Raw genomic sequence first — 915,365 nt, 5'->3', positions numbered from 1 at the left:
ACGACTCAATACATCGCTGGGGGTCTTCCGCGCCTTCAGCTACGGGTCCCTCTACCCCTGCCTCAAGACGCTGGTCGCAAGCGGCTGGTTGATCGAGGAATCGGGGAGTACACCCGAGGACGCCCTCGCCGCACCACTCGCAGGGCGTCGCGCCAAGATCGTCTACCGGTTGACGGCGGAAGGTAAGGAGCACTTCGAGGAGCTGCTCTCGCAGACCGGCCCCGACGCTTACGAGGACGAGCATTTCGCCGCGCGGTTCGCCTTCTTCGGGCAGACCTCGCGTGACGTACGTATGCGCGTGCTCGAAGGCCGTCGCAGCCGGCTCGAGGAGCGCCTCGAAAAGATGCGCATCTCCTTCGCCCGCACCCGGGAACGCCTTGACGACTACACCCTTGAGCTCCAGCGGCACGGAATGGAATCCGTGGAGCGCGAAGTGCGCTGGCTGAACGAGCTCATCGAGAGCGAGCGGGCGGGGCGGGATCAGCGGCGATCCGACCCCTCCGACGCAGCTCAGCAGGACACATCTGGAGAGACGGGCGGCCTGCCCCGGCACCGGGACAGCACCCGGCCGGATCCGTCCGACGACACCGCCACGTGAGGCCCATTCGGGGTTTCACCGATACACACAGGGAGCAACCGGAATGGGTTCGGTTCGCGTAGCCATCGTCGGCGTGGGCAACTGCGCCGCCTCGCTGGTCCAGGGCGTCGAGTACTACAAGGACGCCGACCCGGACGCCAAGGTCCCGGGCCTGATGCACGTCCAGTTCGGCGAGTACCACGTCGGTGACGTCGAGTTCGTCGCCGCCTTCGACGTCGACGCGAAGAAGGTCGGCCTCGACCTCTCCGACGCCATCGGTGCCAGCGAGAACAACACCATCAAGATCTGCGACGTGCCCAACACGGGCGTGACCGTCCAGCGCGGCCACACCCACGACGGCCTGGGCAAGTACTACCGCCAGACCATCGAGGAGTCCTCCGAGGCCCCGGTCGACGTCGTCCAGGTCCTGAAGGACAAGCAGGTCGACGTTCTGATCTGCTACCTGCCCGTCGGTTCCGAGGACGCCGCGAAGTTCTACGCGCAGTGCGCCATCGACGCCAAGGTCGCGTTCGTCAACGCCCTTCCGGTCTTCATCGCCGGCACCAAGGAGTGGGCGGACAAGTTCACCGAGGCGGGCGTGCCGATCGTCGGTGACGACATCAAGTCCCAGGTCGGCGCCACCATCACGCACCGCGTCATGGCGAAGCTGTTCGAGGACCGTGGTGTCCGTCTCGAGCGCACCATGCAGCTGAACGTCGGCGGCAACATGGACTTCAAGAACATGCTCGAGCGCGAGCGCCTGGAGTCCAAGAAGATCTCGAAGACGCAGGCCGTCACCTCGCAGATCCCCGACCGCGAGCTGGGCGAGAAGAACGTCCACATCGGCCCGTCGGACTACGTCCAGTGGCTCGACGACCGCAAGTGGGCCTACGTCCGCCTCGAGGGCCGCGCCTTCGGTGACGTTCCGCTGAACCTGGAGTACAAGCTCGAGGTCTGGGACTCCCCGAACTCCGCGGGTGTCATCATCGACGCCCTGCGCGCCGCGAAGATCGCCAAGGACCGCGGCATCGGCGGCCCGATCCTCTCCGCGTCCTCGTACTTCATGAAGTCCCCGCCGGTTCAGTACTTCGACGACGAGGCCTACGCGAACGTCGAGAAGTTCATCAAGGGCGAGGTCGAGCGCTAACCACACACAGTGCGGCGCGTATCAGCAGTAACGCGCCTCTCCTTGTGGGCTGTTGAGGTCCCCGGATGCACATGGCGTGCGCCCGGGGACCTTTCCCGTATGTGAGGCTGGGCCCCATGGCTGTCGTCCGGGACCTGCGCGTACTCCTGCGCTTGAGGGACTTCCGGCGCCTGTTGGCACTGCGGCTGCTCTCCCAGGGCGCGGACGGCGTCTACCAGGTCGCGCTGGCCACCTACGTGGTGTTCTCACCGGAGAAACAGGCTTCGGCCGGCGCCATCGCCTCGGCCATGGCCGTACTCCTTCTCCCGTACTCGGTCGTCGGCCCGTTCGCGGGCGTCCTCCTCGACCGCTGGCGCCGCCGCCAGGTCTTCCTCTACGGCAACCTCCTGCGGACCGTCCTGGCATCCCTGACGGCCGTCCTGATACTCAGCGGTGCGCCGGACTGGCTCTTCTACGCCTCCGCCCTGTGCGTCACCGCCGTCAACCGCTTCATCCTCGCCGGGCTCTCCGCCGCCATGCCGCGCCTGGTCGATGCCGAGCGCCTGGTGATGGCGAACTCCGTCTCGCCGACCGCGGGCACCCTCGCCGCCACGCTGGGCGGCGGACTCGCGTTCGCCGTGCGACTGCTCATCTCGGACTCCGACGCCCTCGTCGTGCTCGTCGGGGCAGCCCTCTACCTGTGCGCCGCGCTCGCGTCCCTGCCCCTGTCCGCGGAACTGCTCGGTCCGGACGCGGAGTTGGTGCGTCCGGGCCTGCGGACGGCGCTCACCGGCACGGCACAGGGGCTCGCCTCGGGCGTACGCCATCTGGCCGCGCGCCCCGCGGCCGCCCGCGCCCTGGCCGCCATGACGCTGATGCGGTTCTGCTACGGAGCTCTGACCGTCATGGTCCTCATGCTCTGCCGCTACTCCTGGTCGTCCGAGGAGTCCGACGGACTTGCCTTGCTGGGCCTCGCCGTGGCGCTCTCGGGGGCCGGGTTCTTCGCCGCCGCCGTCGTCACGCCCTGGGCCGCGGGGCGGCTGGCACCCGCCGGGTGGATCGCCGTCTGCGCGGGGGCGGCAGCCGTCCTCGAACCCGCCCTCGGTCTTCCGTTCGCACCCGCCCCCATGATGGCCGCCGCCTTCGTCCTGGGCCTGACGACGCAGGGCGCGAAGATCGCCACCGACACGATCGTGCAGTCCTCGGTGAACGACGGCTTCCGTGGCCGGATCTTCTCCGTTTACGACGTGCTGTTCAACGTCGCGTTCGTCGGCGCGGCCGCAGTGGCCGCGCTGATGCTGCCTCCTGACGGACAGTCGGTCCCGCTGGTGGTCACCGTGGCCCTGATCTACGCGGCAATTGCTGGGGCTATGACCCGATTCGACACCCAGTAAGTGTCACATCAATGACACAGAGCCCCTCCCGACTTCAGAGTTGTCAGTCGGTACGGATAACTTACGGGCGTCTTATCCGCGCCATCGCGCCTAAGTTCGAGGGGGACCCCCAAAGTGACCACTCCGCCGCCGCAGGGCCAGAATCCGTTCGCCCAGGGCCAGCAGCCCTCTGGCCCGCCGCAGGGCGGTCCGTACGCTCCGGCCGCCGGCCAGCCCGGGGTTCCTCAGCAGCCGTACCCGCCGCACGCCCAGGGTGCGCCCATCCCGCCCGCCCAGCCGTCGGGTGGTGGCAAGAAGAAGGCCCTGCGCATCGTCGCGCTGATCGTGGTCGCCATCGCGCTCTACGGAGTGAAGTGGTACCTCGGCCAGAGCGACGCCGAGACGACCGCGGTCGGCAGCTGCCTGCACAACAACGGCACGACGTCCGCTCCAGACCTGAAGGACGTCGACTGCTCCTCGAGCGACTCCGAGTACAAGGTCATCGAGAAGTTCGACGGCACCAGCGACGTCGACAAGTGCAACTCGGTCAAGGGCACCGAGGTCTCCTACTACCAGAGCGGTGGCAGCCACGACGTGGTGCTCTGCCTGAAGGAAACCAAGTAAGACCACGCATCACCATGGCGAAGGGCGCTGTTTCACGTGAAACAGCGCCCTTCGCCATGTCCGCACCGGGTCGGTGTTTCACGTGAAACATCGACCCGGGTCACTCACTCGGCGTTCTGCTGCGCCGCCCACCATTCCTTGAGCGCCGCCACAGCCACGTCATGCTCCATCGGCCCGTTCTCGAGCCGCAGTTCCAGCAGGAACTTGTACGCCTGCCCGATCGCCGGCCCCGGCCTGATGCCCAGGATCTCCTGAATCTGATTGCCGTCGAGGTCGGGACGGATCGAGTCCAGCTCCTCCTGCTCCTTGAGCCGCGCGATGCGCTCTTCCAGTCCGTCGTACGCACGCCCCAGCGCATTGGCCTTCCGCTTGTTGCGCGTCGTGCAGTCGGAGCGGGTCAGCTTGTGCAGGCGGTCCAGCAGCGGACCCGCGTCCCGGACGTAACGACGGACCGCGGAGTCGGTCCACTCGCCAGTGCCGTAGCCGTGGAAGCGCAGGTGCAGCTCGACCAGTCGCGAGACGTCCTTCACGAGCTCGTTCGAGTACTTCAGCGCCGTCATGCGCTTCTTCGTCATCTTGGCGCCCACCACCTCGTGGTGGTGGAAGGAGACCCGGCCGTCGTCCTCGAAGCGCCGCGTCCTCGGCTTGCCGATGTCGTGCAGCAGGGCCGAGAGACGGAGCACGAGATCCGGGCCGTCCGACTCCAGAGCCATCGCCTGTTCGAGGACGATCAGCGTGTGGTCGTAGACGTCCTTGTGCCGGTGGTGCTCGTCCCGCTCAAGGCGCAGCTCGGGCAGCTCGGGCAGGACATGGCCGGCGAGGCCCGTGTCCACGAGGAGGGTGAGGCCTTCGCGGGGGTGTGCGGAGAGGATCAGCTTGTTCAGCTCGTCCCGCACCCGCTCCGCGGAGACGATGTCGATGCGGTCGGCCATGTTCTTCATGGCCTTGACGACCTCGGGGGCCACCTCGAAGTCCAGCTGCGCCGCGAACCGTGCGGCCCGCATCATCCGCAGCGGATCGTCGGAGAAGGACTCCTCGGGGGTTCCGGGCGTACGCAGCACGCGCTCGGCAAGGTCGTCGAGCCCGCCGTGCGGGTCGATGAACTCCTTCTCCGGCAGGGCCACGGCCATCGCGTTCACCGTGAAGTCGCGACGCACGAGGTCTTCCTCGATGGAGTCGCCGTACGAGACCTCCGGCTTGCGCGAGGTCCTGTCGTACGCCTCGGAGCGGTACGTGGTGACCTCGACCTGGTAGCCGTCCTTCTGGCAGCCGACCGTTCCGAAGGCGATCCCGACCTCCCACACGGCATCCGCCCAAGGCCTGACGATCTTGAGCACATCTTCGGGACGTGCGTCCGTGGTGAAGTCCAGATCGTTGCCGAGCCTGCCGAGGAGCGCATCCCTGACCGAGCCACCGACCAGGGCGAGAGAGAACCCGGCCTCCTGGAATCGACGGGCGAGGTCGTCGGCGACAGGGGCCACCCGCAGCAGCTCGCTCACCGCGCGGCGCTGCACCTGGCTCAGGGCACTGGGATTGTCTTCATTGGCGTTCGGCACAACAGAAAAGGGTACGTGGCCCGAGCCCAGGGTTCCGCCTCGTTTTCCGTGGGTGTGCGCGAGCCCTGCCGGATGCCCCCTACCCTGTCTTCCGATCATGTGGAGCAGTCCGCGGCACTTCACCACAGCGCACCTCGTTACCATGCATGGACTATCCGACGACCACTGACGACGACGAGGGACGGGCGAGCGCGTGGCCGAGGCGGCAGACTTCCAAGGGATGACTCCCTCACCTGCCCGTCGAAGGCGGCGGCGCACGGGGGCGTTGCTCGCCGGAGCGCCTCTGCTGGCCGCCCTGACCCTCTTCGGCGGCTCCCCCGGATACGCCTCCCAGCAAGCGCCTGCGGCCGACGCGATCGGCACGAACACCGTCGATGTCGCCGTGAACTCGCTCACTCCGAGCGCACCGTCCGACGGCGACACGGTCACCGTCACCGGCACGCTCACGAACGACAGCAAGCAGGCCGTCACGAACGCCCACGTGGCGCTCCGCGTCGGTTCTGCCCTCGGTGGGCGGTCCTCGATCGACAACGTCTCCCGGCATGCGGCGGGGGGAGCGCCGGACGGCAGGGAGATCGGCGGCAAGTACGCCAAGAAGATCTCCAAGCTGGCTCCCGGCGCGACGCAGGGCTTCAGCCTCTCCGTCCCCGTCAAGGAGCTGGATCTCGGCGCCGACGGCGTCTACCAGCTCGGTGTCGCCCTGACCGGCCAGACAGCGTCTCAGGCCTACCAGCAGACGCTCGGCATCCAGCGCACCTTCCTCCCGTGGCAGCCCGAGGCCGCGGAGACGAAGACGAAGACGACGTACCTGTGGCCGCTCATCTCCCAGACCCACCTCACGGCGGAGACGGGATCCGACGAGCAGCAGACGCGCGTCTTCCATGACGACAGCCTCGCCAAGGAGATCGCTCCGGGCGGCCGTCTCCAGCAGATGCTGTCCCTCGGCACCGCCCTCGATGTGACCTGGGTGGTCGATCCCGACCTCCTCGCCTCGGTCGACGCCATGACGAGGCCGTACAAGATCAAGAAGCCGGACGGCACCGAGATCAACGGCAGGAATCAGGCGGTCGCCAAGCAGTGGCTGAACGACCTGAAGAACGCCGTCGACGACCAGAAGGTCGTCGCCCTCCCCTTCGCCGACCCGGATCTCGCGTCGCTGGCCCACAACGGCACGAAGGTGACCGGTTCCCTCGGGCACCTCAAGGACGCCACCGACGCGGCCTCCACCACCGTGGAGACGGTCCTGCACGTCAAGCCGGACACGAGCTACGCCTGGCCCGCCGACGGCGCGATCGACCCCAGCATCGTCAATGTCGCGACGTCCGCCGGCGCCGACACGGTGATCGCCCGCAGCGACAGCCTCCAGGAGCGGAACAACCTGCCGTACACGCCGTCGGCAGCCCGCCCCATCGGCAGCGGCACGACCGCCGTGGTGACCGACGCGCGGCTGTCCGAAGCCTTCCAGGGCGACATGACGAAGGCCGAGAACTCGACGCTCGCCGTGCAGCAGTTCCTCGCGCAGAGCCTGACGATCAACCTTCAGGAGCCCGACCACGAGCGCAACATCGTGGTCGCGCCGCAGCGCATGCCGTCCGCGAGCCAGGCGCAGTCCATGGCTCAGGCGATCAAGGCCGACCAGGACAGCAGCTGGTCGGAGTCCGAGGACCTGGCCGCGGCCACGAAGGCGAAGCCTGACCCCGAAGCGACGACCCGGGTCCCCTCCTCACGGTTCTACCCGTCGTACCTGCGCAAGCAGCAGCTGCCTCAGTCGGCCTTCCAGGCGATCCAGGACACCCAGAACAAGCTGACCAACTTCCAGGTGATCCTCTCCGACCCGTCCCGCGTGGCGACGCCGTTCGGGCGGGCCATGGACCGGCAGATGTCCACGTCCTGGCGGGGCCGCCCCGCCGAGGCCGAGGCGTACCGCGACGGCGTCGCCGACTACCTGACGGCGCTCACCAAGCAGGTCAGGCTCATCGAGAAGTCCGAGGCGAAGCTCTCCGGGCGCAGCGCGACGATCCCGGTGACGGTCCAGAACAACCTGGTGCAGGGCGTCGAGCACCTCGTCCTGCGCCTCACGTCGACGAACGGCACCCGCCTCAAGATCGGCGACGGACCGTACGACGAGCAGCAGGTGAAGGTCGCCGGCGGGCACAGCCAGTCGGTGAAGTTCACCACCACCTCGAACGCCAACGGCAGGGTCCCGGTCTTCGCCCAGCTGTACACGGAGGACGGTCAGCCCTACGGCGCCGCGGTCCGGTTCGACGTGAACGTCACCGAGATCACCCCGACCGTGATGCTCGTCATGGCGGGCGGCGTCCTGCTCCTCGTCCTCGCCGGGTTCCGCATGTACACCCAGCGCAAGCGCGCCGCCGCGCAACCCGCCGAGGAGGGACCTGACGACGGTCAGAACGGGGAATCGGGCTCCGAGCCCGGGGAAGGCGACCCCGAGCAGCCGAGTGACCCGACACCGGACACCGCTCCGGAAAGCACGGACCCGTCCGGCACGGGTGAGAGAGTGGACCGTTGAGCGATGTCGTGGCCGTGGGCCCGGGGACGATGAGGTGGGGTAACCATGAACGCGCCGTACGACGGTGACCGTGGCCAGGGCCCGGGTGGCTCAGCCTCGGCCGGGGGCCCGCCTCCCGGTCATCAGGGAGCGCCCGGCCAGGTCCCGCCGCCCCACCCGGCCCCGGACGCGTATCCGCAGGACGCGTACCTCCAGGACGCCTATGACCAGGATCCTTACCGGGCCCAGGACCTCACGGCCCAGGATCCGGTGTCGGAGGCGCTCTACGACCGTGCCGCGCACCCTCCGCCGCCTCCGGGCACCTATGAGGCCCCTCAGCCGCTCTACGACCCGCCTCCCGCAGCTCAGTACCCCCCGGACCCCCGCGTGTGGGCCCAGACGCCCGCTCCCGAGCCGGAGGGCCCGTCGCAGCTCCTTCCCTACGGTGACGATGCCAGGACCACACAGTTCCTGGGTGTCGACGATCTGATGACGCAGGCGAGCGAGGAGCAGCACGAGCCCGACGCCTTCGCGCATCTCTTCCGTGACCAGCAGAGCAACGGCGGCGGCCGTCCGCCGACCGACGCTTCCGGCGTTCCGGTGCCCACCACCGGACCGGCTCAGCCTCCCGTCCAGAGCGGCCCGCCCGCACCCGTCCCTGCCCCGGCCAAGGGAGGCCGCGCGTCGGGCCTCCTGAAGTCGAGTGCCGTCATGGCGGCGGGCACCCTGGTCTCACGCCTCACCGGTTTCGTACGCACCGTGGTCATCACCGCAGCTCTCGGTTCCGCGCTGCTCGGTGACGCGTGGACCGTGGCGTACACCCTGCCGACCATGATCTACATCCTGACCGTCGGCGGAGGCCTCAACTCCGTGTTCGTGCCGCAGCTCGTGCGGTCCATGAAGGAGGACGAGGACGGCGGCGAGGCCTACGCGAACCGCCTGCTGACGCTCGTCATGGTCGCGCTCGGCGTGATCGTCGCCGCGGCCGTCTTCGCGTCGCCGCTCCTGATCCGACTGATGTCAGCGCCGATCGCCAACGATCCGAACGCGAACAACGTCGCCGTCACCTTCGCCCGCTACTGCCTGCCCACGATCTTCTTCATGGGCGTGCACGTGGTCATGGGCCAGATCCTGAACGCCCGCGGAAAGTTCGGCGCGATGATGTGGACTCCGGTCCTGAACAACATCGTCATGATCTTCACGTTCGGCATGTTCATCTACGTCTACGGCACCGCGGCAGATTCTCAGCTGCACGTCGACACGATCCCCGCGGACGGTGTCCGGCTGCTCGGCATCGGCACCCTGCTCGGTCTGACGGTGCAGGCGCTGGCGATGATCCCGTACCTGCGTGAGACCGGCTTCCGGTTCCGGCTGCGCTTCGACTGGAAGGGCCACGGCCTCGGCAAGGCGGTCAAGCTCGCCAAGTGGACCGTGCTGTTCGTCCTCGCCAACCAGGCGGGCGTCCTCGTCGTCACCCAGCTCGCCACCGCCGCCGGGAAGGCGTCCGGCACGTCCGGCGCGGGCATCATGGGTTACTCCAACGCCCAGCTGATCTGGGGCATGCCACAGGCCATCATCACCGTCTCCGTCATGGCGGCGATGCTGCCGCGGATCTCACGCGCCGCCCACGACGGCGACCCCGGAGCGGTCCGCGACGACATCTCGCAGGGCCTGCGCACCTCCGCGGTCGCGATCGTCCCGGTCGCCTTCATGTTCGTCGCCCTCGGCGTCCCCATGTGCACCCTGCTCTTCGGGTCCAGCGGCGCCGAGGGCGCCCGCTCCATGGGCTACATCCTCATGGCGTTCGGCCTCGGCCTGATCCCGTACTCCGTGCAGTACGTCGTGCTGCGCGGCTTCTACGCGTACGAGGACACCCGGACGCCCTTCTACAACACGGTCATCGTGGCCGCCGTCAACGCGGCAGCCTCGGGGATCGCCTACCTCCTGCTGCCCGCGCAGTGGGCCGTGGTCGGCATGGCCGCCTCGTACGGTCTCGCGTACGCGATCGGTGTGGGCGTCGCCTGGCAGCGCCTGCGCAAGCGTCTCGGCGGCGATCTGGACGGCGCACAGGTCGTCCGTACGTACGCCCGCCTCTGCATGGCCTCGATCCCGGGGGCCGTCGCCGGTGGCGCGGCCGGTTTCCTGATCATGGGGGCGCTCGGCAGCGGCGCGGCGGGTTCGATCGCAGCGCTGGTCGTGGGCGGTGCCGTGCTGCTGGGTGTCTTCTATGTCGCCGCCCGGCGCATGCGGATCGAAGAGCTCAACTCGATGGTCGGAATGGTCCGCGGGCGCCTCGGCCGCTAACGGGCGCGGCCGGCCGCACAACCATCGCGGGCTACCGCGTGTCGTGCTTATCGCCGGACTGTGGGCACAATTGGCTTTGGCGTCGCAGAGCGCGCAACGGATGGGGAGGCAGGAACGACGGTGGCGGAACGGAGTACGGCTGCCGTCGACGTGGCAGACAACAGTGGTGACGAGCCACTGACCGCGAAGGCGGAGCAGACCACGGCCGACGGGGTGGCCCAGACCCGGGAGCGGGACACGGCAGCGAACGAGGACGCGGAGGACACCGACGTTTCGACGAGCCCCGGCTCGTCCACTCCCCCCGAGCTGCACAGCGGTCACAAACTCGCGAGACGCTATCGCCTTGAGGAGTGCGTCACCCGGCTGGACGGATTCAGCAGCTGGCGCGCGGTGGACGAGAAGCTCCGCCGGGCCGTCGGGGTGCACCTGCTCCCCGCGGACCACCCGCGGGCACGGTCCGTCCTCGCGGCGGCACGCTCGTCGGCGCTGCTCGGCGACCCTCGCTTCGTCCAGGTCCTGGACGCGGTCGAGGAAAACGACCTCGTGTACGTGGTGCACGAATGGCTTCCCGATGCCACGGAGTTGACCGCACTGCTCGCCTCGGGCCCCCTCGAGGTGCACGAGGCCTACCAGCTCGTGAACCAGATCTCTCAGGCGATGGCCGCCGCTCACCGCGAGGGCCTCGCCCATCTGCGGCTCACCCCGAGCGCGGTGCTGCGCACCTCGACCGGTCAGTGGCGTATCCGCGGCCTCGCCGTCAACGCCGCCCTGCGCGGCATCACGTCCGAGACACCGCAGCGCACGGACACCGAGGCGATCGGTGCCCTCCTGTACGCCGCCCTGACGCAGCGCTGGCCCTACGAGGACGACGCGTACGGTCTGTCCGGGCTGCCCAAGGACATCGGCCTGATCGCGCCCGACCAGGTGCGGGCCGGCGTGCATCGCGGGCTGTCCGAACTGGCCATGCGTGCCCTCGTCAACGAGGGAGCGACGGCGTCGCGGCAGGATCCTCCGTGCACCACGACCGAGGACCTGGTGAAGGCCGTCGGCGAGATGCCCCGCATCCGTCCCCCGGAGCCCGTGTTCACGGCGCCCGCGGAGTACCAGCGGACGACCTACCAGCAGGGCACGTACGGCCGTCAGGCTCCGCGTCCCGGGGTGGCCCAGCCCATGCCGGCGGTGCCCCCGCCGCCGCTGCAGAGCCGGACGGGCAAGGCGCTCAAGTGGGCCGTGTCGGCGCTGCTCATCGTGGCCCTCGGCCTCGGCAGCTGGCAGCTCGCGGAAGCCCTGATGGACCGCGGCACGTCGGGCGACTCCAACACGTCGCACAACACCGACGACAACGACAAGGGCGGCGACGAGCACAAGCCGACCAAGCCGATGGCCATCGAGGACGCCAGGGAATACGTGGCCGAGGGCGGGGCACAGGCCCCGGGTGAAGTGGCGAAGACCTACGACGGCGACAGCAAGACGTTCTGGCGTACCAAGACCTACAACGACGGCCCGAAGCTGGCGCCCTACAAGCCCGGCGTCGGTATCGTCTACGACCTCGGCTCGGCCAAGGACGTATCGGCCGCGTCGATAGCTCTTCAGTACGGCGGCGACCACACGACGGTCTCCCTGTACGCGGCCGATTCGCTGTCGCCCACGGCATCGATCGACTCCATGAAGAGCATCGGTACGGACACCACGACGGGCACCACCGCGAAGATCGAGGCCGACAAGCCGGTGAAGACGCGGTACGTGCTGCTGTGGATGACGGCCGTGCCGAAGTCCGGATCCGACGGTTACTACGGAGCGGGTTACAAGCAGGCTCTCACCGACGTGAAGTTCACCGGCTGAGGGCCCACCTGGGGGAGGGGGTTCGAAAGTGGATGACGCCGCCTATGGCGAAGCAAGCGATCAGGACCTCCTCACCCGCCACGTCGCGGGTGACAAGGACGCTTTCGGCGAGCTCGTGCGCCGCCATCGTGACCGCCTTTGGGCCGTCGCGCTGCGCACCCTGGGAGACCGGGAGGAAGCCGCCGACGCCGTCCAGGACGCCCTGGTCTCCGCCTACCGGGCGGCGCACACGTTCCGCGGGCAGTCCGCCGTCACGACGTGGCTGCACCGCATCACCGTGAACGCCTGCCTCGACCGGGCCCGCAAGGCCGCCTCGCGGAAGACTTCTCCGGTCGAGGACACGGAGCGCCTGGAACAGCTCCTCGAACCCCACGAGTCCGCGGCCGCCCCCGCCGAACGCAACGACCTGCACCGTGAACTCTTCGAAGCGCTGGGCACCCTTCCCGTCGACCAGCGGGCCGCGCTCGTCCTGGTCGACATGCAGGGCTACCCGGTGGCCGAGGCGGCCCGCGTTCTCGGCGTTCCCACCGGCACAGTCAAGAGCCGCTGCGCGCGCGGCAGAGCCAGACTCCTGCCGTTGGTCACCCATCTGCGGACCGACAACGGCGAGAACGCGCGTGGCAAGAACCCGCCCCCGGAAGCGCCCGAAAGGAACCGGACGCAGGGGACATCCGTCCCACCGGCAGCAGGGCCTCGGGACGGGGCAGGACCAAGTGATTCAGCTGCCGTGAAGGGCGGAGGTGGGCGAGCGTGACATCCACGACCGACACGGCCGAGCACCCCGAGATCGACGAGATCTCCGACCTCACCGAGGGGCTGCTCTCCCCTTCCCGCACCGAGGAGGTACGGGAGCACCTGAACGGCTGCGAGCTGTGCGCTGACGTCCATGCCTCCCTGGACGAGATCCGCGGCACGCTCGGCACGCTCCCCGGCCCGGTCCATATGCCTGCCGATATCGCGGGCCGCATCGACGCCGCGCTCGCCGCGGAGGCACTGCTCGACACGAAGGCGCCTGCCGAAGCCGAGGACAAGGACGAAGCCGAGGCCCAGTCCGCGTCGCCTGTTTCACGTGAAACAACGTCGGCCGACTCGCCGACCACCCCCGCGGACCGCCCTTCCGGTCATCCCCGTGCCGCAACAGGTCCGGGGCGCGGCGGCCGGGCGCGCACCCGGCGCCGTCGGGGCGCCGCCCTCGGAGCGGTCTTCACCGCGGCCGCGATCGGCCTGGGAGTCCTTCTCCTGCAGAACGGGGGCGGCACACCTACCGGCGCTCCCGAGAGCGGCACGCCCCGTCAGGCAAGCTCCGCACTTTCCTTCTCCGAGAACAAGCTCGAGAGCCAGGTGCAGAACCTTCTGACGGAGGAATCCTCCGCGCCCTCCGACTCGTCGACATCCAAGCCGTCCGTCGACATCCAGCAGTCGGGGCCGAAGACCCCCCGGGAGAACTCCCCGATGCGGGGGAAGACCGTCGTGGTGCCGGACTGCATACAGCGGGGCACCGGCCGTCAGACCCCGGCCCTCGCCATCGAGCGGGGAGACTACAAGGGCACCACCGCCTACCTCGTCGTACTGCCCCACGCGTCGGATCCTGCCCAGGTCTCGGCCTACGTCATCGACGCGACCTGCGTGAAGCAGCCGTCCTCGGCTCCCGGGAAACTGCTGCTGACCCACTCCTACACGCGGCGGTGACTCCACGCCGGGACACACTTCGCGTGTGCTCCCGGACACGGTGGGAATGCGCGCCCCGTAGGATCCGTTGGGTGGGGTGAGAGTCCGGAGACGGACTCCCCCGGCAGTACGCAGCAGTCCCGCAGAGACGAGGAATCAAGCCGTGAGCGACGTCCGTAACGTGATCATCATCGGCTCCGGGCCCGCCGGCTACACGGCGGCCCTGTACACCGCGCGCGCGTCGCTGAAGCCGCTGGTGTTCGAGGGCGCTGTCACAGCGGGCGGTGCCCTGATGAACACCACCGAGGTGGAGAACTTCCCCGGCTTCCAGGACGGCATCATGGGCCCCGAGCTCATGGACAACATGCGCGCCCAGGCCGAGCGCTTCGGCGCCGAGCTGGTCCCGGACGACGTCATCTCCGTCGACCTGACGGGTGAGATCAAGACCGTCACCGACACGGCGGGCACCGTGCACCGTGCGAAGGCCGTCATCGTCACGACCGGCTCCCAGCACCGCAAGCTAGGCCTGCCGAACGAGGACGCGCTCTCCGGTCGTGGCGTCTCCTGGTGCGCGACGTGCGACGGCTTCTTCTTCAAGGACCAGGACATCGCCGTGATCGGCGGCGGTGACACCGCGATGGAGGAGGCGACCTTCCTCTCCCGGTTCGCCAAGTCCGTGACGATCGTGCACCGCCGTGACTCCCTGCGTGCCTCCAAGGCCATGCAGGACCGCGCCTTCGCCGACCCGAAGATCAAGTTCGCCTGGGACAGCGAGATCGCCGAGGTCCACGGCGAGCAGAAGCTCTCGCACCTGACGCTGCGCAACGTCAAGACGGGTGAGACCTCCGAGCTCCCGGTCACCGGCCTGTTCATCGCGATCGGCCACGACCCGCGCACCGAGCTCTTCAAGGGCCAGCTCGAGCTGGACGACGAGGGCTACCTGAAGGTCGAAGCCCCCTCGACCCGGACGAACGTGACCGGTGTCTTCGGTGCTGGTGACGTCGTCGACCACACCTACCGCCAGGCGATCACCGCGGCCGGCACCGGCTGCTCCGCCGCCCTGGACGCCGAGCGCTTCCTCGCCGCTCTCACCGACAGCGAGTCCGCCGCGGCCGCCACCGTCTGAGAACTCACACCCGCCCCACCGCATCACCAAAGTAGCTAAGGAGCCCGCCGTGGCCGGCAACCTCAAGAACGTGACCGACGCTTCCTTCGACGAGGACGTCCTCAAGAGCGACAAGCCCGTACTGGTGGACTTCTGGGCCGCCTGGTGCGGACCGTGCCGCCAGATCGCGCCGTCCCTCGAGGCGATCGCCGCCGAGTACGGCGACAAGATCGAGGTCGTCAAGCTCAACATCGACGAGAACCCGGCCATCGCCGCGAAGTACGGCGTCATGTCGATCCCGACCCTGAACGTCTACCAGGGCGGCGAGGTCGCCAAGACCATTGTCGGCGCCAAGCCGAAGGCCGCCATCGTGCGCGACCTCGAGGACTTCATCGCCAACTGACCGGCGATGCGCTCCACGCCGGAGCGGCGATGTTTCACGTGAAACACGAACGGGCCAACCCAATCGGGTTGGCCCGTTTGCGTGACAGCCGCAACGGAAGGATCGAGACTCACAGGGGACGGAGCGCCGGTTCCTTCTGCACCGCTCCGAGGAGCCGGTCCAGGGCGAGCTCGACGTCCTCCTTCCACGAGAGTGTCGTACGCAGCTCAAGGCGGAGGCGCGGATAGGACGGGTGAGGCCGCACGGTCTTGAAGCCAACGGCCAGCAGATGGTCAGCGGGGAGCATGCAGGCCGGTTCCTTCCACTGCGCATCGCCGAACGCCTCGATCGCCTTGAACCCCCGCCGCAGCAGATCCTTGGCGACGGTCTGCACCATCACCCGGCCGAGCCCCTGGCCCTGATAGCCGGGCATGATCCACGCCGTCATCAGCTGCACGGCATCGGGGGAGACCGGACTCGTGGGAAAGGCAGTGGAGCGGGGAACGTACGCCGGCGGCGCGTAGAGCACGAAGCCGACCGGGACATCGTCCACGTAGACGACCCGGCCGCAGGAGCCCCATTCCAGGAGGACAGCCGAAATCCAGGCCTCCTTCTCCAGCTCCTGAGTGCCTGTCTTTACCGCGGCTTGGCCGCTGACCGGATCCAGCTCCCAGAAGACACACGACCGGCAACGCTTGGGAAGGTCCGGAAGGTTGTCCAGTGTGAGCGGTACGAGCCGACGCCCCATGAAGGCAGTTCCTCACTTCCTTCGCCCGCCGCGTCACGGGCGGCTGTCAGAGCGCTCCGTTCCCTGAGCAGGCTGCCGACGAACCCGCCGACCGCGCCCAGCCCGAGACCCGCGGTCATCAGCCCGGCACGACTCACCGATTGCATGACCCGCCTCCCGCGTGAGGTGACTTTGAGGGGTGCGCTCTTCCCCGTCGCATCGTATCCACGAAGCGATTCCATCGATACCGACAGAAAGCAAAGAGCAGGTCGTGTTCCGGTACACACCGGACACGACCTGCTCTCCTGAGACTTGCGTAGAACGGGACCAACCCCCGTTCTCCTAGCCCTCGTTCTCCTGGTCTTCGTCCTCCGTCGCTCCGTGCTGGAGGACGGGTCCCTCACCCGGAGCGAGCTGACCGAGGATGCGCTCCAGATCGTCCATCGAGGCGAACTCGACGACGATCTTGCCCTTCTTCTGCCCGAGATCGACCTTCACGCGCGTCTCGAACCGGTCGGACAGGCGCGTAGCAAGCTCGCTGAGCGCCGGCGACAGACGAGTCCCGGCCCGCGGACCCTTGGCGCGCGCCGTGCTCGTCGGACGTGAGCCCATCAGGGTCACGATCTCCTCGACGGCCCGGACCGAGAGCCCTTCGGCGACGATCCGGTGAGCGAGACGGTCCTGCTCCTCCGAGTCCTCCACAGAAAGCAGGGCACGCGCATGGCCGGCCGACAGCACGCCCGCGGCCACCCGGCGCTGAACGGCCGGAGAGAGCTTCAGGAGCCGCAGCGTGTTGGAGACCTGCGGGCGCGAGCGCCCGATCCGGTCGGCCAGCTGGTCGTGCGTGCAGTTGAAGTCCTTCAGCAACTGGTCGTAGGCGGCAGCCTCTTCCAGCGGGTTCAGCTGAGCGCGGTGCAGGTTCTCCAGGAGCGCGTCGAGGAGGAGTTTCTCGTCGTCCGTCGCCCGGACGATCGCCGGAATGCGCTCCAGACCAGCCTCGCGACAGGCGCGCCAGCGGCGCTCACCCATGATGAGCTCGAAGCGCGACGAACTCAGCTGCCGTACGACGACGGGCTGGAGGAGCCCGACTTCCTTGATCGAGGTGATGAGCTCGGCGAGGGCGTCCTCGTCGAACACCTCGCGCGGCTGACGCGGGTTGGGCGTGATGGCGTCAATCGGAAGCTCGGCGAAGTACGCTCCCGCCGGCGCTTCCGGAGCGTCCACCGGCCCGCCGAACAAATCCTCTGTTTCATGTGAAACCTGGGGCTGCGGAAGCGAGGCAACCTTCGCGGCCGCCACTCCGCGCTCCGCCGTCAGGACGGGCCCGGCGGAAGACGTGCCGGGACCACCTCCCATCGGGCTGCCCGGTGCCGTCTTATCGGGGGTGGGGGCTGCTGGGATCAGTGCGCCGAGGCCACGGCCCAGTCCCCTCCGTCGCTCGCTCACTGGATACCCTCCACCGTGCTGTGCTGGTCAAGTTGAGTGCCCGCATGGGCGTGCTGAGCGTCGTAGCGGATACCGACCCCGCGCAACGCCATCTCCCGCGCCGCCTCGAGGTAGGAGAGCGCTCCGCTCGAACCCGGATCGTAGGTGAGCACCGTCTGCCCATAGCTCGGGGCCTCGGAGATGCGTACGGAGCGCGGGATGCTCGTCCGCAGGACCTCTTCGCCGAAGTGGCTCCGGACTTCGTCGGCGACCTGCGACGCCAGCCGGGTGCGGCCGTCGTACATGGTGAGCAGGATCGTCGACACATGCAGATCCGGGTTCAGATGCCCGCGCACCAGATCCACGTTGCGCAGGAGCTGCCCCAGGCCCTCCAGCGCGTAGTACTCGCACTGGATCGGGATCAGCACCTCGGCGCCGGCGACCAGAGCGTTGACCGTCAGCAGGCCGAGCGACGGAGGACAGTCGATGAGGATGTAGTCCAAGGGCTGCTCATACGCCTGGATCGCGCGCTGCAGTCTGCTCTCGCGTGCCACCAGCGAGACCAGCTCGATCTCCGCACCGGCGAGATCGATGGTGGCGGGGGCGCAGAAGAGGCCCTCCACATCGACCACGGGCTGTACGACTTCGGAGAGCGGCTTGCTCTCGACCAACACGTCGTAGATCGAAGGGACTTCGGCGTGGTGGTCGATGCCCAGAGCCGTGGAGGCGTTGCCCTGCGGATCCAGGTCGATCACCAGCACGCGGGCACCATGCAGTGCCAGCGAGGCGGCAAGGTTGACCGTTGTAGTGGTCTTGCCGACCCCGCCCTTCTGGTTGGCAACCACCATGACGCGGGTCTGCTCAGGTCGCGGCAGGCCCTCGCCTGCGCGGCCAAGGGCTTCTACCGCCAGCTGGGCAGCACGACCGATAGGGGTGTCGTCCATCGGAGGCGGTGTTTCACGTGAAACATCCTCCCCCACCGACTCGGTACGGGGACCGGGGACCGGATCGGTCATCGGTCCCGCGATGTTGGCGTCGGACCGCAAGGATTCACTCTCCTCGACTTCAGGCTCGCAATGAACAGAGCCTCCCATGCTTTCGGGGTCGTGAACCAGCGAGGCCCTGTCTTCTGTGGAGGAAACGGCCTCTGTGGACAACTCCGTGCCCGATTCGAGGGATCCGAGAGGCCTACGGTCGCGGGGTGCAGCCGCAGCGCGACCGCGACTGATGATGCCATGCAGCAGTGAGCGACGTTTCACGTGAAACACGATGCACCGCAGCCCGGTCGGCACCCGTGCGACACCCCGACATACATACGTTTGGCAGGTTTCACGGGGTGCGGGTCGCCGTCAGGACGGATCACCGGCGCCACACCGACGCCCCTCGAGGCCGTCCAGTGCGTGAGCTGCCGACACCCAGAAACAGGAGACCTACGAGACAAGCGTCACCTAAAAATCGACGGCAGCTCAGCCAAAAGCAATGGCCGCTCAGGTCCCTAGGACCCGAGCGGCCATCACCGCGAGAAAAAGACTGTCGCCTAGAACACAGCAGCCGCCTCGACGAGGAGCAACATCAGCGTCGACGCCGAACCCGTCCGACGCGAGCCGCCTTCGCGCGCTTCGCCGCGAAGCGCACACCACCGGGGCTCTCCCCGACCTCGACACGCACCACGGTCGAGAGCGGATCCACCACGCCCTCGCCGACGTGAAGTACCGAGGTGGCCACCGCGCCCAGCTTGCTCAGGGCAGCCCCCGCGCTCTTGACCTCTTCCTCGGCGGTGTCGCCCTTGAGGGCCAGCATCTCGCCGTACGGCCGCAGCAACGGGACGCCCCATGCCGCGAGACGGTCCAGCGGGGCGACAGCGCGCGCCGTCACCACATGGACGGGAGTCAGCTTGCCGAGGACCTCTTCTGCACGACCGCGGACCACGGTCACATGGTCGAGGCCGAGGAGCTCGACGACCTCGGTGAGGAAAGTCGTGCGCCGCAGCAGCGGCTCCAGGAGCGTGATCTTCAGGTCGGGCCGGACCAGGGCCAGCGGGATACCGGGCAGGCCGGCGCCGGAGCCCACGTCGCACACGGTGACGCCCTCCGGCACGACCTCGGACAGCACGGCGCAGTTCAGGATGTGCCGCTCCCACAGCCGGGGCACTTCCCGGGGACCGATGAGACCACGCTGCACCCCCGCGTCGGCCAGCAGCTCCGCGTACCGGACCGCGTCCGTGTAGCGCTCGCCGAATACCGCTCGGGCCTGTTCAGGAGCCGGGGGAAGCTCTGCTGCCTCCGTCACGTGGACCGTCCTTCCGTACCGCGCTACCGCGTTGGGGGGCTGACTATCAGGCTGACAAAGATCGGCCCCGCCTGCGAACAGACGGGGCCGTAGAGCGACGTACCGCTCAGGCGGGGAGCACGACGACGAAGCGCTGCGGCTCCTCGCCCTCGGACTCACTGCGCAGGCCGGCGGCCTTGACCGCGTCGTGGACGACCTTGCGCTCGAAGGGCGTCATCGGGTCGAGCTTGACCGGCTCGCCGTTGCTCTTCACCTCGGCCGCGGCCTTCGCGCCCAGCTCGGAGAGCTCCGCACGCTTCTTCGCACGGTAACCGGCGATGTCCAGCATGAGGCGGCTGCGGTCCCCGGTCTCCCGGTGGACCGCCAGACGGGTCAGCTCCTGGAGGGCCTCGAGGACCTCACCGTCGCGGCCGACCAGCTTCTGCAGGTCACGGGTGGACGCGTCGCTGACGATCGAGACGGCGGCGCGGTCGGCCTCGACGTCCATGTCGATGTCGCCGTCGAGGTCGGCGATGTCCAGCAGACCCTCGAGGTAGTCCGCCGCGATCTCGCCTTCCTGCTCGAGGCGAGTCAGGGTGTCGCTGCCCTCAGGAGCGGCGGAGGTGGTGCCTTCCGTCACGGGATGGACTCCTTCTTACTTCTTGGACGGGGACTTGGGCCGCTGCGGGCCCTTGCGCTGTCCGGACTTGGCTTTGCTGCGGGCAGGGGTGCCGGAAGCGGGCTTGCCACCGGCCGGCTTGGCCTCGGGCTTGGCGTCTTCCGCCTCGTCCTTCTTCTCGAGGGACGTGGGCTGCGGCGCATCGGACTCATCCTTGGCCGCGCCCTGGGCGGTGCCGTGCTGGCGCTGCGACTTGGACTGACGCTTGGGCTGCTGCCGCTTCGGCGTACCGCCCGTCGTCTGGCCCCCGTCCTCGTCCTCGGTCAGGGTGCCGGCCGTGCTCTTGATGACCGTTCCGTCGGCCTGGGCGGCGAGGTTCACCTTGGTCAGGCCGTTGATGAACTTGCGCTCGAACTCGTTGCGCTCGCGGCCCTTGGAGACGATCGCCTTGACGACGGCGCGCTCGCGGCGGTTGCGCGTCTTCTCGGCGTGCGAGACGTGCTTGAGCAGACGCTCCAGGAACGCGGCCTGCGCCTTGCTGCCCGGGGTCGGGTTCTGGCGGATGACGTACATCTGCTGGCCCATGGTCCACACGTTGGTGGTCAGCCAGTAGACGAGAACACCGACGGGGAAGTTGATGCCGAAGACGGCGAACATGACCGGGAAGACGTACATCAGCATCTTCTGCTGCTGCATGAACGGCGTCTTGACCGTCATGTCGACGTTCTTCGTCATCAGCTGGCGCTGCGTGTAGAACTGCGACGCCGACATCAGGACGATCATGATCGCGGTGACGACACGGACGTCGGTGAGCGAGGCGCCCAGCGAGGCGACCTTGTCGGCGCTGTCGGTGAACTTCGCCGCGAGCGGGGCGCCGAAGATGTGCGCCTTACGCGCGCTCGCCAGCAGATCGTCGTTGATGACGCCGATCGTGGTGCCCGTCGCGATGCCGTTGAGCACGTGGTACAGGGCGAAGAAGAACGGCGACTGCGCCAGGATGGGAAGGCACGAGGAGAGCGGGTTGGTACCCGTCTCCTTGTACAGCTTCATCATCTCTTCGGACTGGCGCTGCTTGTCGTTCTTGTAGCGCTCCTGGATCTTCTTCATCTCGGGCTGCAGCGTCTGCATCGCCCGAGTGGCCTTGATCTGCTTCACAAAGAGCGGGATCAGGCAGATACGGATCAGGATCACCAGGGACACGATGGACAGGCCCCAGGCCCAGCCCGTGTCAGGGCCGAAGATCGCCCCGTACAACGAGTGGAACTGGACGATGACCCAAGAAACTGGTGTCGTGATGAAGCTGAAAAAACCGGCAATCGTGTCCACTAATCAGGCTCCTTGAGCATGGGACGGGGTCTCGGCGGCGGGGCTCGAGGGGCTGGTGTGGCCACACTCTGAAGGCGCGCCGGCGGCGGAAGGCCCGCCCTTGCGTTCGCGCCAGGCGTTACGCAGCATTTCGTGCCACCGCGGACGCTTGCGCGGCGGAACGTGGTCGACACCGCCGAGCGACCACGGGTTGCACCGGAGGATGCGCCAGGCGGTGAGAGCTGTTCCCTTGATCGCACCATGACGGTCGATCGCTGTGAAGCCGTAGTGGGAACACGACGGGTAGTACTTGCACACAGGGCCCAGCAGAGGGCTGATGGTCCACTGGTAGAGCTTGATCAAAGCAAGCAGCGGATATTTCATCGCGCGCCCCCTCCCAGCAGCCGCTGAAGGGCGGCATCCAGGTCTCGGGCCAGCTGTGCATGGTCAGCGTCACCCGCGCCGGGCAACGCACGTACGACTACCAGGCTACCGGGGGACAACAGTGCGAGTCGGTCGCGCATGAGGTGGCGAAGCCTGCGCTTCACCGCGTTACGTACGACAGCTCCACCGACTGCCTTGCTCACGACGAAACCCGCACGCGTCGGGGGAACGCTCTCCCCAGGCGCGTGCGGGTCCGTTGCACCGCTACGTAGATGGACGACGAGGAGCGGGCGACCAGCCCGGCGTCCTCGGCGTACCGCGGTTGCGAAGTCTTCGCGCCGCCTCAGCCGATTCTCGGTAGGCAGCACGTCATGACCTGTCCGCGATCAGGCGGACAGGCTCGCGCGACCCTTGCCACGGCGGTTCGCGAGAATCGCGCGGCCGGCACGGGTGCGCATCCGCAGGCGGAAGCCGTGGGTCTTGGCGCGACGACGGTTGTTCGGCTGGAAGGTGCGCTTGCTCACTCGGGGGCTCCAGAAATGATCGTGTGGTGGCGGGACATCGCCTGGCTGTCACCGTGCGCCCACGAGAAGCTCGCGTATACGCACCGAGTGCACCGCTTCACAATCACAGATCGTGATCTTTGCCCATCGGAGGCAGGCGGCAGCAGCCATCGACAACTCGACCTGGTCACGGTACGCGCGGCTACGCCATCCGGTCAAACCGGCATGGGGTGAGGGACACTGTGCACAGCCTGTGGACAACAACTTGAACCGCACGGGTTGCCCTGACTACCGTGGCTGAACTCCGATTCGTTCCCTTCTCACCGCCCCACCCCGATTTTCTTCCGACCCGTCCCAGAACCACACCTTCGTGGGACCTGCGAGAGAGCGTGCCCTGTGGCTGACGTACCTGCCGATCTTGCCGCAGTGTGGCCACGAGTTCTGGAGCAGCTCCTCGGGGAGGGCCGTGGGCAGGGCGTCGAGACGAAGGACGAACACTGGATCCGGCGCTGCCAGCCTCTCGCGCTGGTCGCCGACACCGCGCTGCTCGCCGTGCCGAACGAGTTCGCGAAGGGCGTACTCGAGGGACGGCTCGCGCCGGTCGTGGCCGAGACGCTGAGCCGCGAGTGCGGCCGCCCGATCCGGATCGCGATCACGGTCGACGACTCCGTCGGTGAACAGCCCGCCCCGTCCGCACCCCCCGTACAGCAGCACCGCTACGAAGAGCCCGAGCCGCCCTCGGCCCAGAGCCAGGGCCAGAACCAGCCCCATGAGCCGTACGACCCGTACGGCCGCCGCGCGGACGACCATGCGCAGGGCCCCCGCGGTGATCAGCCCCAGGGCTCCCGCCCCGACCAGCTCCCGACCGCCCGCCCCGCGTACCCGGACTACCAGCGTCCGGAACCGGGCGCCTGGCCGCGGTCGCAGGACGAGTACAGCTGGCAGCAGCCGCGGCTCGGCTTCCCCGAGCGCGACCCGTACGCGAACCCGCCCCAGCAGCCGCAGCACGACTACCGGCAGCAGGAACGCTCTGCGTACGAACAGCAGAACGAGCGCTCCCCCTACGACCAGCAGCAGGAACGCTCTCCTTATGAGCAGCAGGAGCGGTCGCCCTACGAGCAGCAGCCGGACCGGACGGGATACGACCAGCAGTCGGACCGCAACGGTTACGACCAGCAGGTCGAACGCTCCGGATACGAGCAGCAGTCCGAGCGGTCGTCTTACGAGCAGCAGATGTCCGACCGTCAGGGGCGGCACGGCCGGCACGAGCGCCGTGATCTCAACGACGGTCCCATGGGCGGCCGTCCCGGGCAGGACGGCGGACGCGGCGGTCGTGGCGTCCCCAGTGGTGCCCCCGGACCGCTCGCCGCGCAGCCCGCGCCCGCGACGGGTCCCGGCGAGCCGACCGCGCGACTGAACCCGAAGTACCTCTTCGACACCTTCGTCATCGGTGCCTCGAACCGTTTCGCCCACGCGGCCGCGGTCGCCGTCGCCGAGGCGCCGGCGAAGGCGTACAACCCCCTCTTCATCTATGGGGAGTCGGGGCTCGGCAAGACCCACCTGCTGCACGCGATCGGGCACTACGCGCGCAGCCTGTATCCGGGCACGCGTGTGCGTTACGTGAGCTCGGAGGAGTTCACGAACGAGTTCATCAACTCGATCCGTGACGGCAAGGGCGACAGCTTCCGCAAGCGGTACCGCGAGATGGACATCCTTCTTGTCGACGACATCCAGTTCCTCGCGGACAAGGAGTCGACGCAGGAGGAGTTCTTCCACACCTTCAACACGCTCCACAACGCGAACAAGCAGATCGTGCTCTCCAGCGACCGGCCGCCCAAGCAGCTGGTGACCCTGGAGGACCGGCTGCGCAACCGCTTCGAGTGGGGTCTGATCACCGACGTCCAGCCGCCCGAGCTGGAGACCCGTATCGCCATCCTTCGTAAGAAGGCGGTGCAGGAGCAGCTGAACGCTCCGCCGGAGGTCCTCGAGTTCATCGCGTCCCGCATCTCGCGCAACATCCGCGAGCTGGAGGGGGCGCTGATCCGGGTCACGGCGTTCGCGTCGCTGAACCGGCAGCCGGTGGACCTCGGTCTGACGGAGATCGTCCTCAAGGACCTGATCCCCGGCGGCGAGGACTCGGCCCCCGAGATCACGGCGACGGCGATCATGGCGGCGACGGCCGACTACTTCGGCCTGACGGTGGAGGACCTGTGCGGATCGTCGCGCAGCCGCGTCCTGGTGACGGCACGCCAGATCGCGATGTACCTGTGCCGTGAGCTCACCGACCTGTCCCTGCCGAAGATCGGGGCACAGTTCGGCGGCCGCGACCACACGACCGTCATGCACGCGGACCGCAAGATCCGCGCGCTGATGGCCGAGCGGCGGTCCATCTACAACCAGGTCACCGAGCTCACCAACCGCATCAAGAACGGCTGACAGCAGCCTTCAGACCCCTCTGTACGCCGTCGAAGGGCGCCCCGGGACAACTCCCGGGGCGCCCTTCTTCGTGGCCGCGGACGGTTTGGCCGGACGCGGTGTTCGATTCCGGACCCTGGTTACGGGTGTTCTCCACAGATGTGCGGACTTTCTTGCGTCCACACCCTGGGGACTGCCAAGTTGTCCAGACTGTGTCCACAGGGCCTCGCGCTGAATGACCATCAGACCAGGTCAGACGGCTGTGGATTCGTGGACAAAAGATCTCCACAGGCTGTGGACAAGATCTCCCTCCACAGGGTGTGGGTTTCGTTGTCCACCGTCGACCCACAGCTCAGAGACCCTTGTGCACAGCTGCGGACGGCTTCTCCACACGGCTGTCCACTGTTCGGCAACGCAACGTGCAAAATCACCGTGCCGAGTGAAAGGCGTCACATCAAGGGGTGTGGTTGGGCTGTGGGGAACCGGGGGAAAGCTGGGGACAGCCCTGGGGAGAAGTGGCCCCGGCCTGTGTATCGGGTGTGCAGAACTTTTCCCCGTCCACAGAGAACCCCGGTTGTCCACCGCTCGCGCCCACAGGCCCGGTGGACAAAAAACCGACTCTGACCTGCGAAAAGGCAGTTATCCACGGTTTCCACAGCCCCTACTACTACTCCCAACTAGAGAGAGCTGGGAATCAGGATTGAAGTGGGGGCTGTGCACAACTCGGGATCCGGTGCCCGACAGCGGGTCGGCACGACTTGACCCCGAGCGGCAACGACTGTCAGCGCCGTACGTCAGACTGTTCCCCGGTGTCCTTCCCATGTGGCGGCTGAGCGACACCGAGTCACACGACGAAGACCGAAGACCAACGCAGGGCGAGAGCAGCCAGCAACAGCAGGAGGCGGCTTACGGTGAAGATCCGGGTGGAACGCGACGTACTCGCGGAGGCAGTGGCCTGGGCGGCGCGCAGCCTCCCGGCCCGACCGCCTGCGCCGGTCCTCGCGGGCCTTCTCCTGAAGGCCGAGGAGGGCGCACTGAGCCTGTCGAGCTTCGACTACGAGGTCTCGGCGCGGGTCTCGGTCGACGCGGAGATCGACGAGGAGGGCACCGTCCTCGTTTCGGGCCGGCTCCTGGCGGACATCTGCCGTGCCCTGCCGAACCGTCCGGTGGAGATTTCCACAGACGGTGTACGAGCGACCGTGGTCTGCGGCTCCTCGCGATTCACACTCCACACCCTGCCTGTGGAGGAGTACCCGTCACTGCCGCAGATGCCGACCGCGACGGGCACCGTCCCCGGTGAGGTCTTCGCCTCCGCCGCGGCCCAGGTGGCCATCGCCGCCGGCCGTGACGACACCCTGCCGGTGCTCACGGGTGTACGCATCGAGATCGAGGGCGACACGGTCACCCTCGCGTCCACCGACCGCTACCGCTTCGCGGTCCGCGAGTTCCTGTGGAAGCCGGAGGATCCCGAGGCGTCCGCGGTCGCCCTGGTGCCCGCCAAGACGCTCCTGGACACCGCCAAGGCGCTCACGAGTGGTGACACGGTCACCCTGGCCCTGTCGGGCTCCGGCGCCGGTGAGGGTCTCATCGGCTTCGAGGGCGCGGGCCGCCGTACGACGACGCGTCTCCTCGAGGGCGACCTGCCGAAGTACCGCACCCTGTTCCCGACGGAGTTCAACTCCGTGGCCGTGATCGAGACCGCCCCCTTCGTGGAGGCCGTCAAGCGTGTGGCCCTCGTCGCCGAGCGGAACACCCCGGTGCGGCTCAGCTTCGAGCAGGGCGTTCTGATCCTGGAGGCCGGCTCCAGCGACGACGCACAGGCTGTGGAAAGGGTCGACGCCCAGCTCGACGGCGACGACATCTCGATCGCCTTCAACCCGACGTTCCTCCTGGACGGTCTGAGCGCGATCGACTCCCCGGTCGCCCAGCTCTCCTTCACGACCTCGACGAAGCCGGCGCTGCTCAGCGGCAGGCCCGCCGTGGACGCCGAGGCGGACGACGCGTACAAGTACCTGATCATGCCGGTGCGGCTGTCGGGCTGACGCTCCACAGGGCATGGCCGCCGGGCGTTCGCCTGAGCGGCTATGCCCACAGGTGGGCGTGAGCTCCCCCTCTGCCCGAAAGGCGTGGGTGGTACCCCCAGGTTTAGGCTCGGAACACAGGTGCGGGAGTGCCTCACGCACCACCTCACGCCCCGTCGCAACTTAAGGAACCACCTGATGGAGCTCGGTCTCGTCGGTCTCGGCAAGATGGGCGGCAACATGCGCGAGCGCATCCGCCGCGCAGGCCACACCGTCATCGGATACGACCGCAATCCGGACCTCGCGGACGTCCACAGCCTCGGAGAGCTTGTGGGCAAGCTCAAGGGCCCGCGCGTGGTGTGGGTGATGGTCCCCGCCGGCGGGGCGACCCAGGCCACCGTCGACGAGCTCGCCGAACTCCTCGAGCCGGGCGACGTCGTCGTGGACGGCGGCAACTCCCGCTGGAGCGACGACGAGAAGCACGCCGTCGAGCTGGGCATCAAGGGCATCGGCTTCGTCGACTGTGGCGTCTCCGGCGGCGTCTGGGGCCTGGAGAACGGCTACGCGCTGATGTACGGCGGCTCCAAGGAGCACGTCGCCAAGGTCCAGCCGATCTTCGACGCCCTCAAGCCGGAGGGCGAATTCGGCGCCGTACACGCGGGCAAGGTCGGCGCGGGCCACTTCGCGAAGATGGTCCACAACGGCATCGAGTACGCGATGATGCAGGCCTACGCCGAGGGCTGGGAGCTCCTGGAGAAGGTCGACTCCGTCACCGATGTGCGTGAGGTCTTCCGCTCCTGGCAGGAGGGCACGGTCATCCGTTCCTGGCTGCTCGACCTGGCGGTCAACGCGCTGGACGACGACGAGCACCTGGAGAAGCTGCGTGGCTTCGCCGCCGACTCCGGAGAGGGCCGCTGGACGGTCGAGGCGGCCATCGACAACGCGGTTCCGCTGCCGGCGATCACCGCGTCCCTCTTCGCGCGCTTCGCCTCGCGCCAGGACGACTCGCCGCAGATGAAGATGATCGCCGCCCTGCGCAATCAGTTCGGCGGCCACGCCGTCGAGAAGAAGTAGCCCGGAAAGCGAACGCACAGAGCGAACGCACCACGCATCCACGAAGCTCCAGACGAAGTAGTCCACACCAGCTCCACACCTTGGGGGAGGTCGGCGAACGACCATGCACGTGACGCATCTGTCGCTGGCCGACTTCCGCTCGTACGCCCGGGTCGAGGTCCCTCTCGATCCGGGCGTCACCGCGTTCGTGGGCCCGAACGGGCAGGGCAAGACCAACCTCGTCGAGGCCGTCGGCTATCTCGCCACCCTCGGCAGCCACCGGGTCTCCTCGGACGCGCCGCTGGTCCGCATGGGCGCCGAGCGCGCCGTCATCCGGGCCGCGGTCCGGCAGGGCGAGCGACAGCAGCTCATCGAGCTCGAACTCAACCCGGGCAAGGCGAACCGCGCCAGGATCAACCGGTCCTCGCAGGTCAGACCCCGTGATGTGCTCGGCATCGTGCGCACGGTCCTGTTCGCGCCGGAGGACCTCGCGCTCGTCAAGGGCGACCCCGGCGAGCGCCGCCGCTTTCTCGACGAGCTGATCACGGCCCGCTCCCCGCGCATGGCCGGTGTCCGGTCCGACTACGACCGCGTGCTCAAGCAGCGCAACACGCTCCTCAAGTCGGCCGCGCTCGCCCGCAGGCACGGCGGCCGGTCCATGGACCTGTCGACCCTCGACGTGTGGGACCAGCACCTCGCGCGCGTGGGCGCCGAGCTGCTCGCGCAGCGGTTCGACCTGATAGCCACGCTCCAGCCGCTCGCCGACAAGGCGTACGAACAGCTGGCGCCCGGCGGCGGCCCGCTCGCTCTGGAATACAAGCCGTCCTCGCCCGAAATCGACGGCCACGCGCGCGAAGAGCTCTACGAGCAGCTGATGGCCGCCCTCGAAGCGGCCCGCAAACAGGAGATCGAGCGGGGCGTGACCCTCGTCGGACCGCACCGCGACGACCTGGTCCTCAAGCTCGGCCAGCTGCCGGCGAAGGGGTACGCCAGCCATGGCGAGTCCTGGTCGTACGCGCTGGCGCTGCGCCTGGCCTCCTACGACCTGCTGCGGGCCGAGGGGAACGAGCCGGTGCTCGTGCTCGACGATGTCTTCGCGGAGCTCGACGCGCGGCGCAGGGAGCGTCTCGCCGAGCTGGTCGCCCCCGGCGAGCAGGTCCTGGTGACGGCCGCGGTGGACGACGACGTGCCGGGTGTCCTGGCGGGCGCACGGTACACGGTGTCCGACGGCACGGTGGAGCGGATATGAGCGAGAACACATCCGGCGACGTCCCTCCGAAGGCCCCCGAGCCGTCCGGCGTCGACCTCGCGCGCGTGGCCCTGCGCGCCGCGAAGGAACAGGCACGCGCGCGTGGAGTGGCCGACCAGCAGAAGAAGCAGGCCCGGCGCGGTGGCGGACTGAGGTCCGGGGCGCGTGCCGACGGCCGTGATCCGGTCGCGTTCGGCGCGGCGATCAACCGGCTGATCACCGAGCGCGGCTGGGAGGCGCCGGCCGCCGTCGGCGGTGTCATGGGCCGCTGGCCGGAGATCGTGGGCGAGGACCTCGCCAAGCACTCCGAGCCCCTGAAGTACGACGAGGACGAGCGCGTCCTGACCGTCCAGTGCGATTCGACGGCCTGGGCGATGCAGCTGCGGTACCTGGCTCCGACGCTGGTGGCGCGGCTCAACGAGGACCTCGGGCACGGCACCGTACGACTCCTGAAGATCCTTGGGCCCAACGGCCCCGCCCGCCGCTTCGGCCCCCTGCGCGCCCCCGGAAGCAAGGGCCCCGGCGACACCTACGGGTGAGTCCCGAGAGCCGTCGGCCGGGCGCTGACACCCGGTTGACGCCCGGAAGCGCTGAGTGCCGCTGTGAGCCTCTTGGAGCCCCGGGACGCATATGGGGAGTCGGCAGAGGCCGGTTCAGGGCGGCACATGCGGACTCAGGTACCGGCAAACCCCCATCACTGTCAGCGCTACCGGTAGACTGAGAGTTAATCCCGCCCCACTTGTGGGACACACCGAGCAACGCTGACTATCGCTGAACGACGCAGCCGCTCCGGCCACCGCCGGGCTTGGCTTGTGCTGTGCCAGAAAGGGCGCTTCGTGGCCGATTCCGGCAACCCCAACGAGAACATCCCGTCCACTGCCGCCGACGCCGTCGGCCAGGCCCCCGCGGAGGCGAATCAGTCCTCCGGCGAGGTGACCTCGGCGTACGACGCCAGCGCCATCACAGTCCTCGAGGGTCTGGACGCGGTCCGCAAGCGGCCCGGCATGTACATCGGCTCGACCGGTGAGCGCGGCCTTCACCACCTCGTCTACGAGGTCGTCGACAACTCCGTCGACGAGGCGCTGGCCGGGCACGCGGACACCATCGACGTGACGATTCTTCCTGACGGTGGCGTACGCGTCGTCGACAACGGCCGCGGTATCCCCGTGGACATCGTCCCGTCCGAGAAGAAGCCGGCTGTCGAGGTCGTGCTGACCGTGCTGCACGCCGGCGGCAAGTTCGGCGGCGGCGGATACGCCGTCTCCGGTGGTCTGCACGGCGTCGGTGTGTCCGTGGTCAACGCGCTGTCGCAGCGGGTCTCCGTCGAGGTCAAGCGCGACGGCTACCGCTGGACGCAGGACTACAAGCTGGGTGTGCCGACGGCGCCCCTGGCCCGTAACGAGGCCACGGAGGAGTCCGGCACGACGGTCACCTTCTGGGCCGACGGTGACATCTTCGAGACGACGGAGTACTCCTTCGAGACGCTGTCGCGGCGTTTCCAGGAGATGGCGTTCCTCAACAAGGGTTTGACCATCAAACTCACTGATGAGCGCGAGTCGGCGAAGGCCACGGCCGGTGCGGACACCGCCGAGGGCGCGGACGAGGCCGAGGCCGTCCGCACGGTGACGTACCACTACGAAGGCGGCATCGTCGACTTCGTGAAGTACCTCAACTCCCGCAAGGGCGAGGTCATCCACCCGACCGTCATCGACATCGAGGCCGAGGACAAGGAGAAGCTCCTTTCCGTCGAGGTCGCGATGCAGTGGAACAACGGCTACAGCGAGGGCGTGTACTCCTTCGCCAACACCATCCACACGCACGAGGGCGGCACGCACGAAGAGGGCTTCCGGGCCGCGCTCACCGGTCTCATCAACCGATACGCGCGCGACAAGAAGCTGCTGCGCGAGAAGGACGACAACCTCACGGGTGACGACATCCGCGAGGGTCTGACGGCGATCATCTCGGTCAAGCTCGGCGAGCCCCAGTTCGAGGGCCAGACCAAGACCAAGCTGGGCAACACCGAGGCGAAGACCTTCGTCCAGAAGGTCGTGCACGAGCACCTCACGGACTGGCTCGACCGCAATCCGGTGGAGGCCGCGGACATCATCCGCAAGTCCATCCAGGCGGCCACCGCGCGCGTGGCGGCCCGCAAGGCCCGTGACCTGACGCGCCGCAAGGGCCTCCTGGAGACGGCGTCGCTGCCGGGCAAGCTCTCCGACTGCCAGTCGAACGATCCCACCAAGTGCGAGATCTTCATCGTCGAGGGCGACTCCGCCGGCGGCTCGGCCAAGTCCGGCCGCAACCCGCAGTACCAGGCCATCCTGCCCATCCGGGGCAAGATCCTGAACGTCGAGAAGGCGCGGATCGACAAGATCCTGCAGAACCAGGAGATCCAGGCGCTGATCTCCGCCTTCGGCACCGGAGTCCACGAGGACTTCGACATCGAGAAGCTCCGCTATCACAAGATCATCCTGATGGCGGACGCCGACGTCGACGGCCAGCACATCAACACCCTGCTGCTGACCTTCCTGTTCCGCTTCATGCGCCCCCTCGTCGAGGCCGGCTACGTGTTCCTCTCGCGCCCGCCGCTCTACAAGATCAAGTGGGGTCGTGAGGACTTCGAGTACGCGTACTCGGACCGCGAGCGCGACGCCCTGATCGAGCTCGGCCGCCAGCAGGGCAAGCGGATCCGCGAGGACTCGATCCAGCGCTTCAAGGGTCTCGGCGAGATGAACGCCGAGGAGCTGCGCATCACCACGATGGACGTCGAGCACCGCGTGCTCGGCCAGGTCACCCTCGACGACGCCGCTCAGGCGGACGACCTGTTCTCCGTCCTGATGGGCGAGGACGTCGAGGCACGCCGCTCGTTCATCCAGCGCAACGCCAAGGACGTCCGCTTCCTCGACATCTGAGTCGGTCTCAGCTGACCGCGTCAGAAAGGATCTTCACCAGCAATGACCGACGAGAACACTCCCCCCACGCCTGAAGAGGGCGCCGAGATCAGCGTCACGGTTGAGACGGTGCCCGCAGAGGGTGTCCAGCGCATCGAGCCCGTCGGGCTCGAGACCGAGATGCAGCGCTCGTACCTCGACTACGCGATGTCCGTCATCGTGTCGCGTGCCCTGCCCGACGTACGGGACGGCCTCAAGCCCGTCCACCGCCGCGTCCTCTACGCGATGTACGACGGCGGCTACCGGCCCGAGAAGGGCTTCTACAAGTGCGCCCGCGTCGTCGGCGACGTCATGGGTAACTACCACCCGCACGGTGACTCCTCGATCTACGACGCCCTGGTCCGCCTGGCGCAGCCGTGGTCGATGCGTATGCCGCTGGTGGACTCGAACGGAAACTTCGGCTCCCCGGGCAACGACCCCGCGGCCGCCATGCGCTACACCGAGTGCAAGATGGCGCCGCTGTCCATGGAGATGGTCCGTGACATCGACGAGGAGACCGTCGACTTCACGGACAACTACGACGGCCGCTCCCAGGAGCCGACCGTCCTGCCGGCTCGCTTCCCGAACCTGCTGATCAACGGCTCGGCGGGCATCGCGGTCGGCATGGCCACCAACATCCCGCCGCACAACCTGCGCGAGGTCGCCTCCGGCGCCCAGTGGTACCTGGAGAACCCGGAGGCCTCCCACGAGGAGCTTCTGGACGCGCTCATCGAGCGCATCAAGGGCCCGGACTTCCCGACCGGCGCCCTGGTCGTGGGCCGCAAGGGCATCGAGGAGGCCTACCGCACGGGCCGTGGCTCCATCACGATGCGCGCGGTCGTCGAGGTCGAGGAGATCCAGAACCGCCAGTGCCTGGTGGTCACCGAACTCCCGTACCAGGTCAACCCGGACAACCTCGCGCAGAAGATCGCCGACCTGGTGAAGGACGGCCGCGTCGGCGGCATCGCCGACGTCCGCGACGAGACCTCGTCGCGCACCGGCCAGCGCCTCGTCATCGTGCTGAAGCGCGACGCCGTAGCCAAGGTCGTCCTGAACAACCTCTACAAGCACACCGACCTCCAGACGAACTTCGGCGCCAACATGCTGGCGCTCGTCGACGGCGTGCCGCGCACCCTCTCCCTGGACGCCTTCATCCGCCACTGGGTGAGCCACCAGGTCGAGGTCATCGTCCGCCGTACGAAGTTCCGCCTGCGCAAGGCCGAGGAGCGCGCCCACATCCTGCGCGGCCTCCTGAAGGCCCTGGACGCCATCGACGAGGTCATCGCGCTCATCCGGCGCAGTGACACCGTCGAGATCGCCCGCGAAGGCCTGATGGGCCTCCTGGAGATCGACGAGATCCAGGCCAACGCGATCCTCGAGATGCAGTTGCGCCGACTGGCCGCCCTGGAGCGCCAGAAGATCGTCGCCGAGCACGACGAACTGCAGATCAAGATCAACGAGTACAACGCGATCCTGGCCTCGCCGGAGCGCCAGCGCCAGATCATCAGTCAGGAACTCGGTGCGATCGTCGAGAAGTTCGGCGACGACCGGCGCTCCAAGCTGGTGCCCTTCGACGGCGACATGTCCATCGAGGACCTGATCGCCGAAGAGGACATCGTCGTCACCATCTCGCGCGGCGGCTACGTCAAGCGCACCAAGACGGTCGACTACCGCTCGCAGAAGCGCGGCGGCAAGGGCGTACGCGGCACGAAGCTCAAGGAAGACGACATCGTCGACCACTTCTTCGTGTCGACGACGCACCACTGGCTGCTGTTCTTCACGAACAAGGGCCGCGTCTACCGCGCGAAGGCGTACGAGCTCCCGGACGCCGGCCGTGACGCCCGCGGCCAGCACGTGGCCAACCTGCTGGCTTTCCAGCCGGACGAGTCGATCGCCGAGATCCTCGCGATCCGTGACTACGAAGCGGCCCCCTACCTGGTCCTCGCAACCAAGGGCGGCCTCGTGAAGAAGACCCCCCTCAAGGACTACGACTCGCCCCGTTCGGGCGGCGTCATCGCCATCAACCTCCGCGAGACGGAGGACGGCTCCGACGACGAGCTGATCGGCGCCGAGCTGGTCTCCGCCGAGGACGACCTGCTGCTCATCAGCAAGAAGGCGCAGTCCATCCGCTTCACCGCCACGGACGACGCGCTGCGCCCGATGGGCCGTGCCACGTCCGGTGTGAAGGGCATGAGTTTCCGCGAGGGCGACCAGCTGCTCTCGATGAATGTCGTCAGGCCGGGTACGTTCGTGTTCACCGCCACCGACGGCGGGTACGCGAAGCGGACCGCCGTCGACGAGTACCGCGTCCAGGGCCGCGGTGGCCTCGGTATCAAGGCCGCCAAGATCGTGGAGGACCGCGGCTCGCTCGTCGGCGCGCTGGTGACCGAGGAGACGGACGAGATCCTCGCCATCACGCTGTCGGGCGGTGTGATTCGTACGCGAGTCAACGAGGTCAGGGAGACGGGCCGTGACACCATGGGCGTCCAACTGATCAACCTAGGCAAGCGCGATGCCGTGGTCGGTATCGCTCGTAACGCCGAGGCCGGTCGCGAGGCGGAGGAGGTCGACGGTGACGTCATCGTCGACGAGTCCGCCGAGATCGAGGCTGTCGAAACGGACGAGGGCACGGAGTCCACGGCCGAGTAGCGCGAGGAGTGAGTCATCGTGAGCGAAGCCACGGGCGCCGGATCGACCGGTACGGAATCGGACGGCGGCCGTGGCCCCGCCACTGACTCGAACGAATCGCACGAGTCTCATGGATCCCAGGGGGGAACTGTGACGGACACCCGAGGTCCGCAGACGCAGCAGTACGCGGCCGACACGGACGGGGCGCTGCCCGGGGAGAGGCAGCAGCCTCCGCAGCCCTCGCAGCCGTACCACCCGCCGCAGGCCTACCAGGCGGCTCCGCCGGCCGGAGCGGTCCGCAGGCCGCGCACGGGGGCCCGCACGATGCCCCGTACGCGCAAGGCGCGCCTGAGGGTCGCCAAGGCCGATCCGTGGTCGGTGATGAAGGTCAGCTTCCTGCTCTCCATCGCGCTCGGCATCTGCACGATCGTCGCGGCCGCGGTGCTGTGGATGGTCATGGACGCCATGGGCGTCTTCTCGACCGTGGGCGGCACGATCTCCGAGGCCACCGGCTCGAACGAGTCCAACGGCTTCGACCTCCAGTCGTTCCTGTCGCTGCCGCGCGTCCTGATCTTCACGTCGATCATCGCGGTCATCGACGTCGTCCTGGCGACGGCGCTGGCCACGCTCGGCGCGTTCATCTACAACCTCTCCGCGGGCTTCGTGGGCGGCGTCGAGTTGACCCTCGCCGAGGACGAGTAGCAGCCGGGCGGTAGCCGATCAGCAGCCCGCTTCGGTCGCTGCGACACCTGTGGAGCGCATCCCCCGACGGGGGATGCGCTCCACAGGCGTTTTGGCCGGTGGAGCGGGGTCTCAGGTATCGATTTTGGGACTGGCCGGGTCGTGCGCTAATCTTCAGAGGTCAGCGCGCGGGACACACACCGCAAAGCGCGGCGGGGCTATAGCTCAGTTGGTTAGAGCGCATCCCTGATAAGGATGAGGCCACAGGTTCAAATCCTGTTAGCCCCACAAGACAGAAACCCTCAACCCATCGTGGTTGGGGGTTTTTGGCGTCTCTGGGGGCGGCGGGGCCGGGCCCTTGCCCGTGGGCGCACGCCAAGAAGACCCTCAGCCTGTGGTGGCCGGGGTCGTGAAAGGTCGAGGGCGCGGGGAGCGCGGTCCGTCAGGGGTGCTGCTGTCGCTCTGTCGCGGTCCGGCGGTGGGGCGCTTTCCCTGCGGTTGGTGCCGTCTGGATCTGGAGTGCGACCGGCAGGTTCGGGGCGTGGCTGCGCTGATGAAGCGCTGCCTGGTGCCGCCGCCGTGGCTCTGCGGTGCCGCGCTGCTGTGGTGCGGGTGGTGCGGGTGGTGCAGGTGGTGCTGCGGTGCAGGTGGTGCTGCGGTGCGAGTGGTGCGTCGGTCCGTGGTGCTCGTGCTCGTACTGGCTGCTGAGCGGCGCTGTCGGCCTGGGCCGATGAACCGTGCTGCCGGACGTTCTCTGCGGTGGCGCCTGCCGGTGGTACCTGTCGGTCTTCCTCACCGGCTGTTCTGCGGTGGAGCCATTGCTGCGGAGGGTCTGCCGCGGTTCTCAAAGGGCCGGCCTTCTTGCCGTCGCCGCTTTTGTCGCCGCTGCTTTCACTGCTGGGTCACTGCTGGTGGAGCTTCGTCTTTACGTACTGCTGTTGCTACGACTGCGAGTGGAGCGCGTTGATTCCTGCCGCGGTCTCTTCGAACTCGTTCCCGGACTCCGTGTCGGCCGGCGGGCGGTGGCGGCAGCTGGGGGAGGAACCGTGAGCCTCGGCGCGGATGCGCTGCTTCATGGTGGGAGGCAGGGACCGTTTGATGGCCCAAGGAGCCCGGACGGCGGTAGCGGCGGGGATGCTCACCGTCGTGTTGCGGGTGCCCTCCGCCTGCTGTACGGGCGTGGCCGCGGTGGCCGGGGACGTGAGACCCATCGCGGTCAGCACCGCGAAGAAGGCGGTGATGAGGACGGTCCACAGCTTGATGACCTTGTTGGTGGCCATGATCCCTCACTTTCGGGTTGGGCGATTTGCGTACTTTCCTCATGATGTGTATGTGGGCTCCGTAGTGGGGGACCGACGCCCGTGGCGCGTCGATGTTCAGATGAACACCACCCGGATGGACGTAATCGCCCCTTAAGTCCGTCAATCACGCTGAATGCCACATTCTGCGAAGAGTGATCGGAGCTCCGTGATCGGGTTCGACTGGTCACCGGGGTGCGGGAGTTGGGCCCGGGTGCAGGTCACCGATCGGTATCGGTCGGTGTGTATAGTCGGGCGCCAGAGGTCCCCTACGTCAAAGAAAGACGAGGTCGCGCGGTGAAGAAGCTTCTCCTGGTCGCACTGGCCGCCATCGGCGGGCTCCTCGTGTACCGCCAGATCCAGGCGGATCGCGCCGAGCAGGATCTGTGGACGGAGGCGACTGACTCCGTGCCCACGGGTTCGTGAGTATCGACGACAGTCTCTTCAAGGCCCCGATCGCATGAGCGGTCGGGGCTTTGTGCTGTCCGGGGAGGGGTTGGGCGTGAGGCAGGCCTGGGTCGTTTATTCGCTTGAGTAAATTATTTGCTTGCTTTGGTGAATGCCCGTGGGGTGCATGGGGCCCTGGCGGCAGGATGGGCGTCCGGCGATGAGGCGATGGCGGGGGCGACGAAGGGGCGCGTGATGAGTCGGCGCGTAGGGCGGAGCCTGGTGGGGCGCGTGGTGGGGCGCGGGCGTGGACGGGCGGTGTCGGCGCTCGGGGTGGCGATGTGTGCGGTGGCCGTGCCGGTCGTGGTGGTGGCGCTGCCCGGGGTCGCGGCAGCGCAGGACTCGGCTTCGTACGTCTTCGCGCAGGGGGCAAAGACGGTCCAGGGTGCGGTGACCAGTACGGATGCTGCGGAGCTCAAGGCCGGGAAGACGTACCGGAGCTCCATCGAGGCGGGGGTGAAGGGCACCGGGCTCGGCAGCGGGTCGGGCGCGAAGGGGGCGGCCGGCACGCGCTATTACCGCGTCGCCCTGGACGGTTCCTCCGATACGTATGTCTCGGCGGTGGCGGTGCCGAAGGCCGGGGCGGACGTGAAGGTGGCGTTCAACGACAGCATTTCCGTGACCCTGCAGGATCGGCAGGGCAATCGCTGTGACTCCGAGGTGGCGGCGTTCCGCTCCGCCGAGTACCCGAGGCCGATAGCCGCCACCGCGGAGCGGGTCGTGCGGGAGGGCGGCGGGCGCTGTCAGGATGCGGGCACGTATGACGTGGTCGTCGCGCGCAAGACTGCGCCGGATTCCACGCGGGAGCGCTGGGACCTGGAGTTGAGCGTCTCCTCGGAGCCCGCGCTCAAGTCGCCGCCTGCCACCACAGGGCCCGGGGCCTGGTCGTCGGCTGCGCCGCGTCCGCCCGCCGGAATCCCTTCCGAGCGCCGGGGAGGCACGGGCTTCAACGACGCGCGGAGCCTGCGGCAAGGTGTGTGGAAGGACCGGATCCGCCCGGGGCAGACGCTCTTCTACCGTGTGCCGCTGGACTGGGGACAGCAACTCTTCACCGAGGCGGAGCTGGGCTCTTCGGCGGGGGACGCGCAGCGTAAGGGCTTTGTGCCGAGCGCACTGAATGTGACGCTGTACAACCCGGCGCGGACGTCTGTCACTTCGAAGGACGCCTCGTACGGCGGGGAGCCCTCCGTGGCGGCCCTGGACTCCCTGCCTCCGGTCGCCTACGAGAACCGTTATCTGTCGCGCGCGGACGAAGCGGGCGTGCGGTTCGCCGGCTGGTACTACCTGAGGGTCTCCCTCACGCCGGAGATGAAGGGGACCTTCGGGAACAAGGAGTCCGGGCTGACGCTTCGTCTGACGGTCCATGGGGACGCGGCGTCCGCGCCCACGTATGTGCGGGATCCGGGTGCGTTCCAGGTCACGGACGCGGACCGGGCTGCCGCTGAGAGCGGGTTCGCGCAGGGCGGTGGCTCGTCGTTGGCCTCGGAGGGAAGCCGGAGCGGCGGTCAGGGCGGCGGTCAGGCGGAGCCGGGCGGGTCCGGTCGGACGAACCGCATGACGGTCGTCGGGATCGCCGGGATCGGCACGGGGTCCGTGCTGGTGCTGGGGCTCGGCGTATGGACGTACGTCGCCCGTCGGCGGGCACCCGCTGGCTGGTAGGCGGGGCGTCAGGCCTTCTCAGGCCTGGGCTAGCGCCCAGATGCCCACCACGAAACTGACCAAGGCAACGAACAGCACCGGGATCGCCACCTTCGCGGGCGGTCCCGGCCGCCGTTTCCGCAGCCGTCGATGAGGGGTCGGGCTCGGGGCCGTGCCGCCGGGATTCGGGTGGCTGACGAGTGGAACCTGAACGCTCTGGGCGGTGTACGTAGAGATAGGGGCCGGCTGAGCGGGCGCCGGCGCAGGGCTTTGGGCTGGAGCAGGGCCTTGGGCCGGAGCGGCGTAGGAGCGCTGCGTGGCGGGGGTCGTGGCCGGGGTGTGAGGGGAGGCGTGGGGGTGCGGGCGAGTCGGTGGGGTTGGTGGTGGTGCTTGTGGTGCTGTGAGGTGAGTGCGTGCATGGGCGGTGTAGCCGGGAACCTCGGGAGCGGTGGTGGGGGTGATCGGCCGTGGCTCGGGTGGGGTGGGCGCGAGTGGCTGCGCGGGGGGCTGCGCGGGCGGGGGCGGCGGCAGGTGGAAGCTGCCCGTCTCGGACATGCTGGTGCCGGACAATCCGGCATTCGACGGGGCGGTCCCGGGGGTGACGGCCTCCGACGGGGCGGTTCTGGACGGGGTGGTCCCGGGGGTGATGCTGCTCCCGTGCATGGCGGTCTGCGACGTGGTGGATGCCGGTCCCGGAGGCGCGGGGGTGGTGGGCCTTGGGACGGAGCGTTCTGCCGGTGGGGCGTCCGGCACCGCCGGTGCATACAGCGGGGGCGGTGGTGGCGCCGGTGTCGGTGGCTCCGCGGGGAGCGCCGGCAGGGCCTCTCCTGGCGCGGGCGGCGGCTTCAGGGTCGTGGACCGGCCGGTCGTCGAGCCGTGGTCCCGGTTCCGGTCGTGTACGAGGCCCGGGGCGACCGCCCGGGAGGTCGTGGTAGGGCCGTTCGGGGCGAAGCCCGGCGGGAGCGAGCCGAGTTGGTCGAAGACCTCGACCAGTTCGTCGTCGGGTCCGGGCTCGGGAAGCAGTTCGGAGGCCGCCAGGAGGGCCTTGCGCGCCCCTGTCGCGGTACGGAAGCGCGCTTCGGGATCAGGCTGCAGCAGACCGGCCACGACGGTCCACAGCGGGCCGGGAATGCCTTGGGGTGCGCCGGGGGTGCCGTGGTCGGTGAAGTGCTCGATCAGCGCCCTGGAGTCCGGCCGGGCGCCCTGGAGCAGATACAGGGCGACGAGACCGACGGCGAACAAGTCTGCCGGGAAGTCCGGCTCACCGCCCATCGCCTGTTCGGGGGCGAAGTAGCCGGGCGTTCCCACCACATAGTCGGTCTCGGTGAGCCGGGGCTCGCCCTTGCGCATCGCTATGCCGAAGTCCGAGAGGCGCAGATGAGGCCGGGCGGTGCCGGTCGCCTCCAGAAGGATGTTGGCGGGCTTGATGTCGCGGTGCACGACCCCCTCCGCGTGCACCGCGGTGAGGCCGGCCAGGAGCTGATCCAGGAGGAGGCACACGAAGGACGGTGGCAGGGGCCCGTAGTCACCGATCAGATGCGCCAGCGAGCCGCCCGCGACGAGGTCCATGGTGAACAGGACCTTGTCGTCGTCGGCGGCCCAGCTGGCCGGGGCGAGGACGTGGGGGTGGTCGATGCGCAGTGCCTGTTCGCGCACGAAGCGGAGCAGGGTGTGGGCGTCGCTCTGCAGCAGGACCTTGGCGGCCACATACCTGCGGCGCCGGTGGTCCCAGGCGCGCCATACGGCGCCTGTCCCCCCGCGGCCGATCGGGTCGGCCAGTTCGTAGCGTCCGGCGAAGACCTCACCCATCGTGGTGCGTCGCTCCCCCCTCGGCCGTCACGACGCGTCCGGCCTCTCGGATGGTCCCGCGGCCCAGGACCGGCCGCGGGACTCGCGGCCGGCCCGATGTCGCTACCGTTCGGCCGGGATCAGCTCTGGTGCGCCTGATAGTGGGTTACGGCGTCGGAGGTGCGCCCGGCGCCGTAGACCCGGAGGAACTCTGCCAGTTCCGGGTGGCTCGGGGCGAGGGTGTCCGCCGCATCGATGATGTCCCCGGCCGCGGAGACGGAGCGCAGCAGCGACTGGATCTCGCGGACCACACGCTTGACCGTGGGCGCGCCCGAACTGGTGGTTGTCTGCGCGGTGTTGGTGAGCACCGAGCCCCCCTGTGACTTCTTGATCTCGTCCATACGCTCGGTGGCTTCGGCGGCGCTGACGCTTCCGTCGGCGACCTGACCGGCCAGATCCTGGAGCAGCTGGACACGCTGGACGACCGCCGGGTTGCCTATCTTCGCGCGCTGACCGCTCATGAGCTGGGACAGCATGGGCGCGGACAGACCGAGAACCCCCGCGAGCCTCGCCTGATTGAGGCCCAGATCATCGATCAGGCGACGGAAGAGCGCCCCCAGCGGCTCTCCGTACCAGTTTCGCTGGAGCTCCCGGGCTCTTGCGGTAGCTTCCTGCTGTGCGGCGTCCATTGCGTCTCCCCATCGCTTCCCCAAATACGGCGGTTCGCTGCCGCGAACCACGTGGGGCATCTTACGGAGAGTGGTCGTGGACCGGGACCCCCAATCCTTTTGCGAAATCCGGGGGGTGACCCGGTACTCTGGTCTGCGATGCGCACCGGATCGCACTTCCTCCGGGCCGACGTATCGTTTTCGGGGCCTTAGCTCAGTTGGTAGAGCGCTGCCTTTGCAAGGCAGATGTCAGGAGTTCGAATCTCCTAGGCTCCACAGGTTCCACGTGAAACACGTGAACGCCGGAGGGCGGGAGACCACTGGTCTCCCGCCCTCCGGCGTTACTGCTCGTTGGAGGCTCAGCCGCGGTCGTCGCGGTCGGCGTCGTCCGCCTCCGCTTCGGCCTGCTTGGCCTGGACCTCGGGGTCGAGGGCATTCTGACCGCTGCCGTCCACCGACGACAGGGGCGTGGTGTCCGGGACCTCGGTCGCGGCCGGCGGTTCGACCAGCCAGTCCGGGTTGGCCTGCTTGTCCCACCACTTCCAGGCGGCGCAGGCGCCCCCGGCGAGGATGCCGACGATGAGCAAGCCCTTGGCGACACGTCCGGCCCGGGCCCGCCGCTCGTGCTTGCGGGCGAGCTTCTTGATTTCCTTCGGCGTCACCTGTCCGCGCAGGGCGGCGAGCGCCGCGATACTGCGGGCGGTCGCCTCCTCGCGGACGGGCTGGGCGGCGGCGACCGCCTGCTCGATCCGCGGCTTGGCGTAGACGGCGGCCTTGCGGGCCGCCTTCCGGGTGCGGACGGCTGCTTCCTGCGCGGCCTGATCGACCTTCGTCGGCACGTGGCTGCGGGCCTGTTCAAGATGCGGCGCGAGGTATGTGTCGTACTGGTCGCGGGTTTGTTGCGCAGCCTGCGACATCACGGGTGCGAGCCGTACGCGCGCTTCTTGCGCATACAGTGCGGCCCGGTCCTTGGCCGTCTCGGCGTAGGGCGCCACCACTTCCGCGGCGTGCAGCACGCTGTCCTTCGCCGAGCCGGTCGCGGCGCGCACGCTGTCGATGCGGGTCACGGGATCCTCCTCCTCGGTGGCGTACAGGTTTTCACCTTTCCACCCTTTTTCAGATCATGCCTGCCGGACGGCGGCAGTGGGGGCATGCGAGGGCGAGCATTCGGGGCATAAGACGCCTTTGGGTGTACCGAGGTACTCCAGGCGAATAACTGATCAATACAGTGCAAGGGGGGCTTGCGCACGACAATGCCACGGATCGCCGTACGACGCGCCTCCTCGGTGGCGACGCGGCCGGAAATTCTGCGGCTGCCGCCGGGCGACGGGTCTGCGGGGGCGTGCGAGGATCGGATCGTCACAGAAGGCAACGGAAGGCAGATCGTGGCTGAGCAGCTCTACGCCACCCTGAAGACCAACCAAGGCGACATCGAGATCCGGCTGCTGCCGAACCACGCGCCCAAGACGGTCAAGAACTTCGTCGAGCTCGCTCGGGGCGAGCGGGAGTGGACCAACCCGGAGACGGGCGAGAAGTCCACGGACAAGCTCTACGACGGCACGGTCTTCCACCGGGTGATCAGCGGTTTCATGATCCAGGGCGGTGACCCGCTGGGGAACGGCACCGGCGGCCCGGGCTACCAGTTCGGGGACGAGTTCCACCCCGACCTGGCCTTCGACAAGCCGTACCTGCTGGCCATGGCGAACGCAGGCCCGGGCACCAACGGTTCCCAGTTCTTCATCACGGTGTCGCCGACGGCCTGGCTGACCCGTAAGCACACGATTTTCGGCGAGGTCGTCGACGAGGCAAGCCAGAAGGTCGTGGACACCATCGCGACCGCGCAGACCAACCCGCGCACGGACCGTCCGGTCAACGACGTGGTCATCGAGTCGGTCGTCGTCGAGACCCGCTGACGCGAACCGGGCTCACGCGAACCGGGCCGACGCGTCCGGCCGACGGGAACCAATCCGCCCCGCTCATCCGTAAGGATGGGCGGGGCCATGTGTTGATCGCGCGCGTTTCGTACGAGGGGATTTCCGATGGATCAGGTGCCGGGCAGTCCGCAGGGCCCTCAGGACGCGCAGGGTCCGCCCCGCTGCTACCGGCACCCCGACCGCGAGACCGGGATCCGCTGCGCCCGCTGTGACAAGCCCATCTGCCCGGACTGCATGGTCAGCGCCTCGGTGGGCTTCCAGTGCCCGGACTGTGTGCGGGGCGGATCCGGTACGGGGCATGGTCCGGCGGCCAGCCGGCCGAGGACGATCACGGGCGGCACGATCGCGGCCGACCCGCGCCTGGTCACGAAGATTCTGATCGGGATCAACGTGGCGGTGTTCATCGCGGTCCATGTGTGGGACCGGCTGCTCTCCGACTTCGTTCTGATCGGGGCGTGGCCTCCCGCGCCCTACGTCCCGAACCAGGGCGTGGCCGGCGGCGAGTGGTATCGCCTGGTGACGTCGATGTTCACGCACCAGGAGGTGTGGCACATCGCGTTCAACATGCTGGGTCTGTGGTGGCTCGGCGGCCCGCTGGAGGCGGCGCTCGGCAGGGCCCGCTACATCGCGCTGTACATGGTCTCGGGGCTGGCCGGCAGTGCGCTCACCTACGCGATCGCGGGGCCGAGCGAGCAGTCCCTCGGTGCGTCCGGGGCCGTCTTCGGACTCTTGGGCGCGACCGCGGTGCTGGTACGGCGCCTCAACTACGACATGCGCCCGGTCATCGGCCTGCTCGCGCTGAACCTGCTCTTCACGTTCACCTGGGGAAACATCGCCTGGCAGGCCCACGTCGGCGGTCTCGTCGCCGGTGTGGTCGTCGGGTACGCGATGGTCCACGCCCCCAGGGAGCGCCGCTCGCTGGTCCAGTACGGGACCTGTGCGCTCGTCCTCGCCGTGGTGGTCGTCACTGTGCTTGTGAGGACGTCCCAGCTCACTTGAGCTCGGTCTGCGGCCCACGTTGTCCACAGACGGTGCCGGATCCTGTGCACTCGGTGGGGAACAGGTGTGCCCCTCGTCGCTGACCTGGGTTTCCCCAGCCAGGACAAGGGGCGAACATGTGGGCGAGCTGCGATGCGTCAGTCACACCGGCGTCAACACCCAGTGGGTTATCCACAGATCTTCCGACCTTTTCCCCACTGTGGAAACAGCTGTGGATAACTCAGTGGATAGCTAGGGGTAGAGCTACTTCCACTGCGTGGAAACGCCGAACCCGGCGGCGATGAAGCCGAAGCCCACCACGATGTTCCAGTTGCCGAGCGCGTCCAGCGGCAGGGTGCCGTTGGTCACGTAGAAGACGACGATCCACGCGAGCCCGATCAGGAACATCGCGAGCATCACCGGGGCTACCCAGCCTCGGTTGGTCAGCTTGATATTCGCCGCCTGCTTCGACGCCGGCGGCGGCGTGTAGTCCGCCTTCTTGCGGATACGTGACTTCGGCACGAGGGTCTCTCCTGTCGATGCGCTGCGTGGCCGCGCAGGGAACGTGGGCTGGCTCCGGGCAGCGTACAAGGGGAATCTGGGCGCTCCCCCGGGCGTCCGTTAGCGTAGTGCTTCCGCGGCGCTGAAGGAGATAAGGGTACGTTGAGCAATTCTGCCGACTCCCAGGGTGAGCCCCCGGGCGGGGGCCGTCCCCGTGCGCGCCTGCGACCTGTGCGGATTCTGACGTTGGCCGTGTTCGCGCTGGCCGGGCTGATCTTCTTCACCAGCTTCAACACCGCCAAGGGCACCAACATCCGCACGGACGCCTCGCTGCTGAAGCTCTCCGATCTCATCCAGGAGCGCAGCCACAAGAACGGACAGCTCGAGGAGTCCAACGGCGCGATCCGTGACGACGTCGACGCCCTCACCGAGCACGGCGGCGCCGGCACCAAGGCCGAGGACGCCAAGCTGTCCGCCCTGGAGAAGGCGTCCGGTACCAAGAAACTGCGCGGGCAGGCCGTCTCGGTCACGCTCGCGGACGCCCCGCCGAACGCCACCGCCAAGCTCCCCGGCTACCCCGAACCCCAGCCGAACGACCTGGTCATCCACCAGCAGGACCTCCAGGCCGTCGTGAACGCCCTGTGGAACGGCGGCGCGCAAGGTATCAAGGTCATGGACCAGCGGCTCATCGCCACCAGTGCCGTGCGCTGCGTCGGCAACACCCTGATCCTCCAGGGCCGCGTCTACTCGCCCCCGTACAAGATCACCGCGGTCGGGGACCCGGAGAAGCTGAAGCAGGCTCTCGCCGCCTCGCCCCAGATCCAGAACTACATGCTCTACGTCAATGCCTACGGGCTCGGCTGGAAAGTCGAGGACGACGGGGCGGTGACTCTTCCCGGTTACTCGGGCACAGTGGATCTCCACTACGCGAAGCCCGTGGAGTAGCCGCCGCCTGGGGGAGCATGTGTCGGTCCGAGTGGTCGTCAGGACGTTCAGCGAACTGTGCATCACGGTCGGCGCCCTGATCGTTCTGTTCGTCGTCTACGTGCTGTTCTGGACCGGCGTGAAGGCCGACAGCGCCATGGACCACCAGATCGACACCCTGCAGAACCAGTGGTCCAAGGGATCGGTGGCGGTCGAACAGCCCCGCCCGAGCCCGTCGCCGAGCCAGAGCCAGGGTCAGAGCGACAACCAGAGCCCCGCTCAGGACCAGGAGCAGGGCCAGCCTCAGACCCCGGCCCCCTATAAGGACGGCAAGCCGTTCGCCGTCATGTACATCCCCCGGCTCGGTTTCACGTGGAACAAACCGGTGCTCCAGGGAACGGGCGTGGACATCCTCAAGAAGGGCCTCGGCCACTACGCGGGCACGGCGCAGCTCGGGCAGAAGGGGAACTTCTCCGTCGCCGGACACCGCCGCACCTACGGCGACCCGTTCAAGGACTTCCCGAAGCTGCGCCCCGGTGACGCGGTCGTCCTCACCGACGGCACCACCTGGTTCACGTACCGCATCGACACCAAGCCCTACAAGACGCTGCCCAGCGATGTCGCCGTCATCGACCCGGTGCCGCGCAAGTCCGGATACAAGGAGCCGGGGCGCTATCTGACGCTGACGACGTGCGAGCCCGAGTGGGGTCACAGCCACCGGCTGATCGTCTGGGCGCACCTTGATGCCACCCAGCCCGCGGAGGCCGGGAAACCGGAGGCCCTGCGCCGTTAGTCTGTTGCCGTACGGCGACGGAAGGGACGGCATGTACGGCTGGATCTGGCGGCATCTGCCGGGAAACACGTGGATCAGAGCACTGATCTCGCTACTGCTCGTCCTCGTGGTGGTCTACGTACTCTTCCAGTACGTCTTCCCGTGGGCCGAGCCCCTGCTGCCCTTCAATGATGTGACGGTGAACAACTAGTGGACGAGCGCAGCCGCACCCGCATTCTCGTGGTCGACAACTACGACAGCTTCGTCTTCAACCTCGTCCAGTACCTGTACCAGCTGGGCGCAGAGTGCGAAGTGCTGCGCAACGACGAGGTCGAGACGCGGCACGCGCAGGACGGCTTCGACGGCGTACTGCTGTCCCCGGGCCCGGGGACCCCCGAACAGGCCGGTGTCTGCGTCGAGATGGTGCGCCACTGCGCGGCGACCGGGGTGCCCGTCTTCGGCGTCTGCCTCGGCATGCAGTCCATGCAGGTCGCCTACGGCGGCGTCGTGGACCGTGCCCCCGAGCTGCTGCACGGCAAGACGTCCCTCGTGCGGCACGAGGGCATGGGCGTCTTCGCGGGACTGCCGAACCCGTTCACGGCGACCCGCTACCACTCCCTCGCCGCCGAACCGGACACGGTCCCCGACGAGCTCGAGGTCACCGCGCGCACCGAGGACGGCATCATCATGGGCCTGCGCCACCGTGAACTGCCCGTCGAGGGCGTGCAGTTCCACCCCGAGTCCGTCCTCACGGAACACGGCCACCTGATGCTGGCCAACTGGCTGGCCGCCTGCGGCGACAAGACCGCAGTGGCACGATCGGCCGGGCTCGCCCCGGTCGTGGGCAGGGCCTCGGCGTGACCGCCCTGCGCCCCGAGCGCGAGGGAGCCTCGTACGAGCAGGAACCGTACGAGGCTGCCGGTGCGTTCGAGGCGGCCGTTCAGAGTCTCGACGACCCGCTGAACGATCCACTGCCCGGGCAGCACCCCTCGCCCTGGTTCCGCGCCCCGGACGCGTCCGAGGAGCAGCCTCAGCCGTATCCTCAGCCCCAGCCGCACGCTCAACAGCCGCTCCAGGCCCAGCCGTCGCCCCAGCCGGAGCAGGAGTGGTACGACCCGCGGGGTTACGCGCAGGACTGGTACGGCGGCGAACAACAGGCCCCGCAGACACCGCAGCCGCACGTCCAGCAGGCGCCGCAGCCCGTGTATGTGCCGCCCGCCCGCGAGTACGAGGCGAGACCGCCGCGGCCCGTCCCGGACGACGAGACGGTAGCCCTGCGCACCGCGGACACCCGGCGAACAGTCGAACCCGGCTCAGACGCAGACGCGTATACAGACGTAGACGCGCATAAAGACGTAGACACCGACACCGCCTCCGAGTCCGACTCCGGCACGCCCGGGCGCTCCGCCGGGCCCGTGGTGACCGGTGGCCGGGCCGCGCGCAGGAAGGCCGCCAAGCACGGCGGCAGGCGCTCGGCGGCGGCCGCGCCGACCTCGGAGCCCGCCTCCCCACCGCGCAGCCGCCTGGAGGCGCGCAGGGCCGCGAGGGCGAGCAAGCCCAGCACCGGCGAGGTCGCCAGCCGGGCGATAGGCGAAACGTTCATCACCATCGGCGTGCTGATGCTGCTCTTCGTCACCTACCAGCTGTGGTGGTCGAACATCCGGGCTCACCAGCAGGCGGGCAGCGCGGCGCACCACCTTCAGGACGACTGGGCGAACGGCAAGCGGGAGCCGGACAAGTTCGCGCCCGGTCAGGGCTTCGCGATCATGCACATCCCGAAGCTGGACGTCGTCGTGCCGATCGCCGAGGGCATCAGCAAGACGAAGGTCCTGGACCGCGGCATGGTCGGCCACTACGGCAAGGACAGCATCGAGACGGCGATGCCGGATGCCAAGACTGGCAACTTCGCGGTCGCGGGGCACCGCAACACGCACGGAGAGCCGTTCCGCTACATCAACCGCCTTCAGCCGGGCGATCCGATCGTCGTCGAGACGCAGGACACGTACTACGTGTACAAGATGACGAGCATCCTTCCGCAGACCCCGCCGAGCAACACCACCGTCCTCAATCCGGTCCCGCAGGGATCCGGGTTCACGGCTCCGGGCCGGTACATCACGCTGACCACGTGCACGCCGGAATTCACCAGCACGTATCGAATGATCGTCTGGGGCAAGATGGTCGAGGAACGGCCGCGCAGCAAGGGGAAGCCGGACGCGCTCGTGCAGTAGCGGGGCACGCGGCAAGCGGCAATCAGCAGGTAACCAGGCACAGCACAGGCACAGGCACAGGTTCAGGGACAGGGACGGGGCACAAGCAGTGGCAGCGACGACCGACCACGACGAGCGGGCCGGCGAGGCGCCGCCCGCGCCACGACGCGGCCGTGGCCGCATCGCCGGCGCCGTCAGTCTCTTCGGTGAACTCCTCATCACGGCGGGCCTGGTCCTCGGCCTGTTCGTCGCCTACTCGTTGTGGTGGACGAATGTGGTCGCGGACCGCGCCGCGCACAAGCAGGGCGACAAGGTGCGCGACCAGTGGGCCGACCTCGGCCCCGGCGCGCTCGACACCAAGAACGGCATCGGCTTCCTGCACGTGCCGTCGATGAAGAACGGCGAGGTGCTCGTCGAGAAGGGCACCTCGTCGAAGATCCTCAACGACGGTGTCGCCGGCTATTACACCGACCCGGTCAAGTCCGCACTGCCGACGGCCGCCAAGGGCAACTTCACGCTCGCCGCGCACCGGGACGGGCACGGGGCGAAGTTCCACAACATCGACAAGATCAAGAAGGGCGACCCGATCGTCTTCGAGTCGAAGGACAAGTGGTACGTCTACAAGGTGTACGACATCCTTCCTCAGACGTCGAAGTACGACGTGAAGGTCCTCGCCCCGGTCCCCAAGGCGTCGGGCGTGAAGAAGTCCGGCCGGTACATCACGCTGACGACGTGCACGCCCGTCTACACGTCCACGTACCGCTATGTGGTGTGGGGCGAGCTGGAGCGGATCGACAAGGTCGACAGCGAGCGGACTCCGCCGCCGGAGCTGCGCTGACGGCGCCACCGGCACAGGTGAGGGACCCGCACATGAGCTCCCTCGCACCTGAGCCACCCGTACGTGGGAACCTCCGCACCGCACGTGAGCACCCCCGAGTCACCACCCGAAGAGCGCGCACGTAGAACCTCCGAGTCACCACCCGAAGAGCGCGCACGAAAGAACCCCGGCACCGCGTCTGCGATGCCGGGGTTCTTTCATGACGGGCGGGCGCCTAGTCGCCGGTGGCGCCTCCGAAGATCCCGCCGCCGCCGTTGTCCCCGCCGCCGTTCTGGCCGGGCGGGGTGGTGAGCAGGGTGATCGTGTCGCCCTTGTTCACCGGCGAGTTGGGGCCGGGCTGGCTGGTCACGACCGTGGCGTTCGGGTCGTTGGACGAGCCGGGCGCCAGAGCCGGGACGAGACCGAGGTCCGTCAGCTGCTTCTGTACTTCCTTCAGCTTCTTGCCGGCGATGTCACCGGGCACCGTGATCTGCTCGGCGGCCTTGGCAACCTTCAGGTAGACCGTGGAGCCCGGCTCTGCCGTGCCGCCCGCCACGGGGCTCTGCGAGAAGACCTTGCCGGCCTCGGCTGCGTTCTCCTCCTCGGTGCAGGTGCCCTTGAGGTTGTTGTCGGCCAGCTGCGCCTTCGCCTCGTCGCACGTCTTGTTGGAGACGTCCGGCACGGTGGAGAGCTTCTTCTCCTTGGCGACAGTCAGGGTGATGGTGCTCCCCTTCTGCTTCTCGGTGCCGCCCGACGGGTCCTGGCTGATGACGACGTCGGGAGTCTGGCTCGACTCCTTGGTCTCCTTCACCACCTCGAAGCCCTTGTCGTTGAGCTGCGACTCGGCCTCGGTGAAGTCCAGGCCCCTGACGTCGGGCACCGCGACCTTCGGCGCACCGGTCGACACCGTCACCGTGATGGTGTCGCCCTTCTTGACGTCGGTCCCCGCGACCGGGCTCTGCGAGCAGATCTGGCCCTTGGGGAACTTGTCGCAGGGCTCCTTCTTCGTGGCGTCCAGCTTGAGGTGCGTGTTGTCGGCGGCGAGCCTGGCATCGGGGACCGTCTTGCCGACGAACTTGGGTGCCGCGAACGGAGCGTTGTTTCCGCTCCCGTCGGTGAACCACTTGCCGATCAGGATCGCGCCGACCAGGACGAGGATGCCCGCGAGGACGAGCAGGATCGTCGACGTACGGCTCTTGCTCTGGCTCTGGCGGCGCCGGTCGGGGCGGTCGTCGTAGCCGTAGCCGCCGTCGTCCGGATTGACCGGCGGCAGCATCGACGTCTGACCGCCGCCGTTCTGCGGGTGCAGCATCGCGGTCTGCTGGTCGTCCGGGTGGCCGCCGTAGCCGACGGCGCCCATCGCCGCGGTCGCCCCGACCGGCTGCCCGTCGAGGCACGCCTCGATGTCGGCGCGCATCTCGTCCGCGGACTGGTAGCGGTAGTCCGGGTCCTTGGTGAGGGCCTTGAGGACGATCGCGTCCATCTCGGGCGTGATCTCGGAGTCGAAGACGCTCGGCGGCTGCGGCTCCTCGCGCACATGCTGGTACGCGACCGCTACCGGGGAGTCGCCCACGAAGGGCGGCCGCACGGTCAGCAGCTCGTAGAGGAGACAGCCCGTCGAATAAAGGTCGGACCGCGCGTCGACCTGCTCGCCCTTGGCCTGCTCCGGGGAGAGGTACTGGGCGGTGCCGATCACGGCCGACGTCTGCGTCATCGTCATGCCGGAGTCGCCCATGGCGCGGGCGATGCCGAAGTCCATCACCTTGACCTGGCCGGTCCGCGTCAGCATGACGTTGGCCGGCTTGATGTCACGGTGGACGATGCCCGCGCGGTGCGAGTACTCGAGTGCCTGGAGGATGCCGATCGTCATCTCCATGGCACGCTCGGGCAGCAGCTTGCGCCCGGAGTGCAGCAGCTCACGCAGCGTGGATCCGTCGACGTACTCCATCACGATGTACGGGATGGAGGTCCCGTCGATGTAGTCCTCACCGGTGTCGTACACGGCGACGATCGCGGGATGGTTGAGCGAGGCGGCCGACTGGGCCTCCCGGCGGAACCGGGCCTGGAACGACGGGTCGCGCGCGAGATCGGCGCGAAGCGTCTTCACCGCCACGGTGCGACCGAGCCGGGTGTCATGGGCGAGATAGACCTCCGCCATGCCACCACGGCCGAGCACCTGGCCCAGCTCGTACCGGCCGCCGAGGCGACGCGGCTCTTCCATGGTTACCTACCAGCCCTCTCCGTCGGTCCCGACCGTCACCCGTGCGGGGTCGGGCGGTGTGCTGTCCGGGCATACCGTACCCGGCCTGTCGTGCCTGACCTGCCCGAGACCGTCACCCGATACAGGACCGGTATCGCAACGTGCACCGATGTGAAGAACACGTGACCGGGCTCACTTCTTGCTGTTGAGTACCGCTTCCATCACGCTCTTGGCGATCGGCGCGGCCAGACCGCCACCGGAGATGTCGTCACGGTTGGCGCTGCCGTCCTCGACGACCACGGCCACGGCGACCGGCGAGCTGCCGTCCTTGGCCTTCGCATAAGAGAGGAACCAGGCGTAAGGCTTCTCACTGTTGTTGAGGCCGTGCTGGGCGGTACCCGTCTTTCCGCCGACGGTGTAGCCGGGGATCTGCGCGTTCGTGCCGGTGCCCTCGCTGACGACCGTCTCCATCATCGACTGAAGGATCTGGGCGTTCTTCTGCGACAGCGGCCGGCTCATCTCCTTCGGCGTGTGCTGCTCGATGGTGTCGAGGCTCGGCGCCTGGAGGTCGCTGACCATGTACGGCTCCATGAGCTTGCCGTCATTGGCGACGGCGGAGGCCACCATCGCCATCTGCAGGGGCGTCGCGGCGGTGTTGTACTGGCCGATCGAGGAGAGCGCCGTCTGCGACGTGTTCATGTCGTTGGAGAACACGGACGCGTTCGAACGGACCGGCGTGAACTGCTCCTTGTTGAAGCCGAACTTCTCCGCGGTCTCCAGCATCTTGTCGTTGCCGAGGTCGGCGCCGATCTTGCCGAACACGGTGTTGCAGGAGTAGCGCAGGGCCACCCGCAGCGTCGCGTTCTTGCAGGGGATGTTCCCCTCGTTCTTCAGCTCGGTCGTCGTGCCGGGCATCGTCCACGGCAGCGGCGTCTTCGTGTCCTCGTCGGGGTTCGTGTAGAGGTTGTGCTCCAGCGCGGCCGCCGCTGTCACGATCTTGAACGTGGAACCCGGCGGGTACGTCTCGCGCAGGGCGCGGTTCGTGAGCGGCTTGTCCTTGTTCTTGTCGAGCTTGCCGAACGTGTCGCCGTCCTTCTGCAGGATCCCGGCGAACGACGACGGGTCGTACGACGGCGTCGACGCCATCGCGAGGATCGCACCGGTCTTCGGGTCGATCGCGACGGCGGCACCCTTGCCCCGGTTCTTCAGACCGTCGTACGCGGCCTTCTGCGCGGCGGCGTTGAGGGTGGTGACGACGTTGCCACCCTCCTTCTTCTTACCGGTGATCATGTCCATGGTGCGGCGGAAGAACAGCCGGTCGTCGTTGCCGGTGAGGATGCCGTCCTCGATGGACTCGATCTGGCTCGCGCCGACCAGCTGCGAGGCGTACCCGGTGACGGGCGCCCACATGGGCCCGTCCTTCCAGGTCCGCTTGTACTTGAGGTCGGTACCGTCCGTCGCCACGGAACCCGTGATCGACTTGCCGTCGACGATGATGTCGCCGCGCGGCTGCGCGTACCGCTCGATGGCGACGCGCGGGTTCTGCTTGTCGGACTGCAGCTTGTCGGCCTGGGCGTACTGGAGCCAGTTGTCGCGGATCAGCAGGGCGAGGACGAGGAGCCCGCAGAAGATCGCGATCCGGCGCAGGGGTTTGTTCACGGTCGGACCACCTGGGTCATCTCGGCGTCGGGGCTGGGGGCGGGGGCCGGCGCCGGGCGGCGCGCGGTATCGCTGATACGGATCAGGATGCCGATCAGCGCCCAGTTCGCGATCACGGAGGAACCGCCGTACGCGAGGAACGGCATGGTCATACCGGTCAGCGGGATGAGACCCATGACACCGCCGGCGACGACGAACACCTGGATCGCGAACGCGCCGGACAGACCGGCCGCGAGCAGCTTGCCGAACGGGTCACGGGCCGCGAGCGCCGTACGCAGACCGCGCTCGGCGATCAGCCCGTACATCAGCAGGATCGCCATGATGCCCGCGAGGCCGAGCTCCTCGCCGAACGTGGCGAGGACGAAGTCGGAGTTCGCGGCGAACTTGATCAGGTCGGAGTGGCCCTGGCCGAGGCCCGTGCCGAGCACGCCACCGGAGCCGAACGCCCACAGGGCCTGCATCGCCTGCTCGGAGTGACCGGCGACGCCCTGCCTGCTCAGCATGTACTCGTGCATCGGGTCGAGCCACGCCTGGACACGGCTCTGCACGTGCGGCTCGAACGAGGCGACACCGACCGCGCCGACCGCCGACATCAGCAGACCGAACACGATCCAGCTGGTGCGCTCCGTGGCGACGTACAGCATCACGACGAACATGCCGAAGAACAGCAGCGACGTACCGAGGTCCGTCTCGAAGACCAGGATCAGGATCGACATCACCCAGACGACGATGATCGGTCCGAGGTCACGGCCACGCGGCAGGTACAGGCCCATGAAACGGCGGCTGGCCAGCGCCAGCGCGTCCCGCTTCACCATTAGGTAGCCCGCGAAGAACACTGCGATGACGATCTTCGCGAACTCACCGGGCTGGATGGAGAACCCGCCGATGCTGATCCAGATCTTCGCGCCGAACACGTTCATGCCGAGACCCGGCACGAGCGGCAGCAGCAGCAGGATCAGCGCGCCCACCATCGAGATGTAGGTGTAGCGCTGCAGGATGCGGTGGTCCTTGAGCAGCATGAGCACGCCCACGAACAGGGCGATGCCGATCGCGGAGTACATCAGCTGGTTCGGCGCGTCCGGGCTGAACGACCCGTACTGCGACTTGGCGAGCTGCTGCAGGCGCTCCGACTGGTCCAGGCGCCAGATGATGACCAGACCCATGCCGTTGAGCAGGGTCGCGATCGGCAGGAGCAGCGGATCGGCGTACGGAGCGAACCGGCGTACGACGATGTGCGCGACGCCCGCGAGCAGGCCGAGGCCCAGGCCGTAGCCCAGGAGCCCGGCGGGCAGCGAGCCGTCGATCGCCAGACCCACGTTCGCGTACGCGAAAACGGGGATGACGACGGCGAACGCGAGGAGCGCGAGCTCGGTGTTGCGCCGGCTCGGCGCACCGATCGCGCCGATGGTCGACGTGTGTGTAGTGCTACTGCTCATGGCGTGCAAAGGCCCCCAACGGCTGCTTACTGCTTACCGCACAGCGGGACCAGCTTCTGCTCATCCTCCGAGAGGCTGGGGCCAGGTGTGGGCGTCGGTGCGGTCTTGGACTTGGCCGTTCCGGACGGCGTGGGTGTCGGACTCGGCGCTGTCTTCGCCGAGGCGCGTGACGTGGTGAAAGACGTCTTGGTGGCGCCTGTGGTGCCACCCGCCTCGCCCTCGCCGGTCTTCGCGTTCTGATCGTTCTCCGCCTGGCGGCGCTCGGCGTCCTTCTTGCAGGCCGAGGCCTGCACCGACAGCTCGCCGATCTTGTCCTTGGCGTCACCGAAGCTGCCCTCGGTGATCGTCGCCTCGACCTGCTTGCGCTGGTACGGCGGCAGGTACTTGAGTTCGATCTCGGGGTGGTCCGTCTCGACCTTCGACAGATTCACCCACGCCAGGTCCTGGCTGATGCCGCGGTACAGCGCGACATGCGACTCGTTCGAACCGACGTAGTACTGCGTCTGCGTCCAGCGGTAGCCGCCGTACAGGCCACCGCCCACGACGGCCAGCGCCAGGACGATGAAGAAGGATCTCTTGAGCCACTTGCGGCCGCGCCGCGGCTTGACGAAGTCGTCGTCCCCGTACGAGCCGAAGCTTCCCTCTGGAGCGTAACCGGCCGGGTCGCCGCTGCCGGGCGGGCCGAACTCGCCACCGCCGCCCTGCCCGGGAACCTGCCTGCCCGACCCGCGGCCGAGCTCCGACGCACGGCCCGCGGGGGTCTGCATCGCGCCGCCGTCGTGCAGCTGATGCTGCTGGTTCTCGGCGACCGCGCCCACGATGACCGGAGCGTCGGACAGCTGACCGGCGAGCGTGTCACCGCTGTCGATGTCCAGGACGTCCGCCACGATCACCGTGATGTTGTCCGGGCCACCGCCGCGCAGCGCCAGCTGGATCAGGTCCTGCACGGTCTCCTGCGGGCCCTGGTAGCTGGCGAGGGTCTCCTCCATCGTCTGGTGGGAGACCACGCCGGACAGGCCGTCGGAGCAGATCAGGTACCGGTCGCCGGCCCGCACTTCGCGGATGGAGAGGTCGGGCTCGACGTGATCGCCACTGCCCAGCGCGCGCATGAGGAGGGACCTCTGCGGGTGGGTGGTGGCTTCCTCTTCCGTGATGCGGCCCTCGTCGACGAGGCGCTGCACCCAGGTGTGGTCCTGTGTGATCTGCGTCAGCACACCGTCGCGCAGCAGATACGCGCGCGAGTCGCCGACGTGCACGAGACCGAGGCGCTGACCCGTCCACAGCAGAGCGGTCAGGGTCGTCCCCATGCCTTCCAGCTGGGGATCCTCCTCGACCATCATCCGCAGCTGGTCGTTGGCCCGCTGCACGGCCGTGCCGAGCGACGTGAGGATGTCGGAGCCGGGAACGTCGTCGTCGAGCGCGACGATCGTCGAGATCACCTCCGACGAGGCGACCTCACCGGCGGCCTGACCCCCCATGCCGTCGGCGATCGCGAGGAGACGCGGACCGGCGTAGCCCGAGTCCTCGTTCCCCTCGCGGATCATGCCTTTGTGCGATCCGGCGGCGAAGCGCAACGACAGACTCATGCGCACCTCGCCCGTCGGCTCCGGGTACATCCGCACGGTGCCCACCCTCCGGTCGGGAGCGCGCTGAGGTCTTGGGTGACCGCGTCGGCTCGCTCGCTCCGCTCGCTCATTGTCGTACTACTTCCGCAGCTCGATGACGGTCTTGCCGATGCGGATCGGCGCGCCCAGCGGAATCGGTTGCGGGGTGGTCAGCCGGGCCCGGTCGAGATAGGTGCCGTTGGTGGACCCGAGGTCCTCCACGATCCACTGTCCGTCCCGGTCCGGGTAGATCCTGGCATGCTTGCTCGACGCGTAGTCGTCGTCGAGGACGATCGTCGAATCGTGCGCACGGCCCAGCGTGATGGTCTGGCCCTGCAGCGCCACCGTGGTGCCCGTGAGGGTGCCCTCGGAGACGACGAGTTTTGTGGGGGCGCCGCGGCGCTGCCGCCCGCCACCCCCGCCGCTGTTCTGCTGCTGGGCGCGCTGCTGCGGCGGCGCGGACTGGCGGGCCGCCGCCTGCTGCTGGCGCCCGCTGTCACGACGCGACCCGCGCTGGGTGACGCGCGTACCGAACAGGTCGCTGCGGATGACCTGGACGGCCACGATCACGAACAGCCACAGAACGGCCAGGAAACCCAACCGCATGACCGTCAGGGTCAGCTCTGACATTGCCCCCGCTTCACCCTTCGGCTTGCCGGTAAATGATGGTGGTACTGCCCACGACGATCCGCGAGCCGTCGCGGAGCGTAGCGCGGGTGGTGTGCTGCCCGTCCACCACGATGCCGTTGGTGGACCCGAGATCCTGGATCGTCGAGGGCGTTCCGGTCCGAATCTCACAGTGCCGGCGAGAGACGCCGGGGTCGTCGATCCGCACATCGGCTTCGGTGCTGCGGCCGAGGACCAGCGTGGGGCGCGAGATCTGATGGCGTGTGCCATTGATCTCGATCCAGTGACGCACCTGAGCGCCGGGCAGCGGTCCTGCCTGGTTACGCGGCCGGGCTCCCGCCGGTGCCTGCCCGGGACGGCCCGGAGGCGGCCCCGCGGGCATCGGCGGCGCGCTCGCCGGCGGATAGCCGTACCCGCCGCCAGCGTTCGCCGCCGGCGGATAGCCGTAGCCTCCGCCCGCCGCCGGGGGCGCCGAAGCGGGGCCCCGGCCGGGCTGCGGCGGCTGCTGGGAGGGCTGGGACTGCTGCTGGCTGGAGCTCGACGCGAGCGTGCGGCTGCGTACCCGGTACAGACCCGTGTCCAGGTCGTCCGCCTTCTCCAGGTGGACCTTGATCGGTCCCATGAAGGTGTAGCGCTGCTGCTTCGCGTAGTCGCGCACCATGCCGGACAGCTCGTCGCCGAGCTGCCCCGAGTAGGGGCTGAGACGCTCGAAGTCCGGCGCGCTCAGCTCCACGATGAAGTCGTTGGGGACGACGGTCCGCTCGCGGTTCCAGATCGTCGCGTTGTTGTCGCACTCGCGCTGGAGGGCGCCGGCGATCTCGACGGGCTGGACCTCGGACTTGAACACCTTGGCGAAGGTGCCGTTGACCAGACCCTCGAGACGCTGCTCGAACTTCTTCAGGACTCCCATGGGGCACCTCCTCCTTCGTTTTCGTCCTGGTACTGCTTACTGATCGTATCCACGCGCCGGGAAATCGGCTGGTTCCCCCTGTCAGCCCGGTCGATGAGTGTCGACCCTCACAGCTGGATCGTAGAGGGGGTACCTGGACAGTGTCCCGCACGTGGAGGGGGAGCCGGGAGGGGACGGGGAAGGTGGGGTTGCGGGGCTTGGGGTTGGCGGTGGGATCGAAGGTGCTGACGGGGTCGGCGGTCGGGTTGCGGAGCGGGGGCGCTGGGACGTGGCGTGGATCCCCTTCAGAGGCTTCGGACGGCCGGCGGAGCACCGGCGGAGCACCGGTGGACTGTCGGCGGAGTGCTCCGGACTGCCGGCGGACCGCATCGGATGCGAGGTCAGCGGGGGTGGGTCTGCCCAGCAGGTGCCCGCGAAAACGGATGTGAATCCACCCTCTGCAGCGTGCTAATCTTCTGGATGTCGGAAGGCGCTCACCCCGAAAGGGCGAGGGACTGGAAGGCACACCCAATGCGCGGGTGGCGGAATAGGCAGACGCGCTGGATTCAGGTTCCAGTGCCCGAAAGGGCGTGGGGGTTCAACTCCCCCCTCGCGCACAAGGAAGAACCGACGAAACGGGTCTTCACCGGTGACGAAAGTCCTGGTGGGGGCCCGTTTCTCGTTGATCGGGCCGCTCGCTGCGGCTCGGTAGCCAGCACCAACTTGCAAGAGTGGCATTGAACACATCAGAGCCCTCGCCTGTGACCTGTCGGTCGGGGCGAGGGCTCTGATGTTGTCCGGCAGGTCCTTCGGATGAGCGCCGGATGCCTACGGTGTCGGTGATAGATGGCCTGTCGGGGTCCAGGCTCCGAGCGGCTTGGTCGTCCGGCGGTGGTGGGTGCACCTGCGCCTGCGCTGTCCGCTCAGCGCCAGGGTCTCGCCCCAGTTTTTGATCTTCCGTTGGTTGGCATGAGCCAGTTGGAAGACGAGCAGCACGGTCTGAGCGGCGATGCCGCGGATCCGTCGCCCACCAGCGGCCTCGATGGCTTCGGCGAGAGGGCTTTTTGCGTAACCGTTGTATCCCTCGACGCTGTTGCGCAGCCGGAAGTAGACCTTCTGCCATTGCTCGCCCCCATACTCGAGGGCCTGCCAGTGCTTGGATCCGTCGGCGGGGGCCAGGGTGATGCTGCGCTGGCGGCAGACCTTGAGCGGCCCCGCGGGGCTCGGCCTCCGGGTCGACGAGCGGCAGCTGGATGCCTCTGCCCATGGACCGGCTCTTGATGGGGCACTGGACCTTGCCGGCTTCTGCGGGACACATCACACGCTGATGGCCCCTCGCTGTTCTCGTGCTCCTTGGACACCAGGTGGTGAGCTGTGCGGGCCTCGATGAGCCGGATCCAGGTCTCGCGGTCGATGCGGCCTGCGTACAGGTCCCGGGTCGCGTCGATCAGCGGTTGCGGCATGGAGGGGCAGTACCAGGTCCCCTCCACCAAGATCGCGCCCTGAGTCTCCGCTGCTTACCGAGCTGGTCGTGTTGTCGTCCACGAGCACATCGTCATAGGGGGCGTCGCGGGTGACCGCGAAGGCCGCGTCGTACCCGAGGAGGTACTTGGCCCTTTTCTTCAGGGAGGGCTTCCTCGACTCCCTTGCCGTGGGCTGCCCCGACCCTGCCTTCTGGGGAGGACGGATGACGTCCGCGGCGGAGGCCGTGTCGGGGTCGCGATGATCTCCCTCGCGGACGTACCAGCCTGCGTCCGAGTCGGTCGAGAGTTCGGAGCCACGGGGTTCGCGGCCGCGGGCAGAAGTGTGGACAGTAATGGCATCAACGGCCAGGGAGCTGTCAGACAACTCAGCGAGCAAGTCCCTGAGGGGACATACGGATGCGTCGAGGGCGAACTCGGTGAACAAAGCGAGCCGGTGTTCGCGCGCGGCCAGAACATTTGGATCGGCCGCAGTAATGAGGCGATCTGCCTCTTCGCGGGACAGGCTTTTGTTGGCCGGCAGGGGTGAGGGGACCATCGCCCGGCGCGGGAAGAGGCGGTGGACGACGGCGAACCCGCTTCGAAACCTTGATCGTTGTCGGGGTAGTCGGGCACTCAGAGGTGTTCTCGGGACTGGGCGCTGATCCCGAAGAAGAGGATGTCGGTGTCTCTCCAGAATGATTCTTCGGGTGTTGATCTAGGTGCACCGATGGAGGCCGAAGAGCAGGGCGAGCAGAAGGAGCCTGGGCGGGCGCCCGCGGCCCAGGTGCACGAACCCCCGAAGCAGTGGCATCAGGCCGCTGTTGTCGACTTCGTCGCTGGCGGCCGCGATGTCCGGGTCCGGGAGCAGCCCGCACTCCGCGCGCATTGCCAGCAGTCGCTCGTGCCGGTCTGTGGAGAAGCCGCTGACGGCGCTGCCGTCCATCAGTCGCCCCGCAAGAGCGCGGCTGCTTCGTCGGCGGGGATGCCTTCAGGGCGGGGAAGTACGCCGGAGAGGCCGTGTGCAGAGTGTCGACGGCCGCCGCAGCAACGATCACGGTGATGGGAAGGGGCGCGTTGGTGCTGGGGTCTTTCTCTTCATGCCCAAACAGCACCCCGACGCCGCATGATCTGCTCCGCCGAGGCCAAACGCACCCAGTGACCGCTCAAGAAGCACGTACCTGGATTGATTGGCAGGCAGTTTGGTACGCGGATCGAAGAAACGAATCAGCTGGTCAGCGCACCATCCATTGATCACTCAAGTCGGTGAACCATCCCATCAACCAGAAACATGATCGCGGCGTAGGAGTTCTTTTCGATCGGAGAGACTCTCCGACGAAAGGTGATTGTTCATGGTCGTGCATTATCGATCCCGGCTCTTCATGGCCGTTGCCGCCGCTTGCGCTCTCGCGCTGACGAGTTCCTCGGCGGCGCAGGCCGGCGCTGTCGGATCGACTCCTGTCCGAACCTTCGAGTACAGCGTTGGCGGCATGACGATGAAAGTTCCGACCGGATGCGCGTTCACACACATCATCCGAGGCGGCGGGAAGAAGATCACCTATCAGAACGCCGGCGTCGACTGTGCTTTTGTCGCCGCGCTCGGCACTGGTTTCTGCAACTGGCGCATCGACTTCACGTACGCGAACACCAACAACAGGACGTACAGGACCTCCCGGGGGCGAACGCACCCCGAGTGCAAGATCGATCCCATGCGGAACAACTCTCCCCAGACGCTGCCTCGTTATGGAAAGGCGTGTGCGCATCTCTACGTCAACGGGGTGCGCCGAGTGAGCCAGTGTCACCACATCACGAAGTGAGCCGTTCATGATTGATCGACAGCAGGGGCGGGACCAGGGATGGGAGGCGCGGCGACGGCCCGCTGGGATCGCCGCGTTCGTGGCGGGTCTCGTCGTGACACTCGTCTTCTTCGCCTTCTTCCCGAGGCTTCCACACGTCATCGATTGGGGGGCGATCGTCGCTGCCGTTCTGGTAGGAGCACTCACCCGATGGGTCTGCCTGGCGTGGGTGGGGAAGAGGGGCAGAGACAGCAAGTGAGTTCGGGCGTAGCGACGAGGGCTGGCAGCGGGACCCCTGCTGCTATTGGGCGCGGAGCGCGGACTGTGGGTGCTGGACGCTCAAGGCCTTGACGCCCCTGCCTGCGCCGTGGGAAATCTGTGCCAACAGTCCGGGAAACGATCTATGCGTCGGACTCATGGGGCCTGATCTTTGCCTTTCGTTGGTGCCCCACAAGTCAGAAGCCCCGCAGATCTCAGATCTGCGGGGCTTCTGCGTTTTCCGGACGCGAGCGGTCCTGTGCGGGCGCGGCGGCGCAGGTCCTGGCTCGGGCGGGTGCGGGCCCTGAGCACCGGTCCGTCTCGGCTCCGGCGAGTTCGGCCGTGAGGACAATCACAATGATCGGTGAAGGGTCCCCCGGCGTCGTACGGGACGGGGGGGACCCTCGGACCGCGGTGCTTTCGTGCGCGTCGGTGACGGCGCGGAGCGTCAGGCGGCGTCGGCGGAGAAGCGTGCGGCGAGCTCCTTGGCCCGGGCGTCCGCGTCCTCCAGGGCCTTGGTGCGAGACGCCTCGGCGAGCGGGATGAGCTCGCTCATCGCCGGAGTCGAGTGCGCCAGCGTCAGCTCGGGAACGATGAAGTCCACGTCCAGGCCCAGCATCGTGCCGAGAAGGTCACGCAGGTAGTTCTGCACGTACTCGAAGGGCTCGCGCGGGGTGCCCGGCGCGTACGAGCCGCCACGGCTGGCGACGACCGTGACCGGAGTCCCCTTCGCGGACGGCGTCTCGCCGGCGGTGCGACCCATGAGGATCACCTGGTCCAGCCAGGCCTTCAGGGTCGACGGGATCGAGAAGTTGTACATAGGGGCGCCGATCAGCACCGCGTCCGCCTGCTCCAGTTCCTCGATGAGCCTCAGACGCTCGGCGAAGGCCGCGGCCTGCTCGGGGCTGTGGGTGGCGGGATCGGCGAAACCGGCGGAGGCGCCGACCGCGTCCAGGTGCGGGACCGGATTCACGGCCAGATCGCGGTAGATCACGGTGCCGTCGGGGTGCTGCTCCTCCCAGGTCTTGCGGAAGGCGTCGGCGACGGTGCGGGAAGCGGAGGCCGAGCCGGGCCAGACGGACGAGTCGACGTGCAGAAGCGTGGGCATTGGGGGTCTCCAAGGTGCGGGCGGTCAGCCGCGTAGGTAGGTGCAGTTCCGTTCGGAGCTACCGTATGAACAGTAACTTACTTTTATTTAGTCCCCTACGAGAGGGCAGTACCCTGAAGGAATGGCGGGCAACGGGGAACACGAGAGCGACGTCGCATGCGAGGCGGGGACCCACAGCCCCGAAGCGTGCAAGCGGGTCGACAGCGGCATCACGCGCGTCTTCGGACTGCTCGGCAAGCGCTGGACGGGACTCGTCGTCTCCGTCCTCCTCCAGCACCCCGTCCACTTCGCCGACCTGCGCCGAGCCATCCCCGGCATCAGCGAGCGCATGCTCTCGGACCGCCTCACCGAACTCGGCGCCGCCGGCCTCGTCGTACGCGAGGTCGACGAAGGACCCCCGCTCCGCGTCGCCTACCGCCTGACAGAAGCAGGCGCCGCCCTCGAACCGGCACTGAAGGAACTCGGGCTCTGGGCCGAGGCGTATCTGCCTGAGGGGTAGAGGCGTATCCGCCTGAGGGGTAGGGGGCTGTGCGAGGGGGCCCGTCCCTCCCCGACGCCGCTCGTACGTTCTGGCGCCGCCCGTACGTTTTGGTGCCGTCCGCGTGCCGCGCCGCCGTGGCGGGGGGGGGCGAGGGCTCGGGTTCGGCAGTCGGGCTCGGCCCGCAGGTTCGGGCGTGCGGTTCCGCGTTCGGGCTCGGTGCTCCTGTTTTCCGCACTCCGGTTTCGCGCTCGGGTTTCCACAATCGCGGGGTTATCCACAGGCTCTGACGGCTTCCGGCCGACGGCGGTACGGTCGTCGCCAGTTGATGTTCAGAGACGGGGGAGGCGGTCCGTGTGACCGAGCTCGACACGGCGGTGCCGGCACAGCGTGAGGAACCGGCAGCCCGACGGCTGCGGGCCGTCGAGGGGTTCGCGACGCGACCCTCCTCCGGATCACCCAAGCAGGAGGGCAAAGCCCTGCGCGACCGCGTACCGCGCTCCGCCCACGCGGCCCTCACCCTGCACCCCGCCCGCCCCGACGCCGTCGCCGCGGTCGAGGAGTCCAACCTCGGCCGGATCGAGGAGCTCACACCCATACGCGTCGGCAGGATGGCGGCGACCCCGTTCGCGTTTCTGCGCGGATCCGCCGGCCTCATGGCCCACGACCTCGCGCAGACCCCCGTCACCGGCATCGGCACCCAGATCTGCGGAGACGCTCACGCGGCGAACTTCGGCCTCTACGCCGACGCCCGCGGCGGCCTCGTCATCGACCTCAACGACTTCGACGAAACCGTGCACGGCCCCTGGGAATGGGACGTGAAGCGACTCGCCACCTCGCTCGTCCTCGCGGGCCGCGAAGCCGGAGCCGACGAGGACACCTGCCGGGAAGCCGCGCACTACGCGGTGGGCGCGTACCGCCGCACGATGCGCCTGCTGGCCAGACTGCCCGCCCTCGACGCGTGGAACGCCATCGCCGACGAGGAACTCGTCTCCCACACCGACGCCCACGACCTCGTCGGCACGCTGGAACGCGTATCCGAGAAGGCCCGCAACAACACCAGCGGCAGATTCGCCGCCAGATCCACCGAACTGGCCGAGGACGGCACCCGACGCTTCGTCGACGCACCACCCGTGCTGCGCCGCGTACCCGACGGGGAGGCGTCCGAGGTCGCGGCATCCCTCGGCGACTACCTGCAGACGCTCTCCGAAGACCGCCTCCCCTTGCTCGGCCGCTACGCGATCCAGGACGTCGCCTTCCGCGTCGTCGGCACCGGGAGCGTGGGCACGAGGTCGTACGTCGTGCTGCTCCTCGACCACCGGGGAGAGGCACTCGTGCTCCAGGTGAAGGAAGCCCGCCCCTCCGCGCTGCTGCCCCACCTGCCCGCAGTCGGCTTCGAGACACCGGCGCCCGTCCATGAGGGGCGGCGCGTGGTCCTCGGACAGAAGCGGATGCAGGTCGTCAGCGACATCCTGCTCGGCTGGACGACCGTGGCCGGACGACCCTTCCAGGTAAGGCAGTTCAGAAACCGCAAGGGAAGTGTCGACCCCTCGGCTCTCGCCGCCGACCAGATGGACGACTACGGCCGCATGACGGGCGCGCTCCTCGCCCGCGCCCACGCCCACAGCGCCGACCCCCGACTGATCGCCGGCTACTGCGGCAAGAACGAGGAACTGGACGAGGCCGTCGCCCAGTTCGCGGTCGCCTACGCGGACCGCACGGAACAGGACCACGCATCCCTCGTCAGGGCTGTGCGGGAGGGGCGGGTGGAGGCTGAGGTGGGGGTTTGAGGGGGTGCGGGGGGCGGGGGGTGAGGCGGTGGAGGCTCGGGTTTGGGGTCGCCGGTCGCCGGATCGCCCGTCTCTGGTCGCGGGGGTGCGGGTCGGGCTGGGCTGGGCTGGAGGGTGCAGGTTGAGCTGGGCTGGCGGGCCCGAGGTGCGGGGTGGAGGGCTGAGTTGAGTTGAGCTGATCTGGGGTGGGGTGGGAGGGGGCGGGGGGAGGGGAGCCCCCCCCAGAACCCCTGAAATCAGGCGTCGAGCAGGGCATCCCGGCCGTGCCCTAGGCTGGACGGGTGACGACCCCGGAAGCCGAGTCGACCCCGTCCGAGGCCCCTGCCGCTGAGCCGCAGGGGCAGCCTGTTGCTGAGGGGCGGCCCGAGGCGCGGCTTGAGCGGGCTGTGCTCGCCGCCGAGCAGGCTCTGATCGAGTACGAGATCGCGGTGGAGACGTTCCGGGTCGAGGTGGAGAACTTCTCTCGGCTGCACCACCAGAAACTCGGCCCCATGTATACGCGCCTGGACGAGCTCGAGGCGCAGATCGCCGAGGCGGTCGCCGCGCGGAGCGGGGATCCGGAGGACCGGCGTAAGGCGGACGAGGCCAGGGCGCGCGTGATGCCGATGCCCGCGGTCGAGGAGCTGTTCGACCAGTGGATGGACGGCGACGGTCTCTCGCCGGAGGCGTCCGCCATGCTCACCGATCAGCCCGTTCGGCCGCCCCAGCGTGTACGGCCGAGCGACGAGGCCCGCAAGCTCTACCGGGAACTCGTCCGCAAGGCGCACCCGGATCTGGCGCAGGAAGAGAAGGACCGGGCGCGGCGCGAAGAGTTCATCGTGCGGGTCAACGCGGCCTACGGCCGGGGCGACGAGGCGCTGCTGAAGGAGCTGTCCGACGAGTGGGCCGCGGGGCCTGTACCCGAGGCACGCAAGCCCAGCCCGAGCGAGGAGCTGTACGAACGGCTCGAGTGGCTGGCGCAGCGCAAGGAGATGCTGACGGCCGTCGCTCAGGAGCTGGAGGAGAGCGCGATCGGCGCGATGCTGCGGATGGCGCCGGACGACCCCGACCGGCTGCTCGAGGAGATCGCGGAGCAGCTGCTTGCGCAGGTCGCCGAGCGGGAGGCTGAGCTGGAGCGGCTGATGCGCGAGCAGGCTGCCGGTAGCTGAGCGGGTAGTCGAGCAGGCTGCCGGTAGCTGAGCCGGTGGTCGAGCAGGGTGTTGGTGGTAGAGCTTTTTGGCGAGCATGCTGCTTGAGCTGGGGCAGCTGGGCGCCGGGCGCTGGGCGCCGTGCCGGCCGGGGGCTGAGCCGAGACTCCAGCGCGAGCGCCGCTCCTCGCTCTTCCCTCGGCGTCGCTGATGGTCGTTCGCGCGGTTGACCGTCCTAGTGCCTGGCGGGTCAGGGCCCCGGATGGGGTCGGGTAGCGTCGGGGGTATGCATTTCGGATCTGGTGTGCCCACGGTTGAGGTCGGCGAGCTCGTGGACGGGGACTTTCTCCTCGATGTCCGTGAGGACGATGAGTGGCAGGCGGGTCACGCCGAGGGCGCGTTGCACATTCCGATCAGTGAGTTCGTGGCGCGTTACGGCGAGCTGACCGAGGCGGCTCCCCAGGACGGTCGGGTCAACGTGATCTGCCGCTCCGGCGGTCGTTCCGCGCAGGTGACGATGTATCTCGTGCAGCAGGGCATCGACGCGGTGAACGTGGACGGTGGCATGCAGGTGTGGGCAGCCGCCGGGCGACCTGTCGTGGACGACAAGGGGCAGTCGGGCTTCGTGCTCTGACCCCTGGGCCCTGGACTCAGCCGAGGGGATGGGCTGCCAGTAGGTCGCCGAGTGTTTCCTCGTGGGCGGCTGCCGGGCCGAGCGACAGTTCCAGCTGCTTGGCCCAGGCGTGGTAGCGGTGGAGCGGGTAGTCGGTGTCGGCGCCGAATCCTCCGTGCAGATGCTGTGCGGTCTGGACGACGCGTCGTACGCCTTCCGATGCCCAGATCTTGGCGACCGCGATGTCGCCTGCCGCGGGGAGCGCTCCGCCTGCCTGGGTGCTGATGCGCCAGGCGGCCTGCCAGAGGGTGGCCTCCATGGCGCGCAGGTCGATGTAGCGGTCCGCGGCCTGGACCGCGACCGCTTGGAATGTCGCCACCGGGTAGCCGAACTGTTCGCGCTTGCTCGTGTAGTCGCCGGTCATCTGGAGGACGCGTTCGCCCAGGCCCAGTGCCAGGGCGCAGGTTCCGGTGGTGAGGAGCTGGTGCAGCCGGTCCCAGGCCTCGTCGGTCTCGATGATCTGGTGGGCGTCGAGGCGCACGGAGTCGAGGTGGAGTTCGCCGAGGCGTTCGCCGGTCGTGGAGATCTGTTCGGCGAGGGTGAGTCCTTCGTGCGGGTGTGGCAGTACGGCGATGACGGTGCGGCCCTGTGGAGTGTGGGCGGGTACCGCGATGTGGTCGGCGTTGTGTGCCCAGGGCACGCCGGTCTGGGTGCCGTCGAGGATCCAGGTGTCGCTGTCGCTGTCGCTGTCGCTGTCGGTGTCGCGGCGTGCGCTGACGGCGAGTTGGGCCGGGTCGTGGCCGGTGCGGCCTGCGGAGGCGGCAGTGAGGACGAGTTCGCCGCGGGCTGCCCGGGGGAAAATCTGCTCCTTCAATTCGTCGCTGCCGTAGGTCTGTACGGCGACGGCGGTTGCGGTGTGCTCCAGGATCGGGACGCGGGCGAGTGCCTTGGCGGATTCCCGGAGGACCAGGCAGAGCGCGATGGTGTCCAGGCCCGCGCCGCCGTGTTCGGGGGCGAGCAGGAGGCTGAGCAGGTCGGCGTCGGCAAGTTTGGACCACAGAGTCCGGTCGAAGTCGTCGGCGATGGCGCCGGAGGTGAGGGCCGGGCTCGGCACGCTGTCGGGCGCGACCGGGCCGAGCACGGCCTTGGCCGCCTCGACGGCCGCCTGCTGTTCTTCGGTGAAGGTGAAGTCCACTGCCCTGTCCCTCCGTGCACCGGTTCGTCGTGGCGACCCGCCAGGATCTGACGGTGCGTCAAGGTAGAACAAGTTCTACGAGAAGGGAATACGCGGAGGGAATGCGAGGGCAGTGGGGCAGGCTGAGCCGTGAGCCGTGAGCCGTGAGCCGTGAGCCGTGAGCCGTGAGCCGTGAGCCGTGAGCCGTGAGCCGTGAGCCGTCAGCGGTCGAAGTCCAGCTCCACCGTCTCCGTGGCCGGGTGGGACTGGCAGGCGAGTACGTAGCCGGCGTCGGTCTCCTCGGGTTCGAGTGCGAAGTTCCGGTCCATGCGCACCTCGCCCGAGACGAGGAACGCGCGGCAGGTTCCGCAGACGCCGCCCTTGCACGCGTATGGCGCGTCGGGGCGGTTGCGCAGCACGGTCTCCAGGAGTGATTCGCCGTCGTCGACGGGCCAGGTGCCGGAGCGGCCGTCGAGCTGGGCGGTGACCGTGGAGTGCGCGAGGGCCGGTGCGGGGCGGGCGGGTGCCGCCCCGTCGTCGACGTGGAAGATCTCCTCGTGGATGCGGGCTCTTCGTACGCCGAGGGCGCGCAGCGTGCGCTCCGCTTCTTGTACGAGTCCGAAGGGCCCGCACAGGTACCAGCCGGCTACCTCGTCCACGGAGAGCAGCGCGGGCAGGAGGGTTGTCAGGCGTTGCTGGTCGAGGCGGCCGGAGTCGAGGCCGGCCTGCTGTTCCTCCCGGGACAGGACGGTGACCAGCTGGAACCGGTCGAGGTAGCGGTCCTTCAGGTCGGCCACCTCGTCCAGGAACATGGTCGACGCGGCGGTGCGGTCGCTGCGGATGAGGCAGAAGCGGGCGTGCGGTTCGCGGGCGAGCAGGGTGGCCGCGATCGACAGGACCGGGGTGATGCCGCTGCCGCCGACCACTGCGGCGTAGAGCCCGTGGGTGGGCTCGAGGATGAAGCGGCCGGCGGGGGTCATGACCTCGAGGGCGTCGCCGACGGCGATCTCCTTGAGGGCGTACGTCGAGAAGGAGCCGCCTTCGACGAGGCGGACGCCGACGCGGAGGGTCCGGGGGCCTTCGGGGCCCGGGGCGGGTGAGCAGATCGAGTACGTGCGCCGGATCTCGCTGTCGTCGGCCGGGCGGCGCAGCGCGAGGTGCTGGCCCGGCGCGTGGCGGAATTCCTCGCGAAGGGATTCGGGGACCTCGAAGGTGAGGGCCACGGAGTCGTCGGTGAGCCGGTCGACCGCGGCTACGCGGAGCTGGTGGAAGCGGGCCATCACAACTCCTTGAAGTGGTCGAAGGGTTCGCGGCAGTCGAGGCAGCGCCGTAGTGCCTTGCAGGCGGTGGAGGAGAAGCGGCTCAGCAGTTCGGTGTCCGTGGATCCGCAGTGCGGGCAGCGCAGCGGGGCGTCGCCTGCCTCGGGGGCGCCGAGGAGTGTGGCGGCGGCCGCGTCGGCAGCTGTGCGTGTGGGGCCCAGAGCGACGGTCACCGGTCCCTGGTCCTCCCGGACGGCGCGGGGTGGAGCTATGCCGAATTCCCGGAGCTTGCGACGGCCCTCGTCCGTGATGTCGTCCGTGGTCCAGGCCGGTGCGAGCACCCGCCGGACGGTGACGTCCGGTATTCCGCGCTCGTGCAGGACGCGCTCGATGTCCGTGGACATGGCCTCGACGGCCGGGCAGCCCGTGTAGGTGGGGGTCAGCTCCACCTCGACGCTGCCGGGGTTGAGGCAGTGGACGGCGCGGAGCACTCCCAGCTCTTCCAGGGTGAGTACGGGCAGTTCGGGGTCGGGCACGGAGCCGGCGAGGCGGCGCAGCTCAGCTTCGAGCGGCGTCTCCCGTCGGTCGGCGGTGTCCTGGGGGGAGGCCTCGGGGGCTTTGGTCACCATGACGCCCCCGGGTGGCTGCGGTGGAGGTGCTGCATCTCGGCGAGCATCCGTCCGAAGGGTTCCGTGTGCAGGCCCTGGCGTCCGGCGCCGGCGCTCCAGGCCCCGGTCCGCGGTCCCTCCGGGACGGTCAGGGTCGCCCGCTCCAGGACGGCGCTGACCGACGAGGTCCAACTGGCCTCCATCTCCGGCCAGTCGATGTCGATGCCGTCGACCGGCTGGAACATCTCTCCGGTGTGGCGCCAGAGTGCGTCGCAGGCCCGCTGCATCCGGTCGTGGCTTTCGGCGGTGCCGTCCCCGAGGCGTACGGTCCACTGCTCGGCGTGGTCCTGGTGGTACGCGACCTCCTTGACCGCCTTGGCGGCGAGACCGGCGAGCGGTCCGTCGGTCCCGGCGAGGCGGCCGTACAGGAGGCGCTGGTACGTGGAGAAGTACAGCTGGCGGGCGATGGTGTGGGCGAAGTCGCCGTTGGGCTGTTCGACCAACTGGACGTTGCGGAAGGCGCGTTCTTCGCGCAGGTAGGCCAGCTCGTCCTCATCGCCGACGAGGGAGAGCAGGACCCGGGCCTGGCCGAGGAGGTCGAGCGCGATGTTGGCCAGGGCGACTTCTTCTTCGAGGACCGGGGCGTGTCCGGCCCACTCCCCCAGCCGGTGCGACAGCACGAGCGCGTCGTCGCCCAGGGCCAGCGCCGCGGCAGCGGTGACGGCGCCGGCGGAAGAGGCGGGGTTCAGGGACGTGGTCACAGGTGCTTCACCCCTTCCGGGATCTCGTAGAACGTCGGGTGCCGGTAGGGCTTGTCGGCGGCGGGTTCGAAGAAGGGGTCCTTCTCGTCGGGCGAGGAGGCGGTGATCGAGGTGGACGGGACGACCCAGATCGAGATGCCTTCGCCGCGGCGGGTGTACAGATCGCGTGCGTTACGCAGGGCGAGCTCGGCGTCCGGCGCGTGCAGGCTTCCGGCGTGGGTGTGCGACAGTCCACGCCGGGAGCGTACGAATACCTCCCACAGCGGCCAGTCCTTCGCGTCGCTCATGCCGTCGCCTTCCCGTTCGCCCCGGAGTCTTGGCCCCCGGAGTGCTTCGCCTCGGAGTGTTTCGCCGCGTGGGCCGCGGCCGCTTCCCTGACCCAGGCGCCCTCGTCGTGCGCCTGCCTGCGCTGGGTGATCCGCTGTTCGTTGCACGGTCCGTTGCCCTTGAGGACCTCCCAGAACTCCGTCCAGTCGATGGCTCCGAAGTCGTGCTGCCCGCGCTCCTCGTTCCACACGAGGTCCGGGTCGGGGAGGGTGAGCCCGAGGGACTCGGCCTGCGGGACGCAGATGTCGACGAAGCGCTGGCGCAGCTCGTCGTTCGAATGGCGCTTGATCTTCCACTCCATCGACTGCGCGGAGTGCGACGACTCGTCGTCGGGAGGGCCGAACATCATCAAGGACGGCCACCACCAGCGGTCGACGGCGTCCTGCGCCATGGCGTGCTGGGCCTCGGTGCCGCGGCTCAGGGCGAGGAGCAGCTCGTAGCCCTGGCGCTGATGGAAGGACTCCTCCTTGCAGATCCGCACCATGGCGCGCGCGTACGGCCCGTACGAGCAGCGGCACAGGGGGACCTGGTTCGTGATCGCCGCGCCGTCCACGAGCCAGCCGATGGCGCCGACGTCCGCCCAGGTCAGCGTCGGGTAGTTGAAGATCGACGAGTACTTCTGGCGGCCGCTGTGCAGCTTGTCGAGAAGCTCGTCGCGGCCCGTGCCGAGCGTTTCGGCGGCGCTGTACAGGTACAGGCCGTGGCCGGCCTCGTCCTGGACCTTGGCCATCAGGATCGCCTTGCGTCGCAGTGAGGGGGCGCGCGTGATCCAGTTGGCCTCCGGCTGCATGCCGATGATCTCGGAGTGGGCGTGCTGCGCGATCTGCCGCACGAGCGTCGCGCGATAGGCGTCCGGCATCCAGTCGCGGGGCTCGATGCGCTCCTCCGCCGCGACGGCGGTGTCGAACGCTGTCTGATACGCGGCGGTGCCCGGCTCTTGGCCCGAGGCGGTGCCGGTGGCGTCGGACGTGGCGTGGTCCGCCTGTGTCCGCGCCGCTTGGTGCGCAGCTGCTGTCGCCATCCCGGTCTCCCTCGACCTTGAGCGAATCTCCCGACCGATCGTTCGGTTCGTTGGATTCAATGGTGGGACGTGGCGCCGTAGGGTGTCAACCCTGCGAGGTCCGGCCTGTGGATAAGTCCCATGCCTCTGTGCCTCGCGTGCGCGGCTGAGTACCGTGCCGGTGCGGCGGCTGGGAGCGGGCCGCGGGGTGAGGAATCGGTTCGGCAAAAGCGCGGACCGGAGGCGTCGGGAGACTCGGGGAAACGGGGCGGCATGGACGCGTACGACAAGGGCTCGACCGCCCGGCGTTCCGACCCGGAGCCGCGGCCGGATCCTTTGCTGAGCTCTGCGCCGGACGAGGTACCTGAGGCAGGCCAGGTGCCTGACGTCGGCCAGGAACCTGAGTCCGGCCCAGTGCCTGAGCTGGATCTCCCGCCCCCATCCTTCGCCTCCCCACCCCTCGCATCTCCCCCCTCGCCCCCGTCTGCCATACCCCGCATAGGCCTGTCGGCCCTCTCCCTGCGCTACCAGATCGCCGCCGCCTGCGCGCTCGTCGTGGTCGCTCTCGTGGCGTGTGTGCACGTCGCGATGGTGTTCTTGCACGTCGCTCCGTCCAACACCGTCTACAAGCAGTACGGCCGGGCCGTCGACGGATGGATCTATCCGGAGTTCGAGCAGAACTGGAAACTGTTCGCGCCGAACCCGCTCCAGCAGAACATCGCCGTGCAGGCCCGCGCGGAGGTCCGTACGGCCGACGGCGGTACGCGTACGACCGGCTGGTACGACCTGTCGGCGCGGGACGGCGCCGACATCGACGGGAATCCGCTGCCCAGTCACACGCAGCAGAACGAGTTGCGCCGGGCCTGGGACTTCTATGTGTCCGCGCACGACAGTGAGAACCGCCCCAGCGGTCTGCGCGGCCAGCTCTCCGAGCGCTACATCCGCCGCATCGTGGTGCTGCGGCTGTCCCACGAGGACGGGCTGACGGCCGACGGCAAGACGGCCGCCGGCAAGCGGCCCACCCTCGCCCGCGTCCAGGTCCGCTCGCGGACCACCAACGTGGCGCCGCCCCCGTGGAGCGACGAGAAAGTGGATCCCAAGCCCCTCTACCGGGAGGTTCCCTGGTGGACGGTGACGGTCGCGGACAGGGCACTCGACAGCAACAGCAACACCAACAGCCAGGGCCAAAACGGCAGCAGCACGCGCGTGCGTGCTGCTGCCACTGACGGGACGGATGCCCGGTGAACCGCATCGACCGCGTCACCGGGTTCGCCCTCGGCCCCTACCAGAGCGCAGTGATCCGAATCGGTTTCTCCGCGACCTGGCTGCTGTTCCTGTTGCGAGAGTTCCCCAATCGTCATGAGCTGTACGGTCCCGACGGGCCGTGGAGCTGGGACATGGCACAGCAGCTCATCGCCGGTAACGGCGCCTTCACCGCTCTGATGTGGTCGGACGGCCGCGTCTGGTTCGAGATCGTCTACGCCGCCGCGGTCGTGAGCAGCGCGCTTCTGATGCTGGGCTGGCGCACCCGGACCATGTCTGTCCTGTTCATGATCGGCGTGCTCTCGCTGCAGAACCGCAGCATCTTCATGGGCGACGGCGGCGACAACGTCATCCATCTGATGTCGATCTACCTGGTGTTCACACGGTGCGGGCAGGTCTGGTCGCTGGACGCGCGGCGAGCGGCACGCGCGCGTGAGCACTTTGCGCGTGAGGGCGACTTCGGGCCGCCCGACGTGGTGGGGCCGGTGCTGTGGTGGCTCGCGGGGCTCGGACTCTCCGTGATCACGTTCATGGGGGTCGTGAGCGGGGGCTGGCTGGTCGTGTTCTGGGGGCTGTGGGCCGTGCAGGGCCTGTGGTGGGCGGTGAACCGGAGGGACCCGTACAGCGAGCCCCGGCAGCTGCTCGACGTGATCGCGAACCTCGCGCACAACGCCGCGCTCCTCGTGATCATGGCGGAGGCGTGTCTGATCTACGCGACCGCCGGTTGGTACAAGATCCAGGGCAGTCGCTGGCAGGACGGGACGGCGGTCTACTACCCGCTCCACCTGGACTACTTCTCGCCCTGGCCGGCCCTCGGGGATCTGCTCGCCTCGCACGGGCTGATGGTGATGCTCGTGTCGTACGGGACGGTCGTCGTGCAGGTCGCCTTCCCGTTCACGCTGTTCAACCGGCGCGTCAAGAACGTCCTGCTGGTCGCCATGATGTGCGAGCACGCGGCGATCGCCGTGCTGCTCGGGCTGCCGTTCTTCTCGCTCGCGATGATCGCCGCCGACGCGGTGTTCCTGCCGACGCCGTTCCTGAAGCGACTGGGTGGATGGGTGGCACGCGCGCGTGGAGGCGTGTTCTCCCGTACGGCCGGTGCCCCTACGGTTCCGGGGCCTCGCGCCGCGGAGAGCCCCGACCAGGCCCACGTAGGCTTCACGCCATGAGCGGGGCGAACGGCGTACACAGGCACACAGCGTGAACAGGCAAGCGGCATGAGCAGGCACACAGCATGAGCAGAGCGCACGGCATGAACGGGCGAGCAGCATGAGCGGGGCGGATGGTGCCGGCGTCGACGTATGGCGCGCCCGCGCCGGGACGTCCGTCCTCCTCGACGGGTTCCACGCGCTCAAGCACGCCCTGCGTTTCGGTGCGCGCGTGCCCGTGGCCCTGGCGGCCGATCGTGCCGCCGCGCTCGCCCTGGCCGAGGAGCTCGCCCCGGACGTGCGGGACGCCCTTGACGGGCTTTTGGTGGAGGTTCCGCAGGAGACGCTGCGTGCCCTCGTGCCGCGTCTGCATCCCACAGGGGTGGCCGCGCTGGCGGTGCGGCCCGACCGGGCGGCGAACCTGGCCGCCGTGGCGCACCTGCCGAGGACCGCGCCCGTCGTCGTCCTCGACAACCCCCGCAACCTCGGCAACGCGGGCGCCGTCATCCGCCTCGCCGCGGGCTTCGGGGCGACGGGCGTCGTCATGACCGGCAGCCTCGACCCCTGGCATCCGACTGTCGTACGCGGTGGTGCGGGCCTGCACTTCGCGACGGCGGTCGAGCGCCTGGCGGTGGAGGAACTGCCGCCGGGGCCCGTGTACGCGCTCGATCCGGAGGGCGAGGACATCCGGGGGACAGTGCTGCCGGACGACGCGCTGCTCGCCTTCGGCTCGGAGCGCAGCGGCCTGTCGCCCGAACTGCGCGCCCGAGCCGACCACTTGGTGTCGCTGCCGATGCGGGCGCAGGTCTCCAGCTACAACCTGGCGACGAGCGTCGGCATGACGCTCTTCCACTGGAGCACCTGTGGCACGCCGGGCGGTCCCGCGGGCCGCCCGGCTGCCTGAGCTGACAGCGGTCGGAGGCCTCAGGCCTCCTTGCGCACCTCCACCACCCGGAAGCGGTTCGACACGAACGCTCCGTCGCACAGCGCCGCGTTGGCCGCGGGGTTGCCGCCGGAACCGTGGAAGTCCGAGAACGCCGCCGTCTGGTTCACGTACACCCCGCCCGTGAGGTTGACGGACAGCTGGGCGCACTCTTCGAGGCAGACCTCTTCGACGGCTTCGGTGACCTCGTCGGAGGTCGTGTACGCGCCGACCGTCATCGCGCCCTTGTCGCGCACCGTGCGCCGCAGCAGGTCCAGCGCGTCCGTCGTGGAGTCGACGGCGACGGCGAAGGAGACCGGGCCGAAGCACTCGCTGAGGTAGGCGGACTCGGAGTCGGCGCCGTCCCAGAACTTCCGCGCACCGTCCTGCTTGACGATCATCGGCGTACGGACGACGGCCCCCGGGAACTCCGGGTTGCTGATCTCCCGTGAGGCGAGGGCGACTTCGCCGAGGCCGGAGGCGGCCTCCAGGCGGGACTTCACGTCCGGGTTCACCAGGGCGCCGAGCAGCGCGTTCGCCCGGGCGTCGTCGCCGAGGAGGCCGTCGACCGCGGCCGCGATGTCGGTGACCACCTCGTCGTACGTCTTGGGGCCCTCGTCCGTGCCGATGCCGTCGCGGGGGATGAGCAGGTTCTGCGGGGTGGTGCACATCTGGCCGCTGTACAGGGACAGGGAGAACGCGAGGTTCGCCAGCATTCCCTTGTACCGGTCGGTCGAGTCGATGACGACCGTGTTGACGCCGGCCTTCTCCGTGTAGACCTGCGCCTGCCGGGCGTGCGTCTCCAGCCAGTCGCCGAACGCCGTCGAGCCCGTGTAGTCGATGATCTTGATCTCGGGGCGCAGGGCGATCGTCTTGGCGATGCCTTCGCCTGGCTTCTCGGCGGCCAGCGCCACCAGATTCGGGTCGAAGCCGGCCTCGGCGAGGACCTCGCGGGAGACCTGGACGGTGAGGGCGAGGGGCAGCACCGCGCGCGGGTGGGGCTTCACCAGGACGGGATTGCCGGTGGCGAGGGAGGCGAAGAGGCCCGGATATCCGTTCCACGTGGGGAACGTGTTGCAGCCGATGAGGAGCGCGATGCCGCGGCCGACCGGCGTGAACTGCTTGCCGAGGACGAGGGGGTCGCGCTTGCCCTGCGGCTTGGTCCACTCCGCCGCGTCCGGTGTGCGTACCTGCTCGACGTACGCGTACGCCACCGCTTCGAGCCCGCGGTCCTGCGCGTGCGGGCCGCCCGCCTGGAACGCCATCATGAAGGCCTGGCCGCTGGTGTGCATCACGGCGTGCGCGAACTCGTGCGTACGCGCGCTGATCCGGGCCAGGATCTCCAGACATACGGCGGCGCGGGCCTCGGCGCCCGCCTCGCGCCACGCGCGCATGCCCGCGCGCATCGCGGGGAGCAGGACGTCGAGGTCGGGGTGCGGGTAGGTCACGCCCAACTCGACGCCGTACGGCGAGATCTCGCCGCCCACCCAGTCGTCCGTGCCGGGCTGGCCGAGGTCGATCCGGGTGCCGGAGAGCGCGTCGAAGGCGGCCTTGCCCTCGGGCATGCTCAGGCTTCCGTGCTCTCCGTAGGCCTTGGGGTGCTCGGGGTGCGGCGACCAGTACGCGCGCGTGCGGATCGCTTCCAGCGCTTGGTCAAGGGCGGGTCGGTGCTTGGCGATCAGGTCGTGCGCGGTGACTTCGGCGGCCATGGCGGACCAACTCCTCGTCGAGACGGCTCTTCGTCGAGCCGGCGAGCTGGGCAGGAACAGCTGGGCAGGAACAGGCAGACACGGCTAGAGTAACCGAACGATCGGTCGGGACAAGGGGGTCCGTCGAACCTGTGGAAAACTTCGCGCCCGCCGCTGTGCCCCGACCCCCGGGCCTCCGGCAGTCGTTCCGTGCGGGAGGATCGCGACCATGACAGCACTCGAGCCCGGCAGCCCCGAACGCCTTGTGGGCGTGGTGGGTACCGGCACCATGGGCCAGGGCATCGCCCAGGTCGCCCTGACCGCCGGCCACCCCGTCCGGCTCTACGACGCCGTGCCGGGGCGCGCCCGGGAGGCTGCGGACGCCATCGCCGCACGCCTGGACCGTCTGGTCGACAAGGGCAGGCTCGACGCGGCCGAGCGCGACGCCGCCCGCGCGCGCCTGAGCCCCGCCGAGTCCCTCGAGGAGTTCGCGGGGGCGGCGCTCGTCGTCGAGGCCGTACTGGAGCGGCTCGACGTGAAACAGCAGCTGTTCACGGACCTGGAGGAGATCGTCGGGGACGACTGTCTGCTCGCGACCAACACCTCGTCCCTGTCCGTCACGGCCGTCGGCGGCGCGCTGCGCCTGCCGGGCCGCCTCGTCGGCCTGCACTTCTTCAACCCGGCGCCCCTGATGCCCTTGGTCGAGGTGGTCTCCGGCGCGGCGACCGACGTCACGGCGGCCACGCGCGCGTACGAGACGGCGCGTGCCTGGGGCAAGACGCCTGTCGTGTGCGCCGACACCCCCGGATTCATCGTCAACCGCATCGCGCGCCCCTTCTACGCCGAGGCGTTCGCGGTCTACGAGGAGCAGGGCGCCCAGCCCGCCACCATCGACGCCGTCCTGCGCGAGTGCGGCGGCTTCAAGATGGGCGCCTTCGAACTGACGGACCTCATCGGGCAGGACGTCAACGAAGCGGTCACCCGCTCCGTGTGGGAGGCCTTCTTCCAGGACGTGAAGTTCCGGCCGTCCCTCGCCCAGCGGCGCCTGGTCGAGGCCGGCATGCACGGCCGCAAGACAGGCCGCGGCTGGTACGCGTACGCGGACGGCGAGGAGCGCCCGGAGCCGCACACCGCGCAGCCCGCCCAGGCGCCCGCCTACGTCGTCGCCGAGGGCGACCTGGGGCCTGCCGCCGAGCTCCTCACCCTTATCCGCGAGGCCGGCATCCCGGTGCGTGAGGAGGACGAGGACAACGGCACGCGCCTGGTTCTTCCCAGCGGTGGCCAGCTCGCCCTCGCGGACGGCCAGACGTCCGTCGAGTACCGGGACGTCATCTACTTCGATCTCGCGTTCGACTACCGGGCCGCCACCCGCCTCGCTCTCGCGACCTCTCAGGAAGCGTCCCCGCAGACCCTGCGTGAGGCCACCGGGCTCTTCCAGGCCATCGGCAAGGACGTCAGTGTCATCGGGGACGTACCCGGCATGATCGTCGCCCGCACGGTCGCGCGGCTCATCGACCTGGCGCACGACGCCGTGGCCAAGGGAGTGGCCACTCCGGAGGACATCGACACGGCGATGCGCCTGGGCGTCAACTACCCGCTGGGGCCTGTCGAGTGGAGCAGGAAGCTCGGCAAGAACTGGGCGTACTCCCTCCTCGACGATCTGCACCTGCGCGACCCGTCGGGCCGTTACGCGCCCTCGCTCGCGCTCTACCGCCACTCGTACGCCTCCGACAAGCGGGAGGGCTCCGCATGACCACCGCAAGGCGCGACACCTACACGCCCGAGACCCTCCTGTCGGTCGCCGTGCAGGTCTTCAACGAGCGTGGCTACGACGGCACGTCGATGGAGCATCTGTCCAAGGCGGCCGGTATCTCCAAGTCGTCGATCTACCACCACGTCGCCGGGAAGGAGGAGCTGCTGCGCCGTGCCGTCAGCCGTGCGCTCGACGGCCTCTTCGGGATCCTGGGCGAGGAGCACGCGCGCGTGGGCCGCGCCGTCGAGCGGCTGGAGTACGTCACCCGGCGCATGGTCCAGGTCCTGATATCCGAGCTGCCGTACGTGACCCTGCTGCTGCGCGTGCGCGGGAACACCGACACGGAGCGCTGGGCGATGGAGCGGCGCAGGGAGTTCGACCACCAGGTGGCCGAGCTCCTGAAGGCGGCCGCGGCCGACGGTGACGTGCGGGGCGACATCGAGGTGCGGCTCGCGACCCGCCTCGTGTTCGGCATGATCAATTCGATCGCGGAGTGGTACCGGCCGGGTGGCCGGGGCATGGACGACCGTGAAGTCGCCGACGCCGTCGCGCAGTTGATCTTCGGAGGGCTGCGCAAGGAGGGCTGACGGGCCCCGAGCGGGGGCGCGTCAGGCGTCCGGTTCCAGGTCCTCCTCCTCGAACACCAGCAGTGTCCGCGTGCTCAGCACCTCCGGCATGGCCTGGAGCTTGGTGAGCACCAGTTCCCGCAGCGACCTGTTGTCCTGCGTGTGCACCATCAGCAGCACATCGAAATCACCGCTGACCAGCGCGATGTGCGAAGCCTCCGGAAGCCGGCGCAGCTGCTCGCGCACGGTGCGCCAGGAGTTCTGGACGATCTTGAGCGTGATGTACGCGGAGGCGCCCTGCCCGGCCCGCTCGTGGTTGACGCGGGCGCCGAAGCCGCGGATGACGCCGTCGTCGATGAGCCGGTTGATGCGCGCGTAGGCGTTGGCCCGTGACACATGGACGCGCTCGGCGACGGAGCGTATCGAGGCGCGGCCGTCCATCTGGAGCATCTGCAGGATGTCGCGGTCGATCGCGTCCAGCGGGCGCGGCTGGTACTCGGGCCGGCCGCCCGGCGGCCGGGGCGGGGAGCCCGGACGGCCGTCGGGGCCGCTGTCGGGCGCTCGGGGCGAGGTCTCGGGGCGGTCGCCTCCCGGGCCGTCGGCCATTCGTTCAGATGCCATGTCCCCCCGCCTCCCTACCATGGACGTACTGCGTCCATCCCAGGCTGTGGAGAACCGTTTGTCCACAGCCTGGAGGTGCCTGTAGCCAAAATGTGCCGACGACCGAACAATCGGTAGGTGAGGCGCATCACACCGTCGCGTCTCTCAGCCGCTTCCAACCGAGGAGGTGCCGTCATGACGGTCATGGAGCAGCGGGACGCCTACCGGCCCACCCCGCCGCCCGCCTGGCAGCCGCGCACGGATCCCGCGCCGCTGCTGCCCGACGCCGAGCCGTTCCGGGTTCTCGGCACCGACGCCGCGGCCAAGGCCGACGCCCGACTTCTGCACCAGCTGTACGCGGAGGTGGTGCGCGGGCGCAGGTACAACGCGCAGGCGACCGCCCTGACGAAGCAGGGCCGGCTCGCGGTCTACCCCTCCAGCACCGGACAGGAGGCCTGCGAGGTAGCGGCCGCCCTCGTCCTGGAGGAGCGCGACTGGCTCTTCCCCAGCTACCGGGACACTCTCGCCGCCGTCGCCCGGGGCCTCGACCCCGTACAGGCCCTGACCCTGCTGCGGGGCGACTGGCACACCGGGTACGACCCGCGCGAGCACCGTGTGGCCCCCCTGTGCACGCCGCTCGCGACCCAGCTCCCGCACGCCGTGGGACTCGCGCACGCCGCCCGCCTCAAGGGTGACGACGTGGTCGCGCTCGCCATGGTCGGCGACGGAGGCACCAGCGAGGGCGACTTCCACGAGGCGCTGAACTTCGCCGCCGTGTGGCAGGCCCCGGTCGTCTTCCTCGTCCAGAACAACGGCTTCGCGATCTCCGTACCGCTCGACAAGCAGACCGCCGCCCCGTCCCTGGCCCACAAGGCCGTCGGATACGGGATGCCCGGTCGCCTGGTGGACGGCAACGACGCGGCGGCCGTGCACGAGGTCCTCGCCGATGCCGTGCGCCACGCGCGCGAAGGGGGCGGCCCGACCCTCGTCGAGGCGATCACCTACCGCATGGAGGCGCACACGAACGCGGACGACGCCACGCGCTACCGCGTCGACGCCGAGGTCGACGCCTGGCGCGACCACGACCCGGTCCTGCTCCTGGAGCGGGAGCTGACGGAGCGCGGACTCCTCGACGAGGAAGGCATACGGGCCGTGCGTGACGACGCCGAGAAGATGGCCGCCGACCTGCGCGAGCGCATGAACCAGGATCCGGTGCTCGACCCCATGGACCTCTTCCGTGATGTCTACGCCGAGCAGACGACACAACTGCGCGAGCAGGCCGCCCAGTTGCGTGCCGAGCTCGACGCCGAGGCGGACGGGGCCGACCGATGACGACTGTCGCCGCCAAGCCGGCCACCATGGCGCAGGCCTTCGGTCGCGCCCTGCGCGACGCCATGGCCGCCGACCCCTCCGTGCACGTCCTCGGTGAGGACGTCGGCACACTGGGCGGCGTCTTCAGGGTCACCGACGGACTCGCCAAGGAGTTCGGTGACGCCCGCTGCACGGACACGCCGCTCGCCGAGGCGGGCATCCTCGGCACCGCGGTCGGCATGGCCATGTACGGCCTGCGGCCCGTCGTCGAGATGCAGTTCGACGCGTTCGCCTACCCGGGCTTCGAGCAGCTGATCTCGCACGTCGCGAAGATGCGCAACCGCACCAGGGGCGCGATGCCGATGCCCCTCACCGTGCGCGTCCCCTACGGCGGCGGAATCGGCGGCGTGGAGCACCACAGCGACTCCTCCGAGGCCTACTACATGGCCACCCCGGGCCTTCACGTCGTGACGCCCGCGACCGTCGCCGACGCCTACGGCCTGATGCGCGCCGCCATCGCCTCCGACGACCCCGTCGTCGTCCTCGAGCCCAAGCGGCTGTACTGGTCGAAGGACACCTGGAACCCCGAGCACCCGACGGACGTGGAACCCATCGGGCGGGCCGTGGTCCGGCGGCCCGGCAGCAGCGCGACCCTCATCACGTACGGGCCGTCGGTGCCGGTCTGCATGGAGGCGGCCGAGGCCGCGCGCGCCGAGGGCTGGGATCTGGAAGTCATCGATCTGCGCTCCCTGGTGCCGTTCGACGACGAGACGGTCGGCGCGTCCGTGCGCCGCACCGGGCGAGCCGTCGTCGTGCACGAGTCGGGCGGTTTCGGCGGGCCCGGCGGTGAGATCGCCGCGCGCGTCACCGAGCGCTGCTTCCACCACCTGGAGGCGCCGGTCCTGCGGGTGGCCGGGTTCGACATCCCATATCCGCCGCCGATGCTGGAGCGGCATCATCTGCCGGGGGTCGACCGGATCCTGGACGCGGTCGCCCGGCTTCAGTGGGAGGCGGGCAGCTGATGGCACAGGTCCTCGAGTTCAAGCTGCCCGACCTCGGCGAAGGCCTCACCGAGGCGTCGATCGTCACCTGGCTCGTCCAGGTCGGCGACGTCGTGGCGGTGGACCAGCCGGTCGTCGAGGTGGAGACCGCGAAGGCGATGGTCGAGGTGCCGTGTCCCTACGGGGGCGTGGTGACAGCCCGCTTCGGCGAGGAGGGCAGCGAACTCCCCGTCGGCTCGCCCCTCCTGACGGTCGCGGTGGGCACAGCGGCCGAGGGGGAGGGCGACGACGAGGGATCCGGGAACGTCCTGGTGGGATACGGCACCACGGCCGCGCCGGCGCGTCGGCGCCGGGTCCGCCGGCAGGACGACGTCCCCGCGGCGCCCACGCGGACTGCCCCTGCCGCCTCCCCCGCACCGGCTCCGGACGCGACACCGCGGAGCGGACCCGTGCCGGTCATCTCCCCCCTCGTGCGCAAGCTCGCCCGTGAACACGGCCTCGACCTGCGCGAGTTGCCCGGGTCCGGGCCCGACGGCCTCATCCTGCGGGCCGACGTCGAGAGCGCCATGCGGGAGACGGTGCAGGTACGGGCCCACGTGACCGAAGCGGAAGCCGTGACCCCGGCCGCGGCCCCGACCCAGGCCCCCGCCCAGGCTCCGGCCTCGTCGGACACGAGCGCGGACGGCATCCGTGTCCCCCTGCGCGGCATACGAGGCGCCGTAGCCGACAAGCTCAGCCGCAGCCGCCGCGAGATCCCCGACGCGACCTGCTGGGTGGACGCCGACGCCACGGAGTTCATGCACGCGCGCGTGGCCATGAACGCGGCCGGCGGGGAGAAGATCTCCGTACTCGCCCTGCTCGCCCGCATCTGCACCGCCGCCCTGGCCCGCTACCCGGAGCTCAACTCCCGGGTCGACCTGGCGGCCCGCGAGGTCGTGCAGCTCGACGGCGTGCACCTCGGGTTCGCCGCCCAGACCGAGCGCGGACTCGTCGTCCCCGTCGTGAAGGACGCGCACGTGCGCGACGCCGAGTCCCTCAGCGCCGAGTTCGCCCGCCTCACGGAGGCGGCGCGGGCCGGGCGGCTCACGCCCGGGGAACTCACGGGCGGCACGTTCACGTTGAACAACTACGGCGTCTTCGGCGTCGACGGCTCGACGCCGATCATCAACCACCCCGAGGCCGCCATGCTCGGTGTGGGCCGGATCATCCCCAAGCCCTGGGTCCACCAGGGGGAGTTGGCGGTGCGGCAGGTCGTCCAGCTGTCGCTCACCTTCGACCACCGGGTGTGCGACGGCGGCACGGCGGGCGGCTTCCTGCGCTACGTGGCGGACTGCGTCGAACAGCCGGCGGTGCTCCTGCGCACCCTGTGAGGACGAACGGCCCGCCCCCGCCCACCCCGATGTGACGTAAATCCTCGCGGGTGCGGGCCGTTGCCGGGGGTCTCAATGATCCTTCGTGCGCCCATACTCGAAGGATGAACGCTGCTCCCGCGCCGAGCCGCCCCGCCCACGACGCCGTCGTGCTCGCCGGCGGCGCCGCCAGACGGCTCGGCGGCACGGACAAGCCCGCGGTCCGGGTCGGCGGCAGACCGCTGCTCGACCGGGTCCTGGCCGCCTGCGCCACGGCCGGCACCACGGTCGTCGTCGCCGAACCCAGACCCACCGCGCACCCCGTGCGCTGGACCCGCGAGGACCCGCCGGGCGGCGGACCGGTGGCCGCGCTCGACGCCGGCCTGCGCGCCACCACGGCCGACCAGGTCCTCGTCCTCTCCGCCGACCTGCCCTTCCTGAGCGAGCAGACCGTGCGGCGCCTCCTCGACGCCTTGAACGCGGGCACGGCGGACGGTGTCCTGCTCACCGACGCCGGCGGCCGGGACCAGCCGCTCGTCGCGGCCTACCGCAGCGCACCCCTGCGCCACCACCTCGCCGAACTCGCCGCCGCTCACGACGACGGCCTCTCCGGACTGCCCTTGCGGCTGCTCGTCGGCCGGCTCGAACTCACCCGCATCACCGACCCCGTCGCGTCCTTCGACTGCGACACCTGGGACGACATCGCCGCCGCCCGGTCACGCATCAGGGAGCATGGGCACGTGTTGGATGAATGGATCTCCGCAGCCAAGGACGAACTGGGCATCGAGCTCGACGTCGACACCGGCGTCCTGCTCGACCTAGCCCGCGACGCCGCGCACGGTGTGGCCAGGCCGGCCGCTCCCCTGACGACGTTCCTCGTCGGATACGCGGCCGCGACCGCCGGGGGAGGCCGCGAGGCCGTCGCCGAGGCCTGCGCGAAGGCCACCGCGCTCGCTGACCGCTGGGCGAAGGAAGCCGCGGACGACGAAGCGTCGGCGAGCGGCACGACGGGCGCCGCGTCTGACGGTGCCTCCTCTGACGGCGCCTCACCCGGTGGCTCTGCGGGCGCGCGGCCGGACGCGGGATGAGCGGTCAGAGCGCCGAGTCGCCGGCCGCGCAGGCGCGCGCGGCCGAGGACGGCGCCGTCGACGAGGCGCTCGCCCTGGTCAACGAGGCCCGGGCGGCGGACGGCCGCGGCGCAGGCGGCGCGGGGGTTCCCGGCGCGGCGGGCTCCGGTGGCGGACGCGCCGGCAGGGCAGGCTCCGGCACGGGGCGCCCCGGCTCGGAACGCGGTTCGGCCGAGCGCTCCCGGCACGCCGACCCCGCCACCGCCACCAGCGGCACGGATCACCCGGGCCATCCGGCCCCCACGCACCATAGCGACCCTTCGGACCACCGAACCGGCTCCCGGCACCAGGCCGTCCCCTGGTCCACCGCGCGAGCCGTCGCCGGGCGGGCCGGGCGCGGGGCCGCCGCACGCCGGGGAGGTACGGCGGAGCGCCGGGTGCCGCTCGACCGGGCGCTCGGTCTGACGCTGGCCGAGCCCCTCGCCGCGCTCTCCGACCTCCCCTCCTTCGACACGTCCGCCATGGACGGCTGGGTCGTCGCCGGGCCGGGCCCCTGGGACGTACGGGCCGAGGGGATACTGGCCGGGCAGGACCGGCCCGAGCCGCTGTCCGACGGTGAGGCCGTCCGGATCGCCACCGGCGCCCGGATCCCGCGGGACGCGACCGCCGTCATCCGCAGTGAGCACGGCCGCACCGACGACAAGGGCCGGCTGTTCGCCCTCGGGGACGTCGGCCACGGCCAGGACATCCGCCCCCGAGGCCAGGAGTGCCGATCCGGCGACCAACTCCTGCCCACCGGAGCCCTGGTGACGCCGGCGGTGCTCGGGCTCGCCGCGGCCGCCGGATACGACGAGCTGCTGACGGTGGCGCGCCCGAGGGTCGAGGTGTTCATCCTGGGCGACGAGTTGCTGACCGAGGGCCTCCCCCGTGAGGGCCTCATCCGTGACGCGCTCGGCCCGATGCTGCCGGCCTGGCTGAGGGCGCTCGGCGCGGAGGTCACCTCCGTACGGCGTCTGGGCGACGATCCCAAGGCGCTGCTCAAGGCCGTACGGGCGTCGGACGCCGACCTCGTCGTGACGACCGGCGGCACCGCGTCGGGCCCGGTCGACCATGTGCACCCGACGTTGAGCCGCGTCGACGCCGAGCTGCTCGTCGACGGAGTCGCGGTGCGGCCGGGGCACCCGATGCTGCTCGCCCGCATCAAGGAGGGGCAGCACCTCGTCGGCCTGCCGGGCAACCCTCTCGCGGCTGTTTCCGGGCTCCTCACACTTGCCGAGCCGCTGCTGCGGACGCTCGCGGGACGGCCGGAGCAGGAGCCGTACACCGTGCCGCTCCAGGCGGCTGTGCACGGGCATCCGCACGACACGCGGCTCGTCCCCGTCGTGGTCCGGGGGGAGAACGCCGTGCCGCTGCGCTACAACGGTCCGGCCATGCTGCGCGGGATCGCCGCCGCCGACGGGCTCGCCGTCGTCGCGCCCGGCGGAGTGAAGGCCGGACAGGAAGTGGAGATCCTCGACCTGCTGTGGTCGTGGAACCCGGCGGGTGACGACGGAGGCGCCGCCTCCGCCGAGAGGTGTTTCACGTGAAACTTCCCGGCCATGACGCGATGGCCCGCCAGGACGACGAGAAGGTCGTCGCCCGTCAGGTGACGCTGCCCAAACGGGTCGTCGAGCGGCCGCTGCGGCAGGTCGCCAAGCGGCTGCTGATGGCGCTCACCGTGCTGGTCGCGACGGCGATCATCGTCTGGGTCGACCGCTCCGGCTACAGCGACAACTCCGACGGCAGCGTCGACCTGCTGGACGCGTTCTACTACGCGACCGTCACCCTCTCCACGACCGGGTACGGCGACATCACGCCCGTCAGTGACGGCGCCCGGATCGTCAACATCCTCGTCATCACGCCACTGCGTGTGCTGTTCCTGATCATCCTGGTCGGCACCACCCTCGAAGTGCTCACCGAGCGCACGCGGGATGAGTGGCGACTGAACCGCTGGAGGTCCAACTTGCGTGACCACACCGTGGTCGTCGGATTCGGCACGAAGGGCCGGTCGGCGATCCAGACCGTCTGCGCGACGGGGCTGAAGACGGATCAGGTGGTGGTCGTCGACCCCAGCAGCAAGGTCATCGAGGCGGCCACGACGCTCGGGTTCGCCGGAGTCGTCGGCGATGCCACGCGCAGTGATGTGCTGCTGCGGGCCGAGGTGCAGCGGGCGCGGCAGATCATCGTCGCGACCCAGCGCGACGACACCGCGGTCCTGGTCACCCTCACCGCCCGCCAGCTCAACCGCGCGGCGAAGATCGTGGCGGCCGTCCGTGAGGAGGAGAACGCCCCCTTGCTGCGGCAGTCGGGCGCCGACGCCGTCATCACCAGCGCCAGCGCGGCGGGCCGACTGCTCGGACTCTCCGTGCTGAGCCCGAGCGCGGGCATGGTCATGGAGGACCTCATCCAGCAGGGCAGCGGCCTCGACCTCGTCGAACGCCCGGTCATAAAGGCCGAGGTGGGGCTGAAGGTCCGGGAGACCGAGGACCTGGTCGTGAGCGTGGTGCGCGGGCACCGGGTGCTGGGTTACGACGACCGGGCCATCGGCACGCTGCAGTTGACGGACCGTCTGATCACGATCGTCCGGGCCACCCCCGGCACTCAGTCCGTTCCGGACACCCGACGGCTGCCGCAGGACTGACGGTTGAGGGCACCTCACGACTGACAGCCGAGGGCACCACAGGACCAACAGTTGACGGTTGGGGTGTGCCCGGACGGTGGGTCGGGGCGCAGCGCGAACTGGCGTCGGGGCACGTGCCGTCCCGCCGTCCGGATCGCCGCGAGGAGTAGCCTCGCCGGCATGTATGCGATCACGATTCCGGAACCCGGTGGACCTGAGGCGCTCGTCTGGGCGGAGGTTCCCGATCCCGTACCCGGTGACGGTGAAGTGCTGGTCGAGGTGGCGGCCGGGGCCGTCAACCGCGCCGATCTGCTCCAGCGTCAGGGTCTCTACAACCCCCCGCCCGGCGCGACCGCCATCCCCGGCCTCGAGTGCGCGGGACGCATCGTCGCCCTCGGCGCCGGAGTGTCCGGCTGGTCCGTCGGCGACGAGGTGTGCGCGCTGCTCTCGGGCGGCGGTTACGCCGAGAAGGTCGCCGTACCGGCCGGCCAGCTCCTGCCCGTACCCGAGAACACCGATCTCGTCACGGCGGCCGCGCTGCCCGAGGTGACCGCGACCGTCTGGTCGAACGTCTTCATGATCGCCCACCTGCGCCCCGGCGAGACCTTCCTCGTCCACGGCGGCTCCAGCGGCATCGGCACGATGGCCATCCAGCTGGCCAAGGCGATCGGCGCCACGGTGGCGGTGACGGCGGGCAGCAAGGAGAAGCTCGACTACTGCGCCGAGCTCGGTGCCGACATCCTGATCAACTACCGCGAGCAGGACTTCGTGGAGGAGATCAAGCGGGCCACGGACGGAGCGGGCGCCGACGTCATCCTCGACAACATGGGCGCCAAGTACCTGGACCGCAACATCCAGGCACTGGCCACCAACGGCCGCCTCGCGATCATCGGCATGCAGGGCGGCATCCAGGGCGAGCTGAACATCGCCATGCTCCTCAACAAGCGCGGCGCCATCACCGCGACCTCCCTGCGCGCGCGCCCGCTGGCCGAGAAGGCAGCGATCGTCGCGGCGGTACGGGAGCACATCTGGCCGCTGATCGACACGGGCCGCGTCCGGCCGATCGTCGACCGGAAGCTGCCGATGAGCGACGCGGCGCAGGCGCACCGCGTCCTGGAGGAGAGCGGACACATCGGGAAGGTGCTGCTCACCGTGGAGTAGGCCGAGCAGCGGGCGGCGGCGTGGCCCGAGTGAGCGGAGAGGCACCAAGGTGCCGGAATTGTTGCGTCATGTGACGCTGATTCCGGGATTCCTCCGATCTTGGTGACTCGATTCCGGGAGGGGCGCGCGGAATGACTCCTCGCCTCCGCACCACCACCAGCCGCCCGCTGCCGCTGTCGCTGCCGCTGCCGCTGCCGCCGATGCTGTGGCCACTGCTGTTCCTGGCCCTCCTCTCCGGACCGGCCACCACCGGCAGCTACGCGTACGCCGCCGAACCCTCGCCCACGCGCGCCCCCGCCTCTGCCGACGACGAGGCGCAGGCCGGCAGCCTCCCTGGCGAGGGCCGTACGCCGCCGGGGCGGGCCGGGTCGAAGTCGCCGGACCGCGACCGTCCCGAAGAGTCCCCGCCCACGCACCGGCCGAGCCACGAGCCCTCCGCGACGGAACCGTCCGCGCTCGCCACCAAGAAGCCCTCGGCCTCGGCCAGTGCCTCCCCCAAAAGGCCCAGCGCCTCCCGCGCCCACCCGAAGGCCGCCTCCGCGGACCCCTCACGCAAGGGTCAGTCCGTCCGGAAAAGCCACTCCACCTCCACCTTCACCTCCACCTCCGTCTCTGCGTCCGCGTCCGAGGACGCGCCGAAGCGGTCCCACGCTCCCTCGGCGGATCCGTCGCGCACCCGCTCGGCCGACGCCGCGATACCCGTGCCCCCGGAAGATCCGCAGTCGTGGGAGGAAGACCCCGACGAGCAGCAGGTCCAGCCGTCGGTCCGGCCCACAGGCATCCCCGCGGACAACGCCGACCGCACCCCGCGGCAGACCGCTGCCGAACCCGTGATCCCTGGCGTGGGCATCCTGCCGCTGGGCTCCGGCCTCGTCCTGGTCGGCCTCGGCGTCGGATTCCTGGCCCTGCGCCTGCGCCGCACATGAATCGCTGCCGCCCATGGGATACGCGCCGCCCATGAAATCCGCGCCGCCCATGCCGCCCATGACGTATGTGCCGGCGATGAAATCCGCCCGTACGTGCTGCCCATGAAATCCGCCCCGAATCCGGAATCGCTGCTGCCCATGACATACGCGCCGCCCATGACATACGCCGCCTCGACACACGACCCCAAGACCCACGACCCCAAGACCCACGACCCCAAGACCCACGACCCCAAGACCCACGACCCCAAGACCCACGACCCCAAGACCCACGCCCTCCGCTCCTCCCAAGCCCGAGGCCGTCCGTCACGGCCGGCCCGTGGCCCGCGTTCGTCGCCCCGCCCGCCCCGCAAACCGCCGCCGCCCTCGCTCAGGCCCGTACCCGCCGGGAACTCCGTCGCTCACGGTGGGAGTACGCCCGAACACGGTGGATCACCCTCGTATGGGGGCACTACCCAGGTGTGATGGTGCGGTACGAGAGAATGGCGGCATGGAGATGCCGAGGAACGAAAGGTCGCCGGAGAGCCCCCAGGTCCTGGTCGTGGGCCAGGACGGAATGGCGCTCGGTGGCGGTGGAGACGACGACTCCCGCGAGGTCCCGGTGACGGAGATGGTGGAACAGCCCGCCAAGGTGATGCGCATCGGCAGCATGATCAAGCAACTGCTCGAGGAGGTGCGGGCGGCTCCTCTGGACGAGGCGAGCCGGGTGCGGCTCAAGGAGATCCATGCCAGCTCCGTGAAGGAGCTCGAGGACGGTCTCGCGCCGGAGCTCGTCGAGGAGCTGGAGCGTCTCTCGCTGCCGTTCACCGACGAGGTGATCCCGAGCGACGCCGAACTGCGGATCGCGCAGGCCCAGTTGGTGGGCTGGCTCGAGGGACTCTTCCACGGGATCCAGACGACACTGTTCGCGCAGCAGATGGCCGCGCGGGCCCAGTTGGAGCAGATGCGCCGCGCGCTGCCGCCCGGCGTGGGCGGAGAGGACGGCGACGACCCGCGGGTGGCCGGCCGCTCCGGAGGCCCGTACCTGTAGGGCGCGGGACACCTGGAGGTCCGGGCATCCCACCCCGGACCCGGGGATCACACACGGCTCAGCAACAGAACTGGAAACGGCGGCGCCCGGCCGGTCACGATGACCGCCGGGCGCCGCCGTTTGCTGTCTGTCGAGCGGGTCGGCTCAGAGGCCGTCAGGCCCCTCCACCGTGCCGGGGTTGTCGGACGGCGTCTCCACCGGCGGGGAGGCCGGGTCCGAGGACGGCGGCTTCTGCGAAGTGGGCTGGCTCTTGGACGGCGTCGGCTCGGACGGTTCGTCGCTCGGCTCGGGCGCGCTGTCGGAGGGCGTGACGTCACCCGTGCTGGGTTCTTCCGACGGCGAGTAGTCGGTGTCCCCGCCGGTCCCGGCGCCCGGGTCCGTCGTGTCGCCCTCGGTGGCCGTGTCGTCGGAGCCCTGGCTGGGCTCCTTCTCCTTCTGGGAGTGCGACTGCGTGGGCGACTGGGTGGTGCCGGTGCCGCCGCCGTGATCGCCGCCGCGAGTCATCGCCCAGGCCGCGCCGCCCGCGATGGCGATCACGGCGAGGACCGCGAGGATCCACATCTTGCCGCGGCCGTTGCCGCCGCCTGAGCGGTGCCCGCCGTCGAAGCCGCCGTCGTCGCTGCCCGGGGGCCGCAGCATCGGCTGGGCCGCCGTGCCGCCGTCCGTCGGGTGCGGCAGCGCCGTGGTGCCCGCGACGCCCATGGCCGGGGTGTTGCCGCCGCTGTGCATGTCGGCGGCGACCGGACCGGTGTTCCAGGTGTTGGTGTGGCCGCCCTGGTCGTACAGCATCTGCAGCCCGTACTGGACGAGGCCGCGCATCTCCTCGGCGGTCTGGAACCGGTCGTCCGGGTCCTTGGCCAGCGAGCGCATGACGAGTCCGTCGAGCTCCGGCGGCGCCACGTCCGAGACCTCGGAGGGCGGCACCGGGGTGTCCTGGACGTGCTGGTAGACGACGGACAGCGGGGTCTCGCCGGTGAACGGGGGCCGCAGCGCGAGGAGTTCGTAGAGCAGGCAGCCGGTCGCGTACAGGTCGGAGCGGTGGTCGACGGCCTTGCCGAGGGCCTGCTCGGGCGACAGGTACTGGGGCGTGCCCATGACCATGCCGGTCTGCGTCATGGTCGACTGCGCGCCGTGCAGGGCGCGCGCGATGCCGAAGTCCATCACCTTCACCGCACCGGTGTTGGTGATGATCACGTTCGCCGGCTTGATGTCGCGGTGCACGATGCCGTGCTGGTGCGAGTAGGCGAGGGCCTCCAGGACACCGGAGACGATGATCAGGGCCTGCTCGGGTCCGGGCGCCTCGGCGTTCAGGAGGAGGTCGCGGATCGTGCGGCCCTCGACGATCTCCATCACGATGTAGGGGACGACCGAGTGGCCGACGGCGTCCTCGCCGGAGTCGTACACGGCGACGACGGCGTGGTGGTTGAGGCCTGCGACCGACTGGGCCTCACGCGTGAAGCGGGCCTTGGAGACCGGGTCCTCGGCAAGGTCGGAGCGCAGGAGCTTGACCGCGACGGTGCGTCCGAGCCGGACGTCCTCCGCCGCGAAGACTTCCGCCATGCCGCCCCGGCCGAGTCTGTGGGTCAGCCGGTACCTGCCGTCGCCGACCAGCCCGCCGTTTCCCCACAACTCCGGCGCATCTGACATACCGCCGCCAGCCGCCTCGGGGTCGGACGGGCCCTGAGCGCGCTGCGTCTGTGCCATCAGTCCTCGCCGTCGTTTCTGTCCGCGTTCGTGTCCGCACTGTCGGATGTACGCGCGGTGGTCGTCACGGTCTCCGTCGGGCCACGCTACAGGCTTCGCCCGGCGCCCCGTTCCGAGATGGACCGGCCATCAAACCTTCTGCGGGCAATGCGATGCAAATCGTCTGGGCGGTTCCTGTAACGCTTCCGCGACGCTTCTTGCCCGTACGGTCACGGAACGGGCACCGAGCTTGACGTGTCAGTGCCACGGGGCAGACTTGGCCGGGAATAGTGGCAATCGATCACCGGCCGCGCCGATGGGGGACGTAGAAACATGAGCCAGGACGGCGCACAAGGCCGGTACGCAGGGCGTGCCGTCGCCGGCGGTCGCTACCAGCTGCGTGATCTGCTCGGCGAGGGCGGCATGGCCTCGGTCCACCTCGCGTACGACACGGTGCTCGACCGCCAGGTGGCGATCAAGACGCTGCACACCGAACTCGGGCGCGAGCAGGCGTTCCGTGAGCGCTTCCGCCGTGAGGCCCAGTCCGTGGCGAAGCTCACGCACACGAACATCGTCTCGGTCTTCGACACCGGCGAGGACGACCTCGACGGGATGACCACTCCGTACATCGTCATGGAGTACGTCGAGGGCCAGCCCCTCGGCTCCGTGCTCGACGCGGACGTCGCGCACTACGGCGCGATGCCGACCGACAAGGCCCTGAAGATCACGGCCGATGTGCTCGCGGCGCTCGAGATCAGCCACGAGATGGGTCTGGTCCACCGCGACATCAAGCCGGGCAACGTCATGATGACGAAGCGGAACGTCGTCAAGGTCATGGACTTCGGTATCGCCCGCGCCATGCAGTCCGGTGTCACGTCGATGACGCAGACCGGCATGGTCGTCGGTACCCCTCAGTACCTTTCGCCCGAGCAGGCCCTGGGCCGTGGCGTGGACGCCCGCTCCGACCTGTACTCGGTCGGCATCATGCTGTTCCAACTGGTCACCGGGCGGCTGCCGTTCGAGGCGGACTCGCCGCTGGCCATAGCGTATGCGCACGTCCAGGAGGAGCCGGTGGCTCCTTCCTCGATCAACCGGTCGGTGCCCCCGGCCGTGGACGCGCTGGTCGCCCGCGCGCTGAAGAAGAACCCGAACGAGCGCTTCCCGAGCGCCGAGGCGATGCGCGACGAGTGCCTGCGGGTCGCCCAGTCGCTGCAGGTCGCGGCGCCCAGCATCGTGCCGGGCGCGCAGACGTCCAGCGGCGCGGGGGTCGGTTCCGCGGTGTTCCCGCCGGTCGACCAGTCGACGGCCGCGCCGACCGGCCCGGTGCAGACGCCGTACCAGCCGGGCCCCTACGGGACGCCGGCGCCGGCCACTCCGGGCTACGGATATCCGCAGCAGGGCTACCAGACCCCGCCGCCCACCTCTCCGTACGCGCCTCAGCAGCACCAGCACCAGCAGCACCAGCCGATGCACCAGCAGACGCCTCCGCCGTACACCATCTCGCCCCAGACGACGCCGAGTTCGGCGGTCTCCGGTGGCGGTGGCGGCAAGCGGAACACCGGGGTGATCGTCGGGTCGGTCGTCGTCGCGCTGATCGCGGTCGGCGGTCTGATCACGGCCCTGACGATGAACGGCAATGACGAGAAGGACGGCGGCGACGCGAAGAAGTCGCCGTCGGTCGTCGCCGGTCACAAGGGTCCCGATCTGACGAAGACGATCGAAGAAGACGAGTGCAAGGAGCCTGACACGGGTTACAACGACCCGGACAAGGTCATGCTCCCGGACTTCACGTACAAGAACATCAAGTCGGTCAAGGCCTGTCTGCAGGCCGCCGGTTGGAAGTTCGACATCAGGGACGTCGACGAGAACACCTTCGGTGAGGGCACGGTCATCGTGCAGTACCCCAAGGCGCGCACGGAGATCGACCCGAAGAACCCCGAGTCGATCCAGCTCCAGGTCTCCACGGGCGACCCGGCGACGGGCTGACCCGACCGATCCGGCTGATCCGACCGATCTGGCAGACCTGACCGATCCGCCTGCCTCGACCGATCCGCCGCCCCGGCTCACGGGCGGCCGGTCACTCCGCGAACGCGTCGCGCACCGCCCCGTACTCCTTCGTCCACCACACGGCGAGCGCCGACGCCGCGGGGAACTGGGGGTCGGCGCGGTGGTCGCCGCGTTCGTAGCGCCAGCGCAGCATCCAGAAGTCGTTGAGCCGCTCCCACCACACGCGGTGGACGGCGGCCGCGAGTTCGTCCGCCCCGGCGCCGGAGGCGCGGCGGTACGCGCGCGCGTAGGCCCGCACCTTCGGCAGGTCGAGGGTGCCGACGGGGCGCACGAAGAAGATCACGGCGGCGCGTACGGCCTCCTCGGCGCGCGGCTGCACCCCGAGCCGGTCCCAGTCGACGATCGCGGCCGGTACGCCTCCGCGGTAGAGCAGGTTGAACGGGTGGAAGTCCCCGTGCACCCAGCCGGTCGCCGAGGCCTGCGGAGGGCGGCGCCCCGCACAGGACTCCAGGAGTCCGCGGCGTTCCACGAGGCGGTGCCGCGCCAGTTCGTCGAACGCGTCGTGCGGCCGATGGCGGCGCACCCGCGCCAGCAGCGTGTCGATGAGCTCAAGAGTGTCCGCGGGATCGGCGCTGGCCCGCCCGCGCGCGGGAGCGGCCCCCATGACCTGCTCCAGACAGGCGTGTACGAGTCCCAGGAGCGCCCCGAGCGTGCGGCACTGGGCCGCCGTGAGCTGGGCGCCGCTGCGGTGGCGGCCCTCGACCCAGGGGTGCAGGGCGTAGCTGGCGCCTCTGACGACGGTGACGGTGCGGCCGTCGGCGGCGGGCAGGGGCGGGGCGACGGGGACGCCGAGTGCGGCCAGGCGTTCGGTGGCGCGGTGCTGGCGGGCGATGGCGGCCGGGGCTGCGGTCTCCGGGTCGAAGTGGTGCTTGAGGAAGTAGCTGCCGCGCGTGGTGGCGAGCCGGTAGCCGCGGTTGAGCAGGCCCTGGTCGACGGGTTCGCAGGCCAGCGGTGAGCCGGCGTCGTACTGCCGCAGCAGGGCGTGGAGCGGTGGGGCTGAGTGAGCAGATGAGCGCGGCACGCGCCAGATGTTAGGGCACCCTGGGTAGTCGGCGGCTACAGAACGTGGTGAAAGGGCCGCTTCGGATGACGGGCGCCGGCCGTCAGCTCGTGCAACGGTGACGAACTGGGGCTCGATCCGCAGATGGACGGGGTCGCAGGGCTCCCCGTCGGCGAAGCGGGGGGCGGGGCCGAAGAGGTCGGCTCGACGGCGCGCTTTTCCCCGGCGCGGTCTCCTGGAATTCGAAGGTCATGCTTCCACGGTGCGCCTCGGGAAGTGCCCCGTGAAAGAGACCCCGGCCCTGGTGAAAGGGGCATAGGTCCCGAATTCAGTGGCGCTTCTCGGCCTGCAGTCGTGCCACATATGCGGCGGCCTGCGAGCGGCGTTTCATGCCCAGTTTCGACAGCAGGCTGGACACGTAATTCTTGATCGTTTTCTCGGCGAGGTGAAGGCGCTCGCCGATGACCCGGTTGGTCAGGCCCTCGCCGATCAGGTCGAGGATCTTGCGCTCCTGGTCGGTCAGGTTCGCGAGCCGGTCGTCCTCCTTGCCGCGGCCGCCGTCGCGGAGCCTTTCGAGGACGCGGGCGGTGGCGACGGGATCGAGCAGGGACTTCCCGGCGGCGACGTCACGGACCGCGCTCAGGAGTTCGTTCCCCCTGATGGCCTTCAGTACGTAGCCGGAGGCGCCCGCCATGATCGCGTCGAAGAGTGCCTCGTCGTCGGCGAACGAGGTCAGCATCAGGCACTTGACCGACTCGTCCTGGGAGCGGATCTCGCGGCACACCTCGACGCCGCTGCCGTCGGGGAGCCGCACATCGAGGACGGCGACATCGGGACGCGTGGCGGGGATGCGGACCATGGCGTCGGCGGCCGTGCCGGCCTCTCCGACGACTTCGATGTCCTCCTCCGTGGAGAGCAACTCGTGCACACCACGGCGTACGACTTCGTGGTCATCGAGTAGAAATACGCGTATTTTTCCGTCTTCGGGCACGCGGCCAGTCTCACATACTGGCTCTTCCCGTGCCCGAGGTGACCGGGATAACGTGCCCGTGTTCCGGCCGCCTGCCAGGCTTGTGACCAGTGCTCCGAACGGTGCTTCGACCGCGTCTGACCAGCGACTGTTCCGCAGTTGCTCGATTTACTTGGATATCCAAGCAAAATCGCAGGTCAGATGGGGTTTCGCAGATATGTGGGGCACTGGGTAACGTGCATGGTGCAGGGCGCTCGCCGGGACACCTGTCACGCCTTTACCCGGCCGAGTCGCACCCACCCCGTGCGCAGGACGGATCAGGCGAGCCTCCCCCAGGCCCTCAAGGCCGGGGGGAGACCCCCAGGCTTTCCCGGCGAACCCGGGGGCCGGACCGACGGAGGAGCACACGTGACCGTGGACAGCACTGCCGCCGCGCGTACGCCGCGCAAGCGCACCGCTGCGAAAAAGTCTGCGAAGAAGTCCCCGGGGGCGGGAGCGCCCGACCTCGTTCAGCTGTTGAGCCCCGAGGGCCGGCGCGTGGAGGACCCCGCGCACGCCGAGTACGCCGCGTTCGTCGAGGACATCACGGCCGACGAGCTGCGCGGTCTGTACCGCGACATGGTCCTCACCCGCCGCTTCGACGCGGAGGCCACGTCGCTGCAGCGACAGGGCGAGCTGGGCCTGTGGGCCTCGCTGCTCGGCCAGGAGGCCGCGCAGATCGGCTCGGGCCGCGCCACGCGCGACGACGACTACGTCTTCCCCACCTACCGCGAGCACGGCGTCGCCTGGTGCAGGGGCGTCGACCCGACGAACCTGCTCGGCATGTTCCGTGGCGTGAACAACGGCGGCTGGGACCCGAACAGCAACAACTTCCACCTGTACACGATCGTCATCGGCTCGCAGACGCTGCACGCCACGGGCTACGCCATGGGCGTCGCCAAGGACGGCGCGGACAGCGCGGTGATCGCGTACTTCGGTGACGGCGCCTCCAGCCAGGGCGACGTCGCCGAGTCGTTCACGTTCTCCGCGGTCTACAACGCGCCCGTCGTGTTCTTCTGCCAGAACAACCAGTGGGCGATCTCGGAGCCGACCGAGAAGCAGACCCGGGTGCCGCTCTACCAGCGCGCGCAGGGCTACGGCTTCCCCGGCGTCCGCGTCGACGGCAACGACGTGCTGGCCTGCCTGGCCGTCACCAAGTGGGCCCTGGAGCGGGCCCGCAGGGGCGAGGGGCCGACGCTGGTCGAGGCGTTCACGTACCGCATGGGCGCGCACACCACCTCCGACGACCCGTCGAAGTACCGGGCCGACGAGGAGCGCGAGGCGTGGGAGGCGAAGGACCCGATCCTGCGCCTGCGCTCGTATCTCGAGTCCGAAACTGACACGGACGAGGGATTCTTCGCGGAACTCGAGGCCGAGAGCGAAGCGTTGGGTCTTCGAGTACGCGAGGTCGTGCGGGCCATGCCGGACCCGGACCGGATGGCCATCTTCGAGAACGCGTACGCGGACGGGCACTCGCTCGTCGACGAGGAGCGTGCCCAGTTCGCCGCCTACCAGGCGTCGTTCGCCACGGAATCCGACAGCGACGTCGTCGCGGGCTCAGGAGGCAACTGATCATGGCGGTACAGAAGCTTCCGCTTGCCAAGGCGATCAACGAGTCGCTGCGCACGGCCCTCGACACCGACCCCAAGGTCCTCATCATGGGCGAGGACGTCGGCAAGCTCGGCGGCGTCTTCCGTGTCACGGACGGGCTGCAGAAGGACTTCGGCGAGGACCGGGTCATCGACACCCCGCTCGCCGAGTCCGGCATCGTGGGCACGGCCATCGGCCTCGCGCTGCGCGGGTACCGGCCGGTCGTGGAGATCCAGTTCGACGGTTTCGTCTTCCCCGCGTACGACCAGATCGTCACGCAGCTCGCGAAGATGCACGCCCGCGCGCTCGGCAAGATCAAGCTGCCGGTCGTCGTGCGGATCCCGTACGGCGGCGGCATCGGCGCGGTCGAGCACCACTCGGAGTCGCCGGAGGCGCTGTTCGCGCACGTGGCGGGCCTGAAGGTGGTCTCCCCGTCGAACTCGTCGGACGCGTACTGGATGATGCAGCAGGCCATCCAGAGCGACGACCCGGTGATCTTCTTCGAGCCGAAGCGGCGTTACTGGGACAAGGGCGAGGTCGACACCGAGGCGATCCCCGGGCCCCTGCACGGCGCCCGCACGGTGCGCGAGGGCACGGATCTGACGCTCGTCGCCTACGGGCCGATGGTGAAGGTCTGCCTGGAGGTGGCCGCGGCCGCCCAGGAGGAGGGCAAGTCCCTGGAGGTCCTCGACCTGCGCTCCATGTCGCCGATCGACTTCGACGCGGTGCAGAAGTCCGTCGAGAAGACCCGCCGGCTCGTCGTGGTGCACGAGGCCCCGGTCTTCCTCGGTACGGGCGCGGAGATCGCCGCGCGGATCACCGAGCGCTGCTTCTACCATCTGGAGGCGCCCGTGCTGCGGGTCGGCGGCTATCACGTGCCGTACCCGCCGGCGCGCCTCGAGGATGAGTACCTTCCGGGCCTCGACCGGGTGCTCGATGCCGTCGACCGCTCGCTGGCGTACTGAGGAGAGGGCCGTGACGACGATGACAGACGCTGCGCTGGCCGAGTTCAAGATGCCCGACGTGGGCGAGGGGCTCACCGAGGCCGAGATCCTCAAGTGGTACGTCCAGCCCGGTGACGCGGTCACCGACGGGCAGGTCGTGTGCGAGGTGGAGACGGCGAAGGCGGCCGTCGAGCTGCCGATCCCGTTCAACGGTGTGGTGCGCGAGCTGCGCTTCCCCGAGGGGACGACGGTGGATGTGGGGCAGGTGATCATCGCGGTGGACGTCGCGGGCGGATCCGGCTCCGCGGCCGCCGCTCCCGCGGCCGTTTCGGTCCCGGAGCCCGCGGCGCCCGAGCCCGAGCCCGAGCCTCAGGGGCGGCAGCCGGTGCTCGTGGGGTACGGGGTTTCCGAGGCGTCGACGAAGCGCCGCCCGCGCAAGGGCGACGTGGTGGCGGCTCCCGTGAAGGTCACGCCGCCCGCGCTCGTCCCCGAGCCGGAAGCCCCGGTGAAGGGCAACGGGCGCCCGCTCGCCAAGCCCCCCGTGCGCAAGCTGGCCAAGGATCTGGGTGTCGACCTCGCCTCGCTCACGCCCTCCGGTCCTGGCGGCGTCATCACCCGCGAGGACGTGCACGCGGCCGTCGCTCCGGCTCCCGAGCCGGTCGTGACGCAGGCGCAGGTACAGGTACAGGCGCAGTTGCAGGAGCCGGCCACCGTCGTGCCGGCCGTCGTCCAGGACGGCGTCCGCGAGACCCGCATCCCCGTCAAGGGCGTACGCAAGGCGACCGCGGCCGCGATGGTGGGCTCCGCCTTCACCGCGCCGCACGTCACGGAGTTCGTGACGATCGACGTGACGCGGACGATGAAGCTCGTCGAGGAGCTCAAGGCCGACAAGGAGATGCAGGGGCTGCGGGTCAACCCGCTGCTGCTCATCGCCAAGGCCCTGCTCGTCGCGATCAAGCGCAACCCCGAGATCAGTGCCTCCTGGGACGAGTCCTCCCAGGAGATCGTCCGGAAGCACTACGTGAATCTGGGCATCGCCGCCGCCACTCCGCGCGGTCTGATCGTGCCGAACATCAAGGACGCGCACGCCAAGACCCTGCCCGAACTGGCGACGGCGCTGGGTGAGTTGGTGTCGACGGCCCGCGAGGGCAAGACGTCGCCGGCCGCCATGCAGGGCGGCACGGTGACGATCACGAACGTCGGAGTCTTCGGCGTCGACACCGGTACCCCGATCCTGAACCCGGGCGAGTCCGCGATCCTCGCCGTAGGCGCGATCAAGCTCCAGCCCTGGGTCCACAAGGGCAAGGTGAAGCCCCGTCAGGTCACCACCCTGGCCCTCTCCTTCGATCACCGCCTGGTGGACGGAGAGCTGGGCTCGAAGGTACTGGCGGATGTGGCAGCGATCCTGGAACAGCCCAAGCGGCTGATCACCTGGGCGTGAGCGAACGGCACGGGGCCGTCCCTGAGGGGGACGGCCCCGTGTGGCGTTCTCGGGCCGCGACGGAAAGACCCGGAGACCTCGTCGCGACGGGACGCCTCCGGCTGCGCCGCGGGTGACTGTCGCAATGCTCTGTGGCTCCCGCTCTCCTGCCGGCCTCCCGCGCCGGCGACGGCGGCACCCCGGAGAACGGGCGACCGGCTCCCGCAGCGCGCGCACCTCGGATGGCGGTGGCCGCAGGAGGCGCACCGCTCAGGTTCGGACCGCCGTCGACGCCACAGCGGCGGACGACGACACCGGCGCCGACGCGTTCCACGACCGGGTCCGGCGCGACGAAGGGCCCGCCGCGGCATGCGGCGGGCCCTTCGGTCATGCGCTTTTGGGGGTTACTTCTTGAAGCCGTAGTCCATGAGCTTCTTCGCGTCCGCCGTGCGGTTCGTGACGGAGGAGGAGGCGAGGACGGTGCCGATGACCGTCTTGCCGTTGCGGGTGGCGGCGAAGACCAGGCAGTACTTGGCCTCGGGGCCCGAGCCGGTCTTCACGCCGATGGTGCCGGAGTAGCTGCCGAGCAGGTTGTTCGTGTTGGACCACGACATGTAGCGGTAGCCGCCGCTCTTCGTGGTGACCTTCTGCTTCGTCGACTTCGTCTTGACGACCGAGCGGAACGTGGAGTTCTTCATCGCGGAGGACGCGATCTTCGTCAGGTCGCGCGGCGTCGAGTAGTTCGAGCCGCTGCCGATGCCGTCGAACGAGTCGAAGTGCGTGTTCTTCAGGTTCATGTCGGTGGCGGCCTTGTTCATCTTGCCGATGAAGGACTTCACGCGGGCGGCGCGCGTGCTGCCGGAGCCGAACTTGTCGGCCAGGGCGTACGCGGCGTCGCAGCCGGACGGGAGCATGAGCCCGTACAGGAGCTGGCGGACGGTGACCTTGTCACCGACGATCAGGCGGGCCGACGACGCGTTCTTCGCGACGATGTAGTCGCTGTACGCCTTCTGGATCGTGACCTTGGAGTCCAGGTTCAGGTTCGACTGCGCCAGGACGACCTTCGCGGTCATGATCTTGGTGGTGGAGCCGGTGGAGCGGCGGGTGTCGGCGGCCTTGGTGAACAGGCTCGTACCGGTCCCGTTGTTCATCACGTAGCCGCCCTTGGCGACGATCGTGGGGGTGGGCAGCGTGGCCGCCTGCGCGGAGGTGGCGAAGACCCCGCTCGCCAGGACCGCACCGGCGGTCACGGTGGCGGCGGCGGATACGCGGCGAATGCCCTTAATGCGGGTTTTCAAGTTGAACGCTCCAAATGCCCCTGGAATGCGGCCACATGAGGGTGCCGCTCGCTGAAGAGACTCATGGGCGCGCCGGATGGATGTGCCGGGATGCAGAGTATTTGTGGCGAGAGTGCGGCGCCCGCCGTTTCGGGGTGTCGCGTCCGCATCCTGGACGGCCTCCGGCGATGCGTACGTGTTGTATCTATGATGTGCGCATGCCTCCCGTGCCCCCGTCCCCCACCGCCGTCAAGCGACCACCAGCGGCCGACCGCGTCTACGACCACGTCAAGCGCAGTGTCCTCGAACGCCGCTACGAGGGCGGGACGTTGCTCACCGAGGGCGAGCTCGCCGAGGCCGTAGGGGTGTCCCGCACCCCGGTGCGCGAGGCGCTGCTCAAGCTGGAGGTCGAGGGGCTGATCAAGCTCTACCCGAAGAAGGGCGCCCTGGTCCTGGCCGTCTCCGCGCAGGAGATCGCGGACGTCGTCGAGACCCGCCTCCTCGTCGAGGAGCACTCCGTGCGCAAGGCGGTCCCCGCGCCCGCGAGCCTGATCGCCCGCCTGGAGGAGCTGCTCTCGCTCCAGCAGACCCAGGCCGCCGCGGGCGAGTTCGCGGACGCGGCCGGCACCGACCGCTGCTTCCACGCCGAGATCGTGCGCAGCGGAGGCAACGCGATCCTCTCCCGCCTCTACGACCAGCTGCGTGACCGCCAGCTGAGAATGGGTGTCGCCGTGATGCACTCGCACCCGGACCGGATCGCCAAGACGCTCACCGAGCACGAGGAGATCCTCGACGCGCTGCGCGCGGGCGACGCCGAGGCGGCCGTCGCCGTCGTCCGCCGCCACGTCGGCTGGTTCTCGAACCTGGCGCGGGGCGAGGTCCGATGAGCAGCTCCGCCGGCACCGCGTCACTGCCCGGGGATCCGCCCGGCGGCCGCAGGGCCATGGGCGTCTGGTCCATCGGCGTCGCCGTCTACTTCGTCGCCGTCATCTTCCGCACCTCGCTGGGCGTCGCGGGCCTCGACGCCGTCGAGCGTTTCCACATCAACGCCTCGGCGCTGTCCACGTTCTCGATCCTCCAGCTGCTCGTGTACGCGGGCATGCAGATACCCGTCGGCCTGATGGTCGACCGGCTCGGCACCAAGCGCGTCCTGACGATCGGCGTCGTCCTCTTCACCATCGGCCAGCTCGGCTTCGCGTTCTCGCCCTCGTACGGGACGGCCCTCGTCTCGCGCGCACTGCTCGGCTGCGGCGACGCGATGACGTTCATCAGCGTGCTGCGGCTCGGCACGCGCTGGTTCCCCGCCCGGCGGGGGCCGCTGGTCGCGCAGCTCGCGGGCCTCGTCGGCATGGCCGGCAACCTCGTGTCGACCCTGGTGATCGCGCGGCTGCTGCACGGCGTCGGCTGGGAAGCCGCGTTCGCCGGCAGCGCGCTCGCCGGAGTCCTCGTACTCGTCCTGATGCTGCTCTTCCTCAAGGACCATCCGGAAGGCTTCGAGCCGGAGCCCGTGCGGCACACCGGCGGGGCCTTCGTGCGCGGACAGATCCTCGCGTCCTGGCGCGAGCCGGGCACACGGCTCGGCCTGTGGGTCCACTTCACGACGCAGTTCCCGGCGATGGTGTTCCTGCTGCTGTGGGGCCTGCCGTTCCTGGTCGAGGCGCAGGGCCTCTCGCGCGGGACCGCCGGTGAACTGCTCACCCTCGTCGTGCTGTCCAACATGCTGATCGGCCTCGTCTACGGGCAGATCGTGGCCCGGCACCACACGGCCCGGCTGCCGCTCGCGCTCGGCACGGTGGCCGGAACGGCGCTGATGTGGGCCGTGACGATCGCCTGCCCGGGGGACCACGCGCCGATGTGGCTGCTCGTCATGCTGTGCGTCGTGCTCGGGGCGTGCGGGCCCGCGTCCATGATCGGGTTCGACTTCGCGCGTCCGGCGAACCCGCCGGAGCGGCAGGGGACCGCGTCCGGGATCGTCAACATGGGCGGGTTCGTCGCGTCGATGACGACGCTGTTCGCGGTCGGGGTTCTGCTGGATGCGACCGGCGACAACTACCGCATCGCGTTCTCCGCGGTGTTCGTCCTCGAGGCGCTCGGGGTGAGCCAGATCCTGCGGCTGCGCCGGCGCGCGGACCGCAGGGAGCGGGAGCGCCTGGTGGCGAGCCGGGTGGAGACGGTGCACGTGCCCGCGTAAGCGGTTCCTGCATGAGGCTTCTCCGCGTAGACGTGACCGGCCTGAGGCGTACCCGTCCTGAGCCGTGCTCCGCCTGAGCCCTACCCGCGTACGGCGTAGCTGCGTGAGCCGTACTTGCGCGAGGCGGACCCGCGTGAGACGTACCCACGTAAGCGACGGGCCCCGGTCGCCGTCTCCGGCACCGGGGCCTTGCCCGTCCGCTCCGCCGCCCCGGCCCCCGTAGGGGCTACGGCGTGGTGGACAGCGAGTTCAGGATCGCCTGGGCGAGGTCGAGGTCGCCCTCCGTCTTGACCCGGTCGGACACCGCGTCGGGCGTCACACGGCCGCAGGCCAGCTTGACGTAGGTCTCCCAGTCGAGGGAGAGCGTCGCGGCCGGGCCCAGCGACGGGGCGCCGTCGATCGTGCCGCGCCCGTCCGCGTCGACACGCACCGTGCGCAGGAACTCGACCGGCCCGTGCACATCGAAGACCACCGCCGAGTTTGCGGGCGCGGACGCGTCCTTCGCGACGACCTTCGGCAGAACGGCGAGCAGCATGTCGCGCGTGACGTACGCGCCCGGCGAGTCGAGGTTGCCCGGCCGGCCGACGGCCACGCGCAGGTCCTGCTCGTGCACCCACACGTCGAACGCCCGCTTGCGCATGGCGAATTCGAGGGTCTCCTCCGTGCCGAGCGGCCCGCGCACCATCGCGCCCGGCTCACGCGACTCGTTGCGCAGCTGCCGGGAGCGCCGGATGATCGTGTACTCCAGCTCGGACGTCATCTCGGGCGCCGTGTGGTGGCGCCGCACGTCGACCTGCATCTCCATGTACCGCTGGTGCTCGTTCTGTACGTGGTACAGGTCGCGCGGCAGCGTGTGGATGGGCCGCGGGTCGCCGAGCATCTCGCAGTCGAGGCCGATGACATGGGACACGATGTCCCGCACCGACCAGCCGGGGCATGGCGTGGCCCGGTTCCATTCGCCCTCCACCAGGGGCGTCACCAGCTCGGATATCGCTTCGATGGAATGGGTCCAGGCATCGGCGTAGGACTGAAGACTGGGGTGGAGACTCACGGAACGGGACCCCTCGGGCGGTTGTGGCGCGGGCAGTGGGTGTCTTGGAACGCGTCTGCGGGGGTCCGGGGGGAACCCCCGGAGATGCACAGTACGCTGCTGGCAGGCACCCCTGCAGTGCTTTCGTGTGACGATCGTAGGCCTGTGTAGACGGCTCGAATGCCAGGACGGTGGTACTGTGCGCGCCTCGCTCATCCAGATCCACGTAGATGATGACGAATCGCCCAATTCCCGTCGGCTGCGCGCCGCTTCGATGGTGCGGGATCAAGCCGGGTCCGCCGACCTCGTCGTCCTCCCGGAGCTGTGGACCACCGGCGCCTTCGCCTACGAGGCCTTCGCGGCCGAGGCGGAGCCCCTGGAGGGCCCGACGTACGAGGCGATGGCGAAGGCCGCGAGCGACGCCGGAGTCTGGCTGCACGCGGGCACGATCCCCGAACGCGACCCGGACGGGCCGCTCTACAACACCGCGCTCGTCTTCTCCCCGGACGGCGAACTCGCCGCCGCCTACCGCAAGATCCACCGCTTCGGCTTCGACAAGGGCGAGGCCGTGCTGATGGGCGCGGGCGAAGAGCTCGTCACCGTACGCCTGCCGGAAACCGTCCTCGGCGTCACCACCTGCTACGACCTGCGCTTCCCCGAGCTGTACCGGGGCCTCGTCGACCGGGGCGCCGAGACGCTCCTCGTGTCCGCCGGCTGGCCCGAGCGGCGCCGCGCGCACTGGACGCTGCTCGCCCAGGCGCGCGCCGTCGAGAACCAGGCGTACGTACTGGCCTGCGGCACCGCCGGAACGCACGCGGGTGTGCCGCAGGCCGGACACAGCGTCGTCGTCGACCCGTGGGGCCAGATCGTCGCGGAGGCGGGCGCCGGCGAGGAGGTCCTCACCGTCGAGTTCGACGCGGCGGGCGTCGCCGCGACCCGCGAGCGGTTCCCGGCGCTCAAGGACCGGCGACTGGGGCTGGAGCCGCCTCGGCGGTGAGGGTCCGCCGGCCGTCAGCCGTCCCCCCGCTCCTTCTCCGCCAGGTGGATCACGCACACCGCGATGGCGATGAGCAGCGCCGGGTCCGCGTCCTCACGGATGACGTCGACCCCGTACGTGTCGCGGACCCGGAGCCAGCGGCGTGAGATGTGGGCGAGCATCTCGCCGTCGTACTCGACGACGAACTCGCGGTCCAGGATCTTTCCGCTGACGTCGAGCTCGGTGCCGTCGACCAGTTCGACCCGGTAGTGGTTGCGCAGCAGCGAAAGGCGCTTGCGCTTGATCTTGGCGAGGGCCTCGTCGCCGCGCTCGATGACCATCGTGTCGCGCAGGGCGAACATCTTCTCGTGGATGTCGATGAGCACCCGCCCGTCGGGCCCTTTCAGCTCGAAGGTGTCCCGCAGGCGCATCGCCTTGCCGTCGACGAGGAAGGCCTTGTGGCCCTGCTCGTCCTCGATCCAGTAGTCCTCGCCCACCGCGAAGAGCCGCTCTCGAACTTCGTATCTCATACGTCGAAGGGTGCCCAGCCCGCGCGGGAGGACTCTCCCCCGTCACTCGGGCGGCGGCGTTCCGAGGCGGCGGACGAGGAGCGGCTCATGGGCGAGGACGTACCCCGTCGCGATCCCCACGCACACGACCGTGAACAGCACGATGAGCCACGACAGCAGCGTGAACACCAGACCGAGGGGACCGAATTCGGCCACGGAGCGGTTCAGCGTCACCGGCATGTAGAAGCGCGACGCCCAGGCGAGGACGACCACGCCCATGCCGGTCAGGAGGGCGCCCGGCAGCAGCGGCAGCCACGGCACGCGGCCACCGAGCAGCATGTGCTGCGTCCACCACCACAGCAGGGTGCTCGACGCGAACGACAGCGGCAGGCCGAGCCAGAGGCCCAGGCCGAACCCGTCGCTCAACAGCCCCTGGACCATCAGCGCGCACAGCCACACCAGCAGCCACACCAGCCACCGCCACGCGATGAGGCGCAGGCCTGCGGGCGATACGTGCCAGGAGCGCTCGCACACACGTTGCAGCGCGCGGCTGCATGAGGTCGCCGACAGCAGCGTGATGACGATGCCGACGGCCCCGGTGCTCTCGCGCGTGGTGTCGTCGGGCGCCCCGAACACCTGCCGGACCTGGTCGAGGGCGGGTCCGGACAGGCCGACCGCATACGTGGCCGACTCGATGAGCCGGTCGCGTACAGAGGCCGGGGCGAACGCGGCGACGATGAAGAGCACGGGGAACGCCGTCAGAAAAGCCTGCGCGGCCAGCCGTGTCGAGGAGTCGAGCAGGCTCACGTCCACCATCTGCCGCGTCAGGTGCGTGACGAACGGCAGCCGCTCCCGCAGCTCACCGGCCCGCGCGGTGCCCCACCGCGTGACCTTGGCCAGAGTCCCGGTGAGACCGCCGCGCGCGCTGTCGTCCCTCATAGCTGCCAAGCGTCGGCCACGCGCACGCCGCTCGGCGGGCAGACGCGCCGCCGGGGCCCGCGACGGCTGCCGGGATGCGGGCCCGGGGGTAGGCCGCCCACGCGGCCTCGACGGTGCCCCCGGCCGGACCTACGGCAGCGCCGCCTCCGCCGGGCCCCGGCCGAACCTTCTCCGGTACGCCGACGGGCTCAGGCCCGTTTCCCGGCGGAGCCGGGCGCGCAGGTTCGCGGCGGTGCCCAGACCGCTGCGGGCGGCCACCACGTCGAGGCGTTCCTCGCCACGTTCGATGAGGAGGCAGGCCAGGGCGACCCGTTCGCCGGTGAGCCAGGCCAGCGGGGTCGTGCCGAGTTCGGCGCGGAAGCGTCGGTGCAGGGTGGCGGGGCTGACCGCGGCGTGCGCGGCGAGGCCGGCCACGCTCAGCGGCTCACCGATCCGCTCCTGCGCCCACGCGAGCAGCGGCGCGAGGGACTCGTCCGGCACCGCGGGCACGGGCCGCTCGACGAACTGCCGCTGGCCGCCGTCCCGGTGGGCGGCGAACACGAGCCGCCGGGACACCGCGTTGGCGATCTCGGCGCCGTGGTCACGGCGTACGACGTGCAGTCCGAGATCGAGCGCGGACGCGCTGCCGGACGCGGTGAGGATGTCCCCGTCGTCCACGAACAGCACGTCGGGCTCGAGGCGCACCTCGGGGAAGCGGGAGCGGAAGGAGTCCGCCCACATCCAGTGGCAGGCGGCCCGCCGCCCGTCGAGGAGCCCGGCCTCGGCGATGGTGAACGCGCCTGAGCAGAACCCGATGAGCCGGGCGCCCCGCGCGTGCGCCCGGCGCACGGCATCGAGGACGGCGGGCCGCCTCGGCACGTCGATGTCGGGCCGGTTGGGCACGATCAGCGTGTCCGCGGACTCGGCCGCGTCCAGATCGGCCACGTCGGTCAGCGTGAAGAACCCGTCCCGCATCACCGTCCGCGTCCGCGGCGAGCAGAGCTGGAAGTCGTACAGCTCACGGCCGAGTTCGGGCCGGCGCAGGCCGAAGACCTCGATGGCGCAGGACAGCTCGAAGGGGTTGGAGTTCTCGTCGACGATCACCACGACGCGGTGCGGCGGGCGCTGCGACAGGTCCCGCGAGGGGCGCTGCGAGGATTCTTTCGCCATATGCGATTTCTAGCACTCGCCGCGGACCGGTGCCGGGCGCAGGATCGGCGTATGACCACACGCGAGAACACGCCGATCGCCCTCGACGAGGCCCTGGCCTCCTTCGACGCCCTGTGGAGCCCCCGCATCGTCACCCGCGTCAACGACTACGACGTCCGTGTCGCGAAAGTCGAGGGGGATCACGTCTGGCACGTGCACGACGACACGGACGAGTTCTTCCTGGTCGTCGACGGCGAGCTGACCATCGCCCTGCGCGAGCCGGCGGGCGAGCGCGATGTCGTCCTGCCCCGGGGCTCGGTCTTCACGGTTTTGCGCGGGACGTGGCACAAGCCGCGCTCCCCGAAGGGCGCCTCGATCCTCCTCCTGGAGCCCACCGGCACCCCCACGGTCGGGGACCACCACGACGACGTCCCCGACCACGTGGATGCCACTACGGGCCATGCGCTCGCTTAGTGGCACCCTTGACCCATGAACGATGTCGACCCCGCACCCCGTCGCGCCCGTGTCCGTGCTCCCGAGCTCATCGGCAAGGGCGGCTGGCTCAACACGGGCGGTAAGCAATACACCCTGGCTGACCTGCGGGGACGCATCGTCATTCTGGACTTCTGGACATTTTGTTGTGTGAATTGTCTGCATGTCCTCGACGAGCTGCGTGAGCTCGAGGAGAAGCACCGGGACACCGTCGTGATCGTCGGGGTGCACTCGCCGAAGTTCGTGCACGAGGCCGAGCACGCCGCCGTGGTCGACGCCGTCGAGCGGTACAACGTCGAACACCCCGTCCTCGACGACCCCGAGCTGGCGACCTGGAAGCAGTACGCCGTGCGGGCCTGGCCCACGCTCGCGGTGATCGACCCCGAGGGGTACGTCGTCGCGCAGCACGCCGGCGAGGGGCACGCCCACGCAATCGAGAAGCTGGTCGAGCAGCTGGAGGCCGAGCACGGCGCCAAGGGGACGCTGCGTCGCGGCGACGGGCCGTATGTCGCCCCCGAGCCGGTCGCGACGGATCTGCGCTTCCCCGGCAAGGCGCTCGTGCTGCCGTCCGGGAACTTCCTGGTCTCCGACACGACCCGGCACCAGCTCGTCGAGCTGGCCGAGGACGGCGAGAGCGTCGTACGGCGGATCGGCTCGCCCGGCGACTTCAACGAGCCGCAGGGCCTCGCGCTCCTCGACGACGCGACCGTCGTCGTGGCCGACACGGTGCACCACTCGCTGAAGGCCGTGGACCTCGCGAGCGGGGACGTCACGACGCTCGCGGGGACCGGCCGGCAGTGGTGGCAGGGCGCGCCGACCAGCGGTCCCGCCCTCGACGTGTCGCTGTCCTCGCCGTGGGACGTCGCCCTCTTCGGCGGCAAGGTGTGGATCGCCATGGCGGGCGTGCACCAGCTGTGGACGTACGACCCGGAGACGAAGAGTGTCGCCGTCGCGGCGGGCACGACGAACGAGGGTCTCGTCGACGGGCCGGGGGCCGAAGCGTGGTTCGCGCAGCCGTCCGGGCTCGCGGCGACCGGCGAGCGGCTGTGGGTGGCCGACTCGGAGACGTCCGCGCTGCGGTACGTCGACCTGGACGGCGCCGTGCACACGGCGGTCGGTACGGGACTCTTCGACTTCGGGCACCGGGACGGCGCCGCCGAACAGGCGTTGTTCCAGCACCCGTTGGGCGTGACGGCTCTGCCGGACGGCTCGGTCGCGGTCTCGGACACGTACAACCACTCCCTGCGCCGCTACGACCCGGCGACCGGTGAGGTCACCACGCTGGCGACGGATCTGCGGGAGCCCAGTGACGCGGTGCTCGTGGGTGGGGACTCCGCGGACATCGTCGTGGTGGAGTCGGCGCGGCACCGGCTGACGCGGCTGCGGCTTCCGGAGGAGGCCGTGCGGGTCGAGTCGGTCGCGCACCGGACGCAGCGCGCTGCGACCGAGGTCGCCGCGGGCGAGCTGAGCCTCGACGTGATCTTCCAGGCCCCGGCGGGCCAGAAGCTCGACACCCGGTACGGGCCCTCGACGCGCCTGCTGGTCTCGTCGACCCCGCCGGAGCTGCTGCTGGCCGGCGAGGGCGCGGACACCGACCTGGCCCGCACCCTCACCCTCAACCCCGAGGTCCCGGAGGGCGTCCTGCACGTCTCGGCCATGGCCGCGTCCTGCGACGACGACCCCGCCAACGAGTACCCCGCGTGCCATGTCCACCAGCAGGACTGGGGTGTCCCGGTCCGTCTCGTCGAGGGCGCCGCCCAGCGCCTGCCGCTGGTGCTGGCGGGGATGGACGAGGGGTAGCGCCCCAGGGCACGTGACGTGGCCCTTCCGAGGGGTCACGTCACGTCGACGTAGTCCTCGCGGCCCGCGCTCGCCAGGTGGGTGCTGTCCGGGTAGAGCAGCTCCGCGACCCATGTGCCGTCCCTCTGGGCGGTGTAGCCCCGGCTGAAGGTGCCGTCGGAGCGGGTCGTGGTGTTGCCCATGTCGTACCAGGTGGTCGACCCCTTGGGCCGGAAGAGGATCTTCACCGTCTGGCTGCCGTAGGCGTGCCAGGCGGACGACGTGTACTTCTGGAGCTTGCCCTTTACGGTGATGGTGCGCCCCTTGGCGACCGGCTCCGGTGAGGCGTTGCCGTCAATGATGCGGGTCTTGGTGCGCTTGACGTAGAGGACGGGGCTGTAGGAGGGCTGCCATTCTGCGCTGCCCTTGAAGTAGGCCCGGTAGTAGCCCTTGTAGGGCGCGTCGAAGGTGCCCTTGAAGGGGGCGCCCGCCTCGGGGTCGCCGGATCCGGGTGTGACGGTCTTCAGGGTGGTCCAGCCGGTCGTGCCGTCGGCCGAGTACTGGAGCTGGACCCGGTTGTCCGCGTCGCCCGGGGTGCTGCTGCCCGTGTGGAGGCGGCCCTTGGCTGTGAGCTGGGAGTACTTGTTCAGCGATGCGGAGAAGTCGCTGATCGACGTCTTTCGGGCGACGTGCACCTTGACCTGCGCGGTCGGGCTGGCCTTGAGGTAGGTGCCCCTCGCGCTCTGTACCTCGACCGTTCCCGTGCGCGGCATCAGGATCTTGCCGGAGAAGTGGCCCTGGGCGTCGGTCACCGGCCGAGCGGCGGCGCTGCCGTTGTCGCTCTGCCACACCGCGTCGACCCTGGCGCCGGTGAGCGGTTGCCAGCTGCCCTGCGTGTATACCTCGGCGCGGCCGGAAATCGTCGCCGACTGGCCTTCTTTGACGCCCAGTTCGGTGCTGTCGAGGGTCATCCGGGTGTCCGCGGTGGCGGGCGTGACGTACGCGTTGTCGCCGTCGTCGGTGACCTGGTAGGCGTTGTCCACCCCCTGGAGCCAGGTGCTGACGAGGCCGCCGTACTCCTGGGTGAGCGTGAACGAACCGGCGAACTTCCCCTCGGAGTCTGTGGCCACCGTGAGTTCGGAGGCCTCGGGAGTGTGGATCACCACGGGCTTGTCCACGGCGGCCGTCGTCTCGCCGGTGCGCGGGTCGAGGACCGTGTAGCGGCCGCTGACCGAGACGTTCTGGTGGCTGTAGTCGGGCTGCATGGGCGAGACCTGGTAGTCCTGCAGGTCGATCGTGCGTACGTACCAGAACTGGTTGCGGCTCTCCGTGTGCGAGGTGTCGCCGTCGGCGTCGGTCAGGTCGACCACGATGCGATACGTGCCGAGGTCGGCGAGGTGCACGGCTTCGGAGGCGAGCCAGACGCCCTGGTGGTCGGTGCCGGAGTCCTGCCGGAAGGAGTCGATGGTGGCGACCTCCGGGGCGTCGGCGGGCGCGTCGGCGGCGTACAGATGTGCCGTGATCGAGGTGATGGCGCTGTCCGACTGTGCGGACACGGCGACGATCCCGCTGGACGGGCCGTGGTCGGTCGCGTAGACGAGCTCGGGCGCGACACCCGTGTCGGCGTGGGCCGCCGGCACAGGTCCGAGTGCCACCCCGACGATGACGGAGGCGCAGGCCAGCACCTCCAGCCGCGCTCTCTTTCCGGGCAGGCGCGAGCGGTTGCTGAGACTGTTCAAGGAGTCCCCCCACAGGACTGAAGGCACGGCTCAGGCGCTGCTGCGCCTGAAGAGGCGTGCGTGCAGCGGTGATCGTACGCCGGACAGGTACTCCATGGACAGGTTCAAAAGCTGGTCCCGAGGGGCCCGCTCGGCCCTTCAGGGGGCCGCTCAGCCCTCCAGGAACGCCACCAGCGCGTTGGCGAGGAGGAACGGGTCGTCGGCGGCGCACAGTTCACGGACGCTGTGCATGGAGAGGATCGCGACGCCGATGTCGACGGTCTTGATGCCGTGGCGGGCCGCCGTGATCGGGCCGATCGTGGTGCCGCAGGGCATGGCGTTGTTGGAGACGAACGACTGGAAGGGCACGCCGGCCTTCTCGCACGCAGCGGCGAACACGGCGCGGCCCGAACCGTCGGTGGCGTACCGGTTGTTGACGTTGACCTTGAGGATGGGGCCGCCGCCGGCGCGCGGGTGGTGGGTGGGGTCGTGGCGCTCGGCGTAGTTGGGGTGCACGGCGTGCCCGGTGTCGGACGACAGGCACACCGTCCCGGCGAAGGCGCGGGCCTTGTCCTCGTACGAGCCTCCGCGCGCGAACACCGAACGCTCCAGGACGCCGCCGAGCAGAGGTCCGTCGGCGCCGGTGTCGGACTGCGACCCGTTCTCCTCGTGGTCGAAGGCGGCGAGGACCGGGATGTAGGGGAGGTCGTCCGAGGCGGACACGGCGGCGAGGGCGGCCGTTCCCGCGTGCACGGACAGGAGGTTGTCCATGCGGGGGCCGGCGACGAGTTCCTTGTCGCGGCCGAGGTAGGAGGGCGCCTCGACAGGGTGCGTCATCAGGTCCCACCCGGTGACGTCGCCCTCGGCGAGGCCGTGCTCCTCCTCCAGGAAGCGGATGAGGCCGCCCTCGTGGACGTCGTCGCCGAGGCCCCAGATGGGCTGCATGTGCTTCTGCTTGTCGAGCTTGAGGCCGTCGGTGTGGACGGAGCGGTCCATGTGGATGGCGAGCTGAGGCACGCGCAGCAGTGCCCGGTCGATGTTCACGAGGCGAGTCGAGCCGTCCCGCAGGGTGAGCCGGCCCGCGAGTCCGAGGTCCCGGTCGAGCCAGGAGTTGAGGAGCGGGCCGCCGTAGATCTCGACGGCGACCTGCCGCCAGCCCTGCGAGCCCATGTCGGGCAGCGGCTTGACGCGCAGGTTCGGCGAGTCGGTGTGCGCGCCGACGATGCGGAAGGGGGTGTGCGGCGCGGCGCCCTCGGGGACGTACCACGCCACGATCGCGCCGCCGCGCGTCACGTACTTGCCGCCCGTCGTCCCGTCCCACGCGTCGGTCTCGGCGACCTGGCGGAATCCGGCCTTCTCCAGGCGCGCGGCGGCGTTCGCCACGGCGTGGTACGGCGAGGGGCTGGCCGCGAGGAAGGACATGAGGTCGTCGGTGTGACCGCGGTCGAAGCGGGAGGGGTTGCTCATGCGGGCCAGCCTAACGAGCCTTCGGCCCGGCGCGCGGGGGGTCCGCGCGGGTGCGGCCGGGGGCGGCCGATCCCGGTACGACGGCGCCGCCACCCGGATGTGTCCGGGTGGCGGCGCCGGTGGCCACGGGCGGGCCGGGGACTAGAACGCGGCCTCGTCCAGCTCCATCAGGTCGAGGTCGACCTTCTCGGAGAGGCGGCGCTCCAGGCCGACGCCCGGCAGGACGTTCGCGGCGAAGAACTTCGCGGCGGCGATCTTGCCCTGGTAGAACGCCTGGTCCTTGGCGGAGGCGGTCTCCAGCTTCTCGGCGGCGACGGCGGCGCCGCGCAGCAGCAGGAAGCCGACGACCACGTCGCCGGAGGCGAGCAGCAGGCGGGTGGTGTTGAGGCCCACCTTGTAGATGTTCTTGGTGTCCTGCTCGGTGGCCGCGAGGTCGGTCAGCATGACCCCGACGATGGCCTCCAGCTCGACGGCCGCCTTGGCGAGCGACTCGCGGGCCGGGGCGAGCTCCTCGCCGCCCGTGCCGACCGCGAGGAACTTCTTGATCTCCTCGGCGAGGCCGTTGAGCGCGGCGCCCTGGTTGCGGACGATCTTCCGGAAGAAGAAGTCCTGGCCCTGGATCGCGGTGGTGCCCTCGTAGAGGGTGTCGATCTTGGCGTCGCGGATGTACTGCTCGATCGGGTACTCCTGGAGGTAACCCGAGCCGCCGAACGTCTGGAGCGACTGCGCCAGCTGCTCGTAGGCCTTCTCCGAGCCGTAGCCCTTCACGATCGGCAGGAGGAGGTCGTTGAGGGCGTGGAGCTGCGACGCGTCCTCGCCCGCGGCCTCCTTGACCGCGATGTCGTCCTGGACGGCGGCGGTGTGCAGCACGAGCGCGCGCATGCCCTCCGCGTACGCCTTCTGCGTCATGAGCGAGCGGCGCACGTCCGGGTGGTGCGTGATGGTGACCTTGGGGGCGGTCTTGTCCATGAACTGGGCCAGGTCGGGGCCCTGGACACGCTCCTTGGCGTACTCCAGCGCGTTCAGGTAGCCCGTCGACAGCGTGGAGATCGCCTTCGTGCCGACCATCATGCGGGCGAACTCGATGATGCGGAACATCTGGCGGATGCCGTCGTGCTTGTCGCCGATGAGCCAGCCCTTGGCGGGGTGCTGGTCGCCGAACGTCATCTCGCAGGTGTTGGACGCCTTGAGGCCCATCTTGTGCTCGACGTTCGTGGCGTAGACGCCGTTGCGCTCGCCCAGCTCGCCGGTCTCCCAGTCGAAGTGGAACTTCGGGACCAGGAAGAGGGAGAGGCCCTTGGTGCCGGGGCCGTGGCCCTCGGGGCGCGCGAGCACGTAGTGGAGGATGTTCTCCGACATGTCGTGCTCACCGGACGTGATGAAGCGCTTCACGCCCTCGATGTGCCAGGAGCCGTCCTCCTGCTGGACGGCCTTGGTGCGGCCGGCGCCCACGTCCGAGCCGGCGTCCGGCTCGGTCAGGACCATCGTCGAGCCCCACTGCTTCTCGACGGCGATCTCGGCGACCTTCTTCTGCGCCTCGTTGCCCTCCTCGAAGAGGATGCCGGCGAAGGCCGGGCCGGAGCAGTACATCCAGATCGCCGGGTTCGAGCCGAGCAGCAGCTCCGCGTAGGCCCAGATCAGGGAGCGCGGGGAGGTGGTGCCGCCGATCTCCTCGGGCAGGCCCAGGCGCCAGTACTCGGAGTCCATGAAGGCCTGGTACGACTTCTTGAAACTGGCCGGTACCGGAGCGGTGTTGGTCTCCGGGTCGAAGACCGGCGGGTTGCGGTCGGCGTCCGTGAAGGACTCGGCCAGCTCGTTCTCGGCGAGGCGGGCGACCTCGTCGAGGATGCTCTTGGCGGTGTCGACGTCCATCTCCGCGAACGGGCCGCTGCCGTACAGCTTGTCGCGCCCGAGCACCTCGAAGAGGTTGAACTCGATGTCGCGGAGATTCGACTTGTAGTGCCCCATGGCGACGGCTCCGTTTGGCTGGAAGCGGGATCTTCGTAAACACGTACTACTCACAAGTAGCAAGTGCCTACGATGATGCTACCCGTCGGTAATAACGCGCAACCCCTGATCCGCCGATGTGAGCAGCGTCTAACGGCGCCCGCGCTCGGGCCCCCGCTCGGTAGTCTGGCCCTCATGTACGGCTACGACCAGACCGCGGGACCCGGGCAGCAGTACGCGCCGCCGCAGCAGGGTATGCAGGGCGGGTACGGCCAGCAGGCGCCGCCGCTGTATCCGGAGCCGTCACCTCCGTCGCTGGCGGACGCGGTCCGCGCCTTCACCACGGGCTCGATGTCCGCCGAGGACTTCCAGCAGATCTTCGCCACGTCGAAGGTCTACTGCCCGCGCGGCGACAACCCCGGATTCCTCGCGCTGCACAACACTCAGCAGCCGGTCATCCCGATGTTCACCTCGCTCAAGGAGCTGCGCAGGTACGCGGGCAAGGAGTCCAAGTACTTCGTGATCACCGGCGCCGAGGTGATCGACCTGCTTCCGACCGGGTACGGCTTCGTCCTCGACATGGAGGGCGAGCACCGGATGGTCTTCGACGCCAAGGCGGTCGAGCAGATGGTCGACTTCGCGATGCGCCGTATGTACGGCTAGCGGTCACCGCACACGCAGGCACCCGCGACGCCCGGAGGGAATTCCCTCCGGGCGTTCCGCGTTCCAGGTGGCAGAAAGTTCTACGTTCAACTAAACTCGGAGCACAAGGAGGTCCCGACATGCCTGCAGTGACCGTCGAAAACCCGCTGACCCTGCCCCGTGTGGCCGCGTCCGCCGACGCCGTGGCCCGCCCCGTGCTGGCCGTGACGACCGCGCCCAGCGGATTCGAGGGCGAGGGCTTCCCGGTGCGCCGAGCGTTCGCCGGGATCAACTACAAGTACCTCGACCCGTTCATCATGATGGACCAGATGGGTGAGGTGGAGTACGCGCCCGGAGAGCCCAAGGGCACGCCCTGGCACCCGCACCGCGGCTTCGAGACCGTCACCTACATCATCGACGGCACCTTCGTTCACCAGGACTCCAACGGCGGTGGCGGCACCATCACCAACGGCGACACCCAGTGGATGACAGCCGGCTCGGGCCTCCTGCACATCGAGGCCCCGCCGGAGGCGCTCGTCATGTCCGGCGGGCTCTTCCACGGCCTCCAGCTGTGGGTGAACCTCCCGGCCGCCGACAAGATGAAGGACCCCCGCTACCAGGACATCCGCGGTGGCCAGGTCAAGCTCCTCACCACCGCCGACGGCGGCGCCCTGCTGCGCGTCATCGCGGGTGAGCTCGACGGCCACGACGGCCCCGGCATCACGCACACGCCGATCACGATGGTCCACGCGACCGTCCGCCCCGGCGCCGAGCTGACGCTGCCGTGGCGCGAGGAGTTCAACGGCCTCGCGTACGTCCTCGCCGGCCGCGGCACCGTCGGCACCGACCGCAGGCCGGTCCACATGGGCCAGACCGCCGTCTTCGGCGCGGGCTCCTCGCTGACCGTCCGCGCGGACGAGACGCAGGACTCCAACACCCCGGACCTCGAGGTCGTCCTCCTGGGCGGCCGTCCGATCCGGGAGCCGATGGCGCACTACGGTCCGTTCGTCATGAACACCCGCGACGAACTCCAGCAGGCGTTCGAGGACTTCCAGGCCGGTCGGCTCGGGGTCATCCCGGGAGAGCGGATCCCGCACACGTAAGCGGTATCTGATTGTCCGTCACTCGCGTGGCCCCGTCCGGAAGGTCGGGGCCACGCGTGCGTGATGCCCTGTGGGGGTGCACACAGGTACAGGTAAGCCGCTTCTTCCCGAACCAGCCCGCCGCACCGCCGCCTGGTGCGCCCTGGCGCTGCTCGTCACCGGGGTGGCTGCCGTCGGTGTCTGGCTGTGCATCGTCTTCAAGACGGCCGTCACGCCCCTGCTGCTCGCCCTGCTCGGTACGGCCCTGCTCGGGCCGGTGCACGGCTGGCTGATCCGCAGGAGGGTCAACCGGGCGCTCGCCGCCGCCCTTACGTGTGTCGCCCTCGTCGCCGTCGTCGGCGGCGCCGGCTACATCGTCGTCAGGACCCTCATCGACACCGGTGACCAGATCGTCGACTCGGTGCGGGAGGCCGGCAGCTGGATCAAGAGCCACTTCGGGATCACCGTGGCCGACGACCTCGGATCCGCCGCCGGCAGCCTCCAGAAACTGCTGTCCAAGTGGGGAGCCAGCGCCGCGAGCGGAGTGATCGCCGGGCTCTCCGTCCTCGGCTCGCTCCTCACGACCAGCGTTCTCGCCCTCCTGCTCACGTTCTTCTTCCTCAAGGACTCCGACCGCGCCGCGGGCCTCGCGCACAGCCTCGCGCCCGGCCGTGCCGGGGAAACCCTGGAGGCCATGGGGCGGCGTGCCTTCCAGGCCGTCGAGGGCTTCATGCGCGGGACCACACTGATCGCGCTCATCGACTCGGTCTGCATCACTGTCGGCCTGCTCATCCTGCGGGTGCCCGGCGCGGTCGGACTCGGTTCCCTGGTCTTCGTCACCGCGTACATCCCCTACCTCGGCGCGACGATCTCCGGCGCGGTGGCCGTCCTGGTGGCCCTCGCCGACCGGGGCTGGGTGACCGCCCTGTGGGCGCTCGGCGTCATCCTGGCCGTGCAGCAGCTGGAGGGCCACATCCTTCAGCCGATGATCCAGTCCCGCACCGTGCAGATGCATCCCGCGATGGTGATGCTGGCGATCACGGCGGGCGCCTCCGTCGCGGGCATCCTCGGCATGCTGCTCGCGGTGCCGCTGACGGCGGCAGCCTTCGGGGTGATCGGGGAGATGCGCAAGCGCTACTCCGCGGGCGAGGGGCCGTCGGCGCCGTCGGGAGTTTCACGTGAAACGCCGGCCGAGGACTCGTAGAGCTCGAACCAGATGCTTTTGCCCTCGCCCCTCGGGTCCACGCCCCAGCGGTCGGCGAGCAGCTCCATCAGGACGAGGCCGCGCCCGGATGACGCGAGCTCGCCCGGGTGGCGCTTGTGCGGCAGGTCGTCACTGGCGTCGGCGACCTCGGCGCGCAGTCGCCGCGCGGGCCCGTCGGCGACCTCGGCGACCAGGAGCGCGTCACCGTCCGTGTGGACGAGGACGTTCGTGATCATCTCCGAGACCATCAGGACCGCCGAGTCGACCTGCTCCGCGTCGGTCCAGTCGTGCAGCAGCTCGCGCACTTGCTGACGGGCGGCGGCGACCCGCTCCGGCTCGGCCTGGGCGACGGTCATCGCGGTCCGGCGCGGTACCGGCGCCTCGGGCAGGCCCGTCCTGGCGAGGAGCAGCACCGCTATGTCGTCCTCACGCCGGTCGACGAGCGGGCCCGTCGTGTAGTGCGAGAAGGGGCCGTGCACGGCCCGCACGAGCGCGTCGGCCAGGTCTTCCAGACGGTCGGCGTCGGTGGGGTGCTCCCCGTGCCCGCCGTGCTCCTCGAGGATGCCGCGGATGCGGGCCCAGCCGGTGTCGAGGTCGTGGCCGCCCGTCTCGATGAGGCCGTCGGTGCAGATCAGCAGGGTGTCGCCGGGTTCGAGGGCGAACCGCGTCATGGGGTAGTCGGTGTCGGGGTCGACGCCGAGGGGCAGCCCACCCGCGGTGGGCCGTACCAGGACCGTTCCGTCGGTCATGCGTATCGCGGGGTCGGGATGGCCGGCTCGGGCGATCTCCAGGACGCCCGTCTTCGGGTCGGCCTCCACGTACAGACAGGTCGCGAAGCGCGGGTCGCCCGGCTCCGAGCCCTTATCGACGCCCTTGCCGGGGCCGCCCGTGGAGCCGTACGTGATGGAGTCGGTGACCCCGTACAGGAAGCGGGAGGCGCGGGAGAGGACGGCGTCAGGGCGGTGTCCCTCGGCCGCGTACGCGCGCAGCGCGATCCGCAGCTGTCCCATCAGGCCGGCGGCCCGCACGTCGTGCCCCTGCACATCGCCGATGACGAGCGCGATGCGCCCGGTGGGCAGCGGGATCATGTCGTACCAGTCGCCGCCGACCTGGAGGCCGCCGCCGGTCGGCACATAGCGGGCGGCGACGCTCATCCCCGGGATCTCGGGGCCGAGCGTGGGCAGCATCGAGCGCTGGAGTCCGTCCGTCAGCTCCCGTTCCGACTCGGTGATCCCGGCGCGCGACAGGGCCTGCGCCAGCATGCGCGCCACCGTCGTCAGGACGGAGCGCTCGTCGGGCGTGAAGGACACCGGGTAGGCGAACCCGGCCATCCAGGTGCCGATGGTGCGGCCGGCCACGATGAGCGGCAGGAACGCCCAGGACTGCCGCTGGAAGCGCTGGGCCAGTGGCCAGGCGGCCGGGTAGCGCAGGCGGTACTGCTCGGGCGACGACAGATAGACGGCGCGGCCGGTGCGCACCACCTCGGCGGCCGGATAGTCGGTGTCCAGGGGCATGTCCGTGAAGGGCCCCTCCTCGCCCGGCTCGTGCCCGTGGTGTCCGATGACCGTGAGCCGGTCGCCGCCGACACCGAAGACGGCGAGGCCGTCCGGCGAGAACCCCGGCATGGAGAGCCCGGCCGCGACCCGCAGGACCTCCTCGGTGGACCCCGCCTCGGCGAGCGCCCGCCCGGCGTCCAGCAGGAACGCCTCGCGGGAGCGCCGCCAGTCCCCGGTCACGGGGGTGCGCGCCGCGGACCCGGGCGTGGGTTCGCTGACCTCCTGGAGCGTGCCGATCAGCTCGTACGCGTGCGAGTCGCCGTGCACGAGCGGCTTGGAGCGGCTGCGTACGGTCCTGATGACCACGCCCTGATCGTCCATGATCCGCAGCCGGGCCTCGGCGAGGGTGCCCTCGGCGACGGCGAGCTGCACCACGCCGAAGATCTCGTTCCAGTCGACGGGGTGGAAACGGGAGCGTACGGCGGCCTCCGTCAGCGTCACCCGGGACGCGGGCAGGCCGAGCAGCCGGGCAGCCTCCGCGTCGAAGGTGACCAGCCCGGCCCGGTTGTCCCACCGCCACACACCGGTGTCGAGGGCGGCGAGAACGTCCCCCACGGGCGGCAGGGGGTCACCAGTGCGCATGGCCCCACTCTAAGAAGAGGTGATCGTGGACGGCCACCGAGACTATTCGCAGAGCGATCTTGAGGCGGCCGGTACCCTTGGGGTTTCGGGCATGCCCGCTCAATCCCCAATCGCAAAGACTGGATGAACGACGATGCATCGGTACAGGTCCCACACCTGCGGCGAGCTCCGCGCCTCTGACGTCGGATCCGACGTCCGGCTGAGCGGCTGGCTGCACAATCGGCGCGACCTGGGCGGCATCCTCTTCATCGATCTGCGGGACCACTACGGGATCACGCAGCTCGTCGCCCGCCCCGGCACCGCGGCCGCCGAGGTCCTCGACAGGCTGACCAAGGAGACGGTCGTCCGCGTCGACGGCAAGGTCGTCTCGCGCGGCGCCGACAACGTCAACTCCGAGCTGCCCACGGGCGAGATCGAGATCGAGGCCGCCGAGGTCGAGGTGCTCGGCGCGGCCCAGCAGATCCCGTTCACGATCAACGCGGACGACGGGGTGAACGAGGAGCGGCGCCTGGAGTACCGCTTCCTCGACCTGCGCCGCGAGCGCATGCACCGCAACATCATGCTGCGCTCGTCCGTCATCGCCTCCATCCGCTCCAAGATGGTGGCCCTCGGGTTCAACGAGATGGCGACCCCCATCCTCAGCGCCACTTCTCCGGAGGGCGCCCGCGACTTCGTCGTCCCCTCGCGCCTCAACCCGGGCAAGTTCTACGCGCTGCCGCAGGCCCCGCAGCAGTTCAAGCAGCTGCTGATGATCTCGGGCTTCGACCGCTACTTCCAGATCGCGCCCTGCTTCCGTGACGAGGACGCCCGCGCGGACCGCTCGCCGGGCGAGTTCTACCAGCTCGACGTGGAGATGTCCTTCGTCGAGCAGGAGGACGTCTTCCAGCCGATCGAGAAGCTGATGACCGAGCTCTTCGAGGAGTTCGGCGGCGGCCGTCACGTCACGTCCCCGTTCCCGCGGATCCCGTTCCGCGAGTCGATGCTCAAGTACGGCTCGGACAAGCCGGACCTGCGCGCCCAGCTCGAACTGGTCGACATCTCGGACGTGTTCGAGGGCTCCGAGTTCAAGGCGTTCGCAGGGAAGCACGTGCGCGCGCTGCCCGTCCCGGACACCGCGTCGCAGTCCCGCAAGTTCTTCGACGGCCTGGGTGACTACGCGGTCGAGCAGGGTGCGAAGGGCCTCGCCTGGGTCCGCGTCGCCGAGGACGGGTCCCTCACGGGCCCGATCGCGAAGTTCCTCACGGACGAGAACGTCAAGGTCCTCACCGAGCGCCTCGGCCTGAAGGCCGGCCACGCCGTGTTCTTCGGCGCGGGCGAGTTCGACGAGGTCTCCAAGATCATGGGCGCCGTCCGTGTCGAGGCCGCCAAGCGCGCCGGGCACTTCGAGGAGGGCGTCTTCCGCTTCTGCTGGATCGTCGACTTCCCGATGTACGAGAAGGACGAGGACACCGGGAAGATCGACTTCTCGCACAACCCGTTCTCCATGCCGCAGGGCGGCCTCGAGGCCCTGGAGACCAAGGACCCGCTGGACATCCTGGGCTGGCAGTACGACATCGTCTGCAACGGCGTGGAGCTGTCCTCCGGCGCGATCCGGAACCACGAGCCCGAGATCATGCTCAAGGCCTTCGAGATCGCGGGCTACGACCGTGACACCGTCGAGGAGCAGTTCGCGGGCATGCTCCGCGCGTTCCGCTTCGGCGCCCCGCCGCACGGCGGGATCGCCCCCGGCGTCGACCGCATCGTCATGCTCCTCGCCGACGAGCCGAACATCCGCGAGACCATCGCGTTCCCGCTCAACGGCAACGCGCAGGACCTGATGATGGGCGCGCCCACGGAGCTCGACGAGACGCGCCTGCGCGAGCTGAACATCCAGCTGCGCAAGCCGGTGGGCGAGAAGAAGTAGCACCCGCCAGTCGTCCGAAGGGGCCGGAACCGTTGATCGGTTCCGGCCCCTTCGCTGTGCGGACTCACAGCGCATCCTCATGGCCCTGACAGGTGGCGGTCCTAGCTTCGCTTCCCATGACAGAGACTCAGGGACCAGCGCACAAACGTGACATGACCCGCCGGAAGGTCATCCTCGCGGGCGGAGCCGCCGTGGCGGCCGTCGGCGTCGGGGGCTCCATCGCCGCCAACGCGTTCGCCGGGGAGACGGACACCGCCGACAGGAAGTCCGAGGCGGAGTCCTGCTACCGGCTCACCTCGGAGACCACCGAGGGCCCGTACTACATCGACGCGGACAAGCTCCGCCGTGACATCACGGAGGACAAGGAGGGCATCCCGATGGTCCTCCGCCTCAAGGTGATCGACGCCGAGACCTGCAAGCCCCTGCGGAACGCGGCGGTCGACATCTGGCACTGCGACGCGCTCGGGATCTACTCCGGGTACGAGTCCCTCTCCACCGGTGGCGGTGGCACGCCCCCGAGCGGCGCCCCGAGCGGAGTCCCGACCGACCAGCCGTCCGGCACCCCGACGGGCGCCCCGCCCGGGGGTGGCGGTGGCGGCGGGCACGAGGAGCCCACCGACGACGAGCGCTATCTGCGGGGCACCTGGAAGACGGACAGGCACGGCGGCGTCGAGTTCAAAACGATCTTCCCCGGCTGGTACCGGGGCCGTGCCGTGCACATCCACACCAAGGTCCATGTGGACGGCAAGTGGACCGACGCCGGCTACGAGGGCGGCCACACCTGTCACACCGGTCAGTTCTTCTTCGAGGAGGCCGCGGTCATCGCCTCGGGGAAGGTCGCGCCGTACTCGACGAGCACGACCGAGCGCACGACGCTGACCGAGGACACCATCTACGACCAGAGCGGGACGACGGGCGGCCTGCTGAAGCTGACGTACGGCAAGGGGCGCATCGCGAAGGGCGTCATCGGGTCGATCACGATGGCGGTGGCACCCGACGAGACGCACGACAGCACGGATACGCAGCCGGGCGCTTCCGCCTCGACGGCTTCCTGACGGGCGCCGCCGCGGGCTGCGCTCAGGTGTCGTACCGGCCGTCCCACGGGGCGCCGAAGCCGAGGCGGTCCGGGTAGAGCTCGGCCCAGCCGCCCTCGTCGTCGTCCTCGGCGATCAGGCCGAAGAGCACGCGGTCCACGGCGAGCCGGAACGGGCGGACGGCGATGTCGCCGTAGGCGCGACCGGGCAGGGCTGCCAGGAGTTTGTCCAAGTGGGCGTGGGCCTGGGCGAGTTCGGCACCCTCGGCCCAGGTCCCCGCGCACCAGATCTCCGAGTCGCGGTACCTGCCCGAGGCGTCGAAGGTGTGGAGCACCGCGTAGAGACGCTTGTGCTCCTCCCAGCCGTCGTCGGGGCGGTAGCCCTCCGGGAAGGCGTACGTCACCGAGGCCAGGAACTGGCCGTCCGCGTACCGGCCGATGGTGGCGGTGCGGTGGTCCGGCTCGTGGGCGATCGGGATGGTTGCGGGAACTGGCATGGCGAAACCCTAATCGCGGTCGTGGACATGCCAGTAGCGGGGTACGGGAAAGGGGTGCGGGGACAGATCCCCGCACCCCTTTCCCCCGGAATGTGTTATTCCGGAGCGCCGCCGAAGCGCTCGCGGTAGGACTCCAGGTCCTCCTCGGTGATCTTCGCGAAGAGCACCGGCGGGACCGTGAAGGCCGTGCCCGCGGGGACGGTGTCCAGCGCCTTGGCCTGCTCCGCGGTGACCCACGTGGCCGTGTCGTCGGCCAGCGCGAACGCGCCGCGCATCGCCTTCGACGAGGCCGGGATGAAGGGCTCGGACACGACCGCGTACAGGTGGATGAGATTCATCGCCGTACGCAGCGTGAGGGCCGCGGCCTCCGGGTCGGTCTTGATCTCCAGCCAGGGGGCCTTCTCCTCCAGGTAGGAGTTGCCCGCCGACCACAGGGCGCGCAGCGCGGACGCGGCCTTGCGGAACTGGAGGGCCTCCATCTGGGCCTCGTACTCGGCGAGCAGCGCGGCGATCTCCGTTCCCAGCTTCGTCTCCGCCTCGCCGGCCTCCTTGCCCGCGGGCACGTCGTCACCGAAGCGCTTGCGGGAGAAGGACAGGACGCGGTTCACGAAGTTGCCGAGGGTGTCGGCGAGGTCCTTGTTCACCGTGGCCGAGAAGTGCTCCCACGTGAAGGAGGAGTCGTCGGACTCCGGCGCGTTGGCGATGAGGAAGTAGCGCCAGTAGTCGGCCGGGAGGATCTCCAGGGCAGCGTCCGTGAAGATGCCGCGCTTCTGCGACGTGGAGAACTTGCCGCCGTAGTACGTCAGCCAGTTGAAGGACTTGAGGTAGTCGACCTTCTTCCACGGCTCGCGCACGCCCATCTCCGTGGCGGGGAACATGACGCTGTGGAACGGGACGTTGTCCTTGGCCATGAACTGCGTGTACCGGACGTCGTCGGCCTCGTACCACCACGACTTCCAGTCGCGGTCCGCCGGGCTCTGGTCCGACCACTCCTTCGTCGAGCCGATGTACTCGATCGGGGCGTCGAACCAGACGTAGAAGACCTTGCCCTCGGCGGCCAGCTCCGGCCACGTGTCGGCCGGGACGGGGACGCCCCAGTCCAGGTCACGGGTGATCGCGCGGTCGTGCAGGCCCTCGGTCAGCCACTTGCGGGCGATGGAGGAGGCCAGCTGCGGCCACTCGCCCGCGGTCCGCGCGATCCACTCCTCGACCTCGACCTGCAGCTTCGACTGCAGCAGGAAGAGGTGCTTCGTCTCGCGGACCTCCAGGTCCGTGGAGCCGGAGATCGCCGAGCGCGGGTTGATCAGGTCCGTCGGGTCCAGGACGCGCGTGCAGTTCTCGCACTGGTCGCCGCGCGCCTTGTCGTAGCCGCAGTGCGGGCAGGTGCCCTCGACGTAGCGGTCCGGCAGGAAGCGGCCGTCGGCAGGCGAGTACACCTGACGGATCGCGCGCTCCTCGATGAAGCCGTTCTCGTTCAGCCGGCGCGCGAAGTGCTGCGTGAGCTCCGCGTTCTGCGCGGACGAGCTGCGGCCGAAGTGGTCGAAGGCCAGGCCGAAGCCGTCGTACACGGCCTTCTGTACGTCGTGCGCCTGCCCGCAGAACTCGGCCACCGGCAGGCCCTGCTCCTTCGCGGCCAGCTCGGCGGGCGTGCCGTGCTCGTCGGTGGCGCAGATGTACAGGACGTCGTGGCCGCGCTGGCGGAGGTACCGGGAGTACACGTCCGCCGGGAGCATGGACCCCACCATGTTGCCCAGGTGCTTGATTCCGTTGATGTACGGAAGGGCGCTGGTGATGAGGTGTCGAGCCATCGGGGGCTGCTCCCAAGTCGCTGCGTGCGGTGACGGTGTACGTCAGTCGAATCAAAGAATCGTATCCGACACGGCGGGGCCGCCCCTCCCGGTATTTACGGGGTGGACGGCCCCGGCGGTGCGGTGCGGGTGCGGTGCCTAGCGGAAGTCGAAGACCAGCCGGGCCGTGACCCGGCCCGCCAGGATGTCCTCGATCGCCTCGTTGACCTCCTTGAGCCTGCGCTGCTCGCGGATGACGCGGGTACGGCCGAGGCGGTGCAGCTGGAAGACCTCGGCGAGGTCCTGCCGGGTGCCGACGATCGAACCGATCACGCTCTTGCCTTCGAGCACGTGCTCGAAGACGGGCAGTTCCAGCTTGCCTCCGGCGGGCAGCGCGACCAGGACGAGCGTTCCGTGCCTGCGCAGGGAGCCGTACGCCGCCCGGAGCGACGCGTTCGACACGGCGAGCCCGATCGCGACGTCGGCGCCGCCCAGCCCGCGCACCGCCTCGGCGACGTCCTGGGTGCGGGCGTCGATGACATGGTCGGCGCCCAGCTCGTGCGCGAGGCGCAGCTTGTCGTCGGTGACGTCCACGGCGACGGTCTCGGCACCCGCGATCCGCGCGTACTGGAGCGCGAGATGGCCGAGGCCGCCGATCCCGGAGATCAGGACGCGCTTGCCGGGGCCGGCGCCCGACACCTTCACGGCCTTGTACGTCGTCACTCCCGCGCAGGTCAGCGGGGCGGCGTCCAGGGGGTCGAGGCCCTCGGGGACCTTCACGACGTAGTCGCCGTGCGCGACGGCGTACTCGGAGAAGGAGCCGTCGAGCGAGTAGCCGCTGTTCCGCTGCTTCAGGCAGAGCGTCTCCCAGCCGGACACGCAGTGGTCGCAGTGGCCGCACGCCTCGCCCAGCCAGGCGATGGCGACGCGGTCGCCGACGTTGATGTGGCCGACCCGCTCGCCCAGGTCCTCGACGATCCCGATGCCCTCGTGGCCCGGGACGAACGGCGGGACCGGCTTGACGGGCCAGTCACCGGCGGCGGCGTGGATGTCCGTGTGGCACAGCCCGCTCGCCTCCATGCGGACGAGGACCTGCTGCGCGGCCGGCCGTGGGATCACGCGGTGCTGGATCTCCAGGGGCCGGGTGAAGTCGGTGACTACGGCGGCCTTCATGGTGCGCGGTCCTTCCCTCGGTGCCGGAATTCATCCAGCTTCTCCCGATTCAGGGGGAACGGCGCGGGGGAAACGGCGGCGCCCCCTGTCCCGCCGGGGCGGGGACAGGGGGCGCGGACGGTGCGGGGGTCAGGCCTGCTGCGAGTCCAGCCACTGCGGCAGGTCCGCGAGCAGCCCCTCGTACAGCTCGGTGTCCGTGAGCTCGCGGGGGGTGGGGCCCGCGTGGAAGAACGCGGCGTTGGGCGCCTTCAGCTTGCGCAGGTAGTCGAAGCCCTTGGCCTCGTGCTCGCCGAACGCGACGAACCGGAAGAACAGCGGGTGCCGGGCCGCGTCCGCGAGCGCCTGGTTGGCCGGGCCCTTCGCGTCCGGGGCGCCGTCCGTCTGGAAGACGACCAGGGCGGGCGTCTGCGACTGCGACTTCTCGTGGTGCGCCACGACCTCTTCGATCGCGCGGTGGTAGCTGGTACGTCCCATGTGGCCGAGCGATGCGTGCAGCTCGTCCACGCGGCCCTCGTGCCCGTCGAGGGTGAGCTCGCCGGTGCCGTCGATGTCGGTGGAGAAGAAGACGACGTGCACGGTCGCCTCGGGGTCGGTGTGCGCGGCCAGGGCGAGCACCTGTTCACCGAGCGCCTGCGCGGATCCGTCCTTGTAATACGGACGCATCGAACCCGACCGGTCGAGTACGAGGTAGACGGTGGCACGGACCCCGGTGAGGTCGTTCTTCTTGAGGACGCTCCCGGCGGCCTTGTAGGCAGCGGCGAGCCCGGGGGCGCGCGACTTGACCCGGGCGAGGGGGAGGGCGGGGGCGGAGGCCTTGGTGCCGGCCTCGGCATCGGTCTCGGGTGCCACCTCGACGACGGGCTCGGCCACGTCGGCCTGCGGCGCGGGCTCGACGACGGCCTCGGGCTCGGCGACGACGGCGACGGGCTCCGGCTCGGCGACGACTTCGGGCTCCGACGCGGCAGCGGCGACGGGCTCGACGACGGCCTCGGGCTCGGTCTCGGCGACCGGCTCGACGGCGGCCTGTGGCTCGGTCTCGGCGGCGGGCTTGGCGACGGCCTTCGGCTCGGGCTCGACGACGGCCTTCGCCTCGGTCTCGGCGACCGGCTCGGCGACGGCCTTCGGCTCGGGCTTGGCGACGGTCTGCGGCTCGGTCTCGGCGACCGGCTCGGCGACGGTCTGCGGCTCGGGCTTGGCGGCGGGCTTGGCGACGGCCTTCGGCTCGGGCTCGACGACGGCCTTCGGCTCGGTCTCGGCGACCGGCTCGGCGACGGCCTTCGGCTCGGGCTCGGCGGCGGGCGCGGGCGTGACCACGGCCTCGGGCTGCTCGGCGGCCGGCTCGGTCTCGGCCTCCGGCTCCGTCTCGGCGACGGCCTCGGGCGATGCCTCGGCCTCCGTCTTCACCTTCGGCTCGGCGACGGCCTCCGCCTCCGCTTCCGCCGCGGGCTCTGCGGCGGGCTCAGGGCTCTCGCCTGCCGGTTCCGCTTCTGCCTTGACGGCGGGCTCCGTCTCGGCGACGGGCTCGACGGCGGCCTCGGGGGACACCTCCGCCTCCGTCTCCGTCACCGGCTCGGCGACAGGCTCTGCGACAGCCTCCGCCTCCGGCTTCACGTCCGGCTCGGCGACCGCCTCCGTCACCTGCTCGGGCTCCGCGGCCTCCGCCTCCGGCTCGGCCTCCACGGCCTCCGTGGTCGGTTCCGCTTCCGTGTCGGCGGCAGCCCTCTCGTCCACCGGCGCGGACGGCTTCGGGACCTTGACGTTGTCGAACGCCGCGGCCACCAGGTCGTCCGCCTCGCGCGTCGATGGCGCGGGCACCTTCGCCTTCGCCTCGGCGGGCGCGGCCTCGGGCGCCTTTGCCGACTCGGCGGGCGCGGCCTTCGGCAGGGTCGCCTCCCCGGCCGGTGCCGGGACCGTCGCCTCGGGTGCGGCGGTCGCCGCCTCGTCACCCCGCGAGGACTTCCGCGGCCTTCCGAACGCGTTCCGCAGGAGATTCCGAATGCCCATGTGCGCAACCCTTCGCATGAGTTGGTTTCCGTAACCCCTGGCCAGGGCGGACACGTAAGGTTAGCCGCCACGTTTCGTGATCTTGGGCAGGGTCGCCCACCCGGGCGAAGGGCATTCAACTGCCGCACGACCGGCACAGGTTCACCGCTCGTTCACCCGCCGTCCCCCTCCGCGCTCGGCCACGCCCCTAGCGTCACGCCCGAGTGACCGTAAAGGGGAGGAAAAGAGTGCGCAAAACGCTGCCGCTTATCGGCTCGCACAACGGGGGCCGTGCCGCGCTGACCTGCCGGTTCCGTTGTGGGGACGCCTGTTTTCAGGAGGTGCCCAACACCAGTTCCAACGAGTACGTCGGTGACGTCATCTCCGGTGCGCTCAGCCGTCGCTCGATGCTGCGCACGGCCGCGGTCGTGACCGTCGCCGCCGCGACGGCCGGCACGGTCGTGGGCTCGGGGGCTTCGCGGGCCGTCGCCGCCACGCCGTCGGGGGCGGCAACGGGCGTAGCGCACAAGGGCGACAAGGGGGCGCGCGGACTGCGGTTCACGCCCGTCGCGCCGAACACGGCGGACCGGGTCACCGTCCCGGAGGGCCACGCCCAGAACGTCGTCATCAGCTGGGGCCAGCCCATCCTGCGCGGAGCGCCCGCCTTCGACCCGGACAGGCAGTCCGCGAAGGCCCAGGCAGGACAGTTCGGTTACAACAACGACTTCCTGAGCCTCCTCCCCCTGCGCGGTGAGCGCGGCCGCCAGGTCCTCGTCGCCAACCACGAGTACACGGACGAGATCCTGATGTTCAAGGGGTACGACCCCGAGAACCCGACGCGCGAGCAGGTGGAGACCGCCTGGGCGGCGCACGGCCTGTCGGTCGTCGTCGTGGAGGAGTCGCGGCGCAGCGGCCGGCTGTCGGCCGTCACGCGTCACCAGCTCAACCGCCGCCTCACCGCCACCAGCGAGTTCCGCCTCTCGGGCCCGGTCGCGGGCAGCGCGCTCGTGCGGACGAAGGCGGACCCGAGCGGCCGTACCGTCCTCGGCACGCTCAACAACTGCTCGGGCGGCACCACTCCGTGGGGCACGACGCTGCACGGCGAGGAGAACTTCAACCAGTACTTCGCGAATGCCGCGAAGGTGACCGACCCGGCCACGGCCGCCCGCCTCAAGCGCTACGGCGTGACCGGCGAGGCCTCCGAGCGCAAGTGGGAGCGGTTCGACGACCGCTTCGACCTGGCCAAGGAGCCGAACGAGGCGAACCGCTTCGGCTGGGTCGTCGAACTCGACCCGTACGATCCGGAGTCGACCCCGCGCAAGCGCACCGCGCTCGGCCGCTTCAAGCACGAGGCCGCGCAGCCGCGCCTGACCGACGACGGCCGCCCGGTCGTCTACATGGGGGACGACGAGAAGTTCGACTACTTCTACAAGTTCGTGAGCAGCAAGCGCGTCGCCGAGGGCCGCTCGCGCGCCGCGCACGAGCACAACCTGACGCTTCTCGACGAGGGCACCCTCTACGTCGCCCGGCTGACCGGCGACTCCCCGGCCGCCGAGATCGACGGCACGGGCAAGCTGCCCGCGGACGGCGAGTTCGACGGCGGCGGCGAGTGGCTGCCGCTCGCCACGGCGGGCCCGCACGGCGCGGTGTCGCACGTCGACGGCATGACGGCGGAGGAGGTCTACCTCTTCACGCGGTTCGCCGGTGACAAGGTGGGCGCCACGAAGATGGACCGGCCCGAGGACATCGAGCCGTCCCCGCACTCCGGCAAGGTCTACGTCGCGCTGACGAACAACTCGGACCGCGGCAAGGCCGGCAAGGCGCCCGTCGACGAGGCGAACCCGCGCAACCTCAACAAGCACGGGCAGATCCTGGAGCTGGCCGAGCACCGGGGCCGCGCCGAGGCCACCACGTTCGGCTGGTCGCTCTTCCTTGTCGCGGGCGACCCGGAGGACCCGGCGACGTACTTCGCGGGCTTCCCGAAGGACCGGGTCAGCCCGATCTCCTGCCCGGACAACGTGGCGTTCGACCCGCACGGCAACCTGTGGATCTCCACGGACGGCAACGCGCTGGGCACGCACGACGGGCTGTTCGGTGTCGCGACGCGGGGCGAGCGGCGCGGTGAGCTCAAGCAGTTCCTGACGATGCCGAACGGCGCCGAGACCTGCGGTCCGCTGGTCCAGGACCGCCGGGTCCTCGTCTCGGTGCAGCACCCGGGCGAGGTCGACGGCGCGTCGGTCGAGAAGCCGGCGAGCGCGTGGCCCGACGGGCCGGGGAAAATCGTCCGTCCGTCGGTGGTCTCCGTGTGGCGCGAGGACGGCTGCGACATCGGCGTCTGATCCGACCCGGGTCGTCCCGGCTCGCTTCAGGGCGCTTCAGGTCGCCTCAGGCCGATGCCGCGTCCGGCAGGCGCTCGCGATACGCGGGTGCCTGCCGGGCCGCTTCCCAGTAGGCGTCCTCCAAGTCCCCGTAGACCGCGTCCAGTTCGGCCTCCGTGCGGGCGGCGAGGACGAGGCGTACGCCGATGGGGTCGCCGTCGAGGGGTCTTATGGCCATGTCGGGGCGGCCCCGTGAGGTCGGCTGGCACAGGGCGACGACCTCGCCCGTGGCGACCAGGGACGCCGCCGTGAGGTAGTCGCCGTGCAGGATCCGGGGGTTGAGCCCGGCGGCCCTCAGGACCCGCAGGAGTCCGTGCCACTCGCCGTCCACGGTGGGGTCGACCATCCACCGGTCGTCGGCGAGGTCGGCGAGGCGCACGACGCGGCGCCGGGCGGCCGGATGGTCGGCGGCCAGGGACACGTACTGCGGTTCGCGTTCGACCAGGACGCGGCAGCGCAGACCCGGCGGGACGCGCAGCGGGCTGCCCTCGACCTCGTGCACGAACGCCACGTCGAGCTGTCCCTCGCCGACGAGCCGCAGAAGCGCGTTCGCGGAGACGTCCATACGGAGCGCCGGCTCGCCGCCGGGCGGGTGCTCGCGCTGCCGCAGCCGTCGCAGCCAGCCCGGTATGGCCCGGCTCGCCGTGGAACCGATCCGCAGATGGGGGCCGCCCGCGGCGAGTGCGCCGGCCGCCCTGGTCTCCGTGACGAGGGCGCGCATGCCGTCCACGAGCGGGCGGGCGCGGTTGAGGACGACGCGGCCCAGGGGGGTCGCGCGGCACCCGGTGCGCTCCCGGGCGAAGAGCGCGCCGCCGAGCGTCTCCTCGATACGCCTGAGCTGGGTGGACAGGGACGGCTGGGTCATGCCGAGCAGGCGGGCCGCCTTGTGCAGGCTCCCGGTGTCGTCGATGGCGCACAGCGCGCGCAGGTGTCTCACCTCGAGCTCCATGGGCATCGAGCGTAAGGCGGTCGCGGAGGTCGCACCAGACGTCCAAATGCGAACCGAAACGGGCGAGTTGGGCGGGTGATAGCTCCGCCCTATCGCCAATTGCCATCATCCCCAGGGGTCCCGGGCACCTCCACACTCTCCCTCGTACCGAACCGTTCACGTAACCCCCACTCACGGAACGAGGAGGAGCCCCCCACATGAAGCTCTCCCTGCGCTGCGCCTCGGTCGCGGTCGGCATCGGCATGGCCGCCGGCGCGCTCGCCACCGCGGCCCCCGCGTCCGCCGCCCCGGCCCCGGTCGTCGCCGGCTACACCCACTACGCGGGTTCGGCCGAGGAGGCCGCCGCCAACAAGGCGTTCTTCCAGGCCGTCCTGAAGTCGGTCGCGCAGAAGCGCGCCGCGCACCCGCACGCCGCGTCGGTCACCGTCACGTACGACGCGTCGGGCGCCCCGTCCTTCGCGCAGCAGATAGCCAACAGCACGTCGATATGGAACTCCTCCGTGTCGAACGTGAAGCTCCAGGCGTCCTCGGGCGGCGGCGACTTCGCCTACTACGAGGGCAACGACTCGCGCGGCTCGTACGCGTCCACGGACGGGCACGGCAGCGGATACATCTTCCTGGACTACGCGCAGAACCAGCAGTACGACTCCACCCGTGTGACCGCGCACGAGACCGGTCACGTCCTCGGGCTCCCCGACCACTACGAGGGGCCGTGCAGCGAGCTGATGTCGGGCGGCGGCCCGGGCCCGTCCTGCACGAACCCGTACCCGGACGCGAACGAGAAGTCCCGCGTCAACCAGCTGTGGGCCAACGGCTTCGCGAAGGCCGTGAAGTCGCTGGAGAAGTCCGCCACGACCGGCTGACCCTCACCGGCCGACCATCATCGTCCGGCGTACCGGAGCCACCCCCCACACCGATGCGGGCCGTCCCCTCCCCGGGGCGGCCCGCATCCGCGTCCCGTGGCGGCTGCCGGCCTCAGTGCGGTGAGGCGATGGAGCGGGCGGCCGCGACCTCCTGGCGTACGGGTTCCAGCACCCCGTCGCGGTCCGCCTCGCTGAAGTCGGCGCGCACCCCCTTCAGGACGTCGGCAGCGCGCAGCCCCTGTGCCAGCTCCCGCAGCTGCCCCGCGGCCTGCGCCACCTCGGCGGGCCCCGGCGGCGGCGCCCCCTGCTTGACCCGGACCCGCGCCGCGGTCGTCGCGTCCACGATGCGTTCCACGGCGACGACGAGCGGCCACCAGGCGGCGGCGAGGCGCCCCGTGGGCGGCGGTTCGGTCAGGGCGCGCTGGAACTCCGAGCGGATGACGGACAGGTCGCGGTAGAGCCGGCGGCGCATCCGCGCGCGGGCGGCCGGGACGTCCGGGTCAGCGGACGCCCCGAACGCGCGCTCCACGTACGTCGCGGTGTCCGCGACGGCGTCGGCGAGCCGGTCCCCGATGCGGGTGTGCCAGCTCTCGGGCCACAGCAGATATCCGGCGACCAGCGCGATGGCGCAGCCCATGAGGCTGTCCAGGAGCCGTGGCAGGACGAGCCCGATGCCCTGGTGGTTGAGGGTGTCGGACAGCAGCAGGATGGCCGGCGTGATGGCGGCGGTCTGATAGCCGTAGCCGCGCGGGGTGAGCGCCGGGATGAGCGCGGCGAGGGCCATCAGCACGGGCACGTCCCACCACCCGCGGGGCACCTCGGCGAGGACCACCGTGGCGAGTACGAGCCCGACCGCCGTGCCGAGCGCGCGCAGGACGGCCCGCGAGAACACCGAGCCGAAGTCGGGCTTGAGGACGAACGTGATGGTCAGCGCCACCCAGTAGGAGCGCGGGACCGGCACCGTCGAGACGAGGACCTGGGCGATGCCGATGCACACGGCCAGCCGCAGCCCGTAGCGCCAGGAGGAGCCGGACAGCACGACGCTGCGCGCGGCGCGGAGGGCGCGCACGCGCAGGACGGCGGGCCGGCCGAGACGGTCGGCGTCGAGGCCGCGGTGGGGGTCCGTGTTCTTGCTGGTGACGAGGTCGGCGGCGTGCCGCACCGCGTGGTCGACGGCGCGGGCGGCGGGTCCTTCGGGTGCGGGCAGGTCGAGGGGCCCCGCGTCGGTGCTGCCGGTGGCGACGGCGTCGGCCAGGCGGCGTACGGCGTCGGGGACGGCGGCGGGGAGCGGCACCCCGTGCTGGTGGGCGGCGGGCGCGGCCTCGGCGATCGGGGTGAGCGCGTTCAACAGGGCGAGCAGGCGCACCAGTTCGGGGTTGCGGCCGTGGGCGAGGGCGCGCCGGGCGAGGACGAGGTCGTAGGCCTGGTTGAAGGACTGGGTGACGGCGAAGCGGGTCTCGGCGTAGTTCTCGGGGTCGGCCGCCGACGCGAGCAGATTCGCGACGGAGCGGTACGTGGCGGCGACGGCCGCGCGTTCCGGCACCCCGGACCGCAACGGCCAGGCGAGCAGCGCGAGCGCGAGGACGAGGAGTCCGCCACCCGTCATCAGGAGCGGCGCGAGCCACCACGGACCCGGCAGGGGCAGCCCGGCGCCGATCACGCAGTTGAGCAGGAGCAGCAGCCCGGACACCGAGGCGACCGCGCCGATCGTCGAGATCATCCCGGAGAGGAGCGCCACGCCCGTGACCGTGGCGACGGCGGCCCAGCCGTGCCCGAACACGGACGCCCCGACCGTCACGCCGACCGCGCCGAAGAGCTGCGGCACCGCGATGTTGAGGATCCGCATCCGGTAGGCGTCGGCGGTGTCGCCGATGACTCCGGACAGGGCGCCCATGGAGGCGAGCGCCCCGTACGCGGGCTGCCCGGCGGCGAGCCCGATCGCGAGCGGCAGCGACAGCGCGAGTGCGGCGCGCGCGACGGCCGCCCAGGGGATCGGCGCGGGGTGCGGACGCAGACTCCTGACCAGCCAGTCGGGCGGTGCGAGATGGCGGGCCGGGGACTCTGGGCGCATGCCGTCCATTGAACGCTACGGTGCCCCGGCGCTCAGGGCGTCGCCGGTCGGTGCATCGTCAGGTCGACGAGGAGGGCCCGGTGGTCGGTGTCGGCCAGTTCGACGAAGCGGGCGGTGTGCGGGGAGAACTCCTCGCTCACGAGCACGTGGTCGATCTGGGTGCCGAGCGGCGGGCGGACGCGCGAGGGCCAGCTCGGGGCGCGGGACTTCCGGGTGAGGCGGGCGCTGTCGTGCAGGCCCGCGTCGAGGATGCGGCGGAACGCGGCGTGGTCCTGCGTGGCGTTGAAGTCCCCGGCCAGGATGGTCGGCCGCGAGCGGCCCGCGGCGGCGAAGTCGCGCAGCCCGCCCAGCTCGGAGCGCCACAGGCCGACCTGGCGGGGCAGCGGAGGCATCGGGTGCGCGAGCTGGACCCGCACGTCGTGGCCCTTCACATCGGCGACGGCGCCTGGCATGCCCATGGTCCCGGGGACGCCCGCGGCGGCCTTGAGGGGATACCGGCTCAGAATCACCGACCCCTTCGATCCGCTCGCCTCCACGGCCTGCCGGTACGGGAAGTCGGCGCGCGGCAGCTCACGGCGCAGGGTGTCCTGGCACCCGTGATCGCACTCCTCGACGAACACCAGGCCGGGCCGCTCGCGGCGCACCGCGCCCACCAGCGACTCGGTGCCGCGCCCGAACTGGACGTTCGAGGAGAGGACCCGCACCTCCGCGACGGGCGGCCCGCTCGCCTCGACGTCCTTGCCGTACGGCTCGATGTACCAGGCGAGGGCGCCCAGGACCGCGACGCCCCACACCATGCCGAGCCGCCGGCGCGCGAGCGCCGAGAGCAGCAGCGCGACGCCCGTGGGGGCGAGGAGCCAGGGCAGGAACGCCAGGAGCTGGGGGACGGGGGTGACCCCGTCCACGTCCGCGATCCGGCAGCCCACGACCGCGCTGACTCCGGCGAGGAGCAGGCCGGCCGCCCAGGCGGCCAGGGTGCGGCCCGGCCTGCGGTCCCGGTCGTCGTAGGAGAGGACCGGCGGTGGGCCGGGCGCTTGCGTCACATGCTCCAAGGCCCGGGCCCGCCTTCCGCTCGCTCCGGCACCCTCCGGCGCCGGATGCCGGAATCCTCCCTCAAAGACGGGCCGGCGCGGGGAACGGTTGCCCGGTCTCAGGCCCGGGCGGCGTTGTCCGAACCGTCGCTGACCAGCGCCCAGATGACGAAGACGCCGATGGCGATCGCGATGACCGACCAGATGGGCTCGTAGGGCAGGAACATGAAGTACGCGATGATGTACAGCGCGGCGATGGCGACGCCGACGCCGCGCGCCCAGCCGTGGCCCTTGAGGACGCCGAAGCCGGTGACCGCGACGATGACGCCGATGATCAGGTGGATCCAGCCCCACGTGGTGAGGTTGAAGGCGTACGTGTAGGTGCCGATGCGGGCGTACACGTCGTCCTTGGCGATGCCCGCGATGCCGTTCAGGATGCCCAGGATGCCGCCGACCATCATCAGGACGCCGGCGAAGACCGTGCCGCCGGACGCCCAGCCGCTGCCCGCGCCGTAGCCCCGGGTGGGGTCGGGCGCGGCGGAGCGGTGCTTGTCCGACCAGACGCCGTGGCCGGCGTCGGGACCGGGGCCGGGCGGTGTCGGGGTGGTGGGGGTCTCGCTCATTCAGTCCTCCTCGGTGTCACTGGCATGCTCACCCCGGAAGCGGCGGGCCGCATTTCGGGAGGAGCCGGAGGGTGTGGTGAGGGCCTGTGGCGCAGGCGCCCCGGCAGCCAGGTGCAGAGGGCCACGGTGAGGGCCGTGCCGGCCGTCCACAGGGACGCGGTGCGCACCGACGAGCTGAGGGCGTCGTAGGCCGCGCCCGCCGCGGAGCGGCCCACGTCCGAGGGCAGGTTGTCGAGAGTGAGGGAGCGGCACATCGCGAGCGCGACGAGGAGCGCCGCCGCGGCCAGGGCCACGCCGAGCGCCGTCGCGGTGAGGGCCCGGCGCCGGCGCCGGGCGAGCGCGAGCCCGGTGGCGGCGGAGATGAACGCGGCGAACGGCAGCCACAGGCCCGCCCGTTGGAGCAGGAGCAGCGACTCACGCAGCCGTTCGAGGTCGCGCGAGTTCATCACGATGATCGTGGTGTGCGTGACGGGGATGCGGTTGGCGAAGGGTACGCCGTCGTCGCTGAGCTGCTGCCTGACCTGCCCGGTGACGGGCGCGAGGTCGAGGGTGACCGGGCCGTCGGTGCCGTCGTCGACGGCCTGCTGCACGGCGTCGTGCGCGGCCCGGTTCGCCGTGTTCCACGCCGTCTGGAAGGCCTCGGTGCCGGTGAACGACTTCACCGCGTCGTGCACGAACGCGTCGACCGCCGACTGGAGCGGCCCCGCGTCGAGTTGCGCCACGATGCCGTTCGTGACGGCGTCGGCGACCGCGCCCCGCACGGCCGGTTCCGCGGCGAGCGGAGCCATCGTCGCGACGTACCGGTCACTGTCCCCGACCTCGTACCTCGCCCATACGGAGAGCGTGCCGAGCGGCACGAGCAGGCAGGCCAGGGCCAGCAGGACGACGGACAGGGCTCTTCGCATCACCCTCCCAGGCAACGGGCACGCGGCAGGGGGCGCCAGCGGGGGCAGGGCAGATGGCGGGGTCCGCGGTGGAGGGCTCGGCCGAACGGGTGCTACGCCGTGAGGGGAGCCACGAGGCGATCATGGGCACCCCTGCGTGCCTGTGGACCTTCGCGGCCGCCCTGCTCGCGGGTGGCGCCCTCGCCGTCGCCACAGCCGGCCCGGCGAGCGCGAGCGGCGGCGCCTTCCGAGGCGCCGCCGCTTTCGCGCCGATCTGAGGTCACTTGCCGAGTGGCCCTGATGGTCTGTCACTCATGTGTGTAGTAGCGGTAGAACATCGCCGCGAACACACCGACGGCGACCGTCAGAGCCATGATCGTGGACCGCAGGACCGTGGCGTCGGTCAGGCTGTAGAGATAGCCGAACGCGATACCGGCCCACGCGGCCCAGGTGACGGCGCGCAGTTCGCGCGGCAGCCGGGACGACGCCCGGTGGATCCCGAAGGTGACCACGGCGACGATGATGCCCGTGAGGAAGCCGAACAGAACGTTGCCCGTCGTGATCGGGCCGGCATCGCGCCGGATGCCCGAGGCCCAGAAGCCGTAGACGATGCCGAGCAGGAGAGGGAGCGCCATCGAGAGCCTGGAGCCGGCCGCCATGGAGCGCAGGCCGGAGGTTCCTGAGGCGGGTGCCGCGTGAGCCATGACGGCTCCTTTCTGCCTTTCCCCCCGCCTTCCATTGACCTCCGTCGTCCTGCGATCCGCAACACTGCGGCCCGTTTCTATGCCGCGGGGATGCGGGCGAACCGCCCGGCGACGTGCAGATCGGCCTCGATGCGCGAGGCCGTGGCGAGCAGCGCGGGAAGGACCTCGTCCGTGACGCGGGCCAGGTCGCGGCGGCTGCTGTGCGTGGCCACGTTCACCGCGGCGACGACCTGCCCGGCGAGGTCGCGCACCGGCACGGCGACGGAGCGCAGCCCCTCCTCCAGCTCCCCGTCCACGACCGCGTGGCCCCGGTGCCGTACGTCGTCCAGGAGCGCGCCGAGCCGGTCGGCGCCGGTGACGGTGCGCGGGGTGAGCGGGGCCAGGTCGGCCCGGGCGAGGAACGCGGCGCGCTCGGCCGGGGCGAGACCCGCTAGCAGGACCCGCCCCATGGACGTGGCGAAGGCGGGGAAGCGGGTCCCGACCGAGATGTTCACGCTCATCACACGGCTCGTCGCGATCCGTGCCGTGTACCGGATGTCGTCGCCGTCGAGCACGGTCAGGGACACCGAGTCGTGCAGCTCGGCCGAGAGAGCCCGCATGTGGGGCGTGGCGATCTCGGGCAGCGTGAGGTGGGACAGGGGCGGGAAGCCGAGGGCGAGGACTCGGGGCGTCAGCCAGAAGCCCCGGCCGCGCGAGGCGACGTATCCGAGGTGCTCCAGGGTGATCAGGGCGCGGCGCGCGGTGGCCCGCGCCAGGCCCGTCGCCGCGGCGATGTCGGTGAGGTTCAGCTCGGCCCGCCCGGGCCCGAAGACGGTCAGCACGGCGAGGCCGCGCGCCAGCGACTCGACGAAGTCCCGGCCGAGCCGCTGCTTGGCCTCGGCGGCCCACGCGGCGTCCGGTCCGGTCGCATCCGGTCCCGTCGGCGCGGGGCTGTCCGGAACCGGCCCGCGCAGCGCCTCCTCCATCTCCGTGACGGCGTCCCGCAGCCGCCCCAGCATCGCCTCGCGCAGTGATGCGGCGGTGTGCCGGCTGGTGTGGCTGACGACGCTGACCACGCACGCGACGTCACCCCCGGGGCCGCGCACGGGCACGGCGAGCGCGACGAGGCCGGGCTCGATGAGCTGGTCGTCGAGGGCCCAGCCGGCGGCCCCGGCGCGCGCCGCGCGCTCCTCGAACGGCTCCGTCTCCGCCTCCTGACGGGGCGGTACCGCGGGGAACGCGCGGTCCTCGGGATCCGCGGCCCGGCGCGCCCGCCACCGGTCCCACCGGTCCTCGTCCCACGCACCCGCGAACAGCGGTCCCGGCGCGGTGCGTTCGGCGGGCAGCAGGTCGCCGATGCGGAAGCTCAGCGACATGGCGCGGCGGCGGGTCGCCTGGTGGATGAAGCGGATCCCGTCCCCGTCGGGGACCGCGAGAGAGACCGATTCGTCGAGCTCGTCCGCGAGCCGCTCGGCGCGCGGGCCGAGCAGCGCGGGCAGCCGCAGGGCGCCGAGATAGGCGTTGCCCACGGCCATCAGCGGTGGCGCGAGCGTGGCGTCACGCCCGTCGAGGCGCAGGCACCCCATGTGCGCGAGGGTCGCGCAGATCCGGTCGACCGTGGACCGGGCGAGGCCGGTGGCCCGCGCGAGCTCGCTGAGGCTGAGCGTGCCGCCGGCGTCGGTGAGCCCGCGCAGCACGTCGATGCCGCGCATCAGCGGCGCGACGGCCTCCGCGGGCGCCGCGACGCCGGGGTCGAGGGTGGGAACCGGTCCAGTGGACATGTGCGATGACTGCTCTCCGTGGCGCATTCTCAGGCAACGGTAGAGGAATCCCCCCGCCATCCGGCGCCCGGCCGCCCGCGGGTGTGCTCAGCGGCCGAGGAGTTCCAGGATCCGGTCGAGGGCCGCGGGGGCGAGATGGCGTCGGAGGGACTCGACGACCTCTTCCGGGGTGCCCCGGCTGTCGATTTTGATTACGCCGTAATCACGCCGGGCCTTCGGCACGGTCGGCGGGGGTGTGCCGGTGTCGCCGGGGAGCGCCTGCTCCTCCTGGGGGAGGCGGGCGATGCGGCGGGCGTCCTCGACCGAGACGCGGCCGTCGGCCAGTGCCTCCTGGAGGTCCTCGCGCAGCTTCATCAGGGACAGGCGCTGCGAGACGAAGCCCTGCGTCTTGCCGATCCGGGCGGCGACCTGGCGCTGCGAGTAGCCGTAGCTCTTGATCAGGCCCTGGATGGCCTGGGCCTGCTCCAGCTCGGTGAGGTCGTCGCGCTGGACGTTCTCGATCAGGGCGTCCTCGTCGGTGCGGGACGCGTCCTCGCGCACCAGGACGGGCACCTCGTCCAGGCCCGCCATCCGGGCCGCGGCGAGCCGCCGGTGGCCGTGCAGGACGACGTACGGGGCCCGGCCCACGGCCTCCTCGTGGTGCGGGTGCGCCGCGAGGAACACGGCGCGGGGGACCACCCCGAGCGCCTGGAGCACCCCGCGCTCGCGCACCGTCTCGGCGAGCCCGTCCAGGTCGCGCAGCTCGTGGCGCGGGTTGTCGGGGTTCTCGGCGAGGTCGGCGAGCGCGACGGTGACGGGGTGCGCGGCGTCGCGGGAGACGGGGTGCGCGGCGTCGCGGGAGACGGGCTGGGTGCCTTCGCCCGCTGTTTCCGCGGCCGGGGCCGCGGCGCCGGAGGACAGCAGGGAGGACAGATCGGTACGGCGACCCATCAGACGTTCACCTTCTTGGCGTTCCTGGAGCTCTTGGCCTTGGCGCTCTTGGCCGAAGCGGCCTGCGCGTCCTGCTTCTGCGCGTTCTTCCCCACAGGCGTACGGGTGCTGCTCGCGGAGCGTTTGGCGGGGGCCGGGATCGCGGCGAGGCCCACTTCCAGGGCGAGGCGGAAGAAGTCCTCGCGGGCCTGGAGCGCGACGCGGTTCGCGCCGTACTGAGTGACGACGAGGCCGTCCGCGGAGGCGCGTGTGTGCAGCTTGTAGTGCCGTACGACCGTGCGGGCCAGCGGCCAGTCCTGGGCCTCGACGAAGGCGCGCGTCTGCTCCAGGTCGGCCTTGCCGTCGCGCGGGTCCCAGTTGTTGATGACCACGCGGTAGGGCAGGCCGCGCGGTTTCACGACGCGCTCGATGGTGCGCTGCGTGGGCTGGAACCCGAGCGGCTCGGGCTCGATCGGCACGATCACGTCGTGGGCGTTGGACAGGACGGCGCGCAGCGCGTCCGCGGCGGCGCCCTTGCCGAGCGGGTCCTCGCCGGCGGACTCGGCGAGGTCGAGCCAGCCCGGGGTGTCGACGAAGACGTGCTGGGCGGAGGGGATGCGGGAGAGCGCGGCGAGCCCGGCCAGGTCGTCGTGGGCCTGCACGAAGTCGAAGGGGAGGCCGCCGCCGACGCGCTCCGACCACCACACGGCGGAGCCCTGCGGGTCGATGGAGACGGCGACGACGGGCGGGCGGCCGCCCTCGGTCCCCGCGCCGAGCACGTCCGCCGTCACGGCGGCGAGGTTGACGGCGAGCGTGGACTTACCCACGCCGCCCTTCTGATTGAGGATCACGTGCACGTGGGCCATGCTCACCACACTCCCTGGGAGACCGGCGTAACGCACTAAAATTATGAAACGCGCGAAACGGGTGATTCTGTACCTGGTCACTGTGGCAGTGCGGGCGGGGGCGAGCGGAGCGAACACGCCGTGGACAGCGGGTGGTTACGCCCAGACATCCACCTGCTCGTATCCCACGGCCCGCCCCTCGGCGTCCAGGAGCCGCCCCGTCAGCTTCACCGCGCGGAGATGCTCGGGCGGTACGGACGGGGGGAGTTCTCCGGCGACGGGGACGGGGGAGCCGCGGCTCGTTCCTCGTGCCGACGCCGACCACGGCGAACACCGACCACGGCGAACACCGACCCCCGACCCGCTGAAGGCCACGAGCTGGGCGTACGCGAAGAAGAAGCACTGGGAGACGGTCGCGCGCCGGCACATCCCGCACGCCATCGAGCGCGGCGTGCGCGTCGCCATGGGCACGGACTGCGGCATCGCGGCGCACGGCACGAACCTGCGCGAGCCGGCGTATCTCGTCGAGTCCGGGATGACGCCGATGGGCGCGATCCTGGCGGGGACGTCCGAGGCGGCGGAGCTGCTGGGCCCGGCCCACGAGATCGGCACGCCGGAGCCCGGCAAGCGCGCCGACCTCGTCATCGCGCGCGGCAACTCGCCCACCGGCATCGCGCCGCCTCGGCAAGCCCGAGAACGTCCTGCTCGTGGCGAAGGACGGCGTGCCTTACAAGGACACGGACGGCCTCGCAGCCTGACCGTCATCTGTCACACGAATGGACGCGGCCCAGGGGCCTCGTCCATTCGTGCGCTGATATCCACAAGGGAGCACATCACCGCATCTGTGGGGGGACGACCGCCCGGCGCGACAGCGCGTACGGGCCCCAGCGAGTGGAGGACCACTCATGCGCCACCTCACCGACACCACCCCACTCGCCGTGGACTTCACACAGGGACTCAACAACGCCTGGTCGAAGATCGCCGAGTTCGTGCCGAAGCTCGTGGGCTTCGTGATCGTCCTGGCCATCGGCTGGATCCTCTCGAAGCTGATAGCGGGGGTGCTCGACAGAGTCCTGCGCAAGGTCGGCTCGGAGAGACTCGCCGAGCGTGCCGGCGCGGCCCGCATGCTCGAGGGCTCCAAGTACGACATGACGGCGATCGTCTGCAAGGTCGTGTACTACGCGCTGCTGCTGATCACCCTGCAGATCGCACTCGGCGTCTTCGGCCCGAACCCCGTCAGCAACATGATCAACGGCATCGTGGCCTGGCTGCCGCGCGCCATCGTCGCGATCGTCCTGGTCGTCATCGCCATGGCCATCGCCAACGTCGTGCGCGACATCGTCACCAACGCCCTGTCGGCGGTCTCGTACGGCAGGACCATCGGCACCGTCGTCTGGGCCTGCATCGTCGCACTCGGCGTGATCGCGGCGCTCGGCCAGGCGGGCATCGCCACGTCGGTCACCCAGCCGGTGCTGATCGCGGCGCTCGCCGCCGCCGTAGGCATCGTCGTCGTCGGGGTGGGCGGCGGTCTCATCGTCCCGATGCGGCAGCGCTGGGAGCGCATGCTGAACAGCGCCGAGCGGGAGACGGCCAAGGCCCGCGGCATCTCCGCCTACCAGACGGGCCGCGACGACGCGCTGACGAACCAGCCCGTCCAGGAGCGCGAGCGCACCGACGACATGTGACCTGTCTCAGGCGAGATCGTGCCGTCTCACCAGCCAGCTGATGGCGGTGAGGCGGCACACCGCGTAGTCGTGCCCGACGGGCTCGCGCCAGCCGTTCTCGGCGAGCGCGTCGAGGAAGCCGAGCGCGTAGTCCGAGAGGACCTCACGGTCGGGGGCCTGCGGCTGCAGCGCGCCCCCGCCCGCCTCCAGCTTGTCCCGCAGCTCCGCGACATGCTGGTCGACGGCGGCCGTGAAGCCGGGCTCGAACGCGAACTCCGCGAAGCGCGGGGTGTACGAGGTGCTGATGCGGGCCAGGGGAGACATGCGCTCCACCGTAAACGGGGCATAGCGCCCGGAACAGGCCTTTTGTCATGCCGTTGGTCACAGGAGCGGTCACCGGTGCGGTCGGGCGTCCGGCGACGGCCCGCGAGCGGTCAGAAGCCGGGCAGCGAGGCCTGGACGGCGGCGGAGCCGTCCGCGCCGTAGCGGGAGCCGTTCGCCGCCCCGCCGACGAGACCGAGCACCAGGAACGCTCCGACCAGCACCTTCGCCCCTGGCCCCAGGAACAGCGGCCGCGTCGCGGACGGGCCCGCGACGGTGCCGACGACGGCGTCCGGCGCCGACTGGTCGCCGAGGAGCCGCTTCGGGTACGCGGGGGTCAGCAGCAGCACGTACGCGCCGAGCCGCATCCGGTAGCGCAGAACCGCCGCCGTCGCCTCGAACAGCGGCAGCGGCATCCGGCCGAGGAACAGCACGACGAGCCACGACAGCGCGGAGACGGCCCACCAGCCGGCGCTCGCGACCACCGCGACGAGCGCCGCGGGGATCACCAGAAGCAGCCGGAACAGCACGGCCGGCCGGTTGAGGTGCACGGACTGCTGCACGCGCACCCGCGCCGGGTAACCCATCGGTTCGCCGAACTCGAAGGACGGAAAGCGGCCGGTCAGGAGCATCGCACAGGCGTTCACACGGGTGTCGTAGCCGAGGAACCCCGCCAGATACCGCTCGACGGGACCCGGCAGCCGCCCGAGCAGCAGCGCCGCGAACCAGCCGGCGACCACCGCGAAGAACGTCACCACCGACAGCACGGCCAGCACGACGAAGTGCGGCAGGAGCAGCAGGAGCCGCACCAGCACGGAGAGCCGGTTCTGCCGCCCCGGCAGCGGGATGTCCAACTCGGGCAGGGCCTCGGCGCCCGGAATCAGCGGGACCGTGCCGTAGTGGGGTTCCATGCCGGTAACTCTGCCGACGGGAGGGGGTACGGGCACCCCGGGTCGTCCGCCCGAGTGGTCGGCGGGGGTCGGCACGCACGCTCGCGGCGTTGCCGGTATGCCCTCGTAGCGGAGCTACGAGGGCATACCGGCGCCTTGCGATCGCACGCACCGGCCCCCGCCGGTGCGTATGACGGGAATGTACGAGGGGCCTGGGCCGACCGCCGGGGTGCGGCTCAGCTCACCCCCCGGTCCCGGCCCTCCCAATACGGCGCCCGCAGCTTGTACTTCTGGAGTTTGCCCGTGGCCGTGCGGGCCAGTGCGTCGCGGAACTCCACCGACGTGGGCGCCTTGAAGCCGGCCAGGCGGTCCTTGCAGTGGCGGATCAGTTCGTCCTCCGTGACCCCCGAGTCGGGGGACCGGACCACGAGCGCCTTGATCGTCTCGCCCCACTTCTCGTCCGGGACACCGATGACGGCGACCTCGGCGACACCGGCGTGACCGAAGAGGGCGTCCTCCACCTCGATGGACGACACGTTCTCGCCGCCGGTGATGATCACGTCCTTCTTGCGGTCGCTGATCGTCAGATAGCCGTCCTCGTCGACCGTGCCCCCGTCGCCCGTGTGGAACCAGCCGCCCGCGAGGGCCTTCGCGCTCTCCTCGGGCTGCTCCCAGTAGCCCTCCAGGATCACGTTCGACCGGGCGAGCACCTCGCCCTCCTCGTCGGTGCGCAGCGTCACGCCGAGCGCGGGCGCCCCGGCCCGTACCAGCTTCTCCGCGCGTGCCGACGTGTCCAGCTCGTCCCACTCGGCGCGGCCCCGGTTCACCGTGAGCAGCGGCGACGTCTCCGTGAGGCCGTAGATCTGAATGAACTCCCAGCCGAGTTCGGACTCGACGCGGGCCACCGTGCGGGTGGGCGGCGGCGCCCCGGCGACGATGATGCGGACCCGGTCGCGCCCCGGGATCGCGCCCTTCCAGGAACGGGCGGCGTCCAGTACGGCGTTGACGACGGCGGGCGCGGCGCACATCACGGTCACGCCGTGCTCCTCGACGCGGCGCAGGATCTCGGCGCCGTCGACCTTGCGCAGCGCGATCTGGCGCACCCCGAGCGCGGACATGGCGAACGGCATGCCCCAGCCGTTGGCGTGGAACATCGGCAGCGTGTGCAGGTAGACGTCCCGGTCGGTGACGCCCGCGTGCAGGGCGAAGGTGACGGCGTTGACCCAGATGTTGCGGTGGGTGATCTGGACGCCCTTGGGCCGGGCGGTCGTGCCGCTCGTGTAATTGATGGTGGCGGTGGCGTTCTCGTCGGGCGTCCAGGGGCTCGGGTCCGTGCCGAACCGGTAGAGCTCGGAGTCGGCGGCAGCCCCGATGGTGAAACGGTGCTCGGCGGGGACGCCGGCGAGGCGGTCCGTCAGTTCGGGGTCCACGAGGAGGACGTCGGCGCCCGAGTGGGAGACGACGTAGCTCACCTCCTCCGCGGTGAGACGGAAGTTGACCGGTACGAGGACGCGGCCGTAGCCGCTCACCCCGAAGAACGACGTCAGCAGCCGCGCGCTGTTCGGCGACACGACCGCGACGCGCGCGCCGAGCGGCACCCCGAGCGCGTCGAGCCCGGCGGCCTGGGCGCGCGCCAGCTCGGCCACGCGGCGGTAGGTGAGGTCCTCCCAGGGTTCGGCCGGCTGGACCGGCTCGTCGACGACGCCGATCCGGTCCCCGTAGACGGTGGCGGCACGTTCCAGAAAATCAAGGGCTCCGAACGGGACGAACATCATGGCCTCCCGAGCACAGACGATGAACAACAGATCAGGTTCTGTCCGACCACAGCATGGGTGAACCGGGCCTCCGCGGCATTACCTCCGGCGTAATCGACCCGCGTCCGTCCGCCCGGCAGGCTGAAGGCATCCGGAACCCGGGCGGCGCACTCCTCCCGGGCTCCGGACCCGCATCCGACCTGGCTGGAGGCCGATTCGTATGTCCGTCATCACCGTCCACGAAACCGCCGTCGCCCGCTACTTCGAGGCCTGGAACGCCGAGGACGCGGACGCCCGCGCCGAGGCCGTCGCCGCCGCGTGGAGCGAGGACGGCAGTTACACCGACCCCTTGGCCGACGTGGCCGGGCACGAGGGCATCACCGCCGTGATCGCCGCGGCCCGCGAGCAGTTTCCCGGGTTCGCGTTCCGGCAGACCGGCACGGTCGACGGGCACCACGACATCGCCCGGTTCACCTGGGAGCTGGTGTCCACCGCGGACGGCTCCGCGCCCGTCGCGGGGTCCGACGTGATCTCGCTGGCCGAGGACGGCCGGATCCGTACGGTGCAGGGGTTTTTGGACCGGATCCCGGCAGCGTGACGACTCCCGCTAGCGCAGCGTCACCGTGAGGCTCTGCCCGTACGTGTGGCGGGTGTCCACGTCCAGGCGGGTGCCGCCGTGGACGCGGGTCACCCGCACCTGCGGGTCCGCGGTGACCTTGCTCAGGGGGCGCCCGTGGAGCAGGACGGTCACGGTGTCTCGCTGCGTCGTGGGGTCCGCGACCGCGACGGTGACCGGGTCGCCGTGGCGCCGCCCGCGCCGCACGAGCACCGACGCGGGGCCCTCGACGCGCAGGCCCGCGGTCTCGTGGCGGCCGGGCGTGAAGGTGTTCGCGGCGGTCAGGCCGAGGCCCTCGTGGGTGACGGCCTGGAGGCGCGGTGTGTTCGCGTGGACCGTCAGCGGGCCGTCGTGGCGGGTGTACGAGCGCAGGGCGGCATCCGCCGCGTTCGGCACCAACGCGTAGGCCAGACAGGCCGGTTCGGCTCCCTCCGCATGGTCGACCGTCACGCCGAGGACCGTGCGGGTCACCGCGGTGTCCGGGTTCGCGGTGCGCACCACGCGGCGGCTGCGGGTGACCTCGTCGAGGGTGACCCGCACGCGCGGGGTGTCGAGGAAGACGTAGCCGAGCGACGTGCCGCGGGTCGCGTTGGCGTAGCGCAGCCAGTGCAGGTCGCCGGTGCCCGGGCCGCTCCACGGACGGCCGTCGCGGAGCGCTCCCGTGACCGTGGTCAGGTCGTTCGGCGCCGCCGTGCGGGAGTCGACGGTCGTCGTCACGGCCCGCCCGGCCGCGTCGCCGACATCCGCCGCGAGGACCACGATCTCGTCGTCGAACAGGAACCACGACTTCGTCGACGTCGCGTTGCGGTAGACCACGAAGTCGTCGGGCAGGATGCCCTTCTGCTTGTCCCGGTAGGGGACGTCGTCCGACTGCACCATGGCGGCCGCGCCGTACGCGCCGAGCACGGCGCCGCCCGAGTGCGGGCCGGTGCCGCACGGGAAGTAGACGTACGTGTTCTGCGACTCGGACGACGACGTGAAGTTCAGCGGGTGGCCCGGGTTGTCGTAGTACGGCTTTCCGTAGAGCTCGGGGACGGTGCGGCGCTGCTCGACCGGCGCGGTGACGCCGGACAGGGCGTACGGCGGGACCGTCGTGAAGTAGTCGACGCCGTACGCCTGCGTCTGGTCCTGGCCGGACAGGTACAGGTAGTACGCGCCGTCGCCCTGGAACCACGGCATGAGGTTCTCGCCGCTCATGTACTCGTACTTGCTGATGCGGCTCGAACTCCGGGCGAGCGCGAAGGCGTAACCCGGCCTGCGGTGCACGGTCCGGTCCATGGCGTTGAACGCGACCGTGCGCGACGCGGGGTTGAGGTCCTCGGCGGGGACGGACGCGTCGCCCGTGATGTCGGCGTAGCGCGTGATGCTCACGGGGGAGACGAACGAGGACGGGTCGAGGGCGGCGCGGGAGGTGGCCCGGATGTGTTTGACGTAGCTCTTGAGGGCAGTGGCGTCGGCGCCGGCGGTGTCCTCGGCGAGTGACGCCAGATCCACGACCGCCTCGACGACGATCGCGACGTCGGTGTAGCCGGTGTCCGGGCGGGACACCGCCCGGCCCTTGACGATCTCCATCATCCAGCCCTCGAAGATGAGCGGCGCGAAGCCGTTCCGCACCCAGCCCACGACGGTCGGCACCAGTTCCCCGCCGTGCGCGAAGCCCGTGCCGTCGAGGATCTTGAGGGTCTGCACGACCCGCGTGAGCAGGCCTTTCCCGTACGAGCCGGTGTAGGCGACGGACGCGTGCTGGATGAAGGAGCCGTCGGCGTAGTAGCCGTCCGTGACCCCGTGGTCGAGTGCGTACGGGTCGATCGTCGCGAAGACGGTGAGCTGGTCGGTGAGGGCCTTGCGGACGCGGGCCTCGCCGTCGGGGGCGCCGCCGCCGTCCCCGACGAGGAGCGCGCCCTGGAGGATGCGGTTCGTGGTGATGTCGGCGAGGTTGGCGCCGGTGTGGAAGCGGGAGTCGAGGTTCACGTCGCCGTCGGTGCCGTTGCGCAGGTACGCGTCCATGGAGGCGACGTAGGTGCGCAGGAGGTCCGGGCGGTAGGCCTTCACCGCGCCGGCGAGGAGGACGAGGGTCTTGCTGATGAACTGGGAGAGGCCGATCTCCCAGTAGAACCAGTTGCCGTAGTAGCCCTTGGACTGGTCGCCGTAGTAGCGCTCGTGCAGCCACGCGAGGCCGTCGATGACGCGGCGTTGCACCGTCTCGTCGCCGTACAGGTCGGGGGCCGCGCCCGGCGCGCGGGTCGCGAGGGCGATCTCGTACAACTGCTTGTACGCCGTGTTGAGTCTGGCCTCGTCGGTGCCGAGGACGAGCCCGGCGAAGAGTTCGCCGGGGCCGGCCGCGTCCATGGACCTCAGGTTCGCGCGGGCGGCCTTGTCGATCGCGGCGCGCTTGGCGGCCGTCTCCGTACGGGAGTTGGAGGCCTCGGTCCCCGCGAAGACGCCCACGGTGTTGGCGAGGAGCCGAGCGCTGTCCGCGGCCGCGTCGGCGGCGTTCGCCCGTCCGGTGGGGATCACCGTCAGGAGACCGGCGGCTGACAGGGCGGACAGCAGGCGTCTGCGGGTGATCTCCATGGCTTCCTCCGCCGGTGGGTTGGCGTGCTGGCGGGCGGAGTCAAGCAGATGGGCCCGAGGGCGACAAGAGGTCCACGGGCACGGCGGGGAAAGCGCGTACTGGCATGTCCTGCAGGGGGCCCGGCAGGGCGGTCAGACGGGAAGCCAGTCGGCGCCCTCCCCCGCCCCGTCGGGGACGACCTGTCCGAAGACGACGTCCGCGAAGTGGATGCCGAAGCCGAGGGTGTCCGGCTGCTGGAGTTCGCTGATCAGCCTGCGCCGGTGGCGTTCCGACTGGGCCGGGTCGCCCTCCGACACTGTGAACCACTCGGGGTGGCGCACCTGGAGCGGCGAGTGCAGCGCGTCCCCGAACGCGAGCAGGCGACGGCCCCGCGAGGTGATCGTGAAGCCGGTGTGGCCCGCGGTGTGACCGGGCAGCGCCAGTGTCTGCACGCCCGGGAAGATCTCCTCGCCGGGGACGACGAGCCGCAGCCGGCGCTCCAGCGCGGCGAGCGCCCCGGCGGTCAGCCCCGGCACCTGATGACGGTTCTCCCACTCGCTCTTCGGCACGGCGAACGCGGCCGCCGTGAACACCGGGGGATCCGTGCACGCCCATCCGATGTGGTCCCGGTGCAGATGGGTGAAGGCCACGACCTCTATCTCGTCGGGCCGCGCCCCGAGCCGCGCCAGGTTGTCGGGCAGCGAACCGCCGTGCACCGAGCCGATGTACGGGTGGTCGGGGTCCTCCGGTACCGAGTGCGGGCCGAACCCCGCGTCGATGAGCAGCGCCCGCCCGTCGGACTGGACGAGCAGGCCGCCGGTGTTGGCGACCAGATGGGCGGTGTCGTTGAGATAGGCGGCGCCGAGGCCGGCCCGCGGCGGCTCCGGCGGCTTGAACAGCATGGCGCCGTCGGGCACGTAACTGACCTTCAGATCACCTACCTGCACGGAACACACGGCAGATGGCCTGCGCAGTCGCCTGTCGTTCACGGATCGGTCTCCTTGGTGATGTTCCGAAGGGGCGCGGGTCCGGCCCGTGGTCCGTGGTCCGTGGTCCGTGGCCCGTAGAACAACGACGACGCCGGCACCCCGGACAAGGGGCGCGGGGAACCGCGCAGACGGCACGCATGTTCCCCGCGACCAGATTCCTGCACCCCGCGTCGGGGCTAGGCGCGCTTGCGCAGCACGGTCGCCGCAAGACCCGCACCCACCAGGGCGACGACACCCGCGGTGACCATGCCGGCGTGCAGCCCCCCGAGCGTGGCGGCCGCGTCAGGACCCGCCCCGCCCGAGAGGGCGTTCGTGCGGGCGGCCGCGATCGCGCTGAGACCGGCGACGCCGATCGCGGCGACGTACTGCGGGAGCTGCGACAGGCCGCCGACGACGCCCTGGTCCTCCTCGCTGACGCCCGTCGTCATCACGGTGATGAAGGAGACGACGCTGAAGACGTGGCCGAGGCCCATGACCGAGGACGTGATGATGAGCGGCGCGATGCTGCCGCTCTGCGGCAGGGTGAACATGGCGACGGTGCCGGCGCCCTGGATCAGCAGGCCGGCCGCGAGGACCCGCTCGCCGCCGAACCGGCCGAGCAGCTTGGAGACGTACATGCCGCCGAGCATCGCGGCCGCGCCCTCACCGAGGTAGCTCAGACCGGCCTGGAGCGGGGTGAAGCCGAGGACGTCCTGCATGTAGAGGCTGAGCAGCACGGTCGTGCCGGCGCACATGCCGAAGGTGACGACACCGAACAGGCCGGACCACTTGACGGTGGGGCGGCCCAGGACGCTGAGCGGGATCAGCGGCTCGGGGTGGCGCCGCTCGACCAGGAGGAACACGCCGAGCAGGACGAGGCCGGCGACGATGGAGCCGAGCGAGTCCGCGCGGACCCAGCCCTTGTCGCCGCCGGTGGAGATGCCGAAGACGAGACCGAACAGGCCGAGCGTGGCGAGGACCGCGCCGGGGATGTCCATGCGCTTGGCGGACGCGGACTCCCGCATCACGGGCAGCGCGAGCGCGCCGGCCAGGGCGACGGCGCCCATGACGCACAGCACGACCATCGTCCAGCGCCAGCTGAAGCCGCTGGTGATGACGCCGCCGCCGAGTGCGCCGAGCACGAAGCCGAGCGACATGACGGCGCCGTTGAGGCCCAGGGCGCGGGCGCGCTGCGGGCCCTCGGGGAAGTAGCCCGTCATCAGGGCGATGGCGGCGGGGGCGATCATCGCGGCGGCCGTGCCCTGGCCGACGCGGGTGGCGATCAGGACGCCGGGGCTGTTGGCGAGTGCGGCGCCCAGCGAGAACAGGGTGAACAGGGCCACGCCGAACGTGAAGAGCTTCTTGCGCCCCACGAGGTCGGCGACGCGGGCGAACAGCGGCAGCAGGCTCGCGGAGGGCAGCAGGCTCGCGGTGGCGACCCACTGGAGCGTGCCGGGCGAGGAGAAGCCGAGGCTGCTGCCGATGTCGGGCAGGGCGACGGTGACGATGGAGAAGTCCAGGCCGCACATGAACGTCGCGCAGCACAGGGTGATCAGGACGAGCCAGCCCCGCGTGCTGAACGAGCTGTCGGCGGGGCCCACGTCGGCGACCGGAGGTGGCGGGGCGAGGACACCGGTCTCGATGAGGGGACCGGTGGGGGGAGAGGACTCGGTGACAGCCATCAGGGGTGTCCTTTCGTATGTGATCGGGCCTGACCAGCATCGAATCGGCGCACCTGCGCAACAAGAACGATCTGTGCAACGATCGATTCGCCGGGCTCATCGTTCGAGGTGAGCGGGTTGGTGAGGGGTACGAGGCCGAGGACGGGGAGGACATGGAACGCCAGGAGATCGAGATCTTTCTGACGCTGGCGGAGGAACTGCACTTCGGCCGGACCGCCGAACGCGTGGGTGTCTCGCAGAGCCGTGTCAGCCAGACCATCGCGCGCGTCGAGCGCCGCATCGGCGCGAAGCTGTTCGAGCGCAGCAGCCGCCGCGTGACGATGACGGCCATCGGGGAGCAGCTGAGGGACGGGATCGGCCCTGCTCAGCGCCGTATCGAGGAGGAGATCGCCAAAGCCACGGCGGCCGGCCGGGGGATCACCGGCACGCTGCGGATCGGCTTCTCGGGGGCGTTCACCGGTCATCTGCTGCACAGCGTCGCCGCGGTGTTCGCGCGCCGTCACCCGGGCGTGGACGTGCAGATCCGCCAGGTGCAGATATCCGACCCGTACGGGCCGCTGCGCGCCGGGGACATCGATCTTCAGGTCACCGAACTCCCGGTGGCGGAGGCCGATTTGACGACGGGTCCGGTGCTGCTGTCGCAGCCGCGGGTGCTCCTGATGCCGTCCACGCACCCGTTCGCGCGGCGCGAGACGCTGAGCGTGGAGGATCTGGCGGAGGCGACGCTGCTGACGGTGACGAGGCCGGTGCCGGCCCACTGGCTGGACCATCACTTCCCGCGGCAGACGCCGTCGGGGCGGCCCATTCCGCACGGCCAGGCGATCACGCACTGGGAGGACGCGCTGTCGCTGGTCCTCGCGGGCAAGGGGGTGACGCCGGTCGCGGCCGCGGGTGTGCGGTACTACGCGCGCCCCGGCCTGGTGTTCCGGCCGTTCAGTGATGCCCCCCGCATCGAGTACGCGTTCATCTGGCCCACCGACCACGAGACGGGCCGGCTGCGGGCGTTCGTGGGTGCCGCGCTGGAGCATGTGCGCTCGCTGGGCGGGCCCACCAGGGCGCTGGAGACCCTGTGGGAGTCCGAGGGCGGCGCCTGAGGGACGTCAGGGCCGCGGACGGTGGTGCGGGGCAGGGTCAGCGGACGGCTCCCGCGGCGGACAGATAGCGCTGGTCGGGGCGGTCCTGGAGCATCGCGTGGTGCAGGGTCCTGGTGGTGGGCGACGGCGTGATGCCGAGGTCGTCGCTCATGCGGCGGCGCAGCGACTGGTAGACCTCGAGCGCGGCGGCCCGGCGGCCGGACGCGTACAGGGCGCGCATCAGCTGGGCGTGCACGTTCTCGTGGTACGGGTGCTCCTCGACGAGGGCGACGGCGTCACCCACGGCCTCCTGGAACCGCCCGGCCGACAGCAGCGCGTCGACCCGCACCTCGCAGGCCGCGAGATGAGCCTCGTTCAACACCCTTGACTGGGTGGTGAGTTGGCTGCCCGCCTTGACGTTGCAGAACGGTGCGCCGCGCCACATGGCGAGGGCCTCGCCGAGTACCTCGGTGGCGCGCTGTGCCTCGCGCTCCTCCATCAGGCCGCGCGCCTGGAGGACCAGCCGCTCGAAGCGGGGCCGGTCCCATTCGGTGTCGGCGAGCTTCAGGACGTAGCCGTTCCCGTCGGTGACGAGGCGGTGTTCGGCGATGTGGCGCGCGGTGGTGCCGGTCGCGGTGGCGAACGTCTTGCGCAGGGACCCTATGTAGGTCTGCAGCGCGGTGGTGGCGGTGCGGGGCGGCTCGTAGCCCCACACCTCGTTGAGCAGGGTCGGTACGGACACCCGGCGGTTGGCTCTGGCCAGGAGCAGGGCGAGCACCTGCCGTTGTTTGGGTGCGGTGGGCGTGATGTCGCGCCCCTGCTCGGATACGTCGATCGGACCAAGGAGACGGAACTCCACAGCCCCTCCCTCGTGATGGACGCGCAGTCCGTGTCGGCGGACGGCGAGTGGGTGGACAGACAGGTCGTGGTCCCTACGGTGCGGTGCTGCGGTGCGTGGCGTGCGGACACCCGCCGTGGCCGAGCCTGCGCTGCGCGGACGCGGCGGAGACCAGCGTCGCGTGGCGGTGCCAGCCGGCGTAGGAGCGGCCGGCGAAGTCGTGCAGTCCGAGCTCGGTCTCGGCTGCTCCGGCCCGTGCGGCGGCGCGCTCCGCGATGAGCGCGCCCGCCTGGAAGTGGCGGTCGGGGTGCAGGTTGGTCAGCCAGGTCCGGTCGGGCCGGACGGACGACGATGTCCATTCCCCGACGAGCAGGCAGGGCCGGTCGCCGCCGGGCAGCGGCACCAGCGTGGACAGCGCGCCGAGGCGCGGACTGCCGCACTCCGTCCGGGCGGCGGTACGCGGTGACGCGTGCCGGCGGACCAGGGTGCGTACGGTCTCGAGCGGCGGCCGGGGGGCGGTGCTCTGGTCGGGCGCGAGGGCGAGGCGGAGGGCGTCGGGCACGGCGACGATCCAGTCGTGGCCGCGTGCCTCCAGGCCCCCGACGAGTGCTTCGGCATCCAGGTGGCCTTCGGGGTCGATGACGACGGGCGCCCGGCGGGTGGTGGTCCGCGCGAGCCGGTCGAGCAGCGCGAGGCAGAGCCCGGCGGCGTCGGTGTAGCCGGTGGAGCCGGGGATGCGGGCCTGCTCGCGCAGCCGGCTGTCCGCGGTCCATTCGCGCGGCAGGTAGAGCTGCCAGTCCACGGAGACGTCGCCGAGCCCGGAGGTCAGGAACGCGCCCAGTGCCAGCTGGCAGTTGACGGTGCGTCCGAGGCCGGGCACGAAGCGCCGGTGGACCCCGGCGGCGAGGCTGCCGCGCTTGGGTATCACCACGGGGGCCACGGTCCAGGCGCGCACCGGTGTGTGTCCGGCGACCCAGCGGGTGAGCTCGGCGCGGACCGGACGCCATTCCCAGGGGCTGACGTTGACGAACTGCTGGAGCGACTGCGATGCCGTCGGGGACGGGGTGACGGAGGCCGCCATCCGCCGCAGCGACTTCTTGCCCGGGGTGGCGAGCAGCCCCTTCACATAGACCTCGGCCCACCGGCGCTGGTCGGCGCGCGGCAGGTGGGCGAAGAGGCGGTGCACGGGCGGCGCGGGGGCCGCGCCGGTGGTGGGTGCGCTGTCGTCGAACGTCCGGTCCATGGGTGGGCTCCTCTCCCTCGACGTGGCCGCCCAGGAAATATAGCGAACGTTCTCTATTTTTCTAGCCCAGTTCTCGGGAAGGGCAGGGGAAAGCCCGGCGGGAGCGTGCGCCGCGGTCCGGCGGCAGGGGTTCTGAGCTGGGGAGAGAGCGCGCTCAGGGGTACGTGGAGGGGAACTTGAATATTTGGGTGCGGGGGTCGTCCGGCCCGTCGCCGGGTGTGGCCACGCGTACGATCCGTGCCCGGAACGGTGCATTCAGTTGATGCGCGAGCGCCCGAGGAGCCTTGTTCCGTACGTGAGTCGAGGGCGGGACCGGCGAACGCCGGTCCCGTCAGAGGGGCTTGGCTGCCGGGGACGCGAGCGTGCTCAGCGCCTCGAGCGCCCGCGCCAGCTCGTCCTGGGGGTCGGCGCCGTACGCGTCCCGCAGGGCGCCCCGGGCCGACGCGGTGGCCTCGACGCCGGCCATGACGTACGTGAGCAGCGCGGCGGCGGAGACCGGGGTCAGGCCGGAGGCGGGGCGCTCGCCGGGCCAGCCGCGCTCCAGGCTCTCGCGCAGGTGCGGGACCCAGGCCGCGTACCAGTTGGACTCGGCGTCGCGGCCCTCGCGGGTGAAGCGCGCGGCGGCCCTGATGCTCGGAGTGGTCTCCAGGGCCTCGGCGAGCGCCAAGGTGTCGACGAGCGCGCCCCGCGGTCCCGGGCCTGCCTCGTCGTCGTGCAGCACCGCGCGCGTGGCGGCGGCCCCGGCTTCCTGGACGGCGTCCGCCAGGGCGGACTTCGACGAGAAGTGGAAGGTCAGGGCACCCATGGTGACCCCGGCCGACTTCACGATCCCGAGCAGGGAGGTGCCGGCGTACCCGTGCGCGGCGAACTCGGCGGCAGCGGCCTCGATGAGCCGGCGCCGGGTCAGTTCTGCTCTCTCCTGGCGTGCCATGGATCTACCGTAGGTCAAGACTTTCCCAAGAACACCCCATGGGCGGCAGCCCGGAACGTTCTTGGCAGGTCGGCCGCGCCGGATGGCTGAGATGCCCTCTCCCGGCGTTCAGGATCACCTGCTTGACTGCCCGTCATGATCAAGGACGTACGCGACATGGACGGCCGGGTAGTGATGATCACGGGGGCTTCGTCGGGCATCGGCGCGGCGGCGGCGCGCCTGTTCGCCGGAAGGAACGCCCCTGTGGTGCTCATGGCCCGCAGGCAGCAGCAACTCGACGCGCTCGTGGGGGAGATAACGGCGGACGGGGGAAAGGCGGTGGCCGTCGTCGGTGACGTGCGCCGCGGCGAGGACGTGGAACGGGCCGTCGCCACCGCGGTGGAACGCTTCGGAAGGCTGGACGCCGCCTTCAACAACGCCGGTCACGCGACGCTCGGCAAGGACCTGCACGAGACGCCGGACGACGACTTCGACGCCGTGATGGACATCAACGTGCGGGGCGTGTGGAACTGCCTGCGCCACCAGATCGCCGCCATGCTCCCCACCGGCGGCGGCTCCATCGTGAACACGGCGAGCACGGCGGGCCTCATCGCCACCGGCGTCGGCGCCCCTTATGTCGCCGCCAAGCACGCGGTGATCGGCCTGACGAAGGCGGCCGCCGCCGAGTACGGCACGCGCGGCATACGCGTCAACGCGCTCGCCGTGGGCAGCACGCTGACCGAGATGATGGAGTCCGTCATCGACCAGGCGCCCGGCATCGAGAAGACGTTCTTCGCGCGGGCCGTCCAGCAGCGCTTCGCCGCGCCGTCCGAGGTCGCCGAGGCGGCGATGTGGCTGTGCAGCGACGCGTCGTCCTTCGTCACCGGCGCGACCGTGCCCGTGGACGGCGGGGTCCTGGCCGTCTGATCCCTGAACGCCCGTGCTCCGGCCGCTCCCTGGGCCGGCCGGAGCACGCGCATCAGGCGAACCGACCGCTCAGACCCCCGCACCCGCAAGGCCCCTGTACACGTCACCCGCGTCACCCGTGTCCGCGCCGCCGCCCCGCCACACCGTGCCGGCCGCCGCCTCCGAGTCCAGCGTGCGCAGCAGGGTGTCGTCGATCTCGTGCAGGGAGCCGACGAGGTGACGTACCCCGGTCTCCCGCATGAGCTGCGCCTGATGGCTGTGCTCGAAGGTGCTGGGGTGGCCGATGAACGGCGCGTCCAGCGCCCTGGCCGCCTCGGCGACCCGCGCCACGTCGTCGATGAACAGCACCTCGCCGTGGTCGAGGCCGAAGTGCGCGGTGATCTCCTCGAGCCCGGGCCGCACCTCGTTCGTGCAGAGGTACTGCGGCTCGGCGAACAGGTGGGCGTACGCGCCCAGATGCTCGTCGAAATGCGCCTTGTCGAGCCCGCCGTAGCAGACGAAGGGCAGGCCCGCGGCGCGCAGCCGGTCGAGGAGGCCGAGCGCGCCGTCCATGATCTCCACGGGGTGGTCGGTGAGATAGGCGGCGCGCTCCTCGAAGTACGCCTCCAGAGCCTGCGGGCCCGTCATGTCCTGCGGCACCGACTCCGCCATGGCCTGCCCCGCGACGGCCTGGCGCTGGGAGAAGATACGGCGCTCGACGTCGGCCGAGTAGACACCCCCGCGGCCGGTGACGAACCGGTGGATCAGCGGACTGAACGTGTCGTTGAGCAGCACGCCGTCGATGTTGACGGCGGCGAGCCGCAGCCGGCGAGGCAGGTCAGTCATCTTCGCTCCCCTTGTCGTGCGCGCCCAGGGTCGTCCACAAGGACTTCGCGCGCTCCTGGCTGTTCTCGATCGTGCCGAGGGTCCGGTCGGTGGCGATGCCGGGCAGCAGCAGCTTCCACATGTTCACCGTGCGCCGCGGCAGGTCGGCCCGCTTGGAGACGACCTGCGCGTACTCCTGCATGCCGGTGCACGCGCCGACGACGAACTCGGCGAGCTCGCCGAGTTCCACGTGGTCGCGCAACTCGCCGCTCTCGCGGGCCACTTCGAGGCACTCCTCGAAGCTGCGCGCCCAGACCGCGTACGGGGACGCGTCCTGGAGGCCGAAGCTGGCCTGTTCGCCCGTGAGGCGCACGCCCGCCCGCAGCAGCGGGTCGGCCTGGAGCGAGTGCGACCAGATGAGGGTGATGTCCACCAGGCGCTGGAGCCCGGTGGACGGCACATGCGGCTCGATGGTGGTGCGCTGGGCGTGCATGACTTCCAGCGCGAGGTCCTGCTTGTTCTTGAAGTGGAAGTAAAGAGCCCCCGCCGTCACGCCCGCGCGCTGGAGAATCTTGTTGATCCCCGCGCCGGCGTAGCCGTACTCGTCGAAGACCTCGGCCGCGGCCCTCAGGAGCTGCTCCCGGGTCTGAACTGCGCGTTCCTGCTTCGGTGCTGCCATGCCACGTCCCGGTCTCGACAAAAAAAAGAACGCCCTCTATGTTACTGGCTGTGGCGCGGATCCGCTACCGCGTCGGGGGCAGCGCATGACAGCGCACACTCACAGGGGGATCACTGATGAACGACATGGCTTCGACGATCACTTCGATACCTGCTCGCGTCACCAAGGAACTTGTCCACAAGCACGACGCCTCCCAGGTTCTCCTCACGGACCTCAAGCGCATCGGCGACGACGAGTTCCTGATCACCGCGGACTGGACGGACACCAGCCGCCTGATGAGCACCCAGGACAGCCGCCGCGACGACGCGGTGCTGCTCACCGAGACGATCCGGCAGACCTTCCCGCTGCTCGCCCACGCGGGTTATGAGGTCCCGTTCGGCCACCACCTGCTGTGGGACGAGTACCGCTACGCGCTCGGCCTCGAGGCGCTCGGCCGCGGCGGCGCCGGCGGCAGGCCCCAGCTGCACATCAAGTGCTACGACATCGTGCGCCGCCGGGGCGTCGTCTCCGCGCTCTCCCTCGACATCACGGTCCTGCGCGACGGCGAGCAACTCGCCACCGCCCACACCCGGTTCGACATCCAGCCCGCCGCGATCTACCGGCGCCTGCGCGGCACCCGCGGCGACGCCCTGGAGATGCTGGAGCTGGCCCGCAGCCGCCCGCTGCCGCCCCCGGTCTCCGGGGCGAGCGAGGAGTTCCGCGACGCCGTCCTGTCGCCCACCGACGAGCGCGACCGCTGGCAGCTGCGGATCGACACGCACCACCCGATGTACTTCGACCACCCCAGCGACCACGCGCCGGGCATCCTGCTCCTGGAGGCGGCCAAGCAGGCGGCCCGCGCCGTGCGGCACCCGAGGGCGGGGATCACCGAGGCGATGGAGACCGTCTTCCACCGCTACGTCGAGCTGGACAGCCCGTGCCGGGTGGACGCGCAGCCCCTGCCGGACGACCAGCAGGGCCGCGCCCGCATCCTGGTGACGATGCACCAGGAGGACAAGCTCTGCTTCACCGCGCTGGTGTCGGTCGCGAAGGCCCCGTCCGGCCGGTAGTCCGGTCGTCCCCGGCGGCCGCACCCGGCCCGGTCCCGGGCAGCGTGCGGCCCCCCGCCTCCGTGACATGGGCCCCGAGCACCAGGTCGTCGCCGACCGCCACCGGGTGCCCCACGGAGCGCAGCAGATCCAGGTCGGAGGCATGGTCGCCGTAGGCGGCGGCGCGCGGTGCGGTCACCGCGCGCCGCGCCATCAGTTCCCGCGCCAGGCGGCCCTTCTCCGGGCCGATCACCGGGCGTTCCAGATGGCCGGTGAAGCAGCCGCCGACGATCTCCGGCTCGCTGCACAGGATCTCGTCGGCGCCCAGGAGCCGCGCGACGGGTTCCAGACACGGCCTGAACGAGCCGGAGACCAGGGCGATCGTCGTGCCCTCGCCGCGGTGCCGGCGCAGGGCCTCGACCGCGGGCGGGTGCAGGAGCGTGCCGCCCGCGAGCTCCGCGTCGAACCAGGCCCGGCCGTGCGCGAACACCTCCTCGGCCGCCCGGCCGGCGAACAGCCGGTAGTACTCGCGGTTCGTGTCCCTGCGGGACACCCCCGCGGCGGACTTGGCCCGCAGGTCGCCGGCCGCTTCGGCGTAAGCCGACGGCGGCAGCCCGCGCTCGCGGAAGTGGAACTCCAGGAATCGGAACATGCTCTTGACGGTGATCAGGGTCTCGTCGACGTCGAAGAACGCGATGTCGACGGCTGAACCGCCGTTGCTGTCGGGGGAGATGTGGGCGTCCGGCATGTGAGCCGCCTTCCGTAGGGGGCTGGGACGGGGCGTGTGGGGCGGCCGGGTCAGGCCGCGACCGCGGCGGGAACGGGGGTCGCGGCGCGCGCCGTCAGATACGCGCGGACTCCCTTGCCGGCTGTCTTGCGGCCCAAGTGCCGTGCGGTGACGAGCTGTTCGAGCAGCGCGGCGGGCGCCGGTGTCCACAGCGACGGTTCCGCGTGGAGACGCCGCTGCACCTCCAGAGCCACGTCGGCACCCACGGTGTCGAGCAGCCGTACGGGACCGAGCGGCTGGCCGCCCACCGACTTCAGCGCCAGGTCGAGCGTCGCCGTCGTGGCCTCACCGGCGTCTAGGAGACCCAGGGCCTCGTTCAGATACGGGAAGAGCAGGGCGTTGACGATGAACCCGGCCCGGTCGCCGCACTCCACGGTCTGCTTGCCGAGCCGCTCGGCCACGGCGCGGGCCCGCGCGAGGGTGTGCGCGCTGGTGCGCTCGCCGGGGACCAGCTCCACCAGCGGCATCAGCGGCGCCGGGTTGAAGAAGTGCAGGCCGAGGATGTGCGCGGGGCGGCCCGCGGTCTCCGTGCAGGCGCCCACCGGCAGGCTCGACGTCGACGTGGCGAGCAGCGTGTTCGGCGGGCACACCTTGCCCAGCTCGGCGAACAGCAGCCTCTTGACCTCCAGGTCCTCCACGACGGCCTCGACCACGATGTCCGCCGAGGCGAGCACGGAACGGTCGCTCGTCGCGCTCCAGGAGGCGGGCCCGGTCTCGTCGGAACTGCCGTCCGCGGAGGCGGAGTTGCGCTGGAGAGCGAAGTCGATGCGTTCGGCGGCGGCCGCGGCCTTCTCCTCGGACCGGGCGAGCAGTGTCGTGCGGAACCCGCCGCGCGCACACGCCTCGGCGATCCCGGTGGCCATCGTGCCCGAGCCGACGACGACGACGTTGCGTCCGGGCGGGGCCGTGGGACGGACGGTCCGCCGCTGGGCGGCCCCTTCCCCGTGACGGTGGAAGCCACGGCCCGACTTGGCGCCGAGCGCGCCCTGCGCGACCAGCTCGTCGAGGATCGGGGCCGGGGCGCGCAGGCCGCCGCCGAGGTCGCCGAGGCGGGCGAGGACATCGCGCGCCGTGTCCAGGCCGATCGCGTCGAGCGTGGCCAGCGGCCCGTCGCTCCAGCCGCAGCCGAGCCGCACCGCCGTGTCGATGTCCTCGGCGCTCGCGTACCCGTCGTGGACCATCCACGCGGCTTCGTTGAGGAGGCCGAGGAGCAGCCCCGGCGCCAGGGAGCCGGGCCGGTCACCGACCTGATGGGCCTTGATCCCGGCCGCCGCCAGAACCTCCACGACCCTGGCGGCCGCGGCGTCCCCGGCGCGCGGGGCGCGGGCCAGTTCCACGGCGTCGAGCGCGTCGGAGCGCAGGAAGCGCAGCGCGAACAGGTCGGGTCCCGCGGCGTCCTCGAGATCCCCGAGCGGGGTGGTGAGCGCGGTGGTGAGGACGGGCGTCCCGGGCCGGCGCTGCTCGCGCAAGGAGGCGAGCACCGCCCGTTTCAGGGCCGCGGGTTCCGGTACGGCCTCGATGACCAGGTCGGCCGAGGCGACGCCGGCCGGGAAGCGGGTCAGGGTGCGCGGGCGCTCCCCGGGGCTCAGACGCAGGGCCCTGACCAGGGCCGCGGGGTCGTCGTCGATGCCAGTGACGCGAAGCCCCGCGCGGGTCAGGCGGCGCGCGAGGGCGAGCCCGGTGCCGCCCAGGCCGACAACGGCCACGGTGAAGGGCGGCGGCGTGCCCTCGGCGGAGCGAACGGAGTCGGTGGTGGGAAGGGAGTCGGTGGTGGGAGTGGTGCGGGTGTGGTCGGCCATGGTGCTGCTCCTGCCTTCGCGGGTGGGGGCATCAGTAGCGGCTGCCGGTGGCGGCGGGCGCGGCGTCCAGGTCGCGCAGGTCCTGGAAGGTGAGGCGCAGGCCGGCCGCGGCCAGGTTCGCCGTCAGATAGCGCAGCTGCTTGGTGCCGGGGATGGGGACGACGTGGTCGCCCTGGGCGAGCGTCCAGGCGAGCGCGACCTGGGCGGCGGTGGCGCCGTGCCGGGCGGCGACCTCTTCGACCGCCTTCACGATGCGCAGGTTCGCGGTGAACGCCTCGCTCTGGAAGCGCGGGTTGGTGGCGCGGAAGTCGCCGTCCTCGAAATCGTCGGGCCGCGTGTAGCGGCCGGTGAGGAAGCCCCTGCCCAGGGGTGCGAAGGGCACGAACGCGGCGCCGTTGGCGGCGCACCACGTGGCGATCCCGGTGTGCGGGTCGAGCGGTTCGCGGGTCCACAGGGACAGTTCGGACTGGACGGCCGCGACGGGATGCGCCGCGTGGGCGGCGGCCGCCTCCGCCGGGGTGACCTCGGAGAGGCCGAGATGGCGGACCTTGCCCTGTCGCACCAGGTCGGCCAGGGCGCCCCAGGACTCGGCGAGCGGGACTTCGGGGTCGACGCGGTGCAGGTAGTACAGGTCGATGACGTCGACGCCGAGGCGGCGCAGCGACGCGTCGGCCGAGCGCCTGATGTGCTCGGGGGAGCCGTTGCGGCTCAGGGTGCGGGTGGCGAGTTCGTCCACGACGATGCCGGTCTTGGTGGCCACGACGGCGTCGTCGCGGCGCCCGGCGAGGGCCCGCCCGACGAGGGTCTCGTTGTGGCCCGCCCCGTAGGCGTCGGCGGTGTCGACGAGGAGGGGGCCGGCGTCGAGGGCGCGCCGGATCACGTCCACCGAGGCCGCGTCGTCGCGCAGCGACTCGGCGTAGCCCCAGCTCATTCCCATACAGCCGAGGCCTACGGGGGTGACCTCGAGGCCGGTCGTGCCGAGCTGACGCGTCTCCACGCGAACTCCCTTGTCAGTAGCGGTATGTGGGGTGGTGCCGGGCCGGGGCGCCGGTGCCCCGGCCCGTTCAGGCGGCGGTGAGGACGAGGGCGGCGTTGTGCCCCCCGAATCCCAGCGACGTACTCGCGGCGACCTGGATCCTCTTCTGCCGTGCCCGGCCCGTCACCACGTCGATGTCGACGTCGATCGAGGGGTCGAGCGAGTCCACGTTGGCGGTGGGCGGCAGGGCGCCGTGGTGCAGCGCCAGCGCCGTGTACGCGGCCTCGACCGCGCCGGCCGCGGCCAGCGTGTGCCCGGTGACCCCCTTGGTGGAGGTCACCGCCGCCCGGTCGCCGAGCACCGAGTGCAGGGCGCGGGCCTCGGTCAGGTCGTTCATCGGGGTCGACGTGCCGTGCGCGTTCACGTGCTCCACCTCGTCGGGGAACACCCCCGCGTCGCTCAGGGCATCCCGCAGGGCCCGGGCCAGGCCCGCGCCCTGCGGGTGGGGCGCGGTCGCGTGGTGCGCGTCCGACGTCGCGGAGAACCCGGCGATGTCGGCGTAGCGCCGCGCGTTGCGGGCGGTGGCGTCCTCGCACCGTTCGAGTACGAGGATGGCCGCGCCCTCACCGGCCACGAAGCCGTCCCGGTCGTGCGCGAAGGGACGGGACGCCGCGGCCGGGTCGTCCGTGCGGGCCGACAGGGCACCCATGCGGGACAGGCCGTTGAGAGTGCCCGGGCTGATCGCCGACTCGGTGCCGCCGGCGAGGACCACGTCGCACAGGCCGGACAGCAGCCACTCGCGGGCGGTGCCGATGGCGGACGCCCCGGAGGCGCAGGCCGTCGCCGTGACGAGGCTCGGGCCGTGGATCTTCTGGTCCATGGCCACGTACCCGGCGACCATGTTGACCATCCCCATCGGGATCATCAGCGCGGACACGTCGTCGGGCGTGCCCTCGAAGTACGTCCGCAGCTGCTTCTCCAGGGTGGCGACGCCGCCCAGCGAGTTCCCGATGACGACGCCGACGCGGGTGCCGTCCCAGGATCCGCAGTCGAGCCCCGCGTCCGTGACGGCCTGCCGCGCGCTGACGATGGCGAGCTGCGCGAACCGGTCGAGCTTCCAGGCGTTGCGCCGGCCCAGTTCGGCCGTGGCGTCGAAGCCGGGGACGCGGCAGGAGATGTCGACCCGTTCGCCCTTGAGCTCCGGGTCGGTGGTGGCGGCGGACACGCCCGACAGGACGCGCCGCCAGTTCTCGTCGACGCCGATACCGGCGGGGGTGACGAGGCCTATACCGGTGACCGCGACTCCGCGGCCCCGGGCCACCCCGCTCATGCCTGGTCCGCCTTCGCGGCGATCACGGCGACGGCCTCGTCGAGGGTGAAGGACGACTTGAGCTCGCCCTCGACCAGGACGATGCCCATCTCCTTGCGCAGGATCAGGCTGAGCTCGACGAGTATCAGCGAGTCGATGTCGAGCTCGTCGAACGTGGCGCCCGACAGCAGCTCCGCCTCGTCGAGGCCGAACTTGTCGCTGATGAGGCCGGAGACCTGGTGCTTGAGGGAGGACTCGACGGAAAGAGCGGTCATGACTGACTCCTGAATTGTGTGAAATGGATGGTGTGTGAGGTGAGTTGAGGCTCTGGGTGCACGGGCTACGGCTGTGTGACCGGTTCGATGTCCGGCCAGACCAGCGCGGCCGAGCCCCAGGTGAGGCCGCCGCCGAAGCCCGTGAGGACCACGCGGTGGCCCGGTTCGAGGTCGCCCGCGGCGGCCGCGTCCGACAGGGCGAGCGGGATCGAGGCGGCGACGGTGTTGCCGACCCGGTCCAGGTTCACCACGATCTGCTTCTCCTCCAGGCCCAGCTGCTCGCCGACGGCGTGCAGGATGCGGACGTTGGCCTGGTGCGCCACGACCTTGTCCAGGTCGCCGGCCGTCCAGCCGACGCGGTCGAGGAGGCGCTGCGAGGACTCGCTCATGTTGATCACGGCCTCGGTGAAGACAGGCCGTCCCTGCATGGCGAAGTACTGGTCGCCCTCGGCGGGCGGTTCACCCGTCGAGCGCTGGCGGGAGCCGCCGGCGCGCACCGTGATGAGGTCGGCGCCGCCGCCGTCGCTGCCCAGGTCGAAGCCGAGGAGCGCCCCGGGTTCGCCGGACTCGCCGGCCCGCAGGACCACGGCTCCGGCGCCGTCGCCGAAGATGGCGCGGGTGGTGCGGTCGACGGGGTCGAGGATCGTCGAGAAGGTGTCCGCGCCGATCACCAGGGCCCGCCGGGCCACGCCCGCCGTGATCATGGAGGCGGCGGTGGCCAGGGCATACACGAACCCGGTGCAGACCGCCGCGACGTCGAACGCGGGGACCGTGCCGAGCCCGAGCCGGTGGGCGACCCCCGGCGCGGTGCCGGGGCAGGGCCGGTCGGGCGTGCTGGTGGCGAGGACCACCAGGTCCACGTCGGCCTCGGTGTCGTTGTCAGTGCCCTTTCTGCGGGCCGACTCCAGGGCGCGCTCCCCGGCCGCGACGGCCAGGTCCGAGGTGGACTCGCCCGGTGCGACGACATAGCGCAGGCCGATGCCCGTACGCGTACGGATCCACTGGTCGGACGTGTCCAGCTGGGTGGCGAGTTCCTCGTTGGTGACGGCGGTCGCGGGCAGCGCGCCGCCCAGACCGCAGACCACGGCGGCGCGGCTCATGAGGCCAGCTCCTCGACCTCGTGGGCGGCCGGCGCGGGCACGGTCCGTACGGGACGCGCCACGGCCTTGAAGGAGCTGCCCGCGCGGCGCAGCGCCGAGCGCACCTCGGCCGGTTCGGGCGCGGTCAGTGCCGCGATGTGTCCGTCGGGCCGTACGAGTACGGCCTTGGGGTCCTTGCCGAGGAGGGGGGCGAAGCCCGGCCAGGCGGAGATGTCCCGCACGCACACGTCCTCGGGTGCGGCGGCCGTCAGCGCTTCCCGGTCCGCCACCCAGCCGGAGTCCTGGCGCTCGCCCGCCCACAGCAGCAGCGAGAGCCGCGCCGGGTCGATCGAGGGCCAGCGTTCGGCGCCCTTCTGAGGGGTGCCGTGCGCGGCGAACACGGGGAGGCGGTCACCGGCGCGGACCTTGCGGGTGAGGCCGGGCAGCGTGTCGCGCAGGGACTCGGCGGGCCGGTAGCTGACGTCGTGCTGCGCCATCAGCGGGCCGCCGAAGCGCTGGAGGAGACCGGTACGCGAGGCCAGGCGCAGGGCGCCGTCGCGGGCCGCGATCTCGTGGCGCCGCTTGAACAGGCCCCAGCTGGTCTGCTTGGCGGTGGTCAGGACGATGCGTTCGGCGGCCAGGTGCCGGTCGGAGTCGTACGTGTCGAGGATGCCCGGCTCGAACAGGCCGCCCACGACACCGGCGAGCTTCCAGGCGAGGTTGACCGCGTCCTGGATGCCGGTGTTCATGCCCTGCGCGCCGGCCGCGCTGAACACATGGGCGGCGTCGCCCGCGAGGAACACGCGTCCCGCGCGCATCGTCTCGGCGACCCTGCGCCGGGCCCGGAAGATCGTCGACCAGTCCAGCCTGCCGACCAGGCCGGGGCGCGGCGAGCGCTCGTCGAGGAAGTGCTGGAACAGCTCGCGCGGCGGGCCCTGCTCCTTGTCCCAGTCCGGCACGCTGATCGCGAGCCGGAACTGCCCGTTGCCGAACGGCGCGATGCCGAGGGCGCCGGTGCGTGAGTAGCAGTAGACGAGCGAGTGGGGGTCCATGTCGCCGTCGACCGGACCGTCACCGATGGCGAAGAGCACGTCGTTGCCGGTGCCGAGGAGCTCGATGCCGGCGAACTCGCGGACCGCGCTGCGGGCGCCGTCCGCGCCGATCACCCAGTCCGCCTCGATCTGCTCGACGCGCCCCTCGGCGCCCTCCACCTCGGCGACCGGGCGCGGCCCGGACGTGTCGAGGCCGGTGAGCGTCCCGAACTCGATCTCGCCCCCGTACGCGGCGAGCCGGGTGCGGATGACCTCCTCGGTGGTGTCCTGGGGGATGACCACGCCGAACGGGTACGGGGTGTCGGTCAGCCGGCTCATCTCGATGGTGCCGATGGCCCGCTTGTCGGAGTAGTACTGCACGGAGTCGAGGCGGTTGCCCGCGTCGACGACGCCCTGGGCGGCGCCGATCCGGCCGAGGAGCTCCAGGCTGCGCGGCCAGACCACGCTGGCCCGGGAGTGCTGGACGGGCCCGGCGGCCGAGTTGTCGATCAGTCTCACCGGGACGCCCTGGCTGAGCAGTTCGGTGGCGAGCACCAGGCCCACGGGGCCCGCGCCCACGACGAGGACGGGACGTCGTCCGCCGGGGCCCTCGCGCAGAGGGATCGTCATGACAGGTGTGCCTTTCGTCGAGTCGGTGGCTACGGCGGTCAGGGGCGGTGCACCACGACGGCGCTCCAGGTGAATCCCGCGCCGGCGCTCAGCACGGCGGCGTACTCGCCGCGTTCGAGGCGGTACGGGCTCGCGCCCGCGGACAGTGCGGTCAGGTTGGACAGGAGGTCACCCGCGCCGAGGTGCCCGGTGCGGTCTCCGAGGTCGGCGACCGGCGCGTCCGTGACCTCGGCGACGGCCGGCCCGTACACGTCGCGGGCGGTGGCCCGGCCGAGCCTCGGGAGCAGTACGGTGCGCAGCTCCCGGCCGCCCCGGCCGATGCCCGCGTCGCGCAGGGCGTCGGCGAGGACCTCGCTGGTCTCGCGCCGCAGCCGGCCGAGGAACTCCGGTTTGCCCTGCGTGGCGAGGAAGGCCTTCTTGGTGCGGCGCACGTCCACGGCGGTGCTGCTCGTGTGCGGCGCCGGGTGGAACGCACCGGTGTCGCGGTGGGCGGTCTCCAGCGCGGGGACCGCCCGGGTCCGCAGGGCGCGCAGGGTGAGCGCGCCCTCCGGTACGTCGTCGGCGGTGGCGGCCCGAGCGACGACGGCCGCGGTGGCGCCGTCGCCGTACCAGACGCCGTAGTCGCCGGCCCAGCGGTCGAAGCCCGGCCGGGCGAAGCGGTCCGCCGTGGTCACGAGGACCGGCGCGCTGCCCCCGTCGGCCGTGATGCGGTCCACCGCGGTGCTCAGGGCCGCCGCCGCTCCGTTGCACATCTGCTGGATGCCGGTGGGGACCGCTCCGTGAGCGCCGGTTCCGGCCGCCACGTAGTGGGCGGGCGACCAGAAGTCGTGGCCCTGGTAGTAGGTCCAGGCGTGCAGGGTGGCCGACAGGTCCCCGGCCTTCGCGCCGACCCGCGACAGCGCGCGGTGCGCGGCCCGTACGGCCATCTGCGGCGCCGACTCCCCGGCGGACACGGGCAGTTGCTCGTATCCCATGGCGTCGGCCTCGGAGGCCGTCACCCGGCCGTCGGCGAGCGCGTCGACCGTCTTCTCGGCGGTGGGCGGCAGCCACTGGGCGGCCGACAGCCACACATGGCCGGGGATCACAGGCACTCCTCCCCCTCGGGCAGCGCGGTGACCGCCGCGGACGTCGTGGTATGCATCCGGCCGGAGGCGATGACGTCGCCGTCCTGCACGAAGTCGATGTAGAAGGTCCGCAGGTCCGGCAGCATCAGGCTGAGGTTGTCCTCGTGCGCGTACGGCTCGGTCTTGCGGATGTGGACCGTGGTGGGCGCGTCCAGTTCGGCGTAGCGCATGAAGTCGAAGTCGAAGCCGGCGACCGTGGTGCGGCTGACGGAGGCGCCCCACAGGTCGGAGACGCCGAGCAGGCACAGCTGGCGGGCGGCCTCCATGAGGACCATGCCGGGCACATGGTCCTGGCCGTGGTCGAACATGCTGCGGTTGTCGAGGGGGATCCGCACCGTGGCGTGCGCGTTGTCGGTGTTGACGGTGGCGGAGGCGAGCACCACGTTCGACGGGGAGCTGCGGCCCACGAGGTGCGGGGCCACATAGGCGTTCTCGCGCGGGATGTCCTTGAAGGGGACGAGTGGCTTGCCGCGGCCCTGGACGCGCACGGCGTCGTAGACCTCGGCCGGTATGTAGCCCACGTCCATCTTGACGAAGCCGAGGCAGCGCTTGGCCAGCTTCATGTCGATGCCGAAGGTCAGCCGGCGCACATCGCCCGGCGTGCCGCGGCGGTTGCTGGTGCGCACCGAGATCCGCAGCTCGCCGGGCGTCTCCTCCTCGGGCAGGGTGAGCAGACCCGGCAGCTCCATGGACCAGGAACGCAGCAGGAACTTGCTCTTGCGCGACACCCCGGCGAACTCGTGCCCGCCGTACGTCTCGGCCTGCCGGCAGCACTCCAGGAGCAGCATCGGGTCGGGGGCGCCGAGCCGTGAGGTGTGCTCGGTGTAGTAGGCGTGGGACGGGGGGAGCTGGGCCGCGGCGAGGTAGTCGTCCTCGCCGGTCTGCCGGCTGTCCGTCAGAAAGACCTCGGAGAGCGCCCAGCGGTGGAGAAGGGAACGGTCCACGGTGCGCATGAATTCGAGGTTCGCGGCGCCCGGCAGGCAGGTCTTGACTGCGGGGGATTCGGCGGTCTCGGCGTTCATATTCGTCCTCCTGATGCGGCGCGAGGCGAGCGGGGAATTCTCCCGAACTCCGGGATTTCCTTTTCTCTTTCCTCGCTTGATTCCATTGTCGAGGGGGGTGGCAAAGCGTTCACTAAAGGCGGCCTCAAGAGGCCGGGGGGCCTGGTTCAGGCCGCCCAGGCGAGCGGGCTGCGGTAGCCGTCGGCGGGCCGGTCCCACTGCGCGCGGACGGGCACCACGGGGGCGTCCTCGCCGGCGTCGGCGCGGGAGCGCAGCGTCGCGGTCAACACCGCGACCAGCGCGGCCAGTTCATCGGGGGTCGGGTTGCCGCGCACCACACGGAACGCGGCCTCCCGCAGCACGTCGGAGCCGCTCGCGGCGCTCACAGCGGGGTGATCCCGTGCTTGCGCTGCGGCAGCGCGCGGTGCTTGGTGCGCAGCATGGCCAGCGACCTGGCGAGCACGGCCCGGGTCTCGCCCGGCTCGATGACGTCGTCCACGAGGCCGCGTTCGGCCGCGTAGTACGGGTGCATCAGCTCGGCCTTGTACTCCTTGACCATCTGCTCGCGCATCGCGGCGGGGTCGTCGGCGGCGGCGATCTGCCGCCGGAAGATGACGTTGGCGGCGCCCTCGGCGCCCATCACCGCCACCTCGTTCGTGGGCCAGGCGAAGGAGAGGTCCGCGCCCACGGAGCGCGAGTCCATCACGATGTACGCGCCGCCGTACGCCTTGCGCAGGATCAGCTGGATGCGCGGGACGGTGGCGTTGCAGTACGCGTACAGCAGCTTCGCGCCGTGCCGGATGATGCCGTTGTGCTCCTGGTCGACCCCCGGCAGGAAGCCGGGCACGTCGAGCATCGTGACCAGCGGGATGTTGAAGGCGTCGCACAGCGACACGAACCGCGCGGCCTTCTCGCTGGCCTTGATGTCGAGCACGCCGGCGCTGGACATCGGCTGGTTCGCGACGACGCCGACGACGTGCCCGTCGATCCTGGTCAGCGCGCACACCACGTTGTTCGCCCAGTCGGGCTGGATCTCGAAGTACTCGCCGTCGTCGACGATCTCCTCGATCACGGCCTTCACGTCGTAGCCGCGGGCCGGGTCGGCGGGCACCAGGTCGGCGAGCGCGTCGGTGCGCCGGTCCGGCGGATCGTCGGTGGACACCGGGGGCGGCGCCTGCCGGTTGTTCGACGGCAGGAAGGAGAGCAGATAGCGCACGTCCTCCAGGCAGGACACCTCGTCGTCGTACGCGAACGCGGACACACCCGAGACCGACGCGTGCACGTCCGCCCCGCCCAGCTCGTCCATGCTCACGCGCTCCCCGGTGACCGCCTGCACGACGTCCGGGCCGGTGATGAACATCTGCGCCACGCCCCGCACCATGAACGTGAAGTCGGTCAGCGCCGGCGAATACGCGGCGCCTCCCGCACACGGCCCGAGGATCACGCTGATCTGCGGGATCACCCCCGAGGACAGGGCGTTGCGGCTGAAGATCCCGCCGTATCCGGCGAGCGCCGTGACGCCCTCCTGGATACGGGCGCCGGCGCCGTCGCAGAGGCTGACCAGAGGGGCGCCGGACGCCTCGGCGAGGTCCATCAGCTTGTGGATCTTCGCCGCGTGGGACTCGCCGAGAGCGCCGCCGAAGATACGGAAGTCATGCGCGTAGACGAAGACCTGACGGCCCTCGACCGTGCCCCAGCCCGTGATCACACCGTCGGTGTGCGGCCTGCGCTTCTCCAGGCCGAAGCCGGTCGCGCGATGCCTGCGCAGCGGCTCCAGCTCCGTGAACGAACCCTCGTCGAGGAGGAGTTCGATGCGTTCGCGGGCCGTGAGCTTGCCCCGGTCGTGCTGCGCCCGGGTCGCCCGCACCCCGGGTCCCGCGTGCACCTCGGCGCGCAGCCGGCGCAGCTCCTCGACGCGCACATGCACGCTGTCGGGCCGCTCCGGCTCACTCTCCCCGGGGATGTCCGGGCTTTGTGCGACGGGTTTCTCGACCACAGTGGTCATGCCATGTCCTCCCATCCGACCGGCACCCGAATGGCGCCACCCGGGGAAAAGGATTCGGGGCGGGCGGCAATGCGCGACTCAAGGCCGGGAAAAACAGCATTCCTTTTCCACGCCTTGAGCGGGCGGGCCGCACGATGCATACCGACCGCCACCGGAAGGGAAGATCATGACCACGCACCTCCACGAGTCGTCCGACTCCTCGCCGCGCTACGCCGTCCTCTTTCCCGGACAGGGAGTTCAGCGGCCCGGGATGGGCGAGCCCTGGCGCGCCACCGAGTCCTGGGAACTCGTCGAGTCCGTCTCGCGCGCCTCCGGCTTCGACGTCGCCGAGCTGCTGCTCACGGCCGACCAGGAGACGCTGTCGCGCACCGACCACGCGCAGATATCGGTGTTCACGGCCTCCCTGCTCGCGTGGTCGGAGCTGCGCAGGCGCGAGTCGGAAGCCCGGGTCGTGGCGGTCGCGGGCCACAGCCTCGGCGAGTACACGGCACTGGTCGCGGCCGGTGTCCTCTCCGTCGCCGACGGCGCCTGGCTGGTGGGTGAGCGCGGCCGTGCCATGGCCGAGGTCGCCCGGCGCCGGCCGGGAGCGATGGCCGCCGTCATGGGCGGCGACGTCGACGAGGTCGCCGCCCTCGTCGACACCTTCCGGCAGGAGGGCGCGGACCTGTGGGTGGCCAACCACAACAGCCCTCAGCAGACGGTGATCGCGGGCAGCCGTACGGCGATCGACGCGGCGGCGTCCCGCGCGGCGGACGCCGGCCTGCGCTACAGCGTCCTGCCGGTGACGGCCGCCTGCCACAGCCCCTACATGGAGCCCGCGAGCGCGGCCCTGCGCCGGGCCCTGGAGCTGACCCACTTCGCGGCGGGCGTGCTGCCGGTCGTCGCGAACGTGGACGCCCGCGCGCACTACGGCGGCAGCCAGTGGCAGGAACTCAGCACCCGCCAACTCGTCAGCAGGGTGCGCTGGGTCGAGTCCCTGAACACGCTCCACGAGGAACTCGACTGCACCGCGTTCCTGGACATCGGCCCCGGCGGCACGCTCGCTGGCCTGGCCCGCAGGGTGCTGCCGGGCGTACCGGCCCACAAGTTCACGACGCCCGCGCCACTGGCGGTGGCGGCGTAGCGGTCACCTGCGCCGGTACGTGCGTCGGTACGCGCAGAGGCCCGGCCCGGGGGTCAGAACCCCGGGCCGGGCCTCGGTCGTTGCGGCGGAACTCAGCTGATGCAGAGAAGGCCGAGCACACAGATGGGCTCGGGTGACGCCGTGCTGGGAGCGGGTGCGGGCGTGGTCGCCTGGGTCCCGCCGGACGACCCCGAACCCGAACCCGTACTCGTACCCGAGCCGGCACCCGTACCGCTGCCGGACTGGCCGGCCGACGCGGGCGAAGAGGTCTGCGGGGCAGGGGCGGCGGGGGTGGCCGTGTGTGCGGCGGCGGCCGGCGCGGCGGTGGTGTGCGGCGCGGCGCTGCGGGCCGGGGCGGCGTGGCGCGGGGCGCCGGTCGGCGCGGTGGGCGCCGCCGGGGTGGGCGCGTCGGCCGGGCGGGCGTGCCGCGGGCCGGTGGACTTGTGCGAACGGTCGCTGCCGCTCCGCGAGGCCCGGTCGTCCGGCGTGTCCGTAGCGACGTCCGTGTTGGCCAGGGCCGGCGAGGTGGTCACCGGGTCCGGGGCCGCGGAGGCGTGGGTGCGGTCGGGGGAGGCGTCGTTCGGCAGCGCGGCGATGGTGAGCCCGCCACCGACGATCGCGACGGCGGTCGCGGCGACGGCCCGGCGCTTGTTCTTCTTCCACTGCGCCAGCTTCCGCCGCCGTGCGGCGCGGCCGCCCTGCGAAGCGGCCACGGTCGCCGAGACGTCCACGGAACCGGCGGCGGTCTCGCCGCCCGCGTCGGCCGTGTCGAAGGCCTTGGCCGCGGAGAAGGGGTCGAAGTCGTCGAACGGGTCGGCGGAGCCGGCGGCGGCGTACGCCCCGGAGGCGCCCGCGGAGCCACCACCGTGGTCACGGTCGGCGGCGGGGGAACCCCCGAAGAACGACGGGGAGGCCGGGGCCGGCGCATGCGCCGAGGGGGCCGAGGACGAGGGGAAAGACGAGAACGACGTCGTCGCCGGCGGGGCTATGTCCGGGGCGTACGCGCCGCAACCCGGGCACACCAGAGCCCCGTTGAGGGTCCGACGGCAGGAGGAGCAGTAGTCCATTTCGGTCTTTCTGTGGCTGACTGCGCCGCCGGGACGCCGGGCATTTGGTCACGTTCGCACGCGAGATCGAGCGGCCAGCAACGCTATCGACGCTTTCCGAAGGCGATGCGCACACGGTGTGATGCTCCTGCGAAGATGTGTGACCGCTGTGACAGAAGGGGCCCGGACCGCAGCAGCGATCCGGGCCCGTCACCTCACAAGCTCGCTCCTCCTACCCCTCAGACCAGCGCGTTCTTGTAAAAGATGCTGGAACGCCGGTCGCCCTCTTCACCGGAGGCGAAGCCGAGGAAGAGACGGGACTCACCCGCGTCGGTGCGGTAGATCGCGAGGCCCTCGGGCTCCCGGTAGACCAGCGTGGAGCCGGCCTTGGTCAGGGTGGGGCCCTGGGCGATGGCACCGGTGTTGATGTTGATGCTGGTGATGTACGTGTTGCCCGGGTCGGGGTTGGACGCCGAGTAGCCGTCACCGGTGATGAAGTACATGTACGAGCCGTAGAGCGTGTATCCCTGCGGCGTGCCGGAGATGGCCGGCGGGGTGAACATGGCGACGGGCGAGCTGAAGTCGCCGTTGTCGGTGTCCGCGAGGTCGTAGACGGCGATGTGCTTGGCACCGTCCTTGTGGTAGCGGACGATCATGCGGTTGTAGACCGGGTCTATGGAGCAGGTGTACTCGGTCGCGCCGGAGATCGGCTGGAACTTCCCGAACCCCTGCGACGCGGCGTCGACGGTGGTCCCGGGGTTGTACCCGATGAAGGCGAGCTTGGTGCCGTAACCGTTGCCGTTCGCGTCGGTCTCGATCCACAGATTGCTGGTGCTGCCGACGGGCCGCACGCCGAAGGCGACGCCGTGCCCGAAGCCGTTGAGGTGCATGTACGACACGTAGTTGCCGGCGAAGTCGAGCTGGCTGATGCACAGGTCACCGGCCGACTCCGGGCTGTCCAGCCGCTTGGCCGCGACGAACAGGCGCTTGTTGACCGAGTCGAACGCGAAGCTCTGCTGGACGCGGTTGCTGTGCAGGTTCTTGTCGCGGAACAGGTCGTACGACGGCTGCGACAGATCGAACCGTGAGGTCGTGCCCACCGAGGCGGCAGCACTCGCGGCCCCGTACCCGACCCCGAACGCGGCGAGCCCCGCCCCGGTGGCGGTGCGCAGCAACCCTCGACGGGTCAGTGACGTACGGGAGTTGTGCTCCATGAGGGAACTCCTGAGGAAGAGTGGAATCCGAGTCCCCAGACTTTACGCAAGGGGGATCCCGTGCTCTTCGCCCGTACGCCTACCGTCTGCCGGTCGCGCTGAGGCACCGTCACGCGGTCCGGCGGTCCCGCGTGGTCCGGCGGATCCGGTCAGGACTGGAGAAGCCTGCGCTTCTGCTCCTCGAACTCGCTGTCGGTGAGCACGCCCTGGTCCCTGAGATCACCGAGCTGCTTGAGCTGTTCGATTTTGTTCGTCATATCGGTGGTCATGGGAGCGGTAGGGGGCGCGGCGGGGGGAGCCGGAGTTTCGTATTCCTGCTGGGCGGCCCAGCGCCCCTGCTGACGGCGGCTCACACGGTTCGACACGGCGGTCGCCGTTCCGGCGACCACGGCCGTGCGCGCGACCCCACGGAGTAGACCTGGCATGGCGGTTTCCCTTCTGCTCGTCGGCGGCTGTCGGCAGCCGCTCAGTGAGCGGCTTCCGTGCTGTCGAGCGCGGCCAGGATGGCAGGCACCGGGATCCGCCCGGAGGCGACCATCCTGGCGCCGCCGCGGCGGAGAGCTGCGGCGAAGGGCGCGGCCCAGCGGTTCTCGTAGATCAGGACGCCGGCGGAACTGCCGGGCTCCAGGGCGCTTGCGGCCTCCTCGATGTCGTCCTGGCCCAGGAGGCCGGACGACGCGCCTTCGAAGACGGCCAGGTCGAGCTCGCCGTCGCCGGTGAGGTCGGCGATCTCCAGGCCGCTCACGGAGCCGTCCTCCTCCTTCCTGACGAATGTCAGGTCGAGGATGCGAATGAGGCCGCGGTCCACGAGATCGACCAGGAGGGGCAGGCCCTCTCCCGTCATGCGGTTGCCGGGGAACTCCACGACCAGATAGTCGATCGGCCCCAGTTCTTCGACTTCGTCGTTCACGGCGCAACCCCTGTGTTCGTCAGCCCTGGTGTGCGTGGCCCCCGGTGTGCGTAAAAGGTGGTTCGTAACCCTCGGTGTCCGGGGCTCCCGGTAGACCCATTGCATCACCGGTCCAGTGCCCCCGCACGTCGGTGCACGCTCATCCGGCCGCCCCCCGGCGTCAGGAGCTACCCCGGTTCCCGCGCTGGTCGCGCGGGTCGGGGACTTGCTTCCAGCCGTCGACGGACCGGGTGATGAAGAGCACCCGGTAGATGTCACGGGTCCAGACGGTGGCACCCTCCCCGTGCTCGGCGAGTTCCGCGAACGCCTCTTCCTCCGAGTCGTACTGGAACTTCCGCCCCTTCGCGTTCCGGATCATCCACTCTCTGCCGGGTATCCCCGCGAGTCCCATGGCCACGACGATCGTCCCCTCCCCTTGGTGCGGGCGAGAGCGTAGCTCGTGACGTTCCGGACCGGTGTCCGCTCAGCTCGGTCGCACTGCTGAACGCATGTGAATGTTCCTGAACCGGCTTAATCCCACGCCCAATTGGCTGGTCGGCCCGAACTCTCCAAATGTGACAGAGCGTCATGGTGCTTTATGCGGACCGAATTCACGGAATCGCCGGTACGTCCACCCCTCTCACGCTGCTGGATCTCCAGTGCAGTTGCGAAGCCCATGTGGGCGATTAAAGTGGATTTGGCTCTATGTGAGAAACTGGCCCAAGGGGATAGTTATGCTCGCAATGAAAAGAAAGCGGGTCGTCCTGAGCTCGGTCTTCGTCGCCGCGACCATGGGGCTTGCGCCCCTCGGCTGGACGCAGGCCTCCGCGGCCACACCGAGCGAGACCCACGTCAGCGCAAGTACGACCGCCAAGGTTCCCAAGTCGCACCAGGACTACCGGCGCGGCTACAAGGACGGCGTCAGGTCCGGATTCCGCCAGGGGTCGCACCACTGCAAGCGGCACGGTCACGGGTACGGGGACGGGAAGGGCCGACAAGCCACCACCGTCGCGCACAGGAACGCGCAGCAGGACTACCGGCGCGGCTTCAAGGACGGCTTCAAGTCCGGGCTCCGCCAGGGACAGAGGTCGTGCCACCGCTGACCCGTCGTAGTTCCTCGGAACCCGAGGCACAGGCCGGCAGGTCAGGCTCACATCCACCGTCGCATCGGAAGCACACAGCAAGAGGCCCAGGTCGCTGACCTGGGCCTCTTGCATGGAGCCATCTGTGATGGAGCGGGTGACGAGAATCGAACTCGCCTTCTCGGCTCGGCAAGCAGGGGTGACAGGACGCCGGGCCACGGCTGTGCGGCCAAGTCGCGGATGCCCCCTGTCGGCCGTCGGACGGAACCGGCTGGACCGTCCGGGTGGACAGCCCCCTCCAGCCCGTAACTGCCACGCGACGACATGGGCAACATCAACTCCGCTCCCCCGAGATACGGCGCCGCCGACTTCGGTGCGGGGAGCACCCCGCGGATCCGGGACTTCCGAAGGAGCCACCTGCCCATGTTCACTCGTAAGCCGTCGGTACTCGCCGCGCAGGCACTGTGTGTCGCAGCCCTCGCGACGGTCGTCGCCACGGCCACTCCCGCATCTGCGCAGACGGTCGTCCCGTGCAACGAGACTGCCCTGTCTTCCGCCATCACCAACGCCAACACCGCAGGGAGTGGAACCCTGGTGCTGGCACGGGGCTGTACCTATTCGCTCGTCACGGCGCTGCCGTCCATCCAGGCGACGATCACCATCGTCGGCCGGAACACCACCATCACCCGCGACGCCACGGCAGGCGCGTTCGGCATTCTCTCCGTCGCCCTCGGTGGAAACCTCACGCTCACGAACACCACCATCACCGGCGGTAAGGCGCCCGACTTCGGCGGCGGCATCGCGAACCGCGGCAGGCTGACCGTGACCGGCAGCAGCATCCACGACAACGAGGCCAACTTCTCGGGTGGAATCGGCGGCGGTTCGGGGACCGTCACCCGGATCGTGAACACCTCCGTCTTCGACAACACCGCCAACGTGAACGGCGGCGGCCTCGCCAACGACGGAGACATGACCATCATCAACAGCCGCATCACCGACAACACCGCCACCGGCGGTGTCGGAGGTGGCCTGGCCAACGACGGCACGCTGCGCATCGTCAGCAGTGACGTGAATGAGAACCACGCTCCCGGGAACCGGGCCGGAGGTATCGCCAACGTCGGCGGCGGCACCACGAACATCACGTCCAGCAACGTCAACAACAACACGTCCGCCCTCGCCCCCGGCGGCATCCTCAACAGCGGCGGCACCGTTTCTCTGGTCGCCTCCCGAGTCAGGGGGAATGCGCCCACCAACTGCGCCGGCAGCGACATTCCCGTCCCGAACTGCGCCGGCTGACACGCCAGAGACCTGGCCCAGCGACGGGAAGTCGACGGCCCCGGATCTTTCCGGGGCCGTCGGCAGTCGGTGGTGCGCGACAACTGAACAGGTCCGGACAACGAACGAGGCCCAGGTCGCTGACCTGGGCCTCACATAGGGAGCGGGTGACGAGAATCGAACTCGCACTCTCAGCTTGGGAAGCTGATGTTCTACCACTAAACTACACCCGCGTAAGACGCCGGTTGATCCGGAGTCGTAACGTCGCTCACTGTACCTCATGCCAGGCCCCCGGTGTTTTCACCGCGGGGCCCGGCTGCGTTGTGCGTGCTGGATGTGACTGCGGGTGAAGGGAGTTGAGGCGTACGGTGGGGCCGGCTTCGAGGGTCCTTCCGTGTCCGGAGTGCCGCCTGGAGCGGCGTCCCTTTCATCCCGTAATGTGACCCCTCGTTGTCGGCCAGAAATGGTTGAGTGGCTCGTGGGGAAGGGACTCTGGGACTCGATGGAGCGCACATTCGTCCGTTGTGCCGAGGGGCACGTGTTCAGCACCGCTTCGTTCCCGATGCAGCGGGCCGACCGGCTCGGACCCGGCCGGCTGATCCGATGTCCGCGGTGTGCGCGGCTGAGGAACGCGGTTCCTGTGGAGTTCGAGAAGCGGTAGTCGGCGCGTAGCCGAAGGACAGGCGCGCGGGTGCGCCACAGTCGCGGTGCAATGGCCGGATTGTGGCGGGCCCGCGCGCTCTGCGTATCCTCGCTACGTGCTTCTCTCAGACAAGGACATCCGGGCCGAGATCGACGCCGGGCGGGTCCGCATCGATCCGTACGACGAATCCATGGTGCAGCCCTCGAGCATCGACGTGCGGCTCGACCGCTACTTCCGGGTGTTCGAGAACCACCGCTACCCGCACATCGACCCCGCGGTGGAGCAGGCCGACCTGACGCGCCTCGTGGAGCCGGAGGGCGACGAGCCCTTCATCCTCCACCCCGGCGAGTTCGTGCTCGCCTCCACGTACGAGGTCATCTCGCTGCCGGACGATCTCGCCTCTCGCCTCGAGGGCAAGAGCTCCCTCGGGCGGCTCGGGCTCGTCACGCACTCCACCGCCGGCTTCATCGACCCCGGGTTCTCCGGGCACGTCACGCTGGAGCTGTCGAATCTCGCGACGCTGCCGATCAAGCTGTGGCCGGGCATGAAGATCGGCCAGCTGTGCATGTTCCGGCTGAGCTCGCCCGCCGAGTTCCCCTACGGCAACGAGCGCTACGGGTCCCGCTACCAGGGCCAGCGCGGGCCCACGGCCTCCCGTTCCTTCCTCAACTTCCATCGAACACAGGTGTGAGCAGCAGCATGAGTGACGTACGCGAGAACCTTACGTACGAGAAGTTCGGCACCGCCGTGCGCGAGCTGGCGCAGACGATCGCCGACGACGGGTACGAGCCGGACATAGTGCTGTCCATCGCGCGCGGCGGCGTCTTCGTGGCCGGCGGACTCGCGTACGCCCTCGACTGCAAGAACATCCACCTCGTGAACGTCGAGTTCTACACGGGTGTGGGGACGACGCTCGAGATGCCCGTCATGCTGGCGCCCGTGCCCAACGCGATCGACTTCTCGGACAAGAAGGTGCTCATCACCGATGACGTCGCCGACACCGGGAAGACGCTGAAGCTGGTCCACGACTTCTGCCTCGACACCGTGGCCGAGGTGCGCTCCGCCGTGATCTACGAGAAGTCGCACTCGCTCGTGAAGTGCGAGTACGTGTGGAAGCGCACGGACGACTGGATCAATTTCCCGTGGAGTGTCTTGCCTCCCGTACATAAGTCTGGCGAGGCGCCCAAGGAGAACAAAGAAGCTCTCTGACGTGTGACGATTCGCACGCCACGTTTGAGCCCCCCGGTGATCACCGAGGGGCCTCAAGCATGAGCACCCCGCTGCTGTTCCGTGATCAGTAGCATCGTTCCCCGATCGACAGGACATCGGAGCTTACGGGGGCCTGGTGCTGGAGAGTCTGGTGACGACGGTCGCTGGTGCCCTGCTCGCCACCGTGGGTGTGCTGGTTGGCGGGGTCGTCACGCGCCGTGCCCAGGATCAGCAGTGGATACGCGATCAGCAACTCGCTGCTTATCAGGGAATGTCACCGCAGATCCCAACGCGGCGCCCATGAATGCACGTCGTATCCGCTGATGCTGGTCGGCAGCCATGCGACCCTGCCTCTCGTGTCTCGCACATGCCCGGTTGCGACGCCTCAAGGAAGCGGCGAACATCATATTGAACGTGTTCAATTCCTGGCGTCAATGGGGCCGGGGCGCTACGCTTCGCGATTACCATCGGTCCGTGCGCCTGGCAGCGAAGGTCGGCATGGAGAGACTTTGGGCGGGAGCTGCCACGTGCGAGGACGTGCACCTTCGCTGACCTGGGTCGGAGCCTTGCTGTGGCTCCCCGTGGTTCCCTCGGCTTCCCGACGGATCGGGCACGCGAGGAGCACGCACCCCAGTCACAGCCTGCCCCCGCTGTCATCCCGTCTGCCGTCGACCCACACGCATGTGGAGCGGGCGCGGGTCCTGGCGTCCAGGTGGAGCGCGCCACTGTACGAACGACTGTGAGGATTGATCACGGCACTGTTCGGACGGCCGCGATCATGGCGAAGGGCCAGTTCGAGAGGATCAAGCCTCCGAACTGGCCCTTCTGTCTGTACCCCCGGCAGGATTCGAACCTGCGACACCCGCTTCAGGAGCGAGGTGGGGTGACCCTGCAGCTGATCTGCGGAAGAAGCGCTTCGGCGGACGCGGGATTCAGGCTCTGCTCGCGACTGTCGTTCCCCGTGGCTCCCCGCTGGATCTGGCACGGTTGTGGCACGGGGAAAAGGCCTTGCCAAGGAACTCATCGCACGGCTTCGATCCCAGCCATGACTAACGGCTCAACCGTCAGCCTTGCCGACGACCAGATCCTCGGCAACCAGATCATTCGCGGCCTCAAGATCCTTCGTGACCATCTGGGCTGCTCGCTCCACGAGGCTCTGGACGCCTTCGTCGCTCGGTACGACGTCTTGAGGGAAGAGCGGCCAGAGGACTTCACGTGCGGTCATGACGAGTACTGGGCCGGCTTCTACTCGTGAAGCTCCCTGGCCAGAGGGTTCGTGCTGTGGGGTGATCGCCCCGGCTGGCCTCTGTTAGTTGGCCAAGTGCTTAGAAGGCGCCTTGGTGCAGGCGATTCTGTACGCACATGACTTGGGGTAATGCCGTTGCTGTCGAGGCTAGTTGGACGTGTTTCGACACGTATTCGACAGAGTCGAAGTCTGGCGTAGCACCTGGTTCCCGAAGGCTGTCTGCCCCGCGCACGTCACTCGTCGTCGCTGCGTTCCAGGACCAAGCCGACGGACCCGTCCTCAAGGCCGTTGCTGTCCTCCATGTGCAGATCGCTCCCGTCCGGAACACCGTCCTGGGCGAGTGTGAGTAGATGGCCGGCCAGCGTTCTGAGCCCTGCGGCGTTCGCCTCAATGACGACCTCGCTGCCGAGGTCGCGTACTTCTATACGTGCGTCCTCGTCCCAGGTGAAGATCTGCGCGACACCATCAGTCGTGGTCGTGACCTGGGTGCTGGCAGTAGGCGCGCTACCGCGTTCGGGGACCATGCTGCTGATGATGCCGGTCCGCTCGACGCTGCTTGCCCCCCCCAGAGGGGGCGAGACCACTGCTTTTTTGTATGTTCAATCCGCTTCGGCCTTGGCTGGGCCCAACTGTGCTTCCGGTAGCCATCTGCATACGCCCAAGGCTGCACCAGCGTTGGATGTCAGCGGAACAGCTCCGGCACAGGGCAGATCTCCAACGGCTCGTCCGGCCGATCCACCCAACCCCACCAGACGTGCCGACGGGCTCGGCCAATTGCGTGCATGACTGACAGGGATCCGCTCGTGCCGGCACTCACCGGCCCGGACTGCGCGGACCAACGGTGTCGTCCCTCATTGCCCAAACGCCCGTGATCCCATCGGCCATGGCCTTCCGGGCTTCGCGTTCAGGCGTAGCGGTTCGCCGTGCGGTGGTGTGCCGCTGCGGGTCGTCAGGCGAGGACGTTGACGGCTCGGGCGACGACGAGTCCGAGGATGAGCAGGGAGATGACGGACTGGACAGCCATGACGATCTTGGCCCAAGGGGCCAGTGGCATGACGTCGGTGGGGCTGAAGGCGGTGGCGTTGGTGAATCCGAGGTACAGGTAGTCGATGTAGCGGGGGCGCCAGTGCGCGGCGTTCAGTTCGGGGCTGAGGTGTTGGGGAAAGGCGAGAGCGGGGGTGGGCGCCATGGAGTGGGCCCGGGCGGCGGCTCCGCCGCTGTCGAGTTCGAAGTACAGCAGGGAGAACGCGAGGACGGTGGAGGCCCACACGCTGCCGCCGACCCGCAGGAGGGCATCGGCGGAGTTGGTCTCGCGACCACCGTGCATGAGGTCGTCGACCAGCTGGAGGGTCGACCAGATGGCGCCGCACGCCAGCACGCTGACCAGGGCGATCGATACCGCACGCATGGCAGCCGAGCGGCGGCTGATTCGAACCGGGTCGCCCGCGATCAGCGCCATCAGGAGCAGTCCTTCGACAAGGGGGAGCACCCAGCGGGGCCCCAGGCGCAGGTCGTCGGGCAGCAGCAGAGTCAGCACCGCGGCGGCGATGACGGCTCCGGCCATCGGCCAGCGGGCCTCGCCGTATACCGCCTGCTGCGGCTCGTGCAGATTGCTCGCATTGGAGGGGTGCTGTCCGGTCATGTTCGGCTGCCGCTCGGGTTCGGGTCGGCGAGGCTGGCGCAGTCCGGACCGGCCACAATCGTGTCCTTTCGAGCGCCGTGGCCTCATTGTGCGGACGCGCTACCGTATCGGCGTCCTGTGACACGCGGAGCACAGCACCAGGAATTCGGGCAGGCGGGGTTGATGCTCGGAGCGCATGAGTGTGGGCTGTGGCGCACGCTGCCCGTCGGCGCAGTGCGCAAGCAGTGCTGTGGGCGTGAGCGTCGCTCCGCTCCATCACAGTGAATCCGCGTGGTCCGAGTTCGCGGCCCTGCGTTGGGCGACGCACCCCAGTAGAGCGATACTTTCGCAGGTCAGCGTCTCAGCGCGCTTCCCCGTGGCTCCCCGCTGGATCTGGCACGGGAAACCCCTGAAGTTCCTCAACTTGCACAGCGGAACTTCTGCCGGCGGCTGCGTAGATGATCAGCGGCGTGACCTGCTTTTCGGCTGTGGGCAGTTGCCATCGTTGGTCACCGCCGAGCGTCTTCCCACGGCCCGGAGACGGCCCCGCGAACGGCCTGATCTTGGTTCACGCTGAGTAGGAGTGCTCATGTGGAACGGAGACGGGCGGAGGACGCTGAACGCATGAGCGAGCCTTCTGCCCTTCGGCAAATCGCGGTCGCCGTGGTTCTTCTCATCGCCGATCTGGCGGTGATCGCTTGGTTCCTCTGGAGCTGTTCATGGACCGGATGGAGGGATAACTGGAACCCGCAAGATGTGCCGGAGGCCCCAAGGATTGCGTGGCGTGCGGTGTGGATCTTGGCAGGGGCAGCGGCGGTGACAGGTGTTGGCCTTGTCGCCCTACGGTGGCGCATCTCGGGAGTCGTCCAGTTGTCCGTCTTGGGCGTCGGCGTGGTGATCTTCGCCTGCTTGGCGGTTCGTAAGTAGGAGCGGGACGGTGCCCTCGTGATCACGGACCTGGGGCCATGGCCTCATCCTTATCAGGTCAATCGTGGGCCATCATCGCCAGTGGCCGCGCCCTGATCTCCCACGGCCGGCCAACCGCTGCCGTTCGCCGCTGCCCGCCGCGGCTCGGGTTTATTGGTGTCAGCCATTGATGTCAGGAGTCGGGCCGCCCTTGGTGTTGGGCCGCCGAGGAACTGAAGCATCGCGCCGCTCACGATGAGAATCATGGCCACGCCGGCGAGGCCCGAGCCCACTCCGAAGGACCACCCGGCCAGCCTCGGCACTCCGTCCAAGGCGAAACCGGCACCGAACAAGATGAAACCCCAACCAGCCTTCTGGGGATGCCTGTACCGCGCTCCATGCCGACCGCTCAAAGTCAGCACCCCCAAGGACGCCAACAAGCACCCACAGGCCAACATGATCCACGAAGTCATAGCACCCCTCCGCGGGGAGATTAACCCGCGTGCGTTGAAGTCTTCACGAGGGGGCAAGAGCGTGAACTATCTTGAAAACCGTCGTGGCGCGAGTCACCGTGGGTTCAAATCGGCCTCCATCACGGCGGCGAACACCCCGGCAGCGCGCCACTGCGCGAATCGGTCGTAGACCCTGGACCAGGAGCCGTATGCCTCAGGGACGTCCCGCCACGGGCTGCCTGTGCGGAACCGCCAGATGAGCCCTTCCAGCTGGTCACGCAGGTGCTCCGGATAGGGGCCGTACTGCCCGATCGGCAGGTGAGGGCGGACCAACTCCCCGTCTTCATCGTTCAGTTCGCGTCGCGGCACGTGAGAGATCTACCAGTTCGATCGTGGCTGCCGGAAGCGATCACCGAACCGAGATCACGGCTCTCAGCAGACGTGGCCCTGCCGACTATGTCGGGAAGGCCCTCAGGGCCGACACCATCTCGCTGCTGTAGTTGTCACAGCTGTTCAGCAGCTCACGCCCTGCCTCAGAGGTGAGCAGGCCGCCACCAGCAGAAGCGGCCAGGATGGCTTCATGGCACCGCCCTTCGACTTCAAGGTTTCTGGTGGCGAAATACCCCAGGCTGTAAGCGCGGAGCCGGCTTGCGGCATTCGCGAGATAGCGCTCGCGCAGTCCTTCGTCTGCCACCACCGTCAGCGTGCTGTCAATGCACTGGTCGAGGTATACGGCCTGTTCCCGGGCGAGAATGACGATTCTGTCAGTCTGGACCTCACTCATCTCGCCCAAGGCTTCCCCCACCAAGATCCACCCACCGATCGCCTCCAATTGGAAGCTTTCGGCGAGTTCTGGATCGACCTCAGACTCGAACAGCGGTGCACGGCTCAGCCCAGTGATGGCCTGCTGGAACGCGTCGTCGGGCTCGCCGTCCAGCTGCGCCGCACCACAGCGGAGCAGGGAATCGACTGCTGCTGGGTCGACTCCCCAGTCCCTGGGCATCTCAATGTCCAGCAGAGGCGCCTGCAACTTCCGCAGCGCGAGAAACACGGCCTGATGCCGCTGCGCCCGGTCCATCCGCTGGATCTGCGCCGTCAACGCCTCGTCGTAACGCCAGTCCACTTGGCTCCCCTTCGCGCTCACACCGATATCCCGTGATCGCCAGGAAATTCGCCATCCGGTACGGCAAGACGCCGGGCACCTACCTGGCGGGGCTTCAGCTGCCGGGTTCAACCACCTGGATCCTCAGGCTCCCCCCAATATGATCACGACTCCAGACAGCCCTAGTGCCGCATCAGGCAACGTTCGCCCTGGTGAGGAACCAAGCCAACACAGCCACGCCGATGGGCAACGCAACAAGGTGGCCGACGAGGCTACCGACGCCCGGATCAGCCAGCGCAGGAAAGGCCCAGTTCACTGCTGCAGCCACGAGCAGTCTCACCGTTGCCAGCGCAAGGAGAGCGGCGACAACAGCAAGCCGACGCGGCGGGCCCGCCCCGCGGTACAACTCAGCCGCAGGCCCGATCGCGATCAGGCCCGTCACGAGGAGGACGAAACCAGTGTCGGGCAGGTTCTGGACGCCTGAGCAGTCGTATGCGTGAGTGGGGCCCGGCACACACAGTGCCGGGCCCCACTCACGTGTACGGGCGGCTGGCTAGGGCGTTGCGGAGCGCGGCTGGGTCGTCGGGATCCGTGGGGTGAAGAACAGGGCGAGCAGCGCCGTCAGGGCGAGGACGGCGAGTGCGGCGCGCAGGCCGTCGAGCCGTGCTGCGCTGTTCGCGTCGAGCGCCGCCTGTGAGACCTCCGTGCTCGTGCCGGATTCGTCGAGCGCGGTCTTGAGCTGGGCGTCCGAGAGGAAGGGGGCGCCGCTCTGGAGCTCGACGGAGGCCTGACTCCTGACGTCGGCCGGGACCGCCGGGTTCTGCTCGATGCTGGTCACGAACGAGGTCGTGAGCGCGGCGATGAGGATCGACCCGGCGAGTGCCGTACCGAGCGAGGCGCCCAGGTTGGTGACGGCGTTCTGGACCCCGCCGACTTCCGCGCTCTGCGCCTCCGGCACCGCGGACACGGTCACCGACCCCAGCTGGGACGCCAGCGCGCCCATGCCGAGCCCGATCAGCAGGAGGGGGACGGTGACGATTTCCGCACCGGCTCCCGCGTCGAGCGCGGCCATCAGGACCACCGCGCCCGCGAGCAGCGCGAGGATCCCGAGCCGCACCACCCGGCGCGGCGAGACGTCCGGGAAGAAGCGCGGGATCAGGATCGCGGCCGCCAGCAGTGTCAGCGAGAGCGGCAGGAGGCGGGCACCGGTCTTGAGCGCGGACAGGCCCAGGGCGACCGACAGATACAGCGGGACGACGAAGAACACGCCCATCTGCAGGAGGTACTGGAAGAAGAACATCGTCAGGCCGCCGGTGAGCTGCTTGTTCTGCAGCAGGGCCGGGTCGATGAGCGGCTCCTTGCGCCGCTTCACCAGGCGGGCCTCCCAGCGGAGGAAGAGCCAGATCAGCAGCAGACCGGCCAGCGCCAGCCACACGACCAGCGAGATCCCGAGCCACGAAGGCGCGCCGGGTTTGGGCTGGAACCAGCCCCATTCGTCCGAGCGGAGGACTCCGTAGACGGAGATCCCGAGGCCGAGGGCGGAGAGCACGCAGCCGAGGAGGTCGATGCGGGTGCGTTCGCCGACCGGCGCGTCGGCGATGGGGCGGGCGAGCACCAGGATGGCCAGCACGACCACCACCTCACCGGCGAACACCCAGCGCCAGGAGAAGTACGTCGTCGCGAGCCCTCCGACGAGCGGCCCCACCGCGATCGCCACGGCCGCCGCGGCCGCGACGAGTCCGTACGCGGTGGGACGGCGTTCGGTGGTGAAGTTGCCCGCCACGAGCGCCACGATCGCGGGCAGGATGAGGGAGGCCCCGAGCCCTTCGAGCAACGCCCAGCCGAGCAGCAGTACGGGGAGGTTCGGTGCGAGCGACGTGGTCAGGGAGCCGCAGCCGTAGACGCAGCAGCCGATCATGAACGCGCGTTTGCGTCCGATCAGCGCACCGACCTTGCCGCCCGGGATCATGAACATCGCCATCACGAGGGTGTACGCCGTGATGGCGCCCTGGATCCCCGTCACGGTCGTGCCCACGTCCTCGGCCACCGTGGCGATCGAGACGTTCATGACCGAGCTGTCGAGAGCCATCAGGAACTGACCTGCCGCGAGGGTCAGCAGGACGAGTCGCGCCCTCGCCGGACTCTCGGCGGTGTCTGCCGCAGGTGCCATGGGCGAATCGTGGCAGTCTGCCCGGGGAGGCAGGTGCTTTGACCCGCCACCGGCAGCAATCTGTCGGCGGCGACGGGGTGACGGCGATCGAACGTGAGTGGGGCCCGGCACTGTGTGTACCGGGCCCCACTCACATTCACCAGGTCTCTAGAACGTGCCCAGCTTGATGATCGACAGGAGCGCGATCAGCTGGATCGCGCAGGCGGCCAGCGCCTTCGGCCACGGTAGGTCGTGCGACCTGCCGACCATGAGCGTCAGCAGGAAACCGGCCAGGGCCCACGTCGCCCAGCCGAGGATCTGCACGAACGGGGCGTCGCCGCCGAGGAACATCGCGACGAGCAGGCGCGGGGCGTCCGTGATCGCGGTGATCAGCATCGCCAGTCCGACCGTGGGCTGCCATGCTCCGTCACCGCCGAGCTGGCGGGCCAGCGTGTGCGTGACCACGCCCAGGACGAAGAGGCTGATCGTGATCGCGACGCCGGTCGTGAGGACGTACGGGACCGCCGACGAGATCGTGGCATTGATCACGTCCTCGCGGGCCGAGTCGAAACCGAAGATCGCGAGCAGCCCGTAGAGGAACGTCACGATGAGGGCGGGGCCCCACATCGCGTAGTCCCGCATCTGGAGGTACGTCTGACCGGGCCGCAGGACGACTCCGGACAGGAGCTGCTTCCAGTGCAGCCGCGGCCCGACGGGCGCGGCCGGGGCCGAACCCGCCCGGTACGTGTCGCCCTGGCTGTACGGGTCCTCACCCACGGAGAACGCCTGGGTGTGCCCCGGGTTGTTCGCCGCGTACGGGTCGTAGCCCTGGCCCTGCCGGCCGTGCCCCTGTGGGCCGTTCGGGTCACCGAAGTACTCCGGCTCCCCGTGGCCTCCGGACTGGGGCCACTGCTGCTGACCGTACGGCTGCTGCGGTTGCTGCCCGCCTCCGTACTGGTGCTGCTGCGGTTGCCCGTTCGGGGGCGCGGGAGGGTAGCCGTACGGGGCCTGCCCCTGGGGGGCTCGCTGTCCGTACGGTCGCGATTGCGGGGCGCGGTTGTCCCGGCCGCGTCCGATCCTGAATCCAGCCACGTCATCGAACGTACCTGGTCCCGGAGAGGGAGGTGCCGGGCCCGGTGGATCGGGCCCGGCTTTGCTGCCGAGCTGTGACATCCCCTAGGGGTGCGGGAGGGGCGTCTACGGGGTGGTCGGGAACACGGATCCGTACTGCAGGGGATTGACGGACGACGGCAGTCGGAGCGTGCTCGGGGAGAACGCGTCGGCCTGGGCGTCCTCGGCGCCGCGCAGCTGCCAGGCCGCGCCGAGCGAGCCGTTCTCGCCGGGGGAGCCGACCGTGACGTCGGGCAGGCCGTCGCCGTCGTAGTCGTCGGCCGTGAGGGAGGCTCCGAAGAGGTCGCCGGCCTCGGCGACGCCGGGGATGCCGGGGGTGTCCTGCTGGATACCCACGCCGACGGCTTTGCCTTCGGTGTTCACGATGCCGTCCTTGCCGCCGCGCAGCACGGTGATGGCGCCCGCCTTCGCCCTGCTGCCGATGGCCTCGCCGGGGGCGCCGACGATCAGGTCGTCGTAGCCGTCGCCGTCGAGGTCGGCGACGGTGAGGGCGTTGCCGAAGTTGTCGCCGGTCTCGGCGGTGCCGGGGACGTCGGGTGTGTCCTGGTTGAACGTCTCCTGGCGGTCCCAGAACTGGCCCGTGCCGTCGCCGTACTGGATATGGATGCCGCCGCCCTTGGTGTACTGCTCGGGGCCGCACGGGTCGTCGATGTTCTCGTCGGCGTTCTCGCGGCAGTTGCCCATGGCGAGGTCGGTGTAGCCGTCGCCGTCGAAGTCGCCGACGGCGAACGCGCTCGCGGTGCCGTTGCTGCTGTTCCAGTAGTTGAGGAGTCGCTGCTCGCTCTCGCTCCAGGCCGACAGACGGATCTGGGACTGCGTGTACGGCTGGCTGTTCGTGTAGTACGTGACGGCCACGTCGGGGGTGCCGTCGTGGTTGAAGTCGCCGGCGGCGAGGACGGGGGCGCGGCCGCCCATGTGGTCCCCCATGAAGACCGTGGTGGTGGCGCCCGTTTGGAGCAGGACCTTGTCGGTCGCGCCGATCACAATGTCCTGTTTGCCGTCACCGGTGAAGTCGGCCGCGACCAGGGACTTTCCGTACGCGGCGGAGGCTGCGGGGCCGTCGGCGGCGGTGCTGCCCGTGGCGAAGCCGGTGGCCGAGCCGTGGATGACGGCGACGGTGCCGGCGTCGGTGCCCTTGCCGGTCACGTCCTCGCCGGGGGCGCCGACCACGAGGTCCGTGTGGCCGTCGCCGTCCATGTCGGCGGTGGTGACGGAGGCGCCGAACCGGTCGCCGGACTCCGGGGTGCCGGGGACGCCGGCGGTGGCCTGGCTGATCCGGGTGCTGCCGTGGGCACCGAGGCCGGACTCGCTGCCCCAGACGACGTTCACGTAACCCGCTTTGGAGACACCGGAGACGGAGGCGTTCGGGAGTCCCACGGCGAGGTCGGCGTAGCCGTCGTGGTTGAAGTCGGTTCGTACGGACGGGAGTTCGGCGGTGGTCGCGGCGCCTGCGACCGAGGCCGTGAGGCCGGTGGCGGCCAGGGCGGTGGCTGCCGCCAGGGCGAGGGTGCGTATGCGCACGGGGTGCTCCAACTCTGGCTGTCCGTGAGGGGAACGGAAGGTGTGCCTCATGTGACACGTGAGGTGGGGCGGGGGTTGTGTGCGGGGGCGTGTTTCCTGCCGCGAACGCTACGAGCCCGCCCGGATCATCTCCACCACCCGGGACGGGCTCGTCGCGTTCATCCGGCACGTACGCGTCAGCCAGTGATCCGTTCGCCGAACTGAGGCGTTCCCGTGAGGGACAGGCCCGCGGTCTCGGCGCCGAAGCTCACCGAACCCGTCGTGGACAGGCCGGACAGATCGCCGTACCCGTCACCGTTGACGTCGCCGATGGTGGCGTTGCTTCCGTCGGTCGGAAGAGGCTCGGTGTACGAGTTGTACGGCCGGTTGACGTACACGACGCCCTGCGGGTGGTCGCTCAGGGGGACCGAGATCTCGACCTCGTCTGAGGAGTTGCTGCCGGTGAGCCGGCCGGTCACGAGCTTCGCGGCAGAGGGCCCCATGATGCGCTGGGACTTGCTGTAGGCCTTGCCGGAGCGAGTGATGGGGCCCTGGAGGACCCACACGGAGCAGCCACCGGCGATGTGGACCGACGGGCGCGGGGCGGGCGATGCGGGGACGGCGGCGAGGTCGACGCCGTACGCGCAGCCGGAGGGGTCTCCGCCGCCGTAGGTGAGAGGCAGGACGGTGCCGGAGCCCAGGCCCTGTGCGCTGCCCCAGACGACGGTGACGGAGCCCTTGTTGAACGCGCCGTCCGTGTCCTCGTCCGGCGTTCCGACCACCAGGTCGGCGTAACCGTCGAGGTCGAGGTCGAGGTCGGCGGAGGCCACGGATCCGCCGAACTGGTCGGCGGTCTCGGGTGAACCGGGGATCCCGGTGCTCGCCTGGGTGATCAGCTTCCGCTTCGCGGCGGAGGGCCCGAGGCGGTTCCGTACAGCACGACGACAGCTCCGGCCGCTTCGTGGCCGGACACGGTGGCCTGCGGGGCGGCGACCGCGAGGTCGCGGTACCCGTCTCCGTTGAAGTCGTCGGCGTACTTGGCGGACGCCGCCGTGGCGGGGGTCGGCAGGGCGAAGGGGGTGAGACCGGCCGCGAGCAGGGTGGCCGCGGCCGTGACGACGCGTATGCGCATCGGGGGAGTCTCCAAGGTCGTATCAGTGGGTCAGTGGGCGATGACCGAGCCGAGGCCTTCGTATCCGCCTGTGAAGCCCAGCTTGTCCGCGCAGATGTAGAAGGAGCCGGTGACGGACGTGCCGCGGGTGTTCCAGGTGCAGCCCGTGGTGTTCTCGGACGCGATGCCCACCGTGAGGTCGGCCTTGCCGTCGGCGTTGTGGTCGGACAGGTCCACCGCGTATCCGAAGGAGTCCCCGGCTTCGGCCGCCCCGGAGACTCCGGTGGTGTCCTCGTGGACGGCGCGGGACCCCGTACCGGACAGACCCTGCGCCGAGCCGAGAAGCACGGTCACGGAGCCCGCGTTGCCCTTGCCGTTGACGTCTTCGGCCGGCGCGCCCACGACGACGTCGCTGTAACCGTCCCTGTTGGTGTCGGCGGCGGCGATCGAGTAGCCGAACTCGTCGCCGGACTCGCCCGTTCCCGGCACGCCCGTCGTGTCCTGGTTGATCAGGGTCGGCGTCTGGCCCGGATCGATGCCGGACGGACCGCCGTACCAGACGGAGATCTCGCCACCGCGGTGACCGCCCGGCTTGTCGGTGTCCGGATCGTCGTAGTCGCCGAGTACGAGGTCGCCGTAGCCGTCGCCGTTGGTGTCGCCGATGGCTCCGACCGTGCCGTCGGCGTGGGTCTGTTCTGTACGCGTGAACGGGGCGTAGTTGTCGACGTACACGCGGCCGCCCGGGTCGGCGTCGTACCGGCCCGGCAGCATGACGCGTTCTGCGGAGTTGTCGCCGTCCACGTTCCCGACGACAGCGCCGTGGACGGTGCCGAGGAGGTGGTCGTGTTCCTTGCCCGCAGGAGCGCCCGTCCGGGTGAACGGGCCGAACAAGTACTGGGCCGCACAACGGGATCCGACGACGATGTCAGGGGCGCCGTTGCCGTCGGTGTCACCGGTGGCGAGGCCTTCGGCGAAGGTGCAGCCGTCGTCCGGGACGGTCTCCGGCTGGATGGTGGTGCCGGACCCGAGGCCGGATGCGCCACCCCAGACCACGGTGAGGCTGCCGGCGTCGCGGTCGGTGCCGATCGCCTCGCTCGGGTCGCCGATGAGCAGGTCGGCGTAGCCGTCGAGGTCCAGGTCCGCCGTCGCGAGCGCTTCACCGAACGCGTCGCCCCATTCGGGAGTACCGGGGATCCCGGACGTGGCCTGCGTGATGACTTTGCGGCGGTCGGCGCTGATGCCGTTCGCGGAGCCGTAGAAGACGACAACAGCTCCGGCGAGGTCCTTGCCCGAGACGGCGGCGCTGGGGTCGGCGACGGCGAGGTCCTGATACCCGTCGCCGTTGAAGTCTCCCTGCAGCCCGGAGGGCGCGGCGGAGGCGGAGGTCATGGGGAGGGTGAGCAGGCCAGTGGTGAGGGCCGTCGCCAGGAGGAGGGCGCGCTTGCGCAAGGGAGCTCCAGGGGGTGCTCGGTCGGGAAGGGGCCCGCACCGAAGTGGTGCGGGCCCCACGAAACGAACGCGGGCGCTAGTTGGCCGCGTTGCCGCCCAGCTCCGGGTAAGCGTCCGTCGAGATGGCGAGGGACGTCGCCGAGAAGGAGCGCGCGCCCGTCGTGGTGATCTTCGTGCCGTTCGACGGGAGGTAGGTCAGCGCGCCGTTGCCGCTGTTCTCGCCGTACGCGCCGATCGTCAGGTCGGCCTTGCCGTCGCCGGTGACGTCGGTGAGCTTGACCTCGTTGCCGAAGTAGTCCTTCGTCTCGTCCGAGCCGGGGACACCGGCCGTGGACTGGGCGAGGAACTGGCCGCCGGACTGCGTGTCGATGCCGTTCGCCGAGCCGTAGAGGACCGTCACGGAACCGGTGTCGGTGACGCCGCCCAGGTTTTCGCCGGCGGCGCCGACGACCAGGTCCTGGTAGTTGTCGCCGTTGATGTCGCCGAGGGACAGCTCGCCGCCGAAGTCGTCGCCGCGCTCGGATCCGCCGGGCACGTTGCCGGTGTCCTGGCTGATGGCGGTGGTGGTGGCGGGGCCGCTCGCCGAGCCGTACGTGATGTTGACCTTGCCGCCGTCGGTCGATTCCGTCGGGTCCGGGGACCCGTCCGTGGGCTCGTCCCACTGTTGACCGGTCACGATGTCGCCGAAGCCGTCGCCGTTCACGTCGCCGATGTCGGTGATGACGCCGGGCTTCAGCGTCTGCGCGGACGAGACGACGAGGCCGGACGCGCTGCCGGGGATGTAGTAGTTGGTGTTCCAGCCGTCGCCGGTGTTCGTCTCGAAGCCGTCGACCACGAGGTCGGTGGCACCGTCGCCGTTCACGTCACCCGCGGTGAGCGTGAGCGGGCCGGTGCCGTCGCCGGACTGGATCGGGGGCTTGAGCGTGTAACGGCCGCCCGCCGTACCGGTCTTGGCGATGCCGCCCTTGTAGACGTAGACCGTGGCGGCCGAGGAGCCGACCGCGAGGTCGTCCTTGCCGTCGCCGTCGAAGTCGCCGGCGGCGAGCGTCTTGCCCCACTGGTCGTGGGAGGAGACGGCGGGGTCCGCGATCGTCGTGCCGCCGGTGAGGCCCGACGGGGAGCCCCACATGATCATGACGGTGCCGCCGTCGGTGTCGCCGTCCACGTCCTCGTAGCGCGCGGACGTGGCCAGGTCGTCGTAGCCATCGGCGTTGAAGTCGCCGTACGCGCTGACCCAGCCGAAGCCGTCGTTGGTCTCGGCGGTGCCGGGGACGCCCGTCGTGTTCTGGCTGACGGTCTTGCGGGCGGCGGCGTTCAGGCCGTTCGCCGAGCCGTACAGGGCGACGAACTGGCCGGCGCCCTTCTTGCCGCCGACCGTCGCCCACCCGGCGGAGAACGCGACGTCCCCGATGTGGTCGCCGTTGAAGTCGGCCTCGTGGTGGTGGACGGAGTCGGCGGCGAGCGCCGAGCCCGTGGAGAGGGAGAGCAGCCCACCCGTCAGCGCGACCGCCGCGGCCGTCGCGAGAGCAGTACGTATGTGCTTGTGCATGCGGGATTCTCCTGCAGCATGCGGGGATGCCTGGCGGGCATCCGCAGTCAATGGGGTGCGTTCCGCGGGTGTTTGCCGGGAGTTGTCCCAGGCGTGGCCCTGCGGTTGGCGAACAGGAGACTCCTAGTGGGGCGGGAGGGTTGTATGTGGTTCACAACTATTTCCGGCCGCCCGGGTTCTCGGCGTTTCCGGGGCCGCGTTCGTTCAGCGCAGGACCGTCCCGAAGGCGCGCCCCGCTCCGCTCGTCGCCGTCCCGAAGTCCGCGCCGTTGAAGGACGTGGCGTACGACGTGGTGACGTACGGGACCGCGCCGCGCAGGACCCAGACGGCGCCCGCGTCGGCCGAGGTGTCGATGTCCTCGCCGTTCGCGCCGATCGCGAGGTCGGCCCGGCTGTTCTTGTTGATGTCCTTGAAGCGCAGGGACGAGCCGAAGTGGTCGCCCGCCTCCGGGACGCCGGGCACCCCGGCCGTGTCCTGGTGGTAGGCGCGGCCCGCGCCGAGCCCGCCGGTGCCGCCCTTGAGGACGGTGACGCTGCCCGTTCCGGTGACCGTGCCGACGCTCTCACCGGGCGCGCCCACGGCGACGTCCGCGTAGCCGTCGTGGTCGAGGTCGCCGGCGCTCACGGCGGCGCCGAAGCGGTCCTCCGGCTCGTCGGCGCCGGGCACGCCCGCGGAGTCCTGCGTGTACGTCTTCGTGGCGCCGAAGGAGCCCTGCCCGCCGTAGCGCACGGTCACCGAGTTCGCGGCGGCGTTGCCGGTGACGAGGTCGGTGTAGCCGTCGCCGTTCACATCGGCGGCCGCGGCCGCCTCCCGGGTGGCGTGCGGGTCGTCGCCCTCGGCGAGTACGCCCGAGTAGTAGCCGATGTCGCCGACGCCGCCCTTCATGTACACGGTGTAGGGCTTGCCGTCGGCGCGCTCCCCGTAGAGGACGTACGTGTAGCCGTCCTTGGAGAGGAACGTGGCCGCCTCCATGCCCTCCAGACGGACGCCCTCGGGCAGGAAGTCGACCTCGGGCGCGATGGCGCGGGTCGGGTCCGCGCTCTCCGCGTAGTACCACCAGCCGTCGGAGCTGATCACGGCGAGGTTGGCGGAACCGTCGTCGTCGATGTCGACGAAGGAGGCGGCCTCGCCGAAGCGTTCGGTGTCGGTGGTGGGGGAGTTGAGGACCTTGGCGCCCCGGGTGAAGGCCTTGGGGCCGCCCCAGACGATGGTGACGGAGCCCGTGGTGTTGCCGGTGACCCGCTCGCCGGGCGCGCCGACGATCAGGTCGGCGTAGCCGTCGTCGTCGACGTCGCCCGAGGTGACGTTCTCGCCGAACTCGTCCTCCGGCTCGCTGACTCCGGGAACCCCGGCCGTGCTCTGGGTGACGGTCACGGAGTGGGACGGGCTCACGCCGCTCGCGGAGCCGAACGTGACCGTGACGGTGTTCGCGCCCGGGGTGCCGACGGCCAGGTCGCGGTAGCCGTCGCCGTTGAAGTCGTCCTTGAGCGTGGTGGCGGCGGAGGCGGTTCCGGCGAGCGACAGGGTGAGTCCGGCCGCCGCGACGACGGCGGCACCTGCGGCGATGACGAGCTTGCGTAGACGCACGAGAAGCACTCCCGGGAAATGGGGGGAAGGGGTTCCGGGGGGTGTGACTCGTGGGGTGAGGGGATGGTTGTGTCCGGATGGCCGTGCGGTGAACGGCGGATACGAGAGGGCGGGGCGGACAGCCGCTCTCAGAACTCCGCTGTGGAGAAGGTGACTTGGGGCTTCCCGGCCAGGAGCGAGCCGCCCTTGACCCCGGGGTACACGGCGATGGCGTCCGTGCTCTCGCCGCGGTACGTGCGGACCACGAGGTCGGCGCGTCCGTCGCCGTCGAGGTCGGTCGCTTCGAGGACCTGGGTGGTGCCGGCGGTCTCGGGAGTGACGGTCACGGCCGCCTTGCCGTTCGCCGGCAGGACCTTCGGGGCCTTCGACGCGCCGCCGGACACGACGAGTTCGGCCACGCCGTCCCCGTCGAAGTCACCCGTGGTGATGGCCGTTCCGGTGGCCTTGAGGCCGGGGGCGCCCGGCCGGGAGAGGGTGACCCCGGAGACCGTGAGCAGCGCCGTGTCCGCGCCGGCGCCCTTGGTGAAACGGCCGACGGCGAGGCCGAGGCCGGGCGGCAGCGCGGCGCCGGAACGGGCCGGTCCCTGCGGGCCGCCCAGCACGATCCGCGACGGCGACGAGCCGCCGGACGTACGGCGCACGAGCAGGTCGTCGTACCCGTCGCGGTCGACGTCGAAGGCGGGGCCCACGGGTACGTTGCCGGGCGCGGTCAGTGGTTTCCCGGCCGCGCGCGGGGCGCCCTTGCGGGTGAAGGGGCCGCGCAGGAAGCTCAGCCGCCCGCCGCTCGCGTGCACCGTGAGGTCGACCGAGCCGTCCCCGTCGAAGTCGCCGCACACCGGCTGGTCCGGCCAGTCGTTGCCGAACCGGGCCTGCGCGGGCACGACCAGTTTCACGCCCCGGTGGGTGAGCCCGCCCGGGCCGCCGAAGAGGATCTGCAGCGGCACCGGCGGCTGCCCCTGCCCGTCGAAGGGCGGATCCGTCGACACGACCAGATCGGTGAAGCCGTCCTTGTCCAGGTCGCAGCTCGCCTCGGAGTCGAACGCGGCGGGCGTCTCGCCCTCGGTCGGCGCCGCGTACTTCGTGGGACGCAGCAACTGCCGTGCCCCGGGCACGAGTCCGTGCCCCTTCTTCCCGTACACGACCCCGATCCCGGCGTCGTCCCCGAGCCCGTCGTGCACGAGGTCGTCGAGTACGAGGTCGGGGGCGCCGTCGCCGTTGAAGTCGTCCGGCACCTTGCTGCCGCGGCCGCGCGGGACGGGGAGCGCGGCGCCGGACGTGCCGGACATGGCCACGGGGTGGTGCTCCTTGGACGGGGCGGCCTTGTCGTGGTCGCCGCAGCCGGTGAGCAGCAGCAGGGGGAGGGGCAGCGCGAGCGCCGCGAGCCTGCGGTACGGGGGGAAGGAGATCACGCTGTCTCCGGGGAGTAGAAGGCCTGCTGTTCGTTGCGGTCCCCGGAGATCCACCAGCGGGTTCTCGCGGTGTCCGGGCCGGACCGGCTGATGATGGACGGCGGTTGCGCTCCCGGCTGGGGAGACGACGCGTGGGTCATGTGTCGTCCAGGCCGAGTTCGTGCTGCCCCAGCCGCACCGCGCGCCGCGGTTCGAGACCGTCGTCCCCGCCGGGGATCCACCAGTACGCGGACGGCCGCCCGTTCACGGTGGCGAGGACGTCGTCGTGTCCGTCGCCGTCGTAGTCGCGCAGGTCGTCGGCGGGGGAGAGGCGCTGGCGGGAGTGGTCGGTCAGCTCCTTCGCGGGGATACCGAGGTCCTGGCAGATCACAGTCCGGACGTTCGCGAGCTTTGGTTCGGCGGCCTTCCGGATCAGGAAGATCGCGCCCTGTGCGTCGCGGACGTCCCGCGAGCCGAGGACGGCGTCGGGCCGGCCGTCGCCGTCCACGTCACCGAGTGAACGGCCTGTGCTGCCGCCGGCGATCGGCGACTCGGCCGGAATCCTCGGCACCGGGTACAGGAAGGCACCGTTCCGCTCGTTGCTGCCGACCGAGAGGCCGGGCCGCAGCTTCTCCCAGTCCGGGGTGTCGTCCCCTTCGGGGGCGGTGCCCTCGGGGAAGCCGCGGGTCCAGGCCGCGTTCCAGATCTCGTCGGTGCCGTCACCGTCGAAGTCGCCCACCCGGTCGGGGTCGGGGGCCTTTTGGGGGTCGTCGTACGTGCGGGCCGGGGTGAGGCCGTGCGGCCCGCCCCGGTAGGCCTGGACACCCTTCGGCGTGAGGTCGCGGTCGCCCTCGCTCTCCGGGTCCGTCCACAGGAACCAGGCGTACACGTCGGTGTAGCCGTCGCCGTCGAAGTCCCCGGCCTCGGCGCGGTACCCGGTGGAGTCCTCGCCACCCGGCCGCCGCGTCCCGAAGTTCTTCGAGTCGTGCGGTTCTCCGTCCCGGAACGGCCCGTTGTGGACGGTGGCCGCCGGCCCGGTGTCGCCGCCCAGCTCGAACACGTCGATGTCGCCGTCGCGGTCGAAGTCGCCGAGCGCGGCGGGCTGGACAGAGGGGGCGCCGACCGAGGAGGCAGGGGGGACGTCGGGGAGCCGGAGCCCGGTGGGGGAGGTCTCAAGGCCGCGGGGGCCGCCCCGGTAGTAGGTGGCGGAACGATTCGCGTAGGAGGCGAGCAGATCGGTGTAGCCGTCGTCGTCCAGGTCGCCGCGGAGGAGCTCCGGCGGGATGTCGCCGTCGGCGAGCCGGGCCGTGGAACGGACCCGGGGATCCAGCCCCTTCGGCCCGCCGTAGACGACGCCGAGGCGTTCGTGGGTCACGGTGGCGAAGTCGGCGTAGCCGTCGCCGTTGAAGTCGTCGGGCGAAGGGGTTTCGGAGGGGGCGCCCTTCGTGGGCGGACGGATGGCGGACGCGTTGTTGTCGCCGTCACCGTTGCCGTCGGTGCCGTGCCCGCCGCCGTCCGAGCAGCCGGTGGGCAGCACGGCCAGGAGGGCGGCGCACCCCGCGGTGGCCACAGCCGTGCGTATGCGCGTGTTCACGTCGTATCTCTCCCGCCCCACCGGTCAATGCCGATCACATCATGCTCGTGCATGGACATCGCGGGAAGGCTGCGGGAAAACAACAGGCCGGCCCCGCCTTCACGGCAGGACCGGCCCGTTGCCCGCGTACGGACCGCTACTTCACCGGCTCCGGCTCCGGTGCGTCCTCGGTCTCCTCCGAGCCGGCCGGGTCGACCGGTGTTTTCACGGAGTCGAGGAGCAGCTGGGCCACGTCGACGACCGTGACGGACTCCTTGGCCTGGCCTTCGTTCTTCTTGCCGTTGACGGAGTCGGTCAGCATGACGAGGCAGAACGGGCAGGCGGTGGAGACGATGTCGGGGTTCAGCGACAGTGCCTCGTCGACACGCTCGTTGTTGATGCGCTTGCCGATCCGCTCCTCCATCCACATCCGCGCGCCGCCGGCGCCGCAGCAGAAGCCGCGTTCCTTGTGGCGGTGCATCTCCTGCTGGCGCAGGCCCGGGACGGCGTCCATGATCTGCCGCGGGGGCGTGTAGACCTTGTTGTGACGGCCCAGGTAGCACGGGTCGTGGTAGGTGATCAGACCCTCGACCGGGGTGACCGGGACGAGCTTGCCCTCGTCGATGAGGTGCTGGAGCAGCTGGGTGTGGTGGATGACCTCGTAGTCGCCGCCGAGCTGCGGGTACTCGTTGCCGATGGTGTTGAGGCAGTGCGGGCAGGTCGCGACGATCTTCTTCGCGGACTTCGGCTTCGCGGACTCGGGCACGACCTTGCCGTCGTCGTCGAGTTCCTCGCCGAACGCCATGTTCAGCGCCATGACGTTCTCCTGGCCGAGCTGCTGGAACAGCGGCTCGTTGCCCAGGCGGCGGGCGGAGTCACCGGTGCACTTCTCGTCGCCGCCCATGATCGCGAACTTGACGCCCGCCATGTGGAGCAGCTCCGCGAAGGCCTTGGTGGTCTTCTTCGCGCGGTCCTCGAGCGAGCCGGCGCAGCCGACCCAGTACAGGTACTCGACCTCGGTGAGGTCCTCGATGTCCTTGCCGACGACCGGGACCTCGAAGTCGAGTTCCTTGAGCCATTCCAGGCGCTGCTTCTTGGCCAGGCCCCAGGGGTTGCCCTTCCTCTCCAGGTTCTTGAGCATCGTGCCCGCCTCGGACGGGAACGCGGACTCGATCATCACCTGGTAGCGGCGCATGTCGACGATGTGGTCGATGTGCTCGATGTCGACCGGGCACTGCTCGACGCAGGCGCCGCAGGTGGTGCAGGACCACAGGACGTCCGGGTCGATGACGCCGTTCTCTTCGAGGGTGCCGATCAGCGGCCGCTCGGCCTCCGCGAGAGCCGCGGCCGGGACGTCCCCCAGCTGCTCCTCGGTCGCCTTCTCCTCGCCCTCCATCGACTTGCCGCCACCGGCGAGCAGGTAGGGGGCCTTGGCGTGCGCGTGGTCGCGCAGCGACATGATCAGGAGCTTCGGCGACAGGGGCTTGCCGGTGTTCCACGCGGGGCACTGCGACTGGCAGCGGCCGCACTCGGTGCAGGTGGAGAAGTCCAGCAGACCCTTCCAGGAGAACTGCTCGACCTGGCTGACACCGAAGACGTCGTCCTCGCCCGGGTCCTCGAAGTCGATCTCCTTGCCGCCGCTGGTCATCGGCTGCAGCGCGCCCAGCGCCGTGCCGCCGTCGGCCTCACGCTTGAACCAGATGTTCGGGAACGCGAGGAACCGGTGCCAGGCGACGCCCATGTCGGTCTTCAGGGCGACCGTGATCATCCAGATGAAGGAGGTCGCGATCTTCAGCCCGGCGAAGAAGTACGTGAGGTTCTGCAGCGTGGAGACGTCCATGCCGCGGAACCAGGAGACGACCGGGTACGAGACGAAGAACGAGGCCTCGTAGCTGTCCACATGGTGCTGGGCGCCCTCCAGGGCGTGCAGCGTGAAGATGCAGATGCCGACGATGAGGATGACGGCCTCGACGAAGTACGCCTGGCCGGTGTTGGACCCGGCGAAGCGGGACTTGCGGCCCGGCCGGTCCGGCCGGTTCAGCTGCCGGATGACGATCAGCGTCAGGATCCCGAGGGCCGTCATCGTGCCGAGGAACTCGACGAAGACGTTGTACGGGGCCCATTCACCGATGATGGGGAGCAGCCAGTCGGCCTGGAAGAGCTGGCCGATGGCGTTCACGATCGTCAGCAGCAGCGAGAAGAAGCCCACCGCCACGAACCAGTGCGCCACACCTACGATGCCCCAGCGGTTCATCCGGGTGTGGCCGAGGAACTCCTTGGCCACCGTCACGGTGCGCTGTACGGGTTCGTCGGTGCGGGTGCCGGCGGGGACGTTCTGGCCGAGCCGCATGAAGCGGTAGATCTGCGCGATGGCTCGGACGAACAGTGCGACGCCGACCACGATCAGGACCAGCGACACGATGATCGCGGCGAGTTGCATTCGGGGGCTCCTCGGGCCTGCGAGGGTGGATATTCAGCGATTACTAAGCGGTAACTTATTTCAGTCCATGCTGAGACTACCCACTTGTGTGGCCGCACTGTAGCCAGCCGGGCGGTGATCTGCGTCGCTGAGGCAACCCTCGGTCGACAGCGAAAGCAAATCGTGTTATTCACCCCATATTGCGACATAAGCGACTAGCTTATGAAGGTCTCCGGCCGGGCGTGCCCCTCCGGTGTCACCCCGATACCGCAAACCGAGCTGACGGGACGTCCGCCGTGTCCTACGGGATCGCCGCCGCCGCGACCGCCCTGCTGGCGGCCTCCGCCCTCACCGTCCTGCTGCGTCGCGTCGCCCTGCGCACCGGATTCACCGTCCGGCGGATCGGCCGCGCGGGGCGGCGGACGCCGCGCCTGGGAGGCCTCGCCGTCGCCGTGGTGACGGCCGCCGTCACCACGGTCGGAGCCTCGACCGGAGTCGCCCCGCTCGACTCCGGCGCGCTCACGCTGCTGATCGCGGCCGGGGCCGTCGCCGCGCTCGGGTTCCTCGACGATGTGCGCCCGGTGGGGGCGCGGGCCCGCGTCGTCGTCGAGGCGGGGGCGGCGTCCTTCGTCGTGCACGCCGCTCAACTCGGGTTCCTCGTAGGCGCGTTGGCCGTCCTGTGGATCGTCTTCGTCGCCAACGCCTGCCGGCTCATCGACACCTCGGACGGGGCGCTCGGCACCGTCGCCGTCGTGACCGCGCTCGGCCTGAGCGCCTGCGCCGCCGCCGGAGGGCTCGGCCCGCTCGCCGCGCTCCTCGGGGTGCTCGCGGCGGCGCTCACCGGGTTCCTCATGCACAACTGGCACCCCGCGCGGATGCACCTGGGGGGCTGCGGGGCCCTGTTCACGGGCTTCTTCCTCGCGTGCGCGGCGGTCCTGGTCAACGCGGGCCACGAGGCGCTCCCCGGTGCGGGCTCGCTCTTCGCCATGACGGTCGTGGTGACCGCGGACGCGGCCCTGGTGGCGGTGTCGCGGCGGCGCGCGGGGCGGACTCTGTTCCAGGGCGGCGCGGACCACATCGCCCACCGGCTCCGCCGGCTCGGCCTCACCCAGACGGGCGTGGCGGTGGTGCTCGGTGTCGCCTCGCTCGCCGGTGCGGTGACCGCGCTCCTGCTGCACGACGGGACGCTGGGCCCGTCGGCCGCGCTGTGGCTGGTCTGCGCGGTGGCCGGGTCGGTCGCCGGGCTGCTGCGGGTGCCGGTCTACGGGGTGCGGCGGCGCGGCCACCGGCCCGTACGGACCGCTGTGGTGGACGTCGCACGGTAGTGACGAGGCCTCGGCGTAGTGGCTGACCTGCACGGATAGCCTGACTGCCCATAAGGGCCACATAAAAGTTGAGTCGGCTCGACTCAGCTCTGTTGACCGAACAGCGGTCGTCATGCATCCTTGAGCCAGATCCACTCAAGTAGTCATGCTGGAGGAATTGAAATGGCACGTGCGGTCGGCATCGACCTGGGCACGACTAACTCCGTCGTCAGCGTTCTCGAAGGCGGCGAGCCCACCGTCATCACCAACGCCGAGGGCGCCAGGACCACGCCGTCCGTCGTCGCCTTCGCCAAGAACGGTGAGGTGCTCGTCGGAGAGGTCGCGAAGCGCCAGGCGGTCACCAACGTCGACAGGACGATCCGTTCGGTCAAGCGCCACATGGGCACTGACTGGAAGATCGAGATCGACGGCAAGAGCTTCAACCCGCAGCAGATGAGCGCCTTCATCCTGCAGAAGCTGAAGCGCGACGCCGAGGCGTACCTGGGCGAGAAGGTCGCGGACGCGGTCATCACCGTCCCGGCGTACTTCAACGACTCCGAGCGCCAGGCGACGAAGGAGGCCGGCGAGATCGCCGGTCTGAACGTCCTGCGCATCGTCAACGAGCCGACGGCCGCCGCCCTGGCCTACGGTCTCGACAAGGACGACCAGACCATCCTCGTCTTCGACCTCGGTGGCGGCACCTTCGACGTGTCGCTCCTCGAGATCGGCGACGGCGTCGTCGAGGTGAAGGCCACGAACGGCGACAACCACCTCGGTGGTGACGACTGGGACCAGCGCGTCGTCGACTACCTGGTCAAGCAGTTCAACAACGGCCACGGCGTGGACCTGTCCAAGGACAAGATGGCGCTCCAGCGCCTGCGCGAGGCCGCCGAGAAGGCGAAGATCGAGCTCTCGTCCTCGACCGAGACCACGATCAACCTGCCCTACATCACGGCGTCCGCCGAGGGCCCGCTGCACCTGGACGAGAAGCTCACGCGCGCCCAGTTCCAGCAGCTCACGTCCGACCTGCTGGAGCGCTGCAAGACGCCGTTCCACAACGTCATCAAGGACGCGGGCATCCAGCTCTCCGAGATCGACCACGTCGTTCTCGTCGGTGGCTCGACCCGTATGCCCGCCGTCGCGGAGCTCGTCAAGGAGCTGACCGGCGGCCAGGACGCCAACAAGGGTGTCAACCCGGACGAGGTCGTCGCCATCGGCGCCGCCCTGCAGGCCGGTGTCCTCAAGGGTGAGGTCAAGGACGTCCTGCTCCTCGACGTGACCCCGCTGTCCCTCGGTATCGAGACCAAGGGAGGGATCATGACGAAGCTCATCGAGCGCAACACCACGATCCCGACCAAGCGTTCCGAGATCTTCACGACGGCCGAGGACAACCAGCCGTCCGTGCAGATCCAGGTCTACCAGGGCGAGCGCGAGATCGCGGCGTACAACAAGAAGCTCGGGATGTTCGAGCTCACCGGTCTGCCGCCGGCCCCGCGTGGTGTCCCGCAGATCGAGGTCGCCTTCGACATCGACGCCAACGGCATCATGCACGTGACCGCGAAGGACCTGGGCACGGGCAAGGAGCAGAAGATGACCGTCACCGGCGGCTCCTCGCTGCCGAAGGACGAGGTCGACCGGATGCGCCAGGAGGCCGAGCAGTACGCGGACGAGGACCACCGTCGCCGCGAGGCCGCCGAGACGCGCAACCAGGGCGAGCAGCTCGTCTACCAGACGGAGAAGTTCCTCAAGGACAACGAGGACAAGGTCCCCGGCGAGGTCAAGACCGAGGTCGAGGAGTCGCTCACCGAGCTGAAGGAGAAGCTCAAGGGCGAGGACACGGCCGAGATCCGCACCGCCACCGAGAAGGTCGCCGCCGTCTCGCAGAAGCTGGGCCAGGCCATGTACGCCGACGCCCAGGGCGCGCAGGCCGCCGGCGGTCCCGAGGCCGGCGCCCCGGGCGACGGGCAGAAGGCCGCTGACGACGACGTCGTCGACGCCGAGATCGTCGACGAGGACCGCAAGGACGGTGCCGCGTGACGGAGGAGACCCCGGGCTTCAGCGAGAGCGACGAGCCTGACGTCCCTTCCGGCGCCACCCCCGACGACGCCGAGCCGAAGGCCGCTCCCTCGCCCGACAAGGGTGAGGGGGCGGCCCCGGCCGGGGACGCAGCAGCATCGGCAGGAGCCGCTTCGGCGGTTCAGAACGTAGGCCTGACGGCCCAGCTGGACCAGGTACGCATGGCGCTCGGCGAGCGCACCGCGGACCTCCAGCGGCTCCAGGCCGAGTACCAGAACTACCGTCGCCGGGTGGAGCGGGACCGGGTCACGGTCAAGGAGATCGCGGTCGCGGGCCTCCTGACCGAGCTCCTCCCCGTACTCGACGACATCGGCCGTGCCCGTGAGCACGGAGAGCTGGTCGGCGGCTTCAAGTCGGTCGCCGAGTCGCTCGAGATGGTTGCCGCCAAGATGGGGCTCCAGCAGTTCGGCAAGGAGGGCGAGCCCTTCGACCCGACGATCCACGAGGCCCTGATGCACTCGTACGCGCCGGACGTCACCGAGACGACCTGCGTCGCGATCCTGCAGCCGGGCTACCGGATCGGCGAGCGCACCATCCGCCCCGCGCGGGTGGCGGTGGCCGAGCCGCAGCCCGGGGCCCAGCCGGCCAAGGGCGAGTCCTCCAAGGGCGGGGAATCGGCTGCCGCCGACGACAAGGAGAGCGGTGGCCCGGACGAGGGCTGACGTCAGTAAGCAGCGAGAGGAGGGACGTCGAGGATGAGCACGAAGGACTTCATCGAGAAGGACTACTACAAGGTCCTCGGCGTCCCCAAGGACGCCACCGACGCCGAGATCAAGAAGGCGTACCGCAAGCTCGCCCGTGAGAACCACCCCGACGCCAACAAGGGCAACCTCAAGGCGGAGGAGCGCTTCAAGGAGATCTCCGAGGCGAACGACGTCCTCGGCGACCCCAAGAAGCGCAAGGAGTACGACGAGGCGCGCGCCCTGTTCGGCAACGGCGGATTCCGTCCGGGGCCGGGCGGGGCCGGCGGCGGCACCTTCAACTTCGACCTGGGCGACCTCTTCGGAGGCGGCCCCCAGGGCGGTACGGCTGGGGGTGCCGGCGGGTTCGGCGGCGGGCTCGGGGACGTCTTCGGCGGCCTGTTCAACCGGGGCGGCGCGGGCACCGGCACGCGCACGCAGCCGCGCCGCGGCCAGGACATCGAGTCCGAGGTCACTCTCAGTTTCACCGAGGCGGTCGACGGGGCGACGGTGCCGCTGCGCATGTCGTCGCAGGCGCCCTGCAAGGCCTGTTCCGGTACCGGCGACAAGAACGGCACACCGCGCGTGTGCCCGACCTGCGTCGGCACGGGCCAGGTCTCGCGCGGTGGCGGCGGCGGTTTCTCGCTGACCGACCCGTGTGTGGACTGCAAGGGCCGCGGCCTGATCGCGGAGACACCCTGTGAGGTCTGCAAGGGCTCGGGCCGTGCGAAGTCCTCCCGGACGATGCAGGTCCGCATCCCGGCCGGCGTCTCGGACAACCAGCGCATCCGGCTGCGCGGCAAGGGAGCCCCCGGCGAGCGCGGCGGTCCCGCGGGCGACCTGTACGTGGTCGTGCACGTGGACTCCCACCCGGTCTTCGGCCGCAAGGGCGACAACCTCACGGTCACGGTGCCGGTCAGCTTCCCGGAGGCCGCGCTCGGGGGCGAGGTCAAGGTCCCCACGCTCGGCGGGCCCCCGGTCACGCTCAAACTGCCCCCGGGGACGCCCAACGGGCGGACGATGCGGGCCCGTGGCAAGGGCGCTGTCCGCAAGGACGGCACCCGTGGCGATCTGCTCGTCACGGTGGAGGTCTCGGTCCCCACGGATCTGACCGACATCGCGAAGGACGCTCTCGAGGCGTACCGGAAGGCGACTGCGGACAGCGATCCGCGGGCAGAACTGTTCCAGGCCGCGAAGGGAGCATGAGCGTATGGACGGCCGTCGACGACAGAGTTCCTTTGTTGGCAGGGCCTACGAGCTGACCGACGAGACTCCGGTCTATGTCATCTCGGTGGCCGCCCAGCTCAGCGGGCTGCATCCGCAGACCCTGCGCCAGTACGACCGTCTCGGCCTGGTCTCCCCGGACCGCACGGCGGGCCGCGGCCGGCGCTACTCGGCCCGCGACATCGAACTGCTCCGCCAGGTGCAGCAGCTGTCGCAGGACGAGGGCATCAACCTCGCGGGCATCAAGCGCATCATCGAACTGGAGAATCAGGTCGCGGCGCTTCAGCAGCGGGTCGCGGAACTCTCGACGGCGGTCGAGGGCGCCGCGGCGGCGATGCAGCAGCGCGAGGCGGCCGTCCACGCCTCCTACCGGCGGGACCTGGTCCCGTACCAGGAGGTCCAGCAGACGAGCGCGCTGGTCGTCTGGCGGCCCAAGCGGTCGTCCGAATAGCCCGGGCGAGCGGGTTGTGAAGCCGGTGTGAAAGGGGCCGGGAGGTGAGAACCTCCCGGCCCCTTTCGTATGCGCCTTCCTGTGCGCCTTCCCGTGCGTTTTCGGGTGGGCTTCGGGTGCGCACAGGCTGGTCAGAGCTGGTGAAGACGGCACGGAGGTCATGTGTTCGAACAGTGAGTTTGCTCACTGGGCGGACCGGCGCGGGAGGGCTGCGGGGGCCGGGACTGGTGCGGCTACTGGGGTTACCCCGAGTATGGGCGGGTTCACCTCCGGAACGCACGGACCCGATTACGAGTCGTTACGGATTCACCTCTTGACGCTGCGATTCAGGCCGAGTTGGCTTCCAGCCACCTCGGCCGCAACGACGCGGTCACTTCAGGGAGGTATGGAAAGTGAATCCGCGTACGAAGCGCGCCGCCTTTGTCGGCGTGGCGTCCGCCATGGCCGTGGCCCTCACCGGGTGCGGGAGCAGCTGGCTCGAGCCGGAGAGCGACTCCGCGGGCAGGGCGTCCGCCCGGCAGAACCAGGACCTGAAGATCGGCGTCCTCCTGCCGGAGAAGGAGACCGCGCGCTACGAGAAGTTCGACTATCCGCACATCAAGAAGGAGGTCGAGGACCTCACCAGCGGCAAGGGCAGGGTCCTCTACGCCAACGCGGAACAGAACGCGAAGCGCCAGGAGAGACAGGTCGACCAGATGATCGCCGACCGGGTCGACGTACTGATCCTCGACGCGGTCGACTCCAAGTCCATCGCGGGATCGGTCAAGAAGGCCAAGGACGCGAACATCCCGGTCATCGCCTACGACCGTCTGGCCGAGGGCCCCGTCGACGGCTATGTGTCGTTCGACAGCGACCAGGTCGGCCATGTGCAGGGCATGGCGCTCCTCAAGGCCCTGGGCAGCAAGGCGTCCAAGAACAGCCGGATCGTCATGATGAACGGCTCGGTCACCGACCCGAACGCCGCGCTCTACAAGGACGGCGCCCTGGCCGAGCTCAAGGACCAGGTGACGATCTCGAAGTCGTACGACACCAAGGACTGGAAGCCGGAGAACGCGCGGGCCAACATGGCAGCCGCCATCCAGGCCGTCGGCGCGCAGAACATCGCCGGTGTCTACTCCGCGAACGACGGCATGGCCGGCGGCATCATCGCCGCGCTCAAGGCCGCCGGTGTCACCGACCTCCCGCCGGTGACCGGCCAGGACGCCGAGCTCGCCGCCGTCCAGCGCATCGTGTCGGGCGACCAGTACATGACGGTCTACAAGCCGTATCCCGAAGAGGCCTCCACCGCCGCGCAGATGGCGGTCCTCTTCGCGCAGCAGCGCGACATCGAGTTCAACGCGCTCGCGAAGGACCGCGTCGACAGCCCCACCACCCCGAACGTGCCGTCGCTCCTGGTCCAGGTCGTCCCGATGACGCAGAGCAACATCAAGTCGACGGTGGTCAGGGACGGGATCTACAAGGTCGGGGACATCTGCACGGCGAAGTACACGGCGGACTGCGCGCGGGTCGGGCTGAAGTAGGCCGGCGGACGGCACGGCGCCCCTCGGTCCGGAGCGCCGTGCCGGATCAGCTGCCGGAGACCGTGAACTCGGCCGTGTTGTTGGCCGGCCGGAGGTCGAAGGGTTGTGCGGAGATCCGCTGTGCCCGTTCGGGGGCCGGAGGATCCTTCCGCGGAGGTCAGCGGTCCTGTTCCAGCATCCCGGACTGGCCGATGAGATAGCCCAGTTGGGCCCGGCTGTCGCTGCCGAGCGTGCTGGCGAGCTTGGCGATGTGGACGCGGACGGTGCGGATGTTCATGCCGAGGCGTTCGGCGATGACGGCGTCCGTGTGGCCCTCGATGAGCAGGGCGGCGATGGTCAGCTGGCGGGAGGTCACGCCGTCCCTGGCCGGGGGCTGCTGCGCGGCCACGGGGAACATGGGCGTGGCCAGCCGCCACAGCCGCTCGAACGTCGTCACGAGGTACGAGATGAGGGCGGGGTGGCGTATCTCCAGGGCCACGGTGCGGTCCGTGTTGGCCGGGATGAACGCGACGGTCCGGTCGAGCAGGACGAGGCGCTCGGTGACCTCGTCGAGGGTGCGGACCGCCACGTCGCCGCGCAGCTGTTCGTAGTGGGCCAGCACGGCGGGGGAATGCCGCGAGGTGTGCTGGTAGAGGGTGCGCATCCGGCATCCCCGGGCGAGGAGTTCCTGCTCGATCGGGCGGGCCGCGGCAAGGCCGGCGGGAGGGCGCCCGCCCCCGGGCTGGATGGTGAGGAGCTCCTGGGTGGCGACCGCGCTGGCTTCGCCGATGGCGTCGTTGATCCGCTGGAACCCCAGCAGCACATGGATCATCGGTGAGTTCTGAAAGGACGCCCGCTCGGCGTCGAGCGCCATGAGCGGTGCGAACGCCTTGGCCAGTTTCGCCTCCCGGTGCCGCTGGTGCGCGATCTCGTCCTCGATGCCCCCCAGCAGGCCCGGCAGGGCCACGGAGGGCGGCACGGGGCGCTGCCACCGGGAGTCGTCCGGATCCGCGCGCAGCAGCCCGAAGTCGAGGAGGCACGGCACGGCCGCGGCCTCTTCGTCCTTCACGCGGCCCTCGCGCAGGGCCCGGGAGTAGAGCTCCGTACCGGCGGCGCACAACTCCTCGGCTCCGTGAGTGTGGGCCTCGGCGGTCACGTGTGGCTCTCCTCGGTCGACATTCAGTGATCCTGGTCGAGGATGCCGGACTGCGCTATGAGAAAGCCGAGTTGTGCGCGGCTTCCGCTGCCCAGCGCGGCCGCGAGCTTGGCGATGTGGGCTCTGCAGGTGCGTACGTTCATGCCCAGGCGGCGGGCGATGGCCTCGTCCACGTGGCCTTCGATCAGCAGCTTGGCGATCGACCGCTGGACCCCGGTGATGCCGTCGGTCGGGGGCGCGTAGGGGGTCTCCTCCAGGAGGGGGACCGCGCGGCGCCACAGTTGCTCGAAGACCTTGGCCAGGTATTCGACGAGGCCCGGATGGCGGAGTTCCAGGGCGACCGGATGCTCTCCGGGGACCGGTATGAACGCGACGGTCCGGTCGAAGACCATCAGCCGCTCTATGAGTTCCTCGAGGGTGCGTATCTCCACGTTGCCCTTGGCCATGTGCTCGGCGTACACGAGGGTTCCCTGACTGTGCCGGGCCGTGTGCTGGTAGAGCGTGCGCATGGTGATGCCGCGCGCGATGACCGCCTGGCCCCGCTCGAGTGCCTCCGTCAGGGAGTGCTCGCTGCGCCCGCCGCCGGGCTGGACCGTGAGGATCTCGGACTGGCACTCGGCGATGGCGAGTTCGATGGCCGAATTGATCCTGTTGATACCTTCGAGCACGGTGACGGCGTGCGTCGTGGGCAGATCCTGCGCACTGATGGCCATGAATGGCTCGAAGTAATCGGTCAGTTCGACCGCCAGGCTTCGTCGCTCCTGGATTTCCCGTTCGATGGGGTGGAGGCGCTGTGCCAGGGCGGCGGCGGGAGGAACCGGGCGGAGCCAGCCGGCGTCATCCGGGTCTGGGTGGAGAAGGGCGAAATCCATCAGGCAGGGAGCGGCCGTCACTTCGCTTCGGGCGATGCGTCCGGAACGCAGAGCACTGGCGTACAACCGCCTGCCCTCGTCGCACAGTTCAGTCGTGGCATGAGGATGTGTCCGATGTGCGTCATTCGTGGTCATAGATCCACCCCCCAGGGTCCTGAACGTGCAGGAACATGATGCATCGATGCTGTGGTGTTTGGATGGCCGAATGAGCCATCGTCTAGTGAGTCGGGGGAGAGAAGCCATGGAAGTGAGGACGAAGCCCACTATGTGCAAGAGAATGCTTCGCTCGGTGATGGCTGTTGCCTTCTCCGCCGGTTTGGCTTTCGGTGTGCTCAGCACCCAGGACCTCTCCTGGAGTGGCACACCCGCCACTCACGTGTCCGCCGCCAAGAACATCGCGCCTCCGGATCTTTCCTGGAGTGTCGCTCCCGTGGACGCGGCCGCATGACCACTCCGCCCGACGACAGAACATTTCGCCGTGAGATGGCGACGGCCTACCGGTCCGGGTGGCATTTCATCGACCTCGCCACGGCGATTCCCCATCGCGGCGATTCGTTGATGGTCACCCTGTTCGGCGAGCCGATCGTCGTCGTGCGGGACGAGTTCGACGACGACGAGATCCGGGCCTACCGGTGTCTTCGCCGCCCTCGGGGTGCCCCACAGCCCGTGCGGTGCGCCGTCAGATACGGAATGGTCTTCGTCAACCTCGACCAGCGTGACCACCAGCTGGTCCGGGAGGCGGGACCGGAAGTTCCGCGTACCACCTCAGCCACCCCCCGCAGTGCCTGACGCGATTCCCCCGTCGTTGTAGATCGCGCAGGTGCTTCCCCCCGCAGCGGCGCCACCGTGGACCTGAACACGGTGGCGCCGCTGCAGCTTTGTGCGGCTGTCACGACGGGGTCCCGTTGCCTGTCGCCCGCGTCAGTGTGATCTCGATGGCGACCCGGTCCGGATTCGGCGCGGGCACGCGCTCGTAGCGCTCCGCGTACCGGCGTACCGCCTCCGCGACGCGGTCCGGCTCCGTACGGACCACCGCGAGCCCTTCGAGGGTCGCCCAGCGCCGGCCGTCGACCTGGCAGACCGCGACCCGGGCCCCGCCCTCCTGTGCCGCGGACCCCGCGAGCACGTGCGACACCTTCGCGCTCGCCTTGTTCGCGATCACCCGCGCCAGACCCGCCTCGGGGTCGTACGTGACGCCGACCGGCACCACGTGCGGGGTGCCGTCGGGGCGCAGGGTCGTCAGCGTGCACAGGTGCCGTTCCCTCCAGAAGCCGAGGAAGGTCGGGTCGGGGTTCAGGGGGTCGTTCCGCTTGGCCATGCTCCGGAAGATATCCCCGTTCCAGGACATATCCCGCCCCGGGATACCCGACGCGCACCCTTGAGTGGAATCGACTCAACTTTGTGTATGCTGGCAGGGTCAGTGTGCTGGAGAGGCAGACGTACAGGAGGAGAGTGCGCACGTGGACGCCGAGCTGACGAACCGGAGCCGGGACGCGATCAACGCGGCCACCAGTCGGGCCGTGTCCGCGGGGCACGCGGATCTGACCCCCGCGCATCTGCTCCTGGCGCTTCTCGAGGGCCAGGAGAACGAGAACATCACGGACCTGCTGACGGCCGTCGAAGCCGATCAGGCCGCCGTGCGGTCCGGGGCCGAGCGGGTCCTCGGCGCGCTGCCCAGCGTGACCGGCTCGACCGTCGCGCCGCCCGGGCCCAACCGGGACCTGCTGGCGGTCATCGCCGACGCGGAGCAGCGCGCGAAGGAGCTCGGGGACGAGTACCTCTCCACCGAGCATCTGCTCATCGGCATCGCCGCGAAGGGCGGCACTGTCGCCGACGTACTGACGGAACAGGGGGCGAGCGCCAAGAAGCTGCTCGCCGCCTTCGAGAAGAGCAGGGGAGGGCGCCGGGTGACCACACCCGACCCCGAGGGCCAGTACAAGGCCCTGGAGAAGTTCGGCACCGATCTCACCGCCGCCGCGCGCGAGGGCAGGCTCGACCCTGTCATCGGGCGCGATCAGGAGATCCGGCGTGTGGTGCAGGTGCTGTCCCGCCGTACGAAGAACAACCCCGTCCTGATCGGTGAGCCCGGTGTCGGCAAGACCGCCGTCGTCGAGGGCCTCGCCCAGCGCATCGTGAAGGGGGACGTGCCGGAGTCGCTCAAGGACAAGCGGCTCGTCTCGCTGGACCTGGGCGCGATGGTCGCCGGCGCGAAGTACCGCGGTGAGTTCGAGGAGCGCCTCAAGACCGTCCTCTCCGAGATCAAGGCGAGCGAGGGGCAGGTCATCACGTTCATCGACGAGCTGCACACGGTCGTCGGGGCCGGCGCGGGCGGCGACTCCTCCATGGACGCGGGCAACATGCTGAAGCCGATGCTCGCGCGCGGCGAGCTGCGCATGGTCGGCGCGACCACGCTCGACGAGTACCGCGAGCGGATCGAGAAGGACCCGGCCCTGGAGCGCCGCTTCCAGCAGGTGCTGGTCGCCGAGCCGACGGTCGAGGACTCGATCGCGATCCTGCGCGGGCTCAAGGGCCGGTACGAGGCCCACCACAAGGTCCAGATCGCCGACAGCGCGCTCGTCGCCGCCGCGTCGCTCTCCGACCGGTACATCACCTCCCGCTTCCTGCCGGACAAGGCCATCGACCTCGTGGACGAGGCGGCGTCCCGGCTGCGCATGGAGATCGACTCGTCGCCCGTCGAGATCGACGAACTCCAGCGCGCCGTCGACCGGCTGAGGATGGAGGAGCTGGCCCTGTCCAAGGAGACGGATCCGGCCAGCAAGCAGCGCCTGGAGAAGCTGCGGCGCGACCTCGCCGACAAGGAGGAGGAGCTGCGCGGCCTCACCGCCCGCTGGGAGAAGGAGAAGCAGTCCCTCAACCGCGTCGGTGAGCTGAAGGAGAAGCTCGACGAGCTGCGCGGCCAGGCCGAGCGCGCCCAGCGCGACGGCGACTTCGACACCGCGTCCAAGCTCCTCTACGGCGAGATCCCCACCCTGGAAAGGGACTTGGAGGCCGCCACGGAGGAAGAGGAGGAGGCGTCCAAGGCCGACACGATGGTCAAGGACGAGGTCGGCCCGGACGACATCGCGGACGTGGTGGCGGCCTGGACCGGCATTCCGGCCGGGCGGCTCCTGGAGGGCGAGACGCAGAAGCTGCTGCGCATGGAGGACGAGCTCGGCAAGCGCCTGATCGGCCAGACCGAGGCCGTACGGGCGGTGTCCGACGCCGTGCGCCGCACCCGCGCCGGGATCGCCGACCCCGACCGGCCGACCGGATCCTTCCTGTTCCTCGGCCCGACCGGCGTCGGCAAGACCGAACTGGCCAAGGCACTCGCCGACTTCCTGTTCGACGACGAGCGGGCCATGATCCGCATCGACATGAGCGAGTACGGAGAGAAGCACTCCGTGGCGCGTCTTGTCGGCGCCCCTCCCGGCTACGTCGGGTACGAGGAGGGCGGTCAGCTCACCGAGGCGGTGCGCAGGCGTCCGTACAGCGTCGTCCTGCTCGACGAGGTCGAGAAGGCGCACCCGGAGGTCTTCGACGTCCTGCTCCAGGTGCTCGACGACGGCCGTCTCACGGACGGTCAGGGCCGCACGGTCGACTTCCGCAACACGATTCTCGTGCTCACCTCGAACCTCGGCAGTCAGTTCCTGAGCGGACACAGCCTGGTGGAGCCGACGACGAGTGAGGAGCAGAAGAAGCAGCAGGTCCTGGAGGTCGTACGGGCGTCGTTCAAGCCCGAGTTCATCAACCGGCTCGACGACCTCGTCGTCTTCTCCGCGCTGAACAGGCAGGAGCTGGAGCGGATCGCGAAGCTGCAGATCGGCAGGCTCGCGAAGCGGCTCGCCGAGCGTCGGCTCACCCTGGACGTCTCCGACGCGGCCCTGGCCTGGCTCGCCGACGAGGGCAACGACCCCGCGTACGGCGCGCGCCCGCTGCGCCGGCTCGTGCAGACCGCGATCGGTGACCGGCTCGCGAAGGAGATCCTCTCCGGCGAGGTGACCGACGGCGACACGGTCCGCGTGGACTTCTTCGGCGACGGCCTGATCGTGGGCCCGGCCACCGGAAAGACGCTGTAGCGCGAGGCGAACGCCGATGCCGGACCGGCTCGGTGCCCTGCCGCTCGGGAGGACGGGCGGCGGGGCCGCTGCTCCGCGGGGGTGATCCGGTCACGCCGGTGCCGGAACTCGGTCCGATCCAACCGGTCGGGGGTTGTCACTTCCCACCCGCCATGGGGGAGGATGGCGGAATCCGTACGAAGGGACCAAGCACGTGAGCATCGACCCGTCCTCGATTCCGAATTTCGGGGGACAGCCCCAGCAGCCGCAGGGCTCAGGACCGGCGGGCCCCGTCGTCCCCGATCAGGACCTCGTCAAGCAGCTCCTCGAGCAGATGGAGCTCAAGTACGTCCTCGACGAAGAGGGTGACCTCGCGGCTCCGTGGGAGGAGTTCCGCACGTACTTCATGTTCCGCGGCGAGGACGACCAGCAGGTCTTCTCGGTGCGGACGTTCTACGACCGCCCGCACGACCTCGAGACCAAGCCGGCGCTCCTCGAGACCATCGACGACTGGAACCGCCGCACCCTGTGGCCCAAGGTCTACAGCCACACCCACGACGACGGCACGGTCCGCCTCATCGGTGAGGCGCAGATGCTCATCGGCACGGGCGTCAGCCTGGAGCACTTCGTGTCCTCGACGGTCAGCTGGGTGCGCGCCGCCATCGAGTTCGACCGCTGGCTGGTCGAGCAGCTCGGCCTGGAGCAGGCCGTGGACTCCGCCGACGACGAGAAGCCGTCCGACGACGAGTAGGCACGTCAGCAGCCGATCACAGGGGCCTGTGCGCGTACGCGACCAGATACGTCCCGTACGCAAGTGAGAGCCCGGCCAGGGCGCCCATCACCAGAAGGGCGCTGCGCGGCCGGGCTTTCGCCGTTCGTGCCAGTGCCAGGGCCAGCGGCAGCAGCAGGGGGAACGCGGGCAGCAGGAAGCGCGGCTTGGACGGGAAGAAGCCGGCGCCGCCGAGCGCGACGAGCAGGAGTACGCCGCTGTAGACGATGAGCGGCAGCGGGGCCGCCCGCTCGGCGATGAGCAGCGCGAACAGCAGCACCGCGGAGGCGACGATCAGGAGCGTCACGGGGAAGACGAAGCGGTCGCCCTGGAGCAGCAGATGCCGTACGACGCGCAGCGCGCCGACGCCGAAGTCGAAGCGCGAGCCCCAGTCCCGCTGCACGGCGAAGTAGCCGCCGAGCGGATCGCCTCTTTGGACGCCGACCCACAGGACGTAGCCGGTCCAGCCGAGCGGGGCGATCGCGGCGCCTGTCCACAGCCTGTGGGAAACGTTTCTGCCGCGGTTGTGGATCACCTCGTACGCCGCCGCGACGAGGACCGCGGCGGCGACCGCGAAGCCGTTGGGACGGGACACCCCGGCCAGCGAGGCGAGCGTGCCCGCCCAGATCCACCGGCCGGTCAGGACCGCGTACAGGGACCAGGCGGCGAAGGCGGTGAGCAGCGGCTCGGTGTACGCCATCGTGAGGATCACGGAGTGCGGCAGCAGCCCCCACAGCAGGACCATGAAGACGGCGACGGGCCGCGAGTGCAGGCGCACCCCGATCAGGTAGATCCCGGCCGCCGCGGCCAGGGACGCGGTCCAGGCGATGAGCATCCCCGTGGCGCCGCCGCTGAGCGGGAGCACGGTCCCCACCGCGCGGACCAGGCCGGGGTAGAGCGGGAAGAACGCGAGGTCGTTGAAGATGATGCCCGGCTTGTAGTGGACGGAGCGGCCGTAGCCGTTCGCGGCGATCCTGAGGTACCAGAGCGAGTCCCAGGACCGGCCGAGCAGGGTGCCGGAACGCTTTCCGGTCAGCGAGGCGGCGACCGTCATCGCGACGACACCGGTGAGCCGGACCGCGGCGAACAGGCCGAGTGCGGTGAGCAGGGGGGCGGCGGCCCGGAGCCGGGCCGAGCGGGAACGTGGTTCGGCGCCGGGCTCCGCGACGGGGACAGTGGCGGAGGCCGGGCCGAGTTGCTGCTGGGTCACACCTCCGCACCCTGCGGGCACCTCACGGGGCGCGCGAGCCGGGAGGGTCCGCACGGGTGCGAGTGGGGGACGGTCGGCGCGGCTGCGTGACAAGAGGCGCCGGGAAGTCCATGTCGGACCGTCAGGAACCGTGTTCCGGGGGCGAGAGGAACCGTGTCTGTGGCCGAGTCGGGGACACGTAACGTCAGAACGCATCAATTGCCCCACGGGACACGCCAGTTGAGTACCCGGTCAACGGTGTGTCGCGGCACCGAATGCCGCCTCCCCCGGCCATGAATCGAACAATTCAAGCCTTGATGGCCACCGGAGCCCCTTTCGGCGCGGCTGACCACGGGCCACTATGGGAAGGAGGTGGGTCTGCGCCGCGGGGCCGCGAGCGGGAGCCGACAGGGGGAAGTTTGACGTGAGGACTTCTACGACTGACATCGAGACCGGACTTGTCGATCTCAGCCGTTGGGGCCTCCAGGAGGCCATGGCACTGAGGGACCCGCTGGTGGCGGAGGCGCAGAACGCGCTGCTCGAACATCTGACGGAGGACGCCGTCGGGCAGGTCGTGGGCAGCGGGGACGGGAGTCCGTACTTCAGCCCGCGACAGCACGGCGGCACGGCTCCCCAGGAGCCCCGGCACGAGCACGGGCCGCCCGAACCGGTATCCCCGTGCGACCTGCCTGACGAGCCCGACCGGCCTGTCCTGCCGTGCTGACGCGGCACCACGTGTCGGTCGCCGACCTTGAGGCCATCGCGACCGGGCGCATCACCGCACCCACCGGGACCCGTATCGCGGCGGCGGAGCGCAGCCGCCGCATGCTCATGCTGCGGGCCCTGGCCGCCGCGGAACGCGAGACGGAAGAAAGCGCAGGACCGCTGCCCCCGCTGGCGCACGCCTTCGAGCTGCTGGCCCGCGCGGAGGCCCTCGATCCGCATGCCGTGGCGAGCGTGCTCCGGCACCCGCCGGTTGGCGTCTGGGCGGTCCGCCTACTCGGGCGACTGCAGGGCGGCGTCGCCGGTCCCCGGCCCGGCGAGCCCCCCTTGTGGCGGGAGGCGGGCTACGCGCACGCGCTCGCCGCGGCGGCCGCGCTGCGGGCCGGACTTCCCGCGCGCGTCCGCTTACCCGCGTGGGCGGGCAAGGTGATCCTGCCGACCGTCGGGCACGCCGTACTCGACGACGCCCCCGGTGACCACGACGTCGCCACGCTGGAGACGGACGGGCGCGGCCCCGCCCGCGTCACGCTCGGCCCGCACACCCTCGAACTGCCCGCCGATCCGCACCTGCGCGCCCCCGGCTGGCACCCCGCACGCCTGCTGAGCTGGACCCCGCGCGAGCCGGGCCCCGCCGTTCTGCTGGACGATGCCGACCCCTACCGCGACTTCCGGTCCCCCTGGCCGCCCCCTGCCCCGCTCACGGACGGAGAGTCGGACACCTGGCAGCGGCATCTGCACGACGCGGCGCGCCTGCTCGGGGCCCGTCACCCGGACGCGGCCCGCACGGTGCCGCTCGTCCTGAACTCGCTCGTGCCCCTGCCGGGCATGCCCCGCTTCCGCACCTCCAGCGCCTCGTACGCCGAGGCGTTCGGCAGCGCACTGGTCTCCCTGCCGCGCGACGCCGTCGACTTCGCGGTCACCCTCGTCCACGAGTCACGGCACTCCGTGCTCAACGGTCTGAGCCACCAGATCCAGCTCGTCGACAGGGCGGCGCGCGGGCCGCGCCAGGACACGCTGCTCTACGCGCCCTGGCGTACCGACCCGCGCCCGCCGTGGGGCCTGCTCCACGGCACGTACGCGTTCACCGGCGTCGCCGACTTCTGGCGCACCGAACGGCACGCCCTGGCCGGCCCCCGTGCCGTCCTCGCGCACTTCGAGTTCGCCGTGTGGCGCGACGCGGTGGCGATCGCCCTGCGCACGCTGGCCGGCCAGCCCGGGCTCACCCCGTGGGGCCGCAGCTTCGTCACGGAGATGGCGCGCCAGACCGTCCCGTGGGCCGACGACGACGTACCGGCCGAGGCATTCGCCCCGGCGCGGGCCGAACTGGCCGATCTGCGGTCCACATGGTGCAGCCACAACCTCGCGCCCGACCCGGCCGCGACCCGGCTGCTCGCCGACCACCGGCTCGGCGGCGGCCCGGGCGAAGAGGTGACCGTGCCGCCGTCCCGGCCGCGCGCGGACCCGCCGCAGCGTCAGCCCGAACTCCGCTGTGAACTACGGAGGCTGCACATCGCTGATGCAGGAACGTTCACCCCGGACACCCTTGCGCGGCTCTCCGGCGTGGAACGGTCCCCGGACCTCCTCGAAGCGGACATGTGCCTCCTGCGCGGCGGGCCGGCGAACGCGGCGCGCGCGGTGGACCGCTACCGCGCCGTCCTGACCGGCGCCCCCGCCACCCGCCCGGCGTGGGTCGGCCTCGGTCTCGCCCTGGAGGCGTCCGGCGAGGGCGAGACCGCCACGTCCCTGCTGCACCGCCCTGAGCTGGTGCGGGCGCTCGCCCTGGAGGAGCGGGCCCGCGGCGCGCGGACGCCCGACCCGCTGGAACTGGCCCGCTGGACGGCGCGGATCCCCGGGCTCATCACACAGCCCGCGACGGGCGTGCCACAGCTCTGACCTCGCCCGGATGTGTCCAGGGCGGGGTCATGTCGATACTGCCGACGTCACCTCGGCGGCGTCACATCAGCAGCGGGTCGATGTCGCAGTTCGCCGGCCTGCCGTCCGCGGCCGCCGTCGTCGCCGGGTGGTCCTCGCCGAGGGTGCGCCCGTAGCGCTCGGCCGTGTCGGCGTACAGCTCGTCCGCCTCGTCGTCACGCCGCAGCTGCCGCAGCCCGAGCGACAGGTTGAGGGCTGTGGCGAGGGTGATGGGGTGGTCCACGCCGAGCTTGGTGCGGCACAGGTCGAGCGCACCCGTGGCGAGCTCCACCGACGCTTGCATCTCGCCGAGCTCGAACAGATCGGCGGCGAGATTCGCGGTGCAGGAGAGTGTGTTGGGGTGGTCCACGCCGATCAGCTCGATCAGCTTCTCCCGCGAGTCCACGTTGCTCGCGCGGGCCTCCTCGGTCCGCCCGGCCAGGCGCAGACAGATCGCGTGGTTGACGCGTCCCGCGACGGAGTGCGGATGCTGCGGGCCGAGCAGTGCCTCGTACCCCTCGTACCCCTCCTGCCCGAGTTCGAGTGCCCGGGTGAGGTCGCCGCTGTGCCGTACGTCGATGGCGTGTGAGGCCAGCGCGTTCACCGTCTGCGGGTACAGGTCGCCGTATCGGGTGCGGAACATGGCGAGAGACCGGCCGGACAGCTCCAGGGCAAGGGCGTGCTGGCCGGCGCGCCGCTCGGCCACCGACAGGATCCTGGTTGCGGAGATCGTGTCCGGATGGGTGTCGCCGACGGTGTTGCGGAAGCGCTCCTCGACGTCGCGCGCCTGGTCGCGGGCAGCCAGGTACTCGCCGCCTTCCTGGAGGTCGAACGTCACCGAGGCCATGGTCGACAGCGTCGACACCGCGTTCTCGCCGAGCTCCGCGACCTTGCGGCTGTGTGTCATGCGGTCGAGCGCGAGCGCAGCCCGGAAGTGCCCGATGAACCGTAGGTTCAGCGCGTGCCGGTGGGCGCTGAGGAGGGTCGACGGGTCGTTGGGCCCGAAGAGGCGCTCGCAGGTCTCGAAGGCGTGCTTGTCGAGTTCGAGCGCCGCCTGGAAGTCGCCGCGCAGCCGCAGGTCCCAGGCGAGCATGCTGGTGATGTCGATCGTCGACTCGTGCTCGGGGCCGAGGACCTCGGTCATCCCTGCCAGTGTCCGCTGATCGAGTTCGTACGCCTCCGAGTAGCGTCCCAGGATGCGCAGGGAGTTCGTGTAGATACGGGCCGCGTTGAGTACGTGCTCGGCGGTGTCCCCGTCGGCCTCGCGCCAGGTGTTGTACGTCTCCTTGGCCAGGTCCAAGGAGCCCTGGTGGTCGCCCCAGTAGTACATGTACTGGATCTCGTTCAGGACGAGTTGCCTCACCCACGGGTCCGTCGACTCGACGGCCCTGCTGTTGAGGACGTGCGGCAGCAGGTCGCCGTACTGCTGCCACCGGTGGGACTTGTTGGGCTCACCGGCGTCGTCCCTGGCGAGCAGCCGGTGGGCGCCGGCGCGCATCTGCGACTTCAGCGGCTCCGCCATCTGGTTGATGAGGACGCGCTGGACCAGGCGGTGCAGCTGGATGGTGTTGGTGTTGTGGTTGATGCGCGCCAGCGCGTAGCGGTTGATCTCGCGGATGGCGCGGCCGAGCCGGATCGGGTCACTGAGTGCCGCGCTGAGCTCCGGGGGCACGGGGGCGTCGCGGACGCCGGTGAGCAGCCGCCGGGAGATCGGCTCGGGCGCGAAGAAGGCGCACATCTGGAGGAGTTGAAGAGCCGCCGGGTGGTTCTTGCGGAGCCGGTCCAGGGACACGTTCCAGGCGGCGGCGACCGACAGCGGATAGTCCACCGGCGGGTCGCTGACCATCAGCTCGTTGGCCTGCTGCTCGAACATGCGCAGGTACTCGTCCGCGGGCATGCCCGTCTCGGCCAGCCACACGGCGGCCTGCTCGATGCCGAGCGGCAGGTCGCCCAAGGTCTCGGCGAGCCGGTCCGCGGTCGCGTTGTCCAGGTTCGGTGCTCTCATCTGGAGCAGCGAACGGCTTTCCTCGCGGGTGAACACGTCGACCTCCAGGGGACGTGCCGACGAGGCCCACTGCGCGTTCCGTGAGGTGACGAGGATGCGGCCCGGGCCGTTGGTCGGGAAGAACTCCCGCACGGATTCCGGGTCTTCCGCGTTGTCGAAGATGAGGAGCCAGTTCTTGAACGGTTCGCCTACGCGCAGGGCCTCGATGACGGCCGGCACCGCTGTGTTCGCCTCGCCGCTGCCGACGTTCAGACCGAGCCGGTTGGCCAGCTGGACGAGGAACTGCCGGATCTGCTGCGGCTGTTCGGCGGGGATCCACCACACGATCTGGTACTCGTTCAGATGCCGGTACACGTACTCGACCGCGAGCTGGGACTTCCCGACGCCGCCCATGCCCTGGAGCGCCTCGGGGAGCACCGCCGTGGTTCCTTCCTGGAGCCTGCGGTGCAGGTCGTCCAGGAGCTGGACGCGGCCGGTGAAGGCACGGTTTCGGGGAGGGACGTTGCCCCAGACGGGGGGCGGCTTCTGCAGCGCGTCACCCCTTGCCCCGGCCTGGGTGGACTGCAAGCCGCTCACTTCTTCGACCCTTTCCTCGTTGCCGGTGTCCGGCGGGGCGGTGGGCTCGGCCCCACCGCCTAACTGGCTGGGTTCTCCGGAGGTTGTGGCCAGCGGAGGTGGAGGTTCGTCGAGGCGTGCCTCAAGCTCCCTGGCGGCGGTGGCGTGTGGTCCTGCCATGGCCGCGAAAGCGGGCAAAATAGACGAAATCCACGGCCGTAAGCCTTCCATGGAGACACTGCTCGCGCGATCCGGCTCGCGGAGAAGGGCGACCCCTTCCCCGTACGCCGGTGCGGCGACCGCCAAATGGTCCAGGGCGAGCATCAGCGCGCGCGCCGTCTCGCCGCGCGTCCCGTCCGAGAGCAGCTCCCGGCGCACGCCGTCGCCGAACTCGAGCTCGACGCCCGGCCCGGCGGTCCCGCCCGGCTCGGCCTCCGTGCGCCGCAGCAGCCCGCTCAGGAGCAGCTCCGCCACGTGCCAGTTCCGCGCCCCGGGGATCAGCCCCTCCTGGAGCAGGCGCAGCACGTCGAGGTTGAGCGGGACGGCCGCGGAGAGGCGGGCCAGGTGGTAGGCGGTGGGGGAGAGCTGGGCCCGCACGGTCTTGACCTGGACGTCGGCGGGCAGTGCGGCGGCGGGCCTGCGCGCGACGGCGGTCTCGTCGCCGGGCGTCCGGTCCAGGACGCGCACGGTGTAGCCGCCCTTGCTGTCGTGCGCGAGGAAGCGGGCGAGGCCGCCGATCCCTTCGGGGGTCAGCGTCACCACGGGCAGCCGGACCCCGTCGCAGGCGTCGGTCTCCGAGAGGTCGGCGGTGGGCATGACCAGGCCCACGGGCTCGGCGGTCCAGGCGCTGTTGGGGGACGCGGGGCGCGGGCTGGTCAGCTTGAGGCTGCTGGTCCGCGTGCCCGCCCTCGCCCAGACGTGCTCGGGCAGCACATGGACGATCGCGACGGGCATCGTGCGGGCCCACCGGGCGAGCCTGCGCCGGGCGCTGCCGTCGCCCCAGTGGTCGGCGTGCAGATCGGTGAGGACGAGGACCAGATGCCGGCCGTCGGTGCCGGCGGCGCCCTCACCGCCGGAGCCGTCCTCCTGCCAGCGCACGGTCCGTACGTCACGGAAGGCGCCCGAGCAGTGCAGGGTCTCGGCGAGGCGCTGCGCGGTGTGCGACCACAGCCGCATCGAGTCGCCGGAGTCCACCAGGAGCGTCACGGTCAGCCAGCGCTCCTGGCCCGGCTCCAGCTGGGGCAGCCACATGCCGGTCTCGGCGTGCAGCTCGGCGGTGGCCTCCTCGTTGAGGAAGACCTGGCTCCGGGAGGAGATGCGTCGCTTCAGCGGGTTCAGCGCCTTCTCGATCTCCCGCGAGCGGTCGAGCGCGAAGCCGTTCCCGAGGCTCATGAGGAGCGAGTCCACATGGCCGCCGGGATCCGGGTCCTGTGCCGAGGGCCCGGTCAAGGGAGCGGGCTGCTCCACGGGTTCCTCCGTGAGCTCCGGCACGGGGGCGTCCAGGTCCTCCGGGCGCGGGCGTTCCGCCTCGGGTGCTTCGGGCAGCTCGGCCGACGGGCCAGGCCGTGGCCTGCCGCGCCGGGCGTCCTTCAGCCGCAGCCAGCGCTGCGCGGCGAGCCACAGGACCTCGCCCGCCTCGTACCAGTGCGGCTGAGGGGACGCCTCGGCCAGCGATGCGGCACCCGGCCCGATACCGTCACCCGCCACGCCGCCGTGGGAGGGCGACCGGTTCATCCAGTGCCGACCTCGTCGAGCCGTCGCCACAGCGCGTGCAACAGCGTGCTCATGGACCCCTCGTCGGGGCCCGCGGGCGTGGTGCGCAGGAACTCCGAGTTGAGGAGCTGGTCCGCGGCGAGCGAGCCGCCGGTCCTCGCGTGGCTGAGGAAGTCGCGGATCATCGCGGTGCGCCCCTCGTCGTCCTGCGAGAGCTGCGCCGCCAGCATGGCCGCGAGCTGGCCCGCGTCGGGCGCGGGGAGATCGAGGTAGAGGCAGCGCCGCAGCAGCGCGGGCGGCAGCGTGCGCTCGCCGTTGCTCGTGATCACGACGACGGGGAACGCGGCGCAGCGCACCGCCCCGTGATGGATGACCGCCGTGCCGTCCGGGTCGTCCGTGTGCACCTCGGCGTCGGGGAGCCTGGAGCGCACACGGGCCAGCTCCGGGATGCGGAACTCGCCCTCCTCGAAGACGCTCAGCAGGTCGCCCGCGAGGTCCGTGTCGGACTTGTCGAACTCGTCGACGAGCAGGACGCGCGGGGTCTTGCGGGGCAGCAACGCCGTGCCCAGCGGGCCCAGTTGGACGTAGTCGCCCAGGTTGTTCAGGCCGTCCGGGTCGGGTGCCGGATCGCCGGCGGCGCCGGGCTCGGAGCCGCGCAGGGCGCCGCGGGTGGCCGCTTCCTGCACTCTGCCGATGGCGTCGTAGGCGTAGAGGCCCTCTTTGAGGGTGCTGCGGCTGGTGATCGACCAGCGCAGGACGCGGCCGAGGGAGAGTTCACGGCTGATGCAGTGGGCGAGGCTCGACTTCCCGATGCCGGGAGGGCCCGCGACGATCAGCGGCCTGCGCAGGAACAGCGCGGCATTGACGAGATCGAGTTCCTGCTCGGACGCCTTGCGGACGACGGGGCCGTCCGGCGGGCCGAGGCGGCGGGTGAACTCGTCCTCGTCGTCCGGGGGCGGATCGGAGACCAGGGGTGCGCCGGTGAAGCGGCGCCAGGGCGGGGGCGGGGGTAACTCGCGGGACAGGGGCTCCTTGCCGCGGGGCCTCGCCGTGCCTCGGTAGATGCGCCATGCGCCGGGGTCGGCCGCGGCGCCGTCGGTCTGTGCCGGAACGTGCGGATCCCTGTCGGCCATCGACCGTTCCCCCTCACCCTGGTTCGTGCCCGGTCGGTGCACGTCCGTACTCCCCAACCGCCGTAGCCCGAACACCTGGTTGGGCTGGAAGTCTTCAACTCGCTGATTCCGGTACTTCGGGAAGGCGGCTCGGATCGTCCCACAGCACAGCGATACGAGAGTCGATGGAACCCTCCGGCCCATCGTCGCGTGTTCCGGGAGAGAAGCGCAAGCGCGTGACCGTCTCCAACAAGTCGTCCCAGGCACCCGTTTCGGCGAGCCTGTGGAGTTCCGCGTGCTCGGTGTCGTCGAGGGGTCCCTGGTGAGCCCAGAGCAGCACCGGCAGGCCCGCCTGGAGGCCGAGCGTCAGCTCGCTGAGCCCGTGTTCCGAGTCGGGCGACGAGCCCAGAGTCATCAACACAATGGCCTGATTGTGCTTCAACTTGGCGTAGAGAGCCTGCTGTTGGGACCCGGCGCCGATTTCGCACCGGTGCACGCGCCCCGCGCCCCCGTTCCTGAGCACCTCCCAGCGCGCGTTCCACACCCGGTGGACCTGGCGTGCCTCCATCCGCTCCAGGCTGCGTATGACGACCTTGTAGTCCATGCCCAGCGGAGGGCGGTACGGGGCCGACGTGCCGAGGCCGGGCTGCCGCGACCCGAAGGGGGTCGGCCGGGTCCAGTCCTCCACCGGTGTGTTCGCCATCGCCAGGGAGAGGATGAACTCCACGACGATGCCGCCGTGGTGGTTGCGCAGCCGCTCTTCCTCCCGGTCGACGAGGGTGGCGACCCAGTCGGGCACCTCCGTCAGGCGCAGTTCCCGGTCGTCCCGCTGGCGCGGCTCCCACGCGTTGCCGGTACTCGTCCAGCAGGTGAGTGCGACACGGTCGGGTGACTCGGTCAACGGCTGGAGCCGGATCACCAGAAAGGCGTCACGGCCGGGGGCTCGTCGCCAGCTCCCGGTGGAGGAACGGACGGTGTCGAGCATCCGCTGCCCCTCGGGTCCCGCGGCGGCGAGGGAGCGGACGTGGCGGCTGAGCCAGACCCGGAGCGGGTCGCCCCGCTCCGGGCCGACCAGATAGGCCAGTTCGTGCAGGAATCGCACGCTCCTCGGTATCCCGTCCGAGGGAACGTTGCACTGCTCCAGGAGCTCGTACGCCTCGCGTGCCGTGCGGGTCGTCCTCGGCAGCGGCCCGAAGCTGTCCCCGGCCACATGGCGGAACAGGTCGGCGAGGTCCGGCACGGAGCCGCGGTCCAGGCCGCTCAGGAGCGGGTCGAGCGCGGCCCGCTGCGCCGGGTCGCCGGCCGGCGGCAGTGGCGACTCCACGAGGGCGGACGCCTGGAGCGAGGCCAGATCGTCGTCCGCCAGATAGCGGACGGCCTCCACCAGCCGCAGCCAGCCCAGGGGCACGGCGCCGAACACCCGCACCATTTCGACGATGTGCGGTTTCTTCTCGCCGAACTCGGCCACGGACAGGCGCTGTCCGAGATGGTGCAGCGCCCGGTCCACGCACATCCGGCGGCTGCGCCGGTCCTCCATGACGGACACCCGCATCAGCGCTTCCACGAGCTGCTCTTCGCTCGCGGGAAAGGCCGGGTACGGGGACGGGCGCTCAGGCATGGCCGTCTCGGCGGTCGAGCCACCGGGTGGCACCCGTCGGATGAATGTCCGCAGTCGGTCGAGCCACTTCCACGTGTCCCCCTCACGCGTCCCGCGGCAGCGGTCGTACTGTCGCTGCCCGAGCCAGCAAGGGTATGACGAAGAGCCGCGTGTGGGTACGGTCGCAACCGTCCCATTTGGATCACGCGTTCATCGGGGTACCGCTCGGGACCCGGGTCTCAGGCGAGCTTCTTGAGACGGTCGACCGCCTCTTCGAGCACCGGGATCCGCTTGCAGAACGCGAACCGTACGAAGGGGGCGCCCGCCTCGCGGTGGTCGTAGAACACCGCGTTCGGGATAGCGACGACACCCGCGCGTTCGGGCAGCGCGCGGCAGAACGCGAAGCCGTCGCTCTCGCCGAGCGGGCGGATGTCGGTGGTGACGAAGTACGTGCCCGCGGGCCGGAACACCTCGAAGCCGGCCGCCGCGAGACCGTCCGCGAGGAGGTCGCGCCTGGCGCTCATGTCGGCGCGGAAGGCGTCGTAGTACGAGTCGGGCAGGGCGAGTGCCTCGGCGACCGCGTACTGGAAGGGGCCGGACGCGACGTAGGTGAGGAACTGCTTGGCCGAGCGGACCGCGGTGACCAGCTCGGGCGATGCGGTCACCCAGCCGACCTTCCAGCCCGTGAACGAGAAGGTCTTGCCGGCGGACCCGATGGTCACCGTGCGCTCTCGCATGCCGGGGAGCGTGGCGAGCGGGATGTGCCCGGCGTCGCCGAACGTCAGGTGCTCGTACACCTCGTCCGTGATCACCAGGAGGTCGCGTTCGACGGCGAGGGCCGCGATCGCGGTGAGTTCCTCACGCGTGAGGACGGTGCCGGTGGGGTTGTGCGGGGTGTTGATCAGCAGGAGGCGGGTGCGGTCGGTGACCGCGGCGCGCAGCTCGTCCAGGTCGAGCCGGAAGGCGCCACCGTCGGGGCGCAGGGTGACGGGGACGCGGGTGCCGCCCGCCAGCGCGATGCTCGCCGCGTACGAGTCGTAGTACGGCTCCAGCGCGACGACCTCGTCGCCGGGTTCGACCAGAGCGAGCAGCGAGGCGGCGATGGCCTCGGTGGCGCCGGCCGTGACGAGGACCTCACGGTCCGGGTCGAAGGACAGGCCGTAGCGGTGCTCCTGGTGGGCGGCGATCGCGGTGCGCAGCTCGGGGACGCCGGGGCCCGGCGGGTACTGGTTGCCGTGTCCGTCGCGCAGCGCCCGTACGGCCGCCTCACGGATCTCCTCGGGGCCGTCCGTGTCGGGGAAGCCCTGGCCGAGGTTGATCGCGCCGGTCGCCGTGGCCAGCGCGGACATCTCCGCGAAGATCGTGGTCCCGAACTCGGCGAGGCGGCGGTTGAGCAGGGGGCGCGCGCTGGAGGTCATGACCGCCATCCTGCGCCGAACCTCTGGAGTTCCTCAACTCTGCTTCGCGGACGAGCACCTGTGTGGGAACTCGAAGCACTGCCTCTGAGCAGGGGGAGAGCCGTTGTCGACTGTCGTCATCTGTCGTCGTTGGCCACCCTGGGACGGCCCAGAGACGGCCCAGGGCAGAGAGTTTCACTCCGGGCCATTCCGGCCGGCCAGCTGGACGGCGCCCGGCTGCTCCGTTCGCACGATCTGATGCGCGGACTCCCCCGGCTCTATGTCGGCTGCGGACCGTGGTGACCGGCGACCACCTGTTGGACCGGCCTGCCAGGGAATCCTGAGCGGTTCGCCCATCATCGAGCCGGATAAAAAAGCAGGTCCATTCGGCCCATAAATCATTTATATAGGTCGCGCGCCGAATTCTTCCATGCCGGTGAAATCGCCCGGAGGGGCCGTAACTGAATTGTCTTTCTGTGTAATATGCCAGCCGCAGAATCCTATTCTGCGCGGCTGGGAATCTCCATGATCATCCTCCCCAAGGAGTTGCCCCCTCAATGACGCTGCATATCCCTGACGCGCCTCTTCGGCGCACATTTTCGGTGTGGCTCGCGGCGGTGACGGCCGTGGTGCTCGCCGCTGCCGTACTCGCGATGACGCCGACACGCGCAAACGCTGCTGCCGATGCTGTGCTTCTGGGCACGGCAGACAGTTTCGGAGTACTGGCCGGCGCCACGGTCACCAACACCGGTCCCACGGTGGTCAACGGTCTCAACGTCGGCGTGAGCCCCGGGACGGCCATCACCGGGTTCTTCCCTACGACCCCGACCGGGCCCGGCATTGTGACCCCGCCCGGGACTCTGCACTCTGCCGATGAGGTCGCGGGCCAAGCCAAGACCGACCTGAATACGGCGTACAACTCGGCCGCCGGACAGACTTCGCCGACCGAGGAGTACAACGACGATCCCCATGAGTTCGGTGGCCAGACGCTGACGCCGGGCCTCTACAAGGCGGACGTCTCCGCCGGGATCACCGACACACTCACCCTGGACGCCCAGGGCAACCCCGATGCCGTCTGGGTGTTCCAGATCGGTTCGACGCTGACGACGGCAGACAACAGCACAGTGAGCTTCATCAACGGCGCCTCGCCGTGCAACGTGTACTGGCAGGTCGGCAGCTCGGCCACACTCGGTACCAACTCCACTTTCGTGGGCACCATCTTGGCCGACACCTCGATCACCGCCACCACGGGGGCGACCATCAACGGCCGGCTGCTGGCCGATGCGGGCCTACGCGGTGACGGCGCCGTGACGCTGGACTCCAACACGATCGGTCTGTCGGGTTGCGGGTCTGCCACGACGGGTGAGACCACGGGCGCCACGACGGGTGAGACCACGGGCACCACGACCGGTACCACGACGGGTGAGACCACGGGCACCACGACCGGTACCACGACGGGTGAGACCACGGGCACCACGACCGGTACCACGACGGGTGAGACCACGGGCACCACGACCGGTACCACGACGGGTGAGACCACGGGCACCACGACCGGTACCACGACGGGTGAGACCACGGGCACCACGACCGGTACCACGACGGGTGAGACCACGGGCACCACCACCGGCGAGACCACCGGCGAGACCACCGGCGAGACCACCGGCGAGACCACCGGCGAGACCACCGGCGAGACCACCGGCGAAACGACCGGCGGAACCACAGGTGGCCACGACCACGACTGCAAGCCCCATAAGCACAAGGGGTATGGCGACAGCGGCTATGGCGGCAAGGACGACGGCTACGGCTGTGATGCTGCCTAGCGCGATGGTCGGCGCGGCACGGGAGCGATTCCCGCACGACCTGCGGTTCGCGAAGGCGTAGCCGCATCACGTGATGGAACCGTCCGGCGGGGGTGCCTGCTCGGGGGCAGCCGCCCGCGTGCGGGAGTAGGACGGGCGGCGCGCGGCGCGGATCATCATCGATTCCGTCGCGCGCCGCCGCTAGAAGTTCAGGAGAAGCAGGTGAGAGAAGTCGAGACGGACAGGCCGGATGCCCCCGTACAGGGTGGCGTGGCATCAGCGGATGCAGACGAATCGGACCGGACCGGCGCCGAGCCGACCGCACAGAACGGGGGCGGGAGCCCTCTTGTGTTCCAAGGGCCTGCAGAGCCGCCCGTCGCTCTGAAGGCCGGAGTTCGTATCGCCGTAGTCCTGTGTCTGGCGACCGCCCTGACGCACGTGCTCCTGGTGTTCCTGCAGGTGGCGCCGCCGAATCCCCTCTCCCGGCAGTACAGCCGGCAGGTCAACGCCTGGGTCTTCCCGTTGTTCGAGCAGAACTGGCGGCTCTTCGCCCCGGACCCGGAGTCGGTCAACCGGCAGATCTCGGCAAGGACCATGCACACCGCCCCGAACGGCACCACCCAGGTCAGCGGCTGGTTCGACCTGACTGCCGTCGACACAGCCGCAGTGAAACACGACCCCTTCCCGAGTCACACAGCGCAGAACATGCTGCGCCGGGCCTGGAATTCCTACCTCACAACGCACGGCAGCGACGACCGCCCGCGCTCGCAACGCGCTCTGATGATCCAGCAATACCTGCGCAACATCGCAGCGGATCGCGTCGCCGCCCATCGCCACGGCGCATTCGAGTCCATCCAACTGCGGGTGATCATCCTGCCCATCGCCGGTCCGTCCGCAGCGGGCGGCCCCGGTCCCGGCGCCGCACCAAGGCCCGCCGGCACCCGTTATCTGCCCTGGTGGAAGGTGGCCCGCCATGCAGCAGGCTGAGCAGACATCGACTTCGGCGACATCGCCGTCGCGACCCGGACACGGCACCGAGCGGGCGAGCGCACGCACGCCGCAGCGAATGCCCGTCCGCATCGGTAGGCTCCTCACTCTCCTGCTGGAGCGGCCCATCTCCCTGTACGCTGCGGCGGTTCTGCGCATCGGCTACGGGTTCCTCTACCTCACCTTCCTGCTACGCGAGTTTCCCCACCGCAACGAGATCTGGGGTCCCGGCTCACCGTGGACGCCGGCACTGGCCAGGCAACTCTTCGACCAGACCGGGTGGGCCAGCATCCTCACGCTGTCCGACAGCCGGGCCTACTTCGAGGTCTGTTACACGGCAGCTCTCGTCATCTCCGCACTGTTCATGCTGGGCTGGCGGACCAGAGCGGTGTCCGTGCTGTTCGCGGTCGTAGTGACGTCGTTCCACGCCAGGGCGATCTACATGACGGACGGAGGGGACACCCTCATCCTCCTCATGGTCCTCTACCTCGTCGTCACCGCATGCGGCCGACGCTGGTCCCTCGACGCGCGCAGGACGCGGCTCCGAGCATCCGCCGGCAAGACGGTCCGGCCTCCGCTGGACCAGGCGTCCGGCGAGCTGCGACGCCACCTCCGCGACGCGCGCCTGACAGTGATCACCGTGCTGCACAACTGCGGCATGCTCGTCATCGCCGCCCAGGTCTGCTTCCTCTACGGATCCGCAGGCCTGTACAAGGTGCAGGGCGCCGCCTGGGACAACGGCACCGCTCTCCACTACGCCCTGAACCTCGACGTGTTCCAGCCCTGGCCCGGGCTCTCCGCCATGGCGGACGAACACGACGTACTGCTCGCCATCGCCTGCTACCTGACCGTGCTGTTGCAGGTGGCCTTCCCGTTCGTCCTGTTCGGCAGGCTCAAGTACCCCGTATTGGCGATGCTGTTGGGCATGCACGTGGGTATCGCGGTGTTCCTGGGCCTGCCGCTCTTCTCCGGAGCCATGATCGTCGCGGACGCCGCGTTCCTTCCGGACCGCTTCTACCGGTCTCTGGGACGGCTGTGGCGACGCACCTTCCGGGGCTCGGGATCCGGAGGAACGGCCGACGCGTCCCGGGCACCCCGCGCACTGGTGCCTGCTCAGAGTGAACGGGCTGGCTGAGGCCCCACCCTCACCCCACTACACCCCCAGCTCCCATCCCGTCTGCCGTCGACCCACACACCGTGGAGCGGGCGTGGTTCATGGTGTCCAGATGGAGCGCGCCACTGTAGGCGGAGGAGGGGCAGCGCTACGCCTCGGCCCGCGCCCATGGGATGCACGCCTTGCGGCACTTCTACGCCTCCGTGCTCCGGGGAGAGCATGAAGGCCGTGAGCGAATACCTGGGACACGCTGACCCGGCTATGACCCTCCGGGTGTACGCGCACCTGATGCCCAACAGCCGCGAGCGATCCCGGCGAGCCATCGACCGAGTCCTCGGGCCGCCCCATGTTGAAGATCACGGCCCATAGACGGCCCGGCCGACCGTCAATCGCCCCTGGTTCTGCTTCCGATGCAGGCCAGGGGCTTTCGCGTATCTGGAAACCTCTGGAGTTCCTCAACTCTGCTTTGACGGGGCGCAGGCCCGGGAATCCCCGAGTCACGCCCGACGGGGGCGTTCTCGGGGGAATGAGAGGAAGGTGAGGGCCGTGATCATCGGAGCCATCATCTTTGGACTTGTGATCGTGGGCATCGTCGTGGCCGTGTCGTCCGCGGGAGGCTCGGGCAAGGCGCGGAGCGGGAAGACATCACTGAGCAAGGGCCGGTCGGGCCGCTCCCGCAGCAGCTGGTGGGCCGGCGGCGGCGGAGCGGTGGGCGGGTCCTCCTGCTCGTCGGGGAGCTCCGGCGGACACCACGGGCACTCCTGCGGCGGCGGATCCTCGTGCGGGGGCTCAAGCTCCTGCGGAGGCGGGTCCTCCTGCGGCGGCGGCGGCGGGGGCGGGGGCGGGGGCGGGTGCGGCGGCGGAAGCTGACCGCGCCACCAGGACACGTACGGCCCACAGGGAGGCGGCTGACACGGGGCAGCCGGTCCGCGTGGGCCGTACGTATGCGGGGGACGGCGGGAGAAGCGTGCGACGGTCAGGGCGCCATATGCGCCTGGAATGGTCCGTTGCGCGGGAACGGTACGCAAGTTGCCCGGAGAAGTTGAACAGTTGAGCTGTGCGTCCCCGGAGGGGATGGAAACCCGGCGAAGTTGGGTAAAAACGCTGTGGTGGTGCCACCGTTCATGATTCCCTCTTAACCGTCAAAGCGGCCCTCGTACGTTCTCGTGGGCACGTGCCGGCCCTCCCCCCTCAGCGCCGGCCTCACCTCCTTTTGCGTGTTAGCGGAGCCGACCCATGCTCACGACCCTGAACACCGCCTACACCGACACGCGCGCGGACGACCTGGCCTGGGCACTCGGTCGCGAACCGCTGCCCGCGCTCGCCGCGCTCGATCTCGAACTCGCCGGTGCCAAGCTCCAGTTGAGACTCCTCGGCGCCTCGCACCAGGTCCTCCTGGAGGAGGAGCAGGGCAGCTGCTCCGAGACCGTCGCCTGTATCCCGGGCAGCAGCACCCCGCTGCCGCTCGGCGTCGCCAAGCGCGTCGGCGACTGGGAGTACGAATTCGCGGCACACGTCGAGACCCTCTCCGAGGGCTCGTTCGCGGGCCGCGCACAGGAACTCATCGCGCTGGTGTCCGACCACCCCAACGGACTCGCCGGGGTGTTCCCCGGCAGCCCGCACGCCTTCACCGCGCTGCTCGCCCACCGGCAGGACGGTCAGGTGCGCTGGCGCACCTGGCACGCCTATCCGCAGGAGGGCCAACTCGTCGTCACCCGGACCCGGGTGGGCGTGCGGACCCCGGCCGCGATGCTGTGACGCCATGGGCCGCCATGCATGCGCGAACGGGCCCATTTCCACACGTGTGGGTGACTGGGCGGAGTTGCGCGGTGACGTAGCGTTCGCAACGTGATCGAGCCGCGCACCCCCGTCCCGTCCGGCGTTCCGCGCGCCCGGAGCGAGGAGGGCAGGGCACCCCTTCCCGTGCCCCCTCTCCCCGTGAAGCAGGCGACGGGGCGGTTCCTCGTGCTCGCGGGCGTCTTCCTCTGCGCGGCCTGCGGACTCGTGTACGAACTCGAACTGGTCGCGCTGGCCTCGTACTTGATCGGCGACTCGGTCACCCAGGCGTCCGTCGTCCTGTCCGTGATGGTCTTCGCCATGGGCATCGGCTCGCTCGGGGCCAAACGGCTGCGGCTGCGGGCCGCCGCCGGGTTCGGTGCGGTCGAGGCCGCGCTCGCGCTGGTCGGCGGGTGCAGTGCGATGGCGCTGTACGCGGTGTTCGCGTGGACCGGCGACTGGGGCGGATCCTGGGCGGGCGGCTCGCGCTACATGCTCGTCGGGTTCTCCCTCGCCATCGGTGTGCTCATCGGGGCCGAAGTGCCCCTCCTGATGGTGCTCATCCAGCGCATCAGGCGGCAGGACCCCGGCGGCGCCGTCGCCGACCTGTTCGCCGCCGACTACGTGGGCGCGCTCGTCGGCGGGCTCGCCTTCCCGTTCCTGCTGCTGCCGATGCTCGGGCAGCTGACGGGCGCGCTGCTGACCGGCGCGGTCAACGCGCTCGCGGGCGGCGCCCTCGTGCTCGGCCTGTTCCGCAGGGATCTCACACGCCGCGGCCGCTGGACGCTCCTCGTGGCGAACCTGGTCGTGCTGGGCCTGCTCGCCTGCGCCGCGGCCCTCGTCGACGACTTCGAGCGGGCCGCCCGGCAGGCCATGTACGGCAAGGACGTACGCGTCGCCGTCCAGACCGGCGTACAGGAGGTCGTCGTCACCGGCGGGAAACACGAACCGCTCAACCTCTACCTCGACGGGCGCCTGCGCGTCAGCGGCCGCGACCAGCGGCGCTACCACGAGGCCCTCGTGCGGCCCGCGATGGACGGACCGCACGCGCGCGTGCTCATCCTCGGCGGCGGTGACGGCCTCGCCGCCCGCGAGGTCCTGCGCTTCCCCGGGGTGCGGCAGGTGGACATCGTGGAGATCGACCCGGGCGTCGTACGCCTCGCGAGAAACGATCCGCCGCTCAGCGCGCTCAACGGGCACGTCTACGCAGACCCGCGCGTGCGGGCCGTGACGCAGGACGCCTTCCGCTGGCTGCGCGGGCCCCACACCCCGTACGACGTGGTGATCTCCGATCTGCCCGACCCCGGGATCACGGCCAGCACGAAGCTGTACGCGCAGGAGTTCTACGGCCTGGCGGCCCAGGTCCTCGCCCCGGACGGGCGGCTCGCCGTGCACGCCGGGTCGCTGTCGTCGCGGCCCCGCGTGTTCTGGACGGTCGACACCACGCTGCGCGCGGCGGGCCTGCGGACGGTGCCGTACTGGGTGGGCACGGGCGCACCGCCGGCCCCGGCCGGGCGGCGGCACGGGGCGTGGGACCGGCTCACCGGGATCGCCGACGGGCCCGACCGGACGCTCGACGGGACGCGGGCGCCGAGCGACTGGGGGTTCGAGCTCGCGGGCCCGCGACCGCCGCCGGAGGGGGCCGTGCCGCGCGAGCGGGTGCGGGCGGCGGAGCGCTCGAGGATCACCGGACTCGCGCCGTCGACCTTGATTCATCCGCGGTACGCCGACTGAGTACGGGCCGAAGACGGGACGCGTGGGGCCGGGCGTGGGTAGGCTCGGGCGGCATGGAGCATGAGGTGTTCGTTCCGGTTCCGGCGGAGTCGTTGAGGGGCGCGCTGGCGGCCCCCGAGTTGGTGGCGCGGGCGGTGCCCGGACTTCAGCGGGAGGCCTCCGGCGACGGCGGCCGGCTGAAGCTCCGCATCGGCGGCCACACCATCACCTACCGCGGCTCCCTGCGTGTCACCGAGACGGAGACCGGGGCGTTCGCGGTCGAGGGCGACGGTACCGAGGCGCGTGGGACCGGTTCCGTGAAGTTCGCGGTGACGGTACGGGTCGCCGCGGCGTCCGGCGGTTCCAAGGTCACGTTCGTGGTGTCGGGCAGCGGGGACGGCCGGGTCGCCGAACTTCCCGACGACGCCGTGCAGTCCGCGGTGCGCCGCCTCCTGACCCGTTTCGCGGAGGCACTCGGCACGGTGGCGGAACCGGGCACGGACCCGGGGGCGGAGGACGCGGCCCGTACTGCGGACGAGAGGGACGCGGGGGACTCCACCGACGACTCCGACGACTCCGACGCCTCCGTCTTCGAGACCGAGATCCCGCCGCCCTCGCTCGCCCCCTTCGCGAAGCTGGAACCCGAAGCCGACGCGGCCGGCGAAGACGCCGGGTTCGACGCCGACGTGCCGCCCGCCGAGGCCGCCCACGCCCGCCGCACCATGATCGGCCGCAGCGCCGAGGAGGTCGACCACGCGCCGCCGCGCGGCCGCTACGCCCCGGTGCCCGCGCCGGAGTCCACGACGGCCACCGCCACGCTGCGCTGGGCCGCGCCCGCCGCCGCCGTCGTGGTCGCGTCCGCGATCGTCGTCGGCCGGGTACTGCGCCGCCGGCGCTGATCCAAAAGTAAGGTCGGCCCGTGACTATCCAGGAAACGACGCTGACCGCGGGTGACGCGGAAGTGACCGTGCAGCCGGGCAACGGCTGCCGCGTGAGCAGCCTGCGCATCGGCGGCACCGAACTCCTCCGGCAGGGGGAGCGGTACGGCTGCTTCCCGATGGTGCCGTGGTGCGGCCGGGTCAGGGACGGCAGGTTCCGGGACGGCGGGCAGACGTACCGGATGCCCCTGAACTCGCCGCCCCACGCCATCCACGGCTTCGCCCGCGACGCCGAGTGGACGACCGCCCGCGCGAGCGCCGACGACGCCGTCTTCACGTACGACCTCGCCGAGCCCTGGCCCTGGCCCGGCCGGGTCACCCAGATGGTGCGCCTCACCGAGGACTCGCTCACGCTGACGCTCGGCATCGAGACGTACGGCGACTCGTTCCCCGCGCAGGCCGGCTGGCACCCCTGGTTCAACCGGACCCTCGACGGCTCCGCGGACGGCGTGCGCGTCGACTTCTCCCCGGCCTGGCAGGAGGAGCGCGGCGACGACCACCTCCCCACCGGCCGGCGGATCGAGCGCGCGGACGGCCCCTGGGACGACTGCTTCGGCATGCCCGACGGCGTGGACGTGACCCTGACCTGGCCGGGGCGGTTCGAGGTCAAGGTCGCGAGCCGGGAGCAGTGGGTCGTCGTCTACGACGAGCAGGAGGCGGCCGTGTGCGTGGAGCCGCAGACCGGCCCGCCGGACGGCCTGAACACGCTGCCGCGCCTCGTCACCCCGGTGGACCCCCTGGAGGCGACGACCACCTGGACGTGGCGAGCGCTCTGAGCCTGAGCCTTGAGAGCCTGTCTTTGAACCCCCGCCTGCGCCCCGACGCCCGGCACGCACCCTCGGCGCACGGCGCCGGCCACATGACCTGTGACGTCGCACGCCGAGGCCACGCACCGACCGCCGCTGCGCCGGAGCCACCTGTCCTGGGCTCTAAGCTCGTAGCCATGACGAACGACGTGCGCGACGCGCTTCTCCAGCAGATCAAGGACAAGGCCGTGGTGCACGGCAAGGTGACGCTCTCCTCCGGTCTGGAGGCGGACTACTACATCGACCTGCGCCGCATCACCCTCGACGGCGAGGCCGCCCCGCTGGTGGGCCAGGTGCTCCTCGACCTGACCGCCGACCTCGACTTCGACGCCGTGGGCGGTCTGACGATGGGCGCCGACCCGGTCGCCGGCGCCATGCTGCACGCGGCCGCCGCCCGCGGCGAGCGCCTCGACGCGTTCGTGGTCCGCAAGGCCGCCAAGGCGCACGGCATGCAGCGCCGCGTCGAGGGTCCGGACATCAAGGGCCGCCGTGTCCTCGTCGTCGAGGACACGTCCACCACCGGCGGCTCCCCGCTCGCCGCCGTGGAGGCCGTGCGCGAGGCAGGTGCCGAAGTCGTCGGCGTCGCCACGATCGTGGACCGCGCCACCGGTGCCGCCGAGAAGATCACCGAGGGCGCCGGGGTCCCGTATCTGTTCGCGTACGGCAAGGACGAGCTGGGCCTCGACTGAGGCCGGTCGATAACGGGCCGGACCCAGTACGCGACCAGGACTGGAGCTGTCCGGCAAGTCTGGAAAGATGGGGGCGACGATGACGTCGCCATCCGGGGCCGATCCAGACGAGAGGCCCCAGGTCAGGGTCTGACAGCACACACCCGCACATCCCAAGGAGCGGACACATGCCCATCGCAACCCCCGAGGTCTACGCCGAGATGCTGGACCGGGCGAAGGCCGGCAAGTTCGCCTACCCGGCCATCAACGTCACCTCCTCGCAGACCCTGAACGCCGCGCTGCGCGGCTTCGCGGAGGCCGAGAGCGACGGCATCATCCAGATCTCCACCGGCGGTGCGGAGTTCCTGGGCGGCCAGTACAACAAGGACATGGTGACGGGCGCCGTGGCCCTCGCCGAGTACGCGCACATCATCGCCGAGAAGTACGACGTCACCGTCGCGCTGCACACCGACCACTGCCCCAAGGGGAAGCTGGACGGCTACGTCCGCCCGCTGCTCGACATCTCCGCGGAGCGCGTCAAGGCCGGCCGCAACCCGCTGTTCCAGTCCCACATGTGGGACGGCTCCGCGGAGACCCTCGCCGACAACCTGGCCATCGGCCAGGAGCTGCTCGCGAAGGCCGCCGCCGCGAAGATCATCCTCGAGGTCGAGATCACCCCGACCGGTGGCGAGGAGGACGGCGTCAGCCACGAGATCAACGACGAGCTGTACACGACCGTCGACGACGCGATCCGCACCGCCGAGGCCCTGGGCCTGGGCGAGAAGGGCCGCTACCTGCTCGCCGCGTCCTTCGGCAACGTGCACGGCGTGTACAAGCCGGGCAACGTCGTCCTGCGTCCGGAGCTCCTCAAGGACCTCCAGGAGGGCGTCGGCGCCAAGTTCGGCAAGACGGCCGGGTCGCAGCCGTTCGACTTCGTCTTCCACGGCGGCTCCGGCTCCACCGAGCAGGAGATCGCGACGGCGCTGGAGAACGGCGTCGTGAAGATGAACCTCGACACCGACACCCAGTACGCCTTCACGCGTCCGGTCGCGGACCACATGTTCCGCCACTACGACGGCGTCCTGAAGGTCGACGGCGAGGTCGGCGTGAAGTCGCAGTACGACCCGCGCACCTGGGGCAAGTCCGCCGAGGCGGGCATGGCCAAGCGCGTCTCCGAGGCCTGCGCCAACCTGCGCTCCACGGGCACGAAGCTCAAGTAGGCATTCGCGTACGACGCCGGAGGGAGATGACTGTGCGCTACGACTTCGACACCCCGGTCGACCGGCGCGGCACCTGGTGCGTCCAGTGGGACGGGGTCGCGGACCGGTTCGCGGTGCCCGATCTGCTGCCGTTCACCATTTCCGACATGGACTTCGCCTGCGCCCCCGAGGTCCTCGCGGCGCTCGGGTCCCGGCTCGCGCACGGCGTGTTCGGGTACACGGACTGGCGGCACGACGACTTCCGCGGCGCGGTACGCGACTGGTTCGCGACCCGGTACGGCACCGAGGTCGACGTCGACCGGCTCGTGTACGCCCCGTCCGTGCTCAACCAGATCTCCCAGCTCCTGCGCATGTGGACGCGGCCCGGCGACGGCGTCGTCCTGCACACCCCCACGTACGACGGGTTCTGCAAGGCGGTCACCGGCCTCGGCCGTGAGATGCGCACCGCCGGTGTCGACGACTGGGCGGGCCTGGAGCGGGAGCTGGCGCGGCCCGACAGCCGGGTCCTGATCCTGTGCTCGCCGCACAACCCGACGGGCAAGGTGTGGACGGACGCCGAGCTGACCCGGATCGCGGACCTCGCCCGGCGCCATGACGTCGCCGTCATCAGCGACGAGATCCACGCCGATCTCACGCACACCGGCCACGTCCACCGCCCGTGGACGCCGTACGGCGACGGCCTGCGCTGGGCTCTCGTCACCTCCGCCACCAAGGCCTTCAACTTCCCTGCGCTGAGCGGGAGTTACGGTTTCATCGGCGATCCGGACGACCATGCCGAGTTCGTGCGGCGCATGGACACCGCGGAGGGCCTCGCCTCGCCGGCCGTGCTGTCGCTGACCGCGCACATCGCCGCGTACCGGGAGGGCGGGGCGTGGCTGGACGGCGTGCGGGATTACACGCGGGGGAACCTGGCGATGCTCGCGGAGCGGCTCGGCGCCGCGTTCCCCGAGCTCGGGTGGCGGCCGCCGCAGGCCGGCTATCTCGCCTGGATCGATCTGCGTCCCCTCGGCGTCGACGACGACGCGCTCCAGCGGGAGCTCGTCGAGCGGGAGCGGGTGGCGATCATGCCGGGCGGAACCTACGGGGCGCCCGGATTCCTCCGCCTGAACGTCGGCTGCCCGCGCTCCAAGGCCGAGGCCGGCGCGGACGCGCTGGTACGGGCGCTGGGCCGCTCGTGATGATCACCGGCATGGAACGCACCGCCGGTCATGGCGCAGACTGGAACCCATGAGCCTTCACGAGAACCTTCTCGGGGGACCGCCCCCGACCATGCTGCCCGACGACCCGGAGCCGCGCGAGCTGCTCGCGAGCGGCACGGCGCCCGCCGATGTCGCCGCGAAGTACCCGACCTCCTCCCTCGCCTGGGCCCGCCTCGCCGACGAGGCGTACGAGCGCGGCAGCGTCGTCGAGTCGTACGCGTACGCCCGCACCGGCTACCACCGCGGCCTGGACTCCCTGCGCCGCGCGGGCTGGAAGGGCCATGGCCCGGTGCCGTGGGAGCACGAGCCGAACCGCGGCTTCCTGCGTGCCCTGCACGCCCTCGCGCGCGCCGCGCAGGCCATCGGCGAGCAGGCGGAGTACGAGCGCTGCGCGCAGTTCCTCAAGGACTCCTCGCCCGCCGCGGCCCAGACCCTGGGCTAGATTCCCGCACCTCAGCAGGCCCGCCCGTGACGATGTGACCGGGCGGGCCTTGCCGTTTCGGGGGACGATTGCGGAGGATGCCGGTGGGGACCGGGGCCCCCGTGCCGGAATTCGGCAGGGGCGGACCGCTACCCGGAGTACGTTCAAGGAGACAGCGATGTCCCACGAGGCTCACGAGTCGAACGAGCCAGAGACGCCGTATCTCGACTTTGCGGGGACCACCCCTTACGAGGACTACGTCCAGGCCGACGTCCTCACCCACCTCCAGCACACCCGCTCCGACGACCCCGGAGAGATGGTCTTCCTGGTCACGACCCAGGTGATGGAGCTGTGGTTCACGGTCATCGTCCACGAGTGGGAGACCGCGTCGCGGGCCCTGCGCGGCGACGACGTGCCGACCGCGGTGGCCGCCCTGAAGCGCTCCGTGCGCGAGCTGGACGCGCTGAACGCGTCGTGGCGCCCGCTCGGCCAGCTGACCCCCGCGCAGTTCAACTCCTACCGGGCCGCTCTCGGCGAGGGCTCCGGCTTCCAGTCGGCGATGTACCGGCGCATGGAGTTCCTGCTCGGCGAGAAGTCCTCCTCCATGCTCGTCCCGCACCGGGGCGCGCCGCGCGTGTACGCGGAGCTGGAGAAGGCCCTGGAGGAGCCGAGCCTGTACGACGAGGTGCTGCGGCTGCTCGCCCGCCGCGGCCACGCCGTGCCCGAGGCCGTGCTCAAGCGGGACGTGGCACAGAAGTATGCGCCGTCCCCCGAGGTCGAGGCCGTGTGGACCGCGCTGTACGCCGGTGACGAGGGCGACGAGCTCGCCCGCCTCGGCGAGGCCCTCACCGACGTCGCCGAGCTGGTGTGGCGATGGCGCAACGACCATCTGGTGGCGACCCGCAGGGCGATGGGCGCCAAGACGGGCACGGGCGGCTCCGCGGGCGTGGCCTGGCTGGAGAAGCGCGCGCAGAAGAACGTGTTCCCCGAGCTGTGGACAGCGAGGTCCCATGTCTGACGTGACCGCCTCCGGCGTGACCGCCCTGGCCGGGAAGGCCCGGGAACTGGACACCGCCGACGAGCTGGGCAAGCTGCGCGAGCGGTTCGTCCTGGACGACGCCGTGTACCTCGACGGCAACTCGCTCGGCGCGCTCCCCGCGCATGTGCCGGGGCGCGTCGAGGACGTCGTGCGCCGGCAGTGGGGCGAGCTGCGCATCCGTTCCTGGACCGAGTCGGGCTGGTGGACGGCGCCCGAGCGGATCGGCGACCGGATCGCGCCCCTCGTCGGTGCCGCCGAGGGGCAGATCGTCGTCGGCGACTCGACCAGCGTCAATGTGTTCAAGGCGCTGGTGGGCGCGGTGCGGCTGGCCGGTGAGGGGCGCGACGAGATCATCGTCGACGCGACGACGTTCCCCACCGACGGGTACATCGCCGAGTCCGCCGCCCGGATGACGGGCTGCACGCTGCGTCCGCTGACCCCCGCGGAGGTCCCGGGCGCGCTCGGTGACCGTACGGCCGCGGTGCTCCTCAACCACGTCGACTACCGCACGGGCCGTCTGCACGACCTGCCCGCGCTGACCGCCGCGGTGCGCCGCGCGGGCGCCGTGTCCGTCTGGGACCTGTGCCACAGCGCGGGCGCGCTGCCGGTCGGGCTCGACGAGCACGGGGTCGACCTCGCGGTCGGCTGTACGTACAAGTACCTGAACGGCGGCCCTGGTTCACCCGCGTACCTGTATGTGCGCAGTGATCTCCAGAGCCGCTTCGACTCTCCGCTGCCGGGGTGGAACTCGCACGCCGAGCCGTTCGGGATGCGGCCCTCGTACGAGGCCGGGGACGGGGCGGTGCGGGGCAGGGTCGGCACTCCCGACATCCTGTCCATGCTCGCCCTGGAGGCGGCGCTCGACGTCTGGGACGGGGTGCCGGTCGACGCGGTGCGCGCCAAGTCGCTCGCGCTGACGGACTTCTTCCTGGAGTGCGTCGAGGAGTATGTGCCCGCGGGGCGGGTCGAGTCGGTGACGCCGGTGGCGCACGCGGAGCGCGGCAGCCAGGTGGCGCTGCGGTCCGCTGACGCGGGCGCCGTCATGGAGCGGCTGATCGCGGCGGGTGTCGTCGGTGACTACCGCGCCCCTGACCTGCTGCGGTTCGGCTTCACTCCGTTGTATCTCGGGTTCGCCGAGGTGGAGCGGGCCGCGCGGGTCCTCGCGGATCAGCTGGCGGCCGCTGCGGCGTAGCTGTAGCGACGCCTCAGGCGGTGTAGACGCCCGCTTCCGCCGCCGCGACGGCGGCGTCGGCGGCCTGGTCCGCGTCGGCTTCGGTCGGCGCGGACCCGGCCGTCAGGAGCTGGTAGTAGAGGGGTGCGGACACGGCGCGCACGACGGCGGCCGGGTCCGTGCCGGGGCTCAACTCGCCGCGCAGTACGGCCTGTTCCACGCACGGAGCCCATTCGGTGACCCGCACCTCGTAGAAGCGGCGCAGGGCCGCCGCCGTCTTGTCGTCGCAGGTCGCGGCCGCGATGACGGCCCGGAACAGGGCGCCCTGGCGGGGGTCGGCCAGCGTGCGCCGCACCAGGCGGGCGTTGGCCCGCAGGTCGCCGCGCAGGGTGCCCGTGTCGGTGCGCGGCAGCGACTGCTCCGCCATGTCGGCGAGGAGATCGGCGACGAGCCCCGTGACCGAGCCCCAGCGCCGGTACACCGTCGTCTTGCCGACCTCCGCGCGCCGCGCGACGTCCGCCAGGTCGAGATGGGCGAAACCCTGTTCGGCGAGCACGTCGCCGGCGGCGTCGAGGACGGCGGCGCGGACCCGTGCCGTGCGCCCGCCGGGACGGACGGTGCCGGGCTCAGCCTGCACGGCGCCGGGGTCCGAAGGGGCGGCCCCGGGCTCTGCTTGTTCGGGCATACGGCCAGGGTAACGGCACAGGGGAACCGTTTATCCGGTTACGGTGTGTGTCCGCCCACGTCACCGGCCTGGTAGCGTCCGCATACTTTCCAATTCCGCCGTGACGCTGAGAGGTTGGAGCATGCCGGACGACGCCGCCGCCCGCGACGAGGCCGAAGAGGCATCGGCCTTCTCGCACCCCGTGGTCCCGCCCGACGTCACCGTCGCGTACGGGGATCACCCGGACCAGGTCGTCGACTTCTACGCGCCCCGCGACGGTGCGGAATCCGCGCCCCTGGTGGTGGCCCTGCACGGCGGCGCGTGGCGCGCCCCCTACGACCGGCAGCACCTCACGCCGTTCGCCGACTTCCTGGCGCGGCGCGGCTTCGCGGTCGCCAACGTCGAGTACCGGCGCGGGAGTTCACTGCCCCAGCAGGGTGGCACGGGTCCGGTGGCGGGGCGCTGGCCGGAGACGTTCGACGACATCGCCACCGCCCTCGACGCGCTTCCCCGCCTCGTACGGGAAGCGCTGCCGCAGGGCGATCCGCGGCGCACCGTCGTCGTGGGGCACTCGGCCGGCGGGCAGCTCGCCCTGTGGGCCGCCGCGCGGCATCTGCTGCCCGAGGACGCGCCCTGGCACACCTCCGCCCCCGCACCGCTGCGCGGCGTCGTCGCGCTCGCCCCGATCGCCGACTTCGTGACGGCCCGCGACCTCGACGTCTGCTCCGGCGCGCCCGCCCAATTCCTGGGCGGCGAGGCCGTGTTCGAGGAGCGGCTGCCGTACGCCGACCCCGCCGCGCTGCTGCCCACCGGCATCGCGACGACGCTGGTGCAGGGACGGGCGGACACGACGGTGCCGTACGCGGTCGCGGAGGCCTACGCGGACGCGGCGGCGAAGGCGGGCGAGGTCGTGGGGCTCACGCTCCTGGAGGACGTCGGCCACTTCCCGCTGATCGACCCCGCCGCGGACGCGTGCGCCGTGGTGGCGGAGGAGATCGCCCAGCTGGCGTGGTGACGGCGCCCGTCCCCGGCGGGAGCGTGTAGTACCTGCGACGGAGGGCCCAGGACCCTCCTCCCGTGGGACGCCTTCGGGGCGGGCCGCCGCTTACGGTCTGTACGTGACCGAGACCCAGACCCAGACCCAGACGATGCCGACGGGGGCCAAGAGCCGCAGCCCCGAGTACCGTCTCGCCGCCGGTGCGCTGAGCGGCCTGCGGCAGGACCTGTTCAAGGATCCCTTCGCCTACCGTCCGCTCCCGCCGTGGTCGCCGGACGGCCCGCTGCTCGGGCGGCTTCCGGAGCGGCTGCGCCGCTACGCGGTGTGGACGCCGCATGCCGTGGTCCTGGGCGCCGCCTTTTTCACGCTGCTGATCGCATTCGCCGTCGGCGACTCGATGGGCGGCGACGTGATCCACACGCTGTCCGGGTTCGTCCCGGCGCTCGCCGTGGCGATGACGCTGATCAGGCCGGTCGGGGCGTGGTGGATATCCCTCGTGTCGACGCCGTTCGTCGCGGTCATGGGAGGGGACGGATTCGGCGCCCCGTGGGCGCCCGCCGGGTTCTTCGCGCACCTCGTCGTGATGACGGTCGTCGCCTCCAGGACCCGGCCCCGCACGGCGGCCTGGATGTGGGCGGGCACGGCCGCCTTCGGCTTCTTCGCGTCGGTCCTCTGGTACAGCATGGACCCGGACACCGCGCCGATGCTCGTCATCTCCGCGCTCGCGCTCCTCGTCACCACGTCGGTGCACATCAGGCGCGAGGCGAAGGTGGAGATGACCGCGCAGCGCCAGGTCACGGCGGTGGAGCGGGACAGGCGCACGCTCCTGGAGGAGCGCACGAACATCGCCCGCGAGCTGCACGACGTGGTCGCGCACCACATGTCGGTCGTCGCGATCCAGGCGGAGGCCGCGCCCTACCGCGTGGAGAACCCGCCCCCGGAGCTGGAGCAGGCGTTCGTCACGATCCGCGAGAACGCGGTGGCGGCGCTCACCGAGCTGCGCCGCGTCCTCGGCGTCGTACGGGCAGAGGATTACGAGGCGCCCGACGCCCCACAGCCGACGCTCGCCGACCTCGGCCGGCTCCTGGAGAACGTGCGGGAGGCCGGGCTCCGGGTCGGGCAGACGGTCACCGGCGCGGTCCGTGACCTGCCGCAGGGCGTCGAGCTGTCGGCGTACCGCATCGTGCAGGAGGCGCTGAGCAACGCGCTGCGGCACGCGCCCGGCGCCGAGGCGCGCGTCGAGGTGTCGTACGTCCTCGGGGGGCTCGGCCTGCGCATCGTGAACGGCCCGCCGACGGGTCTGGTCAAGCCCTCGCCGGGCGCGGGCCACGGGATCACGGGCATGCGGGAGCGCATCGCGATGCTGAGCGGCGAGATGACGGCGGGCCCCACGGCGGACGGCGGCTACGAGGTGGCGGCGTTCGTGCCGGTGGCCGCGCCGGAGCCGGAAGCGACGACAAAGGCGACGCCGACGGACCGGCCGGGGGACCCGGCATGACCATCCGTGTACTGGAACCGGGAGACCCCGCATGACCATCCGTGTACTGGAACCGGGAGACCCCGCATGACCATCCGTGTACTGGAACCGGGAGACCCCGCATGACCATCCGCGTACTGATCGCCGACGACCAGATGATGGTCCGTGAGGGCTTCTCGGTGCTGCTCAACGCGATGCCCGACATCGAGGTCGTCGGCGAGGCGGTCAACGGCCGGGAGGCGATCGCCCGGGTCCGTGAACTCTCCCCGGACGTCGTCCTCATGGACATCCGCATGCCGGAGCTGAACGGCATCGAGGCCACCCGCGAGATCGCCGCGATGGACGGCAGCGCGAAGGTGCTCGTCCTGACCACCTTCGACCTCGACGAGTACGTCTACCAGGCCCTGCGCGCCGGTGCCTCCGGCTTCCTCCTCAAGGACGCCTCGGCCCGCCAACTGGCCGACGGTGTAAGGGTGGTGGCCCAAGGCGAGGCGCTCCTCGCCCCCTCGGTCACCCGCCGCCTGATCACGGAGTTCTCCAAGTTGTCCGAGATCCCGAAGCTGCCGGCGGTGGCGAACCCGGAGGCGTTCGGTGAGCTGACGGAGCGCGAGACGGAGGTGCTGGTCCTGATCGCCCAGGGCCTGTCGAACGCGGAGATCGCCGAACGGCTGGTCGTCGCCGAGTCGACCATCAAGACCCACGTCAGCCGGGTCCTGGTGAAGCTGGGCCTGCGCGACCGCACCCAGGCGGCGGTGTTCGCGTACGAGGCCCGGCTGGTCAGGCCCGCGTAGGGAACGTCAGGTCCGGGGGCCGAGGTCGAGCGTCTCGCGGTGTGCGTGCCACCGCGTCATCAGGCCCTTCAGCTCGCTGTCCAGGAACTGCATGAACGCCGCCGTCTCGGCGAGCCGCAGGCCCGCGGGACTGTCCGGGCCCAGTGATTCCACCCCGTCGCGCAGGACCTTCTCCCAGCGCGCGAGGAGCTGGTCGCGGCGGGTGAACGTCTCGAACCACAGGTCGTTGTGCAGCCGGTAGCGGTCGCGGCGCGAGCCGGGCTCCCGCTCGCGGCCGACCATGCCCGCCTGCGTCAGATAGCGCACCGCCCCGGACACCGCCGCCGGGCTGATCTGCAGCCGCTCGGAGAGCTCGGCGGAGGTCAGCGCGCTCTCGTCGGAGGCGAGCAGCGAGGCGAAGACACGGGAGGCCATCCGCTGCATCCCGGCCTCGGTCATCTCCGCGGCGAACCGCTCCACGAAGCGTGACACCCCCGCCTCGGCGGCGTCCCGGCTCGTCCCGGTGCCGCCGTCGCCGTCCTTCGTCGCGCTCATGTCCCGATCATCTCCCCTGGGTGACGTGCAGCCTCAAGTTTATACGCTTCCTTAACTTCACAAGTTTGTGAAAGTAGCGTACGTTCTGAAACATGACGAAGGCAATGACCGTCTCCGGACTGCACAAGTCGTTCGGCAGGACGCACGCGCTGGACGGCCTCGATCTGGACGTCGAGGCCGGCGAGGTGCACGGCTTCCTCGGCCCCAACGGCGCGGGGAAGTCCACCACCATCCGCGTCCTGCTCGGCCTGCTGCGCGCCGACTCGGGTGCGGTGCAGCTGCTCGGCGGCGACCCCTGGGCCGATGCCGTCGCCCTGCACCGCAAGGTCGCGTACGTGCCGGGCGATGTCACGCTGTGGCGCAACCTCAGCGGCGGCGAGGTCATCGACCTCTACGGGCGGCTGCGCGGAGGCCTCGACAAGGCGCGCCGGGCGGACCTGATCGAGCGCTTCGAGCTCGACCCGACCAAGAAGGGCCGCGCCTACTCCAAGGGCAACCGGCAGAAGGTGGCCCTGGTCGCCGCGTTCGCCTCCGACGTGGACGTCCTCATCCTCGACGAGCCGACCTCCGGCCTCGACCCGCTGATGGAGGAGGTCTTCCAGGAGTACGTCAAGGAGGCCGCCCGTGAGCGGGGCCAGACCGTGCTGCTGTCGTCGCACATCCTCAGCGAGGTCGAGTCGCTCTGCGACCGGATCAGCATCATCCGCAAGGGCCGTACCGTCGAGACCGGGTCGCTCAGCGAGCTGCGGCACCTGACCCGCACCAGCGTCACCGCGGAACTCGCCTCCCCGCCCGACGGGCTCGCCCAGCTCCCCGGCGTGCACGACCTGGACATCCAGGGCCTGCGCGTCAAGCTCCAGGTCGACAGCGACAAGCTCGACGCGGTGCTCCGCTCGCTCACCGGCTCCGGCGTACGGTCGCTCGCCAGCACCCCGCCCACGCTGGAGGAGCTGTTCCTGCGGCACTACCAGGGCGACGGTGCGGACGGGGCCGAGGGCGTCCGCGCCGCCGAAGGGGCGGTGTCACGATGACCGCCGCCGTGGCCGACACGCGATTCGCCCCCCGCGCCGCCGGAGCTCGCCAACTCGCGGGCACGGGAACCCTGTTGAGGCTCGCCCTGCGCCGCGACCGCGTCATGATCCCCGTCTGGGGCGCTGTCGTCCTCATGATGGTCCTGTCGATGCCCGGCTCCCTGAAGAGCGTCTACAGCACCGCCGCCGAGCGCGCCGACATCGCACAGTCGATGGCCACGAACAGCTCGATGCGCGCCCTGTACGGGCCGGTCTTCGCCGACTCGATCGGCGGACTCACCGCGTGGCGCATCGGGGTCTACGGCGGGCTGTTCGCCGCCGTCATGAGCCTGCTCATCGTCGTACGGCACACCCGTGACGAGGAGGAGAGCGGGCGCCAGGAGCTGGTGTCGTCGGCGATGGTGGGGCGGCGCGCCCCGCTGACCGCCGCGCTGCTCGCGGCGCTCGTCGCCGACGCGGCCATCGCCCTGCTGGTAGCGGGCGGCCTCGCCTCCCAAGGCGGCGCCGGGGCACTGGCATTGGGGCTGGCGATCGCGGCGACCGGCATGGTGTTCGCCACGATGGCGGCGATCGTCGCGCAGCTCACGGAGAGCGCGCGCCTCGCCAAGGGCCTCACGTCGGCGGTGCTCGGCCTGGCGTTCGTGCTGCGCGCGGCCGGGGACTCGGGGACCGGGGGAGGTTCGTCGGTACTGACCTGGCTGTCGCCGCTCGGCTGGCTGGAGAACACCCGGGCGTTCGCGGACGAGCGCTGGTGGGTGCTGCTCCTGTTCGGGGCGGGCGTCGCCGCGCAGGGGGTGGCCGCGTACGGGCTCGCAGGGCGGCGCGACATCGGGATGAGCTTCCTGCCGAGCCGCGCCGGACCCGCCTCGGGCCGGCTCGGCACGGCCGGCGCGCTCGCCTGGCGGCTCCAGCGCGGCAGCGTGTTCGGGTGGAGCGCCGGGTTCCTCGTCGCCGGCATCGCGTTCGGCGGGATGACGCAGGGCGCGACGGATCTCGTCGGCGACAACCGGAAGACGCGCGACATCATCGAGCGGATGGGGGGCCAGTCCGGCGTCACGGACGCGTTCCTCGCCACGATGGTCGGCATGCTCGGCATGGTCGCCGCGCTCTACATCGTCTCGTCGGTGCTCCGCCTCAGCGGCGAGGAGACCTCGCAGCGCGCCGAGCCGGTCCTCGCGGCCGCGGTCGGCCGGCTGCGGTGGGCGGCGGGCCATCTGGCCATCGCGTTCGGCGGTGCCGCGCTCATCATGGTGCTCGGCGGCCTCGGCCTCGGGATCGGCTACGGCAAGAACTTCGGCCCCGTCCTGGGGGCCTGCCTCACGCAGCTGGCCGCGATCTGGGTCATCGGGGGCCTCGCCGTGCTGCTGTTCGGGGTGTTCCCGAAGGCGGCGGTGGCGGCCTGGGCCGTCGCGGGCATCGCCCTCCTGATCGGCTGGATCGGCCCGGCGTTCGAGCTCCCACAGGCGGTCATGAGCCTCTCCCCGTTCGGCCACCTGCCGAAGCTGCCGGGCGGCGAGATGGAGTGGACCCCCGTCCTGACCCTGCTGGCGATCGCGGCGGTCCTCGTCGCGGCGGGCCTGACGGGCCTGCGCCGCCGGGACCTGTCGAACTGACCCTCACGTCACTTCGGCAGTGTCAGCCCCCACGCACCCGCCCGTACCGTCCACGTGCGGGTGCGTACGGGGCCGCCCACCACCTGGTCCGCGCGGTAGCGGAAGTCCGGGCCCGACACCGTCACCGAGTGCGCGAGGACCCGCAGGGGCCCCGCCTCCGCGCCCACCGAGGACGGCCTCACCTCGACGCTGGCCCGGCCCGCCGCGTCCGGGGCCACGCTCACGCCCTCGACCGGCCGGTCCAGATCGACCAGCGTCACCCCGTCCGCCTCGACCCGCAGCCGCTGCGGCCCCGGCGCAGGCGCCGTCGTACGCGGCGGTCGCGCCGCGAGCGTGCGGACGAGGGACTGGCAGGTGCGCAGCCAGTGGTGCGCGGGATCGGAGCCCGGCGCCGCCGGATGCGCCACGGGCGGGATCCGCAGATCCCCGAGCACCACCCCGTCCGAGTCGTCGACGAGCAGATCGAGCCGCCGCGCGACTCCCTCCAGGGCCGTCCGGGCCGCCGCCACCGCGTCGGTCGGCACGCCGAGGGAGCGCGCCAGCGAGAGACTCGCCCCGACCGGCACGAACGAGAGAACGGAACCCGCCAGCTCGCGCTCGCGGTGCAGCAGCGCCACCGCGCGCAGCAGCGCCCGGTCGTCCCCGATCACCACCGGCCGCCGGGAACCCCTTCTGACCAGCGCCTTCGCGAATTCCTCCGGCCCGTCCGGCAGGCACACCTTCAGCGTCGCACCGGCGCCGAGCACGTCCTTCGCGATGCGTACCGACTCGCCGTCCGCACGCCGGGCGACCGGATCGACGACCACCAGTAGCTGGTCAAAAGCCGCCACCTCGGTCCTGCCTCGCTTCCTCGGGTAGCATCTTGGTGCAAGAGCCCCTTGCGCTATTGCGCCAGGGGCTTCGTCTATTCCGGGGCACACCAAGGCACACCCATACAGGCGGCTACGGCCCCTGACCTTGGTCTTGCCCCGCCCGGAAGGGGTGTACGCCTGTGCCCGCACTTGTGCTGCTCGGTGCTCAGTGGGGTGACGAAGGCAAGGGAAAGGCCACCGACCTGCTCGGTGGATCCGTGGACTATGTGGTGCGCTACCAGGGCGGCAACAACGCCGGTCACACGGTCGTCGTAGGCGACCAGAAGTATGCGCTCCACCTCCTCCCTTCCGGGATCCTCTCGCCGGAGTGCACGCCGGTCATCGGAAACGGTGTCGTCGTCGACCCGTCGGTCCTGCTCTCCGAGCTGAGTGGACTGAACGAGCGCGGCGTCGACACGTCGAAGCTGCTGCTCAGCGGCAACGCGCACATCATCACGCCGTACAACGTGACCGTCGACAAGGTGACGGAACGCTTCCTCGGCAAGCGCAAGATCGGCACCACCGGCCGCGGTATCGGCCCGACGTACGCGGACAAGATCAACCGCGTCGGCATCCGCGTCCAGGACCTCTACGACGAGTCGATCCTCACCCAGAAGGTCGAAGCGGCGCTGGAGGGCAAGAACCAGCTCCTCACCAAGGTCTTCAACCGGCGCGCCATCGAGGCGGAGCAGGTCGTCGAGGAGCTGCTCGGCTACGCGGAGCAGATCAAGGGCTACGTCGCCGACACCACCCTGATCCTGAACAAGGCCCTCGACGACGACAAGGTCGTCCTCTTCGAGGGTGGCCAGGGCACGCTGCTCGACATCGACCACGGCACGTATCCCTTCGTGACGTCGTCGAACCCGACCGCGGGCGGCGCCTGCACGGGTGCGGGCGTCGGCCCGACGAAGATCAGCCGCGTCATCGGCATCCTCAAGGCGTACACGACCCGTGTCGGCGCGGGCCCGTTCCCGACCGAGCTGTTCGACGAGGACGGCGAGGCGCTGCGCCGCATCGGCGGCGAGCGCGGTGTCACCACCGGCCGTGACCGCCGCTGCGGCTGGTTCGACGCGGTCATCGCCCGCTACGCGACCCGCGTGAACGGTCTGACGGACTTCTTCCTCACCAAGCTGGACGTGCTCACGGGCTGGGAGCAGATCCCGGTCTGCGTCGCCTACGAGATCGACGGCAAGCGCGTCGAGGAGCTCCCGTACTCGCAGTCCGACTTCCACCACGCGAAGCCGGTCTACGAGTACCTGCCGGGCTGGTCCGAGGACATCACCAAGGCCAAGACCTTCTCCGACCTGCCGAAGAACGCGCAGGCGTACGTGAAGGCCCTGGAGGAGATGTCGGGCGCCCCGATCTCCGCGATCGGTGTCGGCCCCGGCCGCACCGAGACCATCGAGGTCAACTCGTTCCTCTAGGCCCCGCGCCCCGGAACAGCAGGCGCCCCGGTCCGCTTCGGCGGGCCGGGGCGCCTTCGTGTGTGCGGTCAGCCTCCGAAGACCGACCCGAACTGTGGGGTGCCGGACGTGGACACGCCCACGGCCGAGGGCGAGAGCGACACCGCGCCCGTCGTGGTGATCCTGCCGCCGCTGGACTTGAGGACGGTGACGGCGCCGTTGCCCTCGTTCTCGCCGCTGACTCCGACGGCCAGGTCCGACCTGCCGTCGGCGTTGAAGTCCGACAGCAGGACGTCGGTGCCGAACGCGTCCTGGTACTCGCTGCTGCCCGGGACGCCCGCCGTGTCCTGGGTGAAGGTCTGGGCGCCGGTTCCGGTGACGCCCGAGGCCGAGCCGTACAGGACGGTCACGGCGCCGCTGTCGCCCGTTCCCGAGGCCGCGCCGTCCTCGGCGACGGTGCCGATGGCGATGTCGGAGAGGCCGTCGCCGTTGATGTCGCCGACGCTGACCTCCCAGCCGAACAGGTCCGACGCCTCACCGGTGCCGGGGACGCCCGCGGTGTCCTGGGAGATCACGGTGGTGCCGCCGTCCGGTCCGGTGGCGGAGCCGTACGTGACGTGGATGTCGCCGCCGGTGGACGTGCCGGGCTGCTCCTCGGAGTTGGAGGCGTCGGAGGTCAGGCCGGTGACCACGTCGCCGAAGCCGTCGCCGTTGATGTCACCTATGTCGCTGATGATGCCGCCCGGCAGTGCGGTGGCGGTGGCGGACGGGCCGGACGCCGTGCCGGGCAGGTAGTAGTTGGCGAGGTAGTCGCCGTCACTGGTGGCGTTGTTGCCGCTGACGACGAGGTCGTCCTTGCCGTCTGCGTTCACGTCGCCGGCCGTGAGCTTGTGCAGGTGGTACGGGCTGGTCGCCCGCACCGGGGTGGTGACGGCGGTGACCGAGCCGACCGTGCCCGACTTCGCGATGCCGCTCTTGAAGACGCGGACGGACTTGCTGGTGTCCGCCGTCACGAGGTCGGTCTTCCCGTCGCCGTCGAAGTCGCCCGCCGCGACGTCGAAGCCGAACCGGTCGTGGCTGGAGGGCGCCGGGTCCGCGATGGTGGTGCCGCCCTTCAGCCCTCCGGAGGAGCCCCACAGGACGGTGACGGTCCCGCCGTCGGTGTCGCCGGGCATGTCCTCGTAGGGGGTGCCCACGGCGAGGTCGGTGAAGCCGTCATGGTTGAAGTCGCCAGGTGAGGTGACGTAACCGAAGAGGTCGCCGGACTCGGGCGTGCCCGGCACGCCCGTGGAACTCTGGGTGAGGGTGGCGCGCTTCGCGGCGCTGATCCCGCTCGCCGAACCGTAGAACACGGTGATCTGCCCGGCCTTCGCGTGGCCGCTGACGGACGCCTCGGGAGAGGAGACGGCGACGTCCGGGTAGCCGTCGAGGTTGAAGTCGGCCTCGTGCGGCTGGGTGGCGGAGGCGCCGGGCGTCGCCGACGCGGCGCCGGCCGACAGGGAGACGAGGCCTCCGGTGAGTGCGGCCGCGGCGGCCGTCGCGGCCGCGATGCGGCCACGGCCCGGTCTGACGGCGGGGGTGCGCTTGTGCTTCGGCATGGCGGATTCTCCTGCGGCGGGCTCGGCATGGCGGTTTGGTGATCAGGAGACCCGTGCCGGAGGCCGAAGGTTGTAGGCGCCATCGGGCTATTTCCTGGGGGAGTGCCGGGGGAGCGGGGCCGTCACTCCTTTCCGCAGATCCGCAGCCCCACGGGCGTCCCGCACGGCAGATGGCCGTGGGTGCGGACGACGTCCTGGCCGGGGCCGCGGATCGCGTAGGCCAGGAAGCTGGAGGCGAGGGAGTCGGCGGGCGGGCGGCCGTAGGTGTAGGCGAACTCGATCTCGCGGTACGGGTAGCCGCTCGACTCGATGTGGTCGATGTCCGGCGCGTGGCCGTCGAGGGAGAGACGGTGCAGGCCCTTCAGCTCGGTGGCGGCGCGCAGTTCGCTGTAGCCGAGCGCCCCGGGGATGCGGGCGACGGCGTCCAGGACCTGGTCGGTGGAGTCGAGTTCGCAGCGCAGTACGGGCTCCGACCGCACCGTTCTGTTGGTGCAGTCGTCCGACGAGGTGCGGGGCTCCTCGCCGCCGGCGAGGACCCGGTCCTGGAGGGCGCGGCGGGTGCCGGAGCCCGAGGTGCGGCTGACCAGGACGACGGGCAGGTCGGGTCCGCCGAGCTGGGCCCAGGAGCGGATCTCGCCGCGGTAGAGGCGGCGTACGTCGGCGACCCGCAGGTTCCTGAGCCGGACCCGGTCGTTGACGACGAGGGTGAACAGGGAGACGGCGACGTGGTTCTCGCTGAGCTGGGTGTAGCTCGCGGGGCGCGGCCCGTCGGAGAAGGCGACCACGGCCGGTGATCCCTTGGCCGGCTGCCCGGCGGCGCCCGTTCCCTGCGCGCCGCCGAGGGCGAGTTCCCGTACGCCGGTCTGGCTGCCGTGGGCGCTGACCGTGATGGTCACGTCGGGGCAGTGCTCCTCGTACTTCTGCTTCAGCTCCTCGGCGACCGGAGCGAACGCCGTCGAGCCGGTGACCGTGAGCGGGCCCTTCTCGCAGTAGTCGGGCGGCGGCGGGGTGTCGGGCCACAGGGCGAGGGCCGCGAGCGCGATGACGAAGGCGCTCAGGAGGCCGGTCACCCGGCGTGCCCAGAAGCCGAACACGGGGGGCTTCTCGTCGGGCGTGACGCTGTGGTTCTCGTGCAGTTCACCGCCCTCGACATCGCCCTGGACGGTGGTGTCGCTGTCGACCGGTCCGCCGGTGAGCAGGACGAGGAGCTTGTAGTACGCGCCGGGGTTGAGCGGCACCCGCGGGATGCGCAGTGCGCTGCCCGAACTGACCAGTCCCGGACCCTGGTCGAAGTGGCCCATCAGGTGCTCCGCCTCGGGCGGCAGCGTGACGGCCACGCCCCGGACGGTGCGGTCCTCGAACACGGCGGTCAGGCCGTGGTGCGGTGACGAGTCCGTGTAGTCGTCCCGGCCGATGGGCACCGAGCCGTCGTTCTCGATGCGCAGCAGGACGAGCGTCGCGTCCGACATCTCGGGCATCTCGTCGAAGAGTCCGAGCCGTACGTTGCTGGCGCCCGCGCGGTTGCTGCCGCCTATGACGGTGTCCATCTGCTTGCGGTAGCCGATGCGTTTGCGGCGCGGCGCGCGTCGGTCGATCCACACCGGCGCGGCGATGGACGCGATGCCGATGAGCACACCGGCGCCACCCATGACGACGTCGACATCGAACCAGCTCATGAGCCCCTCGCACGGGTCACCGACTTGATGGTGCGGTCACCGTACGAAGCGGACGGCCGGCCGGGGGCGGAACGGCGGGTGCGTCGGCGGATGTTCGCCGGACGACACCCTTCCGTTCAACTCGGCCCGGCGGACCGGGTGTTCAGCCGCCCTTGCTGTACGTCAGCTCGTCGCCGTTGTTCATCGTGCGGCGCAGCTCGCCCGACGAGAGCACCTCGACCGTGCTCGGCTTGCCCGGACTGCACGAACCGGCGGGGCCGGAGACGACGTCGGTGGCGCCGATGTGCAGCGTCCCGCCGGAGGCCGACACCAGCGTGCCCTGGAACACGCAGTGGTACGTGCCGCCCCCCTTGAGCGGTCCGTCCGCCGTCATCGACAGGACCGTGTCCCCGGGGCCGCCCTGCCCGATGTCCAGACGGCGGGTGTTGTGGCCCGTGGCATTGTCGATCGAGGCGGTCCAGGTGCCGAGGAACTCGGCGGGCACGTCCCCGCCCGCGGGCGGTTCGGAGGACTCGGCCGGCTGCGAGGTCCCGGGGTCCTGCGAACTGGGGCCGGCCGTCGAGGGTCCCTGGCTCGTGGGCGCACCGGACGTCGGCTGCTTGGAGTCCTCGCTCTGGGAGGCCGGCTTGCCGTCGTCCTTCATCAGCGCGTACACCGAGCCGCCCGCGCCGAGCGCCACGACGAGCGCCACCACGATCAGCGCGGCCGTGGAGCGCCCGCTGCGCCGCGGCTCCGGCTGCGGCGCGCCGATGGGGACGACGCCGGGGCCGTACGGCGGTGTGGCGGCGGGGCCGTAGGGCGGCGTCCCGCCCCAGGCGCCCTGCTGCGGATAGCCGTAGACGGGTGCCTGGGGGTGCGGATGCGGATACCCGTACGCGGCGGAGGCGGGCGGGGCCGCCGGCGGGAGCGCGGGGGCCGGCGGGCCGGAGGGGGAGACCATCGTCGGGAGGTGGTTGACGGGCGCGGCGCCGGGCTTGCCGGGCGGGGGAGGGGTCGGCTCGCCGTTCCCGGTCTCTGCGGGCGCTGCGGGAGCGGCGGGCGTGGCGGGTGCGGGCGTCTCCTTGGAGAGGCTGGGCGGCTGCCCGGAGGTCGCCCCGGTCGCGCCGTCGGGGTCCTCCGTGTCCAGCAACTGCACCGCGTGACGACCCAGTTGGGCCACGAGGGCGCCCGGCAGCCACGGGTCACGTGTGCGTCCGCCGTCGCCGAGCGTGTCCTCGGCGCCGGTCCGCTCCAGAAGCTGGTCCAGGGTCGGCCGGGCCGAGGGCTCCTTGTGCAGACAGTCCCGTACGAGTTCCTGGAGGCCCTCCGGGAGCCCTTCGAGGTCGGGTTCCTCTTGGGCGATACGGAACATCAGGGCGTGCACCCCGCTGTTGGCCGTGCCGAACGGGAGCGCGCCCGACGCCGCGTAGGCGAGGACCGAGCCGAGGCAGAACACATCGCAGGCCGGGGTGATCCGGTCGCCGCGCACCTGCTCGGGGGCCATGAAGCCGGGCGAGCCCACGAGGGCGCCCGTTCTCGTGAGGCCGCCGTCCGTCACGGTCTCCAGGGCGCGGGCGATACCGAAGTCGATGACCCGGGGCCCGTCGATCGTCACCAGGACGTTCGACGGCTTCAGGTCGCGGTGGATGAGGCCCGCGGTGTGGATGTCCTTGAGCGCGTGCGTGAGGCCCGCCGCGAGGATCCGCACGGAGCGCTCGGGCAGCGCGCCGTAGTCGTGCGAGACGACCGTCTGGAGCGAGGGCCCCGCCACGTAACCCGTGGCCACCCAGGGGATGTCCGCCTCCGTGTCCGCGTCGAGGACCGGCGCGGTCCACTCCCCGCCGACCTGTCGCGCGGCCCGCACCTCGAGCCGGAACCGGTTCCTGAACTCCTCCTGCTCGGCGAGCTCCTGGCGTACCAGCTTGACCGCGACCGTGCGCCCGCGGTCCGAACGCGCCAGATAGACCTGGCCCATCCCGCCCGCCCCGAGCCGCGCCAGCAGCCGGTACGCACCGATGCGCTGCGGATCTCCCGCCCCCAGCTTCTCCATGTCGCGCCACCCTCCCCCGTGTGTGACCAACATCCTGAGAATAGTGGGAGGTTGTGACACTGGGGCGGTGGCGGCGTCTACGGTTCCGTAACAGGGTGGGCCGTCGGGTGACCCCCGGGGTGATCCATCACCTCGTCGAGTGCCGCCGACAGCCGTTCGAGCGTCCGCACCGTCGCGGCGAGTTCGTCCTCGCCGAGTGCCGCCGCGAGCCGGTCCGCGAGGGCCGCGTGGCCGGGGCCGATCCGCGCGACCGCCGCACGGCCCTCCTCGGTGGGGGCCAGGAGTTTGGCGCGCCGGTGGGCCGGGTTCGGCTCGTACGCGGCGAGGCCCTGGGTGACGAGCAGGTCGGCGACGCGCTGCACGCTCTGGCGGGTGATGCCCATGACGCGCGCGATGCCGGCGACGGGCAGCGGCTCGGTCAGGACCGCGCCGAGCACCTGCCACCGGGCCGCGGTGAGTCCCGCGGGCCGTGAAAGCTCCTCGGAGACGGACAGGAACTGGCCGTTGAGCCGGAAGACGCCGAGCGCGGTCCGGCTCAGCAGGTCCTGGCGCGCCCTGCTCACTCCTGCGCTCCCTGGAGGATCGCGTACGCCGTCACGTCCGAGTCGTGGAACAGGCGGTACCAGGCGTCGAGCAGCTCGCCCTCGAACACCCCGAGCCCGCCGAGGACTTCGCGCGCGAACGCGACCGGTTCGGTCGGCCCGGCGGTGATCAGGCCGCCGTCGGTCACGGCGTCCGCGTCGACGTAGCGCTCGCCGCCCTTGTAGCCGGTGGCGTCGAGGTACATGGGGGCGGCGCTGGTGTGCGCCCGGTCGTCGAGCAGGCCCTCGCGGGCGAGTCCGGCGGTGGCCCCGCAGATCGCGGCGACCGGCACTCCCGCGTCGAGGAAGGCACGGGCCTTGCGGGCGAAGGGCGCGAGGTCGTCACCGGCGTCCCAGAGGTCGGCGCCGGTGAGGATCAGCAGCGAGCTGTCCTCGGGGCGCAGGTCGTCGAGGGCGAGATCGGGCTGGACGCGCACGCCGCCGATGGTGGTGACGGCCCGCCCGGAGTCGAGCGCGACGGTGCGGATCCCGTAACCGCCACGGGCCAGGTGCGCGGTGGCGTGCCCCGACTCCCAGTCGGCGAGCGTGTCGTAGACGGCGAGGTGTACGGGCTTCTCGGCGCGGCCGGCGGTCATGGTGTCCTCCAGAACCTCGGGTACCTGTCACTGCCTGATGCTTATGACAGCATGCTGTCATTGCGACAGGATGCTGTCAATCATCCTTCGCACGGCCCCCTTCTCCGTGGAAATTCATTTCCGTCAATCGGAACGATCTTGCGATCCGGTACGTAGTACTTCACGACGAACCGCAACGAACCACGACGACCACGTCACGACGTACCCCTTCACGTCTACGACCTCCCCCTACCGAGGAGACCGTGTGCTGAACAGGACGCCAGTCGCCGTCCGCGCCCTCGCGCGCGCCGCGCTCGCCGCCCGCCCCGTCGGACTCGACGGGACCGACGCCGAGGCCCCGCTGCTGCGCCACCACGGCCACAGCTATATCGTTCCCGTCGAGCTCTTCCAGGACTTCGCCGCCCTGCTCACCGACCCCCGCAGGCCGGGCGGCCCCTACCGCGCCCTGTCCGTCGGCGGTCGCCGCTGGTTCGGATACCGCTCGACGCACTACGACACCCCCGCCCTGCGCACGTTCCACGACCACGCGCAGGAACGCGCGCCCCGCTTCGGCATCAGGGAGCGGCTCTACGAGGACAGCGGGAAGCGGCAGTTGGAGCTCAAGGTGCGCTGCGCGGACGGCGGGACGGTCAAGCACCGCACCCTCCTGGGCGAGGGCGACCACCCCCTCGACGACACCCGGCGCGCCTTCGTCAGCGGCCTCCTGCGCGGCACGTACGGCATCGGGGCGCCGCAGGAGCTGGCCGCCCGCGTCGTCACCGAGTACCGGCGCGCGACGTTCGTGGCCGACGGGCAGCGGCTCACCTGCGACGCGGGGCTCGTCGTGCGTGACGCGTCGCGGGGGCGCGCGGTGCGGGCAGACGGCGGGTCCGTGCTCGTGGAGACCAAGGCGGGCGCGCCGGGGCGGCCGACGGACGCGGACCGGCTCCTCGCCCGGTTCGGGGTGGCGCCCGTCGCGTTCGGCAAGTACTGCGGGGGGCTCGCCGCGCTGCGGCCCGAGCTGGCGGCCGGACCGTGGGACGACGCGGTGCGGACGCTGTTCCCCGGGGCGGTGCCTCCGGGCGAGGGCGACAGTGTGTCGCGTTAGCGGCCGTCCCACAGACAGGACGCCGATGGTCCTTCCACCATGCGGACATTTACCCTCGGGCCCATGACCCCTCAGCCGAATCCCCAGGTCGGCGCCGCCGTCAAGGCCGCGGACCGTGCGCACGTGTTCCACTCCTGGTCCGCACAGGAGCTCATCGACCCGCTCGCCGTCGCCGGCGCCGAAGGCTCGTACTTCTGGGACTACGACGGCAACCGCTACCTCGACTTCACCTCCGGCCTCGTCTTCACGAACATCGGGTACCAGCACCCGAAGGTCGTCGCCGCGATCCAGGAGCAGGCCGCCTCCCTCACGACCTTCGCGCCCGCGTTCGCCGTCGAGGCCCGCTCCGAGGCCGCACGCCTCATCGCCGAGCGGACCCCCGGCGACCTGGACAAGATCTTCTTCACCAACGGCGGCGCCGAGGCGGTGGAGAACGCCACCCGCATGGCCCGTCTGCACACGGGCCGCCCCAAGGTGCTCTCCGCCTACCGCTCGTACCACGGCGCCACCTCCACCGCGATCAACCTGACCGGCGACCCGCGCCGCTGGCCGAGCGACCAGGGCGCGGCGGGCGTCGTCCACTTCTGGGCGCCGTTCCTGTACCGCTCCCCGTTCTACTCGGAGACCGAGCAGCAGGAGTGCGAGCGCGCACTCCAGCACCTCGAGGACACCATCGCCTTCGAGGGCCCGGCCACGATCGCCGCGATCATCCTGGAGACCGTGCCCGGCACCGCCGGCATCATGACGCCGCCGCCCGGCTACCTCCAGGGCGTGCGCGAGCTGTGCGACCGGCACGGCATCGTCTTCATCCTCGACGAGGTCATGGCGGGCTTCGGGCGCACCGGCAAGTGGTTCGCCGCGGACCACTACGACGTCGTGCCCGACCTGATGACCTTCGCCAAGGGCGTGAACTCGGGCTACGTCCCGCTCGGCGGCGTCGCCATCTCCGGCGCCATAGCCGACACGTTCGGCAAGCGCCCCTACCCGGGCGGCCTCACCTACTCCGGGCACCCGCTGGCCTGCGCCGCGGCCGTCGCCACCATCAACGTCATGGAGGAGGAGCGCGTCGTCGAGAACGCCGCCCACCTCGGCGAGACGCTGATCGGCCCGGCGCTGCGCGAGCTGGCCGAGCGCCACCCGTCGGTGGGCGAGGTCCGCGGACTCGGCATGTTCTGGGCCCTGGAGCTGGTGAAGGACAAGGCCACCCGTGAGCCGCTGACCCCGTACAACGCGGCGGGTGCGGCGAACGCGCCGATGGCCGCCTTCGGCGCCGCCGCCAAGAAGAACGGCCTGTGGCCCTTCATCAACATGAACCGCACCCACGTGGTCCCGCCGTGCAACGTCACGGAGGCCGAGGCCAAGGAGGGTCTCGCCGCCCTCGACGAGGCGCTGACCGTGGCGGACGGATACACGGCGTAGGGAAACAAGTACTCCGTGTCACTCCCCGTAGTGCGTAGGCTGACCAGCTGACCAGGAACAGCCTCACCAGCTGACGACGCACTACGGGGGAGGGACACCACGTGCCCGGAACCGACGGCGGAGCTGCCGTCCAGCGCAGCACGCTGCGCCAGCAGATCGCCGACGCCCTGCGCGACGAGATCCTCGCGGGGCGGCTCGAACCGGGCCAGGAGTTCACGGTCAAGGAGATCGCCGAGCAGTACGGCGTCTCCGCGACCCCGGTCCGCGAGGCCCTGGTCGACCTGTCCGGGCAGGGTCTCCTGGACTCCGCCCAGCACCGCGGCTTCGCGGTCCACGAGTACTCGCTCGCCGACTACCGCGGCATGATCGAGGCCCGCAGCCTCGTCACGGACGGCATCTTCCGCGGCCTCGTCGCCGACGCCGACGCGCACCAAGCCACTCCCGCCGCCCTCGCCGGGGTCCGCCGCCGCGGCGAGGAGGCCGCCCGCGCGGCCGCGGCCGGCGACCTGAACGTGCTGATCGGCTACGACCTGCGGTTCTGGCGCGAGCTCAGCGCCCTGTTCGGGAACCCGTACCTCTCCGACTTCTTCCATCGCCTGCGCGTCCAGTCGTGGATGTGCGCGGTCCCGCACCTGCGCCGCGTGGACGACCTCAGAGGCCACCTCTGGTCGGGGCACTGCGGCCTCGTCGACGCGCTCGCGGCCCGGGACGCCCGCGCCGCGCAGGACATCGTCACCGCGTACAACGCAGACTCCCTCGCCCTCGTCGAGCGGCTGGCCGGGCGGTGAGCACGGAGCGGACCGACCGTCCCGTCGCCGCGCGCGCGGGCGTGGTGGACCTCACCGTCGTCGTCCCCGCGTACAACGAGGAGCGCCGGCTCGGTCCCACGCTGGACGCGGTCACCGCGTACCTGAGCGACAGGGACGGCGGGAACCGGTGGGGTGACTGGGAGATCGTCGTCGTCGACGACGGCTCCACCGACCGGACCGGCGAGATCGCGGAGTGCGCGGCGGCGGCCGCCCCCGAGGGCCCCGGCCGCACCCCCCGCATCCGGCTCGTCAGGAGCCCCCGCAACCGCGGCAAGGGCCACGCCCTGCGCCAGGGTGTCCTGGCCTCCCGCGGCCGCCGTGTCCTGGTCACCGACGCCGACCTCGCCGCGCCCATAGAGGAGCTGGAAGCCCTCGACAAGGCGCTCGGCGAGGGCCACGCGGCGGCGATCGGCTCCCGCGCCAGGCCCGGCGCGACGATCGCCCGCCACCAGCACCGGCTGCGCGAAGTCCTCGGCCGCACCGGCAACTTCCTGATCCGTGCGACGACCGTCCCCGGCATCAGGGACACCCAGTGCGGCTTCAAGCTCTTCGACGGCGACCGGGCCCGCGCCGCGTTCGCCGCGGCACGCCTGGACGGCTGGGGCATCGACGTGGAGATACTGATGTACTTCCGCCGCTCCGGCTGGCCGGTCGCCGAGGTGCCCGTGCGGTGGTCGCACCAGGCGGGCTCGAAGGTCCGCCCCTTCGACTACATACGGGTCCTGGCCGAGCTGGTGACGCTCAGGGCGCGGGCGGTGCCGAAGGGCCACCTCCTCGTGGCGGCCCTCTTCCTCGTCCTGTCCGTCGCCCTGTACTCGGGCCGCTGGGCGGCGCCCGCGCACCGCTACCTCCCCGACTCCCTCCAGGACCAGAACCAGTGGGAGTGGTTCTTCGCGGTGACGGCGGACAGCGTCCGCCACCTCCACAACCCCTTGTTCACGACGCTCCAGGGCTTCCCGGACGGCGTGAACCTGATGGCCAACACCGCGATGCTGGGCCTGTCCGTCCCGCTCGCCCCCGTGACCTGGCTCTTCGGCCCCGCCGTCGCCCTGAACGTGGCGATGACGTGCGGCCTCGCCGCCACCGCGTTCGCCTGGTACCGGCTGATCCTGAAACGGCTCGTACGGACCCGGTGGGCCGCCGCGACCGGCGCGCTCCTCGCCGCGTTCGCGCCCCCGATGGTCAGCCACGCGCACGCGCACCCGAACTTCGTCGTCCTGTTCATGATCCCGCTGATCATCGAGCGGGCGCTGCGGCTGGGCGAAGGCAAGCGCGTGGTGCGCGACGGCGTCGTCCTCGGCCTCTTCGCGACGTACCAGATCTTCCTCGGTGAGGAACCGCTCCTGCTCGCCGTCATGGGCATGGTGCTGTTCGCGCTCGCCTACGCCGTCGTGCGCAGGGACGTGGCGAAGGCCATGTGGCGCCCGCTCCTGCGCGGGCTGGGGGTCGCCGCCGCGGTCGCGCTGCCGCTCGTCGCCTTCCCCCTGTACTGGCAGTTCCTCGGCCCGCAGAGCTACAAGAGCGTGCTGCACGGCGACAACGCGGGCAACAGCCCCCTCGCCCTCCTCTCCTTCGCCGAGCGCTCCCTCGCCGGCTCCCGCGAGCGCGCCGCCACGCTCGCCCTCAACCCGACCGAGCAGAACGCCTTCTACGGCTGGCCGCTCGTCGCGCTCGCCTTCGCGATCGTCGTACGGCTGTGGCGCAGCGCCGCGGTGAAGGCGCTCGCGTTCACCGCGGTCGCCGCGGCCCTGCTCTCGCTCGGCCCGAAGTTCCGTATCCCGCTGACCGACGTCGTACTGCCGGGCCCCTGGGCGCTGCTCGCCCACCGGCCTCTGTTCGAGTCGGTCATCGAGTCGCGGGTGGCGATGGTGTGCGCGCCCGCGCTCGGGATGCTGCTCGCCCTCGCGCTGGACCGGCTCGCCGCGGCGCGGGTCCCGTACCGGCTCGTCGGCTTCGCGGTGGTCGCCGCGGCGCTCGTGCCGATCGTCCCGGCGCCGCTCAGGGCGGTCGACCGGGCCGACGTCCCGGCGTTCGTCGCCGACGGCACCTGGAAGCGGTACGTCGGCCCCGGCGAGAGTCTCGTGCCGGTGCCGCTGCCCGACCCGGGCAACGCGGAGGCCCTGCACTGGCAGACCGAGGCCGGCCTCGGTTTCCGTCTTCCCGGCGGGTACTTCAACGGCCCCTACGGCCCCGACCACGTCGGCATCTACGGCGCCTCGCCCCGCTGGACCTCCAACCTGCTGCGCGACATCCGCTACTCGGGCCGGGCCCCCGAGATCACCGACGCGTGGCGCGCCCAGGCCCGCCGCGACTTCGCGTACTGGCGCGCCGGTGTCCTCGTGCTCGCCCCGCAGCAGAACGACGGGGTGCTGCGGGCGACGGTCGACCAGCTGGTCGGCAGGGCCGGTACGTGGACCGGAGGCGTATGGATCTGGGATCTGAGCAATGTGCAGAGGGGGAGCTGAACCGGCTCCGCGCGCATTACGCTGCCTTTCCGCCGTTCATTACGGCCTTCACCACCGGAGGAGTCGCCTTGGCCTGTGACCTGTGGCTGGTCCCGCTCGTCGATGTGCTGTGCCACAGCCCCGACAACCCCTTCGCCGAGGAACTCGCGCTCTACGACAAGGCGTTGCACGAGGCAGGACTGCCACCGGTGCCGGTCTACTCGTACATGCCGGGACTCTCCGGTGACGTGGCCCCCGTCGCCGGCTTCGACTACGACGCGCTGCACTTCCTGCGGCGCGCGTACCTCCTCCAGATGTGCGGCCTCGCCGTCACGCCGGTCGACGAACTGGGCGGCGACTACGAGCAGCTCCTGGAGATGTTCGAGACGACGGCGCAGCAGTCGCATCTGGTCTGGCACTACGACCACGCGGGAGCGTACGTCCCCGTGGACTTCCCGAGTCCGCTGTCCAACGACGAACTCCTCGCCGGCGGTGGCCCCCTCTGCTCCTCGCACGCGCTCCTGCGGGAACTGGAGTACGTGGCCCGGTCGATCGGCATAGACCCGGCCAACCCGCCGGCGCCCCCGGTCCCGCCGGAGGGCCCCACGGCGCTGGAGGAACCGGCGGCGCCGGCCCCCCTCGACAACAGCCCCTTCGCCCGCGAACGCCATGTCTGGCTCGGCCTGCACGCGGCCGCGACCCGGAGCCTGGCCCAAGGTTCCATGATCATCTTCAGTTGACCCGGAGCCCCGCGCCCGAACCGCGCCCCGCCACGGGCCCGCCCGACCGCACCGCCCCAGGCAGGACGAGGAGCGGTCAGCGCGGCTCGGGCGGGCGCTGGCGGGGCATGTTCGGGCGGGCGCCCGGGGGGAGCGGGAAGCGGCCCGGCGGCGGCTCCACGGGGCGGGTGCCCGGGGCGACGGAGGACTGCATCACCAGCGGCGCGGGACCCGAGCGGAATTCCACCATCCAGTCCGCCGTCTCCGACCGCACCAGCTCCGTCACGTCGTCCGTGAAGCGCCGCAGCACCGACAGGCACCGCTCGGCGGCCTCACTGGCCGTGCCCTCCGTCGGGCCGAGCACCTCCCGCACGCTCTCCGACGCCCAGTCGAACTGGAGCGCCTGAAGCCGCCGCTGCACCGCCTGGGCCGTGGCCACGTCCCTTATCCAGCCCGACGTGAGCCCGAAGTACCGGTCGCAGGCCACGCACGCCACCGCGAGCAGCAGCGCCAGATACCCCCAGGGCGCGACCCCGCCGAGCGCCCCGGTCAGATCGAGCAGCGGCAGCGCCGCCCCCGACACGGCACCGGCGACCGCACCGCCCCGCAGCGCCCGCGCCCCGCGCCGCTTCCACACCCGGTCGGCGAGGTACCAGTGCGCCGTGTCGAGCGCCCCGCGCTCCACCCACCGGTAGAGCTCGTCGAGCCGCTCGGCGGGCTCGCCCCAGTCACCGACGGGAAACGTCCGCCCGGTCAGGTCGCCCGGCCGCACCGCGTCACCCGTGCCGTCACTGCGCTCGCCCCGGGCGCCCCGCTCCTCCTGCGGCGGTCCCTCGGGCTGCATCTCCGGCTGGCTCACCCGGCACTCCCTACGACTGGTCCTGGTCACGGATGGGGCTCATGTGCAGAGCATCTTCCTACCGCCCAATGGGTGGCCAAGGACCCGTTTTCGCGGTATTTCCGCCCGGAAGAGGGCCTTGATCAGGTATAGGCAGGCAGCTCGACTCACTCGAAAGAGTGCAGCGAAAGGTGCCGGGGCGGGCGACACCCCGACCACGTAGGCTCGTTCCAGGGCGGAGAACCCGCCCGTGGTCGCAGGTCGAAACAGGACGCAACAGGAGCTGATCGTGATTCCCGGTGGTGGCCAGCCCAATATGCAGCAGCTGCTGCAGCAGGCCCAGAAGATGCAGCAGGACCTCGCCAAGGCGCAGGAAGAGCTGGGCAGGACCGAGGTCGAGGGCCAGGCCGGCGGCGGTCTGGTCAAGGCGACGGTGACCGGCTCCGGCGAGCTGCGCGGCCTCGTCATCGACCCGAAGGCGGTCGACCCCGAGGACACCGAGACCCTCGCCGACCTGGTCGTCGCGGCGGTCCAGGCGGCGAACGAGAACGCGCAGGCGCTCCAGCAGCAGAAGCTCGGCCCGCTGGCCCAGGGCCTGGGCGGCGGAGGCATCCCGGGGCTTCCCTTCTAAGGAAGCCCCACCGCAACTAACGTACGTACTACTCAGCGGCTGGCATGCTCAGCGGCACAGCACCATCAAGCAGAAGTCGGAAGGCACTCCGTGTACGAAGGCGTGGTCCAGGACCTCATCGACGAGCTCGGCAGGCTGCCGGGCGTCGGTCCCAAGAGCGCGCAGCGGATCGCCTTCCACATCCTGCAGGCGGAGCCGACGGACGTACGGCGTCTCGCGCAGGCCCTCATGGAGGTCAAGGCCAAGGTCCGCTTCTGCGCGACCTGCGGCAATGTGGCGCAGGAGGAGCTGTGCAACATCTGCCGCGACCCGCGCCGCGACCTGACGGTGATCTGTGTCGTCGAGGAGCCCAAGGACGTCGTCGCGATCGAGCGGACCCGCGAGTTCCGGGGCAAGTACCACGTGCTCGGCGGGGCGATCAGCCCCATCGAGGGCGTCGGCCCGGACGACCTGCGGATAAGGGAACTCCTCGCCCGCCTCGCCGACGGAACGGTCACCGAGCTGATCCTGGCCACGGACCCGAACCTGGAGGGCGAGGCCACGGCGACGTACCTCGCCCGCATGATCAAGCCGATGGGCCTCAAGGTCACCCGCCTGGCCAGCGGGCTCCCGGTCGGGGGCGACCTGGAATACGCGGACGAGGTCACGCTCGGCCGCGCCTTCGAGGGGAGACGACTCCTAGATGTCTGACGCCACGCTGAACACCGTCAAGGACCATCCGGACGACTTCGCGGTCCAGATCTCGGACCAGATCGAGTCCTTCCTCGTCGCGGTCGCCGAGGTGGCGAAGGGTGACGAGCCGGACTCGGCCGTGCCCTTCCTGCTCCTCGAGGTCTCCCAGCTGCTCCTCGCGGGCGGCCGGCTCGGCGCGCACGAGGACATCGTCCCCGACGAGCGCTACGAGCCCGATCTCGGCCCCGAGCCGGACGTCGACGACCTGCGCCAGAAGCTCGCCACGCTCCTGGAGCCGATCGACGTCTACTCCGAGGTCTTCGACCCGTACGAGCCCCGCAAGGCGCCGGTCGCCTGCCGGATCTCGGACGACCTGGCCGACGTCATGGCCGATCTGCGCCACGGCATGGCTCATTACCGCGCGGGCCGCACCACCGAGGCCCTGTGGTGGTGGCAGTTCTCCTACTTCTCGAACTGGGGCTCCACGGCCTCCGGCGCCCTGCGCGCGCTCCAGTCGCTGGTCGCGCACGTCCGCCTCAACCAGCCGCTGGACGACCTGGACGGCCTCGACACCGACGAGGACCTCGCCGAGGACGCCCTCGCCGAGGCCGCGGGCAAGGTCATGGCTGAGGAGATCGCGGGTCCGCTGGGGCTCCGAACGGTGAAATGACCCTCCGTCCCATGGGTGCTCCCCGGTGAAACGATCCGGCCGGTGAAGTGACCCACCCCACTTTTCCGGTTGCCGGGCCGGGGCGCGGGCATGCGCCTGTCCGAGCGGCCGGAGCGTGAAGCCCCCACCGGGTCCTGTGCCCGGCGATCACCTTCTGAGCGGGACATCTCAGGATGTGGTATTCCCGGGGCTGATTTCGGCCGCTCGTTAGACTGAGCCGACCGAGACAAACTGAGCGAGGAGCGCACGTGGGCCTTGTCGTGCAGAAGTACGGAGGCTCCTCCGTAGCCGATGCCGAAGGCATCAAGCGGGTCGCCAAGCGAATCGTCGACGCCAAGAAGAACGGCAACCAGGTGGTTGTCGTGGTGTCCGCGATGGGCGACACGACGGATGAGTTGATCGATCTCGCCGGGCAGGTATCCCCGATCCCTGCCGGGCGCGAATTCGACATGCTGCTGACCGCCGGGGAGCGGATCTCCATGGCCCTGCTGGCCATGGCGATCAAAAACCTGGGCCACGAGGCCCAGTCGTTCACGGGCAGTCAGGCCGGCGTCATCACCGACTCGGTCCACAACAAAGCCCGGATCATCGATGTGACCCCGGGACGGATCAGGACGGCGCTCGACGAGGGCAACATCGCCATCGTCGCCGGGTTCCAGGGCGTCAGCCAGGACAAGAAGGACATCACCACGCTCGGCCGTGGCGGGTCCGACACGACGGCGGTCGCCCTCGCCGCGGCGCTCGACGCCGAGGTGTGCGAGATCTACACCGACGTCGACGGTGTGTTCACCGCCGACCCGCGCGTCGTGAAGAAGGCGCGGAAGATCGACTGGATCTCCTTCGAGGACATGCTGGAGCTCGCCAGCTCCGGGTCCAAGGTGCTGCTCCACCGCTGTGTGGAGTACGCGCGCCGCTACAACATCCCGATCCACGTCCGCTCGTCCTTCTCGGGACTGCAGGGCACCTGGGTCAGCAACGAACCGCACTTTGATCAAGGGGACCAGAAGGTGGAGCAGGCCATCATCTCCGGTGTCGCTCACGACACCTCCGAGGCGAAGATCACCGTCGTCGGTGTCCCGGACAAGCCCGGGGAGGCCGCGAACATCTTCCGCGCCATCGCGGACTCCCAGGTCAACATCGACATGATCGTGCAGAACGTGTCCGCGGCCTCGACCGGCCTGACGGACATCTCCTTCACCCTCCCGAAGACCGAGGGCCGCAAGGCCATCGACGCCCTGGAGAAGACGAGGACCGCGGTCGGCTTCGAGTCCCTGCGGTACGACGACCAGATCGCCAAGATCTCCCTCGTGGGCGCCGGTATGAAGACGAACCCGGGTGTCACGGCCGGGTTCTTCGAGGCGCTCAGCGACGCGGGCGTCAACATCGAGCTCATCTCGACCTCCGAGATCCGCATCTCGGTCGTCACGCGCGCAGACGATGTGAACGAGGCCGTGCGCGCCGTGCACACCGCCTTCGGGCTCGACTCGGACTCCGACGAGGCCGTGGTCTACGGAGGCACCGGCCGCTGATGGCTCAGACCGACAGGCCGACACTCGCGGTCGTGGGAGCGACCGGGGCCGTCGGCACGGTCATGCTCCAGATCCTTTCGCAGCACGCGGACATCTGGGGCGAGATCCGCCTGATCGCCTCCCCGCGCTCGGCCGGCCGCAAGCTGACCGTGCGGGGGGAGGAGGTCGAGGTCCTGGCCCTGAGCGAGGAGGTCTTCGACGGCGTCGACGTCGCGATGTTCGACGTACCCGACGAGATCTCCGCGCAGTGGGCGCCCGTCGCCGCCTCCAAGGGGGCGGTCGTCGTCGACAACTCGGCCGCCTTCCGCCTGGACCCGGACGTGCCGCTCGTCGTGCCCGAGGTCAATCCGCACGCCGCGCGCGTGCGGCCGCGCGGCATCGTCGCCAACCCCAACTGCACGACCCTGTCGATGATCGTCGCCGTCGGGGCGCTGCACGCCGAGTTCGGGCTGCGCGAGCTGGTCGTCTCCAGCTACCAGGCCGTCAGCGGGGCCGGCCGCGCCGGTATCGACACCCTGCGCCAGCAGATGTCGCTCGTGGCCGGTACGGAACTCGGGACGAACCCCGGCGACGTACGCCGCGCCGTCGGCGACAACACCGGCCCCTTCCCCGAGCCCGTGGCGCTCAACGTCGTGCCGTGGGCCGGGTCCCTGCGCGAGGACGGCTGGTCCTCCGAGGAGATGAAGGTGCGGGACGAGTCCCGCAAGATCCTCGGCCTGCCGGACCTCAAGGTCGCGGTGACATGTGTACGCGTCCCCGTCGTCACCACGCACTCCCTGACCGTCCACGCCCGCTTCCAGAGCGCGGTCACGGTCGACAAGGCGCGCGAGATCCTCGCGACCGCGCCCGGGGTCGTGCTCTTCGACAACCCGGCGGCCGGTGAGTTCCCCACGCCCGCCGATGTGGTGGGCACCGACCCGACCTGGGTCGGCCGCGTCCGGCGCTCCCTCGACGACCCGGCCGGGCTCGAGTTCTTCGTGTGCGGGGACAACCTGCGCAAGGGCGCGGCCCTCAACACCGCGCAGATCGCCGAGCTGGTGGCCCAGGAGTTCCCGCCCGCCGCGTGAGTTCGGCCTCTTCATCGTCCGGAAAGCGGACTCGGTCTTCTTTTATCCGGCGCGCTTTATAGGATCTGTGAAGGACCTGTGGGCGGTCGGTGGTCTAACCACTTGAACGCGCCGGTCCGCGCGCCCGAAGATTCGTCGAAGATCCCTCCCCGTTCCGTGCAACCGCGCACGGGACGGGGAGCGTCTTTGCGATCGCCTTTCGGGGGCGTAGGGCCTAGAGCCTGTCTTCAAAGGAGTCAGATCCACATCAGGAGTGATGCGATGGTGAGGGCTGCCTCATACGATTCACGGGTCTTGTCGTAGCGGGTGGCGATGGCCCGGTACTGCTTCAACGCGTTGAAGCAACGCTCGACGACGTTGCGCTGTTTGTAGCGTTCCTTGTCGAAGGCAGGTGGTCTACCGCCGTTGCTGCCGCGTCGGCGGCGGTTGACCTGCTGGTCCGAACGTTCGGGAATGGTGTGCGGGATTCCGTGTTTCCGCAGGTAGCTGCGTATGTGTCGCGTGCTGTATCCCTTGTCGCCCAGGAGATGTTCGGGCCGAGTACGCGGTCGTCCCGGTCCCGTGCGCCGGACTTTGATCCGCGCGAGTACTTGCTCGAACTGGGTGCAATCGTTGACGTTGCCACCCGTGACGAGGAAGCCGAGCGGGCGTCCGCGGCCGTCGCAGGCGAGGTGGATTTTCGTGGTCAGTCCGCCACGGGATCGTCCGAGGGCGTGAGAGTGTGCCGATTCCGCTGGGGCCGCCCTTTTTTACGAGCACCTGCCGCGTGTTGGTGAGCGCGGGCAATCGTGGAATCCACCGACACCAGCCAGTCGATGTCCCCGACTGCATCCTTGCGGGCCTGGGCCGCCTCCAGCATCCGCGAGAAGGTCCCATCCAACGCCCACCTGCGGAAACGCGTGTACAGCGTCCGCCAGGACCCATACCTCTCGGGCACATCACGCCAGGCCGAACCGGTCCGCAGCTTCCATACGATCCCGTTCAGCACCACCCGGTCATCCCGCCGAGGCCGCCCCGTCTCCGCCCTCGGAAGCAGCCCCGAGAGCACATCCCACTCCTCATCCGAGAGCTCATGCCGCCGCACCATGCACTACATGATGCCCCATCAACTCCCTTTGAAGACAGGCCCTAGGGGCGCCAGTGGAAACTGGGGCATAGGGGAAGAGCAGGTACGCATGAGGGCACTTGACGCAGCGTCATGGATGATGCCTGCCGCAAACAGGACGCCTGTCGCGTACAACCCTGACGGGGGGAAGCGTGTCCAACAGGCGTGGCAGAGGTACTCGATTTCACAGCGGTTCAGGCGAGGGGTGCAGCCCTTCGCCCGCCCCGGCGTCCCCGGATGTCCGGTTCGTCCGGCGGCATGCCGGTGATCGCCCCCATGCCAGCAGCGCGGCCTGCCCGCATACCCGCTCAGCGCGAAGGCGCTGAGGAGACGATGGCAGCAGGCACCACGGTCGACCATCTGACCGAGACCTATCGCGCCCACTACCGGTCGCTCCTCGGTCTCGCGGCCCTGCTCCTGGACGACACGGCCTCCTGCGAGGACGTCGTGCAGGAGGCGTTCATCCGGGTCCACTCCGCGCGCAAGAGAGTGCGCGATCCCGAGAAGACGCTCGCGTATCTGCGGCAGACGGTCGTGAATCTCTCGCGCTCCGCCCTGCGCCGCCGCATCCTCGGCCTGAAGCTTCTGACGAAGCCGATGCCCGACATGGCGAGCGCGGAGGAGGGCGCGTACGACCTGCTTGAGCGCGACGCGCTGAAGCAGGCGCTGCGCGGGCTCCAGCGCCGCCAGCGCGAGGTCCTCGTCCTGCGCTACTTCGCGGACATGACCGAGGCGCAGGTAGCGGATGCCCTGGGTATCTCCCTCGGTTCCGTGAAGGCGTACGGATCCCGGGGCATAGCGGCGCTCCGCGTCGCCATGGAGGCCCCGGCATGAGCAGCGACAAGCACCGCAATGATCGGGATGAGCAGAACAGGCGTGTGGGATCCGGGGATGGAACTGTGAATCACGGCCCCGGCCAGGACGACGGCCTTTTCGACGGTCCCGAGGATCCCTTCGGCCGCCCGGACTCCGCGGGCGGCCCGGACTCTCCCGACCCCCTGGACTCCCTCGGCGGTGACGAGCTGGCGCTGCGGCGCCTGTTGCACGAGGCCGTGGAGGAGATCGAGCCGAAGAGCGGGACGCTCGACCATCTGCGCCGCGCCGTGCCGGCCCGGCGGGCCCGCAAGCGGCAGGCCGTCGTCGGTATGGCGGCCGCGGCCCTGTTCATCGGCACGGCGATCCCCGCGCTCGTCCATGTGACGGGCCAGAGCGGGTCGAACGACCACCCGTCCATCGCCGGCAACAGCGAGGCGACGCATGGCGGTACGGGCTCCGGGAAGGGCCCCGACGGCGGCGAGAACGGCACAGGGAGCCCTTCGGGGAAGTCCAAGTCCAAGGACAAGGACGGCAAGAAGGGCAGGGCCGGCGACAAGGGCAAGGGCGCGGGCGGTGGTGCCACCGGCGGCCCTGATCCCGCGAGCACGGCGGCCGCGAGCTCCCCGGTCTGCGGGGTGGCCGATCTCGGCGCCGCGCCGGCGAACCTCGGCGCGGCCGACGCGGGCGGCAAGGTCTACGGCTCCTTCCGCGTCACGAACATCTCCCACGCGAACTGCTCGGTGGACGCCCCCGGCGCCGTCTCCGTCCTCGCCCAGGGCGCGGCCGACCCGGCCAAGGTCAACGTCGTCGACCACACGGCGGGTGACGCCGCGACCGGGCTGCCCGATCCGTCGACGGAGCCCAGCCAGCTGATCCTCGAACCGGGCATGTCGTACGAGGTCCGCTTCGCGTGGGTGCCGTCCGCGAGCTGCCCGACCACGGGAGGCGGGGGCGACGCGTCGCCCAGCCCGACCCCGTCCGGCGGCACCACGGGCGACGCGACGGGCTCGAACCCGGAGCAGAGCGGTCTGTCCACGCAGATGGTGGCGGAGGGCCCCACGGCCGACGGCAGCGTCTCGGTCTCCCACACGGCGGAACCGGGCTCGCCCTCGTCCAGCACGACGATCCCCAACGCGTGCGCCGGAACGGTGTACCGCACGGGGGTCCTGCCGGCGTCTTAGGGGCGGGACCGGTTCATGCCGGCACGGGGAGACGCGGAGACGCGGTGAGACGTGGGCGAGGTGCTGGGGCACCTCGCCCTCTCGACCGGACGGTGATCAGCCGGCCGCAGCGGTGATCAGCCGCGACGGCTCTTCCCTGCGGTGCCGCACTAGCCTCGTGCGGTCTCGGGGCTCGCGGGCTCGGGGGTGTCTGCCGCGTCCGGGGCGTCTGCCGCGTCCGGGGCCGTGCCGGTCGCATCGGATTCCGTGAGTCCCAGCGCGGCGTCCCGCTCGAACTCCGCCTCGCGGCGCAGCAGGCGGAACCACATGAAGACCACGAAGCCCGCGAAGACGAACCACTCGCCGGTGTAGCCCAGGTTCTGGAACGCCTTCAGGTCGAGGCCGCTGCCCTGCGGCGCCGTCGCCGGTACCGCCGTCATCCCGGAGTCCGCCTTGTCGAGCGTGACCCAGGCGTCGTAGACGTCGTACGGGACGAGGTTCACCAGGGACGCCGCGCTGATCGCGCCGAGCTGTCCGGCCGGCAGGCCCCCCGCGGCGGAAGCCCCGCCCGAGCCCGGGCTCTCGGAGGCCTGGAGCGCACCGGTGACGGTGACCTCGCCCCGGGGTGCCGCGGGAGCCTTCGCGGCGCTCGCCGCGCCGGGCACCCACCCACGTACGACGGGCAGCGCCTTGCCGGCGCCCCCCTCCGTGCGCAGCAGCGTCACCACGTAGAAGCCGGTCCTGCCGTCGAGTTCACGGTCGGGGACCAGAAGCTGCTTGCCGTAGTGCCCGGTCGCGCTGGCCCGCTTGCCGGACGTCTTCTGGTCCACGGGCAGCAGGGAGCCGAGCGGCCGGGGCGCGGCCTTCTCGTTCGCCGTCGACTGCGCCGAGGCGTCCTTGTGGCCCTGCACCCGGTCCTCGAAGCGGCCGAGCTGCCAGGAGCCCATGAAGATGCAGAAGGGGATGGCGAGCACGACGAACACGTTGATCCCCCACCACCGGGGGGTCAGGAGGAACCGGTACACCCTCCCCACGGTACGGCTCCCGCACGAGGAGCCGGGCCGCGGGGTGGGCCCGGTCCCGCGCGGGAGTGCCGCCGCGTCCGTCAGCTCAGATGCCGCGCCGCGAAGTCCAGCTCCAGCCGCACCTGCTTGATCCGCTCCTCCACGACGAGCGAACCGTGCCCCGCGTCGTACCGGTACACCTCATGCGTGGCGCCGCGCGCCACGAGCCGGTCCACATAGTTGTCGATCTGGCGGATCGGGCACCGCGGGTCGTTGACCCCCGCCGAGATGTAGACCGGTGCCTTCACCTCGTCCACGTACGTCAGCGGGGACGACGCGGCGAAGCGGTCGGGGACCTCTTCCGGGGTGCCGCCGAACAGCGTGCGGTCCAGCGCCTTGAGGGCCTCCATCTCGTCGTGGTACGCCGTGACGTAGTCCGCGACGGGCACGGCCGCGAGGCCCACCGCCCAGGCGTCCGGCTGGGTGCCGACGCCGAGGAGCGTGAGGTACCCGCCCCACGAGCCGCCCGCGAGGACGAGCCGGTCCGGGTCGGCGAGCCCGGACGACACGGCCCACTCGCGGACCGCCGAGACGTCCTCCAGCTCGATGAGGCCGACGCGGTGCTTGAGCGCGTCCGTCCACTCGCGCCCGTACCCGGTCGAGCCCCGGTAGTTGACCCGGACCACCGCGTACCCGTGATCCACCCAGGCCGCGGGGCCCGCCGCGAACGAGTCGCTGTCGTGCCAGGTCGGCCCCCCGTGCACCTCGAACACGGTGGGCAGCGGCCCCGTGGCCCCCGCCGGCTTCTGGACGAGGGCGTGGATGCGGCCGCCGGGTCCCTCGACCCACACGTCCTCCACCGGCACGGACGCCGGCGCCTTGAGCCCGGGCGGATCGAGGACCACGCCGCCCGACGTGGACCGGACGACCGACGGCTCGGCGGCCGACGACCACAGGTACTCCACACTGCCGTCGGGCCGCGCCGTCGCCCCCGACACCGTGCCCGGCGGCGTCTCGACGCGGGTCAGCGCGCTCGAGCCGAACTCGTATCGCCACAGGTCGCTGCGGGCCTCGAAGCTGTGTGCGACCAGGAGCGCCGAGCCGTCCGGATACCACTCGGCGGAGACGTCACCGGGCAGGTAGAGGGCGAGATCGGTCTCCTCACCCGACGCCACGTCCCACACCATCGGCTCCCAGCGCCCGCGCCGCTGATGCCCGACGAGGAGCCGGGTGTCCCCGTCCACCGGAGCGAAGCCCAGGACTTCCAGTCCCAGCTCCTGCGAACCGCCCTTGGTGTCGTCGAGCTCGGCGACCGTCGTCCCGTCGGGCCGCACCACGCGCAGCGCCGCATGCATGGCGTCCCCGTGCTCCGTGTGCTCGATGGCGATGAGGCTGCCGTCGTGCGAGAGGTCGCCGACGCCGGCCGACTCGCGGTGCCGGTAGATCTCCTGGGGCGCGCCGCCGCCGCGGACGACATGGATCGTCGTGCCGTCCTCGTCCGTGGAGCGGCCCACGACCGCCGTCGAGCCGTCCCTCCCGATGGCCAGGCCCGCCGGGTACGAGGCTTCGAGCCCGTCCACCGCGGGGACGTCTTCGCCCCCGCCGAAGGGCTGGCGCAGCCAGACCCCGAACTCGTCCCCGTCCTTGTCGCTGAACCACCAGATCCACTGGCCGTCGGGGGACAGGAGGCCGTCCGTCGTCCCGTTCGGCCGGTCCGTCGCTCTGCGCTGCTCGCCCGTCGTCCGGTCCCACGCGTACAGCTCGTACGTCCCCGTCGCGTTCGACACGAACAGCGAGCGGTCCGGCGCGTCCTCCGCCCAGTCGGGCAGGGACACCCGCGGCGCACGGAAGCGCTTCTCCCAGTCCGGCATGGATCCGCCGCCCGCCCCGCGAGGGGCCCCGTTGCTCTCAGTCATGGCCCCATAGTGCCTCCATCGGCCGACAATCCGCCGGTGAGGTTCCCCAGCCTGTGGATAACTTCCCCGCCATGTACTCCCTCAGGGCGACGAGGCGATGAAGGCGACGAAGGCCTGACCCGTCACACGGGCGGCTCGGCAGGGGCCGGTCCGAGGGTCGTGGTGCCGGGCGCGGCGCGGTGTCCGAGTCCCGTGCGGTACGTGTCGAGGGCGGCGTCGATACGGCCCGTGCGACGGTAGAGGTCGCCGAGCAGACGGCACAGGTCGGCCAGGTCGCCCGCCGCGCCCGCCCGTTCGAGCAGGCTCAGCGCGGTGACGTAGTGCTCCTCCGCGGCCTCCGCCGCCGCCGTCACCGGGCCGCTCCCCTCGGGGGCGCCCGCGGCCCCCGACTCCTCCGCGATGATGCCGAGCAGCCGGTGTGCGCCCGCCGCGTGGACGGCGCCGCGCTCCGGGTTCAGGTCGCCGAGCAGGGCCCGCAGCAGCGCGGCCGCCTCGTCGCTGCTGCCCCTGCGGCGCAGCACGTCGGCCAGCTCGACCTCGACCTGCGTCGTGTAGAGCACCGCCCGCTTGGCCGACAGCATGTCGCGCGCGGTCCTCAACTCGCTCTCCGCGTCGGCGAGTCGGCCGTTCTGGGCGTGGACGTAACCGCGCATCCAGTGACAGTGCGCGAGTTCGGTGCGGATCTGGAGCCGCTGGTACAGCTCGGCGGCCTTGCTCAGGGACACGTCGGCCTCCGCGGCGCGGCCCTCGGCGAGGAGCGTGCGGGCCACCGAGCGGTGCATCTTGGCGACGAGCAGGGGGTCCCCGGCCTGCGGGGCGAGCGAGAGCGCCAGCTCGGCGGCCTGTGCGGCGCGCGCGTGGGCGCCCATGTCCATGTACGGGGCGATGGTCGCCGTGTAGAGCAGCAGCAGGGCGTCCGGGTCGTGCAGGCCGCTGGTGTTCAGCTCGTCGAGCGCCGACTCCAGGAGGTAGCACGCGTACCGCAGCTCTCCGGAGAGGTAGTGCGCGAGGGCGCGCGCCCGCACGACGGGGGCGCGCTGGGGGAGCGGCGCGCCGGCCGCGACGAGCAGCGCCTCGGCGGCTTCGAAGTGGCGGTGGGCGTCGGGGAGTTCGCCGGTCTCCAGGGCGCACTCGCCGAGGCCGAGTTCGGCGGCGGCCTGTTCGGCGCCGAGGCCGTGCCGCTCGGCTTCGGCGCGCAACTCCTCGTACAGGACGGCCGCCTCCTCGGCGGCGCCCGTGGTGAGTCCGCGCTGGGCCTCGGTGAGGCGCAGGCGCAGCCGGGTGGCGAGGTGGGCGGGCTGCCCCGTCGTGAGCTCCTCGTACGTCACGCCGAGCCGCTCGGCGACGTGCCGCAGGGCGGCTTCGGAGGGGCGGACGCGGCCTGCTTCCAGGGTGGAGATGTACGCGGGTGTGTAGGCGGGCTCGGCGACCTGACGCTGGGTCAGGCCGCGATCTGTGCGCAGACGGAGGACGCGGCGGCCTATGGGTTCGTCGGCGGGCCCGGCGGGCTCGGCGGGTGCGGATGGCTCGGTGTCCGGTGCCAGGCCGGGGTCCCCGTCCGGTACGGGGCCGGGGTCACCCGCTTCCGGGGTGCTGTCGTGCGTCATCGTGCGGCGCGCCGCCCTTCCTGTCCCGCTGCGTGGTCCCGCTCCCGCAACTGATGCTTGTCGCAGGGCACTTGAGTCTCACCCCTTGTCAGCCGTCACGCCACCCCCTAAGTTGATCGATCGATTAAGTCTGATTAACCCAGCACTTATGTCCCCTACTTGAGTACCCGAGGTCCTCGTGCCGATACCCAAGTCCCCGCGCCGTCCCCTGCCCGCCGCGCTCCTCGCCGGTGTCCTCGCGGCCGCCGCCCTCGGTGGCGCGGGCCTCGCCTCCGGTCACGCCGACGCCGCGGAAGCCGCGGGCGGGTCCGGCACGGGGACCCGTACGGTCGAGTACTTCGCCGACTCCCACGGAGAGGGCCGTCACGTCCAAGTCCCGGCGGCCGTGCCGGCGGAGATCCGCAAGGAGAGGCGCGCGCCCGCGACGGCTGCCCCGGACGGCGAGGTCACCGCGCTGCAGAAGACGGGCCCCTCGGAAGGCCGCCTCGACCTCGTGATCATGGGCGACGGCTACACGGCGGACCAGCAGGAGGACTTCAGGCAGGACGCCGAGTCCAAGCTCGATTCGATCTTCGCGATCGAGCCGTACAAGAGCTACAAGGGCCTCTTCAACTTCTGGCTCGTCAACACGGTCTCGAACGAATCGGGTGTCTCCGGAGACCCCACCCAGGACGTCGTCAAGGACACCGCGCTCAGTAGTTACTTCTTCTGTGACGACGTCGAGCGGCTGCTGTGCATCGACGAGAAGAAGGTCGACTCGTATGCGCAGCAGGCCCCGGACTCCGACATCGTCTTCGTCGTCTCGAACGCCACGAAGTACGGCGGTGCCGGTTACAGCGGCCTCCAGTCGACCGCCGGGCACACCGGCATCGCCACGATGTCCTCCGACAACGACCGCTCGTACCTGATCGGCGCCCATGAACTGGGCCACTCCATCGGCCTGCTGGCCGACGAGTACCAGTACGCGGGTTACGGCAGGTACCCCGGAGCGGAGCCCGTCGAGCCCAACACCAGCATCCTGACGGCGGACGGCATGTCCGGCGCCAAGGCCAAGTGGTACCGCTGGCTCGGCGAGAGCGACCCGGCGGGCGGGACCGTGGGCGCGTACGAGGGCGGCGGCTACTACGAGTACGGGATCTACCGCCCGACCCAGAACTCGATCATGCGTGCCCTGGACACCGAGCAGTTCAACCTCGTCGGCCGCGAGGCGATGATCGCCGGCTTCTACCGCGACGCCGACGTGCTCACGGCCCGCACCCCCACCACCCGCACCCTGCGCCCCCAGGACCACATCCGCGTGGACCTCGCACCGCTCGCCAAGGGCCTGTCCGACGTGCGCGTGCACTGGTACGTCGACGGGGTCGAGGTGCGCCGCGCCGCCGCCGAGCACGCCGTCACCGGCAAGGAGCTCGGCGCGCGCAAGGGCACGCACACCGTCACCGCGACCGCCGTCGACAACAGCGCGTCGCTCCGGGACCCGGCCGCGATCCGGGCGGCGTCCAACAGCGTCAGCTGGACGGTGAAGACGGGCAAGTGACGGGCCACGCGTGCGTGGGGCCCGTTCAGCGGCCGGTCTCGCCCTGTGCGACCTCCACGCCCGCGTGCAGGTCGTGGGCCGCGTCGGCGACCGCGCCGGCCGAGAGCGCCGCGCACACCAGGAGCGCGCCGGCCAGCGCGCGCCGCAGCGCCCTGCGCGGGCGGCCCGCCGCGGGACTCGTGGTCAGCAGGGCGGTGACGCGGCGCGGTACCGGACCGGCTGCGACGGCGAGCGCCGTACGGGGCCGTGACCCGGCCCCCGGGACGCGGGCCGCGGCGAGGGCGGCCCGGCCGATCGCCCGCGCGGTGAGCGCCCGGTCGCCCGTCGCGGTGGCGGCGGACTCGTCGGCCCAGCGCTCGAGCGCGTAGGCGAGCGGTTCGCGCAGTCCGCGCAGCATCGGGTGCAGGGTGACGGTCAGTTCGGCCGTCGCGAGGAACAGGTGGTGGCGGCCCGCGAGGTGCGCGCGCTCGTGCGCGAAGAGCACCTCGCGCTCCCGCGCGTCGAGCGCCCGCAGCATCCCCGTCGTCACAACGATCCGGTCCGGGCGCCCCGGAAGGGCGTAGGCGTACGGGAGTTCGTCCGGCCGCACGGAGAGTTCGTCGGTGGCGGCGGACCCGGCGCGGGCCGCCCGCAACTCACGCCGCTGCCGCAGTCCCGTACGGACCAGCGCGAACGCGCCCGCCGCCAGCGCGAGCGCGGCGAGGACCGACGCGGGAACGAGCGCCGGGGAGTCGTCGCCGAGGAGCGGTGGCGACAGATGCCCGAGTGCGGCCACGGGAGGCAGCCGCAGCGCCCCGGCGGAGGCGAGGAGGCCGAGTGCGGCCGTGCTGGATCCGGCGAGGACCACGGAGACGCCCGCCAGCGTCCAGGCCGCCGCGCGGGGCGGCAGCCACTCGGCGGCGCGGCGCGCGGCGGGCACGGCGAGCAGTGGCATGAGCAGCGGGATCCACACGGCGAAGATCATCGGCCGGTACCTCCGCGGTCGTCGCCCGAGCCGCCCTCGGCGCCGCTGTCGGCTCCGCCGTCGAGCAGTGCGCGCAGCATCCGCTCGTCATCGGTGCTCAGCTCGGAGACGAAACGGGCCAGGACCGTGCCGCGGTCCTCGTCCTTGTCGAGCTCGGCGTGCATGCGGCGGGCCGTGAGCCCGTGCGAGTCCTGCGCGGGCCGGTACGCGTAGCCGCGGCCCGCGCGGTCACGGGTGACCGTCCCCTTGGCGTGGAGCCGGGTCAGGATCGTGGTCACGGTGGTGCGGGCCAGGTCGTCGGCGAGCGCCCGCTGCACCTCGCCGGGGGTGAGCGGTGTCTCGGCGGCCCAGAGCGCGGCGAGGACGCTCGCCTCGAGCTCGCCCGCGGGACGCCGTTCCTGCTCCTCGGCCATGGGAACGATCCTCCGCTCTTCTTCGTCTACAGTTGAGTAGACCGTCTACACGACTGTAGTCGCATGGTCGGCGCCGACTCGCGGTCGCCGTTCAGCCCATTATGAGACGACTGAGAGAGGAGCGGCCCCCATGGCCGTAGACCCCCTCGCCGCCGCCCAAGCGGTGAACGTCCTGGACGCGGGCTCCCTCCTCGCCGCCTTCGGCGCCCTCGGCGTGGCCGCCGTCCTGTTCGCGGAGACCGGACTGCTCGTCGGGTTCTTCCTGCCGGGGGACTCGCTGCTCTTCACGGCCGGCCTGCTCTGCGCGGGCGGCTCGCACAGACCTGTCCACCTCTCGCTGCCTCAGGTCCTGGCCGCCGCCGTCGTGGGCGCGCTGGCCGGGGCGCAGGCGGGGTACTGGATCGGACGGCGCGGCGGCCGCGCGCTCCTCGCCCGCGGCAGAGCCAAGCGGCTGCGCGAGGGGGCGGCCCGCGCCGAGGAGCTGCTCGACCGGTACGGGCACGCCAAGGCGATCGTCCTGGCCCGCTTCGTCCCCGTCGTCCGTACGGTGCTCAACCCGCTGGCCGGAGCGCTCGGGGTGCCGGCACGGGTCTTCACGGTGTGGCAGATCGTCGGCGGCCTCGTCTGGACGGTCGGCCTGGTCCTCGCGGGCTACGGACTCGGCTCGTCGGTGCCGAACGTCGACCGGTACCTCCTGCCGATCGTCGCCCTCGTCGTCATCGTCTCCCTGACTCCGCTGGCCATGGAGGTGTGGCGCTCCCGCGCCCGGTCACGCGAGCGCCGCGCGGCGGAGGAGGGCACCTCATGAGCGCGCCTCTCGCCTTCGGCGGCGCGTCCGTGGACGGCGGTCTCTACACGTGGGTGACCGACCTGGCGCACAGCACTCCGCACGCGGTGAACGCCGTCGTGTCCGGCTGGTCGGACTACGGGCTCGCGCTCTTCGCCGCACTGATGATCGCGGCGTGGTGGCGCGCGAGAGGCGAGGGCGGCGTCCGGATGGCCCGGGTCCTCGCGTCCCCGGCCGTCGTCGTGATCGCCTACGCGGCGAACTCCGTACTCAAGTCGGTCGTCGACGAACAGCGCCCGTGCCGCACGCTCCACACGGTCACCGTGGAGGCGTGCCCGGCGCCCGGGGACTGGTCGTTCCCCAGCAATCACGCGGTGATCGCCGCAGCGGCGGCCGTCACGCTGCTGCTCGCCGACCGCCGCATCGGCCTGATCGCGGTCCCGGCGGCGGTCCTCATGGGCGCCTCCCGGGTGTGGATCGGCGTGCACTACCCCCACGACGTGGCGGTGGGCCTGGCCGTGGGCGCCACCCTGGCCCTCCTGCTCACCCCACTCGCGGCCCGGGCCGCCCCCAAGGTGGACCGCCTGAGAACGACCCGCCTACGGCCACTGGTGTCGGCACAGTGACGGGGTCACGAAGGTCCGTCCGGCACCGCGCCACGATGTGTGCCCTCCGCCCGGCAATAATTCACGCCACGAATTTCCGACGATTTCTGCGCAGGCAGCCGTGCACAACAGAACTCGACTGCCCTATTCCGCAGGAATCCCCATAAATGGGGGTCCGTCGGATGGGTGCCGTTAAGGCCGTTACCTGGGCGGGGTGAGCCCGTTGAACCCGGTATGCGGACGCGATCTTGCGGCCGTATCCGTCCAGCAGAAGGAGAACGTGATGTCTCGCATCGCGAAGGCCGCCGCTGTCGCGCTCGGCACCGGCGCCGTGGTGATCAGCGGTGCCGGCCTGGCCATGGCCGACGCCGGCGCCCAGGGTGGGGCTGCCGACTCGCCCGGCGTCGTCTCGGGCGACGCCGTCCAGGTCCCGGTCCACGTCCCGGTCAACGTCTGCGGCGACACCGTGGACGTCATCGGCCTGCTGAACCCGGCCTTCGGCAACGCCTGCGCCAACCTTGGCGGCGACAACGGCGGCGGCAACGGTGACAACGGCGGCTACGGCGGCTACGGCGGCGACGACAGCGGCTACGGCGGCTGACACCCCGAAAAAGGCCCCCGGCGCGGATGCGCGGGGGCCTTTTCTCATGAGGGACGCGGATTATGCGTACCGATACAAATGCCCGTGCTCGATCATCGAACTCGGCTTCACTTTCCAGGGCGGCATCGGCTCGTCAAGGGTCACGACACGCCCCGTCCCCGTCGTTCCTCCGGCGGGCAAATAGGGGGCCGAGTCAGGGTATTTCCGGTGCCAGCGTGACCAGAGCAGATCGACGAACGCGTGGTTCAACCAGAACACCGGATCGTTCACGGAGGCCGCCCCGAGCATGTGCCCGCCCACCCACCGGTGCACCCGGTTGTGGTTACGGAACTTGCCTTTCCCCGCCCCCGACGTCCAGCCCTCGACCTTGTTGCGGAAACCGTGCGATGACGTCGAGTTCCACGGCGCGGAGTCGTACAGCGAATCCCGCATCGCCCACGCCAGTTCGTCCTTCGTGGGCAGCTCGATCGGATCGTGGGGGCGGCCGAAGTCCCGGGTCAGGAACTTGTCCTCCGTCACGCCTTCCGTGATCGGCCAGTGCCCGCTCCCGTAGGCGAAAGGACCGGTCATCACCCGCCGGTCGGATCGGCGGCCGTTTCCGCCGAGGAAGCCCTCGCCCCACAGCGACGAGGTCGGGGAGCGGTCCACCGTCCAGTCCCAGTAAGGAACGGAGACCCCGGGATCCACTCGCTGCAGCGCGCCCTCGAACTCGAGGAGGAACTGCCGGTGCCAGGGCAGAAAGGTCGGCGCCATGTGCGCGACCAGCTGCCCGCCGTCCCCGTCGCCGCTGTAGTACGCCACGTGCATGCGCACGAATTCGTCGTACTGCCCCTTGCGTTTGACCGCGAGCAGCGCGGACACGAACCGCTTCTTCTGCGCCGCCGTGAGCGAGCTCTGGTTCTGCCGTGTGTGGACCAACGCCGTCCCCCTTCTTCGACTTCGGCTGTGCCGCGGCGCTCAGAGTGCGCGCCGGCGCAGCATCTGGCCACCGAGCTCGTCCACGGCCCCCCTCGCCGCGGCCAGGGGGGTGGGATACGACTCGTAGTGGTCGACCATGCTCAGATAACTGCCGTCGGCGCGACGCATCAGATGCAGCGGCCGGCCGTCCACCATGACGTCCCAGCGCCCGGACCGCTGCCCGGAGTCCTGCCCGGACCGCTGCCCGATGTGCGCACGCGTCATCGAGCCCTGCCCTCGTGTCCCGCGGATGTGGCGGCCGCGGTAGGTCTCCTCGAAGTCCCCGCCGGCCGCGTCCTTCAGGTCGTCCTGCGGGTGGCGGAAGGCCCGGCCGACGAGGGCGGCGACCGGCACCACGGCGGCGGCGAGCACGACCCCGACCAGCCGCCGCACCATGGTCCGGCGCGTCACGAGCCCACGGCCGGCGGGACCGAGACCGACAGGCGGGGTACCGGCTTTCACTGACGTCTCCTCTTCCGGGCCTCAGGGTCTGCGCGTCCGGGTCACGCGAGGTCGAGCGCCGCTCCCGGCGCCGTCGTCAGAAGCGGCGTGACGAGCGCGGCCTCGGGCAGTGCCATGCCCGGCAGTCCGAACCGGTCGCCGACCGGGCCGGTGAGCGGCGGGTTCACCGACGCCCCGGGGGTGGCCGTCCGCACGTCGGATCCCGCGGTGGTCAGGCCCAGGTGATCGATCTTGTGGTCTCCCGTCACCTGGGAAAGCGGCGCCTCGACCCGCGTGTCGGGCAGCTCGCTGCTGAGCGGAACCGCCGGCAGCAGCGGCTCGGGAAGCATCCGCCCGGCCACGAAGCGCGGGGCGTCCGGCCCGCCCGGCAGCGGGATCGGCACGCCGGTCGACAGCTCGGGCGCCTTCACGTGCAGCGCGTTCTCCACGCCGGTCAGCGGAACCGCTACGGGTACCTGCTCGCCCGCGGCGGCGGGAGCGGCGCCCGCGCCCGCGGCGGCGAGGCAGCCGGCCAGTACAGCGAGCGTCCCTCTGGCAGTTGACATCATGTCGGACACGGATCCTTTCGGGCTTCGCGGTACTTGTCACCGCGAAAGGAGTAACGACCGGACGGGTGGTATCAGTGCAAACTTCCCCCGCCCGGTGCAATCGGCCGATGTGTGAATCAGCTGGTCCAGAAGTCCCACCAGCGCGTCAGGATCAGCATCCCGATGACCCCGACGTGCAGCACGGGCAGGACCCACGTGAACTCACCGAAGAACGACCGCAGCCAGGACGGCGCGGGCAGGAACCCGTTGCGCACGTTGAACGACGTCACGTACCAGAACATGACGATCGTGGCGACCCACGCCAGAGAGCACCACAGGCACAGCGAGTTGATCCGGTACAGCGACTGGAACTGCAGCCACGTGCAGAACCCGACCCCGAACAGCGTGCCCGCGTTGAACGTCAGCCAGTACCAGCGCGGGAACCTCGCCCGCCCCAGCAGGCTCATCCCCACACAGATCACGACGGCGTAGGCCGCGAGCCCCAGCATCGGGTTCGGGAACCCGAACACCGACGCCTGGTCGCTCTTCATGATGTTCCCGCAGGACACCACGGGGTTGAGGCTGCAGCCCGGCGTGAAGTTCGGGTCCTCGAGCAGCTTGAACTTGTCGATCGTGATGACCCACGCCGCGAGCAGCCCCGCCGCACCGGTGAACACCAGAAGCAGCGCGAAACCCAGGGAACGGGACTCCGGGGCGGCACGTGACGGCTCAACCGCGCTGTCGCTGTGCCGGGCCGGACGTCCCTCGGTGTTCGTGGTTCCCATGGGCCACTTCCTTCTGGTCAGACGCGCAGCTTGCGTACGGGGAGCAGGCAGTGGGCCGCGCCGGTCAGCGTGGCCTCGTCGCCCGCGAACGAGGCGAGATCCTCCTCGGCGACCGGGCTGCCGGGCACCGCCGAGGTCCAGGGGCGCGTGGTGAACACGAAGTACGCGTAACCGCGTTCGGCCGCGGCGGCCAGCCACTCGGGGGGCGCGACGCACTGGGCGTTGAGATACGGCATGTTGACGACGGCCTGGCCGGCCTCGACGAGCAGCGAGACGGGGAAGCTGGGGTTGCCCGTGGCGTCCACGACCTTGCCGACCGGCAGGCTGTTGTTCTCCAGCAGGGCCCGTACCGCTTCGGTCGATGCCTCCTGCCCGCCCGCGCCGTCCCCCAGGGAGTAGGCCAGCAGGAAAGGCATGTCCCCTTCCTCGTCCGGGTGTTCGCCGCTCCACGCGATGACGGCGAGGGTGCCCAGATCGATGGCGCGGAAGGCGCGGTTCTCAGTCGGCATTGAAGTCACCACGGCAGCGTAGCCACGCTCGACGGGCGCCCCGGCGACCTTTCACCCGCTTGGGGGAACGGCCCCCACCCGAACGAGAATTGGGGCCGCGCCGGACATGCCGGGAGGCCGGTCCGGGGCCGCTCGGCGCGGTGGGACCAGCCTCTCGTCGGCCTGTGTGCCGCCTCGCGCCAAGAGCGCGCGAAGGGGTGCGTCAGCCGTTGTGGCCGCTGTTGCCGAAGGCCGGGTCGAGGCCTGCGATGCCGTTGACGGTGTTCCCGACGACGTTGACCGGAACGTTTACGGGCACCTGGGCGACGTTGCCCTAACCGACGCCGGGGGAGCCGGCCGCCGCGCCCTCCGCGTCGGCGCCGTGCGCGAAGGCGCTGCCCGAAGCGGCGCCCGCGGCGAGACCGGCGGCGGCCATGACCAGAGCAGCCTTCTTGGCGGTGTTCATCACTGAAACCTTCCCGATAGGGGTTTTGCAGCCTGTGAAGCTGGTTGTGCGGCGGGTGGCAGGAACGCGCCCGCGCAGATGGCTACTTGCCGAGGGGAAGGCCGCCGAGAAGTCCGGCCGGGGCGCCCGCACCGGCGTCGTTCACGTTGTCCGCCGTGTTCTGCACGGTGTTGAGGACCGAGCCGCCCCGCTCCGTGTCGAGCATGTTGGTGTGCAGCGGCTGGGCGTCGAGCACCGACTGGTGGCTCAGGGTCTCGACCGCGCCGTTGAGGCTCGTCGGCGTGAGGTCGGAGGCGAACGCGGGCGCGGCTGCGCCGGCGATGACCATGGATCCGGCGACGACGGCGGCGGCCTTCAGGGGCTTCATCATGTTCCTTCCTTGGGGTGACGATTTGTCACCAGCGACGGAATACCCAACGAGCGTCCCCGACAACGGAAACTCTGAGGTCAGGGGATTTGCCGAACCCACTCGAATGAAGGGCCGCGGAGTTCTCATATGAGATTTGGGAAGAGGTGAATTGCCGGCGCAGGGCGCCCGATCGGGCACGGCCGGGACGTGAAAAGCCCGCCGCGCCGGTGCGTGACCGGCGCGGCGGGTGAGTGCGTGAGGGTGCCCGCTTCGTGGCGGGCGCGCCCGTCAGTTGGGCAGGGCGGGAGCCTGGGGGAGCACCGGCGTCTTCGGGAGCGTGGAGGTGGACGGCAGGGACGCCGTGGACGGGAGCGGGAGTCCGGTCGACGGGAGTGTGGGGAGCTTGGGCAGGCCGGGCAGCGTCGGCACGGGCAGCCCGGCGCCGAGCAGGGTGGCCGCGAGCAGGTTCACCAGGCCGGTGACGACGCCCGTGGCCGCGGTGGCGACGCCCGCGACGTCACCCGCGGTCGCCGCCTTGAGCAGCGCGTCGACAGCGGTCTGGAGCGCGGTCAGGGCGTCGCCCTTCACGTCCTTCCGGGCCGCCTTGGCGTCGTCGGGGGAGGCCGACTTCGGTGTCGTGGTGGTGGCGGGGACGGTGGCCTTGGCGGCGTCGATGGCCGCCTTGATCGCGTCCGCGTGCTTCTGTGCCGCCTCGGCGGTCAGCTTTCCGTCGTCGGCCTTGAGGACCTCGGTGAGCAGGTCCGTGACCGGGGTCACGACGGAACTCATGCTGCCGAGCGTGCCTACCTGGCCCAGCAGCGCATCCGCTCCGGGAACCGGTGCGCGCAGAGCCTCGACGCTGTTGGAGCTTCCCGGGTCGCTTTCGGCGGCTATCGCGGGAGCGGCGGTGCCGAGGAGGAATGTCGCGCAAAGAGCGGTGGTAGCAATGCGCCGTACGGGCTGATGGAGCATGTGTGTTCCCTTTCGGTGGTGTGTGTCCGATCTTGTGACCACCGTGGGATGGTCGATCGCGCTGTGCAACCGAGCGGCGACGCACCGTGCACGATCACCCTCGTCGATCGGCGTGTCGTGCCAGGTGGGGCGCCCGTTCGGGTGTTTCGGGGCACTCCCCCCATACGGCGCAACGAACGCAGGAACGGCCGCCCCGAACGGGGCGGCCGCGGAAGGGTCCGGGGGAGCCGGATCAGTTGGCGCAGCGGCTGCCGAACGTCGGGTTCAGCAGGCCGATCACGTCGACCGTGTCGCCGCAGACGTTCACGGGGACGTGGACGGGAACCTGGACGGTGTTGCCCGAGATCACACCGGGGGAGTGGGCGGCCCCGCCCTGCGCGTCACTGCTGGCGGCGGCGACGCCGGCCGAGCCGGCCAGAGCGGCGGCGGCGACGGTGGAAAAGACAAAGGCCTTCGCGGTACGCGACATGGGGGAAGTGCTCCTCGGTGGGTTGGTATGTCTCCGGGGCGGGCGCCCGGCTCGTGGATCAACGCGCGCCACCCGTGCGGGGTTGCGCCCCCGATCGGGTGACTGCATGGCGCAGACGTCACTGCTTTCACCATTCCGACACACATGTCGGGTTTCCCAGATAAATACTCATCTGTCGCTACAGTGGCTCACCTCCCGGCCCGGCGAGGCGGGGCGCAGAAGTACTTCCCGTCCAATGTGACTTTCGCATCCTCATTCCGTGATTCAGAAGCTCTTTGTCCCTGAAAGGGAATCGGTCATGCGTCATCACCTGGGCTCGCTCCTGCCCCGTACGGAGGTGGGCGTCATTTCTCCTGCCGCGAATTCCGCGACGTGTGGCGCCCCGGCCCGTTCGGGCGGGGCGAACGGGCGCGTCGGCATGGTCGCGTACAACGGCGACCGGGGCGTCGAGAGTGACGCGCCGCGTGTCTCCCCGGGGCGCCGGGCCCGGCCCGTCGCGCTCGGCAACGCGGCCGACCCGGCCGACGACGTGCTCAGTTCGAGCATCAGTGAACCGGGACGCGCGCAGCCGCGAAGGGTCCCCGCGTACGCCACCACCCTCGGCTACGACTCGGACGTCTTCGCGCTCGGCCGGAGCATCGGACAGCGGGGGCCGGGGCTCGGCCACCGGATGACATCGCGGCGGGACACGGCCTGGACCGGCGTGCTCTTCGCAGCGGTCGACACCAGGCCCTAGCGCGATTCCCTCCTCCATCACGAAGGGAAACGCGCATGCAACCGACAGCGACACCCCCTCGACCGCGTGTCCTCCATGTCACCCAGCCCGTCGACGGCGGAGTGGCCCGCGTCGTGCGTGATCTGACCGAGGCACAGCTCTCCGCGGGCATGCGGATCAGCGTGGCCTGCCCGCCGGACGGACCCCTGGCCGGGTCGCTGCGCCGCATCGGCTGTGACGTCCTGCCGTGGCAGGCGACCCGCTCGCCCGGGCCCGGCATCGCCCGCGAAGTCCGTGGCCTGGCGCGGCTCGTGGCGCAGGTGCGGCCGACCCTCGTCCACGCGCACAGCGCCAAGGCCGGACTCGCCGCCCGCCTCGCCGTGCGCGGCCGGGTCCCCACCGTGTTCCAGCCGCACGCCTGGTCCTTCGAGGCGGTCGACGGCCCCACCGCCCGGCTCGCCCTCGAATGGGAGCGCCGGGGCGCGCGCTGGGCCTCCCGGGTCGTCTGCGTCAGCGAGGCGGAGCGCGCGACGGGAGAGCGTGCCGGGATCACCGCGCGCTGGGACGTCATCCCCAACGGCGTCGACCTCACCCGCTTCGTGCCCGCCCCCGAACCGCGCGAGGCCACCGCCGATCCGCTGGTGGTCTGCGTCGGGCGCATCTGCCGCCAGAAGGGCCAGGACGTCCTGGTGCGCGCCTGGCCCCTCGTGCAGGAGAGGTTCCCTCGGGCGCGGCTCGTGCTGGTCGGGGACGGGCCGGACGCGGCGGCGCTGCGCCGTCAGGCCACCGCCTCCGTGCGGTTCGTCGGCGCCGACGACCCCGTGCCCTGGTACCGGCAGGCCGACCTCGTGGTGCTGCCGTCCCGCTGGGAGGGCATGGCGCTCGCGCCCCTGGAGGCGATGGCCTGCGGACGGCCCGTCGTCGTCACCGACGTGGACGGCGCCCGCGAGAGCCTGCCCGCCGGCCTCGCGTCCCACTGCCTCGTACCGCCGGACGATCCCGCCGCGCTCGCCCGCACGCTGACCGGTCTGCTGCGCGACCCCCACCGGCTCGGCGCGCTGGCCGGCCTCGCCCTGCGGCACGCGCGGGCGCACCACGACGTGCGGCGCACCGCCGACGCGGTCGCCGACGTGTACCGCGAACTACTGGGCGCGGAGCCCACCGAGTGCAGGGAGCCCCTCAACACGTGACCGCGGAACGTACCGTTGCCTCCCCCGCGGGGCAGCCACGCGCCACTGCGCCGAGCACCCTCCTCGCCTCGGTCATCCCGCCACGCGCCGAGACGGGCGGCCGCCCGTCCCCGGCGGGCAGACGCACGGCCGCGCGGCACCCCTCCCGCACGTTTCTCCTCGCGGCGGACGGTACGGCCACCGTGCTGAGCACTCTCGTGATCGCGCCGGTCCAGCGCCACCCCCTGCTCGTGATCGCGCTGGCCGCCGGTGTCGCGTCGGCGAACGCGCGCGCGGGCCTCTACCGCGGCGACGCGCCCCGTCTCCTGCTCGACGACTGGCCCGCGATCGGCGGCCGCATCGTGGTGATCTGGTGCGTCATGGCGGCCGTTCTCGCCGGGTTCCCCCAGCTCGATCCGCTGCCCGCCGGGACGCTCGCGGCGGGCGCCGCACTGCACTGCCTCCTCGCGGGCGCGGGCCGCGGTCTCGTCTACTGGCGGCGCCGAGAGGCCGCCGCGCGCCGCCCCTGCCCGACCCTCCTCATCGGCCCCGAGACCCTCGCCCGGCCGGTCGCCGCCGCCCTGCTGCGCCACCCGCGGTCGGGGGTGCGCCCGGTCGGTATCCTGGCGGACAAGGGGCCCGAACACCCGCCCGAACACCCGCCCGACCACGACGGGCCCGACCTGCCCGTCCTCGGCACGGCCGACGAGCTGCGCCGCGCGATCATCCAGAACGGGGTGCGGCGGGCGCTCCTTCTGGAGGGGGCGGCGCACGACCGGGCTGCCTGGCTGGCGGTGCTCGGCGAATACGGCTGCGGTGTCTGGGAGTTCGACCCGTCCCCCACCCCGTACCCGGCGCGCTCCGGTGACGCGGCCCGGCACCTCGCGGGGTTCCGCTACCGGCCGCGGCCGCCCGCCCGCCGCCGCGGCAGCGCCGGCAAGCGCGCACTCGACCTCGTCGTCTCCGGCACCCTCCTCGTCCTGACCAGCCCGGTCCTGCTGGTGTGCGCCGTGTGGCTGCGCCTGGCCGAAGGGCCCGGCGTCGTCTTCCGGCAGGAGCGCGTCGGGAAGGGCGGGAAGCCCTTCACGCTGCTGAAGTTCCGCACGCACCGCCCGAGCGACGCGATGGAGTCCGCCACCCGGTGGAGCGTCGCGGACGAGGAGCGCATGGGGTGGTTCTGCCGGTTCCTGCGGCGCACCTCCCTGGACGAGCTGCTCCAGCTGTGGAACGTGTTCCGCGGCGACATGAGCCTCGTCGGTCCGCGCCCCGAACGCCCGTACTTCGTGATGCAGTTCAGCGAGGCCCACCCCGGATACGCCGAGCGGCACCGCATGCCGACCGGCATCACCGGCCTCGCCCAGATCCACGGCCTGCGCGGCGACACCTCCATCGAGGACCGCGCCCGCTTCGACAACGCGTACATCGACAGCTGGTCGCTGTGGCAGGACATCAGCATCCTGGTGCGCACCGCGGCCGCCCTCGTACGCTCCACAGGGAGTTGACCGGGTGACTGCCTCTCCCGCGGACGCCGGACTGCGTACGGCTCCAGGTCCGACCGGTGCGCGCCCCGCGCCGGCCGCCGCGCTCGTCGCCGTCCTCGGCCGGTACGCGCCCGTGCTCCCCGTCCCCCTCATGGTCGCCGTGCTCGGCCTGCCGCTGACGCCCGGCTCGGCCGGATCCGGGGGCGGCAGTCTCGCCGACGCGGTCTCCGGCCTGGTCGTGGCCGTCTGCGTGGCCGTCGCCCTGCGCCGCGCCGAGCGCCCCCTGACGCGTACCGCCGCGATCATCCTCGGGATGCCCGTCGTCGGGATCGCCGTCGCCGCGGCGGGCGCCGGATCGCCGTCGACCGCGCTCGTGGGCATGGTCCGGTACTGCCAGATCTTCGTCCTCGTGCCCGTGTCCGTCCTGGTCCTGGTCCGCGACCGCCGCGACTTCCGGCTGCTCGCCCGGTCGTTCGTGGGGCTCGCCCTGTGGCAGGGCGGCATCGGCGTCCACCAGTACCTGACCGGGACCGGCGCCTCGTACATGGGCGAGGACATCCGCGCCGTCGGCACCTTCGGTCCCACGGACGTCATGGGAATGGCGACCGTGGTGTCGTACGGGCTCGTGGCCGCCCTCGGCCTGGCCCTCGGCGCCCGCACGGCCGCCCGGCGCGTGCCCGCCCTGCTCTGCGCGCTCGCGCTGCTCCTGCCGCTCGCGCTGTCCTTCAGCCGGGGCGCGTGGATCGCGACCGTCGTGGCCTGCGGCGCGCAGGTGCTGCTCGCCGGGGTGCGGCGCGCCGTCCGCCTGTTCGCCGTGGCCGCCGCGGTGGCCGTCGTCCTGGTGGGCGGCTTCGGCGTCGGGACGCAGCTGCTCCAGGAGCGCATGAGCAGCATCACGCAGGTCGCCGACGCACCCGACCAGTCCGTCACGGACCGGTACACGATGTGGGCCGCGGCGGTCGACATGTGGAGCGAGCATCCGGCGACGGGCGTCGGCCTCAAGGGGTTCGTCGCCCGACGTGACAGCCACGCCTCGCTCGCGCTCTCCTCGGGCAGCGACACGGCGGGCGCCGGCGCCGCGTTCAAGCGTCAGCCGCTGCTGTCCCCGCACAACATGTATCTGCTGATCCTCAGCGAGCAGGGCCTGATCGGCCTGGTCGGGCTCGCGGGCGGCTGGGTCGCGCTGCTGCTGCTCGCCCTGCGACGCCTCGGGCGCGGTGCGGGCACCCGGCCCGGCGCGGACTGCGGCCTCGTCGCGTGCGGCCTGCTCGGCTGGCAGCTCGTGGACTTCGTGTACGCCGACATCGGCGGTCCGTCGACCGTCCTGACCGCCCTCGTCATCGGCCTCGTCGCCTGGTGGGGTCTGGCGCCGCAGGCGCCCCTGGAGGAGGCGGCGACGCCGTGACCATCCCCACCGCGGACGGCGAGACCCGGACGGCCGTGGGACTGCCCGTCCAGCTCCGGACCGAACCACCCGCCACCGAGCCCTCCGGAGCGTCGAACCGCCGCCTCGCGCGGGCCGCGCTGCTCACGGCCCTCCTCTCGGCCGCCGGAGCGATCCTCGGTCTCGGCCGCGACCAGTCCCTCGCACACCTCTTCGGCGCGGGCAGGGAGACCGACGCGTTCCTGGTCGCCTGGACGGTCCCGGAGTTCGCCGCCACACTCCTCATCGAGGACGGCCTGGCGTTCGTGCTCGTGCCCGCGTTCAGCGCCGCCGTCGCCCGCCGCGCGCAGGCCACAGGCGCCGATCCCGTACGGTCCCTCGTCTCGTCGTCACTGCCCCGCTTCGGCCTCGCGTTCCTGGCCGCGGCCGTGCTGCTCATCGCCGGTGCCCCCTTCCTCGTGCACGTCCTGGCGCCGGGCCTGCCCGACCCCCGACTGGCCGTCGACTGCACCCGGTTGACCGGCACCTGTGCCCTCACGTTCGGCCTGACCGGATACTGCAGCGCGGCGCTGCGGGCCCACGGCTGCTATCTGCCACCCGCCGCGATCTACGTCGCGTACAACATCGGCATCGTCGCCACGATGCTCGTGTGCGGGACACACTTCGGTGTGCGGTCCGCCGCGATGGGCGTGGCCGTCGGCGGCTGCCTGATGGTGGCGATCCAACTGCCCGCGTTCCACCGGAGGCTGACCTCAGCGAAGGCTGCCGAGAGGGGCGCGGGCGAGGACCGGGACGGCGACGGGGCCGCGGCCGAGGGGCGGGCCGTGCACCTCGGGCTCGTCGCCGCCGTCCTGACGTTCGCCGTGTGCAAGCAGTCGCAGGTGTTCATCGAGCGCTTCCTCGCCTCGTCGCTCGCCGCGGGCTCCATCTCGCACCTGAACTACGCGCAGAAGGTGTCCCAGTTGCCGATGGTGCTCTCCCTGATGCTGTGCACCGTCACGTTCCCGGTCGTGGCGCAGGCCGTCGCGCGCGGCGACATCGCGGCTGCCCGCGCCCGCGTCGAGCGCGACCTCGGCCTCGCCGCCTGCGTGGTCCTCCTCGGCGCGGCCGCGATCTTCGCCTGCGCCCCGCAGATCATCCATGTCCTGTTCCAGCGCGGCGCGTTCACCGCCGACGACACCGCCGCCACGGCGTCCGTCATGCGCGTCTACGCCCTCGGCCTCCTCGGCCACTCCATGGTGGGTGCCCTGGTCCGCTCCTACTTCTCGGCGGGCCGCCCCACCTGGTACCCGGTGGGCGCGATGGCCGTGGGCATGGGCGCCACGGCCGGCGTGGGCTCCTGGGCGGTCGACCTGTGGGGCGTGCGGGGCATCGCCGGCGCCAACGCGTTCGGGATCACCCTCACCGCCGTACTCCTCCTCGCCGCGATGGACCGGCGCAGCGTCCCGGTCGACGTCTCCAGGGTCCTGGTCGAGATGGGCAAGCCGCTGCTCGCCGCCGCGGGCGCGACCGTGGCGGGGCTGATGGCCGCGGCCTCCTTCACGTCGCCGCTCGCGGCGGGTGCCGCCGGGTGTCTCGCCGTGACGGCCGTGTTCGTCCTTCTCCTGTGGGCGCTGAGGGCCGAGTCCCTCGCGCCTCTCGTTCCCGTTGTCCGCTCCGCCACCAGGAGGCTCCGGCATGCCCGTTGACACAGGACGCATCGGGACGGGAGGTGTTCCGCGCGCCCGGCGGTGGCTCCCGGACCGCACGCGCCGGCTGCTCCCGGACGCGCCGATGTGGGTCGCGATGTACCACTCCGTGGACGACTGCCGCGACGATCCGTACCGCGTCACCGTCTCCCCCGAGCGACTCCAGGAACAGCTCCGCCGGCTGCGCAGACGCGGGCTGCGCGGGGTGGGCATGGCGGCGCTCCTGGAGGCCCGCGCGCGCGGCACGGACCGTGGCCTGGTGGGGCTCACCTTCGACGACGGCTACTGCGACTTCGTCGACAACGCCCTGCCGCTGCTGCGCCACTACGGCTGCGGCGCCACCCTGTTCGTCCTGCCCGGGCGTCTCGACGGCGTCAACGAGTGGGACCCGTTGGGCCCGCGCAAGCCGCTCCTGTCGGAACGGGGCATCCGGTCCGCCGCGTCCGCGGGCATCGAGATCGGCTCGCACGGCCTGACGCACGTCGACCTCACCCACGTCGACGACCGGGTCCTGCGCGCGGAGACCGAGGACAGCCGAAGACGCCTGGAGGAACTCACCGGACGCGAGGTCCCCGGCTTCTGCTACCCCTACGGCACCGTCGACCGCCGTGTCGCGGACGCCGTCCGCCGTGCCGGGTACCGCTACGCCTGCGCCATCTCGCCGGGCGACCTCACCGGCGAGTTCGCCCTCCCGCGCGTCCACGTCGGCCAGGCGGACGCCGCCTGGCGCCTCGAACTGAAGCTGCGCCTGCACCGCCTGCGCCGCCGCCCGTCCACCGCGCCGGAGGCCCGTACATGAGGACCCTGCACGTCATCACGGGTCTCGGCACCGGCGGAGCCGAACAGCAGCTGCGGCTCCTGCTGCGGCATCTGCCCGTCCACAGCGACGTGGTGACCCTGACCAACCCGGGCACCGTCGCCCGCGGCCTGACCGCCGACGGCATCCGCGTCGTGCACCTCGGCATGACGGGGAACCGCGACCTGGGCGCGCTGCCCCGGCTCACCAAGTTCGTGCGCGACGGCCGCTACGACCTCGTGCACACGCACCTGTACCGCGCCTGCGTCTACGGCCGGTTCGCCGCGCGCCTCGCCGGGGTCCGCGCCGTGGTCGCCACCGAGCACTCGCTGGGCGAGAGACGGATGGAGGGGCGCCCGCTGTCCGCCGGTGTCCGCGCGCTGTATCTGGCGGGCGAGCGGGTGGGCCGGGCCACCCTGGCGGTCTCCCCGTCGGTGGCCGAGCGCCTCGTGCGGTGGGGGGTGCCCCGGCACCGTGTCCACGTCGTGCCCAACGGCATCGACGTGGAGCGCTTCGCCCACGATCCGGGACTGCGCGACGCCACCCGCCACGTGTTCGGCCTGCACCGGGACGACTTCGTCATCGGGGGAGTCGGCCGTCTCGTCCCCGGCAAGCGCTTCGACGTCCTCCTGCGGGCCCTCGCCCAACTGCCGGACTACGTGAGGCTCCTCCTCGTCGGGGACGGTCCCGAGGAGCAGCGGCTGCGCGGGCTCGCCCAGGAGCTGGGCGTCGTGCGCCGCGTCGTGTTCGCCGGCGAGCGCCCCTACGCGTCGCCTTCGGGCCGTGTCGGCGACCCCGATCTGCCGGCCCTCATGAGCGCGATGGACCTGCTCGCCTCCCCGTCGGACGAAGAGGCGTTCGGCCTGGCCGTCGTGGAGGCACTCGCCTCGGGGCTGCCCGTCCTCTACGTCAGCTGCCCCGCGGTCGAGGACCTGCCGCCGGACCTGGAGTCCGCGGCCGTCCGCGTCCCCGGCGACGCGGAGTCGTTCGCACGACAGGCGCTGCGGATCGTGGCGGCCCGGCCCTCCGGCCGCACCCCGTCCCCGGCAGCCCACCACTACAGCATCGCCCGAAGCGCCGAACAGCACCTGCGGCTGTACGGGACGGCCCTGGGCGGTTCGGATCCGAGAGTTCGAGAGTGAGCAAGTGATGACCGATTCTCCTCACCGGCGGGTCGGCCCGGCCGGTCCCCTCGCCCGGACGGGCGCCCGCGTGAAGCGTCTCCCTCTGTGGTCGCTGATCGCGGCAGGGGTCCTCTTGGGCGGTGCCGCGGGCGGCGCGTACGGCGTCGTGAAGACGCCGCTGTACTCCGCCACGAGCTACGTGATCGCGGTGCCGGACGAGAAGTCCGACCCGTCCGCCGCGCTCGGCTTCGCCCAGGCCTACGGCCGTGTCGCCACCCAGATCGCCGTGCTCGGCGACGCCCAGGCGCGGGCGAAGGTTCCCGTGCGGAAGCTCCAGAGCAGCGTGCAGGCGGTGACGTCGCCGGACGCGCCGATGGTCGCGGTGTCGGCGACGTCCGCGAAGCCGCGCGAGGCCGCAGACATGGCCAACGCGGTGGCGCGGGCGCTGACCGATACCGCCAACCGCACGCAGGCCAGCACCAAGGTGAAACTCCTCCAGTTCTCGCCCGCGATGAAGCCCACCTCGCCGTCCTCGGCGTCCCCCGAGGTGACCGGTCTCGTGGGCGCCAGCGCGGGCGGCCTCCTCGGCGGGCTCGTGATGCTGGTCCGGCCCCGGCGCGAGCGGACGGAGTCGAACGCGACCGTCCCCGGGCCCGCCGCGGCCGCGGATCTGCAGGGGAGTGTCTGATGCGGTCCTGGGGCGGGGACCTCTCGGTCGAGGTGTGCACCGACAGCGTCCGGTTCGGCGAGCTGGGCGAGGAGTGGGAGGCGCTGTACCGCCGTTCACGCACCGCCACCCCATTCCAGAGCCATGCCTGGCTGCACTCCTGGTGGCTCTCGTACGGGTCCGGGCGCGGCCTGTGCGTGGTCCTGGTCCGTGACGGCGGGCGGCTCGTCGCCGTGGCGCCGCTGATGCGGCGGTGGCGGCCCGTGCCGGTCCTGGTGCCGCTCGGCGGGAGCATCTCCGACTTCTGCGACGTCCTCGTCGACGACGGCGGTGGTGAGGGAGAGGGTGCCGGGGCCCGCGTGCTGGGCGACGCGCTGTGGCGGCTCGCCCGCACCCATGTGATCGACTTCCGTGAGGCCCGCCCGGGAAGCACCGTCGAGCGCCTCTACGAGAGGTGGCCGGGGCCGAGGCGCCGCCTCGACGACTCCCTCTGCCTGGAGCTGCCGCCCGTCCCGATGGACGACATCGTGGGCCGGCTGTCGGCCTCCCGCGGGCAGCGCGCCCGCGCCAAGATCCGCAAGCTGGACGCCCTCGGGATCGAACGCCGTGTCGTCCCGCAGGACGAGGTCGTCGGCTCGGTACGGCGCCTGGTCGAACTGCACCGACTTCAGTGGCAGGGCCGCAAGGTGACGACGGAACACATCAGGCCACGCTTCTCCGAGCACCTCACCCGCTCGGTCTCCCGCATGGCGAGGTCGGGCGACGCGATCGTGACCGAGTTCCGCATCGACGGGTCGGTCCTCGCCGCCGACCTGACCTTCGTGTCGCCGCGCCTGGTCGGCGGCTATCTGTACGGCGCCCATCCGGGCCTGCGCGAACGCAAGGCCGACATCACCACGATGCTGCTGCGCTCGTGCAGCGAGCACGTCCAGGAGCGCGCGTCCGACTCCCTGAGCCTGCTGCGCGGCGCCGAGCCGTACAAGTACCACTGGCGTCCCCACAGCCTCGTCAACCAGCGTTTCGTGCTGGCCCGACCCGTCACGTCGGCGGGGCTCGCCCTCGCCGTCGGCGACGTGACGGCACGCCGCCTCGGCAAGAGAGCGCTGCACGCGTGGCAGGCCCGGGGTGACGGCACGTCCTGACGACCCCGCCGCCACCGGCCGGGACACCGGCGCGCGTCAGGAGCGCCGCGACCACCAGTCGAACCGCAGGCACAGCTTCCCGCCGAGCCAGTACTCCACCCAGTCGTCGAGTTCGAGCGGCGCGCAGCTGGGCGGCGTCACCGGCGGCGTGACGGGCGGGGTCACCGGCGGCGTCTCGGGTGTCGTGGGCTGCGTGGGCTTCGGCAGCGACGGCTCCAGGCGGCCGGAGAGCATCGAGCGGTACACCTGGGCCGCCTGGGGGTTCTCTGCGCACTGCCAGACACCGTGCGGGCAGTAGTCCGTGATCGTGTTGTAGAGGGGCTTGTGCCGGTCGATCCACCCGATCATGCGTCGCATGTACTCCGGGTTGTCCCCGTTACGGAACAGGCCCCACTCCGGGAACGAGATGAGCTTGTTGTGCGCCTTGGCGAAGTCGACGTGCTCCTGAAGTCCGTACGGCTCCGAGACCTGCTCGGAGAACGACGTGCCCTCGGGCTGGTCGTACGCGTCCATGCCGATCACGTCGACGACGTCGTCGCCCGGGTAGCACTTGGTCCAGGGCACGGCGTCGAGTCCCCGGCTGGGCGTGAAGTCGAAGCGGAACTTCTGCCCCGGCACCGACCGCATCGTCGTGACGATCCGCTTCCAGTACGCCTTCCAGGCCTCCGGGTCGGGCCCGCACCGGTGCGTGTACGTCGTCCCGTTCATCTCCCAGCCGAGCACGAGCACCGTGTCCGGGACCTTCAGGTCGACGAGGCGCTGGGCGAGGCGGCGGAAGTGCTCGTCGAAGTCGCCGGCCGCGCCCTGCCGCAGGAGGGCGCGGACCTGGGTGTCACCGATGTGCTCCTCGTTGCGCTCCAACATCGGGACGTTGAGCACGAAGAGCCGGTCGTCCCGCTCGCGCCGCCACCTCGCCCAGTCCTCCAGGAAACCGGGGGCGGCCTCGATGTTGCTCCACCGGTCGCCCGGCAGGTAGGTGTGCCCGACGCGCAGTTCGGAGCCGCCGAGCCACTTGCTGAGCCGTCCCATGCGCTGCACGCCGCTCGGCCCGTAGTCGAGGTAGGCACCGAACGCGGGGAACGTCGAGGTGCCCGCCTGAGCGTCCGTGACGCCGCCTGTCGGGGTGGGCGCCGGAGTGGGCGCCTTGGTGGGGGCGGGCGTGGCGACCGGGGACGGTGCGGCCGACGGCTGTGCCACCCCGGGGACGGGGGAGGCGGATTCAGCCGGTGGCGTGTCGCCGGGCGTGGCGGCCCCGGCCGTTCCGGCGGCGACCGAACCGGACGCGATCACCGCTGACGCGAAGACCCCGGCCGTCATCAAGGGGATGCGCCGGCTCATGAGCCTTCGGCGTTGTGGGGACATGCCTACTCCTCGTGCCGCACTTCCTTCATTGCTGACACTCAGTCACACGAATGGGTAATGCGCCAACCGGGGACCGGTCCGCACGCCTCTTTCGTCGCCCGTTCGGGCTATCACCAGGATTCTCCCCGCGTGCTCGACGACAGCGTTCCCGCCGTGCTGCCGCGGATCGACCCCGGCCCCTGCCACCACGCAACGCTCGGCGCCGTGCGGTCCCCAGGCGGCCGCACGGGAGTGGACGTCCGTCTCGCGGGGAAGCCCCCTACGGCGCTCCGGATGTATGGGCGCGGAGCATCCGGCGCCGGGCCAGGGCGTCTCTCCGGAGGAGATCGGCGCCGCGCCGTGCCGGGTCCCGGCGAGCGTCGCGGGACCCGCCTTCCTCATTCCCGTGGACGCCACGGGAACCATTGCGGTGAGTCGGCCCGCGGGAGGAACTCCTCACCCGTCGCGGACCCTCACGCGACGCCCCGCGCCGGGTCGGGCTTCGAGTGGCGGGGGCCGGGTCACTTCCTCGCGGACCTGACGACGGCGGCGGACTCCGCGGACGGCCTCACTCCATCGGGCAGCAGGTCGGCGCACGACCGTCGGTGACGGCAAGCCGACCGCTGGACGTCGGACAGGTGACCGGGTCCGCCGCGGGCGCGTTCGCGCCTGTGGCGTCCTTTGGAGTGACGGTGCGGGCGAACGGGTGAATCGGTTCCGCAGCGGGGGCCGCCCGGTGGTGGACTGGCCCGGTTACGAGAGGGGTCCGGCTGCCTCCCCCACCAGCCGTCGGCGATTACGCCGCGGGGTGGCAGCACGTGGTTGAACGGCCCTCTCCGCCGGCCGGGAAGAGCACGAACATCGGTTCTTCCCGGCCTGACGTACGGCGATCACGTCACCGGGCGGCGGCACGTCCCCGCCGGTAGAGGATCCCGCCACCGATCAGCAGCCCCGCACTCGCCGCCGCGGCGGCCAGCAGATCCTGGTCCGCTCCGGTCTGCGCCAACTCCGTTCGCCCGCCCGTGACATGGGTGTGCTGCGCGGGGACCTTCACATGCGGAGGAGTCAGTCTCTGCACCGCCGGCGGCTGGACCGTGGCCGGGGGCTCGACGGTACGGACGGTGGGCGGAGGCACCTCGGAGATCTCCTCGGGGGTCGCCACTCCGGAGGAACAGTGGCTGCCCATGGCCGGGTTGACCGCACCGACCACGTTCCCGGAGTTCCCGCACACGTTGACGGGAGCGTCCACCGGAGCCTGCACGGAGTTGCCCGACAGGATGCCCGGTGAATGCTGTGCGCCACCCCTGGCGTGGGCACCGCCCCCGTACATGTCGTCACCACCGCCGTGTCCGTGGTCCCCGGTCCCGTGGGCCGCACCGCCGGCGGCCCGGTCGGAGCCGCCGTGAGTGGACGAAGGGCGAGCATGCGAACCCCCTTCGTTCGCACAGGAGTTGCCGAACGTCGGATTGAGTGCGGCGACGACGTCGACCGTGTTGCCGCACGCGTTCACCGGGACGTCCAGGGGGGCCTGGACCGTGTTGCCCGACAGAATGCCGGGGGAGCCCGCCGCCTGCCCGTCTGCGCCCGACGCGGCGAACGCACTGGAGCCCGGCAGGGACAGAATGCTCGTCGCGGCCGCAGCCGCGACCATTCCCAAGTTCAGGGCCTGTCGCATCTAGTTGTTCTTCCTGCTCGCAGATGAAAGCCGGCCCTGGAGTGCTGGACGCGCCCAAGGCCGGCGAAGCCACGGCCCGACGGCCGCGGCGCTGAATCGGTGATCAGTCGTCGTTGGCGCAGCCGTCGCCGAGCGCCGGGTTCAGGGCACCGATCACGTCGACGGTGTTTCCGCAGAGGTTGACCGGGACGTTGACAGGGACCTGCACCACGTTGCCGGAGATGACACCCGGCGAAGTGAGGGCGGCACCCTCGGCACCGGTATCGGCGAACGCCGGAGCGGCCATGCCCAGGGCCAGCACAGCGCCGGCGAGGATCGTCGCGCTCTTCTTGAGATTCACTCTCTTACCCTTCTCGCGTCGTTCTGACTGAGGTCGTTACCTCGGTGTGAGAACGAGCCGTGAGGCGGAAGGGAATTGAGCCGTCCGCGTTAAAGAAGGGCCCTCAAGGCAAAGAAAACCGGGCCGCCGCGCCGGAGAAGGCGGGCGGCCCGGTTCCCGGGGCCGGTGGATCAGCCGTTGTCGCGGCCGTTCGCGGACAGGACCGGGACGCCGTCCACGATGTGCGAGAGCGGCTCGTCACCCTTGGCCTGCGTGGAGTTCTCCGCGCACTGCTGGTTCTGCGGGGCCGACAGGACCGGGACGTCCTGGACAGCGACCGGCACCAGCAGGCCGAACAGCGGGCCCACGTTGCCCTTGACCGGCAGACCGATGCAGGGCTTGTTCAGCGAGCCCTGGACCGCGCCGAGCTGCGGGCTCTGGTAACCGGCGGTCGTGGAGTTGCCGTATGCCTGCTTGGCGCCGACGCCGCTCGTGGACGTCGTGCTGCCGTCGTCACCGAGAGCCAGCGCCTGGGGGGCGGCCGCGGCCGAGACGCCGACGACCGAAACGGCGACCGCAGCCGCTGCCATTGCCTTCTTGAGCATTTCCAGTTCCTTTTCGCACAGACGCCAGTTAACGCTGCCCGGACAACAGGGCCTCGGCCGAAATGGTTGCGGCACTTCACTCGGTCGGGCTGCACGTGCAGAGAGCGATCGGCCGATAGTCATTTATTCGGCAATGACCGGGCGAACCCGTCAGAGTGAACCGGGACAACCATGTGCGTAAATCGGAGTTGGGCAGGGGGCTCCCGGGTCGGGGGCAACGAGAAGGGAATTCATCGTGATGAAGAAGGTCATGGCGGCTGCCGCAGTCGCCGCCTCGGTCGCCGGTATCTCGGCGATCGCAGCCCCCCAGGCCATGGCGATCGACAACGACGGTGGCACCACGTCCACGAGCGGCGTCGGCGCCATGCAGGCGTACGGCAACTCCGCCACGTACGGCAGCATGAGCCCGCAGATGGCGCTCATCCAGGGCTCGCTGAACAAGCCCTGCATCGGCCTGCCGGCCAAGGCCAACGTCGGTTCGCTGATCGGCGCCGTGCCGATCTCCGTGCAGGACATCCCGGTCCTGTCGGCCCCGCAGAACCAGCAGTGCGTCGAGAACTCCACGCAGGCCAAGGGTGACGAGCCGCTCTCGCACATTCTGGAAGACATCCCGGTCCTGTCGGCCAACGGCACGTCCAACGACTGAGCCGCGGCGTCATTCCGTTGGGCCGTCCGCCTCTCCGGCGGCCCAACGGCCTCGGCCGTCGCCGGGCCAGATGTCCCGGGCGACGATCTCGTCCCACTCCTGGTCGGGCAGCCCGGGAAGCGTTCTCCCCTGCTGTCTCCAGTTGTCGAGCAGCGCCCCGTAAAGGGGCTCGTCGATTAGGTATTCGGGCGACTCCCGGCTCTGCGGAATAAAGCCCCTGGACGGTCGGCGGTTCTTGTTCTCCGGCACAGCACTTCGCCTTCCTCGTGGCGATCTCTGGCTTCTGTTCCATCTTCTCCGGAAATCGAAACAGTTCCCTTTAGGGCGAAAGAGTTACTTCCCGGCGGCGCGCGGGGCGGTCACCGTGCGAGCTAATCGGCTGGCATACGGTGCCGTCAGATCTGTCCCCCTGCTGTGGAGCGAATCCGGTGACGCAACGCCCTTCACGGACCGGCCGTCGGAGAAATGTCCGCCTGAGTGCGGCAGCCCTGGGCGCGGTTATCGCGACGGCGGTTTCCGTTGTGGGTAATTCCGTATCCGCGCTGCCCTACAGGATTCAGCGGGTCGATGCGTTCAGCGGCGCCGCGAACCGCCCTGCCGCGGGCCCCGGCACAAATATTCTGCTCATGGGGACGGATGGCCGGGACGCCATCTCGAACCGGGAGAAGAAGAAGTTCCACGCCGGTGGCGTCGCCTGCGACTGCACCGATTCGCTGATGCTGATCCATGTCTCGCAGAGGCGTGACGAGGTCAGCGTGGTCAGCCTCCCCAGGGACTCGCTGGCGCGGATCCCCGCGCACCGTGACCCGGGCACGGGGGAGCAGTTCCCCGCCCACCCCGCGAAGATCAACGCGGCCTTCGCGGAAGGCGGTCCCGCACTCTCGGTCCGCACGGTGGAGGCCATGACGAACGTCAGGGTCGACCACTATCTGCAGATCGACTTCAGACGGTTCATGGACAGCGTGAACGCGGTCGAGGGGGTGGACGTCTGCACTTCCAGGCGGCTGTCCGACTCGGCCACCAAGCTCGACCTCCGTCCCGGCCGGCACCGCCTCGGGGGCGGTCAGGCCTTGCAGTACGTCCGCTCGCGTCATGTGGACGCAAGCGCCGACCTGGGACGGATCCAGCGCCAGCACCGTTTCCTGATCAGCGTCATGCACAGACTCGACACCGGCGGGATCCTCGCCGATCCGGGCAGGGCGATCGATCTGGCGCGAACGGTGCTCGGTGCCACGAAGGTCGACCAGGGGTTCACGCCGAAGGAGCTCGTCTCCCTCAGTACCGCTCTGAGCCGACTGTCCCCTTCACGGGCCGAGTTCACCTCCGTGCCCATCGCCGGTTTCAATCCGGTCGTCGAAGGCCTCGGAGAGACGCTGAAGTGGGACAAAGCGGCGGCGAAGAAGATGTTCGCCACGCTCAACAAGGACCGGACCCTCACCCCGCGCAATTCGACCGTGAAGCCCTCCGACCCCCCGCGCATCGGGGTCGAGACGGTGGTGCGCGGTAACACGCTGGCCTGTTCCTGACCGCAAGTGCGCTGGGCCAATCGGGTTGCACCGCGAAACCGCATCAGCCCGGCTCAGTTGATGACCATGCGGCTCCGTGACCGGAGCCCGCCAATTGAAGGGATTCACCATGAAGAAGCTGTGGGCAACCGCGGCCATCGCTGCCTCCGTCGCTGGTATGTCGGCAGTCGCCGCCCCCCAGGCCCTCGCTCTCGGGGACGACACGGGCACCACGTCGAACAGTGGCAACAACGCCGAGCAGGCGTTCGGCAACTCCGCCACGTACGGCAGCATGAGCCCGCAGCTCGGGCTCGTCCAGGGCTCGCTGAACAAGCCCTGCGTCGGCCTGCCGGCCAAGGCCAACGTCGGTTCGCTGGTCGGCCTCGTGCCGATCGCCGTCCAGGACATCCCGGTTCTGTCGGCCCCGCAGAACCAGCAGTGTGTCGAGAACTCCACGCAGGCCAAGGGTGACGAGCCGCTCTCGCACATCCTGAACGACATCCCGGTTCTCGCCGCCAACGGCAACAGCAACAACTAGTAGCCGCGAGAGCGGGGGCAACCGGTGTCCGGTTGCCCCCGCTTTTTCGTGCCTGCCGTGCGCCGTCCGACTGCTGCCGGAAGCCGTCCGGTGTCCCTAGCCGACCGAGGGGAGGAGTCCCGTCACCGGGGCCACCAGGTCGGTGGCCTGATGCAGTTCGTTCAGCCGGTTCAGGCCGCCGAGCTGCTCGTTCACCGAAGGGATCTCGGCCTTGTGCTCGGCCGGAACGGCGCTGGTGGCGATGTCGTCGAGGCTGATCGGCTTCATGCCGCCGAGAGGACCGACGGGAGCGGCCTCGGCCGCGGGCATGGCGAGAGCGGAGGCGCCGGCGGCCAGAGCGACCGCGGCGAGAACACGTCGTGTGGAGATCATGCCTTCAGCAACGGCCGACGGGCGCCGGGGGAAACGGGCGTGACCGCCCACCCACCCGAGAGGCGTACCGAAGTCGTACGGAATCGCCCGTCCTGGGACGGGACATGAGGGAGGCGGGACTGGTGCGAGTCGCTCTGTCGGTTCGGTGCAGGCCTGCGCGGCCGAAGGCGCGGCGCCGGTGGGCAGGGAGGGAGCCAGGCAGCGGATGCGGCCGGCACGGTCGGGCGGACCTGGAAGGTGTGACCGCCGACCCGCCGCTTCAGCTCATGCGGCGTCCCTCGGTGACGACGCGGCCGTGGTCGAACACGGGTATGTCGTAGGCGAGTTGATAGGCCTCCAGACCTCCGGTCTGCGGCGCATCGCTTCTCCCTCTTCCGTCCGTCTTGCTGCCGGTTTCGCGTCGTGCTTCTCGGACTTCAGGGGAGGGGCGGGTGCCGGTCGTACTCGGTCGCAGCTGAGTATCAGCGCCCTGGCCGGTCATGGAGCGAGCAGGAACCCTGTGCCCATGAACACGAACGAGCGACTGCCGAAGCGAACCGTCCACCTGCTGGCGACCATCGCGCTGGCCGGGGTGGCACTGACGGCTTGGGCCGGCTGGCTGGGCTGGGACCAGCGGCGTGACGTGCACCCCGACGGCTCGACGACCGGCCCGTACGAGGCGTGGCAGGTGATCGGACTCGTACTGACCCTGCTGCCACCGGTGTACTGGGCGGCATCCCGGCGCTACGCCGCAGCCGCGGTGCTCGGCCCGACGGCCGGTCTCACGGTGGCCGCCTATGTGGACTGGTCGGACGACGCGAGCGGCCTCTTCGCGGTCGGCGTGGGCCTCGTCATGGTGGGGAGCCTGGCTGTGACCTCGGCGCTCTACGCGGTGATCACCGCGCTGACGGGACATGGCCCGGAATCGCGGTGAGCAGCTTCCGCATCCGTCCCTCCCCGCGCCCTGGCCGACGGCATGCACGCAGCGACGGTCCGAGCCACCAAAGCCACCCCCGTACGCTGCCCGGACGGCACCGCTTCAGCTGCCAACGGGGAGGCCCCAAGTGAGTGACCATGCGAACCAGTCGGCCCAGCAGCCCAAGAACCCATTCCTGTACGTCGTCGTCTGCGCGTCCGGCATAGCGGGCGAGGTCGGCAAGCTGATCACGGCGGCCCAGGAGGCGAACTGGGACGTGGGCGTCGTCGCCACCCCGCAGGGCCTCGGCTTCCTGGACGCCGAGGCGGTGGAGGCGCAGACCGGCCATCCCATCCGTTCGGCCTGGCGCGCACCCGGTGACCCGCGCCCGCTGCCGCCCGCCGACGCGATCGCGGTCGCACCGGCCACCTTCAACACGATCAACAAGTGGGCGGCCGGCATCTCCGACACCCTGGCGCTGGGCATCCTGTGCGAGGCATACGGTCTCGGCATCCCCACCGCCGTCCTGCCGTACCTCAATGCCGCCCAGGCCGCCCACCCCGCGTACCGCCAGAGCCTGGACCGTTTGCGCGACATGGGCATCCTGATCGGCACGCACGAACCTCACCGGCCGAAAGCCGGCGGAGCGGCCGCCCTCTTCCGCTGGGAGGAGGCCCTGGAACTGCTCACCCCCAGGCGACCCGCCTGGCAGTGACCGGCGCAGCCGCGCGACGGAGAGGCCGGGACCACGAACGTCACCCGGAGGCGCCGAGCTCGGCCCGTAGACGAGTACACACCTCTTCGACGGCTGCCTCGCTCGGTATCCGATCGGCCTCGAACATGGCCAACTGCAGTACCGGGCCATAGGCGTTGTGCCTGGTCATGTCGGATCGGCACGCGGGCTGCACCACGAAGTGAAGGTGGCCGGGAACGGCGTCGGCGTGTGACCACAGGCAGACATAGACCTGTTCAGGGTTCATGACGGCGGTCACCGCTGCGCTCGTTCGCTGGAGCAGGGGGCCCAGCTCCGCGGACTCACTGCCGGTCAGTTCGGACACATGCAGGACGTGCCTGACCGGCATGACTGCCAGTGTGCCCATGCCCAGAGGGCCCTTCGAATGCTGCACGACCCACTTCGCCGTCCTGAGCAGCGTCCCACCCGGAAGCGGTTCGTCCCCGTGGATGAACCTGCATGCCATGCACGCGCTACCCGCCATCTGCCGGCCTCCCCGGTTGCCGTGTCTCCCCTTGCGTTCCCCGGTCCATCGACCACGTGAGTTCGGGGTGTCCGTACGCCGGATCATCTCCATGACGAGACCCGCATGCTCCTTGCGGGCCCAGAGCCGTACGGGTCCCGCAGACGACTCACACTCGATCACCAGCACGCCGATCGGGAGCCACCTCGCGGAAGGTCGCCTCGCGTGCGCGGGCAGAGCGCAGATCTGCGGGGAGGCTGCGCAGCCGCGTCCACGACCAGCGAGGTATCCATCGGAACTCGCCTCCACTCGGCACTCGGCCGAGGCTGTACCGGCGCCCCTCGTCCGGCAGGTTGGCCCCGACCCGGAACAGGACCGCTTTCCCCGCCTCGGCCCGAGCAGCAGTCCGCCGCGCTCGCCGTGCCGCGAGCAGCGCCCCGATCGCCATGCCCCGGAAGTTGTAGACCGCCGTTCTCATGCGCGAAGTAAAACAGGCGGCCAACTGACCGCCCAGGGGTTGGGCGCGCCTCCGCCCTGGTGTTTCAGCTGTCGGGGTGGCGGCGGGATTGCCCGGCTGCACTGTTCGGCCGCATGGCGAAGGTTGGGCGATTCACCAGGGGCTGCCGGTTTGGTTGCCTGCTCAAGATGACGTGGAGCGGATAGGGAGTAGCGTTTATTACTGAGACCGCAACCCGGGACGCGCCACATCGGCGAAGTCTTCTCGCGGTGGGCAGCGTGACTGCTTCTGCGGGGTTCGCGTGTGGAGCCGCACTCGGCCGGAACGGCCGGTGGATGGCCACGGCGCGTCTCTCAATTTCCAAAGCGGTGACATTTCGACCGCGCGCCCTGTCCTTCTTGCGTGCGCGGCCATCGGTCTTGCGCTCGGGTGCGCGAGATGATGGAAGGGAGAAAGGACTCATGCGAGCACTTCGCGTGAAGCGCATCTTCGCGGTGACTGCTACTGGCGTCCTGATGGCCGGTGGCGCCGCGATCGGCTCGGCCGGGACAGCCTCGGCCTCGGGCTCCTCGAACCACTACAACTCCGGCTACTGGGATTGCTACAACCGTGGCTGGAACTGGCACTGGAACTGGAAGGACCGGGTCTGCTGGTACGGCGGTCACAGGTACAGGCACTACGACTACGGCCGCGGGTACTACAACTACAACGACTACGGTCGTCGCGGCTACTACAACTTCAACTTCAACGACCACGGTCGCAACTTCAACGACCGCGGCCGCAACTTCAACGACCGCGGCCGCAACTTCAACGACTACGGTCGCAACTTCAACAACTACGGTCGCGGTGACTACGGCGGCGGCTACGGCGGTGGCGGCTACGGCGGTGACCGCGGTGGCGGTGGCTACGGCGGCGGCGACTACGGCGGCGGTGGCGGTGGCTACGGCGGCGGCGGTGGTGGCGGCTACGGCGGCGGTGGCGACGGCGGCGGTGGCGGTGGCTACGGCGGCGGCGGTGGTGGCGGCTACGGCGGTGGCGGTGGCGACGGCGGCGGCGGTGGCGGCGGCTACGGCGGTGGCGGCGGAGGTTGACCGTCTGCGAGCTGCGAGCTGCGAGCTGAGAGCGCGGTGTGCGGGCCCGGCCGGCGCCGGGAGCGCACACCGCGTTGCGCCCAGCCGGCCGCGACTTCACGACCCGCAGTGGCGAGCCGCTCGACGCGGCGAACCTCCGGCGTGACGTCAAAGCCATCGTGAAGAAGGCCGGACCTGCGGCCATGGACGAGATCTTTGCCCAGCGACGCGAGCCGACCGCTCACGAGACCTGAGAGCCGACCGCTCACGAGGCCTGATCAGAATCCTTTGGGCCGTCTTCGGCCCCAAGCACGACAGAGGCCCAATCGCGATCAACCGATTGGGCCTCTGAACTGTGTCGGGGTGGCGGGATTTGAACCCACGACCTCTTCGTCCCGAATAAGGTCCGGGCAAGATCCGTACCTGGTCTCACTCGGGTTTGTGCAGGTCAGGCAGTTGGTATGACTTGGTCTCACCCAGTGAATGGGGGGCGCTGGGAGAAGATCTTCTCCCAGGTTTCTCCCAGCGCCCTCGATGCGCCCGCTCCGAGGTTGTGCCACGGGGCCCATGACACCGCATGCGGCGAGCATTTATCCGTGAACCCTGGCCGGGCCGGGGGCCCGGACACGGTGAAGGGGCTGTGCCGCCCGCGGCGGGCGCACAGCCCCTTCAGTGATTGGCCCGGCTACAGGTACTGAGGTCATCAGGCAGGGGACCTGTGTTGCTCGTGTGACGTATGCGCACACAATCCCGCTGTACCTACTGAGCAGTCGTATGGGACAGCCTCGTTGCCGTGGAGTCCATGGCGGCCCTGGAAGGGATACAAGAGTGGCACCTCAGGCAGCACGTCACCGGCGTTCGACAAAGCGCCGCCTCATCGGCGCAGGCGCCGTGGCGACCGTGGCCGGAATCGCGCTCACCGCGACGCTCGGAGTGAACGCCGACGCCGCGTGGACGTCCACGTGGAATGTCACCGCGTCCGGCTGGTCCGGCCAGGACGACCCCCAGGTCTCCATCGACCGCTCCGGCGATGCGCTGCTCGCCTGGGCGGCCATGGACAATGCGAACAGCTCCTACTTCCGCGTACAGACCCGTGTGAAGTACGCAAACGGCACCCTGGGTGCGACCCGCACCCTGTCCCCGGACGGCCGCGCCATCAGCTGGGTGCAGGCCGACTCCGATGACACCGGCGACTCGTCGGTGGTGTGGCAGCAGGACAGCACCGTCGTCGGCCGCCGGGTCGCGTCCTCCGGCAGCCTCGTCGGCTCGCTGCAGATGCTCTCCACCCCCGGGTCGCCCGCAACCACACCCTCGGTCGCCGTGACGCCCGGCGGCAGCTCGATGGTGGCGTGGACGGAGATCCGCGACGGCAGTTGGTACGCGGTGGCCCGTCGACTGAAGCTCGACGGCACGCTTGGAGCGGTGCACACACTCGGCTCGGGCTCGGCGGAGCCGCCAGCCATCGGCGTGGACCGCACTGGTCAGTTCGTCGTCGCCTGGGTGCGCGGCTCCGAGGTGGTGGCCAAGCGGATGACCGCGACCTCGATCTCCGCGGCGAAGGTGCTCACCACGCCGATCGCGGCGTACGGCGGCTTCGGCATGGTTCGGGTCGGCGTGGACCGGGACGGCGACGCGGTGATCAGCTACCGTTCCGGCGGCGGCGACCGCTCGCAGGTCTGGGCCTCGCGCTGGAGCCACACCGGCACGCTGTCGAACCCGCTGCGTATCTCGACATCCACGGAGAACGTGGACGTCCACCACACCCTCGGGACGGACCTGGACGGCGACTCGATGATCGTGTGGGTACGCAACAACGCTGGCAAGCGCGAGCAGTACGGCCGCAAACTCTCCGCTGGCGGCACCCTCGGCGCCATCACGTCGCTGGGCGCGGGCGACCGCCCCGACCTCGCCCTGGACGACGACGGCGACGGCATGCTGGTGTCGCAGACCACCACGGCCATCTCCACGCCGCCGTACAGCGTCACGAAGGCCACCGCCCGGCTGATCAGCCGCTCCGGCACCTTCGGCAGCGCGAAGACGCTCACGACGGACGGCCGCGTGCCACAGGTCGCAGCGCGTCCGACGGCCGTGTTCACGACCACGTGGCAGCAAGAGTCGTACCCGTACACGATCAAGGCGATGACTGGTCCTTGATCTGTCTTGGTCGACGCTGCCGACGGCGGAGTCCGAACCATCCACGTGATCGACGGAGTAAATGGGCGAGTCCAGCCCGGGAGCGATCTTGAAAACCGTCGTGGCGCGAGTCACCGTGGGTTCAAATCCCACACCCACCGCGCATGTTGAAGGCCCCTGACCAGGTACGTCGGTCGGGGGCCTTCGGCACGCGCACGGCCCGTTGGTGACCGTGATTCCCCGTGAGTTCCCGGTCCGGTCGGCGACAACCCCGAGACGGACATGGGCGGGGCAAGAGCGGCTGGCCTGCGGACGCTCTGGGTGGCCAACGGCCATGAATGGGTCGATGGCCTCCCCGAGCCCGACGTCATGACGACGGGCATCGTGGAGGCCATCGAAGTGCTGCGTGGGACAACGGTCTAGGGGCTCTCGTTCGTCACTGGGCAGACCAGAGGATGCTTGCGACGTGGAGTCCGGCCAGGTAGGTGGTGGCTGTCTTCTAGCCAGGGCGGCGGGCTCACCGCACGTCCACGCAGTCACCGGTGGCGGTGACCGGCGGCGTGGTGGAGGTGCCCTCGAACTTGTAGCGGTAGCAGCGGTCGGTGGTGGCGGTGCGAGTCTGCTTCTCGACGCCCGCCAGGCTGCCGGTGCCGGTGATGTGGCTGCTGGTGGTGGCGTACGAGCCGGTCAGCGAACGCTCCTGGAGGCGGACGGTCTGCTGGGTGTAGCCCGCGTACTTGTGGGTGTCCCAGTTGGCGCGTTCCAGCTTGCCGGTGATCGTGATCGTCTTGCCCTTGGCGACGGGCTCGGGGGCCGCGTTGTTGCTCAGCCGGGACCAGCGCTTGAGGTACCAGGTCATGGCGTTGTCGGTGTTCACGTCGCCCGTGTCGGTGACCGCCCAGAGGGAGATCTTCCAGGCTCCGGCATCCTCGTTCGTCAGGTAGGTCTGGGGGTCGATCTTGTAGGTGGCCGTGCAGCTGTACGTGGCGTCGCCGGACTGAACGCAGGGGTCGGTGTCCGCGTTGAACTGCTCGGAGTTCAACCACTGCTTCATTCCGCTGTCGGTGTCGGTGCCGCGCCAGAGCGACGCGTTGCTGCCGTAGAGCTTCGAGCCGCCGTTAAGCGTCCACTTCACGGTGATCGTCTGCGTGTTCGTCGTCCCGACCTGGGCGCTGTTGCCGCCGTTGACGGTGACGCCGGAGACGACGGTGGAGTCGGCAGTGCTCGCGGCCAGGGACCTGGGCTTGGGCGCGGCGGCCTTCGCCGCCGACGCGTCGGCGGCCGCGGCCTTGCTCTGCTCCTGCGCCTCAGCCGCGCCGGTCCCGCCGGCCATCGCGGACGGTGTGACGAGCAGGCCGACGGCGAGCCCGGAGGCGGCCAGTGCGCTGGCGCCCAGGGTCACCTTCTTGCCGGACGTCAACTTTTTGCGGGAGTGCTGGGACATGAGGAGGCTCCGTTATCGACTATCGATGGGCAGATGCAGGTCGCAGACGGGCGGACCCTAATCACGCACGGCCACAGCGGCCGCAAAGTCTTGATCGGCGATGAAGCGAAAGGGTTGTACGCGAGCGACAGGTGAGGTGTGTGAGGTGCATCACCGGAGCGACTGCCGTCCCCTGCCCAAGAGGTGGCCGACTACCGGCAAGGTCCTCTCCGGCCGACTCAAGCGCCTGCAGCCCACCCTCGCCGCCCGCGGCCTGAACGTCGACTGGGGACGCACCCGCGAGGCCCGCTACATCGAACTGACCGAGCTCGCGCCGGCACCCGGGCCGCAGCAGGAAGCTGCGTTCTGACCACGAGGTCACCGCACAACAGCAAGACGAGCACCCGGCGCCGCACGCGGGTAGGTGCTCCTCTTGCTGTTCGGTGCGCAGCACCGCCCCAAGGACGTGCCGCGCAGCGGACTCCTTCTTCACGTCCTGAGCCGCGCACAACAACAGACACCACCCCCTCTTTTTCCTGGGTAGGAAGACGCTGCGTCACCTGCGTCACGCCCCAGTGACACAGGTGACGCGGCAGTGACGCACCCCCACCTCGACTCCGTCACGCATTCCCGCAGGTCAGTGGCGTGAATGACGCACGTGACGCGGTGACGCAGAAATCCGAACCTCGGACACACACGGGTGCCCGACCCGAGGCAAGTACGGCACCGTCGCAGACAAGGACGGGAACACGATCCGATTCCGTACCAAGCGAGAGGCCAAGCGCGCTGCGGACGCGGAAGAGGGCAAGGCTCGTTCGGGTAGTTGGAAGGCCCCATCGGCCGGTCAAGTCACCTTCGGCGCCTACGCCTCACGCTGGTACGCGGAGCAGGACTTGGCCGCGTCCACGATGCAGAACTATCGGCGCCACCTCGAGGAGCACCTGCTCCCCGAATTCGAGGACCGAACGATCGCGTCGATTCAGCGCGCTGACGTCGAGGCCTGGGACAAGAAGGAACGGACTCTGTACGCAGCGTCCAGCGTGAAGACGTGGCGCGGCACCCTCCATCTCCTCTTTGAAGACGCGGTGGACGAAGGGCTCCGGGACGACAACCCGGCAACGAAGCGCCGCGGACGAGGCAAGCGCGCCGGCCGCTCACGAGACCGGGGCCCAGAGAAGGTGATCACCGACCCGTTGGGCGTACTTCTCTCGGCTGAGCGCGCCTCTCTCCTCTCCGGCCGTGACGATGAATTCGTCGCTGTTGTCACCAAGGGCTACACAGGCATGCGATGGGGCCAACTGGTGGGTCTGGAGACCGAGTTCCTTCGGCCGGCAGCCCTGCGCGTGGAGTGGCAGCTCTACGAACTCGACTCGGGCTTCTTCGAGCGCTGCCCGCCCAAGGACGACAGCTACCGCACCGTTGATGCCCCGCCCTGGCTCACGCGTCTGTGGTCGGGACACATTGCCCGTACTCAACCGACGTCCTGCCCGTGCCACGGCAAGACGTACGTCTTTCGGGAGCAGGGCGTCTCTCGCACCGGGGAGACCGGGGCGAAGCTGGTGGACGTAGCGCGGCGCGCCGGCGTCTCCACCGGCACCGTGTCCAACGTCCTCAACAGGCCTGACGCGGTGGCGGAAGCGACAAGGGGCCGGGTCCGGGAGGCGATTGAAGTCCTCGGCTTCAGCCGCGGGGGCGGTGCCGTGGACCAGGCCGCGCACTGGCGTAGGAACGGGCTTGCCACCTGGCTCTTCACGCCCGCTGCTTCGGGCTGGTACCCGAAGAAGGCACCGCAGGAGGCCCGGCCCGTTCCGGTGTTGGCCGATCCGTGGCCGGGTGTGCCGGCGCGGGGGAGAGGAGCGACCGGGCGGGCGGATGCGTGCTGGGTGCCGGTTGCGAAGGGGCTGACGCCTCACGGGTTGCGGCACACGCATAAGACGCGCACGGAGGGATTCCGCACGCCGACGAAGCTCATGGATGAGCGCCTCGGCCACATGGACGGCTCGGTGCAGGCGCGGTACACGCACATCACCCGCGAGATGCGGCACGACTTGCTCGCCAACCTCACGGCGGAGTGGGAAGCCTCGCTCGATGCTCGGCTGGCGATGTCCGACACGTCTCCGGTGGGGGTGCTTGACGCGCTCTTGCGGGAGCGGTCGAGGGCGCGTCCTCAAGGGTCCGTCCAGGAGAGAAATTCCAAGATCTTCTCCCCGGCATGCCCGCATAAGCAGAAAGACCCCCTGCACTCAAGCGAGTGCAGGGGGTCTGACCTGGTGTTTCAGCTGTCGGGGTGGCGGGATTTGAACCCACGACCTCTTCGTCCCGAACGAAGCGCGCTGCCAAGCTGCGCTACACCCCGATGTCGTTGCTCCACTTTCCTGCCGTTTCGCAGGTCGTGGCGACATCGATTACTTTAGCGGACCGGCGGCCGTAGACGAAATCCGGTTTTCTCAGGGCCTGGGGGTCAAGGTCAGGAGGGTGACCTCCGGGGGGCAGGCGAAGCGGACCGGGGTGTACCGGTTGGCGCCGCAGCCGGCCGATACGTGCAGGTAGGAGCGGTGGCCTTCGGCCTCGTGGGTCGACAGGCCCTTCACGCGGTCCGTGTCCAGGTCGCAGTTGGTGACCAGCGCCCCGTAGAAGGGGATGCAGAGCTGGCCGCCGTGGGTGTGCCCCGCAAGTACCAGCGGGTAGCCGTCCGCGGTGAACGCGTCCAGGGACCGCAGGTACGGCGCGTGCACGATGCCCATCGAGAAGTCGGCGCCCGAGTCCGGGCCGCCCGCCACCTGCGCGTACCGGTCGCGCTTGATGTGCGGGTCGTCCAGGCCCGTGAAGCCGATCTCCATGCCCTCGATCTTGAGGGCGCCCCGCGTATTGGTGAGGTTCAGCCAGCCCGCCGCGCCGAAGCCGTCGCGCAGGTCTTCCCACGGGTTGTGGACGACGCCGACCGCGGGGGCGTTGCCGTTGAGGCCGTGGGCGCCGCGAGCCTTCTCGAAGAGGTAGCGGGTCGGGTTGAGGAGCCTGGGGCCGTAGTAGTCGTTCGAGCCGAAGACGTACGCCCCCGGGAACTCCATCAGCGGGCCCAGCGCGTCCAGGACCTCGGGCACGCCCTCCGGGTCGGACAGGTTGTCGCCCGTGTTGATCACGAAGTCGGGGCGCAGGCCGGCCAGGGAGCGCAGCCAGCGCTGCTTTTTGCGCTGGCCGCCGACCATGTGGATGTCGGACACCTGGAGGACGCGCAGCGGGCGCATCCCCGGGGGAAGCACCGGGACCGTGACCCGTCGGAGGCGGAACGAACGGGCTTCGAACCCCGCCGCGTAGATCAGTCCGGCGGCGCCCGCCGCCGTGATGCCTGCTGTCACTTTCAGGGGAATCCCGTATCGCGCGCGCATACACCCATCGTGTCAGACCCGGCAGGTCCCGGAAATCAAGGGGCGTAGGGCATCGCGTACCTGCGACAATCGCTGCATGACCACGCTCAAGTCGAAGCTGCAGGAAGACCTCACCGCCGCGATCCGGGGGCGTGACGAGCTGCGCTCCTCGACGCTCCGGCTCACCCTCTCCGCCATCACGAAGGAGGAGGTCGCGGGCAAGACGGCGCGCGAGCTCTCCGACGACGAGGTGCAGAAGGTGATCACCCGCGAGGCGAAGAAGCGCCGCGAGGCCGCCGAGGCGTTCGCGCAGGGCGGCCGCACCGAGCAGGCCGAGCGGGAGAAGGCGGAGGGTGTGGTGCTCGCCGAGTACCTGCCCAAGCAGCTCTCCGACGACGAGCTGCACCAGATCGTCGCCCAGGCGGTCGAGGAGGCGAAGGCGGCCGGCGCCGAGGGGCCGCGCGCCATGGGTCAGGTCATGAAGATCGTGAACCCGAAGGTCGCGGGCCTGGCGGAGGGTGGCCGCGTGGCCGCCGTCGTGAAGCAGCTGCTCGCCGGCTGAGCGGGAGGGTGAGCCGGGGCTGAGCCGCGCGTTTCGCCGCCGTCGCCGCCCTCACCCGCACAGCACATACGCCGATGGGGCGCCCCCGACAAAGGGGGCGCCCCATCGGCGTACCGTCACCGTCCAAGGCGCATCCGCCTCGGCCGCATGCGACTCAGCGGTGTCCGCCGCCGTGCCCGTTGCCGCCGCCGAGGACGCCCGGCGGGAGGGAGATGCCGGGGAAGGGGTTCTTGTTGCCGTTGCTGCCCGGGCTTCCGTCGCCCTGGCCGGGGTCCTCGTCCGGGTCCCCGTCCCCGTCCCGGCCCCTGTCCCTGTCCGGGTCGGGGATGTCGATCAGGTTGAAGTCGGGGGACGGCTTGCCGGAGAGGGCGCCGACCATGGCGTCCCGCCAGATCGGACCCGGGGTGTCGGCGCCGTAGACCTTGGCGTGGTACTGGCCCCCGATGGGGATGTTCACCATCGGGACGTTCTGCAGGGCGCTGCCGACCCAGACCGCGCCGGACAGGTTCGGCGTGTACCCCACGAACCAGGCGTTCTTACGGCTGTCGGTCGTACCGGTCTTGCCCGCGTTGTCCCGGTCGGTCAGGCCGGCCTCCTTGCCCGTACCGGAGTCGATCACGCCGCTCAGCAGGGTGTTGATGGCGTCGGCGGTCTTCGTGGTCATCGCGCGCGAGCACGACGACTTCGGCACCGGCAGCGACTTGTCGCCGGGGGCCGTGATCGACTCGATGGCGACCGGCGTGCAGTACGTGCCGCGGTTGGCGAAGGCGGCGTACGCGCTCGCCATGGTCAGCGGCGAGATGCCCTTGGAACCGAGGACGATGGCCGGGACCTCGGGGAGCTTGTCGCCGTTGCCCTGGACGACGCCGAGCTTGTCGGCCATGTCCATCACGGGGCACATGCCGGTGTCGCCGATCATCTGCACGAAGTAGGTGTTGATGGACTTCGCCATCGCCTCCTCCAGCGCGTACGGACCGCGCTCCGACTCGTTCTCGTTCTCCACGGTGAAGCCGCCGTTGTTCACCCACGGCTTGCCGCTGCACGTCTGGACGGACTTCGGATACGGCATCCGGTACGGCGCCGGATACGACTTCGTCACCGGGGTGCCCTGCTCCAGGGCGGCGGCGGCGAGGAACGGCTTGAACGTCGAACCCGTCGGGAAGCCGAAGTTCGACCCGCTCATCTGGCGGTTGACCGAGTAGTTGATCTGCGTCTCGTTCTTGCCGAAGCCGTACGGCTTCGACTGGCCCATGCCGAGGATCTTGCCGGTGCCCGGCTCGACGAACGTGGCCGCCGTCGCGACCTTGTCCGTCTGGTAGACGTGATCCTTGATCGACGCCTGCACCGATTCCTGCGTCTGTGGGTCGAGGGTGGTCTGCACCCTCAGGCCGCCGCGGTTCCAGAGCTTCGCCCGCGCTTCCTTCGTCTTGCCGAAGACGGGGTCGGTGAGGAAGACCTCGCGCACGTAGTCGCAGAAGAAGCCCGCGCCCTTGACCGCCGTGATGCAGCCGTTCTGCGGCCTGCTGATCTTCAGGCCGAGCGGCTTCTCCTTGGCGCGGTCCGCCTCGTCCTGGGAGATGTCGTGCGTCTCGGCCATCCGCTGGAGCACGACGTTCCGTCGCTTGGTGGCCTCTTCCTCGTCGTTGACGGGGTCGTAGCGGCTCGGGGACTGGACGATGCCGGCCAGCATCGCCGACTCCTCCATCGTCAGGTTCTTCGCCGACTTGGAGAAGTACCGCTGCGAGGCCGCCTCGACGCCGTACGCCTGCTCACCGAAGTACGTGATGTTCAGGTAGTTGGCGAGGATGCGCTTCTTGCCGAGCTTGTCCTCGAGCTGGATGGCGTACTTCAGTTCGCGGACCTTGCGGCCGATCGTCTGCTGGGTGGCCTGGGCGAGCTTCGTCGGGTCGTCGCCGGCCTCCTCCATGAAGACGTTCTTCACGTACTGCTGGGTGAGCGTGGACGCGCCCTGCGCGACACCGCCGCTCTGCGCGTTCTCGTTGATCGCGCGCAGGATGCCCTTCAGGTCGACGGCGCCGTGCTCGTAGAACCGCGAGTCCTCGATCGCGACGAGCGCCTTCTGCATGTACGGCGAGATGTTCTTGAGGGGCACCACTGTGCGGTCGCGCGAGTAGACCGTCGCGATCGCGCCGCCCTTGTTGTCCAGGATCGTGGTGCGCTGACTGAGCGGCGGCTGCTTGAGATTGGCCGGGATCTCGTCGAAACCCTCGACCGAGCCCTTCGCCGCGAGGCCGAGCGCGCCTGCTGCGGGCAGCGCGATTCCGGCGAGGACGGCTCCCGCTAGGACACTGACACCAAGGAACTTGGCGGCCTGCTGGGTCGGTGACAGTCCACCGCCCGAGCGCTTCTTTCCCATGAGGGCAGCCTACGTTCTGATTCTCCGGACAGGCGTATATGCCTTGGCCTAAGCTGCACTCAACTGTCACAGCAGTGCGGTCACGTATCAAGACGTCCGGCGAACCCGAATCGTTCCGGTAGTCATCTCACCACTCCGCCGCGGTCCTTCCATGGTCGGTGTGGGCGTGTCCGAAACCGCCTTGAGTGTCACCCGGTGTCCGCTGTGACTCAACTGGAACACCCTGGTTTGCCGGGTTTGTCGCGCATGCCCTCGGCTCACTCCGTCGGGTGATCTGCCGCTTACGCATAGTCCGTTCGGGCCATTCAAGATTGGGCCCGAAGGGGGTGTTGCGCTGTGCCCACCTTCCGTAACGTCCTCAACTGGCGGCGGTGAATATGCCGCTGCCGCCGTGGGGGAGCCTCGATTCGGGAGAGGACGGCGCCGGTATGGGCTGGGTAACCGACTGGAGTGCGCAGGCGGCCTGCCGCACTACCGATCCAGATGAACTGTTCGTTCAAGGAGCAGCGCAGAACCGGGCGAAGGCGGTGTGCACCGGATGCCCGGTGCGGACCGAGTGCCTGGCCGACGCGCTGGACAACCGCGTCGAGTTCGGCGTGTGGGGTGGCATGACTGAGCGGGAACGCCGCGCACTTCTGCGCCGGCGTCCCACCGTCACCTCGTGGCGCCGGCTGCTCGAGACGGCTCGTACGGAGTACGAGCGCGGTGCGGGCCTGCTGCCCGTGGACATGGATGACGACGAGACGTACGAGAGGTACGCCGCCGTGGGGTGAGGGGGCCGAGCTCCCTCGAGGACGCCCGAGGGGTGCGAGCCGTGTGATGGCCCGCACCTCGGGAGACGTCCGAACGGCTCACGCAGCTCCGGCCGGGTCCGCACCGGCCGCGAGCCGGTCCCCGATGCTCCTGAGGCCTGCCAGGTCGTGCACATCTCCGGGCAGGGCGCCGACTTCGGTGACCGCCACCTCCGGGTGGAGCGCCGCGAAGCGGTCGCGTGTGCGCTGCTCGCGTGCCAGCAGCTGCATGCGTTCCGCGTGCAATCGCAGCAGCCCTGCCGTGAGTTGGTCCGTGGCCGTTCGATCGGTGGTCGCCTGGTCTGCGGGTGCGTCGTCAGTGGTCGCACCGGCAGGCATGTCTGTGGCCTGCGAGTCGGGTGCGGGTTTCGTTGCGGGTGCGTTGTGTGGGGTTTTGTCCGGCGTCTGGGCATGCTCGTCGGGCGTGTCCCTTACTGAGGCGGGGGAGCCTGCTTCGGGAGAGGTACGCAGCTCTACATTCCCGCCCCCCTGATCCACAATGCCGCGCTCGTCAAGATTTTCTGCGGCGGCGAGCGCACGTTCGGCCGACAGCTGCGCGGCACCGCTGCCATGCACCCGGTTCAGTACGAGCCCGGCCAACGGCATGTCCTCCGCGGCGAGGCGCTCCACGAAGTACGCCGCCTCGCGCAGCGCGTCCCGCTCCGGCGCCGCCACCACCAGGAACGCCGTACCGGGGGCCTGGAGCAGCTTGTAGGTCGCGTCGGCGCGTGTGCGGAAGCCGCCGAACATCGTGTCCATCGCCGCCACGAATGTCTGTACGTCACGCAGGAGTTGGCCGCCCAGCAGCTTCCCGAGCGCGCCCGTCATCATCGACATCCCGACGTTCAGGAACTTCATGCCGGCCCGGCCGCCGACCTTCGCCGGCGCCATCAGGACCCGGATCAGCTTGCCGTCCAGGAACGAGCCGAGACGTTTCGGCGCGTCCAGGAAGTCGAGCGCCGAGCGGGACGGAGGCGTGTCGACGACGATCAGGTCCCACTCGTCCTGGGCCCGCAGCTGGCCCAGCTTCTCCATCGCCATGTACTCCTGCGTGCCCGCGAAGCCCGCCGAGAGCGACTGGTAGAAGGGATTGCCCAGAATCGCCTCGGCCCGCTGGCCGTCCGCGTGCGCCTCGACGATCTCGTCGAACGTCCGCTTCATGTCGAGCATCATCGCGTGCAGTTCGCCGCCCGCCGTGTCGTCGATGCCCTTCACGCGGCGCGGTGTGTTGTCCAGCGAGTCGATGCCCATCGACTGGGCCAGCCTGCGGGCCGGGTCGATCGTCAGCACGACCACCTTGCGGCCGCGCTCCGCGGCGCGCAGGCCGAGCGCCGCCGCCGTCGTCGTCTTGCCGACGCCGCCGGAGCCGCAGCACACCACGATGCGCGTCCTGGGGTCGTCGATGAGTGGGTCCACGTCGAGTACGTGGGTGTCTGTCGCGTTCAGGCTCAGGGACGACGTCATGTGTCTCTAGATCCCTTGCTTCCGCAGTTCCGTGGCCAGCCGGTACAGGCCCGCCAGGTCCATCCCCTCGGTCAGCAGCGGCAGTTCGTGCAGGGGCAGGCCGGAATCTGCCAGCACCGCGCGCTGGCTGCGCTCCAGCTCGTGCCGTTCCGCGTACTCCGCAGCCTGGTCGAGGAGAGGGGTCACCAGTCGTTCGGCGTTGCCGCCTCTGCGGGCGCCGCCCAGGCCCGCCGCGGACAGGGACTTGGCGACGGCCGTCCGGGGCACGCCGCCCTGCGCCAGCGCCAGTTCGGCCTCGTCGAGGACTGCCGGGCGCACCATGTTCACGATGAGCCGGCCCACGGGGAGGTTCGCGGCCTGCAGCTCCGCGATGCCGTCCGACGTCTCCTGGACCGGCATCTCCTCCAGCAAGGTCACCAAGTGCACTGCCGTCTCAGGCGACTTGAGGACCCGCATGACCGCCTGCGCCTGGTTGTGTATCGGGCCGATCTTGGCCAGGCCCGCGACCTCGTCGTTCACGTTCAGGAACCGCGTGATGCGGCCCGTCGGCGGGGCGTCCATCACCACATAGTCGTAGGTGTACTTGTTCTGCTTCGTCTTGCGGCGCACCGCCTCGCAGGCCTTGCCCGTCAGGAGTACGTCCCTCAGGCCCGGCGCCACCGTTGTCGCGAAGTCGATCGCGCCCAGCTTTTTGAGCGCCCTGCCCGCGCCACCCAGCTTGTAGAACATCTGGAGGTAGTCCAGCAGCGCCAGCTCCGGGTCGATGGCGAGTGCGAACACCTCGCCGCCCCCCGGGGCTACCGCGATCTTCCGTTCCTCGTACGGCAGCGCTTCCGTCTCGAAGAGCTGTGCGATGCCCTGACGTCCTTCCACCTCCACCAGGAGAGTGCGCTTGCCCTCGGTGGCGAGGGCGAGCGCCAGTGCGGCGGCGACCGTGGTCTTTCCGGTACCGCCCTTGCCGCTGACGACCTGGAGCCTGCTCACGTCTTCGAGCCTAACCAGTCCGCGCGCGGGCTACGCAGGAGGCTGTCGGTCATCGCCGGTCCAGCGGCTACAGTCGGCCGTATGACCAAGTGGGAATACGCGACCGTGCCCCTTCTCGTGCACGCGACCAAGCAGATTCTGGACACCTGGGGCGAGGACGGCTGGGAGCTCGTCCAGGTCGTGCCCGGGCCGAACAACCCCGAGCAGCTCGTGGCCTACCTGAAGCGGGAGAAGGTATGAGCGGGGTCGTCGACGCGCGCCTCGCCGAGCTCGGGCTGACCCTGCCCGAGGTCGTGCCGCCGCTCGCCTCTTACCAGCCGGCCGTGCAGTCCGGTGTGTACGTGTACACGGCTGGCCAGCTGCCGATGGTGGACGGGAAGCTTCCGCTCACCGGGAAGGTGGGGGCCGAGGTCACCGCCGAGCAGGCCAAGGAGCTGGCCCGTACGTGTGCGCTGAACGCGCTCGCCGCGGTGAAGTCCGTTGCCGGCGATCTCGATCGAGTCGCCCGTGTTGTGAAGGTCGTCGGGTTTGTTGCCTCCGCGCCCGACTTCACCGGGCAGCCGGGTGTGGTGAACGGGGCCAGTGAGCTCTTCGCCGAGGTTCTCGGTGAGAAGGGTGTGCACGCTCGGTCCGCCGTGGGTGTGGCCGTTCTTCCGCTGGACGCGCCTGTTGAGGTCGAGGTTCAGGTGGAGCTCGTCTCGGCCTGAGTGGTTCGCTCCGCCGAGGTTCGCTCCGCCGAGGTTCGGGGTTCGAGGTTCGGGGTTTCGAGGCTTCAGGGTTCGGCCGAGGTCGGGGTCGCGGCGGTTGAGGTCCTGGGGTCGGCTCCGGGGCCGTTCTGGTGCGCTCCGTCCAAGTGAGGGCGGGGCCGCGCCGGGATGTACGTGCTCGCTGTTCTACGGCCTTACGCTGCCCAGCGAATCGCCCGCATGTGGTGCTGGTGGCTCCGCGCGCACATCCCGCCACGGCCCCTCTCGTCTCGTACGCGGCTGCCCGTCGGTGGGTGGTCTGCCGGTCTCTCTCGGTTCGTGCGTGGGTGCGGGGCGGTGGGTGGTCTGCCGGTCTCTCTCGGTTCGTGTGCCGCTGCCCGTCGGTGGGTGGGTCGTGGGTCCGGCTGTCTTGTGTTCGGTTGCGGGGCGGTGGGGTTCTTCGGGGCTCTGGCGTACTTGATCGTCTGTGGCTCTCGAACATCCGCTTGGTAGCGGATAGCCTCCGGCCATGGCGAATGGGCAGTGGTATCCACCGGAGTGGCCCGAGCGGATTCGTGCGCTCGCGGCGGGTGAGCTGGCGGCCGCCGTGCCGCGGCGGGCCGCGACCGTCATGCTTCTGCGGGACGCGGTCGCCGGTCCCGAAGTGCATATGCTGCGTCGACGCGCCTCCATGGCTTTCGCCGGGGGCGCGTACGCGTATCCGGGCGGGGGTGTGGATCCCCGTGACGACGAGTCGGTCGTGCGGTGGGGCGGACCCTCGCGTGCGGCGTGGGCGGCGCGGCTCGGCGTGGACGAGAAGTCGGCGCAGGCGATCGTGTGTGCCGCCGTGCGGGAGACCTACGAGGAGGCGGGCGTGCTGCTCGCCGGGCCCGATGCGTCGTCCGTGGTGGGGGACACGACCGGGGAGTCCTGGGAGGCCGACCGGGAGGCGCTCGTCCGGCGGGAGTTGTCGTTCGGGGAGTTCCTCGGGCGGCGCGAGCTGGTTCTGCGGTCCGATCTGCTGGGCGCCTGGGCGCGGTGGATCACGCCCGAGTTCGAGCCCCGGCGGTACGACACCTGGTTCTTCGTCGCCGCCCTGCCCGAGGGGCAGCGCACCCGTAACGCCTCCACCGAAGCCGATCGGACCGTGTGGATCCGGCCCGAACAGGCTGCCGAGGGGTACGACAAGGGCGAGCTCATGATGATGCCGCCCACGATCGCGACGCTGCGGGCGCTGACCGGTTTCGACAGCGCCGAGGGTGCCCTTGCGGGGGCCGCGGCGCAGGATCTCTCCCCTGTGCTCGCTCAGGCCCGGCTGGAGGGTGGGGAGATTGTTCTGTCCTGGCCCGGTCATGATGAGTTCACCAAGCACATTCCGACCGCGTCCGGGGGAACCTCCGCATGACCGAAGCCGCAGCCCTTCCCGGACAGCCCCGCGGCGGGGCGCTGTCGGGGCCCGCCACCGCGCGCGCGGTCAACGTGCTGGCTCCGAACGCCTCCGCGATGACCCTGGACGGGACCAACACGTGGATCGTTTCCGAGCCTGATTCCGAGCTTGCCGTGGTGATCGATCCCGGGCCGCTCGACGACGCGCATCTGGAGCATGTGGTCGCGGTCGCCGAGGCTGCCGGCAAGCGCGTCGCCCTGACGCTCCTCACGCATGGGCATCCCGATCACGCCGAGGGTGCCGGCAGGTTCGCCGAGCTGACCCGGACCGACGTGCGGGCTCTCGATCCTGATCTGCGTCTTGGGGACGAGGGGTTGGCGGGCGGGGATGTGGTGACTGTCGGCGGGCTTGAGCTGCGTGTTGTCGCGGCTCCTGGGCATACCGCTGATTCGCTCTGTTTCCATCTGCCTGCCGACCGGGCCGTGCTGACCGGTGACACCGTGCTCGGGCGCGGGACCACCGTCGTCGCCCATCCCGACGGGCGGCTCGGGGACTATCTCGACTCGCTGCGGCGGCTGCGGTCCCTCACCGTCGACGACGGGGTCCACACGGTGCTGCCAGGGCACGGGCCCGTACTCGAAGACGCCCAGGGCGCCGTCGAGTTCTACCTCGCCCACCGCGCCAACCGGCTCGCCCAGGTCGAGACCGCCGTCGAGAGCGGTTATGTCTCGGCGTCGGAGATCGTCGCCCATGTGTACGCGGCTGTGGACCGGTCCCTGTGGCCGGCCGCCGAGTTGTCCGTTCTGGCTCAGCTCGATTACCTGAAGGAGCACGGGCTGATCTAGAGGGCCGCCCGGGTCAGGGACTTCAGACGGTCCTCGTCCGAGAGGATGTTCAGTTCCGTGATCTTGGCGCCTGTGATCGTGAACGACATCAGCGATGCCGGGCGGCCCTCCGGCAGGGCGAGCAGGCCGATCGCGCCGTTCACCAGCACGACGCGTACGTGCGGTGCCATGTGCTGGAACGTGATCGCCCCGGACGCCACCGTGTGAGCGCCTCGGACCAGGCGCGAGAGACCCGTCGCGCCGGCGTCCGCCCGCAGCAGCACGTCCGGGTCCAGGACCGCGACCAGGCGTTCGAAGTCGCCCTCGCGGGCCGCCGAGAGGAATGCCTCCACGATCTCGCGCTGCCGTACGGGATCCGTCTCCGGCGGCGGCGCTCCCTGCACGCGGCGGCGCGCGCGGCTCGCCAGCTGCCGGGTCGCCGCCGGCGTGCGCTCCACGATCGGCGCGATGTCGTCGAACGGCACCGCGAACAGGTCGTGCAGCACGAACGCCAGCCGCTCCACCGGCGCCAGCGAGTCCAGGACCACGAGCAGCGCCAGGCCCACCGAATCGGCCTGCAGCGCCTGTTGTTCGGGATCCGGGGTGTCCAGGCTCGTGACCAGGGGGTCGGGTACGTGTGTCTCCAGGGGCTCCTCGCCCCTCGCCTTGCGCGAGCGCAGCAGGTCCAGGCAGATCCGGCCGGTGACGGTGGTGAGCCAGCCGCCCAGGTTCTCGACGGCCGAGATGTCGGACCGCTGGAGCCGCAGCCACGTCTCCTGGACGGCGTCCTCCGCCTCGCTGAGCGAACCGAGCATCCGGTAGGCCACGGCACGCAGGTGCCCCCGTGACTCCTCGAACCGCTCGGCCAGGGTGTCCGTCGACGCTGAGCTCATCGGTGTCCTGCTTCCCGGGTCATGGGCGGGGGGCTTTCACTCCGTGCACGGCTTCGTATTCTGCCGCCAGCCACGGGCCCAGGTCTTCGGTGTACGCCCTGAGGGTGTGCGGTGCGCCCATCGGTTCGTACGCCGCCCGCGCGGCCCGTCGCATCGCGTCCGCCCGCTGCGGGTAGTACGTGCCGAACACCTCGGCCATCTGCGTCAGATCGCTGGTCCAGCCGTTCCAGCGGGGCATCACGAGCGTGAAACCGGTGCGGACGAGGTGACGGGAGATCAGGCGGTCCAGGGTGCGTGGGTCGTCGCCTCGAGCGATGCGTTCGCGCCAGCGCGCCAGGAACAGGCGCAGGTCGCCGTTGGTCTCCCGGGCCAGGAGGGAGTCGGGGCGGTAGCGCGGCAGGTACGCGGCCAGGTCCTCGCCCAGGAGAGGCGTGCAGAGGCAGGCCACGAACCAGCCGAGGTCGTGCCGTTCGAGGTCGCTGAGGACCTGGGTTCGGCTGAGGACGATCAGACCCACGCCGTCGATCTGGTCGAAGTCTTCGTCCAGCACGTTGCCCAGGGCTCTGGCTTCCGCCCTGTCCTCGTCCGTCGGCTCGTCGCGCAGCGCGAGGAGGAGGTCGAGGTCGCTGCGGCCGGGGCGGGCCGTGCCCCGCGGCACGGAGCCGTAGAGATACGCGCTCGTCATCCGCGGTCCGAAGGCGGCGAGCAGGCTGTCGCGCGCCGCGGACACCACGGGGCGGAAGTCGGACTGGATCCGGCTCAGGGAGCCTTCGCGCTCGATGAATCCGCGGTCGTCGAGGCCGCGGGTGGTGGTCGCCATGGGTCCACTGTGCCGGTTCGGGCGGCCCTGGTCCCGGTATTTTTCGCGGCGGTGAACGGGTGATCCCGCCTCCCCGGAGGGAGACGGGACCCGGTGTACGAAGGTGTCAGCGCGAGCGCTTGGCGAGGCGCTCGACGTCGAGGAGGATCACGGCGCGGGCCTCCAGGCGGAGCCAGCCGCGGCCCGCGAAGTCCGCGAGCGCCTTGTTCACCGTCTCGCGGGAGGCGCCGACCAGCTGGGCCAGCTCCTCCTGCGTCAGGTCGTGCACGACGTGGATGCCCTCCTCCGACTGCACGCCGAAGCGGCGGGAGAGGTCCAGGAGCGCGCGGGCCACGCGGCCCGGCACGTCCGAGAAGACCAGGTCGGACATCTGGTCGTTGGTCTTGCGCAGGCGCCGGGCGACGGCGCGCAGCAGAGCGGAGGCCACCTCGGGGCGGGCGTTCAGCCAGGGCAGGAGGTCGCCGTGGCCCAGGCCGAGGAGCTTGACCTCGGTGAGCGCGGAGGCGGTCGCCGTGCGCGGGCCCGGGTCGAACAGCGAGAGCTCGCCGATCAGCTCGCCGGGGCCGAGCACCGCGAGCATGTTCTCGCGGCCGTCGGGGGAGGTGCGGTGGAGCTTCACCTTGCCCTCGGTGACCACGTACAGGCGGTCTCCGGGGTCGCCCTCGTGGAAGAGGGCGTCGCCGCGCGCGAGGGTCACCTCACTCATGGAGGCGCGGAGCTCCGCGGCCTGCTCATCATCGAGCGCCGCAAAAAGCGGGGCGCGCCGCAGAACGTCGTCCACGAGTTTCTCTCCTATGTCGACCTGCATCCGGGGACCGTGTTCCCGCTCCCCATTTTGCCGGACGGTCCAAACGGTGTGATCAGTCACTCAGGCACAAGTCTGCCGCACGGGCGCCGCAAGCTGTGGGGGAGGGGGCCAATCGAGGACTGATCTGCGGGGTCCACGGCGGATGTCAGCGGCTGCCTTTAGGCTGGCCGAGTGTCCAAAACGCCGGTGAGAGCACAGGCCAAGGGGGCTGGGACGGTGACCGCAGGACGTAATTCCGCTGTGGGCGAACAGGCCTCGGCTGCGCCCAAGAAAGCGGCAAAAGGGGTAAAAGGGACTCGTGGTGCCGGCGGTCCTGCGGTCTCCGCGGGGAAGGGTGCTGGTGGTGCCGGGGGTGCCGCGGGCTCCGGTGGTGCCGCAGGTTCCGGAGGGAAGCGTGCTGCCGCGAAGAAGACCGGCGCCGCGAAGCCGGTGAAGAAGGCCGTCGCCGCCGAGCCCGCGAAGAAGGCCGCCGCGGCCAAGTCGGTGAAGAAGAAGGCCGCTGCCGCGAAGCCGGTCAAGTCCGTGACGAAGGCGGCCGCCGCGAAGTCGGCCAAGTCCGTGACGAAGGCCGCCGCCGAGCCCGAGTCCCGTACCGCCCTCGTCCGGCGCGCCCGGCGCATCAACCGTGAGCTCGCCGAGGTGTATCCGTACGCCCACCCGGAGCTGGACTTCGAGAACCCCTTCCAGTTGCTCGTCGCCACGGTGCTGTCCGCCCAGACCACCGATCTGCGGGTCAATCAGACGACGCCCGCCCTCTTCGCCAGGTACCCGACCCCGGAGGACCTCGCGGCCGCGAACCCCGAGGAGGTCGAGGAGCTGATCAGGCCCACCGGGTTCTTCCGCGCCAAGACGAAGTCGATCATGGGGCTCGCGGCAGCCCTGCGGGACGAGTTCGCAGGCGAGGTCCCCGGGCGTCTCGAAGACCTCGTCAAGCTGCCGGGCGTCGGCCGCAAGACCGCCTTCGTCGTGATGGGCAACGCCTTCGGGCGGCCCGGGATCACCGTGGACACGCACTTCGGGCGGCTCGTGCGGCGCTGGAAGTGGACGGAAGAGACCGACCCGGACAAGGTCGAGAAGGCCGTCGGCGAGCTCTTCCCGAAGAGCGACTGGACGATGCTCTCGCATCGCGTGATCTTCCACGGCCGCCGGATCTGCCACGCCCGCAAGCCCGCTTGCGGTGCTTGCCCGATCGCCCCGCTCTGCCCGGCGTACGGGGAGGGCGAGACCGACCCGGAGAAGGCGAAGAAGCTCCTGAAGTACGAGAAGGGCGGCTTCCCCGGCCAGCGACTGAAGCCCCCGCAGTCCTACCTGGACGCCGGAGGTATCCCGGCGCCCCCGCTCGGTGCCACCGCGCCGCCCGCCACGGGGGAGTGACGCATCGCGGAACGAACGGCGGGGACACAGGCGTTGTGTTCAGTTGGACGGGGGTGCCTATGACACATGCACACAGTGAGACGCACGAGGAGCGGGTGACGAAGTACGAGCCAGTGCGGCTGAGCCGGGAAGGGCTGCCCGAGTGGCTCGACCCGGTAGTGAAGGCCGCGGACACGGTCGAGCCGCTCCAGATGAGCCGCTTCCTGCCGCCCGAGAGCGGAGCCGGACGGCAGTCCGCCGTCCTCATCCTCTTCGGGCAGGGCGAGCGTGGCCCGGAGCTGCTGCTCATGGAGCGGGCCACATCGCTGCGCTCGCACGCGGGCCAGCCGTCCTTCCCGGGCGGCGCCCTCGACCCGGAGGACGGCGATCCGCGTACGGACGGGCCGCTGCGCGCCGCCCTGCGCGAGGCGGAGGAAGAGACCGGGCTCGATCCGCGCGGCGTCCAGCTCTTCGGCGTCCTGCCGAAGTTGTACATCCCGGTGAGCAGCTTCGTGGTGACGCCGGTCCTCGGCTGGTGGCACACACCGACGCCGGTGCAGGCGGTCGACCTGGCGGAGACGGCCCGCGTCTTCACGGTGCCCGTGGCGGATCTCACGGATCCGCGCCACCGCGCGACGGCGGTCCACCCGAGAGGCCACCAGGGCCCGGCGTTCCTCGTCGAATCGGCCCTGGTCTGGGGCTTTACGGCCGGAGTGATCGACCGGATCCTGCACTACGCGGGCTGGGAGCGCCCCTGGGACCGCAGTAAGCAGGTCCCACTCGACTGGCGGTCATGACAGGGTGGCCCACGTGAATGTGCTGGACATCCTGCTGCTCGTAGCCGCCGTGTGGTTCGCGATCGTGGGCTACCGCCAGGGCTTCGTCGTCGGCATCCTGTCGGTGATCGGCTTCCTGGGAGGCGGTCTCGTCGCGGTCTACGTCCTGCCCGCCATCTGGAGCGCGGTGACGGACGGGGCCAAGGTGAGTACGACGGCGGCCGTCGTCGCCGTCATCGTGGTCATCGTCTGCGCCTCCGTGGGGCAGGCGTTCACCACGCACCTGGGGAACAAGCTGCGCCGGTACATCACCTGGTCGCCGGCCCGAGCTCTGGACGCCACGGGCGGCGCCGTGGTGAACGTGGTGGCGATGCTTCTGGTCGCCTGGCTCATCGGGTCGGCCCTGGCCGGCACGACGCTGCCCACGCTCGGCAAGGAGGTGCGCAACTCCAAGGTCCTGCTCGGCGTGTCCAGAGCCCTGCCCACGCAGGCGAACTCCTGGTTCGCGGACTTCTCCTCGGCGCTCGCGCAGAACGGCTTCCCGCAGGTCTTCACCCCGTTCTCGAACGAGCCGATCACCGAGGTCCAGCCCCCCGACCCGAGGCTGGCGAACAGTCCGGTCGTGCAGACGGCCAAGCGCTCCATCGTCAAGGTGACCGGCCAGGCCCCGAGTTGCGGCAAGGTCCTCGAAGGCTCGGGCTTCGTATTCGCCGACCGCCGCGTCATGACGAACGCACACGTGGTCGGCGGCGTGGACGAGCCGAACGTGCAGATCGGCGGCGAGGGCCGGATGTACGCGGCGAAGGTCGTCCTCTACGACTGGAAGCGCGACATCGCCGTACTCGACGTGCCGACGCTGAAGGCGCCCCCGCTCCAGTTCACGTCCACGGACGCCGAGCGCGGCAACAGCGCGATCGTCGCCGGCTTCCCGGAGAACGGCGCGTACGACGTCCGTCCCGCGCGCGTACGCGGCCGCATCACGGCCAACGGCCCGGACATCTACCACCGCGGCACCGTGCGACGCGATGTGTACTCGCTCTACGCGACCGTCCGCCAGGGCAACTCCGGCGGCCCGCTGCTCACGCCCGAAGGCAAGGTGTACGGCGTGGTCTTCGCGAAGTCACTCGACAGCGCCCAGACCGGGTACGCGCTCACCCGCGACGAGATCAGCCCGGACATCGCCCGCGGCCGCACGGCCAACCAGCAGGTGGACAGCGACAGCTGCGCCCTGTGAGGTTCTGGAGGGGGTGCAGGCCCGGCCGGTGACGCGTCAGTCGCGCGTGTGCCGCAGCCGGGCCGAGACCCAGCGGGCCCGACGGCGCAGGATGCGGGGAATGTTGATCCCCGGAGGGGTTCGGTCATGGCCCGATCCCTGCGGGCCACCCCCCGGGTGACGGCTCAGCACCGTGGCTGAGCGGCGGTTGCGTGCTGCGTCACTGTAGTCGTGCGTCCAGCCCATACCCCGACGTGTGCCCGTGCCCCAAGGTCGGTAATCGCGCGCACGCCCCCCAATTGGCCTATGCGCCAGGCAATTGGCAGTTCGAAGGACAGTTGTTCCCGGACATGGCTCGAACGCGTCACCCGATCGTGCGAGGGCGGCCGCGCGGACGTCACCGGTCGGGCTCGGGGTCCTTCAGCCAGCTGACCAGTTCGTTGGAGAACGCGACCGGGTCCTCCTCGTGCGGGAAGTGCCCCAGACCGTCGAACAGCCGCCAGCGGTAAGGAGCTTCGACGTACTCGCCGGAGCCCGCGGCGCTGCGCGTACGCATCACGGGGTCGAGCGAGCCGTGCAGATGCAGCGTCGGAACCCGCACGGGACGCTTCATGCGCCGGTTGAACTGGATGCCGTCCGGACGGGCCATCGACCGCACCATCCACCGGTACGGCTCGACCGAGCAGTGCGCCGTGGACGGGATGCACATGGCGCGCCGGTACACGTCCACGACCTCGTCGTCGGGGAGGCGCGGCCCGGACCAGTCCCGGATCAGCCGGCCGACCAAGGCGCCGTCGTCCGCGACGAGCTGACGCTCCGGCACCCACGGCCGCTGGAAGCCCCAGACGTACGAGCCCGCCGTGGTCTGCTTGACGTCGGACAGCATCGCCGAGCGCCAGCGCCGGGGGTGCGGCATCGAGGAGACCACGAGCCGGCGCACCAGCTTGGGACGCATGACGGCCGCGGTCCACGCGAGGTAGCCGCCCAGGTCGTGCCCCACGAGTGCCGCGTCGGGCTCGCCGAGAGACCGTACGACGCCCGTGATGTCGAGGGCGAGGTTCGCCGGGTCGTAGCCGCGGGGGGTGCGGTCGCTGCCGCCGACGCCGCGCAGGTCCATGGCCACGGCCCGGAACCCGGCGTCGGCGAGGGCCACCATCTGATGCCGCCACGTCCACCAGAACTGGGGGAAGCCGTGCAGGAGCAGGACCAGTGGCCCGTCGCCCATCTCGGCGATATGGAAGCGCGCGCCGTTGGCGGCGACGTCCCGGTGGGTCAGCTCGCCGCCGCCCGGGACGCCGATGCGTACGACCGAGGCGGGATGGGCCGAAGGGGTGGCGGGGTCCGTCATGAAGACGAGCGTGCCACAGCCTCGACCGTGTCGCCGACTCGGTTCGCCGGGGCCACCTGACGGGGGTGCGGTTTGGCGTTCCCCAGTACGCCTGCCGTCTCCTTGACCGAGGCGGCGACCTTCTGCGGACCCTTGCCCTTCTTGGCCTTCTTTGCGAAGACGACGCCGATCAGGGCGAGCAGGGCGGCCACCAGCACGTTCGCCGCGAAGGAGAGCAGGAAGCACCAGCCGAGGTTCCAGCCGCCCTCACCGTTGTGCCCGCCGGTCCAGGCCTGGATCCCGTAGGCGAGCGCGAAGCTCAGCATGGGCAGCGAGAAGAGCAGGACCACGCCGGCCGCCGACAGGGCGCCGCCGCTGACCGCACCCCGCTTCACGTCCTGCTTGAGCTGGGCCTTCGCCAGGGCGATCTCGTCGTGCACCAGCGCGGACATCTCGGTCGTGGCCGTGGCGACCAGCTGGCCGATGCTGCGCTCGGCGCCGACCGGTGTGCCGTCGGGTGCGCTCATCGCGTACTCCCTCGTCTCTTCGCGGGCTTGTGAAGCGGGCTGTGTATCGGGTGTGGCAGGTGCCGCGGGCCCGCGCTCGTGAGCGGACCCGCTGTCAGATCATGCCGGACGGCTGCTCCCGTCGCTTGCCCCGCCCGTCAGTTCGGCAAGCCTGCGGTGCTCGGCGGCCTTCTTCTCGTAGATCTCCGCCATCCGCAAGTGGTACTCCGGCTTGTCCTCCTCGTAGATGTCCGGGATGCCGTCGAGGTCTTCGTCGCGCTCTTCTTCGGCGCACATCGCGCGGTACTTGGCGTTACGGATCTTGAGCAGGACGCTCGACAGGACGGCCGCGATGAGCGAGCCCATCAGGACGGACGCCTTGATTTCCTCGGTCAGCAGCGGGTTCTCGGCGAAGGCGAGTTCGCCGATGAGGAGCGAGACGGTGAAGCCGATGCCGGCCAGGGACGCGACCGCGAACACGTCGGGCCAGGCCAGTTCGTCGGAGAGCGAGGCTCTGGTGAAGCGGGCCGTGAGCCAGGTCCCGCCGAAGATGCCGACCGCCTTGCCGACGACGAGCCCGAGCAGCACACCGAGGGTCTCGGGCTTGGTGAACACGTCGGCCAGAGCGCCGCCCGACACCGCCACGCCCGCGCTGAACAGGGCGAACAGCGGTACGGCGAGCCCTGCCGAGAACGGGCGCACCAGGTGCTCGATGTGCTCGCCGGGCGAGCGCTCCTCGCCGTCCCGCCGGGTGCAGCGCAGCATGAGCCCCATGGCGACACCGGCGATGGTGGCGTGGATGCCGCTGTTGTACATCAGGCCCCAGATGACGAGGGCGAGCGGCACGTAGACGTACCAGCCGCGTACGCCCTTGCGCAGGAGCAGCCAGAAGACGGCGAGGCCTACGACGGCGCCCGCGAGGGCGGCGAAATTGATGTCGCTGGTGAAGAAGATCGCGATGATCAGGATGGCGCAGAGGTCGTCGACGACGGCGAGCGTGAGCAGGAACGCGCGCAGCGAGGACGGCAGCGAGGTGCCGATGACGGCGAGTACGGCGAGCGCGAACGCGATGTCGGTGGCGGTCGGCACGGCCCAGCCGTCGAGCGAGCCGCCGCCCGTGATGTTGACGAGGAAGTAGACGAGCGCGGGGACCGCCATGCCGCAGAGCGCGGCGGCGACGGGCAGCATGGCCGCCTTGGGGTCGCGCAGGTCACCCGCGACGAGTTCGCGCTTGAGCTCGATACCGGCCACGAAGAAGAACACCGCGAGCAGCCCGTCGGCGGCCCAGTGCTCGATGGACAGGTCGAGACCGAGCGCGGAGGGGCCGATGTGGAAGTCGCTCACGGACTCGTAGCTGCCGCTGAGCGGGGTGTTGGCCCAGACGAGGGCGGCGATCGCGGCGACGAGGAGCAGCACTCCGCCGACGGTCTCGGCACGCAGGGCGTCCGCCACGAACGTACGCTCGGGAAGGGAGAGGCGGCCGAGTGCCTTACGGCTGTTCTTGCTGGGGGCGGGCGCGGCCACGGGGGACGACCTCCGGTCGGGTTCGGCTTTCGCGAACGCGCCGACGAGGGGTCGCCGACGGCGTTGCCGACCAGACTTCCCGGCACACCAGTTGAGCTTTCACCCTACCGGGTGTACGCGGGCCATAGCTGGTGATCGTCACTTTACGCACGAAATGGGCACCCGGCGCGTTCGGCGCCGGGTGCCCCTTTCGTGGTGTGCGGTGCGGTCAGTCCTCGCTCGCCGCGGCCGGGAGCTTGGTCTGGATGAGGTCCATGACGGACGAGTCCGTCAGGGTCGTGACGTCGCCCAGTTCCCTGTTCTCCGCGACGTCACGCAGCAGGCGCCGCATGATCTTCCCGGAGCGGGTCTTGGGCAGCTCGGCCACGGGCAGGACCCGCTTCGGCTTGGCGATCGGGCCGAGTGTCGCGCCCACGTGGTTGCGCAGGTCGGCGACGAGACCCTCGTCGTCGGCGGACGCCGTGCCGCGCAGGATCACGAAGGCCACGATGGCCTGCCCCGTCGTCTCGTCGGCCGCGCCCACGACCGCCGCCTCGGCGACCGAGGGGTGCGAGACGAGCGCCGACTCGACCTCGGTGGTCGAGATGTTGTGGCCGGAGACCAGCATCACGTCGTCCACCCGGCCGAGCAGCCAGATGTCGCCGTCGTCGTCCTTCTTGGCACCGTCACCGGCGAAGTACTTGCCCTCGAAGCGGGACCAGTACGTGTCGATGAACCGCTGGTCGTCGCCCCAGATGGTGCGCAGCATCGACGGCCACGGCTCGGTCAGGACGAGGTAACCGCCGCCCCCGTCGGGGACTTCCCGCGCCTCGTCGTCCACGACCGTCGCCGAGATGCCGGGGAGGGCGCGCTGGGCGGAGCCCGGCTTGGTCTCGGTGACACCGGGCAGCGGCGAGATCATCATCGCGCCGGTCTCGGTCTGCCACCACGTGTCCACGATGGGGCACTTGTCGGCGCCGATGTTCTTCCGGTACCACATCCAGGCCTCGGGGTTGATCGGCTCACCGACCGAACCGAGGACCCGCAGACTGCTCAGGTCGAACTTGGCGGGGATGTCGTCCCCCCACTTCATGAACGTGCGGATCGCCGTCGGCGCCGTGTACAGGATCGTCACCCCGTACTTCTGCACGATCTCCCAGAAGCGGCCCTGGTGCGGGGTGTCCGGGGTGCCCTCGTAGATGACCTGCGTCGCGCCGTTCGAGAGCGGGCCGTAGGTGATGTACGAGTGCCCGGTGACCCAGCCGATGTCGGCCGTGCACCAGTAGACGTCGGTCTCCGGCTTGAGGTCGAACACCGCGTGGTGGGTGTACGAGGCCTGCGTGAGGTAGCCGCCGGACGTGTGCAGGATGCCCTTGGGCTTACCCGTCGTGCCGGACGTGTAGAGGATGAACAGCGGCTGCTCGGCGTCGAACGCCTCGGGCGTGTGCTGCGCCGACTGCTTCTGCGTGATCTCGTGCCACCACACGTCGCGGCCCTCGGTCCAGGCGACGTCCTGCTTGGTGCGCTGGACGACGAGGACCTTCTCGACCCCCTCGACGCGGCTGACCGCGTCGTCGACGGCGGGCTTGAGCGCGGACGGCTTGCCGCGCCGGTAGCCGCCGTCGGCCGTGATGACGACCTTGGCGTCGGCGTCCTGGATACGGGCCGCGATGGCGTCGGCCGAGAATCCGCCGAAGACGACCGAGTGCGCGGCGCCGATGCGCGCGCACGCCAGCATCGCGACGACGGCCTCGGGGATCATCGGCAGGTAGACGGCGACGCGGTCGCCCGTCTGCACGCCCAGCTCGGTCAGCGCGTTGGCCGCCCGGCTGACCTCGTCCTTGAGCTCCGCGTAGGTGATGGCCCGGCTGTCGCCCGGCTCACCCTCGAAGTGGATGGCGACCCGGTCGCCGTTCCCGGCCTCGACGTGGCGGTCGACGCAGTTGTACGCGACGTTCAGCTTCCCGTCCGCGAACCACTTGGCGAACGGCGGGTTCGACCAGTCGAGGGTCTCGGTCGGTTCGGTGGCCCAGGTCAGCCGACGGGCCTGCTCGGCCCAGAAGCCGAGCCTGTCAGCCTTGGCCTGTTCGTACGCCTCCGCGGTGACGTTGGCGGCGGCCGCCAGGTCGGCCGGCGGCGCAAACCTTCGCTCTTCCTTAAGAAGGTTGGCCAGGCTTTCGTTGCTCACGACATCTCCCTTTCCCAGGGTGTCCGTTGTGTCCCAGACCACAGCTCATCAGACGGCCCCCCTCGGTGACAAGGGGGGTCCGAATAATGGTTTAGACCTGTTGGGCCTTACGCGTACGTGCCGATGGCGTCACTCACCAGCACGCACGCTCTCACGGACGGGTTCACGCAGGGCGCAGTTCGGCCTCCGGCTCCACCTGGTCGAACACCTCGTCGGGCTGCTCGGTGAGCAGATAGGCCTGTGCCTCACCCACGTGGAAGTACATCCCGTGGAGCTCGAGCGAGCCCTCCTGGAGTCGGCGGGCCACCGACTCGTGGGCCCGCAGATGCTCCAACTGCTGGACGACATTGGTCAGGCAGAGCTGCTCGACCGCGTCGGCGGGGGCGCGCCCGGCGAGCCGCGCCCATGGCTGGTTCGCGACCGCCATGCGGGCAAGGCTCGGCAGGCCGTGCCGCAGCCACCGCTTCAGGGGTGTCTGCGCGCCGCCCTCGGGCGGGCTGTTGAGCAGTGCCTGCATCGCGCCGCAGCCGGAGTGCCCGCACACCGTGATCGACTGCACCTTCAGTACGTCGACGGCGTACTCGATGGCCGCGGCGACCGAGTCGTCACCGCTCTCGGCGCCCGGCAGTGGCACGAGATTCCCCACGTTCCTGACGACGAAGAGGTCACCGGGGCCGCTCGAGGTGATCATCGACGTCACGAGCCGGGAGTCGGCGCAGGTCAGGAACAGCTGGGTGGGACGCTGCCCCTCACGGGCGAGCCGGGCCAGTTCGTCTCTGACATGCGGCGCCGTGTTCCGCTGGAACGCGCTGATTCCGCTGGCCAGTTGATACCCGCCACCACCTGTCGCGGGCTCGGTGGTCTCGGTCTGCGGGCGGTCACAGTGGTGGTTGCGCCAGGGGGTCCAGGGCCGGCAGCAGGAGTTCGACGTCGACGCGGGCTCGGCGATACGCGTACCCGCCCGCCCGGTCACCTCGACCTTGCCGCCCTGCGCGACATGCGACTTCTGCCAGTCCTGCAGGGACTCGAACGCGGCATGGTCCATGAAGGACCCGTCCAACTCCACGACACAGCACACTCCTTGGGGTACTTGGTGCAGTACGCGACTGAGGCGGGGGACGGCGAGGAAGGTCAGCTGCCCGCGCACCCGTACGTGATGTGTCCCGCCTTGGCCCGGGGTGCCCGTCTCGTCCACGGTGTGGGTGATCCGGGTGCGGGTGAGCCGGTGCAGGGCGACGCCGACGGCGACCGCGATGCCGAGGGCCACGCCCTCGAGTACGCCGAGGGCGACCACGCCGAGCGTCGTCACGGCGTAGACGAGGACCTCGCGGTGGCGCGTGACCGTACGGATGTGGTGCAGGGACACCATCTGGATGCCGACGGCCATCACCAGGGCGGCGAGTGAGGCGAGGGGGATCTGCTCGAGCACCGGGACCATCAGGAGCGCGGCCACCACTACCCAAACGCCGTGCAGCATCGTGGAGTTCCTGCTCTCGCTGCCCGCGTTCACATTCGCGGCGCTGCGGACGGCGACCCCGGCCACGGGGAGGCCGCCGAGGGTGCCGGAGACGATGTTGGCAGCTCCCTGACCGAGCAGTTCCCGGTCGAGGTCGGAGCGGCGTGCCTCCGGGCGCAGGGCGGGCTTCGAGGATGCGAGCTTGTCCACGGCGACGGCGCCGAGCAGCGACTGCACGCTGCACACGAGCGTCACGGTCAGGACGGCCGCCACGAGGCCCATGACGGGCCCTTCGGGCAGGCCGGCCAGGGCGTGGCTGCTCCAGGACGGCAGGTCGACCCTGGTCACGGTGATCCCGGCGAACGCGGAGGTCGCGGTGGCGCAGGCGACGGCGACGAGCGCGGCGGGCACTCTTCGCAGGGCCCGACCGGCGCGTCCGGGGATTCGGGGCCAGGCGAAGAGGACCGCGAGCGTCAGCATGCTCAGGAGCAGCGCGGCCAGGTCCACGTGGGTCAACTCGGCGGGCAGCGCACGGAGATTGTCGAGAACGGCGCTCTGGGGGGTGCCGCCGAGCACGATGTGCACCTGGGCGACCGCGATGGTGACGCCGATTCCGGCGAGCATGCCGTGGACGACGGCGGGGGACACGGCGAGCGCGGTGCGGGCCACGCGCAGGCAGCCGAGGCCGAGTTGGGCGATTCCGGCGATGACCGTGATCGCGCAGGTCGTCCGCCAGCCGTAACGGTGGATGAGGTCGGCGGTGACGACGGTGAGGCCGGCGGCGGGGCCGCTGACCTGGAGGGGCGAGCCGCCGAGGCGGCCGGCCACGAGTCCGCCGACGGCGGCGGCGACGAGTCCCGCCTGGAGCGGGGCCCCGGTGGCCAGGGCGATTCCTAGGGACAGCGGCAGGGCGATCAGGAAGACCGCCCCGGACGCGGACAGGTCGGCGCCCGAGATGCGGAGGCGGCGGGGCGGCTTCGGCGGCGGGCTGTGGGGTGGATGGGTGCGGCTGGATTCGTCGGTCCGTGTCGGATCGGCGGGGCGCGTGGGGACGCAGGCTGACATGTTCCCGTCTCCTCCGGGGCAGCGCGGTCGCGGAATGAGGGGCCCCGTCTGTGGCGGGGCAGGGTCGCGGCCGTGGATCACGGCGTGCAGCGGCGGGATAAATCAACGTTCGGTAAATGGATCGTAATGCAGAGTAAAGGTTGTGGACGTATTTTCGGAGCAAATGGGGCAGTTGTTCACCTCGATGGGTGAATGAGGTCTTTCTTCGGCTTGTCGTATTAATTCTTTCTCGGGCCTCGTGTGACGTTGGCGGCGTCGTCGGTAAATGCGGCATTTCTCCGCACTGCGCCTGCCCGGGCGTGAAGAGATCCGAGCCGAAGAGACCAAGGAAGAAGGTGGGCGGACATGGCCGCCACCACGAAGCTCGCCGCGGGCCTCACCGCCGTCGCGGCGTGTGCCGCAGCCCTCTCCGGTTGTGCCATCGGTGACCACCAGGGGACCGGCCCCCGGAACGGCGCTCTCGGCCCGAACGAGGCGGCCCCCGGCCCTGCCCCCGCGCCAGGGAACGTGATGCGGCTGATCGGGGACGGCTCGACCGCGTTCACCGGAAGCCAGCCGCATCTGCCCAGGCCCGAGCGCCTCAAGGCCGGCCAGAAGCCGCCGCAGTTCGTGGTGTTCTCCTGGGACGGTGCGGGAGAGGACAGCCGGAAGCTCTTCTCCCACTTCCGCAAGGTCGCCAGGCAGAACAACGCGACGATGACGTACTTCCTCAGCGGCGTGTACATGCTCCCGAAGGAGAAGCGCGACCTCTACCGGCCGCCGCAGCACTCACCGGGCAGCTCGGACATCGGCTTCAACGACGAGCAGGGAATCAGGGACACCGTGGACCAGCTCCGCGGGGCCTGGCTCGAGGGCAACGAGATCGGCACGCACTTCAACGGCCACTTCTGCGGCAAGGGCGGCGGCGTCGGCGAGTGGTCGGTGGCCGAGTGGAAGAGCGAGATCGGCCAGGCCAAGTCCTTCGTGAAGTTCTGGAAGACGAACACGGGCATGAAGAACGCCGCACCGCTCCCCTTCGACTACGACAAGGAGCTCATCGGCGCCCGAACCCCGTGCCTGGAGGGTCAGAAGAACTTCCGGCGAGCGGCCCACGACCTCGGTTTCCGCTACGACACCAGCGGGGTCAACGACCAGATCTGGCCCAACAAGAACGACGGCCTGTGGGATCTGTCGATGCAGCTCGTGCCCTTCCCCGGGCACAAGGGCGAGCAGCTCACCATGGACTACAACTTCATGGTCGACCAGTCGGGCACCGCGACCCAGGGCCACCCCGACAAGCAGAAGTTCTGGGGTGACGAGATGCGCGACAGCCTCCTCCAGGGCTTCGACCGCGCCTACAACGGCAACCGCGCGCCGCTGGTCATCGGCAACCACTTCGAGTCCTGGAACGGCGGCACCTACATGCGCGCCGTCGGCGAGACCATCCACACCGTGTGCAACAAGCCCGAGGTGCGCTGCGTCTCCTTCCGCCAGCTCGCCGACTGGCTGGACGCCCAGGACCCGCGGACCCTGAAACGGCTCACCACACTGGGCGTCGGAGAGGCCCCCGCGCGGGGCTGGGCATCCTTCATGTCGACCAGCCCCGCCCCGGCACCCAAGGGGGTGCCGGGAGCGCCGGCGGTCAAGCAGTAGCCGAGCCGGTCGGGCGTGGTCGCGCCGGTCAGGCGGTGGCGGCCACACTCTCCCGGAGGACGAAGGCGGGGTCGACCTGGGCAGCCAGGTCGGCGCCCGTCTTCGCGTTTCCCCAACTCTGCGCGTTCTTCAGGTGGAAGTGGACCATCTGGCGTGTGTAGCGCTCCCAGTCGCGGCCCGCGTAGGCGGCGTCCGCGGCGGACCTGAGCGTGCGCAGGGCGGCCGCGTTGGGCTCCTCCAGGAGATCGAACCGGGGCGGGCGGCCTTTCTCCATGGCGCGTACCCAGTCGGAGTGCCCGACGGTGACGAGCAGGTCGTCCCCCACCTGCGCGCGGAGGAAGTCGAGGTCGTCCTGGCCCTGCACCTTGTTCCCCACGACCTTCAGCGTGATGCCGAAGTCCCGTGCGTACTCCATGTACTGGCGGTAGACCGAGACCCCCTTACGCGTGGGCTCGGCGACGAGGAACGTCATGTCGAAGCGGGTGAACATGCCGGAGGCGAAGGAGTCCGAACCCGCGGTCATGTCGACGACCACGTACTCGTCGCGGCCGTCGACGAGATGGTTCAGACACAGCTCCACCGCTCCGGTCTTGGAGTGGTAGCAGGAGACGCCGAGGTCGGCTTCGGTGAAGGGGCCCGTGACCATCAAACGCACGGCCCCGCCGTCGAGTTCCACGGGTCGCGCACATGCGTCGTACACCGGGTTGTTCTCGCGTACCCGCAGAAGGCGCGAGCCCTCGCCGGGCGGGGTCGTCTTGATCATCGTGTCCGCGGAGGCGATCCGTGGATTCGAGCCGCGCAGGTAGTCCTTGATGAGGGGGAGGCGTGCGCCCATGGCGGGCAGTTCGGCCGCCTGGTCGTCGTCGAGACCGAGCGCGGGCCCCAGGTGCTGGTTGATGTCGGCGTCCACCGCGATGACAGGGGCGCCCATGGCGGCGAGGTGACGGACGAAGAGCGAGGACAGCGTGGTCTTCCCGCTGCCGCCCTTCCCCACGAAAGCGATCTTCATGTTCACCAAGAGTAGTGGGAGTGTCGCTGTTCGTGTCCGGGGGGCGTGAAGAAGACCACTCCTTCGTGGGGTGGGGCCCTGAACTGCGTAGGGTCGTACCCATGAGTACGACAGCCGACCCCCTTGCCGCCCTCGGGGCCCTTCCGGGCGTGGCCGACTCCGTGGACTCCGTGCGCAAGGCCGTGGACCGGGTCTACGGCCACCGGGTCATGCGACGTCGCAGTACTGCGGTCACCTCCGAGGCCGCGCTGCGCGGCGCCCGGGGCAGCGCGGCGCTGTCCGGCGCCGACTGGCCGCTCGAAGAGGTGCGCAGGCGCTCCGACTTCAGCGGCGCGGGCGGGGACGAGGAGGCGCGCACCGTCGGCGCTGCCCTGCGGCTGACGGCGGAGGCGGGCCAGCTCCTGTCGATCTGGCGGCAGTCCCCGCTGCGGGTCCTCGCCCGTCTGCACCTCGTGGCGGCGGCCGGCAACGGCGACACGGTGGGGCGCCCCCGTCAGGGAGGCGAGCCGGTGGACGAGCCGCTGGTCGAGCTGCCGCTGCCGGACGCGCAGGAAGTGGCGGGCCGACTCGAAGGGCTCTCCGGCTTGATCATTGCGGGCGGCTCGGCCCCGGCCCTGGTCACCGCGGCTGTCGTGCACGGCGAACTGCTCGCGCTGCGGCCCTTCGGGTCGCACAACGGCCTGGTCGCGCGCACGGCCGAGCGCATCGTCCTGGTGGGCAGCGGTCTCGATCCCAAGTCGATCTGTCCGGCCGAGGTGGGACACGCGGAGCAGGGGCGCGCGGAGTATCTGGCCGCGCTCGAAGGCTACGTGTCGGGCACTCCGGAAGGGGTTGCCGCATGGATCGCGCACTGCGGGCGGTCCGTGGAGTTCGGTGCCAGGGAGTCGACGGCGGTGTGCGAGGCGCTCCAGCGCGGAGCGGCGTAGGCGCCGCGACGGGTTCCTGGAAAGTCCCTGAAAAGGGTTGCGGCGGTACGAGTCCTCGTACCGCCGCTGGCATGTTCACCTGGTTACCAAGCGTCCTCGAAAATTGCCCATCAGGTCGGGAACTTAGCCCGTGGCCTGGTGCGGCTGGCCCGTAATCGACGGGTCGACGTCGCGTGGGTGCCTGGCGTTCATGCTCGGTCCGTGGGGCCTTGGTTGCGTTTTAAGGTGATCCTCTCGGATGTCCCTTGGTCTCGCGGGCCGTTGCCTTATTTGTACTCCAGGTGTCGAGGAAGCGAAACCCCTGGCCGTACTTCTTTACTTTTAGGTTCAATCAGGGGTAAAGCGGGCAGCCGAGTGCGGGTCTGTTCGGCGGCCGTGTGGCGGGCCTTCGCAAAGGGGCCGGTCAGCCGGCCGTGGCGCGTCGGCGGCTGGCGTACCAGACCAGGCCCGCGGTGGCCGCCGCGGCGCCGACGGCGGCGGCCGCGACGAGGGCGGGCCGCGACGGCGCGGACAGAGTGGGCAGCCGCTGCTTGAGTCGGACAGGCCGGTTGAAGTCGAGAATCGGCCACTCGCGCGCGAGCGCCTCACGGCGGAGTGCCCGGTCCGGATTGACCGCGAAGGGGTGGCCGACAGCCTTCAGCATCGGCACATCGGTCACCGAGTCGCTGTACGCGTAGCAGCGTGAGAGGTCGTACCCCTCGGACCGGGCGAGCTCCTCGATCGCCTCCGCCTTCGTCGGCCCGTACGCGTAGTACTCCACCTCGCCCGTGAAGCAGCCGTCGGCGCCCACCACCATGCGCGTGGCCACCACTCGGTCCGCGCCGAGGAGTTCGCCGATCGGCTCGACGACCTCCGCGCCGGACGTGGAGACGATCACCACGTCGCGCCCCGCGGTGTGGTGCTCCTCGATGAGCGACGCGGCCTCGTCGTAGATGATCGGGTCGATCAGGTCGTGGAGCGTCTCGGCGACGATCTCCTTCACCTGCTGCACGTTCCACCCGCGGCACAGTGCCGAGAGGTACTCGCGCATCCGCTCCATCTGGTCGTGGTCGGCGCCGCCGGAGAGGAACACGAACTGCGCGTACGCGGTCCGTAGTACCGCCCTGCGGTTGATCAGCCCGCCTTGGTAGAACGACTTGCTGAAGGTGAGCGTGCTCGACTTCGCAATGACCGTCTTGTCCAGGTCAAAGAACGCGGCAGTGCGAGGCATCGAGTGGGTCAAGGAGTGGTTTTCCACGAGCCTGAGCATAGGCGCCCACCATTCGGCGTAAGCTCTGGCGCGTGGGTTTGCCTGAGAAGGCTCTCGGGTACACCATGGAAGTCACGGATCGTTCGCGACCGTGCTAACCCGGTCTGGCTCCTCCCCCCCCGAGTCGGACCGTGGGGACGACCCCCGCTCTCCCCCCCGGCGGGGGTCGTCGCATGTCCGGACCCACTTCGGGTCCGGACTTTTGCGTTCTCCATCCTTCTGTCGCCCCGCGACGCGCTTCCGACGGACGCCACCTCGCGCCCGATCTACGTCACCGTGTGTAGTCGAGAGGCTGCTCTGCGGAAGGTGTGGAGAGAGTAGTTGAGCGGTCGCCCTAGACGGCACAAGTGATGTCACCGGTATGGGTGATGGGGATATTCACAAGCACTCTCTTGTCCACAGTAATTGACCAAGATCCACACGATTTCCGGGATCGCTGCACGGTGATTCCACTCGCGAAGTCGGGACCGGTGTTCATTACCGGTTCCGTTTGCCGGTCGGGCAGTCGGTAGGGCTGTCGGCCGGGTCCGGCTGCGCGAGGGGAGTGGCCGGCTCGCAGGTGCGAGCGGGGCAGCGAGCGAGGGGGCGGAAATCGTGGCGGGAGCCATCACATGCGACCGGGCACCGGTCGCCGACGGGCGGCGGCGCACACCGCTGATCGTGACCGAGGACGTGGACCTGCTGGACGACCTGCTGCGGCTGTGCGCCGCGGCCGGCGCGCGGCCCGAGGTCCATCACGGGGTGCCGGAGCGCAGAGGAAGCTGGGAATCGGCGCCGCTGGTGCTCGTCGGGGACGACGCGGTCGAGCGGGTACGGGGTGTGGCGCGGCGACGTGGTGTCGTGCTGGTGGGGCGTGATCAGGACGATTCGGGGGTGTGGCGGCGGGCCGTCGAGATCGGCGCCGACCATGTGCTGATGCTGCCGGACGGCGAGCAGTGGCTGATGGACCGGATCGCCGACGTGGCCGAAGGCGTGGGGAGGCCCGCGCTCACCGTCGGGGTGATCGGCGGGCGAGGCGGTGCCGGGGCGTCCACGCTGGCGTGCGCGCTCGCCGTGACGTCGGCGAGGACCGGGCGGCGCACACTCCTCGTCGACGCGGATCCGCTCGGCGGCGGGCTCGACGTGCTGCTCGGCGGGGAAGCCGCGGAAGGGATGCGGTGGCCGGCGTTCGCGGAGTCGCGGGGGCGGGTCGCGGGGGGTGCGCTGGAGGAGTCGCTGCCCGAGCTGCACGCCCTGCGGGTACTGAGCTGGGACCGGGGCGACACGGTGGCGGTCCCACCCGAAGCCGTACGGGCGGTGCTGGCCGCTGCACGGCGGCGGGGCGGAGCGGTGGTGGTGGATCTGCCGCGCCGGGTCGACGAAGGGGCGGCCGAGGCGCTGGCCCAGCTGGATCTGGGGCTGCTCGTGGTGCCACCGGAGCTGAGGGCCGTCGCGGCGGCGAAACGGGTCGCCTCCGGCGTGGGGATGGTGCTGCGTGACCTGCGCGTGGTCGTGGGGCCTTCGCGCGGGGCGGCCGGCCTCCTCGATCCGGAGGAGGTCGCACGGCTTCTCGGGCTTCCGCTTGTCGGTGAACTTCCGGCGGAGGGTGCGCTGTTGGCGGCCGATGGCGGCGGACTGCCGCCGGGTGGTGCGGCCCGGGGGCCGCTCGCCCGGTTCTGCACGGCCTTTTGGGAGCGGGTGCCGCTCGTGGCGGCTGAGGGAAGTGGGGCGTGAGGGCGGGGTGTGGAGGCGCGGTGGTCGGCATGTGGGCTTGGGCGCGGGCGGGACGCGGGGGTTCGGTGGTCGGCATGTGGGCGTGGTTGTGAGTGCGGGTGCGGGTGTGCTGCGGGTGCGCTGTGGGTGTGGCGGGTCGACGGGGGTGGGCTGTGAGTACGGGTGTGGTCGGTGATGACGGTGGGCGGCGCGTGAGTGGGGTCGTGGGCGCGCGCATGTTGGACGGGGTGCGGCAGTGGCTCGCGGAGAACGGCGCGGAGGCGACCCCGGCACGGGTGGCGGAGGCGCTCAGGGCCCAAGGCAAGCTCCTCGGGGACGCCGAAGTGCTGGGTGCGGCCGGTCAGTTGCGCTCCGAACTCGTGGGCACGGGACCACTTGAACCTCTGCTCGCCGACCCCTCGGTGACCGACGTGCTGGTATCCGCACCCGACCGGGTGTGGGTGGATCGGGGCGGTGGCCTTGAGCTGACGGGCATCGCGTTCGAGAGCACCTCATCCGTGCGCAGGCTCGCGCAGCGGCTCGCGGCGGTGGCCGGGCGGCGCCTGGACGACGCGAGGCCGTGGGTCGACGCCCGGCTGCCGGACGGTACCCGGCTGCACGCCGTCCTGCCGCCCGTCGCCGTCGGCTGCGCGTGCCTGTCGCTGCGGGTGGTGCGGCCGCGTGCCTTCACGCTGGAGGAGCTCGTGACGGCGGGCACGGTGCCGCCCGGCGGGGACCGAGTGCTTCGGGCTCTTCTCGACGCCCGGCTGTCCTTCCTGATCAGCGGCGGTACGGGGTCCGGGAAGACGACGCTCCTGAGCGCGTTGCTCGGCCTGGTGGGGCCGGGCGAGCGCGTGGTGCTCGCCGAGGACTCCGCCGAGCTGCGGCCCGACCATCCGCATGTGGTGCGGCTCGAGGCGCGGTCGGCCAACCAGGAAGGGGCGGGGCTCGTGGCCCTGGACGACCTGGTACGTCAGGCGCTGCGCATGCGGCCGGACCGCCTTGTGGTGGGCGAGGTGCGGGGCCCGGAGGTGGTGGCGCTCCTCGCCGCGCTGAACACGGGCCACGAAGGGGGCTGCGGCACGGTCCACGCGAACGCCGCCCATGATGTGCCCGCCCGCCTAGAGGCCCTGGGGACGGCGGCCGGCCTCGATCGCGGCGCCCTGCACAGCCAGTTGGCGGCGGCCCTGTCGGTGGTTCTCCACCTCGTACGGGACCGGAGGGGCCGTCGTCGCATCGCCGAGGTCCATGTTCTGGAACGCGACGCGGCGGGCTGGGTGGTCACGGTGCCTGCGCTGCGGTGGGGCGAGGGGGAGTTCGTACGGGAGCGGGGGTGGGGGCGGTTGCGGGGGTTGCTCGGGGAGTTCGCGGAGGGGGGTTAGGCGTGTGTCGGGGCTGGAGTGGGGCGGGTGTGGGGGTTGGCCGGGGTGGCTGGGCGGCGCGGGGCTTTGGGCAGGGCGGGGGTTGATGAGGGGTGATGTCCGTGGAGGGAGCGGTTGTTGTGGCTGGAGTTGGGGCGGTGGGGGTCGGTGTGGGGCCTGGTGGTGGGGCGGCTCTGGTCTGTGTGGGGGCCGCGGTCTGGGTTGCCGGTGGTGGGCACGGGCGGGAGGTGCGGCGGGCGAGGGAGCTGCTGGGTTCCGACGGCGGTGTGCCGTGGGGTGCGCGGGCGTGGCGTGAGGGTTGGGCGCGGTGGCGGGAGCGGTGGGAGTGGTGGGTGCTGGTCTCAGGAGCCGTGGTCGCGGTCCTCGGGGCGTCCTTGGTGCCGCTGGTGGTGAGCGCGGCGGGGGTGCCCCTGGCGGCGCGGGTGCGGCGGGACCGGGAGGCGCGACGGGTGCGGGAGCGTCGGGCGGACGCGGTGATCTCGCTGTGCGGGGTGCTGGCGGGGGAGGTGCGGGCGGGGCGGCAGCCGGGGGAGGCGCTGATCGTGGCGGTTCGTGAGGAGGGCGAGACGAGAGCGGGCGTGGGCGGCTCGCGCGCCGGCGATGGGGCGGTGGTGGCTGCTGCCCGGTTCGGTGGGGACGTGCCTGGGGCCCTGCGGGAGGCGGCGCGGGAGCCGGGGGCCGAGGGGATGTTGGGGCTCGCGGCGTGCTGGCGAGTGGCGGTGGACCGGGGTGCCGGGCTCGCGGCCGGGCTGGAGCGCCTCGCGGGGGCGTTGCGGGCCGAGCGGGACCAGAGGGCGGATCTGCGCGCCCAGTTGGCCGGGGCGCGATCGACGGCGGTGATGCTCGCGGGGCTTCCCGTTCTGGGGCTGTTGCTCGGGAGTGTGCTCGGGGCGCGGCCGTTGAGGGTGCTTTTGCACACCGGTGCGGGGTTCGGGTGCCTACTGGTCGGTGGGGTGTTGGAGGCGGCGGGGCTGTGGTGGGCGCTGCGGATCGTACGGGGAGCGGAGGAGCGATGAACGTTGTCCACAGGCTGGGGCTCGTGCTGTGCGTCGTGGCGGCTTTGGGGTGGGTCGTGCACGAGGTGGCGGTACGTCGCAGGGAACGGGCGCTGCTGCGGAGGTTGAGCGCGGTGCTGGAGGCCGTGGCTGAGAAGCCTGCGGGGCGGGGTGTGGATGTCCGGGGCGCCGTCGGCCGGTGGGGGCCGTCAATGGGGGCGGTGTGTGCCGGATACGTGCTGGTGGGCGGGGCGGCCGGGCTGGGTCTGGGGCTGGTCGCGGCGTTCGGGGTGTGGCGGTGGAGGCGAAGGACACGCGCGGCGGCCGACGTGGCGTCGTCCTCGGAGGCCGCTCACGCACAGGCGCGTCGGCAGCTGCCCTTGGCCGCTGATCTGCTGGCCGCGTGCATCGCCGCCGGCGCCGATCCCGTGAGGGCGGCGAGGGCGGTGGGGGAGTCGCTGGGCGGGCCGGTCGGGGAGGTGCTGGCACGGGGCGCGGCCCAGGTGCGGCTCGGCGGCGAACCGCGCGCCGCGTGGCGGCAGTTGGCGTCGATACCCGGGGCCGGTGCGCTGGCCGGGCTTCTTGAGCGGGCCGGTGATTCGGGTGCCCCGGCCGCGGAGCCGGTGGCGCGGCTGGCCGCGGAGGCCCGGGCCGAGCGAGGGCGAGCGACCGCCGCGGTGGCACGCCGGGCGGCCGTGCTGATCACGGCGCCGGTGGGCCTGTGTTTCCTGCCCGCGTTCGTGGCCATCGGAGTGCTGCCCGTGGTGATCGGGGTGGCCGGCGGGCTGTTGGGAGGTCGGTGAGAGGCCGAGGGGGCGGCCCGGGCCGGTGCGTGACCCGGTCCGAGTTCGGTGCACGCCATGTGGGCGTCGGCCGGTGAGGAACGAACGTCAGAGGAACTTCGAGGAACTTCATGGGGGTTGGGATGTACGGAGTGATGCGGGCGCGTGCCGGGATGTGGGTGCGTCGGATGCGTGCGGCGAGGCGGGACGCGGGGATGGTCACGTCCGAGTACGCGATGGGGCTGATCGCGGCGGTCGGGTTCGCCGGGCTGCTGCTGAAGGTGCTGACCAGCGGACAGGTGCAGGCCGCGCTGCAGGGCATCGTCGAGAGGGCGCTCCATGGGTAGGGCCGGCCCGCGCAGGCGAAGGGCCGGTGAGCGGCGTGCCGGTGACCGGGGGTTCGTGACGGCGGAGGCAGCCGTGGTGCTGCCGGTGCTCGTGACCTTCACGCTGGCGCTGGTCTGGGCGCTGATGGCAGCGTCCGCGCAGATCCAGTGCGTGGACGCGGCCAGGGCGGGCGCCAGGGCGCTCGCCCGCCAGGACCCGCAGGGGTCGGCCGTGGAGACGGCGAAGAGGGTCGCGCCGCGTGGCGCGAAGGTCGCCGTGAGCCGGGAGGGTGACCTGGTCCGCGTCGCCGTCGAGGCCGCCGCGCCCGGGCCGGGGGTGCTGAACATCCATCTGAGGGCCGACGCTGTGGCATTGGCAGAGGAGACGGTGGGGTCGGCTGAGGAGCCGGTGGGGAGCGCTGAGGCGGACGAGGCAGCCGGGACAGCAGGGGCGGTGGATGAGTCATGAGGTGGCGGAGGAAGCCTGAGGACCGGGGTTCCGCGACCGTGTGGGCAGTGATGGCGATGGCCGCGCTCGGGCTGGTCTTCGGATGCGTACTGACCATGGGGCAGGCCGTCGTCGTACGCCACCGGGCAGGCGGGGCAGCCGACTTGGCGGCTCTCGCGGCCGCCGACCACTGGATGGAGGGCCGGAAGGAGGCCTGCGCCCACGCGGCGAGGGTGGCGGCCGCCCAGGGCACGCGGCTCGTGCGGTGTGCGGTGTACGGAGAGGTCTCCGATGTCACCGCGGCGGCCGGCTCGGCGCCGCTGACGACGGAGGCCAGGGCTCGGGCGGGGCCAGCGGGGCCGGTGTCACCTGAGGTCCCGACCGACCCGGCAGGTCCGGGCTGATCCGGCTGATCCGGCCGGTCACTCTGATCCCGGGTGAAGGGCCGCGATCCCGGGTGAGGGGCCGCGCAAGAGTAGTCAATCGGCGTCCTGACCGGGTTCCCGATCCTGCGATGCAGGCCGCACCTCGGGCGCGGCCTGCGCCGCAGGGGCCGCCGCAGCCGGCGGCGTCCCCGCCGATGGCGCGTCCCTGAGCAGGACCCTCAGCAGCCGTACCGCGCCACGCTTGTGGAGGGGGTCGTTGCCGTTGCCGCACTTGGGGGACTGGATGCAGGACGGGCAGCCCGCCTCGCACTCGCAGGAGGCGATCGCTTCGAGCGTGGCCGTCAGCCATTCACGGGCCGTGTGGAACGCACGCTCCGCGAACCCCGCCCCGCCGGGATGGCCGTCGTACACGAAGACCGTTGGCAGCAGGGTGTCCGGGTGGAGCGGGATGGAGACGCCGCCGATGTCCCAGCGGTCGCAGGTGGCGAACAGCGGCAGCATGCCGATGGAGGCGTGTTCGGCGGCGTGGAGCGCGCCGCCGAGGATCTCCGGGTTCACGCGGGCCGCGTCGAGTTGGTCCTCCGTCACCGTCCACCACACGGCGCGGGTGCGGAGGGTGCGGGGAGGCAGGTCGAGTTTGGTCTCGCCGAGGACTTCGCCGGTGATGAGGCGACGGCGCAGGAAGGAGACGACCTGATTGGTGACTTCGACGGAGCCGTAGCACAACCGGCCGTCGCCCCAGGGGACTTCGATGTCCGTCTCCAGGACGGAGATGGCGGTGGTGTCGCGGGCGGTGGTCGAGTAGGTCGGGTTGGCCTCCTCGACGAGGGCGACCGAGTCCTCCAGGTCCAGGTGCTTCACGAGGTATGTGCGGCCCTGGTGGAGGTGGACCGCGCCGTCGTGGACGGTCGTGTGAGCCGAGCCGGCGTCCACGGTGCCCAGGAGGCGTCCCGTACCCGCCTCGACGATCTGTACGGGGCTGCCGCCGTCGCCGCGGATGTCCGTCAGATCGGCGGCGCGCTCGCGGCGGGTCCAGTGCCAGGCCTTGGTGCGGCGGCGCAGCAGCTTCGCCTCCTCCAGCTGGGGGAGCAGCTCGGCGGTCGTCGAGCCGAAGAGGCGCAAGTCGTCGTCGGTGAGCGGGAGTTCGGCGGCGGCCGCGCACAGATGGGGGGCGAGGACGTACGGATTGTCGGGGTCCAGGACCGTGGACTCCACCGGCTGGTCGAAGAGGGCTTCGGGGTGGTGGACGAGGTAGGTGTCCAGTGGGTCGTCGCGGGCGACGAGAACGGCGAGCGCACCCTGCCCCGACCGTCCCGCGCGGCCCGCCTGCTGCCACAACGATGCCCTGGTACCCGGATAGCCGGCGATGACGACGGCGTCCAACCCCGAGACGTCGATGCCGAGTTCGAGAGCTGTGGTGGCGGCGAGGCCGAGGAGTTCGCCGGAGTGCAGGGCGCGTTCGAGGGCGCGGCGTTCCTCGGGCAGGTAGCCGCCGCGGTAGGCGGCGACGCGGCGGGCGAGGGAGCGGTCGATCTCGGCGAGGCGTTCCTGGGCGATCACCGAGATCAGCTCGGCGCCGCGCCGGGAGCGTACGAAGGCCACGGAGTGGACGCCCTGCACGGTCAGGTCGGTCAACAGGTCCGCCGTCTCGGCGGTGGCGGTGCGGCGGACGGGGGCGCCCTTCTCGCCGTGGAGATCGGTGAGAGGGGGCTCCCAGAGGGCGAAGACGAGCTCTCCGCGGGGCGAGGCGTCGTCGGCGATCTCGAGGACCGGGAGACCCGTCAGGCGCTCCGCAGCGACGGCCGGGTCGGCGGCGGTGGCGGACGCCAGCAGGAACACGGGTTCCGAGCCGTAGCGGGCGCACAGACGGCGCAGACGGCGCAGGACCTGGGCGACGTGGGACCCGAAGACGCCGCGATAGGTGTGGCACTCGTCGATGACGACGTACTTGAGCGATTTGAGGAAGGAGGACCAGCGGGGGTGTGAGGGCAATATCCCGCGGTGCAGCATGTCGGGGTTGGTCAGGACGTAGTTGGCGTACTGCCGCACCCACTCGCGTTCCTCGACGGGGGTGTCGCCGTCGTAGACCGCGGGGCGGATCGCCGTGCCGAGCGGTTGTGAAAGTTCCTTCACCGATCGGCACTGGTCCGCGGCGAGGGCTTTCGTCGGCGCGAGGTAGAGCGCGGTCGCGCCACGCCCGTTCGGTGCCTCGGAGCCGTCGAGGAGCCGGGAGAGCACCGGGACGAGGTACGCCAGGGACTTTCCGGAGGCCGTTCCGGTGGAGACGACGACCGACTCGCCGTCCATCGCGTGCTCGGCAGCGAGTGCCTGGTGGGCCCAGGGATGCTCGATTCCGGCCGACTGGATGGCGGCGATGACCTCGGATCGGATGCGGTCGGGCCATACGGCATGACGACCCGGTCGAGGGGGCAAGTGCTCCGTATGAGTGATGCGCGAAGCCCGGCTCGGACCCGAGGTGAGCCGGTCGAGAATCGCCCCTGGAGAGGGGCGGGAAGCGGTGTCCGGCGTGGGTTGTCCGCGACGGTGATTCTTGGCCATCGGCACCGAGTGTGTCACTGGCGTGACGGACAATGCTCCTAAGGCGTCGTGCACGCCTGCCGGTAAGTGATTGAATGCCATCGCGGCTGGCGATCCGTCCCGGGGGCTCTGCCGAGGTGTCCCGAGGGACGACCGCTCGATAGCAAGGTGCTGGAGGATCCGTGGACCTGTCCCTGTCGACCCGTACCGTCGGCGATCGTACGGTCGTCGAGGTCGGTGGCGAAATCGATGTATATACCGCGCCCAAGCTGCGAGAGCAGCTGGTCGAGCTGGTGAACGACGGCAGTTTCCACCTTGTCGTCGACATGGAGGGAGTCGATTTTCTCGACTCCACCGGGCTCGGCGTGCTGGTGGGCGGACTGAAGCGAGTGCGGGCCCATGAGGGCTCGCTGCGACTGGTCTGCAACCAGGAGCGCATTCTCAAGATCTTCCGTATCACCGGCCTGACCAAGGTGTTCCCCATCCACACCTCGGTCGAGGAAGCCGTAGCGGCTACCGACTGATCGGTCACCGGCCCACAGGCCGGTGGCTGAGCGGAAGTGGGGGCCGGGCCGATGGCCCGGTCCCTTCAGAGCACGCCCGTACATCCGAGGGGGATGCATGGCCACCGTCGAACTCCGATTCAGCGCGCAGCCCGAGCACGTCAGAACCGCCCGCCTGGTGGCGGCCGCGGTGGCGCGCAGGGCCGGAGTGGACGAGGCCGTGCTCGACGAGGTCAGGCTCGCTGTCGGCGAGGCCTGCAGCCGCGCCGTGGGTCTTCACCGGAGTGGCGGTATCACTGCACCCGTTCGGGTACTTCTCACCGAGGAGGAGAAGCAGTTCTCCATCGAGGTCGGGGACGAGGCTCCGCGGAGTGTTCCGGGCGATGAGTCGTCCGGCGCGCCCGGCGGGTCGGACGATCTGGAGGCGGAGGGTGAGGACGACATGGGCCTCGCCGTCATCAGTGGCCTCGTAGACGACGTGGAGGTCACCACGGACGAGTCCGGTGGACTCATTCGGATGACTTGGCCGACCACGCCGGCGACTCTTCCGTCCTGACGCGATCCCCCCGGCGTCCACGCGACGCCCCCTGACCCACCCGCCCGTGGCTCCGCCCGGCGGTGTCCCCGTGTGATCGTTTCTGGCTCTAGGCCCTGCACTCACCCCGGTGAGCAGGGCCCTTTTGCGTTTCCTAGATCGTCGATCATAATTGGATCAAGCCTCAATGCTTTCAGGGCATTACTGCTTCTTGTGCGCCCATCGTGTTGGACGATCTTTTGCCGGGTAGTAACGGATGGCAAATTCCGTTTCTCGCGCACTGTTTTGATCAGGCGCCGCTCCCTACAATCCGTCCACATCTTGAGCTCAGCCCAAGCGTCAAGGAGGACGAATGGCGGGGCTTTCTACCCCTCAAGCGTTTGACCACCCCTCAACCTTCGCAGCCGCGGTCCTGACCGACGACAACCGGCTCATCGTCATGGTGATCGGGATCGTCGCGCTCGCCGCCCTCGTGGTAGCCGCAGTGCTCGTACGCCAGGTACTGGCGGCAGGCGAGGGCACCGACAGCATGAAGAAGATCGCGGCAGCGGTCCAGGAAGGCGCGAATGCCTATCTCGGACGGCAGCTGCGGACCCTCGCGGTATTCGCCGTCGTGGTGTTCTTCCTGCTCATGCTGCTGCCCGCGGACGATTGGAATCAGCGAGCCGGGCGTTCGATCTTCTTCCTGATCGGCGCGGTGTTCTCGGCTACCACCGGATACATCGGAATGTGGCTCGCGGTGCGCAGCAATGTGCGCGTCGCCGCCGCGGCCAGAGAAGCCACTCCGGCGGAAGGCGAGCCGGAAAAGGATCTCACCGCCGTCTCGCACAAGGCCATGAAGATCGCTTTTCGCACGGGTGGCGTAGTCGGCATGTTCACGGTGGGGCTGGGTCTGCTCGGCGCCTCCTGTGTCGTGCTGGTCTACGCGGCCGACGCGCCCAAGGTCCTTGAAGGATTTGGCCTCGGCGCGGCGCTCATCGCGATGTTCATGCGTGTCGGCGGCGGCATCTTCACCAAGGCTGCCGACGTCGGCGCCGACCTGGTCGGCAAGGTCGAAAAGGGCATTCCGGAGGATGATCCGCGTAATGCCGCGACCATCGCCGACAACGTGGGCGACAACGTGGGCGACTGTGCCGGTATGGCCGCCGACCTCTTCGAGTCGTACGCCGTCACGCTGGTCGCCGCGCTGATCCTCGGCAAGGCCGCCTTCGGCGACTCCGGGCTCGCCTTCCCGCTGATCGTTCCCGCGATCGGCGTAGTGACGGCGATGATCGGAATCTTCGCTGTGGCGCCGCGCCGGACCGACCGCAGCGGGATGAGCGCGATCAACCGCGGGTTCTTCATCTCCGCGGTCATCTCGCTCGCCCTGGTGGCCGCAGCGGTCTACACGTATCTGCCGGCGACGTATGCCGAGCTCAACGGCATCACCGATGCGGCGATCAAGGTGAAGGACGGCGATCCGCGGATCCTGGCCCTCGTCGCCGTCGCCATCGGTATCGTGCTCGCCGCGCTGATCCAGCAACTCACGGGCTACTTCACCGAGACCAGTCGGCGCCCGGTCCGCGACATCGGCAAGTCGTCGCTCACCGGACCCGCCACCGTGGTGCTCGCCGGAATCTCCGTCGGCCTCGAATCGGCCGTCTACACCGGCCTGTTGATCGGTCTCGGCGTGTACGGGGCGTTCCTGCTCGGCGGCACGTCGATCATGCTGGCGCTGTTCGCGGTCGCCCTCGCGGGCACGGGCCTGCTCACCACGGTCGGCGTCATCGTCGCCATGGACACCTTCGGACCCGTCTCCGACAACGCGCAGGGCATCGCCGAGATGTCCGGTGACGTGACGGGCTCGGGCGCGCAGGTCCTCACCGACCTGGACGCCGTGGGCAATACGACCAAGGCCATCACCAAGGGAATCGCCATCGCCACGGCCGTACTTGCGGCCTCGGCGCTCTTCGGGTCCTACCGTGACGCGATCGTCTCCGCCGCCAAGGACGTCGGCGAGAAGGTCGGCGACGGCGGCCCGATGAACCTCGTGATGGACATCTCGCAGCCCAACAACCTGGTGGGTCTGATCGCCGGCGCCGCGGTCGTCTTCCTCTTCTCCGGACTCGCGATCAACGCGGTGTCGCGGTCCGCGGGTGCCGTGGTCTACGAGGTGCGGCGGCAGTTCCGCGAACACCCCGGGATCATGGACTACACGGAGAAGCCGGAGTACGGGCGCGTCGTCGACATCTGTACGAAGGACGCGTTGCGGGAGTTGGCCACGCCGGGTCTGCTCGCCGTTCTCGCGCCCATCGCGATCGGTTTCACGCTCGGGGTCGGTGCCCTCGGTTCGTTCCTCGCCGGCGCGATCGGCACCGGAACCCTGATGGCGGTCTTCCTCGCCAACTCCGGTGGCGCGTGGGACAACGCGAAGAAACTCGTCGAGGACGGGCACCACGGCGGCAAGGGCAGCGAGGCCCACGCCGCGACCGTCATCGGTGACACGGTCGGCGACCCGTTCAAGGACACGGCCGGGCCCGCGATCAACCCACTGCTGAAGGTGATGAACCTGGTGGCGCTCCTCATCGCGCCCGCGGTCGTCAAGTTCAGCTACGGGGCGGACGCGAGCCTGGGCGTACGGATCGTCGTCGCCGTGCTGTCGATCGGCGTGATCGTCGGTTCCGTTTACGTCTCCAAGAGGCGCGGCATCACTGTCGGCGACGACGACAACCCCGACCACGTGTCGAAGCGGCAGGCGGATCCGGCGGTGGTTCCCTCACCCTGAATCACCTGGTCAGGCACGGCCGCGAGCTCAACGGGCGGGCGGGCAGCGCGTATTGACGCGCTGCCCGCCCGCCCGTGTCAGGTGACGGTTTTTCAGTGAGGCTTATCTCGCTTGGTGCAAATGGCTGCAAAAAGCCGATTACGCACTCATAGCGGACGTCCAGCATGCGATTGTCGCCCACTTGGCGTGTATGTTCCGGGGCCGAGAGCCATGGAAGGGACCAATCCGGTGAACAAGAAGCTTGCAGCCGCACTGTCCGGCGGTGCGGTACTGGTGCTTGCGCTGTCGGGATGCAGCAGCGACAACGGCAACGAGAAGCTGAACTCCTGGGCCAAGAAGGTCTGTGACTCGGTCCAGCCGCAGGCCAAGAAGATCGAGGACGCCAACGCCGCGATCCAGAAGGAGACCTCGGACAACAGCAAGCCCGCGGACGTCCAGAGCACCGACTCACAGGCCTTCCAGGACATGTCCGACGCCTACAAGGCGATCGGCTCGGCCGTGGACAAGGCGGGGGCCCCGCCGGTCGACGGCGGCGAAAAGAAGCAGAAGGACGCGGTCAAGGAGCTCAATGCGATCTCGGCCTCGTACGCGGACCTGAAGAAGCAGGTCGACAAGCTCAACACGAAGGACCAGGCGAAGTTCGCCGACGGCCTCAAGGGCATCGCCGGCGAGCTCGACAAGCTGAGCCAGAGCGGGAGCGACGCGCTCAAGAAGCTGGAGGAGGGCGACGTCGGCAAGGCGATGGCGAAGCAGGACAGTTGCAAGAGCGCGTCCGCTTCCCCGGCTCCCTCCAAGAGCTGACGCGGGTGAGCCGATCCCGGGAGTCGGCTCAGGCGAGCCGGTTTCCGGGGCCGGCTCCGGGTGCGGGCTCGGGTGAGGTGACTCCCGGGGGCCGGCTCCGGGCGCGGGCTCGGGTGAGCCGGCTCCAGGTGCCGGCTTCGGGTGAGCTGGCTCCGGGAGCCGGCTCTAGGTGAGAGCCGGCTCCAAGGTGAGAGAGCTCTACGGCGAGTCTGCTCCACGGCAATTCGGCTCTACGTGAGAGCTGGCTCCAGGCGAGTCGGTTCTACGGTGAGCGGACTTCGGGTGCTGGCTCTGGCTCTGGGGTGAGCTGACTCAGAGCGCTGACGTTTCCTCCGTGTCCCCTGTGCCGTCTTCACGCGGCGCCGGGGACACGTCGTATGTGGGTGGCGTTCGGGGGTCCGGGGTGACAATGGGGGCGTGAGTAGCTCCAGTCTGTCCAAGTTGCCGTCCATTGACCGTGACGATGTCGCCGCCCGGCTGCGTGAGTCCCTCTTGGGGGCCGAGTTCACCGCCGACGGCCTGCTCGAGCTGCTCGGGGCGCCCGCCTACGCGGCGCTCGCGCGGAGCGAGACCGTCCCCGCCCTGCGGGCGACCCGCGGGGACAGCCCGCTGGAGACGCTCGTACGGCTGTTCCTGCTGCAGCAGCCCGCGGAGTACGCGCGCGTGGCGACCGTTCTGCCGGTCGAGGAGTGCCTGCAGAGCGGGTGGCTGACGCGCGCCGGTGATGACGAGGTCGCCGCGTCCGTCGACGTACGGCCGTACGGCGGGCCCGACGGCGAGGACTGGTTCATCGTGTCCGACCTCGGGTGTGCCGTCGGCGGCGCCGGAGGTATCGGCAGCCGCGCGGAGGGCGTCGTCCTGGGCGTCGGCGGTGCGTCCACCACGCTGTCCGGGATCACCGTGCGGACGCCCGTGGAGAGCGCGCTCGACCTCGGTACGGGTTCCGGGATCCAGGCCCTGCACGCCACCCGGCACGCCACGCGTGTCGTCGCCACCGACCTCAACCCACGCGCCCTCCACATGACGGCGCTGACTCTCGCCCTCTCCGGTACCGGCCCCGCCGTCCTGCACGAGGGCTCGCTGTTCGAGCCCGTGGGCGACGAGACGTACGACCTGATCGTGTCGAATCCGCCCTTCGTCATCTCGCCGGGCGCGCGACTGACGTACCGCGACGGCGGGATGGCCGGGGACGATCTGTGCCGCACGCTCGTTCAGGAGGCGGGGGCACGACTGAACGAGGGCGGGTACGCGCAGTTCCTCGCCAACTGGCAGCACGTCGACGGGGAGGAGTGGACCGACCGGCTCCGGTCCTGGGTGCCGCGCGGGTGCGACGCGTGGATCGTGCAGCGCGAGGTGCAGGACATCACGCAGTACGCCGAGTTGTGGCTGCGGGACGCCGGGGATCACCGCACGGACCCGGCGGAGTACGCGGGGCTGTACGACGCGTGGCTCGACGAGTTCGAGGCGCGCAAGGTGCGAGGCGTCGGGTTCGGCTGGATCACCCTGCGCAAGGCCCCGGAGGGCGTCGAGCCGTCCGTCACGGTGGAGGAGTGGCCGCACTCCGTCGAACAACCCCTCGGGGACACGGTGCGGGCGCACTTCGAGCGCCTCGACTATCTGCGCACGCATGACGACGCCGCCCTGCTCGGCGCCCACTTCAGGCTCGCGGGCGAGGTCGTGCAGGAACAGGTCGGCCTGCCGGGAGCCGAGGACCCGGAGCACGTGGTGCTGCGCCAGCACCGCGGGATGCGCCGGGCCACGAAGGTGGACACGATCGGCGCCGGGTTCGCGGGCGTCTGCGACGGCACCCTCAGCGCCGGCCGGATCCTCGACGCCATCGCACAACTCGTGGGGGAGGACCCGGTCTCGCTGCGGGACCGCACGCCCGCGCAGATCAGGATGCTCGTCGAGCAGGGGTTCCTGGAGCCTGCGCAGGTCTGACGCGAGGGCCGACGCGATTCCGCTTTTCTTTCGGAAGATCTCGGGAGATCTTCCGAAAGGCCTCAGAAGATCTCCGACGGCGCAACGTGACATCGTTGCCAAAGGCGCACCATGGCGGTCGTTCACCCGGGGTTCGCCCTGTCGTCTCCCACGCGTGTCAGCCTCACCGGCCTGGGACCCCAGCACCGGGAGGAAAAGTCATGGAGAGCGGACCAGCGATCTTCGCCGGGACCGTGTTCACGCTGTTCGGGGCGGGGCTGCTGCTGTGGACCGGGGCGCGTGTCATGCACCGCGCACCCGTCGCCGACGGTGTGAACCCTGTCGCATCGGCGACGCTCGCCACGCTGGCCGCAGTGGCCTCCCTGGTACTCGGAGTGTGGTGCTTCGGCCGGTTCTGAGCGGCGGCCCGCAGGGGGCGTACCGGGTGAGGGCCCGGTGGACGTCCCGGACACCCTGTGGGCACTCCGGGCGGCAGGATCGTCGGTAGTCGGGTTACCGTTCGAGTGGCCGTTGCGGGCTTTTCCCGTTTGACACGGGGGCGGGAGGTACCGTCACACTCCGCAGCGACACCGCACGTACCGCAGTGCCGACCCCCACGTCCTGAGGGCGCGGGGGATCCCCAGCGCCGACCGGAGAGAAGAGCGAAGTTGTCCCCGACCAGCGAGACCGCACAGGGCGGCCGCCGACTCGTCATCGTCGAGTCGCCCGCCAAGGCGAAGACGATCAAGGGCTACCTCGGCCCTGGATACGTCGTCGAAGCGAGCGTCGGGCACATCCGCGACCTCCCGAGCGGCGCCGCCGAGGTGCCCGAGAAGTACACCGGCGAGGTGCGCCGGCTCGGTGTGGACGTCGAACACGACTTCCAGCCGATCTATGTGGTCAACGCGGACAAAAAGGCCCAGGTCAAGAAGCTCAAGGACCTGCTGAAGGACTCCGACGAACTCTTCCTCGCCACCGATGAGGACCGCGAGGGCGAAGCCATCGCGTGGCACCTCCTCGAGGTCCTGAAGCCCAAGGTCCCCGTCCACCGGATGGTCTTCCACGAGATCACCAAGGACGCGATCCGCAGCGCCGTCGCCAACCCGCGCGAGCTCAACAAGCGCATGGTCGACGCCCAGGAGACCCGCCGCATCCTCGACCGCCTCTACGGCTACGAGGTCTCGCCGGTCCTGTGGAAGAAGGTCATGCCGCGCCTGTCGGCGGGCCGTGTCCAGTCCGTGGCCACCCGCCTCGTCGTCGAGCGGGAGCGCGAGCGCATCGCCTTCCGCTCCGCCGAGTACTGGGACCTGACGGGCACCTTCGCCACCGGCCGCTCCGGCGACGCCAGCGACCCGTCGAACCTCGTGGCCCGCCTGAGCGCGCTCGACGGCAAGCGCATCGCGCAGGGCCGCGACTTCGACTCGCTCGGCCAGCTGAAGTCCGCGAATGTGCTGGCTCTGGACGAGACGAACGCCCGCGCGCTCGCCGCCGCCCTGGAGAACACGAACTTCGCCGTACGGTCCGTCGAGTCGAAGCCGTACCGGCGCTCGCCGTACGCCCCGTTCCGTACGACGACGATGCAGCAGGAGGCGAGCCGCAAGCTCGGCTTCGGCGCGAAGGCCACGATGCAGGTGGCCCAGAAGCTGTACGAGAACGGCTTCATCACCTATATGCGTACGGACTCCACGACCCTGTCCGACACGGCGGTCTCGGCCGCCCGTGCGCAGGTCACGCAGCTGTACGGGGCCGACTACCTGCCGGACAAGCCGCGCACGTACGCCGGCAAGGTCAAGAACGCGCAGGAGGCGCACGAGGCGATCCGCCCTTCGGGTGATCGTTTCCGCACGCCCGCCGAGACCGGCCTGACCGGCGACCAGTTCCGGCTCTACGAGCTGATCTGGAAGCGGACCGTCGCCTCCCAGATGAAGGACGCGGTCGGAAACTCCGTCACGGTCAAGATCGGCGGCACCTCCGCCGACGGCCGCAACGCCGAGTTCTCCGCCTCCGGCAAGACGATCACCTTCCACGGCTTCCTCAAGGCCTACGTCGAGGGCGCGGACGACCCGAACGCCGAGCTCGACGACCGTGAGCGCCGGCTGCCGCAGGTCTCCGAGGGCGACGCGCTGTCCGCCGAGGAGATCACCGTCGACGGCCACGCGACCAAGCCGCCGGCCCGCTACACCGAGGCCAGTCTGGTCAAGGAGCTGGAAGAGCGCGAGATCGGCCGCCCGTCGACGTACGCGTCGATCATCGGGACCATCCTCGACCGCGGCTATGTGTTCAAGAAGGGGACGGCCCTGGTGCCCTCCTTCCTGTCCTTCGCCGTGGTCAACCTCCTGGAGAAGCACTTCGGCCGGCTCGTCGACTACGACTTCACCGCCAGGATGGAGGACGACCTCGACCGCATCGCCCGTGGTGAGGCGCAGGCCGTGCCGTGGCTGCGGCGCTTCTACTTCGGCGAGGGCGAGGGCTCCGGAGGAGCCGCCGAAGCGGGCAACGGCGACGGCGACCACCTCGGCGGCCTCAAGGAGCTCGTCACCGACCTGGGCGCGATCGACGCCCGCGAGGTGTCGTCCTTCCCCGTCGGCGAAGGCATCGTCCTGCGCGTCGGCCGCTACGGCCCCTACGTCGAGCGCGGCGAGCGCGACTCCGAGAACCACCAGCGCGCGGACGTGCCGGAGGATCTCGCTCCGGACGAGCTCACCGTCGAGTACGCGGAGGAGCTCCTCGCCAAGCCGAGCGGCGACTTCGAGCTGGGCGCGGACCCCGTCTCCGGGAACCAGATCATCGCGAAGGACGGTCGCTACGGGCCGTACGTCACCGAGGTGCTCCCCGAGGGCACCCCGAAGACCGGCAAGAACGCGGTCAAGCCGCGTACGGCGTCGCTCTTCAAGTCGATGTCCATCGACACGGTCACCCTGGACGACGCCCTCAAGCTGATGTCCCTCCCGCGCGTGGTCGGTGCCGACGCCGAGGGCGTCGAGATCACCGCGCAGAACGGGCGGTACGGGCCGTACCTGAAGAAGGGCACCGACTCGCGCTCCCTGGAGACCGAGGAGCAGCTCTTCGCCATCACGCTGGAGGAGGCTCTCGCGATCTACGCGCAGCCCAAGCAGCGCGGACGCGCGGCCGCCAAGCCGCCGCTGAAGGAGCTCGGCGAGGACCCGGTCAGCGGGAAGCCCGTCGTCGTCAAGGACGGCCGCTTCGGCGCGTACGTCACGGACGGCGAGACGAACGCGACGCTCAGGTCGTCCGACTCCGTCGAGGAGATCACGCCCGAGCGCGGCTACGAACTGCTCGCCGAGAAGCGGGCGAAGGGCCCCGCCAAGAAGACGGCCAAGAAGGCCGCGAAGAAGGCTCCGGCGAAGAAGGCGCCCGCCAAGAAGACGGCTGCCAAGAAGACCGCCGCTTCGAAGACGACGGCCGCGAAGAAGACGACCGCCGCGAAGAAGACGACGGCCAAGAAGGCGACGGCTTCGAAATCGACCTCTACGGAGGAGTAGTCCTCCTGTAGTCCCTCCTCCTGCAGTCCCTCCTCCTGCAGTCCCTCCTCCTGCAGTCCCTCCTCCTGCAGTCCCTCCTCCTGCGGTCGTCCGTCACGGAGGCCCTTCAAGGGGAGCCTTCTACGGAGGAGTACGCACACGGGAGTGTGCACGCGCGCGTGAATGTCATACGGCCGCCGGGGCAAGTGCCCCGGCGGCCGTATGTTCGGGTGGACCTTCGGGGAGTCAGTGGGTCCGGATAGGCTGGACGAATGACGCGAGCCGAGCAGCCAACGGCCAAGAATCCGGCCCCCGACGACGCCCTGGTCGCAGATTCCCGGGAGCGCGCAGTCCGCGCCCTGCTGCGGGTGCCGCAGCTGAAACGACTGTGGAGCGCCCAACTCGTGGGCGGCATCGGTGACGCGCTCGGTCTCCTTGTGCTCGTGGTGCTGGCCCTTCAGGCAGCCGTCTCCGAGGGCTCGTTCGGGGGCGGGTACCGGGGCGTGGCCTTCGCCGTCGCCGCCGTGTTCGGCGCGCGCGTCCTGTCGACGCTGCTCTTCGGAGCCGTACTCCTCGGCCCGCTCACGTCGCTGACCTCCAAGGACGGCCCCCTCGACCGGCGCTGGACGATGGTCGGCGCGGACGGCGTGCGGGCCGCGCTCCTCATCGTCGCGCCCCTGTGGATCGACTGGACCCCGGACAACGCGCTGGCGGTCCTGCTCGTCACCGCCTTCGTGGCCGGCGTCGCCGAACGCTTCTGGACCGTGTCGGGCGAGAGCGCGGCGCCCGCGCTGCTGCCCGCCCCGCCGCTCGAAGGTGCGGCCGTACGCCCGTTGCCCGACCACATGGACGCACTGCGGCGCCTCTCGCTGCGCACCGGTTTCGTGGCGCTGCCTCTCGCGGCCGCCGCGCTCGTCGTCGTCACTCTCGTGGGGAACCTGATCGGGGCCGGGGTCGACTGGTTCGGGCTGCACCAGGCCGCGCTCGCCTCCTACGTGGCGGCCGGTCTGTTCGCCGCCTCGCTCTCCGTCGTCTTCTTCCTCGAACTGCCCGACACGCAGACCCCGCGCGCGCGGTCGCCGCTCGAGGGCCTGCGCCGCCCCAAGACCGGCAGCGGTGTCGACAAGGGACGCACGGGAGCCATCCCGCTCCTCGTCCTCGCCTGCGCCGCCGTCGCCGGGGCGATCTCGGCGGCCGTCGCCGTCTCCGTACTGCACGCCAAGGACCTGTCCGGCGGCCCGGTGATGTTCGGGCTGCTCGTGCTGGGGCTCACCGGCGGCACGGTCGTCGGCATCCGCTCGGCGCCCTCCGTGCTGCCGTCGCTGTCGCGCCGCAGGCTCCTCGCGCTGGCGATCGCCCTGACCGGCATCGCCCTGCTCGCCGCCGGCCTGGTCCCGGACGTCACCAGCGTCCTGCTGATCGTCACCCTCGCCGGCGTCACCGCGGGCATCGCCGCCAACACCGGGCACACTCTCCTGGACCAGGAGTCCGAGGACTACCGGCGCGCCCGCACGACCGAGCACCTCCAGGCCGTCGTCCGCGTGTCCATCGCGGTCGCCGCCGTCGCCGCGCCTCTGCTCGCGGCCGCGATCGGCCCGCACCGGCTGGTCAACGGCAAGTTCGTGTTCGCGCACGGCGGCGCCGCCTTCACGCTGATGCTCGTCGGCGCCCTGCTGCTGCCCGTGGCCGCCCTCGTACTCGCCAAGGCCGACGACCGCAGCGGAGTGCCCCTGCGGCACGACCTGCGTGACGCGTTGCTGGGCGGGAACGATCCGGCGCAGGCGCCCGCCGCCACCGGCTTCTTCATCGCCCTGGAGGGCGGTGACGGCGCCGGGAAGTCGACCCAGGCCGAGGCGCTCGCCGAGTGGATCCGCGACAAGGGCCACGAGGTCGTCGTCACGCGTGAACCCGGCGCGACCCCGGTCGGCAAGCGGCTGCGCTCGATCCTCCTCGACGTGTCGTCGGCCGGACTCTCGCACCGCGCCGAGGCCCTCCTGTACGCCGCCGACCGCGCGGAGCACGTGGACACCGTCGTACGGCCCGCTCTCGAGCGCGGCGCCGTCGTCATCTCCGACCGTTACATCGACTCGTCCGTCGCCTACCAGGGCGCCGGCCGCGACCTGTCGCCGACCGAGGTCGCCCGCATCAACCGCTGGGCCACCGGCGGACTCGTACCGCACCTGACCGTCCTGCTCGACGTCGACCCGCAGGCGGCCCGCGAGCGGTTCACGGAGGCGCCCGACCGGCTCGAATCGGAGCCGGCCGAGTTCCACGCGCGCGTGCGCTCCGGTTTCCTCACGCTCGCCGCCGCCGACCCCGGCCGCTACCTCGTCGTGGACGCGGCCCAGGAGCCGGAAGCCGTCACGACCGTGGTCCGGCACCGGCTCGACATGGTGCTGCCGCTCTCCGACGCCGAGGTGAAGGCCCAGGAAGAGGCCCGTAAGGCCGCCGAGGAGGAGGCCCGCAGGAAGGCCGAGGCCGAGGCTGCCCGCAAGGCCGAGGAGGAGCGCGTCGAGCGCGAGCGGCTGGCGCAGCTCGCCAAGCTGCGCGCCGAGGAGGAGGAGCGCAAGCAGCGCGAGCTGGAGGAGGCGCAGCGGCGCGAGGCCGAGCGCCAGGCCGAAGAGGCCCGCCAGCGCGCCGAGGAGTCGCGGCGTCGTGCCGAGGAGGAGCGCGCCAGGCTCCTCGCCGAGGAACAGACCCGGGCCGCCGAGGAGGAGCGCCGCCGCCGTCAGGCGGAGGAAGAGGCGCGCCTGCGCGCGGAGGCCGAGGAACGACGCCTGGAGAAGCAGCGCAAGGCGGAGGAGGCGCTGTTGCGGGCGGAGGAGGCCCGCCGGCTGGCGGCGGCGTCCGCGGCGGCTGCCTCTGCTGCGGCGGCTTCGGCCGCGTCCGAGTCGGCGGCGGCTTCTGTGTCTGGGGCCGGGTCCGAGGGCGCCAACCGGCCCTCGAGGGCCGACAACGAGACCACCGTTCCCACGCCCGTGGTGAATCCCACGGGTGGCGCGGCCGACGAAACGGCCGTGCTGCCGCCGGTCAGGGGCGAAGGCACGGGTTCCGGGGCCGGGGCTTCCTCTTCCCCTGCCTCTGGTGCTGATGCTGGTTCTGGGCGTGGTGCTTGGCAGGGCGGGGACAACGACGAGACCACTCAGCTGCCGATGCCGCCGAATCCCGCACATCAGGCCGGGGCCGCCGACGAGACGGCGGTGCTGCCGCCTGTGCGTGATGACTCCGTCGGTAGCGGTGCTGGTGCTGGTGCTGGTGCTGGCAAGGGCGGGTCGGTGGATCGGGTTCCGCCGGGGTACTTCCGTGATGAGCGCCAGACTTCGGCGCCGTCGGCCGGGGGCGCTGGGGCCGGTCATGGTTCGAATGACCGGACGCGCGAGCTGCCCCAGGTCGACGAGGAGGGCCGGCCCCGTCAGCGGCCGAGGCCCGACTGGGCGGAGGAGACCCCGCTGGACGACCTGCCGACGCTGGCGGACGAACTGCTCGGCGGGCACGACGACGACGGCGACGAGGGCACGGGCGGCAGGCGCCGGGGGCGGCGCTGAGTCGACCAGAGCGCGCTGAGTCGACCGGGGCGGCGCTGAGTCGACCGGAGCCGACGCAGAGCCGGCCGGGGACCTGTCGCCGTCCGGCGACCGATCGCCGGGTGGGTCGCCGGCTCGGTCGCCGGACGGCGTTGTCAGTGGCGTCCCGCACAATGAATCCGGTAGAGCGAAGTGCCGGAGTTCGACGGTGAGGCGGTAGTCCATGCCCGTATGGGACGACCTGGTGGGTCAGGAGCGCGTGGCCGCGCAGCTCGACGCCGCCGCGCGGGACGCCGACGCGCTCGTCACGGCCACGGCGACGAAGGCACCGCTGCCCGAGGCCTCCAAGATGACGCACGCCTGGCTCTTCACCGGTCCGCCCGGCGCGGGGCGGGCGACGGCGGCGCGCGCGTTCGCCGCAGCGCTCCAGTGCGTCAGTCCGGACCGCGCCCTGGGCGGAGCCCCCGGCTGCGGATTCTGCGACGGCTGTCACACGAGCCTCGTCGGCACGCACGCCGACGTGGAGATCGTCCGTACGGATCTGCTCTCCATCGGCGTGAAGGAGACCCGCGAGCTCGTCCGCAGAGCTCAGCTGTCGCCCGCCGTGGGCCGCTGGCAGGTCATCGTCCTGGAAGACGCGGACCGCCTCACGGAGGGCGCGGGGAACGTACTTCTGAAGGCCGTGGAGGAGCCCGCCCCGCGGACCGTCTGGCTGCTCTGCGCGCCCTCCCTCGAAGACGTGCTGCCCACGATCCGCTCCCGCTGCCGCCACCTGACGCTGCGCACACCCGCGGTCGAGGCGGTGGCCGACATGCTCGTACGACGCGACGGCATCGAGCCGGCGGTCGCCGCCGAAGCGGCCCGCGCCACGCAAGGCCACATCGACCGCGCGCGACGCCTCGCCACGGACCCGCGCGCGCGGGCGCGCCGAGCGGCGGTGCTGAAGCTGCCCCTGCGGGTCGACGACATCGGCGGGTGTCTCAAGGCCGCCCAGGAGCTGATCGACACCGCTGCGGAGGACACCAAGCAGCTCGCCGAGGAGGTCGACACCAAGGAGACCGAGGAGCTGAAGGCGGCGCTCGGCGGACAGAGCGGCAGCCGGATGCCGCGCGGCACGGCGGGTGCCATGAAGGAGCTGGAGGACCGCCAGAAGCGCCGCAGAACGCGTACGCAGCGAGACAGCCTCGACCTGGCGCTCACGGACCTCACGGGCTTCTACCGCGATGTGCTCGCCCTGCAGCTCGGCTCCCGCGTCGCCCTCGCGAACACCGACGCGCAGGACACCCTGGAGCGCCTCGCCCGCGCGGCCTCGCCCGAGGCCACGCTCCGCCGCATCGAGGCGATCGCCGAATGCCGTGACGCGCTCGACCGCAATGTGGCGCCGCTGCTCGCGGTGGAGGCGATGACGATGGCGCTGCGGGCGGGCTGACACGCCCTTCGGGTAACTCGTACGGGGCGCGGTCGCCACACTCCGCGACTGGCCGATCGCGGCCGGTTACGCTCGGCTGATGTACTTCAGGCGTCATCATTCCCCCGTCCGAGGCCTCCGGGCCTGTGGAACGCTGCTCGCCGCCGCCGGGCTCCTCATGTCCGCCTGCTCACCAGGGAGTTCGGGAAGCACGCACACGACGGACGTCTCGCTGGCCGCGCTGCCCAGGGCGACCCCCGCCAACCTGTCCTCGTACTACGGGCAGTCGCTGACCTGGCGCGAGTGCGGCGTCCCCGGCTTCGAATGCACCACGATGAAGGCGCCGCTGGACTACGCGAAGCCGGACGCCGGTGACGTCAAGCTGGCTGTTGCCCGCAAAAAGGCCACCGGCCCGGGCAAGCGCCTCGGCTCGCTCCTGGTCAACCCCGGCGGACCCGGCGGCTCGGCGATCAGCTACCTCCAGTCGTACGCCGCCCTCGGCTACCCGGCGGCAGTCCGCGCCCGCTACGACATGGTCGCGGTCGACCCGCGAGGCGTCGGCCGCAGTGAACCGGTCGAGTGCCTCGACGGCAAGCAGATGGACGCGTTCACGCAGACCGACGTCACGCCCGACGACCAGGCGGAGACGAACGAACTGTCGGCGGCCTTCAAGAAGTACGCGGCCGGCTGCGAGTCGAAGTCCGGCCAGGTGCTCCCGTACGTCTCCACGATCGAGGCGGCCCGCGACATGGACATCCTGCGCGCGGCGCTCGGCGACGACAAGCTGAACTACGTCGGGGCGTCGTACGGCACGTTCCTCGGGGCGACCTACGCAGGGCTCTATCCGGAGCGGGTCGGCCGCATGGTCCTGGACGGCGCGATGGACCCGACCCTGTCGGCGAAGGAGATGAACCGCGACCAGACGGCCGGCTTCGAGACGGCGTTCCAGTCATTCGCGAAGGACTGCGTACGGCATCCCGACTGCCCCCTGGGCACCGGGAGCGCCGCCGACGCGAGCCGGCGCCTCAAGTCCTTCTTCACCGAACTGGACCGCACCCCCATCCCCACCGGTGACCCGTCGGGGCGCAAGCTCGGCGAGGCCCTCGCCACGACCGGCGTGATCGCGGCGATGTACGACGAGGGAGAGTGGGCGCAGCTGCGCTCCGCGCTCAGCTCGGCGATCAAGAACAAGGACGGCGCGGGGCTGCTCGCCCTCTCCGACAGCTACTACGAGCGCGGCGGCGACGGCACGTACGCGAACCTGATGGCGGCCAACGCGGCCGTGAACTGCCTCGACCTGCCCCCGGCCTTCAAGAGTCCCAACGACGTGAAGGCGGCCCTGCCGTCCTTCGAGAAGGCGTCTCCGGTCTTCGGTGACGCTTTCGCGTGGTTGGCGCTGAACTGCACGTACTGGCCGGTGAAGGCGACTGGTGAGCCCCACCGTATCGAGGCGAAGGGCGCCGCCCCGATCGTCGTAGTCGGCACGACCCGCGACCCGGCCACCCCGTACCGCTGGGCGCAGGCCCTCGCCGGCCAGCTCGACTCCGGCACGCTCCTCACCTACGTCGGCGACGGCCACACCGCGTACGGCCGCGGCAGCGCCTGTATCGACTCCGCTATCAACACGTACCTCTTGGACGGCACCCCGCCCAATGACGGAAAGCGCTGCTCATAAGGGGTGCGGGGGCACTTTTCGACTCCCCGGGACGCGCGTCCCGGGGCCTCCGCAGGGGGTGTGCGGAGCACCCCCGAAAACTGTGTAGACTTGGCGACGTTGCTGACCGCACCATGGTGCAGACGGCGCGCCGCCTTAGCTCAGATGGCCAGAGCAACGCACTCGTAATGCGTAGGTCTCGGGTTCGAATCCCGAAGGCGGCTCTGTAGAAGCCCCAGGACTCACTCGCCGTGACCTGGGGCTTTTGCTTTTAACAGACGCGGCGCCGACGCCGGGCGCGGGCCGTCTTGCTGTCCAGGGTCTCAGTTCTGGTCTCAGTAGTGGGTTCCGGCTCGGGCATGAAGACGTCGCCGATGCGGCGCATCGCGTCCTTCGGGAGGCTCGACCGACCCTTCACGTAGCGGCGCGTTTGGCTGATCTGCGTGTGCCGGAGGATCTCCATAATCGTCGGCATGTCCACCCCGAGTTCGTTCAGGATCGTGCCCGCGGTGTGGCGGCTCCCGTCGTAGAGGCGCCGGTCACTGATACCCGCCTCTTCGAGTAGCTCCTTGAACTCCTCCCAGTCCGCCCGGGGGTCGAGCGGCCGGCCGTCCGGGCGGGTGAACACCGCGTCGTGCTCCTGCCACAACTCGGCCGCAGCGCGACGGGCTTCGTCCTGTTGAGCCTTGTGCTCAAGCAGGTAAGGGATGAACGGCGGTGGGATCGGCACCTCGTTCCGGCTCTTCTTGGTCTTGGGGCGAGTGAAGGCGAGACCTCCGCTCTTACGCTCCGGGCACGCGCTCGCGTGCCGCGTGCAGTCTTTTGCGCAGGGCTGCGGGCACCCCCGCGTGTAGTTCCGGTGCGTCGTGCAATTCGGCGGGCACGGCTCGAACCGGTGCAGGCGCCGACCGCACTTCTTCGGGTCCTCGCATCCATGCCGCCATGTGAGGCGCTGGAGCTGCCACTGAGGGTGGAACAGCTCCGCGTCGAGGTCGACGTACTTCCAGCGCAGGCCCAGGGTTTCGCCTTGTCGGAATCCCATGCCGACGCCGACCACCCATCGCATGAACCTGGGGCGCTTCGCTGCGGCCAGAAGGAACGCTTTCGCTTCGTTCATCGTGAACGGATTCGCCTCGGTCTCGTCGACCGTTGGCGGGTCCACGAGGGTGGCGACGTTCTCCACGATCATTCGGCGCCGGTGGGCAATCTTCAGGGCGCGCGACAGGATGCGGTGCACCTTCAGTACGTGCGAGGGGGCGTGGCCGGCGTCGAGCATCGCCCGGTACATCCGTTCCAGGTGTTCCGGCTGCAACTTGTCGATCCGGTGCTTCCCGACGCCCGGGATGATGTCGTTGCGCGTCTTCGACCAGTAGTCATCCAACGATCGCGGCTTGAGTTTCAGGCTCGCGATATCGGTGAGGTAGGTCCCCATCCGGGGGGCAACGGTCGGCTTGCGGCCCGCCTTAGCGGCGCGTCCCTCGTCACGCTGCCGCTCCAACTCCTTAACCTTGCGCTGAATTTCGGGCTCGGTCTTGGCACGGCGGTGGCGGCGGTCGGGGCCGCCGTCGTTCTTCACGCCCATCGGGCGCCCCGAGCGGAGTGCTCGGGGCGCCTCGGGGCGGTGTCTGGTCAGTTGGGCAGCAGGGCGAGGCTCTCCACATACGCCTCAAGGTCGGTGCGTCGAATCCGGCGGATACGGCCCAACTTGATGTACTTCAGGGCGCCTTCGGCCATCAGCTCGTAGACGGTGGACCGGCCGATGGCGAGTGCTTCGGCCGCTTCCTCGGGCTTGTACAGGAGTCGGTCGACCGGGGTGGCAATCGCGGTGCTCATCCGGGGTGCCTCCAGGGCAGTTCGGCAATGCCAAGGGGACTTGTGCGCGGGTCCTGGACCGGTGTGTGTCCGAAGCTCGGATTTCTGCGTCACCGCGTCACCTGCGTCATTTAGAGCTCTGACCTGTGGCTTTCGGTGACGCGACGGATCGGGCCTGCGTCACCAGTGCGTCACCATCTGCGTCACCGGGTGACGCAGCGTCTTCCTACTTAGGACAAAGAAGGGGCTGCCTGTAGTACTTGGGCGCGCCTCACAGAGCGAAGAAGGAGCCGCTGCGCGGCGCGTCCTCGGGCGGCGTTCCGCCGAACAGCAAGAGGAGCACGCCTGGCCGGTGGTGCTCCTCTTGCTTGTCCAGGCGCGTGGGGTCACGGGGTCAGAACGCCCGCGATTGCTCGTGCGGGGCCGGGGGGAGCGTGCGGGTCATTTCGAGATAGCGGCCCGCCTTGGTGCGGCCCGAGTCGATAAGGACGCCTCGGGCGGCCAGCGTCGGCTGGAGGCGCTTGAGGCGGTCAGAGAGGAGCGCCGTGAGCCGTGAGCCGTGAGCCGAGGGGGAACGCTCGCGAGGGAGCGCCCCGCAACGCGTGGCTGCGGGGCGCCGATCCACTTTCACAACGGGCCCTAGTGGGGTTTAGTCGACCGACTGCCCGTCGTACATACCGCCTCTGCAGGTCGGGAGCACGGGCGTCGACCGATCGATCGTTCCGCCGTTGTCCGTGCACTCACCCGGGGTGACGCTGGCCGGGGTGACGCTGCCGGCGGTGGCGGTGGCGGTGGCGGCGCCTGTGAGGCCGAGTCCGGCGAGGGCTGCCGTGGCGAAGACTGCGGCGAGGATTCGTCGAATGCGCATTTGGTTCGCCTTTCACAGATTGCCTCTGTTGGGACACTACTCAGCCAATTGTTCATCCATGTGGGTGACACGTCATGTTGGGCCGTTCGGTTGACATTGCTGTCGGGTGCGGGGTCGGTGACGCGACCCGTCAGAGCGGATGGAAGCCCGTGCCACATCCGTGCCAGAAAGAGCGGATCCCAGCGGTCAAGAGCAGTCAAGCGCGACGTCTCGCGATTAATCACCAGAGGCCGTTTGCGCTGGTCAGCGTCAACCCCCTCCGTGACGGCCCGGTGATTCCCAAGTTCAGGGCCCTTCGTTGGCGCGGCGGACAGATCCCGGGTACTGCTCCCCCTCGTCGCCGATCAGCTTCGCGGACAGTTCGGCTGCGAGGTCAGCCAAGCCGACCAGGTCCACACCAGGTGCTCGGGCCCCGGACAGAATCACTCGTCCCTCGCTCCAATGAAGCCCGACCGCGACGCTGTCCAGGCTGCCCCATGTGAACACCGGTTGCCGGCCTACGCTGTGCAGGTCGAGGTGGCCTTCTTGCCGAAGTGCCGCGCTGTTGTGTGCAAACTCAAGCCAGTCGCGCAGCGAGATGGGGCGTTCCTCGCTGTCCAACCAGTCCGAGGCGCGCGTCATGTGCAGTTCGTATCCCATACCCGTGATCATTCACCGCAGGTCTGACACGTCTCCTGCCCTGTCGACGAGGCCTCTGACATCCACGCCTGACATCAACGGCACCGGACAGCGGCGTAAATCAGCATCCCTGTCCGGACGTCGTGCCAGTCACCGATAGCAGCGGGAGCAGGATCGGATCGAACTCCTAAAGCGGGTGTCGCGGGTTCGAATCCTGCCGGGGGCACTGATCACGGCGAGGAGACTTGGAAAGCGTGCACGCGATCGACTTCCACTCCAAGGAACAGCGCCACCCGAGTTGCGCCAGGACCAAGGACTTGCGGTCTCAGTGGTGGTCTCAATCGCCGCTCAATCCGAGGCGGTCCACTGACATCCATCGGAGTCATGCAGGCCTCCTGACCAGTCCTGCGAGTCACCCGGCAGATGCCAGTGGATGCCCCCGCAACGCGATCCGACAACTCGTAATGCGTAGGTCTCGGGTTCGAATCCCGAAGGCGGCTCTGTGGAAGCCCCAGGACTCACTCGCCGTGACCTGGGGCTTTTGCTTGTTCTGGTGTAGTGGCCTGCCCTCCGCGGGATGAAGGTCGCGGAGGGCCTTTTGCATAGCACCGCCCGGCGCCTCGCCGCAGGGTGGAGCGGGGCGCCGTTGCGTGTGGTGGCCCGGCCGCAGCCGACCTGAGGAAGATTCTTCGTTCAACTCGTCACACTCCCTTGCCGGGATCCGTCAGTTCATCGAAGGCAGAGAGTCAGAGCTGACGGAGGGAAAGACATGACTATCCAGGCGCGTATACAGAACCCGGCCCAGCTGCTTCCCGGGGTTACGCAGCCCGTGCTGGCGCTGCTCAAGGCCACCCGTGAGGGCGGTGTGCCCGAGAGCACGCTCGAACTGGTGCACCTGCGGGCCAGTCAGGTCAACGGGTGCAGTTACTGCGTCGACGCCGGTGTGCGCAGTGCGCGTAAGGGCGGGGAGAGCGACGACCGGCTGTTCGCCGTCGCTGCGTGGCGTGAGGCTCCGTACTTCACCGACGCCGAGCGGGCCGCGCTGGCCCTTGCCGAGTCGGCGACCCGGCTCGCCGACTCTCCGGACCCGGTGCCGGACGCCGTCTGGGACGAGGCTGCCCGTCACTACGACGAGCGCGGGCTCGCGGCGCTGACGCTCATGATCGGCGTCACCAATCTCTTCAACCGGTTCAACGTGACCACGCGGCAGCCGGCGGGCGCCAGTTGGTAGAGCGGGCTGCCGCGCTCCGCATCGGCGCGCTTCGTCATCACGTGGTTCCTGGCTCTATTGGATGAGTTCGGCTACATGACTTCGGATACGTGACTTCAAGTACGTGAGGTCAGGGTTCGGTACGCGAGTTCTGACCATTGCACGGCACGGCACGGCACGGCACGGCACGGCACGGCACGGCACGGCACGGCCCGGTTCCGTCCGCTCGCCTCGGTTTGAGGTGGGTGGGCGGGACCGGGCCGCGTCGTATTCTGCGGCGACCGTACAGTGCGCGCCGCGCGCCGCAGGCTCTCGGTGGGGGAATCGCGGCGTCGTTGAAACATCCCGTCCGCCTCACCGCATCTAAAAGGTGTGGGGCGATGAGGGGGAGGGCGCCTGATGAGGCGGTCCAAGGAGAGCGCGTTTCGGGAGTTCGCGGAGGCTCGGACAGGACACCTGTTCCGTTCGGCATGCCTGTTGACCAGTGGCGACACGCATTTCGCCGAGGATCTGGTGCAGGAGACGCTGGGGCGGATGTACGTGGTGTGGGGGCGGTCGTCACGGGTCGGAAACCCGGCGGCGTACGCCCAGACCGTGCTCATACGCGCCTTTCTCGCGCACCAGCGGCGGCTTTCCGCGCAGGAGCGGCCCAGCGGCGAGCTTCCGGAGACCTCGGACATTGCGCCCGGCGACGCCTCGCTGCGGATCACTCTTCTCGACGCGCTGCGGCAGCTGCCGCCGAAGGACCGGGCGGTGATCGTGCTGCGGTACTGGGAGGACCGGTCCGTGATGGAGACCGCGGAGATTCTGAACGTCAGCTCGGCGGCGGTGCGTACGCGGAGCACACGGGCGCTGGCCCGGCTGAGGGAGCAACTGGGCGGCAGCGTGGCCGAGTTCGCCGCGTAATGAGCTTGACCCGATTCGGTGTGAGGAGTGGGTGGTTCGGTATGTCAGGAACAGATGAAGACCGTGACCAGGAAGCCTTCGTGGGTGGCCTGGGGGAGGCCCTGCGGATAACCGGTGAGGCGTTCGACGCCGCAGGTGGGCCGCTGGTCGACGGCGGCATGGCGCGCGGCCGACGCAGGCTGCGGCGCCGCCGGGCCGCGACGGTCACAGGAAGCTTCGCCGCGCTCGCCGCTGTCGGATTCGGCGCGTCATACGCAGCCGGAGCCTTCGGGGCCGAGGCCGGGCACGGCAGCCCGGTGGCCGCGCAGCCCGAACCGGCGAGCACGACGCAGGGGAAGACGAGCACGCCGGGTGAGGGGCCGCAGTTCTCCGCCGGCCATCTGATCAAGACCCTCGAAGGGCTGCTGCCCGACGGCAAGTTCAGCAGCGAGTCGGGCCGCGGCACGGAGGACGGGCTCGGGCGGCCGCTCGCCTCGGTTGTCTTCGACGACGGCAAGGGCAAGGCGGCGATCGGCCTGAGTCTGGGCCGGGTCGACCCGGAGGGTACGGGGGTCGCGGAGCAGCTCGCCTGTCCCGAGAAGGTCTACACGCCATACGACTCCTGCTCGAGCAAGACGCTGGCCGACGGCTCCCGACTGCTGCTCCTGCAGGGCTACGAGTACCCGGACAAGCGCGCGGACACCAAGTGGTGGCACGCGTACGTGGTGACGCCGGAGGGGTACACCGTCGACGCCAGTGAATGGAACGCACCGGCGGAGAAGGGCGAACCCGTCTCCCGGGACGAACCGCCGCTCAGCCCGGCACAGTTGAAGGCGCTGGTGACCTCCAAGGAGTGGCGTCCGATACTGCGGGCCCTGCCGAAACCACAGGACGAGCCCGTGCAGCAGCCGGTCCCGCAGGCTGCCGACGGCGACACCATCCTCAAGAACCTCACCTCGCTGCTGCCGAAGAGTGCCAAGGTGACGACCCGCCAGGGCGACGACGGCTTCGCGTACGTCGTGGTGAACGACGGCAAGGGGGCGAGCCTCGTCCAGATCAATGTGCAGCCGAACATGTCGGATGTGGAGGATGAGCTCTCCGGCTCCGGCGCGCAGACCCTGCCCGACGGCACGAAGGTCGTCACCCATCAGGGGCCCGGCGAGAAGGGGGGCCAGGGCGTGGTGATGTGGACCGTGGACACGATCCGCAAGGACGGATTCCGTGTGGTGATATCGGCGTTCAACTCGGGCGCGCAGAACGCCGCGGCCACAAGGACCACGCCCGCGCTGACCATGACACAGCTCAAGGCGATAGCCACGAGTGGGAAGTGGCGGGGGTAGGGCGTCGGGGACACTCTTTGGCTCGGGGGCTCGGGGGCTCGGGGGCTCGGGGGCTCGGGGGCTCGGGGGCTCGCTCGGGTCCGGTGCCCGTCGACCGGTGAGCAGTACGTGCTGACCAGAGATCGGCGATCGTGACCGGTGTCCGGTGATCAGCGGTCGTCGGCTGTGGGTTCTGGTGGGGTGTGCGTGGCTCTACCGACGGACGTCACTTCGCGTCGGCGTAGCACGTCACCACTGCGGTGGTGAAAGGGAAGTGGACCGGGGTGTCGCCGAACGTGAGCTGGCCGGCCAGCTCTGCGGCCTCGCGGATCGCTGCGGTCACTGCTTCCGCTTCCTCTTCCGGGCAGTGCACGATCACCTCGTCGTGCTGGAAGAAGACCAGTTCCGCCGCCATCCCGGTGCAGGACTGACGCAGGGCGGCGAGCATCAGGTCGGCCCAGTCGGCGGCGCTGCCCTGGACGACGAAGTTGCGGGCGAAGCGGCCGCGGGCACGGGAGCTCGAGGAGGCGTAGCCGGGGGTGAACTCGGACTCGCCCGAGGTTTGTTCGGGCATCGGGTCGTCCTGAGGGATGCCTGCTTCCTCCTGGTCGCCGGCGTCGGCGACCGGTGGGCAGGTGCGGCCGAGCCAGGTCCGCACGAGGCGGCCCTCCTCGCCCGCGCGGGCCGCGTCGTCGACGTAGGCGACGGCTTGCGGGAAGCGGCGGCGGAGGGCGGCGAGGTTCTTCAGGCCGTCACCTGACGTCTGGCCGTACACCGCGCCGAGCACCGCCAGCTTTGCCTTGGCGCGGTCGCCGGAGAAGGCCCGGTCGGAGACGGACTGGTAGAGGTCGGTCTCCCGCCCGGCGACCTCCATCAGGCCGGGGTCGCGGGAGATGGCGGCGAGGACGCGGGGTTCCATCTGGTCCGCGTCGGCGACGACGAGCCGCCAGCCCGGGTCGGCGACGACGGCACGGCGGATGACCTTGGGGATCTGGAGTGCGCCGCCGCCATTGGTGACCCAGCGGCCCGTGACGGTGCCGCCGGGCAGGTACTCGGGGCGGAAACGGCCGTCGCGGACCCAGTCCTGGAGCCAGGACCAGCCGTGTGCGGTGTAGATCCGGTACAGCTTCTTGTACTCGATCAGGGGCCGCACCGCCGGATGGTCGATCGACTCGATCTCCCAGCGGCGCGTGGACGTGATCTTCACGCCGGCCTGGGTGAACGCCCTCACCACGTCGGCGGGCAGATCGGGGCGCACGCGGCGGCCGAAGGCCTCGGACACCTCGTCGGCCAGTTCGGCGAGGCGGCGCGGTTCGCCACCACCCGCGTAGCGCTCGCCGAGCAGTTCGTGCAGTACGGAGCGGTGCACGTCGGCGCTCCAGGGGAGGCCCGCCGCGTTCATCTCGGCCGCTACGAGCATGGCGGCGGACTCGGTGGCGGTGAGCAGCCGCATCCGGCCCGGGTGGGCGGTGGCGTCATGGCGGCGCTGCTGATCGGCGTACACCTCTATGAGGTCTGCGAGGGGGACATGAACGGGTTGTGGTTCGAAGAGGGAGGACTGGGAGCCGGGGGTCGCGGCGCGTTGCGGGGGGTCCGGGGGGACGGCCGTCCCGCGGATTCTGGCCAGGGCGGCGGCCGCGGAGCGGGGCTCCCCGAAGCGGCCGGCGTGACCGAGGAGAAGAGTCTCGGCGTCCTCGATGTCGTAGCAGCGCGGCACGCGGACGCCCGCGGCGAGCAGACGGGGGTAGACAGCCGCTGTCGATCGCCAGATCCAGCGCGTGACGTCAGGACGCGAGCGGACCGCTTCCGCGAGGCTGGGTTCCTGGCGGACCGGGCCGGCGGGTGTGCCGTCGGCACCGAGCGGCGCGAGCTGGGCTCCGCCGTCCTCGGTGGCCGCGATGGCCCACTTCTCGGTCATGTCGGCGAGTCTTGCACCCGGCACTGACAGCGCCGGTCGCGTCGGGATCCTGCCCCGGCGGAGGTCCGGGCCTGGGTGTGGGTGTGGGTCCGGGCCTGGGTGTGGCTCAGGTGTCGCCGCCCTCGTCGATCAGGCGGCGGACCTCCCGGTCGATCAGGCCGAGACGGGCCTCCGCGACCAGAGGGACGGCTCTGCGTTGCCGTCGGGCCTCGTGGAGTTCGATGTCGATTGTCACCAGGGCCGGTTCCCACTGGGGGGCCTGGGCCACGACCGTCCCGCGTGGGTCGACCACTCGGGAGCCTCCCCAGAAGGAGGCGCCGTGTTCGTTGCCGACGCGGTTCACGAAGATGACCCAGCACTGGAGCATCTTCGCGGTGTAGGCGAGGAGCGTGTCCCAGTACAGGCCCGTGTCCATGGCCTCCGGGTCGAGTGTCGCCGCGCTGTTCGCGGGGACGATGACGACCTCCGCGCCGTCCTGCACGGCGAGCCACGGCAGGACCGGCTGCCAGGCGTCGTTGCAGACGAGGGTCGCGGCGCGGCCGTGTCCGTGCGGCAGGTCGTAGGCGCGCAGATGCTGGCCGGGGCTGACGTGCTTGCGTTCTTCCCAGGCCAGATAGTTCGGAAGGTACAACTTGCGGTGGGAGTGGAGGAGTTGGCCATTCGTGTAATAGGCGGAGGTGTTGTAGGCGCGCAGGCTGGTGTGTTCGTGCAGGCCGATCACGACGTCCGCGCCGAGCGTCGAGAGGGCGGTCAGTCGCGGGTCCGTCACGGGGAGGGAGGCGTCCTGGTGAAGGGCGCCGAGGTGATAGCCGTGCAGGCTCAGTTCGGGGAACACCACGAGGTCGGCGCCCTGGGCCGCCGCCTGCTCGGTCTGCTCCCGGGCGACGGCCAGATTCGTGTCCACGTCGCCGAGCACACAGTCGGTCTGCGCAAGCGCCACTCTCATTCCTCGAGCGTCGCAGCGTCCGGCGGAGTCGGCATCCGCAGAGGCGCGCGGCGGCCCGGTCGGCGGAGGCGGAGTCCCCGTGGGCGGATGGGGCGGCTGGGGCGGGTGCGGCGGCCTGTCCCTGGGCAGCCTGGAGGCCTCACGTCATCAGAGGCATCAGGGGCATCAGGGCCATGCGTGTCGCCGGGACCATGAGTGTCACTGAGGTCACCAGGACCACCGGGACCGCTAGGGCGGCCAGGACCACCGGGACCGTTAGAGCGGCCAGGACCACCGGGATCGCTAGAGCGGCCAGGACCACCGGGACCGTTAGAGCCGCCAGGACGACCAGGGCCGCCAGGACGCCCAGGGCTGTCGGGATCGCCAGGGCTACCTGGACCACCGGGATCGCCAGTCGCGTTACCCCACCAGAAGAACCAGCTTGCCCCGCACGTGGCCCGACTCGCTCAGGGTCTGCGCCTTGGCCGCGTCGCGGAGGGGGAACGTGTCGGCGATCGAGATGTGGAGCTTGCCGTTCGCGGCGAGTGCGGCCTGGTGGGTGAGGCCCTCGCGGGCCTTGGCGCGGTCGCTGCCGCCGGACGCGAAGGGCACGTTGTATGTGGCCGCGTCGGGGTCGGCGATGGTGATGACCCGGTCCGGCGTGCCGTCGCGCAGTTCGACCGAGGCCGCCAGTGCGCCCTTGCCCGCCGCGTCGAACACCGCGTCCACCCCCTGTGGGGCCACCGCGCGCACCCGCTCCACGAGCCCGTCCCCGTATGCGACGGGGACGGCGCCGATGGAGCGCAGGTACGCGTGGTTGGCGGGGGAGGCCGTGCCGATCACCGTCGCGCCGAGCGCCACGGCCAGCTGTACGCCCATGGAGCCGACCGCGCCCGCGGCGCCGTGGATCAGCAGCGTCTCGCCGCTGCGTACGCCGAGCAGGTCGAGTACGCGCTGGGCCGTCTCGCCGGCGATGGGGAGGGTCGCCGCCTCGGCGGGTGTGAGCCCGGTGGGCCTCGGGGCGACGGCGGAGGCCTGGGCCAGGGCGTAGGCCGCGTAGGCGCCGGTCTCGGTCCAGCCGAGGACTTCGTCGCCGACGGAGAGGCCGGTGACGCCCTCGCCGACCTCGTCGACGGTCCCGGCGAACTCGCTGCCGGGTACGGCAGGCAGGGCGGTCGGGAAGACCTGTTCCATCCAACCGTTCCTGATCTTGTACTCGATGGGATTGACCCCGACGGCAGCGACCTTCACCCGGACCTGGCCGGGGCCCGCGTGCGGCTCCGCGACGTCGTCCTTGAAGCGCAGTACCTCGGGTCCGCCGAACTCCTCGAAAACGATGGCTTCCATGCCGGTGTCCGCCTCTCACTGCTTCGTCGAACCAGGCGGGGGCTGGTCCTGCGGGTGTTCCCTGGAGACCCTGGCGATCTCGTACGTTCTCCGCCGCTCGCCAGAGTTACGTTCTCCGGAGTCGATCGTCGCCGGAGGCGGGCCGCCCCGCCCGTCCAAGGGCTTGGCCGCCTGTCCGAAAGACCGCCTGTCCGTACGGAATCTGCGGCTACTCCGCCGGCGGCGACTCGGTTGCCCGCAACCCGCAGTCCCACCCACGCCCTTCCACCCTCGCCCCCTCACCCCGTCCTTCCACTCTGCCCCCTCACCCACGCTCTTCCACCCTCGCCCCTCACCCACGCCTCCTCACGCACCCGCACCTTCCGGCGCCCCTCACCCACCCGCACCATTCCGGCGGCCCCATCCCGCGCCCAGTACCCCCGCCCCCACAGCGACCACCGCGCACACGCCCACGGCTGAACCGACCACACCCCACGGCACCACGACGCCAGCCTGAAGTCCTGCCCCCGCCCCGGCCCCCGCACCGGACTCCGGTGTGAGGAGGCCGAGTGCGGCCGCGAGTCCGCCCAGGTTGAGCGCGGTGACGGCCAGTCCGAGGGCCGTGCCGGCCGCGACCGCGACCAGTGCCTCGCCGGCGAGCATCAACCTGACCTGCGCCCGGATGGCCCCCGCCCGGCGCAGGGCGCGCAGTTCCCCGTCCCGAACGGACGCGGACATCAACTGTGTTCCGGCGAGTGAGATCGCCGTATAGGTCAGGGCGATGCCCAGGAGCAGCAACATGCCGTGCCGAGTCTGGGGTTTGACCCTGGGGTGGGTGGCGTCGAGCCAGGCGGCTGCGGTGCGTACGCGCACGTCGTGCCCGGACGTGGCCGCTCGCAGCGCGTCCGTCACCGCCGCGGGTGAGGCGCCCGGTGTCAGGCGTACGTCGATCCGGTCGACCGGCGCCGCGCCGGCGTTGGCCATGGTGACGTACGCGCCGTTGTCGCCGGTGCCGCGCGCCAGGACGGCGGCGACCCGGAGCGTGGTGCGGCGGCCATCACCGAGCCAGACGGACAGGCGGTCGCCGACGCGATGGTGTTCCCACTCTTCGTTGACGACGATGGAGCGGTCGTCGAGGTGGCGTATGTCGCCGGAGACGACGGGGAGCCGACTGGTCGCGGCAAGGGCCGCGGGGTCGGTCACGGCTCGCGCCTCGGAGCGGAGGAGGGCGGTGCCCTCCTCCCGTACGAAGACCGCGGTGGAGGCGGACGGGGACACGGCCGCCACACCCGGCACCGGCCGCCGCGTGAGGGCCAACGCATCGCCTGTGGTGATGAGTTGGGAGTTCATCTGTTCGTTCGCCTCCTGTGCCTTCGCCGCGCTCACCGACTCCGCCGAGCCCATCAGGGATCCCGCGAGCGCCACTGTCACCAGTACGGGTGCGGCGACCGCGGCGGTGCGGCGGACGGAGGTGGCGGCGTTCTCGCGGACGAGGAGACCGACGGCTCCCGGCAGCCGGATCAGCCGCAGCACCGGGCGGACGAGGAGCGGGGCGAGTGCGGCCGCCGCCGTGATGAGGATCATCGGCTGGGTGGTGTACGTCTTGCGCTTCAGGAGCGCCGACGGGTCGGTCCAGAGGGTGTGGACCGTCAGGCCGAGGCCCAGGGCGAGGAGTGCCGCGCCGGCGATCCGGCGGCTCCACGGCATGACGTCCGTGTCCACATCGGCGTCCCGCAGCGCTTCCACCGGACGGATGCGTCCGGCCCGCCGGGACGCGGCCCATGCCCCCGCGACCGCCACGAACAGGCCGGTCCAGAACGCGAGTTGAAACGGCCAGTAGGTCCAGTAGGTCCATGAGTTCCAAGAGGTCGACTGTGGCGTATGGGCGCCGCTCACTGTGAACCACGAGGGCGCGATGCCGTTGTCGATCAGCGCGCGGGCGAGCAGCGGCGCGCCCCAGGAGCCGAGGGCGCAGCCAGTGGCGCTCGCCGCGACCCCCACCGCCAGGGCCTCGGTGACGAGCTGCCGCCGTACGCGTCCCGGAGTGGCGCCCGCGAGCCGCAGCAGCCCGAACTCCCGCCTGCGCAGGGCGACCACGAACGCGAACGTCGAGGCCGTGACGAAGACGGCGACGAACGCGGAGACTCCGCCGGCCGTGCCCAGCATCGCCCGCACCGCGACCACCGCCTGGGCGTCGCGCTCCGCGCCCGGGTCGGCCAGGCGCCGTGCCGCGCCGGTCAGGACCTGCGCCCGGTCGCCGACCACCTCGCGTACGGCGGCGGCCGATGCGTCGACGCCCACCGCGTCCGGCGCGAGATGATCACGGTGGACGGTGCCCAGCGCTGCGAGCTCGCGCAGCAATTCTTTGTCCACAGGCTGTGGATAGGGAATCTTCTTCGAAGCGTGGGCTCGGTGCGGGCCGCGGTCGACCTCAACGGTCAGGGTGTCGTGTGGCATGACCACGACGGGTTGTGCGGCGAACCGCTGAGGCTCGCCCGCAGGCGGATCGGCGGCCGCCGCGAGCCCCAGCCCCATGCTCGCGACCAGGGCCACCCCGAGCGCGACGGCGACGAACGCTCCCGCGAAGAGGTGCCGGCGTGTCCGCAGGTTCGCCCAGACGGTGGTGAGTGTGGTCAGCATGCGTCGACCCCCTTGCCGGGTGTGTTGCCGCCGGACAGGGGGCGACCGGCGGCGGCCCTGTCACCCGCGCTCGTACCCGCCCCCGCGCTCGTACCCGCCCCCGCGCTCGTACCCGCACCCTCACCCCCGTCCGCACCCTCACCCCCGCCCGCTGCCGAACCCACGCCCCCGCCCGCTTCCGCACCCCTGGAGCCCCCCGAACCCCGCTCAAGCCCTGTCATCCGCGCCGCGACCGTCTCCGCGTCCGGTGTCAGGAGCTCGTCCACGACCCTCCCGTCGACCAGGAACACCACCCGGTCCGCGCGGGCCGCGGCTACCGGGTCGTGCGTCACCATCACTGTCGTCTGACCCTCCCGGTCGACCAAGTCGCGAAGGAGAGTGAGGACGTGACGGCCGGTCGTCGTGTCGAGGGCGCCCGTCGGCTCGTCACCGAAGAGGACGGCCGGCCGGGTGATCAGGGCGCGGGCCAGGGCCACCCGCTGCTGCTGGCCGCCGGAGAGCTGTGAAGGGCGATGCCCCGCGCGCTCGGCGAGACCCACGCGGCCCAGCGCCTCGCGCACCTGCGCGCGTGAGGGTCGCCGGCCGGCGAGCCGCAGGGGGAGTGCCACGTTCTGCGCGGCAGTGAGCGCCGGCAGCAGGTTGAAGGACTGGAACACGAAGCCGATCCGGTCCCGGCGCAGGAGTGTGAGCGCCCGTTCGCCGAGTCCGGTGAGGTCGGTCCCGGCGACGGTGACGGTGCCCGACGTCGGACGGTCCAGGCCCGCGGCGCACTGGAGCAGCGTCGACTTCCCGGACCCGGAGGGCCCCATCACGGTGGTGAAGGTCCCGGCGATGAAGTCGAGGTCGACCCCGTCGAGGGCGGTGACGCCGCGGTACTCGCGGCGTACGGCACTGAGCCGCACAGCAGGTGTCGTCATGCCTCAACCCAACCGCCGCGGCGCCCCGCGAACACGACCACTGGGGGGCGTCCCGGGGGTATGGCCAGCCCTACCCCCCGTTGCGCCTGAGACCATGGAAGAGACGACACGGCAGGCCACGCGGCAAGCGCACGGCAAGCGGCATGGCAGACCGCACGGCAAGCGGCGGACCGCACAGCAGGCCGCATGGCACGTCGCACGGCGGACCGCACGGCAGATCAGACAGGCAAGGAGGCGGAGCCCCCGCATGACGGAACGTACGACGCGGACCACGGTCGAGCAGGCCTTCGCCGCCGCCCTGTACGGGGAGGGCGCGGAGGCCGGGCTCGACACGGGCGCGTCCCTGCTCGCCGCCGACCCGTCCGCCGACGCCCAACTCGCCCTGCGGGGGCAGGAGTTCGTGCACCGGGCCTGGGAGCGCGGCTGGCAGCCGGCCGACGTCATGCGCATCGTCGTACGCGACCTCGAAGAGGCCCCGCACGGACACATCGCGGCCCGCCTGATCCGAGCCGAGACCGCGCGTTACGAGCACCTGCCCCCGCGCTGGGACGCGCAGCTCGCCGACCTGCCGCAGGACACGAGCGCCGGTGGGGGTCCGCGTCTGGACCGCTTCTCGTACGCCACCGCCGTCCTGGAGCTGTACCGCCTGCTGCTGCGGCTCCCGCCGATCGAGGCTGTGGGGCCCGTGCCGGGCGAGTCAGTGGCGCGGCCCGTCGCGGGGGAGCCGCGTGAACTCGCCCGGATCCGCGCGCTGCTCGCCAAGGCCGAGGCGACCGCCTACCCGCCGGAGGCCGAGGCGCTGGCGGCGAAGGCGCAGGAGCTGATGACCAGGCACAGCGTCGACGCGGCGCTCCTCGCGGCCCGTACGCACGCGAAGGACACGCCCGTCGCGTGCCGGATCGGCGTGGACGCCCCGTACGAGACGGCGAAGGCGGCCCTCCTGGACGCGGTCGCGTCGGCGAACCGCTGCCGCGCGGTGTGGAACAGCGGTTTCGGCTTCTCCACGGTCGTCGGCTTCGAGTCCGACCTGGAAGCGGTGGAGCTGCTCCATACGTCGCTGCTGGTGCAGGGCACGGCGGCGATGACGCGGGCCGAGGCCGAGCAGCGCGCCGGGGGGCGCAAGCGGACCAAGACGTTCAGGCAGGCGTTCCTCGCCGCGTACGCGCACCGGATAGGAGACCGGCTCGCGGCGGTGGCGGAGGAAGTGACCGGCCGGAGCCACGAGGGCGGGCTGCTGCCGGTCCTGGCGGCGCGCGATGTCGCGGTGGCCGGCCGGACCGACGACATGTTCCCGCAGACCGTGACGACCCGGGTCCGGGGCGTCAGCGACGGCGCCGGCTGGGCGGAGGGCGTGGCGGCCGCCGACCGCGCCCGCGTCTCGGACCGCGCCGAGGTGCGTGGCGGCACGTCCCGGTGAAGCGGATGCGCCTGCGTCTTGGACCGCGCCGAGGTACGCGGCGGTACGTCCCGGTGAAGCGGACGCGCCTGCGTCTTGGACCGCGCCGAGGTACGCGGCGGTACGTCCCGGTGAAGCGGACGCGCCCGCATCGCGTAACGCGCCCGCGTCTATGACCGCGCCGAAGTACGCGGCGGCGCACCCAGCGAACCGGGCGCGCCCGCATCGCGGAATGTTCGCCCGCATCGCGGAATGTGCGCCCGCGTCTCGGAGCGTGCCCCGCATCGGGGGACGCGCCTCTGACCGCACCCGCGTCCCCGGCCCCGCCGAGGTGCGCGGCGCCACGCCCCGGTGAACCGAACCACCCCAACCCATATGACCGACTCGCCCGTATCCTGACGGAGTGAGCTGGTTCCGGGCGCTGAAGGACACCACCCGCACGGGCCTGAGTGTCGAGCGGAAACGCCTGGAACCCCTGGTCGCGCTGCGTGGCGCCGCCGGTCTGGCCATCGTGATCGCGGTCAGCCTCACGTTCTTCGGCCCGGCGGTCGCGGCGAGCTCGGCGTTCGGTGCGTTCCAGGCGGCGATCGCCACGTTCCAGCGCAGCTGGCGCCCCCGCCCCGAGCTCGCCGTGGCATCCGGCGCGAGCCTCGGCGTCTCGACGTTCCTCGGCTATCTCACCGGCGGCCGCCTCGTCCTCTTCCTCGCGCTCCTCGTCCTGTGGACGTTCCTGGCGGGCCTGTCCTGGGCGGCGGGCCCGACGATCGGGATCATCGCGTCGTCGAACGTCGCGATGATGCTGGTCACGATCACCCTGCCGACATCGGTCGTGAACGCCGCCGGGCACGCCGCGATGATGGTCTTCGGCGGTCTCGTCCAGGCCGCCCTCGTGATCCTCTTCCCGGTACGCAGATGGGGCGCGCACCGTGACGCCCTGGCCGACGCGCTCGCCGCGGAGGCCGACTACGCGCGCCGGCTGCGCCACGACCCGGTCGCCCCCTTCGACGGCGAACCGCTGATGCTGGCGCGCAACGCCGCCGCGCTCACCCCGCGCCAGGCCCGCACCCGCCCGGCCCAGCTGCGCGGCGCCCGCGGCATCGCCGAGCGCATCCGCCCGGTCCTCGCCTCGCTCGCGGACCCGGCGGTCGGCGTCCCGGACGAGGGGCCCGAGCGCGAGCGCGTCCTGGAACTCCTGGGCGCGGCGGGTTCGATCCTGGACGCGGCGGCGCGGGCGATCCGCCACGGCGCGCCGGTCAAGGTGCCCCCGGCGGCGGTCGCCACGTTCAAGACCCCCGACACGGGGGCGATCCTCTCCGGCCCGGCGAGGCGGGCGGCGGCCCGCCTCGGCTCGCTCCTGACAGACGTACTGGAGACCGCGGGTGCGCGGACGGACACCCAGCACCCCGAGCCCCGCGATGAGAACGCCCAGCTCAGCCGCCCCACCCTGGTCAGGCTGCTCCCCATCGCGGCGGGATCGATGCGCAGGGAGCTGTATCGCGGGTCGCCGATTCTCAGGCACGCCATCCGGGTGTCGGCCGTCGCGGCGGTCGGCTACCTCATCGGCACCGCCCTCCCCTTCGGTCACGGTTACTGGGCACCGATGGCCGCCGTCATGGTCATGCGCCCCGACTTCTCGCAGACGTACTCGCGCGCGGTGGCCCGTTTCGGCGGCACGCTCATCGGGGTCGCTCTCGCCACCGGGCTCGTGCAGCTCGTCCACCCGGGCACCGGGCTCTCCGCGACGCTCGCCGTGACCTGCGCGGGCCTGATGTACCTCGTGATGCGTACGGGCCAGCTCGCCGCGCAGGCCTGCGTCGCCGCGTACGTCGTGTTCCTGCTGGGCATGGGCGGCGAGGCGTGGGGGCAGACGGTCCCCGAGCGCGTCGTGCTCACACTCGTCGGCGGCCTCCTCGCGATGCTGGCGTACGCGGTCTACCCGGCTTGGGAGACGCCCCGGCTGCGCACACGGCTCGCGGACTGGCTGCTCGCCCTCGGCCGGTACGGCGCCGCGGTGATCGGCCGCTACGCGGAGCCCGGCGGCGGGAACCTGCCCGATGTGCGCGAGGCTCTGCTCGCCGCCCGCACGGCCGAACTCGCCTGGCAGGAGGCCGCGTCCAGGGCGCGGACCGAACCGGTGCGCCACCGCGGCCTCTCCCGCGCCGCCGCCGACGACGCCGAGCACGCCCTGCGGCACATCGGCCGGGTCGAGATGCTGATGGAGGCGCACCTCCCCGAACGTGACGCGACCCCGGTCCCGGCGGCAGCCCGCCTCGCGAAGGCGCTGCGCACCGCCACGGAGGACGGCGCGCGTGCGGTGCGCGAACGCCGGGTGCCGCGCTGGCAGGCGGTACGTGACGCTCTCGCGGACTGGGACGGCGAGGACGTACCGGACCGGGTCGTACGCAGGGGTGCGGGCCTGCTCCTGGAGGCTCTGGAGGACCTCTCGGACGCACTCGACACCGACGTACCCCCGATCACCCTGAAACCCGACGGCCTGCCCCCGCCCGACGACCGGCAACCCGACGACCGGAAGCCCGCGGACCGGAAGCCCGCGGAAGGGAAGCCCGCGGACGGGAAGCCCGCGGACGGGAAGCCCGCGGACGGGAAGCCCGCGGACGGGAAGTCCGCGGACGGGAAGCCCTGCGCCCCGCAGCCCGACGCACGGAAACCCGAAGGGCCGCCCGGTCCGGAGGGCCGAGCGGCCCGATAACGGCGAGCAGCGACGAACAAACCGGCATAGCCGCCGGAGCCGCCCGAGCCGCCCGAGCCGCCGGGGTCGGCCGCGTCAGCCCCGCGTCAGGACTTGGGCAGCCCCATCGTCGGGAACCCCGACGGCAGCTTCCCGTTGTCCGTCTTGCGGAACGTGTCGTCCCCGAAGCCTCCCCACGACACCTTCAGGGTCGTGGCGTCGACGGACTTGACCTGCCCGGTGTTCCGGTCGGTGTTCCCGTCGGCGCACTTCAGGGTGAGCATCTGCATGCCCATCTCGTCACCGGCGGTCCCGCTGCACACGTGCTCGCCGACCAGGGCCACCTTCTTGCCGCTGATGAGCAGGGCGACGCTCTTGCCCTGGGACGTGGTGACCCAACTCCCCTGAAGGCTTCCGGACTTCCCGCCGGAACCGGAACCGGACCCACCCGTGTCGGCCCCCGTGGACGCCGACGCCTGCGGCGTCTCCTTGGACTTGCCCCCGTCGCCCCCGTCGCCCCCGTCGCCGCTGTCACTGCTGCATCCGGTGATCACGAGCGCCGCGGCTACTCCCGCCGCGGCGGCACCGATCCGTACGCGCTTGAGCACAAGATCCCCCTACGTTGCGGATGTGACTGCCGGTACGTGGCCCGGCCCGCAGCAAGCTACCAGCCGCCCCTCACGTCACCAGGAAGACTTCCGCACTCCGGGCAGGAGGCAGCCCGAGCGCGCCTGCTCGCGCAGGCTCACCCGGGAGAGGCCGAAGGCGCGCCGGTGTCCGCGAGGCGGGCCGCCGGTGCTGTCGCGGTTGCCTACGCGCGTGGCGCTCGCGTCCCTCGGCTGACGTGCCAACTTCCTTGGCACTGCGGCCCGTTCCGCCGCCGTGGACGACAGTCGGCGGACGATCTCGTTGAGCTCGGCCCGGCGCACGGCGCAGCGGACGACGACCCTCCGGCGCTTCTCGCCCTTTCCGTCTTGCTCTTCCTGGCCATCAGATCCTCACTCCACGGGCACGAATCCCGGCGACGGCGACCTCCGCGCCGATCGCGTCGACGGTCCTGATCGCCCTGGTGCTCAGCCGCAGCCGTACGTGCCGGCCCCCGCTCGGCAGCCGGAAGCGCTTGCGCTGGACGTTGGGGTCGAAACGGCGTGGCGTGCGCCGGCGGGCGTGGGAGATGCGGTTGCCGAAGCCGGGGGCGGCCCCGGTCAGCATGCAGTGCGCGGACATGAAGACGTACCTCTCTCGGTGGCGGTGGCGGTGGCGGTGGCGGTGGCGGTGGCGGTGGCGGTGGCCCGTGACCTGGACCTGAACCCGGACCTGTGGCCCGCAATGCGGAGCTGTGACCCAGATCATGTTGAAAACGGGATTCATTTTCATATACTAGCCACATGGCACGCAACGAACTCCGCCCAGTGATCAAGCTCAGGTCCACCGCGGGTACGGGCTACACCTACGTCACCCGCAAGAACCGCCGTAACGACCCCGACCGCGTGACCCTGCGCAAGTACGACCCGGTCGCAGGCCACCACGTCGACTTCCGAGAGGAGCGCTGAGCCCCGTGCGAAAGGACATCCACCCCTCCTACGGCCCGGTCGTCTTCCGTGACCGTGCCGCGAACCACGCCTTCCTGACCGGCTCGACGGCCACCAGCGACAAGACCGTCGAGTGGGAGGACGGCCACACCTACCCCGTCATCGACGTCGAGATCTCGAACGTGAGCCACCCCTTCTATACGGGCAACGCACGCGTACTCGACACCGCCGGGCGCGTGGAGCGCTTCGAGCGGCGCTTCGGGAAGCGGGGCGGCCGGTGACCCGGCTGCCATCAGTGATCAGCGGCGGCCCGCACGCGCAAGCGCGCCCGGCCGCCGCCGAGGAACAGCTCGCCACGGTCCCGGGCGGCGTCGCGCTCCACCATGGCCTCTCGACTGCCGCACAGGGCACAGCCGTACGGACGCTGCGCGACGCCACCGGGGTCCTCGCCACCAAGGTCCATGCCGCCGGCGAACCGGTCCCGGAGGGCCTGCCCCGCGCGTTCGACCCGCTTCTCCCGCTCCTGGAGGTCTGAGCGCGAGCGGGGACGTCAGAACGGGAACTGGCTCCGGCCGTGCTGCACCGAGATCCACTTCTGCGTGGTGAACGCCTCGACGGTCGCCTCGCCGTTCAGCCGGCCGAGCCCGGACCGCTTCTCGCCGCCGAATGCGACGAGCGGCTCGTCGTGCACCGTCCCGTCGTTGACGTGGATCATCCCGGTGTCGATGCGCCGCGCGAACGCGACGCCCCGCTCCACGTCCCGCGTGTGCACGGCGCCGCTCAGCCCGTACGGGGTGTCGTTCGCGACGGCCACCGCCTCCTCGTCCCCGTCGAAGGGGATGAGGAGCGCGACAGGACCGAAGATCTCCTGCCGCAGCACCGGGGAGTCGGCCGGCAGGCCCGTCAGGACGCTCGGCTCGACCAGATTGCCGACGGCCTTGCCGTGCAGCAGCGCGGTCGCGCCTTCCGCGAGCGCCTGGTCGACGACGCCCGAAACGGCCTCCGCCTGCGTGGAGTTGATGACCGGACCGATGACGGTCGACGGGTCGCGGGGGTCGCCCACCTTGAGGGACCTGACCTTGGCGACGAACTTCTCGGTGAACTCCTTCTCCACCTTGCGGTCCACCAGGATCCGGTTGGCGGCCATACAGACCTGGCCCTGGTGCACGTACCGGCTGAAGACCGCGGCGTCGACGGCGTAGTCGACGTCCGCGTCGTCGAGCACGGTCAGTGCGCTGTTGCCGCCCAGCTCCAGTACGGCGTGCTTGAACTGCGAGGCGCACACCGTCGCGACGTGCTGGCCCACCGTGTCGGAGCCGGTGAAGGAGATGACCTTCGGCACGGGGTGGGTGAGGAACGCGTCGCCTATCTCGGCGATGTCGGTGATGACGACGTTGAGCAGACCGGCCGGCAGGCCCGCGTCCTCGAGGATCTTCGCGACCAGGGAGCCACCGCAGATCGGAGTGTTCTGGTGCGGCTTGAGAACCACACCGTTGCCGAGGGCCAGCGCGGGCGCGACCGACTTCAGCGACAGCAGGAACGGGAAGTTGAAGGGGCTGATGACACCCACGACGCCGACGGGAACGCGGTAGACCCGGTTCTCCTTGCCGTCGACGGGTGACGGGATGACCCGCCCCTGCGGGCGCAGCGCCAGCTGGATCGACTCGCGCAGGAACTCCTTGGCGAGATGCAGCTCGAACCCGGCCTTCAGCCGCGTACCGCCGAGCTCGTCGACGATCGCGTCGGATATCTCGTCCTCGCGCTCCTCGACCAGGCGCAGTGCCCGCTCGAAGACCATGCGTCGCGTGTACGGGTTGGTGTCCGCCCAGCTCTTCTGCGCCCGCTCGGCCGCGCGGTAGGCCTCGTCGACCTCGTCGGCCGACGCCACGGTGATGGAGGCCAGCTTCTCGCCGTTGTACGGGTTGAAGTCGATGATGTCCCACGCCCCGCGGCCGGGACGCCATGAACCGTCGATGTATTGCTGGGCCAGTTCGGTGAAGTAGGACATGAGATCCCTTACTGCTGCCGGCAGACACCTAATGGCTCGTCATCTTACGTCTGTACCAGTCGAGTTGTGGCCTGGTTGGGACGCGTGTCCGATCGCCGCCGATCGGAAGTCGGGCCGGAAGGATCGGTTCTCGGCCACCCTTGGTCGGCGGGTATCGGTCGGCGGGTCTTGGCCGGCAGATATTGATCAGCAGGTATGGGTCAGCGGATGCCGGCCGGCAGGTATGGGTCAGGCGGCCTTCGCCAGCAGGCCGCGGATGATGTCCACGCTCTCCGCGGGCGTCGGGCACTCCGCCTGAAGCTGCTCCATCGCCCGCGCGTACTGCGTGACATCCTCGCGCTTGTCGAGGTACAGGGCGCTGGTGAGCTGCTCCATGTAGACGATGTCCGAGAGGTCGGACTCCGGGAAGCTGAGCATCGCGAAGGCGCCGGTCTCACCCGAGTGGCCACCGAAGCCGAACGGCATGACCTGAAGTGTGACGTTGGACTGCTCGGAAATGTCGAGCAGATGCTGGAGCTGACCTCGCATCACCTTCGGTCCGCCGTACGGGCGTTGCAGTGCCGCCTCGTCGAGTACCACGTGGAATTCGGGGGCGTGCTCGGAGACGAGGAGCTTCTGCCGTTCGAGGCGCAGCGCCACACGCCGGTCGATGTCCGCCTTCGGGGCGTCCTTCATGCCCCGGGCGACGACCGCGTGCGCGTACCCCTCGGTCTGAAGCAGCCCGTGCACGAACTGCACTTCGTAGGCGCGGATGAGCGACGCGGCGCCCTCCAGGCCGACGTAGGTGGGGAACCAGCCGGGCAGGACGTCCGAGTACGTATGCCACCAGCCCGCGACGTTGGCCTCCTTCACGAGGGAGAGGAGCGCGCCGCGCTCCGCCTCGTCGGCGACTCCGTACAGGGTCAGCAGGTCCTCGACGTCCCTGGCCTTGAAGCTCACCCGTCCCAACTCCATGCGGCTGATCTTCGATTCGGATGCGCGGATCGAGTAGCCGGCCGCCTCCCGGGTGATGCCACGTGATTCGCGCAGGCGCCTCAGCTGCGAGCCCAGCAGGATGCGCCGCACCACCGAGCCGCTCGACTCTCCCGCACTCACGTCGCTCCACCCTCCCGATCGCTCCAGCAGCCGAAGTCTGCCATTAAAACGCTCCGGCCCGTACTCGTTCGGTTACAGAAACGGAAAGGTTGCGAAAGGTCTCCACAAGAAGTCGTGGGAAGAAATGAGCAACAAGTGGTACGTGGGGGGACAGGCCGGGCGCGTGCACGTGCATCTGCCCTTGCATCTGCTGTACGCATTCGGAACGATGGCCCACGCACCACCGCTCCACTCGCTATGTACCGCGAATCCCGGGAGTGCCTCGGATGGGGACGAATGGACCGGCCATGCTCGAGCCGTTAAGGCAGGGGCTTCCGCCACTCGACCCTTCAGCCGTTTCCAGCTCCGCCTCCTGCGCCCTTCCCGCACGGTACGAAGCGGTGGGCAGCGCCCGTAAGTTCACGCGCGGGACGCTCGACGGCTGGGACGTGGCGGAGAGATTCGACGACGTCTGTCTCGTCGTCTCCGAACTCGTCACCAACGCCCTGCGGCACGCACTGCCCTCGGACACCCCGCGCTCGCAGGATCCGCCGGTGCGGCTGCACCTGATGCGCTGGACCTCACGCCTGGTGTGCGCGGTGCGCGACCCCAGCGACGAGAGCCCCGTCGCCCGCGAGGCGGAGGACGACTTCAACGCCGAATCGGGCCGCGGCCTGTTCCTGGTCGACTCGTTCAGCGACAGCTGGGGCTGGCATCCGCTGGCCGGCACGCTGAACGGGAAAGTGGTGTGGGCGCTGTTCCGGCTCTGAGGGCCGGTAAGTGGCCAATGTGATTTGAGAGTTGGCGACTGATGGGTGACGCCTGCTGGCTCATGGCTGATGACTCATGGCTCATGGCTCATGGCTGATGCGTGACGGCTGGCGACTCTTTACGGCTGTCACCTGTCACCTGACGATGGTCAGCTGACAGTTATCGTCATCTGTCAGTTGTCACCTGTTAGTTGTCATCCGTCAGGTGTCACCCGGCACCCGTCCCACAGTGCCTGCCGCCGCCGCCCGCCGGTCATCACCTACTGGCCATCACCGACCGGTCATCGCACTACTGGTCATCACCGACCGGCCATCACTTGCCGGTCGTCACCCGTCGGCCATCACTTGCCGGTCGTCACCCGTCGGCTATCAGATGGTCGAACTCCCCGTCCTTGACGCCCAGTAGCATCGCCTCGATTTCGGCGGGCGTGTAGACGAGGGCCGGGCCCTCCGGGAAGTTCGAGTTGCGCATCGCCACCCGTCCCCCCGGCAATTTCGCGAACTCCACGCAGGAGCCCTGTGAGTTGCTGTGCCTGCTCTTCTGCCAGACCACACCGTGAAGTTCCGTGGCCGCCATGCCGTTGTACGCGTGGTGCACAGTCGCTCCCCGGTCGTGCTGTGGCCCACGAGGCTCATGTGGCCAGCGAGTCAGGTGTAGTGGTCAACTGTCCTGGATCATAGCTGCGTTCACATGCCGATGCATGGGCAGATGCACGTGCACGGGGGGTGTTCCCGCGGTTACAGCTCTTCGAGCGTCTGCCCCAGCGCCCGCATGACATGCGAACGCCAGCCCCCGTCCATGATCTTCCGCGCCATCATCTGTGCCGGATCGTCCGGATCGAATCCGTCGTGCACTAGGAAGAGACGCGTGCCACGGCCTTCTGGCTCCAGGTTCCACGTAATGGTCCAGTCCGCAGCATTGGCCGGATCCCGGTCCTGCCACCGGACGCTGAGCATCCGCTCCTCCTCGTACGCGAGGACCTCGACGTCGACGGTGCCGGAGAAGCCGGTGTTGGGCCGCGGCACGGTCGTCATCACGTACCGGTGGCCCACCTCGAGGCGGAAGTCCTCATTGCCCGGCATCAGCCACTGGGCGAGCAGCTCGGGCTCGGTGAGGGCGCGCCAGACCTTGGCGGGAGGGTGGGGGAGGAACTGGTCGACGGTGATGTTCGTGAGGCTCATGACCCGTCATCGTCGGGCATGCGGTCGAGGAGTTCGGCGAGCCCCTTCAGGCGGCCGCGCCAGAACCGCTCGTACGGATGGAGCCAGTCCTGCACCTCGGCCAGGGGGGTGGCCTCGAGCCGGTAGATGCGCTGCCGTCCTGCGCGTTCCTCCGATACGAGGCCGGCCTCGCGCAGCACCTTGAGGTGCTCCGAGAGGCTGGGCCGGCGCATCGCGAAGTGGTCGGCGAGGGCCTGGACGGGCTGCGGGCCCTCGTCCCTGAGGAGGCGGAGCACCTCGCGTCGTGTCCCGTTGGCGAGCGCGGCGAACAGCCGGTCCTGGCCGGCGGTGTCGGGCGCGCTCGTGGTCGCCATCGGCGTCAGAAGCCTTCCTTCTCCGTGATGAGCATCAGTGCGTTGCCGTCCGGGTCGCTGAAGGAGGCCATGCGCCCCCACGGCACGTCGTCGGGGCCGGTGACCTCGGCTCCGGCGGCGGTGAGCCGCGCGCAGTCGGCGTCGACGTCGGTCGTCACCAACATGATCCCCCGTGCCGAACCCGGGGTGAAATCCCCCATGCCAGGGCCGGACAGGGTGAAGACGGTCTGTGCGCCCGCGGGTGCGACCTGGAGCCAGCGGCCCGGCGGCATCTCGCGGTCGGCCGTGACGTCGAAGCCGAGTACGTCGACGTAGAAGCGCAGGGCGCGGTCCTGGTCGGTGACGGGGAGGGTGATGAAGGAGGCATGCGTGATGTTCGTGTGGCTGCTCATGCCCCGACTATAGGTAGGAATTTCCCTACGCGTCAAAGGTAGGGAAATCCCTACGCGATACGTTCCCGGGTGGTGCCGCTCAGGGACAGAAGTCGACCGCAATTACCTCTACCTTCGTCCGTACAGGCGGCGGAACCGATGGAAGGCGGCCCACGATGGGGACTCAAGGGAACGCGGAGATCCGCGGCGACGAGCGCGGCACACTCCTGATCTTCCTCGCCGGGCAGCGCGGCGCGGTCCGCCGTGCCGTGCTCGGGCTGACCGGCGAGCAGGCCGCGGCGACGCCGAGCGCCAGCGCCCTGTCGCTGTCCGGCCTGGTCAAGCACCTCGCGGAGGCCGAGCAGGGCTGGGTGGCGAGGGCCCGGCAGGTCGCGCCCGACGTGCAGCGCACCGAGGCGAACTGGTCCGACAGCTTCCGGCTCGTGGGCGACGAGTCCGTCGAGTCGGCCCTTGCCTACTGGGACAAGGTGGCGCTGGCCACCGAGGAGTTCATCCGGTCGGTGCCGAGCCTCGACGACACGTTCCCGCTGCCCCGCCATCACTGGTCGCAGGGCGAGGCGGAGGTGTCCGTGCGGTGGCTGCTGCTCCATCTCATCCGGGAGGCGGCCCGGCACGCGGGGCACGCGGACATCATCCGCGAGTCCCTGGACGGCAAGACGGCGTACGAGCTGGTGGCGATGGCGCGGGAGTGACGTCCTACGCTGGAGCCCATGTCAGCGATCCGCCTCCTGGTCCTCGGGGCCGTACGCCAGCACGGCCGCGCGCATGGGTACCAGGTGCGCAACGACCTCGAGTACTGGGGCGCGCACGAGTGGTCGAACGCCAAGCCCGGGTCGATCTATCACGCGCTCAAGCAGATGGCGAAGCAGGGATTCCTCGTCGCGCACGAGATCGCGCCCTCCACGGCCGGCGGTCCGCCGCGCACCGAGTACGAGATCACGGACAAGGGCACCGAGGAGTTCCTCACGCTGCTGCGTGAGGCGCTCGTGACGTACGACCAGAAGCCGGACGTCCTCTCGGCCGCGCTCGGCTTCATCGTCGATCTGCCGCGGCGGGAAGCGGTGGGGCTGCTGCGGCGGCGCGTGGACGGCATCGAGGAGTGGCGGCGCGCGGTCACCGAGTACTACACACCCGAGGACGGGCCCGAACGGCTCGGCCATATCGGCGAGATCATGAATTTCTGGGTGCACTCGGCCGACGCGGGCGCGGAGTGGACGCGGGGGCTGATCGGCCGGATCGAGGGCGGCGCGTACACGTTCTCGGGGGAGGGCGAGCCCTTCGTCGGGGTGCTCGCCGAGGGGCAGGAGAACCCTTACGCCACGGGTGAGCCGCATCCCGGGGATCCGCGTTAATCAAGTTTGACCAATGGTGGGCGCGGGGATACCTTTCGCGACGTAGTCAAATTTGATTACTGCTCGGTGGGAGGAGCCGGATGACCGACGCGATCATCGTCGAGGGCGCACGGAAGAGGTACGGGGACAAGTGGGCGTTGGACGGGCTCGACCTCACGGTCGCCCGCGGCACCGTCCACGGCCTGCTCGGTCCGAACGGCGCGGGCAAGACGACGGCCGTCCGCGCCATGACGACGCTGTTGCGGGTCGACGAGGGCCGCGTCGAGGTGGCGGGATGCGACGTGCGGCGGCAGGCGGCCGAGGTGCGGCGTCGCATCGGGCTCCTCGGCCAGCACGCGGCGGTCGACGAGGAGCTCGGCGGGTGGCAGAACCTGGAGATGTTCGGACGCCTCCACCACCTGGGCGCCCGGCGCGCGCGGGTACGGGCCGGCGAACTCCTTGAGCGCTTCGGCCTCGCCGGGGCCGGGCGCAAGGCGGTCAGGCAGTACAGCGGTGGCATGCGGCGCCGGCTCGACCTGGCCGCCTCCCTCGTCACGGACCCCGAGGTGCTCTTCCTCGACGAGCCCACGACGGGCCTGGATCCGCGCGGGCGGGCCGAGGTGTGGGGCGCGGTGCGCTCGCTGGTCGGGGGCGGTACGACGGTGCTGCTCACGACGCAGTATCTGGAAGAGGCCGACCAGCTCGCCGACCGCATCTCGGTCGTGGACCGGGGCCGGGTCGTCGCCGGGGGGACGGCCGACGAGCTGAAGGCGCGGCTCGGCGGTGACCGGATCGACGTCGTCGTGCGGGACGGGAGCCAACTGGGCGTGGCGGCAGGGCTGTTGCCGGGCGGTGCCACGGTCGACCCGGACCGCCGGCTGGTCAGCGCGCCCGTCGCCGACCGGATGGCCGCGCTCACCGAGGCCGTGCGGGCGCTTCAGGACGCGGGTGTGGAGGCGGAGGACATCGCGCTGCGCAGGCCGACCCTGGACGAGGTGTTCCTGCATCTGACGGGACCGGGACAGAAGGACGCGGAGGAACGTGGACACATGGCGGACCGGTCGGAGGTGACCGCGTGAGTACGCCGATGAGCTGGGCCGTCGCCGACTCGTGGACCATGACGCGGCGCGAACTTGCGCACTGGGCCCGGCAGCCGACGCAGATCGTGGTGGGTCTGGTCTTCCCGGTGATGCTGCTGCTGATGTTCGGCTTCCTGATCGGTGGTGGCAAGGGCGTCGAGGGCGAGTACGTCGACTATCTGGTGCCGGGCATGCTCGCGCTCACCATGGCGTTCGGGCTCGAGGCGACGATGCTGGCGGTGACGCAGGATCTCAACAAGGGCGTGATCGACCGGTTCAGGTCGATGCCGATGGTCAACGGAGCGGTGCTGGTGGGCCGTTCGGCCGCCGACATGCTCCAGTCGGCCGCCGCGCTTGTCGTGATGACCGGCGTCGGCTACGTGATCGGCTGGCGTCCGCACGGCTCGGCCGGGGCGCTCCTGGGCGCGCTCGGCCTGCTGCTCCTCTTCCGGTTCGCGATGCTGTGGATCGGCATCCACCTGGCGATGGTGGCGGGGAAGCCGGAGCTGGTGCAGGCCGTGCAGATCCTGGTCTGGCCGGTCGGATTTCTGTCGAACGCGCTCGCCGAGCCCGGCGCGATGCCCGGCTGGCTGGGCACGGTCGTCGAGTGGAACCCGATGTCGCACACGGCGACGGCCGTACGGGACCTGTTCGGCGGCCCCGGTGGGGAGCCGGGGCACCTGTGGACGGCGGTGCTCTGGCCGCTCGCGCTGCTCGCGGTGTTCTTCCCGTTGGCGGTGAGGAAGTTCGCGGCGCTCAGCAGATAGGGCTCGGCAGATAGGGCTCGGCAGATAGGGCTCGGCATGTGCGGCGCTCAGCGGACAGGGTTCGGCCGATGGGGCCCGTGAACAGTGTCAGTGGTGGAAGGCGGTCGCCGCCTGCTTGTCGCGGGTCAGCGGGTGCGGTTGCCGGCGCAGTTCGGGCAGCAGCCGGTTGAGGTCGGAGAGGAAAAGTGCGGCCAGGTCCGCCGAGAAGCCGTTGCGGCACACCAGCCGCAGCACCGCGAGGTCCTGGCGGTGCGCGGGGAAGGTGTACGCGGGCACGAGCCAGCCGAATTCGCGCAGGCGGCGCGACACGTCGAAGACGTCGTACGCCTTCACCTCGGGTGCTGTCGTAAAGGTGACGACGGGCAGTTGGTCGCCGCGCGTGATGAGCTGGAAGTCGCCGAGGGCCTCGATGCGTTCGGCCAGGCCCCGGGCGACGTCTCGGGTCGACTGCTGGACCGCGCGGTAGCCCTCGCGGCCCAGGCGCAGGAACGTGTAGTACTGCGCGGCGACCTGCGCGCCGGGCCGGGAGAAGTTGAGGGCGAAGGTCGGCATGTCGCCGCCCAGGTAGTTGACCCGGAAGACCAGATCCTCCGGCAGATCGTCCGCCGTACGCCACAGGGCCCAGCCGACGCCGGGGTAGACGAGGCCGTACTTGTGGCCCGACGTGTTGATGGACGACACCCGCGGCAGACGGAAGTCCCAGACCAGCTCGGGGTCGAGGAAGGGCGCGATCATGCCGCCGGAGGCGCCGTCGACGTGGACGGGGATGTCGAGGCCGGTCTTCTCCTGGAGGGTGTCGAGGGCGGCGCACAGCTCCTCGATCGGCTCGTACGAGCCGTCGAACGTCGAGCCGAGGATGCCGACGACGCCGATGGTGTTCTCGTCGCACAGCTCGGCGGCGGCCTGCGGGTCGAGGTGGAAGCGGTCGCCCTCCATGGGGACCTGGCGCGCCTCGACCTCCCAGAAGTTGCAGAACTTCTCCCAGCAGACCTGGACATTGATGCCCATGACGAGGTTCGGGCGGGCTTTCCTGGACGGGTAGCGGTCGGCGTTCCGCTTCATCCAGCGGCGCTTGAGGGCCATTCCGGCGAGCATGCACGCCTCGCTCGACCCGGTGGTCGAACAGCCGACGGAGCCTTCCGGGTCGGGCGCGTTCCACAGGTGGGCGAGCATCGACACGCAGCGCCGCTCCAGCTCCGCGGTGCGCGGGTACTCGTCCTTGTCGATCATGTTCTTGTCCCGGCACTCGGCCATCAGGACGTCGACCTGCGGTTCCATCCATGTGGTGACGAACGTGGCGAGGTTGAGCCGTGCGTTGCCGTCGAGCATCAGCTCGTCGTGGACCAGCTGGTACGCCGTGGAGGGCGGCATGGGGTCGCCGGGCAGCCGGTGCTTGGGCGGGGCGTCGGTCATGCCCGCGACCGGATTGGCCTCGCCGTAGAAGGGGTTGACGGCCATCGGGCGCTCGTCGTGCTGGTCGGGACCGTGGTGCAGCGGCATCGTCGCGGGCTCCCTCTATACGGGGTCGTGGCCTCATCGCGAGGATACGGAGGGGCGGGGCGCACCGCCCGGCGAGACGGCGCGGCCGTGCCGTTCGGCGGTACCGCTCAGCGCACGGACGTGCCGTCGTCGTGCAGCTGCATCTGGGGCCGGCCGGTGACCAGGATCCAGGCCGGCAGCGAGGCGATGCACAGCAGGGTGATGACCGCCGGGGACGCGACGAGGACGGCCGCGGTGAACAGGCTGATCCAGCCCTGCCGGGTGATGGCGAGCAGGATGCCGAGGACGCCCGCCGAGACGCCGACGGCGGGGTGCACGCCCGGCACGAGCGCGTGGGCGAGGAGGCCGAAGGCCGACCCGACGAAGACCGCGGGGAAGATCCGGCCGCCGCGGAAGCCGCAGGAGGCGGCGATCAGCAGGGCCGCCAGCTTCACCACCGTCATCAGGGCGAACTCGCCGGCCGACCAGCCGTCGGGGTTCCGGGCCAGCTCGGCCACCTCGTCGAGGCCCTTGAAGAGCGTGAGGTGTCCGCCGAGCGCGCCGAGCAGACCGAGTACGAGCCCGCCCGCGGGCAGCATCAGCATGGGGTGCTTGAGGCGTCCGAACGCGGCGTGCGTGTGGGGGAAGGCGTAGACGGCCGCCATGCCGAGGACCGCCGCCGTGGAGGCGATCACCAGGGAGGCGACGAGGTCGCCCCAGCCGGGCCGGGGGAGGGTGGGCAGGCCGAGGTCGAAGGTGGGGTGTGCGACGAGGGTCGTGGTCATCGCGCCGGTGGCGGCCGCGGTGAGCGGCGCGAACAGGGAGTCCCACAGCGAGCCCCTGATCTTCCTGCCCGCGAGGGCCTCGGAGATGACGAGGGCGGCGGCGACGGGCGTGCCGAACAGCGCGCCGAGCGTCGCCGCCTCGGCCAGCGGGACCCAGAGCGCGGGGGGCACGGCCGGCAGGGCCTTCGCGCCGAGCCAGAACACGAGGGCGATGTTGGCGGCGATGATCGGGTTCTCGGGGCCGAGGCTGGGGCCGCCGGCCAGCATCAGCGCGGTCGCGACGAGCAGTCCGGGCAGCAGGAACGGCGGCAGCGGCGCGCTCGCGAGCCCGATGGTGGCCGGGTCGGGTCCCGCGTGACCGGGCGCCTTCCAGACGACGAGTCCCACGAGGGTGCCGGTCACGGTCAGCATGACGATCATCCAGAGCGAGGAGTACCCGCCGATGCCGAGCGCGTCGGGCAGGTCGTTCCACAGCACGTGCTGGAGTTTCTCGGCGAGCTCGCTCACGCCGAGGTACAGCAGGCTGCACGCGACGCCCACGACGAGCGCGGGGACGACCAGCGGCAGCAACGTCCGTGCCGGGGTGGTCTCCTGGGGCGCGGCCTGCGCGTCGGTGCTCACCGGCACACCATAAGCGGACGAAAGCCGCGTAACACCCGGAGGAAGTGCCGCTTGCACCTCACGTGACGTGAGGCTGCACGCTGGGACCCGTACCGGAGAAGGCGCCCGCGCAGGCGCCGGCGCGGGCATCGACAACGACACCGACAAAGGCAACGACACCGACAAAGGCAACGACACCGACAGGGAGAGGGCCGGAGCCGTGAGCTACTCCGTGGGGCAGGTCGCCGGGTTCGCCGGCGTCACGGTGCGCACGCTGCACCACTACGACGAGATCGGCCTGCTGGCGCCGGTCGGGCGCAGCCACGCGGGGCACCGGCGTTACAGCGACGCCGACCTGGACCGGCTCCAGCAGATCCTGTTCTACCGGGAGCTCGGCTTCCCCCTCGACGAGGTCGCGGCCCTTCTCGACGACCCGGAAGCGGACCCGCGCGCGCATCTGCGCCGCCAGCACGAACTGCTGACCGCCCGGATCGGCAAGCTCCAGAAGATGGCCGCAGCCGTCCAAACCGCCATGGAGGCACGCAAGATGGGCATCAACCTCACGCCCGAGGAGAAGTTCGAGGTCTTCGGCGACCACGACCCCGAGCAGTACGCCGACGAGGTCCAGGAGCGCTGGGGCCACACCGAGGCCTACGCCGAGTCGCAGCGCAAGGCCGCCTCGTACACCAAGGAGGACTGGCTGCGGATCAAGGAGGCGAACGACGACTGGATGCGGCGGCTCATCGCCGTCATGGACGCGGGCGAGGAGCCCGGTTCCGGGGCTGCGATGGACCTCGCCGAGGAGCACCGGCAGCAGATCTGCCGGTTCCACTACGAGTGCACCTACGAGATCCAGACCTCGCTCGCCGACATGTTCGTCGCGGACGAGCGCTACCGGCGCAACCTCGACAAGGACCGGGAGGGCGTGGCCGCCTTCCTGCGGGAGGCGATCCTCGCCAACGCCGTGCGCAACGTGTAGCCGCGCTACAGCGGTGCGATCACCACGGCCGTGCCGTACGCGCACACCTCGGTGCCCACGTCCGCGGCCTCGGTGACGTCGAAGCGGAACATCAGCACCCCGTTGGCGCCGCGGGAGCGGGCCTGCTCGACGAGCCGCTCCATCGCCTGGTTGCGGGTCTCCACCAGTGTCTTGGTGAGGCCCTTCAGCTCGCCGCCGATCATCGATTTGAGTCCGGCGCCGATCTGGCTGCCCAGGTGCCTGGAGCGGACGGTGAGACCGAAGACCTCGCCGATCACCTTCTCCACCCGGTAACCCGGCACGTCGTTCGTGGTGACGACGAGCACATCCGTCTGCGGATTCTGGCCGCCGCCGTAGTCTTCGATACCCATACACACAGGTTTGCCACAGTTGACGCACAGTGCATCCTGGGAGGGCCGCTGGAACCTGGTGCCGTCATCCGGCGTTGATAACTTTGCACCGCCATTGCCCTCGCTTCACCACCCCTCAGGAGTCCGGAACCGTGACGACGCTTGCTCTCGGACCAAGCTGGCTGGACCCGGACCACCTGCTCAACACGTTCGGCATCTGGGGCCTGCTCCTGATCGTGTTCGCGGAGTCCGGCCTGCTCATCGGCTTCTTCCTGCCGGGCGACTCCCTGCTGTTCACCTGCGGACTGCTGATCACCGCCGGCACGCTGGACTTCCCCCTGTGGGGCGCCGTCGCCCTGATCTGCGTCGCCGCGATCCTCGGTGACCAGGCGGGTTACCTCTTCGGCAAGAAGGTCGGCCCCTCGCTGTTCAACCGCCCGGACTCCCGCCTCTTCAAGCAGGAGAACGTGGTCAAGGCCCACGAGTTCTTCGAGAAGTACGGCCCGAAGTCCCTGGTCCTGGCCCGCTTCGTGCCCATTGTCCGCACGTTCACGCCGATCATCGCGGGCGTCAGCGGTATGAAGTACCGCTCGTTCATCACGTTCAACATCATCGGCGGCGTGCTCTGGGGCGCGGGCGTCACGCTCCTCGGCTCCTGGCTGGGCAACATCGAGTTCGTCCACAAGAACATCGAGGCGATCCTGATCCTGATCGTCCTCGTCTCGGTGGTCCCCATCGCGATCGAGTTCCTGAGGGCGCGCAGCAAGTCGAAGAAGGCCGAGGCGGCGATGCCCCAGCCGCAGACGCCGCCGCAGGGCCAGCGCGGCCGTCACGCCAAGCGCTAGACCGCCACGGCGCCTTCGCCGCGTCCTAGAACCCTCGGGTCCGCTTCGCCGCCCGGCGCCCCGCCGCGCCGGGCGAGCGCAGGAACAGCCGCGCGATCTCGGACCCGAGGTTCACCCCGATCGCGATGGCCATGGCGAGAGCCGCCGCCTTCGTCAGCGACACCAGGCCCGCGTCCACATTGTTCTGCGCGATGGCCAGCAGCCCGAAGTACGTCGCGGAACCCGGCAGCAGCGGCCCGATCGCCGCCGTCACGTACGGCAGCGCGGACGCGAACCGGTAGCGCGAGAAGAGCTGCCCGAACAGGCCGACGAGCCCGGCCGCCGCCGCGGTGGAGGCGACCGGCGAGATCCCGCCGACGACGTGCATGGCCCCGTACACGATCCACGCCACACCGCCGTTCAGCGTCACCGCGAGCACGGTGGAGCGTTCCTGCTGGAGCAGGACGGCGAAGGCGAGCGAGAGCGCCATGGAGGCCGCGATCTGCCAGTAGGGGCGGTCGATGACCTGGAGGGCCGCGTCCGGGTTCAGCTGCGCGTGCAGCTGCACGCCGAGATAGAGCACGATCAGGACGCCGATGACGATGCCGACGAAGAAGTACATGACTTCGAGCAGGCGCGCGGCCGCGGTGATGTAGTAGCCCGTCAGACCGTCCTGCACGCCCGCCACGAGCGCCCGCCCCGGCAGCAGCGCGAACAGCCCACCGGTGATCACCGCGGAGGCGCGCACGTCCACGAGGTTGTGCGCGAGGGTCAGCAGGATCCCTATGGCGGCGGGCGGCATCGCGGCGACGGTGAACTGGTAGAACTCCGGCAGCCCGCGGCCCGCGCACAGCCAGGCCAGCCGGTCGCCGAGGATCGCGCCGAGCGCCGCCGCGACGAAGACGATGAGGTCACCGCCGACGAGGATCGAGGCGCCGCCCGCCAGGAGCCCGGTCGCCGCGGAGAGCACCCAGCCGGGGTAGGGGTGGCGGTTGCGGCGGATCTCGGCGAGACGCCGGTAGGCCTCCTCCAGGGAGACGTCGACCTCCTCGTCGGTGATGTCGTACACCAGCTGGAACACGGCCGCGAGGCGCGTGTAGTCGGTGCCGCGCCGCCGCACGGTCCGTGACGCGGTCACCGGGTCGTCGACCAGCGACGGCTGGTACGAGATCGAGAGCAGCGTGAACGTCACCGTCGGCTCGCACCGGTCGAGGCCGTAGGAACGGCACACGGCGAACATCGCCGCCTCCACGTCCTCGGCGCCCTCACCGCCCGCGAGGAGCAGCTCGCCGATACGCAGGGTCAGGTCGAGGACGCGCGGCACGGCCGGGCCCTCGTCGTCGTGCTTCTGCACGGGCTCGGCCGCGGGGCGCTCGGCGACCGGCATGCGCAGCATCGTGCGCATCCGGTCCTGCCAGGGCGCCTCCTTGGTCAGCTTGACCATGGGGACGCCGTGCGCGGGTGTGAACGCGGGCGGCGCGTGCCGGGAGCTGTAGGTCTGCGGGGGAGTGAAGGCCGACCCGGTGGAGTCGACGGGTGCGGCGGCCGGGGTGCTGAACCCGTCCGGGAGCGCGAACTCGGACGTCGTCTGCGACTCGTCCTGCTCGGGCACCGGGGTCTGCGGCACCACCCCGGGCGGCGGTGTGAAGGCGCTGCGTGCCTCGTCCGACTGCGGTTTGCGGTCTTCGGCCGCCTCCGGCTCCCGCTCCGTCACCAACTCGCCCTTCGTATGACGCCTGCGCACCTCCCGGTACGCCTCAGTATGAGCACAGATACGCGAACGGGCCGCCCCACCCCCGGAGGAGTCGGACGGCCCGTGCGTGGCGGGGGAGGTCAGTGACCGCCCTCGTCCTTGAAGCGCTTGTAGGACCGCTCGATCTCGGCCTCGGCCTCGGTGCGGCCGACCCAGTCGGCGCCCTCGACGGACTTGCCGGGCTCCAGGTCCTTGTAGACCTCGAAGAAGTGCTGGATCTCCAGGCGGTCGAACTCGGACACGTGGTGAATGTCGCGCAGGTGCTCCACGCGGGGGTCCGAGGCGGGGACGCACAGCAGCTTGTCGTCACCGCCGGCCTCGTCCGTCATCCGGAACATGCCGATGGCGCGGCACTTGATGAGGCAGCCGGGGAAGGTCGGCTCCTCCAGGATGACCAGCGCGTCCAGCGGGTCCCCGTCCTCACCGAGCGTGTTCTCGACGAATCCGTAGTCGGCCGGGTAACTGGTCGAGGTGAAGAGTCGACGGTCCAGGCGGATCCGACCGGTCTCGTGGTCCACCTCGTACTTGTTCCGCGAACCCTTCGGAATCTCGATCGTGACGTCGAACTCCACCGGTGGCTCCTCCATGATCAACACATACGACTGGTGATTAAGTGTCCCTCACGCAGGTGTGTGATCGCGAAAGGGGCTGGTCCGTGGTGCCCGAGCTCAAGGCTTCGCAGGCAGTTTCACAGGCAGTGAAGATGCTTACGAAGGTCAAGACCTGGCAGCTCACAGCGGGCGCTGCCACCCTGGGCCTGGCGCTCTCGGCCGTGGCGGTGGCCTCGGCCGGTCCGTGGGACTCCAGCGGTCAGCGTACGGCGGAGGCGCGCCGGGCTGTGTCCCAGGAGGCCGGGGGTGGCACAGATCACGGCCGCGGCGGGCGCTCCGACGAGCCGGACGCCGCCCCGAGCGCCCGTGCCGTCCTCGCGGCGCCGGGCCGCTCGGTCCCCGGCCCCACCAAGGGCGCGCTCGCGGACGTGCTCGACCCGCTCCTGAACGACCCGGCCCTCGGCAAGCGGCGCACCGCGGCCGTCGTCGACGTGGCCACCGGCGAGCGGCTGTACGGCAAGAGCTCCGGCGACGCCCTGACGCCCGCGTCGACCACCAAGCTCGCCACGGCGGTCGCCGCCCTGTCGATGCCGGGATCCGACCACCGCATCGACACGAAGACCGTCATCGAGCCCGGCTCGTCGGCGCACAAGGTCGTCCTCGTCGGCGGCGGCGATCCCACGCTGACCGCCCGCAAGGACGCCGGACCGAACGCGAGCCTGCGCGCCCTCGCCGACGACACCGCCAAGGAACTCAAGGACCGGGACACGGACGAGATCACGCTCTCGTACGACACCTCGCTCTACTCGGGGCCGCTCCTGCACCCCATCGGGCCCAACGAGAACATCGCGCCGGTCAGCGCCCTCATGGCCGACGAGGCGCGCATGGACGACTCGTCGAGCGGCCCGGCGCCTCGCGAGTCCAACCCGGCGGCCGCCACCGCGCGGAAGTTCGCGGATCTGCTGCACGACCGCGGCATCAAGACGAAGGGCGAGCCGGGCCCGGGCAAGGCGCCGGGCGACGCCGAGAAGCTGGCCAAGGTGTCGTCACCGCCCGTGTCGGCCCTGGTCGAGCGGATGCTGACGCACAGTGACAACGACATCGCGGAGGCCCTGGCCCGCCAGGTGGCGCTCGCCACGGACGAGGCCGCGAGCTTCGACGGCGGGGGCGCGGCGATCCGCAAGGAGCTGGACAAGCTCCGACTCCCGCTCTCCGGAAGCCACTTCGCGGACGGCAGCGGCCTCGACCGCGCCGACAAGGTCTCCGCCGACCTGCTCACCCAGGTCCTCGCGCACGCCGTCGAACGCGAGCGCCCCGGGCTGCGCCCGGTCCTCACAGGACTGCCCGTCGCCGGCTTCACGGGCACGCTGAGCAAGCGGTACACGGACGCGGCCGACGCGGCGGGCGTCGGCCTCGTACGGGCCAAGACCGGCACGCTCACCGGGGTGAACACGCTGGCCGGCACGGTCGTCGACGCGGACGGCCGACTCCTGGTCTTCGCGTTCATGACCGACGGCACCGTCAACCCGGGACAGGCTCAGGCGGCCCTTGACCGGCTCGCGTCGACGGTCGCGAACTGCGGCTGCCGCTGACTCGCCCCGCACCCCGGCCCCGCCCGTCCCGGCTGTCTCCCCTAGGGGGCACAACCGGGGCGCTGTCCGGGGCCAAGCCCCTGTGCACCAGGACCCGAGCACGTACGGTTGACACATGACGAGCATCGGTGGTGCTTCTGGGATGGTCGACTGGAATCTCGCGGTGGCGACCGCGACCCGACTCGTGCGGCCGGGCCCGGAGGTGACCCGGGACGAGGCGCGGGCGACCGTCGCGGAGCTGCGCCGGCACGCCAAGGCTTCTGAGGAACACGTCCGCGGCTTCACGCGGATGGCCACGGAGGAGGCGCATGACACGCCCGTCCTCGTCGTCGACCGCCCCGGCTGGGTCCGGGCGAACGTGGCGGGGTTCAGGGAGCTCCTCAAGCCCCTCCTGGACAAGATGGAGGAGCGGCGCGGCTCCGGCCCCGGCGGAGCGGTCCTCGGCGCCGTCGGCGGCAAGGTCACGGGCGTCGAGCTCGGCATGCTGCTGTCGTTCCTGTCCTCCCGCGTCCTCGGGCAGTACGAGACCTTCGCCCCCGCCACCAGGGACCTGCCGGCCGCGCCGAACGGCGGCGGAAGACTGCTCCTCGTCGCGCCGAACATCGTGCACGTGGAGCGCGAACTCGATGTGGATCCGCACGACTTCAGGCTCTGGGTGTGCCTGCACGAGGAGACGCACCGCACGCAGTTCACGGCCGTGCCCTGGCTGCGCGACCACCTCGAGGGCGAGATCCAGTCATTCCTCGCCGAGACCGACGTCGACCCGATGACGTTCCTGGAGCGCATCCGGGAAGCAGCCCAGTCCCTGGCGGGCGCACGCCCCGAGGGTGAGCAGGGCGAGGGCGACGAAGGGGGCCGCTCCCTGGTCGAGCTCGTGCAGTCACCGGCCCAGCGCGAGATCCTCGCCCGGCTCACCGCCGTGATGTCACTGCTCGAAGGGCACGCGGACTTCGTGATGGACGGGGTCGGGCCCGCCGTGGTGCCGTCGGTGGCCGAGATCAGGGAGAAGTTCAAGGAGCGCCGTCAGAAAGGTGCGTCCCGCCTGGACCTGGCGCTGCGCAAGCTCCTGGGCCTCGACGCGAAGCTGCGCCAGTACCGCGACGGCGAGCGGTTCGTCAGGGCCGTGGTGAACGAGGTGGGTATGGACGGATTCAATCGCGTATGGACATCGCCGAACACGCTCCCCACCAAGGCGGAGATCGCCAAACCGGCGGACTGGGTCGCGCGGGTGCACCGCAAGTCGGAGGGTGCACCGTAAGGCAGGGTCGTGAAACAAATACGGCCAACGGCAGGAGAACGCCCCCGTAATCACCCATCCGAGGGACCGTGGGCCGTGGGTAGGCGTGCAATGCTCGGGGAATGGCTCGGCTCTGTCACGATCGACACACTCTGAGTGACTGAAATCACCGAGTCACTGTTGAGTGACTAGTCCGAGCCACACCCCCACCGAAAACTTCATGAAGGGAACCGGACATGGGTCCCCATCCTGCGGTCGCGGCGATACGCCTGGCGGTCCGCCGCGTACTCCACGACGTACTCAACGACCACGGCGCCCCCCACGCGGCGCCGAAAGCCCCGCGCACCCCGCCCCTGGTGCTTGTCGCCTGCTCCGGCGGTGCCGACTCCATGGCGCTCGCCTCGGCCCTCGCCTTCGAGGCCCCCAAGCTCGGCATCCGCGCCGGTGGCGTGACGGTCGACCACGGTCTGCAGCCCGGCTCCGATCTCCGCGCCGCCGAAGTCGTCGCGCGGCTCACCGCCCTGCGCCTCGACCCCGTCGAGTCCGCGGCCGTGCACGTCGGCCGCGACGGCGGTCCCGAAGCCGCCGCGAGGGACGCCAGATACGCCGCGCTCGACGCCGCCGCGGACCACCACGGTGCCGCCGCGATCCTGCTCGGCCACACCCGCGACGATCAGGCAGAGACGGTTTTGCTCGGCCTCGCCCGCGGCTCCGGCATCCGCTCCCTGTCCGGAATGGCCGCGACCTCGGGGGTCGACGGCCGTTACCGCAGGCCCTTCCTGCACGTCGACCGCCAGACCGCCCGCAAGGCGTGCATGGCCCAGTCGCTGCCCGTCTGGGACGATCCTCACAACACCGACCCGGCGTACACGCGCTCCCGGCTGCGCCACGAGGGGCTGCCCGCCCTGGAGAAGGCGCTCGGCAAGGGTGTCGTGGAGGCGCTCGCCCGTACGGCCCAGTTGTCCCGTGACGACGCCGACGCCCTGGACACGTGGGCCGCGCAGGCCGAAGCCATGGTGCGGGACCCCGCGGGCCTCCTGGAGTGCGCCAAGCTCTACGCGCTGCCGCCCGCCGTACGCCGCCGTGTACTGCGCCGCGCGGCCATCGAGGCGGGCGCCCCGGCGGGTGCTCTGTTCGCCCGGCACATCGAAGAGGTCGACCGTTTGATCACCGGTTGGCGCGGCCAGGGGGAGATCAACCTCCCCGGCAAGGTCGTGGCTCAGCGACAGGGTGGCAGACTGGTCATCCGGCAAGGCTGACGAGGGGCGCGAGTCCTTCAGCGGCCGGTGGGACGACCGAAAGTGATGCGGGTGGACGCGAAAGACATGGGCACCGACCTTCAGTCGGTGCTCATCACCAAGGAAGAGATCGACGCGAAGCTGGCCGAGCTGGCCGCGAAGATCGATGCGGAATACGCGGGCAAGGACCTGCTGATCGTCGGTGTCCTCAAGGGCGCCGTGATGGTCATGGCGGACCTGGCGCGTGCGCTGTCCACCCCCGTCACGATGGACTGGATGGCGGTGTCCTCGTACGGCGCGGGCACCCAGTCGTCCGGCGTCGTACGGATCCTCAAGGACCTCGACACCGACATCAAGGGCAGGCACGTCCTGATCGTCGAGGACATCATCGACTCCGGCCTCACGCTGTCGTGGCTGCTCACCAACCTCGGCACGCGCGAGCCCGCGAGCCTCGAGGTCTGCACGCTGCTGCGCAAGCCGGAGGCGGCGAAGGTGGCCATCGACGTGAAGTGGACCGGGTTCGAGATCCCGAACGAGTTCGTCGTCGGGTACGGCTTGGACTACGCGGAGAAGTACCGGAACCTGCCGTTCGTCGGCACTCTGGCTCCCCACGTCTACGGCGGCTGAACGGCCGCGGAAGCGATGTGAGACGGTCGGGAACCCCTGCGGGTTCCCCGCCGTTGGAGCATGCGTGGGCGAGATTCCCAGCAGTCCCCTGCGGCTTCGGGTGACAATGCTGGGGTACCGTCCGAAGAACAGTCTTCAAAACAGCCTTTATCAAACTCACTATGGCAGGAGGGACGGGGCGGCATCGCTCCGTATGGATGGACGTGAAGCGATACTTCCGTGGGCCGGTCATGTGGATCGTGCTGGCCGTCCTTGCCGTGGTCGTGTTGATGCAGGTCGTCGGTTCGTCCGGTGGCTACAAGACAGTGGACACCGGCCAGGTCATTCAGGCCATCGACGACAACAAGGTGCAGTCGGCCAAGCTGACCACCGGCGATGAAAACAACATCAAGGTCGAGCTCAAGGACGGCCAGAAGGTCCAGGGCAGCAGCAAGATCCAGGCGAGCTACATCGGCGACCAGGGCGTCGAGGTGGCCAAGGATCTGCAGGCCAAGTTCGAGGACAAGCAGATCCCCGACGGGTACACCGTCGCTCCGACGAAGCAGAACGCCTTCGTGGGGATCCTGCTCTCCCTGCTCCCCTTCGTCCTGATCGTCGTCGTCTTCCTGTTCCTGATGAATCAGATGCAGGGCGGCGGCTCCCGAGTCATGCAGTTCGGGAAGTCCAAGGCGAAGCTCATCACCAAGGACACCCCGAAGACGACGTTCGCCGATGTGGCGGGCTCGGACGAGGCCGTCGAGGAGCTCCACGAGATCAAGGAGTTCCTCCAGGAGCCGGCGAAGTTCCAGGCCGTCGGCGCCAAGATCCCCAAGGGTGTGCTGCTCTACGGCCCGCCCGGAACCGGTAAGACGCTGCTCGCGCGCGCCGTTGCCGGTGAGGCTGGGGTTCCCTTCTACTCGATCTCGGGTTCCGACTTCGTCGAGATGTTCGTCGGTGTCGGTGCCTCCCGAGTCCGTGACCTGTTCGAGCAGGCCAAGGCGAACGCCCCGGCGATCGTCTTCGTCGACGAGATCGACGCCGTCGGCCGGCACCGCGGTGCGGGTCTCGGCGGCGGTCACGACGAGCGCGAGCAGACGCTCAACCAGCTGCTCGTCGAGATGGACGGCTTCGACGTGAAGGGCGGCGTCATCCTGATCGCCGCCACGAACCGGCCCGACATCCTCGACCCGGCACTGCTGCGCCCGGGACGTTTCGACCGGCAGATCGCGGTCGACCGCCCGGACATGCAGGGCCGTCTGGAGATCCTCAAGGTTCACCAGAAGGGCAAGCCGGTCGCACCTGATGTCGATCTCTCCGCCGTCGCCCGGCGTACCCCGGGCTTCACCGGCGCCGATCTGGCGAACGTGCTGAACGAAGCGGCGCTCCTCACGGCGCGCAGCGACCTCAAGCTCGTCGACAACTCGATGCTGGACGAGGCGATCGACCGCGTGGTGGCGGGCCCGCAGAAGCGGACCCGGATCATGTCCGACAAGGAGAAGAAGATCACCGCGTACCACGAGGGCGGACACGCCCTGGTCGCGGCGGCTTCGCCCAACTCCGACCCGGTGCACAAGATCACGATCCTGTCCCGTGGACGGGCCCTCGGTTACACGATGGTCCTGCCCGACGAGGACAAGTACTCCACCACGCGCAACGAGATGCTCGACCAGCTCGCCTACATGCTGGGCGGGCGCGCGGCCGAGGAACTGGTCTTCCACGACCCGACCACGGGCGCGGCGAACGACATCGAGAAGGCGACCGCGACCGCGCGGGCCATGGTCACGCAGTACGGCATGACCGAGCGGCTCGGCGCGATCAAGTTCGGCGGCGACAACACCGAGCCGTTCCTCGGCCGGGAGATGGCGCACCAGCGCGACTACTCGGAAGAGGTCGCCGCGCTCGTCGACGAAGAGGTCAAGAAGCTCATCGAGACCGCGCACAACGAGGCCTGGGAGATCCTCGTCGAGAACCGAGACGTTCTCGACAACCTGGTCCTCGCGCTCCTGGAGAAGGAAACGCTGAACAAGGAGCAGATCGCCGAGATCTTCGCTCCGATCGTGAAGCGCCCGGCCCGCCCCGCGTGGACCGGCTCCTCCCGCCGCACCCCCTCGACCCGCCCGCCGGTGCTCTCCCCCAGGGAGCTGTCACTGACGAACGGTTCGAACGGCACGGCAACGGGCGTCGAGTCCGGGCTGGACATCGCTCCTACGGACAGCCCCGAGGCCTGATCACCCCGGAATGGATAACCGCGTCCCCCACGCCTTACGGTGTGGGGGACGCGGTTCTTTGTTCAAGGAAGAGGCACAGATGACCGACCCGGTGACGCTCGACGGCGAGGGGCCGATCGGCGAGTTCGACGAGAAGCGGGCCGAGAACGCTGTGCGTGAGCTGCTCTTCGCGGTCGGGGAGGACCCGGACCGCGAGGGTCTTAAGGAGACGCCGGCGCGGGTGGCTCGCGCGTACAAGGAGATATTCGCAGGCCTGTGGCAGAAGCCCGAGGACGTCCTGACGACGACGTTCGACCTCGGTCACGACGAGATGGTCCTGGTCAAGGACATCGAGGTCCAGAGCAGCTGTGAGCACCATCTGGTGCCGTTCGTCGGTGTCGCCCACGTCGGCTACATCCCGTCGACCGACGGCAAGATCACGGGCCTGTCGAAGCTGGCCCGCCTCGTGGACGTCTACGCCCGGCGCCCGCAGGTCCAGGAGCGTCTGACCACGCAGATCGCCGACTCCCTGATGGAGATCCTGGAGCCGCGCGGGGTGATCGTGGTCGTCGAGTGCGAGCACATGTGCATGACGATGCGCGGGGTGCGCAAGCAGGGCGCGAAGACCATCACGTCCGCGGTGCGCGGCCAGCTGCGCGACCCGGCGACGCGCAACGAGGCGATGAGCCTGATCATCGCGCGCTGAGCCCGCGCGGGCACGCGGCAGGCGCATGGCAGGCACATGGCGGCCCCTCGGTGGCCTCCGGACCTCCGGTGGCCACCCGGCCCTCGGTGGGCCCTCGGCGGGTCAGGCCGCCGGTGCGGCCCCGCCGTGGTCCTCGTCGTCGTCTTCAGGGAGCTTGCAGACGCGCTCCAGGAAGAGGGCGGCCGCTATCACGGCGATGCCGGTGAGGACCGAGAAACCGGCGTAGATCGCCTGGTCGCGGCGGGCCGGGACGTCGAGGTGCTCGAGCAGGAAGGCGCCCGTGCCGCCGTACATCCCGGCGACCAGGGCGGCGACCAGGGCGCTGGCCTGGCCGAAGACGAGGGCGCGGGCCGCCATCAGCGGGTCGACGCCCTTGGCGCCGGGGCGCCGCTCGCGCTGGGCGCGCAGCCGGGCCCGGATGGAGAGCGCGGTCGCCAGCAGGATGACGGCGATCACGGCGAGGACGATCGGCGCCGCCAGCGGGACCCTCGGCAGCGTGCCGATCGAATCCCACAGGCGGGCGCCCGCCCAGCTCAGTACGCCGGCGACCAGGAAGAGTCCGGCCAGCGTCCTGATGCGCAGTTGCTTCATTCCGGTGGTCGCCCCTCAGTCCCCGCGGTGTCTTCGTGTGCCCGCATGACCCTAACGACTATTCGGGCAGCTGGAGTTCCAGATCGGCGCGCGGCGCGACGCCTTCGCGGGTGACCGCGGCGAGCAGCTCGGCGACCGGTCCGTGGCCCGGCAGCTGCGCCTCCGGCTCCACGTCGAACCAGGGTGCGAGGACGAAGGCCCGCTGGTGCGCGCGCGGGTGGGGGAGCGTGAGGACCGGATCGTCGGACACGACGTCGGCGTACGTGACGATGTCGACGTCGATCGTGCGGGCGCCCCAGCGCTCGTCACGGACGCGGTGGAAGGCCTCCTCGACGGCGTGCGCCCGCTCCAGGAGGGAGGACGGGGGAAGGGTCGTGCGGAGCACGATCACCGCGTTGAAGTACGCGGGCTGGCTGCCCGGCTCGACCCCCCACGGCTCGGTCTCGTAGACGGGCGAGACAGCCTTCACGCGGACGCCGGGCGTGTCCTCCAGCGCGTCGATGGCGCCCTGGATCGTCTCGAGGCGGTTCCCCAGGTTCGAGCCGAGCGCGAGCACCGCGCGTTTGGGGTTGGAGAGTGTGGTGTCGGCCGCGTCCACCTGTTCCACCACGGAGGCGGGCACCGGCTGTACGGTCGGGTCGCTGGGGCCCTCGGTGAAAGATGCAGTCATACTCGGCTCCGGGTGATGGTGACGGTCACATCGTCGAAGGGGACGGTGATCGGGGCGTCCGGCTTGTGGACGCAGACCTCGACCTCCAGGACTCCTTCGTGCTTCAGGCACGTCCCGGCGATGCGCTCGGCGAGCGTCTCGATGAGATCGACCGGATCGCCTTCGACGACGGCCACGACCTCCTCCGCCACGATGCCGTAGTGCACGGTCTTCGCCAGGTCGTCGTCGGCCGCGGCCGCGCGTGTGTCCAGTCCGAGCACCAGGTCCACGATGAAGGTCTGGCCTTCCTCGCGCTCCTTGGGGAAGACGCCATGGTGCCCGCGGGCCTTGAGGCCGCGCAGCGCGACACGATCCACGCGAATCACTCCTGCAATCGTCGGTAGCGGCAGGTTCGTACCGAGTGCGGTCGGCACACCAGCCTCGATCGAATCTACCTGCGAGCACCGACAGCGTTCGCCCGCGGGGGCTATGGACAGGGCGGCTCACGGCTGGTAGCCGCGCCCCTACCCACGAGCGCGCTCCGGCAACCACGTGGGGGCCACGCGGACCCGTCCACCCCGTCAGGTGCCGGTCAGGAGGGTGTCTCGTCGCTTTCCTCGCCGGCGTCGCCCTCGCCCTCGGACTCGGCGAGTACGGGCGACGCGTGGTGCGACCACAGTTTCCAGCCGTCACGTGTGCGACGGAACACATTCGTGGCGACGACGCGCTGGCCGACGAGCGGGCCGAGTTCGTCGCCCTCCTCCGGGGCCGGGCCGCCGCTGAGGATGTTCTCGGTGCAGGTGATCAGAGCCGTGTCGGCGACGATGCTGATGTGCACATCCGTGAGGAAGAACTGGATGTACTCGGTGTTCGCCATGATCAGCGCGTATGAGCGCAGGACCTCGCCGCGGCCGGTGAGTACGGGCCAGCCGGGGTGCACGCAGCTGATGGACGTGTCCTCGGCCTCGTCGGAGTCCTCGCTGTACGAGACGTCCTCGGGGGCGAGCCAGAGCGCCGTCAGCAGTTCGAAGTCGCCCCGCTCCAGTGCCTCGTAGAAGGCGCGGTTGGCTCGCTCCACGGCCTCCGCGTCGGTGCGCCGGGCTGCCGCACCGCGCGGCTCGTCGGGCTCCCTCGGTGGGGTCACTGGGCTCCCTCTACGGCGCGGGCCACGCGGACCGCGTCCGCCGTGGCGCGGACCTCGTGGACGCGGACCGCCCAGGCGCCCTGATGGGCCGCGATCGCGGAGACGGCCGCCGTGGCGGCGTCGCGCTCGCGTGCCGGGGGCGGGGCCCCCTGGTCGCCGGCCAGCACATGGCCGAGGAACCGCTTGCGGGAGGCGGCGACCAGCAGGGGGTGGCCGAGCGCGCGCAGCTCCTCCAGGTGGGCCAGGAGCTTCAGGTCGTGGGCGGCCTCCTTGGAGAAGCCGAGGCCGGGGTCTACGACGATGTGCTCGGGGGCGATGCCGCCCTCGATGACGGCCTCCACGCGCGCGTGGAGCTCGGCGACGACTTCGGATACCACGTCCTCGTATGTGCCCTTGACGTTGCCGCCCTCCAGGAAGCCGCGCCAGTGCATGACGACGAAGGGGGCGTCCGCCGCGGCGACGACGGGGATCATCGCCGGGTCGGCGAGGCCGCCGCTGACGTCGTTGACGAGGGAGGCGCCGGCCGCCAGGGAGCGCTCGGCCACGGAGGCGCGCATCGTGTCGACGGACACGGCGACGCCCTCGGAGGACAGGCCCTGCACGACGGGGATGACGCGCTTGAGCTCCTCGTCCTCGTCGACTCGGGTGGCGCCGGGGCGGGTCGACTCGCCGCCGACGTCGATGAGGTCGGCGCCCTGTGCGACCAGATCGAGGCCGTGCTTCACGGCGGCCGTCGTGTCGAACCAGCGGCCCCCGTCGGAGAAGGAATCGGGCGTCACATTGACGACTCCCATGACCGCGCAGCGGTCCCATTCGGGAAGGCCTGTGACGTGGCCGCGACGGCCCTGCGACGTGCTCATGCCTTCAAGCCTAGGCCCGGCGGCCGGGTGGCCGTGCCACGGTGGGATACCGGACCGGCCTCAGGCGGTCCGCACGCCGCGCCGAACGCCGTCGGGCGCGCCGTCGTGGGCGCAGGGCCGGGGCGCGGCCGTACGCCACCGCAGGACGCGCGGCATGCCGAGGTTCACGAAGCCCTCCGCCTGCATGGCGGCGAAGCCGATCCGGGGCAGGTCGCGCGGGGAGTGGTAGACCACGAAGCGGGGCTCCCAGCGCGGCCGGAACTTCGCGTTGAACCGGTACAGCGACTCGATCTGGAACCAGCGGGACAGAAAGACGAGCAGCCCGCGCCAGGCCCGCAGGACCGGGCCCGCGCCGATCTTCTCGCCGCGTGCGAGGGCGGCGCGGAACATCGCGAAGTTCAGTGAGATCCGCGTGATGCCGAGCGTCGGGGCGGCCTGGAGGGCGGCCACGATGAGGAGTTCGTTCATGCCGGGGTCGGCGGCGCGGTCGCGGCGCATCAGGTCGAGGGAGACGCCGTCGGTGCCCCAGGGGACGAAGTGGAGTACGGCCTTCAGGTCGCCGTGGGGGCCGGCCGGGTCGTCGCCCTTGTGGGCAGTGGCGACCAGACAGTCGCCGTCCGCGCAGTCGCCGATGCGGCCGAGCGCCATGGAGAAGCCGCGTTCGGTGTCGGTGCCGCGCCAGTCGTCGGCGGCGCGCCTGATCCGCTCCAGCTCCTGTTCGCCGAGGTCACGGATGCGCCGCACCCGGGTCTCGTAGCCATTGCGCTCGATCCTCCTGACCATCTGGCGTACGTTGCGCATCGCACGCCCGGCCAGGGAGAAATCCGCGGTGTCCACCACCGCCTCGTCGCCCAGTTCGAGTGCGTCGAGGCCGGTCTCGCGGGTCCAGACCTCGCCGCCCGTCTCGGAGCAGCCCATGACGGCCGGGGTCCATGAGTGGGCCTTGGCCTCGTCCATGAACTGTTCGATGGCTCCGGGCCACGCCTCCACGTCCCCGACGGGGTCGCCGCTCGCGAGCATCACGCCCGACACGACGCGGTAGCAGACGGCCGCCTTGCCGCTGGGTGAGAAGACGACCCCCTTGTCGCGGCGGAGCGCGAAGTGGCCGAGGGAGTCCCGGGCGCCGTGCTTGTCGAGGAGGGAGCGCAGCCGCGCCTCGTCGTCCTCGGTGAGGCGCGCGGCCGGGTGTTCGGGGCGGAACGCCAGATAGAGGGTCGTCAGCGCGGTGAGCAGGCCGAGCGCGCCGAGCGAACAGGCCACGGTCCAGGAGGTGCGGCCCTGGTAGTCGACGGGTCCGTCCATGCCGAACAGGCCGTACAGGACGTGTTCCAGACGGTCGGACAGGCTCGGGTCGCCCACCAGCTTCCTGGGGTGGGCGCTCACGATGGTGAGGCCGATGACGAGGGAACCGGCGCCCATGAGCACGAAGTTCGCGAGCGCCCGCCAGCGGCTGCGCGGGTCGGGCAGCGCCGCGAACTCACTCCGGTGGCGCAGCAGCATCGTGAGCAGTACGAGCGGGATCAGCACACCGAACAGGGAGTGCCGGTAGGCGAACTGTGCGAGCGCGCCGAGGGGCAGGAGCACCACGGCCGCGCGCCAGGCCCGCCGCTTTCGGCGGCGCAGTCCGTGGGCGAGGAGGAGCAGCAGGACGCCCGTACTGATGGCGAGTGCGGCCGCGAACGGGCCGAGGGCGCCGGGCAGGACCTCGGCCAGCGCGTACATGCGGCTGTGCCGGAACCGCGGGAAGACGCCCGCCGCGATGTCGAGGAGTCCGACGAGGATGCAGGCCCGGGTGATCAGGGTGGGGACGGCCTCGGGTCGGGGGCCCCGCAGTATCCGGCGCAGATGCTGGATTCTGCCCGGAACCTCGCCTGACATATCGGCATCTACCCTGACAGACATCGCATCCCGTAGTTCCGCGAGAGAGCTGGAAGCCGGTGCCATTTCCGGCATCCGGTCACATTGCGCCCTCTAGGACGGGACTTGTGGGAGGCGGGTTCACTCGGCCAGGTAAACCGGTGGAAAAGGTTCAGAAGCCAGAAAGCGCAGGCAGGTACAGCACGATGGGTCTCACCAGCAGCAAAGTCCTTGCGCTTTCGGTCCTACTGGCCGTGCTCCTCTTCGCCGGCACGGTCTGGCTGTGGCCACGCCTGGCGGCCCGCACCTGGGGATCAGTCGCCGGGCGGGTGGGCCTGCTGCTCGCGACGCAGCTCGCGCTGTTCCTCTCGGTCGGACTCGGCGCCAACCAGGCGTTCGGGTTCTACGCCACGTGGGACGACCTCCTCGGTCGGGAGCAAGGTCAGGGCGTGGTCACCGACCTCGGCGCGGTGAGCAGCCGGGGGCCCCTTCACGTGCTCGGCACGCGGTACGTGAACGTGCCGGGCGGCTCACGGCCCAAGGTCGGCGGCCAGATCCAGAAGGTCGACATCGTCGGGAAGCGCTCGCACATCGCCACGTCCGCGTACGTCTATCTGCCGCCCGAGTACTTCAGGCACCACTACAGGGACCGCACTTTCCCCGCCTCGGTCGTCCTCACCGGCTACCCCGGCACCGCCGAGGCGCTCATCAAGGGACTGCGCTACCCGACCACCGCCCATGAGCAGGCCAGGGCGGGCGCGATGCGGCCGATGATCCTGGTGATGATGCGCCCGACCGTGGCGCCGCCGCGGGACACGGAGTGCGTGGACGTGCCGGGCGGCCCGCAGACGGAGACGTTCTTCGCCAAGGACCTGCCGCAGCTCATCTCGGCGCACTACAGGGTCAACAGGAGGTCCGGCGGCTGGGGCATCGTGGGCGACTCCACGGGCGGCTACTGCGCCCTGAAACTCGCCATGCACCACCCCCGGGTCTACGGCGCGGGGGCGGGCCTGTCCGCGTACTACAAGGCGCCCGTCGACCCCACCACAGGCGACCTCTTCCACGGCGACGAGGCACTGGAGCGGCACGCCGACCTGATGTGGACCCTGGAACACCGGAGGCCGCCCGCCACGTCGCTGCTGGTCACCACGAGCAGGCGCGGCGAGAGCAACTACGGGAACACGATGAGGTTCATCCGCGAGGTGAAGCCGCCCACCGGCATCTCGTCGATCGTCCTGGACAGCGGCGGCCACAACTTCAACACCTGGCGCCGCGAGATCCCGGCCACGCTGGTGTGGGTGAGCGCGCGCATCACGGAGTAGGGGTTCCGGGGCTCCCGGGCTTGAGGGCTCGGGGGCTTTTGGGGCTCACGCCCCCTCAGGCCCCCGTCACCGTCTCCAGTTCGACCTCCGCGCGCGGGATGTCCCGGGCGTCCGCTGCCGTCGAGCGGCGCAGCGCCTCGTGCAGCCGCGCGGGGGTGAGGACGCCGAGGAAGCGGCCCTCGCTGTGCTCGTCGATGACGGCGATCCAGCCCGCGTCGTGCTGGAGCATCGTGGCGAACGCCTGCTTGAGGGAGGCGCCGACCGGCAGCCACGCCTCCATGCGACGGGCGTACTCGCGGACCGTGCCGCTGTGCACGCGCGCGTGCTCCGCGGAGATCCAGCCGTGCAGGTTGTTGTCGCCGTCGAGGACCACCGCCCAGGGGGCGTCGAGCTTCGCCGGCAGCGGGTCGTCGAGATGCACGACGGGCGGCTGCTCCAGGTCGCTCTCCTCGATGGGCGTGACGGACAGGCGCTTGAGGCCGCGGTCCGCGCCGACGAAGTCGGCCACGTACTCGGTCGCGGGGGCGCCGAGGACGGTCGACGGGGTGTCGAACTGCTCGATCCGGCCCTGCCCGTACACGGCGATCCGGTCGCCGAGCCGGACGGCCTCCTCGATGTCGTGCGTGACGAACAGGACCGTCTTGCGCACGGCCTGCTGGAGGCGCAGGAACTCGTTCTGCAGGTGTTCGCGCACGACCGGGTCGACCGCGCCGAACGGCTCGTCCATCAGGAGCACGGGAGGATCCGCCGCCAACGCCCGTGCCACGCCGACGCGTTGACGCTGCCCGCCGGAGAGCTGGTCGGGGTAGCGGTCGCCGAAGGTGCGCGGGTCGAGTCCGACGAGGTCGAGGAGTTCGGCGGCGCGCTCGCGGGCCTTGGCGCGCTTGACGCCGAGGAGGTGCGGGACGGTCGCCGTGTTGTCGAGGACCGTCTTGTGCGGGAAGAGACCGACCTGCTGGATCACATAGCCGATGCGGCGCCGGAGTTGGACCGGGTCGATGCCGGATATGTCGTCGCCGTCGACGAGTATCCGGCCCTCGCTCGGTTCGATGAGCCGGTTGACCATCTTCATCGTGGTGGTCTTGCCGCAGCCCGACGGTCCGACGAGCGTGACGAGTTCCCCCTCGTCCACCTCGAAGGACAGGTCGTCGACGGCCGTTGTCCCGTCGGCGTAGCGCTTGGTGACGTGCTCGAACCGGATCATGGGTCCCCATTGTGCCGGGCAGTCGCCGCCTGCGGGCGGCCGCTGTGTGAAGGCCATGTTGCGTCGTGACAAGGGGTCTCGGCGATTGTCAGTGGTGGGGGCTAGGGTCGTCCGCAGTCGGAATCATGCGCTGACGCGAGCGGTTTCAAGACATATGTACGGGGATTCGGGGGAGGTGGGGCGGGTGAGCAGTCCCAATTGCATGGTGACCAATGAGTGGGTGTGCGGGGAATACCTGCGCACCCGCAGGCCGGAGCTGGTCGACGCGGTCGTCCAGCACATCGGCATCACGGCCGCTTCCGTCGTGATCGGCGTGCTGATCGCCTTCCCGCTGGCCCTGTTGGCCCGGCGCCGGCGCGCCTTCGCGGGCCCGGTGCTCGGCCTGACGACGGTGCTCTACACGATCCCGTCGCTGGCCATGTTCTCGCTGCTGCTCCCGCTGTTCGGGCTCTCCGCCTCGCTCGTGATCACCGGACTCGTCCTCTACACCCTGACGATCCTGGTGCGGAATTTCCTGGCGGGCCTCCAGGCCGTGCCGGATGAGGCGAGAGAAGCTGCCCGCGGCATGGGGTACGGGCCGGTCCGGCTGTTGTGGGAGGTCGAACTGCCGCTGGCGCTGCCCGCCATGCTCGCGGGCGTGCGCATCGCCACGGTCTCCACGGTCGCGCTGACGACGGTCGGCGCGATCGTCGACTACGGCGGCCTGGGCACGCTGATCATGGACGGGCTCGACAGCGACTTCAAGGCCCAGGTGCTCACGGCGTCCGTGCTGTGCGTGCTCCTCGCCGTGGGTGCCGATCTGCTGCTGCTCGGCCTCCAGCGGTGGCTGACCCCCTGGACCCGCGTCGCGTCCGGGACGTCCCGCATACGCAGACGCACCGACCGCTCCGGCAGTCCGGACCGCCCGGGTGGCGCCTCCGGTGACACGGAGCGACGCAAGGAGAAGGCGGCGCAGGCGGCATGAGCGCGATATCGGGGGCCTACGACTGGCTGACGACAGGGGCCAACTGGCAGGGCGACAAGGGGGTGTGGCACCGCCTGGCCGAGCATCTGTACTTCAGCGGCGTCACCCTCGCCGTGTCCTGCCTGATCGCCCTGCCGCTCGCGCTGTGGCTCGGGCACATAGGCAAGGGCGGCGGGCTCGCGGTCAACATCTCGAACGCGGGTCGCGCGGTGCCCACGCTCGCGGTGCTCGTCCTGCTCACGCTGACGCCGCTGGGCCGGCACGGGGACCTGCCGACGTTCATCGCGCTCGTGCTGTTCGCGGTGCCGCCGCTGCTGACCAACGCCTACATCGGGATGCGCGAGGTCGACCGGGCCGTCGTCGAGGCGGCGAGGGGGATGGGGATGAGCGGGGGACAGGTGTTCCGGCGGGTCGAACTCCCGCTGGCTTACCCGATGGTCATGACCGGGATCCGGCTGGCGGCGGTGCAGGTGATCGCCACGGCGACGCTCGCCGCGATGGCCGGCAAGGGCGGGCTCGGGCGGATCATCACGGCCGGGTTCAACCTCCAGGACACCCCTCAGGTGGTCGCCGGCGCGGTCCTGGTGGCGTTGCTCGCGCTGCTCGTGGAGGGCGTCCTGGCGGGCGCGGGGCGGGTTCTGAATCCGATGAAGGGCCGCTCCGGCGCGGCGCGCTGAAACCCGGTCGGGCGGCGCGGCGGGCTGAACCTCCGACGGGCGCCGCGGCGGGTGGGACGCCAACTTGATATCTCGGCACAGCTTTTCGATCATTCCGGCTCTCGATTGGGTGGACAACGATGAACAGCAGAACGCGACGGATCGCCGTGGCGGCGGTCGCCGTCGGCGCGCTCACCACCGGACTCACCGCGTGCGGCGGTGACAGTCTGGAAGGCGGCAAGAGCGACAAGGCCGGCTCCGACGCGGCGGGGAGCGGCAAGAAGGGCACGGTCGTCGTCGGCGCCGCCGGGTTCACCGAGTCGAAGGTGATGGCGGAGCTCTACAAGCAGGTTCTGACCGACGCCGGATACTCCGCCTCGGTCAAGACCGTCGAGAACCGCGAGATCTACGAGCCCCAGCTGGCCAAGGGCGCCATCGACGTCGTTCCCGAATACGCGGCGACGCTCGCGGAATTCCTCAATCTCAAGAAGAACGGCGCGGACGCCAAGCCCGTCGCCTCAAGTGATCTTGATGCGACGGTCACCGCACTGCGCGGACTCGCCGGGCCCGAGGGACTGACCGTGCTCGACGCCGGAGAGGCCGTCGACCAGAACGCCTTCGCGGTGAGCGCGGATTACGCGAAGCAGCACCATCTGAAGACTCTTTCGGACCTCGGCAAGTCCGGTCAGAAGGTCAAGATCGCGGCCGGTGACGAATGCGAGAAGCGGCCCTTCTGCGCCCCGGGTCTCGAGAAGACGTACGGCATCAAGGTCAGCGGGATCGACCCCAAGGGTGTCGGCACCACGCAGGCCAAGCAGGCCGTCAAGAACGGTGAGGACCAGCTGGTCCTGACGACCACCACGGACGCCACCCTGAAGAACTTCGGTCTGGTGCTCCTGGAGGACGACAAGAAGCTCCAGAACGCGGACAACATCGTTCCGGTCGTGAACACCAAGGACGCGGGCGACAAGGAGATAGCCGTCGTACTCGGGAAGCTGACCAAGACGCTCACGACCGGCGATCTCGTCGAGCTCAACCGGAAGGTCGACGCGGAGCGCCAGAAGGAGGCCGATGTGGCCAAGGAGTATCTCCGGTCGAAGGGCCTCCTGAAGAACTGAACGGTCCGCGGACGAGTTGATCGGCAAAGGCGCCGAGTTCAGGGGTGAATGGGAGTGGCGGGACAGAAGACCACGGGATTTTGGCTGCCGGGGCACCACGATTCGCCTACGCGCGGTAAGTTTCTGGCCATGCCACGTGGACGTCACCGCCATTCCCCACCCCTGCACAGGCTGCTTCCCCCCTCGGCGATCGCAGGCGTCCCGCTCGTCTGCGCGGCCGGCGCCTGGCTGACCGCGGAGCCGCTCGTGCTGCGCGGCCTGGTCGGTGCCGCCGCCTGCGCCGCCGTGGTGGGCGCGGTCGTCATGCGCCGCTGGGACCGACTGGCGGGCAAGCGCGTCGCCGAGCTGAACCGGTCGCGGGTGAGCGACGAATGGCGCCACGACGAGCGGGTCGCCGAACTCGAGACGGACCTCGAGGAGTCGCGTGAGCTGCGCCTCAAGATGGAGGCGAAGCTGCGCGGCAAGCGCACGGAGCTGGCGGCCCTGCGCAACGAGCACGCGGCCCTGCTGCGGCGCTACGCGACCGCGGAGACGGAGCGTGCCAGCGCCCTGGAGGGCCGCAGGCAGCTCGCGATAGAGGCCTCGGCCCCGGCGCGTGCGCTGCCCGCGGCCGCCTCCCCGGCACCCGGCGCCGAGCTCGTCCCGGCGCAGCGCGCCACGTCCGGCGGCGCGCCGGTGACCTCTCCGGTGCTCTATCTGCGCGCGAACGCAGCGCTCGACCGTATGGCGCGCGCCGCGAACCCCTCGCGGGGCGAGGGTCCGAAGGCCGAGGCCCCCGACGGCGGTGAGCCGCAGGGGAAGCCCGAGGCGGCCCGCGCACACGAGCACCAGCACGTGGCCGCCCTGCCGTCCGGCGTCCCCGGCCACTTCACCGTCCCGGCCGCGGCGGCGGTCGTGCCGCCCGCGGCGGTGCGGCGGCCCCTGGTCGAGGGCGGATTCGACTTCTTCGGCACGAAGGGCGTGGCGCCCGCGGCCCTGGAGGCCGTGCAGAACACCGACCTCGCGGACGTCGTCGGCGAGGAGGCGCTCGCGCTCCACAAGGCGGACGCCGAGGCCGAGTTCAAGCAGGCCGACGCCACGACCTCGGGCGAGGGCGTCAGCCAGGTCATCGACCTGACCGCTCACGACGAGACGGAGCAGATCGACGTGGGGGAGCTGCGGTCGGCGATGCGGGCGTAGGTTCCGGCGGGAGGCGTCAGCACGTACGGCGCAGGCGCACGTACCGCGGAGACCGGAGCACGTACGGCGTAAATGGGGCGGGGCCTCGGTGTGTGTCACACCGAGGCCCCGCCCCATCGCCGTGCCGCCGCCCTCACGGGGCCATCCAGCGGTCGGGCCGTGCCACCTTCCGTCCCGTCCGTGAGCGGTCCGCCTGGGCGCGCAGGAGTTCCGCCGCCTCCCCGGCGTCCCGCAGCCGGGCCGTCACCGTCTTGTTGGCGCCCGTGTCCACATGGACGTCGGCGACGCCCCGGAAACGCTCCCAGGGCCCCTGTGTGAGCCGCACGCTCTGCACCTTCGCGTGCGGCACCAGCGCGAGCCGCCGCCGCATCAGACCGTGCCGGGACGCGAACACCGCGTCGGTCGTCACGAGCCCATAGCCCCGCCACCACACCGGCACGCACCACGCCGCGCGCTTCGGCGGCCGGGTCAGGGCCTCCGCGCCCGGCACCGTCACCCCGGGAAGCACCCGTTCCACCACGCCCTCCGCGATCTCGCGGGGCGCGACCGGCACGAGGACGGAGTTCGACGAGCCGGCCACGGCCAGTTCCACGCGCACCCAGCCGCGCCGCCGCCACAGCAGAGGCTCCACGATCCGTACGGTCTGCACCCGTCCCGGCGGCACCGTCTCGTGGTCGCGGTCGAGGAGGCCGTGGTCGATGCGCAGGCCGTCCGGCGACTCGCCCACCGTCCAGTCGTACTCCTTGATGAAGCGGCCCACGCTGTTCGTGCCGGCGCCGCCCGCGAGCGGGACGGCCACGGCGAGCACCGTCCACAGGTTGTGGGTGGCGAACCACAGCAGCGCCGGCACGACGACCGCGGCGAGCAGCATCGCCCAGGGCCCGCCGGTGAGCAGGAGCGAGACGGCGAGCATGCGGGGCGGCACGTGCAGGATCTGCTCGGCCGGTGCCTCGCCGACGTCGCGCACGGTCTCGGGCGCGAACCCGGCCGCGCGGGCGAGCAGTTCGGCGCGCAGCTCGCGGGCCTCGCGCTCGCCGAGATAGGCGAGTTCATCCTTCTTGTCCGCACCTATGACATCCAGTTTGAGCTTGGCGACGCCCACGAAGCGGGCGAGCAGCGGCTGGGTGACGTCCACGGCCTGGATCCGGTCGAGCCGGATGTGGGCGGTGCGGCGGAACAACAGGCCCGTACGGATGCGCAGTTCGGCGTCGGTGACGGAGAAGTGCGTGAACCACCAGGTCAGGAACCCGTAGAGGGCGGCGGCCGGGATCAGTACGGAGACGCCGATGAGGAGGGTGGTCGCGGTGAGCTGGGCGAGCCTGCGCTGCGCCTCGTTCAGGTCGTGGACCGCCCAGCCGAGGACGATCGCGACGGGCGCCCAGGCCCGGCGCAGCGGCGTGACGGGGTGCAGGCGCCGCTCGCGCGCCTCGGCGGTCAGATCCTGGTCCCGTACGTCCTCGTGGACGTCCGGGGTGGTCACAGCCCCGCCGATCGGGCCTCGCCGAGTTGGGTGAGCCGGTCGCGCAGGCGCTCGGCCTCGGCGGGCGTCAGGCCGGGGATCGTGGCGTCGGTCGCCGCGGCCGCCGTGTGCAGCTGGAGGCTCGCGAGCCCGAACTTCCGCTCGAGCGGCCCGGACGTGACCTCGACGAGCTGCATGCGCCCGTACGGCACGATCGTTTCCTCGCGCCACAGGACGCCCCGGCTGATCAGCAGGTCGTCGGCGCGCTCGGCGTAGCGCCACGAGCGCCAGTTGCGCCCGAGCATCGGCCATCCCCACAGCAGCCCGGCGAGCGGCAGCAGCGCGAACGCCGCCCACACGCCGCCGGCGAACACCCCGAGCAGCACGCCCACCGCCACCGTCAGCGGCACCAGCCACAGCACGAGCAGCAGCCTGCGCACCTTCAGCAGCCCCCGGGGGAGCCCGGTCCACACCGGCTCCGCCCCGGCTCCCGCCCTCGGAGCCGCCGTCCCCTCAGTCCCCGTTTCCATGCGCCCACCCTACGTACGAGACACTGTTCCCATGACGCCCACGACGGAGACGACGGTCGGCATCGGCGGGGCCGCCGAGACCACCGACATGGTGCTCAACATCGGCCCGCAGCACCCGTCCACGCACGGGGTGCTGCGCCTGCGCCTCGTCCTCGACGGCGAGCGCATCCAGCAGGCCGAGCCGGTCATCGGCTATATGCACCGCGGCGCGGAGAAGCTCTTCGAGGCCCGCGACTACCGGCAGATCGTGATGCTGGCCAACCGCCACGACTGGCTCTCCGCCTTCTCGAGCGAACTCGGGGTCGTCCTCGCCGTCGAGCGGATGCTCGGCATGGAGGTCCCTGAGCGCGCGGTGTGGCTGCGCACCCTGCTCGCGGAGCTGAACCGGGTCCTCAACCACCTGATGTTCCTTGGTTCGTACCCGCTCGAACTGGGCGGAATCACCCCGGTGTTCTATGCCTTCCGGGAGCGCGAGGAACTCCAGAACGTCATGGAGGAGATGTCCGGCGGCCGCATGCACTACATGTTCAACCGCGTCGGCGGCCTCAAGGAGGACGTCCCGGCCGGCTGGACCACCCGCGCGCGTGAGGCGGTCGCCTCGGTGCGCTCGCGCATGGACGTGTACGACGACCTGGTCCTCGGCAACGAGATCTTCCGCGGCCGCACGCGCGACGTGGGCGTGCTGTCCCCGGAGGCGGTGCACTCCTACGGGGTGAGCGGTCCGATCGCCCGGGCCTCCGGCGTCGACTTCGACCTGCGCCGCGACGAGCCGTACCTCGCGTACGGGGAGCTCCAGGACACCCTGAAGGTCGTCACGCGGCGCGAGGGCGACTGCCTGGCCCGCTTCGAGGTCCTCCTGGAGCAGACCCACAACGCCCTGGACCTCGCCGACGCCTGCCTGGACCGGCTCGCCGAGCTGCCGCCCGGCCCCGTCAACCAGCGCCTCCCCAAGGTCCTCAAGGCGCCCGAGGGCCACACGTACGCGTGGACCGAGAACCCGCTCGGGATCAACGGCTACTACCTGGTCAGCAAGGGCGAGAAGACGCCGTACCGGCTCAAGCTGCGGTCCGCCTCGTACAACAACATCCAGGCGCTCGCCGAACTGCTGCCGGGCACGCTCGTCTCGGACATGGTGGCGATCCTCGGTTCACTGTTCTTCGTCGTCGGCGACATCGACAAGTAGCAGGTCCCGCACGCGTACGCCCACGGGCTGCACCAGCCAGCCGAAGTCGCCGAGCCCGCCCGCCGCGGTCAGTTCGGCGGCCTCGCCCGCCCCGGACAGGGCCCGCACGTAGGCCGCCGGATCGGCGGCGGCGAGCGACAGCGGTGGACGTCCGCCGCTCACCCCGAGGGCGTGCAGGGCCGCGCGCTGCGTGAGGAGCCGGGCGCCCGGGAGCGCGCACGCGTCGAGCGCCACATGAGCCGTGATGTCGCACGAGCCGTCCGGCACGGGCGGGGTCTCGCGGCCCTCGCGGAAGCCCGTGAGCGTCCCGAAGGGCGGCCGGGCGGCCCGGGAGTGCGCGTAGTCGACGGCGACCGCCGCACCGCGCTCCAGCGTCCCCGCGGCCGCGGCCCAGGCGGCGTCCCGGGGGAGGCCGACCTCCGCGCGAAGGCCCGGTTCGCCGGCGAGCGGCCACCACCGGGCGAGCCACTCCGCCTCCGGCCCGTCCACCACGGGCTCCCCGAGCTCCTCGGTCCCGTCCTGCTCCACGAGGACGTGGCGCGGCACTCCGGAGGTGTCGGCCTCGACGACGTCCAGGGGGACGTTGTCGAGCCACTCGTTCGCGAAGAGGAGTCCGGTGACCCCCTTCGGGGGGTGTGCGCACCACTCGATGCGGTGGTCGAGGCCGGCGGGACGCTCCGCCCGTTCCACCGCGTACGCGCGCGTGCGGGCCGCCACCTCGGCGGGCAGCGCCCCCAGGACGCCCGTCACCAGCTCGCCGCGGCCCGCGCCCATGTCGACGAAGGCGAGTTCCGACGTGCCCCCGAGTGCCTCGTCCACCCGGCACAGAAGCCGCGCGACGGCCCCGGCGAACAGCGGCGACGCATGCACCGACGTGCGGAAATGCCCCGCGGGCCCCTCGGGCCTGCGATAGAAGCCGCGCGGCCCGTACAGCGCCTCCTCCGTCGCCTCACGCCACCCACGCCCCGTACCCCACCGCTCGTTCGTCACAGGGAAAGGCTAGGTGCGGAGAAGGGGGCGGTCTCCACCTTGGGGAGTACGCCGGCGGTACTCGGATCGATCCTCCGGTTGACCTCTGCGCACTGCACGCTTCTTTACGCTGGGTTACGTGCAGCGCCTCTACGACTTCTTCCGCCGACACCCGACGTGGGTCGACAGCTTCTGGGCCGTCGTCCTCCTCGGGGTCTCCGGCATGAGTCTGATCGCGGGGCAGGAGAACATGCAGGGCGACGCCCGCCTCCTGGGCATCCCCGTCGTCCTGGCGCTGAGCCTGGCCGTGGCCCTGCGCAGGCGCGTTCCGGAGCGGATGCTGATCCTCATCGCCGTCGTGGGCGTCTTCCAGCTCGTCGCGGACGTCCGCGTGCAGCCGGCCGACTTCGCCATGCTGGTGATCATTTACACGGTGGCGGCGGACAGCCCGCGCTGGGCGTCGAGATTCGCGCTCGTCGGCGGCCTGTGCGCGGCGCCTCTGTCGCAGCTGCGCTGGCCGATGCACGAGACGAGCAGCGCGGGCAACGTGCTGATCACGGTCTTCCAGATGGTGCCGTTCGCCCTCGCCTGGGTGCTCGGTGACTCCGTCCGCACGCGCCGCGCCTACCTGGCACAGCTGGAGGAGCGCGCCGCGCGTCTGGAGACGGAGCGCGAGGCCCAGTCGAAGGTCGCCGTCGCCGCCGAGCGGGCCCGGATCGCGCGCGAGCTGCACGACGTCGTCGCCCACAACGTGTCTGTGATGGTGGTGCAGGCGGACGGCGCCGCGTACGTCATGGACACGGCTCCCGAGCAGGCGAGGAAGGCCCTGGAGACGATCTCCGGGACCGGCCGGCAGGCGCTCGCCGAGATGCGGCGCCTGCTCGGAGTGCTGCGCACCGGTGAGCACCAGGAGAGCGGCGAGTACGTGCCGCAGCCCGATGTCGAGCAGCTCGACGAGCTGATCGAGCAGGTGCGCACCGCGGGCCTGCCCGTCGACTTCAAGGTCGAGGGCACCCCGCGCCCGCTGCCCAGCGGCGTCGAGCTGACCGCGTACCGCATCGTGCAGGAGGCGCTCACCAACACCCGTAAGCACGGCGGCGCGAACGCGGGCGCGAGCGTGCGCCTCGTCTACTTCGACGACGGCCTCGGCCTGCTAGTCGAGGACGACGGCAAGGGCGCCCCGCACGAGCTGTACGAGGACGGGGGCGCCGACGGCCGCGGGCACGGACTCATCGGCATGAGGGAGCGCGTCGGTATGGTCGGCGGGACGCTCGACGCGGGACCGCGCCCCGGCGGCGGATTCCGGATCAGCGCGCTGTTGCCGCTCAAGCCCGCCCACTGACGCCGTACACGTACTGAACCCGACCCCGTACACGTACCGAAAGGGACCCCCTTCATGGCGATCCGCGTGATGCTCGTCGACGACCAGGTGCTGCTGCGCACCGGCTTCCGGATGGTGCTCGACGCCCAGCCGGACATGGAGGTCGTCGCCGAGGCGGGCGACGGGGTCGAGGCTCTGGAGGTGCTGCGCGGCACGGCGGTCGACGTGGTCCTGATGGACGTCCGCATGCCGAAGCTGGACGGTGTGGAGACGACGCGGCGGATCTGCATGGAGGAGAACCCGCCGAAGGTGCTCATCCTGACGACGTTCGACCTCGACGAGTACGCCTTCTCGGGGCTGAAGGCCGGGGCGTCGGGGTTCATGCTCAAGGACGTGCCGCCCGGCGAGCTGCTCGGCGCGATCCGGGCCGTGCACAGCGGCGACGCGGTGGTCGCGCCGTCGACGACGCGGCGGCTGCTCGACCGCTTCGCGCCGATGCTGCCCAGCTCGGGGAAGGAGCCGCAGCTCGCCGAGCTCGGCCGGCTCACCGAGCGTGAGCGCGAGGTCATGATCCTCGTCGCGCAGGGACTGTCGAACGGCGAGATCGCCGCCCGGCTCGTCCTGTCGGAGGCGACCGTGAAGACGCACGTGGGCCGCATCCTCACCAAGCTGAACCTGCGCGACCGCGTCCAGGTCGTCGTACTCGCCTACGAGACGGGGCTCGTACGGGCCGGCGGCGGAGGAGCTGCCTGACCTTCCCGGGCGGTCAGCGCAGTACGCCCTCGATGAAGTCGCTGCCCAGGCGGGCGACGGCCGTCAGATCCAGCTGGTGCTGGACGTAGCGGCCCCGGCGGCGCGTGGTGATCAGGCCCGCCTTCTTGAGCACGGTCAGGTGCCGGGATATCTCCGGTGCCGTCATCCCGTGCGCGTCGGAGAGCTCGCTCGTCGTGTACGCGCCGCGGGCGAGGTGGCGGCACAGGCGCATGCGTACGGGGTGCGCGAGGGCCGTCATCCGGCGCGTGAGCTGCTCGACGGTCGCGGGTGTGGTGAGGCCGGGCGAGCCGACGGGATACGTGATCGCCGGCTGCCATCCGAAGCGGTGCAGCACCATGAGGTGCGGCCAGCCGAGGCTGGTCGGCACGAGGACGAGACCGCCGTCGTCCGTGGCCGTGCGGCCCACGGTGATCTTGTCGACGGTGATCAGGTTCGCCGTCTCGTCGAGCGTGACGACCGACGACACCGCCGTCAGCGCCTCGGCCAGGCCCTTGCGCCTCAGGAGCTCGGTCTTGTGCCGGGCGTCGGCCGCGAGCTGGTGGTGGACGCGGGCCCAGATGTCCGCGAAGAACGCCTCCTCGCAGTCCTCCACGAGCCGCCGGAACCAGGCGCGCACGGCGGGCGGATCGTCCAGGAGCCGCTGGGTGAACTGGACCTGGGGCAGCCCGCGCGTGGCCGCGAGGTCCAGGGCGCGACGGTGCATGGCCGGGTCTTCCAGCGGGTTGGCCTCGCGCAGCGCGTAGCTGTTCTGGCAGGTGAACTCAAGTGCCGCGTCCACGAACTGACGGTCGGTCAGCTTGTCCAGCAGGTCGAGCTCCTCGGCGAGGGTGGCGCCGGGCAGGGTGGCCCGGCCCGGGATCCCGGCGAACGGCGCGAACACGTCCGAGAACGTCGTCCGCCACAGGAAGTCCGCCTCGCAGAGCCGGTCCGCGAGGCACGGGTCGAGGCGCGCGGACACCGCGGTCGTCCAGCCCTGGAGCCCCGGGTGGTGCGCGGGCTCGGCCAGCGCGTGCAGCGCCATGCCCAGCTCGGCCAGGGGCGAGGGCACGACACTGATCCGCTCCGGGGCCAGCCCGCTGATGTCGATGCTCACGCTCATGACTCCATGGTGCACGCAGGGTCGGACAACCGAGTTCTGGATTGACGGCTCCCGTCAATCCACGTGACCGGGCGTGGGCGCCGGGCGGAGTCTCCTTCAGGTCGGACCGAAGCGGCAAAGGGCGATGAATGCCAAGCAGTGCCAATAAAGCTCTGCAAAGGAAATGAAGCTCTCTGAATAGCCGCATTCCTGGTCATGACGTGACAATGAAAAGACCAGTGAGGGGTACGTCATGAGCGTCAATCAGCAGTACGCACTGGATGTCTACCGCGCTTCCCTGCACGGCGAGCCCGCCCCGCCGGCGCCGGGCGTCCACGACTGGGGCGCCATCCGCGAGCTGCGCGACTACCGCCGCTTCCGCGCGGTCGTCGACGGCCGCCCGGCGCACGGCCGGATCCGAGCCGCCCTGTCCCGCCTGTTCCACCCGCACCGCGGCGCGGCGGGCTGCTGACTTGCCGGCCCCTGACGGACGCCGGTCAGGCTGCGCCGCTCAGGCGTTCCGGGCGGCGGTCTCCGGAGGGATCAGTGCCACGAAGTCCGCGACGGCCGCGCGGACGTCGTCGGCGGTCCATTCGAGCCCGCGCGCGGAGACCGTGACCTCGGTGACCGAGAGCCCCGGAGGACCCTGCTCGTGCCAGCGCCGGAACAGCGCCGTCCGGGTCTGCTCGGCCTGCAGCACCGACGCCTCGTCGAGCCGTTCGGAGGCGTACGGCAGCCAGACCTGGAACTCGTGCGTGTGCGGCACCTCGGGGTGCACCCGCACCCACGGCACCCCGGCCTCGGTGAAGCCTTCGCGCAGCGCCTCGGCGACCACGCGCGCGTGGGCCACGTACTCGGGCACACGCGGCAGCTCCCGCTCCAGGCCGACCAGGGCCGAGAGCACCGCGGGGAACTGCTGGAAGAGCTGGCCGCCGTAGCGGTGGCGCCAGGTCTTCGCCTCCTCGATGAACGACCGGGGCCCGGCGAGCGCCGCTCCGCTGAGACCGCCGAGGGTCTTGTAGAACGACACGTACACGCTGTCGGCGAGGTCGGCGATCTCGGCCAGGGAGCGCCCGAAGTGGGTGGTGCACTCCCACAGGCGCGCCCCGTCGAAGTGCACGACGGCGTCCCGTTCCCTGGCCGCCTCGGTGACGGCGACCAGCTCGTCCCAGGTGGGCAGTACGTAACCGGCGTCCCGGAGCGGCAGTTCGAGCATCAGCGCGCCGAAGGGCTCGGCGAAGTCGCGCACCTCGTCGGCGTCGGGCAGTCGCGGCTCGGTCGTCGGGTGGACGGTGCGCAGGCCGCTCAGCGCGCTGAAGGCGCCGCGCTCGTGCCGCTCCGGGTGCGCCATCGGGTGCAGGGCCACCGTCGGGTTCCCCGTACGGCCCGCCCAGCAGCGCAGGGCGACCTGCTGCGCCATCGTGCCGGTGGGGAAATAGGCGGCCGCCTCAGTACCGAGGAGCCCCGCCACGCGCTCCTCCAGGTCCTCGACGATGCCGTCGCCGTACAGATCGCCGGTCCGGTCCGGGTCGGCGACCGACCACGCGGCCTCCGTGAGGGCCGTCAGACGCTCACCGATGGTGGCGTCGAGGCCGCGCGCGCCCAGGATCCGCTCGGCGCCCCGCACGGCCGCGGCGCGGCGCTCCCGCGCCTTCGTCGCGTCGTCCGCCGCGGGGTTCTCCCGCTCTTCGCTTTCCGTCATCAGCCGATCATGTCGCACGCGCGTGCGGTTGCCCACAGCCTGTGGACGGGCCGGAGCCCATGGAGCAGATCGCGTTAACATGACGAGAAATCGTCCGGTACCCCGAGCGGACTGGAACGGAAGGCCGTCGTCCTGTGAACGCACCTCCTCGACCCGAACCCACCGACCCGAGGGACCGCCCCGCCCGGCTCACCGTCGGAGTGGTCGGCGCGGGCCGTGTCGGCCCCGCCCTGGCGGCCTCCCTGGCCCTCGCGGGGCACCGCCCGGTCGCCGTCTCCGCGGTCTCCGAGGCATCCGTGCGCCGGGCCGGCCTCATGTTGCCCGACGTCCCCGTCGTGACGCCCGCCGAGGTCCTCGCGCGCGCCGAACTCGTGCTTCTCACCGTGCCCGACGACGCGCTGCCCGGCCTCGTGGAAGGGCTCGTCGAGACCGGTTCCGTACGCCCGGGACAACTGATCGTGCACACCTCGGGGCGCTACGGCACGAAGGTGCTCGACCCCGCGCTGCGGGCCGGCGCCCTGCCGCTCGCGCTGCACCCCGCCATGACGTTCACCGGCACCCCCGTGGACGTACAGCGGCTGGCCGGCTGCGCCTTCGGCGTGACCGCGCCCGAGGAGCTGCGCCTCGCCGCGGAAGCGCTCGTCATCGAGATGGGCGGCGAGCCCGAGTGGATCCGCGAGGAGTCGCGCCCGCTCTACCACGCGGCGCTCGCCCTCGGCGCGAACCACCTGGTCACGCTGGTCGCCGAGTCCATGGAACTGCTCCGGACCGCGGGCGTCGAAGCCCCCGACCGGATGCTCGGCCCGCTGCTCGGCGCGGCCCTCGACAACGCCCTCAGGTCCGGTGACGCGGCGCTCACCGGGCCCGTCGCGCGCGGGGACGCGGGCACCGTCGCCGCCCATGTCACCGAGCTGCGCAAGCACGCGCCCGAGACCGTCGCCGGGTATCTGGCGATGGCCCGCGCCACCGCCGACCGTGCCCTCGCGCACGGCCTGCTCAAGCCCGAACTCGCCGAGGACCTGCTGGGGGTCCTGGCCGACGGCGCCGAGGGAGACAAGCGATGACCACAGTGCTGCACACCGCCGATGAACTGCGCGCGCGTACGCGTGCGGGCCGGCGCGCCGTCGTCATGACGATGGGCGCCCTGCACGACGGCCACGCCGAACTGATCCGCACGGCCCGCTCGATCGCCGGTGCCGACGGCGAAGTGGTGACGACCGTCTTCGTGAACCCGCTCCAGTTCGGCGCGGGCGAGGACCTCGACCGCTATCCGCGCACCCTCGACTCCGACGTCAAGATCGCCGAGCAGGCGGGCGCCGACGTCGTGTTCGCGCCCTCCGCGGACGAGGTCTACCCCGGCGGCGAGCCTCAGGTCCGCGTCGCCGCGGGCCCCATGGGCGAGCGCCTCGAAGGCGCCTCGCGGCCCGGCCACTTCGACGGCATGCTCACCGTCGTCGCCAAGCTGCTGCACCTGACCGCGGCCGACATCGCGCTGTTCGGGCAGAAGGACGCCCAGCAGCTCGCCCTGGTCCGCCGCATGGTGCGCGACCTGAACTTCCCCGTGGAGATCGTCGGCGTACCCACCGTGCGCGAGGACGACGGCCTGGCCCTCTCCAGCCGCAACCGCTACCTCTCCGCCGAAGAGCGGCGCACCGCGCTCGCCCTGTCCCAGGCGCTCTTCGCCGGCCGCGACCGGCACGCCGCCCAGGAGGCCCTGCGCGCGCGTGCCCACGAGGCGCCCTCCACGCATGCGCGGGCCGACGCCCTGAACGCGATCGGCGAGGCCCGTGCCGCGGCCGACGCGCACGCCGTCGCGAAGGCGTCGCCCGGCGGCCCCGACGCCGTCCGCGCCGCGGCCCGCCAGGTCCTCGACGAGGCCGCCCGCGTCCGGCCGCCGCTCACGCTGGACTACCTCGCCCTCGTGGACCCTGCCGACTTCACCGACGTGAAGCGCGGCTACACCGGAGAAGCCGTGCTCGCCGTCGCCGCAAGGGTCGGTGCGACGCGGCTGATCGACAACATCCCCCTGACCTTCGGAGCTCCCGTATGAGTGCCACAGGGACCACACCCACCGGTACGGCGACCGGCATACGCCTGCACGCGCCCGCGCCCGGCTGGTCCGTCACCGCCGACGTCGTGATCGTCGGCTCCGGTGTCGCCGGACTCACCGCGGCCCTGCGCTGCCAGGCGGCCGGACTGCGGACCGTCGTCGTCACCAAGGCCCGCCTCGACGACGGCTCCACGCGCTGGGCACAGGGCGGCGTCGCCGCGGCGCTCGGCGAGGGCGACACCCCCGAGCAGCATCTCGACGACACGCTCGTCGCGGGCGCGGGCCTGTGCGACGAGGAAGCGGTCCGCACCCTCGTCACGGAGGGCCCCGACGCCGTACGCCGGCTCATCGCGACCGGCGCCCACTTCGACGAGTCGGCCGACGGCGCCCTCGCGCTCACCCGGGAGGGCGGCCACCACCGCCGCCGCATCGCGCACGCGGGCGGCGACGCCACCGGCGCCGAGATCTCCCGCGCCCTCGTCGAGGCGGTACGCGCGCGTGGCATCAGGACCGTCGAGAACGCCCTGGTCCTCGACCTCCTCACGGACGCCGACGGGCGCACGGCGGGTGTCTCCCTGCACGTCATGGGGGAGGGCCAGCACGACGGCGTCGGCGCCGCGCTCGCGCCCGCCGTGGTCCTCGCGACCGGCGGCATGGGCCAGGTCTTCTCCGCCACGACCAATCCGCCCGTCTCCACCGGCGACGGCGTCGCGCTCGCCCTGCGCGCGGGCGCGGAGGTCTCCGACCTGGAGTTCGTGCAGTTCCACCCGACGGTGCTCTTCCTCGGCGCGGACGCGGAGGGCCAGCAGCCGCTGGTCTCCGAGGCCGTACGCGGTGAGGGTGCCCACCTCGTCGACGCCGACGGGGTCCGCTTCATGGTCGGCCAGCACGAGCTGGCCGAGCTCGCGCCGCGCGACATCGTCGCCAAGGGCATCACGCGCCGCATGCAGGAGCTGGGCGCCGAGCACATGTATCTGGACGCCCGGCACTTCGGCGCCGAGATGTGGGAGACCCGGTTCCCCACGATCCTCGCCGCCTGCCGCACCCACGGCATCGACCCGGTCACCGAGCCCATCCCCGTGGCGCCCGCCGCGCACTACGCCTCCGGAGGCGTCCGCACGGACCTCCGGGGCCGCACGACGGTTCCCGGCCTGTACGCGTGCGGAGAGGTCGCCTGCACCGGCGTCCACGGCGCGAACCGCCTCGCCTCCAACTCCCTCCTGGAGGGCCTGGTCTACGCCGAGCGCATCGCGGACGACATCGCCGCGTGCCACCGGGAGAACGGTCTCCACGCGCGCGTGCCCGCACCCGTCCCGCACCCGGAGACCCCGACCCACGCCCTGATGCCGGCCGAGGCACGGTTCGCCATCCAGCGCGTCATGACGCAGGGCGCCGGCGTGCTGCGCTCCGCGGACTCGCTCGCCGAGGCCGCCGCGGGACTCGGCCGCATCCACGCCGAAGCGGCGGGCGCCCTCGCGGAGAACGGCAAGACCGCGGAGCCCGGCGTCGACACCTGGGAGGCCACCAACCTCCTGTGCGTCGCCCGCGTCCTCGTCGCCGCGGCCCGCCGCCGCGAGGAGACCCGCGGCTGCCACTGGCGCGAGGACCACGCCGACCGCGACGACGCGGCATGGCGCCGCCACATCGTCGTACGGCTGAATCCCGACCGGACGCTGGCCGTGCACACCACGCCCACCGCAGAATTCCCCCCGACCCGCCCCGAGTGCCGTACAAACCAGCAGGAGCAGTGAGAGACGTGAGTACCCCCGACCTCCCCCTCGCCGAGAGCGGCGGCTGCGGCGACGGCTGCGGCTGCGGCGGAGCCGACGCCGACATGATGGAGTGCGGCCTCGACCCCGCCCTCTCCCAGCTCCTGGCCGACGCGGGGCTCGACCCCGTGGAGGTCGAGGACATCGCGCACATGGCCATCGCCGAGGACCTGGACGGCGGCGTGGACGTCACCACGGTCGCCACCATCCCCGAGGACGCCGTCGCCACCGCCGACTTCACCGCCCGCGAGGACGGCGTCGTGGCGGGACTGCGCGTCGCCGAGGCCGTTCTGTCCGTGGTCTGCACGGACGAGTTCGAGGTCGAGCGGCACGCGGAGGACGGCGACCGGATCACCGCCGGGCAGAAGCTCCTCAGCGTCACCACCCGCACCCGCGACCTGCTGACCGCCGAGCGCAGCGCCCTCAACATCCTGTGCCGCCTGTCCGGCATCGCGACCGCCACGCGCGCGTGGGCGGACGCGCTGGAGGGGACCACGGCGAAGGTCCGCGACACCCGCAAGACGACGCCCGGCCTGCGCTCCCTGGAGAAGTTCGCCGTCCGCATGGGCGGCGGCGTCAACCACCGCATGTCGCTCTCCGACGCGGCCCTGGTCAAGGACAACCACGTGGTCGCCGCCGGCGGCGTCGCGCAGGCCTTCAAGGCCGTACGGGAGTCCTTCCCCGGCCTCGCCGTCGAGGTCGAGGTCGACACCCTGGACCAGCTGCGCGAGGTCGTCGAGGCGGGCGCCGACCTGATCCTCCTGGACAACTTCACGCCCGCCCGGACCCAGGAGGCCGTCGCGATCGTGGGCGGCCGCGCCCTCCTGGAGTCCTCGGGCCGGCTGACCCTGGCGAACGCGCGCGAGTACGCCGCGACGGGCGTCGACTTCCTCGCGGTGGGCGCGCTGACCCACTCGTCGCCGATCCTGGACGTCGGCCTCGACCTGCGCGCGGCGGAGTAGTCGCCATGCTGCTCACCATCGACGTAGGCAACACGCACACCGTCCTCGGCCTGTTCGACGGGGAGGAGATCGTCGAGCACTGGCGCATCTCCACCGACGCCCGCCGCACCGCCGACGAACTGGCCGTGCTCCTCCAGGGCCTGATGGGCATGCACCCGCTGCTCGGCGACGAACTCGGCGACGGCATCGACGGCATCGCGATCTGCTCCACCGTCCCCTCGGTCCTGCACGAGCTGCGCGAGGTCACCCGGCGCTACTACGGAGACGTGCCCGCCGTCCTCGTGGAACCCGGCATCAAGACCGGCGTCCCGATCCTCATGGACAACCCCAAGGAGGTCGGCGCCGACCGCATCATCAACGCGGTGGCGGCGGTCGAGCTCTACGGGGGGCCCGCCATCGTCGTCGACTTCGGCACGGCGACCACCTTCGACGCGGTCTCCGCGCGCGGGGAGTACGCCGGCGGCGTCATCGCCCCCGGCATCGAGATCTCCGTGGAGGCCCTGGGCGTCAGGGGCGCCCAGCTCCGCAAGATCGAGATCGCCCGCCCGCGCAGCGTCATCGGCAAGAACACCGTCGAGGCCATGCAGTCCGGCATCCTGTACGGCTTCGCGGGCCAGGTCGACGGCGTCGTGACCCGCATGGCGCGCGAACTCGCCGACGACCCGGACGACGTGACCGTCATCGCCACGGGAGGCCTGGCACCCATGGTGCTCGGCGAGGCCGCGGTGATCGACGAGCATGAGCCGTGGCTGACGCTGATCGGCCTGCGCCTGGTCTACGAGCGGAACGTCTCCCGCTCCTGACGCCGCTTGGGCAGCACGCTCTTTCGGCCGCCGGCATTTCTCGGCCGGCGGCCTCTTCGGCGGCGTGCATTTTTTGACAGCGCCTCAACTGCCCCTTCGCGCACGGACTTTCGACAAGGCGTGCGCGAAGGGCGCAACCGTTCGTACGCTTCGCTCGTCTCCGCAGAGACGGGGCACGAGTCGGCATGCGAGGGACGTGGGGCGAAATGTGGCGTAAGGGCAGACAGTTGGCGGCTGCGACGGCGGCGGTCGCGCTGACGGGGGTCGGTCTCACGAGCGGCGCGGCCCGGGCCGCGGACGGCCCCACGCTTCCCACTCAGTCCTACGCGATCATCACGGCGCCCGCGCAGATAGCCGTGCCGGCGTCGGGCACGGCCATCGCCCCCGAGGTGAGCTACAGCTTCGCCGACGACGGCGTGGACGGGCTCCCTTTGCCGGAGAACGCCAAGATGGTGATCGACGCGAGCGGCCTCAAGGGCATCGCCACGATCAAGGCCAAGAACGACCAGTGCACGACGGACGGCGCCGTGGTCACCTGCCTGGACAACGGCAATCTGCACGGCCCGTTCGAACCCTTCACGCTCAGCGCGGTCGCCGGCACGAAGCCCGGCGACACCGGAACGCTGCGCTACGAGGTCACGGCGGACAAGGCCACCCCCGACACCGAGACCTCCAAGGTCGTCATCGGCTCCCCGAAGGTCCAGGTCGCCGCACTGCCCGCCAAGTCCGGCCTGACGCCCGGCCAGTCCGTCGACTACCCCGTGGTCCTGCGCAACACCGGCGACCTGCCCACCGAACAGATCACCGTCCGTCTCACCGGCAGCCCAGGGGTCACGTTCGCCGGGAAGCACAGCAACTGCCTCTACCTGCCGGGCGACTTCGGCAGGGACGACGCCGACGTGACCTGCGTCTTCAAGACGACGATCGCCCCGGGTGACACGGTTGGATTCTCCGACCCGCTCGAAGGGTCCCTCGGCAAGGACGCCTTCCACACCTGGACCGACATCACCGCCGAGGCCCTCCCGGCCTCCTCCGGCACGGACACCGGCGGCACCCCCGGCAAGGGCGCAGCGCTCACCCTGACCCCCGCCACGGGCAAGGACTTCGCCGACAGCCGCCGAGTGACGTACGACGCCGACAACGCCGCCGACTTCCTCGCGGTCGGCGCCGTCCTCGTACCCGGCAAGAAGGGCTCCACCCACTCGCTCGCCTTCGGCCTGCGCAACGCGGGCCCCGCCGTGGTCGCCCACCCCGACGGCAAGCCCGTGGCCTACGCCGAGGTGACGCTCCCCGAGGGCGTCGTCGCCAAGAGCGTGCTGGTCGACGAGGAGCCCGACGACCAGGCGAGCGGCAACTGCTACACGTACACCGGCGGCAAGACCTCGCCCTTCGAGTCGGGCCACCGCCGCTACCTCTGCCCGGACACCGTCTCCGAGGAGAGCGGCGACGGCCAGATGTACCGCTTCAAGGTCGGCTACGAGAAGGACCTCGCCGCCGGCGCCGCCCGCGGCACGGTCACCGTGCGCCCCGGCGACGGGATCGTCCTGAACGACCCGGACCAGTCGAACGACGAGGCGGCGATCACCGTCGGTGACGCGTCCTCCTCCCCGTCTCCGTCCCCGTCGGCCTCGGGCGGCTCCGCGACCCCTTCGCCCTCCACTTCCGCCACGGCCTCCGTGACGTCGGGTGGCTCGGGGACGTCGGGCACGTCCGGGTCCATGGCGGCGACCGGTGCGGGGTTCCTGCCGTGGCTGGCCGCGGCGGCCGCGGCGGCGCTCGGTGTGGGCGCGATCGTGTTCGCCATGTCGCGCCGCCGGGCGGAGTGACCCGGGCGGAGCGATCTGGGCGGAGTGCCCCGGGGGCGGGTGCCCCGGGGCGAGCGACTCCGGGGCGAGCGACTCCGGACTGAGGGGCCCGGGGGCGGGTCCGACGGCGAGCCACGCCGCAAATGGGACGTTAAGCGGATTTTGTCCGTTGTGGTGCGTATCGTCGGCCCATGCCCACGCCCTACGGAAACCGCGGCGGCATGGCGTTCGGTGCTGAAGAGCTGCGTGTGCTCCGACGCGCCCTCGCCCTTGCCCTTCACCCGAGTCCTGTCTCCGCCGAGGACATCCAGGACTGCCTCCGGCTCGCCGAGTCGGTCGACGAGGCAGCCGACGAAGGCGCCCGCATCCGCGCCTTCCTGCTGGCCGACCTCGCTCGCTACCGGGCCGCCCTGCCCGGCACCGCCACCGGCTATCTGGAACTGCTCGACGAGGCGCTCGCGGCGGGCTACCAGCCCGGCGCCGACGACCTGGCCGCGCTGCGCGCCCTGCGCTCCAACCCCTCCGCCGCCACCCTCCTCGAACGCTGCCGCACGCTCGCCGAGCGCGACGTGCGTGCCCGACTCGAAGGCTGGGCACCGGCGCGCACGGAAGCGCGCGTCGTACAGCCCCGTGTCCCGGCCTCCCGTACCCGGCTGCTCGCTCTGCCCGGGGGCCTCGCCGCCGCCGGGAAGCCGGCATCCGCCCCCCGGCCCCCGGCGAACCCCCCTGCCCCGCCGCGCCCCATGCCCACCCCGGCCGAGGTCTTCCCGCCCAAGCGCCGCCCCGCGCCCCCGGCGGCCCCGCCGCAGGAGCTGGCCGTCGGATAGCTACTCTGGGGGCATGGACTACGTCTCCGCGCTCGTGCCCCCCGTAGTGATGGCCGTCTTCTTCATCGGTCTCATCGTGACGATCGTGAAGTCTCAGGGCGGCGACAAGAAGGCCAAGGAGGACGCGGCCGTCGACGCGGCGATCGCCCGCGCCGAGGCGGCCCGCCAGGCCGGTCCGCAGCTGAGCGACATCTGAGAAGGGCGCCCCACCGGGCGCCCTTTTTGTCGTTATTAGGCGCCGTTCGCCACGTCCGGCGCCCTATTACCGACTTCTGCCACTAGTGTGCTGCTCGTGCCGCGCCCATTGGGAGAACTCGAAGACGCAGTGATGACACGGGTGTGGAAGTGGAACCGCCCCGTGACGGTTCGGGAAGTCCTGGAAGACCTCCAGCAGGAACGGTCCATCGCCTACACCACGGTCATGACCGTTTTGGACAATCTCCACCAGAAGGGCTGGGTGCGCCGCGAAGCGGAAGGCCGGGCCTATCGATATGAGGCCGTCTCCACTCGCGCCGCCTACTCAGCCGCGCTGATGAACGACGCATGGTCCCAGAGTGACAACCCGGCAGCGGCTCTCGTCGCCTTCTTCGGCATGATGTCGCCGGAACAACGCGAAGCACTGAGCGATGCCGTGCGCATGGTGCAGGGACCTCAGGCGCAGACCCTCACGACTCAAGAGCCGGAAGGGTCCGAAGCCGGCGAGGGGCGTGAAGAGCCACAGGACTCCGAACAGCCTGAAGCGCCCGAAGCTTCGGAAGAGCCCGAGGAACCCGAAGGACCCGGGGAGCCGGCCTCGGACGCCGGGCGATAGCGTCCGCTCATGCCAGCACAGCTCCCCGAAGTCACCGCAAAAGCAGTCACCGTGCGCAGGGCGAGGACGGCCGATGTGCCGGCCGTGCGCCGACTCCTCGACGCGTACAGCCGCGAGGGGATCCTGCTCGACAAAGCCACCGTGACGCTTTACGAGGACATCCAGGAGTTCTGGGTCGCGGAACGCGACGACAACGCGGAGGTCGTCGGCTGCGGCGCCCTGCATGTGATGTGGGAAGACCTCGCGGAAGTCCGCACCCTCGCCGTGAATCCGGTGGTCAGGGGCGCGGGCGTCGGTCATCAACTGCTCCAGAAGTTGCTGCAGACCGCGCGCTGGATCGGTGTTCGCCGGGTTTTCTGTCTCACCTTCGAAGTGGAGTTCTTCGCGAACCACGGCTTCGTGGAGATCGGAGAGGCACCCGTCGATACCATCGACACCGATGTCTACAGCGAGCTCTTGCGTTCCTATGACGAGGGTGTCGCGGAGTTCCTCGGTCTCGAACGAGTGAAACCGAACACCTTGGGCAACAGCCGGATGCTTCTGCATCTGTGATCGCCCCCCGGTATTCCTGAGCAGCTCCCTGCCCAGGTGCCCTATGTCCGAAACGCGCATCTTTCCGGGCTTCTCGGGTCCTTGGTCTCTCCTGGATCTCTCCCAGGGGTTTGTGTTTTTCCAGCAAAAGCGGTTTGCTTTCCGACGTACTGCGTACTGCATATAACAAGGGGACGGCGAATCAACGACTGAGGTCGTGGGGTCCGGCCCTACAGATATCGATGAAAGGAAATCCGGTGGCACAGAAGGTTCAGGTCCTTCTTGTCGACGACCTCGACGGTGGCGAGGCGGACGAGACCGTGACGTTCGCGTTGGACGGCAAGACTTACGAGATCGACCTCACCACCGCCAACGCGGACAAGCTCCGCGGACTTCTTGAGCCGTACCTCAAGGGTGGTCGTCGTACCGGAGGCCGTTCCGCCGGCGGACGCGGCAAGGCGCGCGCCGCGGTGGCGGGCGGCAGCCAGGACACGGCGCAGATCCGTGCCTGGGCCAAGGAGAACGGTTACGAGGTCAACGACCGCGGTCGTGTCCCCGCGTCCATCCGTGAGGCCTACGAGAAGGCCAACGGCTGAGCACAGGCACGTCGCAACCGGATCCGGTGGCACTGAGTCGCCGCCGTTTCCACCAGCCGTACGAGACCGGGGGCGCCCCCACCGCCCCCTACGGCCGACAGCGCCGTCAGAGCCGGAAGTGTCGGCTCGACGTCGCATCCGGGGTCGGGGGGCCGCACCCAGACAGCGGCCTCCTGCGGGTCCGGCACTCCCGGGGGCGCGGGCGCGTCGATCCGCCCGCCCGCACCGACCACGGTGAGATCGAGGGGCAGTGCCCCCCACTCCAGCCAGTCGAGCAGCCCCGGCAGCTCCTCCGCGCTGCCCGCGGCCACCAGCAGGCGCATCGTCTCCCCTTGCAGGGCCACCGGACACCCGGGGTCCAGCCGCCGCAGCACGGCACGTCCCGCCTCCGCGGGCAGCTCCAGCACGTCGAAGCGCAGCCCCGTCAGCAGCTGAAGGCCCTTGGGGCCCGGCGCGGTGGCCCAGCCGAGCGCTTCCTCGTACCACTCCCGCACCGGGTCGCCCGCGGCGAGCGGTCGACGGGGCAGTGGCACGGTGCGCACGATGGAGACCATGTCCGGAGCAACCGCCGGGAACCCTCATGGGTTACGCAGCGTTGTCAGGTGAATGCGCAGAGTTTCTCGAATGGGGGCGTGCGGGGGCATTGGGCGGCGCAAGGGTGTTCGCCCGTAGCGGAGGGAACCGGGGCGCGCCGCATGGACTGTCACTCCTGGCGGGTAAGACATCCCTAGTGAGGAGGGGCGACACGTGGGTTCTGGCCGCCTTGCGTTCGCCATCGGCGTACTGATGGTGGGGGTAACTGCCTGGCCTGCGGGAACATCGTCTCGCACCATCGGTGTTGGAGCAGTTGTCGGCGTTCGGGTCAGGAGGCCATCGACGGGTGTCGGCAGTTGGAATGAGCGGTCCCCGCTTGCGGGACTAAGCTGCGGAAGGACAGGGAGGGGAGCGTCCCCTTACTGCCTGACCGCTCTGAGGAGCGATTAACGATGTTCGAGAGGTTCACCGACCGCGCGCGGCGGGTTGTCGTCCTGGCTCAGGAAGAAGCCCGGATGCTCAACCACAACTACATCGGCACCGAGCACATCCTCCTGGGCCTGATCCACGAGGGTGAGGGTGTCGCCGCTAAGGCCCTGGAGAGCCTCGGGATTTCGCTCGAGGCGGTCCGCCAGCAGGTGGAGGAGATCATCGGTCAGGGCCAGCAGGCTCCGTCCGGGCACATCCCCTTCACCCCCCGTGCCAAGAAGGTCCTGGAGCTGTCGCTCCGCGAGGCCCTTCAGCTGGGTCACAACTACATCGGCACGGAGCACATCCTGCTCGGCCTGATCCGTGAGGGCGAGGGCGTCGCCGCCCAGGTCCTGGTCAAGCTGGGCGCCGATCTCAACCGGGTGCGGCAGCAGGTCATCCAGCTGCTCTCCGGCTACCAGGGCAAGGAGACCGCCGCCGCCGGCGGTCCTGCCGAGGGCACGCCCTCCACGTCCCTGGTCCTCGACCAGTTCGGCCGGAACCTCACGCAGGCCGCCCGTGAATCCAAGCTCGACCCGGTCATCGGGCGCGAGAAGGAGATCGAGCGGGTCATGCAGGTGCTGTCCCGCCGTACGAAGAACAACCCGGTCCTCATCGGCGAGCCCGGCGTCGGCAAGACCGCCGTCGTCGAGGGCCTCGCGCAGGCCATCGTCAAGGGCGAGGTGCCCGAGACCCTCAAGGACAAGCACCTCTACACCCTCGACCTGGGCGCGCTGGTCGCCGGTTCCCGCTACCGCGGTGACTTCGAGGAGCGCCTGAAGAAGGTCCTCAAGGAGATCCGCACCCGCGGCGACATCATCCTGTTCATCGACGAGCTGCACACGCTGGTCGGTGCGGGTGCCGCCGAGGGCGCCATCGACGCCGCTTCGATCCTGAAGCCGATGCTGGCCCGTGGTGAGCTCCAGACCATCGGTGCGACCACGCTCGACGAGTACCGCAAGCACCTGGAGAAGGACGCCGCTCTCGAGCGCCGCTTCCAGCCGATCCAGGTCGCGGAGCCGTCGCTGCCGCACACGATCGAGATCCTCAAGGGCCTGCGCGACCGCTACGAGGCCCACCACCGCGTCTCCATCACGGACGAGGCCCTCGTGCAGGCCGCGACGCTGGCCGACCGGTACATCTCGGACCGCTTCCTGCCGGACAAGGCGATCGACCTGATCGACGAGGCCGGTTCCCGGATGCGCATCCGCCGGATGACCGCGCCGCCGGACCTCCGCGAGTTCGACGAGAAGATCGCGGGCGTGCGCCGCGACAAGGAGTCGGCCATCGACTCCCAGGACTTCGAGAAGGCAGCTTCGCTCCGCGACAAGGAGAAGCAGCTGCTGGCGGCGAAGGCCAAGCGCGAGAAGGAGTGGAAGGCCGGCGACATGGACGTCGTCGCCGAGGTCGACGGCGAGCTGATCGCCGAGGTCCTCGCGACCGCGACCGGCATTCCCGTCTTCAAGCTGACCGAGGAGGAGTCCTCGCGTCTGCTGCGCATGGAGGACGAGCTCCACAAGCGAGTCATCGGCCAGAAGGACGCCGTCAAGGCGCTCTCGAAGGCGATCCGCCGTACGCGTGCCGGTCTGAAGGACCCGAAGCGCCCCGGTGGCTCGTTCATCTTCGCGGGCCCGTCCGGTGTCGGTAAGACCGAGCTGTCCAAGGCGCTCGCCGAGTTCCTCTTCGGTGACGAGGACGCGCTGATCTCCCTCGACATGTCGGAGTTCAGCGAGAAGCACACGGTCTCGCGTCTCTTCGGTTCGCCCCCCGGTTACGTGGGCTACGAAGAGGGCGGCCAGCTGACGGAGAAGGTGCGGCGCAAGCCGTTCTCGGTGGTTCTCTTCGACGAGGTCGAGAAGGCCCACCCGGACATCTTCAACTCGTTGCTGCAGATCCTGGAGGACGGTCGCCTGACCGACTCCCAGGGCCGGGTCGTGGACTTCAAGAACACGGTCATCATCATGACGACCAACCTCGGCACGCGGGACATCTCGAAGGGCTTCAACCTCGGCTTCGCGGCCCAGGGCGACACGAAGTCCAACTACGAGCGCATGAAGAACAAGGTCTCGGACGAGCTCAAGCAGCACTTCCGCCCCGAGTTCCTCAACCGCGTGGACGACGTCGTCGTCTTCCCGCAGCTGACCCAGGACGACATCCTGCAGATCGTCGACCTGATGATCGGCAAGGTCGACGAGCGCCTCAAGGACCGGGACATGGGCATCGAGCTCAGCCAGTCCGCGAAGGAACTCCTGGCCAAGAAGGGTTACGACCCCGTGCTCGGCGCGCGTCCGCTGCGACGCACGATCCAGCGCGAGATCGAGGACTCGCTCTCCGAGAAGATCCTCTTCGGCGAGCTGCGTCCGGGCCACATCGTGGTCGTCGACACGGAGGGCGAGGGTGACGCCAAGACGTTCACCTTCCGCGGCGAGGAGAAGTCCCCGCTGCCGGACGTCCCGCCGATCGAGCAGGCGGCCGGCGGAGCCGGTCCGAATCTGAGCAAGGAGGCGTAACCCTCCGGGGATGCGCTGAGTGCAAAGGGGCTGTCCCAGGACTTCGGTCCTGGGACAGCCCCTTCGTCGTGCTTCCGTGATTCAGCGACCCCAGCGGTGGACGGTGACCTCGGCTTGCGGGAAGAGGCCGGCGTACACCTCGTCGGCGGCCGGTTCGGCGTCCTCGGCGAAGAAGAGGCGCACGTCGTCCGCGTGCGGGACGGCGGGGGCGAAGCGGGAGAGGTGCTCGTCGGTCCCGGCCTCCAGGTGGAGGGAGAGGAGGCGGATTCCTGGCAGCTCGCTGGACGGGCCGTGCGGGGGCAGGAGCCGGCCGCCGAGGGAGAGGCGGGTGAGCGCGGGGTGCCCGGCGACCTGTTCCCAGTCGCGTGGGCCGGGCACGGCCGTATCGCTGGACAGGTTCAGCCAGGTCAGCGCGGGGAACGCGTCCAGGCCGGCGAGTCCGGTGGTCTCCGTGGCGCCGTCGCCGAGGATGAGCTGGTCGAGCGGCGCCCCGACCGGCAGGAAAGCGGCGAGCGAGTCGCCGGGGACCGGCTGGATGACGCTGAGCGAGGAAAGGCTGGTCACCCGGGACAGGCCGGTGAGGGTCGGCAGCCCGGGCAGTTTGATCACCGACAGGTGTTGCAGCCGCATCTCGGCGAGGGGCGCCAGGTCGCGGACCTCGGAGCAGTACATCAACGACAGGAACTCCAGCGACGGCAGGGCGTGCAGCTCTCGCAGATCCGTCACGTACGGGTTGCTGCGCAGCGTCAGGTTCCGTGCGCCCTCGGGGGCAAGGCAGGCCATGACCGTGTCGAGCGGGTACTCCCCGTCGAGGTCGACCCGCGGCCACGGCGCCATCGTGCGCGTCGCCCGCATCTGTTCCTCGCTCCGCACGGTCAGGTCGAGCCCCTCCCGCCCCACATGCGCGAGCACCTCGTCCGCGTACTCCTGGGCGTCGAACCTCCGCCAGGTGCCGACGAGTTGGCGTCGTACGTCGAGCGACGTGTGGGCGCGAAAGCGCTTCAGGACCGGCAGGGAGCCCTCGTGGCCCAGGCGGGAGGCCGTGGTCACCACCGCGTGGGCCTCATCGTCCGTCAGGTCCTGCGGGCCGGGCAGGAGTTCGAGGACGAACGGGCCCGCCTGCGCGAGCTCTTCGGCCTCCTGGGGTGTCCGGGGCGGGATGAGGGAGGCGGCCCGTTCCCGTACCTCTTCGAGGACCTCCTGTTCGACCGCCGAGGCGTCCTGAAGGCTCGCCAGCGCGAGGAGGGTCACGCGCGGGCTGTCTACGGCCAGCAGGCCCCGCAGCAGCGTCGTCCGCTCGCGGGTACGGGCGTGGGCCACGGCCATCCGTATGACGTCCTCCCACTGTGTGTCGCCGGCGTGGCCGAGCAGGACGTCGAGATGGCCCTCCTCGACCGCGTAGCGCGCGCCCAGGTGGTCGAGGAACGTCCGGTGCGCGAAGTCGACCACCTGCGGGGCGGGGCTGCGCAGGACGCCGCTGCGCAGCAGCAGGTGGCGCAGGATCGCGGGGGCGTCGCCCTGGCGTGCGGCGTCGGGGACGGAGGGCAGGGCGCGTTCGAGGAGGGTGAGCGCGGTGGCCTCGTCCATCTCGGTGCGGCCCGCGAGCACCAGGGCGTAGGCGAGGCGCTGGAGGAGTTCGGTCTGGTCCTCGGTGTCGAGTTCGATGCCGTCGAGGCCGCCCATGCCCCGCTGGCGGTCGCGGTCGGTGAGGATCATCTGGAGCGCGGCGTCGTACAGGGCCTTGCGGCGCGGCGGGAGATAGCCGCGGCGCGCGCGGTGGAGGGCGCAGATCATCCCGCACATGAGGGGGTTGGTCGCCAGGAGCGACAGGTCCGGCTTGGCGCGCAGGGCGTCCAGGAGCTGTTCCTCGTGCTCGGCCGCGCCGGCGGCCGCGTGCCAGCGCCGTACGAACGCGCCGACCGTCCGGCGGCCCATGGGGGAGAGGGACAGCTCGGCGAACCCGCCCCCGGCCAGCCAGTCGGCGCGTACGGCCGTGGGGCGGGCGGTGAGCAGCCAGCGGTTTCCGGGGAAGGCGCGGACGAGGCCGAGCAGCCAGTCGCGCACGCGGGGCCGGTCGGCCGAGGGGACCTCGTCCAGGCCGTCGACCATCACGAGGCCGCGCCCCGCCGTCAGGACGCGCTCGGCCCAGCCGTCGGGCGGGGTGTGCGGGCAGTCGGCGGAGGCGAGGAAAGCGGCGGGGGAGGGGAGCCCCGCGGCGCGGATCAGGGTGCGCAGCGGCAGCACGTAGGGGACACGGCCCGTGGTGGTGATCGCCAGCCATTGGATGAGGGTCGTCTTTCCGGAGCCCGCCTCGCCGCGCAGCAGGACCCGGTCGTGGCCGTCGAACGCGTCCTCGGCCCTGACCTGGACGGTCGTCGGTCCCTGGGGCTCGCCGTGCGCGTCCTCGGGGCCGGCCTCGCGGGTGGCTTCGAGGCTCAGGTAGGCGACGTCGAGGGGCCAGACGTCGGGGGAGTCGCGCAGGTCGAGGCCGAAGATGGTGACGCGGTTGTGGCGCTCCGCGAGGTGGGCGCGGTAGCGGGCTTCGAAGGCGGTGTCCTGCCCGTCGCGCGGCGGGGTGCGCGTGATCAGCGCGTCCACCTTGGCGATCAGCTCGGACTGGGCGCGGCTCTGCTCGACCAGGGTGCGGGCCACGAACGTGGAGCGCTGGGTGAAGAAGTGCAGGATGTGCAGGCAGGCCCACTCGGTGACCGAGTCGAGGAAGTGGACGGCGTCGGTGGTGAGGCCGGGCGCGGGGGCGGCCTCGCGCAGGGCGCGGGCCAGCTGCCGGTGGCCGAGGCGGACCGCCTGGACGTCGTCCATGTCCAGGTCGCCGAGGGCGAGGAGCCTGCGGGCGAGGGCGGCCGTGACCGCCTCCTGCTCGTCCGCGGGGAACGGCGGCTCGCCCGGGGACTGCACGGCCTCCCGCACCAGACGGGCGGCGAGGTGCCCGACCTCCTTCTCCCCGAGGGTCCGCTTCTCGCCGCGGAAGGTGACGAGGCCCGAGAGGCGTACGGGCTTGTCCACCAGGCCCGCGCCGGGGCCCTCACGGGTGAGGAGCTGCTTCACCAGAGGCGAGAGCGCGCTCGATGCCAGGCGTGTGCCGAGGACTGCGGGATCCATCTGCGCTTCCCCCCGAAAGGCCGTGAAACCAGGCGCTTCAGCGTAGCCCGCGTCACATTCGGGGGTCTCTGGATCTTGCCTCCCGGTGACATGGCGCACAGGCGTTTTGTCCGGTACTAGCCGCAATAGTGGATGTGCTGTGGGCGCGGGGGGTTATTGCGGCATCGGCAGGTTCTACCGAAATGTCCGTTTCTTGGATCGGCGGGGCCCGCAGCCCACGGGGCGCCGGAACGCTGGGGTATGAAGTGGCCCTAAACCTGGGATCGGGGCATAAAACCGACAGATCGCAGGGGGTCTTCAGGGGATGTCAAGAGGTTGAAGTCCCGACCTTTTAGTACGACTTTGGGTAGTAGATGAGGCCTTTGAGTCGAGATGGGGTCCCGGGTTACCAATGAACAGCCAGCCCGGCACGTCACCAACGAGTGCCGGTCTGTCCCTGTCATCTACGCGGAGGTAATCCCCGAATGTCGAAGCGCACCATGACTCTTTCTTCCGGCTCGTCCAAGCTCCGTACTCGGGCGGCCGTCGTGACCGTCGCCATGGGAGCCACGGCGCTGCTGGGTGCAGGGGCCGCGGTCGCCGCCGAAAGCACTCAGGGAAGCGTCGCGCTGCCCAGCGTGGCTGCCGCTTCGGTCAAGGCGCAGGCCAAGGCCCAGGCCAAGGCCGCCGAGCAGGCCAAGGTGCACGCCGCGCAGGTCAAGGTGCACGCCGCGCAGGTCAAGAAGGCCGCGGCGAAGAAGGCCGTCAGCTGGATAGACCCGGTCAAGAGCTACAAGCTGTCCGCGAGCTTCGGCCTCGGCGGCAACATGTGGTCGCACAAGCACTCCGGCCAGGACTTCGCCGTGCCGATCGGCACGAACGTCATGGCCGTCCACGGCGGCACGGTCGTCAAGGCCGGCGGCAACGGCGCCGGTGACGGCCCGGCGTACGGCAACGCCATCGTGATCAAGCACAGCGACGGCACGTACTCGCAGTACGCGCACCTGTCCCGCATCGACGTGCACGTCGGCCAGACGGTCTCCACCGGTCAGCACATCGCGCTCTCCGGCAACACCGGTAACTCCAGCGGCCCGCACCTGCACTTCGAGATCCGCACGACCCCGAACTACGGTTCCGCGGTCAACCCGGTCAACTTCCTGAAGTCGGTCGGCGTCGCTGTCTGACCTGCGTGAACGAGCCCATCCGCGCGGATGGGCTCACCCGCGCGGAAAGCTCGACCGCATGACGGAACTCAGGCGCCCCGCTGTGCCCGGGTGACGAGATCGGTGGCGACCTCGAGGATGGCCTTGCGCTTTTCCTCGGGGTCGCCTTCGACGTCCTTGAGGACGAACAGGCCCGCGTGCATCGAGAAGATCGCGCTGAAGCAGCGGACGCGCTCGGTCATGGTGGCGTCCTTCGGCAGGAGCTGGTCGAGGAGCGCCTTCATGCGGTCCTTGAAGAGCTCGCCGATGCTCAGCTCGCGCATGGTCGCCTGGTTCTCCTGCATGAAGCGGAACAGCGGCCCCGCCCCGTGGAGCGCCAGGCTGTAGCGCTCCATGAGCTCCTGCTTGGTCTCCAGGGTGTCGGGCTGCTCCCGGCCCCACTCGATCAGCTCGTCGATGGGGCGCGTCAGGTCCTCGAAGAGGCTGACGACGATGTCTTCCTTGGTCTTGAAGTGGTAGTAGAGCGCGGCCTTGGTGACGTCGAGGTGCTCGGCGATCTCGCGCAGCGAGGTCTTCTCGTAGCCCTGCTCGGCGAACAGTTCCAGCGCCACGTCCTGGATGCGCTGCCGCGTGTTCCCGCGGCGCTGCTTGCTGCTGCCCATCTGTGGCTGCTCCTTCGTGCTGGTGGCGGGCCTTGGGCGAAAACTTACTTGACGCCCGGCTAGTTAGCGCTCTATCTTCCCTCAGTGTAGTCAACTTGCCGGGCGGCAAGTAAGTAGCGGCAAGTGAGTTACTGGGGAGTGGGGATCATGGCGGAGAGCGGAACCGTGGCGGTGGACACCGGCGGGGGCGGCGCGGCGGCCACCAAGGAGCGGCAGCCGCGCAGTGTGCGCGTGGTTCTGATGGCGTTGATGATCGCGATGCTGCTCGCGATGCTCGACAACATGATCGTCGGCACCGCGATGCCCACGATCGTCGGCGACCTGGGCGGCCTCGAACACCTCTCGTGGGTCGTGACCGCGTACACGCTCGCGACCGCCGCCTCGACCCCCATCTGGGGCAAGGTCGGCGACATGTACGGCAGGAAGGGCGCCTTCCTGACCTCGATCGTGGTCTTCCTGATCGGCTCCGGGCTCAGCGGCATGGCCCAGGACATGAACCAGCTCATCGCGTTCCGCGCGATCCAGGGTCTCGGTGCCGGTGGCCTGATGGTCGGTGTCATGGCCATCATCGGTGACCTGATTCCGCCGCGGGAGCGCGGCAAGTACCAGGGCATGATGGCCGGCGTCATGGCGCTCGCCATGATCGGCGGACCGCTCGTCGGCGGCGCCATCACCGACAACTGGGGCTGGCGCTGGTCCTTCTACATCAACCTGCCGCTCGGTCTCGTCGCCCTCGCCATGGTCACCGCGGTCCTGCACCTGCCGAAGAAGCGCTCCAAGGGGAAGATCGACTACCTGGGCGCCGCGCTGCTCACCGTCGGCATCACCTCGATCGTGCTCGTGACGACCTGGGGCGGCTCGCAGTACGCCTGGGGCTCCGCCGTGATCATGGAGCTCGCCGCGATCGGTGTCGCCGCGCTCGTCGGCTTCCTCTTCGTCCAGACGAAGGCGGCCGAGCCGATCCTGCCGCTGCACATCTTCCGCAGCCGCAACTTCACGGTGATGTCCCTCATCGGCTTCATCACCGGCTTCGTGATGTTCGGCGCCGTGCTCTTCCTGCCGCTCTACCAGCAGACGGTGCAGGGAGCGAACGCGACCAACTCCGGTCTGCTGCTCCTGCCGATGCTGCTCTCGATGATGGTCGTCTCGCTGGTCGCGGGCCGCGTCACCACCAACACCGGCAAGTACAAGGTGTTCCCGCTGGTCGGCAGCGTCCTGATGGTGGCCGGACTCTTCCTGCTCGCGCAGATGGACACGGAGACGACGCGCCTCACCTCCGGCCTGTACATGGCCGTGCTCGGCGCGGGCATGGGCTGCCTGATGCAGATCACGATGCTGGTCGCGCAGAACAGCGTCGAGATGAAGGACATGGGCGTCGCCTCGTCCTCCACGACCCTGTTCCGTACGCTCGGCTCCTCTTTCGGCGTCGCGATCATGGGCGCGCTCTTCAACAACCGCGTCCAGGACGTGATGGCCGAGCGCGCCGGCGCCATGGGCGGCAAGGTCGCGGAGCACTCCACGCAGCTGACGGCCGAGGGCCTGGCCAAGCTGCCGGACGTGGTGCGCGACGCCTACCTGCACGCGGTGTCGGCCGGTACGCACTCGGCGTTCCTGCTCGGTTCGGTCATCGCGATTCTGGCGCTGATCGCGGCGGTCTTCGTCAAGGAGGTGCCGCTGCGGGGCGCGGGCCCCGCAGCCAAGGAGGCGTCGAGCTCTCCCGAGGCAGCGGGTCCGGCGGACGCCCAGCCGGTCGACATGGCCAAGGCCGGTACGGCTACGGCCGACGCGGCTGAGAACGGTACGGCCACGGCCGACGCGAAGCCGGTCGAGGGGGTCGCGGCAGGGGACGCCGCGGCGGACGGCAGGACGGTCTCCGAGACCGTCTGAGCGGGTCGTCCCGATCCTCCTCGGCTTCTGTGAAGGCCCCCGGTGCGCTGATGTGCACCGGGGGCCTTCGCCGTGCCGAGGTCGTTGTCAGTGGGGCGTGCCAGCATCGGTGACGTGGAGAAATTGCGGCAGCTGCGGCTCGCCAAGGACGCGATGGACCGCGACTGGGCCGAGGCCGGGCTCGACCTGGACGCGGTGGCGGCCCATGCCGGTTACTCGCGCTACCACTTCGTGCGGTGCTTCAAGGAGGCGTACGGGGAGACGCCGGGGCAGTACCTGACGCGCCGTCGGATCGAGCGGGCCGAGGAGATGCTGAGATCGGCGGACCTGTCGGTCACGGAGATCTGCGGCCTCGTGGGGTTCAGCAGCCTGGGCACGTTCTCGTCCCGGTTCAAGAGACAGACGGGCCTGACACCGAGCGAGTACCGATCGAAGCACGTGGGGCGCGGGGCGGCTCTCATCCCCGGGTGTTACGCGATGTTGTGGGCCGGCGGCTTCCCCGGCAGGGAGCCCTCCGGGGGTACGGGTCAGGGGGCCGGCGAGGAGCGCAATTCTGGAGAAGCGGGGGCGGGGGGTGACTGCCTACGGTGACAGGGCACGGCCGGATTCGCCGGCGCGTGGCCCGACCACTGCGGAGCGCATCATGATCAAGGGACTGGCCATTTCCACCGTCTGGGTTCTCGACCAGGACCGGGCCAAGGAGTTCTACACCGAGAAGCTGGGCCTCGAGGTGCGTACGGACATGACCATGGGCGAGGGCGGTATGCGCTGGCTGACCGTGGGCGCCAAGGACCAGCCCGACGTCGAGCTGACGCTGATGGTGCCCGGCGTGCCCGCGATGGACCCCGAGTCGGCCGAGGCGGTGAAGAAGCTGGTCTCCAAGGGCATTCTCGGGGCCGGCGTCCTGGTCACGGACGACATCCACGGGGACTACGCGCGGCTCAAGGAGCGCGGGGTGCAGTTCCTCCAGGAGCCGCAGGAGCGCCCGTACGGGACCGAGGCGATCTTCCGCGACGACTCCGGGAACTGGTTCTCGTTCACCCAGCGGAACGAGGGGCTCGACCTCGACAAGGAGTGGGCCACCAGCTAGGGCCTCTCGTTCGGAGCCGCCTCAGTCCGGCAGGCGCAGCATCGGGAAGCTTCCCGTGTTCGTCGGTGCGTGCTCCGGCAGCCACAGCACCGCGACCGCGCCCTCGGACGGAGTCTCCGAAGGAGCGCCCGGCGGGCGCACGTTGCGGAACGTGAGGCGGGCGCCGAGCACGCGCGCCTGACCCGCAGCGATCGTCAGACCGAGACCGTGCCCATGGCCCGCGCGGTCCGCCGCGCCCGTACGGAAGCGGCTCGGCCCCTCGTCGAGCAGCTCCTCCGGGAACCCGGGTCCGTGATCGCGCACACGCACCACCCGGCCCTCGACGCTGACCTCGACCGGCGGCCTACCGTGCTTCGCGGCGTTGGCGAGGAGGTTGAACAGGATGCGTTCGAGGCGGCGCGGGTCGGTGGTGACCTCCGACTCGTGTACCACGCTCACCCGGACGTCCGGGTGGCGCGCGCCGACCCGCCGCGTCACGAACTCGCCCAGCAGCAGGTCCTGGAGCTCGGCGCGCTCGGCCGCGCTGTCCAGACGCGCCACTTCGAGCACGTCCTCCACGAGGGTGCGCATCGCCTGGGCCCGGTCCTTGACCAGCTCGCTCGGGCGCCCTGGCGGCAGCAGCTCGGCCGCGGTGAGCAGTCCGGTCACCGGCGTACGCAGCTCGTGCGCGATGTCCGCGGTGACCCGGCGCTCGGCCTCGAGGCGCTGCTTCAGGGCGTCGGCCATCGCGTCGACGGCCTGCGCGAGATCGTCGGTCTCGTCGCGTACGACGCCCCCGATGGCATCCCCGACCCGCACGTCGGTCCGCCCCTGCGCGACCTCCCTGGCCGCGGACGCCGCCTTGCGCAGGCGCCGTGACACCTGGCCGCCGATGAGCACGCCGAGGGCACACCCGCCGAAGACCACCGAGATCGAGCCGATGATCAGGGCCTGGTCGAGGTCCTTCATGACGGTGGCGCTGCGGTCGGTGAAGCGGGTGTGCACGGACAGCAGGCGCCCGTCGCCGAGCGGGACCGCGGCCCATATGTCGGGTACGCCGCCGGCCTGTTCGGAGACGAAGGTGGCACGCCGCCCGGCCATCGCCTTCTTGCGCAGGTCAGGGGGTATGCCCGGGTCGTCGACCTTGAAGCCGACGGGGAGGCCGCGCCCGGTGGCCTCGTACTGGCGCGCCACGAACTGGATGCGTTCGTCCTGTACGTCGCGCGCGTTGTCCAGCATCGAGACGCGCGCCGCGTTGTGCACGACCAGACTCAGGGCGACGGCGACGAGCGCCCCCACCAGGGCGATGGCGACGCTGATCTTCCAGCGGACGCCGGTGTGCAGTGCCGGGCGCAGCCGTCTCAGCGGCAGCCGCAGAGGCTGCCCGAGCCGGGCGCGCACGGTCGCGGCGGCCCCCCTCATATCCCGATCCCGTTCCTCGTCAGACAGCGAATGACCCGGCCGGCACACGGACCGACCGGGCAACCGGCTCTCCGGACACCTGGTCCGGACAAGCCACCCGGCCCCGACACGACACCCCGCCGCGGCACGGCCCGTCAGGCCTTGAGCTTGTAGCCGAAGCCGCGGACCGTTTCGATCCGGTCCTGGCCGATCTTCGTGCGCAGCCGCTGGACATGGACGTCGACGACGCGGGTGTCCCCGCCCCAGCCGTAGTCCCAGACGCGTTCGAGGAGCTTGTCGCGGGAGAGGACCGTGCCGGGCGCGGACGAGAACTCCAGGAGCAGCCGCATCTCGGTCGGTGTCAGCGCCACCGTGACCCCGTCCTTGCGGACCTCCATGCCCTCGGTGTCGATCTCCAGGTCGCCGAAGTGCAGGACGCTGCCGGTCGCGCCGGAGTCGTCAGGGACGGCCGGCGCCGCGCCGGACGCCGACCCGCTCGCGTGCCCGAAGCGCCGCAGGACGGCCCGGATCCGCGCCACGAGGACGGCCCCGTCGAACGGCTTGGTCACGTAGTCGTCCGCGCCGGCCTCCAGGCCGAGCACCACGTCGATCGAGTCGGCCCGCGCCGACAGCATGATCACGGGGACGGTGGACTCGTCACGGATGCGGCGGCACAGGCTCACGCCGTCCAGACCCGGCACCATCACGTCGAGCAGCGCGATGTCGGGCCGGTTCGCGCGGAACGCCTCCAGGCCCGCGAGGCCGTCCGGCATGGCCGTGACCACGAAGCCGTCCCGCTCGAGGGCGAGCTGGGTGGCCTCGCGGATGACGTCGTCGTCCTCGACGAAGAGGACGTGGGTGTGCTCTGCCATCCGAATCCGCTGCTCCTGATACGTCGTCCGAAGGGTGGTCTGGTCCGTCATCTGCATGGTCGGGGCTGTCAGGCCCGCCGCTCAGTTGTCGGACGGCTCGGGCGTGTCCCCGTTCACCGCGTTGCTGTAGTCGTTGTGCGTCCTGGCCTGCTCGACGAACCGGCCGGTGGTCCAGCGGTACGTCAGGACGTCCTCACCCGAGGGATACGCCACCGAGTCGCCCTTCTCGTACACCTGCTTGGTGACGACGAGGTCGCCCCGGTCTATCTCCGCGTACACCGGAGGCTCCTCGGCCTTGAAGACGTTCTCGTACCTCCCGCCGGTGTCGCGGTACACGTAGCTGCCGATGCTGACGGCGTCTCCGCAGGTCATGACGTTGACCACGACGTCGCTCGACGTGTTCCCCGTCAGGTTCCCGTAGGACACGTCGACCGGGTACTCGTGCCCCACGCAGGGCTTGAGGTCGCGCTTGACCTCCGTGCTCACCGCCGGGTCGTCCTTGACGAGCCGCACCGCGTTCACCGTCTTGGGGGCAGGGGAGGCCGGGGAGGACGACACGGCCTTCGGGGCGGCCGAGGGCCCCGGGTCGGAGCGGGCGGGCCCTTCGTCACGGGCGCCGGTGCCGCCGGCCGAGCAGGCGGTGAGGGCGCCGAGGAAAAGGCCGAGGGCGGCGAGCGCGGCCACCGCCGTACTCCCCGCCTTCAGGACCCGACCGGCACGTATGCCTAGGCCGCGCAACGCTCCGTCTCCTCCCGTTCGAGCACGCGGTGGCCGGACTCGTGGCGGTCCCGGCTCTCCAGCTCCTCGCGGAGCCGGGCCAGCGCCCGGTGCAGCGTGCTCTTCACGGTTCCGGCCGACATGCCGAGGGCGGCGGCCGTCTCCTCTGTGGACATCTGCTCCCAGTGTCGCAGCACCACGACGCTGCGCTGCTTGGGAGCCAGCACCTTCATGATGTCCATGAGGAGCGCGCGGTCGGCGTGCTGCTCGGTCGAGTCGTCGATGCTCGCGTCGGGCAGCTGCTCGGTGGGCACCTCTTCGAGCTTGCGGGCGCGCCACCACTCCGTACGTGTATTGATCATGACGCGGCGCAGATAGGCGTCGGCGAGGCGCTTGTCGGCTATGCCGTCCCAGCGGCCGAACGTCCGCACCAGCGCCGTCTGGAGCAGGTCCTGGGCGTCGACGGGGTCCGGCACGAGACGCCGGGCACTACGCAGCAGGGCGTCCTGCCGAGTGCGGACGTACTCCTCGAACTCGAGCACCTCGCCGTGCGCCATGCCAACCGCCTCCCGTTCGCGAACCGTTCGCGCTCTCCCTGTCCGCCACCTGTGGGTGATCGGCACACGGGAGAAGCTACGGAGGCGTTGTCACGGGGTTGTCCGCTTCAGCCTGCGGCGGGCGCACGGCTGGCCGTCGGTTGTGTAACAGACGTAAGACGTGGGTAAACCCGTACGCCCGTCAGCTGACCGGCAGCCGATAGAAGCCGTCCGGAAGCGGCTCCACGAGCCCGTCCGCCACGAGCCCGTCGAGGGCGCGCGCCCGCTGCACCGGCTCGTCCCACACACGGTCCAACGCCGCCTGGGGAACTGGCGAGACGGCCTCCCGCAGCACGGCCAGCAGCTTCCCGCGCACCTGCCGGTCCGTGCCCGCGTACGTCTGCCCGCGGCGTGGCGGACCGACGTGGTCGGGCTTGCCGGCGAGGCGCCACGCGCACTGGGCGGCGATGGGGCAGCGGTGGCAACTCTCGTTCTTCGCCGTGCAGATGAGGGCGCCGAGCTCCATGGAGGCAGCGGCCCAGCGCGAGGCCGTCGACTCCTGCTCGGGCAACAGGGCGCGGGCGAGCTTGCGTTCGGCCGCGGTCGTGGCGTTCGGCGGGTACTGCACACCGCTCACGGCCCGCGCGAACACGCGCCGCACGTTCGTGTCGAGGACGGCGTGCCGTTGCCCGTACGCGAAGGAGGCCACGGCGGCGGCCGTGTACTCGCCGATGCCGGGCAGCGCGAGCAGTTGGGAGTGAGCGGTGGGTACGTTGCCGCCGTGCCGCTCCGTTATGGCGACGGCGGCGCCGTGCAGCCGCAGCGCGCGGCGCGGGTAGCCGAGCCTGCCCCAGGCGCGCACGGCCTCGCCGGACGCCTCCTTGGCCAGATCGGCCGGGCGCGGCCACCGCGCGAGCCACTGCTCGTACACGGGAAGGACGCGGCTCACCGGCGTCTGCTGGAGCATGAACTCGCTGACCATCACGCCCCAGGGACCCGCGTCGGGGTGGCGCCACGGCAGGTCGCGGGCATTCTCCGCGAACCAGTCGATGACGGGGGCGTGCAGGGACTCGGTGCTGGTGTTCGTGGGCGCAGTCATGGCAGGACGATCCTGCCATGGGGAGCGGGGACGACGCGGCCACGTGGTGACGCAAACGGGTTGGCTCGGCCTCGCTCGCTTGACGCCCACCCTGACGATCGGCAGGGGCGGCGACCCGGCCGGCGCTTGTACCTTCGGACGACGTGAGACCTCCAGCGCACAGCACGGGCCCCTTGCTCTGGGCGGCCCTCGCCGTCCCCGTCGCCGCCGCAGAGCGCCTCGGCCTGGAGCGCACCCCGCTGTGGGCGCAGCTCACCGGCCTCGCGGTGCTGGCCGCCGCGACCACCCTGCACCGCACCTGGCCCGCGACGGCGTTCCTGCTCGCGGCCGCACCGGGCATCGCTGCGTCCCCCTCCCTCTTCACGCTCTCGTACGGCTGCGCGCTGGCGGTCTTCGCCTTCCTGCTGGGACTGCGCGGCACGGCGACGGGTGTCGCGCTGCTCTCGTTCGCGGCGGTGGCGGCGGCGGGCACGGCCAAGATCGCGGTACGCCAGGTCGACCCGGCCGCCGAGTGGCTGGTCCTCATGGGCACGCTGCTGTTCGGCGCGGTCTTCCCCTGGCTGATCGGCCGCTACTGGCGCCAGAGCCGGGAACTGACCGCGGCGGGCTGGGCACGGGCGGAGCAGCTGGAACGAGAACACCGGATCATCGCCGACCGCGCGAGGCTGCGGGAGCGGGCCAGGATCGCCCAGGACATGCACGACTCACTGGGCCACGAACTGAGCCTCATCGCACTGCGCGCGGGCGCGCTCCAGGTAGCACCGGGCATGGCAGAGGCGCACCGCACGGCGGCGGCCGAACTGCGCGCGGCGGCGTCGGACGCGACGGACCGCCTGCACGGCATAGTCGGCCTGCTGCGCGAGGACGACGAACCGGCCCCGCTGGCGCCACCGGGCGAAAGCATCGCGGCCCTGATCGAAAGAGCGGCGGACTCAGGCCTCCCGGTATCACTGCGCCGACCAGACACCGACGCGACCGTCACCAGCGCAACCACTGGCACCACCGACGCAACAACCACCCGCACCGCTCACCGAGTGATCCAGGAAGCACTGACGAACGCGGCGAAACACGCCCCCGGAGCCCTCGTCACCGTCGAACACGCGCAGAACGAAAGCGGGACGACGACGGTGAAAGTCACGAACGGCCGCCCCCGGCACCGCCCGGGCCCGGCGGGCAGCGGCACGGGCCTCATCGGTCTGCGGGCCGGCGTCACGGCACTGGGCGGCTCATTCGAGGCGGGCCCGCACGAGGAGGGCTATCGGGTCAGCGCCAGCATCCCGACCGGGAGGACACCCACCCCCGACGCCGCGACACCGGGCGCTCTCTTCACATCGGCGAGGCGCCTGGCACACCGCCGGGTCGGGGTGGCGTTCGGGGCGGCGGCAGCGGCGGGGGCGGTCCTGATCGGAGGGGCGTTCGCCTGGTACGCGTACACGAAGACGCACGCGGTGCTGACGCCGGCCGCCTACACGGCCTTGAAGCTCGGAACGCCGCTGGAGGAGACGGTCCCGCGGCTGCCGGACCGCACGATCAGCGACCCGCCGGTGGACCGGGCCCCCACCCCACCACCGCCGGGGACGGACTGCCGCTACTACAGGGCGAGCGGCGAACTGTTCGTCTCCGTGGACCACTTCAGGCTCTGCTTCGACAAGGGCGCGAGCCACGAACTGCTGGAGAAGAGCGTGATCCCCAGACCGGGCACAACAGACCAGGTGCAGGAACAGAGGCGGGAGTGGGCGAGATGATCCGAGTCCTGCTGGCGGACGACGAGGCGATGATCCGGGCGGGCGTGAGCGCGATCCTCGCGGCGGGCGGTGACTTCGAGGTGGTGGCGGAGGCGGCGGACGGCCGCGAGGCGGTGAGCCTGGCGCAGGCCCACCGCCCCGACGTGGCGCTGCTGGACATCCGTATGCCACGCCTGGACGGCCTGGCGGCGGCGGAGGAGATGGTACGAGCCGTGCCGGGCACGGCGGTGGCGATGCTGACGACGTTCTCGGAGGACGCGTACGTGGCCCGCGCCCTGGCCGGCGGGGCCACCGGATTCCTCCTCAAATCCGGTGACCCGCATGAACTGATGGCAGGAGTCAGGGCGGTGGCGGACGGTGCCGCGTTCCTGTCACCGAAGGTGGCGCGCCACGTCATCGACGGCTTCGGGGCGCAGCGCCTGGGCCGAGAGGCAGCGGCCAGGGCCCGCGTGGCCACGCTCACTCCTCGCGAACGGGAGGTGCTGGGCCTGGTGGGCGCGGGCCTCTCGAACCCGGAGATCGCGCGCCGCCTGCACCTGGTGGAGGGCACGGTGAAGGCCTACGTGAGCGCGGTCCTGGAGCGTCTGGAGGTCAGGAACAGAGTGCAGGCGGCCATCGTGGCGTACGAGGCGGGCCTGGTCTGATCACCGCTGATGGCCGCCGACGGCCGTATACCCGCTCGCCGCCCCCATGCCGGCGAACCAGCGAACCACCACACTCCCGGACCCCCGCATGGCCACGACGACCCGAGCCCCACTCCCCGCACAGATCCGCACCACGACGAACGAGACAAGAGCCCCGACCACCAGCCCCACCGCCACGTCGTGCGGGTAGTGGACGCCGACGAAGACGCGGGAGAAGGCCATGAGGAGGGCGAGAGGGACGGTGAGCCAGGCGATGGCGGGCCAGGCGAGGGTGAGGCCGACGGCGGAGGCGGCCGCGATGGTGGCGTGGTTGCTGGGGAACGACCAGTCACCATGAGGCGGACACGCGACAAGAGAGGTCAGGGCGCCGGAGACGGCCCGGCAGGGACGCTCTTCGTCGACACCGGACTTGACCAGCTCGCTGCACACATAGGCGACGCCGGTGGCCAGCGGGGCGAGCACCGCGACGGCCAGGGCCCGTGGATCACCGCGCCGGGCCCGCCACCAGGCGGCGACGAAGAGCACGGCGAAGACCAGCAGCCCCAGCTCGGTGAACACCTCCATGAGGTGCTGGAACCACGACGGGGTGTCGTGGGCGAAGCCGGTGATGTCGCGATAGAGGTCGGAGTCGAAGATTCCCATGACACGGACGGTACGTAATGCCCCAGCACCATCACATCCCGCGACGGTCTCGTCCCGTACCTGACGAAAGACAGGGGTTGTCCCCGCGCCGAAACCGCCGCCCGGGACTATGATCCGCAAAACTCGCGGGCCGTGGCGGCGGGTGGGGGCGGGAGAACAGACGGATCTCTCGTACAGTTTGCGCCGTGGGATCTCTGCGCAATCCGATCGGGCCGCTTCCCTCCACCATCTACTGGCGACGGAGGGCCGTTCTGCTGTCCATGGTGGCGCTGCTCGCGCTGCTGATCGTATGGGCCGTCAACTTTGGTGGCGGAGGCAGCAAGACCGGCGCCGGTGGCTCGAACGGCAAGAGCACCGCGCCCTCCTCCATCACGCCCGGACCCTCCGGGTCCGGACCGGCGATCAGCGAACACCCGGGCGGCCGCGACGAGTCGGGCGGCGGCGGTGACGACGGTTCCTCCGACGGCGCCAACGGCGACGGTCCGGGCTCCGGCACGACCGGTTCAGGGACGGGATCCGATGACGACGCGAAGGGAGGCGCAGGCGCGGGCGACCGGCTTCCCGCGGGCTCGAGCCTCCCCGACTGCACGACAGGCGGCGTGACGCTGACGCTGCGCAGTGTCCACAACTCGTACGCGCCGGGCGAGAAGCCGAAGTTCGAGCTGACCGCCAAGAACACGACGGCGAAGGACTGCAAGGTCGATCTGGGCCCGAAGAGCGCGGTCCTGACGATCACTCAAGCGTCCAGCGACACCGAGATCTGGTCCTCCGACGACTGCCCCAAGAGCGCCGGCAGCCTCCTGCTACGCGTATCGGCAGGCGCCCACATCACGCACACGATCGAGTGGGACCGCAAGGCGAGCGCCCCCGAGTGCGCAACCCCGAAGACGGGCCCGGCGACGCCAGGCACCTACCTGGTAGAGGCAAAGGCGCCCCAACTCCCCAAGGCCCAGGCCTCCTTCGTACTCGCCAAGGACTGACACCACCACCCAGCGAGAACCGCCCGAGGCCAGTCGCGCACGCCAGAGCCAGCCCAACGAACGCCCCACCCGCGACCAGCCGCGGACGAAAATGGGAGGGGCCAACGAGCGCCCCACCGGCCGGCGGCCGCGTACGAAACGGGAGGGGCCGTGGCGGGATGTGCGCGCGGAGCCACCAGCACCACGTACAGGTGATCAGCTGGGTGACGAGGCCCCGTAGAACAGCGAGCACGTACATCCCGGCGCGGCCTCGCACCCGTAGACGCCGGTACGGGCCCACTGGGCGGCGCTGCGGACGTAACCGAGCCGTCCCGAGAGGGGCCTCGCACCCGTAGACGCCGGTACGGGCCCACTGGGCGGCGCTGCGGACGTAACCCGAGCCGTCCCGAGAGGGCTCCGCCCCCGTAGACGCCGGTACGGGCCCACTGGGCGGCGCTGCGGACGTAACCGAGCCGTCCCGAGAGGGGCCTCGCACCCGTAGACGCCGGTACGAGCCCACCGGGCCGCACTCCGGACGTAACCCGAGCCGTCCCCGAGAGGGCCCCGCCCCCGAAGACGCCGGACGGGCCCACCGAGCCGCACTCGGGACCCCACGCCAGGCCTCACAAGCAGCGGGGGGAGCCCACCGGGCCGTACTCGGCTCCTCGCCCAGGCCCCCACAAGCAGCCCCCCGAACACCCCAGGAAGCCCTAGACGTACCGCTCCAGGATCGACGACTCGGCCAACCGCGAGAGCCCTTCCCGCACGCTCCGGGCGCGGGCCTCGCCGACGCCGTCCACGGTCTGCAGATCGTCGACGCTGGCGGCGAGCAGCTTCTGCAGCCCCCCGAAGTGCTCGACAAGCCGCTCAATGATGGCCCCGGGCAGCCGAGGCACCTTCGCCAACAGCCGGAACCCACGAGGCGAAACGGCCGAGTCCAGGGTCTCCGGAGACCCGGTGTACCCCAACGCGCGTGCCACAGTGGGCAGTTCGAGAAGCTCGGCATGCGTCAGCGCGTCGAGTTCGAACAGGGCCTCGTCGACGGTCCGGGACCGCTTGGCCGTGGGTTCGGGCACGTAGTCCCGAACGACGAGCTCCCGCTCCGGCTCCACCCCGGCGATCAACTCGTCGAGCTGAAGGGCGAGCAGTCGCCCATCCGTCCCGAGCTCCACCACGTACTCGGCGATCTCGGTGGCGATGCGCCGCACCATTTCCAGCCGCTGCGCGACCGCGGTCACATCCCGCACGGTCACGAGATCCTCGATCTCGAGCGCGGAGAGTGTCCCGGCCACCTCGTCCAAGCGGAGCTTGTACCGCTCAAGAGTGGCCAGCGCCTGATTCGCCCGCGAGAGAATCGCGGCCGAGTCCTCGAGGACGCGCCGCTGCCCGTCCACGTAGAGGGCGATGAGCCGCATCGACTGCGACACCGAGACCACGGGGAAGCTGACCTGCTTGCTCACCCGGTCCGCGGTGCGGTGCCGCGTGCCCGTCTCCTCCGTGGGGATCGTGGGGTCGGGCACCAACTGGACGCCCGCCCGCAGGATCTTGGTGATGTCCTTGTCGATGACGATGCCGCCGTCGAGCTTGCACAGCTCGCGCAGGCGCGTCGCGGTGAACTCGACGTCCAGGATGAAACCGCCGGTACACATCGACTCGACGGTCTTGTCCCAGCCGAGAACGATGAGTCCGCCGGTGTTGCCGCGGAGGATTCGCTCGAGGCCGTCACGCAGCGCCGTACCGGGCGCGACCGCGCTCAGTGAGGCGCGCATCAGCCCATCGGCACCGGAGCTCCCGCCGGACTTGCCGGGAGCTGCTGCCCGGTCGTTGGCTGCCACTGCACTCCTCCGGTCGCAGATGTCGCAGATATCGCAGAAGTCCCAGATCTTGCGAAACGCACAGATCTTGAATGCCCAGGGTTCGTACGCACGGGCGAGACCAGGGCAAAGTCTACCGGCGCTCCTCCGCCTCCCGTGGGGCCTCTCGGCGACGGCTCTTCGGCAGCACGCGCAGAGCGTCCCCCATGTCGGCGACTTCGGTGACCTTCATACCGGCGGGCACCTTGCCCGGATCGCTCGGCACGAGGGCGTGGGTGAAGCCGAGCCGGTGCGCCTCGGCGAGCCGGCGCTGCACGCCGGTCACCCGTCTGACCTCGCCCGCGAGGCCGACTTCACCGATCGCGACGAGGTTCTTGGGCAGCGGGGTGTCGCTGGCGGCGCTGGCGAGGGCGAGGGCGATGGCGAGGTCGGCGGCCGGCTCGGAGAGCTTCACGCCGCCGACGGTCGCGGAGTAGATGTCCCGCTTTCCCAGGGCGCTGATCCGCCCGCGCTGCTCGAGCACGGCGAGCATCATCGAGACGCGAGACGTCTCCAGGCCGGACGTGGTGCGCCGGGGGGAGGGGATCTGGGAGTCGACGGTGAGGGCCTGAACCTCGGCGACGAGAGGCCGCCGCCCCTCCAGGGTGACGGTCAGGCAGGTGCCCGGGACGGGTTCGTCGCGGCGGGTGAGGAACAGCCCGCTGGGGTCGGCGAGCCCGGTGATGCCTTCGTCGTGCAGCTCGAAGCAGCCGACCTCGTCGGTCGTCCCGTACCGGTTCTTCACGCCGCGTACGAGGCGCAGGCGCGCGTGCCGGTCGCCTTCGAAGGAGAGGACGACGTCCACGAGGTGCTCGAGGAGGCGGGGTCCGGCGATGGCGCCGTCCTTGGTGACGTGACCCACGAGGAGGGTGGCCATGCCGCGCTCCTTGGAGGCGCGGATCAGGGCGCCGGCGACCTCGCGGACCTGGGCCATGCCGCCGGGGGCGCCGTCGATCTCGGGGGAGGCGACGGTCTGTACGGAGTCCATGATCAAGAGGCTGGGCTTGACGGCGTCCAAGTGGCCGAGGACCGCGGACAGGTCGGTCTCGGCGGCGAGATACAGATGGTCGTCGATCGCCTTGATGCGGTCGGCGCGCATCCGGACCTGGCTGGCCGACTCCTCGCCCGTGACGTACAGGGTGCGGTGCTCGTCGCAGGCGGCCTTGGCGGCGACGTCGAGCAGGAGGGTGGACTTCCCGACGCCGGGCTCGCCCGCGACCAGGACGACGGCGCCGGGGACGAGGCCCCCGCCGAGAACCCGGTCGAGCTCGGGCACGCCGGTGGAGCGGGCGGTGGCCTGCCGGGCGTCGACCTGGCCGATCGGGACCGCGGACGTCGTGACCCGGCCGGGCGCGGTCGTCCGCACGGCGGGCGCGCCGTACTCCTCGACCGTCCCCCACGCCTGGCACTCGCCGCAGCGACCCAGCCATTTCGCCGTCTGCCAGCCGCACTCGGTGCAGCGGTAGGACGGCCGGTCCTTGCCGGATTTCGTACGGGCAGCCATGCACCGAACCGTAACCGAGACCACTGACAACCCCGCGCCGACCACCGTCCCGCCGCCTCTCGCTGCCTCTCGGAGGGCCCTGCGCCGGGTGTGCGCCCGTGCGCTCCAGCGCACATACATGCGCCGAGCGCATGTTCCCCTTTACGGAATTTGGTGTTCCCGTCCCCTTTTGAGGGATCGTTTCACCCGTACGGATTAAATGTCCCCAAGGGGGAGGAAGGGTGCGGCACCATCCGCCTACGGTCGCACGGGTGATGACCAGCAGGCCGGAAACGCCCACGCAGACCACCGGCGCACACCGGGCGCACCGCGACGGGCGCGGGCGACCTGCGCCGCGGACCGTCCCCCAGCGCCCGACCTCGCGCTACGAGCCTTATCTGGACGGCCTGTTCACGTACTGCCTGTCCGTCCTGTGCGATCACGACGACGCCGTCGCGGCGCTGGGCGACGCCCTGGCGCTCGCCGAACGCCGCGGCTCCCGCGGTCCCGAAACCGAGAGCGACCGTAAGGCGTGGCTGTACGCGCTCGCGCGCTGGTCGTGCCTGCGGGCCCTGGCGGAGGCGAAGCGCCGCAGACAGGGGACGCACGCCTCGGGCCGGCCTCACCCCGAAGTCCCGCACGTCAAAGAGGCCCCTTCCGAGGAGATCCAGGCGCAGCGCCGCCGCGAGCTCGCGCTCCTGGCCTGGCCGGAGGCCGCCGGCACGACGCCCGAGCAGCGCGAGGCGCTGGAGCTGGCCGTACGGCATCAGCTGTCGCCCCGAGAGGTCGCCGCCGCGCTGGGCACGGAACCGGGGCTCACCCGGGAGCTGCTCGCCTCCGCCGCCTGCGAGGTGGAACGCACCCGCGCCGCCCTCGCCGTGGTGGAGACGGGCACCTGCCCCAGCGTCGCCCGCCTCACCGGAGACAACCAGCTGCTGCTGAGCTCCGCCCTGCGCCGCGAACTGGTCCGGCATGTCGACGACTGCCCCCGCTGCCGCCGCACCGCCGAGCGCGCCGCCCCCGGCGCGTGGCCCGGCACGGCGGTCACCCCGGCCGCCCTGCCCCTCGCGACGGCCCCGCGCGCGACCCTGCACCGGGCGATGGCCCACGCCGACCGCCCCCAGCGAGGTACGGCCCCCCGCTTCGACCGGCGCGGCTTCCCGATGGACCCCAAGGACAGGGCGGCCCGCCGGGACCGGCTACGCGCGCGTGCCGTCACGACGACGGTCGTCGCCACCGTCGTGGCCGCCCCGGTGCTGGCGCTGTGGGCGGCGTACCGGGGTGCGCCGCAGACGGGCGAGGGTCAGGACGGGCGCTCGATCAGCGCGAGCGAGGCCGGCGACCCGGGCGGGCTCGACGGCAACCGCGCGGACGGCGCTTACGAGAACGCGGGCAACGCGCGCACGACCCCCGACCCGCGTTTCACCGCGGGCAGCCGCTCCCCGGACGTCTCCGTGGAGGTCATCAGCCCCGGCGGGCCCTCGCGGTCCGGCCCGGGCCGGCTCACCGTGGAGGCGCAGCCGAGCGGCTCCGCGACCCTCATCAAGCTGACGGCGTCCGGGAGTTCACCGGTCCACTGGTCGGCACACACCGGGGCCGGCTGGCTCTATCTGACGAGTACGTCGGGAACGCTGCGGCCCGGGGAGTCGTTCACGATCCGGGTGTACGTCGATCACGATCGGGAGCCCGCCGGTCACTGGTCGGCGCGCATCGGCATCGACCCCTCGGGGGCTGTCATCTCAATAGAGGGACGCGGGAGTTCGGGCCCCTCGCAGCCCGGCACCTCGAACCCGGGCCCCGACCCGTCGCACACAGGGAACCCGGGCCCCGGCCCGTCCGATCCCACGCCGTCCGGCCCGGGCCCGTCCGACCCGGACCCCACACCGTCCGACCAGAGCCCCACGCCGTCCGATCCGTCACCGAGCCCGTCGGCCCCCACGGACTCGTCACCGCCGCCGGGCGACGGCGGTGCGAGCCCGAGCGGCGGCTAGCGCGGGCCGACGGGAGCGGGCGGGGGCAGTTCTCAGGAAGCGGTGGGGGGATCCGCCGGGTGCGGCGCGAGCAGCGGGAGCTGGGAGGCCAGACGCTCCTCGCACAGCTCGGCGAGACGGTCGTAGCCCTCCTTGCCCATGAGCTCGGTCAGCTCGGGCCGGTAGGAGACGTACACCGGGTCGCCCGCCCCGTGGGCCGACGTCGCCGAGGTGCACCACCAGTGCAGATCGTGGCCGCCCGGGCCCCAGCCGCGGCGGTCGTACTCACCGATGGACACCTGGAGCACGCGGGTGTCGTCGGGCCGGTCGATCCACTCGTAGGTCCGGCGGACCGGCAGCTGCCAGCACACGTCCGGCTTGGTCTCCAGGGGCTCGCGGCCCTCCTTGATCGCCAGGATGTGCAGCGAGCAGCCCGCGCCACCCTTGAAACCGGGCCGGTTCTGGAAGATGCACGAGCCTTTGTACGGGCGGGTCTGGCGCTCGCCGTCCTCGTCCGTGGAGACCCAGCCCGTCTGCGTGCCGACCTCGTGGTGCTGCCAGATGTCGGGCGTGAGCCGCGCCACGAACCCGGCGACGCGCTTCTCGTCGTCCTCGTCGGAGAAGTGGGCGCCGAGCGTGCAGCAGCCGTCGTCCGCGCGGCCGGCCTGGATGCCCTGGCAGCCGCTCCCGAAGATGCAGCTCCAGCGCGAGGTCAGCCAGGTCAGGTCGCAGCGGAAGATCTGCTCGTCGTCCGCGGGGTCGGGGAACTCGACCCAGGCGCGGGCGAAGTCCAGACCCTTCTCGTCAGGGGCGGAACCTTTCGGCGATGACACCTTCGGCGATGAACCCTTCGTACCGGACTGCTTCGTCCTTGATTCCTTGGACTTCGGCGCCTTCGACGGCTTGGTGGCCGACTTGGCTTCCTTGTCGCTCTTACCGCGCTTGTCGCTCTTGTCGGCGTTGACCTTTTTCGTCTTTGGCACGGTTCCAGGGTAAGCGCGCTGCGGTGCCCTCGGGGACTGACGCCCGCCCCACGCGCAGTAGCGTTCCGTATATGAGACTCGGTGTCCTCGACGTGGGTTCGAACACGGTGCACTTGCTTGTGGTGGACGCGCACCCGGGCGCGCGCCCGCTGCCCGCGCACTCGCACAAGGCGGAGCTGCGGCTCGCGCAACTCCTCGACGACCGCGGCGCCATCGGCCCCGACGGCGTGGCCCGGCTGACCGCCACCGTGCGGGACGCCCTGGAGGCGGCCGAGGACAAGGGCGTCGAGGACCTCGTGCCCTTCGCCACCTCAGCCGTACGCGAGGCCAGCAACGCCGACGAGGTCCTCGCCCGGGTCAAGGAGGACACCGGCGTCGAGCTGCGCGTCCTCACCGGCGAGGAGGAGGCCCGGCTCACCTTCCTCGCGGCCCGCCGCTGGTTCGGCTGGTCGGCCGGGAAGCTGCTCGTCCTGGACATCGGCGGTGGCTCCCTCGAGATCGCGTTCGGCATCGACGAGGAGCCCGACGCCGCGGTGTCGCTGCCGCTCGGGGCGGGGCGCCTGACGGCGGGCTGGCTGCCGAGCGACCCGCCGGACCCCGCGGACATCAAGGCGCTGCGCAGGCACGTACGTGCGCAGATCGCGCGCTCGGTCGGCGAGTTCACGCGCTTCGGCAAGCCCGATCACGTCGTGGCCACGTCCAAGACGTTCAAGCAGCTCGCGCGGCTGGCCGGAGCGGCCCGTTCCACCGAGGGCCTGTACGTCCAGCGGGAGCTGAAGCGCAAGTCCCTGGAGGACTGGGTGCCGCGCCTGGCCGCGATGACGGAGGCGGAGCTCGCTGAGCTCCCCGGGGTCTCGGAGGGCCGCGCGGGCCAGCTGCTCGCGGGCGCGCTGGTGGCCGAGGGGGCCATGGACCTGTTCGGGGTGGAGACCCTGGAGGTCTGCCCCTGGGCGCTGCGTGAGGGCGTCATCCTCAGGCGGCTCGACCACATGCCGGCGGTCTGACGGGACGTATCGCAGCCGGAGGCCGGGCCGCGGCGTCTCCCGTCGCCTCCCGGGTCCGCCCGGCCGGGGCCCCGGCCGGGTGCTGCCGTACTGAGGCGCACCCCACAGCACCCGCGGCCCGACCACTTCCCCGGGGCTCAGCCGGGGCCCGTACTCTGTCTCCGTGGCAGAACCAGTGGTGCGCATCCCGGATGCGAAGGTCGCCCTGTCGACGGCCTCGGTCTATCCGGAGTCGACGGCGACGGCCTTCGAGATCGCGGCACGCCTGGGGTACGACGGCGTCGAGGTCATGGTCTGGACCGACCCCGTCAGCCAGGACATCGAGGCCCTGCGCCGGCTCTCCGACTACCACCAGGTCCCGATCCTCGCCGTACACGCGCCCTGTCTGCTGATCACGCAGCGCGTCTGGTCCACGGACCCGTGGACCAAGCTCCAGCGCGCGAGGTCGGCGGCCGAGAAGCTGGGCGCGTCCACGGTCGTCGTCCACCCGCCCTTCCGCTGGCAGCGCCAGTACGCGCGCGACTTCGTCGACGGCGTCTGGCGTATGGCCGACGAGACGGACGTCCGCTTCGCTGTCGAGAACATGTACCCCTGGCGCTACCGCGACCGCGAGATGCTCGCGTACGCCCCCGACTGGGACGTCACCAAGGACGACTACCGGCACTTCACGATCGACCTCAGCCACACCGCGACGGCCCGCACCGACGCGATGTCGATGATCGACCGCATGGGCGACCGCCTCGGCCACGTCCATCTCGCGGACGGCAGGGGATCGGCGAAGGACGAGCACCTGGTCCCCGGCCGCGGCACGCAGCCCTGCGCCGAGCTCCTGGAGCGCCTCGCCCTGACGGGCTTCGACGGGCACGTCGTGATCGAGGTCAACACCCGCCGCGCCATGTCCAGCGCCGAACGTGAGGCCGACCTCGCCGAGGCCCTCGCCTTCACCCGCCTGCACCTCGCGTCGGCGGTCCGGGTCCCCCGCTCATGACCGACCCGGACGTCCCTCCCGTACGCCGCAGGGGGCGGCCCTCCCGTACGCAGTCGGAGGCGGCCGGCCCCGCGACCCGCGACCGCATCCTGGAGGCGGCCCGCGCGGAGTTCTCCGAGCGCGGCTACGAGAAGACATCGGTACGCGGCATCGCCAAGGCGGCGGGCGTGGACGCGGCGCTGGTGCACCACTACTTCGGCACGAAGGAGCAGGTCTTCGAGGCGTCCATCGCGGTCGCCTTCGCCCCCGCTCTGGACGCACCGGCCGCGATCGAGGACGGCCCGCTGGACGGCGTCGGCGAGCGCCTCACCCGCTTCATCTTCTCCGTGTGGGAGAACCCGGCGACCCGCGCCCCGCTCCTCGCGATCGTCCGCTCGGCCGTGAACAACGAGGCCGCGGCGGCCGTCTTCCGGCGCCTGGTCGCCGTACAGCTGCTGCGGAAGATCGCCGGGCAGCTGGACCTGCCGCCCGAGGAGGCCGAGCTCAGGGCGGAGCTGGCGGCGGCGCAGCTCGTGGGGATCGCCATGCTGCGTTACGTGATCAAGGTGGAACCGCTGGCGTCGGCGGACGTGGAGCGGATCGTCGAGCGGGTGGCACCGGTGGTGCAGGGGCATCTGACGGGGGAGTGACGCACGCCCTCACCTGGCATGCCCCCACCCGGCATGCGCTCCGAACCGTCGAGAGTCCCGGCCGCCGGTCGCCAGGACGGGACGCGAGGACCCGGGACACACGGACGGGACGCGAGGGCCGGGGTACCCGGAGGGGACGCCACGGCCCGGGTACCCGGACAGGACACCTCGGCCGGGGGAACGTACAGCGAGACGCGCGTCCCGTATTCCGGACACCCTGTCCGGATCTTGGATCAGCGGCGTACGCTCGATAGCAGCCCTATCTGCCGCACGGGCCCCTGAAAGGGCCCTTGAAGGAGCGAGCGACGATGCCCGAGCTGAGGTCCCGCACAGTCACCCATGGACGCAACATGGCGGGCGCACGCGCCCTTATGCGTGCCTCCGGGGTACCCGGTGCGGACATCGGCCGGAAGCCGATCATCGCCGTGGCCAACTCGTTCACCGAGTTCGTGCCCGGCCACACCCACCTCCAGCCGGTCGGCCGCATCGTCTCCGACGCGATCACGGCGGCGGGCGGCATCGCGCGCGAGTTCAACACGATCGCCGTCGACGACGGCATCGCGATGGGCCACGGCGGCATGCTCTACTCGCTCCCCTCCCGCGACCTGATCGCGGACAGCGTCGAGTACATGGTCGAGGCGCACTGCGCCGACGCCCTGATCTGCATCTCGAACTGCGACAAGATCACGCCCGGCATGCTGATGGCGGCCCTGCGCCTGAACATCCCGACGGTCTTCGTCTCCGGCGGCCCGATGGAGTCCGGCCGCGCCACCCTGGTCGACGGCACCGTCCGCACGCTCGACCTGGTCGACGCGATCTCCGACGCCGTGAACGACAAGATCTCGGACGAGGACATCCTCCGTATCGAGGAGAACGCCTGTCCGACCTGCGGCTCCTGTTCCGGCATGTTCACGGCCAACTCGATGAACTGCCTGACGGAGGCCATCGGCCTCTCCCTCCCCGGCAACGGCACGGTCCTCGCCACGCACACGGCCCGCAAGGCGCTGTACGAGAACGCGGCCCGCACCGTCATGGACATCACGCGCCGGTACTACGAGGAGGACGACGAGTCGGTCCTGCCGCGTAACGTCGCCACCTTCGCCGCCTTCCAGAACGCCATGGCCCTCGACATCGCCATGGGCGGCTCCACCAACACGATCCTGCACCTGCTGGCCGCCGCGCAGGAGGCGGGCGTCGCCTTCGGTCTGGACGAGATCAACGAGGTCTCGCGCCGCGTGCCGTGCCTCTCCAAGGTCGCGCCGAACGTGGCGAAGGACCGCACGTACTACATGGAGGACGTGCACCGCGCCGGCGGCATCCCCGCCCTGCTGGGCGAGCTGCACCGCGCCGGCCTCCTGAACGAGGACGTCCACTCCGTCCACAGCCCGTCGCTCTCCGACTGGATGAAGACGTGGGACGTGCGCGCGGGCTCCCCGTCCGCGGAGGCCGTCGAGATGTGGCACGCGGCCCCCGGCTGCGTCCGCTCGGCGGAGGCGTTCTCCCAGTCGGAGCGCTGGGAGGCCCTCGACCTGGACGCCGAGAACGGCTGCATCCGGTCCGCCGACCACGCGTACTCGAAGGACGGCGGCCTCGCGGTCCTCAGGGGCAACCTGGCGGTCGACGGCTGCGTCGTGAAGACGGCGGGCGTCGACGAGTCGATCTGGACGTTCGAGGGTCCGGCGGTCGTCTGCGAGTCGCAGGAGGACGCGGTCGACAAGATCCTCAAGAAGGAGGTCACGCACGGCGACGTCGTGGTCATCCGCTACGAGGGCCCCAAGGGCGGCCCCGGCATGCAGGAGATGCTCTACCCGACGTCGTTCCTCAAGGGCCGCGGCCTCGGCAAGACCTGCGCGCTGGTCACGGACGGCCGCTTCTCCGGCGGCACGTCGGGCCTGTCCATCGGCCACGCCTCTCCCGAGGCGGCGTCCGGCGGCACGATCGCCCTCGTCCAGGACGGCGACCGCATCCGCATCGACATCCCGAACCGTTCGATCGAGCTCCTCGTCTCCGACGACGAGCTGGCCACCCGCCGCACCGCCCTGAACGGCGTCTACGCCCCGGCCGCCCGCGACCGCAAGGTCTCGGCCGCCCTGCGCGCGTACGCCGCGATGGCGACGAGCGCGGACAAGGGAGCGGTGCGGGACGTCTCGAAGCTGGGCTGAGAACCGGAGAACCGGCCGGCGGCCTCCGGCTGCCTCCGATTGAACCGGCGGCCTGATCCTGGCTCTGGCTCTGGTTCTGGTTCTGGCCCTGGCCCTGAGCCCTGTCCCTGACTTCGGTTCTGGTTCTGGTTCTGGCTCTGCCTGAGGCGTGAGCCCGCCCGGCGGCGAAATCGCTGCCGGGCGGGCTCTTGTCCGTACAGGGACAGGGTCAGGCCTGGGTGTCGTCTCGGCCGAGGCGGTCAGCGCCCGGCCCGACCCACGTCACCGGCGCCCGGCCCGGCCGCAGTCACCGGGGCCTGGCCCGACTTGCGGTTGCCCTCGGCCCGGCCCGGCCGCAGTCACCGGGGCCTGGCCCGACTTGCGGTTGCCCTCGACCCGGCCCGGCCGGGGTCTCCAGAGCCCGAACGGCCGGACGTCACCAGCGCCCAGGCTCCCGCCCGTCCACCCCGAACACACTTCCGTCGGGCGCGCTCCCGTAGACGCGTCCTCCCTCACCCACTACGGGCGCGGGCAACTCCCCGACCACCCGCCCGGGTTCACTCCCGAGCCGGGGGCGCGTCTGACCGAGGGGCTTGCCGGTGCGGACGTCGGTGGCGAGCAGGCGGCCGTCGGGGGCGGTGAGGTAGACGTGGCGGTCGTCGGCCGCGGGTGCCGAGCCCCTGCTGATGGACGTTTCCACCCGCCACCGCTGCGTGCCGGTCGTCGTGTCCACGGCCACGAGCGCCCCGCCCACGGCGAGGAGATACACGGAGTCGCCGTGCAGGGTCGCCGTCGCCTGAGGAAGGGCCGTCGTCAACCGTGACCGGTGCAGGCTGTCGCTCGCCGGGACGTAGCGGACCAGAGCGACGGTCTCGCTGGCCATGTTGCGCTCGGTGAAGCAGACCGCGCCCTTCGGGGCGCCGACCGGGGTCAGATTCCCGCTGATCCGCCGTTGCCACCGGACGGCCCCGGACTCCGGGTCCACGGCGCTGACCTGCGTAGTCGACCCGTCCGGGGACATGGTCGTCGCGTAGGCGAGGCCCTTGCCGAAGTACGCGAGGGTGGGCTGCGTCTGACCCGGCAGGCGGTGGCTCCAGAGCTTGCGGCCTGTGGCGCCGTCGACCCCTGTGACCGTCCCGTCAGCCGCGGTGAGCAGCACAGTACCGCCGGCGTGCAGCACGCGGCCGTTGTACGCGGCGATGTCCATGTCCCAGCGGGGCTTGCCCGTACGGGGATCGAGCGCGCGCAGACGCATGCCGTCGGCACTGATCGCGTGGACGAGGCCGCCGGAGAACACGGGGGCCGTCGCGGGCGAGGCGCCCGAATCGCTGTCGGCGCCGGCGGATCTGCGGCTCCACAGCACGCCTCCGTCACGCGGATCGACGGAGGCGGCGAGCACGCCGGACACCGCACAGCGCAGGGCTCCGCCACCGTACGAGCAAGTCGGCATCACGGCGGCTGAGTCACCCGACCCGCCGCCCAACTCGCTTGCCCAGGGCTTGAAGCTGTGCGCCGCACGACCGGCCGTGGAGGTCGAAGGCGCGCTTGAGGGCCCGCTGCCACTGAGCGAGGTGAGGGCGACGGTCGCCGCCGCGATCGAGAGGGCGACGGCCAAGGCACCGCCGACGATCAGAGCACGCCGCCGACGGATGACGCCGGTTGCCCGGCTGCCGGGGGCCTCCGGTGTGCGGGCGGCGGGACCGTCGGGGGAGCGCCTCGCGCCCGCTGCATCGGTCGGTGCACCGGACGAGCGGCTGTGCGTCTCCTCGGCAGCGTCGTGGGACGGCCCACGGTCCCCGGCTCCGGCCCTCCGCTGTTGGGGTATGAACGCCTGGGTGTCGTACTGGGCGGATACCCGTCGCAGTTCCTTCATCAGCTCGTCGGGGGTCGGCCGGTGCTCGGGGTCCTTGGCGAGACAGCGCATGATCAGCGGGCCCAGATCGTCCGGGACGTCCGTCAGGTCGGGCTCGTCATGGACCACTTGGTACGCGACCAGGTAGGGGCTGTCGGAGTCGAAGGGGCCACGTCCGGTCGCCGCGTGCACCAGGACCGAACCGAGCGCGAAGACATCGGCCGCCGGTCCCACCTCGCGCGGCCGGCGGAACTGCTCCGGTGCCATGAACGGCGGCGTACCGATCAATTTGCCCGTCTCGGTCCGCAGTTCGCTGTCCTTCGGCCGGGAGATTCCGAAGTCGATCACCTTCGGGTTGTCCTCGGCCAGCAGTACGTTGCTCGGCTTCAGATCGCGGTGCACGACCCCGGCACGGTGGATGTCCCGCAGAGCCTCGGCGAGCCCGGCCATCACCTGGCGCAGCTGGGCATGCCGCAGCGGGCCATGCTGCTTCACATGCTCGGCGAGGGTGAGGCCGGGAATGAACAGCGTGGCCATCCACGGCCGTTCGGCATCGGGATCGGCATCCACGACGGGCGCGGTGAAAGCGCCGCTCACCCGTCGTGCGGCCGCGATCTCCTGCCGGAAGCGTCCCCTGAACTCGGGGTCCCTGGCGAACTCGGCATGCACGACCTTCACTGCGAGTTGCATTCCCGAGGCGGACCGCGCCAGATGTACGACGCCCATGCCGCCGGAACCCAGACGCCCTTCAAGGCGGTAATGGCCGGCGTACTCAGGAAGTTCCGCTTCCGCGCCGGGCCCGGCGCTGCGGCCTGGCGGCATGTCCACCCCCGTGGCTGTCGTCCGTGAGCGCCCCGCGTGCAGCCGTTCGCACGAGCGACGCACGGAGCCTAGTCGATGATTCGTACGAGACGGACGAGGCTTGCTAGCCTCCGCGTGCATCAGCTGAACACACTGGTTTCAACGGGGGCTCAACGATCTCTGAACGAGTCCCTGGCGGAGCTCCGGAGGGTTCGGCGCCAAGAAGGCTGAGAAGTCAACGGGGGAGGTCCACATGGCGGTTGAGGAAATAGAGGGTGCAGGAGAGGCCGTGGCGGCCGCGGCGCAGCGCTACTACGCGATCGCGCCCGGCACGACGCTGAACGTCCGCAGCGGTCCCGGCACGCACTACCGACCGGTCCGCGTGCTGCCGGAGGGCGCCACAGTGCCGATCTTCTGCCAGCGCCCGGGGGAGACCGTCAGCGGCCCCTACGGCACGACCAAGATCTGGGACAACATCGGCGTCGGCGAGTACGTCTCCGATGCGTACGTGAAGACCGGCAGCGACGGCTACGTGGCGCCGCGCTGTGCCTAGGGGAGAGCGAAACGGACAAGGACGGGGAGCCATGCCAACGGTCAACTGGGCTGTAAGGGCAAGGCTGTTGGGTGCGAATGGGCGCAGGAGGGGCGTGGCCGTGGCCGGCGCCATGGCCGCTCTGAGTCTCGTCCTGGGCGCGGCTTCGGAGGCCTCGGCCGTAGCGATCCGCTACCCGGTGGCCCCGGACGTGCGACTGAAGGTACGCAGCGGACCGGGCACCCAATACCAGTTGATCAAGGTCCTGCCGCTGGGCGCCCGCGTACCGATCAACTGCCAGAAGCCTGGCGAGACCATCAGCGGCACGTACGGCACGACGGACCTCTGGGACAACATCGCCAACGGCCAGTACGTCTCCGACGCCTACGTGAAGACCGGCAGCGACGGCTACGTGGCGCCGCGCTGCGCGTAGCGGACGGCGAGGAGCCGGTCGCGTACTCCGACGTGCGCGACCGGCCCCGTCATTTCACCGCCCGCTCAGGGCCCCGCCCCTCAAATCGCCGCCTCCTCAAGAAGAATCCGCGCCAGCTCCCCCGGCCGGGAGAACATCGGCCAGTGCCCCGTGTCCAGCTCCCGCAGTCGCCAGTTCTCGCCGCGCAGAAGCTCGGCCACGTCGTCCGTCGGCTCAGGCCCGTCGAGCAGGCACTTGATGTACGTCGCCGGAAGCTCGCCCGGCGGGCGGGACAGCACGGCCGCCTCCGACAGGGACGCCCCCGGGTGCGGCGTGGCCCCGGCCAGGATCCGCGCGACCTGCGCGTCGTCGAGCCCCTGCCCCTCGCACTCGGGCGCAGTCAGCGGCGGCCAGTAACCATCGTTCGCCGCGATGACGGCTTCCAGCGCCGCCGGCCCCTGCCACCACCCGGACACGAACGACTCCCCGTCCGCCGGAACATTCGAGTCGACGAACACCACGCGCTTCAGCCGGTCACCGATCCGCTCGGCGGCCTGACCGACCGGGATGCCCGCGTAGCTGTGCCCGACCAGGACGACATCGCGCAGTCCGAGGCGCTCCACCTCGTCGACGACGTCCTGGACATGTGTCTTCTGCCCGGCCGGAACGCCCTGCTTGTCGGCGACCCCGGAGAGCGTCACGGCGTGCGCGCCATGCCCGGCCGCGCGCAGCTCCGGCACCACGTCGTCCCACGCCCACGCCCCGAGCCACGCACCTGCGACTAATACGTATTCCGTCATGCGGGCAATGTAGGGGAGGGGTCCGACAATGCCCCGGACCTGCCCGGCGGCACCCCACGCCGACTCCAGCAACCCGATCTGACCTCACCTCAGCCCCGACCCAGGCCCCACCCCGGCCCCACCTCCGAACCCGGAGCCACCGGAGGGCCAGCCATAATCGACCCGTGAGCGACGAATCCGGCACCCCCCGCCCCACCTCCGAGACCCCGGAAGCAGCCGGCGGCATCCCCGCGGGCCCTCAGCCCGAGGAGATCCGTTTCTTCGGCAGGACCTGGGTCGAGCACGACGGCGGCTACACCTGGCGCCGCGCCGCGGTCGCCGTGGGCGCGCTCGCCGGCGCGGCGGCCGGCTGCTTCGTGCTGCGCTTCGCGTACGAGGGCCTGGCCATCGCCGACGTCGGTTCCTTCGTGAACGTACTCGTGGTCCTGATGTTCGCGATCTGCAGCGCCCTCGCCTTCCGCCGCACGTGGGACGGCTTCTCCAAGCGTCCGGATCCCGAGGCGCAGGCGTCCCTGCGAGGTTTCATGTCGATCGGTTTCGTGGGCGTACTGCTCGCCTACTGCCTGCGCTGCTTCTCCGAGGCCCCGGGCGAGAAGCTCCGCAGGCAGGAGTACGCGACCGCCCGCGAACAGTACGAACGCCGCAGCACGCGCCGCACCGGCAACCCGTCGAAGAAGAAGCGCAAGGGCTGACGTCCACGGGCTTACAGGTCTACGGATTTACGGGCTCACGGGCTTTCGGGCCTACTAGCCCACGGGGGCACGCGAACTCACGCGCACGCAGGCCCACTGGCCCACTGGCCCACAGGCACGGGCTCCCCCGACCCGCCACCGCCTGATCCGCCCGCCACCGCCCGATCCACCCGCCCGCGCCCGAGCAACCGCCACCGCCCGATCCACCCGCCCGCGCCCGCAGCCGAGCAACCGCCCGAGCCACGCATCACGTACTGACGAGAGTCCCCCGCACAGGACAGGATGTCGGCATGCCCACCGTCTCGCGCGCCCACTCGTTCAATGCCGCGGCCGCCCAGTACGCCGCGAACCGCCCGTCCTACCCGCCCGCCCTCCTGGACGCCGTCGAGGACGCCGCCGGACGGCCCCTCGCCGGCGCCCGCGTGGCCGACGTAGGAGCGGGAACCGGCATTTCGACCGCCCTCCTGCAGGCGCGCGGCGCCCACGTGGTCGCCGTCGAGCCGGGCGAGGGCATGGCGGTCGAATTCCGCCGGGCGCTGCCCGGTGTACCGATCGTGCGGGCCGACGGCAACGCCCTCCCCCTCGCCGACGCCTCCCTGGACCTCCTCACCTACGCCCAGTCGTGGCACTGGACCGAGCCGGCCCGCTCGGCGCCCGAGGCGATGCGGGTCCTGCGCCCGGGCGGCGCGCTCGCGCTGTGGTGGAACACCGTTGCCCTCGACGTCCCGTGGATCGCCGCGCAGCACGAACGCATCGCGCGCCACGTAGGCGTGGAGACGGGCGCCAGGCAGCGCCCCGACACGGCCCGCGCCACCGAACTGTCGGGCCTTACGGACCTGCCGGGACGCGGCGAGATCACCCTTCGGCATGTGCGCTGGAGCCGGCTGGTCCCGCTGGACACGCACATCGCCAACATCGGCAGCCACTCGGCGTTCCTCGTCCTCGAAGAGCGCGACGCGCAGGCCTTCCTCGCCGAGGAGCGCGCCCGGGTCAGGGAGCTCTTCCCGGACGGGACGGTGGAGGAGACCTACGTGGTCGAACTCCTGGTGGCCACCCGCACTTGACCCACAGCCACTACGACACCGGCGGCCCCCTCTCCACCTCACGAAATCGGCGCCGGCTCCCACAGCCGCTACGACACCGGCGGCCGCCTCCCCCCGCAACCTCATGACACCGTCGTCCGCACGCGCCCCGCCCCGCCATCCACCCCTCCAGCGCCGTGGCGTCCGCGTGATCAAGACGCCTCGGCTCACCCAGTTCCAGCCGCACGTCCCGGTCGGCAGGCAACGCCTCCAGCGCGTCGAGCAGCTTCGGCGGCCGCAGACACGTGGGGCCGTGCCGGCCACCCGTACGACCAGCCCCGCGGCCCCCAGTCCTCGGTCCTCGGTCCGCACCTGTACGTGGCTGATGTCCCACGCCGTCTTCGCGACGGCCGGCGCGAGCGAGCCCCCACCAGCACCCCCTCGAAGAGGTTCGTCGCGACGATCGCGAAGACCGTCACCGTGAGCACCACCGCGCCACCCCGACGCTCACGCCACAACGGCACCAACTCCCGCGCCGGCAAAAGCTGGCAGCACACGCGCACCAGGAGCCCCGCGAGTGCCGCCACCGGAATCAACTCCCGTTCGCGGCGGGCAGCACGGCCGTGAACAGCAGCAGCCACACCCCGTGAAACAACGGTGAGGCGACGGGGGAGAGGCGTGGGCGCCGGCAGTTCGGGGAGGCTCCGGCGCTGAAATCCATTGCCCGTAAGGGAGTTGTGGAAGGACCGAACTGCGGTTGATCCCGCTGTCCCCGGAAGCGCGGTGTCACCCGCCCTCGGATGCCCCGCTTCCGATCACCCCCACGAGCGCCGGCGCGGCCAAAGCGCCCCTGGCGCTTGACGCCTCGGCCGCCTCGGAGGAATATTCATCACATGATGAATATCTCCGAAGGGCCATCCTCCCCGGAGCCCAGCCCCACCCCCACCTCCTCCGCTCGGCCCTCCTCTTTGCCGGAACCACCGGCGGCCGCCGTCCGCGCCACGGGCCTCACCGTCGTCCGAGGCCCCCGCCCTGTCCTGCACGGCTTGGACTTCACCGTCCCCCGGGGCCAGATCACCGGTCTCCTCGGCCCCTCGGGCTGCGGCAAGTCCACGCTCATGCGCGCGATCGTCGGAACCCAGGCCAAGGTCACCGGAACACTCAGCGTCCTCGGCCACCCGGCAGGCTCCGCCGAACTCCGCTCCCGCATCGGGTACGTCACCCAAGCCCCCTCCGTATACGCAGACCTCACGGTCCGCCAGAACCTGGACTACTTCTCGGCAGTACTCCAGCCGGGCCGCGCCGCCGCCTCCCACCGCCGGGACGACGTCGCCCGTGTCATCTCCGAAGTGGACCTCACGTCCCACGCCGACGCACTCGCCGGCAACCTCTCGGGCGGCCAGCTCAGCCGGGTCTCGCTCGCCGTCGCCCTCCTCGGCACCCCCGAACTCCTGGTCCTCGACGAACCCACCGTCGGCCTCGACCCCGTCCTGCGCCGCGACCTGTGGAACCTCTTCCACTCCATCGCCGCCGAGCGCGGCGCCACGCTTCTCGTCTCCTCGCACGTCATGGACGAGGCCGAGCGCTGCCACCGCCTCCTCCTCATGCGCGACGGCGAGATCCTCGCCGACGACAGCCCCGACGCCCTGCGGGCCGGCACCGGCGCGGCGACCGTCGAAGACGCCTTCCTCCACCTTGTCGACCAGGCCAACACCCTCCAGCGGAGCCCCCGATGAACGCAGCCCGCACCCTCGCCACCGCAGCCCGAGTCCTGCGCCAGCTCCGCCACGACCCGCGCTCCATCGCCCTGATGCTGCTCGTCCCGTGCGTGATGCTCTTCCTGCTCCGCTACGTCTTCGACGGCAGCCCCGGCACCTTCGACTCCATCGGCGCCTCGCTCCTCGGCATCTTCCCGCTCATCACGATGTTCCTGGTCACGTCCATCGCCACCCTGCGCGAACGCACCTCGGGCACCCTCGAACGCCTCCTCGCCATGCCCCTCGGCAAGGGCGATCTCATCGCCGGTTACGCCCTCGCCTTCGGCGCCCTCGCGGTCGTCCAGTCCGTACTGGCGACGGCCCTCGCCCTGTGGGGCCTCGGCCTCGACGTCACCGGCTCCGCCTGGCTCCTCCTGCTGGTCGCCCTCCTCGACGCCCTGCTCGGCACCGCACTCGGCCTCTTCGTCTCCGCCTTCGCGGCCTCCGAGTTCCAGGCCGTCCAGTTCATGCCGGCGGTGATCTTTCCCCAGCTGCTCCTGTGCGGCCTGTTCATCTCGCGCGACAAGATGCAGCCCGTCCTCGAAGCGATCTCCAACGTCCTGCCCATGTCGTACGCCGTCGACGGTATGAACGAAGTCCTCCGCCACACCGACCTCACGGCGGACTTCGTCCGCGACGCGGGCGTCGTCGCCGGCTGCGCCGTCCTGGTCCTGGCCCTCGGCGCCGCAACGCTCCGCCGCCGTACGGCCTGACCGCCGCCGATGCGAGGATGACCCCGACGGACGCAACCGCACCGAACCCCGCGCCCCGAAGGGTGGCCTCCATGCCCCAGCAGCACGTCGCAGTCCTCGGCACCGGAAAGATCGGCGAGGCCCTGCTCAGCGGAATGATCCGGGCGGGCTGGGCCCCTGCCAACCTCCTGGTCACGGCCCGCCGTCCGGAACGCGCCGAAGAGCTCCGCAGCCGCCACGGGGTCACCCCCGTCACCAACGCGGAAGCCGCCAAGCAGGCCGACACCCTGATCCTCACGGTCAAGCCCCAGGACATGGGCGCCCTCCTCGCCGAACTCGCCCCGCACCTCCCCACCGACCGCCTGATCATCAGCGGCGCGGCGGGCATCCCCACCACCTTCCTCGAGGAGCGCCTCCCCGAAGGCACCCCCGTCGTGCGCGTCATGACGAACACGCCCGCCCTCGTCGACGAGGCCATGTCCGTCATCTCCGCCGGCTCCCACGCCACAGCCGCCCACCTCGCCCACGCCGAGGAGATCTTCGGCGCCGTCGGCAAGACGCTCCGCGTCCCCGAGTCCCAGCAGGACGCCTGCACCGCCCTGTCCGGCTCGGGCCCGGCGTACTTCTTCTACCTGGTCGAGGCCATGACCGACGCGGGAATCCTGCTCGGCCTGCCCCGCGACAAGGCCCACGAGCTGATCGTCCAGTCCGCGATCGGCGCCGCCACGATGCTCCGCGACAGCGGCGAACACCCCGTCAAGCTCCGCGAAAACGTCACCTCCCCCGCCGGCACCACCATCAACGCCATCCGCGAACTCGAAAGCCACGGAGTCCGCGCCGCCCTCATCGCCGCCCTGGAAGCCGCCCGAGACCGCAGCCGCGAACTGGCCTCCGGCAATAGCTGACCCACCGGCACCATCTGACCCACCGACGTACGCCCCACCGACGTACGCCCCACCGACGTACGCCCCCAGGGCCCTATGCCTCACGGGCGTACGCCTCTACGGGCCTCACACCCAGGTGGCTGATTACCCACCTGGGCGGCGTCCGGGCCTGACTACCCCAGGTCTGACTACCCCAGGCCTGGTTATCCCGACCCGGGGCGCTGCCAGGCCTGGCTAACCAAGGCCGGGCCACCCCGGCCTGGCCATCGGGCGTCTTCGCGGCCCGGTCGACTCCGGACCGGCTGATCCTGGCCCTTGCTGAGCTCGGCCGGTCTTGCCCCCCGCGGCTGGTCCAACGGGGCGGGGAACTCCACCTCGCCGACCCGATCAGGGCTGACCCGATCAGGGTCGGGCAGGGCCGGGATGCGGCAGGTCGCTGCGGCCCGCCGCACCTGGCTGCCGATCTGGTCGCCCCACCACGTCGGCGCACCGTCGCGCCCTCTCGTGCCGCAATCCACTCGCCCGCGCGAGCCAGGCACTGCGAAGACGACCGACCCCAGCGCCGCGACGACCCGCACCGACCTGGACGCGGCGGCTCATCCCGCAGGCGGCCGATCCGGTCATCCCGACGCTCCACGAACCGCGCGGCAAGCTGATGCCGCAGTGTCACCGGCGCCGCGACAGCCCAGACCCGGTGTGGACGCGGCTGCCCGCGCAACCGGGCTGCCCTCGCACGCGTGCCGGCGACACCCGAACCAGTACCGACCATCACCCGCGAAGCGCCCCCGCCTCCGCCGCAGCCACAACCTCCGCCGTCGTGACCACCCGGGCGAAGCCGCCCCCATGCAGTGACACCGCTGAGGCCTGGGCCAGCTCCTCCGCGGTGCGGCGCCAGCCGAACGGGCCCTCCAGGTCGAAGGTGTGCGTCGCGTCCAACGCGAACAGCACCTCATACCCCAGATTCCCGCCCATGCGTGCCGTCGTCTCCGCGCACATGTTGGTCTGGATCCCAGCCACCACGAACTGCTCGATGCCGGCGGCCCTGAGCCACGCGTCCAGGTCCGGCGTCCCGTAGAACGCCGAGTTCACGGACTTCGTCACCAGGAGCTCCGCCCCGTCCCCCTTTCCACGCCGCTCCTCCACGTACTCCTTGAAGCCGTTCCCGGCAGAACCCTGCCGCAACGGCGACTGAGGCTTCGGTGAGTCATGCCGCACGAAGACGACCGGTCGCCCCGTCGACTGCCACGCGTCGATCAGCGACGCGATGTTCTCGTCAGCCCCAGGGTTGTTCCGCGGTCCCCAGAACCTCTCCTCCTCGAACCCCTTCTGCACGTCCACCACGATCAGCGCTGCGTTCTCTGCGATCTCCATGCCCACGATGTTCCCGCCGGGAGCACGCCTGCCCCAGAGGCGCAAAAGACAGCGATCGATGGTTTACTGCCACCGTGCCGCACCCAGACTCGCAGCCAGACCCGGACACACTGCCGCGCCCCACCCAGCGCATCGCCCTCCTCGCCTTCCCGGGCATCCGGGCATTCGACGTCTCCGTCATCACCGAGGTCTGGGGCACCGACCGCACCGACCGCGGCGTCCCTGCCTTCGATCTGCGACGCATCGCCGTAGACCCGACCCCTGTCCCCATGCGAGGCGGACTCACCCTCACCCCGGATCGCACCCTCACCTGGCTGACACGCCTCGCGCCGGCCACCGACCTGCTCGTCGTCCCCGGCCTCGACGACCACCTCACTCCCGCGCCCGAACCGGTCCTCGAGTCCCTGCGCCGCGCTCACGCCCGCGGTGTCACCATTGCGGCGCTCTGCGGAGGCGCCTTCACACTCGCCCAGGCCGGCCTACTGGACGGCCGCCGCGCGATCACCCACTGGAACCTCGTCGACCTGCTCCGCGCTCATCACCCCCTCGTCACCGTCGAACCCGACGCCCTCTTCATCGAGGACGACAACATCTGGACCGCCGCCGGCACGGCCGCCGGCATCGATCTCTGCCTGCACCTGGTCCGCAGGACCCATGGCGCGGAGACCGCCGCCACCATCGCCCGATCGATGGTCACGGCCCCCTTCCGCACCGGAACGCAGGCCCAGTTCATCGAGCACCCCACGCCACGAGCCGACCGCGACGCCGACGCCCTCACCTCCGTACGCGCATACGCCCTCCAGCACCTCCACGAACCGCTCACCGTCGCCGGCCTCGCCGACCGTGCCGGCATGTCCCCGCGCTCCTTCGCCCGTCACTTCACCGCAGCCACCGGCACCACCCCTCTGCGCTGGCTCCTGGACCAGCGCATGGCGGCAGCGCAGAAGCTGCTCGAACGCACAGACCTCCCCATGCCCGAGGTCGCACGCCGTGCGGGCTTCGGCAGCGAGGTCACGATGCGCCAGCACTTCGCATCGCGCCTCGCCACCAGCCCACGCTCCTACCGGGCCTCCTTCGCCCAGCGCCCCTTCTAGGAATGCCTCTCCCCGGAACGCCCATCCAAGAACGTGCCGCTTATACGCACGCTCGGATAGGGGACGCTGAGATAGGGACGCTCAGCCAGGGGGAAGCAGCCCGATCGCCCGATAGGCGGCGTCCACGGTCGGCTTCGCCATCTCCCTCGCCCGCTCAGCTCCCCGCCGCAGCACCTCCTCTACATGCGCGGGATCCGCAACCAACTCCTTGTGCCTCTTCTGCAGTGGCGCAAGAAGCTCCACCACGGCGTCCGCGGTCGCCCTCTTCAGCGCGCCATACGACTCATATACACCGCTCAAGCCTTCCGGGTTCCCACCCTCACAAGCGGCCAGAATCTCCAGCAGATTCGACACCCCGGGCTTGTTCTCGCGGTCGTACTCGACTTCCGTGCCGCTGTCCGTGACCGCCCGCATGACCTTCTTGCGCACGACGTCCGGCTCGTCGAGGAGATAGACGATTCCGGCCCCGCTGTCATGGGACTTCCCCATCTTGGAAGCCGGGTCCTGGAGGTCCATGACTCGCGCCGCGACAGCGGGCGGCGTCGCCCGTGGCACCACGAAGGTGTGCCCGTACCGCTGGTTGAACCGCACGGCCAGATCCCGGGAGAGCTCGACGTGCTGCGTCTGGTCATCACCGACAGGAACCTCGTCCGCCCCGTAAGCGAGGATGTCCGCCGCCATCAGCACGGGGTACGTCAGGAGCGACAGCCGCACACTCCCGCCCCGCTCCCGCTCGCGCGCGGATTTCTCCTTGTACTGGATCATCCGCCGCATCTCGCCGTCCGTGGCGACGCACTCGAGCAGATACGACAGCCGGGCGTGTTCGTCCACATGACTCTGTACGAACACGGTGCACGCCTCGGGATCGAGCCCCGAGGCAAGCAACAGCGTCGCCGCCTGCTTACTGAGTCGCCGCACCCGCCCCGGATCGTGATCCACGGTCAACGCGTGCAGATCGACGACGCTGAACAGAGCGTCAGCCCTGTGCTGATCGACTTCAGCCCACTGACGTACGGCGCCCAGATAGTTCCCCAGCGTCAGATGTCCGGTCGGCTTGACCCCGCTGAAGATTCGCGTCATTACTCCACCTCCTGGTCAGGACCGCCGTGGCCCGGCTGCCGGGCTCCGTGGTCTCCAGGGGGGAGATACAAGAACGGCCGCCGAGGCGGCGGCCGTTGGGTGCATGCTTCTGCCGGCCGCCGTCAGGCGGCCCACCACTGTTGGGTGTGCGCATGCGTAGTCACGAGCCCAAGAGTAGACCTCGCCGGCGCGAAGTTGACACTCCTGAGCCCGGTACGTAGTGTTCTCCGAGTTGCCCGCCGTGAGCTCCGGTCCATGACCGGTCCCCGGGTGGCCATTCCGCAGGAACCATTCAACGATCGATGTCGCGTCTCTCCGAGATGCGCCACAGCTCGTTTTCATGCGTCTTTGCGAAATGAGGAATCCGCGTTCGAAAGGGCGCCCCCGATTAGCTCGGGAGTCAGGAATCCGCTAAAGTCTCACTCGTCGGAACGGCCCAACAGCCGCGAAGACAAGCCCCGCTGACTGGGAGTCAGGCCCGAAAGGATCTGATAGAGTCAGAACCGCCGGAAAGGGAAACGCGGAAAGCCGAAAGGCCGGAGCGGAAACCTGAAAGGCACCGAGGAAATCGGACACGAAAGAGTCTGATAGAGTCGGAAACGCAAGACCGAAGGGAAACTGCCCGGAGGAAAGCCTGAGAGAGTCTCTCGGGTGAGTACAAAGGAAGCGTCCGTTCCTTGAGAACTCAACAGCGTGCCAAAAGTCAACGCCAGATTGACAACCCCGGCCCACATTGTGGGTTGGAGGTTCCTTTGAAAAAGTCCTCACTCCCACACCGGGGTGAGGCGCACTAGCGAGGACGCAGTGAATCGTGGGGATTATTCCTCCCGACGGTTCCGCTCTCGTGGTGTTCACCGGGATATCCCGGAAACATTCACGGAGAGTTTGATCCTGGCTCAGGACGAACGCTGGCGGCGTGCTTAACACATGCAAGTCGAACGATGAAGCCCTTCGGGGTGGATTAGTGGCGAACGGGTGAGTAACACGTGGGCAATCTGCCCTGCACTCTGGGACAAGCCCTGGAAACGGGGTCTAATACCGGATAACACCCCCTCTCGCATGGGAGGGGGTTGAAAGCTCCGGCGGTGCAGGATGAGCCCGCGGCCTATCAGCTTGTTGGTGAGGTAGAAGCTCACCAAGGCGACGACGGGTAGCCGGCCTGAGAGGGCGACCGGCCACACTGGGACTGAGACACGGCCCAGACTCCTACGGGAGGCAGCAGTGGGGAATATTGCACAATGGGCGAAAGCCTGATGCAGCGACGCCGCGTGAGGGATGACGGCCTTCGGGTTGTAAACCTCTTTCAGCAGGGAAGAAGCGAAAGTGACGGTACCTGCAGAAGAAGCGCCGGCTAACTACGTGCCAGCAGCCGCGGTAATACGTAGGGCGCAAGCGTTGTCCGGAATTATTGGGCGTAAAGAGCTCGTAGGCGGCTTGTCACGTCGGTTGTGAAAGCCCGGGGCTTAACCCCGGGTCTGCAGTCGATACGGGCAGGCTAGAGTGTGGTAGGGGAGATCGGAATTCCTGGTGTAGCGGTGAAATGCGCAGATATCAGGAGGAACACCGGTGGCGAAGGCGGATCTCTGGGCCATTACTGACGCTGAGGAGCGAAAGCGTGGGGAGCGAACAGGATTAGATACCCTGGTAGTCCACGCCGTAAACGGTGGGAACTAGGTGTTGGCGACATTCCACGTCGTCGGTGCCGCAGCTAACGCATTAAGTTCCCCGCCTGGGGAGTACGGCCGCAAGGCTAAAACTCAAAGGAATTGACGGGGGCCCGCACAAGCAGCGGAGCATGTGGCTTAATTCGACGCAACGCGAAGAACCTTACCAAGGCTTGACATATACCGGAAAGCATCAGAGATGGTGCCCCCCTTGTGGTCGGTATACAGGTGGTGCATGGCTGTCGTCAGCTCGTGTCGTGAGATGTTGGGTTAAGTCCCGCAACGAGCGCAACCCTTGTTCTGTGTTGCCAGCATGCCCTTCGGGGTGATGGGGACTCACAGGAGACTGCCGGGGTCAACTCGGAGGAAGGTGGGGACGACGTCAAGTCATCATGCCCCTTATGTCTTGGGCTGCACACGTGCTACAATGGCAGGTACAATGAGCTGCGATGCCGCGAGGCGGAGCGAATCTCAAAAAGCCTGTCTCAGTTCGGATTGGGGTCTGCAACTCGACCCCATGAAGTCGGAGTTGCTAGTAATCGCAGATCAGCATTGCTGCGGTGAATACGTTCCCGGGCCTTGTACACACCGCCCGTCACGTCACGAAAGTCGGTAACACCCGAAGCCGGTGGCCCAACCCCCTTGTGGGGAGGGAGCTGTCGAAGGTGGGACTGGCGATTGGGACGAAGTCGTAACAAGGTAGCCGTACCGGAAGGTGCGGCTGGATCACCTCCTTTCTAAGGAGCACTTTGGCTGCCAGGTTTCACCTGGTGGTCCAAGAGCCATTTCGTCGGCAAATGTCCGACGGTGGTTGCTCAAGGGTGGAACGTTGACTATTCGACCGGGTTCACGGGTCGGAGGCTGTGAGTACTGCTCCTCGGAGCGTGGAAAGCATGATCTCCGGGCGGAACCGGGTCGGGCACGCTGTTGGGTATCTGAAGGTACGGGCTGTAGAGCCTGTCCTTCGATGCCGACCCCGGTAAAGATCCGCTTCGGTGGGTTGTGACGGGTGGTTGGTCGTTGTTTGAGAACTGCACAGTGGACGCGAGCATCTGTGGCCAAGTTTTTAAGGGCGCACGGTGGATGCCTTGGCACCAGGAACCGATGAAGGACGTGGGAGGCCACGATAGTCCCCGGGGAGCCGTCAACCAGGCTTTGATCCGGGGGTTTCCGAATGGGGAAACCCGGCAGTCGTCATGGGCTGTCACCCATACCTGAACACATAGGGTATGTGGAGGGAACGCGGGGAAGTGAAACATCTCAGTACCCGCAGGAAGAGAAAACAACCGTGATTCCGGGAGTAGTGGCGAGCGAAACTGGATGAGGCCAAACCATATGCGTGTGATACCCGGCAGGGGTTGCGCATGTGGGGTTGTGGGATCTCTCTTTCACAGTCTGCCGGCTGTGAGACGAGTCAGAAACCGTTGATGTAGGCGAAGGACATGCGAAAGGTCCGGCGTAGAGGGTAAGACCCCCGTAGTCGAAACATCAGCGGCTCGTTTGAGAGACACCCAAGTAGCACGGGGCCCGAGAAATCCCGTGTGAATCTGGCGGGACCACCCGCTAAGCCTAAATATTCCCTGGTGACCGATAGCGGATAGTACCGTGAGGGAATGGTGAAAAGTACCGCGGGAGCGGAGTGAAATAGTACCTGAAACCGTGTGCCTACAAGCCGTGGGAGCGTCGCTGTATGTGCTTGCACATGCAGTCGTGACTGCGTGCCTTTTGAAGAATGAGCCTGCGAGTTTGCGGTGCGTTGCGAGGTTAACCCGTGTGGGGAAGCCGTAGCGAAAGCGAGTCCGAATAGGGCGATTCAGTAGCGCGCTCAAGACCCGAAGCGGAGTGATCTAGCCATGGGCAGGTTGAAGCGGAGGTAAGACTTCGTGGAGGACCGAACCCACCAGGGTTGAAAACCTGGGGGATGACCTGTGGTTAGGGGTGAAAGGCCAATCAAACTCCGTGATAGCTGGTTCTCCCCGAAATGCATTTAGGTGCAGCGTCGTGTGTTTCTTGCCGGAGGTAGAGCACTGGATAGGCGATGGGCCCTACCGGGTTACTGACCTTAGCCAAACTCCGAATGCCGGTAAGTGAGAGCACGGCAGTGAGACTGTGGGGGATAAGCTCCATGGTCGAGAGGGAAACAGCCCAGAGCATCGACTAAGGCCCCTAAGCGTACGCTAAGTGGGAAAGGATGTGGAGTCGCACAGACAACCAGGAGGTTGGCTTAGAAGCAGCCACCCTTGAAAGAGTGCGTAATAGCTCACTGGTCTAGTGATTCCGCGCCGACAATGTAGCGGGGCTCAAGCGTACCGCCGAAGTCGTGTCATTGCGATATATACCCCCAACGGGGATCGTGATGGGTAGGGGAGCGTCGTGTGCCGGGTGAAGCAGCCGCGGAAGCGAGTTGTGGACGGTTCACGAGTGAGAATGCAGGCATGAGTAGCGATACACACGTGAGAAACGTGTGCGCCGATTGACTAAGGGTTCCTGGGTCAAGCTGATCTGCCCAGGGTAAGTCGGGACCTAAGGCGAGGCCGACAGGCGTAGTCGATGGATAACCGGTTGATATTCCGGTACCCGCTGTGAAGCGTCAAACATTGAATCAGGCGATGCTAAGTCCGTGAAGCCGTTCCGGACCCTTCGGGGAAAGGAAAGTGGTGGAGCCGACGGACCAGACTTGTAGTAGGTGAGTGATGGGGTGACGCAGGAAGGTAGTCCAGCCCGGGCGGTGGTTGTCCCGGGGTAAGGGTGTAGGGCGCTGTCTAGGTAAATCCGGACAGCTTGTGCCTGAGACCTGATGCCGAGCCGATTGTGGTGAAGTGGATGATCCTATGCTGTCGAGAAAAGCCTCTAGCGAGTTTCATGGCGGCCCGTACCCTAAACCGACTCAGGTGGTCAGGTAGAGAATACCGAGGCGTTCGGGTGAACTATGGTTAAGGAACTCGGCAAAATGCCCCCGTAACTTCGGGAGAAGGGGGGCCATCACCGGTGATTGAATTTACTTCATGAGCTGGGGGTGGCCGCAGAGACCAGCGAGAAGCGACTGTTTACTAAAAACACAGGTCCGTGCGAAGCCGTAAGGCGATGTATACGGACTGACGCCTGCCCGGTGCTGGAACGTTAAGGGGACCGGTTAGTGCACTTTCGGGTGTGCGAAGCTGAGAACTTAAGCGCCAGTAAACGGCGGTGGTAACTATAACCATCCTAAGGTAGCGAAATTCCTTGTCGGGTAAGTTCCGACCTGCACGAATGGCGTAACGACTTCTCGACTGTCTCAACCATAGGCCCGGTGAAATTGCACTACGAGTAAAGATGCTCGTTTCGCGCAGCAGGACGGAAAGACCCCGGGACCTTTACTACAGTTTGATATTGGTGTTCGGTTCGGCTTGTGTAGGATAGGTGGGAGACTTTGAACTCTGGACGCCAGTTCAGGGGGAGTCGTCGTTGAAATACCACTCTGGTCGTGCTGGATGTCTAACCTGGGTCCGTGATCCGGATCAGGGACAGTGTCTGATGGGTAGTTTAACTGGGGCGGTTGCCTCCTAAAGAGTAACGGAGGCGCCCAAAGGTTCCCTCAGCCTGGTTGGTAATCAGGTGTTGAGTGTAAGTGCACAAGGGAGCTTGACTGTGAGACCGACGGGTCGAGCAGGGACGAAAGTCGGGACTAGTGATCCGGCGGTGGCTTGTGGAAGCGCCGTCGCTCAACGGATAAAAGGTACCCCGGGGATAACAGGCTGATCTTCCCCAAGAGTCCATATCGACGGGATGGTTTGGCACCTCGATGTCGGCTCGTCGCATCCTGGGGCTGGAGTCGGTCCCAAGGGTTGGGCTGTTCGCCCATTAAAGCGGTACGCGAGCTGGGTTTAGAACGTCGTGAGACAGTTCGGTCCCTATCCGCTGTGCGCGTAGGAATATTGAGAAGGGCTGTCCCTAGTACGAGAGGACCGGGACGGACGAACCTCTGGTGTGCCAGTTGTCCTGCCAAGGGCATGGCTGGTTGGCTACGTTCGGAAAGGATAACCGCTGAAAGCATCTAAGCGGGAAGCCTGCTTCGAGATGAGTATTCCCACCCCCTTGAGGGGTTAAGGCTCCCAGTAGACGACTGGGTTGATAGGCCAGATCTGGAAGCCCGGTAACGGGTGGAGGTGACTGGTACTAATAGGCCGAGGGCTTGTCCTCAGTTGCTCGCGTCCACTGTGTTGGTTCTGAAACCACGAACAACCCCACGTTTGTCACAGAGCGTGGTGCGGTTGACAGTTTCATAGTGTTTCGGTGGTCATAGCGTGAGGGAAACGCCCGGTTACATTCCGAACCCGGAAGCTAAGCCTCACAGCGCCGATGGTACTGCAGGGGGGACCCTGTGGGAGAGTAGGACGCCGCCGAACTATTTTTGAAGAAAACCCCCGTAACGGATGAGAATCCTGTTACGGGGGTTTTCTGCGTTTAGGGTCGAGCCATGCGATACGACCTGGTCATCTTCGACAACGACGGCGTTCTCGTCGACAGCGAGCCGATCTCCAACAAGCTTCTCGCCGGCTATCTCACCGAACTCGGGCACCCCACCTCGTACGAGGAATCCCTCAGGGAGTACATGGGTTCTGCCATGCACCGCGTGCACGACCTTGTCGAGGAGCGGACCGGGCAGCGGCTGCCCGAGGACTTCGACGATGTTTTTCACGGGCGGGTGTTCGCCGCCTTCGAGCGGGAGCTGGAGCCCGTGCCCGGGGCTGTGGAGGTCGTGGAGAAGCTGGCCGCCGATGGAGTGCCGTACTGCGTGGCCTCCTCGGGGAGTCACGAGCGGATTCGCGTCGGGCATCGCAAGACCGGGCACGACAAGTGGTTCGATGACGGCCGGATCTTCAGTTCGCAGGATGTCGGGCGGGGGAAGCCGGCGCCGGATCTCTTCCTGTACGCGGCCCGGCGGATGGGTGTGGCGCCGGAGCGGTGCGCGGTCGTGGAGGACAGTCCGCTCGGCGTCCAGGCGGCCGTGGCGGCTGGGATGGACGTGTACGGGTTCACGGCCATGACGCCCGCGAACCGGTTGAGTGAGGCCACCGAACTCTTCGGCGACATGCGGGAGTTGCCTGACCTGCTCGCATGACATCTCCGTATGAGACGCCCTGACATTTGTCATCGCGAGCTCCGGACGATCGTTTCTGTTGGGCGGAGGGGGTCCTCCACGAAGCTGAGTACATCGAGAACGGGACGTACACAGTGACGACGGAGGGAACCCGATCATGAGTCAGCTCGTTGTACAGACACCGATCAAGTCCGCTGACGCGGCTGCCGCCCCGCAGAGCGACCGTACGGCCCTCCTGGGAAGCCTCAAGCCGCTGGTCGTGGACGTGGTGGTGCCGATGGCGTCGTACTACGTGCTGAGCAAGGGGTTCGGCATGAGCACGCTGGCCGCCCTGGGGTGGAGCAGTGTGCTGCCGGCGCTGCGGACCGTGTGGGGGGTGCTGCGGGACCGGCGGCTCAATGTGCTGGCCGGAGTCATCCTCGTCGTCAACATGGTGGGGCTGCTGCTGAGTACGGTGACGGGCGATCCTCGGCTGATGCTGGCCAAGGACAGCGGGATCAGCAGTGTCGTCGGCATCTCGATGCTGGTGTCGGTCGTGGCCGGCAAGCCGCTTCTCACGTCCGCGCTGAAGCCCTTCGTGACCAAGGGGGATGCAGGGCGGACCATGGCCTGGGAGCGTCTGTCGGCGGGGCCGGGCCGCTTTGTGCGGGCCGAGCGCATGTTCACCGCGGTGTGGGGTCTGGCGCTGGTCACGGAGTGCGTGGTCCGGATCGTGGGGGCGTACACGCTGCCGATCGACACGATGGTGTGGCTGGGCAATGTGATCATGGCGGGTGCTGTGGTCCTGGCCATCCGGTTCGGCGGGCGTCTGGCCGTAGGGCCCATGGAGCGCATGGTCGAGGAGGAGCTGGCCCATGGCCGGGCGCGGGTGGAGCGCGTCGCCTGATACGGCTCCGGTCCGTCCGCAGCGCACAGCCTCTTCCCGGTCGCCCGATGACGGCGGCCGGGAACTTTCGTTCGAGATGCGTCGAGATCTATCTACCCACGGGTAGATCTGGGGCATACGCTGTGCGGCCATGACAGAAGTGCTGCGGCGTGGCAGAGGCTCGCTGGCGTTCAGTTTCTTGGTGCAGGGTGCCGCGTTCGCGCTCCTGGTGACTCGAATACCGGCCATCCAGGATCAGTACGGCATATCTGATGGGCTGTTGCCCGTCTTTCTCGCTGCGGTGCCGATCCTGGCCGGCGTCGGGAGCGTGTGCACCGAGAAGTTGGTCAAGAAGGTGCGGCCCAGCCGGGTCCTGCGGTGGTCGCAGCCGGTTGTGCTGCTGGCTCTGCTCGGGGTCGGGGCGGGGGACTCGCTGTGGCAAGCGGCCCTGGCGCTGGGGGCGTTCGGGCTCGCGGTGGGTGCGCTGGACGCGTCCATGAACATGCTCGGGGTGAGCCTGCAGAGGGCGTACGGGCGCAGCATCATGCTCGGGTTTCATGCGGCGTACAGCCTGGGCGGGATCGTGGGGGCGTCGCTCGCGTGGGTGGGGGCGCACTGGGAGCTCTCGCTGTTCGTGTCGTATCTGCCGGTGGTCGTGCTGCTGTTGCCCGCGGCGTTCGTGGGGAGTCGCTGGTACGTCGACGGGGAGAGCGGCGCCGGTGACGGCGTTCAGGGCGCCTCGGGTGGCCCCGTGGTGTTCAAGCTGCTGTTGCCGCTGTGTCTGGTGATGACGTTCGCGTACATCGGGGATTCGACGGTCTCCAACTGGAGTGCGAAGTACCTCCAGGACGTGCTGGGCAGTTCGGAGCAGCTGTCGACGGTTCCGTACAACGTCTACATGGTGATGACGCTGGTGGGGCGGGCGCTCGGGGATTTCGGGGTGCGGCGGTTCGGGGCGGTCGTGGTGGTGCGGTTCGGGGCCGTGGTGGCGGCGCTCGGGTTCGCTGTCGTGGCGGTGGCGCCGGGGCCCTGGGTGGGGATGCTCGGGTTCACGCTGCTGGGGCTCGGGTTGTGCGTGATCGTGCCGCAGACGTTCGCCGCTGCGGGCAGGCTCTTCCCGAACGCTTCGGATTCGGCGATTGCCCGGCTGAATGTCTTCAACTATGTGGGATTTCTGATCGGTTCGCCCCTTGTGGGTGCTCTGGGCGATGCGTGGAACTACCGGGGGGCGATGCTCGTTCCCATGGTGTTGGTGCTCGTGACACTCGTGTACGCCCGGTCCTTCGCCCCTGCGGCGGACCGATACGGTGACGGACATGAGCGGCCGCGCACAGCTGATGTGGGACGAGGCAGTAACGGGCTATGACTTCGGCCCGGATCACCCGATGGATCCGGTCCGGCTGGCCCTGACGAGAAGTCTCGTCGGGACTCTTGGGCTCGATCGTGAGGTGGACGTCGTCGCCGCCAAGCGGGCGGGTGAGTCGACGCTGCGGCTTGTGCACCGCGAGGACTATGTGGAGGCGGTCAAGGCCGCGTCCGCCGATCCGGCTTCGGCGAACGGTGCCTATGGGCTGGGGACGGTCGACGATCCGGCCTTCGCCGGGATGCACGATGTGTCGGCGCTGATCGCAGGGCAGTCCGTGGGCGCTGCGGAGGCCGTGTGGCGGGGTGAGGCGCTGCACGCGGTGAACTTCGCGGGCGGGCTGCACCATGCGATGCCCGGGAGTGCTTCCGGGTTCTGTGTCTACAACGACGCGGCGCTGGCCATCGCTCGTCTCCTCGAGCTGGGTGCCGAGCGCGTCGCGTACGTGGATGTGGACGTGCACCACGGGGACGGGGTGCAGGCGGCGTTCTGGGAGGACCCGCGGGTGCTCACCATCTCGCTGCACGAGCATCCGCGGACGCTGTTTCCGCAGACCGGGTGGCCCGAGGAGACGGGGGCCGACGGTAGGGCGGAGGGGTCGGCGGTCAATGTGGCGTTGCCGGCGGGGACCGGGGACGCGGGATGGCTGCGGGCTTTTCACACCGTCGTGCCCGAGTTGCTGGCGGAGTTCAGGCCGCAGGTCCTGGTGACGCAGCACGGGGCCGACACGCACTTCGAGGACCCGCTGGCGCATCTGGCGGTGTCGCTCGACGCGCAGCGCGCCGTGCAGGTCGCCTGTCATGAGCTGGCGCACGAGTATGCGGACGGGCGGTGGGTCGCGCTGGGTGGTGGCGGGTACGCCGTGGTGGACGTGGTGCCGCGGTCCTGGTCGCATCTGGTGGGGATCGCCGCCGGGCACGAGGTCGCGCCCGAGACGGTGATTCCGGAGAGCTGGCGGCAGGAAGTGTTCGCCAGGACGCGGCAGTTGGCTCCCACCCGGATGACGGACGGGCGGTGGCCGGTCTCGTACCAGGAGTGGGAGTCGGGGTACGACCCGGCGGACCGGCTCGATCAGGCGGTTCTGGCGACTCGGCGTGCGGTGTTCCCGCTGCGGGGGCTCTTGCCGTAGCGGTGTGAGGGTGGACGGCACGTGAGAGTACGGGGCGTTACGCCAAGTGTGGGGTGTTTTCGGGGTTTTAGGGATGCGAGGGACCCCAATGCGTCAGCATCACACGGGTGTTGAGCACCGGAGCGCTGCGTGCGCATCTGCTGGCCGCCCATCTGGCCGGGCCCGTTGCGACCTCCCGAGAGGTGAGTCTGCGCAGCTATCGGCTCTTCGCGGCCAGGGATCCCCGGATACTTCTGGGCCTGGACCCGGAGTGGAGCTGGGGGCAGCGGGATCTGCTCGCGCTGATGGCCGACAAGTGCGGGGTGTCGGGCGATCCGGGGGACACCTCGGGGTTCGACGTGATCGATCCGGAGCGGACGCTGGCCGCGCTCGACGCGTTCGCGAAGCGGCTCGGTGAGGCCGCGCGGGGCCGTGTCCCGGTGCTGTTCGGGACGGGTCACCCGCATCGACTCCTCGGTTTCTACGCCGCGTTGGCGGACGCTCTGTCGGCAGCGGGATGTCCTGTCCTCACCCCCGCGCAGGGTGAGAGTGTCGACATAACGACCCGGTTCGGTCTACGTACGTACGACCTCGACTACGTCCATGGAGTCGCGCTGGTGCGGGAACCCGGCGCGCGTGGGCCGGGGAGTGAGACCGGCGCACACACCCATTCACCCCTCCCGGTTCGTACGGTGCTGGCGGCCGCCGCGCAGGCCGGCGGGCCCCTGCCGGAGCTGGTCGTGGGTGACCATGGATGGGTCTGCGGCGCAGGTCAGTTGGGGTTCGATGCCATCGGGCTCGCGGATACGGATGATCCCGCGCTGTTCGTGGGGGAGGTCGAGGGGCAGGTGTCCGTAGTCGTTCCGCTTGATGACGCTGTGCGGTCTGATTACTACCGACCGCTTACTCGCTATGTACTCAATCGAGCGTGTCTGTCACAGTAGGCGGCCATCCGCTGCTCCTCTTCCCCACTCGCACCACACGCCCCTACTCTGGGGAGTGAGCACGCAACGACGTTGAGTCACCGGAAGGGGAAGCCGGTGGCCGTCGAGTGCGGAAGGTTCAGGTGTGTCATGGCTGCTGGTGAGAGTAGGCCTCTGAACGAGGTGCAGTTCCTGACCGTGGCGGAAGTCGCCTCGGTGATGCGAGTCTCGAAGATGACCGTGTACCGACTGGTGCACAGTGGTCATCTGCCCGCGATCCGGGTCGGAAGGTCTTTCCGAGTCCCGGAACAAGCGGTTCACGAGTACCTCCGCGAGTCCTACGTGGGGGTGGGGACGGCCTGACGGCATCCTCCGGGATCCTCGATTACAGGCTCAGCGCTGGGCCGGGTAGGCTAGGCCGACGTAGGTCGTGTGGGCCCAGACGCCCCGCACCGAGTGAAGAGAAGTGAGCGAGGGTAGTCGTGGGCTCTGTTATCAAGAAGCGGCGTAAGCGGATGGCCAAGAAGAAGCACCGCAAGCTGCTGAAGCGCACCCGCGTGCAGCGTCGCAACAAGAAGTAGGCGACCGCTGCAACAAGCGCGCTCTGTGGCCCCTCCACCGTCCGGTGGGGGGGCCACAGTCGTGCCATGGGCCTTATGGGGCCGGTTTCGCGGGGTTGTGTGGGAGCGTAGGGCCACGTCCCGGCGACCTCGGTCTGTACGTACGTCTGTGGCTGTCGTCACTTCCTGCATCGCGCGGTCATCACAGCGCAACATCGACCCGCTAACGTGGCGACGAGAGCCCGGCGGTGCGGAGACTGGGGCGCGGCAGGGCTGCGACGGAAGGTAGGCGCTGATCTTGGGCAAGGTCGTGCTCGTGACCGGGGTGGCCCGGCAGCTCGGGGGCCGTTTCGTACGACGCATCCAGCGTGATCCCGAGGTGGACCGGGTGATCGCTGTGGACGCGGTGGCGCCCGCGCATCATCTGGGGGGCGCCGACTTCCTCCAGGCGGACATAAGGCAGCCGGCGATCGCCCGGGTGCTCGCGGAGCACTCCGTCGACACGGTCGTCCACCTGGACGTCACGGGTACCCCGCTGGCCAGCGGCGGCCGGGGCTCCGTCAAGGAGACCAACGTCATCGGCACGATGCAGCTGCTCGGCGCGTGCCAGAAGTCGCCGGCGGTCAAGCGGCTCGTGGTGAAGTCCAGTACGAACGTGTACGGGTCCGCGCCGCGCGACCCGGCCGTGTTCACCGAGACGACGCCGCCCAAGTCGCTGCCCAGCGGTGGCTTCGCCAAGGACACGGTGGAGGTCGAGGGGTATGTGCGCGGGTTCGCCCGGCGCAGGCCCGACGTCGCGGTGTGCGTGCTGCGGTTCGCGAACATCCTTGGTCCCGCCGCCGATTCGCCGCTCGCCGAGTACTTCTCGCTGCCGGTCCTGCCGACCGTCCTCGGCTACGACCCGCGGCTGCAGTTCGTGCACGAGGACGATGTCATCGAGGTGCTGCGGATCGCGTCGCACGAGCCGGCACGGGGGACGCTCAACAGCGGCACCTTCAATGTCGCCGGTGACGGCGTGCTGCTCCTGTCGCAGTGCTCGCGCCGGCTCGGGCGGCCGACGGTGCCGGTGTTCCTGCCGGCCGTGACCTGGGTGGGATCGGCCCTGCGTACGCTGGGCGCGACGGACTTCTCGCCCGAGCAGATCAGGCTGCTCACGCACGGGCGGGTCGTGTCGACGGCCCAGATGCGCGAGACACTGGGCTACCGGCCCGAGTACACGACGGCGGAGACCTTCGCGGAGTTCATCCGTGGCCGCGGGCCCGGACTTCTGCCGCCGGAGGCCCTCGCGGGGGCCGTCGACCGGATCGCCTCGCTGCCCTTCCTGGGCGGCGGCCACCCCCCGACGCAGAGCGCCAGCTGAGGAGCGCATCAACGATGGCGGATGCCAAGGTCATTCCGTTCGACGACGACCGGTCGCGGACCGGCGCCGGCAAGGTGGTTCCGCGCCGCCGTGGCGCGAGCGGCCGGCGCAAGGGCGAGCCCGCGGCCGTACGCGAGGTCGCGCCGCTGCCCGGGCAGCAGGACCACGAGCCGTCCCCACCGGCCGCCGCGCGGGAACCGGATCCGCGGGAGCGGCCGCAGGCCGGTGGCGGCCTGGACCGGCGCATCGCGGGCGGCCTCGCGTTCCTGCGGCGGCGCCTGACGGGCGATTACGACGTCGACGAGTTCGGCTACGACAAGGAACTCACCGACCAGGTTCTGATGTCCCTGGTGCGGCCCCTGTACGAGAAGTACTTCCGGGTCGAGGTGAAGGGCATCGAGAACATTCCGGCGGACGGCGGTGCGCTGATCGTCGCCAATCACTCGGGGACGCTGCCGCTGGACGGCGTGATGATGCAGGTCGCCGTGCACGACAACCATCCGCAGAACCGGCATCTGCGGCTCCTGGCCGCGGACCTCGTGTTCATGCTGCCGGTGGTCAACGAGCTGGCGCGCAAGGCCGGCCACACGCTGGCCTGTGCGGAGGACGCGCAGCGGCTTCTGGAGCGGGGCGAGCTGGTCGGCGTGATGCCGGAGGGGTTCAAGGGCATCGGCAAGCCGTTCAGCGAGCGGTACAAGCTCCAGCGGTTCGGGCGCGGTGGCTTCGTCTCGACGGCGCTGAAGGCCGGCACACCGATCGTGCCGTGCTCGATCGTCGGGGCGGAGGAGATCTACCCGATGATCGGCAACGCGAAGACCCTGGCGCGGCTTCTCGGGTTCCCTTACTTCCCGATCACGCCGACGTTCCCGTGGCTCGGTCCGTTGGGTGCGGTGCCGTTGCCGACGAAGTGGACGATTCAGTTCGGTGAGCCGATTCCGACGGACGGTTTTCCGCCGGAGGCGGCTGAGGATCCGATGTTGATGTTCAACCTGACGGACCAGGTGAGGGAGCAGATCCAGCACACGCTGTACAAGTTGCTGGTGCAGCGGAGGTCTGTGTTCTTCTGACGCCTACTGCGTTCGGTCCGACGGACGGAGTCCGGCGCAGACGTCCGAAGCCCGCGGAGCGGTGCGAGGGCGGCGATGCGGAGAGGTCGCCGGCGCGGCTTCTCGGGTTCCCTTACTTCCCGATCACGCCGACGTTCCCGTGGCTCGGTCCGTTGGGTGCGGTGCCGTTGCCGACGAAGTGGACGATTCAGTTCGGTGAGCCGATTCCGACGGATGGTCTTCCGCCGGAGGCGGCTGAGGATCCGATGTTGATGTTCAACCTGGCGGTCCGGGCCGGGGGAAGTGCCGGTAGGGACGTAGGGGCATGGGGATCTAGACATACGTGAACTAGACATACGTGAAGGGGGCGGTCACCGGATTTGGTGGCCGCCCCCTTCACGTAAACACGTGACGCAGTGACTAGTCCGCGTCCTCGCTGTCGATTCCCAGGCCGGGCAGCAGGCCTGGGAGAAGGGGCGGGAGGGTGACGTCGGGCTTCGGGGTGGTGTGTCTGCCTTCGGACGGGGTGGGGCTGGTGTCGTCCTCGGGCGGATCGAGGAGACCGCCGGTGGTGTTGTCGAGGAGGCCGTCGTCGTGGGTTCCGGAGGAGGACGGGCGGGGTTTGCCCGAGCTGTCCTGGTGGCCGTGCGAGGCTCCGCCGGCCGTCGGGGTGGAGCGGTCGGTGCCGGAGGAGCCGGGCGTCCTGCCGTGGATGCCGGGCTGTCCGCCGGTGCGGCCATCCTTTTCGGGGGCCTGCGGGAGCAGGGACCGCAGCGGGTCGACCTCTTGGTCTATGGCGTCGAAGACCGAGCTGACCTGTGCGCCCACGTCGCCGAGTTGTACGGGCAGGCGGTCACGCAGCGCGTCCCAGTTCTCGCGGTGGGACCGGGTGAACGACGACAGGGCCTGGATGGGGCCGAGCGAGCCGTCCCTGCGGTAGGCCTCGAGGAGCAGGCGGTGGCCCTCGGAGGCGTCGTACTGGACGCCGGAGAGCGTGCGCCTGACTTCGCCGAGGGACTCGTGGTCGAGCTGTCCGCTGCGGCCGCGCTCCATGAGCCGGCGCGCTTCGCTCAGGCGGGTGGAGGCCTGGTCGAGATAGAGCCGGCCGCGGTCGGAGTCGCCGTCGGCCATGCCGAGTTTCAGGTCCTCCATCCCGCGTTTCAGTCCGTAGAGGTGGTCACCGGGGAGGGCGTCGGAGCTGGCAGCGGCGACGCCGCCGAAGGCCCCCGCGGCGACACCGACGGTGAGGCCGCCGGCCGCGATGCCCTTGGACAGGCGTGAGCGGGGTCGCAACTTCCGCAGTGGGCTCGCCCGGTGAGCGCCCTTGCGCGCGCGCTGCTCGGGCACGGAAGGGCCTGGTCCCGCACCCCCCGCAGCCGTGCCTTCGAGCAGCATGGCCTCCATGGCGGCCACGAGCTGGGCTCGTTGAACCACCTTGACCTCGGGGTCAAGCTCAGGCTTGGGCAGCTCGTCCAGTCCGGTCGCCAGAGCCAACAGCTTGCCCTGCTCGCCTGGTTCGGCGGGGGGCTCTTCTTGCTGTACGGCCGCAGCTTCCCGGTCGGACTGCTCCTCCAGGGCCTGGGCGAAGGCGTTCGCCCGCCGGTGTGCCGATACGTTCGCGATCACTGGCGGCACCTCCTCTCGTCATGACGGTCGACTCCCCAGGGGGTCCTGAGGGTTGCACACCCTGAGCGCTTCCACACGATCGAGTGAGTGGAAGCAGTCGGGGAGTGACCACAGGGAGCCTGCATCCCGCATAACGAGCGACGCGGCACTTGGGTTACGGACGGCGGATGATCGGACCGCGATCCCATCTGCCCCTCACAGAAGGTGAGTTGACGGCTACAGAGCGACGCGTCGGATGGGGTGGGCCCCACCGGGCGCTAACGGGCGTCGTCCGGGAGCAGGCGCGCCAGGGTGCGCACGGCGCGGTACTGGAGCGTCTTGATCGCGCCCTCGTTCTTGCCCATGACCTTGGCGGTCTCGGCGACCGAGAGGCCCTGCAGGAAGCGCAGGGTCACGCACTCCTGCTGCTGAGGGTTGAGCCGGTGCACCGCGTCGAGCAGGGCGGCGTTCGACAGGGACTCCAGGACGGAGTCCTCGGGGCTGCGCTCGACCTCGTTCGCGTCGAGCATTTCGCCGGTGGTCACTTCGAGGCGGAATCGGCTCGACTTGAAGTGGTCGGCGACCAGGTTCCGCGCGATCGTGACCAGCCAGGCGCCGAAGTCGCGACCCTGCCAGGTGAACGTGCCGATGCGGCGCAGGGCCCGCAGGAAGGTCTCGCTGGTGAGATCCTCGGCCGTCGCCTTCCCGCCGACGCGGTAGTAGATGTAGCGGTAGACGGTGTCGCTGTACTGGTCGTAGAGACGGCCGAACGCGTCGGCCTCGCCCGCCTGGGCGCGCTCGACGAGATCCATCATGCGGGCGCTGTCGCTGTCCGCGGCGGGGCGGCGTGCGGTGGACGTGCCGGCGGAACCGGAGCGGGCTCGTCTTCCGACCGTGGTGCTCCCGTCAGCCAGGGCATAGCAAGGACCGGTAGGGCCGTTCGCGGCGGGTGCCGCGACGGCGAGGGCGGGGACGGCGTACGCGGTGGGGACGAAGCCGCGCAAGCGGTCCGAGACCGTTGCGCGCAGCGTAGCCAGGCCCGAGGCGTCAACCCCGACGTGTGGGTACACGGGACTCCCAGAGGCAGAGCTTCCATCACGTGCAGTGCGGGACCGTTCACTCGTCGTGTTGACGTGTGGGTACCGGTTTGCGTCTGAGGAGAATAACGCTTCGTGCAGGGAGCGCTACACCCAGTTGCTCAAATCACCGATTACGTCGCTTCCGTAACTGAACGGAGTCGGTTCAAGTACCGGAGAGTGACCGCTTATTGATCGGATTAGGTCATGTTCCGTCTGAGCGCGGGACGTCTTGTGGCCGAGTTGAACCAACGGGACTGGCGGGAGCCGTGCAGGGGTAAGAGGGCGCGATCGGCGCTCCCGCCCGGGAGCGCCGCGGGTCAGCGGCGGCGCCGGTGCAGGGCGACCGCCGCGGCCGTGCCACCGGCCAGTGCGCCGACTCCCGCCGCGGCCGGGATGCCGACCTTCGCGGCCTTTCGGCCCGTGCGGTAGTCGCGCAGCCGCCAGTCACGTTCGCGTGCGTGCTTGCGCAGTTTGGTGTCCGGATTGATCGCGTACGGATGTCCTACGAGCGACAGCATCGGGATGTCGTTGTGCGAGTCGCTGTACGCGGCGCAGCGGTTGAGGTCGAGGCCCTCGGCGGAGGCGAGGGCGCGTACGGCCTCGGCTTTCGCGGGGCCGTGCAGGGGTTCGCCGACGAGCTTGCCCGTGTAGACGCCGCCGACGGACTCGGCGACCGTGCCGAGGGCGCCGGTCAGGCCGAGGCGGCGGGCGATGATCGTCGCGGTCTCCACGGGGGCCGCGGTGACGAGCCACACCTTCTGGCCCGCGTCCAGGTGGGCCTGGGCGAGGGCGCGGGTGCCGGGCCAGATGCGCTCGGCCATGTATTCGTCGTAGATCTCCTCGCCGATGGACATCAGCTCGGCGACGCGGTGGCCCTTGACGATGGACAGCGCGCTGTCGCGGGCGTCCTGCATGTGCTCGGGATCCTCGACCCCGGCGATTCTGAACCAGGCCTGCTGCCAGCCGAACTTGACCAGCTCGCGGCGCTGGAAGAACTTCCGCTTGTAGAGGCCGCGCCCGAAGTGGAAGATCGCGGCGCCCTGCATGACGGTGTTGTCGAGGTCGAAGAAGGCGGCGGCCCTGTCGTCGCCGACGACAGGGAACTCCGTTTCCGGGGTGCCTTCGTCGGGCTGTGTCGCCTCGCCGAGCTGTTCCAGCTCCTGCGACGACTTGCGGGCGGCCTCGGCCGAGGCCTCGCCAGCCAATACGCTCCGCGCGGTGGCGGAGCGCCTACGGGGTGTGAGCCATCCGAGAGCGGCCATGTCGTGAGCATAGCCAGTTCGTTCGGTGGTTCCGGAGTCGTGAGGATTCGGCGTTGTGAACTCTCCGCGACCGAGTCGTTAAACAACTGGCGGGAGAGGTGCGCCGGGAGGCGTCTGCGGAGCGAGAATGGCCGGTATGAGCCCCATTTTTCGCCGGAGCGAGAAGAAGAGCCCCGAGGAGCGTCTGGTCACCCTGGTGGGGAAGCCCGGCTGCCATTTGTGCGACGACGCACAGGAGGTGATCGAGAAGGTGTGCGGCGAGCTCGGTGCGCCCTGGGAGAAGAAGGACATCACTCAGGACGAGGAGCTGTACCGCTTGTACTGGGAGCAGATCCCCGTCGTGCTCGTGGACGGAGCACAGCATGACTTCTGGAAGGTGAACGAAGATCGACTTCGGCGTGCGCTGACGGGCTGATCCGCCGCTGGTCCGCGGGGGAGTAGCGACCGTCACTGACCGAGCAGTCCAAGTGGTCCGGAAAGTCGCTTAGGATCGAGGGCGGTTTGGTCTCGGGGGCGCGGATCGTAGAGGAGAGTGTGCGGTTTTGCCCCCTTCAAGCAGGCAACGAAGCGGCTTGCGCGCCGGTTCCATATGCGCGCGCCAGGGGCGCGTGACCCCGGTCACGTTGCCCGGGCAAATCGGACACCATCTTTGTGCACGCGTTCACAAAGACATAGCCTGCATTCGACGGGGCGGTCCTGGGACGTACGACCGCCCGCAGCCCCGCTCTACCCGCAGGAGCACCGTGGCAACTGGCCGAACTCACCGACCGGCGACCCGCAGCCGAGGAATTCCCGAGGCCACCGTCGCCCGCCTTCCGCTGTACCTCCGGGCCCTCACCGGCCTGTCGGAGCGCTCGGTTCCCACGGTCTCGTCCGAGGAGCTCGCGGCCGCCGCGGGGGTCAACTCCGCGAAGCTGCGCAAGGACTTCTCGTACCTCGGCTCGTACGGCACTCGCGGTGTGGGCTACGACGTCGAGTACCTCGTCTACCAGATCTCCCGCGAACTCGGCCTCACCCAGGACTGGCCGATCGTGATGGTCGGTATCGGTAATCTCGGCGCCGCTCTGGCCAATTACGGCGGGTTCGCCTCCCGTGGCTTCCGCGTCGCCGCCCTGATCGACGCCGACCCGGCGATGACCGGCAAGTCCGTCGCGGGCATGGCCGTGCAGCACGCCGACGACCTCGAGAAGATCATCGACGACAACGGTGTGTCCATCGGCGTCATCGCGACGCCCGCGGGCGCGGCCCAGCAGGTCTGCGACCGGCTCGTCGCCGCCGGTGTCACCTCGATCCTCAACTTCGCGCCGACCGTCCTGTCCGTTCCGGACGGCGTCGACGTGCGCAAGGTCGACCTCTCCATCGAGCTCCAGATCCTCGCCTTCCATGAGCAGCGCAAGGCCGGCGAGGGCCAGGACGACACGGCGGAGGAAGCCGGCACCGATGCCCCGGCCGCCGCGGCGAAGCCGGCCCGCAAGGGACCCGACGGGGACGTCCCCGCCGTGATGCAGGCATGAGTCTCCTCGTCGTAGGCCTGAGCCACCGCAGCGCCCCCGTGAGCGTCCTCGAGCGCGCCGCGCTCTCAACGGACGCCCAGGCGAAGCTGCTCCAGGACACGCTCGCCGCCGAGCCCGCCGTCGAGGCCTCGGTGCTCTCGACGTGCAACCGCATCGAGCTGTACGCCGACGTGGACAAGTTCCACGCGGGCGTCGCCGAGCTCTCGACGCTGCTCGCCCAGCACAGCGGCGTCGGTCTCGAGGAGCTCACTCCTTATCTTTATGTGCACTACGAGGACCGGGCCGTCCACCACCTCTTCTCGGTGGCGTGCGGGCTCGACTCGATGGTCGTGGGCGAGGGCCAGATCCTCGGCCAGATCAAGGACGGCCTCGCGCGCTCCCAGGAGCTGCACACCGCGGGCCGCCTCCTCAACGACCTGTTCCAGCAGGCCCTGCGGGTCGGCAAGCGGGCCCACTCGGAGACCGGGATCGACCGTGCGGGCCAGTCCCTGGTCACGTTCGGCCTGGAGCAGCTGGCCGCCGGGCGCCCCGTCGACGTATGGGCCAAGGACAAGCGCGCCCTGGTGATCGGCGCGGGCTCGATGTCGTCGCTGGCCGCGGCGACGCTCGCGCGCGCCGGGGTCGCCGAGGTCGTCGTCGCCAACCGCACGCTGGAGCGCGCCGAGCGTCTCGCGCACCTGCTCGCAGAGCAGCACGGGCACAGCCTGGGCGAGCCCGGCGGTACCGGGGTGGCCGCGCGAGCGGTTCCCATGGACGCCGTCGGCGGCGAACTGACACGTGCCGATGTCGTCGTCTCCTGCACCGGAGCGACCGGCCTCGTCCTGACCGAGGCCCAGATCCTGCGCGCCACCCAGGGGCGTACGGGCGGGCTCTCGCTCCTCGACCTCGCGATGCCGCGCGACATCGACGGCGCCGCGCACCGCATCGACGGCGTGCGCTTCGTCGACATCGAGTCGCTCGCGGAGGCCTCGGCCGACGCGCCGATGGCCACCGACGTGGACCAGGTGCGGGGCATCGTCTCCGACGAGGTCGCCGCGTTCGGCGCCGCCCAGCGCGCCGCGACCATCACGCCGACCGTCGTCGCCCTGCGCACGATGGCCGCCGATGTGGTCACCGGCGAGATCGCGCGGCTCGACGGGCGCCTGCCGGAGCTCGACGAGAAGCAGCGCGCGGAGATCACCCAGACCGTGCGGCGCGTCGTGGACAAGCTCCTGCACGCGCCGACCGTACGGGTCAAGCAGCTGGCCGCCGAGCCCGGTGGTGCCGGGTACGCGGACGCGCTGCGGACCCTTTTCGACCTCGACCCGGAGGCGGTCGCCGCCGTCTCACGGGCCGATCTGAACGAGCTGAACGAGCCGGTAGCCAAGAATCGAGGCCGGGCATCATGACGGACAGGGCACTCAGGCTCGGGACCAGGCGCAGCAAGCTCGCCATGGCCCAGTCGGGGCGCGTGGCCGAGACCGTACGGCAGGTGACGGGACGGCCCGTCGAGTTGGTCGAGATCACCACGTACGGTGACACCTCCCGCGAGCAGCTGGCGCAGATCGGCGGTACCGGCGTTTTCGTCGTGGCGCTGCGCGAGGCGCTGCTGCGCGGAGACGTCGACTTCGCCGTGCACTCCCTCAAGGATCTGCCGACCACGCCCCACCCGGACCTCACGCTGGCGGCTGTGCCGCTGCGCGAGGACCCGCGCGACGTACTCGTCGCCCGCGACGGACTGACCTTCGCGCAGCTCCCGAAGGGAGCGCGTGTCGGTACCGGTTCGCCGCGCCGCATGTCGCAGCTGAACGCGTACGCGCGCAGCCACGGCATGCACATAGAGACCGTGCCGATACGCGGGAACATCGACACCCGCGTCGGTTACGTGCACAACGGGGAGCTCGACGCCGTCGTGCTCGCCGCCGCCGGACTGAACCGGATCGGCCGCATCGAGGAAGTGACGGACTTCCTCGCGGTCGACACTGTTCTGCCCGCCCCCGGCCAGGGGGCTCTGGCGGTCGAGTGCTCCGCGTCCGACGCGGACCTCGCCGCCATGCTCGGAGAGCTCGACGACTCGTTCACCCGAGTCGCCGTGACCGCCGAGCGATCCCTGCTCGCCGCCCTGGAGGCCGGCTGCAGTGCACCTGTGGGTGCACTGGCCGACCTGCTGGCCGACGGGCAGATTGCCAACGAAATGCGCCTGCGCGGCGTCGTCGGTACGACCGACGGCTCCGCGCTGGTGCAGCTGTCCACCACCGGTCCCGTGCCCGAGACGGAAGACCAGGCGCTGGCGCTCGGTCGCGAACTCGCTACCGAGATGCTCGCCAAGGGCGCGGCCGGTCTGATGGGGGAGCGAGCACTTTGAGCCCCACCACCTCTGACCCTTCGGCCACCTGGGCAACCGGGCACGTCACCTTCCTCGGTGCCGGTCCCGGAGATCCAGGACTACTGACACTGCGCGCCGTGGAGGCGCTCGCCCGAGCGGATGTGCTGATCGCCGAGCCCGAAGTGCTCGACGTCGTCCGCACACACGCGAAGGCGGGCGTGACCGTCCTCGGCGCGGAGAGCCCGGGCACACCGGGGCAGACGGCTGCTGACGAAGCGTCAACCGCCGTCGTGGTCCCCGCGTTGAGGGACTGCGCCAATCTTGTCATGGAGGCCGCGCGGGGCGGCAAGCGGGTCGTACGTGCCGTCAGCGGCGACCCCGGACTCGACACCGACGCGGCCGGGGAGATGCTGGCCTGCGCGGCCGGCGGGGTCTCCTTCGAGGTCGTTCCCGGCATCGCGGCGGCTGTCGGTGTGCCCGCGTACGCCGGTGTTCCGCTGCGGGACGCGCAGGGCGCGGACGTGCGGTTCGTCGACGCCCGTACCGCCTCCGAGCGCTGCTGGACCGAGGTCGGCGCGTCCGACGGCACGGTCGTCGTCTCGACGACGCTCGACGCCGTGGCTGCGGCCGCGGGTGAGCTGGTCTCGGCGGGCCGCAAGCCGGACACCCCGCTGACCGTCACGGTCGCCGGTACGACGACGCGCCAGCGGACCTGGTCCGCGACGCTCGGCACGATCGCCCAGACCTTCAAGCAGGCGAAGGTGCTGCCCTCCCCGGAGGGCGGTCGCCCCGTCATAGCCGTGGTCGGCGAGCGCTCCGCGGCCGCCCAGCGCGACCAGCTCTCGTGGTTCGAGTCCAAGCCGCTGTTCGGCTGGAAGGTGCTCGTACCGCGGACCAAGGAGCAGGCGGCGTCGCTCTCCGACCAGCTCACGTCGTACGGCGCCGTGCCGCACGAGGTGCCGACGATCGCCGTCGAGCCGCCGCGCACGCCCCAGCAGATGGAGCGCGCGGTCAAGGGCCTCGTCACCGGACGCTACGAGTGGATCGCCTTCACCTCGGTGAACGCGGTCAAGGCCGTGCGCGAGAAGTTCGAGGAGTACGGGCTCGACGCCCGTGCCTTCGCCGGGATCAAGGTCGCCGCGGTGGGCGAGCAGACCGCGAACGCGCTCATCGCGTTCGGTGTGAAGCCCGACCTCGTGCCGAGCGGTGAGCAGTCCGCCGCCGGTCTCCTCGAGGACTGGCCGCCGTACGACCCGGTCTTCGACCCGATCGACCGTGTCTTCCTGCCGCGCGCCGACATCGCCACCGAGACGCTCGTCGCCGGGCTCATCGAACTCGGGTGGGAGGTCGACGACGTGACCGCCTACCGGACGGTGCGGGCGTCGCCGCCGCCGGCGGAGACGCGCGAGGCGATCAAGGGCGGTGGGTTCGACGCCGTGCTGTTCACGTCGTCGTCGACCGTGCGGAACCTGGTCGGTATCGCCGGGAAGCCGCACAACGTGACCGTGATCGCGTGCATCGGCCCCGCGACGGCCAAGACCGCCGAGGAGCACGGGCTGCGCGTGGACGTCATGTCTCCGGAGCCGTCCGTGCACCGGCTGGCGCAGGCGCTGGCCGACTTCGGTGCCAGGCGGCGTACCGCCGCGCTCGAGGCGGGGGACCCCGTGTCCCGGCCGAGCGAGCGGCGGCCCGGTGCGCGGAGGCGTCGGGCGGCGCCGTAGGGCGGCTGCCGGCGCGAGGGACAGCGGGGGACAACGGGGGCAACGGGACAGTGAGACACGGAGTGGTGTTGTGACGGAGTACGGATCCTTCCCGGGTGCGCGGCCGCGACGGCTGCGCACCACCCCCGCCATGCGGCGCATGGTCGCCGAGACGCGGCTGCACCCGGCCGACCTGATCCTTCCCGCGTTCGTGCGGGAGGGCATCGGCGAGCCGGTCGAGATCGGGTCCATGCCCGGTGTCGTGCAGCACACCCGGGACACCCTGAAGAAGGCGGCCGTCGAGGCGCTGGAGGCCGGGGTCGCCGGGATCATGCTCTTCGGCGTGCCGGACGACGCGAAGAAGGACGCCCTCGGGACGGCCGGTACGGACCCCGACGGCATCCTCCAGGTGGCGCTGCGCGATGTGCGCGCCGAGGTCGGCGACGACCTCATCGTCATGTCCGACCTGTGCCTCGACGAGTTCACGGACCACGGGCACTGCGGTGTCCTGGACGCCGAGGGGCGCGTCGACAACGACGCGACGCTGGAGCGGTACGCCGAGATGGCGCAGGTCCAGGCCGACGCGGGCGCCCATGTCGTGGGTCCCAGCGGCATGATGGACGGGCAGGTCGGGGTGATCCGCGACGCGCTCGACACCATCGGCAAGGAGGACGTCTCGATCCTCGCCTACACCGCGAAGTACTCGTCGGCGTTCTACGGGCCGTTCCGTGAGGCCGTCGGCTCCTCGCTGACCGGCGACCGCAAGACGTACCAGCAGGACCCGGCCAATGTCCGGGAGTCCCTGCGGGAGCTGGCGCTCGACCTCGAGGAGGGCGCCGACATGGTGATGGTCAAGCCGGCCGGTCCCTACCTCGACGTCCTCGCCAAGGTCGCCGAGTCGGTGGACGTGCCGGTCGCCGCGTACCAGATCAGCGGCGAGTACGCGATGATCGAGGCCGCCGCGCAGCGCGGCTGGATCGAGCGTGACCGGGCCATCCTGGAGACGCTCCTCGGCATCAAGCGGGCCGGTGCGAACATGATCCTCACGTACTGGGCGACGGAGGTCGCACGCGGCCTGTGACCGCGCCCGATCCCTGAACTACCGCTGCCCCGCCGGTACATGACCGGCGGGGCAGCTTTTTCACGTCCGGCAGGTCACCGGGTCACCAGGCCAGCGCGTCGCTCATCGACTGCTGCCAGTACGTGACCTTGAGCGAGTCGTCGATGTAGGCGCCCTTCGCGGGCAGCGCGGCCTTGGCGCCGGGGCCGCCGTCGTTCGTGTTGCGGCCCTGGAAGAACACCTCGAGCGTCTTCTCCGTACGCCCGTTGGAGCCGCCGCCGTCGTCGCCGCCGGAGAGTGCGACGCCCGCGTAGGCGGACTGGCCCGGCGGCAGGGAGACCACCGCCTGCGGCTGCGAGTCCTCGATCACCGGCGGGACCGACTGGGCCTCGCCGAAGCGGACGGCCGGGTAGCCGTACAGGTCGCAGCGCTTCGAGCCGGTGTTGGTCACCGTCAGGAGCATGTGGTTGACGGGGCGCGAGACGGACTGGGCGGTGACCTTGACCGTGGAGCCGTTGCACGTGACGCGGGCGGTGGGGTCGGTCCTGCCGGTGGAGGCGGGCCGGGGCTTCGGCTTGGTGGCGGTGGCGCCGTTTGCGGTGCCGTTTCCGCTGCCGGCACCCGTACCGGAGCCGGTCCTGTCGCCCGTCGTGGATCCGGCGCTCGTGTTCTTGCCGTTGTCGCCGTCGGCCGGCGCCGACTTCGACGGCTGCTGCGACGCGCCCTCGTCGCGGACCCCGTCCCCGTTGTCGCAGGCGGTCAGGGAGAGCGCGGCCAGGGCGACGGTGGCGGCGGCCGTGAGGAGGCGGACACGGGAGCGGGCGGGTGCGGCGATGGACACTGGTGATCCCCTTCGGAAGCGGCGTGCTTGGATGACCAGAGCTTGTGCGGTGATCTGTCCCGATCGCCAGCACCGCAGGACCACTTGGGACGCTGGAACGTTCGTACCGGCTCTGACCTGGGGAAACGACCATGCCCTGGAACGCCGGAATGGGATGAGGGGGTTGGGGAACGGTGACCGAGGCTGACGGGACGGCCGAGTTCGCGACGCTGCTGCGCGGGCTGAAGGAACGCTCGGGTCTGAGTTACGGCGTACTCGCGAAGCGGCTGCACATGAGTACGTCGACGCTGCACCGGTACTGCAACGGGGACGCGGTGCCGGTCGACTACGCGCCGGTCGAGCGGCTGGCGCGGCTGTGCAAGGCCGGTCCCGATGAGCTCGTCGAGCTGCACCGGCTGTGGGTCCTCGCGGACGCGGCGCGCAGGACGAAGCCGGTGGCGGCGGTGGAGGAGCCCCCGGCGGTGGCATCGGAGCCCGTGCCCGACGCGGCGCCCGCGGCCGATGCAGAGCCCGTGCCCGACGCGGCGCCCCCGTCCGCCCCCGGGAAGCGCCGCTCGCGGCGCGCGGTCGTGCTCGCCGCCGCCGTGGCCGTCGTCGTGGCCGGGGGAGCCGGCGCGTTCGCCCTGCACCTCGCCGGGGGCAGAGGCGGTGACGGCGGCGGGAAGGATCGCGCCGGGGCCACCTCGTCCGTCACCCCGGGAGCCCGTTCCGCGGACCCGTCCGGTACGGCGTCCCCGTCACCGGGCCGCAAGCACAAGCCCTCCGCGGGCCCGTCCCGCAGCGGCGCCCCGGCCGGTGCCGAGCCGGGCACCCCGTCCGCCCCGGCGGCAGGCGAAGGCACCGGCACTCCGCTGACCGTCGCCACCACCCCGTACGTCTACGAGAGCCCCTGCAGCCAGCACTTCCTGATCGACAGGCCGCCGGCCGAGGTGCCCCCGCCGCCCCTCGAACAGGACGCCCCGAACTGGGTCGGTGCGATCGGCGCGGTCGCCTCGGGGGAGCAGTTCATCAAGCTCACCGTCCAGGGGACCGGCAGCGACACCGTGGTCCTGGAGGACCTGGACGTCCGTGTCATGAAGTCCGGTGCGCCGCTCGCGTGGAACGACTACTCGATGGGCGTGGGCTGCGGCGGCGGGGTCGGGACGAAGTCGTTCGGCGTGGACCTCGACGCGCCCCGCCCGGTCTCCGCGCCCAGGAACGGGCAGCGGGACTTCCCGTACAAGGTCAGCGAGAGCGACCCCGAGGTCTTCTACATCAAGGCGAACACCAAGGCCCACGACGTCAGTTGGGTCCTGGAGCTGAAGTGGTCGAGCGGCACCCGCCACGGCGTTCTGAAGGTCGACGACCAGGGGCGGGCGTTCCGTACGAGCGCGGATGTCGGCCGTCCCGGCTACGACTACCCGATCGGGGCGGGCGGCTGGGGCGAGCGCGCCGCCTAGCCGCCGGGCCCGGACGACTGTGCCCCGCCGGGAACTCCCGGCGGGGCACAGTCGGCGTATCGGGCTGCCGGGTACCGGAAGACCGAGGCCGGGTCAGAGGCGCTCGGGCGTCCTGATGCCCAGGAGCGCCATGCCCTGGTGCAGCGTACGGGCCGTCAGGTCGCACAGGAACAGCCGGTTCTCGGCGACCTCCGGCGCGGGCGCCGGCTTCACGACCGGGCACTGGTCGTAGAACGTCGTGTACAGCGACGCCAGCTGGTACAGGTACGCGGCCAGCTTGTGCGGCTCGTACGACGACGCGACCTCGGCCAGCGTCTCGCCGAACTGGTCCAGGTGCAGGCCGAGTGCCCGCTCCGCCGGGGCCAGCTCCAGCTCCGGGTGCGCGAGAGGCCTGCGGTCGCCCGCCTTGCCGAAGATCGAGCGGATACGGGCGTACGCGTACTGGAGGTACACGCTCGTGTCGCCGTTCAGCGACACCATCTGGTCCAGGTCGAACTTGTAGTCCCGCACGGCGGAGGTCGACAGGTCGGCGTACTTCACCGCGCCGATGCCGACGTGCACGCCGTTCTCGACGATCTCCTCCTCGGTCAGGCCCACCTTCTCGGCCTTCTCGCGCACGACGGACGTGGCGCGGTCGATCGCCTCGTCGAGGAGGTCGACCAGCCTCACCGTCTCGCCCTCACGGGTCTTGAACGGCTTGCCGTCCTTGCCGAGGACCGTGCCGAAGGCCAGCTGGTGCGCCTTCACGTCCTCGTTGAGCCAGCCGGCGCGGCGGGCCGTCTCGAAGACCATCTTGAAGTGGAGCGACTGCCGGGCGTCCACGACGTAGAGGAGCGTCGACGCCTTGAGGTTCTGGACGCGGTCCCGGATCGCGGAGAGGTCGGTCGCGGCGTAGCCGTAGCCGCCGTTCGACTTCTTGACGATCAGGGGGACCTTGTTGCCGTCGGGGCCCAGCACGTCGTCGAAGAAGACGCACAGCGCACCCTCGGAGCGGACGGCGACGCCGGACTCCTCCAGGATCCGGCAGGTCTCCTCGAGCATGTCGTTGTAGCCGGACTCGCCGACCACGTCCGGGTCGTCGATCTGCATGTCGAGCTTGTTGAAGACCGAGTAGAAGTAGATCTTCGACTCGTCGACGAACCGCTGCCACAGGGCGATGGTCTCCGCGTCCCCGGCCTGGAGGGCCACCACGCGGTCCCGTGAGCGGGCCTTGAACTCCTCGTCGGAGTCGAAGAGCGCGCGTGAGGCCTTGTAGAGCCGGTTCAGCGACGACATCGCCGCCTCGCCGTCCTCCTTGCCGCCCTCGTGGTCCAGCTCGTGCGGGTGCTCCAGGAGGTACTGGATGAGCATGCCGAACTGGGTGCCCCAGTCGCCGATGTGGTGACGCCGGACGACCTTCTCGCCGGTGAACTCCAGGATCTCGACCATCGCGGCGCCGATCACGGCGGACCGCAGGTGGCCGACGTGCATCTCCTTCGCCACGTTCGGCTGGGCGTAGTCGATGACCGTGACGCCCGCGTTGTCCTTCAGCGGGACGCCGAGGCGGTCGCCGTCGGCGGCGCGGGCCGCCAGCGTCTCGGTGATCGCCTTGTCGGTGACCGTGATGTTCAGGAAGCCGGGGCCCGAGACCTCGACGTCGGCGAGCAGATCGCCGGTCGTGATCCGCTCGACGACCTGCGTGGCCAGCTCACGCGGGTTCGCCTTCGCCTTTTTGGCGAGCGCCAGAATCCCGTTGGCCTGGTAGTCGGCCCGGTCGCTACGTCGCAGCAGCGGGTCCGCGCCCGCACCGGCCTCGGGGAGGGCGGCGCTGAGGGCGTCGGCGAGACGCTGGTGGACGGAGGACGTGAGGGACGTGACCGAGGCCATGGAGTGGTTGCCGTTCCGCTCGTAGGAGTACAGAAGAGATGCAGAAAACGTCTCCAGTCTCCCATGGGGGCGGGCGGGCGGTCGCATGGATTCCCGCCCGCCCGCCCCCGGTGGCGGTCCCGTCAGGACGCGGGCGCCAGCGTCACGGCCGCGAGCGCCGGAGCCGACTCGGTGCCGTCCGCGTACACCGCCGTCACCCGGTAGTAGGCAGCAGTCCCGGTGGGGGCGTTCTCGTCGCGGTAGTGACGGAACTGCGCCGTGTTCGGGTTCTCCAGCGCGCCGTCGGCGATCCGCTCGTACGTGCCCGTGGCGCGGTCCCAGCGGTAGACCCGGTAGCTGGTGGCGCCATCGAGGGTGTCCCAGTTCAGGGCCACGTCACCGGCGTTCTCCACGGCCTCCAGACCCGTGAGGGGGGAGCCCGGAGGGGTCGCCTCCGTGGGGCGGGTGTCCTGCTCGGTGGCGTAGACGGTGACCGGCTCGGAGTAGTTGTTCGAGCCGTCCACCGTGCGCACCTCCCAGCAGCGGTCCTCGCCGTCCGGCAGGCCCGCCGTGTCCTGGAAGGACGTGGCGTCCCCGTCGAGGACCTCCGTGGTGCCGCCCGCGCAGGTCCGCACTCCGCCGACCGTCTCCGGCCGGCCTGCCCGCAGCCAGTACGCGTGCACGTCGGCGGCGGTGGAGGCGTCCCAGCGCAGGGCCGTTCCCCACGGTTCGGGGGTCGCGGTGAGGCCCGCCGTGGCGGGCGGCGCCGTGGTGTCGTCGTACCGGACCGCCTTGAAGTCGCTCGAGGTGACTCCGTTGCCGGCCACCGCGAGGACGGTGACGTACCGGTCCGTCGAGCCGCCGAAGTCGGTGAGCACGCAGCTGTACTCGATGTACGTCGACGTGCTGAAGGTCTCCTTCGGGTCGCAGGCACGCAGGGTCGTGCGGACCGTGGACGCGGAAGTGCCGGAGTAGACCCGGAAGCCGCCGCTGTGGTCGTTGTCCGCCGCCACCCTGAACCGCAGCACGGGACGGCCGTCCGCGTCCGGGCTCAGGTACACGGGCAGGGCCGGCGCCACCTGGCGTCGCGCGGAGATCTTCACCCCGGACGAGCGGTGTCCGGCCCCGTCGATCGCGTACACGGTGTACGTGCGGGTGACGCCCGGCTTCGCCGTGGTGTCGGAGTACGCGGCGGCCGTGGCGGTGCCGAGCAGGGCGGGTGTCGCGGTGCCGTCGGCCCCGTACACCTGCCAGCGCACCGCGTCGTCGGTCGGCGCGGCCCAGGTCAGCGCGACCTTGTCGGCGTCCGCCTTGGCCGCGAGGCCCGTCACCGCACCCGGCGCCGAGGTGTCCGGCGTGGTCACCGCGACGGGTGTGGTGCGAGCAGAGGTGTTGCCGGCGCCATCGGTGGCCGACGCCGTGTAGTAGTACGTCTGCTTCTCGGCGGGTGTCTCGTCGTACAGGTACTGCTCATCCGGGGTCTCGCGCAGGTCGAGCGTCGAGACCTTGGTGTACGGGCCCGCCTCGGCCGTGGCCCGCCACAGCGTGAACACGGGGCCGTCGGACGGCTGCACCTGGCCCAGCCAGACGTTGACGCGCGGCGTGCCCACGTCGTTCGACACCGTGACGTCCGAGGTACGCACGGCCGGGACGGCCGGGGCCGTCTTGTCCGGCGTGGTGACGTACGGGCCGCACGCGGTGGCGCCGTAGTTCGTCCACTTGTCGACGGCCTGGATGCAGAACCGGTACGTCCGGCCGTCCTTCGGCAGCGCGTACGAGGTGCTGGTGCCGGTGGTGTCCCAACGCGCCACCCCGGACGTGGAGGTCTCCACCAGGACCCGGTAGTGGTCGATGTCCAGCTCGCGGTTCTTCTTCCAGCTCGCGGTCGCCTTGCCGGTCGCCGCGTCGTACGAGGTGGTGATGCCGGTCGGGGCCAGCGGCGCCTTGCTGTCGGAGGAGGCGGGCCAGGTGAACTTCACCTGGGACAGACCCGTCCAGTTCGCGTGGTCGACGCGGACGGTGTGGCTGCCCGAGCCGATGCAGAAGGTGCCCGGAACGCTGTTGCCGGAGTCACCGGTGTTCGTCCACTTGTTCACCTTGCGGACGCCGTCCACGTACAGGCGCAGGCCGTCCGTGCCGGAGAGGCGGTAGGTGAAGCAGCCGCCCGAACCGAAGTCCCGGGTGAGCGACCAGCGCACGGAGAAGTTGTTCGTGGCCATCCCGGAGAGCGGAGCGCCCGTCCAGTTCTGATCGACGGTGGTGTCGCAGTCCGTCTTCTTCGGCGTACCCGAGAACGACGTATTGGTGTAGAACGTCCGCTTGAACGTGGTGTCGCCGCAGGTCACGGCGGCCGCGGCGGAGGGCGCCGCCAAGACGAGGCAGGCCGAGGGCAGGGCCATGGCGAGCCCGGCGGCCCCCACGCGCAGCCCGGCGCGGAATCTGTCTGTGATCACGAAGTGAGGACACGCGTGGGGCCCGTGGGGTTGTACGACGGGCCTCTCCGATGTGGCGCAGTCCCCGCCACCGCGGAACGCGTTTCCCCCAAGCGCCCGGTAACTGGGAGAATGGCCGCAGCAGAGCTCACCCGTTCCACCCGACGCGCAGAGAAGGACGACCGAATCGTGGCCCAGAGCACAGGCGCGGAGACCCAGGACTGGGTCTCCCGTTACGCGGACGATGTCATCGCCGAGTCCGAGCGCCGCGCCCCGGGCAAACCGGTCGTCGTGGCCTCCGGCCTCTCCCCCTCCGGTCCCATCCACCTGGGGAACCTGCGCGAGGTCATGACCCCGCACCTGGTCGCCGACGAGGTCCGCCGCCGCGGGTACGAGGTCCGGCACCTGATCTCCTGGGACGACTACGACCGGTACCGCAAGGTCCCGGCCGGTGTCCCCGGCGTCGACGAGTCCTGGGCCGAGCACATCGGCAAGCCGCTCACCTCGGTCCCGGCGCCCGCCGGATCGGCGTACCCGAACTGGGCGGAGCACTTCAAGGCCGCGATGACCGGGGCGCTCGGCGAGCTGGGCGTCGAGTTCGACGGCATCAGCCAGACCGAGCAGTACACGTCGGGCGTCTATCGCGAGCAGATCCTGCACGCGATGAAGCACCGCGGCGACATCGACGCGATCCTCGACCAGTACCGCACGAAGAAGGCCCCGCCGAAGCAGCAGCAGAAGCAGCAGAAGCCGGTCGACGAGGCCGAGCTGGAGGCCGCCGAGGGCTCCGGCGCCGCGAACGAGGACGACGGCAGCGGCGGCGTGGGCGGCTACTACCCGTACAAGCCGTTCTGCGGCGCGTGCGGCAAGGACCTCACCACGGTCACGTCGTACGACGACGAGACGACGGAGCTGTCCTACACCTGCACGCTCGACGGCCACAGCGAGACGGTCCGGCTGACGGAGTTCAACCGCGGCAAGCTGGTCTGGAAGGTCGACTGGCCGATGCGCTGGGCGTTCGAGGGCGTGATCTTCGAGCCGTCCGGTGTCGACCACTCGTCCCCGGGCTCGTCGTTCCAGGTCGGCGGGCAGATCGTCGGGATCTTCGGCGGCAAGCAGCCGATCGGCCCGATGTACGCGTTCGTCGGCATCAGCGGCATGGCGAAGATGTCCTCCAGCAAGGGCGGGGTCCCGACCCCGGCCGACGCGCTCCAGATCATGGAGCCGCAGCTGCTGCGCTGGCTGTACGCCCGCCGACGGCCCAACCAGTCCTTCAAGATCGCCTTCGACCAGGAGATCCAGCGGCTCTACGACGAGTGGGACAAGCTCGCCTCCAAGGTCGCCGACGGCTCGGTCCTGCCGGCGGACGCCGCCGCGTACACGCGCGCCGTGGGCACCGCGGCCGGTGAACTTCCGCGCACCCCGCGGCCGTTGCCGTACCGCACCCTGGCCTCCGTCGCCGACGTCACCGCCGGTGCCGAGGACCAGACCCTGCGCATCCTCAGCGAGCTCGATCCGGAGAACCCGGTCACCGCGCTCGACGAGGTGCGGCCGAGGCTCGACCGGGCCGAGGCGTGGATCAGCAAGTACGTGCCCGCCGAGTCGCGCACCCTGGTGCGCGCCGAGCCGGACACGCAGGCGCTGGCCGCGCTCGACGACGAGGCCCGCGAGTCGCTGCGGCTCCTCCTCGACGGTCTGGACTCGCACTGGTCCCTCGACGGCCTGACGCACCTCGTCTACGGCGTGCCGAAGGTCCGGGCGGGCTTCTCGCCGGACGCGACGCCGAAGGAGCTGCCGCCGGAGATCAAGACGGCCCAGCGGTCGTTCTTCGCGCTGCTGTACGACCTGCTCGTCGGCCGTGACACCGGGCCGCGGCTGCCCACGCTGCTGCTCGCCGTGGGCGCGGACCGGGTGCGCAAGCTGCTCGGAGCCTGATCCGCCACAGACGAAAAGGGCCGCACCGGATGTTCCGGTGCGGCCCTTTCGTGTCTGCGGCGGGTCAGGCGATGTGGTCCTCGATGAACTCGCTGTTCAGCCGCTGCATGAACAGGTCCATGTAGCGGTGCAGTTCACGGGGTTCGAGGCTGGTTCCGAACGTGGCCTCGACGTTCGCGTGGAACGTGCCCGGGGTGGGCCCGCCCTCGCCGTCTATCGACTTGCGGAACACCTGGTACAGGTCTTCCTCCGTCGGCGGCTCCTCGCCGTTCTCGATGCCCTCACCGAGTTGGCGGGTGCGGTTGGGCCCGGACGGAACGGGGAACTCCGGCTCCTGCGCCTGCATCTGCGCCGGTGCCTGCATCTGCGCGGGGATGAAGGCCTCGGCCGGGAACTGTTCCTGGACCTGGCCGGGAGCCTGGTCCTCCTGCTGCTCCTGGTACCAGGGCTCGTACTCCTGCTCGGGCACGTACGACGGGTCGTAGCCGCCGTCGTACGACATCGCCTGCGGCGGGGTCGCGAACCACGGGCTCGACTCCTCACCGGCGGCAGCGGCAGCGGCAGCCTCGGCCGGAGTACTGGGCTCGGCGGGGATCGGCTGCGGTCCAGTGGCCACCGGAGCGGGACGCTCCAGCTCGGGAACGGGTACGGGGGCGGCCGGTGCCGGGGCCGGGGGCAGCAGCGCGGGTTCGATCCCGGCGGCCGCGAGCCCTGCCGGAGCCGTCTCGGCGAGCGGGACGCCGTAGCGCGCGAGGCGCAGCGGCATCAGGGACTCGACGGGGGCCTTGCGGCGCCAGGCGCGGCCGAAGCGGGAGTGCAGGCGGGCCTGGTAGACGAGACGGTCCTGCTCGAGCTTGATGACGGCCTCGTAGCTGCGCAGCTCCCACAGCTTCATGCGGCGCCACAGCAGGAACGTGGGCAGCGGGGAGAGCAGCCAGCGCGTGAGGCGCACGCCCTCCATGTGCTTGTCGGCCGTGATGTCCGCGATCCGGCCGACCGCGTGGCGCGCCGCCTCGACCGAGACGACGAACAGGATCGGGATGACGGCGTGCATGCCGACGCCGAGGGGGTCCGGCCAGGCGGCCGCGCCGTTGAACGCGATCGTCGCCGCGGTCAGCAGCCACGCCGTCTGGCGCAGCAGGGGGAACGGTATGCGGATCCAGGTCAGCAGCAGGTCCAGGGCGAGCAGGACGCAGATACCCGCGTCGATGCCGATCGGGAACACATAGCTGAAGTTCCCGAACCCCTTCTGGAGCGCGAGTGAGCGAACGGCCGCGTACGAACCCGCGAAACCGATGCCGGCGATGACCACCGCACCGGCGACGACCACGCCGATGAGTATGCGGTGCGTCCGTGTCAGCTGTGGCGCGGCCACACGTGCTCCCCTCCCTGTACGCCTTGTTGCGCGCAACAGCCTCGCACATCGGCGCGGGGGTCCGTGGCCCGGTACGGCGGGAGCCCGGCCCCATAAGGGACCGGGCTCCGCAAAAGGCGTGACCGGCAAGTGAGTTGAGGCCCGCTCGGTACCGACCGGGGGCCGCGGAGGGCCACTTGGTGACCGGCTGCCCCGTGGTTACGACTTGGAGGACGCCTTCTCGGACGGCTTCGCGGAAGACTTGTCGGACGTCTTGCCCGACGGCTTCGAGGAGGCCTTGTCCGACGGCTTCGCCGATGCGGAACCGGCGGTGTCCGAGCCACCCGCCCCGTTCGCCGCGACGACCGCCGCGACGGCGTCCTTCGCCGCCTTCTCGGCGTCCTTCACCAGCTCGTCGGCGCCCGGCGTCTTCTCGCCCGCGAGACCCGCGCCGTTGTAGTCGATCGTGACGACGACGTTCTCGACGCGCGTGACGACCGTCTGCTGCTTGAAGGTGCCTTCCTTCTTCTTCAGCTCGTACGTCACCGCCGTCGCCTCGTCGCCCGTGCCGCTGACCGGCTCCGACTTCGGGGACTTCGCGCCGTCCACGGACTGTGCGTCGGTCACCTGCTTGGTGAAGTACTCGTGGGCCAGCTTGTTGCCGCTGCCGCGCGCGGCGTCCGAGTCGAAACGCATCAGCGACGCGTTCAGCCAGCGGAACTGCGACCCCTTCACGCCCTTGTTGTCGAGGCTCGACCAGGAGCAGGTGCCCCGCACCGACTCGTCGTCGGAGGAGCCCGCCTTGCCCGACTTCGCCTCCGGGACGAGATCGTCGAGCGTCTTCTTGGAGATCGCGGCGCACGGCTGCGGCAGCGAGTCGTACGCGGCCGCCTTCACCTTGGCGGCCGCGTCACTCGCGGAGGCCGACGGCTTCGAAGAGCCCTTGTCGGCCCCGTCACCGGAGTCCGAGCCGGAGGAGCAGCCGGATGCCACGAGGATCACCGGCACGGCGGCTGCGCAGACAAATATGCGGGTGAGTCGCTTGGTCGGTCGGTGCATGGTTCCTTATTCTCCGGGTTTGCCTGGTACGTACCCGAGAGGTGCGGCCCGGGTCCGATGGGCCACCGTACGCCCAAGCCGGGTGGCACGGCTCGGCTTCCGCGGACCCGCGCACCCGTGCTACCACCGGTTACCCGCCCAGCGTCCCGGCCAGCTTCCGGGCCAGTTCCTGCGCCCTGTCCTGCATTTCCTTGCTGTCCGGCACCTTCGCGGCGGGTCCCGGCTGCTGCTCGTACTCGACGGTCACGATGACGTTGGACGTGCGGAACACCACAGTCACCGTGCGGTGGCCGCCCGCCGACGCGGACGCCGTCAGCTGGTCGTCGAGGAACGCCTCGTCGGCCAGCCCCTCGAGAGCGCGGGGCTGCAGTCCGGCGTTCGGAGCGGAGTCGTCCGTCGGGCTCGACGAGGCGTCGTCCGTCGCGTCGTCCGTCTTGTCCGACTTGCTCCCTTCCTTCTCCGTGTCGTCCCCGGCGTCCTCGCCGGTGCCGGCCGAAGGGGAGTGGGAAGGGGTCGGTGACGTGGTGCCCGTCGGGACCGGCTCCGGCAGATGAGCCTTGGCCCGCTTCGACGTGAAGACCTGGCCGGCCTCCGTGTCGTCGCTCACCGTGGTGTCGTAGGACACGACCCGCTCGAAGTCGACCAGCAGGCGATGCGTCGCGTCCGCCCCGTCGTCCTTCCAGCGGCAGCCCACGCGCCGGTCCGTGTCGTACGTGACCGTGGCCGCGCCCTCGTAGGCCTTGTCGCGCTGCTCGCCCTCGGGGAGCCCTTTGATGCCGGGCAGCATCTTGTCGAGGGTGCCCTTGTCGGGCTGTCGGCACGGCTCGGGCAGGGTGCGGTACTTGCCGGGCCGGGCGGCCGCGGCGGTGGTGCCGACGTCGCCGGGCTTGGAGTCGGTCGCGTCACCGGTGGCCCCGGAACCTCCGGTACAGCCGGTGAGCAGCGCTGCGAGGAGCGCGGCGACGCCGGGTACGTACGCCTTCCGCTGCACGGTGATGGCCCCTCTCGACAAGGTGACACGTCGTCGGACGTGCTTATTCGGTTGCCGTCGCAGGACGGCCGATGGACACAATGTGTATCGCACGCACTGCTGTGAACGCCGGTCCGATTTCCCATTCGTCGACCTTGGCGCCGGTATTTGCGATTCCTGACTTTTGATCAAGTACGCGAACGTACGGGAGCGTACGGGGGAAACGAGGACACTATGTCGTATGTAGAGGTTCCGGGGGCGAAGGTGCCGATCCGGATGTGGACGGATCCGGCGTCGGTCGAGGACGTGGCGATGCAGCAGCTGCGCAATGTCTCGACGTTGCCGTGGATCAAGGGTCTGGCCGTGATGCCCGATGTGCATTTCGGCAAGGGTGCGACGGTCGGCTCGGTCATCGCGATGCACGGCGCGGTCTGCCCGGCGGCGGTGGGCGTGGACATCGGCTGCGGCATGTCGGCGGTGAAGACGTCCCTGACGGCGAATGACCTGCCCGGCGACCTGTCCCGGCTGCGCTCGAAGATCGAGCAGGCGATCCCGGTCGGCCGCGGTATGCATGACGACCCGGTGGATCCGGGGCGACTGCACGGCTTCGGCACGGGGGCCTGGGACGACTTCTGGGGGCGGTTCGAAGGGGTCGCGGACGCGGTGAAGTTCCGTGAGGAACGGGCCGCGAAGCAGATGGGGACGCTCGGCAGCGGGAACCATTTCTGGGAGTTTTGCCTCGATACCGACAATTCGGTCTGGGTCATGCTCCATTCGGGTTCGCGGAACATCGGCAAGGAACTGGCCGACCACCACATCGGCGTCGCGCAGAAGCTGTCGCACAATCAGGGCCTGGTCGACCGGGACCTCGCGGTGTTCATCGCGCAGACCCCGCAGATGGCGGCGTACCGCAACGACCTGTTCTGGGCGCAGGAATACGCGAAGTACAACCGCGCGGTCATGATGGCGCTCTCCCTGGACGTGATTCGCCGCGAGTTCAAGAAGGCGAAGCCGACGTTCGAGCCGGTGATCTCCTGCCACCACAACTACGTCTCGGAGGAGCGCTACGACGGCATGGACCTGCTCGTCACCCGGAAGGGCGCGATCCGTGCGGGTTCCGGTGAGTACGGGATCATTCCGGGCTCGATGGGCACGGGCTCGTACATCGTGAAGGGCCTCGGGAACGTGGCGTCGTTCAACTCGGCGTCGCACGGCGCCGGCCGCAGGATGAGCCGGAACGCCGCGAAGAAGCAGTTCTCGACGAAGGACCTGGAGGAGCAGACGCGGGGCGTGGAGTGCCGTAAGGACTCCGGCGTCGTCGACGAGATCCCCGGTGCCTACAAGCCGATCGAGAAGGTCATCGACCAGCAGCGCGACCTGGTCGAGGTCGTCGCGAAGCTGAAGCAGGTCATCTGCGTGAAGGGCTGAACCGCCCTCGGCGCGCGCCTGCTTCGCCGCTCGGCCGCTTCGCTACTTCGCGTGCGTGACCGCGTAGATCATGACGAGGGCCACCAGGTGGATGCCGAAGAGGAAGTAGGCCAGGTACCACCACATGTGGCGCTCGCCGCGCTTTTCCTCTTCGCGGCGGCGCTCGTCCGCTTCGCGCTCCAGGACCTCGAGCGGGTCGGGGGGTACCGGGGGCATCACAGCTCCCTGTGGACCTTGGTGTTGGAGGCCTGGGCGCGGGGGCGGACGACGAGCAGGTCGATGTTCACGTGGCTGGGGCGGGTGACCGCCCACGTGATGGTGTCGGCCACGTCGTCCGCCGAGAGCGGTTCGGCGACGCCCGCGTAGACCTTCTCGGCCTTCTCGGTGTCGCCGCCGAAGCGGGTCAGGGCGAACTCCTCGGTCTTGACCATGCCGGGCGCGACCTCGATGACGCGGACCGGGGTGCCGACGATCTCCAGGCGCAGGGTCTCGGCGAGGACGTGCTCGGCGTGCTTGGCCGCCACGTAGCCGGCGCCGCCCTCGTACGTGCCGTGTCCGGCCGTGGAGGAGAGGACGACGACCGTGCCGTCGCCGCTCGCGGTGAGCGCGGGGAGCAGGGCCTGGGTGACGTTGAGCGTGCCGATGACGTTCGTCTCGTACATCTGGCGCCACTCGGCGGGGTCGCCCGTCGCCACGGGGTCCGCGCCGAGCGCGCCGCCCGCGTTGTTCACGAGGACGCCGATGGTCTTGAAGGCCGTGGCGAACTCGTCGACCGCGGCGCGGTCCGTGATGTCGAGCGCGTAGGCCGCCGCCTGGTGGCCCGCGTCGTTGATCTCGGCGGCCAGCGCCTCGATCCGGTCCTTGCGGCGCGCGGTGAGCACGACCCGGTAACCGGCCGCCGCCAGCTGTCGTGCGGTGGCTGCGCCGATTCCGCTGCTCGCGCCGGTGATGACGGCGATGCGGGAGGCGGCTGCGGGCGCGGCGGCGGTCATGGCTTGCTCCTCGGACGTGCGATCGACTCCCGCCAGGATAGGCAGGCGGCGCGCGATCGTGTCACCGGCCGCCTCGGGGCGCGTACATGATCACGGCCATGCCGGCCAGGCAGATGAGGGCTCCGGTGACGTCCCAGCGGTCGGGCCGGTAGCCGTCCGCGACCATGCCCCAGGCGATCGAGCCCGCGACGAAGACGCCCCCGTAGGCGGCGAGGACGCGGCCGAACTCGCCGTCGGGCTGGAGCGTGGCCACGAAGCCGTAGATGCCGAGGGCGATGACGCCCGCGCCGATCCACGCCCATCCCCTGTGTTCGCGCACGCCCTGCCAGACGAGCCAGGCGCCGCCGATCTCGAAGAGGGCGGCGAGGACGAAGAGGAGGGCGGAGCGGGCGACGAGCATGCGCTCCAGGCTGCCATGCCGGTCCTGGGCGGCCGTCACACCGTCACCTGTTGGACGGCGCCTGCGGGGCGGGATGCGTGGGATACATCAGGAGACCCGCCTGGCCGTGACCCGTGATTCGTGGTCGGTGATCTGTGGCGGAGGACGAGAGGGCGGAGAGAACATGCTGGTGAGGCGTGGTGTGAGCTGTGGTGTGGGGCGTGCGGTCGGGCGTGGGCTCGGGTCTGTCGGGCTGAGTGCCGCCGCGGTGCTGGCGGCCGGTCCCGCCGCTGCCGAAGGGCCCCTGCCGCGGCCCGTTCGGGAGGTCGATCTGGCGTATCACGGGCAGGTCGCCATGTCGGGGGGCCGAGTGGATACCCGGCTGATCCCCCAGAACCACGGTCCGTCGTCGGTGGCGGACGCCACGCTGCGGCTGCGCTGGTCGGTGCCCGTCACGGACACGCGGGGGCTGCCGCCGATGTGTGTGCGGGCGGACACGCGGACGGTCCTGTGCCGGACCGGCGCGCTGCCGGCCGACAGCAGGGGCAGGCGGATCCGGGTGTCGGCGCGGCTGGCCGGGGCGCCTTCGGAGGTGACGGTGCGGATCGACACGATGTGGAGCGGAGGCACCACGGACCGCAATCCGCAGAACAACACCCCCAAGGTGCTGGCCCTGGACACCGGCGACGTCTACTACTTCTGACTCCTGTGAGCCGGGGCTGCTTCCGAGACGGGGGTGTGCGGCCCCGGGCCGGGCTCCTATCGTTCGGGCATGAAGATCACTGACATGGAGCCCGGCGATCCACGCCTCGGCACCGAGGTCCTGCCCGTGCTCCAGGAGCTGCGCCCGCACCTGACCGACGAGCTGTTCTCCGAGGTGTACGCGGAGGGGTACCCGCAGGGGCTGCGGTTCACGGCCGCGTACACCGACGACGGGTCGTGCGCCGGCGTCGCGGGGTGGCGCGTGGTCGCCAACACGAGTGCGCTGCGCAAGCTGTACGTCGACGACCTGGTGACGTCTGAGGCGGCCAGGTCCGGCGGCGTGGGCCGGGCGCTGCTCGCGTATCTGGAGGAGCGGGCGCGTGAACTGGGCTGCCGCACGCTCCAGTTGGACTCGGGGACGCGCCGGACGGACGCGCACCGCTTCTATCTGCGGGAGCGCATGGACATCACGGCGTTCCACTTCACGAAGAAGCTCGACTGAGGGTCCGCAGGTCGAGGTGCCAGTCGTGGCAGCGGATCGCGCGGCCCTTCGGGTACTCGAAGTCGCAGGGTCCGCGCAGGGTGAAGCCCGCGCTGCGGCAGACGCCGTTCGACGCGGAGTGGTCGACGGCCGGGAACGCGTGCAGATGGCGCAGGCGTGCCCGGTCGGCGGCCGCGTGTGCGGCGACGAGGCGGGCGGCCGCGGCGGCGATGCCGCGGCCCTGGTAGCCGGGGAGGACGCCCCAGCCGGTCTCCCAGATCCGTTCCCCCTGCCACGGTGTCGCCCAGTAGCCGATGGAGCCGGCCGCGGGGGCGTCGGGTCCCGCGGTGATGCGGAACATCCGGCCGTGCCCGTCGAGCGTGGACAGGGCGAGGTAGCGGCGGTGGCGGTCCATGAGCTGGTCGAGGGTCTCGGGGCCGCCGAGGTGGGCCGTCATCTCGGGCGCGTTGTTCTTGAGCAGGAGGTCGAAGTCGGCGTCCGCCCAGGGCACGAGGCCTATGTGCGCCGTCAGGTCCCCGGCCGTCCTGTGTCCTGTGCTGTGCGTCATCGGTTCATCGGTTCCTCGGTGCGTAGGCCGTCGGCGGGACGCCCACGGTCGCGGTGAAATCTCTGACGAGGTGGGCCTGGTCGGCGTATCCGAGGTCGGCGGCGAGGGCGGACCAGTCGACGGCGGCGTCCGAGTCGGCGCGTTCCAGGGCCTGGTGGATGCGGTGGCGCAGGATGATCCACTTCGGTCCGACGCCGACGTAGGCGGAGAAGAGGCGTTGCAGGGCCCGTACGGAGAGGCCCTGTGCGGCCGCGAACTGGCCGACGCGGTGCACGGTGGCGTCGGTGCGGATGCGGTCGACGAGGTCCATGGCGAGGTCGGCCTGCGGGTCGTGGGCGGCGGCGCGGGCGAGCAGGAAGGCGTCGAGTGCGGCCACGCGCGCGTTCTCGTCGTCGGGGCCGGTGACCGCTCGCGCGGTGTCGGGCGGGGCGCCGGTGAACACGTCGCCCATGGGCAGCTCCTGACCGGTCCAGTGGAGGACCGGCACGTCAGGGGCGTACGGCCGGAAGCCTCCGCTGCGGAACTTCACCCCGCACACCCGGCCGCGGCCGGTCAGCTTCTTGGTGAACAGGCCGAGCGTGACGCCGGTGACCACGCCGACGGGCGGTCCGCCGGGGCCTTCGGTGCCGCCCTCGTCGTCGTAGCGCTCGAAGGTCAGGTTGACCGAGGGGTGCGGGACGATGTGCGAGGCGTAGGGCTCGGAGAGGTCCCAGTCGATGAACCAGTAGTTCTCGACGTAGTGGCGCAGCGGCTCGGCGGGCTCGTGGCGGCGGAACCGTACGCGGGTCAGGAGCTCGTTCGGGTCGACGATGCCGCGGGTGTCACGGCTGGGTGCGGCCATGGCCGGATCGTATGTCGCCTTTCTTCAAGACGGGCCGGGTTCGGGCTCGTAGCTTGGCGCCATGAATGACATTCACGGGAACAACGGGAGTCCGGGGATCCCGCGCGGCATCGGTGATCTTCTGGACGTGGCCGTGCGGCGGGCCGTCCCGGTCGTCGGCGCCCTGCCCGACGGCTGTCTCGAAGCGGCGACGCCGTGCGCGGAATTCGATGTGAAGGCCCTTGTCAATCACCTCTTCCAGGTGATGGAGCAGTTCCAGCGGCTGGCCGCGAAGCAGGACTCCGACTTCACGGAGTCCGCGGACCGGGTGGCCGAGGGGCCCGACTGGCGCGAGCGGTTCGGTGAGGAGGCCCGGAAGCTGGTCGCGGCCTGGTCGGCGCCGGGTGCCGAGGAGGGGACGACCGGCGCGATGAACATGCCGGCGGCCACGGTCGGCTCCATGGTGCTGCTCGATCTGACCGTGCACATCTGGGACCTGGCGCGGGCGACGGGGCAGGAGTACGTGCCCGAGGGGGAGGCGCTCGCCGTCGTGGAGCGGCTGGCCGGGACCGTCGCGGAGCTGGCGCCGACGGCGCGGTCGATGGGGGTGTTCGGGGAGGCGGTGCCGGAGCCCGCGGGGGCGTCGGCGTTCGAGCGGCTGCTCGCGGCGACGGGGCGGGATCCGCGGTGGGCGGCGCCGGTGAGCTGAGGACCCCCGAGGAATAGAGGCGGGGCCGTCACCGTTCGAGGGTATAGTTGAATCGTCAACAACCTCGAAGGGTGAGAGCAATGCAGTTCGGGATCTTCAGCGTCGGCGACGTCACAGCCGATCCGACGACGGGCCGTACGCCGAGCGAGCACGAGCGCATCAAGGCCATGCTCGCCATCGCCCTGAAGGCGGAGGAGGTCGGGCTCGACGTCTTCGCCACCGGCGAGCACCACAACCCGCCCTTCGTGCCGTCGTCGCCGACCACGATGCTCGGCTACATCGCCGCCCGCACCGAGAACCTGATCCTCTCCACCTCCACGACGCTGATCACCACGAACGACCCGGTGAAGATCGCCGAGGACTTCGCGATGCTCCAGCACGTCGCGGACGGCCGCGTCGACCTGATGATGGGCCGCGGCAACACCGGCCCCGTCTACCCCTGGTTCGGCAAGGACATCCGCGAGGGCATCAACCTCGCCGTCGAGAACTACGCCCTGCTGCGCCGCCTGTGGGACGAGGACGTCGTGACGTGGGAGGGCAAGTTCCGTACGCCGCTGCAGTCCTTCACCTCGACGCCGCGTCCGCTCGACGGGGTCGCGCCCTTCGTGTGGCACGGCTCGATCCGCTCGCCCGAGATCGCGGAACAGGCCGCGTTCTACGGCGACGGGTTCTTCCACAACAACATCTTCTGGCCGATGGAGCACACCAAGCAGATGGTGAACCTCTACCGCCGGCGCTTCGCCCACTACGGGCACGGCGCGCCCGAGCAGGCCGTCGTCGGCCTCGGCGGTCAGGTGTTCATGCGCAAGAACTCGCAGGACGCGGTGCGGGAGTTCCGCCCGTACTTCGACAACGCGCCCGTCTACGGGCACGGCCCCTCCCTGGAGGACTTCACCTCGCAGACCCCGCTGACCGTGGGATCCCCGCAGCAGGTGATCGAGCGCACCCTCGGCTTCCGGGAGCACGTCGGTGACTACCAGCGCCAGCTGTTCCTGATGGACCACGCCGGTCTGCCGCTGAAGACCGTCCTGGAGCAGCTCGACATCCTCGGCGAGGAGGTCGTGCCGGTGCTGCGCAAGGAGTTCGCGAACAGCCGCCCGGCGAACGTGCCGGACGCGCCGACGCACGCGTCGCGCGTCGCCGAGGCGGAGCTGAAGGCCCAGCAGGAGAAGGAGGTGCCGTCCGTATGAAGCTCGTCGTCGTGTCGGCGGGGCTGAGCGCCCCGTCGTCGAGCAGGATCCTCGCCGACCGGCTCGCGCAGGCGGTGACCTCGCAGGTCGCGGGCGCCGACGTGGACGTGACCGTCGTCGAACTGCGGGACCTGGCCGTCGAGACGGCGCACAACCTGGTCACCGGGTTCCCCGGGCCCGCCCTCAGGGAGGCGCTCGACGCGGTGGCCGGGGCGGACGGCCTGATCGCCGTGTCGCCGGTGTTCTCGGCCTCGTACAGCGGTCTGTTCAAGTCGTTCTTCGACGTGCTCGACAAGGACGCGCTCACCGGGAAGCCGGTGCTCGTCGGGGCGACCGGCGGTACGCCGCGGCACTCGCTCGTCCTGGAGCACGCGATGCGTCCGCTCTTCGCCCACCTGCGGGCCGTGGTCGTGCCGACCGCCGTGTACGCGGCGTCGCAGGACTGGGGAGCGGAGGGTCTCGAGCAGCGCGTCGAACGGGCCGGCGGCGAGCTCGCCCGGCTCATGACCGGGCTCGCGGCGGCCCGCCCGGCGCCGGTGGAGTGGGGCGACGACGTCATCCCCTTCGAGCGGCAGCTCGCCGCGCTGCGGGCGGAGTAGGAGTCGTCCGCCGGGTTACGGGCCCTGCGGGGCGGCCGGCGCGAGCCAGGCCGTCCAGCCGGGGGTGTGGTGCAGGGGATACGGCGTCCAGTCGCGCGCGTAGTGCGGTGGGCGCTGTCCCCTTGCCGTGAGGAGGGCGGTCGGCATCTTCGCGGCGCGGTCGAGGATGCCCGCGACGGTCGTCGAGACGTTGTTGCCGTCCACCTGGGCGGAGGCGCAGCCCGCGTCGTAGGCGATGGGGAGGGCGCGCGGGCCCGAGACCAGACAGGGCGGGCGCAGGCCCAGGGTGCGCAGGCCGTCGGCGGCGGCGCGGTAGCGCTCGTTCGTGAGGGCCGCGGACGCGGTGACCTGGGTCAGGACGGTGGACTGCGAGAGGAGCTGCGCCGCGATGAGTAGTCCCGCGAGGACGAGGGCACGGCGCGAGTTCAGGCGCGTGACCAGGCCCGCGACCGGCAGCGCGAGGAGCGCGTAGGCCGGGAGCAGGAAGCGCGGCGCCGAGTAGTCGATCATGAGCAGATACGGCACGGAGAGCGCGGCGGCGACGGCCATGGGCAGCGCGGTCGGCAGGAGCCGGCGCTCGCGCACGGCGTAGGCGAGCGCGGCAGCGGCGAGCAGGGGCAGGGCCAGCCACCACAGAGTGAGGCCGGGGGAGTCCAGGGTCGCCGCCGTGCACGGGCGGCACAGCAGGGGGCCGTTGAGGCTGGACCAGGCGTGGTCGAAGTTGAGGTGCAGGCCCATGTCGCCCTCGGTGGCGCTCGACACATGCAGCCGGTCCTGGACCGAGCCGAAGCGGATGTACGCCTCCGCGACCCACTGGGCGAGGCCGACCGCGAGTCCGCCGACCAGGTAGGGCAGGGTGCGGCGGTTGCGGAACAGGGCCGTGGCGATCAGGGGCAGGGCGAGCCAGACGGCGTCCGGGGCGCGGAACAGGGCCGTCGCGGCGACACAGCCCGCGAGCCACCGGTCGGCGCGGGGTTCGCGCCCGGTCACCGCACGCAGGAACCAGCCGGTGGCGGCGACCGCGCCGAACGCGACCCAGAGGTTGGGCATGGCCTGAGGCCCGGAGATCTGGGTGATCCACAGTCCCGCGAACAGCAGCGCGGCGAGGGCGGTGGTGCGGGCCCCGACGACGGGACGCCATACGCGGAACGCGGCGTACAGGGCGGCCGACGAGAGCAGCGTGAGCCCGATGCGCAGGACGAGGACGGACGGGGTGGCCGCGATGAACGGCGCGGTCAGGAAGCTGATGCCGCGGGAGCGCGGCGCGCTGAAGAAGGCGGCGGGGACACGCGGGTCGTACTGCGACACGTACACGGTCTCGTCCCACCCGAGCGCGTGCGCGAGCGGCGGCACGACGAGCACGAACTGGACGAGGGCGTAGGCGAGGGCTACGAGGGCGAGCCACGGGACGGCGCGGGGGCGCTTTCCGGGGGCGCCGGGTGGGGCGCCGGTGGCGGCTGGGCGGCCGGGCATGGGTCCGGTGCGGCGGCGGGGGGTGGTGATGGCTGCGGCGTGGGCCCCCGGGCGGGTGGCCCCGGCCTCCGGCCGACCTGTCTCCGGGCGGCCCGTCCCCGGTCGCGTGGTGGGGGCTGTCGGGTCCGTGTCCGGGCGAGCGGTGGCCGTCGGGTCGGGCGGCTGGGCGAGATGCCGCCGCGGGGTCGAGTGGCCTGGCGCGGAGGGGCGCTCGGCCCACCTCGGTGCCGTGGTTCCGGTCTCCGGTCGGGCAGTGGTGGCTGCCGTGGGCGGCCGGGCGTCGGGCCCGGACAGGGACGTGCCGGGCCCGGACGGGGACGGTCCGGATGCGGACGGTCCGGGCTTCGGGTGGAGGTCGGGCCGGGGGGCGGGTCGCCGCCGGTTCTGATCGGCCCGCCTCCCCCGGCCCTCGGTGGCCCGGTCCCGCTTGGCTCCGGGGGCCTTGGGGCCTTGCGGGCGGGCCGGTTCTGGGGTGGGGGTGCCGAGGTGTGCGTCGTCGGTCGTCATGTGCCTTCCCGCTCGTGCGTCACGTGGGGCGTGGGTCCGAGCGGGCACCGCGCGCGGGCGCGGTCCGGGCCGGGCCGCGGGGCGAACGGGTCTTGCGCCGCGCCCAGTTGACCGCCCGGTGGCGCAGCCGCTGCCAGGAGCGCAGGCGCCGCGTCTCACGGAGCTCGGCGAACAGAAGCTCGTACCGGGCGACGATCGGATCGGGGTCGTAGCGGCGGGCCGACGCGAACGCGGCGCGGGCCATGGAGTGCCGCTGCGGCGCGTCCTGGATGAGGCCGACCACGGCGTCGGCGAGGGCGCGCGCGTCCCCGACCGGTACGAGCCTGCCGTCGACGCCGTCCGTGATGATCTCGGCGGGGCCGAGCGGCGCGTTGGTGCTGACCGCCGGAACCCCGCACCGCATGGCCTCGACGAGCGTCATCCCGAAGGACTCGGCGTCGGAGGCGGACACCACGATCGACGCCTTGGCGAACTCCGGCTCGATGGGTGAGCGCGCCCCCATCAGATGCGCGCGCCCGGTCAGCCCGAGCCCGGCGATGAGATCGCGCAGCTTCGCTTCCTCGGGCCCGCCGCCGTAGATCCGCAGCTGCCACTCGGGCTCCCGCGCGGCGACGGCCGAGAAGGCCTCCAGGAGCAGGTCGAAGCGCTTGCCCGGAGCGAGACGCCCGGCGCTCGCGATGATTTTGGAAGTTCCCTCGGACGGGGGACAGGGCGCCTCCGGCACGATGTTCGGGACCGACAGAACCCGTACACCCGGCAGGGTCATGCGCGCTCGGTACACCTCGGCGTCCGCCGCGGTCATGGTGACGACGGCGTCGAGTGAGCGGTAGTGGCCGGCGAGCACCGCCCGGAGCTTCTTGCTGTGGGCGTCGTGGCGCAGGTGCTCCTGCCCGATGCGCAGCGCGGTGCGCGGGCCGTACATCGCCAGATAGACGTTGATGCCGGGGCGCGTACCGATCACGACGTCAGCGTCGCAGCGCTCCAGGTACTCACGCACACGCAGATCGTGCAGACGGGTGTACTGCTTGTGGCGCTTCTCGGCGGCCGGAAAGTCCTGCGCGGGCTCCCCGTACGCCGCGTACCGACTGTCGACGCCGCCGATGCGCGTGTCGACGAGCGGGACCAGTGAGACGGCGGGGTCGACCGTGAAGCGCGGCACCTCGCGGTGCCGGGACATCGAGACGATCTCCACCTCGTGGCCGCCGCACCCGGTGAGCGCCGCGGCGAGGTTGAGCGTGGTCCGTACGGTCCCGCCGATCGCGTACGCGTTGTGCAGCAGGAACACGATCTTCATGGACAGCCCTCCCGGCGGGCCCTGTGCCCGCTACATACGTCGGCAGCCTGGTCCAGCGAGGTAAGCCGCCGTTCGTGCCCGGGTGAGAGGCGAGTAAGAAGGCGCCCGGCGGGCCCTTGGTCAGGGGGTACGCCCCCGGGCGCGGGAGGCACACTGGAACGCGTGTCCCCAACCGCTGCGTCCGCCACGCCCCGCGCCGCGTCCCCGTCCGTGCTGCTCGCCGAGGACGACCGCGCCATCCGCCATGCCCTGGAGCGGGCCCTGACCCTGGAGGGTTACGAGGTCACGGCCGTCGCCGACGGGGTGGAGGCGATCGCCCAGGCCCACCGCAGCGCGCCCGACATCCTCGTTCTGGACGTGATGATGCCGGGCATCGACGGGCTTCAGGTGTGCCGGGTGCTGCGCGCCGAGGGCGACCGCACGCCGATCCTGATGCTGACGGCGCTCGTCGAGACGCCCGACCGGATCGCGGGCCTGGACGCGGGCGCGGACGACTACGTCGTGAAGCCGTTCGACGTGGACGAGGTCTTCGCGCGGCTCCGTGCCCTGCTGCGCCGCACCGATGGCGCGGCCTCGGCCGACGGGCGCGACGCGGCACCGCCCGAGCCGGACGGCCAGGTCGCCGCGGCCGACCTCCGGATGGACCCGCAGGCGAGGCGGGCCTGGCGCGGTGAGCGCGAACTGGAACTCACCCGCACCGAGTTCGACCTCCTGGAGCTGCTTGTGCGCAACGCGGGCATCGTCCTCGACCACGCCACGATCTACGACCGCATCTGGGGCTACGACTTCGGCCCCGGGTCGAAGAACCTCGCCGTCTACGTCGGCTATCTGCGCCGCAAGGTCGACGAACCCGGCGCCGACTCCCTGATCCACACCGTGCGCGGCGTCGGCTACGTGCTGCGGGAGGACTGAGGATGCCGCGTCGCCGCCTGCGCGCGTTCCTGCACGGGCGGCCGCGCGCCCGGTCCCTGCGGACCACGTTCGCCGTGTCGTTCGCGGCCGTCGCGGCGGCCGTCACCGTCCTGGTCGGCTTCCTCTCCTACGACGCCGCGGCGCGCCTGGTCCGCGTCGACCAGCAGGCCGTGTTCGACGAGGTCGTCACCGACCTGCGGCAGCAGGTGAAGGAGACCCGGCTCACCCCGTACGACTTCGCGTCGGGGGACCCGGACCACGACGGGCCGCGCGACGACCTGATCCGGCCGGCCCGCACGGATGTCCAGGTCCTCGGGCCGGGCGCCCGGATCGTCGACCGCGGCAGCCCGCGGCTGCCGGTGAACGCGGCGGACCGGCGCACCGCCGACGAGGCGCACGCGGGTGTGACGGAGGAGGCCGACGGGGCGGAGAAGAGCGGGTCGCGGCGCGATGTGGAGATCGGCGGGGACGAGTACCGGATGACGTCCGTGTCACTGGGCGGCGGGCGCGGCGCGGTCCAGGTCGCGCAGGAGTTCAGCGACACGGAGGACCTGCTGCGTGAACTCCAGCAGCGCACGGGCCTGTTGGCCGGTTCCGTGATCATCGCGGCGGGTCTCGTCGGCTGGTGGCTGGCGCGCCGGATCACGGGGCGCCTGGTCAGGCTGGCCGAGGCGGCGGAGGACGTGGCGGGCACGGGGCACCTCGATGTGCGGGTGCCGGTCACCGGCGGCGACGAGGTGGGCAGCCTGGGGCGCTCCTTCGACCGGATGCTGGGGCGGCTCGCGCGCTCCATGGAGGACCAGCGCCGCCTGGTGCAGGACGCCGGTCATGAACTGCGTACGCCGCTCACCTCGCTGCGTACGAACATCTCGCTGCTGCGCCGTATCGAGGACCTGCCGGCCTCCGCCCGCGAGGAGCTGATCGCCGACCTCGCGCAGGAGTCGCGTGAACTGACCGATCTGGTCAACGAGCTGGTGGAGCTGGCCGCGGGCAAGGAGGACGACGAGCCGGTCGTCGAGGTGGCGCTCGCCGAGACGGCCGAGGACACGGCGGTCCTCGCGCGCCGTCGCACGGGCCGCACGGTCGTTGTGCGTGCGCAGGGCGACACGGTGATCATGGGCCGCCCGGCCTCGCTCCACCGCGCGGTGTCGAATTTGGTGGAGAACGCCGCCAAGTTCGACAGCGACGGGACGGAGCCGATCGAGATCGTGGTCACGGGAGGCCTCCCGGACGGCGTGCGCGTCGAGGTGCTCGACCGGGGTCCCGGCATCGCGGACTCGGACCTGGGCCGGGTCTTCGACCGCTTCTACCGCGCGCCGGCCGCCCGCAGCCTGCCCGGATCCGGACTCGGCCTGTCGATCGTCCAGGAGGTGGCGGCGGCCCACGGGGGCGTGCCGTTCGCGAAGGCGCGAGTCGGCGGGGGAGCGGCGATCGGGTTCATGGTGCGGGGGGTGCCGAAGGAGCGGGACTGAGGGCCGGCGACGAAGGCGGGGCCCGAGAACCCCGCCCGAAACCAAGGAAGCCCCGGCTCAGGGCCAGACGAGGCAGTAGGCCTGGTGTCCCGCGTCGTGCAGCCGGTGGCTGAAGTCCTGCCATTCGTGCAGCAGTTGGTACACGTTGAACGCGTCGCGCGGGCCGCCGCGGTCCGGGACCGTCGACCAGATGAACGCCGCGGCGCCCACGGCTTCCTCGCCGACGCCGCGCAGCGGGTCGACGACCGTCATGGGCAGCTTCACGACCGCGTAGTCGGGGTGCAGGACGACCAGTTCCAGCGGGGGGACCTTGTGCAGAGGTATGCCCTCTATGCCGGTGAGGACCATCGCGGCCATCGTCTCCGGCTTGATCTTGGTGAACATGCCGCCCATGCCGAGCTCGTCACCGCCGAGCTCCTCGGGACGCATCGAGATGGGGACACGGGCCGCCGTGGCGCCGTCGGGCGCGCCGAAGTATTTGTACGTCACCCCCACCCGGCCACCATTCCTGCTCCCGGTCCCGCCCAGTGCCTGCCCGGCGTCCGCTTCTTCCGCCGGTGTCGCTGCCGCCTCCGCGTCGCGCCGGTGCTTTCCCCGCCGGGCACGCCGGGGGCCCAGATCGTCGGTCCCCTCGCCCAGTCCGCCACCGCGATGCATATCTCCACCCGACTGCTTTTCCAGGGCGCCTCGCCCCTTTTCTAGGCCGCGCGGCCACCACTGCGCAACCCGATCATCGTGTCAGTGACCTCCCCCACGGTCACTCGCCGAAACGTGCGGTGAAACACCTGCGCGGGCCGGGGAGCGAACCCCGCGCCGGCGTGCAGCGTGAACTGTCCGCGAGCGGCCCATCCCCCGGGAGTCTAGGTAGTCGGTTCCCGCCGTGGCCAGAGAAGCAGGGGATGAGCAGGGCTCCGGGGAGCCTGCCCGTACGCTGAGAGGCATGGCAGAGGCGAACAACATCCCCGGGTCCGCGGCGCCGCCGTCGGGCGCGACCGCACCGTATCCCTATGAAGCACCGGTCTCGCAGGGTCTCTTCGACCGCGCGGCCCTCGTGACGCCGGGCGGCGTGAACTCGCCCGTACGCGCGTTCCGTGCCGTGGGCGGTACGCCCCGGTTCATGGTGTCCGGTACCGGTCCGTACCTCACGGATGCCGACGGTCGCGAGTATGTCGACCTCGTCTGCTCCTGGGGGCCGATGATCCTCGGCCATTCCCGTCCCGAGGTCATCGCGGCCGTCCAGGACGCCGTCGCGCGCGGCACGTCCTTCGGTACGCCGGGTGAGGGCGAGGTCGCCCTGGCCGAGGAGATCGTCGCGCGGATCGCGCCGGTCGAGCAGGTGCGGCTGGTGTCCAGCGGGACCGAGGCGACCATGTCCGCGATCCGGCTCGCCCGCGGGTTCACCGGGCGCGCCAAGGTGATCAAGTTCGCCGGCTGCTACCACGGACACGTGGACGCGCTGCTCGCCGCCGCGGGTTCGGGTGTGGCGACCTTCGGGCTGCCGGACACCCCGGGTGTGACCGGCGCCCAGGCGGGCGACACCATCGTCGTCCCGTACAACGACCTCGACGCCGTGCGGGCCGCGTTCGCCGCGAACGAGGGCCAGGTCGCCTGTGTCATCACCGAGGCGTCGCCGGGCAACATGGGCGTCGTGCCGCCGCTCGACGGCTTCAACCAGGGCCTCGCGGACCTGTGCCGCGCGAACGGCGCGCTGTACATCTCCGACGAGGTCATGACCGGCTTCCGCACGTCGAAGGCCGGCTGGTACGGCGTCGACGGGGTGGCGCCCGACCTGATGACGTTCGGCAAGGTCATGGGCGGTGGCTTCCCGGCCGCCGCGTTCGGTGGCCGCGCGGACGTCATGGGGCACCTCGCCCCGGCGGGACCCGTCTACCAGGCGGGCACGCTGTCCGGGAACCCGATCGCGACGGCGGCCGGGGTCGCGCAGCTGCGGCTGCTCGACGACGCCGCGTACGCGAAGATCGACGCGGTCTCCGAGGAGCTGCGCACCCTGGTGGGCGCCGCGCTCACCAAGGAGGGCGTCGCGCACCGCGTGCAGAGCGCCTCGAACATGTTCTCCGTGTTCTTCACGGAGAACGAGGTGCGCAACTACGAGGACGCGAAGGCGCAGGAGTCCTTCCGCTTCACCGCGTTCTTCCACTCGATGCTGGCGCAGGGCGTCTATCTGCCGCCGTCGGCCTTCGAGTCCTGGTTCGTCTCCACTGCCCATGACGAGCGGGCGGTCGAGCGCATCGCCGCCGCGCTCCCCGGTGCCGCGCGCGCGGCTGCGGAGGCCACGCAAGCATGACCACTGCCGGCAAGTCCGACCAGGACATCACCGTCGTCCACGTGATGCGGCACGGCGAGGTGCACAACCCGGAGGGGATCCTGTACGGGCGGCTGCCCGACTACCACCTCTCCGAGCTCGGCCGGCAGATGGCCGACCGGGTCGCCGAGGCCCTGTCCTCGCGTGACGTGACCCATGTCGTGGCCTCGCCGCTGGACCGGGCGCAGGAGACGGCGACGCCGATCGCGAAGGCGCACGGGCTCGACCTGGCGACCGACGACCGGCTCATCGAGGCGGGCAACGTCTTCCAGGGCAAGACGTTCGGTGTCGGCGACGGCGCGCTGCGCAAGCCGGAGAACTGGAAGCACCTCGTCAACCCGTTCAAGCCGTCGTGGGGCGAGCCGTACGTCGAGCAGGTCGTGCGGATGATGGGCGCCCTGGACGCGGCGAAGGACGCGGCGCGGGGTCACGAGGCGGTGTGCGTCAGCCATCAGCTGCCGATCTGGATCGTGCGCAGCTTCGTGGAGAAGCGCCGGCTGTGGCACGACCCGCGCAAGCGGCAGTGCACGCTCGCCTCGCTCACGACGTTCACCTACCGCGGCGACAAGATCGTGTCCGTCGGCTACACGGAGCCCGCGCGCGACCTCGTGCCCGCCCATCTCCTCGCGGGTGCCAAGCCCGTGAAGGGGAAGGACAAGGCGTTCGGCGCGTAGCGCCCTCGCACTCGGCACTCGGTGCATACGGCGCATGGCCGTCGGCATTGCCCAATTTTGTTCTCCCTGCCGGAACCGCAGTGTTCGTCGCGCCCTCTAACGGAGTGCCCGTCTCGTACGGGAACGGGGCGCGACGAATGGGGACCAGGCAATGCCGGACATCACACGAAGGGGACTGATCGGGCTCGGAGCGGGGGCGGCGGCGGCCGCCGCGCTCGCCGGGTGCGGTACCAGTGACGGGCAGGGTGGCACGACGTCCGTGCCGCCGGGCGACAGGCCCGGGGGCGGGGCCGGTAAGCCCGACAAGCCCGCGGTCCGGCCGATCGGCGACGGCTCGACGTCGTACACGGGCAAGCAGCCGAACCAGCCGGGCAGGCCCGTCCCCCTCGAACCCGGCCAGCAGCCGCCGCAGTTCGTGATCTTCTCCTGGGACGGCGCGGGCGAGGTCGGCAACGGCCTCTTCCCGCGCTTCCTCGAACTGGCCGAGAACCACGGCGCCCACATGACCTTCTTCCTCTCCGGCCTCTATCTGCTGCCGGAGTCGAAGAAGCGGCTGTACCGCCCGCCGAACAACGGGGTCGGCGCCTCGGACATCGGCTATCTCACCGACGCCCACATCAAGGAGACGCTGAAGTACGTGCGCCAGGCCTGGCTGGAAGGCCATGAGATAGGCACGCACTTCAACGGCCACTTCTGCGCGGGCACCGGCACCGTCGCCAACTGGACCCCGGCGCAGTGGCGCAGCGAGATCGACCAGGCCAAGTCGTTCGTCAAGGAGTGGCGCACGAATACGGGCTGGCACGACCTGCCCTCGCTCCCCTTCGACTACGAGAAGGAACTCGTCGGCGGCCGCACGCCCTGCCTGCTCGGCCAGGACAACCTGCTGCCAACGGCCCGCGAGCTCGGCTGGCGCTACGACGCCTCGTCGCCGGGCGGCCGGCAGCGCTGGCCCTCCAAGCGGGGCGGGGTGTGGGATCTGCCGCTCCAGGCCGTGCCGTTCCCCGGGCGCAGTTTCGAGGTCCTCTCGATGGACTACAACATGCTGGCCAACCAGTCGGTGAACACCACCAGGGCGCCCGCCTACAACTACCCGCGCTGGCGCAAGCAGTCGGCCGAGGCCTACATAGCCGGCTTCAACCGGGCATACGAGACGAACCGGGCGCCGTTCTTCATAGGCAACCACTTCGAGGAGTGGAACGGCGGGATCTATATGGACTCCGTCGAAGAGGCGCTCAAGCACATCGCCGGCAAGAAGGACGTACGCCTCGTCTCCTTCCGGCAGTTCGTCGACTGGCTGGACGTCCAGGACCCGAAGGTCCTTGACAAGCTGCGCTCGCTCGACGTCGGAGTGCGTCCCGACGGCGGCTGGAACAGCTATCTCAAAGCCGCTGCGTGAGCATCGCGCCGCACCCCGAATGACCCCTCCTGAAATGGGGTTTTCCGTACGCAAGGGGGGTGCGGAAGATCCCCTAAACAGACATGCGAAACTTTTCACATGAGTGCCGACTGCCGCGTTTCCCCCCTCGCTGCATCCAAGCGCCGTACCGCCCTCCTCACCGCAGGAGCCGCGGTCGCTGCGCTGACGCTCTCCGCATGCAGCTCCGGCGGAACGTCCGGTGGTGGCAACAACACCAACTTCGTGACGAACTCCGGCGGCATCTCCACCGTCGACAAGGGTGACCGGCACGACGCGCCGAAGCTGGACGGCAAGGATCTGGAGGGCAAGCCCCTCGACCTCGCCGACTACAAGGGCAAGGTCATCGTGCTGAACGTGTGGGGCTCCTGGTGCCCGCCGTGCCGCGCCGAGGCCAACTACTTCTCGAAGGTCGCGAACGAGACCAAGGGCAAGGATGTCCAGTTCATCGGCATCAACACCCGTGATCCGCAGACCGAACCGGCGCTCCAGTTCGAGAAGGACCACAACATCCCGTACCCGAGCTTCTACGACCCCTCGGGCAAGCTGATGCTGCGGTTCGAGAAGGGCACCCTCAACCCGCAGTCCATCCCGTCCACGCTCGTCATCGACCGCGACGGCAAGATCGCCGCCCGCTCCCTGCGCGCGCTCAGCGAGGACAAGCTGCGCAAGATGGTCGACCCCGTGATCGCGGAGAAGTGAGCGACGGTGCACGCCACGCTCACCGCTCTCGCCGCTGAAGGCGGAGCGAGCAGCACCGTCGAGAGCGGTGCGCTCCTGCTCGCCCTGCCGATCGCCGTGCTCGGCGGTCTCCTCTCGTTCTTCTCGCCCTGCGTCCTGCCTCTCGTGCCCGGCTATCTGTCGTACGTGACGGGAGTCAGCGGCACCGACCTGGCCGACGCGCGGCGGGGCCGGATGGCCCTGGGCTCCGGACTCTTCGTCCTCGGCTTCACCGCCGTTTTCGTCTCCGGCGGGGCCCTCTTCGGCTACTTCGGCGAGACGCTCCAGGAGTACCAGGACACCCTCACCAAGATCCTCGGTGTCCTGATGGTCCTCATGGGGATCTTCTTCATGGGCATGATGCCCTGGCTCACCCAGCGCGAATTCCGCTTCCACAAGCGGCCGGTGACCGGGCTGATCGGCGCTCCGGTGCTCGGTGCCCTGTTCGGTATCGGCTGGACCCCCTGCATCGGGCCGACGCTCGCCTCCGTGACCGCCCTGTCGTTCAACGAGGCGAGCGCGGGGCGCGGGGCCATACTGACCGTTGCGTACTGCGCCGGGCTCGGTGTCCCCTTCGTGCTCGCCGCGGTCGCCTTCCGCAAGGCGCTCGGCGCCTTCGGCTGGGTCAAGAAGCACTACGCCTGGGTGATGCGGATCGGCGGCATCATGATGATCTTTACCGGAGTGCTGCTGCTCACAGGAGCCTGGGACACCCTCGTCCAGCAGATGCAGACCTGGTCCAACGGCTTCACGGTGGGAATCTGATCCATGAGCACGACTGAATCCGGCAAGACCGGCGAGGTGAGCGGCGACGAGCTCGGCGCGGCCGGCTCGCACCTGTCCACCGCTCCGCAGGAGGACCGCGACCCGACCCTGCCCCGGCTGGGCGTCATCGGCTGGGTCCGCTGGTTCTGGCGGCAGCTCACCTCGATGCGCGTCGCGCTGATCCTGCTCTTCCTGCTCTCGCTCGGGGCGATCCCCGGCTCGCTGATCCCGCAGTCCGGGGTCGACGAGATGAAGGTGCAGACGTTCAAGGACGCGCACACGACGGTCGCGCCGGTCTACGACAAGCTGGGCCTGTTCCACGTCTACAGCTCGGTGTGGTTCTCCGCGATCTACATCCTGCTGTTCATCTCCCTCATCGGCTGCATCGTCCCGCGCACCTGGCAGTTCGTCGGGCAGCTGCGCGGCCGCGCCCCGGGCGCCCCCAAGCGCTTCACGCACCTGCCCGCGTCCGCGACCTGGCGCACCGACGCCGAGCCGGAGCAGGTCCGCGCGGCGGCCCTCGAGATCCTCCGCAAGCGCCGCTTCCGCGCCCACATCGCCGGTGACGCCGTCGCCTCCGAGAAGGGTTATCTGCGCGAGGCCGGCAACCTGATCTTCCACATCGCGCTGATCGTGATGCTGATCGCCTTCGCCTGGGGCCAGCTCTTCAAGTCCGAGGGCGGCAAGCTGATGGTCGAGGGCGACGGAGGCTTCTCCAACGCCCTGCCGATGTACGACGACTTCAAGTCGGGCAACCTCTTCAACTCCGACACCGACCTGACGCCGTTCAGCTTCCAGCTCGACAAGTTCGACGGGACGTACGAGCGCAACGGGCCGAACAAGGGGAGCCCGCGCGTCTACCGCGCCAACGTGACCTACAGCGTCGGCGCGACCGGCAAGGAGCAGAAGACCGCGATCCAGGTCAACGACCCCCTCGAGATCGACGGCACCAAGGTCTACCTCAACGGTCACGGCTACGCGCCCACCGTCACCGTCCGGGACGGCCGCGGCAAGATCGTCTCCCGCCAGGCCGTGCCGCTGCTGCCCATCGACTCGAACGTCACGTCCACCGGTGCCATCAAGATCATGGACGGCTACCGCGACAAGAACGGCAAGCGGGAACAGCTCGGCTTCAACGCCTTCTTCGTGCCGACCTTCGCGGGGTCCGGGAAGGGCAACATGTTCTCCCAGTTCCCCGCGCTCGACTATCCCGTCCTCGCGCTGTCCGCGTACCACGGAAGCCTGGGTGTCGACTCCGGTATCCCGCAGAACGTGTACCAACTGGACACCTCCAAGATGAAGAAGTTCACGGACTCGAAGGGGGAGCTGCTCAAGACGCGGCTGCGGCCCGGCGAGACCATGAAGCTTCCGAACGGTGCCGGGTCGATCACGTTCGACAAGGACATCAAGCAGTGGGCGAGCTTCCAGATCACCCATCAGCCCGGCGACGGCTGGGCCCTCGCCGGAGCGCTCGCCGCCATCGCGGGCCTCGCCGGTTCCCTGTTCATCCAGCGCCGCCGCGTCTGGGTCCGGGCGACCCCCGGAGCCGACGGAGTCACCGTCGTCGAGATGGGCGGTCTCGGCCGCAGTGAGTCCTCGAAGGTGGCCGAAGAACTCGGCGACCTGGCCGCACACCTCCACGAACAGGCGCCCAGCGCCGCCGATCCCCGACCTGCTGTTCCTGCCGAAGGGGCTGAGAAGTGAATCTCGCCGCCGCAACCAACGAGAATCTCGCGCACATCAGCAATGTGCTGATCTACTCGTCGATGGCCGTGTACCTCCTGGCCTTCTTCGCGCACATGGCCGAGTGGCTCTTCGGCAGCCGCAGCAAGGTCGGCCGCACGGCCGCCGCGCTGACGCAGCAGGCCGCCGCGCAGGCCACGGCCGGCTCCGTGAAGGTGCAGGTCAAGGAGAAGAACGGCGGCACCGCCGTCCTGGAGCGGCCCAGCGTCGTGACCCGCGCCGTCTCCGGCACGCGTGACGTACCGGACGGTCCCGGCGCCTCCGGCGGCGACGAGCAGGGCGACCTCTACGGCCGTATCGCGGTGTCCCTCACCGTGCTCGCGTTCCTCGTCGAGGCGAGCGGTGTTCTCACCCGCGCGCTCTCCGTGCAGCGCGCGCCGTGGGGCAACATGTACGAGTTCAACATCACCTTCTCCACCGTCGCCGTCGCTGTGTACCTCGGCCTCATGCTGGCGAAGAAGAACATCGGCTGGCTCGGCCTCCCGCTGGTCACCACGGTCCTCCTCGATCTCGGCCTCGCTGTCACTGTCTTGTACACCGCCAGCGACCAGTTGGTTCCCGCCCTTCACTCGTACTGGCTGTACATCCACGTCTCCACCGCGATCTTCTGCGGCGCGGTGTTCTACGTCGGCGCGGTCAGCACGCTGCTCTACCTCTTCCGCGACGCGTACGAGAGCAAGCTGGCGAACGGCGGCAAGCCCGGGAAGTTCGCGACCTCCGTCATGGAGCGCCTGCCCGCCGCGGCCTCGCTCGACAAGTTCTCCTACCGCGTGAACGCGGCCGTCTTCCCACTGTGGACGTTCACGATCATCGCGGGCGCGATCTGGGCCGGCGACGCCTGGGGCCGCTACTGGGGCTGGGACCCCAAGGAGACCTGGTCGTTCATCACCTGGGTCGCCTACGCCTGCTACCTGCACGCCCGCGCGACCGCCGGATGGAAGGGCCGCAAGGCCGCCTACCTGGCCCTGATCGCGTTCGCCTGCTGGCTGTTCAACTACTACGGCGTGAACATCTTCGTCACCGGCAAGCACTCCTACGCCGGCGTCTGACACCGGGACACCCACCGACGGCCGACCCTTTGTGACGCGAGTCACAAGCGGTCGGCCGTCGGCGTACGGGCGGCCGGACAGAGTGGATGGGCGGGGCGGGGCATGGATCCCGGCGTCCAAGGGTGCGCGAAGCGCGCGGGCGCGCCAGCCTGGAGGTATGACCGAATCCAGCCACCCCACCGAGCCCGCGGCATCCGCCACACCCGTCGCGCCCGGTACGAGCCGGACCGAGGGTCACACCCACACCCTGCACTTCACGATCGCGCTTCCCCACCCCGTGGAGCAGGTCTGGGAGGCGGTGGCCACCCCTGCGGGACTGCCGGGGTGGCTGGCCGCCGCCGATGTGCTCGAACCACGGCTCGGCGGGGCGGTCACGCTGCGGTGGCTCAGCACCGGGCGGGCCCACGCGGGCCGCGTCACCGCGTGGGACGGCGAACGCGTCGCCGAGTACACACTCGAAGGCCCGCACGGCCGCATGCGCTTCCACCTGGAGCCGACGGCCCCCGACGCGACGACCCTGCGGTTCACCGGCGAGATCGACGGCGACGACGCGGCGCGTCTGGACCACCTTGCCGCCTGGCACGACCACTTCGAGCACCTGACCGCCGCGCTCGACGGGCGCGAGCGGGCCTGGACGGCCTGGACCCCGGACCGCCGGCAGCAGCTCCGGGACAGCTACCGCAAGACCCCACAGTGACCAGGCCCCACAACGATCAAGCACCACGGCGAGGCCCCACCGCGATCAAGGCCCCACCGCGATCAAGGCTCCGCCGCAGTCAAGGTCCCACCGCGATCAAGGCACCACGGCGATCAAGGTCCCACCGCGGTCAAGGCACCACGGCGATCAAGGCGCCACAGCGGTCAAGGCTCGACCGTGATGGCGTCCAGTTTCGCCCGCAGGTACGTGTGCGAGTCGACGGGCTCGTACGCGACCCGGCCCTTCGGCGCGGGGACGGACTCGACGCTCGTGCGCGGGTCGCACTCGTAGAAGTAGACGAGCGACATCAGCTCCTCGGCGGGCAGGTCCGCCGGGGGCGGCAGGACGCGGTGCCGGCCGGAGCGCCAGCGGTCGCCGGTCCAACGCGCCATCAGGTCGCCGATGTTGATGGTGAACGCGTCCGGGTCGAACGGCGCGTCCTCCCAGCCGCCCTCGTCGGTGTGGACCTGGAGCCCGCCCCTGCCCGCCTGCCGGTCCAGGACGGTGACCGTCCCGAAGTCGGTGTGCGGGCCGATGCGGAACTGGCCCTCCTCGGGTTCGCCGACGACGTCCGTGCCCGGGTACCAGTTGATGTTGAAGCCCCAAGTGGGGTGCGTGGTGTGCCGGGTGAAGAAGTCCGGCTCCTCGCCGAGCGCGACCGCGAGGAGTTCGAGCAGCAGGTCGGACAGCTCCCGCATCCGCCCCAGATACGTCTCGACGAGCACGCGCAGCCCAGGCGTCTCGGCGGGCCAGGTGTTGGGCAGGAACCACTCCGCGTCGATCTCCGCGTCTCCGGTGGGCAGTTCGGAGGCGTACGACAGGGACTCCTTCAGGTCGGGCGGTGTCTCGGTGCCCTCCGCGTAGCCGTTCGCCTCGGCGCCGGGGCCCAGCCAGCCCCGCCCGCCCACCTTCACGGCGTACGGCTCCTTCACCGCGGGCGGGAGCCGGAAGAAGCCGCGCGCCGTCTCCCGGATCCGGGCGCGCAGGCCCGGGTCCACGCCGTGCCCGGTGACCAGCAGGAATCCGGCGGTCCGCAGTGCCTCGTCGACGGTTCGGGCGATCTCGGCGCGCGCGTCCGGGCCGCCGCGGAGCCAGGGCCGCAGATCGATCGTGGGGATGCGGGGCGGCGGCGCGGAGGGTTCGGTCATGCCTCCACTGTGGACGCGGCCCGGCACCCGGGCAACGGTGCCAGGCCCGGCCGGACGCGAGCGCTACGCGCCGATGTCCTCGCTCCACAGCTCGGGCCGGGCCGCGATGAACTCCTCCATCATGGCGACGCACCCGGGGTCGTCGAGCACCACGATCTCCACGCCGTGCTCGGCCAGCCAGTCGTGCCCGCCGTGGAACGTCCGCGCCTCACCGACGACGACCCGCGAGATCCCGAACTGCCGCACCAGACCGGAGCAGTACCAGCACGGCGAGAGCGTCGTCACCATCGTCGTGCCCTTGTACGAGCGTTGCCGGCCCGCGTTGCGGAAGGCGTCCGTCTCGCCGTGCACGGACGGATCCCCGTCCTGCACCCGGCGGTTGTGCCCGCGCCCGAGGACCTTCCCGTCCGCCGAGTAGAGGGCCGCGCCGATCGGGATGCCGCCCTCGGCGAGCCCCGCCCGCGCCTCCTCGACGGCCGTGGCCAGCCAGGTCCGCGCCAGTTCGGCGTCGAAGGCGTTCACGCCTGCTCGCCGCCCTGCTCGCGCTCGCGCTTCTTGAGCTCCTCCTCGCGGCGGCGCAGATCGGCCTCCCAGTCCTTGAGGAGCGACTCGTCCTTCTTGTTCTCCTCGCGCAGGGAGTGCAGGAACTCGGGGTTGTCGTCGGGCGCGACCCACTGTGTGCGGTGGTTGCGGTGCCACTGGGACGGTGTCGAGCCACCCGCGGGCGCGTGCCGGCGCCTGCCCGCGACGAGCCAGGCGATCGGGCCGACGAGCACCTCGCCGAAGAGCAGGATGATGATGACCCACACGACCTTCGGCAGGCCCCTGACCTCCTCCTCCGGAGTGTTCAGGCAGTCGATGAAGGCGTAGATCCACAACGCCAGTACCAGCAGGAACGGCAAGTAGCGGAGCATGGTGTCGCGATCCCCCAAGGAGCGGCATGGGGACGACGCGGGCCCCCTGTGACCGGGTCAGGGTAGCCGGTGCGCGCTGCGCCATCCCGAGGGACGACCCCCGGGCCCCGGCCGAAGGGCAGGGGCGGGCGCAGGAAGAGCGTGGCCCCTCAGCGATACTGGGACGCATGGCTTACGACGATCTTCGCTCCCTCCTGCGGGCGCTGGAGCGCGAGGGCGACCTCAAGCGCATCAAGGCCGAGGTCGACCCCTATCTCGAGGTCGGTGAGATCGTCGACCGGGTGCAGAAGTCCGGCGGCCCCGCTCTCCTCTTCGAGAACGTGCGCGGCTCCTCGATGCCCCTCGCGATGAATGTGTACGGGACCGACCGGCGCCTGCTGAAGGCGCTCGGCCTGAAGTCCTACGAGGAGATCAGCGACAAGATCGGCGGCCTGCTGCGCCCCGAGCTGCCGCACGGCTTCGTGGGCGTGCGCGAGGCGTTCGGCAAGCTCGGCTCGATGGTCCACGTGCCGCCGAAGAAGGTGAAGGACGCGCCGGTGCAGGAGGTCGTCCTGCGCGGCGACGACGTGGACCTTGACCAGCTCCCGGCCCTGTTCACCTGGCCCGAGGACGGCGGCTCCTTCTTCAATCTCGGCCTGACGCACACCAAGGACCCCGAGAGCGGCATCCGCAACCTGGGGCTCTACCGGCTCCAGCGCCACGACCGGCGCACCATCGGCATGCACTGGCAGATCCACAAGGACAGCCGCAACCACTACCAGGTGGCCGCCAGGAAGGGCGAGAGGCTGCCGGTCGCGATCGCCTTCGGCTGCCCGCCCGCCGTGACGTACGCGTCGACGGCGCCGCTGCCCGGGGACATCGACGAGTACCTCTTCGCCGGGTTCATCCAGGGCAAGCGGATCGAGATGGTCGACTGCAAGACGGTGCCGCTCCAGGTGCCGGCGAACGCCGAGGTCGTCCTCGAGGGGTGGCTGGAGCCCGGGGAGATGCTCCCCGAGGGCCCGTTCGGCGACCACACCGGCTTCTACACGCCGCAGGAACCCTTCCCCGCGCTGACGATCGACTGCGTGACGATGCGCAAGCGCCCGCTGCTGCAGTCGATCGTGGTGGGGCGCCCGCCGACGGAGGACGGCCCTCTCGGCCGGGCCACGGAGCGCTTCTTCCTGCCGCTGCTCAAGATCATCGTGCCGGACATCGTGGACTACCACCTGCCCGAGTCGGGCGGATTCCACAACTGCGCGATCGTCTCGATCGACAAGAAGTACCCGAAACACGCGCAGAAGGTGATGCACGCCGTGTGGGGCGCGCACATGATGTCGCTGACCAAGCTGATCGTGGTCGTCGACTCGGACTGCGACGTGCACGACCTGCACGAGGTCGCGTGGCGGGCGCTCGGCAACACGGACTACGCCCGTGACCTGACCGTCGCCGAGGGCCCGGTCGACCACCTCGACCACGCCTCGTACCAGCAGTTCTGGGGCGGCAAGGCGGGCATCGACGCGACGAAGAAGTGGCCCGAGGAGGGCTACACGCGGGACGGAGGCTGGCCCGAGATGGTGCTGTCCGACCCGCAGACGGCGGCGACGGTCGACCGCCGTTGGAAGGAGTACGGCCTGTGACCAGCGCTTCCGCCGCGATCCCGCAGCCGGGCCGGACCAAGGCGTTCCTGCGCCTCGTCATGATCGAGCACTCGGTGTTCGCGCTGCCCTTCGCGTACATCGCCGCGCTCACCGCGATGTTCCGGATGGACAGGAACATCCATTGGTGGCGGCTGCTGCTCGTGACGATCGCGATGGTCGGCCTGCGCACGTTCGCGATGGCCGTGAACCGGATCATCGACCGCGAGATCGACGCCCGTAACCCGAGGACCGCCCACCGCGAACTCGTCACGGGCGCGATGTCCGTGAAGTCCGCCTGGACCGGCGCGCTCATCGCGCTCGTCGTCTTCCTCGGCGCGGCCGCCCTGCTCAACCCGCTGTGTCTGGCGCTCGCGCCCATCGCGGTGATCCCGATGGTCGTCTATCCGTACGGCAAGCGGTTCACGAACTTCCCGCAGGCCATCCTGGGTCTCGCCCAGGCGATGGGCCCGGTCGGCGCCTGGCTCGCGATCACCGGCGAGTGGTCGTGGGACGCGGTGATCCTCGGGCTCGCGGTCGGCATCTGGATCGGCGGCTTCGACCTCATCTACGCCTGCCAGGACGTGGAGACCGACCGCGAGGTCGGCGTGATGTCGGTACCGGCCCGCTTCGGAGCCCCGGCGGCGATCTGGGGAGCGCGCGGCTGCCACACGCTCACCACGACCCTGTTCGTCTGGTACGCCCTCGCCACGGACGCGAGCGCCTTCTTCTGGCTCGGCCTCGTCGTCGTCGCGGGCGCCTTCCTCTACGAGCACACGATCGTGCGCCCGCGCGACCTGTCCCGGCTCAACCGGGCCTTCTTCCAGGTCAACGGCTTCATCGGGATCGCCCTGTTCGCGTGTGCGCTGCTCGATCTCCTCGTGCGCGGCCTGACTGTCTGACCGCGGCCGGGTGCCGGATAGGCTCGATGGCATGACCGCAGGAGAAATTGGGCGCCGGCCTTGGATCGTGGGGGTGTCCGGCGCGTCGGGGACCCCGTATGCCGCCGCGGTTCTGCGCGCGCTGCTCGACGCGGGGGAGAGTGTGGACCTCGTCGTCTCGCGCGCCTCGCGGCTGACGCTGCTCGACGAGACGGGGATCGCCTTCCGGGACGCGCACTGGCGTCAGGACCTGGGGGAGTGGCTGGCGCGCGGGGCGGACGGGAAGCCGGACACGTTCGCGGTGGGCGCCGCTCCCGACCAGGTCAGGTACTGGTCCGCGGGGGACCTGGCGGCGGGACCGTCGTCCGGGTCGTATCCGGCGAAGGGCATGATCATCGTGCCCGCGTCGACGGCGTGCGTGGCGGGCGTGGCGCTCGGCCTGTCGAAGGATCTGCTCCAGCGCGCGGCGAGCGTGACGCTCAAGGAAGGGCGCAGGCTGGTCGTCGCGGTGCGCGAGACGCCGCTGAACGGACAGACGCTGAAGCATCTGGTGGCGCTGGACGAGGCGGGCGCGGTGGTGCTGCCCGCCTCTCCGGCGTTCTACGCGGGGGCGACGCACATCCAGGATCTGGTGGACTTCGTCGCCGGGCGGGCGCTCGACGCGGCAGGGGTGCCGCATCGGCTCTACCGCCGGTGGGAGGGAGAGCTCGGGGGCGGCTCTCCGGACCGTTAGCGCTTCTTGGCGCGCGCGGCCCGCTTCTCAGCGGTACGCGCCTCGACGGCGGACTGGTGGGCACGCGAGCGGTTGGCCTGGTCCTGCAGCTCGCGCATACGGGCGTAGGCCATCTCGATCGTGTACACGGTGACAACACTCCTGAATGATCGTCTTTGATCGGTAGTCGAAGATCGCTTGGTGGGAAGCCGAAGGTGAAACCGAGTTTCGGCTAAAAGATTCGCAGGGGCAACGCCCTGCATGCCTTAGATTCTACACGTAAACTCGTGCTAACTCAGAATAATGAAAGGCATGGACCTATGGACGCCGTGGACAGGCAGCTCATTCAGGCCCTGCGTGAGAACGGCCGCGCCTCGTATGCCGAGCTGGGACGCCTCGTAGGCCTGTCCGGGCCCAGCGTCACCGACCGCATCAACCGCCTGGAGGCGGCCGGTGTCATCACCGGCTACCGCGCGACGGTCGACTCGCCCTCGCTCGGTCTCGGGGTCACCGCCCTGATCGGCATCTCGCTCTCCGACGCCGCCGACCACGAGGACGTGGCGCGCCGGCTCAAGGACCTGTACGAGATCGAGGACTGCTGGTTCATCGCGGGCGACGACTCGTACATGCTCAAGGTGCGCGTCGGCGACGTGGACGGCTTGGAGCGCACCATCCGCCGGCTCAGCGGCACGAAGGGTGTCTCGCGTACGCGCACCACGATCGTGCTGTCCACCAAGTGGGAGAACCGGGTGGGGGAGCTGCCTGAGGAGGAGTGAGGGCGGGCACGAAGTGCCAGATGGGGGCCCTGCGCCCGAACGGTGGGGGAGTACGGTTGGCCGCAGTCTTTGGTGAGGAGCAATGGCAATGGACGTAGGGCTCAAGCGCGAGTTGGAGCAGAAGGTGCGGGACGGCGAGCGGCTGTCCCGTGAGGACGGCATCGCGCTGTACGAGTCGGACGACCTGGCCTGGCTGGGCGGGCTCGCCCACGAGGTGCGCACGCGCAAGAACGGCGACGTCGTCCACTTCAACGTCAACCGCCACCTCAACATGACGAACGTGTGCACCGCCTCGTGCGCGTACTGCTCGTTCCAGCGCAAGCCGGGCGAGAAGGACGCGTACACGATGCGCATCGAGGAGGCCGTCCGCCTCGCCAAGGCGATGGAGAACGAGAACCTCACCGAGCTGCACATCGTCAACGGCCTGCACCCGACGCTGCCCTGGCGCTACTACCCGCGCTCCCTGAAGGCCCTCAAGGAGGCGCTGCCGAACGTCGCGCTGAAGGCGTTCACGGCGACGGAGATCCACCACTTCGAGACGATCTCCGGGCTCTCCGCCTCCGAGATCCTCGACGAGCTGATCGACGCCGGTCTGGAGTCGCTGACCGGCGGCGGCGCCGAGATCTTCGACTGGGAGGTCCGGCAGCACATCGTCGACCACGCCACCCACTGGGAGGACTGGTCGCGGATCCACCGCCTCGCGCACGAGAAGGGTCTCAAGACCCCGTCGACGATGCTGTACGGGCACATCGAGGAGCCCCGTCACCGCGTCGACCACGTGCTGCGCCTGCGTGAACTCCAGGACGAGACCGGCGGTTTCCAGGTCTTCATCCCGCTGCGCTACCAGCACGACTTCGTCGACATGAAGGACGGCAAGGTCCGCAACCGCCTCCAGGCGCGTACGACCATGGCGACCGGCGCCGAGGCGCTCAAGACCTTCGCGGTCTCCCGGCTCCTGTTCGACAACGTGCCGCACGTGAAGTGCTTCTGGGTCATGCACGGCGTGCAGACCACCCAGCTCGCGCTCCAGCACGGCGCCGACGACATGGACGGCTCGGTCGTCGAGTACAAGATCACGCACGACGCGGACAACTACGGGACGCCGAACAAGCTGACCCGCGAGGACCTGCTCGACCTGATCCGCGACGCCGGCTTCCGGCCCGTCGAGCGGAACACCCGGTACGAGATCATCCGCGAGTACGACGGTCCGGACCCGGCGCGCCGTGAGACGCCGCAGGCGATGCGCGTCTGACGACGCCGCTGACGCCGTCCGCGACGACAGGCGCAACGACGAAGAGGGGTTCCGGCCGGTGGCCGGGCCCCTCTTCCCGTATCGCCGTACGCGGGTCAGGCCACCGGCAGCAGCATCGTGATGTCGTCGCGGTCGTCGCCGGGGGCCACCCGGATCGCGCCCGGGACGCGGCCGACCTCCTTGTAGCCGCACGCCGCGTAGAAGCGGTCGGCGCCGGTGCCGCCGCGGCAGGTGAGGCGGATCGCCTCGATGCCGTCGAAGGCGCGGGCGGCGTCGGCCGCGGCGGCCATCAGCTCCCGCCCGTACCCCTTGCCCTGGTGCCGCGGGTGGACCATCACCGTGTACAGCCAGATGTAGTGCTTCTGCAGGCGGTGCTGGTTGTACGTGAAGAAGGCCGTCGCCGCGACGGTGCCCTCCTCGTCGCGTCCGACCAGGAGCCGGGTGCGGCCCTCGGTCATCGCGGCGAGGTGCCTGACCAGCTCGGGGCGGATGTCCTCGGTGGTGACGGGCGGGACGAAGCCGACCGCTCCGCCCGCGTTGGACACGTCGGCCCAGAGCGCGAGGACATCGTCCCGCAGCGCCGGTCCGATCTGCGGGTCCAACTGAAACGTAAGGGTCATAGGGCCACTCTAGCCATTACTCGCGGTACCGCTCAATGCCCTTCGGGGGGCGCATGCTTCACTGGTGGTGCGTAGGACCGATTCGGAACGGAAGAGTGGATTGACATGCTCCGCTACACGCTGATGCGCTTCGGGATCTTCGCGGGCTGCTTCCTTGTCGTCTGGGGCCTCGCCTCGACGGGCATCGTGCCCCGCGGTGCCGGAAGCTCGTACTTCCTGTGGATCGCCCTGCTCGGTCTCGTCATCTCCGCGCCCATCAGCTACGTCGTGCTGCGCAAGGAGCGTGACCGCGCCTCGGTCAAGATCGTCGAGCGCGTCGACCGCACGAAGGCCAACTACGAGCGCAATCGCACGCAGGAGGACCTTGCGGACGACGCGGCCCGCGCGCAGAGCGCCTCGTAACGCGACTCGTCCCCGAAGTCCCGTGTAGGGGACTCGTAAGCTTCGTCACAGCACAGGTGGCCCCGGCATCGCTCGATGCCGGGGCCACCTGCGTTTTCCAGGCCCAAGGGTCATGGATGAGGTCATTTCTGTCCCAAAGAACCCCTTTGATGTTCTCAAAGCATGAGTGTTAACGTGATTGTCATGAAGACATCCGCAGCCCGCATGCCCATGAGCGTTCCGCTCGTGGCGCGCCTGCATGTCGATCTCTGCCGTTGCATGTCCGCGGCCTGTCGCCTCTGAAGCGACCCCCGATGCAGCGGCGCCCCTGGTTCTTCCTCCCGCGGTGGCCGCTTCCTTACGTCCGACCCCACCCGCGCGTCATCACTGGAGTGTGTCCGTGTCCGCGAACACCGCGTCCGCGTCCGAGAAGCAGAAGCCCCGCTTCCGGATACCCATCCCCTTCTGGGCCCAGGTCCTGCTCGGCCTCGTCGTCGGCCTCGTGCTCGGCTACGTCGCCCGCACCTACGACGTGTCCTGGCTCGCCACGACCCTCGACAAGGTCGGCGGCATCTTCATCCAGCTCCTGAAGCTGGCCGTGGCCCCGCTGGTCTTCTTCGCGATCCTGGTGTCCATCACCAACCTGCGGAAGGTCAACAACGCCGCGCGGCTCGCCAGCCGAACCCTCCTCTGGTTCATGATCACCTCGCTGATCGCGGTCGTCATCGGCCTCGCGATCGGCCTGATCACCAACCCGGGCAACGGCTCGAACCTCACCCCGGCCGACGGCTCCAAGCCCGACCACGCCGGCTCCTGGCTGGACTTCCTGACCGGCATCGTCCCGACCGATGTCGTCACGCCGTTCACCGAGCTCAACGTCCTGCAGATCGTCTTCATGGCGGTCGTCGCCGGTGTCGCCATCCTGAAGATCGGCCCGAAGGCCCAGCCGATCCTCTCCCTGTCCGAGTCGGTGCTCGAACTGCTGCAGAAGGCCCTGTGGTGGGTCATCCTGCTCGCCCCGATCGGCTCCGCCGGCCTCATCGGCCGCGCCATCGTCCAGTACGGCTGGGACCTTCTCGGCAACTACGCGACGTTCACGATCGACATCTACGTCGGCTGCGCCCTGGTCCTCTTCGGCGTCTACCCGCTGCTCCTCGCGACCGTCGCCAAGCTGAACCCGCTCCAGTTCTTCAAGGGCGCCTGGCCCGCGATCCAGCTGGCCTTCGTGTCCCGCTCCTCCGTCGGCACGATGCCCGTCACTCAGCAGTCCGCCGAGCGCCTCGGCGTCCCGCGCAACTACGCCTCCTTCGCCGTGCCGTTCGGCGCGACGACCAAGATGGACGGCTGCGCCGCGATCTACCCGGCGATCTCCGCGATCTTCGTCGCGCAGATCTTCGACGTGCAGCTCGGCATCAAGGAGTACCTGCTCATCGCGTTCGTCTCGGTGATCGGCTCCGCCGCGACCGCCGGACTGACCGGTGCCACGGTCATGCTGACGCTGACCCTGTCGACGCTCGGCCTCCCGATGGAGGGCGTGGGCCTGCTCCTCGCCATCGACCCGATCCTGGACATGATGCGCACCGCCACGAACGTGGCCGGACAGGCGCTCGTGCCGGTCATCGTGGCCGCCCGCGAGAACATCCTGGACCGCGTGAAGTACGACAGCGCCACCGCGTCTCCCGTCGAGGAGCTCGTGGCAGAGAGCCAGCACGAGGACGAGCCTCAGGCGGTGGGTGCCGCCGCCTGAGTCCCCAGGCTCGTACCCGTCCGCACCCCGCACCCGCCGGTTCCCTCCGGTCGTGGTGCGGGGTGCGTGCGTTGTGGTGGCTACGCTTGCGGGCGGACGCGGTGTGGAGAGAGGCGGGCGGCCGGGGTGGGCGAAGTGAGGGCCAAGCGGATGCCGCGGGCCGTGCGGGAGCGTCAGATGCTCGACGCGGCGGTGCGGGTGTTCGGGGAGCGTGGGTACCGGGCCGCGTCGATGGATGACATCGCGGAGCTCGCCGGGGTGTCGAAACCGCTGGTGTACCTCTATCTGAACTCCAAGGAAGAGCTCTTCTCGGCGTGCATCCAGCGTGAGTCGGCGGCCCTGGTCGCCGCCGTACGCGCGGGTGTCTCCGACGGAGGGGGAGCCGACCGGCAGCTGTGGGACGGGCTCCGGGCGTTCTTCACGCACACGGCGCACCACCCCGACGGCTGGGCCGTCCTGCACAGCCACGCGCGGACGGGCGGTGAGCCGTTCGTCGTCGAGGTCACAGCCATGCGGGAGGAGATCGTCGCGTTCGTGACGGGCCTGATCGCCGCGGCGGCCAGGGAGGCGCACGGCGATCCCGCGCTGCCCGACCGTGAGGTCGCCGGGCTCGCGCAGGCGCTGGTCGGGGCCGCGGAGTCGCTGGCCGGCTGGGCCAACACGGACCCGTCGGTCACGGCCAAGGAGGCCGCGGCCACGCTGATGAACTTCGCCTGGTCGGGCCTCGGGAACCTGATGGAGGGCCGGCGCTGGTCACCCGCCCCCGGCGCGTAGCACCTCGCCGATGACATGGGTACGCCGCGCCGAGCGGAGCTCGAAGGCGGGCCCCCGGGACGCGTACGTCACGGTCGCCGGCAGGAGCACGGGCGCCTTGAACGCGGCGCTCACCTGCACCTCGCCCTCCGCGCCGTGTTCGGCGAGGCAACGGGCGACCGTCCACATGCCGTGCGCGATGGCGCGCGGGAAGCCGAAGAGGCGCGCCGTGAGCGGGTGCAGGTGGATGGGGTTGCGGTCGCCGGACGCGGCGCCGTAGCGGCGGCCCAGGTCTCCGGGCAGCTTCCACTCGGCCACGGCGGGCAGCGGCTCGGGACGCTCCTCGGTGGCCGCCCCGGCGGGTGTGCCGGTGCGGTGGCGCGCCAGGTAGGTGCTGGTCGAGGTCCACGCGCGGGTGTCGCCCGCCCGCAGCTCGGTGACGACCGTGGCCTGCGTACCGCGTCGGTGGGGCGTCAACTCCTTCACGTACACGGAGAGTTCGTACGCCTCGTCGACCGGCAGGTCGTGCGCCTGGGTGACGGTGATGGAGGTGTGGACGAGGCCGAGCAGGGGGAGCGGGAAGCGCCGCTCGGCCATGATCCGCATCGCCAGGGGGAAGCCGAGGACGTGCGGATACGTGACCGGGAGCGCGGCCCGGTCCGGGGCGAAGCCGCACACCTCGCGGTACGCGGCCAGGCGGGTGCGGTCGGCGCGTGCGGCCGGCAGGACCAGGCGGGTCGCGGGGGCCTCGGCGCCGGGGCCCGGGCGCTTGAGGGGTGAGAGCAGGGCGCCGCGGGCCAGGAGGGGCGGCAGGGACGGGGGCGCGGTGAGCGTGACGGTCGTCATGGTCGTCAGGCCCCCAACAGGCTCTGGCCGCAGACGCGCACGACCTGGCCGTTGACGGCGCCGGAGGCGGGGTGGGCGAGCCAGGCCGTCGTCTCCGCCACGTCCACCGGGAGCCCGCCCTGTCCGAGGGAGTTCATGCGGCGGCCCGCCTCGCGGATGAACATCGGCACCGCGGCCGTCATCTTCGTCTCGATGAAGCCGGGCGCCACCGCGTTGACCGTGACGCCGTGTTCGGCGAGCGCCTTGGGGGCGAGGGAGCGGGTCAGTCCGGCGATGCCCGCCTTGCTTGCCGCGTAGTTCGTCTGGCCCGCGTTCCCCGCGAGGCCGGCGATGGACGCGGTGGCGACGATGCGGCCGCCGCGGCTGAGCGTGCCGGATTGGAGCAGGGCGTCCGTGGTGGTCAGGACGCTCGCGAGGTTCACGTCGAGGACCGTGGCCCAGCGGTCGGCGGGCATCTTGGCGAGGGTGCGGTCCCGGGTGATGCCCGCGTTGTGGACGAGGGCGTCCAGGGCGGGGACGGCGTCCGTGATCCGCTCGGCCGCGTCGGGGGACGTGATGTCGACAGGCAGCGCGGTCGCGTCGAGGCGAGCCGCGAGGTCCTCGAGATCGGCCTGCGCGGACGGCACGTCCAGGAGGATCAGGCGGGCCCCGTCCCGTGCGAGGACCTCCGCCACCGCCTCGCCGATCCCGCGGGCCGCGCCCGTGACCAGGGCCGTGCGGCCGGCCAGGGGGCGCGCCCAGTCGGCGGGCGCCGTGGTGTCACCGGACGCGACCTCGATCACCTGGCCGCTGACGTACGCGGACTTGGGCGACAGGAGGAAGCGGAGGGTCGACTCGGCTGCTGCCACGGGCCCTTCGACGCGTACGAGGGTGACGGTGCGGCCGCGGCCGATCTCCTTGCCGAGGGAGCGCACGAACCCTTCGAGCGCCTGCTGGGAGGCGGCCTGGTGGTGGTCGTCGCGGGAGAGCGGGGCGCCGAGCACCACGATGCGGCCACTGGGCGCGACCGAGCGCGCGACCGGGTGCAGGGCCGCGTGCACCTCGGCGAGCGCGGCAATGCCCGTGACCGCGGTGGCGTCGAGGACGATCGCGGCGGGGCGCTCGGCCGCCGCGACCACGTCGGGGCCGGTGTGCGCCAGCAGCTCCGCGAGCTCTGCCGTGTGCCCGGACTCGCCCGCCGTGAGATGGAGCAACGGGCCGTCCAGCGCCGGTCGTTCGGGTGTCCAGCGGTGCAGTGGTGCGGGCTGGGGGAGGCCCAGGCGGCGGGTCAGGAAGCGGCCCGGGGCCGTGCCGGTGAAGTTCAGATAGCGGTCGGCCATTGTCCGACTCCCTGCTCGGTCGGTAATTTACTTTCGAGTAAGGTTACTCAACAGTCAGGAGTTGGTCGAGATGGAACGCCCAGCACGCCCGGTGCGCGCAGATCTGCCGCGCCGCGTCGCGGTCGTCGGCGGCAGCCGCATCCCCTTCGCCCGCTCCGACGGCCCCTACGCGACCGCCTCCAACCAGGACATGCTGACCGCGGCCCTCGACGGTCTCGCCGCGCGCTACGACCTCCAAGGTCCGGGCGTCGTCGGCGAGTTCGTCGCCGGAGCCGTCCTCAAGCACAGCCGCGACTTCAACCTCGCGCGCGAGACGCTCCTCGGCTCCGCGCTCGACCCGCGCACCCCGGCGTACGACATCCAGCAGGCCTGCGGCACCGGGCTTCAGGCCGTGATCTCCGCCGCCAACAAGATCGCGCTCGGGCAGCTCGACAGCGCGGTCGCCGGCGGCGCCGACACCGCGAGCGACGCGCCGCTCGGCGTCAACGACTCCCTGCGCCGCATCCTCCTCGACGCGCGGCGCGCCCGTTCCCTGCCCGCGCGCCTCAAGGCCCTGAGCCGGGTGCGCCCCCAGCACCTCGTACCGGACATCCCGCGCAACGCCGAGCCGCGCACCGGGCTGTCCATGGGTGAGCACGCCGCCGTCACCGCGCGCGCCTGGGACATCGCCCGCGAGGCGCAGGACGAGCTGGCCGCCGCCAGCCACCAGCGGCTCGCGGCCGCCTACGAGCGGGGCTTCCTGGACGACCTCGTCGTCCCGTACCGAGGGCTCGACCGGGACCAGAACCTGCGCCCCGGGTCGACCGTGGGGAAACTCGCCACGCTCGAGCCGGTGTTCGGCACCGGCGGCCCGAACCCGACGATGACAGCCGGGAATTCGACCCCGCTGACCGACGGCGCGGCCGTGGTCCTGCTCGCGAGCGAGGAGTGGGCCACCGGGCGGGGCCTGGAACCGCTGGCCCACCTCACGGCGTACGAGACCGGGGCGGTGGACTTCGTCGGCGGGGACGTGACCGGGGGTGAGGGCGACGGGCTGCTCATGGCGCCCGCCCACGCCGTGCCCCGGATGCTGGAGCGGGCCGGGCTCGGCATCGAGGACTTCGACCTCTTCGAGGTGCACGAGGCGTTCGCCTCGCAGGTCCTCGCGACGCTGGCCGCCTGGGAGAAGCAGGGGCTCGCGCCCGTCGACCGGGCCCGCCTCAACGTCGCGGGGTCCTCCCTCGCGACCGGTCACCCCTTCGCCGCGACCGGCGCCCGCATCGTGGCCACCCTGGCGAAACTCCTGAGCGAACGCGACGCCCCCTCCCGCGGACTGATCTCGATCTGCGCCGCCGGCGGGCAGGGCGTCACCGCGATACTCGAACGGGCTTGAGGAACAAGCGAGTTCAGGGCTCCTGGCGGTCCGGGCGGGCCGCCGGGTCCAGGCGGAGCATCGCCGCCTCGTCCGGGCTTCCGGGTTCGGCCTGATACGTGACGAGGCGCTGGCCGCCCGTGCGGGCCAGCTGCATGACCTCGAAGGTGAGGGTCATCGCGCCGACCTTCGGGTGCGCGAACGTCTTGGTGCCGCCGCCGCGCTCGAGCACCTCGTACCGGTCCCAGAGCGTCGCGAACTCCGGTGACTTCAGGACGAGTTCGCCGACGAGGGCGGCCAGCTCCGGCGAGTTCGGGTCCTTGCCGCCCACCGCGCGCAGGTGCGCCACCGACTGGGCGACCGTCTCCTCCCAGGGGACGTAGAGCTTGCGGCCCACGGGGTGCAGGAACAAGTACCGGGTGATGTTGCGCTCCTCGTCCGGCCAGTCCCACAGGCCGGGCAGGAGGCGGCGGCCCGCCGGGTTCGCCGCCAGCACGTAGTTGTGCGGGCTCACCACGTACGCCGGCAGCGGACTGAGCGCTTCCAGGACCCGCCGGACCGAGTCGCGCACGGTGCGGTCGGTCGTGGGGTGCGGCTCGGTGAGGCGGCCCGAGGCCAGCTCGGCCAGGTCGTGCAGCCGCTCGTGCGCGTCGCCGCACAGCCGCAGGGCCCGGCTGATCGCGTCGATCACGGCCGTGGAGGGATTCGTCTCGCGGCCCCGCTCCAGCCGCGTGTAGTAGTCGACGCTGACGCCGGCGAGCGTCGCCAGCTCCTCACGGCGCAGGCCCGGCGTCCGCCGGATCCCCGCGCCCGCGGGCAGCCCCGCGTCCGCCGGGCTCACGAGCGCGCGCCGCGCCTTGAGATACCTGCCCAGTTCCGTGCCGTCGTGCGTCGCTCCACCAGCCATAACTCCATTGTCCCCGCTCGGCGAGTTCTGTGGGGGGCCGTGTCAGGACCAGGAACGCCGCGCCCCGGTGAACGGCGCCCTGCCACCTGGCGCCAACACCCCGCAGAGTTGATCCCGTTGCGGGCGGCCCGGCCGCCGCGGACCCAGGGGGTGCACGACACCGGACCGCGGCCGCGGTCGCCGGAGCCGCCCGCACGAAGCCGTACCGGGGAGGAACCGACGGACCACGTCGCCCACCCGTTTCTCCACCCGAGGAGCCCGAAGATGCCGTCCGTCGCCACTCGCTCCGCCCGGCGGAACCCGATCCGCGTCCATGACTCGGAGGCCGGTTCGCCCCCACCTGTGCAGGCGTCCGGCTTCGCCCTCGGCGCCGCGCTCCTCGGGTTCACCGTCATCTCCATCGACGTCTCCGCCGTGAACATCGCCCTGCCCGCCATCCGCGCGTCCCTGCACGGCGGCATCACCGGGCTCCAGTGGATCGTCGACGCGTACACCCTGATGTTCGCCGCGCTCATGCTCTCCGCCGGGGCACTCGCCGACCGGGCCGGTGCGCGGCGCGCCTACGTCTGGGGCGTCGCACTGTTCACCCTCGCCTCGCTCGCCTGCGCCCTCGCGCCCGGCATCGGCACGCTCGTCGCGGCCCGTGTCGTCCAGGGCGGCGCCGCGGCCATCGTGATGCCGGCCTCGCTCGCGCTGATCCGCCAGGCCTACGACGACGCGCGCCACCGCGCACGGGCCATCGCCCTGTGGACGGTGGGCGGTTCGGTCGCCATGGCCGTCGGTCCCGTCCTCGGCGGCATACTCACCGAGGCCGCCGGCTGGCGCGCCGTCTTCTTCCTGAACCTGCCGGTGGGCGCGCTGATCCTGGCCCTCCTCACCCGCGTCCCGCGCTCCCCGCGCCGTCCCGCCCCGCTCGACCTGGCCGGCCAGGTCACCGCGGTCCTCGCGCTCGCCGGGCTCGCCTTCGCGGTCATCGAGGGCGGCCACGCGGGCTGGACCGCCCCGTCCGTCCTCACGGCACTCGCCGTGGCCGTCGCCGGGGCACTCGCCTTCCTCGCCGCCGAGAAGCGCCACCGCGCGCCCATGGTCCCGCTGCCCCTGCTGCGGCGGCGCGACGTGAGCGTGTCCCTCGCCATCGGCTTCGCCGTCAACGTCGCCTTCTACGGCGCGATCTTCCTGCTCGGCCTCTACTACCAGCAGCTGCGCGGCATGTCCGGCACCGAGGCGGGCCTCATGTTCGTACCGCTGGCCGCGATCATCACGTCGACCAACCTCGTCTCCCCGCCGATGGCCGAGCGCTTCGGCCGCCGTCCCGTCATCGTGACCGGGCAGGCCGTCCTCGCTCTCGGCATGTTCTGCCTGCTGCCGCTGGCCGCGCACACCCCCGTCTGGCTGATCCTGCTCCTGCTGGTCCCGACGGGCATGGGCGGCGCGTTCGCGGTCCCCGCGCTCACCGCCCTGCTCGTGGACAGCGTCCCGGCGGCCCGCGCGGGCACGGCCTCCGGCCTCCTGAACGCATTCCGCCAGACCGGCGGCGCTCTCGCCGTCGCCCTCTTCGGCTCCCTGATCGCGGGCGGCGCCGGTGACGGCTTCTCGCTCGGGGGCATGCGGACGAGCCTGATCGTCGCGGGCGGCCTCCTGTGCGTGACGGCGGCGCTCGCGGCCTGGGCCCTGCCCAGGAAGATGAAGGGCTAGGACGGCGCGGAGGCCGCGTTCCGCAGGCAGTGCGCCAGGCACCGCCGCCGGAACTCGGCGTCCTCGCCCAGCTGTTCCAGCAGATGCTTGCCGTACGCGCGCGTGGCCGCCGTCATGCGGAAGGCGCCCGGACCCGACGGCTCGGGCGTGAACAGGAAGTGGGCCGTGAGCCCCTCGAAGGCGCGGGCGAGCTCGTCGGCCGGCAGCCGGTCGTCCGCGCAGACCGTCACCGTGTCGGACAGGGTGAAAGGCCCCGTGAAGACGGAGGCCCGCGCCCACAGCAGCCGTTCGCCGGGCGGGCAGAGCCGCTGGCTCCAGCGCAGCGAGGCGCGCAGCGTGCGCAGCCGGTGCGGCAGTCCGGGCATCGGGGCGGGCAGGTCGAGCAGGTCCTCGGGGCGGCCGATGAGCGACAGCAGGTCGTCGGCGTCGTGGCGTTTCAGCTGGCCCGCCGCGATGCGCAGGGCGAGCGGCAGACCGCCGAGTGCCGCGCAGACGCGGCGGGCGGGCTCGGGGTCCGGGTCCCGCGGTGCGCCGAGTGCGCGCGCGGCCGTCCTGAGCAGGCGGGCCGCGCCGTCGGGGGTGAGCGGGGCCAGCGGGAACGTGACCGGGGTGTCCAGCGGGACCCTGCTGGTGGCGAGGACGCGCAGCTCCGGGCACGTCTGTACGAGGTGCAGCAGCGTGGCGGCGCTCTCCGCGGCCTGCCGCTCGCAGGTGTCGACGACGAGGAGCACCGGGCGCCGCCCGATCGCGGCGGCCAGCGCGGGGAGCTGCGGCACCGCGGGATCGCCGTCGATGCGCAGGGCGCGGGCGAGCGCGTGCGGCACGAGGCCGGGGATGTCGAGCGTGGCCAGGTCGGCGGTGCCCTTCGCGGACCAGGGTTCGCGGCGCATGCGCCGTACGACTTCGGCGGCGAGCACGCTCTTGCCGACGCCGCCCGGCCCGGCGACCGTCACCAGGCGCTCCGTGCGCAGCAGCCCTTCGAGCGCGGCCGCGGCGCCGCCCCGGCCGACGAGTCCCACGGCCCGGGTGTGCAGGAGCTCCGGCATGTTCTGGTGCCTCCGTCGTGCTGCCTCTTGCTGCGTTCCGGTCGGATGCGGTCAGCATGTGCCGGGCCGGCGGTCCCCGGCATCGGTGCGTGCGCAGAAATCGGTGGATCTGTCCTCTGCGCGGGGTCCGGTCGGTGACGCGGGCCGATCACAGTAGCGGCGGTTCCCCCGACTCCGGTCCGCGCGACCGGTTGGAGCCGCTATCCGTTCGCAGATTGCCGAATGGGCCCGGTCGGGAGCGAGTTGGAGGCGTTACCCGATCGATCCGGAACGGATTGCCGCATCCGCGCGGTCGCTACGGCACACCCGCGAGCCGCAGGAGGCCCGTCGTCGCGGCGGCCCCCACGACGACGACGGCGAAGGGCGCCTTCCGCCACGCGAGCACCCCGCCCGCCAGCACTCCGGCGGGCCGCGCCCACCCGGCGAAGCCGTGCCCCTCGGTCAGCGCCCCCGTCGCGAGCAGACCCACCAGCAGCACGGTCGCGCCTGCGGTCAGCAACTCCTGCACCCGAGCGGGCAGTTCGACCCGTCCGTGCAGCAGGGGCCCGGCCAGCCGGAAGGCGTACGTCCCGGCGGCGAGCACGAGGACGGCGACGAGCGTGGCGTTCACGAGGAGCCTCCCGGGGAGGTCGTACGAGAGGGGGATCCGGGGCGATGCGTACGGGAAGAGGGGCCCGGGCGGTGTGCGCGGGAAGGGGTTCCCCGCCGGGGCGTGCGGGCCACGAGCAATCCGGTCAGCGCCAGCAGGACCGGCACTCCGGCGGGCAGCACCGGCGTCGCGGCGACCGCGATCACCGCGCCGGCCGCCGCGGCCCGCCGCACCCCGGCCGAACCGCGCAGCGCGGGCAGCACGAGCGCAAGGAGCACCGCCGGGAACGCCGCGTCGAGGCCGAACCGGGCGGTGTCCCCGAGCGCGGAGCCCGCGAGCGCCCCGGTGAGCACGCTGAGGTTCCAGGCGGCGAAGAGCCCGAGGCCCGATATCCAGAACGCCGCCCTGCGTCGCCGGGGATCGCGCTGCGCGAGGACGAACGCCGCGGTCTCGTCGGTGACGAGGTGCGCGCCGACCAGACGCACGGGCCAGGACCGGCCGAGCGCGTCCGCGACGGCCAGACTGAACGCCGCCGTGCGGGTGTTGAGCAGCAGCCCCGTCGCCGCGGCGGCCACGGGACCGCCACCCGCCGCGAGCACGGCGACGGTGCTGAACTGCGCCGACCCGGCGAAGACGATCAGCGACATCAGTACGGGAACCCAGACGGGCAGCCCGCCGGTGACCGCGATCGCGCCGAAGGAGACACCCACGACGGCGTCGGCGAGGCAGACGAGCGCGATGTCACGCAGGAGACGCCGGTCGGTGCGGGCGGGCAAGGCGGCGGGGTCCGAGGGCGTGCCAGAGGCCGCCGTTCGCTCAAGGGGGCTTACTGTTCGGTGTGGCGAACGCATACTCGTAGAATGGACACGAGACCATCCGTTCGTCAAGGCGAACGCTTCGGTCCGGCCCAGCGAACGAACGGTGAGAAGGAGCAGCATGGCCGGCGAGACCCCCCGCCTCCCCCTCGACCGCATCGCCGCGGCACTGCGCCGGGAGCGCGGCCGGGCCGGGATCTCCCTGTCCGAGCTGGCCAAGCGCGCGGGGATCGCCAAGTCCACGCTTTCGCAACTGGAGTCGGCGAGCGGGAACCCGAGCCTGGAGACCCTCTGGGCGCTGAGCGTCGCGCTCGACGTCCCGCCGAGTCTGCTGCTCGACCCGCCGCGCCCCGTCGTCCAGGTCATCAGGGCGGGCCAGGGTGTCGCCGTTCCGTCGGAGCAGGCCGACTACGCGGCGACGCTGCTCTCGCCGAACCCGCCGGGCTCCCGTCGTGACCTCTACTTCCTTCAGGTCGAGCCCGGCGCGCCCCGTGAGTCGGAGCCCCATATGCCGGGCGCCGTCGAGCACATCGTGGTGGGCGCCGGCCGGGTCCTCGCGGGACCCCAGGACGACCCGGTCGAACTCGGCCCGGGCGACTACATGTCGTACCCCGGCGACGTCCCGCACACCTGCCGCGCCCTGGAGCCCGGTACGACCTGCGTTCTGGTCATGCAGTACGCGTGACTTGAAAAGGCAGGAGCCCCGTCTCCACCGCGTGCCGGGGCACTTGGCGGAGCGGGGCTCCTTGGGTACTGCATCCGTTCCGGAGTCACGACGTCCCAAGGGCAGACCTGGGGACGCCCCACTTACATGGGGGTGACGTTCTCCGCCTGCGGGCCCTTCGGACCCTGCGTGACGTCGAAGCTCACGGCCTGGTTCTCCTCGAGGGAGCGGAAGCCGTTTGCGTTGATCGCGGAGTAGTGGACGAAGACGTCCGGGCCGCCGCCTTCCTGGGCGATGAAGCCAAAGCCCTTTTCAGCGTTGAACCACTTCACGGTTCCGGTAGCCATAAGCCCTCCTTGGGCCAAAGGGTCGCCCTGCTCCAGAACCTGCAAATGCACTTGCGAACAACTGCAAAAGTCTGAAAACGACGAGAGCCCGCGGTCACATGCTCCGCAGGCTCTGTACTGCAAGGGAAACCAAACTGCAACTTGCGGCGAGCCTAGCATGCAGGCACCGGAATGCAATAGAGGGAAAGATCACGTCACCCGGAGGTTTGACACGGGGCGCCAAAGGGTTGACGGGGCCGACTCGGGGACCCTGAAGCCTGCACCGTACCGCATGGGGTCTAGCCTCGCGATGTGGACAATTCTCCCGAGACCCCGCAGCGCAACCGGCCACGAGTCGGCCACATCCAGTTCCTCAACTGCATGCCCCTGTACTGGGGACTTGCCAGGACGGGAACGCTCCTCGACCTCGAGCTCACGAAGGACACCCCGGAGAAGCTCAGCGAGAGCCTCGTCCAGGGTGACCTCGACATCGCGCCCATCACCCTCGTCGAGTTCCTGAAGGCCGCCGACCAGCTCGTCGCCTTCCCCGACCTCGCGGTCGGCTGTGACGGCCCGGTGATGTCGTGCGTGATCGTCTCGCAGGTACCTCTCGACCAGCTCGACGGCCGGCGGGTCGCGCTCGGCTCCACCTCGCGCACGTCCGTGCGCCTCGCGCAGCTGCTGCTCGCCGACCGCTTCGGCGTACAGCCCGACTACTACACGTGCCCGCCCGACCTGGGCCTGATGATGCAGGACGCGGACGCGGCCGTGCTCATCGGGGACGCGGCCCTGCGCGCCAACCTCCATGAGGCGCCGCGTCTGGGGCTGCAGGTGCACGACCTGGGCGCCCTGTGGAAGGAGTGGACGGGACTGCCGTTCGTCTTCGCCGTGTGGGCCGCCCGCAAGGACTACGCGGAGCGCGAGCCGCTCATCACGCGCAAGGTGCACGAGGCGTTCCTCGCCTCCCGTGACGTGTCCCTGGAAGAGGTCACCAAGGTCGCCGAGCAGGCCGCCCGTTGGGAGGTCTTCGACGAGCAGGTCCTCGAGCGCTATTTCACGACGCTCGACTTCCGCTTCGGCGCGCGGCAGCTGGAGGGCGTCACGGAGTTCGCCCGCCGGGTGGGTCCGACCACCGGCTTCGCGGCCGACGTCCGGGTCGATCTGCTGCAGCCGTGACGCGGTAGATCCGCTCGCCCCGGAAGGCGTACGGGAATTCCCCCGCGGGAATTCGCGTACGCCTTCTGCGTGCCGCCCCTCTCGCGTGCGGGGCAATTCCGGCTATCCGGGAAACAAGGGGCCGTTCGGTTGCGATCGACTGTGAACGTCAGGAATTTCACCGGTGAACGTTTTGAATACACCGGGCTCGCGGATATCGGAGGGATGCGTTCCGTCGAGCGATGGCATCCGGGGTGCCGTGACGGGGGAGGACTACCCTGGCCCGACGGGAGCGCGGGCACAGGGGGAGGCCAGGTCATGCAGCCGCTGGAAGCCGGCGAACCGGCCACGATCGGGCCCTATCGGCTGCTCGGAAGGCTCGGTTCGGGCGGAATGGGCCGCGTCTATCTGGGGCGCAGCGCCGGAGGCCGCACCGTCGCCGTGAAGGTCGTCCATCCGCACTTCGCGCTCGACGAGGAGTTCCGGGCGCGCTTCAGGCGCGAGGTCGACGCCGCGCGCCGCGTCGGGGGTGCCTGGACGGCGCCGGTTCTCGACGCCGACCCGGAGGCGGCCGTGCCCTGGGTGGCGACCGGGTACGTGGCCGGCCCCTCCCTCGCGCAGGCGGTGAAGGAACGCGCTCTGCCCGACCACTCCGCACGGGCCCTGGGCGCGGGCCTGGCCGAGGCGCTGTCGGCGGTGCACGGTCTCGGGCTCGTCCACCGCGACGTGAAGCCGTCGAACGTGCTCCTCACCGTGGACGGCCCCCGCCTGATCGACTTCGGCATCGCCCGCGCCACCGACGGCACTGCCTCCCTCACCTCCACCGGCGTCTCGATCGGGTCGCCCGGATACATGGCGCCCGAGCAGATCCTCGGCAAGGGCGTCACGGGCGCCGCCGACGTCTTCTCGCTCGGCGCGGTCCTGGTCTACGCGGTGACCGGTACGTCCCCGTTCTCCGGTGACTCGTCCGCCGCGCTCCTCTACAAGGTGGTGCACGAGGAGCCCGAACTCGGCCTGGCGCGCGGGAAGCTGCGCGACATCGCCGCCGCGTGCCTGGCGAAGGACCCGGCCGCGCGGCCGACCCCTGACGAGGTGGCGAGCGCTCTCGCCCCGCACGGCGCGGCCCGGCTCGTGGCGGCGGGGTGGCTGCCGGGCGCGCTGGTGGAGCAGGTGGGACGCAGCGCGGTGGCACTCCTGGACCTGGAGGGCGCGGCGCCGGCGGGTGCCGCGGAGCGTTCGGGGCCGGTCGGCTTCAGCAAGCCCTCGGTCGACTGGCCGTCGGAGGCGGCGGGATCGCCCGCCGGGGTGTTCGGGCCGCCCGATCCCGCCTACGGACCGCCGGCCCCGCAGTCCTACGTGCCCGCCGACTCCGCCGTGCCGGCACCGCGCACCGAGGTGCCGGGAGCCGGGAAGGTCTCCGTCAGCGTGGCCGCGACATCCCTGCCGGGCGCCAACGGACGTGGGCGCAGTCTCAGTTGTACGGTCGCGCTGGGAGTCGCGGGCGCCCTGGCCGCGGTCACCTTGGGCTCGGCCTTCCTCTTCGACCTGCTGCCGGGCAATTCGGACTCGCAAGGCGGCTCGGACACGGGTGGGAGGCCGCCCGCGGCCACGCCGTCCGGCGGGCAGGTCCCGTCCGGCTATCTCGGCAAGTGGCACGGCAAGGTGGTGCAGGCCGGGGTTCCGTTCGGCACCTTCGATGTCGAGGTGCGGCAGGCGAGGCCGGGCCAGAAGGTCGGCACGGTGACGTCGACCGATCCGCTGGGCATCAACTGTGTCGACGTACTCACCTTGAAGTCGGCCACGGGCAAGGAGCTGGTGGCTGGGGGAGAGGCCGCCGAGTCGAACCCCGGAACGTGCGCGTCGTCCGCCCACACCGTGCATCTACGGCTGGAGGGAAAGGTGTTGGTGTACACGTCGGAGTATCCGGAGGCGGGCAACCCGAAGGCGCGCCTGGGGCGGGTGGGCGGCTGAGCCGGGGGCGCGCGGCCGGGCCGCGGAGGGCCGACGGTCCTCGTGTCCATCGGCCATGCGGCGACCGGACCGGGTTCAACGTGCACGCGTGCCCGCCGTGCGCCGACACGTGTCCGCCGATGAGTGACCCGCTGGACGCCCTCATGAGGTCGACGGGAGCTGACGCCTGACGGGCTCCCGGGGGAGTACGTAGGGTGCGAGGCGTGGATGTGGACCTGCTGTTGGTCGTCGGGGCTGTCTTCTGGGGTGCGGTCGCCGGAGGACTTGTGCCTCGTGCCGCCTACCGGTTCTCCGTCGAGCCCGACGAGGACTGGCGGGCCGTGTGCCCCGCCGGACATCCCATCGGCGGCCTCGCGGGCGGCTGGCTCGGGCGCGCCCGGTGCGCGGACGGCACCCCGTACGGGCCCCGCACCGCCCTCGTCTCCCTCGCCACCGCTCTCGTCTGTGCCGCCCTCGCCGCCGCGACCGGCGCTCGCCCCGAACTCGCGGCCTGGCTGCTGCTCGCGCCCGTGGGAGTGCTCCTCGCGGTGGTCGACGCCCGGGTGAAGCGGCTGCCCGACGTCCTCACCCTGCCGCTCGCCGCGGCCGCCCTCGCCCTGCTCGGGCTCGCCGCGCTGCTGCCCGAGCCCGGCGGCGCCTGGCGCACGTCCCTGCTCGGCGCGGCCGCGCTCGGCGGCGGCTACCTCGTGCTCTTCCTCATCCACCCCGCCGGGATGGGATTCGGGGACGTGAAACTGGCCGTCGGACTGGGTGCGGTGCTCGGCTGGTACGGCTGGGGCCTGCTGCTCATCGGAACGTTCGCCGGGTTCCTGTTCGCGGCGCTGTACGGGGGTGTGCTCGTGGCGCTGCGGCGGGCGGGGCGGCGGACCGCGATCCCGTTCGGCCCGTTCCTGATCGCGGGCGCCTTCACCGGCGTGCTGATGGGGGCGTACGCCGCCTGATCCCGGGTGAAGCCCGGTGGGGAACCGAAGCGGCAGGTCCGCAGCGGTCCGTCCATCCGCATGGAGGCGACGACCACCGACGACATGCTCACCGAGCGCGGCTGGAGCATCGACACGGCCGAACTGCTGTGGTGAGACGGCCAGTTGTCGAGCGGTAGAAGCGGTAGAAGCGGCAAAGGGGAGAGAACATGGATGTCGACATTCGGCCGGACGCCGGTGTTGCCCCGCTCCGGTTCGGCATGCCGTTCGGTGAGGCGATGGACAGCGCCCGGGATCTGGGTGCCACAGCGTCAGCCATCAGGCGGGGACCGAGCAGCCGCCGGGCCGGTACGTGCTGACGCTGGAGGACTCCTGGTTCCGGTTCGTCCTGTTCTTCCCGGAGGACCGGGCACCGGCCGGTGTCGAACTCGGGCGCTTCCGCAAGGAGGACGCCCACATCAACGTGACCTTCGACGGTCTGGACGTGCTCCGCACCCCGGCGAGGAGCTGGTGGAGCAGATCGAGGAGCGCGGGCACGAGGTCGAGTACGACGACTACGGGACGTATCTCCTGCCGGAGCTCAAGACCACCTTCGCGAACAACAGCTCCTACGAGTACCCCACCGACGACGAGGGCGACCCCCTGTACTTCGACTACGTCCCGGTCACGACCCGCACGGTCCGCTGACCGGGCGGCGGGCGGGACGGGTCGGGGGCGCCTGGCCTCGGGCAGCCGGAAGAGCTGGCGTACGCTGGATCGGTCCGTCCATTGACCCCGTGAAAGGGACCCCGGTGACCGAGAAGGCCGACCTTCAGACCGTCCTCGACCGTGCCGCCGCGGGTGGACGCATCACCCCTGAAGAGGCGCTCGACCTCTACCGCGACGCTCCCCTGCACGCGCTCGGCGCGGCCGCCGACGCCATCAGGCGCCGCCGGTACGCCGGCACCGAGCACATCGCGACGTACATCATCGAGCGGAACATCAACTACACGAACGTCTGCGTGACGGCGTGCAAGTTCTGCGCCTTCTACGCCGCGCCCAAGGACACCGCCAAGGGCTGGACGCGCGACCTCGACGACATCCTGCGCCGCTGCGCCGAGACCGTCGAACTCGGCGGCACGCAGATCATGTTCCAGGGCGGCCACCACCCGGACTACGGCGTCGAGTACTACGAGAAGCACTTCTCCGCCATCAAGCAGGCGTTCCCCCAGCTGGTCATCCACTCCCTCGGCGCGTCCGAGGTCGAGCACATGGCCCGCATCTCCAAGGTCTCCGTCGAGGAGGCCATCGAGCGCATCCACGCGGCCGGCCTCGACTCCTTCGCGGGCGCCGGCGCCGAGCTCCTCCCGGCCCGCCCCCGCAAGGCGATCGCCCCGCTGAAGGAGTCCGGCGAGCGCTGGCTGGAGATCATGGAGGCGGCCCACCGCCTCGGCGTCGAGTCGACGTCCACGATGCTGATGGGCACCGGCGAGACCAACGCCGAGCGCATCGAGCACCTCCGCATGATCCGCGACGTACAGGACCGCACGGGCGGCTTCCGCGCGTTCATCCCGTACACGTACCAGCCGGAGAACAACCACCTGAAGGGCCGCACGCAGGCCACGCTCTTCGAGTACCTGCGGATGATCGCCATCGCGCGGATCTTCCTCGACAACGTGGCCCACATCCAGGGGTCCTGGCTGACCACCGGCAAGGAGGTCGGCCAGCTGTCGCTGCACTACGGCGCCGACGACCTCGGTTCGATCATGCTGGAGGAGAACGTCGTCTCCTCGGCCGGTGCCAAGCACCGCTCGAACCGCCTGGAGATCATCGACCTCATCCGCAAGGCGGGCCGCGTCCCCGCGCAGCGCGCCACGACGTACGAGCACCTCGTCGTGCACGACGACCCGGCGAACGACCCGGTCGACGACCGCGTCCAGTCGCACATCTCGTCCACCGCGATCGAGGGCGGCACGGCACACCCCGAGCTGAAGCTCGTCTCCACCAACTGAGGCTCATGTGCTGACGATCCATGTGGCCGAGGCCTCGCCCGAGGCCGCGGTCCTGGTCGAGGGGGCGTCCGTCGCCGCCCTCGGCCCGTACGAGGACCTCGCCGCCGTCCGCCCGCAGGCGCGGGTGCGGCGATGGCCCGGCATCCTCACGCCCGGCCTGCTCAACCCCTACGGGCCCGAGATCCTGGAGGGCACGTACCACCCGGACCCGCGCGAGGCCGACGAGTTCGGCACACGGCCGGTCGTCGGGGAGCGCGCGCGGGAGATCTTCCGCGCCGATCCGTCCCGGGTCGGAGCCAGCGCGCGGCGCGGCATCCAGCAGCTGTTCGCGCACGGCACGGTCGCCGTGGCCGGGGAGCTGCGCTCCCGTGCCGTGGTGGACGCGGTGCGCAGGGCAGGGCTCGCTCTCGGGCAGCGCCCGCCGAACCAGCCGGGGCCGGTGTCCTTCTCGCCGGCGCCGCTCGTCCTGCTGCCGCCGCTGGTCGTGGGCGGACCGGCCAGGTTCGCCGTGTTCGACGTGCCGGACCGTGCCTCGCTCGTGCGGCTCGGCCCGGCCAGCTGCGTGGCCACGGTCGTCGAAGGTCGCCTGGTGTACCGGCGCCGCTGACGCCGGCCCGGGGGCGTACTGCCACAATGGACGCGTGACCCGCGCATCCCTGGACAAGCAGCCGCACGAAGTCGCTTCGATGTTCGACGACGTGGCGGACCGGTACGACCTCACCAACGACGTGCTCTCGCTCGGCCAGGCCCGGCTGTGGCGCAAGGAGGTCGCGAAGGCCGTCGACGCGCGGCCCGCGCAGAAGGTCCTCGACCTCGCGGCCGGTACGGCGACGTCATCGCAGCCCTTCGCGCAGGCCGGCGCCTACGTCGTGCCCTGCGACTTCTCGATCGGCATGCTCCAGGTCGGCAAGAAGCGGCACCCGTGGATGCCGTTCACCGCGGGCGACGCGACGAAGCTGCCGTTCAAGGACGACACCTTCGACGCCGTGACCATCTCCTTCGGCCTCAGGAACGTGCAGGACACGGACACGGCGCTGCGCGAGCTGTACCGGGTGACGAAGCCCGGCGGGCGCGTCGTGATCTGCGAGTTCTCGCAGCCGACGTGGGCGCCGTTCCGCACCGTCTACACCGAGTACCTGATGCGGGCCCTGCCGCCGGTGGCCCGCGCCGTGTCCTCGAACCCGGACGCCTACGTCTACCTCGCCGAGTCGATCCGCAGCTGGCCCGACCAGCCGGCGCTCGCGGCCCGCCTCCAGAAGGCCGGCTGGTCGGACGTGGCCTGGCGCAACCTGACGGGCGGCGTCGTGGCGCTGCACCGCGGCGTCAAGTAGCGGGCTTCCGGGTAGCGGGCCCCCAATTCCCGCTCCGCGCCCGTCCGTTGTGCCGAATCCCCGTCACGGGGAACCGGTCACCGGGAAAGATGTGTCCGTTGATTACGTGGTGACAGCCGGTCACCTTTGGTGACGGCACGACTTTCCCGGATGACGGAGCACTTCCCATGGCGTCGTTCTGCCCGCACTGCGGAGCCCAGGCTCCCGACGAGGCCCGCTTCTGCATGACGTGCGGGCGGGAACGAACGCCGGGGCGCGAGCCCACGGTTCAGGGGCCCGTGGCTCCTCCCGCGGCGCCCCCGGGGCAGCCGCCCGTTCCGCCGCTCGCGCCGCCCGCCGCCCCGCCTCCGCCCGCGTTCGCCCCCGGCGGGCCCTCGCCCGTCGGCGCCTTCCTCGGGCGTGCCTTCCGCGGCGACTGGGCCGGCTCGGCGCAGGCCGCGCTGTGGCCCGTCGGACTCCTGGTGATCGCCGCCGTCGCCCTCGCCATCCCTTCGTACGGGCAGGGCGGCGACGTCGTCGTCGGGTTCGGCGACCGCATGCGGATCTCGCTCGCGCTGCTGCTCCAGTCGCTCGGCGGCGGCTTCGAGGTGTCGGCCTCCGGCGGCTCCTCGCCCTTCGGCGGCGGGGACTCGCCGTTCGGCTCCGGCGGCGGTGACATGGGCGCGGAGCTCAGCGGCGGCGCCGCGCTCTCCCTCGTTCCTCTCACCGTCACCGCCCTGTGGGTCCTGGCGCTCTGGATGGGCGTACGTGTCCTGCGCTCACGCCTCCGGGCCCGCGCGGCGGGCGCTCCCGTCCCCGGCGCTCCTGTCCCCGGTACTCCCGGGCTCGAAGCCGCTCTGCGTGTCGCTCTGTTGGTGACCGTCGGCGTTCTCGTGCTCGGCCTGGTCGCGCAGCCCTCGATCCAGGGCGTGCGGATCTCGTCGTCGCCCGTGCTCGCGGCACTCGGCGCGCTCCTCGTCTCGCTCGCCGTCGCCGCGGGAACGCTGCACCGGGACGACCTGGCTCAGTGGCTCGCCGCCCGGCCGGCGGCGCTGGCGCTGGTGCGGGCCACCGGGACGGCTCTGCGGGCGCTCGCCGTCGTCCTCGTGATCTGCTCGATCGCCGCGTTCATCAGCATCGCCCAGATCGACGACCTGGGTGATGCCTCCGATGTGTCCGACCTCGGCCAGGCCGACCTGTCGCCGCTGGTCGTCGCCCTGCTCGTGCTGCCGAACCTCGGTGCCATGGCGCTCGGCCTCGGCTGGGGCGCGCCCATCTCCTTCGAGGCGGGCGGCAGTTCGACGTACGGGGGCGGGTACCAGCACCAGTCGTTCGGCCTCTCCGAGCTCGGCGACGTCACCAACTCCTGGGCGGTCGTGGGGGCGCTGGCCCTCGGCACCGTCTGCGCACTGACCGTGGGCGTGATGGCGGCCCGACGGTCGGCCGACCGTCGCGAGCAGCTCCTCTCCGCCGGGATCTTCCTCGGTCTGTTCCTGCTGCTCGGCGCGCTCGGCGGCCTCGGCGTGAAGGCCACCGGGGCCGCGTCCGACCTCGGCGGCAGCGGCACGGGCAGCGTCGGCGTGGGCCTCGGCATGGCGGAGGCGCTGCTGTTCGGGCTGCTGTGGGTGTTCGCGGCGGCGTTCCTCGCGCCGTACCTGATGCAGATGGCCGGGGCGCGGACCGGGATCGTCCCGGAACCGCAGGTGCCGCCGGGGGCGTTCGGGCCCGCGCCGGATGCTCTTGTGACGGATGCCCCTGTGCAGGCGTATCCCGCCTCGGCGGCCCCCGTTCAGGCGCCCACCGCGCCGGAAGCGCCCGACGAACCGCCCGCCCCCAACGACCCGCCGAACCCCGCCGTGGCAGCCGCCCTGCCGACGGCCACCGCCGCTCCCGCGCCCACCCCCACGCCTCCTCCCGCGCCCACCCCCACGCCTCCTCCCGCGCCCACCCCCACTCCCGGCCCCGTCCCCGCTGCTCTGTACGACCCGCACACCTTCCAGCTCGGCGTGCAGCCGGCCGCCGCGCCCGCCAAGTCCCCACGTCGCGCCGGGATCTGGGTCGCCACCATCGCCGGCGCGTTCGTCATCGGGGGCGGCGTGGCGGCCGGGGTGCTGCTGCTCCAGGACAACGGCGGCGAGGACGACAAGGCGGGCCGCGACGACAAGCCCGCCGTCAGCACCGAGCAGCCCGCCACAACGCAGGCGCCGACCCCGGCGCCGAGCCCCACCCCGAGTGCGACGCCGGACCGGGCCACGGACGTCACACCGAGCCCGACCCCGGACGCGACCGTTCCGACCGGGTATCGCAAGGCCGTCGACCCCATGGGCTTCTCCTTCGTGATCCCCGACGTGTGGTCGCGCCAGGGCGTGGAGAACGGCAGCCAGATCACCTACGCGGGCAGCACCGGCGCCGAGCACTACCTCATCGGCGTCATCCCGGACGCGGGCTACACCTCGTACGACAACGTCCTCAACATGGAGAAGCACGCCGAGGAGGACAGGAAGAAGCAGGACTACCAGCGGATCGACCTGCGCCGGAACACCTTCCAGGGGCGGCCCGGCGCGATCTGGGAGTACACCTACCGCGACGAGGGCGGCCGGACGATGCACGGCATCGACCAGTCGTACGTCGCCGAGGACGGCACCGAGTACACGATCTTCCTCGTGGGGCAGCAGGACGTGTGGGCCGACCTGAAGAGGACGTACCGGACCGGCCTGGATTCCTGGCGCCTGACGAACTGATTCCGGCCGGGTGCCACGACGGTCACGGCCGGTCGCATGCGCCGACGACTACATGCCGACCACCGTGTACGTCTCGCCCGGCTCGTCCAGTTCGCGCTGCAGCCCGCCGCCGCGCGGTCCCGGCATACGGGGCTCGTTCACCCCGGAGCCGCCGTGACCCTCGCCCTCCGCCAGGTCGAACCAGACGGTGACGACGGCGCCGCGGGGCACCTCGGTGTCGGGCAGCGGGTACTGGCGTACGACGTAGTCGACCACGGTGAGACGGAAGTCGGGGCGGTCGGGCGCGGCCAGCTGCACGCCGCGCGCCGCCGCGGCCTCGCGCGCGTCGACGGCCATCAGACCGACGAATTTCGGAACGCGCACTTCGGGCGTCTTGGGTGTAATACGCACAGACTTCACCCCCAGCGGTACCCGAAGGGTAGCTCCGCCGGACCCCCGACCGGAAGCGTCAGGGCTGACGAGGCGAGCCTGAAAAGACCTACAGCGCGAGCCTGAAGCAGAGGCCCGTGCGCGGGTCACCCGGGACGGTGAACGTTTCGGCGGGTTCCATGCCGAGGCGCCGCGTCACCGCCACCGACCGCTCGTTGCGCGAGTCGACCATCGCCACAACGCTCCGTACACCCGCGGCCCGTACGCGCTCCACGGTCGCCAGGGCGGCCGCCGTCGCGTAGCCGCGGCCCCAGTGCGCCCGCCCGAGCCGCCAGCCGATCTCGATCTCGCCCGCCGGACCCCAGGCGTGCGGCCAGGGCTGCGCGCCCGTGAAGCCGATGACGTCGCCGTCCGTGTCGGTCATCGTCCACAGGCAGAAGCCGCGCTCCGCGTCGTGCCGGCGCTGCCGGGCGGTCAGCTCCTCGTACACGGACAGCTCGGCAGCGGCCCCGCCGTGGAACTCCATGACCTCCGGGTCGTCGAAGACGCGGTGCCAGGCGAAGGCGTCCTCGTCAGTGGGGACACGCAGCTGTACATCAGGCAGAGCTCGGTTCACAGGGCGGCCCTTCGGCTGGGTGATCAGTACCGCTGCATAGACTGCCCACATCCGGTGCCGCGCGGCACGCAGATTTCGAGTCTTCGGGAGAACCCGCCGTGACCGAGCCCCTCTCCGAGCACAGCGCAGATGTGATCGTCGTCGGGGCCGGGCCAGCCGGTTCGACGACGGCGTACTACCTGGCCAAGGCCGGACTCGACGTCCTCCTTCTGGAGAAGACCGCGTTCCCCAGGGAAAAGGTGTGCGGCGACGGCCTCACCCCGCGGGCCACCAAGCAGCTCGTGTCGATGGGCATCGACATCTCCGAAGAGGCGGGCTGGCTGCGCAACAAGGGCCTGCGGATCATCGGCGGCGGCGTCCGGCTCCAGCTGGACTGGCCGGATCTCGCCTCCTACCCGGACTACGGACTCGTCCGCAAGCGCGACGACTTCGACGAGCAGCTCGCCCGGCAGGCGCAGAAGGCGGGCGCGCGCCTGTACGAGCGCTGCAACGTCGGCGCCCCGATCATCGACGACCGCACGGGCCGCATCACCGGCGTCAACGCCAAGCTCGGTGAGGAGAAGCGCGAAGTCACCTTCCACGCGCCCCTCGTCGTCGCCGCGGACGGCAACTCGACCCGGCTGTCCCTCGCGATGGGCCTGCACCGGCGCGACGACCGCCCGATGGGCGTCGCCGTCCGCACGTACTTCACCTCGCCGCGCCACGACGACGACTACCTGGAGTCCTGGCTGGAGCTGTGGGACCGCCGCGGCGCCCAGGACCGGCTGCTGCCCGGCTACGGCTGGATCTTCGGCATGGGCGACGGCACGTCGAACGTCGGCCTCGGCATCCTCGACTCCTCCGCCGCGTTCAAGGAGCTCGACTGGCGCGAGGTCCTGAAGGCCTGGTGCGCCTCGATGCCGGAGGACTGGGGCTACACCCCGGACAACATGACGATGCCGATCCGCGGCGCCGCCCTGCCCATGGCCTTCAACCGACAGCCGCACTACACCAAGGGCCTGCTCCTGGTCGGCGACGCGGGCGGCATGGTGAACCCGTTCAACGGCGAGGGCATCGCGTACGCCATGGAGTCCGGCCAGATCGCGGCCGACGTCATCGTGCAGGCGCACGCCCGCGCGACCGACGCCCAGCGCGAACTCGCCCTCCACCGCTACCCGAAGGTCCTCAAGGACACCTACGGCGGCTACTACACGCTGGGCCGCGCCTTCGTGAAGCTCATCGGCAACCCGAAGGTCATGAAGATCGCGACGCAGCGCGGCCTGACGCACCCGGTGCTCATGAAGTTCACGCTGAAGATGCTCGCCAACCTGACCGACCCGACGGGCGGCGACGCGATGGACCGCATCATCAACGGCCTGAGCAAGGTGGCGCCGAAGGCGTGAGCGGCCCGGACGCGCCGGGTCGGTGAGCGCCCGCCGCCGTCGCGTTCCGCGGCGGGCAGCGGGCGCTCACGGCGCTTGCGGGGCGCTCCGCCCGCGCCGCGCAGGCCCGGCTTTCGCGGCGCTGCCGCGATCGCGCGCGCCGAACTGGCCGTGCGGGGCGGCAGGGAGCACCCTGGCTGCATGATTTTCATCGCCGTGAAGTTCACCGCCCGGCCCGAGTACGCCGACTCCTGGCTGGAGCACACCGCCGATTTCACCCGCGCCACGCGCGCCGAGGAGGGCAACCTCTTCTTCGACTGGTCCCGCAGCGTCGAGGACCCGAACCAGTACGTCCTCCTGGAGGGCTTCCGGGACGGGGACGCGGGGGCCGCGCACGTGGGCTCCGACCACTTCAAGGCCGGCCTGGAGACGATGGCCGGTCTGATCGCCTCCGTGCCGGAGATCATCAATACGGAGATCCCGGGCGGCAGTTGGGGCCCTATGGGTGAATTGTCTCCGAAGGGCTAACTTGTACAAGACCGCTGCTTTGGCGGTATTCATAGCAAAAGGCCACCACTCCCGAGCAGGAGAGTGGTGGCCTTTTGTCGGACATGACGCGAAATGGGCGATCAGAGAACGCGGACCGCACCGCTCGCCGGGTAGCCGGACAGGTCCTGGATGACAACACCCTTGGAGGGGTTGGCGGCGTCCAGGTACTGGCCGTTACCGATGTACACACCCACGTGGTACGCCGAGCCCGCGGCGCCCCAGTAGAGGAGGTCGCCGACCTGCAGGTTGTCGAGGGAGACCGGGGTGCCGGCCGTCGACTGGTCCTGCGAGACGCGCGGCAGGCTGACGCCGGCCTGCGCGAACGCGGCCTGGGTCAGGCCGGAGCAGTCCCAGGAGTTGGGGCCGGTGCCGCCCATGACGTACGCGTCGCCGACCTGAGCCTTCAGGAAGGCGATGACGGACGCGACGCTGCCGCTGGCGGGGGCCGCGACGTGGGAGGCCGTGGAGGAGGCGGTGGAGAGGGTGGTGCGCTCGGCGGAGCGCGACGCACGCGCTTCCTCGGCCTTGCGCTTCGCCTCGGCCTCGGCCTTCTTCTTGGCCTCCGCCTTCTTCTCCGCGAGGGCCTGGTCCGCCTTGGCCTGCTTCGCGGCCTTTGCGACGGCCAGATCCTGCTCGGCCTGCAGCGCGTACGAGTTCGCGGCCTGCTGGGTGGCGTCCGCGGACTGGGCGACCTGAGTGGAGAGGTCCGCCGTGATGGTCGGCATCTCGATGGTCTCGGTCACCGGCTCGGCGGCGAACGCCGGGCCGGACGCACCGGCCACTGCCAGGGTGCTGAGGACGCCACCGGCAACTCCGGCGCGCAGGGCGATTTTCGACGCGCTGCGACGGGGCTTCCGGTGGCTGGGTATGTGAGCGGTGTGGGACATGAGTACAACCGCTATCAGGGCCTCCATGGTTCCTTCAAGAAACGTGTGGTGCGCCACAGTTGTCGTGTGAACGTTTGAATCCCGGGCGCGGCGGCCTTTATTGACGCCGTAACGGGCAATCCGGACAGGGTTGATCAAGCCTGTGATCACGGGCTTTCTGTAATACGCCCGAATTGCCCTCGGCCTACCACTCGTTGACACCGATGGCCAAGCCCGGTTTCTAACGGATAACGGTCCGCGTGACGCAGGTCACAAAGGGGCCGCCTGTGCCGCCGGACGCTCCTCGTCGACGCGTGCCCGCGTCCACTTACGTCCACACCTCTCCCTCTGATGTGTGAACGGCGGCCACTATCAGCCAGTTCTGTCCAGCGCCAATTTGCCTGAGCGTGTCACCTCTTGATAGTGCGCCAACGCTTCTACCTGGGGTAACGAGCCAAGATGTCACCTCTGGTGATCACTCAGGCGCTTCGCGTGTGAAGATCACCGCTCATCCGACTTCATGATCCTTCGTCAGGTGGTGGAGATCACAAAGCTGTTGGCGCACCCCGTGTCGCAGATCACAGACCGGCAGGCATAGGATGCGGGGCAGTTGGGCTTGTGACCTGCTTCACATGTGAGCGATCTTCGTGCAATCGAGGGGTGGCTTCGCGGGGAGCGGGGGCGGGCCCACGTATCCGCCAGCAGTCAGCGCCGACTGAGAGGAGCGAGGAGCGGTGAACGCGTATGCGCCCATCCTCGTACTGGGAGCCCTCGGGGCAGGCTTTGCGATCTTCTCCGTGGTCATGGCCACGCTTATCGGTCCAAAGCGATACAACCGGGCCAAGCTCGAGGCCTACGAGTGCGGTATCGAGCCGACCCCCACGCCGGCCGGCGGCGGGCGCTTCCCCATCAAGTACTACCTGACGGCGATGCTCTTCATCGTCTTCGACATCGAGATCGTCTTCCTCTACCCCTGGGCTGTCACCTTCGACGCCCTGGGTGTTTTCGGGCTCGTGGAGATGCTGCTCTTCGTGCTCACCGTCTTCGTCGCGTACGCGTACGTATGGCGGCGCGGCGGCCTGGAATGGGACTGAGGGGCCTTAAGCCATGGGACTCGAAGAAAAGCTGCCGAGCGGCTTTCTGCTGACCACCGTCGAGCAGGCCGCGGGCTGGGTGCGCAAGTCATCCGTCTTCCCGGCCACGTTCGGCCTGGCGTGCTGCGCCATCGAGATGATGACGACGGGCGCCGGCCGCTATGACCTGGCGCGCTTCGGCATGGAGGTCTTCCGCGGCTCGCCGCGGCAGGCGGACCTGATGATCGTGGCCGGGCGCGTGAGCCAGAAGATGGCGCCCGTCCTGCGGCAGGTCTACGACCAGATGCCGAACCCCAAGTGGGTCATCTCCATGGGCGTGTGCGCCTCGTCGGGCGGGATGTTCAACAACTACGCGATCGTGCAGGGCGTCGACCACGTAGTCCCTGTGGACATCTACCTGCCCGGCTGTCCGCCGCGGCCGGAGATGCTGATGGACGCGATTCTCAAGCTCCATCAGAAGATCCAGTCCTCCAAGCTCGGCGTGAACGCCGAGGAGGCGGCCCGCGAGGCGGAGGAAGCGGCGCTCAAGGCGCTCCCGACGATCGAGATGAAGGGGCTGCTGCGGTGAGCGACGCGGACAGCAACGGGGTCAACCCCGAGAAGGACCTCAGCGCGGCCAACCTTCCGGGGCAGCGCGGCGACCAGGGCGAGGAGATCCGCGTCCAGCGCGGCATGTTCGGCGCCAACAACGGCGGCGACACGTCGGGATACGGCGGCCTCGTCCGCTCCGTACGGCTGCCGGGTGCCGCCTCGCGACCGTACGGCGGCTGGTTCGACGAGGTGGCCGACGAGCTGGAGGGGGCCCTGGAGGAACAGGGCCTCGTCCCCGAGAACGCGATCGACAAGACCGTCGTCGACCGCGACGAGCTCACCTTCCACATCGAGCGTGAGTACCTGGTGCGCGTCGCCCGGACCCTGCGCGACGACCCGGCCCTGCGCTTCGAGCTCTGCACGGGTGTGAGCGGGGTGCACTACCCGGACGACAAGGGCCGTGAGCTGCACGCCGTCTACCACCTGCGCTCGATCACCCACAATCGCCTGATCCGCCTCGAGGTCAGCGCCCCCGACGCGGATCCGCACGTCCCCTCGCTGGTCGCCGTCTATCCGACGAACGACTGGCACGAGCGCGAGACGTACGACTTCTTCGGTCTGGTCTTCGACGGCCACCCGGCGCTGACGCGGATCATGATGCCGGACGACTGGCAGGGCTTCCCGCAGCGCAAGGACTACCCCCTCGGCGGCATCCCCGTCGAGTACAAGGGCGCCCAGATCCCGGCTCCGGACCAGCGGAGGTCGTACTCCTGATGTCTACTCCTTCTGCATCGCCGCGCGAGACGACCGAGGGGACCGTATATACGGTCACCGGCGGCGACTGGGACGAGGTCGTCCAGTCCGCGGCCAAGGCCGACGACGAGCGCATCATCGTCAACATGGGTCCGCAGCACCCGTCCACGCACGGCGTGCTCCGGCTGATCCTGGAGATCGACGGCGAGACGGTCACCGAGGCCCGCTGCGGCATCGGCTATCTGCACACCGGCATCGAGAAGAACCTCGAGTACCGCACGTGGACGCAGGGCACCACGTTCGTGACGCGCATGGACTATCTGACGCCGTTCTTCAACGAGACGGCGTACTGCCTCGCGGTCGAGAAGCTCCTCGGTATCGAGGGCGAGATCCCCGACCGGGCGTCGATCATCCGGGTGCTCCTGATGGAGCTGAACCGGATGTCCTCGCACCTGGTCGCCATCGCCACCGGCGGCATGGAGCTCGGCGCCACGACGATCATGATCTACGGCTTCCGTGATCGTGAACTCATTCTCGATATCTACGAACTCATCACCGGCCTGCGCATGAACCACGCGTACATCCGGCCCGGCGGACTCGCCCAGGACCTGCCGCCCGGCGCGGTGGACCAGATCCGCGAGTTCGTGAAGAAGATGTCGAAGAACCTTCCCGAGTACGACAAGCTCGCCACCGGGAACCCCATCTTCAAGGCCCGTATGCAGGACGTCGGCTATCTCGACCTCACCGGCTGCATGGCCCTCGGAGCCACCGGGCCGATCCTGCGCTCCGCGGGTCTCCCGCACGACCTGCGCAAGTCGCAGCCGTACTGCGGCTACGAGAACTACGACTTCGAGGTCCCGACCGCCGACACCTGCGACTCCTACGGACGCTTCCTGATCCGCCTGGAGGAGATGCGCCAGTCGCTGCGCATCGTCGAGCAGTGCCTGGACCGGCTCGCCCCGGGCCCGGTCATGGTCGCCGACAAGAAGATCGCCTGGCCCGCGCAGCTCGCGCTCGGCCCCGACGGCCTCGGCAACTCGCTCGACCACATCAAGCAGATCATGGGCACCTCCATGGAGTCCCTGATCCACCACTTCAAGCTGGTGACCGAGGGCTTCCGGGTCCCCGCCGGGCAGGCGTACTCCGCCGTCGAATCCCCCAAGGGGGAGCTGGGGGTGCACGTCGTGTCCGACGGCGGCACCCGTCCCTACCGGGTCCACTACCGCGACCCTTCCTTCACCAACCTTCAGGCCATGGCGGCGATGTGCGAGGGCGGCCAGGTCGCCGACGTCATCGTCGCCGTCGCGTCCATCGACCCCGTGATGGGAGGCGTCGACCGGTGACCACCACTCCTTCCGAGCAGGGCCAGGGCGTCAGCCTGGGCATGCCCCAACTGCCCGCGCCGGACTACCCGGACGACGTCCGGGCCCGGCTCGAGACGGACGCGCGCGAGATCATCGCCCGCTACCCGGGATCGCGCTCCGCGCTCCTCCCGCTGCTGCACCTCGTGCAGTCGCAGGAGGGTCATGTCACGCGCACGGGCATGCAGTTCTGCGCCGACATGCTGGGCCTGACCACCGCCGAGGTCACCGCCGTCGCGACCTTCTACACGATGTACCGGCGCAAGCCGAGCGGCGACTACCAGGTCGGCGTCTGCACGAACACGCTGTGCGCCGTGATGGGCGGCGACGCCATCTTCGAGGCCCTCCAGGAGCACCTGGGCGTCGGCAACGGCGGGACCACCGAGGACGGCAAGGTCACCCTCGAGCACATCGAGTGCAACGCGGCCTGCGACTTCGCGCCCGTCGTGATGGTCAACTGGGAGTTCTTCGACAACCAGACGGTGGGCAGCGCGAAGCGGCTGGTCGACGACCTGCGCGCGGGCGCGCAGGTCGAACCCACCCGCGGCGCCCCCCTGTGCACGTACAAGGAGACCGCGCGGATCCTCGCCGGCTTCCCGGACGAGCGGCCCGGCGCCGTCGAGGCGAGCGGCAGCGCGGGACCTGCCTCGCTGATCGGCCTGCGTCTCGCCAGGGGCGAGGCCGCCCCCGCGCGCGTGGTCCATCCGCGGGACGGAGGTCCCCATCGGGACGCCGGCGACGCGCCACCGCACGACGCGTCTCCTGCCGAGCACCTGAGCTCGCACGACGCGCCCCAGGACACGTCGTCCTCCGATCCGGCCCACCCGGCGGGACCTGTCGCCGAGGAGGGAGAGTGATGACCTTGGCAGCCGAGATCGACAACGACACCAGCCCCGAGAAGCTGCTCGCGCCGGTACTTTCGGCGTTCTGGGACGAGGACAAGTCCTGGTCCCTGGACGTCTACCGACGGCACGACGGCTACGAGGGTCTGCGCAAGGCCCTCGCCATGTCGCCGGACGACCTGATCGCCTATGTGAAGGACTCCGGCCTGCGCGGCCGTGGCGGCGCGGGCTTCCCCACCGGAATGAAGTGGCAGTTCATTCCGCAGGGCGACGGCAAGCCGCACTATCTGGTTGTCAACGCCGACGAGTCGGAGCCGGGGACCTGCAAGGACATCCCGCTCCTCTTCGCTAACCCGCATTCCCTCATCGAGGGGATCGTGATCGCGTGCTACGCGATCCGCTCTTCGCATGCCTTCATCTATCTGCGGGGCGAGGTCGTCCCCGTACTGCGACGGCTCCACGAGGCCGTACGGGAGGCCTACGCGGCGGGCTACCTCGGTGAGAACGTGCTGGGCAGCGGGCTGAACCTCGAACTCACGGTGCACGCGGGCGCGGGCGCGTACATCTGTGGCGAGGAGACCGCACTGCTCGACTCGCTGGAAGGCCGCCGTGGCCAGCCGCGGCTGCGTCCCCCCTTCCCCGCGGTCGCGGGGCTCTACGCGTGCCCCACTGTTGTCAACAACGTCGAGTCCATCGCGTCGGTTCCCGCGATCCTGAATCGCGGCAAGGACTGGTTCAAGTCGATGGGCAGCGAGAAGTCCCCGGGCTTCACGCTGTACTCGCTCAGCGGGCACGTCACGAACCCCGGCCAGTACGAGGCGCCGCTCGGCATCACGCTGCGCCAGCTCCTCGACATGAGCGGCGGCATGCGTCCGGGCCACCGTCTCAAGTTCTGGACTCCCGGTGGCAGTTCGACCCCGATGTTCACCGACGAGCACCTCGACGTGCCCCTCGACTACGAGGGCGTCGGCGCCGCGGGATCCATGCTCGGCACGAAGGCGCTCCAGTGCTTCGACGAGACGACCTGCGTCGTGCGGGCGGTCACCCGTTGGACCGAGTTCTACGCCCACGAGTCCTGCGGCAAGTGCACACCGTGCCGTGAAGGGACCTACTGGCTCGTGCAGTTGCTGCGCGACATCGAGGCCGGCAAGGGCTCGATGAGCGACCTCGACAAGCTGAACGACATCGCCGACAACATCAACGGCAAGTCGTTCTGCGCGCTCGGCGACGGCGCCGCGTCCCCGATCTTCTCCTCGCTCAAGTACTTCCGCGAGGAGTACGAGCAGCACATCACGGGCAAGGGCTGCCCCTTCGACCCCGCCAAGTCGACCGCTTGGGCGGACCAGCGCACGGAGGTGAACGCATGACGGTAACCACAGGCGCTCCCTCCGGGGGCGGTGAGGCGGCGGTGCCGCCGGAAGATCTCGTCTCGCTGACGATCGACGGCATCGGGATCAGCGTGCCCAAGGGCACCCTGGTCATCCGCGCCGCCGAACAGCTCGGCATCGAGATCCCCCGCTTCTGCGACCACCCCCTGCTCGACCCGGCCGGCGCCTGCCGTCAGTGCATCGTCGAGGTCGAGGGCCAGCGCAAGCCGATGGCGTCCTGCACCATCACCTGCACCGACGGCATGGTGGTCAAGAGTCAGCTCAGTTCACCCGTCGCCGAGAAGGCGCAGCGCGGTGTGATGGAGCTGCTCCTCATCAACCACCCGCTGGACTGCCCGGTCTGCGACAAGGGCGGCGAGTGCCCCCTGCAGAACCAGGCGATGTCGCACGGCCAGTCCGACTCCCGCTTCGACGGGAAGAAGCGGACCTTCGAGAAGCCGGTCCCGATCTCGACCCAGATCCTGCTCGACCGTGAGCGGTGTGTGCTCTGCGCCCGCTGCACACGGTTCAGCAACCAGATCGCCGGTGACCCGATGATCGAGCTGCTCGAGCGCGGCGCGCTCCAGCAGGTCGGCACCGGCGAGGGCGACCCCTTCGAGTCGTACTTCTCCGGGAACACGATCCAGATCTGTCCGGTCGGCGCGCTGACCTCGGCGGCGTACCGGTTCCGCTCCCGGCCCTTCGACCTCGTGTCCTCGCACAGCGTGTGCGAGCACTGCGCGGGCGGCTGTGCGACCCGCACGGACCACCGGCGCGGCAAGGTCATGCGGCGCCTGGCGTCGCCGGACCCCGAGGTCAACGAGGAGTGGGTCTGCGACAAGGGCCGTTTCGCGTTCCGTTACGCGCAGAAGCCCGACCGGCTGACCACGCCGCTCGTGCGGAACGCGGACGGTGTGCTGGAGCCCGCGTCCTGGCCCGAGGCACTGGACGTCGCGGCCCGGGGTCTTTCCTCGGCCCGCGGCCGCGCCGGAGTCCTGACCGGTGGCCGGCTCACCGTCGAGGACGCGTACGCGTACAGCAAGTTCGCGCGCGTGGCGCTCGACACGAACGACATCGACTTCCGCGCGCGCGTGCACAGCAGCGAGGAGGCCGACTTCCTCGCGGCTCGGGTCGCGGGACGCGGGCGTGACCTCGACGGTGTCGGGGTCACGTACACGTCTTTGGAGAAGGCTCCCGCCGTGCTCCTCGTCGGGATCGAGGCCGAGGAGGAGGCGCCCGGCGTCTTCCTGAAGCTGCGCAAGGCGTGGCGCGGGCACGGTCAGCGGACGTTCGGGCTCGCCCCGTTCGCCACCCGGGGCCTGGAGAAGGCGGGCGGCACGCTGCTGCCGGCCGCTCCGGGCACCGAGACCGAGTGGCTCGACGCGCTCGCCTCCGGCTTCGGCCTGGAGGACGGCGGCGCCGAGGCGTCCCAGGCGCTGCGCGCCGAGGGCGCCGTCATCGTCGTCGGCGAGCGGCTCGCGGCCGTGCCGGGCGCCCTGACCTCCGTCGTACGGGCCGCCACGGCGACCGGCGCCCAGCTGGTGTGGATTCCGCGCCGGGCCGGGGAGCGCGGCGCGATCGAGGCGGGCGCGCTACCGTCGCTGCTTCCGGGCGGACGCCCGGCCACCGACCCGCGCGCGCGGGAAGAGGTCGCGGCCGCCTGGGGAGTGTCCGAACTCCCGCACCGCTACGGGCGCGACACGGGTCAGATCGTGGAGGCCGCCGCCGGCGGCGAGCTGCGGGCCCTCGTCGTCGCCGGTGTCGAGGTCGCGGACCTGCCGGACCCGGCACGCGCGCGTGAAGCACTGCACGAGGTGGCGTTCGTCGTGTCCCTGGAGCAGCGTCCCAGCGAGGTCACCGACCATGCGGACGTCGTGCTTCCGGTCGCCGCGGTCGCCGAGAAGGCGGGCACGTTCCTCAACTGGGAGGGCCGGGCACGCCTCTTCGAGGCCGCGCTCAAGCCCGATCAGATGACGCGCTCCGTGGCGCCCGCCGACGCGCGGGTCCTCCAGATGCTCGCGGACGCCATGGACGTACACCTGGGCCTGCCGGACCTGCGGGCCGCGCGGGGGGAGCTCGACCGCCTCGGCGGCTGGAGCGGCCCCCGCGCGACGGACGCGCTGGAGTCGGCCGCCCAGCTGCCGCGGCCCGCGTCCGGCGAGGCCGTCCTCGCGGGGCACCGGCTGCTGCTCGACCAGGGCCGCCTCCAGGAGGGCGACGACGCGCTCGCCGGCACGCGGCACGCGGCACACGCGCGCGTGTCGGCCGCCACGGCCGCCGAGGCGGGCGTCAAGGACGGTGACGTACTCGCCGTCACGGGGCCCGCGGGGACGACGCAACTCCCGCTCCAGGTCACGGAGATGCCGGACCGCGTCGTGTGGCTTCCGCTGAACTCCACCGGTGGGGGCGTGGCCTCCGACACGGGGGCCGTGCCCGGCGCACTCGTCCGGATCGGTCCCGCGGGCATCGACGAGGCCAAGGAGGTGCAGTCATGATCCCGCTCGCTCTCGAAGACCTCTCGCTGTTCGGCCGCGATCCCTGGTGGCTGGTCGCGGTCAAGGCGGTCTTCTGCTTCGCCTTCCTGATGGTGACCGTGCTCTTCTCCATCGTGTGGGAGCGCAAGGTCGTCGCCTGGATGCAGCTGCGCATCGGCCCCAACCGGCACGGCCCCTGGGGCATGCTCCAGTCGCTCGCCGACGGCATCAAGCTGATGCTGAAGGAAGACGTCGTCGTCAAGCGCGCCGACAAGGTGGTCTACATCCTGGCGCCGGTCGTCGCCGCGATCCCGGCGTTCATGGCGATCGCCGTGATCCCCTTCGGGCCCTCCGGCAACGAGGTCTCGATCTTCGGCCAGCGCACCACGATGCAGCTCACCGACCTGCCGATCGCGATGCTCTACATCCTCGCGGTCGCCTCGGTCGGCATCTACGGGATCGTGCTCGCGGGCTGGAGTTCCGGCTCGACCTACCCCTTGCTGGGCGGTCTGCGGTCCTGCGCCCAGATGATCTCGTACGAGATCGCGATGGGCGCGGCCTTCGCCTCGGTGTTCCTCTACTCCGGGTCGATGTCCACCTCGGAGATCGTCGCCCAGCAGCACGACCGCTGGTACATCCTGCTCCTGCCGGTCTCGTTCCTCATCTACATCGTGACGATGGTCGGCGAGACGAACCGCGCGCCGTTCGACATGCCGGAGTCCGAGGGCGACCTCGTCGGCGGCTTCAACACCGAGTACTCGTCGATCAAGTTCGCGCTGTTCATGCTCGCCGAGTACGTGAACATGGTGACGGTCTCGGCCGTGTCGGTGACGCTCTTCCTGGGCGGCTGGCGGGCCCCGTGGCCGGTGTCCACCTTCTGGGAGGGCGCGAACCACGGCTGGTGGCCGATGCTCTGGTTCGTCATCAAGGTCCAGCTGCTGCTCTTCTTCTTCATCTGGCTGCGCGGCACGCTTCCGCGCGTGCGCTACGACCAGCTGATGAAGCTCGGCTGGAAGGTCCTCATCCCGGTCTCCGTGGTCTGGCTGATGCTGGTCGCCACCGTGCGGACCCTGCGGAACGAGAACTACGACTTCGCCTCCATCGCCCTGTATGTGGGCGGCGGAGTCCTCGCCCTGCTGCTGCTCTCGTTCCTTGTCGACATCTTCAGGGACCGCGGCGGCAAGGAGCGTGAGGCGCGGGAGGCGGCCGAACAGGCCGCGGCCTTCGACCCGATGGCAGGCGGCTTCCCGGTTCCGCCGCTGCCCGGCCAGACCCCGCCGGCCGTGCCGCGCCGACGCCCGCGCGGGGAGCGGGAGTTGATTGTCAGTGGCGGACCGGATACTGCGAGTGACGGAACCGGTGAGGGTCCCAGTGACGGAAAGGAGGCGTCCCATGGCTGAGGAGTCGACGGAGGGCGGGCAGACCAAGCCCGGCTTCCAGAATCCCGTGGCCGGCTTCGGCGTGACCTTCAAGGCCATGTTCAAGAAGCGGCTGACGGAGCAGTACCCGGAGCAGCCCAAGACCACGGCCCCGCGCTTCCACGGCCGGCACCAGCTCAACCGTCATCCGGACGGCCTGGAGAAGTGCATCGGCTGCGAGTTGTGCGCCTGGGCCTGTCCCGCGGACGCCATCTACGTGGAGGGCGCGGACAACACCGACGAGGAGCGCTACTCGCCGGGTGAGCGGTACGGCCGCGTCTACCAGATCAACTACGCCCGCTGCATCCTGTGCGGCCTGTGCATCGAGGCGTGCCCCACGCGCGCGCTGACGATGACGAACGAGTTCGAGCTCGCCGACAGCAGCCGCGAGAACCTGATCTACACCAAGGAGCAGCTGCTCGCCGGGCTGGAGGAGGGCATGGTCGAATCGCCCCACTCGATCTTCCCCGGCACGGACGAGCAGGACTACTACCGGGGTCTGGTGACGGAGGCCGCGCCCGGCACGGTGCGTCAGGTCGCCGCCTCCAAGGGCGAGAAGCCCGAAGCCGAGGGGGCGGAGGCATGAGCCAGCTCGCCGCCGCAGCCACTCTTGCTGCGGGCACCTCCACCGGTGAGGCCGTCCAGTTCTGGGTCCTCGGCACGGTCGCCGTCATCGGCGCCCTGTGCACGGTCCTGATGAAGAAGGCGGTGCACAGCGCGCTGTGCCTCGCCGGGACCATGATCATCCTGGCGATCTTCTACCTGGCCAACGGCGCGTACTTCCTGGGCGTCGTCCAGATCATCGTCTACACCGGCGCGATCATGATGCTGTTCCTCTTCGTGGTCATGCTCGTCGGCGTCACCGCGGCGGACTCCCTGAAGGAGACCATCAAGGGACAGCGCTGGCTGGCCCTGCTGTGCGGACTCGGCTTCGGGATCCTGCTCCTCGCGGGCATCGGGAACGCCTCGCTCCACCAGTTCGTCGGACTGGGCAAGGCGAACGCCGGGGGGAACGTGGAAGGGCTCGCCGCCCTCATCTTCACGAAGTACGTCTTCGCCTTCGAGATCACCGGCGCCCTGCTGATCACGGCCACCCTCGGAGCCATGGTCCTCACGCACCGCGAGCGCATCGAGCGGGCGAGGACACAGCGGGAGCAGGCAGAGCAGCGTGTGCGCGAGGGCAAGCACCTGCCGCCGCTGCCCGCCCCGGGTGTGTACGCCCGGCACAACGCGGTCGACATCGCGGGCCTGCTCCCCGACGGCACCCCGTCGGAGCTCACGGTCATGCAGACGCTGCGCGAGCGCGGCCAGATCCGCGACGTGTCGGACGAGGCACTCGGTGACCTGAAGGCCCTGGAGCAGCGCTCGGCCGAGCGCCTTGAGCGGACCGAGGAGGCGTCGAAGTGAATCCGGTCAACTACCTGTATCTCGCCGCCCTGTTGTTCACGATCGGCGCCACCGGCGTGCTCATCAGGCGGAACGCGATCGTCCTGTTCATGTGCGTCGAGCTGATGCTCAACGCGTGCAACCTCGCGTTCGTCGCGTTCTCCCGGATGCACGGCAATCTCGACGGCCAGATCATCGCCTTCTTCACGATGGTCGTGGCCGCCGCGGAGGTCGTGGTCGGGCTCGCGATCATCGTGTCGCTGTTCCGTTCCCGCCACTCGGCCTCGGTCGACGACGCCAGCCTGATGAAGCTGTAAGGGGTCGCTGCACAGTGGAAAACCTGATTGCGCTGCTGGTAGCGGCGCCACTGCTCGGAGCGGCCGTACTGCTGTGCGGCGGACGGCGGTTGGACCGTGTGGGCCATCTGCTCGGCACGGTGCTCTCGGCCGCCTCGTTCGTCATCGGCGTCCTCCTCTTCACCGACATGCTCGGCAAGAGCGCCGACGACCGCACCTTCACCCAGCACCTGTTCAGCTGGATCCCGGTCGAGGGCTTCCAGGCGGACGTCTCCTTCCAGCTGGACCAGCTGTCGATGACGTTCGTGCTCCTGATCTCCGGTGTGGGCACGCTGATCCACATCTACTCGATCGGGTACATGGAGCACGACGAGCGGCGCCGCCGCTTCTTCGGCTACCTGAACCTGTTCCTCGCGGCGATGCTCCTCCTGGTCCTCGCCGACAACTACCTGCTCCTGTACGTCGGCTGGGAGGGCGTGGGCCTCGCCTCGTACCTCCTGATCGGCTTCTGGCAGCACAAGCCCAGCGCGGCCACCGCGGCGAAGAAGGCCTTCCTGGTCAACCGCGTCGGCGACATGGGTCTGTCGATCGCCATCATGCTGATGTTCACGACGTTCGGGACGTTCGCCTTCGCGCCGGTCCTGAAGGCGGCGGAGGAGCACCAGGGCGGCGGCGCGACGCTGACGGGCATCGCCCTGATGCTGCTGCTCGCCGCGTGCGGCAAGTCCGCCCAGGTGCCGCTGCAGTCCTGGCTCGGTGACGCGATGGAGGGCCCGACCCCGGTCTCGGCCCTCATCCACGCCGCGACCATGGTGACCGCGGGTGTCTATCTGATCGTCCGTTCCGGCGCGGTGTTCAACGCGTCGCCGGACGCGCAGCTCGTCGTCGTCATCGTCGGCTCGGTCACGCTCCTGTTCGGTGCGATCGTCGGTTGCGCGAAGGACGACATCAAGAAGGCGCTGGCCGGCTCGACGATGTCGCAGATCGGCTACATGGTGCTGGCCGCGGGCCTCGGCCCCATCGGCTACGTCTTCGCGATCATGCACCTGGTGACGCACGGCTTCTTCAAGGCGGGCCTCTTCCTCGGCGCCGGTTCGGTCATGCACGGCATGAACGACGAGGTGGACATGAGGAAGTACGGCGCCCTCAGGAAGTACATGCCGGTCACGTTCGTCACGTTCGGGCTCGGCTATCTCGCGATCATCGGCTTCCCCGGTCTGTCCGGCTTCTTCTCCAAGGACAAGATCATCGAGGCGGCGTTCGCGAAGGGCGGCACGGAGGGCTGGATCCTCGGCTCGGTGGCCCTGCTCGGCGCGGCCATCACCGCGTTCTACATGACGCGCGTGATGATCATGACGTTCTTCGGTGAGAAGCGCTGGCAGCCGGATGCGGAGGGCCACGAGCCGCACCCGCACGAGTCGCCGAAGTCCATGACGATCCCGATGATCGTGCTCGCGTTCGGCTCGGTCTTCGCGGGTGGCTTCTTCAGCATCGGCGACCGCTTCCTGAAGTGGCTGGAGCCGGTCACCGAGCACAGCCACGGCAACGCGCCGATCAGTGCCACGACCGTCACCTCGGCCACCATGGTGGTCCTGGTGATCGGTGTGGTCCTGGCCTACCTCCAGTACGGCCGCCGCCCGGTCCCCGTCGCCGCCCCGCGCGGCTCGCTGCTCACCCGGGCCGCCCGCCGTGACCTGCTCCAGGACGACTTCAACCACGTGGTCCTGGTCCGCGGCGGCGAGCACCTCACCCGCTCCCTGGTCTACGTCGACCACACCCTGGTCGACGGCGTGGTCAACGGGACGGCGGCCTCGGTCGGCGGGCTCTCCGGCCGGCTGCGCAAGCTCCAGAACGGCTACGCCCGCTCGTACGCCGTCTCGATGTTCGGCGGTGCGGCACTCATCGTCGCCGCGACCCTGCTGATGAGGGCGGTCTGATAGCAATGTCCTTTCCTCTGCTGACAGCGACGGCGGTGCTCCCCGCCGTGGGAGCCATCGCCACGGCTGCCGTCCCGGCCGCGCGGCGTACGGCGGCGAAGTGGCTCGCGCTGCTCGTCTCGGTCGCCACGCTCGTGCTGGCCGCGGTCGTGCTCGTGCGCTTCGAGCCCGGCGGTGCCCGCTACCAGCTCACCGAATCCCACTCCTGGATCAAGGACTTCGGGGTGCGGTACGAGCTGGGCGTGGACGGCATCGCGGTGGCGCTCATCGCGCTCACCGCCCTCCTGATCCCGTTCGTGATCCTCGCGGGCTGGCACGACGCCGACCCGCAGGAGACCGGGAGTTCGAGGTGGCGGCCGACGCAGGGCTTCTTCGCCCTGATCCTCGGCGTCGAGGCGATGGTGATCATCTCCTTCGAGGCCACCGACGTGTTCCTCTTCTACATCTTCTTCGAAGCCATGCTCATCCCGATGTACTTCCTCATCGGCGGCTTCGGGGACCGCGCCCACTCGGGCAGCGACGAGAACGCGGCGGCCCAACGTTCGTACGCCGCCGTGAAGTTCCTCCTCTACAACCTCGTCGGCGGCCTCATCATGCTGGCGGCCGTGATCGGTCTCTATGTAGTGGCGGGGAACTTCTCGCTCCAGGAGATCGCCGCCGCGCGGGCGAACGGTTCGCTGCACATGGCGACCAGCACCGAGCGCTGGCTCTTTCTCGGCTTCTTCTTCGCCTTCGCGGTGAAGGCGCCGCTGTGGCCGCTGCACACCTGGCTGCCGAACGCGATGGGGGAGGCCACCGCCCCGGTCGCCGTCCTCATCACGGCGGTGGTCGACAAGGTCGGCACGTTCGCGATGCTCCGCTTCTGCCTCCAGCTCTTCCCGGAGGCCTCGAAGTGGGCGACGCCGGTCATCCTCGTGCTGGCCCTCATCAGCATCGTCTACGGCGCGCTGCTCGCGGTCGGTCAGCGGGACATCAAGCGACTGGTGGCGTACGCGTCGATCTCGCACTTCGGGTTCATCGTCCTCGGCATCTTCGCGATGACGAGCCAGGGCCAGTCGGGCGCGACGCTCTACATGGTCAACCACGGGATCTCGACGGCCGCCCTGATGCTGGTGGCGGGCTTCCTGATCTCGCGCCGCGGTTCGCGCCTGATCGCGGACTACGGAGGCGTGCAGAAGGTCGCCCCGGTGCTCGCCGGCACGTTCCTGATCGGCGGCCTCGCGACCCTCTCGCTGCCGGGCCTCGCGCCCTTCGTGAGTGAGTTCCTGGTCCTGGTCGGCACGTTCTCGCGCTACCCGGTGATCGGGATCATCGCGACCTTCGGCATCGTGCTCGCCGCGCTCTACACGCTCGTCCTCTACCAGCGGACGATGACGGGCCCGGTGAAGCCGGAGGTCTCCGCCCTGCCGGACCTGCGGGTGCGTGAGCTCGCGGTGGTCGTCCCGCTGATCGCCGCGCTGATCTTCCTGGGCGTCTACCCGAAGCCGGTCACCGACCTGGTGAACCCGGCGGTCAAGCAGACCCTGTCCGACGTACACAAGAAGGACCCGAAGCCAGCGGTGGAGGCGGCCAAGTGAGCGCAGCAGCCGTCCACAGCCTGTGGACAACGGCGGCCACGTCGCCGCTCAAGGAACAAATCTCGAAGATCGGCGCGCCGAAGATCGAGTACGGCCAATTGTCGCCCACCCTGATCGTCATCGGTGCGGCGGTCGTCGGGGTCCTCGTCGAGGCGTTCGTGCCGCGTAAGTCCCGCTACTACGTCCAGGTGTTCCTCGCCGTCGTCGCCCTGGCCGCCGCGTTCGCCGCGGTGGTCGGGCTCGCGGCCGGCGGGTACGGCACCACGAAGGCGCACATCGCGGCCATGGGCGCGATCGCCGTCGACGGCCCGGCCCTGTTCCTCCAGGGCGTCATCCTGCTGACCGGCCTCGTCGCGATCTTCACCTTCGCCGAGCGCCGCCTGGACCCGGAGGCGCACGGCAACCGCGTCGACTCGTTCGCCGCGCAGGCCTCGGCCGTCCCCGGCAGCGACAGCGAGAAGGCCGCCGTGAAGGCCGGGTTCACCACCACCGAGGTGTTCCCGCTCGCGCTCTTCGCGATCGGCGGCATGCTGGTCTTCCCCTCGGCGAACGACCTGCTGACGCTGTTCATCGCCCTGGAGGTCTTCTCCCTGCCGCTCTACCTCCTGTGCGCCGTGGCCCGCCGCAAGCGGCTCATGTCGCAGGAGGCGGCGGTCAAGTACTTCCTCCTCGGTGCCTTCGCCTCGGCGTTCACCCTGTTCGGCATCGCCCTCCTGTACGGGTACGCGGGCTCGGTGTCGTACGCGACGATCGCCGACGTCGTCGACGGATCGATCCAGAACATCGACCCGGCGCTCGCCGACACCATGGGGAACGACGCGCTGCTGCTCATCGGCGCCGCCATGGTCGTCATGGGCCTGCTGTTCAAGGTCGGCGCCGTGCCGTTCCACATGTGGACCCCGGACGTCTACCAGGGCGCGCCCACGCCGGTCACGGGCTTCATGGCGGCCGCCACGAAGGTCGCCGCCTTCGGCGCCCTCCTGCGGCTCCTGTACGTCGTCCTGCCCGGCCTGCGCTGGGACTGGAGGCCGGTCATGTGGGCCATCGCGATCGTCACGATGCTGGGCGGCGCGATCGTCGCCATCACCCAGACCGACATCAAGCGGCTCCTCGCGTACTCGTCGATCGCGCACGCCGGATTCATCCTCGCCGGTGTCATCGCCACGACACCCGACGGCATCTCGGCCGTGCTCTTCTACCTGGGCGCGTACTCCTTCGTGACCGTCGGCGCGTTCGCCGTGGTGACGCTGGTCAGGGACGCGGGCGGCGAGGCCACGCACCTGTCGAAGTGGGCGGGTCTCGGGCGCCGCTCGCCGCTGGTCGCGGCCGTCTTCGCGGTGTTCCTGCTCGCCTTCGCCGGTATCCCGCTGACCTCGGGCTTCGCCGGAAAGTTCGCCGTGTTCAAGGCGGCGGCGGAGGGCGGCGCGGGCGCGCTCGTCGTGGTCGGTGTGATCTCGTCGGCCGTCGCGGCGTTCTTCTACATCCGTGTGATCGTGCTCATGTTCTTCAGCGAGCCGAAGGCGGACGGCCCGACGGTCGCCGTGCCCTCGCCGCTCACCATGACCACGATCGCGGTGGGTGTGGCGGTCACGGTGGTGCTGGGCCTCGCGCCGCAGTACTTCCTGGACCTGGCGAACCAGGCGAGTGTGTTCGTGCGGTAACCGCGCCACGCACGGTCGCCACCGCCCGGTGTCCCCGCGAGGGGATGCCGGGCGGAGGCGTTCCTGGCCGCCGTGGGGGACGCCTCCCCGGACCCCGGCCGGGAGGCGGCTTCGCCCCCAGCCTGTGGATAACTTTTCGGGCTGTCGGCGCGGAGCCCTATCGTGGCAGCAGTGGTCGAACCACGAAGTACGGACGTACGGGGACAGGGCGATGAATGGGATCGGTGGCATGAGCGAGGTGACGGAGCCCGGCGTGGCGACGGCGATGCGCGGCGGCGCGCTGGAGACGCTGCACCGCGTCTTCGGATATGACGCGTTCCGCGGCGAGCAGGAAGCGGTCATCGACCATGTCGTGGACGGCGGGGACGCCGTCGTCCTGATGCCGACCGGCGGCGGAAAGTCCCTGTGCTATCAGATCCCGGCCCTGGTCAGGCCCGGCACGGGCGTCGTGATCTCGCCCCTCATCGCTCTCATGCAGGACCAGGTGGACGCGCTGCGCGCGCTCGGCGTCCGCGCCGGGTTCATGAACTCGACGCAGGACTTCGACGAGCGTCGCACCGTCGAGGCCGAGTTCCTCGCGGGTGAGCTGGATGTCATCTATCTGGCACCGGAGCGGCTCCGCCTCGACTCCACGCTCGATCTGCTCTCCCGCGGCAGGATCTCCGTCTTCGCGATCGACGAGGCGCACTGTGTGGCGCAGTGGGGGCACGACTTCCGCCCGGACTACCTGGCCCTGTCCGTCCTCGGCCGGCGCTGGCCGGACGTGCCGCGCATCGCGCTCACGGCGACGGCGACGCACGCCACGCACCAGGAGATCACCCAGCGCCTGGGCATGCCGGACGCGAAGCACTTCGTGGCGAGCTTCGACCGGCCCAACATCCAGTACCGGATCGTGCCGAAGGCCGACCCGAAGAAGCAGCTCCTCACCTTCCTCAAGCAGGAGCACGAGGGCGACGCGGGCATCGTGTACTGCCTCTCGCGCAAGTCGGTGGAGGCGACGGCCGAGTTCCTCAGCCGGAACGGCATCGAGGCTGTCCCGTACCACGCGGGTCTCGACGCGGGCACCCGCGCGGCGCACCAGTCCCGCTTCCTGCGCGAGGAGGGCCTGGTCGTCTGCGCGACCATCGCGTTCGGCATGGGCATCGACAAGCCCGACGTCCGGTTCGTCGCGCATCTCGATCTCCCGAAGTCCGTCGAGGGCTACTACCAGGAGACGGGCCGCGCCGGGCGTGACGGGCTCGCTTCCACGGCCTGGATGGCGTACGGGCTGCAGGACGTCGTCCAGCAGCGGAAGCTGATCAACATGGGGGAGGGCGACGAGGCGTTCCGGCGCCGGGCGGGGTCCCACCTCGACGCGATGCTGGCGCTGTGCGAGACGGCTCAGTGCCGCAGGTCTCAGCTGCTCATGTACTTCGGGCAGGAGCCGCAGACGGCCGGCTGCGGCAACTGCGACACGTGCCTCTCGCCGCCGGAGACCTGGGACGGCACGGTCGCCGCGCAGAAGGTCCTCTCCACGGTGGTGCGCCTCGACCGGGAGCGCCGGCAGAAGTTCGGCGCGGGCCAGATCATCGACATCCTGATGGGCCGGCGCACGGCCAAGGTCATCCAGTTCGACCACGACCAGCTCTCCGTCTTCGGCATCGGCGAGGACCTGAGCGAGGCCGAATGGCGCGGCGTGGTGCGGCAGTTGCTGGCGCAGGGGCTCATCGCCGTCGAGGGCGAGTACGGGACGCTGGTCCTCACCGAGGACAGCGGGACCGTCCTCGGGCGGCAGCGGGAGGTGCGGCTGCGCAAGGAGGCGCCCCGGCCCGCCACGTCCCGCTCGGCCTCGCGCGACCGCAAGGCGAAGTCGCCCGCGGCGGACCTGCCGGAGCAGTTGCTGCCCGTCTTCGAGGCGCTGCGCGCGTGGCGCGGCGCGCAGGCGAAGGAGAACGGGGTCCCGGCCTACGTCATCTTCCACGACGCGACGCTCAAGGAGATCGCCCTCCAGCACCCCACGTCCATCGGCCAGCTGGGCACGATCGGCGGCGTCGGCGAGAAGAAGCTGGCGACGTGGGGCGAGGGTGTCCTCGAGGTACTGGCGGGCCTGGACGGCGCCGGTTCTAGCGGCCCGGCCCCGACCGGCCCCGCCGCCGGGGAGGCGCCGGAGCCGGACCCGGGCTGGCCCGAGGACGAGCCGGAGCCCGAGGACATCGACTGGTGACAGCGGTGGCGGCGCCCTCAGGCCACTGACGGCGCCGCCCTCAGGGCTCTCACACCGTGGCGCCCGCCACGATCCGCCCCGTCACCTCGCCGAGGCCCACACGAGTGTTGTCCGGGCCGGGGGCCCATGCCGTCATCGTGACCACGTCGCCGTTCTCGAGGAACGTCCGCTTGCCGTCGGGGAGTTCGATCGGGTCGCGGCCGTTCCAGGTGATCTCGATGAGGGAGCCGCGCGCGTTCTCCGAGGCACCGCTGATCGTGCCGGAGCCGTACAGGTCGCCCGTGCGCAGGGAGGCGCCGGCCACCGTCATGTGGGCCAGCATCTGCGCCGCCGTCCAGTAGAGGGAGGCGGAGGAGGTCTCGGAGATGACGTGGCCGTTGAGGGTGACGGTGATGTTCAGGTCGTAGCCACCGGGCTCGTCCGCGATGCCGTCGGCGGAAGGCGCCGAGTCGTCCAGATACGGCAGCAGCGGGTACGTGCGCTCCGGGGGCGTCACGCGCGCCTCGTCCAGCGCGTCCAGCGGAGTGATCCAGGCCGAGACCGACGTGGCGAACGACTTGCCCAGGTGCGGGCCGAGCGGCACGGTCTCCCAGGACTGGATGTCGCGCGCCGACCAGTCGTTGAGGAGGCAGAGCCCGAACACGTGGTCGCGGTACGCGGACAGCGGCACCGGCGTGCCCTGCGCGGACGGCGTCCCGACGACGAAGCCCAGCTCCGTCTCGATGTCGAGCCGCACCGAGGGACCGAAGACGGGAGCCGGGTCGGCCGGGGGCTTCCGCTGGCCCGAGGGGCGGACCACGTCCGTGCCCGAGACCACGACCGTCCCGGCGCGACCGTGGTAACCCACCGGCAGATGCTTCCAGTTGGGCTTCAGCGGCTCCTCGTCCGGGCGGAACATCCGGCCCAGGTTCCGGGCGTGGTTCTCCGAGGCGTAGAAGTCGACGTAGTCCGCGACCTCGAAGGGGAGGTGCAGGGTGACATCGGCGAGCGGGTGCAGCAGAGGCCGTACGGTCTCGCGGTGGGCCGGGACCGTGACCCAGGCGGTGAGCGCGCGGCGCACGTCCGACCATGTGGTGCGGCCCGCCGCCATGAGCGGGTTCAGGGTGGGACGGGCGAGCAGGGAGACGTAGGGCGAGCCGAGCGCTGCCGCCGCGGCGCCCGCGTCCAGCACGTACGAGCCGAGGCGCACGCCGACCCGGCGCGCTTCCACGGCGTCCCCCGGCAGGGAGAACACCCCGTACGGGAGGTTGTGCGGTCCGAAGGGGTCGCCTTCGGGGAGGTCGAGGGGGGTGAGCGGGGTCTGCTCGGACATGCGTACCTGCCTCGCTTTCCATATGGGTGGGCCACACGTTACGTGGGAGCGCCGCGTTGGGGCAGTGTCTAAAGAGTTCGCAATGTCCGAATAAGCCTTGCTGGAGTGGTCAATTCCGGCTTAGCGTCCTATCGGGGGACGCGGGCGGGGTGGGTCCGGGTCCGAAGGGGGACAGGACACGTGGGGGGACCCGTGGCCGGGAGTGCCAGCAGCGTGCCGTTCGAAGCCGACCGGGACGTGCCGGGCCTGATCGTGAAGTTCGGCGACTATCCACTGCACCACGGAGGAGTGGGAGCGATCCGCAGCCTGGGGCGCCTCGGCGTGCCCATGTATGCGATCACGGAGGACCGTTACACGCCCGCGGCGTCCTCGCGCTATCTGCGCCGGGCCTTTCCCTGGCGGACCACCGGGGCCGAGGAACCGGAGCGGCTCGTCGAGGGCATGCTGCGCATCGCGCGCCGGATCGGCAGGCCCACGGTCCTGATCCCGACCGACGAAGAGGCGGCCGTCCTCATCGCGGAGCACCAGGAGGAGCTGGCCGACAGCGGGAAGTTCCTGTTCCCGCGCGTCGGGCGGGACCTGCCGCGCAGGCTCGCCAGCAAGCAGGGGCTGCACGAACTGTGTGTGGAGCACGGCGTCGCGTCGCCGGCGGCTGCGTTCCCCGAGTCGTACGCCGACATCGAGGAGTTCGCCGCGTCGGCCCGCTTCCCGGTGGTCGCCAAGAACCGTGAGGCGTTCACCCGCCGCAAACAGCCCGCTGTGAACGGGACGACGAAGATCGCCACCCCCGAGGGCCTGCTCGCACTCGCCCGCGGCTGGGGTGAGCAGCCCGGCGCGATCCTCCAGGAGTATCTGCCGAGGGAGCAGGCCGAGGACTGGATCGTGCACGCGTACTTCGACGCGGACTCCACGCCGCTGGTCCTCTTCACCGGCGTCAAGGTGCGCTCCTGGCCGCCGCACGCGGGCATGACGGCGAACGCGTACGTCGTCGACAACCCGGAACTCGCGGACCTCGCGGCACGTTTCATCAAACAGATCGGCTTCACCGGCGTCATCGACCTCGACCTGCGCTTCGACCGGCGCGACGGCCAGTACAAGCTCCTCGACTTCAATCCGCGCATGGGCGCCCAGTTCCGGCTCTTCGAGAGCGAGTCCGGGATCGACGTCGTCCGTGCCATGCATCTCGACCTGACCGGCCGCGCCGTCCCGGAGGGGGAACAGCGAGCGGGCCACCGGTACGTGGTGGAGAACATCGACCTGCCCGCTCTCATCGCCTACCGCCGCAGCGGATACACGACCCCGCATGCCCCGGCCCGCGCCACGGGCACGGAACTCGCGTGGCTCGCCACCGACGACCTGCGGCCCCTGTTCACGATGCTCGCCCGATTCGTGGGCCCGGGAGCCCGCCACCTCCATCAGCTGTGGCGGACCAACCGCCGCGGCAGCGGCACCGCGAAGACCGGGCCCGAGGCCGAGATCAAGACCAAGGCCAAGACCGAGGCCGAATAGCGCACCGGTAAGTCGAGTTACGGGCGCGCAGACACCACGTGCCACCGCGAAGCAGGAAGCACATGTCTTCCCTGGGGAGGGGACTTCGTGATTCATCCGGTAGCTGTCATCGGGGCGGGCCCGTACGGCCTGTCGACCGCCGCCCATCTGCGGGCACGCGGCATTCCGGTACGGGTCTTCGGCGACCCCATGGTGAGCTGGCGCTCGCACATGCCCGCGGGAATGCTCCTGAAGTCCGTGCCGTCCGCCTCGAACATCGACGCCCCGCAGCGCGGCCACGACCTCGTCGACTACTGCGACGCCGCCGGGATCCCGCGCCTGGTGACGGACGAGGACATCGTCCCCGTCGAGACGTTCGTCGCCTACGGTGACTGGTTCCAGCGGAAGCTCGTGCCCGACCTGGAGCGGGTCAGGGTCGTGTCGGTCGACCGGCGCGGACACGAGAACTTCGAGGTCAAGCTGGACTCCGGGGAGCAGTTCACGGCCCGCGCGGTCGTCGTGGCCACCGGCCTTTCGGGGCTCGACCACCTGCCGCACGAGCTCACCGCGGCGGCGCCCGACGGGCCCGCCCCCACCGGTCCCGTCTCCCACAGCTCGCAGCATCACGACCTGTCCCGGTTCTCCGGCAGGGAACTCATCGTGGTCGGCGCCGGACAGTCCGCCCTGGAGACCGCCGCGCTCGCCGCGGAGGCCGGGGCGAGCGTACGGATCGTGGCGCGCGGCAAGGGTTCCGTGCGGTTCGGCTCGCCGCCGTGGGACCAGCCGAAGCTGCGCCCCGAGACGCCGTTCGGCCGGGCCTGGTCGCTGTACGCGCTGACGTACTACCCCCACCCGTACCGCCGTCTCCCGCCGCAGGCACGGCACTTCCTCGTCCGGCGGGTGCTCGGGCCGCTCGGTGCGTGGTGGCTGCGCGAGCGGTTCGAGGACAAGGTGCGGGTGCGGGAGGTGGAGGGCATCGTGGGGTCCGCCGCGGCGGACGGGGGCGTGAGCCTCACCGTGCGGGCCCCCGGCGGGCGCCTCGAGGAGCTGACCGCGGATCACGTCATCGCCGCGACGGGCTACCGCGTCGACCTCGCCGCGATGGACTTCCTCGGCGACGGCCTGCGGACCCGGACGGCCGCCAGCCGGGGAACCCCGAGGCTGGGCGCCGGCTATGTGTCCTCGGTGCCGGGGCTCTACTTCACGGGCATGCTGGGCGGGTCGTCGTTCGGGCCGGTCATGCGGTTCGTGTGCGGCACCGAGTTCGCCTCGCCACGTCTGGCGAAACACCTCGCATCGGCCCACGCGTGAGGCACCCCGCGCAAGGGTGAACGAGCGGGGCGAGGGACGGGGAGACGGAGGGGGCGACCGGGCGGAGTGACCCGGGGGAGAGGTCCGTATTCTCTCGATCATGCCCGCTCCGTTTCGCTCCGCCCCGTTCGAACTCATCGCCACAGACCTGGACGGGACGCTGCTGCGCGGCGACGACACGGTCTCCGACCGCACGCGTGGTGCCCTCGCGGCCGCGGCCGCCGCGGGGGCCCGCCACCTCGTGGTGACGGGACGGCCCGCGCCGCGCGTGCGGCCGCTGCTCGACGAGCTCGGCGGCACCGGACTCGCGGTCTGCGCCCAGGGCGCCCAGCTGTACGACGCGGCGACGGACCGCATCGTGTGGTCCCTGACCCTCGACCGTGACCTCGCCGAACAGGCCCTCGGCAAGATCGAGGCCGAGGTCGGCCAGGTCGACGCGGCGGTCGATCAGGACGGCAGGGGCGGCCTGACGCTCATCGAGCCCGGCTATGTGATGCCGCACCCCACGCTCCCCGCCGTGCGCGTCGAGCGCCGCCAGGAGCTGTGGGCCGAGCCCATCAGCAAGGTGCTGCTCCGTCATCCCCGGCTGACCGACGACGAGTTGGCGACGGTGGCGCGGGCGGTCGTCGGCGACCTGGCGACGGTCACCATGTCGGGCCCCGGCACCGTGGAGCTCCAGCCGTGCGGCGTCACCAAGGCGACGGGGCTCGCGCTGGCCGCCGAGCGGCTCGGCCTGACAGCGGAGCGCACGATGGCCTTCGGTGACATGCCGAACGACCTGCCGATGTTCGCGTGGGCCGGCCACGGCGTCGCGATGGCCAACGCCCACGCCGAGCTCAGGGCGGCGGCCGACGAGGTGACCCTGTCGAACGAGGAGGACGGCGTCGCCGTGATCCTCGAACGCCACTTCGCGCGACGCTGACCACGCGCCCCGCCGGCCCGCCCCGCTGCCTCACCCCGCCGTACGCGGAATCCGCTGCTCCCACGTCCGGTGGAAGACCACCTCGCCGCCGTCCCGGCACACCACCTCGTTGCTGGTGATGAAGTCCGTCGCGTCGCAGGCGATTTCGGAGCGGGTCTCGATCGTGACGTCCCACGCCAGTTCGGGCCGGTGCAGGCGGATCGACCAGTCGGAGCGGGTCCGCGCGCTGAGCGGGTCCGACTCCTGGATGACGTACGTCTCCAGGGCGTCCTCGGTGAATTCGAGGCCGTCGGGGTAGACACGGGTGCCGCCGTAGCGCGGGTCGACCTCGAGGCGCCATTCACCCTTGGCGACGTCGCGGACGCAGAGCCGCTCGGGGCGTTGTTCGTCCAGGGTGGCCGGGTGGACGACACCCATCGGCTCGGACTGTTCGGGCCGCTCGAAGCCGATGTCGGCGCCGTTCTCGGCGTCGACCATCCTGACCGGCAGTTCGAGGGCGCTGCCCGCCGGTTCGAGGGTGAAGCCGGCCTCCGAACCGGGCTGCGGCCAGATCCACGGCCAGTACGCGGACGACACCGCGAGACGGATGCGGTGCCCGGCCGGGAAGGTGTGGCCGATGCCGTTCAGCTCGAAGGAGACCTCGTCCGCGGTGCCGGGGGGCCAGGCGACGGCCTTGTCGCGGCCCTCGCGCGAAGAGAGGTTGAGGACGCCGCGCGTGACGAGCGTCGAGGAGCCGTCCGGTGCCACGTCGCACACCCGGGCGACGACCTGCCCGCGCGGTACCTCGCTGGTGATCCGCAGTGTCACCAGCGGCCGGCCGAGTACCTGGATCTCCGAGGGCACCTCGAACTCGAAGCACGCCGACTTGGCGTCCTCGTCCCGCTGGTCCGGCGGCAGGTCCGCGTCGTTCCCGAAGGGGAAGAAGCGGCCCGCGTCCAGGCCCGTCTGCTGGGGCGACCTCACGATCACGGGCGGCCCCTGAAGGGCGTACGCGAGGGGCGCGACGTTCGGGGACGGCCAGGACGGGTCACCGACCCAGTGGCCCGGCAGCGTCGGGTAGACGGTGGCGGGCGGGTGCGGGCCGCTGATCCAGGAGCGGAGTTTGGGCTCCGCCATGACGCCGTTGTCCACGCCCTTGAGGTGGTGGTCCCACCAGCGGAGGGTCTCCTGGAGGAAGCCGATCGCGGGGCCCGGCGGCAGGCCGCGGTCCGGGTACTGGTGCGACCAGGGGCCGATGATCCCGCGTACCCGCTGGTCGGGCAGGTTCTCGACCAGGCGCAGGACGGTGTCGCGGTACGGGTCGTGCCAGCCGCCCACCGCGAGGACGGCCGCCTGCACGGCGGTGTAGTCCTCGCAGACGCTGCCGTGCCGCCAGTACGCGTCGCGGGTCTGGTGGCCGAGCCAGGTGTGGATGAACGGGTCGACCGCTTCGAGGCGCTTCAGCCACATCGCGCGCCAGCCGTCGCCGACGAACTGCGGGTCGGGCGGTCGCGACACGAAGGCGAGCATGGTCGCCGCCCATGCGTGCATGTCCACCGCGAGGACGGAACCTCCCATGTAGTGCACGTCGTTGTCATAGCGGTCGTCCGTCGAGCAGACCGTGACGACCGCCTTGAGCGGCTCGGGCGCGAGGGCCGCGATCTGGAGGGAGTTGAAGCCGCCCCAGGAGATGCCGAACATGCCGACCTTGCCGCTGCACCAGGGCTGTGCGGCCAGCCAGTTGACGACGGCGACACCGTCCGCGAGCTCTGTCGGGTCGTACTCGTCGCCGGGCAGGCCCTCCGAGTTTCCGTGCCCGCGCACGTCGACGCGCACGGAGGCGTAGCCGTGGCCCGCGTACCAGGGGTGGCGCTGCCAGTCGCGGGGCGCCGTCCAGTCGCTCAGGCGGTACGGGAGGTATTCGAGGAGGGCGGGCACCGGCTCGTCGGTCACCGGACGCCAGATGCGGGCGAACAGCGTGGTGCCGTCCGGCAGGGGTACGCGAATGTCCTCGCGGGTCGTCTCGTAGGGGAAGGAGGTGCGGATGGTGAGGGCCGGGGTTTCTGACATGGGAGTCACCTCAGTGAACGGGGTGCATGGTCCTGCGCAGCCACGGCGCGAGCGCGATGACGACCAGGCCGATGGCTACGGCGATGGCGCCGTTGACGCCGAAGTACACGGGATTGGAGACCTCGCCGTAGAGCTTCACGGTCTGTGCCTGGATGCCGTTGGCGAGGGCGAGCGACAGGAACCAGAGCGACATGGTCTGGCTGGAGAATGCCTTCGGGGCGAGCTTCGTCGTCGCCGACATGCCGGAGGTCTCCAGAAGGATGTCGCCGAGACCGAGCAGCAGATACGAGCCGACGATCCACCAGGCGGCCATCTTGTACGTGTCCCCGCTGTGGCCCGAGGTGGGGATGACCATGAGCAGGAACGACAGCCCGCCGAGGATCACACCGAACGCGATCTTGTTGGAGGCGTGCGGCTGGCGCGGCCCCATCCGGGCCCACAGACCGGCCACCACGGGGGCGAGCGCGACCTCGAAGGCGCCGAGCGCGGACGCGTACCAGCCGGCGGGGAAGTGGAAGCCGAGGATCTCGGTCCTGGCGTTCGTCGAGGCCAGCAGGATCATCGTCGAGTACGCCTGGAACAGGATGAAGTTGAAGACCACGGAGGCCAGGAAGAGCACGACGTACGGCTTGAGTCTGCCGCGCTCCTCGGCGGTCACCCGGGGGCTGCGGAACATCACCGCGAAGTACACGACCGGCGCGATCACCGAGATGACCGTGAGGACGTCCACGAAGCGGTCCATCGTCAGCCGGCCGGCCCACACGAGGACCACGGCGAGTACGGCGACGGTGATCGCGCTCACGATCATCAGCCGGACCGCGCGCCGCATCCCCTCGGGCGGCAGGGCGTACTCGGCGGCGTGCTTGCGTCCGGCCAGATGGCGCCGTCCGGCGACGTACTGGACGAGACCGAACGTCATGCCGATCGCGGCGGCCGAGAAGCCCCAGTGCCAGCCCTTGTGGTCGCCGAGCCAGCCGGTGATCAACGGGCCCGCGAAGGCACCGATGTTGATGCCCATGTAGTACAGCGCGAAGCCCGCGTCGCGGCGCTCGTCGTCGGTGCGGTAGAGCTTGCCGACCATCGTGGCTACATTGGGTTTGACCAGGCCGGTTCCCGCGCTGATCAGGCCGAGACCGACCCAGGTCATGGTGGCCGTCGGCACCGCCATGGCGTAGTGGCCGCAGGCGATCAGGACGCCGCCGTACAGGACCGCGCGGTACGAGCCGAGGATCCGGTCGGCGAGCCAGCCACCCCCCACCGAGACGAGATAGACGAGAGTTCCGTACGCTGCCGATACGGACGCCGCCGTTCCCGCGGACATGCCCAGGCCGCCGTGTGCCACCGTGTCCGCGAAGTAGAGGACGAGGATGGCCTGCATGCCGAGGAACGAGAAACGCTCCCAGACTTCGAGACCCGACAGCGTGAGCAGGCCGCGCGGCTGGCCGAAGAACGCGTGGTCGTCGCCCGGCGGCGGCTGGTCGCTCGCCGGTTCGTTCGGCTCGGTCTCGGCCGTGGTGCGGGACAAAGGAGAGACTCCCGGTCTACTCGGTCGTATGAGCTGATCAAGAACATACCGGGGGTGTTCGTGGGTCGCTCGGCCTGGTCTGTGCGGGCAGGCCCCCACTGTGATCGAAACGCGACCGGATACGCTGACTTGAGTGATGGCAGCGACACATCGACAAACCGTGTCATCGACCAAATGATCGACCGAGTTCGCCATGTGATCGTCAGCAGACAGGAGAACCTCTCGTGACCGTCGTCGGGACTTTCGGTCTTAGCGTGCGGGACCAGGCTCTCGAAGCCGATGTCCAGGCCGGGTTGACGGCTGTCGAGGAGGGTCTGCTCGAGGCAACGAAGAGCGAGGTCCCCTTCATCACGGAGGCCGCGCAGCATCTCGTGCGCGCGGGCGGCAAGCGCTTCAGGCCCCTCCTCGCGATGCTCGCCGCTCAGTTCGGCGACCCGTACGCGCCGGGTGTCGTGCCCGCCGCCGTCGTCGTCGAGCTGACGCATCTCGCGACGCTCTACCACGACGACGTGATGGACGAGGCCGACGTGCGCCGCGGCGTCGACAGCGCCAACGTCCGCTGGGGCAACTCCGTCGCGGTCCTGACCGGCGACTTCCTCTTCTCGCGCGCCTCCCACATGCTGGCCGACCTCGGGCCCGAGGCCGTCCGCATCCAGGCGGAGGCCTTCGAGCGCCTCGTCACCGGGCAGATCCTGGAGACGGCCGGACCGCGCGACGGCCGCGACCCGGTCGACCACTACCTCGACGTCCTCGGTGGCAAGACCGGCTCGCTGATCGCCGTGGCCGTGCGGTTCGGCGCGATGATGGCGGGCGCCGACGAGCGCATCGTGGACGTCCTCGCGCAGTACGGCGAGCGGCTCGGCGTCGCCTTCCAGCTCGCCGACGACGTCCTGGACATCGCCTCCGACTCGCACGAGTCCGGCAAGACCCCCGGCACCGATCTGCGCGAGGGCATCCCCACGCTGCCGGTGCTCCGTCTGCGCGAGCGCGCCGAGCAGCTCGGCCTGCCCGAGGACCGCGCCCTGTGCGAGCTCCTCGACTCCGACCTGACGGACGACGCGCGCCACGCCGAGGCGCTCGAACGGCTGCGTGTCCACCCGTCCCTGGAGCAGGCCCGCAGGGACACCGTGCGGTACGCGGAGGAGGCGCGGGCGACCCTCGCGCCGCTGCCCGAGTGCGACGCGAAGGCGGCCCTTCTGGAGCTGTGCGACGCGGTGGTGCACCGGGCGGGCTGACGCCCTCCCGCCTCACCGGCCCGCCGCGCGCGGGTCGGTGAGGTCAGTAGCCGTTGCTGCTCGACCCCGAGCCGTCCTGCGCCCTGGCGCCGGTGGGTGTCGCCGCGAACCATGTGCCGTCCACTCCCTGGCCGTGCGCCTCCTTCGGCTCGTCGTCCTTGGCGTAGCGGTAGAGCGGTCGGCCCGCGAGGGTGATCTGGGTGGTGCCGTCCGACCGTTCCACCGTCGAGACCAGCTTCTTGTCGACGCCCTTGACCGTGACGTTCTTGGCGTCGGTGGTCGTGGCGGCCGGCCAGAGCTTGGCGCAGTTGCCGTAGCAGGTCACCTTGGTGGGCTTGGCCGAGTCCTCGTCGAAGCGGTACAGGACGTAGCCCTTGCTGTCGGTGACGACGGTGCCGACCTGGTCGACCTCGGCGGCGGTCAGGGTCGCGGAACCGGTGGGGGCGCTGCCGCTCCCGGTGTCGCCGCTCTTGCTCCCGCCGCCGCTGCCGCCGCATCCGCCGAGCGCGAGCGTGAAGACGGCGACGCCCACGGCGACGTAACCGGTGATCCGCGTGTTTCTCCTGGTGGCGAGCATGGCGACCCCTTTGTCGGATGCGGATGACTGGCACCCAGAAATACGGATTTGGGCGGGGTTCTGCTCGACGGGGTGATGCTGCGATGCAGGACGACCTGTTGGCGGGCGGCACGGGCCGCTCCCCCCGGCACCGCCGGGATCCGGCGCCTGAACACCGCCGGCGAAGTCACCCGTGCCGGCGGCCCCTGCCCCGGCAGGGTCGTCGGCGTGCCCTACCGGGCCGGTCACGTGTTCGTACCGCGGAGACCGGTCCAGGGGATCGGCGGCGTCTCCCCTACGGGATGGGGGAGGCGTCGCCCTCCCGTGTCATACCGCGGGAGTACGCGGAGTTGATCCTGGGGTCTGACGCTTCCGTCCGGCCGATTTGGTCAGATTGATAGCACCACTCCCGACCAGTTCGGGTGAGAATGGCGGCTTGGGGTGGACAGACGAGCAAGGACGGTAGGCCGCCGCCCAACACGGAGGTAGGGCAACAACATGGCACCGTACGAATCCGAAAGCGCCGGTCGTCGCAAGGCGACCCGCTATGTGGTCCCGGTCGCGGTGGTGGGGGTGGCCGCGGCGACGATCGGGCTCGTCCCCGCTCTGGCCGACTCCGGCAATCCCGATCTGCCGAAGATCAGCGCTCAGCAGCTCATCGAGAAGATCGCCAAGTCGGACGTGCAGCAGATGTCCGGCACGGTGAAGATCTCCACGGATCTCGGACTCCCGTCCCTGGGCGGTATGGCGGGCGGCTTCGCCCCGGGCGCCGGCGGCTCCTCGGACGGCAAGGCGGGTTCCTCCGCCGACCCGCAGTCCAAGCTGATGGAACTGGCCTCCGGCACGCACACGGTGCGTATCGCGGCGGACGGCTCCGACCGGCACAAGCTGTCCGTCCTGGACGACGCCGCCGAGTACAGCGTGATCCACAACGGCGACGAGGTCTGGGCCTACGACAGCGCGTCGAACGAGGCCTACCACGCCAAGGACGCCGCCGCGGGTGACCGGGCCGCGAAGCACCGCGAGGGCGAGACGCCGAAGGGCGTCCCGGCCACGCCGAAGGAGCTCGCGGACGAGGTCCTGAAGGCGTCCGGCAAGACGACGTCGATCTCCGTGGAAGGCACCTCGCAGGTCGCGGGGCGTGACGCGTACAAGCTGCTCGTCAAGCCGAAGCAGGCCGGTTCGACGGTCGGCGGGATCACCATCTCGGTGGACGCGAAGACCGGTGTGCCGCTGAAGTTCACGCTGACGCCCGCGGGCGGCGGCAAGGCGGTCGTGGACGCGGGCTTCACCAAGGTGGACTTCTCCAAGCCGGCCGCTTCGACGTTCGACTTCACCCCGCCGAAGGGCACCAAGGTCACCGAGGGCGACGACCTCAAGGCGGGGGACAAGTCCCACGCGCCGAAGGACATGCCGAAGGACATGCCCAAGGACATGCCCAAGGAACTGAGGGACGCCCAGGGCGGCGGCATGAAGGACCTGAAGGTCATCGGTGAGGGCTGGACGTCCATCGCCGAGCTGAAGCTGCCCGGCGGGCAGGGCCTGCCGACGGGCGGCTCGGCCTCGGGCGACGTCCCGCCGGAGGCGCAGAAGTTCATGGACGCGCTCGGCGACCATGTGACGGGCAAGTTCGGTTCGGGCACGGTCTTCTCGACGCGCCTGGTCAACGCGCTCATCACGGACGACGGCAAGGTCTACGCGGGCGCGGTCACCAAGGACGCGCTCGTGAAGGCGGCGAACGCGGCGCAGTAGCCGTACGCGGCACGAGAGTTGGCAGGCAGGAGTGGAGGCGCCGGTCCCGGTGCCTCCACTCCCGCACTCCACCAGGACCGACGGGCACGACGGGAGCGAGATGGCGGCGAGCACTGCCGGGGAGTCCGTGATCGAGACGCGGGCCCTCACCAAGCGCTACGGCGGCGACCAGCCGGCGGTCGACGGCCTCGACCTCACCGTCCCCGCCGGCAGCGTCTTCGGCTTCCTCGGGCCGAACGGCTCGGGCAAGACCACCACCATCCGCATGCTGATGGGGCTGATCGAGCCGACGTCCGGAGCGGCCCGCGTCCTCGGCCTCCCCATGCCCCGCGCCACGCGGACGGTCCTCCCGCACGTCGGCGCGCTCATCGAGGGCCCCGCCCTGTACGGGTTCCTGTCCGGCCGGGACAACCTCATCCGGTACGACTCCGCGGATCCGGCCGCCGACCCCCGCACCCGCCGCGCCCGCGTCGCCACCGCGCTCGACCGGGTGGGCCTGACGGCCGCCGCGGGCAAGAAGGCGAAGGCGTACTCGCTGGGCATGAAGCAGCGCCTCGGGCTCGCGGCCGCGCTGCTCCAGCCCCGCAGACTCCTCGTGCTCGACGAGCCGACGAACGGCCTCGACCCGCAGGGCATGCGCGAAATCCGTTCCCTGGTACGGGAGCTGGCGTCGGACGGCACGACGGTCTTCCTCTCCTCGCACCTTCTCGACGAGATCGAGCAGGTCTGCACGCACGCGGCCGTGATGGCGCGGGGCCGGCTCATCACGCAGGGTCCGGTCGCCGAGCTGGCGGCGGGTGCCCGAGGCCGGCTCGTGGTCACGACCCCCGACGCGGGCGACGCGGCACGCGTCCTGAAGGACCGGGGCATCGCGGACCTGACCGTGGCGGACGACCAGGTGACGGGCGAGCCGCCCGGTCCGGGCACCGACCTCGCCGAGCTGAACGCCGCGCTGGTCACCGCGGGCGTTCGTGTCCGCGGCTTCGGACTCGAACGGGCTTCGCTGGAGGACGCGTTCGTGGCCCTGACGGGAGAGGGATTCGATGTCGCAGGCTGAGGCCACGGCCGCCGGCACCACCGCCACGGTCGTGTCGGAGGCGCCGCCCGTGCGGAAGAGGATCTGGACGCTCGGCCTGTTCCGCAGCGAGCTGGTCACCACGTTCCGCCGCTGGCGCACGATCGCCCTGCTCGCCGTCCTGGCAGGGGTGCCCATCCTCGTCGGGATCGCCGTGAAGATCGAGACGAGCGGCGGTTCCCCGGCCGCGGGCGGCGGCGGGGGAGGGCCCGCGTTCATAGCGCAGATCACCAACAACGGCCTGTTCCTGGTCTTCACGTCGCTCGCCGCGACGCTCCCGTTCTTCCTGCCGATGGCCGTCGGGGTGATCGCGGGCGACGCGATCGCCGGCGAGGCGAACGCGGGGACGCTGCGCTATCTGCTCGTCGCCCCCGCGGGCCGCACCCGTCTGCTGCTCACCAAGTACGCGACGACGATGACGTTCTGCCTGGTGGCGACCTTGGTCGTGGCGGTGACGGCGCTCGCCACGGGCGCCCTGCTCTTCCCGCTCGGCGACCTCGTCACGATCTCCGGCACCCGGATCGGCTTCGGCGAGGGACTCGTACGGGCCCTGCTGATCGCCCTCGTCGTAGCCGCGTCACTCGTCGGGATCGCCGCGCTCGGACTGTTCGTCTCGACCCTGACCAACAGCGGCATCGCGGCGATGGCGACGACGGTGGGCCTGCTCATCACCGTCCAGATCCTCGACCAGATCCCCCAGCTGCACGCGATCCAGCCGTACCTGTTCTCGCACCACTGGCTGTCCTTCGCCGACCTGATGCGCGAGCCGGTCTACTGGGACGACCTGCTCAAGAACCTGGGCCTCCAGGGTCTGTACGCGGCCGTGTTCGGCTCGGCGGCCTGGGCGCGCTTCACGGCGAAGGACATCACGGCGTAGCCGACTGCCGCGCTACTGCACCTCGTACGGGAAGCGGGCGATCTCCGGCTGCCGTTCGGGCGCGAAGAACGTCTTGGCGCGCAGCAGCGCCCCCTCGTCCTTGAGCACGTCGCCGGGCTTGCTGCCGTTGCCGAGCAGGACGCCGCCGAAGCGCATGCCCATGTACGCGGCCGAGTTGCGCAGCGTGCCGACCAGCGGGTCCGCGACGACCTGCTCCTCGTGGGCGAGCGCGGTCACGCCCCACAGGGTGCGCCCTTCGAGGGTCGCCTTGAAGTCGATGCCGGGGGTGCGCAGCCAGCCCGACCAGTAGTCGAGGTAGCGCTTGGCGGAGGCCGAGAGGGAGTACCAGTACAGCGGCGACGCGATGACGATGTCGGTGGCTTCGAGGGTCGCGTCCAGGAGCAGCGCCGTGCTGTCCCCGGTGGGCCGGGTGTGGTCGCTGTCGTGGCGCAGGTCCTCGAAGTCGGGGAGGGGGTGCGCGGCGAGGTCGATCCAGCGCTGCCCGACCTCGGGGGAGAGCTGCTCGGCGGCCTTGCGGGCCAGGATCTCGGTGTTGCCTTCGCCGCGGCTGCTGCCGAGCAGGAAGAGGAACGTGCGGGACATGGGGCACTCCGTGGTCGGTTGGTCGCGCCGATTACCTGCACGTGCAGTTTATGCATGCGCAAGTAATTTCGTCCAGAGGGTTCGCCGGGCCCGGGGTCAGGGAGCACCGGCGCCGACCGCCCCATGAGGGCCGCGCGGAAGGCGGGGAGCGTGTCCGCCGCGCGGGCCCCCTTCGAGGCGAGCCCGTACACCGTGGCCGGTGGTGATGGTGACGCCGGGCACGCTCGTTCCGGCGCGCGGGATCAGGCGGCCGGCTCGCGCCGCGGATCCGTCAGCGGATCCGCCTGCGGCTGGGGCTGCGCCTGGGTCTGCACCTGCGGATTCGTCGCCGACTCCGGCACCGTCTCAGGAGCCGTCACCCGCGCCTCCTGCTCGGCGAGCGCGATCCGTCCCCGCCGGGCCGTCCGCAGCGCGTCCCACGTCAGGAGCGTGAGCGCCACCCATACGAGAGCGAAGCCCGCCCAGCGTTCGGCGGGCATCGCCTCGTGGAAGTACAGGATGCCGAGCAGGAACTGGAAGACCGGCGCCAGGTACTGGAGCAGCCCCAGCGTCGACAGCGGTACGCGGATCGCGGCGGCGCCGAAGCAGACCAGGGGGATCGCGGTGACCAGGCCCGTCGCCGCGAGCAGCGTGGCGTGGCCCGCGCCGTTGCCGAAGGTGGACTCGCCCTGCGCGCCGATCCACAGCAGATAGGCGAGCGCGGGCACGAACTGGATCGCGGTCTCGGCGGCGAGCGACTCCAGGCCGCCGAGGTTGACCTTCTTCTTCACCAGGCCGTACGTGGCGAAGGAGAAGGCGAGGCAGAGGGAGATCCAGGGCGGCTGCCCGTATCCGAAGGCGAGGACGAGGACCGCGGCGAGGCCGACGCCGACCGCCGCCCACTGTGCGGGCCGCAGCCGCTCGCCCAGGAGCAGGACGCCCATGGCGATGGTGACCAGCGGATTGATGAAGTAGCCGAGCGAGGCCTCGACGACGTGGCCCGCGTTCACGGCCCAGATGTAGACGCCCCAGTTGACCGTGATGACGGCCGCGGCGACGGTGACGAGCGCCAGCCTCCGCGGGTTGCGCAGCAGCTCACCGGCCCAGGCCCAGCGGCGTACGAAGAGCAGCGCGACGCCGACCACGGCCAGCGACCACACCATGCGGTGGGCGAGGATCTCACCGGCGCCGGCGGGCTTGAGCAGGGGCCAGAACAGGGGCACCAGGCCCCACATTCCGTAGGCCGCGATGCCGTTCAACAGTCCTGTGCGCTGTTCGCTTCTCGACTGCCCAGCCTCCACGGCCCCTCCTCCACACGCGCGGACGCCCCGTGGCGGCCACCCATGAAGGTAGCGCCGCGGGGCACCAGCTGTCATGTCCGTATCTCTATACGGTCATGACAGGACATCGACGCAGGTGGGAGACCGCCCGTTCCTAGGCGAGCGCGGCCTTGATCGCGTCCGCGAGCGGGGTGGTGGGGCGGCCGGTCAGCCGGGACAGGTCGCCGCCGGTGGCGGCGAGCAGGCCCTGCTCGATCGCGGTGTCGACGCCGACGAAGATGTCGGCGACGGGCGCGGGCAGTCCGGCGCCGAGCAGGATCTCCCGGTTCTGCTCGGGCGTGACGGAGTTGTACGTGATCGTCCGGCCGGTCTGCCTCGACAGCTCGGCGGCGTACTCGGCGAAGGACCAGGCGACGTCGCCGCTCAGCTCGTACGCCTGGTTCTCGTGGCCCTCGCCGGTGAGGACGGCCACCGCGGCGGCGGCGTAGTCGGCGCGGGAGGCGGAGGCGACGCGGCCCTCGCCCGCGGAGGCGGTGACGGCGCCGTGCTCCAGGACCGGTGCCAGGTTCCCGGTGTAGTTCTCGTGGTACCAGCCGTTGCGCAGGAACGTGTACGGCAGGCCGGAGTCGAGGATCGCCTGCTCGGTCACCTTGTGCTCGGCGGCCAGATCGAAGTCGGCGCGGGGCCCGCCGAGGACGCCCGTGTACGCCAGCAGCGCGACGCCCGCGCCCTTCGCGGCATCGATCACGGCCTGGTGCTGCGCCACGCGCTGCCCGACCTCGCTGCCGGAGATCAGCAGGACCCGGTCCCCGGCGGCGAAGGCTCCGGTCAGTGTCGCGGACGCGCTGTAGTCGGCGATCCGCAGCTCGACGCCGCGGGCGGCGAGATCGGCGGCCTTCTCCTTGTCGCGGACGACGGCGGCGATGCGCTCCGCCGGGACACCGGCGACGAGGAGGCCGTCGATGACGAGACGGCCGAGGTGTCCGGTGGCGCCGGTGACGACGATGCTCATGTCTGGAATCTCCTCTTGGGGGGTTATCTGGCCTTAGGGGCTTATCTGGCACTGAGCCTACGGGTAGCGCTAACTATTGGAAAGTACCCACTTTGAAGTAAGGTACTGACATGGCAGTAAGCAAGGGGAGTTCCGGCGGCGAGGACATGTGTCCGTACCGCCTCGTGCTCGAACACGTCACCAGCCGCTGGGGCGTCCTCGTCCTGATCGCCCTCGAGGAGCGCTCGTACCGCTTCAGTGAGCTGCGCCGGGAGATCGGCCGCGTCAGCGAGAAGATGCTCACGCAGACACTCCAGACCCTGGAGCGCGACGGCATGGTGCACCGCGACGCGAAGCCGGTCATCCCGCCGCGCGTGGACTACTCGCTCACCGGCCTCGGCCGCGAGGCGGCGGAACAGGTCCGCACGCTGGCGACCTGGACGGAGCGCCGCATGGAAGCGGTGGCGCAGGCCCGCAGCGCATACGACGAGACCCGCGCCCCGTAGGGGGCGCGGGTCCGTTCGGGTACAGGGGCGGCTAGCCGACGACGGTCCAGGTGTCGCCGCCGGCGAGCAGTGCGGCCAGGTCGCCTTTTCCGTTCTGTTCGATGGCTTCGTCGAGCTGTTCGGACATCTGGACGTCGTAGACGGGCCGCTCGGTGGAGCGGAAGACGCCGATGGGTGTGTGGTGCAGGGTGTGCGGGTCGGCCAGGCGGGACAGGGCGAACGCGGTCGTGGGGGAGGCGGCGTGTGCGTCGTGGACGAGGATCTGTGACTGGTTGTCCTCGTTCACGTCGACGACCTCCAGGTCACCGCTCTGCGGGTTGCGCACGACGCCCTTGGCGAGGTCGGTGCCGAAGCGGATGGGCTGTCCGTGTTCGAGGCGGATGACCGCCTCCTGGGCCTGCTGCTTGTCCTTGAGGACTTCGAAGGCGCCGTCGTTGAAGATGTTGCAGTTCTGGTAGATCTCCACCAGTGCCGTGCCGGGGTGGGCGGCCGCCTGCCGCAGGACGTCGGTGAGGTGTTTACGGTCGGAGTCGACGGTGCGGGCCACGAACGAGGCTTCCGCGCCCAGGGCGAGGGACACCGGGTTGAAGGGCGCGTCCAGGGAGCCCATCGGCGTCGACTTGGTGATCTTGCCGACCTCGGAGGTGGGCGAGTACTGGCCCTTGGTCAGCCCGTAGATCCGGTTGTTGAAGAGCAGGATCTTCAGGTTCACGTTGCGGCGCAGAGCGTGGATGAGGTGGTTGCCGCCGATGGACAGCGCGTCGCCGTCACCGGTGACCACCCACACCGACAGGTCCCGCCGGCTGGAGGCCAGACCGGTCGCGATGGCCGGGGCGCGGCCGTGGATGGAGTGCATCCCGTAGGTGTTCATGTAGTACGGGAAGCGGGACGAGCAGCCGATGCCCGAGACGAAGACGATGTTCTCCTTCGCCAGCCCGAGTTCGGGCATGAAACCCTGCACGGCGGCCAGGATCGCGTAGTCACCGCACCCCGGGCACCAGCGCACCTCCTGGTCCGACTTGAAGTCCTTCATGGACTGCTCGGCCTCGGCCTTGGGGACCAGCGAGAGCGCCTCGATCGTGCCCGTGCCCTGCGTGCGGCCGGTGTCAGCCATGGATGGCCTCCTTGAGAGCGGTGGCGAGCTGCTCAGCCTTGAACGGCATGCCGTTGACCTGGTTGTAGGAGCGGGCGTCCACCAGATACCGGGCCCGGACGAGGGTGGCGAGCTGGCCGAGGTTCATCTCGGGGATCACCACCTTGTCGTAACGCTCCAGGACCTCGCCCAGATTGCGCGGGAACGGGTTCAGGTGCCGCAGATGAGCCTGCGCGATGCGCTCACCCGCCGCCCGCAGCCGCCGCACCGCCGCGGTGATCGGCCCATACGTCGAACCCCACCCCAGCACCAGGGTGTTGGCATCACCCGACAGGTCATCGACCTCCAGGTCAGGGACCTCGATACCGTCGATCTTGGCCTGCCGGGTGCGGACCATGAACTCGTGGTTGGCCGGATCGTAGGAAATGTTGCCCGTGCCGTCCTGCTTCTCGATCCCGCCGATCCGGTGCTCGAGCCCCGGCGTGCCCGGAACCGCCCACGGGCGGGCCAGTGTCTTCGCGTCCCGCTTGTACGGCCAGAACACCTCCGTACCGTCCGCCTCCGTATGATTGGGCCCCGACGCGAACTGGGTACGCAGGTCCGGGAGTTGATCGATCTCCGGGATACGCCACGGCTCCGACCCGTTCGCCAGATAACCGTCCGACAGAAGGAACACCGGGGTGCGGTAGGTGATGGCGATGCGGGCCGCCTCGATCGCCGCGTCGAAACAGTCCGCCGGCGTGCGCGGCGCCACCACCGGGACCGGCGCCTCACCATTACGCCCGTACATCGCCTGCAGCAGGTCCGCCTGCTCCGTCTTCGTCGGCAGACCCGTCGAGGGGCCACCCCGCTGGATGTCCACCACCAGCAACGGCAGTTCGAGAGAGACCGCCAGGCCGATCGTCTCCGACTTCAGCGCCACACCGGGACCCGACGTCGTCGTGACCGCCAGGGAGCCGCCGAACGCCGCACCCAGCGCCGCGCCGATCCCCGCGATCTCGTCCTCCGCCTGGAACGTGCGCACACCGAAATTCTTGTGCTTCGACAACTCGTGCAGAATGTCCGAAGCCGGCGTGATCGGATACGAACCCAGATACAACGGCAGATCCGCCTGCCTCGACGCCGCGATCAACCCGTAGGACAAAGCCAGATTCCCCGAGATATTGCGGTACGTGCCGGTCGGGAACGCCGACGCGGCCGGCGCGACCTCGTAGGAGACCGCGAAGTCCTCCGTCGTCTCACCGAAATTCCAGCCCGCACGAAAAGCCGCGATGTTCGCCTCCGCGATCTGCGGCCTCTTCGCGAACTTCGACCTCAAAAACCTCTCCGTGCCCTCGGTCGGACGGTGATACATCCACGACAGCAGACCCAGCGCGAACATGTTCTTCGAACGCCCCGCGTCCTTGCGCGACAGCTCGAACTCCTTGAGCGCCTGAACCGTCAACGTCGTCAACGGCACCGGATGCACCTGATAGCCGTCCAGCGAACCGTCCTCCAGCGGAGACGCCCCGTAACCGACCTTCTGCATCGCCCGCTTGGTGAACTCGTCCGTGTTGACGATGATCTCCGCACCACGCGGCACATCCGCGATATTCGCCTTCAACGCCGCCGGATTCATCGCCACCAGCACATTCGGCGCGTCCCCCGGCGTGAGGATGTCATGGTCCGCGAAATGCAACTGGAACGAAGAAACGCCCGGCAGTGTCCCCGCGGGCGCCCTGATCTCAGCCGGAAAGTTCGGCAGCGTCGACAGATCATTCCCGAACGACGCCGTCTCCGAAGTGAACCGGTCACCCGTCAGCTGCATACCATCACCCGAATCACCCGCAAACCGGATGATCACCCGATCCAGACGCCGAACGTCCTTGTCGTTCGCGTATGCGCGCTGCTCTCCGACCGCTGCGCCATCGGCCTGCTCGGCCGGGCTACTGACCTGGCTGGTCACTGAACTGGACCTCCCTCGAGGCGGCTCTGCGGGAGCGGCCGGCCGACCGGCCTCTCCATGGCCCACCCTACGTCGGTAAGGGTCGCCTTCCCTGGATGGTTCGCATGGTGGACGCGACAATGAGACACCCTGATGACCTTGTTTGTCACGATTTACCCACCCCCATGGCCCCTTGTTCGAAGACGCGCCCACTCATCCTTTGGTTCTAGGACCGGTTCGGGGCCGACCCGGGGCCGACCCGGGGTCGGCCCCGGGATCGACCCTGGAGCCGGCCCTGAAGTCGGCCGGAGTGTCCTTGTGTCCGCCGACCGATTCCCGCCATATCTGACAGGGTGTCAGGTCGTTACGAGTTCAGGTAGGTGAGCACCGCCAGAACACGCCGGTGATCCCCGTCACTCGGGGACAGGCCCAGCTTCAGGAAGATATTGCTGACGTGCTTCTCCACCGCGCCGTCGCTCACGACCAGTTGACGCGCGATCGCCGAGTTCGTCCGCCCCTCGGCCATCAGGCCGAGCACCTCGCGCTCACGCGGGGTCAGCCCCGCCAGCACGTCCTGCTTGCGGCTGCGCCCCAGGAGCTGGGCCACCACCTCGGGGTCGAGCGCCGTACCGCCCTGGGCCACCCGCACGACCGCGTCCACGAACTCGCGCACCTCGGCCACCCGGTCCTTGAGCAGATAGCCCACACCGCGGCTGGAACCGGCGAGCAGTTCGGTCGCGTACCGCTCCTCCACGTACTGCGAAAGGACCAGCACCCCGAGCCCCGGGTGCTGCTTGCGCAGCAGGACCGCGGCGCGCACGCCCTCGTCCGTGTGGGTCGGGGGCATCCGCACGTCGGCGACCACGACGTCCGGCAGCGCGTCCTGCGCCGCCAGGTCGGTGATGGTCTTGACCAGGGCGTCCCCGTCGCCCACGCCCGCCACCACATCGTGCCCGCGGTCGGTCAGCAACCGGGTCAGGCCCTCCCTGAGCAGCACTGAATCCTCGGCGATGACCACTCGCACTCTGTCCTCCACGTTTCTCGGCCCCCCACAGCCCGTCCCACCCGTTCAACAGCCACCAGCATCCCAGCATCCGGACGGTCCCGGGCCGTGGCGCCGGGATTGGCCGCGAAGAGGGAGGACGCACGTGTGCGGTGCGCCCCTTCCGGGGGCGCACCGCACACGCGGGAGCCGCTCGTCAGGCGCGCCGCCACGGCAGTTCCGCCGTGATCCGGGTCGGGCCCGCCGTCGGCGAGTCCACCAGGAGGATCCCGTCGACGGCGTCGAGCCGCTCGGCGAGCCCGGCGAGGCCGGAACCGGTGGACGCGTCCGCGCCGCCCACGCCGTTGTCCGTCACCTGGAGCATCAGCCGGTCCTCGACCCGCCACACGTCGACCGTCGCGCGGGTCGCCCGGCTGTGCTTGCTGATGTTCTGCAGGAGCTCGCTGACCGTGAAGTACGCGATGCCTTCGATGGCCGGCGCGGGCCGCGCGGGCAGGTCGACCTCGACCTGCACCGGGACGGTGCAGCGGGAGGCGACGGAGGACAGGGCCGCGTCCAGGCCGCGGTCGGTCAGGATGGCCGGGTGGATGCCGCGGGCCAGGTCGCGCAGCTCCTGGAGCGCCGTCTTCACCTCGCCGTGCGCCTCGTCCACCATGCGCGCCGCCTCCCGAGGGTCCTCCGTCAGCTTCTCCTTGGCGAGCCCCAGATCCATCGCGAGGTTGACCAGGCGAGCCTGTGCGCCGTCGTGCAGGTCGCGCTCGATGCGCCGCAGGTCGGCGGCGGCCGTGTCGACGACGACGCCGCGGTCCGACTCCAGTTCCACGACACGCGTGGCGAGCCGCGACGGGCCCAGCAGCCCGCTCACCAGCGCCCGGTCCACGGAGGCCAGCGCCCTGATGATCCACGGCGTCGCGAGCGTGATCAGCAGGCCGACCGCCGCGGTGACGGTGATCTCGAAGGGGTTGTCCAGGTAGATGTTGTGCGCGCCGTCCCCGTAGAGCTGGATCCCGCCCTGGCCGGCGTACATGGGGAAGACCCACTGCCACAGCGGATACGTGAGCAGGGACCAGCCCACCGTCCAGAAGACCAGCGCGACGTTGAACGCGAAGACCGCCCACGGGAAGTGCACGACCGTGTACAGCAGGTTGCGCCACGACTCGCCGCTCTTGAGGAGGGCGCCCATCCACGCCATCGGGCCGTTGGCGCGGGGCCGCAGCGGGCCCGGCGTGCCGACGTCGATGCCGAGCAGCGCGCGCGCCCTGGCCCGCTCCATCGAGGCGAACCCGCGCGCCCCGGCGAGGGCGCCGGCCAGCACCGGGATGCCGAGGAACGTGATCAGCAGGCCGGCTCCGAGCGACACCATCGTCACCGCGTACACGAACGTGATGACGCTGAGCGGGAGGCTCAGGAGCAGATAGCCGAGCTCTCGGAACGTACGGGCCTCGAACGGCGCGCGCAGCCCGGCCGGGAGACGGTGGCGCCGTTCCCCGGCCACCGCGTCGTCGCGGTAGCCGTATCCGTGTCCGTGCTGCGTGGGCGTGATCATCGGTGGGGTCCGTCCGTTCTGCTCGTCCGCCTGGTACTTCCAGACTCCTCGCGGCGGCGCCTCGCGGCCATGGAGCCGGTCGGCGTCTTGGACCGGGGGTTTTCCCTACCCCGCCGGCCACGGCCGTGCGCTTACGCGGATGTGCGGTCGCGCCAGGGCAGCTCCGCGGTCACCGTCGTCGGACCGCCCTCCGGCGAGTCCACGACGAACAGGCCGTCCACCGCGCCGAGCCGGTCCGCGAGGCCCGACATGCCCGTGCCCTTGTCGAGGCTCGCGCCGCCGCGCCCGTCGTCCCGCACCTGGATCAGCAGGCGGTCCGCGGAGCGCCACACGTCGACCGACGCCGACCGCGCCCCGCTGTGCTTGCTGACGTTCTGCAGCAGCTCCGACACCGTGAAGTACGCGATGCCCTCGATCGCCGCGGCGGGCCGCTGAGGCAGGTCGGCCGTGACCTTCACCGGAACCGTGCAGCGCGAGGCCACCGAGGAGAGCGCCGCGTCCAGGCCGCGGTCGGTCAGGACCGCCGGGTGGATGCCGCGGGCCAGGTCGCGCAGCTCCTGAAGCGCCAGCTTCACCTCGCCGTGGGCCTCGTCGACCATGGCGGCAGCGGCGTCCGGGTCCTCGAGGAGCTTCTCCTTCGCGAGACCGAGGCCCATCGCGAGGTTGACCAGGCGGGCCTGTGCGCCGTCGTGCAGGTCGCGCTCGATGCGCCGCAGGTCGGCGGCGGCCGTGTCGACGACGACGCCACGGTCCGACTCCAGCTCGGCGATCCGCCGCTCCAGCTCGTCCGACGGCGACAGGAGCGCCCGCGCCATCGCCCGGTCCGCGTTGGTCAGACCCCGCACGATGTACGGGAGCACCGGCCACAGCACGAAGAGCCCGGTCAGCGTGATGGCGAACGTGAGCACACCCCACGGCAGCCGTATGAACTCGTAGAGCACCGCCCGCCAGCCCACCGGGTCCTTCAGGCCGGACCACAGCCGGCCGAAGAAGCCCTCGTCGCGTCTGCGCGGCAGCGGGCTCGGCTCCTCGATGCGCAGCCCGAGCAGCGCGCGGGCCCGCCCCCGTTCCGCCTTCCCGAGCTGACGCGCGCCGAGCAGACCGGCCGCGAGCACGGGCAGACCGATCACCGTCACGGCCAGGCCGACGCCGGTGGCCAGCATCGTCACGACATAGACGAAGCCGAGCACGGCGATCGGCAGATTGCTGAGGAGATACGCGATCTCCTTCCAGGTGTGCCGGTCGAAGGCGAAGCGCGGGGCCGGCGGACGGTCCGCGTCCGGCTCTGTGGTGACGATGCGAGCGGTCATATGCGACAGCGTGCCCGGCCGGGCGCCGGGGCGCCATGAGGCGGGCTGCCGGACCCGACGGGGGATAACCCCACCTCAACCCTGGACGCCTGCTTACCGTCTCTTTAACAGGCCCTAGACTCCCGTGCGTACAGATCGTCGAACACCACGGAGCGAGGGGCGGACGTGCCGGAACCGACCATGGTCGCCGCGGACTACTTCCAGACGTACTCCGTCGTCGGCGTGCTCGCCGTCGTGGGCGTCCTGTTCGTGGCCGTCGCCTTCGGCGCGGGACGGCTGCTGCGGCCGGTCGTGCCGACCCCCGAGAAACTCCTGACGTACGAGTGCGGCGTCGACCCCGTCGGCGAGGGCTGGGCCCACACCCAGGTCCGCTACTACGTCTACGCGTTCCTCTACGTCATCTTCGCCGTCGACTCGATCTTCCTCTTCCCCTGGGCGACCGTCTTCGCCGATCCGCAGTTCGGCGCGGCGACGCTCGTGGAGATGTTCATCTTCCTCGGCTTCCTCGCCGTGGGCCTGCTGTACGCATACAAGAAGGGCGTCCTCACATGGACGTGACCCCCTCGGAGCCCGTGCTCCTGCCGGAGCCCGTCAGCCCGAAGAAGCTGGGTGTGCTGTCCCGCCTGGCCCCCGAGCCGATGAAGGTGGTCCTCAACTGGGGCCGCCGCTACTCGCTCTGGGTCTTCAACTTCGGCCTGGCCTGCTGCGCCATCGAGTTCATCGCGGCGTCCATGGCGCGGCACGACTTCATCCGCCTCGGCGTCATCCCCTTCGCGCCGGGCCCGCGCCAGGCCGACCTGATGGTCGTCTCCGGCACGGTCACGGACAAGATGGCCCCGGCCGTGAAGCGCCTGTACGAGCAGATGCCCGAGCCCAAGTACGTCATCTCGTTCGGCGCCTGCTCCAACTGCGGCGGCCCGTACTGGGACTCGTACTCGGTCACCAAGGGCGTCGACCAGATCATCCCGGTCGATGTGTACGTGCCCGGGTGTCCGCCCCGGCCGGAGGCGCTGCTCCAGGGCATCCTCAAGCTCCAGGAGAAGATCGCGCGTGAGTCGCTCGGTGAGCGTTACGGCGCCGACGCGGCGGCGGGACGGCCGTCGGCGGCCGCCCTCAGCAGCGGCCTCGTGAAGCCGCCGGTCCCGACGCGCGACGACTCCGGGGAGGGTGAGCGGTGACCGGCTGGCTGCCCCGACCCGTCGAGGAGCTCTTCGGCCCGGACGCCACGGCCGAGGAGTCGTACGAGGTCCTCACCGTCGACGTTCCCGCGGCCACGTGGATCGCCGCCCTCGAAACGGCCCGCACCACGCTGGGCTGCACCTACTTCGACTGGCTGAGCGCGGTCGACGAGCCCGGCACCGGTTTCCGCGTCTGCGCGCACGTCGTCGCCCTGTCTCCCGTGCGCCGGCTGCTCCTGCGCACGACCGTGCCGCACGACGCCCCCGTCCTGGCCACCGCGGTCGACGTGTACGCGGGCGCGGGCTGGCACGAGCGCGAGACGCACGAGATGTTCGGCGTCCACTTCGAGGGCCACCCGCACCTGGTGCCGCTCCTGCTCCCCGACAGCTTCGAGGGCCACCCCCTGCGCAAGGACTTCGTGCTCGCGGCGCGGGTCGTGAAGGCGTGGCCCGGCGCCAAGGAGCCGGGGGAGTCCGCGGCGGGTGCGGGGCACGGCGCGCCGAAGCGGCGTCAGATGCTGCCGCCGGGTGTTCCGGACCCGAACGAGTGGGGCCCGCTGAAGGGCCAGCTTCCGCCCGCCCCGGCCCGCCCGGCCCGTGGCGCGGGCCGCGCGGCGGGCGACCGCCCGGTGCGGCGGACGCGCACGGCGGGGGAGGGGTCGGCCGGCCAGGCCGCCCCGGCGGGAACGGATGCGGCGGCTGCCGCACCGCCGAGGCGCTCGCGGAGCGCGTCGCAGGGGTCGGCTTCACAGACGCCGACCCCTCCTGAGGCCCCGGCAACTCCTGGGTCCCCGGCAACTCCTGAGGCTCCTGCGGCACCTGAGAGTCCTGCGGCGCCTCAGAGTCCCGCGGCGCCGAAGCCGGACGCCGCGGGCAAGTCCGGTGCCACCGGTGACGCGCCCTGGCACCACGCCCGCCCGGCCTTCGACGAGCCGAAACCGGCCGCGCCGCAGGAGCCCACGCCTGCGCCTGAAACTCCGGATACCCCGGCTGCTTCAGAAGCCCCGGACGCCCCGGCTACCTCCGGTGCCCCGGCTACTTCCGATGCCTCGGCTACCTCCGGAACTCCGGACGCGCCGGACGCCGCGGCTACGGCCGATGCCTCGGACGCGCCGGACGCGCCGGCTACTTCCGATGCGCCGGGCGCGCCGGATGTCCCGGCTACCCCTGATGCCTCGGACGCGCCGGATGTCCCGGCTACCCCTGATGCCTCGGACGCGCCGGATGTCCCGGCTACCTCCGAAGCTCCGGACGCCCCGGACGCCCCGGACGCCTCCGAAGCCCCAGACGCCCCCAAGGCCCCGGACACCACCCCCGAAGCCCCCGAAACCCCCTCAGGAGGAACGGAGTGAACGACGTTCTCGACGTCGCTCTGCGGCTCATCGTCGTCTTCGTCGCCTTCCTGGTCCTGCCCCTTGTCGTCGGCCAGACCGAGCACAAGGTGATGGCGCACATGCAGGGCCGGCTCGGCCCCATGTACGCGGGCGGCTTCCACGGGTGGGCCCAGCTCGTCGCCGACGGCGTGAAGTTCGCGCAGAAGGAAGACGTCGTCCCCGCCGACGCGGACCGCCGCGTCTTCCAGCTCGCGCCCGCCGTCGCGCTCCTGCCGTACCTCCTCGTGCTGCTGGCCATCCCCATCGGCCCGAGCGAGGGTGCGGTCGGCCAGGTCGTCGACGCCGGCATCTTCTTCGTCCTCGCCGTCATGGGTGTCGGAGTGCTCGGCTCGCTCATGGCGGGCTGGGCCTCGGCCAACAAGTTCTCCCTCCTGGGCGGCCTGCGCACCGCCGCGCAGCTCCTCGCCTACGAACTGCCGATGCTGCTCGCCGCCGCCTCTGTCGCGATGGCCGCCGGTACCGTCTCGCTGCCCGGCATCGTCGACGCGTTCGAGTGGTGGTGGGTGCCGTGGCAGATCGTCGGCGCCCTCGTCTTCTTCGTGGCGGGCCTCGCCGAACTCCAGCGCCCGCCCTTCGACATGCCGGTCGCCGACTCCGAGATCATCTTCGGCGCGTACACCGAGTACACGGGCCTGCGCTTCGCCCTGTTCCTGCTCGCCGAATACGCCGGGATCGTCGTCCTGTGCGGCCTCACCACCGTCCTGTTCCTGGGTGGCTGGCACGGGCCGTGGGGCGCCGACGGCCTCGGCTGGGTCTGGACGCTGCTGAAGGCGGCCGTGCTCGCGTTCGTCGTGATCTGGCTGCGCGTCACCTACCCCCGTCTTCGCGAGGACCAGCTCCAGAAGCTCTCCTGGACCCTCCTCGTCCCGCTCGCACTCGCGCAGATCGCGCTCACCGGAATCGTGAAGGTGGCGATCAACTAGTGGCTCCGATCCCCGGCGCAGGTCTCGCCAAGGGCCTTGCCGTCACCCTCCGCACGATGACGCGTAAGACCGTCACCGAGCAGTACCCGGACGTCCAGCCCGAACTGCCGCCGCGCACCCGTGGCGTCATCGGCCTGTTCGAGGAGAACTGCACGGTCTGCATGCTCTGCGCCCGCGAGTGCCCCGACTGGTGCATCTACATCGACTCCCACAAGGAGACGGTGCCGGCCGCCGTCGAGGGCGGCCGTGAGCGCAGCCGCAACGTCCTCGACCGCTTCGCCATCGACTTCGCCCTGTGCATGTACTGCGGTATCTGCATCGAGGTGTGTCCTTTCGACGCGCTGTTCTGGTCCCCGGAGTTCGAGTACGCGGAGACGGACATCCACGAACTCACCCACGAGCGCGACCGGCTCCGCGAGTGGATGTGGACGGTCCCGGCACCGCCCGCGCTCGACCCGGCCGCCGAGGAACCCAAGGAACTCGCCGCCGCCCGCAAGGCCGCCGACAAGCTGGCCGCCGCGCAGGCCGCCGCCGCGGAAGAACCCACCCCCGGCGAACCCGCACCAGGAGAGGAGGGACCCGCGTGACCCCCGTCGCAGCGGCCGCCACCGCGGCCACACAGACCCACGGATTCCTCTCGCCGACCGGCGTCGAGATCGCGTTCCTCCTCGTCGGCCTGGTCACCTTCGGCGCCGCGGTCGTCACCGTCACCACCAAGCAGCTGGTGCACGCGGCCCTGTGGCTGGTCGTCGCCCTCGGCGGCCTCGCCGTCGAGTACCTGCTGCTCACCGCCGAGTTCATCGCCTGGGTGCAGGTCCTCATCTACGTCGGCTCCGTCGTCGTCCTCCTCCTGTTCGGACTGATGCTCACGAGGGCGCCCATCGGCCGCTCCCCGGACGCCGACTCGGGCAACCGGTGGGCCGCGCTGACGGTCGCCGTCGCCGCGGCCGCCGCCCTCGTCTGGGTCGTCGTGGACGCCTTCCGCACCACCTGGGTCGACCTCGACGGCGTGCCCCAGGGCACCACCGCGGTGACCGGGTCGATCCTCTTCCAGCACTGGGTGCTGCCCTTCGAGGCCCTCTCGGTCCTGCTGCTCGCGGCCCTCGTCGGCGCGATCGTCCTGTCCCGCAGGACCGCCGGGGCACAGGACACGAACACCAAGGCCCGTGAGGGGAACCGCTGATGCATCTCGCCTACCCCGCCGTCCTCTCCTCGCTGCTCTTCTGCACGGGCCTGTACGGAGTGCTGGCCCGCCGCAACGCGATCCTGGTCCTGATGTCCGTCGAGCTGATGCTCAACGCCGTCAACCTCAACCTCGTCGCCTTCGACGTCTGGCTCAGCAAGGCGGCCCGCGACACCCTCCACTCCGGCCAGGCGCTGACCCTGTTCACCATCGCCATCGCCGCGGCCGAGATCGGCATCGGCCTCGCGATCGTGCTGGCCGTGTACCGCGGCCGCGGCACCTCCGACATCGACAAGCTCCGTGACACCGCCGAGTCCCCGGACGACGGCGGACCCGACGGCCTCGCCCCCGACGGCTCCGCACCGGACGCCGGCGCCGAGGCCGTCACGGACGAGAAGGCCGAGGCCACCGCGTGACCACCACGACCCTCGCCGTGCTCGTCCCCGTCCTCCCGTTCCTCGCCGCCGCGGCGGGGCTGCTCCTGGGCCGCACCGCGCCCGGCTTCGTACGGCCTCTCGCCGTGCTGCCGACCCTCGCGGCGCTCGCCCTCACCGTCCTCGTCGCCGTGCGCCAGGGCGGCGGCGCGAGCATCGACGCGGCCACCGAACTCACCCCGACGGGCTCGGTCCCCATCGAGCTCGCCCTGCACATCGACGGCTTCGCCGCGCTCGTCGCCGTCCTGGTCTGCGTCGTCGCGTCGTGCGTGCAGATCTACTCGACGGCCTACCTGCGCGACGACCCGCGTTACCCGTCCTACGCCGCGCTCGTCTCCCTCTTCACCTCCGCGATGCTGCTCGTCGTCTACTCGGGCGACCTGATGGTGCTGCTCGTCGGCTGGGAAGTCATGGGCATCTGCTCGTACTTCCTCGTCGGCCACTACTGGGAGACGCCGGAGGCGCGCGCCGCGTCCCTCAAGGCGTTCCTGGTCACGAAGCTCGGCGACGTCCCCTTCCTCATCGGCCTGTTCGCGCTCGCCGTGGACGCCGGGTCCTTCCGCATCACGACGGTCCTCGGCGCCGTCGCGAGCGGCGGCCTCGACCACCCCACGCTGATCGCGCTGCTGCTCCTCGCGGGAGTGGCGGGCAAGTCCGCGCAGTTCCCGCTGCACACCTGGCTGCCCGACGCCATGGCCGGCCCCACGCCGGTCTCCGCGCTGATCCACGCCGCGACGATGGTCGCCGCCGGTGTCTACTTCGTCGCCCGGCTCCTTCCCGTCTTCGCCGCCTCCGGCGCCGCCCTCGTCGTCCTCGCCGTCATGGCCGCCGTCACGATGACCGGCTCGGCGCTCGCCGCCCTCGCGCAGGACGACATCAAGCGTGTCCTCGCGTACTCGACGATCGGCCAGCTCGGCTACATGACCGGCGCCCTCGCCGTCGGCGACCGCGGCGCCGCCGTCTTCCACCTCATGTCGCACGGCGCCTTCAAGGCGCTGCTGTTCCTCGGGGCGGGCGTGGTCATCCACGCCGCCGGCACCAACTCGCTCGCCGCCATGTCCCGTATGAAGGGCCTGCGCGACCGTGTCCCCGACGCCTACTGGACGATGACCGTGGCGCTCCTCGCGCTCGCCGCGATCCCGCCGTTCAGCGGCTTCTTCTCCAAGGAGGCCGTCCTCGGCTCCGCCGAGCACGCGGCCACCGGCCACGCCGAGGCGATCCCGTCCTCGGCGGGCTGGATCGTCCTCGTTTCCGGCCTGCTCACGGCCCTGCTCACCGCCGCGTACGCCACGCGCCTTTGGCTCCTGGTCTTCCGGGGCCACGGCGCCGAGGCCCCCGACCACGGCAAGCAGCCCGTCGCGATGAACGCCGTCCTGTGGGTCCTGGCGATCCCCTCGCTCGCCTTCGGTCTCACCGTCGGCGTCGTACCCGACTGGTTCGACGGCCGTTCGCTGGCCCCGACCCTCACCACCTCCGTCCTCGGCACGGGCGTCGCCCTCGTCGGCGGGCTCGTCACCTACGCGGCCTGGCGCCACACCACGGCCCTCGCCGCGGGCGCCCCGCTCGGCGCCGTGGCCGCCCACCCCGACGCGGACGGCAGCATCGTCGAGGCCGAGGCCATCGCGACCCACGCGGCCGCGTACGGGGACGTCGCCTACGCCCCCGATCCGGCGGACCCGGGCCGTCTCCTGCTCGGCCCGCTGCACCGCCACGCGGCCACCGGCTTCCACCTGGACGCCGTCTACGCGGCCCTGTTCGTCCGGCCGGTCACGGCCGCGGCCTCACTGGTCCGCTTCCTCGACCGCGAGGTCGTCGAGACCTATGTGCGCGGCGCCGCCGCCGTACCCGACTGGCTGGGCCGGGCCGTCCGCCGCGCCCAGACCGGCAACGTGCAGACCTATCTCAGCGCCCTGCTCGCAGGGACCGTCGTCCTGGCGATCGCCGTCGTCCTCGTCGCCACCGCCGGAGCGTGAGCAGCCGTGATCGATATCAGCGAATCCGTGATGCAGTTCCTTCTCGCACTGATCGTCGTCGGCCCGCTCCTCGGTGCCGCCGCCGCTCTTCTCCCGGCGCCGCCCGGGCTGAAGGGGAAGTCCCCGGACCAGGCCGTGCTCCGCCACGGCGTGACCGTGACCGGCGTGATCCTCATCGCCGCGATCGTCCTCGCGCTCGGCTTCGACCATGACCACCCGTCAAAGATGCAGGCCACGACCGACATCAGCTGGATCCCCGCACTCGACGTGCGCATCCACCTCGGCATCGACGGCATCTCGCTCCCCCTCCTGGTCCTGGCCGCGCTGCTGACCTTCCTCTGCGCGCTGTACTCCTACTTCAAGATGCCGAAGGGCCCGTCCCCCAAGGCATTCGTCGCGCTGATCCTCGTCCTCGAGTCCGGCACCCTCGCGACCTTCGCCGTCCTGGATCTGATCCTGTTCTTTCTCGCCTTCGAGATGGTCCTCATCCCGATGTACTTCCTCATCGCCCGCTGGGGCGGTGAGCAACGAGCCGGGGCCGCCTGGAAGTTCATCCTCTTCACGCTCCTCGGCTCCGTCGTGATGCTGCTGGGCCTTCTCCTCATCGGACTCAAGTCCGGCACATTCGACATGGTGGCACTCGCCTCTGACAACGGCCGCGGCCTGAGCACGTCCGTGCAGGTCATCGCCGTTCTGACGATCGGGATCGGGCTCGCGGTCAAGACGCCGATGTGGCCGCTGCACAGCTGGCTGCCCGACGCCCACACCGCCGCGCCCACCGTCGGCTCGGTCCTCCTCGCCGGTGTGCTGCTCAAGATGGGCACGTACGGGTTCGTCCGGATCCTGCTGCCGGTCACGCCCGACGGCATGCGCACCTTCGCGCCGTACCTCGCCGCGTTCGCCGTCGTCGGGATCATCTACGGGTCCCTGGCCTGCCTCGCCCTCGCGCGGCCCGGCGCCAAGGGCGACCTCAAGCGCCTCATCGCGTACTCGTCCGTCGGGCACATGGGCTTCGTCCTGCTCGGGATCTCGACGATGTCGCCGACCGGCGTCAACGGCGCGCTCTTCGCGAACATCGCCCACGGCCTCATCACCGGCCTGCTGTTCTTCCTCGTCGGCGCCCTCAAGGACCGCACGGGCAGCACGGACCTCGACACGCTGTCCGGCCCGGCACCCGACCTCCATCCCCAGAAGAGCGGCTCCGCCGCGCCCCTCGACGGCGGCATGGCGCTCTACGGCAAGGCGCCCCGCCTCGGCGGGCTCCTCGCCTTCGCCGCCGTCGCCTCCCTCGGGCTGCCGGGCCTCGCCGGGTTCTGGGGCGAGATGCTCGCCCTGTTCGGCGCGTTCAAGCCGGCCGCCGGCCTGAGCCGCCCCGCGTTCCTCACGTTCATGGCGATCGCCGCGTTCGGCACGCTGCTCACCGCCGCGTACATGCTCGCCGTCGTCCGCCGGGTCTGCATGGGCCCGCACGAGGCCGAGACGCCGAAGCTCGCCGACGTCCAGGGCTACGAGTTCGCCGCCTGGACCCCGCTCGTCGCCCTCACCGTCGTCGGCGGGCTCTGGCCCGCGGCCCTGATCGGCCTCACCGACCCGGCCGTGCAGAAGCTCCTCGCAGGAGGCACCCAGTGACCGCCGCCGCCGCGCCGTCCGTGGCGTCCCTCGTCCAGTCCGTCGACTGGCTCGCGATCGCGCCGCCCACCATCGCGGCGGTTGTCGCCCTCGTGGTGCTCGTCGCGGACCTGTTCCTCGGCGAGCGCAGGAAGGCGCTGCTGGGCTGGGTCTCCGTCGCGGGTCTGGCCGCCGCCGCGCTCGCGCTGCTGCCCCTTCTGGACGGCGACCGCTCGACCTTCTGCCTCAAGACGCTCAAGGGCGAGCAGGCCGCGTGCAGCTACACGGCCGACCACTTCACGCTCGTCATCCAGTTCCTCGTCCTGGCCGGCGCCCTGCTGACCGCGCTGCTGTCCATCACCGGCATCAAGGACGCGAAGAACACGCCCAGGGCGCTCCCCGAGGGAGAGTTCTGGTTCCTGCTCCTGTCCTCCGCCGCGGGCGCCGCACTGCTGCCCGCGTCACGCGACCTGGCCACCCTTGTCGTCGCCCTGGAAGTGGCGTCCCTGCCGGCGTTCGCCCTCGTCGGCATCAAGCGCGACGACCGGCGCTCCTCGGAAGCGGCCCTGAAGTTCTTCCTGTCCTCGGTCACGGCGACCGCGGTCACCCTCCTGGGCGTGAGCTTCGTCTACGCGACGACGGGCACCCTGCACCTCACGAGGATCGCCACCGCCCTGACGCACGTGGACGGCCAGTTCCACACCCTGGCCCAGGCGGGCGTCGTCCTCACCCTGGTCGGTTTCGCCTTCAAGACCGCCGCCGCCCCCTTCCACTTCTGGGTGCCCGACACCTACGTGGGAGCCCCGCTGCCGGTCGCCGCCTACCTGTCGGTGATCGGCAAGGCGGTCGGCTTCTCCGGGATCATCCTCGTCACCGTCGTCGCCTTCCCGTCCTACGCCGACGTGTGGGGCCCGGCCCTGGCCGTGCTCGCCGCGCTCACCATGACCGTGGGCAACGTGGCGGCCCTGCGCCAGCAGGCCACGCGCGCGTACAGCGCGGTACGCCTGCTCGCCTGGTCCTCGGTGGGCCAGGCCGGCTACCTCCTCGTCCCGATCGCCGCGGCCGCCTACTCCAAGGACGCCGACAAGGCCATCGGCTCCACCGTCGCGTACGCCCTCATGTACGCCGCCGTGAACCTCGGTGCCTTCGCCGTGGCCGCCCTCGTGGCCCGTACGAAGCCCCTGAACCGCATCAGCGACTACCGCGGCCTGTACCGGTCCCGGCCGCTGGCCGCCCTGGTCCTCGGCTTCTTCCTGCTCTGCCTCGCGGGCCTGCCGCCCGGCATCATCGGCCTCTTCGCGAAGGTCACCGTCTTCTCGGCGGCCGTCGACGCGGGCCTCGGCTGGCTCGCCGTCGTCATGGCCGTCAACGTCGTGATCGCTCTCTACTACTACCTTCAGTGGACGGCGACCCTGTTCCGCTCCGCCGAGGGCGAGCAGGCGGTACAGCGGATTCCGGCGCCGCTCACCGCGGCGATCGGACTCACCGCCGTCATCGGGGTCGCCTTGTCGGGTGCACCTCAGATGGTTCTCCGTTTTGCATCGACGGGCCTCTTCTAGGCACCCTCGTAGCGACCTCAACGTCGGAGACCAGGGAGACACTGCCGTGCTGAGCGGGTTCAAGGACTTCATCCTTCGCGGGAACATCGTGACCATGGCGATCGGCCTCGCCGTGGGTTCCGCCTTCACCGCGGTCGTCACGGGCTTCAGCACGGCGTTCATCGCCCCGCTCATCGGCCTCGCCACGCGCTCGACCGGCGACTTCAGCGAGGCGCACTTCCGGGTCGAGGGCACGGACTTCCCGTACGGCAAGTTCGTCGCCGCGGCGATCGCCTTCGTGATCACGGCGGCGGTGCTCTACTTCCTCGTCGTCGTCCCGATGGTGAGGCTCCAGACCCGCCTCGACCGCGGCAAGCCGGTCGACATCAAGGCCGCCCTGCGCGACTGTCCGCGCTGTTTCAGCCAGATCCCCGCGATCGCCACCCGCTGCTCCCACTGCACCAGCGAGCTCAAGGCCGACCCCGAGGCCCTCGCGCTCGCCGGACTCCCCGAACAGCGCTGACCCCCAGCCGGCGGGCACTCTCCACCCGTACGGGCTACATGCGCCCTGCGCGCACAAGGGAACTCGTCCTCCTCGTCTGGCGTTGACCAGTACAGGAGGGTCCACTGGACCGTGGAAGCACCCAGCACCAGTAAGCAGAGGGTTCCCCTGCCGCACCACATGGAGGGCGTACCGTGCACCGCCGGCACAACGGGCTGAAGACCGCCGTACTCCTCGGGGGGCTGTCGGCCCTCATCATCGTCATCGGTAGTTTCTTCGGTCGTACGGGGCTGATCGTGGGCCTCGGCATCGCCCTCGCGACGAACGCGTACGCGTACTGGAACAGCGACAAGCTGGCCCTGCGCGCGATGCGCGCGCGCCCCGTGAGCGAGTTCGAGGCCCCCGCGCTCTACCGCATGGTCCGCGAGCTGTCGACGCAGGCCCGCCAGCCGATGCCCCGCCTGTACATCTCGCCGACGGAAGCGCCCAACGCCTTCGCGACGGGCCGCAATCCGCGCAACGCCGCGGTGTGCTGCACCGAGGGCATCCTCCGGATCCTCGACGAGCGCGAGCTGCGCGGCGTCATCGGGCACGAGCTGAGCCATGTCTACAACCGCGACATCCTGATCTCGTCGGTCGCCGGCGCCCTCGCCTCGGTGATCATGTTCCTGGTCAACTTCGCCTGGCTGATCCCCGTCGGCCGTTCGAACGACGACGACGGCCCCGGACTGCTCGGCATGCTGATGATCATGATCCTGGGCCCCATCGCGGCCACGGTCATCCGGCTCGCCATCAGCCGGTCCCGGGAGTACGAGGCGGACGCGTCGGGCGCCCAGCTCACCGGCGACCCGCTGGCCCTGGCGAGCGCCCTGCGCAAACTCGACGCGGGGACCAAGCAGTTGCCGCTCCCCCCGGAGCCGCGGATCGAGACCGCAAGTCACATGATGATTGCGAACCCTTTCCGTCCCGGGCAGGGCATGTCCAAGATGTTCTCCACGCATCCGCCGATGGCGGAGCGCATCGCCCGGCTAGAGCAGATGGCAGGTCGTCACCCGTGAAGACAATCCTCAACATCATTTGGCTAGTGCTGAGCGGCTTCTGGCTGTTCCTCGGCTACCTGCTCGCGGGCCTGATCCTGTGCATCACGATCATCGGAATCCCGTTCGGCATCGCGGCGTTCAGGATCGGCGTGTACGCGCTGTGGCCGTTCGGCTATACGACGGTCGAGCGCCGCGACGCGGGCGCCCCGTCCTGCGTCGGGAACGTGCTGTGGCTGGTTCTGGCCGGCTGGTGGCTCGCTCTCGCCCACATCGTGACGGGCATCGCGCAGTGCATCACGATCATCGGTATCCCCCTGGGCGTCGCCAACTTCAAGCTGATCCCGGTCTCCCTGATGCCGCTCGGCCGCGAAATCGTCCGCACGGACCAGCCGTTCGTATAGCGGGGGCGCCGGTCTGACGGCGTAGCAGGAGGGGATCAACTCGGCCTTACGGCCAAAGAGTTGTCCCCTCTTTTGCGTAGCAAAGGGACCCCGCGTACTCCGTGTGGAAGCATGGCCGGTGCACGGGGGAGGTGGGCAGGCAGGCCCGAAACGTCGTGAAGCCGTGGCCTGCGCGCGAAGATGCAGCACGATTCCGCAAAGAGTCCGGACAGTCCTGAGGACGGCCCGGAAGACGGTCCCGGAAACGATCCCGACGGCGGCTCCGAAGGCCGTCCCGAACGCCGTTCCGTGCGCCTCTTCACGGACGGCTTCCTCGATCCGGACGCCCTCGGGGACGAGCGCACCGCCACCGTCCTGCTGTCCGCCGCGGAGCGCGCCACCGAGCGCTTACGCCCCGGCGACATCCTGTACGCGGCGCTCGGCACCCGCGACCCCGCGGTGCTCCCCGCGTTCGAGGGCGCGCTCGCCGAGGGCGCGGCCCCGCATCACCTCCTGGAGACAGTCGCCGTCTACGCCCCGCCGGGGAACGGCTACGCGTTCGACGGCGCGCGCGACCATGTGAGCCCCGAACTGGCCGCGGCCTTCGAGGAGTTCGAGTCCCGGTGCGCGCGGGACGCGGTGGGCGCCGGGGTCCGCCTGGAGCTGCTGCTGGCCTGTCTGCTCGACGCCCCCTCCGCGGACGAGCGGGACTTCCTGACCCCGCTCCTCGATCTGCCCCTGGCCGCCGAGGCGCTGCGCAGACAGGTCGGGGTCCACGCCGACGAGCCGCCCGAGCTGTACGACGACGCGTCGGGCAGGCTGCGCTCCGAGGAGTTCACGAACGACGCCTGGGCCGTCCTGGAGCTGGCCGCCCAGCGGGCCGCCGAGCTCGGTTACGACCGGCTGCTCCCGCCGCACTGTCTGATGGCTCTCCTGTCGGAGACCGAAGGGCCCGCCGAGCGCCTCTTCCGGCTCCAACTGCCGCTCCAGGTCGGCCTGGTGAAGGCCGTGGAGATCATCACCCAGGCCTTCCGGATCACCGAGCGGGGAAACCGGACGGCCCCGCGCCTCGACCGCGACGGGATCGGCGAGTCCCTGCGGGACCTGCTGCACGCGGCGCGCACGACGGCCGCCCGCTGGGACGCGGAGCAGATCGACACCCCGCACCTGCTCGCGGCCCTCCTGGACAGCCCGCCGCAGCGCCTCGCCTCCGTCCTGGCCGCCGAGCCGCTGCGCCTCGACATCAAGCGGCTGCGCGAGAGCGTGCGCGACGTACTCGGCGAGACCCGTTCGACGGCGCCCCGCGAGGTGCCGTTCCGGCTGCCCGCGTTCCTGCCGCCCTCCGAGGACCTCACCTGGCTCGCGCGGACCGGGGCCATCGGCCCGGCCGCCCATCTGGACGGATACTTCGAGCCGCTGTGCCGGGCCCTGCACCGTACGGAGAACAACCACGTACTGATCACCGGTCTGCCCGGTATCGGCACCACCACTCTGCTGCGCGAGCTCGCCCGGCGGGCCGCCACGGGCGAGATCCCGTTCCTGCGCCGCAAGCGGTTCCTGCGGGTCGACTGCAAGGACGTCGCCGCGGAGAGCAGCGGCGAACAGCTGACGGCCCTGATCGGCCAGGTCGCGGGCCGCACCGACCTGGTCGTCTGCGTCGACGGGCTGGGACCCCTGCTGCGTGGCCGGCACGGCGCCGACCACCTGCTGGAGCTGCGCCGCGCACTCAAGGAGCGCAGCATCCATCTCATCGGGGTGCTCGCCGAGCACGACTACGAGGATCTGGTCGCCGCCGACCACGTCCTCCAGGAGCTGACCTGCCGTATCGACATGGCCGAGCCGGAGCGGGAGGCGGCGCGGGCCATGGTGCGCCTCGCGGCGGACGCGCTGGAGACGGAGTTCACCGGCATCAGGATCGAGCGCCACGCGGTGGCGAGGGCCGTGGTCCTCGCGGGTGACTTCGTCCGGCACCAGCGGCTGCCGCTGTCCGCCGTCAAGGTCCTGCGCCGCGCCTGCGAGGACCTCGACTACGCGCGCAGGCAGCACGGCGACGTGCGCAGCGCCGTGACGCTCGACGAAGTGGCCGATGTCGTGTCCGAGCTGTCGGGCATGCCGCGCGAGCAGATCGCCGGCACGGGCGGGGAGCGGGTCGACTACGCGACGGCGCTCGGCGCGGAGGTCGTCGGGCAGGACCAGGCGGTCCGGGTGGTCGCGGACGAGCTGCGGCGCATCAAGGCGGGCCTGGCCGCAGTCAGTTCGGGGCCGGCGTCGGTACTGCTCTTCGCGGGTCTGACCGGCGTCGGCAAGACCGAGCTGGCCAAGCGGGTCGCCGGCCTCTACTCGGCGTCCAAGCGGCTGCAGACGTATCCGATGGAGAACTTCACGGAGCCGCACAGCGTGTCCGGCATCCTCGGCTCACCGCCGGGCTACGTGGGGCACGAGCGCGGCGGGCGGCTCATCAACGAGCTCAACAGCGACCCGTACTGCGTGTTCCTCCTCGACGAGGCGGAGAAGGCGCACCCCGAGGTGCTGCGGCCGTTCCTCAACCTCTTCGACGAGGGCTGGATCACCGACCAGCGGGGCGTCAAGGCGCACGGCGACCGCGCCATCTTCATCCTCACCACGAACGCCGGGCACGAGATCATCTCGCGCCTCGGCGAAGGCAGTTCGGACGAGGAGATCTCCGCCGCCGTACGCGCCAAGCTCGCGTCCGAGCGCAGCCGGGACGGCACGCCCGTCTTCACCCCCGAGTTCCTGGCCCGCGTCCGCCGCGTCATCGTCTTCCGCCCGCTCGGCGGCGACGCGATGACCGCCATCGGCCGCAAGGTGCTCGACCGGCAGGCGGCCTTCTGGCGCGAGAAGCGGGAGAAGGAGCTGACCGTCCCCGAGGAGCTGGTGCGATACGCGGGCGCGCTCGGCCACCGCCTCAACTCCGAGGCGGGCGGGCGCGAGGGCGGTCGCATCATGGCCAAGGTGCTCTCCGACCTGGTCGAGAACCCCGTCCTCGCGGCGGCCGAGGAGCGGGCGGAGGAGTTCCAGGCCTGCGACCGGATCGTCGTCGACTTCGTGCCTCCATCGCCGCCGGGCGTGCGTGACGCCCTGTTCTCCGGCCGGGACGGGGCGGAAAGCGGTTCCCTCACACGGGTGCGCTTCCTGTCGCCGGAACCGGCGGACGGGATGGAACTGTCCTCTGTGGAAGGCGGGTTGACCAAGTCCGGCGGGAGCGGAGAGGGGGACGCACACGATGAACCAGGCCGCACCGGATGAGTCCGGCCTGCGCGGACTCGAAGGCCGGGTGGTCGACGGCCGCTACGCACTGAGCGGCTGGATCGGAGGCGGCGGTTTCGGGGCGGTCTTCCGCGCCGACCAGTACATCCTCGGCCATCCGGTGCGCAGCGTGGCTCTCAAGCTCTCCCGGCGCGCGGGCCTGACCGAGGAGAACGCCGCGGAGCTGTTCCAGGACGTCCTGCTGCTCGCCGAGGCGATGGACACCATGGCGGACGCCGAGGCCCGCCGCCATCTCGTGCACGTGTACGACGGCGGTCTCGCCAAGGGTCTCGGCGGCCGCGCCTTCCTCGCCATGGAGTACGTCCCCGGGGCCACCCTCGCCGGCCAGTTCGCCGAGATGGGGCGCGTCCCGGCGCCGCTGCTGGTCAAGTGGGCGCGGCAGATCTGCGTGGCCCTGCGCGGACTGCACCGCCTGGACCCGCCGCTGCTGCACCGCGACCTCAAGCCCGACAACGTCCTCCTGGGCAGCGACAACTGGGTCCGGCTCATCGACTTCGGCCTGGCCGCCCGGATGCTGGAGCTCGGCCACGTCCCGGGCACGGTCGGCACCCTCCAGTACATGGCGCCGGAGACCGCGGCCGGCTCCAGCGTCCCCGAGTCCGACCTGTACTCGCTGGGGCTCCTGATGTACGAGGGCCTGACAGGCCGCCACGCGTACGCGCATCTGACACCGCCGCCCGCGCTGCCCGAGTCGGCGCACGGCGACTGGCTCCAGGAACAGAAGCGGGGAGCGCCGCCCGTACGCCCCTCGGTCCACAACAACCTCGTCCCGCCCGCCCTGGACGCCCTCGTGATGCGCCTGCTCGAACTGCGGCCCGCGCAGCGGTTCCGCAGCGCGGAGGAGGTGATCGCCGCCCTGGACGTGGTCCTGGAGAAGCCGGTCGTGCGGCAGCCGGGCGAGGCCGAGCTGGCGGAAGGACGGCGGCTGAGGACGTCCGGGCAGGGCCCGGCCGCCGCGACCGTGCTCCGCAGGGGGCTCGAACGTAACCACGTCCCCGACCCGTTACGCCTGGGCCTGCTCACCGAACTGGGGCAGGTCCACGAATCCGCGGGCGATCACCTGGCGGCCGCCCACTCCTGGGCCGACGCCTGTGAACTCGTCCGCGGGCGCGCCCTGATGCCGTCCGGCACCGACCGCGCGAGGCTCGCCCGCCGCGCGGAGGAGGCGTTCCGCAAGGCCGGCAACCGTTTCCAGGCGGAGCGGTTCGGGCGTCTCGCCCGCGCCGAGCGGGACCGGGGGTGACGGGTGGAGCCCCAGCGGTCCCTGAGGAAAGGTCTGTCCCGGCGCGGCCGGCTGGAGAACGCCTGGGCGAGCGCGCTCGCCGACGCCGATCCGCGCGCCGGCCTCGTGAGCCTGCGCGCGGTTCTCGCGGGCATCGAGGAGTACCAGGACCGCACCGCTGACCTGTGGCCCTCCTTCCAGCAGTCCTTCCTCGGCCCCCGCTTCCTGCCCCTCGTCGAGGCCGCCGACCTGGACCGGCTCGCCCAGGTCGGCGAGCGCATGGCGGCCGAGGGGCGCATCGGGCTCCACCAGAGCTGGGTCCCGCTCGCCGACGCCGCCGTGGCCCGGTCCGGCGCAGGTGACCGGGACTTCGCGGTGTCCCTGTACACGCGGCTCTACCGCAGCGCGTTCGTCCACGAGGAGTCCCGCTCCATCGCCGCCACCGCCCTGGCCAGGCTCGGCGCCGACCAGGACGACCAACTGGCGATCTACGTGGACATCTTCAGGCGGTACGCGACCGTGCCGCCAGAAGTGCACCAGATGACGGGGCGCCTCCTCGGAGCCGGATTCGACGACGAGACGGGCCGCGTGGAGCGGGCCTTCGCGCTCGCCACGCACCTGTCCGCGGCGGGCCTGCGCCTCGCCGGCCTCGACCGCACGCTCGGCCTCGGCGCCCTGCTGCTGCACCGGGAAACGGCCGACGCGGCCGACCACTTCACCCGCGCCTGCGGTGCCGACCCCACCGACGGCGAGGCCCTGCGCGGTCTCATCGCCGCCCGCCTGCACAGCGGCGCGTACGCCGAGGCCCTCACCGCCGTACGAGGACGGGAAGCCGTCCTCACACCGCGCGGCGCCGAACTGACCGACCTGTGCCGGATGCTGGAGTGGCTCGAACTGGACCCCGGCCGCGACGGCCCCCCGGGCCCCGCCACCGCGGCCCCGCTGACGGCCGTACGGCTCGCCACGATCGGCGACGGCGGCGACAGCCGTCCCTGGGGCCGCTACGCCCAGGGCCGTGCCCAGCTCCTCGAAGGCAACGCCGACCTGGCCGCCAAGAACCTCGTCGTGGTCGCCGACGCGTTCCCGGACCGGTCCGACCTCGGCTATCACGCGGCCTGGGCCCAGCTGTTGTGCGGCGAGCACGAGGCGGCGGGACGCCGCTGCCGCGCGCTGCTCGCCGACGGCGACGCGCACGCCTGGCCGCTCGGCTGCCTGCTGGCCGACGCCGATCCCGGCCGCCGCGCCACCGACGAGGAACGTACGGTCATGAAGGGCGCGGCACACGCCTTCACCGCGGTCGTCACGGCCCGGCTGAGGCTCGCCGAGGGACAGGAACCCGGCGTCGAGCTGGCCTGGGACCCGCTCGGCGCCGAGGGCGCCACCGTCCCGGAACTCCTGGAGGCCCTGCGCACCCTCCTCGGCGTCGAGGTCGCCGGCGGCCGCCGGAACGCGGTCGGCCACCTCACCGCCCTCTCGCTCTTCGGCCGCCTGCCCCTGCCCGAACAGCTGTTGTGGCGCGCCCTGTCGGCCCTCCCGGAAGACGGCGACCGGGCCCGCTCCCTGCTCGAACAGGCGGGCGGCCAGGGCCTCGACCGCGCCACCCTTGTCCTCGCCGTGACCGAACTGACGGCCGGGAACCCCGACCGTGCGGCGGACCTGCTCGACGGCGTACGTGGCCCCAAGGCCGAACTCGTCCGCGCCCGCGCCGAACTGGCCCTCGGCCGCACGGTCGACGCCGTGCGGCGCCTCGACCGCCTGCCGACGCCCCGGGCCCGCTACGAAAGCGGCGCGCTCGCGCTGCGCGAGGCCGCGGCGCTGTGGGCCGGCGGAGAGGCCGACCGGGCCGTGCAGCGCGCCGGGTGGGCGGCGGCGCGGCTCATCGACGCGCAGGTCACCGGGCCAGGCGCCCTCCCGCCCGTCCCCGCCGACGCCGGACGTCTCGCCCGCGCGGCCCGCCTCCTGGCCGAACGCGCGGCACGGCCCGCCGACGGTACGGGCGCCGCACCGTGGCGCATCGTCCGCCATCACTCCCGTACGGCCTGGCTGCTCGGCCTTGGCCAGCTGCTGGCGGAGCCGCGCGAGGCGGAGCCCGTACTGGTGGAGGCGCTGGTGGCGTGGGTGGGGGAGGCCGATGGCCCGACCGCCGCTGATGTGGGCGACGCCCGTGCCGTGGAGGTGCTCGCCCTGGCTCTGGGGCGCGCCTGCCTGCTGGGCGAAGACCCCGCTGTGCAGGACGAGTTGGCCGGAGCGCTCGAAGTTCTCGCGGCGGCCTGGCCGCTGCCGGTGGTGGCGCGCGAGGCTCGTCGTGCCGCCTCGCTGGCCGGGCGGCACGACGAGAGGGCCAAGGACGCGGGCGCGGATGAGGATGCGGGTGCGGATGCTCCGGCCGACGTCAGGGACGACCCGCTGCTGGCCCTGCCTCTCGCGGCGGCCGCGCTCAAGGCCGGTGACAGGGCGGATGCGGTACGGCTGCTACGGGCTGTGGGCGACGGGCCGGATGAGGGCGCGGAGGTCGTCGGGCAGGGTGGAGGCGCGGAGGGCCCGAAGGGCGGCGTACAGGGTGGAGGCGCCGAAGGCCCGGAGGACGACGTGCAGGATGAGGGCGCGGAGGGCGCCGACGGCGCAGGCGGCACCGGAGAGGCCCGTCGCGCCGCCGCGCAGGTCGTCGCCTTCGTCGCCCAGGCCCTCGAAGGCGAGCCGCCCGCCGAGCTGCCGTCCGTCGGCGGCAACCCCGCCCTGCCCGCCCCGCTCCTCGTCGTCCAGGCGGCCGGTCACCTGCCGGCCCAGCGCGCGAAGGCCGCCGAGGCGCTCACCCTCGCCCTGCGCGATCACGACCTGACCGGCCTGGTCGACGTGGCCGCGACCCTGCCCGCGCTCTGCGCCAGGGTGGCCCGCGCCAGGCGCCGGGACGGCCGCGCCCAGGCCCTGGCGGAGGTCGTACGCCGTCTGGCGGACCGCCTCACCGAAGACTCACCGGAAGCGGACGGTCTCGTACCTTTCGATGCCGTCACCCTCGCCCGGTGCGCCGCCGCCGTCGGGGACCACGAAGTCGCCGACAGGCTGTGGCGGCACGCCCTGAACGCCGATACCGATGCCGGCGCGGACAGGGCCGCCGCCGAGTACGGGAAGTACCTGTGCCACCGGGCGGTGGCCGCCAAGGCGGACGGTGACCCCGCACGGGCCCTGGAACTCCTGGGGCGGGCCGCCGGTCATCTCCCCGAGGAGCACCCGGCCCACCGGCACCGCGCCGACCTGGAGCGCAACGACCGCTCCGACGCCCTCCTCAGTCATCTCTTCCCGGACGCGGCCCAGACCTGGGAACGCCCCGGCAGGCTCCCGGCCGTGGAAGCCGCGATGGCCGATCACCCGGTGTGGCAGGCGCTCGCGGCGGACCAGGCGGCCGCCATAGAGAGGGAGCTGACGAGGTTCTTCGCGCGCCGGGCCACCCGTAACGACATCCCCGTACTGCACTCGATGGCCGTGGTCTACCGCGAAGAGGCTCTGGCGAAGCTGACCCGCACGGGAGCCGCCGACGAGGACCTGGTCACCGCGACCGTCCTGTGGGTCCTGCTGCTGTGCCACCCGGGATTCTGGGAGGCGTTCGCCGACCGCCCGGGGTCCGACGACGCGGGAACCATCGTCGCCGACGCGGCGACCGGCCCCGACGCCGAGTATCTGCGCACCTCCCTGACCGATGAACTCCTGACCCTGCACCGCAGCCACGGCGCGCGGGCCCTCGCCGAGCACCGCGAGGACCAGGCCCGCCTCCATCTGAACTGCCTGACCGCCCTGCGCCAGGGCACCCATGTCACCCGCACCCTGCTGGCCGAGGGGCCCCTGGCCGGCGTGCTGCCGGGCGTCGACGAGGACCTCTTCGCCGCCGTCTCGGACCGCGCGGGCGCCCTGCTCGACGACTGGTCCACCGACCTGGTGCGCGCGGCCGAGAAGCGCGTCGACGACCCCGAGCGGGTCCGCGCCCTGCCGGACGGCATCGACAAGGACTACGAAGAGGGCATCAGCAGCCTGGCGAACGCCGTCGACCACGGCTTCGCCCCCGGGAACGTCCTGTGCACCGTCGTCGCCTGGCACAACGAGTGGCAGAACTGCCTCTACCAGATGGGCGACCGGGACCACATGCGCACGGTCGTGACCAAGGCCGTGCGGTACGCGGAACTGCTCGCCCAGGGCGCCGTGAAGGGACGCCCGCACCTGCGCGAGAACCAGCTGCTCGCCGCCCACTACGTGGACCGCGGCCTCCTCGACCGGGACACCGGCAAGGCCATCGCGTACTTCGAACTGGCCAAGGAGTGGAACCCGGCCAACACCAACGCGCCGCAACTCCTGGAGCAGTACCGCCAGGACGCCCTGTTCAGCGCCGCCCTCGAACACATCAAGGCGCGCCGCTACCCGAAGGCCCTCGCCGAACTCGACCGCGTCCCGAGGACCGACGCGACCAGGAAGACCCTCGACCGGCTCCGCACCAGCACCCTGATCAACCACGGCTACGTCCTGCTGGACGCCGAGCGGCTCGACGAGGCGGAGCGCGCGGTGCGCGACGCGGAGCGCGTCGCGGCGGCCGGCGACGACCCCAAGATGCGCGAGGAGGCCGCCAAGGCGCTGCGCGCGGTGGCCACCGGGATGAACAACCGTGCGGTGGCCATGAGTAACGCCGCGCTCAGCAATCTCGAACGTTCCGTCCGTATCGGCCCGAACGCCGTGGAGGGTGAACTGCAGGCGGCCATCAGCCTGTTGCGGCGGGCGGAGCGGATCGCCCCGGAAGCCGCCACCCGGGACAACATCACCCGTATCGAAGACCTCCTGCGAAGGCTGCGCCCATGACGACACTGCCGTCGGCGAACCGTCGGCCCAACCCCTTCCATGTACTCGGACTCCCCGTCGACGCCACCGAGGCGCACATCGTGGAACGCGCCGAGGAAGGCATCCAGACCGCGTCCACCGCCCAGGACCGCGACCTCTACGACTGGGCGATGCGGGAACTGATCCGCAACCCGCGGGCCCGGCTGCGGTACGAGGTGACCGAGCCGCCGGGCACGGACTACCGCGACCGCCGGTGGGACGCGTTCGCCCGCACCCACCGCACCTACCCGGCGGACCTCGGGGGCCAGAACCTGCGGGCCGAGGACTTCGACCTGCCTCAGGCGCTGCGGCGCACCGTCCGCGCCCTCGCGACGGCGCCCGTCGCGGGGGCGGACGACGCCCTGCGTACGGCGCCCGCGGCGGCCCGTGCCCAGGACGAGGAACAGGAACTGGAGGTGCGCGATGTCCTCTTCGGATGAGCCCGACGCCGTGCGGCCCGGCTGGGAGAACTTCGCCGAGCGCCCCGTCCCCGAGGTCCACGGTGCGACCACCGCACCGGAGGCCGAGCTGGCCGGCGTACTGCAGCGCCGCCACGAGGAGCTGGCCGCCGCCCGCGGCGCCTCCGCCTCGGCCGCGACGCGCGTGCACGCCACGCTCTTCGAACTGGCCATGCTCATCGGCACGTTGGAGCAGCAGGTCAACAGGACGGGGGAGCCGCGCGAGGCCGTGGACGCAGAGCTCCGGCACCGTGAGCTGAAGAACGTGAAGGACCGGATGCTCGACGTGCTGCGCGGCGCCGGCGTGGAGGTGCGCGACCCGAAGGGCCTGACCGCCGACGAGGTCCTGGACTGGGCGGACCCGGTGCACTGGCTGCAGAGCCCGGAGTTCGACGCCGAGGTCGTGGCCGAGACGAACGAGTACGCGGTGTTCCACGACGGCGCCGTGGTGCGCTTCGCCCAGGTCGTCATGGGCGCGCCCGCCCCCGCCCCCGCCCCCGCACCCAAACCCGAACCCGAGCCCGAGGCACCCCCGAGCCGGATCCCCAGGTGAAGCGCGAGCCCGACGCCGAGACGCCGCCGGGACCGACACCTGCACCCACGGACACCTGAACGAGCAGGCCAAGAAGGAGCGGTCACCCCACATGAGCCAGCAGATCGTCAGCAAGGCCGTAGGCATCGACCTCGGCACGACCAACAGCGCCGTAGCCGTGATGAACCCCTCCGACAGCGACATCGTGATCCACCGCGATCCGGTCTCGAAGTCGTACACGACGCCCAGCTGCGTCTGGCGCAGCCCGGTCGGCGGTGAACTGGTCGTGGGCCGCAAGGCGTTCGCCCGCAAGGGCAGCACCCCGGAGCCGGTCACGTCGGTGAAACGCCTGATGGGCAGCCGTACGACCGTCGACCTGGCCGGCGAGGAGTACACCCCTGCGCAGGTCTCGGCGGCGATCCTGGCCGAGATGAAGCGCCGGATCGAGACGGACGTGGCGGCGTTCGACAGCCCGGACGTCCGCTGGATCGTCGACCGGGCCGTGGTGACCGTGCCGGCCTACTTCGACCAGCCGCAGATCGACGCGACCCGCAAGGCCGCCGAGCAGGCCGGGCTCGAAGTCCTCGGCCTGCTCCACGAGCCGACCGCCGCCGCCAGTCACTACTGCTGGCGCACCACCACCCGTAACGGCACCTTCCTCGTGTACGACCTCGGCGGCGGCACCTTCGACGTCAGCGTCCTGCGCTGCACGGAGGGCACCTTCGAGGTGCTCGGCATCAGCGGCAACAACCGCCTGGGCGGCGACGACATCGACGAGGCCTTCGCCCGCCATCTCCAGAAGATGCTCCAGGCGGACGGCTACGCCCTCGACCTCGACCCCGAGAACGACCCCGAGGACCGGCTCCGCTTCAGCCAGCTGAAGATCCTCGCGGAGGGCGCGAAGAAGGCGCTCACGGACCAGCCCGACTACATGCTCCGCGACACCGGGCGCCTCACCGACCAGGAGAAGCGGCCGGTCGTCATCGACGCGCTCCTGGAGCGGCCCGAACTGGACGACATCGCCCGCCCGTTGATCGAGCGGACCTTCGCCTACTGCGACGAGGCCCTGCGGCGCGCCGGGGAGCGGGCCGGCATCACACTCGCCGACGTCGACCACATCATCCTGGCGGGCGGCTCGACCCATATGCCGCTGGTCAGGGAGATGGTGACGCAGGAACTCTGCGCGAACCCCGCGCCCGGCTCCGACCGCCAGGTCCGCGCTGCCTGCGAGGCGCCGGTCGTCGAGCACGCCGACACGGCCGTCGCGCTGGGCGCCGCGGTGCGCGCGGCGGCCGTCGGCGGCCTCGCCGTCTATGACGAGGCCCGTACCGTACGCGTCTCGTTCCACGGCTTCGCCGCCACGGGCTCCGAGGCCACCCACGTCGGCGGCACTGTCCAGGCACTCGCCGACGGCCTCGACCTCTCCGGCGGCCGTGTCCACCTCACCACCACCGGCTTCGAGGACGAGGCGGACCTCTCCGAGGAGGGCGCCTTCGCCTTCACCCAGGTCCCGGTGCAGCCGGACGCGGAGAGCCTGCTCACCTTCGAGGTGTACGACGCCGAGGGCGACGTGGTCGCCACGGCGGGCCGCGCGCTCGCCCACAGCGCGCGGCCTGGCGGCGGCGGGGGAGGAGCGGCCATCACGGCCAAGTCGGTCCTCCTGGAGGTGGACCTGGGCGACGGGCGCACCGGCCGCCGCGAACTGATCCCGGCCATGCAGCAGCTGCCCTTCGAGGCCGACTTCGACTTCGGGCACCCCGGCCGGGAGCAGGTCGAGCTGCGGCTGTTCCAGCAGGCCGTACCGATCCAGGTGATCAAGGTCGTGGTCCCCTCGTCGACGCCGCGGGGGACGGCGATCCGAATGAACGTGGCCATGCAGGAGGACGCGTCCATCACCGTCCGCGGCTCGATCGGCGAGGACACCACCTTCGACGCCCTGCTCGAAGTGCCGGTCGACCCGCCGATGCCCGACGCGTCCGTGGTCGAGGAGCTCTACCACCGCTTCGAGGAGAACGTCGGCTATCTCGCGACGGGCCCGCAGACCGTGGTCCGCGCCAAGTGGACCAAGGCCCGCCGCGCTTTCGAGGAGGCCCGCGGCCGGGGCGACGTGGCGGCGGCGGTGCACGAGTTCCGCGAGCTGGAGGAGATCGTGGCCGTCCTGGGCGAGGCCGACCAGGAACTCCAGCCGCCCAAGAGGGAGTTCGACTCCCTGGTCGACGACTGCCTGCGGCTGCACGCCCATCTCTCCGAGTCGGGACCGGCGGGCGACAAGCCGTTCGACGGCCCCGAGGTGATCCGCGCGATCGAGGCCCAGCGCGCCGAGGGCGAACGCGCCCACGCCGCCGGTGACCAGCGCAGGTACGGCGAGGCGATCGCCCAGCTGCAGGGCCACTTCACCTACCTGAGGGGGCTGCTGCGCTCCACCTCGGGCGGGGAGCTCTCGCCGCAGGAGCGCGCCGAGGGCCTGCTGCGCTTCGGCTTCCAGCGGGCGGAGGAACTGAGCCGGGTCGCCGTGGCCACCGGCAGGACCGCGGAGGAACGCGACCTGACCGACGTCAGGAACCGGCTGGAGCAGCTCGTGCCCCTCCTCGCCACGAACCCGGAGCAGGTGGGCCAGGACGCGGGCAAGCTGGTCGCACGGCTGCGCCAGCTCGGCCAGATCCTGCTCACCGAACGGGCCGAGGCCGTCGGCATCCCGGTCGACAACCCCGGGAACCGGTCCGCAGGGGGGAACTGGTGACGTCGGACCCGGGCCGGCTGGCCTGCCCGCTGCCGCGCTGCCGGGCCGTCAACAGCGCGACGGCGGAGACCTGCCGGTCCTGCGCCACCCCGCTGCGCGCGTGGGCGCGCATGAGGGCCCACCCGGCGAGGCTCTTCAACGCGGGTCTCGAGGCGGCCAGGTCGGGCCGCACGGCCACCGCGCGCGACCACTTCGCCGCCGTCGTCCACTGGTGCCCCGGCGACGCCGAGGCCCGCAGCGCCCTCGCGCTGGCCTGCCTCCTCCTGGATGACCCGGAGGAGGCCCGCGACCACTGGCGCCAGGTCCTCACCCGCCGCCCGAACGACGCGACGGCGCTGAAGGGCCTGGCCCACCTGGACTCCCGGCTTACGGAGAGTCCGGAGTCCGCGGAGTCTTCGACGCCCCCGCAGAATCCGCAGCATCCGCAGAATCCGAAGCCGCCGAAGCCTCCGGAGAAGGAGCCTGCAACGACTGAATGACCAGATCCGGCGCCACCCCCAGGCGCCGCAGCATCGTCCGCGCCGTGGAGTCCTCGTCGGTGAGCATCGCTATCAGCAGCGTCTGCTCGTCGACGGGCTCCTGCGCCTCCCGGCAGGCCTCCTGCACCTTGGACAACGTCCGCGAGGAGAACTCCCTCGGCTTGGGATTCCCGAGCCCGGCCAGCTTGCGGAACGCGGCCGCGCCGTCCTCGCCCTGCGCGGCGAGCGCCCCGCGCAGCGCCTCGCTCCCGACGACCCCGAACGCGCGCAGCATCATGTACGTGCTGATCTTCTTGCGCTGCACCGAGGCGAGCAGCCGCGCGCACTGCACGGCCGCCGCCGCACGCGGATCGAGCGCCCCGATGTCCACGCGCTCGTCGTCGCCCTGCGCGGGCGCCTCCGAGTGCGGCAGCAGCAGCCGCTCGGGTGCGACCCCGACGAGCTGCAACAGCTCGGCGCAGCTCCCGCCGCCCGTCGCGAGGAACGCCAGGGAGATGTCGTCGACGCCGATGTCCCGCCCGGCCTCCTGGGCCCGCGCCTCGGCCCCGTCGAGGACCCGGCTCACGGTGCCGGACAGCCCGATCCGCGGCCGGTGCCCGTTCACCGCGGTGAGCGACGCGCTGCTCGACCCGGCCTGGGTACCGCTCCCGCGCGGTGTCTGCCCCTGGATCTCGCGCAGCACCTTGGCCAGCAGATCCATGCGCTGGGCCCCGATCCGCGCGGCGGCCCGTTCCCGTACCTCCTCGTCCTCGAGCAGGGCCATCAGCAGATCGACGGAGGTGACCAGGCCGCGTACGGCGGCGAACTCCCGTGTCTTGCGCAGGAGTTCGGCGGCCTCGGGGGTGAACTCGGGCCGCTCCGGCGCGGCGGGCGGCGGTGGGGCGGGCTCGGCCGCGGTGGAGATCCGCACCTCGGGATCCCCGTAGAGCACGAACGACGCCCAGGCCCAGTCCGCCCGCTGCTCCAGATCGGCCCGCGCCTGCCGCATCGCGGCCCCGGCCGTGATCTGTTCCTGGAGCTGGCCGTAGAAGGCCTCGGCGAAGCGCAGCGCGCTCGCGTCCCCGACCGGCGTCCGGGTACCGACGACGGTCTTGGCCCCCATGACCATGAAGGACATGCAGGCGCTCATGGTGAGCGAGGCCTCGGCGAGCGCGCGCGAGGCCGGTTCGAGCGCGGGGTCGGCGGACGCGCAGCCGTTGATGAAGACGACGGGGGGCGCCCCGAGCCCGGCCAGGGGCTGGAGTGCGTCCATGTCGATCAGCTTCCGGTTGTGCACCATGAGCCCGGCGGCCCCGGATACCCCGGACACATGCCCCGAGTAGTGGAAGAGGTCGTACGGCTCCTCGTCCTCGGCCAGTTCCTGGATCACCCGGACCAGGGTCGCGTCCCGCCCGATGAGGACGGTGCACGCGACGCCGTGCCCCTCCAGCCAGGCGCTGATCCGCTCGGTCTCCTCACGGGCCGACGGCAGATCCCCCAGGGTGTCCCCGACGATCAGGGCCCGCCGCACCTGTGTGCACTCGCGCCCGCCCACCACCGGTCTGCTGACGACGGACCGCCGGCCGAGCTCGTGCACGAGACCGAGGAAGCTCTCTCCGTCGTGCAGCAGTTCCCACGGCACCAGGGACTCGTTCGTGCTGACCAGGAGCGATCCCGTCGACTCCTTCAGCTGGCGCACCATCTCGCCCGAACCGGAGCGCGGAAAGAGCGAGTTGAAGAGGAGCCTCCCCTTCTGTCTGAGCACTCTGCCCAGCGTCGGATCGTCGTCACGGGTGTCCTTGAGCGCCTCGTCGATGTCCTTGCACAGGTCCTTGACCAGGTCCTGGCTGACATCGACGGCATGCTCCTGCTCCAGCGGCCCCACCACGGACCCGCCACCGGACTTCAGCCCGTACGCGTACTGGGTGCGCCCCGGACCGTGCGCCGAGGTGCGCACGTCGAGGGTGGTCATCGCCCGTCCTGCCGGTGCAGGTCCAGAAAGCGCGCGATGGCATCGCTCTGCGCGCGGTCCGACGGATACGTGATCTCGAGGCGCTGGTCACCGATGGTGATGACGACGGACGGGACCACGTCGTCCGCGCCGGCCGGGGCGGGCCGCCGCGCCGCCGCCTCCCGGCGCCCGGCGAGCCAGCCGCGTACGGCCTCGACGATCGACACCACGTCCACCGCCCCGCCGACGAGCAGCGTGCAGACCTGAACCAGCTCGGCGACCCGCTGGTCGGAGGAGGGCGCGGTGAGTCGTACCTGGTCGACACTGGCGGCCCCCGCGGCCGTCAGCGCCTCGTGGAGGGTGGCCAGTTCGGGCCCCGGATCCGGCCCGTGCAACGCCAGTTCGAGGGTGGAACCTGCGCCGACCGTGGGTTCTGCCGCCACAACAACCTCCAGTGCCCTGTGGGCAGCGGGAATCTAGTCCCACCAGCCTCGCACCGGGAGCGGCGGCAGACCATCACGTCAGGGCAATTGCCCCTGCATCAGCGACAGTTGCGGTCACCCGCTGTCCCTACCGGTAGTTCACGAACTGCAGCGCGAAGTCGAAGTCCTGGCCCTTCAGCAGTGCCTGCACGGCCTGGAGGTCGTCGCGGCTCTTCGAGCTGACCCGCAGCTCCTCGCCCTGGACCTGCGCCTTGACGCCCTTGGGGCCCTCGTCACGGATGATCTTGGCGACCTTCTTGGCGTTGTCCTGCGAGATGCCCTCCTCGATGGAGGCGAAGATCTTGTACTCCTTGCCGGAGAGCTGCGGCTCCCCGGCGTCCAGCGCCTTCAGTGAGATCCCGCGCTTGACCAGCTTGGTCTGGAAGACGTCGAGGATCGCGTTGACGCGGTCCTCGGAGTTCGCCTCCATCAGGATCTTCTCGCCGGACCACGAGATCGAGGCGCCGACGTTCTTGAAGTCGTAGCGCTGCGAGATCTCCTTGGCGGCCTGGTTGAGGGCGTTGTCGACCTCCTGCCGCTCGACCTTCGAGACGATGTCGAAACTGGAGTCGGCCATGTCCTGTGGCTCCTTGTATCGGGTGGTGAAACGGCTTGCGTCTGAATGCGTCATCCACGGCCCTCGGTCCCCGGGGCCGCATCCGCAAAGCCTAGCCACCACGCCGCCTCCGGGTGCCGATCAATCGGGTGGCGAAGCACCCCCGTCCATCAGGTATCGTTTACGTCGTTGCCACGGAGCACCGCCCCAAAGCGGAGATCCAAAGCAGTAAACCCATGGCGGTGTGCCCGAGCGGCCAAAGGGAGCAGACTGTAAATCTGCCGGCTCAGCCTTCCCAGGTTCGAATCCTGGCGCCGCCACTGGAAGGTAAAAGGTCCCCGACCTGCTGTTTCAGCAGGTCGGGGACCTTTTCTTTTGCCCTCACGCGGGGGCGGGACTGTCTCGCTCTCTCTCGCCCTCGAACGCTCCGTCTCAGAGCGCGTGGACGGTGCGTGGACTGGATCTCCAGGGCCTGTCCGGCGGATCAGGTGACCAGCAGCGGAGGGATCCCTGTTTTTCTGGTGAGGCGGGGTGATCTAGCAGGGCATCGGTCCACTTGATAACGGATCACAGGACCGAGTTCGGGGTCGGCAGCGTCTGGTCGGTGGATCGCGGGCGGTATGACGGTGTGTCTGTACGGCCGCACAGGGTGCGTGTGGCTTGATCGTCGGGCGGTCCCGGCAGGGGCCTGAACCCCCAACCGACGTCCGTGGCACGTGCTGAGTGCCGCGCTCTTTGTCGAGGAGTCCCCATCGTGAGACCGACCCTGCAACATGCCATGTTCCTTCGACGTGGCGCGGGAGCCGCGGGTGAGCGGCAGCGCCCGGTCCGGCGTGCTGCCGTCCTGCTCGCCACGGTGGCGCTGCCGGCGGCACTGGTGGTGCCCACGGCCACGCCCGCTGCTGCGGCGGTGCCCGTGACGGTCACCTTCAACGCGGGCGCCGACCAGCCCTTCACCGTCCCGTCCGGCGTCACCCAACTGTCCGTCACCGCCACCGGCGCCGCGGGCCAGAACGGGTCCAGCGGCGGCGCAGGCGGCAACGGCGCCACCGTCACCGGCAACGTCACCGTGCCGCCGAGCACCACCACCCTCTATGTCAACGTCGGCACCGGCGGCGGCGCCGGCGGCGGAGTGGTGGGTTTCCCGGGCGGTGCGGGCGGCGGTTCCAGCGATGTCCGCACCTGCAACTCGGCCAACGTCAGCTGTGTCCTGACCGGCGTCCCCGGCACCGACCCCCGCCTCATCGTCGCGGGCGGCGGAGGCGGCGGCGGAACCGGCGTCCCCGGAGGCCAGGTCCCGGAGGCCACCGGCGGAAACGCCGGAAACACCGGGGGTGCCGGCGGCGAGAGAACGAACAGCGGCCGCGGCGGCGGCGGCGGAACCCAGACAGCCGGCGGCGCGGCCGGAGCCGCATGCCCCTCCATCGGTACATCCGGCACTCCGGGCACCGGCGGTGCGGGCGGCACCGGCGGAGGCGGCTTCGGGGCCGGCGGAGGCGGGGGCGGCTGGTTCGGTGGAGGCGGCGGCGGCGGCTGCAACATCATCACGAGTGGCGCCTCTCCCAGCGGCGGTCCCGGTGGCGGCGGTGGTGCGTCGAACCGCGTCCCCACGGGTGGTACCTCCGCTCCTGCCGCGGGGCCGGCCCAGGTGACCATCACCTACGAGCCGGCGCCCCCCACCTGCGCGACCGCCACGGCCACCATCACCGGTACCAACGGCAACAACCTCCTGGTCGGCACTCCCGGCAATGACGTGATCTTCGCTCTCGGCGGCAACGACGTGGTCGACGGCCGCGGTGGCAACGACCTCATCTGCGGCGGCGACGGCAACGACGTGCTGTCCGGCGGCGACGGCAACGACCGCATCGAAGGCGGCAACGGCACCGACAACCTGAACGGCAACAACGGCAACGACGCCCTCTTCGGCGGTCCCGGCAACGACGCCCTCTTCGGCGGCACCGGCACCAACACCAACGACGGCGGCCCCGGCTCCAACGCCTGCTTCAACCCCTCCACCGGACCCGGCTGCTTCTAACCCCGCACGCCTCCGACCTGATCGACGAACATCAGAAACGGGCCCCGGCACGTCCCTCGCCGCAGCGGCGACCAACGCACGGGGCCCGTTTCAACGTCCTCAGTCCTGCCGGTTCAACCGAGCGGAGATCTTGGCGTTCGCGGCGTCGTCCCCATCGGTGAGGAACTTGGCGTACACCCGGAAGAGCACGGCGACGCTGTGGCCGGTTGGCCACGAGCCGAGGCTCTACGCCGGAGCTGAGCCAAGTGACACCGCGGTGTGGCGAAGGCCGCACGGGCGCTTCGCGAGGGTGGAACCGTGCTGCGCGGGCGTGAGCGCCCGTCTGCGAGCCTCTGCCCGGACCTCCCCCTGTCCGATGTCCTGGATGATCCCGCCGCCCAGTGGTGGAGCGCCGTCAACTGATGTCGCGTTCCTTGACGGCCAGGGATGCGTACGGTGCAGATCCACTCCACTGCGCGACCTCCATGGCGTCGAGTGATGCGTCCAAGTTGCCTCGGCAGAAACGAAGTTGACCGTTGGGGAAGCGGTGGCTACGGGGCCCGGGCGGCGGGTGCGCCGGCGATACGAGGCAGCGCGGCTGATCCCTATTTCGTCCAAGATCGTGTTGACGGGGAGCAGTTCGTCGACGGGCGTGCGGGTGAGCGTGTCTTGGCGAGACAGTCCGTGGCGGGGGAAGCGTCGGGAGCGGCGGGGGAAAACTGACTGATCCTTGCTTGGTTCTTGTGTCTCTTCGAGGTGGCCCGGGCCAGGTGACGGAGTCGGCGAGGGCGGCGTCCCTGACGGGTTCGGGGAGGCGGTGGGAAGTGCGGAGGCTCGAAGGGTTGCCCCTGATTTCCGGTGGAGTTGGCGCTGCTTGACCACCGCCGCCGACAGACGGGTCGTACTACTGCGGCGGAGGGGGTTCCGGGGACCGTGGCGCAGCGGTGGGGCGTGTCTGCGTATCCCTGACCTGCACGGGTGTAAGGGTTCGGCGAACGATCGGCCATGACGACGGGGTGACTCCGACCGATGAACGCGATGCCGACTGCTGTCTCTGCCGAGCCCGCACAACACGACAGCACGCTCCCGGCCGCGCCGGTCGACCTGCGCGAGCAGCCGAGCAGGCTGGTACGGCGCTATGGGCCGGCGGTCGGGTGCTACGCGGTACTGAAGCTGGCCGGCTTCGGGGTCTTCATGTGGCTGGTCGACTACTCCGGCTACCACCTCACGAAGCAACCGCGCTTGGGCGGCGGCGCCCACCCGTGGGACGTGCTCGGTTCCTTTGACGGCTGGTGGTACCAACAGGTCGCGGAGTTCGGGTACAACCCCCAACTGGTGCCGGTCACCGGTTCCCCCTGGTACACGTTCGAGGCGAACTCGGCCGCGTTCTTCCCGCTCTACCCGGGCCTGATGCGCATGGTCTCGGAGTTCACCGGTCTCGGCCTGTACGGCGCCGGGATGCTGGTGTCGGTGGTCGCTTCGCTGTTCGCCGCGGCCGGTATCTTCGCCGTCGCGGAGAGGCTCGGCGGGGCCCGGGCCGGGGTGATCGCGGCGGGCCTCTGGGCGGTCGTCCCGGGATCCGGCGCGGAGTGGGCGGTCTACTCGGACTCCACCTTCACCGCGCTCGCCGCGTGGTCCTGCTACGCCGTGATGACCCGACGGTGGATCGCCGCCGGACTGCTCGCCCTGGTGGCCGGGCTCAACCGGCCGACCTCGGCGACCCTGATCGCAGCGGTGTGCCTGGCGGCGCTCGTCGCACTTCTGCGGCGCGCTGACGGAACCGGGCGCCCTCTGGCCGCGATGGTGCTGGCTCCGCTCGGGCTGTTCGGGTATGTGGGCTGGGTGAGCTGGCGTATGGGCGACTGGGGCGGCTACTTCAAGCTCCAGAGGGGAGCCTGGCTGCACTTCTTCGACTGGGGCCAGCACAATGCCACCGTGATGCGGGGCATCCTACTTGGCCGCAACGATGATCTTTTCGCCGCGCTCGTCCCCGATCTGCTGGCGGCACTGATCGTCATGGCGTTGCCGATCCTGATCGTCCTGTGGGTGCGGCTGCGCCCGCCCGCCGTCCTGATGGTGCACACGCTGCTCACCATCGCTACCGTGCTCGGCAGCCAGCAGATGTTCTGCAACGTCGCGCGCTTCCTGTTGCCCGCCTTCCCGTTGTTCATCCCGCTGGCGATGGCCCTGAGCAGGCTTCGCCGACCTGCCCTGGTGACTGTTCTCGGCACCTGCGCTCTCGCCTCCGGCTGGTTCGCCGGATTCGCGATGTTCGAACTCGGTGGTGCCCCGTAGCGGCGGTCGGCCGCACGGTGAACTGCGTGTTCGTCGGGCTGGTTGTGCCTCAGCTGACGGAGTTCGCGTCAGCGGCCTTGTCGCCCTGTCTCCGTCAGGCGGCCGTAAATCTGCCGGCTCAGCCTTCCCAGGTTCGGATCGTGGCGCCGCCACATGGTGGAGAACCCCCTCCGAACTGCGGAAACGCAGTGCGGCGGGGGTTCTTTGTATTCCGGGGTCCGTGCGCGGGGGTACGAGACCGCGTCGGACAGGCGGTCTCGTGACTTCGGACCTCAACTCGTACCTGCAGCCCCCGAGCAGTGCCCTCTAGGGGGCGATGGGGAGTTGGCGCTTGTGGTCGGTGAGGCGGTAGCGGTGGACGATCGTCTCGAAGGCCCGCCCGTCCACCGGCTTGCCCTCCAGGAAGTCGTCGATGTCGTCGTAGGTGACCCCGAGCGCGTCCTCGTCGGCCTTGCCCGGGTCGAGGGTCTCCAGGTCGGCCGTCGGGACCTTCCACACCAGCTCGGCGGGCGCACCCAGCGCGTCCGCGACGGCGCGCACCCGGCGCTTGGTCAGGCCGGTCAGCGGGACGAGGTCGGCGGCACCGTCGCCGAACTTGGTGAAGAAGCCGGAGACCGCCTCGGCGGCGTGGTCCGTGCCGACGACCAGGCCGTTGTGCGCGCCGGCCACCGCGTATTGGGCGATCATGCGCTGCCGGGCCTTGATGTTGCCGTGCACGAAGTCCTGGTGACCCTCGTCGCGGAAGCTCACGTCCGCGGCCAGCGAGGCCTCGAGCGCGGCGTCGCTGGCGGGCCTGATGTCCACGGTCAGCACCTGGTCGGCCCGGATGAAGGAGAGCGCGAGCTGGGCGTCGTGCTCGTCGGCCTGGACCCCGTAGGGCAGCCGCATCGCGTAGAACCGCGCCTCGTGTCCGGCGGCCCGGGCCCGCTCGACGGCGAGCTGGCACAGCCGGCCGGCGGTGGTGGAGTCGACACCGCCGCTGATGCCGAGCACGAGGGAGCGCAGCCCGGTGGAGGTCAGCCGTTCGGTGAGGAAGGCCACCCGGCGTTCGATCTCACGCTCGGCCTCGAAGGTCTCGGCGACCTGGAGCTCCCTGGCGATCTCCTGCTGCAGGCCGTTGGACGCCGACTCGCTCACGTCTGCTCCTTGGTGCGGTTCATGAGGTGCTGTCGCGCCCACCCTACTGGGGGTGTCCGGCGGCTCAGGGGGCGCGGGAGGTGTCCGGACGGGGCGTGGACGAGGCCCGTGGCGCAGACTGATCGCATGTCCGTACCGTCGGCGTCTCGCCGCAGAAACTGCCCCGAGTGCCGCCGCGACATCGCCGTCGTGGCCGGCCGCTTCGCCCGCCACGACCCGCCCGGGGCCCGCAGCGCGGGCGAGCTCGTGTCCTGTCCCGGCTCCCGCAGGCCCGCGCAGCTCGGCGCCGCGCAGCCGTCCCTCGACGGCTACGTGGTCCCGGCCGTGCCCGGCCAGCTCCCGCTCTTCTGAACCGCGCTCAGTTTCCCGCGACCGACTTGACCGCCACCGTCACCGGCGCCGACCCGGAGATCAGCTCCAGCGTCAGCCCCGCGGTGGCGGGCGTCTCCACCAGCTCCGCGAGCACCGCCGCCACGTCGTCCCGCGGCACCGGACCCCGCCCGGTGGACGCCTCCAGGCGTACGAGTCCGGTGCCCGCATCGTTCGTGAGCATCCCGGGACGCAGGATCGTCCAGTCGAGTCCGGTCCGGGCCCGTACGGACGCGTCCGCCTCGCCCTTCGCCCGCAGATACGCGTCGAAGACCTCGTCCCCCTGATGGGCCGGGTCCGCGCCCATCGACGACACCACGACGTACCGCCGCACCCCGGCCCGCTCCGCGGCGTCCGCGAACAGCACGGCCGCGGCGCGGTCCACCGTGTCCTTGCGCCCGGCCGTGCTGCCGGGCCCCGCGCCGGCCGCGAACACCGCCGCGTCCGCGCCCTCCAGAAGCCCGGCGACCTCCTCCACTGACGCTGATTCCAGGTCGCACACAAGGGGCTCGGCCCCGGCCTCCCGCAGGTCGTCAGCCTGCTCGGCACGGCGGATGACACCCGCGACCTCGTCTCCGCGTGCGGCGAGCAGACGCTCGAGCCGCAGCGCGATCTGACCATGACCCCCAGCGATGACAATGCGCATGCTTCCGACCGTACGCCGGGCCGCCCCCGTTCGCCGCGCAACCTTGTACGTGCCTCGCGGGTCTCCTCAGCGACCCGTGCAGCAGACGGCCGCCGGGTCTCTCATCGGACCTCTGCGGGAGTCAGACATCAGCGCCATACGCACCACCACCCTCACCGCGGCCGGCTGCGCCGCACTGCTGCTCGCGACCGCCTCGGCCTGCGGCACCGTCGAGAACCTGACGGCAGGTCAGAAGATCGACAGGGCCGCCGACCGGCTCGGCGAACAGAAGTCGCTCTCCTTCGAGTTGGGCCTCGACGCGAAGCCGGACGCGCTCATGGGGCTGGCCGGCGGACAGGGTGACGAGGCCATGCCGCCGGCGATCGCCAAGACCGTCGCCGGTGCCCACGTCACCGTCTCCGTACGGTCGAAGAAGCCGCTGTCCGAGTCGGGCGAGAAGGACTTCGTCGGGATGGGCGTGAAGGTGTCGGTCCCGGGCGGCACGCTGGCCGAGTACCGGCTCGCCGGAGACTTCGTCTACTTCCGCCTCGACATGCAGAAGACGTCGGAGCTCATGGGCTTCCCCCTCCCCTCGCCGAAGGACCTGCCGAAGGGCGAGGAGGGGCTCGCGAAGGCCCTCGAAGGCGAGTGGGTCAAGGTGGACCTGTCGGACGCCAGGAGGAACACCCCGGGCTCGGGCTCCCACGACTCCAAGGGCTCCGGCCGGCTCGACGAGAAGACTCAGCGGAAGGTCCTCAAGGCTCTGCGCGGTGTCATCGCCGACGACGTCACCCTGCGCAGCGCCGGCACCGAGGACGGCACGGAGCGCATCGTCGCCAAGGCGTCCTTCCGCGAGCTCCTGACGGACCTCTTCGACAAGCTCGGCCCGCTGAAGGACGAGCTGCCGCCCGGCGCCGGATTCCCCACCGCCAAGGACCTCAAGGACGCCCCGGCCAAGAAGGTGGCCGTCGACTTCTCGATCACCAACGGCACGCTGTCGAAGATCTCCTTCGACCTCGCGGCCCTCGCCGACGGCAAGAAGGGCGCGAAGGTCCCGCTCGTGCTCAAGTTCGGCAAGGCGGGCGACATCAGCGCACCGTCCGGCGCGACCGAGGTCCCGCTCGGCGAGCTCGCAGGCGGCAACCCGTTCCTGTCGGGCGCCCCTATGGGCGGCTTCTGACAGTTCGACAGTTCGCCGACACCGCGCGTGGGGGCGGCAGATGGGCCGCCGGGAGCTGAGGAGGAAGAGGGGCCGGCAGGAGACTGAAGGGGTCCCGCGTGCGGGCGGGTCTCTTCAGCTCGGCCCGCCGCCCCCGCCCTCCGGCAACTTCCCCGCCCGCCCCTGCCGCGGCAGATCGAGCGACGCCGAGTCGCAGTACTCGCGCACCGCACTGGTGCGCGCCACCACCCGCCCCCAATGCACCACGACCCTGCTGTACGCCAGCGAGAGGGCACCCGCGAGCTCATCACCGCGTACGGCGATGAGCTCCGCTGGGAAGCCCGCCTCCACCCGCACCTCGGGCAGCCCGAGCGCGGCCCGCGCCGCCCCGCTGACGCAGTCGTACGCCTCCTCGGGTCGCAGCCCGTAGCGCGAGGCCAGCAGGTACGCGGCCTCCAGGGGATCGCCGCGGCCCACCGGGTTCGCCACGTCGCGCAGCGCCCCGCTGCCCGCGGCGACCCGCACCCCGGCCGCCCGCAGGAGCCGTACGGGAGCCGTGCCGCGCCGGTCGACGCCCGCGCAGCCGCCCTGCGGCAGGCAGACCACCGTGACGCCCGCGGCGGCGAGCTGGTCGGCGGCGCGCGCGGCGACCTCGCGCGGCAGCCGCCCGAGCCCGCCGCACGGCCCGATCGTGACGCCGGGACGCAGCCCTCCGGCCATCGTCGCGATCCGCCCGAGCCGGGCCGGATCGCCGCCGTCCGTATGCAGGTCCACCGCGCAGCCGTGCTCCGCCGCGACCTCCAGGACCGCCTCCACGTAGCCGGTCGGGTCGGGATCGAGATCCGGGCAACCGCCCACCACGGACGCGCCCATCTTCACCGCGTCCCGCAGCATCGACAGGCCGTCGGCCCCCGCGAGACCGGTCAGGAGCCGGGGCATCGCCACGGTCCGCAGATCGGTCAGGCCGCGCAGCGACCGCCGTGCCTGGAGCACGGCCTCCATCGGGCCGAGGCCCTCCAGATCCCCGATCCGCACATGCGCGCGCTGCGCGGTGGCCCCGTGCCCGAGCTGGAGCAGCGCGGCCTCGGTGGCCCGCCGCTGCACGTCGGGTCCGTCGTACGACACCGGCCCTTCCGTCTCCGCGGACAGTGCCGTGTCGCCATGGGTGTGGGGTTCGGCGGGGGCGGGGAGCAGGACGTAGCCGCTCAGGTCCACGCGCTTGGAGCGGGCGATGAGGCTGCCGACCGTGCCGACGGCCTCGATGCGCCCGTTGTCCAGCCGCACGTCCACGGTCCGGCCGTCGGTGAGCCTGGCGCCGCACAGGAGGAGGGCGGTGCTCTCGGCGGTGGAGTCGTTGCCGGGGGAGTGGGGTTGCTGCGGCTGGCTGTCGGGCATCGCGCTCCTGGGGTTCGGGGGCGGCGGCCGCGTGGGCGGGGGCCGCCCAGGACCGGGGGCGGGCCGGAAGGGCGTACAAGATCACGCAGCGCGGGTCGAGCCTAGAGCTGCGGCAGGCCCGCTTCGCGGAGGAGCGCAATAGTCGTACTGCTGTGGTGCGCGGTGCCGATGAGGTGGCCGTGAGCGGCTGTTGCGGCTCCGGAAGGGTCGCGGTCCTGCCCCTGGGCGGCGGCCACGAAACGGATTTGGGCGATCGGCGGGCGAGCGTGTAATGTCTTCATCGCTCGCCCCAATAGCTCAGTCGGTAGAGCGTCTCCATGGTAAGGAGAAGGTCTACGGTTCGATTCCGTATTGGGGCTCTGGTGTGAAGTTCCCTCACCTTCGGGTGAGGGGCATCGCATCAAAGCGGTGTAGCTCAGTCGGTAGAGCAAGCGGCTCATAATCGCTGTGTCACCGGTTCAAGTCCGGTCACCGCTACACACAGTAGCCGATTGTGGGGTCGGTCCTCCGGTCGGCTACTATTCATGCGTTCATCCGTCAACCGTCCGTCCAAGGAGCACTCACGTGGCTGCCACCGACGTCCGCCCGAAGATCACGCTGGCCTGCGTGGAGTGCAAGGAGCGGAACTACATCACCAAGAAGAACCGGCGTAACGACCCGGACCGTCTTGAGATGAAGAAGCACTGCCCGCGCTGCAACCAGCACACGGCGCACCGCGAAACGCGCTAACTCAGGCTCGTACATGAGGCCGTCCCCTTACCGAGGGGGCGGCCTCATGTCGTTATCGCGTGTGTGCGGCCGGCCGTAAGATCCGGCAACATCCGGCAACAGCGCAAATCCAGGAGGTGCCGAGTCCATGGCGCTCGACCAGTCCTTCGTGGGACGGTCCTACCCGCCCACCGACCCCTATGAGGTCGGCCGGGAGAAGATCCGTGAATTCGCGGAGGCGGTGCGGGACGCCAATCCCGCCTACGTCGATCCGGAGGCGGCCAAGGCGCTCGGCCACCCCGATGTGATCGCTCCGCCGACCTTCGTGTTCGCCATCACGTTCAAGGCCGCGGGCCAGGTGATCGAGGACCCGCAGCTGGGCCTCGACTACAGCCGCGTCGTGCACGGCGACCAGAAGTTCGCGTACACGCGCCCGGTGCGCGCCGGCGACCGGCTCACCGTGACCTCGACGATCGAGGCGATCAAGTCCCTCGCGGGCAACGACATCCTGGACATCCGCGGCGAGGTCCACGACGAGGCCGGCGAGCACGTCGTGACCGCCTACACCAAGCTCGTGTCGCGCGCGGCCGAGGGGGCGTGACCATGACGACGACGATTCAGTACGCGGACGTGGAGATCGGCACGGAGCTGCCGGCCCAGACGTTCTCCGTGACCCGCGCCACGCTCGTGCAGTACGCGGGCGCCTCCGGGGACTTCAATCCGATCCACTGGAACGAGAAGTTCGCGGTCGAGGTCGGGCTCCCGGATGTCATCGCCCACGGCATGTTCACCATGGCCGAGGCGATCCGCGTCGTGACCGACTGGGTCGGCGACCCGGCCGCTGTCGTGGAGTACGGCGTGCGCTTCACCAAGCCCGTCATCGTCCCGAACGACGACAAGGGCGCGACGATCGAGGTCAGCGGCAAGGTCGCCGCCAAGCTCGACGACGGCCGTGTTCGCGTCGACCTCGTCGCGACGAGCGCGGGCCAGAAGGTGCTCGGCATGTCGCGGGCGGTTGTGCAGCTGGCGTGACGGCTGCTCCGTAGGAACCTGAGTAAGGGGCACCCTCCATTGCGGGGTGCCCCTTACTCGTGGGCAGCTGCCTCGCAGGCAGGACTCGTAGGCCTTTGCGGCCGCCGGGGCATGACGCTTGACATAGGTAGTGATTGACCACTAACTTAGCCGCATGGTCAGGATGAGCGCAGAAGAGCGACGTGAGAGCGTCATCCGCGCGGCGATGAGTGAGTTCGCCAGAGGTGGTTACTACGGCACCTCTACTGAGGCGATCGCCAAGCGGGTGGGTGTCTCGCAGCCGTATCTGTTCCGGCTCTTCCCGGGGAAGAAGGCCATCTTCCTCGCGGCGGCGACCCGTTGCGTGCAGGATGCGACGCGGCTGTTCGCCGAGGCCGCCGAAGGGCTGGAGGGTGAGGAGGCCCTGGGTGCCATGGCGAACGCGTACACCGACGTCATCGCCAAGGATCCCGAGCGGCTCATGATGCAGATGCAGGTGTACGTCGCGGTCGCCGCCGCCGAAGCGGCCGGTGACCACGAGTTCGGCGAGGCGGTCCGCGCCGAGTGGATGAAGCTCTGGGAGGCGGCGCATCTGCCTCTGGGGGCGGACGTGGACACGACGACGACCTTCATGGCCTACGGAATGCTGATCAATGTGCTGGTCTCCATGGGGTTCCCCCCGGAGCACCGGATCTGGGAAGGGCTGTACCCCTCGGCTCGCACCAAGGGGAGCCTGGAGCACTAGCGGCGGTCAAGAACTGAGCGCGGGGAATCAGGGGCGGGTGTCCGAGGAGGTTCTCGGCCTCTCCATGCCCATGAAAGTTAGTAATCGATAACTAACCAACGTTCTGGGGGAACGATGTCACAGCAGACAGCACGCCGCGGGGGAGCCGTCTGGGCCCTCGTCATCACCAGCGTCGCCGGATTCATGGCGGCCCTCGACAACCTCGTCGTCACCACCGCCCTGCCCTCCATCCGCAACGACCTCGGCGGGGCGCTCGACGACCTGGAGTGGACGGTCAGCGCCTACACGCTCACCTTCGCCGTGCTGCTGATGTTCGGCGCGGCACTCGGTGACCGGTTCGGCCGCCGCCGGCTCTTCCTCGTCGGCCTCACCGTCTTCACCGGCGCGTCCGCCGCCGCGGCCATGGCACCCGGCATCGACTCGCTGATCGCCGCCCGCGCGGTCCAGGGCGCCGGCGCCGCGATCATGATGCCGCTGACGCTCACCCTGCTGACCGCGGCCGTCCCGGCGGCGAAGCGCGGGATGGCGTACGGGATCTGGGGCGCCGTCAACGGGCTCGCGGTCGCGAGCGGGCCGCTGATCGGCGGCAGCCTCACCGAGCACGTCTCCTGGCACTGGATCTTCTGGCTGAACGTCCCGCTCGGCCTCGCCCTGCTCCCGCTCGCCCGGCTGCGCCTGAACGAGTCGTACGGCACCGGCGCCCGGCTCGACCTGGTCGGCACCCTGCTCGCCAGCAGCGGCCTCTTCGGCATCGTGTACGCCCTGGTCCGCGCGCCCCGCGACGGCTGGACCAGCGGGCTCGTCCTGCTGGGCCTGTTCGCCGGCGCCGCCCTGCTCGTCGCCTTCGCCCTGCACGGCACCCGCGCCAGGAACGCGATGCTGCCGATGCGCCTCTTCCGCTCCCGCGCCTTCGCCGGGATCAACGCGGCCAGTCTGCTGATGTTCCTCGGGATGTTCGGCTCGATCTTCCTGCTCAGCCAGTACATGCAGGGCGTCCTCGGCTACTCGCCCACCGAGGCGGGCCTGCGGATGCTGCCCTGGACGGGCATGCCGATGCTCGTCTCGCCGATCGCGGGGTACCTCTCCGACCGGATCGGCGGCCGCCTGGTCGTCGCCGCGGGCCTCTTCCTCCAGGCCGCGGGCCTCGCCTACTACGCCTCCGTGATCGCCGTCGACGCCTCGTACACCGCTCAGCTGCCCGCCCTGATCATCAACGGCATCGGGATGTCGCTCTACTTCGCCCCCGCCTCCAACCTGGTCATGTCCAGCGTCCGTCCGCAGGAGCAGGGCATCGCGTCCGGCACGAACAACGCGCTGCGCGAGGTGGGCGGAGCGCTCGGTATCGCGATCATGTCGTCGATCTTCGCGGCTCAGGGCGGCTACGAGTCCGCGCAGAACTTCGTGGACGGCATCCAGCCCGCGCTGTGGGTGGGCGCGGCCACGGTGGCCGTCGCGGGAGCCGCGGCCCTGTTCATCCCCTCCCGCCGGCGCGCGGCCGAGGGACTCGGGAGCGAGCCCGAGCCCGCGTCCGCCCCGGTCCTGGAGACCGCCTCGCACTGAGAACGCCCGCATCGAACCGGCACTCCCCGAAGGAGCCCGTCATGCCCACACTGCCCTGGACCGTCCCCAACACCCCGCCGACCGGCGCCGAGGCCCACGTCATGGCCTCCCGCTTCGAGACCCGCACCCTGTGGGGAGCCCTCCGCTTCTTCGCGAAGACCCCCTCCGTCTGGCGTCAGGTGAGCAAGGCTCCCGGCGCTTACGGGGCCTCCGTGAAGGCTGCGCCCCTGCGGCGGACCTTCTGGACCCTGTCCGCCTGGGAGTCGCCCGACGCGCTGAAGCGCTTCGCGAGTTCGGCGCCCCACGGCCCCACGGCCGGTGGTCTGCGCTCACAGATGAAGGACGCGAAGTTCGTGCGCTGGCAGACCACCACGGACGAGCTGCCGCTCGACTGGGCGGAGGCGCTGCGGCGCCTGACGTGATCCACGCGCCGCGCGGGACCGCGGACGAGCGGGACCCCGAGTGCGTACGAGAACGGCCCCGCCACGACCGGTGGGGCCGTTCTCGTACTCTTGAGCGCGTGCAGGAACTCCACGACGCCCCCCTCGCCCCCCTGACCACCTTCCGTCTCGGCGGCCCCGCGGCCCGGCTGCTGACGGCGACGACCGACGACGAGGTGATCGCCGCCGTCCGTGAGGCCGACGCGGCGGGCACACCGCTGCTGATCGTCGGCGGTGGCAGCAACCTGGTCATCGGCGACAAGGGCTTCGCGGGCACGGCCCTGCGGATCGCCACCGAGGGCTTCTCGCTCGACGGTACGAGCCTTGAGCTCGCGGCCGGCGAGGTGTGGACCGACGCCGTCGCCCGCACCGTCGAGGCCGGCCTCGCGGGCATCGAGTGCCTTGCCGGAATCCCCGGATCGGCCGGCGCCACGCCGATCCAGAACGTGGGCGCGTACGGCCAGGAGGTCTCGTCGACGATCACCGAAGTGATCGCGTACGACCGGAAGGCCGGCGAGACGGTCACGATTCCGAACGAGGAGTGCGCGTTCTCGTACCGGCACAGCCGTTTCAAGGCCGATCCCGACCGCTTCGTGGTGCTGCGCGTGCGGTTCGGGCTCGAGGACGCGGGCGGCATGAGCGCCCCCATCAAGTACCCCGAGACGGCCCGCACCCTCGGCGTCGAGGCGGGCGACCGGGTCCCCGCGGACCTCGCCCGCGAGACCGTCCTGAAGCTGCGCGCGGGCAAGGGCATGGTGCTCGACCCCGAGGACCACGACACCTGGTCGGCCGGGTCGTTCTTCACCAACCCGATCCTCACCGAGGAGGAGTTCGCCGCCTTCCACGCGCGCGTGGCGGACCGTCTCGGCCCCGACACCGCCCCGCCCGCCTTCCCGGCCGGCGAGGCCCGCGTGAAGACCTCGGCGGCCTGGCTCATCGACAAGGCGGGCTTCACCAAGGGCTACGGCAGTGGGCCCGCCCGGATCTCCACCAAGCACACGCTCGCCCTCACCAACCGCGGCGAGGCCACCACCGACGACCTCCTCGCGCTCGCCCGCGAGGTCGTGGCCGGTGTCCACGACGCCTTCGGGGTGACGCTGGTCAACGAGCCGGTCACGGTGGGCGTGTCCCTCTGACCCGCCCTCCGAGCCGTCCTGTGACCCGCTAGTAGGCGACCCCCACGCCCTGCTTCACCGTCGCGGGGTCGTCGATCATCGCCAGCATCGCGTGGGCCACGTCGGCCCGCGAGATGCTCCGGCCGCTGCGCGGATTCCCGCCGACCACGGTCCGGTAGGTGCCCGTGAGCGGCTTGTCCGTGAGCTTCGGCGGGCGTACGGAGGTCCAGTCCGTGGCGCTGGCCGCGAGCTCGGCCTCCATGGCCCGCAGATCGTCGTAGACGGGCTTGAGCAGCGAGTTGATGACGCCGAGCATGGCGCGGTCGAGGAGCGGTGAGCGCTCGGGTTCGGGGCCGACCGGCGCCGCGCTGACGACGAGCAGACGCCGTACGTCCTCGGCCTCCACCGCGCCCAGCACCGACCGGGTCAGCTCGGCCGCGATGCCCGCGTCCGCGCGCCTGCGGGCGCCGAGCCCGGACAGGACCGCGTCGCGCCCGGCGACGGCGGGGCGCAGCGCCTCGGGGTCCCGCACATCCGCCCGGAACACCTCCAGGCCCGCGCCCGTCACCGTGAACCGCGCGGGGTCACGGACCACCGCGGTGACCTGATGGCCCGATGCCAGTGCCTGCCGGACGATCTCCTGGCCGATGCCGCCGGTCGCTCCGAAGACAGTGATCCTCATGGCACACCCTCCTAGGGTGGGTAAGTGTTCACTCACCCTCTAGAGTGAGTGGCTACTCACCCGCTCGTCAAGCTCAGTTGGAGCCCGCATGCATCAGAAGCCGGCCCGGGTCCGCATCGTCGACGCCGCCCATGAACTCATGCTGAGCATCGGTCTCGCCCGCGCCACCACCAAGGAGATCGCCAAGGCGGCGGACTGTTCGGAAGCGGCGCTCTACAAGTACTTCGCGAACAAGGAAGAGCTGTTCGTGACCGTTCTGAGCGAGCGGCTGCCCAAGCTCGGACCGCTCCTGGCCGAGCTGTCCAAGGAGCCGGGCGCGAAGAGCGTCGAGGAGAACCTCACGGAGATCGCCCGCGAGGCCGCCCTCTTCTACGAGCAGACCTTCCCGATGGCCGCCTCCCTGTACGCGGAACCCCAGCTCAAGCGCCGTCACGAGGAGGCGCTGCGGGAGATGGGCACGGGCCCCCACCGCCCGATCCAGGGCCTGGACGCCTACCTCAGATCCGAGCAGGACGCGGGCCGTGTCAGCCGCGACGCCGACACCTACGCCGCCGCGTCCCTCCTCCTCGGAGCCTGCGCCCAGCGGGCGTTCGCGTACGACATGGCCCCCGACCGCAAGCCCCCGCAGCCGCTGGACGAGTTCGCCGCATCCCTCGCCCGCACCCTGCTCACAGGGATCGCATAGAGTCCCCATTCTTTCTGGGGAGGGCAAGATCATGCTGCGTGGAAGAGGGCGCCGGGCCGCCATGTCGGTGCTGGTCGCGGCGCTGACGGGCGCGGTCGCCGTGGGATGCGGCCGGGGATCGTCCGGCGGGGACGCGACCGTCGACGGGAAGCCCGAGCGGTACGCGAGCTCCGGGCACCTGCCCGAACACCTCGCCGCCGACGGCACGACGGTCGTCGTCGGATCATCCCGCGCGGACACCGTCGTACGGGTCTACGAGGACCTGCGCTGCCCCGTCTGCGGCGAGTTCGAGGAGGACGGCGGCGCGGGCGCGCTGCGGAAGATGACCCTCCACGGCGAGGTCAGGACCGAGTACACCCTGGCGTCCTTCCTCGACGACCGGCTGGGCGGCAAGGGCTCGAAGAAGGCGGCCAACGCGCTGCGGGCCGCCCTGGAGCAGGGGAAGTTCGTCGAGTACCACGACCTCCTCTTCCAGGAGCAGCCGCAGGAGGCCGTCGACGGCTACACCGACGCGTTCCTGCTCCGCATGGCCTCACGCGTGAAGGGCCTGCGCGGCGCCGAGTTCGACGCGGCGGTGAAGGGCATGAAGTACCGCTCCTTCGTCACCGCCTCACAGAAGGCCTTCGAGGCCGACGAGGCGCCCGGCACCCCGGCCTTCGCGGTGAACGGCACCCTCCTCAAGGAGGACCGGTGGAACCTGATGTTCGACCCCGAGTACGTTCCGCTGGCCGTCGGGACGTCGACCCTGCCCCAGTGACAGACGCACCGGACCTGATCAGGGGGCGGCGGTCAGCCAGTCGTCGACCCCCGACAGCAGCTTCGCCTTGATGTCCTGCGGTGCCGCCGAGCCGCGCACCGACTGCCGCGCCAGCTCGGCCAGTTCGGCGTCGTCGAAGTCGTGGTGCCGGCGCGCGATCTCGTACTGGGCCGCCAGGCGCGAGCCGAACAGGAGCGGGTCGTCGGCGCCGAGCGCCATCGGCACCCCGGCCTCGAACAAAGTGCGCAGGGGTACATCCTCGGGCTTCTCGTAGACGCCGAGGGCGACATTGGAGGCGGGGCAGACCTCGCAGGTCACTCCCCGGTCCGCGAGCCGCTTCAGGAGCCGCGGGTCCTCGGCGGCCCGCACCCCGTGCCCGATCCGCGCCGCCTCCAGGTCGTCCAGGCAGTCGCGTACGGAGGCGGGCCCGGTCAGCTCGCCGCCGTGCGGCGCGGCAAGGAGGCCGCCCTCCCTGGCGATGGCGAACGCGCGGTCGAAGTCCCGCGCCATGCCCCGCCGTTCGTCGTTGGAGAGCCCGAAGCCGACGATGCCGCGGTCCGCGTACCGCACGGCGAGGCGGGCCAGCGTGCGCGCGTCCAGCGGATGCTTCATACGGTTGGCGGCCACCAGGACCCGCATGCCGAGACCCGTGTCGCGCGAGGCGGTCTCGACGGCGTCCAGGATGACTTCCAGGGCCGGGATCAGGCCCCCGAGCCGCGGCGCGTACGACGTCGGGTCGACCTGGATCTCCAGCCACCCCGACCCGTCCGCGAGATCCTCCAGCGCGGCCTCGCGCACCAGCCGCTGAATGTCCTCGGGCTCGCGCAGGCAGGACCGCGCGGCGTCGTACAGCCGCTGGAAACGGAACCAGCCGCGCTCGTCGGTGGCCCGCAGTTTCGGCGGCTCGGCCCCGGTCAGGGCGTCGGGCAGTCTGACGCCGTACTTGTCGGCGAGTTCGAGCAGGGTCGTGGGCCGCATCGACCCGGTGAAGTGCAGATGAAGATGGGCCTTGGGCAGCTGCCTTACATCACGTGGTACACGCTCCATTCCAGGATCTTGCCGCATGCACCCATCGCCCGGGAAGCGGCTTTCCCCCTTCGTGGCCTTGTCCGAAAGAAAATCCGAACCGAGGATCCGGACGAAAAACGGGCCGCCCCCGGGAATCCCGGAGGCGGCCCGCATCACGCGGAAGACGCGTCAGTCGCGCGCCTCGGCGAGCAGCTTCTGGATCCGCGAGACACCCTCGACCAGGTCCTCGTCGCCCAGGGCGTACGACAGACGCAGGTAGCCCGGCGTGCCGAAGGCCTCACCCGGGACCACCGCGACCTCGGCCTCCTCCAGGATCAGTGCGGCCAGCTCGACGGAGTCCTGCGGACGCTTGCCGCGGATCTCCTTGCCGAGCAGCTCCTTCACCGACGGGTACGCGTAGAAGGCACCCTCGGGCTCGGGGCAGAACACGCCGTCGATCTCGTTCAGCATGCGCACGATGGTCTTGCGGCGGCGGTCGAAGGCCTCGCGCATCTTCGCGACGGCCGTCAGGTCGCCGGACACGGCGGCGAGCGCGGCGATCTGCGCGACGTTGGACACGTTCGACGTGGCGTGCGACTGCAGGTTGGTCGCGGCCTTCACGACGTCCTTCGGGCCGATGATCCACCCGACACGCCAGCCGGTCATCGCGTACGTCTTGGCCACGCCGTTCACGACGATGCACTTGTCGCGCAGCTCGGGCAGGAGCGCCGGCAGGGACGTGAACTGGGCGTCGCCGTAGACCAGGTGCTCGTAGATCTCGTCCGTGAGAACCCACAGGCCGTGCTCGACGGCCCAGCGGCCGATCGCCTCGGCGTCGGCCTTGCTGTAGACCGCGCCCGTCGGGTTCGACGGCGACACGAACAGGACGACCTTGGTGCGCTCGGTGCGCGCCGCCTCCAGCTGCTCCACGGAGACGCGGTACCCGGTCGTCTCGTCGGCCACGACCTCGACCGGGACGCCACCGGCGAGACGGATCGATTCGGGGTACGTCGTCCAGTACGGCGCCGGGACGATGACCTCGTCGCCCGGGTCGAGGATCGCGGCGAAGGCCTCGTAGATGGCCTGCTTGCCGCCGTTGGTCACCAGGACCTGCGAGGCGTCGACCTCGTAGCCGGAGTCGCGCAGCGTCTTCGCGGCGATCGCGGCCTTCAGCTCGGGCAGACCGCCGGCGGGCGTGTACCGGTGGTACTTCGGGTTCTTGCAGGCCTCGATGGCCGCTTCGACGATGTAGTCCGGGGTCGGGAAGTCGGGCTCGCCCGCGCCGAAACCGATGACCGGACGCCCGGCGGCCTTGAGGGCCTTGGCCTTGGCGTCGACGGCGAGGGTCGCGGACTCGGAGATCGCGCCGATACGGGCGGAGACCCGGCGCTCGGTGGGCGAAGTGGAAGGAGTAGCAGCAGCGCTCATAACCCCATCGTTCCAGACCGGAAACCCGGCCGGCACACGGGTTTCACGGACGATCAACGACTGGCCCGCTTCTTTCTGTTCGACGGAGGGCCGCGGAACACGTACACTCACTGCTCGTTGGCCTTCACCGGCCGCTCTCTTTCGGCACACGACGTGCAGTCGGAAGGATGCGGTACGTTGGGGCAGACAAAGGGTCGTAGCTCAATTGGTAGAGCACTGGTCTCCAAAACCAGCGGTTGGGGGTTCAAGTCCCTCCGGCCCTGCTACACACTCCTTCGCCAGGACGTGTGCGCATGTACGTACTGCAAATGCACCGCCGTGCGGCTCAACCGGGCGCGGCACGGCCACGACCCGGAATTCAGGTGAGGACGCGTGACGGACGCCGTGGGCTCCATCGACATGCCTGATGCCCAGGATGAGGCGCCGGAGTCCCAGAAGAAGCCCCGTAAGGGTGGCAAGCGCGGAAAGAAGGGCCCTTTCGGCCGTCTCGCGCTCTTCTACCGCCAGATCGTCGCGGAGCTCCGCAAGGTTGTCTGGCCGACTCGCAACCAGCTCACCACGTACACCAGTGTGGTGATCGTGTTCGTCGTCATCATGATCGGTCTGGTAACCGTGATTGACTATGGCTTCAACCACGCCGTCAAGTACATCTTCGGCTGAGCCGATAGCGAAGGGCGCCGTACCCGGCGCCCCATTTCGCGTGTTCCACCCCTATGTATCCAGGAAGAAGCAGCCACAGTGTCTGACCCGAACCTGAACGAGGCGATCGAGCCCGTCGAGTCCGTTGAGGACGAGCTCGACATTGTCGAGGCGGCGGACGCCGAGAACGCCGAGGACACGGTCCAGGCCGAGGCTGCCGACGAGGCAGCCACTGAGGCTGACGAGCACGCCGAGGACGAGGTCGAAGCCGCCGAGGAGTCCCTCGAGGACGACGCCGAGGACGACGCCGCCGAGCTGTCCGACGAGGACGCCCCCGAGGCCGAGGCCGACGAGGAGTCCGCCGAGGAGTCCGAGCCGGTCGACCCGATCGTCGCCCTGCGCGAGGAACTGCGCACGCTGCCCGGCGAGTGGTACGTCATCCACACGTACGCCGGTTACGAGAACCGCGTGAAGACCAACCTCGAGCAGCGCGCCGTCTCGCTGAACGTCGAGGACTTCATCTTCCAGGCCGAGGTGCCGCAGGAAGAGGTCGCGCAGATCAAGAACGGCGAGCGCAAGACCATCCGTCAGAACAAGCTCCCCGGCTACGTGCTGGTGCGCATGGACCTGACGAACGAGTCCTGGGGCGTCGTCCGCAACACTCCCGGCGTCACCGGCTTCGTGGGCAACGCCTACGACCCGTACCCGCTGACCCTGGACGAGATCGTCAAGATGCTCGCCCCGGAGGCCGAGGAGAAGGCCGCCCGTGAGGCCGCCGAGGCCGAGGGCAAGCCGGCTCCGTCCCGCAAGGTCGAGGTCCAGGTCCTGGACTTCGAGGTCGGCGACTCGGTCACCGTCACCGACGGCCCGTTCGCGACGCTGCAGGCGACGATCAACGAGATCAACGCCGACTCGAAGAAGGTCAAGGGCCTCGTCGAGATCTTCGGCCGCGAGACTCCGGTCGAGCTCAGCTTCGACCAGATCCAGAAGAACTAGCCCCTACCGGCACCTTCTGGAACAAGCACTTCCGAACAGGTCAGACGGGCTCTCAAAGCCGGTCTGACCTGCTCGGTTTTTAGCTGCACACCGATACCCGTTATCGTTGTGCGGTATGCCTCCATCCGGATGACCGGGTGGTCGGCTGAAAACTCTCACTAGGACCCGGAGAGAGCAATGCCTCCCAAGAAGAAGAAGGTCACGGGGCTTATCAAGCTCCAGATCCAGGCCGGTGCCGCCAACCCGGCCCCGCCGGTTGGTCCCGCGCTGGGCCAGCACGGCGTCAACATCATGGAGTTCTGCAAGGCCTACAACGCCGCGACCGAGTCGCAGCGTGGCTGGGTCATCCCGGTGGAGATCACGGTCTACGAAGACCGCTCCTTCACCTTCATCACCAAGACGCCCCCGGCCGCCAAGATGATCCTCAAGGCCGCGGGTATCGAGAAGGGCTCCGGCGAGCCTCACAAGACCAAGGTCGCGAAGATCACCGACGCGCAGGTCCGCGAGATCGCCACCACCAAGATGGCCGACCTGAACGCCAACGACCTGGACGCCGCCGCGAAGATCATCGCCGGTACCGCGCGTTCCATGGGCGTCACGGTCGAGGGCTGATCCTCACCCCGTTTGACCTTTCAGTGGTAGGGCCAGCGCTGGTCCGCACCACGAACTCCATACCTGAACTCCAGGAGTAGAAGTGAAGCGCAGCAAGACTCTCCGCGCTGCGGACGCGAAGATCGACCGGGACAAGCTCTACGCCCCGCTCGAGGCCGTCCGTATCGCCAAGGAGACCTCCGCGACGAAGTTCGACGGCACCGTCGAGGTCGCCTTCCGTCTGGGTGTCGACCCGCGCAAGGCCGACCAGATGGTCCGTGGCACCGTGAACCTCCCGCACGGCACCGGCAAGACCGCCCGGGTCCTGGTCTTCGCGACCGGTGACCGTGCTGCGGCCGCGGAAGCCGCGGGCGCCGACATCGTCGGCTCCGACGAGCTCATCGACGAGATCTCCAAGGGCAACCGCCTCAACGAGTTCGACGCCGTTGTCGCCACCCCGGACCTCATGGGCAAGGTCGGCCGCCTCGGCCGCGTGCTCGGTCCCCGTGGCCTCATGCCGAACCCGAAGACCGGCACCGTGACCCCGGACGTGGTCAAGGCCGTGAACGAGATCAAGGGTGGCAAGATCGAGTTCCGCGTCGACAAGCACTCGAACCTCCACTTCATCATCGGCAAGGTGTCCTTCGACGACACCCAGCTGGTGGAGAACTACGGCGCGGCCCTGGACGAGATCCTTCGTCTGAAGCCGTCCGCCGCCAAGGGTCGCTACATCAAGAAGGCCGCCATCGCCACCACGATGGGCCCCGGCGTTCCGGTCGACCCGAACCGCACCCGCAACCTCCTCACCGAGGAGGACCCGGCTGCGGTCTGAGCCTGACAGCTCAGCCAAGTCGGCTCGGGCCCCGCACCTTTCGAGGTGCGGGGCCCGTTCCCGTTTTCCCGCTAACCCCTCCGGCCGCGGGTGCGCTCCGCTAGCGTGCGGGGTCGACCTGGGTCTCGGCGGGGGAGTGTATGAACGGCAGGACATGGGTGCGGCACGCGACGGTCTGCCTGACGATGGCCGGCCTGGTGTCCTGCGGCACGCACGAGGCGCCCGAGCGCGACGAGAGTGTCACCGGGGCGATCGAGGCCGCACGCTCGGAGGTCGCCGCCGCCGGGTCCGCGAGGATCGAGGCGACGAGCAGCACGGGCACCAGCCTGTCCTCGCGGAGCGTGGGCGTCCTGCGCTGGTCGGGCGGGCTGCGCGGCACTCTGCGGGTGACCACGACCGGCGGCTCGATGGCCTCGACGACGCGGCTCATGGGCGGCTCCCCGTCCCAGTCCCGCTTCCTGCCGGACGCGTACTACACGCGTATGACCGACAAGTTCGCCGCGCTGTCGGGCGGCAAGCACTGGATCAGGTACCCGTACGATTCCGGGGCCGACCTCTCGCCGGCGGCTTCTCTGAAGCTGCTGCTGTCCTCGGGGAACGCCCGCGAGGTGGGCCCGGAGACCGTGCGTGGCGTCCGCGCGACGCACTACACGGGCTCGGCCCACGGGCAGCGCGTCGACGTGTGGATCGACCGCGGCGACCGCCTGGTGAAGCGCGTCCAGCGGGCCGATACGGCCTCCGGCGCCTTCTGCGGGACGGTGCACTACGCCGACTACGGCGCCCGCGCCTCGGCGGAGCGCCCGCCGTCACGGGACACGGTCGACTTCAAGGACGTCGTTGATCGAAAGCCCGCCGCCTGAGCCTTCGGTATCGTGCGCCCACCTACGTGTATCGATCATCTGTTCTTGGGGTGGGGTGTCATGACAGTGAACAGAGCGGCGGGGACCGTACTGGCCGCCGCCGCGGTGCTGGGTGGCGGGGCCACCGCCTGTACGTCGTCGGGGGGCGACGGGAAGGCGGGTTCTTCGCCGCGGACGGCGGCGGCCGCCGCCGTCCTCAAGGCCACGGAGAACGGGGAGCGGCTGACGTCGTTCGGCTATCGGATGACCGGCGAGGTCCCCGGCTCGGGCCGGATCGACGGCGAGGCCGCGATCAGCGTGAAGCCGATGGCGATGCGGATGAGGATGACCTCGCCCGACCAGGGCTCCGACAGCACCCTGGAGATGCGCGTCACCGGCGGCGCGCTGTACATGGGGGGCGGCAGGAGTGCGGCCAAGGAGACGGACGGCAGGAGCTGGCTCAAGTTCGACATCTCCGGGCCCGCGGCGCAGGAGGCCGCGGCGACGAACCCGCTGGCCGGCCAGGTGAACCAGAACCCGGCCGAGCAGGTCACGTTCCTCAACGGCTCCAAGGACCTCGAACGCGTCGGCGAGGAGAGCGTGGAGGGCGAGCAGACCGCGCACTACAAGGGCACCGTCACGCTGGACCAGATGCGCGAGAGCTACAAGGACGAGGACGCGGCCACCAGGAAGCGCCGCGACCAGAACCTCTCGGTGTACGAGGTCCTGGGCGTCGACAAGCTCGTGGTGGACCTGTGGGTCGACCAGGACGACCGCACCAAGCGCTTCCGTACCCGCGGCGCGGCGGACAAGGGCCGCTTCGACATGACGATGACCTTCTTCGCCTACGACAAGCCGGTCACCGTGCGGGCTCCGGCCGCCGCGGACGTGGTGGATCTGGCGCAGATGATGAAGGGCGCGACCAGCAGTTGAGCGTCCGGGCGGGGGTCGGCAAGGGCGGATTTGCCTGAGACGGACCCCGTCACGTAATCTCCTCGAGAAGCCAAAGACCGCTGGTCGTTGCCGTGCCCTCGCAAGAGGAAGCGGTGACCGAAGGATCTGCTGAAAGCGGACGACCTGCGCAGGTGACTGTGGAAAGTTCCCGGACTCGTTCCGGTCGAGCTGAGCCCCGTGCGCCTGCGCCGGGGCGTTTTGTTTTGTACAGCCCCTTCTGAGCGGTCCTCATCACCCGGAAGGAGGCCGACGCTTTATGCCGACGCCCGACAAGGCTGCCGCGGTAGCCGAGCTCACGGACAAGTTCCGCAGCTCGAACGCCGCCGTGCTGACCGAGTACCGGGGTCTCACCGTGGCCCAGCTCAAGCAGCTGCGCCGTTCCCTCGGTGAGAACTCCGAGTACGCCGTGGTGAAGAACACGCTGACCAAGATCGCGGCCAACGAGGCCGGGATCAACACGCTGGACGACCTGTTCACGGGTCCGACAGCGGTTGCCTTCGTCACCGGTGACCCGGTGGAGTCGGCGAAGGGTCTTCGTGACTTCGCCAAGGACAACCCCAACCTCATCATCAAGGGCGGTGTCCTTGACGGTAAGGCACTGTCCGCCGATGAGATCAAGAAGCTCGCGGACCTCGAGTCCCGCGAGGTTCTGCTCGCCAAGCTGGCGGGCGCCATGAAGGGCAAGCAGACTCAGGCTGCTCAGGTCTTCCAGGCGCTCCCGTCGAAGTTCGTCCGCACTGCGGAGGCGCTTCGCGTCAAGCGCGACGAGCAGGGCGGTGCCGAGTAACTCGGCTCGCGCAATGATCGCCGCCCACTAGGGCGTCGGTCGCAGCGGGCCGAACGTACGCCCGCCTACATGTACATCGGCACCAGCCGAATTAGTGGAAGGACGCCATCATGGCGAAGCTGTCCCAGGACGACCTGCTCGCGCAGTTCGAAGAGATGACCCTCATCGAGCTCTCCGAGTTCGTGAAGGCCTTCGAGGAGAAGTTCGACGTCACCGCCGCCGCGGCCGTCGCCGTTGCCGGTCCGGCCGGCCCGGGTGCCGCTGCTGAGGCCGTCGAGGAGCAGGACGAGTTCGACGTCATCCTCACCGGCGCCGGCGAGAAGAAGATCCAGGTCATCAAGGTCGTGCGCGAGCTCACCTCCCTGGGCCTCAAGGAGGCCAAGGACCTCGTCGACGGCGCCCCGAAGCCCGTCCTCGAGAAGGTCGCCAAGGAGGCCGCTGAGAAGGCCGCCGAGTCCCTCAAGGGCGCCGGCGCCTCCGTCGAGGTCAAGTGACCTCAGGAGTCTGCTGACTCCTTGCGGAGCGGCTCTCGCGTAGGGCTGTAACGCGAACGTACTGAAGGGCGATCACCCAACTGGGTGGTCGCCCTTCAGGCTTTTCGGACGGCCGCTCGGCGTTCCAGTTCGCCTGCCTTGCACTGACGGTCCCGACGAGTATGGTGATCTTCGTTGTGCCTGGAGCCGGTGCCTGGAGCGGGCGCCGGCGGGTGCCTGCTGGTGAGTGCGGGGGTCGGGGCAGCCCCGTTCGTACAGGAGGGGGCCTTGACGAACCGCACGCAGCGCGCAATTCTCAGGACGCGTCGTCACAACGATCCGAATCCGAGGCATGGATCGACGACGAAGAGGGCAGTAAGGATGTGCGCGCCACGAGCGACGTGGTGACGTGTCGCAGGTGTTGAGAACAACGAGGGTCTGACGAGGGTCGTTGAGGACAACGAGGGTCTCAAAAAACCCGCACTGGACATCAGTGAGCCAAGTGGCTACACTGACCCTTTGCGCTGCCTGTTAGCTGCTCCCTGCCCGTCACCAGGGGCATGCCCTCGCTCCAGCACTGTTGGACTGAAGCCGTCCTGACCTGGCCCTCACCGGCCGATTCGGGAAGCTTCCGCCTCCGTGCCAGCTTGGGACCGGTACGCGCGTAGTGAGTCCGAGCCCTCGGAAGGACCCCCTCTTGGCCGCCTCGCGCACTGCCTCGACCGCGAATACGAACAACGGCGCCAGCACCGCCCCGCTGCGCATTTCCTTTGCAAAGATCAAGGAGCCCCTCGAGGTTCCGAACCTTCTTGCGCTGCAGACCGAAAGCTTCGACTGGCTGCTCGGCAACGACGCGTGGAAGGCTCGTGTCGAGGCGGCTCTGGAAAGCGGACAGGACGTCCCCAGGAAGTCCGGTCTGGAGGAGATCTTCGAGGAGATCTCTCCGATCGAGGACTTCTCAGGGTCGATGTCCCTGACGTTCCGCGACCACCGTTTCGAGCCGCCGAAGAACTCGATCGACGAGTGCAAGGAGCGCGACTTCACGTTCGGCGCCCCGCTCTTCGTCACCGCCGAGTTCACCAACAACGAGACCGGCGAGATCAAGTCCCAGACGGTCTTCATGGGCGACTTCCCGCTCATGACCAACAAGGGCACCTTCGTCATCAACGGCACCGAGCGTGTCGTTGTGTCGCAGCTCGTCCGCTCGCCGGGCGTCTACTTCGACTCCTCGATCGACAAGACGTCCGACAAGGACATCTTCTCGGCCAAGGTCATCCCGTCCCGGGGTGCCTGGCTCGAGATGGAGATCGACAAGCGCGACATGGTCGGTGTCCGCATCGACCGCAAGCGCAAGCAGTCCGTCACCGTTCTCCTGAAGGCTCTCGGTTGGACGACCGAGCAGATCCTCGAGGAGTTCGGCGAGTACGAGTCCATGCGCGCCACCCTGGAGAAGGACCACACCCAGGGCCAGGACGACGCGCTCCTCGACATCTACCGCAAGCTGCGTCCGGGCGAGCCGCCGACCCGTGAGGCCGCGCAGACGCTGCTCGAGAACCTCTACTTCAACCCGAAGCGCTACGACCTCGCGAAGGTCGGCCGCTACAAGGTCAACAAGAAGCTGGGCGGCGAAGCCCCGCTGGACGCCGGCGTCCTGACCGTCGAGGACATCATCTCGTCGATCAAGTACCTGGTGAAGCTGCACGCCGGTGAGACCGAGACCGTTGGCGACAGCGGTGTCTCGATCGTCGTCGAGACCGACGACATCGACCACTTCGGCAACCGTCGTCTGCGCAACGTCGGCGAGCTCATCCAGAACCAGGTCCGCACGGGTCTGGCTCGTATGGAGCGCGTCGTCCGCGAGCGCATGACGACTCAGGACGTCGAGGCGATCACGCCGCAGACCCTGATCAACATCCGGCCGGTCGTCGCCTCCATCAAGGAGTTCTTCGGCACCAGCCAGCTGTCGCAGTTCATGGACCAGAACAACCCGCTGTCGGGTCTCACCCACAAGCGCCGTCTGTCGGCTCTTGGCCCGGGTGGTCTCTCCCGTGAGCGGGCCGGCTTCGAGGTCCGTGACGTGCACCCGTCTCACTACGGCCGCATGTGCCCGATCGAGACGCCTGAAGGCCCGAACATCGGTCTGATCGGTTCGCTGGCCTCCTACGGTCGCGTCAACGCGTTCGGCTTCGTCGAGACGCCGTACCGCAAGGTCGTCGAGGGCGTCGTCACCGACGACGTCGACTACCTGACCGCGGACGAGGAAGACCGCTTCGTGATCGCCCAGGCCAACGCCGGCCTCGGCGAGGACATGCGGTTCACCGAGAACCGCGTCCTGGTCCGCCGTCGTGGCGGCGAGATCGACTACATCCCGGGCGACGACGTCGACTACATGGACGTCTCGCCGCGCCAGATGGTGTCGGTCGCGACCGCGATGATCCCGTTCCTCGAGCACGACGACGCCAACCGTGCCCTCATGGGCGCGAACATGATGCGTCAGGCCGTTCCGCTCATCAAGTCCGAGGCGCCGCTCGTCGGCACGGGCATGGAGTACCGCTGCGCCACTGACGCGGGCGACGTGCTCAAGGCGGAGAAGGACGGTGTGGTCCAGGAGGTTTCCGCGGACTACATCACCACCGCCAACGACGACGGCACGTACACCACGTACCGCCTCGCGAAGTTCTCGCGCTCCAACCAGGGCACCTCCGTCAACCAGAAGGTTGTCGTGGACGAGGGCGCCCGCGTGATCGAGGGCCAGGTCCTGGCCGACGGTCCCGCGACCGAGAACGGCGAGATGGCGCTCGGCAAGAACCTGCTCGTGGCGTTCATGCCGTGGGAGGGTCACAACTACGAGGACGCGATCATCCTGTCGCAGCGCCTCGTGCAGGACGACGTCCTCTCCTCGATCCACATCGAGGAGCACGAGGTCGACGCCCGTGACACCAAGCTCGGCCCGGAGGAGATCACCCGGGACATCCCGAACGTCTCCGAAGAGGTCCTCGCCGACCTCGACGAGCGCGGCATCATCCGTATCGGTGCCGAGGTCGTCGCCGGCGACATCCTCGTCGGCAAGGTCACGCCCAAGGGTGAGACCGAGCTGACGCCCGAGGAGCGCCTGCTCCGCGCGATCTTCGGTGAGAAGGCGCGCGAGGTGCGCGACACCTCGCTGAAGGTGCCGCACGGTGAGATCGGCAAGGTCATCGGCGTCCGCGTCTTCGACCGTGAAGAGGGCGACGAGCTGCCGCCGGGCGTGAACCAGCTGGTTCGTGTCTACGTGGCGCAGAAGCGCAAGATCACGGACGGTGACAAGCTCGCCGGCCGCCACGGCAACAAGGGTGTTATCTCGAAGATCCTTCCGATCGAGGACATGCCGTTCCTCGAGGACGGAACTCCGGTCGACATCATCCTCAACCCGCTGGGTGTGCCGTCCCGAATGAACCCGGGACAGGTTCTGGAGATCCACCTCGGCTGGCTCGCCAGCCGCGGCTGGGACGTCTCCGGCCTCGGTGACGAGTGGGCCCAGCGCCTGCAGGCCATCGGCGCCGACCAGGTCGCCCCCGGTACCAACGTCGCGACCCCGGTCTTCGACGGTGCCCGTGAGGACGAGATCTCCGGTCTCTTCGAGGCCACGATCCCGAACCGCGACGGTGACCGTCTGGTCCAGCCGTCCGGCAAGGCCAAGCTGTTCGACGGCCGCTCCGGTGAGCCGTTCCCGGACCCGATCTCGGTCGGGTACATGTACATCCTCAAGCTGCACCACCTGGTCGACGACAAGCTCCACGCCCGTTCGACCGGTCCGTACTCCATGATCACCCAGCAGCCGCTGGGTGGTAAGGCTCAGTTCGGTGGCCAGCGATTCGGTGAGATGGAGGTGTGGGCGCTTGAGGCTTACGGTGCCGCTTACGCCCTCCAGGAGCTCCTGACGATCAAGTCCGATGACGTGACCGGCCGCGTGAAGGTCTACGAGGCCATCGTCAAGGGCGAGAACATTCCCGAGCCGGGCATTCCCGAGTCCTTCAAGGTGCTCATCAAGGAAATGCAGTCGCTCTGCCTCAACGTGGAGGTGCTGTCCTCGGACGGCATGTCCATCGAGATGCGCGACACCGACGAGGACGTCTTCCGCGCGGCGGAGGAGCTCGGTATCGACCTGTCCCGGCGCGAGCCGAGCAGCGTCGAAGAGGTCTGACGGGCCTGGTCGGGGGCTCCCACAAGGAGCCCCCGGCCATCCCCGGGACCGTTCAGACCATGATGAAGCGCCTTACTTCGCTAACGCGAGGGGCACAACCCCGAAAGAGGGATTGACGCACAGTGCTCGACGTCAACTTCTTCGACGAGCTGCGGATCGGCCTTGCCACCGCGGACGACATCCGGACCTGGTCTCACGGCGAGGTCAAGAAGCCCGAGACCATCAACTACCGCACCCTCAAGCCCGAAAAGGACGGACTCTTCTGCGAGAAGATCTTCGGTCCGACCCGGGACTGGGAGTGCTACTGCGGTAAGTACAAGCGTGTCCGCTTCAAGGGCATCATCTGCGAGCGCTGCGGCGTCGAGGTCACTCGCGCCAAGGTGCGTCGTGAGCGGATGGGCCACATTGAGCTGGCCGCGCCGGTCACGCACATCTGGTACTTCAAGGGCGTTCCGTCGCGCCTCGGCTACCTGCTTGATCTCGCCCCGAAGGACCTCGAGAAGGTCATCTACTTCGCGGCGTACATGATCACGTTCGTGGACGAGGAGCGCCGCACCCGCGACCTGCCCTCCCTCGAGGCGCACGTCCAGGTGGAGCGTCAGCAGATCGAGAACCGTCGCGACTCCGACCTGGAGGCCCGCGCCAAGAAGCTCGAGACCGACCTGTCCGAGCTCGAGGCCGAGGGTGCCAAGGCCGACGTGCGCCGCAAGGTGCGCGAAGGTGCTGAGCGCGAGATGAAGCAGCTGCGCGACCGTGCGCAGCGCGAGATCGACCGCCTCGACGAGGTGTGGAACCGCTTCAAGAACCTCAAGGTCCAGGACCTCGAAGGTGACGAGCTGCTCTACCGCGAGCTGCGTGACCGCTTCGGCACGTACTTCGACGGCTCCATGGGTGCCGCTGCCCTGCAGAAGCGCCTGGAGTCCTTCGACCTCGAGGAGGAGGCCGAGCGCCTCCGCGAGATCATCCGTACCGGCAAGGGCCAGAAGAAGACCCGTGCGCTCAAGCGCCTCAAGGTCGTCTCCGCGTTCCTGCAGACCAGCAACAGCCCCAAGGGCATGGTGCTCGACTGCGTGCCGGTCATCCCGCCGGACCTGCGTCCGATGGTGCAGCTGGACGGTGGCCGCTTCGCGACCTCCGACCTGAACGACCTGTACCGCCGCGTGATCAACCGCAACAACCGCCTGAAGCGACTCCTTGACCTCGGTGCCCCCGAGATCATCGTGAACAACGAGAAGCGCATGCTTCAGGAGGCCGTCGACGCGCTCTTCGACAACGGCCGTCGTGGTCGCCCGGTCACGGGCCCCGGCAACCGTCCGCTGAAGTCGCTGTCCGACATGCTCAAGGGCAAGCAGGGTCGTTTCCGTCAGAACCTGCTCGGCAAGCGAGTCGACTACTCGGCGCGTTCCGTCATCGTCGTCGGCCCGCAGCTGAAGCTGCACCAGTGTGGTCTGCCCAAGGCCATGGCACTGGAGCTCTTCAAGCCGTTCGTGATGAAGCGCCTGGTCGACCTGAATCACGCGCAGAACATCAAGAGCGCCAAGCGCATGGTCGAGCGCGGCCGCACGGTCGTGTACGACGTCCTGGAAGAGGTCATCGCCGAGCACCCGGTTCTCCTGAACCGTGCGCCGACGCTGCACCGCCTCGGCATCCAGGCCTTCGAGCCGCAGCTGGTCGAGGGCAAGGCCATCCAGATCCACCCGCTCGTCTGCACCGCGTTCAACGCGGACTTCGACGGTGACCAGATGGCCGTGCACCTGCCGCTCTCCGCGGAGGCGCAGGCCGAGGCCCGCATCCTGATGCTGTCCTCGAACAACATCCTCAAGCCGGCCGACGGCCGTCCGGTCACGATGCCGACCCAGGACATGGTCCTCGGTCTGTTCTTCCTGACCACCGACGGTGAGCTCCGTGACGTCAAGGGCGAGGGCCGTGCGTTCGGCTCCACGGCCGAGGCGACCATGGCGTTCGACGCCGGCGAGCTCGCTCTGCAGTCGGCCGTCGACATCCGCTTCCCGGTGGGCACCATCCCGCCGCGCGGCTGGACCCCGCCGGTTGCCGAGGAGGGCGAGGCGGAGTACCAGTCGGGCGACAGCTTCCGTCTGCGGACGACGCTGGGCCGCGCGCTCTTCAACGAGCTGCTGCCCGAGGACTACCCGTTCGTCGACTACTCGGTCGGCAAGAAGCAGCTCTCCGAGATCGTCAACGACCTCGCCGAGCGCTACCCCAAGGTCATCGTGGCGGCGACGCTCGACAACCTGAAGGCGGCCGGCTTCTACTGGGCGACCCGTTCCGGTGTCACCGTGGCCATCTCCGACGTCGTCGTTCCCGAGGCGAAGAAGGAAATCGTCGCGGGTTACGAGGCGCAGGACGAGAAGGTCCAGAAGCAGTACGAGCGCGGTCTGATCACCAAGGACGAGCGCACTCAGGAGCTCATCGCGATCTGGACCAAGGCGACCAACGAGGTTGCCGAGGCGATGAACGCGAACTTCCCGAAGACGAACCCCATCTTCATGATGGTTGACTCGGGTGCCCGAGGAAACATGATGCAGATGCGTCAGATCGCGGGTATGCGTGGTCTGGTGTCCAACGCCAAGAACGAGACGATTCCTCGTCCCATCAAGGCGTCCTTCCGTGAGGGCCTCACCGTTCTGGAGTACTTCATCTCCACGCACGGTGCCCGTAAGGGTCTGGCGGACACCGCCCTGCGTACCGCCGACTCGGGTTACCTGACCCGTCGTCTGGTGGACGTCTCGCAGGACGTCATCATCCGCGAAGAGGACTGCGGTACCGAGCGTGGCCTCAAGCTGAAGATCGCCGAGCGCGGAGCCGACGGCACGCTGCGCAAGACGGACGACGTCGAGACCTCGGTGTACGCCCGCATGCTGGCCGAGGACGTCGTCATCGACGGCAAGGTCATCGCGCCGGCCAACGTCGACCTCGGTGACGTCCTGATCGACGCGCTGGTCGCCAACGGCGTCGAGCAGGTCAAGACCCGCTCGGTCCTGACCTGTGAGTCCGCGGTCGGCACCTGTGCCTTCTGCTACGGACGCTCGCTGGCCACCGGCAAGCTGGTCGACATCGGTGAGGCGGTCGGCATCATCGCCGCCCAGTCCATCGGTGAGCCCGGTACCCAGCTGACGATGCGTACCTTCCACACCGGTGGTGTGGCGGGTGACGACATCACCCAGGGTCTGCCCCGTGTCGTCGAGCTCTTCGAGGCTCGTACGCCGAAGGGTGTCGCCCCGATCTCGGAGGCCAAGGGCCGCGTCCGGATCGAGGAGACCGAGAAGACCAAGAAGCTCGTCGTCACCCCGGACGACGGCAGCGACGAGACGGCGTTCCCGATCTCGAAGCGTGCCCGTCTCCTGGTCGGCGAGGGCGACGCGGTCGAGGTGGGCCAGAAGCTCACCGTCGGTGCCACGAACCCGCACGACGTGCTGCGGATCCTCGGTCAGCGTGCGGTCCAGGTCCACCTGGTCGGCGAAGTCCAGAAGGTTTACAACTCGCAGGGTGTGTCGATCCACGACAAGCACATCGAGATCATCATCCGGCAGATGCTGCGCCGCGTGACGATCATCGAGTCCGGCGACGCGGAGCTGCTGCCGGGCGAGCTCGTCGAGCGCTCGAAGTTCGAGACCGAGAACCGTCGTGTGGTCACCGAGGGCGGTCACCCCGCCTCCGGCCGTCCGCAGCTGATGGGTATCACCAAGGCCTCGCTGGCGACGGAATCCTGGCTGTCGGCCGCCTCCTTCCAGGAGACGACCCGAGTCCTGACGGATGCGGCGATCAACGCCAAGTCCGACAGCCTCATCGGCCTCAAGGAGAACGTCATCATCGGTAAGCTCATCCCGGCCGGTACGGGTCTGTCCCGCTACCGCAACATCCGGGTCGAGCCGACCGAAGAGGCCAAGGCCGCGATGTACTCGGCCGTCGGTTACGACGACATCGACTACTCGCCGTTCGGCACGGGCTCCGGCCAGGCCGTTCCGCTGGAGGACTACGACTACGGTCCGTACAACCAGTAAGGCGTATGTCTGACGAAGGGCGCCCACTCCGTTTTCACGGGGTGGGCGCCCTTCGGCGTTTCCGGGAGTGTGCGGCGGCGGTCAGCGGGTGGGCCGAGGAACCCCGGAACCTGGGTCGCCAGCTGCCCGATCGCGGTGGCATCGGCCCCACGCTGAAGCGCCGCGACGTGAACGCGTACGCCGAGGTGCGGTAGTGGAGGTCATCGGGGGCGGAGGGCGGGAGCTCGGCCGTACCGGGATACGCGGGCGATCTCGCCCCGTAACTCGCCGAGCAGCCGCTCGCCGGCGCGTGAGCCGAGGGTGACGGCGGGTTCGGGCGGGGCGTCGGGGGGCGCTCAGGCGCGGCCCGCTTCAGGCTCGGCCTCGCCCGAGCCGGGAACCCGGGGCACCGCGGGGGCCGGCCCGGCGGCCGCGTAGGGCCCGTAGGGGGCCCCGGGCGCCTGCTGGGGGACGTACGGCATGCCGGTCGTGGGAGGCGCGTACGGGTGCCCGGGCACCGCTCCCTGCCCCACCGGAGCCTGAGAGGGAGCCTGCCCCTGAGCGGGAGGCTCCCTGCTCGATCAAGTGGTTGACCGCCGGCAGCAGCGCGCGGGCGGACTCCGCCTTCTGGAAGTCCTCCGGCGAGTCCCTGGCGATCAGTTCCAACTCGTCCTTGATGAGCGAGAGTTGGTCTTTCTGGCTGCTGGTCACGACCAGCCGCGTGTCTTCGGGGTGCTGGGGGAGGTGAAGGGCCCACGCTCCGACGCCGCCGTGCTGGGGCCAGTACCGGTAGAAGTCGATTTTCGCGGAGACCAGTTCCTGGTCCTGCTGCTGGCGCAGGACCTCCAGCTCGTGCTGCTGCCGGGCCTGGCGGAGCCGGAACTCGTGCGCCGGGTCGAGCCGGTCGGTCTTGTAGCGCAGGCTCCGCTGTTTGCGCCGGTGCGCGATCGCCTCGTCGTCCAGGCGCAGCCGCAGGACGCAGGTGACGGGCAGGCCGATGCCCGCCGCGAAGCCGCCGGCCTCCACCGCCTCCTGGACCGCGCGCTCGGCGCGTGAGCTGTCCTCGATCGGGAAGCCGCGGCCGACCGGCCGCGCCAACTGATGGATGCCCGAGCAGGGCGAAGGAGGCGGCGGGGGAGCGGCCGAGGAAGTCGGTGAACCGCTCGTGCGCCACGGCGACGGCCCGTACGGGTTCGAGGGCGGTCACGGTCGCCGACCGGGGCCGGCCCGTCAGCGCGGCGGACTCTCCGATGACGTCGCCGGGACCGCGCAGGGCGAGCAGGGCCTCGTAACCGTTGGCGGCCGACGCGGTCACCTTGGTCCAGCCGTGCACGATGAACAGGACGTGCGACGAGGGCTCGTGCTGGTGCAGGAGTTCGATGCGGGGCGAGAAGCTCAGTTCCCGGCCGAGAGCGAGGGGGACCGAGCGGTCCGCGCTCTCCGGGCGGGCCAGGAAAGGGACGCGGTCGTCGAGACCTCCGTCACTCGGTGAATACGCCCCTGTCATGTGCCCGCCGATCGTTACAGCGAGCGATCAAGCTACTCAGATCGAGTGGTGCATGAACATGGAATGGCCGGGATCGGGCCACGAACGGATGGTTCGGGGGTGCGAGAAGTCCGGCGTGTCGCGGTGGACTGCATTTGTTTTGACCGAACCCGATGAGGTAGGTACGCTCAGACCTTGTGCCTGGGGTGTGCCTGGGCTCCTGTGCGTGTCGTCAGCCGCTACGGGAGTCCGCGACGGGCCGCCGTAATCTGCGCCCTTCCCGCTTGGCGGCGGGAGTTCACAGTATTCGACACACCCGACCGCGTGGGTCGGGAAATGTTCCAGGTTAGCTTTACTATTCGGCACACAGAAACCGGAGAAGTAGTGCCTACGATCCAGCAGCTGGTCCGGAAGGGCCGGCAGGACAAGGTCGAGAAGAACAAGACGCCCGCACTCGAGGGTTCGCCCCAGCGTCGCGGCGTCTGCACGCGTGTGTTCACGACCACCCCGAAGAAGCCGAACTCGGCCCTCCGTAAGGTCGCGCGTGTGCGTCTGACCAGCGGCATCGAGGTCACGGCCTACATCCCGGGTGAGGGACACAACCTGCAGGAGCACTCCATCGTGCTCGTGCGTGGCGGCCGTGTGAAGGACCTGCCTGGTGTTCGTTACAAGATCATCCGCGGTTCGCTTGACACCCAGGGTGTCAAGAACCGCAAGCAGGCCCGCAGCCGCTACGGCGCCAAGAAGGAGAAGTAAGAATGCCTCGTAAGGGCCCCGCCCCGAAGCGCCCGGTCATCATCGACCCGGTCTACGGCTCTCCTCTGGTGACCTCCCTCATCAACAAGGTGCTGCTGAACGGCAAGCGCTCCACCGCCGAGCGCATCGTGTACGGCGCCATGGAGGGTCTGCGTGAGAAGTCGGGCAACGACCCGGTCATCACGCTGAAGCGCGCGCTGGAGAACATCAAGCCGACCCTCGAGGTCAAGTCCCGCCGTGTCGGTGGCGCCACCTACCAGGTGCCGATCGAGGTCAAGCCCGGTCGCGCCAACACGCTCGCGCTGCGCTGGCTCGTGGGTTACTCCCGCGCCCGCCGCGAGAAGACCATGACCGAGCGCCTCATGAACGAGCTGCTCGACGCCTCGAACGGTCTTGGCGCTGCCGTCAAGAAGCGTGAGGACACCCACAAGATGGCCGAGTCCAACAAGGCCTTCGCGCACTACCGCTGGTAGTCGCTACCCACATCGAGACCGAGAGAAGACTGAGCCGATATGGCTACCACTTCACTTGACCTGGCCAAGGTGCGCAACATCGGCATCATGGCTCACATCGACGCGGGCAAGACGACGACCACCGAGCGGATCCTGTTCTACACCGGTGTTTCGTACAAGATCGGTGAGGTCCACGACGGCGCCGCGACCATGGACTGGATGGAGCAGGAGCAGGAGCGTGGCATCACGATCACCTCTGCTGCCACCACCTGTCACTGGCCGCTGAACGATGTCGACCACACCATCAACATCATCGACACCCCGGGCCACGTGGACTTCACCGTCGAGGTGGAGCGTTCGCTCCGCGTCCTCGACGGTGCCGTGACGGTGTTCGACGGCGTTGCCGGCGTTGAGCCCCAGTCCGAGACTGTCTGGCGTCAGGCGGACCGCTACGGCGTGCCGCGTATCTGCTTCGTCAACAAGCTCGACCGTACGGGTGCCGAGTTCCACCGCTGCGTCGACATGATCGTCAACCGCCTCGGTGCCACCCCGCTCGTCATGCAGCTGCCCATCGGCGCTGAGATGGACTTCCAGGGTGTTGTCGACCTCGTCACGATGAAGGCGTTCGTCTGGTCGGCCGAGGCCGCCAAGGGCGAGGCGTACGACATCGTCGACATCCCGGCCACGCACACCGAGGCTGCCGAGGAATGGCGCGGCAAGCTGCTCGAGGCCGTCGCGGAGAACGACGAAGAGATGATGGAGCTGTACCTCGAGGGCACTGAGCCCTCGGTGGACCAGCTGTACGCGGCCGTGCGTCGCATCACCATCGCCTCCGGCAAGGGCGGCGACACCACCGTCACCCCCGTGTTCTGCGGCACCGCGTTCAAGAACAAGGGCGTTCAGCCCCTGCTCGACGCCGTCGTGCGCTACCTGCCGTCTCCCCTGGACGTCGAGGCCATCGAGGGCCACGACGTCAAGGACGTGGAGACGGTCGTCAAGCGCAAGCCGTCCGACGACGAGCCGCTGTCGGCGCTGGCGTTCAAGATCATGAGCGACCCGCACCTCGGCAAGCTCACCTTCGTCCGGGTTTACTCGGGCCGCCTGGAGTCCGGCACCGCCGTGCTGAACTCCGTCAAGGGCAAGAAGGAGCGCATCGGCAAGATCTACCGTATGCACGCGAACAAGCGTGAGGAGATCGAGTCGGTGGGCGCCGGTGACATCGTCGCCGTCATGGGTCTGAAGCAGACCACCACGGGTGAGACGCTCTGTGACGACAAGAGCCCGGTGATCCTGGAGTCCATGGACTTCCCGGCTCCGGTCATTCAGGTCGCCATCGAGCCGAAGTCCAAGGGCGACCAGGAGAAGCTGGGTGTCGCCATCCAGCGTCTCTCGGAGGAGGACCCCTCCTTCCAGGTTCACTCGGACGAGGAGACCGGCCAGACCATCATCGGTGGTATGGGCGAGCTTCACCTCGAGGTGCTCGTCGACCGCATGAAGCGCGAGTTCCGCGTCGAGGCGAACGTCGGCAAGCCGCAGGTCGCTTACCGCGAGACGATCCGTCAGGCCGTCGAGCGTCACGACTACACCCACAAGAAGCAGACCGGTGGTACCGGTCAGTTCGCCAAGGTGCAGATCGCGATCGAGCCGATCGACAGCGGCGACGCCACGTACGAGTTCGTGAACAAGGTCACCGGTGGCCGCATCCCCCGGGAGTACATCCCGTCGGTGGACGCGGGTGCGCAGGAGGCCATGCAGTTCGGCATCCTGGCCGGCTACGAGATGACTGGCGTCCGCGTCATCCTTCTCGACGGTGGCTACCACGAGGTCGACTCCTCCGAGCTCGCCTTCAAGATCGCCGGTTCGCAGGCGTTCAAGGAGGCCGCGCGCAAGGCCAAGCCCGTACTGCTCGAGCCGATGATGGCCGTTGAGGTCACCACGCCCGAGGACTACATGGGCGAGGTCATCGGCGACATCAACTCCCGCCGTGGCCAGATCCAGGCCATGGAGGAGCGCAGTGGCGCCCGTGTCGTGAAGGGCCTCGTTCCCCTCTCGGAGATGTTCGGCTACGTCGGAGACCTCCGCAGCAAGACGTCGGGTCGCGCAAGCTACTCGATGCAGTTCGACTCCTACGCCGAGGTTCCGCGGAACGTCGCCGAGGAGATCATCGCGAAGGCCAAGGGCGAGTAACTCACCCGAGTTCACGCTTTAGGCTTGACACCGACCGCTGGGGTTCGTAACCCCGGACCCCGGCGGCGGGTTTCCCAGCAAAGATCACCTGGCGCCGATGAAGCAAGGCGTACAGAACCACTCCACAGGAGGACCCAGTGGCGAAGGCGAAGTTCGAGCGGACTAAGCCGCACGTCAACATCGGCACCATCGGTCACATTGACCACGGTAAGACGACCCTCACGGCCGCCATTACCAAGGTGCTGCACGACGCGTACCCGGACCTGAACGAGGCCTCGGCCTTCGACCAGATCGACAAGGCTCCTGAGGAGCGCCAGCGCGGTATCACGATCTCGATCGCGCACGTCGAGTACCAGACGGAGACGCGTCACTACGCGCACGTCGACTGCCCCGGTCACGCGGACTACATCAAGAACATGATCACGGGTGCCGCGCAGATGGACGGCGCCATCCTCGTGGTCGCCGCCACCGACGGCCCGATGCCGCAGACCAAGGAGCACGTGCTCCTGGCCCGCCAGGTCGGCGTTCCGTACATCGTCGTCGCCCTGAACAAGGCCGACATGGTGGACGACGAGGAGATCCTGGAGCTCGTCGAGCTCGAGGTCCGTGAGCTCCTCTCCGAGTACGAGTTCCCGGGCGACGACCTGCCGGTCGTCAAGGTCTCGGCGCTCAAGGCGCTCGAGGGCGACAAGGAGTGGGGTCAGTCGATCCTGAACCTCATGGCCGCCGTCGACGAGTCCATCCCGCAGCCCGAGCGTGACGTCGACAAGCCGTTCCTCATGCCGATCGAGGACGTCTTCACGATCACCGGTCGCGGTACGGTCGTCACCGGCCGTATCGAGCGTGGTGTCCTCAAGGTCAACGAGACCGTTGACATCGTGGGCATCAAGCAGGAGAAGACCACCACCACGGTCACCGGCATCGAGATGTTCCGCAAGCTGCTCGACGAGGGCCAGGCCGGTGAGAACGTCGGTCTGCTCCTCCGTGGCATCAAGCGCGAGGACGTCGAGCGCGGCCAGGTCATCATCAAGCCCGGTTCGGTCACGCCGCACACCGAGTTCGAGGCCCAGGCCTACATCCTGTCGAAGGACGAGGGTGGCCGTCACACCCCCTTCTTCAACAACTACCGCCCGCAGTTCTACTTCCGCACCACGGACGTGACCGGCGTCGTGACCCTCCCCGAGGGCACCGAGATGGTCATGCCGGGCGACAACACTGAGATGAAGGTCGAACTCATCCAGCCCGTCGCCATGGAAGAGGGCCTGAAGTTCGCCATCCGTGAGGGTGGCCGGACCGTGGGCGCCGGCCAGGTCACCAAGATCGTCAAGTAATTTCCTTGACGGTTTGACCTGGTAGCTCCAGCGAGCACCAGAAGGGGCCCGTACGACTTCGGTCGTACGGGCCCTTTCGCATGCCCGCTCGGGTGGGCCCGGGCTCAGATCTTGCGGGCGGTCCCGGTGCCGGTGGAGCTGTCCGGGCGCCACAGCCACGGCCGGGCCGCGGGGGAGAGTCCCACGGCCACGGGACCGCGCGAGGTGGCGCGCAGGGCGGGTCCGTCGAGGGTGACCAGGTCGACCGCGGCCCGCTGGATCCGGCCGCGGTGCAGCAGCTGGACCGTGCCGCCGGTGTCCCGGCCCAGGAGGTACGGCCCGTCGGCGGTCACGGGGCCGTAGCCGGGGAAGTCGACCGGGGGGCCGGCCGTCGCCGTCAGCGCCGACGAGGCGGGGGCCCGGTAGTAGAGCCGGCCGCCAGCGGCGGCTACGGCGTCGGCGGGCACCGGCAGCCCGGCGAGCGGCGCGGGCCCCTCCGGTGTCCAGTGGTGCACCGTGTCGTGTCCCGGCGCGTACACATGGACGCCGCCGTCCTCGCCGACGACCGCGGTCAGACCGTCCTGCACGGGCCCGCCGCCGAGAGTGCGCCACGGCGACCAGCGTCCGTCCAGGCCGCGCACCCGTGTGCTGATGCCCTGGTCCGCGTCCCGTACGAAGAGATGCACCTGCCCGTCGTGGGCGGTGACGGCGACGGGGACGCCGATGCGGCGGCCGCGCACGGGATCGGTCTCCGGGTTGCCGAGACCGGTCCAGGCGCCGAACTCCCCGCCGGGAGCGCGCTGTTCGAGGACCACGATCTCGCGCAGGTCGGAGCCGCCGCGCCCTTCGAGGGCCGCGAGCCGCAGGCCGAGCAGCAGCTGCCGTCCGTCGCGGAGGGCCGCGGAGCCGAGGGCCGGCGCGAGCGGGCCGCCGCCCAGGTCCGTGGGCCGGCCGAAGACCCCTTGTGGGGTCTCGCGCCAGCGGACGGCACGCATGCCGAGCACGCCGTAGCCGGTCAGCCTGCCGTCCGGTGCCTGGGCCAGGGCGATCCGTGGGCCCGGGTAGCGGTAGTGCGTGGAGCGGACCCAGCCCTTGCGGTTGGTGAGGGGGCGGTCCCCGCCGACGTTGTAGTCGCCGCATCCGGAGGGGTTGCCGCATTGCCAGTCCGGGGCCGCGCCGTACGGCATCAGATGGGCGGCCTTGGCGTGCAGCACGGCCTCGGGGAGGTTCTCGGGCCAGTGGTGGTTGTAGTAACCGCGGAAGGCGGTGGCCGCGAACGGGGGCGGCCCTCCCGCCGCGGTCTGCGACCAGCGGATCAACGCCGCCCAGGTGAACGCGGCCACGGCCGTGTGGTCGGCGTGGTCGGAGAAACCGGGCTGCTCGCTGTCACGTATGCGCGTCCGCAGATCGCTGTGCTGGAAGTCGGGGTCCGGGTCGAGCGTGTGCACGAGGGTGGGCCGGTAGCGCTCGAAGAGGGCCACGAGTACGTCGACGAGGCCGTCGTAGTCGTACATCTGCGCCCGGCGCACCGGGGACCCGTCGACGACGACCGTGCGCAGCGGCAGTCCGCGCTCCCGCCACAGGGCCGGGGCGCCCATGTGGCCCGCCGGGGTGTGCATCGCGAGGTCGAGGAAGACCAGTTCGACGCGGCGTCCCCGGTGCTCCAGGGTGTTCACCTCGGCCTGGTGCCCGCCCGCGAGCGTCGTGACCTCGGTGCGCCAGCCGCTGAAGACCGGCAGGCCGAGCTGGGTCGCGTAGGACTGGCGGAGCCCCTGGTGACGGGCGGAGGCGTACGCGGACCTGTCGGCCGGGGGGTGCGGGCGGCCGGGGATCTTGTTGACGCCGTCGGCCTCGCCCGCGGTGACGTACACGCAGACCAGCGGGATGCCGGCGGCGACGGCCTGGCTGGTGTCCGGGTTCATGAAGTACAGGTCGTCGTCGGGATGAGCGAGGACCTGGAGCAGCAGGGCGTGATCGCCCTGGGCGGCGGGGCGGCCGGAGGCGGGGGAGGGGGCGGCGGTGCGGGCCGGGGGCGCGGTCGCGGCCGTGTGGCCCACGAGGGCGGCCGCGGTGGCGGCGGTGACGGCGGCGCCCCCGATGAGCACGGCCCGGCGCCTGTGAACGCCGGGAGCCGCGGGGAAGCCCTCGCGCTCGTCGGCTATTCGCGCTCCGGCGCCGTCCACCGCGTTCTGATCACGTCTGTCCTGCCCGCGTCCATGTCGCACGCGTCGTCCTCCGTCCGCCGTACGCAGCGGTCGGAATGTGCGCTGCTTCTCGGTGCTTCAGCCGGGAAGAGGCTCGTCAGTGGGGCCAGGTTCCATGCACGGACATGTTCTGTTCACCCGAAGCGGGGCGACGGGCATCACTCGAAGTGAGGCTCTTGGCCGGGCCGGGGTTTCACGGGGCACGCGTGGCTCAGCCGCTGATCCCCCACCGCACCGCCGCCGCGACCCCGAGGACCGTCACGGGCGCGATCCAGGCCCAGCCCATGACACGCCGCACGGACGGCAGCAGCCAGAGCGCCACCGCCGAGCCGGCGGCAGTGAGGGTGACGACGCACGACAGGACGATGCCTCCGTACGCGTCGTCGTCCCAGCTGCCGGACGGACGGACGGTCACGGCCGTCCAGCAGAAGTAGGCGGCGATGACGCTGAGCAGGGTGAACGGCAGAGCGAGAACGATTCGCAGGCAACCCCGGTCGTCGTCCGGGCGGACGGGAGGGTCGAGGTGTGCGGGGCCGGCGGACCGGGCGGGTTCTGTCATCGGCGCAGCGCGTTCCTTGCGTCGTCCAGGTTGTTGTCGAACCCGCGCCCGTAGGCCTGGGCGCTGTCGCTCTGCCAGTACGGTCCGCCGTTGTAGCGGGCGGCGGGCTCCCGGTACTGGGCTGGGGTCATCTCCTCCGCCGGTACGTCGGCGAACTCGCTCTCCGCCTTCAGCTGGGCCAGGTGCACGGGGGCGATGAACACGTTCTGCCCGGGGCCCTGGAGCGCCTCCTCCATATGTCCTCCCTCTGGCGCATCGGCTCGGCCTCCTGGCTCACCTTGCCGCCGGAGTAGTGGCTCATGGCGGTCGTCAGTGCGTACGAGTAGCTGCGCGGCGCGCTGTCGGCCTTGGTGTAGCCCTCGGCGAGGCGTGACAGGAGTGCTCTCGCACAGACGGGCTTCGTAGTGCACGCTGCCCTCGCCCTCCCAGCATGGCCCAACTCCCTTACAGGCCATGCGACTTCCTGCAGGGGGGGGGCGCCGGAGCCTTCGGCTTCACCGGCGTCGATGCTTCCCTCTTTCGGGCCGGCATTCCGGCGGGCCGAGAAGGGGCAGTCCGTCGCTTCGAAGGGCGCTGTCATCGCGCGCACGACCACGGGCGAACCGGCCGAGGCGGACCGACCGGCCGGCCCTCACCGCGCCGCCGGAGAACTCGGCGGCGGAGGGCCTCGGCGCCACCCTCGCGCCGTTCCGTCGTCTCACTCGAGAGCGCTGATGACGGTGGCTTCAGCAGGCGCTACGCCCTTCGCCTCACCGACCCCCCGCGCGCCGGTTCTCCGACCCGCCCCACCCCCGGTTTGACCTTCGTCACTCCGGGGGTACTCTCTACGGCTCGATTGGCCAGGCACGGTCGGCCTGTGGCAGACTGTCGGGGTTGCTCGGTTGAGTGCCGATGCTGCGCGCCTCCCGCCGGGAGGACCGGAAGCGAGTCCCACAGTACTCGTCGCCCCATCTGCCGTAAGGCAGCGCTAGGGCGGACGTACGGGAATCTTTCGGGAAGTGCAGCGAGGTGGTTCAGCCAGGCACCCGGTGGGTTTCTTCCCCCGGCTTCGCGGTCCCAGGGGCTGCAGCTCCCGATCAGGGAAATCCGTATGGATATTTCTGTCAGTGAGACTGCGACACGCCCGACCGCGTGGGTCGGAGGAGGGTGGAATAGGGCCCGCCAGGTTCCAGAGCGTTTCGAGAGACAGGACTACTAGTAGCCATGGCGGGACAGAAGATCCGCATCCGGCTCAAGGCCTACGACCACGAGGTCATCGACAGCTCGGCGAAGAAGATCGTCGAGACGGTGACCCGCACTGGTGCGTCGGTCGCAGGCCCGGTGCCGCTGCCCACTGAGAAGAACGTGTACTGCGTCATCAAGTCGCCGCACAAGTACAAGGACTCTCGCGAGCACTTCGAGATGCGCACGCACAAGCGCCTGATCGACATTCTCGACCCGACGCCCAAGACCGTTGACTCGTTGATGCGCCTGGACCTTCCGGCCGGCGTTGACATCGAGATCAAGCTCTGAGAGGCGCGGAAGAGATGGCTAAGCAGATCAAGGGCATCCTGGGCGAGAAGCTCGGCATGACCCAGGTCTGGGACGACAACAACCGTGTCGTCCCGGTCACCGTGGTCAAGGCCGGTCCGAACGTCGTGACCCAGGTCCGTACGAACGACACTGACGGCTACGAGTCGGTCCAGATCGCCTTCGGCGAGATTGACCCGCGCAAGGTGAACAAGCCCCTCAAGGGCCACTTCGCCAAGGCCGATGTAACCCCGCGCCGCCACCTGGTGGAGCTCCGCACCTCCGGCGCCAGCGAGTACACGCTGGGCCAGGAGATCACTGCCGAGGTCTTCGAGGCCGGCGTCAAGGTTGACGTCACCGCGAAGAGCAAGGGCAAGGGCTTCGCCGGTGTCATGAAGCGCCACAACTTCAAGGGTGGCAAGGCGTCCCACGGTGCCCACCGTGTGCACCGCATGCCCGGTTCCATCGGTGGCTGTGCCACTCCCGGCCGTGTCTTCAAGGGCATGCGCATGGCGGGTCGCATGGGCAACGAGCGGGTCACCACCCAGAACCTGACCGTTCACGCCGTTGACGCGGAGAAGGGCCTGCTCCTCATCAAGGGCGCAGTTCCCGGTCCGAACGGTGGCCTCGTCCTGGTCCGTACTGCGGCCAAGGGGGTTTGAGGAACCGATGAGCACCATTGACATCCTTTCGCCGGCAGGCGACAAGGCCGGGACGGTCGAGCTCCCCGCGGAGATCTTCGACGTCGAGAAGATCAGCATCCCGCTTCTCCACCAGGTCGTCGTCGCCCAGCTGGCAGCTGCCCGTCAGGGCACGCACAAGACCAAGCGTCGCGGCGAGGTCCGCGGTGGTGGGCGCAAGCCTTACCGCCAGAAGGGCACCGGCCGCGCGCGCCAGGGTTCGACCCGTGCGCCGCAGTTCGCCGGCGGTGGCGTCGTCCACGGCCCGCAGCCGCGTGACTACTCGCAGCGGACCCCGAAGAAGATGAAGGCCGCGGCCCTGCGCCACGCCCTCACCGACCGGGCCCGCAACGCTCGCATCCACGTCGTCACCGGCGTGGTCGACGGCGGAGTCTCCACCAAGGCCGCCAAGTCGCTGCTCGCCAAGATCTCGGAGCGCAAGAACCTGCTCCTGGTGATCGACCGTGCCGACGAGGCCGCGCTGCTCTCCGCTCGCAACCTGCCCCAGGTCCACATCCTGGAGCCGGGCCAGCTGAACACGTACGACGTTCTCGTCTCGGACGACGTGGTCTTCACCCAGGCCGCCTTCGAGTCCTTCGTGTCCGGCCCGCAGGCCACTGACACCGAAGGGAGCGAAGCCTGATGGCTACGCGTCACCCGAGCATCGCCCCCAAGGCGGCCAAGGCCGCCAAGGCCGCGCGCATCGCCAAGGCGAAGCGCCACGAGGCCGAGGGCAAGAACACCGTTGAGACGCCGCTGAGCAAGAGCTTCACGGATCCCCGTGACGTCCTCCTCAAGCCGGTCGTCTCCGAGAAGAGCTACGCGCTCCTCGATGAGGGCAAGTACACCTTCATCGTTGCGCCCGGGGCCAACAAGACCCAGATCAAGCAGGCCGTCCAGGCGGTCTTCTCGGTCAAGGTCACCGGAGTCAACACGATCAACCGTCAGGGCAAGCGCAAGCGCACCAAGACGGGCTTCGGCAAGCGTGCCGACAGCAAGCGCGCGATCGTGACCCTCGCTGAGGGCGACCGTATCGACATCTTCGGCCAGGCCTCCTAACGGAGCGCCTTGGTCCGAATATCGGACGAGGACTGAGAAATGGGAATCCGCAAGTACAAGCCGACTACGCCGGGCCGTCGTGGCTCCAGCGTCGCCGACTTCGTCGAGGTCACGCGGTCCACGCCGGAGAAGTCGCTGGTCCGCCCGCTGCACAGCAAGGGCGGCCGTAACAACGCCGGTCGTGTGACCGTTCGCCACCAGGGTGGCGGACACAAGCGCGCCTACCGAGTGGTCGACTTCCGTCGTCACGACAAGGACGGCGTGCCGGCGAAGGTCGCGCACATCGAGTACGACCCCAACCGCACCGCGCGCATCGCGCTGCTGCACTACGCCGACGGCGAGAAGCGTTACATCGTCGCTCCGCGTGGCCTGTCGCAGGGTGACCGCATCGAGAACGGTCCTGGGGCCGACATCAAGCCGGGCAACAACCTGGCGCTCCGCAACATCCCGGTCGGTACCACGATCCACGCGATCGAGCTCCGTCCCGGTGGCGGTGCCAAGTTCGCCCGCTCCGCAGGTGCCTCCGTGCAGCTGCTGGCGAAGGAGGGCCAGATGGCCCACCTGCGCATGCCGTCCGGCGAGATCCGCCTGGTCGACGTTCGCTGCCGCGCCACCATCGGCGAGGTCGGCAACGCCGAGCAGTCGAACATCAACTGGGGCAAGGCCGGCCGCAAGCGCTGGCTCGGCGTTCGTCCGACCGTCCGCGGTGTGGCGATGAACCCGGTTGACCACCCGCACGGTGGTGGTGAGGGCAAGACCTCCGGTGGTCGCCACCCGGTCTCCCCGTGGGGTCAGAAGGAGGGTCGTACTCGTTCGCCGAAGAAGGCTTCGAACAAGTACATCGTCCGCCGCCGCAAGACGAACAAGAAGCGCTAGGAGCGGGTTTAGATGCCGCGCAGTCTCAAGAAGGGACCCTTCGTCGACGGACACCTCGTAAAGAAGGTGGACGTACAGAACGAAGCCGGTACCAAGAACGTCATCAAGACCTGGTCCCGTCGCTCGATGATCATCCCCAGCATGCTGGGTCACACCATCGCGGTGCACAATGGCAAGATCCACATCCCGGTGTTCGTCACCGAGTCGATGGTCGGCCACAAGCTCGGCGAGTTCTCGCCGACGCGCACCTTCCGGGGTCACGTCAAGGACGACCGGAAGTCGAAGCGCCGCTAAGGCGGGGTGGAATCGACTATGACGAACACTGAAGGGACAACCATGGAAGCCAGGGCCCAGGCGCGGTACATCCGCGTCACGCCCATGAAGGCCCGCCGAGTGGTGGACCTCATCCGTGGCATGGATGCCACGGAGGCTCAGGCGGTCCTGCGTTTCGCCCCGCAGGCCGCGAGCGTGCCGGTTGGCAAGGTGCTGGACAGCGCCATCGCCAACGCTGCACACAACTACGACCACACCGACGCCAATTCGCTGGTCATCAGCGAGGCGTACGTGGATGAGGGCCCGACCCTGAAGCGGTTCCGTCCGCGTGCTCAGGGCCGTGCCTACCGGATCCGTAAGCGGACCAGCCACATCACCGTGGTCGTCAGCAGCAAGGAAGGAACCCGGTAATGGGCCAGAAGGTAAACCCGCACGGGTTCCGGCTCGGTATCACCACGGACTTCAAGTCCCGTTGGTACGCCGACAAGCTGTACAAGGACTACGTCAAGGAAGACGTAGCCATCCGTCGCATGATGACCTCCGGCATGGAGCGCGCCGGTATCTCGAAGGTTGAGATCGAGCGCACCCGTGACCGCGTGCGTGTGGACATCCACACCGCTCGTCCGGGCATCGTCATCGGCCGCCGTGGCGCCGAGGCCGACCGCATCCGCGGTGACCTCGAGAAGCTCACGGGCAAGCAGGTCCAGCTGAACATCCTCGAGGTCAAGAACCCCGAGACCGACGCTCAGCTGGTTGCTCAGGCCGTTGCCGAGCAGCTGTCCTCCCGCGTCTCCTTCCGTCGCGCCATGCGTAAGAGCATGCAGACCTCGATGAAGGCCGGCGCCAAGGGCATCAAGATCCAGTGTGGTGGCCGTCTCGGCGGCGCCGAGATGTCCCGCTCGGAGTTCTACCGCGAGGGCCGTGTGCCCCTGCACACGCTCCGCGCGAACGTCGACTACGGCTTCTTCGAGGCCAAGACGACCTTCGGCCGTATCGGTGTGAAGGTCTGGATCTACAAGGGCGACGTCAAGAACATCGCCGAGGTCCGCGCCGAGAACGCTGCGGCCCGTGCGGGTAACCGCCCGGCCCGTGGTGGTGGCCCGGGCGGCGACCGCCCGGCCCGCGGCGGTGGCCGTGGTGGCGAGCGTGGCGGCCGCGGCCGCAAGCCGCAGCAGCAGTCGGCTCCGGCCGCCGAGGCCCCCAAGGCTGACGCGCCCGCCGCTGCCGCTCCGGCTGAGAGCACCGGAACGGAGGCCTGACCGAAATGCTGATCCCCCGTAGGGTCAAGCACCGCAAGCAGCACCACCCCAAGCGCCGCGGTCAGGCCAAGGGTGGTACGACGGTTGCGTTCGGCGAGTACGGCATTCAGGCCCTCACGCCGGCATACGTGACCAACCGCCAGATCGAGGCGGCTCGTATCGCGATGACCCGCCACATCAAGCGTGGCGGCAAGGTCTGGATCAACATCTACCCGGACCGCCCGCTTACGAAGAAGCCCGCCGAGACCCGCATGGGTTCCGGTAAGGGTTCCCCCGAGTGGTGGGTCGCGAACGTTCACCCGGGTCGGGTGATGTTCGAGCTGTCCTACCCGAACGAGAAGATTGCGCGTGAGGCGCTTACCCGCGCTGCTCACAAGCTTCCGATGAAGTGCCGGATTGTTCGGCGCGAGGCAGGTGAGTCGTGATGTCGGCCGGTACCAAGGCGTCCGAGCTGCGCGAACTGGGCAACGAGGAGCTCCTCAACAAGCTCCGCGAGGCCAAGGAAGAGCTGTTCAACCTCCGTTTCCAGGCGGCGACCGGTCAGCTCGAGAACCACGGTCGGCTGAAGGCCGTCCGCAAGGACATCGCGCGGATCTACACCCTCATGCGTGAGCGCGAGCTGGGCATCGAGACGGTGGAGAACGCCTGATGAGCGAGAGCAACGTGACTGAAGAGACTGCCGCCCGCGGCTTCCGCAAGACCCGTGAGGGTCTGGTCGTCAGCGACAAGATGGACAAGACCGTCGTCGTCGCTGTCGAGGACCGCGTCAAGCACGCGCTGTACGGCAAGGTCATCCGCCGTACGAACAAGCTCAAGGCGCACGACGAGCAGAACGCTGCCGGCGTCGGCGACCGCGTCCTCATCATGGAGACGCGTCCGCTGTCGGCGACCAAGCGCTGGCGCATCGTCGAGATCCTCGAGAAGGCCAAGTAATTCTCTGAGGGGTATCCCTCAGAGTTCGTTCCGCCAGGCTCCCGGGGCAGTTCACTGAACTGCCCCGGGGGAACCGGCAGACAATCAGGAGATAGACGTGATCCAGCAGGAGTCGCGACTGCGCGTCGCCGACAACACGGGTGCGAAGGAAATTCTCACCATCCGTGTTCTCGGTGGCTCGGGTCGCCGCTACGCGGGCATCGGTGACGTCATCGTCGCCACCGTCAAGGACGCGATCCCCGGCGGCAACGTGAAGAAGGGTGACGTCGTCAAGGCGGTCATCGTTCGCACCGTCAAGGAGCGCCGCCGTCCGGACGGCTCGTACATCCGCTTCGACGAGAACGCCGCCGTCATTCTGAAGAACGACGGCGACCCTCGTGGCACCCGTATCTTCGGCCCGGTGGGCCGTGAGCTGCGCGAGAAGAAGTTCATGAAGATCATCTCGCTCGCGCCGGAGGTGCTGTAAGCATGAAGATCAAGAAGGGCGACCTGGTACAGGTCATCACCGGTAAGGACAAGGGCAAGCAGGGCAAGGTCATCGCGGCCTTCCCCCGCGAGGACCGCGTCCTGGTCGAGGGTGTCAACCGGGTCAAGAAGCACACCAAGGCCGGCCCCACCGCCAGCGGTTCGCAGGCCGGTGGCATCGTCACGACCGAGGCCCCTGTCCACGTGAGCAACGTTCAGCTCGTGGTGGAGAAGGACGGCAACAAGGTCGTCACGCGTGTCGGTTACCGCTTCGACGACGAGGGCAACAAAGTTCGCGTTGCCAAGCGGACGGGTGAGGACATCTGATGGCTACCACCACGACTCCGCGTCTCAAGACGAAGTACCGCGAGGAGATCGCGGGCAAGCTGCAGGAAGAGTTCTCCTACGAGAACGTCATGCAGACCCCGGGCCTCGTCAAGATTGTGGTCAACATGGGTGTCGGCGACGCCGCCCGTGACTCCAAGCTCATGGACGGTGCCGTCCGTGACCTGACCACGATCACCGGTCAGAAGCCGGCCATCACCAAGGCCCGCAAGTCCATCGCGCAGTTCAAGCTGCGTGAGGGTCAGCCGATCGGTGCCCACGTCACGCTCCGTGGCGACCGCATGTGGGAGTTCCTGGACCGCACCCTGTCGCTCGCGCTTCCGCGCATCCGCGACTTCCGTGGTCTGTCTCCCAAGCAGTTCGACGGCCGTGGCAACTACACCTTCGGTCTCACGGAGCAGGTCATGTTCCACGAGATCGACCAGGACAAGATCGACCGCGTCCGGGGTATGGACATCACCGTGGTCACCACGGCGACCAACGACGCTGAGGGCCGTGCGCTCCTTCGTCACCTCGGCTTCCCCTTCAAGGAGGCGTAACCGAGATGGCGAAGAAGGCTCTTATTGCCAAGGCTGCTCGTAAGCCGAAGTTCGGTGTGCGTGGCTACACCCGCTGCCAGCGCTGCGGCCGCCCGCACTCCGTGTACCGCAAGTTCGGCCTGTGCCGCGTGTGCCTTCGTGAGATGGCTCACCGTGGCGAGCTGCCGGGCGTGACCAAGAGCTCCTGGTAATCCCCTTCTGTCCTTAGGGACTTGGGAATTACCGGACGCTCTCGGTAAGTATTTGGACGGCGGGAGCCCTCCTTCACATGCCGTAGGCTTGTGGGGTTGGGCGCCCGCCGCCCATACCGACTTACTACGCCGTAGGTCCCCGCACCGCACCCGTCCCGCCTCTGTGTGGGGAGAGGGATGGCGCATACAGGAAACCCCGGCGAGAGAGGCCGAAGGCCAATTCATGACCATGACTGATCCGATCGCGGACATGCTGACTCGTCTGCGTAACGCGAACTCGGCGTACCACGACACCGTGGCGATGCCGCACAGCAAGATCAAGTCTCACATCGCGGAGATCCTCCAGCAGGAGGGCTTCATCACGGGCTGGAAGACCGAGGACGCCGAGGTTGGCAAGAACCTCGTCCTCGAGCTCAAGTTCGGCCCGAACCGTGAGCGCTCCATTGCGGGCATCAAGCGGATCTCCAAGCCCGGTCTCCGGGTTTACGCGAAGTCCACCAACCTGCCCAAGGTCCTCGGCGGCCTCGGCGTGGCGATCATCTCCACGTCGCACGGTCTTCTGACCGGCCAGCAGGCAGGCAAGAAGGGCGTAGGTGGGGAAGTCCTCGCCTACGTCTGGTAGTCGGGAACGGAGGAATAGCTAATGTCGCGTATTGGCAAGCTCCCCATCACGGTTCCCGCCGGCGTGGACGTCACCATCGACGGTCGTACGGTCTCGGTTAAGGGTCCCAAGGGCTCCCTCAGCCACACGATCGTCGCTCCGATCGTCATCACGAAGGACGAGGACGGCGTGCTGAACGTCGCCCGTCCCAATGATGAGCGTCAGAACAAGGCTCTGCACGGCCTGTCCCGCACGCTGGTGGCCAACATGATCACCGGCGTGACCGAGGGTTACGTGAAGAAGCTCGAGATCAGCGGTGTCGGTTACCGCGTCCTGGCGAAGGGCTCCAACCTGGAGTTCTCGCTCGGCTACAGCCACTCGATCGTGATCGAGGCGCCCGAGGGCATCTCCTTCAAGGTCGAGTCGCCGACCAAGTTCTCGGTCGAGGGCATCGACAAGCAGAAGGTCGGCGAGGTTGCGGCCAACATCCGCAAGCTGCGCAAGCCCGACCCGTACAAGGCCAAGGGCGTCAAGTACGAAGGCGAAGTCATCCGCCGCAAGGTCGGAAAGGCGGGTAAGTAAGCCATGGCATACGGTGTCAAGATTGCTAAGGGCGACGCTTACAAGCGTGCTGCCATCAAGCGCCGTCACATTCGTATCCGTAAGCACATCTCGGGTACGGCCGAGCGTCCGCGCCTGGTTGTGACGCGTTCGAACCGCCACATCGTGGCCCAGGTCATCGACGACGTTAAGGGTCACACCCTCGCGTCGGCGTCGACCCTGGACACCTCGATCCGTGGTGTCGAGGCCGACAAGTCCGCGCAGGCCGTCAAGGTCGGCGCCCTGGTCGCCGAGCGTGCCAAGGCCGCGGGCGTCGAGGCTGTCGTGTTCGACCGTGGTGGTAACCAGTACGCCGGGCGCATCGCCGCTCTGGCGGACGCCGCCCGCGAAGCCGGTCTGAAGTTCTGATCCGGTTCCGTAGCTAGCGGAAAACGAAGAGAGGTAATTCCAATGGCTGGACCCCAGCGCCGCGGAAGCGGTGCCGGTGGCGGCGAGCGGCGGGACCGGAAGGGTCGCGACGGTGGCGCTGCCGCCGAGAAGACCGCATACGTTGAGCGCGTTGTCGCGATCAACCGTGTCGCCAAGGTTGTCAAGGGTGGCCGTCGCTTCAGCTTCACTGCGCTCGTCGTAGTGGGCGATGGCGATGGCACGGTAGGCGTCGGTTACGGCAAGGCCAAGGAGGTGCCGGCCGCCATCGCCAAGGGTGTTGAGGAGGCCAAGAAGCACTTCTTCAAGGTCCCCCGTATCCAGGGCACCATCCCGCACCCGATCACGGGCGAGAAGGCTGCGGGCGTCGTCCTGCTCAAGCCGGCTGCTCCCGGTACCGGCGTTATCGCCGGTGGCCCGGTGCGCGCCGTGCTCGAGTGCGCCGGCGTTCACGACATCCTGTCGAAGTCTCTCGGCTCGTCGAACGCGATCAACATCGTGCACGCGACCGTGGAGGCCCTCAAGGGCCTGCAGCGTCCCGAGGAGATCGCGGCTCGCCGTGGTCTGCCCCTCGAGGACGTCGCCCCCGCGGCTCTGCTTCGTGCGCGTGCGGGAGCGGGTGCGTAATGGCTCGCCTCAAGATCACGCAGACGAAGTCGTACATCGGCAGCAAGCAGAACCACCGCGACACCCTGCGTTCGCTCGGGCTCAAGCGCCTGAACGACGTGGTCGTCAAGGAGGATCGTCCCGAGTTCCGCGGCATGGCTAACACCGTGCGGCACCTCGTGACGGTCGAGGAGGTCGACTGATCATGGCGGAGAACAACCCGCTCAAGATCCACAACCTCCGTCCCGCCCCGGGCGCCAAGACCGCGAAGACCCGTGTGGGTCGCGGTGAGGCGTCCAAGGGTAAGACGGCCGGTCGTGGTACCAAGGGCACGAAGGCCCGTTACCAGGTTCCGGAGCGCTTCGAGGGTGGCCAGATGCCCCTCCACATGCGTCTCCCGAAGCTCAAGGGCTTCAAGAACCCGTTCAAGACCGAGTTCCAGGTCGTGAACCTCGACAAGCTGAGCGCGCTGTACCCGGAAGGTGGCGAGGTCACCGTCGAGGGTCTCGTCGCCAAGGGTGCCGTTCGCAAGAACAGCCTCGTCAAGGTGCTCGGCCAGGGTGAGCTCACCGTGGCGCTGCAGGTGACGGTTGACGCCGTCTCCAACTCCGCCAAGGAGAAGATCACCGCCGCCGGCGGTACCGTCACCGAGCTCGTCTGACCTTTTCAGGCGTCTCGATGACATGAGCGATTCCCAACCGGGGATGCCCCACATATGGGGCATCCCCGGTTGGTCGTTCCAAGGGGGGCATGGTCGCCGGTATGGTGGCCTGCACTGTGCTGTATCCGTCTGGGGCAGATGCCTCAGGCCGGGCGGCGTGTCCTGAAGGCGACGTGTCTGACGGAGCTTCACCCGGTGCTTGACTGTTACGCATTCCTTCATTCATCGAACCTCAAGACCGTCACCTCTGACGCACGTGCGCGGGGGTCGCAGGAGGCACCGTGCTCACCGCGTTCGCCCGGGCGTTCAAGACGCCCGACCTGCGCAAGAAGCTGCTCTTCACGCTCGGCATCATCGTGATCTACCGCATCGGTACACACGTACCGATCCCGGGAGTCAGCTACTCGAACGTCCAGACATGCGTGGACGCGAACAAAGGCACGCAGGGGCTGTTCGGCCTCGTCAACATGTTCAGTGGTGGCGCGCTCCTGCAGATCACGATCTTCGCGCTCGGCATCATGCCGTACATCACCGCGAGCATCATCCTGCAGCTGCTCACCGTCGTGATCCCGCGGCTCGAGGCCCTGAAGAAGGAGGGTCAGGCGGGTACTTCGAAGATCACGCAGTACACGCGATACCTGACCGTGGCGCTCGCCATCCTCCAGGGCACCGGACTCGTCGCGACCGCTCGCAGCGGCGCCCTCTTCCAGGGCTGCCCCGTCGCGAACCAGATCGTCCCGGACCAGTCGATCTTCGTGACGATCACGATGGTCATCACGATGACCGCCGGCACCGCCATCGTCATGTGGCTCGGTGAGCTCATCACCGACCGCGGCATCGGCAACGGCATGTCGATCCTGATGTTCATCTCGATCGCCGCCACCTTCCCGAGCGCCCTGTGGACCATCAAGACGACCGGTGACCTCGCCGGCGGCTGGATCGAGTTCGGCGCCGTGATCCTGGTGGGCCTCGTCATGGTCGGCCTGGTGGTCTTCGTCGAGCAGGCGCAGCGCCGCATCCCTGTCCAGTATGCGAAGCGCATGATCGGTCGCCGGTCTTACGGCGGTACGTCCACCTACATCCCGCTGAAGGTCAATCAGGCGGGTGTGATCCCTGTCATCTTCGCTTCGTCGCTGCTCTACATCCCGGCCCTCGTCGCGCAGTTCGCGGGAGGCAATTCCGGGTGGAAGACCTGGATCAACGACCATCTGACCAAGGGAAATCACCCCTATTACATCGTTTCGTACTTCCTGCTGATCGTTTTCTTCGCGTTCTTCTACGTGGCGATCTCGTTCAACCCCGAGGAAGTCGCGGACAACATGAAGAAGTATGGTGGCTTCATCCCGGGCATCCGGGCTGGCCGGCCGACCGCTGAGTACCTCAGCTACGTACTCAACCGGATCACCTGGCCGGGTTCGCTGTATCTGGGTCTGATCGCTCTCGTACCAACGATGGCGTTGGTTGGCTTCGGGGCAAGCCAGAACTTCCCGTTCGGTGGGACAAGCATCCTGATCATCGTGGGTGTCGGTCTGGAGACGGTGAAGCAGATCGAGAGCCAGCTTCAGCAGCGCAATTACGAAGGGTTCCTCCGCTGATGCGTATCGTCCTCGTCGGGCCGCCCGGTGCGGGCAAGGGAACGCAGGCCGCGTTCCTTGCCAAGAACCTGTCGATTCCGCACATCTCCACGGGCGACCTCTTCCGTGCCAACATCAGCCAGGGCACGGAGCTGGGCAAGCAGGCAAAGGCGTTCATGGATGCCGGCAACCTGGTTCCCGACGAGGTCACCATCGGGATGGCCAAGGACCGCATGGAGCAGCAGGACGCCGTGAACGGCTTCCTGCTCGACGGCTTCCCTCGTAACGTCTCGCAGGCCGAGGCGCTCGACGTCGCCCTCAAGGCGGACGAAGTGAAGCTCGACGCGGTCCTGGACCTCGAGGTCCCCGAGGACGAGGTGGTCAAGCGCATCGCCGGCCGCCGCATCTGCCGTAAAGACTCCGCGCACGTCTTCCACGTGTCGTACAAGCAGCCGAAGCAGGAAGGCGTCTGTGACGTCTGCGGCGGCGAGCTGTACCAGCGCGAGGACGACAGCGAGGACACCGTTCGCAAGCGGCTCGAGGTCTACCACACGCAGACCGAGCCGATCATCGACTACTACCGGGCCCAGGGCCTGGTGCGGACGATCTCGGCGCTCGGCAAGGTCGACGAGGTGACCGCGCGGGCCATGGACGCCCTCGAGCGCGACAAGTAAGTCGTTGTTACGCTGCTCCGGCCGCGGTGCCCGTACAGGGCGCCGCGGCCGTAGTGTTGTGCAGGTAGACCCGTAGTGCGGAAGACGGAGAGCGCAGGCCCCCATGGTGCAGATCAAGACCCCCGAGCAGATCGCCAAGATGCGTGAGGCGGGGCTGGTCGTCGCCGCGATCCACGCGGCGACGCGTGAGGCAGCGGTGCCCGGTGCCACCACCCGGGACCTGGACCAGGTCGCGCGCAAGGTGCTCGACGAGCACGGGGCCAAGTCGAACTTCCTCGGTTACGGGGGATTCCCCGCGACGATCTGCACCTCGGTCAACGAGGTCGTCGTCCACGGCATCCCGGACGACAAGACCGTCCTCAAGGACGGCGACATCATCTCCATCGACTGCGGCGCGATCATCGACGGCTGGCACGGCGACGCCGCGTACACCGCGTTCGTGGGCACCGGTCACGCTCCGGAGCTGGTCGAGCTCTCCCGGGTGACCGAGGAGTCGATGTGGGCCGGCATCGCCGCGATGAAGAACGGCAACCGGCTCGTCGACATCTCCCGCGCCATCGAGTCCTACATCCGCCGCCAGCCCAAGCCGGGCGGTGGCAAGTACGGCATCGTCGAGGACTACGGCGGCCACGGCATCGGCACCGAGATGCACATGGACCCGCACCTGCTGAACTACGTCGAGCGCCGCCGCGGCAAGGGCCCGAAACTCGTCCCCGGCTTCTGCCTCGCGATCGAGCCGATGGTCTCCCTCGGCACCCCGCGGACCGAGGTTCTCGAGGACGACTGGACGGTGATCACGACGGACGGCACCTGGTCCTCGCACTGGGAGCACTCCATCGCGCTGACCGAGCAGGGCCCGCTGGTCCTCACGGCGCCCGACGGTGGCAAGGCGAAGCTGGCCGAGCTCGGTGTCACCGCAGCTCCGGATCCCCTTGCATAATGATCTTGAGTGTGGGGCAGGCTTCCCCGATTCGTCTTTCAGGGTGCCCTGACGTAGACTGACTCGTCGGCTCTCGTGCACACGCATGCCTGCATGTACGTGCTGAGTCGATCAAGGTAGTCGATTCGAAGGGCGAAGCGTGGCCAAGAAGCAAGGTGCCATCGAGATCGAAGGCACTGTCGTCGAGTCTCTCCCGAACGCCATGTTCAAGGTGGAGCTCCAGAACGGCCACCAGGTCCTGGCTCACATCAGCGGCAAGATGCGCATGCACTACATCCGCATCCTCCCTGACGACCGGGTCGTGGTGGAGCTGTCTCCGTACGACCTGACGCGTGGCCGGATCGTCTACCGGTACAAGTAGATCTTGCCCGCATCCTGCCTCGCGCGGGGTGGTGGCACTGACCCGGAGAACCTCACCCAATGAAGGTCAAGCCGAGCGTCAAGAAGATCTGCGACAAGTGCAGGGTGATCCGCCGTCACGGCCGGGTCATGGTTATCTGCGACAACCCGCGCCACAAGCAGCGCCAGGGCTGACGCACGACTGCAGTTCGCAGATTTTCGCGCGACGCAAGTAAGCACATATGCAGGACCCGTCCCTCTTCAGATCCATTGGTAATGGAGGGCGACACCCCCGGTCGGAGGCCGGGGACCCAGGTTGTACCTCGTACGGCACCTGGGAACGGTTCTGCTGAAGACCTCCGAGAATCAACAGGAGCCTTGAATGGCACGCCTTGAAGGCGTTGACCTCCCGCGCGACAAGCGCGTAGAGGTTGCCCTCACCTACGTGTTCGGCATTGGCCGCACGCTGTCCCAGCAGACGCTGGACGCCACCGGTGTGGACCGCAACATCCGCGTTCGTGATCTGTCCGAAGAGGACCTGATCAAGATCCGCGAGTACGTGGACGCGAACATCCAGACCGAGGGTGACCTCCGTCGCGAGATCCAGGCCGACATCCGCCGCAAGGTCGAGATCGGCTGCTACCAGGGTCTTCGCCACCGTCGTGGCCTGCCCGTCCGCGGTCAGCGCACCAGCACGAACGCTCGTACCCGCAAGGGCCCGCGTCGCGCCATCGCCGGTAAGAAGAAGCCGGGCAAGAAGTAGTCCTCGCTCAGCGGTCTATCGACAGCTGTCGCTGCAGGACCGACCACCTCCCGTAGGAGTAATAGATGCCCCCCAAGGGTCGTCAGGGCGCTGCCAAGAAGGTGCGCCGCAAGGAAAAGAAGAACGTCGCTCACGGGCACGCTCACATCAAGAGCACGTTCAACAACACGATCGTGTCCATCACGGACCCGACCGGCAACGTGATCTCCTGGGCCTCCGCCGGCCACGTCGGCTTCAAGGGCTCGCGCAAGTCCACTCCGTTCGCCGCGCAGATGGCCGCCGAGTCGGCCGCGCGTCGCGCTCAGGAGCACGGCATGCGCAAGGTTGACGTCTTCGTCAAGGGTCCGGGCTCCGGCCGCGAGACCGCGATCCGCTCCCTCCAGGCCACGGGCCTCGAGGTCGGTTCGATCCAGGACGTCACGCCGACCCCGCACAACGGCTGCCGTCCGCCCAAGCGTCGCCGCGTCTGACCTGACGTACGACTGCTTGGTCTGAGGTTTTCGGGCGGTACGGCTCTCAGGGGCCGTATCGCCCGTACCCTTGTACTGCATCAACACCGGGCCACGCCCGGTGGCATCAGGGCATCAAATAGTGGGTGCCCCTGTCTGAAGGAATCACTTCATGCTGATCGCTCAGCGTCCCTCGTTGACCGAAGAGGTCGTCGACGAGTTCCGCTCCCGGTTCGTGATCGAGCCGCTGGAGCCGGGCTTCGGTTACACCCTCGGCAACTCCCTGCGCCGGACCCTTCTTTCCTCGATCCCGGGTGCGGCGGTCACGTCCATCCGTATCGACGGTGTCCTGCACGAGTTCACCACCGTGCCGGGCGTCAAGGAAGACGTCACCGACCTCATCCTGAACATCAAGCAGCTGGTCGTCTCCTCGGAGCACGACGAGCCGGTCGTGATGTACCTGCGCAAGCAGGGTCCGGGTCTGGTCACCGCCGCCGACATCGCGCCCCCGGCCGGTGTCGAGGTGCACAACCCCGACCTCGTCCTCGCCACGCTCAACGGCAAGGGCAAGCTGGAGATGGAGCTGACCGTCGAGCGCGGTCGCGGCTACGTCTCCGCCGTCCAGAACAAGCAGGTCGGTCAGGAGATCGGGCGCATCCCGGTCGACTCGATCTACTCGCCGGTCCTGAAGGTCACGTACAAGGTCGAGGCGACCCGTGTCGAGCAGCGCACCGACTTCGACAAGCTGATCGTCGACGTCGAGACGAAGCAGGCCATGCGTCCGCGTGACGCCATGGCGTCGGCCGGTAAGACCCTGGTCGAGCTGTTCGGTCTCGCCCGCGAGCTGAACATCGACGCCGAGGGCATCGACATGGGCCCGTCCCCCACGGACGCCGCCCTGGCCGCCGATCTGGCGCTGCCGATCGAGGAGCTCGAGCTCACCGTCCGGTCGTACAACTGCCTCAAGCGCGAGGGCATCCACTCCGTGGGTGAGCTCGTCGCCCGCTCGGAGGCGGACCTGCTCGACATCCGCAACTTCGGTGCGAAGTCGATCGACGAGGTCAAGGCGAAGCTGGCCGGTATGGGCCTCGCGCTGAAGGACTCGCCTCCCGGCTTCGACCCGACCGCCGCCGCCGACGCCTTCGGCGCCGACGACGACGCGGACGCGGGCTTCGTGGAGACCGAGCAGTACTAGGCGCTCCGCGAGGACGCCGGATTTTCGGCTGCCGGTCCGCTTCGGCGGGTCGCGCAGTTCCCCGCGCCCCTTACGGGGCGCGGGTCTCCGACGGGCATCCGCCCGCTCGGACACTGACCCTGGTACCTGATACGGCCGGGGCAGACATCTAGGAGAAACACCATGCCGCGTCCCGCCAAGGGTGCCCGTCTGGGCGGCAGTGCTGCGCACGAGAAGCTGCTTCTCGCGAACCTCGCGAAGTCGCTCTTCGAGCACGGCAAGATCACGACGACCGAGGCCAAGGCCCGTCGTCTGCGTCCGTACGCGGAGCGTCTGGTCACCAAGGCGAAGAAGGGCGACCTTCACAACCGCCGTCAGGTGCTCCAGGTCATCACCGACAAGAGCGTCATCCACACGCTCTTCACGGAGATCGCCCCGCGCTACGAGAACCGTCCCGGTGGTTACACCCGCATCACCAAGATCGGTAACCGCCGTGGCGACAACGCGCCCATGGCTGTCATCGAGCTGGTCGAGGCGCTGACCGTCGCGCAGCAGGCCACCGGTGAGGCCGAGGCCGCCACCAAGCGTGCCGCGAAGGACACCGAGGCTGCCGCTCCGGCCGCCGAGGACACCGCAGCGGTCGAGGCCGCTGAGGAGTCCAAGGACGCCTGAGGCTCTGCCTTGATGTGAGCGGGTCCGCCCTTCGGGGCGGGCCCGCTTTCGTATTGCCTTCGCCTGAGAGGATCTGTGTGTGAGTGACGAGGTAGAGCCCGGGTTCGTGCGGGTGCGGCTGGATCTGTCGTACGACGGCAAGGACTTCTCCGGGTGGGCGAAGCAGGCCAGCGGCCGGCGGACCGTGCAGGGTGAGATCGAGGACGCGCTGAAGACCGTGACCCGGTCAGCGCAGACGTACGAGCTGACCGTGGCCGGGCGGACCGACGCGGGGGTGCACGCGCGCGGGCAGGTCGCGCATGTCGATCTGCCGGAGGACGTCTGGGCCGAGCACCAGGACAAGCTCCTGCGCCGGCTCGCGGGGCGGCTGCCGCACGATGTGCGGGTGTGGAAGGTGGCTCAGGCGCCGAGCGGGTTCAACGCGCGCTTCGCCGCCGTGTGGCGTCGGTACGTGTACCGGGTGACCGACAACCCCGGCGGTGTCGATCCGCTGTTGCGCAGTCATGTGCTGTGGCACGACTGGGAGTTGGACCTGGACGCGATGAATGCGGCCGCGGAGAGGCTGATCGGGGAGCACGACTTCGCCGCGTACTGCAAGCGGCGCGAGGGCGCGACGACGATCCGTACGCTCCAGGAGCTGCGGTGGGAGAGGTCGCCCGACGGGATCCTCGAAGCGACGGTCCGGGCCGACGCGTTCTGCCACAACATGGTGCGCTCGCTGGTCGGCGCGATGCTGTTCGTCGGTGACGGGCACCGGCCGCCGGACTGGCCCGCGAAGGTCCTGGCCGCCGGTGTACGGGACTCGGCGGTGCACGTGGTGCGGCCGCACGGTCTGACGCTGGAGGAAGTCGGCTACCCCGCCGACGAGTTGCTCGCGGCGCGCAGCAAGGAGGCCAGGAACAAGCGGACGCTGCCGGGTGCGCCCTTCTCGGAGCCGGGGTGCTGCTGAGTCCCTACTGGGGCGCCTCGGCCGCGGCGGAGGCCTGTGCCTCGCCGCGCCGGGTGATCTGACGGAACGTGAACTCGGCGAGGTCGTCACCCGTGGTGAAGACGGCACGGTCCTTGGTGGTGACGTCCCGGCCGCCGCTGGTGAACCCGGCGGTCGTGAAGTACGCGTAGCGGCCGTACGAGTTGGTGGTCGAGCGGCAGATCGTCGTACGGCAGAAGGCGGGGACGCCCGAGCCGGACAGGGAGGTCACGGTGCCCTTGGTGTACTGGTTCTTGGCCTTGGTGGCCTGGGCCTCCGTGTCGAAGACGGCGACGCCGACGGTGACCGCGACGCCGTCCTTCGCGTAGGTGGCGCGGATCAGGCGCGTGCAGTCGTTGCCGGTCAGGACACCGCCGAGCGCGCCCTGGGTGACCGAGGCGCAGCTCTTCGTGCTGGACGTGGCGCCCTTCTTGTAGACGCGGTCGCCGACGGTGAGCTTGGTGCCGGGGAAGAGGGTGTCCGCGCTGAGCGGGGCCTTGTCCTTCTTGGCGCTGGAGATGAAGTCCTTGGGGTCGAGCGGGGGCGGCGGCGTGGTCTCCGCGAACGTCGGGTCCGGCGGGGTCGTGTCGCTGGGGATGTCCGCGGTCGTCGGCAGCTGGTCGGCGGGCTTGTCGGAGGCCGAGCTGTTGCCGTTGGCGGAGACGATCGCGAACGCGACGGCCGAGCCGACGGCGACCGTGGCGAGCGCGCCACCGCCGATCATCAGCCAGCGGCGGCGTCGCGCGCGTGCCTCGGACGCTTCGGCGAGCGCCGCCCAGTCCGGTCCCTGTGAACCACCGCTGCCCCCGGGCCCCCACTGGGGTCCCCCCTGCCCAAAGCTCATGGGGCGCATCTTAGACCGCCGCGCAGGGGGTGCTGAGGCGCGGTGGGGAAGGGTGTGCGCAGGGTCTGGCCGATCTTGTGTGTGCCCTGTGTGTGCTTCCTGTGTGCCAGGGGTCACGCTCGTGCGGCGCTGCCTGCGACGACGTGCGGTTACCCTGGTAGACGGCAGGGCCGCCCAGTGCGGCGGATCCGGCGGTGCCGGTGTCCAGGTCCGCGTTTTGACCCGTACGGGGAAGCGCGGGTATCCTGCCTAGTCGTTGTGTGTATTGGCTTGCTCGCTCTCGCGTGAGGGGCCATGCGCAGGTTCCCTGGAGCAGTTACCAGTGGGCGGCATACGGGCGCTGAACCCGGCACTGTCGTCCCCAGCTGCACGATCGCTTCAGTGATGCCACTTTCAGCACCCATCCACTGAAGAAGAAGAAGGCTGCTAAGTGCGTACGTACAGCCCCAAGCCCGGCGACATCTCTCGCCAGTGGTACGTCATCGACGCCCAGGATGTCGTCCTGGGTCGTCTGGCGACCACTGCCGCGAACATCCTGCGGGGCAAGCACAAGCCGATCTACGCCCCCCACGTCGACGCTGGTGACTTCGTCATCATCATCAACGCGGACAAGGTGCACCTCTCCGGCAACAAGAAGACCCAGAAGATGGCGTACCGCCACTCCGGTTACCCGGGCGGTCTGCGTTCCGTTCGTTACGACGAGCTGCTGGATAAGAACCCCGAGAAGGCCGTCGAGAAGGCCATCAAGGGCATGATCCCCAAGAACACCCTGGGCCGTCAGGTGCTCTCGAAGCTGAAGGTCTACTCGGGCGACCAGCACCCCCACGCTGCCCAGCAGCCGGTGCCGTTCGAGATCACCCAGGTCGCGCAGTAGTTCCGGCCACCCCCAAAGACGAAAAAGAATCTGAGGAGAATCGTGGCCGAGACCACCGTTGAGCAGCCGGTCGAAGAGACCGAGATTGTCGACGTCGAGCAGTACACCACCGAGTCCGAGGTCCCCGTCGAGGGCGAGTACACCTCGGAGTCGAACGCCGCGCGCTTCGGCGACCCGCAGCCGGCCGCCGGCCTGGGCCGTCGCAAGAACGCCATCGCGCGCGTTCGCATCGTGCCCGGCACCGGCAAGTGGAAGGTCAATGGGCGCTCGCTCGAGGACTACTTCCCGAACAAGGTCCACCAGCAGGAAGTCAACGAGCCCTTCAAGGTGCTCGAGCTCGACAACCGCTACGACGTCATCGCCCGCATCTCGGGTGGCGGCGTCTCCGGTCAGGCCGGTGCGCTCCGTCTCGGTGTCGCCCGTGCGCTGAACGAGGCCGACGTGGACAACAACCGCGGCGCCCTCAAGAAGGCCGGTTACCTCAAGCGTGACGACCGTGCGGTCGAGCGCAAGAAGGCCGGTCTCAAGAAGGCCCGTAAGGCCCCGCAGTACAGCAAGCGCTAAATCGCTGCTGCTTGTTCGTTTCGTTCGCCCCGGCGGCACGCTGTGTGCCGCCGGGGCGTTCGTATATAGCGGCCCCGGGGCGTATATCGGCACAAGGTGCTCATAATAACGACACAAGGTGCTCATAAGTTTGCATGCTCGGATGATTTCCGACGCTTCTTCGAGAATTGCGAAAGTTCGGAGGACACCAGTGGGACGACTGTTCGGCACGGACGGCGTACGAGGTGTCGCCAACGCGGATCTGACGGCCGAGCTCGCGCTCGGACTCTCCGTGGCGGCGGCTCATGTACTCGGCGAGGCGGGGACGTTCGAGGGGCACCGTCCGGTGGCCGTGGTCGGTCGTGACCCGCGGGCCTCGGGCGAGTTCCTGGAGGCCGCGGTCGTCGCGGGTCTGGCCAGCGCGGGCGTCGACGTCCTGCGGGTCGGCGTGCTGCCCACCCCCGCGGTGGCGCATCTCACCGGCGCGCTGGGCGCCGACCTCGGCGTGATGCTGTCCGCCAGCCACAACGCGATGCCGGACAACGGCATCAAGTTCTTCGCGCGCGGCGGTCACAAGCTCGCCGACGAGCTGGAGGACCGTATCGAGCAGGTCTACGAGCAGCACCGCACCGGTGCGCCGTGGGACCGTCCGACCGGTGCCGGCGTCGGCCGCGTGAACGCGTACGACGAGGGTGCCGACCAGTACATCGCGCACCTCATCGGTGTGCTGCCCAACCGTCTCGAGGGCCTGCGGATCGTCCTGGACGAGGCGCACGGCGCGGCGGCGCGGGTCTCGCCCGAGGCGTTCACGCGGGCCGGGGCGGAGATCGTCACGATCGGCGCCGATCCGGACGGCCTGAACATCAACGACGGCTGCGGATCCACCCACCTCGACCTGCTGAAGGCCGCCGTCGTCGAGCACGGCGCCGACCTCGGCATCGCGCACGACGGTGACGCCGACCGCTGCCTGGCCGTCGACCACACGGGCGCCGAGATCGACGGGGACCAGATCCTCGCCGTGCTCGCCCTGTCGATGCGGGAGCACGGCGCCCTGCGCCAGGACACCGTTGTCGCGACCGTAATGTCGAACCTCGGCTTCAAGCTGGCCATGGAGCGCGAGGGCATCGGGTTCGTGGCGACCGCCGTCGGCGACCGGTACGTCCTGGAGTCGATGAAGGAGCACGGATACGCGCTCGGCGGCGAGCAGTCCGGGCACGTGATCATCCTCGACCACGCGACGACCGGCGACGGCACGCTCACGGGTCTGCTGCTCGCGGCCCGCGTCGCCCAGACCGGCCGCACCCTCCAGGACCTCGCCTCCGTCATGGAGCGTCTGCCGCAGGTCCTGGTCAATGTGCGCGACGTCGACAAGTCCCGTGTGACGACGTCCGCCGAGCTGGCCGCCGCCGTCACCGACGCCGAGCGGGAGCTGGGCGCGACGGGCCGGGTGCTGCTGCGTTCGTCCGGTACGGAACCGCTGGTCCGCGTCATGGTCGAGGCCGCCGACATCGAGCAGGCCCGCTCGATCGCGGGTCGCCTCGCCGATGTCGTCAAGTCCACGCTGGGCTGAGGCAGTTCACTGCGTCAGGACGCGCCGGCGGCACGCTTGCGCTGTGTCGCCCAGAACCACTTCTGGGCGAGCAGTGTGAGCGTGCCGGCCAGCACGATGCCGCCGAGGTTCGCGAGGAGCTGGGCGGTCGAGCCCCACGTCTGGGCGTAGTCGCTGTACGCGAACGCCACCGCCGCGTTCGCCGCCGCCGGGACCGTCGTCACCGAGATGGCGACACCGATCAGGGCGCCCGACTTCGCCGATGTGAGGGACAGCGTCCCGGCGATGCCCGCGAGGAACGCCACGACGAACGACATCCAGTCCGGCTTCCAGATGAACGACGTGTTCGGCCGGTCCGCCTCGATCATCGAGCGCGTGAACAGGCCGAACAGGTCCAGGAGCCAGCTGAACCCGGCGGTGAGCACCATCGCGGCGGCGAATCCCGCCAGCAGCGCCCACAGCGATCGCCACACCAGGCGCGGGGCGCGCTGCACCAGCGCCGTGGAGATCCCGGCGAGCGGCCCGAACTCGGGGCCGACGGCCATCGCGCCGACGATCAGGATCGCGTTGTCCAGCATCACGCCGCAGGCCGCGAGCATCGTCGCGACGGCCAGGAACGCCACGTAGGTGACGGTGAGCGTGGACTCCTCGTGCGTCGCGTCCGTCAGCTGCTCCCACAGGACCGCGTCCGCGCCCTCGCCCGGCGCCTCGTCCTCCGCCCGGTCGGCCAGCCTCGACAGCGACAGGTCGATGTTCTCGACCGCGATCGAGCCCGTCGTGTCGATGTTCAGGCCCCGCAGCCCGCTGATCAGTTCGTCGCCGGCCTCCCTGGCGACGTCGCACATCACGACGTCGCCCTTCGGGTCGCGGGCCGCGTCCGGCAGCACCACGAGATGCGTGGTGCCGACGGTCCTCTCGATCAGGCGGGCCACCGCGTCGGTCTTCTCGGCCGGCGTGATCAGTCGCAGGTGCAGCATGCGCGAAGCGTAGCTTTCCGGCTTTCTACAGCTTCCGCAGGCTCAGCCGCTGCACCTTGTGGTCGGGGCCCTTGCGCACGACGAGCGTCGCGCGGCCGCGCGTGGGCGCCACATTCTCCAGCAGGTTCGGCTTGTTGATGGTCCGCCAGGTCGTCCGCGCGTAGTCGAGCGCCTCCTCCTCGGAGACCTGCGTGTACTTGCGGAAGTACGAGGACGGGTTCTGGAAGGCCGTCTGGCGGAGCTTCTTGAACCGGTTGAGGTACCAGCGCTCGATGTCCTCGGCGCGCGCGTCCACGTACACGCTGAAGTCGAAGTAGTCGGCGAGGCCGACGCGGGTGCGGCCGTCCTTGCCCGGCATGGCGGGCTGGAGCACGTTCAGGCCCTCGACGATCAGGATGTCGGGGCGGCGGACCGTGAGCTTCTGGCCGGGCACGATGTCGTAGATCAGGTGGGAGTAGACGGGCGCCGACACCTCGTCCTTGCCCGCCTTGATGTCGGCGACGAAGCGGGTCAGGGCGCGGCGGTCGTACGACTCGGGGAAGCCCTTGCGCGACATCAGGCCGCGCCGCTCCAGCTCCTTCGTCGGCAGCAGGAAGCCGTCCGTGGTGACCAGCTCCACGCGCGGGTGCTCGGGCCAGCGGGACAGCAGTGCCTGGAGGAGGCGGGCGACGGTCGACTTGCCCACCGCCACCGAACCGGCGACCCCTATGACGAAGGGCGTGCCCGACTGGGACGCCTTCTCGACGGTCTCGCCGAGGAAGGTGTTGAGGGCGCCGCGCAGGGTGTCGGTGGCACCGACGTACAGGTTGAGGAGGCGCGAGAGCGGGAGGTAGATGTCCCGGACCTCGTCCAGGTCGATCACGTCGCCGAGGCCGCGCAGTTTCTCCAGCTCATCGGCGGTGAGGGGGAGCGGCGTCTTGTTGCGCAGCGCGCTCCACTCGGTGCGGGTGAGGTCGACGTAGGGAGTCGCCTCCGGCTTGTGCCGGTGGGCGCTCCGGGGTGCCGTCGGGGGCACGGAGACCGAAGAGATCACAGTCCATTGTTACGGCTGTGTGGACGGGGTGGGGGGTGGGGTGCGTCACCTTGGGGACGGCGGAAGCGCCGGAGTGGGGTTTTCGTGCGTGATGCGTGCGTGATGCGTGCCTGATACGTGCTCGATTCCGGGAGTTCTGCAGCCGTAGGTCTGGACCGGACGGGGGAACGGGGATACGTTCCCGGCACCCGGCGCCGAGCCGCGCCGTCCGGGTGGGAGGGAACCGTCATGGCCGTGCCCCGTTTGCGTGACCTCGTCCGGCGCAGACCCGGACCCGTCGAGGACGACTTCGCCGGGCACGTGCGCAGCGAGCTCGCCCTCGACCTGCCCGACGAGGACCTGCGCGACGATCTCGACGACTGTCTCGACCTCTACCGGATGGGCAGCAAGCCGCGCTGCGAGGAAGTGGAGTATCTGCGTCTCCTCGAGGACGCGCGGGACCGGATCGTCTGGGGCTGCTGACCGCGCGGCCTTAGGCTGCCGCTATGTGCGGAATCGTGGGATACGTCGGATCTCAGTCGGCGCTCGACGTCGTGCTCGCCGGACTGAAGCGGCTCGAATACCGGGGGTACGACTCGGCCGGGGTCGCGGTGCTCGCCGACGGCGGCCTCGCCTCGGCCAGGAAGGCGGGCAAGCTCGCCAACCTGGAGAAGGAGCTCGTGGAGCGGCCGCTGCCGGCCGGGGCCACGGGCATCGGCCACACCCGCTGGGCCACCCACGGCGGCCCGACCGATGGGAACGCGCATCCCCATCTCGACAACGCCGGCCGCGTCGCCGTCGTCCACAACGGCATCATCGAGAACTTCGCCGAGCTGCGCGCCGAGCTCGCCGAGCGCGGGCACGTCCTGGAGTCCGAGACCGACACCGAGGTCGTCGCGCATCTGCTCGCCGAGGAGTTCTCCGTGTGCGCCGGCCTCGCCGAGGCCATGCGCCTCGTCTGCCGGCGTCTCGAAGGGGCGTTCACGCTGGTCGCCGTGCACGCCGACGAGCCCGACGTCGTCGTGGGCGCCCGGCGCAACTCGCCTCTTGTCGTAGGAGTGGGGGAGGACGAGGCGTTCCTCGCCTCCGACGTCGCCGCCTTCATCGCCCATACGCGCTCGGCGATCGAACTGGGCCAGGACCAGGTGGTCGAGCTGCGGCGGGACGGCGTAGGGGACGGGGTGACCGTCACCGACTTCGACGGCCGGCCGGCCGAGGTGCGGTCGTACCACGTCGACTGGGACGCCTCCGCCGCCGAGAAGGGCGGCTACGACTACTTCATGCTCAAGGAGATCGCCGAGCAGCCGAAGGCGGTCGCCGACACGCTGCTCGGGCGCATCGGCGTCGACGGGGCGCTGACGCTCGACGAACTCCGGATCCCCACGGCCGTGTTGAAGGAGGTCGACAAGGTCGTGATCGTGGCGTGCGGGACCGCGTTCCACGCCGGTCTCATCGCCAAGTACGCCATCGAGCACTGGACCCGGATCCCTTGCGAGGTGGAGCTCGCGAGTGAGTTCCGGTACCGGGATCCCATTCTCGGCGGGCGCTCGCTCGTCATCGCCATCTCGCAGTCGGGCGAGACCATGGACACGCTGATGGCGCTGCGGCACGCCCGCGACCAGGGCGCGACCGTGCTCGCCATCTGCAACACGAACGGGTCGACCATTCCCCGCGAGTCCGACGCCGTTCTCTACACGCATGCCGGGCCCGAGGTCGCCGTCGCCTCCACCAAGGCGTTCCTCACGCAGCTCGTCGCCTGCTATCTCGTGGCCCTGTACCTGGGGCAGGTGCGCGGCACGAAGTGGGGGGACGAGATCCGCGCGGTGATCCGGGACCTGGCCGACATCTCCGGTGAGGTCGAGCGCGTCCTGGAGACCATGGAGCCCGTGCGGACGCTGGCCCGGTCGCTCTCCGACAAGCGGACCGTGCTCTTCCTGGGGCGGCACGTGGGCTATCCCGTCGCTCTTGAAGGCGCTCTGAAGCTCAAGGAGCTCGCCTATATGCACGCGGAGGGCTTCGCCGCCGGTGAACTCAAGCACGGGCCCATCGCGTTGATCGAGGACGACCTGCCCGTCGTGGTCGTCGTGCCGTCGCCCAAGGGGCGGTCCGTCCTCCACGACAAGATCGTGTCCAATATCCAGGAGATCCGGGCCCGCGGGGCGCGCACCATCGTGATCGCCGAGGAGGGGGACGAGGCGGTCGTCCCCTACGCCGACCATCTCGTACGGATCCCCGCCACCCCTACGCTGCTTCAGCCGCTGGTTGCGGCGGTGCCGTTGCAGGTGTTTGCTTGCGAGCTGGCCACGGCCCGGGGAAACGAGGTCGACCAGCCTCGCAACCTCGCCAAGTCCGTGACGGTGGAGTGAGGCGCCGGATCTGAGTACGAGGGGCTGGATTTGATTATTGGGGTCGGGATCGACGTCGCCGAGATCGAGCGGTTCGAGGCGTCGCTCGCGCGTACGCCCGGGATGGCAGAACGGCTCTTCGTCGAGAGGGAGTTGCTGCTTCCCGGCGGGGAGCGGCGCGGTGTCGCCTCGTTGGCCGCCCGGTTCGCCGCCAAGGAGGCGCTGGCCAAGGCGCTGGGGGCGCCGGCCGGGTTGCGGTGGACCGATGCGGAGGTCTGTGTCGAGGACAGCGGGCAGCCGCGGCTACGGGTCACCGGGACCGTCGCGGCGCGTGCCGCGGAGATGGGTGTGCGGTCGTGGCATGTGTCGCTTAGCCATGATGCCGGGGTGGCGTCGGCGGTCGTGATCGCAGAGGGGTAGGGGCTCGGGGCCGGGGCTGGGGGCTTCGGCCTCGCGCGGGCTTCGGCTTGTGGCTTCGGCCACGGGCGAGGTGTCCCGCTGTGCGGGAGACTCGGTTCCATGCGTACCGCCTACAGCGTCGACACCGTACGGACCGCCGAGCGTGCCCTCATGGCGCGGCTTCCCGAAGGCGCCCTGATGCAGCGGGCCGCCGCCGGGCTCGCCGTCGTCTGCGCCGAACTCCTCGGCAAGGTGTACGGGGCCCGGGTCGTGCTCCTCGTCGGGTCCGGGGACAACGGGGGCGACGCCCTCTACGCCGGCGCCCGGCTCGCCCGTCGTGGCGCCGGGGTCGCCGCCGTGCTCCTGGACTCCGAGCGGGTGCACCGTGCCGGGCTGGCAGCCTTCCGCTCCGCCGGGGGGCGCGTCGCCGAGTCCGGTGAGCGCGCGCTTGCCGGCGCCGATCTCGTCGTCGACGGGATCGTGGGCATCGGGGGGCGCGGCGGGCTTCGCGCGGCTGCCCTGCCCGTTGTCCGTGCCGCCTTGGAGTCCCGTGCCGTCGTCGTCTCCGTGGACCTGCCCAGCGGCGTCAACGCCGATACCGGGCAGGTCGCCGGGGAGGCCGTCCGTGCCGATGTGACCGTCACCTTCGGTGTGTACAAGCCGGGGCTTCTCGTCGATCCCGGGCGGGAGTACGCCGGTGCCGTTCGGCTCGTCGACATCGGGCTCGAACCGGGGCGTGGCGAGGCGGATCTGGAGGCCCTTCAGCACGGTGACGTGGCCCGGCTGCTGCCTGAACCCGCCGGAGAGAGCGACAAGTACCGGCGTGGTGTCGTGGGCATCGTCGCCGGGTCCGCCCGGTATCCCGGTGCCGCCGTGCTTGCCGTGGCCGGGGCTCTGCGGGGTGGGGCCGGGGCCGTTCGGTACGTCGGGCCCGCGGCCGGCGCCGTCGTCTCGCGGTTCCCCGAGACCCTGGTGTCCGAAGGCGCGCCCGGGAAGGCGGGGCGGGTGCAGGCGTGGGTGGCCGGGCCCGGACTCGGTGACGACGCCTCCGGGCTCGCGGATGTCCTGGGTGCGGAGGTGCCCCTTCTGATCGACGCCGATGGGCTGCGGCTCGCCGATCCCGAGGCCGTTCGGGGGCGGTCCGCGCCCACGTTGCTCACGCCTCACGCGGGGGAGGCCGCCGCGTTGCTGGGGGTTGCCCGGGAGGAGGTGGAGGCGGAGCGGCTCGCGGCTGTGCGGGAGTTGGCCGGCCGGTTCTCCGCCACCGTGCTCTTGAAGGGGTCCACCACCTTGGTCGCCGGGGGGCGGGAGGACGGTGCCGGGCGTCCGGCCCGGGTCAACTCCACGGGTACCGCCTGGCTGGCCACCGCGGGAAGCGGTGACGTGTTGTCCGGGCTCTGCGGATCGCTGCTCGCCGCGGGGCTCGGAGCGCTCGATGCCGGGTCTGTGGGGGCCTATCTGCATGGGCTTGCCGCTCGGCGTGTGTCCGGTGGGGCGCCTGTTGTCGCTCAGGATGTGGCTGGGGGGATTGCCGGGGCCTGGGGGGACGTTCGGCGCGGGGTGTAGGGCGGTGGCTTCCGCTTCGCTCCGTGGCGGCGCTTCGCCCGTCTTCGGGGCGGGGCCGCCCCGGGATGTACGTACTCGCTGTTCCATGGGCCGGCCCCGGCAGGCCAGGCGCCCGTAACGGGGTGGAGGTGGCTCCGCGCGCACATCCCGGCGCGTCCCCTCCTGTTGTCGTGCGGCCGGTGGGCGGTGGGGGATTCGCGTCCGCTCGCCCGGTTGATTGTGCGGCCGTCGGGTCGTGGGGATTCGGTCTCCGGCCTGTCGGCTGTGGTGCTTCCGACCTGGCGATTTGGGTTGATGTGGGTGGTTTGGCGGGTGGTGGTCACGTGGGGCTGTCGGGGGGCTCTGAGACACTGGGCGCACGATGACTGAGAGAGCACCTGCCGTGGGCCGTGCCCGGGCCGAGATCGATCTGGCCGCTCTGCGGGCCAATGTGCGATCCCTGCGCGATCGTGCGCCAGGGGCCGCCTTCATGGCTGTGGTCAAGGCTGATGCCTACGGCCACGGCATGATCCCCTGCGCGCGCGCCGCGCGGGAAGCCGGTGCCACCTGGATCGGTACGGCCACGCCCGAGGAGGCTCTCGCGGTGCGTGCCGCGGGGATCGAGGGGCGCGTCATGTGCTGGCTCTGGACGCCCGGCGGGCCCTGGCGCGAGGGCATCGAGGCCGATCTCGACATGTCCGTGAGCGGCATGTGGGCATTGGACGAGGTCGTGGCTGCCGCTCGGGTGGTGGGGCGTGCCGCTCGTATTCAGTTGAAGGCCGATACGGGGCTCGGACGTAACGGCTGCCTGCCCGGTGACTGGCCCGAACTTGTGCGTGCTGCCGTAGCCGCGGAGCGCGAGGGGCTTGTTGTCGTCACGGGGCTCTGGTCCCACTTCGCCTGTGCCGATGAGCCGGGGCATCCGTCGATTGCCGCTCAGCTGGAGCGTTTTCGCGAGATGGTCTCCTTCGCGGAGGGGGCCGGGGTTCGGCCCGAGGTCCGGCACATCGCCAATTCGCCGGGGACCCTGACTCTGCCTGAGACCCATTTCGATCTGGTGCGGCCCGGCATCGCCATGTACGGGATCTCGCCCAGTCCCGAGATCGGCACGCCCGAGGACTTCGGGCTGCGGCCCGTCATGACCCTGTCCGCCTCGCTCGCCCTGGTGAAGCACGCCCCGGGCGGGCTCGGCGTCAGTTACGGGCATCACTACGTCACCCCGGGCGAGACCACCCTGGGGCTCGTGCCTCTCGGGTACGGGGACGGGATCCCCCGGCATGCCTCGGGGACCGGGCCCGTACTCATCGGGGGCAAGCTGCGTACCGTCGCCGGGCGCGTCGCCATGGACCAGTTCGTCGTCGATCTCGGCGGCGACGAGCCGGCGGCCGGGGACGAGGCCGTGCTGTTCGGGCCCGGCGACCGGGGCGAGCCGACCGCCGAGGACTGGGCGCAGGCCGCCGGCACCATCGCGTACGAGATCGTCACCCGGATCGGGGCGCGTGTTCCGCGCGTCTATGTGGACGACGGAGGAGCGGCACGTGAGTGAGAGCAGCGCCGAGGTCACGGCGGCCGTCGCGAGCTGGCGGCGGGCCGGGCTCGCCGGCGCCGCGATAGGTGTCGTCGCGGCCGGTGCCGCTGCCGGTGTCGCTGTGGAGCGGCTCACCGTCGGCCGCGGAATGCGCAGAAAGGCGCGGCTCGCGCTGGACGCCTCCGGCCCCTACGGGGCCCTGCGCGGCACTCCCGGCAGGGCCTACGCCGAGGACGGCACCGAGCTCTACTACGAGGTCGAGGAAGTGGAGGCCGAGGGCGGTGCCGGTCCTCGCAGGCGTCGTCTTTTCGGCCGTAAGACCCCCGCGCCGGTCACCGTGGTCTTCAGTCACGGGTACTGCCTCAACCAGGACTCCTGGCATTTCCAGCGTGCCGCCCTGCGGGGCGTGGTGCGCTCCGTCTACTGGGATCAGCGCAGCCATGGGCGGTCCGGGCGCGGGGTCGAGCAGGCAGACGGCGGGCCCGACGTCACCATCGACCAGCTCGGGCGTGATCTGAAGGCGGTCATCGACGCCGCCGCCCCCGAAGGGCCGCTCGTTCTCGTCGGGCACTCCATGGGCGGCATGACCGTGATGGCGTTCGCCGACCAGTTTCCCGAGGCCGTGGCCGAGCGCGTCGCCGGCGTCGCCCTCGTCGGGACCTCCTCCGGCAAGCTCGGCGAGGTCAGTTACGGGCTGCCCGTGGTCGGCGTCAACGTCGTCCGCCGCGTGCTCCCCGGTGTCCTGAAGGTCCTGGGACAGCGCGCCGACCTCGTGGAGAAGGGGCGCCGTGCGACCGCCGACCTGTTCGCGGGCATCATCAAGCGCTACTCGTTCGCCTCGCGTGACGTCGATCCCGCCGTCGTGCGCTTCGCCGAGCGCATGATCGAGAGCACACCGATCGACGTCGTCGCCGAGTTCTACTCCGCCTTCCAGGCGCACGAGAAGAGCGCGGTCATCGAGCGGTTCGCGCAGCTGCCCGTCCTCGTACTGGCAGGCGACCAGGATCTCGTCACCCCCAGCGAGCACAGCGAGGCCATCGCGGGGCTGCTCCCCGACGCCGAGCTGGTGCTCGTGCCCGACGCCGGGCACCTGGTGATGCTGGAGCACCCCGAGGCCGTCACCGACCGGCTGGCCGACCTCCTCGCGCGCACGGGAGCCGTTCCCTCAGGGGCTACCGTGGGAAGTTATGGAGACACCGCACAGCCCGGCAGCTGACGCCGCCACCGCCTCGATCACCGTCAACTCGCCCACCCGTATGGGGGATTTGGGCCGCCGCCTCGCCAAGCTGCTGCGCCCGGGCGACCTCGTCATGCTCACCGGCGAGCTGGGCGCGGGCAAGACCACGCTGACCCGCGGGCTCGGCGAGGGCCTCGGTGTGCGGGGCGCCGTGACCTCTCCGACCTTCGTCATCGCCCGCGTCCACCCGCCCCTCGGTGACGGGCCCGCCCTGGTGCACGTGGACGCGTACCGGCTCGGTGGCGGGCTCGACGAGATGGAGGACCTCGACCTCGACGTCTCGCTGCCCGACTCCGTGATCGTCGTCGAGTGGGGCGACGGCAAGGTCGAGGACCTCGCCGACGACCGGCTCCATGTGGTGATTCACCGCGCCACGGGCGACACGGACGACGAGGTGCGCTCCGTGACGTTGCGTGGCCTCGGGGCACGCTGGGCCGGTGCCGGCCTGGAGGCTCTGGCCGCCTGACTCTCGTACCTTCACCCGAACGTTCCGACATGGCGTCGGCAAAATGTTGCGCGGCGTGCGCTCGGCATGGTCACATGGAGGTCAGTCCTGGTTAGGTCTACCTAACTTTGCTGCCCCGGAGCCCAGGAGGCATCCATGTCGGCTTCAGAACGTGACGTGCCGCAGCAGCCCCGCGTGGTGCCGGGGCACGGGGACATGTCCGGGATCGCCGCCTCGGGGCTGTCCATGAGCGATCTGCTCGCGTCCTGTGCCGCCGCCTCGGCCGTGTCCACTCCGCCCGCCGTCGAGGAGGGCGAGGGGGAGGCCGAAGGTGCGGGCGCCGACGCCGGTGAAGGGCGCCGCGACGCCGCGTGAGGGTTTTTGTGCCGGACGTCAGGTGACGGGTTCTACTGGATCACGACGATCTTCTTGCCGATCGTCGCGAACTCCCACATCGCGTCGCCGTCCGCCCGCTTCTCGCGGATGCCGCCCGTCTTCTTGGCCGGGTCCGGCTGCGGCATCGAGCCGTCGACCGCCGCGCTGAAGCCGATCGCGATGCCGTTGACATTCGCGAACCGCACCACGTGCTCGATCGGCACGCCGTCGCTTCCGGTGATCGAAGCCGAGCGCGACGTCACCACGTACTTGCCGGCCGGCGGGTCCACCGTGCTCGGCGCGACCGTGAAGGTGCGCTGGGCCTTGCCGCCCTCTGCGATCAGCCACACCCGCTCGTCGCCCACGGAGTAGACGACCCGCTCACCGGTGCCGGACTGCGCGGGGACCGCGTTCAGGTCCTTCTTGTCCTTGGGGGAGTGGGAGGCGGCCGCGGAGGGGGTCTTCCCGGCCTTCGGCGGGGCCAGGGTGTCCGGCGCGCTGGCCGACGCCTGGTAGGTGAGGAAGCCGACCACGGCGAGCGCCGCCGCGGTGAGCCCGGCCACGAATCCCGAGCTGCTCCGTGCCACCTGTTTGCCCACCTCTCGTGCCCGTACGTCTTTGTGGTGACGGTAGCAGCAGGCGTGCGGCTCCCCGGGGCGGCCGTGGGCGGGGCGTTGGAGCCGTAGGCTGTTTGCGTGCTGTTGCTCGCGCTGGATACCGCCACCCCCGCCGTCACCGTCGCCCTGCACGACGGCTCGTCCGTCGTCGCCGCATCGAGCCAGGTGGACGCCCGTCGGCACGGGGAGCTCCTGCTGCCCGCCGTCGACCGGGTGCTCGCCGATGCCGGCGTCAGACTCGACGCCGTCACCGGCATCGTCGTCGGCGTGGGCCCCGGCCCCTACACCGGCCTCCGCGTCGGCCTGATGACCGCCGACACCTTCGGGCTCGCCCTCGGGGTGCCCGTCCACGGCCTGTGCACGCTGGACGGGCTCGCCTACGCCGCCGAGGTCGACGGCCCCTTCGTCGTCGCCACGGACGCGCGGCGCAAGGAGGTCTACTGGGCGCGCTACGACGATACGCGCACCCGCGTCACCGAGCCCGCCGTCGACCGCCCCGCCGACATCGCCGAGCAGGTCGCGGGCCTTCCCGCGGTCGGCGCCGGCGCCGTGCTGTACCCGGACACGTTCCCCGACGCGCGCGCCCCCGAGAACGTGTCGGCGGCCGCCCTCGCCGCCCTTGCCGCCGAGAAGCTCGGCGCCGGCGAGGATCTTCAGGCGCCGCGCCCCCTGTATCTGCGCCGGCCCGACGCGCAGGTGCCCAAGAACTACAAGGTGGTCACTCCGAAGTGAGCGCTGCTCTGCGCGAGATGCGCTGGTGGGACATCGAATCCGTGCACGCGCTCGAGAAGGATCTCTTCCCGGACGACGCGTGGTCCCGCGGCATGTTCTGGTCCGAGCTCGCGCACGCGCGCGGCGCCGGGTCCACCCGCCGCTATGTCGTCGCCCACGACGGCGACCGGCTCGTCGGGTACGCGGGCCTCGCCGCGTCCGGCACGGACTACGAAGGCGGCTCCGGCGTGGGGGCCGACGTGCAGACCATCGCCGTCGCCCGGGACCAGTGGGGCACCGGGCTGGGTGCCCGGCTCCTCACCGTCCTGCTGCGCCACGCGACCGACTTCGACTGCTCCGAGGTGACGCTCGAGGTGCGGGTCGACAACACCCGGGCGCAGAAGCTCTACCAGCGCTTCGGCTTCGAGCCCATCGGCTTCCGCCGCGGCTACTACCAGCCGGGCAACGTGGACGCGCTCGTGATGCGTCTGACCGACCCCTCGACCTCAGTGACACCCGTACAAGGAACCGAAAATGGCTGACGAACCGCTCGTCCTCGGCATCGAGACCTCCTGCGACGAGACCGGTGTCGGCATCGTCCGCGGCCACACACTGCTCGCCGACGCGGTCGCCTCCAGCGTCGACGAGCACGCCCGCTTCGGCGGTGTCGTCCCCGAGGTCGCCTCGCGCGCACACCTGGAAGCCATGGTGCCGACCATCGAGCGCGCCCTGAAGGACGCCGGGGTCGCCGCCTCCGACCTGGACGGGATCTCCGTGACCGCGGGCCCCGGGCTCGCGGGCGCGCTCCTCGTGGGCGTCTCGGCCGCCAAGGCGTACGCGTACGCGCTCGGCAAGCCGCTCTACGGCGTGAACCACCTCGCCTCGCACATCTGCGTCGACCAGCTGGAGCACGGTCCGCTGCCCGAGCCCACGATGGCGCTGCTCGTCTCGGGCGGGCACTCGTCGCTGCTGCTCTCCTCCGACATCACGTCCGACGTGCGCCCCCTCGGCGCGACCATCGACGACGCGGCGGGCGAGGCCTTCGACAAGATCGCCCGGGTGCTGAACCTCGGCTTCCCCGGCGGTCCCGTCATCGACCGGTACGCGAAGGAGGGCGACCCCCGTGCGATCGCCTTCCCGCGCGGGCTCACCGGGCCGCGCGACCCCGCGTACGACTTCTCCTTCTCCGGGCTGAAGACGTCCGTGGCGCGCTGGATCGAGGCCAAGCGGGCCGCCGGTGAGGACGTTCCGGTGCGGGACGTGTCGGCTTCCTTCCAGGAGGCCGTCGTCGACGTGCTGACCCGCAAGGCCGTGCGCGCCTGCAAGGACGAGGGTGTCGACCACCTCATGATCGGTGGCGGTGTGGCCGCCAACTCGCGGCTGCGGGCCCTCGCCCAGGAGCGGTGCGAGGCGGCCGGGATCCGGCTGCGCGTGCCACGGCCCAAGCTGTGCACGGACAACGGCGCGATGGTCGCGGCCCTCGGCGCCGAGATGGTGGCGCGCAACCGGTCCGCGTCCGCCTGGGACCTGTCGGCCGACTCGTCGCTGCCGGTGACGGAGACGCACGTGCCGGGGCACACGCACGACCACGTGCACGAGGCCGCGAAGGACAACCTGTACTCATGACCGTCGCGTTGATGTGGGAGGCCCGGGCGGCCGAGGGGCGGGGCGAGGAGCTGCTCGCCTGGGCGCGGGGGCAGGTCCTCGCGGCGGAGCCGCTGCGGCGCGAGTTCTTCCGTGCCCCGCAGGACCGGGTCCTCGTCATCACCTGGTGGGACGCGGCGTACGACGCCGAGCTGCCCGAACTGCCCGAACCGGAGGGCGAGTTGGTGACCCGGACGGTGCATCGGTGGCGGTTCGAGGCGGTCGCTCCCGCCTGAGGCGGCATCGTCCTGGGACGTGAGAACCGTCTGAGATTCCCGAATATCGGCGTCCAGCTGGTTTACCGTTGTAATAATTCCGACTTATGTTCGCCCTGTGAAGCGAATACAGCGCCGCCGTGGGCGTTTGGTGAAGACGGTCGGTGTCGTGGCCGGTTGCGTGCTCGTCCTCACCGGGGGCGGGGCCGCGTGGGCGTACTGGCATCTGGACCACAACATCCGGGGCGTCGACATCGACAGCGCGCTCGGCGACGACCGGCCCCCGAAACCGGCCCCGGCCACGCCGGAGCCCTCGGCGACCGCGCCGCCCGCCGGGGCGCTGAACATCCTCGTCCTCGGCTCCGACTCGCGCAGCGGCAGCGAGAACTCCGCGCTCGGCGGCGGCCACAGCGAGGGCGCCCGCTCCGACACCGCGATGGTGGTGCACCTGAACGCCGGCCGTTCGGCGGCGACCGTCGTCAGCATTCCCCGCGACACCCTCGTCGAGCGGCCCGCGTGCCCGACCTCGTCCGGCGGCAGCACGCAGGCCGCGTACGGCGCCATGTTCAACAGCGCGTACTCCGTGGGCGGTCCCGTCTGTGCCGTGAAGACGGTCGAGAAGCTCACGGGCGTGCGCATGGATCACTATCTGGAGATCGACTTCTCCGGCTTCGCCTCGGTCGTCGACGCGCTCGGCGGCGTGGACCTCACGACGACCGAGGACATCGACGACGACCTGAGCCACCTCCAGCTCGACGCGGGCCACCACCACCTCGACGGCAAGCAGGCCCTCGCCTTCGCCCGCACCCGTCACGGCGTCGGCGACGGCAGCGACCTCGGGCGCATCAAACTCCAGCAGCAGCTGGTGAAGGCCCTGGTGGAGGAGGTCTCGGGCAGCGGTCTCCTGACGGACCCGGCCCGCCTCTACGAGGTCGCCGACGCCCTCACGGGAAGCCTCACGACGGACACCGGTCTCGACTCCCTCGGTGAACTCCAGGACCTGGCGGGCAGCTTGAAGGGGCTCTCGGCGGACGAGGTGAAGACGGTCATGATGCCGGTGCTCCCGGCTCCGTCCGACCCCAACCGTGTCGTCGCCGACCAGCCGGAGGCCGGCAAGCTGTGGGCCTCGCTGCGGTGACGCGTCAGGCGTGGTACGTCAACAGGTAGCGCCAGAAGACCAGTTGGCGCACCTGGCTGCCGGGGAGGAGCCGGCCGGCTTCCGTTCGGACGGCGGCCAGCGTCATGTCGGGTCGGCGCACCGGGGCCTTGAGGGGCGGCGGCGCGGCGCCGCGCCGCCGGTCGGCCACGTGGACCGCGGCGCGGGCCGCCGCGTTCGCCGGGACGGCCACGAGGTCGAGGGGCGTCACGCCCGCGTAGCAGCCGAGGACGAGCAGCGCGCCGCCGGGAGCGAGGGCAGCGCGCAGCCGCGTCACCGTCGCGAACGGCATGTGGTGCAGGCTCGCCAGGCAGGTGATGACGTCGTAGTGCCCCTCGGGCAGATCCGTCGCCGTCACATCCGCCCGCCGAAAGCGCGGTCCGCCGCCCCCGGCCTCCGCCTCGGCGATGACCTCGGCCGACGGGTCGAGCGCGTCGACCTCGTAACCGCGGCCGGCCAGGCGCCGCGCGAAGCGGCCGGTGCCGCAGCCGATGTCGAGGGCGGTGCGGCCGTCCTTCGGCAGGCGGCGCAGGAGGAGGCGGTGGTAGTGGTCGTTGTGGTCGAAGGGCATGGGGCGCGATGGTGGCAGGGGGGCGGTAAGGCGCGGGTGAGGGTGGCCGGGGGAGCGGGAAACGGGCGGGCGCGGGGAAGGGCCGGAAAACTTCTTCAGAAACTTCTGCGCGCGTGTCGATCCGCGGAGTTCCCGTTCGACGCGTGGACGAGAGCGGGGAGAATCCCCCGACCGCACCGAACGAGGAGTCACCATGCCGCGCTACATGACGCTGGTCCGCATCGACGAGAGCAAGGCCCCCGCCGAGGGGCCCAGCGAGGCCCTGATGCAGCGCATGGGCGAGCTGATCGAGGAGATGACCAAGGCCGGTGTGCTGCTCGACACCGGGGGCCTGCACCCGTCGTCCGAGGGCACCCGCGTGCACTACGAGAACGGCGAGATCACCGTCACCGACGGGCCGTTCACCGAGTCCAAGGAGGTCATCGGGGGCTACGCGATCATCCAGGCCAAGGACCGGGCCGAGATCCTGGAGTGGACCAAGCGGTTCCTGAAGGTCCACGAGGAGCACTGGACGGTCACCTCCGAGATCCGGGAGATCGCCGAGGGCTGAGCCACGCCGGACAGGCCCTTGGCCGTCCCGTGGGCGCGGGTGTCTGATGGTGGGCCGTGACAGCAGAACGTACTGCCGAAGCGGCCCACGCCATCGAGACCGTCTTCCGTCTGGAGGCGCCCCGCATCATCGCCGGTGTCACGCGCATCGTGCGGGACGTGGGCATAGCGGAGGAACTGGCGCAGGACGCGCTCGTCGCCGCCCTGGAGCAGTGGCCGGACGAGGGCATCCCCGACAACCCCGGCGCGTGGCTCATGGCCACCGCCAAGCACCGGGCGATCGACCTCGTGCGCCGCAAGGAGCGGTACGCGCGCAAGCTGGCGGAGGTCGGCCGTGACCTGGAGGCCGCGCCGCCCCACCTGGACGAGCCCTCGGACCCGGACGACATCGACGACGACCTGCTCCGCCTCGTCTTCACGGCCTGCCACCCGGTCCTGTCCGCCGAGGCCCGGGTCGCGCTCACGCTGCGGCTGCTCGGCGGCCTGACCACCGCCGAGATCGCCCGCGCGGTCCTGGCCCCCGAGGCGACGGTCGCCCAGCGCATCGTGCGCGCCAAACGCACCCTCGCCACGAAGAACGTCGCCTTCGAAGTGCCCTACGGTCCTGAGCGGGCGGCCCGCCTCGGCTCGGTCCTCGAGGTCATCTACCTCATCTTCAACGAGGGGTACGCGGCCACGGCGGGCGACGACTATCTGCGCCCGGGGCTGTGCGAGGACGCCCTGCGGCTCGCCCGGTTGCTGACAGCCCTGATGCCGAAGGAGCCCGAAGTGCACGGCCTGGCCGCCCTGTTGGAGCTCCAGGCCTCGCGCTCGGCCGCCCGTACGGGCCCGTCGGGCGAGCCGGTTCTCCTCAGGGACCAGGACCGCAGGCGGTGGAACCAGCTCCTGATCCGGCGCGGGTTCGCGGCGCTCGGCCGCGCGGACGCGGTGTCCGCCGGCGGCCCCGGACCGTACGCCCTCCAGGCCGCCATCGCCGCCAGCCACGCGCACGCCCACACGTACGCGGAGACGAACTGGCAGGGGATCGCGACCCTGTACGGGCTGCTCGCCGCCCGGGCGCCCTCCCCCGTCGTCGAGCTGAACCGGGCGGTGGCGGTGTCCATGGCCGAGGGCCCCGCGGCCGGCCTCGCCCTGGTCGACGCCCTGCTCGGTGAACCGGCGCTGCGCGACTACCACTTGCTGCCGAGCGTGCGCGGAGACCTGCTCGACCGGCTCGGGCGGCGCGAGGAGGCGCGGGCCGAGTTCGAGCGGGCCGCTTCGCTGACCCGCAACGAACGGGAGCGGGAGATGCTGCTGGCGCGGGCTCAGGCGTGCCGTACGGACCAGGGAAATTCCTGTTCCCAGGGGCCGCACCAGCCACTACAGTGACGCGGCTGCCGTGATACGGCCGCGTCGGCGGGGGGAGACCCCGACGCGGTGGCGTGAGCGGACGGCACTCCGACATCACTGATCCGTGGGGGGTCACTCTTGAAGTTCTTCACGCGCCGCCGTGCCGCGGTGCTCGCCACCGCGGTCGCGCTCGCCGCGGGCAGTCTGGCGACCGCGCCCGTCGCCTCGGCGGACGCCGGACCCTGGCCCGGCACCGAGGGCAAGATCCTCTTCGACGGACCGCAGCTGTACGACCCGGCCACCGGCGCCGTCACCCAGGTCCCCAACACGTACGACGGGGACTGGTCCGCCTGGGCCCCGGACGGCAGCCGTCTGGTCAGCGCCTGGCAGGACGTCCAGAGCATCCGCCCGAACGGCGCCTCCAAGGTCACCCTCCCGGACGGGGAGGGATTCCATGCCAGCTACATCCCCAGCGATCTCACCTACGGGTGGGGCGGCCGGTACATCTTCTTCACGTCGAACGGCCAGCTCGGCTACGGCCCCTCCGACGGCTCGTGGGCCCCGCGCCCGCTCCTGACGAGCGCTCAGGAGCCGACCACCGTCTGCGACAACGACCCGACCGTGAGCACGTCCGGTGTGATCGCGTTCGAGCGGCGCGTCAACTACGGCTGCTACGACAACAAGGGCATCTGGACCTACGACCCGGAGACCGGGACGGTGAAGCAGATCCTCACCGAGGGCGAGCAGCCCGCCTTCTCCCCGGACGGCACGCAGCTGGCCTTCGTCCGGTATCCCGACGGCGGCCCGGCGCAGATCTTCACGGCGAACGCCGACGGCACGGACGCCAAGCAGATCACCACCGGCCCGCGCGGCTACGGCAACCCGTCCTGGTCACCCACCGGCGGGCGCATCATCTTCGACGCGGACACCTCGGGCGACAGCTCCGACGTGCACACCACGGAGTACGTGGACCTGGACAGCGGGAAACTGACCGCGGTGGCGGGTCACCAGGAGGGCAACTTCGGCTACAACCCCAGCTGGCAGCCGCTGCGCAAGAACACCACGGGCCGCGTCTGGGGCGCCGACACCTACGCGACCAACGTCGCCTCCTCGCGCTGGACCTGGAACACGGTCGGGCAGAGCGAGCCGGGCCTGATGGACGCCAAGGCGGCGGTGCTGATCAACCGTGACAGTCCTTCGTACTCGCTCACGGCGCCGGCCCTTGCGGGCAAGAAGCACGGGCCGGTCCTCATGACGCCGTCGGGCGGCCTGTCGTCCGCGGTGAAGGCGGAGCTCAAGCGGACGCTGAAGCCGGGGGCGTACGTCTATCTCGTCGGCGGCACGTCCATGCTCAGCAGCACCGTGTCCTCGCAGGTGACCGCGCTCGGCTTCACGCCGAAGCGGCTGGCGGGCACCTCCCGCTACTCGACCTCGGTCGCCGTGGCCAAGTCGATCACCAGCGCGCCGAAGTACGTGTTCCTGGCGACCGGGACCGACTACCACTCGGCTCTGGCGGCGTCGGTCGCGGCCGGCGCGGACGGGACGGGCAGCGCGGGCGGCGTCGTGCTCAACGACGGCAACACGCTGACCTCGTCGGTGAAGTCGTACCTCAACAGCCTCGACCCCGACGACACCATGATCATCCCGGTGGGGACGTCCGCGAAGTACGCGTTGACGCACACGACGTTCTCCAGCTGGCCCTCGACGTACACGTACTACCCGGTCACGGGGACCGGGCACGAGGGCACCGCGGCCGCCCTCGCCAAGCTCTGGTGGAGTGCGCCGAGCCAGGCGGGGCTCGCCTCGGTCGACTCGTGGCGCGGCGGTGTGTCCGCGGGCTCCGCGATGAACGTGTTCGGTCCCGTGCTCTGGACCACGCCCGGCGCCCTGTCGAGCGCGACGAGCAGCTATCTGTTGCGGGAGTCCGCGAGCGTCCAGTTCGCGGTCGGCTTCGGCGGCAGCACTTCCGTGGCGGCCGGCACGCTGGACGCTTCCGGGGCCGCGATCAGCGCGGGCAGCGGCCAGTACGTCTCTCACCCCTACTACAACGGGGTGGAGCCGCAGAGCGCGCGGCGGAGCACCTTCCTGGCCCGCACGAACGGCGGTGACGCCACCTCGGTGGAGCGGACCGGCCCGATCGGCGCCGAGCCGAACCTGGAGCCGCTCAGGACCCGGCACCACCAGTAGCCGGACGCGCGGGCGCGCCGAGCAGCATCGTCGGGGCGCCCGCGACGCGGGTCAGGAAGACCGTCACCGCGTTCGGGCCGTGCCGCTTCGGCAGTGCCTTGCGGCGCAGCTCCTCCGGCTCCACCGCCGACCCCCGCTTCTTCACCGTCAGGATCCCGACCTCGCGCTCCCTCAGCAGCGCCTTCAACTTCTTGACGTTGAACGGGATGTGGTCCGTGATCTCGTACGCGGTGGCGTACGGCGTCGCCCGCAGTGTGTCGGACGTGACGTAGGCGATCGTCTCGTCGATCAGCCCGCCCGCCACCTCCTCGGCCACGTCGGCGACCAGGTGGGCGCGGATGACGGCGCCGTCGGGCTCGTACAAGTACCGCCCCACGGACCGCACTTCGGGGTCGGGGAGGCCGCGGCCGGTGAGTGCGCGCGGCCCGGGGAGCAGTGTCGCCCGCATGCGGCCCGGCTCGGTGCCGAACCAGAGCACGGCCTCCTTCACGTCCCCGCCGTCCGAGATCCACTCGGCGTCGGCCGCGTCGGGGATGGCCTCGTGGGGGATGCCGGGCGCGATCTTCAGGGCCGCGTGCCGGGCCCCGAGCGCCGCGCCGACCGCCCAGGACAGGGGCGGGGAGTACGCCTCCGGGTCGAAGATCCGGCCGCCTCCCTTGCCGCCGCCCCGGCGCGCGGGGTCGACGAACACCGCGTCGTACGGCTCCGTGTCGACCTCGGTGACATCGGCCTCGCGGACCTCGATCAGCCCGTCGAGGTCCAGGGCCCGAGCGTTCGCGCGGGCGACCTCGCAGGTGAGGGGGTCGCGGTCGACGGCGAGTACGGAGATCCCGGCGCGGGCCAGCGCGATCGCGTCGCCGCCGATGCCGCAGCACAGATCGGCGACGGAGCGCACTCCGAGCGCCTTGAACTCCTGCGCGCGGTGGGTGGCGACGCTCGTGCGGGTCGCCTGCTCGACGCCGTTCGCAGTGAAGTACATGCGGCGCGCGTCCGCCTCGCCGAACTTCGCCGCGGCGCGCTGGCGCAGCCGGGCCTGCGCGATGGCCGCCGAGACGAGGTCCGCCGGGTGGTCGCGGCGCAGCCGGGTGGCGACGGCGAGCTCCTGGCCGGGGGTGATGTCCCGTACGTCGTCGAGGAGCGCCTGGCCCTGCGCGGAGAGCAGTGAGCTGAAGGAGGCGAGGTCGTTCACCAGGCCCATTGTGGGCCAGTCGGTGGACGGTGCGCGCCCGGCCGCGGTGTCGGGCCCGGATCGGTGCTGTGAGCTGCGAGGATCCGGCGCCATGCGACTTGTACGACAAAACGACAAAAGAGCCGCTGAGGGGATGCCGGGCCGGGGGGCCCGTCACGCCCGTACGCGGGCCTGTCTCGCCGTTCTCGCCGCCTGCGCGGTCCTCTCCGGGTGCGCCGCGGCCGACGGCAAGAAGGCCGTCGAGCCGGCGCCCGGCCCGCAGCCCCTCCAGGCGCCGCCTGCCCGCGCCCTCGACTCCCACGCGGGCAAGATGCGTGCCGCCCGGGTCGCGATGGCCAGGAAGTGGGGCCTGTCGAAGCCGCCGCTCCTCGCGCCGCCGGCGCCCGCCGAGAAGCCCGTGATCCGGGCCCGTAAGGGCTTCGAGGTCCACGGCCAGGAGGACCTGCCGCCCGTCTTCACGACCGTGCCGACCAAGGACAAGGTCGTGTTCCTCACCATCGACGACGGCTCCGAGAAGGACCCGGAGTTCCTGAAGATGATGAGCGACCTGAAGATCCCGTACACCGCCTTCCTCAGCAACTACCTGGTGAAGGACGACTACGGCTACTTCGGGAAGATGCAGGCCCGTGGCGTCACGCTGAACAACCACACGCTGACGCACCCGTATCTGCCCGGCCTGTCCTACGCGGAGCAGAAGCGCGAGATCTGCGGGATGCAGAACATCATGCAGCGCCAGTACGGCGAGCTGCCCGCTCTCTTCCGCCCGCCGTACGGCAACTACAACCGGGACACGCTGCGCGCCGCCAAGTCCTGCGGCATCAAGTACGCGCCGATCTGGAACGAAGAGGTGTACGTCGACCACGTCGAGTGGCGCGAGGCCGACCGGGACCTGCACCCCGGCGACATCATCCTGACCCACTTCCGCGGCCGCGAGGAGTGGAAGGGCAGCATGCCCGACATGGTCCGCCTGCTCATGAAGTACGTGACCGACAAGGGGTACGCGGTGGCCAGGCTGGAGGACTACCTGTGATGCCCGTGCGGGCGCGGCGGGCCCTCGCGCGCACCGGGCCCCGGCGGCTGCTCGCCGCTGCCCTGGCCGCCGGTGTCCTCGCACCCGCGCTGCTCACCGGGTGTGCCCCGTCCGTGGACCCGATCGAGCGGCTCAGCAGGAAGGCGGCCGAGAGGGTCCGCCACTCGCACGACGCGGCACCGACGACCACACCGGCCGTCGGTCCGGGGGGTGGGTCGTGGGGTGCGCTCGGGGCCGGGACGGCGGGAGCCGGCGGGGGGCGGGTGCGCGTCGTGCCTCTTCACGCCCCCGCGCGTCACGCCACAACTCCACGTGACGGCCGTGCCCGGGACGCCTACCGCCGCTGGGGACTCTCCGCTCCGCTCGCCCCGGCGCCGAGACCCCCGGCACGCCACGCGGCCGGGGCGGGGCCGCACGCGCTCCCGCCCGTCGTGGACCACGTCCCCACCAAGGACCACGTCGTCTTCCTCACCTTCGACGACGGGGTGGACCGCGACCCGCACTTCGCCGACATGGTCCGCGACCTGCGGCTGCCCGTCAGCGTCTTCCTCACGGACGGCGTCGCGGGCCCCGGCCACGACCACTTCGGCAGGCTGCGGACCCTCGGCGCGGGCGTGCAGAACCAGACCCTGAACCACCACTTCCTGCCCTCGCTCCCGTACGCCGAGCAGCACGCCGAGATCTGCGGCCAGCAGGACCGGCTGAAGGACCGCTTCGGTACCCGCCCCCGCCTCCTCCGGCCGCCCTTCGGCGAGTACAACCAGAACACCCTGCGCGCCGCCGCCACTTGTGGGGTCGACGTCGTGGTCCTGTGGCGCGCCTCGGTGGCGAGCGGCGACCTGCGTGACGCGGACGGGGGCCGGCTGCGTCCCGGTGACATCGTCCGGGCCCAGTTCCGTGACGGCGTCGGCCCGCACGGGGCGTCGCTCACCGGGACGATGACGCGGCTGCTGCGCCTCATCCAGGCCCAGGGGTTCGCGGTGGGGAGGCTCGAGGACTACCTGTGACGGACGGGCCGAAGGGGCCGTGCGGAAGACTCGCCGTCAGTGAATTGGCACTCCGCTTGACCGAGTGCTAATCGCAGTCATAGTCTCGGCCCTGGCACTCCCCACTGGAGAGTGCCAATAGCGACGGGCAGGTCCGGCACCCGCGACGACGGATCCACCTGGTCGCCACCTCAGACAGTTAACCCCGTGATCTCCGAAGGGGGAGGTCGGATCGTGACGACCACCAGCTCCAAGGTTGCCATCAAGCCGCTCGAGGACCGCATTGTGGTCCAGCCGCTCGACGCCGAGCAGACCACCGCCTCTGGCCTGGTCATCCCGGACACCGCGAAGGAGAAGCCCCAGGAGGGCGTCGTCCTCGCCGTGGGCCCGGGTCGCTTCGAGAACGGCGAGCGCCTGCCGCTCGACGTGCAGACCGGCGACATCGTGCTGTACAGCAAGTACGGCGGCACCGAGGTGAAGTACAACGGCGAGGAGTACCTCGTCCTCTCGGCTCGCGACGTGCTCGCGATCGTCGAGAAGTAATTCACCCACTGTTTTAGTTCTGCGCCCCTGGCACCCCGCTACTCAGCTGCGACTTTTCTCAGCATGCCGGGCGTCGGGGGCGCAGTTCGTTCGAGAGGACTAACAGCTCCATGGCGAAGATCCTGAAGTTCGACGAGGACGCCCGTCGCGCCCTCGAGCGCGGCGTCAACAAGCTTGCCGACACGGTCAAGGTGACGATCGGCCCCAAGGGCCGCAACGTCGTCATCGACAAGAAGTTCGGCGCTCCCACCATCACCAACGACGGTGTCACGATCGCCCGCGAGGTCGAGATCGACGACCCGTACGAGAACCTCGGCGCCCAGCTGGTGAAGGAGGTGGCGACCAAGACCAACGACATCGCGGGTGACGGCACCACCACCGCCACCGTGCTCGCCCAGGCCCTGGTCAAGGAAGGCCTGCGCAACGTCGCCGCCGGCGCCTCCCCGGCCGCCCTGAAGAAGGGCATCGACGCCGCGGTCAAGGCCGTGTCCGACGAGCTCCTCGCGACCGCCCGCCCGATCGAGGACAAGGCCGACATCGCCGCCGTCGCCGGTCTGTCCGCCCAGGACTCGCAGGTCGGCGAGCTCATCGCCGAGGCGATGGACAAGGTCGGCAAGGACGGTGTCATCACCGTCGAGGAGTCCAACACCTTCGGTCTGGAGCTGGACTTCACCGAGGGCATGGCGTTCGACAAGGGCTACCTGTCTCCGTACTTCGTGACGGACCAGGAGCGCATGGAGGCCGTGCTCGAGGACCCGTACATCCTGATCAACCAGGGCAAGATCTCCTCCATCCAGGACATGCTGCCGCTGCTCGAGAAGGTCATCCAGGCCGGTGGCTCCAAGCCGCTCCTGATCATCGCCGAGGACGTCGAGGGCGAGGCCCTGTCGACCCTGGTCGTGAACAAGATCCGCGGCACGTTCAACGCCGTCGCCGTCAAGGCGCCCGGCTTCGGTGACCGCCGCAAGGCGATGCTCGGCGACATGGCCACCCTCACCGGTGCCACCGTCATCGCCGAGGAGGTCGGCCTCAAGCTCGACCAGGCCGGTCTGGACGTGCTCGGCACCGCCCGCCGCGTGACCATCACCAAGGACGACACCACGATCGTCGACGGTGGCGGCAACAAGGCCGACGTCGAGGGCCGCGTCAACCAGATCAAGGCCGAGATCGAGAACACGGACTCCGACTGGGACCGCGAGAAGCTCCAGGAGCGCCTCGCGAAGCTCGCCGGCGGCGTGTGCGTGATCAAGGTCGGCGCCGCCACCGAGGTGGAGCTCAAGGAGAAGAAGCACCGTCTGGAGGACGCCATCTCCGCGACCCGCGCCGCGGTCGAGGAGGGCATCGTCTCCGGTGGTGGCTCCGCTCTGGTGCACGCCGTCAAGGTCCTCGAGGGCAACCTCGACAAGACCGGCGACGAGGCCACCGGTGTCGCGGTCGTGCGCCGCGCCGCCGTCGAGCCGCTGCGCTGGATCGCCGAGAACGCCGGCCTCGAGGGCTACGTCATCACCTCGAAGGTCGCCGAGCTCGACAAGGGCCAGGGCTTCAACGCCGCGACCGGCGAGTACGGCGACCTGGTCAAGGCCGGCGTCATCGACCCGGTCAAGGTCACCCGCTCCGCCCTGGAGAACGCCGCGTCCATCGCTTCGCTGCTGCTCACGACCGAGACCCTGGTCGTCGAGAAGCCGGCGGAGGAGGAGCCCGAGGCCGCCGGCCACGGGCACGGCCACTCCCACTAGTGCACTGAGCCACTGAGTCACTGGTGCACTGAGTCACCGGTGCAGAGCCGGTCCGACCGGCTCTGCACCGTACGAGGCCCGGTTCCGCGTTCTTCGCGGGGCCGGGCCTCGGCGTGTGCGGCGCCGGGTCCGGGCCTGAGCGGTCAGGACTCGAGCTGATCGAGCGCGCCGAGCTGGGCCATCAGCCCCAGCCGGTCGATGTTCCACCAGCCCTCGACGATCTTCCCGTCCTCCTGGAACCGGAAGATGGTCGCGCCGGTCATCGTGACCTGCTTGCCCGTCGCCGGAATGCCCATGAAGTCGCCGTTGTGGTCGCCCTTGAAGGTCCACCGCGTGCACACCCGGTCGCCTTCGGTGATCTGGTCGTCGATGATGAAGTCGAGGTCGAACCCGCCGCGGTACATCTCGATCTCGCGCCGCATCGCGTCGAGACCGATGGTGTCCGTCACGTTGCCGGGGTCGTGGTCGTGGTAGTCCTCCGCGAGCAGGCCGTTGAGCGGCGGCAGTTCACCCTCGATGGCGACCGTCTCGAAGAACCGGCGCGCGTTGCCCGCGTACAGCTGCTCGTCCCGCACCACCTCGAGGTCGGTGAAGGTGGGCATCTCGTCGCAGAGGGCGACCATCTCCCGGAAGATCGTGTCGGTCTCCGGAAGGTTCGAGTTCCGCATCGCCTCCTCGTACGACGGGAACTCCACGATCTCGATGAAGTGCGACGCGTCGGACCGGTCCTTGCCGACGAAGCTGTGCGTCGCGGTCCGCTTCCCCTTGGTCCGCTCCGCCCATGTGTCCATGAGCCGGTTCATCTCGTCGAATCGGCTGGTCTTGCAGTCGATCAGTTGCACGAACGTCATGACGCCCCTTCCGGCCCCCCTGCGTAAGGTCCGGACAGCTCCATCCTCCCACCGCCGTGTAACGACCCGGCGGGAGCGGGAACGGGAACGGGTGAGTCGGGTCGGGCGGGACCGAGGCCCCGCCCGACCCGACCCGGACCCGCCTCGGCCCCGTACTCGGCGTGCCTTACTCGCCGTGCCTTACTGCGGCCCGTACTTGCGCCCTGTCTTCGCCGTGACGCCGCCGAGCAGCCCGCGAGGCGCCAGCTTCACGACGCCCATCAGCGTCTTGTACCGCGGATCCGGGATGGACAGCGACTTGCCGCGCGCCAGATCGGCGAGCGCCGCCGCCACCAGCTTGTCGGCGTCGAGCCACATCCAGTTGGGGATGTTGTCGGTGCCCATGTCGGCCCGCTCGTGGAACTCCGTACGGACGAACCCCGGGCAGAGCGCCATCAGCCGCACACCGCTGCCCGCCAGGTCCCGCGCCGCGCCCTGCGTGAACTGCACGACCCACGCCTTCGACGCGCCGTACGTCCCGCGCGGCACGAACGCCGCCACCGACGCCACGTTCACCACGCCGCCCCTGCCGCGCTCACGCATCGGCGCCACCGCGGCGGACGTGAGCCGCAGGACCGCCTCGCAGTGCACTTTCAGCATGGTCAACTCGTCAGCGAGCGGGACCTCCAGGTACTGGCCCTTGTTGCCGAAGCCCGCGTTGTTGATCAGCAGGTCCACGGGACGCTTGCGGTCGGACAGCCGTGCCTCGACCGCGCCGATACCCTCGTCGGTGGCGAGGTCCGCCGTGAGCACCTCGGCCTCGACGCCGTGCCGGTCGTGGAGCTCGGTGGCCTGCTCCCGCAGCCGCTTGGTGTCACGCGCCACCAGGACGAGGTCGTGGCCGTCCGCGGCGAGCCGGCGCGCGAACGCGGCACCGATCCCCGAGGTGGATCCCGTAATCAGAGCGGTAGTCATGGGGCAAGGCTAGTGACCGCCGTGGGCGACCGCGCTCGGGAGTCCCCGCGCGTTGGCCCTTGTCCACGACCACGAACTGCCCCGTCACACCGCTGCCCTCGGGGGAGAGCGGACGGCGGCGGACAGGTACGGAGTGTCGGGAAGGAGCATCCACGCACCACCCCTTTGTGTTCTGGTGTCGGCAACTTGCCTACATGTACGGGCAGTTCGGGTAGTCGCGGGAGTCGTCCGCGATGTGGTGGGGGTGGCGCGGGCAGGAAGCTCGACGCATGTCCCGCTTCAAGCGCGTTCTCCGCGTGGCCGGTTCGGCCGTCACCGTCGTGGCGCACGCGACCAGTTGCGCAACCGGCGCGCGGACCGGTTCCGCAACCTCCGTGCGGACAACGACCGCTGGGGTCGCGCGCCCGAGCCCGTGACCGCCGCGCGGCCCGGGTCCGCTCCGCCTCTACACCGCGTCCCCGCCCCCGTACTTCGCCACGTACGTACGAGCGGCCTCGACTGCCTCGGGGGCGAGCGCGTCCGCCGCGACGAGCAGCCGCGGGAGCAGGCCGCGGTCGGTCGTGACGGCCCGGAACTGGAACGCGACGGTCACCTCGTGGTCGGGCCGGTGCACGATCTCGATCGTGTCGCCCGCCCGGATCGCGCCCGGCTCGATCACTCGCAGATACGCGCCAGGTGCGGCCCGCGCGGTGAAGCGCCTGACCCACCCCTTCTCGGCGAGGTGGCCCTGGAACGTGCGGCAGGGGATCCGGCCCGAGGCGACCTCGAGGACGAGGTCGGGGCCGACGCGCCAGCGCTCGCCGATCTTCGCGCCCGACACGTCGACGCCCTCGGTGGTGAGGTTCTCCCCGAACGAGCCGTTGCGCAGAGCGTGGCCGAGCGTGCCCTGCCACTCGTCGAGGTCCTCGCGGGCGAAGGCGTAGACCGCCTGGTCGTCGCCGCCGTGATGGCGCATGTCGCACACGGCGTCCCCTTCGAGACCGCTGGCGCCGATCCCCTTGGGCCCGGGCGCCGCCACCCGGACGGGGCCCGGCACCGGCCGCTTGTCGATACCGGTCACGCCCTCGGCCTGGTCGGTGTGCTCGCTGGCCTCGGGGCGACCCACGTTCAGAGACAGAACCTTCATGACGGCACGCTAAGCGACAGGGCGCCAAAGCGTCGACGCATTATTTCCCGTTGCATCCAAGGCTCCCTTATGCTTGGGGAATGATCGAGGCCCGTCATCTCCGTGTCCTGCGCGCCGTGGCCGCCACCGGTTCCTTCTCGGCGGCCGCCCGCGAACTCGGCTGCACCCAGCCCGCGGTCAGCCAGCAGATGAAGGCCCTCGAATCCTCGGCGGGCACCCCGCTCCTCATCCGTACGGGCCGCGAGATGCGACTCACCCAGGCGGGTGAAGCTCTGGTGCGACACGCGGCGGGCATCCTGGCCGGACTGACCGCGGCGGAGGAAGAGGTCGCCGCCATCGCGGGCTTGCGCGCGGGCCGTGTCCGGCTCGTCTCGTTCCCCAGCGGCAGTTCCACGCTCGTCCCCACGGCGCTGGCCGCCCTGCGCGCCGCGCACCCCGGCACCCGCGTGTCCCTCGTGGAGGCGGAGCCTCCGCGCTCGGTCGGGATGCTGCGAGAGGGCGACTGCGATGTGGCCCTGGCCTTCCGTTACGAGGGGGCTCAGGCCGCGGAGGACTGGGACGACCTCGTCGTCCGTCCGCTGCTGGCCGACCGCCTCGTCGGCCTGGTCCCTGAGGGGCATCGGCTGGCCAAGTCGGACGCGGTCTCCATCGGTGAGCTGGCCGACGAGCCCTGGATCGCGGGCTGCCCGCGCTGCCGCCGGCAGTTGGTGGAGGTCTGCGAGGGCGCGGGATTCACACCGCGCATCGACTTCGCGACCGATGACTATCCGGCGGTGATCGGCCTGGTCGGTGCAGGCCTCGGTGTGGCGGTCCTGCCGGAGCTCGCCATCGAATCCGTACGTCCCAAGGGTGCACGCACGGTGACGGTGGAGCCGGCTGTGCAGCGCGAGATCGTCGCCCTCACACTGCCCGACCTGGCCCAGGTGCCGGCCGTGGCAGCCACGCTCGACCACCTGGCGCGGGCCGCGGCCCGCTGATCGGGCCCTTGCAGGCCCACGGGCACGTCACTGCGTGCCTTAGAGAAACGTTCCTTCAGCTGTTCAGCCCGGGTGGGGCGCCGCCCGCCGGTGCCGGTGCGGCGGCTACGAGCCGATTGCGGGCGCGACCCATGAGCTCCTCGCGCTCGTCCTCGGTCAGCCCGCCCCACACGCCGTACGGCTCGCGCACCTGGAGCGCATGAGCAGCGCACTCCGCGCGCACCGGACACCTCATGCAGACCTCTTTGGCCGAGTTCTCGCGGGCACTGCGCGCCGCTCCCCGCTCCCCCTCCGGATGGAAGAAGAGCGAACTGTCCACCCCGCGGCAGGCCGCGAGGAGCTGCCAGTCCCACAGATCTGCGTTCGGTCCGGGAAGGCGGGAGAAATCTGCCATTGCTGTGTCCCCTTGTAGCCGTTCTGACGCGGGAAGGTGCCCAAGAACCGTACATCTACTGTCTAAGGAGATGAAAATATGACTCATTGCGAATCTAGCCTCAGACACCACTGAAAGTGAAGAAAAAGAGCTAAATGGGGCATGGGTTGTGGTGAAACCTTGTGAGTCGCTTGCGCCGTCTGCTCTGTGTCCGGTCCCTCACGTAGAGTGCCGAAGCAGACCGTCGAACCCGTAACTCTTTCGGGTGACCGTCGTTGAGAGTGCGGAGGCGGTTGAAAGAACAAGCGCTCGGGCATCTGTCCGAGAGCGTCGACCGCACAGGTGACGATTCGTACCAGCCTGGAGGCCCAAGGTGACGCGCATCAGCTGCGGAGGACGGTCATGACATCCGTCCTCGTCTGCGACGACTCCCCGCTTGCCCGAGAAGCGCTCCGCCGCGCGGTCGCGACCGTCCCCGGCGTAGAGCGCGTGACGACCGCGGCCAACGGGGAGGAAGTCCTGCGCCGCTGGGGCGCCGACCGCTCGGACCTGATTCTGATGGACGTACGCATGCCCGGTCTGGGCGGCGTCGAGACGGTCCGGCGGCTGCTGTCCGCCGATCCCGGTGCGCGCATCATCATGCTCACCGTGGCCGAGGACCTGGACGGTGTCGCGCTCGCCGTCGCCGCCGGTGCCCGCGGCTATCTGCACAAGGACGCCTCGCGTGCCGAACTGCGTGCCACGGTCACGCAGGCGCTCGCCGACCCCACCTGGCGGCTCGCGCCGCGCAGACTGCGGTCGGCCGAGATGGGTGCGGCGCCGACGCTCACCGCGCGTGAGATCCAGGTGCTCGAGGGCATGAGCCACGGCCGGTCCAACGCGGAGATCGGGCGCGAGCTCTTCCTCTCCGAGGACACGGTCAAGACGCACGCACGCCGCCTCTTCAAGAAGCTCGGCGCCTCGGACCGTGCGCACGCCGTGGCGCTCGGTTTCCGCTGGGGCCTGGTCCGCTAAGGCGCACGGTGCGCCGCCGCGGGGGCACAGCGATCCCCGTCCGCTCCAGGGCGGACGGGGCTGCGGACGGCCGCCGGTCCTCGTTTCGCCGGACATGCCGCATCCTTGAGTTGTGGAGTTCCTCAGGGACGAGTCGGCCGAGCGGAAGGGGAGGGCGCACGAGATGACTTCCGGCGCACCTGCTCATAACGCTTCAGTGCACAACTACGGACGCGGTGCCACGGACCGGACGCCGCCAAGGCACCATGGACCGATGCGCGACGACGAGGCAGCCGGCCGGGGGGCCATCGGTGCACTGGTCCACAGCGCCGTCGAGGGCGACGAGCAGGCCACGCACGACCTTCTCGCGCACGTCCACCCCCTCGCGATCCGTTACTGCCGCAGCCGTCTGACCCGACTGCCGGGTGACGCACGGCACTTCGTGGAAGATCTCGCGCAGGAAGTCTGTGTCGCGGTGCTCCTCGCGCTGCCGCGCTACAAGGACACCGGGCGCCCCTTCGAGGCGTTCGTCTTCGCCATCGCCGCGCACAAGGTCGCGGATCTGCAGCGCGCCGCCATGCGGCATCCCGGTTCCACCGCCGTGCCCTCCGACGAGATGCCGGAGCGGCCCGACGACTCGCTCGGACCGGAGGAGCGGGCCCTGCTCAGCAGCGATGCGGAGTGGGCGAAGAAGCTCCTCGCCAACCTTCCGGAGAACCAGCGCGAGCTGCTGCTGCTCCGGATCGCCGTCGGCCTCACCGCCGAGGAAACCGGACAGATGCTCGGCATGTCGCCGGGCGCCGTCCGCGTCGCCCAGCACCGCGCGCTCAGCCGGCTGCGGGCGCTCGCCGAGCAGTGAGCCGAGCACGCCGAGAAAGCCGAGTGCCGAGGCGAGCGGCGGGCCGTACGCCGAGCCGGGCGTGAGTCGAGCCGAGCAGCCCGAAGACCGGGGCGAACACCGAGCCGAGCGGCGAATCGTTGTAGTGAGACGCGCCACGTGTGCCTGAGGCGCACCAAGGGCGGCCCGCGGTCTGCGCACGTGTGAACGTACAAATCTGCTCGGTGATCTTGATCGTGGAATGAGACACCTCCGGATCCCGTTAGCATGGACATCCGCACCGATCAAGGCCATTTGGGGAAGGTGTCATGACTGCAAACGTCGACGGAGTGCCCGAGAAATTCGCGACACTCGGGCTGACCTACGACGACGTGCTGCTGCTGCCGGGCGCGTCCGAGGTCCTCCCGAACGCGGTCGACACCTCGTCCCGCATCTCCCGCAACGTGCGCGTGAACATTCCGCTGCTGTCGGCGGCGATGGACAAGGTCACCGAGTCCCGCATGGCGATCGCCATGGCGCGGCAGGGTGGCGTCGGCGTGCTGCACCGCAACCTGTCGATCGAGGACCAGGTCAACCAGGTCGACCTCGTGAAGCGTTCCGAGTCCGGCATGGTGACGGACCCGATCACCGTGCACCCGGACGCGACGCTGGCCGAGGCCGACGCGCTGTGTGCGAAGTTCCGCATCAGCGGCGTTCCGGTGACCGACCCGGCGGGCAAGCTGCTCGGCATCGTCACCAACCGCGACATGGCGTTCGAGTCCGACCGCAGCCGGCAGGTGCGCGAGGTCATGACGCCGATGCCGCTCGTGACCGGCAAGGTCGGCATCTCCGGCGTCGATGCCATGGAGCTGCTGCGCCGCCACAAGATCGAGAAGCTTCCGCTGGTCGACGACGCGGGCGTCCTCAAGGGCCTCATCACGGTCAAGGACTTCGTGAAGGCCGAGCAGTACCCGAACGCCGCGAAGGACGCCGAGGGCCGCCTCCTCGTCGGTGCCGCGGTGGGCGCCAGCCCCGAGGCCCTGGAGCGCGCTCAGGCGCTGGCCGAGGCGGGCGCGGACTTCCTCATCGTCGACACCTCGCACGGACACAACAGCAACGCGCTGAACTGGATGGCGAAGATCAAGTCCAGCGTCGGCGTCGACATCATCGGCGGCAACGTCGCGACGCGTGACGGCGCGCAGGCCCTGATCGACGCCGGTGTCGACGGCGTGAAGGTCGGTGTGGGCCCCGGCTCCATCTGCACCACGCGCGTCGTCGCCGGTATCGGTGTCCCGCAGGTCACCGCCATCTACGAGGCGGCTCTCGCCGCCCGCGCCGCAGGCGTCCCGGTCATCGGTGACGGCGGTCTGCAGTACTCCGGTGACATCGGCAAGGCGCTCGCCGCCGGTGCCGACACGGTCATGCTGGGCAGCCTCCTCGCGGGCTGCGAGGAGTCCCCGGGCGAGCTGCAGTTCATCAACGGCAAGCAGTTCAAGTCGTACCGCGGCATGGGCTCCCTCGGGGCGATGCAGTCCCGCGGGCAGGGCCGGTCCTACTCCAAGGACCGCTACTTCCAGGCCGAGGTCGCCTCCGACGACAAGCTCGTGCCCGAGGGCATCGAGGGCCAGGTGCCCTACCGCGGCCCGCTGGCCAACGTGCTGCACCAGCTCGTCGGCGGTCTGCGCCAGACGATGGGCTATGTGGGCGCCGCCTCCATCGACGAGATGGAGACCAAGGGCCGCTTCGTGAGGATCACGTCCGCGGGCCTCAAGGAGAGCCACCCGCACGACATCCAGATGACGGTCGAAGCACCGAACTACAGCCGCAGCAAGTAGCCGCAGACAGTCCAGGACAGGGTCAGGGGCGGTCCCGGGGTTCCCGGGGCCGCCCCTGGCGCGTATGTCGGGGATACTGGAAGGCGCTGAAACGCAGAGGGAAAGGCCACACACGTGACTGAGATCGAGATCGGGCGCGGCAAGCGCGGCCGCCGGGCGTACGCCTTCGACGACATCGCCGTCGTACCGAGCCGTCGTACGCGCGACCCGAAGGAGGTCTCGATCGCCTGGCAGATCGACGCCTACCGTTTTGAGCTGCCGTTCCTGGCGGCTCCCATGGACTCGGTCGTCTCGCCGGCCACCGCCATCCGGATCGGGGAGCTCGGTGGCCTCGGCGTGCTGAACCTCGAGGGCCTGTGGACCCGCTACGAGGACCCGCAGCCGCTGCTCGACGAGATCGGCGAGCTGGACACGGAGAGCGCCACACGCCGCCTCCAGGAGATCTACGAGGCTCCCATCAAGGAGGAGCTGATCGGGCAGCGCATCAAGGAGGTGCGCGACTCCGGTGTCGTCACCGCCGCCGCGCTCTCGCCGCAGCGCACCGCCCAGTTCTCCAAGGCCGTCGTGGACGCGGGCGTCGACATCTTCGTGATCCGGGGGACCACCGTGTCCGCCGAGCACGTCTCCGGTGCCGCCGAGCCGCTGAACCTGAAGCAGTTCATCTACGAGCTGGACGTGCCGGTCATCGTGGGCGGCTGCGCCACGTACACCGCCGCGCTGCACCTGATGCGCACCGGCGCGGCCGGTGTGCTCGTCGGCTTCGGTGGCGGCGCCGCGCACACCACGCGCAACGTGCTCGGCATCCAGGTGCCGATGGCGACCGCCGTGGCCGATGTGGCCGCCGCCCGCCGCGACTACATGGACGAGTCCGGCGGCCGGTACGTGCACGTGATCGCCGACGGTGGCGTGGGCTGGTCCGGCGACCTGCCGAAGGCCATCGCCTGCGGCGCCGACGCCGTGATGATGGGCTCCCCGCTGGCGCGCGCCACGGACGCGCCCGGCCGCGGTCACCACTGGGGCATGGAGGCCGTCCACGAGGACGTGCCGCGCGGCAAGAAGGTCGACCTCGGGACCGTCGGTACGACGGAGGAGGTCCTCACCGGGCCGTCGCACACCCCGGACGGTTCGATGAACTTCTTCGGCGCCCTCAAGCGCGCCATGGCGACGACCGGCTACAGCGAGCTCAAGGAGTTCCAGCGGGTCGAGGTCACGGTGGCGGACTCGCAGCACCGCCGCTGACGCAGCACCACGTGGAAGGGGCCCGCACCGTTTCGGTGCGGGCCCCTTCCACGTTGAGGGCCGTCACAGCTCTACGGATCTACGGAGAGCGGCTTCACAGGCGGTGGGCCGCGCCCGTCGGGGTGGCGCCCCTGGTGTCCAGGAGGAGCTGGGCCTTCACGGACAGGCCCTGGAGGTCGTACGTGCGGTGCGGCTGGAGCAGGATCGTCAGGTCGGCGTCCGCGGCGGCTTCGTAGAGGAAGTCCGCGCGGGGGACCGGGTGGCCGAGGACGTTCCACGACGGGATGTGCGGGTCGTGGTAGCTGACCGCCGCGCCCAGCTGCATCAGCCGGGTGGCGATCTCCTGGGCGGGGGTGCCCTCCAGATCGGCGACATCGGGTTTGTACGTGACGCCGAGGAGCAGGACGCGGGCGCCCCGGGCGGACTTGCCGTGTTCGTTGAGCAGGGTGGCGGCGCGCTGGATCACGTACTGGGGCATGTGGTGGTTGACCTGCTGGGCCAGTTCCACCATGCGCAGGGGGCGGACCGGGAGGGGTGGGCGTGAGAGGTCCTGGGGGACTCCGTGGCCGCCGACGCCGGGGCCGGGACGGAACGCCTGGAAGCCGAACGGCTTGGTCTCGGCGCAGCGGATGACGTCCCACAGGTCGACGCCCAGGTCGTGGCAGAGGACGGCCATCTCGTTGACCAGGGCGATGTTGACGTGGCGGTAGTTGGTCTCCAGGAGCTGGACGGTCTCGGCCTCGCGTGGTCCACGCGCGCGAACCACCTTGTCGGAGAGGCGGCCGTAGAAGGCGGCGGCGGACTCGGTGCAGGCGGGGGTGAGCCCGCCGATCACCTTGGGGGTCGTGGCGTACGCGTGCGTGCGGCTGCCGGGGTCGAGGCGGCCCGGCGAGTAGGCGAGGTGGAAGTCGCGGCCGGCGCGCAGCCCCGAGCCGTCCTCCAGGAGAGGGCGCAGGACGCCTTCGGTGGTGCCGGGGGCGACCGGGGTTTCGATGATCACCGTGGTGTGGGGACGCAGACGGGCGGCGAGGGCGCGCGTCGCGTCGGTGAGCTGCGTGAGGTCGAGGGAGCGGTCCGCGCCGAGTGGCGCGGGGGCGCAGATGACGGCGGTGCGGACGCGGCCGAGTTCGACGGGGTCGCCGGTCGGCCGGAAGCCCCCCGAGAGCATCCGGCGGATGTCGGCGGCGGTCATGGTTCCCTCGGCGCCGTCGGCGGGGAGCCGGCCGGCCGCGAGGTCGGTGGCGCGTACGGGGTCGTAGCCGATGGTCGCGATGCCGGTGGCGACGGCGGCCTGGGCGAGGGGCAGGCCGAGGTGACCGAGTCCGATGACGGCGAGATCTGCGGGCATGGCGGTGAGCCGTCCTTCCCAATAGCCGGAGCGGGAGGAGAGCGCAAGCCCTGTGGACAAGATGGGCGAGCGCAATGTCAGACTAGGAGTAAATATGACCGTTATGCGGTATTGCCTGGCCGGGAATCCCGGAGTGTTGTCCACAGGCTGCGGGTGAGTGGTGGCTGAAGTCGGGCACGGCGGTCAGAATCGGTGCATGGGTGATGAGAGCCGGGGCGCATCAGACAGGTGACGCCGGTGGGACCGACTGGACCGACGCCGACTGACCGACAGCGGGAGGTAGCAGTGAGGACAGCGACACTGGGACCGGCGGAGCGTGCCGAGGCGCTCGCGGGAATGGCCGAGCGGGAGCTGGACATCCTGGTCGTGGGCGCGGGGGTGGTCGGCGCGGGCACCGCGCTCGACGCCGCGACCCGGGGTCTGTCCACCGGCCTGGTCGAGGCGCGGGACTGGGCCTCCGGCACATCGAGCCGGTCGAGCAAGCTGATCCACGGCGGGCTCCGGTATCTCGAGATGCTCGACTTCGCGCTCGTACGCGAGGCGCTGAAGGAGCGCGGGCTGCTCCTGGAGCGGCTCGCCCCGCACCTCGTGAAGCCGGTCCCGTTCCTGTATCCCCTCCAGCACAAGGGCTGGGAGCGGCTGTACGCGGGCTCGGGCGTCGCCCTGTACGACGCGATGTCGATGGCGCGCGGGCATGGGCGCGGGCTGCCCATGCACCGCCATCTGAGCCGGCGTCACGCGCTGCGCGTCGCGCCCGCGCTCAAGAAGGACGCGCTCGTCGGCGCCTTGCAGTACTACGACGCGCAGATGGACGACGCGCGGTATGTGGCGACGCTGGTGCGCACGGCCGCGATGTACGGGGCGAAGGTCGCCAACAGGGCGCGTGTGACCGGGTTTCTGCGGGAGGGCGAGCGCGTCGTCGGCGCCCGCGTCGAGGATGTGGAGGGCGGCGGGGAGTACGAGATCCACGCCCGCCAGATCGTGAACGCGACGGGTGTGTGGACGGACGACACCCAGGCGATGGTGGGTGAGCGCGGCCAGTTCCACGTACGCGCGTCCAAGGGCATCCACCTCGTCGTGCCCAAGGACCGGATCAACTCGACGACCGGGCTCATCCTGCGCACCGAGAAGAGCGTCTTGTTCGTGATCCCGTGGGGGCGCCACTGGATCGTGGGCACCACGGACACGGAATGGGACCTCGACAAGGCCCACCCCGCTGCCTCCAGCGCCGACATCGACTATCTGCTGGAGCATGTGAACTCGGTGCTCGCGGTGCCCCTCACGCGCGACGACGTCCAGGGGGTCTACGCGGGCCTGCGGCCCCTGCTCGCCGGTGAGTCCGACGCCACGAGCAAGCTCTCGCGCGAGCACACGGTGGCGCACCCCGTGCCGGGGCTCGTCGTCGTGGCGGGCGGCAAGTACACGACGTACCGGGTCATGGCCAAGGACGCCGTCGACGAGGCGGTGCACGGGCTCGACCAGCGGGTCGCCGACTGCGTCACCGAGGACATTCCGCTGATCGGGGCCGAGGGCTACCACGCGCTGTGGAACGCGCGGGCGAGGATCGCCGCGCGGACCGGGCTCCATGTGGTGCGGGTGGAGCATCTGCTCAACCGGTACGGGTCGTTGGCGGAGGAGGTGCTCGACCTGGTGGCCGCCGACCCCGGGCTCGGCGCGCCCCTCACCGGCGCCGACGACTATCTGCGGGCCGAGGTCGTGTACGCCGCCTCGCACGAGGGGGCGCGGCATCTCGACGATGTGCTGACGCGGCGCACGCGGATCTCGATCGAGACGTTCGACCGGGGGACTCGGTGTGCGCGTGAGGCGGCGGAGCTGATGGCTCCGGTGCTCGGCTGGGACAAGGACCAGATCGAGCGGGAGGTGGAGCACTACGACAAGCGGGTGCAGGCCGAGCGGGAGTCTCAGCGTCAGCCGGATGACCTCTCGGCCGATGCGGCGCGACTGGGGGCGCCGGATATTGTGCCGCTTTGATGTGGGCGGGGCTGATTGTGCGGGTCTGACTGTGCGGGGCTGACTGTGCGGGGTGGATGGGTGGGCGGGGTTGCGCTGGGGGCTGTGCCCCCAGGCCCCCCTTTCGCCCTGCGGGCTCGTCCTCAAACGCCGGACGGGCTGAGCGGTGCGCCCATCTCCTCAGGTGACACCGGGCTGAGTGAAGGGTGTGCTCGGCCTCAAGCGCCGGACAGGCTGAGACGGTGGGCCCGTCTCCTCAGGTGACACCGGGCAGGGTGACGGATGCGCTTGGCTTCAGGCGAGGGACGCGCCGGGTGGTGTGCTCGGCTTCAGACGGCGGACGCGCCGAGTGGTGTGCTCAGCCTCAAACGACGGACGCGCTGAGTGGTGTGCTCGGTCTCAGTCGTTTGTTCCGCTGGTGGGTGTGGGTGGGCAGAACTCTGCCGTCAGTAGGCGGCGTTCCAGTTCGGGGGTGTTCTTCGCGGTGTCCGTGTTGGTGCGGAACGTGATCACTCTTGACGCCGTTCTCGTGGTCGCTGTGCGGACGTAGCTGCCCTCGATTCGGCCGTTGTGGCCCCATATCGTCATTCCGCAAGGGAGTTTCGTGGGGTAGAGGCCCATGCCGTAGCGGCCTTGCGCGGTGCGGGTGTTGAGCATCGTGCGGAGTTGGCCCGGAGGGAGCAGGCGGCCCTTCAGGAGGGCCGTGTAGAAGCGGTTCAGGTCGGCGAGGGTGGAGATCAGTTCGCCTGCGGCGCCGGCCACGCGCGGGTTCAGAGTGGTGACGTCGTCGCCTGTCGCGTCGTACGCGCGGCCGTGTGGCGTGGGCAGTGTGGTGCGGGCGCCGGGGAACGACGTGCCGGTGAGGCGGAGCGGTTCGATGATGCGGCGGCGGGCCTCGGTCGCGTACGAGTGGCCCGTGACCTGGCCTATGACCATGCCCAGCACGACGTAGTTGGTGTTCGAGTACGACCAGTGGTCGCGCGGGCCCGGCGGGTCGGCCTCGGCCAGTTGTACGGCCGTTCGGGGAGATACCGGGATCGTGCCATGCGTGCGCGCCGTGAAGTCGGGCAGGCCACTGGTGTGAGTGAGAAGCGAGCGGAGGGAGACGGAGTGGTCACGCAATAGACCGGGGAGGTGGCCGTCCACCGTGTCCGAGAGGCGCAGGCGGTGTTCGGCGGCGAGTTGCAGCACGACCGTCGCGATGAACGACTTCGTGATGCTCCCGGCCCGGAAGTGGTCGGTGCGGCGGATCGTGGGGCCGGTGCGTACGAAGCGCGTCGTCCTGCCCTCGCGGGCGAGCAGCGCCGCGGCGGGGGCCTTGCCCTCCGTGACCAGCAGCGGAAGAGTAACGTCCGTGGCCGGGGCCGCGAGTGTCGTGGAACTGCCCGGAAACATACAGAAGAGGGTCGCTGCCAGGGGTATGGCCAGCAGTGTCCGAAGTACGGGCATGACGGTCCCTCCGTGTGTGCGGTCCATCATGCGGGACGGCCGACCCTGGGCGTGGAGTGGTCCTCGGGTAAGGGACAATGAAGGCTCTGTCAGGGCGGGTTGCAGAGGGGACGCATGTCGGAGGCGGAGCAGGCGGGCACAGCTCGTCAGGACAAGAGTGCACGTCTCCTCGCCGGGCGCTACCGGCTGGGAGAAGTCCTCGGCCGCGGCGGCATGGGCACCGTGTGGCGGGCGAAGGACGAGACACTCGGCCGGACGGTTGCCGTCAAGGAACTGCGGTTCCCGTCGAGCATCGACGACGAGGAGAAGCGGCGCCTGATCACGCGAACGTTGCGTGAGGCGAAGGCGATCGCGCGCATCCGTAACAACAGCGCGGTGACGGTCTACGACGTGGTCGACGAGGACGACCGGCCGTGGATCGTGATGGAACTCGTCGAGGGCAAGTCCCTCGCTGAGCAGATCCGTGAGGACGGCCTGCTGGAGCCGCGGCGCGCCGCCGAGGTCGGGCTCGCGATCCTCGACGTGCTGCGCGCCGCGCACCGCGAGGGCATCCTGCACCGCGACGTGAAGCCGTCGAACGTGCTGATCGCCGAGGACGGGCGCGTCGTCCTCACGGACTTCGGCATCGCCCAGGTCGAGGGCGACCCCTCGATCACGTCCACCGGCATGCTCGTCGGCGCGCCCTCGTACATCTCGCCGGAGCGGGCGCGCGGGCACAAGCCCGGCCCCGCCGCCGACCTGTGGTCGCTCGGCGGACTGCTGTACGCGTCGGTCGAGGGCGTGCCCCCGTACGACAAGGGGTCCGCCATCGCGACCCTGACGGCCGTCATGACCGAGCCGGTCGACCCGCCCAAGAACGCGGGGCCGCTGGAGAAGGTCATCTACGGGCTGCTCGCCAAGGACCCGGAGCAGCGGCTCGACGACGCCGGGGCGCGGGCCCTCCTCAACGACGTCCTGCACGCTCCCGAGCCCAAGGACGAGGAACCCGAGCCGGTCGACGCGACCAAGGTCGTGCCGCTGCCGCCCATTCCCGAACAGACGCCCAAGGCGCCCAAGACGCCCAAGGTGCGCTTCAGCAAGGGAAGTTCGGCGGCGGGGGCTGCGGCAGGGTCTTCAGCTGCTTCCGTGAGTCCCGCGGACGCCGGTGACGGCACCGGCGGGGGCAAGAGGGGCGAAGAAGCCGCCGAGAAGCTGCGCGGTGCGCTGCGGTCGGTGCGCAAAGCCGCCGCCGCTGCGACTGCGGCCGGTGCGGCCGGCAAGAGCGGCGGAGCCGCGTCCGGCGATACGGCGGAGGCCTCCGCGCATCCCGCGGTCGGGCAGGGCGGTTCGGGTGTTCCGGCGCAGCCCGCCGGGCAGCCGCGTACGCCGGCGACCCGGGCCTCGCTCACGGACGTGGTCCCGCGGCGCACCCTCGTGATCGTCGCGGTGCTTGTCGCGCTCGCCGTGATCGGCACCGTCATCGGCATCGCGTTCAGCGGTGGCGACGACGGCGGTTCCGCCAAGGGCGGCGACAAGTCCGCCTCCGCGGGAGCGACCGGAGGCAGTGGCACAGGCAGCGGCAGCGGTGGCACGGACAAGGGCAGCGGGTCCGGCAGCGGCAACGACGCGGCTCAGGACGGCGGCAAGGGCTCCGACAAGGGCCAGGGCTCCGGCTCGGACACCGACAAGGGCGGCGACAAGGACAGCGACGCCGGCCAGGGCGCGTCGCCCGGCAGCACCAGCGGCGGCAGCGGGGTCCCGGGCGGCAGCGGCGCCGCCTCGACGTACAAGCACGACCAGGGCTTCTCCATCGGGCTCCCGAAGGGCTGGAAGTACAGCTCGACGAGCGCGGCGGGGGCCCGCTTCGTGGGTCCCGACGGGCAGAAGCTGCTCGTCGGCTGGACGACGACGCCCAAGTCGAACCCGGTCCAGGACTGGCGCAACCAGGAGCAGTACATGCGCCGCTCCCAGTACGACCGGATACGCATAGCGGCCGTCGACTTCCGCGGCTGGAACACGGCGGACTGGGAGTTCACGTACGTCGACGGAGGCACCAAGTACCGCTCGATCGACCGCGGTTTCGTGGTCAACAGCGGTCTCGGGTACGGCCTGATGTACACGGCCAAGGCCGCCGACTGGGACGGTGCGCAGCGCAAGGCCGCCTGGCAGACGTTCACCAAGACGTTCAAGCCGAAGTCCTGAGCCTGAAAGCAGTCCGGCACGTATCGTGAGTGCTTGCGGACCGTGCGCAGCCGTAACGGGAAGCATCACTGCGCACAACAGGGCGCAAAACGAACGGAATTGACCACCGGGCGGACAGGGGGACGCGTCGTGGAGGACTATGCCGGCCGAGTGCTCGCCGACCGTTACCGCCTGCCGCTGTCGCCGGCCGACGCGTACGAGTTCGCCCAGACGCGGGCGTTCGACACCTACAGTGGCCAGGAAGTCCTGATCAGGCAGGTGCCGTTACCCGAGGTCGTCGAGGCCGAGGTGCTCGACGCCGAAGGGCTCCCGGACGGGTTCGTACCGCGTGAGTCGCGTGGCCGGCGCGAGCGGGGGGACGCGGCGCGGACCACGCGGAGGCCGGCGGATCCCGCGGTGCGCCGCGCCATCGAGGCCGCGCAGGCCGCCGCCCAGATACCCGACCACCCAAGGCTCGACCAGGTCTTCGACGTGTTCGCCGAGGGCGGTTCGCTGTGGATCGTCAGCGAGGTCGTCTCCGCACGGCCGCTCGCCGCGCTCCTCGCCGAGGAACCGCTGTCCCCGTACCGGGCGGCCGAGGTCGCGTCCGACGTCCTCACCGCGCTGCGCGCGCTGCACGCCCACGGCTGGGTCCACCGGAACATCACCGCCCGCACGGTCCTCGTGTGCGACGACGGCCGGATCGTGCTGACCGGACTCGCTGCCGGTGCCGCGGAGGAGGCGCTGTGCGGCTATGACCCGACGCCGGCGCCTCCCGCTGCCCCGGCACCCCAGGAGCCGCAGCCTTCGGCGCCCGCGCCTCCCTACGCCCCTCCCGCCGCCTTTGCGCCCGCGCCGTCCCGGCCCGCCGCTCTCGAGGCCGGGAGTGACCCGCGGGCCGCGCGCGCCGGGGCGATAGCCGCGTACCGGGCGGGTGCGCGGGCCGCCGCGCGCGGGGGCCTGGACACGGACGGGACACCGGGGCCGCCGCAGCGCGGGCCGGGCGCGGAGCACGGGGGCGAGTCCGGCACCGGTGCGAAGGACGGCGGTGCGCACAGCGGCGGCGCGGAGCCCGGCCGGATCGACGACCCCTACGGCGTACGCGGCTCCGCCGGGCGTCCCTGGCACGGGGCGATCCCGCGGCCCGGCATGGAGCAGCCCGAGCCGAGCGCTCCCGCCCCCGAGACTCCCGCTCCCGCGCCCGGAGCGCCCGGGGCCACGCGTTGGGACCAGCTCATCCCCGCGCAGCAGCAGGCGGCCCCGGCGGCCGGGCGCGGGCCCACCACCGCCCTCGCCGCCGACCGTGCGCGGCAGGCGCGGATGACCGTCGTCGGGCCCGTCACCGAGCGCTGGGCGCCCGAGCAGGCGGGGCCCGTCCACGAGAACTGGCAGCTGGCCGCCCCGATCGGCCCGGCCACCGACCTGTGGGCCCTCGGCGCCCTCCTCTTCCGCGCGGTCCAGGGGCATGCCCCGTACCCGGAGGAGAACACCGGCGAGCTGGTGCAGATGGTGTGCGCCGAGCCGCCCGCGTTCGCCGAGGAGTGCGGGCCTCTGCGGCCCGTCGTCGAGTCGCTGCTGCGTCAGGACCCCACGGAGCGGCTCGACTTCGAGGAGCTGCGGGGGTGGCTCAGGTCGCTGGTGCGGTCCGCGCCGGAGCCGGAGGCGGGTACGAACGTCGTGGCCGCGCCCCCCTTCGACGCCACGCGGCTTCCGGTCGTACGGCGCCGGGGCGAGCTCGTGCGCAGGCGCCGCAGGCGCTCCGCCGCCCAGGCCGGGGCCGGGCACGCGCGGCACAAGCGGGCCAAGGCGCATCCGCAGCAGGCCGAGCGCCACATGCAGGCCGAGCGCCGCACGCGGCCGGAGCGGGGCTCGCCGGAGCGTCGCACCCCGTCGGACGGGCAGTCCAGGAAGCCCCGTTCGCTCGGCCGCACCCTGCTCGTTCTCGTACTGCTCGGCCTGGCCGCGGCGGTCGCGTACGCCGTGGTCTTCATGCCGAAGGCCGAGCCGAGCGACGGCACGCCGGGGGAGGGCGCGAAGGATCACGCGGGTGCCACCGGCGGCGGCCGGCCCGCGCCGGAGGGCGGCAGGTCCACACCGGCGCCTTCGGCGGGCGAATCCACCGGGGGCCAGGGGAAGAACGGCGGCAAGAGCTCGTCGACCCCGGCCGCCACCGATCCGCAGACCGACTCGTCCGAACCCGAGGTCGCGCAGGGCTTCACCCTGCGCAAGGACCCCGAAGGGTTCCGCGTCGCCGTCGCCAAGGGCTGGAACCGGCAGGGCAGGAACGGACAGGGACAGGTCCTCTACACGCACGGCGACTTCGAGCTCGTCGTCGTCCCGGGCCGCGACAGCACGTCCGCGTACGGCAGCGACCCGATGACGTACCAACGGGAGAAGGAAAGGGAGTTGCAGCCGTTCCGCGACTCGACGTGGGCGACGTCCAGCGGGATGCGCCGGATCGACGTGGGCGGGCGGGCCATGGCCGAGGGCCAGTTCACCTGGCAGAACTCGGCGGGCCGCGAGACGTACGTACGCAACCTCGCGATGATCGTGGGCGGCCGGTACCACGTGGTGCAGCTGCGGGGCCCCGAGGCCGAACGCGACGAGGTGACGCGCCTGTACGAACAGGCCTCGGCGACGTATCGGAGCACGGGCTGAGGCAGCCTCCGGTGATGTGTCGGAGCACCGGCTGAGGCAGCGTCCTGTGACGATGTCGGGGCGCGGGCCGAGACAGCGTCCGATGACGTACAGGTGCACGGAATGCACCCAGTTGATGACCTGTCGGCTCCCGTCCCGACAGGCGACAAGCGTCACAGTGCGGTCTCCGTGCACCCCCGCCGGTTCCCTGTACCTTGGCCGCTCCCTAATGTGGCTCTGTCAAGGCCATGAGCGGCCGTGGCACGACCAATGCGCCTGCGGGGGAACGTGAATCAGATGCAGGGCCTGCTCCTCGCGGGCCGCTACCGACTCGGTGACTCGATCGGACGCGGCGGCATGGGCCGGGTGTGGCGCGCACACGACGAAGTGCTGCACCGCGCCGTGGCCGTAAAGGAACTGACGGCGGCCCAGTACGTGCAGGAGGCCGACCGCGCCGTGCTGCTCACGCGGACACAGACGGAGGCGCGGGCCGCCGCCCGGATCAACCACCCGGCGGTCGTCACCGTTCACGACGTGCTGGAGCACGACGACCGTCCGTGGATCGTGATGGAGCTCGTCGAGGGTCCCTCGCTCGCGGACGCCGTGAAGGAGTCGGGCCGTATCCTGCCGCGCGAGGCCGCCCGTATCGGCCTGTGGACGTTGCGGGCGCTGCGCGCCGCGCACGCGGCCGGGGTGCTGCACCGCGACGTGAAGCCGGGCAACGTCCTGCTGGCCCGCGACGGACGGGTGCTGCTCACGGACTTCGGCATCGCGCAGGTCGAGGGCGACTCGACGATCACGCGGACCGGCGAGATAGTCGGCTCGGTCGACTATCTGGCGCCCGAGCGGGTCAGCGGCGCGGCTCCCGGACCCGCGTCCGACCTGTGGGCGCTCGGCGCCACGCTGTTCACGGCCGTCGAGGGGAAGTCCCCGTTCCGGCGCACGTCGCCGATCAGCACGATGCAGGCCGTCGTCGAGGACGAGCCGGGCGAACTCACGCACGCGGACGCCCTCGCGCCCGTCATCCAGGCGCTGTTGCGCAAGGACCCGGCGGCGCGTCCGTCCGCCGACGAGGCCGAGACGATGCTCGCCGAGGCCGCCGAGGGGCGGCGGTCCAGCGCTGCGCAGGCCTACGTGCCCACGCAGGTGCATGTCGCGTCGCCACCGACGCCCCCGGAGAAGTCGACCGCGATAGGCGTGCATCACGCCGTCATGCCGACGGTCCCCGCAGCAGGTCGCCGGAAGTGGCCGCGTGTCGTCGCCGTGGCGCTGGCTGCCGCGCTCGTCGGCGGCGGCGGGACGTTCGCCGCGAACCACTACCTGAGTCACCGGACCTCGTCGAACACGAACTCCGGCAAGGACCAGGCAACGAGTACCTCGTCGGGTTCCGGCAGCGGCGGGCACAAGGCCGGGAGCATCCCGGACGACTGGGTTCGCATCGACGACGTCGAGGGCTACAGCCTCATGCTCCCGAAGGGCTGGAAGCGGCAGGCGGACGGCTCCCAGGTCGACTACACGCCGGACGGCGGCGCCCACTTCGTGCGGATCGCGGTCGACAAGTCCCCCGACTGGCCTGACTCCTACCACCACCAGCTGGACCTGGAGCGGCAGGTCACGAAGCTGCCCGACTACCAGCAGGTCAACCTGCAGTCCAACACGTACCGTGACCGGCCGGGATCCCTGTGGGAGTTCACCTGGACCGCGGGCAACAAGGACACGACGTCGGGTCCGCGGCACGCCATCGAGCAGACGTACGTCGAGAACGACGGCACCGAGTACGCCATCTATCTGTCCGTGCCGTCGGCCGACTGGGACGAGGCGCGGCAGCAGTTCGACGCGATCCTGCGGAGCTGGCAACCGTAGGCATCCCCTGGTGTGCGGGCGCCGCCTGCGGTTTCGTTGATCCTTTGACGGCCCGGAGCACACCTCTCCGGGTCCCGTTCCGTGCGGCATGATGGAACGCATGGGGACCGAGTGGGAGGACAACGTCCGTGTGATCGCCGGGCGTTACCGGCTCGAGGCGCGTATCGGCCGGGGCGGAATGGGCGTCGTGTGGCGCGCCTCCGACCAGCTGCTCGGGCGGCACGTCGCGGTCAAGGAACTCGTGCTCGACGAGACGCTCTCCGCCGACGAGGCCCGCCGCCAGAAGGACCGCACCCTGCGCGAGGCCCGCGCGGTCGCCCAGCTCAGCCACCCGAACGTCATCGTCGTCCATGACGTCGTGGAACACGGTGAACGTCCGTACATCGTCATGGAGTTGATCGAGGGCGGCTCGCTCGCCGACCGGCTCTCGCGGACCGGTCCCGTCGACGCGCGGGAGGCGGCCCGGATCGGGATCGCGCTGCTCGGCGCGCTGCGGGTCGCGCACGCGGCGGGGGTGCTGCACCGCGATCTGAAGCCGGCGAACGTGCTCGTCGAGGCGGGCAGCGAGCGGGTCGTGCTCACGGACTTCGGGATCGCGCAGGTCAGCGGCGCGACGACACTCACGGAGACGGGTTCCTTCGTCGGCTCGCCCGAGTACACGGCGCCCGAGCGCATGGCGGGGGAGCGGACCGGGCCCGAGTCGGACCTGTGGTCGCTCGGCGCGATGCTGTGCGCCGCACTGACGGGCGAATCACCGTTCCGGCGCGACTCGCTGGGCGGGATCATGCACGCCGTGGTGGTCGGCGAGATCATTCCGCCCGCCGAGGCCGAGCCGCTGCTGCCCGTCGTACGGGGACTGCTGGAGCGCGATCCGGCGCTCAGGCTCGGCCTGGACGAGGCCGACCGGCTCCTTCGCGCGTACGTCGCCACGGGCACGACGCCGCGGGCCGTGGCCGGCTACACGCCCACCGCCCGGAACACCCCCACGGCGCCTGCTGCGGAGCCCACGCAGAAGCGTTCGCCCCGGGTCGTTCTCGCGGCCGCCGCGCTCGTCGCCGCGATGGCCGGGGCCGGCGTCTCGGCGGCCGCGCTCCTCGTGAACGGCGGCGACGGCGGCGGCACCCACCGCCCCACGGCGTCCGCGCCGGGCCCCACGGGCGACGCGGCGTCCCCCTCGGACTCGGCCCCGGAGCCCCGCCCGACGGTCACGGTCACGGAGCGGCAGACCGGCACGCGTCCGGCGTCGCCCGCCGGTTACCGCACGGCCGTCGACCCGGAGGGGTTCTCCCTGGCCGTGCCGGACGACTTCAGCCGCAAGCCCGACGGACCCCGGATCTTCTACATGTCGCCGGGCGACACGTTCAGGATCGGCATCAAGGCGGCCGCCCCCGACCCGGGCGGGCCCGGCGCGGTGCAGCGCCGCTCCGACGCGAAGGGACCCGCCAACAACCCGGGCTATCGCGACGGTTCCGTCACCGACACCACCCACGGCGGCCGGCCCGCCGCGCTCTGGCGGTTCACGTGGAACGGCTTCAGCACGGCGGAGGGCGCGAGACACACGTACGACCTGTGCTGGGAGCAGGGCGGCCGGATGTACGACGTGTGGGTGTCGGCGCCGGTCGGGCGGATCACGGAGGCCAAGCGGTACTTCGACACGGCGGTCGCCACCTTCGTGCCCTCCGGCGGCTGAGGCATCGGGGCGGTCACAACTGCGTGACCGGAGTGGATCCGGAGGTGTCCCGCACGGTAGGCATGGGGGCATGAGTAACAACGGGGGACCCGCGTACGGCCCGAACGATCCGACGAGCTTCGGACTCCAGCCGCCGCAGCAGCCGCACACGCCTCAGCAGGGCAACCCGTACGCCCAGGAGCCCCCGGCTCCGCAGCAGCCCCCCATCGCGTATCCCCAGCCGCAGCCCTCGCACCAGCCGCCGCCCACCCAGGTCGTGCCGCCGCGGCAGAGCGCGGAGTCCGAGCCCGGTGCGGGGCGCCTCATCGGCGGGCGCTACCGGCTCCTGAGCAAGCTCGGGCACGGCGGCATGGGCACCGTGTGGCGGGCCAAGGACGAGACGGTGGACCGTGAGGTGGCGGTCAAGGAGCCGCGCGTCCCCGACCATCTGCCGGAGCGTGAGCGGACCACCGTCTTCGAGCGGATGCGGCGCGAGGCGCGTGCGGCGGCCCGGCTCGACCATCCGGCCGTGGTCAACGTCCACGATGTCGCCGTCGAGGACGGACAGCCGTGGATCGTCATGGAGTTCGTGCAGGGGCGCACGCTGGGCGACGTGCTCCAGGAGGGCACGCTCGGCGCGCGCGACGCCGCCAGGATCGGCCTCGAAGTGCTCGGCGCCCTTGAGGCCGCGCACGCCGCGGGCGTCCTGCACCGCGACGTGAAGCCCGACAACGTGATGCTGGGCCGCCACGACCGTGTGGTCCTCACCGACTTCGGCATCGCGCAGATCGAGGGCGAGACCAATCTGACGGACACCGGCGGCTTCGTCGGTTCGCCCGAGTTCATCGCCCCGGAGCGTGTCCTCGGGCAGCGCCCGGGCCCGGCCTCCGACCTGTGGTCCCTCGGCGTCGTCCTGTACGCGGCGACGGAGGGCGTCTCGCCGTTCCGCCGCAACAACACGCCGGCGACGCTCCAGTCCGTGATCAACGCGACCCCGGCGGCGCCCGCCGCGGCCCAGGGCCCGCTCGCCGAGGCCGTCAACGGCCTGCTCGCCAAGGATCCGGCCCGGCGCCCGAACGCGGCGCGCGTGCGGGACCTTCTGGAACGCGCGGCCAACCCGCCGGAGCAGCCGCCCACCCAGGTCGTCCAGCTCGCGGGCCCCGGCGGCAAGGGCGTCAGCCTCAGTCGCAAGGCGCTGCTCGGCGTCGGGGCGGCGGTCGTCGCGGCGGCGGTGGCGGCGTACCTGGTGATCGCGAACCCGTTCGCGGGTCCGCTGCCGGACGGGTGGCAGGACCATCAGGAGAAGACGGTCGCGGCGACGTTCGCGGCGCCGCCGGAGTACGTCAGATTCGAGGCCGACAACAGCATCATCAAGACCGATCACTGGGTCTCCTACCGGGATCCGAGCTACGCGGTCTCCATCACCCTCTCGCTCAAGAAGAAGTCCGAGGACAGCGTGAACGGGATCGCGAGCTCCGCGTCCGCGCAGGCCTACAAGGACTCCGACGAGATCAACAAGGGTGACAACTCGAAGATGGCGGACAAGCCCGTTCCGCACAGCCGGACGGCCAGGACCACGTACAACGACCGTGAGTCCGCCGAGAACACCATCACCTACACGGATGACAGCGATTCCGACGCGCCCAAGCCGCGCGAGGCGAAGGTCTTCTACTACAAGACCCGGTCGGGCGACATGTACCAGCTGTGGATCGACTACCCGGGCAAGGGCGACTTCACCGAGCGCGGGCGTGAGGTGGCGAAGGCGGCGATCGCCAACCTCGACATCGACAAAGTCTGACCGGCGGGCATCGGCGAACATCGGTGAAGGCCGACGAACTCTGGGTGAAGGCCCTGACAACGCCCTGATCAGGGGCTTTGTTGCCAGCGATCGCTGGCGGCGTGTGAGTGCTTGGTGAAACCTCGTTACCCGTGGGTACCCAAAACGTTGAAGGGCGCTTACGCTCGCGCCATGACGGACTCGCAGGCCATCTCCAAGGACCGTACGGACAAGACCGGCACGAACCCGGTCGCCCCCGCCCCGCAGGGCGCGCGCACCGCGGCCGACGTGGTGACGCCCGAGCTGGTCGCCCAGCTCACCAAGGGTGTGGCCGGCTCGGGCCGCACTGCCAACCACACGCCGTTCACCGGCGAGAAGCTGGCGGACCTGCCCGAGTCCACGCCCGAGGACGTCGCGAAGGCCTTCGAGCGGGCCCGCGCCGCGCAGACGGTCTGGGCGAAGGTGCCCGCGCGGCAGCGCGCCGCCGTGCTGCTCCGCTTCCACGACCTGGTGCTCGCCCGCCAGGCCGAGGTCCTCGACCTGATCCAGCTGGAGACCGGCAAGGCGCGCCTGCACGCGCACGAAGAGGTCCAGGCCGTCGCCGTCGCGGCCCGCCACTACGGCCGCAAGGCCCCCGCCTATCTGAAGCCGAAGCGGCACACGGGCGCCGTCCCGACCCTCACCAAGGTCACCGAGCTGCGCCAGCCGCGCGGTGTCGTGGGCCAGATCGCGCCCTGGAACTACCCGTTCGAGCTGTCGGTCGGCGACGCGCTCCCCGCGTTCGTGTCCGGCAACGCCGTCGTCATGAAGCCCGACACGGAGACCTGCCTGACGGCGCTGTGGGCGCGCGACCTGCTCATCGAGGCGGGGCTGCCCGCCGAGGTCTTCCAGGTCGTTCTCGGTGAAGGCCCGGTCGTGGGGCCCGAGTTGGTCAAGCACGCCGACTACGTCTCGTTCACCGGCTCCACCCGTACGGGCCGCGAGGTCGCCCAGGGTGCCGCCGCGCGCCTCGTCGGCGTCTCGCTCGAACTCGGCGGCAAGAACGCGATGCTGGTTCTCGAGGACGCCGACATCGACAAGGCGGCGGCCGGCGCGGTCCGTGCCTGCTTCTCCTCCGCGGGCCAGCTCTGCATCTCCATCGAACGGCTGTACGTCCACGAGTCGATCGCCGACGCGTTCGTCGAGCGGTTCGCCACGCGCACCAGGGCGATGCGCCTGGGCAAGTCCCTCGCGTACGGCGCCGACATGGGATCCCTGGTCGGCGAGCGGCAGTTGGAGACGGTGACGCGGCACGTCGACGAGGCCGTCGCCAAGGGCGCGAAGCTCGTGGCCGGTGGCGTCGCGCGCCCCGACATCGGCCCGTACTTCTTCGAGCCGACCATCCTCGACGGCGTCGAGGCGCCGATGGCGGTGTGCAACGAGGAGACCTTCGGCCCGGTCGTCTCCATCTACCGCTTCACGGACGAGGACGAGGTCATCGGCCTCGCCAACGGCACGCCGTACGGCCTGAATTCCTCGGTCTGGACGAAGGACGCGAAGCGCGGCCACGCCGTCGCCTCCCGGCTGCGCACCGGCACGGTGAACATCAACGAGGGCTACGCGCCCGCGTACGGCAGTGTCCAGTCGCCGATGGGCGGCATGAAGGACTCGGGCCTCGGCCGCCGCCACGGCTCCGAGGGCATCCTCAAGTACACCGAGGCGCAGACCGTCGCGCACCAGCGGATCATGCCGATGGCGCCGTCGTTCGGGATGACCGACGAGAAGTACGCCGCGTTCATGAGCCGCAGCCTGAAGGCGATGAAGACCTTCCGTCTTCGTTAGAGCACCACCCGTTCTCAACGAGGAGAGCCAGTGTCACAGGAGAACTCTGCCCGGAGTGAAGCCGGGAGCGCCGACGACGCCGCGTACGACTACGACGTCCTCGTCGTCGGCTCCGGCTTCGGCGGCTCCGTGTCCGCCCTGCGCCTGACCGAGAAGGGCTACCGCGTCGGCGTGCTCGAAGCGGGCCGCCGCTTCACGCCCGGCACGCTGCCCAAGAACTCCTGGGACCTCAAGAACTACCTGTGGGCGCCCAAGTTCGGCATGTACGGCATCCAGCGCATCCATCTTCTCGGCAACGTGATGGTCCTCGCCGGGGCGGGCGTCGGCGGCGGCTCGCTGAACTACGCCAACACCCTGTACGTGCCCCCGAAGCCCTTCTTCGAGGACCCGCAGTGGAAGGACATCACCGACTGGCAGGCCGAGCTGAAGCCGTACTACGACCAGGCGCAGCGCATGCTGGGCGTGCGGCTCAACCCGACCATGACCCCCGCCGACGTCCACCTCAAGGCGGCGGCCCAGGACATGGGCATCGGCGACACGTTCCACATGGCGCCGGTGGGTGTCTTCTTCGGCGACGGCAAGGACGCCGACGGCTCGGCGAAGGCCGCGCCCGGAACGCAGGTCGACGACCCGTACTTCGGGGGCGCGGGACCGGCCCGCAAGGCGTGCACCGAGTGCGGCGAGTGCATGACGGGCTGCCGCCACGGCGCGAAGAACACCCTCAACGAGAACTACCTGTACCTCGCCGAGAAGGCGGGCGCGGTCGTGCACCCGATGACGACGGCCGTCTCCGTCACCGACGACTCGCAGGGCGGCTACGCGGTCGCGACGCTCCCGACGGACGACAGGAAGAAGGGCGCGGGCCGCACGTTCAAGGCCCGGCGCGTCATCGTCGCGGCCGGCACGTACGGCACGCAGACCCTGCTGCACCGGATGAAGGCCGGCGGCCAACTCCCGTACCTGTCCGCCAGGTTGGGTGAGCTGACGCGTACGAACTCCGAGGCGCTCGTCGGCGCCCAGACCAACAACCGCCGCTACAAGAAGCGCCACGGCAAGCCCAAGGTCGACTTCACTCAGGGTGTCGCGATCACGTCCTCGATCCACCCGGACGAGAACACGCACATCGAGCCGGTCCGCTACGGCAAGGGCTCGAACGCGATGGGCGGCATGACGATCCTCCAGGTCCCGTACGCGCAGGGCTCGTCCCGGGTGGCCGGGTGGCTCGCCAACGTGGCCAAGCACCCGACGCTGCTGGCGCGTTCGCTCTCCAACCACCGCTGGTCCGAGCGGACCATCATCGGCCTCGTCATGCAGTCCCTCGACAACTCGCTGACGACGCATCTGAAGCCGGACGGCGTCGGCAAGGGCCTGCTCACGGCCGAGCAGGGCCATGGCGCGCCCAACCCCAAGCAGATCAAGGCCGCCGTGGACGCCGCGTCCACGATCGCCGCCGAGATCAACGGCTTCGCGGGCTCGAACATAGGCGAGCTGATGGGCACCCCGCTGACCGCGCACTTCCTGGGCGGCTGCCCGATCGGCGACTCCCCGGAGACGGGCGTCATCGACCCGTACCACCGCGTCTACGGGCATCCGGGCATCTCGGTCGTCGACGGCGCCGCGGTCACGGCGAACCTGGGCGTGAACCCGTCCCTGACCATCACGGCGCAGGCCGAGCGCGCGATGTCCTACTGGCCCAACAAGGGCGAGGAGGACCCGCGTCCGGCGCAGGGCGTGGCGTACGTGCGGCTGTCCGCGGTCGCGCCGAAGAACCCGGCGGTCCCGGAGGGCGCGTTCGGCGCGCTGAAGCTGCCGTTCCTCGGGATGCCGGCGGTTCCTCCCAAGAAGACCGCGAAGTGACGCCGGGCATCTGACCCCGGACACACGTAAGGACCTGCGCCCCCCTCCGAGCGCAGGTCCTTCTCGTGTGCGTAGTACGCCCCCCAGGGGGTGTTACGCGGTGGCGCCGGCCTTGCGGCGGCGCACGGTGAACACGGCACCGGCACCGGCGACGACGGCGACGCCGCCGATGAGGCCGATGGTCGGGACCATGGAGGAGGAACCGGTCTCGGCGAGGCTGCCGGTCACCTCCTGGGTGTTGTTGTCGTTCGGCTTCTCGGACGGCATCGGGACCTTGCCGCCTTCCTGCGGCTTGGTTCCGTCGGTGTCCGTGCCCGGCTTCACGATCTCGATCAGGTAGCTGGCGGAGCTGTCGCTGAGGCAGTCCAGCTCGTCGTCGTTGTAGAAGCCGCCGCCGATGGTCAGGCCCTCACCGATGGGGGCGCCGGCCTTCACGTTCAGGCGGAGCTGGTAGTTGACGGACTTGCCGGCCTTGATGCCCGACAGGTCGAGGAAGCCGAACGAGTAGCCGTCACCGTCGTCGATGTCGACCCAGGTGCCGTCGACCTTCGCCTGGAGGCGGACCTGGCTCGCCTTGTACGGGTTCTCGGCGTTCTCGTCGTTCGGGCCGACACCCGCGTAGAAGAGGGCCTCGTCGAGGTCGGACTTCGTCGGGTTCTTCACGTTGAGAGTGAAGCCGTGCCAGCCGCTGCCCGCCGCGATCTTGCCGGGCAGGCCGCTGATGGAGACGGACAGCTTGGACTGGTAGCCCTCGTTGTCCTCCTCGCAGATGCCGGTCGGCTCGGTCGGCTCGTCCGACGGCGTCGCGGACACGGACGGCGACGGCGACGTGGAGTCGGACGGCTTGCTGGACTCAGAGGCGGCGGGGGTGGTGCTGCTTCCCGTGGAGGGAGTGGTGCTGGTGTTCTCCGCGGGGGTGGAGCTGGTGTTCTCCGACGGTGTCGTGGCGTCGGTGGCCGGCGTGGTGGTGGCAGCCGGAGGGGTCGTCTCGTCGGAAACCGCTGCGGGGGCGGCGGGTGCCTCCCCGTCGGCAAACGCGGCCGGCGCCGACAGCAGCGCGATCGGGGCTATTGCAGCCGTCGCGGCCGCGGCGGCGAGGGCACGGCGAAGCTTCATGAAGACCTCGGAAAGTCCGGCGTACTGCTGTGGCGCAGTACGAGCTGAGAGGCCTCCGCGTTGTGGGGTCGCGGGTGTGGCCGTTGGTTCCGCACATGTGACCGGCGACCCCGGGAAATGGTTGCCCTCGCACTAACACGATTCTTATGTGAGCTGACTCACTCGGTGCCCTGTGCAACCTTTTTGGCGATCTCTGATCGTTACGCAAAGCGCTGGTAAAGGGGACCGGTGGCGGGCTTGGATGGCGCCTCGGCAGGGGCCGACGCGTGGCGCCGTGCCGCAGAGGACGAAGGTGGGATTGTGAACTCAGGTGTGAGGCGTGCCGTGGCGGCCGCCGCCGTGGTCGCGGCGCTGGGTGTGACGACGGCGTGCGGGGGGTCTTCCGAGACCACCGACGACGCCAAGAAGCCGGCCGCTTCGGAGAAGGCCTCGGCGCCGGCGAAGAAGCCCGCCGAGGAGGGCGCGAAGGCGCTCACCGCGGCCGAGCTGGAGAAGGCCGTCGTCGCCACGGGCGACGTCAAGGGCTACAAGGTCGAGAAGGTGGGCAAGAGCGACCTGCCGCCGACCGAGAGCGTCCCCGCGAAGCCGGCCGCGTGCCAGCCGCTCGCCGACATGTTCATGTTCTCGACCCGGCCGACGGCGAAGGACCGGGTCGTGCGCACGCTCATGGCGACGGACGAGCTCGACCCCAAGGTGACCTCGCTCGCGCTGCTCGCGCACGACGGCTCCGACGCCGCCGAGGTCATGAAGGGCCTGCGCACGGCCTCCAAGAACTGCACCGCGTACGAGCACGTCGACTACAAGTACAGCGGCGTCAAGGAGCGGCCCGCGCCCGACGCGGGTGACGAGGCGGTCTCGTACGACGTGAAGGGCGTCATCGACGGCGACAAGGTCCCGATGACCTTCACTGTGGTGCGCAGCGGCTCGACCGTCGTGGCGTTCTACACCATGAACATGCTGGACTCGAGCAAGACCGACGTGCCGCAGGTGATCGTCGACTCGCAGCTCGCGAAGCTGGAGAAGACCGCCTGATCCGTGCGGTCCGGATCGGCTTGCGGGCACAGCGAAGGGCCCCGCGGACGCGTCCGCGGGGCCCTTGGCCTTCAGCACCGACGTCAGGGCGGCGTCGGTGCCGGGAGCGGCGCCGGGGGGTTGCGCCGCTGGTGCGGGTCTGCCAGGGGTCGCCACCCCGGCGCGCGGTGGCGCGCGGATGGGGCGGACCTGCGGCAATTCACTTGTGCAGCCCGGGACGTGGGGCTTTGTGGGGTGTGGGGGTTCCTGCGCATCGTGCTGGCGGGTCTGTCGTGCGCGCAACCGTTTCGACCGACCGTTTCGACCACAGGGGCGAAGGGTTCTGCTGGGAGGCCGACCGGCCCCGGGCGTCCCCGGGACCGGCCGTTCTCTTGGGTGACCGGGCTGCTGTCCCCTGCCGTCCGGTCACAAACACTGGAGCGAGGTCCCACGACGTACGGCATGGATCCGTACGTCTCATCGCTCCAGCGGAGCCACGCGTGGATTGAGCGGGCCCGCCCCTGGCTGGCACGGACATCGGGACCAACGAAGGGTGCCGCGCACCGGTCACGCGCCGTACGGGTGAGAGCGGATCCGAACGTGGGTGCGTCGCGTAGGCCTCAGACCCGGCCGCGGCACAGCTCCAGGAGCGTCATCGCGAGGGCGGTGCCGGGCTTGCCGAGGGCGTCCCTGTAGTGGCCGAGGACCTCCAGCTCGCGGGCGAGGTTCACGCGGCGCCCGCCCGAGGTGATCCGTGCCTCCTGGATGACGGCCGAGACGGCCATCCGTTCCTGGATCAGGCCGATGATCCGGTCGTCGAGTGCGTCGATGCGGTCGCGGGCACCGGTGATCACGTCGGCCGCCTCGGAGGTGCGGGCACCGGTCTTCTCGGCGGTGTCCTTGGCGGCGGCGGCGTCCGTGGCGGTGGTGCTCATGGCAGTGGTGCTCATGGCAGTGGTGGTGGCAGTCATCCTGGGTCTCCTCGTCGTATGGGGGACGGGTGTCCCGGAGCGGCAAGGACCGGAAACGACAGAGCGCCCCGGGCCTTGTCGGCCCGGGGCGCCCGGTAAGTCGCTTGTCAGGTGATCAAGCAGCTCGACCATGGCAGCCGGCGGGCCGGTTGCCATAGGTAAAGAGGAAGTCGATGCGGTGCTTGGTCACAAGACCAGTATGCCCCGGCCCGAGTGGCCCCGGCCACCGCGTCCGTGGGATGAGACGAAGAGTCTCCTCCCGGGCCCGTTAGAATCGACAAATACAGACCCCTGCTCATGTTCCACCGCCGGAAGGCCGCCGCCGTGCCATCAGCGTCCCCCGCTGCCGCCCCTGACACCGTTCTGGTCGTCGACTTTGGTGCGCAGTACGCCCAGCTCATCGCCCGCCGCGTCCGCGAGGCCCGCGTCTACAGCGAGATCGTGCCGAGCACCATGCCGGTCGAGGAGATGCTCGCCAAGAACCCGAAGGCGATCATCCTCTCCGGCGGCCCCTCGTCCGTGTACGCGGAGGGCGCCCCGCGCCTGGACCGCGCCATCTTCGAGGCCGGCGTCCCCGTCTTCGGCATGTGCTACGGCTTCCAGCTGATGGCCACGACCCTCGGCGGCACCGTCGACGACAACGGCGCCCGCGAGTACGGCCGCACGCCGCTGACCGTCTCCCGCCCCGGCTCCACCCTCTTCGAGGGCACCCCGGCCGAGCAGCCCGTGTGGATGTCGCACGGCGACGCCTGCTCGGCCGCGCCCGAGGGCTTCACCGTCACCGCGTCCACGGACGTCGTGCCGGTCGCGGCCTTCGAGAACGACGCCAAGAAGCTGTACGGCGTGCAGTACCACCCCGAGGTCATGCACTCCACGTACGGCCAGCAGGTCCTCGAGCACTTCCTCTACCGGGGCGCCGGCATCGAGCCGACCTGGACCACGGGCAACGTGATCGAGGAGCAGGTCGCCGCGATCCGCGAGCAGGTCGGCACGAAGCGCGCGATCTGCGGCCTGTCCGGCGGCGTCGACTCCGCGGTGGCCGCGGCCCTCGTGCAGAAGGCCATCGGCTCCCAGCTGACCTGCGTCTACGTCGACCACGGCCTGATGCGCAAGGGCGAGACCGAGCAGGTCGAGAAGGAGTTCGTCGCCTCGACCGGCGCGAACCTGAAGGTCGTCGACGCGAGCCAGCGCTTCCTCGACGCGCTGGCCGGCGTCTCCGACCCGGAGACCAAGCGGAAGATCATCGGCCGCGAGTTCATCCGTGTCTTCGAGCAGGCGCAGGCGGAGATCGTCGCCGAGGGTGCGGCCGACGGCGAGGACGTCGCGTTCCTCGTCCAGGGCACGCTCTACCCGGACGTCGTCGAGTCCGGCGGCGGTACCGGCACGGCGAACATCAAGTCTCACCACAACGTGGGCGGCCTCCCCGAGGACCTGGAGTTCGCGCTCGTCGAGCCGCTGCGCCAGCTGTTCAAGGACGAGGTGCGCATGGTCGGCGCCGAGCTCGGCCTGCCGGACGACATCGTCCAGCGCCAGCCGTTCCCGGGCCCCGGCCTCGGTATCCGCATCGTCGGCGAGGTCACCAAGGACCGGCTCGACCTGCTGCGCGAGGCCGACGCCATCGCCCGCGAGGAGCTGACGGCGGCCGGTCTCGACCGTGACATCTGGCAGTGCCCGGTCGTCCTGCTCGCGGACGTCCGCAGCGTCGGTGTCCAGGGCGACGGCCGCACCTACGGCCACCCGATCGTCCTGCGCCCCGTCTCCTCCGAGGACGCGATGACGGCGGACTGGACGCGTATGCCGTACGACGTCCTGGCGAAGATCTCGACGCGCATCACGAACGAGGTCGCGGACGTCAACCGCGTCGTGCTCGACGTGACCAGCAAGCCGCCGGGCACCATCGAGTGGGAGTAGTCGCTCCCCGACACCGTGTGTGAAGGCGCCGCCCACTGCTGCATGCAGGGGGCGGCGCCTTCGCGTGTGCCCTTCGCGGGTGTCCTGAGCGTGTGCCGCTTGCGTGCCGCGGGGCTCAGGTACGCCTGGCGGTGCGTACCGGCCCGCCCGGCTTCCACACCTGTACGACCAGGTAGGTGTCGTCCTCGATGAAGGTGCGGGTGACCTCGGTCAGCTCGGTGCGGAAGAGGTGGAAGTCGTCCGGGTCGGGCACCTGGACCGAATCCGTGTACGAGGCGATGACCTCGGGGTCCTCGACGAGCAGCGCGCGGCCCGAGATCCGTACGTCCCCGCCGCCCATGCCGATGCCGTCGCCAGGGTTGGCCTGGATGGCGAAGCGCGGGTCCCGGAGCAGGTCGCGGGCCTTGAGCGAGCGCGGCATCATGCCGAGCCAGAACTCGCCGTGCAGGAACCGCACCTCCAGTCCGCTCGTGCGCGGCGAACCGTCCCTGCGCAGGGTCGCCAGGGTGTGGTGCTGGAACTGACCGAAGCGTTCCTCGACCGTCTTGGCGAGTTCCGGTTCGGCGGCGGTGAAGGTGGCCCAGTTCGACGTCATACGTCGAGTCTGTCGCGGATACCCGACACCCGCTGTCCGGTATGAGCGGCAGTTCGGCGCACTCTCTTCACCGCCCGCCTCTGTCCTCCTGCGCTCCTCGGAGGTAACTTCCGCTCCATGTCCACGCAGATGCCCCCGCCGGTGCCCGCCGAACACCTCCAGTTCGCGATGCCCCCCATCCATGACTCCGCGGCCGACGAGCGCCGGCACCGCAAGGAGCGGCTCGCGGGCGCGCTGCGCATCTTCGGGCGTCTCGGCTACGAGGACGGGGTGTCGGGGCACATCACGGCGCGGGACCCGGAGTACGACGACTGCTACTGGGTGAACCCGTTCGGGATGCCGTTCAAGCACGTCACCGTGTCCGACCTGGTCCTCGCCAACGGGGACGGGCAGGTCGTCGAGGGCCGCCGCCATGTGAACCAGGCCGCGTTCACCGTCCACGCCCAGGTCCACCGGGCGCGGCCCGACGTCGTCGCCGTCGCACACTGCCACTCGCTGTACGGGCGGGCCCTGTCCACGCTGGGCGAGCTGATCGACCCGATCACCCAGGAGGCGTGCGCCTTCTACGAGGACCACGCGCTGCTCGACGAGTACACCGGCGTGGCCGTGGACCCCGACGAGGGGCGGCGGATCGCGGCCGCGCTCGGCTCGTACAAGGCACTCATCCTGCGCAACCACGGGCTGCTCACCGTGGGTGACTCCGTCGACTCGGCCGCGTGGTGGTTCCTGTCGATGGAGCGCTCCTGCCAGGTGCAGCTCGCCGCGCGGGCCGCGGGTCGCCCGATCCTGATCGACTACCACCAGGCCGTGGCGTCGCGGGAACAGCTGGGCGGCGACCTGGTCGCGTGGATCAACCATCAGCCCCTGTGGCAGGACATCAGCAGCGCGGAGCCGGATCTGCTGTCCTGAGCACGGGGCTGTGGCCTCGGGGGTCAACACGGGCGTTCGCCGTTCACCCCCTCTGACCGGACCTGGCGGCCCTGGAGGGCCTTGCGTACGGCACAATTCCCAGTCATTACACGGAAGTTGACGTGCGGCCGTTCGGGTCGGGCGGGCTCCGGATGGGAAGGTGGGCGTACCGGGTGGCGGTCCAGGAGGCGCGAGAGGGAACGCACAGCGGGGGCTGCACCTGCGGCGACTGCCCGCACGGAGCGCGCGAAGGGCACCGCAGGGCCGTGGCCGCGTTCCTCGCGAAGCGGGACGAACTGGCGGCCGGACAGGGGCTGCCCGCCGCTGTCGCGCACTCGGCGGGCGCGTCCCGCCAGTGGGTCTCGGACGAGCTGACGCAGTCCGCGCGGGACATGGCCGATCGCGGGCGCGCCGAGGGTGACGCGTGGCTCGCGGGGCTGTGGCCGCGCACCGTCGGCGTGGTGTGGGGCGGGTGCGCGCTGCTCCTGATCGTGCAGGCGCTCACGGCGATCGGCGCGGGCTGGACGACGGCGCGCACGGCCGGGCTGCTGGCGGCGGTCGTCGTGGGCGGCCTCCTGACCGGCGCGGCCTACGTCCACCGGTCGGCCGGCGGAGTGCTCGCCCCGGTCGTCGGCGAGGACAACCGCCTGTCCACCTCCCGCGCCGTCGCCGCCTGCTGGGTCCTCGTCGTGGTGTACGCCGTGCTTGTCCTGGCGGGCGAGCTGGCCGGCGCCTCCGGCCACCGTGAACGGGACGCGCTGATCGCGGGTCTTGCACTCGCCCGGGGAGCCGGGGTGGTGACCGTCCTCGCCGTCGTCTGCGGGGTCGCCGTCCTGGTGCGCCGGGTCGTGGGGCTGCGCGTGCTCGGCCAGCGCCTGCAGAAGGTGCGCGCGGACCGGCCGCGCGCCGCCGACCTGCTCACCGACGACTCAGGACGCGGCACCTTCGCCGACATCCAGTACGTGCTGATCTCGGCCGTCTCCCTGGTGTTCGTCGCGGTGCGCCTCGCCCGCCGCCCCGGACAACTGCCGGATCTGCCCTGGGGGCTTGCCCTGCTGGTCCTGGTCTCGGCGGCCACGTATCTCGCGGCCAAGTACGCGGAGGGCGGCCGGCCCGTGATCCTTTCGGTCGTACGGTCCCGCGAGGCCGGGGACCTGGACGCGCCGATCCGTACCGGCGACGACATCGAGATCCGCGGAGCCGGCTTCGTGCCGCCCGGCGCGGCCACCGCGGACCGGCTCGCCCGCATGGTCGTCCGCATCGGACCCGTGCACGTCCATGTGCCTCTCGTCCCGGTGCAGGGCGGCTTCACCAACCCCACCGACTCGGCCCTGACGGTCCCGGTCCCCGTGGACGTCGAGCCGGGGCGGGTCGACGTCCAGGTCGTCACCGCGGCGGGCGTGGAGACGAACCGGTGCGCGATCGACGTTTCGGACTGAGTGCCCGCGTCCGGCCTGCGGCAATGACCAAACGTTACTGAGCAGTCGCGTCCACTCGTACGTATGGTCTGGTGACGGGCAATTTTGAGGGCACCGATGCGGGCGCGAGAGGCGGCAGACGGGCGATGGCTCATGGCATGCGGACGGACACCCATACCGATTACGTCAACGGCAGAGGCAGCTGGCGGGACAGTGCTCAACGGTTCGCGCTCCTTCCCTTGCGGATCTTCCTCGGCGTCACCTTCATCTACGCGGGGCTCGACAAACTGACCAACAGCGCGTTCTTCCACGCCACCGGATCGGGGTCGATCGGTGAGCAGATGCGCGGCGTGCGGGACATCTCCGCCATCCCCGCCATGGTCGACCTGGCGCTCAAGAACCCGGCCGGCTTCGGCTACGCGATCGCCTTCGGTGAACTGGCCGTCGGCATCGGCACGTTGATCGGTCTGCTCGCCCGGCTCGCCGCGGTCGGGGGGATGCTGATCTCGCTGAGCCTGTGGCTGACGGTGAGCTGGGCGACCGAGCCCTATTACCTGGGCAACGATCTCGCCTATCTGATGGCGTGGCTGCCGCTGGTGCTTGCGGGAGCGTCGGTGTTCTCGGTGGATGCGATGCTTGCGGCTCGGCGCCGGGCCCGGGGTGGGCTGGGCTGACGGGATCCTTGTGTTCGGCGACGCGTCCTTTTTCCGGGGGCCCGTGTCGTGGTTCGGTCGCGGGGCGGGTGGAGCTGGGCGCGCAGTCCCCCGTGCCCCTCACGGGGTGTCTCTCACGCCCTTCACGGAGCCGGAATCCGTTACGTGGGGTCTTTGGCGGCGACGGATCGCGTAGGTTGCCGTGCCTGCCGCTCCGGCCAGGGACAGGCCGGCGACGACCATGGGGAGCACCGTGAACCACGGCAGCCGCCAGCTTCCCAGCGCGTCGCCCAGGTAGAGGGCTCCGGCCGCGGTCAGGAACAGGCCCGCGATCAGCTTTCCCGGCTGGAACTCATGACGTGGCACGGGCCACCTCCGCCTGTCCGACACCGACTTCGAGCCGCAGCTCGATCGTGCCGCCGTCCTTGCTGCCCACCGACGGTGCGAGGGTCACCCTTTGCTCCTGTCCCGGACGGATGTCCACGTCCTGTGTCTTCTCGTCCGGCAGCCGGATGTCCCCGACGCCCACCTCGGCCCGCAGCACGACCGTCGCGTCTCTCGGCACGACGACCTTGAGCTGCCCCGCCCCGACCTCCGCCCGCGTCGTCAGCGTCTTGCCCTTGCCGATGTCGATCCCGCTCAGATCCAGCGTGCCGACGCCCGTCCCGAGCTCGTATCGCGGCGCGACCTGGGCGACGGATGCCGGGGTCCAGTCGGTGCGCACCCAGTGGGTGGTGATGTTGGAGGGGAGTGCGGCCGAAGCGGCGAGGAGCCCGGCCGTGATGACCGCGAGGACGATCGAGCCGGCGCCGGTCCGCCCGACGAAGGCGCTGAGCGCGATGCCCAGGCCGAACACGACGAGCGCGCACGCGAGACCGGCCTGGAGAGACGTGCCGAGCGGGTGGCCGTGCCACGTCGAGGCGGTGCCCGCGCAGCCAGCGGCCAGTGCGAGGAGGAACGTCCAGCCACCGATCCAGCGCGGCCCGCGCTGCTTGGGTGCTCGGCTTTCCGGACCGCGGGAGGGGACGTCAGGGCCCCAGACCGTACGGTGCGCGTGCGCCGTGGGCTCGTACCGGATGTCGACGCCGCTGTCGGGCCCCCAGAAGTACCCGGTCCCGCCGACGTGCGTGCCGTCCTTGACTATCGGGTCCCGCCACCAGGAAGGCGCCCCGGTGACGGGCGGCGCCTGGGCCTCTGGTGGCGCGTCGGCCACGGTCTGCGCGGCCAGGGGGTCGGGGTCGGCCGCGCCGCGCTGCTGGGACCAGTACCCCGCGCCCGCGAGGAGCAGGGCGAGGACGGCGGCGAAGGTGAGCACCCCGCCGTTGTTCAGCATGGAGAGGAAGAGTCCGCAGCCGACGAGCGCGAAGAGCACGGCCGTCAGCGCCGGGCCGTCCACACGGCCGGAGAGGAGCTTGCGCGCCTCGTTCTCCTCCTCGTCGTCGTACGGGACGAAGAGCCAGGCGAAGCCGTAGAAGATCAGGCCGAGCCCGCCGGTCGCGGCGAGTACCGCGAGCCCGATCCGGAAGATCACCGGATCCATGTCGCAGTGCCGGCCGAGGCCCGCGCACACCCCGCCCAGCGTCCCGTGCCGCCGGTCGCGCCGGAACTTGCCCGGCGGCGCGGGGACGCCGGGCTCCTGTCCCGGTGCGGGCGGCGCGGACGCACCGCCGGAGCCGCGCCCGGACACCGCGTCCTGCGGCTGCCCGGCCTGCGCTCCCGTCGAGGCGTGCTGGTGATCTGTCATGCGTCCATGGTGACGGGCGCAGGTCCGCCGCGGCAGTCGGGACGACCCTGGACGAACCCTGAAATCGCCCCTGACGGCGCTCGGGGCCGGGCCGGAGATCAGGGGATTCTCCGGGCTCGACCCTGATGCCCGGGGTCCGCTCCACGTGTGACCATCGATGGCATGCCGGAAGCCGCAGCACCACCCGTTGACGTCCCGCGGCCGCCGCGCAAGCTCTACCGCTCCAGCGACGGACGCTGGCTCGGTGGAGTGGCGCGGGGGCTCGCCGGGCATCTCGGCCTGCCCGTGATCTGGGTGCGGCTGGTCTTCGTGGGCCTGTTCATGGCGGACGGCCTCGGCGCGCTCCTGTACGCGGCGTTCTGGTTCTTCGTCCCGCTCGGCGTCGGCGGCGTGGGCAGCGAGCGACCTCCGGCTTTCACCACGGAGACGGCGCAGGACGGGCGGCGCCGACTCGTCGCCCGCAAGCCGGACAAGGGGCAGATCGTCGCCCTGCTCCTCATGGTCGTCGTGTCGATGGTGTTCGTCGGCAACGTGAATCTGGCGGGCAACGCGAAGGCGTATCTGTGGCCGACGCTCCTCGTCGGTGCGGGCGTGGCCCTCGTCTGGCGCCAGGCCGACAATGCGCGCCGGGCCCGCTGGATGGAGGCCGGGCGCCGCAAGCGCACGCTGAATCTGGCGCGGGCCGCGGCCGGCGTCTTACTGGTCGGGGCCGGTGTCACCGGGATCTTCGTGCTCCAGGGGTCGGCCGAGCACCTCGGCTCCATCCTTCAGGCCGCCCTCGCCGTCCTCGTCGGAATCGCACTCCTCGCCGGCCCCTATCTCGTGCGCATGACGCAGGATCTGTCCGAGGAGCGCCTCATGCGGATCCGCGCGCAGGAGCGGGCCGAGGTCGCCGCCCATGTCCATGACTCGGTGCTGCACACGCTCACGCTGATCCAGCGGAACGCGGAGAGTGCGAGCGAGGTGCGGCGCCTGGCCCGTGCCCAGGAGCGCGATCTGCGGGCCTGGCTCTACAGACCCGAGGGGAACGGGAAGGACGAGGCGGAGGAGCCCGGCACGGTCGCGGAGGCGGTCAAACGCAGCGCGGCCGAGGTCGAGGACAAGCACGGAGTACCCCTCGAGGTCGTGGTGGTCGGCGACTGCCCGCTCGACGACGGTCTCTCGGCACAGATGCAGGCCGCGCGGGAAGCGATGGTGAATGCCGCCAAGTACGGTGGCGAGGGCGGTGCGGTCCAGGTCTATGCCGAGGTCGAGGAGGAGACGGTGTTCGTGTCCGTACGCGACCGGGGCCCCGGCTTCGACCTCGACTCGATTCCCGCGGACCGGATGGGCGTACGAGAATCGATCATCGGCCGGATGGAGCGCAACGGCGGCACGGCGCGGCTGCGCGCGGTGCCGGACGGTGGCACGGAGGTCGAACTGACCATGAAGAGGGCGGAGAAGACCCCATGAGTGACGAGCTCAAGCCTGACGCGAGCGCGGCGAACGCACCGGAGACGGAGCCGGTCGGCCGTCACGCGCGCGTGGTCCTTGTCGACGACCACCGGATGTTCCGCACCGGCGTCCAGGCGGAGATCGGTCGCACGGAGACGACGGGCGTCGAGGTGGTCGGCGAAGCCGCGGACGTGGACCAGGCGGTCACGGTCATCACGGCCACGCGCCCCGAGGTCGTCCTCCTCGACGTGCACCTTCCCGGTGGCGGCGGTGTCGAAGTCCTGCGCCGCTGTGCCCCGTTGATGGCGGCCGCCGACAACCCGGTCCGCTTCCTGGCCCTGTCCGTCTCGGACGCGGCGGAGGACGTCATCGGCGTCATCCGCGGCGGCGCCCGCGGATACGTCACCAAGACGATCACCGGCACGGACCTGGTCGACTCGATCTTCCGCGTCCAGGACGGCGACGCGGTCTTCTCGCCGCGTCTGGCGGGCTTCGTCCTCGACGCGTTCGCCTCGACCGACGCTCCGCCGGTCGACGAGGACCTCGACCGACTGACGCAGCGCGAGCGCGAGGTCCTGCGCCTCATCGCCCGCGGCTATGCGTACAAGGAGATCGCCAAGCAGCTGTTCATCTCCGTCAAGACGGTCGAGTCCCATGTCTCGGCGGTCCTGAGAAAGCTCCAGCTGTCGAACCGCCATGAGCTGACCCGGTGGGCCACGGCGCGGCGCCTGGTGTGACGGTCCGGGGGCCGGTGCGCGCCGTCAGCGGTGCGCGCCGCTCCGTGCGGGCGCCGGGCTGAGCCTCCGCATCGCCCAGCGGTAGTGGCCCAGTGCCTTCCTGATGCCGATGAGGCCCGTCAGCCAGAGGATGATGCCCGCGCCCATGCCGAAGGTGACATCCACGTACGTGTCCCGCCCCGGTTCGGCGTACGCGGCCGTGCCGAGAGATGCCCACAGGCCGAGCGCGCACACCACGAGTGACGACAGGCACCAGGTGAGACTGGCGCCGGGGGAGCGCAGCCGGGCATCGGCCGCGGGGTCGGTGTCCAACGCGGCCCAGGCATCGGTGAGTTCGCGAATGTGCCGGTCGCGGCGCATGCCGAGGACCACGCCGACGACCGCGGGGGCGAGCGCCGCCAGGCCGAGGATCACGAAGACCGGGCCGAAGACGAAGGTGAGCGGATCCTTGTCCTCGATGAGCTGGAACGGCTGGACCAGCAGTGCCCAGCCGATGACGCCGCCGAAAGCGCACAGCCACAGCAGCAGGAGCCGGTGCGCCGCGAGGTATGCCCTGCGCAGCTCGTCGAGGGCCATGCCGCGGTCGGTGAGCAGCGTCTGCCGGTCCGGCCACGCACGGAGTCGGACAGGGGGCGGAGGCGGCGGCAGCGCACGGCTAGGCATGACCCTGACAGTACCGGCGGGCACCGCCCGGCTCACGCCACCCGCGTAGCCCCCGCGAACGGCATCTGGTCGATCGGGGCGATGCGGACCGGGGCGCTCGGGTTCGGGGCGTGGATCATCTTGCCGTTGCCGATGTAGAGCCCCACGTGGCTGATGCCCGAGTAGAAGAACACCAGGTCACCCGGCTGCAGTTGGGAGCGTGGGATGCGCGGGCCCGCGTTGATCTGGGAGTACGTCGTGCGGGGCAGGGAGATGCCCGCGGAGCGGTACGCGGCCTGGGTGAGGCCGGAGCAGTCGAAGGAGTTCGGGCCCGTGGCGCCCCATACGTAGGGGCTGCCGAGGGCGTTGTAGGCGTAGGCGATGGCCGCCGCCGTGCGGGAGTCCGGGGCCTTGGGCAGGGCGCCGGACGGCATGTCGCGGGAGGAGTCCGAGCGGGAGGCGCGGCCGGCCGCGCCGGTGTCGCCGGCGCCCGCTCCGACGCCGGTGCGCTCGGCGGCCGGAAGCTGGTCGAGCAGACGCTTCGCCTCGGCCAGCTTCCCGGTGACCGCCTTCTTCTGCTTCTTCAGCTCGCCCTGCCGCCTGCGCAGCTCGGCGAGCCGGCCGTCCGCCTCGGCCCGCAGCTGGTCGATCTGCCGGAGCTCGCGCTGCACGCGCCCCACCGCGGAGGCCTGCCGGGTGCCGAGCCGGTCGGCGAGCGCCGCGTTGTCGAGGTACCGGGCGGGGTCGGAGGACAGGACGAGCTGGACCGCGGGGTCGAGGGCGCCGGTGCGGTACTGCGCGGCGGCGGCCGAACCGAGCGCCTCGCGCTGGGTGTTAAGCCGGTCCGTCCTGCGGGCCGCCTCGTCGCGCAGGGAGCCGAGCTTCTTCTCGGCCTTGTCCGCCTTCTCCTTGGCGCCGTTGTACTTCTCGGTGGCCTTCTCGGCCTCCTGGTAGAGCCGGTCGACCTTCGCCTTCACCTGGCTGGGGGTGAGCCGGGGGTCCGCGTGCGCCGCGCCGTCCAGGGCGGTGGCGGTCGCCGCGGAGGCGAGAGCGAGGGTCGCCGCGGTGCGGGCCGTGGGGCCGGTGAGCGAGCGCTGTCGGGGCTTGCGGTGCGCTGCCGACACGAGGGGCACGTCCTTCCGGTACGTACTGCTTACGCGTCCGGCGGCGGCCCGCACAGGGGGAGCGGGCCGCCGCCGGACCTTTCTCGGCGGTAGGTGCCCGACTGCCGCCCCTGAGCGGGGCGGCGGTGGGGAGCCGGTCACCTGAGGAAGGACGCTAAACCCGACCGTCACGGGTTGGTGACGGATTGCCCTCAACTGGCCCTTGTGTTCCGCGTGTGACCGTATGTGACCGGTGAGGGATCGGTGCGGGCCGGTTCATGGCGGCAGTGAGGCCCCGGCTAGGCTCGCCGGTCATGGACGTACTCATCCACCTCTTCGTCGGCCTGCACATCATCGGCATCGCCTCGCTCCTCGGTGGGTTCCTCACCCAGATGAAGGCGATGGGCAAGGGAACGGCCCGGTTCGTCCCGGCGATGCTGCACGGTGCGCTGACCATGCTGGTCACGGGTGTCGTCCTGGTGGGCCTGAACCAGGCGGACGGCAACACCGTCGACAACATCAAGATCGGCGTGAAGCTCGCGCTGCTGATCGTGATCCTCGGCCTCGTGTACGTGAAGCGACGACGAGAAGGTGGACAAGGGCCTGTTCGGTCTCGTCGGCCTCCTGACCACCGCGAACATCTTCATCGCGGTGCTCTGGACCTGAGCCCTCACGGCCCCCGGGATCCGGGTCAGGCGAGTGTCCGGGACCTGAACGTCCCGATCAGGGTGGCGAGCCACACGGCCACCGCGATCCACACCAGTACCTGCCCCGGCCCTCTCAGCCAGGGCACATCGGCGGCGGCGCCCACGGACAGTGCCGCCGCCGCTGTCATTCCCAGCGGGAAGACCGTCGACCAGCGCCGCACGTCGTAGCGCGGCCGGGGCCACCGCACCTCCGCCAGCGCCAGCACGACGTACCAGGCCGCATCGAGCGCGAACAGCAGAAAGCTCATGGTGCGCAGGACGTCCGTGTCGTCCTCGTTCCACAGGCCCGTCGCGACGAGCTTCGACGCGGCGAGGGCGGAGATGGCGAGTGCGCCACCCGCGACCCACTGGTCCCCGGCGCCGTGGGCCACCTCGCGCAGGTCGAAGTGGAGCAGCGCGAGGCAGTACAGGACGACCCCGCCCCAGAAGAGCACCATCCCGGTGTACGCGAGCCAGTGCGCGCCGACCGCGGACGCGAGCGTCGCCGCCAGGACGACGAGGCCCTGTGTCGCGACACAGCCGAGGAACACGCCCCCCGGCATCCGCGGCTTCCAGTGCCGTACGACGTTGACCAGGAGCACCGGCCAGACGAGCGCGGCCAGGGCGAGGAGCGCCTCGGCCAGGGTCTGCCAGCCGAACATGGAGATCCGGGTGCCGAGGACGGTCGTCGCCGCCACCGCGGTGAGCGCGGGCGGGGTGTCGGCCTCGGACCGCCAGCGGTCGTGCTCCCGCACCAGCCGGCTCGCGAAGTCCGCCGCGAGGACGATCCAGAGGGCGGCTGCGAGCGCCAGGAAGATGCCGGACAGCACCGAGTGACCGGTCAGGTTCAGGCCGACCGAGATGATGCCGGTGGCCATGACGGCGGCACCGGCGGCCGGCGGGAGCTGGGACCACGTGGGTCCGGGACCTGGGGTTGCGTTCGGGCCGCGCACCGCCCGAACGTAACCCCACGAAGGCGGTCAGGCCGGGCGCACCACGCTGTGGATCGGCATGTAGTAGATCGACTCGACGCGGACGTTCGCGCCCGGCTTCGGGGCGTGGATCATCTTGCCGTCGCCGATGTAGATGCCGACGTGGCTGATGTCGTCGTAGAAGAAGACCAGGTCACCGGGCTGTGCGTTGGCAGTGGTGACGGTCGTTCCGACCTTGACCTGGTCCCAGGTCGTGCGCGGCAGCGAGATGCCGGCCGCCTTCCACGCGGCCTGCGTGAGGCCCGAGCAGTCGTACGAGTCCGGGCCCGTGGCGCCCCACACGTACGGCTTGCCCATCTGGGACTCGGCGAAGGCGATGACCTTCGCGGCCTTGGCGGCATAGCCGCTGCCGGTGCTGCCGGAGCCCGTACCCGTACCCGTGCCGGAACCGCTGCCCGTGCCCGGGTTCTCCTTCTGTTGTGCCTCCTCGGCCGCCTTGCGCTTGGCCTCCGCCTCGGCCTGCTGGCGCGCCAGCTCCTCCGCCTTCTTCCTGGCGGCCTCCTGCTTCTTCTTCTCGATCGCCGCGAGGCGCGCCTTCTCCTCGGCGGTCAGCTTCGACAGGAGTTCGCGGGCGTCGCCGAGCTTCTGCTGGACGTCCCTCTTCGTGCTCCTGAGCGTGGCCTGCGAAGTGGTCAGCGTCTCCAGGCTCTTGGCCGCCTCGGTGCGCTTCTTCGTGGTGGCGGCCTGCTCGGTCTGGTAGTCGTCGACGGCCTGTTTCTGGCGGCTCGTGAGCCGGCTCATCAGCTGGTCCTGGTCGAAGTAGTCCTGCGCGTCGTCGGCGAGGAGCAGCGTCGCGGTGTCCGAGACGGCGCCCGTGCGGTACTGGGCGGCGGCGAAGGTGCCGAGCTCCTGGCGGGCCTTGTTGAGCTTCTCGGTCCGCTGCGCGACGTCGTCGAGCAGGTCGCCGACGCGCTTCTGCTGCTTGGTGGTGCGCTCCTTGGCCGCGTTGTACTTCTCCGTGGCGACGCCCGCCTGGTGGTAGAGGGTGTCGACCTTCTTCTGGACCTCTTCCAGGCTCGGCTTCGGAGGCGCGGAGGGGGCGGCGGTCGCGCTCTGCGAGAGCAGGGCTATGGACGTGAGGGCCGCCGTGGTGATTCCGACGACGGGGGCCGTGCGGGGACCGGCTGTCCTGCTGCGCGGCTTGCGGTGCGACGCCAAGGGGCGCGTCTCCTTCCCATGACCGCCTACCGGGTTAGCTGTCGGGTTCGGGCGGAGATTCGGAAGGCTGCCCTACGGCCGCACCCTGACGGGTCGTCGGCTGATTCACCCCAAAGGTCGTGGGTCCCCGGTTCCATGCCTCTCGGCGTACTGAACTCAGCGGGGGCGACCCGTTCGCGGCGCGGTTGCCGGCGGGGGGACGGGTGGCCCGCGGAGCACGCTAACCAACTCGTGTGGCTGCTGTGAAGGTTGATGTTCGATATGCCCGATACATTTTCGTGACCTTCGTCAATCTTGTTCGTGACCCCCGGTAACCCTCACGGAAGGTGATTCCCGCACTACGAGAGGTGGCCGGGTTCACGAAGTCGGGGGGAAGTTTCCGGGGCGGCCGTGGGTGTCAGTGGGGCGGCCTAGACTCGTAGAGCGATGAGCAGCCTCTTTGACGACAGCTTCCTGGCGGACCTCACGGCTTCGAAGGCCAGTGAGGAGCATGCCCCGCCGCCGCCCGAGGACGACACGGCTCCGGAGCACGTTCCGGACGACCTGTTCGACGGGAAGTTCGACGTGCCCCCGGCCAGGGACGCGTACTACCGGGACGGCGCCCCGCGCCCGGCGCTCGACCCGGCGGCGCTCCTCGACGGGCTGAACGAGAACCAGAAGGCGGCCGTCGTCCACGGCGGCTCCCCGCTGCTCATCGTGGCGGGCGCGGGCTCCGGCAAGACCCGTGTGCTCACGCACCGCATCGCGTATCTCCTCGGCGAGCGCGGCGTGCACCCCGGCCAGATCCTCGCGATCACGTTCACGAACAAGGCCGCGGGCGAGATGAAGGAGCGCGTCGAGTCCCTCGTCGGCCCGCGGGCGAACGCGATGTGGGTGTCGACGTTCCACAGCGCCTGCGTCCGTATCCTGCGCCGCGAGTCGAAGAAGCTCGGCTTCACGTCGTCGTTCTCGATCTACGACGCGGCCGATTCCAAGCGCCTCATGGCCCTGGTCTGCCGCGACCTCGACCTGGACCCGAAGAAGTTCCCCCCGAAGTCCTTCAGCGCCAAGATCTCGAACCTGAAGAACGAGCTGATCGACGAGGAGGACTTCGCGGCTCAGGCCGCCGACGGCTTCGAGAAGACCCTCGCCCAGGCCTACGCGATGTACCAGTCCCGCCTCCGCGAGGCGAACGCGCTGGACTTCGACGACCTGATCATGACGACGGTGAACCTCCTGCGTGCCTTCCCGGACGTCGCCGAGCACTACCACCGCCGCTTCCGCCACGTCCTGGTCGACGAGTACCAGGACACGAACCACGCGCAGTACGCGCTGGTCAGGGAGCTGGTGGGGACGGCCGGCGGCGGCCGGGCGGAGGACGAGCCGCCGCGTGAGGGCGACCTCCCGCCGGCCGAGCTGTGCGTCGTGGGTGACGCCGACCAGTCGATCTACGCGTTCCGCGGAGCCACCATCCGCAACATCCTCCAGTTCGAGGAGGACTACGCCGACGCAACGACGATCCTGCTCGAGCAGAACTACCGCTCGACGCAGACCATCCTCTCCGCCGCCAACGCGGTCATCGAGCGCAACGAATCCCGCCGCCCCAAGAATCTGTGGACGAACGCGGGCGCGGGCGCGCAGATCACCGGCTACGTCGCGGACACCGAGCACGACGAGGCGCAGTTCGTCGCCGACGAGATCGACCGGCTCACGGACGCGCGCGACGCGAAGGCCGGCGACGTCGCCGTCTTCTACCGGACGAACGCGCAGTCCCGTGTCTTCGAAGAGATCTTCATCCGCGTCGGCCTGCCCTACAAGGTCGTCGGCGGAGTCCGCTTCTACGAGCGCAAGGAGGTCAGGGACGTCCTGGCCTATCTGCGGGTGCTCGCCAACCCCGAGGACTCCGTCCCCCTGCGCCGCATTCTCAATGTGCCGAAACGCGGCATCGGCGACCGCGCCGAAGCGATGATCGACGCGCTCTCCCAGCGGGAGAAGATCTCCTTCCCGCAGGCGCTGCGCCGCGTCGACGAGGCGTACGGAATGGCGGCCCGCTCGACGAACGCGGTGAAGCGGTTCAACACGCTGATGGAGGACCTCCGCACGATCGTCGAGTCGGGCGCGGGCCCGGCCACGGTCCTGGAGGCCGTGCTCGAACGGACCGGCTATCTCGCCGAGTTGCAGTCGTCGACGGACCCGCAGGACGAGACCCGCATCGAGAACCTTCAGGAACTCGCGGCCGTGGCCCTGGAGTTCGAGCAGGAGAGCGCGACGGCGGACGGCGCGGCCGAGGGTGAGGGCGAGGCGAGCGTCGGTACGCTCTCCGAGTTCCTGGAGCGGGTCGCGCTCGTCGCCGACTCCGACCAGATCCCGGACGAGGAGGACGACGGCTCCGGTGTCATCACGCTGATGACGCTGCACACCGCCAAGGGTCTTGAGTTCCCGGTCGTCTTCCTGACCGGCATGGAGGACGGCGTCTTCCCGCACATGCGCTCCCTCGGCCAGGTCAAGGAGCTGGAGGAGGAGCGCCGGCTCGCCTACGTCGGCATCACGCGCGCGCGTGAGCGCCTGTATCTGACGCGCTCCACGCTGCGCAGCGCCTGGGGCCAGCCCTCGTACAACCCGCCGTCGCGCTTCCTGGAGGAGATCCCGGATGCGCATCTGGAGTGGAAGCGGACGGGTGCCATGGCGCCCGTCAAGTCGGCGGGGCCGACGAGCGGCATCGCCGCGTCCCTCTCGTCGTCGCGCTCGCGCTCGACACCGGCGTTCGCCACGCGCCGGGCGACGGAGAAGCCCGTCGTCGCGCTCTCGGTGGGAGACCGGGTGACGCACGACCAGTTCGGCCTCGGCACGGTCGTCGGCGTCAAGGGCACGGGGGCGAACGCGGAGGCCACGGTCGACTTCGGCGAGCCCAAGCCGAAGCGCCTGCTGCTGCGGTACGCGCCGGTGGAGAAGCTGTAGGGAAGGCCGCTGCCGGGAGAGGCTCGGCCCTACGTCGGGTCGAGCCCGTGGCTGCGGAGCCACGGGAGCGGGTCGACGGCCGAGCCGCCGCCGGGACGCACCTCGAAGTGCAGGTGCGGACCGGTGGAGTTGCCGGAGTTCCCGGAGTGCGCGATGACGTCACCGGCCTTGACCGGTCCGCTCATCACGGTGTGGCTGGAGAGGTGGCAGTACCAGGTCTCCGTGCCGTCCTTCGCCGTCAGGATCGTCATGTTCCCGTACGCGCTGTTCCACTGCGTACGGACGGTGCCGTCGGTCGCGGCCATCACCGGAGTGCCGTACGAGACGGGGAAGTCGATGCCGGTGTGCACGGACATCCAGTTGATGCCGGCCTGCCCGTAGTACGCGCTCAGCCCGCGCTGCTTGACCGGGAGGACGAACTTGGGCCGCAGACGCTCCTTGCGCGCCGCTTCCTCCGCCGCCTGCTTCCGCTCGGCCTGCTGCTTGGCCCTGAGGTCGATACGTTCCTGGGTGCGGCTCGCACGGTCGGCGAAGTCGCCCGCGTCCGCGGAGAGGTCCGCGAGCTGGGTGTCGAGCTTGTTGTTGGCTACGGAGGGCTTCACCGCGGTCGCGTCGGGCGCGGAGGCCGCCGTCGTGTCCTTGCTGTCGTCGCCGCCGAGCCCGCCGACGGAGGCCGCGGCGACTCCCGCGACGCCCATCACGCACACCGAGGGCACCGCGACCGTGAGCAGCGCGGAGCGCTTGGCGGGGGAGCGGCGGCGGGAGCGTGCGCGCTGGGCCGGCGTGAACGGGGCGGGCCGCTCGTCGCGGGCGACGATTTCCTCGACGTCGTCGAGACCCTCGCTGTAGCTGTCGTGATGACTGTCGTCGTGGCTCAACTCCGGCTCGGGAGCTTCGGGTTGGCCGTAGTCGTGTCGGGCGTCGGGGGCGCTGTCGTCACCTTCGGCGCCCGCGGAGTTCCACGCGGTGGCGTCGTACGCGCCGGTGTCGAAGATTGGCGCTTCGAAGGTCTGCGTCGCGAAGGGCTGGGCCTCGAAGGCCTGAGTCTCGAAGACCTGTGTCTCATAGGCCTGCGCGTCGAACGCCTGGGTCTCGAAGGCCGCCGGTGCCTGGAAGGTCTGCGTGGCGAACGCGTCCTGTGTGGTGAATCCCTGAGCCTGAGCCCCGAAGGCGTTCGCGTCCCACTGCCCGGTCTGGTCGGCCCAGGCGCTGTTGTCCCACTGGCCGGAATGGTCCGGTCCGGACTGGGCCGGAATACCGCCGAGTTGCTCGTGAGCGGCGGTCCCCCAGACAGCGGTGGTGTCGTAGCCGCCGGTGCCGTACGCGACGGCGTGCTGCTGCGCCGCGTACGGGTCGAGGTGCTGGGGTTCCTGCGTCGTCAGCGTCTGGTGCGCCCCGTTCGACCACTGGCTGTTGTCGTACGTGCCGGTGTTCTGCGCGCCGGGCAGGTCGCCGAAGAGGGGGTCGGCGGCAAAACCGCCGGTGGCGTAGCCGTCGTAACCGGTGTGGCCGCCGTACTGGGCGCTCTGCTGGTCATATGCAGCGTAGGGCGCGTAGTCGGCGTCCTGAGCCGGGGCCGGGGTGGTCTGAGTCCCCGACGGGTGACGGTCGTTCACCAACTTCTCTTTCGCCTCGACAACAGGGGCTGCCAGAGCAGTGCGGTGACTGTACCCGGCGGTATGCGGGCACGACAATCTTCAGCAGGTTTCCCGCTCGCAGGAAACGGGCATTCGGCCGTCTTTCGGCGGACTGTGGGCAGAGCCTTGGCCCTGCGTTCGAGAATCGTTCGACGTTTGGCCAGTTCGGGGACCGTTCCGGGGGCAGGTTCAGGCCGGAGTCAGGCGACCGTCAGGCCATTCACCGCGTCGGTGGTGCGCGCTCCTTCCGCCTCCGCGGCGTCGAGTGCCTGGCGGATACCGGCGGCGACCGCCGGGTGGACGGGGAGCGCGAGGTGGCCGACGCCCGTGACGCGGACGTTCTGCGCGATCAGGTCGGGGTGGTCGATGCAGGCCGTCTCCAGCGGAACCATGACCTGGTCGAGGTCGCTCCAGAAGCTCACGAAGTGGGTGCGGCAGCCGGGGGCGGGCCGCGACAGCTCCTCGATGACGGTCGAGCCGGGTCGCATCTGCCGGACGATCGGGTGCGCGTCCATCAGCGGCGCGACCGTGGTCCCGCTGTGCGGGGTGCCGAGCGACACGAGGGTGCGTACGCGCAGATCGCCACCCAGGCATTGCACGTAGTAGCGGGCGATGAGGCCGCCGAGGCTGTGCCCCACGATGTCCACCCGGTCGTGGCCCGTACGTTCGCAGATCTCCTCGACGTGGCGGGCGAGCAGCGCGGCGGCGGTGCGGATGTCGTAGGTCAGCGGCGAGTAGTTGAGTGACTCCACGTGGTCCCGGCCGTGCTGGGCGAGCGAGCGGCGCAGCAGGACGAAGACGGAGCGGTTGTCGATGAAACCGTGCAGGAGAAGGACCGGCGGCTTGCTGTCGGGGGCCGGCAGGCGTGCGCCGCACGTGTCGTCGCTGTGGGCGCTCTGGGCGCCAGGACCGGGCAGGGTGCCGCTCTCCGTCAGGTACGTGGCCTCGTCGTCACCCTCGTCCATGCCCTCCGGGGCGGGGGCGTAGCCGAGCGGAGGGAGTGCGGGGGCGGCCCTGCGCTCCTGGATGATGCCGGACGGGTACAGCAAGAGGTGTCCGGCGAGAATCGCGACCTCGAGAGCGGTCGCCTTCAGCAGTGAGACGGAGACTCCGGTCAGTCTGGCGGGGAACACCAGCCTGGCAGGGATCAGCTGACAGAGTGGGCGAAAAGGCAGGGTCATCGTGACCTTCATGGCCGACCTCCCGTCGGCACCCGGGAAAACGGCTCTGTCTCCCGTGTGCCCTCATGGGAAGCATGCGCCGAGGTGGCCGACGATGCGCGTCGTACGCGAGCGGTGATCAGTCGATGCCCGTGAGTGACGGTCGCGGTGCGTCACGAAATACCCGTACGTCCCGCCCCGCTGACGCGCGCCGTGCCGCCCGCCGCGCGGCCCGCGGCGGTGTGGTGCGGCTGTCTCTTTGCGGCTCCCCTTGCGCCCGTGGCCCCCGTATGCGGCTTCTGAGCCGCCTGCGGCGGCTGTGGCGCGCAGCGAACGTGTCCCATCGTGTGATTTCCCCCTCGCTCCGCACCGCGAAACGGCCGGTTGCGGGATGCTGTCGATAACGTTCGTTCACTTCCCGGGTACGCATAGGTCAGGTATCGGGTAGAAGTCGCTTCATGGAGGCAGTGATGGGTGTGGCAGCCGGTCCGATCCGCGTGGTGGTCGCCAAGCCGGGGCTCGACGGTCACGATCGCGGGGCCAAGGTGATCGCGCGGGCGCTGCGCGACGCCGGTATGGAGGTCATCTACACCGGCCTGCACCAGACGCCGGAGCAGATCGTCGACACGGCGATCCAGGAGGACGCCGACGCGATCGGTCTCTCGATTCTCTCCGGGGCGCACAACACGCTCTTCGCGCGCGTCATCGAGCTCCTCGTGGAGCGCGACGCCGCGGACATCAAGGTGTTCGGCGGCGGGATCATCCCTGAGGCGGACATCGCTCCGCTCAAGGAGAAGGGCGTCGCGGAGATCTTCACCCCGGGCGCGACGACGGCGTCGATCGTGGACTGGGTCAACGCGAACGTCCGCCAGCCTGCCGGGGCTTGATCTCTCCGGTCCCCTCCCAGGTGAGGCCGCGGGAGTGCCGGTTCGGTGCGTGGGTCGCGCTCCCGCCCGAACCGGACCGTTCCCCTGCCCTGCCTCGCCGTTGCCTCCAGCGCCTACGTGCCTCTCAACTCGTCCCGCATCGCCTGCCGCAGGCGCAATGTGCTGACCAGGCGCTGGAACGCTTCCGACCAGTAGCTGCCGGCTCCGGGGGCCGCGTCCTCCGGTTCGTCCGGGGTGGCGGTGAGGCCGTCGAGGCGGGACGCCTCCGCGGGATCCAGGCAGCGTTCGGCCAGGCCCATGACGCCGCTGAAGCTCCAGGGGTAACTGCCCGCGTCCCGCGCGATGTTCAGCGCGTCCACCACTGCCCGCCCGAGTGGCTCGGCCCACGGCTGGGCGCAGACCCCGAGCAACTGGAACGCCTCGGACAGGCCGTGCGTCGCGATGAACCCCGCCACCCACGCGGCGCGTTCGCCGTCGGGCAGCGCGCCGAGAAGCTTCGCCCGCTCGGACAGCGATACGGCGCCGGGGCCCCCGGCATCCGGTGACGCGGGCGCGCCCAGGAGTGCGCGCGACCATATGGCGTCCCGCTGGCGCACCGCGGCCCGGCACCAGGCGGCGTGGAGCTCGCCCTGCCAGTCGTCGGCCACCGGCAAGGTGACGATCTCTTCCGGGGTGCGGCCTCCGAACCGCGCGGTCCAGCCGCCGAGCGGCGTCGCCTCGACCAACTGCCCCAGCCACCACGACCGTTCGCCCCGGCCTGTCGGTGGCTTGGCGACGACGCCGTCGCGCTCCATGCCCGCGTCGCACTCGTGCGGCGCCTCGACGGTGATCGTCGCCGCGCCCTGGGTGCGGTCGACGGCGACACAGGAGGCGGCGCGCGATGCCATCCGGGCCGCGAGGGCCGAACCGGGGAGTGCCGAGAGCAGCTCCGCGGCGGTGGCTCTGACGTTGCGGCTGCGGTCGGACAACGCCTGTTCCAGGAACGGCTCGTCGGCGTCGGTGAGCCCCGACCGCAGCGAGTCGAGGAACATCAGCCGGTCCTCTGCCCGCTCGGCGGACCAGGTGGTGGCGAGCAGTTCGCGTGCCGCTGCCGGGCTGTGCGCACGTACCGTTGCCAGGAGCGTGACCCGTTCGGCGAACAGGCCCTCCTCCCAAAGACGCCGCACGTCGGCCGCATCACCAGGCGCCGGGAGGGCTGTCCCGCCACCGGGGGTCGAGCGCAGCGCGAACTTCCAGTCCGGGTTCAGCCGGGCCAGCCACAGCGCGCGCGGGCCGGCGAACGTGAGGGCCTGCGGCCGCAGATCCGTGCGCCCGCGGGCCGCGTCGAGGAGCGCGGGGAGGAGATCCGGGGGCGCCGCGTACCCCTGTGCGTTGGCCCCGGCCAGCCACTGGGGCAGCAGCTCCATCAGGTCGGGGGCCGTTCCGCGGCGGCCGCCTCCGGAGCCGGGGCGGTCGGTGAGCAGCATCGCGAGTCTGCGCCGCGCGGGGGCCGGGAGCGGGGGCCGCGGGTCGCCCGCCGCGCGTGCCGGGGGCGCGGCAGCGGGCGCCGGCCGCAGCCCGGCCCGCCGTCGTACGGTCTGTACGGCGGCGGCGTCGAGCAGCGCGGTGGGTGCGTCGACGCCGGTCGAGTGCTCTGGTGGCGTCCGCCGGTCCGTTCCCAGCAGGGCCACGGTGACCAGCTCTTCCCATGGGTCACCGGTGGCGGTGATGCCGGCGCTCGTGGCGTCGGCGGTCGAAGGGCCGTTCATGTCGCTCCTCTCCATGGAATGAGCCCGTCCGGGTGTCTCCGTCGTCTTCGGCGTCCGGCTCGTCAGCACAGCGCCACCGCTTCCCCGGGGCCTTCGGGCCAGGCCGTAAGAGGGGTGAAACCTCGGTGGCCGCATTCGCCGAAGACGGTGACCGGGGCTCCGCCGGACAGTGCGGCCAGCCGCCACAGCCCGGGCCCGGACGCCGCCTTCGGGGTGATCGGGACCGCCAGTCGTTCCGAAGCCGCTCCCGCCGGATCCGCCGGCGCCGAATCGTCCTCCGCGTCCGCCAGTTGCCAGCCGCCGCCCGCGTCGTCCGGGGTCGGTATGACCCGGCTCAGCGTCACCGGCCAGGACTCCAGCCATGGGTCGCGGCCCAGCGCGTCCCCGTACCGCGCCGCCGCCTCCGCAACGCCGGCCCCCTTGGGACGTACGGGACTTGGGGCGGGCGCCGTGAACTGCTCGCCCAGGTCCGCGCGGAGCTGACCGTCCCCCGCGTACGCGGAGAGCTCGGCGTCCAGCGCGAGGCCGACCGGCAGCGAGAGCGCCGGGGCGCGGCCCGCCGCCCCGTAGGAGAGGAGGAGCGCCGTGTGGCCGGACTCCGTCCCGTACAGCCATATTCGGCGGGTGGTGAGCCGGCTGTCGGCCGCGTCGTACTGCGCCAGGACCAGCCATCGGTCCCGGGTGGGGCGCCCGTCCGCCGATGACGGCAGCCCGACGCGGGAGCGGACCGTCGCCGCGAGTCCGGCGGGGAGCAGGTCGCGGCGCAGCCAGCCGCGGTCGAGGAGGTGCAGTAGCGCGCATTCCTCCAGGAGCCGCATCGGCCAGCCGGGGCCTGACGCGGGTATCGCTCCCAACTCCCTCACTCGCGCGGCGAGTCCGGGCGCCTGCGCGTCCACCATGCGGGCCGCGGTCTCCTCCCACATCCCGTAACCGGCCTGTTCGGCCGAGGCGAGGCCGCCGCGCAGCAGGTCCGTGAGCCGCTGCTCCAGCTCGCCCGCGCCCGCCGTGACCCGTTCGGCACGGCGCTCGGCCCGGCGGCGCGCGGCCTCGGGATCGGCGGCAGCGCCCCCGGCCGCATCCGTCTCCCGCTTGGTCCGCGCCCGCTTCCTGCGCCCTTCGGCCCACTGCTCCGCCCAGTCCGGAAGCGTCTGCGCATCAGGTACCGAGCCGTCCGCCCCTGCCCACAGCAGGAGCAGCCCGAGTGCGTGCTTGCACGGGAACTTACGGCTCGGACAACTGCACTTGTAGGCCGGTCCCGCCGCGTCCGCGACATCCACGACCGTCTGATACGGCTTGCTGCCACTGCCCTTGCAGAGCCCCCACACCATCCCCTCGCCCGAACTTCCCGCCTCCGACCACGGTCCGGCGACGCCGAGTTTGCTTCCCGCCTTGCGTGACGGGGCGTCAGGCGCCAGTGCCAGCACCTGGTCCGCCGTCCAGCGCACCCCCTGCTGAGTCATGTTCCCGAAGGTAGGTCCCGCCACTGACAATCGTCGGTGGCGCGGGTGTTGGCGCAGGTCAACGGCGTGTGACCGGTGATTGTCAGTGGCGTGGTGCACGGTGGAGTCACATCCCGGCCGAGTGCTCGGAATGTGCGGGACGTGCCGGCTGAGCCCGGCCGAAATCGAGGGGGATCGCCATGACCGTGTCCGTCGAACCGACCGAGAAGAGCGCCGCGTCCGCGGGGGATCAGGGAGCCGCGCAGGCGCTGCGGCCGCATGCCGAAGGCGCCTTCGCCGCCGAACTCGCGGCGCTGGCCGCGCAGGACGACCGGCCGCGCCCGGAGCGCTGGCGTCTCTCGCCGTGGGCCGTCGCCACGTATCTGCTCGGCGGGACGCTGTCCGACGGGACGGTCATCACGCCGAAGTACGTGGGGCCGCGCCGCATCGTCGAGGTCGCCGTCACCACGCTCGCCACGGACCGCGCCCTGCTGCTGCTCGGCGTGCCGGGCACCGCGAAGACATGGGTCTCCGAGCATCTCGCGGCGGCCGTCAGCGGCGACTCCACGCTGCTCGTCCAGGGCACGGCGGGCACGCCCGAGGAGGCGATCCGGTACGGGTGGAACTACGCGCGGCTGCTCGCGCACGGCCCCAGCCGCGACGCCCTCGTGCCCAGCCCCGTCATGCGCGCCATGTCCGAGGGCATGACGGCCCGGGTCGAGGAGCTGACCCGCATCCCGGCCGACGTGCAGGACACGCTGATCACGATCCTGTCGGAGAAGACCCTGCCGATACCGGAGTTGGGTCAGGAGGTGCAGGCCGTCAGGGGCTTCAACCTGATCGCCACGGCGAACGACCGGGACCGGGGGGTCAACGACCTGTCGAGCGCGCTGCGCCGACGCTTCAACACCGTGGTGCTTCCGCTGCCGGAGAGCGCCGAGGCGGAGGTCGACATCGTCTCGCGCCGCGTCGACCAGATCGGCCGCTCCCTCGACCTGCCGGCCGCTCCGGACGGTTCGGACGAGATCCGCCGCATCGTCACGGTCTTCCGCGAGCTGCGCGCAGGCGTCACCGAGGACGGGCGTACGAAGCTGAAGTCGCCGAGCGGCACGCTGTCCACGGCCGAGGCCATCTCCGTCGTGACGAGCGGGCTCGCGCTGGCCGCCCACTTCGGGGACGGGGTGCTGCGGCCGTCGGACGTCGCGGCGGGCATCCTCGGCGCCGTCGTGCGTGACCCGGCCGCGGACCGCGTGATCTGGCAGGAGTACCTGGAGGCCGTGGTGCGCGAGCGGGACGGCTGGAAGGACTTCTACCGCGCGTGCCGTGAGGTGAGCGTATGAGCGAGCGGGGGAGGGGGCCGCTGCTGCTGGGGGTGCGCCATCACGGCCCCGGTTCGGCCAGGGCTGTGAGGGCCGCGCTCGACGCGGCCGGTCCGGGTGTCGTCCTGGTCGAGGGGCCACCCGAGGCGGACGCCCTGGTGTCGCTCGCCGCCGACGAGGACATGGTGCCGCCGGTCGCGCTGCTGGCGCATGTCGTGGACGAGCCGGGGCGCTCCGCGTTCTGGCCGCTGGCCGAGTTCTCCCCGGAGTGGGTCGCGATCCGCTGGGCCCTGGAGCGGGGCGTGCCGGTCCGTTTCATCGACCTGCCGGCGGCGCACAGCCTGGCCCTGCGCGCGCAGGCCACGACGCCTGACGACCCCGAGAGGACCGGGGAACAGGGCGAGGACCAGAGCGGGGACGACGTCAGGGAAGCGATGCGCGTCGATCCGCTCGCCGTACTCGCCGAGACCGCGGGACACGACGACCCGGAGCGCTGGTGGGAGGACGTCGTCGAGCACCGGGCCGGGGCGGGGGACGCGTTCGCGCCGTTCGAGGCGCTCGGTGAGGCGATGGGGGCGCTGCGGGAGGAGTACGGGGACGGGGGGCACGAGCGGGACCTCGTGCGGGAGGCCTATATGCGCCTTCAACTGCGCGCCGCGCAGAAGGAGTTCGCGGACGAGGTCGCCGTGGTGTGCGGTGCGTGGCACGTGCCGGCGCTGCGTGTGAAGACGACCCTCGCCGCGGACCGGGCCGTCCTCAAGGGACTGCCCAAGGCCAAGGTCGACATGACCTGGGTGCCCTGGACGCACCGCCGTCTCGCGCGGGCCGGGGGATACGGAGCGGGCATCGACTCGCCCGGCTGGTACGGGCATCTGTTCAGCGCCCCGGACCGGCCCGTCGAACGCTGGATGACCAAGGTCGCCGGGCTGTTCAGGGACGAGGACAGAGTCGTGTCCTCGGCACACGTGATCGAGGCGGTACGGCTGGCCGAGACACTGGCCGCGATGCGGGGACGTCCGCTGGCCGGGCTGACCGAGACGACGGACGCGATCCGCGCCGTGATGTGCGAGGGGTCGGACGTACCCCTGGCGCTCGTCCACGACAAGCTCGTCGTGGGGGACGTGCTCGGCGAGGTCCCGGACGCGGCGCCCGCCGTGCCGCTGCAACGCGACCTCACACGGCTTCAGCGCTCCCTGCGGCTCAAACCGGAGCCCTTGGAGCGGGAGTTGGAGCTCGACCTGCGCAAGGAGACCGACGCGGCGCGCAGCCGGCTTCTGCACCGGCTCCGCCTCCTCGACGTCGGCTGGGGCGAGCCGGCCCGGTCCGTGCGCGCCTCCACCGGCACGTTCCGGGAGACCTGGCGGCTGCGCTGGGAACCCGAGTTGTCCGTGCGCGTCGCCGAGGCGGGGGTCTGGGGCACGACCGTGCTCTCGGCCGCCACCGCCAGAGCCGAGGCGGACGCGATCGGCGCACAGGCCCTCGCCGACGTCACGGCCCTCGCCGAGCGCTGCCTCCTCGCCGAACTGCCGGAAGCCCTCCCGGTGGTGATGCGCGTACTGGCCGACCGCGCCGCGATGGACGCGGACGTCGGCCATCTCGCCCAGGCCCTGCCCGCCCTCGTCCGCTCCCTGCGCTACGGCGACGTGCGGGGCACGGACACCCAGGCACTGAGCGAGGTCGCGGCCGGTCTCGCCGAGCGCGTCTTCGTGGGCCTGCCACCCGCGTGCGCGGGACTCGACGGGGACGCCGCGGCCGAGATGCGCGGCCACGTGGAGGCGGTCCACGCGGCGGTGGGGCTCCTGGAGGACGACGGGACGGCCGGACACAGAGGCCGCTGGCACTCCGTGCTGCGGGTCCTCGCCGCACGCGACAGCGTGGCCGGCGTGATCCGCGGGCGGTGCGCGCGGCTGCTCCTCGACGACGGACAGCTGGCCGAGGGCGAGGCCGCGCGGCTGATGGGGCTCGCCCTCTCGCCCGGCACCGGGCCCGCCGAGGCCGCCGCCTGGATCGAGGGGTTCGTCGGCGGCGGCTCCGGCGGCGGGCTGCTCCTCGTACATGACGAGCGGCTGCTCACGCTCGTCGACGACTGGCTGACGGGTGTCTCCGCCGACGCGTTCACGGACGTGCTGCCGCTGCTGCGCCGCACGTTCTCCGCCTACGAATCCGGTGTGCGCCGCACGCTGGGCGAGCTGGTGCGGCGCGGGCCCGCGGGGGCGGGACCCACGGCGGCCGTGGGCACGGCACCGCCGGGGTTCGGGCCCGGCCTCGACCGGGCGCGCGCTGACGCGGTGCTGCCCGTGCTGCAGCTGCTGCTCGGGACGGACGACGCGGACGCCGACGCCACATCCCGTTCCGGTTCCGGCTCCGGTTCCGGCCGGGGTGACAACGACCTTGTGGGGGTGGCCTGATGGCGGTCGACCAGATGGACGAGCTCAGCGGGGGAGCCCGGGACGAGCGGATGCGGCGCTGGCGGCTCGTACTCGGCGGGGACGAGGCGGACGGCACCGGCCGCGCGCTGGCGGGTCAGGACGCGGCGATGGACGGCGCCCTGACCGCCCTCTACGGGGGAGGGGACAGGAAGGAGGGGCGGGGGCGTGACCGTTCGGCCGGCCTCGGGGCGTCCGCGCCGTCCGTGGCGCGCTGGCTCGGCGACATCCGGACGTACTTCCCGTCCTCCGTCGTGCAGGTCATGCAGCGTGATGCCATCGACCGCCTCGGCCTGTCCGCGCTCCTGCTCGAACCGGAGATGCTGGAAGCGGTCGACGCCGACGTGCACCTCGTCGGCACGCTGCTCTCCCTCAACAAAGCGATGCCGGAGACGACGAAGGAGACCGCACGCGCCGTCGTGCGCAAGGTCGTCGAGGACCTGGAGAAGCGCCTCGCCACGCGGACCCGCGCGACCCTCACCGGCGCGCTCGACCGCAGCGCCCGTATCGACAGGCCCCGCCACCACGACATCGACTGGAACCGCACGATCGCGGCCAACCTCAAGAACTATCTGCCGGAGTACCGCACGGTCGTCCCCGAGCGGCTCATCGGATACGGACGCGCGTCCCAGTCGGTGAAGAAAGAGGTCATCCTCTGCATCGACCAGTCGGGCTCGATGGCGGCGTCCGTCGTCTACGCCTCCGTGTTCGGCGCCGTGCTGGCCTCGATGCGGTCCATCAACACGAGGCTCGTCGTGTTCGACACGGCCGTTGTCGACCTCACCGACCAGCTCGACGACCCGGTCGATGTCCTGTTCGGCACGCAGCTCGGCGGGGGCACCGACATCAACAGAGCGCTCGCGTACTGCCAGTCGCAGATCACCCGCCCCGCAGAGACCGTCGTCGTCCTCATCAGTGACCTCTACGAAGGCGGCATCCGGAACGAGATGCTGAAGCGGGTCAGCGCGATGAAGGCGTCGGGAGTGCAGTTCGTCACGTTGCTCGCGCTGTCCGACGAGGGGGCACCCGCGTACGACAGGGAGCACGCGGCGGCGCTCGCGGCCTTGGGGGCACCGGCCTTCGCGTGCACTCCGGATCTCTTCCCGGAGGTGATGGCGGCGGCGATCGAGAAGCGGCCGCTGCCGATACCGGACGCAGGGAACCCGGCGAACGCGAGGCCGTAAATCAGGACATGACTACCCATCGGTAACAGGGGGCTTGCGCAACCTCGGGCGTCCCGTGCAAGGATCGGTGCGGCTGTTCTCATCCCCGCGCCCACGCGTCCCGCGTCCCCGCGCCCCTCGTACGGGAGGGTTCCCCCACCTTGGCTTCCCCGATCGCTCTGCCTGTTGCCGCTCCGCGCGTCGTGCGCGCAGCGGCCGGGCGGCGTGCGCTGAACGTGGCGCTCCGGGTGATGTTCCTTGCGGGCGGCCTGATCGTGCTGGGCCTGCTGTGCGGGGGGAGGGCGCATGCGGCGGAGGGAGTTCTGCCGCCGACGGATGCCGCCGGAGAGCAGACGGTTCACACAGCCGTGCACACGACCGTGAACGCCACCGCTCACGCGCCGGTTCACGCATCCGTCCCCGAGCGGGCGGCACACCACACGCGTGCCGCCACCGGTTCCCGCGCAGTCGGGGCCGTGCGGGAGCAAGCCGTGGAGCCCGTCAGGAAGCGCGTGGTCGAGCCGGTCCGGACCCGGGTCGCCGCACCCGTCGCACGAGAAGTACGCGAAGTGCGGGGAACGGTCCGGGACGCCGTACGGGAAGAGGTCCGGGAAGCGGGTGAGTTCGCCGGAGGGATCGTCGGTGAGCTCGCCGACGAGGCGCCGCCGCGCTTCCTGCCCGCACCGCCGTCGATGCCGGGCCTGCCCGGCATCCCGGGCGGGCCCGGCGAGCCCGGCACCCTCGGTCCGGCAGGGGACGGCGCCCACGCGGCACCGGCTCCGAGCGCCGGAACTCATGCGGCCGCCGGGCACAGTGATGCCGCGCGGCCCGGCAAGCGAGAGGCAGCCGAAGCCGTCGGCGACGTGTTCGCCCCGGCAGGCGCCGATGTCGTACCCGCACGGACCCCGGCCGCAAAGGCGGCCGGAGCCTCGACCCCCGCCCCCGCGTTCCCCAGTGGCAGTGCGGTCGGTCAGTCGGCTGGGGACGGCAGTTCGACGCGGCACTCCGATCTCGCCGCGGCGGCCTTCGGCAGCGGCGCGACGGCCCGGCTGGTGCCCGGGGCGACGGCGCCCTCCCACGCCGCGCCCACCCGCGACAGGCACCGAGACATCCCCGAATTCCCCGGCTAGGGCAGCCCGTTCCCCGCACGTGACCTGCCGCGCGGGGGCGGCACAGGTCTGCCCGCCGACCGGACCACTCCGGCCGGACGCCGCCGGCCCACCGCTGGACCACTCCAGCGCGGGACCGGACATGAGAATTCGAAGGATCTGACGCAAGCATGAACAAGAACATCCGCCGTTCCATCGTGATAGCCGCCGGCGTCTCCGGAGCGTGGGCGCTCGGCTCCGCCGTCGCCAGCGCCGACGAAATGCCCGCCCACTCCGTGGCGGTGCCCGACCTTGCCGGCGACGTGGTCGCCGACGTGCAGGGCACGGTCTCCCACGTCCAGGGCACCGTCGACGACGTCACCCACGGCACCGTCGGCTCGGTCACCGGCAAGGCCCAGGACACCGTGACGGGCGTGACCGGCCAGGCCCGGACGACCGCGTCCGGCGCCGCCACCACCGTCTCCGGCACGGTCTCCGGCACCGCCGCCAAGGCCGCTCCCCAGGCCGGTCCGGCTGTCACCGGCGCCCAGGGCACCGTCCGGCACGCCGACGCCCGGGTCGAGGCGGCCGCCGCGCACGCCAAGCAGCAGGCCCGCACCTACGTCGAGGGCGTCACCACCGTCGCCGACACCGCCCGCACTGCCGCCGCCCGTGCCGCGCACGCCCACACCGCCGGGGTCCCGGACGTGTCGGCGGGCGCCGTCGCGCAGAACGCCGGCGACCGGGCCGCAGCCGTCCAGGACGGCGCCACCCAGGAGATCGACTACCTGTTCGGCCCCCTGTCCGCGTTCGCCCCCGACGTCGACCGCACGGTGACCGGCGCGCAGGGCCGGGTCCAGGGCGCCACCGCCCAGGTCCAGGGCATCGCCGCCCAGGCGTACGGCACCGCGGCGCAGGTCCCGGGCTACGCCCAGAACGTTCCGGCCGCCGCCTCCGGTGCCGTGGGCGGAGTGACGACCGCCGCCGGTCCCGTCGTCGACGAGACCTCGGCCGCGGCGCTTCCCCCCATCGCCGCGACCGCCGTGCACGGCGTGGTCCCGGTCGCCGGACAGGCCGTCGGTGACGTCGGCACGCTCGCGGGCGGTGCGGTCGGCGACGTGACGCCGTTCGCCGGCGGCGTCGTCGGCCACGTCACGCCGTTCACGGACGGGGTCGTGGGCCAGGTCCAGCCCTTCGCGCAGTCGGTCGTCGCGGACGACGTGACGCCGTTCACGGGCGGTGTCGTCGGCGCGGTCCAGCCCCTCGTGCAGGCCGTGTACGACCAGGTTCAGCCGGTCGTGCAGGGCGTCGGCGGCAGCGCGACGTACCTGGCGCAGGGCGTCGTGGGCGACGTCGCGCCGTTCGCCGGTGGTGTGGTCGGCGACGTGACGCCGTTCGCCGGCGGGGTCGTCGGTGAGGTCTCGCCGTTCGCGCGGGACCTGACCGGCACGGTCGGCGCCGACGCGCAGCCGCTCGCCGGGAACGCGGTCCAGGGTGTCCAGGGCGTGGCCGCCTCGGTCGCCCCCAGCTACCTGACGAGCGCCACGGACGCCGCCGCCAACGGCTTCGGCATCTGAGGTTCCGCAACTGAGAAGTCCGCCTCCGCAACCGCGGGGCGCGTCGGCGCACTGAAGCAGGCGGACTGAATACGTCGTCTGCGGGCAGCCGGGGACCGGAGTGACAGGCCGGGCCCGGCCCGGCAGATGGCGGCGGGTGGTCCCCATTGGGGTGAGGATCACCCGCCCGGGCCCTTCGCGGTCCGGTGGCAGGGCTCTCCAGGTCCTCCCACCGGGTCTTTCAGGGGCTCTCAGGGGCCCCACCGGGCGCACCCCAGGCCGGTGGGGCCCCGCTCTGTGACTGTTATCACCGCTCAGGTGTGATCTGCGATTTAGGGACCCCGGGCGAGCGGCGATAACCTGCGAGACGGACATGCCGCGTACCGGACTCCGTCCTACGCCTCCCCTGTGACAGCGCAGTCACGTTGCCCTTCGCGGCACGCCCACGCAGACAGCTGACCACAAAGCAGCGAGATCGCAGCGAGATCACGGAAAAGGGACGGACGCGCGTGGACCTGTTCGAGTACCAGGCGAGGGACCTCTTCGCCAAGCACGGTGTACCGGTGCTGGCCGGTGAAGTCATCGACACGCCTGAGGCGGCGCGCGAGGCCACCGAGCGACTGGGCGGCAAGTCGGTCGTCAAGGCGCAGGTGAAGGTCGGCGGCCGTGGCAAGGCAGGCGGCGTCAAGCTCGCCGCCACCCCGGACGAGGCCGTCGCCCGCGCGACGGACATCCTCGGGATGGACATCAAGGGCCACACGGTCCACAAGGTGATGATCGCCGAGACCGCTCCGGAGATCCTCGAGGAGTACTACGTCTCGTACCTCCTCGACCGCACCAACCGCACCTTCCTCGCCATGGCGTCCGTCCAGGGCGGCGTGGAGATCGAAGTCGTCGCGGAGGAGAACCCCGACGCCCTCGCGAAGGTGCCGGTCGACGCCAACGAGGGTGTCTCCAAGGAGAAGGCCCAGGAGATCGTCGCCAAGGCGAAGTTCCCGGCCGAGGTCGCCGACCAGGTCGCCGACATCCTCGTCACCCTGTGGGACACCTTCATCAAGGAGGACGCCCTCCTGGTCGAGGTGAACCCGCTCGCCAAGGTCGCCTCCGGCAAGGTCATCGCCCTTGACGGCAAGGTCTCCCTCGACGAGAACGCGGACTTCCGCCAGCCCGAGCACGAGGCGCTCGAGGACAAGGACGCAGCCAACCCGCTCGAGGCTGCCGCCAAGGCCAAGAACCTCAACTACGTCAAGCTCGACGGCGAGGTCGGCATCATCGGTAACGGTGCCGGTCTGGTCATGTCGACCCTGGACGTCGTCGCGTACGCCGGTGAGAACCACGGCGGCGTGAAGCCGGCCAACTTCCTCGACATCGGTGGCGGCGCGTCCGCCCAGGTGATGGCGAACGGCCTGGAGATCATCCTCGGCGACCCGGACGTCAAGTCCGTGTTCGTCAACGTCTTCGGTGGCATCACCGCGTGTGACGAGGTCGCCAACGGCATCGTGCAGGCCCTGGCGCTCCTCGCCGACAAGGGCGAAGAGGTCACCAAGCCGCTGGTCGTGCGACTCGACGGCAACAACGCGGAGCTGGGTCGCAAGATCCTCAGCGACGCCAACCACCCGCTCGTCCAGCGTGTGGACACCATGGACGGCGCGGCCGACAAGGCCGCCGAGCTCGCCGCGGCTGCGAAGTAAGGAAGAGGGACTCAGACCACCATGGCTATCTTCCTCACCAAGGACAGCAAGGTCATCGTCCAGGGCATGACCGGTGCCACGGGCATGAAGCACACCAAGCTCATGCTCGGTGACGGCACGAACATCGTCGGCGGCGTGAACCCGCGCAAGGCCGGCACCTCCGTCGACTTCGACGGCACCGAGGTCCCGGTCTTCGGGACGGTCAAGGAGGCCATGGAGGCGACGGGCGCCAACGTGTCCGTCCTCTTCGTGCCGCCGGCCTTCTCCAAGGCCGCCGTCGTCGAGGCGATCGACGCCGAGATCCCCCTCGCGGTCGTCATCACCGAGGGCATCGCCGTCCACGACTCCGCCGCCTTCTGGGCGTACGCGAAGTCGAAGGGCAACAAGACCCGCATCATCGGCCCGAACTGCCCCGGTCTCATCACCCCGGGCCAGTCGAACGCCGGCATCATCCCGGGCGACATCACGAAGCCGGGCCGCATCGGTCTGGTCTCGAAGTCCGGCACGCTGACGTACCAGATGATGTACGAGCTCCGTGACATCGGCTTCTCGTCCGCCGTCGGCATCGGTGGCGACCCGGTCATCGGTACGACGCACATCGACGCCCTCGAGGCGTTCGAGGCCGACCCCGACACCGACCTGATCGTCATGATCGGCGAGATCGGCGGCGACGCCGAGGAGCGTGCGGCGGACTACATCGCCAAGCACGTCACCAAGCCGGTCGTCGGCTACGTCGCGGGCTTCACCGCCCCCGAGGGCAAGACGATGGGTCACGCGGGCGCGATCGTGTCCGGCTCTTCTGGCACCGCACAGGCCAAGAAGGAGGCCCTCGAGGCCGCCGGCGTGAAGGTCGGCAAGACGCCGACCGAGACGGCCAAGCTGGCGCGCGAGCTGCTCTCGTAGTTCCGCCACCTGCCTGACATCAGTGGGCCCGCACCCTTCCGGGGGTGCGGGCCCACTGGCGTTCGTCCGCGCGAGAAGCCCCTGCGGCACGCCGTACGGGAAAGCCCGTGGAGGCTCAGTCGACCTCGGGGGCGAGGCGGTGCGGGCCGCTCATCGCCGACTTGTGCAGCTTGTCGCGCAGCTTCTTGTCGGCCTGCGTGAGCGGTCCCGGCCCCGTCCGCGGCGGTACGCCGCTGATCACGGCGCCAGGGGCGGGGACGGGTTCGTAGCGGGCCGGGGCCATGCGCACCGTGAAGGCCGTCGCGCCGACGATCAGGACGGTGAAGGCGATGGCCGAACGGGTCCAGAACCGGGTCCGGCGCTCGCCCTCCGTGCGGACGAGGGTCGACTTGGGGGCCTGGAGCTTCTCGGCGCCCGCGAGTTCGGTCAGGCGCCGGTGGAGCTGGTCGGGCACGGCGAGGGCGGGCAGCTGCTCGGCGACGGCCTCCCGCGCATGGAGCAGCCGCTGCGCCGCCGCGGGCGTGGTGGCCTCCGTCTCGGCCGCGGTCTCGGGCAGATCGAGCCCGACCCCGTCGTAGAGGAGCAGGGTGCGGCGGTACGAGGACGGCAGGCTCAGGAGTACGTCGAGCAGCGCGCGGTCGTCGGCGTCGGCGGGCGGCGCCTCGGGGTGCCGGTGGCTCGGGCGGAGCCGGTGCCAGGGCGACATGGCGTACTCGTACGCGGCGGCCCTGACCCAGCCGGCGGGATCGCGGTCCACGGCGACCTCGGGCCAGCGCTCCCAGGCGAGCTGGAAGGCGCGCTCCACGGACTCCCTGGCGAGGGTGCGGCGGCCGGTGAGGAGGTAGGCCTGGCGGACCAGGCCGGGGGCCGCGTAGGCGTAGAGCCGGTCGAAGGCCTCCGTGGCGTCGTCCGGGGACGCCGCCGGTCCGGGGCTCTCGCCCGCTGCGGCCTCGGCCGCCGCCCGCACCCACCCTCCGCCGCGCTCCTGGCCCTGGTCGAGCGGGGCGGAGTCCCAACGCCCGACGGATCGTCTGCTCCGGACGGGCGTCGCCGTGGCGGTGGCCGCGGCCTTGGCGGCCGGTGCCGGTCCCTCCGCCTCGACGCTCGCCAGGAACTTCGCGTACGTCTCCCTCTTGTGGCCTCTCGGGGTGCTCCGTCCGGATTCCCATGCGCGGACCGTTTCGCTGGTGACGCCTATCTTCGCGGCGACCTGAGCCTGGGTCAGCGACGTCGACTCGCGGAGCCTACGGCGCTCCTTGGGGGGCGGCAGCGGGGAGGCAGGGCTCTGTGTCATAGGGAACTCAACACACCCTTTCGCGTGAAAAACTACATAAACGTATCTTGGGCGACACATCCGGTCTTCGCCTGTTACGCGACTAAAGCGTGTGTCATTGGGAGCATGGCCGCGTGACCCAAATGACCGACCGTGGCCTGTCGTTGCCGCTCCTGCTCTCCCGTGTGCGTGACCGCTCTTCGGGGCCTGCCGCCTGCTTCCTCGGCGGGGTCCTCGCGGCCGGGCTCGGGCTCGGCTCGTCCGCCGTGCTCGTCATGGTGCTGTGGATCAGTTCGCCCTATCCGGACAGCGGTCCCGGCGGTGCTCTGCACGCCGCCGCCGCGCTGTGGCTGCTCGCGCACGGCGCCGAGGTCATCAGGACGGACACCCTCTCCGGGACCCCTGCGCCGATCGGTGTCGCGCCGCTGCTCCTTCTGGTGCTTCCGGTGTGGCTGCTGCACCGTGGGGCACGCGACGCGGCGGAGAGCGAGGGCGACGGCCCGCAGTTGGCCTGGCGGACAGCGTGGTGCTGGGTGGTGGCCGGGTATCTGCTGGTGGGCGGCGGCGCCGCGTTCTACGCCTCGGGCGGTGAACTGCGGCCGGCCTGGCCGAGCGTCACCGCGCATCTGACGGCCGTCGCCGTGGCCGCCGCGGGCGCCGGGATCTGGACGGCCCACGGCCGCCCGCCCACCCCGCTGCCCGCATCCCTGCGCCATCGCCTCGACGCCCTCCCGGACGGCAGGCGCGAGGTGTTCGTACGACGTCTGCTGCCGGTCGCCGCGCGGGCCGCGGCCGCCGGGGTGCTCGTGCTCGTGGCGGGCGGCGCGCTGATCGTGGCGGCGTCGACGGTGTGGCACGAAGGGGCGGTGCGGCATTCGTTCGAGCAGATGACGAACGTGTGGTCGGGACGGCTCGCGGTGCTCCTGCTGGCCGCCGCGCTGGTGCCCAACGCGGCGGTGTGGGGCGCCGCTTACGCGCTCGGGCCCGGCGTCGCGCTCGGCGGGGGAAGCGTGGCCGGGCCGCTCGGGGTGTCGTCGGGGCCGCTGCTGCCCGCGTTCCCACTGCTCGCGGTGGTGCCGGAGCCGGGTCCCGGGTCGCCGCTCACCTGGTCGGCGGGGGCGGTGCCGGTCGTGGCCGGGCTGACGGTGGCGTGGTTCGTGGCGGGGGCGGCGGCTCCCCGGCGCGGGAAGCGGGACGAGGCGTGGTCGCGGGGGAGTACGGCGATGGCGGCGGCCGTCGCGGCGGTGCTGTGCGGGCTGGTCTTCGCGGGGCTCGCGAGGGCGGCCGGCGGGCCGATGGGCGTCGCGGGACTCGCGGAGTTCGGGCCCGTGGGGTGGCTGACAGGGCTCGCGGCTACGGGGTGGACGGCGCTGGTGGGGGTGCCGGTGGCAGTGGGACTACGGGCCGGGCGGGTCAGGGTGCCGCGCGATGAGCGGGTCGTTGAGCCGCTCGAGGAGGGGGACGGGGAAGCGCTGGAGGAGCGGGCCGCGTCGTGGTGGCGGCGCCCCCGGTTCCCGTCCCCGAAGAGCTGGCTGCCGCGCCGGAGCCGGGAGGGGGCGACCCAGGCAGTGCGGGCAAAGTCGCACGACGCCGCGTTCGAGCCGTACGACTTCTTCCCCGCGGACCCGTTCTCCGCGGACCCCTTCCCGGACGGGCTCTGGCCGGACGAGGCCACGAGGGAAGCGCGCTGGGCAGCGCTCAAGGACGCGTCGGACACGAGCAGGGACACGGACCCGGACGAGGGGGCCGGCGAGCGCGGAGGCGCGGCCCCCGAGGAGCCGCGGGACCCGTCCTAGTCGCGCGTGCCGAGCAGCGTCCGCAGTTCCTTGGGGAGCTTGTCGTTGCACGCCTTCTGGGACGCGCTGGTCAGCGCGTCGTTCACGCACGTGTAGTAGTCGCTGTAGACCAGCTGTGCCGTGAACGTGGCGGCGACCAGTGCCAGGGCGAGGGAGCCGGTGACCAGGCCGCTGACGGCCGCCGTGGTCTGCGGTCTCGATCCGGTGGCGGGACCCGTGGGGGCCGGGGCGTCCGGGTTCGGCTTGCGGGGCTTGGCGCGCAGGGCGCTGATGCCCCAGTACAGGGCGAGCGCGCCGAGCAGCAGCGCCACGTAGGGCCAGCTGAACAGGGCGAAGAAGAAGCCCCACATGCCGGAGAGCAGGGCGTACCGCGCGCGGCGCTGGGCCGGGTCCGTCGGGTCCCAGCGCATGCCGGAGCCGGGCCCCTGGGGGCCTTCGGGCCCGCCTTGGCCGCCGGGTCCACCCTGGCCGCCGGGTCCGCCCTGGCCGGGGCGGTCGCCGAAGCCGCCGCCCTGGGCGCGGCCCGGCTGCCGGTCGCTCCACTGGCCGCCCCACGGGTTCCGGCCCCCGCCCGACCCGTCGCCCTGCCCGTCCTGGCCGCCCTCGGGGCGGCGCGGCTGCCACGGGCGGTCGGGCGAGCCCTCGGGCGGCGGCGCGAACGGGTTGTCGTCCTTGGAGGGCTTGGAGAGCTTGGACGACTCGGGGGACTCAGGGGACTTCTTGGAGGAATCCGAGGAGTCGGGTGGTGTGTCCTGGGGCGGAGGAGGCGTGGGACGGCCTTCGCGCAACAGGGTCGAGCCGGCGGGCAGCAGCGGCAGGCGGAGGCTTCGGTCCGGCATCAGGTGTGCGTCTTCCCCTAGGTCGATCGTGGCGCGGCTGCGGGCGAGCCCGTCCTGAAGTGAACGTCCCGCGAGCGGGCGGCGTTCCTTCGGTCGGCGAATCCGCCACAGACGCTACCTTCCGGCCGCGCCCCCGTCCCGTGGGGGCCGCTCCATGTGCCGGTATCGTTGCTGACGGTCGACCGCTTCGTAGAGTTCCCCGTATCGGGAACCATGAAGCCTTTGTGCGACCCTACAAACGCACTCCCGAGAAAGGCCCTCGCTGTGGCCAAGCGGCTCGTCGTGCTGGTCTCCGGATCAGGCACGAATCTGCAGGCTCTGCTCGACGCCCTCGCGGCCGAGGGCGCGGAGGGCTACGGCGCCGAGATCGTGGCCGTCGGCGCCGACCGTGACTCCATCGCCGGGCTCGAGCGCGCCGAACGCGCCGGCCTGCCCACCTTCGTCTGCCGGGTGAAGGACTTCGCCACCCGTGACGAGTGGGACCGGGCGCTCGCCGAGGCCACGGCGGCGTACGAACCGGACCTGGTGGTCTCGGCCGGGTTCATGAAGATCGTGGGCAAGGAGTTCCTCGCCCGGTTCGGGGGGCGGTTCGTGAACACGCACCCCGCCCTGCTCCCCAGTTTTCCCGGGGCCCATGGTGTGCGCGACGCGCTCGCGTACGGCGCCAAGGTCACCGGATGCACCGTCCACTTCGTCGACGACGGCGTCGACACCGGCCCGATCATCGCTCAGGGCGTGGTCGAGGTCCGGGACGAGGACGACGCGAGCGCTCTGCACGAGCGCATCAAGGAAGTCGAGCGCAGGCTGCTCGTCGATGTCGTGGGGCGTCTGGCCCGCAACGGCTATCGCATTGAGGGACGAAAGGTAGTTATCCAGTGACCGCCGAGAGCAACAAGCGGCCCATTCGCCGGGCGCTCGTCAGCGTCTACGACAAGACCGGTCTGGAAGACCTCGCGCGCGGGCTGCACGAGGCGGGCGTGGAGCTGGTGTCGACCGGCTCGACCGCTGCGAAGATCGCCGCCGCCGGGGTTCCCGTCACGAAGGTCGAGGAGCTCACGGGCTTCCCCGAGTGCCTCGACGGGCGCGTCAAGACGCTGCACCCGAAGATCCACGCGGGCATCCTCGCCGACCTGCGCCTGGAGGACCACCAGCGCCAGCTCGCCGAGCTCGGCGTGGAGCCCTTCCAGCTCGTCGTCGTGAACCTGTACCCCTTCAAGGAGACCGTCGCCTCGGGCGCCACTCCCGACGAGTGTGTCGAGCAGATCGACATCGGCGGCCCCTCGATGGTGCGCGCCGCCGCCAAGAACCACCCGTCGGTGGCCGTCGTCACCAGCCCCGCCCGGTACGCCGACGTCCTCTCGGCCGTCCGCGACGGCGGCTTCGACCTGACCGCCCGCAAGCGTCTCGCCGGTGAGGCCTTCCAGCACACGGCGGCGTACGACGTCGCGGTGGCGTCCTGGTTCGCCGACGGCTACGCGGCCGCCGACGAGAGCGGCTTCCCCGAGTTCCTCGGCGCGACGTACGAGCGCAAGAACGTCCTGCGCTACGGCGAGAACCCGCACCAGGGCGCCGCCCTCTACGTCGACGGCACCGGCGGTCTCGCCGAGGCCGAGCAGCTGCACGGCAAGGAGATGTCGTACAACAACTACACGGACACGGACGCCGCGCGCCGTGCCGCGTACGACCACGACGACCCGTGCGTCGCGATCATCAAGCACGCCAACCCGTGCGGCGTCGCGGTCGCGTCGAGCGTCGCCGAGGCGCACCGCAAGGCGCACGCCTGTGACCCGGTCTCCGCGTACGGCGGTGTGATCGCCGTGAACCGCCCGGTCACCAAGGAGATGGCCGAGCAGGTCGCGGAGATCTTCACCGAGGTCATCGTCGCGCCCGAGTACGAGGACGGCGCGCTCGAGGCCCTCACCAAGAAGAAGAACATCCGCGTGCTGCGAGCCCACCAGGGCCCGTCGGCGGTCGTCGAGACGAAGCAGATCGACGGCGGCGCGCTCCTCCAGGTCACCGACCGCGTCCAGGCCGACGGCGACAACCCGGCGAGCTGGACCCTCGCCACGGGCGACGCGCTGTCCCCGGGCGAGCTCGACGAGCTGGCGTTCGCCTGGAAGGCGTGCCGCGCGGTGAAGTCCAACGCGATCCTGCTGGCCAAGGACGGCGCCTCGGTCGGCGTCGGCATGGGTCAGGTCAACCGCGTCGACTCCTGCAAGCTGGCCGTGGAGCGCGCGGGCGCGGAGCGGGCGCGCGGCTCCTTCGCCGCGTCGGACGCGTTCTTCCCGTTCCCGGACGGGCCGCAGATCCTGATCGACGCCGGCGTGAAGGCGATCGTCCAGCCCGGCGGGTCCATCCGTGACGAGCAGGTCATCGAGGCCGCGAAGAAGGCGGGCGTGACGATGTACTTCACCGGCACGCGCCACTTCTTCCACTGAGCGGACCCCTCGCACACGACCGCGGGCCGTGCCTTCCCTGTGAAGGCACGGCCCGCGGTCGTTCCCCGTGGCGCTCCGGCGGTCAGGGTCCGCGGGGCTTGAGGGACCGGTTCGGTCCCGCGTCGCCCGTCCGGACCGGCAGGCCGTCGACGTCCGGCGGGCGCTGCTGTCCCTGTCGGAGAACTTCGAGGCGGTGCCGGGCGTCCGGTTGCCGGTGAACGGGCCGTCCCCCGTCCAGTTGCGGACGTGCCGGGGCCGGCACCTGCAGAAGCCGAAGTCGAAGCTGTTGGCCGCCCTGCACGCCCCTACCTCGAAGGGCCGCGCTCCCCTTGCGACGGGAGAGAGCGGCCCTTACGGGTCAAGCGTGGAAAACCCCTGGTTCGCTGTGAACTCGATCAGTAGCGCGGGCGGTTGAACCAGGTGGACGCGGCGCTGTTCACCATGGAGCCGAGGATGATGCCGGCGATGGCGAGCGAGATGAGTCCGCCGAAGGTCGCCGAACCGCCGCCGCCGTTGACCGTGTTCACGAGGCCACCGATGATCATCAGCGACGCGTAGACGATCGTCGTGATGCGGATGCCGCTTCCGCCGTTCTTGAACTTGACGCCCAGGAAGATCGACAGGGCGCCGAGGGCCACCATGAGAGCCGCGATGACGAAGCCGAGCCCGGCCAGCGTGTCCGTGGCGTCACCGGAGCCGACGCCGTTGGACACGTCCTGGGCCGCGCCGACCGCGATGCCCGCGATGATGCCGAAGAGGAGCTGGAAGCCGGCGAGGATGAACAGGAGCACGCGCGCGGTCTTCATCAGGCCGGGCATCTCGATCGGCATGACATTGCCGCCGGGGAAGCCGGGGTACGCGGGCTGGCCCTGCGGGTAGCCGTAACCCTGCTGCGGCGGGACGCCCTGCGGTGCCTGCGGGTAGCCGTAACCGGGCTGGCCCTGGGGAGCCTGCGGCGGGTAGCCGGGCTGCTGGCCGGGCTGGCCCTGCGGCGGACCGTAGGGGTTGTTCGGGTCGCCGAAACTCATGGCTGTTTCCTCCGTTGCCTTAGTGCGGGGACAACGCGCGGCACCAAGTGGAGGAAAGGTCTACAGAGCGGTCGTCCCCCCGGTACTGCCCGCGGCACTGTTGCCGCTCATGGTTCTTTAGGTGCGGCTTATTTGTCCAGCCGCATTCCGTATGCGTTGTGGAAGTGCAACAACGGTGATCAAGCTGGGACGCCCGGATTGGAACCGGGGCGGTCCCATCCGCGAAGATGGGGGCATGACCGCCCAGATTCTCGATGGCAAGGCCACCGCAGCCACGATCAAGTCCGATCTGTCCGCCCGCGTGGCGGCCCTGAGGGAGAAGGGCGTCACGCCCGGCCTCGGCACCGTCCTGGTCGGTGAGGACCCGGGCAGCCAGAAGTACGTCGCGGGCAAGCACCGCGACTGCGCCCAGGTCGGGATCGCCTCCATTCAGCGCCACCTGCCGGCCACCGCCACGCAGGAGGAGATCGAGGCGGTCGTCCGCGAGCTCAACGAGGACCCCGCCTGCACCGGCTACATCGTCCAGCTCCCGCTGCCCAAGGGCATCGACGAGAACCGCATCCTGGAGCTGATGGACCCGGCCAAGGACGCGGACGGCCTGCACCCGATGAACCTCGGCCGCCTCGTCCTGAACGAGCCGGCGCCGCTGCCCTGCACCCCCTTCGGCATCATCACGCTGCTGCGCGAGCACGGCGTGCAGATCAACGGCGCGGAGGTCGTGGTCGTCGGCCGCGGCGTCACCATCGGCCGTCCGATGCCGCTGCTGCTCACCCGCAAGTCCGAGAACGCGACCGTCACCCAGTGCCACACCGGCACCCGTGACCTGGCCGCCCACCTCAAGCGCGCCGACATCGTCGTCGCCGCCGCGGGCGTCCCGCATCTGATCAAGCCCGAGGACATCAAGCCGGGCGCCGCCGTGCTCGACGTCGGCGTCTCGCGCGACGAGAACGGCAAGATCGTCGGCGATGTCCACCCGGGCGTCACCGAGGTCGCCGGGTGGATCTCCCCGAACCCGGGCGGCGTCGGCCCCATGACCCGTGCCCAGCTCCTCGTGAACGTGGTCGAGGCGGCCGAAAGGAACGCGAACGGTGTCGGCTGACGCCGGCACCGGCACCCCGGAAGGTGCCGAGGGTGTGGTGTCGGCCCCGGACCCCGAGGGGAAGCCGCGGCGCGTCTCGCGCCGGTTCCCGCTCTTCACCAGGGACACGGCGCGCCCCGAGGGCGGCGGCCGCGCGGCGCCGGGCGATGCCCCGGCCCCGGCGCGGCAGTGGCCGATCCTCGCGGTGATATCGCTGGTGGGCGTCGGACTGCTGCTCACCGCGTTCGACGTGTTCCGCGTCGGGACGCTGCTGATCGGCGTCGCCCTGATCGGCGGTGCGGTGCTGCGCTGGACGCTCCCGTCCGTGGGCATGCTCGCGGTGCGCTCCCGTTTCACCGACATGGTGACGTACGGGTTCCTGGGCGTCGTCATCGTGCTGCTCGCGCTGATGGTGCAGCCGAGCCCCTGGCTGGTCATCCCGTTCCTGAACGACACGCTGCACTTCACGATCAGCTGAGACCCGCGGCGCACGCACAGAGGCGGCGCCCGTCCTCTCCCCCGAGGGAGGACGGGCGCCGCCGGTCTTTGGGGTCCGGGTCGTCCACGTGGGCCTCGCCCTCGCCGTGGAGATCTCCTCGCCGTGGTCATCAGAGTCATGGACGCGTCAGGTGTCCTTCAAGGTTGAGCGGGCCGCTGTGGCACGGAAGTGACCATTCCGCCACGGTGTGCGAGGACGGCAACGATCGGTCCGCCGGACGCTTCCCGTAATGCTCCATTCCTCCTGTGCCGAAGTGTGTTGATGTATCGACAAGTTCGCGGATTTACCATCGGTTGCCTCAACAGCGGGGTTAACGTGGGTAATCGGGACGGTCCGGGGCGACCCAGGCGCTGAGCTGGGGCGTTCGGGGTTCCACGCGGGGGCGGGGGACCCCGGTGGGACACTGGACCGCGGGCCTCCGGTTGTGCAACGGTGCACGCCGGTGGGCCGAACGCCGTCGAATGCCCCCGTGCGCCCCCGCCCCCGGAACTGACATCCTGGCTTCGCGCATCCCACTGGGTAGCCAGAGTGGGCCGGCGGGTCCGACGCCGGCCGTGGTCGGCGCGAGGGGTGCGGCGCGGCGTGGGGGATCAGGGCACGTACGGGGGGAATAGGGGGAAGTAATGCCTCGTTGGAGGGCGCTACCGGATGAACTCGACCCGCAGGTCAGGGAGTTCGCAAGCCAGCTCCGCAGGCTCGTCGACCGCAGCGGACTGAGCATCGCCGCGGTCGCGGACCGCACCGGGTACAGCAAGACGTCCTGGGAGCGGTATCTGAACGGCCGGCTGCTCGCGCCCAAGCGCGCGATCGTGACTTTGGCCGAGGTGACGGGCACCAATCCGGTCCATCTGACCACCATGTGGGAGCTCGCGGAGCGCGCCTGGAGCCGCTCCGAGATGCGTCACGACATGACGATGGAGGCGATACGGATCTCCCAGGCGCGCGCGGCGCTCGGGGAGTTCGGGCCCACGGCCACGAAGAGCGGCAAGAACGGCGGCGTGGGCGGCGGCGGGGCGGCCAGGCCGTCCGGCGGCGGCGCGACCGGCGTCGCGGGGCCCGCGGGCGTCGCACCGACCGTGCCGCCACAGGGTCGGGCCCCGCTGGAGGACTCGCTGCCGTACGGGAGCGAGAGGGAGCAGGGGTTCCGTCCGGGCGAGCGCGCCGGGGGAGGCGTTCCGTACGCGGACGGGGCGGGGGCCTATGCGGGCGGAGGCGGCCCCGGACCGGCCGGGCAGCCGGGGACCGGCGGCGGTTCGCCGGACCGGCAGCGGCGCAAGCGCCGGCTGACGATGTTCCTCGCGGGTGTCGTGGGCGCGCTCGTCGTCATCGCCGCGGCCGTGTACCTCACGGGCGCGGGCAAGGGCGAGAAAGACGACGGCGCGAAGCCGCAGGCGACGCCGACCAGCAGCGCCCCCGAACTGCCCGCGGGAGTTCGGTGCAGCGGCAAGGACTGCACCGGCAAGGACCCCGAGGCGATGGGCTGCGGAGGCGAGTTCGCGCGGACCACGGACTCCGTGCTCGTCGGCCAGGCCAAGATCGAGGTCCGCTACAGCAAGACGTGCGGGGCCGCGTGGGCGCGCATCACGCAGGCCGCGCCGGGTGACGAGGTCCGGATCCAGCAGGCCGGCGCGACCGGTGTGCAGAAGGGCATCGTCAACGCGGACCTCGACGCGTACACCCCGATGGTGGCCGTCACGAAGGCGAGCGAGGCGAAGGCCTGCGCGACGCTGAAGGCCGGCCAGAAGGGCTGCACGCAGTAACGGCGGAGGCGTCGCGAAATTCGATGCGGCATGGGGGGCATGCCTGCCCCGGTCCGGGGCAGGCGGAGCAGTACCCCCACGGGAGTCGTCACCAAGTGGCACCCCCCACAGGCGGCCGTCTGCCCACCTCTCCCGAGCAGGCGGCCGTCTGCCGCTGTGTCACCTCTCGCGTCACGACGCCTCTCCCGTCGCGTCGCCGCCCGTTGCGGGGAGTGGGTGGTCTGTGGGGCGGGCCACATGCACCCGGAGGTGCGGGGGGTCCGGGGCGCGATAGCCTGACGGCGGATCTCTTGATGCCGAGAGATCGATCAAAAAAAGCCCTGCTGTCATACGGAGAACGCCATGACCCGCACTCCCGTGAACGTCACCGTCACCGGCGCAGCCGGCCAGATCGGCTACGCACTGCTCTTCCGCATCGCCTCCGGCCAGCTGCTCGGCGCGGACGTGCCGGTCAACCTGCGCCTCCTGGAGATCACCCCGGCGCTCAAGGCCGCCGAGGGCACCGCCATGGAGCTCGACGACTGCGCCTTCCCGCTGCTGCAGAACATCGAGATCTCGGACGACCCGAACGTCGCGTTCGACGGCGCCAACGTCGCCCTCCTCGTCGGCGCCCGCCCCCGCACCAAGGGCATGGAGCGCGGCGACCTGCTCTCCGCCAACGGCGGCATCTTCAAGCCGCAGGGCAAGGCGATCAACGACAACGCCGCGGACGACATCAAGGTCCTCGTCGTCGGCAACCCGGCCAACACGAACGCGCTCATCGCGCAGGCCGCCGCCCCGGACGTACCGGCCGACCGCTTCACGGCCATGACGCGCCTGGACCACAACCGCGCGCTCACCCAGCTCGCGAAGAAGACCGGTACGGCGGTCGCGGACATCAAGCGCCTCACCATCTGGGGCAACCACTCCGCCACCCAGTACCCGGACATCTTCCAGGCGTCCGTCGCGGGCAAGCCGGCCATCGAGGCCATCGGCGGCGACGAGCAGTGGCTGGCCGACGACTTCATCCCGACCGTCGCCAAGCGCGGCGCCGCGATCATCGAGGCCCGTGGCGCGTCCTCGGCCGCCTCGGCCGCGAACGCCGCGATCGACCACGTCCACACGTGGGTCAACGGCACCGCCGAGGGCGACTGGACCTCCATGGGTATCCCGTCGGACGGCTCCTACGGCGTCCCGGAGGGCCTGATCTCCTCCTTCCCCGTCACCACCAAGGACGGCAAGTACGAGATCGTCCAGGGCCTGGACATCAACGAGTTCTCCCGCGCCCGCATCGACGCGTCGGTGAAGGAGCTCGAGGAGGAGCGCGCCGCGGTCCGCGAGCTCGGCCTCATCTGATCCACGCGTCCCGCAGGTACCCGTAGTCACCTGCACGCGGCCCTACCCGCACCCCCGTCCGTCCGGTCGATCCGGAGGGGCGGGGGTGCGGCGTTTGTCCGGGCATGTGCGTGCTGGGTGTGTATGTGCCCAGACTTCTTGTGCCCGGCGTGCCTGTACGGGGCATGTTTGTACAGGGCATGTACCACGAGTAGTCGCGCCGGTCGTGACTTTTCGGACTTATTGGCCATGTATGCGGTGACGCGGACCACTTTCGGCCACGGGTTGTGCATGCTTTCCGATCCCCAGGGCAGGGGCTTCCGACGTCGCAGGCTCTTCGTGAAAAGGGAGTCTCGCGATGTTCAGGGGGACTGTTCGGGAACGGAAGGCAAAACGGGACGTGTCTGAAAACCAGAGCATTTTCGTGGACGGAGAGTGGCGCAGCGCCGCCTCCGGGGCCACGCGCGAGATCCTCGACCCGGCGGATGCCCAGCCGTTCGCGCTGATCGCCGAGGGTGGCACGCAGGACGCGGACGCCGCGGTCGCCGCCGCCCGCCGTGCCTTCGACGAAGGAACGTGGCCCGCGACCCCTGTCGCCGAGCGCGCCGCTCTGCTGCGCCGCGTCGCCGATCTCCTCGTACGCGACCGGGAGAAGATCGGTCTGCTGGAGAGCCGCGACGCGGGCAAGACCGTCGAGGAGGGGCGCGTCGACGTCGACTGTGTCGCCGACGCCTTCCGGTACTTCGCCGATCTGGTCGTCGGAGAGGGCGGCGGACGCGTCGTCGACGCCGGGTCCGACGAGATCCACAGTGTCGTCGTGCACGAGCCCGTCGGTGTCTGCTCCCTGATCACGCCGTGGAACTACCCGCTCCTCCAGGCCAGTTGGAAGGTCGCCCCGGCCCTCGCCGCCGGAAACACCTTCGTCATCAAGCCGAGCGAGATCACGCCGCTGACCACCGTGGTCCTCATCGAGCTCCTGGCGGAGGCCGGTCTTCCCGCGGGCGTCGCCAACATCGTGACCGGACCCGGCCACACCGTGGGCGCCCGGCTCGCCGAGCATCCGGACGTCGACCTCGTCTCCTTCACCGGCGGCCTGATCAGCGGCACGAAGGTCGCGCAGGCCGCGGCCGCCGACGTGAAGAAGATCGCCCTCGAACTGGGCGGCAAGAACCCGAACGTCGTCTTCGCCGACTCCTGCGACACCGAAGAGGGCTTCGACACCGCCGTCGACCAGGCGCTGAACGCCGCCTTCATCCACAGCGGACAGGTCTGCTCCGCCGGATCCCGGCTTATCGTCGAGGAGTCCGTGCGCGAGCGCTTCGTCGCCGAACTCGCCCGCCGCGCCGAGAGGATCAGGCTCGGCCGCGGTACCGAGGACGGCGTCGAGTGCGGCCCCCTCGTCTCCGCGCAGCAGCGCGACAAGACCGAGTCGTACGTGGCGTCGGCCCTCGCCGAAGGCGCCGTGCTGCGCAGCGGCGGCAAACGGCCCGAGCCCAGCGAAGTACGCCCCGCCGACGGGTACTTCTACGAGCCGACCGTCCTCGACCAGTGCCACCGCGAGATGCGCGTCGTCCGCGAGGAGGTCTTCGGGCCCGTCCTGACGGTCGAGACGTTCCGCACCGAGGACGAGGCCGTCGCGCTCGCCAACGACACCGAGTACGGGCTCGCCGGCGCCGTCTGGACCGCCGACGCGGGCCGCGCGCGGCGCGTCGCCGGACGGCTTCGCCACGGCACTGTCTGGATCAACGACTTCCACCCCTATCTTCCGCAGGCGGAGTGGGGCGGCTTCGGCAAGAGCGGCATCGGCCGCGAACTGGGCCCGGCCGGGCTCGCCGAGTACCGCGAGACCAAGCACGTCTACCAGAACCTGGCGCCGAAGCCCGTGCGCTGGTTCGCGGGCTGATCACCCACCCTTCGCACCGGGCTGACCACCCGTTTCTTTCGCGCTGGGCCGGCCGATCGCACTTCGCACTGCCCATTACGCGCAGAACCTTGGAGTTGACGCATGCCTGAGAAGTCCGTGAACACCTACGACTACGTCGTCGTCGGCGGCGGCACCGCCGGATCCGTCATAGCGTCCCGGCTGACCCAGAACCCCGACGTCACCGTCGCCGTCATCGAGGGCGGCCCGAGCGACATCGACCGCGACGACGTCCTGACCCTGCGCCGCTGGCTCGGCCTCCTCGGGGGCGACCTCGACTACGGCTACACCACCACCGAGCAGCCGCGCGGCAACTCGCACATCCTGCACAGCCGCGCCAAGGTGCTCGGCGGCTGCTCGTCGCACAACACGCTCATCTCGTTCAAGCCGCTGCCCGGCGACTGGGACGAGTGGGCCGCGGCCGGTGCCGAGGGCTGGGACCACAAGGCGATGGACCCGTACTTCGGCAAGCTGCGCAACAACATCGTGGCGGTCGACGAGAAGGACCGGAACGCGATCGCCCGCGACTTCGTCGACGCCGCGCAGAGTGCCACGGGCGTGCCGCGCGTGGACGGCTTCAACAAGGCGCCGTTCAAGGACGGCGTCGGCTTCTTCGACCTCGCGTACCACCCGGAGAACAACAAGCGCTCCAGCGCCTCCGTCGCCTATCTGCACCCGCACATGGAGGCCGGTGACCGGCCCAACCTGACGCTCCTCCTCGAGACCTGGGCGTACCGGCTGGAGATGGACGGCACGCGGGCGCGGGGCGTCCACGTGCGGACGAAGGACGGCGAGGAACTGCTCGTCGAGGCGCGGCACGAGGTCGTCGTGTGCGCCGGCGCCGTCGACACGCCGCGGCTGCTCATGCACTCCGGCATCGGGCCGAAGGCCGACCTGGAGAAGCTCGGCATCCCGGTCCTGCACGATCTGCCGGGCGTCGGCGAGAACCTGCTCGACCACCCTGAGTCCGTGATCGTGTGGGAGACGAACGGGCCGATCCCCGACAACTCCGCGATGGACAGCGACGCGGGCCTCTTCGTGCAGCGTGATCCGGAGGCGAGCGGGCCGGACCTGATGTTCCACTTCTACCAAATCCCGTTCACCGACAACCCGGAGCGCCTCGGCTATGTCAGGCCGGAGCACGGGGTGTCGATGACGCCGAACATCCCCAAGCCGCGCAGCCGCGGCCGCCTCTACCTGACCAGCGCGGACCCGGAGGAGAAGCCCGCCCTCGACTTCCGTTACTTCACGGACGAGGACGACTACGACGGCCGCACGCTGGTCGACGGCATCAAGATCGCGCGGGAGATCGCGAAGACCGAGCCGCTCGCCGGCTGGCTCAAGCGGGAGGTGTGCCCCGGGCCCGACGTCGTGGACGACGAGGAGCTCGGCGAGTACGCGCGCAAGGTCGCGCACACCGTCTACCACCCCGCCGGGACCTGTCGTATGGGCGCGAAGAATGATGAACTCGCCGTTGTGGACCCGGAGTTGAGGATCCGGGGTCTTGAGGCGATCCGCATTGCCGACGCGTCCGTCTTCCCGACGATGCCGGCGGTGAACCCGATGATCGGGGTGCTCATGGTCGGGGAGAAGTGTGCCGAGTTGCTGGGTGGTGATGCGTGATGAGTACGAACACGATGGCGAACGCTGAGGTGACGGACGCGCAGGCGGGATCGCCGGTGTTCTCCGTGAACAACCTGTGGAAGGTCTTCGGACCGAAGGCCGACCGGGTGCCGGGTGACGCGGAGCTGGCCGCCCTGAGCGCCGCCGAGCTGCGCGCCCGCACCGGGTGCACCGCCGCGGTCCGCGACGTCAGCTTCGACGTGCGCAAGGGCGAGGTCTTCGTCGTCATGGGCCTCTCCGGCTCCGGCAAGTCCACCCTCGTACGCTGCCTGACCCGGCTCATCGAGCCGACCTCCGGCGGCATATCCATCGACGGCGAGGACGTCCTCGGCATGGACAAGGGGCGCCTGCGCGAACTGCGCCGGCACCGCGCCGCGATGGTCTTCCAGCACTTCGGGCTCCTTCCGCATCGCACCGTGCTCGACAACGTCGCGTACGGCCTGGAGATCCAGGGCGTGGGCCGCGCCGAGCGGCGGGCCAAGGCGGCGGAGGTCGTCGCGAAGGTCGGCCTCGACGGCCTTGAGCAGCGGCGACCCGGGCAGCTGTCCGGCGGTCAGCAGCAGCGTGTCGGGCTCGCGCGCGCCCTCGCGGTCGATCCCGAAGTGCTGCTGTTCGACGAGCCGTTCAGCGCCCTCGACCCGCTGATCCGCCGTGACATGCAGGAGGAGGTCATCCGGCTCCACCGCGAGGAGGGCCGGACCATGGTCTTCATCACGCACGACCTCAGCGAGGCGCTGCGGCTCGGCGACCGGATCGCGCTGATGCGCGACGGCCGGATCGTGCAGCTGGGTACGCCCGAGGAGATCGTGGGCTCGCCCGCCGACGACTACGTACGCGAGTTCGTCCGGGACGTGCCGCGCGAGCAGGTCATGACGGTGCGCCGCGCGATGCGGCCCGCCGACGCCGACGAAAAGGGCCGCGGACCGGCCGTCGCGCCCGGCGCGACCGTGTCGGAGGCGATCGAGGCGGTCGCCAGGACCGGGTTCGCGGTGCGGGTCATGGACGAGGGTCGCTGCCTGGGCGTCGTGGACCATGCGCGGCTGCTGGGTGTGGTGGCGGGGACGGACGTGTCCTCGGGGGAGGGGTTCTCCGGAGGGGCGGACGTGGCCGGGGCTGACGCTTCCGGTTCGGGTTCCGGGTCGGCCGGGGCTGACGCTTCCGGTTCGGCCGGGGCCGAGGCTTCGGGTTCCGGTTCGGCTGTGGCAGGCGCCGAAGCCGACGCCGGCGCCGAAGCGCCCGCGCCCGTCACGCCGCCGGGCGAGGAGGTCGCCTGATGGCTGCCGCCAGTACCGCCACCGCCCCCGCGGCGGACACCCCGCGCTTCGGCGCGCTCCTGCGCAACCGGGTCCTCGGCAAGCTCCTGTTGCTCGCCGTCGTCGCGGCCGTACTCGTACCGATCGTGAACGCCAAGTGGGCGAGCGGCAGCTGGCCGCACGCGCTCACCGTCGATCTGACCGGACCGCTGGGCAAGACCAGTGACTGGATCATCGACAACCGGGACAGCCACCCGCTGTTCCTCTACTTCTTCGGCCACATCAGCAACGCCGTCGTCGTGAGCGTGCGCGGCGTCTACCTGGTGCTCCTCGCCGCCGGCTGGGCCGGCGTCACTGCCGCGGCCGGGCTCATCGCCTGGCGGGTCGCGGGCCTGAAGCTCGCGGCGTCCGCCGTCGTCGCGATCCTCGTGTGCGGCTGGTTCGGCATGTGGGTGCCGACCATGCAGACCCTCGCGCTGATGATCGTCGCGGTCCTCGCCTCGGTCGTGCTCGGCATGCTCCTGGGACTCGCGGCCGGACTCTCCGACCGCACGTACCGGGCGCTGCGGCCCGTCCTCGACACGATGCAGGTCTTTCCCGCATACGCGTATCTGCTGCCGGTCGTCCTGGTGTTCGGCATCGGCGTCCCCGCCGCCGTCCTCGCGACCGTCGTCTACGCGGCCCCGCCGATGGCCCGTCTGACGGCGCTCGGCCTGCGCGGCGCCGACGGCGGTGTGATGGAGGCCGTCGCCTCGCTCGGCGCGACCGCGCGTCAGCGGCTCCTGACGGCCCGCCTCCCGCTCGCCCGCAAGCAACTGCTCCTCGGGCTCAACCAGACGATCATGATGGCGCTCTCGATGGCCGTCATCGCGTCGGTGATCGGCGCGGGCGGCCTCGGCGACCGCGTGTACCAGGCGCTGGCCTCCGTGGACGTCGGCGCGGCCCTCGCCGCCGGCATCCCGATCGTGCTGCTCGCCGTGATCCTGGACCGTACGACGGCCGCGGCGGGGGAGCGGCTCGGCGCCGCCGAGCCCGACGGCCGCCGCCTGCACGGCGCGTACGGCTGGGGCGTCGCCGCGGTTCTCACGGTGGCCGTCGCCCTCGTGGCCCGTCTCGCGGACCGGATCGACTGGCCCGAGGCCTGGACCGTGAACATCGCGGACCCGGTCAACAACGCCGTCGACTGGATGACCGACCACCTCTACTCCGGTGTCCCCTACATCGGCGGAACCGCCGACTGGGCCGGGCACTTCACCACCTGGATCCTCGACCCGCTGCGCGACGGGCTGCAGTGGCTGCCCTGGTGGTCCGTGCTCCTCATCGTCGCCGCGCTGGCCTGGCTGATCGGCACCTGGCGCACTGCCCTGACGGCCGTGCTCGCCATGGCCGCGATCGGTGTCCTCGGTGTGTGGAAGCCGTCGCTCGACACGCTGTCGCAGGTGCTCGCGGCTGTCGCCGTGACGCTCGTCGTCGGCTTCGCGATCGGGATCGCGGCGGCCCGCAGCGGGCGGATCGAACGCCTGCTCAGGCCGGTGCTCGACGTCTTCCAGACGATGCCGCAGTTCGTGTATCTGATCCCCGTGGTCGCGCTGTTCGGCGTCGGCCGTGCCCCCGCGGTCGCCGCCGCCGTCGTCTACGCGCTGCCGGCCGTCATCCGCATCACCACGCAGGGACTCCGCCAGGTCGATGCCGCCGCCATGGAGTCGGCCCGGTCGATGGGCGCGACGAGCGGGCAGCAACTGCGCCAGGTCCAGTTGCCGCTGGCCCGGCCCGCGCTGCTCCTGGCCGTGAACCAGGGCGTCGTCCTCGTTCTCGCCGTCGTGATCATCGGCGGTCTGGTGGGCGGTGGCGCGCTCGGCTACGAGGTCGTGTTCGGTCTCGCCCAGGGCGACCTGGCGACCGGGCTCGTCGGCGGCGCGGCGATCGTGTGCCTCGGTCTCATGCTCGACCGGGTCACCCAGCCGACCGAACGCCGCGCGAAGAAGGGAGCGTGATCGCGATGCGAGCACTTCGATCTTTCCGCCCGGTGCGGGCACGCAGGACGACCATGGGGCTCGCGGCCGCGGGCACCCTGTTGGTGGCGACCGGCTGCGGTGCCGCCGACATGACCAAGCAGTCCTCCCCGTACGCCAACGCGCAGGGCGCGAAGACGGTGACCCTGTCCGTGCAGTCCTGGGTCGGCGCGCAGTCCAACATCGCCGTGGCCGAGTACCTGCTCAAGCACGAGCTCGGCTACCGAGTCGACACCGTCCAGGTCGACGAGGTCCCCGCGTGGGACGCGCTCAGCCAGGGTCGCGTCGACGCGATCATGGAGGACTGGGGCCACCCCGACCAGGAGCAGCGGTACGTCAAGGACAAGAAGACGATCGTGAACGGCGGCGACCTCGGCGTCACCGGACACATCGGCTGGTTCGTCCCCACGTACTTCGCCAAGCAGCACCCGGACGTCACCGACTGGAAGAACCTCAACAAGTACGCGTCCCAGCTCCGGACCGCGGAGAGCGGCGGCAAGGGCCAGCTCCTCGACGGCTCCCCGTCGTACGTCACCAACGACAAGGCGCTGGTCAACAACCTGAAGCTGAAGTACCAGGTCGTGTTCTCCGGTTCCGAGGCGGCTCAGATCACCCAGATCAAGCAGTTCGCCAAGGCCAAGAAGCCGTTCCTGACGTACTGGTACCAGCCGCAGTGGCTGTTCAAGAAGGTGCCGATGACGGAGGTGAAGCTGCCGGCCTACAAGGACGGCTGTGACGCCGATCCGAAGAAGGTGGCCTGCGCCTATCCGAAGACGCCGCTCCAGAAGTACCTCAACGCGGACTTCTCGAAGAAGGGCGGCAAGGCGGCGGCCTTCCTGAAGAACTTCAAGTGGACCACCGAGGACCAGAACGAGGTCTCCCTGCTCATCGCCGACCAGAAGCTGTCGCCGGACGAGGCGGCGAAGAAGTGGATCGACGAGCACGAGTCGACGTGGCGGTCCTGGCTGCCGAAGTAGCCGTACGCCTCCTCCTCGCGCGCGTGCCGGGTGCCTTTCCTGACGGGGGCACCCGGCACGTCACCACTGCGGTCCGCCCGGCGCGATCCGGCGGCTCACCATGAGCCGGTTCCAACTGTTGATGACGGTGATCACGCCGAGGAGATGGGCGAGCTCGTCCTCGCCGAAGTGCTCGGCCGCCGCCGCATACGTCTCGTCCGGCACGAAGCCGTCGGTGAGGACGGTGACGGCCTCGGTGAGTGCGAGCGCGGCCCGCTCGCGCTCGGTGAACCGCTCGGGGGCCTCCGCCCACGCGTTGAGCAGCGCGATCTGCTTGGCGCTCTCGCCGTTCTTCTCGACGGCGAGGTCCACGTGCATGTCCAGGCAGAACGCGCACTCGTTGAGCTGCGACGCCCGGATCATCACCAGCTCGGCGAGAACCGGGTCGCCGAGCCCCTTCTTCGCGGCGGCGCCAAGCGCGATCATCGCGTCGCGCACACCGGCGTCCAGGTACGTCGTACGGGCTGTCACTTGAAGTCGCCCGCGGTGTAGTGACCGGGCACCATCCGCGTCGACACACCGAACCGGTTCCACGCGTTGATCACCGTGATCGCGGCGATCAGCTGCGTCAGCTCCTTCTCGTCGTACAGCTTCGCCGCCTTCTCGTACGTCTCGTCCGGCACGAACCCGTCCGTGAGCACGGTGATCGCCTCGGTCAGCTCGATCGCCGCGATCTCCCTGGGCGTGTAGAAGTGCTGGGACTCCTCCCACGCGCCGAGCTGGATGATCCGCTCCACGCTCTCGCCCGCGGCGAGCGCGTCCTTGGAGTGCATGTCGAGGCAGAACGCGCAGTGGTTGAGCTGCGAAGCACGGATCTTGACCAGTTCCAGCGTCACCGGATCGACACCCTTACGGGCCTCCGCGTCGAGCCGGATCATGGCCTTGTAGACCTCCGGAGCATGCTTGGCCCAGGCCAGCCGGGGCGTGTGCTCGTGGACGTACTCCTTGGTGGCCGGGCCGGTGCTGTCGGTGGTGTTCTCGTTCGTCGTCATGACATCGACCCTACGAGCGGAGTAGCCCACAGGTATGGTCCATTTCCATGGTGAAATCCTGGGCCACTTCGCCCTCCGGTCAGGCGCTCGGTATCGATCTGCACCTCGAGCCGACCGGCTCCGGCCTGCGCAAAGGCCTCACCGACGCGCTCCGTGACGCCGTACGCGGCGGACGTCTCGCCCCCGGTGTCCGCCTCCCTTCGTCCCGCACACTCGCCGCCGATCTGGGCATCGCCCGCAACACGGTCGCCGATGCCTACGCCGACCTCGTCGCCGAGGGCTGGCTCACCGCGCGCCAGGGCTCGGGGACGCGCGTCGCGGAGCGACCGGTCGAGGCGCCCCGGCCGGCCTCGACCCGCGGGCGGCGCGCTCCGGCCGGCCTCCGCCACGACCTGCACCCCGGCACCCCCGACCTCTCCTCGTTCCCCCGCGCCGAATGGCTCAAGGCCTCGCGCCGTGCCCTCAACGCCGCCCCGAACGACGCTCTCGGTTACGGCGATCCCCGCGGCCGCATCGAACTGCGCACCGCACTCGCCGGCTACCTCGCCCGCGCCCGAGGCGTCCACGCCGACCCGGACCGCATCGTCATCTGCTCCGGCTTCGTCCACGGCCTGATGCTGCTCGGCGAGGTGCTGCGCAACAGGGGCGTGCGCGACGTCGCCGTGGAGACGTACGGGCTCGACGTCCACTGGGACGTCCTGACGCGGTCCGGCCTGCGCACCCACCCCCTTCCCCTCGATCAACTCGGCACCCGCACCGATGAGTTGGCGACCGGCGAACCGGATGTGGGCGCCGCGCTCCTGACCCCCGCCCACCAGTTCCCGATGGGCGGGGCCCTGCACCCCGACCGCCGCACCGCCGTCGTCGACTGGGCCCGCCGCACCGGCGGACTGATCCTGGAGGACGACTACGACGGCGAGTTCCGCTACGACCGTCAGCCTGTCGGCGCCCTCCAGGGACTCGACCCCGACCGCGTCGTCTACTTCGGCACGGCCAGCAAATCCCTCGCACCCGGCCTGCGCCTCGGCTGGCTGGTGCTGCCGCCCTCCGTCATCGGGGAGGTGATCGAGGCGAAGGGCGCCGCCGACTGGTCGTGCGGCGTCCTCGGCCAGCTGACCCTCGCGGAGTTCATCGACTCGGGCGCCTACGACCGCCATGTCCGCGGTGCCCGCCTGCGCTACCGCCGCCGCCGCGACCAGCTTGTCGCCGCCCTCGCCGAACGCGCCCCCGACGTCCGCGCCACCGGAATCGCCGCCGGCCTGCACGCCGTCCTCCAACTCCCGCCCGGCACCGAACAGTCCGTGGTCCGCGCCGCCGCCTGGCAGCGACTGGGAGTCTCCGGCCTCTCCAGCTTCCGCCACGACGCGGCCACCACCGAACCACCCTTGGACGCCCTGGTGGTCGGCTACGGAACCCCACCGGACCACGCCTGGACAAGCGCGCTGGAGGCCTTGTGCCGGGCGCTGCCATAAGGGACCGGCATCGGGCGGCAGGCGTCTCGGGTCGGGTCGGGGCGGCCAACGTCCGGCGCGGCCAAGGTTCGGGTCAGACCCGGGCCGGTGCGGACGCGTCCTCCACCGGTGCCTCCCCGAAGCGCGCCAACGCCAACGCCCCCGCCACGGCCACCACGAATCCGAGAACCGCCAGCCAGCCCAGCCCCTCGCGCGTGCGATCCCCGAGCCAGATCACCCCGACCAGCGCCGGCCACACCGTCTCGCCCACGACCATCCCCGCCGTGGCCGTGGTGACCGACCCCTTCTGCAACGCCGAGGTCAGCAGCAGAAACGCCGCACCCCCACCGAGCAGCAGTGCGTACGTCGCCGGATTGCTCAGCAGCGCGCCGGGCGACACGTCGTCGATGAGCCGTACCGACACCTCCACCACCCCGAACCCGAACCCCGAGCCGAGCCCCAGCGCGAGCGCCCGGCCCCGCCCCGGCAGCCGCCCGGCCACCGCCCCGATCAACAGCACCCCGAGCGCCGTCCCCAGCATCGCGTACCGCAACGTGACCGAACCGGTCTCCTCTCCCTCCGTCCCGGACGCCAGCCCCAACATTGCGAGCCCCGCCACCACCAGCCCGACAGCGCCCCACTCGACGCCGCTCAGCCGTACGTCCAGCAGCCGCGTGGAGACCACCGCCGTCACCGCCAGACTCGCGGCGAGCGCCGCCCCGACGGCGTAGATCGGAATGGACCGCAGCGCCACGACCTGCAACACGAACCCGAGCAGGTCGAGCCCCAGCCCGGCGACATAACGCCACTGCCGCAGCGCCCGTAGCAACAGCGCGGCGTCGACACCGGACCCCGTCCCCGGCTCCGCGGCTCGCGCGGCCATCGCCTGCAACACGGAAGCCGTACCGAAACAGACCGCCGCCCCGAGCGCGCAAAGCATTCCAAGAAGCACAAAGCGACTGTAGAGGTTGTGCCTACGCCGACCGGCCGGTGAGCGGCTCCCCGTCCGGGGGCGCCCCCGTCAGTGGCCGGACCACGAGTGGGCCGCCCGTGCGCCGGAGGCGCACCACCGTCAGACCGCCAGGACCGCCCGGAGCCGGTCGAGCCCCCAGTCCAGGTCCTCTTTACTGATCACCAGAGGGGGAGCGATCCGGATCGTGCTGCCGTGGGTGTCCTTGACCAGGACGCCCTTGGCCATCAACTTCTGCGAGATCTCCCTTCCCGTCCCGTACGACGGATCGATGTCGATCCCCGCCCACAGCCCGCGTCCCCGCACCTGCGTCACCTTGCCCGTGTCCGTCAGCAGCCCGAGCTCCGCGTGGAGATGCTCGCCCAGCTCGGCCGCCCGCTGCTGGAACTCCCCGGTGCGCAGCATCGCGATGACCTCGAGCGCCACCGCACAGGCCAGCGGATTCCCGCCGAACGTCGACCCGTGCTCACCCGGCTTGAACACCCCGAGCACCTCACTGCTGGACACCACCGCCGACACCGGCACGACCCCACCGCCGAGCGCCTTGCCCAGCACGTACATGTCGGGCACCACGCCCTCGTGCTCACAGGCGAACGTCCGCCCGGTCCGTCCGAGTCCCGACTGGATCTCGTCCGCGATGAACAACACGTTCCGCTCGCGGGTCAACTCCCTTACCGCCGGCAGATATCCGGCCGGCGGTACGAGGACACCGGCCTCGCCCTGGATCGGTTCGAGCAGCACCGCGACGGTGTTCTCGGTGACAGCGCCGCGCAACGCCGTCAGATCGCCGTACGGCACGATCTCGAACCCCGGCGTGTAGGGACCGAAGTCCGCGCGCGCCTCATGGTCCGTGGAGAAGCTGACGATGGTCGTGGTGCGCCCGTGGAAGTTGTTGCCCGCCACGACGATCTTCGCTCTCCCGTCGAGCACCCCCTTGACCTGGTACCCCCACTTTCTCGCCGTCTTCACGGCGGTCTCGACCGCCTCCGCCCCTGTGTTCATCGGCAGCACCATGTCCATGCCGCACAGCTCCGCGAGCTGGTTGCAGAACGCGGCGAACCGGTCGTGGTAGAAGGCCCGGGACGTCAGCGTCACCCGCTCCAGCTGCGCCTTGGCGGCCTCGATGAGCCGCCGGTTTCCATGGCCGAAGTTGAGGGCTGAGTAGCCGGCGAGCATGTCGAGGTACCGGCGCCCCTCGACATCCGTCATCCAGGCGCCCTCCGCCGTCGCGACCACGACGGGCAGCGGATGGTAGTTGTGCGCACTGTGCGCCTCGGACGCGGTGATGAAGGCTTCCGTTGCGGCATTCGGAGGAGTCACAGCAGTCACGGGATCTCCGTTCTTACAGCTCTGATGGCGCGAAGACGTGGGCTTGTGGCCCCTTCCTATCGTCGCTCGCATCGTGGACCGGGAAACCCCGTCCTGCGGCGCGCCCGGTAGTGTGGCCCGCAGGGCCGTGACTGGCGCGCTGGGATGGGACCGACCATCGGGGAGCGGCCTGTGAACTGTGTGCCGTGCGCCTGGGCCGACCCGTGAACCTCCTGCTCTCGACCTCGCTCGAGCAGAGGAGGTCCCATCCGTCCGGAGGTCCGTCATGTCAGAGCCCACCCTCTCCACCGAGTCCGTAGCGTTCCGCAGCGCCCTCGACGTGATCCGGGCTGTCGAGCCCCGCGTGGCCGACGCCATCGGCCAGGAGATCGCCGACCAGCGCGAGATGCTCAAGCTGATCGCCAGCGAGAACTACGCGTCCCCGGCCACCCTCCTCGCGATGGGTAACTGGTTCAGCGACAAGTACGCCGAGGGCACCGTCGGCCGCCGCTTCTACGCCGGCTGCCGCAACGTCGACACCGTCGAGGCCCTCGCCGCCGAACACGCCCGCGAGCTCTTCGGCGCCCGCCACGCCTATGTACAGCCGCACTCCGGCATCGACGCCAACCTCGTCGCCTTCTGGGCCGTTCTCGCCCAGCGCGTCGAGGCGCCCGCCCTGGAGCTGGCCGGCGTTCGCAACGTGAACGACCTCTCCGACGCCGACTGGGCCGAGCTCCGTCAGGCCTTCGGCAACCAGCGCATGCTCGGCATGTCCCTGGACGCCGGCGGCCACCTCACCCACGGCTTCCGCCCGAACATCTCCGGCAAGATGTTCGACCAGCGCAGCTACGGCACCGACCCGCAGACCGGCCTCGTCGACTACGAAGCCCTGCGCGCCACCGCCCGCGACTTCAAGCCGCTGATCATCGTCGCCGGCTACTCCGCCTACCCCCGCCTGGTGAACTTCCGCATCATGCGCGAGATCGCCGACGAGGTCGGGGCGACCCTCATGGTCGACATGGCGCACTTCGCGGGCCTGGTCGCCGGCAAGGTCCTCACCGGCGACTTCGACCCGGTGCCGCACGCCCAGATCGTCACCACCACGACGCACAAGTCGCTGCGCGGCCCGCGCGGCGGCATGGTGCTCTGCGACGACTCGCTCGCCGACCAGGTCGACCGTGGCTGCCCCATGGTCCTCGGCGGTCCGCTGCCGCACGTCATGGCCGCCAAGGCCGTCGCCCTGGCGGAGGCCCGCCGTCCCGAGTTCCGCGAGTACGCCCAGTCCGTCGTCGACAACGCCCGAGCCCTGGCCGAGGGCCTGACCCGCCGTGGCGCCACCCTCGTCACGGGCGGCACGGACAACCACCTCAACCTGATCGATGTCGCCACCTCCTACGAGCTCACCGGCCGCCAGGCCGAGAACGCGCTCCTCGACTCCGGCATCGTCACCAACCGCAACTCCATCCCCTCCGACCCGAACGGTGCCTGGTACACGTCCGGCATCCGCATCGGCACCCCTGCCCTGACCACCCGTGGCCTGGGCACCGCGGAGATGGACGAGGTCGCGGGCCTCATCGACCGCGTGCTCACTGCCGCCGAAGCGGGCACCACCAGCAAGGGCGCGCCCTCCAAGGCGCAGCACGTCCTGGACGAGAAGATCGCCGACGAGGTCTCCACGCGAGCGTCCGACCTGCTGAGCGGCTTCCCGCTCTACCCCGAGGTCGACCTCACCTGATCGCTTGACCGGCCCGTCACCAGCCGCACCGGCGGGTCGGTCAGTGCGTTCCCCCAGCCGTGAGAGCTGGAGAGCGCCTCTCAGGAATCGATCAGCTGCTGCCGTGGTCCCGCGTCGGGCGGGGTCCCACCCGTCCCGCGACGACCCGGCAGCCTGTCGGCCAGGGGCCGCAGCACCAGAGCCAGCGCGGCGCCCGCCACCAGCCCCGGTATCGCCCACCACCAGTCCACCCCGTCGTTCGGCCCGGCTGCCGAGGCCCGCGCGCCTGAGGACGACCCGGTATCGCGACCGTCGGCTGTCGGAGCCGGAGCTCCACCCAGCGCTTCCTTGGACCGGTCGGGTGACTGCCAGGGCGCCGGGAAGATCGGACTCCCGCCCTTTTCGGACCGCGCGCCCATGACCCCGAGATCCTTCAGGAGCGCGCGCAGCTCCGCAGGCTTACGGGCCTTGTGCCAGTACCCGTTGTAGGAGTCAGGCACGTGCGTCGCTGTGTGTATCCAGACGTCCTTCGTGCCCGGCGAGTCCGGATAGACCCGGTCGACCCGCCACGGCAGCACGTCGTGCACCAGCCATGTGACATTGAGCTGACGCCCCGCGCCTATGCCCAAGCCGGGCGGCTCCTCCCTTCGCCCCTGATCCGGCTCGCCCAGGAGACTCTCCAGCGGCCCGTACTTCTTGTCACTGAAATAGAGCGACGCGCTCTGGCCGCTCTCGGGCGACACCACCAGAACGCTCGTCGGTCCGCCGGCCGACGCCCCTGACGCGCTCAGCAGCATCGCGGCGATTGCCGCCGTCAGTGCCACCGCCAGCGCGGCCGGCCTTCGTAGTGTTCGCATCCGATCCCCCAGCTGCTCCCGGCACGGCCCGCCCGTGTCGATTCACTTCTGGTACACCGCTCGACCCGACCGGGTTCCCAACTTCGGTGTGCGAGTTCTCGGTTGCGTGAGCTCGCCGGCCCAGCCCGCGGACATCAGCGGTGGGCGTCCGGCTTTCGTACCGACCGTGCGATCTCCATCGCCCGCTCCCGGGAATCGACTCCCTCCAGGCGGAGCGTCATCTCCTGTCGGCGGGTCCACAGGAGTGTCGGGCCCGCGGTGCGTTCCGAACGGGTCCACCGGTCGCCGTTGCCGTCGAGCATCCAAAAACCGAGCAGATGCGGCTGGGCGAACCACAGGCCCGTACCCCGGCCCAGGTCGACCCAGTGCAGCTGCGTGCGCACCGATTTCATGTACCCGATGTCGAGCTGCGCCGGGTACTCGTCGAGTCGGATCGTGTGCCCGTCCTCGCGCCAGCACAGTGTGATCAAGAAGCGCGACTTCGGTTCCCGTGTCACCGTCACGGCGTCCGGCATTCCCAGCTCGCCCGGCACCAGCGGTTCGAATCCGGCGTCTCGTCGGGCCTCGCCCAGCGAGAGCGACGAGCCGCACCCGGGGACGTGCACACCGGACGACGGCAGGGCCGACGGGTCGTACCGGACCTCCACCCCGCCGAAGCCGAACCACTCGGCGACCGCAGCCCGCACCGGAGGCGTGAGCACGAGCACGGTCAGCACTCCGCACAGCCCCGCCGTGAGCATCCGCCACCGCTCCCGTATCCAGCGACGCGCCCGCCGCACCCGGACAGGGCCCGCCCCCGGCTCGGCGACCGGTGCCGGAACGGACTCGGCGAGTATCTGTGCCAGCACCCGCTCGGCCATCGACTCGCCGCCGGGGCCCAGGCCGTCCAGGGACCTGCCCAGCGCCCGCAGCTCAGCCGGCAGCCCACGGTCCGCGCGGGGCCCGTGCTCCTTGCCGGTGCGCCGGCTCCCGTCGTCCTCGTGACGCGGTTCACTCATGCTCATCACCTCCCTCCCGCGGGTCCAGCTCCGCCGGAAGAATCCGCTTCAGCTTCCGCAGCGCGCGATTGAGCCTCGATTTCACGGTGCCGCGCGGCCAGCCGAGCGCCTCGGCCGTCTCCGCCTCGTCCATCTCGAGCAGATACCGGTACGTGACGACCAGCCGATGGTCCTCGCTCAGCTCCTCGAGCGCGGCGAGCAACGCCGTCCGCCGCTCGTCGTGGACGGCCGCGACCGCCGGATCCGTGGTCTCGGGTATCAGCGGCTCGGCCTCTATCAACGTCGCTTCCCGCCCCACGACCGAACGCTGTCGCACCGCCGAGCGCACTGTGTTCCTCGTCTCATTGGCGACGATCGCGAGCAGCCACGGCTTGAACGACGCGTCGTCCCGAAACTGTCTCAGGGCGCAGTACGCCTTGAAGAAGGCCTGCTGCACCACGTCCTCCGCGTCCGCTCCTGCCCCGAGGGCCCGGGCCGCCCGCAGCGCCAGCCCGGTGAAGGCGCGCACCAGCACCGCGTACGCCTCCACGTCTCCGGCGCGCACGCGAGCGATCACCGCACGCTCGTCGTCGACGACGCGGCCCCCCTCCAGGACCTCCCCCTGTGTCCTCACATCGTTGATACACCGCACCCCGCGCATCGGTTCCCACCCGTCGCACAGGTTTTTCCGTACCGTCCCGCAAGGCAGGTCCGTACCGTCCCGCAAGGCAGGTCTGTACCGGCCCGAAAGGCAGGTCCGAAGCGAGAGCGAAGCCGGGTCTTGAAGCCAGGTCCGTGGCCAGGTCTGGTGGCCAGGTCCCGGAGCCGGGTTCCGGCGACACGCCGGGAGGGGTGGGCGACAGCGCTCCGTACACGGTTTCAGCACTTGTCGTGCACCCGTCGCCCACCTGTTTCCAACCAATGAGAGACACCTGAGAGAATGAGGAGCATGGCCTCTGATCGTCCCCGCGTGCTCTCCGGAATCCAGCCCACCGCTGGCTCGTTCCACCTCGGCAACTACCTCGGCGCGGTCCGCCAGTGGGTGGCGCTGCAGGAGTCTCACGACGCGTTCTACATGGTTGTGGACCTGCACGCGATCACCGTGCCGCAGGACCCCAAGGAGCTCCGGGCCAACACCCGGCTCGCCGCCGCGCAGCTCCTCGCCGCCGGCCTGGACCCGGACCGCTGCACGCTGTTCGTGCAGAGCCACGTCCCCGAGCACGCACAGCTCGGCTGGGTCATGAACTGTCTGACGGGCTTCGGCGAGGCCTCACGCATGACGCAGTTCAAGGACAAGTCCGCCAAGCAGGGCGCCGACCGCGCGACCGTCGGTCTCTTCACCTACCCGATCCTCCAGGTCGCGGACATCCTGCTCTACCAGGCCGACCAGGTGCCCGTGGGAGAGGACCAGCGCCAGCACATCGAGCTGACGCGCGACCTCGCCGAGCGCTTCAACGGTCGCTTCGGCGAGACCTTCACGGTCCCGGCGCCGTACATCCTCAAGGAAACGGCGAAGATCTACGACCTCCAGGACCCGTCGATCAAGATGAGCAAGTCGGCGTCGACGCCGAAGGGGCTCGTCAACCTGCTCGACGAGCCGAAGACCACCGTCAAGAAGGTCAAGAGCGCGGTCACCGACACCGACACCGTGATCCGGTTCGATCCGGCGAACAAGCCGGGCGTCAGCAACCTCCTCGCCATCTACTCCACCCTCACCGGCACAGGTATCCCGGAACTGGAGCAGAACTACGAGGGCAAGATGTACGGTGCGCTCAAGACGGACCTGGCAGAGGTCATGGTGGACTTCGTGACACCGTTCCGGACCCGTACCCAGGAGTACCTGGACGACCCGGAGACGCTCGACTCGATCCTGGCCAAGGGCGCGGAGAAGGCGCGTGCCGTCGCCGCCGAAACCCTCGCTCAGGCCTACGACAAGGTCGGACTGCTGCCCGCGAAGCACTGAGCCTCAGCCCGGCCTGAACCGCCATACCGACATCCGCCCACCACACGACGACAGGAGTACGACGTGGGGACCGTAACGATCGGCGTTTCGATCGCGGTTCCGGAGCCACACGGCAGCCAGCTCCAGGAGCGGCGCGCGGGCTTCGGTGACCCCGCTGCGCACGGCATCCCCACGCACGTCACGCTGCTCCCGCCGACCGAGGTGGAGGACAGGTCGCTGCGCTCGGTCGAGGCCCATCTCGAGGCGGTCGCCGCCGCGGGGCGGAACTTCACGATGCGGCTCGCGGGGACGGGAACGTTCCGTCCGCTGTCTCCCGTTGTGTTCGTACAGGTCGTCGAGGGCGCCGAGGCCTGTACCTGGCTGCAGAAGCAGGTCCGTGACGAGTCCGGTCCGGTCGCCCGCGAGCTGCAGTTTCCCTACCACCCGCACGTCACGGTGGCGCACGGCATCGCGGAGGAAGCGATGGACCGGGCGTACACGGAGCTCGCCGGGTACGAGGCGGCGTGGCCGTGCACCGGGTTCGCGCTGTACGAGCAGGGCGCCGACGGTATCTGGCGCAAGTTGCGCGAGTTCCCCTTCGGCGGCCCGGCCGTTCCCGCGCAGGGCCCCGACCGCTCGAAGCGGGGCCGACAGCCGGCTCGCTGACGCGCAGCGAGTCGGCCGGTCGCTGTGCGACTCGGCCTACATCGGCAGCCGCCGGAACACCGGACGCGGGACATGCCGCAGCGCCGACATCACCACGCGCAGCGCCCCCGGCACCCACACGGTCTCCGACCGGCGCCTGAGTCCCGTCTCGATGGCCTGTGCCACCGCCTCCGGGGTGGTGGCCATGGGCGCCTCCGCCATGCCTGCCGTCATCTTTGACCGTACGAAGCCGGGGCGCACGACCATCACATGCACGCCGGTGCCGTGCAGCGCGTCGCCGAGGCCCTGCGCGAAGGCGTCCAGGCCGGCCTTGCTCGACCCATAGATGAAGTTGGACCGGCGGGCCCGCTCACCCGCGACCGACGAGAGCACCACCAGCGAGCCGTGGCCCTGGCTCTGCAGGGCGCGGGCACAGATGAGGCCCGCCGACACGGCGCCCGTGTAGTTGGTCTGCGCGACGCGCACCGCGGCCAGCGGCTCGTCCTCGTCGCGGGCCTGGTCGCCGAGGATCCCGAAGGCCAGCAGCACCATGTCGATGTCGCCCTCGGCGAACACCTTGCCCAGCGTCACCTCGTGCGCCTCGGAGTCGAGCGCGTCGAAGGCGACGGTACGGGCGTCGGCGCCCATGTCGCGGAGTTCGGCGGCCGCACGGTCGAGGGCGGGGGACGGGCGGCCGGCCAGCCACACCGTTCGTGTCCGCCGGGCCACGAGGCGTCGGGCGGTGGCGAGCGCGATCTCGGAGGTGCCGCCGAGGACGAGCAAGGACTGGGGGGTGCCGAAGGCGTCCTTCATGAGAACCAAACTCCAAATGGGCGGGACCGAAATCGGTGGGGGCGGGATGGGAACCCGGACGGCCCGAGCGGTGTAACAGAAGTGAATCGGTGCGGAGGGGCCGTGCCGGGTGAGGGGGATACGACGTGCGTGCGATGAGGGGGAGCGGGACTGTCGGTAGGTGCGAGAGCCCCGGACACGGCACCCGTTCCCAGTCCGGTCAGAGTCCGAGGCGCCGGGACAGATCCGAGCGGAACACGCCTCGTGGGTCCAACTGGGCTCGCAGGGAGCGGAATTCATCGAGATGGGGATACATCGCCGAGAGCAGTTCGGGCCTCAGCCGCGAGTCCTTGGCGAGGTAGATGCGTCCGTCTGCCGCGGCCACCTCCTCGTCGAGTTCGTCGAGGAACACGCCGAGTCCCGGCAGGTTCGCGGGAATGTCGAGGGCCAGCGTCCAGCCGGGCATGGGAAAGGACAGCCAGCCGGGATCCGCGTCGCCGAAGCGCTTGAGGACCGCCAGGAAGGAGGGGCACCGGCGTTCGGAGATGCGCTGCACGATGCGACGAAGTGCTTCCTCCTGGCCATATCCGACGACGAATTGGTACTGGACGAATCCACTGCGCCCGTAGATGCGATTCCAGTGCGGTACGCCGTCGAGGGGGTGGAAGAAGGAGGAGAGCCTCTGGATCTCGCCGACGCGCGACGTGGGGGCCTTGCGGTACCAGAGCTCGTTGAAGAGGCCGACGGTCCTGCGGCCAAGGAGTCCTTCGGGTACGAATCCGGGTGCGGCCGGAAGCTGCCTGGGGCGGAACGTCAATGGCGCCCTGCGCGCCCGTGCGGGAACGGCGTCCAGCGGAGCGTGATCACCGCGGGTCAGTACCGAGCGGCCCATCGAGGCTCCGCGGGCCAGGAGGTCGATCCAGGCGACCGAGTACCGGTAGAGGTGATCGGTCTCGGTGAGGCGAGCCATCAAGTGGTCCAGGTCAACGGCGCGTTCCGTGTCGACCGACATGAACGAGGTTTCGACAGGCAGGAGTTGGATGGTGGCAGTGAGGATGATCCCGGTGAGTCCCATCCCGCCGGCCGTCGCGTCGAACAGCGCGCTGTCGCGCTCGACGATCCGCACTTCGCCGTCGGCTGTGAGCAGTTCCAGGGCGAGCACGTGGCGAGAGAACGATCCCGAGACGTGGTGGTTCTTGCCGTGGATATCGGCGCCGATCGCGCCGCCGACCGTGACGTAGCGCGTGCCGGGGGTCACGGGGACGAACCAGCCGAGAGGGAGGAGGACTTCCATCAGGCGGTGCAGTGAGACGCCCGCGTCGCACAGCACGGTCCCACCGGACGCGTCGATCGCGTGGATGCGGTCCAGGGCGGTCATGTCCAGGACGCTGCCGCCGGCGTTCTGTGCCGCGTCTCCGTAGGCCCGGCCCAGGCCACGGGCGATGTTGCCCCGGTGGCCCGGTGTCCCGCATGCGCGGACCACCGCTGCCGCCTCCGCATAGGAGCGGGGGCGCACGATCCGGGCGGCGGTGGGGGCGGTGCGGCCCCAGCCGGTCATGGGGACGGTGTCGAGGATGCCGCCGGAGGGGTCGTCGTGGACGGAGTCGCGGGAAGGCGACGTGGTGGGGGGAGTGCCGGGTGCCGGGACGGCCGGCGAGATGGGCGCGGGTGCGGGCGCTGAGGGGGGTGCAGCTGTGGACGGAGCGGCAGGGGCAGCTGGGGTGGCTGGGCCGGGGGGTGTGACGCCGGGGGAGACGGCGGGTGTGCGGGCGGTGGGGGGAGCGGGATCGGCAGCCATGACGGCGACCGTATCGCCCATAGATAGGGCCTTCGCCCCAAACAAACCAAGCCCTCACCGAAATGGGTGATTGAAAGGGTGTCACCCCAAATTGTCTGAGTTATGCGGGTTTTGACGCGCAGAGTGAGCCACATGGACGATATGGACCGCCGATTGCTGTCGGCATTGCGCGACTGCGGTACGGACCGGCGCGTGGCAGCGGCCGCGCGCGCACTGTCCTGGAGCGGGGAGCACGGGGCGCTCTGGCTCGGCGCGGGGCTGTTGGGGGCGGCGGTCGACCGGGAGCGGCGAGGGGCGTGGCTGCGCGGCACGGCGCTGACCGCCGCGGCGCACGTGGCCAGCATGGGGATCAAGCGGGTCGTCCGGCGGCCGAGGCCGGGGGCGGAGAGCGGTGTGGAGCCGCTCGTGCGGACGGCGGGGCGGCATTCCTTCCCCAGTTCGCACGCGGCTTCGGCGGCCGCCGCGACGGTCGCGTACGGGGCGTTGCGGCCGGCGGGGGCGCGGCTCGTCCCGCCGTTGGCGGCGGCGATGTGCGTCTCGCGCATGGTCGTCGGGGTGCACTACCCGTCCGATGTGGCGGCGGGGGCGGCGCTCGGGGCGGCCGCCGCGCGGCTCGGGGCTCATTGGGTGGCCGGGGGTGCCCGGCGATGACGGAACGGAATGAGCGAGGGGAAGGGGTGAGGGGAGCGATGGACACGGGGGGAGCGGGCGACGGGGCGCCGTTGGTGCATGCGTCCGGCCAAGGGCGGCGGGGGTCGGCCGCGGCGCTGTTGGACCGGCCGCCGGGGAAATCGGTGCCGGGGCCGCGCGCGGCGACGACGGTCGGGTTGCCGGTCGGACTGTTGAAGACGGCGAGACCGCGGCAATGGGTGAAGAACGTGCTGGTCGTGGCCGCCCCCGCGGCGGCCGGTGAGCTGTTCACGTGGCACGCGGCGGCTCAACTGGCTCTGGTGTTCCTGCTGTTCACTGTGGCTGCCTCCGCCGTGTATTTGATCAACGACGCGCGGGACGCCGAGGCCGATCGGGCGCACCCGGTCAAGCGGAACCGGCCCGTGGCCGCGGGCTGCGTTCCGGTGGCGGTGGCCTATGGGGTCGGGGGCGGTCTCGCGGTTCTCGCACCGCTGGTGGCCGCGACCTTGTGCAACCCGATGACGGCGGCGCTGTTGACCGCCTACGTCGGGATGCAACTGGCGTACTGCATCAGCCTCAAGCGCGTTCTCGTCGTCGATCTTGTCGTGGTGACCACCGGGTTTCTGATGCGGGCCATGATCGGAGGGCTTGCGCTGGGGATTCCGCTGTCGCGGTGGTTCTTGATCACGACGGGGTTCGGGGCGCTGTTCATGGTGTCGGCCAAGCGGTACTCCGAGGCCGTGCAGATGGCCGGGAAGGCGGGCGCGACGCGGGCGTTGCTGTCGGAGTACACGACCGGCTATCTGCGGTTCGTCTGGCAGCTTGCCGCAGGGGTGTCCGTTCTCGCCTATTGCCTGTGGGCCATGGAGGAAGGCGGGCTGGCGCGAACCGGCGTGCTGCCGTGGAGACAGCTGTCGATGGTGGCCTTCATCCTCGCCGTCCTGCGCTACGCGGTCTTCGCCGACCGTGGCACGGCGGGTGAGCCGGAGGAGGTCGTTCTGCGGGACAGAGCACTGGCCGTGATCGGCCTGGCGTGGGTGGCGATGTACGGGCTCGCGGTCGCCAACTGGTGAACGCGGAAGGCGAGGGGGTGTCGGATCAGGGTTTGCAGGGGGGCGGCCCGTCCAAGGAAGGCGCGTCCCGTGGGGGCATGGGGGAGGAGCGGTCGTGGTGGGTTCGGGGGTGGTGGTGGATGAAGGGTCTTGGGCCCGAGTTGGCGGGGTTCGCGCTGGTGGGGAGCTGTGCGTACGCCGTCGACCTGGGGCTGTTCGTATGGTTGCGGGGGCCGGCGGGCTGGAATCCGCTCACCGCCAAGTCGCTGTCTTTCCTGGCCGGTTGCACGGTCGCGTACGGGGGGAACGCGCTCGGTACCTATCGGCGGACGGCGATCGAGGTGTCACGGCTGCGGCAGTACGGGGTGTTCTTCGCGGTCAATGTGGCGGGGGCGGTGGTGCAGTTGTTGTGCATCGCCGTGTCGCATTACGGGCTCGGGCTCACGTCGCAGCGCGCGGACACGGTGTCCGGGGCGGGGGTGGGCATGATGCTGGCCACGGTTCTGAGGTTCTGGGGTACTCGGACCCTTGTCTTCCCGGCGGCGATTCCGGCGAGACGTGCGAGAACGGTCAGGGAGGGCAGGCTCGGATCATGGACTGGCTGAAGAGACTCCCCGGTGTCGGGCCGATCGTCGAGCGGCTCATGCGTACGCACGCGTGGTTCGCCTACGAGCGGCTCGACCAGGTGCACTGGACGCGGCTCGCGGCGGCGATGACGTTCATCAGCTTCCTGGCACTGTTCCCGCTGCTGACCGTGGCCGCGGCGATCGCGGCCGGCACGCTCAGCGAGGAGCGGCAGAAGACGCTCCAGGACAAGATCGCGGAGCAGGTGCCCGGCATCTCCGACCAGTTGGACCTGGGCGCGCTCGTCGCGAACGCGGCAACGGTGGGTCTGGTGGCGGGGGCGTTGCTGCTCTTCACCGGCATCGGGTGGGTCGGCTCGATAAGAGAGTGTCTGCGCGCCGTCTGGGAGTTGGAGGACCCGGAGGAGAACCCGGTCATGCGCAAGGTCAGGGACGCCGGGGTCCTGGTGGGGCTGGGCGGGGCCGGACTGCTCTCGTTGGCGGCATCGATGCTCGCCTCGAGCGCGGTCGGGTGGACGGCGGGCGAGCTCGGCATCTCCCATGAGGGATGGGGAGGCGCGCTGCTCAGGGCGGTGGCGTTCGCGATCGCCGTGCTCGCGGACTTCCTGCTGCTGCTCTATGTGCTGACGCTGCTGCCGGGGGTTCACCCGCATCGGCGGCAGCTGTTGACGGCGGCGCTGATCGGGGCGGCGGGGTTCGAGCTGCTGAAGCTGTTGCTGGGCAGCTATATGAGGGAGGTGGCGTCGAAGAGCATGTACGGGGCGTTCGGGACGCCGGTGGCCCTGATGCTGTGGATCAACTTCACGGCGAAGCTGCTGTTGTTCTGCGCGGCCTGGACGGCCACGCGGGGGCAGCCCGACCCGGAGGTGGCGGACGAGGCCGAGCCGGGGGTGGAGCCGCCGGGGGCGGCGCGGGCCGACGCCGCCTGAGACAGACGGCGCCGGTGCACTCGAGCCAGACAGCGGGAGCACCGCCGGACAGCGGTGGTACTCCCGGACGGGTCCCGTCAGCGGCGGGGGAGTCGGCGCACCAGTTCGGGCAGGGGCCAGCGGCGGTTGACGAGGAAAGCGGCCGCGGCCAGGAGGATGAGGGCGCCGCCTGTGATGGACAGGGCGATACCGATGCCGCTGGAGCCGTTCTGGACGGAGGCGTGGGCGGTCGAGGCCTTGTCGGGCGCGGCAGCTTTCTTGTCGCCCTTCGGGCTGGCGGAGGAGCCGTTGGCGCCGCCGGTGTCGGCGCTCTTGGGCGGGACGAGCTGTCCCACCGGCGTGACCTTGCCGTCGGCCTGGAAACCCCAGTCGAGGAGACGGGCCGTCTCCTGGTAGACCGCCTGGTTCTCGCCGGAGTCGGGGTTCATGACGGTGACGAGGAGGACCTTGCCGTTGCGTTCGGCGACGCCGGTGAAGGTGGCGCCGGCGTTGGTGGTGTTGCCGTTCTTGACCCCGGCGATGCCCTTATAGGGGTCGAGACCCATGTCGCCGGTGATGAGCCGGTTGGTGTTCTGGATCTGGAAGGAGCTGGTGGTCTTGCCCTTCTTCTGAGTCTTGGGGAACTTCGCGGTCGCCGTCGCGCAGTACTCGCGGAAGTCCTTCTTCTGCAGGCCCGAGCGGGCGAAGAGAGTGAGGTCGTAGGCGGAGGAGACCTGGCCGGGGGCGTCGTAGCCGTCGGGGCTGACCACGTGGGTGTCGAGGGCCTGGAGCTCGTCGGCGTGGGACTGCATGTCCTTGACGGTCTGCGGGACACCGCCGTTGAGGGCGGACAGGACGTGGACCGCGTCGTTGCCGGAGCGGAGGAACACGCCGAGCCACAGGTCGTGGACGGTGTAGGTGTAGCCCTCCTTGACGCCGACCATGCTGGAGCCCTCGCCGATGCCGGCCAGGTCGGAGGGGACGACCTTGTGCGTCTGCGTCTTGAGGAACTTGGGGAGGACCGTGTCGGCGAAGAGCATCTTGAGGGTGCTGGCGGGGGGCAGGCGCCAGTGCGCGTTGTGCGAGGCGAGTACCTGGCCCGACTCTGCGTCCGTGACGATCCAGGAGCGTGCGCTCAGATCCTTGGGCAGGACGGGGGCGCCGTTCGCCAGATTCACCTGTGTGCCCGGCTTGCCCAGCTGCGCGCCGCCCACGGTCGACATCGAGGCCGGCGGCTTCGCCTTGCCTTTGGAGGATCCCGGCTTGTCGTCGGCCAGTGCGGGTGAGGCGCAGCAGACCGAGAGGAGAGTGGCGGAGGCGGCCACCGTGGCGGCGACGGCGGACCATCGCCCGGCACGCCGAGGACCGGAACGCTTCAGACCGGAACGCTTGAAAAGGGACTCGGTCTTGGCAGAGACGGTCGTGAAATACGACTCATTCGAGGCAGGCACGGTCGTGAACGTACATGGCTGGGCCCCGTAAGTCTCCGCCGAGGTGTTCTGTGTCTCCTGCTCCCCACCCCGGCGGCGGTGCGGACGGAGGACTGGCGATACTGAGGGTATGAAGCTCAGCCGCCCCGTCTCCTGGTTCCTGCTCGCCTTCGGTGTCTGGAGCTGGGTCATCTGGGTCACTTTCGTCAAGAACCTGTGGAAGGACGGGAGCGGGCTTGCCTTCGACGACGCCGGCGACCCGACCGCCTACCTCTGGGTGCATCTGACGCTCGCCGTTGTCTCCTTTGTCTTGGGGACGGTGGTTGGGGGCATCGGGTTCCGCGGGCTGCGTGCCCTGCGTCGTGCGTGACGCGATGAACACGGCGATGAACACCACTACGAACGCCACAACGAACGCCACTGCGAACAGCGCGATGAACTCAACGGGGGGAGCGGCGTCGTGATCGCCGTCTTAGTGATCGCAGGGGTCGCCTCGCTCGCGGCCTTCGCCGGTCTGCACTGGTACGCGTGGCGCCGACTGGTGCGCGACACCACGGTCCGCGCCGGTCTTGCGCGGCGGGCGGGCACGGCCGTGTTCGTGCTGGGGCCGTTGCTGATGTTCGCGGCGGTGGCGAGCGAGCGGGCCGGTGCGCCGTTCTGGCTGCAGCAGGTTCTGTCCTGGCCCGGGTTCTTGTGGATGGCCTTCTCCATCTATCTGGTGCTCGCGGTCCTGGTGGGTGAAGTGGTGCGCCCCCTGCTGCGGCGTTACCTCGACCGCAGGTCCGGGCCGGGCGGCGCGGAGCCGGGGCCCGTGCCGGAGCCCGTGCTGGTTCCGACGCGCGAGCCCGACGAGCTGCCCACCGCGACCACCACTTCAACCCCAACCCCCACCACGCCCGAGCCCGTCACGCCATCGGCCGCGGCCGACCCCTCGCGTCGGCTCTTCGTCTCTCGCGTCGTCGGTGGTGCCGCCGTGGTCGCGGCCACCGGGATCGTCGGGAACGGTGCGTACGGTGTGCTGCGCGGGCCCAGGGTGAAGCGGGTCACGGTTCCGCTGGCCCGGCTGCCGCGTTCCGCGCACGGGTTCAGGATCGCGGTCGTCAGCGACATCCACCTGGGCCCGGTTCTGGGCCGGGGGTTCGCCCAGCGGGTGGTCGACACGATCAACTCCACGCAGCCCGACCTGATCGCGGTCGTCGGGGACCTGGTCGACGGCAGTGTCGAGGACCTGGCGCCGGCCGTCGCGCCGCTTGCGGGGCTGCGGGCACGGCACGGCACGTACTTCGTGACGGGCAACCACGAGTACTTCTCGGGCGCCGAGCCGTGGGTCGAGCACGTACGTGAGATCGGCCTGCGGCCCCTGGAGAACGCGCGCGTGGAGATGGGCGCGTTCGACCTGGCCGGGGTGAACGACGTGACCGGCGAGAACTACGGCGACGGGCCCGACTACGACAAGGCGCTCGGGGACCGCGACCCCGGTCGCGCCGCCGTCCTCCTCGCCCACCAGCCCGTGATGATCCACCAGGCGGTGAAGCACGGCGTCGACCTCCAGCTGTCGGGTCACACTCACGGTGGCCAGCTCTGGCCGGGCAACTTCATCGCCGACGCGGCGAACCCGACGCTCGCAGGCCTGGAGCGATACGGCGACACGCAGTTGTACGTGAGCCGGGGCGCCGGTGCGTGGGGCCCGCCGGTCCGGGTGGGCGCGCCGTCGGACATCACGGTCGTCGAGCTGGCGTCGAAGCGGGCGTGAGGGAGGCCGGGGGAGGTACGACGTATCACCCCGGCCCCCTGCAAAGAGCCGCCCGACCCCAGAAACACCCCGCCTCGAAACAGGCTCGAAACCCCCTTGCTCACAGGCTGCTCACAAGATGCCTCCCGGTCTCCGAAACCTCATCACCTTCTCTTCCCACAGCTCAAACTCCTGTGATTCAGTGATCCACGTCACTGGGGAGGGGCGCGATGCGGTCGATTCGCATGCGGGTTTTTGCGATGTTCATAGTGCTTGCCGCCGCCGGAGCCGGCGCATGGCAGCTTCTTCCGGATCAGGACGAGCAGGGGAAGACGATCACCGTCGGGACGACCGACGCCGTGACGTCGCTCGATCCGGCCGGTGCGTACGACGCCGGATCATGGGCGCTGTACAGCAACGTGTTCCAGTCGCTCCTGACCTTCGACGCGGGTGGCGCCGCGCCCGTGCCGGATGCCGCGAAGCACTGCGGGTTCGTCGGCCACGGGCTGCGTACCTACCGTTGCGAGCTGCGTGACGGGCTGACGTTCCCGAGTGGTCGCGCGGTGACGGCCAAGGACGTGAAGTTCTCCTTCGACCGGGTCAGGGCCATCAACTCTCCGGTGGGGCCCGCCACCTTGCTCGACACCCTCGGCAAGGTCGAGACGAGCGGTGCGCGGACGGTGACCTTCCGGCTGTCCTCGCCCGACGCGACGTTCCCGTTCAAGGTCGCCACGGGCGCCGGTTCCATCGTCGACAGCACCCAGTACCCCGCGCACAGCCTGCGCACCCGTACCCGCGTCGACGGCACCGGCCCCTACCGCCTCAGCTCGTACACGCCCGGCAAGCAGGCGAAGCTCGTCCCCAACGCCGGCTACCAGGGCGCGGCCAAGAGTGTCGGGGAGCCCACCACCCTGCGCTACTTCAAGGACTCGGCCGCCCTCGAGTCCGCCTGGAAGGCCCGTTCGGTCGACGTCGCCGCGCGGCAGCTGCCGCCCGCGCTGCTCGCCTCGTACGCGCCGAGCGACAAGGGGGATCGGCTCACCGAGGTCGACAGCGCGGAGACCCGGAACCTCGTCCTCAATGTGCGGACGGGCCGCCCGCTGCACGACCGCCGGGTGCGGCAGGCCCTCGCCACGCTCGTCGACCGGGACCGGCTGGTCGCCTCGACGTACCAAGGCACCGTCGACTCCCTCTACTCCCTGATCCCGCGCGGCATCACCGGGCACACGACCGCGTTCTTCGACGCGTATCCGAAGCCGGACGCCGCCCGTGCGCGCACGCTGCTCCAGGAGGCCGGGGTCAGTACGCCGGTCCGCTTCGAGTTCGCGTACTCGCGCGGCGCCGCGTCCGCGTCGGAGGCGAAGGAGGTCAAGCGGCAGTTGGAGGCGAGCGGACTGTTCAAGGTGAGCCTGCGCTACTACGAGTGGACCGACTTCCAGAAGCGGTACGCGAGCGGGAAGCTCGACGCGTACGCGGTCGGCTGGCTGCCGGACTTCCCCGATCCGGACACGTTCACCGCGCAGCTCGTGCGCACCGGGTCCGGCATGCACAACGGATACAGCAGCAAAGAGGTCGACGGCCTGATCCAGGCCAGTCAGCAGTACGAGGACCGCAGCCGCACCATGGGCGACTTCCGCAAGCTTCAGGAAGCGGTCGCGCGCGACGTCCCGCTCATCCCTCTGTGGCAGCGCAAGGAGTACGTGCTCAGCACGGAGGACGTCACCGGCGGGCAGTATCTGTCGGACGGGACCGGCGTGTTCCGGTTGTGGCAGCTCGGCTGGATCTGACCGGCTCCGACGTGGTGGCCCCACTCCCGGGGCCCTCGCCCACGGGACCTCCACTCCCGGAACCTTCACCCACGGGAAGCCCCTCACCCAAGGGAATTTGCTCAGCCACAGCCGGGCCCACAGGCCCCCCGCCCCCTGGCAGAACCACCGTCACCCGCACCCCCGCCCCCGGAGCCGTGCGCACGGACACCTCGCCGCCGTGCGCCGACACCACCCCTTGCACGATCGCCAGGCCCAGACCGCTGCCGGCACCCCCGCCCGCCCGGAAGAAGCGGTCGAAGATCCGTGCCGCGTCGTCCTCGTCGAGCCCGGGCCCCTCGTCGGCCACGCACAGCCGCACCGTCCCGTCCACGCGTTCGAGCGAGACGCTGACCGGGGCGTCCTGGGGAGTGTGGGTGCGTACGTTGGCGAGGAGGTTCCCGAGGACCTGGCGCAGGCCCGACTCGTCGGCGCGGACCAGCAGCGCGCCGTCGGCTGCGACCTGGACCGGCCGGTCCGGCTGCTGCACGCGCAGGTCGTCGGCGGCTTCTCGGACCAGCCGGCTCAGGTCGACGTTCCGCAGGCGCAGTTCGGGGCCCTGGTCGAGGCGGGCCAGGGTGAGGAGTTCGTCGACGAGTCGGCTCATGCGGTCGGCCTCGGCGTGGACGCGGCCCAGGGCCCGGGTGCGTTCGGCCGGGTCGCGGAGCATCCCCTTGTCGTAGAGCTGGAGGTAGCCGCGGATCGCGGCGAGCGGCGTGCGCAGTTCGTGGGAGGCGTCGGCGACGAACCGCCGCAGTTGCGCGGCGCTGCGTTCACGGGTCTCGAACGCCGTTTCGACCTGGTGGAGCATGGAGTTGAGGGCGAGCCGCAGCTGTTCGACCTCCAGAGCGGTGTCGTGGTGCGGGGGCACGCGTCGTGCGAGGTCTCCGTCGGCGATGGCCGACGCGGTCTCGACCATGTCTTCGAGGGGCCGCATCCGGTGGCTGACGCCGATCATCGTGAGGACGGCGAGCAGGGTGAGCAGGCCCGTGCCGAGGGTGATGTCGAGCCTGAGCGCTTTGTGGATGCCGGTCTGGACGTTGGCCGTCGAGGTGGCGAGCAGCACGGTCGTACCGTCGGCGAGGCGGGCGCCCACCGCGCGGTACGGGTCGCCGTGCACGGTGACGTCGTGCGGCTCGTCGGCGGTGGCGAGCGCCTTCGGGTCGTCGACCGCGGAGGCGAGGTCGCGCTGGCGGGCGGTGGGGCGCAGAGTGCCTACGGTGATGGGCTCGCCGGCCCGGTCGACGGCCACGAACACGGTCTCGTTGCGTGGCAGTGAACTCGCGCCGCTGTCGGTCGAGTGGGGGCCGGGGGAGAGTTTGTCGAGGGCGATGCCCAGTTCGCTGAGCGACTCGATCTGTTTGAGGGTGAGGCCGGTGCGCTGGAGAGAGGTGCGTGACGACGTCAGCTCGGCGTCGACGTTCTCGAGGAGGTAGTGGCGCATCCCGATGAGGCTGACGGCGGTCGCGGCGACGATGCCGAGGGCGAGCAGCGCGACGTTCACGAGGGTGAGCTTGGCGCGCAGGGAGTGGAACCGCCGACTCCGGCCACCCGCCTGCCCGCGTCGGCCCCCCGCCTGCTCGCGCAGGCCAGGGACCCGCTCGCGCAGGCCAGGGAAGAGCCCGCGTCGGCCGCGGAGGCCCTCACCCGCGCCCCGCCCCCGGTTCACGCCCCACCCGCAAGCCCGTATCCGACCCCCCGCCGCGTAGTGATCAACGGCGGCCCCAGCGCTTCGAGTTTGCGCCGCAGGTAGCTGATGTACGTCTCGACGACGGTCGACTCGGCGGTGTGCTCGTACTGCCATACGTGCCGCAGGAGTTGTTCCTTGGGCACGACGCGGCCGCCGTTGCGCACGAGGAAGCGCAGGAGCGCGTACTCGGTGGGCGTGAGCTGGACCGTATGGCCCGAGCGGTGGACGGTGTAGGCCGTCTCGTCGAGTTCGAGGTCGCCGTAGCGCAGCGGCGGACGCTCGGGCAGGACATCGGCCGACCGGGTGCGGCGCAGGACGGCGCCCAGTCTGGCCACGACCTCGTCGATGTTGAACGGCTTGGTGATGTAGTCGTCGCCGAAGCCGAGCGCGCCCACGATCTCGGCGGGCGCGTCGCGCGCGGTCAGGAAGACGAGGGCCAGATCGGGCCTGCGGGCGCGCAGTTCGCGCCCGAGCGCCCGGCCGTCGCCGTCCGGCAGCATCACGTCGAGGAGCGCGGCGTCGGGCCGGGTGCGTGTGGCGAGGGCGAGGCCCTCGCGGACAGTGCCCGCGGTCATGACCTCGAAGCGGTGGTAGCGCAGGGCTATCGCCAGGACGTCGGCGATGCTCGGCTCGTCCTCGACGATGAGCACGGTGGCTCCCGCGGGGTGCTCCGCGTGGTTCACGGGCCCAGCGCTCGCGGGTTCGGCACTCACCGGCCCAGCGTTCGCGTGCCCCGAGTTCACCGGCCCACCCTTCGCGTGCCCCGAGTTCACAGGCCCCGAGTTCACCTGCTCATCGCTCATACCCCCAGCGTTCATACGTCCAGTATCGGCGGGCCCGCCCCCGCTCGGACCTGCTCGCCCCCTTGGAGTTCCTTGAGAGTCATGGCCGCGCCGTCCCGCCGTGCGCCCGCGTCCGCGGATGCTGAGGCCGAGGAAGGCCCGGGGGAAGACCGAAGGAGTGGCAAACGTGACGGCATTGGCACGGTGGTGCTACCGGCACCGTCTGGTGGTCCTGGTGCTGTGGGTGGGGGCGCTGTTCGGCCTCGGGGCCGCGGGCACCTCGGCGGGGACCGACTACTCGAACGTGTTCTCCCTCCCTGACACGGACTCCAAGCAGGCGTACGACCTGATGACGAAGGCGTTTCCGCGGAGCTCGGGTGACACGGATACCGTGGTGTGGCGGTCGTCCGGGGACGCGGGGCCGGTCACGGACACGGCCGTACGGTCCCGGATCGAGCCCGCGCTGAAGGAGATCGCCGGAATGCGGGGCGTCGGCGAGGTCGTGGGCCCCTACGACGCGAAGAACGCCACCCAGATCAGCCGCGACGGCCGTACCGCCTTCGCGCAGATCACCTTCACCGACCAGGCGAACGAGGTCCCCAAGGACCTCGTCCAGAAAGTCGTCGACACGGCTCAGGGCGCCGAACGTGACGGCCTCCAGGTCGAGTTGGGCGGCCAGGCCATCACCCGTATCCAGGAGCCGCCCACCGGCGTCTCCGAGGTCGTGGGCATCGCGGCGGCGGCCGTGGTCCTCTTCCTCGCCTTCGGCTCGCTCTTCGCGATGCTGCTCCCGATCGTCGTGGCGATCATGGGCGTCGGCAGCGGAATGATGGCGACGATGCTGCTCAGCCATGTGACGAACGTGCCCGAAGTGGCCCCGCTGCTCGGCTCGTTGATCGGTCTCGGAGTCGGCATCGACTACGCGCTCTTCATCGTCACGCGGCACCGGCGCGGCATCCAGCGAGGGCTGGAACCGGAGGAGTCGGCGGTGCGTGCCCTCAACACGTCCGGGCGCGCGGTCCTGTTCGCGGGCGGAACCGTGTGCATCGCGCTCGCCGGAATGCTGGTGATGAACCTGCGCTTCCTGGACGGAGTCGTCATCGCCACGTCCTTGACGGTCGTGCTCAGCGTCCTGGCGGCGGTCACTCTTCTGCCCGCGCTCCTCGGTCTGCTCGGCCCGCGCGTCCTCAGCCGCAAGCAGCGGCGGAAGCTCGCGGGGGCGGGGCCCGACCCCGCCGAGGCGAGCGGTCCCGCGGCGCGCTGGTCGGCGTACGTGCAAGAACGCCCGCGCTCGATCGCGGCGATGGCGCTGGTGGTCATGGCGGTGCTCGCGCTGCCCGTACTGTCACTGCGGCTCGGCGCCACCGACCAGGGCAACAACCAGGAGTCGACGACGACCCGACAGGCGTACGACCTGCTCGCGGAGGGCTTCGGGCCCGGCTTCAACGGGCCGCTTCAGGTCGTCGTGCCGGGCGGCGCCGACACCACGGAGCTTGTCAGGACGATCCGTGCGACGGACGGCGTCGCGCAGGCCGCCGCGGCCCCGCCCGCCGGGGGCATCACCGTCATCCAGGTCGTGCCGAAGACGTCCCCGCAGTCCGTCGGGACGGACCGGCTCATCGACCGGCTGCGTGACGACGTGATCCCGGAAGCCGGTGTCGAGGCGCACGTCGGCGGGGTGACGGCCGTCTTCAAGGACTTCGCGTCGGTGACCGGCGACCGGCTGCCCTACTTCGTGGGCGCCATCATCGGGCTCGGCTTCCTGCTGCTCCTGATCGCGTTCCGCTCGCTCGTCGTGCCGCTCACGGCCGCGCTGATGAACCTGATCGCGGCGGCCGCGTCGTTCGGCGTCCTGGTGGCGGTCTTCCAGTGGGGCTGGGGGACGGAGTTCCTCGGCATCGGGAAGGAGGGGCCGATCACCGCGTTCCTGCCGGTGATCATGCTGTCGCTGCTGTTCGGCCTCTCGATGGACTACCAGGTGTTCCTGGTGAGCCGGATGCACGAGGAATGGGTGCACACCGGGGACAACGCGCGGGCCGTGCGCGTCGGTCTCGCCGAGACGAGCCGGGTCATCAACTGCGCGGCCCTCATCATGATCTGCGTGTTCTCGGCGTTCGTCCTGAGCGGCGACATGGAGGGCGCGATGGCGGGCATCGGACTGGCCGCGGCGGTCGCGCTCGACGCGTTCATCCTGCGTACGGCGCTGGTCCCGGCGGCGATGCATCTCCTCGGCCGCTCCAACTGGTGGCTGCCGGGATGGCTGGAGGGGCGGCTCCCGCACCTGGCCGTGGAGCCGGCCGAATCACCGACCGGGCCGACCAAGATCACTGGGCCCAACAAGAACACCGGGTTCGACAAGAACACCGAACACATCGAGACCACCGAACACATCAAGGCCGCGGAGCCGGAGACGAGTGGCACCGGCGGAGCCACGGTCATCCACGGATTCCTGCGCACCGCCGACGGCGACCCCTTGGCCGGTGCCTCCGTGACCCTCGTCTCCAGGGGCGGCCGCCAGCTCGACCGCGTCACGTCCATCGCCGACGGCTCGTACATCGTGTCGGTGCCCGCGCCGGGGGCGTACATCCTGGCGGTGACGGCGCGCGGTCTGGCGTCGCGCGCCCACCACGTCACGGTCGGGGGCGGTCCGCTGGTGTACGACGTGGAGCTGACGGACGACGGGGCCGGTCTTGTGAACTGACCTGCCCCGTAAGGGCGCCGGCAGGGGCGTCGGCAGAGGTGTCGGCGGGGGTGTTCAGCGTGAACTGCCGTACGCCGGGCACCCCCGCCGTGGCCACGCAGGCCAGGCCCACGGCCGCCGCCGCGATCCACAACGGGGTCGCCTCGCCCCAGGCGTCGGCGGCGAGCGGGGCGAGGACGTAGCCGAGGGGCATCGCGGCCAGTGACAGCAGCCAGTCGTACGAGGTGACGCGGGCGAGGACCGCCGCGGGAACGGCCGTCTGGACCGCCGTCTCCCACAGGGGATTGAAGAAGCCGAGACCGGCCAGGGCGACGCCGAACGCCGCGGCGACCGCGGGTGCGGGTGCGTGCAGGGCGAGCAGCCCCAGCGGCAGGACGTACGTGGTCAAGGCCAGGTTGCCCGTGAGGACCGGGCGGCGGGGGCGGGCCCGCCCGGACAGGAGTGATCCGAGGAGCAGGCCGACGGCGCCCGCCTGGGCGATCACGATCCAGGCGCCGTCGCCGCCGAGTTCCTTGACGGCGACGGCCGGTCCGAGGGTGGCGAACACGGCTGCCCCGCCGTTCCAGGTGGCGTGGGCGACCAGGCTCGTCCAGTACCAGCCGCGTGAGCGCACCTCGTGCCAGCCCTCGACGAGGTCGGACCGGAGGGAGCGGCGTTCCTCGGCGGGTGTCGTGGTGCGGCTGAGCCGCAGAGTGGCGAGCAGGGCGGCGCTGACGGCGAACGAGGCGGCGTCCAGTACGAACGCCCACCCGGGACCCGCGGTCAGGACGAGCAGCCCGGCGAGCGCCGGACCGCCCGCCAGCGTGCCGCTGCGCACCACGGCGAGCGCGGAGTTGGCGGCCTGCCGGTCCTTCTCGCCGACGATGCCGACGATCAGTGAGGCGAGTGTCGGCATGGCGAAGGCGGAGGCCGCGCCGCCGATCGCCTCGGCGACCGCGATCTGCCACAACTCCGGTTTCCCGGAGAGAAGTTCGACGCCTACGAAGAGCTGGCCGGCGCAGCGCACGAGGTCGGTGGTCAGGGCCACGATGCGCGGGTTGAAACGGTCGGCGATCACGCCGCCGAGAGGGAGGAGCACGAGCCGCGGCACCATCGCGCAGCCCAGGACCAGCGCGAGCGCCGAGGCGGAGCCGGTGGCGCGCAGCACGGCGAGGGCGAGGGCGGAAGGGATGACGGCGTCGCCGACCAGGGAGAGGAGGCGGCCGAGGAAGAAGCGGCGGAAGCGGGCGTTGCCTAACAACGGGTGGCGGAGGCTGGGGCGCGGCATGCGGGCGAATGTATTTCGCTGCCGAAGTATTCGTCAACGAAGTATCGGGTACCAAAATATCCGGCACCGAAGGATTCGGCCGTAAACTGCCCCCATGGAACGCGACTGGACCGATGGGCATCTGGCGCGCTGGCTGCCGGTCATGCCGGACCTCGACCCGGACATCGAGGGCGCGATCACGCGCGCGGGCGAGCTCACCCGGCATCTGCGCAGGGTTCGTGAACAGGCCCTGGTGGACGTGGAGTTGGAGCGGTTCGAGTACGACACGCTGCACAAGCTCGCGGGGCGCGGCGGACGCGCGGCGCCCTCGGAACTCGCCTCGGACCTGGGCCTCGCCCCGGCTTCGGTCACGGGCCGCCTCGACGGCCTCGAACGCCGCGGCCTGGTCGTGCGTGCACCGTCCCAAACCGACCGGCGCCGGGTCGACGTGGAGCTGACCGAGGCGGGCCGCGCGATATGGCGCAAGGCGATGAACCGGCTCGGGGGCGAGGAGCACCGGGTGCTCGGCGCGCTCGACGCGAAGGAGCGCGGGCAGCTCTCGGACCTGCTGCGGCGGGTGATGGTGGCCGCCGAATCGGGCCCCGGCGGCCGCCGGCCCTGACGGGCACCTCTCTCAGAAACGTCAGCCGTGACGTCGCACCGCGCTCACGGGCTCGGTGTCAGCCGTGACGTCGCACCGCGCCCACGGGCTCGGCGGCAGCCATGACGTCGCACCGCACTCATGGGCTCGGTTCAGCCGTGACGTAGCACCGCGCCCACGGGCTCGGCGGCAGCCATGACGTCGCACCGCGCTCACGGGCCCGGTGCCAGCCGTGACGTCGCACCGCGCCCACGGGCCCGGTGCCAGCCCTGGCGTAGCACCGCACTCACTGGTCCGGCGCTCACCGGCCCGGCGTCAGCCCTCGCGTCGCCGACGTCCGCCCGGTCGCTCCCGCTCTCGCCGCCGCAGCGCCAGCAGTCCTCCGCCCGCAAGGACCGCGACCGCCGCCGAGCCGCCGAACGCCCAGTCGTCCGTGTGGGACGTGGCCGTCGCCGCGACGGGAGCGCCCGCCGCGCCCGCGGCCCCCGCATGCGGCTTCGCCGCCGCCCCCTTGGGCTGCTCGCTCAGCGGCGTGACCAGCGTGCCCACCGGATCGGCCTTGCCCGCCGCCGCGAACCCCCAGTCGAGCAGCGCCGCCGTCTCCTCGTACACCGCCTCGTACCCGGACTTGGGATGCATGACGGTGACGAGCAGGGTGCGCCCGCCGCGGGTCGCCGCGCCGGTGAACGTGTTGCCGGCGTGCGAGGTGTAGCCGTTCTTCACACCGATGAGCCCCTGGTACGCGGCCACGCCCTGCCCGGTGAGGAGGCGGTCCGTGTTCTGGATCTGGAACGTCTTCTTGCCCCCGGCGGGGAAGTCGGCCGTCTTCGTGGCGCAGTAGCCGCGGAAGTCGTCGTTCTTGAGCCCGGCGCGCGCGAACAGCGTCAGGTCGTACGCCGACGACACCTGCCCCTTGTGGTCGAAGCCGTCGGGGCTGACCACATGCGTGTCGTTCGCCTGGAGGTCCTTCGCCCGGGCCTGCATCTGGCGGACGGTCTCGCCCACCCCGCCGTTCATACTGGCGAGCACATGTACGGCGTCGTTCCCGGAGCGCAGGAACACGCCCTGCCACAGCTGCTCGACGGTGTACGAGGTCCCCGCCTGGACGCCGACGAGGCTGCTGCCGTACGGGATCCCCGCGAGATCGGCGGCGGTCACCTTGTGGACCGAGGTCCGCCCGAACTTCGGCAGGACCGTGTCCGCGAACAGCATCTTGAGCGTCGACGCCGGAGGCAGCGCGCGGTGTGCCGCGTACGAGGCGAGGACGTCGCCGCTGTCGTGGTCGGCGACGAGCCACGCCTTCGCGGCGAGCTTCGGCAGCCGGGGCGCGCCGGACGCCACCTGGACGCCGGACCTGCCGAGCCGCTCCCCGCCGACGGCGGAGACGGCGGCCGCGGCACGCGGTCCTGGCAGGGTGACGGAGGCCGCGGCGCCGAGACCGAGGGCGAGCGCGGCGCGACGGCTGACGTGGTGCGATGAAGAGGAGCCGGGCATCAGACGACCGTACAAGCCGCGCATGAAGCGAAGGTAAGAGCCCCCGCCTCAGCCCTTCCCCTGGTCGCTTGTGTGCCCCTTCTCGTTCCGGTGCTCCTTCTCGTTCCCATTCCCGTTCCCCTTCCCCTTCTCCCGGGCTGCCGTCGACGCCTCCGTCATGCCCGGCAGGAAGTCCGTGAACAGCTCGTGCACCTCCAGGACGAGCGGCCGCAGTACCCGGAACCGGGCGAGCGCGACCCCGCGCGTGGTCAGGCGGGCCCCCCGTTCGGCGAGGCGCCGGCTGCGCTCCCGGCCCTCGGAGCTGTCGAAGACCCAGTACAGGACGAGCCCCATCTGGGAGAGCCACATCAACTCCGGCAGGATCGCCGCGAGTTCGGCCGGGACCTTCGCCCTGGAACCGGCCAGCACCTCGCGGTGGACGTCGATGGCCGTCTCGCGGGCGTGCTCCGACTCGGGCGAGAAGGGGCTGAGCGGGCTGGTCGGGTCCGCGGCGGTCTTGAAGAACTGGGCCGCGAACTCGTGGTACGGCTCCGCGATGTCCAGCCAGGCGCGCAGCACCCCGGCGAGCCGCTTCTCCAGGTCGGTCTCCCGGTCGAGCACGGACCGCACGGCCGCCCGGTGCTCCGCGGAGATCTGGTCGTAGAACCCCTGGATGAGGTGTTCCTTTCCCGCGAAGTAGTAGTACGCGTTGCCGACGGAGACCCCGGCCTCCTTGGCGATGGCCCGCATCGTCGTCTTGTCGTAGCCCCGCTCCCGGAACATCCGCATCGCGGTTTCCAGGATCAGCGCCCGCGTCTGCTCACTCTTGGCAGGGCTCTTCGCGGGTCTCTTCGCAGGGCTCTCGGGGGTCTCTTTCTCTGCTGGCACGCTCAGAGCCTAATCGGGCACGTGACAGCCGCCGTCGCAGGCCGCGGGGCCGTAGTACGTCCAGCCGTCGACGCGGTCGTACACCCAGCCGTCCGCCCTGCGGTAGGCGCCGCCCCCGGACTTCCTGACCTGCTGGTCCCGGTGGGTCCGGCGGTACTTGGCGGCGGCGAGGACCGCGGCGCGCGCGAGGCGGGCGCCCGCGGGGGTGCTGAACCTGTGGGACAGGGGCCGGTACTCGGACAGTGCCCACAGGGTGACGACCCAGGCGGCGGGTCCGCGGTAGATCTGGCCGCTGTCGCCGACGAGCGTGATCTCCGAGAGTGTGGAGATGTGGTCGATCCCCGGGCAGCGGCGCCGGGCCTCTTCGGATCCGGCCGGCACCAGGTCGAGCGGGACGAGCTGGCGCTGCCGGGCGAGCCAGTTCCGCAGGAACGTGCAGAGCGGGCACTGGGCGTCGTAGAGGAGGATGAGCCGGCGGACCGGGGCCCCCGTGGTGCCCCGGTCCGCGGCCTCGCCCATCGCCGTCACGCCCCGGCGACCGGCGGCGCGGCCCAGCCCTGCGGGGGAACGGGCGGCAGCTGCTCCCGCTCCATCACGCCCCGCCGCCGGATCTTGTTGAGCACCCACACGTTCCCCAGGTGCATGACCCCCAGCACCAGGAGCACCACGCCGAGCTTCGTCGACAGGGCCTCGAAGATGCCCCGGGTGTCGGCGATGTCGTCGTCCCCGCTCAGGTAGAGCGCCACGAAGCCGAGGTTGACGAGGTAGAAGCCGACCACCAGCAGATGGTTGACGGCATCCGCGAGCTTCTCGTTCCCGTGCAGCACGTCGGCGAGGAAGACCCTTCCGTTACGGCTCAGGGTGCGCGCCACCCACACGGTCAGGCTGATGCTGACGACGAGGTAGACGACGTATGCGACGACTGTGAGGTCCACTTCCCCACCCCTCCTTGAACGCGTTCAAAAACGCTGTCGAGAAGGACTGTAGACCTGTTTTTGAACATGTTCAAGCGAGGGTCGACCGGCAGGGATCGGTGAACCCGGGCATCAAGTCCGGGCCAGTTCGGGCCGCTTGAGATAGTCCGTGAGGCCGATGACGTTGCCCCACGGGTCCGCGATCTCCACGACGTGGCCGGTGGAGGTGGAGAACGGCGGATCGACGGGCGGGATCCCGGCCTCCGTCAGCGCGCGGGCCGCCGCCTTGGCGTCGCGCACCTCGAGCCATACGCGCGGGCCCGGCCATGGAGGAGGCCGGTGGCCGAAGTCCTCCTCCGCGCGCAGCAGTACGCCCGGCGTCTCCTTGCCGGCTTCGAGGAGGGCGATCCCGGCCTCGTCGAGGCGGAACTTCACGCGGAAGCCGGCCCGCTCATAGAAGGAGACCGCCTCGCCGAGGTCGCCGACGGGGAACAGCACGTTGTCGAAGCCGAGCAGCTCAAGCTCAAGTGACATACCGTCAGATTAGCCGTGTTCAGGGTAAATCGGACGACATCTCGTCAGTGGCGGATACGTGGCGCGCCGGTCACGGACATCATCAGGCAGTACAGGGACGTCGTCGCGGTGATGAAGAGGATGTTGTTCTTGGGGCCGCCGAACGCGACGTTGGAGACCGGCTCCGGGACGTCGATGCGGCCGATCCGTGTGCCGTCCGGGTCGTAGCAGTGCACACCGCCATGCATGGCGGCGGCCCACAGCCGCCCGCCGTCGTCGAAGCGGATGTTGTCGAAGCGGCCGTCGTCGCCGCTGGTCTCGGCGAAGACCTTGCCGTCGCTCAGACTCTCGCCGTCGTCGAGCACGTCGAAGACGCGGATGCATCCGGCCCGGGTGTCGGACACGTACAGCCGGCGCTCGTCGGGTGAGAAGACGAGCCCGTTCGGTGCCCCGAAGCCGTCGGCGACCTGGCGCACCTCGCCGGTGGCGGGGTCGATCCGGTAGACGTTGTTGGCCCCGATCTCGGACTCGGCGCGGAAGCCCTCGTAGTCGCTGGTGATCCCGAAGTCCGGGTCCGAGAACCAGATCGAGCCGTCCGAACGCACCACCGCGTCGTTCGGGCTGTTCAGCCGCTTGCCCTCGAAGCGGTCGGCGAGGACGGTGATCCGCCCGTCGGCCTCGGTGCGGGTCACGCGGCGGCCGCCCTGTTCGGCGCTGATGAGGCGCCCCTCGCGGTCGAGGGTGTTGCCGTTGGTGTGTCCGGCGGGGGTGCGGAAGAGGCTGACCGCGCCGGTCGCCTCGTCCCAGCGCAGCAGGCGGTCGTTGGGGATGTCGCTCCAGATGAGCTGGCGCCAGGCGGGCAGATAGACGGGGCCTTCGGCCCAACGGCTGCCGCTGTGCAGGGTGGTGAGGCTGTCGTCCCCGAAGGCGCACCGTCCGGTGCGGAAGCGCTCGTCCAGAATCTCGTACACGCTGGGCTGGTTCTGGCCAGACATGACTATCCCCCAAGAACTGTTGACTGAATGAAATCCTGTCGTATTGGACTATGGCAGAACGGGATATGGTTACGCCATGGTCGGCCGAGCGGGAGTGGGTCACAGTGGCAGTGGATGACATCGACCGGAAGCTGGTCGGGCTGCTCCAGCGCGACGCGACGACGGCGTACGCGGCGCTCGGCAAGGAGGTCGGCCTCTCGGCGGGCGCGGCCCACGAGCGGGTGCGCAAGCTGCGCGAGCGGGGCGTGATCCTGCGGACGACCGTCGACGTGGACCCGGCCGCGCTCGGGCAGGGGGTGCTCGCGTTCGTGATGGTCGAGTCGTCGTCGTGGATGGGGGAGTCGGCCGGGAAGTTCGCCGCGATCCCCGAGATCCAGGAGGCGCACATCATCGCCGGCAGCGCGTCGGTCCTGGTGAAGGTGCGCACGGAGACGACACGGCAACTCCAGGACGTGCTGCGGCGGTTGTACGCGATCGAGGGCGTCAGCGGCACGCAGGCGACGGTGGCCCTGGAGACGTTCTTCGAGCGCCCCGTGACAGCAGGCCCCTGACGGCGGGCCCCTGACGCCGGGCCCGTGACGCACCGAGGGCCCCGCCCCCGGTGCGAAACCGGGAGCGGGGCCCTCAGGGACGTGACGCCGGGAAGGTCAGTAGCGGCGCGTGATCAGCGCGCGCTTGACTTCCTGGATCGCCTTGGTGACCTCGATACCGCGCGGGCAGGCGTCCGTGCAGTTGAACGTCGTGCGGCAACGCCACACGCCGTCCTTGTCGTTGAGGATCTCCAGGCGCTGCTCGCCCGCCTCGTCACGCGAGTCGAAGATGAAGCGGTGCGCGTTGACGATCGCGGCCGGGCCGAAGTACTGGCCGTCGTTCCAGAACACCGGGCACGAGGACGTGCACGCGGCGCACAGGATGCACTTGGTCGTGTCGTCGAAGCGCTCGCGGTCCTCGGCGGACTGCAGACGCTCGCGCGTCGGCTCGTTGCCCGTCGTGACCAGGAACGGCATGACGTCCCGGTACGCCTGGAAGAACGGGTCCATGTCGACCACGAGGTCCTTGAGGACCGTGAGGCCCTTGATGGCCTCGACCGTGATCGGCTTCTCCGGGCTGATGTCCTTGATCAGCGTCTTGCAGGCCAGGCGGTTGCGGCCGTTGATGCGCATGGCATCCGAGCCGCAGATGCCGTGCGCGCAGGAGCGCCGGAAGGTCAGCGAGCCGTCGAGCTCCCACTTGATCTTGTGGAGGGCGTCGAGGACGCGCTCCTTCGGATCGATGTCGAGCTGGAAGTCCTCCCAGACCGCGTCCGCGGAGACCTCCGGGTTGAACCGGCGGATGCGGAAGGTGACCGTGATGAGGTGCGAGCCGTTGTCCGCCTCGAGAGCCTCGAGCTTGTCCATGGTCGGGGTAGCCATCAGTACTTACGCTCCATCGGCTGGTAGCGGGTCTGGACGACCGGCTTGTAGTCCAGACGGATGGACTCGGAGCCGTCGTCGCCGACCTCGCGGTACGCCATGGTGTGGCGCATGAAGTTGACGTCGTCGCGGTTCGGGAAGTCCTCGCGGTAGTGGCCGCCGCGGGACTCCTTGCGCGCCAGGGCGGAGGTCGCCATGACCTCGGCCAGGTCGAGCAGGTTGCCCAGCTCGATGGCCTCCAGGAGGTCGGTGTTGAACCGCTTGCCCTTGTCCTGGATCGAAACGTTCTTGTACCGCGCGCGCAGCTCGGCGATCTTCTCGACGGCCGTCTTGATCGTCTGCTCGGTGCGGAACACCATCACGTTGGCGTCCATGCACTCCTGGAGCTCGTTGCGGATGACCGCGACGCGCTCCGTGCCCGTGGAGTTGCGCAGGCGCTCGACCTGCTCGACGACCATCGAAGCCGGGTCCTCGGGCAGCTCGACGTAGTCGGCCTTCTCCGAGTACTCGGCGGCGGCGATGCCCGCACGACGCCCGAAGACGTTGATGTCGAGCAGCGAGTTGGTGCCGAGGCGGTTGGCGCCGTGGACGGACACGCAGGCGACCTCGCCGGCGGCGTACAGACCGGGGACGACGGTGGTGTTGTCCGACAGGACCTCACCCTCGACGTTCGTCGGGATGCCGCCCATGGCGTAGTGCGCGGTGGGCTGGATCGGGATCGGGTCCGTGTAGGGCTCGATACCGAGGTAGGTGCGCGCGAACTCCGTGATGTCCGGGAGCTTGGCGTCGAGCTGCTCCGGCGGGAGGTGCGTGAGGTCGAGGTAGACGTGGTCGCCCTCGGGACCGCAGCCGCGGCCCTCACGGATCTCCGTGTAGATGGAGCGGGACACGACGTCACGGGACGCGAGGTCCTTCATGACGGGCGCGTACTTCTCCATGAAGCGCTCGCCGTCCTTGTTACGGAGGATGCCGCCCTCACCGCGGGCGCCCTCCGTGAGAAGGATGCCCATGCGCCAGATGCCGGTCGGGTGGAACTGGAAGAACTCCATGTCCTCCAGCGGCAGCCCGCGCCGGTAGCAGGCCGCCTGGCCGTCACCGGTCAGGGTGTGCGCGTTCGACGTCACCTTGAAGAACTTGCCGGTGCCGCCCGAGGCGTAGATGACCGACTTGGCCTGGAAGATGTGGATCTCGCCGGTCGCCAGCTCGTACGCGACGACACCGGCCGAGTGCTTGACGCCGTCGACCTCGGTGATCAGCTGGTCCAGGACGTAGAACTCGTTGAAGAACTCCACGCCCTCCTTCACGCAGTTCTGGTACAGCGTCTGAAGGATCATGTGGCCGGTGCGGTCCGCGGCGTAGCAGGACCGGCGGACCGGGGCCTCGCCGTGGTTGCGCGAGTGACCGCCGAAGCGGCGCTGGTCGATGGTGCCGTCCGGGGTGCGGTTGAACGGCAGGCCCATCTTCTCCAGGTCGAGGACGGAGTCGATGGCCTCCTTCGCGAGGATCTCGGCGGCGTCCTGGTCGACCAGGTAGTCACCGCCCTTGATCGTGTCGAAGGTGTGCCACTCCCAGTTGTCCTCCTCCACGTTGGCGAGCGCGGCGGCCATGCCGCCCTGCGCCGCGCCCGTGTGGGAGCGGGTGGGGTAGAGCTTCGTCAGGACGGCGGTGCGGCTGCGCTTCGTCGACTCGATGGCCGCGCGCATGCCCGCGCCGCCGGCGCCGACGATGACGGTGTCGTACTTGTGGATCTTCATGAGTGGTTACCTCAGCCCCGTGCCTATCGGATGTTCGGGTCGAAGGTGAAGATCACCAGCGTGCCCAGCAGGATCGTGAACACCGTGGCGGTGTACAGGAGGCCCTTCAGCCACAGGCGCGTGTTCGGGCGCTCGGCGTAGTCGTTGATGACCGTGCGCAGGCCGTTCGCGCCGTGCAGCATCGCGAGCCACAGCATCAGGAGGTCCCAGCCCTGCCAGAACGGCGAGGCCCAGCGGCCCGCGACGAACGCGAAGCCGATCTTGCTCACGCCGCCGTCGAGGACGAGCTGGATGAGCAGGTGGCCGAGGACCAGGACGACGAGGACGACGCCGGACAGGCGCATGAAGAGCCATGCGGCCATCTCGAAGTTGCCGCGCGTCGAGCGCGGGGTCTTCGAGGTGCGCTTGCGGGGGGCCTCGATGAGGGGGGCCGGGTGGTCGACGTCGTAGACGGCGGCGGCCTCGACGGGTCCGACGCCGGGCGTCTTCGCAGGGGTGGTGTCAGCAGACATGTCTGGCGTCAGCTCCCGAAGAGTTCACGGACGGCGTGGCCGAGGACCGGGTAGAGCGCGCCCACCATCAGCACGACCCAGATGCCGACGACGGTCCAGAGCATCTGCTTCTGGTAGCGCGGACCCTTCGACCAGAAGTCGACGGCGATGACACGCAGGCCGTTGAGCGCGTGGAAGAGGATGGCGGCGACGAGGCCGTACTCGAGGAGCGCGACGATCGGCGTCTTGTAGGTGGAAACGACGTCGTCGTACGACTCGGGGGAGACGCGGACGAGAGCGGTGTCCAGGACGTGTACGAACAGGAAGAAGAAAATGAGGACACCGGTGACTCGATGAGCCACCCACGACCACATGCCTTCCCGGCCGCGGTACAGCGTTCCAGCCGGCACGGAAGAACCCTCCGGGAGCGGGGATTGGGGCCGCGCCGGCTTCAGTGTCGGTCGGGCCCGGCCGGGTACGGTCCACCGGCCGCTCGTCATCGTATCGACGAGTTGTCGGCTCGCTCGCCCGGGGGCCGCCGGTGTGATCAAACAGGCAATCAAACAGCCACGTACGGGCTATCGGACGCGCTGTCGGGGCGCCCGGAATCCGCTGGTTCCTGCGGGTCTATCGCTTCCTGGGGCTCCGTCCGGGCATCCAGCGACCGAACGAGCCGGGCGAGTCGCCCCCGGGCGAGTCGGCGCAGTTCGTCCCAGGACAGGACGCGCTCCTCCTCGGGATCGTTGCCAAGGCGTGACCGGATTCCGGCCAGGAGCTGGTCGAGGGCCTCGTCGGGCCCGTAGCCGTCGAGGCAGATCACGAACGCATGCCCGAAGCGGCTCTCGTACGCGCTGTGCGCGGCGCCGAGCGCGGTGTGCGCGACGGAGTACGAGCCGTGCGGCGGCAGGGGGAGCGTCTCGCGGGACAGGGCTTCGTCGAGGTCGGCGGGCACGAAGTCGTAGACCGCCTCGTCGGCGGCGGCGAGCAGCGCGCCGAGGTCCGGGTAGGGCCGGTGCGCGGCGAGGCGGCGGGTCCAGTGGAGTGACCCGCAGCAGGTCAGGAGCGCGCGCTCGGCCTCGGCCGCGGGCAGCGTGTTGAACCGGCTGAGGCCGTGCGGGGACGACTGCACGGGCGACACATGCCCTGGTGGGGACTGCACCCGTATGGCGGCATGCCCGGGGAGGCGGGAGAAACGGTGCGAAGGCAGCTTGCGCTCCTCGGCGAGACGTGGGACGTGACTGGGCTGACACTGGGACGAGACGTGAGTCAGGAGCGTCACGGGACATGTGGTGAGGGTGTGGCGGATGTGCGTACACGCTAGCGATCCGGGTCAGGAGCTGTCTGGCGCATGCACCGATTTCACCCGGACGGGAGAGTTTGGGGGCGTGTGGTGGACGGGAGGTCGGGGGAGCGGGGCCTTACGGTCGCCTCCTAGGACGCGGAATTCGATGTCGAGGTTGCTGTCGGAACCGGAGGACGGTCACTGATGGGTACGCGGAGTCGATCGACGGTCGGCGCGGGAGTTGTCACGGCGGGGACGGTCGCGCTGACCATGGTCCTCGTCGGCTGCGGTGGCGACGGGGGCGGCACCGGCGCCTCCCCTGCCGGGCGCCCCTCCGACGGAAAGTCCGCGTCCGCCACCACGGCGGCCCGCACGTCGGCCGAGCCCTCGCCGTCGAAGTCGTACCCCCTGTCGAAGACCCCGCAGACCATCCCCTCCGTGCGCGAGCACACGCCGGCGCGCGGCCCCGGATGGCGCCCCACCAGCGGCCGTGTCGTCATCACGGACGCGAAGCTCTCCGACGAGGGCAAGCTCATCGCCGACGAGCTGAGGCTGAAGTACGCGGGCAAGGTCAAGGCCGGTGCCGGTGACGTGGAGCTGGCGCTCGGCGGAAGCGGGAACCCGGAGTCGTACACGATGACCGTGAAGGACGGCCGGGTGCGGATCGTGGGGCCGGGGGACGCGGGCGTCTTCTACGGCACGCGCACGCTCAAGCAGGAGGTGCACGGCGGGGGCACCGCGCCGGAGGGCGTGGTGAAGGACGCGCCGGCGAAGCCCCAGCGCGGGTTCATGCTGGACATCGCGCGCAAGACCTTCACGGCCGGGTGGATCAAGGACCGGATCCGGGAGATCGGTGACCTCAAGTACAACCAGTTCGGTCTGCACTTCTCCGACGACCAGGCCTTCCGTATCCAGTCGGACTCGCACCCCGAGATCGTCTCGCCCGACCACCTGACCAAGGCGCAGGTCCGCGAGATCGTCTCGCTCGCCGCCGAGCGGCACATCACCGTGATCCCCGAGATCGACTCGCCGGGACACCTCGGCGCGGTGATCCAGGCGCACCCCGATCTCCAGCTGCGGAACACCGCCGGGGTCGCGACGCGCGGCGCCGTCGACATCTCGAACCCCGGGTCGGCGAAGATCGTCGACGATCTGCTGCGGGAGTACGCTCCCCTCTTCCCCGGCGCCTTCTGGCACCTGGGCGGCGACGAGTACCAGGCCCTGACGGTCAAGAACCCCGAGGCGTCCTTCCCGCAGCTCGCGGCCGCCGCCAGGAAGAAGTACGGGGCGAACGCGACGGTCGAGGACCTCACGACGGGCTGGCTGAACGACCGGGTCGCCACGATGAAGCCGTTCGACCGCTCCCTCAAGGCGTGGAACGACGGGTTCTTCCGGGGCGGTGTCGTCAAGGCCGACAAGAGCCTGGAGGTCGCCTACTGGACGGGCAAGGAGATTGGGGCGCGCCCGCCGGAGGAGTACCTGCGCGAGGGCCGCAGGATGACCAACTACAACGACGAGTTCCTCTACTACGTCCTCGGTCAGCCCAACAACTTCGTGTACCCGACCGGGCGGCGGATCTACGAGAGCTGGACCCCGCTCGTCGTGCGCGGCACGACGCCGGTGCCCGCGAAGTACGACAGCCAGATCCTGGGCGGCACGTTCGCCGTGTGGTGCGACTTCCCGAACGCGCAGACGCAGGCGCAGGTCGCGCAGGGGATCCGCATGCCGCTGCGGGCGACGATCCAGAAGCTCTGGTACCCGGGCAAGCCCCCGCTCACATGGCCCCAGTTCGTGGCGCTCGCGAACCGGCTGGGGTCCTGAGCGGCTAAGCAGTGGACAGCGCGGTGGCCTGAACCGTATGTTCCGCTGGCCGGTGATCGACGCGCTCTGGGGAGAGGCGCGCGACCGGCTCACCGTGAACCCGTGGGGGGTCCATCATGTCCAAAAGTAGTTTTGCTGTGCTCAAGTCGCCGGTCGGCGTCTCGATGGCTGTCGTCGTCCTGTTGGGGGTGACGATCGCGATCGACCTGTTCGCACTGTGGGTGGGCTTCGAGCAGCGCAGCCTTGCTGCCGACTTCGTGGCCGGGCACTTCTCGGCGGGCAGTGAGGCGGACGCCGACCGCATCGACTCGCTGTACGCGGCGGCCGGCATCGCGCAGCTCTGTGCGATGGCGGCGACCGCGGTCGTCTTCATCGTGTGGTTCCGGCGGGTGCGCATCAACGCCGAGGTGTTCCGGCCCGACGGGCACAGCAGGTCGCGCGGCTGGGCCTCCTGGGGATGGTTCGTGCCCTTCGTGAACCTGTGGGCGCCGCGCCAGGTCGCCACCGATACCTGGGACGCAAGCCTTCCCGAGGTGGGCCTGATCCCGCGGAAGGACTCGCACGCCGTCATCAACCGCTGGTGGTCGCTGTGGCTGCTGGGCAATGTCATCGGCCGTTTCGCGGGCAGCCAGTACGACAAGGCCGAACGCATCGGCGAGATCAAGACGGCCACGGAGATGCTGATGCTCTCCGACGCGCTCGACGTCGCTGCCGCCGTCGCCGCCATCATGTTCGTCCGCTCCCTGACCCGCATGCAGAACGAGAAGGCCCTCGGCGGGCCCGCGCCGATGCAGGCACCCCTCGGCGACGGTCTGGCGTAATCGCCGGATCCGCGTTTTCGGTGGCGGAGCCACGTAAGGCTGTGGTGTATTCGGCCCGAGCCGAGATCAGCCGCTTTCGAAGGCACCGGGGGGACACCGGCATGGGTTACTGGGGCTATTACGTCGTGGCGAGGAGCGAGCGGCCGCTCGCCGAGCTCGACGCGCTGGGCGGAGCCCGCGACGCGCTCACGCTCCTGGAGCGGCGGGCCGACGGCTGGCAGGTCTGGGAGTGCCCGGACGGCGGGGAGCGGCGCCACGACGTCGGCAGCATGAACGCGCTGGCCGCCGAGACCGGCGCGCCCGCCCTGTTCGGCTACGTCATGGACAGCGACTGCGTCGTCATCGAGGCGGCCGCGCCGGAGAGCGGCGCGTGGACCACGTGTCTGGCGCGCGACGTCATGGCCGGATATCTCTCCGCTGACGAACTGACCCTGGAGGACTACTTCCTGGAGCCCGCGGACGCCGCCCGGCGCGCGGTCGCGTGGGCACAGGAGTGCGGCCGCACCGTCGAGCAGGGTCCGCTCGCCGACGTCCTGGGTCAGGACCCCGACCCGTTCGCCGAGCCGCTCTTCTTCCGCTTCCTGGACCGGCTCGGCGTCGCGCCGCTGTGACGTTCCTGCGCCCCGGCACGCAGTAGAGCCCAGTAGGGACGAAATGCCGGGTGGGCAGGGAAAGGGCGTACGTCATGAGCCTGGTGGAGCTGATCGCGCAGGCCGACGAGCGGGGTCTCGCGGCCAGCGGTCTCGCCTGCCTCGACCGTTGCGTGCCGCTGCTGGGCGGCGGGGACGACGAGGCGCTGCGCCCGCTGTGGGGAAGCCTCGCCGAGGGCGGCCCTGGGTGGGGCGAATGCCTGGCGCAGGCGCGGGCCGCGTTCCCGGCCGGGCCGGACGACGACGAGGACGAGGCGTCCGTGCTCGCCCGGCGCATGCTGGCCGCCGTGCCGGGCACCCCGTCGGCGTCCGCGCTGCGCGAGTGGGCCGACGCCTGCTCGGTCGGCGCGCTCCAGATCCACCGCATGCTGGACACGATGGAGGACGGTGCGGGCTCGGTACGGTCCCGGCGCGAGGGCCGCACGGACGGCATGTCCCCGCTGGTGGCGGCCGAACTGCGGCGTCAGGTCAGGATCCTTGAGCTGCTCGCGGGCCGGGGCGCGGGCGGCCTGCGGCAGGCGCTCGACGTGTCGACGGAAGGCCGGCGCATCCTGCGGGCAGCCGTGTCGCGGCGGGCGCGGGGCCGCGTCTGATGCACGGAGTCTCCGGGCCCTCCCCGCGGGCTTGGGCGGCGGTCGCGCTGCCGGTGGCGGCGGCACTCGTCGCGCTGGCCGCGCACCGGGGCATGCCGGACGATCCGACGGGCCGGCTCTACGTCGTACCGGGGGTGCGAAGGACGTCGCGCTGCCCCATGGCGGTACGGCGGCGCTGTCCCGGTGCGGTGCGCCAGGGGCTGCGAGGCCCGCGCCACGCGGTGAGGGCGAGCGTGCGCCCGCGCCCGCGCTCGTACTCACCTCTTACGGGTACTCGAGTTCGGGCCCGCGCTTCGACGGGCCGGCCGCCTTCACGGTCAGCGCGGTCATCGACCCGGGACCGCGGCCGCTGACGCTGACCGCGCCGGTGGGCGAGCGGCGCATCACGGTCGACGTGTACGGGCCGCACGGTGAGGGGCGCATCGCGTCGGCGCGCGGGCTGACGGCGAACGTGACGAAGGGGGCGAAGCAGCGGCCTGTCCCGCCGACTTCGGGCGCCTACCGCTTCACGGACATCGGGAACCTGGATCTGGAGATCGAACTGCCCGAACGGGCCGTCTGCCCGGGCCACACGCGGGCGGACATCGGCCAGTGCGCACCCAGGTTCACCAACCGGATCGAGGACTGTCCCGTGGTCGCGGTCACGCTCACCGACAAGGCGGTCCCCGCGCAGCGCGCCCTGGTCGCGGGGGTCAAGAACCCCGAGCGGTTCAGCGACCGGCTCGTGGCGGTGTCGTTCGAGGAGAACGCCGCCGGAGTCTGAGCACACCGCTCCGACGCCACGGATCCGACGAGCGGCTCCGACGTCACGGACCTGAACGGACCCGGACGGAACCGGGCCCGGCCGCCCCCTCCCGCGGTCGGGTCCGCTTCCGTGGAAGGTAGTGAGTAACCCATCCGGGCACGGCGGCGCAAGTACAGGCACAAAGCAGACAGGGCCGGCAGGGCTGCCGAGGCAGAGCGGGTTGCCGGGGCCGAAACGGCTCTCGCCGCGCGGTTCCCGGAGTGTCGGGAGCCACGCGGCGAGAGATCGTGTGGGTACGGCTACGGGGCCAGCGTGGTGCCCAGGTGGTTGCCCGTCGCGGTGCCGAGCTGCGTCAGTCCGTAGTACTTGGACGTCGACAGGCCGAGCCCCGTGCTGTTGCTCGGGACGTACAGGAGCGTGCCGTTGCCGGCGTCCTCGCCCGCGGCGCCGATCACCAGGTCCGCGCGGCCGAAGCCGGTCAGGTCGGTGAGCGAGACGGCGGAGCCCAGGTTGTCGTCGGTCTCCGTCGAGCCGGGGACGCCGGGCTCGTCCTGTGAGATCGCGAGGGAGCCGGTGCCGGTGAGGCCGGTCGCCGAGCCCTTGAACAGCAGGGACGTACCCGCGTTGGAACGGTTGCTGGTGCGGGTGATGTCCTCGTTCGGGGCGCCGGCCAGGACGTCCGCGTAGCCGTCGGCGTTGTAGTCGCCGACCGAGACGGACGCGCCCAGGGCGTCGCCGGACTCGGCGGCGCCGGGGACGCCGGAGGTGGCCTGGTGGATGACCTTGGCGCCGGTGGCGGTGAGGCCCGTGCCCGCGGTGCCGTAGACGGCGGTGACCTGGCCGCCCGCGTACGCGCCGGACTCGGCGGTGTAGGGCTGGCCGATGACGATGTCGTCGACGCCGTTGCCGTCGATGTCGCCGGCGGCGACGGCGCGGCCGCCCTTCACGGTGAGGGTGCCGGCCTTGGTGAGGCCGTTCCTGCCGCCCTTGAACCAGACGACCCGGCCGATGGACGTCGAGTCGCGGTAGTTGAGCGCGACGTCCGCGTAGCCGTCCTTGTTGAAGTCGCCGCTGGTGGCGTCCTCGTAGGAGAGGGCCGTGTCACCACTGGTGATGTTGGAGCTGGACTCCTGGCCCTCGGCGTAGCGCGCGGTCCAGGTTCCGCCGGTGCCGGTGGAGGACGCGAAGACGTCCGCCTTGCCGTCGGCGTTGAAGTCGCCGACCGCCACGGCGGAGCCGTACTTGGCGCCGTTGGCGTAGAAGCCCTCGTCGAGGTTCATCTGCGCGCCGGTGGTGAAGGCGGGGCCGTACAGGATGGTGACGGCGCCGCGGTCGGCGTGCAAGGAGGTGTCGTCCTCGCCGGGCTGGCCGATCGCGAGGTCGGCGTAGCCGTCGCCGTTGATGTCGCCGGTGGCCACGGCGGCGCCCCACTGGTCGCCGGTCTCACCGGCGCCGGGCACGCCCGGGCTGGACTGCGTGAGCGAGATCTTCTTGGCGCTGTCGGGGCCGCTCGCGCCGCCCGGCACGACGACGACGCGGCCGCCGCTGGAGCCGGCGGGCACGCCGGCGACGAGGTCGCTGATGCCGTCGCGGTTCACGTCGGCGGTCGGGATGGCGGAGCTGCGGCCAGCGCCGGCGGCGAAGGAGCGGATCGTGCCGAGCCGGTCCTCGAGCTGCTTGCCCGGGCACTCGGTGGCGTACGCGTCCTGGTGGCCGGAGATGGTCCGCAGGGTCGCGGTCTGGCCGTTCTTGTACACGCCGGTGTCACCGGCGGCGACGAGGCTCACCGAGCCGTTCGGGTCGACGCCGTACTGTCCGAGCTTGTACGCGGCGACGCGCGCGGCGGACTCCATCGCGGCCCGCGAGGGCTTGGAGTCCACGAAGTTGCCGAGGATCGCGATACCGGTCGAGTACGAGTTGAATCCGTACGTGTGCGCGCCGAAGACGGGCTCGTCGATGCCGCCCTCGCGGCCCTCGAAGATCTGGCCGCACTTGTCGACCAGGAAGTTGTAGCCGATGTCCTTCCACCCGTTGCCGTCCGGCGCCGGCTTCACGTGGTACGCGTAGTCGGCGCGGATCAGCTTGGCCGAGTCGGCGCAGCTGTAGTCGTTCGCGTCCACGGTGTGGTGGATGAACGCGGCCTGGATCTTGTCGATGTACTCGGGCGGGCTGTAGTTGACCGCGAGAGAGGTGTCCGGCTTCCACTCCGACCGCATGATGATCGGCGGCTGCTTCACCGTGGAGGGCGGGGCCGGGGGCTTGGTGGGCGTCGGCGAGGGGCTGGGGCTCGCGCTCTCCGAGGCGGAGTCCGACGGGCTCGGGGAGCCGGCCGGAGCCGAGTCACTGGGCGACGCCGACGGCGAGGGGCTCTGAGGGGCGGAGTCCGAGGCGGAGTCCGAGGGAGACGGCGAGGGGGACTCGTCGGCGAGGTCCGTGGTGTACGCCGCGTTCTGCGGCCCACCGGATGCCTTGGCCGCCTTCGCTTCCTTGGCCTCCTTGGAGGTGACACCCGGGTCGACCATCGCCAGGGTGAGCCCCTTGGGCAGTGCGGTCGACGACCCGTCGGCGGCGACCACACGCGCCTCGACGCCGTCCGAGGGCCCGACCCATCGGGACTCGGACATGCCCCGCACGCCGTTCTTGCTCTCGGCGGTGTCGGGGTCGGGCAGGTGCGAGTCCGTGTTCACGGACACCCAGTCGGTCCACTTCCCGGTCACGCTGCTGCGCGTGCGGACCTGGGCGGTGCCCTTGAGCTCGGCGCTCTGCTTGTCCCAGGTCACTCCGACCAGCGAGAACGGCTCCGTGCCGGTGCGCGGAAGCTCCCGCTTGGTGCTGCCGTCGGCCTTCAGTTCGGCGGAGCGCACCTTGACCGGTCGCGGAGTCGTCGCCGAGGGGCCGGAGCCACCGGTCGCCTCAGGGCTGGCGACGGCGTACGTCACCACGCCCGCGCCGCCGAGGACGACGGCACCCATCGTCACCCAGGCCCTGCGCTTGAGACTCAGCGGTTTGTACGCATGAGATCTGCGCGCACGCGAATTTCGCGGCCCCAATTGCCCCACCCCTTGAAGAAGTTCAGAGAATGTTCACAAATGCCTCACCCGTCACACGGGTAGCGTTCTATTCAGCGGTTGACCAACGACAAACGTCACTGGTTGCCCTGATGTGCTGCACATCACCTGGCGAGTCGGCCGCTGATGCCGTTCCCCGCGGGGGATCCGGGCGCGGTGGTCCAGAACAGTAGGGACGGGCGGACGACATGCTGACGGTCGAAGAGCTGGAGGCCGCGCTTCCGGCGATGACACGGTGGCGAGTGCCCGGAGGGCGCAACGTGGACTGGGCTGTCCTTGAGGCAACCCTCGGGACGGCGCTGCCCTCCGACTTCCGCTCTCTGGCGGAGGCGTATCCGATCCTGGTCGTCGGCGACTTCCTGAGCGTGTTCGTTCCCCGGCCCGGCGCCGAGGTGTCCTGGGCGTCCGACGCCAGGGACGACGAGATCCTTCAGGACTGGTACGAGATGGAGGACATGGAGGACTACGCCCCGTTCCCGCAGCCGGGCGGTCTGATCTCCTGGGCGACGTCCAACTGCGGGGACGTCTTCTACTGGAAGACGAGCCCTGCGGGCCCGGACGCGTGGCCGGTGGTCGTCCGTACGGACAACGGGGACTGGAACGAATTCCCTGTCGGTGTCGTCGAGTTTTTGGCTGGCGTGTACGGGCACACCATCGACGTGCCGGGCATGCCCGGGAGCTTTTCCGGTGACAGTCCGCAGGTGCTGGGCCTGAGCGACCGCATCGACTGATCGGCAGCTGATCCACAGGCACATGTGAACAGCGATCGCCTCCAGGTTCCTGGGCGATCGCTGTTCAGCAGGGTTAAGGCCGGTGCTACGGGCAGCTCACGCGTCCGTCGCCGGGGTCGGTCGTGCAGGTGTCGGTGCCGAGGCCGCCGTTGGCGGTGTCGTTGCCGGAGACGTTGTCGACCGTGTCGAGCCGGTCGTTGCCGAAGTAGCCGGTCAGGGTGTCGTTTCCGGGGCCACCGATCAGGGTGTCGTTGTCGAATCCGCCGTCGATGTTGTCGTTTCCGGGGCCGCCGTAGACGGTGTCGCTGCCGTAGCTCGCCCGGACGGTGTCGTTGCCGCTCAGGGCGCAGATCACGTCGTTCCCCCAGCCACCCGTGAGGGTGTCGGCGCCGCTGGTGCCGGTGATCGTGCAGCCGTGCGCGTTGTTCACCGTGCTGGTCGCCGTCGCGGAGTTGTTGGCGGGTACCGGGTCGGTCTGCGTGGCGGTGACCGTCGCCTTGTCGGACAGGGTGCCGGTGGCCCGGGGTTCGGCGACCACCTTCACCGTGGTCGAGGCACCCGCGGCGAGGGAGCCGAGCGCGCAGTTGGCGCTGGTGGACGTGATGGTGCAGGTGCCCTGACCGGGCGTGGCCGACAGCACGGTGCCGGGTCCGGTGAGCGTGTCCGACAGGGTGATGCCAGTGGCCGCCGTGGTGGTGCTCTTGTTGGTCACCGTCACGGTGTACGTGGCCTGATCGCCCAGGCTGACGGTGGCCGGTCCGGTCTTCGTCACGGACAGGTCCACGCCGGTCGGCGGCGGCGTGGCGGCGACCTGGTAGCGGACCAGTCCTCGGTCGTCGCCGAGACTCCGGCCCGCCTTCGTTCTCGGCCGGCGCGTCCGGATCACCTCGTTCGTTCGGTCTGTTCCCTTTGTTTCGTTGTTCGCGTGTGAGGGGTGCCGTGTTGTAGAACCGGGGCCTTCCTCGGGCTGGAGGGGGGCCGGCTGGGCGCAGGAGGCGGGGAATTCATGGAGCGCGACGAACTGGTCGACGCCGTCACGCGGCTGGTCGGCGGCGACCCGGAGCCGTTGAAGTGCCGCGAGGAGGGGCACGGCGCAGGGCACGTGTGCGTCGCCCTGTCCGATGAACTCGACCTCGCCGGCGTGGTCGACGGGATCAGCGGCCGGTACGGGGCGTCCCGCAGTCTCGCCCTGCGCGGCTTCGCCGATCCCACCGCGGACGCCACGACCGGGCTGCCCCTGCTCGCGCCCTTCGGCGCCGAAGTGATCGACATGCGGGCCTGGGCGCACGCCGGTTCGTGGATAGGGGCCGGGACGGTCCGGGTGGGCGGCGACGTTCAGCACGTCGTCCTTGTCGCCGAGCGGACCGCGCCTGTCGTGGCGGGGCTGCCGGCCGACGCCACGTGGGTGGAGCGGGTCGTGGCCGTGACCGGGTGGGCCGGTGCGGCCCGTACGGTCGACTGGGATGCGGTGGAGGCGCGGCTCGGCACCCGGCTGCCCACGGACTTCAAGCAGCTCGCCGAGATCTTCGGATACGGCGCCTTCGACGGCTTCCTCACCCTCTACTTGCCCGAGTCCGACGTCCTCGGCATGGACCTCGTGGAGCACGCGGAGTACCTGGCCGGGTTCGCGGCCCACTCGGGCACGAGCCTGTGGGAGCCGTACGGCATCCATCCGGCGCCCGGCGGACTCCTGGAGTGGGGGTCCTCCGAGCAGGCGGACCAGTTCTACTGGCTCACCGAGGGCGACGACCCCGACCGCTGGCCCGTCCTGGCGTCGGAGGACATCCCGGATTCCTGGACCCGCTTCGACGGCACGGCCGCCGAGTTCATCTTCCGCATGCTCACTGAGCGTTCGCACCCTCACTCGGTCGCCCGCTATTACGACACCCACTGGTTCCAGAGTTACGAGGACAAGGACTAGCTCGGCAAATCAGTGGCGCCCCCGGCCCCCGCCGACAACCATGCGACGTATGACTGACCAACCCGCACGATGGAGCCAGGCGAGCGTCTACCCCGACATGTGGGCCGACCCGGACGACGACCCCCGCAGCAGCGAAGGCGTCAGCGCGGAGGGCGAACTGGCCACACTCCAGACGTTCCTGACGGACTACCGCCTGACCCTTCGGATGAAGTGCGAGGGCCTTAACCCGGAGCAGCTCGCCCGCCGGTCGGTGCCGCCGTCGACGATGTCGCTGCTCGGCCTCCTCCGGCATCTCGCCGAGGCGGAGCGGGACTGGCTCAACTGGATCACCGATGGTGAGCCGCTGCCGAAGCTGTACGGCAAGCGTGACGGGGACTTCGACGGCGCCGTCGCCGAACAAGCCGTGGTCGACGCGGCGTACGCCGATCTCGAACGCGAGCAGGCCGCGACCGACGCCGCGCTCGCGGGGCACGCGGATCTGGGCGAGCGTCTCGGGAAGGTCGAGATCCCGGTCCGGGAGCTGCTGGTGCACCGGGTCGAGGAGTACGCCCGCCACTGCGGCCACGCCGACCTGCTGCGCGAGTGCATCGACGGAAGGGTGGGCCAGTAGGCCCGTCGCTCAGCGGCGCGGGCGGTCGGCGGCCGCCTTCATCGCACCGAGGAACGCCGTCCACGCTCCGCTCGTGAACACGACTGCGGGACCGTGAGGGTTCTTGCTGTCACGTACGGGGACGTGGGCGGCGCAGGCGTGGTCGTTGACTTCGAGGCACTGGCCGCTCTCGCCACCGCTGTAACTCGACTTACGCCACATCGGCAGGGCTGAGGCGTCGGGGACGCGGATGCCCTGCCACTGCTGCTCACTGCTGCTGTGCGTCATGCTCGCAATCCTCCGCGACGGATCTGATCAGCGCCAGGGACTTACGGTGCGACAGGGCGTCGCCCATGGCGTGATCGTAGGCCGTCTGGCATTCGCGTACTACGGAGGGGAGTTCGAGGACCCGGCCCCATGTGAGGCCCTCCACGTACGCGACCTGCGGCAGGTCCTCGAACCACATCAGGGACACCGGGCCCTCCAGGAGAGCGTGCAAGCCCACAGAGAAGGGCAGCACGTGGACGCGAATGCGGCGGCTTTCGCCCAATTCCATGATGTGACGGAGCTGCTCGCACATCACTGCAGGGCCTCCCACGGGGCGGCGCAACACTGCTTCGTCCAGGAGGAACCACGTCACTGGTGACTTGAAGTCGTCCAGGACGCGGGCCCTTGCCAAGCGTGTGACAAGGAGGCTGTCACGTTCCTCGTCGGTCTTCGGTGGGAAGCCGGACTGGAGCACTTCGCGGGCGTACGCCTCGGTCTGGAGCATGCCGGGCACCAGCTTCGGCGCGTAGGTCCGGATCACCGTTGCCTGACGCTCCAACTCCAGTGCTTCCGCGAAGTGTTCGGCGACGCTGCCCTCTCCCTGTGTGGGCAGGAAGGTCTCGAAGACTCCGCCTGTGTTCAGGACTTGGTCCAGGCGGCGGGCGTCCTCCAGTGACGGCCGGCGGCGCCCCGCCTCGATGTGCGCGATGTGCGTGCGCGACATGATCGCCCGCACGCTCAGCTCCTCCTGCGTGAATGCGGCGGCCTCACGACGCCGCTTCAGCTCATCCCCGTAACTCGTCCGCGAACCGGGATTGTCCTCGATCGCCATCCGCAACTCCCGTATGTGCGACTTGCGTTGTCACGCTCGGACCACTGGCGAGCCTAGCTGTGACGACCTCACTCTGTGACTGAATTCCTACGCAGAGCGAGATCGAGAGGCAGTGCAGATGCAGCACGGGGAAGGCGCGTTCGTCGCCCACACCGGTACGGACGTCTACGGGCCCGGCAAGGTGCTCGGCGTCGACGGGGAATCGCGGCGCGTGCGCTTCGTGTACTTCGTGGCGACGATCGCGGCGCGAGATCTGCGACCCGCTTCCGAGAGTGAAGAGGTGTGGGTGCGGGCGTGGCTGCGGGAGCGCGCGCAGAGATATGGCGGGCAGTGGTGATTACGTCAAGTGACCGTTCGCATACGCAAGTTGCGGTACGGTGAGCGCGACAGCACGCCTCGAAGTCGCTTCGATCGGACATGAGGCGGCCCTCAACGCTGGTTCGCACCCAGCGAAGAGGGCCTTCATCACCAGTGGAGAGAAGCCACCGGAAAATGCTTCGTCATGCTATCGCGCCTGCCCGTTTCTTCAGTCAGGTGCCGAACGAAATCCTCCGTCATCCGCGCCTCTCGTCGGACGCCGTACGGCTGTTGATCTGGCAGTTGTCGCTCCCCGACGACGCCAAGGACCCGTTGTCGAAAACCGCCTGTCAGGCCGGGATCGGCAAGTGCGCCTTCAACCGCGCCAAGGGCGAACTGAAGCGTGAAGGTTATCTGCACGAGTGGCGCCAGCAGGGTGTTCGCGGCTTGTGGTCGACCGTGCAGCTCGTCTCCAATGTGCCGCTGAAGCCGGAGCAGGCGCTCGCCTTACGGGGCGGGGCTCCGGCGGGCGGAAGCCCGGCCGCCGGTGAGCCGACCGGCCGGACCGTCGGCCGTCATCCAGAGAAACCCGTTCTTGAGAACACCCCCCACCATCCGGGGACGCCTCCCGAGACAGAGGCGCCTGTGGCTCCCGCGGCCACGGAAGCCGGGCGCCAACTTGTCGCCACGGTCCTGGACTTGGAGCCAAGGCTCCGCGTGCCGCGCGGCATGCTGCCGCAGCTGGCGGCCCTGGCGAGCGCCTGGCTGGAGGCGGGGCACACACCTGGTGGCGTGCGGGCGCATGTGCAGCGCAGCTTGCCGGGCCCGAAACAGCCGATCCATAAGCCGGGCGGCCTGCTGCGGTACATCCTGAGCGACGTACCACCGGCGCCTGTCGCGGAGGCGGCACGCCCGGAGCCCGTACAGCCACGCATCGCCCGGCTGCGGGAATGCGAGGGCGTGCACACACAGGCGCGCCTCTTCCGGCCGGAGGGCGACGAGGAATTCTGCGGCGAGTGCCTGCGGGGACAAATGCCCGCGGGGGCGAGTACCTGACGGCGCGGCGCGGCTACAGGCCCGCTCGCGGTTGCCGGGATGCGGAAACCTGTACCTCCCACGGACTGCCGTCCGGCCTCGTTGTCTCCCCGTTTCCGACCTCATGGAGGATGGGGCGGAGGGGGTGGGTCATGACGGTACGGGCGAGGGCCACGGCTCAGAGCAGGGGCGGGGGGCCGGGCAAGGGCGGTGCCCCTCGGCGATCGCCGGGCCGGACCCGGGCCGTGGGCGTGCTGCTGATCCTGGTGTCGCTGATATCGGCGGTGCTCTGCTACATCGCGTTCTCATGGTGGCTGCCCTCCGACAGGGATCGCTACCGGGACTACGTGGCAGCCGAGCCCTGCCCCGCCCGTGCGACGGCGACCGACTGCCTGAGCACCTGCATTCTCACCGTCGTGAAGAGAGAGATCAAGGACGCCGAAAGGACTACCACCTACAAGGCGACGCTGAAGGACGAGGATGCCTGGCAGGGAGTCGTGGACTTCGGCGACCCGGGGCCGCTCCTGGAGCACCTGAAACCGGGCGACAAGGTCACCGCCACCGCCTGGCGCCGCGACATCGTCGTACTCAGCAAGGACGGCGTCCGTCAGAACACCTCCGAGGCGCCCCGCGACGAGATCCAGATGAACGCCGCCATCGGCATGCTCGCCGGGCTGGTCGCGGCCCAGGCGTTCGCTTTCGGTGCGGTACGTCTGGGCAGCCCCCGCGACTGTGCGCCGTTCACCTGGGACCCGTACGGCAAGCGGATGCTCATCAGCAGCGCCACCGTCTGCCTCGGGCTGGGGCTCCCGGCGGCGTGGACCGGCATCCCGTGGTGGACCGTGCCCGCCGCCGGACTCCCGGCCATGGCGTGCGCGGCAGTGCTGATGTATCCCCGTGGGGCCGCGGGCGGGGGCAGGTGACCAGGCCGGTTCCAGGGTCGGGAGGGGAACGCGTAAGGTCCGGGAAATGACTTCGTCCGGGTCCCGCATCGGCAGACACCAGATCCCTGGTCTTCTCTTGATCATGGTCCCGGAGTCCCGGGACGGGATCGAGGCCGTGGCGGGGATGTCCGCGGAACAAGCCGTCTCCGGGGATCTCGGCTGGTTCGATCTCTACGAATTCCTGCGCGACGTGGTCTTCCGCGACCTGGTCCGGCCCGAGCTGCTCACGCCCGAGGCGGAACGTGACACCGAACTGCTCGGCCGATGCGCCGAGTTCAGCGAGAACCTGCTCCTGAACTCGACCCAGCCCGTGGCGTCCGCCGTGTTCTACCAGCTGGTGGAACCGCTGTACGCGAGTGAGGAACTCCTCGTCGCGGCGATCCCGCTGATGCAGCCGGAGATGCTGCGCGTCACGCTGGAGGACATGGCGGTGGACCGGCTCTCGGCACCTGCGCGGGAGCGGCTGGCCGGGTATCTGCACCAGGACCCGGCCCCAGACGCCTGAAACCCCCAAAGGTTGTACCGGCTTGACCGGCCGGTCATGTGAGAAGCGACATGCGTGTGACGCGTGATGCTTGTGTGGCGTCATCCGCTGGGCCGGACGGGGGAGTGGCGGAGGCCGCTCCCCGAACCGGACGAGGAGCGGACACCATGGGAGTGGGCCACAAACCTGAGCCGAAGGCGGCGGACATGCGGCGGCACGCTGCGGGATTCGTCGCGCACGCCACCGCGCGCAACCGGCTCCCGCTCGACCACACCGTCGCCAGCCTCCGCGTCGTGGACTTCCTCATCGACGGTCTGCGCAAAGGGACTTCGGACCGGGCGTCGGTCGCGGGGGCCCTGTTCGGTATCGGCGCGTACGTGGGCGAGGTGCTGGTGCGGCGGGCCGGCGCCGTGTGGGTCGATTTAGACGAAGCCCAGCGGGCCTACTTCGGCCAGCTCGTGGGCGTCCGCATGCCCGACGGGCGTGTGTGGAACCCCCTCGGCAAAGTCGTCAACCGCTTCGAACCGCGAGGAATCCCTCCAGACCTTCTACCTGACCCTCCATGGACGTGGCGGCGACCGCGGGATGGGCAAGACCTGCGCCGCGCTGTGAGAGGTGTGCCCAGTGACATTTCCGTGGGCCGGGACGCTGATGACCGTGGGGGCATGGACACATTGATCCGTGCCGCGTCGAGTCAGTACGCAGACGTACGAAGAGGACAACGGTTGGGCCAGGGTGGGGAGCCCCGTCGCACGCACGTGCGCGACGAGGAGCTGGGCATGGCCGTGGCGCGGGCGCAGGAGGGGGACGAGGCCTCCTTCGCGGTCGCGTACCGGCTCGTGCAGCCCGGACTCGTCGGATATCTGCGCGGCCTCGTCGGCGACGAGGCCGAGGACGTGGCCTCCGACGCCTGGCTGGAGATAGCCCGCGACCTCGGGCGGTTCCGCGGGGACGGCGCCGGGTTCCGCGGCTGGACCGCCACCATCGCCCGCCACCGCGCCCTCGACCTGCTGCGCCGCCAGAAGGCGCGCCCGCGCCCCTCCGGCCTCGAACAGGACATGCTCGAACTCCCCGGCACCCACAGCACGTCCGACCAGGCCCTGGAGACGATCTCCACGGCGGAGGCGCTCTCGCTGATCAGCGACCTCCCGCGCGACCAGGCCGAAGCCGTGCTCCTGCGCGTCGTCGTCGGGCTCGACGGGCCGTCCGCCGCGCGTGTCCTCGGCAAGCGCCCGGGCGCCGTGCGGACCGCCGCGTACCGCGGCCTCAAGAAGCTTGCGGACCGGATCGGTGCGCGAGGTGTGACGGATGACGGCTCCACGACGCTGGGGGAGTCGAGATGACTGACAACCCACTCAGGCAGGACCACGGGCCGGCCGGCCCGGAAGGAGCCGGAGGCTTCGAGGCGCTGCTCGCCGCAGCCGTACGCTCGGCGAAACAGCGGGACGGCGCACAGGAACGGGCCGTCGCCGCGTTCCGCGAGGCCCGCGACCAGGGGGCCCATTCGGCCAGGACGCGACGTCGCGACGACTGGCGTCCGCGCTCCCGGGGCCTCGCCCGCTGGTCACTGCGCACCACCGTGGGCACGCTGGTCGCGGGCGTCGCGCTGGGCGGCGTCGCGATGGCCGGGATCGGCGCGGTCGGAGACGCCCCGGGCGACGATGCCGGACAGCGGCCGACGCCCGGGCGGAGCGCCTCCGGCTCCCCCGGGCGCCCCACGCCCGAGCGGGTCCGGCCGTCCGCCACGGTGCCCGCACCGTCCCACGCACCCGGCCGGTCCGCCGGTCACCCGGACCAGGCCGGTGACACCCTCGCCAAGTGCCACGCGTACGCATCCGTACGGGACCGGGGCGAGGCGCTCGACTCGGCCGCGTGGCGGCGTTTCCTCGCGGAGGCGGGCGGAGCGACCTCCGTGGACGCGTACTGCGCGGCGGAGCGGGCCCGCCAGGAGACCGGCAACGGCAGCGACGGCAGCAGCGGCAGCGACGGCAGCAACGGCAGCGACAAGGCGGCCGGCGGGAAAGCCGACAGTCAGCAGAGTGGGCACCCGAGCCCGAGCCCGAAGCCGAGCCGGGCGAAGAATCCCCAGAAGTAGCTGAATTCCGAGAAGCAGCCGAACCCCGAGAAGCAGGAAAGTCCCCGGCAAGCAAGGGTGCGGGGGCGGCACCGGCACGCTTCGGCGCGCCCGCCCCGAAAGGCACCGCCGGGACGGCCGAGGCCGCCACCCCCCACAGGAGAGGCCCCGGCCGTCGCGCGGTACGGGCCGCGCGGCGGCCCGTACTACCTTCAGCGCCGCGCGTGCCGTTTGTGTCACACCGCGTTGTGTCACGTGCTAGTTGCGGGTTGTACCAAACGTGGACGGGGAGCCGTATCAGGCCGTAGCGTGCTGGTTCGCGTCGGTGAGCGGCGCAGGGTTTAAGCGCAAGGGTGGCGCAGTGCTGGGGGACGACGCGGAGCTGACGGCCGCGGTGCATGCGGCACAGGACGGGGACGAGACCGCGTTCCGGACTGTGTACCGCGCGGTGCATCCACGCCTGCTCGGGTACGTACGGACACTCGTCGGTGAACCGGACGCGGAGGACGTCGCGTCCGAGGCCTGGCTGCAGATCGCCCGGGACCTCGACCGGTTCAGCGGCGACGCCGACCGCTTCCGGGGCTGGGCCGCACGCATAGCCCGTAACCGCGCCCTCGACCACATACGGATGCGGGGACGCAGGCCCGCCATAGGCGGCGACGAGACCGAGCTCACCGGCCGGCCCGCGATATCGGACACCGCCGACGAGGCCATGGAACTTCTCGCCACCGGTGACACGCTCGCGCTCATCGCACAGCTTCCGCAGGACCAGGCCGAGGCCGTCGTCCTGCGCGTCGTCGTCGGGCTCGACGCGAAGAGCGCCGCCCAGACGCTGGGCAAGCGTCCGGGCGCCGTCAGGACCGCCGCGCACCGCGGCCTCAAGCGCCTCGCCGAGCTGCTCGGCGCCGAGGGTTCGCAAGTGCAGACGGCGCACGCGGGCCGCGACGGCACGCTCGACGCCGTACCGCCCCCGAGAGAACCGCGCGGGCACGCGGTGACGTCCGCCGGTGTGACGCATTCGCGGACGCGGACGCAGAAGGACATGTGATGGCCGACGAGCACAACAAGTGGCTGGACCGGGACGCGGCCGAGCGTCTGCTGCGCGGTGAGCCCCTGGAAGCCGTCGACGCAGCCACCCGCACTCGGGCCGCCCGCCTCGCCGAGACTCTCGACGCACTTGCCGTGACACGCGTAGACGGAGGCGAGCTGCCGGGCGAGGCAGCCGCGTTGGCCGCGTTCCGCAAGGCGCGCGAGTCCGCCGCGCAGGAGCCCGGCGCGGCGACCCCGAAGGCACGCCATGCCAGGCCCCGCGGGGCTCTCGCCCCGGCCACCTCGCTCCACGCACCCGTGGGCCATGAGAACGACGCGAACGCGAACGCCGCGATCGACGGATACGCCGGTTCCGATGTCGGCAGTGTCCGACTCGCGAGACCCGACGCGCGGCCCGTCCGCTGGGGCCGCCCGGTGCGGTTCGGGGTGGCCGCCGCGCTCGCCGGATGCATGATCGGCGGCGTCGCCGTCGCGGCCGGAACCGGAGTGCTCCCGTCGCCGTTCGGCGGCAGCAGCGAACCCGGGCCCGCCGCCAGCGTCTCCGCCGCCGCGTCTCCCGAACACCCCCTCACCTCATCGTCGCCCGACATCTCGGAGACCGACGGTGGACGTTCGGGCAGCGCCGTGCCCGACGGTCACTCGCCGGAGCCCGGCTCGGGCGTTCCGTCCCGGGACGACACGGCGGGCCGGCCCCGGACGGCCACGACACAGCCCGGCACCGGGCCGCGCGCATCGGACGCCGCGGACCGGGAGGCCTGGCGACAGCGCCTGGTCGACGCCTGCCGCAAGTACCGCGGCGGCGTCCTGAGCGACTCCGAGACGGAGCGCCTCAGGTCCGCCGCGAAGCGCGTCGCCACGAAGAAGCAGGACCGGGACCCCGACCGGTTCTGCGCCCGCGTCCTCGAAGAGGCTGACGACTCCGGCAGCGGGGACGACGGCGGCAAGAGCGACGACAAGAACAGCGGCAAGGACGGCGACGAGGACAGCCAGAACGGCGAGGGCTCCGGCGTCAGCGGCGCCGTGCCGACCGCCTCGTGGGTCCCGTCCGATCCGGGCGGCGACGCCCCGGGCACCGGGCCGACCACGCCGTCCGCGACGGCCTCGGCCTCGTACAGCGCCGCGGCCGCGCAGCCCTGAGACCGCTCTGACCTGCGGGAACAAAGAAGTTCCGAGGCGGGTGTGACGTTTTCGGACGGCGTGGCGCAGTAACAAGTGAGCCGACTGGTCATCGGCCGTGCACGAGCCGCGGGTTCCCCCCGTACCTTCGGCTCTGTGCCACTGGCGCGGGCGGGACACGTTCCCCCGGTCCCGCCCGCGCCCCACTCCCTCTCACCACCCGTGCGCGGGTCACCAGTAGACGACGACCTTGTCGCCGTTACGGACCTGCGCGAACAGCGACGCGATCTTCCCCTCGTCCCGCACGTTCACGCACCCGTGCGACGCCCCGGCGTAGCCGCGGGCCGCGAAGTCTGCCGAGTAGTGCACCGCTTGGCCGCCGCTGAAGAACATCGCGTACGGCATGGGCGTGTGGTAGATCGTCGAGACGTGGTGCCGGGACTTCCAGTACACGCTGAAGACGCCCTCGCGGGTGGGCGTGAACTGCGAGCCGAACCGCACGTCCGTGGTCATCAGCGCCTTGCCGTCGATCATCCACGTCAGCGTCCGGCTGGTCTTGCTGATGCAGACGACGCGGCCCGTCATGCAGCGCGGGTCCGGCTTCGCCGCCGGCTGCCCGCCGGATGCGTACAGCTCGTCGCGCGTCGGTGTGTGTGTCATCCTCACCAGCCGCGCCCAGGTCACCGTGTCCGTGTTCCCCGTGCGCGGCAGGCCCCGCTTGCCCTGGAAACCCTCGACCGCCTTGGTCGTCGCCGGGCCGTAATGTCCGTTCGGCCCCTCGAAGAGCCACGCGATCTGCCGCAGCCTGGCCTGGAGTTCGCGCACCTTGCCGCCGCTCGCGCCGCGCGCCATGAGGACCTTCGGCGGCGGCGTCGGCCTGACCGACGGGGTGCGGGAGGGGGAGGGGTCCGGCCTCTTCGCGTCGTCCGGTCCCTTCGCGTCGTCGGACGGGGCCGGTGACGCCGAGCCGTCCGCCTTCGGCGGCGGCTGCTTGCCCGCGCTGTCGACGGCCCCTGTCCTGCAGCCGCCGACCAGGGCGATGACCCCGGCGACGGCGAGTGATCCACGCATGACGGTCGCACGCATCCGGGCCCCCGCATCCTCGCCACTAGTCCGATGTGCCAACAGAGATGTTTCCCGTGCGCGTCCGGTTGCGAACTCGGCGTGAGTGCCGCGCATGGTGGGAGGGAGAAAACGTGACGGACGCGCTGTGAGCAAGGTCCCAGCATGCGGCTCTCCACCGCGAGCAGGCGCGCCGCTACAGTCCGTCGCGGGGGTCGAACCGACTGGCAAGTAACAACCGAGCTGGAGGCACAACCATGGCGCGCGAGTCTGAGTCAGGACTGCCCATCGAGCCGGTCTACGGCCCCGATTCGCTGGCCGACTGGAACGCGGCCGAGAAGCTCGGCGAGCCCGGAAATTACCCGTTCACGCGGGGCGTCTACCCGTCGATGTACACCGGCCGCCCGTGGACGATGCGCCAGTACGCCGGCTTCGGCACCGCCGTCGAGTCCAACGCCCGTTACAAGCAGCTCATCGCCAACGGCACGATGGGCCTGTCCGTCGCCTTCGACCTGCCCACCCAGATGGGCCACGACTCGGACGCCCCGATCGCGTCCGGCGAGGTCGGCAAGGTCGGCGTGGCCATCGACTCGATCGACGACATGCGGATCCTGTTCGGCGGCATCCCGCTCGACAAGGTGTCCACGTCGATGACGATCAACGCCCCGGCGGCGCTGCTCCTGCTCATGTACCAGCTCGTCGGCGAGGAGCAGGGCGTCCCCGCGGACCAGCTGACCGGCACGATCCAGAACGACGTGCTGAAGGAGTACATCGCGCGGGGTACGTACATCTTCCCGCCGAAGCCCTCCCTGCGGCTGATCGCCGACATCTTCAAGTACTGCCGGGCCGAGATCCCGAAGTGGAACACGATCTCGATCTCCGGCTACCACATGGCCGAGGCCGGTGCCTCGCCCGCGCAGGAGATCGCGTTCACGCTCGCGGACGGCATCGAGTACGTGCGCACGGCCGTCGCGGCCGGCATGGACGTCGACGACTTCGCGCCGCGGCTGTCCTTCTTCTTCGTGGCCCGGACGACGATCCTGGAGGAGGTCGCCAAGTTCCGCGCGGCCCGCCGGATCTGGGCCAAGGTCATGAAGGAGGAGTTCGGCGCGAAGAACCCCAAGTCGCTGATGCTCCGCTTCCACACCCAGACCGCGGGCGTGCAGCTCACCGCCCAGCAGCCCGAGGTCAACCTCGTCCGCGTCGCCGTCCAGGGCCTCGGCGCCGTGCTCGGCGGCACGCAGTCGCTGCACACCAACTCCTTCGACGAGGCCATCGCGCTGCCGACCGACAAGTCCGCGCGCCTCGCCCTGCGAACCCAGCAGGTCCTCGCCTACGAGACCGACGTGACCGCCACCGTCGACCCGTTCGCCGGGTCGTACGTCGTCGAGAAGATGACGGACGACGTGGAGGCCGCCGCACTCGACCTCATGACGAAGGTCGAGGACCTCGGCGGCGCGGTCAACGCCATCGAGCACGGCTTCCAGAAGAACGAGATCGAGCGCTCCGCGTACCGCATCGCGCAGGAGACCGACTCCGGCGAGCGGGTCGTGGTCGGCGTCAACCGCTACCAGCTCGACGCCGAGGAGCCCTACGAGCCGCTGCGCGTCGACCCGGCGATCGAGGCCCAGCAGGCCCGGCGCCTCACGCAGCTGCGCGCCGAGCGCGACCAGGCGGCCGTGGACGCGGCGCTCGCCGAGCTCAAGAAGGCGGCGGAGAGCGACGCGGACTCGGCCAACGTCCTCTATCCGATGAAGGACGCCCTGCGCGCCCGCGCCACCGTCGGCGAGGTCTGCAACGCGCTCCGCGACGTGTGGGGCACGTACATCCCGACCGACGCGTTCTGAGGTCGCCTTCCGGTGCCGCGTATCACCCTCTGACCAGGGAGTGTCGTACGTCGTACGGGCGTGCGACACTCCCTTTCATGCTCGGTGTCATCAATCTCCCGACCTATCTGGCCGGTCTCGTCCTCATCGTCCTGCTGCCAGGACCGAACTCTCTCTACGTGCTCTCCGTGGCCGCCCGCAAAGGCATACGCACCGGATACGCGGCCGCCGCGGGTGTCTTCACCGGGGACACGGTCCTGATGACACTGGCCGCGCTCGGCGCGGCCTCCGTGCTGCAGACGACGCCGGTGCTCTTCCTCGTCGTGAAGTACGCCGGAGCGGGCTATCTGACCTGGATGGCGATCGGCATGATCCGGTCGGCGCGGGCCCTGTGGAAGCAGCGCGGTGAGCCCCTCGTGGAGAGCGAGGCGCAGCCGGCGGCCGGGAGCGGTGACGAGCACCCCTACCGCCGCGCCCTGATCGTCAGTCTCTTCAACCCGAAGGCGATCCTCTTCCTGATCTCCTTCTTCGTTCAGTTCGTGGACCCCGGTTACGCCTACCCGGCGCTGTCCTTCGTGGTCCTCGGCGGGCTGCTCCAGATCCTGAGCTTCCTCTACCTCTCCACCCTGATCTTCAGCGGCACCCGCCTGGCCGGTGCCTTCCGGCGCCGCAAGCGGCTCTCGGCCGGCGCGACCACCGCGGCGGGCGTGCTGTTCCTGGGCTTCGCGGTGAAGCTGTCCCTCGCCGGGGCCTGAGCGGATTCCGCCGGTCCGGCCTCTGACGCGGTGCGCCCGGCGCCCGGCTTCCGACGGCGCGGAGCGTTGGCAACCGACGACAACGCCGCAGGTCGGCGTGCCAGACCCCGCGCCCGGGACAAGATCCGCCGGACAGGCCCTAGTCCCTGACGGCGCGGCGCACGGCCCGGGTGACCACCGGTGGCGTCAGGTCCACGGCGATACGGCGGGCAAGGCTCCGCCTGCGTACGGGGGCCGGCCACGGGGCGGGCGCGGCCTTCGGTCCCTCCGTCACCTCGACGTGGTGCCGGGAGTGCGGGAAGGCGGGCGGCTTGACCGCCTTCGACTTCACACGGACCAGGCGGTGCCCCGCCGCGTGCTGCACGCTCAGGGCGATGTCGTCGCGCTCCCTGAGCATGGCGAGGAGCTCGTCCTGGAGGGGCTCGGGGTCCTCCCAGGTCGCGTACAGCTTCTGGGTGCTCAGGCACAGCGGGCGCAGGCCGCGGTTGAGCACGGCCTCCCACGCGGCGACGGAGACGCCCGGCGTGTGCTCGGAGCGGAAGTCGTCCAGGACGACGATGCCGTCAGGGCCCAGCAGTTCGCGCGCCGCGCCGATGTCGCCGTACACGTGCTCGTAGAGGTGCGAGGCGTCGATGTGGACGAAGCGGCAGGAGCCGGGGTCGACCTCGGCGGAGATCACGGAGCTGGGCGCCTGGACGACCTTCGGCAGCTCGTCGTGGAACGAGAGGTAGTTCTCCTCGAAGGCCTGCCGGGTCAGTGAGGCGTACGACTTGGTGGCCTCGGCCCGGTTCGCCTCGTCCGGGGCGTCGCCCTCGAACAGGTCGCACACGGTGAACTTCTCGGCGCTGTGCACGTGGTGTCCGAGAAGCACCGCGCTCTTGCCCAGGTAGACGCCGAGCTCCAGCAGGTCGCCGCGCACCTCCTGGCGCGCCTGCCGTTCGAGGAACCAGGTGAACAGGAGTCGGTCGAGCGGGGGGAACCAGCCGGGTACGTCGTCGAGGTCGATCGGGCGCCGGGCGGTGGTGTGCGCAGCAGTCATGGGACGCGAACCTATGAGCTTCTGATCGACAGGGTCAAGGCGCTCACAGATCGCATCCGCCAATCGCGCAGCAAACTCCGCAGGGCATGAATCCTCAGTGAATCCTGGCGGAAGTGGGGTTCAGGCGTTTGCGCAGGAAAGGTGCAAGCGGCTTCTCGACGAAGCGGTTCAGAAGCCATGCGAGGGTGAGCATCGCGGCCACCGTGAGGGTGAACGTCACGGCCGACGGCAGCCCGAGACGCCGGTGCAGCGCCTCGATCGTCACCCAGCCCAGATGCTCGTGGACCAGGTAGAACGGATACGTCAGCGCACCGGCGACCGTCAGCCACCCCCAGTTGACCCGGTTCAGCAGCCCGAGCGCGATCGCGCCCACCGCCACGAAACCGAGCGTCACTATCAGGATGATCGTCCCCGACCCGCGGTACGAGAAGAAGTGAGGATTCGGTGCGTGCCACAGTGCGGCCACCGCGTAGTGCTGACCGATCAGCCAGCTCACGAGGACGATGCCCCACGCGGTCATGTCGCGGCGGTCGAGGTGGAGCAGATACAGGCCGACGCCGCCGATGAAGTAGGGCGCGTACTCCGGCATCAGGATGACGTTCAGCGTCGGCTCGCCGGACGCCTGGGTGATCGCGGCGGCGAGGGTCCACACGGCGCAGAACAGCACGATGCGGCGCCGGTTCGCGCCCGGCAGGACGACGCACAGGGCGAACAGCGCGTAGAAGCGGACCTCGGCCCACAGCGTCCAGCAGACGCCGAGGACCCGGTCCACACCGAGCGGCTGCTGGAGCATCGTCAGATTGAGGAGCGCGTCACTGGGCGAGACCGCCTTGTACGCGACCGCGGGCAGCGCGAAGACCGCCGTCACCAGGATCACGGCCGCCCAGTACGACGGCAGCAGGCGGGACGCGCGGGAGGCGAAGAACGAGCGCAGGGGCTTGCCCCAGCCGCTCATGCAGATCACGAAGCCGCTTATGACGAAGAAGATCTGCACCCCGAGGCAGCCGTAGGCGAACCACTGGTGCAGCGAGGGGAACTGGGCCTTCGGTGAGGTGCCCCACGCCTGGGACACCTCACCGTCGCGGCCGCCGTAGTGGTACGCGGCGACCATCAGGGCGGCTATGAGCCGCAGGCCGTCCAGGGCTCTCAGCCGCGGTGCGTGCGCGCCGGAACGCGCGGTCCGCACCGTGGCGTCCGCTCCCGGGGAAAGCTTCGGGAGCGTCGTCTCTGAAGTACTCATCCGAGGGCGGCCCGCTTGAACGAGCGCGCGCGGCGGGCGACCCGGCGCACCGTCGCGTTGCGCGGAATGAACGCGAGCTGGGCCGGGACGGCGCCGGGCAGCGCGAGGGACGTGAGCCGGCGGCGCTTGAAGTAGCGCCACGTGTGGTCGTTCAGACGCGTGGAGAGGTAGCGCTCGGCCGCCGCCCGCAGCTCCGGATAGATCTTCGGCTGCATCGCGAAGCCGACCGCGCGCACCAGCTGGTTCAGCTCGGCGGTCGCCGTGCCGGACTCCTGCGCGATCACGGCCGCCTGCTCCGTCAGCTCCGGCAGCAGTGCGTCCACGATCGTGACCGGGACGCGGTTGCTGTTCTGGTACGGCGCCAGGCGGTCGAGGAGGGTGCCGGTGCCGATGCGGGCGACCGGGATGCCGTAGAGCGCGGAGGCGGTCAGCAGAGCCGTCGAGAAGCAGCCGACCACCAGGGCCGGACGCATCCGCTGGTACAGGACCTCGGCGAGTACGGGCGTGTCGAGGACGGTGAGTTCGGCGCCGAGCTTCTCCGCCTCCGCCTCCAGCGTGCGCGACCAGGTGGCCGGCGCCGTCGGATGGGGCTTGAAGACGATCCGCGTGTGGCCGAGGGCGACCGCGCCGCGCATCATCCGCACGTGCAGGTCCTCCTCCTCCTGCGCGGTGAGGATGTCGAGCGCGGACAGGTACTGCCCGAGCAGCACGGCCGGTTCGGGTCCGACGGGCGGCAACTCGCCGCTCACATCGCCCAGTTCGGCGAGTACCTTCACGAAGACGTCCGTCGGCACGACCTCGGGCTCCACGCCGAACTCCGTGAGGAGCAGCGGCTTCAGGTCCGGCACGAGGTCCAGATGCAGCAGCCGCCGCACGCGCGTGCCGACCAGCGGGTCGATCTTGTTGCGGGTGGGGCCGTAGCTCATCAGGCCGTCCGCGTACACGTCGACGGGGACGCCGGTGAAGATCTGCGCCACCGCCATCGCCGGGTTGACCTGGATCGACTCCACGGCCAGCTCGACGTCGTCGTCGCCCAGATCCCAGGCGAGACGCAGATGGCGCTCCCACAGCGGTACGTCGTCCGGGCGCGGGGCCCAGCCGCCGGGGTGGAACGGCGCGATGGTCTCGTTCCACGACACGACGTCGTCGAAGCGGCGGCGCAGCCGCTCGAAGCCCGGCATCTCGTCGACGGCGACCGTGGTCTCAGGGGTCGCCGCGTTGTTGGCGACGAGCAGGATGCGCCGGTCCGCGGGCGCGAAGCGGTCCGCGTCGAGGGCCGCGGCGAGCGTCGCGGTCCCGTACAGCGTGGAGGCGAGGAAGATCTGCGTGGTCACGCGGCAGCCACCCCCGCCGCGGCGGGGCGGCGCCGCAGCCGGCGCAGGCGCGTCGCCCGCTGTACGTCCATCGAGTCGAGCGCGTCGTCGAGCACGTCCTGCGGCATGCGCTTCAGCGCCGCGGAACTCATTGTCTTCAATTTGCGCGCCACTGCCGGTTCGAACCTTTCCATGGATCCCAAGTGGTGGGAAATAATCGCGCAGTACGTACGGACGGCCTTCGGCAGAAGTTCTTCCGCGTCCTTGTCCTGCGCCGTTTCGGCCACCACCTGGTCGAACGCCTTGATGAAATCGAGCTGCCGGACATCGCCGATCTGCGTCAGTGACGACGCGACACCGCGCCGGTAGAAAACCCCGAGAAGTCCCACCGCGGCAAAGGATTTCGCCTCGCGGTGCAGCCGCCAGATCCACGGCCGGTCCTCGGCCGTGCGCAGGCCGTCGGTGAAGTGGAGGAGGCCGGCGTCGGCCAGCCGGCGGTGATACATGCCGGCCCACGCGTACGCGTAGTCGACGGACGTCGAGCGGTCGGCGGGCAGGATCGCCTCGCGCGGATCCATGACGACACCGCGCCTGCCGGTCGGCACGCGGTGGACGGTGCGGGCCCGCGCGGTGCACTGGACATGGTCCGTACGGACGAAGTCGCAGCCCAGGCCCTCGATGGAGGCGAGGAGCCGCTCGTAGTACCCGGGGGCGAGCCAGTCGTCGCCGTCCAGGAATGTCAGGTACTCACCGCGCGACGCGTCGAGTCCGGTGTTGCGCGCGGTGGCCAGGCCTCCGTTCTTTTCGTGTCTGACCAGGACCGCGCCGGGCAGCTCGCGCTCGGCGCGCGCGAGAATGTCCGGGGTCTCGTCCTTCGAACAGTCGTCGACGAGAATGAATTCGAAGTCGTCGCGCGCGTTGGCGCGAAGACTTCTGAGGGTGTCGGGCGCGTATTGCTGCACGTTGTAGAACGGCACGATTACGGAGAGCTTGACCACGTGAAGGACGCTAGGCGGCGGCCCGGCATTCGTCTTGACCGATGGTGAGATGTCAGGTGAACGACGCGTGGCGGAATAGTGAACCCGCCTGCTTCCCGGCCACTTCCCGGCCGGATTCGCCATTCGTCGGTGCGCTGTTAACCGTTTGTTGCACTCCGGTTGGGCCGCGGTCCCGAAACGCTTCCTAGCTTCTTGGGTGTGCCAGCAAGTACCTCTCAGACCCGACGGGTCGCCGTGCTCGCGGACTCCGACACCCGGTGGAAGTGGGGCGCGCTCACCGCGCGCCGCCTCACCACCGACGAGAGCCCGCTCAACGGATTCCTCCTGCGCGGCCGGGCCACCCCCACACCCCGCCAACTCGACGAGGTCGGCGTCCGCGCCGACAGCCTCGACGAAGTCACCGCCGTCGAATTCCTGCGCCGTATGGAGCAGGACGCCGACCGGTACGACGTCGTCGTCCTCGCCCTCGTCGGCGGCGCCGTCCAGGCCATGCTCCACGGCCTCGCGCGGGCCTGGCAGGGCCGGGCCAAGCGGCCCGTCGTCGTCACCGGCTACGTGGGAGTCGTCTACGAGAAGCTCGCCGACGGGCTGCTCCTGCGGCACGGCGCCGACCTCGTCCTCGCCAACTCCCGCCACGACGCGGACCGTTTCCGCGCCGTGTACGAGGGTGTGGACGCCGACGCCTCCTCGGTGACCGAGTGCGCGCTGCCGTTCCTCGGCGGCACGCCCTACGAGGAGAAGCACGACCCGTACACGGTCGTCTTCGCCGCGCAGCCCTCCGTACCGGACACCCCGGCCGACCGCGCCTACCTGCTCAAGCGGCTCGTCGGGCACGCCCGGCTGCACCCCGGGCGCGAGGTACTGCTCAAGCTGCGCAGCAAGCCCGGCGAGCACACCACCCACATCGAAGAGGCGCCCTACCAGAAGCTCGCCCAGCGGATCGACGGCGGACTGCCCGCCAACTGCCGCCTCGTCTACGGGCACATGGGCGAGGTGCTCGACCGCACCGACCTCCTGGTCACCGTCAGCTCGACGGCCGCGCTCGAAGCCCTGCACCGGCGCATCCCCACCGCGCTGCTCACGGACCTCGGGGTGCGCGAGGCGCTCGGCAACCACCACTTCACGGGCTCCGGGTGCCTCGCCTCCTGGGACCAGCTCGACGCGGGCCACCTGCCGAAGGCCGACGAGGAGTGGGTGGCACGCCAGGGCGTCGCGGCCGACGGCACGTACGACACCGCCTTCGACACGGCCCGCGCCCGGGTCACCGGCCTGACCGGAGCCGACCGGCTCCCGCCCCTGGCCCCCTACTACAGCCTCACCACCGCCCCCGGCTATCTGCCGCGCATCCTCGCCCGCCACCACCTCGCCCCCGACGGGACGCCGCTGCCCGGCGCACCCGCCGCCGGCAAGGAGCCCGGCCCCGTCCGGCAGATCGTGCGCCGCGCCGCCCGTGGCGCCTACCGGCACGGAGTGCAGCGCGTGGCGCCCGTCATCCGGCGGATGGGCGAGCTGTGAACGCCCGTACCCCTCAAGGAGACCTGATGACCAACCCGGAAGCGGGCACAGCGGCACCGGTCCGCCGCGTCCTCGCCGTGATCCCCGCCCGTGGCGGCTCCAAGGGAGTGCCCGCCAAGAACCTCGCCCCGGTCGGCGGCGTGCCCCTCGTGGCCCGCACCGTCCGCGAGTGCCGCGCCACCCGGCTCGTCACGGACGTCGTGGTCTCCACCGACGACGCCGCGATCGCCGCCGCGGCCCGCGAGGCGGGAGCCGAGGTCGTCCTGCGGCCGGCCGCCATCGCCGGCGACAAGTCGAGCTCCGAGGCGGCCGTACTGCACGCACTCGACGCCCACGAGGCCCTCCAGGGCGCAGCGGTCGACGTGGTGCTCCTCGTCCAGTGCACCAGCCCCTTCATCGTCCGCGAGGACATCGACGGCGTCGTCAACGCGATCGTCGAGAAGGGCGCCGACACGGCCCTGACCGTCGCCCCCTTCCACGGTTTCGTGTGGCGCGACGCCGATGACGAGCCGGCCGCGCCCGCCGCGGTCGAACGCGCCTCCGTCGAAGGCGGCACGGACACGCTGGTCGCCCCCGCGGCCACCAGCGGCGGCTACGGCGTCAACCACGACAAGTCCTTCCGCCAGATGCGCCAGGACCGCCCCCAGGACCTCCTGGAGACCGGCGCGGTCTACGCCATGGACGCGAGCGGCTTCCGCGAGGCCAAGCACCGCTTCTTCGGCCGCACGGAACTCGTCCGCACCGACCCCGCGCGGGTCCTGGAGATCGACGACCCGCACGACCTCTCCCGCGCCCGTGCCCTCGCGCCGCTCTTCGACGCGAACCGGCCCGGCTCCCTCCCGACCGCCGAAGACATCGACGCGGTCGTCCTCGACTTCGACGGCACCCAGACCGATGACAAGGTGCTGATCGACTCCGACGGACGGGAGTTCGTCACCGTGCACCGCGGTGACGGCCTCGGCATCGCGGCCCTGCGCAAGTCGGGCCTGCCGCTGCTGATCCTGTCCACGGAACAGAACCCGGTCGTCGCCGCCCGGGCCAGGAAGCTCCAGATCCCGGTCCTGCACGGCATCGACCGCAAGGACCTCGCACTCAAGCAGTGGTGCGAGGAGCAGGGCATCGCGCCCGAGCGCGTGCTCTACGTCGGCAACGACGTCAACGACCTCCCGTGCTTCGGCCTCGTCGGCTGGCCCGTGGCGGTCGCGAGCGCCCACGACGTCGTACGAGGCGCCGCGCGCGCGGTCACCGCTCTCCCCGGTGGTGACGGCGCGATCCGAGAGATCGCCACCTGGATCCTCGGCCCTTCTCTCGACTCCCTCAACAAGTAAGGAACTCCCCAGTCATGAGCACCAACTCCCGCCTGCGCACGTTCGGTTCGAAGACGGCCGGCCCCGGTCAGCCCGTGTACATCACCGGCGAGATCGGCATCAACCACAACGGCGACCTCGACAACGCCTTCAAGCTGATCGACGTGGCCGCCGAGGCCGGCTGCGACGCCGTCAAGTTCCAGAAGCGCACCCCGGAGATCTGCACCCCGCGCGACCAGTGGGACATCGAGCGCGACACCCCCTGGGGTCGCATGACGTACATCGACTACCGCCACCGCGTCGAGTTCGGCGAGGACGAGTACCGCCAGATCGACGAGCACTGCAAGAAGCGCGGCATCGACTGGTTCGCCTCCCCGTGGGACACCGAGGCCGTCGCCTTCCTGGAGAAGTTCGACATCCCGGCCCACAAGGTCGCCTCCGCGTCGCTCACCGACGACGAGCTGCTGCGCGCCCTGCGCGCCACCGGCCGCACGGTCATCCTCTCCACCGGCATGTCGACGCCGAAGCAGATCCGGCACGCGGTCGAGGTCCTCGGCAGCGACAACATCCTGATGTGCCACGCCACTTCGACGTACCCGGCGCAGGCCGAGGAGCTCAACCTCCGCGTCATCAACACCCTCCAGGCCGAGTACCCGAACGTCCCGATCGGCTACTCCGGCCACGAGACCGGCCTGCAGACCACGCTCGCCGCCGTCGCCCTCGGCGCCACCTTCGTCGAGCGTCACATCACGCTCGACCGCGCCATGTGGGGCTCCGACCAGGCCGCCTCCGTCGAGCCGCAGGGCCTCACCCGCCTCGTGCGCGACATCCGCACCATCGAGGCGTCCCTCGGTGACGGCGTCAAGAAGGTCTACGAGTCGGAGCTCGGCCCGATGAAGAAGCTCCGCCGCGTCGCGGGCGTCGTCGCCGAGTCGGAGATCGCCGTCGCCGCGGGCGAGCCGGTCGGCGTCTGACCGTCCGACGTCCGCCCGTGTGGGCCGGTGCCCAGCCGGGCGCCGGCCCACGGGCCCCAACCCCCACAGGTCCCTCGGAGGGCCCATGTCAGCAGCACGCTCCGGAACCCTGTGTTTCGTGGAGAGTCCCGTCCAGCTCCTCAACGTCCTGGAATGGGCGCATCTCGCCGAGAGCACGGACACGACGGACCGGATCACCCTGGTCGTCCTGTCGCCCACGGACCCCATGACCCGCGGCCAGCTGCGCCGCATGGCCGAACTCGCCCGCGACGAGGGCCACACCGTCCGCTGGGAAGAGGCACGAGGCGGCGCCACCGCGCCCTTCCACACCATCGGCGGACTCGCGGGCGCGCTGCGCAAGGCCGCCCGCATCGTCATCGGCGACCCGTTCTCCCGCTACGTGCAGCTCCTGCTGACGATCACCCGGGCCGCCGAACTCGTCGTCGTCGACGACGGCACCGCGACCATGGAGTTCGTCTCCCAGCTCGCCCGCGGTGAGCGCCTCGTGCGCTGGCACCGCCGCGGCGGCCGCCCCGGACCGCGCGACGTCGTCTTCGCGCCCGTCTCCGCCGCCGCCCGCCGCCGCCTCACCCCCGACGGCACCCGCCGCACCGTCGAGGTCTTCTCGGCCATGCCGATCGACTCCGTCCCCGACGGCGTCCGCGTCACCCGCAACGACTTCACCTGGACCCGAGCCCGCTTCGGCCCGCCCCGCATGACGAAGGGCGCCGACCTCGTCGGCACGTCCCTCGTCGAGACCGGCGTCGTGGACCCGGACCGCTACCTGGAGGCCGTCCGGGCCCTCGCCCGCGCCCACGGCGCGACCCGCTACTTCGCCCACCGCCGCGAGAGCTCCGACAAGCTGCACCGCCTCGCGGTGGAGACCGGCCTGGAGATCGTCCGCCCCGACCTCCCCCTCGAACTGATCGCCCGCCGCGGCCCCATCGGCCGTACGATCCTCAGCTTCCCCTCGACGGTCGTCCACACCCTGCCCCTGGCCCTCGTCGGCACCGAGGTCCGCGTCGCCGTCTGCGACATCGACCCCGCGTGGCTGACGGAGAACGCCTCGCCGCGCGCCCAGGGCTTCCTCTCCGGCGTCACCGGCACCGCACGCGACGTGCACCGCCTCGCCTCGGTCGCCCCGGCGATGTGAGTCCCGGCCTCCGGGATCTTGGCCAGAGCTTGGTGATCGCATGGCCATCCGAAGGGCAACGCGACGGGGTGCCGGCCGGTCAGAATCACTGCACCCCCCACTTCGCATCAGTACAGAGCGCCCAGAGGAACCCGTGACGCACCCCCGGCACCGCCTGTCCAAGAGACGCCGCTACCTCGCCATGTCCGCCGCAGGCGTGGCACTGGCCGCCACCGGAGCGATCGTGGCCCAGTCCGCGACAGCGACCACCCTGCCCGCGGCCAAGACCTACACCGGCCGCGCCTTCGACACCTGCACGGCCCCCTCCCTCTCCGCGATGAAGGCATGGAAGACCGGCTTCTACGGCGCCGCGGCCGTCTACGTGGGCGGCAAGAACCGCGGCTGCGCCCAGCCCAACCTCACCGCCTCGTGGGTGAAGTCGGTCAGCGCCTCCGGCTGGAAGCTGATCCCGCTCTACGTGGGCGCCCAGCCGCCCTGCCAGTCCGGCGCGAACCCCGAGAAGATGACCGCGTCCACCGCCGCGTCGCTCGGCGCGACGGACGGCGCCGACGCCGTCACGAAGGCCGCCGCCCTCGGTATGAAGAGCGGCTCCCCGCTCTACCTGGACATGGAGTCGTACGACACCACGAACACGTCCTGCAACAACGCGGTCCTCACCTACGTCCGCGCCTGGGACAAGGCCGTGCACGCCAAGAACTACCGGACCGGCTTCTACGGCTTCCGCAGCTCCAGCGCGAAGGCCGTCGCCACGACGACGAACCGCACCGACATGCCGGACATCCTCTGGTACGCGCTCTGGGACAAGGTCAACACCACGACGTCCGACTGGCCGTTCGCCTCCACCCTGTGGACGGGCCATCGCCGCGCCCACCAGTACATGGTGAACAGCAAGGAGTCCCGCGGCGGTTACACGATCACGGTGGACCGGGACGCCTGGGACGCGCCGGTGGCGATCGTCGGGTAGCTGAGCCGGTGGGGGGTATGAAAGAGGTGTCATACCCCCCGTACGGGTAGGTCATGCGAGCCGGGCCCGAGTTTCTTACCCCAATTCGGTTGAACTTTTGTTGATCGTGGGGCGGTCGCCCCCTGCCCCGGCCTACCCTTCAAAGGGTGAACCAATTGATGTCCCGAGGGTCCGAGGCCGGTCAGCCCGCGGAAGCGGTCACCACAGGAGCGCTGCCCGGCACGCTGTCCGAAGAGCTCCATGCCGAACTCGTCGCCTTCCGGCGTGACTTGCACATGCACCCCGAGCTCGGCAACCAGGAGTTCCGCACGACGGCGGCGATCAGAGCCCGCCTGGAGAAGGCCGGACTCACGCCCCGCATCCTGGACATCGGCACCGGACTCGTCTGCGACATCGGCACCGAGGACGGGGAGTGGCGGGGCGGGCGCCCCATGCTCGCCCTGCGCGCCGACATCGACGCGCTCCCCATCCCGGACACCAAGGCGAGCTGCGCCTACCGCTCCACCGTGCCCGGCCGGGCCCACGCCTGCGGTCACGACGTGCACACGACGGTCGTGCTCGGGGCGGGCCTGGTCCTCGCCGAGCTGCACCGGCAGGGCCGGCTCCCGCACCCCGTACGCCTGATCTTCCAGCCCGCCGAGGAGGTACTGCCCGGCGGCGCCCCCGACGCCATCGAGTCGGGTGTCCTCGAAGGCGTCGCGTCCATCATCGGCGTGCACTGCGACCCGAAGGTCGACGCGGGCCGGATCGGTCTGCGGCAGGGCGCGATCACCTCGGCCTGCGACCGTCTGGAGGTGGCGCTCGACGGGCCCGGCGGGCACACCGCGCGCCCTCACCTCACCACCGACCTCGTGACCGCCGCCGCGAAGGTGGCCACCGAGGTCCCCGCGATCGTCGCCCGCCGCATCGACGCCCGTTCGGGCCTCGCCGTGACCTGGGGACGCATCGAATCCGGCCACGCGTGCAACGTGGTCCCGCAGCACGCCGAGCTGTCCGGCACCGTCCGCTGCCTCGACCTGGAGGCGTGGCGGCAGGCGCCCGACCTGGTGCACGGCGCGATCCAGGAGATCGCCGACCTCTACCGTGCCAAGTCGGAGATCAACTACATCCGCGGGGTGCCGCCCGTCGTCAACGACCCGGAGGTCACCGACCTCCTGACCGCGGCGATGACCCTGCGCCGCGGCGCCCACTCCGTCGAGGACACCCCTCAGAGCCTGGGCGGCGAGGACTTCTCCTGGTACCTGGAGCACGTCCCCGGCGCGATGGCCCGTCTCGGGGTGCGCACCCCCGGCGAGCGCGGCGGACGCGACCTGCACCAGGGCGACTTCGACGCGGACGAGTCGGCGATCACGGTCGGGGTGGAGCTGTTCACGGCGGCGGCGCTGATGGACGGAGCCGCCCGCCGGCCGGGGGAGTGAACCGGTGCGGGGAAAGGGTCGGTGTGGGCGGCACGTAACCCACCCGACCCGCCCCCGTAACGCCCCGTAGACCGGTCGGCCGGGCGGCGTTCGCGTCAATCCGATAACGGCTGAGGAACGGGCCTTTATCTGACATCTACGCGCGTTACGATCCGTCCGAAAACCAGCGCCGGAAGCCCGGCGCTCAGGTCAGGTCGAAGGAGCCTCCCTTGCGCCGGGTAGCCAAAATCTCCGCTGCGTGCATAGCCACCGCGGCACTCGCTCTCACCGCCACCGCATGTGGCGGCACTTCCTCGGACAACGAGTCCTCGGGCTCCTCGTCGGACTCCGGCAAGAAGGGCGGCGTCAAGATCGGCCTCGCCTTCGACGTCGGCGGCCGGGGTGACCACTCCTTCAACGACTCCGCCGCGCGCGGTGCCGACAAGGCCAAGAAGGAGTTCGGCGGTGACCTCAAGGAGCTGACCGCCAAGACCTCCGACACCGAGGCCGACCGCGAGCAGCGCCTGTCCGACCTGGCCGACGCCGGCTACAACCCCATCATCGGGGTCGGCTACGCGTACGCCACCTCGATGACCAAGGTCTCCGCGAAGTACCCGAAGACCACCTTCGGCATCGTCGACTCCGTGGTGAACGCCAAGAACACCGACTCCATCGTCTTCACCGAGGAGCAGGGCTCCTACCTGGCCGGCGTCGCCGCCGCGCTGAAGACGAAGAAGGACCACGTCGGCTTCATCGGCGGTGTCGACGTCCCGCTGATCAAGAAGTTCGAGGCGGGTTACGTCCAGGGCGTCAAGGCCACCAACCCGAAGATCAAGGTCGACGTCCAGTACCTGAGCCACGGTTCGGACACCTCCGGCTTCGCCTCCCCGGACAAGGGCAAGGAAGCCGCCCAGGGCATGCTCGACAAGGGCGCCGACGTCGTCTACTCGGCGGCCGGCTCCTCCGGCAACGGTGCCATCGAGGCCGTCTCCGGCACGAAGGGCGCCTGGGCGATCGGCGTCGACTCGGACCAGTACAACATCCCGGGTCTGGCCAAGTACAAGTCCTCGATCCTGACTTCGGTCGTCAAGAACGTCGACATCGGCGTCTTCGACCTGATCAAGTCGGTCAAGGACGGTTCGCCGAAGACCGGCACCAACACCTACGCCCTGAAGGACGGCGGCGTCTCGCTCGCCACCTCCGGCGGCTACATCGACGACATCCAGGCCAAGCTGGACGCCGCCAAGGAGCAGATCGCGAGCGGCAAGGTCAAGGTCAAGACCACCCCGTGACCTGAGGCCCCGAGGGTCTGGCTCGGCGGGGGGAGTGGCGAAAGCTTCCCCTCGCCGGGCCATAACAATGTGTCAACTCTACGCGTGTAGCTAAGAGTTGGCGTATTACCGTCGCCGACGCGCCCCCGCGCGGCTCCGCGCGACCGTTCCCCCCTTCCGTACGTACGTCCTGTCCCCCGAGGAGAGTGCGCCATCAACGCGTCCAGCCCTCCCGCCGTCGAACTGCGCGGCATCACCAAGCGCTTTCCCGGCGTCGTCGCCAACCGCGACATCGACATCACCGTACGGCGGGGCACCGTCCACGCCCTGTGCGGTGAGAACGGCGCCGGCAAGTCGACCCTGATGAAGATCCTCTACGGCATGCAGAAGCCGGACGAGGGCACCATCGCGGTCGACGGCACCCAGGTCACCTTCGCCACGCCCGCCGACGCCATCGCGCGCGGCATCGGCATGGTCCACCAGCACTTCATGCTGGCCGACAACCTCACCGTCCTGGAGAACGTCGTCCTGGGCGCCGAGAAGCTGCACGGCATCGGCGGCAGGGCGCGTACGAAGATCCGTGAGATATCCGAGGCGTACGGCCTCGGGGTGCGGCCCGACGTCCTCGTCGAGGAGCTCGGCGTCGCCGACCGGCAGCGCGTCGAGATCCTCAAGGTCCTCTACCGGGGCGCCCGGACGCTGATCCTCGACGAGCCCACCGCGGTCCTCGTGCCGCAGGAGGTCGACGCGCTCTTCGACAACCTGCGCGAGCTGAAGTCCGAGGGCCTCACCGTCATCTTCATCTCCCACAAGCTGGGTGAGGTGCTCTCCGTCGCGGACGAGATCACGGTCATCCGGCGCGGGACGACGGTCGGCACGGCCGACCCGAGGAACACCAGCACCAAGCAGCTCGCCGAGCTGATGGTCGGCAGCGAGCTGCCCTCGCCGGAGACCGAGGAGTCGACGGTCACCGACACCCCGATGCTCCACCTGGCAGGGGTGCGCCTCACGCAGACCGACCTCGACGGCGTCGAGCGCGTCATCCTCGACGACGTCACCTTCACCATCCGCCGCGGCGAAGTCCTCGGCATCGCGGGCGTGGAGGGCAACGGCCAGTCCGAACTCGTCGAGGCCATCATGGGCATGCGGACCGCGGACCGCGGCACCGTCGCCCTGGACGGCGCCGACGTCACCAGGACCCCCACCCGCAAGCGCCGCGAAGCCGGTGTCGGGTACATCCCCGAGGACCGGCACCGTCACGGCCTCCTCCTCGAAGCGCCGCTGTGGGAGAACCGGGTCCTCGGCCATGTCACCGAGCGCCCCAACTCCAAGCGCGGGCTGCTCGACCTGAAGGCCGCCCGCGCCGACACCGAGCGCATCGTGCGCGACTACGACGTCCGCACCCCCGGCATCGAGGTCACCGCGGCCTCCCTGTCCGGCGGCAACCAGCAGAAGCTGATCGTCGGCCGCGAGATGAGCCACGCGCCCAAGCTGCTGATCGCCGCCCACCCCACCCGCGGTGTGGACGTCGGCGCACAGGCGCAGATCTGGGACCAGATCCGCCGGGCCCGCCGCGAGGGCCTCGCCGTGCTGCTCATCTCGGCCGACCTGGACGAGCTGATCGGCCTGTCCGACACCCTGCGGGTGATGTACCGCGGCCGCCTGGTCGCCGACGCCGACCCCGCCACCATCACCCCCGAGGAGCTGGGCTCCGCCATGACAGGTGCGGCCTCCGGCCACCTCCAGCACACGGAAGACGCCGAAGGCGGGGACGCCCGATGAAGACACTGATATCCCGGGGCAAGTCCCGGATCGACAAGGAGCGGCTGATCCTCGCGATCGCCGCCCCGCTCCTGGCGGTCGTAGCCGCGCTGGTCGTCACGGCGCTGATCATCGCCGCCACCGGCAAGGACCCCTTCGCCGCCTTCAGCGACATGCTGACCTACGGCTCCGCCAGCGACAGCCAGGTCTACATCCTCAACAAGGCGACGACGTACTACCTCGCGGGTGTCGCGGTGGCCATCGGCTTCCGCATGAACCTGTTCAACATCGGTGTCGACGGCCAGTACCGGCTCGCCGCGTTCGTCGCCGCCGTGCTCGGCGGAGCGCTCACGCTGCCCGGCTGGCTCTCCATCCCGCTGATCATGCTCGCCGCCATGGCGACCGGTGCCCTGTGGGCCGCCATCGCGGGCATCCTCAAGGTGACCCGAGGGGTCAGCGAGGTCATCGCGACGATCATGCTGAACGCGATCGCCACCGCGATCATCGGTTACCTCCTCCAGCCGGGGAAGCTCGGCCAGCTCGACGACGCGGGCACCCTGGTCTCCACCAAGCCGCTGCCCGAGTCCTCGTGGTTCTTCGCCATCGACGCGGGACCGGCCGGCCAGGTGTGGGGCTTCATCGTGATCGCCGCGCTCGTCGGCATCGCGTACTGGTTCGTCCTCGGACGCACCCGCTTCGGCTTCGACCTGCGCACCGTCGGCCAGTCCGAGTCGGCGGCCGCCGCGAGCGGCGTCAGCGTCAAGAAGATGGTCGCCACCAGCATGATCATCTCGGGTGCCGTGGCCGGTCTGGTCGGCATGCCGACGCTGCTCAACGACAGCCACCAGTTCGACAACAGCTTCCCGGTGGGCCTCGGCTTCACGGGTATCGCGATCGCGCTGCTCGGCCGCAACCACCCGGTCGGCATCGCGCTCGGCGCCCTGCTCTGGGGCTACCTGGAGCGCACCACGAACCACCTGGAGTTCCAGGGCTACGACAAGGAGATCCTCGGCGTGATCCAGGGCGTCATCGTCCTGTGCGTCGTCATCGCCTACGAGGTCGTACGCCGCTACGGGCTCAAGCGCCAGCAGCAGCGGGTCGGCGCCGAGCTCGCCGCGCAGGCCGCCGCCGTCCGCACCGACAAGCAGGAGGTGGCCGGATGAGCGCCACGAAGACCGACACCCCGCCTCCCGCGGCCCCCGCGGTGAGCGGTGCCAAGAAGGCGCGCGGCCGGCTCTCCACGGGCCAGACCCTGATGATCGTCGTCGGCGCGCTGTTCCTGGTCTCCGCCGTCCGCGTCATCACGGGCGCCGACCAGCTCACCTCCGGCGGCCAGATCAGCGCCGCGCTCGGACTCGCCGTGCCCATCGGCCTCGCGGCCCTCGCGGGCCTGTGGTCGGAGCGGGCCGGCGTGGTCAACATCGGCCTCGAAGGCATGATGATCCTCGGCACGTTCGGCGCCGGCTGGCTCGGCTGGCAGACCAGCCCGTGGCTCGGCCTCGTCTGCGGCATCGGCTTCGGTGTCCTGGGCGGTCTGATCCACGCCGTCGCCACCATCACGTTCGGCGTCGACCACATCGTCTCGGGTGTGGCCGTCAACCTCCTCGCCCTGGGCGCCACCCAGTACCTCGCCAAGCTGTTCTTCGCCGACGGCGAGCCCGCGACCAAGGGCGGCAACCCCAAGCAGTCGCCGCCCGCCGAGTCGCTGGGCGACGTCACGATCCCGGGCCTGTCCAGCGGGCTGCACTCCATCGAGCAGCACCACTGGTTCCTGGTCTCCGACCTCGCCGGCATCCTCGGCGGCCTGGTCACCAACGTCTCCGTGATCACGATCCTCGCCGTGCTGCTCTTCGTGGGCAGCTGGTGGGTGCTGTGGCGCACCTCGTTCGGCCTGCGCCTGCGCTCCTGCGGCGAGAACCCGATCGCGGCCGAGTCCCTCGGCGTCAACGTGTACGCGCACAAGTACGCCGCCGTCGCCATCTCCGGCGGACTCGCGGGTCTCGGCGGCGCGTTCCTCGCGCTGGTCACCTCGCACAGCTACCTGGAGGGCCAGACCGGCGGACGCGGCTACATCGGCCTCGCCGCCATGATCTTCGGCAACTGGCGGCCGGGCGGACTCGCCATGGGCGCGGGCCTGTTCGGCTTCTCCGACGCGCTCCAGCTGCGCAACGGCGGCGAGACCGTCCACGCGCTGCTGCTCCTGCTGGTCGTCCTGCTCGCCCTTCTGGCGGGCTGGAAGGCGTACCGCAAGGCCATGATCCAGGCCGCGATCAGCGCGGTGATTGCCGTGGTCGTCCTGGTCTGGTACCTCCTGACGGATGAGGTGCCCGGCGACTTCGTCGGCGCCACCCCGTATGTCGTCACCCTCCTGGTGCTCTCGCTGTCCGCCCAGCGGCTGCGGATGCCGAAGGCCGACGGCATGCGCTACCGGAAGGGCCAGGGCAAGTGACGGAAGCCGACTGGGAAGCTCTCAGGGAGGCGGCCCGCGAGGCCATGTCCCGCGCGTACGTGCCGTACTCGGCCTTCCCGGTCGGCGCCGCGGCCCGCGTGGACGACGGCCGCACCGTGTCGGGCTGCAACGTCGAGAACGCGTCGTACGGGCTCGGCCTGTGCGCCGAGTGCGGGCTCGTCTCGCAGCTCCAGCTGACCGGCGGCGGCCGCCTGACGCACTTCACGTGCGTGGACGGCAAGGGCGAGACCCTGATGCCGTGCGGGCGCTGCCGCCAGCTCCTGTACGAGTTCGGGGGACCCGAGCTGCTCCTGGAGACGACGTCGGGGATCCGCCCGCTCGGCGAGATGCTCCCCGACGCGTTCGGACCCCAGCACCTCAACTGACCGAAGGCCCCGCCCTGTTGGGCGGGGCCGCTTTCAACGGGTCGCTCTATGCGCGTAGAGTCGACCTGCTGCCACCTGCGGAAGGACAACGCCATGGACGTCATCTCCGTCATCCGGACCAAGCGGGACCGGGGCGAACTCAGCGATGAGCAGATCGACTGGGTCATCGACGCGTACACGCGGGGCGTCGTCGCCGACGAGCAGATGTCGGCGCTCGCCATGGCGATCCTCCTCAACGGCATGAACCGTACGGAGATCGCCCGCTGGACCGCCGCGATGATCGCCTCCGGCGAGCGCATGGACTTCTCGTCCCTGTCCCGCCCGACCGCCGACAAGCACTCCACCGGAGGCGTCGGCGACAAGATCACGCTGCCGCTCGCCCCGCTGGTCGCCGCGTGCGGCGCCGCCGTCCCGCAGCTCTCCGGCCGCGGCCTCGGCCACACCGGCGGCACCCTCGACAAGCTGGAGTCCATCCCCGGCTGGCGCGCCCTGCTGTCCAACGACGAGATGCTGAACGTCCTCGACACCGTCGGCTCCGTGATCTGCGCGGCCGGTGACGGCCTCGCCCCCGCCGACAAGAAGCTCTACGCGCTGCGCGACGTCACCGGCACCGTCGAGGCGATCCCGCTCATCGCCTCCTCGATCATGTCGAAGAAGATCGCCGAGGGCACCGGCTCGCTCGTCCTCGACGTCAAGGTCGGCACCGGCGCGTTCATGAAGACGATCGAGGACGCCCGCGAACTCGCCTCGACCATGGTCGGGTTGGGCACCGACAGCGGCGTGCGTACCGTCGCCCTGCTCACCGACATGTCGACGCCTCTCGGCCTCACCGCCGGCAACGCCCTCGAAGTCCGCGAGTCCGTCGAGGTGCTGGCGGGCGGCGGCCCCGCCGACGTCGTCGAGCTCACCCTCGCCCTGGCCCGCGAGATGCTCGACGCCGCGGGCATCAAGGACGCCGACCCGGCGAAGGCCCTCGCCGACGGCTCCGCGATGGACGTCTGGCGCCGCATGATCGCCGCGCAGGGCGGCGACCCCGACGCGGCGCTGCCCACGTCCCGTGAGCAGCACGTGGTGGTGGCCGGGAAGTCCGGCGTCATGACCCGCCTCGACGCGTACGACATCGGCGTCGCCGCCTGGCGCCTCGGCGCGGGCCGCGCCCGCAAGGAGGACGTGGTGCAGGCCGCCGCCGGCGTCGAACTCCACGCCAAGCCGGGCGACTCGGTGACGGAGGGCCAGCCCCTCATGACCCTGCACACGGACACACCGGAGCGCTTCGGGTACGCCCTTGAGTCCGTCGAGGGCTCGTACGACATCGCGGCCCCGGGGACGACGTTCGAGGCCACGCCGGTCGTGCGGGAACGCATCGGCTGACCTGGGGGTTTCCTCATGCGGGTGAACGGGATCGGCGGGCGTCTGCCGGTCCCGTTCGGCTCATCCCAGCAGCGCCGCGACGACCACCAGCGCAGGGACCGACGCCAGCGTCGACAGCAGGATCGACTCCCTCGCCAGTTTCTCCGCGACGTTGTAGCGCGAGGCGTAGGTGAAGAGGTTCTGCGCGGCCGGGAGCGCCGACGTGACCACCACGTCCAGGAGTGACGCGCCCCGCAGGCCGAAGACGCCCGCCGCGATTACCCACGCCACCGCGGGCTGCCCCACCGATTTCAGGGCCACCGACAGCAGCACCGGGACCCGGTCGGAACCGCGCCGGGCCGGCAGCGAACTCCCGCACAGCGAGATCCCGTACGCGAGCAGCACCACCGGCACGGACATCTTGCCGATCAGATCGACCGGGTTGAAGACCGGCCCCGGCACCGTCCACCCCGTCGCCGCCACGATCACGCCCGCGAGCGCGCCGACCGCGATCGGGTTGCGCAGCGGTGTGACGAGCCGCCGCCACAGCGACTGCGTCTGTCCGGCCTCCGACAGATCGAGGACCGTCATCGCTATCGGCGTCACCACGATCTGCTGGAACAGCAGCACGGGCGCGACCAGCGAGGCGTCGCCGAGGACGTACACGGCGATGGGGATGCCGAGGTTCCCCGAATTGACGTAGCTGGAGCACAGGGCGCCGATCGTCGTCCGCCCCACGCCCCACCGGCGCACGACGCCCACCGCGATGAACACCCCGGCGGCCGCCGCCGTGCTCAGCGCCGTCACCAGCAGCCGCGGCGAAAGGATCACCGAGAGGTCGGCCTTCGCGAGCGTGGTGAACAGGAGCGCGGGCGTGGCGACATGGAAGGCGAGCTTGGTGAGAACCTCGCGGCCGTTCTCCCCGAGATAGCCGCGCCTGCCGATCAGGAAGCCGACGGCGATGACCACCGCGATGACGGCGAACCCGTTCAGCACCCCTGTCACGATGCCCCCTGCCGGCGTCGTGCGGACGGCTGAGCAGGTACGCGATCAAGGAGCATCCCCATAGCGTCGGAGGGCACCCGACGCGGGGTCAACGTGATGCGCGCGACACATGGGGAACGTGATGCACGGCACGCGGCGCGCGCGCCGGACCGCCGATGAGTTCCCGCCGCCGGGCGGGTCTCCCCTGCGTGGCTGTTTCCCGACTTCCCGACCTGGCTCTCGCCGGCCCCCTGCGCCGCGACGACGTGCCGCACCTGTGCGAGCAGGTGCGCACGGCGTGCGCCCGCGCCCCCGCACGCGACGTCGTCTGCGACCTCGCGGCCGTCACCACGGCCGACCTCGCCACCGTGGACGCGCTCGCCCGGATGCAGCTCGCCGCCCGCAGAGCGGGGTCAGGACTGCGCCTGCGCGATCCGTCCCCGGCACTGCGGGCACTGCTTCAGCTGGTCGGCCTGCCCGGCCTAGACGGGCTGGTCGTCGAGATGGAGCGGCACACCGAACAGCGGGAAATAGCGGGCCGTGTCCAGGAAGCAGTGGAGTCCGGTGATCCGGCCCTCTGAGATCTCCAGGACCTGGACGGCCCACGGCGCGAACCCGCCGTTGTCCGGGTCGGGCTTGTAGTGGGCGAACGCGGGCGAGCCGTTGGCCTCGACGGGCACCAGCCGGCTGTCGGCACATGAGGCGCCGATCGTCGTCATGAAGCCCGTGATGTCCGGCGTGCCGCGCAGCCACAGGTCGAACGGCGGCATGGTCATGATGGCGTCCTCGGCGAGCAGCGCCGTGAGGGCCTTCATGTCGTATCCCTCGAACGCGGCGACATAGCGCTCGAGGAGCGCCTGGTGCTCCTCGTCCAGCTCGCCGTCGGCGCCCTTCGTCTCGACCGGGGCCTCGGCGAGCGTGGCGCGGGCCCGCTGGAGCGCGCTGTTCACCGACGCCACCGTCGTGCCGAGGAGCTCGGCGACCTCCTGCGCCTTCCAGGCCAGGACCTCGCGCAGGATGAGCACGGCCCGCTGCTTGGCGGGCAGCTGCTGGAGCGCCGCCACGAAGGCGAGGCGCACCGACTCCCGTGCCACCGCCGCCTCCGCCGGGTCGTGCACGGTCGGCAGCACGCGCGCGTCCGGCATCGGCTCCAGCCACACGTTGTCCGGCCGGGGTGTGAGCGCCGCCTGCGCCAGCGGCGCCGCCGCCGTCAGGTCCATCGGGCGGGCCCGCTTGTTGCCCGCGTTCAGCATGTCCAGGCAGACGTTCGTCGCGATGCGGTACAGCCAGGACCGCAGGCTGGAGCGACCCTCGAACTTGTCGAAGCTGCGCCAGGCGCGGACCATCGTGTCCTGCACGGCGTCCTCGGCCTCGAAGGCCGAGCCCAGCATCCGGTAGCAGTACCCGGTCAGCTCGACCCGGTACTCCTCGAGACGGACGTCCACCTCGGTGGTCGTCCCTGCGATGTCGCTCATGTCCACACCCCGCCCTGCGGCTTCTGGCAAGTCCCGAAAGTCCATGCAAGTCCCAGCACTTTGGAAGCTACCGCAGCGCACTGACAACGGCCCCCGGACCGGCGAAATACGCCGGTCCGGGGGCCGCGGTCAGTAAGTTCCAGGCCGTGTCAGTGCGCCGCCACGAGCGTCTGCCGCTGCACACGCGCCGCGTGCGAGCCCCACAGGGTCACCGACACGACGCCGAGCACCGCCACCAGGCCGAGGGCCACGGTCCCGGCCCAGCCGCCCGCGTGGAAGGCCACCGCGCCGAGCGTGCCGCCCACGCTGGAGCCGATGTAGTACACGGACTGGTACAGCGCGGACGCCTGCGCCCGCCCGTGCGTCGCCGTGTGGCTGACCGAGGACGACGCCACCGCGTGCCCCGCGAAGAATCCGGCCGTGATCAGGACGAGGCCGACCAGGACCATGGCGATCGAGTCGCCGAGCGAGAGGAGCAGCCCGGACGCCGTCGTGCCCACCGCCAGGTAGAGCGCCCCGCGCCGCCCGAGCCGCGCGACGAGCTTGCCGGCCGCGGCCGAGGAGACCGTACCCACCAGGTACACGAGGAAGATCGAGCCGATGATGCCCTGCGGGAGCGAGAACGGTGCGGCCGTGAGCCGGTAGCCGATCACCGTGTACACGGCGCCGAAGACCGTCATGAACAGGGCGCCGATCACGTACAGACGGCACAGCAGCGGGTTCGAGAGGTGGCCGCGCACCGTGCGGGCCAGTACCCGCGGCCGCAGCGAGCCGGGGGTGAAGTGCCGCGGCTGGGGCAGCAGCAGCCGGAACGCGACCGCGCACGCCACGGCGATCACGCCGATCGTGCCGACCGCCGCGCGCCAGCCCCACTCCTGCGCGACCCAGCCGGTGATGACCCGGCCGCTCATCCCGCCGATGGAGTTGCCCGCCACGAACAGGCCGATCGCGGCGACCAGCGCCTTGGGCCGCACCTCCTCCGCGAGATACGCCATCGCGGAGGCCGGCAGGCCGGCGAGAGCGGCGCCCTGGAGCGCCCGCAGCGCGATCAGCGCGCCGAGCGAGGGCGCGAACGGCACGAGCAGGCCGACCGCGACCGCCACCGACAGGGACGCCGTCATCACGGTGCGCCGCCCGAACCGCTCCGACAGGGCGCTCAGCGGCAGGACACACAGGGCGAGCGCGCCCGTCGCGCCGGACACCGTCCAGCTCGCGGCGCTCGCGCTGACGCCGAAGTCCGCGGAGACGAGGGGGAGCAGGGCCTGCGTGGAGTAGAGCAGGGCGAAGGTCGCGACCCCGGCCAGGAAGAGGGCGAAACTCATCCGGCGGTAGCCGGGTCCGCCCGGGTTCAGACGGGTGTCGGTGGCTTCGGGGGAGGACGGCTTACGGGCGGCGACCGCGTGGGTGGCGGACGCCCCGCTACTGGCAGGAGGCATGTCTCGAACGTAGGCCTCCATGTTTCATGCGTCCAATGCATGAAAACGCCATAATCGATCCCATGGCGCATAAGAAGAGTTCAGAGACTCGCCTGTCACCATCCAGTGACACAGAAGACATCGTGACGACGCTCGCGCCACGCCTGTCGTACTTCGCCGCGGTCGCCCGCACCGAGCACGTCACGCGGGCCGCCCACGAGCTCCAGATCCCTCAGTCGACGCTGTCGCGCGCCCTGGTCCGCCTCGAACAGGACCTCGGCGTGGAACTGTTCGCGCGCCACGGCCGCACCGTCTCGCTCACCCCGGCGGGCCGCACGTTCCTCACGTCCGTCGACAAGGCGCTCACCGAGGTCGGCCGCGCCGCCGAGTCGGTACGGGCCGACGCCGACCCCACGTCGGGCAAGGTCGCCTTCGGCTTCCTGCACACCATGGGCTCCGAGACCGTCCCCGGCCTGATCCGCGCCTTCCGCGCCGACCACCCCGGCATCCGCTTCAGTCTCGTCCAGAACTACGGCGAGGCGATGCTGGAGCGCCTGCGCGCCGGCGAGCTCGATCTCTGCCTCACCTCTCCCATCCCCGACGCGCCCGGCCTCGTCGCGCGCCGCCTCGACGAGCAGCGCCTGCGTCTGGTCGTCCCCGACGACCACCGCCTCGCGGGCCGCAAGCGCGTCCGTCTCGCGGAGGCGGCCGACGAGACCTTCGTGACCCTCGAACCCGGTTACGGGCTGCGCCGCATCACCGACGGTCTGTGCACGGAGGCAGGGTTCAAGCCGCGCGTCGCCTTCGAGGGCGAGGAGACGGAGACCCTGCGCGGCCTGGTCGCGGCGGGCCTCGGTGTGGCGCTCCTGCCGCCACCGGCCGTACCGCGCCCGGGAGTTGTGGAGCTGACGGTGACCGGCCAGCGGGCCGTACGCGAGATCGGCGTGGCCTGGCTCGACGGGCATCCGGACACCCCGCCGGTCGCCGCGTTCAAGAAGTTCCTGCTGTCCCGGCGCGGCAAGCTGCTCTCCGAGTGGACCCGCGCGGAGGAGTAGTCACCGCCCCAGGGACCTGCCGAAGCCCGAGGCCAGCGGCATCCGCAGCCCGAGCGGCGGCGGCGCGGCGAGCGCGTCCTGCACCGGGCGCGAGAACGCCCGGCCGAAGAGCGAGCCGAGCACGAAGTCGCTTGCCAGGGCGTGCACTTCGGTGCGGTGCTGGTGGAGCGCGTGACCGTCGGAGTGCACCTCGAAACGGCAGATGTCGCGGTTGGACTTCTTCGCGCGGGCGGCCAGGCGGAACGACAGCTCGGGATCCGTGCGCTCGTCGTTCGTGCCGTGCACGATCAGGACGCGGCGGCCCGCGAGCTGTTTCACCGGTTCGAGGGGCGCGGCCACGTCCTCCTCGGGCAGCCAAGGGGCAAGCGCGAGCACCGAGTTGACGGCGCTGTGCCCGCCCGCGTGCAGCGCCGCGCGGGCGCCCATGTCGACCCCGACGAGGCAGACGGGAACGTCGCCGTAGCGCCGCACGACCTCGTCCGCCGCCCAGTCGGCGTCGCGTGCGAGCTGTGCCTGCGCGCCGTTCCAGCCGCGGCTGCGGTAGTGCACGACATGCGCCGCCAGGCCGTCCCGCCGACCCTCGCGCGCGAGGGTGCGCCCCAGGGTCCGCACGGTCGCCGAGGCCAGCGGTGACGGCCTGCGCGCGGAGGTCTCCGTGCCCGCGGGAAGCAGCAGGACCACACCGCTCACCGTCGCGGGGACGGGGCCCACCGCCTTCCCGAGCCGGGCCTCACGGACCGTCGTCGCTTGCTGTCCCATGACAGAACAGTGTCAGAAGGCGCGGTGTACGCCACCCGTCCGCAGGGTCACTGTTACGTATCGACAGGCGGACGCCACCCGGTATCTACGCGCGTAGGCGTTAGAGTGCGGAAATGACGAGCCAGACCAGCGGAAACTCGCAGATTCCGACCCCCGAGCAGATCGTTCGCGCCCCCAAGGTGCTGCTGCACGACCACCTCGACGGCGGGCTTCGCCCCGGCACCATCGTCGAACTCGCCCTGGAGCAGGGCTACGAGAACCTCCCGGAGACCGACCCCGACAAGCTCGGCATCTGGTTCCGCGAGGCCGCCGACTCCGGCTCCCTCGAGCGCTACCTGGAGACCTTCGCCCACACCTGCGCCGTCATGCAGACCCGCGAGGCGCTGTTCCGGGTCGCCGCCGAGTGCGCCGAGGACCTCGCCGAGGACGGCGTCGTCTACGCCGAGATCCGCTACGCCCCCGAGCAGCACCTCGAACAGGGCCTCACCCTCGAAGAGGTCGTCGAGGCGGTCAACTCGGGCTTCCGGGAAGGCGAGCGGCGCGCCAAGGCCAACGGCCACCGCATCCGCGTGGGCGCCCTGCTCACCGCCATGCGGCACGCGGCCCGCGCCCTGGAGATCGCCGAACTCGCCAACCGCTACCGCGACACCGGAGTCGTCGGCTTCGACATCGCGGGCGCCGAGGCCGGCTTCCCTCCCACCCGCCACCTCGACGCCTTCGAGTACCTCAAGCGCGAGAACAACCACTTCACGATCCACGCGGGCGAGGCCTTCGGCCTGCCCTCCATCTGGCAGGCGCTCCAGTGGTGCGGCGCCGACCGCCTCGGTCACGGCGTGCGGATCATCGACGACATCAAGGTCGAGGACGACGGCACGGTCGAGCTCGGGCGTCTCGCCTCCTACGTACGTGACAAGCGCATCCCCCTGGAGATGTGCCCGAGCTCCAACCTCCAGACGGGCGCCGCCGACTCCTACGAGGCCCACCCCATCGGCCTGCTCCGCAAGCTGCACTTCCGTGCCACGGTGAACACGGACAACCGCCTCATGTCCGGCACCAGCATGAGCCGTGAGTTCGAGCACCTGGTCGACGCTTTCGGCTACACGCTCGACGACATGCAGTGGTTCACTGTCAATGCGATGAAATCAGCATTCATTCCTTTCGATGAACGACTGGCCATGATCAATGACGTCATCAAGCCGGGATATGCCGAGTTGAAATCCGAATGGCTGTTCCGTCAGACCGCCTCGACCAGGGGTTCTGTCGCGCAGTAGCGCCTTTTTGTGCGAATCCGAAGCGGCCGGGAACATTGTCTCCCGGCCGCTTCCGCGCGTAATTCGCTGTTTGCAACGCGCCCTGACGCATGTTTACGGTCGTGGACCGCTCAAGCCCCCGTTCACGAGGACTCATTTCACAATGAAGCAGTCTGCCGTCAAGACCCTCGGTGTCGCCGCCCTCGGTGCCGCCTTCGCCGCCGCGGGCGCCGGTGCCGCCTCCGCCGCCCCCGCCCTCCCGGACGCCGGCTCGGCCCTGGACACCGTGACCAGCACGCTCCCCGCCGGGCAGGTCGCGCAGGTGGTGCCCGCCGGCACCGAGTCCCTGACCGCCGGCAAGAACGCCGTCGCCGGTGGCCTGAACGCCGCCGCGCCCGCCGTCCAGAAGGCCCTCCCCACCAACGGCAGCGACCCGGTCTCCGGCCTCCTCGGCGGCCTGCCCGTCAAGTCGCTGCCCGCCGGCGGTGCCCTGCCCGTCGGCTGACCCACCCGACACGGCACACGCACGACACACAGGAGGGGCGCACCCGCTCGCGCGGGTGCGCCCCTCCTTGTCGTACATCAGCCTGCGGATTCCGTCGTCACCACGCCTGGCGGACCTTGCCCTCGCTCGGCAGCAGGATCCACAGCGCGATGTACAGCAGGAACTGGGGACCGGGAAGCAGACACGAGAGCACGAAGATCACGCGCATCGTGGTCGCGGAGGTGCCGAAGCGCCTTGCCAGCGCTGCGCACACTCCGCCGATCATCCGTCCGTTCGTGGGGCGGGCAAGGGCGGTCATGGTGGGCTCCTTCGCGAACCGTAGCGGTGAGGCGCCCCCTCGGCCGGGGCGTCTCTGATGGCTTCAAAGCTACGGTGACGAACCGGGCGAAGCGTCAGCTCACGGGGCGACGCCGACCCTGGAAATCGTCGGGGTCCGCCCCTGAGACGGCTCCTCCCGGGGGAGGGGGGTGACCTCGGTCCTGCGGCGGAGCCTGCCCCTGAGGGTCGGCACCACGGCCGCGTGCGCGAGGGCCACGCCCAGCGTGTTCAGGAACAGCGAGTCGATGTCCACGACCTGCCCCGGCACCCCGGTCTGCAGCAGCTCGATGCCGAGCGAGAGCAGCGCTCCGGCGGCGACCGTACGCACCAGCGAACCCAGCGGCGAGACGAGGAGCCGCCCCCCGGCGATCGGCAGCAGCACCCCCAGCGGGGCGAGCAGCAGCAGCTCCTTGCCGATCCGCCGCACCGCCTCCGCCGGGCCGAGCGCGAGATCCGCCCTGATCCCCGCGAACGGATGCAGGTTCGCGGCGCTGACCCACGGCACGTCCAGTGGTCGCAGCGTGATCCAGCAGACGAGAAGCAGATGCGCGGCAAGGAGGACTATCCCTGCCGTACGGAAGCGGATGGCGGCCTTGGAGCCGCCCGGGCGATGGCGCTGCACGCCCCCCAAGACGCGGACGGCGGGACGATCGGTTCCGCGTCGCCGGCGTCCGCCCGCGACCACCGCGCCCGCCCCCGTCAGCCGACCGTCTCGGCGGGCGCCGGGACGAGCCCCGGCCGCGTCCGCATCTCCGGAGAACAGTCGTACGCGCGCAGAGCGTCGTCACCCGGCCCGCCGAGCACGACCTTGTCGTCTTTCGCCGTGGCCCCGCCGTTCGCATACGTACACACGATCTGGGCCAGTGCGTACGGCGAGAGGTCGTCCGGCGGGACGCTCAGCCGCAGCGCGTCGTCCGGGTCACCCTTGCCCGGCCCCGAGACGGTCATCCCGGGACGGACGTCCGTCGTGTACCCCGCCTGCCGCTCGGCGCCGCCCGGAGACTGCTCCAGCTCGTCGAGCAGCGCCTGCGCGAGCCTCACCCGGTCCGAGGCGCCCCGCCCCTTCGGCAGGGTCACCGACCGGTCGACGCTCACCAGCTGCGAC

At 70.5% G+C, this 915,365-nt stretch carries 824 protein-coding genes, 10 tRNA genes, 3 rRNA genes, 15 pseudogenes and 2 riboswitches (2 of these 854 only partly in view); of the genes and pseudogenes, 518 read left to right on the top strand and 334 right to left on the bottom strand.

The window, feature by feature from the left end; genetic code table 11:
* The 4 genes from OHO83_RS23515 to OHO83_RS23500 all read left to right on the top strand — a co-directional run.
* Window positions 1-598 carry the 3' portion of a PadR family transcriptional regulator gene (locus tag OHO83_RS23515; protein ID WP_116512092.1) on the top strand. Its footprint begins 83 nt before the window's first position, so only the last 598 of its 681 coding nucleotides appear in the window; the start codon falls outside the window, past its left edge; its stop codon occupies window positions 596-598.
* Window positions 599-641: 43 nt separating this feature from the next.
* A complete protein-coding gene (locus tag OHO83_RS23510; RefSeq protein ID WP_266672329.1) occupies window positions 642-1,724 on the top strand; it encodes an inositol-3-phosphate synthase in 1,083 nt (360 codons plus the stop codon).
* Window positions 1,725-1,840: 116 nt separating this feature from the next.
* Window positions 1,841-3,097 (top strand): MFS transporter, encoded by a 1,257-nt coding sequence (locus OHO83_RS23505; RefSeq protein ID WP_266672331.1) that lies wholly within the window; start codon window positions 1,841-1,843, stop codon window positions 3,095-3,097.
* A gap of 114 nt (window positions 3,098-3,211) precedes the next feature.
* Window positions 3,212-3,700: an LppU/SCO3897 family protein gene (locus OHO83_RS23500; RefSeq protein WP_266672333.1), complete on the top strand. Its 489-nt coding sequence runs from the start codon at window positions 3,212-3,214 to the stop codon at window positions 3,698-3,700.
* 104 nt (window positions 3,701-3,804) lie between these two features.
* Here the strand turns inward: OHO83_RS23500 and OHO83_RS23495 are convergent, their stop codons facing one another.
* Window positions 3,805-5,256: a CCA tRNA nucleotidyltransferase gene (locus tag OHO83_RS23495; RefSeq protein WP_266672335.1), complete on the bottom strand. Its 1,452-nt coding sequence runs from the start codon at window positions 5,254-5,256 to the stop codon at window positions 3,805-3,807.
* A gap of 193 nt (window positions 5,257-5,449) precedes the next feature.
* On the opposite strand from OHO83_RS23495, the gene OHO83_RS23490 reads away from it, so the two are divergent.
* From OHO83_RS23490 to trxA, 7 genes are all read left to right on the top strand, one after another.
* Complete coding sequence (locus OHO83_RS23490; protein ID WP_330279775.1) at window positions 5,450-7,786, top strand: DUF6049 family protein; 2,337 nt, start codon at window positions 5,450-5,452, stop codon at window positions 7,784-7,786.
* Window positions 7,787-7,831: 45 nt separating this feature from the next.
* Window positions 7,832-10,069 (top strand): murein biosynthesis integral membrane protein MurJ, encoded by a 2,238-nt coding sequence (gene murJ / locus OHO83_RS23485; protein ID WP_330279774.1) that lies wholly within the window; start codon window positions 7,832-7,834, stop codon window positions 10,067-10,069.
* Between the two features lie 120 nt (window positions 10,070-10,189).
* A complete protein-coding gene (locus OHO83_RS23480) occupies window positions 10,190-11,911 on the top strand; it encodes a protein kinase family protein (protein ID WP_266672341.1) in 1,722 nt (573 codons plus the stop codon).
* Window positions 11,912-11,939: 28 nt separating this feature from the next.
* Complete coding sequence (sigM, locus tag OHO83_RS23475; protein WP_266672343.1) at window positions 11,940-12,665, top strand: RNA polymerase sigma factor SigM; 726 nt, start codon at window positions 11,940-11,942, stop codon at window positions 12,663-12,665.
* Window positions 12,662-13,600, top strand: coding sequence for an anti-sigma factor family protein (locus tag OHO83_RS23470; protein ID WP_330279773.1), 939 nt, complete (start codon window positions 12,662-12,664; stop codon window positions 13,598-13,600). Before sigM ends, OHO83_RS23470 begins: the two co-directional genes overlap by 4 nt.
* Before the next feature lie 142 nt (window positions 13,601-13,742).
* Complete coding sequence (gene trxB, locus OHO83_RS23465; RefSeq protein ID WP_330279772.1) at window positions 13,743-14,705, top strand: thioredoxin-disulfide reductase; 963 nt, start codon at window positions 13,743-13,745, stop codon at window positions 14,703-14,705.
* A gap of 49 nt (window positions 14,706-14,754) precedes the next feature.
* Window positions 14,755-15,087 carry a thioredoxin gene (gene trxA, locus OHO83_RS23460; protein ID WP_100597220.1) on the top strand — a complete coding sequence of 111 codons (333 nt, stop codon included), beginning with the start codon at window positions 14,755-14,757 and terminating at the stop codon, window positions 15,085-15,087.
* A 109-nt stretch (window positions 15,088-15,196) separates the two neighbouring features.
* Here the strand turns inward: trxA and OHO83_RS23455 are convergent, their stop codons facing one another.
* From OHO83_RS23455 to rpmH, 9 genes are all read right to left on the bottom strand, one after another.
* The gene (locus tag OHO83_RS23455; protein ID WP_266672349.1) at window positions 15,197-15,814 is read right to left on the bottom strand and encodes a GNAT family N-acetyltransferase; all 618 of its coding nucleotides are present in this window, start codon (window positions 15,812-15,814) and stop codon (window positions 15,197-15,199) included.
* Window positions 15,815-16,135: 321 nt separating this feature from the next.
* Window positions 16,136-17,239, bottom strand: coding sequence for a ParB/RepB/Spo0J family partition protein (locus tag OHO83_RS23450; RefSeq protein WP_329434581.1), 1,104 nt, complete (start codon window positions 17,237-17,239; stop codon window positions 16,136-16,138).
* Window positions 17,236-18,312, bottom strand: coding sequence for an AAA family ATPase (locus tag OHO83_RS23445; protein WP_323186994.1), 1,077 nt, complete (start codon window positions 18,310-18,312; stop codon window positions 17,236-17,238). The genes OHO83_RS23450 and OHO83_RS23445 overlap by 4 nt, the downstream gene beginning before the upstream one ends.
* A gap of 478 nt (window positions 18,313-18,790) precedes the next feature.
* A complete protein-coding gene (gene rsmG / locus OHO83_RS23440; RefSeq protein ID WP_116512079.1) occupies window positions 18,791-19,507 on the bottom strand; it encodes a 16S rRNA (guanine(527)-N(7))-methyltransferase RsmG in 717 nt (238 codons plus the stop codon).
* A 106-nt stretch (window positions 19,508-19,613) separates the two neighbouring features.
* Entirely contained in the window at window positions 19,614-20,126 is a 513-nt protein-coding gene (locus OHO83_RS23435; RefSeq protein WP_116512078.1) for a Jag family protein, read from the bottom strand.
* Between the two features lie 15 nt (window positions 20,127-20,141).
* On the bottom strand, window positions 20,142-21,431 hold the full coding sequence (yidC, locus tag OHO83_RS23430) for a membrane protein insertase YidC (protein ID WP_266672354.1): 1,290 nt from the start codon (window positions 21,429-21,431) through the stop codon (window positions 20,142-20,144).
* Window positions 21,432-21,434: 3 nt separating this feature from the next.
* On the bottom strand, window positions 21,435-21,794 hold the full coding sequence (yidD, locus tag OHO83_RS23425; RefSeq protein ID WP_100597227.1) for a membrane protein insertion efficiency factor YidD: 360 nt from the start codon (window positions 21,792-21,794) through the stop codon (window positions 21,435-21,437).
* Window positions 21,791-22,162, bottom strand: coding sequence for a ribonuclease P protein component (gene rnpA, locus OHO83_RS23420; RefSeq protein WP_116512076.1), 372 nt, complete (start codon window positions 22,160-22,162; stop codon window positions 21,791-21,793). Before rnpA ends, yidD begins: the two co-directional genes overlap by 4 nt.
* A gap of 18 nt (window positions 22,163-22,180) precedes the next feature.
* The gene (gene rpmH / locus OHO83_RS23415; RefSeq protein ID WP_006381191.1) at window positions 22,181-22,318 is read right to left on the bottom strand and encodes a 50S ribosomal protein L34; all 138 of its coding nucleotides are present in this window, start codon (window positions 22,316-22,318) and stop codon (window positions 22,181-22,183) included.
* Between the two features lie 375 nt (window positions 22,319-22,693).
* Between rpmH and dnaA the strand changes: the two genes are divergently transcribed.
* The 9 genes from dnaA (at window position 22,694) to OHO83_RS23370 (ending at window position 35,562) form a co-directional block, all read left to right on the top strand.
* Window positions 22,694-24,733, top strand: a complete 2,040-nt coding sequence (gene dnaA, locus OHO83_RS23410) for a chromosomal replication initiator protein DnaA (protein ID WP_330279771.1) — start codon at window positions 22,694-22,696, stop codon at window positions 24,731-24,733.
* A gap of 890 nt (window positions 24,734-25,623) precedes the next feature.
* On the top strand, window positions 25,624-26,754 hold the full coding sequence (gene dnaN, locus OHO83_RS23405; protein WP_266672359.1) for a DNA polymerase III subunit beta: 1,131 nt from the start codon (window positions 25,624-25,626) through the stop codon (window positions 26,752-26,754).
* Between the two features lie 177 nt (window positions 26,755-26,931).
* A complete protein-coding gene (gene gnd / locus OHO83_RS23400) occupies window positions 26,932-27,807 on the top strand; it encodes a phosphogluconate dehydrogenase (NAD(+)-dependent, decarboxylating) (protein ID WP_330279770.1) in 876 nt (291 codons plus the stop codon).
* 103 nt (window positions 27,808-27,910) lie between these two features.
* Window positions 27,911-29,035 carry a DNA replication/repair protein RecF gene (recF, locus tag OHO83_RS23395; RefSeq protein WP_330279769.1) on the top strand — a complete coding sequence of 375 codons (1,125 nt, stop codon included), beginning with the start codon at window positions 27,911-27,913 and terminating at the stop codon, window positions 29,033-29,035.
* Window positions 29,032-29,574 carry a DUF721 domain-containing protein gene (locus OHO83_RS23390; protein WP_116512070.1) on the top strand — a complete coding sequence of 181 codons (543 nt, stop codon included), beginning with the start codon at window positions 29,032-29,034 and terminating at the stop codon, window positions 29,572-29,574. The genes recF and OHO83_RS23390 overlap by 4 nt, the downstream gene beginning before the upstream one ends.
* Before the next feature lie 273 nt (window positions 29,575-29,847).
* Window positions 29,848-31,947, top strand: coding sequence for a DNA topoisomerase (ATP-hydrolyzing) subunit B (gene gyrB / locus OHO83_RS23385; RefSeq protein ID WP_323186895.1), 2,100 nt, complete (start codon window positions 29,848-29,850; stop codon window positions 31,945-31,947).
* A gap of 42 nt (window positions 31,948-31,989) precedes the next feature.
* The gene (gene gyrA / locus OHO83_RS23380) at window positions 31,990-34,614 is read left to right on the top strand and encodes a DNA gyrase subunit A (protein WP_329434578.1); all 2,625 of its coding nucleotides are present in this window, start codon (window positions 31,990-31,992) and stop codon (window positions 34,612-34,614) included.
* Window positions 34,615-34,632: 18 nt separating this feature from the next.
* Entirely contained in the window at window positions 34,633-35,295 is a 663-nt protein-coding gene (locus OHO83_RS23375) for a DUF3566 domain-containing protein (protein WP_266672365.1), read from the top strand.
* Window positions 35,296-35,488: 193 nt separating this feature from the next.
* Window positions 35,489-35,562, top strand: a tRNA-Ile gene (locus OHO83_RS23370).
* 653 nt (window positions 35,563-36,215) lie between these two features.
* Here the strand turns inward: OHO83_RS23370 and OHO83_RS23365 are convergent.
* The gene (locus OHO83_RS23365; protein ID WP_330279768.1) at window positions 36,216-36,554 is read right to left on the bottom strand and encodes a DUF6344 domain-containing protein; all 339 of its coding nucleotides are present in this window, start codon (window positions 36,552-36,554) and stop codon (window positions 36,216-36,218) included.
* Window positions 36,555-36,869: 315 nt separating this feature from the next.
* Between OHO83_RS23365 and OHO83_RS23360 the strand changes: the two genes are divergently transcribed.
* Complete coding sequence (locus OHO83_RS23360; RefSeq protein WP_003999697.1) at window positions 36,870-36,998, top strand: DLW-39 family protein; 129 nt, start codon at window positions 36,870-36,872, stop codon at window positions 36,996-36,998.
* Window positions 36,999-37,214: 216 nt separating this feature from the next.
* Complete coding sequence (locus OHO83_RS23355) at window positions 37,215-38,678, top strand: hypothetical protein (RefSeq protein ID WP_330279767.1); 1,464 nt, start codon at window positions 37,215-37,217, stop codon at window positions 38,676-38,678.
* Window positions 38,679-38,696: 18 nt separating this feature from the next.
* On the opposite strand, the gene OHO83_RS23350 is transcribed toward OHO83_RS23355, so the two are convergent.
* Window positions 38,697-40,466, bottom strand: a complete 1,770-nt coding sequence (locus OHO83_RS23350; RefSeq protein ID WP_330279766.1) for a serine/threonine-protein kinase — start codon at window positions 40,464-40,466, stop codon at window positions 38,697-38,699.
* A 119-nt stretch (window positions 40,467-40,585) separates the two neighbouring features.
* The gene (locus OHO83_RS23345) at window positions 40,586-41,134 is read right to left on the bottom strand and encodes a helix-turn-helix domain-containing protein (RefSeq protein WP_100597242.1); all 549 of its coding nucleotides are present in this window, start codon (window positions 41,132-41,134) and stop codon (window positions 40,586-40,588) included.
* Between the two features lie 182 nt (window positions 41,135-41,316).
* On the opposite strand from OHO83_RS23345, the gene OHO83_RS23340 reads away from it, so the two are divergent.
* A tRNA-Ala gene (locus OHO83_RS23340) sits at window positions 41,317-41,389 on the top strand.
* Window positions 41,390-41,472: 83 nt separating this feature from the next.
* On the opposite strand, the gene OHO83_RS23335 is transcribed toward OHO83_RS23340, so the two are convergent.
* Entirely contained in the window at window positions 41,473-42,180 is a 708-nt protein-coding gene (locus OHO83_RS23335; RefSeq protein WP_330279765.1) for a DUF5324 family protein, read from the bottom strand.
* A 318-nt stretch (window positions 42,181-42,498) separates the two neighbouring features.
* Here OHO83_RS23335 and OHO83_RS23330 point away from each other — a divergent pair, with 318 nt between their 5' ends.
* Both OHO83_RS23330 and OHO83_RS23325 read left to right on the top strand, forming a co-directional pair.
* On the top strand, window positions 42,499-43,026 hold the full coding sequence (locus OHO83_RS23330; RefSeq protein WP_266672375.1) for a peptidylprolyl isomerase: 528 nt from the start codon (window positions 42,499-42,501) through the stop codon (window positions 43,024-43,026).
* 126 nt (window positions 43,027-43,152) lie between these two features.
* Complete coding sequence (locus OHO83_RS23325) at window positions 43,153-44,046, top strand: rhomboid family intramembrane serine protease (protein ID WP_330279764.1); 894 nt, start codon at window positions 43,153-43,155, stop codon at window positions 44,044-44,046.
* A 243-nt stretch (window positions 44,047-44,289) separates the two neighbouring features.
* Here OHO83_RS23325 and crgA read toward each other — a convergent pair whose 3' ends face one another.
* A complete protein-coding gene (gene crgA, locus OHO83_RS23320; protein WP_116512061.1) occupies window positions 44,290-44,547 on the bottom strand; it encodes a cell division protein CrgA in 258 nt (85 codons plus the stop codon).
* 141 nt (window positions 44,548-44,688) lie between these two features.
* Between crgA and OHO83_RS23315 the strand changes: the two genes are divergently transcribed.
* From OHO83_RS23315 to OHO83_RS23290, 6 genes are all read left to right on the top strand, one after another.
* A complete protein-coding gene (locus OHO83_RS23315; RefSeq protein WP_266672379.1) occupies window positions 44,689-45,471 on the top strand; it encodes a DUF881 domain-containing protein in 783 nt (260 codons plus the stop codon).
* Between the two features lie 19 nt (window positions 45,472-45,490).
* Complete coding sequence (locus OHO83_RS23310; RefSeq protein ID WP_329434572.1) at window positions 45,491-46,243, top strand: class E sortase; 753 nt, start codon at window positions 45,491-45,493, stop codon at window positions 46,241-46,243.
* 31 nt (window positions 46,244-46,274) lie between these two features.
* Window positions 46,275-46,433, top strand: coding sequence for a hypothetical protein (locus OHO83_RS23305; protein ID WP_127827559.1), 159 nt, complete (start codon window positions 46,275-46,277; stop codon window positions 46,431-46,433).
* Entirely contained in the window at window positions 46,433-47,083 is a 651-nt protein-coding gene (locus tag OHO83_RS23300) for an aminodeoxychorismate/anthranilate synthase component II (protein ID WP_266672384.1), read from the top strand. Before OHO83_RS23305 ends, OHO83_RS23300 begins: the two co-directional genes overlap by 1 nt.
* A complete protein-coding gene (locus OHO83_RS23295) occupies window positions 47,080-48,450 on the top strand; it encodes a class E sortase (protein ID WP_330279763.1) in 1,371 nt (456 codons plus the stop codon). Before OHO83_RS23300 ends, OHO83_RS23295 begins: the two co-directional genes overlap by 4 nt.
* Before the next feature lie 88 nt (window positions 48,451-48,538).
* A complete protein-coding gene (locus tag OHO83_RS23290; protein WP_266672388.1) occupies window positions 48,539-49,267 on the top strand; it encodes a class E sortase in 729 nt (242 codons plus the stop codon).
* Between the two features lie 214 nt (window positions 49,268-49,481).
* On the opposite strand, the gene pknB is transcribed toward OHO83_RS23290, so the two are convergent.
* The 6 genes from pknB to OHO83_RS23260 all read right to left on the bottom strand — a co-directional run bounded on the left by pknB (window position 49,482) and on the right by OHO83_RS23260 (window position 57,682).
* Complete coding sequence (gene pknB / locus OHO83_RS23285; RefSeq protein ID WP_266672390.1) at window positions 49,482-51,467, bottom strand: Stk1 family PASTA domain-containing Ser/Thr kinase; 1,986 nt, start codon at window positions 51,465-51,467, stop codon at window positions 49,482-49,484.
* A 171-nt stretch (window positions 51,468-51,638) separates the two neighbouring features.
* Window positions 51,639-53,105, bottom strand: a complete 1,467-nt coding sequence (locus tag OHO83_RS23280) for a peptidoglycan D,D-transpeptidase FtsI family protein (RefSeq protein WP_330279762.1) — start codon at window positions 53,103-53,105, stop codon at window positions 51,639-51,641.
* On the bottom strand, window positions 53,102-54,541 hold the full coding sequence (locus OHO83_RS23275; protein ID WP_266562246.1) for an FtsW/RodA/SpoVE family cell cycle protein: 1,440 nt from the start codon (window positions 54,539-54,541) through the stop codon (window positions 53,102-53,104). The genes OHO83_RS23280 and OHO83_RS23275 overlap by 4 nt, the downstream gene beginning before the upstream one ends.
* Window positions 54,542-54,567: 26 nt before the next feature.
* On the bottom strand, window positions 54,568-56,157 hold the full coding sequence (locus OHO83_RS23270; RefSeq protein ID WP_323186996.1) for a Stp1/IreP family PP2C-type Ser/Thr phosphatase: 1,590 nt from the start codon (window positions 56,155-56,157) through the stop codon (window positions 54,568-54,570).
* A gap of 87 nt (window positions 56,158-56,244) precedes the next feature.
* On the bottom strand, window positions 56,245-56,775 hold the full coding sequence (locus OHO83_RS23265; protein WP_266672394.1) for an FHA domain-containing protein FhaB/FipA: 531 nt from the start codon (window positions 56,773-56,775) through the stop codon (window positions 56,245-56,247).
* Between the two features lie 10 nt (window positions 56,776-56,785).
* Window positions 56,786-57,682: an FhaA domain-containing protein gene (locus OHO83_RS23260; RefSeq protein ID WP_266672396.1), complete on the bottom strand. Its 897-nt coding sequence runs from the start codon at window positions 57,680-57,682 to the stop codon at window positions 56,786-56,788.
* Between the two features lie 512 nt (window positions 57,683-58,194).
* Here OHO83_RS23260 and OHO83_RS23255 point away from each other — a divergent pair.
* A tRNA-Leu gene (locus tag OHO83_RS23255) sits at window positions 58,195-58,278 on the top strand.
* A gap of 1,561 nt (window positions 58,279-59,839) precedes the next feature.
* Here the strand turns inward: OHO83_RS23255 and OHO83_RS23250 are convergent.
* Entirely contained in the window at window positions 59,840-60,067 is a 228-nt protein-coding gene (locus tag OHO83_RS23250; RefSeq protein ID WP_330279761.1) for a hypothetical protein, read from the bottom strand.
* A 406-nt stretch (window positions 60,068-60,473) separates the two neighbouring features.
* On the opposite strand from OHO83_RS23250, the gene OHO83_RS23245 reads away from it, so the two are divergent.
* Both OHO83_RS23245 and OHO83_RS23240 read left to right on the top strand, forming a co-directional pair.
* A complete protein-coding gene (locus OHO83_RS23245) occupies window positions 60,474-60,938 on the top strand; it encodes a hypothetical protein (protein WP_330279760.1) in 465 nt (154 codons plus the stop codon).
* A 7-nt stretch (window positions 60,939-60,945) separates the two neighbouring features.
* Window positions 60,946-61,176, top strand: coding sequence for a hypothetical protein (locus tag OHO83_RS23240; RefSeq protein ID WP_330279759.1), 231 nt, complete (start codon window positions 60,946-60,948; stop codon window positions 61,174-61,176).
* A gap of 447 nt (window positions 61,177-61,623) precedes the next feature.
* Here OHO83_RS23240 and OHO83_RS23235 read toward each other — a convergent pair whose 3' ends face one another.
* Window positions 61,624-62,283 carry an FMN-dependent NADH-azoreductase gene (locus OHO83_RS23235; RefSeq protein WP_266672398.1) on the bottom strand — a complete coding sequence of 220 codons (660 nt, stop codon included), beginning with the start codon at window positions 62,281-62,283 and terminating at the stop codon, window positions 61,624-61,626.
* Window positions 62,284-62,404: 121 nt separating this feature from the next.
* Here OHO83_RS23235 and OHO83_RS23230 point away from each other — a divergent pair, with 121 nt between their 5' ends.
* From OHO83_RS23230 to OHO83_RS23215, 4 genes are all read left to right on the top strand, one after another.
* Window positions 62,405-62,782, top strand: coding sequence for a winged helix-turn-helix transcriptional regulator (locus OHO83_RS23230; protein WP_266672400.1), 378 nt, complete (start codon window positions 62,405-62,407; stop codon window positions 62,780-62,782).
* A gap of 335 nt (window positions 62,783-63,117) precedes the next feature.
* Window positions 63,118-64,551, top strand: a complete 1,434-nt coding sequence (locus OHO83_RS23225) for a DUF2252 domain-containing protein (protein ID WP_330279758.1) — start codon at window positions 63,118-63,120, stop codon at window positions 64,549-64,551.
* Between the two features lie 281 nt (window positions 64,552-64,832).
* Window positions 64,833-65,699 carry a hypothetical protein gene (locus tag OHO83_RS23220; protein WP_330279757.1) on the top strand — a complete coding sequence of 289 codons (867 nt, stop codon included), beginning with the start codon at window positions 64,833-64,835 and terminating at the stop codon, window positions 65,697-65,699.
* 283 nt (window positions 65,700-65,982) lie between these two features.
* On the top strand, window positions 65,983-66,312 hold the full coding sequence (locus OHO83_RS23215; protein ID WP_116512043.1) for a rhodanese-like domain-containing protein: 330 nt from the start codon (window positions 65,983-65,985) through the stop codon (window positions 66,310-66,312).
* Between the two features lie 16 nt (window positions 66,313-66,328).
* Here OHO83_RS23215 and OHO83_RS23210 read toward each other — a convergent pair whose 3' ends face one another.
* The 6 genes from OHO83_RS23210 to paaA all read right to left on the bottom strand — a co-directional run bounded on the left by OHO83_RS23210 (window position 66,329) and on the right by paaA (window position 71,441).
* Window positions 66,329-67,486 (bottom strand): acyl-CoA dehydrogenase family protein, encoded by a 1,158-nt coding sequence (locus OHO83_RS23210; protein ID WP_330279756.1) that lies wholly within the window; start codon window positions 67,484-67,486, stop codon window positions 66,329-66,331.
* A gap of 200 nt (window positions 67,487-67,686) precedes the next feature.
* Window positions 67,687-68,745, bottom strand: coding sequence for a 2Fe-2S iron-sulfur cluster-binding protein (locus OHO83_RS23205; RefSeq protein ID WP_330279755.1), 1,059 nt, complete (start codon window positions 68,743-68,745; stop codon window positions 67,687-67,689).
* Window positions 68,745-69,353, bottom strand: coding sequence for a 1,2-phenylacetyl-CoA epoxidase subunit PaaD (paaD, locus tag OHO83_RS23200; protein ID WP_266672410.1), 609 nt, complete (start codon window positions 69,351-69,353; stop codon window positions 68,745-68,747). The genes OHO83_RS23205 and paaD overlap by 1 nt, the downstream gene beginning before the upstream one ends.
* Window positions 69,347-70,093 (bottom strand): 1,2-phenylacetyl-CoA epoxidase subunit PaaC, encoded by a 747-nt coding sequence (gene paaC, locus OHO83_RS23195; RefSeq protein ID WP_266672412.1) that lies wholly within the window; start codon window positions 70,091-70,093, stop codon window positions 69,347-69,349. Before paaC ends, paaD begins: the two co-directional genes overlap by 7 nt.
* Window positions 70,090-70,380, bottom strand: coding sequence for a 1,2-phenylacetyl-CoA epoxidase subunit PaaB (gene paaB, locus OHO83_RS23190; RefSeq protein ID WP_266672414.1), 291 nt, complete (start codon window positions 70,378-70,380; stop codon window positions 70,090-70,092). The genes paaC and paaB overlap by 4 nt, the downstream gene beginning before the upstream one ends.
* Entirely contained in the window at window positions 70,377-71,441 is a 1,065-nt protein-coding gene (gene paaA, locus OHO83_RS23185; protein ID WP_330279754.1) for a 1,2-phenylacetyl-CoA epoxidase subunit PaaA, read from the bottom strand. Before paaA ends, paaB begins: the two co-directional genes overlap by 4 nt.
* 252 nt (window positions 71,442-71,693) lie before the next feature.
* Between paaA and OHO83_RS23180 the strand changes: the two genes are divergently transcribed.
* The 3 genes from OHO83_RS23180 (at window position 71,694) to OHO83_RS23170 (ending at window position 74,735) form a co-directional block, all read left to right on the top strand.
* Window positions 71,694-72,665 (top strand): DUF5819 family protein, encoded by a 972-nt coding sequence (locus OHO83_RS23180; RefSeq protein WP_330279753.1) that lies wholly within the window; start codon window positions 71,694-71,696, stop codon window positions 72,663-72,665.
* Window positions 72,662-73,852, top strand: coding sequence for an HTTM domain-containing protein (locus OHO83_RS23175; RefSeq protein ID WP_266672420.1), 1,191 nt, complete (start codon window positions 72,662-72,664; stop codon window positions 73,850-73,852). Before OHO83_RS23180 ends, OHO83_RS23175 begins: the two co-directional genes overlap by 4 nt.
* 100 nt (window positions 73,853-73,952) lie before the next feature.
* Window positions 73,953-74,735 (top strand): TrmH family RNA methyltransferase, encoded by a 783-nt coding sequence (locus OHO83_RS23170; protein ID WP_330279752.1) that lies wholly within the window; start codon window positions 73,953-73,955, stop codon window positions 74,733-74,735.
* Window positions 74,736-74,755: 20 nt separating this feature from the next.
* Here OHO83_RS23170 and paaN read toward each other — a convergent pair whose 3' ends face one another.
* Window positions 74,756-76,462, bottom strand: coding sequence for a phenylacetic acid degradation protein PaaN (gene paaN, locus OHO83_RS23165; protein WP_330279751.1), 1,707 nt, complete (start codon window positions 76,460-76,462; stop codon window positions 74,756-74,758).
* Between the two features lie 208 nt (window positions 76,463-76,670).
* Between paaN and OHO83_RS23160 the strand changes: the two genes are divergently transcribed.
* A complete protein-coding gene (locus tag OHO83_RS23160; RefSeq protein ID WP_266672426.1) occupies window positions 76,671-78,194 on the top strand; it encodes a 3-hydroxyacyl-CoA dehydrogenase in 1,524 nt (507 codons plus the stop codon).
* Window positions 78,191-78,781, top strand: a complete 591-nt coding sequence (locus OHO83_RS23155; RefSeq protein WP_266672428.1) for a TetR/AcrR family transcriptional regulator — start codon at window positions 78,191-78,193, stop codon at window positions 78,779-78,781. The genes OHO83_RS23160 and OHO83_RS23155 overlap by 4 nt, the downstream gene beginning before the upstream one ends.
* A 21-nt stretch (window positions 78,782-78,802) precedes the next feature.
* Here OHO83_RS23155 and OHO83_RS23150 read toward each other — a convergent pair whose 3' ends face one another.
* Window positions 78,803-79,381: an Lrp/AsnC family transcriptional regulator gene (locus OHO83_RS23150; RefSeq protein WP_266672430.1), complete on the bottom strand. Its 579-nt coding sequence runs from the start codon at window positions 79,379-79,381 to the stop codon at window positions 78,803-78,805.
* 174 nt (window positions 79,382-79,555) lie between these two features.
* Here OHO83_RS23150 and pdhA (OHO83_RS23145) point away from each other — a divergent pair, with 174 nt between their 5' ends.
* The 9 genes from pdhA (OHO83_RS23145) (at window position 79,556) to OHO83_RS23105 (ending at window position 89,861) form a co-directional block, all read left to right on the top strand.
* A complete protein-coding gene (gene pdhA, locus OHO83_RS23145) occupies window positions 79,556-80,692 on the top strand; it encodes a pyruvate dehydrogenase (acetyl-transferring) E1 component subunit alpha (protein WP_266672432.1) in 1,137 nt (378 codons plus the stop codon).
* Window positions 80,689-81,693, top strand: a complete 1,005-nt coding sequence (locus OHO83_RS23140) for an alpha-ketoacid dehydrogenase subunit beta (RefSeq protein WP_266672434.1) — start codon at window positions 80,689-80,691, stop codon at window positions 81,691-81,693. Before pdhA (OHO83_RS23145) ends, OHO83_RS23140 begins: the two co-directional genes overlap by 4 nt.
* On the top strand, window positions 81,693-83,042 hold the full coding sequence (locus OHO83_RS23135; protein WP_266672436.1) for a dihydrolipoamide acetyltransferase family protein: 1,350 nt from the start codon (window positions 81,693-81,695) through the stop codon (window positions 83,040-83,042). Before OHO83_RS23140 ends, OHO83_RS23135 begins: the two co-directional genes overlap by 1 nt.
* Window positions 83,043-83,146: 104 nt before the next feature.
* Window positions 83,147-84,109, top strand: a complete 963-nt coding sequence (locus tag OHO83_RS23130) for an NTP transferase domain-containing protein (protein ID WP_330279750.1) — start codon at window positions 83,147-83,149, stop codon at window positions 84,107-84,109.
* Complete coding sequence (locus tag OHO83_RS23125) at window positions 84,106-85,674, top strand: molybdopterin molybdotransferase MoeA (protein ID WP_330279749.1); 1,569 nt, start codon at window positions 84,106-84,108, stop codon at window positions 85,672-85,674. Before OHO83_RS23130 ends, OHO83_RS23125 begins: the two co-directional genes overlap by 4 nt.
* Window positions 85,662-86,768, top strand: a complete 1,107-nt coding sequence (locus tag OHO83_RS23120; RefSeq protein ID WP_329434554.1) for a potassium channel family protein — start codon at window positions 85,662-85,664, stop codon at window positions 86,766-86,768. Before OHO83_RS23125 ends, OHO83_RS23120 begins: the two co-directional genes overlap by 13 nt.
* A 159-nt stretch (window positions 86,769-86,927) precedes the next feature.
* Window positions 86,928-87,908, top strand: coding sequence for an NAD(P)H-quinone oxidoreductase (locus OHO83_RS23115; RefSeq protein ID WP_266672444.1), 981 nt, complete (start codon window positions 86,928-86,930; stop codon window positions 87,906-87,908).
* A gap of 131 nt (window positions 87,909-88,039) precedes the next feature.
* On the top strand, window positions 88,040-88,834 hold the full coding sequence (locus tag OHO83_RS23110) for a hypothetical protein (RefSeq protein WP_330279748.1): 795 nt from the start codon (window positions 88,040-88,042) through the stop codon (window positions 88,832-88,834).
* A gap of 487 nt (window positions 88,835-89,321) precedes the next feature.
* A complete protein-coding gene (locus OHO83_RS23105) occupies window positions 89,322-89,861 on the top strand; it encodes a bacterial proteasome activator family protein (protein ID WP_116512020.1) in 540 nt (179 codons plus the stop codon).
* Between the two features lie 144 nt (window positions 89,862-90,005).
* On the opposite strand, the gene OHO83_RS23100 is transcribed toward OHO83_RS23105, so the two are convergent.
* Window positions 90,006-91,565: a protein kinase domain-containing protein gene (locus OHO83_RS23100; protein ID WP_330279747.1), complete on the bottom strand. Its 1,560-nt coding sequence runs from the start codon at window positions 91,563-91,565 to the stop codon at window positions 90,006-90,008.
* Window positions 91,566-91,877: 312 nt separating this feature from the next.
* Here OHO83_RS23100 and OHO83_RS23095 point away from each other — a divergent pair, with 312 nt between their 5' ends.
* Entirely contained in the window at window positions 91,878-93,530 is a 1,653-nt protein-coding gene (locus OHO83_RS23095) for a protein kinase domain-containing protein (RefSeq protein ID WP_330279746.1), read from the top strand.
* 91 nt (window positions 93,531-93,621) lie between these two features.
* On the opposite strand, the gene OHO83_RS23090 is transcribed toward OHO83_RS23095, so the two are convergent.
* Window positions 93,622-94,632, bottom strand: a complete 1,011-nt coding sequence (locus OHO83_RS23090) for a phosphotransferase (protein ID WP_330279745.1) — start codon at window positions 94,630-94,632, stop codon at window positions 93,622-93,624.
* 307 nt (window positions 94,633-94,939) lie between these two features.
* Window positions 94,940-95,602, bottom strand: coding sequence for a response regulator transcription factor (locus OHO83_RS23085; protein WP_329434547.1), 663 nt, complete (start codon window positions 95,600-95,602; stop codon window positions 94,940-94,942).
* Window positions 95,603-95,989: 387 nt separating this feature from the next.
* Between OHO83_RS23085 and pdhA (OHO83_RS23080) the strand changes: the two genes are divergently transcribed.
* Genes pdhA (OHO83_RS23080) through OHO83_RS23070 form a run of 3 tightly spaced genes read left to right on the top strand, consistent with a single transcriptional unit; the run spans window position 95,990 to window position 99,595 of the window.
* Window positions 95,990-97,192, top strand: coding sequence for a pyruvate dehydrogenase (acetyl-transferring) E1 component subunit alpha (gene pdhA / locus OHO83_RS23080; RefSeq protein WP_266672462.1), 1,203 nt, complete (start codon window positions 95,990-95,992; stop codon window positions 97,190-97,192).
* Between the two features lie 2 nt (window positions 97,193-97,194).
* A complete protein-coding gene (locus tag OHO83_RS23075; protein ID WP_116512006.1) occupies window positions 97,195-98,175 on the top strand; it encodes an alpha-ketoacid dehydrogenase subunit beta in 981 nt (326 codons plus the stop codon).
* A gap of 10 nt (window positions 98,176-98,185) precedes the next feature.
* Window positions 98,186-99,595, top strand: a complete 1,410-nt coding sequence (locus tag OHO83_RS23070) for a dihydrolipoamide acetyltransferase family protein (RefSeq protein ID WP_266672464.1) — start codon at window positions 98,186-98,188, stop codon at window positions 99,593-99,595.
* 383 nt (window positions 99,596-99,978) lie between these two features.
* Here OHO83_RS23070 and OHO83_RS23065 read toward each other — a convergent pair whose 3' ends face one another.
* Window positions 99,979-100,872 carry a D-alanyl-D-alanine carboxypeptidase family protein gene (locus tag OHO83_RS23065; RefSeq protein ID WP_266672466.1) on the bottom strand — a complete coding sequence of 298 codons (894 nt, stop codon included), beginning with the start codon at window positions 100,870-100,872 and terminating at the stop codon, window positions 99,979-99,981.
* Window positions 100,873-101,069: 197 nt separating this feature from the next.
* Here OHO83_RS23065 and OHO83_RS23060 point away from each other — a divergent pair, with 197 nt between their 5' ends.
* Window positions 101,070-101,738, top strand: a complete 669-nt coding sequence (locus OHO83_RS23060; RefSeq protein WP_266672468.1) for a GntR family transcriptional regulator — start codon at window positions 101,070-101,072, stop codon at window positions 101,736-101,738.
* Window positions 101,735-103,042, top strand: a complete 1,308-nt coding sequence (locus OHO83_RS23055) for an MFS transporter (protein ID WP_266672470.1) — start codon at window positions 101,735-101,737, stop codon at window positions 103,040-103,042. Before OHO83_RS23060 ends, OHO83_RS23055 begins: the two co-directional genes overlap by 4 nt.
* A gap of 226 nt (window positions 103,043-103,268) precedes the next feature.
* On the opposite strand, the gene OHO83_RS23050 is transcribed toward OHO83_RS23055, so the two are convergent.
* Entirely contained in the window at window positions 103,269-104,093 is an 825-nt protein-coding gene (locus OHO83_RS23050; RefSeq protein ID WP_266672472.1) for a maleylpyruvate isomerase family mycothiol-dependent enzyme, read from the bottom strand.
* A gap of 178 nt (window positions 104,094-104,271) precedes the next feature.
* On the opposite strand from OHO83_RS23050, the gene OHO83_RS23045 reads away from it, so the two are divergent.
* The gene (locus OHO83_RS23045) at window positions 104,272-105,069 is read left to right on the top strand and encodes a carbon-nitrogen family hydrolase (RefSeq protein ID WP_266672474.1); all 798 of its coding nucleotides are present in this window, start codon (window positions 104,272-104,274) and stop codon (window positions 105,067-105,069) included.
* A 14-nt stretch (window positions 105,070-105,083) separates the two neighbouring features.
* Here the strand turns inward: OHO83_RS23045 and OHO83_RS23040 are convergent, their stop codons facing one another.
* The 3 genes from OHO83_RS23040 to OHO83_RS23030 all read right to left on the bottom strand — a co-directional run bounded on the left by OHO83_RS23040 (window position 105,084) and on the right by OHO83_RS23030 (window position 107,645).
* On the bottom strand, window positions 105,084-105,578 hold the full coding sequence (locus tag OHO83_RS23040) for an LURP-one-related/scramblase family protein (protein WP_227296198.1): 495 nt from the start codon (window positions 105,576-105,578) through the stop codon (window positions 105,084-105,086).
* Window positions 105,579-105,620: 42 nt separating this feature from the next.
* Complete coding sequence (locus tag OHO83_RS23035; RefSeq protein ID WP_266672477.1) at window positions 105,621-106,496, bottom strand: YhjD/YihY/BrkB family envelope integrity protein; 876 nt, start codon at window positions 106,494-106,496, stop codon at window positions 105,621-105,623.
* Window positions 106,497-106,625: 129 nt separating this feature from the next.
* Window positions 106,626-107,645, bottom strand: a complete 1,020-nt coding sequence (locus OHO83_RS23030) for a GlxA family transcriptional regulator (RefSeq protein ID WP_266672479.1) — start codon at window positions 107,643-107,645, stop codon at window positions 106,626-106,628.
* A 51-nt stretch (window positions 107,646-107,696) separates the two neighbouring features.
* On the opposite strand from OHO83_RS23030, the gene OHO83_RS23025 reads away from it, so the two are divergent.
* Both OHO83_RS23025 and OHO83_RS23020 read left to right on the top strand, forming a co-directional pair.
* Entirely contained in the window at window positions 107,697-108,098 is a 402-nt protein-coding gene (locus OHO83_RS23025) for a cupin domain-containing protein (RefSeq protein ID WP_266672480.1), read from the top strand.
* Between the two features lie 15 nt (window positions 108,099-108,113).
* Window positions 108,114-109,916, top strand: coding sequence for a thioredoxin-like domain-containing protein (locus OHO83_RS23020; RefSeq protein ID WP_266672481.1), 1,803 nt, complete (start codon window positions 108,114-108,116; stop codon window positions 109,914-109,916).
* Window positions 109,917-109,951: 35 nt separating this feature from the next.
* Here OHO83_RS23020 and OHO83_RS23015 read toward each other — a convergent pair whose 3' ends face one another.
* The 3 genes from OHO83_RS23015 to OHO83_RS23005 form a co-directional block, all read right to left on the bottom strand.
* Window positions 109,952-111,634, bottom strand: a complete 1,683-nt coding sequence (locus OHO83_RS23015; RefSeq protein ID WP_266672482.1) for a hypothetical protein — start codon at window positions 111,632-111,634, stop codon at window positions 109,952-109,954.
* A gap of 150 nt (window positions 111,635-111,784) precedes the next feature.
* On the bottom strand, window positions 111,785-113,080 hold the full coding sequence (locus tag OHO83_RS23010) for a M18 family aminopeptidase (RefSeq protein WP_266672483.1): 1,296 nt from the start codon (window positions 113,078-113,080) through the stop codon (window positions 111,785-111,787).
* Between the two features lie 141 nt (window positions 113,081-113,221).
* Window positions 113,222-115,048: an acyl-CoA dehydrogenase gene (locus OHO83_RS23005; protein ID WP_266672484.1), complete on the bottom strand. Its 1,827-nt coding sequence runs from the start codon at window positions 115,046-115,048 to the stop codon at window positions 113,222-113,224.
* A 174-nt stretch (window positions 115,049-115,222) separates the two neighbouring features.
* Here OHO83_RS23005 and OHO83_RS23000 point away from each other — a divergent pair, with 174 nt between their 5' ends.
* From OHO83_RS23000 to OHO83_RS22990, 3 genes are all read left to right on the top strand, one after another.
* Window positions 115,223-115,690, top strand: coding sequence for an SseB family protein (locus tag OHO83_RS23000; protein WP_100596474.1), 468 nt, complete (start codon window positions 115,223-115,225; stop codon window positions 115,688-115,690).
* A gap of 119 nt (window positions 115,691-115,809) precedes the next feature.
* Entirely contained in the window at window positions 115,810-116,772 is a 963-nt protein-coding gene (locus tag OHO83_RS22995) for a pirin family protein (protein ID WP_116511972.1), read from the top strand.
* 76 nt (window positions 116,773-116,848) lie between these two features.
* Window positions 116,849-117,955, top strand: a complete 1,107-nt coding sequence (locus OHO83_RS22990; protein ID WP_266672486.1) for an AI-2E family transporter — start codon at window positions 116,849-116,851, stop codon at window positions 117,953-117,955.
* Here OHO83_RS22990 and OHO83_RS22985 read toward each other — a convergent pair.
* Entirely contained in the window at window positions 117,886-120,093 is a 2,208-nt protein-coding gene (locus tag OHO83_RS22985) for a SpoIIE family protein phosphatase (RefSeq protein WP_266672488.1), read from the bottom strand. The two genes, OHO83_RS22990 and OHO83_RS22985, sit on opposite strands and share 70 nt — an antisense overlap.
* A gap of 133 nt (window positions 120,094-120,226) precedes the next feature.
* Here OHO83_RS22985 and aspS point away from each other — a divergent pair, with 133 nt between their 5' ends.
* Together aspS and OHO83_RS22975 are read left to right on the top strand one after the other, a co-directional pair.
* Window positions 120,227-121,996 (top strand): aspartate--tRNA ligase, encoded by a 1,770-nt coding sequence (aspS, locus tag OHO83_RS22980; RefSeq protein WP_266562147.1) that lies wholly within the window; start codon window positions 120,227-120,229, stop codon window positions 121,994-121,996.
* 152 nt (window positions 121,997-122,148) lie between these two features.
* Window positions 122,149-123,051, top strand: a complete 903-nt coding sequence (locus tag OHO83_RS22975) for an intradiol ring-cleavage dioxygenase (protein ID WP_443066060.1) — start codon at window positions 122,149-122,151, stop codon at window positions 123,049-123,051.
* A 22-nt stretch (window positions 123,052-123,073) separates the two neighbouring features.
* Here the strand turns inward: OHO83_RS22975 and OHO83_RS22970 are convergent, their stop codons facing one another.
* The 4 genes from OHO83_RS22970 to OHO83_RS22955 form a co-directional block, all read right to left on the bottom strand.
* Window positions 123,074-123,526, bottom strand: a complete 453-nt coding sequence (locus OHO83_RS22970) for a hypothetical protein (RefSeq protein ID WP_266672493.1) — start codon at window positions 123,524-123,526, stop codon at window positions 123,074-123,076.
* A 95-nt stretch (window positions 123,527-123,621) separates the two neighbouring features.
* Window positions 123,622-125,334 (bottom strand): methionine--tRNA ligase, encoded by a 1,713-nt coding sequence (gene metG, locus OHO83_RS22965; RefSeq protein WP_266672495.1) that lies wholly within the window; start codon window positions 125,332-125,334, stop codon window positions 123,622-123,624.
* A 138-nt stretch (window positions 125,335-125,472) separates the two neighbouring features.
* Complete coding sequence (gene adhP, locus OHO83_RS22960; protein ID WP_266672497.1) at window positions 125,473-126,486, bottom strand: alcohol dehydrogenase AdhP; 1,014 nt, start codon at window positions 126,484-126,486, stop codon at window positions 125,473-125,475.
* Between the two features lie 129 nt (window positions 126,487-126,615).
* Window positions 126,616-128,490: a VWA domain-containing protein gene (locus OHO83_RS22955; RefSeq protein WP_266672499.1), complete on the bottom strand. Its 1,875-nt coding sequence runs from the start codon at window positions 128,488-128,490 to the stop codon at window positions 126,616-126,618.
* A 227-nt stretch (window positions 128,491-128,717) separates the two neighbouring features.
* On the opposite strand from OHO83_RS22955, the gene OHO83_RS22950 reads away from it, so the two are divergent.
* Window positions 128,718-130,808 (top strand): PhoX family protein, encoded by a 2,091-nt coding sequence (locus tag OHO83_RS22950; RefSeq protein WP_266672501.1) that lies wholly within the window; start codon window positions 128,718-128,720, stop codon window positions 130,806-130,808.
* A 46-nt stretch (window positions 130,809-130,854) separates the two neighbouring features.
* On the opposite strand, the gene OHO83_RS22945 is transcribed toward OHO83_RS22950, so the two are convergent.
* Window positions 130,855-131,796 (bottom strand): LysR family transcriptional regulator, encoded by a 942-nt coding sequence (locus tag OHO83_RS22945; RefSeq protein WP_266672503.1) that lies wholly within the window; start codon window positions 131,794-131,796, stop codon window positions 130,855-130,857.
* 197 nt (window positions 131,797-131,993) lie between these two features.
* Between OHO83_RS22945 and snpA the strand changes: the two genes are divergently transcribed.
* Window positions 131,994-132,659, top strand: a complete 666-nt coding sequence (gene snpA / locus OHO83_RS22940; protein ID WP_266672505.1) for a snapalysin — start codon at window positions 131,994-131,996, stop codon at window positions 132,657-132,659.
* Between the two features lie 112 nt (window positions 132,660-132,771).
* On the opposite strand, the gene OHO83_RS22935 is transcribed toward snpA, so the two are convergent.
* The 4 genes from OHO83_RS22935 to OHO83_RS22920 form a co-directional block, all read right to left on the bottom strand.
* Window positions 132,772-134,730 (bottom strand): FUSC family protein, encoded by a 1,959-nt coding sequence (locus OHO83_RS22935; protein WP_266672507.1) that lies wholly within the window; start codon window positions 134,728-134,730, stop codon window positions 132,772-132,774.
* 32 nt (window positions 134,731-134,762) lie between these two features.
* Window positions 134,763-135,773, bottom strand: a complete 1,011-nt coding sequence (locus OHO83_RS22930) for an endonuclease/exonuclease/phosphatase family protein (protein ID WP_389566833.1) — start codon at window positions 135,771-135,773, stop codon at window positions 134,763-134,765.
* Between the two features lie 107 nt (window positions 135,774-135,880).
* Window positions 135,881-136,384, bottom strand: coding sequence for a DUF7144 family membrane protein (locus OHO83_RS22925; protein WP_266672509.1), 504 nt, complete (start codon window positions 136,382-136,384; stop codon window positions 135,881-135,883).
* Window positions 136,381-137,289: a hypothetical protein gene (locus tag OHO83_RS22920; protein ID WP_266676491.1), complete on the bottom strand. Its 909-nt coding sequence runs from the start codon at window positions 137,287-137,289 to the stop codon at window positions 136,381-136,383. Before OHO83_RS22920 ends, OHO83_RS22925 begins: the two co-directional genes overlap by 4 nt.
* 53 nt (window positions 137,290-137,342) lie before the next feature.
* On the opposite strand from OHO83_RS22920, the gene OHO83_RS22915 reads away from it, so the two are divergent.
* Window positions 137,343-137,546, top strand: a complete 204-nt coding sequence (locus OHO83_RS22915) for a hypothetical protein (RefSeq protein ID WP_266672511.1) — start codon at window positions 137,343-137,345, stop codon at window positions 137,544-137,546.
* A gap of 30 nt (window positions 137,547-137,576) precedes the next feature.
* Here OHO83_RS22915 and OHO83_RS22910 read toward each other — a convergent pair whose 3' ends face one another.
* The 4 genes from OHO83_RS22910 to OHO83_RS22895 form a co-directional block, all read right to left on the bottom strand.
* Window positions 137,577-137,972 (bottom strand): hypothetical protein, encoded by a 396-nt coding sequence (locus OHO83_RS22910; RefSeq protein WP_266672513.1) that lies wholly within the window; start codon window positions 137,970-137,972, stop codon window positions 137,577-137,579.
* A 77-nt stretch (window positions 137,973-138,049) separates the two neighbouring features.
* Window positions 138,050-139,732, bottom strand: coding sequence for an IclR family transcriptional regulator domain-containing protein (locus OHO83_RS22905; RefSeq protein ID WP_266672515.1), 1,683 nt, complete (start codon window positions 139,730-139,732; stop codon window positions 138,050-138,052).
* 87 nt (window positions 139,733-139,819) lie between these two features.
* On the bottom strand, window positions 139,820-140,662 hold the full coding sequence (locus OHO83_RS22900) for a ParB/RepB/Spo0J family partition protein (protein ID WP_266672517.1): 843 nt from the start codon (window positions 140,660-140,662) through the stop codon (window positions 139,820-139,822).
* Window positions 140,662-141,507, bottom strand: coding sequence for a ParA family protein (locus tag OHO83_RS22895; RefSeq protein WP_266672519.1), 846 nt, complete (start codon window positions 141,505-141,507; stop codon window positions 140,662-140,664). Before OHO83_RS22895 ends, OHO83_RS22900 begins: the two co-directional genes overlap by 1 nt.
* 43 nt (window positions 141,508-141,550) lie before the next feature.
* Between OHO83_RS22895 and OHO83_RS47035 the strand changes: the two are divergent.
* Together OHO83_RS47035 and OHO83_RS22885 are read left to right on the top strand one after the other, a co-directional pair.
* Window positions 141,551-142,075, top strand: a pseudogene (locus tag OHO83_RS47035) (hypothetical protein); the annotation flags it as partial.
* A gap of 316 nt (window positions 142,076-142,391) precedes the next feature.
* On the top strand, window positions 142,392-143,171 hold the full coding sequence (locus OHO83_RS22885; protein ID WP_266672523.1) for a mechanosensitive ion channel family protein: 780 nt from the start codon (window positions 142,392-142,394) through the stop codon (window positions 143,169-143,171).
* Between the two features lie 6 nt (window positions 143,172-143,177).
* Here the strand turns inward: OHO83_RS22885 and OHO83_RS22880 are convergent, their stop codons facing one another.
* From OHO83_RS22880 to OHO83_RS22870, 3 genes are all read right to left on the bottom strand, one after another.
* Window positions 143,178-143,474, bottom strand: coding sequence for a DUF6401 family natural product biosynthesis protein (locus tag OHO83_RS22880; protein WP_227296263.1), 297 nt, complete (start codon window positions 143,472-143,474; stop codon window positions 143,178-143,180).
* Between the two features lie 110 nt (window positions 143,475-143,584).
* Complete coding sequence (locus OHO83_RS22875; RefSeq protein ID WP_330279744.1) at window positions 143,585-144,382, bottom strand: DUF4389 domain-containing protein; 798 nt, start codon at window positions 144,380-144,382, stop codon at window positions 143,585-143,587.
* A gap of 215 nt (window positions 144,383-144,597) precedes the next feature.
* Window positions 144,598-146,133, bottom strand: coding sequence for an AMP-binding protein (locus OHO83_RS22870; RefSeq protein WP_266676493.1), 1,536 nt, complete (start codon window positions 146,131-146,133; stop codon window positions 144,598-144,600).
* Between the two features lie 202 nt (window positions 146,134-146,335).
* Between OHO83_RS22870 and OHO83_RS22865 the strand changes: the two genes are divergently transcribed.
* Window positions 146,336-146,713: a nuclear transport factor 2 family protein gene (locus OHO83_RS22865; protein ID WP_266672527.1), complete on the top strand. Its 378-nt coding sequence runs from the start codon at window positions 146,336-146,338 to the stop codon at window positions 146,711-146,713.
* A gap of 9 nt (window positions 146,714-146,722) precedes the next feature.
* On the opposite strand, the gene OHO83_RS22860 is transcribed toward OHO83_RS22865, so the two are convergent.
* The 3 genes from OHO83_RS22860 to OHO83_RS22850 all read right to left on the bottom strand — a co-directional run bounded on the left by OHO83_RS22860 (window position 146,723) and on the right by OHO83_RS22850 (window position 151,935).
* Window positions 146,723-149,305, bottom strand: coding sequence for a polysaccharide lyase family 8 super-sandwich domain-containing protein (locus OHO83_RS22860; protein WP_266672529.1), 2,583 nt, complete (start codon window positions 149,303-149,305; stop codon window positions 146,723-146,725).
* Between the two features lie 132 nt (window positions 149,306-149,437).
* Window positions 149,438-150,274, bottom strand: coding sequence for an MBL fold metallo-hydrolase (locus OHO83_RS22855; RefSeq protein WP_266672531.1), 837 nt, complete (start codon window positions 150,272-150,274; stop codon window positions 149,438-149,440).
* A gap of 176 nt (window positions 150,275-150,450) precedes the next feature.
* A complete protein-coding gene (locus OHO83_RS22850) occupies window positions 150,451-151,935 on the bottom strand; it encodes an MFS transporter (protein ID WP_266672532.1) in 1,485 nt (494 codons plus the stop codon).
* Between the two features lie 152 nt (window positions 151,936-152,087).
* Here OHO83_RS22850 and OHO83_RS22845 point away from each other — a divergent pair, with 152 nt between their 5' ends.
* Window positions 152,088-153,029 carry a LysR family transcriptional regulator gene (locus OHO83_RS22845; protein ID WP_266672534.1) on the top strand — a complete coding sequence of 314 codons (942 nt, stop codon included), beginning with the start codon at window positions 152,088-152,090 and terminating at the stop codon, window positions 153,027-153,029.
* 37 nt (window positions 153,030-153,066) lie between these two features.
* On the opposite strand, the gene OHO83_RS22840 is transcribed toward OHO83_RS22845, so the two are convergent.
* From OHO83_RS22840 to OHO83_RS22830, 3 genes are all read right to left on the bottom strand, one after another.
* Window positions 153,067-153,867 carry an AfsR/SARP family transcriptional regulator gene (locus OHO83_RS22840; RefSeq protein WP_329434528.1) on the bottom strand — a complete coding sequence of 267 codons (801 nt, stop codon included), beginning with the start codon at window positions 153,865-153,867 and terminating at the stop codon, window positions 153,067-153,069.
* A gap of 73 nt (window positions 153,868-153,940) precedes the next feature.
* Window positions 153,941-155,089: an IS701 family transposase gene (locus tag OHO83_RS22835; protein WP_266672538.1), complete on the bottom strand. Its 1,149-nt coding sequence runs from the start codon at window positions 155,087-155,089 to the stop codon at window positions 153,941-153,943.
* A 331-nt stretch (window positions 155,090-155,420) separates the two neighbouring features.
* Window positions 155,421-156,020, bottom strand: a complete 600-nt coding sequence (locus tag OHO83_RS22830) for a TetR/AcrR family transcriptional regulator (protein ID WP_266672540.1) — start codon at window positions 156,018-156,020, stop codon at window positions 155,421-155,423.
* Between the two features lie 135 nt (window positions 156,021-156,155).
* On the opposite strand from OHO83_RS22830, the gene OHO83_RS22825 reads away from it, so the two are divergent.
* Window positions 156,156-156,926 carry an SDR family NAD(P)-dependent oxidoreductase gene (locus tag OHO83_RS22825; protein WP_266672542.1) on the top strand — a complete coding sequence of 257 codons (771 nt, stop codon included), beginning with the start codon at window positions 156,156-156,158 and terminating at the stop codon, window positions 156,924-156,926.
* 69 nt (window positions 156,927-156,995) lie between these two features.
* Here the strand turns inward: OHO83_RS22825 and OHO83_RS22820 are convergent, their stop codons facing one another.
* Complete coding sequence (locus tag OHO83_RS22820; protein ID WP_266672544.1) at window positions 156,996-157,751, bottom strand: HAD family phosphatase; 756 nt, start codon at window positions 157,749-157,751, stop codon at window positions 156,996-156,998.
* Window positions 157,744-158,409, bottom strand: a complete 666-nt coding sequence (locus OHO83_RS22815; protein ID WP_266672546.1) for a ScbR family autoregulator-binding transcription factor — start codon at window positions 158,407-158,409, stop codon at window positions 157,744-157,746. Before OHO83_RS22815 ends, OHO83_RS22820 begins: the two co-directional genes overlap by 8 nt.
* Window positions 158,410-158,525: 116 nt before the next feature.
* On the opposite strand from OHO83_RS22815, the gene OHO83_RS22810 reads away from it, so the two are divergent.
* Window positions 158,526-159,458, top strand: coding sequence for a ScbA/BarX family gamma-butyrolactone biosynthesis protein (locus tag OHO83_RS22810; protein ID WP_266672548.1), 933 nt, complete (start codon window positions 158,526-158,528; stop codon window positions 159,456-159,458).
* Here the strand turns inward: OHO83_RS22810 and OHO83_RS22805 are convergent.
* The 11 genes from OHO83_RS22805 to OHO83_RS22755 form a co-directional block, all read right to left on the bottom strand.
* Window positions 159,415-160,185: an HAD family hydrolase gene (locus tag OHO83_RS22805; protein WP_266672550.1), complete on the bottom strand. Its 771-nt coding sequence runs from the start codon at window positions 160,183-160,185 to the stop codon at window positions 159,415-159,417. The genes OHO83_RS22810 and OHO83_RS22805 overlap by 44 nt on opposite strands.
* Before the next feature lie 50 nt (window positions 160,186-160,235).
* A complete protein-coding gene (locus tag OHO83_RS22800; RefSeq protein WP_266672552.1) occupies window positions 160,236-162,023 on the bottom strand; it encodes a 3-hydroxyacyl-CoA dehydrogenase family protein in 1,788 nt (595 codons plus the stop codon).
* A 31-nt stretch (window positions 162,024-162,054) separates the two neighbouring features.
* On the bottom strand, window positions 162,055-163,020 hold the full coding sequence (locus OHO83_RS22795; RefSeq protein ID WP_266672554.1) for an aldo/keto reductase: 966 nt from the start codon (window positions 163,018-163,020) through the stop codon (window positions 162,055-162,057).
* A gap of 67 nt (window positions 163,021-163,087) precedes the next feature.
* The gene (locus OHO83_RS22790) at window positions 163,088-164,329 is read right to left on the bottom strand and encodes a beta-ketoacyl-[acyl-carrier-protein] synthase family protein (protein ID WP_266672556.1); all 1,242 of its coding nucleotides are present in this window, start codon (window positions 164,327-164,329) and stop codon (window positions 163,088-163,090) included.
* Window positions 164,326-164,583, bottom strand: a complete 258-nt coding sequence (locus OHO83_RS22785) for an acyl carrier protein (protein WP_116511893.1) — start codon at window positions 164,581-164,583, stop codon at window positions 164,326-164,328. The genes OHO83_RS22790 and OHO83_RS22785 overlap by 4 nt, the downstream gene beginning before the upstream one ends.
* A gap of 65 nt (window positions 164,584-164,648) precedes the next feature.
* Complete coding sequence (locus tag OHO83_RS22780; RefSeq protein WP_266672559.1) at window positions 164,649-165,683, bottom strand: beta-ketoacyl-ACP synthase III; 1,035 nt, start codon at window positions 165,681-165,683, stop codon at window positions 164,649-164,651.
* On the bottom strand, window positions 165,680-167,323 hold the full coding sequence (locus OHO83_RS22775; protein WP_266672561.1) for an FAD-dependent monooxygenase: 1,644 nt from the start codon (window positions 167,321-167,323) through the stop codon (window positions 165,680-165,682). Before OHO83_RS22775 ends, OHO83_RS22780 begins: the two co-directional genes overlap by 4 nt.
* Before the next feature lie 38 nt (window positions 167,324-167,361).
* Complete coding sequence (locus tag OHO83_RS22770) at window positions 167,362-168,408, bottom strand: 3-oxoacyl-ACP synthase (protein WP_266672563.1); 1,047 nt, start codon at window positions 168,406-168,408, stop codon at window positions 167,362-167,364.
* Window positions 168,405-169,469, bottom strand: coding sequence for an AfsA-related hotdog domain-containing protein (locus tag OHO83_RS22765; RefSeq protein WP_266672565.1), 1,065 nt, complete (start codon window positions 169,467-169,469; stop codon window positions 168,405-168,407). Before OHO83_RS22765 ends, OHO83_RS22770 begins: the two co-directional genes overlap by 4 nt.
* 146 nt (window positions 169,470-169,615) lie before the next feature.
* On the bottom strand, window positions 169,616-169,834 hold the full coding sequence (locus OHO83_RS22760) for an acyl-CoA carboxylase subunit epsilon (protein ID WP_266672567.1): 219 nt from the start codon (window positions 169,832-169,834) through the stop codon (window positions 169,616-169,618).
* The gene (locus OHO83_RS22755) at window positions 169,831-171,453 is read right to left on the bottom strand and encodes an acyl-CoA carboxylase subunit beta (RefSeq protein ID WP_266672569.1); all 1,623 of its coding nucleotides are present in this window, start codon (window positions 171,451-171,453) and stop codon (window positions 169,831-169,833) included. Before OHO83_RS22755 ends, OHO83_RS22760 begins: the two co-directional genes overlap by 4 nt.
* 166 nt (window positions 171,454-171,619) lie before the next feature.
* Here OHO83_RS22755 and OHO83_RS22750 point away from each other — a divergent pair, with 166 nt between their 5' ends.
* Window positions 171,620-172,576, top strand: a complete 957-nt coding sequence (locus OHO83_RS22750; protein ID WP_266672571.1) for an ACP S-malonyltransferase — start codon at window positions 171,620-171,622, stop codon at window positions 172,574-172,576.
* 92 nt (window positions 172,577-172,668) lie between these two features.
* Here the strand turns inward: OHO83_RS22750 and OHO83_RS22745 are convergent, their stop codons facing one another.
* From OHO83_RS22745 to OHO83_RS22725, 5 genes are all read right to left on the bottom strand, one after another.
* Window positions 172,669-173,643, bottom strand: coding sequence for an SCO2400 family protein (locus tag OHO83_RS22745; protein ID WP_266672573.1), 975 nt, complete (start codon window positions 173,641-173,643; stop codon window positions 172,669-172,671).
* Between the two features lie 218 nt (window positions 173,644-173,861).
* Complete coding sequence (locus tag OHO83_RS22740; RefSeq protein ID WP_266672575.1) at window positions 173,862-174,836, bottom strand: phage baseplate protein; 975 nt, start codon at window positions 174,834-174,836, stop codon at window positions 173,862-173,864.
* A 149-nt stretch (window positions 174,837-174,985) separates the two neighbouring features.
* The gene (locus OHO83_RS22735; protein WP_266672577.1) at window positions 174,986-175,261 is read right to left on the bottom strand and encodes an SHOCT domain-containing protein; all 276 of its coding nucleotides are present in this window, start codon (window positions 175,259-175,261) and stop codon (window positions 174,986-174,988) included.
* Between the two features lie 41 nt (window positions 175,262-175,302).
* The gene (locus OHO83_RS22730) at window positions 175,303-175,746 is read right to left on the bottom strand and encodes a DUF6325 family protein (protein ID WP_266672579.1); all 444 of its coding nucleotides are present in this window, start codon (window positions 175,744-175,746) and stop codon (window positions 175,303-175,305) included.
* A gap of 160 nt (window positions 175,747-175,906) precedes the next feature.
* Window positions 175,907-176,137, bottom strand: a complete 231-nt coding sequence (locus tag OHO83_RS22725) for a hypothetical protein (RefSeq protein ID WP_266672581.1) — start codon at window positions 176,135-176,137, stop codon at window positions 175,907-175,909.
* A gap of 322 nt (window positions 176,138-176,459) precedes the next feature.
* Between OHO83_RS22725 and OHO83_RS22720 the strand changes: the two genes are divergently transcribed.
* Both OHO83_RS22720 and OHO83_RS22715 read left to right on the top strand, forming a co-directional pair.
* A complete protein-coding gene (locus tag OHO83_RS22720) occupies window positions 176,460-176,828 on the top strand; it encodes a hypothetical protein (RefSeq protein ID WP_266672583.1) in 369 nt (122 codons plus the stop codon).
* 402 nt (window positions 176,829-177,230) lie between these two features.
* Complete coding sequence (locus OHO83_RS22715; protein WP_266672585.1) at window positions 177,231-178,103, top strand: hypothetical protein; 873 nt, start codon at window positions 177,231-177,233, stop codon at window positions 178,101-178,103.
* A 141-nt stretch (window positions 178,104-178,244) separates the two neighbouring features.
* On the opposite strand, the gene OHO83_RS22710 is transcribed toward OHO83_RS22715, so the two are convergent.
* Window positions 178,245-178,315: transfer RNA gene (locus OHO83_RS22710), tRNA-Gly, on the bottom strand.
* Between the two features lie 525 nt (window positions 178,316-178,840).
* Here OHO83_RS22710 and dcd point away from each other — a divergent pair.
* The 3 genes from dcd (at window position 178,841) to OHO83_RS22695 (ending at window position 181,189) form a co-directional block, all read left to right on the top strand.
* Window positions 178,841-179,416: a dCTP deaminase gene (gene dcd, locus OHO83_RS22705; RefSeq protein WP_100596440.1), complete on the top strand. Its 576-nt coding sequence runs from the start codon at window positions 178,841-178,843 to the stop codon at window positions 179,414-179,416.
* Between the two features lie 8 nt (window positions 179,417-179,424).
* Window positions 179,425-179,934, top strand: a complete 510-nt coding sequence (locus tag OHO83_RS22700) for a phosphoribosyltransferase (protein WP_266672587.1) — start codon at window positions 179,425-179,427, stop codon at window positions 179,932-179,934.
* A gap of 1,045 nt (window positions 179,935-180,979) precedes the next feature.
* Window positions 180,980-181,189 carry a hypothetical protein gene (locus tag OHO83_RS22695; protein WP_266672589.1) on the top strand — a complete coding sequence of 70 codons (210 nt, stop codon included), beginning with the start codon at window positions 180,980-180,982 and terminating at the stop codon, window positions 181,187-181,189.
* Window positions 181,190-181,413: 224 nt separating this feature from the next.
* Here the strand turns inward: OHO83_RS22695 and OHO83_RS22690 are convergent, their stop codons facing one another.
* Together OHO83_RS22690 and OHO83_RS22685 are read right to left on the bottom strand one after the other, a co-directional pair.
* Window positions 181,414-181,704: an Imm32 family immunity protein gene (locus tag OHO83_RS22690; RefSeq protein ID WP_266672591.1), complete on the bottom strand. Its 291-nt coding sequence runs from the start codon at window positions 181,702-181,704 to the stop codon at window positions 181,414-181,416.
* Between the two features lie 425 nt (window positions 181,705-182,129).
* On the bottom strand, window positions 182,130-182,822 hold the full coding sequence (locus OHO83_RS22685; protein WP_266672593.1) for a hypothetical protein: 693 nt from the start codon (window positions 182,820-182,822) through the stop codon (window positions 182,130-182,132).
* 603 nt (window positions 182,823-183,425) lie between these two features.
* On the opposite strand from OHO83_RS22685, the gene OHO83_RS22680 reads away from it, so the two are divergent.
* Window positions 183,426-183,728: a hypothetical protein gene (locus OHO83_RS22680; RefSeq protein WP_266672594.1), complete on the top strand. Its 303-nt coding sequence runs from the start codon at window positions 183,426-183,428 to the stop codon at window positions 183,726-183,728.
* Between the two features lie 545 nt (window positions 183,729-184,273).
* Here the strand turns inward: OHO83_RS22680 and OHO83_RS22675 are convergent.
* The 13 genes from OHO83_RS22675 to OHO83_RS22615 form a co-directional block, all read right to left on the bottom strand.
* Entirely contained in the window at window positions 184,274-184,528 is a 255-nt protein-coding gene (locus OHO83_RS22675; RefSeq protein WP_266672596.1) for a transposase, read from the bottom strand.
* An 85-nt stretch (window positions 184,529-184,613) separates the two neighbouring features.
* Entirely contained in the window at window positions 184,614-185,282 is a 669-nt protein-coding gene (locus OHO83_RS22670) for a hypothetical protein (RefSeq protein WP_266672598.1), read from the bottom strand.
* A 532-nt stretch (window positions 185,283-185,814) separates the two neighbouring features.
* Window positions 185,815-187,431, bottom strand: coding sequence for an MFS transporter (locus tag OHO83_RS22665; RefSeq protein ID WP_266672600.1), 1,617 nt, complete (start codon window positions 187,429-187,431; stop codon window positions 185,815-185,817).
* A gap of 147 nt (window positions 187,432-187,578) precedes the next feature.
* A complete protein-coding gene (locus OHO83_RS22660; RefSeq protein ID WP_266672602.1) occupies window positions 187,579-188,583 on the bottom strand; it encodes a Yip1 family protein in 1,005 nt (334 codons plus the stop codon).
* Between the two features lie 24 nt (window positions 188,584-188,607).
* The gene (locus OHO83_RS22655; protein WP_266672604.1) at window positions 188,608-190,062 is read right to left on the bottom strand and encodes an FG-GAP-like repeat-containing protein; all 1,455 of its coding nucleotides are present in this window, start codon (window positions 190,060-190,062) and stop codon (window positions 188,608-188,610) included.
* Between the two features lie 176 nt (window positions 190,063-190,238).
* Complete coding sequence (locus tag OHO83_RS22650) at window positions 190,239-190,871, bottom strand: hypothetical protein (protein ID WP_266672606.1); 633 nt, start codon at window positions 190,869-190,871, stop codon at window positions 190,239-190,241.
* 62 nt (window positions 190,872-190,933) lie between these two features.
* Window positions 190,934-191,173, bottom strand: a complete 240-nt coding sequence (locus OHO83_RS22645; RefSeq protein WP_266672608.1) for an integrin alpha — start codon at window positions 191,171-191,173, stop codon at window positions 190,934-190,936.
* Window positions 191,174-191,203: 30 nt separating this feature from the next.
* On the bottom strand, window positions 191,204-192,601 hold the full coding sequence (locus OHO83_RS22640; RefSeq protein ID WP_266672610.1) for an FG-GAP and VCBS repeat-containing protein: 1,398 nt from the start codon (window positions 192,599-192,601) through the stop codon (window positions 191,204-191,206).
* A 76-nt stretch (window positions 192,602-192,677) separates the two neighbouring features.
* Window positions 192,678-194,150: an FG-GAP and VCBS repeat-containing protein gene (locus OHO83_RS22635; RefSeq protein WP_266672612.1), complete on the bottom strand. Its 1,473-nt coding sequence runs from the start codon at window positions 194,148-194,150 to the stop codon at window positions 192,678-192,680.
* Between the two features lie 204 nt (window positions 194,151-194,354).
* On the bottom strand, window positions 194,355-195,737 hold the full coding sequence (locus OHO83_RS22630; RefSeq protein WP_266672614.1) for an FG-GAP repeat protein: 1,383 nt from the start codon (window positions 195,735-195,737) through the stop codon (window positions 194,355-194,357).
* 128 nt (window positions 195,738-195,865) lie between these two features.
* Entirely contained in the window at window positions 195,866-197,146 is a 1,281-nt protein-coding gene (locus tag OHO83_RS22625; protein ID WP_266672616.1) for an FG-GAP repeat domain-containing protein, read from the bottom strand.
* 136 nt (window positions 197,147-197,282) lie between these two features.
* Window positions 197,283-198,719 (bottom strand): FG-GAP repeat domain-containing protein, encoded by a 1,437-nt coding sequence (locus OHO83_RS22620; protein WP_266672618.1) that lies wholly within the window; start codon window positions 198,717-198,719, stop codon window positions 197,283-197,285.
* 136 nt (window positions 198,720-198,855) lie between these two features.
* The gene (locus OHO83_RS22615) at window positions 198,856-201,138 is read right to left on the bottom strand and encodes a (Fe-S)-binding protein (RefSeq protein ID WP_266672620.1); all 2,283 of its coding nucleotides are present in this window, start codon (window positions 201,136-201,138) and stop codon (window positions 198,856-198,858) included.
* A gap of 275 nt (window positions 201,139-201,413) precedes the next feature.
* On the opposite strand from OHO83_RS22615, the gene OHO83_RS22610 reads away from it, so the two are divergent.
* The 6 genes from OHO83_RS22610 to OHO83_RS22585 all read left to right on the top strand — a co-directional run bounded on the left by OHO83_RS22610 (window position 201,414) and on the right by OHO83_RS22585 (window position 208,372).
* A complete protein-coding gene (locus tag OHO83_RS22610) occupies window positions 201,414-202,442 on the top strand; it encodes an MraY family glycosyltransferase (protein ID WP_266672622.1) in 1,029 nt (342 codons plus the stop codon).
* A 162-nt stretch (window positions 202,443-202,604) separates the two neighbouring features.
* Window positions 202,605-204,458 (top strand): molecular chaperone DnaK, encoded by a 1,854-nt coding sequence (gene dnaK / locus OHO83_RS22605; RefSeq protein WP_116511850.1) that lies wholly within the window; start codon window positions 202,605-202,607, stop codon window positions 204,456-204,458.
* Entirely contained in the window at window positions 204,455-205,159 is a 705-nt protein-coding gene (gene grpE / locus OHO83_RS22600; RefSeq protein WP_266672625.1) for a nucleotide exchange factor GrpE, read from the top strand. Before dnaK ends, grpE begins: the two co-directional genes overlap by 4 nt.
* A 33-nt stretch (window positions 205,160-205,192) precedes the next feature.
* Window positions 205,193-206,383 (top strand): molecular chaperone DnaJ, encoded by a 1,191-nt coding sequence (gene dnaJ / locus OHO83_RS22595; protein ID WP_266672627.1) that lies wholly within the window; start codon window positions 205,193-205,195, stop codon window positions 206,381-206,383.
* A gap of 4 nt (window positions 206,384-206,387) precedes the next feature.
* The gene (locus OHO83_RS22590) at window positions 206,388-206,852 is read left to right on the top strand and encodes a heat shock protein transcriptional repressor HspR (RefSeq protein ID WP_116511846.1); all 465 of its coding nucleotides are present in this window, start codon (window positions 206,388-206,390) and stop codon (window positions 206,850-206,852) included.
* 392 nt (window positions 206,853-207,244) lie between these two features.
* Window positions 207,245-208,372: a substrate-binding domain-containing protein gene (locus tag OHO83_RS22585; protein ID WP_266672629.1), complete on the top strand. Its 1,128-nt coding sequence runs from the start codon at window positions 207,245-207,247 to the stop codon at window positions 208,370-208,372.
* 157 nt (window positions 208,373-208,529) lie between these two features.
* On the opposite strand, the gene OHO83_RS22580 is transcribed toward OHO83_RS22585, so the two are convergent.
* Window positions 208,530-209,507: a helix-turn-helix transcriptional regulator gene (locus OHO83_RS22580; protein WP_266672631.1), complete on the bottom strand. Its 978-nt coding sequence runs from the start codon at window positions 209,505-209,507 to the stop codon at window positions 208,530-208,532.
* Window positions 209,508-209,530: 23 nt separating this feature from the next.
* On the bottom strand, window positions 209,531-210,514 hold the full coding sequence (locus tag OHO83_RS22575) for a helix-turn-helix transcriptional regulator (protein ID WP_266672633.1): 984 nt from the start codon (window positions 210,512-210,514) through the stop codon (window positions 209,531-209,533).
* Window positions 210,515-210,823: 309 nt separating this feature from the next.
* On the opposite strand from OHO83_RS22575, the gene OHO83_RS22570 reads away from it, so the two are divergent.
* Window positions 210,824-211,168, top strand: coding sequence for a hypothetical protein (locus tag OHO83_RS22570; RefSeq protein WP_266672635.1), 345 nt, complete (start codon window positions 210,824-210,826; stop codon window positions 211,166-211,168).
* A gap of 100 nt (window positions 211,169-211,268) precedes the next feature.
* Here OHO83_RS22570 and OHO83_RS22565 read toward each other — a convergent pair whose 3' ends face one another.
* Window positions 211,269-211,697 carry a pyridoxamine 5'-phosphate oxidase family protein gene (locus OHO83_RS22565; RefSeq protein WP_266672637.1) on the bottom strand — a complete coding sequence of 143 codons (429 nt, stop codon included), beginning with the start codon at window positions 211,695-211,697 and terminating at the stop codon, window positions 211,269-211,271.
* Between the two features lie 142 nt (window positions 211,698-211,839).
* Between OHO83_RS22565 and clpB the strand changes: the two genes are divergently transcribed.
* Window positions 211,840-214,455: an ATP-dependent chaperone ClpB gene (gene clpB, locus OHO83_RS22560; protein WP_266672639.1), complete on the top strand. Its 2,616-nt coding sequence runs from the start codon at window positions 211,840-211,842 to the stop codon at window positions 214,453-214,455.
* Window positions 214,456-214,648: 193 nt separating this feature from the next.
* Entirely contained in the window at window positions 214,649-215,185 is a 537-nt protein-coding gene (locus OHO83_RS22555) for a YbjN domain-containing protein (protein ID WP_266561997.1), read from the top strand.
* A 16-nt stretch (window positions 215,186-215,201) separates the two neighbouring features.
* Here the strand turns inward: OHO83_RS22555 and OHO83_RS22550 are convergent, their stop codons facing one another.
* On the bottom strand, window positions 215,202-216,413 hold the full coding sequence (locus tag OHO83_RS22550) for a mannosyltransferase family protein (RefSeq protein ID WP_389572331.1): 1,212 nt from the start codon (window positions 216,411-216,413) through the stop codon (window positions 215,202-215,204).
* A 472-nt stretch (window positions 216,414-216,885) separates the two neighbouring features.
* Here OHO83_RS22550 and OHO83_RS22545 point away from each other — a divergent pair, with 472 nt between their 5' ends.
* The gene (locus OHO83_RS22545) at window positions 216,886-217,116 is read left to right on the top strand and encodes a hypothetical protein (protein WP_266672641.1); all 231 of its coding nucleotides are present in this window, start codon (window positions 216,886-216,888) and stop codon (window positions 217,114-217,116) included.
* Complete coding sequence (locus OHO83_RS22540) at window positions 217,110-219,008, top strand: HEXXH motif domain-containing protein (RefSeq protein ID WP_266672643.1); 1,899 nt, start codon at window positions 217,110-217,112, stop codon at window positions 219,006-219,008. Before OHO83_RS22545 ends, OHO83_RS22540 begins: the two co-directional genes overlap by 7 nt.
* Before the next feature lie 61 nt (window positions 219,009-219,069).
* Here the strand turns inward: OHO83_RS22540 and fxsT are convergent, their stop codons facing one another.
* The 4 genes from fxsT to OHO83_RS22520 all read right to left on the bottom strand — a co-directional run bounded on the left by fxsT (window position 219,070) and on the right by OHO83_RS22520 (window position 227,435).
* The gene (gene fxsT, locus OHO83_RS22535) at window positions 219,070-223,320 is read right to left on the bottom strand and encodes an FxSxx-COOH system tetratricopeptide repeat protein (protein ID WP_266672645.1); all 4,251 of its coding nucleotides are present in this window, start codon (window positions 223,318-223,320) and stop codon (window positions 219,070-219,072) included.
* The gene (locus tag OHO83_RS22530; protein ID WP_266672647.1) at window positions 223,317-224,432 is read right to left on the bottom strand and encodes a MoxR family ATPase; all 1,116 of its coding nucleotides are present in this window, start codon (window positions 224,430-224,432) and stop codon (window positions 223,317-223,319) included. The genes fxsT and OHO83_RS22530 overlap by 4 nt, the downstream gene beginning before the upstream one ends.
* A 94-nt stretch (window positions 224,433-224,526) precedes the next feature.
* Window positions 224,527-226,029, bottom strand: coding sequence for a VMAP-C domain-containing protein (locus OHO83_RS22525; RefSeq protein WP_266672649.1), 1,503 nt, complete (start codon window positions 226,027-226,029; stop codon window positions 224,527-224,529).
* A 218-nt stretch (window positions 226,030-226,247) separates the two neighbouring features.
* Complete coding sequence (locus OHO83_RS22520) at window positions 226,248-227,435, bottom strand: pyridoxal phosphate-dependent aminotransferase (protein ID WP_266672651.1); 1,188 nt, start codon at window positions 227,433-227,435, stop codon at window positions 226,248-226,250.
* A 527-nt stretch (window positions 227,436-227,962) separates the two neighbouring features.
* Between OHO83_RS22520 and OHO83_RS22515 the strand changes: the two genes are divergently transcribed.
* From OHO83_RS22515 to kynU, 14 genes and pseudogenes are all read left to right on the top strand, one after another.
* Window positions 227,963-229,225, top strand: coding sequence for an ice-binding family protein (locus OHO83_RS22515; RefSeq protein WP_330279743.1), 1,263 nt, complete (start codon window positions 227,963-227,965; stop codon window positions 229,223-229,225).
* A gap of 417 nt (window positions 229,226-229,642) precedes the next feature.
* On the top strand, window positions 229,643-230,191 hold the full coding sequence (locus tag OHO83_RS22510; protein ID WP_323186899.1) for a DUF5819 family protein: 549 nt from the start codon (window positions 229,643-229,645) through the stop codon (window positions 230,189-230,191).
* Between the two features lie 79 nt (window positions 230,192-230,270).
* Window positions 230,271-231,326 carry an HTTM domain-containing protein gene (locus tag OHO83_RS22505; protein ID WP_266672655.1) on the top strand — a complete coding sequence of 352 codons (1,056 nt, stop codon included), beginning with the start codon at window positions 230,271-230,273 and terminating at the stop codon, window positions 231,324-231,326.
* 116 nt (window positions 231,327-231,442) lie between these two features.
* Window positions 231,443-231,674: pseudogene (locus OHO83_RS22500) on the top strand (site-specific integrase); the annotation flags it as partial.
* Between the two features lie 867 nt (window positions 231,675-232,541).
* The gene (locus tag OHO83_RS22495) at window positions 232,542-233,063 is read left to right on the top strand and encodes a DUF2617 family protein (protein WP_266672657.1); all 522 of its coding nucleotides are present in this window, start codon (window positions 232,542-232,544) and stop codon (window positions 233,061-233,063) included.
* A 90-nt stretch (window positions 233,064-233,153) separates the two neighbouring features.
* The gene (locus OHO83_RS22490) at window positions 233,154-234,815 is read left to right on the top strand and encodes a polyamine aminopropyltransferase (RefSeq protein WP_443066059.1); all 1,662 of its coding nucleotides are present in this window, start codon (window positions 233,154-233,156) and stop codon (window positions 234,813-234,815) included.
* A 53-nt stretch (window positions 234,816-234,868) separates the two neighbouring features.
* On the top strand, window positions 234,869-235,693 hold the full coding sequence (locus tag OHO83_RS22485; protein WP_266672659.1) for an SRPBCC domain-containing protein: 825 nt from the start codon (window positions 234,869-234,871) through the stop codon (window positions 235,691-235,693).
* A gap of 20 nt (window positions 235,694-235,713) precedes the next feature.
* Window positions 235,714-236,508, top strand: a complete 795-nt coding sequence (locus OHO83_RS22480; RefSeq protein ID WP_266672661.1) for an aldose epimerase family protein — start codon at window positions 235,714-235,716, stop codon at window positions 236,506-236,508.
* Between the two features lie 167 nt (window positions 236,509-236,675).
* Window positions 236,676-237,227 carry an orotate phosphoribosyltransferase gene (gene pyrE / locus OHO83_RS22475; RefSeq protein ID WP_266561964.1) on the top strand — a complete coding sequence of 184 codons (552 nt, stop codon included), beginning with the start codon at window positions 236,676-236,678 and terminating at the stop codon, window positions 237,225-237,227.
* A 167-nt stretch (window positions 237,228-237,394) separates the two neighbouring features.
* Entirely contained in the window at window positions 237,395-238,426 is a 1,032-nt protein-coding gene (gene fbaA / locus OHO83_RS22470) for a class II fructose-bisphosphate aldolase (protein WP_266672663.1), read from the top strand.
* Between the two features lie 26 nt (window positions 238,427-238,452).
* Window positions 238,453-239,604: a MalY/PatB family protein gene (locus OHO83_RS22465; RefSeq protein WP_266672665.1), complete on the top strand. Its 1,152-nt coding sequence runs from the start codon at window positions 238,453-238,455 to the stop codon at window positions 239,602-239,604.
* 49 nt (window positions 239,605-239,653) lie between these two features.
* Window positions 239,654-240,067, top strand: coding sequence for a DUF3151 domain-containing protein (locus OHO83_RS22460; protein WP_266672667.1), 414 nt, complete (start codon window positions 239,654-239,656; stop codon window positions 240,065-240,067).
* A gap of 157 nt (window positions 240,068-240,224) precedes the next feature.
* Window positions 240,225-241,064, top strand: a complete 840-nt coding sequence (locus OHO83_RS22455) for a tryptophan 2,3-dioxygenase family protein (protein WP_266672669.1) — start codon at window positions 240,225-240,227, stop codon at window positions 241,062-241,064.
* Complete coding sequence (gene kynU, locus OHO83_RS22450; RefSeq protein WP_266672671.1) at window positions 241,057-242,277, top strand: kynureninase; 1,221 nt, start codon at window positions 241,057-241,059, stop codon at window positions 242,275-242,277. The genes OHO83_RS22455 and kynU overlap by 8 nt, the downstream gene beginning before the upstream one ends.
* Window positions 242,278-242,290: 13 nt before the next feature.
* Here kynU and OHO83_RS22445 read toward each other — a convergent pair whose 3' ends face one another.
* Window positions 242,291-242,941: a TetR/AcrR family transcriptional regulator gene (locus OHO83_RS22445; protein WP_266672673.1), complete on the bottom strand. Its 651-nt coding sequence runs from the start codon at window positions 242,939-242,941 to the stop codon at window positions 242,291-242,293.
* Between the two features lie 121 nt (window positions 242,942-243,062).
* Between OHO83_RS22445 and OHO83_RS22440 the strand changes: the two genes are divergently transcribed.
* The 3 genes from OHO83_RS22440 to OHO83_RS22430 all read left to right on the top strand — a co-directional run bounded on the left by OHO83_RS22440 (window position 243,063) and on the right by OHO83_RS22430 (window position 246,185).
* The gene (locus OHO83_RS22440) at window positions 243,063-243,935 is read left to right on the top strand and encodes an alpha/beta hydrolase family protein (protein ID WP_266672675.1); all 873 of its coding nucleotides are present in this window, start codon (window positions 243,063-243,065) and stop codon (window positions 243,933-243,935) included.
* Between the two features lie 103 nt (window positions 243,936-244,038).
* Window positions 244,039-245,415: a sensor histidine kinase gene (locus OHO83_RS22435; protein WP_389571101.1), complete on the top strand. Its 1,377-nt coding sequence runs from the start codon at window positions 244,039-244,041 to the stop codon at window positions 245,413-245,415.
* Between the two features lie 101 nt (window positions 245,416-245,516).
* The gene (locus OHO83_RS22430; protein WP_266672677.1) at window positions 245,517-246,185 is read left to right on the top strand and encodes a response regulator; all 669 of its coding nucleotides are present in this window, start codon (window positions 245,517-245,519) and stop codon (window positions 246,183-246,185) included.
* 6 nt (window positions 246,186-246,191) lie between these two features.
* On the opposite strand, the gene OHO83_RS22425 is transcribed toward OHO83_RS22430, so the two are convergent.
* Window positions 246,192-246,719 (bottom strand): GbsR/MarR family transcriptional regulator, encoded by a 528-nt coding sequence (locus OHO83_RS22425; protein WP_389571098.1) that lies wholly within the window; start codon window positions 246,717-246,719, stop codon window positions 246,192-246,194.
* A 92-nt stretch (window positions 246,720-246,811) separates the two neighbouring features.
* Here OHO83_RS22425 and OHO83_RS22420 point away from each other — a divergent pair, with 92 nt between their 5' ends.
* Complete coding sequence (locus OHO83_RS22420; RefSeq protein WP_266672679.1) at window positions 246,812-247,750, top strand: ABC transporter ATP-binding protein; 939 nt, start codon at window positions 246,812-246,814, stop codon at window positions 247,748-247,750.
* On the top strand, window positions 247,747-249,363 hold the full coding sequence (locus OHO83_RS22415; RefSeq protein ID WP_266672681.1) for an ABC transporter permease: 1,617 nt from the start codon (window positions 247,747-247,749) through the stop codon (window positions 249,361-249,363). The genes OHO83_RS22420 and OHO83_RS22415 overlap by 4 nt, the downstream gene beginning before the upstream one ends.
* A gap of 8 nt (window positions 249,364-249,371) precedes the next feature.
* On the opposite strand, the gene OHO83_RS22410 is transcribed toward OHO83_RS22415, so the two are convergent.
* Window positions 249,372-250,193, bottom strand: a complete 822-nt coding sequence (locus OHO83_RS22410) for a diacylglycerol kinase (protein ID WP_266672683.1) — start codon at window positions 250,191-250,193, stop codon at window positions 249,372-249,374.
* 161 nt (window positions 250,194-250,354) lie between these two features.
* Between OHO83_RS22410 and OHO83_RS22405 the strand changes: the two genes are divergently transcribed.
* Entirely contained in the window at window positions 250,355-251,638 is a 1,284-nt protein-coding gene (locus OHO83_RS22405) for an adenylosuccinate synthase (protein WP_266672685.1), read from the top strand.
* Between the two features lie 68 nt (window positions 251,639-251,706).
* Here OHO83_RS22405 and OHO83_RS22400 read toward each other — a convergent pair whose 3' ends face one another.
* From OHO83_RS22400 to OHO83_RS22380, 5 genes are all read right to left on the bottom strand, one after another.
* A complete protein-coding gene (locus OHO83_RS22400) occupies window positions 251,707-253,215 on the bottom strand; it encodes an FG-GAP and VCBS repeat-containing protein (protein ID WP_266672687.1) in 1,509 nt (502 codons plus the stop codon).
* 122 nt (window positions 253,216-253,337) lie between these two features.
* Window positions 253,338-254,891, bottom strand: a complete 1,554-nt coding sequence (locus tag OHO83_RS22395) for a substrate-binding domain-containing protein (RefSeq protein WP_266672689.1) — start codon at window positions 254,889-254,891, stop codon at window positions 253,338-253,340.
* 142 nt (window positions 254,892-255,033) lie between these two features.
* Window positions 255,034-256,920: a serine/threonine-protein kinase gene (locus OHO83_RS22390; protein WP_266672691.1), complete on the bottom strand. Its 1,887-nt coding sequence runs from the start codon at window positions 256,918-256,920 to the stop codon at window positions 255,034-255,036.
* A gap of 77 nt (window positions 256,921-256,997) precedes the next feature.
* Complete coding sequence (locus OHO83_RS22385) at window positions 256,998-257,483, bottom strand: MarR family winged helix-turn-helix transcriptional regulator (RefSeq protein ID WP_266672693.1); 486 nt, start codon at window positions 257,481-257,483, stop codon at window positions 256,998-257,000.
* Window positions 257,480-258,097 carry a DJ-1/PfpI family protein gene (locus tag OHO83_RS22380; RefSeq protein ID WP_266672695.1) on the bottom strand — a complete coding sequence of 206 codons (618 nt, stop codon included), beginning with the start codon at window positions 258,095-258,097 and terminating at the stop codon, window positions 257,480-257,482. Before OHO83_RS22380 ends, OHO83_RS22385 begins: the two co-directional genes overlap by 4 nt.
* Window positions 258,098-258,341: 244 nt before the next feature.
* Between OHO83_RS22380 and OHO83_RS22375 the strand changes: the two genes are divergently transcribed.
* From OHO83_RS22375 to OHO83_RS22355, 5 genes are all read left to right on the top strand, one after another.
* Entirely contained in the window at window positions 258,342-259,184 is an 843-nt protein-coding gene (locus OHO83_RS22375; RefSeq protein WP_266672697.1) for a VTC domain-containing protein, read from the top strand.
* A gap of 63 nt (window positions 259,185-259,247) precedes the next feature.
* The gene (locus OHO83_RS22370; RefSeq protein WP_266672699.1) at window positions 259,248-260,603 is read left to right on the top strand and encodes an aspartate aminotransferase family protein; all 1,356 of its coding nucleotides are present in this window, start codon (window positions 259,248-259,250) and stop codon (window positions 260,601-260,603) included.
* A 101-nt stretch (window positions 260,604-260,704) separates the two neighbouring features.
* On the top strand, window positions 260,705-261,391 hold the full coding sequence (locus tag OHO83_RS22365) for a GntR family transcriptional regulator (protein WP_266672701.1): 687 nt from the start codon (window positions 260,705-260,707) through the stop codon (window positions 261,389-261,391).
* Complete coding sequence (locus tag OHO83_RS22360; protein ID WP_266672703.1) at window positions 261,388-263,877, top strand: dolichyl-phosphate beta-glucosyltransferase; 2,490 nt, start codon at window positions 261,388-261,390, stop codon at window positions 263,875-263,877. The genes OHO83_RS22365 and OHO83_RS22360 overlap by 4 nt, the downstream gene beginning before the upstream one ends.
* A 68-nt stretch (window positions 263,878-263,945) precedes the next feature.
* On the top strand, window positions 263,946-264,596 hold the full coding sequence (locus OHO83_RS22355; protein WP_266672704.1) for a hypothetical protein: 651 nt from the start codon (window positions 263,946-263,948) through the stop codon (window positions 264,594-264,596).
* A gap of 76 nt (window positions 264,597-264,672) precedes the next feature.
* Here the strand turns inward: OHO83_RS22355 and OHO83_RS22350 are convergent, their stop codons facing one another.
* Entirely contained in the window at window positions 264,673-265,434 is a 762-nt protein-coding gene (locus OHO83_RS22350; RefSeq protein WP_266672705.1) for an SLATT domain-containing protein, read from the bottom strand.
* A 268-nt stretch (window positions 265,435-265,702) separates the two neighbouring features.
* Here OHO83_RS22350 and OHO83_RS22345 point away from each other — a divergent pair, with 268 nt between their 5' ends.
* From OHO83_RS22345 to OHO83_RS22325, 5 genes are all read left to right on the top strand, one after another.
* Window positions 265,703-266,044: a YbaB/EbfC family nucleoid-associated protein gene (locus OHO83_RS22345; RefSeq protein WP_266676506.1), complete on the top strand. Its 342-nt coding sequence runs from the start codon at window positions 265,703-265,705 to the stop codon at window positions 266,042-266,044.
* Between the two features lie 90 nt (window positions 266,045-266,134).
* Window positions 266,135-266,734: a recombination mediator RecR gene (recR, locus tag OHO83_RS22340; protein WP_116511760.1), complete on the top strand. Its 600-nt coding sequence runs from the start codon at window positions 266,135-266,137 to the stop codon at window positions 266,732-266,734.
* Window positions 266,727-267,386, top strand: a complete 660-nt coding sequence (locus OHO83_RS22335) for a DUF5063 domain-containing protein (protein ID WP_266672706.1) — start codon at window positions 266,727-266,729, stop codon at window positions 267,384-267,386. Before recR ends, OHO83_RS22335 begins: the two co-directional genes overlap by 8 nt.
* A 248-nt stretch (window positions 267,387-267,634) precedes the next feature.
* Window positions 267,635-268,915: an aspartate kinase gene (locus OHO83_RS22330; protein WP_266672707.1), complete on the top strand. Its 1,281-nt coding sequence runs from the start codon at window positions 267,635-267,637 to the stop codon at window positions 268,913-268,915.
* Complete coding sequence (locus OHO83_RS22325) at window positions 268,915-269,982, top strand: aspartate-semialdehyde dehydrogenase (RefSeq protein ID WP_266672708.1); 1,068 nt, start codon at window positions 268,915-268,917, stop codon at window positions 269,980-269,982. Before OHO83_RS22330 ends, OHO83_RS22325 begins: the two co-directional genes overlap by 1 nt.
* 236 nt (window positions 269,983-270,218) lie before the next feature.
* Here the strand turns inward: OHO83_RS22325 and OHO83_RS22320 are convergent.
* Window positions 270,219-271,069 (bottom strand): IS5 family transposase gene (locus OHO83_RS22320; protein ID WP_405603237.1). Its coding sequence is split into 2 segments (ribosomal slippage): window positions 270,219-270,712 and window positions 270,712-271,069, totalling 852 coding nucleotides; the frame shifts between segments, so codons are not numbered across the junction.
* A 183-nt stretch (window positions 271,070-271,252) separates the two neighbouring features.
* Between OHO83_RS22320 and OHO83_RS22315 the strand changes: the two genes are divergently transcribed.
* On the top strand, window positions 271,253-271,921 hold the full coding sequence (locus OHO83_RS22315) for a SigE family RNA polymerase sigma factor (RefSeq protein ID WP_116511753.1): 669 nt from the start codon (window positions 271,253-271,255) through the stop codon (window positions 271,919-271,921).
* Window positions 271,922-271,986: 65 nt separating this feature from the next.
* Window positions 271,987-273,084, top strand: coding sequence for a hypothetical protein (locus tag OHO83_RS22310; protein ID WP_329434441.1), 1,098 nt, complete (start codon window positions 271,987-271,989; stop codon window positions 273,082-273,084).
* Between the two features lie 149 nt (window positions 273,085-273,233).
* Here OHO83_RS22310 and OHO83_RS22305 read toward each other — a convergent pair whose 3' ends face one another.
* From OHO83_RS22305 to OHO83_RS22295, 3 genes are all read right to left on the bottom strand, one after another.
* Window positions 273,234-274,088, bottom strand: a complete 855-nt coding sequence (locus OHO83_RS22305) for an SURF1 family protein (protein ID WP_266672710.1) — start codon at window positions 274,086-274,088, stop codon at window positions 273,234-273,236.
* A gap of 80 nt (window positions 274,089-274,168) precedes the next feature.
* Window positions 274,169-275,983 (bottom strand): S9 family peptidase, encoded by a 1,815-nt coding sequence (locus OHO83_RS22300; RefSeq protein ID WP_266672711.1) that lies wholly within the window; start codon window positions 275,981-275,983, stop codon window positions 274,169-274,171.
* Window positions 275,984-276,105: 122 nt separating this feature from the next.
* A complete protein-coding gene (locus OHO83_RS22295; protein WP_330279742.1) occupies window positions 276,106-277,590 on the bottom strand; it encodes a helix-turn-helix domain-containing protein in 1,485 nt (494 codons plus the stop codon).
* A gap of 178 nt (window positions 277,591-277,768) precedes the next feature.
* Here OHO83_RS22295 and OHO83_RS22290 point away from each other — a divergent pair, with 178 nt between their 5' ends.
* Entirely contained in the window at window positions 277,769-279,127 is a 1,359-nt protein-coding gene (locus tag OHO83_RS22290) for a M64 family metallopeptidase (RefSeq protein ID WP_330279741.1), read from the top strand.
* Window positions 279,128-279,152: 25 nt separating this feature from the next.
* Here OHO83_RS22290 and OHO83_RS22285 read toward each other — a convergent pair whose 3' ends face one another.
* Window positions 279,153-280,091, bottom strand: a complete 939-nt coding sequence (locus OHO83_RS22285; RefSeq protein ID WP_329434434.1) for a M56 family metallopeptidase — start codon at window positions 280,089-280,091, stop codon at window positions 279,153-279,155.
* On the bottom strand, window positions 280,088-280,504 hold the full coding sequence (locus OHO83_RS22280; RefSeq protein ID WP_329434432.1) for a BlaI/MecI/CopY family transcriptional regulator: 417 nt from the start codon (window positions 280,502-280,504) through the stop codon (window positions 280,088-280,090). The genes OHO83_RS22285 and OHO83_RS22280 overlap by 4 nt, the downstream gene beginning before the upstream one ends.
* Before the next feature lie 130 nt (window positions 280,505-280,634).
* On the opposite strand from OHO83_RS22280, the gene OHO83_RS22275 reads away from it, so the two are divergent.
* From OHO83_RS22275 to OHO83_RS22265, 3 genes are all read left to right on the top strand, one after another.
* Window positions 280,635-281,312, top strand: coding sequence for a DedA family protein (locus OHO83_RS22275; RefSeq protein ID WP_266672716.1), 678 nt, complete (start codon window positions 280,635-280,637; stop codon window positions 281,310-281,312).
* Window positions 281,309-281,917, top strand: a complete 609-nt coding sequence (locus OHO83_RS22270) for a phosphatase PAP2 family protein (protein WP_329434430.1) — start codon at window positions 281,309-281,311, stop codon at window positions 281,915-281,917. The genes OHO83_RS22275 and OHO83_RS22270 overlap by 4 nt, the downstream gene beginning before the upstream one ends.
* Before the next feature lie 262 nt (window positions 281,918-282,179).
* Window positions 282,180-282,497, top strand: a complete 318-nt coding sequence (locus OHO83_RS22265; RefSeq protein WP_330279740.1) for a chaplin — start codon at window positions 282,180-282,182, stop codon at window positions 282,495-282,497.
* Window positions 282,498-282,557: 60 nt separating this feature from the next.
* On the opposite strand, the gene OHO83_RS22260 is transcribed toward OHO83_RS22265, so the two are convergent.
* The 9 genes and pseudogenes from OHO83_RS22260 to OHO83_RS22220 form a co-directional block, all read right to left on the bottom strand.
* A complete protein-coding gene (locus OHO83_RS22260; RefSeq protein WP_266672719.1) occupies window positions 282,558-283,415 on the bottom strand; it encodes a tyrosinase family protein in 858 nt (285 codons plus the stop codon).
* A 39-nt stretch (window positions 283,416-283,454) separates the two neighbouring features.
* Entirely contained in the window at window positions 283,455-283,865 is a 411-nt protein-coding gene (locus OHO83_RS22255; RefSeq protein ID WP_330279739.1) for a tyrosinase family oxidase copper chaperone, read from the bottom strand.
* Between the two features lie 92 nt (window positions 283,866-283,957).
* Window positions 283,958-284,464 (bottom strand): hypothetical protein, encoded by a 507-nt coding sequence (locus OHO83_RS22250; RefSeq protein WP_266672721.1) that lies wholly within the window; start codon window positions 284,462-284,464, stop codon window positions 283,958-283,960.
* Window positions 284,465-284,580: 116 nt separating this feature from the next.
* Window positions 284,581-285,228: a vitamin K epoxide reductase family protein gene (locus OHO83_RS22245; RefSeq protein WP_330279738.1), complete on the bottom strand. Its 648-nt coding sequence runs from the start codon at window positions 285,226-285,228 to the stop codon at window positions 284,581-284,583.
* 17 nt (window positions 285,229-285,245) lie between these two features.
* Entirely contained in the window at window positions 285,246-285,746 is a 501-nt protein-coding gene (locus OHO83_RS22240; protein WP_266672722.1) for a DUF5949 family protein, read from the bottom strand.
* Window positions 285,747-285,939: 193 nt separating this feature from the next.
* Window positions 285,940-286,182 (bottom strand): annotated as a pseudogene (locus OHO83_RS22235) (chaplin family protein).
* Window positions 286,183-286,264: 82 nt separating this feature from the next.
* Window positions 286,265-286,549, bottom strand: a complete 285-nt coding sequence (locus tag OHO83_RS22230; RefSeq protein WP_266676512.1) for a hypothetical protein — start codon at window positions 286,547-286,549, stop codon at window positions 286,265-286,267.
* Window positions 286,550-286,819: 270 nt separating this feature from the next.
* Window positions 286,820-287,503 (bottom strand): hypothetical protein, encoded by a 684-nt coding sequence (locus OHO83_RS22225; protein ID WP_330279737.1) that lies wholly within the window; start codon window positions 287,501-287,503, stop codon window positions 286,820-286,822.
* Window positions 287,504-287,735: 232 nt separating this feature from the next.
* Window positions 287,736-287,972 carry a chaplin gene (locus tag OHO83_RS22220; RefSeq protein WP_266672724.1) on the bottom strand — a complete coding sequence of 79 codons (237 nt, stop codon included), beginning with the start codon at window positions 287,970-287,972 and terminating at the stop codon, window positions 287,736-287,738.
* 298 nt (window positions 287,973-288,270) lie between these two features.
* On the opposite strand from OHO83_RS22220, the gene OHO83_RS22215 reads away from it, so the two are divergent.
* From OHO83_RS22215 to OHO83_RS22175, 9 genes are all read left to right on the top strand, one after another.
* A complete protein-coding gene (locus OHO83_RS22215) occupies window positions 288,271-288,708 on the top strand; it encodes a hypothetical protein (RefSeq protein WP_329434427.1) in 438 nt (145 codons plus the stop codon).
* Between the two features lie 35 nt (window positions 288,709-288,743).
* Window positions 288,744-289,877, top strand: a complete 1,134-nt coding sequence (locus OHO83_RS22210; protein WP_266672726.1) for a glycosyltransferase — start codon at window positions 288,744-288,746, stop codon at window positions 289,875-289,877.
* The gene (locus OHO83_RS22205) at window positions 289,874-291,358 is read left to right on the top strand and encodes an exopolysaccharide biosynthesis polyprenyl glycosylphosphotransferase (RefSeq protein WP_266672727.1); all 1,485 of its coding nucleotides are present in this window, start codon (window positions 289,874-289,876) and stop codon (window positions 291,356-291,358) included. The genes OHO83_RS22210 and OHO83_RS22205 overlap by 4 nt, the downstream gene beginning before the upstream one ends.
* 4 nt (window positions 291,359-291,362) lie before the next feature.
* The gene (locus OHO83_RS22200; protein WP_406338302.1) at window positions 291,363-292,742 is read left to right on the top strand and encodes an O-antigen ligase family protein; all 1,380 of its coding nucleotides are present in this window, start codon (window positions 291,363-291,365) and stop codon (window positions 292,740-292,742) included.
* A complete protein-coding gene (gene murJ, locus OHO83_RS22195) occupies window positions 292,739-294,409 on the top strand; it encodes a murein biosynthesis integral membrane protein MurJ (RefSeq protein WP_406338300.1) in 1,671 nt (556 codons plus the stop codon). The genes OHO83_RS22200 and murJ (OHO83_RS22195) overlap by 4 nt, the downstream gene beginning before the upstream one ends.
* Window positions 294,410-294,506: 97 nt before the next feature.
* Window positions 294,507-295,208 carry a polysaccharide deacetylase family protein gene (locus tag OHO83_RS22190; protein WP_405638330.1) on the top strand — a complete coding sequence of 234 codons (702 nt, stop codon included), beginning with the start codon at window positions 294,507-294,509 and terminating at the stop codon, window positions 295,206-295,208.
* The gene (locus OHO83_RS22185; protein WP_266672729.1) at window positions 295,205-296,347 is read left to right on the top strand and encodes a glycosyltransferase; all 1,143 of its coding nucleotides are present in this window, start codon (window positions 295,205-295,207) and stop codon (window positions 296,345-296,347) included. The genes OHO83_RS22190 and OHO83_RS22185 overlap by 4 nt, the downstream gene beginning before the upstream one ends.
* Window positions 296,348-296,354: 7 nt before the next feature.
* The gene (locus OHO83_RS22180; RefSeq protein WP_266672730.1) at window positions 296,355-297,017 is read left to right on the top strand and encodes a lipopolysaccharide biosynthesis protein; all 663 of its coding nucleotides are present in this window, start codon (window positions 296,355-296,357) and stop codon (window positions 297,015-297,017) included.
* Window positions 297,017-298,138: a GNAT family N-acetyltransferase gene (locus OHO83_RS22175; RefSeq protein ID WP_266672732.1), complete on the top strand. Its 1,122-nt coding sequence runs from the start codon at window positions 297,017-297,019 to the stop codon at window positions 298,136-298,138. The genes OHO83_RS22180 and OHO83_RS22175 overlap by 1 nt, the downstream gene beginning before the upstream one ends.
* A 36-nt stretch (window positions 298,139-298,174) precedes the next feature.
* Here the strand turns inward: OHO83_RS22175 and OHO83_RS22170 are convergent, their stop codons facing one another.
* The 4 genes from OHO83_RS22170 to OHO83_RS22155 all read right to left on the bottom strand — a co-directional run bounded on the left by OHO83_RS22170 (window position 298,175) and on the right by OHO83_RS22155 (window position 302,078).
* Window positions 298,175-299,500 carry a glycoside hydrolase family 26 protein gene (locus tag OHO83_RS22170; protein WP_266672733.1) on the bottom strand — a complete coding sequence of 442 codons (1,326 nt, stop codon included), beginning with the start codon at window positions 299,498-299,500 and terminating at the stop codon, window positions 298,175-298,177.
* 874 nt (window positions 299,501-300,374) lie between these two features.
* Complete coding sequence (locus OHO83_RS22165; RefSeq protein ID WP_266672735.1) at window positions 300,375-301,154, bottom strand: chaplin; 780 nt, start codon at window positions 301,152-301,154, stop codon at window positions 300,375-300,377.
* Between the two features lie 103 nt (window positions 301,155-301,257).
* On the bottom strand, window positions 301,258-301,440 hold the full coding sequence (locus OHO83_RS22160; protein ID WP_266676520.1) for a chaplin: 183 nt from the start codon (window positions 301,438-301,440) through the stop codon (window positions 301,258-301,260).
* Window positions 301,441-301,664: 224 nt separating this feature from the next.
* A complete protein-coding gene (locus tag OHO83_RS22155; protein ID WP_266672737.1) occupies window positions 301,665-302,078 on the bottom strand; it encodes a rodlin in 414 nt (137 codons plus the stop codon).
* Window positions 302,079-302,313: 235 nt separating this feature from the next.
* On the opposite strand from OHO83_RS22155, the gene OHO83_RS22150 reads away from it, so the two are divergent.
* Window positions 302,314-302,724, top strand: coding sequence for a rodlin (locus tag OHO83_RS22150; protein WP_266672739.1), 411 nt, complete (start codon window positions 302,314-302,316; stop codon window positions 302,722-302,724).
* Between the two features lie 9 nt (window positions 302,725-302,733).
* Here the strand turns inward: OHO83_RS22150 and OHO83_RS22145 are convergent, their stop codons facing one another.
* Entirely contained in the window at window positions 302,734-302,973 is a 240-nt protein-coding gene (locus OHO83_RS22145) for a hypothetical protein (RefSeq protein ID WP_266672741.1), read from the bottom strand.
* Window positions 302,974-303,350: 377 nt separating this feature from the next.
* On the opposite strand from OHO83_RS22145, the gene OHO83_RS22140 reads away from it, so the two are divergent.
* Together OHO83_RS22140 and OHO83_RS22135 are read left to right on the top strand one after the other, a co-directional pair.
* On the top strand, window positions 303,351-304,250 hold the full coding sequence (locus tag OHO83_RS22140; RefSeq protein ID WP_266672743.1) for an LCP family protein: 900 nt from the start codon (window positions 303,351-303,353) through the stop codon (window positions 304,248-304,250).
* Between the two features lie 109 nt (window positions 304,251-304,359).
* Complete coding sequence (locus tag OHO83_RS22135; RefSeq protein WP_266672745.1) at window positions 304,360-304,767, top strand: rodlin; 408 nt, start codon at window positions 304,360-304,362, stop codon at window positions 304,765-304,767.
* Window positions 304,768-304,863: 96 nt separating this feature from the next.
* Here the strand turns inward: OHO83_RS22135 and OHO83_RS22130 are convergent, their stop codons facing one another.
* The gene (locus OHO83_RS22130; protein WP_266672747.1) at window positions 304,864-305,139 is read right to left on the bottom strand and encodes a hypothetical protein; all 276 of its coding nucleotides are present in this window, start codon (window positions 305,137-305,139) and stop codon (window positions 304,864-304,866) included.
* Window positions 305,140-305,644: 505 nt separating this feature from the next.
* On the opposite strand from OHO83_RS22130, the gene OHO83_RS22125 reads away from it, so the two are divergent.
* On the top strand, window positions 305,645-306,052 hold the full coding sequence (locus tag OHO83_RS22125; protein WP_266672749.1) for a hypothetical protein: 408 nt from the start codon (window positions 305,645-305,647) through the stop codon (window positions 306,050-306,052).
* A 130-nt stretch (window positions 306,053-306,182) separates the two neighbouring features.
* Window positions 306,183-306,749 carry a flavoprotein gene (locus OHO83_RS22120; protein ID WP_266672751.1) on the top strand — a complete coding sequence of 189 codons (567 nt, stop codon included), beginning with the start codon at window positions 306,183-306,185 and terminating at the stop codon, window positions 306,747-306,749.
* Window positions 306,750-306,789: 40 nt separating this feature from the next.
* On the opposite strand, the gene OHO83_RS22115 is transcribed toward OHO83_RS22120, so the two are convergent.
* Window positions 306,790-307,116 (bottom strand): hypothetical protein, encoded by a 327-nt coding sequence (locus OHO83_RS22115; RefSeq protein ID WP_266672753.1) that lies wholly within the window; start codon window positions 307,114-307,116, stop codon window positions 306,790-306,792.
* 1,032 nt (window positions 307,117-308,148) lie between these two features.
* Between OHO83_RS22115 and OHO83_RS22110 the strand changes: the two genes are divergently transcribed.
* The 4 genes and pseudogenes from OHO83_RS22110 to OHO83_RS22095 all read left to right on the top strand — a co-directional run.
* Window positions 308,149-308,778: a hypothetical protein gene (locus OHO83_RS22110; protein ID WP_266672754.1), complete on the top strand. Its 630-nt coding sequence runs from the start codon at window positions 308,149-308,151 to the stop codon at window positions 308,776-308,778.
* Between the two features lie 74 nt (window positions 308,779-308,852).
* Window positions 308,853-309,011 (top strand): hypothetical protein, encoded by a 159-nt coding sequence (locus OHO83_RS22105; protein WP_266672756.1) that lies wholly within the window; start codon window positions 308,853-308,855, stop codon window positions 309,009-309,011.
* Between the two features lie 646 nt (window positions 309,012-309,657).
* Window positions 309,658-310,911, top strand: a complete 1,254-nt coding sequence (locus OHO83_RS22100; protein WP_266672758.1) for a hypothetical protein — start codon at window positions 309,658-309,660, stop codon at window positions 310,909-310,911.
* A gap of 249 nt (window positions 310,912-311,160) precedes the next feature.
* Window positions 311,161-311,313, top strand: a pseudogene (locus OHO83_RS22095) (HAD family hydrolase); the annotation flags it as partial.
* A 94-nt stretch (window positions 311,314-311,407) separates the two neighbouring features.
* Here OHO83_RS22095 and OHO83_RS22090 read toward each other — a convergent pair.
* Entirely contained in the window at window positions 311,408-312,334 is a 927-nt protein-coding gene (locus OHO83_RS22090) for a calcium-binding protein (protein ID WP_266672760.1), read from the bottom strand.
* A gap of 160 nt (window positions 312,335-312,494) precedes the next feature.
* On the opposite strand from OHO83_RS22090, the pseudogene OHO83_RS22085 reads away from it, so the two are divergent.
* A pseudogene (locus OHO83_RS22085) lies at window positions 312,495-312,683 on the top strand (ATP-binding protein); the annotation flags it as partial.
* A gap of 307 nt (window positions 312,684-312,990) precedes the next feature.
* A pseudogene (locus OHO83_RS47030) lies at window positions 312,991-313,986 on the top strand (LacI family DNA-binding transcriptional regulator); the annotation flags it as partial.
* Between the two features lie 609 nt (window positions 313,987-314,595).
* On the opposite strand, the gene OHO83_RS22080 reads toward OHO83_RS47030, so the two are convergent.
* Window positions 314,596-314,669, bottom strand: a tRNA-Pro gene (locus OHO83_RS22080).
* A 91-nt stretch (window positions 314,670-314,760) separates the two neighbouring features.
* The gene (locus tag OHO83_RS22075) at window positions 314,761-315,699 is read right to left on the bottom strand and encodes a metallophosphoesterase (RefSeq protein ID WP_266672762.1); all 939 of its coding nucleotides are present in this window, start codon (window positions 315,697-315,699) and stop codon (window positions 314,761-314,763) included.
* 76 nt (window positions 315,700-315,775) lie between these two features.
* Between OHO83_RS22075 and OHO83_RS22070 the strand changes: the two genes are divergently transcribed.
* Window positions 315,776-316,240 carry a GatB/YqeY domain-containing protein gene (locus tag OHO83_RS22070; RefSeq protein ID WP_116511657.1) on the top strand — a complete coding sequence of 155 codons (465 nt, stop codon included), beginning with the start codon at window positions 315,776-315,778 and terminating at the stop codon, window positions 316,238-316,240.
* A gap of 154 nt (window positions 316,241-316,394) precedes the next feature.
* Here the strand turns inward: OHO83_RS22070 and OHO83_RS22065 are convergent, their stop codons facing one another.
* The gene (locus OHO83_RS22065; protein WP_266672764.1) at window positions 316,395-318,617 is read right to left on the bottom strand and encodes a transglycosylase domain-containing protein; all 2,223 of its coding nucleotides are present in this window, start codon (window positions 318,615-318,617) and stop codon (window positions 316,395-316,397) included.
* A gap of 428 nt (window positions 318,618-319,045) precedes the next feature.
* Between OHO83_RS22065 and OHO83_RS22060 the strand changes: the two genes are divergently transcribed.
* Window positions 319,046-319,390: a WhiB family transcriptional regulator gene (locus OHO83_RS22060; protein ID WP_266672766.1), complete on the top strand. Its 345-nt coding sequence runs from the start codon at window positions 319,046-319,048 to the stop codon at window positions 319,388-319,390.
* A gap of 78 nt (window positions 319,391-319,468) precedes the next feature.
* Here the strand turns inward: OHO83_RS22060 and OHO83_RS22055 are convergent, their stop codons facing one another.
* Both OHO83_RS22055 and OHO83_RS22050 read right to left on the bottom strand, forming a co-directional pair.
* On the bottom strand, window positions 319,469-320,872 hold the full coding sequence (locus tag OHO83_RS22055) for an ArsA family ATPase (RefSeq protein WP_266672768.1): 1,404 nt from the start codon (window positions 320,870-320,872) through the stop codon (window positions 319,469-319,471).
* Between the two features lie 6 nt (window positions 320,873-320,878).
* Window positions 320,879-321,856, bottom strand: a complete 978-nt coding sequence (locus OHO83_RS22050; protein ID WP_266672770.1) for an ArsA family ATPase — start codon at window positions 321,854-321,856, stop codon at window positions 320,879-320,881.
* 81 nt (window positions 321,857-321,937) lie between these two features.
* On the opposite strand from OHO83_RS22050, the gene OHO83_RS22045 reads away from it, so the two are divergent.
* The 4 genes from OHO83_RS22045 to OHO83_RS22030 all read left to right on the top strand — a co-directional run bounded on the left by OHO83_RS22045 (window position 321,938) and on the right by OHO83_RS22030 (window position 324,774).
* Window positions 321,938-322,096 carry a DUF4177 domain-containing protein gene (locus OHO83_RS22045; RefSeq protein ID WP_266672772.1) on the top strand — a complete coding sequence of 53 codons (159 nt, stop codon included), beginning with the start codon at window positions 321,938-321,940 and terminating at the stop codon, window positions 322,094-322,096.
* On the top strand, window positions 322,093-322,563 hold the full coding sequence (locus tag OHO83_RS22040) for a RidA family protein (protein WP_266561831.1): 471 nt from the start codon (window positions 322,093-322,095) through the stop codon (window positions 322,561-322,563). The genes OHO83_RS22045 and OHO83_RS22040 overlap by 4 nt, the downstream gene beginning before the upstream one ends.
* Window positions 322,564-323,071: 508 nt before the next feature.
* Complete coding sequence (locus OHO83_RS22035) at window positions 323,072-323,947, top strand: NUDIX hydrolase (RefSeq protein ID WP_266672775.1); 876 nt, start codon at window positions 323,072-323,074, stop codon at window positions 323,945-323,947.
* Window positions 323,944-324,774 (top strand): MBL fold metallo-hydrolase, encoded by an 831-nt coding sequence (locus tag OHO83_RS22030; RefSeq protein WP_266672777.1) that lies wholly within the window; start codon window positions 323,944-323,946, stop codon window positions 324,772-324,774. The genes OHO83_RS22035 and OHO83_RS22030 overlap by 4 nt, the downstream gene beginning before the upstream one ends.
* Here OHO83_RS22030 and OHO83_RS22025 read toward each other — a convergent pair.
* The 3 genes from OHO83_RS22025 to OHO83_RS22015 all read right to left on the bottom strand — a co-directional run bounded on the left by OHO83_RS22025 (window position 324,771) and on the right by OHO83_RS22015 (window position 327,247).
* A complete protein-coding gene (locus OHO83_RS22025; RefSeq protein WP_266672779.1) occupies window positions 324,771-325,646 on the bottom strand; it encodes a sigma-70 family RNA polymerase sigma factor in 876 nt (291 codons plus the stop codon). The genes OHO83_RS22030 and OHO83_RS22025 overlap by 4 nt on opposite strands.
* A gap of 19 nt (window positions 325,647-325,665) precedes the next feature.
* Window positions 325,666-326,466: a nucleotidyltransferase domain-containing protein gene (locus OHO83_RS22020; protein ID WP_266672781.1), complete on the bottom strand. Its 801-nt coding sequence runs from the start codon at window positions 326,464-326,466 to the stop codon at window positions 325,666-325,668.
* Window positions 326,467-326,572: 106 nt separating this feature from the next.
* On the bottom strand, window positions 326,573-327,247 hold the full coding sequence (locus OHO83_RS22015) for a Crp/Fnr family transcriptional regulator (RefSeq protein ID WP_100596519.1): 675 nt from the start codon (window positions 327,245-327,247) through the stop codon (window positions 326,573-326,575).
* A gap of 456 nt (window positions 327,248-327,703) precedes the next feature.
* Here OHO83_RS22015 and nth point away from each other — a divergent pair, with 456 nt between their 5' ends.
* Genes nth through OHO83_RS22000 form a run of 3 tightly spaced genes read left to right on the top strand, consistent with a single transcriptional unit; the run spans window position 327,704 to window position 330,637 of the window.
* Complete coding sequence (nth, locus tag OHO83_RS22010) at window positions 327,704-328,648, top strand: endonuclease III (protein ID WP_266672783.1); 945 nt, start codon at window positions 327,704-327,706, stop codon at window positions 328,646-328,648.
* A gap of 59 nt (window positions 328,649-328,707) precedes the next feature.
* Complete coding sequence (locus tag OHO83_RS22005; protein WP_266672785.1) at window positions 328,708-329,424, top strand: NUDIX hydrolase; 717 nt, start codon at window positions 328,708-328,710, stop codon at window positions 329,422-329,424.
* Window positions 329,425-329,437: 13 nt separating this feature from the next.
* The gene (locus OHO83_RS22000) at window positions 329,438-330,637 is read left to right on the top strand and encodes a MarP family serine protease (RefSeq protein ID WP_266672787.1); all 1,200 of its coding nucleotides are present in this window, start codon (window positions 329,438-329,440) and stop codon (window positions 330,635-330,637) included.
* Window positions 330,638-330,673: 36 nt separating this feature from the next.
* On the opposite strand, the gene OHO83_RS21995 is transcribed toward OHO83_RS22000, so the two are convergent.
* From OHO83_RS21995 to OHO83_RS21970, 6 genes are all read right to left on the bottom strand, one after another.
* Entirely contained in the window at window positions 330,674-330,862 is a 189-nt protein-coding gene (locus OHO83_RS21995; RefSeq protein ID WP_266672789.1) for a hypothetical protein, read from the bottom strand.
* Window positions 330,863-331,013: 151 nt separating this feature from the next.
* Entirely contained in the window at window positions 331,014-331,964 is a 951-nt protein-coding gene (locus OHO83_RS21990; RefSeq protein WP_266672791.1) for an alpha/beta fold hydrolase, read from the bottom strand.
* Window positions 331,961-332,470 carry a phage holin family protein gene (locus tag OHO83_RS21985; protein WP_266672793.1) on the bottom strand — a complete coding sequence of 170 codons (510 nt, stop codon included), beginning with the start codon at window positions 332,468-332,470 and terminating at the stop codon, window positions 331,961-331,963. Before OHO83_RS21985 ends, OHO83_RS21990 begins: the two co-directional genes overlap by 4 nt.
* Before the next feature lie 99 nt (window positions 332,471-332,569).
* A complete protein-coding gene (gene nhaA / locus OHO83_RS21980) occupies window positions 332,570-333,973 on the bottom strand; it encodes a Na+/H+ antiporter NhaA (RefSeq protein ID WP_266672795.1) in 1,404 nt (467 codons plus the stop codon).
* 208 nt (window positions 333,974-334,181) lie between these two features.
* On the bottom strand, window positions 334,182-336,182 hold the full coding sequence (gene acs, locus OHO83_RS21975) for an acetate--CoA ligase (protein ID WP_266672797.1): 2,001 nt from the start codon (window positions 336,180-336,182) through the stop codon (window positions 334,182-334,184).
* 121 nt (window positions 336,183-336,303) lie between these two features.
* Window positions 336,304-338,661, bottom strand: a complete 2,358-nt coding sequence (locus OHO83_RS21970; protein WP_266672799.1) for a bifunctional SulP family inorganic anion transporter/carbonic anhydrase — start codon at window positions 338,659-338,661, stop codon at window positions 336,304-336,306.
* Between the two features lie 345 nt (window positions 338,662-339,006).
* Between OHO83_RS21970 and OHO83_RS21965 the strand changes: the two genes are divergently transcribed.
* Window positions 339,007-340,293 (top strand): hypothetical protein, encoded by a 1,287-nt coding sequence (locus OHO83_RS21965; RefSeq protein ID WP_266672801.1) that lies wholly within the window; start codon window positions 339,007-339,009, stop codon window positions 340,291-340,293.
* A gap of 28 nt (window positions 340,294-340,321) precedes the next feature.
* Here the strand turns inward: OHO83_RS21965 and OHO83_RS21960 are convergent, their stop codons facing one another.
* A complete protein-coding gene (locus OHO83_RS21960; RefSeq protein WP_266672802.1) occupies window positions 340,322-341,302 on the bottom strand; it encodes an ATP-binding protein in 981 nt (326 codons plus the stop codon).
* A 101-nt stretch (window positions 341,303-341,403) separates the two neighbouring features.
* Here OHO83_RS21960 and OHO83_RS21955 point away from each other — a divergent pair, with 101 nt between their 5' ends.
* Window positions 341,404-342,228 carry an oxidoreductase gene (locus OHO83_RS21955; protein ID WP_266672803.1) on the top strand — a complete coding sequence of 275 codons (825 nt, stop codon included), beginning with the start codon at window positions 341,404-341,406 and terminating at the stop codon, window positions 342,226-342,228.
* A gap of 403 nt (window positions 342,229-342,631) precedes the next feature.
* On the opposite strand, the gene OHO83_RS21950 is transcribed toward OHO83_RS21955, so the two are convergent.
* On the bottom strand, window positions 342,632-343,477 hold the full coding sequence (locus tag OHO83_RS21950) for an HAD family hydrolase (RefSeq protein WP_266672804.1): 846 nt from the start codon (window positions 343,475-343,477) through the stop codon (window positions 342,632-342,634).
* A gap of 594 nt (window positions 343,478-344,071) precedes the next feature.
* Between OHO83_RS21950 and ssd the strand changes: the two genes are divergently transcribed.
* The 7 genes from ssd to OHO83_RS21915 all read left to right on the top strand — a co-directional run bounded on the left by ssd (window position 344,072) and on the right by OHO83_RS21915 (window position 349,506).
* Window positions 344,072-345,190 (top strand): septum site-determining protein Ssd, encoded by a 1,119-nt coding sequence (gene ssd, locus OHO83_RS21945; protein WP_266672805.1) that lies wholly within the window; start codon window positions 344,072-344,074, stop codon window positions 345,188-345,190.
* 215 nt (window positions 345,191-345,405) lie between these two features.
* Complete coding sequence (locus tag OHO83_RS21940; RefSeq protein WP_443066102.1) at window positions 345,406-346,551, top strand: TadA family conjugal transfer-associated ATPase; 1,146 nt, start codon at window positions 345,406-345,408, stop codon at window positions 346,549-346,551.
* A 95-nt stretch (window positions 346,552-346,646) separates the two neighbouring features.
* Window positions 346,647-347,567 carry a type II secretion system F family protein gene (locus tag OHO83_RS21935; RefSeq protein ID WP_266672808.1) on the top strand — a complete coding sequence of 307 codons (921 nt, stop codon included), beginning with the start codon at window positions 346,647-346,649 and terminating at the stop codon, window positions 347,565-347,567.
* Complete coding sequence (locus OHO83_RS21930; protein WP_266672810.1) at window positions 347,564-348,349, top strand: type II secretion system F family protein; 786 nt, start codon at window positions 347,564-347,566, stop codon at window positions 348,347-348,349. The genes OHO83_RS21935 and OHO83_RS21930 overlap by 4 nt, the downstream gene beginning before the upstream one ends.
* A gap of 122 nt (window positions 348,350-348,471) precedes the next feature.
* Window positions 348,472-348,675 (top strand): DUF4244 domain-containing protein, encoded by a 204-nt coding sequence (locus OHO83_RS21925; RefSeq protein WP_100597770.1) that lies wholly within the window; start codon window positions 348,472-348,474, stop codon window positions 348,673-348,675.
* Entirely contained in the window at window positions 348,668-349,123 is a 456-nt protein-coding gene (locus OHO83_RS21920; RefSeq protein ID WP_266672812.1) for a TadE family type IV pilus minor pilin, read from the top strand. Before OHO83_RS21925 ends, OHO83_RS21920 begins: the two co-directional genes overlap by 8 nt.
* Complete coding sequence (locus tag OHO83_RS21915; protein ID WP_266672814.1) at window positions 349,120-349,506, top strand: Rv3654c family TadE-like protein; 387 nt, start codon at window positions 349,120-349,122, stop codon at window positions 349,504-349,506. Before OHO83_RS21920 ends, OHO83_RS21915 begins: the two co-directional genes overlap by 4 nt.
* A 75-nt stretch (window positions 349,507-349,581) precedes the next feature.
* On the opposite strand, the gene OHO83_RS21910 is transcribed toward OHO83_RS21915, so the two are convergent.
* Window positions 349,582-352,128 (bottom strand): DEAD/DEAH box helicase, encoded by a 2,547-nt coding sequence (locus OHO83_RS21910; RefSeq protein ID WP_266672816.1) that lies wholly within the window; start codon window positions 352,126-352,128, stop codon window positions 349,582-349,584.
* Window positions 352,129-352,208: 80 nt separating this feature from the next.
* On the opposite strand from OHO83_RS21910, the gene bldG reads away from it, so the two are divergent.
* The 11 genes from bldG to OHO83_RS21855 all read left to right on the top strand — a co-directional run bounded on the left by bldG (window position 352,209) and on the right by OHO83_RS21855 (window position 368,841).
* Window positions 352,209-352,550: an anti-sigma factor antagonist BldG gene (gene bldG / locus OHO83_RS21905; RefSeq protein ID WP_003975386.1), complete on the top strand. Its 342-nt coding sequence runs from the start codon at window positions 352,209-352,211 to the stop codon at window positions 352,548-352,550.
* Window positions 352,551-352,647: 97 nt separating this feature from the next.
* Entirely contained in the window at window positions 352,648-353,085 is a 438-nt protein-coding gene (locus tag OHO83_RS21900) for an ATP-binding protein (RefSeq protein WP_266672818.1), read from the top strand.
* A 331-nt stretch (window positions 353,086-353,416) separates the two neighbouring features.
* Window positions 353,417-355,828: a sodium-translocating pyrophosphatase gene (locus OHO83_RS21895; protein WP_266672820.1), complete on the top strand. Its 2,412-nt coding sequence runs from the start codon at window positions 353,417-353,419 to the stop codon at window positions 355,826-355,828.
* A gap of 210 nt (window positions 355,829-356,038) precedes the next feature.
* Window positions 356,039-356,629, top strand: a complete 591-nt coding sequence (locus OHO83_RS21890) for a small secreted protein (RefSeq protein WP_266672822.1) — start codon at window positions 356,039-356,041, stop codon at window positions 356,627-356,629.
* Window positions 356,630-357,046: 417 nt separating this feature from the next.
* On the top strand, window positions 357,047-358,570 hold the full coding sequence (locus tag OHO83_RS21885; RefSeq protein ID WP_266672824.1) for a class I SAM-dependent methyltransferase: 1,524 nt from the start codon (window positions 357,047-357,049) through the stop codon (window positions 358,568-358,570).
* Window positions 358,571-358,770: 200 nt separating this feature from the next.
* Window positions 358,771-358,968: a hypothetical protein gene (locus OHO83_RS21880; RefSeq protein ID WP_266672826.1), complete on the top strand. Its 198-nt coding sequence runs from the start codon at window positions 358,771-358,773 to the stop codon at window positions 358,966-358,968.
* A gap of 249 nt (window positions 358,969-359,217) precedes the next feature.
* On the top strand, window positions 359,218-362,052 hold the full coding sequence (gene topA, locus OHO83_RS21875; protein ID WP_266672828.1) for a type I DNA topoisomerase: 2,835 nt from the start codon (window positions 359,218-359,220) through the stop codon (window positions 362,050-362,052).
* 251 nt (window positions 362,053-362,303) lie between these two features.
* Window positions 362,304-365,576, top strand: coding sequence for a dTMP kinase (tmk, locus tag OHO83_RS21870; RefSeq protein WP_266672830.1), 3,273 nt, complete (start codon window positions 362,304-362,306; stop codon window positions 365,574-365,576).
* 202 nt (window positions 365,577-365,778) lie between these two features.
* The gene (locus OHO83_RS21865) at window positions 365,779-366,984 is read left to right on the top strand and encodes a DNA polymerase III subunit delta' (RefSeq protein WP_266672832.1); all 1,206 of its coding nucleotides are present in this window, start codon (window positions 365,779-365,781) and stop codon (window positions 366,982-366,984) included.
* Window positions 366,985-367,063: 79 nt separating this feature from the next.
* Window positions 367,064-368,638, top strand: a complete 1,575-nt coding sequence (locus OHO83_RS21860) for an alpha/beta hydrolase (protein ID WP_266672834.1) — start codon at window positions 367,064-367,066, stop codon at window positions 368,636-368,638.
* A 129-nt stretch (window positions 368,639-368,767) separates the two neighbouring features.
* Window positions 368,768-368,841, top strand: a tRNA-Thr gene (locus OHO83_RS21855).
* Between the two features lie 47 nt (window positions 368,842-368,888).
* Here the strand turns inward: OHO83_RS21855 and OHO83_RS21850 are convergent.
* The 4 genes from OHO83_RS21850 to OHO83_RS21835 all read right to left on the bottom strand — a co-directional run bounded on the left by OHO83_RS21850 (window position 368,889) and on the right by OHO83_RS21835 (window position 371,936).
* Window positions 368,889-370,199, bottom strand: coding sequence for a tyrosine-type recombinase/integrase (locus OHO83_RS21850; protein ID WP_266672872.1), 1,311 nt, complete (start codon window positions 370,197-370,199; stop codon window positions 368,889-368,891).
* Between the two features lie 47 nt (window positions 370,200-370,246).
* The gene (locus OHO83_RS21845) at window positions 370,247-370,450 is read right to left on the bottom strand and encodes a helix-turn-helix domain-containing protein (RefSeq protein ID WP_266672873.1); all 204 of its coding nucleotides are present in this window, start codon (window positions 370,448-370,450) and stop codon (window positions 370,247-370,249) included.
* Window positions 370,451-371,078: 628 nt separating this feature from the next.
* Window positions 371,079-371,297, bottom strand: coding sequence for a hypothetical protein (locus tag OHO83_RS21840; RefSeq protein WP_266672874.1), 219 nt, complete (start codon window positions 371,295-371,297; stop codon window positions 371,079-371,081).
* Window positions 371,298-371,582: 285 nt separating this feature from the next.
* Entirely contained in the window at window positions 371,583-371,936 is a 354-nt protein-coding gene (locus OHO83_RS21835) for a hypothetical protein (RefSeq protein WP_266672875.1), read from the bottom strand.
* A gap of 754 nt (window positions 371,937-372,690) precedes the next feature.
* Here OHO83_RS21835 and OHO83_RS21830 point away from each other — a divergent pair.
* The 3 genes from OHO83_RS21830 (at window position 372,691) to OHO83_RS21820 (ending at window position 375,350) form a co-directional block, all read left to right on the top strand.
* On the top strand, window positions 372,691-373,146 hold the full coding sequence (locus OHO83_RS21830) for a carboxymuconolactone decarboxylase family protein (protein WP_405603654.1): 456 nt from the start codon (window positions 372,691-372,693) through the stop codon (window positions 373,144-373,146).
* 378 nt (window positions 373,147-373,524) lie between these two features.
* Window positions 373,525-374,031 (top strand): SigE family RNA polymerase sigma factor, encoded by a 507-nt coding sequence (locus OHO83_RS21825; RefSeq protein ID WP_266672879.1) that lies wholly within the window; start codon window positions 373,525-373,527, stop codon window positions 374,029-374,031.
* Window positions 374,032-374,072: 41 nt separating this feature from the next.
* Window positions 374,073-375,350, top strand: coding sequence for a hypothetical protein (locus tag OHO83_RS21820; protein WP_266672881.1), 1,278 nt, complete (start codon window positions 374,073-374,075; stop codon window positions 375,348-375,350).
* A gap of 205 nt (window positions 375,351-375,555) precedes the next feature.
* On the opposite strand, the gene OHO83_RS21815 is transcribed toward OHO83_RS21820, so the two are convergent.
* The 6 genes and pseudogenes from OHO83_RS21815 to OHO83_RS21790 form a co-directional block, all read right to left on the bottom strand.
* The gene (locus tag OHO83_RS21815) at window positions 375,556-377,247 is read right to left on the bottom strand and encodes a bifunctional 3'-5' exonuclease/DNA polymerase (protein WP_266672883.1); all 1,692 of its coding nucleotides are present in this window, start codon (window positions 377,245-377,247) and stop codon (window positions 375,556-375,558) included.
* A gap of 106 nt (window positions 377,248-377,353) precedes the next feature.
* Window positions 377,354-378,193: a nitrilase-related carbon-nitrogen hydrolase gene (locus tag OHO83_RS21810; protein ID WP_266672885.1), complete on the bottom strand. Its 840-nt coding sequence runs from the start codon at window positions 378,191-378,193 to the stop codon at window positions 377,354-377,356.
* 139 nt (window positions 378,194-378,332) lie between these two features.
* Entirely contained in the window at window positions 378,333-378,575 is a 243-nt protein-coding gene (locus tag OHO83_RS21805) for a hypothetical protein (RefSeq protein ID WP_266672887.1), read from the bottom strand.
* 17 nt (window positions 378,576-378,592) lie between these two features.
* The gene (locus tag OHO83_RS21800; protein ID WP_266672889.1) at window positions 378,593-379,519 is read right to left on the bottom strand and encodes an NADP-dependent oxidoreductase; all 927 of its coding nucleotides are present in this window, start codon (window positions 379,517-379,519) and stop codon (window positions 378,593-378,595) included.
* A gap of 372 nt (window positions 379,520-379,891) precedes the next feature.
* A complete protein-coding gene (locus OHO83_RS21795) occupies window positions 379,892-382,138 on the bottom strand; it encodes an ABC transporter permease (RefSeq protein ID WP_266672891.1) in 2,247 nt (748 codons plus the stop codon).
* A 206-nt stretch (window positions 382,139-382,344) separates the two neighbouring features.
* Window positions 382,345-383,055 (bottom strand): annotated as a pseudogene (locus tag OHO83_RS21790) (ABC transporter ATP-binding protein); the annotation flags it as partial.
* Between the two features lie 247 nt (window positions 383,056-383,302).
* Between OHO83_RS21790 and OHO83_RS21785 the strand changes: the two are divergent.
* Both OHO83_RS21785 and OHO83_RS21780 read left to right on the top strand, forming a co-directional pair.
* A complete protein-coding gene (locus OHO83_RS21785; protein ID WP_266672893.1) occupies window positions 383,303-384,472 on the top strand; it encodes a DUF2786 domain-containing protein in 1,170 nt (389 codons plus the stop codon).
* 382 nt (window positions 384,473-384,854) lie between these two features.
* Window positions 384,855-387,161, top strand: a complete 2,307-nt coding sequence (locus tag OHO83_RS21780; protein WP_266672895.1) for an FUSC family protein — start codon at window positions 384,855-384,857, stop codon at window positions 387,159-387,161.
* An 86-nt stretch (window positions 387,162-387,247) separates the two neighbouring features.
* Here OHO83_RS21780 and OHO83_RS21775 read toward each other — a convergent pair whose 3' ends face one another.
* The 3 genes and pseudogenes from OHO83_RS21775 to rpmB all read right to left on the bottom strand — a co-directional run bounded on the left by OHO83_RS21775 (window position 387,248) and on the right by rpmB (window position 388,367).
* Entirely contained in the window at window positions 387,248-387,748 is a 501-nt protein-coding gene (locus OHO83_RS21775; RefSeq protein ID WP_266672897.1) for a hypothetical protein, read from the bottom strand.
* Window positions 387,749-387,823: 75 nt separating this feature from the next.
* Window positions 387,824-388,131, bottom strand: a pseudogene (gene rpsN, locus OHO83_RS21770) (30S ribosomal protein S14).
* Window positions 388,131-388,367 carry a 50S ribosomal protein L28 gene (gene rpmB / locus OHO83_RS21765; RefSeq protein ID WP_266672899.1) on the bottom strand — a complete coding sequence of 79 codons (237 nt, stop codon included), beginning with the start codon at window positions 388,365-388,367 and terminating at the stop codon, window positions 388,131-388,133. The pseudogene rpsN and the gene rpmB overlap by 1 nt, the downstream one beginning before the upstream one ends.
* Window positions 388,368-388,528: 161 nt before the next feature.
* On the opposite strand from rpmB, the gene rpmG (OHO83_RS21760) reads away from it, so the two are divergent.
* The 3 genes from rpmG (OHO83_RS21760) to OHO83_RS21750 are packed head-to-tail and all read left to right on the top strand — an operon-like array spanning window position 388,529 to window position 389,207.
* Window positions 388,529-388,693, top strand: coding sequence for a 50S ribosomal protein L33 (rpmG, locus tag OHO83_RS21760; protein ID WP_227296576.1), 165 nt, complete (start codon window positions 388,529-388,531; stop codon window positions 388,691-388,693).
* 5 nt (window positions 388,694-388,698) lie between these two features.
* Complete coding sequence (locus OHO83_RS21755) at window positions 388,699-388,953, top strand: type B 50S ribosomal protein L31 (protein WP_266672901.1); 255 nt, start codon at window positions 388,699-388,701, stop codon at window positions 388,951-388,953.
* On the top strand, window positions 388,950-389,207 hold the full coding sequence (locus OHO83_RS21750; protein ID WP_266672903.1) for a hypothetical protein: 258 nt from the start codon (window positions 388,950-388,952) through the stop codon (window positions 389,205-389,207). Before OHO83_RS21755 ends, OHO83_RS21750 begins: the two co-directional genes overlap by 4 nt.
* A gap of 15 nt (window positions 389,208-389,222) precedes the next feature.
* On the opposite strand, the gene OHO83_RS21745 is transcribed toward OHO83_RS21750, so the two are convergent.
* Entirely contained in the window at window positions 389,223-390,680 is a 1,458-nt protein-coding gene (locus tag OHO83_RS21745) for an aldehyde dehydrogenase family protein (RefSeq protein ID WP_266672904.1), read from the bottom strand.
* Window positions 390,681-390,908: 228 nt separating this feature from the next.
* On the bottom strand, window positions 390,909-391,775 hold the full coding sequence (locus OHO83_RS21740; RefSeq protein ID WP_266672905.1) for a helix-turn-helix domain-containing protein: 867 nt from the start codon (window positions 391,773-391,775) through the stop codon (window positions 390,909-390,911).
* Window positions 391,776-392,041: 266 nt separating this feature from the next.
* Between OHO83_RS21740 and OHO83_RS21735 the strand changes: the two genes are divergently transcribed.
* Window positions 392,042-392,524, top strand: a complete 483-nt coding sequence (locus tag OHO83_RS21735; protein ID WP_266672906.1) for an ATP-binding protein — start codon at window positions 392,042-392,044, stop codon at window positions 392,522-392,524.
* Between the two features lie 355 nt (window positions 392,525-392,879).
* Here OHO83_RS21735 and OHO83_RS21730 read toward each other — a convergent pair whose 3' ends face one another.
* The 4 genes from OHO83_RS21730 to OHO83_RS21715 all read right to left on the bottom strand — a co-directional run bounded on the left by OHO83_RS21730 (window position 392,880) and on the right by OHO83_RS21715 (window position 394,451).
* Complete coding sequence (locus tag OHO83_RS21730; protein ID WP_266672907.1) at window positions 392,880-393,122, bottom strand: DUF397 domain-containing protein; 243 nt, start codon at window positions 393,120-393,122, stop codon at window positions 392,880-392,882.
* 140 nt (window positions 393,123-393,262) lie between these two features.
* On the bottom strand, window positions 393,263-393,706 hold the full coding sequence (locus OHO83_RS21725; protein ID WP_266672908.1) for an SRPBCC family protein: 444 nt from the start codon (window positions 393,704-393,706) through the stop codon (window positions 393,263-393,265).
* On the bottom strand, window positions 393,703-394,059 hold the full coding sequence (locus tag OHO83_RS21720; protein ID WP_266672910.1) for an ArsR/SmtB family transcription factor: 357 nt from the start codon (window positions 394,057-394,059) through the stop codon (window positions 393,703-393,705). The genes OHO83_RS21725 and OHO83_RS21720 overlap by 4 nt, the downstream gene beginning before the upstream one ends.
* A gap of 5 nt (window positions 394,060-394,064) precedes the next feature.
* Window positions 394,065-394,451, bottom strand: coding sequence for a glyoxalase superfamily protein (locus tag OHO83_RS21715; protein WP_266672912.1), 387 nt, complete (start codon window positions 394,449-394,451; stop codon window positions 394,065-394,067).
* Window positions 394,452-394,606: 155 nt separating this feature from the next.
* Between OHO83_RS21715 and OHO83_RS21710 the strand changes: the two genes are divergently transcribed.
* From OHO83_RS21710 to OHO83_RS21695, 4 genes are all read left to right on the top strand, one after another.
* The gene (locus OHO83_RS21710; protein ID WP_266672914.1) at window positions 394,607-395,143 is read left to right on the top strand and encodes a DinB family protein; all 537 of its coding nucleotides are present in this window, start codon (window positions 394,607-394,609) and stop codon (window positions 395,141-395,143) included.
* 18 nt (window positions 395,144-395,161) lie between these two features.
* A complete protein-coding gene (locus OHO83_RS21705) occupies window positions 395,162-395,803 on the top strand; it encodes a PadR family transcriptional regulator (protein ID WP_266672916.1) in 642 nt (213 codons plus the stop codon).
* Between the two features lie 80 nt (window positions 395,804-395,883).
* Window positions 395,884-396,861, top strand: coding sequence for an ATP-binding cassette domain-containing protein (locus OHO83_RS21700; RefSeq protein WP_266672918.1), 978 nt, complete (start codon window positions 395,884-395,886; stop codon window positions 396,859-396,861).
* 8 nt (window positions 396,862-396,869) lie between these two features.
* Window positions 396,870-397,628, top strand: a complete 759-nt coding sequence (locus OHO83_RS21695) for an ABC transporter permease (RefSeq protein ID WP_266676522.1) — start codon at window positions 396,870-396,872, stop codon at window positions 397,626-397,628.
* An 87-nt stretch (window positions 397,629-397,715) separates the two neighbouring features.
* On the opposite strand, the gene OHO83_RS21690 is transcribed toward OHO83_RS21695, so the two are convergent.
* Window positions 397,716-399,128, bottom strand: coding sequence for a glutamate decarboxylase (locus tag OHO83_RS21690; protein WP_266672920.1), 1,413 nt, complete (start codon window positions 399,126-399,128; stop codon window positions 397,716-397,718).
* A 107-nt stretch (window positions 399,129-399,235) separates the two neighbouring features.
* Window positions 399,236-400,519 carry an ion channel protein gene (locus OHO83_RS21685; RefSeq protein WP_443066058.1) on the bottom strand — a complete coding sequence of 428 codons (1,284 nt, stop codon included), beginning with the start codon at window positions 400,517-400,519 and terminating at the stop codon, window positions 399,236-399,238.
* Window positions 400,520-400,712: 193 nt separating this feature from the next.
* Here OHO83_RS21685 and OHO83_RS21680 point away from each other — a divergent pair, with 193 nt between their 5' ends.
* Window positions 400,713-401,471: a MerR family transcriptional regulator gene (locus tag OHO83_RS21680; protein ID WP_266676524.1), complete on the top strand. Its 759-nt coding sequence runs from the start codon at window positions 400,713-400,715 to the stop codon at window positions 401,469-401,471.
* A 5-nt stretch (window positions 401,472-401,476) separates the two neighbouring features.
* On the opposite strand, the gene OHO83_RS21675 is transcribed toward OHO83_RS21680, so the two are convergent.
* Window positions 401,477-401,842 (bottom strand): YbjQ family protein, encoded by a 366-nt coding sequence (locus OHO83_RS21675; protein WP_266672924.1) that lies wholly within the window; start codon window positions 401,840-401,842, stop codon window positions 401,477-401,479.
* A 131-nt stretch (window positions 401,843-401,973) separates the two neighbouring features.
* On the opposite strand from OHO83_RS21675, the pseudogene OHO83_RS21670 reads away from it, so the two are divergent.
* Window positions 401,974-402,642 (top strand): annotated as a pseudogene (locus OHO83_RS21670) (DedA family protein); the annotation flags it as partial.
* Window positions 402,643-402,691: 49 nt separating this feature from the next.
* Here OHO83_RS21670 and OHO83_RS21665 read toward each other — a convergent pair.
* Both OHO83_RS21665 and OHO83_RS21660 read right to left on the bottom strand, forming a co-directional pair.
* Window positions 402,692-404,389 carry a threonine/serine ThrE exporter family protein gene (locus OHO83_RS21665; protein WP_266672926.1) on the bottom strand — a complete coding sequence of 566 codons (1,698 nt, stop codon included), beginning with the start codon at window positions 404,387-404,389 and terminating at the stop codon, window positions 402,692-402,694.
* An 89-nt stretch (window positions 404,390-404,478) separates the two neighbouring features.
* Window positions 404,479-404,970 carry an inorganic diphosphatase gene (locus tag OHO83_RS21660; RefSeq protein WP_100597700.1) on the bottom strand — a complete coding sequence of 164 codons (492 nt, stop codon included), beginning with the start codon at window positions 404,968-404,970 and terminating at the stop codon, window positions 404,479-404,481.
* A gap of 131 nt (window positions 404,971-405,101) precedes the next feature.
* Between OHO83_RS21660 and dacB the strand changes: the two genes are divergently transcribed.
* The 6 genes from dacB to folE all read left to right on the top strand — a co-directional run bounded on the left by dacB (window position 405,102) and on the right by folE (window position 412,535).
* Window positions 405,102-406,541: a D-alanyl-D-alanine carboxypeptidase/D-alanyl-D-alanine endopeptidase gene (gene dacB / locus OHO83_RS21655; RefSeq protein WP_266672929.1), complete on the top strand. Its 1,440-nt coding sequence runs from the start codon at window positions 405,102-405,104 to the stop codon at window positions 406,539-406,541.
* Between the two features lie 115 nt (window positions 406,542-406,656).
* On the top strand, window positions 406,657-407,799 hold the full coding sequence (locus tag OHO83_RS21650) for a zinc-dependent metalloprotease (protein ID WP_266672931.1): 1,143 nt from the start codon (window positions 406,657-406,659) through the stop codon (window positions 407,797-407,799).
* A 215-nt stretch (window positions 407,800-408,014) separates the two neighbouring features.
* Entirely contained in the window at window positions 408,015-409,037 is a 1,023-nt protein-coding gene (gene tilS, locus OHO83_RS21645) for a tRNA lysidine(34) synthetase TilS (protein ID WP_266672933.1), read from the top strand.
* 45 nt (window positions 409,038-409,082) lie between these two features.
* A complete protein-coding gene (hpt, locus tag OHO83_RS21640) occupies window positions 409,083-409,643 on the top strand; it encodes a hypoxanthine phosphoribosyltransferase (protein WP_100597704.1) in 561 nt (186 codons plus the stop codon).
* 197 nt (window positions 409,644-409,840) lie between these two features.
* The gene (gene ftsH / locus OHO83_RS21635) at window positions 409,841-411,850 is read left to right on the top strand and encodes an ATP-dependent zinc metalloprotease FtsH (RefSeq protein ID WP_227296594.1); all 2,010 of its coding nucleotides are present in this window, start codon (window positions 409,841-409,843) and stop codon (window positions 411,848-411,850) included.
* Window positions 411,851-411,929: 79 nt separating this feature from the next.
* Window positions 411,930-412,535 carry a GTP cyclohydrolase I FolE gene (gene folE, locus OHO83_RS21630; RefSeq protein ID WP_266672936.1) on the top strand — a complete coding sequence of 202 codons (606 nt, stop codon included), beginning with the start codon at window positions 411,930-411,932 and terminating at the stop codon, window positions 412,533-412,535.
* 102 nt (window positions 412,536-412,637) lie between these two features.
* Here folE and OHO83_RS21625 read toward each other — a convergent pair whose 3' ends face one another.
* The 6 genes from OHO83_RS21625 to OHO83_RS21600 all read right to left on the bottom strand — a co-directional run bounded on the left by OHO83_RS21625 (window position 412,638) and on the right by OHO83_RS21600 (window position 417,657).
* Complete coding sequence (locus tag OHO83_RS21625) at window positions 412,638-413,126, bottom strand: DUF3180 domain-containing protein (protein ID WP_266672938.1); 489 nt, start codon at window positions 413,124-413,126, stop codon at window positions 412,638-412,640.
* 58 nt (window positions 413,127-413,184) lie between these two features.
* Entirely contained in the window at window positions 413,185-413,796 is a 612-nt protein-coding gene (gene folK / locus OHO83_RS21620) for a 2-amino-4-hydroxy-6-hydroxymethyldihydropteridine diphosphokinase (RefSeq protein ID WP_266672940.1), read from the bottom strand.
* Window positions 413,793-414,152, bottom strand: a complete 360-nt coding sequence (gene folB, locus OHO83_RS21615; RefSeq protein WP_116511517.1) for a dihydroneopterin aldolase — start codon at window positions 414,150-414,152, stop codon at window positions 413,793-413,795. The genes folK and folB overlap by 4 nt, the downstream gene beginning before the upstream one ends.
* A 215-nt stretch (window positions 414,153-414,367) precedes the next feature.
* A complete protein-coding gene (locus OHO83_RS21610; protein WP_266672943.1) occupies window positions 414,368-414,919 on the bottom strand; it encodes a nuclear transport factor 2 family protein in 552 nt (183 codons plus the stop codon).
* On the bottom strand, window positions 414,916-415,779 hold the full coding sequence (gene folP / locus OHO83_RS21605) for a dihydropteroate synthase (RefSeq protein ID WP_266672945.1): 864 nt from the start codon (window positions 415,777-415,779) through the stop codon (window positions 414,916-414,918). Before folP ends, OHO83_RS21610 begins: the two co-directional genes overlap by 4 nt.
* 60 nt (window positions 415,780-415,839) lie before the next feature.
* Window positions 415,840-417,657 carry a phosphatidylglycerol lysyltransferase domain-containing protein gene (locus OHO83_RS21600; RefSeq protein ID WP_266672949.1) on the bottom strand — a complete coding sequence of 606 codons (1,818 nt, stop codon included), beginning with the start codon at window positions 417,655-417,657 and terminating at the stop codon, window positions 415,840-415,842.
* A 185-nt stretch (window positions 417,658-417,842) separates the two neighbouring features.
* Between OHO83_RS21600 and OHO83_RS21595 the strand changes: the two genes are divergently transcribed.
* Window positions 417,843-418,958: an alpha/beta hydrolase gene (locus OHO83_RS21595; protein WP_266672950.1), complete on the top strand. Its 1,116-nt coding sequence runs from the start codon at window positions 417,843-417,845 to the stop codon at window positions 418,956-418,958.
* A gap of 55 nt (window positions 418,959-419,013) precedes the next feature.
* On the opposite strand, the gene OHO83_RS21590 is transcribed toward OHO83_RS21595, so the two are convergent.
* Complete coding sequence (locus OHO83_RS21590; protein WP_266672951.1) at window positions 419,014-420,162, bottom strand: ABC transporter ATP-binding protein; 1,149 nt, start codon at window positions 420,160-420,162, stop codon at window positions 419,014-419,016.
* A 184-nt stretch (window positions 420,163-420,346) separates the two neighbouring features.
* Between OHO83_RS21590 and OHO83_RS21585 the strand changes: the two genes are divergently transcribed.
* The 4 genes from OHO83_RS21585 (at window position 420,347) to OHO83_RS21570 (ending at window position 424,079) form a co-directional block, all read left to right on the top strand.
* A complete protein-coding gene (locus OHO83_RS21585) occupies window positions 420,347-421,126 on the top strand; it encodes an ABC transporter permease (RefSeq protein WP_266672953.1) in 780 nt (259 codons plus the stop codon).
* A complete protein-coding gene (locus OHO83_RS21580) occupies window positions 421,123-421,803 on the top strand; it encodes an ABC transporter permease (protein WP_116511503.1) in 681 nt (226 codons plus the stop codon). The genes OHO83_RS21585 and OHO83_RS21580 overlap by 4 nt, the downstream gene beginning before the upstream one ends.
* A 119-nt stretch (window positions 421,804-421,922) precedes the next feature.
* A complete protein-coding gene (locus OHO83_RS21575; RefSeq protein WP_266672955.1) occupies window positions 421,923-422,900 on the top strand; it encodes an ABC transporter substrate-binding protein in 978 nt (325 codons plus the stop codon).
* Between the two features lie 129 nt (window positions 422,901-423,029).
* Window positions 423,030-424,079: a hypothetical protein gene (locus tag OHO83_RS21570; RefSeq protein ID WP_266672957.1), complete on the top strand. Its 1,050-nt coding sequence runs from the start codon at window positions 423,030-423,032 to the stop codon at window positions 424,077-424,079.
* A gap of 133 nt (window positions 424,080-424,212) precedes the next feature.
* On the opposite strand, the gene OHO83_RS21565 is transcribed toward OHO83_RS21570, so the two are convergent.
* Both OHO83_RS21565 and OHO83_RS21560 read right to left on the bottom strand, forming a co-directional pair.
* Window positions 424,213-425,559, bottom strand: a complete 1,347-nt coding sequence (locus tag OHO83_RS21565) for a PH domain-containing protein (RefSeq protein WP_266672959.1) — start codon at window positions 425,557-425,559, stop codon at window positions 424,213-424,215.
* A complete protein-coding gene (locus tag OHO83_RS21560; RefSeq protein ID WP_266672961.1) occupies window positions 425,556-426,068 on the bottom strand; it encodes a PH domain-containing protein in 513 nt (170 codons plus the stop codon). The genes OHO83_RS21565 and OHO83_RS21560 overlap by 4 nt, the downstream gene beginning before the upstream one ends.
* 31 nt (window positions 426,069-426,099) lie before the next feature.
* Here OHO83_RS21560 and OHO83_RS21555 point away from each other — a divergent pair, with 31 nt between their 5' ends.
* Window positions 426,100-427,251, top strand: coding sequence for an NADH-quinone oxidoreductase subunit D (locus OHO83_RS21555; RefSeq protein ID WP_266672963.1), 1,152 nt, complete (start codon window positions 426,100-426,102; stop codon window positions 427,249-427,251).
* Here the strand turns inward: OHO83_RS21555 and OHO83_RS21550 are convergent.
* Window positions 427,216-428,241, bottom strand: a complete 1,026-nt coding sequence (locus OHO83_RS21550) for an SAM-dependent methyltransferase (protein WP_266672965.1) — start codon at window positions 428,239-428,241, stop codon at window positions 427,216-427,218. The genes OHO83_RS21555 and OHO83_RS21550 overlap by 36 nt on opposite strands.
* Window positions 428,242-428,359: 118 nt before the next feature.
* Between OHO83_RS21550 and OHO83_RS21545 the strand changes: the two genes are divergently transcribed.
* On the top strand, window positions 428,360-429,562 hold the full coding sequence (locus tag OHO83_RS21545) for a sensor histidine kinase (protein ID WP_266672967.1): 1,203 nt from the start codon (window positions 428,360-428,362) through the stop codon (window positions 429,560-429,562).
* Between the two features lie 54 nt (window positions 429,563-429,616).
* On the top strand, window positions 429,617-430,294 hold the full coding sequence (locus OHO83_RS21540) for a response regulator (protein WP_266672969.1): 678 nt from the start codon (window positions 429,617-429,619) through the stop codon (window positions 430,292-430,294).
* Between the two features lie 13 nt (window positions 430,295-430,307).
* Here the strand turns inward: OHO83_RS21540 and OHO83_RS21535 are convergent, their stop codons facing one another.
* Window positions 430,308-431,414, bottom strand: coding sequence for a DUF5937 family protein (locus OHO83_RS21535; RefSeq protein WP_266672971.1), 1,107 nt, complete (start codon window positions 431,412-431,414; stop codon window positions 430,308-430,310).
* Window positions 431,415-431,646: 232 nt separating this feature from the next.
* Between OHO83_RS21535 and OHO83_RS21530 the strand changes: the two genes are divergently transcribed.
* The gene (locus OHO83_RS21530; RefSeq protein WP_266672973.1) at window positions 431,647-431,865 is read left to right on the top strand and encodes a hypothetical protein; all 219 of its coding nucleotides are present in this window, start codon (window positions 431,647-431,649) and stop codon (window positions 431,863-431,865) included.
* Window positions 431,866-431,904: 39 nt separating this feature from the next.
* Here OHO83_RS21530 and OHO83_RS21525 read toward each other — a convergent pair whose 3' ends face one another.
* Window positions 431,905-433,095 (bottom strand): threonine aldolase family protein, encoded by a 1,191-nt coding sequence (locus OHO83_RS21525; protein ID WP_330279736.1) that lies wholly within the window; start codon window positions 433,093-433,095, stop codon window positions 431,905-431,907.
* Between the two features lie 134 nt (window positions 433,096-433,229).
* Here OHO83_RS21525 and OHO83_RS21520 point away from each other — a divergent pair, with 134 nt between their 5' ends.
* The 11 genes from OHO83_RS21520 to OHO83_RS21470 all read left to right on the top strand — a co-directional run bounded on the left by OHO83_RS21520 (window position 433,230) and on the right by OHO83_RS21470 (window position 443,249).
* Window positions 433,230-434,159, top strand: coding sequence for a Rossmann-like and DUF2520 domain-containing protein (locus OHO83_RS21520; RefSeq protein ID WP_266672977.1), 930 nt, complete (start codon window positions 433,230-433,232; stop codon window positions 434,157-434,159).
* On the top strand, window positions 434,156-435,145 hold the full coding sequence (panC, locus tag OHO83_RS21515; protein ID WP_329434329.1) for a pantoate--beta-alanine ligase: 990 nt from the start codon (window positions 434,156-434,158) through the stop codon (window positions 435,143-435,145). The genes OHO83_RS21520 and panC overlap by 4 nt, the downstream gene beginning before the upstream one ends.
* On the top strand, window positions 435,142-436,896 hold the full coding sequence (locus OHO83_RS21510) for an L-aspartate oxidase (RefSeq protein WP_266672979.1): 1,755 nt from the start codon (window positions 435,142-435,144) through the stop codon (window positions 436,894-436,896). The genes panC and OHO83_RS21510 overlap by 4 nt, the downstream gene beginning before the upstream one ends.
* 5 nt (window positions 436,897-436,901) lie before the next feature.
* A complete protein-coding gene (nadC, locus tag OHO83_RS21505; RefSeq protein ID WP_266672981.1) occupies window positions 436,902-437,876 on the top strand; it encodes a carboxylating nicotinate-nucleotide diphosphorylase in 975 nt (324 codons plus the stop codon).
* 5 nt (window positions 437,877-437,881) lie between these two features.
* Window positions 437,882-438,679, top strand: a complete 798-nt coding sequence (locus tag OHO83_RS21500; RefSeq protein ID WP_100597731.1) for a type III pantothenate kinase — start codon at window positions 437,882-437,884, stop codon at window positions 438,677-438,679.
* 227 nt (window positions 438,680-438,906) lie between these two features.
* The gene (locus OHO83_RS21495; protein ID WP_266672983.1) at window positions 438,907-440,505 is read left to right on the top strand and encodes a hypothetical protein; all 1,599 of its coding nucleotides are present in this window, start codon (window positions 438,907-438,909) and stop codon (window positions 440,503-440,505) included.
* 170 nt (window positions 440,506-440,675) lie between these two features.
* Window positions 440,676-441,311, top strand: a complete 636-nt coding sequence (locus OHO83_RS21490; RefSeq protein WP_266672985.1) for a hypothetical protein — start codon at window positions 440,676-440,678, stop codon at window positions 441,309-441,311.
* Between the two features lie 13 nt (window positions 441,312-441,324).
* Window positions 441,325-441,507 carry a hypothetical protein gene (locus tag OHO83_RS21485; protein WP_266672987.1) on the top strand — a complete coding sequence of 61 codons (183 nt, stop codon included), beginning with the start codon at window positions 441,325-441,327 and terminating at the stop codon, window positions 441,505-441,507.
* 96 nt (window positions 441,508-441,603) lie between these two features.
* On the top strand, window positions 441,604-442,122 hold the full coding sequence (locus OHO83_RS21480) for a BlaI/MecI/CopY family transcriptional regulator (protein WP_266676527.1): 519 nt from the start codon (window positions 441,604-441,606) through the stop codon (window positions 442,120-442,122).
* A 9-nt stretch (window positions 442,123-442,131) separates the two neighbouring features.
* Window positions 442,132-442,674, top strand: a complete 543-nt coding sequence (locus OHO83_RS21475) for an amino-acid N-acetyltransferase (RefSeq protein ID WP_116511473.1) — start codon at window positions 442,132-442,134, stop codon at window positions 442,672-442,674.
* A 236-nt stretch (window positions 442,675-442,910) separates the two neighbouring features.
* Window positions 442,911-443,249 carry a histone-like nucleoid-structuring protein Lsr2 gene (locus OHO83_RS21470; protein WP_100597736.1) on the top strand — a complete coding sequence of 113 codons (339 nt, stop codon included), beginning with the start codon at window positions 442,911-442,913 and terminating at the stop codon, window positions 443,247-443,249.
* Here OHO83_RS21470 and OHO83_RS21465 read toward each other — a convergent pair.
* Window positions 443,228-443,803 carry an SCO3374 family protein gene (locus OHO83_RS21465; RefSeq protein WP_266672990.1) on the bottom strand — a complete coding sequence of 192 codons (576 nt, stop codon included), beginning with the start codon at window positions 443,801-443,803 and terminating at the stop codon, window positions 443,228-443,230. The genes OHO83_RS21470 and OHO83_RS21465 overlap by 22 nt on opposite strands.
* Before the next feature lie 432 nt (window positions 443,804-444,235).
* On the opposite strand from OHO83_RS21465, the gene OHO83_RS21460 reads away from it, so the two are divergent.
* Window positions 444,236-446,761, top strand: coding sequence for an ATP-dependent Clp protease ATP-binding subunit (locus OHO83_RS21460; protein WP_116511469.1), 2,526 nt, complete (start codon window positions 444,236-444,238; stop codon window positions 446,759-446,761).
* A gap of 81 nt (window positions 446,762-446,842) precedes the next feature.
* Here OHO83_RS21460 and OHO83_RS21455 read toward each other — a convergent pair whose 3' ends face one another.
* On the bottom strand, window positions 446,843-449,881 hold the full coding sequence (locus tag OHO83_RS21455) for an NACHT domain-containing protein (RefSeq protein ID WP_266672992.1): 3,039 nt from the start codon (window positions 449,879-449,881) through the stop codon (window positions 446,843-446,845).
* Between the two features lie 464 nt (window positions 449,882-450,345).
* Here OHO83_RS21455 and OHO83_RS21450 point away from each other — a divergent pair, with 464 nt between their 5' ends.
* Window positions 450,346-451,044, top strand: coding sequence for a M23 family metallopeptidase (locus OHO83_RS21450; RefSeq protein WP_330279735.1), 699 nt, complete (start codon window positions 450,346-450,348; stop codon window positions 451,042-451,044).
* 68 nt (window positions 451,045-451,112) lie between these two features.
* Here OHO83_RS21450 and OHO83_RS21445 read toward each other — a convergent pair whose 3' ends face one another.
* Complete coding sequence (locus tag OHO83_RS21445; protein ID WP_266672996.1) at window positions 451,113-451,685, bottom strand: TetR/AcrR family transcriptional regulator; 573 nt, start codon at window positions 451,683-451,685, stop codon at window positions 451,113-451,115.
* 147 nt (window positions 451,686-451,832) lie between these two features.
* On the opposite strand from OHO83_RS21445, the gene OHO83_RS21440 reads away from it, so the two are divergent.
* The 3 genes from OHO83_RS21440 to OHO83_RS21430 all read left to right on the top strand — a co-directional run bounded on the left by OHO83_RS21440 (window position 451,833) and on the right by OHO83_RS21430 (window position 454,662).
* Window positions 451,833-453,572, top strand: a complete 1,740-nt coding sequence (locus OHO83_RS21440; RefSeq protein ID WP_330279734.1) for an MDR family MFS transporter — start codon at window positions 451,833-451,835, stop codon at window positions 453,570-453,572.
* Window positions 453,573-453,725: 153 nt separating this feature from the next.
* The gene (locus OHO83_RS21435; protein ID WP_266676531.1) at window positions 453,726-454,163 is read left to right on the top strand and encodes a helix-turn-helix transcriptional regulator; all 438 of its coding nucleotides are present in this window, start codon (window positions 453,726-453,728) and stop codon (window positions 454,161-454,163) included.
* 52 nt (window positions 454,164-454,215) lie between these two features.
* Complete coding sequence (locus tag OHO83_RS21430; protein ID WP_266672998.1) at window positions 454,216-454,662, top strand: VOC family protein; 447 nt, start codon at window positions 454,216-454,218, stop codon at window positions 454,660-454,662.
* 21 nt (window positions 454,663-454,683) lie between these two features.
* Here the strand turns inward: OHO83_RS21430 and cseC are convergent, their stop codons facing one another.
* From cseC to OHO83_RS21405, 5 genes are all read right to left on the bottom strand, one after another.
* Window positions 454,684-456,063, bottom strand: a complete 1,380-nt coding sequence (cseC, locus tag OHO83_RS21425; protein ID WP_266673000.1) for a two-component system sensor histidine kinase CseC — start codon at window positions 456,061-456,063, stop codon at window positions 454,684-454,686.
* Between the two features lie 134 nt (window positions 456,064-456,197).
* On the bottom strand, window positions 456,198-456,914 hold the full coding sequence (gene cseB / locus OHO83_RS21420; protein ID WP_266673002.1) for a two-component system response regulator CseB: 717 nt from the start codon (window positions 456,912-456,914) through the stop codon (window positions 456,198-456,200).
* Window positions 456,915-456,995: 81 nt separating this feature from the next.
* A complete protein-coding gene (locus OHO83_RS21415) occupies window positions 456,996-457,652 on the bottom strand; it encodes a hypothetical protein (RefSeq protein WP_266673004.1) in 657 nt (218 codons plus the stop codon).
* Window positions 457,640-458,188, bottom strand: coding sequence for a SigE family RNA polymerase sigma factor (locus OHO83_RS21410; protein ID WP_116511432.1), 549 nt, complete (start codon window positions 458,186-458,188; stop codon window positions 457,640-457,642). The genes OHO83_RS21415 and OHO83_RS21410 overlap by 13 nt, the downstream gene beginning before the upstream one ends.
* A gap of 181 nt (window positions 458,189-458,369) precedes the next feature.
* Window positions 458,370-459,266 (bottom strand): A/G-specific adenine glycosylase, encoded by an 897-nt coding sequence (locus tag OHO83_RS21405; protein ID WP_266673006.1) that lies wholly within the window; start codon window positions 459,264-459,266, stop codon window positions 458,370-458,372.
* A 143-nt stretch (window positions 459,267-459,409) separates the two neighbouring features.
* Between OHO83_RS21405 and OHO83_RS21400 the strand changes: the two genes are divergently transcribed.
* Both OHO83_RS21400 and OHO83_RS21395 read left to right on the top strand, forming a co-directional pair.
* The gene (locus tag OHO83_RS21400) at window positions 459,410-461,011 is read left to right on the top strand and encodes a sensor histidine kinase (RefSeq protein ID WP_330279733.1); all 1,602 of its coding nucleotides are present in this window, start codon (window positions 459,410-459,412) and stop codon (window positions 461,009-461,011) included.
* The gene (locus OHO83_RS21395) at window positions 461,008-461,655 is read left to right on the top strand and encodes a response regulator transcription factor (RefSeq protein ID WP_330279732.1); all 648 of its coding nucleotides are present in this window, start codon (window positions 461,008-461,010) and stop codon (window positions 461,653-461,655) included. The genes OHO83_RS21400 and OHO83_RS21395 overlap by 4 nt, the downstream gene beginning before the upstream one ends.
* Here OHO83_RS21395 and OHO83_RS21390 read toward each other — a convergent pair whose 3' ends face one another.
* Window positions 461,656-462,297, bottom strand: a complete 642-nt coding sequence (locus OHO83_RS21390; RefSeq protein ID WP_266673011.1) for a phosphatase PAP2 family protein — start codon at window positions 462,295-462,297, stop codon at window positions 461,656-461,658.
* A gap of 185 nt (window positions 462,298-462,482) precedes the next feature.
* Here OHO83_RS21390 and OHO83_RS21385 point away from each other — a divergent pair, with 185 nt between their 5' ends.
* Complete coding sequence (locus tag OHO83_RS21385; protein WP_266673012.1) at window positions 462,483-463,277, top strand: hypothetical protein; 795 nt, start codon at window positions 462,483-462,485, stop codon at window positions 463,275-463,277.
* Between the two features lie 689 nt (window positions 463,278-463,966).
* Here the strand turns inward: OHO83_RS21385 and disA are convergent.
* Both disA and radA read right to left on the bottom strand, forming a co-directional pair.
* On the bottom strand, window positions 463,967-465,091 hold the full coding sequence (disA, locus tag OHO83_RS21380; protein WP_266673013.1) for a DNA integrity scanning diadenylate cyclase DisA: 1,125 nt from the start codon (window positions 465,089-465,091) through the stop codon (window positions 463,967-463,969).
* Window positions 465,092-465,203: 112 nt separating this feature from the next.
* Window positions 465,204-466,613, bottom strand: a complete 1,410-nt coding sequence (gene radA, locus OHO83_RS21375) for a DNA repair protein RadA (protein WP_266673015.1) — start codon at window positions 466,611-466,613, stop codon at window positions 465,204-465,206.
* A 254-nt stretch (window positions 466,614-466,867) separates the two neighbouring features.
* Between radA and OHO83_RS21370 the strand changes: the two genes are divergently transcribed.
* Window positions 466,868-468,583 (top strand): BACON domain-containing protein, encoded by a 1,716-nt coding sequence (locus OHO83_RS21370; protein ID WP_266673017.1) that lies wholly within the window; start codon window positions 466,868-466,870, stop codon window positions 468,581-468,583.
* A gap of 32 nt (window positions 468,584-468,615) precedes the next feature.
* On the opposite strand, the gene OHO83_RS21365 is transcribed toward OHO83_RS21370, so the two are convergent.
* Window positions 468,616-469,545, bottom strand: coding sequence for a hypothetical protein (locus OHO83_RS21365; protein WP_266673019.1), 930 nt, complete (start codon window positions 469,543-469,545; stop codon window positions 468,616-468,618).
* Window positions 469,546-469,616: 71 nt separating this feature from the next.
* On the opposite strand from OHO83_RS21365, the gene OHO83_RS21360 reads away from it, so the two are divergent.
* The 4 genes from OHO83_RS21360 to ilvD all read left to right on the top strand — a co-directional run bounded on the left by OHO83_RS21360 (window position 469,617) and on the right by ilvD (window position 474,328).
* The gene (locus OHO83_RS21360) at window positions 469,617-470,549 is read left to right on the top strand and encodes a Ppx/GppA phosphatase family protein (RefSeq protein ID WP_266673021.1); all 933 of its coding nucleotides are present in this window, start codon (window positions 469,617-469,619) and stop codon (window positions 470,547-470,549) included.
* Window positions 470,550-470,712: 163 nt separating this feature from the next.
* Entirely contained in the window at window positions 470,713-471,537 is an 825-nt protein-coding gene (locus OHO83_RS21355) for a sugar phosphate isomerase/epimerase family protein (protein ID WP_266673023.1), read from the top strand.
* Window positions 471,534-472,166: a TetR/AcrR family transcriptional regulator gene (locus OHO83_RS21350; protein ID WP_266673025.1), complete on the top strand. Its 633-nt coding sequence runs from the start codon at window positions 471,534-471,536 to the stop codon at window positions 472,164-472,166. Before OHO83_RS21355 ends, OHO83_RS21350 begins: the two co-directional genes overlap by 4 nt.
* Window positions 472,167-472,474: 308 nt before the next feature.
* A complete protein-coding gene (ilvD, locus tag OHO83_RS21345) occupies window positions 472,475-474,328 on the top strand; it encodes a dihydroxy-acid dehydratase (protein WP_266673027.1) in 1,854 nt (617 codons plus the stop codon).
* Between the two features lie 415 nt (window positions 474,329-474,743).
* On the opposite strand, the gene OHO83_RS21340 is transcribed toward ilvD, so the two are convergent.
* The gene (locus OHO83_RS21340; RefSeq protein ID WP_330279731.1) at window positions 474,744-476,981 is read right to left on the bottom strand and encodes a serine/threonine-protein kinase; all 2,238 of its coding nucleotides are present in this window, start codon (window positions 476,979-476,981) and stop codon (window positions 474,744-474,746) included.
* A 232-nt stretch (window positions 476,982-477,213) separates the two neighbouring features.
* Between OHO83_RS21340 and OHO83_RS21335 the strand changes: the two genes are divergently transcribed.
* Window positions 477,214-477,513 (top strand): peptidase, encoded by a 300-nt coding sequence (locus OHO83_RS21335; RefSeq protein WP_266673031.1) that lies wholly within the window; start codon window positions 477,214-477,216, stop codon window positions 477,511-477,513.
* A 112-nt stretch (window positions 477,514-477,625) separates the two neighbouring features.
* Window positions 477,626-477,925 carry a peptidase gene (locus tag OHO83_RS21330; RefSeq protein WP_266676533.1) on the top strand — a complete coding sequence of 100 codons (300 nt, stop codon included), beginning with the start codon at window positions 477,626-477,628 and terminating at the stop codon, window positions 477,923-477,925.
* Window positions 477,926-478,005: 80 nt separating this feature from the next.
* Here OHO83_RS21330 and OHO83_RS21325 read toward each other — a convergent pair whose 3' ends face one another.
* A complete protein-coding gene (locus tag OHO83_RS21325; protein WP_266673033.1) occupies window positions 478,006-478,704 on the bottom strand; it encodes an alpha/beta fold hydrolase in 699 nt (232 codons plus the stop codon).
* A 164-nt stretch (window positions 478,705-478,868) separates the two neighbouring features.
* On the opposite strand from OHO83_RS21325, the gene OHO83_RS21320 reads away from it, so the two are divergent.
* From OHO83_RS21320 to proC, 5 genes are all read left to right on the top strand, one after another.
* Window positions 478,869-479,396, top strand: coding sequence for an EamA/RhaT family transporter (locus OHO83_RS21320; protein WP_266673035.1), 528 nt, complete (start codon window positions 478,869-478,871; stop codon window positions 479,394-479,396).
* Window positions 479,397-479,686: 290 nt separating this feature from the next.
* Window positions 479,687-480,460: a class I SAM-dependent methyltransferase gene (locus OHO83_RS21315; RefSeq protein WP_329434320.1), complete on the top strand. Its 774-nt coding sequence runs from the start codon at window positions 479,687-479,689 to the stop codon at window positions 480,458-480,460.
* 851 nt (window positions 480,461-481,311) lie between these two features.
* On the top strand, window positions 481,312-482,154 hold the full coding sequence (locus OHO83_RS21310) for an ABC transporter ATP-binding protein (protein ID WP_443066057.1): 843 nt from the start codon (window positions 481,312-481,314) through the stop codon (window positions 482,152-482,154).
* On the top strand, window positions 482,151-482,888 hold the full coding sequence (locus OHO83_RS21305; protein ID WP_330279730.1) for an ABC transporter permease: 738 nt from the start codon (window positions 482,151-482,153) through the stop codon (window positions 482,886-482,888). The genes OHO83_RS21310 and OHO83_RS21305 overlap by 4 nt, the downstream gene beginning before the upstream one ends.
* A gap of 71 nt (window positions 482,889-482,959) precedes the next feature.
* Window positions 482,960-483,772: a pyrroline-5-carboxylate reductase gene (gene proC / locus OHO83_RS21300; RefSeq protein WP_266673041.1), complete on the top strand. Its 813-nt coding sequence runs from the start codon at window positions 482,960-482,962 to the stop codon at window positions 483,770-483,772.
* 747 nt (window positions 483,773-484,519) lie between these two features.
* Here the strand turns inward: proC and OHO83_RS21295 are convergent.
* A complete protein-coding gene (locus tag OHO83_RS21295; protein ID WP_329434317.1) occupies window positions 484,520-485,122 on the bottom strand; it encodes a cysteine hydrolase family protein in 603 nt (200 codons plus the stop codon).
* A 74-nt stretch (window positions 485,123-485,196) separates the two neighbouring features.
* Between OHO83_RS21295 and OHO83_RS21290 the strand changes: the two genes are divergently transcribed.
* A complete protein-coding gene (locus OHO83_RS21290) occupies window positions 485,197-486,216 on the top strand; it encodes a GlxA family transcriptional regulator (RefSeq protein WP_389564595.1) in 1,020 nt (339 codons plus the stop codon).
* 81 nt (window positions 486,217-486,297) lie between these two features.
* On the opposite strand, the gene trpS (OHO83_RS21285) is transcribed toward OHO83_RS21290, so the two are convergent.
* Window positions 486,298-487,296, bottom strand: coding sequence for a tryptophan--tRNA ligase (trpS, locus tag OHO83_RS21285; protein WP_266673045.1), 999 nt, complete (start codon window positions 487,294-487,296; stop codon window positions 486,298-486,300).
* Window positions 487,297-488,169: 873 nt separating this feature from the next.
* On the opposite strand from trpS (OHO83_RS21285), the gene OHO83_RS21280 reads away from it, so the two are divergent.
* The 13 genes and pseudogenes from OHO83_RS21280 to OHO83_RS21220 all read left to right on the top strand — a co-directional run.
* Window positions 488,170-489,697: ribosomal RNA gene (locus tag OHO83_RS21280) — 16S ribosomal RNA — on the top strand.
* A 319-nt stretch (window positions 489,698-490,016) separates the two neighbouring features.
* Window positions 490,017-493,139: ribosomal RNA gene (locus OHO83_RS21275) — 23S ribosomal RNA — on the top strand.
* An 89-nt stretch (window positions 493,140-493,228) separates the two neighbouring features.
* Window positions 493,229-493,345 (top strand): 5S ribosomal RNA (rrf, locus tag OHO83_RS21270).
* The 16S, 23S and 5S rRNA genes sit together here, the layout of an rRNA operon.
* A gap of 71 nt (window positions 493,346-493,416) precedes the next feature.
* Window positions 493,417-494,061 (top strand): HAD family hydrolase, encoded by a 645-nt coding sequence (locus OHO83_RS21265; protein ID WP_329434316.1) that lies wholly within the window; start codon window positions 493,417-493,419, stop codon window positions 494,059-494,061.
* A 136-nt stretch (window positions 494,062-494,197) separates the two neighbouring features.
* The gene (locus tag OHO83_RS21260; RefSeq protein WP_330279729.1) at window positions 494,198-494,926 is read left to right on the top strand and encodes a VC0807 family protein; all 729 of its coding nucleotides are present in this window, start codon (window positions 494,198-494,200) and stop codon (window positions 494,924-494,926) included.
* 130 nt (window positions 494,927-495,056) lie between these two features.
* Window positions 495,057-496,271, top strand: a complete 1,215-nt coding sequence (locus OHO83_RS21255) for an MFS transporter (RefSeq protein WP_266673052.1) — start codon at window positions 495,057-495,059, stop codon at window positions 496,269-496,271.
* Window positions 496,222-497,397, top strand: coding sequence for an acetoin utilization protein AcuC (locus OHO83_RS21250; RefSeq protein ID WP_330279728.1), 1,176 nt, complete (start codon window positions 496,222-496,224; stop codon window positions 497,395-497,397). The genes OHO83_RS21255 and OHO83_RS21250 overlap by 50 nt, the downstream gene beginning before the upstream one ends.
* A 107-nt stretch (window positions 497,398-497,504) precedes the next feature.
* Complete coding sequence (locus tag OHO83_RS21245) at window positions 497,505-498,320, top strand: phosphatase (protein WP_330279727.1); 816 nt, start codon at window positions 497,505-497,507, stop codon at window positions 498,318-498,320.
* A 129-nt stretch (window positions 498,321-498,449) separates the two neighbouring features.
* Complete coding sequence (locus tag OHO83_RS21240; protein ID WP_127832639.1) at window positions 498,450-498,662, top strand: helix-turn-helix domain-containing protein; 213 nt, start codon at window positions 498,450-498,452, stop codon at window positions 498,660-498,662.
* 119 nt (window positions 498,663-498,781) lie between these two features.
* Window positions 498,782-498,880, top strand: coding sequence for a 30S ribosomal protein bS22 (locus OHO83_RS21235; RefSeq protein ID WP_003948845.1), 99 nt, complete (start codon window positions 498,782-498,784; stop codon window positions 498,878-498,880).
* A gap of 277 nt (window positions 498,881-499,157) precedes the next feature.
* Window positions 499,158-500,219: an NAD-dependent epimerase/dehydratase family protein gene (locus tag OHO83_RS21230; protein WP_266673058.1), complete on the top strand. Its 1,062-nt coding sequence runs from the start codon at window positions 499,158-499,160 to the stop codon at window positions 500,217-500,219.
* Window positions 500,220-500,233: 14 nt separating this feature from the next.
* Window positions 500,234-501,286 carry a lysophospholipid acyltransferase family protein gene (locus OHO83_RS21225; protein WP_266673060.1) on the top strand — a complete coding sequence of 351 codons (1,053 nt, stop codon included), beginning with the start codon at window positions 500,234-500,236 and terminating at the stop codon, window positions 501,284-501,286.
* 92 nt (window positions 501,287-501,378) lie between these two features.
* Window positions 501,379-501,549, top strand: a pseudogene (locus OHO83_RS21220) (glycerol acyltransferase); the annotation flags it as partial.
* Window positions 501,550-501,685: 136 nt separating this feature from the next.
* On the opposite strand, the gene OHO83_RS21215 reads toward OHO83_RS21220, so the two are convergent.
* The 3 genes from OHO83_RS21215 to OHO83_RS21205 all read right to left on the bottom strand — a co-directional run bounded on the left by OHO83_RS21215 (window position 501,686) and on the right by OHO83_RS21205 (window position 505,211).
* Entirely contained in the window at window positions 501,686-502,891 is a 1,206-nt protein-coding gene (locus OHO83_RS21215; protein ID WP_329434312.1) for a DUF5667 domain-containing protein, read from the bottom strand.
* 257 nt (window positions 502,892-503,148) lie between these two features.
* Window positions 503,149-503,940, bottom strand: a complete 792-nt coding sequence (locus OHO83_RS21210) for an ECF subfamily RNA polymerase sigma factor, BldN family (protein WP_100599392.1) — start codon at window positions 503,938-503,940, stop codon at window positions 503,149-503,151.
* Between the two features lie 326 nt (window positions 503,941-504,266).
* The gene (locus OHO83_RS21205; protein ID WP_266673065.1) at window positions 504,267-505,211 is read right to left on the bottom strand and encodes an HAD family hydrolase; all 945 of its coding nucleotides are present in this window, start codon (window positions 505,209-505,211) and stop codon (window positions 504,267-504,269) included.
* A gap of 127 nt (window positions 505,212-505,338) precedes the next feature.
* Between OHO83_RS21205 and OHO83_RS21200 the strand changes: the two genes are divergently transcribed.
* From OHO83_RS21200 to hemB, 6 genes are all read left to right on the top strand, one after another.
* Window positions 505,339-505,626 (top strand): glutaredoxin family protein, encoded by a 288-nt coding sequence (locus tag OHO83_RS21200; RefSeq protein ID WP_116511371.1) that lies wholly within the window; start codon window positions 505,339-505,341, stop codon window positions 505,624-505,626.
* 328 nt (window positions 505,627-505,954) lie between these two features.
* A complete protein-coding gene (locus OHO83_RS21195; protein ID WP_266673067.1) occupies window positions 505,955-506,725 on the top strand; it encodes a redox-sensing transcriptional repressor Rex in 771 nt (256 codons plus the stop codon).
* On the top strand, window positions 506,722-508,113 hold the full coding sequence (locus tag OHO83_RS21190; protein ID WP_266673069.1) for a glutamyl-tRNA reductase: 1,392 nt from the start codon (window positions 506,722-506,724) through the stop codon (window positions 508,111-508,113). The genes OHO83_RS21195 and OHO83_RS21190 overlap by 4 nt, the downstream gene beginning before the upstream one ends.
* Complete coding sequence (gene hemC, locus OHO83_RS21185; protein ID WP_330279726.1) at window positions 508,110-509,069, top strand: hydroxymethylbilane synthase; 960 nt, start codon at window positions 508,110-508,112, stop codon at window positions 509,067-509,069. The genes OHO83_RS21190 and hemC overlap by 4 nt, the downstream gene beginning before the upstream one ends.
* Window positions 509,066-510,751: a uroporphyrinogen-III synthase gene (locus OHO83_RS21180; RefSeq protein ID WP_266673073.1), complete on the top strand. Its 1,686-nt coding sequence runs from the start codon at window positions 509,066-509,068 to the stop codon at window positions 510,749-510,751. Before hemC ends, OHO83_RS21180 begins: the two co-directional genes overlap by 4 nt.
* 70 nt (window positions 510,752-510,821) lie before the next feature.
* The gene (hemB, locus tag OHO83_RS21175; RefSeq protein ID WP_330279725.1) at window positions 510,822-511,811 is read left to right on the top strand and encodes a porphobilinogen synthase; all 990 of its coding nucleotides are present in this window, start codon (window positions 510,822-510,824) and stop codon (window positions 511,809-511,811) included.
* Window positions 511,812-511,893: 82 nt separating this feature from the next.
* Here hemB and OHO83_RS21170 read toward each other — a convergent pair whose 3' ends face one another.
* Window positions 511,894-512,631: a DUF4232 domain-containing protein gene (locus OHO83_RS21170; protein WP_405635624.1), complete on the bottom strand. Its 738-nt coding sequence runs from the start codon at window positions 512,629-512,631 to the stop codon at window positions 511,894-511,896.
* 173 nt (window positions 512,632-512,804) lie between these two features.
* On the opposite strand from OHO83_RS21170, the gene OHO83_RS21165 reads away from it, so the two are divergent.
* Complete coding sequence (locus tag OHO83_RS21165) at window positions 512,805-514,070, top strand: helix-turn-helix domain-containing protein (protein WP_330279724.1); 1,266 nt, start codon at window positions 512,805-512,807, stop codon at window positions 514,068-514,070.
* A gap of 93 nt (window positions 514,071-514,163) precedes the next feature.
* Here OHO83_RS21165 and argS read toward each other — a convergent pair whose 3' ends face one another.
* Window positions 514,164-515,936: an arginine--tRNA ligase gene (gene argS, locus OHO83_RS21160; protein WP_330279723.1), complete on the bottom strand. Its 1,773-nt coding sequence runs from the start codon at window positions 515,934-515,936 to the stop codon at window positions 514,164-514,166.
* Window positions 515,937-516,058: 122 nt separating this feature from the next.
* The gene (locus OHO83_RS21155; RefSeq protein ID WP_330279722.1) at window positions 516,059-518,368 is read right to left on the bottom strand and encodes a PA14 domain-containing protein; all 2,310 of its coding nucleotides are present in this window, start codon (window positions 518,366-518,368) and stop codon (window positions 516,059-516,061) included.
* A gap of 111 nt (window positions 518,369-518,479) precedes the next feature.
* Here OHO83_RS21155 and lysS point away from each other — a divergent pair, with 111 nt between their 5' ends.
* A complete protein-coding gene (gene lysS, locus OHO83_RS21150) occupies window positions 518,480-520,282 on the top strand; it encodes a lysine--tRNA ligase (RefSeq protein ID WP_329434308.1) in 1,803 nt (600 codons plus the stop codon).
* Window positions 520,283-520,346: 64 nt separating this feature from the next.
* Here lysS and OHO83_RS21145 read toward each other — a convergent pair whose 3' ends face one another.
* From OHO83_RS21145 to OHO83_RS21135, 3 genes are all read right to left on the bottom strand, one after another.
* Window positions 520,347-521,657, bottom strand: a complete 1,311-nt coding sequence (locus OHO83_RS21145; protein WP_330279721.1) for a DUF2637 domain-containing protein — start codon at window positions 521,655-521,657, stop codon at window positions 520,347-520,349.
* Window positions 521,658-521,855: 198 nt separating this feature from the next.
* Window positions 521,856-522,695 (bottom strand): DUF3558 domain-containing protein, encoded by an 840-nt coding sequence (locus OHO83_RS21140; RefSeq protein ID WP_330279720.1) that lies wholly within the window; start codon window positions 522,693-522,695, stop codon window positions 521,856-521,858.
* Between the two features lie 130 nt (window positions 522,696-522,825).
* The gene (locus OHO83_RS21135; protein ID WP_330279719.1) at window positions 522,826-523,686 is read right to left on the bottom strand and encodes a DUF3558 domain-containing protein; all 861 of its coding nucleotides are present in this window, start codon (window positions 523,684-523,686) and stop codon (window positions 522,826-522,828) included.
* A 213-nt stretch (window positions 523,687-523,899) separates the two neighbouring features.
* Between OHO83_RS21135 and OHO83_RS21130 the strand changes: the two genes are divergently transcribed.
* On the top strand, window positions 523,900-525,093 hold the full coding sequence (locus OHO83_RS21130) for an RtcB family protein (RefSeq protein WP_266673087.1): 1,194 nt from the start codon (window positions 523,900-523,902) through the stop codon (window positions 525,091-525,093).
* 42 nt (window positions 525,094-525,135) lie between these two features.
* Here the strand turns inward: OHO83_RS21130 and OHO83_RS21125 are convergent, their stop codons facing one another.
* From OHO83_RS21125 to OHO83_RS21115, 3 genes are all read right to left on the bottom strand, one after another.
* A complete protein-coding gene (locus OHO83_RS21125; RefSeq protein ID WP_266673088.1) occupies window positions 525,136-525,309 on the bottom strand; it encodes a hypothetical protein in 174 nt (57 codons plus the stop codon).
* Window positions 525,309-526,085 carry an SDR family NAD(P)-dependent oxidoreductase gene (locus OHO83_RS21120; protein WP_266673090.1) on the bottom strand — a complete coding sequence of 259 codons (777 nt, stop codon included), beginning with the start codon at window positions 526,083-526,085 and terminating at the stop codon, window positions 525,309-525,311. Before OHO83_RS21120 ends, OHO83_RS21125 begins: the two co-directional genes overlap by 1 nt.
* Window positions 526,086-526,146: 61 nt before the next feature.
* Window positions 526,147-526,485, bottom strand: coding sequence for a YnfA family protein (locus tag OHO83_RS21115; RefSeq protein WP_330280790.1), 339 nt, complete (start codon window positions 526,483-526,485; stop codon window positions 526,147-526,149).
* Between the two features lie 349 nt (window positions 526,486-526,834).
* On the opposite strand from OHO83_RS21115, the gene OHO83_RS21110 reads away from it, so the two are divergent.
* Window positions 526,835-527,167: a hypothetical protein gene (locus OHO83_RS21110; RefSeq protein WP_266673092.1), complete on the top strand. Its 333-nt coding sequence runs from the start codon at window positions 526,835-526,837 to the stop codon at window positions 527,165-527,167.
* A gap of 69 nt (window positions 527,168-527,236) precedes the next feature.
* Window positions 527,237-527,668 carry a GNAT family N-acetyltransferase gene (locus tag OHO83_RS21105; RefSeq protein WP_266673094.1) on the top strand — a complete coding sequence of 144 codons (432 nt, stop codon included), beginning with the start codon at window positions 527,237-527,239 and terminating at the stop codon, window positions 527,666-527,668.
* Here the strand turns inward: OHO83_RS21105 and OHO83_RS21100 are convergent.
* Together OHO83_RS21100 and OHO83_RS21095 are read right to left on the bottom strand one after the other, a co-directional pair.
* Complete coding sequence (locus OHO83_RS21100) at window positions 527,649-528,215, bottom strand: GNAT family N-acetyltransferase (RefSeq protein ID WP_266673096.1); 567 nt, start codon at window positions 528,213-528,215, stop codon at window positions 527,649-527,651. The two genes, OHO83_RS21105 and OHO83_RS21100, sit on opposite strands and share 20 nt — an antisense overlap.
* 4 nt (window positions 528,216-528,219) lie before the next feature.
* Entirely contained in the window at window positions 528,220-529,056 is an 837-nt protein-coding gene (locus tag OHO83_RS21095; protein ID WP_266673098.1) for a helix-turn-helix domain-containing protein, read from the bottom strand.
* A 61-nt stretch (window positions 529,057-529,117) separates the two neighbouring features.
* Between OHO83_RS21095 and OHO83_RS21090 the strand changes: the two genes are divergently transcribed.
* The 3 genes and pseudogenes from OHO83_RS21090 (at window position 529,118) to OHO83_RS21080 (ending at window position 531,533) form a co-directional block, all read left to right on the top strand.
* Window positions 529,118-529,744 carry a TIGR03086 family metal-binding protein gene (locus tag OHO83_RS21090; RefSeq protein WP_266673100.1) on the top strand — a complete coding sequence of 209 codons (627 nt, stop codon included), beginning with the start codon at window positions 529,118-529,120 and terminating at the stop codon, window positions 529,742-529,744.
* A gap of 80 nt (window positions 529,745-529,824) precedes the next feature.
* A pseudogene (locus tag OHO83_RS21085) lies at window positions 529,825-530,826 on the top strand (LLM class flavin-dependent oxidoreductase); the annotation flags it as partial.
* Window positions 530,827-530,930: 104 nt separating this feature from the next.
* Window positions 530,931-531,533: an FMN reductase gene (locus OHO83_RS21080; RefSeq protein ID WP_266673103.1), complete on the top strand. Its 603-nt coding sequence runs from the start codon at window positions 530,931-530,933 to the stop codon at window positions 531,531-531,533.
* A 15-nt stretch (window positions 531,534-531,548) separates the two neighbouring features.
* Here OHO83_RS21080 and OHO83_RS21075 read toward each other — a convergent pair whose 3' ends face one another.
* Both OHO83_RS21075 and OHO83_RS21070 read right to left on the bottom strand, forming a co-directional pair.
* Window positions 531,549-533,513 carry a hypothetical protein gene (locus tag OHO83_RS21075; RefSeq protein ID WP_330279718.1) on the bottom strand — a complete coding sequence of 655 codons (1,965 nt, stop codon included), beginning with the start codon at window positions 533,511-533,513 and terminating at the stop codon, window positions 531,549-531,551.
* Between the two features lie 19 nt (window positions 533,514-533,532).
* Window positions 533,533-534,807: a glycosyltransferase family 4 protein gene (locus OHO83_RS21070; RefSeq protein WP_329434303.1), complete on the bottom strand. Its 1,275-nt coding sequence runs from the start codon at window positions 534,805-534,807 to the stop codon at window positions 533,533-533,535.
* A gap of 210 nt (window positions 534,808-535,017) precedes the next feature.
* On the opposite strand from OHO83_RS21070, the gene OHO83_RS21065 reads away from it, so the two are divergent.
* Window positions 535,018-535,719 carry a response regulator transcription factor gene (locus tag OHO83_RS21065; RefSeq protein WP_266676544.1) on the top strand — a complete coding sequence of 234 codons (702 nt, stop codon included), beginning with the start codon at window positions 535,018-535,020 and terminating at the stop codon, window positions 535,717-535,719.
* Between the two features lie 2 nt (window positions 535,720-535,721).
* Window positions 535,722-537,191 carry a sensor histidine kinase gene (locus OHO83_RS21060; RefSeq protein WP_266673109.1) on the top strand — a complete coding sequence of 490 codons (1,470 nt, stop codon included), beginning with the start codon at window positions 535,722-535,724 and terminating at the stop codon, window positions 537,189-537,191.
* 57 nt (window positions 537,192-537,248) lie between these two features.
* On the opposite strand, the gene OHO83_RS21055 is transcribed toward OHO83_RS21060, so the two are convergent.
* Window positions 537,249-537,848 carry a hypothetical protein gene (locus OHO83_RS21055; RefSeq protein ID WP_266673111.1) on the bottom strand — a complete coding sequence of 200 codons (600 nt, stop codon included), beginning with the start codon at window positions 537,846-537,848 and terminating at the stop codon, window positions 537,249-537,251.
* 283 nt (window positions 537,849-538,131) lie between these two features.
* Here OHO83_RS21055 and hemL point away from each other — a divergent pair, with 283 nt between their 5' ends.
* The 8 genes from hemL (at window position 538,132) to OHO83_RS21015 (ending at window position 546,576) form a co-directional block, all read left to right on the top strand.
* A complete protein-coding gene (gene hemL / locus OHO83_RS21050; RefSeq protein ID WP_227296677.1) occupies window positions 538,132-539,496 on the top strand; it encodes a glutamate-1-semialdehyde 2,1-aminomutase in 1,365 nt (454 codons plus the stop codon).
* Window positions 539,493-540,188 carry a histidine phosphatase family protein gene (locus OHO83_RS21045; protein ID WP_266673114.1) on the top strand — a complete coding sequence of 232 codons (696 nt, stop codon included), beginning with the start codon at window positions 539,493-539,495 and terminating at the stop codon, window positions 540,186-540,188. The genes hemL and OHO83_RS21045 overlap by 4 nt, the downstream gene beginning before the upstream one ends.
* A 151-nt stretch (window positions 540,189-540,339) precedes the next feature.
* Window positions 540,340-541,584 carry a hypothetical protein gene (locus OHO83_RS21040; RefSeq protein ID WP_329434301.1) on the top strand — a complete coding sequence of 415 codons (1,245 nt, stop codon included), beginning with the start codon at window positions 540,340-540,342 and terminating at the stop codon, window positions 541,582-541,584.
* Between the two features lie 99 nt (window positions 541,585-541,683).
* Window positions 541,684-542,304 carry a TlpA family protein disulfide reductase gene (locus OHO83_RS21035; RefSeq protein ID WP_266673118.1) on the top strand — a complete coding sequence of 207 codons (621 nt, stop codon included), beginning with the start codon at window positions 541,684-541,686 and terminating at the stop codon, window positions 542,302-542,304.
* Between the two features lie 6 nt (window positions 542,305-542,310).
* A complete protein-coding gene (locus OHO83_RS21030; protein ID WP_266673120.1) occupies window positions 542,311-543,087 on the top strand; it encodes a cytochrome c biogenesis CcdA family protein in 777 nt (258 codons plus the stop codon).
* Between the two features lie 3 nt (window positions 543,088-543,090).
* A complete protein-coding gene (resB, locus tag OHO83_RS21025; protein ID WP_329434300.1) occupies window positions 543,091-544,791 on the top strand; it encodes a cytochrome c biogenesis protein ResB in 1,701 nt (566 codons plus the stop codon).
* Window positions 544,788-545,879: a c-type cytochrome biogenesis protein CcsB gene (gene ccsB, locus OHO83_RS21020; protein WP_266673124.1), complete on the top strand. Its 1,092-nt coding sequence runs from the start codon at window positions 544,788-544,790 to the stop codon at window positions 545,877-545,879. Before resB ends, ccsB begins: the two co-directional genes overlap by 4 nt.
* A 157-nt stretch (window positions 545,880-546,036) precedes the next feature.
* Entirely contained in the window at window positions 546,037-546,576 is a 540-nt protein-coding gene (locus OHO83_RS21015) for an SRPBCC domain-containing protein (RefSeq protein WP_266673126.1), read from the top strand.
* Between the two features lie 164 nt (window positions 546,577-546,740).
* On the opposite strand, the gene OHO83_RS21010 is transcribed toward OHO83_RS21015, so the two are convergent.
* The 3 genes from OHO83_RS21010 to OHO83_RS21000 all read right to left on the bottom strand — a co-directional run bounded on the left by OHO83_RS21010 (window position 546,741) and on the right by OHO83_RS21000 (window position 548,638).
* On the bottom strand, window positions 546,741-547,724 hold the full coding sequence (locus tag OHO83_RS21010) for an isopenicillin N synthase family dioxygenase (protein WP_266673128.1): 984 nt from the start codon (window positions 547,722-547,724) through the stop codon (window positions 546,741-546,743).
* Window positions 547,725-547,787: 63 nt separating this feature from the next.
* The gene (locus OHO83_RS21005) at window positions 547,788-548,246 is read right to left on the bottom strand and encodes a nucleoside deaminase (RefSeq protein WP_266673130.1); all 459 of its coding nucleotides are present in this window, start codon (window positions 548,244-548,246) and stop codon (window positions 547,788-547,790) included.
* On the bottom strand, window positions 548,243-548,638 hold the full coding sequence (locus OHO83_RS21000) for a PLD nuclease N-terminal domain-containing protein (RefSeq protein ID WP_266673132.1): 396 nt from the start codon (window positions 548,636-548,638) through the stop codon (window positions 548,243-548,245). The genes OHO83_RS21005 and OHO83_RS21000 overlap by 4 nt, the downstream gene beginning before the upstream one ends.
* Before the next feature lie 167 nt (window positions 548,639-548,805).
* On the opposite strand from OHO83_RS21000, the gene OHO83_RS20995 reads away from it, so the two are divergent.
* From OHO83_RS20995 to OHO83_RS20985, 3 genes are read left to right on the top strand one after another with little or no spacing between them, the layout of a single operon-like run.
* Window positions 548,806-550,257, top strand: coding sequence for a menaquinone biosynthesis decarboxylase (locus OHO83_RS20995; RefSeq protein WP_266673133.1), 1,452 nt, complete (start codon window positions 548,806-548,808; stop codon window positions 550,255-550,257).
* Window positions 550,254-551,156, top strand: a complete 903-nt coding sequence (mqnP, locus tag OHO83_RS20990) for a menaquinone biosynthesis prenyltransferase MqnP (RefSeq protein WP_330279717.1) — start codon at window positions 550,254-550,256, stop codon at window positions 551,154-551,156. Before OHO83_RS20995 ends, mqnP begins: the two co-directional genes overlap by 4 nt.
* A gap of 31 nt (window positions 551,157-551,187) precedes the next feature.
* Entirely contained in the window at window positions 551,188-551,868 is a 681-nt protein-coding gene (locus OHO83_RS20985; protein WP_266673137.1) for a UbiX family flavin prenyltransferase, read from the top strand.
* Here OHO83_RS20985 and OHO83_RS20980 read toward each other — a convergent pair.
* The gene (locus OHO83_RS20980) at window positions 551,865-551,996 is read right to left on the bottom strand and encodes a hypothetical protein (RefSeq protein WP_264484737.1); all 132 of its coding nucleotides are present in this window, start codon (window positions 551,994-551,996) and stop codon (window positions 551,865-551,867) included. The two genes, OHO83_RS20985 and OHO83_RS20980, sit on opposite strands and share 4 nt — an antisense overlap.
* Window positions 551,997-552,167: 171 nt before the next feature.
* On the opposite strand from OHO83_RS20980, the gene OHO83_RS20975 reads away from it, so the two are divergent.
* Window positions 552,168-552,623: an Lrp/AsnC family transcriptional regulator gene (locus tag OHO83_RS20975; RefSeq protein WP_116511305.1), complete on the top strand. Its 456-nt coding sequence runs from the start codon at window positions 552,168-552,170 to the stop codon at window positions 552,621-552,623.
* A gap of 88 nt (window positions 552,624-552,711) precedes the next feature.
* A complete protein-coding gene (mqnE, locus tag OHO83_RS20970) occupies window positions 552,712-553,875 on the top strand; it encodes an aminofutalosine synthase MqnE (RefSeq protein WP_116511303.1) in 1,164 nt (387 codons plus the stop codon).
* 95 nt (window positions 553,876-553,970) lie between these two features.
* Here mqnE and OHO83_RS20965 read toward each other — a convergent pair whose 3' ends face one another.
* Window positions 553,971-554,495, bottom strand: coding sequence for a GNAT family N-acetyltransferase (locus tag OHO83_RS20965; protein ID WP_329434298.1), 525 nt, complete (start codon window positions 554,493-554,495; stop codon window positions 553,971-553,973).
* A gap of 105 nt (window positions 554,496-554,600) precedes the next feature.
* On the opposite strand from OHO83_RS20965, the gene OHO83_RS20960 reads away from it, so the two are divergent.
* From OHO83_RS20960 to OHO83_RS20950, 3 genes are all read left to right on the top strand, one after another.
* Window positions 554,601-554,897, top strand: a complete 297-nt coding sequence (locus OHO83_RS20960) for a DUF4229 domain-containing protein (RefSeq protein ID WP_266673143.1) — start codon at window positions 554,601-554,603, stop codon at window positions 554,895-554,897.
* A gap of 379 nt (window positions 554,898-555,276) precedes the next feature.
* A complete protein-coding gene (locus OHO83_RS20955; protein ID WP_266673145.1) occupies window positions 555,277-556,623 on the top strand; it encodes a dicarboxylate/amino acid:cation symporter in 1,347 nt (448 codons plus the stop codon).
* Window positions 556,624-556,749: 126 nt separating this feature from the next.
* On the top strand, window positions 556,750-557,397 hold the full coding sequence (locus OHO83_RS20950) for a TetR/AcrR family transcriptional regulator (protein WP_266673147.1): 648 nt from the start codon (window positions 556,750-556,752) through the stop codon (window positions 557,395-557,397).
* Here the strand turns inward: OHO83_RS20950 and OHO83_RS20945 are convergent.
* Window positions 557,377-558,222 carry a MaoC/PaaZ C-terminal domain-containing protein gene (locus OHO83_RS20945; protein ID WP_330279716.1) on the bottom strand — a complete coding sequence of 282 codons (846 nt, stop codon included), beginning with the start codon at window positions 558,220-558,222 and terminating at the stop codon, window positions 557,377-557,379. The genes OHO83_RS20950 and OHO83_RS20945 overlap by 21 nt on opposite strands.
* Before the next feature lie 5 nt (window positions 558,223-558,227).
* Window positions 558,228-559,541: a 3-oxoacyl-ACP reductase gene (locus OHO83_RS20940; RefSeq protein WP_266673149.1), complete on the bottom strand. Its 1,314-nt coding sequence runs from the start codon at window positions 559,539-559,541 to the stop codon at window positions 558,228-558,230.
* A gap of 70 nt (window positions 559,542-559,611) precedes the next feature.
* Between OHO83_RS20940 and OHO83_RS20935 the strand changes: the two genes are divergently transcribed.
* Window positions 559,612-560,913, top strand: a complete 1,302-nt coding sequence (locus OHO83_RS20935) for an acetyl-CoA C-acetyltransferase (RefSeq protein ID WP_266673150.1) — start codon at window positions 559,612-559,614, stop codon at window positions 560,911-560,913.
* Between the two features lie 13 nt (window positions 560,914-560,926).
* Here OHO83_RS20935 and OHO83_RS20930 read toward each other — a convergent pair whose 3' ends face one another.
* On the bottom strand, window positions 560,927-561,799 hold the full coding sequence (locus OHO83_RS20930; protein ID WP_266673151.1) for a helix-turn-helix domain-containing protein: 873 nt from the start codon (window positions 561,797-561,799) through the stop codon (window positions 560,927-560,929).
* Between the two features lie 264 nt (window positions 561,800-562,063).
* Between OHO83_RS20930 and OHO83_RS20925 the strand changes: the two genes are divergently transcribed.
* A complete protein-coding gene (locus OHO83_RS20925) occupies window positions 562,064-563,494 on the top strand; it encodes an MFS transporter (RefSeq protein ID WP_266673152.1) in 1,431 nt (476 codons plus the stop codon).
* Here OHO83_RS20925 and OHO83_RS20920 read toward each other — a convergent pair.
* The 3 genes from OHO83_RS20920 to OHO83_RS20910 all read right to left on the bottom strand — a co-directional run bounded on the left by OHO83_RS20920 (window position 563,491) and on the right by OHO83_RS20910 (window position 565,980).
* Window positions 563,491-564,540, bottom strand: coding sequence for an ATP-binding protein (locus OHO83_RS20920; RefSeq protein WP_266673153.1), 1,050 nt, complete (start codon window positions 564,538-564,540; stop codon window positions 563,491-563,493). The genes OHO83_RS20925 and OHO83_RS20920 overlap by 4 nt on opposite strands.
* Before the next feature lie 295 nt (window positions 564,541-564,835).
* Complete coding sequence (locus OHO83_RS20915) at window positions 564,836-565,150, bottom strand: AzlD domain-containing protein (protein WP_266673155.1); 315 nt, start codon at window positions 565,148-565,150, stop codon at window positions 564,836-564,838.
* Window positions 565,147-565,980 (bottom strand): AzlC family ABC transporter permease, encoded by an 834-nt coding sequence (locus tag OHO83_RS20910; protein WP_266673157.1) that lies wholly within the window; start codon window positions 565,978-565,980, stop codon window positions 565,147-565,149. The genes OHO83_RS20915 and OHO83_RS20910 overlap by 4 nt, the downstream gene beginning before the upstream one ends.
* Before the next feature lie 85 nt (window positions 565,981-566,065).
* Between OHO83_RS20910 and OHO83_RS20905 the strand changes: the two genes are divergently transcribed.
* A complete protein-coding gene (locus OHO83_RS20905; RefSeq protein ID WP_266673159.1) occupies window positions 566,066-566,629 on the top strand; it encodes a helix-turn-helix domain-containing protein in 564 nt (187 codons plus the stop codon).
* Between the two features lie 122 nt (window positions 566,630-566,751).
* On the opposite strand, the gene OHO83_RS20900 is transcribed toward OHO83_RS20905, so the two are convergent.
* Complete coding sequence (locus OHO83_RS20900) at window positions 566,752-566,955, bottom strand: cold-shock protein (RefSeq protein ID WP_006138897.1); 204 nt, start codon at window positions 566,953-566,955, stop codon at window positions 566,752-566,754.
* A gap of 291 nt (window positions 566,956-567,246) precedes the next feature.
* Here OHO83_RS20900 and OHO83_RS20895 point away from each other — a divergent pair, with 291 nt between their 5' ends.
* The 10 genes and pseudogenes from OHO83_RS20895 (at window position 567,247) to OHO83_RS20855 (ending at window position 577,022) form a co-directional block, all read left to right on the top strand.
* The gene (locus OHO83_RS20895) at window positions 567,247-568,110 is read left to right on the top strand and encodes a menaquinone biosynthetic enzyme MqnA/MqnD family protein (RefSeq protein ID WP_266673162.1); all 864 of its coding nucleotides are present in this window, start codon (window positions 567,247-567,249) and stop codon (window positions 568,108-568,110) included.
* Between the two features lie 297 nt (window positions 568,111-568,407).
* Window positions 568,408-570,060: a serine/threonine-protein kinase gene (locus OHO83_RS20890; RefSeq protein WP_266673164.1), complete on the top strand. Its 1,653-nt coding sequence runs from the start codon at window positions 568,408-568,410 to the stop codon at window positions 570,058-570,060.
* A gap of 203 nt (window positions 570,061-570,263) precedes the next feature.
* A complete protein-coding gene (locus OHO83_RS20885) occupies window positions 570,264-571,001 on the top strand; it encodes a prepilin peptidase (RefSeq protein ID WP_266673166.1) in 738 nt (245 codons plus the stop codon).
* Between the two features lie 6 nt (window positions 571,002-571,007).
* Window positions 571,008-571,136, top strand: a complete 129-nt coding sequence (locus tag OHO83_RS20880) for a hypothetical protein (RefSeq protein WP_266673168.1) — start codon at window positions 571,008-571,010, stop codon at window positions 571,134-571,136.
* Window positions 571,137-571,490: 354 nt separating this feature from the next.
* Window positions 571,491-571,667 carry a hypothetical protein gene (locus OHO83_RS20875; RefSeq protein WP_266673170.1) on the top strand — a complete coding sequence of 59 codons (177 nt, stop codon included), beginning with the start codon at window positions 571,491-571,493 and terminating at the stop codon, window positions 571,665-571,667.
* A 104-nt stretch (window positions 571,668-571,771) separates the two neighbouring features.
* Window positions 571,772-572,971, top strand: a complete 1,200-nt coding sequence (gene mqnC / locus OHO83_RS20870) for a cyclic dehypoxanthinyl futalosine synthase (RefSeq protein WP_116511252.1) — start codon at window positions 571,772-571,774, stop codon at window positions 572,969-572,971.
* Window positions 572,972-572,978: 7 nt separating this feature from the next.
* A complete protein-coding gene (locus OHO83_RS20865; protein WP_266673172.1) occupies window positions 572,979-573,578 on the top strand; it encodes a hypothetical protein in 600 nt (199 codons plus the stop codon).
* A gap of 34 nt (window positions 573,579-573,612) precedes the next feature.
* Window positions 573,613-574,302 carry a demethylmenaquinone methyltransferase gene (locus tag OHO83_RS20860; RefSeq protein ID WP_266673174.1) on the top strand — a complete coding sequence of 230 codons (690 nt, stop codon included), beginning with the start codon at window positions 573,613-573,615 and terminating at the stop codon, window positions 574,300-574,302.
* A gap of 167 nt (window positions 574,303-574,469) precedes the next feature.
* Window positions 574,470-574,538: pseudogene (locus OHO83_RS47025) on the top strand (zinc-ribbon domain-containing protein); the annotation flags it as partial.
* A gap of 42 nt (window positions 574,539-574,580) precedes the next feature.
* Complete coding sequence (locus OHO83_RS20855; RefSeq protein ID WP_266676859.1) at window positions 574,581-577,022, top strand: hypothetical protein; 2,442 nt, start codon at window positions 574,581-574,583, stop codon at window positions 577,020-577,022.
* Window positions 577,023-577,070: 48 nt separating this feature from the next.
* Here OHO83_RS20855 and OHO83_RS20850 read toward each other — a convergent pair whose 3' ends face one another.
* On the bottom strand, window positions 577,071-577,412 hold the full coding sequence (locus tag OHO83_RS20850; protein ID WP_266673176.1) for a PASTA domain-containing protein: 342 nt from the start codon (window positions 577,410-577,412) through the stop codon (window positions 577,071-577,073).
* A gap of 88 nt (window positions 577,413-577,500) precedes the next feature.
* The gene (locus OHO83_RS20845) at window positions 577,501-578,007 is read right to left on the bottom strand and encodes a GNAT family N-acetyltransferase (protein WP_240654323.1); all 507 of its coding nucleotides are present in this window, start codon (window positions 578,005-578,007) and stop codon (window positions 577,501-577,503) included.
* Between the two features lie 98 nt (window positions 578,008-578,105).
* On the opposite strand from OHO83_RS20845, the gene OHO83_RS20840 reads away from it, so the two are divergent.
* Both OHO83_RS20840 and OHO83_RS20835 read left to right on the top strand, forming a co-directional pair.
* Window positions 578,106-579,389: a geranylgeranyl reductase family protein gene (locus OHO83_RS20840; protein WP_116511243.1), complete on the top strand. Its 1,284-nt coding sequence runs from the start codon at window positions 578,106-578,108 to the stop codon at window positions 579,387-579,389.
* 180 nt (window positions 579,390-579,569) lie between these two features.
* Window positions 579,570-579,896: a putative quinol monooxygenase gene (locus OHO83_RS20835; protein ID WP_266673179.1), complete on the top strand. Its 327-nt coding sequence runs from the start codon at window positions 579,570-579,572 to the stop codon at window positions 579,894-579,896.
* A 101-nt stretch (window positions 579,897-579,997) separates the two neighbouring features.
* On the opposite strand, the gene OHO83_RS20830 is transcribed toward OHO83_RS20835, so the two are convergent.
* The gene (locus tag OHO83_RS20830) at window positions 579,998-580,804 is read right to left on the bottom strand and encodes a C40 family peptidase (protein WP_266673181.1); all 807 of its coding nucleotides are present in this window, start codon (window positions 580,802-580,804) and stop codon (window positions 579,998-580,000) included.
* Between the two features lie 713 nt (window positions 580,805-581,517).
* On the opposite strand from OHO83_RS20830, the gene OHO83_RS20825 reads away from it, so the two are divergent.
* The 15 genes from OHO83_RS20825 to recQ all read left to right on the top strand — a co-directional run bounded on the left by OHO83_RS20825 (window position 581,518) and on the right by recQ (window position 599,683).
* Entirely contained in the window at window positions 581,518-581,877 is a 360-nt protein-coding gene (locus OHO83_RS20825) for an NADH-quinone oxidoreductase subunit A (RefSeq protein ID WP_007383963.1), read from the top strand.
* 13 nt (window positions 581,878-581,890) lie between these two features.
* A complete protein-coding gene (locus OHO83_RS20820) occupies window positions 581,891-582,445 on the top strand; it encodes a NuoB/complex I 20 kDa subunit family protein (RefSeq protein WP_006133126.1) in 555 nt (184 codons plus the stop codon).
* Window positions 582,442-583,182, top strand: coding sequence for an NADH-quinone oxidoreductase subunit C (locus tag OHO83_RS20815; RefSeq protein WP_266673184.1), 741 nt, complete (start codon window positions 582,442-582,444; stop codon window positions 583,180-583,182). The genes OHO83_RS20820 and OHO83_RS20815 overlap by 4 nt, the downstream gene beginning before the upstream one ends.
* Window positions 583,182-584,504 carry an NADH-quinone oxidoreductase subunit D gene (locus OHO83_RS20810; protein ID WP_266673186.1) on the top strand — a complete coding sequence of 441 codons (1,323 nt, stop codon included), beginning with the start codon at window positions 583,182-583,184 and terminating at the stop codon, window positions 584,502-584,504. Before OHO83_RS20815 ends, OHO83_RS20810 begins: the two co-directional genes overlap by 1 nt.
* On the top strand, window positions 584,501-585,379 hold the full coding sequence (gene nuoE / locus OHO83_RS20805) for an NADH-quinone oxidoreductase subunit NuoE (RefSeq protein WP_266673188.1): 879 nt from the start codon (window positions 584,501-584,503) through the stop codon (window positions 585,377-585,379). The genes OHO83_RS20810 and nuoE overlap by 4 nt, the downstream gene beginning before the upstream one ends.
* On the top strand, window positions 585,376-586,731 hold the full coding sequence (nuoF, locus tag OHO83_RS20800) for an NADH-quinone oxidoreductase subunit NuoF (protein ID WP_266673190.1): 1,356 nt from the start codon (window positions 585,376-585,378) through the stop codon (window positions 586,729-586,731). Before nuoE ends, nuoF begins: the two co-directional genes overlap by 4 nt.
* Window positions 586,728-589,226 carry an NADH-quinone oxidoreductase subunit G gene (locus OHO83_RS20795; RefSeq protein WP_266673192.1) on the top strand — a complete coding sequence of 833 codons (2,499 nt, stop codon included), beginning with the start codon at window positions 586,728-586,730 and terminating at the stop codon, window positions 589,224-589,226. The genes nuoF and OHO83_RS20795 overlap by 4 nt, the downstream gene beginning before the upstream one ends.
* Window positions 589,223-590,605: an NADH-quinone oxidoreductase subunit NuoH gene (gene nuoH / locus OHO83_RS20790; RefSeq protein ID WP_266673194.1), complete on the top strand. Its 1,383-nt coding sequence runs from the start codon at window positions 589,223-589,225 to the stop codon at window positions 590,603-590,605. Before OHO83_RS20795 ends, nuoH begins: the two co-directional genes overlap by 4 nt.
* Window positions 590,598-591,209, top strand: a complete 612-nt coding sequence (gene nuoI / locus OHO83_RS20785) for an NADH-quinone oxidoreductase subunit NuoI (RefSeq protein WP_266673196.1) — start codon at window positions 590,598-590,600, stop codon at window positions 591,207-591,209. The genes nuoH and nuoI overlap by 8 nt, the downstream gene beginning before the upstream one ends.
* On the top strand, window positions 591,206-592,030 hold the full coding sequence (locus OHO83_RS20780) for an NADH-quinone oxidoreductase subunit J (RefSeq protein ID WP_266673198.1): 825 nt from the start codon (window positions 591,206-591,208) through the stop codon (window positions 592,028-592,030). The genes nuoI and OHO83_RS20780 overlap by 4 nt, the downstream gene beginning before the upstream one ends.
* A complete protein-coding gene (gene nuoK, locus OHO83_RS20775; protein ID WP_100598032.1) occupies window positions 592,027-592,326 on the top strand; it encodes an NADH-quinone oxidoreductase subunit NuoK in 300 nt (99 codons plus the stop codon). The genes OHO83_RS20780 and nuoK (OHO83_RS20775) overlap by 4 nt, the downstream gene beginning before the upstream one ends.
* Window positions 592,327-592,340: 14 nt before the next feature.
* Window positions 592,341-594,242 (top strand): NADH-quinone oxidoreductase subunit L, encoded by a 1,902-nt coding sequence (nuoL, locus tag OHO83_RS20770; protein ID WP_266673200.1) that lies wholly within the window; start codon window positions 592,341-592,343, stop codon window positions 594,240-594,242.
* Window positions 594,243-594,247: 5 nt separating this feature from the next.
* Window positions 594,248-595,819, top strand: a complete 1,572-nt coding sequence (locus tag OHO83_RS20765) for an NADH-quinone oxidoreductase subunit M (RefSeq protein WP_266673202.1) — start codon at window positions 594,248-594,250, stop codon at window positions 595,817-595,819.
* Window positions 595,816-597,480, top strand: coding sequence for an NADH-quinone oxidoreductase subunit NuoN (nuoN, locus tag OHO83_RS20760; RefSeq protein WP_266673204.1), 1,665 nt, complete (start codon window positions 595,816-595,818; stop codon window positions 597,478-597,480). The genes OHO83_RS20765 and nuoN overlap by 4 nt, the downstream gene beginning before the upstream one ends.
* Before the next feature lie 229 nt (window positions 597,481-597,709).
* Window positions 597,710-599,683 carry a DNA helicase RecQ gene (recQ, locus tag OHO83_RS20755; RefSeq protein ID WP_266673206.1) on the top strand — a complete coding sequence of 658 codons (1,974 nt, stop codon included), beginning with the start codon at window positions 597,710-597,712 and terminating at the stop codon, window positions 599,681-599,683.
* Between the two features lie 49 nt (window positions 599,684-599,732).
* On the opposite strand, the gene fahA is transcribed toward recQ, so the two are convergent.
* Entirely contained in the window at window positions 599,733-600,995 is a 1,263-nt protein-coding gene (gene fahA, locus OHO83_RS20750; protein ID WP_266673208.1) for a fumarylacetoacetase, read from the bottom strand.
* 213 nt (window positions 600,996-601,208) lie between these two features.
* Here fahA and OHO83_RS20745 point away from each other — a divergent pair, with 213 nt between their 5' ends.
* From OHO83_RS20745 to OHO83_RS20735, 3 genes are all read left to right on the top strand, one after another.
* On the top strand, window positions 601,209-602,504 hold the full coding sequence (locus OHO83_RS20745; RefSeq protein WP_266673210.1) for a carboxylate--amine ligase: 1,296 nt from the start codon (window positions 601,209-601,211) through the stop codon (window positions 602,502-602,504).
* A gap of 87 nt (window positions 602,505-602,591) precedes the next feature.
* A complete protein-coding gene (locus OHO83_RS20740) occupies window positions 602,592-603,794 on the top strand; it encodes an NAD(P)-binding domain-containing protein (protein ID WP_266673212.1) in 1,203 nt (400 codons plus the stop codon).
* A gap of 100 nt (window positions 603,795-603,894) precedes the next feature.
* Window positions 603,895-604,716, top strand: coding sequence for an HAD family hydrolase (locus OHO83_RS20735; RefSeq protein WP_266673214.1), 822 nt, complete (start codon window positions 603,895-603,897; stop codon window positions 604,714-604,716).
* A 30-nt stretch (window positions 604,717-604,746) separates the two neighbouring features.
* Here the strand turns inward: OHO83_RS20735 and OHO83_RS20730 are convergent, their stop codons facing one another.
* Together OHO83_RS20730 and OHO83_RS20725 are read right to left on the bottom strand one after the other, a co-directional pair.
* Complete coding sequence (locus tag OHO83_RS20730) at window positions 604,747-606,765, bottom strand: CocE/NonD family hydrolase (RefSeq protein WP_266673216.1); 2,019 nt, start codon at window positions 606,763-606,765, stop codon at window positions 604,747-604,749.
* Window positions 606,766-606,775: 10 nt separating this feature from the next.
* Window positions 606,776-608,290, bottom strand: a complete 1,515-nt coding sequence (locus OHO83_RS20725) for a peptide MFS transporter (RefSeq protein WP_330279715.1) — start codon at window positions 608,288-608,290, stop codon at window positions 606,776-606,778.
* Window positions 608,291-608,514: 224 nt separating this feature from the next.
* Between OHO83_RS20725 and OHO83_RS20720 the strand changes: the two genes are divergently transcribed.
* Window positions 608,515-609,525 (top strand): polyprenyl synthetase family protein, encoded by a 1,011-nt coding sequence (locus OHO83_RS20720; RefSeq protein ID WP_266673220.1) that lies wholly within the window; start codon window positions 608,515-608,517, stop codon window positions 609,523-609,525.
* A gap of 43 nt (window positions 609,526-609,568) precedes the next feature.
* Here the strand turns inward: OHO83_RS20720 and OHO83_RS20715 are convergent, their stop codons facing one another.
* A complete protein-coding gene (locus OHO83_RS20715) occupies window positions 609,569-610,102 on the bottom strand; it encodes a hypothetical protein (protein ID WP_266673222.1) in 534 nt (177 codons plus the stop codon).
* A gap of 477 nt (window positions 610,103-610,579) precedes the next feature.
* Between OHO83_RS20715 and OHO83_RS20710 the strand changes: the two genes are divergently transcribed.
* From OHO83_RS20710 to OHO83_RS20700, 3 genes are all read left to right on the top strand, one after another.
* Window positions 610,580-611,833 carry a LolA family protein gene (locus tag OHO83_RS20710; RefSeq protein WP_330279714.1) on the top strand — a complete coding sequence of 418 codons (1,254 nt, stop codon included), beginning with the start codon at window positions 610,580-610,582 and terminating at the stop codon, window positions 611,831-611,833.
* A 100-nt stretch (window positions 611,834-611,933) separates the two neighbouring features.
* A complete protein-coding gene (locus tag OHO83_RS20705) occupies window positions 611,934-612,890 on the top strand; it encodes an ABC transporter ATP-binding protein (protein ID WP_266673226.1) in 957 nt (318 codons plus the stop codon).
* The gene (locus OHO83_RS20700) at window positions 612,877-613,785 is read left to right on the top strand and encodes an ABC transporter permease (protein ID WP_329434274.1); all 909 of its coding nucleotides are present in this window, start codon (window positions 612,877-612,879) and stop codon (window positions 613,783-613,785) included. The genes OHO83_RS20705 and OHO83_RS20700 overlap by 14 nt, the downstream gene beginning before the upstream one ends.
* 12 nt (window positions 613,786-613,797) lie before the next feature.
* Here OHO83_RS20700 and OHO83_RS20695 read toward each other — a convergent pair whose 3' ends face one another.
* The 3 genes from OHO83_RS20695 to OHO83_RS20685 all read right to left on the bottom strand — a co-directional run bounded on the left by OHO83_RS20695 (window position 613,798) and on the right by OHO83_RS20685 (window position 616,659).
* Window positions 613,798-614,388, bottom strand: coding sequence for a flavodoxin family protein (locus OHO83_RS20695; RefSeq protein ID WP_330279713.1), 591 nt, complete (start codon window positions 614,386-614,388; stop codon window positions 613,798-613,800).
* Between the two features lie 242 nt (window positions 614,389-614,630).
* Complete coding sequence (rarD, locus tag OHO83_RS20690) at window positions 614,631-615,602, bottom strand: EamA family transporter RarD (protein ID WP_389565710.1); 972 nt, start codon at window positions 615,600-615,602, stop codon at window positions 614,631-614,633.
* 199 nt (window positions 615,603-615,801) lie between these two features.
* A complete protein-coding gene (locus OHO83_RS20685; RefSeq protein WP_330279712.1) occupies window positions 615,802-616,659 on the bottom strand; it encodes an SDR family oxidoreductase in 858 nt (285 codons plus the stop codon).
* 110 nt (window positions 616,660-616,769) lie between these two features.
* Between OHO83_RS20685 and OHO83_RS20680 the strand changes: the two genes are divergently transcribed.
* Window positions 616,770-617,144 carry a winged helix-turn-helix transcriptional regulator gene (locus OHO83_RS20680; RefSeq protein WP_266673236.1) on the top strand — a complete coding sequence of 125 codons (375 nt, stop codon included), beginning with the start codon at window positions 616,770-616,772 and terminating at the stop codon, window positions 617,142-617,144.
* A 31-nt stretch (window positions 617,145-617,175) separates the two neighbouring features.
* Here the strand turns inward: OHO83_RS20680 and OHO83_RS20675 are convergent, their stop codons facing one another.
* The 5 genes from OHO83_RS20675 to OHO83_RS20655 form a co-directional block, all read right to left on the bottom strand.
* Window positions 617,176-618,258, bottom strand: coding sequence for a 2-oxoacid:ferredoxin oxidoreductase subunit beta (locus OHO83_RS20675; protein ID WP_330279598.1), 1,083 nt, complete (start codon window positions 618,256-618,258; stop codon window positions 617,176-617,178).
* Window positions 618,251-620,182 carry a 2-oxoacid:acceptor oxidoreductase subunit alpha gene (locus OHO83_RS20670; RefSeq protein ID WP_330279711.1) on the bottom strand — a complete coding sequence of 644 codons (1,932 nt, stop codon included), beginning with the start codon at window positions 620,180-620,182 and terminating at the stop codon, window positions 618,251-618,253. The genes OHO83_RS20675 and OHO83_RS20670 overlap by 8 nt, the downstream gene beginning before the upstream one ends.
* A gap of 343 nt (window positions 620,183-620,525) precedes the next feature.
* Window positions 620,526-621,185: a response regulator transcription factor gene (locus tag OHO83_RS20665; RefSeq protein WP_323186999.1), complete on the bottom strand. Its 660-nt coding sequence runs from the start codon at window positions 621,183-621,185 to the stop codon at window positions 620,526-620,528.
* A 175-nt stretch (window positions 621,186-621,360) separates the two neighbouring features.
* Window positions 621,361-622,710 (bottom strand): sensor histidine kinase, encoded by a 1,350-nt coding sequence (locus tag OHO83_RS20660; protein ID WP_266673244.1) that lies wholly within the window; start codon window positions 622,708-622,710, stop codon window positions 621,361-621,363.
* Window positions 622,711-622,841: 131 nt separating this feature from the next.
* On the bottom strand, window positions 622,842-624,020 hold the full coding sequence (locus tag OHO83_RS20655; protein WP_266673246.1) for a sensor histidine kinase: 1,179 nt from the start codon (window positions 624,018-624,020) through the stop codon (window positions 622,842-622,844).
* A 180-nt stretch (window positions 624,021-624,200) separates the two neighbouring features.
* Here OHO83_RS20655 and OHO83_RS20650 point away from each other — a divergent pair, with 180 nt between their 5' ends.
* The 20 genes from OHO83_RS20650 to OHO83_RS20555 all read left to right on the top strand — a co-directional run bounded on the left by OHO83_RS20650 (window position 624,201) and on the right by OHO83_RS20555 (window position 649,749).
* Complete coding sequence (locus OHO83_RS20650; RefSeq protein ID WP_116511174.1) at window positions 624,201-624,578, top strand: NADH-quinone oxidoreductase subunit A; 378 nt, start codon at window positions 624,201-624,203, stop codon at window positions 624,576-624,578.
* Window positions 624,569-625,198, top strand: a complete 630-nt coding sequence (locus tag OHO83_RS20645; protein WP_266673248.1) for an NADH-quinone oxidoreductase subunit B — start codon at window positions 624,569-624,571, stop codon at window positions 625,196-625,198. Before OHO83_RS20650 ends, OHO83_RS20645 begins: the two co-directional genes overlap by 10 nt.
* Window positions 625,195-626,550 (top strand): NADH-quinone oxidoreductase subunit C, encoded by a 1,356-nt coding sequence (locus OHO83_RS20640; RefSeq protein WP_330279710.1) that lies wholly within the window; start codon window positions 625,195-625,197, stop codon window positions 626,548-626,550. The genes OHO83_RS20645 and OHO83_RS20640 overlap by 4 nt, the downstream gene beginning before the upstream one ends.
* Window positions 626,547-627,515: a complex I subunit 1/NuoH family protein gene (locus tag OHO83_RS20635; RefSeq protein WP_330279709.1), complete on the top strand. Its 969-nt coding sequence runs from the start codon at window positions 626,547-626,549 to the stop codon at window positions 627,513-627,515. Before OHO83_RS20640 ends, OHO83_RS20635 begins: the two co-directional genes overlap by 4 nt.
* On the top strand, window positions 627,515-628,102 hold the full coding sequence (locus tag OHO83_RS20630; protein ID WP_266673253.1) for a NuoI/complex I 23 kDa subunit family protein: 588 nt from the start codon (window positions 627,515-627,517) through the stop codon (window positions 628,100-628,102). The genes OHO83_RS20635 and OHO83_RS20630 overlap by 1 nt, the downstream gene beginning before the upstream one ends.
* Window positions 628,099-628,698 carry an NADH-quinone oxidoreductase subunit J family protein gene (locus OHO83_RS20625; protein WP_266673255.1) on the top strand — a complete coding sequence of 200 codons (600 nt, stop codon included), beginning with the start codon at window positions 628,099-628,101 and terminating at the stop codon, window positions 628,696-628,698. Before OHO83_RS20630 ends, OHO83_RS20625 begins: the two co-directional genes overlap by 4 nt.
* Entirely contained in the window at window positions 628,698-629,114 is a 417-nt protein-coding gene (gene nuoK, locus OHO83_RS20620) for an NADH-quinone oxidoreductase subunit NuoK (protein ID WP_266673257.1), read from the top strand. The genes OHO83_RS20625 and nuoK (OHO83_RS20620) overlap by 1 nt, the downstream gene beginning before the upstream one ends.
* Window positions 629,111-631,105, top strand: coding sequence for an NADH-quinone oxidoreductase subunit 5 family protein (locus tag OHO83_RS20615; RefSeq protein WP_266673259.1), 1,995 nt, complete (start codon window positions 629,111-629,113; stop codon window positions 631,103-631,105). The genes nuoK (OHO83_RS20620) and OHO83_RS20615 overlap by 4 nt, the downstream gene beginning before the upstream one ends.
* 6 nt (window positions 631,106-631,111) lie before the next feature.
* Entirely contained in the window at window positions 631,112-632,734 is a 1,623-nt protein-coding gene (locus tag OHO83_RS20610) for a complex I subunit 4 family protein (protein WP_329434265.1), read from the top strand.
* The gene (locus OHO83_RS20605) at window positions 632,731-634,272 is read left to right on the top strand and encodes an NADH-quinone oxidoreductase subunit N (protein ID WP_329434264.1); all 1,542 of its coding nucleotides are present in this window, start codon (window positions 632,731-632,733) and stop codon (window positions 634,270-634,272) included. The genes OHO83_RS20610 and OHO83_RS20605 overlap by 4 nt, the downstream gene beginning before the upstream one ends.
* Window positions 634,273-634,318: 46 nt before the next feature.
* Entirely contained in the window at window positions 634,319-634,774 is a 456-nt protein-coding gene (locus OHO83_RS20600) for an MscL family protein (RefSeq protein WP_266673265.1), read from the top strand.
* 173 nt (window positions 634,775-634,947) lie between these two features.
* Window positions 634,948-635,811 (top strand): zinc metalloprotease HtpX, encoded by an 864-nt coding sequence (gene htpX / locus OHO83_RS20595; protein WP_266673267.1) that lies wholly within the window; start codon window positions 634,948-634,950, stop codon window positions 635,809-635,811.
* A complete protein-coding gene (locus tag OHO83_RS20590) occupies window positions 635,808-636,194 on the top strand; it encodes a YccF domain-containing protein (RefSeq protein WP_330279708.1) in 387 nt (128 codons plus the stop codon). The genes htpX and OHO83_RS20590 overlap by 4 nt, the downstream gene beginning before the upstream one ends.
* Window positions 636,195-636,482: 288 nt before the next feature.
* Window positions 636,483-639,440 carry an AAA family ATPase gene (locus OHO83_RS20585; RefSeq protein ID WP_330279707.1) on the top strand — a complete coding sequence of 986 codons (2,958 nt, stop codon included), beginning with the start codon at window positions 636,483-636,485 and terminating at the stop codon, window positions 639,438-639,440.
* Window positions 639,418-640,704: a serine/threonine-protein kinase gene (locus OHO83_RS20580; protein WP_266673273.1), complete on the top strand. Its 1,287-nt coding sequence runs from the start codon at window positions 639,418-639,420 to the stop codon at window positions 640,702-640,704. The genes OHO83_RS20585 and OHO83_RS20580 overlap by 23 nt, the downstream gene beginning before the upstream one ends.
* Window positions 640,705-640,707: 3 nt before the next feature.
* Window positions 640,708-645,522, top strand: a complete 4,815-nt coding sequence (locus tag OHO83_RS20575) for a hypothetical protein (protein WP_330279706.1) — start codon at window positions 640,708-640,710, stop codon at window positions 645,520-645,522.
* Window positions 645,519-645,980 carry a hypothetical protein gene (locus tag OHO83_RS20570; RefSeq protein ID WP_266673277.1) on the top strand — a complete coding sequence of 154 codons (462 nt, stop codon included), beginning with the start codon at window positions 645,519-645,521 and terminating at the stop codon, window positions 645,978-645,980. Before OHO83_RS20575 ends, OHO83_RS20570 begins: the two co-directional genes overlap by 4 nt.
* The gene (locus tag OHO83_RS20565; RefSeq protein ID WP_330279705.1) at window positions 645,964-646,551 is read left to right on the top strand and encodes a hypothetical protein; all 588 of its coding nucleotides are present in this window, start codon (window positions 645,964-645,966) and stop codon (window positions 646,549-646,551) included. Before OHO83_RS20570 ends, OHO83_RS20565 begins: the two co-directional genes overlap by 17 nt.
* A 91-nt stretch (window positions 646,552-646,642) precedes the next feature.
* Window positions 646,643-649,270 (top strand): Hsp70 family protein, encoded by a 2,628-nt coding sequence (locus OHO83_RS20560; RefSeq protein WP_330279704.1) that lies wholly within the window; start codon window positions 646,643-646,645, stop codon window positions 649,268-649,270.
* On the top strand, window positions 649,267-649,749 hold the full coding sequence (locus tag OHO83_RS20555; RefSeq protein WP_266673283.1) for a tetratricopeptide repeat protein: 483 nt from the start codon (window positions 649,267-649,269) through the stop codon (window positions 649,747-649,749). The genes OHO83_RS20560 and OHO83_RS20555 overlap by 4 nt, the downstream gene beginning before the upstream one ends.
* Here the strand turns inward: OHO83_RS20555 and OHO83_RS20550 are convergent.
* The 3 genes from OHO83_RS20550 to OHO83_RS20540 form a co-directional block, all read right to left on the bottom strand.
* Window positions 649,637-651,700 (bottom strand): CHAT domain-containing protein, encoded by a 2,064-nt coding sequence (locus OHO83_RS20550; protein ID WP_266673285.1) that lies wholly within the window; start codon window positions 651,698-651,700, stop codon window positions 649,637-649,639. The two genes, OHO83_RS20555 and OHO83_RS20550, sit on opposite strands and share 113 nt — an antisense overlap.
* Window positions 651,697-652,122 carry a hypothetical protein gene (locus OHO83_RS20545; RefSeq protein ID WP_266673287.1) on the bottom strand — a complete coding sequence of 142 codons (426 nt, stop codon included), beginning with the start codon at window positions 652,120-652,122 and terminating at the stop codon, window positions 651,697-651,699. The genes OHO83_RS20550 and OHO83_RS20545 overlap by 4 nt, the downstream gene beginning before the upstream one ends.
* A 127-nt stretch (window positions 652,123-652,249) precedes the next feature.
* On the bottom strand, window positions 652,250-652,738 hold the full coding sequence (locus OHO83_RS20540; protein ID WP_116511131.1) for a YajQ family cyclic di-GMP-binding protein: 489 nt from the start codon (window positions 652,736-652,738) through the stop codon (window positions 652,250-652,252).
* 217 nt (window positions 652,739-652,955) lie between these two features.
* Here OHO83_RS20540 and OHO83_RS20535 point away from each other — a divergent pair.
* From OHO83_RS20535 to OHO83_RS20520, 3 genes are all read left to right on the top strand, one after another.
* A tRNA-Tyr gene (locus OHO83_RS20535) sits at window positions 652,956-653,037 on the top strand.
* Between the two features lie 458 nt (window positions 653,038-653,495).
* Entirely contained in the window at window positions 653,496-654,752 is a 1,257-nt protein-coding gene (locus tag OHO83_RS20530; RefSeq protein ID WP_330279703.1) for a calcium-binding protein, read from the top strand.
* Between the two features lie 1,008 nt (window positions 654,753-655,760).
* The gene (locus OHO83_RS20520) at window positions 655,761-657,026 is read left to right on the top strand and encodes a hypothetical protein (RefSeq protein WP_330279702.1); all 1,266 of its coding nucleotides are present in this window, start codon (window positions 655,761-655,763) and stop codon (window positions 657,024-657,026) included.
* A gap of 306 nt (window positions 657,027-657,332) precedes the next feature.
* Here the strand turns inward: OHO83_RS20520 and nadE are convergent, their stop codons facing one another.
* Window positions 657,333-658,163 carry an ammonia-dependent NAD(+) synthetase gene (gene nadE, locus OHO83_RS20515; protein ID WP_266673293.1) on the bottom strand — a complete coding sequence of 277 codons (831 nt, stop codon included), beginning with the start codon at window positions 658,161-658,163 and terminating at the stop codon, window positions 657,333-657,335.
* 126 nt (window positions 658,164-658,289) lie between these two features.
* On the opposite strand from nadE, the gene OHO83_RS20510 reads away from it, so the two are divergent.
* On the top strand, window positions 658,290-658,514 hold the full coding sequence (locus OHO83_RS20510; protein WP_266673295.1) for a hypothetical protein: 225 nt from the start codon (window positions 658,290-658,292) through the stop codon (window positions 658,512-658,514).
* Window positions 658,515-658,521: 7 nt separating this feature from the next.
* Here the strand turns inward: OHO83_RS20510 and OHO83_RS20505 are convergent, their stop codons facing one another.
* Complete coding sequence (locus OHO83_RS20505; RefSeq protein WP_329434254.1) at window positions 658,522-659,178, bottom strand: NAD(P)H-binding protein; 657 nt, start codon at window positions 659,176-659,178, stop codon at window positions 658,522-658,524.
* A gap of 76 nt (window positions 659,179-659,254) precedes the next feature.
* Between OHO83_RS20505 and OHO83_RS20500 the strand changes: the two genes are divergently transcribed.
* Window positions 659,255-660,337: a hypothetical protein gene (locus OHO83_RS20500; RefSeq protein WP_330279701.1), complete on the top strand. Its 1,083-nt coding sequence runs from the start codon at window positions 659,255-659,257 to the stop codon at window positions 660,335-660,337.
* Window positions 660,338-660,451: 114 nt separating this feature from the next.
* Here OHO83_RS20500 and OHO83_RS20495 read toward each other — a convergent pair whose 3' ends face one another.
* Window positions 660,452-661,711: an amidohydrolase family protein gene (locus OHO83_RS20495; protein WP_266673302.1), complete on the bottom strand. Its 1,260-nt coding sequence runs from the start codon at window positions 661,709-661,711 to the stop codon at window positions 660,452-660,454.
* Window positions 661,712-661,997: 286 nt separating this feature from the next.
* On the opposite strand from OHO83_RS20495, the gene OHO83_RS20490 reads away from it, so the two are divergent.
* From OHO83_RS20490 to OHO83_RS20450, 9 genes are all read left to right on the top strand, one after another.
* Window positions 661,998-662,070: transfer RNA gene (locus tag OHO83_RS20490), tRNA-Thr, on the top strand.
* Window positions 662,071-662,115: 45 nt separating this feature from the next.
* A tRNA-Met gene (locus tag OHO83_RS20485) sits at window positions 662,116-662,188 on the top strand.
* Window positions 662,189-662,275: 87 nt separating this feature from the next.
* Window positions 662,276-662,440: a 50S ribosomal protein L33 gene (gene rpmG / locus OHO83_RS20480; protein ID WP_100594914.1), complete on the top strand. Its 165-nt coding sequence runs from the start codon at window positions 662,276-662,278 to the stop codon at window positions 662,438-662,440.
* Between the two features lie 127 nt (window positions 662,441-662,567).
* The gene (locus tag OHO83_RS20475; RefSeq protein ID WP_329434252.1) at window positions 662,568-663,020 is read left to right on the top strand and encodes a MaoC family dehydratase N-terminal domain-containing protein; all 453 of its coding nucleotides are present in this window, start codon (window positions 662,568-662,570) and stop codon (window positions 663,018-663,020) included.
* 2 nt (window positions 663,021-663,022) lie between these two features.
* Window positions 663,023-663,451, top strand: coding sequence for a MaoC family dehydratase (locus OHO83_RS20470; protein ID WP_266673306.1), 429 nt, complete (start codon window positions 663,023-663,025; stop codon window positions 663,449-663,451).
* A gap of 154 nt (window positions 663,452-663,605) precedes the next feature.
* Window positions 663,606-664,175 carry a TetR/AcrR family transcriptional regulator gene (locus OHO83_RS20465; RefSeq protein ID WP_330279700.1) on the top strand — a complete coding sequence of 190 codons (570 nt, stop codon included), beginning with the start codon at window positions 663,606-663,608 and terminating at the stop codon, window positions 664,173-664,175.
* 114 nt (window positions 664,176-664,289) lie between these two features.
* A complete protein-coding gene (locus tag OHO83_RS20460; protein WP_330279699.1) occupies window positions 664,290-665,735 on the top strand; it encodes a DHA2 family efflux MFS transporter permease subunit in 1,446 nt (481 codons plus the stop codon).
* Between the two features lie 41 nt (window positions 665,736-665,776).
* Window positions 665,777-666,157, top strand: a complete 381-nt coding sequence (locus OHO83_RS20455) for a DUF3291 domain-containing protein (RefSeq protein WP_329434250.1) — start codon at window positions 665,777-665,779, stop codon at window positions 666,155-666,157.
* A 98-nt stretch (window positions 666,158-666,255) separates the two neighbouring features.
* On the top strand, window positions 666,256-667,311 hold the full coding sequence (locus tag OHO83_RS20450; protein WP_330279698.1) for a UDP-N-acetylmuramate dehydrogenase: 1,056 nt from the start codon (window positions 666,256-666,258) through the stop codon (window positions 667,309-667,311).
* Window positions 667,312-667,339: 28 nt separating this feature from the next.
* Here the strand turns inward: OHO83_RS20450 and OHO83_RS20445 are convergent, their stop codons facing one another.
* Window positions 667,340-667,972, bottom strand: a complete 633-nt coding sequence (locus OHO83_RS20445; protein WP_330279697.1) for an NAD(P)-dependent oxidoreductase — start codon at window positions 667,970-667,972, stop codon at window positions 667,340-667,342.
* Between the two features lie 88 nt (window positions 667,973-668,060).
* On the opposite strand from OHO83_RS20445, the gene OHO83_RS20440 reads away from it, so the two are divergent.
* Together OHO83_RS20440 and OHO83_RS20435 are read left to right on the top strand one after the other, a co-directional pair.
* Window positions 668,061-668,657 (top strand): TetR/AcrR family transcriptional regulator, encoded by a 597-nt coding sequence (locus OHO83_RS20440; protein ID WP_266673316.1) that lies wholly within the window; start codon window positions 668,061-668,063, stop codon window positions 668,655-668,657.
* A 31-nt stretch (window positions 668,658-668,688) separates the two neighbouring features.
* Window positions 668,689-669,414, top strand: a complete 726-nt coding sequence (locus OHO83_RS20435) for a DsbA family protein (RefSeq protein ID WP_266673317.1) — start codon at window positions 668,689-668,691, stop codon at window positions 669,412-669,414.
* Between the two features lie 18 nt (window positions 669,415-669,432).
* On the opposite strand, the gene OHO83_RS20430 is transcribed toward OHO83_RS20435, so the two are convergent.
* Window positions 669,433-670,461, bottom strand: a complete 1,029-nt coding sequence (locus OHO83_RS20430; protein ID WP_116511102.1) for an adenosine deaminase — start codon at window positions 670,459-670,461, stop codon at window positions 669,433-669,435.
* A 150-nt stretch (window positions 670,462-670,611) separates the two neighbouring features.
* Window positions 670,612-671,850: a pyridoxal phosphate-dependent aminotransferase gene (locus OHO83_RS20425; protein ID WP_266673318.1), complete on the bottom strand. Its 1,239-nt coding sequence runs from the start codon at window positions 671,848-671,850 to the stop codon at window positions 670,612-670,614.
* A gap of 190 nt (window positions 671,851-672,040) precedes the next feature.
* Between OHO83_RS20425 and OHO83_RS20420 the strand changes: the two genes are divergently transcribed.
* From OHO83_RS20420 to OHO83_RS20370, 11 genes are all read left to right on the top strand, one after another.
* Window positions 672,041-672,113, top strand: a tRNA-Trp gene (locus OHO83_RS20420).
* Between the two features lie 109 nt (window positions 672,114-672,222).
* On the top strand, window positions 672,223-672,510 hold the full coding sequence (gene secE / locus OHO83_RS20415; protein WP_100594904.1) for a preprotein translocase subunit SecE: 288 nt from the start codon (window positions 672,223-672,225) through the stop codon (window positions 672,508-672,510).
* Between the two features lie 78 nt (window positions 672,511-672,588).
* Entirely contained in the window at window positions 672,589-673,485 is an 897-nt protein-coding gene (gene nusG, locus OHO83_RS20410; protein WP_330279696.1) for a transcription termination/antitermination protein NusG, read from the top strand.
* Window positions 673,486-673,662: 177 nt separating this feature from the next.
* Window positions 673,663-674,097, top strand: a complete 435-nt coding sequence (gene rplK, locus OHO83_RS20405) for a 50S ribosomal protein L11 (RefSeq protein ID WP_100594902.1) — start codon at window positions 673,663-673,665, stop codon at window positions 674,095-674,097.
* An 82-nt stretch (window positions 674,098-674,179) separates the two neighbouring features.
* A complete protein-coding gene (gene rplA / locus OHO83_RS20400; protein ID WP_116511096.1) occupies window positions 674,180-674,908 on the top strand; it encodes a 50S ribosomal protein L1 in 729 nt (242 codons plus the stop codon).
* A gap of 140 nt (window positions 674,909-675,048) precedes the next feature.
* Complete coding sequence (locus OHO83_RS20395) at window positions 675,049-675,768, top strand: hypothetical protein (protein ID WP_330279695.1); 720 nt, start codon at window positions 675,049-675,051, stop codon at window positions 675,766-675,768.
* 60 nt (window positions 675,769-675,828) lie between these two features.
* Entirely contained in the window at window positions 675,829-676,680 is an 852-nt protein-coding gene (locus tag OHO83_RS20390) for a DUF1396 domain-containing protein (protein WP_330279694.1), read from the top strand.
* 277 nt (window positions 676,681-676,957) lie between these two features.
* Window positions 676,958-677,488 (top strand): 50S ribosomal protein L10, encoded by a 531-nt coding sequence (rplJ, locus tag OHO83_RS20385; protein WP_100594899.1) that lies wholly within the window; start codon window positions 676,958-676,960, stop codon window positions 677,486-677,488.
* Between the two features lie 110 nt (window positions 677,489-677,598).
* Window positions 677,599-677,982 (top strand): 50S ribosomal protein L7/L12, encoded by a 384-nt coding sequence (rplL, locus tag OHO83_RS20380; protein WP_266673324.1) that lies wholly within the window; start codon window positions 677,599-677,601, stop codon window positions 677,980-677,982.
* A 676-nt stretch (window positions 677,983-678,658) separates the two neighbouring features.
* Window positions 678,659-682,144, top strand: a complete 3,486-nt coding sequence (gene rpoB, locus OHO83_RS20375; protein WP_266673326.1) for a DNA-directed RNA polymerase subunit beta — start codon at window positions 678,659-678,661, stop codon at window positions 682,142-682,144.
* Between the two features lie 122 nt (window positions 682,145-682,266).
* Complete coding sequence (locus tag OHO83_RS20370) at window positions 682,267-686,166, top strand: DNA-directed RNA polymerase subunit beta' (protein ID WP_266673328.1); 3,900 nt, start codon at window positions 682,267-682,269, stop codon at window positions 686,164-686,166.
* Between the two features lie 351 nt (window positions 686,167-686,517).
* Here the strand turns inward: OHO83_RS20370 and OHO83_RS20365 are convergent, their stop codons facing one another.
* Window positions 686,518-687,243, bottom strand: a complete 726-nt coding sequence (locus tag OHO83_RS20365; RefSeq protein ID WP_330279693.1) for a hypothetical protein — start codon at window positions 687,241-687,243, stop codon at window positions 686,518-686,520.
* Window positions 687,200-687,652 (bottom strand): annotated as a pseudogene (locus tag OHO83_RS20360) (Crp/Fnr family transcriptional regulator); the annotation flags it as partial. The pseudogene OHO83_RS20360 and the gene OHO83_RS20365, both read right to left, overlap by 44 nt.
* Before the next feature lie 363 nt (window positions 687,653-688,015).
* Here OHO83_RS20360 and rpsL point away from each other — a divergent pair.
* From rpsL to tuf, 4 genes are all read left to right on the top strand, one after another.
* Window positions 688,016-688,387 (top strand): 30S ribosomal protein S12, encoded by a 372-nt coding sequence (gene rpsL, locus OHO83_RS20355; RefSeq protein ID WP_003948652.1) that lies wholly within the window; start codon window positions 688,016-688,018, stop codon window positions 688,385-688,387.
* Window positions 688,388-688,389: 2 nt separating this feature from the next.
* Window positions 688,390-688,860 (top strand): 30S ribosomal protein S7, encoded by a 471-nt coding sequence (gene rpsG / locus OHO83_RS20350; RefSeq protein WP_116511074.1) that lies wholly within the window; start codon window positions 688,390-688,392, stop codon window positions 688,858-688,860.
* A gap of 39 nt (window positions 688,861-688,899) precedes the next feature.
* Entirely contained in the window at window positions 688,900-691,026 is a 2,127-nt protein-coding gene (gene fusA / locus OHO83_RS20345; RefSeq protein ID WP_266673333.1) for an elongation factor G, read from the top strand.
* 137 nt (window positions 691,027-691,163) lie between these two features.
* Entirely contained in the window at window positions 691,164-692,357 is a 1,194-nt protein-coding gene (gene tuf / locus OHO83_RS20340; RefSeq protein WP_116511070.1) for an elongation factor Tu, read from the top strand.
* Window positions 692,358-692,461: 104 nt separating this feature from the next.
* Here tuf and OHO83_RS20335 read toward each other — a convergent pair whose 3' ends face one another.
* From OHO83_RS20335 to OHO83_RS20325, 3 genes are all read right to left on the bottom strand, one after another.
* Window positions 692,462-694,441, bottom strand: a complete 1,980-nt coding sequence (locus OHO83_RS20335; RefSeq protein WP_443066101.1) for a PIG-L family deacetylase — start codon at window positions 694,439-694,441, stop codon at window positions 692,462-692,464.
* 310 nt (window positions 694,442-694,751) lie between these two features.
* Entirely contained in the window at window positions 694,752-695,099 is a 348-nt protein-coding gene (locus tag OHO83_RS20330) for a hypothetical protein (RefSeq protein WP_330279692.1), read from the bottom strand.
* Window positions 695,096-695,335, bottom strand: coding sequence for a hypothetical protein (locus OHO83_RS20325; protein WP_330279691.1), 240 nt, complete (start codon window positions 695,333-695,335; stop codon window positions 695,096-695,098). The genes OHO83_RS20330 and OHO83_RS20325 overlap by 4 nt, the downstream gene beginning before the upstream one ends.
* A 967-nt stretch (window positions 695,336-696,302) precedes the next feature.
* On the opposite strand from OHO83_RS20325, the gene rpsJ reads away from it, so the two are divergent.
* The 31 genes from rpsJ (at window position 696,303) to truA (ending at window position 713,617) form a co-directional block, all read left to right on the top strand.
* Window positions 696,303-696,611: a 30S ribosomal protein S10 gene (rpsJ, locus tag OHO83_RS20320; protein WP_003948644.1), complete on the top strand. Its 309-nt coding sequence runs from the start codon at window positions 696,303-696,305 to the stop codon at window positions 696,609-696,611.
* Window positions 696,612-696,625: 14 nt separating this feature from the next.
* Window positions 696,626-697,270: a 50S ribosomal protein L3 gene (gene rplC / locus OHO83_RS20315; RefSeq protein ID WP_266561193.1), complete on the top strand. Its 645-nt coding sequence runs from the start codon at window positions 696,626-696,628 to the stop codon at window positions 697,268-697,270.
* 7 nt (window positions 697,271-697,277) lie between these two features.
* Window positions 697,278-697,931: a 50S ribosomal protein L4 gene (gene rplD, locus OHO83_RS20310; RefSeq protein ID WP_100594885.1), complete on the top strand. Its 654-nt coding sequence runs from the start codon at window positions 697,278-697,280 to the stop codon at window positions 697,929-697,931.
* A complete protein-coding gene (rplW, locus tag OHO83_RS20305; protein WP_266673340.1) occupies window positions 697,931-698,347 on the top strand; it encodes a 50S ribosomal protein L23 in 417 nt (138 codons plus the stop codon). Before rplD ends, rplW begins: the two co-directional genes overlap by 1 nt.
* A gap of 39 nt (window positions 698,348-698,386) precedes the next feature.
* Complete coding sequence (gene rplB, locus OHO83_RS20300) at window positions 698,387-699,223, top strand: 50S ribosomal protein L2 (RefSeq protein WP_330279690.1); 837 nt, start codon at window positions 698,387-698,389, stop codon at window positions 699,221-699,223.
* Window positions 699,224-699,235: 12 nt separating this feature from the next.
* Window positions 699,236-699,517 carry a 30S ribosomal protein S19 gene (rpsS, locus tag OHO83_RS20295; protein ID WP_266673342.1) on the top strand — a complete coding sequence of 94 codons (282 nt, stop codon included), beginning with the start codon at window positions 699,236-699,238 and terminating at the stop codon, window positions 699,515-699,517.
* Window positions 699,518-699,559: 42 nt separating this feature from the next.
* Window positions 699,560-699,907, top strand: coding sequence for a 50S ribosomal protein L22 (gene rplV / locus OHO83_RS20290; RefSeq protein ID WP_026249422.1), 348 nt, complete (start codon window positions 699,560-699,562; stop codon window positions 699,905-699,907).
* The gene (gene rpsC, locus OHO83_RS20285; RefSeq protein WP_266673344.1) at window positions 699,907-700,755 is read left to right on the top strand and encodes a 30S ribosomal protein S3; all 849 of its coding nucleotides are present in this window, start codon (window positions 699,907-699,909) and stop codon (window positions 700,753-700,755) included. Before rplV ends, rpsC begins: the two co-directional genes overlap by 1 nt.
* Window positions 700,756-700,760: 5 nt before the next feature.
* The gene (rplP, locus tag OHO83_RS20280) at window positions 700,761-701,180 is read left to right on the top strand and encodes a 50S ribosomal protein L16 (protein ID WP_030782563.1); all 420 of its coding nucleotides are present in this window, start codon (window positions 700,761-700,763) and stop codon (window positions 701,178-701,180) included.
* Window positions 701,180-701,404: a 50S ribosomal protein L29 gene (gene rpmC / locus OHO83_RS20275; RefSeq protein WP_059079052.1), complete on the top strand. Its 225-nt coding sequence runs from the start codon at window positions 701,180-701,182 to the stop codon at window positions 701,402-701,404. The genes rplP and rpmC overlap by 1 nt, the downstream gene beginning before the upstream one ends.
* The gene (gene rpsQ, locus OHO83_RS20270; RefSeq protein ID WP_100594880.1) at window positions 701,404-701,688 is read left to right on the top strand and encodes a 30S ribosomal protein S17; all 285 of its coding nucleotides are present in this window, start codon (window positions 701,404-701,406) and stop codon (window positions 701,686-701,688) included. Before rpmC ends, rpsQ begins: the two co-directional genes overlap by 1 nt.
* Window positions 701,689-701,785: 97 nt before the next feature.
* On the top strand, window positions 701,786-702,154 hold the full coding sequence (gene rplN / locus OHO83_RS20265) for a 50S ribosomal protein L14 (protein ID WP_003974257.1): 369 nt from the start codon (window positions 701,786-701,788) through the stop codon (window positions 702,152-702,154).
* Between the two features lie 2 nt (window positions 702,155-702,156).
* Window positions 702,157-702,480 carry a 50S ribosomal protein L24 gene (gene rplX / locus OHO83_RS20260; RefSeq protein WP_100594879.1) on the top strand — a complete coding sequence of 108 codons (324 nt, stop codon included), beginning with the start codon at window positions 702,157-702,159 and terminating at the stop codon, window positions 702,478-702,480.
* Window positions 702,480-703,037 (top strand): 50S ribosomal protein L5, encoded by a 558-nt coding sequence (rplE, locus tag OHO83_RS20255; RefSeq protein ID WP_100594878.1) that lies wholly within the window; start codon window positions 702,480-702,482, stop codon window positions 703,035-703,037. The genes rplX and rplE overlap by 1 nt, the downstream gene beginning before the upstream one ends.
* Window positions 703,038-703,042: 5 nt before the next feature.
* A complete protein-coding gene (locus OHO83_RS20250; RefSeq protein WP_003948630.1) occupies window positions 703,043-703,228 on the top strand; it encodes a type Z 30S ribosomal protein S14 in 186 nt (61 codons plus the stop codon).
* Window positions 703,229-703,451: 223 nt separating this feature from the next.
* Window positions 703,452-703,850: a 30S ribosomal protein S8 gene (rpsH, locus tag OHO83_RS20245; RefSeq protein WP_030221010.1), complete on the top strand. Its 399-nt coding sequence runs from the start codon at window positions 703,452-703,454 to the stop codon at window positions 703,848-703,850.
* A gap of 21 nt (window positions 703,851-703,871) precedes the next feature.
* On the top strand, window positions 703,872-704,411 hold the full coding sequence (gene rplF / locus OHO83_RS20240) for a 50S ribosomal protein L6 (protein ID WP_266673350.1): 540 nt from the start codon (window positions 703,872-703,874) through the stop codon (window positions 704,409-704,411).
* Between the two features lie 3 nt (window positions 704,412-704,414).
* Complete coding sequence (gene rplR, locus OHO83_RS20235) at window positions 704,415-704,798, top strand: 50S ribosomal protein L18 (protein WP_127832078.1); 384 nt, start codon at window positions 704,415-704,417, stop codon at window positions 704,796-704,798.
* A gap of 42 nt (window positions 704,799-704,840) precedes the next feature.
* The gene (rpsE, locus tag OHO83_RS20230) at window positions 704,841-705,443 is read left to right on the top strand and encodes a 30S ribosomal protein S5 (protein ID WP_266673354.1); all 603 of its coding nucleotides are present in this window, start codon (window positions 704,841-704,843) and stop codon (window positions 705,441-705,443) included.
* The gene (rpmD, locus tag OHO83_RS20225; protein ID WP_041985698.1) at window positions 705,443-705,625 is read left to right on the top strand and encodes a 50S ribosomal protein L30; all 183 of its coding nucleotides are present in this window, start codon (window positions 705,443-705,445) and stop codon (window positions 705,623-705,625) included. Before rpsE ends, rpmD begins: the two co-directional genes overlap by 1 nt.
* Window positions 705,626-705,627: 2 nt before the next feature.
* Window positions 705,628-706,083 carry a 50S ribosomal protein L15 gene (gene rplO / locus OHO83_RS20220; RefSeq protein WP_100594874.1) on the top strand — a complete coding sequence of 152 codons (456 nt, stop codon included), beginning with the start codon at window positions 705,628-705,630 and terminating at the stop codon, window positions 706,081-706,083.
* A gap of 281 nt (window positions 706,084-706,364) precedes the next feature.
* On the top strand, window positions 706,365-707,678 hold the full coding sequence (secY, locus tag OHO83_RS20215; protein WP_266673357.1) for a preprotein translocase subunit SecY: 1,314 nt from the start codon (window positions 706,365-706,367) through the stop codon (window positions 707,676-707,678).
* Entirely contained in the window at window positions 707,678-708,331 is a 654-nt protein-coding gene (locus tag OHO83_RS20210) for an adenylate kinase (RefSeq protein ID WP_330279689.1), read from the top strand. The genes secY and OHO83_RS20210 overlap by 1 nt, the downstream gene beginning before the upstream one ends.
* Before the next feature lie 103 nt (window positions 708,332-708,434).
* Window positions 708,435-709,271, top strand: coding sequence for a type I methionyl aminopeptidase (gene map, locus OHO83_RS20205; RefSeq protein ID WP_266673361.1), 837 nt, complete (start codon window positions 708,435-708,437; stop codon window positions 709,269-709,271).
* Window positions 709,272-709,410: 139 nt separating this feature from the next.
* A complete protein-coding gene (gene infA / locus OHO83_RS20200; protein ID WP_003948620.1) occupies window positions 709,411-709,632 on the top strand; it encodes a translation initiation factor IF-1 in 222 nt (73 codons plus the stop codon).
* A 59-nt stretch (window positions 709,633-709,691) separates the two neighbouring features.
* Window positions 709,692-709,805 carry a 50S ribosomal protein L36 gene (gene rpmJ / locus OHO83_RS20195; RefSeq protein ID WP_003974245.1) on the top strand — a complete coding sequence of 38 codons (114 nt, stop codon included), beginning with the start codon at window positions 709,692-709,694 and terminating at the stop codon, window positions 709,803-709,805.
* Between the two features lie 187 nt (window positions 709,806-709,992).
* Window positions 709,993-710,373 carry a 30S ribosomal protein S13 gene (gene rpsM / locus OHO83_RS20190; protein WP_100594870.1) on the top strand — a complete coding sequence of 127 codons (381 nt, stop codon included), beginning with the start codon at window positions 709,993-709,995 and terminating at the stop codon, window positions 710,371-710,373.
* Between the two features lie 65 nt (window positions 710,374-710,438).
* Window positions 710,439-710,843: a 30S ribosomal protein S11 gene (rpsK, locus tag OHO83_RS20185; RefSeq protein ID WP_003948617.1), complete on the top strand. Its 405-nt coding sequence runs from the start codon at window positions 710,439-710,441 to the stop codon at window positions 710,841-710,843.
* Window positions 710,844-710,994: 151 nt separating this feature from the next.
* Window positions 710,995-712,017 carry a DNA-directed RNA polymerase subunit alpha gene (locus tag OHO83_RS20180; protein WP_003966937.1) on the top strand — a complete coding sequence of 341 codons (1,023 nt, stop codon included), beginning with the start codon at window positions 710,995-710,997 and terminating at the stop codon, window positions 712,015-712,017.
* A 162-nt stretch (window positions 712,018-712,179) separates the two neighbouring features.
* Window positions 712,180-712,668, top strand: coding sequence for a 50S ribosomal protein L17 (gene rplQ, locus OHO83_RS20175; RefSeq protein WP_266673363.1), 489 nt, complete (start codon window positions 712,180-712,182; stop codon window positions 712,666-712,668).
* A 79-nt stretch (window positions 712,669-712,747) separates the two neighbouring features.
* Window positions 712,748-713,617, top strand: coding sequence for a tRNA pseudouridine(38-40) synthase TruA (truA, locus tag OHO83_RS20170; RefSeq protein ID WP_266673365.1), 870 nt, complete (start codon window positions 712,748-712,750; stop codon window positions 713,615-713,617).
* Window positions 713,618-713,621: 4 nt separating this feature from the next.
* Here truA and OHO83_RS20165 read toward each other — a convergent pair whose 3' ends face one another.
* Window positions 713,622-714,479 carry a hypothetical protein gene (locus tag OHO83_RS20165; RefSeq protein WP_266673367.1) on the bottom strand — a complete coding sequence of 286 codons (858 nt, stop codon included), beginning with the start codon at window positions 714,477-714,479 and terminating at the stop codon, window positions 713,622-713,624.
* A 430-nt stretch (window positions 714,480-714,909) separates the two neighbouring features.
* Here OHO83_RS20165 and rplM point away from each other — a divergent pair, with 430 nt between their 5' ends.
* The 3 genes from rplM to glmM all read left to right on the top strand — a co-directional run bounded on the left by rplM (window position 714,910) and on the right by glmM (window position 717,466).
* The gene (gene rplM, locus OHO83_RS20160; RefSeq protein WP_266673369.1) at window positions 714,910-715,353 is read left to right on the top strand and encodes a 50S ribosomal protein L13; all 444 of its coding nucleotides are present in this window, start codon (window positions 714,910-714,912) and stop codon (window positions 715,351-715,353) included.
* 42 nt (window positions 715,354-715,395) lie between these two features.
* Window positions 715,396-715,917 (top strand): 30S ribosomal protein S9, encoded by a 522-nt coding sequence (rpsI, locus tag OHO83_RS20155; protein ID WP_266673371.1) that lies wholly within the window; start codon window positions 715,396-715,398, stop codon window positions 715,915-715,917.
* 190 nt (window positions 715,918-716,107) lie between these two features.
* On the top strand, window positions 716,108-717,466 hold the full coding sequence (glmM, locus tag OHO83_RS20150; RefSeq protein WP_266673373.1) for a phosphoglucosamine mutase: 1,359 nt from the start codon (window positions 716,108-716,110) through the stop codon (window positions 717,464-717,466).
* A 14-nt stretch (window positions 717,467-717,480) separates the two neighbouring features.
* Here glmM and OHO83_RS20145 read toward each other — a convergent pair whose 3' ends face one another.
* Window positions 717,481-718,422 (bottom strand): DUF389 domain-containing protein, encoded by a 942-nt coding sequence (locus OHO83_RS20145; RefSeq protein ID WP_266673375.1) that lies wholly within the window; start codon window positions 718,420-718,422, stop codon window positions 717,481-717,483.
* A gap of 25 nt (window positions 718,423-718,447) precedes the next feature.
* Window positions 718,448-719,437, bottom strand: a complete 990-nt coding sequence (gene coaA, locus OHO83_RS20140) for a type I pantothenate kinase (protein WP_266676549.1) — start codon at window positions 719,435-719,437, stop codon at window positions 718,448-718,450.
* Window positions 719,438-719,683: 246 nt separating this feature from the next.
* On the opposite strand from coaA, the gene OHO83_RS20135 reads away from it, so the two are divergent.
* The 8 genes from OHO83_RS20135 to OHO83_RS20100 all read left to right on the top strand — a co-directional run bounded on the left by OHO83_RS20135 (window position 719,684) and on the right by OHO83_RS20100 (window position 727,308).
* A complete protein-coding gene (locus OHO83_RS20135; protein ID WP_266673377.1) occupies window positions 719,684-719,917 on the top strand; it encodes a hypothetical protein in 234 nt (77 codons plus the stop codon).
* 23 nt (window positions 719,918-719,940) lie between these two features.
* Window positions 719,941-721,800, top strand: a complete 1,860-nt coding sequence (gene glmS / locus OHO83_RS20130; protein WP_266673379.1) for a glutamine--fructose-6-phosphate transaminase (isomerizing) — start codon at window positions 719,941-719,943, stop codon at window positions 721,798-721,800.
* A 30-nt stretch (window positions 721,801-721,830) separates the two neighbouring features.
* A complete protein-coding gene (locus OHO83_RS20125) occupies window positions 721,831-722,199 on the top strand; it encodes a holo-ACP synthase (protein ID WP_266673381.1) in 369 nt (122 codons plus the stop codon).
* A 99-nt stretch (window positions 722,200-722,298) separates the two neighbouring features.
* Window positions 722,299-723,744: an NAD(P)H-hydrate dehydratase gene (locus OHO83_RS20120; RefSeq protein WP_266673383.1), complete on the top strand. Its 1,446-nt coding sequence runs from the start codon at window positions 722,299-722,301 to the stop codon at window positions 723,742-723,744.
* A gap of 361 nt (window positions 723,745-724,105) precedes the next feature.
* Window positions 724,106-725,269 carry an alanine racemase gene (gene alr, locus OHO83_RS20115; RefSeq protein ID WP_266673385.1) on the top strand — a complete coding sequence of 388 codons (1,164 nt, stop codon included), beginning with the start codon at window positions 724,106-724,108 and terminating at the stop codon, window positions 725,267-725,269.
* On the top strand, window positions 725,262-726,467 hold the full coding sequence (locus tag OHO83_RS20110; RefSeq protein WP_266673387.1) for an alpha/beta fold hydrolase: 1,206 nt from the start codon (window positions 725,262-725,264) through the stop codon (window positions 726,465-726,467). The genes alr and OHO83_RS20110 overlap by 8 nt, the downstream gene beginning before the upstream one ends.
* Window positions 726,439-726,954 carry a tRNA (adenosine(37)-N6)-threonylcarbamoyltransferase complex ATPase subunit type 1 TsaE gene (tsaE, locus tag OHO83_RS20105; protein WP_266673389.1) on the top strand — a complete coding sequence of 172 codons (516 nt, stop codon included), beginning with the start codon at window positions 726,439-726,441 and terminating at the stop codon, window positions 726,952-726,954. Before OHO83_RS20110 ends, tsaE begins: the two co-directional genes overlap by 29 nt.
* A gap of 135 nt (window positions 726,955-727,089) precedes the next feature.
* Window positions 727,090-727,308, top strand: coding sequence for a hypothetical protein (locus OHO83_RS20100; protein WP_266673391.1), 219 nt, complete (start codon window positions 727,090-727,092; stop codon window positions 727,306-727,308).
* Window positions 727,309-727,340: 32 nt separating this feature from the next.
* Here OHO83_RS20100 and OHO83_RS20095 read toward each other — a convergent pair whose 3' ends face one another.
* On the bottom strand, window positions 727,341-727,895 hold the full coding sequence (locus OHO83_RS20095) for a hypothetical protein (protein ID WP_266673393.1): 555 nt from the start codon (window positions 727,893-727,895) through the stop codon (window positions 727,341-727,343).
* Between the two features lie 108 nt (window positions 727,896-728,003).
* On the opposite strand from OHO83_RS20095, the gene tsaB reads away from it, so the two are divergent.
* The 5 genes from tsaB to OHO83_RS20070 all read left to right on the top strand — a co-directional run bounded on the left by tsaB (window position 728,004) and on the right by OHO83_RS20070 (window position 731,633).
* Window positions 728,004-728,657 carry a tRNA (adenosine(37)-N6)-threonylcarbamoyltransferase complex dimerization subunit type 1 TsaB gene (tsaB, locus tag OHO83_RS20090; RefSeq protein ID WP_266673395.1) on the top strand — a complete coding sequence of 218 codons (654 nt, stop codon included), beginning with the start codon at window positions 728,004-728,006 and terminating at the stop codon, window positions 728,655-728,657.
* 17 nt (window positions 728,658-728,674) lie between these two features.
* Window positions 728,675-729,178: a ribosomal protein S18-alanine N-acetyltransferase gene (gene rimI, locus OHO83_RS20085; RefSeq protein WP_266676551.1), complete on the top strand. Its 504-nt coding sequence runs from the start codon at window positions 728,675-728,677 to the stop codon at window positions 729,176-729,178.
* Window positions 729,171-730,262 carry a tRNA (adenosine(37)-N6)-threonylcarbamoyltransferase complex transferase subunit TsaD gene (tsaD, locus tag OHO83_RS20080; RefSeq protein WP_266673397.1) on the top strand — a complete coding sequence of 364 codons (1,092 nt, stop codon included), beginning with the start codon at window positions 729,171-729,173 and terminating at the stop codon, window positions 730,260-730,262. The genes rimI and tsaD overlap by 8 nt, the downstream gene beginning before the upstream one ends.
* Window positions 730,259-730,516, top strand: a complete 258-nt coding sequence (locus tag OHO83_RS20075; protein WP_266673399.1) for a hypothetical protein — start codon at window positions 730,259-730,261, stop codon at window positions 730,514-730,516. Before tsaD ends, OHO83_RS20075 begins: the two co-directional genes overlap by 4 nt.
* A 106-nt stretch (window positions 730,517-730,622) precedes the next feature.
* Window positions 730,623-731,633 carry an LCP family protein gene (locus OHO83_RS20070; protein WP_443066100.1) on the top strand — a complete coding sequence of 337 codons (1,011 nt, stop codon included), beginning with the start codon at window positions 730,623-730,625 and terminating at the stop codon, window positions 731,631-731,633.
* A gap of 4 nt (window positions 731,634-731,637) precedes the next feature.
* On the opposite strand, the gene OHO83_RS20065 is transcribed toward OHO83_RS20070, so the two are convergent.
* Complete coding sequence (locus OHO83_RS20065; RefSeq protein WP_266673401.1) at window positions 731,638-732,222, bottom strand: class I SAM-dependent methyltransferase; 585 nt, start codon at window positions 732,220-732,222, stop codon at window positions 731,638-731,640.
* 193 nt (window positions 732,223-732,415) lie between these two features.
* On the opposite strand from OHO83_RS20065, the gene OHO83_RS20060 reads away from it, so the two are divergent.
* The 3 genes from OHO83_RS20060 to OHO83_RS20050 all read left to right on the top strand — a co-directional run bounded on the left by OHO83_RS20060 (window position 732,416) and on the right by OHO83_RS20050 (window position 736,287).
* Window positions 732,416-732,772, top strand: a complete 357-nt coding sequence (locus OHO83_RS20060) for a YciI family protein (protein ID WP_100594848.1) — start codon at window positions 732,416-732,418, stop codon at window positions 732,770-732,772.
* Between the two features lie 56 nt (window positions 732,773-732,828).
* The gene (locus OHO83_RS20055) at window positions 732,829-734,139 is read left to right on the top strand and encodes an RNA polymerase sigma factor (RefSeq protein ID WP_266673404.1); all 1,311 of its coding nucleotides are present in this window, start codon (window positions 732,829-732,831) and stop codon (window positions 734,137-734,139) included.
* A 99-nt stretch (window positions 734,140-734,238) separates the two neighbouring features.
* On the top strand, window positions 734,239-736,287 hold the full coding sequence (locus OHO83_RS20050; protein ID WP_266673406.1) for a cell wall-binding repeat-containing protein: 2,049 nt from the start codon (window positions 734,239-734,241) through the stop codon (window positions 736,285-736,287).
* On the opposite strand, the gene OHO83_RS20045 is transcribed toward OHO83_RS20050, so the two are convergent.
* Window positions 736,265-737,476 (bottom strand): class I SAM-dependent methyltransferase, encoded by a 1,212-nt coding sequence (locus OHO83_RS20045; protein WP_389571943.1) that lies wholly within the window; start codon window positions 737,474-737,476, stop codon window positions 736,265-736,267. The genes OHO83_RS20050 and OHO83_RS20045 overlap by 23 nt on opposite strands.
* A 91-nt stretch (window positions 737,477-737,567) precedes the next feature.
* Between OHO83_RS20045 and OHO83_RS20040 the strand changes: the two genes are divergently transcribed.
* The 4 genes from OHO83_RS20040 (at window position 737,568) to groL (ending at window position 741,771) form a co-directional block, all read left to right on the top strand.
* On the top strand, window positions 737,568-738,506 hold the full coding sequence (locus tag OHO83_RS20040) for a polysaccharide deacetylase family protein (RefSeq protein ID WP_389571940.1): 939 nt from the start codon (window positions 737,568-737,570) through the stop codon (window positions 738,504-738,506).
* Window positions 738,506-739,513, top strand: coding sequence for a polysaccharide deacetylase family protein (locus tag OHO83_RS20035; protein ID WP_266673412.1), 1,008 nt, complete (start codon window positions 738,506-738,508; stop codon window positions 739,511-739,513). The genes OHO83_RS20040 and OHO83_RS20035 overlap by 1 nt, the downstream gene beginning before the upstream one ends.
* A 213-nt stretch (window positions 739,514-739,726) precedes the next feature.
* Window positions 739,727-740,035, top strand: a complete 309-nt coding sequence (gene groES / locus OHO83_RS20030; protein ID WP_073810087.1) for a co-chaperone GroES — start codon at window positions 739,727-739,729, stop codon at window positions 740,033-740,035.
* 110 nt (window positions 740,036-740,145) lie between these two features.
* Window positions 740,146-741,771, top strand: a complete 1,626-nt coding sequence (groL, locus tag OHO83_RS20025; protein WP_266673414.1) for a chaperonin GroEL — start codon at window positions 740,146-740,148, stop codon at window positions 741,769-741,771.
* Between the two features lie 143 nt (window positions 741,772-741,914).
* Here the strand turns inward: groL and OHO83_RS20020 are convergent, their stop codons facing one another.
* The 3 genes from OHO83_RS20020 to OHO83_RS20010 form a co-directional block, all read right to left on the bottom strand.
* Window positions 741,915-742,622 (bottom strand): ester cyclase, encoded by a 708-nt coding sequence (locus OHO83_RS20020; protein WP_266673416.1) that lies wholly within the window; start codon window positions 742,620-742,622, stop codon window positions 741,915-741,917.
* Window positions 742,623-742,802: 180 nt separating this feature from the next.
* Complete coding sequence (locus OHO83_RS20015) at window positions 742,803-743,576, bottom strand: SDR family NAD(P)-dependent oxidoreductase (RefSeq protein ID WP_266673418.1); 774 nt, start codon at window positions 743,574-743,576, stop codon at window positions 742,803-742,805.
* 445 nt (window positions 743,577-744,021) lie between these two features.
* The gene (locus OHO83_RS20010) at window positions 744,022-744,702 is read right to left on the bottom strand and encodes an MOSC domain-containing protein (RefSeq protein ID WP_266673420.1); all 681 of its coding nucleotides are present in this window, start codon (window positions 744,700-744,702) and stop codon (window positions 744,022-744,024) included.
* An 80-nt stretch (window positions 744,703-744,782) separates the two neighbouring features.
* Here OHO83_RS20010 and OHO83_RS20005 point away from each other — a divergent pair, with 80 nt between their 5' ends.
* On the top strand, window positions 744,783-745,679 hold the full coding sequence (locus OHO83_RS20005; protein WP_266673422.1) for a LysR family transcriptional regulator: 897 nt from the start codon (window positions 744,783-744,785) through the stop codon (window positions 745,677-745,679).
* Window positions 745,680-745,734: 55 nt separating this feature from the next.
* On the opposite strand, the gene OHO83_RS20000 is transcribed toward OHO83_RS20005, so the two are convergent.
* A complete protein-coding gene (locus tag OHO83_RS20000) occupies window positions 745,735-746,073 on the bottom strand; it encodes a WhiB family transcriptional regulator (protein ID WP_266673424.1) in 339 nt (112 codons plus the stop codon).
* 381 nt (window positions 746,074-746,454) lie between these two features.
* On the opposite strand from OHO83_RS20000, the gene OHO83_RS19995 reads away from it, so the two are divergent.
* The 4 genes from OHO83_RS19995 (at window position 746,455) to OHO83_RS19980 (ending at window position 750,936) form a co-directional block, all read left to right on the top strand.
* On the top strand, window positions 746,455-747,066 hold the full coding sequence (locus tag OHO83_RS19995) for a response regulator transcription factor (RefSeq protein ID WP_003948568.1): 612 nt from the start codon (window positions 746,455-746,457) through the stop codon (window positions 747,064-747,066).
* Between the two features lie 253 nt (window positions 747,067-747,319).
* Window positions 747,320-747,904: a sigma-70 family RNA polymerase sigma factor gene (locus OHO83_RS19990; protein ID WP_116510977.1), complete on the top strand. Its 585-nt coding sequence runs from the start codon at window positions 747,320-747,322 to the stop codon at window positions 747,902-747,904.
* Between the two features lie 287 nt (window positions 747,905-748,191).
* Window positions 748,192-749,697: an IMP dehydrogenase gene (guaB, locus tag OHO83_RS19985; RefSeq protein WP_266673426.1), complete on the top strand. Its 1,506-nt coding sequence runs from the start codon at window positions 748,192-748,194 to the stop codon at window positions 749,695-749,697.
* A 114-nt stretch (window positions 749,698-749,811) separates the two neighbouring features.
* The gene (locus tag OHO83_RS19980) at window positions 749,812-750,936 is read left to right on the top strand and encodes a GuaB3 family IMP dehydrogenase-related protein (RefSeq protein ID WP_116510973.1); all 1,125 of its coding nucleotides are present in this window, start codon (window positions 749,812-749,814) and stop codon (window positions 750,934-750,936) included.
* A gap of 94 nt (window positions 750,937-751,030) precedes the next feature.
* Here OHO83_RS19980 and OHO83_RS19975 read toward each other — a convergent pair whose 3' ends face one another.
* The gene (locus OHO83_RS19975; RefSeq protein WP_266673429.1) at window positions 751,031-752,284 is read right to left on the bottom strand and encodes a nucleotide sugar dehydrogenase; all 1,254 of its coding nucleotides are present in this window, start codon (window positions 752,282-752,284) and stop codon (window positions 751,031-751,033) included.
* A gap of 285 nt (window positions 752,285-752,569) precedes the next feature.
* Between OHO83_RS19975 and OHO83_RS19970 the strand changes: the two genes are divergently transcribed.
* Complete coding sequence (locus OHO83_RS19970; protein WP_266673431.1) at window positions 752,570-754,276, top strand: glycerol-3-phosphate dehydrogenase/oxidase; 1,707 nt, start codon at window positions 752,570-752,572, stop codon at window positions 754,274-754,276.
* Between the two features lie 378 nt (window positions 754,277-754,654).
* Here OHO83_RS19970 and OHO83_RS19965 read toward each other — a convergent pair whose 3' ends face one another.
* Complete coding sequence (locus OHO83_RS19965; RefSeq protein ID WP_405635536.1) at window positions 754,655-755,704, bottom strand: serine hydrolase domain-containing protein; 1,050 nt, start codon at window positions 755,702-755,704, stop codon at window positions 754,655-754,657.
* A gap of 114 nt (window positions 755,705-755,818) precedes the next feature.
* Here OHO83_RS19965 and OHO83_RS19960 point away from each other — a divergent pair, with 114 nt between their 5' ends.
* The 7 genes from OHO83_RS19960 (at window position 755,819) to OHO83_RS19930 (ending at window position 769,488) form a co-directional block, all read left to right on the top strand.
* On the top strand, window positions 755,819-757,885 hold the full coding sequence (locus OHO83_RS19960) for a serine/threonine-protein kinase (protein ID WP_266673435.1): 2,067 nt from the start codon (window positions 755,819-755,821) through the stop codon (window positions 757,883-757,885).
* A gap of 129 nt (window positions 757,886-758,014) precedes the next feature.
* Entirely contained in the window at window positions 758,015-760,522 is a 2,508-nt protein-coding gene (locus OHO83_RS19955) for a protein kinase (protein ID WP_266673437.1), read from the top strand.
* 276 nt (window positions 760,523-760,798) lie between these two features.
* Window positions 760,799-762,364, top strand: coding sequence for a serine/threonine-protein kinase (locus OHO83_RS19950; RefSeq protein WP_266676555.1), 1,566 nt, complete (start codon window positions 760,799-760,801; stop codon window positions 762,362-762,364).
* 100 nt (window positions 762,365-762,464) lie between these two features.
* Entirely contained in the window at window positions 762,465-764,054 is a 1,590-nt protein-coding gene (locus OHO83_RS19945) for a serine/threonine-protein kinase (RefSeq protein WP_266673439.1), read from the top strand.
* A 70-nt stretch (window positions 764,055-764,124) separates the two neighbouring features.
* The gene (locus tag OHO83_RS19940; protein ID WP_266673441.1) at window positions 764,125-765,831 is read left to right on the top strand and encodes a serine/threonine-protein kinase; all 1,707 of its coding nucleotides are present in this window, start codon (window positions 764,125-764,127) and stop codon (window positions 765,829-765,831) included.
* Between the two features lie 171 nt (window positions 765,832-766,002).
* The gene (locus OHO83_RS19935) at window positions 766,003-767,631 is read left to right on the top strand and encodes a succinic semialdehyde dehydrogenase (RefSeq protein WP_266673443.1); all 1,629 of its coding nucleotides are present in this window, start codon (window positions 766,003-766,005) and stop codon (window positions 767,629-767,631) included.
* 30 nt (window positions 767,632-767,661) lie between these two features.
* Window positions 767,662-769,488: a GMC oxidoreductase gene (locus OHO83_RS19930; protein WP_266673445.1), complete on the top strand. Its 1,827-nt coding sequence runs from the start codon at window positions 767,662-767,664 to the stop codon at window positions 769,486-769,488.
* Between the two features lie 93 nt (window positions 769,489-769,581).
* On the opposite strand, the gene OHO83_RS19925 is transcribed toward OHO83_RS19930, so the two are convergent.
* Window positions 769,582-770,604, bottom strand: a complete 1,023-nt coding sequence (locus OHO83_RS19925) for an LAETG motif-containing sortase-dependent surface protein (RefSeq protein WP_266673447.1) — start codon at window positions 770,602-770,604, stop codon at window positions 769,582-769,584.
* A gap of 300 nt (window positions 770,605-770,904) precedes the next feature.
* On the opposite strand from OHO83_RS19925, the gene OHO83_RS19920 reads away from it, so the two are divergent.
* Complete coding sequence (locus OHO83_RS19920; protein WP_266673449.1) at window positions 770,905-771,636, top strand: hypothetical protein; 732 nt, start codon at window positions 770,905-770,907, stop codon at window positions 771,634-771,636.
* A gap of 599 nt (window positions 771,637-772,235) precedes the next feature.
* Here OHO83_RS19920 and OHO83_RS19915 read toward each other — a convergent pair.
* On the bottom strand, window positions 772,236-772,565 hold the full coding sequence (locus OHO83_RS19915; protein WP_443066056.1) for a chorismate mutase: 330 nt from the start codon (window positions 772,563-772,565) through the stop codon (window positions 772,236-772,238).
* Window positions 772,566-772,910: 345 nt separating this feature from the next.
* Here OHO83_RS19915 and guaA point away from each other — a divergent pair, with 345 nt between their 5' ends.
* Window positions 772,911-774,497 (top strand): glutamine-hydrolyzing GMP synthase, encoded by a 1,587-nt coding sequence (guaA, locus tag OHO83_RS19910; RefSeq protein WP_323187000.1) that lies wholly within the window; start codon window positions 772,911-772,913, stop codon window positions 774,495-774,497.
* A 115-nt stretch (window positions 774,498-774,612) separates the two neighbouring features.
* Here guaA and OHO83_RS19905 read toward each other — a convergent pair whose 3' ends face one another.
* A complete protein-coding gene (locus OHO83_RS19905; protein WP_266673453.1) occupies window positions 774,613-775,092 on the bottom strand; it encodes a pyridoxamine 5'-phosphate oxidase family protein in 480 nt (159 codons plus the stop codon).
* Between the two features lie 117 nt (window positions 775,093-775,209).
* Here OHO83_RS19905 and OHO83_RS19900 point away from each other — a divergent pair, with 117 nt between their 5' ends.
* From OHO83_RS19900 to OHO83_RS19890, 3 genes are all read left to right on the top strand, one after another.
* Entirely contained in the window at window positions 775,210-776,001 is a 792-nt protein-coding gene (locus tag OHO83_RS19900; protein ID WP_266673455.1) for a class II aldolase/adducin family protein, read from the top strand.
* A 173-nt stretch (window positions 776,002-776,174) separates the two neighbouring features.
* Window positions 776,175-777,440 carry a hypothetical protein gene (locus OHO83_RS19895; protein ID WP_389569829.1) on the top strand — a complete coding sequence of 422 codons (1,266 nt, stop codon included), beginning with the start codon at window positions 776,175-776,177 and terminating at the stop codon, window positions 777,438-777,440.
* Between the two features lie 125 nt (window positions 777,441-777,565).
* Complete coding sequence (locus tag OHO83_RS19890) at window positions 777,566-778,093, top strand: DoxX family protein (RefSeq protein WP_266676559.1); 528 nt, start codon at window positions 777,566-777,568, stop codon at window positions 778,091-778,093.
* Window positions 778,094-778,192: 99 nt separating this feature from the next.
* Here the strand turns inward: OHO83_RS19890 and OHO83_RS19885 are convergent, their stop codons facing one another.
* Together OHO83_RS19885 and OHO83_RS19880 are read right to left on the bottom strand one after the other, a co-directional pair.
* Window positions 778,193-778,438 (bottom strand): hypothetical protein, encoded by a 246-nt coding sequence (locus OHO83_RS19885; RefSeq protein WP_266673459.1) that lies wholly within the window; start codon window positions 778,436-778,438, stop codon window positions 778,193-778,195.
* Window positions 778,425-779,816 (bottom strand): PspC domain-containing protein, encoded by a 1,392-nt coding sequence (locus OHO83_RS19880; RefSeq protein WP_330279687.1) that lies wholly within the window; start codon window positions 779,814-779,816, stop codon window positions 778,425-778,427. The genes OHO83_RS19885 and OHO83_RS19880 overlap by 14 nt, the downstream gene beginning before the upstream one ends.
* Window positions 779,817-779,978: 162 nt before the next feature.
* Between OHO83_RS19880 and OHO83_RS19875 the strand changes: the two genes are divergently transcribed.
* Both OHO83_RS19875 and OHO83_RS19870 read left to right on the top strand, forming a co-directional pair.
* Window positions 779,979-781,268, top strand: coding sequence for an ATP-binding protein (locus OHO83_RS19875; protein ID WP_330279686.1), 1,290 nt, complete (start codon window positions 779,979-779,981; stop codon window positions 781,266-781,268).
* Entirely contained in the window at window positions 781,265-781,987 is a 723-nt protein-coding gene (locus tag OHO83_RS19870) for a LuxR C-terminal-related transcriptional regulator (protein WP_116510931.1), read from the top strand. The genes OHO83_RS19875 and OHO83_RS19870 overlap by 4 nt, the downstream gene beginning before the upstream one ends.
* 24 nt (window positions 781,988-782,011) lie before the next feature.
* Here OHO83_RS19870 and OHO83_RS19865 read toward each other — a convergent pair whose 3' ends face one another.
* Together OHO83_RS19865 and OHO83_RS19860 are read right to left on the bottom strand one after the other, a co-directional pair.
* A complete protein-coding gene (locus OHO83_RS19865) occupies window positions 782,012-782,650 on the bottom strand; it encodes a hypothetical protein (RefSeq protein WP_266673466.1) in 639 nt (212 codons plus the stop codon).
* Window positions 782,651-782,682: 32 nt separating this feature from the next.
* Window positions 782,683-783,753: a C40 family peptidase gene (locus OHO83_RS19860; protein ID WP_266673467.1), complete on the bottom strand. Its 1,071-nt coding sequence runs from the start codon at window positions 783,751-783,753 to the stop codon at window positions 782,683-782,685.
* 293 nt (window positions 783,754-784,046) lie between these two features.
* Here OHO83_RS19860 and OHO83_RS19855 point away from each other — a divergent pair.
* Window positions 784,047-784,398 (top strand): annotated as a pseudogene (locus OHO83_RS19855) (hypothetical protein).
* A 25-nt stretch (window positions 784,399-784,423) separates the two neighbouring features.
* Here the strand turns inward: OHO83_RS19855 and OHO83_RS19850 are convergent.
* Both OHO83_RS19850 and OHO83_RS19845 read right to left on the bottom strand, forming a co-directional pair.
* A complete protein-coding gene (locus OHO83_RS19850) occupies window positions 784,424-785,296 on the bottom strand; it encodes a tellurite resistance/C4-dicarboxylate transporter family protein (protein WP_389569816.1) in 873 nt (290 codons plus the stop codon).
* Window positions 785,297-785,398: 102 nt separating this feature from the next.
* Window positions 785,399-786,568, bottom strand: a complete 1,170-nt coding sequence (locus OHO83_RS19845) for a C40 family peptidase (protein WP_266673470.1) — start codon at window positions 786,566-786,568, stop codon at window positions 785,399-785,401.
* 8 nt (window positions 786,569-786,576) lie between these two features.
* A riboswitch (cyclic di-AMP (ydaO/yuaA leader) is annotated at window positions 786,577-786,726 on the bottom strand.
* Window positions 786,727-786,994: 268 nt separating this feature from the next.
* On the opposite strand from OHO83_RS19845, the gene pcrA reads away from it, so the two are divergent.
* Entirely contained in the window at window positions 786,995-789,505 is a 2,511-nt protein-coding gene (gene pcrA / locus OHO83_RS19840; RefSeq protein ID WP_330279685.1) for a DNA helicase PcrA, read from the top strand.
* A 29-nt stretch (window positions 789,506-789,534) separates the two neighbouring features.
* Here pcrA and OHO83_RS19835 read toward each other — a convergent pair whose 3' ends face one another.
* Window positions 789,535-791,121 carry a M23 family metallopeptidase gene (locus OHO83_RS19835; protein ID WP_330279684.1) on the bottom strand — a complete coding sequence of 529 codons (1,587 nt, stop codon included), beginning with the start codon at window positions 791,119-791,121 and terminating at the stop codon, window positions 789,535-789,537.
* Window positions 791,122-791,342: 221 nt separating this feature from the next.
* Window positions 791,343-792,335: a lipase family alpha/beta hydrolase gene (locus OHO83_RS19830; RefSeq protein ID WP_330279683.1), complete on the bottom strand. Its 993-nt coding sequence runs from the start codon at window positions 792,333-792,335 to the stop codon at window positions 791,343-791,345.
* 437 nt (window positions 792,336-792,772) lie between these two features.
* On the opposite strand from OHO83_RS19830, the gene OHO83_RS19825 reads away from it, so the two are divergent.
* Window positions 792,773-793,189, top strand: a complete 417-nt coding sequence (locus OHO83_RS19825) for a cobalamin B12-binding domain-containing protein (RefSeq protein ID WP_100594811.1) — start codon at window positions 792,773-792,775, stop codon at window positions 793,187-793,189.
* Between the two features lie 113 nt (window positions 793,190-793,302).
* On the opposite strand, the gene OHO83_RS19820 is transcribed toward OHO83_RS19825, so the two are convergent.
* Together OHO83_RS19820 and OHO83_RS19815 are read right to left on the bottom strand one after the other, a co-directional pair.
* The gene (locus OHO83_RS19820) at window positions 793,303-794,937 is read right to left on the bottom strand and encodes a DUF5691 domain-containing protein (RefSeq protein WP_330279682.1); all 1,635 of its coding nucleotides are present in this window, start codon (window positions 794,935-794,937) and stop codon (window positions 793,303-793,305) included.
* Between the two features lie 62 nt (window positions 794,938-794,999).
* Window positions 795,000-796,397, bottom strand: a complete 1,398-nt coding sequence (locus OHO83_RS19815; protein WP_330279681.1) for an SWIM zinc finger family protein — start codon at window positions 796,395-796,397, stop codon at window positions 795,000-795,002.
* Window positions 796,398-796,576: 179 nt separating this feature from the next.
* On the opposite strand from OHO83_RS19815, the gene OHO83_RS19810 reads away from it, so the two are divergent.
* From OHO83_RS19810 to sucD, 7 genes are all read left to right on the top strand, one after another.
* Entirely contained in the window at window positions 796,577-797,716 is a 1,140-nt protein-coding gene (locus OHO83_RS19810) for an ATP-binding protein (RefSeq protein ID WP_266673476.1), read from the top strand.
* On the top strand, window positions 797,713-800,103 hold the full coding sequence (locus OHO83_RS19805) for a DUF5682 family protein (protein WP_330279680.1): 2,391 nt from the start codon (window positions 797,713-797,715) through the stop codon (window positions 800,101-800,103). The genes OHO83_RS19810 and OHO83_RS19805 overlap by 4 nt, the downstream gene beginning before the upstream one ends.
* Window positions 800,103-801,305: a VWA domain-containing protein gene (locus OHO83_RS19800; protein ID WP_405635517.1), complete on the top strand. Its 1,203-nt coding sequence runs from the start codon at window positions 800,103-800,105 to the stop codon at window positions 801,303-801,305. The genes OHO83_RS19805 and OHO83_RS19800 overlap by 1 nt, the downstream gene beginning before the upstream one ends.
* Before the next feature lie 140 nt (window positions 801,306-801,445).
* Window positions 801,446-802,414: a hypothetical protein gene (locus tag OHO83_RS19795; RefSeq protein ID WP_266673478.1), complete on the top strand. Its 969-nt coding sequence runs from the start codon at window positions 801,446-801,448 to the stop codon at window positions 802,412-802,414.
* A 149-nt stretch (window positions 802,415-802,563) separates the two neighbouring features.
* Window positions 802,564-803,949, top strand: a complete 1,386-nt coding sequence (locus OHO83_RS19790) for a hypothetical protein (protein WP_330279679.1) — start codon at window positions 802,564-802,566, stop codon at window positions 803,947-803,949.
* 488 nt (window positions 803,950-804,437) lie between these two features.
* The gene (gene sucC, locus OHO83_RS19785) at window positions 804,438-805,619 is read left to right on the top strand and encodes an ADP-forming succinate--CoA ligase subunit beta (RefSeq protein ID WP_116510889.1); all 1,182 of its coding nucleotides are present in this window, start codon (window positions 804,438-804,440) and stop codon (window positions 805,617-805,619) included.
* Window positions 805,620-805,640: 21 nt separating this feature from the next.
* The gene (gene sucD, locus OHO83_RS19780; protein WP_116510887.1) at window positions 805,641-806,522 is read left to right on the top strand and encodes a succinate--CoA ligase subunit alpha; all 882 of its coding nucleotides are present in this window, start codon (window positions 805,641-805,643) and stop codon (window positions 806,520-806,522) included.
* 115 nt (window positions 806,523-806,637) lie between these two features.
* Here sucD and OHO83_RS19775 read toward each other — a convergent pair whose 3' ends face one another.
* The gene (locus tag OHO83_RS19775; protein ID WP_329434211.1) at window positions 806,638-807,816 is read right to left on the bottom strand and encodes a helix-turn-helix domain-containing protein; all 1,179 of its coding nucleotides are present in this window, start codon (window positions 807,814-807,816) and stop codon (window positions 806,638-806,640) included.
* 122 nt (window positions 807,817-807,938) lie between these two features.
* Here OHO83_RS19775 and OHO83_RS19770 point away from each other — a divergent pair.
* Window positions 807,939-809,183: pseudogene (locus OHO83_RS19770) on the top strand (cell division protein PerM); the annotation flags it as partial.
* 404 nt (window positions 809,184-809,587) lie between these two features.
* Here the strand turns inward: OHO83_RS19770 and OHO83_RS19765 are convergent.
* Window positions 809,588-810,430 (bottom strand): hypothetical protein, encoded by an 843-nt coding sequence (locus OHO83_RS19765; protein ID WP_330279678.1) that lies wholly within the window; start codon window positions 810,428-810,430, stop codon window positions 809,588-809,590.
* A gap of 213 nt (window positions 810,431-810,643) precedes the next feature.
* On the opposite strand from OHO83_RS19765, the gene purN reads away from it, so the two are divergent.
* Both purN and purH read left to right on the top strand, forming a co-directional pair.
* On the top strand, window positions 810,644-811,309 hold the full coding sequence (purN, locus tag OHO83_RS19760; RefSeq protein ID WP_266673482.1) for a phosphoribosylglycinamide formyltransferase: 666 nt from the start codon (window positions 810,644-810,646) through the stop codon (window positions 811,307-811,309).
* A complete protein-coding gene (gene purH, locus OHO83_RS19755; protein ID WP_329434209.1) occupies window positions 811,306-812,868 on the top strand; it encodes a bifunctional phosphoribosylaminoimidazolecarboxamide formyltransferase/IMP cyclohydrolase in 1,563 nt (520 codons plus the stop codon). The genes purN and purH overlap by 4 nt, the downstream gene beginning before the upstream one ends.
* Before the next feature lie 395 nt (window positions 812,869-813,263).
* Here purH and OHO83_RS19750 read toward each other — a convergent pair whose 3' ends face one another.
* A complete protein-coding gene (locus tag OHO83_RS19750) occupies window positions 813,264-813,896 on the bottom strand; it encodes a proline-rich domain-containing protein (protein ID WP_266673484.1) in 633 nt (210 codons plus the stop codon).
* 235 nt (window positions 813,897-814,131) lie between these two features.
* Here OHO83_RS19750 and OHO83_RS19745 point away from each other — a divergent pair, with 235 nt between their 5' ends.
* From OHO83_RS19745 to OHO83_RS19705, 9 genes are all read left to right on the top strand, one after another.
* Window positions 814,132-814,995, top strand: a complete 864-nt coding sequence (locus tag OHO83_RS19745; protein ID WP_266673485.1) for a bifunctional methylenetetrahydrofolate dehydrogenase/methenyltetrahydrofolate cyclohydrolase — start codon at window positions 814,132-814,134, stop codon at window positions 814,993-814,995.
* Window positions 814,985-815,452, top strand: a complete 468-nt coding sequence (locus OHO83_RS19740) for a DUF3017 domain-containing protein (RefSeq protein ID WP_389562951.1) — start codon at window positions 814,985-814,987, stop codon at window positions 815,450-815,452. The genes OHO83_RS19745 and OHO83_RS19740 overlap by 11 nt, the downstream gene beginning before the upstream one ends.
* 644 nt (window positions 815,453-816,096) lie before the next feature.
* A complete protein-coding gene (locus OHO83_RS19735) occupies window positions 816,097-817,233 on the top strand; it encodes an XRE family transcriptional regulator (protein WP_330279677.1) in 1,137 nt (378 codons plus the stop codon).
* Window positions 817,234-817,575: 342 nt separating this feature from the next.
* Complete coding sequence (locus OHO83_RS19730) at window positions 817,576-818,568, top strand: malate dehydrogenase (RefSeq protein WP_330279676.1); 993 nt, start codon at window positions 817,576-817,578, stop codon at window positions 818,566-818,568.
* Between the two features lie 379 nt (window positions 818,569-818,947).
* Window positions 818,948-820,450, top strand: a complete 1,503-nt coding sequence (locus OHO83_RS19725; RefSeq protein ID WP_389562954.1) for an aldehyde dehydrogenase family protein — start codon at window positions 818,948-818,950, stop codon at window positions 820,448-820,450.
* A gap of 102 nt (window positions 820,451-820,552) precedes the next feature.
* Window positions 820,553-822,091, top strand: coding sequence for a GMC family oxidoreductase (locus OHO83_RS19720; RefSeq protein ID WP_266673488.1), 1,539 nt, complete (start codon window positions 820,553-820,555; stop codon window positions 822,089-822,091).
* 14 nt (window positions 822,092-822,105) lie between these two features.
* Window positions 822,106-823,365: a quaternary amine ABC transporter ATP-binding protein gene (locus OHO83_RS19715; RefSeq protein ID WP_389563099.1), complete on the top strand. Its 1,260-nt coding sequence runs from the start codon at window positions 822,106-822,108 to the stop codon at window positions 823,363-823,365.
* Entirely contained in the window at window positions 823,365-825,338 is a 1,974-nt protein-coding gene (locus OHO83_RS19710; protein ID WP_330279673.1) for an ABC transporter permease, read from the top strand. The genes OHO83_RS19715 and OHO83_RS19710 overlap by 1 nt, the downstream gene beginning before the upstream one ends.
* Window positions 825,339-825,391: 53 nt before the next feature.
* Window positions 825,392-826,333, top strand: a complete 942-nt coding sequence (locus OHO83_RS19705; protein WP_266676567.1) for an ABC transporter substrate-binding protein — start codon at window positions 825,392-825,394, stop codon at window positions 826,331-826,333.
* 60 nt (window positions 826,334-826,393) lie between these two features.
* Here the strand turns inward: OHO83_RS19705 and OHO83_RS19700 are convergent, their stop codons facing one another.
* Both OHO83_RS19700 and OHO83_RS19695 read right to left on the bottom strand, forming a co-directional pair.
* Entirely contained in the window at window positions 826,394-826,843 is a 450-nt protein-coding gene (locus OHO83_RS19700; RefSeq protein WP_330279672.1) for a carboxymuconolactone decarboxylase family protein, read from the bottom strand.
* Entirely contained in the window at window positions 826,840-827,364 is a 525-nt protein-coding gene (locus OHO83_RS19695) for a carboxymuconolactone decarboxylase family protein (protein WP_266673492.1), read from the bottom strand. The genes OHO83_RS19700 and OHO83_RS19695 overlap by 4 nt, the downstream gene beginning before the upstream one ends.
* Before the next feature lie 47 nt (window positions 827,365-827,411).
* Here OHO83_RS19695 and pdxR point away from each other — a divergent pair, with 47 nt between their 5' ends.
* Window positions 827,412-828,836 carry a MocR-like pyridoxine biosynthesis transcription factor PdxR gene (gene pdxR / locus OHO83_RS19690; RefSeq protein WP_330279671.1) on the top strand — a complete coding sequence of 475 codons (1,425 nt, stop codon included), beginning with the start codon at window positions 827,412-827,414 and terminating at the stop codon, window positions 828,834-828,836.
* Between the two features lie 73 nt (window positions 828,837-828,909).
* Here the strand turns inward: pdxR and OHO83_RS19685 are convergent, their stop codons facing one another.
* The gene (locus OHO83_RS19685) at window positions 828,910-829,755 is read right to left on the bottom strand and encodes a hypothetical protein (protein WP_330280786.1); all 846 of its coding nucleotides are present in this window, start codon (window positions 829,753-829,755) and stop codon (window positions 828,910-828,912) included.
* A gap of 132 nt (window positions 829,756-829,887) precedes the next feature.
* Window positions 829,888-831,114 (bottom strand): ornithine--oxo-acid transaminase, encoded by a 1,227-nt coding sequence (rocD, locus tag OHO83_RS19680; protein WP_405635506.1) that lies wholly within the window; start codon window positions 831,112-831,114, stop codon window positions 829,888-829,890.
* 117 nt (window positions 831,115-831,231) lie between these two features.
* Window positions 831,232-831,318: riboswitch (ZMP/ZTP riboswitch) on the top strand.
* 61 nt (window positions 831,319-831,379) lie between these two features.
* Between rocD and OHO83_RS19675 the strand changes: the two genes are divergently transcribed.
* A complete protein-coding gene (locus tag OHO83_RS19675; protein ID WP_227296866.1) occupies window positions 831,380-832,828 on the top strand; it encodes a glycine hydroxymethyltransferase in 1,449 nt (482 codons plus the stop codon).
* Between the two features lie 80 nt (window positions 832,829-832,908).
* Here OHO83_RS19675 and OHO83_RS19670 read toward each other — a convergent pair whose 3' ends face one another.
* From OHO83_RS19670 to OHO83_RS19660, 3 genes are all read right to left on the bottom strand, one after another.
* A complete protein-coding gene (locus OHO83_RS19670; protein ID WP_266673494.1) occupies window positions 832,909-833,631 on the bottom strand; it encodes a hypothetical protein in 723 nt (240 codons plus the stop codon).
* 167 nt (window positions 833,632-833,798) lie between these two features.
* Window positions 833,799-834,662: a hypothetical protein gene (locus tag OHO83_RS19665; protein WP_266673495.1), complete on the bottom strand. Its 864-nt coding sequence runs from the start codon at window positions 834,660-834,662 to the stop codon at window positions 833,799-833,801.
* Complete coding sequence (locus OHO83_RS19660) at window positions 834,655-835,302, bottom strand: RNA polymerase sigma factor (protein WP_266673496.1); 648 nt, start codon at window positions 835,300-835,302, stop codon at window positions 834,655-834,657. Before OHO83_RS19660 ends, OHO83_RS19665 begins: the two co-directional genes overlap by 8 nt.
* A 288-nt stretch (window positions 835,303-835,590) precedes the next feature.
* Here OHO83_RS19660 and trpS (OHO83_RS19655) point away from each other — a divergent pair, with 288 nt between their 5' ends.
* Both trpS (OHO83_RS19655) and OHO83_RS19650 read left to right on the top strand, forming a co-directional pair.
* Complete coding sequence (trpS, locus tag OHO83_RS19655; RefSeq protein WP_330279670.1) at window positions 835,591-836,604, top strand: tryptophan--tRNA ligase; 1,014 nt, start codon at window positions 835,591-835,593, stop codon at window positions 836,602-836,604.
* A 63-nt stretch (window positions 836,605-836,667) separates the two neighbouring features.
* Window positions 836,668-837,249 (top strand): 2'-5' RNA ligase family protein, encoded by a 582-nt coding sequence (locus OHO83_RS19650; protein ID WP_266673497.1) that lies wholly within the window; start codon window positions 836,668-836,670, stop codon window positions 837,247-837,249.
* A gap of 36 nt (window positions 837,250-837,285) precedes the next feature.
* Here the strand turns inward: OHO83_RS19650 and OHO83_RS19645 are convergent, their stop codons facing one another.
* Together OHO83_RS19645 and OHO83_RS19640 are read right to left on the bottom strand one after the other, a co-directional pair.
* On the bottom strand, window positions 837,286-838,041 hold the full coding sequence (locus OHO83_RS19645) for a decaprenylphospho-beta-D-erythro-pentofuranosid-2-ulose 2-reductase (protein WP_266673498.1): 756 nt from the start codon (window positions 838,039-838,041) through the stop codon (window positions 837,286-837,288).
* Window positions 838,042-838,240: 199 nt separating this feature from the next.
* Entirely contained in the window at window positions 838,241-839,578 is a 1,338-nt protein-coding gene (locus OHO83_RS19640; protein ID WP_266676573.1) for an FAD-binding oxidoreductase, read from the bottom strand.
* 372 nt (window positions 839,579-839,950) lie between these two features.
* Between OHO83_RS19640 and OHO83_RS19635 the strand changes: the two genes are divergently transcribed.
* From OHO83_RS19635 to OHO83_RS19620, 4 genes are all read left to right on the top strand, one after another.
* The gene (locus OHO83_RS19635) at window positions 839,951-840,469 is read left to right on the top strand and encodes a phosphatase PAP2 family protein (RefSeq protein ID WP_266673499.1); all 519 of its coding nucleotides are present in this window, start codon (window positions 839,951-839,953) and stop codon (window positions 840,467-840,469) included.
* Complete coding sequence (locus OHO83_RS19630) at window positions 840,466-841,521, top strand: decaprenyl-phosphate phosphoribosyltransferase (protein WP_443066055.1); 1,056 nt, start codon at window positions 840,466-840,468, stop codon at window positions 841,519-841,521. The genes OHO83_RS19635 and OHO83_RS19630 overlap by 4 nt, the downstream gene beginning before the upstream one ends.
* A 119-nt stretch (window positions 841,522-841,640) precedes the next feature.
* Window positions 841,641-842,105 (top strand): GtrA family protein, encoded by a 465-nt coding sequence (locus tag OHO83_RS19625; RefSeq protein WP_266673500.1) that lies wholly within the window; start codon window positions 841,641-841,643, stop codon window positions 842,103-842,105.
* On the top strand, window positions 842,093-843,013 hold the full coding sequence (locus OHO83_RS19620) for a YihY/virulence factor BrkB family protein (protein WP_266673501.1): 921 nt from the start codon (window positions 842,093-842,095) through the stop codon (window positions 843,011-843,013). The genes OHO83_RS19625 and OHO83_RS19620 overlap by 13 nt, the downstream gene beginning before the upstream one ends.
* Window positions 843,014-843,090: 77 nt before the next feature.
* Here OHO83_RS19620 and OHO83_RS19615 read toward each other — a convergent pair whose 3' ends face one another.
* The gene (locus OHO83_RS19615; protein ID WP_266673502.1) at window positions 843,091-844,614 is read right to left on the bottom strand and encodes a D-alanyl-D-alanine carboxypeptidase; all 1,524 of its coding nucleotides are present in this window, start codon (window positions 844,612-844,614) and stop codon (window positions 843,091-843,093) included.
* On the opposite strand from OHO83_RS19615, the gene OHO83_RS19610 reads away from it, so the two are divergent.
* From OHO83_RS19610 to OHO83_RS19600, 3 genes are all read left to right on the top strand, one after another.
* Window positions 844,553-844,792 carry an SCO4848 family membrane protein gene (locus OHO83_RS19610; RefSeq protein ID WP_266673503.1) on the top strand — a complete coding sequence of 80 codons (240 nt, stop codon included), beginning with the start codon at window positions 844,553-844,555 and terminating at the stop codon, window positions 844,790-844,792. The two genes, OHO83_RS19615 and OHO83_RS19610, sit on opposite strands and share 62 nt — an antisense overlap.
* Before the next feature lie 90 nt (window positions 844,793-844,882).
* Window positions 844,883-846,175, top strand: a complete 1,293-nt coding sequence (locus OHO83_RS19605; protein WP_266673504.1) for a metallophosphoesterase — start codon at window positions 844,883-844,885, stop codon at window positions 846,173-846,175.
* Window positions 846,176-846,384: 209 nt separating this feature from the next.
* Window positions 846,385-847,941, top strand: coding sequence for an ABC transporter substrate-binding protein (locus OHO83_RS19600; protein WP_266673505.1), 1,557 nt, complete (start codon window positions 846,385-846,387; stop codon window positions 847,939-847,941).
* On the opposite strand, the gene OHO83_RS19595 is transcribed toward OHO83_RS19600, so the two are convergent.
* Window positions 847,874-849,463: a sensor histidine kinase gene (locus tag OHO83_RS19595; protein WP_266673506.1), complete on the bottom strand. Its 1,590-nt coding sequence runs from the start codon at window positions 849,461-849,463 to the stop codon at window positions 847,874-847,876. The genes OHO83_RS19600 and OHO83_RS19595 overlap by 68 nt on opposite strands.
* Before the next feature lie 161 nt (window positions 849,464-849,624).
* Window positions 849,625-850,299, bottom strand: a complete 675-nt coding sequence (locus tag OHO83_RS19590) for a response regulator transcription factor (RefSeq protein ID WP_227300528.1) — start codon at window positions 850,297-850,299, stop codon at window positions 849,625-849,627.
* A gap of 328 nt (window positions 850,300-850,627) precedes the next feature.
* Between OHO83_RS19590 and OHO83_RS19585 the strand changes: the two genes are divergently transcribed.
* Window positions 850,628-853,132 carry an MMPL family transporter gene (locus tag OHO83_RS19585; RefSeq protein ID WP_266676578.1) on the top strand — a complete coding sequence of 835 codons (2,505 nt, stop codon included), beginning with the start codon at window positions 850,628-850,630 and terminating at the stop codon, window positions 853,130-853,132.
* Here the strand turns inward: OHO83_RS19585 and OHO83_RS19580 are convergent.
* The gene (locus tag OHO83_RS19580; protein ID WP_266673507.1) at window positions 853,062-854,399 is read right to left on the bottom strand and encodes an MFS transporter; all 1,338 of its coding nucleotides are present in this window, start codon (window positions 854,397-854,399) and stop codon (window positions 853,062-853,064) included. The genes OHO83_RS19585 and OHO83_RS19580 overlap by 71 nt on opposite strands.
* Window positions 854,400-854,493: 94 nt before the next feature.
* On the opposite strand from OHO83_RS19580, the gene OHO83_RS19575 reads away from it, so the two are divergent.
* Window positions 854,494-855,000, top strand: coding sequence for a MarR family winged helix-turn-helix transcriptional regulator (locus OHO83_RS19575; RefSeq protein WP_266673508.1), 507 nt, complete (start codon window positions 854,494-854,496; stop codon window positions 854,998-855,000).
* A 294-nt stretch (window positions 855,001-855,294) separates the two neighbouring features.
* Here OHO83_RS19575 and OHO83_RS19570 read toward each other — a convergent pair whose 3' ends face one another.
* From OHO83_RS19570 to OHO83_RS19545, 6 genes are all read right to left on the bottom strand, one after another.
* Window positions 855,295-856,473 carry a D-alanyl-D-alanine carboxypeptidase family protein gene (locus OHO83_RS19570; protein ID WP_330279669.1) on the bottom strand — a complete coding sequence of 393 codons (1,179 nt, stop codon included), beginning with the start codon at window positions 856,471-856,473 and terminating at the stop codon, window positions 855,295-855,297.
* A gap of 48 nt (window positions 856,474-856,521) precedes the next feature.
* The gene (locus OHO83_RS19565) at window positions 856,522-857,241 is read right to left on the bottom strand and encodes a TetR family transcriptional regulator (protein ID WP_389563105.1); all 720 of its coding nucleotides are present in this window, start codon (window positions 857,239-857,241) and stop codon (window positions 856,522-856,524) included.
* Window positions 857,242-857,349: 108 nt separating this feature from the next.
* A complete protein-coding gene (locus tag OHO83_RS19560) occupies window positions 857,350-857,859 on the bottom strand; it encodes a thiol-disulfide oxidoreductase DCC family protein (protein WP_266673511.1) in 510 nt (169 codons plus the stop codon).
* 5 nt (window positions 857,860-857,864) lie between these two features.
* Window positions 857,865-858,275, bottom strand: a complete 411-nt coding sequence (locus OHO83_RS19555; RefSeq protein ID WP_227296884.1) for a hypothetical protein — start codon at window positions 858,273-858,275, stop codon at window positions 857,865-857,867.
* Between the two features lie 111 nt (window positions 858,276-858,386).
* Window positions 858,387-858,788: a VOC family protein gene (locus OHO83_RS19550; RefSeq protein WP_266673512.1), complete on the bottom strand. Its 402-nt coding sequence runs from the start codon at window positions 858,786-858,788 to the stop codon at window positions 858,387-858,389.
* A gap of 44 nt (window positions 858,789-858,832) precedes the next feature.
* Window positions 858,833-859,762 (bottom strand): SMP-30/gluconolactonase/LRE family protein, encoded by a 930-nt coding sequence (locus tag OHO83_RS19545; protein ID WP_266673513.1) that lies wholly within the window; start codon window positions 859,760-859,762, stop codon window positions 858,833-858,835.
* A gap of 110 nt (window positions 859,763-859,872) precedes the next feature.
* Here OHO83_RS19545 and OHO83_RS19540 point away from each other — a divergent pair, with 110 nt between their 5' ends.
* On the top strand, window positions 859,873-860,313 hold the full coding sequence (locus OHO83_RS19540) for an Lrp/AsnC family transcriptional regulator (RefSeq protein WP_266676580.1): 441 nt from the start codon (window positions 859,873-859,875) through the stop codon (window positions 860,311-860,313).
* 96 nt (window positions 860,314-860,409) lie between these two features.
* Here OHO83_RS19540 and OHO83_RS19535 read toward each other — a convergent pair whose 3' ends face one another.
* The 5 genes from OHO83_RS19535 to OHO83_RS19515 form a co-directional block, all read right to left on the bottom strand.
* Window positions 860,410-861,174, bottom strand: coding sequence for a succinate dehydrogenase iron-sulfur subunit (locus tag OHO83_RS19535; RefSeq protein ID WP_116510811.1), 765 nt, complete (start codon window positions 861,172-861,174; stop codon window positions 860,410-860,412).
* A complete protein-coding gene (sdhA, locus tag OHO83_RS19530; protein ID WP_266673514.1) occupies window positions 861,174-862,928 on the bottom strand; it encodes a succinate dehydrogenase flavoprotein subunit in 1,755 nt (584 codons plus the stop codon). The genes OHO83_RS19535 and sdhA overlap by 1 nt, the downstream gene beginning before the upstream one ends.
* Before the next feature lie 23 nt (window positions 862,929-862,951).
* On the bottom strand, window positions 862,952-863,440 hold the full coding sequence (locus OHO83_RS19525) for a succinate dehydrogenase hydrophobic membrane anchor subunit (protein ID WP_266673515.1): 489 nt from the start codon (window positions 863,438-863,440) through the stop codon (window positions 862,952-862,954).
* Between the two features lie 8 nt (window positions 863,441-863,448).
* Complete coding sequence (sdhC, locus tag OHO83_RS19520; RefSeq protein ID WP_100594758.1) at window positions 863,449-863,829, bottom strand: succinate dehydrogenase, cytochrome b556 subunit; 381 nt, start codon at window positions 863,827-863,829, stop codon at window positions 863,449-863,451.
* A 149-nt stretch (window positions 863,830-863,978) separates the two neighbouring features.
* Window positions 863,979-864,578: a 2-oxo-4-hydroxy-4-carboxy-5-ureidoimidazoline decarboxylase gene (locus tag OHO83_RS19515; protein ID WP_266676582.1), complete on the bottom strand. Its 600-nt coding sequence runs from the start codon at window positions 864,576-864,578 to the stop codon at window positions 863,979-863,981.
* 327 nt (window positions 864,579-864,905) lie between these two features.
* On the opposite strand from OHO83_RS19515, the gene OHO83_RS19510 reads away from it, so the two are divergent.
* The 5 genes from OHO83_RS19510 (at window position 864,906) to OHO83_RS19490 (ending at window position 869,349) form a co-directional block, all read left to right on the top strand.
* Complete coding sequence (locus OHO83_RS19510; protein WP_266673516.1) at window positions 864,906-866,522, top strand: beta-N-acetylhexosaminidase; 1,617 nt, start codon at window positions 864,906-864,908, stop codon at window positions 866,520-866,522.
* 116 nt (window positions 866,523-866,638) lie between these two features.
* Complete coding sequence (locus OHO83_RS19505; protein ID WP_266673517.1) at window positions 866,639-867,343, top strand: DUF4328 domain-containing protein; 705 nt, start codon at window positions 866,639-866,641, stop codon at window positions 867,341-867,343.
* Window positions 867,344-867,444: 101 nt separating this feature from the next.
* Window positions 867,445-867,954: a hypothetical protein gene (locus OHO83_RS19500; RefSeq protein WP_266673518.1), complete on the top strand. Its 510-nt coding sequence runs from the start codon at window positions 867,445-867,447 to the stop codon at window positions 867,952-867,954.
* A gap of 74 nt (window positions 867,955-868,028) precedes the next feature.
* Complete coding sequence (locus tag OHO83_RS19495) at window positions 868,029-868,586, top strand: hypothetical protein (RefSeq protein ID WP_266673519.1); 558 nt, start codon at window positions 868,029-868,031, stop codon at window positions 868,584-868,586.
* Window positions 868,587-868,953: 367 nt separating this feature from the next.
* Window positions 868,954-869,349, top strand: a complete 396-nt coding sequence (locus OHO83_RS19490; RefSeq protein WP_266673520.1) for a hypothetical protein — start codon at window positions 868,954-868,956, stop codon at window positions 869,347-869,349.
* Window positions 869,350-869,630: 281 nt separating this feature from the next.
* On the opposite strand, the gene OHO83_RS19485 is transcribed toward OHO83_RS19490, so the two are convergent.
* Window positions 869,631-872,303 carry an FG-GAP-like repeat-containing protein gene (locus tag OHO83_RS19485; protein WP_266673521.1) on the bottom strand — a complete coding sequence of 891 codons (2,673 nt, stop codon included), beginning with the start codon at window positions 872,301-872,303 and terminating at the stop codon, window positions 869,631-869,633.
* 284 nt (window positions 872,304-872,587) lie between these two features.
* Between OHO83_RS19485 and OHO83_RS19480 the strand changes: the two genes are divergently transcribed.
* Complete coding sequence (locus OHO83_RS19480; protein WP_266673522.1) at window positions 872,588-873,130, top strand: SMI1/KNR4 family protein; 543 nt, start codon at window positions 872,588-872,590, stop codon at window positions 873,128-873,130.
* An 85-nt stretch (window positions 873,131-873,215) separates the two neighbouring features.
* Here the strand turns inward: OHO83_RS19480 and OHO83_RS19475 are convergent, their stop codons facing one another.
* Window positions 873,216-874,016, bottom strand: a complete 801-nt coding sequence (locus tag OHO83_RS19475) for a hypothetical protein (RefSeq protein ID WP_266673523.1) — start codon at window positions 874,014-874,016, stop codon at window positions 873,216-873,218.
* A gap of 120 nt (window positions 874,017-874,136) precedes the next feature.
* Between OHO83_RS19475 and OHO83_RS19470 the strand changes: the two genes are divergently transcribed.
* Together OHO83_RS19470 and OHO83_RS19465 are read left to right on the top strand one after the other, a co-directional pair.
* Window positions 874,137-875,051, top strand: coding sequence for an SMI1/KNR4 family protein (locus tag OHO83_RS19470; protein ID WP_266673524.1), 915 nt, complete (start codon window positions 874,137-874,139; stop codon window positions 875,049-875,051).
* Between the two features lie 49 nt (window positions 875,052-875,100).
* The gene (locus OHO83_RS19465; RefSeq protein ID WP_266673525.1) at window positions 875,101-875,661 is read left to right on the top strand and encodes a DinB family protein; all 561 of its coding nucleotides are present in this window, start codon (window positions 875,101-875,103) and stop codon (window positions 875,659-875,661) included.
* Window positions 875,662-875,670: 9 nt separating this feature from the next.
* Here the strand turns inward: OHO83_RS19465 and OHO83_RS19460 are convergent, their stop codons facing one another.
* Both OHO83_RS19460 and OHO83_RS19455 read right to left on the bottom strand, forming a co-directional pair.
* Window positions 875,671-875,928 (bottom strand): DUF397 domain-containing protein, encoded by a 258-nt coding sequence (locus OHO83_RS19460; protein ID WP_266673526.1) that lies wholly within the window; start codon window positions 875,926-875,928, stop codon window positions 875,671-875,673.
* Window positions 875,909-876,739, bottom strand: coding sequence for a helix-turn-helix domain-containing protein (locus OHO83_RS19455; protein WP_266673527.1), 831 nt, complete (start codon window positions 876,737-876,739; stop codon window positions 875,909-875,911). The genes OHO83_RS19460 and OHO83_RS19455 overlap by 20 nt, the downstream gene beginning before the upstream one ends.
* 118 nt (window positions 876,740-876,857) lie before the next feature.
* Here OHO83_RS19455 and OHO83_RS19450 point away from each other — a divergent pair, with 118 nt between their 5' ends.
* The 8 genes from OHO83_RS19450 (at window position 876,858) to OHO83_RS19415 (ending at window position 883,760) form a co-directional block, all read left to right on the top strand.
* Entirely contained in the window at window positions 876,858-877,076 is a 219-nt protein-coding gene (locus OHO83_RS19450) for a hypothetical protein (protein ID WP_100594949.1), read from the top strand.
* Between the two features lie 197 nt (window positions 877,077-877,273).
* Entirely contained in the window at window positions 877,274-878,092 is an 819-nt protein-coding gene (locus tag OHO83_RS19445; protein ID WP_330279668.1) for a hypothetical protein, read from the top strand.
* A 224-nt stretch (window positions 878,093-878,316) separates the two neighbouring features.
* Window positions 878,317-878,994: a hypothetical protein gene (locus OHO83_RS19440; RefSeq protein WP_330279667.1), complete on the top strand. Its 678-nt coding sequence runs from the start codon at window positions 878,317-878,319 to the stop codon at window positions 878,992-878,994.
* Between the two features lie 46 nt (window positions 878,995-879,040).
* Window positions 879,041-879,520, top strand: coding sequence for a hypothetical protein (locus OHO83_RS19435; protein WP_266673530.1), 480 nt, complete (start codon window positions 879,041-879,043; stop codon window positions 879,518-879,520).
* A 704-nt stretch (window positions 879,521-880,224) separates the two neighbouring features.
* A complete protein-coding gene (locus OHO83_RS19430) occupies window positions 880,225-880,842 on the top strand; it encodes an RNA polymerase sigma factor (RefSeq protein WP_266676584.1) in 618 nt (205 codons plus the stop codon).
* Entirely contained in the window at window positions 880,839-881,594 is a 756-nt protein-coding gene (locus tag OHO83_RS19425) for a hypothetical protein (RefSeq protein ID WP_266673531.1), read from the top strand. Before OHO83_RS19430 ends, OHO83_RS19425 begins: the two co-directional genes overlap by 4 nt.
* Before the next feature lie 340 nt (window positions 881,595-881,934).
* Entirely contained in the window at window positions 881,935-882,621 is a 687-nt protein-coding gene (locus OHO83_RS19420) for an RNA polymerase sigma factor (RefSeq protein WP_266673532.1), read from the top strand.
* Window positions 882,621-883,760, top strand: coding sequence for a hypothetical protein (locus OHO83_RS19415; RefSeq protein ID WP_266673533.1), 1,140 nt, complete (start codon window positions 882,621-882,623; stop codon window positions 883,758-883,760). The genes OHO83_RS19420 and OHO83_RS19415 overlap by 1 nt, the downstream gene beginning before the upstream one ends.
* A 210-nt stretch (window positions 883,761-883,970) precedes the next feature.
* Here OHO83_RS19415 and OHO83_RS19410 read toward each other — a convergent pair whose 3' ends face one another.
* The gene (locus tag OHO83_RS19410; RefSeq protein WP_266673534.1) at window positions 883,971-884,825 is read right to left on the bottom strand and encodes a L,D-transpeptidase family protein; all 855 of its coding nucleotides are present in this window, start codon (window positions 884,823-884,825) and stop codon (window positions 883,971-883,973) included.
* Window positions 884,826-885,058: 233 nt separating this feature from the next.
* Here OHO83_RS19410 and OHO83_RS19405 point away from each other — a divergent pair, with 233 nt between their 5' ends.
* A complete protein-coding gene (locus OHO83_RS19405) occupies window positions 885,059-886,648 on the top strand; it encodes an acyl-CoA mutase large subunit family protein (protein WP_266673535.1) in 1,590 nt (529 codons plus the stop codon).
* A gap of 77 nt (window positions 886,649-886,725) precedes the next feature.
* Window positions 886,726-887,382 (top strand): leucine efflux protein LeuE, encoded by a 657-nt coding sequence (leuE, locus tag OHO83_RS19400; protein ID WP_266673536.1) that lies wholly within the window; start codon window positions 886,726-886,728, stop codon window positions 887,380-887,382.
* A 139-nt stretch (window positions 887,383-887,521) separates the two neighbouring features.
* Here leuE and OHO83_RS19395 read toward each other — a convergent pair whose 3' ends face one another.
* The 4 genes from OHO83_RS19395 to OHO83_RS19380 form a co-directional block, all read right to left on the bottom strand.
* Window positions 887,522-888,421 (bottom strand): class I SAM-dependent methyltransferase, encoded by a 900-nt coding sequence (locus tag OHO83_RS19395; protein ID WP_266673537.1) that lies wholly within the window; start codon window positions 888,419-888,421, stop codon window positions 887,522-887,524.
* Between the two features lie 94 nt (window positions 888,422-888,515).
* Window positions 888,516-889,661: an acyltransferase family protein gene (locus tag OHO83_RS19390; protein WP_266673538.1), complete on the bottom strand. Its 1,146-nt coding sequence runs from the start codon at window positions 889,659-889,661 to the stop codon at window positions 888,516-888,518.
* On the bottom strand, window positions 889,658-890,995 hold the full coding sequence (locus OHO83_RS19385; protein WP_266673539.1) for a polysialyltransferase family glycosyltransferase: 1,338 nt from the start codon (window positions 890,993-890,995) through the stop codon (window positions 889,658-889,660). The genes OHO83_RS19390 and OHO83_RS19385 overlap by 4 nt, the downstream gene beginning before the upstream one ends.
* On the bottom strand, window positions 890,992-891,972 hold the full coding sequence (locus tag OHO83_RS19380) for a glycosyltransferase family 2 protein (RefSeq protein WP_266673540.1): 981 nt from the start codon (window positions 891,970-891,972) through the stop codon (window positions 890,992-890,994). Before OHO83_RS19380 ends, OHO83_RS19385 begins: the two co-directional genes overlap by 4 nt.
* A 198-nt stretch (window positions 891,973-892,170) precedes the next feature.
* On the opposite strand from OHO83_RS19380, the gene OHO83_RS19375 reads away from it, so the two are divergent.
* The 12 genes from OHO83_RS19375 to OHO83_RS19320 all read left to right on the top strand — a co-directional run bounded on the left by OHO83_RS19375 (window position 892,171) and on the right by OHO83_RS19320 (window position 906,520).
* Window positions 892,171-893,487: a DUF6716 putative glycosyltransferase gene (locus OHO83_RS19375; RefSeq protein ID WP_266673541.1), complete on the top strand. Its 1,317-nt coding sequence runs from the start codon at window positions 892,171-892,173 to the stop codon at window positions 893,485-893,487.
* 26 nt (window positions 893,488-893,513) lie between these two features.
* Window positions 893,514-894,815 (top strand): N-acylneuraminate cytidylyltransferase, encoded by a 1,302-nt coding sequence (locus OHO83_RS19370; protein ID WP_266673542.1) that lies wholly within the window; start codon window positions 893,514-893,516, stop codon window positions 894,813-894,815.
* Between the two features lie 14 nt (window positions 894,816-894,829).
* Window positions 894,830-895,768: an N-acetylneuraminate synthase family protein gene (locus OHO83_RS19365; protein WP_100594732.1), complete on the top strand. Its 939-nt coding sequence runs from the start codon at window positions 894,830-894,832 to the stop codon at window positions 895,766-895,768.
* 85 nt (window positions 895,769-895,853) lie between these two features.
* Window positions 895,854-896,921, top strand: coding sequence for a hypothetical protein (locus OHO83_RS19360; protein WP_266673543.1), 1,068 nt, complete (start codon window positions 895,854-895,856; stop codon window positions 896,919-896,921).
* 181 nt (window positions 896,922-897,102) lie between these two features.
* The gene (locus OHO83_RS19355) at window positions 897,103-897,885 is read left to right on the top strand and encodes a glycoside hydrolase domain-containing protein (protein WP_329437754.1); all 783 of its coding nucleotides are present in this window, start codon (window positions 897,103-897,105) and stop codon (window positions 897,883-897,885) included.
* A 158-nt stretch (window positions 897,886-898,043) separates the two neighbouring features.
* Window positions 898,044-899,303 carry an amidohydrolase gene (locus OHO83_RS19350; protein ID WP_266676588.1) on the top strand — a complete coding sequence of 420 codons (1,260 nt, stop codon included), beginning with the start codon at window positions 898,044-898,046 and terminating at the stop codon, window positions 899,301-899,303.
* A gap of 209 nt (window positions 899,304-899,512) precedes the next feature.
* Entirely contained in the window at window positions 899,513-900,574 is a 1,062-nt protein-coding gene (locus tag OHO83_RS19345; protein ID WP_227296919.1) for a BMP family lipoprotein, read from the top strand.
* A gap of 192 nt (window positions 900,575-900,766) precedes the next feature.
* A complete protein-coding gene (locus OHO83_RS19340) occupies window positions 900,767-902,335 on the top strand; it encodes an ABC transporter ATP-binding protein (RefSeq protein ID WP_382475854.1) in 1,569 nt (522 codons plus the stop codon).
* Window positions 902,332-903,477 (top strand): ABC transporter permease, encoded by a 1,146-nt coding sequence (locus OHO83_RS19335; protein ID WP_266673544.1) that lies wholly within the window; start codon window positions 902,332-902,334, stop codon window positions 903,475-903,477. Before OHO83_RS19340 ends, OHO83_RS19335 begins: the two co-directional genes overlap by 4 nt.
* Entirely contained in the window at window positions 903,474-904,763 is a 1,290-nt protein-coding gene (locus tag OHO83_RS19330; protein ID WP_266673545.1) for an ABC transporter permease, read from the top strand. Before OHO83_RS19335 ends, OHO83_RS19330 begins: the two co-directional genes overlap by 4 nt.
* Window positions 904,760-905,149 carry a cytidine deaminase gene (locus OHO83_RS19325; RefSeq protein WP_266673546.1) on the top strand — a complete coding sequence of 130 codons (390 nt, stop codon included), beginning with the start codon at window positions 904,760-904,762 and terminating at the stop codon, window positions 905,147-905,149. The genes OHO83_RS19330 and OHO83_RS19325 overlap by 4 nt, the downstream gene beginning before the upstream one ends.
* Window positions 905,150-905,242: 93 nt before the next feature.
* Complete coding sequence (locus OHO83_RS19320) at window positions 905,243-906,520, top strand: thymidine phosphorylase (protein WP_266673547.1); 1,278 nt, start codon at window positions 905,243-905,245, stop codon at window positions 906,518-906,520.
* Window positions 906,521-906,580: 60 nt separating this feature from the next.
* Here OHO83_RS19320 and OHO83_RS19315 read toward each other — a convergent pair whose 3' ends face one another.
* Window positions 906,581-907,504, bottom strand: coding sequence for an AEC family transporter (locus OHO83_RS19315; RefSeq protein WP_266673548.1), 924 nt, complete (start codon window positions 907,502-907,504; stop codon window positions 906,581-906,583).
* Window positions 907,505-907,692: 188 nt separating this feature from the next.
* Here OHO83_RS19315 and OHO83_RS19310 point away from each other — a divergent pair, with 188 nt between their 5' ends.
* Window positions 907,693-908,064: an STAS domain-containing protein gene (locus OHO83_RS19310; RefSeq protein WP_330279666.1), complete on the top strand. Its 372-nt coding sequence runs from the start codon at window positions 907,693-907,695 to the stop codon at window positions 908,062-908,064.
* Here the strand turns inward: OHO83_RS19310 and OHO83_RS19305 are convergent.
* Entirely contained in the window at window positions 907,966-908,958 is a 993-nt protein-coding gene (locus tag OHO83_RS19305; RefSeq protein ID WP_330279665.1) for a sigma-70 family RNA polymerase sigma factor, read from the bottom strand. The two genes, OHO83_RS19310 and OHO83_RS19305, sit on opposite strands and share 99 nt — an antisense overlap.
* Window positions 908,959-909,107: 149 nt before the next feature.
* Window positions 909,108-910,394: an MFS transporter gene (locus OHO83_RS19300; RefSeq protein ID WP_266673551.1), complete on the bottom strand. Its 1,287-nt coding sequence runs from the start codon at window positions 910,392-910,394 to the stop codon at window positions 909,108-909,110.
* A gap of 62 nt (window positions 910,395-910,456) precedes the next feature.
* On the opposite strand from OHO83_RS19300, the gene OHO83_RS19295 reads away from it, so the two are divergent.
* Complete coding sequence (locus OHO83_RS19295; RefSeq protein WP_266673552.1) at window positions 910,457-911,428, top strand: LysR family transcriptional regulator; 972 nt, start codon at window positions 910,457-910,459, stop codon at window positions 911,426-911,428.
* Here the strand turns inward: OHO83_RS19295 and OHO83_RS19290 are convergent, their stop codons facing one another.
* On the bottom strand, window positions 911,429-912,187 hold the full coding sequence (locus OHO83_RS19290; RefSeq protein WP_330279664.1) for a prolyl oligopeptidase family serine peptidase: 759 nt from the start codon (window positions 912,185-912,187) through the stop codon (window positions 911,429-911,431).
* A 113-nt stretch (window positions 912,188-912,300) separates the two neighbouring features.
* Between OHO83_RS19290 and OHO83_RS19285 the strand changes: the two genes are divergently transcribed.
* Together OHO83_RS19285 and OHO83_RS19280 are read left to right on the top strand one after the other, a co-directional pair.
* Entirely contained in the window at window positions 912,301-913,458 is a 1,158-nt protein-coding gene (locus OHO83_RS19285) for an adenosine deaminase (protein ID WP_266673554.1), read from the top strand.
* A gap of 142 nt (window positions 913,459-913,600) precedes the next feature.
* The gene (locus OHO83_RS19280; protein ID WP_266673555.1) at window positions 913,601-913,942 is read left to right on the top strand and encodes an ATP-binding protein; all 342 of its coding nucleotides are present in this window, start codon (window positions 913,601-913,603) and stop codon (window positions 913,940-913,942) included.
* Window positions 913,943-914,039: 97 nt separating this feature from the next.
* Here OHO83_RS19280 and OHO83_RS19275 read toward each other — a convergent pair whose 3' ends face one another.
* The 3 genes from OHO83_RS19275 to OHO83_RS19265 form a co-directional block, all read right to left on the bottom strand.
* Window positions 914,040-914,240, bottom strand: a complete 201-nt coding sequence (locus OHO83_RS19275; protein ID WP_100594716.1) for a PspC domain-containing protein — start codon at window positions 914,238-914,240, stop codon at window positions 914,040-914,042.
* A 99-nt stretch (window positions 914,241-914,339) separates the two neighbouring features.
* Window positions 914,340-914,882 carry a VanZ family protein gene (locus OHO83_RS19270; RefSeq protein WP_266673556.1) on the bottom strand — a complete coding sequence of 181 codons (543 nt, stop codon included), beginning with the start codon at window positions 914,880-914,882 and terminating at the stop codon, window positions 914,340-914,342.
* Between the two features lie 77 nt (window positions 914,883-914,959).
* Window positions 914,960-915,365 carry the 3' portion of a hypothetical protein gene (locus OHO83_RS19265; protein ID WP_330279663.1) on the bottom strand. The gene runs 206 nt beyond the window's last position, so only the last 406 of its 612 coding nucleotides appear in the window; the start codon falls outside the window, past its right edge; the stop codon is at window positions 914,960-914,962.

The sequence above is a fragment of the Streptomyces sp. NBC_00569 genome (assembly GCF_036345255.1).
In the GTDB taxonomy this organism is placed as follows: Bacteria; Actinomycetota; Actinomycetes; order Streptomycetales; family Streptomycetaceae; genus Streptomyces.
The sequence above is the reverse complement of the archived record's forward strand: the minus strand, read 5'-3'. Positions and strand labels throughout refer to the sequence as shown.

Coding starts and splice junctions, on each gene's coding strand:
- OHO83_RS23510 (WP_266672329.1), top strand. CDS start 642: ATGGGTTCGGTTCGCGTAGCCATCGTCGGCGTGGGCAACTGCGCCGCC.
- OHO83_RS23505 (WP_266672331.1), top strand. CDS start 1,841: ATGGCTGTCGTCCGGGACCTGCGCGTACTCCTGCGCTTGAGGGACTTC.
- murJ (WP_330279774.1), top strand. CDS start 7,832: ATGAACGCGCCGTACGACGGTGACCGTGGCCAGGGCCCGGGTGGCTCA.
- OHO83_RS23455 (WP_266672349.1), bottom strand. CDS start 15,814: ATGGGGCGTCGGCTCGTACCGCTCACACTGGACAACCTTCCGGACCTT.
- OHO83_RS23445 (WP_323186994.1), bottom strand. CDS start 18,312: ATGGGAGGCTCTGTTCATTGCGAGCCTGAAGTCGAGGAGAGTGAATCC.
- yidD (WP_100597227.1), bottom strand. CDS start 21,794: ATGAAATATCCGCTGCTTGCTTTGATCAAGCTCTACCAGTGGACCATC.
- gnd (WP_330279770.1), top strand. CDS start 26,932: ATGGAGCTCGGTCTCGTCGGTCTCGGCAAGATGGGCGGCAACATGCGC.
- recF (WP_330279769.1), top strand. CDS start 27,911: ATGCACGTGACGCATCTGTCGCTGGCCGACTTCCGCTCGTACGCCCGG.
- OHO83_RS23390 (WP_116512070.1), top strand. CDS start 29,032: ATGAGCGAGAACACATCCGGCGACGTCCCTCCGAAGGCCCCCGAGCCG.
- gyrA (WP_329434578.1), top strand. CDS start 31,990: ATGACCGACGAGAACACTCCCCCCACGCCTGAAGAGGGCGCCGAGATC.
- OHO83_RS23365 (WP_330279768.1), bottom strand. CDS start 36,554: ATGGCCACCAACAAGGTCATCAAGCTGTGGACCGTCCTCATCACCGCC.
- OHO83_RS23355 (WP_330279767.1), top strand. CDS start 37,215: ATGAGTCGGCGCGTAGGGCGGAGCCTGGTGGGGCGCGTGGTGGGGCGC.
- OHO83_RS23350 (WP_330279766.1), bottom strand. CDS start 40,466: ATGGGTGAGGTCTTCGCCGGACGCTACGAACTGGCCGACCCGATCGGC.
- OHO83_RS23345 (WP_100597242.1), bottom strand. CDS start 41,134: ATGGACGCCGCACAGCAGGAAGCTACCGCAAGAGCCCGGGAGCTCCAG.
- OHO83_RS23325 (WP_330279764.1), top strand. CDS start 43,153: ATGGATCAGGTGCCGGGCAGTCCGCAGGGCCCTCAGGACGCGCAGGGT.
- OHO83_RS23305 (WP_127827559.1), top strand. CDS start 46,275: ATGTACGGCTGGATCTGGCGGCATCTGCCGGGAAACACGTGGATCAGA.
- pknB (WP_266672390.1), bottom strand. CDS start 51,467: ATGGAAGAGCCGCGTCGCCTCGGCGGCCGGTACGAGCTGGGCCAGGTG.
- OHO83_RS23275 (WP_266562246.1), bottom strand. CDS start 54,541: ATGAGCAGTAGCACTACACACACGTCGACCATCGGCGCGATCGGTGCG.
- OHO83_RS23270 (WP_323186996.1), bottom strand. CDS start 56,157: ATGTACCCGGAGCCGACGGGCGAGGTGCGCATGAGTCTGTCGTTGCGC.
- OHO83_RS23265 (WP_266672394.1), bottom strand. CDS start 56,775: ATGTCAGAGCTGACCCTGACGGTCATGCGGTTGGGTTTCCTGGCCGTT.
- OHO83_RS23260 (WP_266672396.1), bottom strand. CDS start 57,682: ATGGGAGTCCTGAAGAAGTTCGAGCAGCGTCTCGAGGGTCTGGTCAAC.
- OHO83_RS23250 (WP_330279761.1), bottom strand. CDS start 60,067: ATGGACGGCAGCGCCGTCAGCGGCTTCTCCACAGACCGGCACGAGCGA.
- OHO83_RS23245 (WP_330279760.1), top strand. CDS start 60,474: ATGGTCGTGCATTATCGATCCCGGCTCTTCATGGCCGTTGCCGCCGCT.
- OHO83_RS23240 (WP_330279759.1), top strand. CDS start 60,946: ATGATTGATCGACAGCAGGGGCGGGACCAGGGATGGGAGGCGCGGCGA.
- OHO83_RS23235 (WP_266672398.1), bottom strand. CDS start 62,283: ATGCCCACGCTTCTGCACGTCGACTCGTCCGTCTGGCCCGGCTCGGCC.
- OHO83_RS23230 (WP_266672400.1), top strand. CDS start 62,405: ATGGCGGGCAACGGGGAACACGAGAGCGACGTCGCATGCGAGGCGGGG.
- OHO83_RS23205 (WP_330279755.1), bottom strand. CDS start 68,745: ATGGCCCGCTTCCACCAGCTCCGCGTAGCCGCGGTCGACCGGCTCACC.
- paaD (WP_266672410.1), bottom strand. CDS start 69,353: ATGGTGACCAAAGCCCCCGAGGCCTCCCCCCAGGACACCGCCGACCGA.
- paaB (WP_266672414.1), bottom strand. CDS start 70,380: ATGAGCGACGCGAAGGACTGGCCGCTGTGGGAGGTATTCGTACGCTCC.
- paaA (WP_330279754.1), bottom strand. CDS start 71,441: ATGGCGACAGCAGCTGCGCACCAAGCGGCGCGGACACAGGCGGACCAC.
- OHO83_RS23180 (WP_330279753.1), top strand. CDS start 71,694: ATGGACGCGTACGACAAGGGCTCGACCGCCCGGCGTTCCGACCCGGAG.
- OHO83_RS23170 (WP_330279752.1), top strand. CDS start 73,953: ATGAGCGGGGCGGATGGTGCCGGCGTCGACGTATGGCGCGCCCGCGCC.
- paaN (WP_330279751.1), bottom strand. CDS start 76,462: ATGGCCGCCGAAGTCACCGCGCACGACCTGATCGCCAAGCACCGACCC.
- OHO83_RS23160 (WP_266672426.1), top strand. CDS start 76,671: ATGACAGCACTCGAGCCCGGCAGCCCCGAACGCCTTGTGGGCGTGGTG.
- OHO83_RS23155 (WP_266672428.1), top strand. CDS start 78,191: ATGACCACCGCAAGGCGCGACACCTACACGCCCGAGACCCTCCTGTCG.
- OHO83_RS23150 (WP_266672430.1), bottom strand. CDS start 79,381: ATGGCATCTGAACGAATGGCCGACGGCCCGGGAGGCGACCGCCCCGAG.
- pdhA (WP_266672432.1), top strand. CDS start 79,556: ATGACGGTCATGGAGCAGCGGGACGCCTACCGGCCCACCCCGCCGCCC.
- OHO83_RS23140 (WP_266672434.1), top strand. CDS start 80,689: ATGACGACTGTCGCCGCCAAGCCGGCCACCATGGCGCAGGCCTTCGGT.
- OHO83_RS23135 (WP_266672436.1), top strand. CDS start 81,693: ATGGCACAGGTCCTCGAGTTCAAGCTGCCCGACCTCGGCGAAGGCCTC.
- OHO83_RS23130 (WP_330279750.1), top strand. CDS start 83,147: ATGAACGCTGCTCCCGCGCCGAGCCGCCCCGCCCACGACGCCGTCGTG.
- OHO83_RS23125 (WP_330279749.1), top strand. CDS start 84,106: ATGAGCGGTCAGAGCGCCGAGTCGCCGGCCGCGCAGGCGCGCGCGGCC.
- OHO83_RS23115 (WP_266672444.1), top strand. CDS start 86,928: ATGTATGCGATCACGATTCCGGAACCCGGTGGACCTGAGGCGCTCGTC.
- OHO83_RS23110 (WP_330279748.1), top strand. CDS start 88,040: ATGACTCCTCGCCTCCGCACCACCACCAGCCGCCCGCTGCCGCTGTCG.
- OHO83_RS23105 (WP_116512020.1), top strand. CDS start 89,322: ATGGAGATGCCGAGGAACGAAAGGTCGCCGGAGAGCCCCCAGGTCCTG.
- OHO83_RS23100 (WP_330279747.1), bottom strand. CDS start 91,565: ATGGCACAGACGCAGCGCGCTCAGGGCCCGTCCGACCCCGAGGCGGCT.
- OHO83_RS23095 (WP_330279746.1), top strand. CDS start 91,878: ATGAGCCAGGACGGCGCACAAGGCCGGTACGCAGGGCGTGCCGTCGCC.
- OHO83_RS23075 (WP_116512006.1), top strand. CDS start 97,195: ATGGCGGTACAGAAGCTTCCGCTTGCCAAGGCGATCAACGAGTCGCTG.
- OHO83_RS23060 (WP_266672468.1), top strand. CDS start 101,070: ATGCCTCCCGTGCCCCCGTCCCCCACCGCCGTCAAGCGACCACCAGCG.
- OHO83_RS23055 (WP_266672470.1), top strand. CDS start 101,735: ATGAGCAGCTCCGCCGGCACCGCGTCACTGCCCGGGGATCCGCCCGGC.
- OHO83_RS23040 (WP_227296198.1), bottom strand. CDS start 105,578: ATGAGATACGAAGTTCGAGAGCGGCTCTTCGCGGTGGGCGAGGACTAC.
- OHO83_RS23035 (WP_266672477.1), bottom strand. CDS start 106,496: ATGAGGGACGACAGCGCGCGCGGCGGTCTCACCGGGACTCTGGCCAAG.
- OHO83_RS23030 (WP_266672479.1), bottom strand. CDS start 107,645: ATGGCGAAAGAATCCTCGCAGCGCCCCTCGCGGGACCTGTCGCAGCGC.
- OHO83_RS23025 (WP_266672480.1), top strand. CDS start 107,697: ATGACCACACGCGAGAACACGCCGATCGCCCTCGACGAGGCCCTGGCC.
- OHO83_RS23020 (WP_266672481.1), top strand. CDS start 108,114: ATGAACGATGTCGACCCCGCACCCCGTCGCGCCCGTGTCCGTGCTCCC.
- OHO83_RS23010 (WP_266672483.1), bottom strand. CDS start 113,080: ATGAGCAACCCCTCCCGCTTCGACCGCGGTCACACCGACGACCTCATG.
- OHO83_RS23005 (WP_266672484.1), bottom strand. CDS start 115,048: ATGGGGCACTACAAGTCGAATCTCCGCGACATCGAGTTCAACCTCTTC.
- OHO83_RS23000 (WP_100596474.1), top strand. CDS start 115,223: ATGTACGGCTACGACCAGACCGCGGGACCCGGGCAGCAGTACGCGCCG.
- OHO83_RS22995 (WP_116511972.1), top strand. CDS start 115,810: ATGCCTGCAGTGACCGTCGAAAACCCGCTGACCCTGCCCCGTGTGGCC.
- OHO83_RS22985 (WP_266672488.1), bottom strand. CDS start 120,093: ATGCGCACTGGTGACCCCCTGCCGCCCGTGGGGGACGTTCTCGCCGCC.
- aspS (WP_266562147.1), top strand. CDS start 120,227: ATGCATCGGTACAGGTCCCACACCTGCGGCGAGCTCCGCGCCTCTGAC.
- OHO83_RS22975 (WP_443066060.1), top strand. CDS start 122,149: ATGACCCGCCGGAAGGTCATCCTCGCGGGCGGAGCCGCCGTGGCGGCC.
- OHO83_RS22970 (WP_266672493.1), bottom strand. CDS start 123,526: ATGCCAGTTCCCGCAACCATCCCGATCGCCCACGAGCCGGACCACCGC.
- metG (WP_266672495.1), bottom strand. CDS start 125,334: ATGGCTCGACACCTCATCACCAGCGCCCTTCCGTACATCAACGGAATC.
- adhP (WP_266672497.1), bottom strand. CDS start 126,486: ATGAAGGCCGCCGTAGTCACCGACTTCACCCGGCCCCTGGAGATCCAG.
- OHO83_RS22955 (WP_266672499.1), bottom strand. CDS start 128,490: ATGGGCATTCGGAATCTCCTGCGGAACGCGTTCGGAAGGCCGCGGAAG.
- OHO83_RS22945 (WP_266672503.1), bottom strand. CDS start 131,796: ATGGAGCTCGAGGTGAGACACCTGCGCGCGCTGTGCGCCATCGACGAC.
- snpA (WP_266672505.1), top strand. CDS start 131,994: ATGAAGCTCTCCCTGCGCTGCGCCTCGGTCGCGGTCGGCATCGGCATG.
- OHO83_RS22935 (WP_266672507.1), bottom strand. CDS start 134,730: ATGCGCCCAGAGTCCCCGGCCCGCCATCTCGCACCGCCCGACTGGCTG.
- OHO83_RS22925 (WP_266672509.1), bottom strand. CDS start 136,384: ATGAGCGAGACCCCCACCACCCCGACACCGCCCGGCCCCGGTCCCGAC.
- OHO83_RS22920 (WP_266676491.1), bottom strand. CDS start 137,289: ATGCGAAGAGCCCTGTCCGTCGTCCTGCTGGCCCTGGCCTGCCTGCTC.
- OHO83_RS22915 (WP_266672511.1), top strand. CDS start 137,343: ATGGCGGGGTCCGCGGTGGAGGGCTCGGCCGAACGGGTGCTACGCCGT.
- OHO83_RS22910 (WP_266672513.1), bottom strand. CDS start 137,972: ATGGCTCACGCGGCACCCGCCTCAGGAACCTCCGGCCTGCGCTCCATG.
- OHO83_RS22905 (WP_266672515.1), bottom strand. CDS start 139,732: ATGTCCACTGGACCGGTTCCCACCCTCGACCCCGGCGTCGCGGCGCCC.
- OHO83_RS22900 (WP_266672517.1), bottom strand. CDS start 140,662: ATGGGTCGCCGTACCGATCTGTCCTCCCTGCTGTCCTCCGGCGCCGCG.
- OHO83_RS22895 (WP_266672519.1), bottom strand. CDS start 141,507: ATGGCCCACGTGCACGTGATCCTCAATCAGAAGGGCGGCGTGGGTAAG.
- OHO83_RS22885 (WP_266672523.1), top strand. CDS start 142,392: ATGCGCCACCTCACCGACACCACCCCACTCGCCGTGGACTTCACACAG.
- OHO83_RS22880 (WP_227296263.1), bottom strand. CDS start 143,474: ATGTCTCCCCTGGCCCGCATCAGCACCTCGTACACCCCGCGCTTCGCG.
- OHO83_RS22875 (WP_330279744.1), bottom strand. CDS start 144,382: ATGGAACCCCACTACGGCACGGTCCCGCTGATTCCGGGCGCCGAGGCC.
- OHO83_RS22870 (WP_266676493.1), bottom strand. CDS start 146,133: ATGTTCGTCCCGTTCGGAGCCCTTGATTTTCTGGAACGTGCCGCCACC.
- OHO83_RS22865 (WP_266672527.1), top strand. CDS start 146,336: ATGTCCGTCATCACCGTCCACGAAACCGCCGTCGCCCGCTACTTCGAG.
- OHO83_RS22860 (WP_266672529.1), bottom strand. CDS start 149,305: ATGGAGATCACCCGCAGACGCCTGCTGTCCGCCCTGTCAGCCGCCGGT.
- OHO83_RS22850 (WP_266672532.1), bottom strand. CDS start 151,935: ATGGCTGTCACCGAGTCCTCTCCCCCCACCGGTCCCCTCATCGAGACC.
- OHO83_RS22845 (WP_266672534.1), top strand. CDS start 152,088: ATGGAACGCCAGGAGATCGAGATCTTTCTGACGCTGGCGGAGGAACTG.
- OHO83_RS22835 (WP_266672538.1), bottom strand. CDS start 155,089: ATGGACCGGACGTTCGACGACAGCGCACCCACCACCGGCGCGGCCCCC.
- OHO83_RS22830 (WP_266672540.1), bottom strand. CDS start 156,020: ATGGCACGCCAGGAGAGAGCAGAACTGACCCGGCGCCGGCTCATCGAG.
- OHO83_RS22825 (WP_266672542.1), top strand. CDS start 156,156: ATGATCAAGGACGTACGCGACATGGACGGCCGGGTAGTGATGATCACG.
- OHO83_RS22820 (WP_266672544.1), bottom strand. CDS start 157,751: ATGACTGACCTGCCTCGCCGGCTGCGGCTCGCCGCCGTCAACATCGAC.
- OHO83_RS22815 (WP_266672546.1), bottom strand. CDS start 158,409: ATGGCAGCACCGAAGCAGGAACGCGCAGTTCAGACCCGGGAGCAGCTC.
- OHO83_RS22810 (WP_266672548.1), top strand. CDS start 158,526: ATGAACGACATGGCTTCGACGATCACTTCGATACCTGCTCGCGTCACC.
- OHO83_RS22805 (WP_266672550.1), bottom strand. CDS start 160,185: ATGCCGGACGCCCACATCTCCCCCGACAGCAACGGCGGTTCAGCCGTC.
- OHO83_RS22800 (WP_266672552.1), bottom strand. CDS start 162,023: ATGGCCGACCACACCCGCACCACTCCCACCACCGACTCCCTTCCCACC.
- OHO83_RS22790 (WP_266672556.1), bottom strand. CDS start 164,329: ATGAGCGGGGTGGCCCGGGGCCGCGGAGTCGCGGTCACCGGTATAGGC.
- OHO83_RS22785 (WP_116511893.1), bottom strand. CDS start 164,583: ATGACCGCTCTTTCCGTCGAGTCCTCCCTCAAGCACCAGGTCTCCGGC.
- OHO83_RS22780 (WP_266672559.1), bottom strand. CDS start 165,683: ATGAGCCGCGCCGCCGTGGTCTGCGGTCTGGGCGGCGCGCTGCCCGCG.
- OHO83_RS22775 (WP_266672561.1), bottom strand. CDS start 167,323: ATGACGATCCCTCTGCGCGAGGGCCCCGGCGGACGACGTCCCGTCCTC.
- OHO83_RS22765 (WP_266672565.1), bottom strand. CDS start 169,469: ATGAACGCCGAGACCGCCGAATCCCCCGCAGTCAAGACCTGCCTGCCG.
- OHO83_RS22755 (WP_266672569.1), bottom strand. CDS start 171,453: ATGACCACTGTGGTCGAGAAACCCGTCGCACAAAGCCCGGACATCCCC.
- OHO83_RS22750 (WP_266672571.1), top strand. CDS start 171,620: ATGACCACGCACCTCCACGAGTCGTCCGACTCCTCGCCGCGCTACGCC.
- OHO83_RS22745 (WP_266672573.1), bottom strand. CDS start 173,643: ATGGACTACTGCTCCTCCTGCCGTCGGACCCTCAACGGGGCTCTGGTG.
- OHO83_RS22740 (WP_266672575.1), bottom strand. CDS start 174,836: ATGGAGCACAACTCCCGTACGTCACTGACCCGTCGAGGGTTGCTGCGC.
- OHO83_RS22735 (WP_266672577.1), bottom strand. CDS start 175,261: ATGCCAGGTCTACTCCGTGGGGTCGCGCGCACGGCCGTGGTCGCCGGA.
- OHO83_RS22725 (WP_266672581.1), bottom strand. CDS start 176,137: ATGGGACTCGCGGGGATACCCGGCAGAGAGTGGATGATCCGGAACGCG.
- OHO83_RS22720 (WP_266672583.1), top strand. CDS start 176,460: ATGCTCGCAATGAAAAGAAAGCGGGTCGTCCTGAGCTCGGTCTTCGTC.
- OHO83_RS22715 (WP_266672585.1), top strand. CDS start 177,231: ATGTTCACTCGTAAGCCGTCGGTACTCGCCGCGCAGGCACTGTGTGTC.
- OHO83_RS22700 (WP_266672587.1), top strand. CDS start 179,425: ATGAGTGACGTACGCGAGAACCTTACGTACGAGAAGTTCGGCACCGCC.
- OHO83_RS22695 (WP_266672589.1), top strand. CDS start 180,980: ATGACTAACGGCTCAACCGTCAGCCTTGCCGACGACCAGATCCTCGGC.
- OHO83_RS22690 (WP_266672591.1), bottom strand. CDS start 181,704: ATGGTCCCCGAACGCGGTAGCGCGCCTACTGCCAGCACCCAGGTCACG.
- OHO83_RS22685 (WP_266672593.1), bottom strand. CDS start 182,822: ATGACCGGACAGCACCCCTCCAATGCGAGCAATCTGCACGAGCCGCAG.
- OHO83_RS22680 (WP_266672594.1), top strand. CDS start 183,426: ATGAGCGAGCCTTCTGCCCTTCGGCAAATCGCGGTCGCCGTGGTTCTT.
- OHO83_RS22665 (WP_266672600.1), bottom strand. CDS start 187,431: ATGGCACCTGCGGCAGACACCGCCGAGAGTCCGGCGAGGGCGCGACTC.
- OHO83_RS22660 (WP_266672602.1), bottom strand. CDS start 188,583: ATGTCACAGCTCGGCAGCAAAGCCGGGCCCGATCCACCGGGCCCGGCA.
- OHO83_RS22645 (WP_266672608.1), bottom strand. CDS start 191,173: ATGCGCATACGCGTCGTCACGGCCGCGGCCACCCTGCTCGCGGCCGGT.
- OHO83_RS22635 (WP_266672612.1), bottom strand. CDS start 194,150: ATGCACAAGCACATACGTACTGCTCTCGCGACGGCCGCGGCGGTCGCG.
- OHO83_RS22615 (WP_266672620.1), bottom strand. CDS start 201,138: ATGCAACTCGCCGCGATCATCGTGTCGCTGGTCCTGATCGTGGTCGGC.
- dnaK (WP_116511850.1), top strand. CDS start 202,605: ATGGCACGTGCGGTCGGCATCGACCTGGGCACGACTAACTCCGTCGTC.
- dnaJ (WP_266672627.1), top strand. CDS start 205,193: ATGAGCACGAAGGACTTCATCGAGAAGGACTACTACAAGGTCCTCGGC.
- OHO83_RS22590 (WP_116511846.1), top strand. CDS start 206,388: ATGGACGGCCGTCGACGACAGAGTTCCTTTGTTGGCAGGGCCTACGAG.
- OHO83_RS22575 (WP_266672633.1), bottom strand. CDS start 210,514: ATGACCACGAATGACGCACATCGGACACATCCTCATGCCACGACTGAA.
- OHO83_RS22570 (WP_266672635.1), top strand. CDS start 210,824: ATGACCACTCCGCCCGACGACAGAACATTTCGCCGTGAGATGGCGACG.
- OHO83_RS22565 (WP_266672637.1), bottom strand. CDS start 211,697: ATGGCCAAGCGGAACGACCCCCTGAACCCCGACCCGACCTTCCTCGGC.
- OHO83_RS22545 (WP_266672641.1), top strand. CDS start 216,886: ATGGCACTGAGGGACCCGCTGGTGGCGGAGGCGCAGAACGCGCTGCTC.
- fxsT (WP_266672645.1), bottom strand. CDS start 223,320: ATGAACCGGTCGCCCTCCCACGGCGGCGTGGCGGGTGACGGTATCGGG.
- OHO83_RS22530 (WP_266672647.1), bottom strand. CDS start 224,432: ATGGCCGACAGGGATCCGCACGTTCCGGCACAGACCGACGGCGCCGCG.
- OHO83_RS22525 (WP_266672649.1), bottom strand. CDS start 226,029: ATGCCTGAGCGCCCGTCCCCGTACCCGGCCTTTCCCGCGAGCGAAGAG.
- OHO83_RS22520 (WP_266672651.1), bottom strand. CDS start 227,435: ATGGCGGTCATGACCTCCAGCGCGCGCCCCCTGCTCAACCGCCGCCTC.
- OHO83_RS22515 (WP_330279743.1), top strand. CDS start 227,963: ATGACGCTGCATATCCCTGACGCGCCTCTTCGGCGCACATTTTCGGTG.
- OHO83_RS22505 (WP_266672655.1), top strand. CDS start 230,271: ATGCCCGTCCGCATCGGTAGGCTCCTCACTCTCCTGCTGGAGCGGCCC.
- OHO83_RS22495 (WP_266672657.1), top strand. CDS start 232,542: ATGCTCACGACCCTGAACACCGCCTACACCGACACGCGCGCGGACGAC.
- OHO83_RS22485 (WP_266672659.1), top strand. CDS start 234,869: ATGGAGCATGAGGTGTTCGTTCCGGTTCCGGCGGAGTCGTTGAGGGGC.
- pyrE (WP_266561964.1), top strand. CDS start 236,676: ATGACGAACGACGTGCGCGACGCGCTTCTCCAGCAGATCAAGGACAAG.
- fbaA (WP_266672663.1), top strand. CDS start 237,395: ATGCCCATCGCAACCCCCGAGGTCTACGCCGAGATGCTGGACCGGGCG.
- OHO83_RS22465 (WP_266672665.1), top strand. CDS start 238,453: ATGACTGTGCGCTACGACTTCGACACCCCGGTCGACCGGCGCGGCACC.
- OHO83_RS22460 (WP_266672667.1), top strand. CDS start 239,654: ATGAGCCTTCACGAGAACCTTCTCGGGGGACCGCCCCCGACCATGCTG.
- OHO83_RS22455 (WP_266672669.1), top strand. CDS start 240,225: ATGTCCCACGAGGCTCACGAGTCGAACGAGCCAGAGACGCCGTATCTC.
- kynU (WP_266672671.1), top strand. CDS start 241,057: ATGTCTGACGTGACCGCCTCCGGCGTGACCGCCCTGGCCGGGAAGGCC.
- OHO83_RS22445 (WP_266672673.1), bottom strand. CDS start 242,941: ATGCCCGAACAAGCAGAGCCCGGGGCCGCCCCTTCGGACCCCGGCGCC.
- OHO83_RS22440 (WP_266672675.1), top strand. CDS start 243,063: ATGCCGGACGACGCCGCCGCCCGCGACGAGGCCGAAGAGGCATCGGCC.
- OHO83_RS22430 (WP_266672677.1), top strand. CDS start 245,517: ATGACCATCCGCGTACTGATCGCCGACGACCAGATGATGGTCCGTGAG.
- OHO83_RS22425 (WP_389571098.1), bottom strand. CDS start 246,719: ATGAGCGCGACGAAGGACGGCGACGGCGGCACCGGGACGAGCCGGGAC.
- OHO83_RS22420 (WP_266672679.1), top strand. CDS start 246,812: ATGACGAAGGCAATGACCGTCTCCGGACTGCACAAGTCGTTCGGCAGG.
- OHO83_RS22415 (WP_266672681.1), top strand. CDS start 247,747: ATGACCGCCGCCGTGGCCGACACGCGATTCGCCCCCCGCGCCGCCGGA.
- OHO83_RS22400 (WP_266672687.1), bottom strand. CDS start 253,215: ATGCCGAAGCACAAGCGCACCCCCGCCGTCAGACCGGGCCGTGGCCGC.
- OHO83_RS22395 (WP_266672689.1), bottom strand. CDS start 254,891: ATGAGCTGGTTCGATGTCGACGTCGTCATGGGTGGCGCCGGTGTGCTC.
- OHO83_RS22390 (WP_266672691.1), bottom strand. CDS start 256,920: ATGGAGAAGCTGGGGGCGGGAGATCCGCAGCGCATCGGTGCGTACCGG.
- OHO83_RS22380 (WP_266672695.1), bottom strand. CDS start 258,097: ATGACCGCCGGCCGCGCCGAGAAGCCCGTACACCTCGCCGTCTACGAC.
- OHO83_RS22370 (WP_266672699.1), top strand. CDS start 259,248: ATGACCCCTCAGCCGAATCCCCAGGTCGGCGCCGCCGTCAAGGCCGCG.
- OHO83_RS22335 (WP_266672706.1), top strand. CDS start 266,727: ATGTCTGACGCCACGCTGAACACCGTCAAGGACCATCCGGACGACTTC.
- OHO83_RS22325 (WP_266672708.1), top strand. CDS start 268,915: ATGGCTCAGACCGACAGGCCGACACTCGCGGTCGTGGGAGCGACCGGG.
- OHO83_RS22300 (WP_266672711.1), bottom strand. CDS start 275,983: ATGACTGAGAGCAACGGGGCCCCTCGCGGGGCGGGCGGCGGATCCATG.
- OHO83_RS22295 (WP_330279742.1), bottom strand. CDS start 277,590: ATGACGCACGACAGCACCCCGGAAGCGGGTGACCCCGGCCCCGTACCG.
- OHO83_RS22285 (WP_329434434.1), bottom strand. CDS start 280,091: ATGATCTTCGCCGTGTGGATCCCGCTGCTCATGCCACTGCTCGCCGTG.
- OHO83_RS22280 (WP_329434432.1), bottom strand. CDS start 280,504: ATGGCCGAGGAGCAGGAACGGCGTCCCGCGGGCGAGCTCGAGGCGAGC.
- OHO83_RS22275 (WP_266672716.1), top strand. CDS start 280,635: ATGGCCGTAGACCCCCTCGCCGCCGCCCAAGCGGTGAACGTCCTGGAC.
- OHO83_RS22270 (WP_329434430.1), top strand. CDS start 281,309: ATGAGCGCGCCTCTCGCCTTCGGCGGCGCGTCCGTGGACGGCGGTCTC.
- OHO83_RS22265 (WP_330279740.1), top strand. CDS start 282,180: ATGTCTCGCATCGCGAAGGCCGCCGCTGTCGCGCTCGGCACCGGCGCC.
- OHO83_RS22250 (WP_266672721.1), bottom strand. CDS start 284,464: ATGATGTCAACTGCCAGAGGGACGCTCGCTGTACTGGCCGGCTGCCTC.
- OHO83_RS22245 (WP_330279738.1), bottom strand. CDS start 285,228: ATGGGAACCACGAACACCGAGGGACGTCCGGCCCGGCACAGCGACAGC.
- OHO83_RS22230 (WP_266676512.1), bottom strand. CDS start 286,549: ATGAAGCCCCTGAAGGCCGCCGCCGTCGTCGCCGGATCCATGGTCATC.
- OHO83_RS22225 (WP_330279737.1), bottom strand. CDS start 287,503: ATGCTCCATCAGCCCGTACGGCGCATTGCTACCACCGCTCTTTGCGCG.
- OHO83_RS22220 (WP_266672724.1), bottom strand. CDS start 287,972: ATGTCGCGTACCGCGAAGGCCTTTGTCTTTTCCACCGTCGCCGCCGCC.
- OHO83_RS22215 (WP_329434427.1), top strand. CDS start 288,271: ATGCGTCATCACCTGGGCTCGCTCCTGCCCCGTACGGAGGTGGGCGTC.
- OHO83_RS22210 (WP_266672726.1), top strand. CDS start 288,744: ATGCAACCGACAGCGACACCCCCTCGACCGCGTGTCCTCCATGTCACC.
- OHO83_RS22190 (WP_405638330.1), top strand. CDS start 294,507: ATGTACCACTCCGTGGACGACTGCCGCGACGATCCGTACCGCGTCACC.
- OHO83_RS22185 (WP_266672729.1), top strand. CDS start 295,205: ATGAGGACCCTGCACGTCATCACGGGTCTCGGCACCGGCGGAGCCGAA.
- OHO83_RS22180 (WP_266672730.1), top strand. CDS start 296,355: ATGACCGATTCTCCTCACCGGCGGGTCGGCCCGGCCGGTCCCCTCGCC.
- OHO83_RS22175 (WP_266672732.1), top strand. CDS start 297,017: ATGCGGTCCTGGGGCGGGGACCTCTCGGTCGAGGTGTGCACCGACAGC.
- OHO83_RS22170 (WP_266672733.1), bottom strand. CDS start 299,500: ATGTCCCCACAACGCCGAAGGCTCATGAGCCGGCGCATCCCCTTGATG.
- OHO83_RS22165 (WP_266672735.1), bottom strand. CDS start 301,154: ATGCGACAGGCCCTGAACTTGGGAATGGTCGCGGCTGCGGCCGCGACG.
- OHO83_RS22160 (WP_266676520.1), bottom strand. CDS start 301,440: ATGGCCGCTCCGGCGTTCGCCGATACCGGTGCCGAGGGTGCCGCCCTC.
- OHO83_RS22155 (WP_266672737.1), bottom strand. CDS start 302,078: ATGCTCAAGAAGGCAATGGCAGCGGCTGCGGTCGCCGTTTCGGTCGTC.
- OHO83_RS22140 (WP_266672743.1), top strand. CDS start 303,351: ATGGGGACGGATGGCCGGGACGCCATCTCGAACCGGGAGAAGAAGAAG.
- OHO83_RS22135 (WP_266672745.1), top strand. CDS start 304,360: ATGAAGAAGCTGTGGGCAACCGCGGCCATCGCTGCCTCCGTCGCTGGT.
- OHO83_RS22130 (WP_266672747.1), bottom strand. CDS start 305,139: ATGATCTCCACACGACGTGTTCTCGCCGCGGTCGCTCTGGCCGCCGGC.
- OHO83_RS22125 (WP_266672749.1), top strand. CDS start 305,645: ATGAACACGAACGAGCGACTGCCGAAGCGAACCGTCCACCTGCTGGCG.
- OHO83_RS22115 (WP_266672753.1), bottom strand. CDS start 307,116: ATGCCGGTCAGGCACGTCCTGCATGTGTCCGAACTGACCGGCAGTGAG.
- OHO83_RS22110 (WP_266672754.1), top strand. CDS start 308,149: ATGCGAGCACTTCGCGTGAAGCGCATCTTCGCGGTGACTGCTACTGGC.
- OHO83_RS22090 (WP_266672760.1), bottom strand. CDS start 312,334: ATGTCCCAGCACTCCCGCAAAAAGTTGACGTCCGGCAAGAAGGTGACC.
- OHO83_RS22075 (WP_266672762.1), bottom strand. CDS start 315,699: ATGCGCGCGCGATACGGGATTCCCCTGAAAGTGACAGCAGGCATCACG.
- OHO83_RS22070 (WP_116511657.1), top strand. CDS start 315,776: ATGACCACGCTCAAGTCGAAGCTGCAGGAAGACCTCACCGCCGCGATC.
- OHO83_RS22065 (WP_266672764.1), bottom strand. CDS start 318,617: ATGGGAAAGAAGCGCTCGGGCGGTGGACTGTCACCGACCCAGCAGGCC.
- OHO83_RS22060 (WP_266672766.1), top strand. CDS start 319,046: ATGGGCTGGGTAACCGACTGGAGTGCGCAGGCGGCCTGCCGCACTACC.
- OHO83_RS22055 (WP_266672768.1), bottom strand. CDS start 320,872: ATGACGTCGTCCCTGAGCCTGAACGCGACAGACACCCACGTACTCGAC.
- OHO83_RS22045 (WP_266672772.1), top strand. CDS start 321,938: ATGACCAAGTGGGAATACGCGACCGTGCCCCTTCTCGTGCACGCGACC.
- OHO83_RS22040 (WP_266561831.1), top strand. CDS start 322,093: ATGAGCGGGGTCGTCGACGCGCGCCTCGCCGAGCTCGGGCTGACCCTG.
- OHO83_RS22035 (WP_266672775.1), top strand. CDS start 323,072: ATGGCGAATGGGCAGTGGTATCCACCGGAGTGGCCCGAGCGGATTCGT.
- OHO83_RS22030 (WP_266672777.1), top strand. CDS start 323,944: ATGACCGAAGCCGCAGCCCTTCCCGGACAGCCCCGCGGCGGGGCGCTG.
- OHO83_RS22025 (WP_266672779.1), bottom strand. CDS start 325,646: ATGAGCTCAGCGTCGACGGACACCCTGGCCGAGCGGTTCGAGGAGTCA.
- OHO83_RS22020 (WP_266672781.1), bottom strand. CDS start 326,466: ATGGCGACCACCACCCGCGGCCTCGACGACCGCGGATTCATCGAGCGC.
- OHO83_RS22005 (WP_266672785.1), top strand. CDS start 328,708: ATGACACATGCACACAGTGAGACGCACGAGGAGCGGGTGACGAAGTAC.
- OHO83_RS21995 (WP_266672789.1), bottom strand. CDS start 330,862: ATGGGCTGGACGCACGACTACAGTGACGCAGCACGCAACCGCCGCTCA.
- OHO83_RS21990 (WP_266672791.1), bottom strand. CDS start 331,964: ATGACGGACCCCGCCACCCCTTCGGCCCATCCCGCCTCGGTCGTACGC.
- OHO83_RS21985 (WP_266672793.1), bottom strand. CDS start 332,470: ATGAGCGCACCCGACGGCACACCGGTCGGCGCCGAGCGCAGCATCGGC.
- OHO83_RS21970 (WP_266672799.1), bottom strand. CDS start 338,661: ATGTCAGCCTGCGTCCCCACGCGCCCCGCCGATCCGACACGGACCGAC.
- OHO83_RS21965 (WP_266672801.1), top strand. CDS start 339,007: ATGGCCGCCACCACGAAGCTCGCCGCGGGCCTCACCGCCGTCGCGGCG.
- OHO83_RS21960 (WP_266672802.1), bottom strand. CDS start 341,302: ATGAAGATCGCTTTCGTGGGGAAGGGCGGCAGCGGGAAGACCACGCTG.
- OHO83_RS21955 (WP_266672803.1), top strand. CDS start 341,404: ATGAGTACGACAGCCGACCCCCTTGCCGCCCTCGGGGCCCTTCCGGGC.
- OHO83_RS21950 (WP_266672804.1), bottom strand. CDS start 343,477: ATGCTCAGGCTCGTGGAAAACCACTCCTTGACCCACTCGATGCCTCGC.
- OHO83_RS21940 (WP_443066102.1), top strand. CDS start 345,406: ATGTTGGACGGGGTGCGGCAGTGGCTCGCGGAGAACGGCGCGGAGGCG.
- OHO83_RS21935 (WP_266672808.1), top strand. CDS start 346,647: ATGTCCGTGGAGGGAGCGGTTGTTGTGGCTGGAGTTGGGGCGGTGGGG.
- OHO83_RS21930 (WP_266672810.1), top strand. CDS start 347,564: ATGAACGTTGTCCACAGGCTGGGGCTCGTGCTGTGCGTCGTGGCGGCT.
- OHO83_RS21925 (WP_100597770.1), top strand. CDS start 348,472: ATGTACGGAGTGATGCGGGCGCGTGCCGGGATGTGGGTGCGTCGGATG.
- OHO83_RS21920 (WP_266672812.1), top strand. CDS start 348,668: ATGGGTAGGGCCGGCCCGCGCAGGCGAAGGGCCGGTGAGCGGCGTGCC.
- OHO83_RS21915 (WP_266672814.1), top strand. CDS start 349,120: ATGAGGTGGCGGAGGAAGCCTGAGGACCGGGGTTCCGCGACCGTGTGG.
- OHO83_RS21910 (WP_266672816.1), bottom strand. CDS start 352,128: ATGGCATTCAATCACTTACCGGCAGGCGTGCACGACGCCTTAGGAGCA.
- OHO83_RS21900 (WP_266672818.1), top strand. CDS start 352,648: ATGGCCACCGTCGAACTCCGATTCAGCGCGCAGCCCGAGCACGTCAGA.
- OHO83_RS21895 (WP_266672820.1), top strand. CDS start 353,417: ATGGCGGGGCTTTCTACCCCTCAAGCGTTTGACCACCCCTCAACCTTC.
- OHO83_RS21890 (WP_266672822.1), top strand. CDS start 356,039: ATGGAAGGGACCAATCCGGTGAACAAGAAGCTTGCAGCCGCACTGTCC.
- OHO83_RS21880 (WP_266672826.1), top strand. CDS start 358,771: ATGGAGAGCGGACCAGCGATCTTCGCCGGGACCGTGTTCACGCTGTTC.
- tmk (WP_266672830.1), top strand. CDS start 362,304: ATGACGCGAGCCGAGCAGCCAACGGCCAAGAATCCGGCCCCCGACGAC.
- OHO83_RS21865 (WP_266672832.1), top strand. CDS start 365,779: ATGCCCGTATGGGACGACCTGGTGGGTCAGGAGCGCGTGGCCGCGCAG.
- OHO83_RS21860 (WP_266672834.1), top strand. CDS start 367,064: ATGTACTTCAGGCGTCATCATTCCCCCGTCCGAGGCCTCCGGGCCTGT.
- OHO83_RS21850 (WP_266672872.1), bottom strand. CDS start 370,199: ATGGGCGTGAAGAACGACGGCGGCCCCGACCGCCGCCACCGCCGTGCC.
- OHO83_RS21845 (WP_266672873.1), bottom strand. CDS start 370,450: ATGAGCACCGCGATTGCCACCCCGGTCGACCGACTCCTGTACAAGCCC.
- OHO83_RS21840 (WP_266672874.1), bottom strand. CDS start 371,297: ATGCGCATTCGACGAATCCTCGCCGCAGTCTTCGCCACGGCAGCCCTC.
- OHO83_RS21835 (WP_266672875.1), bottom strand. CDS start 371,936: ATGGGATACGAACTGCACATGACGCGCGCCTCGGACTGGTTGGACAGC.
- OHO83_RS21825 (WP_266672879.1), top strand. CDS start 373,525: ATGAGGCGGTCCAAGGAGAGCGCGTTTCGGGAGTTCGCGGAGGCTCGG.
- OHO83_RS21820 (WP_266672881.1), top strand. CDS start 374,073: ATGTCAGGAACAGATGAAGACCGTGACCAGGAAGCCTTCGTGGGTGGC.
- OHO83_RS21815 (WP_266672883.1), bottom strand. CDS start 377,247: ATGACCGAGAAGTGGGCCATCGCGGCCACCGAGGACGGCGGAGCCCAG.
- OHO83_RS21810 (WP_266672885.1), bottom strand. CDS start 378,193: ATGAGAGTGGCGCTTGCGCAGACCGACTGTGTGCTCGGCGACGTGGAC.
- OHO83_RS21800 (WP_266672889.1), bottom strand. CDS start 379,519: ATGGAAGCCATCGTTTTCGAGGAGTTCGGCGGACCCGAGGTACTGCGC.
- OHO83_RS21795 (WP_266672891.1), bottom strand. CDS start 382,138: ATGCTGACCACACTCACCACCGTCTGGGCGAACCTGCGGACACGCCGG.
- OHO83_RS21785 (WP_266672893.1), top strand. CDS start 383,303: ATGACGGAACGTACGACGCGGACCACGGTCGAGCAGGCCTTCGCCGCC.
- rpmB (WP_266672899.1), bottom strand. CDS start 388,367: ATGTCCGCGCACTGCATGCTGACCGGGGCCGCCCCCGGCTTCGGCAAC.
- rpmG (WP_227296576.1), top strand. CDS start 388,529: ATGGCACGCAACGAACTCCGCCCAGTGATCAAGCTCAGGTCCACCGCG.
- OHO83_RS21745 (WP_266672904.1), bottom strand. CDS start 390,680: ATGTCCTACTTCACCGAACTGGCCCAGCAATACATCGACGGTTCATGG.
- OHO83_RS21735 (WP_266672906.1), top strand. CDS start 392,042: ATGGGGACGAATGGACCGGCCATGCTCGAGCCGTTAAGGCAGGGGCTT.
- OHO83_RS21725 (WP_266672908.1), bottom strand. CDS start 393,706: ATGAGCCTCACGAACATCACCGTCGACCAGTTCCTCCCCCACCCTCCC.
- OHO83_RS21720 (WP_266672910.1), bottom strand. CDS start 394,059: ATGGCGACCACGAGCGCGCCCGACACCGCCGGCCAGGACCGGCTGTTC.
- OHO83_RS21715 (WP_266672912.1), bottom strand. CDS start 394,451: ATGAGCAGCCACACGAACATCACGCATGCCTCCTTCATCACCCTCCCC.
- OHO83_RS21710 (WP_266672914.1), top strand. CDS start 394,607: ATGGGGACTCAAGGGAACGCGGAGATCCGCGGCGACGAGCGCGGCACA.
- OHO83_RS21705 (WP_266672916.1), top strand. CDS start 395,162: ATGTCAGCGATCCGCCTCCTGGTCCTCGGGGCCGTACGCCAGCACGGC.
- OHO83_RS21700 (WP_266672918.1), top strand. CDS start 395,884: ATGACCGACGCGATCATCGTCGAGGGCGCACGGAAGAGGTACGGGGAC.
- OHO83_RS21695 (WP_266676522.1), top strand. CDS start 396,870: ATGAGCTGGGCCGTCGCCGACTCGTGGACCATGACGCGGCGCGAACTT.
- OHO83_RS21690 (WP_266672920.1), bottom strand. CDS start 399,128: ATGCCGCTGCACCACGGTCCCGACCAGCACGACGAGCGCCCGATGGCC.
- OHO83_RS21675 (WP_266672924.1), bottom strand. CDS start 401,842: ATGGGTATCGAAGACTACGGCGGCGGCCAGAATCCGCAGACGGATGTG.
- dacB (WP_266672929.1), top strand. CDS start 405,102: ATGCTTACGAAGGTCAAGACCTGGCAGCTCACAGCGGGCGCTGCCACC.
- OHO83_RS21650 (WP_266672931.1), top strand. CDS start 406,657: ATGACGAGCATCGGTGGTGCTTCTGGGATGGTCGACTGGAATCTCGCG.
- tilS (WP_266672933.1), top strand. CDS start 408,015: ATGGGTCCCCATCCTGCGGTCGCGGCGATACGCCTGGCGGTCCGCCGC.
- hpt (WP_100597704.1), top strand. CDS start 409,083: ATGCGGGTGGACGCGAAAGACATGGGCACCGACCTTCAGTCGGTGCTC.
- ftsH (WP_227296594.1), top strand. CDS start 409,841: ATGGACGTGAAGCGATACTTCCGTGGGCCGGTCATGTGGATCGTGCTG.
- folE (WP_266672936.1), top strand. CDS start 411,930: ATGACCGACCCGGTGACGCTCGACGGCGAGGGGCCGATCGGCGAGTTC.
- OHO83_RS21625 (WP_266672938.1), bottom strand. CDS start 413,126: ATGAAGCAACTGCGCATCAGGACGCTGGCCGGACTCTTCCTGGTCGCC.
- folK (WP_266672940.1), bottom strand. CDS start 413,796: ATGACTGCATCTTTCACCGAGGGCCCCAGCGACCCGACCGTACAGCCG.
- folP (WP_266672945.1), bottom strand. CDS start 415,779: ATGAGCACGTCGCAGGGCCGTCGCGGCCACGTCACAGGCCTTCCCGAA.
- OHO83_RS21600 (WP_266672949.1), bottom strand. CDS start 417,657: ATGTCAGGCGAGGTTCCGGGCAGAATCCAGCATCTGCGCCGGATACTG.
- OHO83_RS21595 (WP_266672950.1), top strand. CDS start 417,843: ATGGGTCTCACCAGCAGCAAAGTCCTTGCGCTTTCGGTCCTACTGGCC.
- OHO83_RS21590 (WP_266672951.1), bottom strand. CDS start 420,162: ATGATCCGGTTCGAGCACGTCACCAAGCGCTACGCCGACGGGACAACG.
- OHO83_RS21580 (WP_116511503.1), top strand. CDS start 421,123: ATGAGCGCGATATCGGGGGCCTACGACTGGCTGACGACAGGGGCCAAC.
- OHO83_RS21575 (WP_266672955.1), top strand. CDS start 421,923: ATGAACAGCAGAACGCGACGGATCGCCGTGGCGGCGGTCGCCGTCGGC.
- OHO83_RS21570 (WP_266672957.1), top strand. CDS start 423,030: ATGCCACGTGGACGTCACCGCCATTCCCCACCCCTGCACAGGCTGCTT.
- OHO83_RS21560 (WP_266672961.1), bottom strand. CDS start 426,068: ATGGAAACGGGGACTGAGGGGACGGCGGCTCCGAGGGCGGGAGCCGGG.
- OHO83_RS21555 (WP_266672963.1), top strand. CDS start 426,100: ATGACGCCCACGACGGAGACGACGGTCGGCATCGGCGGGGCCGCCGAG.
- OHO83_RS21540 (WP_266672969.1), top strand. CDS start 429,617: ATGGCGATCCGCGTGATGCTCGTCGACGACCAGGTGCTGCTGCGCACC.
- OHO83_RS21535 (WP_266672971.1), bottom strand. CDS start 431,414: ATGAGCGTGAGCATCGACATCAGCGGGCTGGCCCCGGAGCGGATCAGT.
- OHO83_RS21530 (WP_266672973.1), top strand. CDS start 431,647: ATGAGCGTCAATCAGCAGTACGCACTGGATGTCTACCGCGCTTCCCTG.
- OHO83_RS21525 (WP_330279736.1), bottom strand. CDS start 433,095: ATGACGGAAAGCGAAGAGCGGGAGAACCCCGCGGCGGACGACGCGACG.
- panC (WP_329434329.1), top strand. CDS start 434,156: ATGACCACAGTGCTGCACACCGCCGATGAACTGCGCGCGCGTACGCGT.
- OHO83_RS21510 (WP_266672979.1), top strand. CDS start 435,142: ATGAGTGCCACAGGGACCACACCCACCGGTACGGCGACCGGCATACGC.
- OHO83_RS21500 (WP_100597731.1), top strand. CDS start 437,882: ATGCTGCTCACCATCGACGTAGGCAACACGCACACCGTCCTCGGCCTG.
- OHO83_RS21490 (WP_266672985.1), top strand. CDS start 440,676: ATGCCCACGCCCTACGGAAACCGCGGCGGCATGGCGTTCGGTGCTGAA.
- OHO83_RS21485 (WP_266672987.1), top strand. CDS start 441,325: ATGGACTACGTCTCCGCGCTCGTGCCCCCCGTAGTGATGGCCGTCTTC.
- OHO83_RS21475 (WP_116511473.1), top strand. CDS start 442,132: ATGCCAGCACAGCTCCCCGAAGTCACCGCAAAAGCAGTCACCGTGCGC.
- OHO83_RS21465 (WP_266672990.1), bottom strand. CDS start 443,803: ATGGTCTCCATCGTGCGCACCGTGCCACTGCCCCGTCGACCGCTCGCC.
- OHO83_RS21460 (WP_116511469.1), top strand. CDS start 444,236: ATGTTCGAGAGGTTCACCGACCGCGCGCGGCGGGTTGTCGTCCTGGCT.
- OHO83_RS21455 (WP_266672992.1), bottom strand. CDS start 449,881: ATGGATCCCGCAGTCCTCGGCACACGCCTGGCATCGAGCGCGCTCTCG.
- OHO83_RS21450 (WP_330279735.1), top strand. CDS start 450,346: ATGTCGAAGCGCACCATGACTCTTTCTTCCGGCTCGTCCAAGCTCCGT.
- OHO83_RS21445 (WP_266672996.1), bottom strand. CDS start 451,685: ATGGGCAGCAGCAAGCAGCGCCGCGGGAACACGCGGCAGCGCATCCAG.
- OHO83_RS21440 (WP_330279734.1), top strand. CDS start 451,833: ATGGCGGAGAGCGGAACCGTGGCGGTGGACACCGGCGGGGGCGGCGCG.
- OHO83_RS21435 (WP_266676531.1), top strand. CDS start 453,726: ATGGACCGCGACTGGGCCGAGGCCGGGCTCGACCTGGACGCGGTGGCG.
- OHO83_RS21430 (WP_266672998.1), top strand. CDS start 454,216: ATGATCAAGGGACTGGCCATTTCCACCGTCTGGGTTCTCGACCAGGAC.
- cseC (WP_266673000.1), bottom strand. CDS start 456,063: ATGAGGGGGGCCGCCGCGACCGTGCGCGCCCGGCTCGGGCAGCCTCTG.
- cseB (WP_266673002.1), bottom strand. CDS start 456,914: ATGGCAGAGCACACCCACGTCCTCTTCGTCGAGGACGACGACGTCATC.
- OHO83_RS21410 (WP_116511432.1), bottom strand. CDS start 458,188: ATGGCGCACGGCGAGGTGCTCGAGTTCGAGGAGTACGTCCGCACTCGG.
- OHO83_RS21405 (WP_266673006.1), bottom strand. CDS start 459,266: ATGACTGCGCCCACGAACACCAGCACCGAGTCCCTGCACGCCCCCGTC.
- OHO83_RS21395 (WP_330279732.1), top strand. CDS start 461,008: ATGATCCGAGTCCTGCTGGCGGACGACGAGGCGATGATCCGGGCGGGC.
- OHO83_RS21390 (WP_266673011.1), bottom strand. CDS start 462,297: ATGGGAATCTTCGACTCCGACCTCTATCGCGACATCACCGGCTTCGCC.
- radA (WP_266673015.1), bottom strand. CDS start 466,613: ATGGCTGCCCGTACGAAATCCGGCAAGGACCGGCCGTCCTACCGCTGC.
- OHO83_RS21370 (WP_266673017.1), top strand. CDS start 466,868: ATGACCAGCAGGCCGGAAACGCCCACGCAGACCACCGGCGCACACCGG.
- OHO83_RS21360 (WP_266673021.1), top strand. CDS start 469,617: ATGAGACTCGGTGTCCTCGACGTGGGTTCGAACACGGTGCACTTGCTT.
- OHO83_RS21350 (WP_266673025.1), top strand. CDS start 471,534: ATGACCGACCCGGACGTCCCTCCCGTACGCCGCAGGGGGCGGCCCTCC.
- ilvD (WP_266673027.1), top strand. CDS start 472,475: ATGCCCGAGCTGAGGTCCCGCACAGTCACCCATGGACGCAACATGGCG.
- OHO83_RS21340 (WP_330279731.1), bottom strand. CDS start 476,981: ATGCCGCCAGGCCGCAGCGCCGGGCCCGGCGCGGAAGCGGAACTTCCT.
- OHO83_RS21335 (WP_266673031.1), top strand. CDS start 477,214: ATGGCGGTTGAGGAAATAGAGGGTGCAGGAGAGGCCGTGGCGGCCGCG.
- OHO83_RS21330 (WP_266676533.1), top strand. CDS start 477,626: ATGGCCGCTCTGAGTCTCGTCCTGGGCGCGGCTTCGGAGGCCTCGGCC.
- OHO83_RS21325 (WP_266673033.1), bottom strand. CDS start 478,704: ATGACGGAATACGTATTAGTCGCAGGTGCGTGGCTCGGGGCGTGGGCG.
- OHO83_RS21315 (WP_329434320.1), top strand. CDS start 479,687: ATGCCCACCGTCTCGCGCGCCCACTCGTTCAATGCCGCGGCCGCCCAG.
- OHO83_RS21310 (WP_443066057.1), top strand. CDS start 481,312: ATGATGAATATCTCCGAAGGGCCATCCTCCCCGGAGCCCAGCCCCACC.
- OHO83_RS21305 (WP_330279730.1), top strand. CDS start 482,151: ATGAACGCAGCCCGCACCCTCGCCACCGCAGCCCGAGTCCTGCGCCAG.
- proC (WP_266673041.1), top strand. CDS start 482,960: ATGCCCCAGCAGCACGTCGCAGTCCTCGGCACCGGAAAGATCGGCGAG.
- OHO83_RS21295 (WP_329434317.1), bottom strand. CDS start 485,122: ATGGAGATCGCAGAGAACGCAGCGCTGATCGTGGTGGACGTGCAGAAG.
- trpS (WP_266673045.1), bottom strand. CDS start 487,296: ATGACGCGAATCTTCAGCGGGGTCAAGCCGACCGGACATCTGACGCTG.
- OHO83_RS21265 (WP_329434316.1), top strand. CDS start 493,417: ATGCGATACGACCTGGTCATCTTCGACAACGACGGCGTTCTCGTCGAC.
- OHO83_RS21260 (WP_330279729.1), top strand. CDS start 494,198: ATGAGTCAGCTCGTTGTACAGACACCGATCAAGTCCGCTGACGCGGCT.
- OHO83_RS21255 (WP_266673052.1), top strand. CDS start 495,057: ATGACAGAAGTGCTGCGGCGTGGCAGAGGCTCGCTGGCGTTCAGTTTC.
- OHO83_RS21250 (WP_330279728.1), top strand. CDS start 496,222: ATGAGCGGCCGCGCACAGCTGATGTGGGACGAGGCAGTAACGGGCTAT.
- OHO83_RS21240 (WP_127832639.1), top strand. CDS start 498,450: ATGGCTGCTGGTGAGAGTAGGCCTCTGAACGAGGTGCAGTTCCTGACC.
- OHO83_RS21225 (WP_266673060.1), top strand. CDS start 500,234: ATGGCGGATGCCAAGGTCATTCCGTTCGACGACGACCGGTCGCGGACC.
- OHO83_RS21205 (WP_266673065.1), bottom strand. CDS start 505,211: ATGGCCGCTCTCGGATGGCTCACACCCCGTAGGCGCTCCGCCACCGCG.
- OHO83_RS21200 (WP_116511371.1), top strand. CDS start 505,339: ATGGCCGGTATGAGCCCCATTTTTCGCCGGAGCGAGAAGAAGAGCCCC.
- OHO83_RS21190 (WP_266673069.1), top strand. CDS start 506,722: ATGAGTCTCCTCGTCGTAGGCCTGAGCCACCGCAGCGCCCCCGTGAGC.
- hemC (WP_330279726.1), top strand. CDS start 508,110: ATGACGGACAGGGCACTCAGGCTCGGGACCAGGCGCAGCAAGCTCGCC.
- argS (WP_330279723.1), bottom strand. CDS start 515,936: ATGGCCTCGGTCACGTCCCTCACGTCCTCCGTCCACCAGCGTCTCGCC.
- lysS (WP_329434308.1), top strand. CDS start 518,480: ATGGCCGCAGCAGAGCTCACCCGTTCCACCCGACGCGCAGAGAAGGAC.
- OHO83_RS21140 (WP_330279720.1), bottom strand. CDS start 522,695: ATGCACCGACCGACCAAGCGACTCACCCGCATATTTGTCTGCGCAGCC.
- OHO83_RS21130 (WP_266673087.1), top strand. CDS start 523,900: ATGTCGTATGTAGAGGTTCCGGGGGCGAAGGTGCCGATCCGGATGTGG.
- OHO83_RS21125 (WP_266673088.1), bottom strand. CDS start 525,309: ATGCCCCCGGTACCCCCCGACCCGCTCGAGGTCCTGGAGCGCGAAGCG.
- OHO83_RS21120 (WP_266673090.1), bottom strand. CDS start 526,085: ATGACCGCCGCCGCGCCCGCAGCCGCCTCCCGCATCGCCGTCATCACC.
- OHO83_RS21115 (WP_330280790.1), bottom strand. CDS start 526,485: ATGCTCGTCGCCCGCTCCGCCCTCCTCTTCGTCCTCGCCGCCCTCTTC.
- OHO83_RS21105 (WP_266673094.1), top strand. CDS start 527,237: ATGAAGATCACTGACATGGAGCCCGGCGATCCACGCCTCGGCACCGAG.
- OHO83_RS21100 (WP_266673096.1), bottom strand. CDS start 528,215: ATGACGCACAGCACAGGACACAGGACGGCCGGGGACCTGACGGCGCAC.
- OHO83_RS21095 (WP_266673098.1), bottom strand. CDS start 529,056: ATGGCCGCACCCAGCCGTGACACCCGCGGCATCGTCGACCCGAACGAG.
- OHO83_RS21090 (WP_266673100.1), top strand. CDS start 529,118: ATGAATGACATTCACGGGAACAACGGGAGTCCGGGGATCCCGCGCGGC.
- OHO83_RS21080 (WP_266673103.1), top strand. CDS start 530,931: ATGAAGCTCGTCGTCGTGTCGGCGGGGCTGAGCGCCCCGTCGTCGAGC.
- OHO83_RS21075 (WP_330279718.1), bottom strand. CDS start 533,513: ATGACGACCGACGACGCACACCTCGGCACCCCCACCCCAGAACCGGCC.
- OHO83_RS21070 (WP_329434303.1), bottom strand. CDS start 534,807: ATGAAGATCGTGTTCCTGCTGCACAACGCGTACGCGATCGGCGGGACC.
- OHO83_RS21060 (WP_266673109.1), top strand. CDS start 535,722: ATGCCGCGTCGCCGCCTGCGCGCGTTCCTGCACGGGCGGCCGCGCGCC.
- OHO83_RS21055 (WP_266673111.1), bottom strand. CDS start 537,848: ATGCATCGCGGTGGCGGACTGGGCGAGGGGACCGACGATCTGGGCCCC.
- hemL (WP_227296677.1), top strand. CDS start 538,132: ATGGCAGAGGCGAACAACATCCCCGGGTCCGCGGCGCCGCCGTCGGGC.
- OHO83_RS21045 (WP_266673114.1), top strand. CDS start 539,493: ATGACCACTGCCGGCAAGTCCGACCAGGACATCACCGTCGTCCACGTG.
- OHO83_RS21040 (WP_329434301.1), top strand. CDS start 540,340: ATGCCGGACATCACACGAAGGGGACTGATCGGGCTCGGAGCGGGGGCG.
- OHO83_RS21035 (WP_266673118.1), top strand. CDS start 541,684: ATGAGTGCCGACTGCCGCGTTTCCCCCCTCGCTGCATCCAAGCGCCGT.
- resB (WP_329434300.1), top strand. CDS start 543,091: ATGAGCACGACTGAATCCGGCAAGACCGGCGAGGTGAGCGGCGACGAG.
- OHO83_RS21015 (WP_266673126.1), top strand. CDS start 546,037: ATGACCGAATCCAGCCACCCCACCGAGCCCGCGGCATCCGCCACACCC.
- OHO83_RS21010 (WP_266673128.1), bottom strand. CDS start 547,724: ATGACCGAACCCTCCGCGCCGCCGCCCCGCATCCCCACGATCGATCTG.
- OHO83_RS21000 (WP_266673132.1), bottom strand. CDS start 548,638: ATGCTCCGCTACTTGCCGTTCCTGCTGGTACTGGCGTTGTGGATCTAC.
- OHO83_RS20995 (WP_266673133.1), top strand. CDS start 548,806: ATGGCTTACGACGATCTTCGCTCCCTCCTGCGGGCGCTGGAGCGCGAG.
- OHO83_RS20985 (WP_266673137.1), top strand. CDS start 551,188: ATGACCGCAGGAGAAATTGGGCGCCGGCCTTGGATCGTGGGGGTGTCC.
- OHO83_RS20975 (WP_116511305.1), top strand. CDS start 552,168: ATGGACGCCGTGGACAGGCAGCTCATTCAGGCCCTGCGTGAGAACGGC.
- mqnE (WP_116511303.1), top strand. CDS start 552,712: ATGGACGTAGGGCTCAAGCGCGAGTTGGAGCAGAAGGTGCGGGACGGC.
- OHO83_RS20965 (WP_329434298.1), bottom strand. CDS start 554,495: ATGACCCTTACGTTTCAGTTGGACCCGCAGATCGGACCGGCGCTGCGG.
- OHO83_RS20960 (WP_266673143.1), top strand. CDS start 554,601: ATGCTCCGCTACACGCTGATGCGCTTCGGGATCTTCGCGGGCTGCTTC.
- OHO83_RS20945 (WP_330279716.1), bottom strand. CDS start 558,222: ATGACGACCGTCACGCTCACCGCGCCCCCGTCCCTGCCGCCCCTCCTG.
- OHO83_RS20940 (WP_266673149.1), bottom strand. CDS start 559,541: ATGGCCGACCGCTATCTGAACTTCACCGGCACGGCCCCGGGCCGCTTC.
- OHO83_RS20935 (WP_266673150.1), top strand. CDS start 559,612: ATGGAACGCCCAGCACGCCCGGTGCGCGCAGATCTGCCGCGCCGCGTC.
- OHO83_RS20930 (WP_266673151.1), bottom strand. CDS start 561,799: ATGGCTGGTGGAGCGACGCACGACGGCACGGAACTGGGCAGGTATCTC.
- OHO83_RS20925 (WP_266673152.1), top strand. CDS start 562,064: ATGCCGTCCGTCGCCACTCGCTCCGCCCGGCGGAACCCGATCCGCGTC.
- OHO83_RS20920 (WP_266673153.1), bottom strand. CDS start 564,540: ATGCCGGAGCTCCTGCACACCCGGGCCGTGGGACTCGTCGGCCGGGGC.
- OHO83_RS20910 (WP_266673157.1), bottom strand. CDS start 565,980: ATGCGTTCGCCACACCGAACAGTAAGCCCCCTTGAGCGAACGGCGGCC.
- OHO83_RS20905 (WP_266673159.1), top strand. CDS start 566,066: ATGGCCGGCGAGACCCCCCGCCTCCCCCTCGACCGCATCGCCGCGGCA.
- OHO83_RS20900 (WP_006138897.1), bottom strand. CDS start 566,955: ATGGCTACCGGAACCGTGAAGTGGTTCAACGCTGAAAAGGGCTTTGGC.
- OHO83_RS20890 (WP_266673164.1), top strand. CDS start 568,408: ATGCAGCCGCTGGAAGCCGGCGAACCGGCCACGATCGGGCCCTATCGG.
- OHO83_RS20835 (WP_266673179.1), top strand. CDS start 579,570: ATGATTTTCATCGCCGTGAAGTTCACCGCCCGGCCCGAGTACGCCGAC.
- OHO83_RS20830 (WP_266673181.1), bottom strand. CDS start 580,804: ATGTCCCACACCGCTCACATACCCAGCCACCGGAAGCCCCGTCGCAGC.
- OHO83_RS20820 (WP_006133126.1), top strand. CDS start 581,891: ATGGGACTCGAAGAAAAGCTGCCGAGCGGCTTTCTGCTGACCACCGTC.
- OHO83_RS20810 (WP_266673186.1), top strand. CDS start 583,182: ATGTCTACTCCTTCTGCATCGCCGCGCGAGACGACCGAGGGGACCGTA.
- OHO83_RS20795 (WP_266673192.1), top strand. CDS start 586,728: ATGACGGTAACCACAGGCGCTCCCTCCGGGGGCGGTGAGGCGGCGGTG.
- nuoH (WP_266673194.1), top strand. CDS start 589,223: ATGATCCCGCTCGCTCTCGAAGACCTCTCGCTGTTCGGCCGCGATCCC.
- nuoI (WP_266673196.1), top strand. CDS start 590,598: ATGGCTGAGGAGTCGACGGAGGGCGGGCAGACCAAGCCCGGCTTCCAG.
- OHO83_RS20780 (WP_266673198.1), top strand. CDS start 591,206: ATGAGCCAGCTCGCCGCCGCAGCCACTCTTGCTGCGGGCACCTCCACC.
- OHO83_RS20765 (WP_266673202.1), top strand. CDS start 594,248: ATGTCCTTTCCTCTGCTGACAGCGACGGCGGTGCTCCCCGCCGTGGGA.
- recQ (WP_266673206.1), top strand. CDS start 597,710: ATGAGCGAGGTGACGGAGCCCGGCGTGGCGACGGCGATGCGCGGCGGC.
- fahA (WP_266673208.1), bottom strand. CDS start 600,995: ATGTCCGAGCAGACCCCGCTCACCCCCCTCGACCTCCCCGAAGGCGAC.
- OHO83_RS20735 (WP_266673214.1), top strand. CDS start 603,895: ATGCCCGCTCCGTTTCGCTCCGCCCCGTTCGAACTCATCGCCACAGAC.
- OHO83_RS20730 (WP_266673216.1), bottom strand. CDS start 606,765: ATGTCAGAAACCCCGGCCCTCACCATCCGCACCTCCTTCCCCTACGAG.
- OHO83_RS20715 (WP_266673222.1), bottom strand. CDS start 610,102: ATGCTCGCCACCAGGAGAAACACGCGGATCACCGGTTACGTCGCCGTG.
- OHO83_RS20710 (WP_330279714.1), top strand. CDS start 610,580: ATGGCACCGTACGAATCCGAAAGCGCCGGTCGTCGCAAGGCGACCCGC.
- OHO83_RS20705 (WP_266673226.1), top strand. CDS start 611,934: ATGGCGGCGAGCACTGCCGGGGAGTCCGTGATCGAGACGCGGGCCCTC.
- OHO83_RS20700 (WP_329434274.1), top strand. CDS start 612,877: ATGTCGCAGGCTGAGGCCACGGCCGCCGGCACCACCGCCACGGTCGTG.
- OHO83_RS20695 (WP_330279713.1), bottom strand. CDS start 614,388: ATGTCCCGCACGTTCCTCTTCCTGCTCGGCAGCAGCCGCGGCGAAGGC.
- rarD (WP_389565710.1), bottom strand. CDS start 615,602: ATGTGGGGCCTGGTGCCCCTGTTCTGGCCCCTGCTCAAGCCCGCCGGC.
- OHO83_RS20685 (WP_330279712.1), bottom strand. CDS start 616,659: ATGAGCATCGTCGTCACCGGCGCCACCGGACACCTCGGCCGTCTCGTC.
- OHO83_RS20680 (WP_266673236.1), top strand. CDS start 616,770: ATGGCAGTAAGCAAGGGGAGTTCCGGCGGCGAGGACATGTGTCCGTAC.
- OHO83_RS20675 (WP_330279598.1), bottom strand. CDS start 618,258: ATGGCTGACACCGGCCGCACGCAGGGCACGGGCACGATCGAGGCGCTC.
- OHO83_RS20660 (WP_266673244.1), bottom strand. CDS start 622,710: ATGATCACGCCCACGCAGCACGGACACGGATACGGCTACCGCGACGAC.
- OHO83_RS20655 (WP_266673246.1), bottom strand. CDS start 624,020: ATGACCGCTCGCATCGTCACCACAGAGCCGGACGCGGACCGTCCGCCG.
- OHO83_RS20650 (WP_116511174.1), top strand. CDS start 624,201: ATGGTCGCCGCGGACTACTTCCAGACGTACTCCGTCGTCGGCGTGCTC.
- OHO83_RS20645 (WP_266673248.1), top strand. CDS start 624,569: ATGGACGTGACCCCCTCGGAGCCCGTGCTCCTGCCGGAGCCCGTCAGC.
- nuoK (WP_266673257.1), top strand. CDS start 628,698: ATGCATCTCGCCTACCCCGCCGTCCTCTCCTCGCTGCTCTTCTGCACG.
- OHO83_RS20580 (WP_266673273.1), top strand. CDS start 639,418: ATGAACCAGGCCGCACCGGATGAGTCCGGCCTGCGCGGACTCGAAGGC.
- OHO83_RS20570 (WP_266673277.1), top strand. CDS start 645,519: ATGACGACACTGCCGTCGGCGAACCGTCGGCCCAACCCCTTCCATGTA.
- OHO83_RS20565 (WP_330279705.1), top strand. CDS start 645,964: ATGTCCTCTTCGGATGAGCCCGACGCCGTGCGGCCCGGCTGGGAGAAC.
- OHO83_RS20560 (WP_330279704.1), top strand. CDS start 646,643: ATGAGCCAGCAGATCGTCAGCAAGGCCGTAGGCATCGACCTCGGCACG.
- OHO83_RS20550 (WP_266673285.1), bottom strand. CDS start 651,700: ATGACCACCCTCGACGTGCGCACCTCGGCGCACGGTCCGGGGCGCACC.
- OHO83_RS20540 (WP_116511131.1), bottom strand. CDS start 652,738: ATGGCCGACTCCAGTTTCGACATCGTCTCGAAGGTCGAGCGGCAGGAG.
- OHO83_RS20530 (WP_330279703.1), top strand. CDS start 653,496: ATGTTCCTTCGACGTGGCGCGGGAGCCGCGGGTGAGCGGCAGCGCCCG.
- OHO83_RS20520 (WP_330279702.1), top strand. CDS start 655,761: ATGAACGCGATGCCGACTGCTGTCTCTGCCGAGCCCGCACAACACGAC.
- OHO83_RS20510 (WP_266673295.1), top strand. CDS start 658,290: ATGTCCGTACCGTCGGCGTCTCGCCGCAGAAACTGCCCCGAGTGCCGC.
- OHO83_RS20505 (WP_329434254.1), bottom strand. CDS start 659,178: ATGCGCATTGTCATCGCTGGGGGTCATGGTCAGATCGCGCTGCGGCTC.
- OHO83_RS20495 (WP_266673302.1), bottom strand. CDS start 661,711: ATGCCCGACAGCCAGCCGCAGCAACCCCACTCCCCCGGCAACGACTCC.
- OHO83_RS20475 (WP_329434252.1), top strand. CDS start 662,568: ATGGCGCTCGACCAGTCCTTCGTGGGACGGTCCTACCCGCCCACCGAC.
- OHO83_RS20470 (WP_266673306.1), top strand. CDS start 663,023: ATGACGACGACGATTCAGTACGCGGACGTGGAGATCGGCACGGAGCTG.
- OHO83_RS20465 (WP_330279700.1), top strand. CDS start 663,606: ATGGTCAGGATGAGCGCAGAAGAGCGACGTGAGAGCGTCATCCGCGCG.
- OHO83_RS20460 (WP_330279699.1), top strand. CDS start 664,290: ATGTCACAGCAGACAGCACGCCGCGGGGGAGCCGTCTGGGCCCTCGTC.
- OHO83_RS20455 (WP_329434250.1), top strand. CDS start 665,777: ATGCCCACACTGCCCTGGACCGTCCCCAACACCCCGCCGACCGGCGCC.
- OHO83_RS20445 (WP_330279697.1), bottom strand. CDS start 667,972: ATGAGGATCACTGTCTTCGGAGCGACCGGCGGCATCGGCCAGGAGATC.
- OHO83_RS20440 (WP_266673316.1), top strand. CDS start 668,061: ATGCATCAGAAGCCGGCCCGGGTCCGCATCGTCGACGCCGCCCATGAA.
- OHO83_RS20435 (WP_266673317.1), top strand. CDS start 668,689: ATGCTGCGTGGAAGAGGGCGCCGGGCCGCCATGTCGGTGCTGGTCGCG.
- OHO83_RS20430 (WP_116511102.1), bottom strand. CDS start 670,461: ATGGAGCGTGTACCACGTGATGTAAGGCAGCTGCCCAAGGCCCATCTT.
- OHO83_RS20425 (WP_266673318.1), bottom strand. CDS start 671,850: ATGAGCGCTGCTGCTACTCCTTCCACTTCGCCCACCGAGCGCCGGGTC.
- rplK (WP_100594902.1), top strand. CDS start 673,663: ATGCCTCCCAAGAAGAAGAAGGTCACGGGGCTTATCAAGCTCCAGATC.
- OHO83_RS20395 (WP_330279695.1), top strand. CDS start 675,049: ATGAACGGCAGGACATGGGTGCGGCACGCGACGGTCTGCCTGACGATG.
- OHO83_RS20390 (WP_330279694.1), top strand. CDS start 675,829: ATGACAGTGAACAGAGCGGCGGGGACCGTACTGGCCGCCGCCGCGGTG.
- rplJ (WP_100594899.1), top strand. CDS start 676,958: ATGCCGACGCCCGACAAGGCTGCCGCGGTAGCCGAGCTCACGGACAAG.
- rplL (WP_266673324.1), top strand. CDS start 677,599: ATGGCGAAGCTGTCCCAGGACGACCTGCTCGCGCAGTTCGAAGAGATG.
- rpsG (WP_116511074.1), top strand. CDS start 688,390: ATGCCTCGTAAGGGCCCCGCCCCGAAGCGCCCGGTCATCATCGACCCG.
- fusA (WP_266673333.1), top strand. CDS start 688,900: ATGGCTACCACTTCACTTGACCTGGCCAAGGTGCGCAACATCGGCATC.
- OHO83_RS20330 (WP_330279692.1), bottom strand. CDS start 695,099: ATGACAGAACCCGCCCGGTCCGCCGGCCCCGCACACCTCGACCCTCCC.
- OHO83_RS20325 (WP_330279691.1), bottom strand. CDS start 695,335: ATGGAGGAGGCGCTCCAGGGCCCCGGGCAGAACGTGTTCATCGCCCCC.
- rpsJ (WP_003948644.1), top strand. CDS start 696,303: ATGGCGGGACAGAAGATCCGCATCCGGCTCAAGGCCTACGACCACGAG.
- rplC (WP_266561193.1), top strand. CDS start 696,626: ATGGCTAAGCAGATCAAGGGCATCCTGGGCGAGAAGCTCGGCATGACC.
- rplD (WP_100594885.1), top strand. CDS start 697,278: ATGAGCACCATTGACATCCTTTCGCCGGCAGGCGACAAGGCCGGGACG.
- rplW (WP_266673340.1), top strand. CDS start 697,931: ATGGCTACGCGTCACCCGAGCATCGCCCCCAAGGCGGCCAAGGCCGCC.
- rplB (WP_330279690.1), top strand. CDS start 698,387: ATGGGAATCCGCAAGTACAAGCCGACTACGCCGGGCCGTCGTGGCTCC.
- rpsS (WP_266673342.1), top strand. CDS start 699,236: ATGCCGCGCAGTCTCAAGAAGGGACCCTTCGTCGACGGACACCTCGTA.
- rplV (WP_026249422.1), top strand. CDS start 699,560: ATGGAAGCCAGGGCCCAGGCGCGGTACATCCGCGTCACGCCCATGAAG.
- rpsC (WP_266673344.1), top strand. CDS start 699,907: ATGGGCCAGAAGGTAAACCCGCACGGGTTCCGGCTCGGTATCACCACG.
- rplP (WP_030782563.1), top strand. CDS start 700,761: ATGCTGATCCCCCGTAGGGTCAAGCACCGCAAGCAGCACCACCCCAAG.
- rpmC (WP_059079052.1), top strand. CDS start 701,180: ATGTCGGCCGGTACCAAGGCGTCCGAGCTGCGCGAACTGGGCAACGAG.
- rpsQ (WP_100594880.1), top strand. CDS start 701,404: ATGAGCGAGAGCAACGTGACTGAAGAGACTGCCGCCCGCGGCTTCCGC.
- rplX (WP_100594879.1), top strand. CDS start 702,157: ATGAAGATCAAGAAGGGCGACCTGGTACAGGTCATCACCGGTAAGGAC.
- rplE (WP_100594878.1), top strand. CDS start 702,480: ATGGCTACCACCACGACTCCGCGTCTCAAGACGAAGTACCGCGAGGAG.
- OHO83_RS20250 (WP_003948630.1), top strand. CDS start 703,043: ATGGCGAAGAAGGCTCTTATTGCCAAGGCTGCTCGTAAGCCGAAGTTC.
- rpsH (WP_030221010.1), top strand. CDS start 703,452: ATGACCATGACTGATCCGATCGCGGACATGCTGACTCGTCTGCGTAAC.
- rplF (WP_266673350.1), top strand. CDS start 703,872: ATGTCGCGTATTGGCAAGCTCCCCATCACGGTTCCCGCCGGCGTGGAC.
- rplR (WP_127832078.1), top strand. CDS start 704,415: ATGGCATACGGTGTCAAGATTGCTAAGGGCGACGCTTACAAGCGTGCT.
- rpsE (WP_266673354.1), top strand. CDS start 704,841: ATGGCTGGACCCCAGCGCCGCGGAAGCGGTGCCGGTGGCGGCGAGCGG.
- rpmD (WP_041985698.1), top strand. CDS start 705,443: ATGGCTCGCCTCAAGATCACGCAGACGAAGTCGTACATCGGCAGCAAG.
- rplO (WP_100594874.1), top strand. CDS start 705,628: ATGGCGGAGAACAACCCGCTCAAGATCCACAACCTCCGTCCCGCCCCG.
- OHO83_RS20210 (WP_330279689.1), top strand. CDS start 707,678: ATGCGTATCGTCCTCGTCGGGCCGCCCGGTGCGGGCAAGGGAACGCAG.
- map (WP_266673361.1), top strand. CDS start 708,435: ATGGTGCAGATCAAGACCCCCGAGCAGATCGCCAAGATGCGTGAGGCG.
- rpmJ (WP_003974245.1), top strand. CDS start 709,692: ATGAAGGTCAAGCCGAGCGTCAAGAAGATCTGCGACAAGTGCAGGGTG.
- rpsM (WP_100594870.1), top strand. CDS start 709,993: ATGGCACGCCTTGAAGGCGTTGACCTCCCGCGCGACAAGCGCGTAGAG.
- rpsK (WP_003948617.1), top strand. CDS start 710,439: ATGCCCCCCAAGGGTCGTCAGGGCGCTGCCAAGAAGGTGCGCCGCAAG.
- OHO83_RS20180 (WP_003966937.1), top strand. CDS start 710,995: ATGCTGATCGCTCAGCGTCCCTCGTTGACCGAAGAGGTCGTCGACGAG.
- rplQ (WP_266673363.1), top strand. CDS start 712,180: ATGCCGCGTCCCGCCAAGGGTGCCCGTCTGGGCGGCAGTGCTGCGCAC.
- OHO83_RS20165 (WP_266673367.1), bottom strand. CDS start 714,479: ATGAGCTTTGGGCAGGGGGGACCCCAGTGGGGGCCCGGGGGCAGCGGT.
- OHO83_RS20145 (WP_266673375.1), bottom strand. CDS start 718,422: ATGCTGCACCTGCGACTGATCACGCCGGCCGAGAAGACCGACGCGGTG.
- OHO83_RS20135 (WP_266673377.1), top strand. CDS start 719,684: ATGGCCGTGCCCCGTTTGCGTGACCTCGTCCGGCGCAGACCCGGACCC.
- glmS (WP_266673379.1), top strand. CDS start 719,941: ATGTGCGGAATCGTGGGATACGTCGGATCTCAGTCGGCGCTCGACGTC.
- OHO83_RS20120 (WP_266673383.1), top strand. CDS start 722,299: ATGCGTACCGCCTACAGCGTCGACACCGTACGGACCGCCGAGCGTGCC.
- alr (WP_266673385.1), top strand. CDS start 724,106: ATGACTGAGAGAGCACCTGCCGTGGGCCGTGCCCGGGCCGAGATCGAT.
- tsaE (WP_266673389.1), top strand. CDS start 726,439: ATGGAGACACCGCACAGCCCGGCAGCTGACGCCGCCACCGCCTCGATC.
- OHO83_RS20100 (WP_266673391.1), top strand. CDS start 727,090: ATGTCGGCTTCAGAACGTGACGTGCCGCAGCAGCCCCGCGTGGTGCCG.
- rimI (WP_266676551.1), top strand. CDS start 728,675: ATGCGCTGGTGGGACATCGAATCCGTGCACGCGCTCGAGAAGGATCTC.
- tsaD (WP_266673397.1), top strand. CDS start 729,171: ATGGCTGACGAACCGCTCGTCCTCGGCATCGAGACCTCCTGCGACGAG.
- OHO83_RS20075 (WP_266673399.1), top strand. CDS start 730,259: ATGACCGTCGCGTTGATGTGGGAGGCCCGGGCGGCCGAGGGGCGGGGC.
- OHO83_RS20065 (WP_266673401.1), bottom strand. CDS start 732,222: ATGCCCTTCGACCACAACGACCACTACCACCGCCTCCTCCTGCGCCGC.
- OHO83_RS20060 (WP_100594848.1), top strand. CDS start 732,416: ATGCCGCGCTACATGACGCTGGTCCGCATCGACGAGAGCAAGGCCCCC.
- OHO83_RS20040 (WP_389571940.1), top strand. CDS start 737,568: ATGCGACTTGTACGACAAAACGACAAAAGAGCCGCTGAGGGGATGCCG.
- OHO83_RS20035 (WP_266673412.1), top strand. CDS start 738,506: ATGCCCGTGCGGGCGCGGCGGGCCCTCGCGCGCACCGGGCCCCGGCGG.
- groL (WP_266673414.1), top strand. CDS start 740,146: ATGGCGAAGATCCTGAAGTTCGACGAGGACGCCCGTCGCGCCCTCGAG.
- OHO83_RS20020 (WP_266673416.1), bottom strand. CDS start 742,622: ATGACGTTCGTGCAACTGATCGACTGCAAGACCAGCCGATTCGACGAG.
- OHO83_RS20015 (WP_266673418.1), bottom strand. CDS start 743,576: ATGACTACCGCTCTGATTACGGGATCCACCTCGGGGATCGGTGCCGCG.
- OHO83_RS20010 (WP_266673420.1), bottom strand. CDS start 744,702: ATGAAGGTTCTGTCTCTGAACGTGGGTCGCCCCGAGGCCAGCGAGCAC.
- OHO83_RS20005 (WP_266673422.1), top strand. CDS start 744,783: ATGATCGAGGCCCGTCATCTCCGTGTCCTGCGCGCCGTGGCCGCCACC.
- OHO83_RS20000 (WP_266673424.1), bottom strand. CDS start 746,073: ATGGCAGATTTCTCCCGCCTTCCCGGACCGAACGCAGATCTGTGGGAC.
- OHO83_RS19995 (WP_003948568.1), top strand. CDS start 746,455: ATGACATCCGTCCTCGTCTGCGACGACTCCCCGCTTGCCCGAGAAGCG.
- OHO83_RS19990 (WP_116510977.1), top strand. CDS start 747,320: ATGCGCGACGACGAGGCAGCCGGCCGGGGGGCCATCGGTGCACTGGTC.
- guaB (WP_266673426.1), top strand. CDS start 748,192: ATGACTGCAAACGTCGACGGAGTGCCCGAGAAATTCGCGACACTCGGG.
- OHO83_RS19975 (WP_266673429.1), bottom strand. CDS start 752,284: ATGCCCGCAGATCTCGCCGTCATCGGACTCGGTCACCTCGGCCTGCCC.
- OHO83_RS19965 (WP_405635536.1), bottom strand. CDS start 755,704: ATGCCCGTACTTCGGACACTGCTGGCCATACCCCTGGCAGCGACCCTC.
- OHO83_RS19960 (WP_266673435.1), top strand. CDS start 755,819: ATGTCGGAGGCGGAGCAGGCGGGCACAGCTCGTCAGGACAAGAGTGCA.
- OHO83_RS19950 (WP_266676555.1), top strand. CDS start 760,799: ATGCAGGGCCTGCTCCTCGCGGGCCGCTACCGACTCGGTGACTCGATC.
- OHO83_RS19945 (WP_266673439.1), top strand. CDS start 762,465: ATGGGGACCGAGTGGGAGGACAACGTCCGTGTGATCGCCGGGCGTTAC.
- OHO83_RS19940 (WP_266673441.1), top strand. CDS start 764,125: ATGAGTAACAACGGGGGACCCGCGTACGGCCCGAACGATCCGACGAGC.
- OHO83_RS19935 (WP_266673443.1), top strand. CDS start 766,003: ATGACGGACTCGCAGGCCATCTCCAAGGACCGTACGGACAAGACCGGC.
- OHO83_RS19925 (WP_266673447.1), bottom strand. CDS start 770,604: ATGAAGCTTCGCCGTGCCCTCGCCGCCGCGGCCGCGACGGCTGCAATA.
- OHO83_RS19915 (WP_443066056.1), bottom strand. CDS start 772,565: ATGAGCACCACTGCCATGAGCACCACCGCCACGGACGCCGCCGCCGCC.
- OHO83_RS19905 (WP_266673453.1), bottom strand. CDS start 775,092: ATGACGTCGAACTGGGCCACCTTCACCGCCGCCGAACCGGAACTCGCC.
- OHO83_RS19900 (WP_266673455.1), top strand. CDS start 775,210: ATGTCCACGCAGATGCCCCCGCCGGTGCCCGCCGAACACCTCCAGTTC.
- OHO83_RS19890 (WP_266676559.1), top strand. CDS start 777,566: ATGGCTCATGGCATGCGGACGGACACCCATACCGATTACGTCAACGGC.
- OHO83_RS19880 (WP_330279687.1), bottom strand. CDS start 779,816: ATGACAGATCACCAGCACGCCTCGACGGGAGCGCAGGCCGGGCAGCCG.
- OHO83_RS19875 (WP_330279686.1), top strand. CDS start 779,979: ATGCCGGAAGCCGCAGCACCACCCGTTGACGTCCCGCGGCCGCCGCGC.
- OHO83_RS19870 (WP_116510931.1), top strand. CDS start 781,265: ATGAGTGACGAGCTCAAGCCTGACGCGAGCGCGGCGAACGCACCGGAG.
- OHO83_RS19865 (WP_266673466.1), bottom strand. CDS start 782,650: ATGCCTAGCCGTGCGCTGCCGCCGCCTCCGCCCCCTGTCCGACTCCGT.
- OHO83_RS19850 (WP_389569816.1), bottom strand. CDS start 785,296: ATGGCCACCGGCATCATCTCGGTCGGCCTGAACCTGACCGGTCACTCG.
- pcrA (WP_330279685.1), top strand. CDS start 786,995: ATGAGCAGCCTCTTTGACGACAGCTTCCTGGCGGACCTCACGGCTTCG.
- OHO83_RS19830 (WP_330279683.1), bottom strand. CDS start 792,335: ATGAAGGTCACGATGACCCTGCCTTTTCGCCCACTCTGTCAGCTGATC.
- OHO83_RS19825 (WP_100594811.1), top strand. CDS start 792,773: ATGGGTGTGGCAGCCGGTCCGATCCGCGTGGTGGTCGCCAAGCCGGGG.
- OHO83_RS19820 (WP_330279682.1), bottom strand. CDS start 794,937: ATGAACGGCCCTTCGACCGCCGACGCCACGAGCGCCGGCATCACCGCC.
- OHO83_RS19815 (WP_330279681.1), bottom strand. CDS start 796,397: ATGACTCAGCAGGGGGTGCGCTGGACGGCGGACCAGGTGCTGGCACTG.
- OHO83_RS19810 (WP_266673476.1), top strand. CDS start 796,577: ATGACCGTGTCCGTCGAACCGACCGAGAAGAGCGCCGCGTCCGCGGGG.
- OHO83_RS19805 (WP_330279680.1), top strand. CDS start 797,713: ATGAGCGAGCGGGGGAGGGGGCCGCTGCTGCTGGGGGTGCGCCATCAC.
- OHO83_RS19800 (WP_405635517.1), top strand. CDS start 800,103: ATGGCGGTCGACCAGATGGACGAGCTCAGCGGGGGAGCCCGGGACGAG.
- OHO83_RS19790 (WP_330279679.1), top strand. CDS start 802,564: ATGAACAAGAACATCCGCCGTTCCATCGTGATAGCCGCCGGCGTCTCC.
- sucD (WP_116510887.1), top strand. CDS start 805,641: ATGGCTATCTTCCTCACCAAGGACAGCAAGGTCATCGTCCAGGGCATG.
- OHO83_RS19775 (WP_329434211.1), bottom strand. CDS start 807,816: ATGACACAGAGCCCTGCCTCCCCGCTGCCGCCCCCCAAGGAGCGCCGT.
- OHO83_RS19765 (WP_330279678.1), bottom strand. CDS start 810,430: ATGCCGGACCGAAGCCTCCGCCTGCCGCTGCTGCCCGCCGGCTCGACC.
- purN (WP_266673482.1), top strand. CDS start 810,644: ATGAAGCCTTTGTGCGACCCTACAAACGCACTCCCGAGAAAGGCCCTC.
- OHO83_RS19750 (WP_266673484.1), bottom strand. CDS start 813,896: ATGAGTTTCGGCGACCCGAACAACCCCTACGGTCCGCCGCAGGGCCAG.
- OHO83_RS19745 (WP_266673485.1), top strand. CDS start 814,132: ATGACCGCCCAGATTCTCGATGGCAAGGCCACCGCAGCCACGATCAAG.
- OHO83_RS19735 (WP_330279677.1), top strand. CDS start 816,097: ATGCCTCGTTGGAGGGCGCTACCGGATGAACTCGACCCGCAGGTCAGG.
- OHO83_RS19730 (WP_330279676.1), top strand. CDS start 817,576: ATGACCCGCACTCCCGTGAACGTCACCGTCACCGGCGCAGCCGGCCAG.
- OHO83_RS19720 (WP_266673488.1), top strand. CDS start 820,553: ATGCCTGAGAAGTCCGTGAACACCTACGACTACGTCGTCGTCGGCGGC.
- OHO83_RS19715 (WP_389563099.1), top strand. CDS start 822,106: ATGGCGAACGCTGAGGTGACGGACGCGCAGGCGGGATCGCCGGTGTTC.
- OHO83_RS19710 (WP_330279673.1), top strand. CDS start 823,365: ATGGCTGCCGCCAGTACCGCCACCGCCCCCGCGGCGGACACCCCGCGC.
- OHO83_RS19705 (WP_266676567.1), top strand. CDS start 825,392: ATGGGGCTCGCGGCCGCGGGCACCCTGTTGGTGGCGACCGGCTGCGGT.
- OHO83_RS19695 (WP_266673492.1), bottom strand. CDS start 827,364: ATGACGACGAACGAGAACACCACCGACAGCACCGGCCCGGCCACCAAG.
- pdxR (WP_330279671.1), top strand. CDS start 827,412: ATGGTGAAATCCTGGGCCACTTCGCCCTCCGGTCAGGCGCTCGGTATC.
- OHO83_RS19685 (WP_330280786.1), bottom strand. CDS start 829,755: ATGCTTTGCGCGCTCGGGGCGGCGGTCTGTTTCGGTACGGCTTCCGTG.
- OHO83_RS19675 (WP_227296866.1), top strand. CDS start 831,380: ATGTCAGAGCCCACCCTCTCCACCGAGTCCGTAGCGTTCCGCAGCGCC.
- OHO83_RS19665 (WP_266673495.1), bottom strand. CDS start 834,662: ATGAGTGAACCGCGTCACGAGGACGACGGGAGCCGGCGCACCGGCAAG.
- OHO83_RS19660 (WP_266673496.1), bottom strand. CDS start 835,302: ATGCGCGGGGTGCGGTGTATCAACGATGTGAGGACACAGGGGGAGGTC.
- trpS (WP_330279670.1), top strand. CDS start 835,591: ATGGCCTCTGATCGTCCCCGCGTGCTCTCCGGAATCCAGCCCACCGCT.
- OHO83_RS19645 (WP_266673498.1), bottom strand. CDS start 838,041: ATGAAGGACGCCTTCGGCACCCCCCAGTCCTTGCTCGTCCTCGGCGGC.
- OHO83_RS19640 (WP_266676573.1), bottom strand. CDS start 839,578: ATGACCGGCTGGGGCCGCACCGCCCCCACCGCCGCCCGGATCGTGCGC.
- OHO83_RS19635 (WP_266673499.1), top strand. CDS start 839,951: ATGGACGATATGGACCGCCGATTGCTGTCGGCATTGCGCGACTGCGGT.
- OHO83_RS19630 (WP_443066055.1), top strand. CDS start 840,466: ATGACGGAACGGAATGAGCGAGGGGAAGGGGTGAGGGGAGCGATGGAC.
- OHO83_RS19625 (WP_266673500.1), top strand. CDS start 841,641: ATGAAGGGTCTTGGGCCCGAGTTGGCGGGGTTCGCGCTGGTGGGGAGC.
- OHO83_RS19620 (WP_266673501.1), top strand. CDS start 842,093: ATGGACTGGCTGAAGAGACTCCCCGGTGTCGGGCCGATCGTCGAGCGG.
- OHO83_RS19610 (WP_266673503.1), top strand. CDS start 844,553: ATGAAGCTCAGCCGCCCCGTCTCCTGGTTCCTGCTCGCCTTCGGTGTC.
- OHO83_RS19615 (WP_266673502.1), bottom strand. CDS start 844,614: ATGACCCAGCTCCAGACACCGAAGGCGAGCAGGAACCAGGAGACGGGG.
- OHO83_RS19600 (WP_266673505.1), top strand. CDS start 846,385: ATGCGGTCGATTCGCATGCGGGTTTTTGCGATGTTCATAGTGCTTGCC.
- OHO83_RS19580 (WP_266673507.1), bottom strand. CDS start 854,399: ATGCCGCGCCCCAGCCTCCGCCACCCGTTGTTAGGCAACGCCCGCTTC.
- OHO83_RS19575 (WP_266673508.1), top strand. CDS start 854,494: ATGGAACGCGACTGGACCGATGGGCATCTGGCGCGCTGGCTGCCGGTC.
- OHO83_RS19570 (WP_330279669.1), bottom strand. CDS start 856,473: ATGCCCGGCTCCTCTTCATCGCACCACGTCAGCCGTCGCGCCGCGCTC.
- OHO83_RS19565 (WP_389563105.1), bottom strand. CDS start 857,241: ATGCGGATGTTCCGGGAGCGGGGCTACGACAAGACGACGATGCGGGCC.
- OHO83_RS19560 (WP_266673511.1), bottom strand. CDS start 857,859: ATGGGCGAGGCCGCGGACCGGGGCACCACGGGGGCCCCGGTCCGCCGG.
- OHO83_RS19550 (WP_266673512.1), bottom strand. CDS start 858,788: ATGTCACTTGAGCTTGAGCTGCTCGGCTTCGACAACGTGCTGTTCCCC.
- OHO83_RS19545 (WP_266673513.1), bottom strand. CDS start 859,762: ATGTCTGGCCAGAACCAGCCCAGCGTGTACGAGATTCTGGACGAGCGC.
- OHO83_RS19535 (WP_116510811.1), bottom strand. CDS start 861,174: ATGGCTACCCCGACCATGGACAAGCTCGAGGCTCTCGAGGCGGACAAC.
- sdhA (WP_266673514.1), bottom strand. CDS start 862,928: ATGAAGATCCACAAGTACGACACCGTCATCGTCGGCGCCGGCGGCGCG.
- OHO83_RS19525 (WP_266673515.1), bottom strand. CDS start 863,440: ATGTCTGCTGACACCACCCCTGCGAAGACGCCCGGCGTCGGACCCGTC.
- OHO83_RS19510 (WP_266673516.1), top strand. CDS start 864,906: ATGGGTACGCGGAGTCGATCGACGGTCGGCGCGGGAGTTGTCACGGCG.
- OHO83_RS19505 (WP_266673517.1), top strand. CDS start 866,639: ATGTCCAAAAGTAGTTTTGCTGTGCTCAAGTCGCCGGTCGGCGTCTCG.
- OHO83_RS19500 (WP_266673518.1), top strand. CDS start 867,445: ATGGGTTACTGGGGCTATTACGTCGTGGCGAGGAGCGAGCGGCCGCTC.
- OHO83_RS19495 (WP_266673519.1), top strand. CDS start 868,029: ATGAGCCTGGTGGAGCTGATCGCGCAGGCCGACGAGCGGGGTCTCGCG.
- OHO83_RS19485 (WP_266673521.1), bottom strand. CDS start 872,303: ATGGGTGCCGTCGTCCTCGGCGGCGCGGGCGTGGTGACGTACGCCGTC.
- OHO83_RS19480 (WP_266673522.1), top strand. CDS start 872,588: ATGCTGACGGTCGAAGAGCTGGAGGCCGCGCTTCCGGCGATGACACGG.
- OHO83_RS19470 (WP_266673524.1), top strand. CDS start 874,137: ATGGAGCGCGACGAACTGGTCGACGCCGTCACGCGGCTGGTCGGCGGC.
- OHO83_RS19465 (WP_266673525.1), top strand. CDS start 875,101: ATGACTGACCAACCCGCACGATGGAGCCAGGCGAGCGTCTACCCCGAC.
- OHO83_RS19460 (WP_266673526.1), bottom strand. CDS start 875,928: ATGACGCACAGCAGCAGTGAGCAGCAGTGGCAGGGCATCCGCGTCCCC.
- OHO83_RS19455 (WP_266673527.1), bottom strand. CDS start 876,739: ATGGCGATCGAGGACAATCCCGGTTCGCGGACGAGTTACGGGGATGAG.
- OHO83_RS19450 (WP_100594949.1), top strand. CDS start 876,858: ATGCAGCACGGGGAAGGCGCGTTCGTCGCCCACACCGGTACGGACGTC.
- OHO83_RS19435 (WP_266673530.1), top strand. CDS start 879,041: ATGACTTCGTCCGGGTCCCGCATCGGCAGACACCAGATCCCTGGTCTT.
- OHO83_RS19425 (WP_266673531.1), top strand. CDS start 880,839: ATGACTGACAACCCACTCAGGCAGGACCACGGGCCGGCCGGCCCGGAA.
- OHO83_RS19415 (WP_266673533.1), top strand. CDS start 882,621: ATGGCCGACGAGCACAACAAGTGGCTGGACCGGGACGCGGCCGAGCGT.
- OHO83_RS19410 (WP_266673534.1), bottom strand. CDS start 884,825: ATGCGTGCGACCGTCATGCGTGGATCACTCGCCGTCGCCGGGGTCATC.
- OHO83_RS19405 (WP_266673535.1), top strand. CDS start 885,059: ATGGCGCGCGAGTCTGAGTCAGGACTGCCCATCGAGCCGGTCTACGGC.
- leuE (WP_266673536.1), top strand. CDS start 886,726: ATGCTCGGTGTCATCAATCTCCCGACCTATCTGGCCGGTCTCGTCCTC.
- OHO83_RS19395 (WP_266673537.1), bottom strand. CDS start 888,421: ATGACTGCTGCGCACACCACCGCCCGGCGCCCGATCGACCTCGACGAC.
- OHO83_RS19390 (WP_266673538.1), bottom strand. CDS start 889,661: ATGAGTACTTCAGAGACGACGCTCCCGAAGCTTTCCCCGGGAGCGGAC.
- OHO83_RS19370 (WP_266673542.1), top strand. CDS start 893,514: ATGACCAACCCGGAAGCGGGCACAGCGGCACCGGTCCGCCGCGTCCTC.
- OHO83_RS19365 (WP_100594732.1), top strand. CDS start 894,830: ATGAGCACCAACTCCCGCCTGCGCACGTTCGGTTCGAAGACGGCCGGC.
- OHO83_RS19360 (WP_266673543.1), top strand. CDS start 895,854: ATGTCAGCAGCACGCTCCGGAACCCTGTGTTTCGTGGAGAGTCCCGTC.
- OHO83_RS19355 (WP_329437754.1), top strand. CDS start 897,103: ATGTCCGCCGCAGGCGTGGCACTGGCCGCCACCGGAGCGATCGTGGCC.
- OHO83_RS19350 (WP_266676588.1), top strand. CDS start 898,044: ATGTCCCGAGGGTCCGAGGCCGGTCAGCCCGCGGAAGCGGTCACCACA.
- OHO83_RS19335 (WP_266673544.1), top strand. CDS start 902,332: ATGAAGACACTGATATCCCGGGGCAAGTCCCGGATCGACAAGGAGCGG.
- OHO83_RS19330 (WP_266673545.1), top strand. CDS start 903,474: ATGAGCGCCACGAAGACCGACACCCCGCCTCCCGCGGCCCCCGCGGTG.
- OHO83_RS19320 (WP_266673547.1), top strand. CDS start 905,243: ATGGACGTCATCTCCGTCATCCGGACCAAGCGGGACCGGGGCGAACTC.
- OHO83_RS19305 (WP_330279665.1), bottom strand. CDS start 908,958: ATGAGCGACATCGCAGGGACGACCACCGAGGTGGACGTCCGTCTCGAG.
- OHO83_RS19300 (WP_266673551.1), bottom strand. CDS start 910,394: ATGCCTCCTGCCAGTAGCGGGGCGTCCGCCACCCACGCGGTCGCCGCC.
- OHO83_RS19295 (WP_266673552.1), top strand. CDS start 910,457: ATGGCGCATAAGAAGAGTTCAGAGACTCGCCTGTCACCATCCAGTGAC.
- OHO83_RS19290 (WP_330279664.1), bottom strand. CDS start 912,187: ATGGGACAGCAAGCGACGACGGTCCGTGAGGCCCGGCTCGGGAAGGCG.
- OHO83_RS19285 (WP_266673554.1), top strand. CDS start 912,301: ATGACGAGCCAGACCAGCGGAAACTCGCAGATTCCGACCCCCGAGCAG.
- OHO83_RS19280 (WP_266673555.1), top strand. CDS start 913,601: ATGAAGCAGTCTGCCGTCAAGACCCTCGGTGTCGCCGCCCTCGGTGCC.
- OHO83_RS19275 (WP_100594716.1), bottom strand. CDS start 914,240: ATGACCGCCCTTGCCCGCCCCACGAACGGACGGATGATCGGCGGAGTG.